Source organism: Rhizobium sp. BK512 (assembly GCF_014194915.1).
Classification (GTDB): domain Bacteria; phylum Pseudomonadota; class Alphaproteobacteria; order Rhizobiales; family Rhizobiaceae; genus Rhizobium.
Window position 1 is genome coordinate 503,863 of record NZ_JACIAS010000001.1, and the last position, 658,470, is coordinate 1,162,332.

A 658,470-nucleotide genomic window follows, 5' to 3' on the forward strand; every position below is an offset into this window, starting at 1 on the left:
GGCGGCGCCTGCGCCATCTGGCTTTCGCCCTTCACCAATCCGGATGGCCTGCCGTTGGTCGCAACCGGCATGCTGCTCGTCATCGCCATGGCGGTCCAGAACGCCGCTCACCGCATCCATCTCGGCGCGTCACCGCCGAGCACGCTGATGACCGGCACGACGACGCAGATCATGATCGATCTCGGCGATCTCGCCCATGGCATGTCAGGAGATCAGGCAAAGACAGTGAAAGGCCGCCTGTCGCGCATGGCAATTGCAGTGGCCGCTTTCGCGCTCGGCTGCGGCCTGGCCGCCCTGCTCTTTGCCACCGTCGGCATCTGGTGCCTGGCGCTACCGCCGCTCTTTGCCCTGGTGTCGGTCTGCCTGGCCTTTGCCGGGCCGAAGTCTGCCTGAGAACGGCCCTTAGCCGCTGATGCCGCTGCCGGCGGTCACAGCCTCAGCCACGGCAATGCGCTGTCGCAGCGTCGCCTTGCGTGCCCGAATCTCAAGCGAAATGAGTTCAGCAACCGATCCATTACGGCGCAGCAAGGCGATCGTGCTCAACACGGGAGACACGATCGCGGCGAGGACGGTTCCGAGGCCTTCACCACTGTCCGGCAAACCATTCGCCGCGATCAGCGCGACAACGGCGATCAGCAGGATGAGATTGGCAAGAATGGCGATGACATGCATATGGCTCTCCCGATGGCTGGCGCGAAACCATAGTTGAGGTCCAGGAGGACCACAACTCCTGCGCAGGCTTCCGGACCGGGCAACCAAACCTGCTGAGGATAGCGCAGCCGCTGGGAATGAAAGCAGAACATCTTTTCTGGTCTTTCCTTCCCGAATCACTACATTACGCGCCATGAGCAATAGTTTCGACGATATGCCCTTCTTCGACGAGGAACCGGGCGATGCGCCGCGCAAGCCGCAACAGCCTGCCGCTCCAGCGAGGGCGCCCACCGCCGGCGGCGGCATTGCCGCCCGCGCCATGGCAGCCCGCGACGGCGGCCGCCCCGATTATCTCACCGGCCTGAACCCGGAACAGCGCGAAGCAGTCGAGACGCTGGAAGGCCCGGTCCTCGTGCTTGCCGGCGCCGGCACCGGCAAGACGCGCGTGCTCACCACCCGCATCGCCCATATTCTCCAGACCGGCCGCGCCTTCCCCTCGCAGATCCTCGCCGTGACCTTCACCAACAAGGCCGCCCGCGAGATGAAGGAGCGTATCGCGCTTCTCGTCGGCGGCGCCGTCGAAGGCATGCCCTGGCTCGGCACCTTCCACTCGATCGGCGTCAAGCTCCTGCGCCGCCATGCCGAGCTCGTCGGCCTGCGCTCCGATTTCACCATCCTCGATACAGATGATGTGGTCCGCCTCATCAAGCAGCTGATCCAGGCCGAAGGCCTCGACGACAAGCGCTGGCCGGCCAAGCAGTTCGCCGGCATGATCGACACTTGGAAGAATAAAGGACTCGGCCCCGCCGATATTCCTGAGGGAGACGCGCGCGCTTTTGCCAATGGCCGCGGCCGCGATCTCTATTTCGCCTATCAGAACCGCTTGTCGACGCTGAACGCCTGCGATTTCGGCGATCTCCTGATGCATCCGATCGCGATCTTCCGCAAGCAGCCGGACCTCTTGAAGGAATATCACCAGAAGTTCCGTTACATCCTCGTCGACGAGTACCAGGACACCAACACCGCCCAGTACATGTGGCTGCGGCTTCTCGCCCAGCGCGCCAAGGGCGAGCCACAGAATGTCTGCTGCGTCGGCGACGACGACCAGTCGATCTATGGCTGGCGTGGCGCTGAGGTGGACAATATCCTGCGCTTCGAAAAGGATTTTCCGGGCGCCAAGGTCATCAAGCTGGAGCGCAACTATCGCTCCACAGCCCATATCCTCGGTGCCGCCGCCCATCTCATCACCCATAATGAAGGCCGCCTCGGCAAGACGCTCTTCACCGATCGCTCCGATCCTGACGACGTCAAGGTGCAGGTCCATGCCTCCTGGGACTCGGAGGAAGAGGCCCGCGCCATCGGCGAGGAAATCGAGCGCCTGCAGCGCGGCGATGCCGACGGCAAGAAGCATCTGCTGAACGACATGGCGATCCTGGTGCGCGCCTCCTTCCAGATGCGCGAGTTCGAAGACCGCTTCGTCACGCTTGGCCTGAACTACCGCGTCATCGGCGGCCCCCGCTTCTACGAGCGCCTCGAAATCCGCGATGCCATGGCCTATTTCCGCCTGGTCTCGCAGTCGGCCGACGACCTCGCCTTCGAGCGCATCATCAACACGCCCAAACGCGGCCTCGGCGATACGACGGTACGCGCGCTTCATGATTATGCCCGTGCCCGCGATATCCCGATGCTGGCGGCCGCTGCCGACATGATCGAGACGGACGAGCTGAAGCCGAAGGCCCGCAAAGCCCTTTTCGACGTGATTCAATCTTTCCGCCGCTGGCAGGAACTGCTTGAAAACACACCACATACCGAGCTTGCCGAGCAGATCCTCGAAGAGTCGGGCTATACCGACATGTGGAAGAACGACAAGAGCGCCGAAGCGCCGGGTCGCCTTGAAAACCTCAAGGAACTCATCCGCTCCATGGACAGCTTCGAATCCATGCGCGGCTTCCTCGAGCACGTCTCCCTGGTCATGGATGCCGAGACCAACGAAAATCTCGACGCCGTCTCCATCATGACGCTGCACTCGGCCAAGGGTCTGGAATTCGACACCGTCTTCCTGCCGGGCTGGGAGGAAGGCCTCTTCCCGCATCAGCGCTCCCTCGATGAGTCCGGCCGCGCCGGCCTCGAGGAAGAACGCCGCCTCGCCTATGTCGGCATCACCCGCGCCAAGCACCGCTGCCACATCTGGTTCGTCTCGAACCGCCGCATCCACGGCCTCTGGCAATCGACCATCCCCTCGCGTTTCCTCGACGAGCTGCCGGAAACCCATGTGGAAGTGGCCGAGATGGAGCAGAATTACGGTGGCTACGGCCGCGGCGGCGGTTATGGCCAGTCCCGCTTCGACAAGGCCGACCCATTCGCCAATTCCTATTCCACGCCCGGCTGGAAACGCGCCCAGCAGAATAAGACCGACGCCACCCGCGACAACTGGGGCACCCGCTCCGGCCACGCCGTGGAGCGCATCGGCTACGGCGAAAGCGGCCCGCGCGGCCGCACGATCGAGGGCGAACTGGTGGCGAAATCCACAGCCACCGAACCCTCACGCTTCGCTCTCGGCGATCGAGTCTTCCACATCAAGTTCGGCAACGGCTCCATATCCGGCATCGAAGGCAACAAGCTGACGATCGATTTCGATCGCGCCGGCCAGAAGCGGGTGCTCGACGGATTTGTGGAGCGGGTCTGACCGCTCACCTTCCTTGGCGTGTGGTCGGGAATCACACGCGCAGCCGAACGCGCTTCTCCAGATGACAAAACGCCGCTTTGACCCGACTCGCGAACAGGCCTAGCCCGGTCATTGCCCGCCCATGAAAGGCAGGCTTCACAAGACCTTCAAAGGAGGTTCAAGTGACCAGTGTTTCAGCTCTGGGCAGCACGCTGACCCAGTACCAAGCCCCTCTCAATCCTCTCGACAAGAACGGTGACGGCGTCGTCTCTGCGGACGAGCTTGCCGCCGCTTCAAAGTCCTCATCCACCAACCCCTCGTCCGCCGGAGATGACGATTCGTCCGGCTCCGATGTCGTTCAGAAGATCGCAGCCGATATTCTGGCGCTTATGCTCTCGCTCCAGAAGACGGACGACGACAGCAAGGCCGGCACCGATGACAACGGTGATGACTCCAAGGGTGCGCTCGCTGCCCTGGATGCGAATGGCGATGGCAAGTTGACCACATCGGAACTTCTTTCCGCCGACCCGCAGAAGATTGCCGCCGCCGGCGGTGACGATCAGGACGGCGGCCTGATGGCCAAAGTCCTGACCGACATGCAGACCGCGCTTCGCGCATACCAGACGACCTATGGTAACTCGCCCGTAGCCACCGGCGAGAGCGACAAGACGGCCTGATGCAATGAGGCTCCGCCGGGGGAGCCTCGCTGATTGGGCCAAACGCTTTACGAGGTCGCAGACTTCTCCCTTCGCCGCTGCTTGCGCGGGCCTGATTTATCGGAGAGGCTGCAGAAATGGCTGATCATTCAACAGTTGATATGAAAATACTGCGCCGGATTGGCTGGGATCACTGGGATCCGATCGGCATCAGGCAAGTAGATGATCCGGCATGGCGAACCATCGCCACCAGCGAATACGATTCCTATCTTCTACACGCTGCCAATATGCTCCTTCACGGCTCGATGCCCGCGGCAGTCGCTGCTTACCTAGAAGAGATCGTCGTCATCAAAATGGGCCTCGGGCCTGTTAATGATGCGATTCAAGGTGCCGCGATTCAAACCGCGGATGCAATTGCGACTTACCTTCAGTCCAGGTCCACGCAGGCACAAGACATCCGATGACGACCATACCGACCCTTCACACCGAACGATTGATCCTGCGGGCTCCCGCAATGGCGGACTGGCCAGACTATCATGCACTGATGATCTCCGACCGAGCCCTCTATATGGGCGGTCCGCATTCGACCAAGGCCGCCTGGGGCATGTTCTGCCACGATGTCGCGCTCTGGACGCTCGAAGGCCACGGCGCCCTGATGATGGAGGATCGGGTTACGGGGCAATGCCTCGGCCAGGTCGGCATCAATCACGGCCCGCTGTTTCCTGAAAAGGAACTCGGCTGGCTCGTCTACCCGCAGGCCGAGGGTAAAGGTTATGCCTATGAGGCAGCCGTCGCCTTGCGCGATTGGGCTTTTGCTGTGCGCGGCCTGACGACACTGGTGAGCTATATCGCCCGCCCCAATGTGAGGTCGATCAGGCTGGCCGAGCGGCTGGGCGCCGTGCCGAATGCAACGGCAGCGCGTCAGGACGGAGATCCCGATGATCTGGTTTTCAGGCATCCGGCCCCGTAGCCGCATGCATAAATCCTAATATAAAACGCGAAATACTTGCCGCTTTCGCGTAAAGCGCGAACGGCAACAGAAAAATACGTTGATGCAGCGATTTGCCACTCTTCATACTAGAAATAGGACTTGCGCCCGGCCCCCCGGAAATCCACTAGTTGATTGCGCCGAATGTGATTGGCATTTTGCGATGCGATATGCGTGAGGGATAGCTTGATGAAGGCGCTGCTGCTTGTCGATATTCAGAATGGCTTCTGCCCCGGAGGCAACCTGCCGGTTCTCGAAGGCGACGAAGTCGTCCCCGTCGCCAACAGCCTCATCGACAGCGGCAAATACGATCTTATCGTCGCTTCGCAGGATTGGCATCCCGCCGATCACGGAAGTTTCGCCTCCTCGCATCCTGACAAGCAACCTTTCGAGATAGGCGAACTCTCTGGCAAGCCGCAGATGTTGTGGCCAGATCACTGCGTGCAATATACGCGCGACGCCGAGCTGCATCCCAAACTCCACTCGGCTCAAATCGACCTTATCCAGCAGAAGGGCGAAAACAGGAACGTCGACAGCTATTCCGCCTTCCGCGACAACGATCAGCATGCCCTGACCGGTCTGGCCGATTTCCTGGTCGATCAGGGTGTGACGGAGCTCGATGTCTGCGGGCTGGCAACCGACTATTGCGTCAAATTCTCTGCGCTCGATGCGCTGGAACTCATTCCCGGCGTGAAGGTCCGTCTCATCGAGGACGCGAGTCGTGGCATCTCGCCCGAGGGTGTGGCTGCTGCGATCGACGAGATGCGCGGGCACGGCATCGATATCGTCAAGAGCGCCGATATTCTCGACTGACGCAGGCCGCGTAAAGCTTTTGCGATAAAGACATGCGCAAACTATGGCTTGTTCAGTCTTTCGTCCCTTCCTCACGCTCCAGCAGATAAATCTCTTCGCCGAAATCCTCCATCTTCTTCACGAAGGCGGCGTGCGCATCTCTGAGCCCGCGATTATGGAAATAGGGTCCGATCTTCTCGGCGAAGAATTCCAGCAGGAATTCGGCCGGCAGCACGCCGATCGGGTCGAGTTCGCGATCGAAATATTGGCGGATCTGCGAAACGATCTCCGCCTTTTCTTCCTTGGAAAATTCGATCTTCTTCATTGTCTCCCTCGCCTTGCCGGTGACGTAAACCGGTAACGCTTCAGCAAAATCGATTGGTGAATCAAGGAAATTCAATTGCCGCCGCAGGTGAGACACCATAGAGGGAAATTTCAATTCCAACAGGACGTAATCCCATGAATCGCGCCGACTTTGTCGAAGGGTTGCGGGGCGGCTTTCCCGTGGCGCTCGCCTCTGCCCCGTTCGGAGCGTTGTTCGGCGCCCTTGCCGCCGAGCAGGGCATGTCGCTATCAGAACTTACTTTCATGAGCGCCTCCGTTTATGCAGGCGCCAGCCAGCTGGTCGGTATCGAGCTTTTCGGCCACAATGTGCAGGCTTGGGTGATCGTCCTCTCCATCCTCGCCGTCAATTTCCGCCACGTGCTCTATTCAGCAGCGATTGCCCGCTACATCAGGCACTTCACCGCGCTGCAGAAGTTCTTCACCTTCTTCCTGCTGGTCGATCCGCAATTTGCCGAAACCGTCAAGCGCGGCGAGGCAGGGACGCCGGTTACCTTCACCTGGTATCTCGGCTTCGGCATCATCATCTACATTCCCTGGGTTCTGATCAGCCTCATTGGTGGCATGCTCGGTACCCTTATCGGCGATCCCAAGACGATCGGCCTCGATATCCTGCTGCCGACCTATTTCCTTGGCATCGTGCTCGGCTTCCGCAAACGCGACAATTTCCTGCCGGTGGCGCTGACGAGCGCCGTCGCCTCGGTCATTGCCTATCATTTCGTGGGCTCGCCCTGGCATGTGAGCCTGGGGGCTGCGGCCGGCATCATGCTGGCTGCGCTGATGCCTCTGCCTGCCGAGGAGCCGGATCTCGAAGCCGACGCCCTCAACACCGAAAATCACGAGGTCTGAGATGCAATTCGATCTCCACATGGCTCTCGTGATCCTGGCTGCCGCAGCCGCGACCTATGCGACGCGCATCGGCGGCTACATCCTGATCACCAAGATGAAGCGCATTCCGCCGCGCATGGAAGCAGCACTCAATGCCGTACCGGCGGCGGTGCTGACGACGCTCGTGGCGCCCGCCTTCTTCATCGGCGGCTGGGATTCGAAGCTGGCGCTTGCGGTCGCCCTCGTCATCGGCCTGCGCTTCTCGCATACCTGGATGCTCGTGGCCGCCTGGATCATCGTCATGACCTGGCGGCACACGATCGGTCTTTAAACCTGAGGCTCAGTATTCCAGCGGCAGCGTCGCATTTTCCAGCCATGCCTTGACGTCATGGTCGTGGATCAGCGGCATCAGCGCCTCGCGCGTGCGATCGTGATAGTCATTGAACCAGTGCAGCTCGTCATGCGTCAGCAATTCAGGAATGACGATGTTGCGGTCGATAGGGCAGAAGGTCAGCGTTTCGAAGCCGAGCATCGGCATGTCGCCGCCCTCGACGGCTTCCGCCTCCCGCACATAGATCAGGTTCTCGATGCGGATGCCGAAATGGCCCGGCCGGTAATAACCCGGCTCGTTTGACAGGATCATGCCCGGCAGCAGTTCCTGCGTCGAAAGCCGCGAAATGCGCTGCGGTCCCTCGTGAACCGAGAGATAGGAGCCCACGCCATGACCGGTGCCATGCGCGAAATCAGCCCCTGCCCGCCATAGCGCGATGCGCGCCAGCGGATCGAGATCGCAGCCGCGGGTGCCCTTCGGGAAACGCGCCGTGCTGATCTGGATCATGCCCTTCAGCACCAGCGTGAAGAAGCGCTTGTGCTCCTCGCTGACCGTACCAATGCCGACCGTGCGGGTGATATCGGTCGTGCCGTTGATATATTGCGCGCCGGAATCGATCAGGAAGAGCTCGCCCGGCTGGATACGACGATCGGTCGCGGTCGTCACCCGGTAATGCATGATGGCCGCATGTTCGCCGGCACCCGAGATCGTGTCGAAGGAAATATCCTTCAGCGGATTCTGCATGCTCTGGCCCATTCGGGCGCGAGCCGCCTCCAGCCGCTCGGCAGCACCGATTTCGGTGATCGTGCCGGGTTTGTTCTGCGACAGCCAGTAGAGGAATTCCACCATGGCGGCACCATCCTGCAGATGGGCTGCAGCCGAGCCGTTGATCTCGGTGCTGTTCTTCACCGCCCGCGGCAGCTTCGCCGGATCGGTGCCCTCGACCACCTCGCCGCCCGCCTTGCGGATGATCTCGGCAAGCGCGTAGGAAGCGATATCGGGATCGATGAGGATACGCCCGCCTTCCTTGGCGACCGCAGCAAGCTTCTCGTCAAGCAGCGAAGGCGCAAGCTGGGTGGCGATCTGCGCGAGATAGGCTTCCGGCTCGATACCGGTTTTGCGCTTGTCGAGGAAGATCTCGGCCTTGCCGTCGGCATGGATGATGGCGCGCGCCAGCGGATGCGGCGTGTGCGGCACGTCGGCGCCACGAATATTGAAGATCCAGGCAATGGAAGAGGGATCGGCGATCAGCACCGCCTTGAGGTTCTTCTTGCTGAGATCGGCGGCGATCGTTGCGATCTTGTCTTTTGCAAGGACACCCGCCTGGGCGACGTTCTGGATGGTGACCGCCCCAAGCGGCTCCGCAGGCCGGTCGGCCCACAGCTTGTCGAGCGGATTATGCGGCAGGAACACCAGTGCGCCGCCGATCTCCGACAGCGCCTTTTCGAGCTTGCGAACGTCCGCACCCGAATGCAGCCATGGATCGATGCCGAGCTTCAGCCCCTTTTTGCCATGCGCCGGAAGCCAGACATGCGGCGGCTCGTTGACGAGATCGCCGCCGGTAAAGACCGAGCCGTCCACCTGTTCCGCAAGCTGCGTCACGTAGCGGCCGTCGACATAGACGATCGCTTCCGTGCGAGTGATCAGCGCAATACCCGCCGAGCCGGTAAAGCCCGTCAGCCAGGAGAGCCGTTCCGCACAGGCAGGCACATATTCGCCGTTGAACTCATCGGCGCGCGGCACGAGGAAGGCATCGATGCCAAGCGCGTCGAAACTGGCGCGCAGTGCGGAAACCCGTTCCCTGCCGAACTGTGGCGTGGAGGTGACTTCGAAAGACTGAAACATGCTGGAAACCCGAATGAATGAAACGAATCCGGTTAATGGGATAGCGGCCATGTTAGCGAAATTTCAGTCATTGGGGAGAAAAAGCGACGCGAAGCACCCGGAAAGGCTCGGCCGCCCAATAATTTGGCAGAAATGTGTCTCGATGTGGGAAACTGGCACGCTTCATGCATTGCACGCATGGCTGCAATGAAACAAACCCTCTACCACCGCATGCCGGAATAGCTACATAGGGCGCATCGAACGGTTCACGACGAACCACAACAAAGGATTTTTTGAAATGACCGCCTCTCTCTCGCGCTTCGCTTACAGCAGCCCGGTACAGGCTGGCGAACGCCAGACTGTGCGTCATATCATCGGCGCCCGCCGCCCGCAGCATGAGGACAGCCTCAAGGTGCTCGCAGCAGGCCAGCGTTCTACGCGCCACAAGGGCGCACCGAGCTACGCATTCTGAGCTTAAAGCCTTTCCGATCCTCCTCCCCTCCACCGGACAGGCCTATCGGAATGCAGTAGTGCCCGCTTGAGCATCCTCCTCCTTCGAGCTCGCGGGCAAGACCGGATTTAAATGCCGGTCCAAGGCGGTGCCACTGGCACCGCCTTTTTTCTTGTCTCTCTTTCTGGAAAAAACCCTCGCGGACGCGTCAGGGACGATCCAGATGGATCGTCACCCAGCCATTGCGCCAGATGGTGCGCACATGCCGCAGCCTCGCGCCATTATAGGCGGCCAACACCTTCCAGCGCTGACTGGCGAGAATGCCGGACAGGACGACCGATCCGCCCGGCGCCAGGTTGGCGACGAGCTGCGGCGCCATCTTGATCAGCGGCCGCGCCAGAATATTGGCGATGATGAGATCGAAGGGCCCATTCTCCGAAAAAGCCGTCGAATGAAAGCCGGGCGCCGTCACCGTGCGGATGCCGCTGGCAATGCCATTGCGGCGAACATTCTCGGCCGCGACACCAACGGCGATGGGATCGATATCCGTTGCCAGCACCGGAATGTCCTTGAGCTTGCGTACGGCAATCGCCAGAACGCCGCTGCCGGTCCCGAGATCAAGGGCATTGCGCACCTTGCGCGCCCTGAGAACCCGGTCGATCACTTCAAGGCAGCCGGCGGTCGTGCCGTGATGACCCGTGCCGAACGCCTGGCCGGCATCGATCTCGATGGCGATATCGCCTGATCGCACCTTGTCCCGGTCATGCGAGCCATGCACGAGGAAGCGCCCTGCCCTGACGGGCTTCAGCCCCTCCAGCGATTTGACGACCCAGTCCACATCCGGAATGACCTCACGCGACAGCACGGCATGGGGAAATGCCGTCCCCAGCGCCTCCTCGATGCGACTGCGCACATCCGCCTCGTCCTCCGCCATCATGTAGACGGAGGCTTCCCAGATATCTTTCTTTTCGTCGATCTCGGTGGTGCCGATGGCGAAATCTTCTTCGCCGAAGACCTCGCTCAGAAGGTCGAGGATCTCTTCGGCCTGCTTTTCACTTGTCGACACGTAAAGGCGGATTTCACTCACGATAGGCAATCTTTCCGGTTGCGTCGCTCGCGACCGGCGCGATGCTTCAAGCTGCCGATCATCCCTTGGCGACGAGATTCTCAAGCTTCTTTATCGCCGTATCCGGGTTTTCGCCATAGGAGATCGTTCCCGAAAAACGCCCGGCTGAATCGAGCAGGAAGACCGAGGCCGTGTGGTCCATCGTGTAGTCTCCATCAGGATTGTTCTCGTCCACCGGCACCTTCTTGGCATAGACGCGGAAGCCCTTGATGACGTCGGCGACCTTCTCCGGCGAGCCGGAAATGCCGGTGATGCGCTTGGAAACGTTGGAGACATACTGGTTCATGATCTCGGGCGTATCGCGCTCGGGATCGACGGTCACGAAATAGGCCTGCAGCTTGTTACCCTGCGGATCGACCTTCTCCATCCAGCCGTTGAGCTCGAAGAGCGTCGTCGGGCACACTTCGGGGCAATGCGTGAAGCCGAAGAACAGGGCGGTAGGCTTGCCGCGCAGTGCCTGCTCCGTAATCGGCTGGCCGCTCTGCGATACCAGCGTGAACGGCACGCCGAACGGGCCCTCGGCCACCACCTCCCTCGTCCGGCTCTGGTCCAGCGTGAACCAGCCGAGCACGCCCGCAAGCGCAAGCACGGCGATCCAGACGGCGATACGGAAATTCTTCATGATACTTTCCTTACTAGCAACTCCAGCAAAAATGCGCAGCGGTTTTGCGTCCGGAATTGCCTAAAAACAAAAGTGCGGATGCCCCATCCGTCCCGCCCGTGTGATTATAGTCGCGATCGCAGCCACGCAATTCAAGAATGCGTTTTCTCACCCGTGATTAATTGCCCCACCTTCATCAATGCCAAATGCGGGCAACTGCCCCGCGAAAAAGTCGTACAAAGACGAATTATCACGCCTTTCTAAAGGCTTGCCGCGAAGACCTCGAAGCAACCCCAAGAAATACATCGTTAGGAAAGGCTTAATAGCGCATATCTATATTTAGTAATGCACACAGCGCTTCGTCGCTGTTCCGACATGATGTCGGCCGGAACACGGACCGGATCAGCATAAAAATCGAGGGAACTGAAAACCGCCTGAGGCGGAGGGTGGCTTTATGACAAATTCGACGGTTCGCAGAAGCCTTTCGGTCGGCCAGCGGCTCTGGACGCTCGGCGGGGCCGCTTTCATCGGCTTCGGCTCGATGATCGCCATCGGCTGGTACGAGAATATGCAGGTCGATGCCGGCCTGCGCCGCACGGACGAAATCCAGCAGAGTATCGACACCGTCAACGACATGCGCGTTGCCAATCTGACGCTGGTCCTTACCGCCATGGACATGATCGTCGACAAGGACGAGAAGACCATCCAGCCGGGCCGCCTGAAGCTCATTACCGACTCGCTCGCAACGCTGTCCAGCGGCTCGAAGGGAATAGGCGCGCTCGCCGAGGAGCTGAAAGCCGGCGACCTCTTGAAGAGCTACGATGCCGATGTCGGCGCGCTCCGCCAGGCCATCCAGGTGGATCTCAAGGCGCTCGTCGAACAGGGCGCCGCCGATGACGAATTCGACAAGATCGACGACCGGATCGACAGCGCCGGCGACAAGCTCACAGGCACCCTCGACAAATTGGCCAATGACGGCACCGCTATTGCCCGCAATCGCATCGAAAGCGCCAACGACACCTCCCACAACTCGCTGATCATCCAGATCGCGCTCGGCCTGATCGCCATCCTCACCATGGCCGCCCTGCAATACATCCATGGCGGCTCCATCAGCCGCGGCATTGCTTCCGTGCGGGAAAGCATGCTGCGCATTATGAACGGCGACCTGACAACCAATGTCGCCAGCAAGGAGCGTGGCGACGAGATCGGCGAAATGGCCCGCGCTGCCGAAAGCTTCCGCCTCGCAGCCATCGAAAAGATCGATCTGGAAGCCCGCACCGAGACCGACCGCAAGCGCAGCGATGCCGAACGCCGCGAGCGCGAAACTGCCAAGCTTGCCGATACGGAAGCGCTGAACAACGCCGTCACCGCTCTCGGACAGGGCCTGACCCGCCTTGCCAACGGCGACCTGACCGCAAGCATCGATCAACCCTTCCGCGACGAGCTGGAAAGGCTGCGTCAGGACTTCAACCAGACGGCCGTGCGCCTGCGCAGGGCGATGAGCGACATTGCCCTGAACAGCACTTCGATCCAGGCCAACAGCCATCAGATGCGCGCCGCCGCCGATGATCTCGCCAAGCGCACGGAGCAGCAGGCCGCCTCGCTGGAAGAAACCTCAGCGGCGCTGGACGAGATCACCGCCACCGTGCGCAACGCCACAAGCCGCGCCGAAGAAGTCGGCAACATGGTCGCCCATACCCGCCAGAATACCGAGAAATCCGATGCCGTCGTCGGCGATGCCATGGCCGCGATGGAGCGAATCGAAGGTGCCTCCCGCGAGATCGGCACCATCATCAACGTCATCGATGAGATCGCTTTCCAGACGAACCTGCTGGCACTCAACGCCGGTGTCGAGGCCGCACGTGCGGGTGAAGCCGGCAAGGGTTTTGCGGTCGTCGCCCAGGAAGTGCGCGAACTGGCCGGTCGCGCGGCCGGAGCAGCCAAGGATATCAAGGCCTTGATCAGCAAATCCGGCGCCGAAGTCAAAACCGGCGGCGAGCTGGTGACGGCTGCCGGCGAGGCTCTGCGCCAGATCGGTGAAGATGTTCTTCGTATCGACGGTCATGTTAAATCAATCGTAACCTCTGCGCGCGAACAATCAGTCGGACTGAACGAGATCAATACAGCCATCAGCCAGATGGATCAGGCGACGCAGAAGAATGCGGCCATGGTGGAAGAAACGAACGCCGCCAGCCACACTCTCGCAACCGATGCGGAAAACCTGACGCAACTGGTAAGGCAGTTCAATATCGGCGAGGGCATGAACGCCCGTCAAACGCCGCGAGAAGCCTCCGCAGCCTCGCATCCGAAAACCTCACCCGCACGGAGCCTGATTGGCAAGGTCGCGGGCGCCTTCACGGGCGGCTCCGCCGCCAAGAAACTCGCCTCCTCTCCGGCCGGAGACAACTGGGAAGAATTCTGATCATGAGCAACAACAACGCCATCAAGCAGTCGGGCGCCTATCTGGAAATCGTTTCGTTCCACCTCGGCGATCAGGAATTCTGCATCGACATCATGGCCATCCGCGAAATCCGCGGCTGGGCGCCGGTGACCCCGATGCCGCACACCCCGCCCTACGTCCTCGGACTGATCAACCTTCGCGGCGCCGTGATCCCGGTTATCGACATGGCCTGCCGCCTCGGCATGAAGATGACGGAACCATCCGAGCGCTCCGCCATCATCGTAACCGATATCGCCGGCAAGCTGGTCGGCCTGCTGGTCGAACAGGTCTCCGACATGATGACCATCAAGAGCGAAGACCTTCAGCCGGCGCCGGAAATCATCCCCGAGGCACAGCGCGCCTTCTGCCGCGGCATCGTCGCGCTGGAAAAGACCATGGTCTGCTTCCTCAACCTCGACACGGTCATTGCCGACGAACTGGCGCGCGAAGCTGCCTGATACGCTTCGATATCTCGAATGCAAAGGCCCGGCTTGTCCGGGCCTTTTTGGTTAGGACAGACACCAATTCCTGACGCATCCGGATATCGAGCCTGCGCTCAGGTGGCTCAGGCGTTCTCGTTCAAAATTCCTCAATGGTGAACGGCGCATCATCATCGAAGTCGTTGCCGAAAAAGTTTATCCGTTTAAATTTTCCGTGGACGTAGCCTCTGTCGCGAAACCACTCGAGATGGATATCTGCACCTCCATGTCGATGGGTGGCATAAGGAAGGCTCATATCACGCAGAGTTTCACACATTAGGTGAATCTTCTCAGGCTCTTCAGAGCGGAATGCATAGACATTCTCGTAGGTGTCAATCTTCTTGAAACCGAGATCGACTAAGGCCTCTGATCGCAGGTCTTTTCCCAGTTCGACCAGCAGTCGCTTAGGCTCGCAGATCGTTACCATTGTTGGTCTAAACATACATTTCCTACCGCCTGAATTGATCGCTAGGCGTCAATTGCGTTTCAGCCGTACCTGAAGGCATCTTGCGGAAACCTCAAGGCTTAAAGCGACCAAACACCGTCTTAGACCCTCAAGGCTTGCCATTCTTCCAAACCACGTCCTGCCCATAGAGCGGGATCGTCGAAATCGACATCTTCGCCGAACCGTCCGTTACCTGCCGCGAATGGGCGAGATAGATCAGCGTGTTGTTTGTCTTGTCATAGATCCTGTTGACGGCAAGCGTCTTCCAGATCAGCGACATGCCCTGACGAAACACCTCGCTGCCATCCTTGGACATATCGATATTGCCGATCTCGATCGGCCCGGTCTGGCGGCAGGCGATGGAATTGTTTGACGGGTCTTCGAACCAGTTGCCGTTCTTGAACCGGTCGATCAGGCTGCGGTCGAAATAGGTGACATGGCAGGTCACCCCCTTCACCTCAGGGTCGGAAACCGCCTCGATGATGATGTCGTTTCCGATCCAGTCGACCCCGACCTTGCCGACGACTTCCGCAGAAGTCGCGCCTGCAGAAATGGTCAGGAACGCTGCAGAGAGGAAAAGATTGCGCAAAGCGGACATGGCAACTCCCGTGTTGATCCGGAAGCTAAGATAAGAATGGACGGACCCTTTGCAAGAAAGCGCCCGAGCCTCTGCAGGAAAGCAAAAATCACGCCTTGCGGCAGGTGCAGGGCTCATAGCCGGCAGAGGTCAGCCGGCCGGGTTTCATGCCGATTGCAGCGGGGATGGCGGCAACCGTCGCAGCCTTGACGGCCCTCGCCATCTCGATTGCCGCTGCCGCGCAGACGGCGGCATCCTCGGCTGCATTATGGTGCACGAAGCGCAGACCGAGATGTTCGGCAATCAGGTTCAGCCGATGCGACAGGAAATGCGGCCAGATGCGCTGCGCCATCTTCAGGCTGCAGAGATAGGTGAGCTCCGGATAGGACTGCCGGTAAAGGTCGAGGCTCGCCCGCCACACGCTGAAATCGAAGGCGGCATTGTGGGCGATCATCGTCGCACCCCGGAAATCCTCATGGAATTCGTCCATCACCTCGGGAAACTCAGGTGCATCTTCGACATGTTCGGGGCGAATGCCGTGGATGGCGATATTCATGCCGGAAAAGCGCATGTCCCGCGGTCGGATCAGCCGCTCCTCGACCCGCGTCACCTGCCCGTCCTCGATCCAGGCAAGGCCGACCGAGCAGGCACTGCCGCGCTGTTCGTTGGCTGTCTCGAAATCGATGGCGATGGTCTTCACGGGCAAACATCCGAATCGTCTGTCCTACCGGAATAAAGACTGCCGCATCCGAAGGCAAATTTTGACCTGTTGACATCTGCACGCAAATGGCGAAACTTCCGCTCATGATCAACTCCGTGACCCACAATATGCATCTTATCGCCACGACCCTTGCAGGGTGCGCGGGAGAGATGGTGCGTCACTAGCCGTCTGATCATCCCCGAGAACCCTGCCGAGGCGAGCAGGGTTTTCTGAAACTCCGCTCTCCTCCTTTTGAAACCCAAGGAGAGCATCATGTCGACCAGTCAAGCCAGTCAGGATACCCCGCCCGAAAAGCCTTCTCTGAAGAGCCTTAGCGTTCGTGCTTTGCGCATGAGCGACGCCGAAGCCGTCACCGAACTGATAAACCTGCCGGGCTACCGCGCCGGCACGCTGCGCCCGCCTTTTCAAGGCATCGACGCAGTGCGCAAACGCATGGAGAACCCCTCACCCGGCACGCTCAACCTCGTCGTCGAACTCGATGGCAAGCTCGTCGCCAACGGCGGCATGAACCGCTTTGAAGGGCGGCGCCAGCACGCCGCCAGTCTCGGCATGGGCGTACACGATGATTTCACCGGTCGCGGCATCGGAACTTTCCTGATGGCCGCCATGCTAGACGCCGCCGACAACTGGCACGACATCAAGCGGGTGGAATTGACCGTCTATACGGATAACGAGACAGCCATCCGCCTCTATGAAAAATTCGGCTTCGAGAAAGAGGGCCTGCTCCGCTCCTTCGGCTATCGCGACGGGCAATATGTCGATGCCTATACGATGGCGCGGCTGAGGGCGTGAACCTCTCACACGTCATGCTCGGGTTCGTGTCGCAGATCCTCGGCGCAAGGCCGAGGATGACACCGAGGAGGAGGCAGGCGCGCCGAAAACAGAAACGCAGTGTCTGGCACAGAGCTTCCTCACCCGCCGATCAACGCCAGCCACTCATCCTCGTCCATCGTCTGGACGCCGAGTTCACGGGCCTTCTCGAGCTTGGAGCCGGCGCCGGGGCCGGCTACAACGATATCGGTCTTCTTGGAGACGGAGCCTGCAACCTTGGCACCAAGGCTTTCAGCCCTGGCCTTCGCCTCTTCGCGGGTGAATTTCTCCAGCGAACCGGTGAAGACGACGGTCTTGCCGATGACCGGGCTCCCGGTGGTCACCGGCTGTTCGGCCTCCTGTGGCGTCACCTCGTCAAGCAGGCGGCCGATCACCTCGATATTGCGCGGCTCCTTGTAGAATTCGACAATGGCGCGCGCCACCACCTCGCCTATGCCTTCGATGGCGTTGAGGTCATTCCAGGCATCGCCGGAAAGCGTTGCCGCTTCCTTCATGGCCGTCGCAAAGGCCTCATAGCTGTTGTAGGAGCGCGCGAGCAGCTTTGCCGTCGTCTCGCCCACATGGCGGATGCCGAGCGCGTAGATGAAACGATGAAGGGCAATGCTGCGCCGGTCGTTGATCGCCGCATAGAGCTTGCCGACGCTGACCTTGCCGAAGCCGTCGATATTCTCCAGCTTGGTGATCGACTGCTGCTGGCGCTTCTCCAGTGTGAAGATATCAGGCGCGGTGCGGATCTGCAGCACAGCATCGTCGCTCTCGAAGAAGAAGTCGATCTGCTTGGAGCCGAGCCCCTCGATATCGAAGGCGTTGCGCGAGACGAAGTGCTTCAGCTCTTCCGTCGCCTGCGCGCGGCAGATGAAACCGCCCGTGCACCGCGTGACGGAATCGAGCTTGCCGGTCTTCTCGTGCCGCTCACGCACCGCATGCGAACCGCAGACCGGGCACACCTTCGGAAACTGATAGGGCGTGGCATCCGCCGGCCGCTTTTCCATGACGACGTCGAGCACCTGCGGGATCACGTCGCCGGCACGCTGCACGATGACGGTATCGCCGATGCGGATATCGTGCTCCTCCTCGCGGATGCGCTCGCCGCTATTGCCGATGCCCTTGATATAGTCTTCGTTATGCAGGGTCGCATTGGTGACGACCACGCCGCCGACGGTAATCGGCGTCAGCCGCGCGACCGGCGTCAGCGCACCGGTGCGGCCGACCTGGATGTCGATATTCTCCACGACGGTGAAGGCTTGTTCGGCCGGGAACTTATGCGCCGTCGCCCAGCGAGGGCTGCGCGAGCGGAAACCGAGGCGCTGCTGCAGCTCGAGGCTGTCGACCTTGTAGACGACGCCGTCGATATCGTAATCGAGCTCCGGCCGTTCGAGGCCGATCTCGGCATAGTGGGCGAGGATATCGTCCACCGAGCTCAGCCGCTTCATCAGCGGATTCACCGGGAAACCCCACTCCCTGAACTTCTCGACCATGCCCAGCTGCGTATCCGCGGGCATCTCCGACATCTCGCCCCATGCATAGGCGAAGAACCTCAGCTTACGGCTCGCCGTCACCTTCGCATCGAGCTGGCGCAGAGAGCCTGCAGCGGTATTGCGCGGATTGACATAGGTCTGCTTGCCTTCGGCTTCCATCTGCGCATTGAGCGCCATGAAATCGCTCTTGGCCATGTAGACCTCGCCGCGCACTTCCACGACGGAGGGAACACCCTTCGGCAGTTCGTTCGGAATTTCCTTGATGGTGCGGATATTGGCCGTGACATTCTCGCCGGTCGTGCCGTCGCCGCGGGTCGCGCCCGTCACCAGCTTGCCGTTCTCGTAGCGTATCGACATGGAAAGCCCGTCGATCTTCGGTTCGGCCGTGAAGGCGATGGAATTGTCCGGCAGGCGGCCGAGGAAGCGATAGACACTGGCAACGAAGTCGCGCACATCCTCCTGTGAAAAGGTGTTGTCGAGCGACAGCATCGGCCGGGAATGAACGACGGGCGCAAAGGTGTTGGACGGTTCGGCCCCCACGCGGCGCGACGGACTGTCCTCGCGGATGAGCTCCGGAAAGCGCGCCTCGATCGCATCGTTGCGGCGCTTCAGCGCGTCGTAATCCGCATCCGAAATCTCCGGCTGATCCTTGCCGTGATAGAGCGCGTCATTGCGCGCAATCTCCTTGGCAAGCCGCTCCAGTTCGGCGGCGGCGTCTTCAAGCGTCAAGTCCTCAACAGCGACAGATTCGGTCGACATGCAGCTTCACTCCAGAGAATCTGCAATGGTTTTAGAGCAAAATTCGGCGATTGAAATAGTACCGAGGTTTGGAATTTACGGCCGGGCGTTGCGGAGTCTGATGGCGCTCACATGTAATGTCGTATGCTGCAAGGCCTTCATCGGCAGAAGACTGTCGACCACCTTAAGCTCGATACCGCGCGGTGCAAATTCCTGGTCGAGCCCGGAATGGGTCGTGAGCGCGAGCGGCACGACATTCCTCCGCGATACCCACATTCCCGCGTCCTCCAGATCCTCGAAACTCTCCGTCGGCATCTCGTAGCGATGGATGGTCCCGGCCTGCAGTCGCTCCAGCCAGCCTCGCTCGACATAGGCGGCACCCCGCCAGTTCCCGAGCAGGCGGCGATCCTCCTGCGATGTCTCCGGCTTTGCCCAAACAAGGATGCGCGGGCAATCACGCGGGAAGAGATACATGAAGTCGTGGACTTCATCGATCGCCCAGACGAGCGGCCCGTTCAGCCACGCCTGGCCCGGCCGCCGTTCGGAAGAAATGCGAACCGGACGCGGCTCGAAAACATCGATCGTGGGATCGTCGCTGAAATGGAAAAGCCGCATGGATAGACCTCACCGGTAGCTGAGGTCAGATAGCGCAACGCCTTGCGCTTGTCACCGATGGGGAAACCTACCCGTTACCTGCCAGCAGCCGCGCGGCAGCAGCCCTCGCCTCTTCCGTCACGGAGGCACCGGCAAGCATGCGGGCGATCTCTTCCGTGCGGTCCTTCTGCGCCATGGTGGCGACGCGCGTGGCGATCTTGTCGGCCCCCTCGCCTGATGGTCCCTTGGAGATCAGAAGATGCGTGGCCGCACGGGCCGCTACCTGCGGCGCATGAGTGACGGAAAGAACCTGCACCTTTTCGGAAAGCCGCTTCAGCCGCTGTCCAATCGCATCCGCCACCGCGCCCCCCACACCGGTGTCGATTTCGTCAAAGACGAGGGTCGGCGCCGAACCGCGATCGGCAAGCGCCACCTTGAGCGCCAGCAGGAAGCGCGAGAGTTCGCCGCCCGAAGCGACCTTCATGATCGAGCCGGGACGCGTGCCGGGATTGGTCTGGACATGGAATTCGACGACATCGATACCCTCGGCCGTCGCCTCCCCTCCATCGGTGGTGATCTCCACCATGAAGCGGGCGCGCTCAAGCTTCAGTGCCGGCAGCTCGGCCATGACGGCCTGCGCCAGCGCATCGCCGGCATGATGACGCTTCTCCGAAAGCGAGCGGGCAGCCGTATCGTAATTCGCCTTGGCGACCCCCACTTCCGCATCGAGCTTCGACAGCCGCTCTTCGCCGGCATCGAGATCGGCAAGATCGTTGATCATGCGCACGGCAAGAGCAGGAAGCTCGGTGACCGGAACGGAATATTTGCGAGAGGCAGCGCGCAGCGCAAACAGCCGCTCCTCGACACGCTCCAATTCCTTCGGATCATATTCCGTCTTGCGCAGTGCCGCCTCGACTTCCATCTGCGCGTTGGAAAGCTGGTCCAGCGCCGCATCGAGCAGCGCTACGGTGTCTTCCAGCAATCCGGGCGCCTCGTGGCTCTTGCGCTCAAGACGGCGCACCAGCGAGGCGATATGGGGCACAGGAGAGGCGTTGCCGTTGAGGAATTCGGAAGCCTCGGCAATATCGCCGGCAATGCGCTCTGCCTTCATCATCTTCTGGCGGCGATCGGCAAGCTCGTCTTCTTCGCCGTCGCGCGGTGACAGCTTTTCAAGCTCCTCGACGGAAGAGCGCAGATAATCCGCCTCGCGGGCAGCGGCTTCGACCTTTTCGCGATGTTTCTTCAGCGTGCGCTCGGTATCGCGCCACTGGCGGTAAAGTGCCCCGACACCCTGCACGTCATCGCTGATGCCCGCAAAGGCGTCCAGCAATGTCCTATGTGCATTTGTATCGACAAGCGCGCGGTCGTCGTGCTGGCCGTGGATCTCGACCAGCATCTGGCCCGCCTGACGCATCAGCTGAACGCTGATCGGCTGATCGTTCACATAGGCCTTGGTGCGCCCGTCGGAGGATTGCTGGCGGCGAAAGATCAGGTCGCCTTCGTCATCGATGCCGTTTTCGCGCAGGAGCTTGCGGGCGCCGTGATCCATGCCGACATCGAAGACGGCCGTCACCTGCCCCTTGTCCTCGCCGTGGCGCACAAGACCGCCATCGCCGCGCCCGCCAAGGGCCAGCGACAGACTGTCAAGCAGGATGGATTTGCCCGCGCCCGTCTCGCCCGTCAGCACGGAGAGGCCGGTCTCGAAGGCAAGATCCAGCCGCTCGATCAGAACGATATCGCGGATCGAAAGCTGGATCAGCATTGGCCTCAGGAACCGAGAAGAAGTTTCTTGCCCGCTGCGGCGATCCACGAACCCTTGTTTTCACGCGGCTCCGCGCCACCCGACTGCAGCAGCTTGTAAGAATCAGCATACCACTGGCTATCGGGATAATTGTGACCGAGAACGGCAGCAGCGGTCTGCGCCTCCTCGACGACACCCATCGCGTAATAGGCTTCGACGAGACGGGCGAGCGCCTCCTCGACCTGATTCGTGTTCGGATATTTCTCGACGACGATGCGGAAGCGCGAGATCGCCGCGAGATATTCCTTGCGTTCCATGTAGTAGCGGCCGACCTGCATCTCCTTGCCAGCGAGCTGGTCGCGCGCAAAGCGCATCTTGGCCTGCGCATCGTCGACATATTCGGAGTCAGGATAATTGTCGACGACGGCCTGCATCGCCTCGATCGTCTTCTGCGAGGCGCGCTGGTCCTGCGTCACGTCGACGATCTGCTTGGAATAGGTCAGGCCCACCAGATACTGGACGTAAGCGGCATCCTTGGACTTCGGATATTGCGCCATATACTTGTTGCCCGATGCCAGCGCATCGTCGAAGCGGCCCTGACGGTACTTGACGAAGGTGCTCATGACAAGTGCCTTGCGCGCCCATTCGGAGAAGGGATTCTGCGCATCGATCGCGTCGAACTTGCGCGCCGCCTCGGCCATGTTGCCGGCCTTCATGTTGGCAAGGCCCTGCGTGTAGAGCACGTCCGGCGGATCGGTTTCGAGGCCGAGCTTGGTGATGTCGATGTCAGGGTCCGACTGGCAGCCGGAAATCAAGGCACCTGCGCTCAGCACCATCAAGGATGCGAGCAAAGCACGCGCTGTCTTCATCATCATGTCAGACCTTGCATAAGCCATTCGAAAGAATCCCACCGCCGCCGTCCACTCCACAGCAGCCACGCCTAGCTGGCGTTTCTAGCCACAAATACCTATCGAGAGCAACGCAATGATCACGCATTAACGCATTTTTGTGGCAGCATTGCCGAGAATGTCGGGCTTTTCACCGCCATTCACATGAGGAGCGGCTAAATATATGCCGCGAAACATCTATCGACGCGCTGTCCGCCCTTCCCCATAAAAAAACCGCCCCCGTTAGGAGGCGGCCCTGGCCTTAATTGGTATACTGGAGGTCATGCCGACCAGGGGGCGAATTCCGGAGCGCTGACTGCAATGAATTCGCGAACGGCAACGCGCTGGCGCGGCGTCGATGTCTCGACCACTTCATAGGCCGAGGGATCGCTGAGCAGAGCCTTGAGAGCGTTGGCGTTCATCTTGTGGCCGCCGCGATAGGAACGGTAGCAGCCGATGAACTGTGCGCCGGCAAGCGCCAGATCGCCAACGGCATCGAGCGTCTTGTGACGCACGAACTCGTCCTTGGCGTAGCGCAGGCCTTCGACATTGATGACGGTGTTGTCGTCGGAAATGACGACAGAGTTTTCGAGCGAGGAGCCGAGAGCATGGCCCGAAGCCCAGAGACGCTCGACATCACGCATGAAGCCGAAGGTGCGCGCGCGCGACAATTCGGTCTTGAAGACGGAAGCAGTGAGATCGCCTTCCCACTTCTGGCGGCCGATCAGCGGGCATTCGAAATCGATCTCGACTTCGAAGCGCGTGCCGTCATAGGGACGGAACTCGCTCCAGGAACCGCCATGCTCGATACGAACCGGCTTGGTGATGCGGATGTAGCGGCGCTTGACGCCGAGAGAAACGAGACCGACCTGTTCGATGGCTTCGACGAAGGGAACCGAGCTGCCGTCCATGATCGGCATTTCGGCGCCGCTGACTTCAATGACGACATTGTCGAGGCCGAGAGCGTAAACGGCCGCCATGACATGTTCGATCGTCGCGACGGAATGAGCAGGCGAGAAGCCGAGAACGGTGCAGAGATCAGTATTGCCGACCTGTGAGGAAACAGCCTTCAGTTCAGTGACATCGCCATTTTCATGCACGCGCTGGAAAACGACGCCGGCGCCGGCTTCGGCCGGATTGAAGGTGATCGAAACATCGGCACCCGAATGCACGCCGATGCCCGAAAGTGTCACCGGACGCGATACCGTCGTCTGAAAGCCCAGCAAGCCAAGTCCCATAAAATTATGCCCTTATTCTTCCATACCCGTCGTTGCCAACCGGCCGGATCTTTCTTCTATACTGCCCGCAGCGCTCGAAGCGGACTCTTGGAGCAGTTCGCTTGCCTCATACTTACGTGGAGCGGCGCTGCAATCCAAATCACTGTTCGTTTCGATTTGTTACGAAATCCGCAGCGGCAAAAGCATTTAGAATTCAAGCATGTAGAAATGCAAACGCCCGGGGTTTCGGTCCCGGGCGTTTTCTGTGGAGAAGTGCTTTCTCAGTTCGACTGGCGGCGCAGGAAGGCCGGGATTTCCAGCTGGTCGTCTTCCTGCATCATGCGGGCCTGCGGAACCGCACGGCCCTGGTCGTCAAGGTTGCCGCGACGCGGTGCGTAGAGGCTTGCTTCCGGCGACAGCGGACGGCGCTGCTGCGAAGAAGCAGCCGGCGCAGAGGTCATTTCCGGAGCGACTTCCTCTTCGCGACGGCCGAGCGAATTGGTGATTCGCTTGAGCAGGCCCATCGGACCGCGCTCTTCCTGGACATGCGCGGCAGCAGGCTGCGTGCGATGATCGATCTCAGCCTGGACGACCGGCGGGAAGTCCTCGACCTTCGGCATGCGGACCTGCTCGGGAGCCTGGCGAATCACCGGCTCATGGCGAACTGGCTGGTGCATCGGCTGCTGCATGACCGGCTGCGGAGCCGGCTGGTGCATGACGGGAGCCTGCTGCTGGACCGGAGCTTGACGGAGAACCGGGGCTGCTTCCGGCGCAGAAGCGAAGATCTTGCTCTGCGGACGGAAGGTTTCCTGCATCACAGGCTGCTGCACGGGAGCGGCGGCACGCGGGGCCGGGATTTCCAGTTCGCGTTCCATCGCGACTTCAGCCTCGCGGATGGTCTGCGCAATCTGGTCGGCCTTCGGTGCCTGCATTACCGGAGCAGGCTGAATTGCGGCCGGTGCAGGAGCAACGGCCGCGGAGGGGCGGATAACCGGCTTTGCTGTCGGCTGGAATACGCGGTCGGTGCCCTCGCCCATGGCGCGGTCGATGCCGGTCGCGACGACGGAGACGCGGATGATGCCTTCGAGCGATTCATCGAAGGTTGCGCCGAGGATGATGTTGGCGTCCGGATCGACTTCTTCGCGGATGCGGGTCGCAGCTTCGTCGACTTCGAAGAGCGTCAGGTCGCGACCGCCGGTGATGGAGATCAGGAGGCCCTGCGCACCCTTCATCGAGGTTTCATCGAGCAGCGGGTTGGCAATTGCCGCTTCGGCGGCCTGCATGGCGCGGCCCGAACCGGAAGCTTCGCCGGTACCCATCATCGCGCGGCCCATTTCGCGCATGACCGAGCGGACGTCGGCGAAGTCGAGGTTGATGAGACCTTCCTTCACCATCAGGTCGGTGATGCAGGCAACGCCCGAGTAGAGAACCTGGTCAGCCATGGCGAAAGCGTCGGCGAAGGTCGTCTTGTCGTTGGCGATGCGGAAGAGGTTCTGGTTCGGAATGACGATAAGCGTATCGACAGACTTCTGCAGTTCCTGAATACCGGATTCGGCCAGACGCATGCGGCGTCCGCCTTCGAAGTGGAACGGCTTGGTGACGACGCCGACCGTCAGGATGCCCTTGTTGCGGGCGGCCTGCGCGACGACAGGAGCAGCACCCGTGCCGGTGCCGCCGCCCATGCCGGCCGTGACGAAGCACATATGCGTGCCGTTCAGGTGGTCGATGATCTCATCGATGCATTCTTCGGCAGCCGCACGACCGACTTCAGGCTGCGAACCGGCGCCGAGGCCTTCGGTGACGTTGGCGCCGAGCTGGATGATCCGTTCGGCCTTCGTCATGGTCAACGCCTGGGCATCCGTGTTGGCGACGACGAAGTCGACGCCCTGGAGGCCTGCTGAAATCATGTTGTTGACGGCATTGCCGCCGCCGCCGCCGACGCCGAATACAGTGATGCGCGGCTTCAGCTCAGTGATGTCAGGCTTTTGCAGCTTGATAGTCATGGTACCCGTTCCTTCTCTCTCTGGCCGCATCGCCACGCCGGCCAATTCACTCAATTTCAAAAGCTTTCCTTCAGCCACTGGCCCATGCGGGCGATACGGCTGTTATTACCCCCAAGCGACATGAGCAGATTGCTCTGTGACGCATGTGTCTCCATGTCCGCGACCTGCGGATAGATCATCAGCCCGACGGCCGTCGAAAAGGCCGGCCCCTTGGCTGCCGTCGGCAAACCCGAGACACCCATCGGACGGCCGATGCGAACGTTGCGGGCCAGAATGCGCCGCGCCACTTCGGCAAGGCCGGTCAGCTGGCTGGCTCCACCCGTCAGCACGACACGCTTGCCGACGATCGGGCTGAAGCCCGAACGCTGGATCCGGTCGCGGATGAGCTCCATCGTCTCTTCGATGCGCGCCGAAACGATGCGCGAGACCAGAGCCCGCGGCACCTGCGTCGGCTGATCACGATCATCCTCACCGATCGGCGGAATGGAGATCAGCTCGCGCTCATCGGAAGAATTGGTCAGCGCCGAAGCGTGGACCACCTTCAAACGTTCAGCATCCTCGATCCGTGTGGAAAGGCCGCGTGCGAGGTCGGTCGTCACATGATGACCGCCGAGGCCGACAGCATCGGTATGGACAAGCTTGCCTTCGGCAAAGACCGAAATCGTCGTCGTGCCGCCGCCCATGTCGATGGCCGCACAGCCAAGCTCGACTTCATCGTCGACCAGTGCGGCAAGACCGGATGCATAAGGTGTTGCAACGATTCCTTCCACCGAAAGATGCGCCCTGTTGACGCTCAGCTCGAGATTTTTGAGCGCCGAGCGCTCCGCCGTCACGACATGCATGTCGACGCCGAGCGCATCGCCATACATCGCCAGCGGATCGCGGATGCCACGCTCGCCATCCAGCGAGAAGCCGGTGGCCAGCGAATGCAGGACGGCGCGGTCCTGACGCAACGACTGCTGGCAGGCTGCCGAAAGCACCTTCTTCAGATCGTTCAGCTCGACTTCCTGGCCGCCGAGATCGATGGTGGCCGTGTAGATGTCGCTGCCGAGACGGCCGGCCGTCAGGTTGACGATCAGGCTCTCGACAGTCAGGCCCGCCATGCGCTCGGCCGCATCGACGGCGAGACGAATGACGCCTTCAAGCGCGTCGAGATCGGCGATCACGCCGGTCTTGATGCCGCGCGAACGCTGATGGCCGATACCGATAATCTCGATATTGTGCGTGCGGCCCGGCAGGATCTGGCTTTCCTCGCGCGGCGTCAGACGGCCGATCATGCAGACGACCTTGGTCGAGCCGATATCGAGGACCGAAACGATATGCGACCGCTTCGACGAAAGCGGCTTCAGGCGCGGCAATCCAAAGTGGGATGAACCGAACAAGCTCATATATTCTGCCCCGCCTTCTTCAATTCCTTGGTACGCGTTGCGACCGCCGCCTCCCGGCGCGCTGCCGCCTCCGGTGTCAGCTGGATCGTCGTGCGATCCGGAAGCCTGAGATCGACTGCGGCGATATCGCGCTCCAGAAGCTGCTGATCCCTGTCGAATTTCGAAAGCGTCGCGAGCGCCTGGTCGATATCATCTTCCGGCAGCTTGACGACGACGCCATTATCCATGTGCAGATCCCAACGACGGCCGGAAACCCAGACGAACGCCTTCACGCGAGCTTTGACATCAGGCCACTTGGAGAACGCGTCCTCGATGGAAGCCGCGGCCGTTTCAGCGTCACGGCCGACGACCAGCGGCAGGGTAGAAAATTTATTGTCACGAAGCGGCGCGATCACGCTGCCGCTCTTCTCGATCAGCGAAAGCTCCTGGCCGTGTTGCCAGATAGCGTAGGCAGCGCGCTCCGAGAGCTTCACCTCGATCGTCTTCGGATAAACCTTGCGGACTTCGACATTCTCGACCCAGGGAAGGCGCGCAATCTTCTGGCGCGCAGCATCGACATCGAGCGCGACGAGCGATGTCGCGCCATCGAGGCCAAGAAGCTGAAGAATCTCGATTTCCGAGGTCTGGTTATTGCCAGAAACCTTCACATCCTCGATGGCAAATCCGACGGCGCTGGTCGTCGCCTGGGCGACCGCCTCCGTATGGCCGCCAAGCGACATACCGTAGAGACCAGTCGCAGCCAGGAAGCCGAGCGCGGAAACCGTACCCGTATGGGCCGGGATGTCGATACGGCCACTTCCGAGACTTACAAGGAAACGGACGACGCGGCGCAGGGGGCGCGGCAGCACGCGACGGTCATCGGCTTCCACATAGGGAAGCTCGGCATGACGGCTGGGGCGTCCTATTTTTTTGACCGTCAACGCAAACAAGACGCGTCCTCCACCATCCACCGGAGAAATGCACCAAAGGAATATCCGGCATGGCCGGCCATTTCGGGCACAAGGGAGGTTGGCGTCATGCCCGGCTGGGTATTAACCTCCAGCCAGATGAGCTCGCCGTCTTCGGAGAAACGATCGTCGTAACGAAAGTCGGACCGACTGACGCCGCGGCAACCGATTGCTTGATGCGCCCTTAACGCCAATGTTTGTATTTTTTGGTAAATTTTCGGTGAAATTTTAGCCGGCAAGACATGTTTTGAACCACCTGCCGCATACTTGGAGTCGTAATCATAGAAATTGTGGCCCTGCGGCACCACCTCGATGACATCCATGGGTTGATCGCCCATGACGCCACAGGTCAATTCGCGACCATGAATATAACGCTCGACGATGACTTCCTCGCCATAGCGCCACTCGGCCGAACCGATGACCTGAGGCGGGTGCGCCTGATCCTCGCCGACGATGACGACGCCGAAACTGGAGCCCTCGCGCACCGGCTTCACCACGTAAGGCGCCTTCATCGGATGCTCCGCCGGAAACGAGAAGCGGTTCAGCACCTGCGATTCGGCGACGGGAACACCGGCGGCAGCCGCCACACGCTTCGCCCGACTCTTGTCCATGGCAAGCGCCGAGGCAAGCACGCCCGAATGCGTATAGGGGATCTGCAGATACTCGAGAATGCCCTGTATGGTGCCATCCTCGCCGAACGGCCCATGCAAGGCATTGAAGACAACATCGGGCTTCACGGCAGAGAGCTTCTCGGAAATGTCGCGCTCGACATCGATGCGCGTCACCTTGAAGCCTTCGCCTTCGAGAGCGTCGGCGCACGCCTTTCCCGAGGAAAGGCTGACAGGCCTCTCCGAGGAAAATCCGCCCATCAGGACAGCTACGTGCTCGCGACTCATCAACACCCCCAAAAATAACTTTCACTCTGCGGGACCAAGGCTTGCGCGGAGCTGGTCTGCGCGGTTCGTGGCCTTTGTCTGACTTGGGTGCATTAGAGCATCATTATGGTTAACGAACCGTTTACTTTCGTTAACTGTTGGCTCCTACCCTCTGCAAATTTTTGCCTTCTGCAGATTTGCAGGCTTCGCGGCCTCATGTGATACGCAAGCTTAAAAAGCACCGGAAAAACCCATGCCTTCAAGGACATATGGAGTCGCGCTCATCCGCACCGGAATAAGGCGAGCGAAGCGGCGGTCCTGTTTGAACCGTCGACTTGCGGGAACGCCGACAAGACAGGGCGCCGACATTAATTAATGCGAGTCGCCGCTCGCATGCCTGTCCGCACCCGTTGAGGTCAACACAAGAGCAGCAAAATGACCTGGATCGAAACAGATCCGCCGCCTGAAAGGGGATGCTCTGACCGGCGGAGACAGCGGCGGAAAAATAGTACAATTTCCGTTATATTCTTGCGTCTTTTGGCGTTGCGCGTGATGAAAATTGCGTTAAGACCCGTGAAGCCTTCCCGAGGCAATCTGTAAACTGAATGGAATAATAATGTCTGACGCGGTATCCGTATCGCCGACTCCCGCTTCGAACAGCACGCAAGTCAATTCCCCGGCTCGTGTTCTGATCGCGAGCCTCATCGGCACCACCATCGAATTCTTTGACTTTTATGTCTATGCAACGGCAGCGGTCATCGTCTTCCCACACCTGTTCTTCCCGTCGAGCGACCCGACCTCTGCGCTCCTGCAGTCGCTGGTGACCTTCTCGATCGCCTTCTTCGCCCGCCCCTTCGGCGCCGTGGTCTTCGGCCATTTCGGTGACAAGGTCGGCCGCAAGGCGACACTCGTGGCAGCCCTCATGACCATGGGCCTGTCGACCGTCGTGATCGGTATCCTGCCCGGCTACGATGCGATCGGCATCGCCGCGCCGCTGCTGCTTGCGCTGTGCCGCTTCGGCCAGGGCCTCGGCCTCGGCGGCGAATGGGGCGGCGCCGTGCTGCTCGCAACCGAAAATGCTCCTCCCGGCAAGCGCAGCTGGTACGCCATGTTCCCGCAGCTCGGCGCGCCGATCGGCTTCATTCTTTCTTCGGGCTTCTTCCTGATCCTGGCGGAAACCATGAGCAACGAGGACTTCCTCGCCTATGGCTGGCGCATTCCCTTCATCGCCAGCCTCGCGCTCGTCGCCGTCGGCCTTTATGTTCGCCTGAAGATCGCCGAAACTCCGGAATTCCAGAAGGCTGTCGAAAAACACGAGCGAGTCGCCGTCCCGGTCGCGACCGTCTTCCGCGGTCATCTGCGCAGCCTGATCCTCGGCACGTTCATTGCCGTTGCCACTTTCGTCCTCTTCTACCTGATGACGGTCTTCACACTGTCCTGGGGCACGACGAAACTCGGCTACACGCGTGAGCAGTTCCTGGTCGTCCAACTCGTCGGCGTCGTCTTCTTCGGCCTGACGATCCCGCTCTCCGGCTGGCTGTCTGATCGCTACTCGCGTCGCATGATCCTGACTCTGACGACGATCGCCATCGCCATCTTCGGCTTCTTCTATGCAAGCCTTTTGACGGCTGGCCTGACTGGCGCCTTCCTGTGCTCGATCATCGGCCTCGGCTTGATGGGCTTCACCTATGGTCCGATCGGTGCGGCCCTTGCCGCCCCCTTCCCGACCATGGTGCGTTACACCGGCGCCTCGATGACCTTCAACCTCGGCGGCATCTTCGGCGCTTCGCTTGCTCCCTATATCGCCACCTGGCTTGCGACTACCTACAGCCTCAATCACGTCGGCTACTATCTCACCGCCTCGGCTGCGATCTCCCTGATCTGCATCCGGCTGTCGGGTCGCGAAGAAGTCTGAGCTACTGACTGTCTGGACAAAAAGCCGCGACGGTCGCCGTCGCGGCTTTTTTTATTGATGCGATCGGCAGTTCCGGCTAGCGAGAGCCTCCATCGGCAAACAGGGAGAAGATCATGCGATGCCTCGTCACCGGCGCTGCCGGCTTCGTCGGCGCCCCTCTCGTCGAGCGTTTGCACAGGGAACGGATTTGGGACGTGACGGCCACGACACGATCCGCAAATCCTGCCTTCCCATTGGATGTCAGGCATGTTCCCGTCGACATCACCGAGACGACCGAGTGGACCGCTGCCCTCCAAGGCGTCGACGTTATCGTCCATCTCGCCGCCCGCGTTCACATTATGAACGACAAGTCGAGCGATCCATTGGCGGATTTTCGCCGCGTCAACACTGCCTCTACCCTCAATCTCGCCGGACAGGCCGCCCGCGCCGGCGTGAAGCGCTTCGTCTTCATCAGCACGATCAAGGTCAATGGTGAGGAGAACGACCGCCCCTTCCGGCACGACGACCAACCGAAGCCCATCGATCCCTATGGCATTTCGAAGATGGAAAGCGAAATCGGCCTGCGCGATATCGCCGCGCTCACTGGCATGGAGGTCGTCATCGTCCGCCCGCCGCTGGTCTACGGCCCCGGTGCACGCGGTAACTTCGCCCTGCTCGTCGGCCTTGTCCGCAAGAAACTGCCGCTGCCCTTCGCGTCGCTGAAGAACCGCCGCACACTGGTCGCTGTGCAAAACCTTGTCGATCTGATCATCACCTGCATGCAGCACCCCGCCGCTGCAGGAGAAACCTTCCTTGCAGGAGATGGGGAGGATCTTTCGACACGAGAATTGATCGAAGGGATCGCCGCAGGGCTTGGCGTAAAACCAGCACTCCTTCCCTTCCCGCCGTCGCTGATGCACATGGCAGCGAGGTTTACGGGAAAGGAAGCCGTCTTTCAGCGCCTCTGCGGATCATTGCAAGTCGACATATCCCACGCACGCGACGTTCTGGGCTGGTCGCCCGTCGTCACGCCGCGTGAAGGCCTCAAGCTCGCGGTGAAGTGAAGCCTATTCTGATGTAATGCCATGGAAGGGGCGAACCTCGCGGCCCGGCATGAAGAGGCCCAGACGCTTGATTTCCCACTCGAGCTTGATGCCGGCCGTTTCGAAAACCTTGCGACGCACTTCTTCGCCGAGATATTCGAGATCGTAGCCCGTAGCCTGCCCCATGTTGATCATGAAGTTGCAGTGAAGCGACGACATCTGAGCGCTGCCGATAACGAGACCGCGGCAGTCCGCCTCGTCGATCAGCTTCCACGCGGAATGACCCTCGGGATTCTTGAAGGTCGAACCACCGGTCTTTTCACGAATAGGCTGCACCGTCTCGCGGTGATTGCGCACCGCATCCATTTCGGCGCGGATCTTCGCGCGATCATCCGGATAGCCTTCGAACAGCACCGAGGTGAAGATCAGATCATCGGCAGCATCCGAATGGCGATAGGAATAGCCCATCTCGGCATTCGTCAGCACATGCTTGTTGCCCTTGCGGTCGATCGCACGGACCTCGACGACACGATCCTTCGTCTCGGATCCATTGGCGCCGGCATTCATGCGGGCAGCGCCGCCGATACCGCCCGGAATGCCGTAATAGAAGGCAAAACCACCGATGCCGTTATCCATCGCCATGGCCGCCACATGCTTGTCCGGGCAGATCGCGCCGGCAACGATGCGGTTTTCACCGGCGAGCTCGACAAAGCCGAAACCCTTGGCCGAGAGGCGCAGCACCACGCCCGGGATACCGCCGTCACGCACCAGGATGTTCGAGCCGACACCAACCACCGTCAGCGGCACTTCATCCGGCAGGATCTTCAGGAAGGCGATCAGGTCTTCCTCGTCATGCGGCTGGAACATCAGCTCGGCCAGACCGCCGGCGCGGAACCAGGTGACGCGATCCATTGGAGCATCCGGCGTCAGCCGGCCACGAATGTCCTTTACGCCCTCTCCAAGAGAGGCAAGTAGCTTTTCTCCGTTAACCTGTTTCATGCGGATTTTCCTGAAAGGTCTTGCAACTGCTTCGGCAGCGCTGCTGCCCAATATGTAATGCTACCAGCACCCAACAAAACTACAAAGTCTCCGGGTTTTGCAATCTCTGCTACCATCTGCGGTAGAGCTTCCGCCGAAGGAAGGAAGCGCGCGTCGCGATGGCCACCCGATTTGATGCGGGAAATCAGCGATTCCGAATCCGCGCCCTCGATCGCATCCTCACCCGCGGCATAGACGGGTGCGATGAAAATGCTGTCGGCATCGTTGAAGCAGGCCGCAAATTCCTCGAACAGGCTCGACAGGCGGGTGTAACGGTGCGGCTGGTGCACGGCGATGATCCGGCCCTTGCAGGCCTCGCGGGCCGCGCGCAGCACGGCCTTGATCTCGACCGGATGGTGGCCGTAGTCATCGAAGATCTGCACGCCGTTCCACTCGCCCGTCAGCGTGAAGCGACGCTTCACGCCGCTGAAGGAGGCAAGCCCCTTGGCGATATCCTCACGGGAAATGCCAAGCCGGTTGGCAACGGCAATGGCCGCGGTGGCATTCGAGATATTGTGACGGCCAGGCATTGGCATGACAAGATTGTCGAGCCGGGTGACCTGTCCCGTGCGGCGACGGCGGATCTCCACATCGAAGATCGAGCGCGTGCCATCAATGCGGACGTTCATGAAGCGAACGTCCGCCTGCGGGTTCTCGCCGTAGGTAATGACCTTGCGGTCTTCGATCCGACCGACCAGCGCCTGAACCTCCGGATGATCGAGACACATGACGCCGAAACCGTAGAAAGGCACGTTCTCGACGAACTGGCGAAACGCGGCGCGGACGGCATCGAAATTGCCGTAATGGTCGAGATGCTCGGGGTCGATATTGGTGATAACGGCGACATCGGCCGGAAGTTTCAGGAAGGTGCCGTCAGACTCGTCGGCCTCCACCACCATCCACTCACCCTCGCCCATGCGCGCATTCGTGCCATAGGCATTGATGATGCCGCCGTTGATGACGGTCGGATCCAGCCCACCGGCTTCGAGAAGCGTAGCGACCAGCGAGGTCGTCGTCGTCTTGCCATGCGTACCGCCGATCGCGATCGCATTTCGGAAGCGCATCAGCTCGGCCAGCATTTCGGCGCGGCGCACGACCGGCAGCAACTTCTCGCGCGCGGCGACGAGTTCCGGATTGCTTTTCTTGATCGCGGTCGAGACGACGACGACTTCGGCATCGCCGAGGTTTTCCGCCTTGTGGCCGACGAAGACCTCGATGCCCTTGTCGCGCAGGCGCTGGACATTGGCGCTGTCGGACTGATCCGATCCCTGCACCCTGTGGCCGAGATTGTGCAGCACCTCTGCGATACCGCTCATGCCGATACCGCCAATGCCGATGAAATGGACAAGGCCTATTGCCTTCGGCAGCTTCATGCGCGTGCCCCCTTGAATTCTGCAACTGTCTTGCCGGCCGCAATAGCCTCAACCATGTCGGCAAGCAAGTTTGCTGCATCCGGTTTTCCTGCGAGCTTGGCGGCTGCCGCCATGTTGGCAAGTTTTTCCGGGTCGTTCATCACATGCGTCAGGATGGAGGCGATACGCTCCGGAGACAACTCCGACTGTGCGATCACCTTGGCCCCACCGGTTGCCGCGAGCGCCGCCGCATTCGCCGCCTGATCGTGGTCGAGCGCATGCGGATAAGGCACCAGCACCGCCGGACGCCCAATCACCGAAATTTCCGAAACCGTCGAGGCGCCGGAACGGCAGATGACGAGATGCGCTTTGGCAAGGCGCTCCGCCATGTCGTTGAAAAACGGCGCGATATCCGCGCCCATCTGCAACTGCGCCACACAGCCGCTCACCATATCCATGTCTTCAGGCCGAACCTGCTGCGTCACCTTCAGCCGCGCGCGCAGCGCATCGTCGATCAGGCTGATGGCCGTCGGCATGGCCTTGGAGAAATATTGCGCGCCCTGGCTGCCGCCGAAGACCACGAGGTTGAAATCCTCGCCCGGATGCGAAGGCTTGTAAGGCTGTTCGGCCGCGGCAAGGATGGCCGGCCGGACGGGATTGCCGGTCGCAACCGTCTTGTCGGAAAAAGTGCCGTCGCTTTCAGAGAGGAAACCGCCGGCAATCGCCCTGACACGCGGCGCAAGCGCCTTGTTGGCGCGCCCCATCACGGCATTCTGCTCATGCAGCATGGAAGGCACGCCGAGGCGCGTGGCGGCAAGCAGCGGAGGCACGGTCGGATAGCCGCCGAAGCCGACGACGATCACGGGCTTCAGCCGCTGGATCAGCCGCTTTGCGCTGCGCATTCCGGTCCAGAGCTTCCACAGAGAACGGGCAACGGCCACGGGGTTCTTGGAACCGATCGTTGCCGACGGCACGACATGGATCTCGTCAGCCGGGAACTTGCCGGCATAACGTTCCGCACGGCTGTCGGTAACGAGATGCACGGAATAGCCGCGCTCCCTCAGCTTGAAGGCAAGCGCCTCTGCCGGAAAGACGTGGCCACCGGTGCCCCCGGCAGCAAGAAGGACGATGCCCTTGCTCATAATTCCTTACTCCGCCGGCATGCCGTGCGGCACACGGAAGAGGCTCCGGTCCTGCGCACGCTTTTCCGGGCGATGGCGCGTCAGCGCCAGAATGAAGCCGGCCGTGACACAGATCGCCACCATCGACGAACCGCCGTAGGAAATCAGCGGCAGCGTCATGCCCTTGGCCGGCAGAAGTTCGAGGTTGACGCCGATATTGATGATCGACTGGATGCCCATCTGCAGCACGAGGCCGGCAACGGCAAAGCGGTTGAAGTCGTTGCGTTCGCGATAGGCATGAGACAGGCCGCGCAACACCAGCACGGTGAAGATGGCGACGAGCGCGATGCAGAAGACGATGCCGAACTCCTCGGCCGCGACCGAGAAGATGAAGTCGGTATGGGCGTCCGGGATGATGCGCTTGACGATACCTTCGCCCGGCCCCTGCCCGAACCAGTCGCCGCGAATGATCGCTTCGCGGGCCGTATCGATCTGGAAGGTGTCGCCTTCGCCGGTGAGGAACTTGTTTATTCGGCCCGCCACGTGCGGGAAGACGTAATAGGCGGTCACGAGACCACCGGCACCGCCTGCGCCCAGCACGATGATCCAGAGCCATGGCATGCCAGCCATGAAGAACATGCCGCCCCAGACGGCCGTCGTCAGGATCGTCTGGCCAAGGTCTGGCTGGGCGACAAGAAGAGCGACGACAATGCCAAACAGGATGATGGCGAAAAGATTACCCGGTATCTCCGGCTGGCGCGCATGTTCGGCAAAGAGCCATGCGCAAACGACGACGAAGGCCGGCTTCATGAATTCCGACGGCTGAATGGAAAGTCCGGCGATCCAGATCCAGCGCCTGCCGCCCTTGACCTCCTGGCCGAAGAACAGCACCAGCAGCATCATCGCGAGTGCAACGATCAGCAGGATGATGGCGGTGCGCCGTATCTGGCGCGGCGTCAGGAAGGAAAGGCCGAGCATGACCGCGATCGACGGGATCATGAACGCGGCATGGCGCTTGACGAAGTGGAAGGGTTCGAGGCCGATGCGCTCGGCAACCGCGGGCGACGCCGCAAACGAGAGCATGAAGCCGATCCCCATCAGGAAGAGGAACAATGCCAGGAAAAAGCGGTCGATGGTCCAGAACCAATCGGCCAATGCTCCACGTTCCGCGCGGCTCACCATGTCATTTGCCTCCTGTTGCCGAATTGATCAGCATGGTCACGCCGTCAAGGGCGGCCACATGGCCGACAAAGGCATCGCCCCTGACTTCAAAATTCTTGTACTGGTCGAAGCTTGCGCAAGCCGGGGATAACATCACGGCCACGGGACCGGTCTCATCCTTGTCCGCATCAGCTGCCGCATGCGCCACGGCGCGTTCCAGCGTGCCGGATATCTCGTAGGGTGCTGCCTCGCCGAGCGTCGCGGCAAATTCCGCCGCCGCCTCGCCGATCAGATAGGCCTTGGCGATGCGCGGGAAATAGGGCGCGAGTGTCGTGATACCACCGGCCTTCGGCAAACCGCCGGCAATCCAGTAGATCCTGCTGTAGCTCGAAAGTGCCGGAGCCGCAGCATCGGCATTCGTCGCCTTGGAATCGTTGACGAAGACGACATTGCCGCGCTGGCCAACGGGCTGCATGCGATGCTTGAGACCGGGGAAGGATGCAAGGCCGGCACGGATATCTTCCGCGGAAACACCGACGGCAAGGCAGGCGGCGACTGCAGCAGCCGCGTTCTGCGCATTATGGCTGCCGCGCAGCGTCTGGATGCCATCGAGATCGACGAAGGGCAGCATGGCGCCGCTCGTGGCCTGGATGAGTTTCGTGCCCTCGGCGTAGACGCCGTCGGCCAGAACATTGCGGCGCGAGATCCTGATAACCTTTACCCCTGCCCGCTCGATGCGATCGGCAATCAGTGCCGAATGGCTGTCGTCGACGCCGACAACAGCGACGCCGCTACCGGCGACCAGCCGTTCCTTGACATCGGCATAATGCTGCATCGTGCCGTGGCGATCGAGATGATCGGGCGTCAGGTTGAGAAGGATGCCGGCGGACGGGTTGAGCGTCGGCGCAAGATCGATCTGATAGGAGGAGCATTCGACGACGAAGTAGCGCTCGGCCTTCGGGGGATCGAGCGTCAGCACGGCCGTGCCGATATTGCCCCCGAGCTGCGTGTCGCGGCCGCTCGATTTCAGGATATGGGCAATCAGTGCCGTCGTGGTCGATTTACCATTGGTTCCTGTGATCGCGATGAAAGGGCAATCGGGAGCATGCGCCCGCCGCTCGCGCACAAAGAGTTCGACGTCACCGACGATATCGACGCCGGCGGCACGCGCGAGGTCGACCGTCCAGTGAGGCTTCGGATGGGTGAGCGGCACGCCGGGCGAAAGCACGAAGAGCGCCTGAGCGCTCCAGTCGATCCCATGCAGATCGGCAGTGGTGATGCCCTCTGCCGCGGCCTTGGCGACGCTGTCAGGATTGTCGTCCCAGGCAATGACATCGGCGCCACCCGCAACGAGCGCCTTGGCGGTCGCGAAGCCGGAACCGCCGAGACCGAAGAGGGCGACCTTCTTTCCTGCAAGCGTCGTGACGGGGATCATGACGGCCTCACCGGAGCTTCAGCGTGGAAAGGCCGAGCATGGCGAGGCCGACGGCGATGATCCAGAAGCGGATGACCACCTGGCTTTCCGTCCAGCCCTTCTTTTCGAAGTGATGGTGGATCGGCGCCATGAGGAAGACGCGCCGGCCGGTCATCTTGAAAAAGCCGACCTGGATGATGACCGAGAGCGTCTCCATGACGAACAAGCCGCCGACGATCGCCATGACGATCTCATGCTTAGTGGCGACAGCAACGGTACCGATCGTGCCGCCGAGCGCGAGCGACCCGGTATCGCCCATGAAGATGGCGGCCGGCGGCGCATTGAACCACAGGAAGCCGAGGCCGGCACCAATGACGGCGCCGAGCACGACGGCAAGTTCGCCGGTACCGGGCACGAAATTGATCTGCAGGTAGTTTGCAAAGACGGCGTTACCGGCGAGATAGGCGATGATGCCGAAAGCTGCCGCGGCAATCATGACGGGGACGATGGCAAGCCCATCGAGGCCGTCGGTCAGGTTCACGGCATTGCCGGCGCCGACGATGACGAAACCGCCGAAGACAACGAACATGATGCCGATATTGATCATGAAGTCCTTGAAGAAGGGGAAAGCGATCGAGGAGCCGAAGGTCGAGCCGGCGGGGCCGGAGGCAAGGGCCGCGCGCATCATGAAATAGACGGCAATACCCGCAATGATAAACTCGATGCCGAGGCGCGCCTTGCCGGAAAAGCCCTTGTGGCTCTGCTTGGTGACCTTGAGATAGTCGTCATAGAAGCCGATCGCGCCGAAGCCGAGCGTCACGAGCAGAGTCGCCACCACGTAGACGTTGGAAAGATCGGCCCAGAGCAACGATGCGCCGACAATGCCGGCCAGGATCATCAGGCCGCCCATGGTCGGCGTGCCGGCCTTCTTGAAATGCGTCTGCGGCCCGTCGGCGCGGATCGGCTGGCCTTTGCCCTGCCGGATGCGCAGCGAATTGATGATGGCCGGGCCGAAAAGGAAGACGATCAAAGCGGAGGTGAAGAGAGCAGCACCAGCTCGGAAGGTAATGTACCTGAACAAATTCAGAAATTTGAAATATTCCGACAGTTCGACTAGCCAAATCAGCATTCAAGGCCCCTTTTACCCGATCATAGTTCGCGTTGCGTGTCTGAAACTGGTGGGTACTTGTCAAGGAGCGCGGCGACAATCTTGCCGAAACCGATCCCCAGAGACGACTTCACCATCAACACGTCGCCAGGTGCGACCGAGTTCAGTACGAATTCCAGCAATTCTTCCGTCGTCTCGCGGTGCTCGACCGCGACGCTGTCGGGAAGCGATTCTTTCAGCGCCACCATCTCGGGCCCGGCGAGCCAGACATGTTCGAGACCGGCAGCCAGCAGCGGGCCGGCAAGTTCCGTATGGACCTGCTCGGCAAATTCGCCCATTTCCAGCATGTCGCCGAGCACGGCAATGCGGCGTCCGCGACCGGTCGGTTCGGCATCCGCAAGCAGCGCGATCGCCGCGCGCATGGAGGCCGGATTGGCGTTGTAGCTCTCGTCGATCAGCGTGAAGCTGCCATTGCCGATCGGAAGCCTGTGGCGCTTGCCCCTGCCCTTCTCCGGCTTCAGCGTCGCGAGCGCCTCGATTGCCTTGTCGAGGCTGGCGCCGACGATCGTCACCACGCCCAACGCGGCCAGGGCGTTTTCAGCGATGTGGCGCCCGGGTGCGCCGATGCGCACCTCCTTGGTATCCCCTCCGGCGGTCATCCAGAGCGTCGAGCTTTCGTCCGAGCCGTTGAATTCAGCCAGCCGGAACTCGGCCTTGGCATGCTGACCGAAGGAATGGATCTTCGTGATGCCGAGCGCCTGGGCGGTTTGCTCCAGGAAATTGAACTGATCGTTGTCGCGGTTGAGGATGACGTCGCCGTTTGGCTCCAGCCCTTCGAAAATCTCCGCCTTGGCGGCAGCGATTTCCTCAACGTTCTGGAAATTGCCGAGATGGGCTGGCGCGATCGTCGTGATGACGGCCACATGCGGGCGGATCATCTTCACCAGCGGCCGGATCTCGTCCGGATGGTTCATGCCGACCTCGAAGACCCCGAAATAGGTGTCGATCGGCATGCGTGCCAAGGTCAGCGGCACACCCCAGTGATTGTTGAAGGACGCAACGGATGCGTGGACCTTGCCGGAGGGAGAGAGCACATGGCGCAGCATCTCCTTTGTCGTCGTTTTGCCGACCGAACCGGTGACGGCGATGATCTTGGCCCGCGACCGCTCGCGCGAAGCCAGTCCCAGCTTGCCGAGCGCGGCAAGCACGTCCTCGACCACAATCATCGGCACGGTCAGGCGCCCCATGGCCGGCAGGCGGGCTTCGCTCACGACAAGCAGCGATGCACCGTTTGCCATCGCCATCGAAGCATAATCGTGGCCATCCACGCGGTCGCCCTTGATCGCGAAGAAGGCCTCACCGGGCGCGATCGAGCGGCTGTCGATGGAAATGCCGGTAATGCCCTGCGGCAGCGAGCCGAACGGACGGCCCGCCATCGCAGCGATCATGTCTTCGGTGGTCCAGAGCCAGTTCATGGTACCCGCTCCTCCAAAGCCTTGCGCACTTCGGCGTGATCGGAAAACGGCAGCGTGACGCTGCCGACCGTCTGCCCTTCTTCATGTCCCTTGCCGGCAACAATCAGCGTATCGCCGGATTTCAGCTGCAGAACCGCTTCGCGGATGGCCTTGGCACGGTCGCCGATCTCCGAAGCGCATGTCGCCGCCGTCATGATCTCGGCACGGATCGCCGCTGGTTCCTCCGAACGCGGATTGTCATCGGTGACGATGACGACATCAGCGAGCCGGCAGGCGATCTCGCCCATGATCGGCCGCTTGCCGCGGTCTCGGTCGCCGCCGCAGCCGAACACGACGATCACCCGACCCGTCGTGAACGGACGCACCGAGCTTAGCACATTTTCCAGGGCGTCGGGCTTGTGCGCATAGTCGACATAGGCAAGCGCGCCGTCTTTGGTATGGCCGACCAGCTCAAGACGGCCGGAAGCGCCCTGCAGCTTTTCGAGTGCCGCCATCGCGACCTTTGCCGGAACGCCTGTAGACATGGCAAGAGCAGCCGCAACCAGCGCATTGGCGATCTGGAAATCACCGGCCAGTGGAATATCGACCTCGAAAATCTCACCCTCGGCATGAATTTCGGCGACCTGCTTGTGACGAAAATGCTCGACGCGCTTCAGCGCCAGATAGGCACCCTTGCGCCCGACCGTGCGAACATCGTGGCCGGCGGCGGTTGCCGCCTTGATCGCCTGCTCCGACCATGGATCGTCGGCGAAGATGATCGCGGGCGAACCCTTCGGCAGCACCCGGTCGAACAGGTGCATCTTCGCCGCCATATAGTCTTCGACCGTCGGATGGTAATCCATGTGGTCGCGGCCGAGATTGGTGAAGGCGGCTGCCGCGAGCTTTACCCCGTCGAGGCGATACTGGTCGAGGCCATGGCTGGAAGCCTCCATCGAGGCATGCGTGACGCCTTCATCGGCGAGTTCGGCGAGCAGCTCGTGCAGCGATACGGTATCGGGCGTCGTCAGCGAGCCATATTCATTGCGCGTCGGCGAGATGACGCCGGTCGTACCGATCATCGCAGCGGCATGGCCGGCATGCGCCCAGATCTGCCTGACGAAAGAAGCAACAGAGGTCTTGCCGGCCGTGCCCGTCACGGCAACCATCGTCGCCGGCTGACGGCCGTAGAAATGCGAAGCGGCAACGGAGAGAAAACGGCGCGGCTCGGAAACAACCAGAACCGGTACGGAAGTCTGAGCCGCATGCGATGCGATGACGACGGCCGCACCCTTTGCCACCGCATCGGCGATGAAGCCCGCGCCATCCGCCTTGGAGCCCGCAATCGCCACGAAAGCCATCCCGGGTGCGGTCTTCCGGCTGTCGGAAGACAATCCCGTTACATCCAGCGCGCCGGCCGGCCCTTCGAGTTCAGCTTTGAGTTCCGGAAACGCATTTCCGGCGAGGTCCCGCAATTTCATCGAATGCACTTCTCTGGTTCAGGTCGACCGCCCCTTACGAATCGACGCCGACATTGATTCACACTCAATAAGACACCAACAAGGCCGAGCCGTCTTCGCCAAATTCCGGCTCGACACCGAGGATGGGCGCGGCGCGGCGCACGATGTTCTTGACCATGGGGGCTGCCGTATAGGCGGCGATGCGCTGATGCTGCTCGCCGTCAAGCGGCTCGTCGCAGAAGGTCAGCACCACATATTTCGGATTGTCGATCGGGAACGCCGCCAGAAAAGCGTTGAAATTCAGGTTGCTGGCGTAGCGGCCGTTGACGACCTTGTCGGCCGTGCCGGTCTTGCCGCCGACATGGAATCCCGGCACATCGGCGTTGCGGCCGGAGCCCTTTACGCCATTCAGCTTGAAGAGATAGCGGATATCGTCGCTGGTGCTTTTCTTGACGACCATTTCGGCGACTTCATCGGCCTGCTCGCGATTGCGCGGCAAAAAGGTCGGCTCGATCAGCTTGCCGCCATTGATGAGCGCGGCACCGGCGACCGCCGTCTGCAGCGGCGTCGTGGCCACGCCATGGCCGAAGGAGATCGTGATCGAGTTGATCTTCTTCCAGACACGCGGCTGGCTCGGCATCTTCACTTCGGGAAGTTCCGTCTGCATCTTGGTCAGCAGGCCGAGGCGCGTCAGGTAATCCTTCTGCATCTCCATGCCGACGATATCGATCATTCTCGCCGTGCCGATATTGGAGGAGTATTCGAAGATTTCGGGCACTGTCAGCCAGCGGCGCTGGCCATGGAAGTCGTGAATGGTGAAGCCGCCGATGCGGATCGGGTTGGTGGCGTCGAAACTGTCCTTCAGCGAGACCTTGCCGCTGTCGATCGCCATGGCGGTGGAAAAGGTCTTGAAGGTCGAGCCCATTTCGAACGTGCCGTTCGACATGCGGTTCAGCCAGCCGTCCTTGGAGCCCTCCTGCGGATTGTTGGGGTCGAAATCCGGCGCGGATGCCATGGCAATCACCTCGCCCGTATGGGCATCCAGCACGACTGCCCCTGCCCCCTTGGCCTTGTAATTGACCACGGCATTGGCAACGACATCGCGCAGGATTGCCTGCACGCGCACGTCGATCGAAAGACGCACCGGCTCCAACGGCTGGTTGCTCGTCATGCCGACCGAGGCGAGATCGGCGAGGCCCTGATCGTCTATATATTTCTCCATACCGGCAACGCCGCGGTTGTCGATATTGACGTAACCGAGGATATGGGCGGCCGTCGCGCCGCCCGGATAGAAGCGGCGCTTTTCCGGACGGAAACCGATGCCGGGAATGCCGAGTGCCAGGATCTGGCTCTGCTGCTTCGGCGTCAGCTGACGGCGCAGCCAGGCGAAATGCGAGGTGCGGTTCGACAGCTTCTTGTATGTGTCCTTGACGTCGAGGTCGGAAAGCACCGTCTGCAGCTTCTCGACTGCCTCGTCCGCATCGACGATCTTGTTCGGCTCGGCGAACAGCGAAACAGTGCGGATATCGGTCGCCAGCACTTCGCCGTTGCGATCGACTATATCGGGGCGCGATGCCATCAGCCGGTCGGGCGGCAGGATAGACGAGACCGATTCCGGCTCCTTCATCGCATATTCGACCATGCGTGCGCCGATGACGGCATAAAGCGCGGTAAACCCGACGATCAGCAGGCCGACACGGCTTCTGGCCTGCCCCGACTTGCGTTTGCGCGAGCCTTCGATCGCCATGCCCGAGGGAGCGCCGAAACGATTGTAAACGCCGGCGGAAAAATGCGCCTGGCTCTTCAGCACCATGATGCGGGAAAGAAAGGACATTATTCCAGCGCCCCCGTCTCGATCTGGTCCGCGTCTTCGGCTTCGCGTGGCGCCCGCGTTGGGACCGGCTGAGACTTGGCGACGGCACCCGGCTTGGCGCCGGCCTTTGCTTCGGTCATGTCTGGCGGCGGAACCTGCGATTTCAGCATCGGCAACTCGCGCGCATGGGCAAGCGATGTCGAATCCGTCGGCTGCAACTGCAACTCGCTATTATAGGCATTGACCAGCCGCTCCAGCCTGTTCGGCTGCGACTGCAGCGCCCAGTCGGCCTTCAGGAGATCGATCGTGTCCTTCTCCAGCTTGATCTCCGCCTCGAGGCGGTGAACCTCCTCGAGCTTCAGCTCGGCGCGGTGCTTGATCGTATAGGTGACGGCGGCTGCCGCCGTCATGATGCCGATGAGGACAAGATCGAACGTTCTCAGCATATCAAGCTCCAAGCTTTCCGAGGCTGGCAAGATTGGGGAATCCGAAGAGCGACATGTCTTCGGCTTCAGCGGGAGCGCTGGTGCGCTGGCCGGCGCGCAGCTTGGCGGAACGGGCGCGCGGATTGACCTGGGCTTCCTCTTCGCCGGCGGAAACCATCGGCTTGCCGACCGGCTCGAAGGTCGCGGCGCGCTCATGCGCAATGGGCAGATGGCGGGAGCCGGAGGCCTTGCCGGCCCGGTCGGAGAAGAATTTCTTGACGACCCGGTCCTCCAGCGAATGGAACGTGACGACAACGAGACGACCGCCGGGCTTCAGAGCCCGCTCGGCGGCAAACAGTGCCTGCGCCAATTCGCCGAGTTCGTCATTGACGAAGATGCGCAGCGCCTGAAAGACGCGCGTTGCCGGATGGATCTTGTCCTTCATCTTGCGCGGCGTCACCAGCTCGATGAGGCCGGCGAGATCCCGCGTCGTCTCGAAGGGCTTCTCGGCGCGATGCTTCTCGATGGCATGGGCGATGCGCGGCGCCTGGCTTTCCTCGCCGAGATAATGGAAGATCCTGATGAGATCGGCGACTTTGGCGCGATTGACGACATCGGCGGCAGAAACGCCTGAAACCGACATGCGCATGTCGAGCGGGCCGCTCTTTTGAAAGGAGAAGCCGCGCTCGGCCTCGTCGATCTGCATGGAGGAAACGCCGATATCGAGCACCACGCCGTCGAGCCCACCTTCCGGCGCATGATCGGCAAGTTGCGAAAACTGCGAATGGATGAGCTTGAGATGACCGCCATGAGCCGAGACAAGCGCCTGGCCCGCGGCAATCGCCGTCGGGTCGCGATCGAGCGCGATCACATCGGCGCCGGCGCCAAGAATGGCGGAAGTGTATCCGCCCGCACCAAAAGTACCGTCAAGAATGACCTTGCCGGAAGAAGGCTCCAGCGCCGCAAGCACTTCCTTGAGAAGAACCGGAATGTGGCGAACCGGTCCGCCACCGGCTTCAGTTGAACCTCCGCCAGGATTCGCCACCATTCCGTTCCCTCGTCCTCTCAGGAACGCTTGCCCGCCAGCTTGCGCTCCCCTCGTGCCTGCGCCTGCGCGGCCGCGAATGCTTGCGGCTGCCAGAGCTGAAAGTGATCCGCCCGACCCACGAAGGTCACCTCGTCCGAAATGCCGGTGAAGTCGCGAATGAAATCCGTGACCATCAGCCGCCCCTCGGCGTCGAGCTTCATGAAGACCCCGCCCCCATGAATGAGAAGCGACATCTCGTTTGCCTCCGGCGAAAACGGATCTTCCGCCGCAATCTGCCGCTCGAACCTCTCCAGAAGATCCGGGCCGCCGACGCTGATCGCCGGAAACACAAAATCCTGGAAGCAGTAAAGCTCCGGGATATTGCGCTGCGCCAGCACGGAACGAAACGCCGCCGGCACGGAAACCCGGCCCTTGGTATCGATCCTGTTGGTCGCATTCGAAAGGAAGCGGCTCATGACACGAAACATCCGTTTCCGAAAGAGCCCGGAAAGCATTTTGCCGCCCGAAACCCCTTAAGTCAGGCACAGCTTCGCAAGCCGGAAGAACTAGGATCCTCCCGACGCTTCCGGTCCGGAAGGCGCCTTTGCTTTGCGATGAATGGGCAGATGATTGCCCTGATGCAGTGCGCATTTGGGATAGCATGGGACCATATGGGCGTCAATGGGATGAGCCCCTTTTAAGGTGGGCGCAGTATCGAACATTTATAAGCTGTTAAGTTTAACAAAGGGTTAGGAAAGCGATTCTCCGACACCGCCTGAAGTACCGCAGCCGAACGAGAAAATCGGCCGCGCAAGAACCATGAGACCTCGCCTCGGTTTCAGGCATTTCAATGACTTGTCAGGAAAGAAATCGGATTTTGCGGCAATGGAAACGCCGCGGTGTTAATCGCCAGTTGGCCTGTAAGCCGGGTTCTGTATGGCTCCGGCGAACCGGAACGTGGCAGCCATTCATCTGGGACAGCGCTTGCACGCTGCCTCACGCAACCCACCCGGATGACTGACCCAGAAACAGGCCGGAAGGCTTTCGCCAACCGCGTCATCCCTATTCGGTTTTGCTCCCGGTGGGGTTTACCGTGCCATATCCGTTGCCGGAGATGCGGTGGGCTCTTACCCCACCCTTTCACCCTTACCTGTCATGACAGGCGGTTTGCTTTCTGTGGCACTTTCCCTGAGGTCGCCCTCGCCGGACGTTATCCGGCACCGTGTTTCCGTGGAGCCCGGACTTTCCTCACCCTACCGCCTTTCGGCATTGGTAAAGCGCGGCTGCCCGGCCAACTGGCAGGGGCTCCCTTAAACGAGGAAGCCCGTAAAAGCCAACGAAATATCGGGGGCAGGCTTAACGGAAATAAGGTGCGAAATCCGTGGCGTAGCCCTGATCCTTGATTCCGCCTGCCAGAATGAGCTCGGCCCCCAGCCTGCCGATCTCGTCGGAGCTCTTGGCTGACGTCCCCATGCAGCCGGTCAGAACAGCGATATGCGGCGAAGCGGTATAGCCGATCATCGGGTAGCGGCTCCTGGTATAGGAGACGACGCAGGATGAACTGGAAATGGACCGCGCCTCGAGTTCAGGCAATATGCGTGCGACAATGCTCTTGAAGTGTTCGCGGGCAACCTCCCTCCCGTCGGTGCGGAACCAGGCACGCATGTCCTTGTCGTTGTTCAGCACGAGATTGTCCGGATCACCACCGATCTTCAGATAGAGCTTGCCATCGGAGTAACGGATTGGCGGCAGCAGATAGATATCGATGCCGGGTGCATCGAGGATCAGCGACGGCATGCCGGCAAAGCGGTGTGCATCCTCTTCCGCCACCTCGAAAAGGGTCACGGTGCGCCCGTAAACCGTCATATCAACGGATTGCGGCAAGAGATTCTGCGAAATGGAAAAACCACCGGCCGCAAGCAGCACTTTCTCGGCTCGCCAAACCTCGCCGCCATCAGTCGTGACGACAGCCACCCCACCCTCCTGTCGGATCGAGGTGGCGTGATCGCGGATGACAGTCGCACCTGCCTTTTCCAAGAGCAGCGACTGCGCCTTTACCAGCTTGCGCGGACTGATATGGCCTGCGCCCTTTGCTTGGAAAATGCCGGTGCTGCCGGCAGGAAAATCAAAGTAGGGAAATTGCCTCCTCAGCCCGGCTTCCTCGAAAGAAGCCGTGTCGACACCGAGCGAGGTTGCAGCCCGTCGCGTGGCGGCAAGATAATCGCTGGCCGGAGGCCCCACAGCGAGGCAGCCTGCTTGCGTATAGAAATCAACGCCACTTTCTTCGGCAATCTCGCCATAGCGGGCGATGGAGCGGTTGGCGAGCAAGGCCCAGTCGCGGTCCGGATCGATGGTGCGGGTGATGCGGCCTTCGTCATAGTGACTGGCGAAGACGCCTTCATGCGCCTTGCGGTCTTCAGGCTCATCCGGGCCGATGACGGCAACGCCGTCGGTCCGGCGGGCCAGATATTTTGCGGCCGCGGCACCCATCATGCCGCGGCCGATAACGATGAACCTGAAGTCGACTGCCATATCTCACCTCTTTTGGAGGTAGCGATAGCATGGCAATCGCCGTGAAGCATCAAGCTCCTGTCAGAGACGGGCGCCTGCGGTTCAGAGCATCGCAAGAACCTTGCCGCAATAGGATTTGGAGACAGGGTTCATGCGCGTCGCGCCGTGGCCGGCATTGTACTTGAGGATGGTATTGCAGGTCTGCCCACCACCGAGATCATGGGCGGCCGCCAGGTACTTCATGCCGTACTTGATGTTGGTTTCCGGATCGAACAGGCCCTTGGCGCTGCCGGAATAGCCCATCATGCGGGCTGTTGCCGGCTTGATCTGCATCAGGCCGATCTCGCCGTGGGTACCGCGCGCCATCGGATTGAAATTGCTTTCGACACGGATGACGGCAGTCGCAAGAGCCACCGGCACATCATATTGATTGGCATATTTGCTGATCAGTGCGGAATAGGAATCGCCGGAAACTTCGGCGACGGGATAGCCGCTCTGGCGCTCGACCGTCTTCAGCGGACGCTGCGCTTTCTTCTGCACGCGCTGCGCCGTCTTCTGCGGGCGTTCTTTCTCGTGCACGCGCTCCGCAGTCTTCTGCGGACGCTCGATTTTCTTCACAGGCGCATCGGCCCGCACACCCCAGTCATTCGCAAAGGCAAAGCTATTTCCTGCCAGCACCATGCCAACGCATGCTGCAGCAACAACAATCAGTTTTCTCATGTAGTCTTGATCACTCCGACCCAAAGAATTACCGGACTGCGCGCCTCGCGGTCCTGATGTATTCCTGACCAATAACTGATCAGGCCTCGCAGCAATTCTTATCGTTTCACATGACGCCTTCGATTTAGCTTGGGAACAACCATCGGCGTCGCTTAGCGGAAGCCCTTAGACCATCGCAATGAGGAGATAATAGGGAAATGATGTGGCAGTCCGAATTTCGCGCCCAAACATGGAAAATCGGTAATGTTGGAAACCGTGAAAAATCAGGAGTAACGCGGCAGCGCCGAGAGCAGGCGATGCAGCGTGTCGATCGTCGAGAAATCGGCGATTCCGTCCACCTGTTCGGGGCGGAAATGCCGCTGGAAGGCTTCCACGTCACCCGCCATCTTATCACTGAATTCGCCCGTGATCTCAGTGCCGTAACCATAAAGCGAGAGCATGGATTGCAGCGCCTCGATCGGTTGCCCGCGGTCACCGCGCTGGAAGAAGCGTCCGCCGGTAATTGCGGCCGGTTCCACCCAATGGCCGACGCCAGCCTCGTACAGTTCGCGCCAGGGGAATTTTTCGCCGGGATCGACCTTGCGAACGGGGGCGACATCGGAGTGCCCAAGCACCCTTTCAGGCACGATTGACCAGCGATCGCCGCAATCACGACATAATTCGATCACGGCAGCAATCTGCTCTTTCGGGTAATCTGGAAGCCCGCCCGGATGGCCGGCATTGGCGATCTCGATGCCGATCGACCGCGAATTGATATCCGTCTCGCCGTGCCAGAAGCTCTTGCCCGCATGCCACGCGCGGCGGCTCTCCGGCACGAGTTGCAGGACCTCACCGTCAGGCTGCACAAAATAATGACTGGAAACCTGGCTTTCATCCCGACAGAGCCAGTCGAGCGCTCCTTCAGCGCTCGGCATGCCGGTATAATGCAGCAGGATCATATCGGGTTTTTGGCCATCGGCACGTTCGCCATGGTTCGGCGAAGGCTGGACGCGCGCTCGGCTGTAATCGGCCTCGAATGAGGTCATGCGGCGCGGCGTTCCTTTTCGATCGCCGCATAAGCGTCGTTCAGCGCTGCCATCCGTTCATTGGCAATCGCATGAAACTCTTCCGGCACGCCACGCGAGATCAGCCGATCTGGATGATGCTCGCTGACGAGCACATGGTAGTGGCGGCGGATGGTCGGGAAATCGTCGGCCGGCGAAACGCCGAGAACCTTGTAGGGGTCGCGCCCATCAGAGACGTGGCGGGCGGCGATCTGATCGAAGCGGGCGTCGCTCATCTGGAAGATTTCCGCGATATGGCGCAGAAAATACATTTCATTCTCGTGGATCAGCCCGTCCGCCTTGGCAATATGGAACAGGCCATCGAGCACGTCTTCCAGAACCGGGCAATTGGCAGCGCAGGTCGAGCAGAGCGTCGACAGCTTGGCCGCGTAGGCTTCGTAACCGGCAACGTCCTGGCGGGCGAGATTATAGAGGCGCGCGACATTCTTTGCTTCGCTCGGCGGAAACTCGAAAATATCGCGGAAAGCCTGAACTTCCTTTTCGCTGACAATGCCATCGGCTTTTGCCATCTTGGCCGAAAGCGCGATGACGGCTACGGAAAAGGCGACCTTGCGGCGCGTCTCCGGATCGCCTTCGAAAACTGTTCGAATAGCCTCGACCACCGCAAAGAGCGCATTGCCCGCGGTATTGCCAATGGCATTCACCAGTTTTTCCCAGAAAGACATCGTCATCTTCTCGCAATGCAGCAAGTTCTAGAAGAAACACCTTGACCAAATAATCGTTGCCATTGCAAGGCGGCTATTGGTCGTAGGTTTGAAAACAGTTTTCACAATTCGGTAATTGTCGCTGATCCCGCGACCATCCGCTGTGTCCGCTATTTTCTGTATTATTCGCACAACGCCCGGCGATTTCCACAACACTTATGGATAGGTGGACCGGCATTGAACCGATTATATCGACGGTTCCGGCACCTGCACTGCAGAATGGTCCGTTTTTCGTAAATTCTTTACTTTACAGGGCACTTTCCCTGCCGCATCCATGCGTTACCGGAAGCATGTCGCGCAAAAATGTGCAGCGGTTTGCGATACCGGCATGCGTAAGAGAGAGACTTGAGCCCCGCGCATCGGGCGCCAAAGGAGGGATCTATGGCCAAACAGAAAGTCGCAATGCTGACCGCCGGAGGCCTGGCGCCCTGCCTCTCATCCGCCGTCGGCGGCCTGATCGAGCGCTACAGCGACATCGCACCCGATATCGAACTCATCGCCTACAAGTCCGGCTATCAGGGCGTGCTGCTCGGCGACAGCGTTGTGATCGCCAAGGAGATGCGGGAGAAGGCGCCGCTCCTGCATCGTTATGGCGGTTCACCGATCGGCAACAGCCGCGTGAAGCTCACCAATGCTGCGGACTGCGTGAAGCGTGGCCTCGTCAAGGAAGGCGAAAATCCACTGCGGGTCGCCGCAGAACGTCTTGCCAATGACGGCGTCACCATTTTGCACACGATAGGCGGCGACGATACCAACACGACCGCTGCCGATCTCGCCGCCTATCTCTCGGCCAATGGCTATGACCTGACGGTCGTTGGCCTGCCGAAGACGGTCGACAACGACGTCGTGCCGATCCGCCAGTCGCTCGGCGCCTGGACGGCCGCCGAAGTCGGCGCCCATTTCTTCGATAATGTCAGCAACGAACAGACCGCCGCACCGCGCACGCTCGTCATCCACGAGGTCATGGGCCGCCACTGCGGCTGGCTGACGGCCGCGACCGCCCGTGCCTACCTGCAGCGCACCAAGGGCAACGAATATGTCGACGGCCTGATGATGAACGCGCATATGAAGAGCATCGACGCCGTCTACCTGCCGGAAATGGCCTTCGACCTTGATGCCGAAGCCGCACGCCTGAAGGAGATCATGGACAGGACCGGCCATGCCACCGTCTTCGTGTCGGAAGGCGCCTGCCTCGACGCCATCGTCGCCGAGCGCGAAGCCGCGGGCGAGACGGTCAAGCGCGATGCGTTCGGCCACGTGAAGATCGACACGATCAATGTCGGCGCCTGGTTCCAGAAACAGTTCGCGAGCCTGCTCGACGCCGAACGCTCTCTCGTCCAGAAATCCGGCTATTTCGCCCGCTCGGCACCGGCAAACGGCGAAGATCTGCGGCTGATCCAGAGCATGGTCGACCTCGCCGTCGAAAGCGCCCTCAACAAGATTTCGGGTGTAACCGGCCATGATGAAGCGCAGAACGGCAAGTTGCGCGCAATAGAATTCCCCCGCATCAAGGGTGGCAAGCCGTTTGATCTTTCAACTGCATGGTTTGGTGAAGTAATGAACCAGATCGGGCAAAAATACACCGGGGCATGATTGACGGATGGCTAATATGATGTCTTTGCTTGTTCTCTAGGAATAGGAGGAGATTCCATGTCGCTTGAAGCTTGGCTCGCTTTTGCAGCCGCATCCGCCATCATGCTGGCCATACCGGGACCGACCATTCTTCTGGTCGTTTCCTATGCGCTTGGTCATGGCCGGAAAACGGCGCTGGCGACCGTTTCAGGCGTGGCTCTCGGCGATTTCACGGCCATGACGGCATCGCTTTTCGGATTGGGCGCCCTGCTCGCCGCATCCGCGACGCTGTTTACCGTGCTGAAGTGGATCGGCGGCGCCTACCTCATCTGGCTCGGGATCAAGCTCTGGCGGGCACCGATCATTGGCGAGCACATCGCCGACAACGACAACCTGCCGGAAGAAAAGTCCTTGCGGATCTTCCTGCATGCCTACGTGGTGACGGCGCTGAACCCGAAGAGCATCGTCTTCTTCGTCGCCTTCGTACCGCAGTTCCTCAACCCTGCCCTTCCCTTCTTCGATCAGATGCTGATCATGGAAGCGACCTTCCTCGTGCTCGCCACCATCAATGCCTCCTGTTACGCCCTTGCCGCTCACGCCGCCCGCGGCCTGATTCGCAAGGCGAGCGTGCAGCGTGCGGTTAACCGCACCGGCGGCACTCTGCTCATCGCGGCAGGCGCTGTAACCGCCGGGTATCGCCGTATTGCAGCTTAGAGCCTTTCCCGGTCAGATTGCAGCATTCTGTTGGCTGAATCGGGCCGCCTGATCGACCGGCCGGCTTGGCCGTAGATCTGGGCTACGACGCGCGCCTGCCGGTCGACCATCCAACTCCGTTTGAGCCAACAGAATGCTGCAATCGGACCGGGAAAGGTTCTAATAATTTTCCGTGGTTGCTGGAAAGCCACGAATAGGTTAATGGCTATCCCCGGGCTTAAGGTATTTGATAACTTTTAAGACGCTGCCGGGGCGGCGCGATTCACGAAAGTGAGAGAATGGTAGCGATCGGATTTTCCGGCCTGAAACGCAGTCTCGTGGTCTCGACCATGCTCTGCGGCGTCATTTCCGGATGCGCGAGCGTTGAATATACCTCTCAGGCGGAACTGACCGCCGCACAGACCGTGATTCCCATGCCGAAGCCGGGTGAAGACGCAACGCTGGCTGCTATCCCGACCGCCGAAGGCGCAACTGCTCCGGCCGTCGCCACGCTCAATCCGCAGGCAGCAACTGCCGCACCTGTTCTCACCGCAGCAGCCATGCCGAATGTGGTCTCCCCCGTTCAGCAGCAGGCCGGCGATTTCGCCATGCAGGGCGGCGTACAGCAGGTTGCCGTCAATGGCTATGCTCCGATCCCGCTGACACCCGAGATGACGGCAATCCAGTCCGTCATTCCGACGCCGCGTCCAGGCTCGCCCGCAAGCCCCTCGACACAGCTTGCCTTCGCTGCAACGACACCGCAGAACGGCGCGCTCGCAGCGCTTGCCGCCGTCGATACCACGCCGCGCTTCGCCATGGACTACGGCTTTGACGAATCCGGCCCGATCGATCCGCCGGCCGCGCCGCCGATGTTCAGCGATGACGACGGCGACGATGCTCCGACCGTCGAAAAGAGCCTCGTCAGCAAGCTCATCAGTAAATATTCCAAGCTTTACGCAATTCCGGAATCGCTGCTCCACCGCGTCGTCCATCGCGAGAGCCGCTACAATTCCAAGGCCTATAACAAGCGCGGCTACTTCGGTCTCATGCAGATCAAGTACAACACCGCAAAGTCGATGGGTTACGACGGTAATCCCGCCGGCCTTTTCGATGCCGAAACCAATATCAAATATGCAGGCAAGTACCTGCAGGGCGCCTGGCAGGTTGCCGACAGGAAGGAAGACGACGCCGTTCGTCTTTACGCCCGCGGTTACTATTATGACGCCAAGCGCAAGGGCATGACCGACATCGCCCAGGGCAATTACTGATCGTCCAATAATTGATACAGACTGTCTGTGACGGGCCTCAGCCGGCTTTCGCCGCCTGAAGCGTATTGAGGATTTCCTTCAGCACGATCTGCGGCCTGTAGCGCAGCCAGCTCGGGGTCAGTCCCATGCGGACGAAGACGAGATTCGCCGAGGGAACGATTGCCATCGTCTGGCCGTCATGCCCCTGCAGCCAGAACGTATCCTGAGGCAGGCCGAACTCCGCGCTCGTGCCGCCGCCAGGTCCGGCAAGCCAGGCCTGGCCTTGCGTATATTTGCCCCCCGAACTTGCTGTCGGTGTCCGCATCGTCGCAACAAAGCCTTCCGGCAGAAGCCTCTGTCCGTTCCACACACCGTCCTGCAGCAGGAACTGGCCGAAACGTGCCCAGTCATGCGCCGTGGCATAAATATAGGAACTGCCGGTAAACGTCCCGCGCTCATCGGCTTCGAAGACCGCGCTCGTCATGCCGAGCGGAGAAAACAGCGCATCGCGGGGATAATCGAAGGCTGCCCGCGGATCACCGACCTTATCCATCCAGATACGGGACAGAAGCACCGCCGTTCCACTGGAATAATGGAAATCCGTACCCGGCGCGGCCACCAGAGGTGCGCCCGCCGGCAGGGAAACCATATCGGGGTCGAGATAGAGCATGCGCGTCACATCGGCGACGGCGCCATAATCTTCGTTGAAGGCGAGCCCGCTTTCCATGCCGAGCAGGTCGGAGAGTTTGATGTCTCCGCGCGAATCACTCGCCCATTGCGGCAGGAGATGTGTGTCATCGAAGGAGATCTTGCCTGACAGCATCAGCCGGCCGATCAGCGCCGCATTCACGGTCTTCGTCATCGACCAGCCGATGAGCGGCGTATCGACGCCGAAACCCGGCCCATAATTCTCGGCAATAACGCGGCCATCCTGGATGACGACCATCGCCCGCATGGCAGGCCCGGCAAGCGCGGCATCGGCCAGAAGGGCGGCGACCTTGGCATTGCCTGTCGCAGGATCGACACCCTCACCGTCCGGCCATGATGCATCGTTCGCCCCCGCCCGCAGCGCCGGCGCCAGTGGCACGGCTCTGGCGGCGGCATCGAAATTGCCGTCAGGCACACTCGTGCAGCCGAGAGCGCCGCGATAAAGCGCGTAGCTTGGCGCAAACAGGCCCATGAAACGCGAAGTCACCCGCCCGCCGTCGCGGTCGATCTCGACGCGCATCAGCCTGAGCAACGGATTTCCTGGTGCCTGGACATCATCGTGGAGAACTGTGTCGGGATCGCGCCCCGCGATGAAGACATTGGAGCAGACGATCTTGGCGGCATAGCCATTACCCACCTTCAGGAGTTCCGGCGGAGCTATGGAGAGCCACGCGACTGCGCCTACGGCGACGAGAATGACGAGCAGGGCCAAGCCCTTGAAGATACGCGGAACAACTCGCATGCAATCCTCCACGGAAGGGAGAGAAGCAGGAAACGCTCCCCGCGAAAAGGGCGAAGCGAAAAGAAGTGTTTCAATCGCCTTCAATTTTCGCTGAGGTCTTCGCGGAGCGCCGTTGAAACCCTGGCCCACAGGGCGCGTCATCAAACTGTAGCAGAGGCGGGTTACACGCCCTGAACGCTAAAAAGGTGACAGACTCATGTCGGAATTTGCACCGGATACCGGCTTCCGCAAGAACCGGAAACTCAAGGCAGCGCTTCTCCGCCACAAGGCTTTTTCCAAGGACGGCTTCTCGGAGCGTCTCTTCGGCGTGCTCTTCTCGGGCCTCGTCTATCCGCAGATCTGGGAAGACCCGGACCTCGACATGCAGGCAATGGACCTGAAGCCCAATCACCGCATCGTCACGATCGGTTCCGGCGGCTGCAACATGCTGGCCTACCTCTCCAAGGCGCCGGCTTCGATCGACGTCGTCGATCTCAATCCGCACCACATCGCGCTGAACAGGCTGAAGCTTGCCGCCTTCAAGAACCTGCCAGGCCATTCTGATCTCGTCCGTTTCCTGGCCATGCCGAACGAGAAGTCGAACAGCCGGGTTTTCGACCGCTATCTGTCATCCAATCTCGACGATACGACGCGCGCCTACTGGAACACCCGCAAGTTCGGCCGCCGCCGTGTCACGGTCTTCGACCGCAACATCTATGAAACCGGCCTGCTCGGCCGCTTCATCGGCGCCGCTCACCTTCTTGCCCGTCTGCATGGCGTAAAGCTGCAGGAAATGACCAAGGCCCGCACGATCCGCGAGCAGCGCCAGTTCTTCGACGACCAGATCGCTCCCCTCTTCGAAAAACCCATCGTTCGCTGGATCACCAACCGCAAGAGCTCGCTTTTTGGCCTCGGCATTCCGCCGCAGCAATATGACGAGCTGGCAAGTCTTGCCGCCGACAATTCCATCGCTCCTGTTCTGAAGCACCGCCTTGAAAAACTCGCCTGCCATTTCCCCATGCGCGACAATTACTTCGCCTGGCAGGCCTTCGCACGCCGCTATGCGGATGGCGAGGAGGGCCCGCTCCCGACCTATCTGAAGCCGGAGCATTACGACGTGATCCGCGCCAACGTGGATCGCGTCAATGTCCATCATGCAAGCTTCACCGAGCTTCTGGCAGGCGAGCCGGCAGCCTCGCGCGACCGTTACATCCTGCTCGACGCACAGGACTGGATGACCGACCAGCAGCTCAACGATGTCTGGCGCGAGATTACCCGCACCGCCCGTGACGGCGCCCGCGTGATCTTCCGCACGGCGGCCGAAAAGAGCATCATCGAAGGCCGCCTCGCCCCTGTAATCCGCGACCAGTGGCACTATTTCGAAGAGCAGTCGCGTGAGATGACCAGCCAGGACCGCTCGGCAATCTACGGCGGCTTCCATATCTACGGGAAGAAGGCGTGAGCAAAGTCAGCGAGATGACCGTCAAGAGCGAGGAACATGCCGACCTGATGGACGGCATGTATCGCTACCAGCGCCATTTCTACGATCTCACCCGCAAATACTATCTTCTCGGCCGCGACCGTACGATCCGCAACCTCGACGTTCCCCAGGGCGGCACGCTGCTTGAAGTCGGCTGCGGAACCGGTCGCAACATGGCGCTCGCCCACAAGCATTTTCCGACGGCCAAGCTCTACGGTCTCGATATTTCCCAGGAAATGCTGATCTCCGCCCGCAAGACCTTCGCCACCAAGGCGACCATACCGGATTTCCGGGTCGCGGATGCCACGGCCTATACGCCGCGCGAATTCGGCGCTGCCGGTTTCGACCGCATTCTGATTTCCTACGCGCTGTCGATGATCCCGGATTGGGAACGCGCGGTGGATGCGTCGATCGCCGCGCTCAATCCCGGCGGCCAGTTGCACATCGTCGATTTCGGCCAGCAGGAAGGCCTGCCTGCCTGGTTCCGCCGCCTGCTGCAGGCATGGCTCGCCAAGTTCCACGTCACACCGCGCTCCAATCTGCGCGAGGTTCTGGAAGCGCAAGCAGCTGAAAACAGCGCGACATTGTCGTTCGACAGGATCGGCGGCGGTTATGCGTGGCGAGCCGCTATTATCAGCAAGCGCTCATAATTCGCTTGTAAATAACCAATTTTTTACGTTGATATTAGAAAAGAGGGTTATACCCTCTGCTGGGCGCGTGTATTCGAAGGTCAGGCTGTGGGGCAGATCCATCATCACGACGGGACATTCATGCGTCGGCTTCTGTTTTGCGTCGTGCCGCTTGCCCTGCTGCTCGCCGGTTGCAGCTCCACAGGTTACGATTATCTCGAGACCGCTTCCATAAAGCCGAAGACCCGCTTCAAGGATACCGATCCGCAGGATTTCGGCCCCAAGCGCCCGCAGCAAAACGCAGTCCACGGCATCGACATCTCCAAATGGCAGGGCGATATCGACTGGCAGACGGTGCGCAAATCAGGCGTTGCCTTTGCCTTCATCAAGGCGACCGAAGGCAAGGACAGGATCGACCCGCGCTTCGACGAATACTGGCGCGAGGCAGCGGCCTCAGGCATTCCGCATGCGCCCTACCACTTCTATTATTTCTGCTCCTCCGCCGACGACCAGGCCGACTGGTTCATCCGTAACGTCCCGAAGGAATCGATGCGCCTGCCGCCGGTGCTGGATGTTGAGTGGAATGCAGAATCAAAGACCTGCCGCTTCCGCCCCGATCCGGCCACGGTGCGATCCGAAATGCAGCGCTTCATGAATCGCCTGGAAGCCTATTACGGCAAGCGGCCGATCATCTATACCTCTGTCGATTTTCACCGCGAGAACCTCGCCGGCTATTTCCAGGACTATCATTTCTGGGTCCGCTCCACCGCCAAACATCCCGACGTGACCTATGCCGACCGCCGCTGGGCCTTCTGGCAATATACGTCGACGGGCGTCATCCCCGGCATCCGGGGTCCCACGGATATCAATGTCTTCGCCGGTTCTGCGAAAAACTGGAACAACTGGGTGGCTGACGTTTCCAAGGATAGAAATTCTTAGTAACGTACCCTAATCTTTCTTGCTTCCGTCACATTCCTCTGGGAAATCGACGGAATTCCATGTGTTTTTACGAGGATCGTTTCATGCACCGCTCGCTTAAAGGCCGCTCTGCACTTGCCCTTCTGTTTGCCTGCGCCATTGCAACAGGCGCTGCCGCCCAGCAGGCTCCGAATGCGGCAGCTTCGGCCCCTGCGGCACCCTGCGGCGGCGATCTCTCTGCCTTCCTCGAGGGCGTCAAGAAGGACGCGATTGCAGCCGGCGCCAGCGCCGAAGCTGCAGACCAGGCGCTCGCCGGTGCTCAGATCGACCCCAAGGTTCTGAGCCGCGACCGCGCCCAGGGCGTCTTCCGCCAGACCTTCCTCGAATTCTCGCAGCGCACCGTTAGTCAGGCACGCCTCGACATCGGCCGCCAGAAGATGAAGCAATACGCCGATGTCTTTGCCCGCGCCGAGCAGGAATTCGGCGTTCCCGCCGGCATCATCACCGCCTTCTGGGCGATGGAAACCGATTTCGGCGCCGTGCAGGGCGATTTCAACACCCGCAACGCGCTGGTGACGCTCTCGCATGACTGCCGCCGGCCGGAGCTCTTCCGCCCGCAGCTGATCTCCCTCATCGAGATGGTCCAGCACGGCGACCTCGACCCGCAGACCAATACCGGCGCCTGGGCCGGCGAAATCGGCCAGGTGCAGATGCTGCCGCGCGATATCATCGCTTATGGCATGGACGGCGACGGCGACGGCCATGTTCGCCTCAAGCAGAGCGGCCCGGACGCGATCCTGACGGCTGCCAAGTTCATCCAGCATCTCGGTTTCGAGCGCGGCCAGCCCTGGCTGCAGGAAGTCACCGTGCCGGATAATCTTCCCTGGGAAAAATCGGGCCTCGGCGGCACGATGACGGCAGGCGAATGGTTCAACCTCGGCGTCAAGCCGCGCGACGGCAACACTGCCTTTGCCAATCTCGAAGGCGATCTCGTGCTGCCGCAGGGCCGCCTCGGGCCGGCCTTCATCGCCTATCCCAATTTCAAGATCTATCTGGAATGGAACAAGTCGTTCATCTACACGACGTCGGCCGCCTATTTCGCGACCCGCCTCTCCGGCGCCCCGACCTATCAGAAGGGTACGCCGGAACAGGGCCTGTCCAACGAAGAGATGAAACAGCTGCAGACCAAGCTCGACTCGCTCGGCCATGACGTCGGCGAAATCGACGGCATCCTCGGCTCCGGCACCCGTGTCGCGATCCAGAAGGAACAGCAGCGCCTTGGCATGCCGGCAGACGGCTGGGCCACGCCCACCCTGCTCAACGCGCTCTGAGTAACGAGACGACCTCCCGCCACCCGGCCGCATGAATCGGGTGGCGGTCTCCTGCCGATTGGATATCAGTACTCCAACAACGGGAGGCATCGGCATGGAACAGAGAATGACCGCATTGACCTGGGGCCTGCTTGCCCTGCTCGGTCTCATCTGGGGCGGCTCCTTCTTCTTCGCGCGCATTGCCGTCATCGAAGTGCCGCCGCTCACGCTCGTCTTCCTGCGCCTTTCGATTGCAGCGCTTGCGCTGCATATCTATATCGCCGGCCGTTTCGGCATCTACCCGCTCTTGAGGAGCAGCTGGCGCGAATTCCTCATTCTCGGCATCCTCAACAACGCCCTGCCTCATGCGCTGATATTCTTCGGCCAGACGCGCATCGGCGCCGGCCTCGCCTCCATTCTCAATGCCACGACGCCGATCTGGACGGTGTTGATCGCCAATTACCTGACATCGGATGAGAAGCTCTCTTCGGCCAAGATCATCGGCTGCCTGACCGGCCTGCTCGGGACGGCCGTGCTGATCGGCCCCAGTGTCGCGGCTCGTGGCGATCTGCCGGTATGGGCACTGCTTCTGCCCGTGATCGCCGCAATCTCCTACGGATTTGCTGCAACCTACGGCAAGCGCTTCCGGGGCATCGCACCGCCGGTTATTGCCGCCGGGCAGATGACGGCCTCCTCGCTGGTCGCGTTGCCGCTATCGCTCGTCATGGATCACCCCTGGACGCTCGCCATCCCATCGGGCAACGCGATCGCCGCGATCCTGGCAATCGCCCTCCTGTCGACCGCCCTGGGCTATATTCTCTATTTCCGCATCATGGCAGTGGCGGGCGCGACCAATACGTCGCTGGTGACACTGCTCGTACCCCCGAGCGCCATCCTCCTCGGCTTCCTGTTCCTTGGGGAACGGCTGGAAACAACTGAGATCGCCGGCATGGCGCTGATCGGCCTCGGGCTAATCATACTCGATGGGCGCATCTATAGCCGCTCACGCGCCCTCGCCTGAAAGGACTATGCTGCAGCGCGCCATTCTTCCGCCAAAAGCATGAATCCCGATGCGCGGTATGTAACAAAGTGTTAAATTTTGAGAGCGCGATTTTCCGATCAAATTTCAATAACTTACAGGATCGTCTCTAGACTTATCCACTGCGCTCTTCGGCAGTGCAGCACAAGAAGCGCTTCCCAACTAACACATTTCCGACATATTATTAGCTGGTTAACGCGAGGAGGCAGACATGGGACTTACGCAATCCTTGAATGTCCTGTTGGTCAGTGCAGCGTTCGCATTCGTCGTATCCATGCTCTTCATTTGAGCGGGTGCGAGGCGTAAAGACTGAAATACCGAACTCCTGAAACAATCAGCCCCAGATATTGAAAAGCGCATGCCCCGCCCGGCATGCGCTTTTCCTTTGCCCATGGGCGACTGTCGGATCAGGCCGCCGCGCCGGCGCTTCTAGCCGTCTGGCGCGAGAGGCCGAGATTGTCGAGAACGGCAGAGACCAGCGGAGCGCGGTTCATCGTATAAAGATGGAATTCGTGCAGACCGCGACGCACGAGATCTTCGATCTGCTCGGCTGCGACATCGGCGGCAACCTTGGCCCGCTCCTCCGGCTTCTCCTCATATCCGTCAAAGCGCTCGTCGAGGAAGGCCGGAATGATCGTGCCGCAGGCGCCGGCAAAGCGCTTCAGCTGCGTCAGGTTCTGGATCGGCATGATACCAGGTACGACAGGGATCTTGACGCCGGCCGCACGCACCTTTTCGAGGTAACGCTCGAAATTGTCATTGTCGAAGAAGAACTGCGTCAGAGCGCGATCTGCGCCATTGTCGGCCTTCCGCTTCAGCATCTCGATATCGGCCGCCTGGTCGCGGCTTTCAGGGTGCTTTTCCGGATAGGCCGAGACGGAGATCTCGAAATCGCCGATCTGCTTGAGGCCGGCCACCAGTTCGGCTGCGTTGGCGTAACCACCCGGGTGCGGCTGGTACGGCGCACCAACGCCGCCAGGCGCATCACCGCGCAGTGCCACGAAGTGCGTAACGCCTGCCTTGCGGAAGCTGTCGACCACCTGATGCGTCTCTTCCTTGGTGGCGCTGACGCAGGTCAGGTGCGAGGCTGTTGCAAGCGGTGTGTCGGTCAGGAAGCGCGTGACCGTGGAAAGCGTCGGCGCCTTGGTGGTGCCGCCGGCACCATAGGTCACGGATACGAATTCCGGGTTCCAGTCCTGCAGCTCGCGGACCGTGTTCCAGAGCTGGCCCTCCATCTCCTCGGACTTCGGCGGGAAGAACTCGAAGGAGATCGCGATATCGCGGCGGCGAGCGTCGTTGTTCTGGGTCATTTATTCTCTCCCGGCAAATGTAGGTATGGCGCCTTCGCTCTCCAGCGAGGCCATCAGGCGCCTCGGGTCGCGCGCGAGCCAGATCGTGACCGTGAGGCCCTTCTCGCCCTGCTGACCCGGATGAAGATCGACGACCTGCTCGACATCCAGCCCCGCCTTGCGCACCCATTCCGACATGGCCTGATGCGAGAAGCCGAGACGGACATGGGCATGCTCGTCGCGAAGATATTCAAGGCCGTGCGGCGCCAGGTCGATGATAACAAGGCGACCGCCCGGCCGCAGCATGCGCGCAGCTTCGGTGATCGCGATCTCGGGCTGGTCGAAAAAATGCAGCACCTGGTGGATCGTCACCAGATCGAAGTCCTGCCCCTCGAAAGGCAGATTGAGGATATCGGCGTGGCGTACCGAAGCCGTGGTGATGCGGGACTTGTCGAGATTGGCGCGTGCCACACTCAGCATGTCGCGGCTGGCATCGACGCCAATTGCCCGGCGATAGCGGCCGGAGAGAAGCTCCAGCATGCGGCCGGTGCCGGTGCCGAGATCGAGCAGGGAATCGATCGGATTGCTGCCGAGCAGCTTGATGACGGCGGCATCCACCTCTTCATCAGCCGCATGCAGGCGGCGAAGCTCGTCCCATTCGGCAGCGTTACGGCTGAAATAGGCCTGCGCACGCTCGGCGCGGTGGCGTTTGACGGAGGCAAGACGCTCGCCGTCCCGCTGTACGACCGGATCGTTTTCGGAGACATGCTTCAGGAGGTTACGCACCAGCGCGGCGGCCTTGCCCTCATGCGCCAGCCGGAAATAGGCCCAGGCGCCCTCCTGATAGCGATCGATGAGCTCTGCCTCGCCGAGCAGCTTCAGGTGCCGCGAGATGCGGGGTTGGGATTGGCCCAGGATTTCCGTAAGATCGGTAACGGTGAGATCACCTGCCGCCAGCAGCGCCAGCAGCCGCAGGCGCGTCGGTTCGCCGGCCGCCTTCAAGACGTCCACCAGCGCATCCAGTCCAAGCCTCAGGGGTTCGCTCATATTCTACCCAATCAAGATATAAAGATATCTTTATGTGATTTGGGTAGCTGAAGCAAGCGGCATTTCACCGAATTGCGAACTTGCCTTTGCTGATCGCGCCAACAAAAGGGAAGACCGCGAGACATCAAAAAAGCCCCGGACCAGCCGGGGCTTTCGAAAGGGCTGAAGAACGGATCAGCGCGTCAGGCGCTTGTGAGCCTGGCTGCCCGGGTTCAAGGCATCAGGGCCGAGGCGGCGAACCTTGTCCTGCTCGTAGTCCTCGAAGTTGCCTTCGAACCATTCGACATGGCCTTCACCTTCAAAGGCGAGGATGTGTGTCGCCAGACGGTCGAGGAACATGCGATCGTGGCTGATGATGATGGCGCAACCGGCAAATGCTTCCAGCGCGCTTTCCAGGGCACCGAGCGTTTCCGTGTCGAGGTCGTTGGTCGGTTCGTCGAGCAGCAGCACGTTGCCGCCGGCCTTCAGCATCTTGGCAAGGTGAACGCGGTTACGCTGACCACCCGAGAGATTGCCGACCTTCTGCTGCTGATCGCCGCCCTTGAAGTTGAACGCGCCGCAATAGGCGCGCGAATTCATGTCGAACTTGCCGAGCTTGATGATTTCGGCGCCGCCGGAGATTTCCTCCCAGACGGTCTTGTTGCCGTCGAGCGCGTCGCGGCTCTGGTCGACATAACCGAGATGTACGGTCTCGCCGATGCGGACCGAACCGGCATCCGGCTTTTCCTGACCGGTGATCATCTTGAACAGCGTCGTCTTGCCCGCGCCGTTCGGACCGATGATACCGACGATGCCGCCCGGCGGCAGCTTGATCGACAGATCGTTGATCAGCGTGCGGCCTTCGAAGCCCTTGGTGATGCCTTCCATCTCGATGACCACCTGGCCGAGGCGTTCGCTGACCGGGATGATGATCTGCGCGTCGCCCGGACGCTGCTTCTCGGCGGCCTCAACCAGCTGCTCGTAGGACTTGATACGCGCCTTCGACTTGGCCTGACGGGCCTTCGGGCTGGAAGCAATCCATTCCTGTTCGCGGCTGATTGCCTTCTGGCGGCCGGCTTCTTCGCGGTTTTCCTGCAGCATGCGCTTGGCCTTCGCCTGCAGATAAGCCGAGTAGTTGCCTTCGTACGGGATGCCGCGGCCGCGATCGAGTTCGAGGATCCAGCCGGTGACGTTGTCCAGGAAGTAGCGATCGTGGGTGATCATCATCACGGCGCCCGGATAGTCGCGCAGGTGCTTTTCGAGCCAGGCGATGGTTTCGGCGTCCAGATGGTTGGTCGGTTCGTCGAGCAGCAGCAGGTCCGGCTGCGAGAGCAGAAGGCGGCAGAGCGCGATACGACGGCGTTCACCACCCGACAGGCTGGTGACTTCGGCGTCGCGCGGCGGGCAGCGCAGCGCTTCCATCGCCATCTCGACCTGGCTTTCCAGATCCCAGAGGTTCTGGCTGTCGATGATGTCCTGGAGCTTGGCACCCTCTTCCGCCGTCTCGTCGGAATAGTTCATCATCAGCTCGTTGTAGCGATCGACGATCGCCGTCTTGGAAGCAACGCCTTCCATGACGTTTTCGAACACCGTCTTGTTCGGATCGAGCTTCGGCTCCTGCTCCAGGTAGCCGACCGTCGCACCTTCGGCGAGCCAGGCTTCGCCAGTATATTCCTTGTCCTGGCCGGCAATGATGCGCAGCACGGTGGACTTACCGGCGCCGTTCGGGCCGAGAATACCGATCTTTGCATCGGGATAGAAGGAAAGATGGATGTTCTCGAGGATCTTCTTATTGCCATAGGCCTTGTTGAGGCCGGACATATGATAGATGAACTGACGTGCCATGCTGGGATGCTCCGGGCGGAAACTTGAAATCGTGGCCGCTATGTAGGCGAAACCACGCCCGCGGGCAACGCCGAAACCCTGTTTCGTCAGGATTTCGGCATGTTTCCGTCAGAAGCCGGCTGCATCCACAAGGCCTTCGTCACAGCCGAAGGACGTCTGCCCTGCCCCCTGGATCAGCCCGCCGAGACCCTTCTCCTTCGCTTGGGCCGAAACGGCATCCTGCGAAAGTCCGATCGTCAGTTCGCTGATCACGCGCTTGTTGCCGACGCGCCGGCAGCTCATCTTCACGCGGTCGCTGGCACCGGCCCCAAAGCTCTTGTCGAAAGCCGCCTTGATCGCGTCGGATTTCAGCGTCTTGCCGACATTGGCGGCAAAGAGATCGCGCACCGCCGAAGCATTGAGATCGCCCATCAGGTGGATAGCAGTGGCAAAATAATCATCGGCACTCATCTTGGTGCACGTGCCGTGTTTGATCCACTCATGCCGCTCGAGCCCGGATTGCGTGCCGGGCATTGCCTTGTCGAGAGCGGTCTTCGTCTCGGCTGTAAGGTCTACTGACGGCAGGTCCGTCCACTGGCCGTCCTTGTCGGCGGCCTTCTGCTCGGCAGGCACGCCGCAATAATCCTGGCGCATCGGCCACAGACCGTGGAGAGAAAAATTGGTGGCATCATAGCGCTCGCCGCTCTGCGTGGCGCATTCGGCCTTCTTCTGATTGGTCTGGCAGAATGCCGGCTGCCAGCTTGCGGCGAGAATGAAGCGCGTTCGCCCGCTTTCTTCGGCGGATACGGAGCCGACAGACGACAGCGAGAGGAACAGGATGGAAACCGAGAGTAGAAACTTGACCATTATTAGCCCCGAAATAGTTCCGACAAAGAACAATACAAGAACAAACAAGCACGAAGCCGTGACTTGCGCAACCCTGAATCGCAGCAGGAAGCACGCTTTCTCGTGTATGAGCGACGCCGCAATATTGCATTTGCCTTGATATCTGGTCTTTTGGGCCCGGGAGGAATGCATGTTTTCCGAGACATTGCGGCTTCAAAACGCCGGGGCTTCGCTTGCCTGTCACTACCAGCCTGCAGAAGGACGAGTGCAAGCTATCCTGATGATTTCACACGGGCTTGCCGAACATTCGCGTCGCTACCAGCGCTTTGCCGAGGCCATGGCGGCAAGAGGCTATCACGTTTATGCGCATGACCATCGCGGCCATGGCGAGACAACCGCATCCGATGCGCCGCTCGGCCGCTTTGCGAGACGCAACGGCATCGAACACGTCGTCAGCGATATCGCCGCCGTGCACAGCTTCGCCACGGGCCGTCACCCCGGCCTGCCCGTCATTCTGTTCGGCCACTCAATGGGCGGCCTGATCGCACTCAATGCCGCAGCCGATCTTGCCGGCCGTTTCGCCGCCGTCGCCATCTGGAATTCGAATTTCGCCGTCGGCCTTTCCGGCCGCGCCGCGCAGGCGATCCTGCTTGCCGAGCGCGCGCTGAAGGGCTCCGACGTGCCGAGTGACATGCTGCCAAGGTTGACATTTTCCGCCTGGGGCAAGTCCGTCCCCAATCATCGGACGGAGTTCGACTGGCTGTCGCGCGATCCGGCCGAGGTCGATGCCTATATCGCCGATCCGCTTTGCGGTTTCGATGCTTCGGTATCGCTGTGGTTGGACGTCTTCGCGCTCACCTTCCGCGGCATCGCGAAGGAACAACTCGCCAGACTGCCGAAGGACATACCGATTCACCTGGTCGGCGGTGGAAAGGACCCGGCTACCAACAATGGAAAAGCTGTGCTCTGGCTGTCAGAGCGTTTGAAAAGCCAGGGCTTCTCCCGTATCAGCACTGAGATATATCAGGATATGCGGCATGAGACGCTGAACGAAATCGGCGCCGGCGCGGCAATAGCGGATTTGGCCGACTGGTGCGACGAGGCGATCCGCAACGGTCCGGAGCGAAAGGACTGAGATGACAAGCCCGAGCTATACCCCCCATCACGCCTCCTCCGAAGTGACGTTCGGCCTGCTTTTCATGCTGCTCTCGGTCCTGATTTCGCCGCTGATCGACATTTTCTCGAAGCTCGCAACGGCAACGATCTCGTCCACCGAGGTCGCCGCCTTCCGCTTTGTCATCCAGTCGCTCACCATGCTGCCCATCGTCTTTCTGCGCGGCGCCAAGATCCAGTTCTCGCTGAAGCAGAGCTGGTATCATGCAATCCGCGGCGCCATGGTCACGACGTCGATGATAAGCTTCGTCACCACGCTGAAGGTCATGGCGGTTGCCGATGCGATCGCCATCTTCTTCGTCGAGCCGATCATTCTGACGATCCTCGGCAGCATCTTCCTGAAGGAGACCATCGGCTGGCGCCGCTACAGCGCCTGCGCCGTCGGCTTCCTCGGCGCCATGCTGATCATCCAGCCGAGCTTCGAAGAGGTCGGCTATATTGCCCTTCTGCCCGTCGTCAGCGCCTTCTGTATCGCCGTCTTCGCGCTGATGACACGCGTGCTCTCGCACCGGGAAGATCCCTGGGCCATGCAGTTCCAGACCGGCCTCTGGGGCATCTTCTTCTGCGCCGTCATCCTGTTCTTCGGCTATGGCAGCGGTTCCAACATCATCGACACCACCATGCCCGATCTTCCCGCCTTCGGCTACCTGCTGGGTACGGGCATCGCCGCCGCCATCACCGGCATCCTCGCCGCCTATGCCTATCGCGCCGCACCGGCTTCAACGCTGGCACCGCTGCAATATCTGGAAATCGTTTCGGCCACCGCCTTTGCCTGGCTGGTCTTCGGCGATTTCCCGGATGCACTGAAATGGCTCGGCATCCTCATCGTCATCGCGTCGGGCCTCTACATCATCTGGCGTGAGCAGCGCTTTGCTTCCAAACCCGTATCCGATACATCTGAGGCAACGCGGGCGCCCTGAAATCCGACAGCCATGGGAGAAGCCCGGGAGGAAACTGGGAGGAACATGACGCAGGACGAAAAGAAGAAGCCGCCGCTTGCGGGCATCCGGGTCATCGAGCTCGCACGCGTGCTCGCCGGCCCCTGGGCCGGACAGATGCTGGCTGATCTCGGCGCCGACGTGATCAAGGTGGAAAACCCCGACGGAGGTGACGACACCCGGCATTGGGGGCCGCCCTTCGTCGAAGGAGCGGATGGTGAAAATCTCTCGGCCGCCTACTACCATTCCACCAATCGCGGCAAGCGATCCATCACCGCCGATCTCAAGAGCGAGGAAGGCCAGTCGCTGGTGCGCCGCCTCGTCGCCACCGCCGATGTGCTGATCGAGAATTTCAAGCTCGGTGGCCTCGTCAAATATGGTCTCGACTATGACAGCCTGAGAGCGATCAATCCCCGTCTCGTCTACTGCTCCATCACCGGCTTCGGCCAGACCGGCCCCTATGCCAATCTCGCCGGCTACGATTATATCGTTCAGGGCATGTCCGGCTTCATGTCGATCACCGGCGAGCGGGATGGCCAGCCAATGAAGGCGGGTGTGGCAATCGCCGATATCTTCACCGGCATCTATGCGGTATCGGCGATCGAAGCCGCCCTCATCCATGCGCTGAAGACGGGTGAAGGCCAGCTGATCGACATGGCGCTGCTCGATGTACAATCGGCAGTGCTTGCCAACCAGAACATGAATTACCTGGTCTCCGGCCGCGCGCCCGTGCGGCTCGGCAACGCGCACCCGAATATCTCGCCCTATGAAGTCGTGCCGACGGCTGACGGCTATCTCATCCTTGCGGTCGGCAATGACGGTCAGTTCCGCAGGCTTTGCACCATCCTCGGCCTCGTCATCGGCGATGACGAGAATTTCGCGACAAACAAGGCACGCGTTGCCAATAGAGACGCGGTGCGCCGGATTGTCTCGACCGAAACGCTGAAATGGCAAAAAGCCGATCTCCTGAAAGCCTGCGAAGACAATGCCGTTCCGGCAGGTGCCATCAACACGATCGAGGAAATGTTCGCCGATCCGCAGATTGCCGCGCGCGGCCTGCGCATCGACCTGCCGGATGCCGCAGGCACGGTGATCCCGGGTGTACGCACGCCGGTTGTTCTGTCGGAAACGCCACTGCGTTACGAACGGCCGAGCCCGCGCCTCGGCGAGCACAATGAAGAGATTCTGGCCGAACTTCTGCAATGGGAGAGGAAGACATCGCCATGAGGAGAATGGGGCCATGAGGAGAATGGGGCCATGAGGAGAATGGGGCCATGAGGAGGAAGAGGCCATGAAGAGGACAGGCGGACAATTGGTCGTCGAGGCGCTGAAGGCAAACGGCGTCAAGCGCCTCTCCTGCGTGCCCGGGGAAAGCTTTCTCGCGGTGCTCGACGCCCTGCACGACAGCGACATCGACGTGATCGTCTGCCGCCAGGAAGGCGGGGCGGCGATGATGGCGGATTGCTGGGGCCGGCTGACCGGCGAGCCCGGCATCTGCATGGTCACCCGCGGCCCCGGTGCGACCAATGCCTCTGCCGGTCTGCATATCGCAAGGCAGGATTCGATCCCGATGATCCTCTTCATTGGCCAGGTCCAGCGGGAAGCGCGCGAGCGCGAAGCTTTCCAGGAGGTCGAATTCCGCCGCGCCTTCACCGAATTCGCCAAATGGGTCGGCGAGATCGATGATGCCGCCCGTATCCCGGAATTCGTCACCCGCGCCTTCGCGATCGCAACATCAGGTCGTCCGGGTCCGGTCGTGCTGACGCTTCCTGAAGATATGTTGCGCGACGAGGTCGAGGCTCCGAAAGCCAGGCGCTACGCGCGCGTCGAAGCCCATCCCGGCCGCAGCCAGATCGACGATCTCTATCTGCGCCTGCTGAAGGCCGAGCGGCCGATGGTCATCCTTGGCGGCACCCGCTGGGATGCTGATGCGGTCGCCGATTTCCAGACCTTTGCCGAGCGCTTCCGCCTGCCGGTCGGCTGCTCCTTCCGCCGGCAGATGCTGTTCGATCACCTGCATCCGTGCTACGCCGGCGATGTCGGCATCGGCATCAATCCGGCGCTGGCAAAGGAGATCAAGGAGAGCGACCTCCTGATCCTGCTCGGTGGCCGCATGTCGGAAATGCCCTCCTCGGGCTATACGCTCATCGATATCCCCTACCCGGCGCAGTCGCTCGTCCACATCCATCCGGATCCGTCGGAGCTTGGCCGCGTCTATCGCCCCGATCTCGCGATCTGCGCCAGCCCCGCCGATTTCATCGCGGCACTCGCCGATCTCGAAGCTCCTGCCGAGCCGCGCTGGGTCGAACGCACCGAGCGCATGCACCAGGCCTATCTCTCATGGTCGAAGCCGCCGGCGACAGGTCCGGGCGCCGTTCATATGGGGCCGATCATGGAATGGTTGGAGGCCAATACCGGGCCGGACACGATCTTCACCAACGGCGCCGGCAATTACGCCACCTGGGTGCACCGCTTCCATCGCTTCCGCCGTTTCAATACACAGGCGGCCCCGACCTCAGGCTCCATGGGTTACGGCCTGCCGGCAGCAGTCGGTGCCAAACAGCTCTTCCCCGACAGGGACGTCATCTGCTTTGCCGGCGACGGCTGCTTCCTGATGCACGGACAGGAATTTGCGACCGCCGTGCGCTACGGCCTGCCGATCATCACGGTCGTGGTCAATAACGGCATCTACGGCACGATCCGCATGCACCAGGAGCGGGAATATCCCGGCCGCGTCAGCGCGACCGACCTCACCAATCCGGACTTTGCAGCCCTTGCCCGCGCTTATGGTGGTCACGGCGAGACGGTGGAAAAAACGGAGGATTTCGCGCCGGCTTTCGAGCGCGCACGCGACAGCGGCAAGCCAGCGATCATCGAGGTCAAGCTCGATCCTGAAGCCATTACGCCGGCGCGGACACTGACGCAGATCCGCGAGAAATCCTAATTGAAAAATCAGCGCATTGGAGAACGAGAACTCAGCGCGCAAGCTCGCGTTTCAGCATTCTATCCAGCTGATCGCAGCTCTCTTTGGAATATTGCCGGGTCGATTGCTGCGTAACGCCGCGGCGAGCCGTGCTGAAGGCCCGTTCCGTTGCAGCTTGCGGGTCTTGCAGTTCCTTTCGAGCAAACTTCAAAAACAGCGCTTTTGCATTCCGAACGAGCTGCGGGCGCTTGTAATTCATGTCGCAGATCAATGCGATGGTCATGCTCATAGAGGCGACGCCAAGCCCATCGCCCTTGGGAATGGGCGGAAGCTCCTCCGTAAAAGCCACGGAAGCAACGAGGCAACCGGCAAAACACACCGTCAGCAGGCGCCTCGTTGACATTCCGTGTCCTTAAGATCAGATCGCCGCGGTGACGATGAATTCAACCTTGTACTTCGGCGCAGCGAGCTTGGCTTCGCTGGTGGCACGGGCCGGCGGGTTTGCCGGGTCGATCCAGCCTTCCCAAACGGCGTTCATCTCAGCGAAATAGGCGATATCGGAGAGATAGATGATCGTCTGCAGGATCTTCGACTTGTTGCTGCCGGAAGCGGCGAGCAGACGGTCGACTTCGCCGAGTGCAGACTTGCACTGATCGGCAACGCTTTCGCCTTCGCCGACCTGGCCTGCGAGGTATACGGTGTTGCCGTGGATGACGGCGCCGCTCATGCGGGCACCGATGTCGATACGCTTGATGCTCATCGTGTTCTCCTGTTCATCAAATAAAAGCGCCGCGTTAGCGCGGCGCAGGACTGGTTCGGGTAAAACCGGCTCAGGCGCGGATGTGGTGCGTCTTCTGATAGATCGCCGTCGAGCGCGCGCCGGAGCGGCAATAGCCGAGCATCGGCCGCTCGAATTCGTCGAGCGCGTCGACCATGCCCTGCACGGCCTCCTCGGTCACACCCATCGGCCCGACCGGCACATGGGTGATCTGCAGGCCGATTTCCTTGGCGCGGGCTTCGATGACGGCAAAGGGCGTCTGGTCAGGGCTTTCGCCATCCGGACGATGGCAGACGATGGACTTGAAGCCGAGTGCCTTGATCTGGTCGAGTTCGTCAACCGTGATCTGGCCGGAAACGGAGTATTCATCGTCGATCTGGCGGATATCCATCGTCTCAATCTCCTCTAAAATGGTGGGCTGAAGGTCTACGACGCGTCCCCTTGGGCGTCAACACGTCTTCGCCGAACGCCCCCGGATTAGGCTATAAGCTTAGACGAAGCCGAAACGAAGGCCGTAGCTGCGGCTTTCGCCCGGCTTCAGCCAGTTGAACTCACCGGCCGCCTCCAGCTCATGGCGCAGCACCCAGCGGTGCGACACCGGCTCGATACCGATAATATCAGCCGGCGCCTTCTGGTTCCGCCAGATCTGCAGATGCGGCAACGTATCGGCACGCACGCCCACCCTGAGCGTCTTGCCGCCGATTGCGGCAACCGGCCCGAGCCGGACTTCGGCAAGACCGTCCTCCGTTGCCGGAGCCTCGACGCAGAAGATGCCGCCCGGCTCCTCGCCGAAGGTCCAGGGAAAACCGCTGCCCTCGAGCATCCTCCCCTCGAGCCGCGTGCCCGCGTCCAGCCATTTGCCGCCGATATTCATATGGTACATCAGAAAGGTCGGCACCTTTTGGTCGCTCGTATTGACGACGCGATCCTCAAGCGAGACCTCGCCCGTTTCCCCGTCGATCCGCCACAGGCGCTCGATGCGCTGGGGCAGGCCCTCGACCGTGATGATGTCGATATCGGCGCGGCATTCGGCATTGCCATTTTCGAACCTCGTCCACAGCACTTTGGCGGCATGGCCGGAGGCAGACCCGTGCAGGGGATAGATCTTGCCGTCCGTCCCGGGAACAGGTTGACGATGACGTATGTGATCGGGGCCGCAGGTGAAGAGAAAGCCTTCCAGAGAATGATCGATTCGCGGATCGCCATCGTCGGGGATGGCGCGCTTGGGCGCGATATCGATGCCCTCGACGATGCAGCCGCCGATATCCAGCACCGATCTTTCATCCAGCATCAGGCGCGGTCCGCGTGCGGCGGCAAATTCGATCATCGGCTTATCCTCCCGGGAATCTTGGCTGCGGTAGGGTTAGGGGGTGCCGTCACCCTAGTCAATCAAGGACAGGAACGGCGATCGGCAGCACCGCAACCATCGCCTTCACGGGAACGCCATCTTCGCGCAAGCGTTTATGAGTAAACGCAAAACACCGTTGTTTTTATCTTTTGTTCAGCACGGCTTAAGAAATTCCACACTAGCGTCAAAATTCGCAGGTGTGTGTCTGCCGAGCCACTGATCGAGGTGTGAGACGTGAATCGCTTTATGAAATCGGCCCTTTCCCTTTCGGCCCTGCTTTTGGCGCTCGCCGCGTTCACGCCGCAGCAGGCCGACGCGCAGCAATACGGTCGCAACAGAAGCGATATCGTACTGGTGACGCCGACCGGCGAAATCCTCGAATACGTCCCCCCCGGCCGCGGCTTCGTTTATGCCCACGACTATCGCGGCAATCGTGTGCTGATTGACCGCTACGGCAACATCGTCGCGACCGAGATGCGTGCTCGCGGCTACTATTCGCCGCGCACCAATCGGGAAGTCTATAACGACGCCTACAATAACGACCCCTATTATTCCGACGACAACCGCTATGGCGATACGCGCTATTCCGAGCGCGGCCCGGTAACGGGGTCCATCCCGCAGGACGCCTCCATAGAGCGTCGGCCACTCGATCAGGCCTACCCCGGCGATCCGCAGGGCCAGGATGATTATGCAGCGGTCGAGCCCGACCAGCAGATTCCACCCGCCGACGAGCCGCGCGCGGCGCCACAGGATCCTGTGATCACGCTCAAGGACAAGTCCAAGCCTGAGATCGTCGCCCTTCAGGTGTTTCTGGATCGCGCCGGCGTTTCTCCTGGTGTCATCGACGGCCACATGGGCTCCAACGTCACCAAGGCGATCTACGCCTATGAACAGATGACCGGCACGAAGCTTGATCCGAACAATACGGATGCGATCCTCGAAGAACTGCGCATGAATGGCGGCCTGCCGGTCGTCAACTATACGATCACGGACGCGGATGCGGCCGGTCCCTATGTGGCGCAGATACCGGAAGATTATTCACAGAAGGCACTCCTGCCGTCGCTTGCCTATACCACGGTCACCGAAGCGCTCGCCGAGCGCTTCCACATGGACGAGAACTTCCTGAAGGAAATGAACCCCGGCGCGGATTTCACGATCCCGGGCACAGTCATCAAGGTCGTCAATCCCGGCGCGAACAAGACCGGCGCTGTTTCAAAGATCCTCGCCGATAAGGGCCGCAAGCAGGTCTTTGCCTATGACGACGCCGGCAATCTTGTTGCCGCCTACCCGGCCTCGATCGGCTCCACCGACACGCCTTCTCCGTCAGGTACCGTGACCGTCGAGCGTGTCGCCTTCAATCCGGGTTACACCTACAATCCGAAGATCAATTTCCAGCAGGGCGCCAACGATAAGATCCTCGACATTCCGCCAGGCCCGAATGGCCCGGTTGGTACTGTCTGGATGGCGCTTTCCAAGCCCACCTATGGCATTCACGGCACTCCGGACCCTTCCAGGATCGGCCGCACCCAGAGCCACGGCTGCATCCGCCTGACGAACTGGGATGCGACGGAGCTTGCTAAGATGGTCAAGCCCGGCGTGACGGTCGAATTCGTCGACTGAGGAAATCTATTCGCCCGGTGTTTCTGGCGGGCGCTCGCCGAACTGGATCAGACGCAGGAGCTCCACCTGCTTCCTGGCACCCGTCTTCAGATAGACGGACCGCACCTGCGAGCGGATCGTCTCGCGCGAGCGGCTGGTTTCGGCAGCCAGGCCCGAAACCGAGCCTCCCGAAACCAGCGCCCTCACGACCCTGATTTCAGCCTGCGTGAGACCGAAATCTCTGCGCAGTTTCTCATCGCTCAGCCCTGCAGAGCTTTGTTTCGGCTCGATCAGGATGGCGACGACCGGTCGCTCGAAGAAGCGTGGCTGGTGGCTCTTCTCAAGCTTGAGCAAGGTGATCTTCCGGCCATCGTCCAGAACCGTCTGTTGACGCTCTGCCTCCTCCTCATGCCGCAGCATCAGTGTGAGACGGTCGTCAGCATCCTGGTCGGCAAGATGCAGCATTCCGAGCGGTGAAAGCCAGACACCCGCCCCCTGTTCGAGCACCTGCTCTCCGAAGACAGAGGTGGAGACCAGTTGCCGCTCCGAATTCAGCAGCAGCACACCGACGCCAATAGCATCGAACAGCCTCCCGTTGATCTCCGAAACATTCTTCTGTCGTCCGCCGGATTCGACCGCGATGAAGGCGCGCCTCAGATGAGGCCCGATCCGTGTCAGAAGCGCAGCGCAGGCCCGGCTCTCATCCGGGTCGGTCCAGCGGGTCGTGGTGATCGAAAGATTGAACGACCGGCTGCCCTCCCGCAGGATCGCCATGCCGACGGCGCCGTGACCTTCATGCCGATGCCAGAAGTCGTTGAAGAACTCGGTCCTGGAAAGCTCTGCATAGGATATGAAATCCTCACCGATTGCCCCCTGCCCAGGGGGCGTTCTGTTCAGGCCCGATATCCAGGGGTTCAGCCGGCAGTAATAGCGTGTGTAGGTGTCGATCCACGCCTGATCCATATTGATGTGGAATTGCGACGAACCTTTCGCCCGCGCCGCATCATGATAGAAAAGGCTGGTTCCCGCCCCTGGCAGCAGCCCGTTCAACTCCGTCAGAAACGTATCCCATCGCGCTTCACCAAAAACGATCCCGTAAATAGAATCGATAAGCTTGTCGTCGACTTGCTGGCTTATGTTCATGCGTTGCTTCGCGCGTGAAGAGATTTTTACAACCTGATCATCATTACAGCAGTGAGCAAATGTAATTTCAAATAGAAAATGCCCCGGCCGAAGCCGAGGCATCAATTTCCCTACCCCTGTCTATTCTGATTAGGCAGCCCGGCCCATGGCATTCGCCAGGCGAATCGCAACCGGCAGCCGGCCGGGCACCTTGCGAATGATTTCCTCTGCGAAACAGAGAGCGTTTTCACGGGCCTTGTCGAGATTGCTGACACGCGTTGGATCCATCGTATGCAGCGTGCCGCCACAATCGAAGATGTCACGGAAGGCGGAGCGTTCGATGATCGCCGTATCCAGAACCGACACGTGGCGTTCGTTCAACAGGGCCTTGACGAGCTGCAGTGCGCGGGTCGTGACCATGGAATTGACGCGGGTCAGCACGACCGAATGCCCGATCTTGATGCCGGCCTTCTCCTCCAGATATTGCAGCAGTTCGAGAACCTGGGCGCCGCCACGAGCATCCATGGCGCAGCCCTGGATCGGGATCAGCACATGGTCGGAAAGGCCGACTGCCGTTGCCAGCAGCGGGTTGCGCGCGCCGGGCAGGTCGATGATGAAATAATCGGTATTATGTTTGTTTTCGCTGATGTGCTGCGGCAGCGAGGCGGTTGTTACGAAGTCGATGACGCTGATGTTGGGCACATGACCGGAGATTTCGTGCCAGCGCGAAATCCAGTGCTGCGGGTCGGCATCGAGGATGGTGACACGGTAGCCCTGACGGGCCAATTCGGTTGCAAGCAGCAACACGGCTGTGGTCTTGCCGGCGCCGCCCTTGGTATTTGCGAATGTGATGACTGGCATATTCTTAGTCCTCGAACGGAATGGGCGTGAGCCGGCATCGCTCTTGTTGATCGCACAGTCGGAGCATCGTGCGGTTAACCCATCCTTTCCAATCGTGGTTAACAAATTCTAAACGCGCCCGCCGAAATTGCGGTCCGCATTTTTCACATCATCAAAAATTGGGATGGCCAGAAGCGCGAAAAACAACAAAAAAGCCCGGAAAACCGAGGTTTCCGGGCCAGTTTAGAGGTCCGCCTTTATCTGTTCAGAAGCAATCCTTAAACAGGGTCTTCGTATTTTCGAGCGTCAATGCAACCGGATTGCCACCAGCACTCGGATCTTCGATCGCCATTGCGGCCAGTTCGTCGATCCGGTCGGGGGTGATTCCCATCGCAGTGAGATTTTCGGGCACGCCGAGTTCGGAGCGCAGCTTCAGCACGTAGTCGTAGAAGCCGTCGAAACCGCCGGATATGCCGAGATAGGCAGCCGCACGCGCAATCTTCTCTTCAATAGCCGAGCGGTTGAAGCGCAGCACTGCGGGCATGACGACGGCATTGGTCATGCCGTGATGGGTATTGTAAACCGCGCCGATCGGATGCGAGAGCGCATGAATGGCGCCAAGCCCCTTCTGGAACGCAACAGCGCCCATGGCGGCTGCCGACATCATGTTGGCGCGGGCTTCCAGATCCGTACCTTCCTTGTAGGCGCGCGGCAGGAATTCCTTGACGAGGCGCATGCCTTCCAGCGCGATGCCGGCTGACATCGGGTGATAGAAAGGCGAAGAATAGGCTTCCAGGCAGTGCGCGAAGGCATCCATGCCGGTGCCGGCCGTGATGATCTTCGGCATGCCGACCGTCAGTTCCGGATCGGCGATGACGACGCCCGGCAGGAATTTCGGATGGAAGATGATCTTCTTCACATGCGTTGCGGAATTGGTGATGACGCTGGCACGGCCGACTTCCGAGCCGGTGCCCGCCGTCGTCGGCACGGCAACGATCGGCGCGATGCCTGCGACATCAGCCCGCGTCCACCAGTCACCGATATCCTCGAAATCCCAGACGGGGCGCGTCTGGCCGACCATGAAGGCCACGCACTTGCCGAGATCGAGGCCCGAACCGCCGCCGAAAGCGACGACGCCGTCATGGCCGCCGTCGCGGAAGGCCTTGATACCGGCTTCGAGGTTCTTCTCGTTCGGATTCGGATCGACATCGGCAAAGATCGCCCGGCCGAGGCCGGCATCTTCGAGAATGTCGAGCGCGTTCTTGGTGATCGCCATCGCGGCAAGGCCGCGGTCGGTGACGAGCAGCGGCTTCTTCATGCCGAGGCTCTTGCAGGCGTCGGCCAGTTCCTTGATGCGGCCGCGGCCGAGCTTGACGGATGTCGGATAGCTCCAGTTGGCGGTGATGTTGGCGCTGCTCATGCTGTGACCTTCTTCAGGTGGTAGGATTTGGGACGCGTCAGATTGTGGAAGCCGATGATCGACAGCGAGCCGCCGCGACCGGTTTCCTTGACGCCGGTCCAGCAGAGAGCCGGATCGAGATAATCGGCGCGGTTCATGAAGACGGTGCCGGTTTCGATTTCGCGGCCGAGCCGCCCTGCCCGCTCCGCATCCTTGGTCCAGAGCGACGCCGTCAGCCCGTACTGGCTGTCATTCATCAGCGCCAGCGCCTCATCGTCGTTCTTCACCTTCATGATGCCGACGGCCGGGCCGAAGGTTTCTTCGCGCATGAAGGCCATGGAATGATCGACATTGACGAGGATCTGCGGGGCGAGATAGGCGCCGCCGTCATCGGCCGGGAAGAGCTTGGGATCGACGAGCGCCTTGGCGCCCTTGGCAACCGCGTCGGCGATCTGTTCGCGCACCACCTTGGCGAAGCGCTTGTGCGCCATCGGGCCGAGCGATGTCTCCGGATCGAGCGGATTGCCGAGCTTGTAGTTCGAAACCCAGGCGACGGACTTCTCGACGAAGGCGTCATAGAGCGATTCATGCACATAGATGCGCTCGATGCCGCAGCAGCACTGACCGGAATTATAGGTCGCGCCGTCCATCAGCGTATCGACGGCCGCGTCGAGATCCGCATCTTCCATCACATAGCCCGGATCCTTGCCGCCGAGCTCGAGGCCGAGACCGGTAAAGGTACCGGCCGCAGCGCGCTCCATCGAGCGGCCGCCTTCGACCGAACCGGTGAAATTGACGAAGTTGAAGCTGCCGGCGGCGATCAGCGCCGAGGTCGTCTCATGGTCGAGGAAAACGTTCTGGAACACATCCTCGGGAACACCGGCCTCGACGAAGGCCTGCACCAGCCGCTCGCCGACGAGCAGCGTCTGCGAGGCATGCTTGAGCACGACGGTATTGCCCGCCATCAGCGCCGGCGCGATCGTGTTGATCGCCGTCATGTAGGGGTAATTCCAGGGAGCGACGACGAAAACGACCCCATGGGCTTCGCGTTCGATGCGGCGCTCGAACTTGTCGCTCTCTTCGACGACCAGCGGCGCCAGCGCGTCGGCTGCGATCGAGGCGACATAGTTGGAACGCTCGTTGAAGCCGCGATATTCGCCGCCATACTTGATCGGCCGGCCCATCTGCCAGGCAAGCTCGGGCACGACGACGTCGGACATCTCGTTGAGACGGGCGACACCTTTCAGCACCAACTGGACACGATCTTCTAGCGGGCGCCTGGCCCAGGCCTTCTGCGCTTTGCGCGCACGCGCAACGGCTTCCTTCGCCGCTTCAAGCGAAAGCGCTGGACGCTCCGCATAAACAGAGCCGTCAATCGGCGAAATGCATTGGATCATTGTCATGATCTGTTTCCTGTTTTCTTCTGGGCCGCAGGGAAAGGCGCCTCGACTTGCCCCCGTTGAGGAACCAGTCGGCCGCCTTCTGCTTCGGTTATGTTCTTAAGCTCTCTCGAAGCCGCGCGCCACTTCCCAATCGGTGATGCGGCGGTCGTATTCTTCCTGCTCCCATTCGGCAGCGCGGGTATAGTGATCGATGACCTCGTCCCCGAAGGCTGTGCGCAGCATCTCCGATTCCGTCATCGCCTTGGTCGCAGCCCGCAGCGTGCGCGGGATTTCGCGGATATCCTTGCCGAAATAGGCGTCACCCACATAGGGTGCCTCCAGTTCCAGCTTCTTCTCGATGCCGTCGATGCCGGCGGCAAGCAGGGCCGCGAAGGCAAGATAAGGATTGAGGTCGGAGCCGCCGACGCGGCATTCGATACGAATTCCCTTGGTCTCCTCGCCGCAGAGGCGGTAGCCGGCCGTACGATTATCCTTGCTCCAGACGGCCTTGGTGGGCGCGAACGTGCTGGCCATGAAGCGCTTGTAGGAATTGATATAGGGCGCCAGGAAATAGGTGATCTCGCTCGCATGGCTGAGCAGCCCGGCAATATAGTGCTGCATCAGCGGCGACATGCCGTGATGGCCGGTATGATCGAAGAAGAGCGGCTTTTCTTCGAGACTCCAGAGTGACTGATGGATATGCGATGAGCTGCCGGCGGCATTGTAGTGCCACTTGGCGAGGAAGGTGATCGCCTTGCCCTTCGACCAGGCGATTTCCTTGCAGCCGTTCTTGATGATCGCATGGCGATCGGCCATGGCGAGTGCATCGGCATAACGCACGTTGATTTCTTCCTGGCCGGCGGACGCCTCGCCCTTGGAATTTTCGACCGGAATGCCGGCGCCCTGCAGGCCCTTGCGGATCGCCCGCATGACCTCTTCTTCCTTGGTCGTCTGGAAGATGTGGTAATCTTCATTATAGGCGCTGGCGAGTTTCAGGTCGCGGTAACCCGACGCCTGCGCCGCCTCATAGGTCTGGTCGAAGAGGAAGAATTCGAGTTCGGAGGCCATGTAGGCCTTCATCCCCATGTCTTCGAGCCGCTTGACCTGCTTCTTCAGGATCGCGCGGGGCGAATGGGCCACTTCCTCATGCGTATGATGATCCAGCACGTCGCAGAGAACGAGCGCGGTGCCTTCGAGCCACGGGATGACGCGCAGGGTCGAGAGATCCGGCTTCATCGTATAGTCGCCATAGCCCTTTTCCCAGCTGGTCGCCTTGTAGCCGGAAACGGTCTCCATCTCCATATCTGTCGCCTGGAGGTAGTTGCAGCTGTGCGTTTCCTTCCAGGCGCTTTCGAGGAAGAATTCGGCCTGGAACCGCTTGCCCATCAGGCGCCCCTGCATGTCCACCTGGCAGGCCAGCACCGTATCTATGCGCCCGTCGGCAACGTCCTGTCTGAGATCGTCGAGAGTATAGTTGCTCATGATGTATCCGCCTGAAATTGAAACCGGGAAATCGGGACAACGAAACGGCATGCAACCGCCGGGATCAACCCACCCGATGCCTTTTCGTTGAACCGTGAGGGGGCCGCGTGACGCGGCCCCGCCATGTGAGAGGGAAGCCTTGCTCTATCAGTGTTCGCCGACAGCCTTTTCGGCCGCTGCGATTTCGGCCTGGCGTCGTGCCACTTCCTCGCCGATCGGCGGCCCCTTGAAGCGGCGGCTTTCGAAGCCGAACCAGACAATGCCGGTCAGGATCAGGAAGCCAACGGTCACATACAGAGCCGGACGGTTCGGGGGCTGGATGCCGAGAACGAAGATCAGAATCATCGCGAGGATCGAAAGAACCGCGAAGAGCTTGAACATGCCTTCGCCAATATTCCACGGCCCCATCTTGTCCCATTTCGATGAACCCCAGGCGAAAAGGCCTAGCGTAATCGGGATCGCGAAGGAGAAGAACAGGAAGATGACCGTGCACGACACGACGATCGTGTAAACCGGCGTATCACCGATCTTCATGAAGTCGAGTGAGGTGAACCAGACGAAGAGCACCGAGAGAATCGAGCCCGTCCAGATCGCAGCAACCGGCGTGCGGTAGTTCGGGCTGACCTTCGACAGCGCCTTGGAGGCCGGCAGGCCGCCGTCACGCGAGAACGCGAAGATCATGCGCGAGACGGAAGTGACGGTCGCAAGGCCGCACAGCCACTGGCTGACGAGGATCGCGAAGTAGAGAATGTCCTTCACGGTCGAATTGACCTGCGTATCCATCGCCCAGAAGAACACGTTCCAGCCCTGCTTTGCCGCGTCGTCCATGTTCGGCAGCATGAGCACGAAGGCGCACAGCATGATGTAGCCGAAGAGAGCCGACCAGAGCACCGAGGAAACCATGCCTTTCGGAACGGAATGGGCCGCCTTGACGGTTTCTTCCGACGTATGGGCCGAAGCGTCATAGCCGGTGATCGTGTAGATCGGCAGCAGCAGACCGAGCAGGAACACCCAAAGACCCGAGGTCGACGGCCAGACGTTGCCGCCCGCTTCGCCGGAATAGTTGGCGAAGGTGAAGAGACGACCGAACTCATAGGACGGAGCCGAAAGCAGGCACACGGCAGCGAGCGCGATCGCGGTTGCAAAGATCAGGTAACCGGAGAAGTCCGTGAGCTTTGCGGTGAGCCCGATGCCCATGTGGTTCACGAGCGCCTGCGCGCCGGTGATGATCACCAGGAAGACGATGCGCACCATCGTCGTGTCCGTCAGGCCGAGATAGCTCGTGCCGAAGGCGCCCATGAAGAAATAATAGGTGCCGACATTGATGGCGCCGAGGACGGTAACGAGACCGAGCAGGTTGAACCAGGCGGTCAGCCAGCCCGTGAAGCGGTTGCCGAGGATCGAACCCCAGTGGTACAGGCCACCGGCGGTCGGATAGGCGGAGCTGATCTGCGCCATCGCGACGGCAAAGACGAGCGAGACGAAGCAGCCGAGCGGCCAGCCGATGCCGATGGCGGCACCGCCGGCGCCAGCAGTTGCCTGCGCCAGCGAGTTGATGCCGCCCGACAGGATGCAGATGATCGAGAAGGAAACGGCAAAGTTCGAAAACGAGCTCATGCGTCGTTCAAGTTCCTGGGCATAGCCCATGGAATGCAGGACGCTCATATCCTGCTTCTTATCACTTTCGGAATAGTCCGACATGACTTCCCCCTGTTGACAATCGCCCGCGGAATTGCGGCCGATCCTGTGCCAAAAGTGCCCGTGGCTTTTCGCCTTGCGGGCTGTTCGCAGTTAAACTGCTCCCCGGGGTCTTCTTTTATTCAGGCATCCAGACTCTGCTGGAGAAGCCTTGTGAGATAGTCGGCCACGACCCCTTGGCCGGTATCTTCACTGATAAGGTCGTTACGGACCTCGATCATGACATTGCGAAGCCCGTTGGAAATGCCGTGCAGGATCAGCGTGTGGGTCACGCCGTCAGCAGGCCCGTAGGGTTCGTTGCGTTCTGTACGATAAAGCGGCGCCTCGGCCGCAAAATCCAGCATGCGGTCGGCGAGACGGCTGTCCTCGTCATGGAGGATGCCGAGTTCGACGGCGCGCTGCTTTCCATTATAGACCGGAGTGAAGCTGTGGATCGTCACGATGACGCTATCCTGCCCCCTCGCCTGCCGATCCCGGATCAAGGCGCGCACGCCGTCATGGAACGGCAGGTAGAGAGCCTCCGTGCGGGCCAGGCGCTCGCCCTCGCTCAAATCCTTGTTGCCCGGAATCGCATAGATCTCGCTGACCTCGGGCATGGCGCCCGGCGAGCTCGGCGGCCGATTGCAGTCATAGATCAGGCGCGAGAAGCGCTGGTAGATGAGCGTTGCATCGAGCGCTGCGGAAATGGCGCGCGCAACCGCAAGGGCGCCTGGATCCCAGGCGATATGGCTGGAAAGCGCTTCCTCGGAGAGGCCCAGATCGCCGAAATGTTCAGGAAGCGTGCGCGATGCATGCTCGCAGATAAGCAGCACGGGACTCTTGCCGTGGACACGCTCGATTGCAACGCAATCGCCGTCCGCCTCGCTGAGAATTTTGGCCTGAGCCAGCACCAACGGCGCTTCCCCCATCGCTTAATAAATTCTTTACAAGAAAAGAATTCTTCAGCTTCACCGCAGTGTCAAGCGCACTCTGAAAATTTCTTTTCATGACAGTTATTGACATGGATTGTGACAGCGTTGTTAACTTTCAGTGGGAAAGTGGCACTAGACCATCCCGGGGAGCAAAATCACGTGAGTGTCGCGGCAAAGACCGTTTCGGACGTCATTCATTCGCATTTCGGCGTGCTCACGCGCGCCGAGAAGCAATTGGCTGAAAGCCTTCTCGACAACTATCCCGTCTCAGGTCTCGGCAGCATCACCACCATCGCTGAAAATGCCGGCGTTTCCACGCCGACAGTCGTGCGCATGGTCCAGAAGCTCGGCTACAAGGGCTATCCGGATTTCCAGCAGCATCTGCATCAGGAAGTCGAGGCGACGATCTCCAACCCGATCGCCAAGCACGACCGCTGGGCCCAGAACGCGCCAGGCACCCATATATTGAACCGCTTCGCCGATGCCATCATGGGCAATCTGCGGCAGACGCTTTCCGATCTCGACACAGCGACCTTCGACAATGTCGCCACCCTGCTCTCGGATCGCAAGCGCACGCTCTATTTCGTCGGCGGACGCATCACCGGCGCGCTGGCCGAATACTTCTTTACCCATATGCAGGTCATTCGCCCGAACACGGCGCTGTTGTCGTCCAATTCGTCGAGCTGGCCCCAATACGTCCTCAACATGAACCCGGGCGATCTGCTCATCATCTTCGATATCCGCCGCTACGAGCAGGAGATGGTGAGCCTGGCCACCGCCGCCCGCAAGCGCGGCGCCGAAATCATAGTCTTCACCGACCAATGGGCCTCACCCGCCGCCAAGCTCGCACGGCACGTCTTCCGCGTGCAGATCGAGGCGCCGTCGGCCTGGGATTCCTCCGTCGTGACACTCTTCATTGTCGAGGCGCTCATCGAAGCGGTGCAAAACTCGACCTGGGACGAAACGAAGGAACGCATGAAAACGCTGGAAGGCCTGTTCGAACAAACCCGGCTTTTCCGCAAACCCGGTTAGGAGGGACAGCTAAAAAAAGGGCAAAAACAATGGCGGCTTTCGCGGAAACAGGACAGCCTGTCGCAAATGAAACATTTGCCGCAAGCGACTGCTATTCATAGAAAAATTAACGTCATGCAACTGTCACACAAGCTTCATCTAACGACAGTAACAGCACATCGGACACTGAAAACCTGAAGGAGAACAACAGTGATCTCTAACATTTCTCGACTGCTTTCGCTTTCTACTGCGATGATCGTAGCTTCGACTGCGATCGCAGCCGCTGAACCGAGCGCCGATCTTATCGCTGCCGCCAAGAAGGAAGGCACGCTGACGACGATCGCTCTCCCGCATGACTGGTGCGGCTACGGCGATGTTATCGCAGGCTTCAAGGCGAAGTACGGTATCGAAGTCAACGAACTGAACCCGGACGCCGGTTCGGGCGACGAAATCGAAGCCATCAAGGCCAACAAGGGCAACACCGGCCCGCAGGCTCCTGACGTGATCGACGTTGGCCTCTCCTTCGGCCCGTCTGCAAAGGCTGAAGGCCTGATCCAGCCCTACAAGGTTTCCACCTGGGACTCTATCCCGGACACCGCCAAGGACGCCGACGGCTTCTGGTATGGCGATTATTACGGCGTTCTCTCCTTCCTCATCAACAAGGATCTCGTCAAGGAATCCCCGGCTGATTGGGCTGACCTTCTGAAGAGCGATTACGCAAACTCGGTTGCCCTCGCCGGCGACCCGCGCACCGCCAACCAGGCAGTTCAGGGCGTTTATGCGGCCGGTCTGTCGCGCAGCAATGGCGATGCGGCAAAGGCTGGCGACGAAGGTCTCAAGTTCTTCGCCGAACTGAACAAGGCCGGCAACTTCGTACCGGTTACGGGTAAAGCCGCACCGTTTGCACAGGGCTCGACGCCGATCATCATCTCCTGGGACTACAATGCTCTGTCCTGGGGTGAGAGCCTGAAGGGCAACCCTCCGTTTGAAGTTGTCGTTCCGAAGACGGGCGTTGTCGCAGGCGTGTACGTTCAGGCGATCTCCGCCTTCGCACCGCATCCGAACGCTGCCAAGCTCTGGATGGAATATCTTTACTCGGACGAAGGTCAGATCGGCTGGCTGAAGGGCTATTGCCACCCGATCCGCTTCAACGATCTTGCCAAGAACAACAAGATCCCGAAGGAACTCCTCGACAAGCTGCCGCCGGCAGCGGCCTATGAAAAGGCTGTTTTCCCGACTCTTGAGGAACAGGCTGCCGGCAAGGAAGCCATCAGCAAGAACTGGGATTCTGTCGTCGGCGCCATCGTCAAGTAACACCTGATCCTGCCTCCTCGCCTCAGGGCGGGGAGGTTTTCTCACTCCGACGCCCCAGGATGAGCTTTCCATGAGTACCGTTTCAACACCTATGGTAAGCAGCGCCCCCTTGATCAACAAAGACCGCGTGATCGACTGGCTGGGCATTGCACCCTTCATTATTTTTTCACTACTGTTCCTGATTATCCCCACGCTTTATCTCGTGGCGGGCGCGTTCTTGACGCCCGAGGGCGAACTCACGCTGAAGAATATCGGCGATCTCTTTACGCCATCCATTTTGAGCGCTTACTGGATCAGTATCCGCGTCTCGGTGGCGTCCGCCCTTGGCGGCGCCCTGATCGGTTTTTTCCTCGCCTGGGCCGTCGTGCTCGGCGGCCTGCCGAACTCGGTGCGCTCGACGCTTCTGACATTCTCCGGCGTAGCCTCGAATTTCGCCGGGGTACCGCTCGCCTTCGCCTTTCTCGCAACGCTCGGCCGCACCGGCCTTGTGACCCTCTTCCTGCGCGACTGGTTTGGCTTCAACCTTTACGGCACCGGCTTCAACCTCCTCTCGTTCTTCGGCCTCACCATCACCTACATGTATTTCCAGATCCCGCTGATGGTGCTGATCCTGACGCCGGCGTTGGACGGTATGAAGAAGGAATGGCGCGAAGCCTCTGAAATTCTCGGCGCTACCAACCGTCAATATTGGACGATGGTTGCCCTGCCGATCCTCTGGCCGAGCCTGCTCGGTACCACGCTGCTGCTCTTTGCCAACGCTTTCGGCGCCATCGCCACCGCCTTCGCGCTGACCGGCAGTTCACTGAACATCGTGCCGATCCTGCTCTATGCGCAGATCCGCGGCGACGTTCTGCACAATGCCAACCTCGGTTACGCGATCGCGCTCGGCATGATCGTCATAACCGGCGTATCCAATGTCCTTTATCTCATGCTGCGCATGCGCGCCGAACGGTGGCAGAAATGAAAGCTCAACGTCTCGGAGCCTGGATCGCCATCATTCTCGGCGCGTCCTATTTCATCATCCCGCTGATCGGCACGATCGAATTCTCGCTGCGCATGCGCCGCGGCACCTATAGCTTCGATGCCTATCAGTCAGTCTTCTCGGACGCTCAGTTCCGCGAGACCTTCGGCTACTCCATGGGAATGGCGTTTCTGACCATCATCTTCGGCATGCTGCTCGTCGTGCCGACGGCCTACTGGGTGCGGCTGCGCCTACCGCAGATGCGTCCGGTCGTCGAATTCATCACGCTGCTACCGCTCGTCATTCCGGCGATTGTCATCGTTTTCGGCTACCTCAGGATGTACAATTCATCGTCCTATCTGCCGCTGACGAATTCGTCGATGGGCACCAACATCCTGCTGGTTTTCTCTTACATCACCTTGTCGCTGCCCTACATGTACCGCGCGGTCGATACAGCCATGCGCGCCATCGACGTCCGCACGCTGACGGAGGCGGCTGAAAGCCTCGGCGCTCGCTGGACCACCATCATGTTCAAGTGCATTTTCCCGAATGTCATGAGCGGCGTGCTCTCGGGCGCTTTCATCACGCTCGCGATCGTCATGGGCGAATTCACCTTCGCCGCGCTCCTCAACCGTCCGGCCTTTGGCCCCTACCTGCAGCTCGTCGGCGCCAACAAGGCTTATGAGCCTTCTGCGCTCGCCGTTATCGCATTTTCGATCACCTGGCTCAGCATGGGCCTGCTCAATCTCGTTTCGCGCTTTGGCAAAGCCCGCCCGGCTAAAGCATAAGGTATTTGGCTCATGTCCTTTCTTACGCTGACCAACATTCAGAAATCCTTCGGCCAGACCCAGGTCGTCAAGAACTTCAACATGAACATCGAGAAAGGGGAATTCGTTTCCTTCCTCGGCCCGTCGGGCTGCGGCAAGACGACCGTGCTGCGCATGATCGCCGGTTTCGAGACGCCGACCGGCGGCACGCTGACGATCAACGGCAAGGACCAGCGCGCCCTGAAGCCGAACCAGCGCAACATCGGCATGGTCTTCCAGGCCTACGCCCTTTTTCCGAACATGACGGTGCATGACAACGTCGCTTTCGGCATGAAGGTCGCGGGCGCTGCGAAGCCGGAGATTGACAAGCGCGTCAAGGAAATGCTCGGCCTGATCAAGCTCGATCACCTTGCGGACCGCTTCCCCTACCAGATGTCGGGCGGCCAGCAGCAGCGCGTCGCACTTGCCCGCGCCCTTGCGGTCAAGCCGCAGGTTCTGCTGCTCGACGAACCGCTCTCGGCGCTCGATGCCAAGATCCGCGTGTCGCTGCGCGAGGAAATCCGCCAGATCCAGCAGTCGCTTGGCATCACCACGGTTTTCGTCACGCACGACCAGGAAGAAGCGCTCTCGATCTCCGACCGCATCGTCGTCATGAACGGCGGCAAGGCCGACCAGATCGGCACGCCCTTCGAAATCTACAACACGCCGGCAACGCGCTTCGTCGCCTCCTTCGTCGGCACGCTGAACCTCATCGAAGCCAAGGTCGTCGATCCCGACAGCAACCGCATCCAGATCGGCGATCAGGGCATCACGCTGAAACAGTCGGTCCAGACCTACAAGGCTGGCGACACCGTTCAGCTTGCGCTCCGTCCGGAAGCCGGTTCGCTCGCCGAAGGCGCCCAGAGCGACACCGCCCTGACCGGCGAGGTCGTATCTGCCCACTTCCTGGGTTCGGTCATCCGCACCCGCATGAATGTCGGCGGCAACGTGATCTCCTTCGACATGTTCAACAGCCCCGGCGTCAGGCCGCCGGCCGCTGGCGAGACCGTGACGCTCCGCTTCATGGCCGCCGACCTGCTCGTCATCCGCGACTGATCGAGACGGACTGAAACAAACGAAGGCGCCGCAACGCGGCGCCTTTTGCATGCCTGCTACCTATTTTTCATGAGCCCCTGCCCCTCCGAATATCCAGATCGGGGAGATAGCATCGAAACGGAAGGCAGCGTAAAGACCAAACGGCTTGCCTCGAATCCGGGCAAGCAATACAGACCGGACGGACATCCGCTCGGTCGTTCCACAACGGGGTCTTTCAATGATTACCTGCCATCTGCGATACGTCATCGACCCCTACAAGCTTGCAGAATTCGAACAATACGCCCGGCTCTGGATCCCCATCGTCAACAGGATGGGAGGCGCCCATCACGGCTACTTCCTGCCATCGGAAGGCGCCAACAACATTGCTATTGCGCTGTTTTCCTTCCCGAGCCTTGCCGCTTACGAGGACTACCGCACCCGAATGGCAAGCGACCCGGAATGTCAGGCCGCCTTCGAGCTCGACAGGCGCAACCGCAGCATCATCAGCTATGAGCGCAGTTTCATGCGCCCGGTTCTCGGCTGAGAGCCCCGGAATTTAGTCCAGACATATCAATCCAGCCGATCGGGATAAGACAGCACCAGATTCCATAGAATTCGGAATCGGCACCGTTCCGTCGCTGTTGCCCGCCCGCACGGGGGATAGACTGCAGGGCTTGTCTCCATTCATTGGATGAGGCTTTGCATACCGAAGCGATGACACAGTCAATGTCAGCGAAGGATTGGGGCCAGCTCACGCTCCTGGGCGCACTTTGGGGCGGGTCCTTCTTCCTCGCCCGCGTCGCCGTGTCCGAAATTCCGCCGCTGGCCCTCGTGCTTTATCGCGTGGCGATCGCCGCGCTGGTCCTGCATCTCTGGTTAAGGCTGCGCGGCATTTCCTTCGCACCCGTTCTCGCCCGGCCCGGCTCTTTCCTGTGTCTCGCCCTTCTCAACAACGTCATTCCGTTCTCGCTGATCTTCACCGGCCAGACGGAGATCGGCGCCGGCCTCGCCTCGGTCTTCTACGCAACGACACCTCTTTGGACGATCCTCGCAGCAAACGCGCTGACGCCGGATGAAAAGATCTCAACCGCGAAGATCGCAGGCGTCGTCATCGGCATCGCGGGCGCCGCCGTCATAATCGGCCCGGGACTTCTGTCCAATCTCGGCGGCCCCACCTGGGCAAAGCTCGCAGTCATCGGAGCCGCCGTCTCCTACGCTTTCGCCGTCGTCTACGCCAAACGCTTCAAAGGCATAAGCCCGACAGTCGTTGCCACCGGCCAGCTGACAGGTGCTGCCATCCTCATGCTGCCGATCGTCTTCATTTTCTACAGCCCGGCCGACATCGTCACAGCGTCTGCTCCGATATGGATGGCCGTGCTTTTTCTCGCGATCCTGACGACCGCCTTCGCCTTCATTCGGTATTTCAATCTCATCGCCTCGGCCGGGGCGACCAATGCATCGCTGGTGACGCTGCTGGTGCCCGTCAGCGCGATCCTGCTCGGCACGGTCTTTCTCGGCGAAAGACTGGAGGCGTTCGAGCTTGGCGGGATGAGCCTGATCATGACCAGCCTGATCATCATCGATGGACGGCTTTTCCGGCGCTGACTTGCCTTCAATACCGCCTTAAACAAAAAGCCCCGCTCCATGGCGGGGCCTTTTCATTCCGGTTGCACTCAGCGGATTGCCCTGTCGTTCGCATCGAAGCGGTGGATATGGCTGCCATCCGGCGTCGCATAGACGATCTCATCCGGCTCGTACTTGTGTTCGCCGAAGAGACGTGCGGTCAAGAGACCGCACTGATCCGATTCCAGATAGACGATCGTATCGGCGCCGAGATGCTCGACATGCACGGTCTTGGCCTTCCAGCTGCCGCTGTCGCGCGAGAGCGTCAGATGCTCCGGGCGAATGCCGACCGTCTTGGCCTGCGCATCGCCGACCTTGTCGGCGGGGATGAAGTTCATTTGCGGCGAGCCGATGAAACCCGCGACGAACGTGTTGGCCGGCCGGTTATACAATTCCATCGGCGAGCCGATCTGCTCGATCGCGCCGGCATTCAGCACCACGATCTTGTCGGCAAGCGTCATGGCTTCCACCTGATCGTGGGTGACATAGATCATCGTCGCCTTCAGGCTGCGGTGCAGGCGAGCAATTTCGAGACGCGTCTGCACGCGCAGAGCCGCATCGAGGTTGGAGAGCGGCTCGTCGAAGAGGAAGAGTTCCGGCTCGCGCACGATCGCCCGGCCGATCGCCACACGCTGGCGCTGGCCACCCGAAAGCTCGGCCGGGCGGCGCGCCAGATATTGCTCGAGCGACAGCATGGACGAGGCCTTGGTCACGCGCGTCTCGATTTCATCCTTCGCCGCCCCCGCCTGTTTCAGACCGAGGCCCATATTGTCCTTGACCGTCAGGTGCGGATAAAGCGCATAGGACTGGAACACCATGGCGATGCCACGCTTGGCCGGCGGAGTCAGCGTCTCGTCGCGACCATTGATGATGACGGCGCCGGAGGTGACGTCTTCCAGGCCGGCAATGCTGCGCAGCAGGGTCGATTTCCCGCAGCCTGACGGACCGACGAAGATGACGAATTCGCCGTCCTTGACCTCAAGGTCGATGCCCTTCAGCACTTCGTGTTTGCCATAGGCCTTGCGGATGGATTTGAGTTGAAGCGATCCCACTAGTCTTTCCTTATAGTCTAACCGGTCGGCCGGTGCGCACGCTTTCGTCAGCGGCAAGGCAGATGCGCAGCGAGGCCACCGCATCATCCATATGGCGGTTGAGGTCCAGATCCTCGTTGATGGCGCGCAGCACGAAGTCCTGCTCCAGATCGCAAAGCGCCTGATGGCCGGGCTCGCCTTCCATCGTCATGTCCTGATCGGGACGAATGAACTTGCCGTCGGGCCCGGTCTCTGCCGTATGCAGGCGGATGACGGAGGTTTTTGTATGCGTGTCGATATCGTCGGACTTCGCGTTCGGATCCATGACGATCGAGACGGCGCCGTTCGGCGACATTACATCCTTCACGAAGAAGGCCGTCTCGGAAATCATCGGCCCCCAGCCGGCCTCGTACCAGCCGACGGAACCGTCCTCGTAGAGCACCTGCAGATGGCCGTAATTATACATGTCCGGCGCGATCTCGTTCGACAGGCGCAAGCCCATGCCGCGCACTTCGACCGCCCTTGCATCGGTGATCTGGCACATGACATCCACATAGTGGACGCCGCAATCGACGATCGGCGAGGTCGTCTGCATCAGCGACTTGTGCGTCGCCCAGGTCGGCCCGCTGGACTGCTGATTGAGGTTCATGCGGAAGACATAGGGACCACCGAGCTTCCGCGCCTCCTCGATCAGCTTCTTCCAGGACGGGTGATGACGCAGGATATAGCCGATGACCAGCTTCTTGCCCGCCTTCTTTGCCGCGGCCACGACGCGCTCCGCATCGGCAACGGTCGTTGCCAGCGGCTTTTCGACGAAGACGTCGCAGCCAGCCTCGAAGGCGGCGACGGCATAATCGGCATGGCTGTCGGAATAAGTATTGATCGAGCAGAGATCCGGCTTCAGCTCGGCGAGCGCCGTCATGAAGTCGGGATGGATCGTGTACTGCTCCAGCTCCGGCGCAAGCTGGCTCGGCTTGGAGCGGTTGACGAGGCCAACGATCTCGTAGCCCGGATTGTTGTGATAGGCGAGCGCATGGCTGCGGCCCATATTGCCGAGGCCGGCAACAAGGACACGGATCGGCTTGTCGGATTGGCTCACTTGACGGCTCCCGAGGTAATGCCGCGGATCAGCTGCCGCGAGAAGATGACGTAGAGAACGAGGATCGGCAGGATCGCCAGCGACAGTGCCGCCAGAACCGCATTCCAGTTGGTGACGAACTGGCCGATGAAGATCTGCGACCCGAGTGTCACAGTCTTGGTGGCTTCGGATGGCGCCAGGATCAGCGGGAACCACAGGTCGTTCCAGATCGGGATCATGGTGAAGACAGCGACCGTCGCCATGGCCGGCCGTACCAACGGCAGCACGAGGCGGAAGAAGATCGCATATTCCGAAAGCCCGTCGATGCGCCCGGCATTCTTCAGGTCGTCGGACACGGTGCGCATGAATTCCGAGAGAATGAAGATCGCGAGCGGAATGCCCTGCGCCGTATAGACGAGGATCAGCGCCGTCAGCGTGTTGACGAGACCGGTCGCGACCATGCCCTGCAGGATGGCGACCGTGCCGAGGCGGATCGGGATCATGATGCCGATCGCCATATAGAGGCCAACAAGGGTATTGCCCTTGAAACGGTATTCCGACAGGGCAAAGGCGGCCATCGCACCGAACAGCAGCACGAGGAAGATCGCAACGATCGTTACGATGAAGCTGTTCTGGAAATAGGTGGCGAAGTCACCCTGCCCCAGCACCGTCTGGTAACCGACGAGGCTGAAGGTCGAGGGGGTCGGCACCTGCAGCGGCGACCGGAAGATCGAGTTGCGGTCCTTGAACGAATTCACGATCGTCAGGAACACCGGGAAGATCGCAATCAGCGTGTAGCCGATCAGCGCCAGATGTACGAGGCCGGTGCGGATGGGGGATGTGCGCGCTCTGTTCGACATGGGCTCACACTCCTCAGAACTGGTAGCGGCGCATGCGCCGCTGGATGGCGAAAAGATAGAAGGAGACGCCGGCGAGGATGATCAGGAACATGACCGTCGCGATCGTTGCGCCCATGGAGCGGTCGCCGAGTTGCAGCTGGAAACCGAAGAAGGTGCGGTAGAGCAGAGTGCCCAGAATATCCGTCGACATGTCGGGGCCTGCAAGCGCACCCTGCACGGTATAAATCAGATCGAACGCGTTGAAATTGCCGACGAAAGTCAGGATCGAAATGATGCCAATCGCCGGCAGGATCAGCGGCAGCTTGATTTTCCAGAACTGGGCCCAGCCGGTAATGCCGTCGCATTCGGCAGCCTCGATCACTTCCTCGGGAATGCTCAGAAGCGCCGCATAGATCAGCATCATCGGGATGCCGATATATTGCCAGTTCGAGATCAGCGACACCGCGATCAGCGCCGGGCCGGACTGACCGAGCCAGGGTGCGAAGGCCCACTTCAGGCCGACGAGGCTCATCAGCCAGGGTGCGACACCCCATATCGGCGACAGGATCAGCTTCCAGATGAAGCCGACGATGACGAAGGAGAGCAGCGTCGGCAGGAAGATAGCAGTACGGTAGAAGGCAACGAAACGAAGCCGCGGCGTCGACAGAAGTGCGGCAAGCGCAATGCCGATCGGGTTCTGCACGCACATATGGATGATGAAGAAGATGACGTTGTTGCGCAGCGCATTCCAGAAGGCATGCACCCAGCGGGCATCGCCGAAGAGAACCTTGTAATTGGCAAAGCCAACGAAGGCCGGTGCGCCATCTACCGTATTGTAGAAGGAAAGCCGGAGCGTTTCGATCAGCGGCAGGATCATGATCGCCGTATAGACGATAAAGGCCGGAAGAAGGAAGATTCCGATATGCCAGCGAATGGGACGCTTGATCGGGATCACGTCGACTGCGGTGTCGGCTTCGCTCATGGCTTTTGCCTGTTTTTATTGGCTGGACCATCAGGCGCAGCGCAGGTGGAAATCTTGCCCCTCATTCCCCTCTCCTTCTTCGGAGAGCCGGACCATGCCCATACCTGAAAACCACGGGCCAGGAGGCGGCTGCGAGTCTCTTGCCCCTCGCGGGACAAGATGGCCGGCAGGCCGATAAGGGGCAGCCCAATAGGCCGCCCCTCACCTTCAAAACCTTACTTGCCCGGCTTGTACCAGCTGTCGAGGCCCTTCTGGAGCTTTTCGGCAGCGACGGCCGGAGTGTCCGTGCCGTTGATGACGTTGGCCGATTCAACCCAGGTCTCGTTTTCGAGGTTCGGCGTACCGCGCGACAGGATCTGATAGGTCGAGCGGACGGTCGACTTGTACGGGCCGCGCCAGGAAACGAATTCCTGAGCAAGCGGATCGCTCATCTTGACCGGGTTGGAGTTCAGGCTGAAGAAGCCCGGCAGGGAGTTTGCGTAGATGTCAGCAAACTCAGGCGAAGCAACCCAGGTGAGGAACTTCTTGGCTTCTTCCTGGTGCGTGCTCTTGGCATTCAGTGCAACGCCGATATCCGGATGGTCGGAGATGTAGCCCTGGTCGCCAGCCTTCGGAACCGGCGGCGGGAAGGCGCCCATCTTGAACTGAGCCTGCGTGTTGAACAGCGCGATTTCCCACGAACCGGCCGGGTAGATGGCGGCGCGGCCGAGCGTGAAGAGGTTCTGGCTGTCCGAGTAGGTCTGGGCTTCGAAACCGTCGCCGAGATAGGGCTTCCACTTGGCAAGCTCTTCATAGGGCTTGACCCAGTCGGCGTCGGTGAGCTTCTGCTTGCCAGAGATCAGGGCTTCGCGGCCCTCTTCACCCTTCCAGTAGTTCGGGCCGATGTTCTGGTAGCCCATGGTTGCGGCTTCCCAGAGATCCTTCGTGCCCATGGCGAGCGGGATGTAGGTGCCGTCAGCCTTGATCTTGTCGAGGGCTGCGAAGAACTCGTCTTCCGTCTTCGGAATAGCGATGCCGAGCTTGTCGAAGGCATCCTTGTTGTAGATGAAGCCATGGATGACCGAAGCCATCGGCACGCAGAAGGTCGACTTGCCGTCGTCCGTCGACCATGCAGCCTTGGCGACCGGCGAGAAGTTTTCCATGCCGGAAAGGCTGGTGAGATCGACGAGCTGCTTCTTGTTGAAGAGTTCGAGCGAAGCGTCGAACGGACGGCAGGTAATGATGTCGCCTGCGGAACCGGCATCGAGCTTGGCATTCAGCGAAGCGTTGTATTCAGTCGGAGCGGTCGGCGAGAAGACGATCTTGATGCCCGGGTTCTTGGCTTCGAAAGCCGGGATGATCTTTTCCTGCCAGATCTGCAGGTCGTCGTTACGCCAGCTTTCGACGGTGAGCGTCACGTCGGCGGCATGAACGAGGCCGGCTGACGACAGCAGGCTGGAGGCAAGCAGCAAACTTTTCAGAGCAGTGTTTTTCATTTCCCTCTCCTGTTTTACGCGCCGCTAGGCGCTGTTTTCGGTCTGAAACAAGCGGTTGGCGTGCCTGAGGAAACACCCAACGCCCCTTTTAGAGCCGCCAAAACTGGCGGCCCTGAAGCTCTGCCGACACGAAGGACGCTAGCCTCCGGCCGAACGGTGCGCCCTCCCGATACACTGAACCGGGCGCTTGAAATAAGGGGAAACTTGGAAAGATACCGCACGCCTCCGCGAGCCATTCCGGCTCCTGCGATCACCGTCTGCACCTTTCTCGAAACCTGGCCGGCCCTGTTTTTCTTTGCCGGTTTTCACATGCCTCGATACGCTGTTCCCTTTTCCGGAATTAAGGCCAAAAAAATACCAATTGTCCAGCCAAAATTAACTTCTGAACCCGAGAAAATTCATTAAAAATTTTTATCGTTTTAAATCAACAAGATAAAAACGGGAAAATTCACAGTCATTTCCGCTTGGTAAATGGTATTTTTTTGGTATTGTAATAAGAAAACATAAGGGAACGGCTTAACCGGAGGTCCGATGACGGAACTTGCAATCGGCATAGATGGTGGCGGAACAAGCTGCCGGGCAGCAGTTGCGGACAGAATGGGCAATGTCATAGGCCTCGGCAAGGCTGGCCCTGCCAACATCCTTTCCCATCTGGAAAACTCTCTCGTCAATATCGTCGAATCCGCGCGCCAGGCGCTGCGTGACGCCGGATTTGGGGATGAAACCGCTTCCACAATCTCCGCGGTCGTAGGTGTTGCCGGCGCCAATGTCGGCGATTATGGCAAGCGCATCGAAAAGGCCTTGCCCTTTGATGACGGCCGGGTTGTCACCGATGCGCTGATATCGTTGCAAGGGGCACTCGGCGATGCCGACGGCATAGTCGGCGCCGTCGGAACCGGCTCAGTCTACAATGCGCGCCGAGAGGGCAAGCTGCACGGCATCGGCGGCTGGGGTTCCATTGTTGGCGATCAGGCAAGCGGCGCACGCCTCGGCCGCGACCTTCTGGAAAGGACCCTGCTTGCCTATGACAAGGTTCGCCCCACCTCACCTCTGACGGAAAAGATCATGGCCGAATATGGCAATGATCCCGAGCGGGTCGTCGAATTCGCCCATACCGCCCGCCCCCGGGATTTCGCACGATATGCACCGACAATATTCGAGGCTGCAGAGGCCGGTGATGCGATCGCAATTGAAATCGTCAGGGAGGCGGCAGATGCGATCGATGCGAGCCTCGACGCGCTCTCATGGTCCGAATGCCCGACGATCTGCCTGCTCGGCGGCCTTGCCAGACCCTACCATCCCTGGCTTGCGGATCGGCACAAGACGTTGCTGGCAGAGCCGAAAGCCGATGCGCTGCAGGGTGCGGTCGATCTCGCCGTCAAACTGATGAACGACCGGCAGGGAGGTGTGGCATGACCGATGATCTCGCCTCTATTCTGTCTCCCGAGCGGCTGCAGGCCGGCGGCACTGGCCCCCTCTATGTAAAGCTCCGCCGTACTCTGGAAGAGGCCGTCCGCACCGGCACGCTTGCCCATGGCGATGCCCTGCCCCCGGAACGCGACATTGCCGAATTTGCGGCCGTCAGCCGCGTGACCGTGCGCAAGGCGATCGACGAACTCGTAGCCGACGGCCTGCTCGTGCGCCGTCACGGTTCGGGCACCTTCGTCGCCAAGCCGGTGTCCAGGGTCGAACAGCGCCTGTCCCAGCTCACCTCCTTTACGGAAGACATGGCCCGGCGCGGCATGACCGCCCGCTCCGAATGGCTGCACAAGGGCGTGCACACACCCTCACCCGACGAGATGATGATCCTCGGCCTCGGCACGGACATCAAGGTTTCACGCCTGTCGCGCCTGCGCATCGCCGACGACCAGCCTCTGGCGATCGAACATGCAAGCGTATCGGGCGAATTCCTGCCCGATCCCTCTGCTGTCACCAATTCGCTCTATGCCGAGCTGGAACGGCTCGGCGTGCGCCCCGTCCGCGCCGTCCAGCGCATATCTGCGACCAACATGAAGGAAGCCGACGCTCAACTGCTCGGCGTACCCGTCGGCCAGGCCGGACTTTCCATCGAGCGTATTTCCTATCTCGGCTCTGGCCGCGCGGTGGAATTCACTCGCTCGCTCTATCGCGGCGACGCCTATGACTTCGTCGCCGAGCTGACGATCGGCGCGACCTGATTTTTCTTCCAATTCAAAAAGATGAAGCCGGAAAGTGAATCACTTCCCGGCTTCATCGTTCATTGAATCAACGACTGAGCACGCCGCCTCAAGCGACGGAAAAGACTCCGCAATCAGGCAGCGTCTTCGATCTCTTCAGCAGTCTTGCGCGGCACGTAGTTGAGCACCGGTCCGAGCCAGCGCTCGACCTCGGTGACATCCATGCCCTTGCGCTTGGCATAGTCTTCGACCTGATCGCGCTCCACCTTGGCGACACCGAAATAGTAGGAGTCCGGGTGGCCGATATAGATGCCGGATACTGACGAGCCCGGCCACATCGCATAGCTCTCGGTCAGCTTCACGCCGGCAGTGCTCTCCGCATCGAGAAGACCGAACAAGGTCTTCTTCTCGGTGTGATCAGGCTGGGCCGGATAACCGGGTGCCGGACGGATACCGGCATAGGCCTCGGTAATGAGATCCTCGTTGGAGAGATGCTCGTCCTTGGCGTAACCCCAATATTCGCGGCGCACGCGCTCATGCATGCACTCGGCGAAAGCTTCGGCGAAGCGGTCGGCGAGCGCCTTCACGAGGATCGAGGAATAGTCGTCGTTCGAACGCTCGAAACGTTCGGCAATGGCGATCTCCTCGAAGCCCGCCGTTACTACGAAGCCGCCGACATAGTCCTGCACGCCACTATCCACGGGCGCGACGAAGTCCGACAACGCCACGTTCGGACGGCCATCGCGTTTCGAAAGCTGCTGACGCAGCGTGTAGAACGTCGCCAACTCCTCCTTGCGCGCATCGTCCTTGAATAGGCGGATATCGTCGCCAACGGTACCCGCCGGCCAGAAGCCGATGACGGCGCGCGGGCGGAACCACTTCTCGTCGATGATCTTCTTCAGCATCGCCTGGGCGTCGGCCCAGAGTGCGCGGGCTGCTTCGCCCTGCTTCTCGTCTTCGAGGATCGCCGGGTAGCGGCCGCGCAACTCCCAGGTCTGGAAGAACGGCGTCCAGTCAATGTACTTGGCAAGGTCGGCCAGATCGTAATCTTCGAATACCTTGGTTCCGAGGAAGCTCGGCTTGGTCGGCTTGTAGGCCGCCCAGTCGACCTTCTGTGCGTTCTCGCGGGCACGAGTGAGCGGCAGACGCACCTTCTCGGCTTCGCTGCGCGCATGGGCCGCGGCGACCTTGGCATATTCGGCCCTGATATCGTCGATATAGCCCTGACGGGCGTCCGGCGAGAGCAGAGAGGACACGACGCCGACAGCACGGCTGGCATCCGTCACGTAAATGGACTGGCCTTTGTTGTAGCCCGGATGGATCTTGACGGCGGTATGCACACGACTGGTCGTGGCCCCGCCGATCAGCAGCGGGATATCGAAGCCCTCCCGCTCCATTTCAGCAGCCACATGCACCATCTCGTCAAGCGACGGCGTGATAAGGCCGGAAAGACCGATGACATCGACCTTCTCTGCAACAGCCGTCTCCAGGATCTTCGTTGCCGGCACCATCACGCCGAGGTCGATGATCTCGTAATTGTTGCAGGCGAGCACGACGCCGACGATGTTCTTGCCGATATCGTGCACGTCGCCCTTGACGGTCGCCATCAGGATCTTGCCGGCGGACTTGCGCTCCTCGCCGCCATTCAACCGCTTCTCCTCTTCCATATAGGGAAGGAGAACGGCAACGGCCTGCTTCATGACGCGGGCGGACTTGACCACCTGCGGCAGGAACATCTTGCCCGAGCCGAAGAGATCGCCGACGACGTTCATGCCAGCCATCAGCGGCCCTTCGATGACGTGCAGCGGACGCGCCGCCTGCTGGCGGGCTTCCTCGGTATCGGCCTCGATATATTCGGTGATGCCGTTGACCAGCGCATGTTCGAGGCGCTTCGCAACGCTCCACTCGCGCCAGGAGAGATCCTGCACCTTGCCTTCCTTGCCGGCGGCACCGCGGAATCGCTCGGCCACTTCCAGCAGCCGCTCGGTTCCGTCGGGACGGCGGTTCAGCACCACGTCTTCGCAGGCCTCGCGCAGTTCCGGATCGATCTGGTCATAAACGGCAAGCTGGCCGGCATTGACGATGCCCATGTCCATGCCTGCCTGGATGGCGTGGTAGAGGAACACGGCATGCATCGCTTCGCGCACCGGCTCGTTGCCGCGGAAGGAGAAGGACAGGTTCGACACACCACCTGAGATATGGACGAGCGGCATGGTCTTGCGGATCGTACGCGTCGCCTCGATGAAGTCGACGCCGTAATTATTGTGTTCTTCGATACCAGTCGCGACAGCGAAGATGTTCGGGTCGAAGATGATGTCCTCGGGCGGGAAACCGACTTTCTCGGTGAGCAGCTTGTAGGCGCGCGTGCAGATATCGACCTTGCGCTGGTAGCTGTCGGCCTGCCCCGTCTCGTCGAAGGCCATGACGACGACGGCCGCACCGTAATTGTGCAGCAGACGTGCCTGGGCGAGGAAATTCTCCTCCCCTTCCTTCAGCGAGATCGAGTTGACGATCGCCTTGCCCTGGACGCGCTTCAGGCCGGATTCGATGATCGAGAACTTCGACGAGTCGATCATCACCGGCACGCGAGCGATATCCGGCTCGGCCGCGATCAGGTTCAGGAACTCGACCATCGCCTTTTCGGAATCGATCAGGCCTTCATCCATGTTGATGTCGATCACCTGCGCGCCGTTTTCGACCTGGTCGCGGGCGACATCGAGCGCTGCCGTGAAATCGGCATTGGTGATCAGCTTGCGGAACTTGGCCGAGCCGGTGACGTTGGTGCGCTCGCCGACATTGACGAAAGGAATGTCCTTGGTCAGCTCGAAGGGCTCGAGGCCCGACAACGACATGAAGGGGCGATGCTCGGGGATCGGCCGCGGCTTGTACTTCGCCACCGTCTCGGCGATGACGCGGATATGTTCGGGCGTCGAGCCGCAGCAGCCGCCGACGATATTGACGAGGCCTTCGCGGGCGAAGCTGTCGATCTGCGCCGCCATCAGTTCCGGCGTCTCGTCATACTGGCCGAATTCGTTCGGCAGGCCGGCATTCGGATAGGCGCAGACGAACGTGTCAGCAACGCCAGAAAGCTCCTGCAGATGCGGGCGCATCGCATTGGCACCGAGCGCGCAGTTGAGACCGATCGTAAAGGGATTGGCGTGGCGCACCGAATTCCAGAAGGCAGTCGGCGTCTGGCCCGAAAGCGTACGCCCCGAAAGGTCGGTGATCGTACCGGAGATCATAACCGGCAGGCGAATGCCCTTGGCCTCGAAACGCTCTTCGCAGGCAAAGATCGCAGCCTTGGCGTTCAGCGTGTCGAAGATCGTCTCGATCAGGATGATATCGGCGCCGCCGTCGATCAGGCCATCGATCTGCTCGGCATAGGCATCACGCAGATCGTCAAAGGTGACGGCGCGGAAACCAGGATTGTTGACGTCAGGCGAGATGGACGCCGTGCGGTTCGTCGGGCCGACAGCGCCGGCGACAAAACGGCGCCTGCCATCCTCGCGCTCTGCACGCTGCGCGGCGCGGCGCACGATCTCGGCACCTTCCTTGTTCAGCGCATAGACCTCGCCTTCCATCGCATAATCGGCCTGCGCGATGCGGGTCGAGGAGAAGGTGTTGGTCTCAAGGATATCGGCGCCGGCCTTGGCGTATTTGTAATGGATTTCTTCAATGGCGTCCGGCTGCGACAGGATCAGCAGGTCGTTATTGCCCTTCTGATGGCAGGCACAGCCGATGAAACGCGAACCGCGGAAATGGTCTTCATCGAAGCCCAAGCCCTGGATCTGCGTGCCCATGGCACCGTCAAGGACGAGAATGCGTTCGCTGGCGGCCTTCTTCAGCGCCGCGAATACTTCACTGCCATCACGCTTGCCCCCTTCGGGGCCAAAGAGATTATCGAACACGGGAAGGCTCCTTGATATTACAAGATCGAAAACGACAAATCACATAAAGATATCTTTATGTCAACATATGCCTATTGCTTTAGGGACATTACGAGCCTTGGCGGATGACAGACTCGCACGACCTCTATATAGGCGTTTTCCTAAAGGCATTGTGCACGAATTCGGAGGAGTATCATGGCACCTGCACTCGGCAACTGGTCTACCCGCGCCTACCACCGAGGCTGGCTGCTTTCGCAGGCCAACGGTCTCTTCGATTTCTTCCAGCACAATTCCATCAATCCCAAAGGCGGCTTCTACGACCTCGACGACGCCGGCAAGCCGCTCAATGCCGAAGGCCAGGTACGGCCACTCCATATTGCCTCGCGCGCCGTGCACTGCTTCTCGATCGGCACGCTTCTCGGCCGCCCCGGTGCCGCAGATGTCGTCGATCACGGCATGAACTACATCTGGAACCAGCATCGTGACCGCAAGAACGGCGGTTACTTCTGGTCGCTGGACAACAACGGTCCCGTCGATTCCAACAAGCAGGGCTACGGCCACGCTTTCGTCCTTCTCGCCGCCTCTTCGGCAAAGACGATCGGCCATCCGCTCGCCGATGGCATGCTCACCGATATTACCGAGGTCCTGAACACGAAGTTCTGGGAAACCAGGCACGGCGCTATCGCCGAAGAGTTCACCGCCGACTGGCAGCCTCTCGATGGCGGCACCTATCGCGGTCAGAATTCCAACATGCATCTGACCGAAGCGCTAATGGCCGCCTTCGAGGCGACAGGCGACCGCGATTACCTCACCAAGGCCGAAAGCATCGCCGATCTCGTCATCCGCCGTTCGGCCGGTTCCGTCGACTGGCGTGTTGCCGAGCATTTCGATACCGAATGGAACCTCGATAAGGATTACTATCATCCGAACGAAATGTTCCGCCCGGCCGGCACGACGCCCGGCCACTGGCTGGAATGGACCCGCCTCATCCTGCAGCTCTGGGCGCTCGGCGGCAAGAAGATCGACTGGATGCCGGATGCTGCCAAAGCCCTCTTCGAGCAATCCATGGTGCTTGGCTGGGACAACGACAAGGGCGGCTTCTTCTATACGCTCGACTGGGCCGACAAGCCGGCCAAGCGCAACAAGCTCTGGTGGCCGGCCTGCGAGGGTGCTGCCGCCGCGCACTTCCTCAACGAGCACCTGCCGAGCGATTATCACGAAGAATGCTACCGCAAGATCTGGAATGTGATCGAGCGCAGCTTCATCGACCATGAGAATGGCGGCTGGCACGAGGAACTGACGGAAGACCTCGTTCCCTCACACTCGCTCTTCCCCGGCAAGGGCGACATCTACCACGCCCTGCAGGCCTGCCTCATCCCGCTCTTCCCGGCAACGGGGAGCCTGACCAAGGGCATTGGCGAAGGCGGCGGCAAGCTCTGAGGCGAAAGCCTCAGTAGTCAGGCATGGCAGGCGGCGCTGCGTTCGGATTCTGCTGGAACCACTGCACTTCCGCGCTGGTATCGTCGAGTTCGTCCTGAACATCACGCTGCTCTCTGCGGATGCGGCGCATATCGTCTTCGAGATCGTCCATCCGACGGCGGATATCGCGCCGGTCTGCATCCGGCGCATCCTTGAGCTTGCGCGACAGGTCGTCGATCTCGGCTTCCTTCGATCCGTAGTCGCTCTGAAGCGAACTCAGCCGCGACTGCTGTGAACTCTGGCGGTTGCCGAGCGTGTAGCCACGCAGAAAACCGGGCGCTGTCTCCGGCGGGCAGACATTGGAATAGCCGTGACCCGCCTGCCCGTGCATCAGCCCGCTCATCGGCGTGCAATAGCGCACGAGACCTGCCTGATAGCCCTGATACCAGATGGTCTGGTCGGGTACGATCTTCACCCGCTCGCAGGACTTGGCATGCGCGGCAAAACGCTCCTGCGGCTCGTATCCGGCAGCGCCATCGGATTCACCGATTACCCGCCAGTCGGCGGCGACGCATTCTTCCTTCGAGAGTGTATTGCAGGAGGCGAGGAAAAGGCTGAAACCAATGGCAAGAAAGGCAAAGAGCAAACGTAACATGGCGTCCCGGCAATAACTTACAAAACCGGGCGCACCTTATCGTCACGAAATACGTCAGTCACCGGGAACGGATCGCGATCTTGTGCTTTTCGTGGCTTTTATTTGTCAGAAATGCGGCAGCATTTACGCCAGCCGCAGCGTGTCGAGATCCTTCGCCAGAATCAGCGCCAAGGCTTCGACTGCGAGGTTGTGATCGTCCCGCTGCGGCAGGCCCGAGACGGTGACGGCGCCGATGCAGCCAGTGCCTCTGACGTTGATCGGGAAACTGCCGCCATGCGGCGCGTAGTCGGTGCCGGAAAGACCGTTGTCCTCGACCGTCTTGCCTTCCTTCTGCAGCTTGAGGCCGGAAGCGTAGCTGCTGCGGAAATAGCGGAACACCATGTTGCGCTTGCGGCGCACCCAATTGACGTTATCAGGCGTCACGCCCGGCAAGGCCGCGTAGAAGACCGGCATGGAATGCAGCGTGATATCGATCGCGATGCCGAGCCCGCGTTCGGTTGCAAGCTCCTGCAAGAGCTTGCCGAGCTGCCATGCGGTCGTCAGATCGAAGGCATCGAAGCTCAACGCCTTTTCCTGTTCCGCAATACGGATCAGATCCTCGTCGATCGACATGGCACGGCTCTCCTCTAACGTGATAATCGGCTGCGACAATTCTCACGCGAGGGGAAAAAGTAAAGTCAAAACTTGGCGCTATGCACCATCAAGAGTTTTCGCCTTATGTTCAGCCGGCCGCCTGGATCGGCGCAAAACCGCTCATCGCGCCCGTGAAATGTTTCGGCAGCGGCGAGGCATAAGAGCCGCGTTTGCTGGTCGAAAGACCGAGCGAAACCAGCGCTTCCGCGTGCTTCACGGCCGCGGCGACCCCATCGATGACGGGCACGCCGTAGACATCCTGCAGTTCGCGCGCCAGATCCGTCATGCCGGCGCAGCCGAGCACGATCGCCTCCGCTCCATCTTCCGAAAGCGCCCGTTCGATTTCCGCCTTCAGCCTGCCGATCGCGCCAGATGCAGCATCTTCCAGTTCCAGCACCGGAATATCCGATGCCCTCACCTTCGCACGATCGCCCATGCCATACCGGTGCACGAGATTGTCGATCAGCACTCGGGAGCGCTCCAGCGTCGTCACCACCGTAAAGCGCTGAGCGAGGAAGCCCGCAGTGGCGACAGCGGATTCGCAGAGCCCGAGGACGGGCACGTCAGCGAAGGTGCGTGCCGCATCAAGCCCGGTATCGTCGAAACAGGCGACGATCGCTGCATCGTAGCCGGCCCCCTGCCGTTCCTTCATCTCCATCAGCAGCCCCGGAATGGCGAGCGCGCCGTCATAGTGCCCCTCGATGGAGGCAGGCCCCATACGGGAGGTGGCGGCGATGATCTCGGTGCCGGCGGCGGCAACCGCACGGGCGGCGGTTGCCGCTTTCTCGGTCATGGAAGCGGTCGTATTGGGATTGACGATCAATATGCGCATGTCAGCGTGTCTTTGCCTGTCGCCGGCCGAGCATCGTCATGATGCCGAGCGCGACGAGAATGATTGTGAAGGAGAAGAGCGTCGTGACTGTGCCGAGCGCATAAAGCACCGGCGTCGTGACGTTGGTGGTCATGCCGTAGATTTCGAGCGGCAGCGTATTGTAGGTGCCTGACGTCATCAGCGTGCGGGCGAATTCGTCATAGGAGAGCGTGAAGCCGAACAGGCCGACGCCGATGAGACTTGGGGCGATCATCGGCAGAACGACATGGCGGAATGTCTGCCACGACGTCGCGCCAAGATCGCGTGCAGCCTCCTCGTATGCCGGCGAAAAACGGTTGAAGACGGCAAACATGATCAGCACGCCGAAAGGCAACGTCCAGGTCAGATGCGCGCCGAAGGCCGAGGAATACCAAGCCGGCCGCAAACCGCCCTGTTGAAAGACGACGCCAATGCCGAGCGAGATGATGATCGACGGCACGACGAGACTTGCAACAGTCGCGTAAAACAGGACCGACGAGCCGCGGAAGCGCCGGCGGAAGGCAAGGCCCGCCATCAGCGACACGACGACGGTCACGATCATCACCATCAGGCCGAGAACGAAGGAACGCCGGAAGGAGGCGCCGAAATCGCCGACCGCCTGCTTCTCGAAGAGATTGAAGAACCAGTGGAGCGAAACCCCGTTCAGCGGGAAGGTCAGGCCGCCATCCGGCCCCTGGAAGGAGAGAATGACGATGGCCGACAGTGGCCCGTAAAGAAAGAGCACGAAGACGGCGAAGAAGATGGCGAGCACATAGAATTCGAGGGAGCGTTTTTCGCGGTACATCCTAAAGCTCCTTGCGGATATCGACGACACGCAGGATCGCCGCGACCATCATCAGCACGACCACCAGCAGCACGACGGCATTGGCGGCAGCGGCCGGATATTGCAGCAGCGACATCTGGTTCTTCATCATCAGCGCCACCGAGGCGCTCTGCCCGCCGGACATGACCTGCACGGTTGAGAAATCGGCCATCACGAGCGTGACGACGAAGATCGTGCCGATCGCCATGCCGGGCTTGGCAAGCGGGATCACCACATTCCACAGCACCTGCCACCCGGACGCTCCGGCATCGCGCGCTGCTTCAAACAGCGAACGGTCGATGCGCATCAGCGTGTTGAAGATCGGTGTGACCATGAAGAGCGTGTAGAGATGCACCATGGCGAGCACCACGGCGAAATCCGAATAGAGCAGCCATTCCACCGGCTGCGGCACGATGCCCATTTCCACCAGCGCCGAATTGACGAGCCCGTTGCGCCCGAGCACCGGGATCCACGAGATCATGCGGATGATGTTCGACGTCATGAAGGGCACGGTGCAGACGAGGAAGAGGATCATCTGCGTCGAGGTCTTGCGGATGTGAAAGGCCAGGAAATAGGCGACCCAGAAGCCGATGAAGAGCGTCAGCGCCCAGACGATGACAGTGAATTTCAAGGTATTGAGATAGGTCTTCCACGTGACCCATGAACCGAGCGTGTCGGTATAGTTCATCGTCAGGAAGTCGGGATAGATGCCGGCGAAATCATAGTCCCAGAAACTGACGACCGCGATCATGGCGATCGGCAGGATGAAGAAGAAGCCGAGGATGGCGATCAGCGGCGTGGCCTGCAGATAGGAGATCGCAGATGGCGCAAGCCGGAAGGAGCGTTTGGGCGCCTCCGCTGCCGGTATCGTCTGCTCTGAAGCGATCGTGGCCATTCTTCCCCCTTCGGAAATCTGTCCTGTCCGAACAGGGAGGGATAAAAAAGACCCCTCCCCAACCCTCCCCACAAGGGGGAGGGAGTTTCTCTGCCGCGCCGTCTCCGGGCTCCCTCCCCCTTGTGGGGAGGGTTGGGGAGGGGAAAAGCGGCAAACGCCGACTTGGCTTTAAGCCGCGATGAACTCGTTCCAGCGGCGGACCATGTAGCGATCTTCGTCCATGACGGAGTTCCAGCAAGCGATATGGCCGATACGGTCTTCGAAGGAACCACCGTCGCGTACCGAGCCGGCCTTCTCCATGACCTTGCCTTCGGGCGAAAGGATATCGCCCTGAGCCGCCTTGCCTTCCATCCAGTAGCCCCACTCGTCGGCGGTCATGAAACCCTTGGCGGTTTCGAGGCAGGCCGAGTAATAGCCCTGGCGGTTGAGATAGGCGCCGACCCAGCCGGACGTGTACCAGTTGATATATTCATAGGCGGCATCGAGCTGCGCGCCCTTCAGATGCGCGGCAAGGCCGAGACCACCGCCCCACGCGCGATAACCTTCCTTGAGCGGCTGGAAGCGGCAGGCAATGCCCTTCGAGCGGACGGCGGCAACGGCCGGCGACCACATGGACTGGATGACGACTTCGCCCGAGGCCATCAGGTTGACCGACTCGTCGAAGCTCTTCCAGAAGGCGCGGAACTGGCCGTCGCCCTTGGTCTTGATCAGGAATTCGATCGTCTTGTCGATCTCTTCCTTGGTCATGTTGCCCTTGTCGGCATATTTGATCTTGCCGGAGGCTTCGGCGATCATCGCCGCATCCATGATGCCGATCGACGGCACGTTGATGATCGCCGTCTTGCCCTTGTAGGCCGGATCGAGAATATCGGCCCAGGAGGTGATGTCGCGGCCGGTCAGGTCAGGGCGAATGCCGAGCGTATCGGCATTGTAGATCGTCGGCATCATCGTGAACCACTGGGTCTGCTCCTTGGCGAACTTCTTGGAGTCCTGCGCCTCGACGAAGCCGACCGTGTGCGGCGCCGTCCCTTGCGCGATCGTGCTGTCCGCCTTCAGCTTGCCACTCGTGAAGATCGGCACGACCTTGTCGAAATATTTGAGCTTCTTGACGTCCATCGGCTGAAGAACGCCGGTCGGGAACACCTTCTTGCAGATCCAGTATTCGATATCGGCAATATCGTAGCTGTCGGGCTGGGTGACGGCGCGCTGGGCGGCGGCATCGGAATCGGTCGCGGTCATCTCGAGCGTGATGCCCAGATCGGCTTTGCACTTCTCGGCGATCGCATTGATGTTCGAAACGCCGGTGCCGAACTGGCGAAGCGTGATGTTGGACTGCGCCCAGATCGTCGGGAAGCCGGTGATGGCGCCCGAGCCGGCGATGGCGCCGACGGCGGCGGCACCCGTCTTCAGAAGCGAGCGGCGGGAAATTCCCTTTTCCGCCTTGGTGGATTTCGTTTCAGTCGTCATGGCAGTTCCCCTTTTCTTGATATTGAAGGTTATGCAGACACGCGGCCCAGGAGGACGGCATCCTCCAGGGCCCAACTCAGAGCCACCGCATCGCCGACCGAAACCGGCTTTGCGAAGTAATCGCTGTCGCTTGCGATGACGGTGAAGTCGTCGCTGCCAGCCCCCAAAACGGTGATCTTCACCGAGGAGCCGCGATATTCGATGTTGGAGACGATGCCGTTGAAGCCGAGCGTCCACTCGGTCGCCACCTGAAGGCGTACGCGGTCGGTGCGGATGCCGATATCGACGGCTTCGCCGACCTCCCTGCCCGTCCCGCGTACGGAAAAACTCTGCCCTTCCGGCACAGTCATCATGATCACGCCGTTCTCGCTCGAAGTGACGCGGCCGGAAAGCACATTGTGATCGCCCATGAAGCGGGCGACGAAGGCGGTTGCCGGTTTTTCGAACACCTGCCGCGGAGACGCGGCCTGCTCGATCTTCCCGTCATTCATGATCACGATGATGTCGGCGAGCGCCATCGCCTCTTCCTGGCTGTGCGTCACATGCACGAAGGTAATGCCGAGCGTCTTCTGCAGCTTCTTCAGCTCTGCCCGCATGCGGATCTTCAGGAACGGGTCGAGTGCGGAAAGCGGTTCGTCGAGCAGCAGTGCTTCCGGATCGGTAATCAGTGCGCGGGCCAGGGCGACACGCTGCTGCTGACCGCCGGAAAGCTGTGCCGGCCGGCGGGATGCATAGGCCTCCATCTGCATCAGCTTCAGCATGTCCAGCGCCTTCGCGCGGCGCTCGTCCTTGTCGACACCCTTCATCTTCAGGCTGAAGGCGACGTTGTCGACGAGGTCGAGATGCGGAAACAGTGCATAGGACTGGAACATCATCGCCGTGCCCCGCTTGGCCGGTGGGAAATCGGTGACGACGACGTTGCCGAGGCGGATATCGCCCGATGAAATCGTCTCGTGACCGGCGATCATGCGCAACGTCGAGGTCTTGCCGCAGCCGGACGGCCCCAGGAAGCAGCAATAGGAGCCAGCCGGGATTTTCAGGCTGATGGCATGGACCGCCGTGGTCGCGCCATAGACCTTGGAAACGGATGCTATATCGATCTCTGCCGCTTTCGACATCGTGTCTTCCCCTGTTCGAGAAAGACAATGCATCTGCCGTGCCAGTTTGGTGGGCGTATCTTAAACCCTTGCAAACCAAGAATTTTTAATAGCTTCATCTGGACTGACGAAATTTCTCGCACTTTTCGCACTGCACACAAAATGGGCTTTCGTCCTCAATTCGTGCAGAAAATCGTATACAATTTGGCCGATGCAGTGCGTACAAATTCATTTAACTTTTGAGACGAAGGCAGCTATGATTTGCTGACATCAAGGAAACCGATTTCATGAAATCCGCCGCCAGCGCCATGAGCCAAGACGACCCCCAGGAAACGGGCGTCCCGCAGATTCGCGATGCAATCAGGGAAGCTATCGTCGAGAGGCGCCTGTCACCCGGAACGAAACTGTCGGAAAGCGATGTCGGCAATCTCTTCAGTGTCAGCCGCACGCTGGCACGCGCCGCCTTGCAGGCACTGTCCTACGAAGGTCTCGTCAGCGTCGAGAAAAACCGTGGCGCCTTCGTCGCCTATCCCTCTCCCGATGAAGCCCGGCAGATATTTGCCGCCCGCCGCCTGGTCGAGCCCGGCATTCTTCGCGAAGCCGCCGCCCGCATCACGCCATCGGATATCCAGCACCTGAAGCAATTGCTTTTGGAAGAGGGCCGGCTGATGAGCGAGCGCGGCCAGACGGCAAGGCGGGCCGAGATCAAGGCATCGGGCGATTTCCACCTGACGCTTGCAGTCATATCGGGCAATGCGATCATGCAGCGCTTCATGGAAGAACTTGTCGCCCGTTCATCGCTTGTGATCGCGCTTTACGGGCAATCGACCGTTTCGAGCTGTGGCCATTCCGAACATGGGGACATTATCGAGGCGATCGAAAGCAGGGAACTCGATCGAGCCTGCCATCTGATGCTCCACCACATCGCCCATATCGAGGCCGACCTCGACCTGCGCGAACGCAAGAGCCTCGGCCTGAAGGAAGCATTCGAACTCTAATGGTTCGGCGAAGGGATATCGGCGGCGCGGCTGATATCCTCCACGCTCATCGGCTCGCTGGAACGCAGCTTCACTTTGCCGTCAGTGCCGACAAGCACCAGCCCGAATTCACCGCTGAGCGGCCCCTGAAGCTCATCGCGCACATCGTCGGCATCGAGATCATGTCCGTCTTCGAACAGAGAAAATGCGCCGCCGCCGGCAATCGTGAAAACTTCGATATCTTCTTCGATGAGCCGCATCTGTGATTTGCGCAGCAATTCGTCCTGAATGATCGGCCTGTCGTCCTCTGCATCTGCGAAGACGATCAGCACGTTCTTTTGGCCGAGGAACTGTTCCAGCGACCGCGGCAGACCGGCCTCGTGAACGCCTGTTCCCATGATTTCGTGAAGAATGGATCTCAACATGGTGCTCATTCCTTTTCTGCCTGTTTCAACGGCTGGAAATGAGCTGGGTTCCCTGCGGGGAACAGGATCGCGGCCAGTGCCGCGATCCCGAATGCCTAATCGCGGGGTTCCGCTTCGGATCCGCGCGTCGACAGCGCGACGATATCAGGCGTGCCATTGGCAAGAAGGCGCTTGCGCACCAGAACGCGCATCACGCGCGCCGCCGTAGAGAAAGTCATCTGGTCCAGCGGCCCCTCGCCTTCCCACGGCTTGGTCAGCCGTTCGGTAACGGCGCCGACGATATTGGCCGGGACGATATCAGTGCATTCCCGCATGGCTTCGAAAACGAAGCTGATCGGAATGACCCTGCCTTCATGGGTGACAATAGGCTCCGTCAGTTCGCTGTCCCATTCCTCGTAGGCATAGAGGGCCTCACGGAACAGCTGTTGCAGGGTAAACGGGGCATGTCCGTTGTGAAGTGGCGGCAGTGCATTCATCATGTCTGTCTCCTCTGATGGATTAAGCCAGCTTCCTCAAGACCCGGCCCGGATCGACGCGGAAACAACAGCTCGGCTCCTCCCTTCGGACCGGATACACGATTCATTTTATAGAGTAACACACGTGTGATAAAGCCATTTCTGGCTGTCCGGCCGGCGCGAGGATCTAACCGATTGAAATTCATGCACACTCAAGAGCATTTTTTTGCTGCGGGAAGCGATGCAAGCGATCTTTTCTCTGTAAACCGGCACCGAATCCGGTTTCGGAACTTTTAACGGACTGACTGGTTTTTCCTAGGCATAAAGCCTGGGGAGATTAGCAATGACGGAAATTCACCAACCTGAACGCCGTAGCCGGACCCTGCGTGGCCGCCCTTACAGCCTTCACGAGTTCGCCGCCAAATATGGCTTGAAAAACGAACAGGCAGAAAGCCTCTTTACCCGCTTCGGACCCTCTTCCATAGAGCTGGACCTACTGATGGCCGCCAAGCGCCGGCCGCCGGTATTGCCGGACCACATGAGCGAATAGCCATGACGAGCGATGGCAGGAACAAGATCCGCAAGGACGCCGAAGGACAGTTCGCACGTTCTGATGAGGGCCGCCGCAACAGCGGCGTCTCCAGCGCCAAGCCGCGTGATATCACGCATTCCGACGACGCGACCGTTCACCGCACGCCGCCCGGCGAGAAGCCGCGCAAGGATTGGGCCGTCAAGCACGACGAGGCCAACAGCGAGCGGTCCCGGTCCGAGTGATCGCCCGATCTCAGGGCAAAATTTCACGAAATATATCTGGAACACACGTCGGGTGAAAACCGTTCCTACCGCGAGCATGACGAAATGCCATGCCGCCCATCGAAATCCCGGCGCATTGCCGGGTCCATCTACAAGGTGAGCTTGAGGTACCGTCTTCGGCGGGAGGTCAGCCGTGTGGATTCGATGAGGTCAAACAGCGGCTCAAGAAGGACGCAACGATGAGCAATACCTCCCGGCACGACTGGATATGCAAGCGCGCCTACGCGATTTGGGAAGCGGAAGGAAGGCCGAATGGCCGCGACGCTGAGCATTGGCTTCAGGCAACTGCCGAACGAGACAGGCTGGAGCGGACGCGCGCTTCGACCGATGGCAACGAGGTTCTTGTCAAATTCCGCCCGAAAGCCCCCGAACCCCGCAAACCTGCCGCCCAGATCGCCGAACGCCACAAGCTTCCGCGAGCGGTGTGACCAGGCCGTCTAATCCAGGCTGAGTCGGAAACGGGCGGAAAAATCGCCTTCCCACCACATGGGGAAGTTGGTTCCCCACTTGTTGTTATGCAGGTTGAAACGGATTCCCTCTTCAAAATCCGGCAATCCCCTGCAGAATGTCATGAAATCCCAGCTCTGCGGGGCAACCAGCGGCGTGTCGAGCGGCTGAACGACGACGGCTCCGACATCGGCGATTTCGCCGCTGACAGCGTTGACCGCCTGCAGCTGTGCGCCCCCGGATCTGGCGAAATTGCCGGCCGGGTGCCACAGCCCCATCTTCCTGAAGAGCCAGTCCTTTGCACCGGCAGGCGTAAACGACAGGAAGCTCGCCTCCGGCATGCGATTGGCCGGCTTGTCGCGCAGCGAGAGCCGCAATTGCAGCACACCGTCATCCGGCAAAAACTCCAGAGCCAGTTGCCTTGGAGCCCCAAATCGCTCGACTGCTTCGGCCGGCATCGACAAGAGAACGCCGCCATCGCCCGCGCTTTCGAGGCTCGGCACAAAAACCTTCGAAAGCGCCGCCCCCGAAGCGCCAAGCCCCGGCTTGTCGTGATCGAGCACGGCCCATTCCTGCCGATGCGTCAGATAGGTGTCCATATGCCTGTTGATGTCGGCAGCATCGTAGCTCTCGTAGCGATAGGCGATCAGCGAACCACTGCGGCCGGCAATCCGGCGCCCTTGCGGCGATGTAAGCGTAGCGATATCGCCCGTCACCTCATTGAGCTCGATTGACCAGCCGCCGATGGCGAGCTGCGTCTCGCGGCTCGCAGTTCCGACGAGCGCTGGCGCAAAGAGTTCCGCGAGCGCTGCCTGTGCCTGCTGCATGTCGTCGGCATCGAGTTCGGCGACGGCCTGGTCGACATAACCGCGCTGCTCATCCCATGACGCTTCGGTATAGGCAAAACGGTAATCCGTCTTGCGGGCGGCTTCGAAATCGGCTCTCGCCCAGGCTTTGTCGTCGCGCAGATAAGATTTGATATCCACCCCGCAGGTATGCTCCGCCACCATGGCGAGCCCGCGGCCGAAGGCGAGCCTGCGCCCATTGAGCCCCTCGCCCGCAAAGCGGTCATAGAGCCGCTGCAAAGCCAGGAATTTCGCCGTCTTCAACGGGTCGGTGGCGCTGCCATGGATCCAGCTATCGCCCAGTTCCAGCTCCAGCACCGGGAAACGCTCGCGCTTTTCCCAGAGGATCGCACCATACTCCTCCAGCGTCGCGCCGCGGATGACGGCATCGGGCTCGATGCGGCGAATGTCGCGATAGGCTTCAGCCGTCTGCGGCACACTCTGCGGGCCGATATTGTCCTGCGTATGCGCAAAGCTCAGCCCATCGTCGAAACCTTCCGGGAAATAGGTCTCGCCATAGGAGCGCTGGTACATGACAACGACTTCCGCGCCATCAGGCGCACGCCAGCGGAAAATGTCGGGCACCTCGGGCGGCGGGGAAGCCGTGTTGACACCGAGATGCAGGAAGCGGATGCCGGCCTCGGCCAGCAAGGGCACCATGCCGAGCGTGTGGCCGGGAACGTCGGTCATCTTCGCTGCAATCGTCTGCTTGCCGAAACGACGGTCGAGTTCCTGTGAATAGGAAAGGCCCGCTCGGAAAAGCTCATGCGACATCAGCTCGGTATGGGTGGTGAACGGCAGGCCGTGCCAGCGGATGAGCCCGCGTTCGATCGCCTGTTCCAGTGCCGCGACTTCGGCGGGCGAACGGGAATTCAGATGATCCCAGATCAGCCAGGCGCCCGTTGTCCAGATGAACTTCGGCTCCTCGGGGTTTTCGGCATAGAAATGCGCACCGGTCTCGATCGCCTGCGGGATGAAGCGCTCGTGATATTGACGCCGGACCTTCTCGGCATGGTCGGTAAAACCGATATCGAGATGGGTCTTGAAGACCAGGTGCACGCGCTTTTCTGTCATCTGCATTCCGCTAGATCAGTCCTGCCGTCGTCAAGCAGCTCTTGCGAGACACAACGCAAATGATTTTGCGCACGACACGCAATCCTGATCCCCTCCCAATATGGCACAATGGCATTTTGTGTAATCGTTTCCACAAACACCTTTGCGCTTCACGGTAACGATCCGTCAAGCATATTTGCTGGAGGAACCCCGAATACACTGGATATTTCGCCGGCCGGGACTTCGGCCATCTTGCCTCCAGCAGGCAACGCAACTTAAGTGGCGACAAAATGTGAAAACGTGTTCATACGCCATTAACCTGACTGACCATGGCGATGCACGCGCGATACACCTGTCATCTTGCTGCTTTACACGACATAGCCGGGACCTTCGCCAATGGCATTTTCATGATCGAACTCACCGTCCGTGCCGCACGTTCCGATCAGGCGAACGAACGCCTTGTCCCGCGTGCAATTCTGCTGGGAAATGTCGGCACGGCCATATCCGGGCGCGCCTCTCCGAAGGCAGTTGCGTGCCATCGGGATAAAGCCGCGATCCATTCGGTGTACGAACGTCGATATCGAAGAAATTTCGAGACCGAAGCAACGGTAAAGAAGCGGCTACTTCTCTTCGCAGAGCGCCCGGTGAACCTCTGTCCAGAACAAGGCGAGCAACGTATCGCCGTTGCGCTCGGCAACGAGAGCGCGGATCAGCGCCTCGGAGCCAGCCATGTCCTGCCAACTCGATCTCAGCCCTTTTGCTGCCTGATGGCATTCGGCGATATCGAACGTTCTCTTGCTGTCCATCTGGAGCCTCCCCGAAAAAGGCGCTAACAGACGGACCTGGAAAAGTCATTCCCCGCATATGTGGGGATGCCTTGTATTTTCGACATTCCTCGCGGTAGGATTGAATGGTTTAAGGCAGGCGACACGATGACGGAAAACAATTATTCCCAAAAGTTCGAACCCGTTTTCGAACAGATCAAGGCCGCGGCCAATGTCGATGCTTCCATCCGCATTTTCCAGGCAGGCTATGCCGTTGACTATGTCACCTATCACCTCGCTCAGACCATTGCGGCAAAGATCGACGCTCCTTTCGTGCGCACCACCTATCCGGATGCCTGGGTGTCGCGCTATCTGCTCAACAGTTATGTGAAGGTCGATCCGATCGTCAAACAGGGCTTCGAGCGCCAGCTGCCTTTTGACTGGAGCGAGGTGGAGCCGACGCCGGAAGCCTATGCCATGCTCGTCGATGCCCAGAAGCACGGGATCGGCGGCAACGGCTATTCAATCCCCGTCGCGGACAAGGCCCAGCGCCGGGCGCTGCTGTCGATCAACGCCCGCGTTCCGCTTGATGATTGGAACGCCATGGTCAAGCTCTATCGCAATGAATGGATCGAGCTCGCCCATATCATCCACCGGAAGGCCATCTACGAGCTTCACGGCGAGAACGACCCGGTACCGACGCTGTCCCCGCGCGAAATCGAATGCCTGCATTGGACCGCACTCGGCAAGGACTATAAGGATATCGCCGTCATCCTCGGCATTTCCGAGCATACGACCCGCGATTATCTGAAAACCGCCCGCTTCAAGCTCGGCTGTGCCACCATTTCCGCGGCCGCCTCGCGGGCCGTGCAGCTGCGCATCATCAATCCCTAGCCTTTTCCTTCCGGTCGGATCGAAACCCTCGCTGGTCAAGCGTCGGACGTGCCGGAAGGCATGGCCTTCGCCAATCTTTTCCACACTGACGAGATCCGCTCTGCGGCATGCTTCAGGCTGCCCGCAAGAGGCTTGAGCGCCCCCCCCCCATATGCGGGGGCTCATCTGTAGGCGCCCATATGAGGGAATTTCCGATTCCGCCGTCCTGAACCATTCTGCTCTCACGAACCCAACACGCTGGAGGGAAAAATGTTCGTTATCATTCAGGCACATGAGTATCAGAAATACGCTTTCATACTCGACCAGATGTTCCGCCTGCGCAAGAAAGTCTTTGCGGACATCCTTGGCTGGAACGTTCCGGTAATCGGCCCCTTCGAGCGCGACAGCTATGACTCGCTCTGCCCGGCCTATCTCGTCTGGTGCGACGAAACCCGCACCCGCCTTTACGGCGGCATGCGCCTGATGCCGACGACCGGTCCGACCCTCCTCTATGACGTCTTCCGCGCAACCTTCCCGCAGGCAGCCAATCTCGTCGCCCCCGGCATCTGGGAGGGCACCCGCATGTGCATCGACGAGGAGGCAATCGCCGACGATTTTCCCGAAGTCGATGCAGGCCGCGCCTTCTCGATGCTGCTGCTCGCACTCTGCGAATGCGCCCTCGATCACGGCATCCACACCATGATCTCCAATTACGAACCGCACCTGAAGCGCGTCTACAAGCGCGCCGGCGCTGAAGTCGAGGAACTCGGCCGCGCCGACGGCTACGGCAAATATCCGGTTTGCTGCGGCGCCTTTGAAGTTTCCGAACATGTGCTCACCAGGATGCGCGCATCCCTCGGCATCGATACACCCCTCTACACTCGCTACGTCCCGACGCGTTCCGTCGTGACTCAATTTCTGGAGATGGCAGCATGAACCGCTTGAGCGAAACCACCGTACAAAAAGACATCGGTGCGCTGGAACGACATATCCTCGCATCCCGCGATATCGCAACGCAGATGGGAGACCCCTTCCTCTCCTATCTCCTCTCGATGGCTCTCTTCACAATCTATGAGAAGAAGGCGCATCAGGAAAACGACCTGCTGAAGAGCAGCTATAATTAAGGCCCCCCGGGGCCAGCGGCCGGGCTTGAAGCAGACCTCCCTTCAGGCTCGGCCGCACCTCCCGATCTCAGGCACCTCGCCGGAACATTCGGCTCCCCCGCCGGTTTTGCGATGATCGAAACCACGGGAGATAGCCATGACGGACCGGAACGAGGACAGCGTGCGCGAGCGCGCCTACGCAATCTGGGAAGAGGAAGGCAGGCCGGACGGCCAGGATTTGCGCCATTGGAGCGATGCCGAGGCCGAACTGCGCGGCGAAACGACGAAGACCAACAAACAGGCTCGCAGACAGATCGAAGAAACCGAGGCCGCGACCGGAGCAACCGACGTTCCCATCCCGCCGCCGTCTTTGTCGAGCCCGGATTGACCGCTCTCGCCTTGCTACCGCGTCATGGAATCAATCGCCGAAATCAGCGCCTCGTGCTGATAGGGTTTCGGCAGGAAGGCCGTGTTGGCCGGCAGCGACATGGGATCGAGCCGCACCATGCCCGAGGTGATGATGATGCCGATATTCGGCCGCATCGCCCTCACCCGCTTGGCAAGCTGTATGCCGTCCATCGAGCCGGCCATGTTGACGTCGGTAAAGAGAATATCGACATCGTTGCGGGACTTTAGAAGCACCATCGCCTCGTCCGCATTCCCCGCCTCGAGCGCCACGTGCCCCACGTCTTCAAGCACATCCAGTATATTGAACCTGATCAGCGGCTCATCCTCGACGATGAGCACCACGGCACCCTGGGAAGCCACCATTCTGCGATTGCCCTCTTCAGATCCAGTCTGACGGGAGTAAATGTAGCCCGCCTGCGAAGGTTCCAGAGGGCAAACCGGAAATATGCATCGTCCACAGATGCTTGCGCTCATGGCTTGTGACTGTCCCGGATTTGCGTTAAGCGGACAAAAGCCGCGGGTGCCATTGCCCCGGCTGACCGCACCCTGGGTGCCGGGCCTGTAGCTCAATGGTTAGAGCCGGCGGCTCATAACCGCTTGGTTGGGGGTTCGAGTCCCTCCGGGCCCACCATTTTCTCTAGTTCGTCACCAACGATGATTTTTTCGTCAATACGATTGCGCTAAACATCATTGTTTTTATTAGACAAATGGCGTTTTGGAGATGTTTAATGCTATTGACCACGTTCCGCCGCTAGATGATTTGGAAACATAGGCAACCTGTATTCTCGTACCTCATTAAGAAAGACTAGATTCCTAATTTGAGGGTAGCACATTGGAATCTAGTCGGAGTCACCATTGGACCGTCGTTTTTGGAACTGGAATCGCTCAAAAGGTTTGTCCCAAAGCGCGCTGCTTTGTCCCTGATGCTTCAATAGATTTGTCCCTGCGCGGAACCTTCTGATGACTATAGCGACTACGCCGTTCTCCGACTGGGATCGAGGATGGCCACGAATGTCGTTGTCAGTCGGAAATCATGAACCACATCTACGAACAACTCATCCCACGCGTGGGTTAGCGCCCATCGAGCCAGGCCGTTAAAGCATCTATATGGACCGCGAAATCCCTGCCTTCTTCCGGGCCGCCCTTGTGAATGACACCAGCTACCTTGTCTTCTTCATCAAGAACTGGCCCTCCCGACATCCCTTGGGTTAGCTTTTGTGTGACCTCGATAAGCGGAACCGCACTCTTTACAGAGAAGCTACTGATGTGGCCCGAACGAACATTCAAACTGTCCCCAGGTCCATAGCCGGGATATCCGGCCGCCGTCAGCGCATCTCCGAGTGACGGCGCTCTAGTCGCCATTTCGAACTCGAAGAATTCGTGAGCAGGAATATTATGGTCCAGGATCGCAAGGTCGCGGACGGTGTGATGCTGTCTTACCTTTGCCTTGAAACCGTTCGATGGCTTCGAGGGGTGATAGACATCAATCTCCGCTCCAAGCGCTTCCTCAACACAATGCGCGGCAGTAACCAGACCGACGTCTTTCAAAAAGAAAGCACTTCCCTGGGCAAATTTGCCCTCAAAGTGCTCGATCACCCATACGGCTCGGCTCCTGATTTGCGCGCGGGTCGGTGAAACCTTGATTGGCTGCGTCGTAAACGAGGAATTATAGCGGGCGGCTGTTGCACGGAAGATCGGATCGGATTGCCCTTTCACGCTTGCCAGCCATGAAATCTTGCCCTTCAGGTGTTGAGCAAGGTCGCACTTGCCTCCGTGCTCGTCTTCGAACTTTTTCTGCGCAGGCACTATGCCTATGGTCTCGATCGAGTACAGGGTGCTTCTGATGTTCCTGACAAAACGCCTGTCGACGTTCAAACCGGAATTGATCTTGAGTCCAGTCACGATACGGCGACTGTTCTTATCTCCGTAGTGGGACTTGGCTGGATTGAGTTTGAACCCGTTATTTGTGAACGCCTCGACCAGCCGCGGCGCTAGCAAATCCGAGGCGAAGTTACCTGTCGGCGGAACGCCTTCGGCGAACAAACCTCCTGGCGGCTGGTAACTCGAAAAGGTGATGTCGTCGGCATACCGTGTGTAGATGCAATGTGCCGCCTTGGCGATCGCCTGAAGTTCCTTGTCCAGTTTGAAGCAAACCATGTTCGACAAGACCGGGCTGGTCGGCGCACCTTGCGGCAGAACCCCCTGGTTGGTGCACAGACGGGCAACCACTATCGCGACGGACTCGTCGACCCCGACGGCCTTCAGAAGACCCGCAACACGGTTTTCAGAAATGGACGGAAAAAAGCGTTCGACATCCAAATTTACGACGAACTTGCTTTTCAGGTGTGAGGTCGCGTTGGTCCTAACGGATCGATCTGGGACAAATCCATGGACTGGATTTCTGGGCGAGTAGATTTGATCGAGAAGTGGTGCGATCGTCCTCTGTAGCATTTTCAGTCGCCGATCAGGCGCGCTGATAATTCTGGGCTTCCCAGATTTCGAAGGAACGGAGAAGTCTTTGTACATCCGTCCTCGAAACCACCAAATCTTCCGCAGCTCGGCCTCGGAGAGGCAAAGGTGGCCCAGTAAGGTGCCTATGTCCGTCATCTCCGTCGGGAGACGGACGCGGAAGCTGACGCCGCCGAAAGCGCGTAATGGATGCGGCACGAGGTCTCCCTCCAATCACGCCATGTGCATTCCGGCATATGTGGCGCGCACGATATTGTAGATACATTCGCTCTTACGCCGCAGTTACTACAGCGCGTATGCGAGGGGAGACCTCGTGCCGAAATCAATACCAATTGGTCAGACCGATAGATAGCGCCAGAACGACCTTCCGGATTGTTTCAACAGGGTTTTCGATCGGAAGTAGAACCCGCGGTCGCGTTGCGTCGTGGTCACGGCTCTTGTTGAAAAGGTCCCACTCGCCTTCATGGCGGGCAGAGGTGACAAATCCAACAACATCGCGGCCTTTGTCGTTGGCCTGTCCCAAACGCTCGACCTTGACGTAGTCTTTCGATTTACGCTCCGCCCAGATGTCGATGAACTCCTCCAGCTGATCGTCCTCCAGTTCCTTGATGCGTTTTGAAAGAGTCATGACGACCTCGTATCAGGCTTATTGCCCAGGGCAGTCGAAGGTTTAAGACCGAAGCTAAAGGCGATACGCGCGCGCACAGCTACTCACCCAGATGCGCTTTGATGTCATGAAGAATTTCAAACATCTCAGGGTCGATGTCTCCTGCTCTCAGTTCGTCGATGATCCTCGCAGGCGTCAATGTCACCGCGAACTTCTCCTGAACTTTGCCTGCAATATCTGAAAAAACCGCTTTTCCGGGTACGACCTTTCGCTTGAACTCCTCATACAGCCATGATTTCGTGAAGTCTTCTTCCTCCGCGGCCGAGACAGTCGCGATGTCTTTCTTCGATCCCCTGCCGACCTCATAGCTAATCCTGCTGCCAATACGAGCCGAGAGTGTCTTTGATTTCATCTTCTCCAAGCATGATTGAAAAATATTCGAAATCTCATCTTCCCAGTTAGCGGGCAGAACGCGAGTGGAATGTCTCCTTATCGCGGCCGCTATTGCTGCAGGCACAAGAAGCAGATTTTCTATTTCCTTAAATGGAAGAACCCGGCATTGCGTGTCGTTTGTGTTGACGTCGTTGAGAAATTCCTTGACCTCATCATCGCAACGATAGTCACGGTCGAATATTGCCGCGACGGGAATGTGGAAGCCGAAGAAATTTTCGAATACCCATGACGACGTCGAAACTCGGGACCAGTTGGCGAAGCCATCCGTCTTCATGAGCGTAACAGTCGCACTGGAAATGAAGTCCATACCGCCCTGCTTCTTCGCGACCTTGGAGAGAATGCGGGCATCCTTTCCCTCGAAATACAGCACTTTCTTCGTTTTCGCCAACCTGGCGAATTGAGCGTTCTCGGAACTGCCGATCGCTGCATAAACGTCGGAGTATCCCGATTCTCCCTGAATTCTCCTTGCGCCCCTGGAATCGGGGCGAACGATGAGGACATCTCCCGGCTCAACTGCATTGATGATTTCCGTCGAATGCGTAGCGACAAAATACTGGCCAACGCGCTGTCCGATAACGTCCAAAAGTCGATGTTGCAGATCGGGGTGCAAATAAATGTCAGGCTCATCCAGTATTAGGGTCGAGTTTTGATCAGCCTCGCTCAGATGCATCATCGTCTGCATCCACACCTGGAAGCCGAAGCCTGCCCACTGAACCTCTCTGACATTTGCTCCGTCGCGGAAGTACATTCTCACGATCGGTTTGGCTCCGCCGTATTCGACTTCTGGATAGCTCAGCTTGATGCCAGGCCAGCCCAGTTCCACCAAATCGGCGAAAGCCTCGAAATCATCTTTGCTTTTGTGAAGCCAAAAGTTCCGAAAGTTACGGCTGGCGAGCCTCCCATATCTATTTCGTTCGACCGTCTCTTTAAGAACAAGTTCCTCGTTCTGCTCGAGTGGACTTAGCGTCGGCACGACTACGAGCTTCAGCGGAAATCGTTCACGGAGAAAGCCCGTGTTCTTACGGCCCGCGATGTCAGCCACCAGAAAACATTCGATATCGCCATCGCTGGGTATGGAGATTACAAACGAGTTCCCGCTTTCAAGCTTGATCGTTATTTGCGCAGGCCCATCGCCGAAATTATGGATACAAGCCCTGAGGTCGTTCTGGACGGCCGAGGCTGGAACCATCCAAGTTGAACAGACTCCAAAGGGGTCGTGTGTCTTGAGGATTGCAGTCCGCCTGCTGGCGAAGCGTAGGACATCGAAGGCTATTCTAAATGCATCCAACGCTGTCGACTTACCGGCATTGTTCGGTCCTACCAGCACGTTTCGCTCCCTCGACGACAAGACGAAACGTGAGAACGATTTATAGTCCTTGAACTCGATGGATCGAACTTTGCTCATCGTACACCGCAACAAGGGGTTGAGTTATAACTATCTGGCATGATTCGCGCTAACGCCAAAGAACACGCGAAGTTCGCTAGCCAATATTGAGTAATTGCTGTGGAAACGGCACGATAAGCCGTGACTTCACCCTTTGAGAAATTGTGCCGACAACTTCTAACTGATCCAGGACTTCGAGCGACGATGTACACCAAACAGTGGGCACAAGATCGACGTACTAAGGCTTTTCAAGAAACAGCGACCGAGCATAACTTCGAATCCGTTCGAAAAGCATGGCAGATCGAAGATGGCGAGCTATCTCTCATTTGCAGGCAGTCTCGGTACAACGCTGAGGAATGCGAGCCGTTCAAGTATCGAGCGGTCGAAATGCGTATCGCGCGCGGCGAGCGAATTATGGCGATAGCGTTGTTTCGAGAATGGTCACTTGCTGATTTCTTTCCTGGACATCAGGACTTCATAGAGGCCGCCGACATCGCCACCCAACAAGATTATGAGATGGCCGAATTCGTTTCCGAATTTTGGGATGAAGACGATCACCCGCTCGAATACGGCAACATCGTTCTATTTGACAGGCTCATGGTCCCCAATCCCGATCATAATATCTGGCCGCTGCTTCTGAAGGGCATCGACAGGCAGTTCTCAAAAAACATGGCGCTGCTAATCCTAAAAGCTTTCCCGTTGGAATTTGAGGGGCGCACCGAAGATCAACCAGGTCGCAACATGGCTGATCTTCCGGAATTCCGTAGGCGTCAGACGGCGATGAAACGCCACTATCAACGAATACTCGGCGTGAAAAACAGTGCTGGCGAGGAGGATGCCAAAGGGTGGATGTGGCGGGTAGTGAACGGTCCTGAACCGCGCATCAAGTAGCCAGCGCAATCGTATGTGGCGAAATACCCTCTCAGCACCAATGTATGTGGCGAAGAAACCAATCGCTCGTGGCGATAGCCTAAGGGTTTCACAATGAAATCAATAGCCGTCCGCACCCGGGTATGTGGCGAACTATATTTTCTCCAAATTACGCACACCAAGCCCGATTCGTAGTTTCCGTACCAGACGCCGCGCTGTTTTCTGGCTCAGTAGTCTATCTCGTTCCACGTCCTTTGCGAGCGCACGCGGATGCTCGCCTTAGTCCCAGTGAAACGTTGCCCAGACCTTAAGGGGCTCAATATAGCTGATGACGTCGCCATTCATTGCCGCCTCCTCATATTCATGATAGCTTAATTATACTTTCGCGCTTGTAAGCCAGTGATGGCAAGACGGGGGTGCGCGATGAATGTCTTTTGGATCAGCTTCATCTGTTTCGGCCTTGGGATTTCCGCAGCATCCGCGGGACCACTGCACGATGCCGCGCGCGAAGGCAATGTCGAGCGCGTCAAGCAGCTTGCAGATCAGGGGGCGAACCTCGCTGAACTTGATAATACCGGCGAGCCGGCGCTGCTGATTGCGGCTCTCTCCGGCAAGGCAGATGTCGTTACCCTTCTTCTCGATCGCGGTTGCGACATCGAGATCCGCAACAAGGGTGGGCTCACTGCGCTGCATGCGGCCGCCTATGGCGGCCATCTCGATATCGTGGAGCTGCTGGTGGCAAGAGGTGCCTCCGTCAACGATCACGAGAACTTCTACAATATGACCCCGCTGCATGCGGCATCCGAGGAAGGTCATGCCGATGTCATTGCTTTTCTGCTCGCGCAGAAGGCCGATATCGAGCCGAAGGAAAGAAACGGCTACACGCCGGTGACCCAGGCCGGATGGCGATCACACTGGGACGCCGTCACTCTTTTGTTGAAAGCAGGCGCCGCCTGTCAGGGAGCCGACCTCACGGGTCAGTGGCTCTATGACGAATGCACGAAGCGAAAATGAGCGTGCGCGCCTGAAAAACGGGAGCATTGAAATGTCTCACTGGAATGGATTTGTGAAGGCCGCAGCAATAGGCGGCATCGCCGTCCTGCTGCTGGCGAACGAGGCTACGGCGGAGGACTTCGTCAATACGGGCTATTTCGGCGATGTGGCGATCAAGGGCTATGACCCGGTCGCCTATTTCACGGATGATAAGGCCATGGAAGGATCGCCGCAATATTCCCACCACTGGCTGGGCGCTACCTGGTATTTCGCCAGTGCCGAGCATCGTGACATGTTCGTCAAGGATCCCGGCAAATATGCCCCGCAATATGGCGGCTACTGCGCCGACGGCGTGTCCTTCGGAACGGTGACCACCAACATCGATCCGAATGCCTGGCGCATCATCGAAGGCAAGCTCTATATCAGCTATGATCCCGGTGCCGCAGAAGGACTGGTGAAGAACCCCACCAAGGTGGTCGACTCCAAAAAGCATTGGTCGGAAGTGCAGAACATCCTGATCTCGGAGAAGACACAGAAAGACTGGCAGCACCCCTCTGCCCAGTAGCTGTCCGATCGGCGGTCAGCCCCCGATCGAGAAGAACTTCAGCGCCTGCGGCGTGACATGCACATATGTCGCGCCGGGCTCGTCGGCAGCGCGGTTGCGATAGACGTTGCCGCAGACCATCCTGTCGAGGAAATAGCCCGGGAATTTCTCGCAGAGCCAGTCGCCCCTGATCTCGACAGTGCCGGTAATATTCGTGTTGGCGCTGCGATAGGCGGTATTGCCCGCTTTGTCGAAGAACTGGACGAACTGTGTGCCGTTGCGGTGTTTGCCGGCCCAGCTCTTGTCGCTGATGAGATCGCGCAACTGCTCGCCGGTAACCTGATCGGCCTTCTCGCCCTGAAATCCGAAGGGCCATTCGGGAATGCCCGCCTTCTGCAGCCTGCTCAAATGCAGGTTCAGATCGTCCTTGCGCCAGTAGTCGTAGAGATAGCTGTAGTAGGTGAGATTGCTTTCGGGAAAGAGCGCCAGCAGCTTCGTCTTCTCCTGCAGGCTGCGTTTCCTGTCGCCATCCTCGATATAGGCCGCGGTCAGGAATTCGCGCGCAGCCTCCGCATTGGGAAGCGCGTCGCGGGCCGCCTCCATCAGCGAAATCGACCGGTCGTCATCGCCGATGATGTAGAAGACGATACCCGCCAACAACTGGAAGCCGGGCGATGGCGAAGGATCGAAACGCAGCGCCTTTTCCATTTCGGTGGTCGCCTGGTCATGATTGCCGATATGAGCGAGCACGAGGGCCAGATTTCCATTGGCTTCAGCATCGCTCGGCTGCGCCTGCACGGCGCGGTTCGCCGATATCAGCGCCTCCGTCTGGCGACCATCGACCAGTTGCAGAAGAGCAAGTACCGTATGCGCCCGCGCATTGTTCGGGTCGATCTTCAAAGCCTGCCCTGCAGCGTCGTAGGCGATCTTGCGGGCGACTGCCGCCGACCAGAGGATATTGTAGTCGTTGCGCCAGACATCGACGGCGATCCGCGCGATCCCCGCATGCGCATCGGCAAAATTCGGATCGAGGTCGATCGCCTTCTGGTAATAGGACAGCGCTTCGCGGTAAGTCGCGACATCTCCATAGGTGAGGCCCGCCTGCTCGGCGCGCATATAGTAGTCGTAGGCCTCGAGATTCTCCGTAGGGATCTGCGCCAATTGCGTGCGCTCGCCCTCGCTGAGCCGAATGGCAAGCGCTGCGATGATCTTGCTGATGACATCATCCTGAACCGCGAAAAGGTCGGCATATTCCCGGTCGTAGCGCTCGGCCCAGAGGGAAAGCCCGGTCAGGGCGTCGATCAGTTTGACATTGATGCGCAATCGCGAGCCTGCGCGCTGCAGCGTGCCTTCGAGAACGTAGTGAACACCGAGTTCGGCCGCCACATCCTGTATCTTGCCGCCATCGTCACCCACCGCAAAGACGGAGTGGCGCGCGATGACGAAGAGGCCGGAGACTTTGGAGAGCTCGGTAATCAGGTCGTCGGTCAGGCCTTCGGCAAGATGATCGTGCTCGACGTCGCCGCTGACATTGATGAACGGCAACACGGCGACGGACGGCTTGTCCGGCAGCGGATAGGCAAACCGTCCGGCAACCGAAGGGCTTTCCAGCAACGCCCATGGCTGCCACCATAGCGCAGCTCCGGCAAAAATGAGCAGGAAGGCGCCAGCAGCCATTGCCACGATGCTCCGGCGGCCCGGATATCGGCGCGCATTGGCAGCTCCCTTTGCTGCCAATGGGCTGAGTACGACACGATAGACTCGCACGGCCTCGGCAAGGCTTTTGACCTTCTGCTCGCCAAGCGAGATGAAACCGACATCGAGCTTCGATCTCACCTGGTCGTAGGCTGGGCCCGTGATCGCTATTCCGCCAGGTTCGGCGAGCGACTGCATGCGGTCGGCGAGGTTGACGCCATCACCGTGGATATCGTCTCCCTCGACGATGATATCACCGAGATTGATGCCGATGCGGAAATCGAGACGACGGTCGTCCGGAATCTCCGCATTGTGCCTTGCCTTCAGCCTCTGGACATCCACTGCGCAGCGCATGGCATCGACGACGCTGTGAAACTCGACCAGCAGCCCGTCGCCCATGGTCTTGACCAATCGTCCGCTATGCTCGGCTATCGAAGGTTCGACGATCTCCCTCAGATCTGCCTGGAAACGCAGACGCGTCCCCTCCTCGTCGACCTGGCTCAAACGGCCGTAGCCCACGACATCGGCAATCAGGACAGCGGCAAGGCGGCGCTCCATGTCAGTCTCTTCCCCCGAAAGGACGACAGCGGGAAGCATCTTACAGCACCGCCATAGCCGATACCATCGACGGCGAGAGGAAGGTCGCCAGCCCGTGACGGGACGGCAGACGGAGCCATTGTCATATAACTGTCATATTATGCATAGGTGGCATGCCAAAATGCCCATTGTTGCTGCATCGCGCACAAATTATATGCTCGCCGGCTAACAAAAATAAAAAAAGTGAGCTTGATATGCCCTTGATTTTCAAACGCCGCAAAAGCGGTCTCATGCGACGGATCGTCAGTGGTCTTGGTTCTGCCCAGCAGCGCTATCGTGATGCGCGCGAGGCAAGGAAGACTGCGATCCATCCTTCGTTTCTTGACGATTTCGGTATCTGACCAGACGGGCGCGCTCAGCTTGAGAGCGCTCGAATCCCTTCCAGGCGGGCTTCCATCGCCCTCTCAGGCAGCCTTCTGATCCCGGGACATCATCCCGGTATCCTGCCCGATCTCCCCCTTCCTCAGCATGATCCCGCAGGCAAACGCGACGGCGGAGAATACGAAGAAGAACGATTCGCCGATTGCCAGCCGGTTGTTGGAATTGGACAGGATCGTTCCGAGGAAGAATAGCGTCACCATGCTATAGGCCAGCAGCGCGCTGAGGCTGATCAGCCCGGCCCTCCAGGCAGCGAAAACCCGCCTATACATGGCTGTTGCCAATATCGCGAAAACGATGATGCCGAACAGCCCATGGCGAACAAGCATCTCGAAGTAGCCGTTATGGAGCAGTGTATAGGGCACGCTGGCATAGGTGGTCGAATTCCAGAGGGTGAGCCAATGGTTGCCGGCACCAAAGAGAGGCGCCTGGGCAATCACTTCCGAAGCATTCGCCCAGAGTTGCAGCCGTTCACTCATCGATTCCGGCGTATCTCTTGACGCGATCGCAGCAGCGACGGCATCCCGAACGCCATGTGCGGAGATTTCGGTCTCGATCCGAACGGTGGCCTCATAAGTGGGGCCGGCAAACCTCCAGATATCATCGCCGCCGACAAAAAGCGCTGCTGCCACGAGAGCAATAACAGCAGCTCCTACCAGAGCAGCCCGGCGTCTGTTTGCATAAAGCAGCATCGAGGCCAGCATGAGAGGCCCGACAAGGACAAGGCTCAGCCAGACGCCTTTCGCCTTTGAGCCGTAAATGTTGAAAAGGCAGAGCGCGATGATGAGCGTCGCGACGGCAATGATCCAGCTGCCGGAACGACGCTCAAGCTTGCCGGTCTCCCAGGCGTGCAACAGCCAGTAGAAGGCGCCGATCATCAGGAAGCCGCAGCCGATCGCCCCGTGGATCAGGTTGTTGTGGAAGAGCGGCGAAATACGGTCGTCGCCTGCAAGAATCGGCTGGTAGTCGGTGGAGATCAGCAGGGCGGCAAGTGCTATTGGGAAATAGATCGCCAGGACCGTCCCGACCTCTTTCCGGCTGGAATAAAGCGCGATGCCGACGGCTGGGAAAAACAGCGGAAAGGCGTAGAGCCAGTCGGACGCACCCTTCTCGCCGTAGACGATCAGGCCGAAGAGAAAGCGCAGCAGCGCATAGGCGCCCCAGGCAACACAGGCGTTGGCCAGCCAGTCTCGCTTCAGCAGGCTCAAATTCGGCTTGAACCAGACAAAGATCGTCCCGATCAGCAGCAGCGCCGCATAGCGATAGCTGTCGCTTTCCAGAATGGGTGCCGAAATCAGCAGCAGCCACAGGATGATGAGGACAGGCTTGAGGCGGGAGGGCGTGGCGGTGGGCTCTTCGCTCGCTACCATGGAGAATATTGCACCCTTCTAGCATAGTCGGCAGCACGAAGCAGTTGGGTGACGGAGCAGCGTATTCCCTTGAATTACTGCCGCTTGTAGTCGAGCTTCGTCGCAATCGCCGTGTCGTGGCTGTTCGGCCCTAGCTCTATCAGATTGTTCTTGACGGTAAAGACATTAACCTCGGCCGACCACCACCCGCGCTCTAACGCCACATCGAAGGGATAGACCGGGATGGTCATCGTCCGCAGGAGCAGCGAGAGGTTCGGATTGTCTACCATGCGTTGATTGCCCTTACACTCTTTGGTCGAAACCAACCATCATGATAAAGCAGTCCCCGCATCGATTTCTGCCGCAATAGCTTCACAATCCGCAGACACAAAGCTCGCAGGGACGCAAACAGCCGAGGAACAAACATGGCGCCGAACTACACCAAGACTGCCTTTCTGACAGCCTTTCTGAGCCTGCCGCTCGCGGCATCCGCTCCACTTCTTGCGCAGGAGAATCAGCCGCGCGAAGCGGTCATCAACGTGTCCGGAGAGGGCGAATCGGCATTGGCTCCCGATATGGCGGTCGTCAATCTGTCCGTGGTCAAGCAGGCCAAGACTGCCCGCGAAGCGCTCGATGAAAACAACAAGGCGATGAACGAGGTGCTGGCCGCACTGAAGAAGAGCGGCATCGCCGACCGTGACCTGCAGACGTCGGGCTTTTCGATCCAGCCGCAGTACAATTACCCGCAGCCGGTCGACAATCAGCCACAGCCGCCGCAGTTGATCGGCTACCAGACCAGCAATTCGGTCACCGTTCGCGTCCGTGACCTTTCCAAGCTGGGCGAGATCATCGACCAGTCCGTCACCCTCGGCATCAATCAGGGCGGTGATATCCAGTTCACCAACGACAAGCCGGAAGCCGCCCTGGAGGCAGCCCGCAAGAACGCAGTCGCCAATGCGATCAAGAAGGCGAAGACACTGAGTGAAGCCGCCGGCGTGAAGGTCGGCCGCATCGTCGAAATCAGCGAAAATGTCGTGCGCCCGATGCCGCAGCCGGTTTATCGCGCAGCGATGATGAAGGAAGCTTCCGACGCCGCTGCCGTTCCCGTTCAGGGCGGCGAGAACAGCTACAATGTCACCGTCAGCGTGACTTTCGCAATCGAACAGTAAGTCTCCGCAGGGCGCTTCGGCGCCCTGCCCCGACGGGAAAGCCGCTCAAAAGAAAACCGCCCCTGCTATCTGCAAGGGCGGTTTTTTACGCACTGAACGGTCGCGCCTGGCGTCAGCGGCGCAGGAGCGGGCAGCCGCGAACGTTGCCGAAAGTCATCTCGCTCGGGCCGCGGCGGCTCCAGCCCTGCACGATCACGCGACGCGGCGTGATATCAACGACGCGCGTACGGCGCAGGCCGTAATCCTCGGCGATGTTTGCAGCGATGCGCGGATCGCAGCCGCCGCGGGGCGGACGCCCGTAACCCGGCGGAGGCAGAGGCGGACGGCCATAACCCGGCGGCGGTGGCGGCGGACGACGCCAATCCGGCGGGGGCGGCCCACGGTCCGGTTCACCGATAATGATATTTACCTGTGCTGCAGCCGGCGCAACGGTGCCGGCCAGCGCAGCGGCGGCAAGAAGGGCGGCAAGCCCGGCCTTCGCCATAAACTGCATCATAAAAAAGATCCTTATGGTTGATAGCCACGCGGGCAACTGCCGGAGCCTATTTCGGAATCACTTGCATACAGTTCCGAGAGAAGACGGGCGAAAGCATCGCGGTCAAGGCAAAACAGGCGGAGGCGAGGTTTTCCTGCTTCAAGCTCCCCTGCCCCCGGTCCACCGATCAGCGATACATGAGCGGGCAGCCGCGCACGTTGGCGAAGGTCATGCGATCCCAGCCACGGCGGTCCCGACCGGCAACGACGACCCGGCGCGGTGTGATGGTTGAAATGCGCACATCGCGCAAACCGGAATAGCGGGCTTTGCGGATAGCCTGCATCGGCGAGCAGCCGCGAACCGGCGGGCGATTATACTGCGCCTTGACGACGAAATCGGACTGCGGCGCGGCGAAAGCGGCGGAGCCGGCAAAAGGAATGGAACTCAGGGCAAGCAGTGCGGCAAGTGAAGCCTTGGCAAGGAAATGCGACATTCGGGTTTGTCTCCTCGTGGTGTTTCCTCAATCTCCCTTTTGGGATTGTCTCGAGACTAAACGCATGAAGCTGAATGCTGTTCGAACCGGCCATTCAGTTGGCATTCAGGACGGTTAACGGCGCAGAAACAATGCCCGGCAAAGCAGCGCAGTCGCTTTCGTCCCGGAATGCGCAAGCCAATCTACGGGCCGAGATGCAGGACCACATCGCGCCGATGCGGGCGATCGCGGTGTTCGAAGAGATAGATGCCTTGCCAGGTGCCGAGCATCAGCCGGCCGTTGCCGACGGGAATGCCGATCGAAACCTGGTTCAGCGCCGCCTTTATGTGAGCCGGCATGTCGTCCGGCCCCTCGCTCATATGGATGACCCATCGCATCGATGGGTCGGATGATGGCGGCACGAGGCGGCGGAAAAAATTGTTGAGGTCCGTCTTCACGTCAGGGTCGGCATTTTCCTGAACGAGCAGCGAACAGGAGGTATGGCGCACGAAGACAGTCAGCAGCCCCTCCTCCATGCCGGACTGTCGCACGAAGGCATTAGCCTGATCGGTGAATTCGTAGAGGCCCTGACCGCGGGTGGATAGTGTAAGCATCGTCTGGGGCAAGGCGGTCTCCGTCGCAGATTGTCTCTCGCGAGGTGGCGTGCCTTGCCCCCGAAGTCAATGGCGCATCTCTGAGGTTACAGCCGCAGCAGTTCCTCGAAGCCGCCATAGATCATGCGCTTGCCGTCAAAAGGCATCTGCCACTTGTCGCTGGAAAGGCGTGGATCGGCCATTACCTTGGCATTGACCTCGTCGCGCTGCTGCTTGGACTTGTAGAGGATCCAGGAAAAGACCACGACCTCGTCATCCTTGGCCATCACGGCGCGTGGAAACGAGGTCAGCTCACCATAGGGCACGTCGTTGCCGAGGCATTCGACATATTCAAGCGCGCCGTATTCTTTCCAGATCGACCCGGCATAGGCAGAGAATTCCTTGTAGGCATCGACATTCCCGCGGGGAACGGCGACGATGAAACCATCAACATAGGACATTGCAGATCTCCCTTCGTTTTAACGTCCGAAGGACGTTCGACGCCGGCGGCATCCGACATGGGCGCGTCAATTAATGCCCACGGCCTATGCGGCAAGGAGATAGGGCCTAGCCCTGAAGGGTCTTCACCTTGAGGAGATCCGGGAAAAGCCGCGTCCACAGGAGCACGACGGCAATCGTACCGACCCCGCCAACGATGCCGGCCACGACCGGGCCGATCACGCCGGCAAGCATGCCGGACTCGAATTCACCGAGCTGGTTGGATGTGCCGATGAAGAGCGAATTCACGGCATTGACGCGGCCACGCATCTCGTCAGGCGTCAGAAGCTGCACGAGAGAGCTTCGCACGACGACGCTGACCGTGTCGGACGCACCGACGACGAGCAGCGCGATGACCGAGACCGTTATATTGGTCGAGAGCGAGAAGACGATTGTGGCGACACCAAAAACGGCCACTGCCATCATCATCTTGCGGCCGACTTCCGATGTCAGCGGCCGGCGGGCCAGCACGATGGACATGGCAAGCGCACCGATCGCTGGTGCCGCGCGCAGCAGGCCAAGGCCCCACGGGCCGGCATGGAGAATATCGCGTGCAAACATCGGCAGCAGGGCCGTCGCGCCGCCGAGCAGCACTGCGAAGAGATCAAGTGAGATGGTGCCGAGCATCACCGGTCGGCTGCGGATGAAGGAAACGCCGGCGAAGACGGACGTAAGTGTTACCGGCTCGCGTTTCGAAGGCGTCCACTGCATGCGGATCGAAATCACATTGAAGCTCGCCACCGCAAAAAGCACGGCTGCGACCGCGAACGGCGCAATGGGGCTCACGCCATAGAGAAGGCCACCGAGCGAAGGGCCGATGATCAGCGCCGTCTGCATCATCGAGGTCGACGTGGCAACGGCTCTCTGCAGCATCGAAACCGGCACGATACTGGGCAGGAGTGCCGCCATGGTCGGCCGCTCGAAGGCGACAACGGCGCCCATGATGGTGACCGCGACCAAAATTCCGACCGGTGTCAGCCATTGCTGCCAGGTTGCGATCGCCAGAACCAGCGAGGTAACAGCCTCGATCAGCTGACAGGCAAGCCCGATCCGCCGGCGATCGAACCGGTCGGCGACGTGACCGACGACAAAGGTCAGCACGGCCATCGGCAGAAACTGGCAGAAACCGACGAGCGCGAGCGCGAAGGCGCTATGCGTCTGATCGTAGATCATCCATCCCATGGCGATCGCCACGGACTGGAAGGAAAGTGAGGAAAAGACCCGGGAGGCGGCGAAGTTCAGATAGCCGGGATGGCGCAGAACGCTTTCCCGCTCTTTCACTGGTATGTCCATGGTTCAGTCACCGACCTGCGGCCAAGCCACAGGCGCCTATAGGAATCTTATAAGAGCGGAACGGTGTTCTGCCTGAAAGTGATCCATGTCAACCGCAATAAGCTCCGGTGCGCAATTGCCGCATCAAGTCGAGCGCGGACAGCAGCCGACCATCTGGCACGCCGCGGTATGGAGCTGGTCGCGCATATCGAGCAGCCACATGGTCTCTTCCATGACGTCAAGGATTGCCATACGCAAATCCGGACCAATGAGAGCGAGCAGCTCATTTTGCGAACTGCCTACGGTCGCTGCACCACCAAGAAGCTTCCTCATCTGCTCGACAGTGGGGGCGGTGGAAATCTCGACCCTATCCAGAATGTCGGGAGATGGAATGCCCATCCAGGAAAGTGCGGATGCGACCAGCAGCTTGGAAAGCGCTCGGCACAGAGGACAGGACAATTCTTCGGATGTATCGATGATCTTCCGCTTGAAGCAGGCGATCGTCGCCCGGACCTTGCTGTTGACGGCTGCAAACATGCCTACAGCAATCCTGCGAGTAGCGTTGACCGGTCTTAATATGTAGACCCTTTGCCGGCTCCGGAGGGATGTGGCCGCGCTATTTTCTTCACTGAAACCCTGAACAAGGAAATCACCCCTTCCCGCCAGTATTTCCAGCAGGATCAGAACATATCCGTCACTGCGAAAGACATCGAACTCAAAATTGAAAGAACCATCGCCGATGCTCTCTACGATGCGGATATCCAATACTTCGGAACGAAGCTCCACCTGGTCGAGTTTCATAAGGCCCCCGGGTCTGCAATACCCCGCGCGCGGCAAAGATACTGCAACCTGAAGGGTATTCATATTAACCCAATACGCTTACGCATCCATCGTCATTTGACTGATGCGTAGGTCATAGGTGGAAGTCCGGTTATACCTTAGAACTGGCCTGCTTCGGGCGACGGCAGCTCTTCAATGGAATCGACCCTGTCAGGGTAAAAGGCCAAATGGTCCTTGATGTTGGCTACGGCGGGATTGGGCGCCTCGTAGGTCCAGATCGCATTCTTCGAACGCTCGCCGCCATCACGAATGCTGTAATAGGAGGCATCTCCCTTATAGGGGCAATGGCTCTCGTGCTCGGTGCGCTCCAGCAGCGACATATCCACATCCTTGCGTGGAATATACTGCACCGGCGGATAGGAAGCCTCGCGCAGGGTCAGCGCATCATGCGTATCCGCGATCACGCGCCCGCCGAGCTTGACGACGACACGGGAGGGATTGTGTTCGACGGTGATCGGATGATCCGGCCCGGGAATCTTGATCGGCTTGCCTGACATGGACGTCATCTCCGGATTGATATCTCTCCGAAAGAGATAGGGTGTGCAAGCGACCATCCCAAGAGGCTGCGCGACCATTCTCATTCGGCCGATTTCATAAGCCGCAGATGTGCGCATCGACGATGCGGAAAGAGCCGCGGAGACGGTGACCTCCGCGGCTCTTGACCTGCTATCTGCTTACCAGCGGTCGAGGCCGAGCAGCTTGCGGCCGAGCGGCGTCAGCTCGGCGGTCTTGGCATTGTGCTTTTCCCATTCGCGCGGATCGCCGGGGAAGGCATCGCGCTTCGGATGATCGAGCTCCCGCCACAGGCGAATGCGCTCCTCACGCTCTTCGGCATTATCGTATTCGGCCGGATGCATGGAGATATATTGCGCCATGCGCACACGGTTCTCCGCATGGTTCGGGCGAACGCCGTGGGCAAGCAGCGAGTTGAAGATCATCAGGTCACCCGGCTCCATGTCGATATTGACAGTCGAAAGACCGGTCATATCAGGATGCATCGGATCGCGGTCCTCGGGCTGCGTCTTCACCCATTCGTCGAAATGTTCGAAGAGATAGGGTACGCACTGGAAGCCACCGACATCGCCGTCCTGCTTCTTCAGGCTCAGGACTGCCTGCACGCCGATCGGCATCGGCCGGATGGAGGTATCCACATCCCAGTGGATGAAGCCGTTGGGATTGCCCTTGACCTTCTTCGGCGGGTTGAGATTGGCGCGGTCGATCGTCACCCACAGGTCTTCGCGGTCCCAGATATCGACGAAGACGTCATAGACGCGCTTCTCCATCCGGTTATCCCACATTGCCTGGTGATTATAGATTTCCAGCATGCCGGTATTGTTGAGCTCTTTCATCTTGTGCTCACGGCGCTGCGGCGCATACCAGGTGGAGGAATCGTTCGGATCCTTCTCGTCAAAACGCCAGAGCACCTCCGCAAGCCGCTCGACATTGGCTGCAGGAACGGCCTGGCGAACGATGACATAGCCCTTCGTCGTCCAGTGCTGCCAGTCCGCTTCCGAGAGCACGCGCAGCGGCAGTTTCTTCCTGATGTCCTTGAGCTGCGTGGTGACCGACGAGGCCGTCGGATGAGCGTCGCGTTTCACTGCCAGTTCCATGAGATCCTCCCATCATTTGATCCATTCCTGCTGTTTCAGGCGATGGAGAGAGTGTAGCGGCTCGTCGCAGCTCATGTTGTGCCAGCTTGGCAAAATATGATACTATTCTGGCGTCAATTATCTGAAAGGCGCTTGATGAGGCCGTATCTCGAAATCCTGCCACGCCACGCCGACAGCTCCTGGAGCATGCTGAACCGGCGGCTGGATGACGCGATCCCCTTCCAGTGGCACCACCACCCCGAATTCGAACTGACGCTGACGCTGAACTCCATCGGCCAGCGCTTCATCGGCGATCACACGGGGGAATATGAGGATGGCGACCTCGTGCTCGTCGGGCCGAACCTGCCACACACCTGGGTATCGCGGGCCAAATACGACGAGGCAAACCCGCATATCGCCCTCGTGCTCTGGTTCCACCCGGACTGGATGCGGCAAATGACATCAGGCGCGGTGGAACTGCGCCCCGTCGAAGCAATGCTTGCTCGTGCCGATCGCGGCTTGCACTTCTCGAAGGAAGCGGCCGCTGCCGTCCGCAGCAATATCGAAGCCATCTTCGCAAAGCCCCCGGCCGAACGGCTGCTCTTGCTCTTTAACATCCTCGGCGCCATTGCCGCAGACCGGCAGGCATCTCCGCTTGCCAGTACACCCGGCCAAAGCCGTGAATTGCAGGAGAGCCGTGAACGGATCGACAGGGTGCTTACTCATGTGCATCTGAACTATGCCCGCGCAATCGCGCTGGAAGAACTTGCCGATATAGCTGCCCTCAGCGTCTCGGGCCTGCACAGGCTCTTCCGCCGCCATACCGGCACCACCGTCTCGGACTACCTGATCCGTATGCGCATCGGCGACGCCTGCGCCCGCCTTTCGGCCACGGTTCAGCCCGTCGGCCATATCGCCGATGCTGTCGGCTATAATTCGCTTGCCAATTTCAACAGGCAGTTCAGGACGCAAACCGGAATGACGCCGCGGCAATACCGCAACGTCTTCCGCCCCGCTTAAACCTTGGCCGTTCGCCGCAGGCTGGCGAGGCCAAGGCCTATGACCGCCGCCAGGACGCAGGCAATCCCGAAAATCTGGTTGGCACCAACCGCCTCTCCAAGAACCAGGAAGGCAAAAATGACGGCTGTTGCCGGCGCAACAGCCGTAAACAGAGAGGCCTCCGCGCCACTGACGCGCTCCGCTCCCGCATACCAGAGGATGAAGCCGCCGACAGTCGGCACCAGCGCGTAATAGAGGACCGCAAGCAGAGCAGGCTGCGAAGCGATGCCAATATCATGATGCTCAAACAAGGCGGGCACACCCGCGACGACGAAGCCGATGGCCGTCATCAGCGCCGACTGCGTCAATGGCGGAATCGACGTGCCAAGCCGCTTGTTGAGCAGGATGAACAGCCCCTCGCAGATGACCGCGCCGAAAATCAGCATGTCACCGATGAGAGACCCGCTACCGGCAGCCGGCGAAAAGGCAATGGAAAAGACGCCGGCAGCCGCAAGCCCGATTGCCAGAAGCAGGAACCGTTGCGGCCTCTCGCCAAGCACGAGGATGGAGATTGCCGCGGAGACGACGGGCAGCGTGCCGATGATGACGCCGGCATTGGCCGCCGACGTCAGCGACAGGCCCGAAATCAACAGCGTCGTGTAACCCACGCTCCCAGCACCTGCCTGCGTGACGAGGATCAGCCAATCCCGTCCGGAAAGCCGTAACAGCCCCGATCCTGTCCATCGCATCAGGAAGAGAAAGAATGGAAAGGCCACCGCAAAACGCAGGGCCGTCGCCGTAAAAGGCGGTAACCCGGAAGCAATGACCTTGCTGGCGACAACGGTACTGCCGACCGTCGTCATGGCCAAAGTGAGATAGATATAACCTTGAAATTCCCTGCTCATCTGCCGCTCCCTTAGAGACAGCGCAAGCAAACAGGCTGAAAGGCCAGGGGTCTTGAACGAAATTGCAAGGGAACAGGCAAGCGATCAGGAATGCCCGCGTGCATAGGTGCCGGGCGTCAGGCCATAGCGGGAAACGAAGGCGCGCGTCATATGGCTCTGGTCGGCAAAGCCGCTTTCCGCTGCAGCCTCCGCCAGTGCAGCACCACCGGCGATCAGCCGCCGGGCAAGGTGCACGCGGGCCTGAACGTGATAGGCATGCGGCGTGAAACCCGTCGCCCGCGCAAAGGCGCGCAGCACCTGAAACCGGCTGAGGCCGCTCTCCCGTGCCAGATCGGAAAGTGAGATCTCGCCCGCCGGATCATCATCGATCATGTTGCGCGCATGGACAATGGAATGCGGCGCAATGGCCAGCCTCTCCGTCATCGCGGTTTCCCGCAAGGCATCGGCAATGACCGACAGGAGCAGTTCTTCGCAGCGCATCCCTTCCCCATCCCCGGTCACAGCGGAGAATAGCGCGCGAAATCGATCGGCGAGCAGCCTGTCATGAATGACAGGGCGTGGAATTTCCGACCGGTTGGTCCCGCCTCCTGCAACCTCGCGCACAAGCCCCTCCATCACCGCAGGATCAAAATAGAGAATGCTCCAGGAGCGCGCCTCGCCGATCGGCGCGCCGTCATGAACCTCGTTCGGGTTGACGGTGATAAGATCGCCGGCCTCCGCCTCGACCATGCCACGCCCGCTCAGCGATCTTTGAGCCCCGGAAAAGATGAAGCCAATGCCGAACTGCTCATGCGTGTGGCGCGCGAAACGATGGCCTGATGTCGCCACCACAGCTTCCACGCCGGGCACGGACGAGCGCAGCATTCTGAACTGGCTGGCGGGCATGGAAAACTCCTTCGCGACCGACTGTGCCAGCCGGCAGCGAGCCTAGCAAGCCCAGAATGGGCAGCAGTTTCGCGTGCGGAATTGCGCCAAAACAGGAGTTCTAAAAGAACTCATCGAGGAGCTGATAATAGTCCATCTTCACAGGATCGATGATCGAAAGGCCATAGGAATTGAGAAACAGCCGTACGAATTCCTCGCCGAAATTATAGCCGATGCTATGGCAGGCGAGCGCGACATCCTGATAGCGGTCGGCAACACCAAGGCGGCAGCAATCGATATAACCGGCAAACCGCCCCTCTGCGACCATGAAGTTCGGCAGGCAGGCATCGCCATGCGTTATAACGAGATTTTCGCTTTCCGGTCGCAGCCGCTGCAACTCGCCGAAGAGGGAGAAGGCGCTTTTGCCGAGCCGTTCCTCGTCGAAATCCGCTTCGTCGACAACGCCGGCCCGCATGCGCACTGCAGCGGCGGCAAGGCGCTTCTCCAGCCGATGATCGAACGGACAGGCATTGATATCGAGGCTATGGAGGGTACTGAGCGCAGAGGCGAGGATCTCGATGCGCTCTTCAGGCAACAGCGTTGCGGCAGTGACGAGATCCACGCCCGGCAGCGCAGTCATCAGAAGAAAATTGCGCTCTCCGTCGCTCTCATGGGCGATGACTTCAGGGCAGTCGAGGCCCTGGCTGCGAAGCCAGACAAGTCTCTCGGCTTCGTCGGCGAGCTCGCAAAACGGTCCGGCCTCTTCGACCTTCAGGTAAAGCCCCGGACGCCCTTCGCCCTCCAGACGAAAAACACAGGCCGAGGACCGCCCGAGAGCGTCCCGTCGCCATTCATAGCCGCCGAGATGGTTCCGGAGCGAGGCCGGAAGCCTGCCATCTTCCTGAAGCCGAACGACCATGATGATCCCTGGGGGAAAAGGCTCCTTCGGGAGCTTGGATGGCGGCCTTAGTGAAAGGTTCCGACCGGCGCGCTTTCAGCGAGAATTTCGAAAGCTTCTTCCAGGGCCGCGACCAGAATATCGGTCAGCTCGTCTGCCCTGTTTTCCAGAAACAACAGGCTGACAGCTTCTTCCTGGCGCTCGAAGAAGTGCTCGATCTCGTTCGACATATCATGTGTCCCTTCGCTACCGTACCATAACGGCTATGGGGAAACGATAGAGATGGTTCCTTGCGTGTGGCTTGTTTCGAAATGGGCCGGCTGCTGCCGATTTCAATACGGAAACCCCCTGCTTTTCCACTGACTACGCGGAACTGCGCTCCCAACGCGGAATGCGAAGGAAACAACCTTTGTGGCATCTTGATCCACCTCACAGCGAAAGCTCACGTCATACCAATTCTCTGACGTGCGGAAAGCAGCCTCGAGATTGAGAACAGTGCCGTTGGACAATCCTTGTTGCGGAAGAAGTGTCGGCGCAAAACTCGGAGTAGAATGAACAAGTTGCTGCCGAAGCTCAGTGGAGCACAGCTGACCGAAACGCTGCTTTCGTGGCAAACCATCTATCAAGGTCCTTGCGACAGGATCCTCGCTATCGCTTTGCGAGAACAACGTCTTGGCTACTTTCAGGTTGTTCTTCACAGGTTCGGCTTTTGGGATCTCTGAAGGCTTAGGCTCCGGCGGCCTTACCTGCTCAATACTCGTCATGGTTTCGCCGGACATTTCCGCAATCGGCGCGTTGCGCTGTGGGGAAACGTCAGTGACCATCGTCTCGGGCAAAGTCACATCGTCCGGTACGGGCGCCGCCGGCGGCGTTTCTATTGGCGGTATTTCTTTAGCAGACGCATCCGTAGGCTGATCGGGCTCCGCATCATGTTGCGGCGCTGCCTCAGCAGGCCTCACTTCGCCCTCTGAAGAATTTCCCGCTGTCGATTTTTGGGGGCCGCTATTCTTGTCGCTGAATTCAGTCACCGTTCGCAAACTCGGCAGGGGCATTGCCTTTGCCTGTTCGGGGGCCTTCTCCGCAGGCGGAGGCGGAGGCGGCGGAGGCGGAGGCGGCGGTGGAGGCGGCGGAGGCGGCGGTGGAGGCGGCGGCGGTGGTGGAGGCGGCGGCGGTGGTGGAGGTGGCTCAGCATTCGCCTGCTCCTTGGGCTTCTCTTCCTCTTTCGGCTTCTCCTCGGGCTTCTTCTCCTCCGGCGGCGGCACGAGCTCGACCTTCACGCTCTCGTCCTCGGCGGGTTGCGCCTGGATCTTAGGGAGGCCGAAAATCAACAGCGCGACGATGGGCACATGCACCAGCACGGACGCGATAACACCCCAGCGAGCGCGGGGCTCCTGGTGTTCCGTCTCGTGATCGGTATCTGCCGGTTCGACTTCTTCTTCTGTCACAGCAGCGATGTGGCCTTTAAAACCGGCAGCATCAAGCCACAAATGGAAAAAACCTTGTGATGATGGCCTTCGTGACTGTTGGCGGCGGACTCACTGGTCGGCCTCGCCATCCTCGGCCACCAGATTGTGTTCCTGCCACAGGTCCTTCGGAATGGCATCGCCAATCGCAAAGGCAAAGGCGGTGACAGTCTTCCCCGCGGGATCCACCTCGCAATGGAAGCGGATATTGAACCAGTTCCGCTTGCTTCGGAAAGCCCCGCCATCCACCTCGATGCTGTTGCCCCTCACCTTCTCCGGTTTCATGGCGTAAGGTGCCAGGAGATCGGGCACCGATCCCGGACGGGAACGGTTGACCTGCTCCAGCGCTTCGAGGTTGCAGAGCTGCAGATTGCGCTCCTCACCGGACAGCGTGCCAAGCAGCTGACGTGCGTTGCGGCTGCGCGGGCTGCCGAGTGTTTTTGCGGAAAAGAGTTCCGTCGCCTGCATCAGCGGCGGTGGACCTGATACCGCCGGCTTCGCCAGCGCCGGCGCAGACGGAAGCACCTCTCTGGACGCCGTCTCGGGCATCAACGGCAGGATGTCCCCATCCGCCGGACTTACGCTGTCCCCACGGCTTTGCGGCGGCGACAGGGCCGCAGGCGGCGGAACGGGAATTGCGGTGGCAGGCGGCGGTGATACGACCTCGACGTCGACACTCTCCTCCGGCGGCGCCCTGAGCGGCTTCACGTCGGGCAGGAATGCCAGCAGGATTGCGATGATGGCAAGATGCAGTGCGAGCGATGCCGGCCAAGCCGGATCGAATCTTCCTCTCTGCAACAGGCCGGCATGTTCCATCGAAGGCAAGTCCATGCTCTGGGTTCAAGGCGCAGCGACACTGCCAGCGCTGCGGACCAGCCACAACGCCATATCTGGCTCATCACCACTTATCGACCATCCTGATCTATGCGAGCGACGCGATGATGTCGCGATAATTCACTTCCGAAAATGCCTTCAAGGTTTTCGTGCGCACATTGCCGCCCATGCCAAGCGATAGCGTAAATCGCGCTATCACCCGGTCGTCGGGTGCCTCGCAAATGGCCACCATGTCATATTCGCCCATGGTGAGATAAAAGCGCTCGAAGGAGCCGCCCAAGCTGCCCATCAGAGCTTTTGCCGCATCGAGCCGTTTGGCAGATTCCTTCACATTGCGGATGCCCTGATCCGTCCAGTTTATCATGAGAATGTAAGTGGTCATGTTACACCTCCCGGCGGAGGCCATGGTCATCCAAGCAGGCTTGCGAAACCGTTCGCATGCTGCGACCGCTCAATTCCCCCGCGAGGGAAATTATAGGCCCATCACCACAGGGCGACAACAAAAAGCGAGCCATCAATCCGGCTTAGCAATAGCCCGAAAGGCTCATTTGTAGTGACTGAAACCAAAGAAAAACCCGGTCAGCAAGGCTGGCCGGGTTCTGGTATCGGTCGTTGGATGCGTGAAAACGCTCAGCTGTCCAGGAACGAGCGCAGCTTGCGCGAGCGGCTCGGATGCTTGAGCTTGCGCAGCGCCTTCGCCTCGATCTGTCGGATACGTTCGCGGGTGACCGAGAACTGCTGGCCGACCTCTTCGAGCGTGTGGTCGGTATTCATGCCGATGCCGAAGCGCATGCGCAGGACGCGCTCTTCGCGCGGCGTCAGCGATGCCAGAACGCGGGTCGTCGTCTCGCGCAGGTTCGCCTGGATGGCGGCGTCGATCGGCAGCAGCGCGTTCTTGTCTTCGATGAAATCGCCGAGATGCGAATCCTCTTCGTCACCCACGGGGGTTTCGAGCGAGATCGGCTCCTTGGCGATTTTCAGGACCTTGCGGACCTTTTCGAGCGGCATGGCGAGCTTTTCGGCCAGTTCTTCCGGCGTCGGCTCGCGGCCGATTTCATGCAGCATCTGACGCGAGGTACGAACGATCTTGTTGATCGTTTCGATCATATGCACCGGAATGCGGATCGTACGGGCCTGGTCGGCGATCGAGCGGGTGATCGCCTGACGGATCCACCACGTCGCATAGGTCGAGAACTTGTAACCGCGGCGGTATTCGAACTTGTCGACCGCCTTCATCAGGCCGATATTGCCTTCCTGAATGAGGTCGAGGAACTGCAGGCCGCGGTTCGTGTACTTCTTGGCGATGGAGATGACGAGGCGAAGGTTCGCTTCGACCATTTCCTTCTTGGCGATACGCGCTTCGCGCTCGCCCTTCTGCACCATGTGCACGATGCGGCGGAATTCCGAGATCGAGATGCCGGTTTCCGTCGCGAGATTCTGGATCTCCTGGCGGATGTCGCGGATCGTCGTGTTTTCGCTCTTGGCAAATTCCTTCCAGCCGCGAGCGGCCAGATTGCCGATCGACTTCATCCAGTTCGGATCAAGTTCAGCGCCCTGGTACTGTTCCAGGAACGAGTCGCGCTTGACGCCGTAGGATTCAGCCAGACGCAGCAGGCGGCCTTCGTTCTGCACGAGGCGCTTGTTGATGTCGTAGAGCTGCTCGACCAGCGCATCGATGCGGTTCTGGTTGAGCGACAGCGACTTCACGGCCTTGATCAGTTCGTCCTTGAGCTCCTTGTAGCGGCGCTCCTGGGCGGAAGACAGCGTGCCGGTGGCGGCAAGGCGCTGCTCGACCTGCTGGTCCTGCAGCTTGCGCAGCTTCTTGTAGGTCTCGGCGATGATGTCGAGCGTTTCCATGACCTGCGGGCGCAGCTCGGCTTCCATCGCGGCAAGAGAGAGGTTGGATTCGTCCTCGTCCTCTTCTTCCTCTTCAGGAGGCATGCCTTCGCCGCCGACATCGGTGATGTCGTCGTCACCAGAGCGGGCGCGCCGGGTCTTTTCCTTTTCCTCGGCAGCCTTGCGGTCGGCCTCGATCTTCTCGGGGCTCTGGAACTGCGGGGCAGCCTTGGCTTCCGGACCGGAATAGGTGGTTTCGAGATCGATGATCTCGCGCAGCAGCGTCGTGCCTTCGTTCAGTTCGTCGCGCCAGATGATCAGCGCCTGGAACGTCAGCGGGCTCTCGCAGAGGCCTGCGATCATTGTTTCGCGGCCGGCCTCGATGCGCTTTGCGATGGCGATTTCGCCTTCGCGCGACAGAAGCTCGACGGAACCCATTTCGCGCAGATACATGCGCACCGGGTCGTCGGTACGGTCGGTCGGCTCTTTCTTCTTGGCGGTCGCAAGTGCGGTGCCGCTGGAAGGCGCAAGCTCGCCGCCCTCGCCGTCTTCGCTGTCGGAGCTGTCGTCGTCATCGCTACCGGAAGCGCCGGCTTCCTCGGCTTCTTCGTCTTCGATGACGTTGATGCCCATGTCCGACAGCATCGACATCGTGTCTTCGATCTGTTCGGACGTCACTTCTTCGGAAGGCAGGACGGCGTTGAGCTCGTCCATCGTCACATAGCCGCGCTTCTTGGCGGCCTTGATCATCTTCTTGACCGCGTCATCGGAAAGATCGAGAAGAGGGCCGTCGCTTGCGCCGTCGCGTTCGACTTCCGCTTCTTCGTTCTCTTTGACCTTCGTTGCCATTTATATCGTCGCCTTCCTGACGCTATTCATACTCGCTGCGGTGAATGGCCCTGTCGTGGCCTGGCACGTGCGCGCCGGCCTCGAATCACCTATACCCCACCTAACGGGATGACATTTAAAGCCTGATTAACCACGATTGCCGGCATCGGACAGCAAAACTTCATTGCCATTGGATTTCCGGCCATGGTTGTGCGATCCGCCTTGACCCAGTTCACCGCTCAAGTGGAACGGTGATTCCCACAAAATTTGTTCTCGTCAAGCTTTTCCAGAAAAAAAGCCACCGAAAACCCGGAAAAAGCCTTATCCACAGGCTTTGAACCGCGCCAGCGATTGCGAAGCTTATCTAGTATGTCACCGGCAAAAGACAAGGGCTTTTGCGCAAACACTGGAAGAACCGCAACTCGCTCCAACCGTACGCCATAGATTCTTCGCAAATCGCCAACATGAGTTGCAAAAAAGAGGCGCGCACGATTATGGCGAATTCCGCTCCGGTTCTGCTTGCACTTGTCGCGTTGTTCGCCGTCTTCCCGGCAAGCGGCTATCCCGAGGATACCAGCAGCACAATCAGCTTCGGGATTTTGTTCGCAGATCGCGATCCGATAGCTGGGTCCGCCACTTGCTATAACGGCAAGACCTGCGAACTGGTCAAGGACATCGGACCAATACATTCGCTGAGCATTACCGACTTCTCGAAATCACCCGATCGCGGAAGTCAGCTGAAAATCGAATGCGCCTCCGATTGCTCCTTCGGCAATCAGCAATTCAGCACGGAAATAGGCCGTGAGCGTAAATTTCACTTCTTCAACGGGTCGGACACATATACCGCGAAGCTGCTGGTCATCAGAATACGCGATCCCATCGGGCAGATCCTGCTCAACTACTGACGTGGCATTCAGCTAAAACGGTGTGGCGATTTCGTCAGCTCAAGGATTGGGATCGTGATGTTCAGAAGCAAGTTGATCATTTCAGCCACTGTCGCCCTCAGCGTGCTCGCCTATACGAAAGTCATGGCCAAGATCAGCTCAGGCACCCCGCCCCCGGATGCGCCCTTGGAGCAACAAGCCAACCTAATTCGCGTTTATAAATCCGATCGCCGCATGGTTCTCCTTCGAGGCGAAACCCCTCTTTCGGCATATCGGATTTCTCTTGGAAGCGCTGCCGATGAAGGGCCAAAGCAACGGGAAGGCGACGAGAAGACACCGGAAGGCCGCTATGAGATCGACTGGCGAAATCCCCGGTCCATGGCGCATCTCAGTCTGCATATCTCCTACCCCAATCCGGCCGATCGGCAGAATGCCGAGTTGAAGGGCTATCCTCCCGGCGGCGACATCATGATCTACGGCCTTCCCAATGGCTGGGGCTTCCTTCAGACCATGCACCTCCTTTGGGATTGGACGGATGGCTGCATTGCGGTCACTGATCAGGAAATGCGCGATATCTGGGCACGCGTCCCCGATCATACGCCCATAGAGATCACGCCCTGAACTGCCGGCTTAGCGCGACAGCCCATCGTATGCATTCACAGTCAGCGCAGACAGATCGAGCGCTGGAATGCAGCGCAGATTGACGGATGCCATCTCCATGCCATTGGGCGCCGTTGCTTCCCCAAAAGGCGCGATGCCGCACTTGGCGCAGAAGTGATGTTTGATGGCATGCGTGTTGAACGTATAGGTCGACAGGTTTTCTTCCGGCACCGTCAGATGCAGCTTCTCCCGTGGCACGAAGCCCAGCAATCCGCCGCGCCGACGGCAGAGCGAGCAGTTACAGTCGAGCGCTTCCGTAAACGCGCCTTCGACCGTGAAGGCGATATTGCCGCAGTGACAGCTTCCCTCGTATTTCATTCCTGTCCCCTCACATCCAATCCATCACGACCTTGCCGGAATTGCCCGAGCGCATCGCCTCGAACCCATCGCGGAATTCGTCGATCTTGATGCGATGGGTAATGACCGGCGAAAGATCGAGGCCGCCCTGTACGAAGGCGATCATCTTGTACCAGGTCTCGAACATTTCGCGTCCATAGATGCCCTTGAGGTTCAGCATCTTGAAGATGACCTTGTTCCAGTCGATCTCGAAACCAGCAGGCGCAATGCCGAGAATGGCGATCTTGCCGCCATTGTTCATCTTGTCGATCATGTCGCGGAAGGCGGGTGCCGCACCCGACATTTCGAGGCCGACATCGAAACCTTCGGTCATGCCGATCGCCTTCATCACATCGGCAAGGTTTTCCTTGGATGCATCGACGACATAGTCGATGCCGAGCTTGCGGGCGAGATCGAGCCGGTTCGGATTGATGTCTGTGATGACGACCTTGCGTGCGCCGGAACGCTTGGCAACGAGCGCGCCCATGATGCCGATCGGCCCCGCACCGGTGACCAGCACATCTTCGCCGACGAGATCGAAGGAGAGAGCGGTATGGACGGCATTGCCGAACGGATCGAAGATCGCTGCGATTTCATCCGGGATATCGTCCGGGATCGGTACGACATTGGCTTCCGGGATGCAGACGAATTCGCCGAAGGAACCCGGGCGGTTGACACCGACGCCGAGCGTATTGCGGCAGAGATGCCCCCTGCCCGCGCGGCAGTTGCGGCACTTGCCGCAGACGATATGCCCTTCGCCAGAGACACGTTCACCGACATGATATTTTGTGACGGCAGAGCCGATCTCCGCTATCTCGCCGCAGAATTCATGGCCGACAACCATCGGCACCGGGATGGTCTTCTGCGCCCACTGGTCCCAGTTCCAGATGTGCACGTCCGTGCCGCAGATCGCCGATTTCTTCACCCGGATCAGCACGTCGTTCGGGCCGACCTCCGGCACCGGCACATTCTCCATCCAGAGGCCGACTTCAGGCTTCACCTTGACCAGCGCTTTCATCATGTTGGACATGATCTTTTCTCCTCAAGGCTCTCAGATAACACCGAGTTCGCGGCCGGCTTCGGCAAAGGCCGCAATCACCCGCTCGACATCCGCCTTCGAATGCGCCGCCGACATCTGCGTGCGGATACGCGCCTGCCCTTTCGGCACGACCGGGAAGGAGAAGCCGATTACATAGACGCCCTTCTTCAGCATCAGCGCGGCCATATCCTGTGCGAGTTTCGCATCTCCCAACATGACCGGGATGATCGGATGCCCCTCGCCGGCAAGCGTGAAGCCGAGCTTGGTCATTTCGGTGCGAAACAGCGCTGCATTGGCAGAGAGCCGCTCACGTAGCGCATCGCCATTGTCGATGAGGTCGAAGACCTTGAGCGAGGCAGCCGCGATAACAGGCGCCAGCGTGTTGGAGAATAGATAGGGGCGCGAGCGCTGCCGCAGCCACTCGACAATCTCGGCTTTGGCCGACGTATAACCGCCCGATGCACCGCCAAGCGCCTTGCCGAGCGTACCCGTGATGATATCGACACGGCCCTCGACGCCACAATATTCCGGCGAGCCACGGCCATGCTTGCCGACGAAGCCTACGGCGTGGCTGTCATCCACCATGACCATCGCACCATATTTTTCGGCGAGATCGCAGACGCCCCGCAGGTTTGCGATGATGCCATCCATCGAGAAGACACCATCGGTCGCAATCATCTTGAAGCGGCTGCCTTCGGCCTTCTTCAGTTCTTCTTCCAGAGCCGCCATGTCATTGTTGGCGTAACGGAACCGCTTGGCCTTGGAGAGGCGCACGCCATCGATGATCGAGGCATGGTTCAACGCATCGGAAATGATCGCGTCCTCTTCGCCGAGCAACGTCTCGAACAGGCCGCCGTTGGCGTCGAAACAGGAGGAATAGAGGATCGTGTCTTCCATGCCGAGGAAGGAGGAAATGCGCGCCTCGAGCTCCTTGTGCTCTTCCTGTGTTCCACAAATGAAGCGAACCGAGGCCATGCCGTAGCCATAGCGGTCGAGCGCCTTCTTGCCGGCTTCCGCGAGCTCCTCATTATCGGCAAGCCCAAGGTAGTTGTTGGCGCAGAAGTTCAGCACCCGCTCGCCCGAGGCAATGGCGATCTCGCCGGCCTGCTTGGAGGTGATGACACGTTCGGACTTGTAGAGGCCAGCATCCTTCAGCGCAGCCAGTTCGCCGCGCAGGTGCGAGAGGAAATTCGAGGTCATTGAGGGCCCTTCTCTTGATGTTTCCCGTCTGAGCGTCGGTTAGCACATCGCCACCGGCTTGTCTTGTTCAACGCTCGGCCATGACAACCAGAAACATCGGCCGGTCGAGTTCTTCCACCCATTCCGGATGCTCGGCCAGATCCCGCTCGCTCGGCGCCCATTCCTCGACATGGCGAATGGTGAAACCCGAAGATATCAGCGTATTGAGCGTAGTGCCGAGACGACGGTGCTGCTTGACGACACCCTTGGCGAGCCAATCCGTCGTGCGGCTTCCTTCGATAGCATAGCTGTCCAGCGGCCATATGCGCTGCCCATCGGCATCCGTGCTCCAGCCGGCATTGCGCGGCGCCATGAAGATCGGATGCTCGATCGTAAAGACGAAACGTGAACCGGGAACGAGCGCCCGATAAACCGTGGTGACAAGCCGCTCGAAATTTTTGACATAGTGAAAGGCGAGCGAACTATGCGCGAAATCGAATGAGGTTTCCGGCAGTTCCAGCTCTTCGAGATCGGCGATCCCATAGGTGATCGCCTCATCATGCGTATCCGCCCTCGCGCGGCCGATCATGTTCTCGGATATGTCGAGGCCGAGGACGCTTGCAGCACCCTCCGAGCGGGCATAGCGCGCAAACCAGCCGAAGCCACAGCCGAGATCGACAACGTGTTTCCCTGCGAGCTCCGGCAATTGAGCGCGGACCGCAGGCCATTCGGCGGCGCCCTCCAACCCCTCGATTGAGCGGCGCATGGTGCTGTATCCGGCGAAGAATTCCGCCGTATCATAGATATTCTGGCTCATGATAATCCTCCGGACGGTACTTATAGGATACCACCCATCATGATCTCAAGGATCGGGCATCTTAAGGATCAGGACGGTCGCCGATCTCAACGAGGCCGAACCTGTTCTGGATCGGCAATATCGCTTCAGGTGTCGCCGCACCAGCCTGTTCGAGCTCAACGAAGAAATGCTCGAACCCACCCGGCGTGACGAAGCCCATCATCCGGCCCATGCCATCGCTGACATTGCGCCAATGATGCGGAACATTCGGCGGCAGTACGACGACGGAGCCGACGGGCGCCTCGATCATCTCGTTGCCACACCAGAAACGGTAGTTCCCTTCGATGACGCGAAAGACCTCCGTCTCCCGCGTGTGCATGTGCCGCGACGGGCCGGTGCCTGGTGCCGAAAAGGTCTCCCATATGCCGTAAGCACCGGCGGTTTCCTCCGCCGTTGCATGAATGAACACCTGCCCACCATGCGGATGTCTGGCAATCCGCTCGCGCCCGGGCAGTGATGCGACTGCTCTGTTGAAATGTGCCATTGAAGTTCCCCCAAAATCTGAAACGAGCCTAGCAGAGATCTGTGCAGATTGCAGCGGAAGGTACGTGCAACCGGACTATTCGTCGTGGGAGAGAATGATATCGAGGAAGGCATCGCCGTAGCGCTCGAGCTTCGACTGGCCGACACCGGAAATGCCAAGCAACTCCTTGCGGCTACGCGGCCGCTCGGTCGCAAAGGCAATCAGCGTCGTATCCGGGAAGACGACATAGGGCGGCACGCCGAGCGACTTGGCAATCGACATACGCTCGGTTCTCAGCGCTTCGAAGAGCGAACCATCCGCCCCCGAAAGCCCGGGCCTGCGCTCTGCGCGCTCGGTTTTCTTTGCTCTTCGCTCCGAGGGAGCGCGGTCCTTGCGGAAAAAGACCTCGCGCTCGCGTTTGAAAACGGCCCGCGCCTCGGGCTCGAGTTTCAGGGCGCCGAAGGCTTCATGATCGACCCGGATCAGCCCCATCGCCATCAGCTGGCGATAGACCGATTGCCAGGTACGAACAGCAATATCCTTGCCTGCGCCGAAAACCGGCAGATCGACATGGCGGAAGCGTTCGGTCTTCTCGTTGACGTTGCCGACAAGCACATCGATGACATGGCCGGCGCCGAAGCGCTCGCCGGTGCGGTAGATCGCCGCCAGCGCCTTGATCGCCGCTTCAGTGCCATCCCAGGTCTCGACCGGCTTCAGGCAAGTATCGCAGCCGCCGCATTTGCCGCCATGCGCTTCGCCGAAATGCGCCAGGATTGCCTGCCGCCGGCAGGAGGCCGTCTCGCAGATCGCCAGCAGCGCGTTCAGCTTGCCGCGTTCGATGCGTTTGATCTCGTCGGCCGCGCTACCCTCGTCGATCATCCGCCGGCGCTGGATCACATCGGCCATGCCATAGGCCATCCACACCTCGGACGGCAGGCCGTCACGCCCGGCGCGGCCCGTCTCCTGATAATAGGCCTCGACCGAGCCGGGCAGATCGAGATGGGCGACGTAACGCACGTTCGGCTTGTCGATGCCCATGCCGAAGGCGACGGTCGCAACGAGGCAGAGCTCTTCTTCCTTCAGAAAGGCATCCTGGTTGGCATCGCGCAGCGCCCGATCCATGCCGGCATGATAGGGCAGCGCCCGGATACCTTGCGTGTTCAGCCAGTCCGCCGTCTCCTCCACCTTGGCGCGCGACAGGCAGTAGACGATGCCGCTATTGCCCTTGTGGCCGGAAAGAAAGCGCAGGAGCTGCTGGCGCGGCTGATCCCGCTCGACGATTTCATAGGAGATATTCGGTCGGTCGAAGCTTGTGGTGAAGACCGCGGCATTATCGAGCATCAGCCGCTCGATAATGTCTTCCCGCGTATGCGGATCGGCCGTCGCCGTCAGCGCAATACGCGGGACGCCTGGATATTGCTCGGCGAGCTTGCCGAGTTCGCGATATTCCGGCCGGAAATCATGACCCCATTGCGAAACGCAATGGGCCTCATCGATGGCAAAGAGCGCAATCTTCGCGCTACCGATCAGTTCGCGGAACCCATCCATGAGGATGCGCTCGGGCGTGACATAGAGCAGGTCAAGATCACCGGAGGAAATACCGCGACGGATGGCGACATATTCTTCACGCGAAATGGAGGAGTTCAGCGCCGCGGCCCGAATGCCGAGCTGCTTCATCGCCTCCACCTGATCGCGCATCAGCGCAATCAGCGGCGAAACGACGATGCCGAGACCCGCGCGGCAAAGCGCCGGGATCTGGAAGCAGAGCGATTTGCCCGCACCTGTCGGAAAGAGCACAACCGCATCCCCGCCGGCAACGACATGCTCCACCACTTCCTGCTGCCTGCCACGAAAGGCCGAATAGCCATAAACGCGCTTCAGCACGTCGAGCGGCTTGGCCGCACCTGAAAACAGCGCATCGGATGCGGAGAAGGATGTTTCGCTTTGCTCGGCCTGCGACATCAGTGGCTCGCAGCGCCCTTGACGCGGCCCGAGAGCACACCGAAACCGTCGATGATGGCTTCCTGGTTTTCCAGCCGCAACGCCTCATAATGCACTTCCTGCGAGGCGCGCATCAGGCGGTCGATCTCGGAATCATCCCCGGCTTCGGTCGCCTGGGCAATGTCGCGCTCCAGCTCGATTTTCTGCCAGCGCAGATCCTTGGCGCGCTTGTGGAAGGCAAGCGCCTGGCGGTAACCCTCGCGCGCGTCTTCCATCGCCGCTTCCTCCGTTGCCGTCCAGAGCCGGGCATTGCGCACCTGCTGGTCGAGGTTTTTCAGGAGCGGAGCAAAACCCGCAACGTCGAGGCATTCCAGGAGATAGTCGCGCGTCAAATGCGGCCCGGCAACCACGGCGGCCGCGCCCAGCATCGCCGACCACAACTTCTGAAGCTCGCGATTGTCGTAGTCGATGGCGGCAATCTCGTCGTAATCGTCGAGCATCAGCGACGGATGATTGATCACGGTCAGCGCGAGCACGCATTCTCTCAGCGCCGCATTGTCCTGATGGCCGCGCACGAGGCCCGAACGGGTCAGGCGATCCGATGCAGCAACGGGGGTACGAGGCCCTGCAGGAGCACCGCCCTTCTGTCCACGGAAATTGCCGCCACCAAAATTGCGCCGTTCGCCGCCTCCGCGATTCTGGAACTGCGGCTGGAAGAAGCTGTTCAGCCGGTCGCGCATGTCCTGCTGGTAGTGGCGGCGCACATTCTCGTCGGCAATCACCGCGACGAGCTGTCTCAGCCGCGCTTCCAGCTCGGCGCGCGCTTCCGGAGTATCGAACTTGCCGCTGCGTGCTTCGCGATCCCAGAGCATTTCCGAGAGCGGCTTGGCCTGCGCCATGACCTTGTCGAACGGGGCCCTGCCCTCGTGCTTGACAAGATCGTCCGGATCCTTGCCATCGGGCAGCAGGGCAAAACGCACGCTGCGTCCGGGTTTCAGGTGCGGCAGCGCCAGATCGGCAGCGCGGTTGGCCGCACGAATGCCGGCGCCGTCGCCGTCGAAGCAGAGCACCGGCTGCGACGTCATCTTCCAGAGCAGATCGAGCTGGTTTTCGGTCAGCGCCGTGCCAAGCGGCGCGACGGCGTTTTCGACACCTGCCTGATGCAGCGCGATAACGTCCATATAGCCTTCGACGGCAATGATCGTGCCTTCGCCATTCGCGCCCTGCATCGAGCGGCGCGCCCGCGCGAAATTGTAGAGCACGTTGCCCTTGTGGAAGAGCTCGGTCTCATTGGAATTGAGATATTTCGCCGGCGCATCCGGCGACATGGCGCGCCCGCCGAAGGCGATGACCTTTTCGCGCGAAGACAGGATCGGGAACATGATGCGGTCGCGGAACCGGTCATAGGAAACGGGCACATTCTCGTGCACGACAAGGCCGCAAGCCTCGATCTGCTCCTTGCTGACACCCTTGCCAGCCAGGAATTCCTTCAGCGCATTGCGGCTGTCAGGCGCAAAACCGAGCCGGAATGTCTCGATCGTACGCCCCGTCAGGCCGCGATCGCGCAGATAGGCGCGAGCACGGGCGCCATTGGCCGTCTGCAACTGATCCTGAAAGAACTGCGTTGCCATTTCCATGACATCGAGAAGCGAGGTGCGCTCCTTCTCCCGCCTTTCCATCTGCGGATCGGCAACCGGCATCGGCACGCCGGCCATATCGGCAATCGTCTGCACCGCCTCGGGGAAACTCTGGCCCTCAAGCTCGGTGAGGAATCGGAAATGATCGCCGGTAACGCCGCAACCGAAGCAATGGTAGCGGCCCTTGCGATCTTCGCAATGGAAGCTCGGCGATTTCTCGCCATGGAACGGGCAGCAGGCCCAATAGTCGCCACGCGACACATTGGTCTTGCGCTTGTCCCAGCTCACACGCCGCGCAATCACGTTCGAAATGGGAACGCGGTCGCGGATATCGTCCAGGAAGGTGGGGGAAAAGCGCATCTCTACCTCTTGCAGAACATCCATATAAGCAGCTTTGCCGCGCCGCGCCACGAAACTTCTGCCGTAAATCCCGCTTTTCACAGGGCGCGAGAGATTGTCACAAACGCCTGCCAACGCCACTCAACAACCTGTTATCGGACCCTCACAGGGGGTGCGACATTTTTGACATTTTCCAAGTCGGGAGAGGTCGCAGATGTCAATCTTGCCGAAAGCTGGCACGGAAAAATAACACGCAGAAACAATAGGTTAAAAGAACAATTGCGGAATTGCACAGGCTTTCTCGGCATGCGTGGTCCAACCACATTGTCGCGTCCGGACAGGCCGAATCCGGGATTATTATATTTTTGTAATTTGAATAAGCCGGGGGCTGGCCATAAGTTCGATCTCAACAAAGCGATCCCCAAGCGAGGCACCATCCCTACCCCCGGCGCCGCCTCGCAAGGGTGCCTTTGCAAATACCCGCCGGCTTGGGTTTCGACCCTGCGTCGCTGACGGAAGCAAAGAGCAAGAAGGCAGGAGCGCCCCCAGCTCCTGCCTTCTTTATTTTGGGCTTATGCGCTGCAGCTTTTATTGAGCTTTACCTTACCAATTAACCCCTGAAATACAAAAGCATTGACACTTCCAATAGGCGTGGCAAATGAATGCGCGGAAATCCTGGACAGCGCTATGGCCTACACCGCAGAAAATCTTGCAGCCAACGATAATTTTCTTGCTGCAATTCTTCATTGTGCCAATGAAATGCTCGCGATTTATCGCGACAGCCCGCGTATTGCGTCGATATTCGCAGCACAGCAGCGCTGGCTGATGGCGCATACAGGTTTTGCTCTCTACTACGGCTATCCTGGTGATGAGAAGCGCGGCCTTTATTCCGGCCGCTTCATCGATTTTGTCATGCAGAACAAGATCGCCAGCCGCAATACGGCAGCCGCCTTCGTGCAGGAAATGCTGGCCTACCGTTTTCTGCGCCCCATTCCGGGCGATGACAAACGCACCCGCTTTCTTGAGCCGACGGAAACGGCGGAGCACCATTTCACCAAATGGCTGGTCGCCCACCTGATGATTCTGGATAGCCTGGATGGCGGCAGCCGCGCAGAAAATCTGACGGCCGATCCCACGTTGATCGCCCGCCTGCAGCCGCTCATCGCCAAGAAGATCATCGAAACCGAAGCTGTGCGCGATCCGGGCGCTACCTTCAATCTCTTCAACTGGGCCAATTCCGGCGGCCTCGTGATGGATTATCTGATATCGCGCCTGCCCGGCTTTCCGCGTTCTGCCGACCGCATCATCGTCGGTCCGGTGTCGCTGCGCGAGATCCGCGACCAGTTCATGATTTCCAACACACATCTGAAGCGCCTGCTCTCACAGGCCGCCGAGATGGGAAGCGTGGGCTGGACCGAGCCGCCGAGAAAGGGCGACTTCTGGCTCTCGCGCGGTTTCGTACTCGAATATTGGAACTATCAGGCGGCGAAATTTGCCATCATCGATTCTGCCGCCGAAGCCGTGCTTGGGCCTGCGGTCGAAGAACAACCGCAGGCAAGACGTCTTATTTCAAGAGCTCTTTGACCGTACCGGAAGCCTTGGCGAAATCCATCTGGCCGGCATAGCGCTCCTTCAGAGCAGCCATGATCTTGCCCATGTCCTTCGGCCCTTCAGCGCCGACCTCCTTGATGATGGCGGCGATATTGGCACGCACCTGATCGTCGGAAAGCTGCTTCGGCATGAAATCCTGGATAACGACAATTTCTGCGCGCTCCTTGGCTGCAAGCTCGGGACGGGCGTTCTCTTCGTAAATCTTCGCCGACTCATCGCGCTGCTTCACCATCTTGGCGAGGATCTGCAGCACTTCGTCATCGCCCGCCTCTTCCTTGCCGATGCCACGATTGGCGATGTCGCGATCCTTGATCGCGGCCTGGATGAGGCGGATGGTGCCGAGACGGTCCATCTGCTTCGCCTTCATGGCTTCCTTGAACTGGGTGGCGAGTTGATCGCGCAGCATATCTTTACTCCTTCTGAAGCACCGGGCCGAAAAGTGTGAGAGAGCTTTTCAGATAGGCCGATGCTTGAACAAAAACTTGAAGCGGCGAATCCGTTTCCCGGCCCGCCGCTCTGGAATGGCGCTTTCATAAACCACGCTGATGTGTGGGATCAAATAAATTGCGAGAATCCCGGCAATATCGGCAGGAAAAGTGCCGCAATCTGCAGTACAAAGATTGACCTAGGCAGAGAGCGTGGCTATCTACCGCCACCTGCACCAAAATTCGTGATCAGGCGTCAAACGCGGCCAAAGCCGCGCGCCTGCACCTGCGAGATCAAATGGCCGGCTCGCGTTGCCAGAACGCCAAGCCCGCCGGAAACGGGATGAAGATGACCGCGACAGCACCCTGGACAACCGAAAAGCCGACCGCCCTGCTCGTTCTTGCCGACGGCACCGTCATCGAAGGCAAGGGTATCGGCGCAACCGGCAAGATCCAGGCGGAGGCCGTCTTCAACACGGCGCTCACCGGCTACGAGGAAATCCTCACCGATCCCTCCTATCTCGGCCAGATCGTCACCTTCACCTTCCCGCATATCGGCAATATCGGCACCAATGAAGAAGATATCGAAGACCTGACGCCGGCAGCACGCCATGGCGCGGTCGGCGTCATCTTCAAGGCCGATATCACCGAACCTTCGAATTACCGCGCGGCAAAGCATCTCGATGCCTGGCTGAAAGCCCGCGGCATCATCGGCCTTTGCGGCATCGACACCCGCGCACTGACCGCCTGGATCCGCGAAAACGGCTCGCCCAACGCCGTCATTGCTCACGAGCCCTCCGGCAATTTCGACGTCGAAGCGCTGAAGGCAGAGGCCAAGGCCTGGAGCGGCCTCGAAGGCCTCGACCTCGCCAAGATCGCTTCGTCTGGCCAGTCCTCGCAGTGGTCGCAGACCCCCTGGGTCTGGGACGAGGGCTATGGCGAACTCGGCGCTGCCGACACGAAGTATCATGTCGTCTGCCTGGATTACGGCGTGAAGCGCAATATCCTGCGCCTCTTTGCCGGTCTCGATTGCAAGGTCACCGTCATGCCGGCAACGACGAGCGCCGAGGACGTGCTTGCCCTGCAGCCCGACGGCATCTTCCTGTCGAATGGCCCCGGCGATCCGGCAGCTACAGGCGAATATGCCGTTCCCGTCATCAAGGATCTGATCAAGACCGATATCCCCGTCTTCGGCATCTGCCTCGGCCACCAGATGCTGGGCCTTGCGCTCGGTGCCAAGACCGAGAAGATGCACCAGGGCCACCACGGCGCGAACCATCCGGTCAAGGATCACACGACCGGCAAGGTCGAGATCGTCTCCATGAACCACGGCTTTGCAGTCGACACGAAGTCGCTGCCCGAAGGCGTTGAAGAGACTCACGTATCGCTGTTCGACGGCACCAATTGCGGGTTGCGCGTCCTCGGCAAGTCGGTCTTCTCCGTCCAGCACCACCCGGAAGCCTCTCCCGGCCCGCAGGACAGCCACTACCTCTTCCGCCGCTTCGTGAACATGGTGCGCGAGAAGAAGGGCGAACCGGCACTCGCCGAACGCTGACATCAGATCAAGGCCCGCATAATGCGGGCCTTTTTTCTTTGCCCGCGTATTGACCTCAACTTAACTTGAGGAATTACAGAACTGCCTGCAACACATCAGATGCAGGAGAAGACTGGATGAGCGGAGCTTTCTACAGGATAGACAAATTCGTCGTGCCGGCTGCGGCGCGCGAGGAGTTTCTCGTCAATGTGATGATGACCCATAAGGTGCTGGAGGCACAGGACGGCTTCATCAATCATACGGTGCTGGAGCAGATTGCCGGTCCCGGCGAATTCAATTTCGTGACTGTTGCCGAATGGGAAAGCGCAGACGTCGTCGAACGCGTTCGGGCAGTCATTGCCGCAGCCCACAAGGCGGCCAATTTCGATCCTCAGGAAATGTTCGCGCGGCTCGGAATTCGCGCCGATATCGCCAGCTACAAACCGGTTGCGGCATGACAGCTGAGATATGACGGCCGGCTTAAGCCCCGGCCGTCGCGCCCTCGCGGCGTACGAGAATATAGAAGCGGGCGCAGAGCATGGCGGCAGCGGCCGCCAGCCCGACGAGAAAGCCATACCAGATTCCAAGCCCGCCGAAGCCGAGCGGGAAGGCAAAGGCCCAGGCGAGGAAAAAGCCGATCGGCCAATAGGCAATCAGCGCCATGACCATCGGCACGCGCGCATCCTTCAGTCCACGCAGCAGTCCGCTGGCGATTGCCTGCAGGCCATCGACGAACTGGAAGAGACCGGCAACGACGATCAGCGGGCCGGCATAAGCCAGCACCTCGGGTGCCTCCGGCAGGCTGACATCAAGGAAGAGCCGCGCCAGAACCTGCGGTATGGCCGCAAAGATGATGCTGCCGATGATGGACGCAGCGGCGGCAATGATGAGCACTGTGATAGCCGCCCGCACCAGCCCGGCATGATCGCCCTGCCCGTGCGCAACGCCAACACGAACGGTTGCCGCCTGGCCGAGGCCGAGCGGGATCATGAAGGCCATCGAAGCCCATTGCAGGGCGATACCATGCGCGGCAAGTTCGATCGTACCGATACGGCCCATCAGCAGCGAGGCTGCCGTGAAGAGGCTGACTTCGGCCAGGATGGTGATGCTGATCGGCAGACCGAGGCGAACGACCTCGAAGAAGGCATGCCAGTCCGGCTTCCAGAAGCGCACGAAGATCTCATAGCGGCGCGTCTCTTCCCTGCCCTGCACATAGGAGAGGATGAAGAGGAAGCCCGCCGTCTGCACCACGACGGACACGATTGCGGCCCCCTCCAGCCCCATGACCGGAAAGCCGAAATGGCCGAGCACGAGGATATAGGCGCCGATCGCGTTCAGCACCAGCATGGCGATCGTGACGTTGAGGATGACGCCGGCCTTGCCGATGGCGCTGACGAGCGCACGCATGACATTGTAGAGCAGCCCCGGCAGCACGCCGAGCTGGCCGATGATGATATAGCCATGGGCAAGCTTCGCCACTTCAGGCTCCTGCCCGAAATAGCGCAGGATTCTCTCGGAGTTATAGAAGGCAGGCTGCATCAGCAGCCAGTAGCAGATGACGACCCAGATGCCCATGCGCAGCGACCGGCGCACGGTCACGACATCGCCGCGGCCATAGGCCTGGGCCACCATCGGAATAACGGCAATCGCAAAGCCCGAACCGAAAATCAGGATCGTGAACAGGAACTGCGCAGAAAGCACCATGGCGGCAAGATGCTCGGCTCCGAGCTGACCGACGATCATTACGTCGGTCATGCCGATGCCGAACTGCGCGAGCTGGGCGCCGATCAGCGGCACGCCGAGCATCAGCGTGGCGCGAAAATGCGCAGACCAACGGTTGTCCTTTGCAGGCGCGACGGCGCGCACATCGATCGGCGTGTCCATGACACTGTTCCTGAGATTGAATTATTGAGAGCCGCAGTGCGGCAAAATATCACGATGGCTTAAAGCAAGGCAGCGCAAAGAACTACCCCAAAACAAGCAGATGCTGAAAAATTCATCACAGCTTCATTGTTTTTGATGGATCATTCCGCCGCGTTGAAGGCTTGTGCCGGCGCTTTCGCTATCCTCACACGCGTCAGAAATACAACCGCCGCAACCATGATGAAGAAAGCGGCCAGCAGATAAGGCGCACCGGCAAAGGTGATCGGCGCATCCGGCTTGGTGAAATAGCCGAACATCTGCGTGAAGATCAGCGGGCCGATGATCGTCGTGATGCTGCTGATACTCGTGAGCGCGCCCTGCAACTCTCCTTGTGCCGATGGCGGCACCTTGCCGGCGGCGATGCTGCGCAACGGCGGGTCGGCGACATTCTCCATGACGGTCAATACGATCACCGTGTAGACGACCCAGCCCTCCCAGGCGAAAGCGTAGCCCGAAAGCGCCGCCATCGAGAAGCAGAGGCCGAGAACCGCCGTCTTCCATTCGCCGAGAACGGGCACGACACGCGGCAGGACAAGCCCCATGACGACAGCCGCACCGATCCCGTAGATGCCGAGCGACAGGCCGATCTGCCCTTCGCTCCAGCCATAGCGGAAGGTCGAGACGAAGGGCCAGACCGAGGGATAGACGGCATGGGCGAGGAAGAACAGGAACATCACGAGGCAAACCCAGCCGATCCCGGGATAGTGCCGCATCTGCCGCAAAGCGCCGAGCGGGTTTGCGCGCTTCCACTCGAAGGTACGGCGGTTCTTCGCTTCGAGCGTTTCCGGCAGCAGGAAACAGGCGGCAACGAAATTGACGAAGGAAAGCGCGGCCGCACCATAGAATGGCACGCGCGGCCCGAACTCGCCGAGGAAACCGCCGATGACGGGACCGACAGTGAAACCGACACCGAAGGCGATACCGATCAGGCCGAAATTCTTGGCGCGGTTCTCTTCATTGCTGATGTCGGCAATATAGGCCGAGCAGGTGGCGAAGCTGCCGCCGCTGATGCCGGCGAGCACGCGGCCGACGAAGAGCATCCAGTAACTGGTGGCGATGGCGCAGATGAAATTGTCGAACGCGAAGGTCAGCACCGAGAGCAGCAGGATCGGACGTCGCCCGAAACGGTCGCTCAGGTTTCCGAGCAGCGGCGCAAACAGGAACTGCATCAGCGAATAGATCAGCATCAGCCAGCCGCCGTCGACGGCTGCATCGCTGACCGTGCCGCCCGTCAGTTCCTCCAGATAGACAGGCAGGACCGGCATGATGATCGCGATGCCGATAACATCCAGAAAGAGAATGATGAAGACCAGGAAAAGGCCGCGGCGAACGAATTTCGGATCAAGCATAAGACATCTCTACAGCCGATATTTTCTGGAAAGACGATCTCGTCGCCGAATATATGACATAGCCGATTGAATTGACCGAAACAATCCGTGAACATTTCAATGTTTTTGATGGAGAAGCCGCCAAAACAGATCATTCACGCGCTTTTTCGCTGCTCCACCCGCACGAAGTCCACAAAGGCCCGCAATGGCGCGGGCATGTGGCGGCGGCTCGGATAATAGAGAAACGGGCCGGAAAATTCGCTGTCCCACTCACTCAGGATCCGCACCAGCCGGCCTTCCGCAATCCCCGGCGCGAGCAGTTCTTCAAAGGTGCGGATGACACCAAGACCTGCAAGCGCGGCCTCGATTTCCATCTCCACTGCATTGGCGATGATGGGACCGGACGGCGCGATTACGAGCGTCTCGTCACCCCTTTCGAATTCCCAGGCAAGCGAAGCGCCGCTGATGAAGCGATGGCGGATGCAGCTATGTTCCAGCAGATCCCGCGGATGCTGCGGTATGCCCCGCCTTTCCAGATAAGCGGGAGCGGCCGCCGTCACATAGCGCTGCCGGCGCGGACCGACCGGCACGGCAATCATGTCCCGCTCCAGCCGCTCGTCATAGCGAATGCCGGCATCGAAGCCGGCGGCCAGCACGTCGATGAATGTATCTTCGCCAATGATTTCCAGGGTGATCTGTGGGTAGAGCGTCAGAAACCGGGCGGCAAGTTCAGCCATGAAAAGTTTGACGGCAATGCTCGGCACGTTAAGCCTGAGCGTGCCCGCCGGACTGTCACGAAAACTGTCAAGCTGACCGAGCGCGGCGGCCACTTCCGAAAGCGCCGGAGAGAGCTTCTCGAGCAATCGCTGGCCCGCCGCCGTCGGCGTGACGGAACGCGTTGTGCGATTGAGAAGCCTGACGCCGAGCCGCTCCTCGAGGCGTCGCAGAGAATCGCTCAGCGACGATGCGGAAACCCCGCGCTTGCGGGCTGCGGAGCGGAAGCTGCGCTCTCTTGCAATCGCGGCAAAGGCATCCAGATCACTGAGGGGAAGATCATCCATTGTGCATTTTTCCGTACGGCCCGTTCGATACCATCCGGATTATCGCACAAACATGGCTGCTATAAAACGGCATCCGAAGACGCCATCGGGGCGTCGCTGAAGGAGAAGAAGATGCAGACCTATCGTTTGGGAAAAACCGGTCCTGATGTTTCGGCCATCGGTCTCGGCTGCATGGGCATGTCGGGCATGTACGGCCCGTCCGACCGTGCCGAAAGCATAGCAACCATCCACGCAGCACTCGATGCCGGCGTCAATCTGCTCGACACAGGCGATTTCTATGGCATGGGTCATAATGAGATGTTGATTGGGGAAGCGCTCAAGGGCCGCAAGCGCGAAGACGCCGTCATCAGCGTCAAGTTCGGCGCCTTGCGCGATCCCTCCAGCGGCTGGAATGGCTACGACGCCCGCCCGATCGCAGTGAAGAACTTCCTTGCCTATACATTGCAGCGCCTCGGCGTCGACTATATCGATATCTACCGCCCTGCCCGCCTCGATCCCAACGTGCCGATCGAGGACACGGTGGGTGCCATCTCCGATCTCATCAAGGCCGGCTACGTCCGCCATGTCGGCCTCTCCGAAGTCGGCGCCGATACGATCCGCCGGGCTGCGGCCGTCGCACCGATTGCCGACCTGCAGATCGAATATTCGCTGATCTCCCGCGGCATCGAGGATGAGATCCTGCCTGCTACCCGCGAGCTCGGCATCTCCATCACCGCTTATGGCGTGCTCTCGCGCGGCCTCATCAGCGGCCACTGGCAGAAAGGCCAGCAGGGTGCAGGTGACTTCCGCGCCGTCAGCCCGCGCTTCCAGGAAGGCAATATCGATGAAAATCTCGCTCTGGTCGAGGAGCTGAGAAAGATCGCCACCCTCAAGGGCGCCTCAGTTGCGCAGGTGGCAATCGCCTGGGTGGCGGCGCAGGGCAAGGATATCGTGCCTCTAGTCGGCGCCCGCCGCCGAGACCGGCTGACGGAAGCACTCGGTTCGCGTGCCGTCGAGCTCACCAAGGATGATCTCTCTGCCATCGAACGCGCCGTACCAAAGGGGGCTGCCAAGGGCGCCCGCTATCCGGAAGCCCAGCTCAAGCATATGGACAGCGAAAAGTAAGCTGCCCGGCGTACCGGCACCCTGCCTTCGGGCAAGGTGCCGGATATTCCGCTCAAATCGGGTTGGAGAAAGTATCGCAGGCCGAAAGCTGCCCGCTGTCGAAGCCCCGCTTGAACCAGCGCACGCGCTGCGCCGACGTGCCGTGGTTGAAGCTCTCCGGCACGACGTAGCCCTGCGAACGCTTCTGCAGCGTATCGTCGCCGATCTGCTGCGCAGCGTTCAATGCCTCTTCGAGATCGCCGGCATCGAGAATGCCCTTCTGCTGTGTGAACTTGCCCCAGATGCCGGCAAAGCAATCCGCCTGCAGCTCGACGCGGACCGACATCTTGTTCGCATCCGCCTCGCTCATGCTCTGGCGTGCCTGATTGAATTTCGGCAGGATGCCGAGCAGGTTCTGCACATGATGGCCGACTTCGTGGGCGATCACATAGGCCTCCGCAAAATCGCCTGATGCGCCGAACTGATCGGAAAGCTGCTGGAAGAAGGCAGTGTCCAGATAGACCTTATGATCGCCGGGGCAATAGAACGGACCGGTCGCAGCCGATGCGAAACCACAGGCCGATTGCGTCTGGCCGGAGAAGAGAACAAGCCGCGGCTCTTCGTAATCCTTGCCCTGCGACTGGAAAATGCCATGCCATGTATCTTCGGTTTCGGCGAGAACCGTGCGCACGAAGGCGGTCATCTCGTCATTGGCAGGCGCCTGCGGAGACGATTGGCTTTGCTCGTAACCGGGACCTCCGACCGAACCGCCGCCATCCATCACCTGCATCAGGTCGATACCCATCGCCTTGAAGATCAGGTAGATGACGACGAGAAAGATGATCGTGCCGATGCTGAGCCCGCCACCGCGACGGCCAACCCCGCCGCCCGACGGAAAACTGAAACCGCCACCGCGGCCAAAGGGATTGCCGCCACCGGACGGATCGCTGCGGCGATCCTCGATATTGTCGGATTGACGCCGGCCTTTCCATTCCATCTTCGATCTCCCCGGCTATGCATTGAAGCATGCTCTTAGGAGTCAGTTATATATCCGGTGCGAGAACGAATTCCAGCCGCCTCCTTACGCCGCCCGGCTGCGGCGCGGCCCGAACCGGATGGCACCGACGACCGCAACGGCGACCAGCACGAGCACCGCTACCGCTATCCAGCTGTCGCCGGAAAAGGCGACGGCATTCATCAACCGGCCCGGCAGCAGAGTGGCAAGGCCGGCAACGACGATGCCGCCGAAATACATGCCCGATACGACCCGGCGATGCGTACGGATATCGTGCCGCCGTGCAGCCAGAATAGCCCGCCAGCTTCCAGCAAGCACCGCGATGGAAAGAAGGTGGATCGGGCTGAAGCCATGGAACAGATTGATCCTGTGGATGAAGAAGCTCGAGAGCGCCGTGATGACCATCAGCGCCATCCAGACCTTGCCGAGCAGCCGGTGCCTTGGCGTGCCCTTCGGCCGGGCCAGCAGATAGGCGCCAAGGATTGCTGCCGGCACGACGGCAAGGACGTGGATCTGAATGGCAAGGGGCGCATTGAACAGTGGCTCGAGGGTCATGGTCGGCTCCGGTTGAAATCGCCCCCTGTTTCCGGCATGACTGCGTTCCTCTCAACAAAGATGGCGTAAACGACGAGGAAACTTCGTGGATCACCCGTCCTTGCAATCCACGCTTCGCGAATTGCAGGTTTTCTGGCGCTCTCCGCGCTTCTGGGGAACCTTCCTCGCCGTCGTTTTGATCTTCGCGGTGACCGGCCCCTACGGCACGATGGAAAGCATGCCGGCCGACAAGCGCTTCGCCTATTGGCTGATCCTGCACGCTGCCGCATGGTCGATCGCGATCCTGTTTTCGGTGCTTGCCGATACTCTGCTGCGCAAGGTGCTGGATCGCATGTTCTGGCGCATGATGATCGGCTCGCTGGTCGCAGCCTTGCCGATCGGCTTTGCGATCGGTCTCGTCGACTACATTTTCAGCGGCGATCCGGTCCTGCTGGAAAGCAGCCTCTACAGGGCCTTCTTCGCGCTGCCGCTCTGCGCCCTCTTCTGCTTCCTGACCTATCTCACCATGCATCGCCAGATCGAACAGGCAAAGGCGGAAATACCCTCATCAAGCTCGATCCTCGATCGGTTGAAGCCGCAGAATCGCGGCGCCCTGCTGCGTCTGTCCGTGCAGGACCACTATACCGAGGTCGTTACCAGCCGCGGTCGCGAGCTGGTGCTGTTGCGTTTTTCCGACGCGCTGCGCGAGATCGGCGGGACACCAGGCCTCCAGGTGCATAGGTCACATTGGGTGGCCGACGCCCATGTTGAAGCCCTGAAACGCGATAACGGCAAGATCCTGATCCTCACGCGCGACGGCACGCAGATTCCCGTCAGCCGGAGTTTTGCCGAGGAAGCCCGCCGGCGCTTCGGCTGAAGAAATGCCGGCAACTGCTTGACGCGACTCCTGCTTTCCCGCTTCCTGATGATGAGGAGACCTGGAGGAGAATGCCGATGAAAGCCGTGCGCCTGGAAGCGACCGGAAAGCTGTTCCTGCGTGAGGTCGAAAAGCCCGTTCCCGGACCGGATGACCTGCTGGTGCGCGTCGAAGCCTGCGGCATCTGCGGCACCGATCGCCATCTTTTCCTCGGCGAGTTCCCCTCGCATCCACCGGTGACCCTTGGCCACGAATTCGCCGGCATCATCGAAGCAGTCGGCTCCGAGGTCAGCGGTTTTCGCCCCGGTATGCGCGTTACGGGTGATCCCAATATCGCCTGCGGTCGCTGCGAAGAATGCCACAACGGCCGGGTCAATCTCTGCCGGAACCTACAGGCGATCGGCATCCACAAAGACGGCGGTTTTGCCGACTATGTCATCCTGCCGCAGAAACAGGCCCTCGCCCTGCCGCCTGGCCTCGATCCGCTGCACGGCGCCTTTTGCGAGCCGCTCGCCTGCTGCCTCCACGGCCTCGATCTCGCAAATATAAGGACCGGCGCTTCCATCATCGTGCTCGGCGGCGGTGTAATCGGCCTTCTCACCGTCCAGCTTGCCCGGCTCGCCGGCGCGACGCATGTTCTCCTCGTCACCCGCAGTGCAGATAAACGGACGCTCGCTGAAACGCTCGGCGCAACGGCCACCTTCGATCCATCGTGGAAGGATCCAATCAGCGGCATTACCGGCGAAGGCGGATTGCTGCCCGGCGGCGCCGACATCGTCTTCGAATGCGCTGGCGTGCCGGAAACCATGATGCAGGCGCCGAAGCTCGCAAGGCGTGGAGGCACTGCCCTCATCCTCGGCGTCATGCCGCAAGGCGCAAAGATCGAGGTCGAGCCCTTCGACCTGCTGTTCCGCGAGGTGAGCCTCGTCACTTCCTTCCTCAACCCTTTCACACACGGGCGTGCGGCCAATCTTATCGCTTCGGGCGCAATCAGGGTCGAGCAGCTGATTTCGCGTCGGATCACGCTGGAACAAGCACCCGAAGCGATCGCCAATCCGGCGCTCGGCGGCGAGATTCGCGCGCTCGTCGTGCCCGGTCAGCAATAGGCTTCCAAAGGGCGGTCCGGATTCCTGTCGATTCCTTGATTTATGGGGTTCCGTTTGCAAAAACATTTGCCTATAAGCCGCTTCTAGCCTGAAAAGACCCTCAATGCGCGACCCGACCCGGTGACCTCCCACCCTGGCCGGCTTTTTGCGCAGCTAGAAATGGATATCGCCCATGCCAAAGCGCCAAGACATCAAATCGATCCTCATCATCGGCGCAGGACCGATCGTGATTGGCCAGGCTTGCGAATTCGACTATTCCGGCACCCAGGCCTGCAAGGCGCTGAAGGAGGAAGGCTACCGCGTCATCCTCGTCAACTCCAACCCGGCCACGATCATGACCGACCCGGGTCTCGCCGACGCGACCTATGTCGAGCCGATCACGCCTGAAGTCGTCGCCAAGATCATCGCCAAGGAACGCCCCGACGCGCTGCTGCCGACCATGGGCGGCCAGACGGCGCTGAACACCGCGCTCTCGCTGAAGCGCATGGGCGTGCTCGACCGCTATAATGTCGAGATGATCGGCGCCAAGCCCGCCGCCATCGACATGGCCGAGGACCGCGCGCTGTTCCGCGAGGCGATGGCGCGCATCGGCCTTGAAACGCCGCGCTCGATGCTGGCAAACGCCACCGACATCAAGGACGCCGACCGCAAGACCCATGAAGCCGAGCGCACCAAGCTGCGCGAAAGCCTCTCCGGCGCCGATCTCGACAAGGCGCTCGACGAACTGGAAAACCAGTGGAACCTCGGCGAGAGCGACCGCAAGCAGCGCTATATGAGCCATGCGATGGCGATCGCCGCTCAGGCGATCGACCATGTCGGCCTGCCGGCCATCATCCGCCCATCCTTCACCCTCGGCGGCACCGGCGGCGGCATTGCCTATAACCGCTCTGAATTCTTCGAAATCGTCGGCAGCGGCCTCGATGCTTCGCCGACCACCGAAGTGCTGGTCGAAGAATCCGTCCTCGGCTGGAAGGAGTATGAGATGGAGGTCGTCCGCGACAAGGCGGACAACTGCATCATCATCTGCTCGATCGAGAACATCGACCCGATGGGCGTCCACACCGGCGATTCGATCACCGTCGCCCCGGCGCTGACGCTGACGGACAAGGAATACCAGATCATGCGCAACGCTTCGATTGCGGTGCTGCGCGAGATCGGCGTCGAGACCGGCGGCTCGAACGTGCAGTTCGCCGTCAATCCGAAGGACGGCCGCCTCGTCGTCATCGAAATGAACCCGCGCGTCTCGCGCTCCTCGGCGCTCGCCTCCAAGGCCACCGGCTTCCCGATCGCCAAGATCGCTGCCAAGCTCGCCATCGGCTATACGCTCGACGAACTCGAAAACGACATCACCGGCGGCGCGACCCCTGCCTCGTTCGAACCGTCGATCGACTATGTCGTCACCAAGATCCCGCGTTTCGCCTTCGAGAAATTCCCAGGCGCTTCCCCGGTTCTGACCACAGCCATGAAGTCCGTCGGCGAAGTCATGGCGATCGGCCGTACCTTTGCAGAATCGCTGCAGAAGGCGCTGCGCGGCCTCGAAACCGGTCTGACCGGCCTCGACGAAATCGAGATCCCCGATGCCGAAGAAGGCGAATCCAGCCTGAACGCCATCCGCGCCGCGATCGGCACGCCGACGCCGGATCGCCTGCGCATGGTCGCCCAGGCGTTGCGCATGGGCCTGACCATCGAAGAAGTTCACGAAGGCTGCAAGATCGACCCCTGGTTCATCGCCCAGCTGAAGAACATTGTCGACATGGAAGCCCGCATCCGCGAACACGGCCTGCCGACCGACGAGACCAACCTTCGCATGCTGAAGGCCATGGGCTTCTCCGATGCCCGCCTCGCCACGCTGACCGGCAAGCGCCCGAAGGAAGTGGCAGAGCTGCGCAACTCGCTGAACGTCCGCCCGGTCTTCAAGCGCATCGACACCTGCGCTGCCGAATTCGCCTCGCCGACCGCCTACATGTACTCGACCTACGAGACGCCCTTCGTCGGCGCTGCGCGCTCCGAGGCGCTGGTCTCCGACCGCAAGAAGGTCGTCATCCTCGGCGGCGGTCCGAACCGTATCGGCCAGGGCATCGAATTCGACTATTGCTGCTGCCATGCCGCCTTCGCGCTGAAGGATGCCGGCTATGAAGCGATCATGATCAACTGCAACCCGGAAACGGTCTCGACCGACTACGATACCTCCGATCGCCTCTATTTCGAGCCGCTGACGGCCGAAGACGTGATCGAAATCCTGCGCGCCGAGCAGGAAAAGGGCGAAGTCGTCGGCGTCATCGTCCAGTTCGGCGGCCAGACCCCGCTGAAACTCGCCGAAGCACTCGAAAAGAACGGCATCCCGATCCTCGGCACCGCGCCCGACATGATCGACCTTGCCGAAGACCGCGACCGCTTCCAGAAGCTTCTGATGAAGCTCGATCTCAACCAGCCGAACAACGGCATCGCCTATTCCGTCGAGCAGGCCCGCCTGGTCGCTGCCGAAATCGGCTTCCCGCTGGTCGTTCGCCCCTCTTACGTGCTCGGCGGCCGCGCCATGCAGATCATCCATGCCGAGAGCCAGCTGCAGACCTACCTGCTCGACACGGTTCCGGAACTCGTGCCCGAGGATATCAAGCAGCGCTACCCGAACGACAAGACCGGCCAGATCAACACTCTGCTCGGCAAGAACCCGCTATTGTTCGACAGCTACCTCAGCCACGCCATCGAAGTGGATGTCGACTGCCTCTCCGACGGCACCGACGTTTATGTCGCCGGCATCATGGAACATATCGAAGAAGCCGGCATCCACTCGGGCGACAGCGCCTGCTCGCTGCCGCCGCGCACGCTTTCGAACGAGATGCTCGATGAGCTGGAACGCCAGGCTAAGGCCATGGCCAAGGCTCTTAATGTCGGCGGCCTGATGAACGTCCAGTTCGCCATCAAGGACGGCACTGTCTACGTTCTCGAAGTCAATCCGCGTGCTTCGCGTACCGTACCTTTCGTCGCCAAGACCATCGGCGCGCCGATCGCCAAGATCGCCGCCCGCGTCATGGCCGGCGAGAAGCTCGATGCGACCTTCGCCGCTTATGGCGAAAAGCCCGATCCGCGTGCGCTCAAGCACATCGCCGTCAAGGAAGCCGTCTTCCCCTTCGCCCGCTTCCCGGGCGTCGATACCCTGCTCGGTCCGGAAATGCGCTCGACCGGCGAGGTCATCGGCCTCGATAGCGATTTTGCGCTGGCCTTCGCAAAGTCGCAGCTCGGCGCCGGCGTCGAACTGCCGCGCGAAGGAACGGTCTTCGTTGCCGTCCGCGACGAGGACAAGCCGCGTGTTCTGCCGGCCATCCGCATCCTTGTCGAACAAGGCTTCAAGGTTCTGGCAACCGGAGGCACCGCCCGCTTCCTCGGTGAACACGGCATCAACGCCACCAAGATCAACAAGGTGCTCGAAGGACGTCCGCATATTGAGGACGCCATCCGCAACCGCCAGGTCCAGCTCGTCATCAACACGACCGACGGCAACAAGGCGATCTCGGATTCGAAGTCGCTGCGCCGCGCCACGCTGATGCAGAAGGTGCCCTATTACACGACCATGGCCGGCGCCGAAGCCGCCGCCCAGGCCATCAAGGCCCTCAAGGCCGGCAATCTCGAGGTCCGCCCGCTGCAGAGCTATTTTTGATTACGCTGTGGAGAGGCATTGCCTCTTCACAGTCATCTTGATCTGTGGACCGGAACTCTGCGTCCTAGAAGCTGACACGCCGTTTTTATCGGATGGTCCAGAATGACTGAATACCCGTCCGATATTGACTATATATGGGTTGCTACCGACAAGGATGGCTTTCTTGCCATCTTTGTCACTGGCGGAGCTGGAGCAATTCCCTTATCCGCACTCCAAGACATACAAACTGGATCCGGCGAGTTGGAGGCGATATTTTTTCAGCTACCTGCCATCTCCGAAGTCAATCTGCTGGTAAATTATCCCAGGCCTGATGACTTCGTGACAATGGCTGAGCGAGGTTTTTTCACTTACGATTGGCGAGATGTTCATCGCGTGAAACGCGATCATTCCGGAAAATATGAAAAAATAACAGCGCCTCAAAAACCCATCCGGATTGGAAATGTGCCGCCCTTTTTGCAGATCTTGGCGCATCGCACTATTTTCAATCACTCGTTTTTGAGTGCTGACGCAATAAGCATCGAAGACAATTTCAAATTTGACGAGTTCATCGCGATCGATTCTTAGATATTGGTAGCGTTCGCAACTTGCGACCCAAAATTGCAGACGCGGAAACTCAGTGTTAGCCTGTGCCCCGAGCATCGGGGGGCCTGCATGCCGAAGAACATCGTCATTCTGTTCGATGGCACGTCGAACGAGATAACGAAAGACCGAACCAATATCTTGCGCCTGTTCGGAGCGCTGAAGCGCTCCGACGAACAGATCGTCTATTACGACCCCGGTGTGGGCACGCTCGGCGCAGCCGATGCGTGGTCGCGCTTATATCGCAAGACCATCGAGGTCTGGGGGCTTGCCACTGGGTGGGGTCTCGATGAAAACGTCAAAGGCGCCTATCGCTTCCTCGTCGAGAATTACGATGCCGGTCCGGCGGACGACCATGGAGGCCACCCCGAGCGTGACCGCATCTACATCTTCGGCTTCAGCCGCGGCGCCTATACCGCCCGCGTTCTCGCAGGCTTTATCCATGCCTACGGTCTGAGCAGCAGATATCACCTGAACCTGGTCGATTATGCCTATCGAACCTACAAAGGCATTCCCGAACAGGAACAAAGCGCCGATGGCGATCCCGCGGCCCCCTTCAAGAGCATGCGGCTTTACGAACGCATGCTGCGCAACGACCGTCCGCCGATCAAGCTGCTCGGCCTTTTCGATACGGTCGCGTCCCTCATCGAGGCCGGCAGAGGGCGCCTTCAGTTCAAGACACATCCGTTCACCCGCAAGAATCCAAGCGTCGAATATGTGCGCCACGCCATGGCGATCGATGAGCGCAGAACCATGTTTCAACCGGAGCCATGGACGCCGGATCAGGACTACCGCGGTAATCCCTTCAAGACCTCGACGGCAAAACAGGATTTCAAGGAAGTGTGGTTTGCCGGCGTGCACGGCGATGTCGGCGGCGGCTATCCGGAAGCTCAGAGCGCGCAGATCAAGATACCACTCGATTGGATGATCCGCGAAACGGGACCGACGGGGCTGCTCTACGTTTCGCGTACGGTCAACAGCATCGTCCTTGGCAAGAGCGACAAGGACTATGTCGAGCTGAATGCAACCGAACCGCTGCACGATTCGATGAAGGCCGGCTGGAAGCTGCTCGAATATTTTCCCCGATGGGTGCCGGAAAACTCCTGGCGCAAACACGGCAGAAGCGGCTTTTATCTGCCACTCGAGGATAGGCGTTTCATCCCCGATGGAGCAAGCCTGCATGAATCCGTCAGGGTGCGCATGGTGACCGGATATAACCCGCCGAACCTGCCGAAAGACCCGGTCTTCGTTCCCTGACGCATTGAATCGAATTCTGCGCTCAGGAAACCAAGCCCTTGATCCGATTCATATCCTCGCGAAACCTGACAAGCTCCTGCGCCTTCCTCTCCTCGTCTGGAATGCGCAGCAGATAGGAGGGATGTACGGTCGCGAAAAGCTGCCGCCCCTCCTCCATGGCAATCGGCCGGCCACGCACATCCTCCAGCTTCTGCTTCTCGCCGGTCAGCGAATAAAGCGCTGTCGCCCCCATCGCCACGATCAGTCTCGGTTTCACGAGCTCGAGCTCCAGCTTCAGCCACCACCGGCAATGCTGCACCTCGCCAAGATTGGGCTTCTGATGGATCCGCCGCTTGCCACGCGGCTCATATTTGAAATGCTTGACGGCATTGGTGACGTAGAGCCGTGACCGATCGATACCGGCCTGCGAAATGGCCTCGTCGAAGACCTTGCCCGCCGGTCCGACGAAGGGTCGGCCGGCAAGATCCTCCTGATCGCCCGGTTGCTCGCCGACGAACATGATGTCTGCATCGACAGGTCCTTCGCCGAAGACGGTCTGCGTCGCCCTGGCATGCAGCGGGCAGCGATTGCAGACCGCAGCTTCCTCGCGCAACGCCTCCAGCGTCCCCGCCGGCGCCATTTCCGGCATCGGCAGACGAGCCGCCGCTTCCTGAATGCGGTTGTGATAGGGAAGTGGCATCGTCGCCTCGCGCTCGGCCATGGCGAGTACCTTTGCTTCTGCATCGGCAATCAGGCCGGGAATGAGATCGGCCTCCGGCAGGTTCTTCCAGTATTTTTTCGGCATCTCCGCCTGCATGGCCTTCACCTTCAGCCGCGCCGGATTGAAGATGCTGGCATAATAGGTGCGCCACAGATCGTCGGTCGCGTCACTGATATCAGGCTTTTCGCAAGGCGCATCACTCGTCGTCAGCCGCTCGCCATCCCAGGCGGCCGACCCCTTTGGCGTCGCGATCAGCCAGTCCATGTCGGTGAAGCGGCGCTGGAAGAACGGAGCCTTGCGCGCGACAATGTAATGATCGGGCTCGAACCAGGCGATGAATTTACGCCGCCCGCCGGCAGGGGCCGCCACCTCCTTGAAGCGGACGAAGGCCGTCATCTTGTGGGCGTCGCGATGCACGCTCTTCTGCATCAGCCGGGCGCGCGACACCTCTTCATCGGATGCCAGCTCCAGCAGGTTCCGGTTTTCCTGCGTTCGCCAGAGCAGGCTGTAAAGCAGTGAGAAGCGCCTGGCATCGCTATGGCAGATCACCGCCTCGGCCAAAGCCATGAAGGCCGGCGGTACGCTCATCGTCCTGGCATCGACGGGAGGATCGGGCGGCAAGGCATCACGCTGGAAAGCAAAACCCGGTTCGCTGCTTCTTTCATGCCAGTCGATTTCATCAGGCAGAATTCCGGCTGCGGCAAAGGCGCGAGCCGCCTTGCGCCACTCCTCGAAATTCCCCCTGCCCTCCAGAACGACACGGCGCATCATAGCAGCGACAATTGTTCGGGTTGCGGTTCGAACATGGCGCGCAGGTCCGGTCGATCGGCCAGGCGACGCGGCGTCCAGCCCTCGGCAGTGATGAAGGCCTGCACCTTGCGAAGGGAGACACCAAGCCGCGGCAGATCCTCGAGCCGCAACCGGCGCTGCCGCCTCTCCGTCAGGATCGCCTTCACCGTTTTGGTGCCGAGCCCCGGTACGCGCAGGAGCTTCTCGCGATCGGCGCGATTGATATCGACAGGGAAGTCCTCGCGATGGCCGAGCGCCCAGGCAAGTTTGGGATCGAGATTGAGATCCAGCATGCCGCCCTGCTGTGTCGAAGTGATCTCGTCGATGCCGAAACCATAGAAGCGATAGAGCCAATCCGCTTGATAGAGCCGGTGCTCTCGCATCAGCGGTGGCTTGATGAGCGGCAGGTTCTTCGAACTGTCGGGGATCGGGCTGAAGGCGGAATAATAGACACGTTTGAGACCATAGCTGCTGTAAAGCTGACCGCTGGTCGACAGGATCGTCGCATCATTGGCGCCGTCAGCGCCGACGATCATCTGGGTACTCTGCCCGGCCGGCACGAAGCGCTTGCGCCGCTTGGTCTGCAGCGTCGGCTCTCCCGCCGCCTCGATCTTCAGCCTCAGATCGCCCATCGAGCGGCGAATGCTGGCGGGCTTCTTCTCCGGCGCAAAACGGCTGATGCCGCTATCGGTCGGCAGCTCGATATTGAGCGACAGGCGATCAGCATAGAGCCCCGCCTCCTCGATCAGATGTGGAGACGCCTCCGGAATGGATTTCAGGTGGATGTAGCCGCGAAAATGATGTGTGACGCGCAGTTCGCGCACGATGCGTACCATCTCCTCCATCGTATGGTCGGACGAGCGGATAATGCCCGAGGAGAGGAACAGGCCCTCGATATAGTTGCGCCGATAAAATTCCAGCGTCAGCCAGACGACCTCTTCCGGCGTGAAACGGGCGCGCTCGACATTGCTGGACGAGCGGTTGATGCAATAGGCACAATCGTAGATGCAGAAATTGGTGAGCAGGATTTTGAGCAAGGAAATGCAGCGCCCATCCGGCGCATAGGCATGGCAGATGCCGGCGCCTTCGGTTGAGCCGAGCCCGCCGGAGCCAGCCGAATCCCGTTTGACCGTGCCGCTGGAGGCGCAAGATGCATCATATTTGGCGGCGTCGGAGAGGATCGCCAACCGTTCTCTAAGCGATTTCTTCATCATCTTGTTCACTAAATGTTCACGGTGGCAAAATCAAGACGAAGAAATGAGCTTCCCTGCAAGTTCCCTTCAAAAGCAGGCACTTCTGCTGATGATAAAAAGCGCCGATACGAATTTTATGGAAATTGCGCGTCCCGATCTGCTATAAGCAATGAACTAGGTTTGTAACACGGTTCCGAAGTCCCCTTCGGGACCTGTTTTCTTTTGTGTCTGCGCGAACTGCGGATGCGGGGAGAGAAGGACGAAAAAATGGTTGATAAGGTACCGATGACACAGGGTGGTTTCGTCAAGCTGCAGGAAGAACTGCGCTGGCGTCAGCAGGAGGAGCGCCCGCGAATCATCGAGGCAATTGCGGAAGCGCGCGCCCATGGCGACCTTTCGGAAAATGCCGAGTACCATGCGGCCAAGGAAGCACAGAGCCATAATGAAGGCCGCATCACCGAGCTCGAAGACCTGACGGCGCGCGCCGAAGTCATCGACCTCTCCAAGATGTCGGGCGACAAGATCAAGTTCGGCGCCAGGGTGAAGCTCGTCGACGAGGATACCGAGGAAGAAAAGACCTACCAGATCGTCGGCGATCAGGAAGCCGACGTGAAGCAGGGTCGCATCTCCATCTCCTCCCCGATCGCCCGCGCGCTGATCGGCAAGGAAGTCGGCGACTCCATTGAAGTCAATGCGCCGGGCGGCTCGAAGGCCTACGAAATCCTTTCCGTTTCCTGGGGCTGATCGCCCTCGCCTTTCGCACGAGCAGCCAGTGCCGGACATCAGTGACGTCGAGATCATCGCGCCCAACCTGAAACGCCGGCTCTCCGGCGTCACGTCCACGATCGTTCAGCTCATCCCCTGCCAGATCCGGTTGGGGATCAAGATCGCCGCTCTCGGCCCTGGTCTTCCGCCGGAACTTCCGCGGTTGAAATGGCCGCAACTTGCCGGCCTCTGGCGCCCGCCTGCCGGGCGCCGGCAGCGCGTCTGGCATGCGCGCCGCAACAACGAAATGGCCGTCGGCATCCTCATGCGCCACGTCCTGCGCATGCCGATGAAGCTCGTCTTCACCTCCGCCGCCCAGCGCCGCCACACCTCCTATACCCGCTGGCTGATCCGCCGGATGGATGCCGTCATCGCCACCAGCAGCCGCTCCGGCTCCTTCCTCAAGGTGCCGCATGTGATCATCCAGCATGGCGTCGATCTGACGCTTTTCCATCCGCCTGAAGGGGCTGACGATACGATCGCCGCCAGCGGCCTGCCCGGCCGCTATCTCGTCGGCTGTTTCGGCCGCGTGCGCCATCAGAAGGGCACCGATCTTTTCGTCCAGGCGATGATTGCGCTGCTGCCGCAGCACCCGGACTGGACGGCCGTCATTTCCGGCCGTGTCACGCCGGAGCATACGGCATTTGCCGACAAGCTGAAGGCCGATATCGCCGCAGCCGGTCTGACCGACCGCATCGTCTTCATCGGCGAAGTGCCTGATATCAAGGTCTGGTATCGCCGCCTGAGCCTCTATGTCGCCCCATCCCGCAACGAAGGTTTCGGGCTGACGCCACTGGAGGCCATGGCTTCGAAGACGCCGGTCGTGGCATCCGACGCCGGCGCTTACGCCGAAATGATCGTACCGGGCGAAAACGGCGTCATCGTACCGCCCGGCGACGGCGACGCACTGACGGCGGCCATCGCCACCTATCTTGCCGATCCTGCGCTGACTTCAGCTCAAGGCGAAACAGCACTCCGGCATGTGCGTGAAAATTTCGCGCTGGAAAAGGAAGCAACAGCCATCAACCGGATTTACCGGCAGCTTCTCGGCGCTTAAGCCGAGCCAGGTGATAGACATATCCGGAAGGCGGCGAGACGGAGATGTCGACCGCAAATAGAAACGACACGTGAAAACAAGAGCCCGAAGCGTGGCAAGCGGATCTGAAAGATCGCGACGCGCTTTGGATTATAGCTCGACCAGCCCGAGCTTCTTCACCTGTCGGATCGTCAGCATGGTGCGAACAGTATCGACATGCTCGTTGGCCGTCAGCACTTCGATGACGAAATCCTGGAAACGGGTGAGGTTTTGAGCCACGCAATGCAGCAGGAAATCGCTGTCACCGGAAACCATCCAGGCCTGGCGCACCAGCGGCCATTCGGCGGTGGCTGCAGCAAAGGCCTTCAGATTGGCTTCGGACTGGTGCTTGAGGCCGACCATACAGAACGCGACGAGATCGAGCCCAAGCCTCGGGCTGTTCAACATCGCGTGATAGCCTTCGATGACGCCCGCTTCTTCGAGTTTACGCACCCGACGCAGGCAGGGAGGCGCTGAAATTCCCACCCTGTCGGCAAGTTCCACATTGGTCATGCGGCCGTCGGCCTGCAGTTCCCGCAATATCTTTATGTCGATAACGTCAAGTTCAGCGCGAACCACGCTCAGGCCTTTCTTTAATTCCCCGTGGGCAGCTTCTATATAAAGCGACGGAATACGCAAGAAAGTTTCAGTCCGATGACGGAATCTTGCACGGCGCCTGCATTTGCCTTGTTGGTAATGCAAGGCTGCCCTTGAATAAAAGCATTGGTCGTTCATAAATGGCGCAGGGATCGCGAAACGGCCTTATTCGCCTCTTAGCCGCCGCATCCTGCTATCGAAAGGAAATTCCATGTCTGCCCGCCATACCAAGGTGCTCATTATCGGTTCCGGACCTGCCGGTTATACGGCAGCGGTCTATGCCGCGCGCGCCATGCTGAAACCGGTTTTGATCGCCGGTCTGGAACAGGGCGGCCAGCTCATGATCACCACGGATGTCGAGAACTATCCGGGCTTTGCAGATCCCATCCAGGGTCCCTGGCTGATGGACCAGATGCTGCAGCAGGCTCAGCATGTCGGCGCCGAAATCGTCAACGACCTCGTGACCGAAGTCGACCTCAACCAGCGCCCCTTCGTTGCCCGCACCGATAGCGGCCAGGTCTGGACTGCCGACACGCTTGTTATCGCGACCGGCGCCAAGGCCAAGTGGCTCGGCATCGAGAGCGAGCAGCATTTCCAGGGCTTCGGCGTGTCTGCCTGCGCCACCTGCGACGGCTTCTTCTATCGCAACAAGGATGTGATCGTGGTCGGTGGCGGCAACAGCGCCGTCGAAGAGGCACTTTATCTCTCGAACATCGCGAAGTCGGTCACTGTCGTGCACCGCCGCGACAGCTTCCGCGCAGAAAAAATCCTGCAGGAGCGTCTCTTCTCCAAGGAGAACGTCAAGGTTCTCTGGAATACCGAGGTCGCCGAGATCACGGGCACGCCGGCAAAGCCCCCCATGCCGCCGTCCGTTTCCGGTGCTCGCCTGCGCGATACCCGCACCGGCACTATTACCGATGTCGCCGTTGACGGTGTCTTCGTGGCAATCGGCCACGCGCCGGCCACCGAATTGTTCAAGGGCAAGCTGAAGCTCAAGGACAATGGCTACCTCTGGACCGCACCGGATTCGACTGCGACCAGCCTCGAAGGTGTCTATGCCGCAGGCGACGTGACGGACGACACCTTCCGCCAGGCAATCACCGCCGCAGGCTTGGGATGCATGGCCGCCCTCGAGGCAGAACGTTATCTGACGGGCCATATGCCCGTTGCCGTAGCAGCGGAGTAATAGTGGCATGAGGGGTGGGGGAATGCCATTGGACTGGGACAAGCTGCGTATTTTCCACGCAGCTGCCGAAGCCGGATCGTTTACGCATGCGGCTGACAAGCTGCATCTGTCGCAGTCGGCCATCAGCCGTCAAGTAAGTGCGCTCGAGCAGGACGTGGGCACCAAGCTGTTCCACCGCCATGCGCGCGGCCTGATCCTCACCGAACAGGGCGAGCTGCTCTACCGCACCGCCCACGACGTGCTGCTCAAGCTCGAAACCGTCAAGATGCAGCTGACCGAGACGACGGAAACGCCGTCCGGCAAGTTGCGCGTCACGACGACAGTCGGCCTCGGCCAGGGCTGGCTGACCGACAAGATCCAGGAATTCCTGCAGCTCTATCCCGACGTCCAGATCCAGCTCATCCTCGACAACGAGGAAGTGGACGTGAACATGCGGCATGCCGATTGCGCCATCCGCCTTCGTCAGCCGCAGCAATCGGACCTGATCCAGCGCAAGCTTTTCACCGTGCATATGCACGTCTACGCCGCCCCCTCCTACATCAATCGTCACGGCGAGCCGCAGACGATCGAAGATCTCGACAACCACCGCATCATCACGTTCGGCGAGCCGGCGCCAAACTACCTGCTCGACGTGAACTGGCTGGAAATCGCCGGCCGCTCGTCGGACAACAAGCGCATCCCGCATCTGCAGATCAACAGCCAGACCTCGATCAAGCGGGCCTGCCTGCTCGGTATCGGCATCGCCTGCCTGCCCGATTATATCGTCGGCCGCGACCCTGGCCTGATCCAGCTGGCGATCAATGCCGACGTCCCCTCTTTCGATACCTATTTCTGCTATCCGGACGAGATCAAGAACGCCGCCAAGCTGAAAGCCTTTCGCGATTTCATCGTCAGCAAGGCCCGCAACTGGAACTTCTGATTTCCACTTTTGTGGAATGAATCTCAAATCATGCAACCCACGCATGACTGACATGCACAAAAAAGGGTTGTTGTTTGCTCATTAAAGCACCATATCGCACATAGCTGATGCACACGGTGGCTTTTCCTCCCAGTTCCACCGCATTAGCTGTTCCCCTCTGGAGGTTTTTGACCTTCACACTTATAAAGGGCCCTGGTTTTCCGGTGGCCCTCTTTTTTTGCCCGATTTTTGCTTTTTGCCTGAATTTTTATCGGAAGATACCGCAGTGCGGAAAAATTTTGTGCAGCGCATAGCTGGCATGCACAAAAGGCTATTGAAAGCTGCACAAAGAACCACCATATCGCTCGTAGCCGATGCATTTTGTGGTTCTCTCCCAGTGCCACCGCGTTGGCTGTTCCCCTCTGGAGGTTTTTGACCTTCACACTTATAAAGGGCCCTGGCTTTCCAGTGGCCCTCTTTTTTTGCTTAAGATTTAAGCAGAGCCAGGAAATCAATCGCTCACGCCTCCGTGATTTGCATATCGAAAATCATCGATCCATATATCGGGAAAATCCGATTTATACTTCGATGAACGACGATGGACAAAGACGAGATTCTCAAGGCGCTGGCCAATCCTGCCCGGATGGACATCCTCAACTGGCTGAAGAAACCGGAAGAACACTTTCCGACACAGGAACACCCGTTTGATATGGGCGTCTGCGCCAGCCAGTTCGAACGCTGCGGCCTTTCCCAATCCACTGTTTCCGCCCATCTTGGTACCCTACACCGCGCCGGCCTCGTTACCAGCAAGCGTGTCGGCCAGTGGATCTTCTACAAGCGCAATGAAGAAACGATCGCTGCCTTTCTCCAGCAGCTAACGCAGGATCTCTAGTCATGCCCCTTGCCCTGCTCGTCCTTGCCTTGAGTTCATTTGCCATAGGCACCACCGAATTCGTCATCATGGGCCTGCTGCCCGAAGTCGCCGCCGATCTTTCCGTGACGATCCCCCAGGCTGGCTGGCTGGTGACGGGTTATGCCCTGGCCGTCGCGCTCGGTGCGCCGATCATGGCGGTCTCCACCGCCAAGCTGAAGCGACGCTCGACGCTCATCATGCTGATGGCCTTCTTCATCGCCGGTAACCTGCTCTGCGCAATCGCGCCCAATTACTGGGTGCTGATGATCGCCCGCATCGTCACCGCGCTTTGCCATGGCGCCTTCTTCGGCATCGGCTCGGTGGTCGCCGCCAATCTTGTGAGCGAAGACCGCAAGGCCCGCGCCGTCGCCCTGATGTTTACCGGCCTGACGCTGGCAAACGTTCTCGGCGTTCCAACCGGCACTGCCATCGGCCAGGCTTTCGGGTGGCGCTCCACCTTCTGGGTCATTACCGCCATCGGCGTCGTCACCATTGCCGGCCTGATCGCCATCCTGCCGCGCGACAAGCAGGAAACGCAGAGCAGCATCCTGCGCGAGATCGCGGCATTGAAGAACGTCCGCCTCTGGATGGCGCTCTCGGTGACCGTCTTCTTCGCGGCCTCGATGTTCACGCTCTTCACCTACATCGCGCCGCTGTTGCGTAACGTGACCGGCATCTCGCCGGAAGGCGTCACGTGGACACTGTTCCTGATCGGCATCGGACTGACAGTCGGCAATCTCATCGGCGGCAAGCTGGCCGATTGGCGGCTTGGAGCCACGCTCGCCAGCGTCTTTGCTGTAATCGCGCTCACCTCCGCAGTCTTTTTCTACACCAGCCGCTTCGTCATCCCGGCCGAGATAACGCTCTTCCTTTGGGCTGCTGCAACCTTCGCTGCGGTCCCTGCCCTGCAGGTCGGTGTCGTCGGCTTCGGCAAGGATGCGCCAAACCTCGTCTCGACCATCAATATCGGCGCCTTCAACACCGGCAATGCGCTCGGCGCCTGGGTCGGCGGCATGGTCATCAATGCCGGTCTCGACTTCGTCCATGTTCCCCTCGCCGCTGCCGCCATGGCCCTGATCGGCCTCGCAGCGACGGCGCTCACCTATCTCTCCGGCCGGGCACAGACTAACCCCGCTACCGCCGAGTGATCCCCCAAGCAGAAAGGACCTTCCATGGCCAAGCTTTTCCAGCCGACTCAGGTCGGCGATATTTCCCTCAGGAACCATATCGTCATGGCGCCGCTCACCCGCAACCGCTCGCCGGGCGCAATCCCGAACGATCTCAACGTCGAATATTACCGCCAGCGCGCCACGGCCGGCCTCATCATCACCGAAGCGACCGCCATCACGCATCAAGGCCAGGGTTATGCCAACGTTCCCGGCCTCTACAGCAAGGAAGCGCTCGACGGCTGGAAGCGCGTGACGGATGCGGTCCACGCCGGAGGCGGCAAGATCGTCGTGCAGATGTGGCATGTCGGACGCATCTCCCACAACACGCTGCAACCCGACAATGCCAAGCCGGTCTCCTCGACCAACCGCATCGCCAAGGCCAAGACCTATCTCGTCAATGCAGACGGCACCGGCGCCTTCGCCGAAACGTCCGAACCGCGTGCACTCGAAACCTCCGAAATCCCCGGCATCATCGAGGATTACCGCAAGGCCGCCCGTGCTGCGATCGACGCCGGCTTCGATGGTGTCGAAATCCACGGCGCCAACGGCTATCTGCTCGACCAGTTCATGCGTGATGGCGTCAACGACCGCACCGATCAATATGGCGGCTCGATCGAAAACCGTGCCCGTTTCCTCTTCGAAGTCGTTGAAACCGTGACCAGGGAAATCGGCGCGCGCCGCACCGCGATCCGCATCTCGCCGGTGACGCCGTCGGGTGAATCCTATGATTCCAACCCGCAGACACTCTTCACCCATGTCGTTGAAGGCCTTGCCAGGTACGACCTCGCCTATATCCATGTCATCGAAGGCCAGACCGGCGGCGAGCGTGATTATCGCCAGGGCGACAACCCGTCCTTCGACTACAAGGCACTGCGCGCTGCCTATGAAAAGGCTGGCGGCAAGGCTGCCTGGATGGTCAACAACGGCTATGTCAGAGACATGGCGATCGAAGCCGTCGAAAACGGTACGGCCGATCTCGTCGCCTTCGGCAAGCCCTTCATCTCCAATCCCGATCTCGTCGAACGCCTGGAGAAGAACCTGCCGCTGAACCCACCGGACCAATCGACCTTCTATGGTGGCGATGCCAGGGGCTATGTCGACTACCCCCTGCTTGAAAAGGTCGCCTGATCCTTTTCGCCGAAACGAAATCCCGCCATCCGGCGGGATTTCCATTCGTGACCATTGCCGCTAGCATGCGCGCATGTTCTCACCCTATCTCGAACGCTGGTCGCTTACCTCGGACGGCGAGCCCATCATCACCCATTCGAGCCGCCTCCTGCCGGTCACCTGGCGGGACAAACCCGCGATGCTGAAAGTCGCAACCGACAGCAGTGAGCGCGAAGGCGCATTGCTGATGAAATGGTGGGATGGTGACGGAGCGGCCAAGGTCTACGCGCAGCAGGACGACGCCATTCTTCTCGAGCGCGCGGCCGACAGGCACTCGCTGCTGGAAATGGCCCTGAACGGCGAAGATGATGAAGCAAGCCGCATCATGGTGCGCACCGCAGCAAGGCTGCATGCGCCGCGCCCCGCGCCTCTCTCCGGTTCCCCGACACTCGAGCGCTGGTTCCGCAGTCTGGAACCGGCAGCGCGCACCCATGGCGGCACGTTTGTCGATAGCTGGAGGATCGCCAACAGCCTGCTCGCAACACCACAACAGCTCAGCATTCTCCACGGCGACATCCACCACCGCAACATCCTCGATTTCGGCGAACGCGGCTGGCTGGCGATCGATCCCAAGCGAATCTACGGCGAACGCGGCTATGACTTTGCCAATATCTTCGCCAATGAAGACCTGCCGACGACGACGGATCCCAAGCGGCTCCAGCGCCAGCTTCCGATTGTCTCCAAAGAGGCAGATATAGAACCGTCAAGGCTGCTCAAATGGATCGCTGCCTATTCTGGTCTTTCCGCTGCCTGGTTTCTTGAAGATGGCGACCAAGCCTCGGCGGAAAAACCTCTGACGGTTGCCCGTATCGCCCTCGCGGAACTGGACTAGCTTAATTTCCGATCGTGAGAGAATGCGCTGGCGTCGCCGCAGAATGCGGTTCCGGCAGAGATCCCTGCGCGATGAGCGTTGCGCGCACGGCCTCGTCGATCGGCGTATGTGGCTCGGTTCCGAGTTCGGCGACCAGCTTGTCATTCCTCATACGCACCGTCACCTTCCACAGGTAACGCATCTCCTTCAGCTCATGCATGACGGTCATGAAAGGAGCGAGCAGCGGTACAATGAACCAGGGGAAGCGACCGATCTTTGCCGCGCCGCCGGCAACACGCCGGACAGCCTCCGCCATCTGCTGGCCGTCACCATCCCAGAAGCCGTTCAGGTGATAACAAGCGAAAGCTGGCAGGCGCGCTGCCCGCTCGACGAGTTGCACCATCGTCTCCGCAACATCGGGCAAATAGGCCCATTGGTGACCAATGCCCGGTCTCGCCGGATTCTTGATCGTACCAACAGGCTTGCCCGGCGTGGCGAAGGCGGCGGAGAACCAGCTGTTGCTCGTCGCGCCCGGCCCGAAGAAATCGCCGGCGCGAACGATGATCACACCTGTGCCGGTCTCTGAAGCCGCCTTCAGACGCTTCTCCATCTCGACACGTATCTTGCCCTTCTTCGTCACCGGATGCTGCGGACTATCCTCCGTCACAACGGGAAACGCATCCTGCCCGAAATTATAGACGGTGCCCGGCAGTACGATGCGGGCGCCAACGGCACGAGCTGCGGCAATCGTATTATCAAGCATCGGCAGAACCAGCTTCTCCCAGTCGCGGTAACCGGGCGGATTGACGGCATGCACGATAAGGCTTGCACCTTCGGCCGCCTTGCGCACATCCGCCGCATTCATCGCGTCCCCCTGCATCCAGTCGAAACCCTGCCCGCTCGCCGATGCTTTCGCGGCGTTGCGGTTGAGCGCCCTCACCGTCCAGCCGCGGGCCTGCAGCTTGCGGGCCACCGCACCGCCGATGCCGCCGGTAGCGCCGAGAACCAGCGCCAGTTTCTTATCCTGATATTCACTGCTCATGATCATCTCCTTGTTCGTTGAGACGACTATGCCTTCTATCCACGATAAACAAAATTGACGAAATAAGTTCCGTCGCTATACATAATTATATGGATACCGAACCAAGCTGGGATTTCTATCGCTCTTTCCTCACCGTCCTTCGTCAGGGATCGCTCTCGGCTGCCGCGCGTGAACTCGGCCTGACCCAGCCGACGATCGGCCGTCATATCGACGCGCTGGAGCAGGCTGTCGGCGCGGAGCTCTTTACCCGCTCTTCGAATGGCCTGTTGCCGACCGATATGGCGCTCGACCTGAAACCCTATGCCGAGACGCTCGCAACGACGGCCGACGCCTTCCTGCGCACGGCATCCAGCCGGCGCGACAAGGTGGAAGGCACCGTGCGCATCAGCGCCAGCGAAGTGATCGGCATCGAAGTGCTGCCGCCGATCATCGCCGATCTGCAGGAGGCCTATCCGGGCTTGCAGGTGGAGCTGTCGGCATCGGATGCGCTGGAAGACCTCATGAACCGGGAGGCGGATATTGCCGTGCGTATGACCGAGCCGCAGCAGGATGTGCTGCTGGCGCGGCGCATCGGCGATATCCCGCTCGGCTTCCACGCCCATCGCCGCTATCTTGAACGCCACGGCACACCGCAGACAATGGCCGATCTCACTGGTCATCGTATCATCGGCTTCGACCGGCAGACGGCCTATATCCGCATGATGCGCAAGCTCTATCCGGCAGTTGACGAACTCGCTGCGGCCTTTCGCACCAGCAATCATCTCGCCCATCTGGCCGCGATCCGCGCCGGGATAGGCATCGGCATCTGCCAGACGGGGCTTGCTCGCCCGAACCATGATCTTGTCCACATTCTGTCGGACGAATTCGAGATGCGGCTTGGCACATGGGTTGTCATGCACGAGAGCCTCAGGACCTCGCCGCGCTGCCGCGTAACCTTCGACGCGCTGGTTGATGGTCTGCTGAGCTACATCAAGTCATGCAGGGGAAACGCGCGCCTGATGACGCGCTGAATGAGGTCAGAAAATCGGCGGGAGATCAGGGCTCGGGGGAAACCTCGGGCGAACGGCTCTTGGTGAACCCGTCCACAACCTCGGTTTCGGGACGATCGCCACCTTCGGCATATTCCTCGTGCCACTTGCCCTGCGCGTCCTGCCAGCTGATCTCGGCGGAGTCGCCGCCGACCTGCTGCTCGGCCGCAACGATGCGGGCAGCTTCTAGCGCCTCGGAGTGGCTCGGAAATGCCTCGGAATAGACGTCTCCAAGCTTGTAGGCCCAGCCGCCGTCATGCGGTACGACCTCATAAACCACCTTGACCATGCATGTGTCTCCTCTTTCTTCTCGTTGCGCATCCGCAGGCTCCCGGATCATGTCCGGTTCAGCGCGGGCCGCTTGAGAAGATTTCGAGGACGCCGCGATCTGGGTTCGGCTGCCGTATGAAAAGCAGTATTTCATTAATCGTCACAGACTGCAAATTTCATCAGCTACGAGTCCGCTTGCCTAGAAAAATCACCGGCTTAGATTCCCGGAGGGAATCAAACTCGGCGCTGGCGGTAGACATGGCATTGCATCTTAAGGAAGAAAAATTCTTGATCGTGGCGGTCGTGGTCGCGATCATCGCCTACATGCTGGAACATTCGGTCATGGAGGCCGGCCGGGCCATGGCGCTTGTCGCGGCCGCCGCTCTGATCGCGACCATTGTGCTCGCCTCCATGCGCGTCGCCCATCACGCCGAACTGTTGGCCGTCAAGGTCGGCGATCCCTACGGCACCATGATCCTGACGCTCTCGGCCGTCGCCGTTGAAGTCATCATCCTCGCCATCATGATGAGCGGCGAGGAAACGTCGCCAACGCTCGTGCGCGACACGATCTATTCAGCGCTCATGCTCGATATCAACGGCATCCTCGGCCTGGCCGCCCTGCTCGGCGGCCTGAAACATGGCGAGCAACCCTATAACGACAATTCCGGCAAGACCTATGGCGTGATGATCCTGACCGCCATGGGCATCTCGATGATCGTTCCGGAATTCGTGCCCGACGACAAATGGCACTATTATTCCGGCTTCACCATCATTGCCATGATCGCCCTCTACGGCCTCTTCCTGCGCATGCAGGTCGGCCAGCACAGCTATTTCTTTTCCTACAGCTATCCACGCTCGGAACGGCAGAAGGAGCATCCCGAAGAACACCACGACGAAGGGTCGGTCGCGACCTCGATCACCATCATCCTGATCGGCGTCGTCATCATCGGTGCGCTCGCCGAATTCATGTCGGGCTTCATGAATGAGGGCCTGCGGGATAGCGGTGCTCCTGTGGCCGTGACCGCAATCGTGGTCGCCGCCATCTCCGCCGCTCCTGAAATTTTGACGGCCCTGAGGGCCGCACTCCGCAACCGCATGCAGGCAACCGTCAACATCGCCATGGGCGCATCCCTCTCGACGGTGATCCTTACCGTGCCGGTCATGGAAGCGATCGCGCTCTATACCGGCCAGCCTTTCATCATGGCCATGTCGCCGGTCCAGACGGTGATGGTCATGGTCACGCTGATCGCCGCGGCAATCAACCTCAACGACGGCGAGACCAATGCCATCGAAGGCATGACACATTTCATCCTCTTCGCCACGTTCATCATGCTGACGGCGATCGGACTTTGAACTTGAAATCAGCGACTTAGCGCCAAGAGCGGAATCGCTTTCGAAGCACGTTGAATCAAAAAGTGAGACAAAGAAAAAGCCCGCCATCTCTGGCGGGCTTTTCGATAGGGCTGATGCTGCCGATTACTTGCAAGCGCCGCAGAAGCGCTGGATGCGGCGGCAAGCTTCCTCAAGCAATTCTTCCGACGTCGCATAGGAGATGCGGAAGTTCGGGCCGAGGCCGAAGGCCGAGCCATGAACGACGGCCACGCCTTCCGATTCCAGCAGTTCGGAAACGAAATCCTCGTCCGTCTCGATCACCTTGCCGGACGGGGCTGTCTTGCCGATGAGACCGGCGCAGGACGGATAGACATAGAAGGCGCCTTCCGGCACCGGGCAGACGATGCCCTTGGCCTGGTTCAGCATGGAAACGACGAGGTCACGGCGGCCTTCGAATATCTTCTTGTTCTCGGGGATGAAGTCCTGTGTGCCGTTCAGCGCTTCGACGGCCGCCCACTGGGCGATCGAGGTCGCACCCGATGTCTGCTGCCCCTGGATCATGTCCATAGCCTTGATCAGCTGGATCGGGCCTGCCGCATAACCAATACGCCAGCCGGTCATCGCATAGGCCTTGGAGACGCCGTTCATCGTCAGCGTGCGGTCGTAGAGCTTGGGCTCGACTTCGACGGGCGTGACGAATTTGAAGTCACCATAGGTCAGGTGCTCGTACATGTCGTCCGTCAGCACCCAGACCTGAGGATGCTTCATCAGCACGTCCGTCAGTGCCTTCAACTCGTCATGCGTATAGGCAGCGCCCGTCGGGTTGGACGGCGAATTGAAGATGAACCACTTGGTCTTCGGCGTGATCGCCTTTTCGAGATCGGCGGGCTGGAGCTTGAAATTATGCTCCTGGGTGGCCGAAACGAAAACCGGTGTGCCGCCGCAGAGCGCCACCATCTCGGGATAGGATACCCAGTAAGGCGCGGGGATCACGACTTCATCGCCGGGGTTCAACGTCGCCATGAAGGCGTTGAAAAGGATCTGCTTGCCGCCCGTGCCGACAATCGTCTGCTCCCAGGAATATTCCAGACCGTTCTCGCGCTTGAATTTGGCGGCAATCGCCTTACGCAGCTCGGGGATACCGGATACCGGCGTGTATTTCGTTTCGCCGCGATTGATCGCGTCGATCGCCGCTTTCTTGATATTCTCGGGCGTATCGAAATCGGGCTCGCCGGCGCCAAGGCCGATCACGTCGCGTCCTTTTGCTTTCAGTTCGCGCGCTTTCTGAGAAACGGCGATGGTGGCTGAAGGCTTCACGCGGGAAAGGGCATCGGCAAGGAAGGCCATGATATCGGTCCTACAAGGTTGAAACGGGCAGAAGGCCGGGACCGGAGTTCTGCGCTAAGCTCTATGTCCAATGTATGACATCATTTCAAGCGCAAAGGCATGATTGCCGCGATGATTCTTATTGATCAATTGCCGCATCTGCGTCTGGAAATTTGAATGGAGCTTTGAAGTGGCGCTGCGGGTGGCCGACCCACGCACACGGGAAGTTGATTCAATTTCTGAGGTCGGCCCTAATTTATTACTAAAAATCAAGGTTATCGCCCGTTTACCATTTGCCATGAATAAGCCGCAACAAATGCCGTGGCGCGCCGCAATTCGGTCGTGAGAGTGCCGAGATCGAAACGATATTCTCCGCCATCCGACACTGGTTATTGAGGGCATACCATGTTTCTGGAAGACGAACGCGCGGCAGAACGCCTGCGTGCAATCCGGGTTTCCCTATCGCTGATGGTGGCAGTCATTGCTTTTGCAAGCTGCATCGTCGCGACGTTCTGCCTGTTTTCGGCCGCCGAAGCAGGGCCGGCCATGGCTTCCAGCTCCCTCAAAACGTCCTATGCCGATCAGAAGATCATCGATGGCGTAGCCGTACTTGTCGCCGCGTTCGTCGCCGCAAACGGACTTGCCATCTGGCTGCGCCGCATCAAGGGCCGTCTCTCGGAGGGGCCGCGCCATGTCCGCTAAGCCGCAGCGGTCCGGCTGGACCGAGGAAACGGGCTCGTTCGAGCCGCTGCCGACCTATCTCGAACTGGCAATGGCTGCGGCGTCTGCCCATGAGGCCCCGCCTTCACCGCCGAGACCTCGCCTCCCCGGGCTTTCTGTCGTCGAAAAACTGGTCGCCGTCGGCATCGTTTGCCTCGCCTTCTACGGCATGGCCCTGATCGGCTGCGGCCTCTTCCTGAAAGCGGAAGCAAAGCGCACCGGCTTCATCACACAGCGGATGATGAGTGCGGAGCTGCAGGATGCCGATTTCGATATCCGCTTCTCTCCCCGCATAATCAACTGACCTGCACTCGTTCAACCCGAGAACACAAAACCGTTATGAGCGGCGATTGCGGTTGAAGCGCCCCATGCCCCGCGCCAACTTCCCCTCAAAATGACGACGGGGAATATGATGGATACGATCTCGCCATTCCGTTTTATCCTGCTCCTCGGCGGGGCCATGGCTTTTTCGGGGCCAGCCCTTGCCCAGATTGGAGACATTGTCAGGACAAAGGAAGTTTCGGTTCGAGTCGAAAAGCTCGCCGAAGGGCTCGAGCATCCGTGGGCGGTCGAGGTCCTGCCCGATGGCAGCTATATCGTCACGGAGCGACCGGGGCGGCTCCGCATCATCCGTGACGGCAGGGTTTCCGATCCGATCCGCGGCGTGCCAGAAGTCAGCGCCCAGGGCCAGGGCGGCCTGATGGATGTCGCCCTCGCCCCGGATTTCGCGACCAGCCGAAAGCTTTATCTGACCGCCGCAACCGCCAGCGACCGGGGTTCGGGCACAGAGGCGTTCGGCGCAACACTTTCCCCGGATGAAAAGAGCCTCGAGAACGTCACGCCGATCTTCACCATGCGGCGCTTTACCCGCGGCAACATCCAGTATGGGTCGCGCATCGCGATCGCCCCAGACGGCTCGCTGTTCATCAGCGTCGGCGACCGCGGCAACCGCAACCGCTCGCAGGATTGGAAGGATGATGCCGGCTCGATCGTCCATCTCAACGCCGATGGCAGCATTCCTGCCGACAATCCCTTCAAGGATAGCAATAAGGCCCTGCCGGAAATCTGGTCCAAGGGTCATCGCAACCCGCAGGGCATCACTTTCGACAGCGCCGACGGCAAGCTCTACACCGTCGAACATGGCGCGCGTGGCGGTGACGAGATCAACAATCCCGAACCCGGCAAGAATTACGGCTGGCCTGTTATCACCTATGGCCGAGACTATTCCGGTGCCAAGATTGGCGAAGGAACAGCCAAGGAGGGCCTCGAACAGCCCCTGCACTACTGGGACCCGTCGATCGCCCCTGGCGCCCTCCTGATCTATCGCGGCAAGATGTTTCCGGAATGGAACGGCGATTTCATCGTAGCAGCGCTGAAGTTCCAGTTGCTGTCCCGCATGCAGCGGGATTCGAGCGGCGCCTTCACCGCTGAGGAGCGCTTGTTTGAGGGTGACTATGGCCGCATCCGGGACGTCATCGTCGCCCCCGACGGCGCATTGCTGATGGTGACCGACGAGGATGACGGCGAACTGCTCCGGGTTTCCCGCGCCGAAAGCCGGGCCGGCTAGAGCGCGTTCCGCAACTCCTTGCGGATCATGAATTTCAGCCCGGACCAGACATCATCGACGGCGCAGACTTTGACGTCGACGAGACCTGTCGGCAACAGGACCTCCCTAAGGGCGTCCTCGGTGATGCTGGTCGGGACTTTCGAACTCTTCTTCGGCCAGGATATCCAGACCATGCCATCCGGCTTGATCGCGGAAAACAGAGCCGCTGCCATGTCTTCCAGCACCGCGCGCTGCGTCTCAAAGATATGGACATAGTCGAATTGCCGATGAGACCCTTGCGATAAGATACGTGCGACCGAAACGAAGCCCTCGAACTCGTCGATCTCCATCAGCCCATCGGGAACATTGACGAGCAAGGCCGCCTGCCCCGCTTTAAGCCCCAGCTTCTTTGCGAGCGGCGTGCCGGAATATCCTGACGTCATTGTCGCTTCCACACGAGCGGCCACGTTGCCGGACCGCCGTCGGCCCTGGCATCGCATTCTTCCTTGATGCGCACTTCCTCGAGAACGAGAAAATCCGTGCTATCGAGCCCGGCGGCACGCCACGCATAATAGCTGCCGCAATCGCCCAGGCCGCGCCCCTTCAGTAAAGAGGTGAAGCGTCCTTCCGCAGCGTCGTAGCGGATATTGACGGCCGTATCGCCGGTCGTTTCCGAAAACTTCAGCGGAAAGACCGTTCGAGAAATCCGGTCGCCGTAACCGCCATAGATCGCGAAAGGCATGTTGTAGGCGCCGGACTGGCCGCAAGGCACGATGATCAGTCTCTTCCCGGTCTCGCCGGTGACTTCGAAGGCGTCGCCATAGGCTAGCCGCTGCTCTTCGATGTGGCAGTCGCCGTCATCGGGCTCGACATCCGCGCGCACCGCATCGGGCAAATCGGCAAAGTGTGCAATCGGCAGGACGGGTGATGAAGCCTCGGCCGAAACATTCCCAGGCCCAGCCAGGGCAGCTGCCGTAACGGCCGCAATCAGTTGCCGCTTCATCCGTGCCTCCGAACCATTTGAGGAATTCCCATCCTTGTCGAAAAGAGATGCGCCTGCTAACCCGGCAGCACAACTCTTAAATGCTTCCCGAACATCGAGGGCGAGATGACGCGCGTTCAGGCGAACCTCCTTCTATTGCTTGCAGCTGCCATCTGGGGCGGTGGCTTCGTCGCGCAATCGACGGCAATGAAGGCGATCGGCCCCTTCTGGTTCATCGGCCTGCGCTTCGCCATCGCCGCATTTGCCACCCTGCCTTTCACACTGATCGAAGCGCGCAAGGCGAAGGTCGCAACCAGCCGCCGGCATCTCGGCCTCTATCTGATGATCGGGCTGGCGCTCTTTGGCGGTGCTTCGACACAGCAGATCGGCCTGCAGACGACGACTGTCACCAATTCCAGTTTCATTACCGGGCTCTATGTAATCTTTGTGCCGCTGATCGCAGTCTTCTTCCTGCGCCGCTCACCGCACTGGATCATCTGGCCGGGCGCCATCATGGCCGTGTCGGGCATCTACATGCTGTCGGGCGGCCAGCTTTCGGCCCTGACGGTGGGAGATCTGCTGACGGTCGTCTGCGCCGTCTTCTGGTCGATCCAGATCACGCTTGCCGGAACGACAGTCGGCGAAACGGGACGGCCGCTTGCACTGTCCAGCGCCCAGTTTGCGGTCACGGCAGCCTGTGCGCTCGTCATCGCCGCCCTTTTCGAACCGGTGAGCCTGACAGATATCCGCGTGGCTGCACCCGAAATCCTCTATGTCGGTATCTTCTCCTCGGGCGTCGCCTTCGTGCTGCAGGTCGTCGCCCAGCGCTACACCACGCCCTCGCAGGCAGCGATCTTCCTCTCCGCCGAAGCGCTGTTCGGCGCCACGCTTGCCGCACTTCTTTTGGGCGAGAGCATGCCGCCACTCGGCTATATAGGTTGTGCGCTGATGTTTATCGCTATGCTTGTAGTCGAGCTCGTGCCCGAAATGACCCGCCGCCGCTCCCCGACGGCCTGAACACGCGTCCATTTATGGGGCGTTTAGTACCATCTGAAATTTTTTTTAAGCGAGCGACAAGACGCGCTAGCGTTGCATTTTTGGTAAAATCTGCCCGGAACTTATATTGCAGACGATATAAAACGTTAATCAATTGCTCTCGACGAGGATTTTTTGGCGTTTTTGCGAAAACAGGCCATATTTGCGGGGGTCTTCTTAGGAACCCGTTAAAAAACTTTTGCTTGCCAAAATCCTTCAAACGCAGCACTCTTCGCGCGTTCGGGCATTTTGCGAGCATGGGAAGTCCTTAAGAATTTGCGAGCCGGAAACGCTAATATTCCGGTCAGCCGGTCCCAATGAAAGCGGGCGTTAAGTCCTGCCTGGAACCGGTGGAGGTAGAGGGGACCTTTTTCTCACATTTCAAGATCTGCCTGCCAGCGTCTTCGCGAGAAGGCAATAGCGTAATGCTGCCCGTGTGGATGGCGGGCGGAGACAAAAGGACCTGAGGCATGGCCGAGACTGGCACTGTAAAATTCTTCAATACCGACAAGGGCTTCGGCTTCATCAAGCCGGACAAGGGCGGCGCCGATATCTTCGTTCACATTTCTGCCGTTCAGGCTTCCGGCCTGGCCGGTCTGACGGAAAACCAGAAAGTAAGCTTCGACACAGAGCCGGATCGCCGTGGCAAGGGCCCGAAGGCCGTCAATCTGCAGATTTCAGGCTGAACCCTCGCATAGGCGTGGAATCGAGTTGAAGCCCGGCAGCCATGCCGGGTTTTGTCGTTCAGACTCCATTCAGCATGCCGCCGCTAGTTTCGGAACCATAGAGAAGGGACCGCTTCCGGTTTCCGATACTGGGATTTTACGCGATGAACAGGCTTGCAAAGACCATTCTTCTGACAGCAACCGCCGCTGCCCTGACCCTCGCAGCCATCGGTGAAGCTTCGGCTGGCGACCGTTACTGGCGTCATGGCCACGACCACGGCAACGATGCACTGGTCGGCGGCGCTGTCGGCCTTGCGACCGGCCTGATCGTCGGCTCTGCCATCGCCAATGCCAACAACGGCCCGGTATATGAAGAGCGCCGCTACATTGACCCGCCGGTCTATGAGCCTGAATATGCTCCGCCGCCGGTCTACCGCGCGCGTCCCGTTTACTCCGAACCCGTCTATTCCGAGCCGGCCTATGGCCGCCCGGTTTACGGACGCCCCGTCAGCGCCATGGAACCCTGGAGCGCCCAGTGGCAACGCTATTGCTCCTATCGCTATCGCAGCTTCGATCCGCAGAGCGGCACCTATGTCGGCAATGACGGTCGCGAGCACTTCTGCGTCGCAAGCTGATCGGCTGAAGATGTTTTGACGAAAAGCGCCGCCACAATCCGGCGCTTTTCTTTTGTCCGCACCTCAGCCGGCCTTCTTGTCCCAAGGCATGGGCCGGGCATCGCCGCTCTGTTCGAAATCGGTCGACTGGCTGACGACACGCCAGATGCGATCGGCCTCCATTCGCGCTGCATCCGCCTTTTCCACGGCTGCGGCCGCATCGCTGCCGAGCAGCAATCTCAGCGGCGGCGTATCGAGCGAAGCGATATGCAGCACCGCGGCCGCCGCCCTGGCCGGATCGCCGGGCTGGCGGCCATTATAGTTGCGCTGATAGTCCGCCATGGCGCCGACCGTTTCGGCATATTCCGGACGGCCTTCGTAGATCGCCGTCGACGAGCCTGCAAAGTCCGTGCGGAAACCGCCGGGCTCGATCACCGTCACCTTGATGCCGAGCGGCCCGACCTCCTTGGAAAGCACTTCGGAAAAGCCCTCAACGCCCCATTTCGCTGCCGCGTAGGGCGCGCGCCCGACAGGCCCGATCCTGCCGCCGACGGAAGAGAACTGGATGATATGGCCTGCCCCCTGCCCGCGCATGACCGGGATCGCCGCCTTGGTCATGATGATCGTGCCGAAGAGATTGGTCTCGATCTGCGCCCGGAATTCGGCAAGGCTCGTATCCTCGATCGGCGCGACATTGCCGTAACCGGCATTGTTGACCAGCACGTCGAGCCGGCCGAATGTATCGACCGCGGTCTTCACGGCCGCTCCCGCCGCCGCCTCGTCGGTCACATCGAGCGCCAGGGCGAGAACGCGCGAGCCATACGCATCAACAAGATCGGCAAGCTGGGCGGGATCGCGCGCCGTCGCGACCAGCTTGTCGCCGGCCTCAAGCACGGCATTGGCGAGCGCGCGGCCGAGGCCACGCGAACTTCCGGTAATCAACCAAATCTTTGACATGGGAAACCTCCTTTTCGGTTCTCAATCCATTTAGGATCTATTGTTTCCTTTAGAAAGAAGGTACCCAATGGATCTATACAAACCTGAAGGTAACTGTAATGAAAGACGACATCTTTGATTTCTGTCGTAACATGAGCGATGAGCAGGATGCGCGAGCCCGGCAGATGCTGGAACGTGCCGCTGCAAAATGGCCGCTCCGCGTCCTGCACGTGCTTTCGGAAGCGAACGGGCCTCTACGCTTTTCTAGAGTGCTCGAGCGGGTGGAGGATATCAGCCAGAAAGTGCTGACACAGACATTGCGCACGCTCGAAAGCGACGGCCTCGTCATCCGCACGCTCTATCCGCAGGTACCGCCGCGCGTCGAATATGAGTTGACGCCGCTTGGCCGCGAATTGCTGACGCAGGTCGTCTCGCTCTGGCGCTGGATCGTAGTCCACCTCAATGAGTTTGACGCCGACAAACCTGCAGCCAGCCGCTAGGCTGGAATACGCACCGTCGCCCTCAGCCCGCCAAGCGGACTGTCGCCGAGCGTGATATTACCGCCGTGGCTACGGGCAATGTCCCTGACGATGGCGAGCCCGAGACCGGTACCCGAGGCATCGAGATTGCGTGCACTGTCCAGCCGGAAGAACGGCTTGAACACGTCCTCCCGATACTTCTCGGGGATGCCGGGGCCATCGTCGTCAAAGACAATCGTCAGCCACTTTGCGCTATGCTTGGCCTCGATATGAAGCGTATCGGCATAACGCCTTGCATTCGAGGCCAGATTGGTAACAAGCCGCGTAAAGGCATTGGGGCGCACGGCGATATGGTCCTCGCCATCGATGGAATAGGTCAGCGCCTTGCCGTGCAGGTCGAAATCGGCCTCGAGTTTCTCGAAGACTTCACTGAGCTTCAGCTCCCCGACATCCTCCTCAACCTCGCCCCTGGCAAAGGCCATGTAGGCCTCCAGCATGGTCTGCATGTCGTTGACGTCTTCGTTGAGGCCGGCAAGATCGGGATTCTCGCCGGCGAGCGCCAGCTGCAGTTTGAAGCGTGTCAGGATGGTCCTAAGGTCGTGGCTGACACCTGAGAGCATCGCCGTGCGCTGCTCGATCTGCCGCTCGATTCGCTCACGCATGAGGATGAAGGCAAGACCGGCGCGCCGCACTTCATCGGCGCCGCGGGGATAGAAATTGTCCGCCTTCTGCCCCTTGCCAAAGCTTTCCGCCGCCCGCGCGAGATTGAGGATCGGCCGGATCTGGCCGCGCAGGAACAGGATCGAGATGGCGATCAGCACCAGTGACGCGCCGACCATCCAGAGAATGAAAATATGCGTGTTCGATGCATAGGCCTGACTGCGTTTCGTGATCACGCGCAGGATGCGATTGTCGAGTTTGATACGGATCTCGATGAGATTGGAATTGCCCACCGTATCGATCCAGAACGGCCGGCGGATTTCATCGGTGATCTCATCGCTCAGAATGCCGTCGAGGATCGAGAAAAACGGCTTGTTGCGCGGCGGCGGCAGATCGCCATCCGGCTCGATCGAAATTTGCAGGCTGAGCTGGTCGCGGGCGATGCGGGTTATGTCGCTGTAATCGGCATCCTGCGGATAGGTGTCGATGACCTCGATGATGGCGGCAATATCGCGGGTGACGGCAAGCGACAGACGCTCCGTCACCATCTGCCAGTGACGTTCCATGAAGACGGCTGCGACGACCGACTGCAGGAGCACCATCGGAATGATGATGATCAGCAACGAACGCGTATAGAGACCCGTTGGCAATCGCCGGCGCAGCCAGCGGACGAACCAGCGCCAGCCGGGTGCAGGAGAGCGGTCTTCCCGCCGCAAGCTGTCGAATGTCACCATTTGCGCCGGTCCCGAACCCGTCGTTTCAGTCGATACTCAGTCTGTATCCGATCCCGCGCACCGTTTGCAGCCAGACCGGATTGGCAGGATCATCCTCGATCTTGCGGCGCAGGCGGTTGATCTGCACGTCGATCGTACGTTCGCCGACCTCGGCATCGTCTCCGATCAGCTCGTGGCGCGGGATCGTGTCGCCGGCCCGACGGGCAAAAAGCAGCATGATCTCCTGCTCACGGTCCGTCAGGCGGATCACTTCCGCAGCCTTCTTCAGCTCCTTGCGCGTGAGCGAAAAGGTGTAAGGACCGAACATGATCTGCTCGATCTTCGGCGTATCGCCACCGCTGTTGCGCCGCAGGATATTGTTGACGCGCAGGACGAGTTCGCGCGGATCGAATGGCTTGGGAAGGTAATCGTCGGCTCCGGCTTCAAGCCCGGCAATACGGCTGTCGGATTCTGCAAGCGCCGTCAGCATGATGATCGGCACGTTCTTCACGGCCCTGAGCCCGCGTGTCACTTCGATGCCGGATTCGCCGGGCATCATCACGTCCATGATGATGAGGTCGAAATCGAGCCCTTCCAGCTTGCGCTGCGCCTCCGCCCCGTCAGAGGCAATGGTCACCCGAAAACCGTTTTCCGTCAGGTAGCGGTTCAGGAGCGCACGGATACGGGTATCGTCGTCGACGACGAGAAGATGCGCCGCGTCATCGGAAATGCCTGTCTTGACCGCCATTCAATCCGCCTTCTGTCTGTCTCGCATGCCTCTGAGGAATGCCTTTACGCCCTCCCGTGCCTCCGGGGTAGCTCCCCCGAATGCCCGTTCAATACGGCGTGATTGCGGCTCGGCGAGCGCCAGAGCCAGCTCCCTGCCCGATTTGGTGGGATAGAGCTTGCGCTGTCGGCGATCCTCCGGGCCTGCCACCTGCCGAATATAGCCTGAATCGATCAATTGTTTCAGCACTCTTGCAAGGCTCTGCTTGGTGATCTTCAGCGTATCGAGCAGATCGGCGACCGTCATTCCCGGATTTCGGTTGACGAAATGTACGACGCGGTGATGCGCGCGACCAAAACCACTCTTTTCGAGAATGGCATCGGGATCGGATACGAAGTCACGATAAGCGAAGAAGAACAGCTCGATGATCTCGAAATCGATGATCCCGGTATCTTCCATCGGCGTGGCCAGCGGCTCAGGTTTGCCTGCTTTCGAGCTGGTCTGTCGTGGCACTCGGCATTCCCTTCCTCTTGGCGCGATATAGCGAAGCTTGCACAAAAGCATGCCCGCCTTATTGGCATTACATCGGTAGTCGTTTCCCCGGACGTTGCAGGAGGCCTCGCACGGGCTCCTCCTTCCGGAAACTAAAGCCCGCCCGGCAAAACTCCAATACAACGCGCAATTTCCCCCAACGTCAGTGGATAGAACGTAATGGGGACAACAATCAACTGACATGGCGCAAAAGCGACGGGTAAGGCAAGGATGCATTCTGATCTGCGGCCGATAGCATGGCGCAGCTGCGATGGCGTTTTGGGTCAGGCGAACCGCAATCGAGGTCCAATCCGGCCTGTTTGATGAACGGCACACCCGCAGACGGTGATCAAGTTCACCGGCCGCCGCGGCATTGAAGCCGTCGAACAATCGATCTTCCCGGAAGAGCCGAGCGGCCTCTCCGGATGCGTCCTACGGGCGCGGAAGTTACTCCCGTCTCCGGGATCGTTTGTAGCATCGCACCGGCAACCATCTCCCAACGCCTAAAGAGCAACCCATGGAAGAAATCTATCCGGCCGCGGCAATCGCTGCCGAATAAATCATTCGCCAACCATGACAGCCCAGCCAGCCGTGTCATCCACGGGCCATTTGGTTGTCCTGCGTCGGGCGTGCCGAACCTTCAGCGTGCCTTGGCCATGACCAGCCCGGCAAGCGTCGAAAGGATGCCGCCGCCGATCAGCCCGCCGATACCGTCGGCGATCAGCCCGGTCGCTGCAGCTTCACCGCCGAGCATGCTGAGCAGCATGCCGCCGCCAATACCGCCAATTGCGCCCGCAATCGTTCGAGCAACGACGTTGATCGCCGTCTGTTTCAGTGCGGCGCTCGCAGCATTGCCGCCGACTGCCCCTGCAATCACTTGTGTGATGAGCGGAAGTAGAGCTTCCATCATTTCCTCCTCTGGCGATCTCCCCGATCGCCGACTCATGCCATCACCGGATGACATGTTAGAATATTATCATATTCCAGAGAGGAAGTAGAGATACATAACAACCCACGCGGGAGCTGCGACATATGAGAAAGGCGACCCGAAGGCCGCCTGTCACTTCTGCCGTTTATTGATAGACGTAGACGATGCGGCGCGTGCCCGGATCGACCAGCACCGGTCGGTCGTTGATGCGCACGTAGCGATACTGGTAATCCGGAATCGTCTGGAAGGTCACGTCCGCAGGCACTTCGGCGCCGACGACCACATCACCGCCAAGCTGTACAGCCTGCCCCGGCGTCGTATCGATATAGGTACGGACTTCCTCCGGTGGCGTGATGGTCTCGACCGAGCCAACCGGACCAATGAGTTCGTCGCCTGGCGCAGGCATCGGCTCTGCCGGCACGACGCTGGCGGTTGTCTCATAGGTCACTACAGGCACACCGAGATCACCGCGATGCTGCTCTACGATGACGGGAGAACCGCCCTGATCGACCTGCAGATATTCGGCATAGACCCAGCCGCGCACGCCATTCACATCGACGCGGCACCAGCGGCTGCCTTCGATGCAGCCATCGAGAACGGCGGTCGAGCCGCGCGTGGCAAGACCGACGGACGGATATTGCGGACCAGGCCCCGAACGGATGTTCAGGTCGTTGATGGACGTCGCCACCATCTCCGCCTGAGCAAGGCCAGCACTCGCAGCCAGAAAGGCGCCTGCCAGCAAAAGGTTTCTCTTCAAGGTCATTGTAAGGTCTCCTTGTTGCGATGGGCTGACAACGCGCGGGTTGCGTGGTTGTTCCGCCGCATCAGGCAAGGCGGAAGAATGGCGTAAAGAAGACAGTAGCAAACATTTGAAATCGCTTCATAAAGCGTCCACAAGTCGAAGCCGCGCAACTCTCCCGAACCCGATAAATTCCTGTTGCGACCTGTCGTTTCCGCGTGAACCAGCCGAAAATTCCGGCTGCCTTCGACCGCAATTGCGCCTATAGAGACAGGCGATTGAAAAGACGAAACGAGGCATTCATGGGCATGCTCCAGGCCGGCATCATTCCGGTAACCCCCTTCCAGCAGAACTGCACCATTCTCTTCGATCCCGATACGAAGGAAGGGGTGGTCGTCGATCCCGGTGGCGACGTCCCGGTCATTGCCGGCGTAATCGAGGAGCACGGCCTGAAGATCAAGGAAATCTGGCTGACCCACGGCCATCTGGACCACGCCGGCGGCGCCAAGGAACTGAAGGAAAAGCTCGGCGTCGATATCGTCGGCCCCCACGAGGACGACCTGCCGCTCCTGCAGCGCATCGAAACTCAGGCCGCGAAATACGGCGTCGAGGGCCTGCAGAACGTCGTGCCCGACCGCTGGCTGAAGGATGGAGACAAGATCTCCTTCGGCTCTCACGAATTCGAGGTCTATCACACGCCGGGCCATGCGCCGGGCCACGTTATCTATTTCAACCGTGCGCAGAAATTCGCCCATCTCGGCGATGTGCTCTTCAACGGCTCGATCGGCCGCACAGACCTGCCCGGCGGCAATCATCGCCAGCTCCTGGATTCCATCAGGGACAAGGTGCTGCCGCTCGGCGACGATGTCGGCTTCATCTGCGGTCACGGCCCGGGAAGCCGCATCGGTGACGAACGCCGTGAAAATCCCTTCCTGAAGGAGATCTGAGCATGAAGCATATGAGCTGGCTGAACCCGCCGCCCTTCCTTGAAGAGCGCGACGGCGCGCTCCATGTCCGCTCCGGCGAAAAGACCGATTTCTGGCAGGGCACCTATTACGGCTTCCATCGCGACGATGGTCACTTCCTGCATGAAGGCCGCAAGGGTGACTTCACCGCCGAGGTTACCTTCTCCGGCAATTACGAAGCGCTTTACGATCAGGCGGGCCTGATGATCCGCGCCGATGAGAAGCACTGGATGAAATGCGGCATCGAATACACCGATGGGGCCAGGCACTTCAGCACCGTGGTTACCAACGGCAATTCAGACTGGTCGGCTTTCCGCATCGGCCATGATTTCGATGCCATATCGATCCGCGCCACCCGCAACGGCGACGCCCTCTTCATTCAGTACAGTACGGACACTATGGACGAATGGCGTATGGCCCGCCTCGCCTGGTTCGATCCGGCCCTTGAGGAGGTGCTGGTTGGCCCGGTCTTCTGTTCACCGCAGCGTGCCGGCTTCGAAGCCGTCTTTCACGATTTCACGTTGGGCGATCCGCTCTCGCGCGACATTCACTGAGGCTGCTTGCCGCGATGCCGGTCGACGATAGGGAAGTCTGACCGCTTACATCAGCTTCTGGCCATTCGGCACCGGCCGCTCGACCGCGGCAAGGACGATATCGCCCTTCTCATCGGCAAAACCGAGTGTCAGCACTTCCGAGCGGAACGGACCGATCTGCCGCGGTGGAAAATTGACGACGGCGAGCACCTGCCGCCCGACGAGCCGTTCCGGCGAATAATGAATCGTGATCTGCGCCGAAGATTTCTTGACGCCGATCTCGGGGCCGAAATCGATCAGAAGCTTGATCGCCGGCTTTCGTGCTTCCGGAAATGGATTTGCCTCGATGATCGTGCCGACACGAATGTCGACGCGCTCGAAATCTCCAAAGCTTATCTCTTCGGCCATGACCGCCTCTCAGCCGGCAAGTTCTTCGGCGCGTTTGCGAGCTGCCGCAAGCGCCTGGTCGAACAGCGGCTGCATACCGTCTTCCGCCATCAGCACGGAAAGAGCGGCAGCGGTCGTACCGCCGGGAGAGGTCACATTCTGGCGCAGGCGCGCAGCGTCGTCGGGGGACTGGTGCAGCAGCTCACCAGCCCCCGCCACAGTTTCCCGCGCAAGACGCATGGCAAGGTCCGCCTGCAGGCCAAGTTTGCGGCCTGCTTCTGCCATGCACTCGACGAGATAGAAAACATAAGCAGGCCCGCTGCCGGAGACCGCCGTCACGGAATCGATATCGGATTCGGAAGGCACCCATTCGACAGGACCGGAGACACGAAGAAGCGCATTGACGCCATCGCGCTGTTCGGCGCTGACACGCGCATTGGCAAAGGCGCCCGTCACGCCGCGCCCGATCATGGCAGGCGTGTTCGGCATGGCGCGCACCATCGCCGCCTCGCCGAGATGCTTTTCAAGAAAGGCCAGTGTCTTGCCGGCCGCGACCGAAACCACCACTGTCTGAGGCCCGACGACACTTTTGACCGTGGGAAGCACGGCTTCCATCACCTGCGGCTTCACCGCAAGAAATAAGACGCCGGCTTTAAGATCGGCAGGAGCGGCAGTGACATGCGCGGCGCCGGCATCGGCAATCGTCGACATCATCGCCGGCGATGGGCCAGGATCGACAACGACGACAGCAGAGCCCGGAACTCCGCTCTTCAGCCAGCCCGAAAGCATCGCTCCGCCCATATTGCCGGCCCCGATGAGGACGACCGGATTGGTGGCGGAAAAGGTAATCGCAGGCATGTTACGCCTCGCCGACAGTTTCGAAGAGTACGGCCTCCATCGCCTTGTTGGCTTCCATGCCGGACCAGACGACGAACTGGAAAGCCTGATAATAGGCCTCGCAGGTGTCGAGTGCACTCGAAAGCAGCACCTCGACCTGACGATTGGTGGGCTCGGCACCGCCGGCAAGCAGCAGCGACTGGCGGAAGATGACGACATCTTCCTGGCGCCACAGGTCGAAATGACCCATCAGCACCTGGCCGTTGATCGCCGAGAGCAGCTTCACGACCTCGTTGACCCTGATTTCGGGAACCCTGATGTCGAAGGCGCAGCCGAGATGCAGCGCTTCGAATTCCTCCATCCAGGAGAAGGAGACGTGATAGTCGGCCCAGCGGCCCTCGACCGTCATCGCGATCTCGTCTTCGCCGGAGCGCTCGAAGGCCCAGTCATTGTTTGAAGCCACGTACTCGATCATGTCGACCGGGTTCGACTGGCGTTCGACTTCCAATTCCATAAGGCTCATGCAGCACCTTCTTGACCGGAATGAATGCGGCTAACTTCGTGAAAAACACAAAACGAGACACACGCAATACCGGAAACAACCACTGGGGATGATCGTTGAACCGCTGCCAGACTAACGCAGTGAACCTGCCCGGAGCTTACCATTCGCTTCGAATCATCATTTAAAATCAGTCTATAATGGGCCTCGCGGCCTGCCAGCCCCCTTCACGGAAATTTGGCCGGACCTGCTGTGGAAAGCACTTATGGAATCAGATTCAGCGGGGGAGGTAAAAGACTCTGCCCATTGGCTTTTTTGGCAGTGTCCACAGGTGAAAAATCACACCCGATTTTTTTATCGAGGATGCGGCATGTTACATATGGGCCACGCCGCACCTTATACAGCATCTTGTTTAAGCTGAGATCACTTGCCCTTTGCGGCGAGCTTGGCTTCGAGCACAGCGATGCGGGCGGCGAGCGCCTCGTTCTCGTCCCGGGCCTTGATAGCCATTTCGCGCACGGCTTCGAATTCCTCGCGCTTGACCACATCCATGCTGTTCAGCCAGCGCTCGGCATGGGCGTTGAAGGCGGTTTCGACTTCCTTGCGCACGCCCTGCGCGGCCCCCGCGGCATCGGTCATCAGCTTGGCGAATTCATCCATGATGCGGTTCGTTCCGGTCGTCATGGCGTATTTCTCCCTTCGCACGACGTGAATATCAGGCCCTGCGGCCTCTGAAATGGAGGTAGGGCTTCGCCGTTAAGGATGCAAGCGCTTTACACGGGATAAGCCCTTGCGCGCAGGGCCGTGACGAACAATGCACTTGACCCCCAGAGATCGCAGGGTCATGTTCCGCGCATCTCAACGGGTGGGAAAACCTTGCCGATAGCCGCTGATCTTCTTGCTATAATGCCTTTCCCTGATATCGATCCGATCGCTTTTTCGATCGGCCCACTGGCGATTCATTGGTACGGCCTGGCCTATGTCGCCGGCATCCTTCTTGGCTGGGCCTATGCCCGGCGTATCGCGGCAAACGATGCGCTCTGGCCGGACAATAAATCGCCAATAACAAGGGCCCAGCTCGACGACTTCATCGTCTGGGCCGCACTCGGCATCGTTCTCGGCGGCCGCATCGGCTACATCCTTTTCTACGACCTCGGCGCCATTATTGAAAATCCGATCCGCGCCGTGCAGATCTGGAACGGCGGCATGTCCTTCCATGGCGGCCTGGCCGGCACGACGATCGCCATGATCCTCTTTGCTCGCCGCAACCACATTCCGATCTGGAACCTTTTCGATATCGTCGCGACTGTCGTGCCCTGCGGCCTGTTTTTCGGCCGTATCGCCAATTTCATCAATGGCGAGCTCTGGGGCCGGCTGACGGATGTGCCATGGGCAGTGGTCTTTCCGACGGGAGGCCCTTTTGCCCGCCATCCGAGCCAGCTCTACGAAGCCGGCCTTGAAGGTATCGTGCTGCTCCTCGTCCTTGCCGCCCTCGTCTATGGCACCAAGGCGCTGAAAAGCCCCGGCTTGATCACCGGCGTCTTCGTCTGCGGCTACGCGCTCTCGCGTATCTTCGTGGAATTCTTTCGCGAGCCGGATGCGCAGCTCGGCTACCTGCTGGGAACGAACTGGCTGACGATGGGAATGGTCCTGTCTTCCCCGATGATCCTGCTCGGCCTTTGGGCGATCTTCCGCGCCCGCCGACAGGCTGCGGCCTTGCAGCACTGAAGCTACCGGAATTGTTGCCATGACCACCGCTTTGGGCGAAAAGATCAAGACGATCATCCAGGCAAACGGGCCGATCAGCGTCACCGACTACTTTTCGCTTTGCCTGGCCGATCCCGAACACGGCTATTATCGCACCCGCGAACCCTTCGGCCGCTCCGGCGATTTCGTCACCGCGCCTGAAGTCAGCCAGCTCTTCGGTGAAATGATCGGCGTTTTTGTCGTTCACGCCTGGCAGCGCCATTCAACGCCAGCAGGTGTTCGCCTGGTCGAGATCGGCCCGGGCCGCGGTACGATGATGGCGGACATGCTGCGTGTGATTTCACGCATCGCTCCGCCGCTCTTCGACAACATGACGATTCATCTCGTCGAAACCAGCGAACGCCTGCGCGATGTCCAGAGCCAGGCGCTGGAAGCCTATGACGGCAAGATCAGCTGGCATGCCGGCTTCGACGAAGTACCGCCGGGCTTTACCCTGATGGTCGCCAATGAACTCTTCGACGCGATCCCGATCCGCCAGTTCATCCGCACACCGACCGGCTTCCGTGAACGCATGGTCGGTCTCGATGCCGATGGCGAGCTGATGTTTGCCGCCGGCGTCGCCGGCATCGATCCGGCGCTGCTGCCGGAGCCCGCGCAGAATGTCCCCGTCGGCACGCTCTTTGAGATTTCGCCTGCCCGTCAGGCGGTCATGAGTGCCGTCTGCGAAAGGCTGCGGGCCTTCAGCGGCACGGCGCTCGCAATCGACTACGGACACCTTGTCACCGGCTTCGGCGATACGCTGCAGGCCGTGCGCATGCATGAGTTTGATCCGCCGCTTGCCCATCCCGGCGAAGCGGACCTCACAAGCCACGTCGATTTCCAGCAGCTCGCCGAAACGGCGGCGTCCGCCGGTCTCCACATTAACGGCGCGCTGCATCAGGGCGATTTCCTGACCGGCCTTGGCATCCTTGAGCGCGCCGCCGCACTGGGCCGCGACCGCGAGCCGCACACGCAGCAGATTATCCAGAGCGCCGTCGACCGTTTGGCAGGAGCTGGGGAAGGCCGCATGGGCGAACTTTTCAAGGTGCTGGCCGTCTCGCATCCGGCAATCGACCTGATGCCGTTCCGCCCGGTGGATTGACAGACAACGTCGCGCTCGCCAACATCCAGGCAAATGACAGTGCTTCGCCGGACAAGAGCCGGCGGAGACGACGTCGATCCCTCTCCAAAAAACCGGAATATCACATGACAGATGCGGACTCTCCGGCACCGATCGAAAGCGCGCTGCTGAACGAAGCGACCGGCAGCACGATCCGCCACGGCTATTTCACCCGTGCGGGTGGCGTTTCCCAGGGAATCTATCGCGGCCTCAATGTCGGCCTTGGCTCGCATGACGAACGCGAAAATGTGCAGGAGAACCGCAGACGGGTCGCCGCCTGGTTCGGCCTGCCGGTCGAGCGGCTGGCGACGGTCCATCAGGTCCATTCCCCCGATGTTGTCACAATCGGACCAGACTATGATGGCGACCGGCCGCAGGCAGATGCCATGGTCACGGCAACACCGGGCATCGCGCTCGGCGTGCTTGCGGCCGATTGCGGCCCGATCCTGTTTGCCGATCCGGAAACTCGGGTCATCGGCGCGGCCCATGCCGGATGGAAAGGCGCGCTGACCGGCGTGCTTGAAAACACCATCGATGCCATGGAAGCCCTTGGCGCGACCAGGGACAACATCGTCGCCTGCCTCGGCCCCTCGATCAGCCAGGCAAGTTACGAGGTCGGCCCGGAATTCGTCGAGCGCTTCCTTGCCTATGATCCGACCTACGAACGCTACTTCGTCCCCTCCCGGTCAGCCGGCCACGCAATGTTCGATCTGCCGGCACTGACCGTCGAACGGCTGAAAAACGCCGGCGTGCGCGCCGAAAGCTTGGGGGTCTGCACTTATCCCGACAGCGAGCGCTTTTTTTCCTATCGCCGGACCACACATAAAAAGGAGCCGGATTACGGCCGCCAGATTTCGGCGATAAGCATCAGGGAGATGTAAGCAGCATGGCACTTCATTTCGAACCGGCTGAATTCGCCGGCCGCCTCGCCCGCCTGACGGACAAGATGAAGGAAGAAAAGCTCGATGCGCTGCTGCTTTTTGCACAGGAGAGCATGTACTGGCTGACCGGCTACGACACCTTCGGCTACTGCTTCTTCCAGACGCTGGTCGTCAAGGCTGACGGCACCATGGCGCTCCTTACCCGCTCGGCCGACCTGCGCCAGGCCCGGCACACCTCCGTTATCGAGGACATCCATGTCTGGGTCGATCGCGTCAACGCCGACCCGACGATGGATCTCAAGAATCTGCTGGTCGAAATGGACCTGCTCGGCGCCCGTATCGGCGTCGAATATGACACGCATGGCATGACCGGCCGCGTCGCCCGGCTGGTCGATGCGCAGTTGACGACCTTCGGCCAGATCAGTGACGCCTCCTACCTCGTCAGCCGCCTGCGCCTCATCAAGAGCCCGACTGAAATCGCCTATGTCGAGCGCGCTGCCGTGCTGGCCGACGACGCGCTGGATGCTGCGATCCGCCTGGCCAAGCCTGGCGCCGACGAAGCCGATATTCTTGCGGCCATGCAGGGCGCGGTCTTCACCGGTGGTGGCGACTATCCGGCCAACGAATTCATCATCGGTTCAGGCGCCGACGCCCTGCTCTGCCGCTACAAATCTGGCCGTCGCAAGCTCGATGCCAATGACCAGCTGACACTCGAATGGGCCGGCGCCTACGCGCATTATCATGCCGCCATGATGCGCACGATCGTCATCGGCGAGCCGACCCACCGCCACCGCGAGCTCTACAATGCCTGCCTCGAGACGATCCAGGCGATCGAGACCGTGTTGAAGCCCGACCACACCTTCGGCGATGTCTTCGACATGCATGCAAGGATCATGGACGAGCGCGGCCTCGCCCGCCATCGCCTCAATGCCTGCGGCTATTCGCTGGGAGCCCGTTTCTCGCCCTCCTGGATGGAGCATCAGATGTTCCATGCCGGCAACCCGCAGCCGATCGAGGCCGACATGTCGCTCTTCGTGCACATGATCATCGCCGATTCCGATACGGGTACGGCCATGACGCTCGGACAGACCTATCTGACGACAGATGAAGGCCCGCGTGCGCTTTCGCGCCATCCGCTGGATTTCATCGGCGCCTAAGTTCTGCAATGACCGGCAAGAATCCGGAATTGACAGACAGGTCCCCCCACCCCCATAAATTCGCACGGGGCTGATGCTGACGTGGGAAGGGACGAACCGAGGGATGACGCGAGTTGCGACTGCGCCCACGCTCCTGATCTGTCTTGCCTTGCTTTCTGCTTGCAACACGACCGATGCATTGACGCTCACGCCGCCGATGGAAATCGGCGACTCCTCGACGGACCAGCGCTCATCCACACCGGTGACGCAGGGCGAAGCCGAACGCATGGCCGGAGCGCCGCAGCAGACATTTCCAGCCGCACCCCGTCGGAACGGTTATACGCCAGCCTATAGCCAGCAGACATATCCGACCCAGCCGGATTATCAGGCCCAGACCTACCGGCCCGGCACCGGCGCTCCGCCGACGACCATGCAGGCCCAAGCCGATGCGCTGTCCCGCAACGGCTCTTCGCCCGCTGCGTCCGGACCGATCGAAAGCGGGTCGCTTGCGCCACCGACCGTCGCTGCCGAACAACCGCCGTCGCGTCAGCCGACACAGACGGCAGCGCTTGATCCGTCGGTTTCTTCATCGACGTCGGCGCGCGGCAATACCGTGCGCTTCCTGCCCATCATCGGTGCGCCGGTGCAGGCCGTGACCCCGCTGTCCCGCCAGCTCGGGACGGAAGCCCGCGCCCATGGCCTTGCCATCAAGAGTTCCAACGACACCAGCAGCGACTATATTCTGAAGGGTTACCTCTCCGCCTTCAGCGACGAAGGCAAGGTCACCGTGGTCTATGTCTGGGATGTGCTGGACAATGCCGGCGGCCGGCTGCACCGCATTCAGGGACAGGAAAGCGTGCCGACGGCGGCGACCGATCCCTGGGCCGGCGTGCCTGCCTCCGTGATGCAGCAGATCGCCTCCAAAACGATTTCGGAATTTACATCCTGGCGGCAAAGCCAGGGCGGTTAGTCACAAGCTTTTTATAAATATAAAAGTATGTGATGCCTTAGCCCTTGCATTCACCGGGAAGCTGGCTAAAAAGCGCGGCTATCAGCGCATAACAGGCGGACCAAGATGAAGGTTTTCGCAGGCAATTCGAACCGGCAACTCGCCGAAGCGATCTGCAACTATCTCAATGTTCCCTTAGGGAAAGCCAGTGTCCGAAGGTTTGCCGACCAGGAAATCTTCGTGGAAATCCAGGAAAATGTCCGCGGCGAGGACGTCTTCCTCGTGCAGCCGACCGCCTTTCCTGCCAATGACCACCTGATGGAACTGCTGATCATGATCGACGCCATGCGTCGTTCGTCAGCCCGCCGCATCACCGCCGTGCTGCCGTATTTCGGCTACGCCCGCCAGGATCGTCGCGCCTCCGGCCGCACCCCGATCTCCGCCAAGCTGGTCGCAAACCTGATTACCGAAGCCGGCGCCGACCGCGTCATGACGCTCGACCTCCATGCCGGTCAGATCCAGGGCTTCTTCGATATACCGACAGACAACCTCTTCGCCCTGCCCGTTCTGACGCGCGACATCAAGAGCCACTATGACCTTAGCAACGTCATGGTCGTCTCGCCTGACGTCGGCGGCGTGGTGCGCGCCCGCGCGCTCGCCAAACGGCTGGACTGTCTTCTGGCCATCGTCGACAAGCGTCGCGATCGGCCCGGTGAATCCGAAGTCATGAACATCATCGGTGACATCACCGGCAAGGACTGCCTGCTGATCGACGATATCGTCGATTCCGGCGGCACGCTCTGCAACGCCGCCGACGCCATGCTCGCCAAGGGCGCTTCCAGCGTCACCGCCTACATCACCCATGGCGTGCTCTCCGGCGGCGCGGTCACCCGTGTAACCTCGTCGAAGCTGCGCGAACTCGTCATCACGGATTCCATCCAGCCGACGACGGCCGTCCTTTCGGCCCACAACATCCGCGTCGTCACGACAGCACCGCTGATCGGCGAAGCCATCAGCCGCACGGCACAGGAAGAGTCCGTCTCGAGCCTCTTCGACTAAAAAGAGCCGGTATTCGACCGGCTCTTTTGTTTCGGCTTGCATGCTTGTTACTGTCCGGTCTCACTCAGCCCTATCAAGGGCTGATTATTCACCGTCACAGAACCATCCGGATGTCGAACAACGGCCCACAATGAACGGCCGTCTCCCTCTTGAGTAAAGCCCTTCGCCACCGTCATCCAGAGGCTGACTTGACCTCGACCTTCGGTGCCGGATCAAAAAAGCCGGCACGGAGCCGGCTTTTCGTTTCCAGATTGCAAGCCGAATGCCTTATTGCGGCTGTACCGGCTCCTGACCTTGTTCCTGTTCCTGATCGGGTTCCTGCCCTTGATCCTGATCCTCGCTCTGATCCGGCTCCTCGGCATCCGGTCCCTTGATCTGCTGACCGTTGACCGCCACCGAACCGTCGCCGGCAACGCTGATATCCCAGCGCGAGCGGCCATCCGGATCAGTCTTGGCAAAGCCCTTGGCCATCATCATGCCGAAGGAGACCTGCTGGAGGTTCGGATCGCTCTTGGCAAGCTCCTGAATGGCGGCGATCGACTTGTCGAGATCGCGCGCAAGGACCGAAGCCTGAACCGAATAGTCCTTCTGCGTATCGATGCGGCCCAGCAGTTTGCCGGTGACGTCGATATCGTAGACGTCGGAGACCGCGGTAAACTTCGGCAAGTCGACGACGAGCATACCATCATGGAAAAGCTTCTCGGCCGCCTGCTTGCCACTTTCCTCCGAATTGCTGCCGGCCGAGAAATCGATCTTCATGAACTCGTCGCCGAAAGCGGCAAAATCCATGTCGGGGACGGCGATCTGCATATCGATGCTCTTCGGCAGGAAGGCGTGGTAGCTCGCCGGCACGACAGGGCTATCGAGCGTCACATCTGCAGCGTTCATACCGAAGGCAAACCGGACGGCGTCGCTCGGCCCGGCGATCGAGAAATTATAGCCGAAGGCCTTGGCGCCACCGTTACCCGCGGCGGTACCGACCGTCAGGTTGTTCGCCGTGATCGATTCATTGAGGGAGGAGAATAGCGGGAAGGATGCCTTGAGCACCGATTTCAGCTTTTCGCCATCCTCCTTGCTCAGTTCCTTCTCGTCCATATGCTCCAGGATGAAGAAGACGATATCGCGGATTTCCTTCGCCGGCAGGCTGGCGACATCGGCGTTGAAGTCTATCGAATCCGCCTTGATGTTGACCGGTGGCATCTGCGGGCTCGTGACGGTCTCCGACAGCGCGGAAAGCGAACCGTTGGCCTTGAAATCGAGACGACCATTACCGCTGGCGCTGTCGGTCGAATCGAGCCGGTAGTCCATGCCCGCAAATGTCGCGTCGACCTGGTCCATATCGGACTTTGACGTGACGCGAATGTCAGTGGCCTTGAAATTGCCGGAGCGCAGATACGCGATCGCAGGATCGAAAACGCCGTCATAGACCATCGATGCTATCGAGTAGGTAAAATCCGTGGCCTTGTCATCCGGCCCCTTGAGGTTGCCGGAGATATTGAAGCTGTTATTGCCTTCAAGGTTCCACAGACCGCTGTCGAGCGGCGTGGCAAAAACCGACCATGGTGTCAGGCCATTCACCACGACCTTGGTCGTGTCGACCTTGCTGAGCAGCTTGGCGAAATCATAAATGATCTCGTAGCGGCTACCCGCCGGGTTGACGGTTAGAAAACCGCTCTTTGCAAAATCGTCGGGCAACACTTTCGTCAGGCTGTCGCGAAGCTTGTTGGCTCCATCCTGATTGATCTCAGCCGCATTCGCTGCCGCGAACAGCGATAGGGCAATAATGCTCGTCGTGGTGACAAGTTTGAGACGCATCCGTACTCTCCTCAGCCGCTTTGAATGCGGCATAGGAAGATCGGATATCTTCCGGTGTCAAGCCGCCGTGTTGAGTGCAGCGGCTTGTTTTTCCATTCGTGCCGGGCGGCCAAAGTAGTAGCCCTGAGCCTCATCGCATCCTTCCGACGTCAGCAGCTCGAGCTGGCTCAGCGTTTCCACGCCTTCCGCCAACACCGGAATCGACAGCCCGCGTCCGAGGGCCAGGATGGACCGAATGACCGCTTTCGCCTCCTGGCTCGTCTCGACTTCGTTCATGAAGCTGCGATCGAGCTTGATCTTGTCGAAGGGGAATGAGCGAAGGGTCTCGAGTGACGAATAGCCTGTTCCAAAATCGTCGATGGCGATAGCGACGCCCTGCTGCTTGAGCGCGCGCATTGCAACCAGCGCCTTGCTCTTGTCGACGATGATCGACGACTCCGTTATTTCAAGTTCGAGCCGCGATGCCGGCAGGCCGGTTTCCTGGAGCACGGCGCGAACGAGCTCGGCTATGTTTGCATGGGCGATCTGGATGGGCGAAATATTGACGGCGATCTTGATGTCGTCCTTCCAGCTGACCGCTTCCCTGCATGCCTCGCGAAGGACCCATTCGCCGATGGGCACGATCGCGCCGCATTCTTCGGCAATCGGAATGAAATCGACGGGCGAGATGTTTCCGCGCTCAGGATGGTTCCATCTGAGCAGCACCTCGTAGCCGGTCGTCTTGCCGGTCGCGACCGATTTCTGCACCTGATAGTGAAGGTACATCTGGTCACGCTCGATCGCGGTCCAGAGGTCACGCGCCAGCCTTCGTCTGTCACGAGACGCTTCATCCATGGATTCTTCATAGAAGCAGACATTGCGCCCGACCTCATGCTTTGCACGATACATGGCCAAATCTGCGTTTGCGAGAAGCGTTTCGGTATTTTCGCCGGCCTCGGGGTAAAGTGCGACGCCAACGCTGGCCCCCGGGACGATATGGTGTCCCTCGAAATCCATCTTCTCCATGAGCGTGGCTTCCAGCCGCGCAACGAAGTCGTCAAGCTCTGCCATGTCGTTGAAGCGCTTCACGGCTGCGAACTCATCGCCGCCAAGTCGGGCGACGAGCTCCTCGTCGCGCAGGATTCCGTTCAAGCGGGCAGCCAATGTGCTCAACACGAAATCACCTGCGACATGACCCATCTGGTCATTGATTTCTTTGAACTTGTCCAGGTCGATGCCAATCACCGCAACCTTGCTCGACAGCCTTTTGGCGATTGTCAGCTGATGTGAGAGATAGTCGTTGAACGTGGGACGGTTAGGAAGGCCGGTCAACGCATCGTGCTTGGCCATGAACGCGATTTTCTCTTCGCGTGCCAGTCGCTCGGTAATGTCTTCGAATGTCGTAACCCAGCCGCCATCCGCCAGAACGTTGAATGTCGCAAGAATTGAGCGACCGCTCGTCGTCTGATGCACCAGGGTTTTCTGGCCGGAGCGCATGGTCGCCATATGCCGGCGATAATGATCGGTCGCCCTTGTATCTGCGGCGTCACCATCGCCAAAGACGATCTGATAGCCGCTGCGAACGATTTCGGAATAGGCAAGGCCGGGGCGAATGAAATTCTCGGGAAACCCGAAGAGCTGGCTATATCTGGCGTTTGCGAGAATCAGCCGCTCATTGCGGTCGAACATCGAGATGCCCTGGCTCATGTTCTCGAGTGCCAGATCGAGGTTCCTCGATACTTCCCTGATCCGATCCCCGTCGATCTTTGCCTGCGTGATATCGCGGGTAATCTTCACGTACCCGATGAGATGATGGTCATCATCATACACGGGTTGGATGACGACATGTGCCCAGAACGAGGATCCATCCTTGCGAAAACGCAGCCCTTCTGCTTCAAATCTGCCGTTGGCGAGAGCGGATTGGAGCGCACGCTGCGGAAGACCATTCTTCTGATCCTCTTCGGAGTAGAACCGGGCGAAGCTCTGGCCGACGATTTCGGCGGCGCTATAGCCCTTGGCGCGTTCCGCCCCGGTATTCCAGTTCGTCACGATGCCTGAAGGGTCGAGCATGTAGATTGCGTAATCCGTCACGCCCTGCAGGAGCAGCTCGAACCTGGTTTCGCTTGCACTCGCCTGCCTGGCGGCGCGAAACGCAATGATCGATGCCGAAATGCCCGAGGCGAGCATTGAGATCGATACGGCAAGAATGGTCGCCAGAAGAAACGGCTTCGAAAGCGCCTGCGGCTCGATCGCGTTTGCGCCTCCTTCGATAATCGTCAGCGCCCCCATCGCGGTGAAATGCATGAGGACGATGCCGAGTGACAGCGCGGACGCTGCAGCGAGAATGCTCCAGTTCGAGCCCTTCCAGTTCTTTGTGAGCGTAAATCCCCAGGTCGCCATGGCCGCCGATATGATCAGCGCAACGACAACGAGATACCGATCCCAGACGATGGTACCTGGAACCTGCAGTCCAGCCATGCCGATGAAATGCATGGCTGCGACGCCGACGCCAAAAGCGAGGCCCGCGGCAATATTGGCCTGGGAGCCTGCAAGTGACACGGCAGCAAGGCCGGCCACAAAAGTGGAGGCAAAGGCCGCGCCGAGTGAAATAAGCGTCAGATCGCGATCAAAACCGACGACGATGCCCGGATCATAGGCGAGCATCGCGACGAAATGCGTCGACCAGATACCGAAGCCGCCCGCTGCCCCGGCCACGGAAAGCCAGATCCAGCGCGGCACGCCTTTTGACCTGCCAGCGCTTCTCAAGAACAGGATCGTTCCCAGATTGGACACAAGGCATAGTGCGGCAGCCAGGAGAACCAGCGTCAGGTCATGTTGGTATGTCAGGCAGTATGCGATCGCAAACATGAGAAAACCCATTCTTTTCAAGCCTGACATCGATCTGCCCGCGTTAAAGAAGGGATAATCCGGCGCCTTTGCAGGCAAAGTGGAACCTTCTGTTCGACTTTGTGATTAACGCCCGGACAACGAAAGCTTATCATTGGTTTTGGAGTCACCCCCGCAATACCAAGGATTGCATCGCGCGGTTTTTCGGGTGTATTACGGCAAGACGCGATCGGCAGGATATGGCCGACGGCATGCTATTCTCGACAGAGCCTGTCACCGCTTGCGTTTCCGTGACACTTATATTATAGGCCACGCGTCCGCGTAGACACCCTTGGAGGCAACGCGGATGAGGACGGGCATGCCCGCCTCCGGTCCGACGGCACAAGGCTTTTTGCCCGCCGCGGGCTCTCCAAATAACCTCGAAAGGACTAGCCATGAGCCACGAAACTTACGAGCTCAAGGCCGAGGCGCGCGAACGGGTTGGTAAGGGGTCCGCCCGTGAACTCCGCCGCAACGGCTTTATTCCCGCTGTCATCTATGGTGACAAGCAGGCCCCGATTTCCATCGCTATCAACACCAATGAGGTGACGAAGCGCATTCATGCCGGTGGCTTCATGACCACCGTTGCGACCATCGACGTCGACGGCAAGAAGTACCAGGTTCTGCCGAAGGACTACCAGCTCGATCCGGTCCGCGACTTCACGATGCACGTCGACTTCCTGCGCGTATCTGGCAACACCCAGGTTACCGTTGAAATCCCGGTTCACTTCGTCAACGAAGACAAGTCCCCGGGCCTCAAGGTCGGCGGCGTTCTGAACATCGTTCGTCACGAAGTCGAAGTTCAGTGCCCGGCAAACGCGATCCCGGAATTCTTCACGGTTGACCTCTCCGGCCACAAGATCGGCGACAGCATCCACATTTCGGAAGTCACGCTGCCGAAGGGTGTTACGCCCACTATCGCCGATCGCGACTTCACGATCGCAACGATCGTTGCTCCGGCTGCAGGCATCGACGAGTCCGCTGCCGAAGGCGAAGCAGAAGCCTGATAGCTTCTACCAATTTGTAAAGCATAAGCCCGTTTTCCCTGAGGAAAGCGGGCTTTTTCATTTCCGGGAAAGGCCCATTTCAGCAACATTTAACACATTCATGGAAGCATGTTCCGGCTGGTTGCGAAGTCCCCGCCCTGCTGCGTGACCGCAGAATATTCCGACCCCGTGGAGCAAACGGAACCATGAATAATTCCGTTGAGAACAGATTTTTTGCGATTGTTTGCGGCGCGCTGCTTGTTTTTGTAGCCCCCCTTTTTGTTCTTTTTCTTTTCCTTTCCTCCGAACGCGCCGACAAGGAAATACGCGACCATATTTCCGTTCTTCTTGTTGCCAATGCCCAGGCGCTTGCCAAGCCGCTTTGGGATCTTGATGCCGACAGCGTAACCCAAATCAGCGCGACGGTCGTTTCGCAGGGCGCCATCGTCAAGGTGGAAGTGCGCGATCAATCCGGCCAGCTCGACGTCAGCCAGTCGACCATTCCGAGGTCATTCGACGGCAAGCTCGTTCAGGTATCACGCGCCATCATCTACAACACCGTCGATGGCCCGAAGAACCTCGGCAGCATTTCCGTCTTCTATCCGGCACTCGGCTTGTTTTCCGGCCTGAAGCAGGAAGAGGTCGTTTTCGTCTCGATCTTCATTTTCGCGGTGCTGGCCGTTTTCGCGACCGCGCTTATCGGCAACCGCATCTTCGTCATCCAGCCCCTGATGCGCCTGACGGCCGCAATCGAGGCGACACGCCAGCTCGGCTCCCGCCATCATGTCGACTGGCGGTCGAACGACGAAATGGGCCGCCTCGCCCAGAGCTTCAACGAAATGCAGACGAAGCTCGAGAATGAGGAAACCGAGCTGAAGCTCGCGCATCGCCGCACCACCGATATCTATAACCTGACGCCAGCCATGCTCTTCTCGCTCGACGACGAAGATCGCATCACCGCCGTCAGCGACTATTGGCTGCTTGCAACCGGTTATCACCGCGCCGCCGTCATCGGCCGGAATTTCTCCGATCTCGTGACCTCCTTCACCCGCGACAAGTTCGTCAATCGCAAGAGCCAGCGTGAGAACGGCACCGGTGACGTCACCGTCAAGTTCATCTGCATGGACGGCCGCATCATGGACGCCCTGATCATGGAGTCGGCGCTGACGACCCAGGGACAGGAAGGTCAGTCGCTCTCCGTCATGACCGATGTGACGGAACTGAAGGCCTCCGAAGACCGCAATCATCGCCAGGCGATATCGGACCATCTGACAGGTCTGTTGAACCGCCAGGGCTTCGAAGCCGTACTCGACAGCAAGATCGCAGCCGCCGATGCCGCCGATCAGGAACTCGCCTGCCTCTTCGTCGACCTCGACCGCTTCAAGTGGATCAACGACAATATGGGCCACGCCGCAGGCGACGCGGCCCTCATCGAACTCGTCGAGCGGCTGAAGACGTTGCTTGCTCCCTCCGATGAAGCTGCCCGTCTCGGCGGCGATGAATTCGCCATCCTGCTGCCCGCCAAGAATGCCGAGAAGCGCGCTCGCGCCATGTGCGACCAGATCGCTTCGATCTTCGAGACACCTTTCGGCCCGGACATGCATCTCAGCGCCTCTGTCGGCATCGCCATCTATCCGCGCCATGCTGCGACGGCAGCCGAACTGCTGCAGAAGTCCGACATGGCCATGTATGCCAAGAAGCGCGACGGCAAGAACGGCGCACGGATTTTCGACAACAGCATGCTCGACCATGCCCGCCGGCGCGCCGAGATCGAAGCGCATATCGAAGCCGGCCTCGCCGACGACTGGTTCGAGGCCTATCTCCAGCCGATCGTGAACCTGAACGGCCGCGGCATCGCGGGCTTCGAGGCACTGATGCGCCTCAACCATCCACAGAAGGGTCTCATGCCACCGGCCGAGATCATCAGCGTGGCCGAAGAGACTGCCAAGATCGTTCGCGTCGGCAATGTCATCATGGAAAAGGCGATCGCCAATCTGGCGAAGATTTCTCGCCTGCCCGGCATGCAGAATACCTATCTCGCCATCAATTTCTCGCCGCTGCAATTCGAGCCGGCGCTCGCCGCCCGCCTCGCCGCGATCCTCGGCCGCCACGGCATCCTGCCGGATCGTATCGTCGTCGAGATCACGGAAGCGGTGCTGATGCACGACAACCCGCAGATCCGCATGATCGTGACGGAACTGCGCCGTTTCGGTTGCCGCATCGCGCTTGACGATTTTGGTACCGGGTACTCGTCGCTGAGTTATCTCAATCGCTTTCCGGTCGACATCATCAAGATTGACCAGTCCTTCACCCGCGCCATCAATGACGCTGACGATGACGTGCGCCAGAAGAGCCGCATGCTGATCGAGGGCATCACGACGCTGTCGCACAAGATGAACTGCACCGTGATTGCCGAAGGCATCGAGACCGAGGAGGAATGCGGCACCCTGCACCAGATGGGCCTCGATTATGGTCAGGGCTATCTGTTCCACCGTCCGCAGAACGCCGCCAGGCTGATCGAGGAATTGAGCAGCTCGCTCTCGGATGTGGCGCGCGCTTCATGAATTGACGAGATACGGGAGGTATCGCGATGAAAAGGCTGCTGCTTCTTGCACTTCTTGCCCTGCCCTGCTTTTCCGCGTCGGCGTCAGCCCAGACGGTAGCCTTCGTGACCGAGGAATACGCCCCTTTCAACTACCGCGACGGAAAGGTTATCAAGGGCGCGACCGTGGAACAGGTTCAGAAGGTGATGGCCGATATCGGCATCGATTATACGCTCGACGTCATGCCCTGGGCCCGTGCCTTCAGTCTCGCACGCACGACATCGATGACCTGCGTCTTCGCGACCGCCCACAATGCCTCGCGCGACGGCCTGTTCAAATGGGTCGAGCCGCTTCTCGTCGACCGCAACATCCTGATTACCCGCCAGGGTTCAGGCGTCTCTGCCGCCAACCTCGAGGCGGCAAAGAAATACGTTATCGGCACACAGCGTGACGACTATACCGAAGTGACACTCAAGGAGAAGGGCTTTACCAAGCTCGACGTCGCCAGCGATTTCAACGCGACGCTGCGCAAGCTGCTCGGCGGCCGTATCGACATGATGCCGATCTCCGAACTCTATTTCAACAAGCTGAAGGCTGACCAGCCGCTGGAAATGGTGACCGTGCTGTCCTCGCAGCCGATGGGAATTGCCTGCGAGAAGAACTTCCCGGACGATCTCCTGGCCCGCATGCAGGCCTCGCTGGACAAGCTGATTGCCAGCGGCGAACAGAAGCAGATCTTCACGAAATATGGCCTGCATCTGCTGAATTGATCGGCCGCCCACCGTTCACGCCCGCCTTTGCCACTTGACTTTGCCGCCGTTTCGCGGTGGTGAACGCCAACAGCTCTTGCAAGGAAGACAGGCCATGCTGATCATCGCGGGTCTCGGCAATCCCGGCGCGAAATATGCCGGCAACCGGCACAATATCGGCTTCATGGCGGTGGATGCCATCTATCGCCGCCACAGCTTTTCGCCCTGGTCGAGGAAATTCAAGGCCGAGATTTCCGAAGGTGAGCTGGCGGGTGAGAAGGTGCTGCTGATCAAGCCGCAGACCTTCATGAACCTGTCGGGCGAAGCGGTCGGCGAAGCCATGCGCTTCTACAAGCTGCAGCCTTCCGATCTCGTGGCGATCTATGACGAGCTCGATCTCCCGGCCGGCAAGGCGCGGCTGAAGACCGGCGGAGGCCATGGCGGCCACAATGGCATCAAGTCGCTCGACGCCCATTGCGGCAAGGAATACCGCCGCCTGCGCCTCGGCATCGGTCATCCAGGCGCCAAGGAACTCGTACACAACCATGTGCTTGGTGATTTCGCCAAGGTCGACCGGGATTGGCTGGAACCGCTGCTCGACACGCTCGCCGACAACGCCGACATGCTGGTCCGCAATGAAGATTCCCAGCTGATGAACAAGATTGCACTCGCGCTCGGCGGCAAGGCGGAAGAGGAAAAGCCGAAGCCGGAGAAGAAGCCGGCAGGAAAGTCCCACATTCACCAGGCCCGCAATCACGGCCAGCAGAAGCTTCCGGCGACTGGCCCCATGGCCGAGATGCTGAAAAAGATGTTCGGCAACAAGGGCGACTGAACGCGATGGCAGGCGGGGACTTCAGCATCCGGCCCGCGGCCGTCGGCGATTTGCAGGGCCTGACCACGCTCTACCAGCACCTCAACCCGACCGATCCGGTCCTCTCTGCTGATGTGGCAATGGAACGCTTTTGCGCCATTCTGGCGCAGCCCGGCATGACGGTCTTGATCGGCTTTGCCGGCGAGATCGCTGCCGCGACCGTCACGCTGGTCACCGTGCCCAACCTGACGCGCAATGGCGCCTCCTACGCACTGATCGAAAACGTCGTCACCCACGCTGATCACCGCAAGCAAGGTTATGCCGGCAAACTCATCCGGCATGCGATTGAAGAAGCCTGGAACGTCGGCTGCTACAAGGTCATGCTGCTCACCGGATCCAAGAATCCGGCAACCCTGCGCTTCTATGAAAACTGTGGTTTCATGCAGGACAAGACCGGCTACCAGATCCGCCGCCCGTCTTGAGACGCACGTCCTTTCCTCCGGCCACTATTCCTCAGGCTCCGTCGTGAACATCAGTGGAAAGCCCATCTCCTTGGCAAGGTCGATGGCTTCCTTGGCCTTCGTCTCCGCAATATCTTTGGTACAAACCACGACCACGCAGGAGCCGAGCTTGTGTGCCGTCATCATCACGCGGTAACCGGCCTCTTCGCTCATGCGAAAAACGACCTTCAGCACCACGGTGACAAATTCGCGTGGCGTATAATCGTCATTGACGAGAATGACCTTGTAGAGCTTCGGCTTGTCCAGCTTCGGCTTCACCCTGGTCTTGGGTTTTAAGGCAATGTCGTTGTCAGCCATCGGAAATCCGCCCGTTGATGACATGGGAAGGGGTTTGGATCTAACTAAGCTTTTTAGATTGCAGAATTTCGACACCTGGTGCCGGGGGAAATCCCGCGAGAGTAAGAATAATGCTGCCAAGCCCCGACGGCAAGGGAGCGGCGAGAAAAGCGCTCTAAGACTTGACCGCTCCCCTCCTTTATCCCATAGCCACGGCCAAGGATTTCTTGAGAACAGCAGGTTTCAGCCATGGGCTTCAAATGCGGTATCGTCGGTCTGCCGAATGTCGGCAAGTCGACCCTCTTCAACGCACTCACCAAGACGGCGGCAGCGCAGGCGGCGAACTATCCCTTCTGCACGATCGAGCCGAACACCGGCGAAGTGGCCGTTCCCGACGCCCGCATGCAGAAGCTTGCCAATATTGCCAAGTCGAAGGAAATCATCCCGACCCGCATCAACTTCGTCGATATTGCCGGCCTCGTGCGTGGCGCATCGAAGGGTGAAGGCCTCGGCAACCAGTTCCTCGCCAATATTCGCGAAGTCGATGCCATCGTGCATGTGCTGCGCTGCTTCGAGGACGGCGACATCACCCACGTGGAAGGTCGCATCGATCCGGTTGCCGACGCCGATACGATCGAGACCGAACTGATGCTCGCCGATCTCGAAAGCCTTGAGCGCCGCACGGAGCAGACCCGCAAGCGCGCCGCCGGCAAGGACAAGGAGTCCTTGGCCATGCTGCCGATCATGGAAGCCTCGCTCGCCCTGCTGCAGGACGGCAAGCCGGTTCGCACCCTGCTCGCGAAGCTGGACGCGGAAGAGATCCGTATCCTCCAGGGCCTTAACCTCCTGACCTCGCATCCAGTCCTCTATGTCTGCAACGTCGCCGAAGGCGACGCTGTGACCGGCAACCAACATACCGAGGCCGTCGCCGTGATGGCGAAGGCGCAAGGAGCCGAAACCGTCATTATCTCGGCTGCGATCGAATCCGAAGTCGCCCAGCTTCCAGATGAGGAAGCCAAGGAGTTCCTTTCAGCCCTCGGCCTTGACGAAGCTGGCCTCGACCGCTTGATCCGCGCAGGCTACAAGCTGCTCGACCTTATCACCTATTTCACGGTCGGCCCGAAGGAAACGCGCGCCTGGACGATCGCGCGCGGCACCAAGGCGCCGCAGGCAGCCGGCGTGATCCACTCGGATTTCGAACGCGGCTTCATCCGCGCCAATACGATCGCCTACGACGACTACATCCAGTTCAATGGTGAAGTCGGCGCCAAGGAAGCCGGCAAGGCGCGCGACGAAGGCAAGGAATATGTCGTCCAGGACGGCGACGTCATCCACTTCCGCTTCAATACCTGATGCATAGGCATGTCGCGCAAAAGCCCGCAGCGTTTTTGCGATAACGACATGCGTCAAGCAGAAAAACCAAAGCTGCCGCTCAGCCGGGCGGCAGTCTCTCTACCACGCCTGACGGCAAGGCGCGCAACACGATGCGCCGAAGCGGCATCCAGCCTGTACCGATGACGAGCACGATCACGCCGACGATAATGAGCGTTCCGAAAATATAGGTATCGACGGTCGCACTCCCCTGCCGGAATATCCCATAGATCGCCAGTCCCAGCGTCAGCAGGCCAGACGTGACGAAAGCGCGCCGGTCGATGATCAGGCCGATCAGCATCAACAGCGCGACGATTACGACGACAACCGGGGTCTTGAAGGAGTTGGCGTCCATGATGTCCAGCCAGCCGCCGTCGAGTGAGAGCAAGATCCGGATGCTGTAGAGCAGCGCAGGTGCGGCAACGAGATGAAGCCAGAAGGCGACATCCGATCGCGTCGTGCGGCGAAGCCTGTCGCTGAGATCGAAACCGAGTGCAGCGATGAACAGGCCGACGGCGCAGGCAAACAGGATGACCGACACAAGAGTCGAATGGTTGAGGATGAAGGCATCGTCGCCGCTCGCCCATTGCAGCAGGCGGAAGACAAGCGCAAGCACGAGGGCCAGACCCGAGAAGATGGAAAGCGCAAGCGCAAGCGGCACACGGTAGCGCAGATAGAAAAGCCCCATGATAACGGGGAATGCGACGATGAACCTGTCGATGCCATCGCCGGTCAGCCACAGATCGGCATTGGAGGGATAGATCGACAGCATCATCCGGAAGGTCCAGGCAAAAACCGCCAGCGTCAGCAACACGGCCGGCAGCGCGAGGCGCTGGCGCTTCACGAGGATTTCTGCCAGCACAAGAATTGCCGGCAGCACCGCATAGAGCGAGGCAAGTCCCCAGAGGCCCGCCAGCGCGATCAGGATGCCGATGGTGATGAGGACGTCGTGAAAGCCCCTGACGAAGCGTGGCGTCTCTGTATCCGACCATGCCGGCTCCAAAGGCCCCGCCGCACGCGCGTCGACGACAACACCGCGTGCAGCCAGGAACGGCACCAGCCGCTCGCCAGCCTCGGCTGTAATCAGCCCCTCGCGCGCCGCCTCGTCGAGTATCGACCTTAGTTCAGCCATGCCGGTTCGTTCCTATGGAATCATTGAGCCCGCGCGGATGCTATTGTAAGCACTGACGCCTGCCTATGATGAGGACCCCTAATGCCTGCAGAAAAGCTCGCCTATGAGGATTTCCAGCCCGGCCGGCGCTTTCCGCTTGGTCCGAAAGCAGTGACGGCACCCGAAATCATCGAATTTGCCGCGGAGTTCGACCCTCAGCCCATGCATCTGGACGAAGCGGCGGGCCGTGCCAGCATCCTCGGCGGCCTTGCCGCTTCCGGCTGGCATACGTCGGCGATGTTCATGCGCATGATGGCCGACAGTTTCGTCCTGAACTCGCTTTGCGAAGGTGCACCGGGCGTCGATTTCATGGAATGGCGCAAACCGGTGTTGGCAGGCGACACGCTCTCCGGCCATTCGACGGTGCTGGAGGCACGTCCGATGCGCTCGCGTCCAGGCCTCGGCATCGTTAAATTCCGCCACGACGTGGAAAACCAACGCGGTGAACTGGTCCTGCTGTCGGAGAACTCCGTCATCTTCGGCATGCGTGGCAGCCCGGAGGTCAGCGCATGAGAATGACCGAACTCTACGCCGCCGGTGAGAAGAGTGAGATCGGGACCTATGTCTTCACCGAAGAAAAGATCCTCAGCTTCGCCCGGAAATACGATCCGCAGCGCTTCCATACCGACAAGGATGCGGCCGGCGACACGATGTTCGGCGGGCTCTGCGCCTCCGGATGGCATACGACGGCCGCCTGGATGCAATGTTTCCTCGAATACTGGATGGCGGAGATCGACCGGCTGAAGAGCGAGGGCCTGGACCCGCCGAACCTCGGCCCCTCACCCGGCTTCCAGAAGCTGCAGTGGCTGAAGCCGGTCTTTGTCGACGAGACGGTCAGCTATTCCGTGACCTTTCTCTCCGGCCGTCCGCTGGCGTCGCGGCCCGGCTGGCATGTCAACAACATCCTCTGCGAAGGCGTCAATCAGGACGGTATTGCCGTCATCCGCTTTGAAAGCAGCGTGCTCGAATTCGAGTGATGCGGGCAGAAGCAATTCCAGCAAACGCCTAAAACGGCTCTGCTGGAATTGACAGGTTCAATGGCCGGAAAACTCGACGAGCGTATGCACGTCGACCCCGAGATCCTCGAGCTTCTTGCGGCCGCCGAGATCCGGCAGGTCGATGACGAAGCAGGCACCGACCACTTCCGCGCCGATCTGGCGGAGAAGCTTTGTCGCCCCCACAGCCGTGCCGCCCGTCGCAATCAGATCGTCGACGAGGATCACCTTTTCGCCTGGCTCAACGGCATCGCGATGCATCTCCATTTCGTCCACGCCATATTCCAGGCTGTAGGCGATGCGCACTGTGTCATGCGGCAGCTTGCCCTTCTTGCGGATCGGCACGAAGCCCGAGGAAAGCTGATGCGCAACCGCGCCGCCGAGGATGAAGCCGCGCGCTTCCATGCCGGCAATCTTGTCGACCTTCAGACCAGCATAGGGTTGCACGAGTTCATCAACCGCGCGGCGGAAGGCCCGGGGATTGCCGAGCAACGTGGTGATGTCGCGAAAGATGATGCCGGGCTTGGGATAATCCGGTATGGAGCGGATGCTGGCCGCAAGCTCCGAAAGCGTGTTGTTCATCGAAAATCCGTATCTGCGAGGGGCACAAAACGCCCGCACACTATCAATTGCGCCGGGTCAAACCAAATAAAAAAGGCGGCTGAAAAGCCGCCTTTTCCGATGAGACCGATTATATCTCAGTGGTCGGTGCGCCCGTAGATCGAGCGCTTGGTCAGATAGACCAGCACCGTGAAGATCAGCAGGAAGACCATGACCATGAAGCCGGTACGCTTGCGCTCTTCGAGATGCGGCTCGGACGCCCACATCAGGAACGACGAGACATCCTTGGAATACTGATCGACCGTCTGCGGCGAACCGTCGTCATAGGTGACCTGGTCGTCGGAAAGCGGCTTCGGCATGGCGAGAACGGCAGCGGCATGGAAATACGGGTTGTAATGCGAACCTGCCGGAACCTGGAAGCCGGCCGGCGGCTCTTCATAGCCGGTCAGCAGCGAGTGGATATAGTCCGGACCGCTTTCCTGATACTGGGTGAAGATGTCGAAGACGAACTGCGGGAAACCGCGTTCGACTTCACGGGCCTTGGCAAGCAGCGACATATCCGGGGGAGCCGCACCGTTGTTGGCAGCAGCGGCAGCTTCCGCATTCGGATAGGGCGATGGGAAGTGGTCGGATGGAACTGCCTTGCGGGTGAACATTTCACCGCTGGCGTCAGGGCCGTCCTGAACTTCGTAATTGGCCGCGAAGGTCTTGACCTGTGCATCCGAATAGCCGAGTGCGCCCAGCGTACGGAAGGGCACGAGGTTCATCGAGTGGCAGGCGGAACAGACCTCCGTATACACCTTCAGGCCGCGTTGGAGCTGGCCCTTGTCGTAATGGCCGAACGGGCCGGCAAAGGTCCAGTCGATTTCCTTCGGTTCCTTCAGCGGATAGTGCGGGGTGGCACTTTCCTCATGATGGGCAGCCGGGGCGGCAGCTTCCTGGGCGAACGCGACGCCGCCAAGGCCGGCTGCGACAGCGAGCGAGAGGATGCTTGCAACAAGCTTTTTCATATTTCTATTCCTTCCCGTCCGCTCGCTCAGGCCTTGATCGCAGCAGTCTTGTTGCGCTTTTCGAGCACCGCTTCAGTGATCGAGTTCGGAATGCGGCGCGGTGTTTCCACCAGCCCAAGGACCGGCATCGCGACCAGGAAGAATGCGAAGTAGAGCAGCGTGCAGAACTGCGAGATCGCCGTGTACAGGCCTTCCGCAGGCTGCGAGCCGAGCCAGCCGAGGATGATCGCGTTGATTACGAACAGCCAGTAGAACAGCTTGAACCACGGACGATAGACCGCCGAGCGCACCTTTGAAGTGTCGAGCCAGGGCAGGAAGAACAGCACGATGATGGCGCCGAACATGACCAGAACGCCGCCGAGCTTGGAGTCGATCGGGCCGACATTGAAGGTGATCGAGCGCAGCATCGCGTAGAACGGCAGGAAGTACCATTCCGGAACGATGTGGGCCGGGGTCTTCAGCGGATCGGCCGGGATGTAGTTGTCGGCATGGCCGAGGTAGTTCGGCAGGTAGAAGACGAAGTAGGCATAGACGATCAGGAAGACCGAAACGCCGAGCGCATCCTTGAGCGTTGCGTAAGGCGTGAAACGAACCGTATCCGTCTTGGTCTTGACCTCGACGCCCGTCGGGTTGGTCTGGCCGGTAACGTGCAGCGCCCAGATGTGCAGGACGACGACGCCGGCGATCATGAAGGGCAGCAGGTAATGCAGCGAGAAGAAGCGGTTCAGCGTCGGCTGGTCGACGGCAAAGCCGCCGAGCAGGAACTGCTGGACCCATTCACCGACCAGCGGAAAGGCCGAGAAGAAGCCGGTGATGACGGTTGCGCCCCAGAAGGACATCTGGCCCCAGGGCAGGACATAGCCCATGAAGCCGGTTGCCATCATCAGGAGGTAGATGACGACGCCGAGGATCCAGAGGATTTCGCGCGGCGCCTTGTACGAACCGTAATAGAGGCCGCGGGCGATGTGCAGGTATACGGCGACGAAGAAGAAGGATGCGCCGTTGGCATGCAGGTAACGCAGCAGCCAGCCGTGATTGACGTCACGCATGATCTTTTCAACAGAGTTGAAGGCGATCGTGGTGTCGGCGGCATAGTGCATGGCGAGTGTTACGCCCGTCAGGATCTGCACGATCAGCATGACGGCGAGCATGGCGCCGAAAGTGTAGGCATAGTTCAGGTTCCGCGGAACCGGATAGGCAATGAAGCTGTCATAGACCATGCGCGGCAGCGGAAGGCGCGCATCGACCCATTTTTCCAAGCCGGTTGATGGCTCGTAGCTGGAATGGCCACTCATTAATCAGTCTCCCCTCAACCGATCTTGATCTTTGTGTCGGACACGAATGAAAAGGTCGGGATCGCCAGGTTCTGCGGCGCCGGGCCTTTGCGGATACGGCCGGCCGTGTCGTAGACCGAACCATGGCAGGGACAGAACCAACCATTGTATTCGCCGGCCTGACCGAGCGGAACGCAGCCGAGATGGGTGCAGGTGCCGATCATGACGATCCAGTTTTCCTTGCCCTTGCCGCCCGAGCGGTCATCGCCCGTTGCAGGCGCGTCAGCAGGAAGGTTTGCATTGCGGGCGATCGGATCCTTGAGGTCCGACAGCTGGACATCGGCTGCAGCCGTGACTTCTTCCGGTGTGCGGTTGCGGATGAAGATCGGTTTGCCGCGCCACTTGACGGTCAGCGACATGCCGGGCGTAAGGCTTGTGACGTCCACTTCGATGGAAGCCAGCGCGAGCGTCGACGCATCCGGACGCATCTGGTCGATGAACGGCCAGGCAACCGCAACGGCGCCGACCGCACCGGCCATGCCAGTGGTGAGATAAAGGAAATCACGGCGAGTGGGCTCTGAAGCCTCGCTTGTCGTTACGTGTTCGCTCACGGCTTAACCATCCTCTGCGCAATTGTCGCGGAATTCCGCCCTGCCCCTCCAGAGGCGGCGAATCTATCAGAACATATTTCGGCCATAGATTCCCCACCAATCCGGCGCGTTCTATGCTTGATCGCAAATTATGTCCAGCCTTGACAAGGGGATGGGGGCACAATGTCGCGGGAAATTTGAGTGAATTTTTTAAGGCAATCACTGGCTTGCAACTTTGCTGCATTGCAACAAACTGGGGCGCGTGTTAGGCGCTGGTGAGTTTGCCATACGAATTTGGATTTGCGCCGATGAGGCATACTGTTTTCTGCGTCTTGAGCGTCCTCATCACCATTGTTCTCGCCCTCGTTTCGCTCCGTTATCTTACCGATTTCTGGCTGCTTTCGCTCGTTTACAGCTTCCAGGTTCATCTCAGCATCATCTGTGCTGTTGGTGCGGTTATTGCCCTCTTTTTCAAGCGGCACTGGTATGGGTTTCTGATGCTGGCGGTGGCAACCTTCCTGAATATCCATGGCGTCATCATGCTGCGCGAATTCGCCGGCAAGCCGCCTTCGGAGAACGCCCCTCGCCTTTTCCGGCTCATGTCCTTCAATATCGAGAATGACAATTTTGAAAACGGCGGGCGGATTGCTGATGCCATTCTGGCCTCGGGCGCCGACGTAGTCGACATCATGGAGGCCGAGCCGGTCTTCGCGCAGTTGCCACGGCTTCAGCAGCTCTATCCCTACCGGATCGGCTGCGATGCGAGCGCGACATGCGATACGCTCGTGCTGTCGAAACGTCCCTTTGCCCGGCAGGAGATCCGCGACATTGGCGAGCTTTGGAAACAGCGGCTAGTGTCGATTTCGATCGACTTCGACGGGACGCCTGTCGATCTGCTGTTCCCCCATCTCTCCAAGCCGTATTTTGATGATTTTCAGGCTGACGAGCTCGAGGATCTCACCGCTTTCATGAAGCCTCATACAGGCGCACTTGTGGTTGCCGGAGATTTCAATTCTTCAATCTTGGCGCCCACCATCCAGCACTTTTTGCGCGGAACGGGACTGAAGACGGATTTCCCGGAACCAACCACCTGGCCGGTCAGCGCGGGCTCCTTCGGCATCAGCATCGACCATATCTTCGCAAGGACGCCACTGCTCATCCGCTCGACGAGCCGGCTGGAAGACAGCTTCGGCTCGAACCATTACGGCCTAGTCAGCGATTTCGTTCGCGAACACTGAACGCGTATCGTCGTCGTCGGAAGCGAGGAAGCCGCCGGACTGGCGTGCCCAGAGCTCGGCATAAAGGCCGCCCTGTTTCAGAAGCGCATCATGCGCGCCTTCCTCGATGATCTTGCCGCGATCGATCACGACAAGCCTGTCGAGCGCGGCGATGGTCGAAAGCCGGTGAGCGATCGCAAGCACCGTCTTGCCTTCCATCACGCGATTGAGGTTCGACTGGATCGCCTCTTCCACTTCCGAATCGAGCGCCGAGGTCGCCTCGTCGAGAACGAGGATCGGCGCATCCTTCAGCATCACCCGAGCAATGGCGATACGCTGCCGCTGGCCGCCCGAAAGCTTGACGCCACGTTCGCCGACATGGGCATCAAAACCCTTGCGCCCCTGCTGGTCTCGCAGCCGCTCGATGAAATCGAGCGCCTCGGCGCGTCTGGCGGCCTCGACAAGCCGTTCCTCCCCGGCATCAGGCCGACCGAACAGGATATTGTCCCGCACGGAGCGATGCAGCAGCGACGTATCCTGGCTGACCATGCCGATCTGCATGCGCAGCGATTCCTGGGTGACGCCGGCGATATCCTGCCCGTCGATCAGGATGCGCCCGCCTTCGAGATCGTAGAGGCGCAGGAGAATGTTGACGAGCGTCGATTTGCCCGCACCGGAGCGGCCGATGATGCCGACCTTTTCGCCCGGACGGATCGTCAGCGAAAATTTGTCGATGACGGCATTTTCCTTGCCGTAGTGAAAAGACACATTCTCGAAACGGATGCCTGGCTGCTTGATGACGAGTTCTTTCGCATCGGGGCGGTTGACGAGATGTAGCGGCTGGGAGATCAGCTCGGCCGCGTTCTGGATGGTGCCGAGATTGCGCATGATGCCGTTGAACTGCGTCATCAGACGTCCGAGCAGGAAGTTCAGTCTCAGAACCAGCGTCAGCGAGAAGGCGACGCCGCCGGAGCTGATCAGTCCGCGCAGCCACAGGTCCACGCTGATGCCGGCCATGGTCACGATCATCAGGCCCGAAAGCAGCGCCATCGAGGCGCGCACGCCGGTGATGAAGCGTGTGAACTGCAGCACCGTGTCCTGATAGGTGTTGAAGCCATTGAGCATGTAGCGGTCGCTCTCTTCGTCGCGGGCGAAGAGCTTCAGCGTCTGGATATTGCTGTAGGCATCGACGATGCGGCCATTGAGCAGCGAGGCTGCCTCAGCGGTTTCACGCGAATGATAGCGGATACGCGGCACGAAATAGCGGGCAAGCACGCTGAACGCCACCAGCCAGAAGAGCACCACCGCCGCCAGTGAGAAATCAAGCTGTCCGACCAGAACCAGCGTGGTCACGGCATAGATGCCGACGAACCAGACGCTTTCCATCAGCGATGTCACGAGATCGCCCGTCGCCTGGCCCGCTGACCAGACCTTGGTAACGATGCGCCCGGAAAAATCGCTCTGGAAGAAGGCGAGCGACTGGCGCGACACATGCAGATAGGACTGCCAGCGCGCAAGATTATAGAAACCGGGCGTAATCACCTGCTGGTCGATGAGCGCGATCAGGAAGGCGACGACGAAGCGAACGATGCCGATCAGTGCCAGCATGCCGAAGATCTCGCCGCCATGGGCGGCCAGAAGCGTGCTCCAACCGGCTCCCGGCTTGATCGTGCTGAGGATGTCGACGAGCCTGCCGACGAACCAGAAGAGCGCCGCTTCGATCGCAGCCGACATGCCCCCGAGGATCAGCATGGCGATAAACGGCCACTTGGCCTGGCCGATATAGAAGGCGATGAATCCGAATGTTCTGCGCGGCGGCTGAAGATTGTCGCGAGCGCGGAAGGGATCTATCCAGGTTTCGAACAGGCGAAGGATCGGAGTGAGCAGCATCACCGCGATATAGGCCCGTTCAGAATTGTGGCAAAGAGAATATAGGGCCGCCAAAACCTTATATTTTGGTAATGATCGGTAATATCGGCGTCATCACCATTGATACGGGTGGCAGCGACCACGATCTCGTGCCATGATCGCTACTTACCGGAGACCGCGGATATGGAAACGAAAACGCTCAATGCGCATCTTCCGCTTCCCCTTGCGGAAAAGCTCGACGCCCTGGCCGACGCGCTCGATGTGCCACGCGACAGCATCGTGACGGAGGCGATCGCGAGCTGGATCGAACGGGAAGAGCGGCAGCGCATCTTCACGCTGCAGTCGCTTGCCTCGAACTCAATCATGGTAGTGGAACATCATCGCGTCATCGACTGGGCCGACAGTCTCTGCGCAGATCGGGTCCGCACGCTCTAGCGATATGGCCGGACAAGGAAAAGCCCTCCCCGCTCATGCGGGAAGGGCTTTTTTATTGGGCTGCGACTTCAGCCTCTTCCTCGTGATCGGCGAGGAAGCCGCCGGACTGGCGGGTCCAGAGGTCGGCATAAATGCCACCGTGGCTCACCAACTCGGCATGTGTGCCGCTTTCGATGATGCGGCCCTTGTCGAGCACGATCAGCCGGTCCATCTCGGTCAGCGTCGACAAGCGGTGGGCGATCGCGATGACGGTCTTGCCTTCCATCAGTGCGAAGAGGTTTTCCTGGATCGCCGCTTCCACTTCGGAATCGAGCGCCGAGGTCGCCTCGTCGAGCACCAGGATCGGCGCATCCTTCAGGAAGACACGCGCGATCGCGATACGCTGCCTCTGGCCGCCGGAAAGCTTGACGCCGCGCTCGCCGACCTGCGCATCCAGCCCCTTGCGGCCCTGCATGTCGACAAGCCCTTCGATGAACTCCCAGGCGTTGGCCCGCCTTGCCGCCTCGATGATATCCTCGTCACTCGCATCCGGGCGACCATAGGCGATGTTGTCGCGGATCGAGCGATGAAGGAGCGAGGTATCCTGCGTCACCACGCCGATCAGCGCACGCAAGCTGTCCTGCGACACGGCAGAAATATCCTGTCCATCAACGGTGATGCGTCCGGACTCAAGATCGTAGAACCGCAGGAGCAGGTTCATCAGCGTCGTCTTGCCAGCACCCGATCGCCCGACGAGACCGACCTTTTCGCCGGCTCGGATGTCGAGCGACAGGTTCTCGATGATGCCCTTGCCCTTGCCATAGTGGAAGCCGATCCGGTCGTAATGGATCGCACCTTTCTTCGCCGTCAGCGGGGCGGCGCCCGGCTTGTCGACGATATCGTGCTGCTTCGACATCATCTCCATGCCGTCATAGACGGTACCGATGTTTTCGAAGAGTGCGGAGACTTCCCACATGATCCATTGCGACATGCCGTTGACGCGCATCGCAAGACCAATGGCGATGGAAATCGCGCCGACCGAGATCGTGCCGTTCAGCCACAGATAGATCGACAGGCTGGAGATGACGAACAACGAGATGCAGTTGTTCAGATAGACGCTCATGTGAAAGAGCGTCACCTTGCGCATCTGCTGGTGAACCGTATCCAGGAATCCGTCCATGCTTTCCCGCGCATAGACCTCTTCACGACCGGCATGGGAAAACAGCTTCACGGTTGCGATATTCGTATAGCTGTCCACCACGCGGCCAGTCATCAGCGAGCGTGCATCGGCCTGCTGGGCCGCGATCTTGCGAAGCCGCGGCACGAAATAGGCAACGATACCGATGTAGATACCAAGCCAGGCGAGGACCGGCAGCATCAACCGCCAGTCGGCGGCCGCGATGATGACGATCATCGACAGGAAATAGGTCACGACATAGACGAAGACGTCGAGGATCTTCATGACCGTTTCGCGCACGGCAAGCGACGTCTGCATGACCTTGGTGGCGACGCGTCCGGCGAACTCGTTGGCGAAGAAGGTCATGCTGTGGCGCAGCAGGAAGCGGTGCATCTGCCAGCGCGCGATCATCGGGTAATTGCCGAGCATCATCTGATGCATGATAAGCGAATCGAGACCGGCAACGAGCGGCAGGCCGATCAGCACCAGCGCACCCATCCAGATGAGCTTGTGGCCTTCGTTCTGCAGGAAGGTCGCGCGGTCGGCATTCGTCAGCCAGTCGACGATATCGCCGAGGAACTGGAACAGCGCCACTTCGCCGATGGCGATCGTCGCCGTCAGAACGGCCATCAGTGCAAGCCATCCTGCCGCCGGCTTCGTATAGTGCCAGCAGAAGGCAAAAAGGCCTTTCGGGGGAGCAACCGGCTCCTCGCTCGGAAAGGGATTAAGTCGCTGCTCGAACCAGCCAAACATGAAAATCGCTCCGGAATTTCCGCGTTCCGGCCCCGTCTTCGCGCCCGCAGGGGCGCATGCAAGCACATATGGGAACCGGAGGCTCAAGGGGCGAGGCCATAACGGCCGCGCAATGAATCAAATGGGCAATTAGGGAAGAAAAGCGCTTTATACGCGCCAGATCACCAACAGCGGCATCACAGGCGGGAGACGCATCTGCACAAAGATATCCATGTCGGCGCTCCCTGTTGGCGATTGAAGATATGCACCGATAACGCGAAAATGCCCAAATTTCCAGCCCCGCAGCATCGGAAAATGACCATCAAATGGTCAAAAAACGTCCTGTTGCGTCAAAATCACAGTTCGGATAGGCCATTTTCGCATCATCGTAACGGACAACTTCCCATGGCAGACCTCAGGCTTGCGCTCTACCAGCCCGATATTCCCGGCAATACCGGCACAATCCTGCGCCTAGCCGCCTGCCTTGGCTTTGCTGTCGACATCATCGAACCGGCCGGCTTCGACATTTCCGATCGCAACCTGAAGCGCGCGGGCATGGACTATCTGGCCGCTGCCGCACTGACACGCCATGTCAATTGGGAACGCTTCGAGGAATGGCGTGCAGCCACCGGCCGCCGCCTGATCCTCGCCACGACGAAAGCATCGCAGCGCTACACGGATTTCGCCTTCCGGCCCGACGATATCCTGATCTTCGGCCGTGAAAGCGCCGGCGTGCCCGATCACGTGCATGAACGTGCCGATGGGCGCGTCCTGATCCCGATGGTGGAAGGCCAGCGTTCGATCAACCTCGCCGTCTCCGCCGCGATGATAACAGGCGAGGCAATGCGCCAGACCGCCTGGTCGTGAACCTGCACCCATGCCGATGCCTGGCGGCCTTGATGTCGCAAACACCGCTTTGAATCGACGCAAAATCGCCTATATTAATTAGCCAGGCAATCAATAAATCTGCACAAGCGGTGAGATTCCAATAATTTACTCGACTGCGTAAATGTAGAATCGGGAAAAGCTTCTCAAGAAGAAGAAAAAGACCAGGACCATGGAATCCACAATCGTCATGATCAATCTGTTCGGCGCGATCGCGCTGCTGCTCTTCGGCCTAGCACAGGTCAAGGACGGCGTCACGCGCGCCTTCGGAGCACGTCTGAGGACAGGGCTTGCAACCGGCACGGCGAGCGGCCCACGCTCGATCCTGTCAGGCTTCCTGGCAACAATCGCCCTTCAGAGTTCGACGGCGACAGCCCTGATGACGGCGTCTTTCGTGGAGCGCGATCTCATCAAGCCGCGCATGGCGCAGATCGTGTTGCTGGGCGCCAATGTCGGAACGGCTGTGACCGCCTGGATCGTCGCAACCGGCATCGAATGGCTGTCGCCGCTTCTCATCCTCCTCGGCATCGTGCTCTATCGCGGCAAGTCTGCTGCCCGCCACGGCGGAGGTGCAGCCATGATCGGCATCGGCCTGATGCTGCTCTCCCTGCATCTGCTCAGCAACGCGACGGAACCGATGCGCAGCTCTCCGGCTCTGGCCGCCTTCATCGGCCTTCTCGGAGATGCCTGGCCGGTCGCTTTGGCCCTTTCGGCGGCCCTCGCCTTCATCTCGTCGTCCAGTCTCGCCGTCGTCGTGCTGATCCTCTCATTGGCCTCGACCGGCATCGTCTCGCCTGAACTGATCGTCATTCTCGTGCTTGGAGCCAACCTGGGCGGCGCAATCCCGCCTGTCATCGCCACCCTTTCCGGTCCGGCATCGGCAAGGCGGGTGACGCTTGGCAATCTTATCGTTCGTACGGCCGGCTGCCTCGTGGCGCTGCCGCTTGCCGGCTACGCGGCGCCGCTCCTCGAAATGCTGCCTTTTGGCCCTTCCAAGCTGCCGGTCGATACGCATCTGATCTTCAATATCCTGCTCGCTGCCGTCGCGTGGCCCTTTTCCCCGATGCTTGCCGCTTTGACCAGCCGCCTCGTGCCCGACGATGTTCAGCCGGATCAGGGGCCGAAGTTTCTCGACATGCAGGAATTGTCCACACCCGTGGTGGCGCTTGCGAGTGCCACCCGCGAAGTGCTCGGTGTCGGCGACCTGATCGAACGCATGCTGATGCGCAGCTCGGAAGCTTTCCAGCACAACGACATGTCGAAGCTGGCCGAGATCCCATCTCTCGAGAAGAGGGTCGATCTCCTGCAACAGGAGGTGAAGATCTATCTTTCCAAGCTCGGCCGCGTCGGCCTGAGCGACGAGAATGCACGGCGCTCGATCGTCATCATCGACTACGCGATCAATCTCGAGCACATCGGCGACATCATCGAGAAGGGCCTGCTGGAACAGGTCGGCAAGAAGGTCTCGCTCGGCCTGAAATTCTCGGAGGATGGCTACAGGGAACTGCACAAGCTGTTTGACCTGACGATCGACAACTTGCGCGTCGCGCAGACGATCTTCGTCACCCGCGACTTCAACCTTGCCAAACAGATGATGGAAGTGAAGGTCGAGGTCCGCCGCATGGAGAAGCAATCTGCCGAGCGGCATCTCGAGCGGCTTCGTGACGGGCGTGCCGACAGCCTGCAGACGAGCTCACTCCATCTCGACATGCTGCGGGATCTGAAGCGTATCAACGCTCATATCGTCTCGGTGGCGCACCCGATCCTCGATGAAAGCGGCTTGCTGATCGAAAGCCGTCTGCGCGATGCGGCGGAATAAGGTCAGTCGGCGGATGGCAGGCGGCGCATGGTGAATTCGATCTGGTCGCCTTCAAGCTGGCGCCAGCTCTCCACCTCTGTCCAGTACGCAGCTTTGGGATATTCATCGAACCATTCGCGCGCCTTGGCGCGGGCTTCCAGGAGCCCCATCCGATACGTCTCGCGGACGAAGTGATCTTTCTGACGGGCGGACGCTTCTGCCCGATGCTTTGCGATCCTGCGCTTCAAGCCTTCAAAGGGCGGAGGCCCCGGAATTTTCGCCATAAAACCTACCTCTTGATCGAAAGGTAGTATCGAAATCGCCCCTTTGCGAGTCGAATCTTGCAAGCCCTTGCAGCTGCCTCCCTGTGCTGGCGGGCGCCTGCTGCACCTGCTAAACGATAGTCATAATCAGGAAAGAGCGAATCGCATGGAAAGACCGGAACTGCCGATCGGCCTGCCCGAGGACATAGAGGACAAGAAGACCGCCGCCCGAACATGGTTCGAAGGATTGCGCGACACGATCTGCTCTTCCTTCGAGGCACTGGAAGACGAACTCGAAGGCCCGCTATCCGATCAGGAGCCCGGCCGTTTCGTCGCCAAAGATTGGTCGCGCGAAAACGGTGCGGGTGGCGGTGGCCGCATGTCGATGATGGAAGGCCGGGTCTTCGAGAAGGTCGGCGTGCACACCTCCACCGTCTACGGCGAGTTCTCGCCAGATTTCCGGGCGCAGATACCAGGCGCCGGTGAGGATCCGCGCTTCTGGGCGTCAGGCATTTCGCTGATCGCCCATCCGGTCAATCCCAATGTGCCGGCCGTTCACATGAACACCCGCATGGTCGTCACCACCAGCCGCTGGTTCGGCGGCGGCGCTGATCTGACCCCGGTGCTCTCTCGCCGCCGCACGCAGGAGGACGAGGACACGCTGCTCTTCCACAAGGCCATGGAAATCACCTGCCGCAACCATGCGGTCGCCGATTACGATGCCTACAAGAAATGGTGCGACGATTATTTCTTCCTGAAGCATCGCAATGAAGCGCGTGGCGTTGGCGGCATCTTCTACGACTGGCTGCATTCCGCCGAGGAAGCCGGCGGCTGGAATGCAGATTTCGCCTTCACGCGGGATGTCGGCCGGGCCTTCGCCATGGTCTACCCCAAGATCGTCCGTTCAAACTTCAACAAGGATTGGACGGAAGCCGACCGTGACGAACAATTGATTCGCCGCGGTCGCTACGTCGAGTTTAATCTGCTCTACGACCGGGGAACGATCTTCGGCCTGAAAACCGGCGGCAATGTCGAATCCATTCTCTCTTCGCTGCCACCCGTCGTGCGCTGGCCATAAGCCAGCGCCAAGCGTGCGGGCAAAAGACCGGCACGCTGATAAATTTGAAACACAATTCCGGTAAAATCGCGTTGAAAGGCCTTCATCAGAACTGAGTGCGTCCTAAATTAGCTTCTGTGCGTTACAATCGGAGGAGGATTGTCATGACGGTACAAAGCAGCCCCCCTGCTTCTGCAGGTGTTCAGGAAACGTCCCGCGCAATCGAAGCGCCCGAGTTTCTAACGCGCATCGCCGAAGACTTGAGAGCGAAAAGCGGCTCCGACCTGCCGCTGTCCTGCTTTGTCGAGCAGGTGAAATTGCAGCTCGCAGGCGGCAAGACCCCGGAAGAACTTGAACAGCAGGCAACAGGTGCTGCCAACAGCAACAAGCCCGCACACCTTTCGGACACTTACATGGCCTGGGCAATGCCCCACCAATAACAGAGCCTTTCGGCCGACTTCCAGGTCGGCCGGAGCTTTCCTCCGACGGAACCTTCTCCATTGCCGCACATTCCCCAGTCGCGCGAAAGCGCGATGGTTCTGCATTTCAGAGACAGGAGAAGACCATGCGACTTTTCGAATGCGGTACGCTCGTTCCCGGATGCGATTGGCACACAAGGGCCGATAATGATGCTGAAGTTGTTCGCCGCGCCGTCGAGCATATGAGAACCGCCCACGGCGAAACGACCATTCGCGAAAACATGGTGGACAATATCAAGGCCCGCATCCGCGACGAGGCGAACGCGGCCTGACCTCAACCTGCAATCTCCGAGAGCCGGGCGAGCAATGCCGCCCGGTCGGAGACGAAATTCTCTTCCATCCACTGGTTTTCCAAGGTCGACAGGATTTCGCCGACCTTCGGGCCGGCCGGTATGCCTGTGGCCATCACGTCCCCACCATTCAACGGAAACTGCGGTCTTTTCCAGATACGCGCATGATCCAGAAGCTTTGAAAGCCGCGCCGAACGGCTCATCTCATCGAAACTGCCATTCTCTGCCTTGCCGCGGGCAACGCCAAGCGCCAGCTTCAGCCGCACGACGATACCGTCTGGGCCGTCTCTGTAGAGCAGCTTTTCGAAGGCTGCGGCGGAAATCTCGTCATTGACCGGAGCAGCCTTCGCCCAGGCCCGCAAATAGGCCACTTCCGTATTTGAGAATTTCAGCCGTGCGGCCAATTCCTCCAGCCGCGCCGCATCGGGCGGGACGATCGAGGCAAGCCGCAGCAGGGGATCAGGCGTCCAACCCAGCGCTTTTTCGGTTGAAACGAGCGCCGGAATGGCATCGATCCCCCATTTCTCCGTTTCCGGCAGGATTTCCGAGAGAACCGCAACCTGTCGCATCCAGAGAAGCGCCCGGCCTGGATCTTCGGCCGAGAGCAGCTTCCGCAGTTCAGACCAGACCCGTTCGGCCGACAGTGTCTTCAGCTTCGACCTTGCAGCCGAAGAGGCCTTCAGTCCCTCCGCATCGGGCCGGCCGGAACCATACCAGGCAAAGAAGCGGAAGAAGCGCAGAATGCGCAGATAATCCTCTTCGATCCGCGTCGCTGCATTGCCGATGAAGCGGATGTTGCGCTTCTCGATATCGGCAAGTCCTCCGACGAGATCGATCACCTCACCCGAGGCATTCGCATAAAGCGCGTTGATGGTGAGGTCGCGCCGCTCGGCATCGGACTGCCAGTCCATGCTGAAAGCGACCTTGGCGCGGCGTCCATCCGTCTCCACGTCGGTGCGCAGCGTCGTCACCTCGAAGGGCCGTCCGTCGATGACGAGCGTCACGGTGCCATGCGCGATGCCTGTCGGCACCGCCTTGATGCCGGCCGCAGCCGCCCGTTCCATCACGGTCTCCGGCAGCAGGGTTGTTGCGATATCAATATCGGCGACCGCAAGCCCCATCAGGCTGTTGCGCACGGCACCGCCGACAACGCGCCCTTCTCCGCCATCGGCGTTCAGGAGCGCAAAGACGCGGCCGAGCGCCGGATCCTGAAACCATGGCTGATCGACCACTGAGGTCATGCATAGAGCCTTTCATAGAGCGTGCGGACGATGCCGGCGGTGATGCCCCAGATCATCCATGTTTCATATGGCATGCGATAGAAATGCCGGTCGATGCCATCAACAACGCGCTTGTCCCTGTTGTGATTGGCCGGATTCATCAGGAAGGAAAGCGGCACCTCGAAAACATCGTCCACTTCGATCGGATTGAGTTGCAGCGAGAAACCGCGCTGCACCACGCCGAGGACGGGCGTAATGCGGAACCCGGTGGATGACAGATAGTTCGGCAACCGCCCGACCGTCTCGACGAAACCGCCGTCAAGGCCGATCTCCTCTTCGGTTTCCCGGATCGCGGCCGTCTCGGGCGAGACATCGTCCGGATCGATCGAACCACCGGGAAAGGCGATCTGGCCGGAATGCTTGCGCAACGTCGACGTCCGCTTGGTGAAGATCACCTTCGCCTCATCGCCATCGTCGACGACAGGCACCAATACGGCCGCATCGCGCAGCTTCAAGGTCTCGGCCAGCGCCACGATATCGGGATTGAGCACATGGTCGCCATGGTCGCGCCAGGCATGGTCGACAGGCGCCCCGACCTGATTGAGCGCGCGGCGGCGGAACTCGGCAGCCGAAAACGGGGGATAGGTCCTGCTGATCGCTTCGCTCATCGGGAGGCTGCTTCCAGTTCATCCGCCGGCATGATCGGAAAGATCTCGCCGCCGGAGCGAACGACGAACATATCCCGGCCGGCAACCTCGGCCACTTCGCCGAGTTCTACCATTTCATACATCACGGCGCGTGACACGAGCGCTTCAAGCCGCCCCCGTACATGCAGATAGGGCTTCAGTTCGTGGTCTTTCAAATGTGCTGGCCCATTTCCCGGCCCATGCCCGGGAAAACGCAGAGGATGATCCTTGCCGGCTTCTATGACATCGCCGACATTGGTGCGGAAGGTCAGAACCTTCTGTCCGTCCTTCTCGCTCGCATTCATCTCGACGGCGACAAAGGGCGCATCGACGACCCTGATGCCGACCTTTTCCACAGGAGTTACGAGGTAGGTCTTGCCGTCTTCATCTTTCCTCAAAACGGTGGAAAAGAGCTGGACCAGCGGCTGCCGGCCAATCGGGGTGCCCATATAGAACCAGGTGCCATCCGCCCTGATTTCCATGTCGATATCGCCGCAAAAGGGCGGATTCCATTTCTCGACAGGCGGCAACCCGCGCTTTTTTCCGGATTTCGCCTCGGAAGCGCGCGAAATCAGCGCGGCAAGCCCCGCTGCATCCGCCATATGCTTCATTTCCTCGGCTGCCATTCTTCTGTCCCGGTTTGCTCTTAACGAAATAAGTCACGAGATAGTCATTTGAAACAAACTTGTCAGCCCGCAACATCTTCATAACTGTATCGGGTATGAGGCACGCCTAGTAAAATCAGACGATTCGCAGCCGAATGATTTCAGCCGTTGGAGACGCCCGTGGGTATGATCAAGACCGAAGCCAGCCTCGATGAACAGGCGATTGTCGCCGCCGCAGAACGAGCGCTATCCGATATCGCCGCCATCCGCACGGAAGTTTCCAAGGTCATCTTCGGTCAGGAAAGCGTGGTTGAAAATACGCTTCTCGCCGTTCTCTCCGGTGGTCATGCCCTTCTTGTCGGCGTTCCCGGCCTTGCCAAGACCAGGCTCGTGACGACGCTTGGCGAAGTCCTCGGCCTTGCTGCGAACCGTATCCAGTTCACCCCCGACCTGATGCCATCTGATATCCTCGGCTCTGAAGTCATGGACCAGGACGACAGTGGCCGCCGCTCCTTCCGTTTCGTCAAGGGTCCCGTCTTCGCCCAGCTTCTGATGGCTGACGAAATCAACCGCGCCTCGCCACGCACCCAGTCTGCTTTGCTACAGGCGATGCAGGAATACCATATCACCATTGCCGGCCAGCGTTATGACCTGCCCTCGCCCTTCCACGTTCTCGCAACGCAGAACCCGCTGGAGCAGGAAGGCACCTATCCGCTTCCCGAAGCCCAGCTCGACCGTTTCCTTCTGCAGGTCGATGTCAACTATCCGGAACTTGCCGCCGAGCGCCAGATCCTGCTGGAGACCACAGGTCTCACCGAAGCCAAGCCGGAACCGGTCATCAATGCGGCACGTCTGTCCGAAATCCAGACGCTCGTCCGCCAGATGCCGGTCAGCGACACCGTCGTCGATGCCATCCTCTCGCTCGTACGTTCAGCCCGCCCGGGCCAGGGCAATGCCTCCACCGACAAGCATGTCGCCTGGGGCCCCGGCCCGCGCGCCGGCCAGGCGATGATGCTCTGCGCCCGCGCTCGCGCGCTCTACGAAGGCCGTCTGGCACCCTCGCTCGACGATATCTACGCACTCGCCGAGCCCGTTCTCGAGCACCGCATGGCCCTGACCTTCGCCGCCCGTGCCGAGGGCATGTCGGTGCGCGACGTCATCGCCGGACTGGTCAGGCAGGCAAAGGGATAAGGAAGCGTAGCGCGTGGCATCCATCGGACAGATCGTCAACCCGACGTCAGGCAATGATGCCCTTTCCCGCGCAAGGCAGCGGGCCGCTCTCGTGCCGGATTGCCTGGTTGAAGCCAAGCGTATCGCCAATACCGTGATTGCCGGCTGGCATGGCCGACGCAAACGCGGCATCGGCGAGAATTTCTGGCAGTTCCGCCCCTATAGCGAAGGCGAAAGCCTGTCACGCATCGACTGGCGCCGCTCCGCCCGCGACGACCATACCTATGTGCGCGACCGCGAATGGGAGGCCGCCCACACGATCTGGCTCTGGGCCGATATGTCGCCCTCGATGATGTACAAATCGACCTATGGCAGCGCATCGAAGGAGAGCCGTGCGCTGGTCATCATGCTGGCGCTGGCCGAGATCCTCGCCCGCTCCGGGGAGCGTATCGGTTGTCCCGGGGTGATGGAGCCCGTCTCTGCCCGCAACGCCGCCGAAAGGCTTGCAGCTGTCCTGATGCACACGCCGTTGACCGGCGGCCTGCCGGAAACTGCGATGGTGCGCGGCTGGAGCGATCTCATCCTCATCGGTGATTTTCTTGATGACGCACCCGCCATTATGGCCCGTCTCGGGCCGCTTGCCCGCCGCGGCCTGCGCGGCCATGTGGTCGAAATCGCCGATCCGGCCGAGGAAATCTTCCCCTACAACGGCCGCACCGAATTCACCGATCCAGAAACCGGCGAAAGGCTGACCTCCGGACGAGCCGAGAGCCTGCGCGAAGCCTATCGCAACGCATATCTCGCCCGGCGTGAAAACCTCGGTCAATCACTGCGCCATCTCGGCTGGACATTCGTCAGCCACCGCACCGATCACCTGGCGTCCGAAGCGCTGGTCGCAATCCATATGTACCTTTCGGGAATGCCGGCAAAGGCAACGCATGGAGGACAGCTTTGAGCGCTCTTCCTTTCGCCTTTGCCTATCCCGCCATCCTTGGCGCGTTGATTGCCCTTCCCGTTATCTGGTGGCTGTTGCGGCTCACGCCGCCGCGTCCGCAGGCAGAAGTCTTCCCGCCGCTGAAGATCCTCGCGACCGTGCTCAAGCGCGAGGAAACGCCGGCGAAAAGCCCCTGGTGGCTGACGCTGCTGCGCATGCTTCTGGCCGCCGCGATAATCTTTGCAATCGCCGACCCGGTCTTCAATCCGCGGACCAGCACGCTTGCGTCCGGTGGTCCGCTCGTCCTTTTCGTCGACAATAGCTGGGCTTCGGCACCCGACTGGGAGCGCCGTGTCCAGACGGCCGACGCACTGATCGACGATGCCGAGTCCGCCGGTGCTGTCGTCTCGGTCGCCTTCACCGCAGAGCCCACAAACGACGCGACACCCGGGACGGCCTCGGCCGCCCGCGAAAAGCTGCGTGCCGCCCAGCCGAAGCCGCTCGTGCCCGATCGCCAGCGGGCATTCGAGGCCCTGCGCTCAGCGCTCAACGGCACGCATCCGGGGACGCTTGTCTTCCTCACCGACGGCGCGGCAAGCAGTGACGACGACGCCATCGTGCGTCAACTCTCCGACCTTCAGCCCACCGAACTGCGCGTGATCGAAGGCGATGCGGCCCAGACGGTCGCAATCTCCGGCGCCGCCAATGCGGCTGACGCGATGACGGTCAAAGTGACCCGCCTCAGCCCCGGTGGCGCGATCTCCGTCCCGCTCAACGCACAGGACGCACAGGGCCGCGTGATCGCCACCGGCAGGGCAGATTTCGCCCCCGGCGAGACAGCCGTCAATGCCGGCATTTCCGCTCCTTTCGAGATGCGCAACGATTTTGCCCGCGTCAGCATCAATACTGGCGCCACCGCGGGCGCCGTGCATTTGCTCGACGATGCCTTCAAGCGTCGCAGGGTCGTGCTGCTGTCGGGCGAAAGCGGCGATGAATTCCAGCCGCTGCTATCCCCGCTCTACTACATTCAGCGGGCGCTTGAACCCTATGCGGACCTGGTGAGGCCGACCGATGCCAATCTTTCGGTCGCCATCCCGAAACTGCTCACCAACAATCCCTCCGTCATCATCATGGCCGATATCGGCCGTCTTCCGGAGGATACCTACGCGCCTCTGCAGCGCTGGATATCGAATGGCGGCATGCTGCTGCGCTTTGCCGGCCCGCGCCTGGCTGCAGCCCCTGCCGAAGACCCGCTGATCCCGGTCACTTTGCGACAAGGTGAACGGGCGCTTGGCGGCAGCCTGTCCTGGAGCGAACCGCAGGCGCTTGCCGAATTCCCCGCTTTCGGCCCGTTTGCCGGCATACCGCGCCCGACCGACGTCACGATCAACCGTCAGGTTTTGGCGGAGCCGACGCCTGATCTTGCCGAACGCACATGGGCAAGCCTTGCCGATGGTACGCCGCTCGTAACGATGAATAAGATGAATGCCGGCCAGATCGTTCTCTTCCACGTCAGCGCCGAAGCCACCTGGTCGAACCTGCCGATTTCAGGCACTTTCGTCGAAATGCTGCGACACCTCATCCAGATCTCGCGTTCTGGCGGCGTGACCTCGGAATCGACAGGCAGCGCGCGTGTCGCCGAAACCCTGCCGCCCTTCCGCATGCTGACGGCCAAGGGCACGTTGGTGACGGAAACCGGCAATGCCCGTCCGCTGATACCGAATGCCAAGGCCGCACCCCTTGCCAATTTTGACAACCCGCCCGGCCTCTACGGTTCGGAAGATGGCTTTGCGGCACTCAACGTGCTGCCCGAAAACGCGAACCTGAAACCACTCGACATTGCTGGCGTAAATGTCGTCCGCGCCGGTCTCATCGGCGGCGAAAGCTGGTCTGCCAAGCCCCTGCTCTTCTTCATCGCCTTCCTGCTGCTCCTCGCCGACAGCCTGATCGTGCTCTTCATGAACGGCGCCTTCTCCCGCATGCGCCCGCGCGCCAGGGCTGCCGCGACGATCGCCGTGGCGCTTGCGGCCGGCCTCATGCTGCGGCCAGACATCTCGCATGCCAATGATACCCAGCCGGGCGACGACATCATCATGCAGCGGCTGGACAATACCCATCTCGCCTATGTCGTGACCGGCGAACAGGATGTCGACAATATTTCCGAAGAGGGGCTCGACGGCCTCACGAAATTCCTGACTTACCGCACGACGCTGGAGCCGGCTCCGCCCGTCGGCGTTGACCTGAACAAGGACGAGCTGTCCTTCTACCCGATCATCTACTGGCCTGTTTCCGCAACTGCGCCGATGCCGTCCAACGCCGCCATCAGCCGTATCGACGCCTACATGCGCAACGGTGGAACGGTGCTTTTCGATACGCGCGACCAGATCGACTCTCTCGAAGGCGGCAGCGACACGACTGCCAACGGTCAGCGCCTGCAGCAGATCCTCGCCAATCTGGATATTCCGCCACTGGAACCCGTACCGCACGACCACGTGCTGACCAAGTCCTTCTATCTGCTGTCCAGCTTCCCCGGCCGCTACGCCGGCAGCCCGCTCTGGATCGAAGCGCGGCAGGGAGGTCAGAACCAGAGCAATGCCAATAGGCCGGCCGCTGCCGCAGACGGCGTCTCGCCGATCCTGATTACCGCGAACGATTTTGCCGGTGCCTGGGCCGTCGACGATAATGACACACCGCTCCTGCCCACTGTGCCGCCGGATGAAACGCAGCGCGAATATGCCTTCCGCGCAGGCGTCAACATCATGATGTACATGCTGACCGGCAACTACAAGACGGACCAGGTCCACGTGCCCGACCTGCTCGAACGGCTGGGGCAGTGACATGACGATCGATTATTCGCCTTTCCTTCCCTGGCCCTTTCTGGCGGTGCTGACAGGCATCGTCCTTCTGATCGCAATATTCGCGATCTGGCGCGGCATTCGCGGCGCGTGGATTCGCACGCTTGCCGCTCTCGCCCTCCTCGCAGCACTTGCCAACCCGGTATTGCTGCAGGAAGACCGCGATCAGCTGTCGACCATCGTCCCCGTTATCGTCGACCGCAGCCAGAGCCAGCAGACGGCCGATCGCATGACGATGACCGATGAGGCGCTCGCCTCTCTGAAGACGCAGCTGGCGCGCTTTCCGCAAATCGAGCCGCGTTTCGTGGACGTGAACGAGGACCGCAATTCCGATGTGCCGTCCACCCGTCTCTTCGATGCGCTCTCGGCCTCGATCGCCGATGTGCCGCCTTCGCGCGTCGGCGGCGCGATCATGCTGACGGATGGCGAAGTGCATGATGTGCCCGGCGTCAATCAGGCGCTCGGCTTCGACGCACCGATCCATGGCCTGATCACCGGCAAGCCGAACGAGTTCGACCGCCGCATCGAAGTCATCAAGGCCCCCCGCTTCGGCATCGTCAACGAGGAGCAGCAGCTCGTCCTGCGGGTCTTCGACGACGGCCCGAGCCCGGGCGGCACGGCAAATGTGACGGTGCGCCTTAATGGCGACGAGATCGCCACCCTTCAGGCAACGCCTGGCCAGGATACACCCTTCTCCTTCAAGGTGGCCCGCGGTGGCCCGAATGTGCTGGAATTCTCCGTTGCCGGTATTCCCGGTGAGGTGACGGATGCCAATAACCGCGCCGTGCACATCATCGATGGCATCCGCCAGAACCTGCGTGTCCTCCTCGTCTCGGGCGAACCGCATGCCGGCGAGCGCGCCTGGCGCAACCTCCTGAAATCCGACGCGTCGGTCGATCTCGTGCATTTCACCATTCTGCGCCCACCGGAGAAGCAGGACGGCACGCCGATCAACGAGCTGTCGCTGATCGCCTTCCCGACGCGAGAGCTCTTCGTCGACAAGATCAAGGATTTCGATCTGATCATCTTCGACCGCTATCAGGACCGCGCCAATGTGCTGCCGATGCTCTATTACGATAACATCGCGCAATACGTGGAAAACGGCGGCGCGCTGCTGATTGCCGCCGGCCCCGAGCATGCAAGCCCGGAATCGATCGCCATGACGCCGCTCGCCTCCGTGCTGCCGGCAGAGCCGACCGGCCGGATGATCGAGCAAGCCTTCTACCCCCGCCTGTCAGAACAGGGCCGCAAGCATCCTGTCACGCGCGGGCTTGACGGCTCCGGCGACGAGCCGCCGCATTGGGGCCGTTGGTTCCGCAGCGTCGATGTCGACCGGCCACAGGGCCAGACCGTCATGGTTGGCGCCGACAACCATCCGCTGCTTGTTCTCAACCGCGCCGGCCAGGGACGTGTCGCCATGCTGCTTTCCGACCAGGGCTGGCTCTGGGCGCGTGGCTTCGAGGGCGGCGGCCCGCATGTCTCGCTCTATCGTCGCATCGCCCACTGGCTGATGAAGGAACCGGCGCTGGAAGAAGAGGCACTGACGGCCCGCACCTCCGGCCGCACGCTGGAAATCACCCGCCAGACGATCGGCGATGCTCCCGGTGACGCGGTCGTGCGCTACCCCTCGGGCAAGACCGAGAACCTGCCGCTGACGCAGACCGAGCCCGGCCTCTACAAGGCCGAAAAGCGCATGGACGAGATCGGCCTTTTCGAAATCCGCAATGGCGACCTGACGACACTCGCCCATGTCGGAGCCGTCGATGCCCCGGAATTCAAGGCGATGATCTCGACGACGGCGGCTCTGAAGCCTATCACCGACAAGAGCCGCGGCCTCGTGACCCGTGTCGTCAACAATGCCGGCGCCATCAGTGTCCCGCCGATCCTTCCCGTGCGGGGTCAGGTACGCGTCACCGACAATGACCGCATGCAGATCCGCATGACCAACGAGACCGTGTTGAAGGGCATCAACACCTTGCCGCTCTTCGCAGGCTTTGCAGGTGTCGGCATTCTGCTTCTTGCCTTTGGCGCCATGTGGTGGCGCGAAGGACGATAACGATGCCGGAATTCGAGCTCACCGCTTCCCCTTCACCGGAAGAGCTCGCCGTCATCACCGATGGGCTGACGGCTTTCAACACCGAGGATGTCGGCCCGTCCGAGCGGCAGGCGCTTGCCGTTCTGATCCGCGATACCGACGGCAAGGTTTCCGGCGGTCTGTCCGGCTACACGGCCTGGGGCTGGCTCTTCGTACAGTTGCTCTACATTCCCGATACGCTCCGCGGCAGCGGCATGGCCGGCAAGATCCTTGCAAAGGCGGAAGAAGAAGCCGCTGCCCGCGGCTGCCGCGGGGCCTGGATCGATACGTTCAATCCGAATGCGCTCAGCGCATACAAGAGTCAGGGCTACGAGGTCTTCGGCGAACTGCCGGATTTTCCCGACGGCCGAACGCGGACCTTCCTCAAGAAGATGCTGTGACGAGAGCAATTCCAGCAAAAAAGGACGGAAATGCCCTACTTCCGCCAGGCAATCTTGCCCTTCAGCCGGGCATGCGCATCTTCCGCGAATGGCACGACGAGAACGCGGCCCGGATCGACCGGACCGGGAAAGGTCAGCGCGCCATAGGCGACCTTTTCGAAGCCGAGCGGGCAATAATAGGGCGGGTCTCCGACCAGTATGACGGCTTCCGAGCCCTTGCGTTTGGCAGCTTCCACCGCAATGCGCACCAACTCCCGGCCAATGCCCTTGCTTTTGTGCGACGGCCGCACCGCAAGAGGTCCGAGCAGGTGCCCCTTCACCGTTCCGGCCATAACCGGCGTCATCCGCACAGAAGCGATCGTTTCGCCGTCATCGGCGCAGATGAAGGAGAGCGACAGGTCATGCGGTCCCTGCTCGCGGATGCGTGCAGCGGCGCGCGTATGCCGGCCCGGGCCGAAGGCTTCTTCGTTGATGTGTTCGATAGCAGCGTCGTGAGACGCATCCTCGGTGAGGTAGACGAGATCGTGCTTGTACATGAGCATGGGAACAGAGACCGTATAGACGCAGATATATGGGTTCGCGAACACGCCCTCAGGCGTTCGGGAACATCAGCGTCGTCGCAGGCCTCTGAGAATAGACATCAAGCAGGATTCCAGAATTTTGTGAGGAAGGCGGATAGCAGGAAAAATTTCCGGCGTCCATTGCAAAAATTCGGTCAAGAGCTGGGTGGCCGAGACGCAGTGTTCAATCTTTGCCAACCTGCAAAATGCAGCGCACTGCAATATCTATGCTGCAACAACCAATTTCAGAGGTAGAAAACATGGGCATGCTGGTAGACGGCGTCTGGCATGACGTCTGGTACGATACGAAGGAAACGAAGGGTCATTTCAAGCGTCAGCCATCGCAGTTCCGCAACTGGATCACGGCCGACGGAGAAGCCGGTCCCAGCGGCAAAGGCGGCTTCAAGGCGGAAGCGGGTCGCTATCATCTCTATGTTTCCCTCGCCTGTCCCTGGGCGCATCGCACGCTGATCTTCCGCAAGCTGAAGAAGCTCGAAGACTTGATTTCCGTTTCGGTCGTCGATCCGCTGATGGTGGAAAACGGCTGGGAGTTCAAAGTCGGCAATGGCGCCACCGGCGATCATCTTTTTGGCTCCAAAGCGCTCTGGGAAATCTACGTGAAGGCCGATCCGCACTATTCCGGCCGCGTCACTGTCCCTGTTCTCTGGGACAAGCAAACCGGCACGATCGTCAACAACGAGTCGGCCGAAATCATCCGCATGTTCAACAGCGCCTTCAATCACCTGACGGGCTCAACAGCGGATTATTACCCGGAAGCCCTGCGGGCAGACATCGATGCGCTGAACGACGTGGTCTATGACACCGTCAACAACGGCGTCTACAAGTCAGGCTTTGCCACCACGCAAGCAGCTTACGAGGAAAATGTCGTCAAGCTCTTCGAAACGCTGGACAGGCTCGATGAGCGCCTTGGCAAGGGCCGTTACGTTTTCGGCGACCGCCAGACCGAAGCCGACTGGCGGCTCTTTACGACGCTCGTACGTTTCGACCCCGTTTATGTCGGCCACTTCAAATGTAATATCCGCCGTATCGAGGACTACCGCAACCTGCCGGCCTATCTGCGTGACCTCTATCAGACCCCTGGTGTTGCCGACACGGTGAACCTGCGACACATCAAGGAACACTATTACCGGAGCCACAAGACCATCAACCCGACCGGCATCGTGCCCGTTGGTCCGGCGCTCGATCTCGACCGGCCGCATGGCCGTGACAAGCTGGCAGCCGCAGCGTGAGCTTTACCAGTAATGTGCCGGCTCCGCCTCGCCGCGGAGCTCGGCCAGCCTCCTATGCGTCGCTTCGGTCGTTTCCGCCGGCAGGTTGTCGATCTCGAAAAAGCCGCTATCGGCAATTTCCCAGTCCGGCGGCCGAGGCGCCGTCTGTTCCACGGTGGCCCGATAGAAGACCACATGGTCGCGCCGGGTGATACTGGTGTTGAAATAGACGTGGAAGAGTTGCGGCTTGCCGACGATCCTAAGGTTGCCTTCCTCCCGCAATTCCTTGATGAGCGCTTCTTCTGCCGTCTCGTTTCGCTCCAGCCCGCCGCCTGGCATATGCCATCCGCCGGTATAGCCGTGACGAACGAGAAAGAGGCGTCCCTGCTCGTCGAAACAGGCTGCACGGACCCCCATCGTCATTCCGCGCGCAATGGAAAAATACACGTGCAGCAGCCGCACCAACACTTTCATGTGAAGGGGCCATGTTTGTTTGTCTGCCATGGGCTCTTTCATACTCTCATCGCGCGGATGTGTTTGAATTGTAAATAAGCTGGTCTATGTGTCGTTGCATGTTCAAGCTAGCGCATATCTCCGACGTCCATCTCGGACCCCTGCCCCGCCTTTCCATTCACGAACTTTTTTCAAAACGTATTACGGGCTTTGTGAACTGGCACCGCAACCGGCGCAAGCATCTTTTCGGCAGCACGCTCGATCTGCTGCTGAACGATATCCGTTCGCATAAGGCTGACCATCTGGCGGTGACCGGCGACCTCGTCAACCTCGCAAGCGGCATCGAAATCCGCGCCGCTGCAGCCTGGCTGCGCGAACTCGGCGATCCCGCCGCGACCTCGGTCGTTCCCGGCAACCACGATGCCTATGTGCCAGGCTCCTATGAGAAGTCGATGCGCGCTTGGTACGACTATGTGCGCGGCGACCTCGCTCCGCCGCAATGGGAAGAAGACCGCCACATCTTCCCCTACCTTCGCATCCGCGACAAGGTCGCAATCGTCGGCTGCTCGACGGCCGTCGCAACCCCACCCTTCGCGGCCTCCGGCTTCTTCGGCGCGCGCCAGGCGCGCGATACGGTCAACATGCTGCGCGCTGCCGGTGAAGCCGGCCTCTTCCGTGTCGTCATGATCCACCATCCGCCCATCCGCGGCGCGACCTCCTTTTACAAGCGCATGATCGGCATCCGCCGTTTCGCAGCCGTCATTTCCACCGGCGGAGCGGAACTCGTGCTGCATGGCCATACGCATCTCAATACGCTCTACTGGCTGCGCGGGCAGACGGGTCCCGTCCCTGTCATCGGCATCGCCTCTGCCTCGCAGGGACCGGGCGGCATCAAGCCCCGCGCCGCCTACAATCTCTTCTCCATTTCCGGTTCTCCCGGCGCCTGGGAGGTGAAGGGCGAGCGCTTCAGCATCAACGACACCGGTGACGGCATGATGCCGGAAAGCGCTGATATTTTCGCATTTTAACGGCGATTGCAGAATCAGTTCCGACAGCGGTTGAAGCAATGCGTGAAGAGCGTTTGCCAGTGACGCAAGATCAGCAATAAAGGCCGCCGGGGCTCTTGGTATTTTCAATCGTCGGCGTACAATCCGGCAACCGCAGCGTTTCAAAACGGAGTACGCCCGATGACTGCTTCTCTTCGTCGCCTGTGCAGACTTTCGCTTGTTTCCGTCTTTGCTTTAGGCCTCGCCACGTCCGCCTTCGCGGTCGGCGACAACAATGACGAGACCTCGCCGCCGCAGAAGACCCAGACGACCAAGACCTGCACCAAAGGCAAGGTGTGGGATGCCAAGAAGAAGGAATGCGTCGACCCGAAGAAGCAGAGCTTCAACGATGACGATCTCTACAAGTTCGCTCGCGAATTCGCCTATGCCGGCCAGTATGAGAACGCCATCACGGTGCTCAATCTCGCCAAAAACCAGAACGATCCGCGCATCCTGAACTATCTTGGTTATGCCAACCGCAAGGCCGGCCGCATGGAGCTCGGCATGTCCTACTACAAGAAGGCGCTGCAGCAGGATGAGAACTACATCCTCGCACGCTCTTATATGGGCATGGCGCTTGCCGAGCAGGGCGACATCCAGGGCGCCCGCGTCCAGCTCGTCGAGATTCGCGATCGCGGCGGCGAAAACACCTGGGCCTATCGCGCTCTGCTGCAGAGCCTGAACGGCTACAGGACATATTGAGACAAGCTCCGCGGGGTATCGTGCGGAAATCCCCTGGCAAGGGATGGACGAATTGAACCCCGCGCTTGCGAAATACAGGCGACCTGTTCCATAAAAGCCGCCTGTATGGCCGGGATGAATACGATGGCTTCGCGCCCGCCGGGCAAGCCCCGCATGCGAAGCTGGCCCATATTCGATGCTGGTATGAGTTTCGGCCAATGTGAATGCTTCTTGGAAAGACCATGCGCCAACCCGCAACCACCACCGATATCCGGCGTGACCTCGTCGGTCTCTTGCCCCGCCTCCGCCGCTTTGCCATTACGCTCGCGGGAGAGACGACTGCGGCCGATGAGCTGGTTCAGTCGGTCTGTCTGCGCGCTATTTCCAAGGGACATCAGTGGAACGGCGAAGGCCGGCTGGAAAGCTGGATCTACATGCTGGCCCGCCAGCAATGGGCGGAAGACAGTCGCAAGCGCAAGCCGCGTCCGGCCGCGCGAGGCAATGTGACCGATATCCGTGACGCCATTCGCGATCGCGTGGCTGCCGTCGATGCCGACGCCCTGCACCGCATGCTTGCGGAAATGCCCGAGGGCGTGGCCAGCATTTTCGTGCTGATCGACGTGGAAGGCCACAGCTATCAGCAGGCAGCCGAAATCATGGGCATCGCAATCGGCAATATTGCCGGCCAGCTTGCCACCGCACGACTCCATTTCGCCGCATTGTCCGGTCACAATCCGCCCGTTCACAGGTACTGACTGATTTGCTCGATTTCAAAAAACAGCCGCTCGAAGCCCAGCTTGCCGCCCTCCTCGATGGCGAAACCACACCGGAACAGAAGCTGGAGCTGGAAGGCCGGCTGGCAACGGATGAAAATGCCCGCAAGATCTACGACAAGCTCCGCCACGGCGTCGATTTCGGACGCCGCAAGCTCGACGACATGCTGAAAGAGCCTGTTCCGCTGGCGCTTGTCCGATCCATCAAGAGCACGCAGCCGCCAAAGACGCCGATCGCCCCGCGCAGCGCGCGCCCGCAGCTGAAGCTCGCGCCGAACGGCCGTCAGGCGCTTGCCGCTGCCCTCATTCTCTTCGTCGTCGGTGGTGGCATCGGCTATTTCATCGGCAACGCGCCGGATACGGATGACGCTGCACCGGTCGCCGCGGCGCAGATCAACACCAATGACTGGCTGGGCGACGTCACCGCCTTTCAGCGGCTTCTCGTGCGCCAGCCGCGTCACCTCGTCGAGGTGCCGGCCTCCCAAGCCGAGGAAATCTCCTCCTGGCTGACAACGGCGATCGGCGTGCCGTTCCGCGTGCCGGATCTTTCCGCCGGATCCTGGACCTTTCAGGGTGCGCGCGTGATCCTTGGCGACAACCGCCCTGTCGGCCAGCTTGTCTATTCCAACACAGATGGCGATATCATCTCGATATGTTTCCGCAAGGATGCGCAGCCACCGGAAACGGAAGATTTCAAGGAAACGATCCGCGACGAAATCGGCCTTGTGACCTGGCACAATGCGGGCACGTCCTATGTATTGGCCGGCCCCTCGGCCGAAGCTTCTCTCGGCCAGCTCGCCATGGAAGTCGCCGCCGCCATTTGATGGTTAAGGCACCAGAACGACTTTTCCGCTGACCCGGCGCTCTTCGAGCACGCGATGCGCCTCAGCCGCTTCATCAAGCGAAAAACTTCCGCCGTGCACGACCTTCAACGCTGCGGCTGCGGCGAGATCGAAGAGGAGAGCGAGATCGCTCTTCCATTTGTCGGCGGCAATCAACGGCAGCAGCGAAAAGCCCTTCAATGACTGGTTTGCATCCAGCATGGAGCGGATTTCGGAAAGCTCGAGCGAGAACCGCCCCATGGCCGCCAAGAGAATTTCTCCGGCCGGAGCAAGTGCGGCCAGAGACGCCCTCGCGACATCGCCGCCGACCGTCTCGTAAATGACATCGGCGCCCTGCCCTCCGGTCGCTGCCTTGACGGGACCGGCCCAATCTCTGGCGGTGTAATCGACCGCCAGATCAGCGCCGAGCGAAAGTGCAATTCTCCTCTTGGCCTCGCTGCCTGCTGCGGCAATGACCTTGCTCGCTCCTTCCAGCCTGGCAAGCTGCAGCAACAGCGATCCGACCCCGCCGCCGGCAGCGTTGACGAGCACCACCTTTCCCTTCGGCGGACTACGACGCACCATGTGCAGAGCCGTCAGGCCCTGCACCATCAACGCCGCCGCATCTGCAAAGGAAAGGCTGTCCGGCAAACGCACCGCCGCTCCAGCATCAACAACCACATATTCGGCATAACCGCCAAAGCCACGCCCGATTGCAAAGAGCGGGACAGCGACGCGCGCACCGGAGAGCGACGGATCGGCATCCGCCCCAATGTCTTCGACGATGCCTGCCACTTCCACGCCGGGAAAGACAGGCAGCGGCGGCGTGACGGCATAACGATCCGCCCGCATCAGAACCTCGAAGAAATTGACACCGGCAGCATGGACACGCACCAGCACCTCACCGCCTTTGGGTTCCGGTTTCGGCACCTCGATAGCTTCGAGAACTTCAGGCGGACCGAAGCGGGTGAATTGAACGGCTTTCATGGCGGACCTCACGTTTTGATGGCGTGAAGCAGGCCTTAGCACTCGATTTACAGTTCAAAATACACACATATCAGTGCCATACCCACCAGGAGGTGACCATGACCGAGCCCATGAAAAGATTACCGAAACTGCCTGTGGAACGCGCTTTGAAGGTCATTTCCGGGCGATGGAAACCCCTCATCCTCTATCACGTCTTCTCAGGACCCAGGCGACTTTCGGAACTCAAGCGCATGATGCCTGACATCACCCAGAAGGTGCTGATCCAGCAGTTGCGGGAAATGGAAGAGCACGGCCTTGTACGCCGGGAGATCTTTGCCGAGGTGCCGACGCGGGTGGAATATAGCACAACCGAGCTCGGCCTCGGGCTGGAGCCGATCCTTCTTGCTCTCTGCCAATGGGGACAGAACCACGCGGAAGCGCAGGGCGAACTCGATGAGCTCGCTGATTGCATCGTCAGGCCGCGTCATCCTGAGGCGATCGCGGCCTGATCGGAATGCTCAGGCCTTGCCGGCCTTCACGTCGAGCACGCGGTTCGCAGCCGACACGATCGCTTCGAGCGATGCCGCGACGATATTGGTGTTGATGCCGGCACCGAAGAGCTTGCCGCCCGGATACGACGTCTCGACATAGGAGATCGCGGCGGCATTGGAGCCGTGCTGCAACGAATGCTCCGAATAGTCCTCGACCGACATCTCGATGCCGAGATAATGCGACAGCGCATTGATGAAGCCGTCGATCGGGCCATTGCCGCGGCCTTCGATACGCTTGATCTCGCCATTGTCGGTGATTTCGGCCGCCACGACCCTCTGTCCCTTGCGCTCGGTGTCAGGGTAGGTGTGATGATCGACGAACTTCAGGCGGCCATCCGGCTGGGTCACATAGCGCTCGATGAACCGGTCGTGGATACGCTTTGACGGAAGCTCCTTACCTTCTTCATCGGTAATGCGCTGGATGTCTCCGCGGAATTCGACCTGCAGATTGCGCGGCAGGTTGAGCCCGTAGTCCTGCTGCAGGATATAGGCGATGCCGCCCTTGCCGGACTGCGAATTGATGCGGATGATCGCCTCGTAGGAGCGGCCAACGTCGCGCGGGTCGATCGGCAGGTACGGCACTTCCCAGACCGGATGGTTGGCGACTTGTGCTGCCTTCATGCCCTTGTTGATCGCATCCTGATGCGAGCCGGAGAAGGCCGTGTAGACCAGCTCGCCGACATAGGGGTGACGCTCGGTGATCGCCATCTGGTTCGAATATTCGAACACTTCCTTGATGCGCTCGATATTGGAGCAGTCGATCTGCGGATCGACACCCTGCGTGAACATGTTGAGCGCCATGGTGACGACATCGACATTGCCGGTGCGCTCGCCATTGCCGAAGAGCGTGCCCTCGACGCGGTCCGCACCAGCCAGCAGAGCGAGCTCGGCAGCGGCGATCCCGGTGCCGCGGTCATTATGCGGATGCAGAGAGATGATCAGGTTCTCACGGTTGTCGAGATTGCGGCACATCCACTCGATCTGGTCGGCGTAAACGTTCGGCGTAGCCATCTCTACCGTCGAAGGCAGGTTGATGATGAGCTTGTTCTCAGGTGTCGGCTTCATCACCTCGATGACGGCGTTGCAGATTTCCAGCGCCACATCCAGCTCGGTGCCGGTGAAACTTTCGGGCGAATATTCGAAACGATAGCCGCCTCCGGCCTTTGCCGCCATGTCGCTGATCATCTTGGCGGCATCGACGGCAATCTGCTTGATGCCGTGCACATCCTTGGCAAAGACCACGCGGCGCTGCAATTCACTCGTGGAATTGTAGAAGTGGACGATCGGCTGCTTTGCGCCTTCCAGCGCCTCGAAGGTGCGGGTGATCAGTTCGGGCCGGCACTGAACCAGCACCTGCAGCGAGACGTCGTCGGGCACATTGCCCTCTTCGACGCACCAGCGGGCGAAATCGAAGTCGGTTTGCGAGGCGGACGGGAAACCGATCTCGATTTCCTTGAAGCCCATTTCCAGGAGCAGATGGAACATGCGCGCCTTGCGATCATGGCCCATCGGATCGACAAGCGCCTGGTTGCCGTCTCGCAGGTCGACGGAGCACCAGATCGGCGCCTTGGAAATGGTCTTGGTCGGCCAGGTGCGGTCGGGAATGTTCACCTGCGGATAGGGCCGGTATTTGACGGCGGCGTCGGGCATGCCCTTGGCGCCTGCGGAGGATCGGCGGGTGGTCGTGTCCATTGTCTTGTCTCCTCGTCCCGGCATTTGCCTCGCGTCTTAGCCGATCATATCAGGCTTGGCGACTGCAAATGCGGACCTTTGATCGGTCGTTTGGTCAATTTTGAATGTGAGTCGCGAGGAGCGATGGCCGGGCGGGCTTTCGGCCGCCGGGCGCTCCTCAAAGGACCCGGCAACCGCGCGTAAGGCCGAGGAGAAGAAGCGAGGTCAGGGCGCGCGTATTGTCACGCAGGGCCGTGCGGCCGCGTGCAATCGTCTCGGAAATCCGTGCGCTTGTGCTCTTCATGTCCGCGCTTATAGCCTCCGCCGGAAAATCCGGCAACCCCTCGCCTATTTTTTCCTCGCCTGCACGATACGGGACAGCGCCAGCATCAGCCCGCCCGCGATCAGCCCCCAGAAGGCGCCGGATATGCCGCCGAAGGAAACGCCTGACGCAGTGACGAGGAAGGTAATTGCCGCTGCCTCACGCGATTCCGGTGCCTGGAAAGCGGCCATGGCCGAACTGGAGAAGGCGCCGACAAGCGCCAGACCGGCCACGGCCTCGATAAGGATCGGTGGCGCCAGCGCGACAAAGGCCGTCACCGCTCCGGCAAGCAGGCCGAAAATGATGTAGCCGACGCCCGAGATCAGCGCCGCCCAATACCGCCGCGAGGGATCGGCATGCGCGTCCTGCCCGGCGCACATCGCTGCGGTGATCGCCGCCAGGTTGACCGCATGGCCGCCAAAAGGCGCCGCCAGAAGCGAGAAGACGCCGGTTACCGCGAAGAGCGGCCCCGGCATCGGATCATAGTGATTGACCTTCAGCACCGCGATGCCAGGAATATTCTGCGACGCCATGGTCACGATGAAGAGCGGCAGGGCAATCGACACGAAACCCGAGAGATTGAAGACCGGATGCACGATATCGATGACCGGCACCAGCGACTGCTCGAGCGAAGAGAAGGCACCCGCGGGAATATCGACACCGAAGGCCAGTACCAGCACGAAAGCCACCAGCGCCGCCGGCACCGCCCAAAGGCGCTTGAAGGCGCCGACCACGATCCAGGTCAGAATGATCGGCAGACCGAGCAGCGGATTGAAGGCGACGGCCTTGACCGGCGCAAAACAAAGGCCGAGCAGCACGCCCGACAGCATTGCATTTGCAAGCGGCGCAGGAATGGCGGCAACCGCCCGTCCGAGCGGCTTGAACAGCCCGGCAACAACAATCAGCACGCCGCAAAGAATGAACGCGCCGACCGCTGCATCGAAGCCCCCGTCAATCGTTCCGATGCTCGCAAGCAGCGCAGCCCCAGGTGTCGACCAGGCGATGCTGACCGGCAGACGCGTGACGGCGCTGAGCACGACAGCGCAAAGCCCCATCGAGATCGACAACGCCATCAGCCCCGAAGCCGCCTGCGCATCCGTCGCACCCACCGCCTGAAGCCCATGCAACACGACGGCAAAGGAACTGGTGAACCCGACGAAAGCCGTCAGAAGCCCCATGAACAGGCTCTGTACGGAGAAATCTTTGAGCATGGCGCGACTCCGGCTGCGAAGATTGCGCATGGAGCAGCATAAGCGAATTGCGCGCAAGCCGGATTGCCCCTGGAAATGTTCGCTTACGCGGCAATCCCACGAGATTGCATGGCAGCATGCCGGCAGACATGGAAACGCCCCGCCTGCGGATCGCAAACGGGGCGTCAATTCAAGGCAGAATCAGCGAAAAAATCAGATTTCGCTCTGCGAGGTCACGACGCGAGCGACGAGACCATAGGCAACGGCATCTTCAGCCGAGAGCCAGTAATCGCGGTCGATATCCTTGGCGATCTTTTCTTCCGACTGGCCGGTTGCCTTCGAGAAGATCTTGATCAGGCGCTCGTTCATCTTGATGATCTCGCGTGCCTGGATCTCGATATCCGAAGCCATGCCGCGGGTGCCGCCGGACGGCTGGTGCAGCAGGAAACGGGTGTTCGGCAGGCAGATGCGGCGTTCCTTCGGAGCTGCGGCATAGATGAGCGCGCCGGCCGAGGCAACCCAGCCCGTACCGATCATCCAGACCTTCGGCTTGATGAACTTGATCATGTCGTGAATGGAATCACCGGATTCGACGTGGCCGCCAGGCGAATTCACATAGATGCGGATGTCTTCGTCATTGGCAGCGGCGAGCGCCACGAGCTGGGTGCAGACCTTCTGCGCCAGTTCCTGCGTGATCGGCCCGTAGATGAAGATCGAACGCGACTTGAAAAGGTTCGCCTCCGTTTCCTTGCCGAGCGGCAGTTCCTTCGTCTTGTCGTCCTGTTCTTCTTCGTCGTTCATTCGAACCTCTCTCGTCCAATGCGGTTCCTCGCACATAGTGCGACTCAATGCGTAAAACAATGCGGGAAAAAGAGGAAGCAGGAAGCGGTGAAGATATTCTTATGACAAACGGACGATATCATCGCATCATCTGAAAAGCCCGGGAGAAACATAAAATGGCCTCCTCCTTTCTGCGTGCTGCCATCAGCAACAATGCATTCTGGTGCGATGCCGTCTGCAAGGCGCTGGGCTCGCCAGGTGAGTTCACGTCCACACTCTGGTTTCACCGCCGGGGTACCCCGCCCTTCTACCCTGACATCGTGACGCTGACGGAGGCGGACGGCGAGCAGACGGAGGCGATCGCGACTCTTGTTAACAGCGAGGAACGCGTTTGGGCGATCAAGGATAGCTATGCGGCCCTCGATCTTGAGCCGCTCGGTTTCACGCTGCTGTTCGAGGCCGAATGGATCGGAATGCGCACGCCAGTTTCAGTGCCATCCCCCATCTCCTGGAAGCGCATGGAAAGCGCTGCCGATCTTACCCGATGGGAGGTCGAATGGAGCAAGGCGAACGGCCCGGTAGCGCAGAGGATCTTCAGCGAACCCTTGCTCCACGACCCCGAAATCGCCTTTCTGCTCGGCTTCGAACACGACAAGCCGATTGGCGGCGGCATCCTCAATCGCGATGCCGGAGTAGTCGGCCTATCGAACCTGTTTGCCGAAGACCGGCACGGCGAAACCACCCGCCGCGGGCTGATTGCGCAGGCGGCCGAGCTCTATCCGCGAGAACCGCTTGTCGGTTACGAACGCGGCGACGATCTGGACGAAGCGCTGCGCGCGGGCTTCGAACTTCTGGGACCTCTGCGCATCTGGCTGAAGGAAGTCTGAGCTTACTGAAATGTAAGTCGCCAAGGCTTTGAAATGCCCTAATCGCTTCCTAACTCAGCTTTACGCGGCCCATCCGCCGAGTGTTAAGGCCGCAGAACTTTAAAGGAGACAGAACATGTCACCGGAAGAACGCCAATTGCTGACCTCCCTTTTCGATCGCGTCCGCACCGCAGGCACAACACCGCGCGATCTGGAAGCCGAAGCGCTGATATCGGAAGCGACCCGCACGCAGCCCTCCGCCACCTACTATCTGGCGCAGGCCGTCATCGTGCAGGAAAAGGGCCTGGAGGCGGCGGCCAACCACATCAAGGAGCTGGAAGAGCGTGTCCGGCAGTTCGAAGCCGGCGCCGGTGATCACCGCCAGGCTGAACAGGGCGGCTTCCTGAGCTCGATCTTCGGCAGCACCCAGACGCAGCAGCCGGCCCCCGCTCCCGGTCCCTGGGGCAGCGCGCCGAGGGACAGCTACGAACAGCCCCCGCGTGGCTACGACAACAGTCGCCAGATGCCGCAGCAGCCGACCGGCCCATGGAGCCAGCAGGCCTCTGCACCCTCTGCCGGCGGCAGTTTCCTGCGTGGCGCTCTCGGCACCGCGGCCGGCGTGGCCGGCGGCATGCTTCTCGCCAACTCCCTCTCAGGCATTTTCGGCAACCACATGTCGTCGCTCGGCTTGGGTTCGCCTTTTGGCGGCGCCAATCCCTTCGGCAATGCCGGTGCGCCCACCGAGGAAACCGTCATCAACAATTACTACGGCGACAACAGTCAGGCGGATGATTCCAGAGCTGACAACAATGATAACAACGACAACATCCAGCAGGCCGATTACGACGACAACGATGACTTCACGGATGATTCCGGTGACGACACGACGGATGTTTAGGATTTAGCTTTAAGGAAAGAGTGGCAGTTGGTTTCAATTGCCACATCGTTTCCCGGCCCTTCGCCTTGAGCTCAGGGCGTTCGCCGTTGCAATCGATTCACTGGATCGATCGCTGGCTGCGCCCGACCACGTCTCACCCACGTCCACGATAGGTGGCGACACCCTGATCCGGCAGCCATACGCCTTCCGGCGGCTTACCGGTCTGCCAGAAGACGTCGATCGGAATGCCGCCGCGCGGATACCAGTAGGCGCCGATGCGCAGCCACTTCGGATCCAGAAGCTCGACGATGCGCTTGGCGATATAGATCGAGCAATCCTCGTGGAAGGCGCCGTGATTGCGGAAGGAATGCAGGAAGAGCTTCAGCGACTTCGATTCCACCAGAAATTCATTGGGAATGTAATCGATGACGATATAGGCGAAATCCGGCTGTCCGGTCATTGGGCAGAGCGAGGTGAATTCCGGCGCGGTGAAGCGCACGACATAATCGGTGCCGGCATGATTGGATGGCACCTTTTCCAGAATCGCCTCTTCGGGGTTCTTGGCGGTTTCCGTCTGCTGGCCCAGCATCGAAAGGCTGGAAACGTCTGTATTGGGCATTACGCCTCCTTGATCACTTTGACGCGGATGCCATGGGCCTTTTCGCCCTCCGGCTCCACGTGAATGGCAATTGTCGCGCCCGCATGCACGGCGCGGATGGCATCTTCAAGGCGGTCGCAAATATCATGCGCTTCGCGAACCGTCATCTTGCCGGGCACGACGAGATGGAAATCGACGAAGGTCACCGAGCCGGCACGCCGGGTCTTGAGATCATGCACACCGATAGAGCCTGCCGCATGGGTGGCGATTGCCTGCTTGATCGCCTCCTGTTCCTGCGGCTCGACCGCCTGATCCATCAGTCCGCCGATCGACTGCGAGATCACTTTCCAGCCTTGATAGAGAATGTTGAGCGCAACGAGAATGGCGAGAATGGGGTCGAAGATCGCATAACCGGTCGCAAGCGCCAGAAGCAGGCCAACGAGAACGCCGACCGAAGTGACCACATCCGACATGATGTGCTGCCCATCCGCCATCAAGGCTGCAGAGCGGTGCTGTCGCCCGGTACGGATCAAAAGCCGCGCCCAGACGGTATTGATGACACCGGCGGCAATATTGATTGCAAGGCCGAGCACAGGCGCCTCGAGCATGCGCGGGTTGGCGAGATGGCCGACGGCCTGCTGAACGATCAGCAGCGCGGCAACGACGATCATCACGCCTTCGGTGACGGCCGAAAGATATTCGGCCTTGTGATGGCCGAAGGGATGGTCATGGTCTGCCGGCTTCTGCGCATAACGGATGACGAAGAAGGCGATGAAGGCCGCCACCACGTTGACGAAGGATTCCAGCCCGTCCGAAAGCAGAGCCACCGAGCCCGTCACCCACCAGGCGGCCATCTTCAGTCCCATGACGCCAAGCGACATGGGAATGCCCCAGAACGCCAGTTTCCGAACCGTGAGATTGCCCTCGTCGCTCATATCGTCCCCCTGCGGTTGCGAATGAATTGCAGCATTTAAGCCATTGAAACGCAAAACCGCCCGCGCGGGAATCGCGCAGGCGGCTGATGCGGGTCATATGGGCAATCGCACTCGAAATGTCAAAGGCTTTGGCACGTCAGAACAAAGACAGATCTGATTGACGGAACTTTCATAACCATTTATATAACCTGTAATGCAATTGGGAAAAACCGCCTTGGTGGAAGATGTCGTGAAATCGCTGGGCTACCTTTGCCTCGGCAGCCGCTTCCGCCGCATTGGCGAGCGTCTGCAGGCCGATACGCAGCAGGTGATCGAGGAACTGGGCGTCTCCATCCAGGCCGCGCAATATCCCTTCCTCGGCGCCATCGACAGGCTCGGCCCGCTGACGATAGGCGAACTGGCGCAGGCCGTCGGCATCACCCAGCCCGGCGCGACCCGAACCGCCTCCCAGCTGATGGAACTCGGCTTCCTCGACATGCAGCCATCCGCTGAGGATCAACGGCGCAGGGTCGTGTCGCTGACACCAAAAGGACAGGAACTCGTCGATTATTCCAGGCAACAGGTTTGGCCGCATATCGCAGCCGCCGTTGCCGATCTCTGCCGGGATCTCAACGGCCCGTTGCTGGAGCAGCTTGCCGCAATCGAAGACGGCCTCGCCGAAGCACCGCTTACCCGCCGGACAAGCGCCCTGAAGGAGAAGACCCCATGAGCCATATTCTCGATCGGCCTATCTGGAACGCGCTCCACACCGCACATGCCGATCTCGCCGAAGGCGGCGAACGGGCGGTGCGCTATCCGCCGTCAATCGTCCCCTTCGCGGCCGCCGCCGACGATACGCGCGAAAGCCTCGAAGCGCTGGAGAACCTTCCTGCCGTTGATGAGGCCATGGCGATTATCGAAGCCGGACCCGTCATAATACCGCAGGGACTGACGGTCGTCGCCGAGGGAAAGCTGGTGCAGATGATCGCCGAGCGGCCTTACGAGCGCATTTCCGACAGCCGGTTGCAGCCACTGACCTCTGACGATGCGGAGGAAATGCTCGCGCTGGCGACGCTGACCAAACCCGGCCCCTTCACACTCCGCGCCCAGAGCCTCGGCACTTTCTGGGGCGTGAGGATCGATGGCCGTCTCGTCGCCATGGCTGGACAGCGCCTGCGCCACCCGGGATTTGGCGAACTCAGCGGCCTCTGCACCCACCCGGATTTTCAGGGACGCGGCCTCGGCACCCTGCTCTTCCGCTATGTCGCGGGCGAAATCTCCGCCAGGGGCGACACAGTTTTCCTGCATGCCTATTACACCAACACGCCGGCCATCACGCTCTACAAGGCGCTCGGCTTCAAACTGCGGTCGGAAATGAACCTGCGCGTCGTCAAGCGAGGCGCATAGGTCGGCCAAAACGCCGCGGTCTCCTGCTTTTGCCGTTTGTGCCATGATAGCGACCCAATTGCATGGTGTTGACGGCCCTGCAGTCAATTGGGGACCGCGCGGATATGCATTGGATCAATCGCTACATCGACCAACCGTTGCTCGACGGTGCGGCCAGCTCCTTGCGGGCCTGGCATAGTCGCACCGGCCTGTCGCCTGAGCGGCTGGAGCCGCTCTGGAATATTGCAGTGACAGGCCTCCTGCTCTTTGCTGCCGGCCATTTCCTCTCCGGGCCGGCGCTGCTTCTATGTTACGGCGGCCTGGTCATGTTGACGCTTCCCTCCGTCTGGATGCTCTTTACATCCGGCCGCGACGTGGGCGGCTACGACGTTGCTGCCTACAAGAAGCTGAGAACCAGGGCGTTCATGAAGCGCGAGGCGGAATGGGCCGTACGGCTCGCCATCCTCTTCACTGCCATCTGCCTTCCCTTCGTCTCGCGCTCGGATGATCCGACGGCCGCCTATTTCATGATCGGCGCCAGTCTCTGGTTCGTGCTGACCGGCCCGGCCAGATCCTATCTGGCAGCCGCCGAACCGCCCATGCCACGCGACGGCGATCCCTCATTCAAGGCCGACCTGCAGTTCAACTGAAAAGCATTGGTCCAGCACGTAATTCAATTGGTCGCGGCACCAATGGAACGAAGCGCTCTCGTTTCCGTTATATTGCCAGCAACCGATAAAGGAGATCGCGATGCTGTATTATGCTCTGGTATTTCTCGTCGTAGCCCTGATTGCAGGCGTCCTTGGATTTGGCGGCATTGCCGGCGCATCCGCTTCGATCGCCCAGGTCCTGTTTTTCATCTTCCTGGTGCTGTTCGTCGTATCCATCGTCGCCCGGCTCATGCGGCGCGTATAGACGAACATCCCAAACATAAAAAACCCGCCGTTTCCGGCGGGTTTTTTGTGCGTTCAAGAGGCCGGCCTTCAGGCCGCCTTGGTCTTGGCCCGGCGGGCGAGATGCGCCACCACATTCTCGATCATGCGCATGCCGGCATCGCCGCCGAGCGTCATGATCGATTCCGGATGGAACTGCACGGCCGCGATCGGCTCCTTGGCATGCTCGATGCCCATGATCGTGCCGTCCTCGCTTTCTGCGGTGATGATGAAATCCCGCGGCAGCGTCGAAGGATCGGCAAAGATCGAGTGATAACGGCCGACCGTGACTTCCTTGGCAAGCCCCGAGAAGACGATGCCCGGCTCCAGCACGCGGATGCGCGACGGTTTGCCATGCATCGGCAGAGCCAGATGACGAAGCTCTCCGCCATAGGCTTCGGCCAGCGCCTGCAAGCCCAGGCAGACGCCAAAGATCGGAAGGTTGCGAGCGCGGGCCTTCTTGATCGTCGCCTTGCAGTCGAAATCCTTCGGGTTCCCAGGTCCCGGCGACAGAACGACGAGATCAGGGTTCAGCCGATCGAAGATTTCTTCCGGCACCGGCGTACGCACAGTCGAGACGGTCGCCCCCGTCTGGCGGAAGTAATTCGCCAGCGTATGTACGAAACTGTCTTCGTGGTCGATCAACAGGATGTTGACGCCCTTGCCAACAGAGGCGACATCGCGCTGGGTCTTGCCGGAATTGCCGGTCTTGGCATCGCGGATGGCGGAAAGCATGGCAGAGGCCTTCAGTTCGGTTTCGGCTTCTTCTTCCTCGGGAATGGAATCGTTGAGCAGCGTCGCACCGGCGCGCACTTCGGCAATTCCATCCTTGATGCGCACGGTGCGCAGCGTCAGGCCTGTATTCATGTCGCCATTGAAGCCGACCATGCCGATCGCCCCACCATACCATGCGCGCGGGCTCTTCTCATGCGCTTCGATGAAACGCATGGCCCAGAGCTTCGGCGCACCGGTTACAGTCACGGCCCAGGCATGGCTCAGGAAGCCGTCGAAGGCGTCCATATCGTCACGCAGACGGCCTTCGATATGGTCGACCGTGTGGATGAGGCGCGAATACATCTCGATCTGGCGGCGACCGATGACCTTGACCGAACCCGGCTCGCAGACGCGGCTCTTGTCGTTGCGGTCGACGTCCGAGCACATGGTGAGTTCGGACTCGTCCTTCTTCGAGTTCAGGAGCTTGAGAATCTGCTCACTGTCGGCGATCGGATCGTCGCCGCGCTTGATCGTGCCCGAGATCGGGCAGGTCTCGATGCGGCGGCCGGAAACACGCACGAACATTTCCGGCGACGCACCGACCAGATATTCCTGGTTTCCAAGGTTGATGAAGAAGGAATAGGGCGACGGATTGATCGCCTTCAGCCGCTTGGAAATATCCGAAGGCTTGCTTTCGCAGCGCTCCATGAACTTCTGCCCGGGCACCACTTCGAAGAGATCGCCCTTGCGGAAGCTCTCCTTCGCCTTGACGACGAGCTCGGCATATTCCCCCGGACGATGATCGCTCTTCGGCGGGATTGTATCCGTGCGGACAAACGGCTCGGCTGTGATGTCACCTGCCCTGCCCTCGGTCGTCTTGCCGTTCTTGGAGAAATCGTAGCGATCAACCCAGGCCTTGGCGGCATAGTTATCAACGACGAGGATTTCATCCGGCAGGTAAAGCACCATGTCGCGCTGGTCGGAAGGTCGTTCCAGCTTCAGATTGATCGCGTCGAACTGGAAGGCGAGATCGTAGCCGAAAGCGCCATAGAAGCCGATGCTGGCATCGGCCTGCGAATAGAAAAGATCGGTGATGGCGCGGAGCACCGTAAACACCGTCGGCATCTTTGAGCGCTCTTCTTCGGTAAAGACGCGGTCCGGCAACTTGACAGTCAGATCGAGCCTGCGCGCGGTCAGTGCGCCGAGTTCCAGTTCGCTGACGGTCTTCAGTCGCTCGCCGATGAACTCGAGGATGACCTCGCCGCGCTCGTTATAGGCTTCGATCCAGACATTGCGGCCGAAGGAGGAGACACCGAGCGGCGGATCGACGACGGCTGTATCCCAACGCGTATAGCGGCCCGGATATTCGTAGTTCGACGAGAAGACGGCGCCGCGCCGCTCATCGAGCTTGTCGACATAGGACGAGACGGCATCGGCATAGGGAATGGCCCGCCTTTGCCGCGTGACGGTAATACCGCCTTTGGTTTCGTAGATTTCCGCACCATCATCCCGCAGGATCGTTACCATAGTTCCACTCCGTTATCGGGCCCGGACGAAAGGCGGCCTTTGAAACAAAAAAAGCCGCCTCGAAGTTTCGGGCGGCTCGTTCGTCGTCTTTGGACACGATTGGTCGAGGCCGCCTCAGCGAGCCCACCACCAAACTGCAATGTTCACAGACTTCTTCATGGGCGAAATTGTTAGCCTGAGATGAGACCAAGCGCAAGGGGCGATCGGCTCACGAAAAAGGGCGGCCCGAAAGCCGCCCCTGCCCCAGCCTTGAAGGCTGATTTTTCATTAGAATGTCTTGGTGACCGAGATCTTGAAGGTACGGCCCGGCTCCGAATACCACTCCTTCGGCTGCGAAGACGTCGCGCTGAGGTTCACGTCGCGAACGGCGAGCGCACTGTAATATTCCTGATCGAAGATGTTGTAGACACCACCCTGGATGCGCAGTCCCTTGACCTGCTCCGGCGTCCACCATGCTGTCAGGTCGACGATACCATAGCCAGGTGCGTCAAACGACGTCAGTGCATTGTCGTTGCCGGTCATCTGCGACGAGAGCGTCGAGGAAAGGTCGAAACCGTATTCGTCATTGCTCCAGCCACCGCCGATGATCGCCTTGAACGGCGCCACGGAACGCAACCGCTCCTGCGTGTCGTCATTGCGGCCATAAGTGTAGGCCAGCGAGGTGTGAAGGTTGATACCGTTGTCGAACGTCTTGATGAGGTTGGCTTCGAGACCGGAGATCGAAGCTGAAGAAACGTTCGTGTAGTTGAACGTCGTAAAGCCGCCCGCGTCAACGGTTGTCACGGTCTCGATGAAGTTCTGATAGCGGGTATGGAAGGCCGCAACCCGCCCCTGCAGACCACCTGTGTCGAAGTTGGCGCCAATCTCGATACCACGGCCGATTTCCGGATCCAGATCCGGATTGCCGAGCTGCGCGTAGCGACCGGTCGGGTTGTAGAAGCGGCTGTAGAGTTCATCGACGGTAGGAGCACGGAAACCGACGGCAAGCTGTGCGTAGAGCTGCACGTCGGGCGTCAGATCATAGGTCGCAAGCAACTTCGGCGACATGGCGGCTTCCGTGCGGTCATGCAAAGTGCCAAAACGCGTAACACCGGTATTTGTCGCGAAGCCACCGCCGGCCGAAGGATTGTAATTGAACCAATCGAAGCGGAAGCCGGGCGTCAAAGCGAAACCTGTATTGCCGATCTCGATCCTGTCTTCGAAAGTCAGCGCAAGATTCTGGCTGTCGACATCGGGCACTTCCGCCTGGTTGTTAAGCGACGGGCACGTGGTTGGGGTCGGGCAAAGGGCCGAGCTATACTGCGTCCACTTGGAGACACCGATATCAAGACCGATGCGAACCGAGTGATTGAGGCCGGAATATTCGAAATCCTTGGTCGCCGTGCCGCTGAAGCCCCAGGTTTCGTTTTCGATCTCGTTGTTGCGACCGTAGGCAACGTTGGCAGCGGTTCGGCCGTGGCTGCCGGCTTCCTTCTTCAGATCAAGCCAGTAGAGTGTCGCCCGAGCACTGCTGAAAAAGGCGTCAGAAGACTGCGCTTCATAGTCATAATCGAGCGAGACACGATCACGGTCTCGCAGGTCGCGGCCGTCGAAATTGTTGATCATGTAGGTGCGGCCAGTGCCCTGCTGCTCCCGCAGATCGGTTTTCAGGTCACGCCGGAAACGCTCAGCCGTCAGCCCGATGCGATGACCGCCTTCGAGATCCTGACGCAACTTGAAGAGCAGGTTGTGCTGATCGAAATCCGCAGGATCCGCCTCGGTGCGCAAACGGCCGTAGCTGTCATTGTCACCCTTGTTGTCGCGCTCATGGCCCTTGCGGTAGCTGCCCTGGAAGAGGATCGACGTATTGCCGACCTTCTTGGCGGCGGCTGCGGATCCGGAAATGCTGCGATCTTCGCTGTCATAGGTCGATTTGACGATCGCGCCCCAGTCGCGGTCTTCCGGAATGAGGTCTTCGGGCTCGAGTGTATTGAGGACGAAGGCGCCGCCCAGCATGCCGGAACCACCCTTGCTCGAATCCGCGCCGCGCACGATGTCGAGAGAGGAGAGTGAATCGAAATCGAACGTGTCGCCGCCGCCATTGGCGTTGCTGGTCGCAAACGCGCCCTGGCGAGAGCTGTTGGACACGTACGGGATCGGGATCCCGTCGATCGTCGTCAGGATACGCGGGCCGGAAAGGCCGCGCAGGTTGAAGCCCGCGTCTGCACGCGAATAGTTCACCGTCGCATCGACGCTGCGGCCGATATCGTCGTAATTCGTGACCTGCTTCTGTTCCAGTTCCTTCTTGTCGATCTCAGTCGCAAGCGGCGTGTCGGCAATACTGCCGGGAGCCGCGCGATTTCCCTTGACGACGATTTTCTGAAGGACCGTTGCGCCTTCGGCATTCGTGGCCGGCGTGCTTGCCGGAGCGCTCTGAGCGAAAGCGTTTGAAACTGGAAAAACAAGTGCGGCTGCTGTGCAGACCATTAGAACCGAGCGCCAATGCCGGACGATCATAACCTACCCTCAAATGGAAATTACCGGGCTGGCTGTCGTGGCGTTTCGGGCGCTCGAGGGGCTGGCTAGGTTTGCGGACGACGGCGGAGATTTCCGCCTTCTTTTTGCCGCATAAAAAACATGAGTTTTATTGTCAATATATTCAGCCAATTTATGTTGAACAATACAATCAAGTTTTACCGATGTCGACAAAACGTTGCGCAATTGCAACGAAACCGGTCCTTTCGCGTTAACTCTCCGCTCGATCAACGACGGGAAACGACGTGTGAGAGAATTTCGGAAGATGGCGGTCCTCCTCGCCGCACTCGCCCTGCTCCCTGGTGCAAGATTGCCGCGAACCGGCCCCTTGCCGGAACCCAAGCCGGAGACGGCGACCGAAAGCCCTTCGGTCCAGCCTGAAAAAAAGCCGGAAACGGAGGCAGTTCCTGAAGCCAAACCGGAGCTAAAACCCGATACGCCGCCGCAAGCTTCCGACATTCCGACGCCCGAGCCCAAGCCGAAGCCGAGCGAAACCTCTGCCACGCCATCGGCTGAAAAATTTGGCCCGCCGCCGCCCCCGCTGGAAGACCAGAAACCACCGAGCCCGGCCGAGCAGACGCTCGAAGAACAGCACCTGACCATCGAGCCGGAGAGCGACGCGGACCATGCCGAATGCGTGAAGGAACTGCAGAGCCTTGGCGTCGTCTTTCGCGAAACACCCCGCATCGACGACGGCAACGGCTGCGGCATCGACAAGCCCATCATTGTCTCGCAGGCTTTGCCCGGTATTACGTTGAAACCCGAAGCCACACTTCGCTGCCCGACGGCACTGGCGCTTGCACAGTGGATGAAGGGTAGTGTCATTCCAGCAGCTTCGGTCGCACTGCCGGCCAACGGTGGCATTACCACCATCAATCAGGCCTCGGCCTATATCTGCCGCCTGCGCAACAGCGCCGAGACCGGCAAGATTTCCGAACATGCCCGCGGCAATGCCATCGACATTGGAAGCTTCAGCTTCAACAAGGGCGAGCCTGTCGAGGTCCGCTCACGACGCGAGGATTCGACACTGACAGGCGCATTCCAGCGCACCGTCAGCGCCGCAGGCTGCCTCTATTTCACGACCGTGCTCGACCCCGAAAGCGATGCCGCCCATGAGACCCATTTCCATCTTGACGTGATCGAGAGAAAGGGCGGTTATCGCTACTGCCACTAAAAATTTCAGACACTTGAGATGACAGCTTGAATCAGATCCTCAGATACCCAGATCAAAGTCTCGGGACGACGATGTCGAGGATCGCAAGTGCATGAAGGCTATCGCAGCCTGCATTATCTTCGGACTGCTTGTTACTGCCATAGGCTTGCTGTTTTCAGGCCATGTCTTTTGGCTCCTGCCGATAGCGATATTGGCTGGCGGAAGCTTTCAGCGGCTGTTCGTTTGGCTATTCATCGACCCCGACTACGAGAAGCGTCGACGCCATCTCATCACGAGCAGCGCGAACGCCACTGGGGATCAGAACAACCCTTCGATATAACCCTGATCGTTGAGGAAAATCCGTTCCGCCGATGGCGATTTCGGCAGGCCGGGCATGGTCATGATCTCGCCGGTAATGACGACGACAAAGCCGGCGCCCGCCGACAGCCTTACTTCGCGCACCGACACTACATGCCCCTCCGGCGCACCGCGCAGGTTCGGATCTGTCGAGAAGGAATATTGCGTCTTCGCCATGCAGACCGGCAGCTTGCCATAGCCTTGTGCTTCCCAGGCCGCCAGCTGGTCGCGGACCGCCTTGTCGGCCGTCACCTCGCCGGCATGATAGATCTTCGAAGCGACGATCTCGATCTTTTCGATGAGCGGCAGGTCGTCGCCATAAAGCGGCTCGAACCTTGCCTGTCCGGATTCGGCTAGCTCCACGACCTTGTAGGCAAGGTCCTCGATGCCGGCAGAACCTTCCGCCCAGTGACGGCAAAGGATGGCTTCGGCGCCATGACGCGCGACATATTCCTGCACGGCGGCGATTTCAGCATCGGTATCCGAAACGAAATGATTAATCGCAACGACGACAGGAACGCCGAACCTGCGCACATTGGCGATATGGCGGCCAAGATTGGAGCAGCCGCGAACCAGCGCCTGAACATTCTCCGCGCCGAGATCGTCCTTCTTCACGCCGCCATTCATCTTCAGCGCCCGGACTGTCGCGACGATCACCGCGGCACTCGGTTTCAAGCCGGCCTTGCGGCATTTGATGTTGAAGAATTTCTCCGCGCCGAGATCCGCTCCGAAGCCCGCTTCCGTCACCACATAGTCGCCGAGCTTCAACGCAGTCTTCGTCGCGACCACCGAGTTGCAGCCATGGGCGATATTGGCGAATGGACCGCCATGCACGAAGGCCGGATTATTTTCGAGCGTCTGCACGAGGTTCGGCTGCATGGCATCCTTCAGCAGGACGGCCATCGCGCCATCGGCCTTGAGATCGCGGGCATAGACCGGCGTCTTGTCGAAGCGGTAACCGATGATGATCTCTCCGAGCCTTCGCTCCAGATCCTTGAGATCGGTCGCAAGGCAAAGGATCGCCATGACTTCGGACGCGACGGTGATATCGAAGCCGTTCTGCCGCGGGAACCCGTTGGATACGCCGCCGAGCGAGGACACCATGCTGCGCAGCGCCCGGTCGTTCATGTCCATCACTCGTCGCCACGTGATGCGGCGCAGATCGATATTCTCTTCGTTGCCCCAATAGATGTGGTTGTCGATCATCGCCGCGAGCAGATTATGCGCCGAGGTGATCGCGTGGAAATCGCCGGTGAAATGCAGGTTGATGTCTTCCATCGGCACGACCTGGGCATATCCGCCGCCTGCCGCTCCACCCTTCACACCGAAGCAGGGACCGAGCGAGGCCTCGCGCACGCAGACGATCGCTTTCTTGCCGATGCGGTTGAGCCCGTCGCCGAGACCGACGGTGGTCGTCGTCTTGCCCTCGCCTGCCGGCGTCGGATTGATGGCAGTGACAAGGATCAGCTTACCGTCCTTCTTGTCCTCCTGGGCGGCGATGAACTCGGCGCTGATCTTCGCCTTGTCGTGACCGTAGGGAACGAGCTGCTCCGGCGGGATGCCGAGCTTGGCGCCGATCTCGAAAATCGGCTTCTTTGTTGCCTCACGCGCAATTTCGATATCGGATTTGATGGCAGCCATGGATCGTGTTCCCGTTTTCTCTGCGCGCCCGATTTCTCTATGCGCGACGGACTCGGCGCTTATTTCAATCGGATAGCGAAATATGCCCAAACTGTGAATAGCGCCGCGCCTTGCCCTGCGGCTATTCCATTGTTTATTAGGGGTCAGCGATTCTAAGACTTACGGGGGTAGACCGTGAAATCACTCGAACTTTTGGTCGAGCGCATCATCCTTTCCAGCCGTTGGCTGCTTGTGGTCTTCTATATCGGCCTTGTCCTTGCTTTGGCCGTCTATGCCGTGGCCTTCGCTTTCAAATTCCTGAAGGTCGCAGGAAGCGTGTTCGAGCTCGGCGAGGCCGAAATGATCCTCGCCATGCTCGGTCTCATCGATGCGGCACTCGTCGCAAGCCTCATCGTCATGGTCATGATCTCCGGCTACGAGAATTTCGTCAGCCGCTTCGACGAGGCTGAAAAGGAAGGCGAAGTCTCCTTCCTCGGCAAGCTCGATTCCGGCAGCCTGAAGATCAAGGTCGCCTCCTCCATCGTCGCCATCTCCTCCATCCACCTGCTGCAGGTCTTCCTCAACGTCGATCAATATACCGACGGCAAGATCATGTGGCTGACCCTCATGCATCTGGCCTTCGTTGTGTCTGCGGTCATGCTCGGCTTCCTAGAAAAGTTGATGAGCGTGACCTCGAAGAACGACCTGAAGGACAAGGGCTAAAGCGGCGTCAGGCCGCAAAAGACGGCGGTGTGAAGCAGAAGCGCCGTGTCGCGGCGGCGCCTCTTTTCGAAACTCGGCATCAGTTAACTGAAGCAGACGCCGGAACGATTGCCGCCTCGGATTTTCTGGGGCACAGAACGCTTTCCTTAGCGTTTGGTCCGCAGACATGAAGGCCGGGCTCCTCATCGTAGGGGATCACACCATCGATGATCTCAAGCCTGAGCGCCTGAGGCGGATATATATCTCCTCTCCCGAAAGACGGCGTTATCATCATCGTGTCGAATGTCTCGGGACTGACGCCCATCTCACTGAAATAGGCAATGAATTTTCCGCGCTCAGTCTCCGTAACCTTGGTCGCCGGTTGGCTGAGGCCGAGAGCGGAAGTCCGTCCCACGAGCCGCGACGTTCCGCCCATAAAGGCAATGGTGCAGCTCGAAAAACAGTACGCCCCACCGGCAAAGACTTCCCCCTCGGTCGGCCCGCTTTTGGCCATGCTCGCGGTACAACGCGGATCCTGCATCGGACAATTCGGCAGGCGCGTTCTGCCAATTGACGTATCGAGGCCCGCAGCGCGGATCATACGTCCCATTGCGAAAGCTGCATCCTTGTCGCCACCAAAGGACTGAAAGACGACCGGCAACTTTCTGTCGCCGAGTGTCTTCAAGATCGCTTCCAGCTGAGCCGGTGTATCCGGCATGATGTCGCCATCCGCCGAGATCCACTGCGTGCATTCTTCCTGGCAATTGCCTTTGTACATCAGGAGGAAGTCCATCGGATGGGTTTTAGGCGCAGGATAGCTTGGGGATACGGTCGCACTCTTCACAGGCGGCTCAGGCACAGCAGCTTTGGGCGCCGGATGGCGATAGCATGCGGCATCGGCCGCTGCGTCCTGCGCGCAGAGCGGCATGCCGGGCCATTCATTGTAAGCCAGCATATCCGTGATCAGACCTGTCCGAAGTGCTTCAGTCGGCACGACCATCGCCATGCTGTCGGGTGTGGCGCTCATCATCAGGTCAACGATGTCATCGCTGACCCCCATCTCTTTCAGATACGCCTTCAGGGTCGCGCTAGCTTTTTTGCCGAGCTTGGTGGAACTGCTCTGCCCGGTAACTTTGCGGCCAATCTCCTTACGGGAAACTTCCTGCTTCTTCCCATTCACCATCTTGTATTCGATGCGATAGGAGACGCGCATCTTGTTGTAGACGGTCGTGATCTGATGAACGCCGATATAGGCCCACTGAGACGAAACTCGCGTCGTGCCGCCCGCCAAAGCCAGCGGGCACGCAGAAACGCAATATGCGCCATACGAATAGGTGGATCCAGCTGCAGCGCCATTCCGGCCGATGGCAGCCGCGCAACGCAAATCCTCAGGCGGACAGCCTTCCAGCCGCGTACCACCGACCGCCGTTTCCAGCCCAGCCTTGCGAATCATTCGTCCCATTACATAGGCGGCATTCACATTCCCACCTTCGGAACGGAACACGATCGGCAATTTCCGATTCCCGATCTTCTTGAGAATTTTTCTCATTTGGGCAGGTGTGTCGGAGGTTATGCGCCCCTCTGCGGAAATCCATTCCGGACAGTCTTGCTTGCAGACAGATCTATGCACGATGACGAAGCTCATCGGTGGATGTTCCGGCTGCTTCTGCTCTCCGGCCTGCAAAAGCGCAATTGGAAGGCTGGAAAGAACTAAAGCAAGTATTATTCGAGAAAACAGATACTTTACGGAAAGGAAAATTGCAAAGCGCACGAGTAGATTGCCTCAGTTGCATCCGATCATACGCTTAGCAATTGGTTTGAACGGCAGCAAGCGGGGTTCCCACAGACTTGCTGCCATTTCATTACTTCATTCGCCCATCGCGATCAGGCTGGCATTGCCACCAGCCGCGGCGGTGTTTACCGAGATCACCTGTTCCAGCGCAAAACGCTGCAGATAGGCCGGACCGCCAGCCTTGAAGCCGGTGCCGGAAAGGCTAGAGCCACCAAACGGCTGGGTGCCGACAACGGCGCCGATCATGTTGCGGTTGACATAGATATTGCCGGTATCGAGCGCATCGGTGACGGTGCGGATCGTGGATTCGATACGGCTGTGGATGCCGAGCGTCAGGCCGTAGCCGGAAGCCTGGATCTCCTGCAACACTTTCGGCAGTTCCTTCGCCTTCCACCTGACGATGTGCAGAACCGGACCGAAGACCTCCTTGGTCAGCGCGGCAGCCTTGTCGAGCTCGACGATATGCGGCGCAAAGAAGCTGCCCCCTGCAGGCGCCTTGCCGGCAAAACGCACCTTCTGCGTCTTCTGCATGTCGGCGATATGGGCCTCCAGCATAGCCTTCTGCTTGTCGTCGATGATCGGGCCGACATCGGTGGTTTCGAGTGCGGGGTCACCGAGCTGCAGCTCGCGCGCAGCGCCTTCAATCATCTGCGTCATGTGCTCGGCCACATCCTCCTGCAGGAAAAGCAGGCGCAGTGCCGAGCAGCGCTGACCGGCAGAACGGAAGGCCGAGAGGACCACGTCGTCAGCCACCTGTTCACCGAGCGCCGTCGCATCGACCACCATGGCATTGAGCCCGCCGGTTTCTGCAATCAGCGGCACGATCGGGCCATCCTTGGCGGCGAGCGCACGGTTGATCGCCCAGGCCGTCTTCGTCGACCCGGTGAAAGCCACACCGGCAAGGGCTGCATGTGCCGTGATCGCAGCACCGACATCGGGACCGCCGGGCACGAAAAGCAGCGCATCTTCCGGCACGCCGGCCTTGTGGAACAGCTTGACCGCCTCATAGGCAATGAGAGGGGTCTGCGGCGCCGGCTTTGCGAGCACGGCATTGCCGGACACGAGGGCTGCCGAAACCTGCCCGAGGAAGATCGCCAGAGGGAAGTTCCAGGGCGAGATGCAGGCAAAGACGCCGCGCCCGCGCCAGAGGTAGCGATTGTCCTCACCGGTCGGCCCCGGCATCTTCGTGACAGTGCCAAACAGCCGGCGTGCCTCATCAGCATAGTAGCGGCAGAAATCCACGGCTTCGCGTACTTCGGCCACACCGTCATCGAGCGTTTTGCCGGCCTCAGCTGCCAGAAGCACCAGCAGCCTGTCGCGGTTTTCCTCCATGAGGTCGGCCATGCGCTCCAGTGCCGATGCACGTTCCTCGACGGAGCGCCGCGACCATGTCTTGAAGCCCCTGGCCGCAATCGCAAAAGCCTTGTCGATATCGGCCGCGGTGGCATTGCGCACCGAACCGACGGTCTTCGAATGATTGGAGGGCGAAACCACGGAAACGTCGGAACCGATGGCCGCGACGCCGGGGATCAGCGGTGTGGCGGAAATGGCAGCAATGCCCTTGCCGATATTGCCCATCAGCCTCTCGAGCGTCGCGCGATGGCCGAATTCCAGCCCGGCGCTGTTCTTGCGCTTGCCATAGAGCTGCAATGGCAAAGGAATCTTGCTGTTGCGCGCGCTGGCCCCGACATCGAATTCGAGCTTGTCGACCGGACGCTCCAGCAGTGCCTTGATCGGCACGTTCTTGTCGCCGGCCATGGCGACGAAGGAAGAGTTGGCGCCATTTTCCAGAAGACGGCGGACGAGATAGGCGAGCAGGTCGCGATAACCGCCGACCGGCGCATAGATGCGGCAGGCGATGCGGTCGTTGGTATCAAGCAGATGATTGTAGAGGCTCTCGCCCATGCCATGCAGGCGCTGGAACTCGAAGCCGGAGCGATCATTGCCCGCAAGCTCGAGAATGGTGGAAACCGTCAACGCGTTGTGCGTGGCAAATTGCGGAAAGATGCGCGCCCGTTTGGCAAGCATGTGCTGCGCACAGGCAAGGTAGGAAAGGTCCGTCGCCTGCTTGCGTGTCCAGACCGGATAATCATCAAGCCCGCGCTCCTGCGCGCGCTTCACCTCGGTATCCCAGTAGGCGCCCTTGACGAGACGCACCATCATGCGGCGCCCGAGCTTTGCGCAGAGTTCGTCGATATAGTCAATGACGGCAACTGCACGCTTCTGATAGGCTTGGATAGCCAGGCCGAAACCATCCCAGCCGGCGAGCGACGGATCGGAAAAGACGGCGGCGATCACGTCCAGCGAAAGCTCCAACCGGTCGGCCTCTTCGGCGTCGATGGTGAAATTGAGCTGATGCGCCTTCGCCATCTGCGCGAGCTTCAGGAGATCCGGCACCAGCTCCTTCATCACCCGGTCGCGATGCGTGGCGAGATAACGCGGATGCAGCGCCGAAAGCTTGACGGAAATACCCATACGGTCGGGCAGATCCTTGCCCTTGCCGTTCTTCGCCATCCAGCCGCCGATCGCCTCGATCGCCATCGCATAAGATTGCCAGTAACGCTTGGCGTCTTCCGCGGTGCGGGCACCCTCGCCCAGCATGTCGAAGGAATGGCGATAGCCCTTTTCCTCACTCTTGGCAGCGCGGTTCAGCGCGTCCTTGATCGTCTCGCCGAGCACGAAATGATGACCGAGGAAACGCATGGCCTGCTTGGTGGCGTTGCGGACGGTCGGCAGGCCCATGCGTTTGACGAGACCCCGCACCACACCTTCAGGCGTTTCGCCGGGCCTGATGATGCGGGCCGAAAGGCCAAGTGCCCAGGCCGAAGCGGAAACGAACCAGCTGTCGGCCTTGCCCTCATGCTCGCTCCAGCCGCCTTCCTTCAGCTTGTCCTCGATCAGCTTGTCCTGCGTCAGCGCATCGGGTACGCGCAGCAGGGCTTCGGCAAGCACCATCAGCGCCAGGCCCTCTTTGGTGGAAAGCCCGTATTCCCTGAGGAAGTCCTCAACGCCGCCGATCGATCCGGAATTGCTGCGGATCGCCTCGATCATGCCGCCGGCGCGCTTGTCGATCGCCCCGTCCTGGGAGGCCGAAAAGCGCAGGCCTTCAGCAAGACCATGCAGCAGACGGTCATCGTCACCGGCAAATGGAGCGTTGAACAGGGCAAAAGGCGTGGAAATCTGGGTCGGCATGTAGTGTTCTCCGTGATTTCGGCAACATAGCTGTTCATTCGTGGTGTTTTTCACTAAACTGAGGCCGACCAACACGATCTTCGCCTACCGACCGCCTGAAAGGCCGCGAAAAATGAAAGAACTCGACCGTCTTGACCGCAAGATTCTCCGCGCACTGCAGAAGGAAGGGCGGCTTTCCAACATAGAGCTCGCTGAACGCGTCAACCTGTCTCCCACGGCGACTGCCGAGCGCGTGAAGCGACTGAGCCGGGACGGTTATATCACGGGCTATATGGCAATCCTTTCACCGGAAAAACTCGGCCGCAGCCTCCTCGTCTTCGTACAGGTTAAACTTGACCGCACCACGCCTGATGTTTTCGACGCATTTGCTGCGGCAGTAAAACGCAGCGACGACGTGATGGAATGTCATATGGTCGCGGGAGGCTTCGACTATCTTGTAAAGGCGCGCATGGCGGGGATGGATGCTTATCGCCAATTCCTCTCGGAAGTGATTCTTTCCCTCCCCGGCGTACGCGAGACACACACCTATGCGGTCATGGAGGAAGTGAAAGGGACGGCGCTTCTACCCGTATAGGCGGTAAATCAACTTAAGCGCGTTTTTCACTGGTTAATTTTTCAGAAAATGAATTAATCAGTGTGTGCTAAGTCAATTAGGGCTAGCATGCCCGCGTATTTACGTATTTGATAGCGGTAACATGGGGACCTGCGGGGGCACATAATGTCTTACATGACTACCTCTGAAAGGCAGTCATTACTATCGAGCGAATTCGCAGTGGCCCGCACGCGCGGCCTGTTCGGGCAAGCGCTTGGAAGGGTGGCAGCCGCATTCGGTTTTGAGCACATCACTCTGCTGAACGCTCCGGCGAAAGAAGATTTGCTGCTCAAACCGCTGATCATCGAGAGCTCGCTCCCGGTTTCCTACATCAGGGATTTCGACCGCGGGCATATGCTGCGGGCATGTCCCTTCGCCGCGCGCATGAGAGAATCCGCGGTGCCGCAGGTTTGGCATCTCAACGATCCCGCCCATGCCCAGTCTTTCCCGGCCGGCATCAGGAACTTGATGCTGCAGCATGGCATGACCGCCGGTATCGCTATGCCCGTCAACTCTGGGGATGGACAGCGCCTCGTCTTCTGGTTCGGTGGCGAACGCGCATCCCTCGGACAGAGCGAGATCAATGAACTCGCGATGATTATTCTCTACGCCCTCGACACCTACAATACGGTCAAGCGCAATGAGGAGAGTTCCCACAACGCGCTCTCGGCACGCGAGCTCGAGGTCGTGCGATGGACCGCGCAAGGCAAGACCTCGATCGAGATCGGCCAGATCCTGGCGCTCTCGGATCACACGGTAAATGCCTATATGACCAACGCAATTAAAAAACTCGATTGCGTCAACCGCACTCAGTTGGTAGCAAAAGCCATCCGATTGAAGCTGATCAACTGAGGAATCAGAAGAGAATCAGCGCGTCATCCCAATCAGGGGGAAACCGTGCCTCTTCGTTTCGAACAGCCGGCCGTCGAACATCGGCTGCAATCGCGTGCCCACATTGGTGTGACAGATGCCGAAGCGCTCACCATGTTCGCGGCCTACCGCCTCTTCGGCTTCTGGCGGATGAACATCGAGACCGGACATTTCTTCGCCAGCGAAGACGTACATGAGATTTTCGATCTTCCCTACAGCGAAGGTCCGGTCAACCTGACCGAACTCATGTCGCGCATCCATCCGGAAGACCGGCTGCTGATCGCCGAAACCTTCGAGCAGGCGAGCCTTCACCGTGCCGGCTTCCACTATGTCTATCGCGTCGACAACGGGCTCGGCGGCTACAAGATGGTGCGCTCCGTCGGGCAGTTCCGCGACGATGCCAGCGGAGGCGGCATCGTCGGCATCACCTATGAATTCGTCGAGAAGCTGCGCATCCTCGGCTTCGAAGACAACGGCGATCCTGCTTAGCGGCTAAGAAGCCAGGGCATCTGCCGTGCGTCCGAATGGACGTTCCGCGCTCTAGCGGTCCAATACCGAGCGAATTTCAACGAGATTCGAACGCACCCTCAATATGTAGAAGCCCATCGTGGCGAGGTGGCTCGGCATGATCCAGCCGTCTTCGCGTCCGTTGGAAATGATCGCCGGCTGGATGCGAAGTGCTGCCTGGAACTGGCGTGTCGTACCCGACCAGATGGCGCCGAGATTCCGCTCCGACACAACCTGAGAGAAGTCTGCCTGTGCGGCCGACAAAATCGCGTAATAAGCGTAGAGCTGACCATATGCAAACCAGAATCGGTCGTCGGCACGGGTATCGAACCAGCCGCGATCATGATTTTCCGAGCGTTCGGCCAGCATGTCGGACGTACTGCCGAGATCGTTGGCGATACGGTCGATGAACTGGATGAGGTTGTCGGCGCGACCGTCGAAAACGGCATTGCAGGCAGCCAGATCCGTATTGAATTTCCGCAGGCTATCAATCGCCGTGCGATAATAGGCCGGCGTCGGTGTCTTCGGTCCGAACGGGTTCAGGCCGAAATACCAGCTATATTCATCGAACTGCAGATTGCCGCGCGCATTCTGCAGATCGCTATTTATGCCGGACGTACCGCGCACGCGCCCCAGCGTATCCACCAGTTCCACGGACGTACGGCGAACGGCCTGATTGATGCCGCGCTGGAAAGATGCCTTGTTGTCGAGGAAAGGCGTGTGATCCCAATCAATGCCGAAGAAGCCCATCTTGTAGAGCACCATCGACGAGATCCAGGCATTCTGGTTGACGTTGAAATCCGTCAGATCGGCCGCGACATCGACGATTGCCGAACGCTGGCAGCTCTTGGCGGCAGTCCCGTCCGCCGCCGGAATTTCCTGCCCTGCCGGCACCTTTCGATCCGAAAGACGATATTGATCGACAAAGTTCGTGTTGAAATTCGACCAGACCTGCGTCTGCCAGATGAAATAGCCATAGAGGACGACGAGAAGCGCGAAAAAGCCGATGATCGGCAGCCGGATCACCCAGGTCCGCCGCGCATACCATCCATGCGCGGCCAGGAAGGGCCAGAAGGCCCAGGCGGCAAAAAGGCGAACCCAGCGGCCGATCGTCTGGCCGATCAGTCTGAAAAAACCGGCAATCCGGTCGAGCATCGTCGTCTCCTGTCAGGCGGCGAAATGAGGGTATCCCTCCCCACCACATATGCGCTCGATCGCTCAAGTACAACAACAGACAAGGATATTTCGGCCAGTGGCACGCGATCTGTCAGGGACGGCAGACTGCCCTCGCCGCCCTGTCAGGAACGCAGCGAACGCAGAAAGCCGAGGCCGAATACGGGGGATTTTCGTACCACGTCGATCAATGGTGCATCCGAGGGCTCATCGGCATAGGCAGGAAACTTGCGGGCAAAGTCCTGGTCTGCGCGGCTCTTTCGCTGGACCAGATCCTGAGGCACCAGCATGCCCTTTTCGAAAAGCGCTATGGATGCGGCGATATTTGGGAAAAGCTCTGGCTTGATCCTTACTTTCATGCCCGGACGGTCGGTGTCGACCTGTGCCTGGTAGATGACGAGCCGCTCCTCGGTATCGACCGATAGCTTGCGGATGAGCGCATTGCAGCCGGCGATACGGCCATTCAACCTGTCGACGAAGGTCTGGAACATGCCGATGAAGCGTTCGCGCCGCTGGCTTTCGTCGCGCATCGCATGTTCCTCGACGGAAATGCGCTCTGCCTCCGCTTTCAGCGCGAGGCGCTCGGCCTCCATCTGCTCCCAATGCGCCTTGTTGCCGTAGACGCCGATGCGACCCTGTGCGTTCAATGCCTTGGCGTTGAGCTCCTTCATCCGCATTCGCGCAATGTCAATCTCGTCGACGAGTCGTCGCCGGTGCTCGACAATGTCGACGAGGCTCAGTTCGGCGCTCTTGTGACGCTCGACAAGCGATTGCCTCTGGTCCTTGAGCAGCGTTGCCAACAGATCGGATTTCGCCAGGAGATCGAGCAGTTGTTCCACGACCGGTGCCTCGCGCACCCGCGCGCTGTGCATGCGCCACATGCGCTGTCGCGAAAACCAGCCGGCGATCTTTTCGCGCCGCGTCAATCCGCGAAAACTGTCGAGGTCCGCCGAGACCTTGGCGGTGAACTGGTCGAGCGAGAAGACGAGTTCCGCAAGCAGGACATCAAGCGTGGAACTATCGGTCAAGAAGGCCTGGAATCGCGCATTCTGCTCCAGGAAAAGCTCATCGGACGAGCGCTGCCCGTCACCATCGAAGCCGGCGATGCAAGCGGCACAATAGTCCGCCTCCCCGCCCATGGCCTCGGCAAGGTCGCGGGCGGCATCATACTGGCTGTCGAAGGGCGGGCTCTTGCGCACCGGGCACTCCAGGGAATCTGCAGATTGCAGATTAGTCATTTGCATCGCCAAAGAAAACAGGCCTTTGCCTGCTCAGACCGGCTCGGCAATCCATTCGCCATTCATCGCGTCGTCCCAATGGCGGCGGCACAGCGAAACATATTTCTCGTTCCCCCCGACATCGATCTGTGCGCCTTCGTGCAGCACCTTGCCCTCCGCATCGAGCCGCACCACCATGGTGGCCTTGCGCCCGCAATGGCAAATGGTCCGCACCTCCCGCATCTCGTCGGCGATTGCCAGGAGTTCCTGAGAGGCCGGGAAGAGCTTGCCCTGGAAATCCGTTCTCAGGCCGTAGACCATGACGGGTATGCCAAGCCTGTCGACCACGCGGGCAAGCTGCCAGATGTGATCGCGGGTCATGAAATGCGCCTCGTCGACGAAGACGCAGGAGATCGCCTGACCTTCACTGCTGAGTTTGCGCACCAGCGCATAGAGATCGCTGTCGCCTTCGAAGGGGATTGCCTCTGCCTCGAGCCCGATGCGCGAACCGATGACACCCCGCCCGACCCGATCGTCGAAGGCCGCGATCAGGAGAACCGTGCGCATGCCGCGTTCGTGGTAATTGTAGGAGGCCTGCAGCAGCATGGTCGACTTGCCGGCATTCATCGTCGAGTAGTTGAAATAGAGCTTTGCCATCGAATTCTCCTTATCTGGCTTCTTGGAAGCTGGAGAACGCAAAGAAAAGCCCCAAGAAATCGATAATCACAGGAAATCCAGGCGGCGAAATCCCCAAAAGCCTTGAAATTCAAGCTTTCTCAAAAACGCCGGAGCGTCGCAATCATATAGTCCGGAACGCCGCAAACGCGCCGAGATCGCTTGTAAAACTGGTCTATTGATGGTTGGCTTGGGAACGTAAGACTGGGAGTCTAAAATGAAAACAACAAGCGCATTCAAACTCGTCACCGCAACTGCAGTCGCCGCGCTCTCTGTCGCGACCGCTGCTTTCTCCGCAGATCCTGAAAGCTGCTCCACCGTCCATCTCTCGGACATCGGCTGGACGGACGTCACCTCGACCACTGCGACCGCTTCCCTGCTTCTGAAGAAGCTCGGTTATGAGGCCGATATCAAGGTTCTCTCCCTGCCGGTCACCTATACGTCGATGAAGAACAAGGACATCGACGTCTTCCTCGGCAACTGGATGCAGTCCCAGAAGGCCGATATCCAGCCCTATCTGGACGACAAGTCGGTCGAATCCTACGGTCCGAACCTCGTTGGCGCCAAATATACGCTGGCGACCAATGCCAAGGGCGCCGAACTCGGCATCAAGGACTTCAAGGATATTGCAGCTCACAAGAGCGATCTCGACGGCAAGATCTACGGCATCGAGCCCGGCAATGACGGCAATCGCCATGTCATCGACATGATCGACAAGAACACGTTCGGCATGAAGGAGATGGAACTCGTCGAATCCTCCGAGCAGGGCATGCTGGCTCAGGTCGCCCGCGCCGAGAAGGAAGGCAAGCCCATCGTCTTCCTCGGCTGGGAACCGCATCCGATGAACACCAACTTCAAGATGACCTATCTGTCGGGTGGTGACGACACGTTCGGACCGAATTTCGGCGGCGCCGAAGTCTATACCAACGTGCGTGCCGGCTATCTCGGCGAGTGCCCGAACGTCGGGACGCTGGTCAAGAATCTCAAGTTCTCCCTGAAGATGGAGAACGAGATCATGAACAAGATCCTGAATGAGGGCGAAGATCCGGAAAAGGCAGCGGGCGAATGGCTGAAGGCCAATCCGTCCGCGGTCGAGCCCTGGCTCGCCGGCGTCAAGACGCGCGATGGCAGCAGCGACGGCCTCGCAGCCGTCAAGTCCGGCCTCGGCCTCTGATGAAATGAACGGGGCGGGTCTGCCGCCCCGTTTTCGTTTTCATCCCGATCTTCGTTCTCAAAAGACAGGCGCGCCTCGTGAATTGGATCACCGACGCTAAAATTCCCATTGGCCCCTGGGCTAAGTCCTTTGTCGATTGGCTGACATCGAACGGCGAATGGTTTTTCAACCAACTCTCCGCCCTGTTGTCGCACGTCATTAATGCCTTGCTTTTCGTGCTGCAGACGCCCAACCCGCTGATTGCGGTCCTTGCGATCAGTCTTCTCGCCTGGTGGCTGCGCCGGTCGATTACAGTAGCGGTCTTCACCTGTCTTGGGCTGCTACTCATCATGAATCAGGGCTACTGGAAGGAGACGACGGAAACGCTGGCGCTCGTGCTCGCCGCGACTTTCGTCAGCATGGTGATCGGCATTCCGCTCGGCATTGCGGCTGCCCGCCGTGCCTGGATCTATGCCGCCATGCGGCCCGTCCTGGACCTCATGCAGACCATTCCGACTTTCGTCTATCTGATTCCAGCGCTTATCCTTTTCGGCCTCGGCATGGTGCCGGGCCTGATCGCAACCGTCATCTTCGCCATCCCCGCTCCCATCCGCCTCACCCGCCTCGGCATCATCTCGACGCCGCCCTCCCTCGTCGAAGCAGCCGTCGCCTTCGGCGCAACGCCGATGCAGGTTCTGCGCAAGGTAGAGCTGCCCTTCGCGACGCCGCAGATCATGGCCGGACTGACACAGACCATCATGCTCTCCCTCTCGATGGTCGTCATCGCCGCCCTCGTTGGCGCTCCCGGTCTCGGCGTACCGGTGGTACGTGCCCTGAACACCGTCAACATTGCCAAGGGTTTTGAGGCAGGCTTCTGCATCGTTATCCTGGCGATCATTCTGGACCGCATGTTCCGCACCGCAGGCGAAGGAGACGGCGCATGACCGCGGTCAGTTTCAAGGACGTCAGCATCATCTTCGGCGACCGGCCGGAAATTGGGCTCGCGATGGTCGACCAAGGTCGCTCACGTGACGAGATCAGCGCCGAGACTGGCCTCGTTCTCGGCGTCGCCAACGCCTCGCTGACGATCCAGGAAGGCGAAATCCTCGTGCTGATGGGCCTTTCAGGCTCCGGCAAGTCCACGCTCTTGCGTGCCGTCAACGGGCTCGCGCCCGTCGTGCGCGGTGACGTCGCCGTCTCGGTGGCAACGGGACCGGTAAACCCCTACAGATGCAATGCCAAGGCGCTGCGCGACCTGCGCACGCATACGGTTTCCATGGTGTTCCAGCAGTTCGCCCTCCTGCCCTGGCGCACCGTCGCGGAGAATGTCGGCTTCGGCCTCGAGCTCTCGGGCGTACGGGAAGCCGAACGCAAGAGCCGTGTCGGCGAGCAACTCGAACTCGTCAACCTGACGAAATGGGCGGACCGCAAGGTCAACGAACTCTCCGGCGGCATGCAGCAGCGCGTCGGCCTTGCCCGCGCATTTGCCACCGGCGCCCCGATCCTTCTGATGGACGAGCCTTTCTCGGCACTTGACCCGCTGATCCGCACGCGACTGCAGGACGAATTGTTGGAATTCCAGCGGCGACTGAAGAAGACCATTCTCTTTGTCAGCCATGATCTCGACGAGGCCTTCCGCATCGGCAACCGCATCGCCATCATGGAGGGCGGAAGGATCATCCAGTGCGGAACGCCACAGGAGATCGTCAAGAACCCGGCCGATCAATATGTCGCCGATTTCGTGCAGAACATGAACCCGATCAATATGCTGATGGCCTCTGACATCATGCAGCCCGGGCTTGGCGATGCGGCAATCGGCATGTCGGTCAGCGCCACCGCGCGCCCCACGACGCCGCTCGTCGATGTCCTCGATGCCCTCGCCCGGCAGCCGGGCAGTATCGGTGTCGTCGACAACGGCCAGATCGTTGGCACGATCTCGGCGCAGGATGTCGTCACCGGCCTCACCCGGCACAGGCGGAAGGACTGAAGCAGGTTCGCGATACGGCACCGAAAACAAAGCACTGAAGCGCGGCGAGCAAATCTCGGAGATCGAGCCACGCTTTAGACTTGATCCTTCCACTCCGCTTTGCGACAACGCGGATATGAAAGAGCCATCCTCAACGCTTCGCGAAACCGACGACGAGGCCCGCAAGCTGGCGCGCACCCTTTTGCGTTCTGCCCGCTATGCGGCTCTCGCCGTTCTCGATCCTGAAACCGGCTTTCCCTTCGCAAGCCGGGTTCTCCTCGGCACCGACATAGACGGCGTTCCGGTCATTCTCGTTTCCGCGCTCTCGACCCACACGAAAGCACTTGCCGCCGATACCAGAGCCTCGCTGCTGACCGGCGAGCCCGGCAAGGGCGATCCGCTTGCCCACGCGCGGCTGACGACGCAGTGCCGTGCGGAACGGGTGGAGCGGGATACGCCCCTTCATGCGCGCATCCGCAGCCGCTTTCTCGCACGTCACCCAAAGGCGAACCTCTATATCGACTTCCCGGATTTCTGCTTCTTCCGCCTTGTCCCGCAATCGGCGAGCCTCAATGGCGGCTTCGGTCGTGCATACATTTTGGACGGCAGTGATCTCGTGATTCCCTCCGCGGCAAATGATGACATCGCCGAAAAAGCTGACGCCGCAGTGCAAGATTTAGTAGCGCGCCATCCGGACCTGATGTCAGCGCTGACATTGAGGCTAAAGGCTCCGGAAGCAGGTCCCTGGCGCATAAGCGGTGTCGATTCCGCCGGTTTTGATATGATTTCAGGTGACTTATTGTTGCGTTGCGAGTTCGATATACCCGCTGAGGATTTGGATCACATTTGTTCAAACATATCTAAAATAGCATACCTGATACCTTAAATTTAGGTATATACAATCTTCAAACCCAATTGCTAGTTTTCGCCGTCAGTCAAAGAACCGTCTGACGGCCTGTGCCTGTACGGATGATGTACGTTTCGCATTAGGAAGAAGAAAATATGGAAACCTCTGATTTGGCCGAGCACACCAATGTGGCGGCAGCTTTATTATCGGCCATGGCCAACCCCAAGCGTTTGCTGATCCTCACCAGCCTGGTAAAGGGAGAAGTGCCTGTCGGCGTTCTCGCCACCCAGGTTGGCCTGAGCCAGTCGGCCCTCTCCCAGCATCTGTCGAAATTGCGCGCTCAGAAGCTGGTCAAGACCCGTCGTGATGCACAGACGATCTACTATTCCAGCAATTCCGAGCCGGTCATGAAGATCCTTGCAACACTCGAGGATATCTACGTGGCTCAGAACCGGAGCAGGTCTGCAGCTTGATGTTAGCGCTGACATGATGTCAGTCTGAGCAACGTTCAAGGAGATGTTTCCGCGGACGCTGCTTATGCTATTTTCAGCACGTGAAGCCTTAGAGGCCGGCAATTCGCAAGAATTGCCGGCCTTGTTTGGTTGGAGAAGCGGGCTTAGCTGCCCACCACTCCGTTCTTACTGCGCGTCAACACGACAAGCGACGGACGGGCCGGTACGCCCGGCTTGAAGTCCGGCCAGCTGGTGCCGGCATCTTCCATCGAAGTCGCATCCTCATTGTCGGCCATGCGCAATTCGCCCGGATGTTGGACCGAGAGGAAGACGCTGGAACCATCAGAGGTGAAGGTCGGAGAGCAGGTCTCCGAGCCGACGGGCGCGATATAGATGAGCTTCGGCAGCGCGCGGCCCGGACCTTCTGTATCCATCACATAGACGGAATCGGCGATGCCTTCCGGCGGCGGACCGTCGGTCGTCACCCAAAGACGGCCTGCCGGATCGACGGCAAGATTATCAGGATCAGTAAACCATCCGGCCGAAGTGGTCGCCGGATGGAACATCGCCTGGTCTTCGGGCTTTGCCGGATCCCCGCAAAGGACGAAGACGTCCCATTTGAAGCTCTCGGCTGCGTAATCAGGCTTGTCCGGACCGCCGGGGGTTACCAGTTCCAGCAGATGCCCATGCGGATTGGGGCCACGCGGATTGGCAACGTTGACCTGTTCCTTCTCGTCGTCACCCTGGCCTTTCGGCAGGCGGTCCTCATTCTCGGTCATGGCAACATAGAGCTTGCCGGTGCCGAGATGCGGGATGAAACCTTCCGGGCCGTCCATCGGTGTCGCACTGACGAGATCGGCCGCAGCGCGCGTTGCAAGGACCACATCGGCCTGCGTCTTGAAACCGACTTCCGCCGTTAGCGGGCCTTCGCCGGCAACGAGCGGGATCCAGCGCATCGTGCCGTCGCTCTCGAACTTGGCGACCGACAGCGTGCCGTGGTCGAGCAGGTCCTTGTTGGCGGCACGATCGTCAGGGTTCCACGGATCGCGGGTGACGAAGCGATAGATATATTCGAAATCGTCATCATCGCCCATGAAGACCACGACGCGGCCATCCGGCGCCACGCAACACTGTGCGCCTTCATGTGTCATGCGGCCGAGCGATGTACGCTTGACCGGCTTTGCCGAGGGATCGAAGGGATCGATTTCGACGACCCAGTCGAAACGCATCCATTCGTTCGGCTCTTCCTCGAACTTGAAGCGCGGTTCGACGCGGCTGACGGAATAGATGTCGTTCTCGTCCTCGTCCCAGCCCTGGCGCTCGACCAGTTCCTGGTTCGGGAGCTTTTTATAGTCGCCGGCAAAGACGTCCATTGCGCCTTCTTCACCTGAGAGCATCGTGCCCCAGGGCGTGATGCCGCCATTGCAGTTCGAGATCGTGCCGAAGACGACCGTGCCGGTCGGATCGGCCTTGGTCTTGAGGCGGTCGTCACCGGCAGCCGGACCGGAAATGCCGATTTCCGTGCTCATGTGGATGCGGCGATTATATTTGCCGTCCTTGACCACCTGCCACTGATTGCCGTCCTTGCGCACCTCGAAGACGGAGACACCGACAGCGGCCATGACCGCACGGATCTGGTCCTCGGTCAGCTTTTCGCGATAATTCTCCGCCGTCAGGCCCGGGAACATCAGGAAGGGTGTCGCGTATTCGTGGCTGACGACCATCAGGCCGTGGTCCGAGCTCTTCTCGCCCCAGGGCAATGGCAGGAACTGCGTGAAGTCGTTATTGTAACCGAACTGGCGTTCGGCGGCCTTGCCGTTGAGCTTGGCCACGTCGAATTCCGGGCTGTCGGCAAAGAGCGCGTCGCCCCAGCGAATGAGGATTTGGCGCTCATAGCCTTCAGGCCAGTGGTCGGCGGTGTCGCGCACGCGCTTCAGTTCTGGGAAAGTGAGCGTCGACTCGGCGGCTTCTGCCTTGGTGGCTTCAAAAGCCGGCGCAAAGGCGGCCGCACCCATGGCTGCGATGAAGCCTTTCAGAATGGTACGGCGACGAACGCCTTCTTCGAGAATGGTGCCGTAGCTCGGCGCAAATGCACGCCGCGGATTGGGGCGCGGCCTGGTTTTCTGGCGGTCCGTCATGACTACCTCCGGTAAAAACGGTTGAATTTCAAGGAAATGAATGAAATGCCCTTGGCCATTGCGGCCATCGATTTCTGTAGCAATACCCGGCGAAGGATTGATGACGCTTCAAGCGTCTCGGGAACGGCATTTGGCGGCGCTTCTTCGGCTTGACGCCTTGCCCGGCGCTGATAATTTGACCGGGCAGTAAAAATAAACGGCGCCAAGCCTTGAACGGGATGGCCTCCCCAACGGCCAGGAGAACAGCATGTCCAACCGCCTGAATGCAACGCCAAACGACCTTCGCGCCTTTTGGATGCCCTTTACCGCAAACCGCCAGTTCAAGAAGGAACCGCGCCTCTTCGTGAGTGCGAAGGATATGTACTACCAGACCCATGACGGACGTCAGGTTCTGGATGGTACGGCTGGCCTCTGGTGCGTGAATGCCGGACACTGCCGCCCGAAGATCACCGAAGCGATCCGCGAGCAGGCGGGCGAACTCGATTACGCCCCCGCTTTCCAGCTCGGTCACCCCAAGGCCTTTGAACTCGCCAACCGCTTGGTCGACATCGCCCCCGAGGGATTGGATCACGTCCTCTACACCAATTCCGGTTCTGAATCGGTGGAAACGGCGCTCAAGGTGGCGCTTGCCTATCACCGCGTGAAGGGCAATGGCTCACGCTTCCGCCTGATCGGCCGCGAGCGCGGCTATCACGGCGTCAATTTCGGCGGTATCTCCGTCGGCGGCATCGTCACCAATCGCAAGATGTTCGGCACGCTTTTGACCGGCGTCGACCACATGCCGCACACCCACCTGCCCGGCAAGAACAATTTCACCCGCGGCGAGCCTGAAATTGGCGGCGATCTTGCCACCGAACTCGAGCGCATCGTCACGCTGCATGACGCCTCCACGGTCGCCGCCGTCATCGTCGAGCCGGTCGCCGGCTCCACCGGCGTTCTCATTCCGCCGAAGGGCTACCTGCAGAAACTGCGCGAAATCTGCACTAAGCACGGCATCCTGCTGATCTTCGACGAAGTCATCACCGGCTTCGGCCGCCTCGGTGCCCCCTTCGCTGCCCAGTATTACGACGTGAAGCCCGACATGATCACCGCCGCCAAGGGCCTGACCAACGGCGTCATCCCGATGGGCGCCGTCTTCGTGACCTCGGAAATCCACGATGCCTTCATGAATGGCCCCGAGCACATGATCGAGTTCTTCCACGGTTATACCTATTCGGGTAACCCGATCGCTTCGGCCGCAGCCCTTGCAACGCTCGACACCTACAAGGAAGAAGGCCTGCTGACCCGCGCAGCCGAACTCGCCGACTATTGGGCCGATGCGCTGCATTCGCTGAAGGATTGCCCCAACGTCATCGACATCAGAAATACGGGTCTCATCGGCGCCATCGAGCTCGATCCGATTGCCGGCGAGCCGACCAAGCGCGCGTTCACGGCCTTCCTCAAGGCCTATGAAAGCGGCCTGCTGATCCGCACGACAGGCGACATCATCGCGCTCTCGCCGCCGCTGATCATCGAGAAGAAGCACATCGACGAGCTCTTCGGCAAACTGCGCACGATCCTGCAGAACAACATCTGAGCGCAATCATCCCGGATGAATTCAAGGGCGAGGCTCCGGCCTCGCCCTTTCTTTTTGATGTCGGCGACCTCGATCGCGTTATCGGTCTCCGGTGTGACGGATTTCCTGCAGACAGGGCAAATCACCCCAATGGAGATCCCATGCAAAGACTCGTCTTCCTTCTCTCCCTCGCCCTGCTGCTGGCACCTGCAGCACACGCTGGAACCGGTTTTCGTGAAATCACCCTGGCCGGCAAGAATAGCGATAGCCCTATTCATATCAGCATCTGGTATCCAACCGCATCCGACGCCGCGCCGGTTCTTCTCGGCGAAACCCCGGCCTTTATCGGTCAGCCCGTGATCCGGGATGCCGCACCCATGACCGGCCCGCATCCGCTGGTCGTCCTCTCCCATGGTTACGGCGGCAGCTGGCGCAACCTCGCCTGGCTTGCCGCCGACCTCGTTGACGCAGGCTATGTCGTTGCCGCGCCCGATCATCCGGGTACGACGACATTCGACATGCGGAAACCCGACGCCGTCGAACTGTGGAAACGCCCCGGCGACCTCAGCCGCGTGATCGATGCTCTGCTCGGCAATCCCGATCTGACGGGCGGCGTGGCATCCGGTCGGATTGCCGCCATCGGCCATTCACTCGGCGGCTGGACGGTCGTCGAACTGGCGGGCGGACGCTTCGATGCGGCCAGGGTAACGAGGAATTGCGCGGCTGAATTCAGCCCGATCTATTGCAAGATATTCGAGGCACTGGGGGGCGGGCGCGATGCAGCCTCCAGCGCGGCGCTGGCCGCCGATCTCAGCGATACGCGAATCCGCGCCGTCGTGGCACTCGACCTCGGCCCCGGCCGCGGGCTGACGCCGGAGAGCCTTGCGGCAATCCACATCCCCGTCATGGTGCTGGGTGCTCAGGCGGACGTCGATGCGGACACGGCAACCAAGGCGGACATCGCCGCCACGAACAAGGACTCCGGCTATATTGCCCGCTATCTGCCGCCAGCAACCACTACCTACAGCCTGATCCCCGGATCGCTGCATTTCAGCTTCATGCAGACATGCAAACCTGGCGCCGCCGAACTGATCGAGAAAGAGGCGCCCGGCGAGAGCATCGTCTGCCGGGATGGTGCCGGCGCCGATCGCGCAGCCATTCACCGGCAGGTTTCCGGCATGGTTACGGATTTCCTGGGAACTGCGCTCGCGGATCAATAGACAAGGCCCCTCATCCTCGCGCCTCAGGGAGCCGTGAATGACGAAGACGCAGGCTGCGGATCAGATCCGCAGCCTGCCCCTCAAAACGGATACGTTCAGGAGACGGAGGCGACCGAAAGGCAGAGGGCAAACTTTTTGACGAGCCGGCGATCGAAATGCCCTTCGTTGGCCAGCATCCAGGTCAGCGCCTCTTTCGCGCTCCACGCTGACTTGTAGGGGCGCGCCGAAGTGACCGCGTCATAGACGTCGCAAATCGCCGCAAGGCGTGCGTGAAGGCTGATTTCGCCATGGGAGAGCTTGCGCGGATAACCCTTGCCGTCGATCCGTTCATGATGATTGAGGCACACGTCGAGAACAATTTCCGACATGCCCTCCTGACGCGCCAGGATCGCATGACCCTTTTCCGGATGATCGCGGATCAGTTGCATCTCGTCTTCGTTCAGGCGCCCCTCCTTGTTGAGCACTTCGAGCGGAATTTCGAGCTTGCCGACATCGTGCAACAGCCCGGCCGTGCCGAGCGCCTGCACCACTTCCTCATCCAGTCCGAGGTGGCGGCTGAAAAGGATCATCAGGGCACTGACAGAAAGGGAATGCAGAAAGGTCACTTCGTCCTTGGATTTCAGCCGGGTAACGCTGATGAAGACGGCAGGATGGTCATCCATCGATTTGGAAACAGAGGAAATTACCGGCTCGACCTGGTCGACGGAGATCGCATCTCCGCCCCGCAGCCGGCCGAAGACATTTTCCAGCACTTCCACGGATTTCTGAATGGTCTCACGCGCCGCCTTGATGTCGATCTCGATCTTGCGGGAGGTACCTCCGACATCGATACCCTTGGTGGTGTTGATCACGACACCTGCATCCGCACATTCATTGAGCTTCAGCGTATCGCTCTCACGCCGCAGTAAGAACCGTCGCCGGGATAGAAGAGGATGGTCCCAGACACCCTCGACCATCTCGATAAACATTCCGGTCCGCACTTGCCTAGCTTCAATACGCTTGAGCATTCAGATATCTGTTCCCGCTATATGTCTGAATCGACAAATCGAATATTTTATTGCACCGCAACAATATACTAGGGAATAGTAGTTATACTGGGATTCTCAGAATCAATTGTTAACTCGCTAAAACAGCAAAGCAAAAACAGCGGTCAGCGGCGCCATGACCAGATATGGGCTTATCCTCAGCCGCCGATATGCTCTGTTGAGGACAGCTTCGCCCTACAAGTCCGCACGACTGAACGTATGGGGCCGGAAGAACCCAACTCTGACGATTGCGGATTGAGATTGCCCTGACAGGGGTGCCGTGATCTGCCGATCAGCCGGGCAGGACAGACCGAAAATTGCGGGAAATGGACTGAAAAATCAAAAAATCGGGCGCAATCTTTTCAGATTTGGCGAAATCGGCCCCGATCTTGTTATCATCTTGCGGAATCTCACCGAAATTTCTAGAAATCTTGCCATGCGCCGGGCGAGCCAAATATGACCGCGGGGCTCATTGATCGTGCAGCTTTCCTCGTCCTTGGCACGCTCCTAACGGGATCGCTGACAAAAGAATGGCCTGCGCGACAAGCAACCGGTGGTCGAAGACGACCCTACCCAAGGAGACAGAACATGACCCTGAAGACTCTGACGGCGACGCTGGTCGCCTCGCTGGCATTTGCCCCGCTCGCGCATGCGGATATCGTCATTGGCCTCATCGCGCCGCTGACCGGTCCGGTGGCAGCCTATGGCGACCAGGTAAAGAACGGCGCGCAGACCGCCGTCGATGAAATCAACAAGAGCGGCGGCATTCTCGGCGAGAAGGTCGTGCTCGAACTCGCTGACGATGCCGGCGAGCCGAAGCAGGGCGTTTCTGCGGCGAACAAGGTTGTCGGCGAAGGCATCCGCTTCGTCGTCGGCCCGGTCACCTCGGGCGTTGCCATTCCGGTTTCTGACGTTCTGGCCGAAAATGGCGTGCTGATGGTCACCCCGACCGCCACGGCGCCTGACCTCACCAAGCGCGGCCTGACCAATGTTCTGCGCACCTGCGGCCGGGACGACCAGCAGGCCGAAGTCGCCGCCAAATACGTTCTCGAACATTTCAAGGACAAGCGCGTCGCAATCATCAACGACAAGGGCGCTTACGGTAAGGGTCTCGCCGACGCCTTCAAGGCAACGCTGAACGCTGGTGGCATCACCGAAGTCATCAACGACTCCATCACGCCCGGCGACAAGGACTTCTCCGCGCTGACCACCCGCGTCAAGGCTGAGAAGGTCGATCTCATCTATTTCGGCGGCTACCACCCGGAAGGTGGCCTGCTTGCCCGTCAGCTGCATGACCTTTCGGTCAATGCCCAGATCATCGGCGGCGACGGCCTTTCCAACACGGAATTCTGGACGATCGGCACCGATGCGGCAGCTGGCACGCTGTTCACCAATGCCTCCGACGCCACCAAGAGCCCGGACTCCAAGGCTGCAGCTGATGCGCTCGCCGCCAAGAAGATCCCGGCCGAAGCCTTCACCCTCAACGCCTATGCTGCCGTTGAAGTCCTGAAGGCCGGCATCGAGAAGGCCGGCAGTGCTGAGGATGCAGAAGCCGTTGCTACTGCCTTGAAGGGCGGCGAGCAGATCCCGACGGCGATTGGCAAGCTCACCTATGGCGAGACCGGTGACCTCTCCTCGCAGAGCTTCTCGCTCTACAAGTGGGAAGGCGGCAAGATCGTTGCTGCCGAGTAATCGGAACGAATGGAACATGCGACCGGGCGCCAATGGCGCCCGGTTTCGTTTGCGGGCATCGAATCCGCAAGCAGATGCGCTATAACTCGCGGAATCGATTGCATCGCGAGGGTAGTCATGACCACCAAGCTCGAACGTCTTATTGATCAGGGTGTGGGTCGTGTGCCGGCCGACATCGTGCTGAAAGGCGGACGCTTCTTCGATCTCGTAACCGGCGAACTCGTCCAGTCGGACATTGCCATCGGCGGCGACCGCATCGTCGGAACCTGTGGCAACTACAGCGGCCAAACCGAGATCGACATTTCCGGCAAGATCGTCGTTCCCGGCTTCATCGATACGCATCTGCATATCGAATCCTCTCTCGTCACGCCGCACGAATTCGACCGCTGCGTCCTGCCCTATGGCGTCACGACCGTGATCTGCGACCCCCACGAGATCGCCAATGTGCTCGGCAAGGAAGGCATCGAATTCTTCCTCGCTTCGGCGCTGGAAACGATCATGGATATCCGCGTCCAGCTGTCCTCCTGCGTGCCGGCTACCCATCTGGAGACATCAGGCGCCGACCTGCCGGTCGAAAGCCTCCTGCCCTACCGCGACCATCCCAAGGTCATCGGGCTTGCCGAATTCATGAATTTCCCGGGCGTGATCCATAAGGATCCCGTCTGCATGGCGAAGCTCGATGCTTTCCAGGGCGCGCATATCGACGGCCATGCGCCATTGCTCTCAGGCAATGATCTGAACGGTTATCTCTCGACAGGCATCCGCACCGAGCACGAATGCACGAGCGCGGCCGAAGCCCTGGAGAAAATCCGCAAGGGCATGCACATCCTCGTCCGCGAAGGCTCCGTCTCGAAGGATCTTCACGCCCTGATGCCCATCATCACCGAGCGCCTCTCGCCTTATCTTGCGCTCTGTACCGATGACCGAAATCCGCTCGATATCGCCGAGCAGGGCCATCTCGACTACATGATCCGCACGGCGATCGCCCATGGTGTCGAACCGCTGGCGGTTTACCGCGCCGCCTCGATCTCGGCTGCCCGCGCCTTCGGCCTGCGCGACCGTGGCCTCGTCGCGCCCGGCTGGAGGGCCGATCTCGTCGTCATCGACAGTCTCGAGAATTGCCGGGCGGAAATGGTCTTCTCGGCCGGCCGTCACGTCACCGATGCGCTCTTTGCCACCCGCAAGCCAGTGTCGCCCGTTGGCCTCGATAGCGTCAGGGCTCGCCCCGTCAACGCAGCCCATTTCGGCGTGCCTGTTTCGGAAGGGGAAACGCCCGTCATCGGCGTCATGCCCGGCAAGATCATCACCGAGCATCGCCGCTACCGCCTGCCGGCGAAAGGCAATCAGACGACCGTCGATCTCGGCAACGACATCATCAAGGTCGCCGTCATCGAGCGTCACGGCAAGAACGGTAATCACGCCAACGGCTTCGTTCAGGGATTCGGATTGAAGAAGGGCGCCATCGCCTCGACGGTCGGCCATGACAGCCACAATATCTGCGTCGTCGGCGTCAACGAGGACGACATGGCGCTTGCGGCCAATCGTCTGGGCGAGATCAAGGGTGGCTTCGTCGTCGTCGAAGACGGCAAGGTCACGGGTGAGATTGCGCTCCCCGTCGCCGGCCTGATGAGCCTGGAACCCTATGAAACCGTGCGCGACACGCTGCATGATTTGCGCAAGGCAGCCTATGCCCTGGGCACGACCCTGGAGGAACCCTTCCTGCAGGTCGCCTTTCTGCCCCTGCCCGTGATCCCGCATCTGAAGATCTCGGACAAGGGGATGGTGGACGTCGATCGCTTCGCGCTGATCAGCTGATACGAGCGCAGAAGGCGTCAAGCGCCTTGAGCTGCACTGTCTTGGCGCTGGCGGTGGCTTTGAACCCGGGCATGGGCAATGGAGCGCCCAGCACCATGCCGGCAGGAAGCTGAAACTCCGCGGCCTCACGCGTCAGGTTGAAGACGAAGAGCAGTTTCTCGTCTCCCTTCTGCCTGATGAAGGCGAGCAGGTCCTGATTGCTGCCAACGAATTCCATGCTGCCGTCGATCAGCACCGGATAGGTCTTCCGGAATTCGAGCGTACGCCGGTAATGATGCAGCACGGACCTGTCATCATTTTCCTGGGTGTCCACGGAAAGCGCCGCCTGTTCATAGGGCACCGGCAGCCAGCTCTTCTCAGCGCTGGTAAAACCGGCATGCGCCTTGCCGGCTTCCCATGGCATCGGCGTACGGCATCCGTCACGGCCCTTGAAGGCCGGCCAGAAGCGAATGCCATAGGGGTCGCGCAGGTCTTCGAAGGCAAGCTCTGCCTCCGGCAGGCCCAGCTCCTCGCCCTGGTAGAGGCAGATCGAACCGCGAAGCGCTGCCAACACCGAAATCGCCAGCTTGGCGATGACGGGCCGCTCCTCTTCCGTTAGCGCGAAGCGGCTGACATGGCGGTTGACGTCGTGATTGGAGAAAGCCCAGCAGACCCACCCATCTTTCACCATGCGCTGGAAGGTCTCGACGCAGCTTCGGACATGCGTGGCGGTAAATTCGGGGCCGAGCAGATCGAAAGTGTAGCACATATGCAGCTTGTCGCCGCCGGTCGTGTAGGCAGCAACGGTCTTCAACGAGCGCGCCCCATCGCCCACTTCACCTACCGTCGTGCGTCCCTCGTATTGATTGAGAAGGGCCCGGAACCGCTTGAGGAATTCGAGGTTTTCCGGCTGCGTCTTGTCATAGAGGTGGTTCTGCATGCCATAGGGATTGCTGTCGGGCGCATCGAGACCGGCCTGATCCGGATCCGGAACATGCGGCGGATTGTCCCGGAGCAGCTTGTCGCAGAAATAATAGTTCACCGTGTCGAGGCGGAAACCGTCGACGCCGCGGTCGAGCCAGAACTTTACCGTCTTCAGCAGTGCATCCTGAACCGGCTTGCTGTGGAAATTCAGGTCCGGTTGCGAGGTCAGGAAGTTGTGCTGGTAATATTGCCGGCGCACGCCATCCCATTCCCATCCCGGCCCGCCGAAGATCGACAGCCAGTTGTTCGGCGCCGTGCCGTCCGGCTTGGGATCGGCCCAGACATACCAGTCCGCCTTGTCATTCGTGCGGCTGGAGCGGCTTTCCACGAACCATGGATGCCGGTCGGACGTATGGGAAATCACCTGGTCGATGATGACTTTTATGCCGAGCCTGTGGGCTTCCGACATCATTGCGTCGAAATCGTCGAGCGTGCCGAAAATCGGATCGACATCGCAATAGTCGGAGACGTCATAGCCCATGTCGGCCATCGGCGACTTGAAGAAGGGGGAGAGCCAGATCGCATCGACGCCGAGGCTTGCGATATGGGAGAGGCGCCGGGTTATCCCCTTGAGATCGCCGAGCCCGTCACCATTCGTATCCTGAAACGAGCGCGGATAGACCTGATAGATCACCGCGCCTCGCCACCAATCCGCATTCCCGCCTGTCTGCAACGCCATGAGCCGCCGTCTCCTGCTTCATTTCGCCCGCAAGACTAATGGCGGCGAAGCAAAAAACAACAGTTCAATGGCCCACTCTCGAGCAAAGATCAGCTAGTCGCGATCGGACAAAAGGGAGACGCTTATAAGCTTGTCCACACCCGAATGCTACCCACTGGTTTAGGGGTTGCAACGCCAAACCTTTGCGTTAAGGTGCCGTTGACCTGCACGTAACAGGTCAAACCGGGAACAAATGACCAAAGAAAAGGCGAAAAGCCTAGAAAGGTGGACCCTCCATGTCCTTTTTCACGAAAAAATTTCTCGCGTCTGCAATGGTTGGCTCATTGCTCGCATTTTCGGCCCATGCGGCCACACTGAATATCCATAATGGTGGCGACCCCACCTCGCTGGATCCGCAAAAGCTCTCCGGCGACTGGGAAAACCGTATTGCCGGCGACATTTTCGAAGGCCTTGTCACTGAAGACGCCAAGGACAACCCGGTTCCCGGCCAGGCCGAAAGCTGGACCATTTCCCCTGATGGCAAAGTCTACACTTTCAAGCTGCGTGACGGCATCAAGTGGTCCGATGGCCAGCCGGTAACGGCAGGCGATTTCGTCTTTGCCTTCCAGCGCCTCATCGACCCGAAGAACGCGGCCGACTACGCCTATCTGCAGTTCACCATCAAGAACGCGGAAAAGATCAACAAAGGCGAGATCACCGATCTGAACGAACTCGGCGTCAAGGCGATCGACGACAAGACGCTCGAGATCACCCTTGAGAACCCGACCCCATACTTCATTAACGCCCTGATGCACTACACGGCCTATCCGCTGCCGAAGCATGTCGTCGAGGCCAAGGGTCAGGACTGGGTCAAGATTGGCAACATCGTCACCAACGGTCCGTACAAGCCGACCGAATGGGTCCCCGGTTCGCACGTCACGACCGTCAAGAACGACCAGTATTACGGTGCCAAGGATATCAAGATCGACGGCGCGAAGTTCTTCGTGCTTGAAGACCAGGAAGCCGCCCTGAAGCGCTACCGCGCCGGCGAATTCGATATTCTCACCGACTTCCCGACCGACCAGTATGAGTGGATGAAGAAGAACCTGCCGGGCCAGGCGCATGTCGCTCCCTTCTCCGGCCTTTACTACTACGTCATCAACTCGACCAAACCGCCCTTCAACGACAAGCGCGTCCGCCAGGCTCTGTCCATGGCGATCAACCGCGAAGTCATCGGCCCGCAGATCCTCGGCACCGGCGAACTGCCGGCTTACTCCTGGGTCCCGCCGGGCACTGCAAACTACGGTGAGCCCGCCTATGTCTCCTGGAAGGATCTTTCCTACAAAGACAAGGTCGAAGAAGCCAAGAAGCTGCTGAAGGAAGCAGGCTTCGGCCCGGATCACCCGCTGACCACCGAGCTCAAGTACAACACCAACGACAACCACAAGCGCATTGCCGTCGCGATCGCCTCCATGTGGAAGCCGCTTGGCGTCAATGTCGAGCTCGTCAATGCTGAAACGAAGGTCCACTACGATCAGCTGCAGCGTGGTGAAGTGCAGATCGGCCGTGCCGGCTGGCTCGCCGACTACAACGATCCGGACAACTTCCTGAACCTGCTCGTCACCGGCGTTCAGATGAACTACGGTCGCTGGTCGAATGCCGACTATGACAAGCTGATCAAGGACGGCAACGCTCAGACCGATCTGACGAAGCGCGCCGAGATCTTCAAGAAGGCCGAACAGCTCGCGCTGGACGATTCCGCAGCACTTCCGATCTACTACTACGTCTCCAAGAACGTCGTCTCGCCCAAGATCGAGGGCTTCGTCGACAACGTTCAGGACATCCACCGCACGCGCTGGCTGTCCATCAAGGAATAAGGATGAAAGGCTCTTCCCGGTCACCCCGGGAAGAGCCGCTCCACGCCCATGATCAAATATGCACTCCGTCGATTGCTGTCGACGATCCCCGTCCTGTGGATCGCCGTCACAGCTTGCTTTTTCGTTTTGCGCCTCGCCCCCGGCGGCCCCTTCGATGGCGAAAGGCCATTGCCGCCGGTGATCCTGAAAAACCTCGCGGTTCATTACAACCTGGATAAACCGCTCATTCAGCAGTACCTGATCTACGTTGGTGATCTCCTGCACGGCGACCTCGGCCCCTCCTTCGCGAGCGAGGATTTCACTGTCGCCCAGCAGATCGCGATCGGTCTGCCCTACACCTTCACCATCGGTACGGCTGCCTTCCTGATCGCCATCATCGTCGGCGTCGCCGTCGGCTGTCTTGGGGCGCTCTATCAGAACAAGGCACCGGACTATATTCTGAGTGCTCTCATTCTGGTGGGCGTCGTTCTGCCGAACTTCCTGATCGCACCCATCATGCAGCTCGTCTTCGGCATCCATCTCGCGTGGTTTCCGGTCGGCGGCTGGGGTGATGGCTCGATCAAATATCTCGTCCTGCCGATCTTCGTTCTGGCGCTGCCGCATGCCGGCCGCATCTCGCGCATCACCCGAGGCTCGATGATCGAGGTGATGAACCAGAACTTCATCCGCACTGCCAAGGCCAAGGGCATCGGCCCGCGTCTGACGGTCATGCGTCACGCGCTCAAACCCGCCATGATGCCCGTCGTGTCCTATCTCGGACCGGCGGCAAGTTATCTTCTCACCGGCTCGCTGGTTGTCGAAAGCATCTTCGGATTGCCCGGCATCGGCCGCTATTTCGTCAACGCAGCGCTGAACCGCGATTACGGCATGGTTCTCGGTACGGTCATCTTCTACATGGTGCTGATCGTGTTCCTGAACCTTCTGGTCGACATTGCCTATGCCTGGCTGGACCCGAAAGTGAGAAACAGATGATCCTCAATCCCGCAAAAAGGGAGCTGCTCGCAGCCGAACTGCTGGAAGCCGAAGGCCTGTCTCCGGAAGGCCGCTCGCTGACCAAGGATGCACTGCGTCGCCTCTCGCGCAACAAGGCGGCCGTCATCTCCATCGGCGTGCTGGTGCTGCTCATCATCGTAGCCTTCCTCGGCCCGAACTTCATCCCCTTCAACTATGAAGACCCGGATTGGGCCGCCTTCCGCGCGCCTCCGTCCTTCGAAAGCGGCCATTATTTCGGCACTGACCCGAACGGCCGCGATCTGCTCGCCCGTGTGCTCTACGGCACGCGCGTTTCGCTTGCCGTCGCGCTGACGGCCACGCTCGTCTCCGTCGTCATCGGCGTGCTCTATGGCGCCGTTTCCGGCTATATCGGCGGCAGGCTGGACTCGATCATGATGCGCTTCGTCGACATCATGTACGCGCTTCCCTACATCCTCTTCGTCATCCTGCTGATGGTGATCTTCGGTCGCAACGTTTACCTGCTCTTTGCGGCGATCGGTGCGCTCGAATGGCTGACCATGGCCCGCATCGTGCGCGGCCAGACCCTGTCGCTCAAACACCGCGAATTCGTGGAAGCCGCGCGCGCCTCCGGTCAGAAACCCTTCAAGATCATCACCAAGCACATCATCCCGAATCTCGTCGGCCCCGTCGTCATCTTCGCGGCGCTGACGGTACCTGAGATCATCGCGACCGAGAGCTTCCTCTCCTATCTCGGCTTCGGCGTGCAGGAACCGCTGACCTCGCTCGGCACCCTCATTGCCGAAGGCACCGACGCCATGGAAAGCATGCCCTGGCTGCTGGTCTTCCCGGCAAGCTTCCTTGTGGCCCTGCTGCTCAGCCTGCTGTTCATCGGCGACGGGCTGCGCGACGCATTCGACCCGAAGGATCGATAGGATGACCCAGGAAAACAAAAACGAAAAACAGCAGGATACCCTTCTCGAGCTGAAGGACTATTCGATCACCTTCGAGACGCCGGAGGGTCAGGTCAAGGCGGTCTCCAACATGAACCTGACGGTCCGTCGCGGCGAGCGCATCGCCATCGTCGGCGAATCCGGTTCGGGCAAGAGCCAGACCTTTCTCGGCGTCATGGGCCTGCTTGCCAAGAACGGCAGGACCACCGGCCAGGCCCTGCTCGAAGGCAAGGACGTGCTGGCGCTGAAACCGCGCGAGCTCGACCATGTCCGCGGCAAGGACATGGCCATGGTCTTCCAGGATCCAATGACGGCACTCAACCCGTCGCTGCGGATTTCCCGACAGCTGACGGAACAGCTCGAAATCCACCGCGGCTTCACGGCCAAGGCGGCATCGGCTGCGGCTCTCGACATGCTGAAGCGTGTCGGCATCCCCGACCCGACGCGCCGTTTCGGCCTCTATCCGCATGAGCTTTCGGGCGGCATGCGCCAGCGTATCGTCATTGCCATGGCGCTGCTCACGAAGCCGAAGCTCCTGATCGCCGACGAGCCGACGACAGCGCTCGACGTGACGATCCAGGCGCAGATCCTCGATCTCTTCAATGATCTGACGGCAGAGATGAACACGGCGCTGATCATGATCACCCACGACCTCGGCGTCGTGGCCGGTCTCGCCGACAAGGTGGCCGTCATGTATGCCGGCCGTATCGTCGAGGAGGCCCCGGTCGACGAACTCTTCGAGAACCCGGCGCACCCCTATACCGCAGCCCTGCACGCGTCGATCCCGCGCCCGGATCAGGATGTCGACGACCTCGTCGTCATCCCCGGCCGCCCGCCGAACCTGCAGCACCTGCCGAAGGGCTGCAATTTCTCGCCGCGCTGCTCGCAGGTTCAGGACGATTGCATCGACCGACCGCCGCAGCTTCAACAGCAGGGGGCAAACCACTGTGCCGCCTGCTTCCATCCCTTCCCCCGCCGCGAGGAGTTGCTGGTCCATGGCTGAACGCTCGCTTCTGAGGGTCGAGAACCTGACGACCCAGTTCGAGATTCCCTCGAAATCCTTCTTCAAGCCACCGCTGATGCTGACGGCCGTCAACAATGTCAGCTTCGATCTCGCCGAAGGCCGCACGCTTGGCATCGTCGGCGAATCCGGGTGCGGCAAGTCGACGCTCGGCCGCTCGATCCTGCGTCTCCTGAAGTCGCAGAAGGGCCGTATCCTCTGGCAAGGCCGCAACCTGCTCGACCTGTCGGATGAGGAAATGCGTGCCGCACGCCGCGACATGCAGATCATCTTCCAGGATCCAATTGCCTCGCTCGACCCGCGCATGACGGTCGGCGACATCATCGCCGAGCCGCTAACCGTCTTCGAACCGAAGCTTTCGAAGGCCCAGCGTCTCGACCGCGTGCGCGAGATCATGACCGCCGTCGGCCTGGTGCCGGAGATGATCAACCGCTATCCGCACGAATTTTCGGGCGGACAGGCGCAACGTATCGGCATTGCCCGCGCCGTCGTCACCAAGCCGAAGCTCATCATCTGCGACGAGCCGGTATCGGCTCTCGACGTGTCGATCCAGGGTCAGGTCATCACGCTGCTTCGCAAGCTGCGCAAGGAGTTTGGCCTCACGCTGATCTTCATCAGCCACGACCTCTCGGTCGTGCGCCTGATCTCCGATGACGTGCTGGTTCTCTATCTGGGCAAGGTGGTCGAAGCCGGCGATTGCGCCACCGTCTTCGAACATCCGGCCCACCCCTATACGCAGGCGCTGTTCTCCGCGGCCCCGATCCCGGATCCGAAGCTCGCGCGCCAGCGCAGCCGCATCCGCCTGCAGGGAGACCCGCCCTCGCCGCTCAACCCGCCGAAGGGCTGCGTCTTCTCGCCGCGCTGCTGGAAGGCGACCGACGTCTGTCGCACCGAAATGCCGCCGACGGAACTGGTCCGTCCCGGCCAGACAGCCGCTTGCTATCATATGGACCGGCCCTGACATGATATTCTCCATCGCCCCGCCCTCGGGGCGATGGACTTTCAACTCTCCTTGACTTGTCTCCTCCCGCCTCTTCGCGTATCCGCAAGAGCAGAAAAAATCCGGGAGGAAAGCTTGAGCGGACGGTTTCTATCGATCGGCGAATGCATGGTGGAGCTCTCGCAGGCCGGTGAAGGCCTGCTGCGCAAGGGCTTTGCCGGCGACACTTTCAACACCGCATGGTATGCTCGCGCCTGCCTGCCGCCCGCCTGGTCGGTCGACTATTTCACCGCGCTCGGCGATGATCCGATGTCCGACGAAATGGCAGCTTTCATGGACAAGGCCGGCGTCGGCACCGGTCTCATCCGCCGCATCAAGGGCAAGACGCCCGGCCTCTACATGATCAATCTCAGGAACGGCGAACGCTCCTTCAGCTACTGGCGCGACAGTTCCGCCGCCCGCAGCCTTGCCACCGATCCTGATCGCCTGCGTGAGGCAGTGGAAAGTGCTGACGTCGTCTATTTCTCCGGCATTACGCTCGCCATCCTCTCCCATGACGACGCCGACACGCTGCTTGCAGAAATCCGTCGCGCAAAGGCAGTCGGCAAATTTGTCGTCTTCGATCCAAACATCCGTCCCCGCCTCTGGTCGAGCTACGATGTGATGCACACGACGATCAGCGAAGGCGGCCGCGCTTCCTCGCTGGTCATGCCGAGCTTCGACGACGAGGTTGCCCATTTCGGCGACGCCTCCATCGACGCCACCATTGAACGCTATCTTGCACTCGGCGCCTCGCACGTCGTCGTCAAGAACGGTGCGGAAGGTGCAACGCTGAGCTTCGCCAACGACAAAACCCATGTGCCGGCAGAAAAGGTCGAAAAGGTCGTCGACACGACAAGCGCCGGCGACAGCTTCAACGGCGCTTTCCTGGCTCATTATCTGGAACATCGCGATGCACCGACAGCCGCCGGCTTCGCTGCGAAAGTCGCGGCTCGTGTGGTCAGCGAACACGGCGCGCTGGTGCCGAAGGAAAAGCTCGGCCTTTGACATCAGGTTGAAGCCTGCGCATGTCGCTTTATCAAGCGGCCCGCGCAGGCTCGCCCCCGCCTTAGCGGTCAATCATATCAATCGTCAGATCAGGAATTGGGCTTCTTGTCGTCGGTGCGGACGGCCTCATCGTGATACCAGCAGCTGTCGAGCGCATCGCACACTCCGGCAGCCTCACGCTCCATCATCCGAAAGCGCTCGAAGCGGTTCGAGGCCTGAACGGCCTTGATCGGAAACTGGTAGATCGTCGCGGATTCGCGATGGAAATCGATTGCCATGAGATAGCCTTTCTTCAGCTCGGCCTATCAACATTCACGGTCGCTACAATAGCACAATGCACATAGTTTATGCAAATTGCACAAAATAGATGCAATGTCGCAATTATAAACGCTCGATGCGGCATTTGCTGATTAAGGCCCTGCTGATTTGGTCAAAACTTCATCCATTGCTGACAACGCCGGAATTTTGATCTGGTTCCTGCCTCTTAAATGGCCTCTGCCAAGGACGATAGCCGCGAACCCTCATCGCCTCGCGGGCCGGAAACCTCTCTCGCAAACGACTGCAACACGGTGATTCGTAAATTTTTTATGTCAGCCGTCCGAACTGGCACGCTACGTGCTTTAGAATAGGCATCCCCTGGCGAGAGGGCGCGCGCTTGCGCCCTTGCCTCAGGATTGCTCAAGTTCGCAGCAGAGAGAGACGCGATGACAAAGTATAAGCTCGAGTACATTTGGCTCGATGGGTACACTCCGGTACCGAACCTGCGTGGCAAGACTCAGGTCAAGGAATTCGACAATTTCCCGACACTCGAACAGCTCCCGCTCTGGGGCTTCGACGGTTCGTCGACGATGCAGGCCGAAGGCCGCAGTTCTGATTGCGTGCTGAAGCCGGTTGCCATCTATCCGGATCCGGCCCGCACCAACGGCGTTCTGGTGATGTGCGAAGTCATGATGCCGGACGGCGTCACGCCGCATGCGTCCAACGCTCGCGCCACCATCCTCGACGACGAAGATGCCTGGTTCGGCTTCGAACAGGAATATTTCTTCTACGAAAACGGGCGCCCGCTCGGCTTCCCCGAGTCCGGCTACCCGGCTCCGCAAGGCCCCTACTACACTGGCGTCGGCTATTCGAACGTTGGTTCGGTTGCCCGCGAAATCGTTGAGGAGCACCTCGATCTCTGCCTCGCTGCCGGCATCAACCACGAAGGCATCAATGCCGAAGTGGCAAAGGGCCAGTGGGAATTCCAGATTTTCGGCAAGGGCTCCAAGAAGGCCGCCGACCAGATCTGGATGGCGCGCTACCTCCTGCAGCGCCTGACCGAAAAGTACGGCATCGACATCGAGTATCATTGCAAGCCGCTCGGCGACACCGACTGGAACGGTTCGGGCATGCATTGCAACTTCTCGACCAAGTTCATGCGCGAAGTCGGCGGCAAGGCCTATTTCGAAGCGCTGATGGCCCAGTTCGACAAGAACCTGATGGACCACATCAACGTTTACGGCCCTGACAACGACAAGCGTCTGACCGGCAAGCACGAGACGGCTCCGTGGAACAAGTTCTCCTACGGCGTTGCCGACCGTGGTGCCTCGATCCGCGTTCCGCACTCGTTCGTCAAGAACGACTACAAGGGCTATCTCGAAGATCGCCGCCCGAACTCCCAGGGCTGCCCCTATCAGATCGCCTCGCAGGTTCTGAAGACGATCTCGGAAGTTCCGACCTCCGGCTTCGCTTCGGCTGCAGCCTGAGTTTTACTGCGGCGCCGACCTCCCCGTCGGCGCCGTTCCTTTTTCAAGGCACAGCGCCCGAAGGCGATCCATCGCGGACATAATTGGCCGGTTTCTCCTGCCATAAAGCCCTGTAAATACTCGCAGAGGGCTGTAATATTTCCATCATGCACTTCCGCCAAAATAGATAAGCGGGAATCGCCATTCCGGAACCCCGCCAGGGGTGGTGCGTTGCCAGAACCAAGCGACGCTGATGGAAATAAAAGCATGCTGCAACGTCCGTCAAATTCATATAGCGGCGAAAGCTGGGCTAGTGCCGCAGCCGCTGGAGCCGTGCCGGAGCGGCTGGTGATCGTGACTGACGCCTGGCACCCGCAGGTCAACGGGGTCGTCCGCTCGATTGAGAATACGAATCGGGAACTCGCCAGGATGGGCGTTGAAGTCTCGATGGTGACGCCGGAGCGTTTCGCCAGCATCCCCTGCCCCACCTATCCCGAAATCCGCCTGTCGATCGCCTGGTACAGCCGCATTGCCCGCGAGATCGAAAAGCACAAGCCTTCCTATGTTCACATCGCGACGGAAGGCCCGCTGGGACTGACGGCGCGCCGCTGGTGCCTTCGCAAGCGCATGCCTTTCTCCACCAGCTATCACACCCGTTTTCCCGAATATGTCTCGGCCCGGCTGCCCATCCCCTCAAGCTGGCTCTACGCCTTCGTGCGCTGGTTTCACAATGGTGGGGCCGGCTGCATGGTCGCGACCCCGAGCCTCGCCCGCGAGCTCTCCGCAAAGGGTATCAAGAACCTCATGCCGTGGAGCCGTGGCATCGATGCCACGCAGTTCCATCCGATGCCGCTGGAAGAAAAACCGTTCGGCCTTGCCCGCCCGATCTTCATGACAGTCGGCCGCGTGGCGCTGGAAAAGAACCTGCCGGCTTTCCTCGACCTCGACCTGCCCGGTTCGAAGGTGGTGGTCGGTGACGGCCCAGCGCGCGCCGAGCTGGCAGAGCGCTATCCGAATGTGCATTTTACCGGCGTAAAATTCGGTGAGGAACTGGCAAAAGCCTATGCGCAGGCCGATGTCTTCGTCTTCCCGTCGCTGACGGATACGTTCGGCAACACCATTCTGGAAGCGCTGGCCTCAGGCGTCCCCGTCGCGGCCTATCCCGTCACTGGCCCGCTGGACATCATCGGCGAAGAAAGCCTTGTCGGCGCGCTCAACGAGAACCTGCAGACTGCCTGCCTGGCCGCTCTGTCGGGCTCGCGGGAGAAGGCGCGCGAGCTTGCCATGCAATATTCCTGGGAAGCAGCCACACTGCAGTTCATCAACAATATCCGCGCCGCCAATGGCGTCATCACGCCAAAGTGGAAGAAAGCGTGGCAATATGCCACCAAGTCCCTTCCAAGAAGCAGAAAGCCCGGCGATAGCACCGGGCCTCTTCCATCATCTGATTGAGCCTTACTTGTGAAGGGCGGCCCGCAGCGTGTCGTTGGCCACTGAAATTGCGCTTCGGACAGCAGGCGTTTCGGCAATTGCATTCAAGAGCACGAAGTCATGGATCGTGCCATTGAAGCGGATCGATGTGACCTTTACGCCTGCCTGGGACAGCTTGCGGGCATAGGCCTCGCCTTCGTCACGAAGCACGTCATTTTCGTCGACGATGACAAGCGCCGGCGGCAGGCCGTTCAACTGCTCGAGCGAGGCCTGAAGCGGTGAAGCGGTCGGTTCCTGGCGCTTGGCCTCGTCAGGCAAATAAGCATTCCAGAACCACTTCATCGCTTCCTTGGTCAGCCACGGGCCGTTGGCGAACTGGTTGTAAGAACCGGTATCGAAATTGGCGTCGGTGACGGGGTAGAACAGCACCTGCTGGTCGATGGCAGGTCCGCCGCGCTCCTTGGCGAGCAGCGTCACCGCAGCCGTCATATTGCCGCCGACGCTATCGCCGGCGACGGCGAAGCGGCTGGCATCGACGCGGAATTCCTTCGCGTGCTCGGCGACATATTTGGTCGCGGCGTAAGCCTGTTCGATGGCAACAGGATAACGGGCTTCCGGCGAACGGTCATAATCGACGAAGACAACGGCGGCCTGTGCGCCATTGGCGATCTCGCGCACCAGCCGGTCATGCGTATCGGCGTCACCCAGCACCCAGCCGCCGCCGTGGAAATACATGACGACAGGCAGCATGCCCTTGGCGCCTTCCGGGCGGATGATGCGCAGCTTGACGCTGCCGGTCGGGCCAACCTTGATAACCTTGTCTTCTTCCTGGGCTGCGAGCTTCTTCACTTCGCCCTTCTGGGCACCGGCGAGAATGTTGCGGGCATCGGCAGGCGAGAAGGTGTAGATCGGCTTGGAGCCGGCCAGGCTATCGATGAATTTCTGCGTTGTCGGTTCGAGCACCGGATCGGCAAACGCTCCGGCTGCGGAAGCTGCCAGGATTGCTGCTGCGGAAACTGCGGTCTTGATGCCAGACATTGTCGTATCCTCTTGGTTCGTTGCGTTCGTCCTGAACACGCCTTTAATATCGCACGCGATTATTTATTGTACGATATAAATTGTTGCATGGCTGCCATGCACTAAAAGCGGATACGATTATTTATCGCACGATATAACATCGGCGGGTTCGGAGATTGAGCCATGTCAGACCAGCTGAAACTCGACACTTTCATCTGCTTTGCCGTCTATACGGCCAGCCACGCCTTCAATCGTGTCTACAAGCCTCTGCTCGACGAGCTCGGCCTCACCTACCCGCAATATCTGGCGATGGTCTGCCTGTGGGAAGAAGACGGCCAGACCGTCGGCGGCCTTGGCGAAAAGCTCTTCCTGGAATCGAGCACGCTGACTCCTCTTCTGAAGCGCCTGGAAATGGCCGGCTACATCCACCGCGAACGCAGCAAGCAGGACGAGCGCGTCGTCGTGTTGCGACTGACGGAGGAAGGCAAGCGGCTGAAGGAAAGGGCGGAGACCGTGCCGGGCTGCATCATCGACGCAAGCGGCCGCAACGCCGACCAGCTCGCACGACTGCAGGCAGAGATCGTCGCGCTGCGGGAAGCACTGAACAAGAGCGCATCCTGACGCCACGCCTGCTCGGGCAAGCTCATCCCGGCTTGCCCGGCAACGCTGGAAAACGCGCTAGGTCCGCTTCTTCTTCCCCTCAAAGGGATTGTCCGGCGAGCGGTAATGGATCCGGATCGGTACGCTCGGCATATCGAAATCCGCACGCAGCCCGTTGATCAGGTAGCGCGTATAGGATTCCGGCAGAGCATCCGAGCGGGTGCAGGACACCATGAAGGCCGGCGGACGGGCCTTTACCTGCGTCATGTATTTGAGCTTGATACGGCGACCGGAAACGGCCGGTGGCGGGTGCTGCACCTGCTGCTGCTCCAGCCAGCGATTGAGCTTGGCGGTGGAAATGCGCTTGTTCCAGACACGGTCCGTATCGATGATCGACTGCATGAGCTTGTCGAGCCCCCAGCCTGTCTGGCCGGAGATCGGAACGGCGCGGATGCCGCGTGCCTGCGGCAAGAGGCGGTCGGTCTTTTCGCGCAGGTCCGCCAGCACCGCCTGACGGTCCTCGATCATGTCCCACTTGTTGAAGGCGAGCACGGCCGCGCGTCCTTCGCGCAGCACGAGATCGACAATATGGAGATCCTGCTTCTCGAAGGGGATCGTCGCGTCGAAGACGATAACCACGGTCTCGGCAAAACGAATGGCGCGCAGCGCATCGGCGACCGAAAGCTTTTCGAGCTTTTCAATCACCTTCGCCTTGCGGCGCATGCCTGCCGTATCGAACATCTTGATCGTGCGACCGCGCCATTCCCACTCCACGGAGATGGAATCACGCGTGATGCCAGCCTCCGGGCCGGTCAGCAGCCGGTCCTCGCCGAGGAAACGATTGATGAGCGTCGACTTGCCGGCATTGGGGCGACCGACGATCGCGACACGCAGCGGCTTGCTGTCATCGTAGACGGGTTCGTCGTCTTCCTCGTCCTCCTCGCCTGATGACTGCGGCAGATCGACATCGGTGACCGCGACATCATCCTTCGGCGGAAAGGCAATATCCTCGCCGACTGCCGCGACGATGGCATCGCGCAGATCGAGCATGCCCTGCCCGTGTTCGGCTGAGATCGCCACCGGTTCGCCAAGCCCGAGCGAAAAGGCGTCGTAGAAACCGCTATCGGACCCGCGCGCTTCGGATTTGTTGGCAACGAGCACGACGGGCCTTCCGCGTCGGCGCAGCATCTCGCCGAGAGCCGTATCAACAGGCGTCAGTCCCGTCTTGGCATCGACGATGAAGAGCGAAAGGTCGGCTTCGTCGATCGCCGCTTCGGTCTGCTGGCGCATGCGGCCCTGCAGGCTTTCGTCGGTCGCCTCTTCCAGACCCGCTGTATCGATGATCGTGAATCGCAGATCGACAAGGCGCGCTTCACCCGGCCGGCGGTCACGCGTCACACCCGGCGTGTCATCGACAAGCGCTAGCTTCTTCCCAACCAGACGGTTAAAAAGCGTCGACTTGCCGACATTCGGGCGTCCGACGATGGCGACCGTAAAACTCATTCTTTTCCCTTAAGCCTTAACCCTGCGCGGCGGGCGCCTTGCCGGATGCGGTGATGAGATCAAGCATCATATGAGCACGATTGCCAACAGCGCGCGGGCTGTCCGGATCGTCAACGATAGCCTGGAACCACTGGCGCGCCTGCGCCATGTTGCCGGCCTTGTAAGCGGCAAGACCAAGCGCCTCGCGCGCCGAGTGGCGGAAGGCGTTGCCTGGGACGGCCATTTCCTCGACAGCAGCAGAAACCTGGTCGTAGGTGCCGTTCTCGATCAGCAGCCAGCCGGCGCGCATCTTGGCGGCATCCTGCACGGCAGCCGGAACGGACTTGTCCTTGGCTATCTCCTGGAACGAGGCGATGGCACCGGCATTGTCGCCCTTCTGGGCCTGGACGGTCGCGGCACGCATACGCGCCAGAACCGGATAGGCGCCATGGCCTTCCTTCTCCAGTTTATCGAGTGCAGCAAGCGCCTCGTCGGTCTTGTTCTCGTCGGCAAGCTTCATCGCCGCCAGGAACTGGTCGCCGGCGCCGGAGGACGCGTTATTGTCCCAATATTCATAGGCAACCTTGCCGATGGTTCCGAGCACGATAAGAACGGCAATGGCAATGATATAGCGGCCAAACCGGCGCACTGCGCCCTTCATCTGGTCGGAACGCAGTTCCTCGTTGACTTCACGAATGAAGCTGTCGTCGTTGAATGCCATTCTCGTCTCCGGCCGCGGATACCCATACACAGTGCAAAACGCACATTGTCGGGCCTTCTACTCCATTTTGCGGCCGTTGTAAGGGGGATATCGCAGAATCGTCACGAAGCAAGCATCGGCAGTGGCGCAACGCCGATCAGCCATTCGTGAACGCGCCAGATCATCAGCGCCCAGACCACCACGCCGATGATGACGGCATAGACGTCATATTTGGCCGAAACGAAAGCCGGCAGCGTTATCTCGCCGCGGCGCTGGCGCCGCTTCAGCGAAATGCGCAGCACCACACCCCAGGCAAGGAATGCCGCAAAGAGCAGAACCGAATAGGCCTCGCCATTCGACAGGAGATGGGCCAGCGCCCAGATCTTCACCGACAATACGATCGGATGTTTCGTCTTCGTCTTGATGTAACCGGCCGGCAGGAAACCAGCGACGAGACAGATTACCGCAATCAGCATCAGGGTGACGGTGAGATGCGCCATACCCATGGGCGGATTGTAGAGCATGCCGATCGGCTCTCTGCGTGCCGCCCCGAAGGCATAGATCACGAAGATCAGCGTCAGGATGCTCGCGATCGCATGAAAAGCGATCCAGGCCGGCTTGCCGACCTTGTCGATCATCGCCTGCCGGAAGCCCGGCACGACGACGCGGATCAGGTGCAGGCCGAGGAAGAGAATAAGACTGAGGACGAGCAGAGCCATGGTGATCTTGTTTTCCCGTTTCTTGGTCAGCCATGAATTACCGGCACAAGATGAAAAATGCCAGCGAGACCGCAGCTTCGCCGCATTTCTGTAACAGGAAAACCGCAATGCAAATTGTCGCGGTGCCCATGTTTCGTTCCATTTTTTCTGCGTCCCTCGCCCTCTCCCTGTTTTTTCCTGCTGTCGCTGGCGCCGCCGACAAGCCGAAGCAGCTTGTCATCATTTCCTTTGACGGCGCACACGACAACGCGCTCTGGCAAAAGAGCCGCGAGATGGCGGCAAAGAACGGCGCCCATTTCACCTATTTCCTCTCCTGTACCTTTTTGATGAATCAGGAAGCGAAGCAGGCCTACCAGGCGCCTCATCAGAAACGCGGAAGATCCAATGTCGGCTTCGCACAGACCGACGACGAAATCCGCGAGCGGCTCGGCAATATCTGGCACGCCCACCTCGAGGGGCATGATATTTCCAGTCACGCCTGCGGCCATTTCGACGGCCGCCAATGGAGCGAAGCGGACTGGTCAGCCGAATATACGACTTTCAAGACCACACTGAAGAACGCCTGGAAAAGCGTCGGCCTGCAAGAGCCGGCCGGCTGGCAGGATCTTGTCGATCGCGGCATCAGCGGCTTTCGCGCCCCCTACCTTTCGACAGGCGGCGGCGCCGACATGATCGCAGCCGAGAAGAAGGCCGGCTTTACCTATGACGCAAGCCTCGTCACCAAAGGCCCGGCCCTGCCGGTTGATGAAGACGGCATCATACGTTTCGGCTTGCCGCTCATTCCGGAGGGCCCGGGCGAGAAGCCGATCATCGGCATGGATTACAATCTCTTCGTGCGTCACTCCAAGGGCGAGGAGGATGCAGCCGACAGCGCCGCTTTCGAAGAGCGCGCCTATGCGGCGTTCAAGGAAGCCTTCGACAAGCAATATGCAGGCAGCCGCATCCCCCTGCAGCTCGGCTTCCACTTTGTGGAAATGAACGGTGGCGCCTACTGGCGCGCGCTCGACAGGCTGGTCAGCGACGTTTGCCACAGATCAGATGTTGCCTGTGTCAGCTATTCCGACGCAATTCCGATGATCAAGGCCCGCGGCAAGCTGCAGGAGACATCCGGGTTGTAAGCTTCTGCGCTTAAAACCTCTGGATATCAAAAACAACCGCACGTATTGATTGCATCGCGGCCACACTTCGATAAACATTGCCTCAAACGTGCTGCAAGCATGGGGAGGTGACGTCATGACCTTTATAGAAAACCTGGAGTGCCTGGCCGACAAAGACGAATTTCCGGTCTGCGAAACCGGCTTTTTCACCTGGGATATCGTTGCCAATCTGCTCTATGGCGACGGAGCAGTCGCCGAAATCTTCGGACTCGACGCCGCGGCGACGGCAAGCGGCCTGCCGCTCGAAGCCTATGTCGCCCGCATCCATCCAGACGATCAGCCCGCCGCCGCCAAAGTCATCCGTGATACGATCCTCACACAGGAGCCGGAGCAACAACGCTACCGGGTCCGTCGCGCCAACGGCGTCTTCCAGCAGGTCATGGCATTCGGCCGGTGCTTCCGCGACAAGAACGGCGTCCCGTCTCTTTACGGCGGAATCATCTTTCCGCTCCCCGAGGAGGCCCCTGCGGCGGCGACACCGCTGCTCGATCATTGCCTGGCCGCCTATGACATCGCCATCAAGGAGGGCAACATGGCCGTGGCCGACCACATCGTGGAAGCCCTGATGGCTATGGACTGGAAAAATACGGGCTGCACGCGCCCGAACTGACAGTTCTTGAGGAGATGATAAAAAAGAAGGGCCACCGCAGCGGTGGCCCTTTTTCATTCCGCGTCAGCCGTCGACATGTACGACACCGGCCTCGCGCTCGAGATAGCGCTGGTCGATATCCGGCAACGGCTCGTCGTCGATCGCCGCCTCAAAGGCCTTGAGACGCTTGTGGATGGACAGCAGTTCGATGATCGTCGTCCAGGAGTTTACGAGATACTGGAAGGAATTGCTGACCTGTCCAAAAGCCGTCGCGATCTGCTGGAAGATACCGTAGGTGATGGCGCCGGCAACGATGGTCGGGGCCATAAAGAAATAGACGAAAAGATTGTCGGCCTGCAGATAGAACGAGCGGGCAACATTGAAATACAGATAGTGAAAATAGAGCGTGAAATAATTTCTTCGCACTCTTGAGAACAACTCCTGCATCGTCGGCGGCTGTGCTCGGTCGGCATGATCCTCGCCATAGACCAACTCTTTGCGATAGGCCGCCTCTACGCGCTGGTTCTTGAAGTTCAAGCCAGGCAGCTTGATACCCGCGAAAGCCAGCAGAACGGTACCAAAAGCCGACCAGAAGATGGCAAGCCAGAAGAGAGAGTTCGGCACTTCACCGAGAAACGGCAGGCTCGTCACGTAATGTGACAGCGCCAGCATGATCGGCAGGAAGACGACCAGCGTCATCACTGAATTGATCAGGTTGATGCCGAGCCCTTCCAATGTCTGGGAAAAGCGCATCGTATCTTCCTGTACGCGCTGAGATGCGCCTTCGATATGACGAAGCTTTTCCCAATTGGCCATGTAGAAATTGTTCATCGCCGTTCGCCAGCGGAAGATGTAGTGGCTGGTGAAAAAGTCGGTCAGGATCGACACGAGCATGCTGAGGAAGGCGATTTGCGCGAAGATCAGAAATAGGTCGTAGAAATTCTCGACGGTGATACCCGGCTTTTTCGTCAGCGCATTTTGCAGCAGATCGCCGAACGGCCGGCGCCAGTTGTTGATGACGACAGTGATCTGCACGCCAAAATAGGTCACGAAGATGATCAGCGCCGAGCCCCAGATGGACCACATCTTCCACGGATGGCTGAGTGCCTTCAGATGCCAGAAACCGCAAAAGATCAGAGCCGCTAAAAGGAAGTATCCGTAAAACCAGAGATTTTCCGGCAGCAGAAAGAACGAGAGATCGATCGGCTGCTGCTCTTCGGGAACCGCCGTAAAACCAAGTGAAGCACCGAGACCGGCGGCGAAGAAATACCAGCCGAAAATTGCGGCCAGCGTCCAGACTACGAGCGAAGTAAAGAACGCCTTTGGCTGGGGAAAGAAGGAATGAAACACGGGAGGTTTTGCTTTCCTGAACTGGAGTCACGGAAGAGTGGCGAACCACTGATTGCCCGGAAATTAAGGCAGTTCGAAGAAAGCGGCAATGGGCTCAAGCCATTGTTACGCACTTGTAACCACTTAAGGGATTTTCTTCATCACAGGCATGACGAGAGCCGCGCAGAAAACCAGCACAACCGCGGCAATAATGGTCGGCAGCACGAAATTACCCGTTACCTGCGCGATCCAGCCGGCGACGACAGGCCCGATGATCTGGCCGACACCGAAGGCGGCTGTCATCAGCGCGAGAATGCGGCGCGGGCTATCGGGCGAGAGCCGGCGGCCGATCTGCAAACCATAGGCGGTGATGGCAAGGAAGGTCGCCCCGAACAGTGCGCCGCCGATGAGCGGCGCCACCGAATGCGGCAGCGCTACTGTCGCAAGCACGCCGATCGCTTCGATGATGAGAGCCGCGACATAGACGCCGCCAAGTCCGAGCAGCCGCACGAAAGGCTTCCAGATGAACAGCGCGATCGTTGCCGTCACCCCGGCAATGAACCAGCAGAGAAATTCGACGATCGGCCCTGAGGCGCTCATGCGGGCGATGGCGACGAGGAAGGTCGCGGTGATGACATAGCCGAAGCCGAAGGAGCCGTAAGAGAGCGTCAGCAGCACCATCGGCCGGTTCCAGACAAGCGCTGGTTCCTTCGCCTGGCCCGTATGCACCGGCGCCTTCGGCAGCAAGGCCCAGGCCACACCTAAGCTGACGAGGCAGAAGAGCGCGCCACCGATCCAGTCCGCGCGCCAGCCGCCGGCCGCGTCGTCAAAGACATAGCCGAGCGCAAGCACCATGACGGAAGAAATCGCAATCCCCGCCCCCGGCCCGCCGAAATGCGCGGCCTGGACATGATCGTTGCCTGCGACAGCCCCGTGGCTCAGCACGATTGCAGACGTGAAGACCAAAGTGAAGGCGCTCGCCACGCCTGCAAGGAACCGGATGACCGCAAAGACCAGGACAGATTCCGTTGCCGCCATGGCAGCCAGCAGGATCGCAGTCGCAAGGAGGGAAAGAAGCGCCACCAGCCGCTCGCGCCCTGCCGCCCAGCCATAGGCGCCGAGAACCGCACCGACGAGATAACCGACAAAATTGGCCGAGGCGATGAAACCGGCATCGGCCGCCGATAGCGGCACGCCGGCCATCATGCCCGGCAGGATCGGCGTGAAGGAAAAGCGCCCGAAACCCATGGCCGCCGCCATGGCGACGGCGCCTGCCAGCGCTGTGGTGAAGAGATTGACCGGACGGTCGTTATTGGGAGCCAACATGCCACTTTTATCGCGCCGCAACATGGTCGTCTCAAGTGAGTAATTCTGATGGCTTCTTCAATTTCACGAACAGATTTTTCGCACCGCCCCTTGAACGACATATCTTACGATATATGTTTTACGACATAGTGAGCGATACATCTGATACAAAGGAGTTCGTTATGAGAGGTTTTCGAGGCGGCTTCGTCGGCGAGGCCATGCGCATGGGAATGGGCCGCAGGTTTTCCGCGGGCGAATTGCAGACGATCCTGCTGGCGCTGCTGGAAGAGCGTCCCAGCCACGGTTATGAACTGATCAAGACGCTGGAGGAGCGCTCCGGCGGCTTTTACGTCCCGAGCCCGGGCGTCATCTATCCGGCGCTGACCTACCTGGAGGAAACAGGACTGGCGGAAGTGGAGAACGACGGGACAAAGAAGCTCTACAAGATCACCGATGCCGGCCGCCAGAAGGTGGAAGAAAACCGCGCCATGATCGACCAGGCACTTGCCAAGCTGGAGCGCATTGCCGAGGGCATGGCCTTCGTCAACCGCATGTTCGACCCGGAGCAGCAGCAGGGAGGCGGCGGTGGACGGCGCCGGCGCGACGAGGAGGACGACGACTTCGGCCGCGACGACGGCAGTGTCCGCGCCGCCCGTCAATTGCTGCGTTCGGCACTGCGCATGCGCCATCCCTGGTCGGCAAGCGAAGCAGCCAGGATTTCCGGAATTTTGGAGCGCGCTGCCATGGAAATCCTGCAGGGCGGCAAGACCGAGCCGCAACGGGATTGAGGCCATATCGACTATTGGCGGCGTGAACCGCCGCCCCGTCGGTGTCAGTTCCTCAGCAGGCCACTCGCAAGATCGCGAAAGGCCTCGACGACCTTGGCGAGAAGGCTGTGCGGGTCTTCCACGGCGGCGATCCAGAGAGCAGCGCTAAGCGACGCCCCGTTGAGCAAGCGCGCGGCAGCTTCCGCATCGACGGGCTTGACGGTGCCCTCATCGATCAGCGCCTGAATTGTCTGGGTTGTCGTTCGAAGGCACGCATTCTGACTGGGCCACTGCGAGGGATCGCCGAGCACCGCCGGCCCATCGAGCAGCATGATGCGCTGGATTTCCGGCTCCAGAGCCATTTCGATATAGGCGGTATATTCCGCCAACAACCCGAGCCAGGTCGTCTCGGCGCGATCCCGCTCGATACGCAACCGCTCTCCCATCTCGCCGTCGATCTGGTCAATCACGGCCTGCAGCAAGCCCTTCTTGTCACCAAAATTGTGGTAGAGCGCGCCGCGTGTCAGCCCTACATCAGCGGTCAGATCGTCCATGGAAGCAGCCGCGTAGCCCTTGACTGCAAAGGCTTTTCGGCCCGCCTGGATGAGCTTCGCCCGCGTCTCCTCCATCATCTGCGCCCGGGTCTTTACAACCATCACTATCTCCCAAAATACACATACGGACCGTATGTGTATTGACATACGCGTCGTATCTCTGATTATATCCACATACGGAGCGTATATCAATTGCTCCGGAATGGGCTGGCCATACCCACGAATGCTCGTCGCGATCGACGAGCAAATGCCCGGCGAAAGGCACCCTTTTGCCTGAACAGGAGAAAAGCAATGACCAAACGCGAAGCAATCTTTCCCGCCGGCCGGCAGGCTCTCTATGAGATCAACCGTTATTCAGCGGCGATCCGCTCCGGTGACCTTCTCTTCGTCTCCGGCCAGGTCGGCAGCCGCGAAGACGGCTCGCCCGAACCCGATTTCGCAAAGCAGGTACAGCTTGCCTTCGATAATCTGAAAGCCGTGCTGAAGGCCGCCGGCTGCAGTTTCGACGACGTTGTCGACATCACGTCCTTCCACACCGACCCTGCCGCGCAATGGCCCGTGATCTCCGATATTCGCTTCAATGAAATCGGCGAAGCGCCCTATCCGAACTGGACGGCCGTCGGCGTGAACTGGCTGGCGGGCTTTGATTTCGAAATCAAGGTCATTGCTCGCCTTCCTCAGGCTGCCTGACCGGCCCTCTCAAAAGCAGTGAATTGAACGCGACGCCGGAAACGCGTGCGGCGGTCAGGAAATCTTGATGATTTCGAGTTCCTGATCGCCGACGACAGCGATATCGCCGACGGCCTTGCCCGTGAGAACCCGGGCGACCGGCGCGACATAGGAAATCGATCCGGCTTTCGGATCGGCTTCATCCTCTCCCACGATACGATATGTCTGGACGCGCCCATCGTCACGGCTGAAGGTGACAGTGCTTCCGAAGGCGACCGTCTCCGTCGATGTCGGGGCCGGAACAGGCTGGGCCGTGCGAAGGCGCTCGACGAAATAACGCAGGTCACGCAGAGGATTTGCTTGCTGCCGCCGCCGTTCGTTGACGTCCTCGATCGTACTTGCCGCCTCATAGGCCTGGCGCGCTTCCTGCATTTGCAGTTCGAGAGCTTTCAGCCCGGCCTCCGTCACGAGATTTGGATGAGGCGAAATCGCGCGGTCGGGTAGCAGCGTTTCCGCTGCGGTTTCGGCACTCTCTTCCTTGGTGAAGGCAACTGCCATCTCGACCTCCAACAGCGAGGGGAAATCCCCCTCAAGCCGCCAATGTCAGAATGATCGGTCCGTTGCGGGTCGCAACGACCGTATGTTCGTATTGCACTGTCGGGGCCTTGGGATCGGCATAAAGCGTCCAGGCATCATCGCCGCCTTCAGCCCACGTGGCGCCAAGCGAAAGAAAAGGCTCGACGGTAAAGACGAGGCCTTCCGTCATCATGCGCCGTTCTGAAGGATCAGGCCAGGTGGAAAGTTCGGCCGGCTCCTCGTGCAACGAGCGGCCGACGCCGTGGCTCGCGAGATTGGCAACGAGCGTATAGCGGTTCTTCTGTGCGAAGGCACCGACGGCATTGCCGATCTTCGCCAGCGGCTCGCCCGCCTTGATCTGGTTCAGACCCACCCAGAGCGCCCGTCTGCCGTCCCGGCATAGCCTCTCGATGCGGGATGCGACCGGCGGCACGGCGAAGGAGGCGCCGGTATCCGCAAAGAAGCCGTCCTTTTCCGCCGAAACGTCGATATTGACGAGATCACCTGGACGAATGACACGCGGGCCGGGAATGCCGTGGGCGATTTCCTCGTTGACGCTGATGCAGGTCGCACCCGGAAACTGGTAACAGAATTCGGGTGCCGAGCGCGCACCGGCGTCTTCCAGCACCTTGCGGCCGATCTGGTCGAGCTCCAGCGTCGTCATGCCCGGTTCCATCGCTGCCGCCATGACCTGGATGGCATTGGCGCAGATACGGCCGATCTCTTTGAGCTTGGAAAGTTCTTCGTCGTTCTCGATAACCATAGACACGTTCCGGCTTTGCCGAGAGCGACAGGCTCTTCGTCAGGCGGTGGCTTTCGCGCCTTCGGAAGTTTCAGTCAATGCCTTTCTGACGATCGGCGCGACTTTTGTCCCGTAGAGCTCGATGCCGCGCATGACCTGATCATGCGGCATAAGGCCGATCGCCATCTGCAGCAGGAAGCGATCGTTGCGAAAAACCTTGTGTGCAGCAACGATCTTCTCGGCCACGAGTTCCGGATCGCCGAGGAAGAGATTGCCGGTCGGGCCGCGCGACATGTCGAAATGCGCCCGGCTCGTCGGACCCCAGCCGCGCTCGCGGCCGATGCGGTTCATCACTTCAGCCTGCGGACCGTAAAACTGGTCGGCGGCAGCCTCGGTCGTATCGGCGATGAAACCATGCACATTGATGCTGGTCTTCAGCTTCGCCGCATCCTGCCCCGCCCGGCGGGCGGCTTCCCGATAGAGGTCGAAGAGCGGCGCAAAGCGCGGATATTCGCCGCCGATGATGGCAAGCGCGACCGGCAGACCGAGCGCGCCGGCGCGCGCCACGGACTGCGGCGTGCCGCCGACGGCGATCCACAAAGGCAGCGGATCCTGCAGCGGCCGCGGATAGACGCCGCGCCCATTGATCGGCGCGCGCAGTTCGCCCTGCCAGTTGATGATCTCGCTGTCGCGCAGAGCCAGAAGAAGATCGAGCTTCTCTTCGAAGAGCTGGTCATAATCTTCGAGATTGTAGCCGAAGAGCGGGAAGGATTCGATGAAGGAACCCCGCCCCGCCATGATCTCGGCGCGCCCGTTGGAAATCAGGTCCAGCGTCGCAAACTGCTGGAACACCCGCACCGGATCGTCGGAGGAAAGAACCGTGACGGCGCTGCTGAGATGGATGTTCTTCGTCTTCGCCGCAGCAGCCGCAAGCGCCACCACCGGCGCCGATGCCACATAGTCAGGCCGATGATGTTCGCCGAGCCCGAAGACATCGAGCCCGACCTGATCGGCAAGCTCGATCTCCTCGATCAGATGCTTGATCCGCTCGGCTGCTTCCACGCCCTTGCTGCGGGACGGATTGGGGTTGACGTCTGCGAATGTATAAAGGCCCAGTTCCATGGTCGGTATCCTGTTTAACTTGCGCCTGAGATAAGGTCCGGCAGGGCTCGGAGCAAACGGAAATTCTGGAACGGATTGTTCGACAAAGTTGATGGCTGCGTCAGGCCGATGCCCGCCACGGATCGGGCGGCATCCCATGAAGGTACAGCTTATTTCGCCGCCGGCTGCGCCGCTTCTTCCTGCATCTTGTCGATCTGCCGGCGGATATGGGCAGCTTCCGCTGCGGAATGGGCAAGCGCGATGGCGCGGTCGAAGGCAATGCGGGCCGGCGCGATACGGCCAAGCTGCTTGAGCAGATTGCCGCGCAGCCCGTGATAATAGAAGTAGCCGTCGAGCTTCTCGCCCAGCGGTTCGATGAGATCGAGCGCCTCCTGCGGTCCATTCAGCTTTGAGACCACGACCGCCCGGTTGAGCGTCACGACCGGTGAAGGCTGGACGCGCTCCAGCGCGCGGTAGAGCAGGTCGATTTCCACCCAGTCGGTATCCGCGGCGCGTTTTGCGCGGGAATGGACGGCGGCAATTGCTGCCTGGAGCTGATAGGGGCCGGGCTTGCGATGACGCAGCGCCTTGTCGAGCAGAGCCAGGGCTTCGTTGATCAGGGGCTGGTTCCAGAGCGAACGGTCCTGATCCTCGAGCAGCACGATCTCATCTTCAGCGCTGAAGCGTGCCTGCCGGCGGGAAATCTGCAAGAGCATGAGGGAAAGCAGCCCCATGAGTTCCGGTTCGGCGGGGAAGATATGCAGCATCAGCCGCGCAAGCCGGATCGCCTCGTCGCTGAAGGCAGCCGCCTCCTGTTCCGGATCCGCCTGGCTGTAGCCCTCATTGAAGATCAGATAGATCATCGTACTGACGATCACCAGCCGCTCGGCCCTCTCCTGCGGGCTCGGCGTTTCGAAGGGCACACCGGCTTTCGCCACACGCGCCTTGGCCCGTGTGATGCGCTGCTCCATGGCGCTTTCGGAGACGAGGAACGCACGCGCGATCTGTGTCACCGACAGGCCGGAAACGATGCGCAGCGCCAGCGCGATCTGCTGGGTGGCCGGCAGGTCCGGATGGCAGCAGATGAAGAGCAGCCGGAGGATATCGTCGCGATAATGGGAATCGTCCAGCCGATCGGCAATATCGCTTTCGGCGTCCTCCTTGTCTGAAATCTGATCCTCATCCGGCAACGCCTGGATTTTCGCCCGCTTGCGCACCGCATCAATGCCGCTGTTGCGACCAACGAAGATCAGCCAGGCCGTCGGGTCGCGCGGCGGCCCTTTTTCCGGCCAGGTCCGGATCGCCCTCAGGCACGCCTCCTGAAACGCCTCTTCCGCAGTATCGAGATTGCGGAAATAGCGTAGCAGAGCGCCAAGAGCCTTCGGCCGGGCCGAGGCAAGCGCGAGGTCGATCCAGGCAATGTCTGTCATGATGCGATCTCTCCCGGCCTGAAGGTGTAGAACGGCCGAATTTCGTAAGAGGTGGAACCCGGATTGACCGCCGAAAGCTGTTTGGAGAAGGCGATCGCCTCATCCAGCGTTTCAAAATCAACCGTATAGAAGCCGAGAAGTGCCTCTTTCGTTTCCGCAAACGGACCATCGACAACGAAGGCCTCGTCCCTGCCCTTGCGCACGGTCGCTGCGGCCGTCGTCGGCATCAGCCGGCCGGTCGGGCCAAGCTTGCCGGCAGCGGCGAGCGGCTCGATCACGGCGTGCAGATTTCCCATGACGGCAGCCTCTTCCTCCTCGGTCCAGGCAAAAACGGTTTCCTCATTGGCGTAGCAAAGGATTGCGTAAAGCATCGGTAACTCCTCTTTCCGAATGACGAAGGAGTAACCGTTTGACCGACAGGCCGCATCAAAAAATTACGAATAGGAAAATCAGTAAATCTGATCGAGGCGCTGCAGTTAGCCTGTGACGGGGCTTCGAAATCCACGCCATTGAGTTGCCTGATTTGGCCCTGAGAGCTGTCGGCGCTTTCCATCACCTTTCCATTCGAGAGCCCCGTGAACAAATCTCAGAAACTTCTCGCAGCACTTGCCACTCTCGTATTGTCGACGCAGGCTGCCCATGCCGCCTCCGCCCCGGAAAATTTTCTCTATATGGGCGCCGGCGACCTCGCAGCTGCAAAGGCGAAACTCGCCCGGCCCGATATCGGCGGCGTACAGGTCGTCTATGCCTGGAAGAGCCTGGAAACGGCAAAAGGTCAGTATGATTTTTCGGCGATCGAGCAGGACCTGGCCATCGCCAAAAGCCTGAACAAGAAGATGTTCATCCAGGTGCAGGATCGCTTCTTCAATCCGAAGGCGCGCAACATCCCTGACTATATGCTGGCCGAACCGGAATATGATGGCGGCCTGACCCCGCAATTCGACAATCCCGGCGAAAACAAGCCGGTCGGTTCCGGCTGGGTCGCCCAGCAATGGAACCCGGCCGTTCGAGCTCGTTATCAGGCTCTGTTGCAGGCACTTGCCGAAAAGTTCGACGGCCAGGTCTATGGCATCAACCTGCCGGAAACCTCCATCGATCTCGACCCGAAGCATGAGCCGAAGGGCTTTTCCTGCGATGCCTATTTCTCGGCCGAGATGGAAAACCTCGCCTTCGCCCGCAAGGCCTTCGAAAAGTCGCTCGTCGTGCAATATGTGAACTTCTGGCCCTGCGAATGGGAGAACGACCATAATTACATGGGCCGCCTCTTCGATTTTGCGGCGAAGAACAATGTCGGCCTCGGCGGCCCTGACATCGTACCGAACCGCAAGGCGCAGATGAAGAACTCCTACCCCTTCTTCAACAAGTACAAGGGCAAGCTCTCCTATGTCGGCCTCGCCGTGCAGGAGCCGACGCTGACCTACAGGAACCCCGCGACCAGGAAGCCCTTCACCAAGGAAGAGTTCACTGCCTTCGCACAGGACTATCTCGGCGCCAACGTGATCTTCTGGAGCACGGCAACGCCCTGGCTGAAGAAATGACAATAACAGGCAGGCGGTCGCCAAGCCGCCTGCCTCCGCTCCCTAGGGCTTAGCCGCCCCAGGCCGAATTGCGGATCACGCTGCAGAAATTACCCCTGTGGAAATGCGGTTCCTTGTCGGCTATCACATCCGCCTTCACATTGCCGAAGGTCGTTTCCGGCTTGTGCTTGATGCCGTCATAGAAAGTCTGGATGATATCCTCCTTGAAATGCGGCGTGCGCGGATGGGCGTGCACCACCGCCTCACGGTCGGCATCGCCGAAGCCGTGATAGTCGATGCCGAGCACATCCATCTCCACCCCTGCCGTCACCAGGGCCACGACCGGATGCATATGCTGCGGAATACCGGGTGTCGTATGCAGCGCAATTGCCGTCCAGACGGTGTCGATATCGGCCTGCGAGATGCCGTAGCTTTTCAGGAAGTCACGAGCGGCATTGGCGCCGTCGACCTCGAAGCGCTCGTGCTCCGAACTATGCTGGTGCATCAGCCCCATGTCATGGAACATGGCGCCGGCATAAAGCAGTTCCGGGTCAAAGTTCAGGCCGCGGCGTTGGCCCGAGAGCGCACCGAAATAATAGACCCGGCTGGAATGATGAAAGAGCAGCGGCGATTCCGTGTCCCTGACAAGTTCGGTAATGTCGCGTGCCAGCTTGCTGTCGGGAATGCTGATGCCGCCGATCGTCAATGTCATCGTCTTTCTCCTTGATGGTGGATGCCAAGGAGCGTAAAAGCGGCTGGATATGTCGGCAATCGACGCTATCCGTCATTTTCTGCCAAAACCATTCCACTGCGGACATGAGGCCGTCAGATGAAGCCCAGCACCATCGCCATCCTTGCCGTTCCCGGCGTTCAGCTTCTGGACGTTTCCGGTCCGCTCGATGTTTTCGCCGAAGCCAATCTGCAGAGTGGCAGGCAAGTCTATCGCCCCGTCGTTATCGCCACCACGCACGGGCATATCCGCAGTTCCTCCGGCATCCGCCTGATCGCCGACTATACGATCGAGGACGAGACCGGCCCGCTCGATACGCTGCTTGTTGCAGGCTGCCCCAATGCGGCTGAAATCGAGCATGATGCAAAGCTGCTGGCATGGCTCGGCAAGGCCGGACCCGGCGCCCGCCGTTACGGCTCGGTCTGCAGCGGCGCATTCCTGCTCGCAGCCGCCGGCCTGCTCGAGGGCCGCCGCGTAACCACGCACTGGGCCGTCGCAGAGAGGTTGAGACAGGCCTATCCCGCCGTGATGGTGGAGGAGGACGCGATCCATGTGGCCGACGGAGAGTTGAGAACCGCTGCCGGCGTCACAGCAGGACTGGATCTTGCCCTCTCCCTTGTCGAAGAGGACCTCGGCCGTGACGTGGCGATGCGTATTGCAGCCCAGCTCGTCATGTTCTTCAAGCGCTCCGGTGGCCAGATGCAGTTCAGCCGAAAGGGCGAAGCTGCTCCTGCCGGACGCTCGGCCCTTCAGGAAGTACAGCGCTGGATCGCCGCCAATCCCGCTGCCGATCATAGCGTCGCAGAACTCGCCCGCCGGATGGAACTCAGCCCGCGGCATTTCGCCCGGCTCTTCCGAGACGAGGTTGGCATGACGCCGGCAGCCTGGGTCGAATCCACACGCATCGCCGCCGCCCGCCGGCTGCTCGAAAGCGGCCATGTGCCGAAACAGGTAGCCAGCGAATGCGGCTTTGCCGATGACGACACCTTGCGCCGCGCCTTCACGCGCCATCTCGGCGTCACGCCTGCGGAATACCGCAAGCAATATGCACACATGAGCCCGGTGAGTTGAGCGATCAGAGCTCGCTCAACGTCCGCTTCACCGCATTCTTCCAGCCCCTGAGCTTTACGGCGCGGGTCTTCTCGTCCATCGAGGGTTCGAAGCGCCGGTCACGCTTCCAGGTCGCGGAAAACTTCTCCCTGTCCGGCCACACCCCGGCTCTGCTGCCGGCCAGCCAGGCAGCGCCCAGCGCCGTCGTCTCCAGGATGACGGGGCGGTCGACCGGTGCTTCCAGCAGGTCGGAGAGACGCTGCATCGTCCAGTCGGAAGCCACCATGCCGCCATCGACACGCAGCACCGTGTCGTCTGTGCCGTTCTTCCAGTCCTTTTGCATCGCCTCCAGGAGATCGCGCGTCTGGTAACAGACAGCCTCCAGCGCCGCCCTCGAAAGCTCGGCCGGGCCGCTATTGCGGGTCAGGCCGTAAATCGCACCGCGTGCCTTGGCATCCCAATGCGGTGCGCCGAGCCCGGTAAAGGCGGGCACGAGATAAACCTCCTGCGTCGGATCGGCCTTCTCCGCCAGATCGTTGGTATCGGATGCCCTGTCGATGATCCCGAGACCATCGCGCAGCCATTGGACCGCCGCGCCGGCAATGAAGATCGAGCCCTCCAGTGCATAGGTCGTCTCGCCATCCAGGCGATAGGCGATGGTCGTCAGCAACCGGTTCTTCGATCGCACCATGTCGCTGCCGGTATTCAGAAGCGCGAAGCAGCCGGTGCCATAAGTCGATTTCAGCATGCCCGGCTCGAAGCAGGCCTGACCAATGGTCGCCGCCTGCTGGTCGCCGGCAACGCCGAGGATCGGGATCGCGGCACCAAACAGCTCGGGATCGACGATGCCGAAATCATCGGCGCAATCCTTCACTTCCGGTAGCATGGCGGCCGGTACGCGCAGGATGTCGAGCAGATCCTCGTCCCATTCGTTGGTGGCGATATTGAACATCAGCGTGCGCGAGGCATTGGTCGCGTCGGTCACGAAGCTCTTGCCGCCCGTCAGTCGCCAGATGAGGAACGTGTCGATCGTGCCGAAGCAGAAGTCGCCGCGCGCTGCTCTCGCCCGCGCGCCCTTCACGTTTGCAAGCATCCAGGAAAGCTTGGTGCCCGAGAAATAGGGATCGAGAATGAGCCCGGTCTTCTTCGTGAAGGTGCGCTCCAGATCCTGCCGCTTCAGATTGTCGCAATAGCTTGCCGTGCGCCGGTCCTGCCAGACGATGGCATTCTGGATCGGCTTGCCGCTCTCGCGCTCCCAGACGACGACGGTCTCGCGCTGGTTGGTGATGCCGAGCGCGGCAATATCCTTCGCCGTGACCTTGGCTTCGCGCAGCGCCATATGGACGGTGGAAACGACCGAATCCCAGATTTCCTCGGGATCATGTTCCACCCAGCCGGAGCGCGGATAGAACTGCGTGAATTCCTTCTGGCCCATGCCGGCGATCTTCATGTCGCCGTCGAAGACGATCGCCCGCGTCGAGGTCGTTCCCTGATCGACCGCCAGAACATATCCACCCATGCGATTCCTCCCGCGCTATCCCGTTGTCGTGGCAAATCAATAGGGCAGGTCCGCCCGGCTTGGAAGGGCGTAACTGGCAACGGCGTCCCTCAGCCACTTCCCGATTGCCAGCCCGACGCCTTTGAGCATAACCTCGCTCTAACGCTGCAATGCAGCATCTCATCATCAGGGAGGAAGAAGCATGAGCAGATCAGTCGTCGTCACCGGCTCCACCAGCGGCATCGGCCTTGCGATTGCCACTGCCTTTGCCGCCAGGGGCGACAACGTCGTCATCAACGGCTTCGGAAAAGAAGATGAAATCAAAGCGATAGTCGAGCGCCTTGAATCATCGTCGAAAGCCAAGGCCCTCTATCACCCAGCCGATATGACGAAGCCATCAGAGATTGCCGATCTGATCGAAACTGCGGCCAGGACCTTCGGGACGGTCGATGTGCTCGTCAACAATGCCGGCATCCAGCATGTCGAAAAGATCGAGGATTTCCCGATCGAAAAGTGGGACCAGATCATCGCCATCAATCTGTCCAGCTCTTTCCATACGATGCGTGCTGCGATCCCGCTGATGAAGGCGAAAAAACACGGCCGCATCATCAACATCGCTTCGGCGCATGGTCTGGTCGCCTCGCCCTTCAAATCTGCCTATGTAGCGGCAAAACATGGTATATTGGGCCTGACAAAGACGGCCGCCCTTGAACTCGCCGAATTCGGCGTGACGGTAAATGCGATCTGCCCCGGTTACGTGCTGACCCCGCTGGTCGAAAAACAGATCCCGGATACAGCAAAGGCGCGCGGCATGACGGAGGAGCAGGTCAAGACCGAGGTCATCCTCAAGGCGCAACCGACGCACGAATTCGTCAAGGCCGAGGAAATCGGCGCGCTGGCACTCTACCTCGCAAGCGAGGAAGCCCGGCAGGTGACCGGCACGCATATCTCGATTGACGGGGGCTGGACGGCGGCATAACCATTTTAGAAAACATCCGGGAATATCATGAACGACAGCATCCGTTTCATCCTCAATGGCAAGGACGTTACTTTGGGCAACGTCCGGCCGACGGAGACTCTTCTCGATTTTCTCCGGCTGAAGCGACGGCTGACAGGCACCAAGGAAGGCTGCGCCGAAGGCGATTGCGGAGCCTGCACCGTGCTGATCGGCCGGCTCATTGATGGCAAGCTCTTCTATGAATCCGTCAATGCCTGCATCCGCTTCATCGGCTCGCTGCACGCGACCCACGTCGTGACGATCGAGCACCTGGCTGCAAAGGATGGCACGCTGCATCCGGTGCAGCAGGCCATGGTCGATTGCCACGGCTCCCAATGCGGCTTCTGCACGCCTGGCTTCGTCATGTCCCTGTACGGGCTCTGGCTCTCCAACGATAAGCCGGATCGTGCCGAGATCGAAAAGGCGCTGCAAGGCAATCTCTGTCGCTGCACCGGCTACGAGCCCATCGTCAAGGCCGCCGAGCAGGTGAGCCTGCAGCGCCCAAGCACGCTTTTCGATCCGCTTGAAAAGACCCGCGCCGAAATCATTGCCCGTCTCTGGGCCATGCAGGCATCCGAGACGATCTCGATTGCGTCAGAAGAGGGCCGCCTCATTGTGCCCCGCTCTGCCGACGCGCTTGCGCGGGTGCTGGCCGCCGAGCCGACGGCGACCATCGTTGCCGGTTCCACCGATGTCGGCCTCTGGGTAACGAAGCAGATGCGTCAGCTAGATCCCGTCATCTTCATCAATCATCTGACGGAGCTTCAGTCGATCATTGCAGGCGAATACGGCATTACCATCGGCGCCGGCGTCACCTATACCCGTGCGCTTGAGACCATCGCCCGTAAGATACCCGCCTTTGCCCGCCTCATAACGCGCATCGGCGGCGATCAGGTGCGCAACATGGGCACCATCGGCGGCAACATCGCCAACGGCTCGCCGATCGGCGACAGCCCGCCGCCCCTCATCGCGCTCGGCGCACAACTGACGCTGCGTTCGATCGAAGGTGTGCGCAGGCTGCCACTCGAGGATTACTTCATCGCCTATGGCAAACAGGATCGGAAACCGGGCGAATTCGTCGAGAGCGTCTTCGTGCCCTACCCGGTCGCAGATGCTAAATTCGCCGCCTACAAGATCAGCAAACGCCGAGACGAGGATATTACCGCCGTGCTCGGTGCCTTCTATCTGGTGCTGGACGAAGCCGAGCGCGTCACCGAGATCCACATTGCCTTTGGCGGCATGGCGGCAACACCGAAGCGCGCCCGCAGCGTCGAGGCCGAGCTGATCGGCAAGCCCTGGAGCGAAGCGACCATCGAGGCTGCACGCCCTGCCTTTGACGCCGACTTCCAGCCGCTGACGGACTGGCGCGCCACGGCGGAATATCGCCAGCTGACGGCCAAGAACCTGCTGACGCGGTTCTACCTTGAAACGGTCGGTGCGCCCGCCGAGCTGAAGCGGTTCGAGGAGGTGGCGTAATGGACAAGTCCACCTTCGAGGATCGCAAGCTCATCAACGGCCAGATGCATGTCTCGCTGCGCCATGATTCAGCGCATAAGCATGTCACCGGAAGTGCCGATTATATCGACGATATTCCAGAACCCGCAGATCTCCTGCATGGCGCGCTCGGAATGTCGGACCGCGCCCATGCCGAGATCCTCTCGATGGATCTCTCCGAGGTCGCGGCCTGCCCCGGCGTCGTCTGGGTCTTCACCGGCAAGGACATTCCCGGCGTCAACGACGTCAGCTCGAACGGCAGCCACGATGAGCCGCTGCTTGCCGAAACCAAGGTCGAATTCCACGGCCAGCCGATCTTTGCGGTGATCGCGCAAACCCGCGAGATCGCGCGCCGCGCCGCGCGCAAGGCGAAGATCGAATATCGCGATCTCCCCCATTGGAGCGACATCGACGGCGCCATTGAAAATGGCAGCCCGCTCGTCATAACCCCGATGACGCTGCAGCGTGGCGAAGCGAAAGCGGAAATGGAAAATGCTCCACGCCGGCTGAAGGGCCAGATGCGCATCGGCGGCCAGGAGCATTTCTACCTTGAGAGCCATATTGCCATGGCGATCCCCGGTGAGGACGATGAGGTCGCCGTCTGGTCCTCGACCCAGCATCCGAGCGAAATCCAGCATATTGTCGGGCATGTGCTGAACATTCCCTCGAACGCCGTCACCGTCAACGTGCGCCGCATGGGCGGTGGCTTCGGCGGCAAGGAAACGCAGGGCAATCAATTCGCAGCGTTGGCCGCAGTGGCAGCCAAGAAGCTGAAGCGCGCCATCAAGTTTCGCCCGGACCGTGACGAGGACATGAGCGCCACCGGCAAGCGGCACGACTTTCGGGTCGATTATGAACTCGGTTTCGATGAAGAAGGCCGGATCCACGCGGTCGACGCCACCTATTCCGCCCGCTGCGGCTTTTCCTCGGACCTGTCCGGCCCGGTCACCGACCGTGCGCTGTTCCATGCCGATTCCAGCTATTTCTATCCGCATGTGCATCTAATCTCGCAGCCGCTGAAGACACATACCGTCTCCAACACCGCCTTTCGCGGTTTCGGCGGCCCGCAGGGCATGCTCGGCGCCGAGCGCTTCATCGAAGAGATCGCCTATGCCGTCGGCAAGGACCCGCTCGATGTCCGCAAGCTGAATTTCTACGGCCAGCCGGGATCGGGGCGCACGACCACGCCCTATCATCAGGAGGTCGAGGACAACATCATCGCCCGCGTCGTCGAGGAACTCGAAGACAGCGCCGACTACCGTGCCCGGCGCAATGCCATCGTGGCCTTCAATCGCGACAACCGCTATATCCGCAAGGGCATTGCGCTGACGCCAGTGAAGTTCGGCATCTCCTTCACCATGACCGCCTTCAACCAGGCCGGCGCCCTCGTCCATATCTATCAGGACGGCTCGGTCCACCTGAACCATGGCGGCACGGAAATGGGCCAGGGCCTCTACACCAAGGTGGCGCAGGTTCTCGCCGACAGCTTCCAGATCGATATAGACCGCGTGAAGATCACGGCGACCACGACGGGCAAGGTGCCGAACACCTCGGCGACCGCCGCCTCCTCCGGTTCGGACCTGAACGGCATGGCCGCCTACGATGCGGCCCGCCAGCTTAGGGAACGGCTGGTCGCGTTCGCAGCGGAGAAATGGGAAGTGCCGGTCTCGGAGGTCATCTTCCTGCCGAACCGCGTGCGGGTCGGCGAGATCGAAATCCCCTTCCCTGATTTCATCAAGCAGGCCTATTTCGCCCGCGTTCAGCTGTCGGCCGCCGGCTTCTACAAGACGCCGAAGATCCATTGGGACCGCAAGGCAGGCCGCGGCACGCCCTTCTATTATTTCGCCTATGGCGCCGCCTGCACCGAGGTCACGATCGACACGCTGACCGGCGAATATCTGATCGACCGCACCGATATCCTCCACGATGTCGGCCGTTCGCTGAACCCGGCAATCGATATCGGCCAGGTCGAGGGCGCCTTCGTCCAGGGCATGGGCTGGCTGACGACCGAGGAACTCTGGTGGGACGACAAGGGCCGCCTGCGCACGCACGCGCCCTCCACCTACAAGATCCCCCTCGCCTCCGACCGGCCGAAGATCTTCAACGTCCGCCTCGCCGAATGGTCCGAGAATGCGGAAGCCACGATCGGCCGTTCCAAGGCCGTCGGCGAACCGCCCTTCATGCTGGCGATCTCCGTGCTGGAAGCGCTCTCCATGGCCGTCGCCAGCGTCGCAAATTACCGCGTCTGCCCCCATCTCGATGCCCCCGCAACGCCCGAACGCGTGCTGATGGCGGTCGAGAGGATGAAGAGGGTGTAGCCATGACCCGGCGCGAAATCCTTTCCGGTTTTGTGCCCGGCAGCGACTTCCGCGCCTTTCTGGCCCTCCAGCCCGATGTGATCCTTGTCGAAATAACTGGCACGCAGGGCTCGACACCGCGCGAGGCCGGCACCTTCATGCTGGTTTCGGGCAGCAGCCTCTGGGGCACGATCGGAGGCGGCCAGTTCGAATTCATGGCGATCGGCAATGCCCGCGACCTGCTCGCCGGCACCGGCGGTACTGAGACCATGGATATTCCGCTCGGCCCCGAAATCGGCCAGTGCTGCGGCGGCCGCACGCAACTGCGCTTCCGGCCTGTAACGGATGCAGTCAGGAACGAGCTGGAGAAAAAGCGGGAAAGCGAAGCCGAACAGCTGCCGGAAGTCTATGTCTTCGGTGCCGGCCATGTCGGCCGTGCGCTTGCCGCGGCACTCGCGCCGCTGCCGCTTTCGGTCACTGTCATCGAGACCCGGAAAGACGAACTCGCCAATCTTCCGGTCTCGACGAAGAGCCTGTTGGTGCCGATGCCCGAGGCATTGGTGAAGGACATGCCTGCAGGTGCGGCACTCGTCATCCTCACCCATGACCATGCGCTGGATTTTCTGATCGCGCGGGAAGCACTCGCCCGCGCAGACTTTGCCTATACTGGCATGATCGGCTCAGCCACCAAGCGGGCGACCTTCGCGAACTGGCTTTCCCGTGATGCAGGCGGCGAACGCTCCTGGCTCGATCACCTTACACTGCCGATCGGCGGATCGGCAGTGAAGGACAAGCGCCCTCACGTCATCGCCGCCATGACGGCCGCCGAGATCCTGACCGCACTGGCCTCCTACCGCGACCGATCGTCCTCGTAGTGCGGATCGCGTCCGTCCAGGAAACCGAGATCGCGCTTGATGCGATCGGGCATGGCATCCATATCCAGCCGCGGTATCCGGCTGCCGATTCCGCCGGCCAGCCGGCGAATGACGGTGGTGATTAGCGCCTCTCTTGCTGGAGAACGGCTGTCGTCGATAGCTTGGCAATCCATGACATCACCTCGATGGTTTGATGAGATGATTGCAGTTTGTCGGGAAAAATGCTGCAATTCCAATCGAACAATCGTCTGCATCCATAAAGAGCACTTATTCATGAAACTGTCGAAGCAGTTCCCGCTGAATGCGCTGCGCGTCTTCGAAGCCGTGGCCCGGCTCGGCAGCTTCACCAGGGCCGGGGATGAACTCGGCATGACGCAGACGGCCGTCAGCTACCAGATCAAGCTTCTGGAAGAGAATATCGGTGAGCCCCTCTTCCTGCGCCGCCCGCGTCAGATCGAGCTGACCGAAGCAGGCGAACACCTGGCGCCGAGAGTTTCGGATGCATTCAACATCCTGATCGAAGCCATGGCCTCGATGCGCAAGACGACGGAGGAAACGTTGACGATCCATTCGACGGCGACTTTCGCCCAGCAATGGCTGTCGCGCTATATCGGTTCCTTCCAACTGCAGTACCCCAATATTGCCGTCAGGCTGGTCACCTCGGGCAACATCGTCGATTTCCAGAAAGAGGCCGCAGATGTAGCGATCCGCTGGGGTCGCGGCGACTGGCCGGGGCTCATCAGCCACCGGCTGATGAAGCTCGACTATTCCCCCATGCTGAGCCCCAAGCTCGCTGCCGAAATGGGCGGCATCCACGAACCCGCAGATCTCCTGAAACTGTTCCTGATCAGCGCCGGCGATTCCTGGTGGACGGAATGGTTCGCGGCTGCCGGCGTCAAGGATGCCGATCTCTCCCGCTATCCGAAAAGCGAATTCGGCACCCAGATCCTCGATGCCAGCATCGCGATCGCGGGCGGTGGTGTCGCCATGCTCAATCCCGGCCATTTCCAGGACGATGTCGCGGCCGGCAGGCTTTACCAGCCCTTCGAACTGACCGGCAATGACGGACGCGACTATTGGCTCGCCTATCCCGAAAACAGGCGAAACGTTCCGAAAATCAGGAATTTCCGGAAATGGCTGCTCGAGAAATTCAACGTCGAGCAAGCCTGACTATACATCGCGTTAAGAAATGCGCGTCGCTCAGTATCCCATGTCGGGCGCATAGAAACATCGCGGCGTATCCTCGTTCGGAAACAGGCAGAGATGGTAGTCGCTGTCACCCGAATGCATCGCCTTGGTCATCGGCAGCAGAAAAACATGGTCGCGCGTCACAAGCCGGTGATCGCCGGGCCTTAACGTCAGAAGATAGCCATTGGGAGTAATGGCCACGGTTTTGGACGGGATCATCTGGCAATCGCCGTTATGAGCATCTCCATTGCAACAGTAAGGGTCGTAACTCCAACCCGTAGCGGCGTCGTGGGCCGTCGCAAACGACGCATATGCAATCATCACGCATGTCAGAATGCTGCGCATGGGCATCTTCTCCGTCGATGAATGCGCCGCCAGTGTCGTGCGGTTTCCACCTCGTTCCGGCGGCCCAATATTTAACAACTGTAATTCGATCTGCACATTTCAAGGAACCTTCTGTTCCACATTGACGCATTCACGGCGGATAAAATGTCGCAGAAATCGGCCGTTTTTTAAGGCACGCGAAACACACGTCTGCTTGGCAGCACGATGCACAACCAGATTGCCACCTCAAATTGCGCGGATATAAATATCCCCATGGAAGACCAGCGATATGCTTTTGGCCGTTTCATGCTCGACCCCGCCAGCGGCATTCTGCGGCGGGACGGCCAGCCAGTCCCGCTCGGCCAGCGCGCAATCGCTCTGCTCACGGCACTGCTGGATGCGGACGGCAGACCGGTCGGAAAGGATGCCTTGATCGAAGCGGGCTGGCCGGGACTGATGGTCGAGGAAGGCAATCTTTCCGTACAGATCGCACATCTGCGCAAGGCGCTCGGGCAGCGACCCGACGGGCAGGAATGGATCGTCACGCTGCCGCGCCTGGGCTATCGCCTCTTCAGGAGCCAGACGCCGACCTCTGATATCGGCGACGAGATATTCCCATCTCTCGCGATACTGCCTTTCGAAAACCTCAGCGGCGACCCCGAGCAGCAATATTTTGCCGATGGCGTCGTTGACGATGTCATCACCGCACTCAGCCGCTTCAGGTCCTTTGCGGTCATCGCCCGCAATACCAGCTTCGTCTATCGCGGCATGGGTGACGTCAGGAAGATCGCCGGAGAACTCGGCGTCAAATATGTGCTGGAAGGAAGCCTGCGCAAATCCGGCAACAGATTACGCATCTATGCCCGGCTGGTGGATGCCGCCGCCAACATGCAGCTCTGGGCGCAAAGCTTTGACGGCGACCTCGAAGACGTCTTCGAGTTTCAGGACCGCATTACCGAATCCGTCGCCATAGGAATCGAGCCCCATGTCCAGCGCGCCGAACTGGAACACGCACGCCGGGAACGGCCCGGCAGCATCTCCGTCTATGATATCTGCCTGCAGGTCCTGCCGAAAATTCTTGCCGAAACCTCCAGACAGAATGCGGAAGCCCATGCTCTGTTGACCGAGGCGCTCGAACGCGAGCCGGATAATGCCCGCATTCTGGCACTCGCCTCCTATACTCTCGAACATCGCAGAACGATGGGCTGGCCGCCCTTCGGGCCGGATGATGCAGAAAAATGTGTCGCGCTCGCGCGCCGGGGCATCGAACTGGCGAAAGGCGACGCCACGATCATGGCCACCTGCGGCATGTCGCTCATTCAGGTCGGGCGTGAATATGATTGGGGTCTGGCTATCATGCAGGCCGCCGTCGATCTCAATCCCAACAGCCTGAGCGTTGTCGTAAGAGCTGGAATTGCCCACGTTCATTGCGGCAATCTTGATCGGGGGGAACAATATCTCACGCGTGCCCACCGCCTGAGCCCGCTTGATCCCTACGCCCACATCACCTTCTGCGGCCTCGCCGACATCGAGATGATCCGCGGCAATTATGAGCAATCGCTTCTGTGGGCATCGCGTTCACTGGCGTTGAACCCGAATTTCGATCCGACGGTCTGGATCCTGATCACCGACAATATGAACCTCGGTCGTGTCGAAGAGGCCAAACGCTTCCTGCAACATCTGTTGCGCATCGCGCCCGATAGCACGCTGGCAAGCATCGCGGCCGGGCAGGCGACCAAAATTCCCGAACGCCGGGGCCTTGTCCTGGAAGGTCTACGCAGCGCCGGCCTGCCGGAGGCTTAGGGACGCTTCGGAATTTTTTGGATCTTTTAGGGGGCCGCTAAAGGACCCTGCGCGCGCCCGCGAAGCAATCTCCTCTTACCGCGCAAGGAGCGCGGCACACCGGGAGGTTTCGATGTTATCGCCCTTGATGATACTGTCACTCGATCAGGGCAGGCCCGCCCCTGCACCACGATCTGTCGGCCAATTCGATGCCCGCCTGCTGGAGGACATTGCCGACTGCATCGCCGAGCCAGAGGTTCGAGCCTCAGCCGATCCGAAGAACGCTGGAATGATTGCCTTCATCCGCAAAAGCTTGCGAAATTGGCCAGCGATCCCTGGGTATGGGATTTTGCTTCGTCCGGCTCAGCCGCACCGGCCGAAACCGTAGATCAGTGTTTCTTCTGCTGCTGTTCGGCAGCGGCAACCCGGTTCAGCATCGCCACCATCTTGGTCTTGATCGATCCGTAGGTGCCGAGTTCGAAATTGCAGCTGAAGCAAGTGATGATGTCGCTGTCGATCGGCTGCGGGCGCGGAAATTTCATGCGCGTGTTGCGGCACTTCGGGCAAGGGACTTCGATCTGCATGTTTCAGCGGCTCCTTATTAGCGTCGTTGCGATGCCTTAGCACATATGCCGCACCCGGCAAGCTCTTACTGCAACGTCCACTGCGGCAAGAAACCCCAAGTTCCCCCTTTCCTCCCGCTTGAATTTCTCGCAATCTCACGAGTCGGGAAGAAGAACAGGGGAACTGAATGTATGAATATGCAATAGCCTGGGAGTGGCTGGCCTTTGCGGCGCGCTGGTTCCACGTCGTTACCGCGATCGCCTGGATCGGATCGTCCTTCTATTTCATCGCGCTCGATCTCGGCCTGGTGAAACGCCCGCATCTGCCCGCCGGAGTTCACGGAGAGGAATGGCAGGTCCATGGCGGCGGCTTCTATCACATCCAGAAATATCTGGTGGCGCCGGCCGAGATGCCGGAACACCTGGCCTGGTTCAAATATGAGAGCTATTTCACCTGGCTCTCCGGTTTCCTCATGCTCTGCATCGTCTATTACGGCGGCGCCGACCTCTTCCTCATCGATCGCCATGTGCTGGATATTTCCAAGCCGGTCGCCATCCTGATCTCGCTCGCATCGCTCGGCTTCGGCTGGATCGTCTACGACCTGCTCTGCAAGTCGCCGCTCGGAAAGAACACCTGGGGCCTGATGGCAGTGCTCTATGTCGTGCTGGTCTTCATGGGCTGGGGCTATACGCAGGTCTTCACCGGCCGTGCCGCCTTCCTGCATCTCGGCGCCTTCACCGCCACGATCATGTCGGCCAACGTCTTCATGATCATCATTCCCAACCAGAAGATCGTCGTCGCCGACCTGATCGCAGGCCGCACGCCGGATGCCAAATATGGCTATATGGCCAAGCAGCGCTCGCTGCATAACAACTACCTGACGCTGCCTGTCATCTTCTTCATGCTGTCGAACCACTATCCGCTGGCCTTCGGCACCGCCTTCAACTGGGTGATCGCCGCACTGGTGTTCCTGATGGGGGTCACGATACGCCACTGGTTCAACACCACCCATGCCCGCAAGGGACGACCGACCTGGACCTGGATCGTCACCGTCGTGCTCTTCATCCTCATCATGTGGTTGTCGACTGCACCGAAGATCCTGACCGGCGAGGATCAGAGCGCATCCGTGGCACCCGCCTTCCAGCAATTTGCCGGCGATCCACATTTTCCCGCCGTCAAACAGCTGATCGGCACGCGCTGTTCCATGTGCCATGCGGCAGAGCCGGTCTATGAAGGTATCGCCCGGCCGCCGAAGGGCGTAATCTTGGAAAATGACGCAGAAATCGCTGCGCACGCCCGCGAAATCTATATACAGGCGGGCCGCAGCCATGCCATGCCGCCGGGGAACGTGACCGACATTACACCGGATGAGCGCAAGCTGCTCGTCGCCTGGTTCGAAAGCGCAGTCGAAGGCAAACAAGAATGACCATGACACTCCTGCGCGGGCGCCTGCTTTCCTTCCGCCGCGCTCCGCTCAGCCTCGCCGATAGCGAGAGCTATTTCTACGAGACAGACGGTGGTCTGTTGATCGAGAATGGCATCATCGCTGCTATCGGCGCCTATGCTGACGTCAAGGCCAAGGCGCCTGCCGAGGTCGCCGAAATCGACCACCGTCCGCATCTGATCATGCCCGGCCTCATCGACATGCACCTGCATTTCCCCCAGATGCAGGTGATCGCTTCCTATGCCGCAAACCTTCTGGAATGGCTGAATACCTACACATTCCCCGAGGAATGCCGCTTCGTCGAAAGCGCCCATGCCGAGAAGATTGCCACGCATTTCTACGACGAACTGATCCGTCACGGCACGACGACGGCCGTCGCCTATTGCTCTGTCCACAAGACCTCGGCCGATGCCTTTTTTGCGGAAGCCATGCGCCGAAACATGCGCATGGTCGGCGGCAAGGTGATGATGGACCGCAATGCGCCGCAAGGCCTGCTCGATACGCCCGAGATGGGCTACGACGAGACCCGGCAGGTGATCGCCGACTGGCACGGCAGGGGCCGCAACCACGTTGCCATCACGCCACGCTTCGCAATCACCTCGACGCCTGAGCAGATGGAGGCGACGGCAGCGCTTGCCCGCGAGTTCCCCGATCTGCACATCCAGACGCATCTGTCGGAAAACCACGACGAGATCAAGTTCACCTGCGAGCTCTATCCTGATGCGGCCGACTACACCGATATCTACGCCCGTTATGGCCTGCTCGGACCGAAGAGCCTCTTCGGCCACGCCATCCATCTTTCGGACCGTGAGGCCGAAGCCATGAGCGAGGGCGGAGCGGTCGCCGTCCATTGCCCGACCTCCAACCTTTTCCTCGGCTCCGGCCTCTTCCCGCTGAAGGCGCTCGCCCGCCGCGAGAAGCCCGTTCGCATCGGCGTTGCCACCGATATCGGCGGTGGTTCCAGCTATTCCATGCTCCGAACCATGGACGAAGCCTACAAGATCCAGCAGCTTCTCGGCGAACGGCTGAACCCGCTCGACAGCTACTATTACATGACCCTCGGCAATGCCGAGGCGCTATCTCTGGCGGACAGGATCGGCACGCTGGAGCCGGGCACGGAGGCCGACCTGGTCGTTCTCAACGCGGCCGCAACACCGGCCATGGCCCTGAAAATGGATGTCGTAAAGACGCTTTCGGAGGAACTGTTCCTGCTGCAGACCATGGGTGACGACCGCGCCGTTGCGGAAACTTATGTCGCGGGCGTCGCGATGAAAAGCGGACTCTAAGGGCGGTGGCCTGACGGCAAAACCCTCTGAAATCAAATACCAAAGGCTGAAGAAGCGTGGTATTCGACCACGTCATCAGATGTGAAAGTTCGCTCATGACCAAGCCGCTGACCATCGCCGATCTCAAGAAAATGGCTCAGCGCCGCGTTCCGAAGATGTTCTTCGACTACGCGGATTCCGGCGCCTGGACGGAAGCGACCTACGCCGCCAACGAAGCCGATTTTCGCGATATCAAACTGCGCCAGCGCGTGCTGGTCGACATCACCAACCGCACGCTTGAAACCACGATGATCGGTCAGAAAGTGTCGATGCCGGTGGCCCTTGCCCCGACGGGCATGACCGGCATGCAGCATGCCGATGGCGAGATGCTGGCGGCGCGCGCGGCGGAAGAATTCGGCGTGCCCTTCACACTCTCGACCATGAGCATCTGCTCCATCGAGGATGTCGCCTCCGTCACGACAAAGCCCTTCTGGTTTCAGCTCTATGTCATGCGCGACAGAGGCTTCGTGCTCGATCTCATCAACCGCGCCAAGGCCGCTAAATGCTCTGCGCTGGTCCTGACCGCCGACCTGCAGATTATCGGCCAGCGCCACAAGGACCTGCGCAACGGCCTCTCGGCACCGCCGAAACTCACGCCGAAACATATATGGCAGATCGCGACGCGCCCCTTCTGGTGCATGGAGATGATGAAGACGAAGCGCCGCAGCTTCGGCAACATCGTCGGCCACGCCAAGGGCCTCGCCGATCTTCCCTCGATCACGACTTTCGCGAATGAACAATTCGACCCGCAGCTGTCGTGGAGAGATGTCGCCTGGATCAAGGAACAGTGGGGCGGCCCGCTGATCATCAAGGGTATCCTCGATGTCGAGGATGCCAGGCACGCCGCCGAAACCGGCGCCGATGCTATCATCGTCTCCAATCACGGCGGCCGTCAGCTCGATGGCGCCCCCTCTTCGATCAGCATGCTGCCGAAGATCGTCGATGCCGTCGCCGATCGTGTCGAAGTGCACATCGATGGTGGTATCCGCTCCGGTCAGGATGTGCTGAAGGCCGTGGCACTCGGCGCACGTGGCACCTATATCGGCCGCCCCTTCCTCTATGGCCTCGGCGCCATGGGCAAGGACGGCGTTACGAGGGCGCTCGAGATCATCCGCAAGGAGATGGACATCACCATGGCGCTCTGCGGCAAACGCGACATCAGGGATATCGATTCCTCGATCATTGCCGGCCGGCAGTAAGTTACGGCATCCGGCCCGTCGCGAGTGCCACGGCCCATTCCGGGCGGCCATTGGCCTTTGCCAGCGCCGACATGGCCATGTTGTCATAGCGGATATTGCGGAAATGCGCCGTCCATCCACCGGCTAATTTTTCCAGCACAGCGTAACTCGCCATCGCGTGGCCGGTCTCGACCTTGTGCGGATAAGGCTTTTCATCGTCATAGGCCGGGGCGCCGACACTGCCGGGATTGACCACAAGACGACCGCCGGAAAGTGCTGCCATGCGCGGAATATGCGTGTGGCCACAGAGGATCAACGGGCTTTTGATGCCTTCTGCCAGCGCCTCGATCTCCGCCTGCGGCCGCAGCACCACGCTGCCATCGGCAACGGCCATATCCAGCCAGTAGAGATTGTCGTCCTCAGGTGTCGCGTGGCAGAGATAGACCTCGTCCCTGTAGATCAGGTCGACCGGCAGCGATCGCAGCCAGTCGAGATGCGCCGCGCCAAGCTGCACATAGGCGGCGGCATCCGAAATATGCATTTCTTCCGGCTGCCGCTCGATCAGATAGCGGTCGTGGTTGCCGCGCACGGTCGGAATGGAGAGAGACAACAACCGCTCAGCCACCCTGCCTGCCTCCAGCGGGCCGCTGAAACAATCGCCGAGATTGACGATGCCAGTAATCCCCTGGGCAGCGATGTCAGCCAGCACGGCTTCAAGCGCAAGGTAGTTTCCATGGATATCGGCGATCGCGGCAAAGCGCATGTCAGCTCCCGCGATAGGTGGAATAACCGTAGGGCGAGATCAGCAGCGGCACATGATAATGCGCCGCAATGTCGGCAATGCCGAAACGGATCGGCACGAGATCGAGGAAGGCCGGATGCGGCAGAGGCGTCCCGCTTGCCCTCAGATAATCTCCTGCATGAAAAAGCAGTTCGTAGGTGCCGGCACGAAAGCTCTCGCCGGTCAGGATCGGCCCGCCATCGACGCGGCCATCGGCATTGGTCTCCACCGTCTTGATAAGGTGGCGAAGCTCCCCCTCGATGTGAAAGAGATCGATCCTCAGCCCCTGGGCCGGTTTGCCGAGAGCCGTGTCGAGAACATGGGTGGTCAGTCCGGTCATGGCGCGGGCTCTCTGATGATGAAGGGGCTGTCGAAGAAGAATTCTTCCAGATTGTTGCCCGGCCCGTCACGGTCGACAACGAGAAAGTCGCTCGGCTCGCCGAGCGCCATCAGCGGATGATGCCAGACATTGCGCCGATAATTCACGCCCTGGTCGCCGCGCGCGAGGAACACCTGCGGACGCCCCGGACGGCCACCTTCATCTTCGGAAACGACGACGAGGAAGGGTCGGCCTGATATCGGCGAGAAGCTCTGGCTACCGAACGGGTGCCGCTCCATCATGCCGACCTCGTAAGGAAAGCTGCGCGGCTGGCCGCGAAAGAGATTGATGATGACGCGCGTACCCTCGCCCACGGCTTCGGGCGCTGCAAGCGCATGGAAACGCTCGGTATTGCCGCCGTTGATATAGCGCATGCTCGCAGGATCGGCTTCGATCACGTCGCCGAAGGGCGCGAAGGCGGATTTTGTGAGAGACTGTATTTCGAGATATTTGGACACGGAGTTACTCGCCCTGAACGCGCCAGTGGCGAACATTTTCAAGTTGGGAAACCAGAGCAGGAAGTTCGGTCCTCGCCGTCTGCCAGATGACGGGCAATTCTGCCCGATAATAATCGTGAACGATCAGGTCTCGCATGCCCTTTATCCGGGTCCACGGAATATCCTGATGATCCTGAATAAAGCCGGGGTCGCCAGCCGCAATTCGCGCCGCTGCTTCGCCGACGAGGACCAGCGACATCGTCACCGCCAACTGGGTACGAATATCATGGAGAAACTGCTCCTGGCTCATGCCCTCTGTCAGGTCGAAGGCCTGCTGCGCGGCCTCCTGCATGCGATCCACATGTTCAAGAAGGCGCTCGCGGCTCATATGGCGGAGGCTTCCGACAGAACACGGTGTCTGATGCGCTCCGGCAATCCACCCGCAGTAACCAGATCCACCTTAACCTCCAGAATATCCTGCAATTCTTCCAGCAGCCCGCCAAGATCGAACAGCGTTGTCCCTGGCAGCGCATCCACCAGAATATCCAGATCGCTGTCCGGCCGATCCTCGCCGCGGGCAACCGAGCCGAACACACGCGGGTTTGCCGCGTTGAAGCGCTTGGTCGCTTCGCAGATCGCCTGCCTGTTCTTCTCCATCACTTCCGACGGCCTCATCGCGGCATCACTCCTGATGCCGCGAATATAAGGGACGGGACTGAAAGAGGAAAGAACTCAAGCCTTCACTCCGAAGAGCCTGAGGCGCATCGTGCCGCCATCCGGATGCATGGCATAACGCACATGCGTGATCAGGCCGATATCGGCAATCGCGTCGCTGCCATATTCATGGATATGGTCCATCTGCAGCTTGCTGCGCGGCAGGATCGGCTTCCAGTTTTCCGAAGCCGCAATATCGGCCTCAGACAGCGTATCGCCGAGATCGGGCAGATAGGCGCCGAAGAGTTCGCATGTATCGGGGAAATTGCCCTTGAAAAAGGCCGTATCGACGATCACGCGCTTGATCGTGCCGGCATGGCCGAGACGAATGATCGCCCAGTCGTGACCGGGACCACGGCGGCGCTTGGTTTCCCAGCCGTCGCCCATGTTGAGGCCGCGTCCGGGGCCGAGCAGCTTGTCCGGATGGCCGTAATGCGCATCCGACCAGGCAAGCGCTTTTGCACCGTTGAAAATATAGGCGAGATCGACTTCCTCGCCGGCGCCGACTTTCGACCAGTCGAAATAGGCCGAGCCATAGACGCGAAGACGCGCCACACCACCATCCGGATAGATATGCAGGCGAAGATGCGTCCAGATCTTCTGCTTGTCAGCATTTTCGAAGAAATGATGGGCGCTGGAGCCGAGCGGCGACTTGGCCAGGATTTCGGTCCACTGCGTCGCATCATCAGGATTGCCGCTTTCGAGAAAGGCAGCCTCGATCGAGCAATGCGGCGGATAATTGCCCGTGAAATAGCTGGTATCGACATCGAAGCCGAAGATGCGGCCCGGCATCGCGAGCTTCACGACCGCCCAGTCGTGGCCGGGAACACGCTTGCGGCGGCTTTCCCAGCCGTCCATGTACTTGCCGTTATCGTCGTAGAGATCCGGATCGAAGCTTGCCGGCACGTCCTGCAGCATGCGCTCCAGCGGCGCGAAGAATTCGTCCGTGGCGTAGAGACCCTTGGCGCCGAGACGGGCCGAGGCAAGATTGATGGCGCCCGTGGCGAAAGCTGGCAGGCTGGTATCGGTCGTATCGGTCATTCAGGTCTCCGGAAGCATGGATGTCAGGCGCAGCAGCACGATCTTTTCGACCTCGGCTGCCGCAGTCACGAATTCTTCGTCGCTGGTATTGTCGATCCGCTTTTCGAAAGCGGCAAGAATATCGTCCTTGTTCAGCCCCTTCACAGCGATGATGAAGGGAAAACCGAATTTCTGCGTATAGGCGGAATTAAGCTCGGTAAAACGCGCACGCTCTTCAGGGCTCAACCGGTCGAGGCCGGCACCGGCCTGTTCCTTCTTGCTGTCTTCCGTCAGCTCGCCGGCGACCGCCAGCCGTCCGGCAAGATCGGGATGAGCGCGCAACACACCGAGGCGCTCTTCCCTGCTCGCCGCGCGGAAAATGGCGACGAGCTCCGTATGCACACGATCTACCGTCAGCTTCTCACCGACAAAGCCATCGTCATAGGCCCGCTCGGCGATGAAGGGCGAATGCTCGAAGACGCCACCGAAGCGAGACACAAACTCGTTGCGCGAAATCATCAGATCGTTTCCGGCTTGTGGTTCGCATGCCAGTGCTGCGCAATCTCGATCCGGCGCGGGACCCACACCTTGTCGTGCTTCAGCACATATTCCATGAACCGCTTGAGCGACGCCACGCGTCCCGGCCGGCCGACGAGGCGGCAATGCAGTCCGACCGACATCATCTTCGGGCTGCCCTCCTTGCCTTCCTCGTAGAGCGTATCGAAGGCGTCCTTGAGGTAGGTGAAGAACTGGTCGCCGGAATTGAAGCCCTGCGGCGTGGCAAACCGCATGTCGTTGGTCTCGAGCGTATAGGGAATGATGAGGAACGGATTTTCATCGGCACTCTTCACCCAATAGGGCAGATCATCGGCGTAAGAATCCGACGAATAAAGGAAGCCGCCCTCCTCCTGCACCAGCCGCAGCGTATTGTCCGAAGGCTTGCCCTGGTACATGCCGTAGGGCCGCTCACCCGTCAGTTCCGTATGCAGGCGCACGGCTTCGAGGATGTGCTTGCGCTCCAGATCCTCCGGGAAATCCTTGTATTCCAGCCAACGATAGCCGTGGCTGGCAATCTCCCAGCCCGCTTCCTTCATCGCGGCGACCGCTTCCGGATTGCGGGCCATGGCGAGCGTGACGCCATAGACGGTCGCCTGCATCTTGAGATCGGTGAAGAGGCGCCAGAGCCGCCAGAAGCCGGCGCGCGAGCCGTATTCGTAGATCGATTCCATGTTGAGATTGCGCTGGTTCGGCCAGGGCTGCGCGCCGACGATTTCCGACAGCAGGTTCTCCGAAGCCGGATCGCCGTCGAGGATGGAGCTCTCGCCACCCTCTTCGTAATTGATGACGAACTGTACTGCGACGCGTGCCTCGCCCGGCCATTTCGGGTCGGGCGTGTTGCGCCCGTAACCGATGAGATTGCGCGGATAGGTCTCGGATACCATCAAATCACCTTTTGAAAAGACAGGTGAAACGGTAGCATCCGTGACCGGAATGTCGAGGCGTAAAAGTGCGTATTTGGCCTTCGACTTGTCGCGTGTAACTCAAGCGATCTTGCGCGCGCTCACCTTGCCCATCGGATGCAGCGAGTGTACCCGGAACGGGCCGCCGGCCCCTTCCTCGATCATCAGCGCGACATTCGAGACCGTTACCGGCTCGGCAAGAACCGGATCGAACATCGCCCGTAGCGCCTGCTCGATGCGCGGCATATCGACCGCGTTCACCGGGCCGGTAACCGGCATATGGAAACGGAACTCGTCCATCACATAGGGGTTGCCCCAGCGATGCAGGTTGGCAAATTGCGCCGCCGAAAGTCCGTCAGGATCGCTCCGCTCGATATCCGCCTCGGAGAGCGGCGCACGAAAACGGTCGAACTCCTGAACGATCGCCGAGGAAAGAAAGTGAACCTGATCGCAGGGGCGGATCGGTGACAGGCTGTAGAAAGTGCCAAGGCGCGCTACTTCCAGACGCGGAATCTGGAAGGGTGACAACGTCCCGCAAAAGCACATGAGGTCGCGCAGGAGTTGCGGTTCGGAGACCTCGGACGAAAGGTGGAAAGGGGCTTTCAGCACGCCGTGGAATCCATAGCGACGCGGCACCGCCGTATGAAAGGCGATCTCGTGGATGCCAAGCCCGCGGATTGCCGGCGGTTCGACCATCTCGCCTGAAAATACGTTGCGGCCAAGCCAACTGGCCGCCACATGCGAGAGCGGATCGCTCGCTGATGGCGTGAAGCAAATGGCATAGCGCATGCGATTTCCTCCATCTGACTGAAGTAGGCGCGGACCAATTCCCGCGCCATCGATGCGCAAGCAGATAGGTGATTTGCATGACAGAATAACGAAGCGGAGCGCCTTCTAATTCACGTTTAACGTGAAGAGACCGCGATGTGGTTTGAAATTGCAAAGCTTTCCGGCAATAAAAATTCTGTATTTACATCGCTTGCAATGCATATCGCCGCTTCCGCCAGCCGATGTGCGAGCCCGAAACTGACCTTGAAACCGCCGGTCAGGGCGATGAGATTATGATTCTCCGGATGCGCGCCGACCATCGGATCCCGGTCGATCGCCTTGGGGCGCAATCCGGCCCAGCGCTCGATAACGGGCGCATTGCGCAAGCCGGGAACCATGTCGCGGGCGGCTTCGATCAGCGCATCGAGCTGCTCGTCGGTGGAAAAGGGATCAGCAAAGCTGTTCTCGCTGGTGCTGCCGACAGCCACATGCCCACCCTCATGGGCAACGACATAGAGCCCGTCGCGAAAGATCGTGGGCAAGCCGGGGTCGACATCAGCGGCAAGCAGTGCCGCCTGTCCTTTGACGGCCTGCCCGAGAGGTTTCTGCAACCCCGATGTTAGCGACTCGAGTAACGGAAAGGACCGATATCCGGCAGCAAGGATGGCGCGGCCGAAGGCGAGACTTTTGCCGCCTATGGATACCGTTCCCCGTACCGGGTCAAGTGACGTTATCTCGGCATTTTCGAGTATGCGAACATGCAGTGCCGTGCGCAGAAACGCCGCCAGTGCCGCGACCAGCGAACGCGGTGCGACGCGGGCTGCGAGCGTGTCATGCACGAAACCGCTTTCGCCTGCAGCCGGATCGATCCAGCCGTCAGCCGGTGGCCGATCGAGCACATGCCAGTGAAAGCACCGCTCTCCCGCTCTCCAGTGCGCCTTTGCATCTTCGGAATGGCCGAGCGCGATCTTGCGCAAATGTGGCTTCGGCAGCGGGATCAACCGGCCAGAGCGCCGGTATCCGGCCGAAAGCCCGGTCGAAGCTTCGATATCGGCAATGTCGGCTTCCAACGACACCAGCGCATCGAACTGGAACTGTTTCTTTTCCGACCAGCGGTCCGGCATGTGCGGCATCAGTGCGCCGAGCAGCCCGCCGCTTGCCCCGCCGCCGAGACGCCCGGCATCGACAAGCAGCGTTTTCACGCCGCGGCGCTCGGCATGCACGGCCGCCCACAGGCCCATGATGCCGCCGCCGATGATGATGACGTCGATCGATGATTGACCCGAGGCCGGGGCAGGACTATCCGCTTTTTCCATGACAGACATCAATCCGGATCAGATCGGCGCGGGCAAGCCGCAGCCTCTCGAATGGCGCGACGGCGATATGCCCTATTCGACCGCCTTTGGCGACCACTTTTATTGTCAGACCGACGGGCGGCTGGAATGCGGCCACGTCTTCCTCTCGGGAAACAGCCTGCCCGAACGGTGGAGCGACCGCTCGGCCTTTCTCATCGGCGAACTCGGCTTCGGCACGGGGCTGAATGTCTCGGAAACCTGGCGCCAATGGAAACTTCACCGCCTGCCCGGACAGCTTCTGCATTTCGTGTCCTTCGAGCTCTATCCGATGCGCCGCGAGGAAATCGACCGAGCGCTTGCCCACTGGCCCGAGATCGATGCCGAGCGCCAGGCGCTGGCCGCCCTCTGGCCGGACAGTCCCGAAGGCATTGTCTCACTCGCCCTGGACGAGCAGACGAAGCTCAGCGTCGTCTGCGGCCAGGCCTTCGACGGCGTTTCTCGGGCTGCCGCCGAATTCGATGCCTGGTATCTCGATGGCTTCGCTCCGTCGCGCAACGGCGACATGTGGTCGGCAGAGTTGATGCGCCTCGTCTGCGAAAAGACCGTTCCGGGCGGAAGCTTTGCGACTTATGCCGCAGCGGGCTTCGTGCGCCGCAACCTCGCGGCGGCCGGATTCACTGTCGAACGGCGCCAAGGGTTCGCAGGAAAGCGGGAAATGCTCTGCGGCACAAAGCCTCAATAACCGGAACGGCCGGGCTTCAATTCGCCGCCAAGCCATTGGCGGATCTTGTCTTCCAGGAGTTCCGGGCTGATCGGCTTCGACATGTAGTCGTCCATGCCGGCATCGAGGCAGAGTTCCCTGTCGCTTTCCAGCGCATGCGCCGTGACACCGATAACAGGCACGCGATGGCCCTGCCCCTGCTCCTTCTCGCGGATCAGCATGGTTGCCTGATGGCCGTTCATGACGGGCATTGAGACATCCATCATGATCAGGCGTGGCGTATGCCGCTCCCATGCCTCCACGGCCTCTTCGCCATTATTGACGACGAGGAAGGAAAGCCCGGTACCTTGCAGGATCTGCGTGAAGACGATCTGGTTGACCTCGTTGTCTTCGGCCACGAGCACGTCGACGAATTCGGCAGCCCGTTTTTGCGGAACAGGCGCAGGTGCCGGCGGCGGTACCTCCGCCTCTTTCTGCAGCCGCGTGATCTCGGCCTCGGAAGCCTGTTTGACACGGCTTGCCCGCACCACCTCGACGACCGTATTGCGCAGCAAGTTGGCGCGCGCCGGTTTCATCAGATGCGCATGGCCGTTCAGCGCCGCAAACTCCTTCTCGGTGCCCGAAATATCCATCGAGGTCAGGAAGATGATCGGCAGCTCCGCGAAACGGCTGTCAGCGCGAAGACGGCGGGCGACCTCGGCGCCGTTCAGGTCGGGCATATGATAGTCGAGCACGACGGCATCGACCTTGATGCCGAGATCGGCAGCAGCCTCCAGAATGGCAAAACCGGTGGCGCCGCCTTCCGCGGCAACGCCGTCGAAGCCCCAGAGGCCCAGCTGTTCGGTCAGGATACGGCGATTGACCTCGTTGTCATCGATGACGAGGATACGCGCACCCTGCACATTGATCGGCAGCGGCTTCGGGTCGATCCGGGCGGCAGCGACCGCAAAGGGCAGCCTGACGGTGAAGACCGAACCCCTGCCCCATTCGCTTTCGACATTGATATAGCCGCCGAAGAGGTCGACGAGACCCGCCGTGATCGCAAGACCGAGGCCCGTGCCTTCATGCCGCCGGGTCGATGAGGAATCGACCTGAGAGAACTTGTCGAAGACGGACTCCACCTTCTCGGGCGGAATGCCGATGCCGGTATCCTCGATGCGGATGCTGGTCATGATCTCGTCGCCGCCGGAAGCCTCGAAACCGATATCGACGAAGACGTGGCCGCGCTCGGTGAATTTCACCGCATTGCCGACGAGATTGGTGACGATCTGGCGGAAGCGGCCGGCGTCGCCGATGACGGCAGCCGGCAGATCCGGTGCTGCCCGCACCAGAAGCTCGATATCCTTTTCCGCCGCAGGCGAAGACAGCAGCGTCGCCACGTCCTCGACGGCCTCGACGAGATCGAAGGCGGCCTTGCGCAGCTTCATCTGGCCCGCATCGATCTTCGAAAAATCGAGGATGTCGTTGATGATCGTCAAGAGCGCATTGCCCGATTTGACGATGATATCGACAAAGGTCTTCTGGCGGGTATCGAGATTGGTCTTGGCGAGCAGTTCCGCCATGCCGAGCACACCGTTCATCGGGGTGCGGATCTCATGGCTCATGTTGGCGAGGAACTCGGACTTGGCGCGGTCGGCAGCCTCGGCGCGCGACAGAAGCTCAGTCAGATCCTCTTCGCGCTGCTTGAGTTCGGTCACGTCGGTAAACAGCGCCACCCAATGCTGCCGTTCGCTGATGGTGGCTTCCATATTCACCCAGCGCTCGCCGTCGACATGGAAGACGGTCGAGATCGGCTGACGCGCGGCGATATTGGCACGCCACTCCTCGAGTGTTTCGACTGCATTGTCGTGGAAATCGCCACGATTGGCACAGAACTGGAAAAGGTCGATCCATTCCCTGCCCGCCTCGGTCAGCTCGGCCGGAATGCGCAGCACTTCGGCAAGCCCGTCATTGGAAAGCTTGATCACGCCGTCCCGGACGATCGCGAGCCCCTGCGACATGGCATGCGTCGCGTCACGCATCATCTCGCCGAGGCTTTCTAGTGCGGCGCGCGCCTCGTGGATTTCCTGCTCGCGCTCGCGGACGGCGGAAATATCGGAATAGGTCAGCAGGATGCGGTTTGAGGAAATGCGCCTGGAGTCGAAGATGACGGACTTGCCGGCAGCCCAATCGAGCTGGATCGGCTCGGGGTTTTCATCTTCGAAAAGCCCCTTGCGGAACGAATAGATTTCGTCCGGCGTCTGCGTATCGCCGTAGCGGCCGAGCTCGTAATTGCGCTTGACGACATCGATGAACGGCCGCCCGTCGAAACGGTCGTCGAGCGGCAGTTCCCAGATGCTGTAGAACTCGTCGTTGACGTAGAGAATGGTGTGATCATTGTCGAGGATCAGCACGCCGACCGGAAGCGAGCGCAGGATGCTCTCGATTTCCTGATGCAGGATTTCCTCTTGCTGGCGCGCGTCTATCAGTTCCTTCTCACGCGCTTTCAGCGGCGTGATATCGGAGAAGGAACCGACGACATAACGCTTGCCGTCAGGCGTGACGACCCGGTTGACGCGGGAGATCACCTGGAAGATTTCGCCGTCCGTATTCGGCAGATAGCTCTCGACCTCGATCAGCACGCCGTTTTCGAGCGCGAGGAGGTTTTCCCGATAGATCGCCTCACCCGCTTCCGATCCGAACATGTCGTGCTCGGTCAGGCCCAGTGCCCTGGAACGGGCATGACCGGTGAAGGTTTCGTAATACTGGTTGGCATAGACCAGACGGTGGCCTTCGTCGCGCACGAAAGCAGCGACCGGAAGATCCTCCATGATGGTGCGCAAGAGGTCGCGCTCGCGCACGCTTTCGTGCCAGGAGGCCTCGCCTGCCGGCAGGGCCGTGGCGCCCTCGGGCGCAAACCTGCTGCCCTCAGGCGCATACCTGCTGCCGTCAGGCGCATACCTGCTGCCGCCGCGGTAGGCGGCATTGACGACCAGAGGACGGCCGTCTTTGGCAAAGATGCCGATCGGGTGATCGAGATTTTCGAGCGCTTCGCGGATATGGCCAAGATCGGTCGCCATCGTATCGGCGACCTCGGGAATGGCGCGGCGCGGTTCGCGTATATCGAAGATGCCGAGCACGTAAGCCCGGTCCTGCGAGGGCGAAAAACTCTCGATCAGCACGCGCTCATGGCTGAGGCCGGCGGCATCGAAGGCGATGGCGCTCTCTTCCGTACCGAACACAAGCGCGCGACGTTCGCGATCCTCACGCTCCTCTTCTTCCGGTCGATCGAACAATTCGCGGCTGCGCCGCCCGATGAAATCGGAAATCTCTCGGCCGAAGTAGCGGGCATAGGCCTCGTTGACGGCGACATAGCGGAGTTCGCTGTTTTTGACATAGGCCGGGGTATCCAGATCAGCGATCCGGCGGCAGGCCAGTTCCAAGAGTTCCCCGGTAAAGTTCAAAAAATCTTCACTCCCGCAATGAACGAAATATCCCCCACAACAACTATAACGCCAAGGCTTTTAACAAGCTGTTAACCATAAAATTCCACTGGCAAAAATTCCAAGCCGGCTCATGAAGTTGATGAATCAGACTGACAACAAAGGCTTGCACGAAACTGAAATGGCTTGAAGATTCACGGGGAAACCCGGCCGGGCATGGCGAACGCGCGATCCGACGACGGCCGAGCATGGAGAAAATTTAATCCCGGCACGGCTCGCGCAACCATCAGCGCGCCGCGATCGCAGAAGATTCTGGCAATGGCTTCAATGACGAGCCTACCACGAAAGGGATTCGACATGTCCGTTCTTCATAAGACAATGGCGGCGGGCCTGGTTGCACTGACATTTGCAGGCGCCTCGCTGGCGACGGCCGACACCGCAAGCGCTCACTCCGGCGATGCCTTCTGGGGCGGTGTTGCCGGTGGTGTCGTCGGCGGTCTCGTGGGTGGAGCAATCGCCTCCGGTCCGGCCTATCCGGCACCTTACGCCTACTATCCCCGCCCCTATGCTTATTATCCTGCCTACCCCGCCTATTACGGCCCGCGCTACTGCCATCCGGAATGGCGCCATAATCGCTGGGGCCAGCCCTATCGCATCGAAATCTGCAGGCGCTGAGGGCTTTCCAGGCATCGCTTGACCTCTCGCCTTCATCGGGCCATGCATCGCATGACCCGAGGGGAGATTGCGCCGATGCCCGAACCACTGAAGAACCTTCTGCATCCAGCGCTCGTACGCGCGATGGCGGACATCATCTCGGCAAATGCGCCCTCCTTCGACCGCGACCGCTTCACCGCACTCGCAACGGATGGCATCGAATCGCTGGAGCTCATGGAGCGCGCCACACTGATCCGCGACGCGCTGTTTGCGACCCTGCCCGAAAGCTTCCCCGAGGCGGCAGCCATTCTCGGCGCAAGCCTGCCGGCCGCCGGCAAGGCCGGGCTGACAGGCTGGATGCTCCTGCCCGTCAACCAGTTCATCGCCGCGCGCGGCCTTGGGCATTTCGATATCGCGCTTGATCTCCTCAAAGCGCTGACGCCGCATTTCACGGCGGAGTTCGGCATCCGTCCGTTCATCCATCAGGACCAGTATCGCGCGCTGGCGACGATCATCCGCTGGGTCGACGACGCCAACCACCATGTCCGCAGGCTCGCGAGCGAGGGTACCCGCCCGCGCCTGCCCTGGGCGATGCGCCTGCCGCAATTGATCAAGGACCCCTCGCCGATAATCCCGATCCTTTCCGCGCTGATGGACGATCCCGAAGATTATGTCCGCCGCTCCGTCGCAAACAGCCTGAACGACATCGCCAAGGATCATCCCGATCTCGTCGCGGCTTTTATCGCCGAACATATCGAGGGCGCCTCGGCCGAGCGCCGCTGGCTACTGAAACACGCCTCACGCACGCTGCTGAAGAAGGGCCATGCTCAGGCGCTTGCCAATTTCGGCTTCGGCGCGGCTGCCGCTCTGGAATGCGAATTGCGGCTGCCAAATCCATCGGTGCTTTTCGGAGAAGGCGTGGATTTCGAAATCCGCCTGCGCAATGCCGGCGATATCGCGCAATCGCTGATGATCGACTATGCCATCCACCACGTGAAGGCCGATGGCTCGCTGTCGCCGAAGGTCTTCAAATGGAAAACGGTCACGCTGGCCGCAGGCCAAGACCATGCCCTGCAGCGCCGACACGCCATGCGGCCAATCACCACGCGGCGCTATTATCCCGGCCAACATCGCATCGTCATTCTCATCAATGGTGCCAAAACGGCCTCGGGTCATTTCGTCCTCTCCATGCCCTGAGGCACCGAATGGCGGCGCATGCTCTTGACTTCCGGCGGGAAATAGACCACATGCACCGCAGCTTTCACCTTCCGGCCGCCGCGTGAGCGTGCCACTGCAACAGATGCTGAAGAAGGATAGAGCGCATTCTGATGATGCCGCGACCCAAGAGCGGCAAGACGCGCAGGAAGCTTTTTCCAACTTACAAGTTCCCATTTCACGCGGGGTTCTTGACGCCAGATTGACACCGGACCGCAATGTCGCGATCCGGCGTTTATGTTTGGCGCGCCCTAAAAGGTTATGACTTGACCAATTTTGAATCGCTCGGTGTCTCCAAGCCGGTCGTCGCCACCCTGTTTCAGCTCGGCATCGAAACGCCGACGCCCATTCAGGAACAGGCTATCCCCCTTCTCATCCAGGGCCGCGACCTGATCGGCCTTGCCCAGACCGGCACCGGCAAGACCGCTGCCTTCGGCCTGCCGCTCATCGAGCGCCTGCTCAAGGAAGAAAAGCGTCCCGACAACCGCTCCGTCCGCACGCTCATCCTGGCGCCGACCCGCGAACTGGTTAACCAGATCGCCGACAACCTCCGGAAATTCATCCGCAAGTCGCCGCTGCGCATCAATGTCGTCGTCGGCGGCGTCTCCATCAACAAGCAGCAGCTGCAGCTCGAGAAGGGCACCGACATTCTCGTCGCCACGCCCGGCCGCCTGCTCGACCTCTGCAACCGCAACGCCATCACGCTGACGGCCGTGCGCTACCTCGTGCTCGATGAAGCCGACCAGATGCTCGACCTCGGCTTCGTGCATGACCTGCGCAAGATCGCCAAGATGGTGCCGAAGCGCCGCCAGACCATGCTCTTCTCGGCCACCATGCCGAAGGCGATTGCCGATCTCGCCGGCGATTACCTGACCGATCCCGTCAAGGTTGAAGTGACGCCTCCTGGCAAGGCTGCCGACAAGGTCGAGCAGTATGTGCACTTCGTCCCCGGCAAGAACGACAAGACCGTCCTGCTCAAGAAGACGCTGACCGAAAACCCCGATGGCCGCTCCATCGTCTTCCTGCGCACCAAGCACGGTGCCGAAAAGCTCGCCAAGCATCTGGAGCAGGTCGGCTACTCGGTCGCCTCCATCCACGGCAACAAGAGCCAGGGCCAGCGCGAACGCGCCCTCAAGGGCTTCCGCGACGGCGCCATCAAGACACTGATCGCCACCGACGTCGCCGCTCGCGGCATCGATATCCCGGCCGTCAGCCACGTCTTCAACTACGACCTGCCGGAAGTGCCTGACGCCTACGTGCATCGCATCGGCCGTACGGCCCGCGCCGGCCGCGACGGCATCGCCATTGCCTTCTGCGCTCCGGATGAAGCCCGCCTGCTGCGCGACATCGAAAAGCTGATGGGCATCGACATCACCGTTGCCAGCGGCGAACCGCCGGCTGACCTGCGTGCTGCACCCCGCAGCAACAATCGCGGTCGTGGCGGCCAAGGCCAGCAGCGTGGCCAGGGCGGTCGCGGTGAAGGCCGTGGTGAAGGTGGACAGCGTGGCGAACGCCGTGAAGGCGGCCGCAGCGAAACCCGCAATGGCAGCGGCCGTCCAGCCGGCCATGGCGACCGCCGTCCGCGCCACGAAGGCGATGTTTCGGAAGCGCGTGGCGGTGAAGAACGTCGCGCTCGCCCCCAGCGCAACAACCGCAACCAGGACTTCCGTGGCCAGCGCCGCAACGAGCAGGCACCGGATCTCGGCCCGGACAACGATCTGGCCTCGACCTCGGATTTCCGCCCGGCCCGCAATCAGCAGCAGCGTCCGGCCCAGACGGAAGCGACCGGCCATCACCGGGGCAACAAGCAGCACGTCCATGGCCGCCCGCCGCGCAACCACGGCGACCAGCAGCCGCAGGGCGAACAGCGCCGTGACGGCAATGGCGGTCTCCGCCGCAAGGGCCGCAATGGTGGTGGCCCGCGCCGCGAACGCGCTTAAGCCAATGATATCAGGAAGGGCCGGAGTGATCCGGCCCTTTTCTTTTGACCGCCTCGGTCACAGGCGCGGGCAGAGTTTGGTCCGTAGCCCGGGCATGAAATGATCACCTGCCCATCTTTTGTGCGCCAAGTCAGGATTGCCAAAAGCACACCTCGCACCAACTGCCGATAAATGCCCAGTTTTTGACCCGTTTTTGCATTGCAGAAGATTTTATGAATCTTCCATGCGAACTGTGCATGGTTCTTGCATTGCCTATTGCGTTGTATTCAAATGAACAAAAAAGGGGAGCCACACCTTTGGCATTTGATGAAATGATCACCGGAGACGAAAGTCCCCGAGCGCCATATGACAAATACTTTGAGTGGTACAACAGCCAAGACCGGGCACACCTGATTTCAAAGTCCCGCGACGCTGAAAACATCTTCCGCAAAACCGGCATCACCTTCGCGGTTTACGGTCACGCCGACAGTTCCGAAAAACTCATCCCCTTCGATATCATCCCGCGCATCATCTCGGCCCGCGAATGGCGCAAGCTCGCCCAGGGCATCGAGCAGCGGGTGATCGCGCTGAACGCCTTCCTCGACGATATCTACCACAAGCAGGAAATCATCCGCGCCGGCCGCATTCCGCGCGAACTGATCGAGAAGAACGTTGCATTCCTGCCCGAGATGATCGGCTTCCGGCCGCCGGGCGGCGTCTACACCCATATCGTCGGCACCGATATCGTACGAACCGGCGAAGACCAGTTCTACGTGCTGGAGGATAATGCCCGCACACCCTCCGGCGTCAGCTACATGCTGGAAAACCGGGAAACCATGATGCAGATGTTCCCGGAGCTCTTTCATGAGAACAAGGTGCAGCGCGTCGAGGATTATCCCTATCTGCTGCGCCAGAGCCTCGCTTCGCTCGCCCCTCCCGGCTGCAAGGGCAAGCCGCGCGTCGCCGTTTTGACCCCCGGCATTTACAACTCCGCTTACTACGAGCATTCCTTCCTCGCTGACACGATGGGTGTCGAGCTGGTCGAAGGCTCGGATCTGCGCGTCATCGACGGCAAGGTGAAGATGCGCACGACGCGCGGCTACGAGGCGATCGACGTGCTCTATCGCCGGGTCGACGACGACTTCCTCGATCCCCTCACCTTCCGCCCGGAATCGGCCCTCGGCATTCCCGGCATCATGGATGTCTACCGCTCCGGCAATATCACCATCGCCAATGCGCCCGGCACCGGCATTTCAGATGACAAGGCGATCTATTCCTACATGCCCGAGATCGTCGAGTTCTATACCGGCCGCAAGCCGATCCTCGAGAACGTGCCGACCTGGCGCTGTTCGGAAGCCGGCAGCCTGAAATATGTGCTGGAGCATCTGGAGGAACTGGTGGTCAAGGAAGTGCATGGCTCCGGCGGCTACGGCATGCTTGTCGGCCCGACCGCTTCCAAGAAGGAACGCGCCGATTTCGCCGAGAAGCTGAAGGCCAAGCCGAGCAATTACATCGCCCAGCCGACGCTTTCGCTGTCCACCGTTCCGATCCTCGTCAACAAGGGTATCGCACCCCGCCATGTCGACCTGCGCCCTTACGTGCTGGTTTCCGACAAGGTGCAGATCATTCCAGGCGGGCTTACCCGCGTGGCGCTGAAGCAAGGCTCGCTGGTGGTCAATTCCAGCCAGGGCGGCGGCACCAAAGACACCTGGGTATTGGAGGACTGATGCTCGGAAGAACTGCAAACGGGCTCTACTGGATGTTCCGGTATATCGAGCGCGCCGAAAATATCGCTCGCCTTGTCGATGCCGGCCTGCGCATGTCACTGACGCGGAGCGACGCCGGTGATGACAATTGGGACGGCGTGCTGCAAAGCGCCGGCGTGCGCGAACTCTATGACGAGAGCCATTCGAAGCTGACCGGTCCTGATGTCATCGACTACATGTTGCGCGACCGCCAGAACGCGTCGAGCGTCATGTCCTGCATCGATTTCGGCCGCAACAACGCCCGCATGGTGCGCACCGCGCTGACGCGCGAAACCTGGGAAGCAACCAACGAATGCTGGATCGATCTCAAGGAGCTTCTGTCGAAAAAGCTGAAGCCGGCGGAACTGCCCGAGGTCATCGATGTCATCAAGCATCGCGCCGGCCTCATCCGCGGCGCCTTCCATGGTTCGATGCTGCGCAACGAACTCTATAATTTCGCCCGCATCGGCACCTTCATCGAGCGCGCGGACAATACGAGCCGCATCCTCGACGTGAAATATTACGTCCTGCTGCCGTCGATCTCGCAGGTCGGTTCTTCGGTCGACAACGTTCAGTGGGAGTCGATCCTGCGTTCGGTCTCTGCCCACCGCTCCTACAGCTGGGCGTATGACGGCGAATACCGGGCCATGAACATCGCCGACTTCCTGATCCTGAACGGTCAGATGCCGCGTTCGCTCGCCTATTGCTATGAGAAGATCGTCAGCAACCTCGGCTATATCGCCAAGGACTACGGCGAGCGGCTTGCAGCGCACGATACGGCGGATGCCATTCGCGCCACGCTGCAGACCCTGAAGATCAAGGATGTCATGGATCAGGGCTTGCATGAGTTTCTCGAAGATTTCGTCTCGCGCAACAACAAGCTCGGCAACGAAATCTCCGATGGCTACCGGTTCTATGTTTAAGCGGGTCAGATAATGAGACTGAAGATCAGCCACCTCACCGAATACCGCTACGACGAACCGGCGCAGTTTTCGCTGCAGCGGCTGCGCCTGACACCGCCGAATGCCGTCGGTCAGACCGTGCTCAACTGGTCGCTGCATGTCGAGGGCGCCAAGCCGGAAGTCGAGTATGACGACCAGTTCGGCAATCACGTGAACCTCGTCTCGCTGGAAGGCGAACAGCAGGTCACGCGCATCGTCGCCGAAGGCGAGATCGAGACCGAAGACCGCAACGGCGTCACCGGCCCCCATACCGGCTTCTGCCCACTCTGGCTCTTCCTGCGCGAGACGCCGCTGACGAAGAGCGGCAAGCTGGTGAAGGAATTGATCAAGGGCGTGACAGGTGAGAACGATCTTGCCCGCATGCATGCGCTGATGGCGGCAATCCACGAGGCGGTGGAATACAAGCCCGGCACCAGCGGTACGGAGACCACGGCCGAACAGGCACTGGAGAAGAAGAGCGGCGTCTGCCAGGACCATGCCCATATTTTCGTTGCCTCCGCCCGCGCACTGGAGATCCCGGCGCGTTATGTCTCCGGCTATCTGATGATGGAAGAGAAGGTCGATCAGGCCGCCACTCATGCCTGGGGCGAGGCGCATATTCCCGGCCTCGGTTGGGTCGGCTTCGACCCTGCCAACAAGATCTGCCCGGATGACCGCTATGTCCGCATAGCCTCCGGCCTCTGCTACCGCGATGCCGCGCCCGTATCGGGCATGCGCATCGGCACCCCGGGCGAGAAGCTCTCGGTCACGGTAAAGGTCGAAAACGGCGACCAGATGCAGAGCCAAAGCCAGAGCTGACAAAAGCAGGCGAAGTTGCCATGGCGATTATGCGCGTTCAAACACGCAACAATTGCTGTTGCAACCAATTCTCTACTTCAAACTAACCCGATGTTAAAACCGCAGGCAGAAGCTGTGCGCTATGAGCTCGCATTTGTGGGCACCGGCGCAAAGCGCGCCGGCCAGTTTTGAGATTTCAGTAGGTCGTTTTATGTCTCTTCTTCTTATCGACGACAGCAAATCCAGTCTGCTTGCCCTTGAAACCGCCGTCCGCCGCTTTGCCGGCTGCGCGATCGAAAGCTTCACCAATCCGCTGGAAGCACTCGAGCGCACGACGCGCGTCGAATTCGATCTTGTCCTGGTCGACTATATGATGCCCGAACTCAACGGCGTCGCCGTAATCCGCCGCCTGCGCAGCCAGCGCGGCTATGAGACCGTGCCCATCGTGATGATCACCTCGCAGACGGAACGCGCCGTGCGGCTGGAAGCGCTGGAGGCCGGCGCCACGGACTTCCTCGCAAAACCCTTCGATCCGCTGGAGCTCGAGGCCCGCATCCTGAACCTTCTCGCCCTGCGCAGCGCCCAGCTTGCCCTCGTTGATCGTGCCCGTTCGCTTGATCAGGCCTTCCGCCGCGCCACCGACCGGGCCGATATCCGCGAGCAGGAGATCGTCTGGTGCCTGGCGCAGGCCATGGCCTCGCGTGACGGCAATACCGGCGATCACATCGAGCGTGTCGCCAACATTGCCGAACTGATTGCCGAAGGCCTCGGCATGGACCGTATCCAGCGCCGCAACATCTATCTCGCTGCCCCCCTGCACGATATCGGCAAGATCGGCATTCCCGACGCCATCCTGCAGAAGCCAGGCAAGTTGGAGCCGGATGAGATCGAAAAGATGCGCGAGCATGTGCCGATCGGCGTTTCGATCCTGCGCAACAGTTCCGCCGAGCTTTCGCGCGTTGCTACCGCCATCATCGGCGGGCATCACGAAAAATGGGACGGCACCGGCTACCCGCAGGGCCTTGCGGGCGAAGAGATACCGATCGAGGCCCGCATAGTCGCCGTTGCCGACGTCTTCGATGCACTCTGCTCCGAGCGCCCCTACAAGCGGGCATGGCCGATCGACGAAGCCTTCCGGGAAATCATCGCCTGCAGCGGCACGCATTTCGATCCGGCTTGCGTGGCGGCTTTCCGCCGCAAATGGCCGGAAATCCGTCTGCTCTTCGATCAGTTTGAGATGGAAGAAGACCGCCTGCGCTCCAGCGGTTGACATCCGATCGGGTTCCGCGACGCTTTCCCCGCAGGTCGGCGATCCGGTACCGGCAGCCAATTGCCGAAATCCTCCGTATGAGCCTATGGTGCAGTCATGTCTCGCATGAAGCTTCATTTTCTCGATGCACGCGGCGCGCTCTCGGACCTGCGTGATTGGCTGGACGACCGGCTGTCCGACGCATTCGATAAGGGGAGCGCTTTACTGCGCATAGAGCCCGTCGATGTCGTGGTGAAAGCCGGAGCCCGCGTACTTCCTGAAAAAGGTCATGTTGGATATGCGCCGGAGCCCGGCTTGATCTATGTCACGGTCGACCCCGCCAACCCGGTTCTTGCTGCAAACGCTGACGCATCCCTGGAGCGGATGTTTGTGCATGAGCTGCATCACGCCGCCCGATGGGATGGACCCGGATACGGAAATTCACTGGGAGAAGCATTGGTCTCTGAAGGCCTGGCGGGGCATTTTGCGCAGGAGATCTATGGTGGCCCGCTTGAGCCCTGGGAAAGACTGCCGAGGGATCAGATCCGCAAATATGTGACGCATGCGGCTGGCGAGTGGGACAGCCGCAGCTATGACCATGAGGCCTGGTTCTTCGGCACTGCCGATTTCCCTGGCCAGCTGGGATATTCGATGGGTTTCCAGCTCGTCGCTGATCACCTGATGCGAACGGGCCAAAGATCATCTGCTCTGGTTCACGAGGCAGCATCGGCATTCAGACCTTCTCTGGATCAAATCTAGAATTCGCTCCGCCCGGCGTTTCAGCCAACACAGGTGACATTTTCGGGATAATTGGTTTGGCGAAACTATAGACGAGGGAGAGGCTATGTCGCTTAGCGAGCAGCAATTCATGGAGTCTGTCCGCCGCAACCCGATAAACGCCGAATTGTTGAACCGGTTGCGCACCCTGGGGGTTCCCGAGGCCATTCTGACTGCCGGCTGCCTCGTGCAGATGGTCTGGAACCTGAAATCGGGTTATGATCCGCAGTACGGGATAAAGGACTACGACGTCTTCTACTTCGATGACGCCGACCTGTCATGGGAGGCCGAAGACCTCGTTATTCGCAACGTACAGAAGGCGGTCGACGATCTGCCCGTCAAGGTGGAGGTCAGAAACCAGGCTCGGGTCCATCTCTGGTACAAGGACAAGTTTGGAGCCGAATACCCAAAGCTACAAAAGGCCGAGGATGGCATCGACCGTTATCTTACCCTTTGCACAAGGGTCGGCATCCGCCTTCACGACGGCAGCCTCTATGCGCCTGACGGCCTGGATGACATGTGGAACGGCATCCTGCGCCTGAACCCTGCCAATCCTCAGCGTGGCCTGTTTCTGGATAAATGCGCACAGTACGTGCAGCGATGGCCGTGGCTGACGATTATCGATGATCAGATCGGGGGGTGCGATCCGCAGCCACAATGACGGTTCGCATTTTCCGCGTTCCGTCTTCTTTGCGGGAGCTCGGAACCTTCAAGACGAAACCGTCGGCCCTGACCTTCCCGCAAATTTCTGTCGCGAACCACCACGAAGGGCGGAATTTCGCGACAGAAGTATTTCACGATGGGCGGGGTTCTCACCCCGCCTTTCCATCGGCGTATGTCTGGAGGACCGGCCTGTTAGTGGCTATCCTTGCCGACTGCACTTCCGCGACATCCCTTCAGGAAGTCGAGGTCGGCGCCGGTATCGGCACCTTCGACATGCTGCTGATGCAGGAAAGCGTAACCCGAGGTCGGCAGGTCATGGTTCGGCTGCCATTCGGCCAGACGCTTCGCCAGTTCCTCTTCGGAAATGTCGAGATGCAGGCGGCGGTTCGGCACATCGAGCTCGATCATGTCGCCGTTGCGGACGACGGCGAGCGGGCCGCCGACGGCAGCTTCCGGCGACGTATGCAGAACGACGGTGCCGTAGGCCGTACCGGACATGCGGGCGTCGGAAATGCGCACCATGTCGGTGATGCCCTTCTTGAGCACCTTGGGCGGCAGACCCATGTTGCCGACTTCGGCCATGCCCGGATAGCCCTTCGGACCACAGTTCTTCATGACCATGACGCAGTTCTCGTCGATATCGAGATTGTCGTCGTTGATCTTGGCCTTGTAGTCGTCGATGTCTTCGAAGACGACCGCCCTGCCCTTGTGCACCATCAGATGCGGCGAAGCGGCAGACGGCTTCAGAACAGCGCCCTTCGGCGCCAGATTGCCGCGCACCACGACGATGCCGCCGGATTGCGTCAATGCCTTTTCAGCCGGCAGGATGACGTCTTCGTTCCAGTTGACGACATCCTTGACTTCGTCCCAGACGGTCTCGCCCGAAACCGTCACTGCATCCTTGTGCAGGAGGCCGGCTTCGCCGAGGCGCTTCAGCACGACGGGCAGGCCGCCGGCATAGAAGAACTCTTCCATCAGGTACTTGCCCGACGGCATCAGGTTGACGATCGTCGGCACGTCGCGACCACAGCGGTCCCAGTCGTCGAGCGTCAGATCGACGCCGACACGGCCGGCCATGGCGAGCAGGTGGATGACGGCATTGGTCGATCCGCCGATGGCCGCATTGGTGCGGATGGCGTTTTCGAAGGCCTGCTTCGTCATGATGTCGGAAGGCTTCAGGTCGTCCTTGACCATCTGCACGATACGGCGGCCGGTCAGCTGCGCCATCACCTTGCGGCGGGAATCGACGCCCGGGATTGCGGCATTGCCTGACAGTGCCATGCCGAGCGCTTCGGCCATGGATGCCATCGTGGAAGCGGTACCCATCGTGTTGCACGTGCCCGACGAACGGCTCATCGAAGCTTCAGCCTCGAGGAATTCGGCCTGCGTCATCTCGCCGGCCTTTACCATTTCGGAGAACTTCCACAGATGCGTGCCCGAACCGACGCGCTCGCCGCGGAAATAGCCGTTCAGCATCGGACCGCCGGTAACGACGATCGACGGCAGGTCGACGGAGGCAGCCCCCATCAAGAGCGACGGCGTGGTCTTGTCGCAGCCGACGAGCAGCACGCAGCCATCCATCGGCTGGCCACGGATCGCTTCTTCGACGGCGAGCGCCGCGAGGTTGCGATACATCATTGCGGTCGGACGGAAGGTGTTTTCAGAGGCCGAGAAAACGGGCACTTCAAGCGGGAAACCACCGGCTTCCCAGACACCGGCCTTCACCTTTTCGGCGAGCTCGCGCAGGTGGCCGTTGCACGGCGTCATGTCCGACCAGGTATTGAGGATGCCGATGACCGGGCGGCCGTCGAACAGGTCGTGCGGGTAACCCTGGTTTTTCAGCCAGCCGCGGTGGTAGATCACGTCGCGGCTCGTGCCGCCATACCATTCCTGCGAGCGCAACTTGCGCGGCCATTCTGCTTTCTTCTTCATAATTTCTGTCCCTCAGGATATCCCCTGACCGCCTCGTACGATCAGGGTTATCGCGCTTTGTCTTAGGCCAGCGTATAGGCGGTTTTGACGGTTGTGTAGAATTCGGCGGCGTACTTGCCCTGCTCGCGCGGGCCGTAGGACGAGCCCTTGCGGCCGCCGAAGGGAACGTGGAAGTCGACGCCGGCGGTCGGCAGGTTCACCATCACCATGCCGACCTCGGAGTTGCGCTTGAAATGCGTCGCATGCTTGAGGCTGGTCGTGGCAATGCCGGCAGACAGGCCGAACGGCGTGTCGTTGGCGGTCGCGAGTGCCTCTTCGTAATCCTTCACGCGAATGACGGAAACGACAGGCCCGAAGATCTCTTCGCGCGAGATGCGCATCTGGTTCGTCGCTTCGGTAAAGAGCGTCGGCTGAAGGTAGAAGCCGGGTGTGTCGCGCGAGATGAGCTCGCCGCCGAAGGCGAGCTTGGCGCCCTCTTCCTTGCCGATCTTGATGTAGTCGGTATCGGTCTGAAGCTGGCGGGCATCGACGACGGGGCCGATATGGGTGCCGGGCTTCATGGCATTGTCGACGACGACGGTCTTCAGCTTTTCGGTGAGCGCGGCGACGAACTTGTCGTGGATGCCTTCGGTGACGATCAGGCGCGACGAAGCGGTGCAGCGCTGGCCCGTGGAGAAGAAGCCGGAATTGGCGGCAGCCTCGACGGCAACGGTGAGATCCGCATCGTCGAGCACGACCATCGGGTTCTTGCCGCCCATTTCCAGCTGGAACTTGCGGTTATGCTCGATGGAAGAGCTCGCGACGCGCCTGCCAGTGCCGGTCGAACCGGTAAAGGTGATGCCGGCAATGTCAGGGCTGTCGAGCATGGCCTGGCCAACGACCGAGCCCTTGCCCATGACGAGGTTCAGAACGCCCTTCGGCAGGCCTGCACGATGCAGGATATCGGCAATCGCCCACGAACAGCCGGGAACCAGATCGGCCGGCTTGAAGACGACGGTGTTGCCGTAGCAGAGCGCCGGCGCGATCTTCCAGGCCGGAATGGCGATCGGAAAATTCCAGGGCGTGATGATGCCGATGACACCGAGCGGCTCGCGGGTGATCTCGACGCCAATGTTCGGGCGCACCGAGGGAACGACCTCGCCGGCAAGGCGCAGCGCTTCGCCAGCGAAGAATTCGAAGATTTGCGATGCGCGGATCGTTTCGCCGATCGCTTCGGGAAGCGTCTTGCCTTCCTCGCGGGCGAGAAGCGCGCCAAGCTCGTCCTTGCGCGCCATAATCTCGTCGCCGGCCTTCTTCAGGATGACGTGGCGCTCCCAGATGCCGGAACGCGACCAGGCCGGAAAGGCAGCCTTCGCGGCAGCGATGGCAGCCTTCGCATCCTCGGCGCTCGCCTGAGCGTAGAGACCGACGACTTCGTTCGTGTCGGACGGGTTGATATTCTCGGCGGCATTCGTGCCGGTCCATTCGCCGGCAATGAGATTCTGATGGACGGTCATGGCCTTGGAGCCTCCTCTATGTCAAATGACCGGCGGCTTTCGTGGCGGCCGGCCCCTTGAGATCACAGTTGAAATCAGAGCTGCTTGACGGCGATCTCTTCTTCAGCGGCAACCTTCAGCGGATTGCGCAGCGGCAGGCCGAATTCGGCCACCTCAATTTCAAAGACATCGCCCTCTTCCGCCTTGATGCCGTCGGCAAAGGAAAGCGTCGCCGTACCGAACATATGTACATGCACATCACCCGGCACGCGGAAGAGGCCATATTTGAAATGGTGATATTCCAGATTGGCGAAAGTGTGCGACATGTTCGCTTCGCCCGACAGGAACGGCTTTTCGAAGATGACCTTGTCGCCGCGCTTGATGCGCGACGTTCCGCGGATATCCTCGGGGGCTACGCCGATACGGATTTCCGGACCGAAGCTTGCGGGGCGCAGCTTGGAATGGGCGAGGAAGAGATAGTTGATCCGCTCGGTGACGTGATCGGAAAACTCGTTCGACAGCGCAAAGCCGATACGGAACGGCGTGCCGTCCTTGGCGATCACGTAGATGCCGGCCATTTCAGGCTCTTCGCCGCCGTCGAGCGCGAAGGACGGCGAGACGAGCGGAGCGCCCGGAGCTGCAGCGCCGTAGCCGTTGCCCTTGTAGAACCATTCGGGCTGCACGCCCTTCTGGCCAGCCGCCGGCTTTCCGCCTTCGAGACCCATCCTGAACATCTTCATGGAGTCGGTCAGCGTTTCCTCTGCCGCTTCCGTGGTCTTCTTGTGCATGGAATCGCGCGTTGCGGCCGAACCCAGATGCGTCAGGCCCGTGCCGGTCAGATGCAGGTGTGCTGCATCCGGATGCGTGATCGGCGGCAGGAAACGGCCTTCGGCGTAAGCCTTTTCAAGATCGACGGCGTCGCCATATCCATGCGCCTCGATAACGGAGACGAGCGACTTGCCGCCATCTGCGGCTTCCATCGCCAGAGCGTAGACGCTCGTAGCACCCTTGACGGCCTTGGCGGCGGCACCCGGTTCGCGCGCGGCGACGATGATCTCTCCGTTGGAGCCTTTGATCTGCGAAATAAGCACGGTCCTGATCCTTTTCGTTCGGCGACGGCAAAGCTACGCCGCTCCGGCTCCCCGAGGAGCCGGAATTCGTTTTCATACGACTGCGAATGCGCAGGCTGAGTTAGGCCTCAGCCCTTGTTCTTGTTGTAGACGTCGAAGAAGACGGCAGCGAGAAGCACGGCGCCCTTGACCATCTGCTGGAAGTCGATGCCGAGACCGACGATCGACATGCCGTTGTTCATGACGCCCATGATGAATGCGCCGATAACCGCACCGGTGATCTTGCCGACGCCGCCCGAAGCCGACGCGCCGCCGATGAAGCAGGCCGCAATGACGTCAAGTTCGAAACCGACACCGGCCTTCGGCGTTGCCGAGTTCAGGCGCAGCGCAACGATCATGCCGGCGAGACCCGCAAGCACACCCATGTTTACGAAGGTGAAAAAGCTCAGGCGCTCGGTGTTGATACCGGAAAGCTTGGTCGCCTTTTCATTGCCACCCATGGCGTAGATGCGGCGACCGATCGTCGTGCGGCGGGTGACGAAGCTGTACGCCGCGATCAGGACCAGCATGACGATCAGAACGTTCGGCAGACCCTTGTAGGTCGACAGCAGCCAGCCGAGCCAGACGATGGCGAGCGAAATGAGGACATTCTGGCCGATGAAGAAGCCCATCGGCTCGACGTCGATGCCGTGGCTCTCATTGACCTTGCGGCGGCGCCAGGCGAGGTAGAAGAGGATGACCGGCATGATGACGGTCAGGATCAGCGAGGTGAGCTGGGTCGGAATACCGAAGATGTCGATCATGTCGCCCGGCAGGAAGCCGGTGCTGATGACCTGGAATTCCTTCGGGAACGGGCCGATGTTCTTGCCACCGAGAACGGTGAGCGTCAGGCCGCGGAAAACCAGCATGCCGGCAAGCGTCACGATGAAGGACGGGATGCGGTGATAGGCGATGAAATAGCCCTGTGCCGCACCGATGAAGCCGCCGATGATCAGGCAGAGCAGACCCGCCAGCCAGAAATTCATGCCCCAGGAAACGGTGAAGATGGCCGCCAGCGCGCCGACGAAGGCAACGATGGAGCCGACCGACAGGTCGATATGCCCAGCAACGATCACCAGCAGCATGCCGAGGGCCATGATGATGATGAAGGAGTTCTGCAGCACGAGGTTCGTCAGATTGACCGGCTTGAACAGGATACCGCCAGTGTAGAACTGGAAGAATATCATGATCGCGACGAGTGCGATCAGCATGCCATATTCGCGGATGTTGCCGCGGATATAGTCGGCAATCGAAACGACGTTGCTTTCCTCTGTGGATGTCGGGTTGACAGGAGTCATTGTTTCTTCTCCCCTGAGCGCATGATAGCGCGCATGATGGTTTCCTGGCTTGCTTCTCCTTTCGGCAGTTCGGCGACGATGCGTCCTTCGTTCATCACGTAGATGCGGTCACATGTGCCAAGCAGTTCAGGCATTTCTGACGAGATCATCAGAACGCCCTTTCCATCGGCGGCAAGCTGGTTGATGATAGTATAGATTTCGTATTTTGCGCCAACGTCGATACCACGTGTGGGCTCGTCCAGGATCAAAACATCGGGATCGGAGAACAGCCACTTCGACAGCACGACCTTTTGCTGGTTGCCGCCCGACAGGTTGACCGTTTCCTGGAAGATGCCCGATGACCGTATGCGCAGCTTCGAGCGATAGTCCGTCGCGACTTTCATCTCCTTGATGTCGTCGATGACGGTGTTCTTCGAAATGCCGAGCAGATTGGCGAGCGTGGTGTTGTGCAGGATGTTGTCGTTCAGCACGAGGCCGAGATGTTTGCGGTCTTCCGTCACATAGGCGAGACCGGCGTCGATCGCCTTGCGCACCGTCGACGTATCGACCTTCTTGCCGTCAACGAAAACGTCGCCGGTGATCTTGTGGCCATAGGACTTGCCGAACACGCTCATGGCGAATTCGGTGCGGCCAGCACCCATGAGGCCGGCGATGCCAACGACCTCGCCCTTGCGGACATTGACGTTGATGTCGTGCAGGACCTGGCGGTCGCGATGCTGCTGGTGGAAGGCGTTCCAGTTCTTCACCTCGAAGATGGTCTCGCCCACCGGCACGGAGCGCGGCGGATAACGGTCGGCGAGGTCGCGGCCCACCATATTCTTGATGATGATGTCTTCGCTGATCTCGTCCTTGTGACAGTCGAGCGTCTTGACGGTCATACCGTCGCGCAGGACCGTGATCTGGTCGGCGACCTTGCGGATCTCGTTCAGCTTGTGGGAAATGATGATCGAGGTGATACCCTGCCTGCGGAATTCCATCAGCAGGTTGAGGAGCGCGTCTGAATCGCTTTCGTTCAGCGATGCCGTCGGCTCGTCGAGGATGAGCAGCTTGACGCTCTTCGACAGCGCCTTGGCGATCTCGACGAGCTGCTGCTTGCCGACGCCGATGTCGGTCACGAGCGTATTCGGAGATTCGCGAAGGCCTACCTTCGCCAGAAGCTGCTTGGTGCGATTGAATGTGTCTTCCCAGCTGATGACGCCCTTCTTGGCGTTTTCATTGCCGAGGAAGATGTTTTCGCCGATCGACAGGAGCGGCACGAGCGCCAGTTCCTGATGGATGATGACGATGCCGATTTCTTCCGAATCCTTCAGGACTTTGAAATTGCGAACATCGCCCTCATAGACGATCTCGCCTTCATAGCTTCCTGCCGGATAGACGCCGGAGAGCACTTTCATCAGGGTCGACTTGCCGGCCCCGTTTTCGCCCACCAATGCGTGGATCTCACCCTGGCGAACCCTGAGGTTCACATTCTCGAGCGCCTTCACGCCCGGGAACGTCTTGGTGATGTTCCGCATTTCGAGGATTGTATTGTCCATGACTAAAAACCCAACGCCGCGACCGAAACTGGCCCGGCGATCATAGAATCGAAGACCGGAACCCGCAATCACGCGGGTTCCGGCCATTCATAATTACTTCAGCTGATCTTCCTTGTAGTAACCGCTGTCAACGAGAACCGTCTTGTAGTTCTCCTTGGTCACGGTAACCGGCTTCAGCAGGTAGGACGGAACGACCTTGACGCCGTTGTCGTAGGTCTTCGTGTCGTTGACTTCAGGCTCCTTGCCGGACATGACGGCGTCAACCATCTGAACGGTGACCTTTGCGAGGTCGCGGGTGTCCTTGAAGATCGACGAATACTGTTCGCCAGCGATGATCGACTTGATCGACGGGATTTCCGAGTCCTGGCCGGAGACGACCGGCAACGGCTGGTCAGCCGAACCGTAGCCGACGCCCTTCAGCGACGAGATGATGCCGATCGACAGACCGTCGTACGGAGACAGGACAGCGTCAACCTTGGCGTCGGTGTAGTTAGCCGAGAGCAGGTTGTCCATGCGGGCCTGGGCCGTTGCCGGATCCCAACGCAGCGTGCCGACCTTGTCCATGCCGGTCTGGCCGGACTTCACGACGAGCTTGCCGGAGTCGATGTAGGGCTGCAGGACAGACATTGCGCCGTCATAGAAGAAGAAGGCGTTGTTGTCGTCCGGCGAACCGCCGAAGAGTTCGATGTTGAACGGGCCCTTGCCGTCCTTGAGGCCGAGCTTGTCGACGATCGTACCAGCCTGAAGAACGCCAACCTGGAAGTTGTCGAACGTGGCGTAGTAGTCAACGTTGGCAGAGTCGCGGATCAGGCGGTCATAAGCGATGACCTTGATGCCGGCGTCATGGGCCTTCTGGAGAACGTCCGAAAGGGTCGTGCCGTCGATCGAAGCGATGACGAGAACCTTGGCGCCCTTCGTGACCATGTTTTCGATCTGCGAAAGCTGGTTCGGAATATCGTCGTCAGCATACTGCAGGTCGGTCTGGTAGCCGGCTTCCTGGAGCTGCTTGACGATGTTGTTGCCGTCGTCGATCCAGCGAGCGGAGGACTTCGTCGGCATTGCGATGCCAACCAGGCCCTTGTCTGCCGCCAGAGCAGGCATAACGAACGATGCGACGCCGAAGGCGGCCGCAGCCATCAATGAGATAATGGATTTCATTTCTCTCTCCCTTGTTAAAGATTCACGGACGAAAAATCGCCCGCCCCGAAACTGTGGCAGGTTCCGTATTGGATAGTTACTTCAGATGGTGAGAAACGAAGTAGGTCTCCTCCACGATCTCACACGTGTTGAGTGCCAACCAGCACACGGCGGCAAACTGGTATGGATTCCTATAACTGTCAAATAGAATAACTGGTAATGTGCATAACAATTTTGGTATATCGTTAAAAAGTATTACTTTTGATGGAACGCAGTGGGGAGGCTGCAACCATGACGATTATCTCCGAGCTCTTTTCATTGGAACATGTCGACATTCATAGCGACAATTTTGGCGATGACGGCTTTCTACGAGCGGGACTTAAGCTGAATCACCTGCGTATGATTGTCGCAATCGAAGATAGCGGGCAGATTTCGGCTGCCGCGGAAGTACTCAACATATCGCAGCCGGCGGCCTCCCGAATGCTGTCCGATATGGAGTCGATCGTGAAGACTCCACTCTATGAGCGAGTCGCCCGTGGCGTGGTGCTGACGACCTTCGGGGAAGCGCTCGCGAGACGTGCGCGCAAGATCCTTCTGGAGCTTCGTGAGGCAAGCCGCGAGATCGGCGAATTGAAGAGCGGCAAGGGCGGATCGGTCTTCATCGGCGCGGTCACCGCACCCGCCATGAGCCTCGTCGTTCCCGCCATCAACACGGTACGCAAAACCTTTCCCGGCATCGAGGTCAACATCCAGGTCGAAACCAGCAATGTCCTGGCGCGCGAACTTCTCGCCGCCCGCCACGACTTCATCATCAGCCGCATCCCCGACGATCTGAACCCGCGCCTTTTCGAAGTCCGCGAGATCGGCGTCGAGAAAGCCTGCCTCATCGTCCGCAGCCGCCATCCCCTATTGAAGAAGAAGAAGGGCCCAAGCAGCCTGGCCGAAATCAAGGATTACGACTGGGTGTTCCAGCCGCCGGGCACGCTGCTGCGGCGCACGATAGAGGATATCTTCCTGTCACGCGCTGTTCGGCTTCCGGAAAACATCGTCAACACCTCTTCGCTGCTGCTGACCTGCGCGATCATCTGCGAGACGGATGCCATTGCCCCCGTCGCCGTCGATGTCGCCCAATTTCTCGCCTCGCAGAGTTCGAACGCCTCGGACGTGCGCATCCTGCCGATCGACTTCGAGATCAACGTCAAGCCCTACAGCCTGATCACCGTCCGCGAACGCGCCCTGCCCCCAAGTGCCCGGCTCCTCTACGACCTCATCCTGGAAGAAAGCATCCGGCAAGCCGAGGGCTAGCGCCGAGCCCCAGACTGCGATCGTTACGACAACCTTCTATAGACGCCAGGATAGTCCAGCACGATGCTGTCGCCATCGACCTCAAGCTCGGCGGCAAAGCCGGTTGACAGGCCTTCATAGAGAAAGCGGTTCCCGGCAAGTTTGGTATATCGCTGCTGGACAGGTTCGACGATCAGGTTCGGCAGGGAAACATAGGCAACGCTGATCTTCTCGGCGACACCGGTTTTTTGCCCTAGCCGTCGAATTGGCAGGGTATTGGTGAATGGAGTCGCTGCAATATCGACATCCAGGCATCCGGCCAGATCGGAAAGCTCCGCGCCATCCTCGCTGACCCAGCGACCGCGGCCGTCGGACAGAATATGCAGTCGCGGACCGTTGACGATCTGAACCCTGACGTCGCGTACCCGCCACTGCGGATCTATCGTCAGCCGGTAGTTCAGATCGTATTTGCCGGCTTCGAAATGCCCGCTCACGATACCTTCCGCAAGCACGTCCTCGTCATTGTGGGCGATGGAAAGGGTCTCAAGTCCGTCTCCGTTCCAGTCGGTCCATTGCACTGTCCGCTTCCAACCTGCCATCCACGCCCTCATTTTCTCATCCACATCTGTCTCCTACCGCCGCCGGCTCCGGAGAGATCCTGTGATCCTGCCCCGAATCCAGCCCTGCGCCAACTTGGCGCCGTCTAATGCGCCGCTCGAAAAGGAAGGCGCATGCTGTTCGGACAATCGATATTCCAATCCGTTCTCGAACGGCTGAAGGCGGAAGACCAAGCCTCCGGCGATGCGCAGGAACCGGCCGTCCATCGCGTCTCCGGCTTCTCGACCGGCCTCGCCTTCGATGTAATGGAGGGTGTCTCGGCCGCTTCGCAAAGGGTCGGCGAGGCCTATTTCGACAATCTCGGCGCCGAACCCGCGATCGCAGAGCCGCCGGCGCCCGAACCCGAACCGGTCATGCCTGCGCATCTGGGCCGCATTGCCCCGGAACAGATCGCCGCCGAACTTGCGATTTCCGCCGCCGACACGCTGCAGATACTCAATGAGAAGCGACGCACCTTCGCCAAGGCCAATCATCCCGACAGCGTAGCCCAGCCGTTCCGCGACAATGCCAACAGGCGCATGATGATCGCCAACCTGCTGATCGACGAGGCGACGCGCCGTCTGCCGCGCAGCTGAAACTTCCCCCTCCGACCGGAGGATATGATAGATTCCAGCGTTTGAAAGACTGGAGCTTTCGACGCGTTTTCGATGGGTCTTCAAGCTGCTTCGCCCGATGGCCCGGGCGGCGCAGCTAGGTAGTGTGCTGTGTCGTCATTTTTTCGCGCGGCAATTGCATATACCTCATCAGCTTTTGGTGCGTGTGACGGCATAACTTCTACAGGTCCGCCATACTACGCCCTACTCCTTTTTCATTAACCCTCGCGCTATTAGGCGAAGTTGTATGCAATGCAACCTATTGTAACATGGTTCGATGTGATTGTTTTCAAAGGAGATCGCCATGTCATCCACGGAAGATCCAAAACTTCTGCCGCACAATACTGCGCGCAGACATTTTCTAGGTGTCGCTGCTGCCGCCGGTGTTCGGCTCGCGGGCGTGGCGGCATTGGCCACGGCAATTTCCACATCTCCTGCGAGTGCATTGGGACGCCGTTGGGGGCACGGTGGCTCGGGTGGACACGGCGGTTCCGGCGGGCACGGTGGCTCCGGGGGGAGCGGTGGTTCTGGCGGAGGCGGTGGCGGCGGCGGTCCGCAGTGCTTCCTGCGAGGAACCGGGATCCTCACGGATTGCGGTGAGACGCCTGTCGAGGATCTGCGTGTCGGCGACCGCGTTGCCCTTCCGGACGGAAGCACTCGTCCGATCAGGTGGGTCGGCCGCCAGGCCTTCAGGAAGAACGGCGCACGCTGGCAGGAAGCCGTCGTGCCGATCCGCATTCGCCGCCATGCGCTGGACGGCCGCACCCCGCACTCCGATCTCTACCTGTCATCCGGCCATGCGCTGTTTCTGAACGGCGTCCTGATCCGCGTGAAGGATCTCGTCAACGGCACGACCATTGCACCGGTCACTCCGGCCGACGACATGCCGCTCGAATATTATGCCGTTCTGCTCGATACGCATGAGGCCATCCTGGCCGAAGGTGCGGCGGCCGAGAGCTTCCATCTCGTGGACAACAACCACGAGGCCTTCTCCAATTTCGCCGAGTTCAAGCGCCTCTATGGCGAAAGGCCCGGCGTGATGACATCCTATGCCCCGGTGCTGGGCGAGGAAGGTGGCTGGAAGCACCTGAAAGCGCTCCTCCTCCTTGGCGTTTCGCCCCTGGTGCCGGCGCGCGACCCGTTCGGGGATGCCTGCAGGAAGATCGACGGGCAGGCCAGGGAACTGTCGCTCTGATCTGCAGCCCGCTTGCTCGCCGGGGCGCATCTCGAACCCGGAGAGCTCAGTCGCGCAAACCGCGCAGCGGTCTTGCCAGACGACATGCATAGAAGAAAGAAAAGCGTGGCGCGCATCGGAAAGATCGCGCCGCGCTTTTCTTATTCGCCCTTCTTCTCTTCTTCCGTTGCCGGCTTGTCTGCCTCTTCCTCATCATCGGAAGTGACCACTGCCGCCGTCTCCGGCGGTTTCGGATCGAAGGTCCAGATCAGCATATAGAAGGAATAGGCGCCGGCGCCGCCCGCGAGCACGCCCCAGAAGGGGTCGCCGCCGATGAATTCGAAGATCGCCCATCCGAAGCAGACCACCACGATAAGGATACGAACCCAAAGGTGTCGATAGGTCGGGTGGTTGGGATCGATCAGCTGCATCTTTGTCTCATTGTTGTGATAACGCGCCTCACTGCTGTGATGACATCACTTGTCTTTAGGATGGAATTCACAAATGTGAAAGAGCCGCGGGCTTGACGCGGCGAATGGAAAATGGAATGAAAATTCCAAACTTATATCAATTCGGTTTATTTGTTCCGAATATAGGGAGGCAGTAAATGACAGTGAGATTTGGTCTTCTCGGCGCCGGCCGCATCGGCAAGGTCCATGCAAAGGCCGTCAGCGGCGATGCCAATGCAAAGCTCGTAGCCGTCGCCGACGCCTTCCCGCAGGCTGCCGAAGCAATTGCTTCCGCCTATGGCTGCGAAGTGCGCACGATCGAAGCGATCGAAGCCGCCAAGGATATTGACGCCGTCGTCATCTGCACGCCGACCGATACCCATGCCGACCTGATCGAGCGCTTCGCCCGTGCCGGCAAGGCGATCTTCTGCGAAAAGCCCATCGATCTCGATGTTGCCCGCGTCAAGGCCTGCATCAAGGTCGTGGAAGAAACCGGCGCCAAGCTGATGGTCGGCTTCAATCGCCGCTTCGACCCGCATTTCATGGCCGTGCGCAAGGTCATCGACGACGGCAAGATCGGCGATGTCGAGATGGTGACGATCACCTCGCGCGATCCGGGCGCCCCGCCGGTCGATTACATCAAGCGTTCGGGCGGCATCTTCCGTGACATGACGATCCACGATTTCGACATGGCCCGCTTCCTGCTCGGCGAAGAGCCGGTCTCGGTCATGGCAACCGCTGCAGTCCTCGTCGACAAGGCGATCGGCGAAGCCGGCGACTATGACAGCGTCTCCGTCATCCTGCAGACCGCCTCGGGCAAGCAGGCCATCATCTCCAACTCGCGCCGCGCCACCTATGGCTACGACCAGCGCATCGAGGCGCACGGTTCCAAGGGCGTCGTCTCGGCCGAGAACCAGCGCCCGGTCTCGATCGAAGTCGCAAATGGCGAAGGCTATACGCGCCCGCCGCTGCACGATTTCTTCATGACCCGCTACACTGAAGCCTATGCCAACGAGATCGCAAGCTTCATCTCCGCGATCGAGAAGGGCTCGAAGATCTCGCCGTCGGGCGCCGACGGCCTGGCCGCTCTCGCGCTCGCGGATGCCGCCGTCCAGTCCGTCAAGGAAGGCAAGCTCATAAAGATCGGCTGACCGCCCTCTCCCGACGGTCGCCATCATGAGAAATGGCCGGGCACCCGCCCGGCCATTTCTCGTTTGAAGCGTTTGGCTCAAAGCCCCCTCCCCACAAGGAAAAGGGGATTGCCACGGTGCCTGCCCCTTCGCCCCATCGGGGAGAAGGTGGCCCGAAGGGTCGGATGAGGGGGCCGCGAGCATAAAGGCGGGCTGGTCCAACCTAGCGGCGTGCTCTAAGGCCTAAACGGTATTATAACGGATGCTTAAAGAAATACCTGTCGGCGGTTAGGCCCCCTCATCCGCCCTTCGGGCACCTTCTCCCCGATGGGGCGAAGGGGGGAGCGACTAATCTCCGCCCTGCACACCCGCCACGACGATATCCTCATCGATGACGGCCAGTGCGCGATTCAGATGCCCTTCGAAGACGAGAATCTGTTCGTCGGCGACGACCCTGAGGTCCGGCATGCCCTCCATGCGCACCACATGGGATTGGCCGAGCCCCTCCTCGATCCCCTGCCGCAGCAGATCGTAATAGCGCGTGCCGGGCCCGGTGATTGCAATCGGCATGCGCTCGGTCAGGCTCAGCATGCGCGACAGGCCGTTTCCGAGGGCAAGCCCCGCCTGCCGGAACGCAAAGCCCGAAATACGGTGGCCCTGCCGCGCCCTGGCTGCGATCTTGTCGAGCTCGGCAAGCGGCACGAACTTTGCTGGGATCGTATCCAGCGGCACTTCGAAGGCGGTACGCAGGATGGCGTAGAAACCGGCATAGGCCTCGATGCAGCCGCGCGTGCCGCAGCGGCAAAGCCCGCCATTGGCCATATGCAGCATGTGCCCGAAATTGGGCGCCGAGACGTCATGCCCGCCATAGCTGGTTCGCCTGATAATGCCGAGCCCGATGCTGTGGCCGAGCGAAAGGGCCGCCAGCGAGCGGAAATCGCCGCCCTTCACATTCTCCTCATGCGCGCCCAGCGCCGCGGCGACCAGCAGCGTCTCGTTGTCGAGAATGACCTTCGCCTTCCACTCCGGCTTGAGCGCCAGTTCGAAATCGATCTGGTCGCTGCCGAAGATCGGCGACCAGACGAGAACCGGCTCGGAGGAATTGACCAGCCCCTTGCTGCTGATCGAGATGAGCAGCACCTTGTCCCGCTCGATGCGCGAGCGTGACAGGATGCGCTCGAGCCCCTGCCGCACCCCGTTCACGAACCGGCCCGCGCCTGCGGGATCATGCGACCTGTCTTCGCTGAAACGATCGATCAGCTTGCCCGAATAATCGACCAGCGAATATTGCACGGCATCCGAGGAGATGATGACGACGATGAGATAGCCGCAGTCGCGCCGCTGGCGCAAAAGCACGCGCGGGCGCCCTCGCCCGCTGGCCGCCTGCTGCTCGGATTTTTCGATCACCTGCGCCTTTTCGAGATCGGCCGTGATCGCAGAAACGGTCGCGGACGACAGCCGCGTGAAATCGGATATTTCAGTATGAGCAAGCGCCCCGTGGCGGCGGAGAGTGGCGAGCACGAGCACGCTGTTTCTCTGCCGTACGAGCTCCGTGCTCGACTTGGTCAGCATCTATCGCCGCCCTCTTCCCCGTTCGTTCCGCCCCTCATTGCCACAGCATCTCCGGCCACTTTCGTCAAAGGAAATTAAGCCGGTAGTGCGGTGTTGACAGTTGAAAAAATCTCTGACACTAAATTTCTCGACTGTCGAGAAAAAAATCCGAACCTTTCTGGACAGGCTTTCGCGGTGGCCGGAGGAGCAATGGCTGGGCCGGCTGCAATTCACTCGGGAGGACATTATGAAGTCTATTTATAAGCTGATGGCAGGCGCTGCCATCCTCGTTTCGCTGCAGTCGGCTGCCATGGCTGCCGACCTCGTCGTTGGCGTTTCCTGGTCGAACTTCCAGGAAGAGCGTTGGAAGACGGACGAAGCAGCAATCAAGAAGGCTCTGGAAGCCAAGGGCGCAAAGTACATTTCCGCTGACGCACAGTCTTCGGCTGCAAAGCAGCTCACCGACGTCGAGTCGCTGATCTCCCAGGGCGCAAACGCCCTCATCATTCTCGCTCAGGACTCCGACGCAATCGGCCCGGCTGTTGAAAAGGCCGCCAGCGAAGGTATCCCGGTCGTCGGTTACGACCGCCTGATCGAAAACCCGTCTGCCTTCTACATCACCTTCGACAACAAGGAAGTCGGCCGCCTGCAGGCTCAGGAAGTCTTCAAGGTCAAGCCGGAAGGTAACTACGTCTTCATCAAGGGCTCGTCCTCCGACCCGAACGCTGACTTCCTCTTCGCAGGTCAGCAGGAAGTCCTGAAGGCTGCGATCGACGCCGGCAAGATCAAGAATGTCGGCGAAGCCTATACCGACGGCTGGCTGCCGCAGAACGCCCAGCGCAACATGGAGCAGTTCCTGACCGCCAACAACAACAAGGTTGACGCGGTTGTTGCTTCCAACGACGGTACGGCCGGTGGCGCCGTCGCCGCTCTCGACGCACAGGGCCTCGCCGGCTCCGTTCCGGTTTCCGGCCAGGACGCCGACAAGGCTGCTCTGAACCGCATCGCTCTCGGCACGCAGACGGTTTCGGTCTGGAAGGACAGCCGTGAACTCGGCAAGCGCGCTGCTGAAATCGCTCTCGATCTCGCCGGCGGCACTGCCCTCGACAAGGTTGCAGGCGTGCAGACCTTCGAAGGCGGCCCGAAGAAGGTGAAGATGCAGTCGATCTTCCTGACCCCGCTTGCCATCACCAAGGACAACCTGAACGTCGTCATCGACGCCGGCTGGATCTCCAAGGCTGAAGCCTGCCAGGGCGTCAAGGCCGGCTCCGTCAAGGCTTGCGACTAATCCTCGCCTGACGATCTGAAATACCGGCGCCGCAGCGGCCCTCCGCTGCGGCGCCGGATGCGGATGAAGCCCGCTCGATGGGGCTTCTCCGTTCTCGCGCACATCGCGGATGCTTTGATTCCCTGCCAGAATAGTGCCGTTGTGATCGGCTATTTTCGGAAGCGTCCCGGTGGTCACAACAAGAACAGGGCGGTCATCGGCCAGCTATTCCCATCAGGAGCAGGCCTGCGCCCAAACAAATGGGGGAAACGGCAAACCCATGGCAGACATCACCCAATCGACCTCGTCCGGCCCGCGCACGGCAGTTGAAGGCCCCTTCACGCGCTTCCTGCGGGCAACGGAAATAGACACCCGCCTTCTCGGCATGATCGGCGCATTGCTGGTCATCTGGGTCGGCTTCCACTTCTATACCGGCGGCCTGTTCCTCACGCCCCGAAACCTCTGGAACCTCTCTGTCCAGACCACCGAAATCGCGGTTCTCGCGACCGGCATGGTGCTGGTCATCGTCACCAGAAACATCGACCTGTCGATCGGCTCGATCCTTGGCTTCGTCGCCATGATCATGGGCGTGGTCCAGGCGAAATTCCTGCCGCAATATCTCGGCTTCGACAATTCCTTCACCTGGGTGATCACGCTCATCGCCGGCCTCCTCGTCGGCTCGGCCATCGGCCTGCTCCAGGGCGTCATCATCGCCTTCCTCGGCGTGCCGTCCTTCATCGTCACGCTCGGCGGCTTCCTCGCCTGGCGCGGCCTTGCCTGGTATGTCACGAGCGGCCAGACGGTCGCTCCCCTCGACACCACCTTCCGCATCATGGGCGGCGGTGCCGAAGGCGCGATCGGCGCCACCTGGAGCTGGATCATCGGTGCGGCTGCCTGCGTGCTGATCGTCGTCTCGATCATCGGCTCGCGCCACCAGCGCCGGCGCTTCAACTTCCCGCGCCGCCCGCTCTGGGCAGAATATGTCCTCGGCATCCTCGGCTGTGCCATGGTGCTCTGCGCGATCTGGGTATCCACGATCTATTACTGGCCGCCGGCGATCGCCAAGCGCTATGCCGAGGCCAATAACATCACCATGCCGGAAGGCGGGCTGATGATCCCCTACGGCATTGCCGTGCCGGTGCTGATCGCCATCCTCGTCGGCATCGTCATGACCTTCATCGCCACGCGTCTCCGCTTCGGCCGCTATGTCTTCGCGATCGGCGGCAACCCGGAAGCAGCCGAGCTCGCCGGTATCAAGACCCGCTGGGTCACCGTGCGCATCTTCGCGCTGATGGGCTTCCTCGCAGCCGTCGCCGCCGCGATCTCCACGGCGCGCCTCAACGCCGCCGCCAACTCGCAGGGCACGACCTACGAACTCTATACGATCGCAGCAGCCGTTATCGGCGGCACGTCTCTGGCAGGCGGCACCGGCACGATCGCCGGCGCCATGCTCGGCGCGCTCGTCATGCAGTCTCTGCAGTCGGGCATGGGTCTCGCCAATGTCGACACGCCCATCCAGAACGTCGTCGTCGGCGCGGTGCTCGTCATTGCCGTCTGGCTCGACACTGTCTATCGCTCCCGTGCGAAGTAAGAGGAGTACGAACCATGGCTGAACAACGCACTCCCCTTGTCGAACTGAAGAACATCTCGATCTCCTTCGGTGGTATCCACGCCGTCGACAATGCCTCCGTCGATCTTTACCCCGGTGAAGTCGTGGCCCTTCTCGGCCATAACGGCGCCGGCAAGTCGACCCTGATCAAGATCCTCTCCGGCGCCTACAAGCGCGATAGCGGCGAGATCCTGATCAATGGCGAACCGGCCGACATCCGCAATCCGCGCGATGCCAAGAAGTTCGGCATCGAGACGATCTACCAGACGCTCGCCGTCGCCGATAATGTCGACGCCGCCGCCAACCTCTATCTCGGCCGCGAGTTGAAGACCCGCTGGGGCACGCTCGACGATGTTGCGATGGAACATTCCGCCCGCGAGGTGATGGGCCGCCTGAACCCCAACTTCAAGCGCTTCAAGGAGCCGGTCAAGGCCCTGTCAGGCGGCCAGCGCCAGTCCGTCGCCATTGCCCGCGCCATCCTGTTCAACGCCCGCATCCTGATCATGGACGAGCCGACGGCAGCCCTTGGTCCGCAGGAAACGGCCCAGGTGGGCGAACTCATCAAGCAGCTGAAAAAGGAAGGCATAGGCATCTTCCTCATCAGCCACGACATCCACGACGTCTTCGACCTCGCCGACCGTGTCTCCGTGATGAAAAACGGCCAGGTCGTCGGCCACGCCCGCACCGAGGATGTCACCAAGGACGAGGTGCTCGGCATGATCATCCTCGGCAAGGTGCCGCCGAAGGCCATCCCCGGCCCCGGCGCCATGCAGGTCTGATACAAGCAGCATCCAGCAAGGAAACTCCGCCGCCCGAAAGGCCCGGCGGAGTTTCCATTTGCGGCATCAGTCCGCAGCCGCAGCACCCGCAGCAAGAGCCGCAAGCCGCGCCAGCCTGACAGGCTCATCCCGCACGAAGGACGCATTCTCCGAGAGGATCGCTTGCGCCCGCGCCGCAAAGCGCTGCGCTTCCGCCATCTCGTCCTTCACCGCATAACACTCGGCCAACTCTTCATAGACATAGGGCGCCGCATCATTGGCCGCATCCGCAAGCGCCACGACCCTCTCCCCAAGCGCAATCGCCTCATCCACCCGCGACAATGCCCGGAGCGTACGCACGACCGCATACCGCGCCACCTTCAGCGTCTGTGCGTTGCCGGAGGTCTCCCGGATCGCCTCATCCCGCCGGAAGGCGCCAAGCGCATCCTCGAAGCGCCCCGCCTCGAAATAGGTCCAGCCGAGATTGTGATGCAGCATGCCCCGCCAATGCGGGCTTGCGCGTTGCGCCTCGATATAATCGAGCGCCACCGCCACCCACCGTTCTGCCGCCTCGACATCGGACGCGATCGCCAGCATATGCGCCGCATCGACAGCCAGATCATGGTCCCCTGCCCGCTGCGCTAGTTCCCATGCCTCGCTAAAGAACGGCAGCGCCCGCGCCGGCTCCCCGGCACTGTTGAAAAGTCGCCCCCGCTCGATCGCTATCCACGCCCGCGCCCCGGCATCCTCGTCGGCCTGCGCCACGGCTCCATCCAGGATCTCATGCCCCAGCGAAAAATTCCCGGAAAGCCCCGCAAACCGCGCCCGCCGCGCCAGATCGAAAACCGCTTCGCCCATCTCATCCCCGATGAAAACCTAACCATCAGAGGAAGCTTTTAGCGACGCCCCATCGCCTTGAAAATCCCGGATAACAGCAACGAGCCGAAATTCCGCGAACTTCGCGATTGAAGCAGAGCCAAAGCTAGGCTAAGAACCACGTCATCGGACGACGAGTCACATCGTCAGGCATGCACCCGTAGCTCAGCTGGATAGAGTGTTGGATTCCGATTCCAAAGGTCACAGGTTCGAATCCTGTCGGGTGCGCCACCGCTTCAAAATACCATTGCAAAAGCTGATTTAACGGAAGACGAGTTCCAGTCTCTTCCCGCATTTATTCCCACGCTTGACGCAGGATTGCACGGGTCGCACTGGACAACCTGGAACAAAAGGGGAATTAGTAGATCGCATCGCCTCCCCCAGCCTACCTGCCATCCCCGCCACAGAAACAGAAAAACAGGAGACTTTGCCCGTGCCTTTCGATCACAGCCGCCCGCCAAGTTATACCTGCTTCCCCAAAGAGGGCATAAACCTAAGCGATATCGATCGGCAGGACGTCCAGGCCATAACGGATTGCCAACTGTCAGTTGAGGACGCGAAGCTTCTCCATAAGTATCGCATCGAAGCCCATAACCAAGAGATGATTACTGGCGGGCTCTCTATTGGCGCCGTCCTCTTGGCCGCCGTTCTGCTGTTCGTGTTCCGGCGCGCAATACCCCGAGCAGCCCGCCGCGCCGCGGTGGCCGTGACGGCAATCGCAATCCGCGCCGGCCGGTCAGCGAGTAAGGCGGGCGGCGATATCCTTGCGGACGCTAAGGAAAAGGCGGAGCGATAACGAACAACGAAGGATCCTCAGCGCACCGAACGCTCTGCAGCCTTGGCGATCCGCGCTCATTCCCTGTTGAAGGACGGTGGAGTGGTATGCAGCTTTTCCACCAATCCCGAGGAAGTGATCCAATTCCTGGTCGTCGGCGCTGTTTTTTTGCAGCAAATGATCATTCTGGCGGCCTATCTCGTTCGAGAGATCTACCGCACAGTCAAGAAGCGGCGCGAGGCAAATCGGGTAGCAAGAGCCTTCGAGTGATGATGGGGAGGTTCGAGAGATGGCGGAAACGGCAGGCTCGTTCGCCCCACATGGATTATGGTTGCAGGGGGCGAGGATGTGAACGCCGCGACGTTACTCTTCATAGCTGCCGCAACGAGACCCCGCTAGTCTTTGTAAAGGCGCTCCCTGCTATGGAACTTCAGCATAGCGGATGATGCTCTGATTTTGAACGTTGGCGACTAGTTCATCAGAGCGAGACAAAAATCGGCGGAGCAAAGGCGAGGAATTTGAATCGTTGTATCCTAAGGTGAGATCAATTGTCGGAGGCACACCCTCAAGTGCTCTGGCAACGACATTCGGTGTAAGCATATTTTGCGCATAAAGCGGAATAAGCGTTATTCCACCCGTCGACACGACGAGCGACATTGCTGATGGCAGGCCTTCGCCTTCGTACTCTGCCTTGAGGGTGATCCCGACGTTCGACGCGTAATCCTGGATCACGGATTGCAGTACGGGAGAAATTCTAGCCGAGCTGACGTAAGTTTCGCGGGCAAGGTCCTGCGGCAGGATCTTTTTGCGCGACGTCAAGCGATGGTCCGCCGGCAGCACGGCGATCAGTGGCTCCTTGGCTAGAAACTTGAAGGACACACCAACACTCTGCGTCTCGGGGCGAAGGAAAGCGACGTCCAGCTTGCCTCGCATCAGTGCCAGAGCCAGGTCCGGGGAAGACTGGCTGGACAATATGATTTCAACCTCCGGCGCTTCCTCACGAATAATGCGCAATGCATGGGGTAGCCACACGACCTCTTGCCCTGCCAGAAAGCCGATAGTGAACGACTGCTTTTCCGGCCGCTCTGCCCGCCGGGCCCCTTCCGCAGCCGCCTCGACTTGCAGTAACGCCAGCCGCGCGTGATCAAGAAACACTTTACCGGCTGCGGTGAGCGTCACGCCGCGCGACTGCCGTTCCAACAGTTTGACACCGACTTCGGTTTCCAGATCGCGAATTTGCCTGCTGAGCGAGGGCTGGGACGTGTGAAGCCGCCGCTCTGCTGCGGTCAGTAGGCTTCCCTCCTCCGCAACGGCAACAAAATAGCGCAAATGCCTGAGTTCCATGGGGTCCTCGCTATACCTTTGAGGCATAGCTCGAACGTACAAGGTATTTGTCCTTGATAAAGAGGGAATTTAACTAACGTCGCAATTTTCGGATATGATCGAACACGCCTCACCGGAGGTATTTCGCAATCAACTGTATCCCAAAACGAATGTTCAACAGGGCAGATGGAGCGACACGATGCCTACAATCACGACCACGGACGGCGTAAACATCTTCTACAAGGACTGGGGCTCGGGCCAGCCGATCGTTTTCAGCCACGGCTGGCCGCTGTCGGCGGACGACTGGGACGCCCAGATGACCTTTTTTCTTGGCCACGGCTACCGGGTGATCGCCCACGACCGGCGCGGTCACGGCCGGTCCGACCAGCCCGGCACCGGCAACGACATGGACCACTGGGTTGCCGACCTCGCGGCCCTGACCGAGCACCTCAACCTGCGCGACGCGATCCATATCGGCCACTCCACAGGCGGCGGTGAGGTCGCTCGCTATGTCGCCCGCCACCAGGAGCGCGTCGCGAAGGCAGTACTGGTCGCTTCCCTGACGCCGAACATGTACCGGAGCGAGGAAAACCCGTCCGGTCAGCCGCCGGAGTGGTTCGAAGCGATCCGCGCGGGCGTGCTGGGCAACCGGTCGGAATTCTACCGTTTCGTCCCCGAGAACCCGTTCTACGGCTACAACCTCGATGGCGCCAAGCCTTCGGAGGCGATCATTGCGAACTGGTGGCGCCAGGGCATGGGCGGTGGTGCTCTCGCTCACCACGCGACTGTCGCCTCCTGGCTGGAAGATTATACCGAAGACCTCAAGAAGATCACCGTGCCGGTGCTGGTGATGCATGGCGAGGCCGATCAGGTCGTCCCCTTCGCAAGCTCCGTGCCGCGTGCGGTCAACCTGCTCAAGAACGGGTCGCTGAAGACCTATCCGGGCTACCCCCATGGCATGCTGACCACACATGCGGATGTCCTCAACCCCGACCTGCTCTCGTTCATCAGGTCTTGACGACATTTGACATGCGCATCGCCGATGTTATGCGCCGGCGCAGTTCCGCGGTCTCGCCTAGGAAATCGGTCTCCTACGCGCCGATTCTAAACGAAAGGCGGAAACAGCAGATTACTCGGGATAGGCCTCAGCGCCCTCCAGCGCCGCCTTGTGGAAGAGGATGAAGACCAGGGGGTTGCCGGGCTCGGACATTGCGTCGCTGCGCTGGCCCGTTATCTCCCCGGCCACGCCGCTTGTATATTCCGCGACCACCTCGCCGAAGCTGTTGCGCTGGATGGCCACCTTCTGTCCCGGTTCGACCTTGTCGTTGAGCTTGACCAGATGCTCGACGATCCCGCCCTGGGTTGCCAGGATCGGGAAGGCGCTGTTGCCGACGAAGACAGTCACGTCCTTGCCTGTCCGGCCCATCGGCCCGGCAACGATGCCGTAATGCTTGAGGACGTTCATCGTGCCTTCCACGAAGAGCGCGATCATCTCGAGGTCCAGAACGCGGGCAGCACCGATCTCCGGCGTAAACGAAGGGATACCCACCTCCATGAAGGCGTTGTGCAGGACACCGGGATAGACATGGTTGTCGAAGATCTGGCCGACGGGATAGAGCTCCAACATGGCCTTGACCTCGGGCACATCCATGCCGCCGATATTGAATGCGGTGACTTCGAACCCGGTCGTTCCGGTGTGAAAGTCGATCGCGAAGTCGGCGTTCGGCCGCAGCAGCCGGTTGAACAGCAGCCCGGCATGCCGGCTGGGCGCGGTGAGACCGTTCTCGTTCCCCGGCCATTCCCGGTTCATGTCGACCAGATCGACGCCCCTGCCCTGATTGGGCCACCTGCGCTGCATGCTTTCAAGGGCCGGGCGCGCCACATCGGTGACCGCCATGACCGTGCCCGACATCTGTGCCGGATCGAGCTGGTTCATCACGGTTTGGACCGTGTGAATGTTGCTCATTTCGTCGCCGTGCACACCGCTGGTCAGGATGCCGCGCTTGCCGGGCCTTGCCCCCTTGGCGACGGTGACGGACACATACCAGTACTGCCCCGTGGGCATCTGCGCACCCCGAAAATACAGGAGATGCTTCTGCCCCGGCTCCAGATCGTCAACGTCGAGCGCGCTGACGACCTTTTTCCCCTCGATGACATCGCCGGTATAGACCGTTCCCGAGGCCGGATTGGCAGCGGGTTTCGCTGCCTCCTCTGCGTCAGCGGCATCCGCGCTGACGGCGAGAGCAGCCGACGCGCCGACCGTTGCCAGTGATGCAATCATGAAATCACGGCGATCGATGCCGTTCTGCGACTTGTCCGACATGATGGAAGCCCCTCTGTGATTTGAAAAATTCAGTTAGAACAATGGCATGTGCATCGGCCGAAAAGTTCCGTACGTCTTCAACTCAGGGTATGCTGCTGAAAATTAGGGCACGCTGCCGAGTTCACAAGTCCAAGCGGATCGGACGGCGGGCGGGCAAGCAGCATCGTCCGGTCGCTGAATTCATCCAGCGCGAGCATTCCTCGCGCTTCGGGGTGGTGCTCCAGCATCGCGGTCCAATTGAGCGTGAGGCCAGGAAGGGGATTGCCCTTGTCATTCGTCTTGAGCATGGCGAGCCAGCCGCGCGGCGGCGTGAATGCAGTCATATGTGGCATGAGGTTTCCGTGGCGAATGTCGGCGTCCTCGTCTCCCCGGCGGGGAGAAGGCGAAGCCGCATCCGCCGCAAGCCCGTCCTGCTCTGAACCCTCGGACGGCGGATGATCCTCTTTGCCATTGACCGTTTCCCTGTCTGGAGTCTTTCCAACCTCGCCAGACCTATTTGGAAACACTCGGGAAATAGAAATGAGACCGGGAAAGAAGGGATCGCGGTGGCGCGCAATGATCGATATCAGGCCGCTCGTCCGCCGACATTTCGGCCCCATTTCCCTTTGCCCATTGTGCAGGAGTGGAGCTTCAACACCGTCTGCCACCCGGAAATCAGATCGCCGGCTACGGGACAAGCCGGCGGTCTGACCTCAAGTGGTCGCCATCTGTTTTTCGCCTGTGCCGTTTCCGCGGGCATCAGGTGCTTTCGGCGCGGGGTGTCGCCGTCTTGGCTTAATGACCACTCAAATTGGGGTTCATTGCCGAAGTTACGTCTTTGCCAGGGCCTCCAGCGCATCCGCCACGGTGCTGGCTGGATTGCTCTTGCAATAGGCGGCGACCTTTTCCGCGTTCGCGTGCGCCTTGTCACTGTCGACTGTCGGATTGCCCGCCTTGCCGTGAACGTAGCCGTTCACCCACATGGCAACGGCAATCGATTTTGCAGGCGCCATTGCGCCGACCTCTTTACAAGTGAGCTTCGACGCATCCGCTTCGGCGGCCAGTGCTTGGCAAGCCAAGCCGATACCTGCAAATGCGAGTGCAATTGAAAGATGGTGTTTCATCGTCCTCTCCCAAAAAAGCGCTCCTGAATCGGAGCAACTGGTTGCGCTTTGCTAAGTATTTTCCGAAAAACCATCGATACCAACCAATCAAGATAGACGATACCAGATCACGATGAGTTTTACGGCAGCAAACCATAACATATTATTTGAGATAATGCTTATATATTCATCGGAGCAGTGCCTTATTTTCCGAATTAGATTACGAATCTGCAGCAATACATACATTTATACACAGTTATACACCGCTCGATTTCGATGAAACGCTGATAGCATCGAATCAAGGTGTGCAATGTTTGCAAATCTATAGGCGCCGTTGCCGGCCTGCTTACCCAGCCAGGCCGCGGCGACTCCCCATTCATCTCTGTCTGTGGCCACTCCGGATTAAGCATCGTGAGACGTCGAACCACCCAGACCTCGGCTATCCGCCATCTGGACGAATCCCAGATCTTCCGAATGGCGAATGTCGCGGCCTGTTCGAGGGTCGCTCCGGGCCGAAGGCGATCGGCGGTCGGGAAAGTGGGGCACACGGTCGCAACGCGGCACGGCTGCCCCTCAAGCGCGAGCGTTCACGCCTTCGAACCAGAAGCGGCTATAAATCAGTATTTGAGATCACGAGCTGTCTGGCGGCCGCCTTGCTTGGTCTGTCGCTTGTCCTGTCGGCACCCGGCATTGCTCTTTTCGTTCGACGCGCGACACGCCTGTTTCGTGTCACGTGCGCCTTGCCGCGTATCCTGTCTGACGTCACGCCCGGCGCGCCGTTGCTGGGCCTGTTCTGTGCCCCACGACAAATCCGGCAGAGTTGCAAGAAACATCGTGGCCAACAGAGCGGTAAACAAAAGTTTCAATCTGACCATTGCCTGACTCCTCTGAGCAGCCTCCGAATCCCTTCGGAAGGCCTCGGTTTCAGATGGGGCGCAAGCAAGACATGATCATAGACGCGAGCATCCTTGCTGTGCGGACTCCCGTAGAAGATCTTGATTGAACAAATCGCCTCCCATTCCCGATCCACGAAGATCGGGACGAAGAATTATGCATCAGGCGACGGGATACTGGAGGTATATTACTGTATTATACCCTCCTGCGGGCGACCCGGCCGGAAGGTGTCCAGTTGTGCTTGCGCCCATCCATCCTCAACCGCATCGACGCAGCCCGGGCCGCGACAGCGAAAGCGGTCCGCCCGCCAAGGGCGCCCGAGAGGGCAGGATCAGAAACGATTGTCAGGCGGTAAACGCCGTCGTCAACGGTTTCAGTGCCGCCACCGGGCGGGCCTCGGCTTGGAAATGAATTCGTTCTGCGCCTTCCGCAGAGGCCCATCGGGCCGAGAGTGAACCGGCTTGTTGCAAGCCTCCGATATCGTTGAGGCAATTGCGTCGAATAGGTACTCGCCACAGTTGCTTGTGGCGGTGGTTTGGGGAATATTCGTGCTCTGGCCCTGAAGGCCTGCGCGGTGACTGATAAGGGGGACAATGTCATGTCTGCAAGATACCTTTTGGCCGCGGTAGCGATCGCGCTTCTGACCCTTTCAGGGTGCGCGACCACCGGCACCGGCGGCGACAACACGACCTACGCAACGCCACTGGGTATTGGTCCCGTTCGCGGCAATTACGGTGGCTATTAGTCGCTGCTGAATACCGTTGAGAGCAGATCCACCGCTGGGTTCGGGAAACCGGCCTGTCGATCACGGTTTTCGAAACCTGTCTGGTCAGAGCAATTCCAGCAAAAGTGCATAGCGGTTTTGCGTCCGGAATTGCGTAAAAACAAAGAGATAGAGTGGCTCCATACCCACTTCCGGCTGCCTGAGGCTTCGCTTGAGCGGCAGGCCCGACAAATGTCTCGGCATCGGGGCCGTAGTTCTCCGCAACAAATGATGGATATATGCGGTGAGCGGAAAACATTCGTAAAGCTCTATCGCCGCGACAAGGCGAGGAGCCGTTCAGAAGCGGAGCCTGGGATTGCTTTCATGGTAGATGACGTGAGCGCGGTGCGCCGCCAAAACGCCGCCGGTCTGCGCGGGTTGCTCGATCTCGATCAGCAGCGCGATTGGATGCAGGGTGGGACGATCCCGGCCGACGCCGACGAGCGTCCGGAATCCCTGGAATTGCGTCTCAAATACGTCGCGAAGTTCGAGAAGCTGCTGCGCCGGCCGCAGGCACAGGCGGTTCTCGACATTCTCAGGCGCTACGGGAGCGACTGCATCCCGATCTCGCGCCGGACGGAGCGGCACTATTGGTCTGTTTCCTGTCTGCCGTCGACACCAGGTAAGGCCCTCATTCGTGTCAATGCGAGCTGGATGGAGCTCTTCTCGCTCTATGCCGATGGTGGGGACATCCGCGCGCTCTTCCTGGTGCATCTTTCCGATTTCACCACCGACCACTCGCTCGATCACGGCCAGGTGGACGAGGATTTCCTCGGGTCCTGTGTGGTGATGCCTGAAGACGTCAGCTATTTCTTTCCCAGAGGCCAGGACATTTTCGGCGTCAAGGTCCGTAGCATCTCCTCGATCGGCAAATTTCTCGCCACGCCCCGTGCGCTGCAGGCGATCCGGGCGTTCAACCTGACGCACATGAACCGCGGCCGGAACGCCTATCAGGCGAGCCACTGCTACAGGCTGGCGGATTACATGCTGGGTGACGACGGTCGCTGAGCAACGGACCGGAACCGACATCCCCTCTGGATAAATGCCCGCCCGTAAACCGTCGCGTGCCTTGGCACGCCTCTTGCTCCGTTAAAATTACACTATCCCATCTGGAGTATTGTGTAATGGAATGGGACACCCCGATCGAATTCGCGCCTGTGATCCTGATGTTCAAGGATCCGGACAGGGTGTTTTCCATCAGGACGGCGATGGGGGCCGCCAATGCGCTCATAAGGGAATTCCCCTGCGATGACGGAGAGGAGTTTCTTCTGGCCATCAAGCTCTGCCTCGATGTCGTCAAGGGCACCGCTGATCCCGAGCAGCTCAGAGCCGCGATCATTCGCGCTGCAGAAGAGGCTGGCGTTACCGCGATCGCCGTCCTGCACTGACCGCCTTTGAGCAGCGGCGGCATTGAAGCGTCGGGAATCCACTATAATTCTGCGCCATGAGCCAGCAGCGCGCCAAGGCGTGCGGTTCACCGAACGGGAGCGAAATGGGCGTCAGGAACTATCTCATCGAAGGCGTGTCCGGCACCGGCAAGACCACGGTTGCGACCGAACTGCAGCAGCGCGGCTACCACGTCATTCATGGCGACCGTGAGCTGGCCTATCGCGGCGATCCCTGCACGGGCGAGCCGCTGATCGGGTTCCGGCACGAGCAGGAGGATGTCGCCTTCGTGCACAGGCAGCACCTATGGCATGTCGGCAAGGTCCGATCGCTCGCCGCCGATAAAAGCCACCCGGTCTCCTTCTTCTGCGGCGGCTCGAGGAACTCCCATCACTTCATCGATCTGTTCGACGCCGTCTTCGTTCTCGAGATCGACCGAGAGACGTTGGAGAACCGGCTTGCAGGCAGGCCCGAAGACGAGTTTGGCGGAAGGCCGGCCGAGCGGGACCTTGTCCTGCACCTGCATGCGACGCGGGAAGACATTCCGGCGAATGCGACTACCATCGACGCCACTCGGCCGCTCGCCGCAGTCGTCGACGATATCCTGTCGAAATGCCGGAGGGCCGGCTGAAGCCGGGCTCGCTGCTCTCTAGAAAACCGCCCGAAACAAGCAAATCCATGCTAGTCTCGCAGGCCATCAGACCGATGGTGGATGCAGCGATGCTGGAAACGGACAAGATCTTCGCCGGCTCGATCCCGGAAAACTACGACCGCTATATGGTGCCGCTGATTTTCGAGCCCTTCGCAGCAGACCTTGCCCGAAGAGCAGCGGCCCTGTCGCCGAATGCCGTCCTGGAAATCGCCGCGGGCACCGGTGCTCTCACCCGCGTCCTCGCCGCAAAACTGTCCCCGGGCGCAGGCTATATCGCAACCGACCTCAGCCAGCCGATGCTCGACTATGCCGCTTCGCAGCAGGCTTCCGGCCGCCGTATCGAATGGCGCCAGGCGGATGCTCTGGCGCTGCCATTTGAAAACGCAGGCTTCGATCTCGTCTGCTGTCAGTTCGGGGCGATGTTCTTTCCCGACCGTATAGCCGCCTATCGCGAGGCAAGACGGGTCCTGAAGCCCGGAGGCCATTTCCTCTTCAATGTCTGGGACCGCATCGAGGAAAACGACTTTGCGAATGATGTCACCAATGCTTTGGCGGAGATGTTTCCGGACGATCCGCCGCGTTTTCTCGCGCGCACGCCGCACGGCTATCACGACAAGGCCGTGATCCGGCGCGATCTCGAGGCAGCGGGTTTTCAAAGCGTGGCGATCGAGACGACGACCGAGCAGAGCCGGGCGCCTTCCCCGCGTCTTCCTGCCGTTGCCTATTGCCAGGGGACCGTTCTTCGCAACGAAATCGAGGCGAGAGAACCCGGAAAGCTACAGGCTGCGACCGATCGCGCCGCCTCCGCAATTGCCGGCAAACACGGCAGCGGCGCGGTAGCCGCCAGGATCCAGGCGCATGTCATCATGGCCGTGGCATAGGCCGGGCAGGCGCTGGCGCCGCTGCGCCTAATGCGCAGTATAGGCGCCGTCCGCCAGGTAGTGCGCGCCGGTGATGAAGCTCGCCTGTTCGGAAAGCAGGAAGCAGACGAGGTTGGCGATCTCGTCAGGCGTCCCGCGCCGGCCCATGGGCTGAAGGGATGCCATCCGGCGCGTGCTCGCTATGTCCAGATGCTCTGACAGCAGCGGCGTATCGATCCAGCCGGGGCCGACAGCGTTTATCCGGATGCCGAACCTCGCATATTCGATCGCGGCGGCCTTTGTCAGACCGACAACCCCGTGCTTGGCCGCCGTATAGGCTGCTGCGGTCGGCAAGCCGACAGCGCCGAGCGCCGAGGACATGTTGACGATTGCGCCCCCGCCCGATCTCAGCATCACGCCGATCTGGCATTTCATGCAGTAGAAAACGCTGTTCAGATTGACGTTCATCAGCTTGTGCCAGTCATCGAGCGGATAGTTCCCAACGGCCGCCCTGACACCATCGATCCCGGCATTGTTGACCGCGAGATGAAGGCCGCCACATGTCTCGACGGCAAAATCGACAAGGCGCTGCACGCCCTCGAAATCGGTCACATCGACAACGAATGCCCGCGCCCGGCCGCCATCAGCGCAGATTGCCGCCACGGTCCGGTGCGCAGCCTCCTCATTGATATCGGCAATGACGACCTCGGCCCCCTCAAGTGCGAGCTGCCGGGAAACGGCCGCACCGATACCGGAGCCCGCCCCTGTCACAACTGCGACTTTTCCTTCCAAGCAAAGTTTCATCGCTTCCTTCCATCTAGGTATTCTAATATTCTTGCAAAACGAGTGGCCGAAGCAAGGAGATTCGTGCATGGTCGAAATGCATACTATTGCAAGTTGCGCAGCTTGTCCGCCTGCCAGATAAGCAATTCCACAGAAGCGAATGGGCCGGAAACGAGCCCGCCACTGAACGGAAAACATCGAAGCTGACTGAGGGTAAGTGGAAATGAACGAAAGGGCAGTTGTGACACGCCGGGGTCTGGTCTTGGGTAGCCTGGCTCTGATGCTTCATGGATGCAGTACGACATCGGATGGCCCGCCGCTGGGCTATCGGGTTTTAGGAAGGGATCCGGATGCCGATCCACGCTATCGGCGGCAGGAAGTGGCTTATGACGGAGGCGAGCCGCCCGGCACCATCGTCGTCGATACGCGTGCACGCTATCTCTACTTCGTCGAGAACGGCGGCTTTGCCACGCGCTACGGCGTTGCCGTCGGCGAGGAAGGCTTGAGCTTCAAGGGCGAAGCCACGATCGGCCGCAAGGCGGAATGGCCCTCCTGGAAGCCGACCGACGACATGATCGCCCGCAAGCCGCGGCTTGCCCAATATGCCGAGGGCGTGCCGGGTGGTCCGGACAACCCGCTGGGGGCTGCCGCGCTTTACCTCTACCAGGGCGGCCAGGACACGCTCTTCCGATTGCACGGAACCAATGCTCCCTGGTCGATCGGCCAGGCGGTATCCAACGGCTGCATCCGCCTGACCAATGCCAATATCGTCGACCTCTACTCCCGCACCCGCATCGGTACGCGCGTACTCGTCATTTGAACCATGTCGCGCAAGACCGGGCCACGGTTTCGCGATACCGAGATCGCGAAATCGACAGCCGGAAGTGTGGCAGGCAAGCCACAACGATCACGGCATGCTTCAATGGCGTTTACCATGTGAAATTGCAGGGTTGGCCACACCGGTAAGTATCTGCTAATGTAGATTCGTTGCACATTGCATCACTGCCGCACTGTCCAAGGTGCCGATTATCGTCAAACTATGAGGTGCAGACTTTCAAGCCTGCACCAGGATGAGGAGAGGACTTAATGAGCAGAATTTTATTCTTGATCCTCGCAACGCTTGCGGTGGCCAATCTGAGTGCCTGCGGGTCGATTGGTAAAGGCAAGGGGAAAGCTCCACCGCCAGCAACAGCCGTCTACAAGTAAAATTCGCATAACGCTTGGGAAGGGCTCGGTAGGCCCTTCCTCTCTCTCTAACATCCCAAAACGGCCAGGATTGATCCCGCCTGCCATTCAGGACGCAGGAACGGCGCATCAGCCGGCATCAGGCCCGCATTCGCAGGAGCCTGCACATGGAGCGTGTTGATGGCGCTTGAAAGAAGCCGCTTGTGCGTGGTCGCCATTTTGGCGGTTGTGGTATCATCGTGTCAGTCAGAAGACAAAGCCCCCCAGCCACATTATACATCCGATGCCCGTGACCTTGGGAAACCGGCCGCGGCTCAAGCCCAGGCGGGGCGGCGCTTCATCGAATTCCGCTCGCGTTACGCGCTGACCTACGGTCACACTTATGTCGTCTTCGGCAGTGCCGACAGGAACGGAAGAATGATCAGTCCCGAGGTTGCGGGACTTGCCCCGGCTTCGCCAGATGCCGCGCCCTATGTGTTGGGCCACTTCATCCCCGTCCCCGCCACGACAGGCGAAACGGACGGCGATCTCGAAGAGCAATACCGCTCGGCGAGCTGGCGCGTGATGCTGACGGATGCCGAATATAACGACACGGTCGCCTATATTCGGAAACTCCAGGCGCGCAGCCGTCTCTGGGAAGCGACCGTCTATAATTGCAACGCTTTCGTAGCCGATATCGCCAAACATATGGGCTATAAGACGCCAGGCATCTGGCTTCGCCCGCAGCAATTCATTACAAATCTGCGGGAGATGAATACGGGTTGATAGAAAAGCAGAGCGATCCCGGAAAGAAGCGGATCGTGGAAAGGTTCTGGTGCCGATTTGAGCTTGTCAGTTCACACCATTGGCGAGATCGTCTGGGTCCTCGGAATTATCGCATGGTACGTCATCCGCTACCCATTTGAGCGCCGCGGCAAGCGCGTGCCCATCGTGAGCAGCCAGCGGAGCGCGGCAGAGAAGATCGCGCTCGCGACGGCCCTTGCCGGGCTTGCGATCGTGCCGGCCTTCTACGTCGCGACAGGCATCCCGAGAGGTGCCGACTATCCTGCCCATATCTGGGCGGTCGTAGTCGGGGCAATCACATTCGCGCTCGCCATGTGGGTCTTTCGGCGAACGCACAAGCAACTGGGCCGAAACTGGTCCATAACGCTGGAAATCCGCCAGAAGCACGAACTGATATCGTCAGGGCCCTACGCACTGGTGCGCCACCCCATGTACACGTCCTTCATGCTAATGGGGCTGGCGCAGGCCTTCCTGCTGTCGAACTGGGTGGCGGGCCTTGCCGGCCTCGTCGGCTTTGCCGTGCTTTTCTTCCTGCGCGTGGACAAGGAAGAGCGTATGATGCTCGACGTTTTTGGTCCTGAATACCGCGCCTATATGGACAGGACGAAACGGATCATTCCTTATCTCTACTAGGGCAATTCCGGCAAAACTGTGCAGCGCTTTGCGTCCGGAATTGCATGAAAACAAAGAGATGGATCATTTGCGTGTTTCGAGGGAAAACGGAAGTGATCTAGGGGGAGGACAAGGATGAGGGGACGGACAGTCAGGCTTTCGGCTGCAAGGCGGCTTGTCGGAGATCTCATGCGGTTTTCGATCGGCATACCGCGCGTCACCGTGCAGCGGCAGATGAACTTGCGCGCGCTGGTCGACGCCAGGAGCGCCTGCGACCCGCGCCCGTCATGGACCGTGCTGTTTCTGAAGGGATATGCGCTCCTGTCGAAGGAGACCCCGGACCTGCGGCGCGCCTATATCAAGTTTCCGAAGCACCAGCTCTATGAATATCCCGAAAGCGTTGCCTCGGTCGCCCATGAGCGCGAGCACGAGGGCGAGCGGATCGTTCTCCTGAGCACGATCAAGAGTCCCGAACAGCGCCCCATCCCGGAACTGGAAAAACTGATCCAGGAAGCGCGCTCGCGCCCGATTGCCGAGATCAAGGAATTTCGCCGCTCGCTCAAGCTTGCCCGCGCGCCGGCCTTTCTCCGCTGGTCGCTGATGTGGCTCGGGCTCAACCTGGGGCGAAAGCGGGCGCGCTATTTCGGCACCTTCCAGCTGTCGGTCTATTCCGGCCTCGGCGCCGAATCCCTAAACCCCCTGACGCCGCTCACCACGCTCCTGAACTACGGGCCGATCGACGCGGATGGGACGGTGACGGTCCGCATCCACTACGACCACCGGGTCATGGACGGCGCCAGCATTGCCCGCGCGCTGGAACGGTTCGAAAGGATCCTGAACGGCGATGTCGTCGACGAGGTCAGGGGGCTCAAGCAGGCGGGAAAGCCTGCCGGCATATCGATTGCGGGAAGGGCACCATGAGCGTCAGCGCCGAACTCCGCCTGGCTGTCGTGGTCCTCGGCGCATCCCGGGGCATCGGGCGGGCCATTGCCCGGGTTGCCGCGCGCGATGGCAATATCGTGGTTCTGGTGGCGCGCTCCCCCGAGGACCTCGGGGCCGCCGCCGCCGAAATCATCGGGGCCGGCGGAGAAGCCTTGACGATCGAACTCGACCTTGCCTCTCAGGATGCATCGTCGCGCCTTGAGGCTTTTCTTGCCGCAAAAGGCCTGGCCTGCGGCGTCCTGGTCAACAGCGCCGGCTATGGCCTGCGCGGCGCGGCAACCTCCCTGCCCGTCGATGAGCAGCTCGGCATCATCGACGTCAACATCCGCGCGCTCGCCGACATGACCCTGCGCTTCCTGCCGGGCATGGTGGCGCGGCGCAGCGGCGGCGTCATCAATCTCGGCTCCGTCGCCGGTTTCGCGCCCGGCCCCTACATGGCCTTCTACTACGCCAGCAAGAATTTCGTGCGCGCCTTCTCGACCGCCCTGCATGAGGAGGTCCGCCGCTTCGGTGTGACGGTCACCTGCGTCGCCCCCGGCCCTGTCTCGACCGACTTTCTGGAAAAATCCGGCGCCGACCGGGCTGCCCTCTTCAAGGTGCTGCCCAAGCTCGATGCCGACTATGTGGCCCATGAGGCATGGCAGGGTTTCAAGTCCGGCCGCCGCCTCGTCGTTCCCGGCATCTCTTCGAAGCTCGCCGCCTTCATTGCGAGAATCTTGCCCTCTGCGATGGCCCTGCGCCTGATCGGTCGGGCTCAGCGCCGCAAGAGGGATCCGAACCCCCATCGGCCGGAAACCAGCATTGCGGCACCGGCTCGTAAACCGGAATCGGCTTTCGGAAAGCCCGACGCCTAGGCTCCGGGAGTTAGGGCATCCTTCGTGCCTGCGGCCGGACATGCAGCGCTTCAGCTAAGGCTGCAATGCCCGGGATCATCGCTGGTCGGTGCTGCGCGCAAAAACCTGCTTCGAACCCTCAGACTGATCGGCCTGCGGTGCCTCGCGCCTGATCCGCAGCCACCAGTTCGCGCTTAGCCGCGGGGCCGTCAGCTGTCCATCATGAGGAGATGGTTTGACCACCTCGTTCTGAATGCGATTGCCTTTTCCCGGCGCAATGTCGTCAGCGCAAGCCATGGTCACGGGAAGAGCAAGAGCCGCGCTCGCAAGGAGCGCTCTCCAGGCATGTCTCGCAGTGCTCGGCATGACGGGCAGGTTTCTCATCCTCCCATTCAGCCAGAATATTAGCCTTTACGGAAGTACGAAACGGTAAATGTACCGGCAGTAGACGTAAATATACTGACGGTTGGCCCCCGCAACGCTCATTCATAGGGAGCGCGGACGCGACAAGATAAACATTCATTCGATTGACTGAAATGTGCGTTGGAGTTATAAGTCAGTCATGAGCGATGAACAAAACCAACCGAACCGCGCCGAAATCACCCGGGAAAAGCTGCTTGCCGCAGCACTCGACGTCTTCGGCCGCCATGGCTTCGACGGCACCTCGACACGGCAGCTGAGCGAGGCGGCGGGTGTGAACCTGCAGGCCATTCCCTATTATTTCGGCGGCAAGGAAGGGCTCTATATCGCGACGGCGGAATATCTGGTGTCGCGCATCGAGCGTCATGTCGGCGCCCTGCGCCAGCAGATCGTCGCGCATATCATGGCGCTCGATGCCGCCGGGCAGACGCTGACGGCAGACGATGCCCGCCATTTCCTGACACAGCTCACCGAGACCATGATCGGCATCTTCGTCAGCAAGGAATCGGAGCCCTGGGCGCGTTTCATCACACGCGAACAGATGGAGCCGACGGAGGCTTTCACCCGCATCTACAAGGGCCTGATGGGTCCGATGATCGAGATGGCGCGACGGCTGATCGGCACCATTCTGCGGGAGGATCCGGCTTCCGAGCATGTGCGCCTGCGCACGCTGGCCTTTGTCGGCAACATCATGATCTTCCGCCTCGCCCACGCCGCCGTCCTCGCCCAGATGGAATGGCAATCGGTCGGATCAGAACAACTCCAGAGCCTGCGCAAACTTGCCGCAGAACTTGTCGGCCTTTTGGAGCCGGCGAAAGGAAATACCCCATGAAACGGATCGTCCCCCTTGTCATCGTTATTCTCGTAGCCGCCTGCGGTGCCGCCTGGTGGTACGGCCTGCCGCAGAAGTTCGGCTGGCTGCCGGAACGATCAAAGGAATTCGCGCTCTACGGCAATGTCGATATCCGCCAGGTTTCCCTCGGCTTCCGCGTCAATGGACGGCTGGCCTCGCTCGCCGTCGATGAAGGCGATACGATCAGCAGCGGCCAGGTGCTCGGCAAGCTCGACGCGACACCTTACGAGGCTGCCGTTACGTCCGCAGAGGCCAATGTCGCCGCCCTGCAGGCCACGCTCGACAAGCTGAAGGCCGGCCCGCGCCAGACGGAAATCGCCCAGGCCCGCGCTGCCTATGACGAAAGCGTCGCGGCGCTGCACAATGCCAATCTGACCTATGAACGCGCCCGGCAGCTTCGCCCGCAGGGCAATATCTCGGAAGCGAACCTTGATCTGGCAACCGCCAATCGCGCTATGGCCGCGGCCCGCTCCGATTCCGCCAACGAAGCGCTGAAGCTGCTGCAGGAAGGCAGCCGCGTGGAAGACATCGATGCAGCCGACGCCCAGTTGAAGGCAGCGCAATCCGCTCTGGTCTCCGCCCGCATCTCGCTTGCCGATACGGAACTGCGCGCCCCGAATGACGGCGTCATTCTGTCCCGCGTGCGCGAACCCGGCGCCATCGTCGCGCCCGCCGACAGCGTCTATGTCCTGTCGCTGACGCAGCCGGTCTGGGTGCGCAGCTATGTGGCGGAAGGCGATCTCGGCCGCCTGCATCCCGGCATGAAGGTCCAGGTGACCTCGGATACGCAAGCCGACAAGCCATATGACGGCACGATCGGCTTCATTTCGCCGGTCGCCGAGTTCACGCCGAAATCGGTCGAGACGCCGGAACTGCGCACCGATCTCGTCTATCGCCTGCGCATCGTCATCGACAAGCCCGGCCCGGATCTGCGCCAGGGCATGCCGGTCACCGTGCACTTTCCCTCGCTGGCAGCGCGATGAGCCCGGTTCCCTCCAAGGCAGATGAAGCGCTGGTCCGGCTTGCCGATGTCACCAGGCGCTTCGGCGATGCCCCGCCGGCTCTCGACGCCGTCTCCGGCGAGGTCAGGGGCGGCGCCATCACCGGCCTCGTCGGCCCCGACGGCGCCGGCAAGACGACGCTGATCCGGTTGATGACCGGCCTCATGCTGCCCGATAGCGGCACTGTCGAGGTGCTGGGCTTCGACACAGCCCGGAACCCGGCGGCCATCCAGGCCTCGATCGGCTACATGCCGCAGCGCTTCGGCCTCTATGAAGATCTCTCGGTCCAGGAAAACCTCGATCTCTATGCCGATCTGCGCGGCCTGCCGAAGGCCGAGCGCGCCGCCGCCTTCGACGAGCTTCTGACCTTCACCGACCTGAAGCGTTTCACGACCCGGCTCGCCGGCAAGCTCTCGGGCGGCATGAAGCAGAAGCTCGGCCTTGCCTGCGCGCTCCTGAAAAAGCCGCGCCTGCTGCTGCTCGATGAGCCGGGCGTCGGCGTCGACCCGATCTCGCGGCGCGACCTCTGGAAGATGGTCGAAAACCTGACGCAGGAAGGCATCGGCGTGCTCTGGTCCACGGCCTATCTGGATGAGGCCGAGGCCTGCGATCATGTCCTGCTGCTCAACCAGGGAAAGCTGCTCTTTTCCGGCAAGCCGCACGATCTGACCGGCCGCGTGGAAGACCGTGTCTTCAAGGTCTCTGGCGTCAGCGGCCGCAGGCGCCAGGTCCTCGCCGAACTGCTGCAGACGAAAGGCGTGATCGACGGCGTCATCCAGGGCGATGCCATCCGCCTCGTGACATCGAAGGATGAGACGCCTGATATCGGCAAAACCGGCGGGGCAAAGCTGACACCCACCCCTCCCCGCTTCGAGGATGCCTTCATCGATATGCTTGGCGGCGGCCCCGGCGGGCGCTCCAAGCTTGCGGAGGCACAGGGCTCGCCGAGCGAGACCGGCGACCGCCCCGTCATCGAAGCCCATGGCCTGACCAAGCGCTTCGGCGATTTCACCGCCGCCGACAATATCACCTTCGATATCGGCCGCGGCGAGATCTTCGGCCTGCTCGGGCCGAATGGTGCCGGCAAATCCACCACCTTCAAGATGCTCTGCGGCCTGCTGAAACCATCCGGAGGCGAAGGCCGGGTCGCCGGTTTCGACCTGCGCAAGGATGCCGCCGAGGCGCGCAACCAGCTTGGCTACATGGCGCAGAAATTCTCGCTCTACGGCGATCTCACCGTCATGCAGAACCTCGAATTCTTCGCCGGCGTCTATGGCCTCTCCGGCAGCCGACGCCGCGAGCGCATCGAGCTGATGACCGAAATCTTCGATTTCGGCCGCCACGGGCGCTATTCGGCCAAGGACCTGCCACTCGGCCTGAAACAGCGCCTGGCGCTTGCCTGTGCCGTCATGCACGAGCCCCGCGCCCTGTTCCTGGACGAACCGACCTCCGGCGTCGATCCGATCACCCGGCGCGAATTCTGGACCCATATCAACGCCCTCGTCGAAAAGGGCGTCACCGTGCTGGTGACGACGCATTTCATGGACGAGGCCGAATATTGCGACCGCATCTCGCTGATCTATCGCGGCCGCTCGATCGCACTCGGCTCACCCGACGAGTTGAAGGCGCGGGTCGCCACCGAGGAACAGCCGGACCCTACGATGGAGGATGCCTTTATCGCCCTCGTTCAGGACTCCGAAAAGGGGCAGGAAAAGGAGAAAGCCGCATGAGCGCTTCCTCCCGCAGCCGCCGCTTCATCGCCCTCGTCCGCAAGGAGAGCTATCAGGCGATCCGCGACCCCAGCACCATTCTCATCGCCTTCGTGCTGCCGCTGATCCTGCTCTTCCTCTTCGGCTACGGCGTGTCGCTCGATACGACCCGCACCCGCATCGGCCTCGTCCTGGAGCAGGCGACGCCGCTGACGCAGGATCTCGCGGCAAGCTTCCAGGCCTCGCGCTACTTCTCCGTCACCGTTGGCCGCGACCGGCGCATGTTCGAAGACGATCTCGTGCTCGGCAATGTGCGGGGCATCGTCGTCATTCCCGCCGATTTCGCCACGGACTACGCCGCCGGCAATCACCCGCAGATCCAGGTCCTCGTCGACGGCTCCGATCCCAACACCGCCAATTTCGTCCAGAACTATGTGCAGGGCGCGGTCGCCAACTGGGAGCGCCAGCGCCAGTCCGAAACGGTCGCCGCCGGTCCGCCCATCTCCATCGAGCAGCGTTTCTGGTTCAATCCCGAGCTGACGAGCCGCAACTTCCTCGTCCCCGGCTCGATCGCCATCGTCATGACGCTGGTCGGCACGCTCTTGACCTCGCTGGTCGTCGCCCGCGAATGGGAGCGCGGCACGATGGAAGCGATGATGGCGACGCCGGTGACATCGGCCGAACTGCTCGCTGGCAAGATCCTCCCCTATTTCCTGCTCGGCCTTGCCTCCATGACGCTCTGCGTGCTGCTCGCCGTCTTCCTGTTCGGCGTGCCGTTTCGCGGTTCCGTCATCGCGCTCTATGCGCTCTCTGCCGCCTTTCTCATCCCGGCGCTCGGCCAGGGCCTGTTGATTTCGACGGCGACCAAGAACCAGTTCCTCGCTTCACAGCTTGCGCTGATCTCCGCCTTCCTGCCGGCCTTCCTGCTCTCGGGCTTTCTCTTCGAGATCAATTCCATGCCTGAAATCATCCAGTGGATCACCATCATCGTGCCAGCGCGCTATCTCATCCCCAGCCTGCAGACAGTCTTTCTCGCCGGCGATATCTGGCCGATGTTTGCCCGCGCGATCGCCGTGATGCTCACGATCGGCGGCATCATGTTCCTGCTGGCTGCCCGCAGCACCAGAAAGAGGATCGGCTGAGATGTGGTGGACCCGGCTGAAAGCCCTCATCATCAAGGAACTGCTGGCCGTACTGCGTGATCCCAAGGGTCGCTTCGTGCTCATCGTGCCGCCCGTCATGCAGCTTCTCGTCTTTTCCTATGCGGCGACGCTCGAGGTGCGCAATGTGGATGTCATGGTGCTGAACCGCGACAGCGGCCATTGGGGGCAGGAACTGATAGAGCGCATCCACGGATCGCCGACCTTCCGCCGCATCGACACAGCAGACAATCAGACCGATATCCGCGAAGCCATCGATGGCCAGTCGGTCATTGCCGCAATCGAGATCGGCCCCGATTTCTCCCGCAATATCGAGGCGGGCATTCCGGCCGATCTTCAGATCATCCTCGACGGCCGCCGCTCCAACGCCTCGCAGATCGTTTCCGGCTATCTCACCCAGATCGGCATGACGCTCTCGGCCGAGACGCCGGCAGGCCAGCGCGCCATGGCCAAAACGGTGGCGACCGTGCCGCGCAACTGGTTCAATGCCAACCTCACCTATCAATGGTTCATGGTGCCGAACCTGATCGCCAGCATCGCGCTCCTCATCGGTCTCATCGTCACCGCGCTGTCGATTGCCCGCGAGAGGGAACTCGGCACCTTCGATCAGCTGATGGTCTCGCCGCTGCGCGTCCATGAAATCCTGGTCGGCAAGCTCATTCCGCCAATGATGATCGGCCTCTTCCACATGACGCTCTATATCCTGGCGGCGCTCTTCATCTTCGGCGTGCCGCTCAGGGGATCGCTCTTGCTGCTCTATGGCAGCTCGATCTTCTATCTGGGTTCGGTCGCCGGCCTCGGCCTCTTCATCTCGGCGCTCTCGATGACGCAGCAGCAGGCGATCCTCGGCGCCTTCCTGTTCATGGTGCCCGCCATGCTGCTGTCGGGTTTTGCAACGCCGATCGAGAACATGCCGGCATGGCTGCAGCCGGTGACGACAATCAATCCACTGCGTTATTTCCTCATCATCGTCAAAGGTGTCTTCCTCAAGGATCTCCCCGCGAAGGAAGTGCTGAACCAGACGATTCCGCTGGCCCTGATCGCCACCGCAACCCTCGGCGCCGCCGCCTGGCTGTTCCGCCGCAGGCTGGAATAGCCCATCTCACGCACTATAACCCACACGGCCAATCCGTGACTCCTGCGATCAGGAACAACGACTGATACGGCTCGTTTCCTCAGCGCAAACCAAGGCAATTCCCACGGCGCTCATCTGCCGGGAATTGCTGAAGAAGCAATGAGATAGAGCATTTCCGTCTTTCCCTGAAAAACGCAAATGCTCTCGATCGAAGGAGTATCAAAATGTATAAGATCATTCTCGTTTCCGGCGCGCTGGCGCTTTCGTCGCTCGCCACCAATGCGATGGCCGACGGAGCCGTGACGGGTGCAGCCGGCGGCGCAATTACCGGCGCCATTGTCGGCGGCCCCGTGGGCGCTGCAATTGGCGGCGTGGCAGGTGGTGTAGCCGGTGCCGTCGTCGATCCGCCGCCGCGCGAAGTCGTAACCTACGTCCAGCAGCAGCCGGCCCCGCCGTCGGCAGTGGTGGTGCAGCAGCCGATCGTCGTCGGCAAGCCGCTGCCATCAGATGTCCAGGTGATCCCGGTGCCGGATAATCCGCGCTATGCCTATACCGTCATCAACGATCGCCATGTGATCGTCGAGCCGCAGACCCACCGCGTGGTTCAGGTGATCGAATAAACGCAAAAGGCCCCGCTTTTCGGCGGGGCCTCTTTCATGTGCGGCTTTCAGAAGTGTCAGGGCTTGCGCGGCGTCGTCAGAGCCGCATCAGCGGTATCGACCACAAACACGGCGAGCAGCTTTGCCGGTTTCGTCTTGCTGGCATTGGCGCTGACATCGTGCCGGTCACCGGGAAGTTCCGTGAAGTTCATTCCCTTGGTGAAGGTCTTCACCTCGCCACCATTCACCCCACTCAAAATGGCGCCTTCGAGAACGGTCGCATAGATAAGAGCCGATTTGGCATGGGTATGCGCCGAGCTGTAGCCGCCGGGCTCGTACTCGACCAGGACACCTTTCACGCTCTTGCCCGGAACATCCGGAAGCGCGTGCGCGTAAACCTCCGTCACTTTCGCGCCCTTCGACTCGTAGACGAGTTCACCCTTGGTGAGGTCGTGCGCCGAGGCGACGGTGACCGGCAGGACGAGTGCCATCACGGCATAAAGGATCGTTTTCATTATGCTTTCTCCACTTGCGAAGCATGATTCTGTTGGCGGAGCCAATCCGCAAGCGCCGTCTGCCCCTGCATGAAGGCGCCCGTCGGAACGAGCGAGGTGGCCGTGACCGGCGCCCCGAAATAGCCAAGGGCTGCATCGACGCCGACGCTGCGGCTGTCGCCCTTTGCGGCCAGGTATGTCCGCATAAGTTCGCCAAAGCCGGCGCGGTCCGGGCCGGCAAGGTCGACGATGCCATTATGCGGCTTGCTAAGCGCAACGCTCACCAATGCCGCCGCGACATCATCGGCCGCGATCGGCTGGAACTGGATATCGGGGACATTTACCGCGCCGTCAGCGGAATAGGCCTCGGCCAGCGTCTCCATGAACTCGTGGAACTGCGTGGCGCGAACGATCGTATAGTCCTGGCCGGAGGCCTGCACCGCATCTTCCTGCGCCTGCTTGCCGCTCACATAGGGATTGCCTGAGAGGTCGCTGGTGCCCACGATGGACAGGACGACATGGTGGCGAACGCTGGCCGATTTCTCGGCTGCGGTCAGGTTGCGGGTGGAGGTGGCAAAGAAATTGCGAATGACCGGCTCGTCATAGGAAACGATGTTGGAGACGTCGATGACGGCATCTGCCCCCGAAAGGGCGGCTTCAAGCCCCTCGCCGGTAAAGGCGTTGATCCCGTTTCTGGAGCTGGCGACGACGACGTCGTGCCCGGCATTGCGAAGAATGGTAACTGCCCTGGAGCCGACGAGGCCCGTGCCGCCGATAACGACGACCTTCTTGGACGTGCTCATTGTAGCTTCTCCTATGACGAGGCCCGATTGCCCGTCTTTCTTTCGTTGAGTTCAAGGAAAGCGCAGCCGCGGGCGGCGATGCCGCCGTCGTCGTCTGCCATGACATCAGCCGCGATGTCTGCGATGGTCACTTTGGCGAGCTCGGCGCGATACGCCTTCTCCGCCTTCAGCATCGCGGCATTGATCTGGCAGGGCTTGGTGAAGTACCGCCCCGGCAGAGGATTGGGTCCGCGCTGGCGGATCTCGGCACAACGGAAGGCCGGTGCGGGACCTTCCACCGCCAGCACGACGTCAAGGAGAGTGATCTCCTCTTTCGCCCTCGCCAGCCTGTATCCGCCCTTCGGCCCCGGCGTCGTCACGAGCAGCCCGGCGCCCGACAATGCCTGCAGATGCTTCAGCAGATAGCTTGGGGAAACCCCGTGAAGCTCCGCAAGTGCCGCCGCCGACAGCACCCCCTCCTCCGACAATCCGGAGAGGAAAGTCACGCAATGAATTGCCTGCTCTACGCCGCCGCTGAGTTTCATATGCCGTCTCCAATCATGGATAAACTTTATCCGCGATTTGAAGCGTCGTCAATATCCCCGACGTGAACGATGCGTTCACCGAAGTTTCCACGCGCAACGCCCGCGCAATTCCGGTCAGCGAACAAAAGAAAAAGGCCCCGCATTTGCAGGGCCTTAAGCAGGTGTACGAGATCGAAAAGGCGGGAGGTCTTGTCCTAACCGCGATTGCGCAGCGCTTCCGCCTGCGCGTAGAACTTCTTTTCCCATTCCTTGTGATTATCGAGCCCTTCGCGGATGAACGGCGTGAAAATCGCAAGATTGAGCAAGGTCCAGTTGATCAGCCGGGCCGGGAATTTCAGCGGCTTGACGAAATCGATGAAGAGAACGACGCGCGTCTTGTCCGTGTGGTTCCACGCTTCATGCTCATAGGCATCGTCGAAGATCAGCGCCTTGCCTTCCTGCCAGTGGCAAATCTGGTCCTTGACGCGGATGGCAAGCTTGTCGGCCGGCTCTGGCACGATCATGCCGAGATGCAGGCGCAGCACGCCATTATAGGGGCCGCGATGCGCCGGCAGGTGTTTGCCGGGTTCGAAGATCGAAAACATCGCAGTCTTCAGGCCGGGGATCTTCTGCACCGCCTTCCAGGTTTCCGGGCAGGCCTGGATGTTCTGCTCGGACTTCACTCCGAAACCGACGAGAAAGAAGGTTTTCCAGCGATTGTCCTTGGAGATGGTCTGCACGTCGGTGGAGATTTCCTGGAAGCTCGGCAGCTCGCTCTGGCGCACCAGCACGCGGTCGAGTTCGGCGCGGATCTGCGGCCAGGCCTTCTCGACCTCCTTCGCCCAGGGAAAGGCGGCATTGTCGTAAACCGGCGGATTGCCGAGTTTGGCATATTTGAAATTCAGGCCCTCGGCCCATGCGACGATGCCCATGAAGAAGCGCGTGATAGCGCTCGGCCGGTCCATGGGAGAGATCCCGGCAGTGGCAAAGTCTTGTGTCTCGGGGGCGGTTTTTGCGGGAAGGGATGTATTGGCGATAATGTCAGTCATGTGTTTTCCGTTGCCGACTAGAGCAATTCCAGCAAAAATGCACAGCGGCTTTGCATCCGGAATTGCGTCATAACGAAGAAAAGCGCGCTTCCGTATTTTTGAAGAAAAACGGAAATGCTTTGGGTATGACATGGCCTTCCGCAGGAGCCGTTAGGACGGTTTCCGCGTTGGCCATCGAGTAAATATGGCTAGTGCTGGGCGTCGCTCAAGTACACTTAAGTACAGGTTTTAGCGATCAATTGCCGCATGACACCGCCGCGCTGCGAGCGCGTCGGTGTTCAATCTGCAAGGGAAAATATCAGACTTTAAGCTCGCGGCGTTCGCGCTCGGTTACCATCGCAAGGTCGAGCACCTTCTGCAGGTTCGCCGCATGACGGAAGTTCGGATCGAGCTGCACGCCTGTTGCCACAGCCTCGGCAAAGCGCTGGTAATTGGTTGGAACCGGCGGCACGTCGACCGGCTTCCAGGTCGCCGTTTCGACATCGTCGCCGAGGCAGCCATGCAGCTCGGAACCGCTTGGGCGGTGGATGACTTCCAGGCTGCCTTTTTCGCCATAGATGCGCAGCTTCAGCTCGTTCAGATGACCGGTCGCCCAGCGGCTGGCATGGATGACGCCGAGGGCGCCATTGGCGAAATCGACCGACATGGTGAAACTGTCATTGGCATCGAGCATGTATTCGCCGATCTGCCCGCCCGGCGCCTTGTTGAAGGTCTTCAACCGCGCAAAGACGTGATCGATGTCGGTCGCCGCGCCATAGGCGGCAAAATCCAGGATATGGATACCGACATCACCGAGCACGCCATTCGAACCGTGACCCGTCGACAAACGCCAGAGCCAGGTCGATTCCGTGCGCCAGTCGCCCCAGGCGCGTGATACCAGCCAGCTTTGCAGGTAGGACGCCTCCACATGCTTGATCGTGCCGAGCTCGCCCGATAGCACCATCTCGCGTGCACGCTGCAGGGGAGCAACGTTGCGATAGGTGAGATTGACCATGTTGATCACGCCCGCGGTCTCGGCCGCTTCCGTCATCTCCAGCGCCTTCGGATAGTTCTCCGCCAGTGGCTTCTCGCACAGCACATGCTTGCCGGCAGCAATCAACGCCATGGTGGTCGGATGGTGGATCCGGTCAGGCGTGATGTTGGTCGCCGCGTCGAACTCGCCCCAGGCGATCGCCTCGTCGAGCGTCAGAAACCGCTTCTCGATGTTGAACTTGTCGGCAAAGGCGGCCAGACGGTCTGAATCCGTATCGACGGCACCGACTACGGTCACGCCGTCGATATTCATAAAGTGGGCGAGCTGGTTCTTCGCCATCACGCCCGTACCAAGAACGAGTAGTCGCATGGATGCTCCTCAGCGGTAACCGGCTTCGCCGGCCTGATGCAGTCTCGGGCCGCGTTCGACGATCGGCTCCAGTGCTTTTTCTACCGGCACATTTGGAGCATCGGTGATGCTCTTCAATGCACCCTCGGGGTTATAGGCCCACTTCACGCCGTTGATCAGCACCTTCTGCACGGTTGCATCGTGATAGGTCGGGTAGGTTTCGTGGCCAGGACGGAAATAGAAGATGTTGCCGGCACCACGCCGCCAGGTCAGGCCCGAGCGGAAGACTTCGCCACCCTGGAACCAGGAGATGAACACTGTCTCCAGCGGCTCCGGAACGGAAAACTGCTCGCCATACATTTCCTCGTTTTCCAGTTCGAAATGCTCGCCGATACCGGCTGCGATCGGATGGCGCTGGTTGATCGTCCACAGCCGCTCACGTTCACCCGCCTCACGCCACTTGAGTGCGCAGGGAGTGCCCATCAGCCGCTTGAAGATCTTCGAGAAATGGCCGGAATGCAGCACCAGGAGGCCCATGCCTTCCCAGACCCGCTTGGCGACGCGCTCCACGACGACGTCGGACACAGCACCATGATCCTTGTGACCCCACCAGGTCAGGACATCGGTTTCGGCAAGCCGGGCTTCGGTGAGACCATGCTCGGGCTCCTGGAGTGTCGCCGTCGTCGCCGAAATCGCCGGATCCGTGTTCAGCGCCTTGGCGATGGTCGTGTGCATGCCTTCAGGGTAGATGCCCCGGACGATCTCATTGGTTGTCTCATGGATGTTCTCTCCCCATACGACGGTGCGAATGGCCATGACTATGCTCCTCTAGAACCTTTGGATTTTTGGCAAACAGGAAGGCGGGATTCAAAGCGCTTTGGGAAGATGGCCAGCCAAAGCAGTCCCTCCTCCGCGTCAGAGGAAGACATAGACCTTTGTCGGTATTTTGACAAAGAGGATTTTTCCCTTCCCTGCGGCGGGAAAAACCCCTTTTCACATCAATGAGAAACGGTCTTGGAGAACAGGTTGACGACGACCACGCCTGTTACGATCAGGCCGAGGCCGATAATGGCGGGCGTATCGAGCCGCTGCTTGAAAAACACGAACCCGACCGACGAAATCAAGACGATTCCCAAAGCGCTCCAGATCGCATAGACGATCCCGACGGGAATGTGCTTCAGCGTCAGCGACAGGCAGTAGAAGGCAGCCCCATAGCAGGCAACGACAAGCGCGGTCGGACCGAGGCGGGTGAACTGCTGGGAGAGCTGGAGGGCGGTCGTGCCGATAACTTCAAGCACGATGGCTGCAACGAGCAGCCCATAGACGGCAGCCGGGTTCATGACGGTATTCCTTCTCAATCTACTTGTGGGTCAGCTCGATGAGGCGGGCGATCAGCTCTCGCCTCAGAGCGCCACTGATATCATGGCTTTCCAACGTATCCGCGAACCACAGACCGTCGGCGGCAAAACGCACGATCAGCGTGTCGAGCGCCGAGTCGGTACCGATATATTCCTCGGCTCTCGCCGCCACCCACTGGCGCCATCGCAGGCGCAGCCGGGGCTCGGCAAGCAGCGCGATCGTCACCTGCGTCCAGCTCCTAGAATCGTCGGGACGATCCTTCAGCCCGGATACCGCCTGCAGATAGGCGCGAGAGAAACGGCCCTGCGGCAGCGGATCGGCGCGCATCAGCTCGTCTATATCGGCGTCGAACCTCTCCAGCAGGCTTTCGAACAGGGCGTCCAGCAGCGCGTTCTTCGTCGGGAAGTGATGCAGCAATCCGCCCTTGCTGACGCCTGATGCAGCCGAGACCGCATCGAGCGTAACAGCGCTCATGCCCTGCTCACCGGCAAGACGTGCGGCGACCTCCAGCAACTGCTGGCGCACGAGCACGGGTTGTTTCTTGCGATGATGAGCGTTTGACATGGATTTACAAAGATACCGTCCGGACGGTTTTGTCAAGAAGAATCTGCCGAATCTCCTGCCCTGCAAGGGATTATGCGCGAAATGACGCGGCGTTTTGATGACAGTTGCGATCCTTTTTGATCGGGTGCATCTAAGCGGTGGGCCGATAAGCCGGAAACGGCGTTCGGATGCTATAAAGCCCGGAGCGGCGCAGGGGGCGTGCAGCGCCGGGACGGGTATTTAAGGGATGGTTTTGTGCCGGAAGAGAAGACCACTACGAACGTCACCACACTATACGACGCGATCGGCGGTGATCCTGTTGTCCGCGCCTTGACGCATCGCTTCTACGAACTGATGGATACGCTGCCGGAGGCCAGGCACGTGCGCGCCGTGCATCCGCCAAGCCTTGAAGGCAGCGAAGAGAAATTCTACGAATATATGACCGGCTATCTCGGTGGCCCGCCGCTCTATACCGACAAGCGCGGCCACCCCCGCCTGCGCAGTCGCCATTTCATCGCCGAAATCGGACCCGTCGAACGCGACGAATGGCTGCTCTGCTTCCGCCAGGCCATGGATGAAACGATCGCCAGCCAGGCATTGCGAGACCTCATCTGGGCACCGGTCGAGCGCCTCGCCCATCACATGCAAAACAAGGAATAGCCATGAGCCTGAACGCGCGCCTGGAGCCGGTGCTCTATCTCTTTGCCGGCCTGTTCGGCCTTGCGGGCGTGGCGCTCGCCGCCCTTGCCGCCCATGGCGGCGGCGATGCACATCTCGCCGCCTCGGCCTCCGCCATGTGCCTGGCCCACGCCCCGGCCCTGCTGGCGCTGGCAATTGGCGCCGCCAAGATTAGAACCGCCTGGCTCGCCGGTTTGCTGATGATTGTGGGAACAGTGCTGTTTGCGGGTGACCTCATGACGCTGCGTTTCACCGGCTCCGGCATGTTCCCCTATGCGGCCCCGACAGGTGGCTGGGCGATGATGCTGGGATGGCTGGCCGTCTCAGCGAGCGCATTTTGGCGGGTGCGGGCGTAGAATTTTGCCTTCCCCTTCTCCCCGCCGGGGAGATGCTAGCTGCTCGCCTGCGGTATTCGCCCGAAGCGCAAAAGATTGCCGTGCGGATCATGGATATAGAATTCCTCCATGTTCCAGGGCCGCACCGCCATATCCGACAGGCGCTCGATACCCTTCGCACTGTATTCCCTATGAAGCGCGCCAATCCCGCCGCCACGCAGATAGACGGATGTCTTTTCCGGCAGGCTTCGATCATCGGTCAGCCAGAAATGCAGTTCCATCTCACCGCGTCTGACGATCAGATAGTCACTCGCCTCGTAGACGATTTTGATGAAGCCGAGTTGATCCCGATAAAAGGCAAGCGTCTCGGCAATGTCGAGCGACGGCAGAACCGGCATCACCTCGATGCGATCGGGATCGCCGCTCATATGCCATCCACAACGTTGAAGCCTTCGAACACCGGCGGCCCCTTGTACAGGCCCTTGTTGTCGCCGGCATTGCGGTGGGCGGCGCGGAAATTCTCCGACTTCGTCCAGTTCAGAAAATCCTCTTCGCTGCGCCAGAGCGTGTGCGAGGAAAACAGCGTATAGCTCTCCTCCGCATTGGTCTTGCCGCGCAGCAGGCGGAATTCGACGAAACCCGGAACCTGCGACAGGCTGGAATCACGATTGCGCCAGACACTCTCGAAATCGCCCTCTGCACCGGCGGCCACCTTGAAACGGTTCATCGCGATATACATCAAAAGCTCCTCACGCCTTTTTCTGGGTCGCACGTCCGGAATAGGACGGAAAGGCGACGATATTATTGCCGTCGGCCGCATCCACGCCAATGGGCTTTACAGACGCTTCGCCGGGCATGCGCGCTTCCCAGGCGGGAAACAGCACGACATTGGGATAGCTGCGCTGGCGGGCGGCATTCTCAAGGAAAACTTCGTAGAGCTCCGGCACAAGGCCGTCACCACCGTGAGCGGCGAGCTTGTGCAGGCCGATCATCGTAAACCCGTCGGGGTGCCCACTATTCATCGAAAAAATGTCCATTCATCGGGAACTGTCTCGTTCGTTCATCGTCTGCAGCGCACGTTCCAGGCTGGACTTGCTGCCGTTGCGCAGCGGAATGAAGGCCTTGCTGAATTTCTTGCAGCCGGTCTTCACACGCAGGCACGCATCGTGGCTGATACAGTCGATCGGGCAGAACACGCAGTCCACGGAAGGAAGCAATGTGTCGATACGCGAAACGGCTTCGCGAAGGCCGCCATCGTGGTGGATCAGCTCTGCGCCGAAGCTGCTGGCGATCTGGCGAAGATGCGCCACCTGGCAATCGCGGCCGCCGACATAGAGGAAACTGCGGCCATCCAGCTTGGAGCGCCCCGAGGAGGACTGTTGTGCCTCCTGATCGGCCTGAACGCGGATCTCCCGGTTCGCCCCCTTCTTCGCCTTTCGAGCCATTTACCACCCGTTCGCTCGTTGATCGTCACACGATTCCTGCGTGTGCGACCGGGACCTTATTAAACTTGATTTTTAGAGTAAAGTATAAAGTTGATTATTTTTATCATATTTAATTCCTACCGACCTGAATTTCCTGCTTGAAACTCACGGGTTGCCCACCCGGCGGCGGGCTGAACGGCGATGCGCGCCGCACGGCATCGGTAGCGGCCTGATCAATCTCAGGAACGCCGGAACTCCTGTAGATGACGGCGGAGACAAGATTGCCGCCGCCGCCGATGGTCAATGTCACGCCGGCCGTCCCATCGACGCCGCGAGGCTCGCGAAGCGCGCGGCGAATGCGGGCGCGAACCTTGCCGCCGTAATTGGCGCGCTCAGCGGTGCCGACCCCATTATTGTTGCTGGCGGCTTGCGAATTGCGGTCCGACTGGGCCGAAGGATCGCCGTCGGCAACGCCGCGCTGCGAATTCTGCTGCTGCTCGCCATTCCTGCCGGCAGCCTTCTGCGGCGGACGCTTCTTCTCAACCGGCTTCGGCTTTTCCTCTGCCGTCACCTTCGGCTTCGGGGTCGGCGTGACAACCTCCTCGGGCTGTTCCGGCTCCGGCTGGACTTCAGCCGTTTCGAAAGGTTTCACCTCTTGCAGGGTCTGCGCAGCCTCGGGCTGGGTCTCGGCAGGCTGCACCTCGGTCGGCCGGACCTGAGTGGGTTGCACCGCTGTCGGCTGTGTCTCGGTCGGCTGTACTTCGGAGGGCTGTATCTCAGGCGAAACCGCATCGACCGGCACCTGCTGCTGTTCCGGAACGATCGTGGACATCGGCTGCGCGACGGACTCCTCCGCCGGCACTTCGGATACCAGGATTTCGGGCTCGACAGCCGCGGCATTTTCCGGCGAGACCCGCGTCACTTCCGGCGCTGGCGCCTGTTGGATCGCCTCCTGCATCTCGACGGGCGAAACCTCGCTCGTCGTCACAGGCGAGACCTCGGTCGGCTGCACGGTCTCCGGCTGCGCCTCCGCTGTCTGCATCGGCTGGATCGTGTCGGGCTGGACAGCCTCTGGAATAATTTCCTGCTGCACGGTCGTTTCCGTCTCGCCAGCTGCCGCCTGGTCAACATCGGAATCGCCGTACATGACAACGCTCATCGCCTGGCCGGCTTCTTCGATCGCCTCTTCAGGCGCTTTCGGAAAGGCAACGATCAGCGCAGTCGCCAATGCCGCGTGAAAGATCAGCGAGCAGATGCAGGTCAGTGTCAGCCGCCGCCGCACCGGCGCCTTCTCGTCCTCCTGCTTCTCCACCGCCGCATCCATCGGCAATGGTGTCACCGGAGCGGCGGGAGCGGCTTCCGGATGATCGGGGAAGGAGGAGATCTGCGCAAACCGCGCATAATGGATGACCTGTTCTCCGGCCGGCTGGCGCTGCGCGTTGCGCAGATCGGCCAGCTCGTGGCCGGGATGCATGCCGGGATTGTTGTCGTTCAGGCCCTCGTCAGCGCCCTCCTCCTCGATGAGCACGTGTCTCGATCTGGATTTCGCTGAAATTGCCATTTGACGCCTCGGACAACCTGAAACATGCGCACCGGGTTTCCTCCCGGCCCGGTCTTGGCCTTCGACCTGGTCTTAGCCTTCGAAAGGAACTGAAATCTGCGAGCGGGTCACGAGACCCTTCATGCATTCGCCGGCCGCCGGCCCGTCACAGACGGGCGTGTCGTTGATCAGCACACGCGTGACCGTCTCGCACTTTACGTTCGGCATATCGAACTGGCGCACGCGCTTCTTGCCCTGCGGCAGGTCACGGAAATCGAGCACCGTGATACGGTCGACGGCATTCTTGTCGTTGAAGAAGGCAAGTTCGAAGGAGACCTTGTTGATCGGCGTCGCCAGATTGTTCTCGGCAACGAAGGTCATCATGCAGCCCTTCTGCGAGGGCGTCAGCGCGTTGAGCTCGACATCGAGCTTGGAAGCCGCTGCATCCTGCGCAAAGGCCTGCGCCGCGCCCGAAACCGAAAACAGCACACCAGCCGCAAAAGCGGCAAACCGACCCTTCATTATCGCCTCTCCAAAGACCAAATTGACCGCCATCAGGCGGCTTCAAAACAGCGCGGCCAAAAACTTGACTGCTTTTGTCTTCTATTATTGCGTCTTTAAAAAACTATGAGTATGAGAGTCAAGATAAATGTAGCCGGAACGGGGCCTTCACCCCCGCAATCACGGGAAAAGCCGACCGAAATGATGGTTGAAAAGCCAGATAATTTTAAGCTCGCACAGCTGCGCAACGAGCCAGCAGTGGCCGAGATCCGTGTTCTCGAAAGCGGCGATCTTTTTGCCGGCACCAACGAGATCATGATCAGGCACGACGGCGTGATCTATCGCCTGAAGATCACCCGTCAGGGCAAACTCATTCTCAACAAGTAAGCTCATAGCAGGGTAGAACATGACCGAGCAGACCAGACCGGCACCATCAGAAATCCGCGCGTTCCGCGCTGAAAATCCGAAGATGCGCGAGCGCGACATTGCCGCGCAGCTCAAGATTTCCGAGGCCGCCCTCGTCGCCGCCGAAGTCGGCATCAGTGCCGTGCGCATCGATGCCAGTGCCGCGAAACTCCTGGAGCGCGTTGCCGATCTCGGCGAGGTCATGGCACTGTCGCGCAACGAAAGCGCCGTGCACGAAAAGATCGGCGTCTACGAAAACATCAAGATCGGCGAGCACAACGCCATCGTGCTCGGCGAGAATATCGATCTGCGCGTCTTCCCGAGCCGCTGGGTCCACGCCTTTGCCGTCACCAAGAAGGATGGCGACACAACACGCCTCAGCCTTCAGTATTTCGATAAGACAGGCAATGCCGTCCACAAGATCCACCTGCGCCCGGCATCCGATGTCGAAGCCTATCATCGCATCGTCGCCGAACTGAAGCTCAACGACCAGAACCAGGAATTCGTCGAGGCCGAAGCCTCCTTTGCCTCCGACGAAGACGGCAATGTCACCCAGGAAGAACTGCGCGACAACTGGAGCAAGATGACCGATACGCATGAATTCTTCGGCATGCTGAAGCGCCTGAAGATCGGCCGCCGGGCCGCGGTGCGCTCCGTCGGCGACGACTATGCCTGGAAGCTCGACAATACGGCGACGGGAGAGATGATGCATGCCTCCGTCAAGGCAGGCCTGCCGATCATGTGCTTCGTTGCCAATAACGGCATCGTGCAGATCCATTCCGGCCCGATCTTCAATGTCCAGCCGATGGGTCCGTGGATCAACGTGCTCGACGAAACCTTCCATCTGCATTTGCGCCAGGACCACATTGCCGAGACCTGGGCCGTACGCAAGCCGACCAAGGACGGCCACGTCACCTCGCTCGAAGCCTATGATGCCGACGGCAACATGATCATCCAGTTCTTCGGCAAGCGGAAGGAAGGTTCCGACGAGCGCAGCGAATGGCGCGAGATCATGGAAAACCTGCCGCGGGCCGCAAGCGTCGCCGCATAAGGATCAAAGCGATGAAAATCCGAAACAACCTGCGCCGGCTCCGTCTTTGGGAACTGGCTTTGACTGCGGCTGTCATGATCCCGCTGGTTCCGATGGCACCGGTCGGCGATGCCTTTGTGCGCCCCGCCCACGCGGAGGACAAGAAGCTCGATACGTCGCGGCTCGTTTCGGTCGGCGGTGACGTCACCGAGATAATCTACGCGCTCGGCGAGGAGAACAGGCTGATCGCCCGCGACACGACGAGCCTGTATCCGGAAGCGGCGCTGAAGCTGCCCGATGTCGGCTACATGCGCGCGCTCTCGCCGGAAGGCATTCTTGCCATGAACCCGACGGCGATCATCGCCGTCGAGGGCTCCGGCCCGCAGGAAGCGCTGAACGTTCTGAAGAATGCCAGCGTGCCCTTCGAGACCGTTCCGAATGCCTATACGCGCGACGGCATCATCGCCAAGATCGATCGTGTCGGCACGCTGCTAAACGTGCCAGACAAGGCGAAAGCCCTTGAGGAAAAGGTCGGCGCCGATCTCGATGCCGCCGTCACCGATGCCGAAAAGCGCCCCGAGGGCGAGCGCAAGCGCGTGCTCTTCATCTTGAGCGCCCAGAACGGCCGCATCATGGCGTCAGGCACAGGCACGGCTGCCGATGGCGTCATCAAGCTTGCCGGCGCCGTCAATGCGATCAGTGAATTCCCGGGTTACAAGCCGCTGACCGACGAGGCGATCATCAGCGCCAGGCCTGATGTGATCCTGATGATGAACCGCGGTGATGGCGCCGGCACGAAAAACGACGACCTGCTTGCCCAGCCGTCGATCGCGCTGACACCGGCCGGCGAGAAGAAGGCGATCATCCGCATGGATGGCCTGCATCTCCTCGGCTTCGGTCCGCGCACGGCAAGTGCAGTTCGCGAACTCAACGCGGCAATCTACGGGGGCTGATGATGGCCGTACCGGAAGCCATGATGGAAAACAGGCGATCCTCTTTGCCGGTCTTCAGCAGAAACCGGCAGGCGGGCGACAGAACCGAGCTTGCCCTGCTGGCGATCGCCTTCCTCGTCCTGGCTTCCGTTTTCGCCCTGCTCTTCTCTGTCACGACGGGAGCGTCCGACGCCTCCATTCTCGACGTCGTCAGAAACATGGCAGGCAACGAAACGGCGCTCAGCGCCCGTGACCGGATCATCATCTTCGACATTCGCCTGCCCCGCGCCATCCTCGGCTTCCTGATCGGCGGATCGCTCGCCGTCTCGGGCGCGGTCATGCAGGGCCTGTTTCGTAATCCGCTCGCCGATCCCGGCCTTGTCGGCGTCTCCTCGGGCGCTGGCTTCGGCGCGGTCGTGATGATCGTTCTCGGCGGCACGGTCGCCGCCCCCCTCTACCTCGCACTCGGCATCTACGCCCTGCCGCTCGCAGCCTTCGGCGGCGGCCTGATCACCACGCTGCTGCTTTACCGGGTCGCCACCAGCAACGGCCAGACCTCAGTCGCTACCATGCTGCTTGCCGGAATCGCGCTCGGCGCTCTGACCGGCGCGTTGACGGGCGTGCTCATCTATATGGCCAACGACCAGCAGCTGCGCGACTTGACCTTCTGGGGCATGGGCTCGCTTGCCGGCGCGACCTGGATCAAGATCGCGGCGGCCGGTCCGATCATCCTCCTCTCCTTCATCGCCCTGCCCTTCATGGCCCGTGGCCTGAACGCCATCACGCTCGGCGAAGCGGCTGCCTTCCATATGGGCGTGCCGGTCCAGCGGTTGAAGAATATCGCCATCGTCACCGTTGCCGCCGCAACCGGCGCCTCCGTTGCCGTCAGCGGCGGCATCGGCTTCGTCGGCATCGTCGTTCCGCATATCCTGCGCATGGTGATCGGCCCGGACCATCGCTTCCTGCTGCCGGCCTCCGCGCTTCTCGGCGGTTCGCTGCTGATATTCGCCGATGTTCTCGCCCGCACCATCGTCGCACCCGCCGAAATGCCGATCGGCATCATCACGGCGGCCGTTGGCGGTCCCTTCTTCCTCTGGATCCTGTTACGGCAGCGCTCGCGCCTTGCCCTGTGAGTGTGCACCGATGATCGAAGTTTCCGGCGCCAGCGTGCGCCTTTCCGGCAAGACCATCGTCCGCGATGTCGCCTTCACCGCAAAGGCCGGCGAACTGACCGCCATTGCCGGACCGAACGGCTCCGGCAAGACAACCACGATGAAGGCCGTTTCCGGCGAGCTTGCCTATGAGGGCTCCGTATCTCTGAACGGCGAAGAGGTGCGCACATTGAGGCCGTGGCAACTTGCCTCCATCCGCGGGGTCCTGCCGCAGGCGAACGCCATCTCCTTTCCCTTCACCGTTCGCGAGATCGTCCGCATGGGCCTGACCTCCGGCCTCAACCTCCATGCCGATCAGGCCGATGAGACTGCCGCAAAAGCGCTGGCCGCCGTCGATCTCACCGGCTTCGAAGGCCGCTTCTACCAGGAACTCTCCGGCGGCGAGCAACAGCGTGTGCAGCTCGCCCGCGTGCTTTGCCAGATCTCCGAGCCGGTCGTCGATGGCAGACCCTGCTGGCTGCTGCTGGATGAGCCGGTCTCCAGCCTCGACATCAGCCACCAGCTGACCATCATGACGCTCGCGCGCGATTTCTGTGAGCGCGGCGGCGGGGTGATTGCCGTCATGCATGATCTCAATCTGACGGCTCTCTTCGCCGACCGGATCGTGCTGATGAAATCCGGCCAGCTGGCCGCTGAAGGCAGCGTCCGCGACGTACTGACAGACAAAACGTTGGAGACGGTGTTCGGCTGCCCGCTGCGCGTTAACACGGTGCCTGGCGACGGCACGCCTTTCATCCTGGCCCATAGCGCGCTGGCCAACTCAGGAACCTTTCCAGCCTGAATGCGTTGTCCGCAATGATTTGGGTCAAAGCCGGGCGCTCTCTTCCGTGCCATTGATGGTGCTGACCCCGCGTGAAACCGGGCGGCGCTGATCGCGCCCAGCAATGGAGACAGTCATGGCCTACTCCTTCTTCCAGTCCAGCCGCAGCCGCCGCAACGGCGCTCTTCACAATCTCGAAACCAGCGTCGAAGACCAGATCGCAGCCCTGCGCGAAGAGCTCGCAGAGCTCACCCAAGTTCTCGGCAAGACCTCCCGCCATCAGGGTGAGAAGCTGCGTTCTCAGGCATCCGCAAGCTATGAAGACATCCTCGGCCGCAGCGAGGATCTGCTGAACGAATTGCAGCAGCGCTACCTGCGCGGCGCCGGCGAAGTGCGAAACACCGTGCGTCGTCATCCGCTCGCAACTGTCGGTGCCGCTGCCGCCTTTGGCCTGCTCGTCGCCATGCTCGCGCGCCGCTAGGAGGCTCGATGCTCTTCCCGATCCTGAGCCTGCTCGTCGGCAACAGCGTTCACCGCACGGTGGAACGCACCAAGCGCAACGGCATCTTCATCGCCGTTGCGTTGCTTTTTCTGCTGACTGCCTACGCGCTTGCCGTCACCGCCGGAGCCATCTGGCTGGCAGGCATCTACGGCGCCATCGGCGCATCCCTCTTCCTGGCGGCCTGCGCTCTACTGATCGCGATCATCGTTTTCGTGATCATGACGATCATGAACCATCAGGAAGCCCGCCGCGCCCGGGAACGCCGCGCAGCACTTGAATCTCTGGCAACCGTTGGCCTCGGCTTCGTTCGCACCCAACCGCTCCTGACCGCGGGCATCGTGGCTGCTCTCGTGGCTGCCAATCTGGTGGGTTCGAAGCGCGACGACTAATCCGCATCCTCCTCATTCTTCGATTGCCGCAAGAAGCGCAGCGCGCGCAAAGATGCGCTGCGCTTTTTCTCTGTCGTTGATTGAGGCAATCGCGCTATCGGTCCAACAAAAAAGCCGGCGCCCCGCAGGGCAGCCGGCCATCCTTCCTCCCAGGAAAGGCGTCGATCAGAAGGCAAAAGCCTTCGAGGTAAGTGGCGCCGATGTAGCGTCGGGGCCGAAGTCCGCCTCGCCTGATATCTGCAGGAGATCCTGCAACCGCTGGCGCGCGCGGTTCACGCGGCTCTTGATGGTGCCGACGGCACAGCCACAGATTTCCGCCGCTTCCTCATAGGAGAAGCCCGATGCGCCGACGAGGATGATCGCTTCGCGCTGGTCCGGCGGCAGCTGGTCCAGCGCCTTCTTGAAGTCCTGCAGGTCGAGTGCGCCATATTGGGAAGGGTGCGTCGCCATGGATTCGGTAAACAGGCCATCGCTGTCCTGCACCTCGCGGCCGCTCTTGCGCATCTGGCTGTAAAGCTCGTTGCGCAGGATCGTGAAGAGCCAGGCCTTCATGTTGGTGCCCATCTCGAAATGATCCTGCTTGGCCCAGGCTTTCATGATGGTGTCCTGAACGAGGTCGTCGGCGCGGTCATGCCGGCCGATCAGTGATATGGCAAACGCACGAAGGCTTGGCAGGGCCGCCAGGAGTTCGCGCTTGAAGCTCGGTTGCGCTTTTTCCATGCGGGTATTCCTATTCGGCCATCTTTGCGGAAGCCATCATTTCGGCCTGATCAAGCTTTTCCAGCAGGTCGAGGAAACGGTCGGGAATGGTCTCCTCCTGCGCGGCAGCATAAAGCGACCGCAACCTGACGCCGATCTGGTTGTTCGGGTCCAATAGGTCGCTCGCCCGCAGCTCCAACTGGCGCTCGTCCGGTGCTTCTGTCTTTTGTGTCGTCATCAACTGATCACTTCTTGCCTGTTGTCTTGGGTTGAAAGGCAAAGTCGCTGTAAAAGGTAAATGGAACGGATAAGCGATCGATCAAGCAGGTTATTTCAAACCCTTGATGTCGTAGATCCATTCCGTTCACATGGGTCAAAACGTGACGCCCTTCATTTGTCGGCTAGGATAATGCAACGCCGCAAAAATAGTTCCTCACCTCAGGAACTTTTTTATGGAGGCCGCGTTTTCTGGTCATTGCAGCCATTTACCTGCCTGTAGACGGGAGTTTTTAATGACACTATCCACTCGAATTGCGCCGCACCTTCCTTATCTGCGTCGCTATTCCCGCGCTCTCACCGGCACTCAGACTTCTGGCGATGCTTATGTCGCCGCCGTTCTGGAAGCGATCATCGCCGATCTCTCCATATTCCCGGATACCGCGAATGACCGCGTCGCACTCTACAAACTCTTCACGCAATTGTTTGGTTCCACTGCGGTCGAGATTCCCGAGCCTTCCTCACCCTATGCCTGGGAACAGCGCGCGACGCTGAACCTCTCGAAGGTTTCGCCGCTTGCCCGCCAGGCTTTCCTGCTCGCCTCTGTCGAGAATTTCCGCGTCTCCGAGATCGCAGACATTCTCGAAATCACCGAAGAGGAAACGATGCAGCTGCTCGACAAGGCCTCGCATGAAATCTCGCGTCAGGTCGCGACCGATATCATGATCATCGAGGATGAACCGCTCATCGCCATGGATATCGAGCAGATGGTCGAAAGCCTCGGTCACCGCGTTACCGGCATCGCCCGCACCCATACCGAGGCCGTCGCACTCTATAACAGGACCAAGCCGAGCATGGTGCTCGCCGATATCCAGCTTGCCGACGGCAGCTCCGGCATCGATGCCGTCAACGATATCCTGAAGACCTCGAGCGTGCCCGTGATCTTCATTACCGCCTTCCCCGAGAGATTGCTGACCGGGGAGCGACCGGAACCCACCTTCCTCGTGACCAAACCCTTCAATCCCGACATGGTCAAAGCGCTGATCAGCCAGGCTCTTTTCTTCAACGAAACGACCCGCGTGGCGGCCTGAAACATGAATCTTGGCCATACCGGAACTATTCCGGCAACGATGCGTTCCGGCTCTGCCGGAGCGTATTGGCGGCTTTAACGGTTTTTGCAGCGCTTGCTTTTAGAATGACCGGCAGGTTTGTCGGGAGAGCAACATCCCTCCGTTTGTTCGAAGGGACCGAGGAGAGGCGGCCGAGTGAATACGACTGGACCATTGTCCGGAACGCCTTTCACCACTGAAGGCAAGGCGGCAATAATGGAGCGCGCGCTCGCCAGCGCGGCTATCTCGATTCTCTATCAGGATGCCAGCCTTGCCATCATATACGCCGAAAATCTTCTCCCCTATTTCCAGACCCGTTTCGTCGCCGGCGGCGATGACGGCTCGCTGTTTGGCGAAGCACATGGAAAATCGCTTGCCGCGATAAAGCGGACGGTGCTTGAAACCGGCGCCTCCAGCAATGCCGAGGTAGATGTTGCAATCGACGGCGAAGTCAGGACGTTCGAACTCAACGTTCAGCGCACCGGCGGGCGCGGCAATTACGGTCTGCTCTCCGTCATCTCGGAGATTACCGAAAGCCGGCATCGCGAAAAGGTGCTGAAATCGCTGCTTCGCGAGCTTTCCCACCGCTCCAAGAACCTGCTTGCCATCATCCAGGGCATTGCCACGCAGACCGCCCGCAATACCATTTCTCTCGATTCTTTCCTGATGAAATTCCGCGGGCGTCTTCAATCGCTCTCGAACTCTCAGGATCTGATTACCGATTCCAGTTGGCGCGGCGCCTTTCTGTTCGAACTTGCCGAAAAACAGTTCGCCCCCTATTGGCCGGAAACATCGGGCTCCCTGCCGATATTCGGCATCAACGCGCATCTGACGCCGAATGCCGCGGTCCATCTCGGACTGGCCCTGCATGAATTGATCGTCAATTCCGCCTCCTATGGCGCAATCGCCAGCGGGGCGACCTCGATCACCCTGAACTGCCGGGAGGCTGAGATCGCCGGCCGCCAGGCAATCGAACTCGCCTGGGTGGAAGTGCTTCCAAACAGTGGCGACGTCCACGAATTCAGCGAAAACAGCTTCGGCCGTACAGTGCTGGAGCGCGTCGTGCCCTCTTCCGTCAATGGCAAGGCCGAATTGGCGCTTGTACCGGGCCGCATCGAATATCATCTGACGGTTCCGGAAACGGAATTCGAAATCCTGAAGCGCACCTGAGATTCCGTGATTTTACGCGGTTCCGGACTCGAACCGCACGTTTCTGCTGGAATTGCCTGAGCCAAACGGAGAAACAGCCGGTGCGAGGGCGGCGCACCGGCTGTCTCCACTCACCGGGAGGGGACCGTGAGTTCGTCCGAATGATGGGTTGGGGGCGCGCATGTTGGGTCGATGCGGTCATCATTCGGATATCGCATTAACTACGCTCGTTAACTTTGGTTCCCTCCGATTGGAAAAAAATTGGGCTTTCGTCAATTTTTTCTCGGATGGCCGATTTGGGTTGCTGCTCATATCCATCCAATCGGAATTCAAAGCATGCCTAAAGAAATAGCACAGCAAACAAATTCAATTACTTAAACTGAACAGACGAAAGAAAATTGCCAAAATTTTACCGTTTGATAAATTTTTGAACCTGAGTTACGATTCCCTCACTAGTCGTTACCAATAAAGAGGGAACTTCAATGGAACGCCTGGAAACTGGGATTCGTGCCGGCCGGCTTTCGTCCGCCGAGTACGAGGCTAATTTTTCCGATCTTCATCCGCGCCTCGACAATCACGAAGCGCTGGTTGCCGCCGACCGCTGTTATTTCTGCTATGACGCGCCGTGCATGACGGCCTGTCCCACCTCCATCGACATTCCGCTCTTCATCCGCCAGATCTCGACCGGCAATCCGATCGGCTCTGCGAAGACCATCTTCGACCAGAATATCCTTGGCGGCATGTGCGCCCGCGTCTGTCCCACCGAAGAGCTCTGCGAGCAGGCCTGCGTGCGCAACACCGCCGAAGAGCGTCCCGTCGAGATCGGCCGCCTGCAGCGTTATGCAACGGATGCGGCGATGACGGCCGACAAGCAGTTCTACCGGCGTGCGGAACCGACCGGCAAGAAGATCGCCGTCGTCGGCGCCGGCCCTGCCGGTCTCGCCGCCGCCCATCGCCTTGCCGTCAAGGGCAATGATGTCGTCATCTATGATGCCAAGCCGAAATCCGGCGGCCTCAACGAATATGGCATCGCCACCTACAAGACAGTCGACGACTTCGCCCAGAAGGAAGTCGATTACGTCCTGTCGATCGGCGGCATCGAGGTGAAACATGATCAGCAGCTCGGCCGCGACGTCTCGCTCGCCGACCTGCAGAGCCAGTACGATGCCGTCTTCCTCGGCCTCGGCCTTGCCGGCGTCAACGCATTGCGCGTCGATAACGAAACCCTGCCCGGCGTCGATGACGCTGTCGATTTCATCGCTGAGCTTCGTCAGGCCGGGAACAAGGGCGACATCGCCATCGGCCGCCGCGTCGTCGTCCTTGGCGGCGGCATGACGGCGATCGACGCCGCCGTGCAGGCAAAGCTGCTTGGCGCGGAAGAGGTGACCATCTGCTACCGCCGCGGCAAGGAACATATGAATGCCTCGGAATTCGAGCAGGATCTCGCCACTTCCAAGGGCGTCATCATTCGCCACTGGCTGGCGCCGAAATCCATCCTCTCGCAGGATGGCAAGGTGGCCGCGATCGAGGTGGAATATACTGCTCTCATTGATGGCCGCCTCACCGGCACCGGCGAGACCGGCGTCATCACCGCAGACCATATCCTGAAAGCCATCGGCCAGACCTTCGAAGCCTCCAGCCTCGGCGCGCTGCGCATGGAATCCGGCCGTATCGCCGTTGACCCGGAAGGCCGCACATCGCTCGAAGGTGTCTGGGCCGGCGGCGACTGCGTGTTCGGTGGCGAAGACCTCACCGTATCTGCCGTCGCCCACGGCCGCGACGCGGCCGAATCCATTCACCGCACCCTGACTGCCGCAGCCGCTCCGGCTGTTGCTGTCGCCTGAAGGGGAGAATGAACAATGGCTGATCTCCGCAATAATTTCGTCGGCATCAAGTCTCCGAACCCGTTCTGGCTCGCCTCCGCACCGCCGACCGACAAGGCCTACAATGTCGAGCGTGCCTTCAAGGCCGGCTGGGGCGGCGTCGTCTGGAAGACGCTGGGCGAGGAAGGCCCGCCTGTTGTCAACGTCAACGGCCCGCGCTACGGCGCGATCTGGGGTGCCGACCGCCGCCTGCTCGGCCTGAACAATATCGAGCTCATCACCGACCGCGACCTGCAGACCAACCTGCGCGAAATGAAGCAGGTGAAGATGAACTGGCCGGATCGCGCCTTGATCGCATCGATCATGGTTCCCTGTGAGGAACAGGCCTGGAAGGCGATCCTGCCGCTGGTCGAGGAAACCGGTGCAGACGGCATCGAGCTTAACTTCGGCTGTCCGCACGGCATGTCCGAGCGCGGCATGGGCTCGGCCGTCGGTCAGGTGCCTGAATATATCGAAATGGTCGTGCGCTGGTGCAAGCAATACACGCGCATGCCCGTCATCACCAAGCTGACGCCCAACATCACCGATATCCGCCGCCCTGCCCGCGCCGCCAAGGCCGGCGGCACGGATGCCGTCTCGCTGATCAATACGATCAACTCGATCGTCTCGGTCGATCTCGACAACTTCGCCCCCAACCCGACCGTCGGTGGCAAGGGCAGCCACGGCGGCTATTGCGGCCCTGCCGTCAAGCCGATCGCGCTCAACATGGTCGCCGAGATCGCCCGCGATCCGGAAACCTACGGCCTTCCGATCTCGGGCATCGGCGGCATCACCACCTGGCGCGACGCGGCCGAATTCCTGGTGCTCGGCGCCGGCAACGTTCAGGTCTGCACGGCTGCCATGACCTACGGCTTCAAGATCGTGCAGGAAATGATCACGGGCCTCTCGGACTGGATGGATGAAAAGGGCCACAAGACCCTCGACGACATCACCGGCCGCGCCGTCCAGAACGTCACCGACTGGCAGTATTTGAACCTCAACTACATCGCCAAGGCGAAGATCGACCAGGACGCCTGCATCCAGTGCGGCCGCTGCTACATCGCCTGCGAGGACACCTCGCACCAGGCGATCACCAACTTCGTCGATGGCGTCCGCCATTTCGAGGTGATGGACGAGGAATGCGTCGGCTGCAATCTCTGCGTCAGCGTCTGCCCGGTCGAAAACTGCATCACCATGGAAGAGCTTCCGGCAGGCGCCCTCGACAAGCGCACCGGCAAGCTAGTCGATCCGAACTACGCCAACTGGACGACGCACCCGAACAACCCGATGGCCCGCCAGGCCGCGGAATAACCATCCGCTCAATGTATATAAGATCGACGCCCTCCTGGAGGGCGTCGATTGCTTTTAAGACCTAGGCGTATTGCCTGCTGTCAAAGCTTGAAGGCCTTGACCTCATTGCCACGCTCGATCGTGCGGTTGGCAATGAAGCGCCCGGCTTTCGCCGCCTCCTGCTTTTCCGCTTCGATATCCTGCAGCATTGCCTGCAGGCGCCGGATTGCCAGCGCCTTGTTGCGATGCTGCGAGCGCTCGTCCCGGGCCGTCACAACGAGACCGCTCGGGCGATGCAAGGCGCGAACAGCGCTGTCGGTCGTATTCTGGTGCTGCCCGCCGGGCCCGCCTGCCCGCAACGTCTCGAACTGCAGGTCGGCAGGATCGATCGTCACCGCAACACCTTCAGCCGGAAGATCGATGCGCCGCACGGCCACATACCAGTTTTGCCGCTTGTGGCCGGGGCGGACCACACTCTTGAAGGTGAAGCGGATCGTACCGCAATAGCCTGTTGCAATCCGCTCCGCCGCTTCGCCCTCGATAGTGACGATCGCCGACTTCGCACCATGATGATCCGGCATCGGCCCGAGGTTGACATGGACGACGCACCCTTGCTGTTTCGCCTCGTCTTCAAGGATGCGCAGAAGCGCGGAGACGGCGATCCGGCACTCGACCGGACCGTTGCCCGACGTGATCAGGAGATCAATAGCGCTCACGGCTACGCCCTCCTTCCCGACGGTACTCCGGCTTGCGGCGACGCTGCTCGACCTTGGCTTCGTCCACCGCCTTTTTAAAGGTGACGAGCGGCCGGAAGCTGGCAGCGACGCTCACCAGCTTTTCGTTTTCGAGATCGGCAACCACCTGCCCCGCATCCTTGTAGGCGGACGCCGCCTCTTCGACGACGAGAGCCCGGTCATCGCAAATGGCGATGCCGCCCCAGACATTGCGTAGCAGCTGCTCACGCTCGGACCTGTTACGGCCTGTCCGCCCATGCATGCTGGCCCGGTCATATTTGCGACCGGCCCCATGCGATATGCCGCCAAGCGAACGGGATACATCCGCTGTCGGGCAAACCACATAGCTGAGGCTCGCACGCGATCCGGCGATAGGCGCGAGTTCCCCCGGCGTGACCGCCGCGGCCCCCTTGTAATGCACGAAATCACGTCCGGAAGACCGGACGAGATTGTGCGGCACATCGGCGACGAGGCGCAGATCCGCACGCAATGCGGCGGCTGCCCGTGCTGCGATCAGTCGACGGTTCAGCGATGCCCAGACAACGCACTGGTCATGACTTGCAAGCCACGTGACAGCATCTTGTGAACCCGGCACGAGCCCGGCCGCAAGATCGGGATGAGCGCTGATAGCCTCGGAAAAGACTGCAGCACCGAGGGAACGCGAGCCGGAATGGACAAGCAGGTAGAGAGCCTGACCATCCAGAGCAGCGGAAGCACCGCCATCGCCAAGCGTATCGATGGCCTGCAGCTCGCAAAAATGGTTGCCGCCGCCAATCGTACCGAGTGCATCCGGCGCCAGGGAGGCTGGCAGGCGCACCTCCTCCAGCAAGACAGCGGCATCGCCGATCTCCTCAGCCTCAAGCTGGCGAAGCCGTTCCGCCGCCTTATCGATCTTCAGTTTGCGCAGCGGCAGATCGAGCTGGAAAAGCGACATGCCGCAGCCAATATCATTGCCGATAAGCAGCGGAAGCAGCCGGTCGGACGCCAATGCGACACCGGTTGCGCCATATTTGCCGGGATGCAAATCCGGAAAGGCAGCGATCTGCGAAACGCCCGGAAGACGGGACATTTCGCCAAGTTGATCTAGCGCCGCGCCTTCGATCCAGGTGCGGCCGGAAAAGAAATGATGGATGAGCGCAGGCGCATTGGCCTGCGTCGTCGGGGAGCTTCCGCCCCCGATGGAATTGCCCATGATAATGAACTCTGGATATGAATGGTCTTTCATCGCGCAGACGGCGATGGTCAACCGGCATGCGTCAGCCCAGAGGCTGAGTTACGCCGAAACCCTCTCGGGGCGTGCTGAGATTTTTGTCATCGTGCGCTCCCTTTCCAGAAACAAATGATGCCGCCCCTTTAAGCGAAGCAAAAAACAAATGCAAGCCTGGGACGTATTAATTGCCGAACGACTTTCGATAAGTGCTCGGGCTGGTGCCAAGCCGCCGGCGGAAATGGTGGCGCATGGTCGCGAGTGTGCCGAAGCCGCTGGCAAGCGCAATATCGTCGAGCGACACCGCAAGCTCCTTCTCCAGGAGATCGCGGGCATGCCGCAACCGCTCCTTCAGCAGCCATTCGCCGACACTGTCGCCCGTCGCCGCCTCGAAGCGGCGCTGAAAGGTGCGCATGCTCATCCCGGCCTTGTCGGCAAGCAGGCTGATGGGCTGGTCTTCGGACAACCGCTCGCGCATCCACTCGATCAGCGGCCCCAGACGAATGCCCTCACGCTCTTCCGGCACCGGAGTGGCGATGAACTGCGCCTGCCCCCCTTCGCGATGCGGCGGCACGACGAGCCGTCGCGCCACGCTATTGGCGGCATCGGGGCCGAAATCGCCGCGCACCACATGCAGGCAGAGATCGATGCCCGCCGCACTGCCGGCCGCCGTCAGGATGCTGCCCTCGTCCATATACAGCACATCGGCATCGAGAGCGATGTCGGGGTAGCGCTCGGCAATCGAGGCGACATAGCGCCAGTGCGTCGTCGCGCGCCGTCCGGCCAGCAGGCCGGAAGCCGCGAGCACGGCGACACCCGAGCAGAGCGACATGACACGTGCGCCCCGCTCGTGCGCTGCCCGCAAGGCTGATGTCAGGGGCTCCGGCACCGGCGCATCGATCGCCCGCCATCCCGGCGCGATGATGAGATCTGCCTCTTCGAGCAGTTCTAGCCCTTGATCGACAGCAACCGTCAGCCCGCCGGCAGCGCGCAGCGGACCCGGCTCGATGCCGGCGACGGAGAAGCGATACCAGCCCTCCCCCATCTCCGGCCGCGACAGGCCGAAAACCTCGTAGGCAATACCGAATTCGAAGGTGCAGAGCCCGTCATAGGCGAGCGCCACGACACGTGGTCCCTGCGTTCGATGGAGATCCGATTTTGGCATGATCTTTACGCTGTCAGTCACGATGGCCAATTTCGCCAATCCGTAGCATCGGCAATGATCGGCTGCAACAGCAACCAGGAAAGGACAAGACCTATGCCAAGCCCCGTCTCCGATATCCCTGCCGCTTCTCCCGAAGCCGCCGCCGATCATTTCGCCGGCAAGCTCGCCTTCGAGACCGATTGCTCCGACGTGAACGCCGCCTTCGCCTCGGGCAAGGTCGATTTCGTGCTGCTCGATGTGCGCTCGCCCGCACTCTTTGCGCAGTCGCATGTGCCGGGCGCCCTCAATCTGCCGCATGGCAAGATGACCGCGCACCGCATGTCGGAATGGCCCTCCGATACGCTCTTCGTGGTCTATTGCGCCGGTCCGCATTGCAACGGCGCCGACAAGGCCGCCCTGCGCCTCTCCCGTCTCGGCCTCTCCGTCAAGCTGATGATCGGCGGGCTGACCGGCTGGGCCGATGAAGGGCTCGCCTTTGAAGGCGAGGCAAGCGCCGCCGCCTGATCCGGGATCCCCGCGGCGAAGGATAATTTCATCCGTCACCGGACATGCTTCTCGTGCCGGTGACGGATGACACCATAGACAACCGGCTGGCAGACAGATCCGGATAAATCGGATTGCCAAGCGCGCCGAAATCCATGTTTTTCTATAGGTTTCTCTGGAAATAAGCAGAGGCTGCCGTATATCGCTAGTTTCGCCGACCCTATCCGGCCGGCATACTATGCGACATTACTTGGAACACGGTCAGCATGTCACTTCGCAGTGCCCTTCGTGCACAAACAGCAGATTGCCATGCCGGGGTGGACGCCCTCTTCGGCAATTTCAGCCTCTCCGATATCAGGACCTATAAAACCTTCTTGCGCGCCCATGCCCGCGTGGTTCCGTCCGTCGAAGCCGCCCTGGAGCAGGCCGGTATCGAGCAACTGCTGCCGGATTGGCCGGAGCGACGGCGCGCGCACCTTCTTCTTGCCGACATGGCCGAACTCCAGGAGCCTCCGCCTCCGCTTCTTGCCAAGCCCGATCTACGCGGCGAGGCTGCACTCTGGGGCGCGGTCTATGTGCTGGAGGGATCGAAGCTTGGCGGCGCCATGCTGGCAAAGGCCGTGCCTGATAACCTGCCGAGCAGCTACCTCAGCCCGCACGGTTCGAAGGGTTCGATGCGCGCGTTTATGGAACGTCTTGATACCAGCGGCATTGACGATATGGCAGCCGCGGTTGCGGCTGCGCGCGGCGTTTTCGATCTCTTTCTGAAGGCTGCGCAACTCGAACTGGAAGCTGTTTGATGAGCAATGCGACCGGACCTGTCGATCTGACCAATTGCGACCGCGAGCCGATCCATCAACTCGGTTCCGTCCAGCCCTTCGGTTTTCTGCTTGCGGTATCCTCCGACTGGATCGTCACTCGGGCCTCGGCAAATCTCGCCGAATTCCTGGGCATAACTCACAGCGAAGCCGCGGGCCGGCCCGTGTCGTCGATCATTGTGCCCGAAGCTCTCCACGCCCTCCGCAACAAGCTCGCAACCCTGCGCGGCCCCGACACCGTCGAACGCATTTTCGGCATTGCCCTGACATCAGACCCTCAGCGTTTCGACGTCGCAGTGCATGTGAGCCACGGCCAGGTCATCATCGAAGGCGAACGCTGCAACGAAGGCCAATCCAGCGCCCCGTCGCTCTCCATCCGCAGCATGATGTCGCGTCTTGACCAAACGGAAACGCTGGAAGCCTTCTTTCGCGAAGGCGCACGGCAGGCCCGGGCCCTTACCGGTTTCGACCGTGTCATGGTCTACCGGTTTGATGACAGCGGTTCCGGTGAGGTCGTGGCGGAGGCTGCCCGGCCGGGCATCGGCTCGTTCCTCGGCCTGCACTATCCTGCCTCGGATATTCCTGTGCAGGCGCGCGCGCTCTATCTGCGCAATCTGTTCCGCATCATTGCCGACATCAACGCGACACCGGTGCCGATCCTGCCCGAACTCGATGAACATGGCCGGCCGCTCGATCTCTCCATGTCCGTGCTGCGTTCGGTGTCGCCCATCCATATCGAATATCTCGCCAATATGGGCGTCGGCGCCTCACTCTCGATCTCCATCGTCGTCGATGGCAAGCTCTGGGGCCTGTTTGCCTGCCACCATTACAGCGAACGCCTGCCTTCGGCCGAAAGCCGCTCCACTGCCGAACTCTTCGGCCAGATGTTCGCATCCCGCCTCGAAAGCCGCGAGCGGCGCCTGGCGCTTGACTACGAGACCAAGGCACGTCGCATCGCCGACCGGCTCCTGACATCCGTTGCCGACAATGCAAGCCTGCTCGACGATCCGACCTGGCTGATCGATGCCCTGGCAGACGCCATTCCCGCTGACGGTATCGGCGTCTGGATCAATGGACGGCTGGCGATTGCCGGCCTCGGTCCGGACGAGAAGAGCTTTGCCGCTCTCATCCGCCACCTCAATCGCAATGCTGCCGGCCGGGTCTATGCGGTGGACCGGCTTGCGGAGACCTATCCCGATATCGAAATCGATGATGCCGTGGCGGGCATGCTCGCCATTCCGATCTCCCGTTCGCCGCGCGACTATGTCGTGCTGTTTCGTCAGGAGATCGTGCGCACCGTCCGCTGGGCCGGCGATCCGCACAAGCCAGTGGAATATGGCCCGAACGGTCCGCGGCTTACCCCGCGCAAGAGTTTCGAGGCCTGGTCCGAGCTGGTACGCGGCCGCTCCCTGCCCTTCACCGAAGCCGAGCGTCGCGTGGCAGAAACGATCCGCGTGACCCTGATCGAGGTGGTTCTGCGCCTGACGGACGAAGCGAGCATGGCGCGCCAGCTCGCCAACGAGCGGCAGGAACTGCTGATCGCCGAGCTGAACCATCGTGTCCGCAATATTCTGGGCCTCATCGGCGGTCTGATCCGACAATCGCAATCATCGGCCATCAGCCTGCCGGATTACGTCCGGCAGCTCGAAGGCCGCGTCCAGTCGCTCTCCAGAGCCCACGACCAGATCACCCGCGACCACTGGGCGCCGGCTTCGCTGCGGCAGCTGCTGCTGGCCGAAGCCGCCGCCTATCTCGGCAAGAACGCCGAGCGTATCAGGATGACCGGCGAAGACGTGCTGCTGGAGCCCCAGGCCTTCTCGACGACGGCGCTTGTCTTCCACGAACTGGTTACCAACAGCGCCAAATATGGAAGCCTGTCCGGGTCCGGCTTTGTCGATCTCGGCTGGCTGAGGGATGAAGAAGGCAATCTCCATATCGGCTGGCGGGAAAAGAATGGCCCTCCGGTCACCGAGCCCAAGCGGCAGGGCTTCGGCTCGACGATCATTCGCCGCTCCATCCCCTACGATCTCGGCGGCAAGGCTGAGATCCGCTACATCAAGGAAGGGCTGGAAGCCGATTTCTCGATCCCGGCGAGGTATGTCGAAACAGTCAGCTCGACAAACCAACACCCCGCTGCTGCGCCGGTCGAAACCGCAGCAGGCAAGGTCGTTGCTTCAGACAAGGAACCGCTCGCTGGTCTCAATGTGCTGCTGGTCGAGAATAACCTCATCATCGCCATGGATGGCGAAGACATTCTGCGCCGCTTGGGCGCGGAAGTCGCAACGGCGCCAAGCGTTGCCGATGCGATGGAATTCCTCGCCGGCCAGTCCTTCGATCTGGCACTTCTCGATGTCAATCTCGGTGACGAAACCAGTTTCGCGATTGCCGACCGGCTGGCCGCCAACAACGTGCCCTTCGTCTTCGCGACAGGTTACGGCGAGGGTATAGCGCAGGCCCACAGCCATTCGGATGCGCCGATCCTGCAGAAGCCCTACACGATCGAGGGAGTGACGGACATTCTTGTCCGCATTTCGCTTCCGGCCAAGCTCTGAAGAAATTCGAACAAAGCGTACCGTTAGACGGCCGATCGGCAGCTCAGTCCGGCCGCAACCCGCTTATGAAAAGCTGCTCCAGGAAACGCGCCGCATCCTCGAAGCGCCCGTCGCCGGAATGCGCTTCGCCGAGCACGGCGCGAACCTGCACATCGAAATCAGCATAGTGTTGCGTCGTCGACCAGATCGAGAAGATGAGGTGATAGGGGTCGCAACGGGCGATCTTGCCACTTTTGGTCCAGGTGCGGATGACCGCCGCCTTTTCGTCGACCAGCTCTTTCAGCGGCCCTTTCAGCATATCGAGAACATGCGGCGCACCCTGCAGCATCTCGTTGGCGAAGAGCCGGCTTTCCCTGGGGAAATCGCGCGCCATTTCAAGCTTGCGACGGATATAGCTGCGGATCTCCGATTCCGGATTGCCTTCCGCATCGAAGGCCCTGAGCGGCTCCAGCCAGTTGAAGAGCACCCGGTCGATCAGCGCCCGGTGCATGGCCTCCTTGGTGCGGAAATAGTAGAGCAGGTTCGGCTTCGACATGCCGGCCACTTCGGCGATCTGGTCTATCGTCGAGCCACGAAAGCCGCTGACCGAAAACACATCGAGCGCCGCTTCCAGGATTTGCTCTTCCTTTTCTTCCTGGATCCGTGTCCGCCGAAGTGTCTTCGCCGCTCTCGGTATGGCCATCCGCTCTTTTCCCCTTGAAATTCAACTTCTTCGCTCAAGATTCGAAGAACGGCCCTCCTGCCGCTTTAAAAGGCAACTGCCCGTATTTTTTGCCGGTATTTTCTAGCTGTTTTTCGTGATTTTCGTCTTGAGCGCGGCGATGGAAGTTGTAATGTTTACCAATCGGTCAAATTATCTGCCAGATAAAAAACAAAGGCAACTGGCGATTTTCCGGCGCTGAACAGAACAAAAAGCAGCAGCTGGATTTGACCACGGGAACATGGCGGGCATGTACTTTGCATGACTGCCGCAAAACAGGTGAGGACTTTCAATCATGGTGGCAGCGCCAGGCGAAAACATGCGCGTCAACGGGGACCGTCTCTGGGACAGTCTCATGGACATGGCGAAAATTGGCCCGGGAATTGCCGGCGGCAACAACCGCCAGACGCTGACGGATTCGGACGCGGAGGGCCGTAGCCTCTTCCGCAAGTGGTGCGAAGACGCTGGCATGACGCTTGGTGTCGACAAGATGGGCACGATGTTTGCGACCCGCTCCGGCACCGATCCGAACGCTCTCCCCGTTTATGTCGGCTCGCATCTCGATACGCAGCCGACCGGCGGCAAATATGACGGTGTCCTCGGTGTGCTCGGCGCGCTTGAAATCGTCAGGACAATGAACGATCTCGGCATCAAGACGAAGCACCCCATCGTCGTTACCAACTGGACCAATGAGGAAGGTGCGCGCTTTGCGCCTGCCATGCTGGCCTCCGGCGTCTTTGCCGGCGCGCACAGCCTGGATTTCGCCTATAACCGCAAGGATCCCGAAGGAAATCTCTTCGGCGACGAACTGAAACGCATCGGCTGGGTCGGTGACGAGGAAGTCGGCGCCCGCAAGATGCACGCCTATTTCGAATATCACATCGAGCAGGGCCCGATCCTCGAAGCCGAAGACAAGCAGATCGGCGTCGTCACCCACTGTCAGGGCCTGTGGTGGCTGGAATTCACGCTGACCGGCAAGGAAGCCCATACCGGTTCGACGCCGATGAACATGCGCGTCAATGCCGGCCTTGCCATGTCGCGCATCCTGGAAATGGTGCAGGGTGTCGCAATGGGCGAACAGCCTGGCGCCGTCGGCGGTGTCGGCCAGGTCTTCTTCTCACCGAACTCCCGCAATGTGCTGCCGGGCAAGGTGGTCTTCACCGTCGATATCCGCTCGCCCGACAAGGCCAAGCTCGACCGCATGCGGGCAAAGATCGAGGCCGAAGCGCCCAAGATCTGCGATGCGCTGGGTGTCGGCTGTTCCATCGAGGCGATCGGCCATTTCGAGCCGGTCACCTTCGACGAAAAGCTCGTCACCTCGGTCCGCTCCGCCGCGGACCGCCTCGGCTACTCCCACATGAACATCATCTCCGGCGCCGGCCACGACGCCTGCTGGGCCGCCAAGGTGGCGCCTGCGACGATGGTCATGTGCCCGTGTGTGGGTGGTCTCTCGCATAACGAGGCTGAGGAGATTTCCAAGGAATGGGCAACGGCTGGCGCCGATGTGCTGTTCCATGCTGTGGTAGAGACGGCGGAGATTGTTGTGTGATGGATAGCACCGCGCCTGGGGCCCCCTCATCCGACCCTTCGGGCCACCTTCTCCCCGCTGGGGAGAAGGGGACGATGAACGTCGCCGCCTCCCCCTTCTCCCCTCGGGGAGAAGGGGCCCGAAGGGCGGATGAGGGGGCTCCAAGCGCGACAAAAACTATCAAACAAGACGTCCGCAAACACCGCCCCGCCAAGACCGCGCAAGCAAGAAACCTGCGACAAACCGAAACCGAGGAAGAATATCGCCTCTGGAGTGACCTGCGCGCCCGCCGCCTGAACGGCTACAAATTCGTACGGCAAGTTCCCGTCGGCCCCTTCATCGTCGACTTCCTCTGTCGCGAAGAGCGGCTGATCGTTGAGATCGACGGCTTCCAGCATGCCGAAAGTGTTGCCGATAAACGCAGAACCGAATGGCTCAACGCTAATGGCTATTCGGTCCTGCGCTTCTGGAATCAGGAAGTCTTGCGCGAGCGACGCTCGGTCCTCGAAACGATCCTGGCTGCAATAGAGGGCCGTCTCGAATTCAGCGCCAAACTGCCGGATTTTTATTCGCCAGCCGAACAACGATAATGAATAGGGAACGATCATGACCACAGTCATCAAGAACGGCACCATCGTCACGGCCGACCTCACCTATAAGGCGGATGTGAAGATCGACGGCGGCAAGATCGTCGAGATCGGACCGAACCTTTCCGGCAACGAAGTGCTTGATGCCACAGGCTGTTTCATCATGCCCGGCGGCATCGACCCGCATACCCATCTCGAAATGCCCTTCATGGGCACCTATTCCTCCGACGATTTCGAGAGCGGCACGCGGGCGGCCCTTTCCGGCGGCACGACCATGGTCGTCGACTTCGCCCTTCCCTCGCCCGGCCAGTCGCTGCTCGAAGCGCTGACCATGTGGGACAACAAGTCCACCCGCGCCAATTGCGACTATTCCTTCCACATGGCGATCACATGGTGGGGCGAGCAGGTCTTCAACGAGATGAAGACGATCGTTGAGGACAAGGGCATCAACACCTTCAAGCACTTCATGGCCTACAAGGGCGCGCTGATGGTGAACGACGACGAGATGTTCGCCTCCTTCCAGCGCTGCGCCGAGCTTGGCGCCCTGCCGCTCGTCCATGCCGAGAACGGCGATGTCGTCGCCTCGCTGTCGGCCAAGCTGCTCTCGGAAGGCAATAATGGCCCGGAGGCGCATGCCTATTCGCGCCCTGCCGAAGTCGAGGGCGAAGCCACCAACCGCGCCATCATGATCGCCGACATGGCCGGCTGCCCCGTCTATATCGTCCACACCTCCTGCGAACAGGCGCATGAAGCGATCCGCCGTGCCCGCCAGAAGGGCATTCGCGCCTATGGCGAGCCGCTGATCCAGCACCTGACGCTCGACGAGACCGAATATTTCGACAAGGACTGGGATCATGCCGCCCGCCGCGTCATGTCCCCGCCCTTCCGCAACAAGCAGCATCAGGATAGCCTCTGGGCGGGCCTCGCCTCCGGCTCGCTACAGGTTGTGGCGACTGATCACTGCGCCTTCACCACGGCGCAGAAGCGCTTCGGCGTCGGTGATTTCACCAAGATCCCGAACGGCACCGGCGGCCTCGAAGACCGCATGCCGATGCTTTGGACCTATGGCGTCAATACCGGCCGTCTGACGATGAATGAATTCGTCGCCGTCACCTCGACCAACATCGCCAAGATCCTCAACATTTACCCGAAGAAGGGCGCCATCCTCGTCGGCGCCGATGCCGATCTGGTTGTCTGGGATCCGAAGCGCTCCAAAACCATTTCGTCGAAGCGCCAGCAATCGGCGATCGATTACAACGTCTTCGAGGGCAAGGAAGTCACCGGCCTGCCGCGTTACACGCTGACACGCGGCGTCGTGGCGATCGAGGAAGACACCATCAAGACGCGCTCGGGCCACGGTGAATTCGTCAAGCGCGAGCCGGTTACCGCCGTCAGCAAGGCGCTGTCGACCTGGAAGGAGATCACGGCTCCGCGCAAGGTCGAGCGTACGGGCATCCCGGCAAGCGGGGTATGATATTGATGCGCGGCCATCTGCTTTTGACAATCGTCTGCCTGGCCGCTCTTTCCACTGCGGCAAATGCCGATACGCTGCCCATCAAGGGCAGTTACGGCAACAAGGATGGCTGCGCCTATGCCAAGACCGGCGAAAGCACCGGCTCCGACAACTTCTTCCTGCTGACATCGGAGGCCATCACCACGGCTGCGTCCTATTGCGAGGTCAAGAAGATCTTGAAGACCGAGGGCAAGAACTTCTCCGCAACCGTTGCCTGCCAGGCAGAAGGCGAAGAAAGCAGCTCCGACGATACCGCCAGGATCACGTCTGGCCCGAAAGGCTATACGATCGGTCTTGCCTCGGATGCCAATATCAAGTGGGGGCCGCTGCCGCTATGCAAATAGCCTCACGCAGGCACCAGTTGATCGAGCTCGGGCAGCAGGACGACACTCTCCTGCTCGTTCGGATCGGTGCGCGCAATGATCGCCGTGCACGGCGTACTGCTGAGGTTTGCCGGAAGATGCGGCACGCCGGCCGGAATATAAAAAAGCTCGCCGGCGCGCACGATCACATGGTTTTCAAGCTTGTCGCCGTACCAGGTATGGGCCTCGCCGGAGAGCATGTAGATCGCCGTTTCATGCGCCTCATGCAGATGCGCCTTGGCGCGCACGCCGGGCGGGATCGTCAGAAGATGCATGCAGATGCCCTTCGCGCCCACGGTTTCGGCCGCAATACCCTCGAAATAGCTGAGCCCCTGCTTGCCGTCATAGGTGTGGTTGGGACGAACAATATGGCAGGTGGGCTTTGATTTTGCGTCCATCCTCATCCTCCAAGGACTGTGCTGCCGGAAAGGCCGGCGGCGATCATATCATGGAAAACCGCGCAGGCGCGGCGAAAACAAGACTGGTTTATTGATGCAAGCACCCTCCGTCGTATCCGCCAAGGATCTCTGTCTCACCTACCAGACGAATGACGGGCCGGTGCATGCGCTGAGCAATGTCAATCTCGATATCCGCAAGGGCGAATTCGTCTCCTTCATCGGTCCCTCCGGCTGCGGCAAGACGACCTTCCTGCGCGTCATCGCCGATCTCGAACGAACCACATCGGGCGAGATCGCCATCAACAGCATGACGCCGGAAGAGGCGCGCAAGGCGCGCGCCTATGGCTACGTCTTCCAGGCGCCGGCGCTATATCCCTGGCGCACGATCGAAAAGAACATCGCCCTGCCTCTGGAGATCATGGGCTATTCGAGGTCCGACCGGAAGAAGCGCATTGCCGATGCGCTCGATCTCGTCGAACTCTCAGGCTTCAACAAGAAATTCCCCTGGCAACTCTCGGGCGGTATGCAGCAGCGCGCCTCGATCGCCCGCGCGCTTGCCTTCGATGCAGATCTGTTGCTGATGGATGAGCCCTTCGGGGCGCTGGACGAAATCGTCCGCGACCACCTGAACGCAGCCCTTCTGAAACTGTGGGCGCGCACCAACAAGACGATCTGCTTCGTCACCCATTCCATTCCGGAGGCGGTCTATCTCTCCACCAAGATCGTGGTCATGTCGCCCCGCCCCGGCCGCGTGACGGACGTGATCGACTCGACCCTGCCAAGCGAGCGTCCGCTCGATATCCGTGAAACCCCGGAATTCCTGGAAATCGCCCATCGTGTGCGCGAAGGGCTGAGGGCGGGGCATAGTTATGAGCAGTAAGGCTTTGCGTTCGGTTGCCGACGGAACAGGGCAGGGCAACCTCAACCTCCCCAAGTGGAGGGACGCCGCATGAAACCCGACACCTTCAAGGACAAGATCGTCCCCGTCCTCACAATCCTGCTGGTGCTGGTCGCGATCTGGTATGTCGCAGCCGTCATCCTGAACACGCCGTTTCAGCGCGACATGGATACGCGCAACAGCATCACCTCGACCACGATGGAATTTGTCGGCAAGACGCTCTCCCAGCCGAAACCCGTCCTGCCGGCGCCGCATCAGGTGGCGCAGAATGTGTTCGAAAACACCTTCCTCAGAAAGCTCTCGAGCAATCGCAGCCTCGTCTATCACGCAGGCGTCACCCTCTCGTCCACCGCACTCGGCTTTGCCTTCGGCACGCTGCTCGGTATCGTCATTGCCGTTGCCATCATCCACATCAAGGCGCTGGACCGCAGCCTGATGCCCTGGATCATTGCCTCGCAGACCGTGCCCATCCTGGCGGTTGCGCCCATGATCATCGTCGTTCTCGGCTCGATCAACATCACCGGCCTGATCCCCAAAGCGCTGATATCGACCTATCTCTCCTTCTTCCCGGTCGCCGTCGGCATGGTGAAGGGCTTGCGGTCGCCCGAGGTCATGCATCTGGATTTGATGCGCACGTATAATGCCACCGCCGCACAAACCTTCTGGAAGCTGCGCGTGCCCGCCTCCATTCCCTTCCTCTTCACGTCGATGAAGGTGGCAATTGCGGCAAGCCTGGTCGGTACCATCGTCGGCGAACTACCGACCGGCGCTGTTGCCGGCATCGGCTCGAAATTGCTTGCCGGCTCCTATTACAGCCAGACTATCGACATATGGGCGGCACTGGTCGCGGGTTCGGTCCTCGCAGCGATCCTCGTCACGATCGTCGGCCTCGTTGCGAAGATCGTCGATCGCGCCATGGGCGGGAGACCGGCATGAAACAGATGACGCTTTCCTGGCAGGGCCTGGTCGCCCTCCTCTGCGCCATAGCGGCCATGTTCACGCTGCCTGTCTATGCGGCCGGAGCCTCCGAGCCTCCATCATCCATGACGACCGCGCTGATCACCCTGTTCGTCGTCGCCGCGGCGCTGGTTTCCTTCGCGCCCATATCCAGAGCGCTCACCGCCACGGTCCTCTTCATCGGCGCCCATGGCGCAGCCTGGCTGTTGCTCAACACGCTCTCGGGCAACGAGCGCTTTGCCACCCTCTCCTTCTTCCTGCTGCTTGCCGCAGGCTGGCTGCTTGCCTCGCGCTGCGTCACGGAACTGTCCGAACTCCAGCCGCCAACGCCTGTCGGCAAATGGTTGTTGCGCCTGCTGATTCCCGCCATTTTCGGCGCCTGGATCCTCATCATCTGGGAAGCGGCCACGCGCGGCCTCGGCATTCCCTTCGTCATCCTGCCGCCGCCAGGCGCGATCTGGGCGCGCATATCAGGCTCGCTGCCAACCCTTGGCGAAGATATCAGGCAGACGATCTTCAAAGCGGTCCTCATCGGATACGTCATCGGCTGCACGAGCGGCTTCGTGGTTGCCATCCTCGCTGACCGCTTCGCTTTCCTGCGTCGCGGCCTGCTGCCGATCGGCAATATGGTGTCCGCGCTGCCGATCATCGGCGTCGCACCCATCATGGTCATGTGGTTCGGCTTCGACTGGCAGTCAAAGGCCGCCGTCGTCATCATCATGACCTTCTTCCCCATGCTGGTGAACACGGTCGCCGGCCTCGCCGCCTCCGGCAACATGGAGCGCGACCTGATGCGCACCTACGCATCCAACTATTGGCAGACGCTGCTGAAGCTCCGGCTTCCCGCCGCAATGCCCTTCATTTTCAACGCACTGAAGATCAACTCGACGCTGGCGATGATTGGTGCCATCGTTGCGGAATTCTTCGGGACGCCGATCGTCGGCATGGGCTTTCGCATCTCCACCGAGATGGGCCGCATGAATGTCGACATGGTCTGGGCCGAGATCGCCGTCGCGGCGCTTGCAGGCTCGATCTTCTATGGTGTCGTCGCCCTTGCCGAGAGGGCGGTGACGTTCTGGCATCCGTCTATCCGTGGTGGTTAGGCGCGCCCCGGCCTCGCATAGCGGCTTGGGCATAACTTCAGAGGGAAAAAAGAAAATGAAAAAGTTGATGGTTGCAATGATGGCGAGCGCGATGTCGCTTGCCGCGGCCCACGCGATGGCCGCCGACAAGGTGACGCTGCAGCTGAAATGGGTCACCCAGTCGCAGTTCGCCGGTTATTACGTCGCAAAGGACAAGGGCTATTACGAAGAAGAAGGCCTCGACGTCGATATCAAGCCGGGCGGCCCCGACATCGCGCCGGAACAGGTGATTGCCGGCGGCGGCGCCGATGTGATCGTCGACTGGATGGGCGGCGCGCTGGTTGCCCGCGAAAAGGGCGTTCCGCTCGTCAATATCGCCCAGCCCTATCAGAAATCCGGCATGGAAATGATCTGCCGCAAGGATGGTCCGATCAAGACCGAAGCCGACTTCAAGGGCCACACGCTCGGCGTCTGGTTCTTCGGCAACGAATATCCCTTCTTCGCCTGGATGAACAAGCTGGGCCTCAAGACCGATGGCGGTGCTGACGGCGTGACCGTGCTGAAGCAGAGCTTCGACGTGCAGCCGCTGCTGCAGAAGCAGGCCGATTGCATCTCCGTCATGACCTATAACGAATACTGGCAGGCAATCGATGCCGGCCTCAAGCCGGAAGACCTTGTGGTCTTCAACTATACCGCCATGGGCAATGACCTTCTTGAGGACGGCCTTTATGCAATGGAAGACAAGCTGAAGGATCCGGCCTTCAAGGAAAAGATGGTCAAGTTCGTCCGCGCTTCCATGAAGGGCTGGAAATACGCGATGGAAAATCCTGACGATGCAGCCGGGATCGTCGTCGACGCCGGCGGCCAGGACGAAAACCACCAGAAGCGGATGATGGGCGAAGTCGCCAAGCTGATCGGGGATGGTACCGGCAAGCTCGACACCACGCTCTATGACCGCACGGCCAAGGCCCTGCTCGACCAGAAAATCGTCAACAAGGAGCCGTCGGGCGCCTGGACCCACGACATCACGGACGCTGCCGCCAAGTAGCAGCATATCGATGCCGAAATGCAACGCGCGCGGGAGAATCTCCCGCGCGTTTCTGTTTTTTGCACTCGATGGAAAAAATCGCCTTGCAACTGTCGCATTTGTCAGGCGTCAAACGTCAAACCTTGTGCGGGCCGATCAATCATCGTCATGTTCACATAACCCTTAGGTGATTGATGGGCATCGCAATGGTAATTAATGGTATCTCATGGGGAATTATTTTCTGCCGGGCTTGCACGTGGAGCAAATCAATACCACGTACTAGCCGGATTTGCCGGATTGGGACCATAAGTTCCGGCGAACGGGATGCGGGTAAATACCTCTGAGATTTGGAAGACGGCATTCGCCCGACCGCGAGCCTCTTTGAGAACGCGCGAGTTCGGCCGATCCCGTCAAGAGATTGGACGACGACGCATGGCACTCAAGCCGCACGCATTACTACGCGCCTCCACTTTTCCCATCGCCGCTTTTGCGGCCTCGGCTCTGATTGCCGCTACTTTTGCGGCCCCGGCTGTATTTGCCGAGGAACCCCAGGCCACGCAGGCCCAGGCCTCCCAGAACCTGCCTGCAATCGTCGTCACCACAGCGGCGAACCGCACCCTCGTCGACCGTGTCATCGGTACCGGAACGGTCAAGCCCGTCGAGGAAGTCTATATCCAGCCGCAGGTGGAAGGCCTCTCCATTCGCAGTCTGAAGGCTGATGTCGGCGACAAGGTTCAGGCCGACAGCACACTGGCGACGCTGAACGATGACGCTCTGGTCCTGACCAAGAGCCAGATGATGGCGACGAAAGCCAAGGGCGAGGCAAGCCTCGCTCAGCTGCGCGCCCAGCTCATCGAGGCGCAGGCCAATGCCGAACAGGCAAGGCAGCAGCAGGCTCGCGCCCAGGAAATGGGCAAGAAGGGCACGGTTTCGACCGCCCAGGTCGAACAGGCCGATGCGACCGCCGCCGCCGCCAACGCGCGCGTCGCTTCCGCCGAGCAGGCGATCGAAGTCGCCGAAGCCGACCTCAAGGTCTTCGACAGCCAGATTGCCGATGCGGATCTGAAGCTCGCCCGAACCGACGTGAAGACGCCGGTCGCCGGCACGGTCTCGGCAAAGAACGCCAAGGTCGGCGCCATTGCCGCCGGCAACGGCGATCCGCTATTCACGCTTATCCGCGGCGGCGATATCGAGCTTGTCGCCGAAGTCGCCGAGAGTGACATCGTCAGGATCATGGCCGGCCAGAAGGCGACGATCTCGCTTTCCGGCAGCCGCGAGAAGCTTTCCGGCGCAGTGCGCCTGGTGTCGCCGACCGTCGATCCGGTCACCCGCCTCGGCCTCGTCCATATCTCCATCGACGATGACAGCAAGGCGCGTTCCGGCATGTATGGCAGCGCCGAGATCATCGTCCGCGAGACCGAAGGCGTGTCCCTTCCGCTGACGGCGGTTCTCACCGGCAGCGAAGGCTCCTCCGCCCGCAGGGTCGAGAATGGCGTGGTGAAATTCGCCAAGATCGAGACCGGCATCCAGGATGGAGCCTATGTCGAAATCACAAGTGGATTGAAGACCGGCGACGAGGTCGTGGCCAAGGCGGGCGCCTATGTCCGCGACGGCGACCATATCACTCCGGTGCGCGAACAGCCTTCGGCTTCCAACTAAAGAGACCATCCGATGAATTTTTCAGCCTGGTCCATTCGAAATCCGATCGCACCGCTTCTGGCCTTCTGCCTGTTGATATTCATCGGCATGCAGTCCTTCAACAAGCTGCCGATCACGCGCTTCCCGAACATCGACGTACCGCTCGTTTCGATCAGCGTGACGCAGAGCGGTGCTTCGCCGGCGGAACTCGAAATGCAGGTGACGAAGGAGATCGAAGACGCGATCGCCTCGATCACCGGTATCGACGAAATCCAGTCGACGGTGACCGACGGCAGCTCGCAGACTAACGTCATGTTCCGGATGGAAGTGCCGACGGAACAGGCTGTACAGGACGTCAAGGACGCGATCGACCGCATTCGCAGCGATCTGCCGGCAACGGCCGAGACGCCGATCGTCACGAAGGTCGATGTCGAGGGCCAGGCAATCCAGACCTTCGCCGTTTCCTCGCCTGATATGTCGCTCGAAGAACTCTCCTGGTTCGTCGACGATACGATCAAACGTGCGCTGCAGGGCCAGGCCGGCATCGGCCGCGTCGATCGTTATGGCGGCGCCGAGCGCGAAGTGCGCATCGAACTCACACCCGGCAAGCTCGATGCCCATGGCATCACCGCTGCAAGCGTGAACCAGCAACTGCGCGGCACCAACGTCGATCTCGGCTCCGGCCGCGGCCAGGTGGCAGGCAGCGAGCAGGCGATCCGCGTTCTCGGCGACGCCCGCAATGTCGCCGAGCTTGCAGACACGACGATTGCGCTGCCGAGCGGCCGTTTCGTCAAGCTGTCCGATCTCGGCGTCATCAAGGACACATACGAGGAGCCGAAATCCTTCTCGCGCTTCAACGATACGCCTGTCGTCACCTTCGGCGTCTTCCGCTCGAAGGGCGCCAGCGAAGTCAGCGTCGCCGAAACCGTGGCGCAGAGCCTCGACAAGGTGCGGAGCGAAAACCCGAATGTGAAGATCGAGATGATCGACGATTCGGTTTATTTCACGTACGGCAACTATGAAGCCGCCATTCATACGCTGCTCGAAGGCGCGCTGCTCGCCGTCATCGTCGTCCTTCTGTTCCTCAGGAACTGGCGCGCCACCCTGATTTCAGCCATCGCGCTGCCGCTCTCTGCGATCCCGACCTTCTGGGTCATGGACATGATGGGCTTCTCGCTGAACCTCGTCAGCTTCCTGGCTCTGACGCTCGCGACAGGTATTCTCGTCGACGACGCGATCGTGGAAATCGAAAACATCGCCCGCCATATCAAGATGGGCAAGACGCCCTATCGGGCGGCGATCGAAGCGGCGGACGAAATCGGCCTTGCCGTCATCGCCACCACCTTCACGATCATCGCCGTCTTCGTGCCCGTTTCCTTCATGCCGGGCATTCCGGGTCAATACTTCATACAGTTCGGCCTGACCGTCGCTTTCTCCGTCTTCTTCTCGCTGATGGTCGCGCGCCTCATCACTCCGATGATGGCCGCCTATCTGATGCGTGCCGAAGACGGCATGGAAGACCATCACGACAATGACGGTCTGCTGATGCGTGGATACACGCGCCTCATACGCGGCACGACCGGCCACTGGTACACGCGTTATGCGACGTTGCTTGTGGCGATCGGCTTTCTGGTCGGTTCCGTCATGTTGCTCATGCAGGTGCCCGGCAGCTTCCTGCCGCCGGAAGATGCCTCGCGCATCGTTCTCTCGGTCGAGCTGCCGCCCAACGCACGGCTTGACGACACGGAGAAGACGACGGATGCGATCTATGACCGGGTCAAGGACATCAACGGCGTCGACAGCGTCTTCGTCCTCGGCGGCGCGTCGCCGAAGGGCGAACTCGAACTGCGCCGAGCGACCATCACGCTCGCACTCGACAAGCTCGACCAATCGCTGGTCAAGAAGGTGGTCAATGACGTGCTCGGCCATCTCCCCGTCATCGGCCCGATGCTGCCGAAAGTGGAGGTCCACGGCCGCGAGCGTCCGCAATGGGATATCGAAAAGGAAGTCTTCGCCAAGCTGCGCGACATTCCCGACGTCCATATCCTGAAGCTCAACGACCGCGGCGAACGCGACCTCTCGTTCAACTTCCTTTCCAAGAACGAGGAGGACCTGAATAACGCGGTCGGCATTCTGGAATCCAAGCTGCGCGCCGATCCGCTGCTGGCCAATGTCAGCGCCGATGGCGCCCTTCCCCGTCCGGAACTGCAGGTCCGTCCGCGCAAGGACGAGGCCGCTCGCCTCGGCATCACGCCGCAACAGATCTCCGAGACGATCCGCGTCGCCACAATCGGCGACGTCGATGCGGCCCTTGCCAAGATCTCGCTCGACGATCGCCAGATTCCGATCCGGGTTCAGGCATCACTCGACATGCGCCGCGATCTCGCCGCCATCCGGGCATTGAAGATCCAGACGGCCAGTGGCGGCACAGTGCCGCTCGCGACCGTCGCCAATATCGACTATTCGGAAGGTGTGAGCTCCATCAAGCGCAACAACCGTTACCGCGTCGTCTCGATCGGCTCGGACCTGCCGCAGGGCGTGGCGCTCGACACGGCTTCGGCCCGCTTCCGCCAGATCGTCAACGACGCCAAGCTTCCCGCCACCGTGCACCTTGCTGAAAGCGGCGACACCAAGGTGCAGACGGAGATGCAGCAGAGCTTCGTCAACGCCATGCTGATGGGCCTCCTCCTGGTGCTGACGGTGCTGATCCTGCTCTTTAAGGATATCATCCAGCCCTTCACCATCCTGTTCTCGCTGCCACTCGCAATCGGCGGTGTGGCCGCGGGCCTGATCGTCACCAGCAACCCGCTGTCCATGCCGGTCATGATCGGCATCCTGATGCTGATGGGTATCGTCACCAAGAACGCCATCCTGCTCGTCGATTTCGCGATCGAGATGCGCCACCAGGGCATGGCTCGTGTCGAGGCCATGGTCGAAGCCGGCCGCAAGCGCGCCCGCCCGATCATCATGACCTCGATCGCCATGTCGGCAGGCATGCTGCCTTCCGCGCTTGGCGTTGGCGAAGGCGGCTCCTTCCGCGCACCGATGGCGATCGCGGTGATCGGCGGCATCATCGTTTCGACGGTGCTCTCGCTTGTCGTCGTGCCCTCCTTCTTCCTGATCATGGACGATCTTTCCCGCCTCCTCGGCTGGATTTTCGGTCGCCTGGTCGGCAAGAAAGACAAGGAGGACCTGCCGATGTCGAGCGAAGACCTCACTCGCGCCGCGCGCGAGAGCCGCAGCGACATCGACTCGCTGGAGGAGCGCCTGACCGCGATCGAAAGACCGGAAAGCAAGCGCAAGACGGGCAACGACACCAACGTGCTGCGCCTGCCACCCTTCGCGGCTGAATAGGACAGAAATCATAACGCGAAAGGCCGGGCATCGACCCGGCCTTTTCTATTTCCGAATCAGTGCGCTCTCGGCGGCGCCGTGCTGTCTCTTACGACAAGCTCGAGATTGAGCGCCTCGTGGTTCTCAGGCAACGCATTTTCGAGGATCGCAGTCACCGAGCGGCGGGCGATTTCGGCAAAGGGCTGGGCGACGGTGGTCAGGCGCGGAAGCGAGGTTGCGGCTTCCGGCACACCGTCGAAGCCGATGATGGATACGGCTTCCGGCACTTTCAGCCCGCGCTCGGCGAGCCACTGCATGGCAAACAGCGCAACCTTGTCCGACATTGCCAGAATGGCCGTCGGCGGACTGGCAGAAGAGAACAGGGTCTCCATGGCCATGATGGTGCTTGGCCTGTCATGCAGCGTCCCCTGGATCGGAACGGCTTCGCGAGGAATGCCGTATTCGGCCAGCGCCTGCCAGTAGCCATGCATGCGGTCACGCGGGGTCGCCTCCATCTCGGGATCGACACGCTCAGGCGCCACCGGGCCGACAAGGCCATCGACATCGCCGATCGACAGGATCGCGATGTCACGGTGCCCGAGCTCCAGCAGATGCCGTGCAGCCGCCGCTCCACCCGCCACATTGTCGATGCCGATTGCCGGGATCGTCTCATCCTCGATGCCGAGCGCCAGCGCGATGAACGGCAGCTGGCGCTGACGGGTGAGTTCCACGAGCCTCTCTCCGCCTTCCACGCAAAGCAGAATGAAGCCGTCGACGAGCGCGCTGTTGATGTTCCAGGCAAGCCGCTCCTCGTTCATCGCCGAGACGACAGCGATCCCAGTGCCGCTGGAATCACAGACTTCACCGATCGCGGTCATCAGTGAACGCGCCCAGGGGTCATCGAAAAAATAGGTGAGCGGCTCAACGGCGGCGACACCGATCGCGTTCACCCGCCCTGCCCTCAGCAGCCTGCCCTTGACGTCAGGCCCGCTGTAACCGAGCTCCCGGGCGACCTTGAGCACCCGCTCGCGTACTTCCTCCCGCACCACGTCCGGACGGCTGAAAACATTCGATGCCGTGCCCTGCGATACGCCTGCTGCCTTGGCGACATCAGCCAGTCTCACATGCCCTTTGCCCAAAGCTGCTCCTTGCTGGCACCTAAAATCCGAACCACTCTAGCAAAAGATTGTATCGGTTCAAAATGAACTTGACAGAACGGCGGCCGAGGAACAAGATTGAATCGGTTCAAGAACTCTATACGGAACTTGAATCGATTCAACAACTAGGAGAATGAAGCGATGATTCCGGTCAGTTCGCTTTTCAAGGATCTCTATGAGGATCGCTGGGGCAACCCGCGCGACAACAAGCCCGCTGAAGAAACCGAGCACGGTAAACGTTTGTTTGTCTTCCTGCCGTTCATGCGCCGGTTGATGAGCGGCCGCAAACACCCAAACGCCTGGTCCTTCACCATTCCAACCGATCACAGACCTCGATAGAGGTGCGCAACGCCGGCGTTTGATCAAAATCAATTTCCTCGCGCCTTGCTTCCCCTATTCTGGCATCATCAGGGGAAAATTGGTGGCGTAGATCGCTGCCGGAGGTCGGAACATGAACAGGATGCTGATGCCAGGCAGCCGCGAGCGGGCGCTGCTCTCAAGGGCTGGAATTTTTGCGGAGCTGAATGGTGCTGAGGCCGAGGCCTTGCGTGCCTGCTCCACGGTAATCTCTTCGGCTTCACACGACATTCTCTTCCAGGAAGGCGAACCCGGCGTTTATTTCTACAGCGTGCTGGAGGGCTACGTCCGGCTCTTTCGCCTCAACGGCGAAGGCAGGGAAGCAGATATCCGTATCTGCGAGCCAGGCGACAGCTTCGCCGAATGCCTGATCCAGGCCGGCGGCACCTATCGTTACGGAGCCCAGTCGATGGACAACACGGTGCTTGCCCGCTTCCACATCGGCAAGGTGCGCGCTCTTTTGGCGGAATACCCGCAGATCGGCACCGCGATCATGCACAGCCTGTCGCTGCATCTGCTGGCAACTATGGAATGCCTGGCCAACGACCGCATGCAGACTGCACCGCAACGCGTCGCGCATTACATTCTCTCTCATTGCGTGGAGGAGAGCGCCGCAGCGGCTTCGCTACGGCTGCCATTCCCGAAGAACCTGCTCGCCCGAAAGCTGGGGCTCGCCCCCGAGGCGCTCTCGCGCGCCTTTTCGACGCTCAAATCCGCAGGCGTGACCGTGCGCGGCCGCGTCATCGCCATCAGTGACGTCAACACGCTCAGGCGTATCTAGCCCTTAAAGACCGCCCTGCACGCGCAGAAAGTCGACAATCGAACTGATGCCATCACCGCGCTTCATGTCGGAGAAGACGAACGGACGCGTCGCGCGCATGCGCGTGGCATCGCGGTCCATCACTTCGAGGTCAGCCCCGACATAAGGCGCCAGATCCTTCTTGTTGATGACGAGAAGATCCGATCGGGTAATGCCCGGCCCGCCCTTGCGCGGAATTTCCTCACCCTGGCAGACGGAAATCACATAGATGGTGATATCGGCGAGATCAGGCGAGAAAGTCGCCGCCAGATTGTCGCCGCCGGATTCGATGAAGACGACGTCGAGATCGGGAATGCGCTCGTTGAGGTTGGCAATGGCCTGCAGGTTGATCGTCGCATCCTCGCGGATGGCCGTATGCGGGCAGCCGCCGGTCTCAACACCGACGATCCGGTCTGATGGCAGCGCCTGCATGCGCACCAGTGCTTCGGCATCCTCGGTCGTGTAGATGTCGTTCGTCACGACGGCGACCGAATAATCGTCGCGCATCGCCTTGCAGAGCTTTTCCGTCAGCGCCGTCTTGCCCGAGCCCACCGGTCCGCCGATGCCGACCCGCAGGGGTCCGTTTCTTGATTTCATGTGTCTTACTCCAATCGAAGTCGGATGATAGCGAAGCGCCAATTTCCCGCCACCGTCAAATGACGCAGATGCACGGATGATCTCCCTGCTCAGGAGCGGAACAACCGGGTCTGCTGCGTCTCGTGGCGAAGCCCGGCAATGTCGGCCTGGACAGTTGCCGAACCCAGATCGTCGAGGCTGGAGCGGGCAGCGCGCGCGGCAATATCCATCACATGCGCTTCAAGCCCGGCGAGAATGGCAACGCCATCCTTCTGTCCCGCGACACCAAGCCGGATGCCGGCAGATACCGCCTGGGAAAGATAGGCATGAAGAAAAGCTGCGAGCGCTTGTTCGAGCGCTATCCCATGCGCGCCCGTCACCGCACCGACAGCCACCGGATAGGCGACCCTCTTCGGCAATCGGCTGAAGACGTCGTCAGGCCAGGCCTGTGCAGCCGTCAGAAAGGCTTCGCCAAGCAGCATCGTCTCCTGATGCCGCTCGCGCGAACCGGCAAGCGCTGCAGCAAGCCCGGCGAGCTCAGTAAGACGATCGCCATCGCGGTAACCCCGATGGCTCCCGGCAAAAAGCACGGCGTCGTTCCAGACGGAGCCGTTGCCGGTCAGCGTCTGCAGCCAGCGCCGCAACATGTCGGCATCGCGCACCAGCCCATCCGCCACGGCCCGCTCCAGCCCGCCGGAATAGGCGAATGAACCAACGGGAAAAGCCGGCGAAAGCCATGCCGTCAGGCGCAACAAGGCCTGCAGCTCACGATCCTCGGCCATCAAGCGTCAATCGTGTTTATGATTGTGGTGGCCGTGGTCATGCCCATGGCCATGATGATCATGGTCGTGATGGTCATGGTGATCATGATCATGGCCGTGGTGCTCGTGGTCGTGGTGATCGTGACCATGGTCATGGCCGTGATCGTGATCGTGATGATCGTGACCGTGCGAATGTCCGCCATGGGAATGATAGGCGCCACGCGCCGGCTGGAAGGGCTCTTCGATGTCGAGCACCATCGCGCCCAACCCCTGCAGCATGGTGCGGATGACATGATCGCGCAGGATCACGATGCGATCCTCCTCGATCTGCGCAGAGAGATGACGGTTGCCGAGATGCCAGGCAAGTTCGATCAGATGCGCGCGGTCGCGGCCGCGCACCTCGAACAGCTTTTCGTTTGCGGCAAGGATTTCGATCAGTTCACCATCCTCGCGCACCAGCATGTCACCATTGGCAAAAAGCACCGGCTCCTTGAGATCGAGCATCACCATCTCGCCGTTCTCCAGATGCAGGAGCTTGCGGCGCAGGTGCCGCAGATCGTGCGGCAGCTTGACCTGTGAGGTCGGGTGGGAAGAAGGGGTGCCGGCGGGCAGATAAGATGTAACGCGCTGCATGAGATATCCGTTAAACTGGGACCTAGACCATGCAAAATAGCCCTTCGCGATGCAAGCACCAATGCACGTTTCGTAACTGGCAGCTCTAGATTCCCGACGCCTGCAGCAGGCCCGCCTCGTCAGGCGCAATACCCTGAACGCCGAGGCCATTTTCGACGAGCCCGTGCCAGGCGTGATTCAGCCCTTCCCTCTCGTGGACGACACGATTGCGGCCGAGTGCCTTGGCGAGATAGAGCGCCTTGTCGGCGGAGGCATAGACCGCCTCTTTGTCGCGCCCCTCATGGAGATCGGCAATGCCGCCTGATATCGTGATGGTGACGTCGTGCCCATCCGCCGGAATGGGCTGCGCTGCAATCTGCGCCCTCACCCCTTCGATGCGCGCTACCCGCTCCTCCGGCGTCCCGCCCTGAACGACGACTCCGAATTCCTCCCCGCCGAGCCGCGCCACGACCGAAGCGCCATCGAAAGCCGCAGAAAGCATGGCTGAGACGGCCGTAATGACGGCATCACCGCAGCCATGGCCGAAACGGTCGTTGATCGCCTTGAAACGGTCGACGTCGAAAATGGCGAGGCAAGCGTCTCCCTCCACCCTCTCCAGGGCATCGGTGAAAGCACGCCGGTTCAGGAGCCCGGAGAGCGTGTCGGTGCGGCTGAGCTTTTCGAATTTGGCACGGGAGACAGTCAGGTCATGGATGGCAAAGCCCGCCACGAGCGACAGCACGCCGGACACCATTCCGCCGATCAGCCAGGAGAGGATGATGGCAAAGATCATGGCATGCCCGAGGGTAATCGGCAGCACACCCATGAAGTTGAGCGGCGGCAGCGTGATCACGATGATGAAGCCGGACAGTATTACTGCCAGAAAACTCATCTTCAGCGCAAAAGTATAAACGGTTTTGCGATGCTCGAAACTGCCTAGCTCAGCCTGAAGCGATATCCAGTTTTCCATGAGAATCGGCCTTCCTGCCCAGCGTCTTCAGGCCATTGATAGGGTCGCAGTTGCTGCGGAGGTCTTAATTCAATCGCTAAAATTTGAGTGATTTCGGGGGATTCAACCGTTCTGTTTTTTCTAGCAGGAAGTGCAACTTTTCGGCACAGGCCTGACCGCTATGGGAAATACATCTAAAAACTTGATTTCAAAGGGATTTTACGAAGCATAATCGGCGCCTGTTTCAGAATGACCTATGGTTTAAAAACCACAGTCTATCCACTGATTTTCACAACTAGTCGGGGAATGATGCTCAGAATTCACTTTAAGGGTAACAACGGGGGACAGTGCGTCGAAAACACAAGGGTTAAAACGAAAAATAACGCCGCGCCGTCAGCGGCGCCAGGTTGCAGGAGGTCCTCTATACTTCAATTATAGAGGCTAAGCGAAAGCACCAGCGTCTGCGGCAACGGGTTCCAGAAACCCGTTCGCAGGCCGCCTGTCCGTAGCGCAGCGGCAGTCCATGTATTGCAACCAAATAGCGCATTGAAATAGCCCCTCGCCTCGAAGAACCTGTCGTAATCGCCATATCCCCTGTCGCCGACCGACACGACAGCTCCGTTTTCCCGGATGAAACTGTCATTGATGAAGCCGAGCAGCTTCTCGAACCGTTCGCCATCGACATCGAGAACTGTCACGGCTGGATGGGTTTCGGAAATACCTCCAGCAACATCGACATGCATCACCGAGTTGTCGATCGTCAGGGCGCGAAACACCGGCATCGGCTTCAGATCGGCCCAGGTCGGCGTTTCCAGATAGAACGAGCGCCCGCCCCACCCGAAGACCAGCCATTGTGCGGCGGGATCGCTGACCGGAATGCCGGCATCTTCGAGGAATAAAAAGGAAGCCCGAAGCCGATCATCGAGCGGGATCGCTATATCCGTGTGGATCGGCCCGGAAAGCAGCAGAATACGCTTTGAAGGCACTGCCGCCGAAGATGCTTCGGCTGCCACGAGCAACGGTCTTGGAATGAAGGTGCCGCCGGCCATCAATAACAAAAGCAGCGCGACTGCGCGTATCAGCCATCGCACTGCCAGCTTCACACCGATCATGAAAGAAACTCAGAACAGGAAATAACGCTGCGCCATCGGCAACACTGTCGCCGGTTCGCAGGTCAGCAGCTCGCCGTTCGCCCGTACTTCGTAGGTTTCCGGATCGACCTCGATATCGGGGGTGAGGTCGTTGTGGACCATCGACGCCTTGGAGATGCCGCCGCGTGTGTTCTTTACGGCAACCAGATTCTTGGCGACGCCGAGGCGACCCTTGAGCCCGGCATCGAGCGAAGCCTGGGAGACGAAGGTGACGGAAGAATTCGTCAGGCTCTTGCCGAAAGAAGCAAACATCGGGCGGTAATGCACCGGCTGCGGCGTTGGGATCGAGGCATTCGGATCGCCCATGGGGGCTGCCGCAATGGAGCCTCCAAGCAGCACCATATCCGGCTTCACGCCGAAGAAGGCCGGATTCCAGAGGACGAGGTCGGCGCGCTTGCCGACCTCGATCGAGCCGATCTCATGCGACAGGCCGTGCGCAATCGCCGGATTGATCGTGTATTTGGCGACGTAACGGCGAACACGGAAATTGTCGTTATCGCCCTTTTCTTCTTTCAGACGGCCGCGCTGGCGCTTCATCTTGTCTGCCGTTTGCCAGGTGCGGATCAGCACTTCGCCAACTCGGCCCATGGCCTGGCTGTCGGAGGAAATGATCGAGAAGGCGCCGATATCGTGCAGGATGTCTTCCGCCGCGATCGTCTCCTTGCGGATACGGCTTTCGGCAAAGGCGATATCCTCCGGGATCGATGGTGACAGGTGATGGCAGACCATCAGCATGTCCAGATGCTCGGCAATCGTATTGACCGTATAGGGCCGCGTCGGGTTGGTGGACGAGGGAATGACGTTCGGCTGGCCGCAGATCTTGATGATGTCGGGCGCATGACCGCCACCCGCACCCTCCGTATGGAAGGCATGGATGGTACGGCCCTTGATGGCACCGATCGTATCTTCGACGAAGCCGCTTTCGTTCAGCGTATCCGTATGGATCATCACCTGCACGTCATACTCGTCGGCAACCGAGAGGCAGCAGTCAATGGCGCCGGGTGTCGTGCCCCAATCCTCATGCAGCTTCAGCGAGGTCGCACCGGCGAGCACCATTTCCTGCAATGCGCCGGGCAGCGAGGCATTGCCCTTGCCTGCAAAGGCAAGGTTCATCGGGAAAGCATCGGCCGCCTCGATCATGCGGGCGATATGCCAAGGGCCGGGCGTGCAGGTGGTTGCAAGCGTGCCGTGCGCCGGTCCGGTGCCGCCGCCGAGCATACAGGTGAGCCCGCTCATCAGCGCTTCCTCGATCTGCTGCGGAGCAATGAAATGGATATGGCTGTCCATGCCGCCAGCGGTGAGGATCTTGCCCTCGCCGGCGATCGCTTCCGTACCCGGGCCGACGATGATGTTGACACCAGGCTGCATATCCGGATTGCCAGCCTTGCCGATCGCGGCAATGCGACCATCCCTCAGCCCGATATCGGCCTTGTAGATGCCGGTATGGTCGATAATGACGGCGTTGGTGATGACGGTGTCGACAGCCCCGCCTGCCCGCGTCACCTGGCTCTGGCCCATGCCGTCACGGATAACCTTCCCGCCGCCGAACTTCACCTCTTCACCATAGGTGGTGAAGTCGTTTTCGATCTCGATGAATAGCTCCGTATCGGCAAGGCGGACCTTGTCGCCGGTGGTCGGACCGAACATGCCGGCATAAGCCGCGCGGGAGATCTTGTATGGCATCTATCAGGCTCCTTGGGAGGAAGAGGCGAGCGGCTTTCCGGCAAGCCGCGTCAGGCGGCCGGCCGCAACATAGGAATCGACGAGCTGCTTTTCTGCGGCAAAGGGATGCCACTCCCAGCCCACATGGCCGAAGCCGGCAAGTGTCACATTATCGTCGGGAAATCTGTCGAGCACGTCGCCGATCACGATCATGCCGCTGCTCGGCACGACATAAGGTGCTGGCGAGAAGGCAGAAAGCGCCTGATCGATGCTTTCATGAATCTTGATGTCAACGACCCGATGCAGCTTGCCAGCTTGCACGCAGAAGTCGTTGAATTGGCTTGTGTAGTCATCGCAGAAATCATCGAGCTCGGGATGCGAGACGGCAAGCGGCCCGCGCATGGCTGCAAATTTTTCGGGATCGCGCACGCTCCAGATTTCCGCGGCTTCGAGTGTGGCCGGATGGATGCGCCAGCTTTCCGAAGCGAGCATCGCCTTGGCGGGCCGACCGGTATTGCACACCGCAATCGCATCGGTGCGCGTGCCGCCGCTGCCATAGGAACGGCACTCGTTGAAGCGGATGACGAAGTCGGCGGCATCGATGACCTCTGCCCCGCCTTCTCCCACGTCGCCATTGCCCACGATCATGATTGCCCTGCCCACCTTACTGGCCCATCCCTTCGGCAAGCTCCTTGAGCTCCTTGGTCCTGGCATCCGTGAGGTCGGCCAGGCAGCCCGCCACCAGCATCGGCTCCATCGTGCCGCCGCGGGCCTGGAAGCCGTAATTCTCGCATTGCGCGTCGCGATAGTTGATCCAGGCACGCTGTGCCTTGAGCAACGCCTGCTCGGCACCCTTCATGTCATCGTCGAGATCCTTGTCGATCGCCACCATGGCGGCGCGCGTCAGCTTGTACTGGGCGTTGAGCCCCTTGTCGGCCTCGTCATAGCGCGCCTGCGCGCAACTGGTCATATCGGACTGTGTCTGCGCATTGTCGCAATCCACGTCCTCGGCATGGGCGCCACCTGCGGCCAGCAGCATCAGCGCCGCACCGATGAACCCGATCTTCAAGCGCATGTATTTCCTCCTGTCATTTTCTTTTTGATCAAAGCCGGCCCATGACCAGCTGGCGGAAGCCATAGACTTCACGCTTGCCGGAGACCGGTATGAGCGTCACCGAACGGGTCTGGCCCGGCTCGAAGCGCACGGCCGTGCCGGCGGGAATGTCGAGCCGCATGCCATGGGCCTTGTCGCGATCGAAGGACAGACCGGCATTGGTCTCGGCAAAATGATAGTGGCTGCCGACCTGTACGGGACGATCGCCGGTATTGGAGACCTCAAGCGTCACGGTCGGTGCGCCGGCATTGAGCTCGATCTCGCCGCTTGCAGCAATGATTTCGCCAGGGATCATCTGTCTCTCCTTAAGCCACCTTGGGCGCGCAGCCCTCGGCCTTCAGAACACGCTTCGTGGATGCCGGATTATTCAGGAGCTTCGCCGCAGGCCGGATCGGTCTGGCTACGAGGTTGCCGCCGCAATTCGGGCATACGCCCTTGAGGACATTGTCAACGCAATCCGCACAGAACGTGCACTCGAACGTGCAGATCATCGCTTCGGCACTGTCGGGCGGCAGATCCTTGTCGCAGCATTCGCAATTGGGTCGAAGCTCCAGCATGGCTTACTCCTCAGCGGATCGGCTCGTGAACGGTCACCAGCTTCGTGCCGTCGGGGAAAGTCGCCTCGACCTGCACGTCGTGGATCATCTCCGCAATGCCTTCCATTACCTGGTCGCGGGTGATCACATGGGCTCCGGCCTCCATCAGTTCGGCGACCGGGCGGCCATCTCGTGCGCCTTCGACGACGAAGTCGCTAATGAGGGCGATGGCTTCCGGATGGTTCAGCTTGACGCCGCGCTCCAGCCGCTTGCGCGCCACCATGGCGGCCATGGAAATCAACAGCTTGTCTTTTTCTCTCGGAGTGAGGTTCATCGTCTACCCGCTTGTTGAACTTACAGATTCCAGACTTTCGGCACAGGCGCTCCGTTGCGCAAGGCGGAAATGACCGGGATCAGGATTTTTCTCAGCGCAAAACCATCGGCTGCCGCAAGGCGCACGACGATCTTGTCGCTCCAGGCACTCGCTCCGCCCATATGCCCGTCCAGCAGCGGCCGCACCTTGGCGAGATAGGGTTCGGACATCGGCCCTGCGTAAAGCACCGTCGCAAAGGCCACCTGCCCGCCGAGCACCGCCTGCTCTGCCGCAAGCAGCGCCACCGCATCAGAAAGGCGCAGTTCCTCGGCATGAACAAGCTGACCCGAGCGGCGGATGCGCCAGCGGTCGCGAAACAGCCCCGTCTCCATCGTTTCGCCCATGGCGGTGCGGCCAAGCAGGATGGCTTCGACAGCAAGGAACTCCGCGCTGTCATCGAGATCGACATCCAGCCGGCGAAACAGCGATGCACGATCGAAAAGAATGGTCTCCTGCGGCAACCAGTCGACGCGGGCGCCCGGTCCGACCGCGATCTGCGTCGTCACCTCTGCCGTTCCGGCCGATGCCTTGTAGATCTTCTCGCAGGCTTGCGTCGTCACATCGATGCGCGTACCCGCTCCAGCCGATATGCTCCAGTTCATCCGGTCGCCGCCGGTCAGCCCGCCGGCCGTATTGATGATGACGGCCTCCATCGAGGCATCGAACGTATCCGGCAGGCGGATCTTTGCCGCACCTTCCTGATAGAGTTCCTGAATCCGCGTACGCCCGCCCTGCACCTTGGCAGCGAGATGCCCGCGTCCTTCCGCTCTCTGCGGTCTCGTGATGCCCGCCGCCGCACCTGTCATGCCACCCCCGTGCAGAAGCCATCCTGTCTGGCAACTTGCGTTGAATGTCTCTGTTGACTGCAACAAAGCAAGTCCCGTGCCGCTTTCCGAAAGCCCATGCCCCCACGGGCCATAAGGATGACGCGCAAGGCATCTGCCGCAAAATGCGGCATCTGCCAGCGCGATCGCCAGAGAGGTCATACGGTCAGATGGCGGCGCGCTTCCGGCGTATCCAGAGTTTCGGCAAGGCCCTCATGCACGATCTCGCCGCGGTCCATGATGTACACGTAGTCGGCAAGCTCACGGCAGAAGTCGAGATACTGCTCGACGAGCAGGATCGCCATGCCGGTGGAATCGCGGAGATAACGGATCGCCCGGCCGATATCCTTGATGATCGATGGCTGGATGCCCTCGGTCGGCTCGTCGAGCACCAGGATCTTCGGCCGCGTGACCATGGCACGTCCGATCGCCAGCTGCTGCTGTTGCCCGCCCGAGAGATCGCCGCCGCGACGCGACAACATCGACTTCAGCACCGGGAAGAGACTGAAGATATCGTCGGGGATGTTGCGGTCGCGGCGGCCAAGCGGAGCAAAGCCGGTTTCGAGGTTTTCCTTCACCGTCAGCAGCGGGAAGATTTCACGCCCCTGCGGCACATAGCCGATGCCCTGCTTGGCACGGGCAAAGGGCGGCAGGCCGTTCAGCTTCGCATCGTTGAAGGTAATGGTTCCCGCCGATATCGGATGCTGGCCGGTGACGGCGCGCAACAGCGAACTCTTGCCCACGCCATTGCGCCCGAGCACACAGGTGATCTTGCCCATCTCGGCCTTGATCGAGATGCCGCGCAACGCCTGGGCCGCGCCATAATGAAGATTTGCGTTTTCGACTGTCAGCATCCGTTCACCCATTCCCCATCAGTTCATCAGCGTACGCCTCAGCACCTGCAAGGCGTTTTCCTGTTCTTTCGTTTTCTCGCCACCGACGGCGGCCACGTCCTCGGCAATGCCGATGAGTTGCTGACGCTCCTGCATGTCGAGCGCCTGCAGCCACAGGTCGCGGAAGCGGCGGATCGGGTCTTCGGGGCTGATGGCGTTCTTGGACGCCCATTCGCCGAAAACCAGCACCTCTTCCATGTCGCCCGGCCGGATGATACCTCGCATTCGATCCCGCACGACATCCTTCGCCGCGTCGAAATACATCGGCTTTTCCTTGGCGAGGCAGAAGAAGAAGGCCACTGCCGCAATCGCCGGATCGGCAATCGAAGCCAGCGGTGCCACCGCCGCCTGCTTGCGGAACTTGCCGCGCTTATATGCACCCCGCATGCGCTCGACGGAATCGATGATCTCGCTTCCAGCCTCACGCATCATTTTAAAACGCCAATACCAGACGGCCGCGCCGCCGATCGCCATGACAAGAATTCCGAGAAAAGCCATTATGAAACCCCACCGTAAAAACCGCTCGTTTTAGAGCGCCTTCTCCTGTCAGGTTCAAGCCTAGAAGTTGCATTTTTAGCGACCAAGATAGTTCTCGATCACCTTCGGATCGTTGCTGACGAAGTCGATCGATCCCTCGGCCAGCACCGAGCCTTCCGCAAGACAGGTCACCTTCACACCGAGATCGCGAATGAAGCCCATATCGTGCTCCACGACGACGACAGACCGCGTCTTGGCGATATCCTTGAGCAGGATTGCCGTTTCCGCCGTCTCGGCATCGGTCATGCCAGCCACAGGCTCATCGACTAGCAGAAGCTTCGGCTCCTGGGCTAAGAGCATGCCGATCTCCAGCCACTGCTTCTGACCATGCGACAGGTTGGCCGCAAGCTCATCTCGGCGATGCGTCAGGCGCACCGTTTCCAGGATCTCATCGATACGATTCTTGTCTTCACCGGACAGGCGATAGAAGAGCGTCGAAAACACCGTGCGCCGGCGGTTGAGCGCCAGTTCCAGATTGTCCCAGACCGTATGGCTTTCGAAGACCGTCGGCTTCTGGAATTTCCGGCCGATGCCAAGCTGGGCGATATCGGCCTCGTCCTTCTTGGTGAGATCGATCGTGCCGTTGAAGAAGACCTCACCCTCATCCGGCCGGGTCTTGCCCGTGATGATGTCCATCATCGTCGTCTTGCCGGCGCCGTTCGGGCCGATGATCGCCCGGAGTTCGCCGGGTTCGATGACGATGGAGAGCGAGTTGAGCGCCTTGAACCCGTCGAAGGAGACCGAGACACCGTTGAGATAGAGCACGCTGTTGGGTTTGACGTCGGGGATCATGGTCTACTCCGCAGCCTGGATTTTTGCTTCGACGCCCTCCTCGGCGGCAACAGGCGTCACGCCGTTCGAGACCGGCTTCCGCTTTCCGAGATACTGGGCGATCGTGCCGACGATGCCCTTCGGCAGGAACAGCGTGACAAGCACGAAGAGGCCGCCGAGCGCAAAAAGCCAGTAATCGGGGAAGAGGCCGGTGAAGATCGTCTTGCCGCCGTTGACGAGGATGGCGCCGATGATCGGCCCGATCAATGTCGCCCGCCCGCCGACAGCCGTCCAGATGACGACTTCGATGGAGTTGGCTGGCGCGAATTCGCCGGGATTGATGATGCCGACCTGCGGCACATAGAGCGCGCCGGCAATGCCTGCCATCATCGCCGAGACGACGAAGGTGAAGAGCTTGAAATGCTCGACGCGATACCCGAGGAAGCGGGTGCGGCTTTCCGCATCACGCACGCCGACCAGCACCTTGCCGAATTTCGAGCGCACGATCGCCGAGGCAATCATCAGCGAGAGGGCAAGGAAGATCGCGGTCGCCGCAAAGAGCGTAGCACGCGTGCTATCCGCCTGCACATTGAAGCCGAGGATTTCCTTGAAATCGGTCATACCGTTATTGCCACCGAAGCCCATATCATTGCGGAAGAAGGCGAGCAGCAGTGCATAGGTCATGGCCTGCGTGATGATCGACAGATAGACGCCGTTGACCCTGCTGCGGAAGGCGAACCAGCCAAAGACGAAGGCAAGCAGGCCGGGCACAACGAGCACCATTAGTGCCGCAAACCAGAACTGGTCGAAACCATGCCAGAACCAGGGCAGTTCCTTCCAGTTCAGGAAGACCATGAAGTCCGGCAAGATCGGATCTCCATAGACGCCGCGCGGGCCGATCTGCCGCATCAGATACATGCCCATCGCATAACCGCCGAGCGCGAAGAACGCGCCATGGCCGAGCGAGAGAATGCCGCAAAAGCCCCAGACAAGATCGAGCGCCAGCGCCAGCAGCGCATAGGTCAGGTACTTGCCGAACAGGGCCATGATGTAGGTCGGCACATGCAGCGGATTGTCCGCCGACGTCGCCAGGTTGAGCACCGGCACGAGAACTGCGACCACCAGCAGGATGGCGATGGCAATGGAAATCCGGCGATCGAGAGACCGGAGAAGGAAGGCCGTAATCATGCTTCCACCGCCCTTCCTTTGAGTGCGAAGAGCCCGCGGGGACGCTTCTGGATGAAAAGAATGATGAGGACGAGCACCAGGATCTTGCCGAGCACGGCGCCGGCAAAGGGCTCGAGGAATTTGTTGACGACACCGAGCGACAGAGCGCCGACCAGCGTGCCCCAGAGATTGCCGACACCGCCGAAGACCACGACCATAAAACTGTCGATGATGTAGCTCTGGCCGAGGTTCGGCGAGACGTTGTCGATCTGCGAGAGCGCGACACCCGCCATGCCGGCAATGCCGGAACCGAGCGCGAAGGTGAAGGCATCGACCCAGCCGGTGCGGATACCCATGGATGAGGCCATGCGCCGGTTCTGGGTGACGGCACGCATCTGCAGGCCGAAGGCGGAGCGCTTAAGCAGCATCAGCAGCGCCACGAAGACAGCCATGGAAAAGACGATGATCCAGAGACGATTCCAGGTGATCGATAATCCGCCGAATTCGAAAGCGCCCGACATCCAGCTCGGATTGCGTACTTCGCGGTTGGTCGGGCCGAACACCGTGCGCACTGCCTGCTGCAGGATCAGCGAGACGCCCCAGGTGGCAAGCAGCGTCTCCAGCGGCCGGCCATAGAGGTAGCGGATGACGACGCGCTCGATGATGAGGCCGACGAAACCCGTGAAGATGAATGCGGCAGGCACGGCAAAGGCCAGCGAATAATCGGCCATGCCGGGAAAGTTCGCAGTGATATATTCCTGCACGACATAGGTCGTGTAGGCGCCGATCATCACCATCTCGCCATGCGCCATGTTGATGACGCCCATGACGCCGAAGGTGATGGCAAGGCCGATGGCCGCAAGCAGCAGCACCGAACCGAGCGACAGGCCGTACCAGACGTTCTGGACAATATTCCAGAGAGCCAGGCTGCGGTTGATGATGCTGATATGCGCCTGAATGGCAGGCTTGAGATCATCGGGAGCCGTCGCCAGCGCGGTGGTCAGGATAATCAGCGCATCACGGCCGCCGCGCGCGGCAACCGTATCGATCGCCTGTCGCTTTTCATCGGCGCTCATATCGCTCTTCAGCACCATGACGGCGCGGGCTGCTTCCATCGTGCTCTTGATCTCGGCGTCCTTTTCACCAGCCAAAGCGGAATTCAAGAGGTCGAGATTGGCCGGATCGGCATCCTTCAAAAGCCCCTGGGCAGCCGCGAGGCGGGCGCCGCGATCGGGGCTCAGCAGCGTCATCTGGCTCGTCATCGTGCCGATGAGCGTGCGCAGCGAATTGTTGATCTTCACCTTCGACATCGTATCGGGATCGATGTCGGCAACGGCTTCGCCGGTGAGTGGATCGGAATAGGTCGGCTCATCATCCGTGCCGCCCTGAACGAGCACAGGACCGCCCTCGTCGGAATTCACATAGAGCAGGCCGTCGCTCAGTTGCTGCAATATCTGGCTGACATGTGCATCCTTGGAAGCGACGAGCGCCTTGATGGCCGCTTCACGCTCAGGAAAGCCGCCAACGCCAAGCGCATCGACAAGAGCGTGGACATCATCCTGGGCCTTCAGACCAGCCGTCAGTCCTGTCAGTGTCAGGCAAACAGTCAAAAGAAAGATCTTGATGGCGCGATACATCGGCTTTCCCGCCTAAATTATCATGGCAACCGCTGGGACGAAGCTTCCGCCCGGATTTGAAGTCCGGACGGAAGTCTTGTGGCTCATGCCGGACGGGTTAACTCAGGAACCCTTGCCGCCGCACTTGCCGGTGGCAACGTTGAAGTTGCCGCAGTTCATCGGCTTGCGCCAATCGGAGATCAGGTCCTTGGAGTCCGGCAGGAAGTCGGACCATTCGTCGCCGACGACCTCGGGGGTCTGCTGGACGATTTCAAACTGGCCGTTCGCCTGGATTTCACCGATCAGCACCGGCTTGGTGATGTGGTGGTTCGGCATGACAGTCGCGGTACCGCCGGAGAGGTTCGGAACGGAGACACCGATGATATGGTCGAGAACTGCATCCGTATCGGTCGTGCCGGCAGCTTCGACGGCCTTAACCCAGGCGTTGAAGCCGATATAGGCAGCTTCCATCGGGTCGTTGGTCACGCGCTTGTCGTTCTTCGTATAGGCGTGCCATTCCTTGATGAACTTCTTGTTGATCGGCGTATCGACCGATTCGAAGTAGTTCCAGGCAGCGAGATGGCCGACGAGCGGCTTGGTGTCGAGACCGGCAAGCTCTTCTTCGCCGACCGAGAAGGCGACGACAGGGATGTCGGTAGCCTTGACGCCCTGGTTGCCGAGTTCCTTGTAGAAGGGAACGTTGGCGTCGCCGTTGATGGTGGAGACGACGGCGGTCTTCTTGCCGGCAGCGCCGAATTCCTTGATCTTGGAAACTTCCGTCTGCCAATCGGAGAAGCCGAACGGCGTGTAGTTGATCAGGATGTCTTCCTTCGGAATGCCCTTGGATTCGAGATAGGCTTCCAGGATCTTGTTGGTCGTGCGCGGATAGACGTAGTCGGTGCCTTCGAGCACGAAGCGCTTCACGCCTTCGGTGTTCATCAGGTAGTCGACCGCCGGGATCGCCTGCTGGTTCGGAGCAGCACCCGTGTAGAAGATGTTGCGCGAGGATTCTTCACCCTCATACTGGACGGGATAGAAGAGCAGCGAATTCAGCTCTTCGAAAACCGGCAGGACCGACTTGCGCGAAGAGGAGGTCCAGCAACCGAAAACGGCCGCAACCTTGTCCTTTTCAATCAGCTCGCGCGCCTTTTCGGCAAAGAGCGGCCAGTCGGAAGCCGGGTCGACGACAACGGCTTCAAGCTTCTTGCCGAGAAGGCCGCCCTTCTTGTTCTGCTCGTCGATGAGCATCAGCATGGCGTCTTTCAGCGTCGTTTCGGAAATCGCCATCGTGCCGGAAAGCGAGTGAAGAACGCCGACCTTGATCGTATCGTCTGCAGCAACTGCGCCATGGAAGGCAGCCGATGCGGCCATGACCGCGCCGAGCGCTGCGCCCGTAATTGTGGATCTGAGATTCATCTGGTTGAACTCCCCTCTCTTGTTCCGCAACAGGCCGGAAACGGTGATTAACTGTTGCTTAAAGAACTATCGGGTGCTGCACCGCAAAACCGTATACGTCGATTGACGTAGTCGACGGGGCGAAATGTGCAGCTTTGCGCTGCATCGCACTCTTAAGCCCCGGAATGATCCGTGTTACGAAAGCGTCACAAGGGGAACGAAAGCCTGAAGGAGCCGTATGGCAGCGCGCCAACGCATCATTCCTGTGCGCCGCGAATATAATCGCTGGGTCGCCAACCAGACGCTTGAAGACTACGCGCTGCGCTTCACCGCCAAGAGCGCCCGCCGTTTCTCCTCCCAGCGCATCTCCCAGACGGCGATCGGCGCCATCTCCTTCCTGGCGCTGGAGGCGATCGGCGGCGCCATCACGCTCTCTTACGGCACCACCAATGCCTTCTTCGCCATTATCGTCGCCTCCATCGCGATGCTGGCGATCGGCCTGCCGATCAGCCGTTACGCCATCCGCCACGGCGTCGACATCGACCTTTTGACCCGCGGCGCCGGCTTCGGCTATATCGGCTCGACCATCACCTCGCTGATCTATGCCAGCTTCACCTTCATGCTCTTTGCCATAGAGGCCTCGATCATGTCCGGCGCGCTGGAGCTGACGCTCGGCATACCCTTGTGGATCGGCTACATCATCAGCGCCGTCATGGTGATCCCGCTCGTTACGCACGGCGTACGCCTCATCAGCAAGTTCCAGCTGATGACCCAGCCCTTCTGGATCGTCCTGAATATCCTGCCCTTCATCTTCATCGCCCTGATGGACTGGCAGCAATTCGATGTCTGGCGTGCCTTTGCCGGCATTCGTCACGCCTCTGGCCCGCCCGGCACGACAGCAGATTTCAACCTCGTCGAATTCGGCGCGGCATCCGCCGTCATCCTGGCGCTCATGTCGCAGATTGGCGAACAGGCGGACTTCCTGCGCTTCCTGCCGCCCGACCCGCAGCGCAAATGGCGCCATCGCCTCGCCATCTTCCTCGCTGGTCCCGGCTGGGTCATCATCGGCGCGCCCAAACTGCTCGCCGGCTCATTCCTTGTCGTGCTGACCTTCACGTCAGGCGTACCGGTCGATCGCGCCGCCGATCCGGCGCAGATGTATCTGACCGCCTTCGGCTACATGATCCCCTGGCACAATGCTGCCCTGCTGCTGATGGCCGCTTTCGTCGTGGTCTCACAGCTGAAGATCAATGTGATGAATGCCTATGCCGGGTCGCTTGCCTGGTCGAACTTCTTCTCGCGCCTGACCCACAGCCATCCCGGCCGCGTCATCTGGCTGGTCTTCAACGTGGCGATCGCGCTGCTGCTGATGGAACTCGGCATCTACCGGCTGCTCGAGGAGACGCTCGGCATCTTCTCGATCATCGCCATGGCCTGGCTTTGCACGATCTCGGCCGACCTCTTCATCAACAAGCCGCTCGGTCTCGCCCCTCCCGGCATCGAATTCAAGCGCGCCCACCTCTACGACATCAACCCGGTCGGCCTCGGCGCCATGACACTGTCGGCAGGCGTCGCTCTGATTGCCCATTTCGGGGTTTTCGGGTCGGTCGCCGCCTCGCTTGCCCCCTACATAACGCTGGTGATCGCACTGATCGCCTCACCTGCCATCGCCTTTATAACGAAGGGCAAATTCTATCTCGCCCGCAAGCCGCGCCATGCCTGGAAGAACCTGACAACCATCACCTGCTCTGTCTGCGAACATCCGTTCGAGCCCGAGGACATGGCCTGGTGCCCGGCCTATGCCGCGCCGATCTGCTCGCTGTGCTGCTCGCTCGACAGCCGTTGCCACGACATGTGCAAGCCGAACGCCCGCTTCAACGCGCAGGTCGGCGCCGTCGCAAAGACCCTGCTGCCGGAAACCATCGTCCAGAAACTGACGACCCGGCTCGGCCGCTACGGCATCGCTGTGGCATTGGCGCTGACGGCCGTCGGGGCGATCCTTGCGATGATTGCCCATCAAGTGAGTTCCGCCTCGCCGGAGACAGCCGAAGTCGTCAACCGTACGATCCTGATCGTCTTCTTCGTCTTCTCTGTTATCGCAGGCATCGCCTGCTGGTTCTATGTGCTTGCCCATGACAGCCGCGTCGTTGCCGAGGAGGAATCCTCCCGCCAGAACACGCTGCTCCTCAAGGAGATCGCCGCCCACAAGAAGACCGACGCCGCGCTGCAGACTGCCAAGGAAACGGCCGAGGCCGCCAACCGCGCCAAGAGCCGCTACGTCGTGGGCCTCAGCCACGAATTGCGCACACCGTTGAATGCCGTTCTCGGCTACGCGCAGATCCTCGAGCGCGACGAGACGATCCCGCCGCCGCGCCAGTCTTCTATCAAGGTCATCCGCCGCAGCGCCGAACATCTCTCCGGCCTGATCGATGGCCTTCTGGATATTTCTAAGATCGAGGCCGGCCGCCTGCAGGTGTATTCGAACGAGATCAACATCCAGGACTTCCTCGATCAGATCATTGATATGTTCCGCCCACAGGCGCAGGCAAAGGGCCTCACCTTCATCCACAACCGCTCTCAGGCACTGCCGCAATTCGTGCGTACCGACGAGAAGCGGCTTCGCCAGATCCTCGTCAACCTGCTTTCGAACGCCATCAAATTCACCGATGAAGGCAGCGTCACCTTCGATGTCGGCTATCGCAGCCAGGTCGCCACATTCACCGTCTCCGACACAGGCCGCGGCATTGCCGAGAAGGATCTGACGCGCATCTACGAGCCCTTCCAGCGCGGCGAGGCGGAGAGCGTGCGCCCGATGCCCGGCCTCGGGCTTGGCCTCACCATCACGAGACTTCTGACCAACACGCTCGGCGGTGAAATCTCCGTGGCGAGCGAAAAAGACAAGGGGTCGACCTTCCGTGTCCGCCTCATGCTGTCGGCGGTCATGCGCCCCGCTGCCCCGCCGCAGGAGAAGAAGATCGTCAGCTATGATGGCCCGCGTCGCACCATCGTCGTCGTCGATGACAACGAGGATCATCGCGAGATGATGCGCGAAATTCTGGTCCCGCTCGAATTCATCGTGCTGACGGCCGCAAGCGGCCCCGATTGCCTGACGCTGGTCGAAGGCATCGAGCCGGATCTCTTCCTCGTCGACATTTCCATGCCCGGCATGAACGGCTGGCAGCTCGTTTCCCGGCTGCGAGAAACGGGGCGCACTGCACCGATTGTGATGCTCTCAGCCAATATCGGCGATGCCGCCGCTCACAGCGACAGCGACGACAGCCACAATGATTCGATCGGCAAGCCGGTCGATCTCAAACAACTGCGCGACAAGCTTGCCCTGCATCTCGGCCTGAAATGGCTCTATGCCGACGATCAGACACTGGTGCCGGCAGCAACCAGCTTGCCGCTCAGGAGCCCCGGTGCTGCACATGTGCAGGAACTGCTGCGCCTCGGCGAAATAGGCTACATCAGGGGCATAGAAGCCAAGCTCGCAGACCTTGCCAAGGTAGAGGCAAATCAGCCATTCACCGAGGAACTCCGTTCCTATGTCGGCGCCTTCGATCTCGCCGGCTTCCTGGATTTCCTGCACAAGTTCGAAGAAAAGGGTGAAACCGTTGGCTGAGCTTCCGCGCGATATCGTTCTGCTGGTCGACGATTCGCCAGAAGCGCTTGGTTTCCTCACGGATGCGCTGGAGCAGTCTGGTTTTTCCGTCCTGATCGCCACATCGGGCCCGGCGGCTCTCAGTATCGTCGAGCGCATCACGCCCGATCTCATCCTGCTCGATGCTGTCATGCCGGCGATGGATGGTTTTGAGACCTGCCGCAGGCTGAAGGCCAATGCCGCCGTCGCCCAGGTGCCCGTCATCTTCATGACCGGCCTGACAGAAACCGAGCATGTGGTCCATGCGCTGGAATCCGGTGGCGTCGATTACCTGTCGAAGCCCATCAACATCGACGAGCTGCGCGCCCGCATCCGCGTTCACCTGCGCAATGCCCGCTCGGCGCAAAGCGCCCGCGTCGCCCTCGATGCCGCTGGCCGCCATTTGCTGGCTGTGAAAGGCAACGGCGCGATCCATTGGTCGACGCCGCAGGCAACCCGCCTCGTCAACGCCGCGATGGGGAGCGACGACGGTATGGAAGTCGTCTCCCGCACGATCGGCAACTGGATGAAGGAACGCGCCGCAGTCGCGCGCGATGCCCTGATTTCCATCGCCCATGCCGGCCAGGCTGCCCTGCAGCTCGCCTTCCTTGGCGCCATCGGCCCGGACGAATATCTCTTCCGCTTGACCGCCGCCAATCAGCGCAACGACGACGAAGTACTGCGCCAGCATTTTGCGCTGACACAGCGCGAATCCGAGGTGCTGATGTGGATCGCCAAGGGCAAGGCCAACCGCGATATCGGCGAAATCCTCGGTCTCTCTGCGCGCACGGTGAACAAGCACCTCGAACAGATCTATGTGAAGCTCGGGGTCGAAAACAGGGCATCCGCCGCCGTCAAGGCGGCGCATGTGCTGCATGAGATGTGAGAAATAGCAGGCAGCGCCCTCAGACGACCCGGTCCGGCGCCTCGCGGCCTTCGAAAAACGCCGTCACATTCTCCACGACCTTCATTCCCATCGCCGTGCGCGTCTCTTCCGTCGCGCTGCCGAGATGCGGCAGCAGAACGACATTCTCCATCCGTCGCAGCGCTTCCGGCACTTGCGGTTCCGCCTCGTAGACATCGAGCCCGGCGCCGCGGATCGTGCCGTTCGCAAGCGCCGCTGTCAGCGCCGTCTCATCGACGACATCGCCTCGCGCCGTATTGATGAGGAAAGCGCCCCGCTTCATTGCTGCAAACCGCTCTGCATTCATCAGATGCCGGTTCTCCGCTCCTCCAGGGCAATGGAGCGAAACGAAATCGGAAGCCGCGAGCACCTCTTCCACCGAACCAAGCTGACGCGCGCCGTAACGTGCCGCCTCCCCCGGGTCGACCTGGGAACGGTTATAGAACACGATGTCCATGCCGAAGCCAAAATGGCAGCGCTGCGCGAAAGCCTTGCCTATTCGCCCGAAGCCGATAATACCCACAGTCTTGCCGGTCACCTTCGTGCCGATCATATGCGTCGGGCACCAGCCCTTCCATTCGGCGGCACGCACCTGCCGCTCGCCCTCGCCGCCGCGACGGGCCACGGAAAGCAGAAGCAGCATGGCGATATCGGCAGTGCAATCGGTCAGTACCCCAGGCGTATTCGTCACCGCAATGCCTTTGGCCTTTGCGGTGGCAATATCGATGTGATTGAAACCCACCCCGAAATTACCGAGGATCTTCGTACGGATATCGCCGGCAAACACCGCTTCCGGCAGCTTGTCGGAAACGGTCGGCAGCACCGCGTCATGGTCCGCCAGCGCCTGGCGTAGCTCGCTTTCGCCGAGCGGCACATCATCCCTGTTGAGCGAGACATCGAAACGCTCTGAGAGCACGGCCTCTACCGAGGCGGGCCAGCGCCGGGTGACGAGAATGCGGGGTTTTGGCATGAATCTGGGTCCTCCATCCTTTACCTTTGGCTTAGGCCATGAAGGCCAGGAATGGAATGGCCCACAAACCCGTAAAGACTGCGATCTTGAACTGTGCAGGCCAAACGAAAGAAGCCCGATCGATGACCGGGCTTCCATGAAAGACATATCTGCCAGAGACTGAAATCAGTCGGCCTTCTGGAAGTAGCTGTACTTGCCGTCGTCGCCCTTCTTCCATTCGTACATGACGTAGCCCGGAAGCTTCGGGTCGCCCTTTTCGTCGAAAGAGATCTCGCCGAGAACGGTCGGGAACGGACCCTTTTCCTTCATGGCCGCGGCAACGGCTTCAGCGTCGGTAGAACCGGCAGCCTTGGCAGCAGCAGCGATCGTCTGCAGGGCAGCGTAGGAATAGAGCGTGTAAGCTTCCGGGTTGAAGCCGGCGGCCTTGAACTTCGCTACGAGGTCCTTGTTGGCCGGGTTGACAGTCGGATCCGGGCCGAAGGTGTTCAGCGTACCGGCAACGGCGTCACCAGCGATGGAGGCGAGTTCGTTCGAGACGATACCGTCACCCGAAACGAGCGCTGCCTTCAGGCCCTGGTCGGCCGACTGGCGGATGATGAGACCGGCTTCGGTGTGCAGGCCGCCCCAGTAGATGATCGAAACGCCGGCTTCCTTCATCTTTGCGATGAGAGCCGAGAAGTCCTTGTCGCCGACGTTGACGCCTTCGTACATGGCTTCGGTGACGCCAGCGGCATTCAGAGCCTTCTTGGTTTCGTCAGCGAGACCCTGGCCGTAAGGTGTCTTGTCGTGAATGACGGCGATCTTGGCGTCCTTGAAGTGGTCGGCCAGATACTTGCCGGCAATGGCGCCCTGCTGGTCGTCACGGCCGCAGGTGCGGAAGGTGTTCCACAGGCCACGCTCGGTGAAAACCGGGTTCGTAGCAGCCGGGGTGATTTCGAGGATGCCGTTTTCGGCGTAGACTTCGGAAGCCGGGATGGAAACGCCCGAGTTGAAGTGGCCGATAACGAACTTCACGCCGTCAGCAACGAACTTGTTCGCGACGGAGATGCCCTGCTTCGGGTCGGAAACGTCGTCGCCGAGCTCGATCTTGATCTGCTCGCCGTTGATGCCGCCAGCAGCGTTGATGTCGGCGGCTGCCTGCTCGGCACCCTTCTGAAGCTGTGCGCCGAACGCAGCGTTTGGACCCGTCAGCGGGCCGCCAACGCCGATCACGATGTCAGCTCGTGCGACGCCGCCGAACGCGACGATCGCCGTCAGTGCCACCGCTGACAAGAGAGACTTCTTCATATTGTTACTCCCAATTTTTGGGCGGGTTCTTCCAAGGCCCGACGCAAACCCCACCTTTGACTGCGCCGGGAAAGCTGTTCCGCTCTGAAGGCAATTCATGCCTAGTTTCAACGGGCTGTCAATGTTTCTCCTTCCACGAAAACGCGGAAGTTTTTTCGTACAGCCAGTAATAGTTGTTGACCATTTGATTGGTACGGCGATAGCGGAACCCGGCTGTCGAGAAGACCAGCAGAGTTACGAAATCGATGATGTAGAAGAGGGCGCTGAGCATCGGGCCGTCAAACAGCGCATGATGCAGGAACTGCATCGCCCAGGCGAGCAGGAAGGTGTAGACGACAACCAAGGAGTAGTTGTTCCAGCCGTCCGCAACCGCCCTGCCGGCGCGCCACGCCGTCCAGAAACCGATGAGCACAACGAGCGCTCGGATGACGAGCTTCACGCCGTTGTCGCTTTCGAAGAAAAGTCCCTGCATAATCAAACTCTCCCTTCTGCCGCGATCAATGCCGCCCGCCTTCGAGATAGGCAGCACGCACCTCGGGATTCGCAAGCAGTTCCTTGCCGCTGCCGCTCATCGTTACCTTGCCGTTGACCAGCACATAGGCCCGGTGCGACAGCTTGAGCGCTGCGAATGCGTTCTGCTCCACGAGGAAGACGGTCAGCCCCTCCTTCTCGTTCAGCATCTTGATGGCTTCGAAGATGCCCTTCACGATCAGCGGAGCGAGGCCGAGCGACGGTTCGTCGAGCAGCAGCAGCTTCGGGCGCGCCATCAGCGCGCGGCCGATCGAAAGCATCTGCTGTTCGCCACCCGAAAGCGTGCCGCCACGCTGCGACTGACGTTCCTTAAGACGCGGGAACATAACGAAAATCTTTTCTACATCCTCATGGAAGTATTTGAGATTATCGAGGCCGGCGCCCATCTGGAGATTTTCCAGCACGGTCATTCGCGGAAAGATGCGTCGTCCTTCGGGCGACTGCGCGATACGCAACCGCGCGATCTCATGCGTGGGCAGCTTGGTGATATCCTGGCCGTCGAAGACGATCGAGCCGGTACGGGCCTGCGGGCTCCCGCAGATCGTCATCATCAGCGTCGACTTGCCGGCGCCGTTGGCGCCGATCAGGCTGACGATTTCGCCCTTCTTCACCTCGACATCGATGCCGGCGAGCGCGCGAATATTGCCGTAATAGGTCTCGACGCCCTGAACCTTGAGAAGCTGTTCACCGGCCGCCATCAGATTGCGCCCCCTTCTACGGTCGCAATGACCTCTTCGACTTCTTCATCCTCGACACCAAGATAGGCTGCAATAACCCTCGGGTCGTTCTTCACGTGGTCGGGGCTTCCGTCGGAAATCTTCTGGCCGTATTCCAGAACGATGACGTGGTCGGAAATTTCCATGACCACCGACATGTCGTGCTCGATGAGCAGGATAGAGGTCCCCGTTTCGGTGCGAATGCCTTTCAGCAAGGCATTGAGCGCTGCCGATTCACGCGGATTGAGACCGGCAGCCGGCTCGTCGAGGCAAAGCAGCTCCGGACCGGTGCACATGGCACGAGCGATTTCCAGACGACGCTGGGCGCCGTAAGGCAGGTCGCCGGCCGGATCGTCGGCGCGGTCGATAAGGTCGGCCTTCTCCAGCCAGTGGCGCGCAAGCTCGATGGCAGCAGCCGCTTCGCGCTTGTAGGGACCGATACCGAGCAGACCAAGCACCGTGAAGCCCGAAGCCTTCATCAGTTTGTTATGCTGGGCGACCAGCAGGTTTTCCAGAACGGTGAGGCCCGAGAACAGGCGGATGTTCTGGAAGGTACGGGCAACCTTGGCTTCCTTGGTGATACGGAAGTCCGGCAGGCGCTCGAGAAGGTACTGCTTGCCGCTGTTCTGCGTCAGCGTAATCATGCCCATCGTCGGCTTGTAGAAACCAGTGATGCAGTTGAAAACGGTCGTCTTGCCCGCACCGTTCGGGCCGATCAGCGCGGTGATTTCACCGCGCTTGGCCTCGAAGGAGAAGTCGTTGATGGCCATCAGGCCGCCGAACTTCATCGACAGGTGCTCGACCTTGAGCAAAGTGTCATTCGACATCGTGTTCTCGACAGGGCTCATCAACCATGGCCCTCCTTGGTAAAGCTTCCGGAGACCGCTTTGCGCTCCTTGAGGAAGGCGGTCGGCTCACGCGAGCCGACGAAACCGCGCGGCTTGAACAGCATGACGATGACCATCGCAAGGCCGAAGAGCAGCATGCGGTAGAGTTCCGGGGTGAAATCCGGTCCGAAGACCATCTTGAGGAAGTCCATTTCGCGCAGCACTTCCGTACCGCCGACCATGACGACAGCGGCGATAGCGATGCCCGTCAGCGAGCCCATGCCGCCAAGGACGACGATGGCGAGAATGACGGCCGATTCCAGGAACACGAAGGATTCCGGCGAGACGAAGCCCTGACGGGCGGCGAAGAAGGAACCGGCGAACCCGCCGAACATCGCGCCGGTGGCGAAAGCGGTCAGCTTCGTCGTCACCGTGTTGATACCGAGCGAACGGCAGGCGATTTCATCTTCGCGAAGCGCTTCCCACGCACGGCCGATCGGCATGCGGCGCAGCCGGATCGTCACATAGGCGGTCAGCATGCAGAGAGCCAGGATGACGTAGAACAGGAAGATCTTGTAATAGGCCGAAGACGACGGCAGGCCGAAGACCTTGGCGAAATTGTTCGCCTTGCCGACATCGAAGCTCCAGATGCCGAAGACCGAAGCCTTGGCGATGCCGGAGATACCGAAGGTGCCCTTGGTGACTTCCGTCCAGTTGATGATGACGAGACGAATGATTTCACCGAAGGCGAGCGTGACGATCGCCAGATAGTCGCCGCGCAGGCGCAGCACGGGGAAGCCGAGAATGACACCCCAGAGAGCGGCAAAAATACCGGCGAGCGGCAGCAGCACCCAGAAGGAAAAGCCGAAATGGGCCGACAGCAGCGCATAGGAATAGGCGCCGACTGCGTAGAAGGCGACATAGCCGAGGTCGAGCAGACCGGCGAGACCAACGACGATATTCAGACCCCAGGCGAGCATCACGTAGATCAGGATCTGGATGCCGAAATTGTCCACCCATTTCAGCGCGCCCTGCGGACCGAGGAAATAGGCTGTCAGCAGCGGATAAACCACCAGGAAAAGCAGGGCGAACTTCAGGAAATGCGTCCGGAAGAAGCCTTTTTCCGTCGAGATCTCCAGATCGCCATGACGCGCCTTCAAAAGCTTGCGCTGATCAAGATGCGGCCTGACGAAAACAACCACGATGAAACGGCCGATGGCGGCGACCAGCACGAAAATGGCCAGCAGTCCCCAACGCTGAACGATAATCAGCTCGTTGTTGATGTTCTGCTGCGTGCCGAGACCGACATAGAGAACGAACAGGCCAAGTGCGATGAGGCCGGAGAAGAAGGCTTCCCTAAGCCCCTTCTGGACAAGCCCGGCGTCGGACTTGCCAGCGGAAGTGTCGATGTTTGCCATGACTTATACCTTCTCGACTTCCGGCCGGCCGAGAATGCCCGTCGGCTTGAAGATCAGCACGAATGCAAGAATGGCGAAGGTAGCGACATCCTTGTACGCGATGGTGAAATAGGCCGACCACAGGGATTCGATGAGGCCGATCATCAGCCCGCCGAGAACAGCACCCGGCAGTGAGCCGATGCCGCCGAGAACGGCTGCAGTGAAGGCCTTGACGCCCGGGATGAAGCCATCGTTGAACGATGCGACACCATAGTACATCAGATACATCGTGCCGGCGACGGCCGCGAGTGCCGCACCCATGATGAAGGTGATGGAGATGGTCTGGTCAACATTGACGCCCAGAAGGGCGGCCATCTTGCGGTCCTGTTCGGTGGCGCGCTGAGCACGTCCGAGTGCCGTCTTGTTGACGAGATACCAGAAGGCAGCAAGCAGGACGACGGTCACGACAATGATGATGATCTGCTTCAGCGAGATCGAGAGACCACCAACATTATAAACCGTGCCGACGAGCGGCGGGATCGGCTTGTTGCGCGGACCCTGCGTCACCTGGATGAAGTTGGACAGCGTGATCGACATGCCGATCGCGGTAATTAGCGGCGCCAGGCGGAATGAACCGCGCAGCGGGCGATAGGCGACGCGCTCGATCGTCCAGTTCCACAAACTCGTCATCAGCATCGCGACCACAAGCATCGCCAATAGCAGCACGGCTACCGGAAGACCTGCAAAGATGGATGTGAGAACGAGAAAGACGATAAGAGCAGCGAAACCACCAAGCATGAAAATATCGCCATGGGCGAAGTTGATCATGCCGATAATGCCGTAAACCATCGTATAGCCAATAGCCACAAGGCCATAGATGGATCCGAGAGTCAGCCCATTGAAGAGCTGCTGGACGAAATACTCCATATGTCATTTCCCCTGGATGCGAACCAAATTTAAGTTGCATCTCTTATTGGTTTTATCGCTCATGCTTTCACATGAGCCTCTAGCTCGCATTGCATAGCGGTTTCGTTGGAAATGTGAAGACAAAAAGGATTTACTGCGCCAGAATCTTGGGCAAACAGCGGTAAATGGCGCAATTCAAACCAAAATCCACACAAAAGCGGCATCGTTTGGCAATTTTTTAGCCAGATCCGGCTTTGTCAATTAATCTTTGTGCACTGAACCAAGCCAGAAACGCTCGCGTCGCGCGTAAACTGTTCCACAAGTAAGGAAGTTGACGAAATTTCAAACTCGAAGATGCTGTTAATTGCAAATGCCATTTCACCGACCATTGCCGCTGACGGCTTCATGCAAATCCTGCGGGCCTGTGTTAATGTTACGGGATTCCGGCAAGGGGTGCGGCAACACCTCCGATAGACTATATATAGCGCAGTAGTCTCAAGACGGATTTACGGGCGAACGGCAGGAATATGCTGAAGACATTCGAACGGGCGGCACTCGAAGCCGGCAAGGCCATCATAGAGGTCTTCTGCGACGGCTGCCCGGTGGAAATGAAGGCCGACGAAAGTCCGGTGACGATCGCCGACCAGGAGGCCGAGCGCATCATACTGGCGCATCTGCAACGCGATTTCCCCGAGACCCCTGTCATCGCCGAAGAATCAGTGGCTGCCGGCAAGGTGCCCGACATCGCCGGAAAGTCGTTCTTTCTCGTCGACCCTCTCGATGGCACCCGCGAATTCCTGGATAAGCGCCGGGAGTTTACCGTCAATATTGCCTATGTGGAAAATGGCATTCCGGTCGCCGGTATCGTCTACGCCCCGGCGCTGGGCATCGCTTTTTCCGGCGAACGCGGAAGCGCGGAAAAACTGGCAATCGACGAAAATTTTGCAGTAACGGAGCGGAGCCTTATCAAGGTGCGCAAGCAGCCGGCAGAGAGCATGGCTCTTGCAAGCTTTCGCCACGATAGTCCCGAGACTGGCCTTTTCCTGGCCAGGCATGCCATCTCCAAATGCACCAACATCGGCTCGTCCCTGAAATTCTGTCTGCTGGCTGAAGGCAAGGCCGATGTCTACCCGCGGTTCACCCGCACCATGGAGTGGGATACAGCGGCTGGCGATGCGGTGCTGCGCGCAGCCGGCGGATCGACTGTCACTATGGACGGCCAACCGCTCCTCTACGGCAAAACCGGTGCGGCTGCCGATTTCGACTTCGCAAATCCCCATTTCGTCTCTTGGGGCGGTACGAAACCTGCACTCGCACAGGCACAGTGACCATAGAAAGTCGATGTCTTCCAACTTTTTTGCGGAAATATCGTTGCCGTCATCGGCGATCGGTTCTTCGATGTCTCCGGCCGAAAAATCCCTGGGTACGTTCCGAAATCGGTCGTTCCCTTGATTCGAGGGGTGCGCCCTTCGGTTTTCCGATGGCATGTTTTCTTGCCACGTTCTCGCCACAATTGACGCCGCCGCCGTGATGTGACTTCGGTAACATCTTGGCACACACAGACGCAATTATGGAATGAATATCTTAATTACAGAATAGCGCCGCCGATAACTTTTCCCGCTCTTATCCCCTCACGCTGGACGGCAAATTCGATCCCGGCCGGACCATCATCTCTCAGGCGCCGTGGGCAATGGAGCGTTTTGGTACGGTGTAGCCCTCAACCATTGCAACCGTCGTCTGCCGTCCCGAATCCGGTCAAACACCTAAGATTCCTAATAAAAATCCCGGTTGAAAAATAAAACTCCTGATTTTGCATAAACTTAACGCAACTGCGAAGTTTGCTGCGATGCGAAATTTCTCTGGACTCGGTTAAACAAATGTCGCAAATTTAGGATGTAGTAGGGTTAAACGTCGCCTAACATTCTGGCGCCTTAATGTGGCGCTAACCAAGCCATCTAATCACACCGCCGAAAGCTTCAAAATACAAAGGGTAGATCCTTGAGCGTCATGGACCTTAACAAGAGTATTTCTGAAGAGAGCTTTCGCGTTACGCCTGTTCGACAGGGCAACGCGAGGTTCCCAGTTACCGCACTCGACAGCATCGTTCCGCCACCTGCCTCCGTGCAGTTCTTGATGAAGCGCGCCTTCGATATTTTTGCCTCGATCAGCGCGCTCGTCGTGCTTGCTCCACTGCTTCTCGCCGTCGCAGCCCTGATCAAGATGGACAGCCCCGGTCCAGTCCTCTTCAAGCAGACGCGCTGGGGCAAGAACTGCCGGGCCATCAAGGTCTACAAGTTCCGTTCCATGCGCACGGACATGCAGGATGTCAGCGGCGTTGCACAGACGGTCAAGAATGACCCTCGTGTCACCCGCGTCGGCGCATTCCTGCGTCGCTCTAACATTGATGAGCTTCCGCAGCTTCTCAACGTGCTGAAGGGTGACATGTCCGTTGTTGGACCGCGCTGCCATGCAATCGGCATGCGTGCCGGCGGCATGCTCTATGAAGAGCTGGTTCCGGAATATCATCACCGCCATGCCATGCGTCCGGGCATTACCGGCCTGGCGCAGATGCGCGGCCTGCGCGGCCCGACGGACCGCCCGGCCAAGGCGCGCGCCCGCATCGCCAGCGACCTCCACTATGTCGAGAACTTCTCGGTATTGATGGACATCCGCATCATCTTCGGAACGCTGATTTCCGAACTGAATGGCGGCAAAGGCTTCTGATTGGAAAAGAAGGGTATCGGCTGTTACAGCAGCCGATACCGAAATGCCCGGGCAACGGCCTGCATCCGGTTGACCGAATCCAGCTTGCGCATCGCGCTCTTCAGATATCCCACCACCGTATGAGACGAGAGATCGAGAATGATCGCGATCTCATCGCTGCTCTTGCCGGCAGCCGACCAGCGCAGACATTCGATCTCCCGCCGGGTCAGGCTTTCCGATGGCTGGTCCTCCGGCTTCTCGTCGCTTGGTAGCGTGTCCAGAAGCTCCATGCAGCCATAAAGCAGCGCCATTGTTTCTTCGCGAGAGGGCATCGCCTGCGCGCCTGAAAAAGCAAAAATGTATTGTTTCAGGTCAGCGTCGTGCAGTGCGAAGGCAAAGGTATGCTTCAGCCCGTGCATCTGAAACATCGTGTTCAGACGGCGATTTTCCTGGTTCGCTGCATTGCCACCAAAAGGGCCTTCCTCACAGAAGACAGGCATGATGGTTTGTTTCAGGACAGCGACCAGCTTGCTGCAATAGAAGAGGTCCGCCTCCTCGTAAAAGTTGACGAGGCTCTGAGGCCAGTTGCTGATCAGCTTGTTTTCGAGAAAGGCCGTCCTGTCCCCACGCGGGAATACGGAAAACAGGTAGAACTCGAACCCCGCAGCCTTCGCCAGCTCGTCTAGGCGGTTTGCGCCGTCGACGGCGGAAACGCCCGCAGAACGGGCTCCAAAAGGCGAAAATGCAGCATCATCGGCGCAGTCGCGGACTGCGCGTTCACGTCTCTTCATTCTCTTGTTCCTTCACGGGCCTGGCTTCGGCTCGGTCTCGCAGCCGGCCGCGGGTTGGACGCGCCGGACGATCACGAAAGACGCGATTGCCCCGCATCCGAAGGATACGAAGCATTCAAACGGCAATCTTCAATGATACTGCGAGAAGAACGGAGACGAAGTCTTTGCGCTCATGCTTATGTTGCAGCGCTTATAAATTGTCCGGAAAATAATATGTAACATTTATTCCGCATGGCTCCCATGCAGCCGGGTCAAACTGACGCAACGGCAGGAGCCGGCAAATCAGCCTCGGACGCGCGTCTAAAGTTGTTATCAAAGTCTTACGATGCGTTTAGGCAATTTTTAAATGTGGCAAGTTAGAGTGGCACCCGTGGTCTTGCGTTGTGTAGAGAGTCCAATGACCGAAATGATACGTCCCCGAGTAAAATATGTCATCGGCCCCGATGGCAGCCCCCTGACGATTGCGGATCTTCCGCCGCCCAATACGCGGCGCTGGGTCATCCGCCGGAAGGCAGAGGTTGTCGCGGCTGTGCGCGGTGGCCTGTTGAGCTTGGAAGAAGCCTGCGAGCGTTACACGCTCACTGTCGAAGAATTCCTTTCCTGGCAGTCCTCCATCAACAGCCACGGCCTTGCCGGCCTGCGCACCACGCGCATCCAGCAGTACCGCCACTGACCCCACTCCCTTCGATTTGATCATTTCGGGCCGGACGCATTTCCCTTGAGGGAATGAAGAAGGCCCGAAATCATTGCCGAGGCCGCGTAACACCAGAGGCCGGGCTGCGTGAACGCATTCGCAAGTCCTGTCGTCTTCGCCGCCGCAATCACGATCGCAACGAGCAGCACATCCATCATGGACCACTTGGACAGATGCGGCACGACGTTGCGATAAAACAAGCTGCCGGTGCTGCCGGCAGCCGTCAATTCAGCCGCGATCCCGATCATTTTCAAAACCGGCAATACGATCGAGACGAGCCCCACCAGCGCTGCAAGCGCAACGTCGCCGCCATTCCAGAGCGAAGCCACGATTTGCAGAAGTGATGGTGTCTCGTCGAAGAACCAGAGCTTCTCGAAACGGATGAGCGGAAGCACGAGACCGAGCGCCAGAAGAAACGGCGCCGTCACCAATAGAACCGGCCGAATCACCAAAAGCCTGTTCAATTCCCGCCTCCCCTTTTGAACACACTGTCTCCTGCCGCCACGGCTTGGCATGCCGATGCCGTCATGTCACGTTCCCGACCACACAATTCGTCAGGAGACACAGAATGGATATCAGGATTGAGGAAAACACCTCCGGCGGCCGCTACGTTGCGGTGCTGGAAGGCCATGAAGCGGAAATGACTTATTCCCGGACATCGCCGAAACTCATCATCATCGATCATACCGGCGTGCCGGACGCTTTGCGTGGCAAAGGCGTCGGCCAGGCACTCGCCCTCCACGCGGTCGAGGCAGCCCGCCAGGGCGGCTGGAAGATCATTCCGCTCTGCCCCTTCTTCAAATCACAGGCGCAGCGCCATCCGGAATGGAACGACGTGGTAAACTGAAGAGGCCACCTCACACGACAGAAACACCAAAAGCCATGCATGACGGACACTTCGCCCGTCATGCATGGCTTCTGTGGTTATCCCCCAGGGCGCCGGTACCGGCGCCTGCAATATTCGTCAGGCCCGGGCGCGAACTGCGCCGTCGCGCTCTTCGAGCGCCGTTGCCCTGGCATATTCCGCCTGCATTTCCTCAAGCGCCAGTTCCAGCGCCTCCTCCTGAACCTTCAGTTCCTTGATCGAGACCTGAAGATTGTCGGCGCGCTGACGTGCGGCCTTGGCGAAGGTCGGATATGCAAAGTGATTCGGGTCGGAAATACCGGACTTCTTTTCCTCGACGACGATCTGGCTTTCCAGATCCTTCGTCATCCGTTCAAACTCGGACATCATCATCTGCAACTGCTGCAGCTGACGACGCTTTTCGTTAACCTGAAACTCTTTCAGGCGAACGAGGCTCTCTCGCGACTTCATACGCATTACTCCCGTGATGCGAGACCCCGGCTCAACTTGAAACCGCCCTTGCGCGCCGCTTTGACACGGTTTGCCGAAAAATTTCCTGCGATATTAACAAAAACCTACCGCTGGTAACCTTTCGTTTACGGGCATCGTTAATGATAGGTGAGATGATTTAAGGCTCGGTAAACACCAGGACAGGAAAACCGAACCTTTTCATTAGCGAGTCGGATGAATCACTTAACTCGATTTCTTAATGTCAAAGTTGAGAACTGAGTTTCGAGATTCCCATTGGAAAACAGAGAAATGGAAAAATTATTTAATAAATTCGATACTCCTTGCCAGAGTGAATTAGAATTTGTTAACCATTTCGTGGCAGCTTCCAAATCACGTAGCTTATTCGGTATCGCGTAGGGGGCCATGCCACCTTTCGGCGGCGGTAAAGGGGATAATTATGCGGGTACTACTCATCGAGGATGATAGCGCTACGGCGCAGAGCATCGAACTGATGCTCAAATCTGAGAGTTTTAATGTTTATACGACAGATCTCGGCGAAGAAGGCGTGGATCTGGGCAAGTTGTATGACTACGATATCATCCTTCTCGATCTGAACCTTCCCGACATGTCCGGATACGAAGTGCTGCGCACTCTCCGTCTGTCGAAGGTCAAGACTCCGATCCTGATCCTCTCGGGCATGGCCGGTATCGAAGACAAGGTTCGCGGTCTCGGCTTCGGTGCCGACGACTACATGACCAAGCCCTTCCACAAGGATGAGCTCGTCGCTCGCATCCATGCGATCGTCCGCCGCTCCAAGGGCCATGCACAGTCGGTTATCATGACCGGCGAACTGATCGTCAACCTCGATGCAAAAACCGTCGAAGTCGGCGGCCAGCGCGTTCACCTGACGGGCAAGGAATACCAGATGCTGGAGCTTCTCTCGCTCCGCAAGGGTACCACGCTCACCAAGGAAATGTTCCTGAACCACCTTTATGGCGGTATGGACGAGCCCGAACTGAAGATCATCGACGTCTTCATCTGCAAGCTGCGCAAGAAGCTTGCAAATGCCGCCGGCGGCGCCAACTACATCGAAACCGTCTGGGGTCGCGGCTATGTGCTGCGCGAGCCCGATGGTGCCGAATACGCCGAAACCGCCTGATCCGCCAAATCCGCTTATCCCTAAAAATCCCGCCCTTGTGGCGGGATTTTTGTTTTGGTGCTCTATCCCGAAATGAAAAAGCCGCCCGGAGGGACGGCTTGCGTTAACGATTTGCGCGACCTGCTCAGGCGGCGATTGCGCGATTTCCGAACACGGCGGTGAGGATCTTGCGGTCGAATGGCTTCAGCAGGAAGTCGGTTGCCCCTGCCCGCTTGCCGGCCATCAGCTTCTTCAGGTCGGCCTCGATGACGCAATAGTAGATCTTCACCTCTTTGCCGCCGTCCAGGGCGCGGATGGCGGCGATGAGTTCGAGCGCCCCTTCCATACCTGAATCAACGATCAGATATTCGGGAAGCTCGGCCTGGCAGCGTTGCAGCGCCTCCTCGGCGTTCGACGCTTCGCTGACCAGGAAATCGAGTTCGGAAAGGATTCGCTTGCCGACCTTGCGAACGATGTCCGAACTGTCGGTGATCATGAATCTCTGCATGGCGGCTCCTTATCCCTCGCGCTGTCTCCATCGAGGGCCTTCCTGACCTTCGAGGATAGGTTGATCAGGCTAAGGAATCGTTACCGCCGTTGCTTCGATCAGCAATTGGTAAACTACGCTGCAGCGATCTTGGCAGTGAAGATGATCTCTTCGGCGCTGACTTCGTGACCCAGAACCATGCCGCATTCTTCAGCCAGAAGTACGGTATAGTAGGGCTGGATCGAATGCGCATCGATCGCTTCTTCGACAGTGCCGGTAGCGATTTCGATGAACTTCGGCGGCATGCGCATCAGCTTGCCCTTGGCGACGAGCTTGAAGCTTGCATCGAATTCGGGATTTTCCAGAGTGATATCCAGATTGCCGCCGCGCGGTATGGAAGAATATGCGACGAGGAAAAGGTTCAGAAGGAGTTTGACCCTGTTCTTGGCGACGATCGCGCGCGGACCGCTCCAGGTCACTTCGGTCTTCTTTTCGGCCACAGCGAAATCCTTGGCCGCACGTTCGGCCTCACCGGTATCGATCGAGGCGCCGACGGAACCGGAAGCACCAAAGGCAAGGCGTGCGAATTTGAGACGGACCGAGGCATTCAGTGCGCTGGTGCGGATGAGATCCATCGCATCCGAATCTGCTCCGCCTTCGTCCAGAAGCTCCAGGCCGTTGTTGATGGCGCCGACTGGTGAGATCACGTCATGGCACACGCGGCTGCACAGAAGTGCTGCCAGGTCCGGACCGGACAGAGTGAGATTGGGGTTCTTGGACATCATCGTCTCCTGAGGGCGGCAGTGTCATTCCACCCGGTAGTGTGCCTGATCAAAATTGCGCGAAGTTTGCGACCGTACTCACCGCCATAATGACACCATATTTGGTAAACCGATTGTTAAGACGATCGGCGCAAAATGCATCAAATGCTAATACTCCTGACAATGACGAATGGATGACATCATGCGCCTCCAATTTCTCGGAAGATTTATCGGCTTCTGCAAGTTGCTGACCGCAATCGTGATCTCGTCGATGATGATTACAGGGCAGGCCGCAGCGCAGCAGAGCAACGGCCAGTATACAGTGCAGGAAATCGTCGATGCCGGTCATTCCTTCTTCGGCGAGACCAGCGGCGGCCTTGCCAAGGTCGTTGAAAGCGCCTTCCAGAAATATGGCCTGCCGAACGGCTATATTCTCGGCCAGGAAGGCGGCGGCGCCTTCATCGCCGGCCTGACCTACGGCGAAGGCCAGCTCAACACCAAGAATGCAGGCGAACACCCGCTCTACTGGCAGGGTCCGTCTCTCGGTCTTGACTACGGCGGCCAGGGCTCGCGCGTCATGATGCTGGTCTACGACCTGCCGTCCATCGATTCCATCTATGCCCGCTTCGGCGGCGTCAGCGGCTCGGCCTATGTCATCGCCGGCTTCGGCATGACGCTTCTCAAGAACAACAATGTTCTGGTCGTACCGATCCGCACCGGTGTCGGCGCCCGTCTCGGCATCAATGTCGGCTACCTGAAGGTCACCCCGAACCCGACGTGGAACCCCTTCTGAAAAGCTCAGATCAGCGCTAATATTCCTGGGAATATGGTCCTGCCGGCGCCCGCAGCCTTGCCGATGTGCCCCCTGCGTGCTTAATCAACGGACTGTATCAACCTTCGAAGCGATGGCCGCGCCGTGATCGAATATGCTCTTTTGTTCGGATTGGGTTTCCTGACCGCGGCCTTCCTCGTCTTTCTGGTCTCGCCTGCTGTCCATCGCCGCATCGTCTGGTACACCGAGAACCGCCTCAAGGCCACGATGCCGTTGAGCCCGCAGGAAGTGCGGGCGCAGAAGGACATGGTGCGCGCGCTCTACGCCGCTGAAAATGCCCGCACTGCGCAGGATCTGCAGCGCGAACGCGAGAAGTCGCTCTCCCTGCAGCTGCGCCATGACGCGCTCGCCGTCGATGCCGGCAGGCTGGCCTCCGAAGTAAACGAGGCACGCGCGCAGATCGGCGAAATGCAGGTGGAGGCCGCCGAGCAGCGTTCCCATCTTCGCAAGGACGAAAACTATATCAGCCAGCTGAAGACGAGCCTGCATATTGCCGAACAGGCTGGCTCCAACAAGGATAGCGAGCTGGAGACGCTGCGTGCGCGGCTTTCCAAGCTTGCGGAACAGGCCGACAGTCTGAAGATCGACCTTGCCGCCCGCGAGACTGAAGCTGAGAACCTGAAGTTTCGCGCCAATGCCATGCGCGACGAACGCGATACGATGCGCAAGGACGTGACCGTTCTGCAGAAGCGCGCCAAGGATGCCGAGCAGAAGCTCAGCCAGCAGCAGCACATGGTCATTCGCCTCGAGGACAAGGCCGCCCGAGAAACCGCCTCCGCCGCGGACAAAGAAGCCCTGCTCGGCCGCCGGCAGCAGGAAATCGCCAAGTTGAAGGACCAGCTGAAGGCGGCCAATGCCGAGCTGCGCAAGGTCACCAAGCTGCTGCGCGATGCCGGTCTTGCCAACGCTGTTGCCGATCTTCCCGCCGAAGGGAGCAGCGAAGCCGAAACCTCGGAACTCGATCTCACATCTATCACAGCGCAGATGAGCGACAATGTCCGCAGGCGCAGCGCGGCACTGGCCGATCACCTGCAGAAGGCAAGAAACAATACCAGTCGCGATGGTGCGCTTCGCGAGGAAATCACCTCGATCGCCGCCAGCATGGTGGCGCTTACGGCGCTCAACGAAGGTCCGTCCTCTCCGATCCTCTCCCTCCTGCCTGACAGCGGAGAGAAGAAGGGAGCGAACGACCGCGTGAATCTCGCTGACCGTGCAGCTGCGATCATCGCCGATCCGCAGCGCTGACCCCGTCAGATTCGGGCCATAGCCGAAGATATGGCAAAGAGACCAATGCCGGTTGCTGTCGCCACGTTGAGACTGTCCAGCCCTTCAGATTGCGGAATGCGCGCACTGCGGAAACGGGAAAGCACGGCCTCCGGCAGTCCCTCACCCTCGGTGCCGACGACGAGCGCCATGCGATCGGACGCCGGTACCTGCCGGATATCCGTCTCGCCGCGTGGCGACAGCGTCCAGATTGCAAAACCGCGCCCGGCGAGGCTTGAGAGAAGATCAAGCGCATTACCGCCGCGGTGATAGGGCGTGCTGAGGACCGAGCCGACCGAAACGCGCAACGCCTTGCGGTAGAGCGGATCGCAGCAGGTCTCATCAAACAGGATCGCATCCGCTTTGAATGCAGCGGCATTGCGAAACATCGAGCCGGCATTGTCGTGGTTGGAGATGCCGCAGCCGACGAGGACAAGCGCCCGACCAGGCAGCGCGTCGAGAAGGACACTTTCCGCTGCCTGCTCCCGGTGGCCAAGGGCGAGCACGCCGCGATGCATGTTGAAGCCGACGATACCATCAAGAACGTCGCCATCCGCCACATAGACCGGCACGTCATCGGGAAAGCGTTCGAGAATCTCGGACACTCCGTCGAGCCGATTGCGCAGCAGCAGGATCTTCTCGGCCGAAAATCCCCTGCCCGCCGCATGCGCTTCGGCAAGCATGCGCAGCACGACCGTGCCTTCGGCGATGAAGCGGTTCTGCCGGCCAGTCAGGTCGCGTTCGCGAATATCGCGAAATTCCGCAGTCCGCGGATCCTCGGGACTTTCGATCGTGTGCGGTATCGCGGCCATACCGGCCTCAGTTGCCCGACAGCGTGATGTCGGCCACGATGCGGCTCGCCTTGATGTCGAAGACCAGCGCCTTGCGCTTGCCGTTGACATCAGTGCCGTAAAACAGGATCTGCCCGCCCGAAAGCGACGTCTGCTCGATCTTGAAGCCAAGCGGCAGCGAAGCCGTTACCGACACCGGCGCGTCCGAAGGCACGCCCGAAGAGTTCGTCGATGCTGTGGCCTGGGATGGCTCCGTGCGCGTCACCTTGTAGACAACGGCACCGAAGACCGCCATAAGGCTCACGAACATGATGGCGCCCGAGACGATCTGCAGGCGAACCATCTTGCGCCGGACATTTTCCATAGCCGGGTCAAGGGGCTTTTCTTCCTGCTCATCGTCAGCTGGCTCGAATTTCGTCATCTATGGCGTCCCGTTCTAAAAATACGTCGGAGAAGAAGCGTCTTGAGCGACCCCTTTAAACAAGCAGATGACAATAGAAAAGTCCTGACCGCTGACGAGACCGCCGAAGGCCGCCTGGACGCCTGGCTGACAGCACAGGTCGGCGAGGAGTTTTCCCGCAGCCGCATCAAGGCGCTGATCAAGGATGGCCAGGTTCTTTTGAAGGGCGCACCGGTTACCGATCCGCAACGAAAGGTGCGGGCCGGCGACAGCTACGAGATCACCTTGCCGGAGCCCGAAGATCCGGCGCCAAAGGGCGAGAATATCCCGCTCGATATCCTCTATGAGGATGAAGACGTGATCGTCATTTCCAAGCCGGCCGGCCTCGTCGTCCATCCCGGCCCGGGCAACTGGACAGGCACGCTCGTCAACGCGCTGATCCACCATTGCGGCGACACCCTCTCAGGCATCGGCGGCGTGCGGCGCCCCGGCATCGTTCACCGCCTCGACAAGGATACGACCGGCGTCATGGTCGTCGCCAAGAACGATATGGCACATCGCCATCTTTCGCTGCAGTTTGCCGATCACGGCCGCACCATGCCGCTGGAACGCGCCTATCAGGCGATCGTCTGGGGGCGTCCGCGCTCGCTCTCGGGAACGATCGACGCGCCGCTCGGCCGTGCCACCGGCGATCGCACCCGCCGCGCCGTCAAGCGCCCCGAAAACGAGAGCGCCGACGAGGCGATCACCCATTACGAAGTCCTTGAGCGCTTTCATGAAAGCCCGGATGCGAGCGCGCTTGCCTCCCTCGTCGAATGCCACCTGGAAACCGGCCGCACGCACCAGATCCGCGTCCACATGGCACACATCGGCCATCCGTTGCTGGGCGATGCCGTCTACGGCGCCGGCTTCAGGACCAAGGCCAATCTTCTGCCCGACGAGGCCCGCAAGATCGTCAAGGCGTTCGACCGCCAGGCGCTGCATGCCTACATGCTGCAATTCGAGCATCCGCGCACCGGCAAGGTGATGCATTTCGAAGTACCCCTGCCGGATGACATGGTGGAGCTCGCTGACGCCTTGCGCGGATGAGCGATAGTCGCTGTTACTTTTTGGAGCCGGCGCCCAGAACCCGATGCGTGGCATTATCGAGGGCGTGGCTAGTGTCGCGCCCGTCCTGTGCAAGTCCCCTTGCAGTGTTGCCGCAGGATGTAAGAGCAGCGGAAAGCGAAAGCAGCAGTATGGCGGCAAAGGCTGGTCTGACCATCTGGTTCCCCTCATGAAAGCGCCCGGCGCAAGAGTGCCGACGCCACCGGAAAAATGCGGCAGCAGCCAATAAAATCAATGCCTCCGGCTAACTCTGGCCGAGCCCGGATAACGCCCTCGTGAACGCCGGGGCGACCTTGAATCCCTGTTTCGCCATACTTATCTGTACATAGACTTATTGCGGGCTTGGAGAGAGCCGCATGTCCCGGTTTGCCTTTAGCGCGAGGGCGCGTTCCATCGGGAACCGGAATCCATACAAGGAGGGTGCATCATGGCCCGAAATAACTTGCCGTCCATTACCGCCGGCGAAGCCGGTCTCAATCGTTACCTCGACGAAATCCGTAAATTCCCGATGCTGGAGCCGCAGGAAGAGTACATGCTCGCCAAGCGTTACTCAGAACACGGCGATCGCGATGCAGCACACAGGCTCGTCACCAGCCACCTTCGCCTTGTTGCGAAGATCGCCATGGGCTATCGCGGCTACGGCCTGCCGATCGGTGAAGTCGTGTCCGAAGGTAACGTCGGCCTCATGCAGGCCGTCAAGAAGTTCGATCCGGAACGTGGTTTCCGTCTTGCCACCTATGCAATGTGGTGGATCAAGGCCTCGATCCAGGAATATATCCTGCGCTCATGGTCTCTGGTGAAGATGGGTACGACAGCGAACCAGAAGCGTCTGTTCTTCAACCTGCGCCGGCTGAAGGGCCGTATCCAGGCCATCGATGACGGCGACCTGAAGCCGGAGCATGTGACCGAGATCGCGACAAAGCTGAACGTCTCCGAGGAAGAGGTCGTTTCGATGAACCGCCGCCTTTCTGGCGACGCATCGCTGAACGCTCCCATCAAGGCCTCCGAAGGTGATAGCGGCCAGTGGCAGGATTGGCTCGTGGACGACCACGACAGCCAGGAGGACGTGCTGATCGAGCAGGATGAGCTCGATACCCGTCGCCGCATGCTGTCGAAGGCCATGAGCGTGCTGAACGACCGCGAACGCCGCATCTTCGAGGCCCGCCGCCTCGCCGAAGATCCGGTGACGCTGGAAGACCTTTCGGCCGAGTTCGACATCAGCCGCGAGCGCGTCCGCCAGATCGAAGTCCGTGCCTTTGAAAAGGTGCAGGATGCGGTCCGCAAGGAAGCGCTGGAGCGTGCCAAGGCAGTGCGTGTGGTCGAAGCCACCGCATAAGCTGGTTCGTCATTCGAAATCAGAAAGGCGGGTCCTTGCGGCCCGCCTTTTATTTTGCGTGATTTCCGAGGTTCGGGGCGATTGGCCTTACTGGCTTGTCGAGAGGTCTCCGAGCGCCGTCCATTCCTTGATTGCCGTGTTGAACGCATCTCCGCCTGTGGCGCCCTTCTGCATGGTCAAAAGCGCACGGCGGCCGTTGCGATAGGTGATCGGAATGTCGATCCAGTCACGTGTGGCAAGCAGGTCCAGGTTGGCCTTGCGCGCATCCGGATAGTCATTCAGCGCGATCATGTGGAAATCATCGGTGATCTTGGCCGGCACTGCGATCAACGGATCGCCGCGATCCTGCTCCGTACGCTTCATCGAGATGCGCTGAACGCTGTCGATGCTGCCGCCTTCGAAATTCGGCGGAACGGAGAAGACGATCTCGACAAGATGGCTTGCGGGCAGCGACGGGTCGGAATTGCGCTTGAAGGTCACCAGCGCCGAAAGATTGCGCTCCGGCACGGTGACGTTGCCCTGCACGGTCGCTTCCTGGCGGCCATCCTGTCCTGCTTCATGCTGCACGGTCCAGACGACCGACCCCTGGATCGCCGTCGGCGAACTTTCACCGATGCGCTCCTCATAGAGGAACATCTTTTCCGTAGCGCCGATCGGCGTGTTCTGCGCAGCAGGTGCGGCTGCAGGACCATTCGGCGTCAGGTTTTCCGCCGGCGCAGCATCGGACTGGACGCTCGGCGAGCTGGTATCGGCTGCGGCGACGTTCTGCTCGGCAACCGACTTGCCTTCCGCCGTCGGCGTTCCCGGTACTGCTGCCGGACCGTTATCGACTTCGGTACCATCGGCGAGCAGCCGCTGGGTGAACTTGCTATTGGCAGCCGAACCGTCCAGCGAGGCAACCTCCTGGTTGGGTCGCGCTGGCGGTGTTGTAGCACTGTGATCTGGCGACTGGGTCGTGGCCGGCGCGCTGTTTTGCTGCGCCGGAGGTGTCGTCGCCGGCGTTGCCGTATCATCGCGCGCCGCCTGTGACGGTGCGGAACTGACGAGACCGTCGACCATTTCCATCACCGCCTGGCGGTTCATCCAGCCGGCATAAGCGCCGCCGCCAAGGATGCCCAGCGTCACAAGGATGGCCAGGATCGTGCCGATGCCGAAGCGGCGGCGCTTGGGCTCCATGCGGAAGCTCTTGCCCTGCAGCTTGGAAGCGACGATCCGGTCCAGATCCATCGGCGGATTGCTGTCATCGTCATCGGCGGCAGCATTGCGGCGGTCGTAGCCACGCAGCGCACGCGCCTCGCGCCAGTCTTCGCTCGGCGTCGCGGCCGGTGCGGGAGCTGCAGAAGCGGAACCATTGCCGGCATGCACTTCCGCAAAGATATCGACGTCGTCGAAATGCGCGGAAGCTGGTGTCTTCTTGTCCGTGCCTGCCTCGATCGGCGGCAGGTCGTCGAAAGCGGCAGCTTCCCAGGAGAAGTTTTCCTTGGCTGCCGGCATGACGGCCGGCGAACCACCATTTCCGAGCGTCGAGATTTCATCGAAAGCGCGTGCCGAAGCATCGGCGGGAACGGCAGGCGTGGTCTCGGCATAGGAATGGAGCTCTTCGCGCGCCCATTCGGTCTCGGCCTCCTGCGGCAAAGGTGCGGGCGTGTCGGCAGCCGGCTCGGACCACATGCGATCGAAATGCGCTGCTGCATCCACTGCAACCGGTTCTTCGCGCGCGTGCTCGATGAAGTCGCTGGTTTGCGCCTGCGATTGCGGCTCGAAATCGGCCATCGGCTCAACGAGCCGATTGGACGCACGGTCTAGGCCACGCGAAGCCGGCTGATGATCGTCCTCGCGCTGAAGCTCCTCTTCAACCTCATGGGTGGTTTCGGCCACCGGCTCGGCAGCGACCTCTTCAGGCCGGCCTTCCGCTGGATAATATTCTTCCGCCGGCTCATGACGGCTCTCGGGCTCGGCATGAATCTCTGCCTGCTCCGGGGCACGCCATTCTTCTGCAGGCGCTTCTTCCTCATGAGGCGGATGCCATTCAGCATGCTCGGGCACCACCTCCTCGGCGGGAGCGGCCGCCTGAACGACCTCTTCCGGCTCGGCAGGCTGCTCGCTGGCGGTATCTTCTACGCCCTGCGGCTCATCGCTCTCGTAGACAGGTGCCTCGGCAGCGGGAGCTGCCTCTGCGACAGGCTCATGCTCTGGCGCAGGCTCTTCGTGGATTTCGGGTTCCGGAGCGGCTGCAATCGGTTCGTCGATCGGCCCCGCTTCTGAATGTTCACCCTCGACTTCGCGGATTGCGGCCTCGAGCTTTTCAAGCTGGCGCTGCAGCATGGCTTCCGGCGGACGCGGCTTCATGTTCTCGAGCTGCCGCTGCACCGCGCCGCGCGCACGCTCGTAGACCTTCACCCGCATCTCGGGGGTATTTTCAGACAGGCCGTCGACCGCCCGCCGAATAACTGCAATAAAATCCGCCATCAGTACTTTCTCAAGAAGTCCGGCATACTCCCGAACGGTCGCCTTAAGTGACCCGCGACATTAATCCTCAAACGGATCGGTCACAAGTATGGTGTCGTCGCGCTCGGGGCTGGTGGAAAGAAGCGCGACCGGCGCACCGATAAGCTCTTCGACCTGGCGAACATACTTGATCGCCTGCGCCGGCAGATCCGCCCAGCTGCGAGCGCCGACCGTCGATTCCTTCCAGCCTTCCAGCGTGACGTAGATTGGCTCGACACGAGCCTGAGCCGCCTGGCTTGCCGGAAGATGGTCGATCTGTTCGCCGTCGAGCATGTAGCCGACGCATATCTTCAGTTCATCAAGGCCATCGAGCACGTCGAGCTTGGTGAGTGCGATGCCGCTGATGCCGTTGGTGGCGACCGACTGGCGCACGAGTGCAGCGTCGAACCAGCCGCAACGGCGCTTGCGGCCCGTCACCGTGCCGAATTCATGGCCCTTCTCGCCGAGGAACTGACCGATCTCGTCCGTCAATTCGGTCGGGAACGGGCCTTCGCCGACGCGCGTCGTATAGGCCTTGGTGATGCCGAGGATATAGCCGAGCGAACCCGGTCCCATGCCTGAGCCGGCAGCGGCCTGACCGGCCACCGTGTTCGACGATGTCACGAAGGGATAGGTGCCGTGATCGATATCGAGCAGGCTGCCTTGCGCCCCTTCGAAGAGGATACGGGCACCCTTGCGGCGCTCTTTGTCGAGGAACAGCCAGACCGTATCCCGGAAAGGCAGCACGCGGTCGGCGATCGAGGTCAGTTCGTCCATGATCGTCTGATGGCTGACCTCGGCAACGCCGAGACCACGGCGAAGTGCGTTGTGGTGCGTCAGAATGCGATCGACCTTGCCAGGCAAGGCTTCGAGGTCCGCAAGATCCATGACGCGGATGGCGCGGCGGCCGACCTTGTCTTCATAGGCCGGGCCGATGCCGCGGCGGGTCGTGCCGATCTTGGTGCCGCTGTTGGAGGCGGCATCTTCGCGATAGGCATCGAGCTCGCGGTGCAGGGAAAGGATGAGGGTGGCATTGTCGGCGATGCGCAGGTTCTCGGGCGTAACCTTTACCCCCTGCGCTTCCAGCCGGCCGATCTCGGCGATCAGGGCATGCGGATCGACGACGACACCATTGCCGATGACGGCCATCTTGCCGGGGCGCACGACGCCGGAGGGCAGCAGCGAGAGCTTGTAGCTCGTGCCGTCGATTACGAGCGTATGTCCGGCATTATGTCCGCCCTGATAGCGCACAACGATGTCAGCACGTTCCGAAAGCCAATCGACAATCTTGCCCTTGCCTTCGTCACCCCACTGCGAACCGACCACGACTACGTTCGTCATCAAACTCTTCCTGTTACCGGCGGAGAACCGCACACCTGCTCAAACCCGCGCATCTATAAAGCTTTGTTTTTGGGAAAGCGACCCTGTTATCACCGCAGATTCGGCTTTTTACGTGACAAATCAGCCGCCGGCAGGCTAAGCCCGCTCACAAAAGCCCGCCAGCGACGACAAAGACGGAAAGAGCACCCTTGCAAGCAACAGCCTATATCTGCCTCGTCATTGCAACTCTCTGCTGGGGCGGCAATGCGGTCGCGGGCAAGCTGGCGCTTGGCCACGTCAGTCCGATGATGCTGACCTTCCTGCGCTGGTTCCTTGCTGTCGTGCTGATCGCCGCCATTTCACTGCCGCAGTTGCGGAAGGACTGGCCGGTGGTGCGCAAGAACCTGCCTCTCCTCTTCTTCTACGGCGTGATCGGCTACACGACCTTCAATGCCATGCTCTATTCGGCCGTGCAGTACACGACGGCAATCAACGTTGCGATCGAGCAGGCCGGCATTCCCATGCTGATCTTCCTGTTGAATTTCGTCTTTTTCCGCACCGGCGTTTCGCTGGCACAGGTTGTTGGCTTCGGCATGACGCTTATCGGCGTGGCGCTGACGGCAGCACATGGCAATCTCGAAACTCTGCTGCAGCTTAGTCTGAACCGCGGCGATGGCTTGATGCTGATCGCCGTCGCCGCCTATGCCGTCTATACGATTTTCCTGAGATGGAAGCCTGTCGTTGACTGGCGCACACTGATGGCGGTCCCGGCTCTCGGCGCAGCGCTGACCGCATTGCCTCTCCTTTTGTGGGAGACTTCGCGCGGCACCGTCCAGTGGCCTGACGGTGAGGGCTGGGCGATCGCCGTCTACACGGCAATCTTCGCCTCGCTGCTCGCGCAGATACTTTATATCAGGGGTGTCGAGGAAATAGGCGCCAATCGCGCCGGCCTGTTCATCAATCTGGTCCCGGTTTTCGGCACGCTGCTCTCCGTCGCCCTGCTCGGCGAAATGCTGCAGCTTTTCCACATGATTGCGCTGGTACTGACGCTCGGCGGCATCGCCATCGCCGAAAAGGGCCGCCCGAAAACGGCCGCGCCCACCGTACCGGCTTCGCCGGTCGACTAACCGAGCTCCAGCGTCGTCACACCATAGACATTCTTCAGCTGGATTCCCGGCGCCGGGCCGCGATACATGCGCGCGGTTTCCATGACGGGTTCGAGCCCTACGCTTTCGGCAAGCGCAATCGCCTCGGAATTGACGGCGGGTATATCGATATAGATCGACGCACCATGTGCCTGGGGAATGAGGCCTGCCAGAAGGGCGGCGGCGCTATCCGTATCATTGGCAAAAAGCGGACCGATCTTGTAGCCCTCGTAACAGCGGCGGATCGTGCCGTAACCGCGGATCTTGCCGCTCTTGCGCACGACGACCGAGCCGCGTCCCTTTCGCGCCGTGCACCAGGCGGCAAGGAAAGCCGCACGGGGCTGCGGGAAAATGCCGCTGTCGTAGCGTAGCAGGCCTTCGAGCCGTGCATCCGGTACCGGCTGCGCGACGAGCGACGAATCCGGCACCGATGTCGGCACGCCGCCATAACGAATCGTGTTGTAGGCGACCTCGAAACCGGCCTTGCGATAAGCTGCCTGCTGGGCCGCAACGCCATCGAGGCCAATCGTACGGTCTTCGGCCGAAGCGATGCCGGCGTTCCAGATCGCCTTGCCGAAGCCCCGGCCGCGGAAATCGGGATGCACGATGTAGAGACCGAGGAAGGCGAAATTGTCGCCATATTTGACGACCGAGATGGAGCCGACCGGCACCTCACCGATGGCGCCCACGAAAAATCCGGAGGGATCAGCCTCGTGGAATGCGATCGCATCGTCGAGGCCGGGATTCCAGCCCTCCTGACGTGCCCATTCCAGCGCAAGCTCCAGTTCGCCGGGCCGCATGGAACGAACGGCAAATTCCGAATTCATGCAACCTTCCCAGATTGAAACCCGCAAGTCCATTCAGTCATGCGCCAAGCAACCGTCAAGTCGATTGTCCCTGCGCTCAGACCGGTCATGATGAACTCACGTTCACGGCTTGAACGATGCGTGTCGTCGTTTTGAAATGCAATGCAAAAGAACTTCGATCTCGCCTTACCATGAAACAATGTAATTGCAATCTCAAGAAAATTACTACACCCGCAGGATCCTTCCGGCGGGTGCAGACCAAATGACGCCAGGATCCGGTTTTCAGGCCTTAGCGCAGAAACGGACCCAGCGCTTCGGCAGTGCCGATGGTCTGGGCAGCGTGGCTGAGAACGCTGTCGAAAACGAAGCCGACGACGATGGTCAGCTGCTGCGAATAGGCCTTGAGCTGATAGCCCTCGCCTTCGACCTGTGCCGGAGCGCTCAGGGCAAAAGGCATGTTCGGGCGGACGAAACCGGCACTCGTCGTCAACGGCTCCTCCGGCAGGTGGCCGATGGCCGAAGTGTACATCAGATCACGGCCGAAACCGCCCGGGCCAAAGGCGAAAGCCGGCTGGCCTGCAGCCGATATCGTGATTGCGAGCGTTGCGGCAAGAAGAAGTCTGCTCATCTCAAGTCCCCGTTTCCAGCCGGCCGGCAATTTCTGCCTGGCCGCAGCGCCGGTCGCATCTGTCCATGCCCGGCCGCTTTCATGAGGATCACTCTACATGCCAGTATTTGCAGGCTTTTTAAGCAGATCCGTACAATTTTATTGAAACGCGACTTTTTAGACTGTGCCTGTTCGGGCAGGAAACAATCTTTACCATACGCCTTGACGGTATCTTCGCATCCTTACTTTTAAGGTGCCTCAAAACGAAACAGGGGCAAAAACGATGCACGAAGTTCCAGTCAAATCCAGGATTATCCAGAACGTCTATTTCAGCCAGGAAGACGGGCGACTGCGCATCTGCTTCCGCAACGGCGAAGAGCGTCTCTTCGAAGGCGTGCCGGCCGCCGACGTGAGCACGATGGTGAAGGCGCCTTCGCCGGGCCAGTATTATATTGACCGGATCAGAACGCGGTATCGCCGTATCGCGGCCTGACAGGATTCGATCGCATCACCGGAGCGGGCTTCAATCGATTGTGTCACGCTCCGGTCGAGATCGATTGCCACATCAGCGCGAGCCTTATAAATGATGACTTCCATTGTCCGAGGTCTCGCGAACTGACGATGCCATCGTCCGATCAGAACATGAAACTGGCGCCGCAGCCGAAAAAGGGCCGCGCCGTCATGTGGCTGCTGATTGTTCTATCCCTTTCCATTGTTGGCGCAACGGTGCTGCTGTCGAACAACATGCGGCACCTGAAGTCGCTGGCCCACTCCTTCGGCATAGAGCTTTTCCCGCCCGCGCCACCTCCGCCTCCCCCGCCGCCCAAGGTCTTCCGCCGTACCGAACCGGTCAGCATCAAGATCGCACCGCGCATGTTCGATCTGCCACAGCCGGCACTTGCGAGTGTTTTCCTGCGCACCTGGCGGATTTCCGGCCCGGCCATGTGCGAAGCGCTGCGCTCGGCCGGTATCGAAACCAGCGAATGGAAGGAAACAGCTTTCAATTCCGATACGTTCGAATGCTCCCACGAACAGATTTTCAAGAAAGATAAGGATCACATCGTCAGCTCGCTTTTTCTTGTCGTTCGGGGCAACGGCAACGGTGCGATATCGAGCATGCGCGTGAAACTGGTCGGCCCGGCGACCAACAGCGACGGGCAGCTCGATGCGGGAACGATGCGCATCTTCGAAACCATGCTGACGCAGCCGGCCTGGCTCGATTTTCATGATACGCTGGCGGCAATCCGCAATCTCAAGGATGTGAAGGAGGAAGGCTTCGGCGCGCTCATCAACTTCACCCAGGAATTTTCGCGGCCAGGCGCCTTCAACTTCACGCTCCTGCTTCAGGAGACCTCCCCCCAACAGCGCCGCACGAAGGATTACTTCTCCCCCAAGACCTGGCTGCCCGCGCCCGATCCCTCATGGCAGGTGCCGGAACTCATTTTCTGGCGACGCGCGTAATCACCTTACGCTGGCAACGAGGTGCGACCGGGGCGTGTCATTGAGCAGACCGGCGAGATCCTGGCCGTCCCGTCGGCAACTCACCATGAACAGTTTCAACGCCAGCGCCTTGCGGCTGCATTCGATGAAGCTGCGGCGCAAGGCAGTCCGCAGCAGGCCCGCCGCGTTCTGGCCGCAGGCAAGGCGTCGACCCTGCAGATCTGCACATAGCGCCCGCGGAGCGACCCGCGTGACGCCGGCAATGACGAAAGTATCGCCCTTCAAGGAGAAGGTTGCATTGTCGATGACCTTCAGGGACGGACCGGCAGAAAACTTGAATGGATAGCGATCGGGCTCGCGTTCATAGGGCTGATGGCTCGGGTCGATATGAACCGGCACGGAAGTCCAGATCGCTCCACTTTCCGCATCCATCCGCGGCGTCGCATCGACAGGAGAAGCAACCAGATGGGAGGAGAAAGCCATTGCGCCGACAACGGCCGCGAGCACACCGCAGACACGGCCGAAAAGAATGAGCAGCTCTGCAATCACCCGCAACGAAATCACCATGGTTGAAGCTGGATGGAACGTTTTTGAACGCGCGTTGGCGGATGATTGTTCCGTTGTGGGGCGTGCTTCATTTTCATAGCGATCGCGCCCTAATTTGGCGCGTCAAACTTCAGACGCATTTAACTCAAAATAGGTGCGGCTCAGCTCTTTCGATCCTTGACTTGAATCGACCAGAGATTAGCTTTGACGCTGTCTTGAACCGCTCGTCGGATCCAGCAGCCACCTCTCTCGCGCGAAATACATCGGGGAGTACCGCATGGAAACTAGACTGCAGTCCAAACTCATTGAGGCAATCGATTACAAGCGCGAGACTCGACACCTCACGCTCTACCTGACCAACGGCCAACGCCGCCATTACGAAGATGTCCCCGAAGGCATCGTCGTCGGACTGACAGCAGCAGCTTCTCCTGGCGACTTCTACATGAGCCAGATCCGGGGCCGCTTCCGCACCACCTGAAAAATACGGCACGCACCCAAGGCGTGCCGTGTCGGCGTCCCCGGAAGCAAACTGAAGAGCCCGCCAACCGGACCGTTCGAACCGAAATCGGCCTTATCTTGCATTCATCGACTGAGTTTCAGAGCCCGATTTCAGCGGGCCACGCTTCGCGATTTGCCGTCGTGGCCGGTTGACGCAAGAAGGCGCCCCGTATCGGCGGCGCTGGAAGGGTAGCCGAGCGCAAAACCCTGCAAACTGTCGCAGCCGAGCCATGACAGCGTTACGGCATGGGCCTCGGTCTCCACGCCTTCGGCAATCACTTCCACATCGAGAGCCTTGGCGATCTCGACGATCGATCCGATCACCCGCCTCTGCTCGGCCGATTCCACCACATCGGTCACGAGCTGGCGATCGATCTTCAGCCGCTTCGGCTTCAGCCGCACGAGACCGATGAGCGAGGCATGGCCGGAGCCGAAGTCATCGATCTCGATATCGATACCCATCTCCTTGATGAGGTCGATATTGGCGAGGAATTTCTCATCGCAATCGTCAAGGAAGATCGTCTCCACCAGTTCGAAGACAATGGCGCCGGGCGGAATGGCCAGCCGGCGCAGCTTCTCCAGCAGGGCAGGATCGGCAAGACGTCCGGGTGAGATGTTCACCGCGATGCGCGGCACATGGTAGCTCATGGCCTGCCAGGCGGCGCGATCTTCAAGCGCGCGCTGCAGGACCGCGGCATCGATATCAGCCGAAAGCCCGTACTCGTCCGCAATGCGCAGGAAGACGCCCGGCGCAAGCACGCCCTTTTCCGGATGATCCCAGCGCGCCAGCGCCTCCAGCCCGGTGATCTCGCGGGTGCGCGCATCGAGCTGGACCTGATAGTAAGGAATGACCTCTCCCTTTTCCAGGGCTTGGGCAAGCCCCTCAGCAAGGCGGCGCTTGCCGCGCAGGTCGTCCTGAAGCTGCCGGCTGAAGAATTCGATGCGATTGCGACCGAGCTTTTTTGCCTGGTAGAGCGCCAGATCGGACTCGGCAAGCAGGTTGCGCGCCCGCCTGTCGCTGCTCCACGACACGCCGATCGATGCACCGGACTGCAGCATTTCCTTCCCGAAGCGAATTTTCTTCCGCAACCGCCGCTGCACATCCTCGACTATCGCCGTGAGCTCCTCTAGCCCTGCGAAATTCATCAGGACAATAACGAATTCGTCTCCGCCGACGCGCGCAGCCATGCCGTTGCCGGGAATGGCGGCAGCAATTCTGAGCGATGCCGATCGCAACACTGCGTCACCCGCCGTGTGGCCGTGGCTGTCATTGATCTGTTTGAACTGGTCGAGATCAAGATGCAGGACGGCAAGCGTGGATATGCTCTTGTCACCGGGCAATTCGGCAAGTCGCTTGTCCAGCAGCCGTCGGTTCGGCATTCCCGTCAGGTAGTCATGATCGGCGACGTGCTCGATGCGGGCATTGCTTTCCTCGAGCGCCAGCGCTCGCGCTTCGGCCACCATCTTCTGCTTGCCGAGTTCGGCATTGAGCAGAACGTCGGCCGTTACGTCCCATTCGGCACCGATGAAGGATGGCATGCCTTCCTCATCGACGTAGAAATGTGCACGCGATCTGATGTGCCTGATCTCGCCACTCGGCAGAATGATACGAAACTGAGAATTGTAGGCACCGCGAGTAGCAATCGCTTTTTCGAAATCCCGCTCGGCCCGTTCCCTGTCGTCAGGATGTATGGCGTTCGCCCAGATAAGGGTCGGCGCTTCTCGATCTGTCTGACCGGTGCCGTAGAGACGATGCATCTGTGCATCCCAGAGAATAGCATCCTTGTTGATGCTGTGTTCCCACACACCAATTTGCGAAGCATCAAGCGCCAGCTCCAGTCGCCGAAGAAGATCCTGGAACTCTCGCTCTGATCGCGTTGGTTTATTCTCGGGCAATTGGTTTCAGCCTTCGAAGCCTGCACAAACTTATAATATAGTCCCAAGCCCCCATTAATGAAGCCTTTTCGTAAGTACCGAACTAGTTACTAGGTGAACTGTTCGTTACGACTGCCTTCTTTTCGACCAATATTGTTTTGCCCGGAACCCCCGCTCAATCAGTGATTGTGCCGCGGTGGATTCTTGGCAATCTGCCGGAAGTCAGCCGCGCCTTCGATGACCGCACCATCAGAAAGTTGCGTCACCGTATTGCGGTAAATGCGCTGCCATGGCGTTGCATCAGCCGGCACCGGCGGAATTCCATCGCCCTTGCGCCGCTCGATTTCAGCCTCGTCGACCAGCATATCGCAACGCCCCTGATTGAAATCAATGCGAATGATGTCGCCGGTCCTCAGCCATGCAAGCCCGCCACCCGCCGCACTCTCCGGCGAGGCATTGAGAATCGAAGGGCTGTCCGAAGTGCCGGATTGGCGCCCGTCGCCGATCGTCGGCAAGCTCTTGATGCCGCGTTTGAGGATATGATCCGGCGGCTGCATATTGACCACCTCGGCAGAACCCGGCCAGCCGAGTGGACCGGCGCCGCGGATGGCGAGGATCGTGTTCTCGTCGATGCCGAGTTCCGGATCGTTGATGCGCTTGTGATAGTCCTCAGAACCGTCGAAGACGACCGCCTTGCCTTCGAACACGCCTTCGCGGCCGGGCTCCTGCAGGTAACGCTTGCGGAAATCCTCTGACACGACGCTCATCTTCATGATGGCGAAATCGAAGAGATTGCCCTTGAGTACGAGGAAGCCCGCACGCTCCTTCAGAGGCTCGTCATAGGACCTGATGACGTCGCGATCGCGCGATTCACGGCCCTTCAGGTTGTCCGCCATGGTCTTACCGGTGACCGTGCGACAGTCGCCGTCGAGCTTGCCGGCCTGCAGCAATTCCCACATGACGGCAGGCGTGCCGCCGGCACGGTGGAATTTCTCGCCGAGATAGGCGCCCGCAGGCTGCACATTCGCCAATAGCGGAATGTCGAACCCATGCACCTGCCAATCCTCGGGATACAGCTCCACACCTGCATGCTTTGCCATGGCGGCAAGATGGGGCTGGGCGTTCGTCGAGCCGCCGATCGCCGAATTGGTCTTGATGGCGTTGAGGAAGGCTTCGCGTGTCAGGATATCCGACGGCTTCAGGTCTTCGAACACGATCTCGACCGCACGGCGGCCGGTGCGATATGCCATCTGGCCGCGCTCGCGATAGGCAGCCGGAATATTGCCGCAGCCTGTCAGCGACAGGCCAAGCGCCTCGGCCAGCGCATTCATGGTCGAGGCCGTGCCCATCGTGTTGCAATGCCCGACGGAGGGAGCCGAATCGAGCGCCGTCTGCAGGAATTCCTCTTCGTCGATCTCGCCTGCTGCGAGCTTGCGGCGCGACTGCCAGATGGCCATGCCCGAGCCTGCGAGTTTTCCTTCGTGCCAGCCGTCGAGCATCGGTCCGCCCGAGAGAACGATCGCCGGAATATCGACCGTTGAAGCCGCCATGATCGCAGAAGGCGTGGTCTTGTCACAGCCTGTCGTCAGCACGACGCCGTCGAGCGGATAGCCGTAAAGAATTTCGACAAGGCCAAGATAGGCGAGATTGCGATCAAGTGCTGCCGTCGGCCGCTTGCAGTTCTCGAAGATCGGGTGCGTCGGAAATTCGATCGGAATGCCGCCTGCATCGCGGATGCCATCGCGCACGCGCTTTGCCAGCTCGATATGGACGCGATTGCACGGTGTCAGATCGCTGCCGCTCTGGGCAATGCCGATGATCGGCTTGCCGGACCGCAGCTCTTCCGGCGTCACCCCGTAATTCATGAAGCGCTCCAGATAGAGCGCCGTCATGTCGATATGATCGGGATTATCGAACCAGTCCTGTGAACGCAGGCGGCGCTTTTCGGTCTTTCTGTCTGTCATTTCTTTCCTCCCTGTGAGGCATTCCTGTCTTCGAGATGGAGCAGCAAGGCGCTGTGATCCATCTCGCCGTTGCCTTTGGCAACAAATTCGGTGAACTCGGCGTGAACCGCTTCCGTCAACGGCAATGTCAGAGACAACGCCTTTGCCGTCGCCATGACGGCATCGAGGTCCTTCAACTGGTTGGCGGAAGAGCCTCCTGGTGCGAACTGCCGGTCAATCATGCGTTTGCCGTGGATGTCCAGAATGCGGCTGTCTGCAAAGCCTCCGCGCACGGCGTCCCGGAAGGCGGCCGGCGAACCTCCGCCCGCCTCGATCAGCATCATCGCCTCCGCAACGGCACCGATCTGCTGATTGGCGAGCTTGGCAAGCTGCCCGGCGCCAGCTGGCCCGACATGGGTGACACGTCCCATCGGCGCGAAGATATCGGTGAGTTCGGCGATGACGGACGCATCCCCTCCCGCCATGATGGCAAGTGTTCCGGCCGAAGCGCCGACCACACCGCCGGAGACCGGGGCGTCGATATGGCCGATTCCGCGTTCGGCCAGCTTCTCGGCATGCTCGCGTGCAAATGACGGGGCGATGGAACTCATGTCGATGATAACGGCGCCTGGTCGCATAACATCGACGGCGCCCATGTCGAACAACACCTGTCCGACGGCCTGGGCGTTGGTCAGCATGCAGATGACGATGTCGGCTGTAGCAGCAGCCTGCGAGGGGGTGGACGCGATCACGGCGCCGTCGCCGGAGAGCGCCCCGGCCTTGGTACGATCACGGTTCCAGACGGTGACGGAAAAACCGGCGCCAAGCAGCCGCCGTACCATCGGCGCACCCATAAGCCCCGTACCGAGGAAAGCGATCTTCCGCTTTCCACTGTCTTCCGATGCGTGTGTCACCCAGCCTTCCCGAACTGTTGCCTGCCCTTGATACCCCCCTCACCTCAGCATGCAACCGTTTTGATGAACGTAACGCATTTTTGTCGCATCCCTCAAAACGAAACGGGCGAGGACCAAGGTCCCCGCCCGATTTACCCGACAAAGGAGAGATTATTCCGCAGCGACCCGGATGTGGTCTTCCTCATCCTGCGGATGATTGTCGTTGTGCTGGACGAGAGGACGGTTGCCCGTCATCCGGCGCAGGAGGACGTAGAATACCGGCGTCATGAAGATGCCGAAGAAGGTCACGCCGATCATGCCCGAGAAGACCGCGACACCCATGGCCGCGCGCATCTCGGCACCGGCGCCCGTCGAGGTGACGAGCGGCACGACACCCATGATGAAGGCCATGGAGGTCATCAGGATCGGGCGCAGACGCAAGCGGCTGGCCTCGATTGCGGCTTCACGCGGCGTCCTGCCTTCAAACTCCAGTTCGCGGGCAAATTCCACGATCAGGATCGCGTTCTTGGCCGATAGACCGACAAGGACGACGAGGCCGATCTGCGTGAAGATGTTGTTGTCTCCACCGGTGAGCCAGACGCCGGTCAAGGCGGCGAGAACACCCATCGGCACGATCATGATGATCGCAAGCGGCAGCGTCAGGCTTTCATACTGGGCGGCCAGCACAAGGAAGACGAGCAGCAACGCCAACGGGAAGACGACGACGCTGGAGTTACCGGCAAGGATCTGCTGGTAGGTCAGGTCCGTCCACTCGAAGTCGATACCCGCAGGCAGGGTCTCGTGCAGGATCTTCTCGATTGCCGCCTGGGCCTGGCCGGAAGAGAAGCCCGGAGCCGGACCGCCGTTGATATCGGCAGCGAGGAAGCCGTTGTAACGGTTCGCACGCTCAGGACCGGTACTTGCATCCACCTTCAGCAGGGCTGCAAGCGGGATCATCTGGCCTGATGCCGAGCGAACCTTCAACTGGCCGATATCTTCCGGCTGAGCGCGGAACTTGGCATCGGCCTGCACACGGACGCTGTAGGTGCGGCCGAAGGCATTGAAGTCGTTCACATAGAGCGAGCCGAGATAGATCTGCAGCGTCTGGAAGACATCGGTGACGGAGACTCCGAGCTGTTCGGCCTTGGCGCGGTCGAGGTCAGCATAGAGCTGCGGCACGTTGATCTGGAAGCTGGAGAACAGGCCGGCAAGTTCAGGCGTCTGATAGGCCTTGGCAAGAACTGCCTTGGTTGCTTCGTCGAGCGCCTGGTTGCCCAGACCCGCACGATCCTCGATCTGCAGCTTGAAACCGCCCGTCGTGCCGAGGCCGTTGACCGGCGGCGGCGGGAACATGGCGATGAAGGCATCCTGGATGGCGCCGAACTTCTGGTTCAGAGCCATGGCGATCGCCCCGCCCGAGAGGTCAGGCGTCTTGCGCTCATCGAAATCCTTCAGCGTCACGAATACGATGCCGGCATTCGAAGAGTTGGTGAAACCGTTGATCGACAGTCCCGGGAAGGCGATGGCGTTGGCGACGCCCGGCTGTTTCAAGGCGATGTCCGTCATGCGCTTGATGACGTCTTCCGTACGGTCGAGACTTGCGGCATCCGGCAACTGGGCAAAGCCGATCAGATACTGCTTGTCCTGCGACGGTACGAAGCCGCCGGGAACCGTATTGAAGATGCTGTAGGTAGCACCGACCAGCGCAAGATAGATCACCATGACGATGCTCTTGCGCGACACAAGACCGCCGACACCCTTGCCATAGGCATTCGAACCGGCGCCGAAGGCGCGGTTGAAGCCACGGAAGAACCAGCCGAAGATCGCGTCCATGAAACGCGTCAGCCAGTCCTTCGGCGCATGGTGACCCTTCAGGAGAAGAGCAGCCAGAGCCGGAGACAGCGTCAGCGAGTTGAAGGCGGAGATGACAGTCGAGATTGCGATCGTCAGCGCGAACTGGCGATAGAACTGACCCGACAGACCGGAGATGAAGGCGAGCGGCACGAACACCGCGACAAGCACCAGCGCGATCGCGATGATCGGACCGGATACTTCCTTCATGGCCTTGTAGGTCGCCTGACGCGGACTGAGCCCGGCCTCGATGTTGCGCTCGACGTTTTCGACGACCACGATCGCGTCGTCGACGACGATACCGATCGCCAGCACCAGGCCGAAGAGGCTGAGCGCGTTGATCGAGAAGCCGAACATGTACATGACCGCGAATGTACCGATGATCGATACCGGAACGGCAATCAGCGGAATGATCGAGGCACGCCATGTCTGCAGGAAGAGGATGACGACGAGAACGACGAGCGCGATGGCTTCGAGCAGCGTGTCGATAACCTTCTCGATCGAGGCGCGCACGAACTTCGTCGTATCGTAGACGATCTCGTACTTCACGCCTGTCGGCATGGCGAGCTGCAGTTCGTCCATGGTGGCGCGAACATTATCTGCGATCTCGATCGCATTCGAACCCGGGGCCTGGAGAACGGCAACAGCCACAGCAGGCTTGCCGTCGAGCAGCGAGCGCAGCGTATAGTCGGCAGCACCAAGTTCGATGCGGGCAACATCGCGCAGACGGGTGATCTCGCCATTGGCGCCTGTCTTGACGATGATATTGCCGAATTCCTCAGGCGTGCGCAGGCGACCTTGAGCATTCACATTGAGCTGCAGGTCGACGCCCTTCTGGCTCGGCGAAGCGCCGATGATGCCGGCAGCGGCCTGGACGTTCTGCGAGCTGATCGCATTGCTGATGTCGCTTGCGGCAAGATTGTGCTCGGCAGCCTTCTGCGGATCGATCCACACGCGCATCGAATAGTCGCCAGCGCCGAAAACCTGCACCTGGCCGACACCGGCGATGCGGGCCAGACGGTCCTTGACGTTCAGTGTCGCGTAATTGCGCAGATAGGTGATGTCATGGCTGTCCCCATCGGAGACGAGGTTGACGACCATGATGAAGTCAGGCGAGCTCTTGACCGTGGTGATGCCGAGCGCACGAACTTCCGCAGGCAGGCGCGGTTCGGCCTGCGATACGCGGTTCTGCACGAGCTGCTGTGCCTTGTCCGCATCGGTGCCGAGCTTGAAGGTGACCGTGACGTTCAAGGCGCCGTCAGACGTTGCCTGGCTGGACATGTAGAGCATGCCCTCGACGCCATTGATCTGTTCTTCGAGCGGTGTGGCCACCGTTTCGGCAATAACGGACGGGTTTGCGCCGGGATAGGTGGCATGCACGACGATCGACGGCGGCACGACCTCGGGATATTCGGAGATCGGCAGCGCCCGAAGGCCGATAAGTCCGGCGACCACGATGAGGACCGAAAGAACACCGGCAAAGACCGGACGGTCGATAAAGAATCTGGATATGTTCATTTTGACGCCCTCTCCGGGGTGAACATGGATGCAAAGTCCCTCGCCGGTGGCTTGAAGGCACACCGGCAGGTCATGTTATCTAGGGAAACGGCCGCCTCCCCGAGGGAAGGAGGCTCAGATCTTACTGAGCGGTCGCGACCTTCTCTTCCATCTGGGGCGCTACGACGGCGCCCGGACGGATGCGCTGCAGTCCGTTGACGACAATCTTGTCGCCGACATTCAAGCCGCCTTCGATCACGCGCTGACCATCGAACAGCGAGCCGAGCTGAATCTGCCGGTAGTTGACCTTGTTCTGGTCGTCGACGACGAAGACGAACTTCTTGTCCTGGTCGGTGCCGATGGCACGATCACTGATGACGATCTTGTTTTCAGCCTTCGGCTGGCCCATGCGCACCCGCACGAACTGGCCGGGGATCAGCTTGCCGCCCGGATTGTCGAAGACAGCCCGCACTGCAATCGTCCCGCTGGCCGCGTCCACCTCATTATCGACGAGTTGCAGCTTGCCCTTGATCGGCGTTCCTTCATCGGCGAGCGTGCCGATTTCGACCGGGATCTGCTCTACGGCAGGCAGCGCCGCGTCGGTTGCCGGAAGCTCCGAAAGAGCCTTGGTGACCATCTCTTCGCTTGCATTGAAGCTCGCATAGATCGGTTCGACCGAGACGAGCGTCGTCAGCTCGGGCGAGGCTGAACCGGCCGCAACAATGTTGCCGACCGTCACCTCGATCTTGCCGATACGGCCGGAAACCGGCGCCTTGACCTGCGTGTAGTCGAGATCCAGCTGCGCTGACTGAAGGGCTGCCTGTGCCGAACGCAGGCTCGCCTGGGCTTCAGCCAGCGTGCTCTGGCGCTGGTCGAGATCGCTCTGCGAGATCGTCCGGTTGTCCGAAAGACGGCGGCCGCGGTCGAGTTCCGTCTGCGCCAGGCTGACCTTGGCTTCCGCCGAAGCGACCTGGCCTTGCGCCTGGGAAACGGCCGCCTGATAGGGAGCCGGGTCGATGGCAAACAGCAGATCGCCCTGTTTGACCAAGGCACCTTCACGGAAATGCACGGACTGGATGGCGCCTCCGACACGGGGGCGAATCTGCACGCGGTCGATAGCCTCGAGACGACCGGAGAAATTCTCCCAGTTCGTCACGTCGCGGCTGGCGACGACAGCAACCGTCACCGGCACAGCGGGAGGCTGCGCAGGTTCAGAGGCGGCCGTGGCGGTTGCGCTCATCGGCAGTTCGAAAAAGATGGCAGCGGCCGAAATGGACGCAGCAACACCCAGACCGGCGCCCACCAGGGCCCAGCGTTTACTTCTGGACGTCATTGGTACTCTCCTTGCGGCCGAACGGCCGTAAAAATCAGTTCGTTTTCAATGCAATTGTGGCTGAACGCTCACGTCCTGAAGAAAATCTCCAAAGTGGCGGCTGACGTTGCCCTGCCACGTGGAAGTCCCCTCAGATTTTCCGCCGTAAATGGATGGCCAACCTGTCCCGGCGGGGAGAACATGCTGGCGCACGGCAACGCCTGCCTTCTTCAGGCGAGCGGCGTAACCGATAGTCTCGTCGTGCAGCGGATCATCCTCCGCCGTAAAAATCAGAGCTGGCGCAACACCTGATATCCGTGAGCACAGGCAGGGCGCAGCATAGGGATGGCAGCCGCCGCCGCTCAGGTAATGGCTCCAGCCTTCCGTCCAGCGCTGGCGCATGCCGATCTTGTCCGCCTTGCGAATGGAGGAGGTCCCCATGAAGGGATCGAGAAGAGGAGAAAGCAGGATCTGGCCGTCGAGCGCATCCGGCATCTGGTCACGCGCCTTCAGCGCAACACCGGCAGCTACGTTACCACCCGCCTCTTCGCCGGCAACGAAAAGCAGCGACTTACGGTCGCCGAGACCGGCTTTCTTGAGTGCGAGATAGGAAAAGATCGAGAAAGAAACTTCGAGCGCCTTCGGAAAAACATTGCCCGAAAGCGTACTGTAATCGGCAGAAACGACGATCGCGCCGGCTTGTGCGAGGCTGCTTGCAATCGGGCGATCGGCATTCGGGTCCTTGTCGAGAAACGCCCCGCCGTGCAGATAAAGCACGATTGGCGGCCCCTTGCCGAAGTCGGCGCCCATGTAGACGCGCGCAGAAACGGGGCCAGCGGCCACCTTTTCCAACACCATGTCTTTGATCTCGGGCACCATCGTCACTATCTCTTGCTGCCTGCCACACCTCGACAGACAACGCCTGTCTCTTGCATTTTGCACCAAAAAGATATTGTTATTCAAATCGGGGAATAAGAAGCGATATCGCGATAACACTATTCCGAATCCTGAACAATGTTGCAACGCAAACTGCGGAATTGAACCGATGGATCAGCTCTCGGCAATGCGCGTCTTCATCCGCGTGGTGGAGACGGGCAATTTCACCCGCGCCGCCGACATGCTCGCCATGCCCAAGGCGACGGTGACCAATCTCATTCAGGGGCTGGAGGCGCACCTGCGTACCAAGCTCCTCAACCGCACCACCCGCCGCGTCATGGTGACGACGGACGGCGCGCTTTATTACGAACGCGCTGCGCAGATCATTTCCGAGCTCGAGGAGCTGGACGGCAGTCTCTCAAACTCACAGAGCCTGCCGACGGGCAGACTGCGCGTCGAGATGGCCGGCGCCTTTGCCGATTCCATCCTGGTGCCCGCGCTCTGTGATTTCTACGAGCGTTATCCCGATATCCGCATCGACCTCGGCGTCGGCGACCGCACCGTCGACTATCTCGCCGAAAACGTTGACTGCGCGTTGCGCGCCGGCACGCCGGCCGATCAGTCGCTGATCGCCAGGCGCGTCTCGGAAATCGAAATGATCACCTGCGCCGCACCGCTCTATGTGGAGAAATTCGGCCTGCCGCAGCGGCCGGAAGAGCTTGAAACGGAACACTATTCGGTCAATTACTTCCGCGCTCAGAACAATCGCACGGTGCCTTTCGAATTCCGCAAGGGCAATGAGACCATCGAGGTCAATCCGCGCTATATCGTCTCCGTCAACGACAGCCGCACCTACATGACCGCAGCACTCGCCGGCCTCGGTCTCGCCCAGATCCCGATCTTCATGGCGCGTGAGCCGCTGGCGAAGGGAGAGCTGGTGCAGACCCTGACGGAATGGACGCGCGAGTCGCTGCCGCTCTACGTCGTCTATCCCCCGAACCGGCATCTCAGCAACAAGGTCCGTGTCTTCGTCGATTGGCTGGTGAAGCTGCTGGCGGACGCCAAGCTCAACGCTCGCTGACAAACGCCGCCACAAAAGAAAACGGCCCGTGATGGGAGGGATAACCGTCACGGGCCTTAATCTGATGTCTGAAACTGAAGGCCTGTCGCACCGCAGGAAAGGCGCGGCAGGCCCTGGAGTGGAGGTCGGGAGGCCGGCGACGATTTGCCGTCTTCCTCCGTCCAATCTGATATAGGTGCGCTTAGCCGGATAGTAAGAGGCAGCACCAAAGAGGCCGTTCACAACTTTGCGACAGGCAGTTATCTGTTGACAACGGGCTTCAGCAGATCCTCGATGCCGATGCGGCGGAAGAGCTCGGCACGCACGCGGTCGGCAACGCCGTTGACAATTTCCGCACCGTCTTCCGACGGATCGATATGGGTGCGGAACGGGCGCTTGCCGAAGGGCATATTCACCACATCGACGATCGCGGTCGCAACGGAAGCAGCATCCGCGTCGGCAGGTTCAAGCGAGGCCAGGCCCTTCAGCGCCTGGTCCGGCACGCCCTTATAGGGACCGTCATTATATTCTGCAGCTCGAGCCGTATCGGCGGGCGAACCGGAATGGGCGAAGTGGTTCGTGCCCTTGGTGAAGGCACCGGGAACGATGATTGCCGTTTCGATGCCCCAGCGGGTCAGTTCACTGGCATAGGAGACGGCAAGCGAGTCCATGGCGGCTTTGGCGGCGAAATAGGGAGCAAGGTATGGAGGTGTGCCGCCACGAGTGGACGAGGAGGAAACCCAGACGACGAGACCCCTGCCCCGGTTGCGCAGGTGCGGCAGCACAGCGCGGTTCACACGCTGGGTCGACAGCACGTTGATGTCAAAAAGCTCGGCATATTGCTCAGGCGTGAAGGCCTCGGCCGGACCGAAGGACATATGACCGGCATTGTGGATGATCGTATCGATGTGCCCCTCAGCGGAAATCACCTTGGCAATGCCTGCTTCGACGGAAGCATCGGACGCGACATCCAGTTCGACAGCCTTGAGATCGACACTGTTCTCTTTCGAGAAGGCTTCGACGGCCTCGACCTGCGGCCGGTTACGGCCTTCTGTTTCGCGCATCGAGGCATAGACGGTGTGGCCGGCCTTGGCGAGCGCGCGGGCGGTAAGAGCGCCGAAGCCGCTGGAAGCACCGGTGATGACGATGACTTGCTTGCTCATGATCCTGTTCCTTCTATTCGAGTGGGTTGGCTGTTCGAATGGGGTTGATTGAAAGAATGCGAGGGAGGAGTGTGGCGGCGCTCTTGCCGCCACGAAATCTGCGTCAGACCATGCCGCCATTGGCACGCAGCACCTGACCGTTGATCCAGGCGCCGTCAGGGCCGGCGAGGAAGGCAACCACACCGGCGATATCCTCAGGCGTGCCGAGGCGTTCGAGCGGGTTTGCCTTTGCAAGGCGATCGATCAGCTCATCGGACTTGCCATTGAGGAAGAGATCAGTGCCCGTCGGGCCGGGAGCGACCGTGTTGACGGTGATCTGGCGGCCGCGCATCTCCTTGGAGAGGATGGCGCCCATCGTCTCGACGGCAGCCTTCGTTGCGGCATAGACGCTATAGGTTTCCGGCTTCAGGCCGACGACCGAGCTCGAGAAGTTGATGACCCGGCCATCGTCACGCAGGCGCTTGGCAGCCTCGCGCAGCGTATTGAACGTGCCCTTGAGGTTGACGCTGATCTGGCGGTCGAAGCTGGCATCATCGACATCGGCAAGGCGCGACAGCAGCATGATGCCGGCATTGTTGACGAGGACGTCGACACCGCCGAAGGCGGTCTCTGCCGCGTCGAACATGCGGCGCACAGCCTCGGCATCGGCGACATCGCCCTGTGCCGTCAGCGCCCTGCCGCCGGCCTTCTCGATTTTCTGGGCCAGGTCTTCAGCAAGGGCAGCGTTGCCGGCATAGTTGATGACGACGGTAAAGCCGTCCTTGGCGAGACGTTCGGCAATCGAAGCACCGATGCCGCGAGAAGCGCCGGTAACGAGAGCGACCTTGTTTTGATTGGCAGACATTTTCTTCTCCTTTGCTTCGGCGCCGCAGCGCCCTTTCGATGAGAAGAAGATGCCCCTTTATATCTTGCGGATAATCAGCCATTATTCGGCATCACTATCCGGGAAATGCGAACAAATTCGATGGACAGATTCGATGCCATGCGGGTCTTTTCCCGCGTCGTGGAGCGCCGCAGCTTCACGCTTGCCGCAGAAGATACCGGCCTCCCGCGCTCGACCGTGACGGACGCGGTCAAGCAACTTGAGGCGCGCCTCGGCGTGCGCCTGCTTCAGCGCACCACCCGTCATGTCAGCCCGACGCTCGATGGCGAAGCCTACTACCAGCGTTGTCTGTCGATCCTTGCCGATATCGAGGAGGCTGAAGGCGCCTTTGCCGGCGCCAAGCCGAAAGGCCTGCTGCGGGTCGACGTGCACGGCACGCTGGCCCGCCATTTCGTATTGCCGAGCCTGCCGTCGTTTCTGGAGACCTATCCCGATATCGAATTCTACATGAGCGAAGGCGACCGGCTGGTGGACCTGGTGCGCGAAGGCATCGACTGCGTATTGCGCGTTGGCGTACCGCAGGATAGCGACATGGTCGCCCGGCGCGTCGCCATGCTGGACGAGATCACACTGGCCTCTCCCTCCTATATCGCCGCTTTCGGCAAGCCTGACCACCCGGAGAGGCTGGATACACACCGCATGGTCGGCTTCCGCGCCACGGGCAGCGCCGGCCCGCTGCCGCTGGAATTCATCGTGGATGGCGGCGTGCGCAACATCACCATTCCCGCGACCGTCACCGTCAATGCCGCCGAGAGCTATATTTCCGCTGCCCGCATGGGCCTCGGCATGATCCAGATCCCGCGCTACCACGCCGAACAGGATCTGGCCGCCGGCACGCTCGTTCAGGTGCTCGCCAATTTTCTGCCGACGCAGACGCCTGTCTCGTTGCTCTACCCGCGAAACCGCCAGCTTTCGCCGCGCGTGCGTGTTTTCATCGACTGGCTGGTGAAGGTCTTTGCTCGACAAACCGCCGAAAACGCGGTTCACTCATATTAGCATCTTCGGAGAAAGAGATATGGCACTCAGCGATATCATCGTCTACCAGGCTGACGAAGGCTTCATCGTCGAATTCGGCGGCGAAGGGGAAGACAGGATTGCGGTGACACTGCGCGAAGCGCCCGATCTTACCCACGACAATGCCATCGCCAAAGCCAGGGCACTGATGACCTTGGCTTTAGAGCCCGTTCACGGGGATAGCGCCCGCAGCAAGGATCCAGCCCTGCTGGAGGAAGAGCTGAACGAAGGCCTGGAGGATTCCTTCCCGGCAAGCGACCCGGTTTCCGTCACCGTTTCCTCCATTCCCATGCGCGATCCGAATACCGGCCACTAGATCTGCATCGGCATCTATTGCCGATGCCGTGAGGGCCTGGACGTTCCGGCTGGCGGATCATCGAAGGGGATGGTATCGCCGGTCTCCATGAGCATCGAGACGATCAATGGCGCGATCGGCGCCGGCCCCCTTGCCGGGGAGAGCCTGCGCCAGTTCTTCGAACGCGATGCGATCGAGGTCGCCCGCGATCTGCTCGGCTGCCACCTCATGGTCAATGACGCGGGCGGACGGATCACCGAAACCGAAGCTTATTACCCGGACGACGAGGCGTCTCACAGTTTTCGGGGACCGACCAAGCGCAATGGCGCCATGTATGGCCGTCCCGGCAATGTCTATATCTACCGCATCTATGGCATGTACTGGTGCCTGAACTTCGTCTGCACGCCGGGCTCGGCAGCGCTGATCCGTGCCTTGGAGCCGGAAACCGGACTGGCGACCATGGCGGAAAGGCGCGGCACAGATGTGCTCACGCAGTTCTGCAGCGGTCCGGGAAAACTCTGCCAGGCGCTCGGCATCGATATCGCCATCAACGACCGGATGCTCGACCAGCCGCCCTATGCGATCTCGCCATCCGCGCCTGTTCCGATCGTCTCGGGCAAGCGGATCGGCATTACGAAAAATGCCGAAGCACCGTGGCGCTTCGGCATTCAGGGATCGCGATTCCTGAGCAAACCGTTCCGCTGACGCGGAGGCTGCAACGTCATTCCATGACGGCACTATGGTCCATGGCCGGCGGCGCCTTCGGCTTCCTCAAAAGCAGCACCAGCGGCATGACGGCCAGCGACATCAGCATCAAGAGCTTGAAGTCATCAATATAGGCGATGATGGTCGACTGTAGTGTGATGAGGTCGTTGAGGGCGGCACGGCCGACTGCCGTCAGCGGACTGAGGCTCTGGGCAGCCGTCGCATTGAATGCATGATTGAACGGCGTCACGTAGGCTGCAATCGACTCGTGATTGCTCTGCGTATTCTCGACGATGAGGGCCGAGACGATCGAGATTCCGACAGAGGAGCCGATGTTACGCGACAGGTTGTAGAGGCCGGTCCCGTCGCCGCGCATCTGCGCCGGCAGCGTGGCAAAGGCGATCGTCGTCAGCGGCACGAACAGGAAGCCGAGGCCGGCGCCCTGGATGAAGCCGACCGAAACGATCGTCCATTGCGAAACGTCAGGCGTCCAGCCAGTCATGTCGTACATTGCCCAGGCCGTCAGACCGAGGCCGAGCAAAAGCAGCCAGCGCGTATCCACCTTGCCGATCAGCCGGCCGACGATGAACATGCAGAGCATCGTCCCAAGGCCGCGTGGCCCCATGACGATGCCAGCCGTGATGACCGGATACCCCATCAGCGTCTGCAGATAGGGCGTCATCAGCGCCAGCGAGGCGAGATAGGTGATGCCGATCACGAAGATGAAGATCATGCTGACGGTGAAATTCTGGTCGAGGAACAGCCGCGGATTGACGAAGGATTTCTCCGCCGTCAGCGTGTGCACCAGAAGCAGATAGAAGGCAGCAGCGCAGACGATCGCTTCGACGACGATTTCGCCAGAAGAGAACCAGTCAAGCTGCTCGCCGCGATCAAGGAAGAGCTGCAGCGCGGCAATGAACAGGCTCATCATCCCGAAGCCGAACCAGTCAAGCTTGGCGAGCGCATCCCTCTTCGTCTCCGAAACGAAGATGACGATGCCGGCAAAGGCAAGAGCGCCGATTGGGATGTTGATGTAGAAGACCCAGCGCCAGCTGATATTGTCGGTCAGCCAGCCGCCGATGACAGGCCCCAGAACCGGCCCGACCATGACCGAGACGCCGAATAGGGCCATGGCCGAGCCGCGCTCCTCGACGGAATAGATGTCGAGGAGGATGCCCTGGGAAAGGGGAACGAGCGAGGCGCCGAACAGGCCTTGCAGCAGGCGGAAGGCAACGATTTGCTGCAGCGACTGCGCCAGACCGCACAGGATGGAGGCGACGACGAAGCCGACGATCGCCGTCAGCAGCACGCGCTTGCGGCCGAACTTGGCGGCAAGGAAGCCGGACGGCGGCGTCATGATGGCGGCCGCGACGATGTAGGAGGTCAGAACCCAGTTGATCTGGTCGGCGGAAGCCGAAACGCTGCCCTGGATATAGGGCAGCGCCACGTTGGCGATCGTCGTATCCAGCGCCTGCATGATGACGGCCAGAATGACGCAGGCCGTGATCGCGCCGCGATTGGCAACGGGGGTTGCCGGTGATGCAGGAGCATTGCTCATGGCCGTTACTCGTGGCTCTTGGCCTGGCCCAGAAGGTTGCTGATGAAATCGGGAAGGCCGCGTGCATGACCGGTATCGACATCGACGACTGTGCTCATGCCGACGCGAAGCGGCGGCTTGCCTTCGGTCTCATCGATGCTGACGCGCATCGGAATGCGCTGCACGACCTTCACCCAGTTGCCGGTAGTGTTCTGTGCCGGCAGCAGCGAGAAGGATGAGCCGGAAGCCGGGCTGATGCTCTCGACCTTGCCCTTCCAAACGACGCCCGGATAGGTATCGACATAGATGTCGGCCGTCTGGCCCGGCTTGACATAGGTGAGTTCGGTTTCCTTCGGGCTGGCGGAGATCCACAGATGGGTGGTCGAAACCAGTGAGAAGGCCTGCTGCGAAGCCTGCAGGTAGGAACCGACCTGCAATGCGTTCACATTGGTCACGATACCGTCGAACGGTGCCTTGACGATGCTGTGGTCGAGTTCGCGCTGGTCGTTGTCGACCTGCGATTTGGCCTGCAGGTAAAGCGGGTTCTCCTCGACCGGTTGATCGGCATTGCCGCCGAGCTGGGCGAGTGTCGTTGCGGCTTCCGCCTTGGCGACGGAAACCTTCTGCTGCGCGACCTCAAGATTGTGCTTGGCTTCGTCATAGGCCGACTGCGTGGCGCTGCCGTTGTTGACGAGGTTCTGCTGCCGGTCGAACTGGTCCTGATAATAGGGCAGATCGGCTTCGGCCTGGGTGATTTCGGTCAGCGACTGCCGGTAGCTGGCCTGCATATTCATGATCTGGTTGCGCTGTGCGCCGAGCTGCGCCTTGGCGCCATCGAGCGCGATCTTGAAGGAATCCGACTGCAGGCTGAAGAGCACCTGCCCTGCCTTGACCTGCTCGTTCTCGTGCACGTTGATCTTGTCGACGATGCCCGAAACGTCGGTGGTAATGCCCACCATGTCCGCCTGGATATAGGCATTGTCGGTCGACATGATCTGACCGCCATTGACGTAATAGTAGCCGCCGACGACGAGCGCCACGGGCAGCAGGGCAAAGAGAACGGGACGGGTGAAGCTGCGCCGGCGGCGGACCTTATTGCCGCCAGGCGCAGCCACCGCGACAGCCGCAGGCGCTGAATTGGATGAAGGCGCCTCAGCTACCGTTTCCGGTTGTTGGGTAATTTCTTCGACAGGTGTTTTGGCATTGGCGTCGGACACGACGCGCAAGGAGGATTGATCAGCCATGATTCGTCTCATTCTCGGCGACCGGGGACCGGCACGCCTGCACCAGGTTCGTCTTCATTACGGATAGGATATGGAAAAGCTGCTCGCGCTGTTCCGGCGCGATGCTTTCCAGCGCTTCGCCGCGGGTCACGTCGCCGATCTCACGCATTTCGGCGAGAATCGGATGGGCTGCCTCGCGCATGTAAAGCAGCCAGATGCGCCGGTCGGTCGGGTGCTGGCGGCGCTCGATCAGGCCGCGCTCGGCGAGCTTGTCCAGGATGCGGACCAGCGTGATCGGCTCGATTTCGAGGATTTCGGCAAGCCCGCTCTGATGGATGCCCTCATTGTTGGCGAGATAGGCCAGCGTCTGCCACTGAGACCGCGTCAGCCCAAGGTCCTTTGCGCGCTGCTCGAACCGCTTGCGCAGCAGGCGGGCGACGTCGTGCAGAAGAAAACCGAGTGTTGGATTGTTGGTCATTTACCTTCGCCGGCTAGTAATAAGCATCCTTATGATAATGGTAGATATATTGAGCATGTGCAATGCACAAGCATGCGGCCTCAAGATTCCGCAGCTGCGGCCAAAATGCCGCAGCCCACCGTTCGGCGAGCCTTCCGATCTGGTTTTGAGAGACCCAAGCTGGCGTCGAAACGCCTCGCGCAAATGTGATAACGCGACACATCCGCAGAAATGCAGGGGTTTGCGGAACGCCAAATCAATGCGAACAATTGGCGTTTGCAATTTTTGGATTCTCCCGTTTATAGTCTGTCTTCATAGGGTTACGGAGATCAGGATTTTCTCCTTCCGGTTGATTTCGAGGTGCTGGCTTGCACCTGTCATCTTCCCGGCAGCCACGCATGAGTAGAATTCGGACTTAGGACGAAGGCTCATGCTTTCGTCCCGGCAGACATGAACAGCAATTTTCAGGCATAGGTTCAGGCGGCTGCATTCGGCCGCCCGCAAGGGGGACCGGAATGGCTTATTCGTTTCGACAGACACTGGCGCTCGGCTGCTTTGCGGCCCTCCTGCCGCTTATCGCTGAAGCGCAGCAAGCGGCTGCCCCCCCGCCCGTCACCGTTGCCAAGCCCGTGGTGCGCGATGTGGTCGACAATGACGAGTTCATCGGCCGTTTTGAACCGGTCGACGAGGTCTCGGTCCGCTCGCGCGTCGGCGGCTACCTGCAGGAAGTCGACTTCACCGACGGCGCTCTGGTGAAAAAGGGCGACCGGCTCTTCGTCATCGATCAGAGGCCGTTCGTCACCGCACTCAATCAGGCCAATGCCGCACTTGAAGCGTCGAAATCGGCTCTGGTCTTTGCCGACGCACAATATAAGCGCGCCCAGTCGCTGGCTTCGAGCGGCAGCCAATCGGCCCAGACACTGGACGATCGCCGCCGTGAGTTCGATTCGGCGCAGGCCAATGTCCGCGGCGCGCAGGCTGCAGCCGATCGTGCTGCGCTCGACATGGAATATACCGAGATCGCCGCCCCCCTCAGCGGCCGCATCGACCGACGCCTGATCTCTGCCGGCAATCTCGTGCAGACCGACCAGACAGTGCTCACGACGATTGTTTCTCTCGACCCGATCGATTTCTATTTCGATGTCGACGAGCGCCGCCTGCTCAACTTCGCAGATACGGCACGCAAGCTCGGCAAGGATCTCCAGCAGGGCGGCGGCGGACTGGATGTCACCGTGACGATCTCGGATCCCAATGCAAAACCGTTCCAGGGGAAACTCGATTTCGCCGAGAACCGGATCGACAACGAGAGCGGCACCATTCGTCTGCGTGCCCGCTTCCCCAATCCCGATCTCGTTCTTCAGCCCGGCCTCTTCGGCCGCATTCAGGTTGAAGCCTCCAACACCTACCAGGCCATTCTCGTCCCTGACGAGGCAATCGGCTCTGACCAGAACGAGCGCGTCGTCTACGTCGTCGGCGCCGATGGCACCGTTTCGACCAAGTCCGTGAGGCCCGGTCCGCGGCTCTACGGTTACCGTGTCATTCGTGAAGGCCTCGACGGCACCGAGACGATCATCGTCAACGGCCTGATACGCGCCCGACCGGGTGCGAAGGTAACACCTCAGATGACCGAATTGCCCAAGCAGCGGACGGATGCTCCGCCGGAAACAGCCGGCGCGGAGAGCGGCCAATGAGATTTGCCCATTTCTTCGTAGACCGGCCGATCTTTGCGGCCGTCATCTCCATTGTTCTGCTTGTTGTCGGCAGCATTGCCTACACGCAATTGCCGGTCTCCCAGTATCCGGAGATTGCACCGCCCACCATCGTCGTGCGCACCTCCTATCCGGGCGCCGACCCGCAGACGATTGCCGATACGGTTTCGACCCCGCTTGAACAGCAGATCAACGGCGTCGAAGACATGCTCTACATGTCTTCCTATTCCAGTGCCGATGGCGCCATGTCGCTGACGATCACCTTCAAGCTCGGCACCGATCTCGACAAGGTCCAGGTTCTTGTGCAGAACCGCGTTTCCATCGCCCTGCCCCGACTTCCCGAGGAAGTTCAGCGTCTTGGCGTGACCACCGACAAGAGCTCGCCTGACCTGATGATGGTCGTGCACCTCCTGTCGCCGTCGCATCGTTATGACCAGCTCTACGTCTCGAATTACGCCCGCAATCGCATACGCGACGTTCTTGTACGCCTTGATGGTGTCGGTGACGTGCAGCTCTTCGGTGAGCGCCAGTATTCGATGCGAATCTGGCTGGATCCGGAAAAGCTCTCCGCCTACGGAATGACATCCGATGATGTCGTCGCCGCATTGAGAGACCAGAACGTCCAGGTATCGGGCGGCAAGATCGGCGCTCCGCCGGTGACCGGCAAGAATGCGTTCGAATATACGGTGCGAACGGACGGACGTTTCTCGGATGTACGCCAGTTCCGGTACGTCATCGTGAAATCGACGGCCAGCGGCCGGCTCGTGTCGCTGCAGGACGTCGCCCGCATTGAACTCGGCGCACAGGATTACGTCACCAACAGTTATCTCAACAATGACCCGGCCGTCGCCCTCGGCATCTTCGCCCGGCCGGGAACCAATGCGCTGGATACGGCCCATCAGATCCAGGGCATCATGAAGGATCTGTCGCAGAACTTCCCGCAGGGCCTGGAATATCGGATCGTCTACGATACGACCGAATTCATCTCGGATTCGATCAATGAGGTCTACAGGACCATCGCCGAGGCTGCGATCCTCGTGGCGATCGTCGTTCTCGTCTTCCTGCAATCCTGGCGAACCGCCCTCATTCCGATCATCGCCATTCCCGTGTCGCTGATCGGCACCTTCGCCGTCCTGCTCGCCTTCGGCTTCTCTCTCAATATGCTGACGCTGTTCGGCCTCGTCCTGGCAATCGGTATCGTCGTCGACGACGCGATCGTGGTAGTGGAAAATGTCGAGCGAAACCTGGCGCGCGGCATGACCCCGAAACAGGCGGCGCACGTCACGATGGACGAAGTCGGGACCGCCGTGGTCGCCATCTCGCTGGTGCTGATCGCCGTATTCGTGCCAACGGCCTTCATTCCGGGTATTTCCGGACAGTTCTACAAACAGTTCGCGGTGACGATTTCAGTCACGACGGCGATTTCCGCATTGAATTCGCTGACGCTTTCGCCCGCACTGGCAGGCATATTGCTGAAAACCCACAATCACGAGACCAAGCGCAAGAACATCTTCTCGCAGTTGGGAAGCGGGCTTGCGAATGGCTTCAATCGCGGATTCGATCGAATGAGTTCCGGATATTCCTGGATCGTCCGGCACCTCGTCAGCAGTTGGGTAGGATTGACAGCTTCGCTTGTTGTCTTCGCCGGCCTGCTCGGAGCGACATGGTATATGGGACAGAAGGTTCCATCGGGCTTCATCCCGACCATGGACCAGGGTTACGCAATCGTCGTCATCCAGCTTCCGGACGGCGCCTCGCTGGCGCGTACCGACGCCGTCGTCAAGCAGGTGGGCGATATCGCCCGCACGGTGCCCGGTGTCGGCAATGCCGTGCAATTTGCCGGCTTCAGCGGGGCGACCTTCACGAACGCTTCGAATTCCGGCGTCGTCTTCGTCCCCTTCAAATCTTTTGCTGAACGTGAAGAGGGCGGCGAGACCGCCAACAAGATCATTGGCGAACTGTACGGCAAGCTGCAGAGCATCCAGGAAGCCTTCATCATTGCCATCCCGCCGCCATCCGTGCGCGGCGTCGGCAATTCCGGCGGCTTCAAGATGCAGATCTCGGATCTTGAAAACGCGGACATGACGCGCGTCCTTGGTCTGGCCCGTCAGATGATGGGTGCGGCTGCAACCACACCCGGCCTGACTGGCGTCTTCACGACATTCTCGGACGCAAGCCCGCAATATTTCCTGGCGATCGACCGCGACAAGGCACGGTTCCTGAATGTGCCGATCCCCAATATCTTCAACGCTCTCTCCATCAACCTCGGCACTGCCTATGTGAACGATTTCAACGCGTTCGGACGCGTCTACCAGGTTCGCGCCCAGGCCGACCGGCAATACCGCATGGACAGGGACGATATTCTCGCCCTGAAGGTTCGCTCGGCAACCGGCGCGCTGGTTCCGCTTGGTACCCTGATGGATATCCAGGATTCCAGCGGTCCGGCACTCGTCCAGCGCTACAACATGTATGTCTCGGTGCCGCTCCAGGGCAATCCGACACCCGGTACATCAACGGGCGACGCCATCAAGAAGATGGAGGGTCTGGCTGCGCAGATCCTGCCGCCGGGGACGACCTTCGAATGGACCGAGCTAGCCTATCAGGAAACCCACACCGGCAATACCGCGATCTACATCTTCGCCCTGTCTGTCATTTTCGTCTTCCTTGCGCTTGCCGCGCAATATGAAAGCTGGGTCCTGCCTCTGGCGATCATCCTCATTGTTCCGCTGGCAGTGCTCGCCGCGTTGATCGGCGTCTGGCTGAGGGGAATGGACAACAACGTCCTCACCCAGATCGGTCTGATCGTCCTGATCGGCCTTGCGGCCAAGAACGCCATTCTGATCGTCGAGTTTGCAAGGCAGGCAGAAGAAGAGGGGAAAAGCGTCGTCGATGCCGCAATCGAGGCAAGCCATCTTCGCCTGCGCCCGATCCTGATGACGGCCTTCGCCTTCATCTTTGGCGTCCTGCCGCTTGCCATCGCCACCGGCCCCGGTGCTGAAATGCGCCAGTCGCTCGGCACGGCCGTGTTCTCGGGCATGTTGGGCGTGACGATCTTCGGCCTGTTCCTGACGCCGGTCTTCTACGTCGTGCTGCGCCGCTGGCGCAAAAAGCCGGCAGAAGCGCCGGCTCACGTCGATGCTGAGGAGAATGCTGCCTGAGCTAGTTTCAGGTGGAAAACAGGTAAACCTGTCCCTGCCAGAAACGGGCTACGGAGAGCCTGCCGCTCCGGAAGGCACGGGTATCGAGGTTGAGCCGCATCGGCTGCACGTCCGGCTGGTCGCTGGGCGTGTGACCATGCACGATGAGTTTCGGCAATGGCAGCGAGCTTTCCAGGAAACGCTGGCGGATGAAGGCCATGTCGTCATCGGCCTGTTCTTCGAGCGATACCCGCGGGTCGATGCCCGCATGTACGAAGGCGACATTGGGCGTATCGAGCATGATCGGCAGGGTGCGGATGAAATCGATATGCGTATGCGGCAGCGACTGGCGAATGAAGGCGTCAAGTTGCGCGCCGGAGCGGAAGACGAGCGGCAGGTGATCGGGATCGAGGCCGTAGGAGCGTAGAAGCTCAGCCGCACCCATGGTCATCCAGTCGTCGTAGGACGCCCAGCCGTCGATATAGTCGAGCATGACGATCTCGTGGTTGCCGGCAAGGCAAATGCGCTCGAATCCTTCCGGCGCCGGGTCCATGAGATGGCTGATGACATGTGCCGATTGCGGACCGCGATCGATATAATCGCCGAGCATGACGATGAGCTTCTTGCCCGGCAGATGTTCTGCATCACGTACGATCGCCTCTTCCGCTTTCTGCAGCAGGTCGAGGCGACCATGCACGTCGCCGATGGCATAGGTCGGGATCTCTGCTATATCCATGCTCACGCGCGGGCGCGGCTGACGACCAGCCTTCGAACCCTCGCGGCTTCGTGCAAGAGAATCACTCATCATCATTCCTGATCAGTTCGCCGTCCCTTAACCATAACTAGAGCATACGGCAAGGCGATCAAGCTGGTAAGAAAATTCAACCAGCAGCGCTTTTGTGAAAAAACCGGCCTTACGCAAGCCGATGCAATCACGCACTTTTTTAGCTTTGGGAAAGAGTGGCAGATGGGCACCGTATCGCAACTGCATGACAATGTGCGCCCTCCCGCGCACCGTATCGAGACCGAGGAAGAAGCTGTTTCCGCGGCACGCCAGCTTGCGGTCGTCTTCCGCCAGCGGGCCAACGAGCGCGATATCAACCGCCTCATGCCGAACGCCGAACTCGACGCGCTCTCGCAATCCGGCCTCACTGCAATCACCGTTCCGCCCGAATATACAGGGCTCGATATTTCCAACGCTTTGCTCGCCGAGATCGTCGCCATCATCGCCGAGAGCGATGCCTCGATCGGTAGTGTGCTGGCATCTCACTTCCGCGTGCTGGAAGGGCTGCGCAACCAGCCCTCCGAAGAACTGAAGACCGCCCTCTTCAACCGCGCGCTCGACGGCGACCGTTTTGCCGCAACCCGTTTTGCCGATCAGGCAGGCCTCGTTGCCGAGGGCTCCGGCTTTCGCCTGACGGGCAGATCGGAGCAGGCAACCGCCATCCTTTTCTCCGACTGGATCGCCGCAGCAGCGATCGATCCCGCAGGCCGCCGGGTGACGCTGCATCTGCAGCGCGACAGCGATGAGTTGCAAACCGTCGACGACTGGGATGCGTTCGGACTGCGCACCAATGGCACAGCAACGATGATTGCCGGCAAGCTGCATGTGAATGCCGATACCGTTAGCCCGGCCCCATCCGGCAGTCACACGACGGAAAGTTCCTTGGGCCTTCTCCTGCAAGCAGCCGTCAGCCTCGGCATCGCCCGTGCGGCTTTTGCCGACCTGCTCGTCATGGCGAAGGACCCCTCTGCCCTCTTCGGCAAAATCGGCGAGCGCGGTGTTCGTATCGAAACAGCGACCGGCGCGTTGGAACGGGCCGGCCGCAAACTGGATATGGCCCAGGTAAGTCCCGCCGAGCCCGCCATGGCGGACGCCTATTTCTCTGCCTCCTCCGCCTGCCTGGGCGCGACCGAGGCGGCGTTGGACACCGCGAATGCCCTTTTCGAACTGGCCTGTGGTGCGACCGGCAGTATAGCGCTCAACCTCGACTGCCACTGGCGTAACGCTCGCATCCACGACATGACGATTCAGCGCGAGCCGCTGCTCAACACGGCGGGCGCATATGTTCTGAAAATGAGAGAGAGCTGACGCAATTCCGGCAAACCGTGACGCGCTTTTGCATCCGGAATTGCGTGAAGATGAGAGGAGTGCGGATCAGCTTGCGGCGGAAACCGGAAGCTTTTCCTCGACCGTTTCGACACCACCGCCAAGGACGAACTGTTCGAGCGTCATATTGTCGAGAATGGCAGCGATCGCGTCCCGCACTTCGGTCATCGAACGCCGCACCTGACAGGTCTCGGGATCAGAACAGTCGTCGCAGGCCTCATAAGCTGTTCGGCTTGCGCAGCGGATCGGCGCAAGTGGCCCGTCCAGCGTGCGGATGACATGACCAATGCGGATCTCAGAGGCTGGCCGCGAAAGCGAATAACCACCACCCGGTCCCTTCTTCGATCGAAGGATACCGACATTGCGCAATTCCAGGAGGATCGTATCAAGGAATTTCTTCGGGATGTTGTTGCGCGAAGCGATGTCATTGATAAAGGCGGTCTCGCCCGGCGCCAGCCGCGCCAGATCAACCAGCGCCTTCAATCCGTATTTTCCCTTTTTCGTCAACATCTCGATCGCCCTGCACTTTGCGGCATTATGCTTGCGTAATAACAGGGAAATAGAGTCAAAACCATGAAGAGACAACAAAATAACCCGTTTTTATAGGTTATTTCGACTATCTATGTTGCCGTAAAACCGCGCCTTCAAGTCTCTCGGCACCTACCAAGATTGATGAGCCGGCCCCGCCCTGGACACGCCTAAGCGGGACCGTAAACACGAACTATACCGTCTTCAGCATACCGCCATCGACGAAATAGGTAGAGCCGATGCTGTAGCTCGACCGGTCGGAGCAGAGGAAGACGAAGAAATTTGCAAGCTCCTCCGGCGTGCCGAACCGCTTGGACGAGGCATGTTCATCCGCCACGCTCTGCAAATATCCCTCCCAGTCGCCGCCCGTCTCAGCCGTCAGCTGCTTGGCGGTCTTGATCCAGTCGGGCGTCAGAATAAGGCCGGCATTGACGCAGTTGACGCGAATCTTATCCTTCACGAGTTCCGTCGAGAGCGTCTTGGAAAACATCATCAACGCCGCCTTGGTGACGTTGTAGATCGGCTCGTACCAGAGCGGCTGCACGGCGCAGATGGAGGCGTTGTGAAGGATCACGCCGCCGCCGCGCCTCTTCATTTGTGGGGCGATCCCACGGGCGAGACGCACGGCTGCCATTACATGCAGATCAAAATAGGCCTGCCATTTTTCATCGGGCGCTTCCATAACCGTCTCGTTGGAGCCGGTGCCGGCATTGTTGATCAGAATGTCCGCGCCGCCGCGCTCGGCAGCTGCAGCAATGATTGCCTCCGTACCTTCTACGGTCGCAACATCGCTTTCGACCGCAATGGCGCTGACGCCGTATTTTTCGGCGATGCGCACCGCCTCTGTATCCAGCCGCTCGCGTCCACGCGCAGACAAGATGAGGTTGGCGCCTTCTGCTGCCAGCCCTTCGGCGATCGCAAGCCCGATGCCGACCGAGCCGCCGGTGATGACAGCGGTCTTACCCTTCAATCCGAGATCCATGAAATCCTCCCAATCCGGCCGGCGGTCCGGCCAATTCGCCAACTCTTCCGGCATTGGCTCTGCCCGTCAAGCCGTGGCGAAAAATCATCTGCACCGGGAGCCGATCCCTCTTGTCGCAGGCCGGGATCTGTCGCATGCCTGCAGCGATAGTGGAGGAGTTTTCATGCGACTTTATTCAGCTTGCATCGAATGGCTGTTTGCCGAGGAAGGCGACGTTTTCGCGGACCGGATCCGCCGTGCCCATGCCGCGGGCCTAAAGGCCATCGAGTTCTGGCGGTGGACCGATAAGGACCTCGGCGCGATCGAAGCCGCGGTGAAGGAAACCGGTCTCAAGGTAACGAGCCTCGTGGCCGAGCCGATGATCGCTCTGACCAATGCCTCAAATCGCGAGATTTGGCTGAAGGGTCTTGCCGATTCTGTCGCCGTTGCAAAGCGCCTCGGCGCGCCGGTGCTGATCGCACAGGCGGGCGACGACCTCGCGGGTTTCACGCGGGACGAACAACGCAAGGCGCTGACGGAAACTCTGCGGGCCGGTGCCGATATTCTTGACGGCAGCGGCGTGCGCCTCGGAGTCGAGCCGCTCAACATCCGCATCGACCATATCGGTTATTTCCTCGATTCCACCCGCGAGGGCCTGGACATCGTCGATGATGTCGCCCGTCCGGAAATCGGCATCGTCTATGATATCTATCATTCCGCCGTCATGGACGAACGCACGGAAGATGTTCTGGTTGGCCGCATGGACCGCGTGTTTCACGTCCATGTGGCCGATCACCCGGGCCGCAACGAACCTGGTACCGGCACGATCGATCTCGCTCACCGCCTCAACTGGATCTTCGCCAATGGCTATACCGGCGCTATCGGCCTGGAATACAAGCCGATAGCACCGGGTGCCGATGCGGTGAAGGCGGCCATTGCGACGCTGGGCTGACGCTCAGCTTCTGCCACCACCCGGCAGCACGGCCCCATCACTTAACGAGCGCGTTGTTCCGAGCGATTTCCGATTGCGGCTTTTCTGGATCGGTCGCTACCGCGACCTTGCACGGACCGGCTGAACGGCGCTCGACGATCCGCGAAGCGATCATCACCCGGCGGGCCGGCATGCCGGGCAGGCGCGGATTTTCGATCCGCTCGAGAAGCAGCCGGAGACCGACAGCTCCACCCTCCTGTCCTTCCATTTTCACCGTCGTCAATGGCGGCGAAATCTGCGTAGCCGGCGAGAAATCGCCAAAGCCGACGACCGAGACGTCATCGGGAATGCGGTAGCCCTGGCCCAGCAGCTCGGAAACCACCGTCAGCGCCAGCCCGTCATGGGCACAGAAGAAGGCCGTCGGGTGAATGCCCTTTGCCTTGAGGTCGCGGAAAGCTTCACCGAAGCCGACTTGCTCGTCGAACCGCAACACATGCAGCGAAACATCCTCGCAGCGTTCGGCAATCTCTCGCGCCCCATAGAAGCGCTCGCGCCGACCCCGGAAACCGGGCGTGCCGTTGACATAGCAGATCGACCGGTGGCCAAGCCCGATCAGATATTGAAGCACCGCCTGGCCCGCCTCATGGTCCGTACCGGTGATCTGGTCAGCCTGCTCCAACGGATCAACCCAACCGAAACGCACGATCGGCACCCCGATTGCGGTTGCTGCGGCGATTGCCTCCCGGTCATGCGGGCCGACAAGCAGCAGCCCGGCGCAGGAACGCGCCAATTCCTCAAGCTGATCGGGGCTATGTGTCCAACGGACGCGGAGCGCCATGCCCAGCCTGTGTGCCTCACGCTGCACGCCATTCTGGATCTGCATGTAGAGTTCGCTGTTGACTGCATCGAGGTCGTGGAAAACGACAGCGATATCGTTCGTCTGGGATTGGCCCGCAGGACGCGTGTAACCCAGCCGCTCTGCCGTCGCGCGGATCAGCATGCGTGTTTCCTCGCTGACGCCGCTCTTGCCGGCAAGCGAACGCGAAACCGCATATTTCGAGAGACCGACCTCCCGCGCGATCGTCTGTAAGGTAACCCGCCCTCTGCTTCCCACTCTCCACCTCGATAGTCACCTGGCGCTCGGAGCGCTTCGCTACACGTTCTCTGCCAAAATTGCAAATTCTTGCACTAACAAAACATAACGCTTTACCTAACAATATCCAAATGTATTCTTTCCGTTATCCAAGCCCGAGAGCAAAAATAACGATAAGGGCTGAGGATTTTTGGAGGAGAACCCTATGATCAAGCTGAAACGTCGTGCGTTTCTGGCCGGGACTTCGGCCGTTCTGATCCTGCCGGCCCTGCCGGTTTTCGCCGCGGACTTCAGGGAAGCGGATATTCTGAAGGAGAAAGTTTCAAGCGGCGCGTTGCCGGCTCTGAAGGACCGACTGCCGGAAAATCCGCTCGTTATCAAGCCGGTCGAAAGCGTCGGCAAATACGGCGGCGACTGGAATATGGCGCTCGTCGGCGGCGGTTCGCTGTCTATGCTGTTCCGCTATCAGGCCTATGAGCCGCTGCTGCGCTATACCCCTGACTGGTCCGGCGTGACGCTGAACGTCGCTGAAGCCTTCGATGGCAATGCGGATTCCACCGAATATACTATCCGCCTGCGCAAGGGTATGAAGTGGTCGGACGGCCAGCCCTATACCACCGCCGACGTGAAGTTCTGGTACGATACGATCCTGACCGACAAACGCGTCGCCGTGAACGGCCAAGGCCATTGGAAAACGGCAGGCAAGCCGGCGAAACTCGAAATCGTTGACGAACAGACGTTTAAAGTTATCTTCGCAAAGCCTAACGGTATGTTCCCGTTGCAGGTTGCTTGGGCGAACAGCGACCATACGACCCGTTGCCCCAAACATTACCTCGAGCAGTTCCATATCGATTATAATCCGAAGGCCGATGAGCTTGCCAAGGAACGCGGTTTCGAAAGCTGGATCGCCGCCTTCCAGTCCGCCTCCGGCTTCCAGGACGACAACGCCTTCTTCCTGAATTCCTCGAAGAAGCCCTGCCTGCATGCCTGGATGTTCACGACCGCGCCGGGCGAAAATACCGAACGCGCTGTTGCCGAACGCAACCCCTTCTATTGGAAGGTGGATACGGAGGGTAACCAGCTCCCCTATATGGATCGCATCGTCTACCAGATGGTCGCCGATCCGCAGGTGCTGCTGCTGAAGGCCATGCAGGGTGAAGTCGACCTGATGGACCAGTATATCGCGACACCGAACAACAAGTCGGTGCTCTACGATGCGCGCGAGCAGGGCAAGTATGATTTCTACACGCTGACTTCGACCGAAGCCAATGTGATGAACTTCATTTTCAACCTGAACCACAATGACGAGACCAAGCGAAAGCTCTTCCGCAACAAGGACTTTCGCGCGGCCCTCTCGATGGCACTCGATCGCCAGTCGCTGATCGACGCCGTGCTCGTTGGCCAGGGCGCTCCTGCCCAGCCGTCCATCAAGCAGGGCGATCCGCTCTACAACGAGCAGCTTGCCACTCAGTTCACGAGCTACGATGTCGACAAGGCGAATGCCATGCTCGACACGTTGATCCCGAAGCGCGACGACCAGAACTTCCGTCTCGATGAAAAGGGCCGCCGCCTGACGGTGATCTTCGAGATCGACCAGGCGCGCGCCGTCTTCCTCGATCTCTTCCAGCTGGTCATTCCGATGTTCCAGGCCGTCGGCATCGATGCGCAGATGCGCACCATGGACCGCTCGCTCTGGGAAACCCGCGTCCGTCAGGGCCGCGATTTCGATGCCACGGCTCACCAGTTCGGCGCCAATGGCGGCGTCGCTGCCATGCTCGATCCGCGCTACTACGTACCGACGGATTCGAACGCCATGTATGCTCCAGCCTGGCAGCTCTGGTATCTCGACCGCAACAACGCCAATGCTGAAGAGCCACCGGAGGAAACGAAGAAGCAGCTTGAGCTCTACGACAAGCTGAAGGCAACCTCCGATCCTGCCGGCCAGCAGGAGATCATGAAACAGATCCTGCAGGGTGCTGCGGAGAACTTCTATGTCTTCGGCATTTCCCAGCCACCGGATGGCTACGGCGTCGTCAAGAACAACATGAAGAACATCACGAAGACCATGCCGAACTCCTTCGGCTGGCCGACCCCTGCTCCCACCATGCCAGAGCAGTTCTACAAGGTCTGATGGCCTGCGACAGCAATGATGTTTTCCAGGCGCCGGCCTCACCGGCTGGCGCCTTGGTCCCTCTTTTGCCAATGATTGGATGAAGACGATGCTCGACGCCAGAAGACAGAATACAGACACGCTGCGCACACCAGACTGGTTCAAGACCGCAACGCGCTGGACCCAGCTCACTTTCGTCGAAGACGATCCAGAGAAATACGATCCGGCCTTCTGGGTCGATGTCTTCAAGCGCACGAAATCCAACGCGGTCTGCCTCAGCGCCGGCGGCTACATCGCCTATTATCCGAGCGAAGTGCCCTATCACTACGTGAGCAAATATCTGGGTGATAAGGACATCTTCGGCGCGCTCGTCGATGCCGCCCGCAAGCTCGACATGCATGTCATGGCCCGCGTCGATCCGCACGCCATTCACGACGATGCCGCCAAGGCGCATCCCGAATGGGTGATGATCAATGCCGACGGCACACCGCGACGCCACTGGGCCTATCCGGATGTCTGGGTCACGAACGCCTATGGCGATTACAACACCGTCTTCATGCCTGAAGTGGTCAAGGAGATCGTCCGCAAATACGATATCGACGCCGTCTTCGCCAATCGCTGGCAGGGTCACGGCGTCGATTACAGCGAAGACAGCGCGCGCCGCTTCAAGGATATGTTCGGCCACGCGCTGCCGAAGAAGCCGGATGCCGACGACCCGGCCTGGCAGGCCTGGGTACAGTGGCGCCGTCGGGTTCTGACGGACATGATCGCGCAGTGGGACGATGCAGTCAAAGCGATCCGCCCTCATGCGAGCTTCATCCCGAACATGGGCGGCGCTTCGCTGATGGAATTCGACCTTTCGGTCATCGCCAAACACTGCCCCTTCCTCGTCGTCGACCATCAGGGCCGCAAGGGTCTGGAACTCGGCTGGTCGGCCGGCCGCAACGGCAAGCGCATCCGCGCCACTTTCCCGGATCGTCCGGTCGTGCTCATCACTTCGATCGGACCGGAAGAGGAATATCGCTGGAAGGATGCCGTCACCTCTGGCGAGGAAATGCAGCTCTGGATCAATGACGGCACGGCCCACGGCCTCTATGCCTGGTTCACCAAATTCAACGGCGTCGTGCCCGACAAGCGCTGGGTCGAACCGGTCGCCGATGCTTTCGCGCTGCAGGCTGCCGTCGAGCCGGTCCTTGAAAGCATGCATCCGACGGCCGAAATCGCCGTCATCGACCCCTCGACGACGCTCCGCCACTGGGCGCCGGAAGAGCGCCACAACGCTGAGAAGCATGATCTTGGCTTCTACCATGCGCTCGTCGAAGCCCGCCTGCCCTTCGAGCTTCTCTCGGATCAGGTTCTGACCAAGGAAAACCTCGACCGCTTCAAGCTGATCATCCTCGCCAACGCCTCCTGCCTTTCAGATGTGCAGAACGCGGCGATCCGCGCCTATGTCGAGCGCGGCGGTAGCGTCATCGCGTCCTACGAAACCTCGCTGCGCGACGAATTCGGCAAGAAACGCAGCGAATTCGGCCTCTCAGACGTGCTCGGCGCCAAGTTCGTCTCCGGCCCACGCGGCATCGTCAAGAACACCTACGTGGCGCTCTCGGGCGATCATCCGGTCAATCAAGGCTATGACGGTGCCGAGCGCATCATGGGTGGCACGCGCCTGATCCATGCCGATCCCATCGGCAACGCGACGACACCCTTCCTCTATGTGCCCGACTTCCCGGATCTGCCGATGGAGGAAGTCTATCCGCGCAAGGCCCCGGAAGGCGCCGGTGTCATCGCCCGCGAAACCGGCAAGGGCGGTCGCACCGTCTATATCCCCTGGAATATCGGCGAGATCTTCTGGGAAGTCTTTGCTGTCGACCACGGAAAGCTGATTGCTAATGCAGTCCACTGGGCACTTGGCAAGACGCCGCGCGTCACCGTCGAAGGCCCCGGCGTCCTCGACATGGCGTTGCGCGAAAATGCTGAAGGCGTCGCGCTCAGCCTCTTCAACCTCACAAACCCGATGATGATGAAGGGGCCGATACGCGAAAATTACCCTCTGGCGGCGCAGACGGTTTCGGTGGAAATTCCTCCGGGCAAATCGGTAGCCAAAGCATGGCTTGTTGTTACCGACCGCGCCGCAAACTTCAGCGTCAAGGACGGCCGTGCACAGGTGGAGGTGCCCGGCATCGAACGGCTGGAGGTGCTGCACCTCACCTGGAAATGAGGTGCTGAAGCAGGGAGGAGCGCTTTCGGCCTGAAGGGGCCGAAAGCGGATGGAGATCCGAAGGAAGCGCCTGACCAGGCGCTCTCAACGGGAGGAGAAACATTCCGATGCTTGGCTATATTTTCAAGCGCGTGCTCTACATGATCCCGACGCTGATCGGCATGTCGCTGATCTCGTTCCTGATCATTCAGCTGCCGCCGGGTGACTACCTGACCTCGATGATCGCCACGATGAGCGACAGCGGCCAGGCTGTCGATCCTGCGCAGATCGAGCGGCTGAAAGAAATCTACGGCTTCGACGACCCCTTCTATATCCAGTATCTCAAATGGATTTGGGGCATCATCAGCCGCGGCGATTTCGGCTGGTCCTTCGAATGGAACCAGCCCGTCTCCGGCCTCATCTGGGCGCGCATGGGCTCGACGTTGGTCATCTCACTGCTGAGCCTCCTCTTCGTCTGGATCGTCGCCCTGCCAATCGGCATCTACTCGGCTGTGCGCCGCCATTCGATCAGCGACCACGTCTTCACCTTCTTCGGCTTCATCGGTCTCGCAGTACCAAACTTCATCCTGGCGCTGACACTGATGTATGTCGCCTACCGCTATCTCGGGCAGAGCGTCGGCGGTCTCAATTCACCCGAATATGCCGAGGCGCCGTGGAGCCTCGCCAAGATCGGCGACTTCCTCGCCCATCTCTGGATTCCGATCATCATCATCGGCGCCTCGGGCACGGCCGCCCTCATTCGCATCCTGCGCGCCAATCTGACGGACGAGCTGCACAAGCCCTATGTCATCACCGCCCGCGCCAAGGGCCTGCCGGAATACAAGGTGATCATGAAATATCCGGTGCGCATTGCGCTGAACCCCTTCGTCTCGGCGATCGGCTGGGTGCTGCCGCATCTCGTCTCCGGCGTCACCATCACCGCCATCGTCCTGAACCTGCCGACCGCAGGTCCCCTACTCTTCCGCGCGCTGGTCTCGCAGGACATGTATCTTGCCGGCAGCTTCATCCTGCTGCTCTCGGCGCTCACCCTCGTCGGCATGCTCCTGTCGGACCTGCTGCTTGCGCTGCTCGATCCGCGCATCCGGTTCAATTGAGGAGGCGCCGATGACGCACGAAACATTCGGAACCCAAACCGGCCCCCTGCATGTCGTCGCCGACGGCCCCTCGATCAGCCCGCTGAAACAGGGCAAGACCGTCTCGACTGCCGCTGTCGGTCCCTGGCGACTGATTGCCGGTAAACTGATCCGCCAGAAAGTGGCGATGGTCGCCGGCGTAATCATCCTGCTGCTTTATCTGATCGGCCTGTTTGCCGAATTCCTGGCGCCCTCTTTGCCCGCGACCTCGAAGCCGCAATATACCTACGCACCGCCACAGAGCCTGAGCTTCTTCGTGACCAAGCCGGATGGCAGCTCGGAATTCAATTTCCATGTGAAGGGCTACAAGGTGGAGATCGACAAGGTGGCCTTGAGGCGCACCTTTGTCGTTGACGATACCAAGGTCGTGCCGGTCGGCTTCTTCGTCAAAGGCCCGGCCTATCAGCTCTGGGGCTTGATCCCGATGACCACGCATTTCTTCGGCCCGATCAACCCCAATGACCCGATGTACCTGCTCGGTGCCGATCGCCTGGGCCGAGACGTTCTGACCCGGCTGATCTACGGCACCCGCATTTCCATGTCGATTGGCCTCGTCGGCGTCGCCATGTCACTGGTGCTCGGTGTCGTGCTCGGCTCCATCTCCGGCTTCTATGGCGGCTGGGTGGATACGCTGATCCAGCGCGTCATCGAAGTCGTCAGCGCCATGCCGACTATACCGCTGTGGCTCGGCCTTGCGGCGGCGATCCCGCTCACATGGTCTCCGGTCAACGTCTATTTCGTCATCACCATTATCGTCTCGCTGCTTGGCTGGACCAGCCTTGCCCGCGAGGTGCGCGGCCGTTTCCTGGCGCTGCGCAGCGAGGATTTCGTCACCGCCGCAAAGCTCGACGGATCGAGCGAGGCACGGCTGATCTTCCGCCATATCCTGCCCTCGCTGACGAGCCACATCCTCGCCGTCGTCACACTCGCGGTGCCGACGATGATCGTTGCCGAAACCTCGCTCTCCTTCCTCGGCATTGGCCTTAAGCCACCGGTCGTAAGCTGGGGCGTGCTGCTGCAGGACGCCCAGAACATCCGCACGGTCGCGACCGCGCCCTGGCTGCTGATCTGGCCGTCGCTGGCGGTCGTCATTGCCGTCCTGTCCTTCAACTTCTTCGGCGATGGCCTGCGCGATGCAGCCGATCCCTATGACAATTGAGGAGGAAGCCATGACCGATCTTCCCGATGACGTCGTTCTCTCGGTTGAAAACCTCTCGATCGATTTCCGGCTGCGCACGCATATCCTGCACGCCGTCGAGGATGTGAGCTTCCAGCTAAAGCGCGGCCAGACGCTCTGCCTCGTCGGCGAAAGCGGCTCCGGCAAGAGTGTCACCGCCCGCTCGCTGCTGCAGATTGTCGACAAGCCCGGCACGATCGTCGGCGGCCGTATCCTGCTGCGCAACGGTAGCGAGATTACCGATATCGCGACCCTTCAGCCCGGCAGCCGCGCCATGCGGGAAATCCGCGGCCGGCGCATCGGCCTCATCTTCCAGGAGCCGATGAGCTCGCTCTCGCCTGTCCACACGATCGGCTCGCAGATCGTCGAGGCGATCCGCCTGCACAGCAACCTCGACAAGAAGGCGGCCCGCGCCCGCATGGTCGAGCTGCTGCGGCAGGTGGAAATCCCCAATCCCGACAAAATGGCCGACCGCTACACGTTCGAATTTTCCGGTGGCATGCGCCAGCGCGCCATGATCGCCATGGCGCTTGCCGGCAATCCCGATATCCTGATCGCCGACGAGCCGACCACTGCGCTGGACGTGACGACGCAGGCCGAAATCCTCGACCTTATCAAGCGCCTGCAGGTCGATCGTGGCATGGCGATGCTGCTTATCACCCACGACATGGGCGTGGTGGCGGAGGTGGCGGATGATGTCGCCGTCATGCGCTTCGGCCACATCGTCGAGCGTGGCCCCGTCGATGCGATCTATCATGCAGCCACCCATCCCTATACACGCCAGCTGCTGGCCTCGACAGTGAAGCTGACACATCATGTCGAAGGCAGATTGCCGGCCATCGCCATCTCTTCACAAGCACCGCAGCCGATCCTCTCGGTGCGCAATCTCAGCAAGACCTTCGGCTGGCATGGGAACGCCAACACGCTGCGTGCCGTCGACGACGCCAATTTCGACCTCTACCCCGGTGAAAATCTCGGCATCGTCGGCGAAAGCGGTTCCGGCAAGACGACGCTCGGCCGCCTGATCCTGCGCACCGTCGAACCGACAACCGGCACGGTTCTCTACCGTGGCAAAGATGGCGGCGAGACCAATGTCACCAAGCTCGGCAAGAAGGAACTGCGCAACTTCCATCGCGAAGTCCGTCTCGTTTTCCAGGATCCCTTCGCCTCACTGAACCCGCGCATGACCGTCAAGGAGGTGATCGCCGATCCCTTGATCGTCAACGGCCTAGCCAAGGGCAAGGCGCTGGAAGATCGCGTGGCCGAACTGATGCGCCTCGTCGGCCTCGATCCGATGGGCATGGAGCGTTACCCGCATGCCTTCTCGGGCGGCCAGCGCCAGCGCATCGGCATTGCCCGCGCCCTTGCCCTCGATCCCCGCATCATCATCGCCGATGAGGCGACCTCGGCACTCGACGTCTCGATCCGCAGCCAGATCCTCGATCTGCTGCTCGATATCCGCCAGCGGCTGAACCTGAGCTTCATCTTCATCTCCCACGATATTTCCGTGGTACGCTATTTCTGCGACCGCGTCGCCGTCATGCATCGCGGCAAGATCGTCGAACTCGGCGAAGCCGAGCAAATCTGCACCGCACCGCAGGAAGCCTATACGAAGAGCCTCATTTCAGCCGTTCCCAATCCCGACCCACGCGACAAGCGCATGCTGCACCGGCATCGGTTCGTCGCTCCCGCCAATGCCTGAGGATGTTCCCGTGCCGAAATTTTCCGCCAATCTTTCCTTCCTCTATCAGGATCTTGCCTTCCTCGATCGTTTCGCCGCCGCCACAAAGGACGGCTTCGGCGCGCTCGAATATCTCGGCCCCTATGCGGAACCGAAGGAAAAGGTCGCCGATGCGCTCCAGGCAAACGGCCTGAGGCAGGCGCTCTTCAACGTACCCTCGGGAGATTGGGCCGGCGGCGAGCGCGGTATCGCCTGCCTGCCGGATCGCATTGAGGAGTTCCGGAGCGGCATCTCGCTGGCGCTCGATTACGCCAAGGCGCTCGCCTGCCCTCAGGTCAACGTCATCTCCGGCCTCGTGCCAAAGGGCGCCGATCTTGAAACGCTGGAAAAAGTGCTGGTCGAGAACCTGAAATATGCCGCCGAGCGCGCGGCCGACGCCGGCGTGAAGCTGCTGATCGAGCCAATCAATCTGCGAGATATTCCCGGCTTCTTCCTGTCGAACACAGATCATGCCGAGCGCATCCTCGAAAAGGTCGGCTCCGACAATCTCTACATCCAGTATGATTTCTACCACATGCAGATCATGCAAGGCGACCTGATCCCGACCTTCATCCGGCTGAAGGACAGGATTGCCCATGTGCAGATCGCCGACAATCCCGGCCGCAACGAACCCGGCACGGGCGAGATCAACTACGGCTTCATCCTCTCCGAACTCGACCGCCTCGGCTACGACGGCTGGGTCGGCTGCGAATACAAACCGAAGACCGGCACCAGCGAAGGCCTTGGCTGGATGAAACCCTATCGGAAGTGAGCGCGTAACATGAATATCGGTTTTATCGGACTGGGCGTCATGGGCCGCCCGATGGCGGAACACCTGATCGATGCCGGCCATACGCTGCATCTGAGCCGCGTGAAGGAAGCCTCGCAGCACCTCGTCACCAAGGGCGGCAAGGCTGCCCATAGCGCAAAGGCTGTTGCTGAAGCCTCCGACATCATCATCCTGATGCTGCCGGATACACCTGACGTCGAAGCCGTACTTTTCGGCGAAAACGGTGTTGCCTCCGGCTTGTCTGCCGGCAAGCTCGTCATCGACATGAGCTCGATCTCGCCTGTCGCCACCAAGAGCTTTGCCAAACGCATCGAAGCGTTTGACTGCGATTATCTCGATGCACCCGTCTCCGGCGGCGAGGTCGGCGCCAAGGCCGCCTCGCTGACGATCATGATCGGCGGCAAAGAAGCGGCTTTCGAGCGTGCCAAGCCGCTCTTCGAGAAGATGGGCAAGAACATCACCTTGGTTGGCGGCGTCGGCGACGGCCAGACAGCGAAGGTCGCCAACCAGATCATCGTCGGTCTCACCATAGAAGCCGTCTCCGAAGCCCTGCTCTTTGCCAAGCGTGCCGGCGCCGATCCGGCCAAGGTACGCGCCGCGCTCATGGGCGGTTTTGCCGCCTCCCGCATTCTCGAAGTCCATGGCGAGCGCATGGTCAAGGAAACCTTCGATCCCGGTTTCCGCATCCGCCTGCACCGCAAGGACATGACGCTCGCCGTCGATGCCGCCCGCGCGCTTGATCTGTCACTGCCGAACACGGCGGCCACCCAGCAGCTCATGAATGCCGCTGTTGCCAATGGCGACGGCGAACGTGACCATTCCGCCCTTATCCGCACGCTCGAGCTCCTCGCCGGAGGACCGCGCTAGATCAGGACCACCTAGAACACCCGGACGACATCTTCGATTGCCTCCTGCCGGAGCCTTTTCTCCGGACGGCGAAGCCATGTCCGGAAATCGATAGAGAAGGACAGGACAATGCTTAGAAACGATATCCAATTCCCTTTCGGCGCCGTCTATTTTCGCAAGTCCAATCCGCCCCGCGACGATTGGGAACGCGACTACACGACGGCAGGCGAAGATGGCCTGAACATCTTCCGCCACTGGTTCATGTGGAGTGCGATCGAAGTGGCTCCCGGCGTCTACGACTGGGAAGAATATGACCGCCAGCTCGATCTCGCCGCCAAGAACGGCATCAAGACGGTCATTGCCGAACTCATCCATGCCGTACCGGACTGGGCGGTGCGCAAATATGCCGATGCCCTCCAGGTCAATGCCGACGGCACCAAGCTCGGTTCTTACATGGGCGTTTCGGCAGCGACCGGCGGCTTTTCCAACAATGGCGGCGGCGCCGGCGCGTTGACGCTGAATTGCCCGGAAGTGAAGGAAGCAGCCGGCAAGTTCCTGACGGCACTTGCCACGCGTTACAAGGACCATCCGGCGATCTATGGCTATGACGTCTGGAACGAGGTCAACTATTCCGCCGATGTCGATTACAGTAGCTATGCCAAGGCCGCCTTCCGCAAATGGCTGGAAAAGAAATATGGCAGCCTGAAAGTGCTGGCCAAGGCATGGCATCGCTACAGCTATGCAGAATGGGACGATGTCGAGCCACCGGTTCACATGGCTCCCTACCCGGAATGTATCGACTGGCTGCAGTTCAAGCGCGACAACTTCTATGGCCAGATGCAGTGGCGCATTGATACGATCCGCGCCGTCGATCAGAAGAATGTCATTGCCGCGCACGGCATATCAGGCGCGATCCCGAACATGGCCGCCAATGGCTGCGACGACTGGCTCGCCGCCTCCAAGGTGGAAATCTACGGCTTCACCTGGATTCAGGCGCGTAAGGGCACAGAACCGTGGAAGACCTGGTACGGCGTCGATATCAATCGTGCCGCCGCCCGCGGCAAACCGTTCTGGCACGCAGAGCGCCAGGGCGGTCCGCTCTGGCTGCAGCCGCAGGTGATCGGCCGCGACAAGGAAGACGGTCGCGTCGCCGAGCCCGAGGATATCCGCATCTGGAGCATGACCTCCTTTGCCGGCGGCGCTCGCGGCGTCTTGAACCTGCGCTGGCGCCCGCTGCTCGACGGCCCGCTCTTCGGTGCTTTCGGTGCCTATGGCATGGACGGCAGCCGCACGCCGCGCTCCGACATGCAGAGCGCCATGGCGAAATGGGCGAATGACCCGGCTCAGAAGACGCTCTGGGACGCAAAGCCCGTTCGTGGCGAGGTCGGTATCCTCGTCGTCCCCGAAACGCAGGAATGGGATTACCTTCTGAACTACGACCGCAAGGAAAAGCCCTATCCCGAAGCCATGTGGGGCGCCTACCGCGCCTTCCTCGGACAGGGCCTGCAGCCGGATTGGGTCCATATCGACGATATCGACGCCTACGATTTCCTCTACTTCCCCTACCCGATCATGTTCACCGTCGAGCAGGCAGCCCGCCTGAAAGCCTGGGTGGAAAAGGGCGGCACACTGATATCAGAAGCCTGCCCCGGCTATTTCGGTGACCGCGGCCATGTCGGCCAGGTGCAGCCGAATATGGGGCTCGACGAAGTCTTCGGTGCGCGCGAGGAGGAAGTGGAATTCATGCCCGATATCGGCGATCGCATCCACTTCAAGTTCGATGATATGGCCGTTGATGGCGGCGGTCTGCTGCAGTCCTACCGCCTGACCGACGGCACCGGGCGCGGCGCTTTCGATGGCGGCCGTCTTGCCGTCGTCGAAAACCGCTTCGGCAAGGGTCGCACCCTGCTGATCGGCACCAATCCCTCCGTCGCCTTCTACCGCACCAACGGCAAGGCCAATGCCGCGTTCTTCGCCGAACTGGTGAAATGGAGCGGCAGGACGCGTCATGCGAGCCTGTCCAACGACGCGCTCTTCGCCCGCATCCACAAGGGCGAAAATGGAAGCTTCCTCTGGCTGGTCAATCCGACACGCAAAGTCCAGACGACAACGGTCACGCTCGCAGCTGGAAAACTGTCGGGCGGCAAGCCGGCTTGGCCTGTCAACCATGCCTATGATGCCGAGCGTATCGAAGTGCCGGCCCGTGATGTCCTGATCCTGCCGATCAGCTAAGCAATTCCAGCAAAACTGTGCTGCGGTTTTGCGCCTGGAATTGCGCCAAAACAAAGAGATAGAGCATCTGGTATTTCGAAGAAAACCGGATGCTCTACTAGCGGACGGCAAGCTGCTCGACCCAGCCGCCTTCAGAAAGCGCGGCTCGGTCGAGTTCGCTCTCGATGCGACCGGCCTGCATCAGCACGGCCCGGTCGCACATATGCGCGACGACGCCGGGATCGTGGCTGACGAGCACGAATGTCATGCCATGCGAGGCCTTCAGGTCGTTCAGCAGGTTCAGGATCTCGGCCTGCACCGAGACATCGAGCGCCGAGGTCGGCTCATCGAGCAGCAGCAGCTTCGGCTTCAGGAGCAGCGCACGGGCGATTGCTACACGCTGCCGCTGCCCGCCGGAAAGCTGGTGCGGATAACGTCCGGCAGCAGCAGCCGGCAGGCCGACCTGATCGAGCGCGATACGCACCTCATCCTCGACATTGCGCGCACCCCGCAACGCTAGCGGCTCCCCGAGAATGCGTGAGACGCGATGGCGCGGATGCAGCGAGGAATAGGGATCCTGAAACACCATCTGGATGTTGGATCGCAACGCCCCGGTAATCTTCTGACCCGGCTGCAGCGCCTCGTCGAAAACCCTAATGGAGCCCTGCCAATGGGTGTTCAGCCCGGCAACGGCACGGAGCGCCGTCGTCTTGCCGCAGCCAGACGGCCCGATCAGCCCGAATGTCTCGCCCGGCGCGACGTCGAAACTGATGCCTCGCACAGCAGTAAAACCCTTGCCGCCAGCGTGAAAGGTGACGGAAAGATCGGAAACGGAAAGCGCGTTCATGCCTCGCCTCCGTAGACCGGCAGCCGTGTCCCGTAGGTCGCAGCCGAAGGCCGCGCCGCCCAGAGCGCCCGCGTATAATCCGATCTGGCATTGGCAAGATCCGCAGACGCCATCTGCTCCTCGATCTTCCCGTGCCGCATGACCATGACCCGATCGGCATAACGCGAGACCTGCTGCAGGTCGTGGCTGATCAGCAGCAGCCCCATGCCGAGCTCTTCGGTCAGCGACCGTAGCAGCGTCAGGATCTGGTCCTGCAGACCGCGATCGAGTGCCGAAGTCGGCTCGTCGGCGATCAAGAGTTTCGGCCGGTTGATCAGCATGGCGGCGATCATCACACGCTGCCCCATGCCGCCCGAGAGGGCAGCCGGATAGCTCGAATAGACACGCTGCGGATCGGGCAGACCGACTTTATCAAGCATATCGAGCGCCCGTTCGCGCCGTTCGACAGCAGAAAGCTTCGTGTGCAGAAGCAACGCTTCTTCCACCTGTCGGCCAACCTTATGGGCCGGATTCAACGAATATTTCGGATCCTGCAGGATCAGCCCGAGCCCGCTGCCGCGCAGCCTGTTCCAGCTGGATGGGGCCAATGTCGTCAGCTCGTGCCCATCGAAGGCGAGACGCTTTGCCCTGACCTCCGCCCGGCGCGGCAATAACCCCATGATCGCCCTGCCAGTCATCGATTTGCCGGAGCCGGACTCACCGACCAGTGCCACGACCTCGCGACCCACCGAGAACGAAATGCCATCGACGACGAGCACCGGCCCCGCCTCCGATGGAAAGGCGATCGACAGATCCTCGACGGAAAGCAGCGGCTCAGTCATGGCGCGGATCCAGAATATCGCGCAGACCATCGGCCAGCAGGTTGAACGCGAAGGAGGTGATCAGGATGGCAAAGCCAGGCACGGCCGCCACCCACCATTGATCGAAGATCACCTGCGTGCCTTCCGAGACCATCGAGCCCCATTCCGCTGTTGGCGGACGCACACCTAGACCGAGGAAACCAAGGCCGGCGGCAGCAAGAATGATACCCGAGAGATCGAGTGCCAGACGAATGATCGCCGAAGGCAGCACCAGCGGCAAGATATGCCCCCAGAGCAGCCGCACGCCGCGGATACCAACCATTTCGGCCGCCGCCAGATAATCGCTGCGTCTGAGCGCCGCAGTCTCAACGCGGGCCTGGCGCGCATAGGCGGGCCAGCTCGTCAACGCCAGCGCCAGCGCACCATTGATCAGCCCTGGCCCCATGATGGCAACGAAGGCGAAGGCGAGCAGCAGTCGTGGAAAGGACATGACGATATCGGTGATCCGCATCAGCACGCGCTCGGTGATACCACCGAAAAAGCCCGAGAGGATGCCAACGAGAATGCCGAGTGGCGCCATCAGCAGCACGACGGCCAGCACCAGCAACAATGTCGGCCGCGCACCGTAGATGATGCGTGACAGAATATCCCGACCAAAACCGTCTGTACCGAACCAGTGCGCGGCATCAGGCGGCATCAGGCGATTGGCTGTCTCCTGCAGGTTCGGATCGTAGGGCGCAATCAGCGGCGCCAGCAACGCTAGCGCCAGAATGAAGAGCACCACCGCGCCGCCAGTCGCTGCGGAAGGCGAACGCAGCGCGCGCCGCAGGAAAGATGGACCGCCTGATGGCGCCTGGACGATTGCACTCATCGCTTCTTCCCTGATTCCAACCGCGCTACCCCGAGATCGGTCAGCGCGTTGAGAAGCACAAAGGAGGCGCCGACCACAAGCGTCGCCCCGAGGATCGCCGGCATGTCGCCGGCAAACATCGCGGTCGTCAGATAGCGGCCGATGCCTGGCCAGGCAAAGACGGTCTCTGTCAGCACGGCACCCTCCAGCAGGCTGGCGTAGGAAAGGGCGATGACGGTCAACAACGTGCCGGAGACATTCGGCAGGATATGGACGAAGACAATGCGGCGGAGACTTGCGCCCTTGGCCCGCGCGGTCGTCACATATTCCTGGCCAAGCTCGGTGAGGATAGCAGCGCGCGTCAGCCGCGAAATCGCAGCAAGCGCGTGGAAGGCAAGCACGATCGCCGGCAGCGCCAAATGCGCCAGTGCATCGCGAAAGGCGCCCGCCTTGCCCGATATCCACGTATCAACAAGGGCAAAGCCGGTGACCGATTTGACCGTATATTGGAAGACGACATCGGCCCTGCCCGGCCCCGGCGCCCAGTGTAGCCGCGCGTAAAACAGGAGCAGCATCAGCAGGCCGAGCCAGAAGATCGGCACGGAGTATCCGAAAAGCGAGACGAAACGAGCAAGCCCGTCAACCCACGTCCCCTGCCGCATGGCAGCGGTTATACCAAGCGCCAGTCCTACGCCGGCACCAAGGATGATCGCCGCTGTCGCAAGTTCGATCGTCGCCGGGAAGGTGCGGGCAATATCCTTCGCCACCGGCTGGCCGGTCGAGATCGACTGCCCGAAATTGCCGGATAGTGCCGTCTCGACATAGCGGAAAAATTGCACCGGCAGTGGCTGATCCAGCCCAAGCTCCCGACGCGCTTGCGCATAGGTGGACTGGCTGGCATGGTCGCCGACAAGCTGCAGCGCCGGATCGATCGGCGACAACCTGGTCATCGCAAAGGTCACCAGCGCCAGCCCGAAAAGCGTCAGCGCAAAGGACCACAGCCACTTCGAAAGCGGCCAGACGAACGACAACTCCCGCCAGCTGTTGCGCTGACGGGAGTTGGTCATGTCGGCATTGTCAGTCGTTGCCGTTTGCGGCACTTATTTCGCTACCTTGTCGTAGTAAACCTGGTCTGCGTTGAGACCCTGGGCATAGTTCTTCACCTTGTCGCTTAGCACGACCTGGTCATTGCCTTGAAGCATGAAAACGAAGGGCGAGCTTGCCTGGATCTTCTTCTGCAGATCCTGATAGAGCGCGGCGCGCTTGGCGGCATCCTGCTCCTTGACGGCTGCAAGCGTCTCGTCGGTCAGTTCCGGGATCACCCAGCCGGCCTGCTTGGCAACGGTATTGGCCGAGTTGTCCTTGTTGATTGCAAAGGCGCTGGCGTTGGAGTGGGCGTCGAAATAATCCGGGATCCAGTAGCGCAGCGTCATCTCGAACTTGCCGGCGCGGCCGCGAGCATAGATGTCGCTCGCAACACCCGGCTGGATATCAAGCGTAATACCGGCCTGGGCGAAGGTGGACTGCAGCGACTGGGCGATCGACAGGAACGGCTGGTCGTTGAAGACGATGAATTCGACCTTGAACGGCGTCTTGATGCCGCCATCGGCAAGGATCTTCTTGGCCTTCTCGACATCAAGCTTGAAGGGCGTGTCGCTGAGTGCGCCGGGGAAGCCGTTTGGCAGGAAGGCCTGGTGAACGCTGCTCTGACCGCGCAGCAGGTTCTTGGTAATGCCGTCATAATCGACGAGATAACGCGCCGCTTCCCAGAAAGCCGGGTTGCCTAGCGTCGGGTTCGCCTTGCTGTTCAGCAGGATATAGTCTTGGCGGGCCGAGGGGACGGAGAGCACCTTGATGCCGCTCTTGTCCTTCAGCGCCTCGATCTGGTCGGCAGACAGGCCGCGGGCAATATCGGCATCGCCCTGCTCGACGAGCAGGCGGCGAGCACCGACGTCAGGCACGTTGCGGATGATGACGCTTTCGAGCGTCGGCTTGTCGGAGGAATTGGCATTGGCCTGCAGCACCAGCGCCTCATGCGGCGTGTAGGTGGCGATCGTATAAGCGCCGCTGCCGGCCGAGTTGGTCTTCAGCCAGCCGTTGCCGAAGTCATTGTCCTTGGCCTGCGGCGAAACCGTCTGCTCATCGACGATGGAGGCAATCGGTGCCGTCAGGATCGAGAGCGCGAAGCCGGAGCCGACATCCGCCGTCCAGGTGAGCTTGACATGCTTGTCGTCAACCTTGGTGATCGCGGCATCGACATTGTCGGCCTTCCAGCCGAGTTCGTTGAGGATGAAGGCCGGCGACTTGTTGAGCTTCACGGCGCGCGTCAGCGAGAAGATCACGTCTTCGGGGCGAACCGGATTGCCGGAGGCGAACTTGGCGTCGGCGAGCGCAAAGGTCAGGCTCTTGCCATCGCTACCTGCTTCCCAGGAAGCGGCAAGTCCTGCCTCGATCTTCGTGCCGTCATCGCGGTTGGACTGTACGAGACGCTGATAGATGTTGTTGAAGGACTGGACGGTCGTGAGTTCGAAACCTTCGGCCGGGTCGAAACTGACAGCATCGTCGATCGACTGAGCGACGACGAGCACATCAGGCGGCGTCTCGGCGTGAACAACCGGCGCGCTGAAAGCGAGCGCCAGGCTGAATACGGTGCCGAGCAGCTTGGCGCGGCTGGAAATGATGGACATGGAAAACTCCCCTTGGGTGATGAAAAAATCAGTTAGCGCCTTCGGCAAAGGCCTCAAGCTCGGGATCGAAATCGACCTCGACAACGTTGATGTAGACGGCAGTGGCGATCATGATCCCGGCAAAGGCAACAAGATCGACGAGAACCTTGGTGTCGTAGCGTGCCTTCAGGTTCGCCCAGATATCGGCAGGAATAGCCTTGGAATCGGCGACAATTGCTGTGCCAAAACGTTTAAGCAGCAATTCGCTCTCGCTGAGTTCCAGAGCATCCGGGTTGAATCCGTTCTTGATCAGCGCACGACGAAAGAAGGTGACGGCGATATCCGACTTCAGCGCCTTGGAAATCGAATGCGAGAAGATCCAGATCTCGCGATCGCTGATGGCGGGATCGAGCTCAGCCCGGAGCGTGAACCATTCGGCATAGATGCGGTGCGCTTCCGGCGAATGCAGCAGTGTCCGCTTCATATTGGTCATGTTGCCGCGAACCCGCACCTCCTCGTCATGCGCTACGCGAATCTTCTCGGAAGCGGTGTCGTAATCGATGTGAGGAAGCTGGCTCATGCGGATTGCTCTTTCTTTGTGCGATAAAGGCTAACGGGATGGCGAGATATTGTGCAGTCCATATTCATCCAGCTTTCTCGCCTTTTGACGAAAATTATTCCGCGGAACGTTACCGGCAAAAACGAACTTTTCGCCACAGATATATCAGCATTTCGTATCGGGCGTTCTTGACATCAGCGCGCACAAACGACACGATGAAACCGGTTTCAATCGTACATAGGGAGTGATCGTGCGGTTCGACCTTTCGATCCTCTTGCCCCATCTGGGCTTTCTCGCGCAAGGCGCGCTACTGACGGCCGAAGCCTGTGCTCTGGCGCTGATCGGCAGCGTCATCATGGGCGCTTTCGTCGCCATTGCGCGCACGTCTTCCTCCGCTCTTCTGCGCAGGATCTCCTTCGTCTACGTCGATATCTTCCGCAACGTGCCCTTCATCGTGCAGCTGTTCTTCTTCTATTACGGCCTGCCCGAGATCGGCATCTATATCGATGCCTTCACCACGGGTGTCGTGGCACTATCGATTGCCGGCGGCGCCTATGCGTCCGACGTGATCCGCGCCGGCATCCTGGCAATCGATCCCGGCATTATCGAAGCCGCTGAAGTCAGCGGCCTTTCGCGCCGGGTAACCTTCACCAAGATCGTGCTGCCGATCGCGCTCAGAACCTCCGTTCGCCCGCTCGGCTCCGTGCTGATCAACATGATCTTGACATCGTCGATCCTCTCGACGATCACGCTGAACGAGCTGACCGGCTCGGCGCAGATCGTCGTCTCGCAGACTTACAGGCCCTTCGAGGTGTATGTCGTGCTGCTCGTCGTCTATGCCTTGCTGACCTATCTCGTCTCGCTCGGAATCGCCCTCCTCCACCGCCGCCTGAACCGCGACATGATGGAGGCTGTAGCCTGATGCGTTTTTCCGATTTCACCCCCTTCGATATCTGGCTGCTCCTACAGGGCCTCGGCGTCAGCCTCGGTCTGTTTCTCTCGACGTCCCTCATCGGTCTCCTGATCGGCACATCATGGGCGGTCTGCCGCTTCTACCGCGTGCCGGTGCTGACCCCGGTCATCACTTTCATTGCAGAACTCCTGAAGAACTCGCCCGTTCTGGTGCAACTCTTCCTCGTCTTCTTCGGCCTGCCTGGTCTCCTGCATATCCGCATCACGCCGACGACGGCAGCGATGATCACGCTGTCTGCGAATTCGGCCGCCTTCGTCTATGTCATCGCGGTCTCGGCCATCGAATCCATCGGCCGCGACCAGATCGAGGCTGCTCGCGTCTTCGGCCTCACCCGCTGGCAGGTGCTGCGCCATGTCGTGGCTCCCCAGGCCATGGCCTTCGCCATCGGCCCGCTGACCGCCCTTCTCGTCAACCAGCTGCAGGTCACCTCGCTGATCTCGGTCATTGGCGTCGTCGATCTCACCAAGATCGGCAACATCCTGAACCTGCGCACGCTGAAACCCTTCATCGTCTGGACGGTGGTCGGGCTGCTCTATTACCTCTGCGCCAAGTTGCTCGCATGGCTCGGCGCCCGCTTCGAAAACCGCCTCAGGGCGCATGCCGCCTGGAGAGGGCTTTAATATGCTCAAAGTAGAAAACGTCAAAAAGGCCTTTGGTCCTACAACCGTTCTCGATGGCGTCAACCTCACCATCAATCCCGGCGAGGTCGTGTCCATTCTCGGCTCCTCCGGCTCCGGCAAATCGACGCTGATCCGTTGCATCAACGGCCTGGAAAAGTTGAACGGCGGCAGCATCACGGTCGATGATTTCGACGTCGGCAAGCCGAAGGAATTGGCCGAAGCCCGCAAGCGCTCAGCCACCGTTTTCCAGCTCTTCAATCTCTATCCGCACATGACCGTGCTCGGAAACGTGACGCTGGCTCCAGTCGAAGTGCTGAAAAAGCCGCGTGCCGAAGCCGAAGCCACCGCCCGTGCCCTGCTGCAATCCGTCGGCCTCGGAGATCGCGCCGATGCCTATCCGGCCCAGCTTTCCGGTGGCCAGCGCCAGCGCGTCGGCATCTGCCGGGCACTCGCCATGCAGCCGCGTTACCTGTTGCTTGATGAAGTCACCAGCGCGCTTGACCCGGAAATGACGGCCGAGGTGCTGGCTATCCTCGCCAAGCTCGCAGCCGAAGGCACAACCATGCTCTTCGTCACCCACGAGATCGAATTCGCGCGGCAGATTTCCAACCGCATCGTCTTCCTCGATAAGGGCAAGCTGCTCGTCGATCTGCCGACTGCGGATTTCTTCGCCGCCGAGGGCGGCATGACCAACCCGCGCATCGCCCAGTTCCTGTCCAAAATGCGTAAAGATTAGAGGTATTCATGCTGCTCTTGGCCAATAAAGAAGCCTGGCCCGGTTTCCCGACGACGGTGCAGATGCTGCGCGAAGGCGCTATCAGCCTCGACGCCATGGTCGCCGGCATCAGCAAGGTGGAAAGCGAAGTCCGGGTTCGCAGCGTCGGTTACGGCGGCTGGCCGAACATGCTCGGCAATATGGAACTCGACGGCGCCGTCATGGACGGCAATACCCGCGATGTCGGCACCGTCGGCGCCGTGCCGAACACGCTGCCGGTCGCCCGCCTCGCCCATGAAGTCATGAAGCGGCTGCCGCATGTCATGTTGACCGGCGATGGCGCCCGACGCTTCGCCAGTGAAATCGGTTTCTCCGAAGATGACGTGCTCTTTGAAGACAGCAAGCGCGTCTGGTGGGAGCGCCTGGAAAAGGAACTGTCGCCGGAAGAGCTGGCGAAATTCCCCGATATCCCTCTGGCGCCGCTCAGCCGCACCATCACCGACCCGGAGCGTGTACGCGACACGACCGTCTTCCTGTCCGCCGACTCCACACGCGGCATCCACGCCGCGACCTCCACGTCCGGCTGGGCCTGGAAATATCCCGGCCGCCTTGGCGACAGTCCGATCCCCGGCGCCGGCTTCTATGCCGACAGCCGTTATGGCGCGGCTGCGTGCACCCATACCGGTGAGATGACCATGCGCTGCTCGACTGCGCGCACCGTCGTGCTGGCGCTCAAATTCGGCTATTCGCTTTCCGACGCCGTCAAGCTGGCTGTCGAGGAACTCAACGAACTATCCTCCGGTTTCCTGGCCGGCGTGGTTATCCATGCCGTCGATGCCAAGGGCAACCATGAGGTCGTGAATTTCAGATGCGAGGGCGAAATCCGCTACTGGCTCTGGGAGGACTCGATGCCCGAACCGGAACTTCGGGCCGCGAAACAGGCATAATCAAGAAGAGGGAAATGGAACCATGAAACGCATTCTCACAGCCATTGCCGCGCTGGCCGTCGTTGCCGGCTCTGCGCTTCCGTCCTTTGCCGGCATGCTCGACGACATCCGCTCACGCGGCGTCGTCCGCATCGGCGTATCGCTTGGCGGCGAGCCGATCGGTTTCCGCGACGCGCAGAACAACCCCGTCGGTTACGACGTCGATGTCGCCAACCGTCTGGCCGAAAAGCTCGGCGTACCGGTCGAATTCACCGACGTCTCGGGCGATGCGCGCATCTCCATGCTGGTTTCCGGCCAGATCGACGTGGCGATCGCCAATACCTCTGCCACGCTCGAGCGCGCCAAGGTCGTCGACTTCTCGATCCCCTATAACCGCGCCGGCCTGCGCGTCATCGTCCAGAAGGACGCCGGCATCAAGGAACTGAAGGATCTCTCGGGCAAGAAGGTCGTCGTCGGCCGTGGTACGACGGGCGAGACATTCCTCAAGTCCGCCGTTCCGGATGCGCAGCTCGTCTATGTCGACCAGTTCGCTCCCGATGGCGTACTGCAGCTTCAGCAGAAGCGCGTCGATGCTGCGATCGAAGATTCCTCGCTGCTCGACTATCTCGCCACCAAGAACCCGACGCTGGTTACGCTCGCCGGCCTCTATTCCAACGACCCGATCGGCATGGCTGTCGCCAAGGGCGATCCGGAATTCGTCCGCTGGCTCGACATGTTCGTTTCCGACTACATCCAGTCGGGCGCTTATGACGCCAATTACAAGAAGTGGTGGGGCGCAGAAGCCAACCCGCCGGCTCTGAACCCGCAGTGGTAGGATGATCCTCACAGGCCGCCTTCGGGCGGCCTGTTTGCTGTCAGGAGGTCATTTCTATCAGGCGGTCAGGCGCGGAAAATAGGTCGTTGGCACGATGACCGGTGGCTGGCCGGCGTGAAAATCGCCGGGATTTGCGATGAAATCCACGATGTGCTCGACATAGACACTCTTGTCGTAACCGATCGAGGAAATCGGATAGGCGTCGAAATCGGTGAGCGAGAGATTGTCGAAACCATAGAGGCGGAAACGTGTCGGCCGGTTGCCGGGAAAATCGGCGCGGCAGACATCGAGAATGCCCATGGCCATCGCATCTGACGTGCAGAAGATCGCATCCGGACAATCAGCGCCAGCCAGTTCCTTTGCCGCCGCATGCCCGCTCTCATAGGAATAGTCGCCTTGCACTGTGCGCACCAGTTCTATGCCATTCTTCGTGAAGGCCTGTCTGTAAAAGCCGATACGCGCCTGTTCCATCGGCGAGGACGAACGGCCGGTGACGAGACCCGCCCGCTTCACGCCCTTCTTCGCCGCATCGGCGACGGCTTCGGCAATGCCGCTGCCCTCGTCCGGCATGACGACGGGCGAGAGATCGTCATGCAGACCGTTCAGCATGACGACGAGATCGGAGCGGAACATGCGCCTGACAGTCGGCGCGTCTGCAAAATCCGAAAAGACCAGTGCCGCATCGACATGATAGGCAACGCCGTTGCGCAGGAACTCCTCGACGCGGGCGACCGAGCCGATGCGGATCATGATGACCTGCTTGCCGATCGACTGGATCTGGTCGAGCAGCCGGTCGAAGAGATCGAGGTCCGAAAGATCATGGATGTGGTTGACGACGACCGCGATGAGGTTGACCGTCTTGGTCGTCAGGCTCTGCGCCAAGAGGTTCGGCTTGTAGCCGAGCCGGGCGGCCGCCTCGACCACTCTCTCACGCTTGTCCGCCGAAACCGGTCGCGGCTCGTTGGAGAGCGCCCGGCTGGCGACCGCTCGCGACACCCCGGCCAGCTTTGCAACATCGGCAATCGTCGGAGCGGCATCGCGGCCATTGTTCTGTGTCATATTCGAGCACTTTCCAACCTGTCATGGCGTGATAGCGCACAGTCGTGCATCTTCGCTATCGGAAACTTGCAATCATCCACTTTCATGGCACTGAAACCGGTGCCACAGCCCTTTTTCGTCTCGATGCCAGCCTGAATGGAGGAACCGCATGGCAATCAACCTCGCACCCGTCACCCTGCCAGATTTCGGACCTGTAACCGCCGATCAGCCACAGATCCCGGCCAAGACCTATGCCGCCCGCGCGGATGCCGCGCTGAAAGCCGCCGGCACCGACTGGCTCGTCGTCTACGCAGACCGCGAGCACTTCGGCAACATCATGTTCCTCTCCGGTTTCGAACCACGCTTCGAGGAAGCGCTTCTGCTGCTCGGCCCCAAGGGCAAGCGTGTCGTCATCACCGGCAATGAATCCGAAAGCTATACGGTTCTCGCCGGGCTGCCCGGCATCGAAGTACTGCGGGCGCAAAGCTTCAGTCTGATGGGCCAGGACCGCAGCCAGAACCCGCGCCTTGTCGATCGCCTGAAAGACGCCGGTATTGGCAAGGACCAGAGTATCGGGCTCGTCGGCTGGAAATACCTTTCGGTGGAAGAGGACGAAGACCACGCAAACTGCTTTTTCGTTCCGGACTTCATCGTCTCAGTGCTGCGCCGTCTCGCCGGCAGCGTCACCGACGCGACCACCGTCCTGATGCATCCGGAAAACGGCCTGCGCTCTGTCGTCGATGTCGATCAGCTCGCCGCTTTTGAATGGGCCTCGGCCCGTTGCTCACGCGCGCTCTGGCGCGTCGTCTCGGGCGTTCGTGAAGGCGACAGCGAGTTCGAAGCGCTCGGACGGCTTGGTTATGAAGGCGATCCGCTGAACGTCCACACCATGTTCGCCTCCGTCAGCAAGGGCGAAAACATCGTCGGCCTGCGCAGCCCGACGGCGCGGCGCATGAAGAAGGGCGATGGCGTCACAACTGCGCTCGGCTACTGGGGCGCCCTCTCCTCGCGCGCCGGCCTGCTGACCGATCATGACGAGGCCTTCCTCAAGCCCGCCAAGGCCTATTTCGAGGCACTGATCACCTGGTACGAAACCGCCGATATCGCCACGACCGGCGGCGACCTCTTCACTGCCGTCACCGAAAAGCTGAAATCCGCCGGCCTGAACTCCGCCCTCAACCCGGGCCACCTCGGCAGCCACGAGGAGTGGCTGCATTCGCCGGTTCGCCCCGGCTCCACCGAGCGCCTGCGCTCCGGCATGCCCTTCCAGGTCGATGTCATCCCCGTGCCCATGCCGGCCGGCTGGGCGCTGAACTCGGAAGATGCGATTGCCTTTGCCAATGCGGATCTGCGTGACGCCATCCGCAGCCGCTATCCGGAAATGCATGCCCGCATCGCCGCGCGCCGCGCCTTCATGGCCGACAAGCTCGGCGTTGCCCTGAAAGAAAACATCTTGCCGCTTTCGGATACGCCGCTTTATCTGCCGCCCTTCTGGCTGAAAGCCAATCACGTGCTGATCCGCGAATGATGGATAAAGGACCGGCAGCCCTTGGCCGCCGGTCCTGCCTTGCCTAGATTGCTCTGAAAGCAGGAGGAGCGGCATGAGCGACGATCACGAGCACAAGCATATCGACTGGCGCGAACATGGCGTGAAGGTCATTCCCGGCAATGCGCTCGATCCGAATACGGCGCAAACGCCGGGCATGAACCGCGCAACCGCCATCAACAATGCACGCGCCGGCGCCGAGAAGATCTGGGCCGGCACGGTGACGATCCATGCCAATGCCAAGACCGGCGCCCATCATCACGGCGACCTCGAAAGCATCATCTATGTGGTGAAGGGCAAGGCCCGCATGCGCTGGGGCGAAAACCTCGAACTCACTGCCGAAGCCGGCCCCGGCGATTTCATCTACGTGCCGCCCTTCGTGCCGCATCAGGAAATCAATGCCAGCCGCGACGAGACGCTGGAATGCGTGCTCGTGCGTTCGGGCCAGGAACCCGTCGTCGTCAACCTTGATATCGAGCCGGTCGAAAAGCCGGAGAACGTGCCGTGGATCGACCCGATCCACAGACACTGAGATCCGTTTTCAGGCAGCGGCGAGGATCATCGCTGCGCCCCTCTCCGCCACCATCATCGTCGGCGCATTGATATTGCCAGCCGTGATATTCGGGAAGACCGAAGCATCGACGATCCTGAGCCCGTTAATGCCGTGCACCTTGAGCGATGCATCGACCACGGACGACGAGGCGTCCGGCCCCATCGCTGCCGATCCGCAGAGATGGTAGATCGAGCCGGAATTGCCGCGGAAATAGGTGAGCAATTCCTCGTCCGTGCGCGCCTCTACCGAAGGCGGCATCTCCATTTCAGTAATCGCCCGCAGCGCCGGCGCTTCCATGATCCGCCGCACCAGCCGGCTGCCCTGGATCACCTCTTCCTCGTCATGGACGGTTCCGAGATAATTCGGCCGGATCTGCGGCGCATCTGTCAATTCAGGCGAGACGATACTGACACTGCCGCGGCTCGTCGGCCGGCACGAGTTGAAGGCCAGCAGAAAGCCCGAATAGGGCTCAGGCTTCAGTCCCGCCTTCGGATCGGTCGGAATGCGATAGGAGAGCGGATTGAAATAGAGCTGGATATTCGGCCGCTCTTCCTCCGGGCTGCCGCGCAGGAAGGCCCCGGCCTGATTGACGCTGAGCGCCAGCGGTCCACGCCGGGTCAGGATGTAGCGCAGTGCCTGCCGCGCTTGCCCGAAGATGGTGCCTAGCTCGTCGTTCAGCGTCGGCACGGTGGAGCGATAGTAGAAACTGGCGCAGAGATGATCCTGCAGGTTCTTGCCGACCGCCGGCAGATGCCGGATGAGCGGAATGCCAAGGGATTGCAGATGCGCGCCATCACCGATGCCGGAAAGCTGCAGGAGCTTCGGCGTATCGACCGCGCCGGCCGAGAGGATGACCTCCTGGCGCGCCGTATAGCTGGTGATACCACCAGGGCCGATCACCTCGACACCGGTCGCGCGCGCCTCCGCATCGACGATCACCCGGCGGACACGGCTGTCGCGCAGGATCGCCAGATTAGGCCGCCCAAGAGCGGGCCGCAGATAGGCAAGCGACGAGGAAGAGCGAACGCCATTGCGCGTGTTGATATCGTAGATGCCGGCGCCCTCGATGCTCTCGCCGTTGAAATCCGCATTCAGCGGCAGCTGCAATTCAGCGCAGGCCTCCAGAAAGCGGTCGGTGATCGCATGCGACTGGCCGCGCATCGGCGTCACATGGATCGGCCCGCCGCCACCATGATATTTGCTCTCACCACCCGCATGGGTTTCCAGCTTGCGGAAGAAGGGCAGCACATCATCATAACCCCAGCCGAGATTGCCCGCTGCCTTCCAGTCGTCAAAATCGTCAGCCGCACCGCGCACGAAGATCATCGCATTGATCGAGCCCGAACCGCCCTGCACCTTGCCGCGCGGCGCGTAGATCCGGCGGCCGTTTAGGGCCGCTTCCGGTTCGCTCCAATACATCCAGTTGACCTTCGGATCGTAATAGGAGCGCGCATAGCCGACGGGAATGCGGAACCACGGCGAGCTGTCGTTGCCGCCGGCTTCGATCAGCAGCACATTGTGCCTGCCGCTCTCGCTGAGGCGTGCGGCCAGAATGCAGCCGGCCGAGCCGGCGCCGACGATGATGTAATCGTATGTCGTCATCTTCGTTCTCAGCCGCGGGCCGGGGCAAAGGCCTTCACGTCGGCGGGCTTGTCATCCATTTGCAGATGCAGTCGCTGCCCTTCGTAAGGCGAGTGTTTGGCGACGACATCGAGATTGAGTTCCACGCCCAGCCCCGGTTCGTCTGACGGGATCAAGTAGCCGTCCCCGAAGCGCAGCGGCGTCTTCAGTATCTCGGCGTAGAAGCCCGAGAAATCGACGATCGCCTCATGGATCAGGAAATTCGGCGAGGACGCGGCAAGCTGGATGCTGGCCGCAGCGCCGATGGGGCCGTTGTAGAGATGCGGTGCGATCTGCGCAAAATGCGCCTCCGCCATGCCAGCGATCTTCTTGGATTCCAGAATGCCGCCGGCACGCGCCACGTTCATTTGCAGGATCGAGGCAGCACCGGTTTCCAGCACGCGCTGGAACTCGTATTTGGTCGTCAGTCGCTCGCCGGTCGAAATCGGGATCGAGGTCTTGCGGGCAACTTCCGCCATCGCCTCTTCCTGACCCGGAGGCACCGGTTCCTCGAACCAGAGCGGATCATATTTCTCCAGCCGCTGCGCCAGCCGGATTGCCGAGGACGGCACCATCTGGCCATGCGTGCCGAAGAGCAGGTCCGCACTGCTGCCGACGGCAGCGCGGATCTTGGCGCAGAACTCCTCGCAGCGATCCATCACGCCTAGCGACACCTGATGGCCGGAATAGGCGGTATAAGGACCGGCCGGGTCGAACTTTACGGCGGTAAAGCCCATCTCGACCATCTTCACCGCGCATTCGGCGGCAAGGTCCGGATCGTTATAGTCGTATTCGCCGGCCGCGTTCTTCGGGTAGAGATAGGTATAGGCGCGCAGCTTCTCATGCACGCGCCCGCCGATCAGCTTGTGCACCGGCTTGCCGGCCGCCTTGCCGATAATGTCCCAGCAGGCGATCTCCAGGCCAGAGACGATACCCATCATCGTCGGATCAGGCCGCTGCGTGAAGCCGCTCGAATAGGCAAGCCGCCAGAAGCGCTCGACATCATGCGGGTCGTGGCCGAGCAGGTAGCGCTGGAAGACATCCTCGATCAGCGGCACGAGCGCCTGCGGATGGAAGGCCGTCGAGTAGATTTCCCCGACGCCCTCGATACCGTCTGCCGTCGTCAGCCGCACGAAGATCCAGTACATGCCGCCAATATGCGGCGGCGGGACTGCGACGACGTGGGTGGAAAGCGATGCGATCTGCATGGCCATGTTCCTCAGTGCTTGAGTATGACGAGGCGCGTCTGGGTGAATTCGAGCATGCCGTGTTTGCCATCGTCGCCGCCGAGGCCGGAGCGCTTCCAGCCGGCGTGATAGCCCTGATAGGGGTCGGCCGGGAAACGGTTGACGTAGAATTCGCCGGCCTCGATCGCATCGGAAAAGCGCATGATCGTACGGTGATCGTTTGTGAAGAGCACCGAGCTCAGACCGAACTGATGGTCATTGGCAAGCGCCAGCGCCTCCTCGGTCGTATCGTAAGCAACGACGGGCAGAACCGGCCCGAAGATTTCCTCGGCAATGATCTCCATGTCCTGGCGGCAATTGGAGAGCAGCGTCGGCGGATAGAAGAAGCCCGAGCCTTCCGGCAAAAGACCGCCGGCCTCGATTAGCGCGCCCTGCTCGACCGCCTTCAGGACAGCCTTGTGCACATTCGTCTGCGCGGACTTCGTTGCAAGCGGCCCGACACGGGACGCATCAACCGAGCGATCGCCGAAAGCGCGCGCGGCAAAGGCTGCCGTCAGCTTGGCAAGCAGCGCGTCATGAATGGAACGATGCACATAGACGCGTTCCGGCGCGGTGCAGAGCTGGCCGCAATGATTGGTCTTGGCAGCAACGAGCTGTGCGGCGACCGCATCGAGATCGGCATCCGGCTCGATGATGACGGGCGTCTTGCCACCGAGCTCCAGCGACGGCTTGGCGATATTCGCCTTGCAATATTCGAGCACGACACGGCCCGCCTGCAAGCTACCGGTCAAAGTGATCATCCCGACCTTCGGATGCGTGCAGAGCGTCGCCGCAACATCATGCGACATGGTGAGAATATTGACGAGCCCGGCCGGCAAGCCTGCTTCGGCGACGGCTTCGGCGATCTCGAACGCCGACGTCGGCGTCGAATTGCTCGGGCGCACGACGACGGCATTGCCGGCGATCAGCGCCGGCGCGATCTTGCGCACCAGCGTATAGATCGGGAAATTGAAGGGGATCAGGCAGGCGACGACGCCGATCGCTTCGCGTTTCAGGAGCAACGTCTCATTGGCATTGTCGCTCGGGATGATTTCACCCTCGATACGCCGCGCCCATTCGGAGTGATAGCGCATCAACTCGGCGCCGTAGATGGCCTCACCCGTCGCATCCGCAAGGCTCTTGCCGGACTCCCGCGCCAGCGCGGCACCGATCTTTTCCGCCCGCTTCTCGATAACCGCGGCGAGCTTGCGCAATGCGTCGCCCCGCGCGATGGCGGGCAGCGCCCGCCATTCCTTTTGTGCCTTTGCGGCAGCTTCGACGGCCTCGATAGCCTCTTCGGCAGTCGCCGACGGCACCTTAGCGAATTGGGCTTCAGTTGCCGGATTGAGCACCGGCACCAGCGTGCCGGAAGACCGGAATTCTCCGGCGATGAAATTGCGATATTCCGTCATGAAGGCATCCTCAGGACAATAGACAACCACGCGCATGCCGGCCTCTGCCGGCCATGCGTTGAAACGAAACAGGGTGCCGACGCCCGGACGGCGGCAGCTAGAACGTGCTGCGGCCCGGCGCCGCTTCGAGAAGTGTTCTCGTATAGGGGTGCGTCGGCGCCTGCAGCACCTGGGCCGCGCTACCGCGCTCGACGATTTCACCCTTCTGCATCACCACGATCTCATCGCTGATCTGGGCAGCGACACGCAGGTCGTGGGTGATGAAGACGATTGCGAGCTGCAGCTTCTCCTGCAGTTCGCGAAGCAATTTCAGAACCTGCGCCTGTACCGACACGTCGAGCGCCGAAACGCTCTCGTCGGCGATCAGCACATCCGGCCGCATGGCAAGCGCCCGGGCAATGCCGATACGCTGCCGCTGACCGCCGGAAAATGCAGATGGCTTGCGCCAATAGGCGCTCTTCTGCAGGCCAACGAGATCGAGCAACTCCTCCGCGCGCCGACGTGCTTCACCGGCCTCGACACCGGCAAGCATGGCCGAACGGGCGATCATCGGCCCGACGCGCCGGCGCGGATTGAGCGAGCCGAACGGATCCTGGAAAATCATCTGGATCGACCGGCGGCGAGCCCGCAGCGGTGCCGGCGAAAGACCGAGAAGATCGGCACCCGCCACTTCTACCCGGCCGCTTTTCGGTTCGATCAGACGGATCATGGCCTTGGCAAGCGTGGACTTTCCGCAACCGGATTCACCGACGATGGAGAGAACCCGGCCCGGCGGCAATGTGAGCTCCACGTGCTTCAGAACCTGAACGCTGCCGTAGGAATGCTGCAGATCACGAACTGCAAGCACCGGCTCCGCGGTTGTCGGCGCGGCAGGACGATCATGTGGCGTCAGGCTCGGAACCGCTGCGATAAGCTCCTTCGTATAGAGATGGTTCGGGGCCGTCAGCACTTGCTTCGCCTCACCGATCTCGACGATCTCGCCATGGCGCATCACCGCCACGCGATCGGCAATATCGGCCACCACACCGAAATCATGGGTGATGAAGACGATGCCGTGGTCATGCAGGTCACGCAGTTCGCGCACCAGCTTCAGCACCTGCGCCTGCGTCGTCACGTCGAGCGCCGTCGTCGGCTCGTCGGCAATCAGCACGCGCGGGTTCATGGCAAGCGCCATGGCGATGACGACGCGCTGGCACTGGCCGCCGGAAAGTTCGTGCGGATAGGCCTGCAGGATACGGTCAGGGTTCGGCAGATGCATGGATTCGACCAGCGCCCGGGCACGTCTCCTGCGCTCGGCGGCATCGAAATCCGAATGCAGTTCGAAGACCTCTTCGATCTGCGCCGAGACCGTCATCGCCGGATTGAGCGAAGCAATCGGCTCCTGGAAGATCATGGCGATATCGCTGCCTCGGATAGCGCGGAACGCCCTTTCGGAGAGACCGACGAGATCGGTATCACCGAGCATGACCTTACCGCCGGCAACCTTCAGCCCTTCCGCGACTGCGCCCATCAGAGCGCTCGACAGGACCGACTTGCCCGAACCGGACTCTCCGACGATACAGAGGATTTCCCGCGGCTTCAGATCGAAGCTCGCAGCTTTCACGGCGTAGGGCCGGTCGGCTCCCTTCGGCAGGGCGACGCTCAGATTTTCGACCCGAAGGATCGGCTGGTTTTCGTTGCTGCTCATGCGCGCCTCCCCTGTGCTTCCGAGACTTCCCGCAGTCCGTCCGCCAGCAGGCTCAAGCCCAGCATCAGCGACGAGATCGCAAGGCATGGAAAAATCACGAGATGCGGGAAAGCGATCGCCATGGCGCGGCCTTCATTCACCATCGTGCCCCAATCCGGTGTCGGTGGCGGCAGGCCGAGGCCGAGGAAGCCGAGCGTGCCGATGGTGATCGCCGTGTAGCCAAGGCGCAGGCAGAAATCGACAGCGAGCGGCCCGCTGGCATTGGGCAGAATATCGAAGAGCATGATGCGCCAGGTGCTTTCGCCCTGCGTCACCGCCGCAGCCACGTAATCGCGGCTTGCGACATCGATGGTGATGCCGCGCACGATGCGGAAGATCGCCGGTGCGCTGCCGAAGGTAACGGCGAGCACGATGTTGAAAGGCGAAGAACCGACCACGACGATGATGACGATATAGAGCACCAGCACCGGGAAAGAGAGCACCACATTGGCGATGTAGGACAAAACCGCATCGCCCCAGCCGCGCCAGTACCCGGCGACAAGCCCGAGTGCTACACCGACCACGTAGGCCGTCAGCGTCGCAAGCGTCGAGAAGATCACCACCGTGCGCGCGCCATAGATCAGACGTGAGAGAATATCGCGGCCGAGCTTGTCTGTACCGAGCCAGAAGATGTTACCGGATTTATCGGCCATACCAGGCTTTGCGAGTGGCAGCAGCGTGCGGATCGGATCGTAGGGCGCAAGCAACGGCGCGAAGATCGCCACCAGCAGCCAGCCGATCGTCAGGAAACCGCCGATCACGACGACCGGGTTGGAAAGATAGGGTTTTACAGCTTTCCGCATGGCGCCCTCACTTCCGTCCCTTGGCCGCATCAAGCAGCGAGACGCGTGGATTGAGCCAGCCATAGGCGAGGTCCGAGAGGATCTGTGTGGCAACGACGACCACGACGCTCACCATCGCGCAGGCCTCGACGAGGCGGATGTCGCTGTTGAGCGCGGCGTCATAGAGCAGCGTGCCAAAGCCCTTGTAGGCATAGAAGACCTCCACGACGATGACGCCGGACAAGAGCCAGGGAAACTGCAGCATGATCACGGTAACCGGCGTGATCAGCGCATTGCGCAGTGCATGACGCCAGACAATGCGCGCGGTGCTCGCACCCTTCAGCCGCGCCGTACGAACATAATGCGTGCCCATGACTTCGATCATCGAGGCGCGAGTGACACGCGCCAGATAGCCGGTGGAATAGAAGCCGAGCACCAGAACCGGCAGGATGATCTGCTGTAGCGAAAAACCGGTCAGCATGGTGCTGGCGCCGGGCAGCCAGTGCAGCCAGAACACGAAGACGGCCGAGAAGAAGACGGCGGATGCGAAATCCGGGATCGAGGTCGTGGCGATCGAGATAAACGAAATGACGCGGTCGAGAACCGAACCCGGACGCATGCCGGCGATGATGCCCGCGAACAGGCCGACCGGAACGATGATGAGCAGCGCTCCGCCCGCAAGGATGCCCGAAGCCGCAAGGCGGTCGGGGATCAGTTGGGAAACCGGCGCACGATAATAGGTGGACATGCCCCAGTCGCCGGTCACGAAGGACCAGAGCCAGCGGCCGTAACGGATGATGAAGGGATCGTCGTAACCATTGGCCGTCAGCCACTGCGCGCGCTGGGCCGGTGTCGAGAACTGGCCGAGGACCTTGACGGCGACGTCGCCGACATTGACCTCCAGCGCCAGGTAAACGAGCAGCGATACGGTGAACATCACCGCGAGAGCGCTTGCCAGTTTACGGAGAATGAAAAGTAAAACGGTCACGAACCACCTCTTTGCCGGGTCGGGGCCGCCTTCCTGGCGGCCCCTGCCGAAGATCAAGCCTTGGCGAGCCAGACGCCATCCATGCGGAAGTAATCCGCCGGATGGAGCACGTAGCCGCGGACGGTGGTGGCTGCGGCGCTGAAGCGGTTCGGCCAGTAGGGCTGAACGATGACGCCGGAATCCTGCAGGATCTGCTGGACATCCTTCATGGCTTCGGGGCGCTTGGCCGGATCAACGACGGCAAGAGCCTTGTCGAGCGCAGCGTCGAATTCCTTGCTAGCGAAATGGCTCTCGTTCCAGGCGCCGCCCGAGCGGTAGGCCAGATCGAGCGTCATCGCGCCAAGCGGACGGTGCGCCCAGTAGGTGAGACCGAAGGGAACCTTGTCCCAGATCGGCCAGTATTGCGAGGCCGGCAGGACGTTAAGCTTCAGCCGGATGCCGGCCTCTGCCAGGTTCTGCTGCAGCACCTGCGCGGTATCCTGTTCCCAGGTACCCTGCGTGTTACCAAGCGTCAGCTCGATATCCAGGCCATCCTTGTGGCCGGCTTCTGCAAGCAGGGCCTTGGCCTTCTCGACATCGCGGGCGACCGCCGGCAGCGCGAAGTAATCAGGCTGAACCGGCGAGACGTGGAAATTGGCGCCGACTTCGCCTTCGCCGCGATAGGCGACGTCGAGCATCTGCTTGTTGTCGGCGGCAAGCTGCACGGCCTTGCGGACGCGAACATCGTCGAACGGCTTCTGGTCGGACTGCATACGCATGACGAGCGTATGCGCTGCCTTGCCCGTCAGGATCTGGATGTTCGGCAGCGACTTCATGAGATCGTATTCGGCGATCGTCGCGCGGTAGATGATATCGATCTGGCCGCTCGAAAGGGCTGCGAGATGCGTGGTGATATCGGTGCCGAGGTCGATGTACTGGATGCCGTCAAGATGAGCGGGCGTGCCCCAGTAATCGGCACGCTTGGAAAAGACAGCCTGACGGCCGACTTCGTAAGCGTCCAGCTTGAAGGGGCCGGTACCAATTGGATTGGCCGGCCAGTTGGCGCCGCCCTTGACGAAGTCGCGATGCAGCATCGGGCAGGTGTAGGAATAGAGCTGTTCGGGCAGCGAGGAGACCGCGCGCGACAGTGTGATGCGGACCGCATGATCGCCGGTCTTTTCGACCTTCTCGACGGCCGAGAAGGCGGTCTTGTTGGAAGACTGCGAATCAGGCGCGATCCAGCGCTGAATGTTGAAGATTACGTCCTCAGGCGTGAAGGCATCGCCGTTCGACCATTTGGCGCGCTCGTCGAGCTCGAAATCCCAGGTCTTGAGATCGGCAGACGGCGTCCAGCTCTTGGCCAGATAGGGATGCGTGACATTGTCGGCATCGACGAAAGTGAGGAATTCCAGGCTGTTGCGATAGAGGTTCGAGGCCTCGATCCAGCTCGTCATCATCGGATCGGTCAGCTCCTGGATCTGGCAGCCGAAACGCAGCGTGCCGCCATCCATCGGCGTTTCCTCGGCGAGTGCCGGCTTGCTGTCACCAAGGAAGGCGCTGGCGGAGGCCGCCGTCACACCGAGCCAGGCGACGGCACGCAGGAAGCCGCGGCGGTCGATCTTGCCGGCGCGAACCTGTTCACACAGTTCCGGCACCGAGGGATGCAGCGGCTTGCCGCTGTTGGTTTTCAATTCAGTCATGATCTGCCTCCTCCTTGATTGGCAGTATGGTCGCTATCAGACACCCTCTGTGCCAGACACGATGCGCAGGGCGGGCTTTTCACCGTCGTTCACCATACGATTGCTGAAGCGGCTGATGATCCAGGATCGAAATCCTGCAATCAGAGGATCCACCAGCCCTTCCGCATCGGTCTTCAGGTAATAGCCGAAGCCTTCGTAATAGTGTGCGGTAACCGGCGCAACCAAGCGGCCGCTTTCTATTTCCTCCCGAAACAGCGCCGGATCGGCGAGCACCAGTCCCTGCCCCGACAATGCGTATTGGACCCCGAGACTGGCGCTGTCGAATGTCACGCCCCGCGCCACGGCAACCCCGGCAAGACCGTTCTGCACGAGGAAGCGCTGCCAGGTAAGGTAGGGCTCCATGTCAACGATCTTGACGTGGATGATCTCGTTTGCGGCTATGAAACTTGCCAGATCCGAAATCCCTCCCCGCACCAGATCGGGATGGCACAGGATCGTCGGCCGCTCCTCCCAGAGCAGGTCGGTGATCCATTCATCGACGGCCGGACGTGCATAGACGACCGCCACATCGAATTCGCTGTCCGGCACCCCGTAAGGTGTTGAAACCTCCAGAAGCACCTCAGGAAAGCTGCGTCGGAAATCCGTCAGCAGCGGCACGGTGAGCTTCATCGCAAAGCTCGGCGGCAGGTTGATGCGCAGCTTGCGCTGGCGCTGCTCATCCGGCGCACAGACCTCCTTCAGTGCCTGTTCGATACGGTCGAAGCCCTTGCCGATGCCGGCGGCAAGCGAGCGCCCGGCATCCGTCAGCGTCGTCGCCTTGTGCCCTCGTTCGAAAAGCTTGCGCCCGATGCTCTCTTCCAGACCGATGACATGCCGAGAAAGCGCGCTCTGCGAAATGTTGAGCGCAGCGGCTGCCGCCGTGAAGCTGCCATGATGCGCCACAGCCTCGAAGGCCCTGAGCGCATTCAACGGCAACCGGCGGCGATCGACCGCCGGATCCTTCTTCATCTGTGGAGAGCGATCCTCCGTCATTATCCCGCAAGCCCGCCGAACAAGACGTATTTGCTTTCCAGATATTCATCGAGCCCTTCGGCAGCACCTTCGCGACCGAGGCCGGATTGTTTGACGCCACCGAATGGCGCGACTTCCGTCGAGATCACGCCTTCGTTGATGCCAACCATGCCCGCTTCCAGCGCTTCGGCAACACGCCAGGCGCGGCCGAGATTCTGCGTGAAGAAATAGGCCGAAAGGCCAGTCTCGGTATCGTTGGCAAGCGCGATTGCCTCTTCTTCGCCCTTGAAGCGGAAGAGGCCGGCGACGGGACCGAAGGTCTCTTCGGTCGCAAGCGCCATCTCGGTCGTCATGCCGGTCAACACCGTCGGTGCATAGAACAGGCCGCCGCGCTCGTGCCGCTTGCCGCCGGTCAGCACCTTGGCGCCCTTTTCGACGGCATCACTCACATGCCGCTCGACCTTCGTCAGCGCCGGCGCATTGATGAGCGGCCCCTGCAAAGCGCCATCCTCGACGCCGGGCGCCACCTTCATCGCCGCAACCGCCTTGGCAAGCGCCTCGGCATAGCGGTCATAGATGCCGTCCTCGACGAGGATGCGGTTGGCGCAGACGCAGGTCTGTCCGGTATTGCGGAATTTCGAGGCGATCGTGCCGCGCACGGCCTGATCGATATCGGCATCGTCGAACACGATCAGCGGCGCGTTGCCACCGAGTTCGAGGCTGATACGCTTCACCGTATCGGCACTCTGTCTCATGAGCAGCTTGCCGGTTGCAGTCGATCCCGTGAACGAGAACTTGCGCACGACCGGGCTCTTCATCCAGACGCCGACGACATCGGCCGGCGACTTCGTCGTTACCACGCTGACGACGCCGGCGGGAACGCCGGCCTTTTCGCCGAGACGTGCAAGCGCCAGCGCCGAAAGCGGCGTATCCTCGGCCGGCTTGATGATGATGGTGCAGCCAGCAGCGAGCGCCGGACCGACCTTGCGGGTGATCATCGCCAACGGGAAATTCCACGGCGTGACCGCAGCCACGACGCCAACCGGCTCCTTCATCACGACAATGCGCGCATCGGCCTTGTGCGAGGGCACGACGCCGCCATGCGAGCGGCGGCCTTCCTCGGCAAACCAGGTGAGGAACCCGGCAGCATAGGCGACTTCACCGCGCGCTTCGGCGAGCGGCTTGCCCTGCTCGGCCGTCAGGAGCCGCGCGAGGTCTTCCTGATTGGCGAGCATCAGCTCCGCCCAGCGGCGCAGCACGGCGGAGCGCTCCGAGGCTAGCGTCTTGCGCCAGGTCTTGAAAGCCCTGGCGGCCGCATCGACCGCCTGCTGGGCTTCCGCAGCGCCGCAATCCGGCACCGTCGCAAGCTCGCTGCCGTCGGCAGGATTGAGCACGACGAAGCGCTTGCTATCAACAGCACCTCCCCAGCCTCCGCCGATCAGCGCATTGTCTTCGATGAGTTTCATGTCAGGCGACCTTAGGCGTAAAGAACGGATTGCCGACCGTTGCTACGCCTTCGGCAAGCTCGGCACGCGACGGCCAACCTTTCATCAGTGCGCGCTTGGCGGCAAGATGCGTCGCAGCCTTGTTGTTATGATATACCTCTTCTGCGTCGTTTGCCGATGGATTGACCCATACGGCTGCAATCGCGACCCAGTCGTCCTCGGCTTCTGCCGGCAGCGAGCCGTCGAGCAGTGCCGCAGTAATACCGGCGGCGACACCAGCCTGGGCCGGCCCCCACGTCATCAATTCATGCGAAGAGCCTGACTCCATCACCGCCTTGGCGATGAAGAGCGTCACCGGCTTTGCCGGCAGGTTCGGTTTCAAGACCGCCTGGAACGGCAGATGGCCGGGACCGGGGCTTGCTGCCGCACCAGCGAGCGCGCCGGAAATCGGACCGTTCTTCGGGCCGAGATAGAGATTGATATGAGCAGCATTCGGGCCTGAACCCTCGAAGCCTTCACCGATGTAAAGCATTGAAATCTCCAATAGCGATGCGAGTCGAACCCAGTATGTCTTCGCCCATCACGCCTTTGAAAGCGCGCGCGGACGACGGATCGGATTATAGTCGTTGATCATGTCGCGCGGGCGGTAGGGCTCTTCCAGGAAGGCGCGCTCTTCGCCCGTCAGCTCGATCGCCGCAGCCTCGATGGCGGCAGTGACGTGCTCCGGGCTTTCCGTGCCGACGATCGGAACAGTGCTGTTGCCGGAGCCAATGACCCAGGCCTGAGCGATCTGGCTTGCCGTCTTGCCGCGCTTGGCAGCAAGCTCGTTGACGCGCTTGGCGATCTCCTGGTCGATCTCGTCGCCGAACCAGTCGAGATAGAGGTCATGGGCGATACGCGGCGCCGAACCGCCACCGGCGAGATAACCGCGGGCGAGCGGCGAGAAGGTCGTGACCGCAATGCCCTCGTCTTGGCAGTAAGGCATCATTTCACGCTCTTCCTCGCGGTAGAGCAGCGAATACTGGCATTGCATGTTGACGAACCGCGTCCAACCGTTCTTGTCGGCGATATGGTTCATCTTGGCGAACTGCCAGGAATACATGGTGGAAGCGCCGATATAGCGTGCCTTGCCCGACTTCACGATGTCATGCAGCGCACACATCGTCTCTTCAACAGGCGTTTCCGGATCGAAGGCGTGGATGACATAGAGGTCGACATAGTCGGTACCCATCTGCTTCAGCGACTTATCGATCGACGCCATCAGATGCTTGCGCGACAGGCCCTTGTCGTTCGGATCGTCGCTCATCGGGTAGAAGGCCTTGGTGGCGAGCACCAGCTTTTCGCGATCCGTCAGCGACAGCAGCGTGCGGGCAACGACCTGTTCGTTGACACCGATCGAATACCAGTCCGCCATGTCGAAGAAATTGATGCCGACATCGAGCGCCTTCTTCAGGATCGGTACGGACTTCTCCTCGTCGAGCACCCAACCCTTCCACTTGGATGTCCCGATACCCATGGTACCAAGGCAAAGCGACGAAACCTTCAGGCCGGTCTGGCCAAAGCGCACATATTCCACAGCAATGTCCTAAAAGTGTTTCTCCCTTCTAAGACTATGCAGTGGCGACACTATTGTGACAAATAGGTTTATTCGATGCGGCTATCTCAAAATGAGATACGGTGCCATCAACCGGCCGCAGGAGCTTGTGCCGCAGGCTTTTCCCTGGCGGATCTGATGTTCAGCAGCACCGCGAGAAGCCCGTAAACTGCAGCAAGTATCCACAGCGTGAGGAAAGGCCCCCGGACTGCCTGAAGCGGAGCGCCAAGCTGCGACACCTCGACGATGCCATTGATGGCGCTGGTGCTCGGCAGAAGAACGGTCAGCGTTCGCAGCGGCTCGGGTATGGCTTCGCTCGGCCATGAAAAACCGGCAAGGAACATGAAAGGCAGCCCTAGCGTGGCACATACGAGCTGAACCGCGAGCGGCCTGCGGAACAAGGTCGCAATCACCATGCCGAGCGCGGCGACTGCCAGGACGAAGGGCAGACAGAAAGCAAAGATCGTCAGCAACCCGCCCAGGCGGGGAATGCCGTATAGGTAAGGCAGCACGATCAGATAGAAGGGCAGCACGATCGCCTCGATGACGAGATAGGCAAGCAACCTGCCGCCGACACGGGCAAGCGGGCCAGCCGCCGAAGCAGCCGGGTTGCGCGCCGCGGCATCATTGCCGATCGTCCCAAGCAGGCCAACGCCGATCAGCAGTGTCTGCTGCAGGATCAGAACAAAGGCCGCGGGCAGGATATAGGTGGCATAGCCGCCCTGCGGATTGAAGAGCGCGACCGCCGTCAACGGCATGGGATCGGGGGCAGCTGCCGCCAGCACCGGGTCGATATTGGCCGCAATCAGCCGCGCCGTCTCGATTTCGGCACCCATGGTCCTCGCAACGGCAACGACCGCGCCGGCAATGCGCTGATAGATCAGGAAATAGCTGGCATCTCCATAAAGTGCCACTGGCGACTGTCGTCCATGCAAGAGATCACGTTCGAAATATTGCGGGATGACCAGAATGCCGTAGAGCTGGCGTCCTTGCACCGCCCGCTCTGCACTGACCTGATCCGGCAGCGTTGCAGCCACCGCGACATCGCTCGACGCATCGATACGGCGCACCAGTTCACGGCTGCTCGTCGTATCGTCGAGATCGACGACGGCGATCGGCACGTCGCGTAGCGCCTCATTGGCATAGGGCTGCGGATAGTAGAGGGCATAGATCAGCGGTCCGAAGACCAGTACCGCGAGCGCCGGGCGCAGGGTCAGGATGCGGATCAGCTCGATGCGGAAGATCGCCAGCAAGGCCCTCATGGCGTGACCTCCCTCAATCTCCGCGCCGCCCGTCGCTGCCGGCGGATGCGGAACACTTCAAGCCGCAGCGCCGTCACGATTGCCAGCGTCAGGACGAATATGCCGAGCACCATCAGCGGCTTCAGCGACAAGTCGACGGGCGTGCCACGGATCGTCTGATCGATCCTCGCCATCAGATACCAGGTGCCGGGAATGAGTTCGCCCCACCAATAGGAAAAGCCGTTCATTGCCAGACGTGGAAAGCCGATGCCCATATAGCCGAAGGACGGTGCGAAGATCAGGGTGCCGACGCTGATGGCGCTTGCGACCGGCCGCAGGAAGAGCGCCAGCAGCACGCCGATGAACTGGTTTGCGAGGATGAAGAGCAGCCCGGCAACGACGAGGATCCAGCGCTCGCCCCGGAGCGGCATGTCGAGCAGGCCGAAGAGAATGGCGTCGGACAGGCCAAGGACCACGAGGAAGATCAGCGTGTAGGGCAGTATCTTGCCGGCCATCGCCGGCCAGAGACCGCCGCCGAGCCGCCGCAGGATGACAAGGCGGTGCATTGTTTCCGCATCCATGCCGACCGTGTAGGCCATGGTGGTAACGATCACCACCTGCAGCAAGGCGGGCATCAACGCTGCCAGCAGAAAATGCGCGTAGTTGAGCGTCGGATTGAAGAGCGGATTGACCTGCACGGGGATCGGAGAAAGATCGGCTTGCGCGATCTCGACCGGCTGGCCCTGTGCCGTGCGCAGCGCCAGGCGGATGCCCGCGGCCACGGTCGGCACGGCGGCACTGACGCCCCTGAGCGTAAGATTCCCGGTTGTCAGCGTCTGCGTATTGTAAAAGAACACCACCTCTGGACGCCGACCGGCAAAAACATCGCGCTCCAGATTGAGTGGCAGCATCAGCAGTCCGTGAACCCTGCCGGACAGGATGAGCGAACGGCCTTCCGTGAGATCGCTGACATTGACGGCGACAGCGGTATCAGGCGTCGCGTCGACGGCCCGGATGATCGTTCTGGAAAGATCGCTGCCGTCGAGGTCGAGCACGGCGATCGGCAGCCGTGTCGCCAGCCCCGCGCTGAAAACGATGGCAAGCACCCCCATCAGCAGCAGCGGGAGCAGCGTCGTCAGGAAAAGCAGAAACGGCCGGCGATAGAACCAGTAGAACTCCCGCCGGAACACCAGGAGGAAGCCGGGGCGAAGCCCGCCGGGCGGCTTCATCTCAACGCCCCGCCGGCGGCCAGGAAGCGATGACGCTCATGCCCGGCCGCAGCCCTTCGAGGGCATTGGCCGGAACGGCGCGCACCTCGAAGGTGCGCAGGTCGAAATCCCCGGTCGCGCGTGTCGCACGCCATGTCGCATATTGCCCCTGCGCGTTGATCATCGTTACCTTGACCGGAATCGAGCCACTGCCGAGCGCCGGAACGGTGACATCGAAGCCATCCCCCACCTTGAGGCCCTTCAGCAGGTCCTCGCGAAGATTGAATGTGAACCAGGGGTTCTGCAGGTCGATGATCGAAAACAGAGGCGAACCGGCACTGAAATTTTCGCCAAGCTCGGCGACGCGCGTCGTCACCTGGCCTGATATCGGCGCATGGATGACCAGCTCCGAAACATCGACCTGCCGCTGATTGAGGGACGCGCGCGCTTGCTCCACCTGAGCGGCGGCAAGCGCTTTCTCTTCCTTGCTGGAACCGGCTATCGCAAGCCGTGCATTGGCGGCGGCAGATTCCTGCTTGCGGATCGCGGCCTCCAGATTGCGGGCAGTCTGCTCAACCTGCGCCTGCGAGGAGGCGCCCGTCGTGATCAACCGGGCCTGACGAGCAGACTCTTCCTGATAAAGCGTGACATCGGCACTTGCCGCTGCAAGCTCGGCATTGGCCGCATCGATGGTTTCGGGGCGCGTGCTGTTGACCCGGGTGAGATCAGCCTCTGAAACGCCGACTGCCGCTTCGGCCAAATGCAGCGTCGCCGTTAGTTGCGGGCTTTCCAGCTCGGCGATAATGGTGCCCTTTTCGACATTGTCGCCGACATCGGCATTGAGCTTGAGAATGCGGCCGGCAACCCGCGGGCTGATATCGACGCGGTTAGCGGATACCTCGCCCTGTACCACCAGCGGCGGCGGTCGCGTCGCAAACCACAAGAGAACACCAAGAACGACAAGGGCTATAATCCCCACGACTGCCCGCACCATTCCTGCTGCCTTCATCGGTACCCTCGTTCAGATGGAGTATTCCGGCTGACTGTGTCTCAGGATTATTCCGCTGGCAATATGACAAGCATGCAGTGGCGCCTCCGCACGCCATAAAGTCTTGATCGTGTCCGGGGAATTTCATCGGTTCTACTTGCCACCTATTGCGATTGCGGAAGTCGTCCGGAAAGGTTTCAAAACCGTTCGCCCGAGCAAACCGACCTGCCGCTTTGTATGGCCGGACCAAAACCTAAGTATAGTTATGTCTCAGAGCTCTTGGATCTACCTTCTACTCGTAGCTCGGAACCGACCTGACCATTCACGGTTCCAAGCTAACCCGGTGGCACCGCCCCTTGCCACCTCCAGGGCAGGCGTCCCCCTCCGCCGAAGCCCCGCGGATACTCCCATCCGCCATAGACCGTCCCGCCGCCCGGGACGGTCTTTCTTTTTGACACGCGCAGACAATTTGGCCCATGCTTCCAACACTTTGGTATAGTTTTGCGCCGATAAACACGTCATTAAGGTAACCGCGCACTAGACTGTATGGATAGTAGACCGAAACCAACGGCGAGCGGGTATGGTATCATCAATTACATTGAAACTGATCAACCGGCGGGGAACAGTCTCGCATGAGATCGCGCTCGGCCTGATCGCACTGGCGCTGGCTGTCGCCGTGTTCTATGTCGATGCCTTCACCGAGATCGAAAGCGCCATCGCCGTTCTCTATGTTATCGTGCTGCTGCTAGCGGCCGAAATTCTGACGAGGATCGGCACCACCCTCCTTGCAATCGTCTCCATCATCCTTACGCTTTTCGCCTATTTCTATTCGCATGGCTTTGAGGAGAATGTCCCCGCCCAACTACGGTTGGCTGTTTCCCTCGCCGCCATTACAATCACCTGTGCCCTAATCCTCAGAAACGAAACCGCGCGCGTCGGCCTCATCGAAGCCAACTTGCATCTTCGTGACAGCGAAACCCGCTATCGCTACATCTTCGAGCACAGCCGTATTGCACTCTGGGAGCGCGATTATTCTGCAGTGCGATCCTTCCTGATGTCTTTGAAGGCGGAAGGTGTGAGCGATCTCAAAGACTATTATCGAACAAATCCAGGCGTCATCGTTGCCTGCACAGGCCTTATTCGCACCATCGCCGCAAACGACGCGGCAATGGAGCTGCTGGGCCATATGACCGACGGCCTGCACTCGCGCACGATGCGCCGTTACATCGCGCCCGATGACGATACCTTTTTGGACCTGATGGATGCGATCTTCTGTGGCGAACGTCATTTCGAGGGCAAGGGCAATCTGATCACGGAGAATGGCGAAAGCAGGCTTGTCATAATGAGCATGAGTTTTCCGGAAGATCCCTCCGCCTTCAATCGCGTGGTGGTGGGCATGGTGGATATCACCCAGCGGGAAATGATGCAGAAGGCCCTTCGCGAGGCTCAGGATGAGCTTGCCCGCGCTTCACGCGCCGCGACCGTCGGCACACTGTCCGCCTCGCTCGCTCACGAACTCAATCAGCCGCTTGGCGCCATCGTCGTCAACGCCCAGACGCTGCTCAGATGGCTGAACCGCGAGCCGCCGGATCTCGCCGCCGTGCGCCGTTCGGCCGAGCGCATCATTCGCGACAGTCAGCGCGCGAGCGAAATCATCCACAATACCCGCTCCATGCTGACGCAGGGCGATCGCACGCCCGAACAGGTCGATCTCGAGACGCTGATCGAGGAAACACGCGCCCTGATGGAGCACGACTTCCAGCGCGACATGGTCGAGTTCGATGTGAGCCCAGCCGAAACGCCGCTCACGGTGAAGGCGATCCGCATCGAATTGCAGCAGGTCCTCATCAACCTCGTCACCAATGCAGTCCAGGCCATGCGAGAAACGGCAATCGACCGGCGCAAGATTCTGGTCTCGCTCGGCAGGAAGGATGATATATTCGTCAGCCTCTCCGTCAGGGATTTCGGCCCCGGCATCAGCGAGGAGGCCATGGCGAAGCTCTTCACACCCTTCTTCACGACCAAGCCCTCTGGAATGGGCATGGGGCTCTCCATCTGCCGCAGTACGCTGGAAGCAAGAGGCGGCCAGTTGATTGCCGGCAATCATCCTGAGGGGGGCGCCATCTTCGAAATGATCATACCGATTGAGGACGACCATGACCAACACTAGCGCCGCATCGAAGGCAACCTCTCAATCGGCATCGCCGATTGTCTATGTCGTCGATGATGACGAATCCATTCGCGAGTCGCTTGTCGACCTCTTCCGGTCGATCCAGATGGACGCCGTCTCCTTCGCGACAACGACCGCCTTCCTCGATACCGCCGACCTGCGCCGGCCGGGCTGCATTCTCCTCGACATACGCCTGCCAGGTCTCAGCGGACTGGATTTCCAGCTTCATCTGGAGCGAATCGGCAGCAGGATGCCGATCGTCTTCATGACCGGCTTCGGCGATATTCCGATGAGCGTGCGCGCCATGAAGGCCGGTGCTGTCGACTTTCTCACCAAGCCCTTCCGAGACCAGGATATTCTCGATGCGGTCGGCATCGCGATCGAGAAGGATATGGGCCGCCGGCGGGAAATGGCGGCAAGCGATGCGGTCGCCTCACTTGTCGATACGCTGACACCCCGCGAGCGGGAAGTCATGGCCGCCGTCGTCAAGGGTCTGATGAACAAGCAGATCGCCTACGATCTCGGCATCAGCGAGATTACAGTGAAACTCCATCGCGGCAACGTCATGCGCAAGATGCAGGTTCGATCGGTGGCCGATCTGGTGCGCAAGGCCGAAATGCTGGAAGGCAGATAGCGGAACCTAGACCCTTGTATGGTACCGCGACACGGCCTCGATCTCTTAATATAGCCTAACGTAATGTAAGAATAAGCAAGGCTAGCAATCTCGTGTCACATACATCCACAATCGCTGTCGTTGATGACGACCAGGCTATCCGGGAGGCGCTTGACGATCTGATCCAGTCCTGCGGCTACCAGAGCAAGCTTTTCTGCTCGGCGGAAGAGTTTCTGGCCTTTAATGACAGGGCGGCCATCGACTGCATGCTGGTCGACGTCAAGATGCCCGGACTGAGCGGGATCGAACTGCAGGCAATCCTCAACGGCGAACCTGAAAAGCCGCCGATGATCTTCATGACATCCTACCGCGACGAAAGAACCCGCACAGCCGCCATGGAAGGCGGTGCGCTGGCCTTTCTGGGCAAGCCGGTCGAATTCGATTCTCTCATCAACTATCTTGAAATGGCTTTGAAGCCGTAAGGCTCAGCAGGGGAGTATTGTTTCCGCCAAAAGATCAAATCAAATTATACACCTATGTATAATTCAGGATGGAAGCAATAAAGACTATAGTTAACCTCGTTGGATCCGGTAAGGCGGACAGAAGAAACGAGGTGAACGCCATGATAAAGCTCAAGCGCCCAATATTTATCAGCGTCGGAAGGAATATCCTCATGGATGTGATATTTTCGAACATCGTGACCGGTGTGAATTACAAGTTCCACTGCGCGCTTCTGCGCCTGGAACCGGAAAACCCGATCTACGAATACCAGCCAGTCCGCATTGCCGCGTACCGTCGCCCGGAAGAAATCAACCGGACGCCTTTCTGATCCCCCTCCTCCTGGCGCTGACCGGCTCCCTCCCGGCCGGTCAGTGCATTTGCCGGCAGACGATCCATGATCCTCAAGAATAGGGCAAAGTTCTCCTTACCAGGGGACGCAGCCAGCGCCACAGTCCATGCCGATCCCACGAGAAGTTTCTCCGCTGCCCTCCAGCATGTCATGCAGGCACATGGCTTCCGCTTCTTTCTGGCTGCCAGCTTTCCGCAGGCTGACAAGCTCGGCTTTCGTACCAATATCATTGCCGGCAACTGGCCACAGGAGCTGATCGACCGCTACGACGCTTCCGATCTCTTTTGGCGCAGCCAGCTGATCGAGGATCTGAAGAAGACCATCATGCCGATCTATTCCGGCACGGGCATGTTCGCCCAGCCCGGCAACGCAAGCAACTCGGAAAAACTCGCCCGCAACTTCGAGGATCTCGGCCTTCACAACACCATCAGCTTTACACTGCATGACGCTATTCTCAGGCACTACGTCATCATGTTCTCTGGCCTGCGCAGCCCGCCCGACGAGCAGGAATGCGCGCGCATGGTCTTTGCCGTATTGAAGTCGCTGGACAGCTTCAGCCTGGCGACCGAGCCGCCGCTCGCCGATTACGAGCGCCTGACCGTTCGCGAGATCGAATGCCTGCGCTGGTCAGCCTCCGGCAAGAGCAGCGAGGAGATCGCCATCATCCTTCATATTTCCGCCCATACGGTGAACGGTTACCTGAAGACGGCGATGCGCAAGCTCGATGCCGTCAACCGCATGCAGGCCGTCGTGAGAGCCTATCGTTTCCGTCTCATCTGAAGGCCTCCGGGCTCTAAGACGCTCCTGGATTGAGGCCGCCTCAAGCAACACTGCGCGACCGCCGACGAGATATCTGCCGCCGCATATCAGCGGAGATCGGCATCAGGGAAAGGGGCCAGATTCCGCCAAACCGGGTGTGAACCGCCTCAACCTGCGCATGCAAGGCAATTACTTGCCTTATAGTTTTCGTTGTCGACAGAGCATGCTAAGCTCTTGGTGGGAGGGACATTTCCTAGGAGTTCTCTTGTCCGCCGAATACACGTCAGCCGATATAGTCCACGCCGCGGGCGATCCGCGGTATACAGACTCGCGTCAGCGCGCCGAAGCGGTTGCCGCGCGTCTGGTCACTGAACAGCATGACAGGCCATCACTCGTTTCCACTATCGCACGCGAAGTAGCAGCCGAGATCATCGAGGACATTCGCAAACCGGGCGATGACCTCAACTCCGTCGAGCTTGCGCGGCGCTACAAGACGAGCCGGACGCCGATCCGCGAAGCATTGATGCTTCTGGAAAAGGAAGGGCTCGTCGAAATCCCGCCGCGCCGTCGCCCGCGCGTTGCCAGCCTTTCGATCAAGGAAATTCGCGATATCTACCGCGTCCGCGCCAATCTCCTGGAACTGATCGCAGGCGATATTGCGCGAGACGTGTCGCTGGACGATATCCGCACCCTCCGGCCAATCATGCGGCTCATGGAAACCGCGAGCAAGGCCGGCGACGTGAACGCCTATTTCTGGGCAAATATCGACTTTCACGAACGCAACACCGAACTCGCAGGTAATCGCACGGTCAAGAAGATCGTCGATTCCCTGCTTTTGAGAACACTTCGCTTGCGCCGTATCAGTCTATCCCAGCCCGGCCGCCTGCAGAAATCCTACGAGGATCACGAACGACTGTGCCGTGCCTATGAGGATCGCGATCCGACACTCGCAGCTGCGCTCATCCGATCCAACCATGTCACCGGTCTTTCGGTGCTGGAGAACATCTTTTCACAGTAAGGGACATCAGGGAAAACGGCATGACAGGCATTACCGACCTCTCAGTCCTTCTCGCGACGATGGAGCCGGAATTGGTGGCAGGCGAATTCGTCTATTGCGCCGTGCCGGCCTCGCGGCTGGAAGACTATCTCCATCTTCGCCCGCTTGCCCTGTTTCATGAAAAGGAAGGCCTGACACTCATCCTGCCGCAGGATAGGGCGACCGAGGCCGGCCTGCAGGCAAGCGCGCCGCTGCGGCAGATCACGCTGAAAGTGCATTCCTCACTTGAAGCCGTAGGCCTGACAGCCGCCTTCTCCCAGGCCTTGAAGGAGGTCGGCATCAGCGCCAACGTGGTCGCGGGCTATTACCACGACCACATTTTCGTGCCGGCCGGCGACGCCGATCGGGCCGTCGAAGCGCTGAGGCGGCTTTCGGCGGCGAGCCGGAGCTAAGCAATTCCAGCAAAATCGGTTTAGCTGGAACTGCTTGCAAACAGAAAATCAGGTCGGCGGTGCGTCGAGTGCGTGCAGAATGCCGCGCAACTCTGCAAGGCCGCGAAGACGGCCGATTGCCGGGTAGCCGGGTGTGACATTCTTCTGCAAGTCGTCAAGCATGCGGTGGCCGTGATCCGAGCGGAAGACGATCGACTGGTCGGCGCTGCGGCGGCGGTCCTCAGCCACCAGTTCCTTCAGCACGGAAACCATGTTCACGTCGCCTTCAAGATGCGCGCTTTCATGGAAGGTGCGACCATCGCCCTCGCGGGTCGTGGCCCGAAGATGCGCGAAGTAGATACGCGAGGCGAAACGGCGAGCAATCGCCGGCAGGTCGTTGCCGGCGCGCACGCCGAGGCTGCCGGTGCAATAGCACATGCCGTTGGCGGCCGCCGGGACGGCATCGAAAAGTGCTGCATAATCCTCTGCCGTCGAAGCAATGCGCGGCAGACCAAAGAGCGAGCGCGGCGGGTCGTCGGGATGCAGCGTCAGCTTGACGCCGCGCGCTTCCGCAACCGGCACCACGGCCTCGAGGAATTCGATGAGATGCTGGCGGAGCTTCTTCGCGTCGATACCCTGATAGGCAACAAGCTTCTCACGGAAAGCCGGAATGGTCAGCGGTTCGGTTGTCGATCCGGGCAGAGCCGAGGTGATGATACGGGTGACTTCGGCGATCTCCGCTTCCGTCATGCTTTCATAGACAGCCTTGGCCCGTGTCTTGTCTTCTTCAGAATATTCTTCGGCAGCACCTGGACGCTCCAGCACGAAAAGCTCGAAGGCGGCAAAACGCTCATGATCGAAGCGCATGGCGGTGGCGCCGGTCGGCGTCACGTAATCGAGGTCGGTGCGCGTCCAGTCAACGACCGGCATGAAATTGTAGCAGACGATCGGGATGCCGCAGGCGGCCACTGCCTCGAGGCTGGCAATCCAGGCCTCGATCTCCGCCTTTGCCTGACCACCCTTGCGCTTGACGGCATCGGGGATCGGAATGCTTTCAACGACGCTCCAGGTCAGCTGCGAACGTCCGGCCGGCGTGGTTTCGATCAGCGCCTGGCGCTCGCGTACTTCCGCCTCTGTCCAGGCACGGCCGATCGGCACCTGATGCAGCGACGAAACGATGTTCGTCGCACCCGTCTGGCGCACCTCGTCCAGCGTGACCGGCGCCTCCGGCCCGAACCATCTCCAACCTTGCCGCATCTCGTCTTTCTCTCCTTTTGTATCTGCGTTTTGTCGTTCCGCCGTCAGCAGAAATAGTCGGGGAACTGCGAGCGCAGCTCCGCGACGTCAGGTATAACGGCGCTTAGGTGATGAATCATGGCTTCTCGCGCCGCCCCGATATCATGGGCAGCAATGGCGTCGCGGATCACCATATGTTCGCGCACGACATTGTCCATGCGCCCGAGCACCGGCAGCGTCAGCCGTCGTGCCCGGTCGATCTGCACCTTCACCGTCTTCAGAATGGTCCAGATGCCGGGATAGCCGGCAATCTGTGCGATCGCCTCGTGGAAGGCCTCGTCTTCTTCGTGAAAGCTCGAAGCGTTGCCGAGTGCGGCATGCGTCTTCTGGCGGGCGATGATCGCATCCAGCCGCGCAATATCGGCCCCCGTCGCAATGCCAGCGGCTATCTCGACCGTCGTCCCTTCAAGCGCCTTGCGCACGACGACCGCTTCCGGAATGGCCGAGACCGGCACTCGCGAAACCACCGTGCCCGATTGCGGATAGATATCGACGAGTCCACCCTCGGACAGTCTCAGCAGCGCCTCGCGCACCGGCGTTCGGCTCACACCGAAATCCTCTGCGATCCGCTTTTCCTGCAGCACGGTACCGGGCGGGATCCTCAGAGAGACGATATCGGCATGCAACCGCTCGTGGATTGCGACGGCCGTCGTCACGCGGCGGATCTTTCCGCCCGCGTCGTGGGGCGCCGGGAAGGCAAGGATTTCAGGGTCGGAAGCTTGCCGCATGCATGGTCTCGGGACGTTGACACTTTCGTGCATACTAGTATATCAATTGAACCCTGTTGCCAAGATATGCCGCGGAGGAGAACGGCGACATGGCATTGCACCCGGAGGAAAAGCTTCGAGCTGCGAGCATTTGATGCTGCCGGAAAGCCGGCGCATCGAAGCATTGGACGTGCATTGCGATGCAAACGGGCGGGCTCGGGGCAAAGGCCGGCACCGCCGCAAAGGAGGAGGATAGAATGAAGATTACACGCAGAACCTTCGTCGGCGGAGCTGCCGGCGTCGCCGCGGCCGGAATGTTGCCGCTTCGCGCTTTCGCACAGGCCAAGGCGCCGGCAAAGCCGGTCACCATCACCATCGTCGACGTCGCGGGCAACCTGGCGCTGACGCAGGGCATGTTCGAGAACTACGCCAAGGCCAAGCCTGAATTCGTCGCCAGCTTTTCCTTCACCAAGGCCCCCGCTCCGGAACTGCCGGCCAAGATCCAGGCCCAGCAGGCTGCCGGCAAGGTCGATATCGACCTCGTGCTAACGGGCACGGACGCGCTTTCGGCCGGTGTCGACCAGGGTCTGTGGGTCGACCTGTCCGCCAAGAAATCCGCCCTTCCCAATCTTGAAAGCATCCTGCTGCCGCAGGCTTTCAAGATGCAGGCACTCGCCAAGGACCAGGGCGTCGTCATCACCTACTACCCGTCCGGCCCGCTGATCGAATATATGCCGGACAAGGTGGCGACCCCGCCGAAGACGGCGCAGGAGCTGCTCGACTGGACGAAGCAGAACAAGAACAAGTTCCTCTATGCGCGCCCCGCAAATTCCGGCCCAGGCCGCACGCTGCTGATGGGCCTGCCCTATCTTCTCGGCGACAGCAATCCGCGCGATCCGGTCAACGGCTGGGCCAAGACCTGGGAATATCTCGCCGCTCTCGGCGAAAACATCGAATATTACCCGACCGGCACCGCAGTGGTCTTCAAAGAACTCGGCGAAGGCACGCGTGACATCGTCGCAACCACCACCGGCTGGGACATCAACCCACGCGCGCTCGGCATCGTTCCCGAGGAAGCCAAGGTCGGCAAGCTCGAAGGCTTCCATTGGGTCACCGACGCTCACTATGCGGCGATCCCGAAAGGCGTTTCCGACGAGAAGGTTGGCGTTCTGCTCGACGTCCTGAACTTCATCTATCAGCCGCAACAGCAAGCAATCGCCTACGATGCAGGCTACTTCTATCCAGGCCCGGCGGTAAAGGATGTCACGCTCGAGATGGCGCCTGCAGAAAGCCAGGAAACCATCAAGGAATTCGGCCGGCCGGAATATGCCGACTGGATCGCCGGCAGCCCGCTGGAAGTGCCGCTCGAGCCCAAGCAGCTCGTCCAGGCTTTCCGCATCTGGGACGAGAAGATCGGCGCCAAGAAGGGCTGATTATCGGTGATTGAAATGAGCCGGCGCCGGGTATCTCGGCGCCGGATTTCTAACGGCCATGGTTGCCGATAAATGGAGATTGCATTGACTTTGCCGGTTCAGAACGCAGCAACAGCGTCATCGCGGAAGAATGCGCGCCTTGAGCTCGATGGCATCAGGCGATCTTTCGGCGCCTATAACGCCCTTGATGGCATCGACCTCACGATCGAACCCGGCGAATTCATCGCACTTCTCGGCCCCTCCGGCTGCGGAAAATCCACCGCGCTGAACTGCATTGCCGGCCTGCTTGGCCTGTCCGGCGGCGAAATCCGCCTCGGCGGCAATCGCATCGACCAACTGGAGCCGGAAAAGCGCGGCTTCGGCATGGTCTTTCAAAGTTACGCCCTTTTCCCGCACATGAGCGTGCGCAAGAATGTCGGTTTCGGCCTTGCCATGCAGGGCATCAGCGGCGCGGAAGCCGACAAGCGCATCATCGATGCGCTGGCGCTCGTGCGCCTCGAAAGTCAAGCGGACAAGCTGCCCGGCCAGCTCTCCGGCGGCCAGCAGCAGCGCGTGGCGATTGCCCGCGCAATCGTCATCCGCCCGCCGATCGTATTGATGGACGAGCCGCTCTCCAACCTCGACGCCAAGCTGCGGCTGGAAATGCGCGCCGAAATCCGCGGTATCCACGACCAGATCGGCTCGACGACCATCTATGTCACGCATGACCAGGACGAAGCCCTGTCGCTTGCCGACCGCATCGTTGTCATGAGCCAGGGTCATATCCAGCAGATCGGCACGCCTCAGGATCTCTACCAGCGCCCGGTCAATCTCAACGTCGCCGATTTCATGGGCTTCCGCACCCGCATTCCCGGGCGCGTCGTCTCCATCTCCGGCAGCGAGGCCGAAATCGAGGCCGCGGGTGCGCGGCTGACCGGCACGATGCGCGACACATTGAAGGTCGGCGATGCCGCAGTGCTCTCCGTGCGTCCTGAAGATCTCGTTGCGACCACCGACGACAGCGGCATTCCCGTCATTGTCGCGAACACCGAATATCGCGGGCGCGCCTTCTTCGGTATGGCTCGTTCGGCGGACGGATCGGAGCTGTATTTCCGCTCCGATGATGCGTTGCCGCGCGGCTCTGCCACCACTCTGCAGCCCGTCGCGGGCCGTTCGCTGGTCTTCAAAGGGGCGCCAGCATGAATGGCGGTCCCTCACTGAAGACGCGGCTTGCCGCTCAGGGCCTTGACGGCACGACATTGCTGGTGCTGCCAGGCCTGATCTTCATGATCGCCCTCTTCATCTACCCCTTTGTCTACGGCGTTGCGGATTCCCTGATGCCGAAGGATGGCGGCGTCTGGTACGAAAATTACGCGAAATTCTTCTCGGACCAGTTCCAGTACGGCACGATCGCCAATACGATGTGGCTTGCCTTGCCGGTCACGATCGTCAACCTGGCCTTCGCAGTCCCGGTTGCGTTTCGCGTCCGACTGATGCGGCGACAGCGGCTACTGACGACGATCCTCGTACTGCCGATTACGCTCGGTACTGTCTTCGTCGCCGATGGTCTGCTGACTTTTCTCGGCCCGCGCGGCTGGTTCAACGAGACGCTCATCCTGTTCGGCATCCTGGATTCACCGGTCAAGCTCACCAACAATTACTGGGGTGTTTTCGCCTCGCTGCTGATTACCGGCTTCCCCTTCGCCTTCCTGCTGACGTTGTCCTATATCACCGGCATCGACCCGGCGATCGAGCAGGCTGCCGCCACGCTCGGCGCCAATGCGCGGCAGCGCTTTACGCGCGTGTTCCTGCCGCTCCTGGTGCCCGGTCTCGCCGTGACTTTCTGCCTTTCCTTCGTGCAGGCTTTTGCCGTCTTCCCGTCCGCCGTCCTGCTCGGCGCGCCGGCTGGTCCGACGCGCGTCATCTCGATTGCAGCCTATCAAGCCGCCTTCGAGCAATATGATCATTCCTACGGCACGGCGATCGCCATTATCATGGGTGGCGTCGAGCTCATTGTTGTCGTCGCCGTCCTCGGTGCGCGTTCCTTCTTCTACCGCGGCCCGGCCGGCGGCACGAAAGGCTAAGCCATGATCCGTGACCAGGGCCTTACCTCGAAGATCTGGCGCATCGCCGTCTGGGCGCTCGCGACCCTCTTTGTCCTCAACCTGCTTGCGGTCATCGCGGCCGTGATCGTCAACTCTTTCGCCACACGCTGGCTCGGCACATGGCTGCCGCGCGGCTGGACGGATCGTTGGTATTTCAGCGCCTGGAGCGAATTCCAGCTATCCAGCGTCGTCATCGTTACCTTCGAGATGGCCTTTGTCGTCGTCATCATCTCGGGCATTCTGGGCGTATTGACAGCCTATGCTCTGGCGCGGCGCGATTTCCCGGGCAAGCGCGCCATCATTCTGCTCTTCCTGCTGCCGCTGCTGATCCCACCGCTGACCTACGGCATTCCGCTGGCAACAGTGCTCTACCAGCTCGGGCTCGGCGGCACCTTCTGGGGCGTCGTGCTGATCAACCTCGTGCCGTCTTTCCCCTTCGTCGTGCTCGTCATGATCCCGTTCATCGAGCAGATCGATCCACGCATCGAGGCCGCCGCCCGTGTCTTCGGTGCCGGCACCACCAGCCTCTTTATCCGCATTCTGCTGCCGCTCCTGCTGCCCGGCATGCTGGCAGCACTTCTGCTCGTGCTGGTGCGCACGCTCGCGATGTTCGAGCTGACCTTCCTCATCGCCGGACCGCAGACCCAGACGCTTGTCGTCTCTCTCTATTATGCGGTCTTCGCATCCGGCGTACGAGCCAGCCAATCAATCGATGCGATGGCGGTGATCTATATGGTGACGACGCTCTTCTGGCTCATCATCGCGCTGCAATTCGTCAATCCGACCCAGATCGTCGCCCGCGCCAAGCAGCAATCGGCGCATTGAGGCATGTCGCGCAACGCGTGAATCGGTTTTGCGCGACATGCTGAAAAGACGCTGCTGCCGGAAACCGGCCGCAGCCATTTCAATCAGTAGACTTCGGGAACATACATTTCCGGCGGAACCGGGGTGCGGTGGTAGTCATCGTGACGCACGCGATCCGGCAGCACGATCCCTTCCTTCGGAACGTCCTCATACGGGATCTGGCCGAGCAGATGGGCGATGCAATTGAGGCGCGCGCGTTTCTTGTCGACGGCCTGAACGACCCACCACGGCGCTTCCTCAATATGGGTGCGGGCGAGCATTTCTTCCTTGGCCTTGGTATATTCCTCCCAATGGACGCGGCTCTGCAGGTCCATCGGTGAGAGCTTCCACTGCTTCAGCGGATCGTGGATGCGCATGTTGAAGCGGAACTCCTGCTCCTCATCGGTGATCGAGAACCAGTACTTGATGAGGATGATGCCGGAGCGGACCAGCATGCGCTCGAATTCCGGCACGGAGCGGAAGAACTCTTCCAGCTCGTCCTTCGTGCAGAAGCCCATGACCCGCTCGACGCCGGCACGGTTGTACCAGCTGCGATCAAAGAGCACCATCTCGCCCGCCGACGGCAGATGCGGCGTGTAGCGCTGGAAATACCACTGGTTCCGCTCGCGTTCGGTCGGCGCCGGCAGCGCCACGACGCGGCAGACGCGCGGATTGAGGCGTTGGGTCACGCGCTTGATTGCACCGCCCTTGCCGGCGGAATCGCGGCCCTCGAAAAGCACGACCACCTTCAACTTCTTGTACTGGACCCAGTCCTGAAGACGAACCAGCTCATGCTGCAGGCGGAAGAGCTCGCGGAAATAGAGTTTGCGCTCGAGCGTCTGTTCCGCTTCGCCGGACATGCCCTCGGCGACCAGCTCGTCGAGCCGGTCCTCCTCCATCTGCATTTCCAGCTCCTCGTCGAAGCTGTCGGCGATTTCGTTCTTGATACGGTCGAGCTGAGTGTTTTCGATCATGGCACGCTCCCTGTTCAATTCGCTCGATAAAGCACGTTCTCGCCATAGCTATATGACAGAGTTGCGACGATCGAAAATTTGCTTTGACAAAACACAAAACTGGCAAGCGCAAAAGACCGTCCGCCGGGCCTTTGGTGATCAGCCTGCCAGGTAGCAGCAGCTTGTACCAAGTCAAGTTTTATGTATACATTGATGTCGCTGAGCAATTTTCGCGACAATGGCGTTTTCCTCTGGAGGAGAGAAGAAAAACGTTCAGGTCGCGGCATATCTCCGGGAGAGAGATATGATGCGCAACAATGGGAGGAGTATACATGATTTCGTTTTCAAGAAGACTATTGATAGCAGGCGCGGCGCTCGCCACGATTGCTGGGATGCCTGCATTTGCGCAGGAAACGGTGAAGATCGGCGTGATCCTGCCGATGACAGGTCCTTTTGCCTCAACCGGCCGTCAGGTCGAGGCCGGCGCTCGCGCATACATGGCAATCAATGGCGACACGGTTGCAGGCAAGAAGATCGAGCTGGTGCTGCGTGACGACGCGGGCACGGCCGACCAGACCCGCCGCATCGCCCAGGAACTCGTCGTCAATGACGGCGTCAAGATGCTTGTCGGCTTCGGCCTGACGCCGCTTGCCATGGGTGTCGCCCCGGTTCTGAACCAGGCAAAGGTTCCGGCGATCATCACCTCGGCCACGACCTCGGCGATCATGAAACAGTCGCCCTATTTCGTGCGCACCTCGATGGGCGGTCCACAATCCGCCGTTCCAGTCGCCACCTGGGCAGTCCAGAACAACCTCAAGCGGGTCGTCACGCTGGTGACCGATTACGGTCCGGGCATCGACATCGAGAAGGGCTTTACCGACCAGTTCAAGAAAGAAGGTGGCACGGTTGTCGAAGCACTCCGCGTTCCCCTGCAGAACCCCGATTTTGCACCCTTCCTTCAGCGTGTACGCGACGCCAAGCCGGATGCCCTCTTCGTCTTCGTGCCATCAGGTGTCGGCGCAATCTTCATGAAGCAGTTCGTCGATCGCGGTCTTGCCGACGCCGGCATCAAGCTGATCGCCACCGGCGACGTCACCGATGACGATCTCCTGAATGGCATGGGACCGGCCGCCAAGGGCGTCATCACCGGTCATTTCTATTCGACCGATCACGACAGCCCGGAAAACAAAGCTTTCGTCGCCGAAGTGCGCAAAGCCAACAAGAACATGCGCCCGAACTTCATGTCGGTCGGCGGCTATGATGCCATGCATGTCGCTTATGCTGCACTCGAAAAGACCGGCGGTGACACGGATGGCACCAAACTCGTCGATGCCATGAAGGGTATGGAATTCGTCAGCCCGCGCGGGCCCATCACCATCGATCCTGATACACGCGACATCGTGCAGGATATCTACATGCGCGAGGTCAAGGAGAAGAACGGCGAACTCTACAATGTCGAGTTCGCGACCTATCCGAAGATCCACGATCCGAATACGGCTGCCAAGTAAGCCCAGGGAACAGGCGGCGGAAGCAATTCCGCCGCCTGGATGCAGTGAGGTCTCATGCTGACAATCCTGTTCGACGGCATCGCCTATGGCATGCTTCTCTTTGTTCTCGCCTGCGGATTGTCGATCACGCTAGGTCTGATGAATTTCGTCAATCTGGCGCATGGCGCCTTTGCCATGGCTGGCGGCTACGTCACCGTCATCATGATGAACCGCTATGGCATTTCCTTTTATTGGTGCCTGCCTGCCGCCTTCATCGTCACCGCACTCGTTGGCGTCGTGCTGGAACGGTTGCTGTACCGGCGCCTCTATTCGGCTTCCCATCTTGATCAGGTGCTGTTTTCGATCGGCCTCGTCTTCATGGCGATATCGGCCATCGATTATTTTATGGGCGGCCAGCAGCAACTGATCAACCTGCCACCCGAACTCAGCGGCCGCTTCGGCTTTCTGGGCATCGATATCGGCCGTTATCGGCTCTTCATCATCGTCATCTGCGCGCTTCTGACCGTCGCCCTGCAATTGGCGCTCACCCGCACCCGCTTCGGCAGCCAGCTTCGCGCCGCTGTCGATGACGGACGTGTCGCACGTGGCATGGGCATCAATGTCTCCGTCATCTTCGCGCTGACCTTCGCGCTGGGCTCCGGCCTTGCCGGCCTCGGCGGTGCGCTCGGCACCGAACTGCTGGGTCTCGACCCGAACTTTCCGCTGAAATACCTGATCTATTTCATGATCGTTGTCACTGTCGGCGGCACCTCGTCGATAACAGGTCCCTTCATTGCCGCGTTGCTGCTCGGCATTGCCGATGTCGCCGGCAAGTATTACGTGCCGGAGCTTGGCGCCTTCATCATCTACGCCGTGATGATCCTCGTGCTGATCGTCAGGCCCCATGGCCTCTTCTCCCGGGAGGGCGGCCGATGAGCGGCGAACACAGCAACGCCTCCAGCAAGGCCATGGAACTCCTGAAGCGCGCCGGCCGCTGGCAGATCTGGGAATTCGCTCTCTGGCTGGTCGCCATCGCCGCGATCTTCACGCTGCCGTCGCAGATGCTGATCCTGACGGAGATCGCCATTCTTGCGCTCTTCGCCGTCTCTCTGGATCTCATCCTCGGTTATGCCGGCATCGTCTCGCTCGGCCATACCGCCTTCTTCGGCCTCGGCGCTTATGCCGCCGGTCTGTTTGCGATCTATGTCTCAGGCGAGCCCGTCATTGGCCTGGTGGCCGCCGCCCTCGTCAGCGGCCTCTTCGGCTTGCTGACAAGCTTCCTCGTGCTGCGCGGCTCCGACCTTACCCGCCTCATGACAACTTTCGGCGTCGCCATGCTACTCGCCGAACTCGTCAATCAGGCCGCCTGGCTCACCGGCGGCGCCGACGGCCTGAGCGGCGTGATGCTGAACCCTATCCTGGGCTATTTCGAATTCGATCTCTGGGGCCGCACCGGATACATCTACTGCCTGATTGTGCTTGTCGTTCTGACCTACATTGCACGGCGTATCGTCAACTCGCCCTTTGGCCTGTCTCTCAAGGCGATCAAGCGCAACCAGCGCCGAGCCTCCATGCTCGGCATCTCGCCCACCCGCCGCATCGTCGCGGTCTATACGATCTCGGCTGCCTATGCCGGCATCGCGGGCGCGCTGCTGACGCAGACGACCAGCTTCGTCTCGCCCGACGTGCTCGCTTTCCATCGTTCCGCAGAGGTGCTGCTGGTGCTTGTCATCGGCGGCGTCGGTTATCTCTATGGCGGCGTCTTCGGCGCCGTCATCTTCTCCATCCTGCGCAACTGGCTGTCGGTCATCACGCCGCAATATTGGATGTTCTGGATCGGTCTCGTCCTGATCATCATCGTTCTGGTTGGCCGCGAGCGTCTGACCCGCTGGCAGACCTTGTTGCCCGGTGCTGCGCGCCACCGACAACAGGCAAACATGCAGCATACCATTGCGGAGGAGAGCAAATGACCATTGCCCTCGAAACACGCCATCTCGTCAAACGCTTCGGTGGCTTCGTCGCCACCAATGATGTCTCGCTGCAAATCCGCCATGGCGCACGCCACGCCCTGATAGGCCCGAACGGCGCTGGCAAGACCACGATCATCAACCTACTGACTGGCGTTCTGACGCCGAACAGCGGCGAGATCCTGCTTGCCGGCGAGGATATCACCGGCGTTTCCTCCTATCGCCGCGTCGGCAAGGGCCTGTCCCGCACCTTCCAGATCAACCAGCTCTTCGGTGATTTCACGCCGCTCGATTCCGTCATGCTGGCGATCAGCGAGCGCAAGGGCCATGGTCGCTTCGCCTGGCGGCCGCTTTCAGCAGACCGCGAAGTTGCCGATGAAGCAGCCGCCTTGCTGGAGCGCTTCCGCCTTGTCGATGTCATGGGCATGCCGACGACGCTCCTGCCCTACGGCAAGCAGCGCCTGCTGGAGATCGCCCTTGCGATCGCGATGCAGCCGAAAGTGCTGCTGCTCGACGAGCCGGCCGCCGGCGTTCCTGAAGAAGAGCGCCATGAGGTTCTCGGCATCGTCCGCGAACTGCCCGCCAACGTTACGGTCGTGCTGATTGAACACGACATGGATCTCGTCTTCTCCTTCGCGGACCGTATCTCGGTGCTCGCTGCCGGTGCTCTCTTTGCCGAGGGTACCGTTGCCGAAATCTCCAAGGACCCGCAGGTCAAAGCCATCTATCTCGGGGAGGATGCCTGATGGCCGAACTGCTTCGGGTCGAACGCCTCATCGCCGGTTATGGTGAAGCCCATGTGCTTGCCAAGGTCGATTTTACGCTGGAGGAAGGCCGCTCGCTGGCCTTGCTCGGCCGCAACGGCGCCGGCAAGACGACCCTGCTCAACACCATCATCGGCGTCACCACCCATCAAGCCGGCTCAATCCACCTGCAGCAGCGCGATATCACCCGGCTGCGCGCGGAAAAGCGTGCTCCCCTCGGCATCGGCTGGGTGCCGCAGGAGCGCAATATCTTCCGTTCGCTGACGGTGGAGGAAAACCTGACGGCGAGCGCGCGGCCCGGTGCCTGGAATGTCGCCCGCATCTACCAGATGTTCCCGCGCCTGCAGGAACGCCGCCGCAACCTCGGCAACCAATTGTCAGGAGGCGAGCAGCAGATGCTCGCCATCGCCCGCGCCCTGATGCTGAATCCGAAGGTGCTGCTGCTCGATGAACCGCTCGAGGGCCTCGCGCCGATCATCGTCGACGAGCTGCTGGCAGCGCTTCGCCGCATCGTCACCGGCGAAGGCATGTCGGCAATCATCGTCGAGCAGAAGGCGCGCAAAGTATTGCCGCTGACCGATGAGGTCATCGTGCTCGAACGTGGCGCGGTGACCTACCGCGACACATCCGAAGCACTTCTCGCCTCACCGGAAATCCTCGAAGCGCATCTCAGCGTCTAGATTTATGCCTCGCGCGGCGGCACGCGGGTAATGCGCGCGCCGAGCGCGTTGAGCCGCTCCTCGATCCGCTCATATCCCCGCTCGATCTGCTGGGCATTGTTGATGACGCTCGTTCCCTCGGCGCACATGGCAGCAATCAGCATCGCCATGCCGGCGCGAATGTCGGGGCTTTCCACCTGCGCGGCGCGCAGCTTGGAGGGGCCGGCGACGATCGCGCGGTGCGGATCGCAAAGCACGATGCGCGCACCCATGGTAATCAGCTTGTCGACGAAGAACATCCGGCTTTCGAACATCTTCTCGAACATCAGCACCACGCCATCGCACTGCGAGGCGGTGACGATGGCAATCGACATCGTGTCGGCCGGGAAAGCCGGCCAGGGCTGATCCTCGATCTTCGGAATATGCCCGCCGAAATCCGGCTGGATCTTCATTTCCTGACCCGCCGGTACGACAAGATCGTCGCCCTCGATGCGGCAGCGGATACCGAGACGCTCGAAGGTCATCAGCGTCGAGCGCAGATGCTCAACACCCGCCCGTCGGATGACGATCTCGGAACCGGTGACGGCAGCAAGGCCGATCAGCGAGCCAATCTCGTTATGGTCAGGGCCGATGCGGTGTGAGGCACCGCCGAGAGGCTGGCCGCCATGAATGATCATCGTATTGGTGCCGATACCTTCGATCTTGGCACCCATTGCGATGAGGAAATGGGCGAGATCCTGGACATGCGGCTCGGAGGCGCAATTGCGCAGGATCGTCTTGCCTTCGGCGGCCACAGCCGCGCAGAGAGCATTTTCCGTGGCAGTGACCGACGGTTCGTCAAGGAAGACATCCGCACCGCGCAGGTGCCTTGCGCGAAAACTATAAGAACCGTTGACGCTGATCTCGGCACCGAGCTGTTCAAGTGCCAGGAAATGCGTGTCGACGCGGCGGCGGCCGATGACATCGCCACCCGGCGGCGGCAAAGTGATCTCGCCGCAACGAGCCAGCATCGGGCCGGCAAGCAGGATGGACGCGCGAATGCGGGCGCACAACGCCGGATCGAGATCGGCCGGCTTGAGATCGCTCGCCTCGATCTCGAGTTCGTTGCGGCCGAGCCAGCGCGCCTTGGCGCCGACGGACTGGATCAGCTCGACCAGCGCTTCGACGTCGCGGATACGCGGCACATTGGTCAGATACACGAGCTTGTCGGTCAGCAGCGAAGCGGCAATGATCGGCAAGGCGGCATTCTTGTTGCCGCTCGGCTGGATCTCGCCGGCAAGGCGATGGCCGCCCTCGACGATGTACTGAATTCGCTCATGCGGCTGGGCCTGTGCCACTGCTGTCATCCTTGTTCGATTCGATTTTCAGGAGGCATATCTGCGTTGTCTTTGTGACATCGGAGTGATCGCCGATCGGGAAGAGTGGCTGTTCTAACAGCTGCCATGCGTGGTCCGCTAGAGGCAATGCGCGAGGACGAATCCATGAAAAACGGCGCCCTCCCGGGCGCCGTCGTTAACACCGTGGATGGTGGTGTCGGAGTTCAGCTCTTCTTGCTACGCCAGCTTTCGGCGTAATTCTCGCGAGCTTCACGGGAATAGGGAGTGGGCGAAACACGCACGCGGATTTCCGCCTGCTTGTGCGGTTCGACCGAGGTCTTGCCTGAGCCACCGTCGGGTTCGCCCCACACGAGGGTCAGCACATCGCCAACCTCAACATCGGCATCGACGATGCCGAGCGAGAGCATGCAACGCTCGTTGTAGCTGTAGCCATTGAACATCGACATGCCGACCATCTTGCCGTCGCGCATGATCTTGTCGGCGCTGGTCGAGGCATAATTCGGTTGAGGGAAATCGATCCACTTGAAATGATCCTCACCCGGACGGAATGCCGAGGCGATGACGTTGACGACATCTTCGGCATTCCACTCGAAGGTCACCTTCTTGCGGCTCGTCTGGCCCTTCATTTTTTCGAGTGCCGACTTGCCGATGAAATCGTCCTTCTTCCAGCCGATGTAGAAGTCGTAGCCGAGCTCGAACGGATTGACGTAATAGTCCTCGATATTGCCGGTAACGAAGCTTCCGCCGATGGCGCCAGTTGCCTCGTAGCTGTCGGCGCCGAGCCAGTCGCGATAGGCAGCCAGCATGCCGTCACCTGTATAGATGCCGGGCAGTGGAGACGGGATCCAGCCGGATTCCAGCGTATTGGTGGAATAGGCGCGGCTGCCGCAGCGTACGAGATCGACGCCCGCCGCCTTTGCCGATTCCAGGATGACCGAGTGGATATAGGCCTTGTCCTCGTAGGGACCCCAGATTTCCAGGCCCGGCGCACCGGACATACCGTGACGCAGCGCATTCACAGTCTTCGAGCCGACCTTGATCTTGTCGACATGAAAGAACTTGATGTCGGGGATCGGTCCGCCGTTCATCTTCTCGAAGATCTTTGGGGCATCCGGTCCCTGGATCTGATAGCGATAATGCGTACGCAACACCCGTTCGCCTTCCGGGCGCGAGGGCGAGCGCGGATCATATTTCAGGCGCACATTCCACTTGCCGTATGCAGCGCAGAACATCAGCCAGTTGGAGGTCGGCGAGCGGCCGACCAGGATGAACTTGTCCTCGCGTTCGCGGAAGATGATCTGGTCGCCGATCACATGACCGGCCGGCGTGACCGGTACGAAATGCTTGGCGCGGTTCGTATCGAAATTCGAGAAGGAGTTGACGCCGTGATAGGCGAGGAACTTCTCCGCGTCAGGGCCTTCGACGGTCAATTCGTCCATATGGTGCGACTGATCGAAGAGGACGGCGGAGTTGCGCCATGCGGCCTGCTCCGAACGCCAGTTGGAGAACTCGGCCGCCACGACCGGGTATACATACATGCCGACCTTGGAATTGCGCAGCAACTCCACCGTATTGCCAGCCGACTTCAAAACTTCGGATAGGTTCGATCTCGCCACCTGATGTCCTCCCATTGGCATGCGATAATGTATACATGAAATGCCCAATGCGATCAGATTGCAAGCCTATTTTCTCCCGACAACACCCAGGCCAATGCTCCGAAAATGAAAAAAGGCGGCCACAGGCCGCCCTTCAGAACCAGGAATTATCTGAAATTACCGATGAATCAGCGCGAGTCCCCTGATCTGTTCGATCAGTGTAGGGTCTTCCGCCAGAATGTATTCAAGATTGCGTCGCGCCGTGCGGGCATGCTCCCTGGCGATCGCTTCCGCGCGACTGCCTTCGCGCGCTTCGATCGCACTGACGAGCGCCTTGTGCTGGTCCTGCGCGGAGCGCAGCGATCGGCGGAAGGCGGTGATATCAGCCTTGTCAGGCAGGAACGCCGAGGGCGAGGCAAAGGGCAGCGAACTTGCCCGCTCCACTTCACGCCTGATGATCTCGCTGCCGGCAAGTGCTGCAAGCTGATGGTGGAATTTTTCGTTCAGGTCGGAATAGGCATCGAAATCGACATCGTCGAGCTGCTCGCCGAAACAGGCGTCGAGCTTCAACACCGTCTGCCTGATATCTTCGAGCGCATCGGGTGCGGCGCCGCGTTCCGCAGCGAGCCTCGCCGCCATGCCCTCCATGACTCCGCGCACTTCTATCGAATCGACCACATCGGCAAAACCGAAGCGGCGGACGACAAAGCCGCCATTTGGCAGGCGATCGAGCAGCCCCTCCTCCGTCAGCCGCGACATGGCCTCCCGCACGGGAGTGCGTGAAATATCGAGCGCCTCCGCCAGCGGCACTTCGAAGAGGCGCGTGCCGCCCTGCAACTCGCCGCTCAAAATCTTTTCCCGCAACTCGATAACGGCGCGACGGCCATGTGTTGCGGCTTCACTCTGCTTCATCGGCGCCTCCAATCCCGGCTAAATGTATATAGCAGCCGAAACGCATACAAAACCCCACCCTGAGCCGGCATCCTAACACATAATTGTATGCATCAAACCAAAGTCTCTTCGCCAAATTGGCGTTTATGAAAGTCGATCCACTCCCATCCCTTGACACGATGTATACATTTATGATGTCTGATTTGCGGGAGGAAAATCGATGGCAACGCTCGCGCTCATTCCGGGGCTCGTGTCCGACAGCATTGTCTGGGCGCCGCTTGCCGATGCCGTCGGGCACCGCATGCCCGTGCACGCGGCTGATGTTTCGCGTGCTTCCTCGATATCGGGCATGGCAGAAAACGTTCTCGCCGCCACTGAAGGCGATTTGATTGCGGTCGGCCATTCCATGGGCGGACGCGTCGCCATGGAAATGGCTCGTATCGCACCGGATCGCATTCGCGGACTGGTCCTTGCCAATACCGGCCACCATCCGAAGCGCGATGGCGAGGAAATCAAACGCCAGCAAATGATCGATCTTGGTCATCGCAGCATGGATGAACTGGCGGATCAATGGCTGCCGCCCATGCTCCACCCTGGCCGACTGTCAGATGCCGGCTTGATCGACCATCTGCGCACCATGGTGTTACGGGCCGGCGCTGATGTCCATGAGCGGCAGATTCGAGCACTTATCAATCGGCCGAACGCCAGCACCTATATGGCCGAACTCGGCTGTCCCATCCTGCTTATTGCTGCTCGTCAGGATGGCTGGAGCCCGATTACCCAGCATCAGGAAATCGCCGAAGCAGCACCCGATGCGGAACTCGTCATCATCGAAGATGCTGGCCATTTCGGCCCCGTGGAGCGCCCGACCGAGGTGACGTCCGCAATCACCAGCTGGCTGACGCGCAGATTTGGAGGAATTTATGCCTGAGAATAGCGGGACGATTCCCGATACGCCGCTTTTCGACCGCGCCGGCTCGATCCGCGGCTACCGGCTCAACAAGATGGCGATGGCGCTCGGCCAGGCGGAAAACCGCGATGCCTTCAAGGCGGATGAGGATGCCTATCTCATCCGCTTCGGCCTGAACAACGACGAAATGGCCGCCGTCAAAAGCCGCGACTGGCACGAGATGGTCCGCCTGGGCGGCAACCTGTTCTTCATCCTGAAGATCGCCGCTGTCGACCCGACGCCGATCACTCAGATCGGCGCCGCCCAGGCCGGCATGTCGCATGAGGATTTTCTCTACGAAAGGCTGGGAAAGAAAAGACATGGCTAGGATCATCGGTGGCCTTGGGACGAGCCACGTCCCATCGATCGGCGCCGCGCTGGACAAGGGTCTGCGCGACACGCCGGACTGGAAGCCCTTCTTCGATGGCTACGAAGCCGGCAAGCAATGGATGCGTGAGGCAAAGCCCGATGTCGCCGTCGTGATCTTCAACGACCACGGCAACAGCTTCTTCCTCGACCGCGTGCCGACTTTCGCAGTGGGCGTAGCGGAAACCTATCAGCCGGTCGACGAAGGCTGGGGGCCACGCCCCATTCCCGCCTTCGACGGTGCCGCCGATTTCTCCTGGCATTTTGTCGACAGGCTGGTCGAGCGCCATTTCGATCCGCTGGTCTGCCGCGAGATCGAGGTCGATCACGGCCTGCAGGTGCCCATGGAACTGTTCTTCGGCCGGCCGGAGCGCTGGCCGGTCAAGGTTCTGCCGATCTGGGTGAACACCATCCAGTATCCGATCCCCACACCGCAGCGCTGCTGGGAGATGGGCAAGGTGCTGCGCGAGGCAATCGAAAGCTGGCCCGGCGATGAGCGTGTTGTCATCCTCGGCACCGGCGGCCTGTCGCATCAGCTGCAGGGCGCGCGTGCCGGCTTCATAAACCAGGCGGCCGACCGCGCCTGGCTTGACGGTATCGCCGCCAACCCGGAACCTTACCGCGCCATGAGCCGCGAGGATTACGTCGAGCAATTCGGTTCCGAAGGCGCCGAACTCATCATGTGGCTGGTCATGCGCGCCGCCATGAACGAGCAGGTCAATCTCATCCACAAACACTATCACGCGCCGGCCTCCATGACCGGCGCCGGCATGGTCGTGCTGGAAAACGCCGCCTGATGCCGGTCTTTTTCCTCATGCGCTGCCTGCATCATCAAGGGCAGGATACCGCCCGCGACCTGCAGCGCGCGGCCCATCGCGCCTGGGTCCAATCCGGTGGCGAAGGCCTCGCGGTGGTGCTGATCGGCTCTGCCTTGCACGATGACAATGGAGCTTCTATCGGCAATTTCGGCATACTGGAGACGGCAGGCCTTGCCGAAGCAAAAGCCTTTGCTGAAGGCGACCCCTTCAACAAGGCAGGCATTGTGGCAAAGATCGAATTTACGCCATTGCCGGCGACATTCCAGGCCGGGCGCATCAGCGATCCGATGACACCAAGGACATAGAATTCGAGTTCCGCACCAGCGGGAGGGGGTGCCCCGGAGAGGGGCAGATGAGGGGGCTGGCAAAGCAAGGTAGGGAACGATCGAAACGAGAGTGACGGTCGCTTGTGCGCTAAGGCCCCCTCATCCGCGCTATGCGGTCCCGAACCGATTGCTCACCCCTTCTGGGGCTTCCGCCGCAATTCCAGCACACGTCCGACAGTTTCTTCCAGCCCGCCAGTCTGCCCGAGACCGCACGCTCCCATGCGTTCCTGCACCTCGGCAATCTCCATCGCCAACTCGCCACGAAGCCCAAGCGCATCGAGCGTCGCAGCGCTTTCGCGCATCTCTGCCGCCCGCCGGCGCCCATGTCGCGTCGTGCGCTCCATCTGATATTCGGCAAATTGCGGCCAGTTGAGGCCAGGGAAAGAACCGGAAAGAGATGAAAGGATTTCTTCGTAGCAACCTGACGCCTTCGCCGCGAGCAAGGCCTCGACTGTGATCGCCTCCAATCCCTTGACGAATAGCGAGCGCACCATCTTGATTGCTGTCGCAGCACCAGCTGCCGGGCCTGCAATCTCGGCAGAAAACCCTAGGGCCAAAAGCTCCGGCAGCAACCTCTCAGTAGGAGCACCGGCAAGCAAAACGGGCGTCTGGTGTTTGCGAGGATGGACCGGCGCCATGACAGCCATGTCGAGATAGTCGCAGCCTGCGGCTTCCACAGCGGCTGCCGTCTCCCGCTTTCGGCCTGGTGAAACGGAATTGATATCAATCATCACCTGCCCCTGCCGCAGATGTGGCAGGAGCGGTTCGACGGCAAGCAGGCTCTGGTCGGCGGTCACAGCGCTGAACACCCAATCCGCTTCCGAAAGTCCCGCGATGCCCTCGGAAATCTCGGCGCCACGGGCGCGCATCGCCTCGCGTATAGCTTCGCCCCCTGACGCGAGCAGGATATCATAAGCGATGAAACTCAGACCCGGCCGGCTCACCCCCTCATGAAGCGCTCTTGCTGCTTCGCCATAGCCCAGAAACCCGATCCTCATCTCAGTCTCCTATTTTGCGAAGGACCACGCCGCGACGAGACGCTGCCGCAATCACGCAAAGACAAATCCGTCGAAAAGCTTGCGGGCGGTGCGCAACACTGCAGCATTGGTCACGGCGCCGCTCCTGACCGTCGCGATCACGCTCATTTCTCCGGTCGGATGCTCGACCGAGATCAGTTTCTCGTCGCCATCAGGCACGACCGCCAGTTGCGCCGCCGGCCCTTCCGGCAGAAGGCAGGCTGTCGCAAGGCTGACGGCACCGAGCACGCCGATCGCATCATGGCAGCGATGCGGAATGAAGGTGCGCGTCGAGATCGCGCCCCCGGCCTTTGCCGGCGACACCATCGTCATCTTCGGCACCGATTTCTTCGCGACATCACCAAGATTCATCATCGGCCCCGCCCGTAGCCGGATCGCCTCCAGCTTCGATTTGAGGTCTCCATTGGCTTCGAGCACGCCAGGCGTTTCTGTCCCGTCGATACCGAGATCACTGGCCAGCATGACGACACAGGGCATGCCGTTGTCGATCAACGTGCATTCGATGCCCTCGATAACGTCAACGACACGGCCGGTGGGCAACAGGGCTCCGCAGCTCGAACCCGCCGTATCCGCAAAGGTGATCGGCACCGCCGCGGCCGTGCCTGGCACGCCATCGATGCGCGCATCCCCCGCATAGGTCACCCGCCGATCCGGCGTGGCAATCTTCGCGGTGGCGATCTGTCCGGTGTTTTCCATGAAGATACGCACTTCGGTCTGCCCGTCTTCGGCCTCGATCAGACCGCGCTCGATGGCAAAGGGGCCGACACCGGCAAGGATGTTGCCGCAGTTCTGCGCATCAGTGACGATGGGTTCATCGATAAAGACCTGCAGGAAGAGATAGTCGATATCGACGCCGGGCCGCTCGGATCGCTTGACGACCGCGATCTTTGAGGTCAGCGGATCGGCTCCGCCCATGCCGTCGATCTGCCGCGGATCGGGCGAGCCCATGACCCGCAGCAGAAATCCGTCACGATCCTCAGGCAGATCTTCCGCGAGGAAATAGCCGCCCTTGGAGGTTCCGCCGCGCATCCACATGCAGCGCACGCCTTCCCCAGCGCTGGGCCTAGACATATTTCAACCCCTTCTCCGCCAGCCGTTCGCGCATCCTGTAGATATCGAGCCCGAGCTCGCCTGCGGCCAGCCGCCGGCGCTTCTCCTCTTCCGCCGCGAGCCGCTGTTCCGCCTTGTCGGCAATGTCGGCCGCCTCCTCCCGCCGCACCACGCAGACGCCGTCATCGTCGGCGACGATCACATCGCCCGGATTGACGAGCGCTCCGGCACAGACGACAGGTACATTGACCGAGCCCAGCGTCTCCTTGACGGTGCCCTGCGCAAAGATCGCCTTCGACCAGACCGGAAAATTCATCGCCTTGAGATCCGCGACATCACGCACCCCGGCGTCGATGATGAGCCCGCGGCAGCCTCGCGCCATGGCCGAGGTCGCCAGGAGATCGCCGAAATAGCCGTCCTCGCAGGGGCTGGTCGGCGCAAGTAGCAGGAGATCGCCCGCTCTGATCTGCTCGATCGCAACATGCAGCATCCAGTTGTCGCCCGGTGGAGCAGAAATGGTCACCGCGCTCGCGGCAATCCTCGCGCCCGGATAGATCGGTCGCATGTAGCTTGCGAGCAGGCCCTTGCGGCCCTGCGCCTCGTGAACCGTCGCCACGCCGCAGGCAGCGAGGCGATCGATGACGGATTGTTCCGCCCGCTGAATGTTTTGAACGACGACACCCATTAGAGCTCATCCACCGTTCGCGGAAAGACAGACTGGAAGCCTTCCGCGTGCGTCGCCTTGCGACCGCCCGACTGGCCGCCGGAATTGCGCATGAAATGGTTGCCGCGGTTTTCGGCGACATTCTTGTAATAGTGCCAGAGGTGCTCCTGCCCCTCCATGCACTGGATCGCCGCCCATTTCTTCTCCCAGACCGGCGAAATATCGAGGAAGACGTCGGGTTTCCATTCCATCTGCTCGGTCTGATGTGGCTCGAAGAGATAGAGCTGCGGGGCGCCGAGGACCTTCTCGCCGGGATTATGGCCCCAGGCCTGCGCGATCATGCGCGCCTCGAGCGCCACCTGCGTCGCGTACATATGGTCGGTATTGTAGGGATCCCACTTGGAATGGCTGAGCATGAATTCCGGCTGCACGGCACGGATCACATCGACCAAGCGAAACTTTGCCTCCTGATCGACGACCAGCGGATAGTCGCCGAGATCGAAGAACTGGATGTCGTGCACGCCAAGCGCCTTGGCGGCATTCTCGGCCTCGACACGCCGAGCCGCCTTCACCTTCTCCAGGGTCATCCCCGCATGCTTCCAGAGCTTGGCGCTCTCGCCACGTTCGCCATAGGACAGGCAGAGAACGGTAACCTCGTAGCCCTTCTCCTGATGCAGCGCGATAGCACCGCCGCATCGCCAGACGAAATCCGCCGAATGCGCGCTGATGACCAAGGCCGTCTTCGCCATGAACTAGTCCTTCCTCGCCACGGGGGGCGTGCCATGCGTGTGAAATGTCTCGATCGTCTTCAGGCCCCAGGCCTGGCCCTTCTTGCGCTCGGTCTCCGTCCAGGTGACGGTCGGCCAGTCGGGCCTCAGGATCAGCCGCGCCCCGGCATTGGCGAGTTCGACGCGATTGCCCGCCGGCTCCCAGACATAGAGGAAGAAGGTGCCCTGGATTGCATGCTTGTGCGGTCCGGTTTCGATATGGACGCCGTTTTCGAGGAAGATATCTGCCGCGCGCAGAATGTCCTCGCGCTGATCGACGGCGTAGGTAACGTGGTGAAACCGCCCCCTCGCCCCGGTATGGTCCTCGGAATAGGCGATATCATAGGTCTTGTTGTTGACAGTGAACCAGCAGCCGCCAAGCCGTCCATTGTCGAGCTGGATCTGCTCCGTCACCCGGCTGCCGAGCGCCCTGGTCATGAAATCACGGATCGCCCTGACATCGCTTGCAAGCAGGTTCAGATGGTCGAGCCGGCGTGGGCTGGCGCCACGCCCATGATAGCGCTGGGCAATATTCTTCAGCGCCGGACGCTCCCCTTCAGGGGCCTCGTAGACATGCGTGTCGTAGTAGAGCTCGAAAACATGACCGTCCGGATCGGTGAAGCGATAGGCGCGGCCATGCCCGGCATCGCCCTCCACCCAGCCGATGCCGCAGCCCATCTCCTCGACCACTTTCACTCGCCGCTCCAGGGCTTCCGGAGACGAGGCGCGATAGCCGACATGACCGACACCCGTTGTGTGATGGCGCACGAGCTTCAGCGTATGGAATTCGTAATCGTCGAAAGCGCGCAGATAGGCGACGCCGTCTTCGATCAGGCTCGGCGTCAACCCGTAGACCCGCGTGAAGAAATCGAGGCTTTCGTCGAAACGGTCGCTGTAGAGCTCAACATGCCCGAGATGGGCGACATCGTAGCAAGGCTCGGTCATGGGCCAAAACCCCAAGCGACGGCTTCGCCGGCTTTCAAAAATCTCATGACAACCCTCCTCGCAGGCGGATGCCTCCACGCTCACCTGTCGTTGAAGACACTAGGAAGGTTGGCAGCGGCGGGCAATTTCGTTCTGCTGACGGGTCATAAGCTGAGGTTACAGATCGATACGGAGCTAATCTGACAGGCGCGATTCCATTCCGGAGAATGCATACTTTCTGACTGAGGTCGTGACGAATTTATCGTGTTTTCATATCAAATCGACTCACAGTGATTGAAATAGAATTCATTATGTATACATTTTGAAAGGCGTGGAGGACGCCGAAAGGGAGCGATGGAATGGCTTTGTTGAATTTTACCGGCAAATCCAGGGAGCGTACTCCGGAGCCGGAATTCGCAGACATGATCGAGGGTTGGTCGATCGAGGTCATGCCACGCACGGCCGCCAAGGTTGACGATTTTCGCGAACTCCTGCCGGCCGGGACTCGCGTCTATATCGCTCACCTCGACGGCACCCCGATCGAGGATATGGTGGCGACAGCAAGACGGCTGAACCGACAGGGCTTTCCGGTCATGCCGCATCTGCCGGCGCGCAGCATTCCTGATGTCAGCACATTGGCGGACTGGCTGGAACGATATCGCGGCGAAGCCGATGTTCGCCAGGCTCTGCTGCTCGGTGGCGGCAGGGCCACGCCTGTCGGCGATTTTCACAGCTCCATGCAATTGGTCGAGACCGGGCTTTTCGACCATCACGGCTTCACTCATCTGCATTTTGCCGGCCATCCGGAAGGCAGCCGCGATGTCGATCCGAACGGATCGACTGCGATGGCCGATCGGGCACTGCGCTGGAAACAGGATCTCGCCTCCCAAACCGCCGCCAGGCTTGCTATCACCACTCAATTCGCCTTCGATCCTCAGCCTGTCATCGACTGGGCCGAACGCATCCAGGCAGCGGGCGTCACCATGCCCATCCATGTCGGCATTGCCGGTCCTGCCAGGCTGCAGACGCTGATCAAATACGCCATCTCCTGCGGCATCGGCCCCTCCATGAAGGTGCTGCAGAAGCGCGCCATGGACATGAGCAAGCTGCTGCTCCCCTATGAACCGACCGATCTTGTCGCCGCCTTTGCCGATTACAAGGCAAGAAGGCCTGAAAGCCTTATCAGTCAACTGCACATCTTCCCACTCGGCGGTATCCAGGTGGCGGCTGACTGGATGAACAAACACCGTTCCGTCGAAACACCTATCGCGCTGCCCTGATGCGGCCCGGCTGCGGGCGTTCAGGAAGAGCCATGTCGAAGCCGATCCATCCGAACCTCCGCCACATCAGGCTCTTCACTGCTTGCGCAGAGACCAGCTCGCTGACAGCGGCCGCGACCGCCCTCGGCATCACCCAGCCGGCGGCGTCTCAGGCCCTGCGGCGGTTGGAAGAGCTTCTGGACGCGACCCTGATCGAACGCGATACCATGGCACTGACGGTGGAAGGAAAGATCGTCCTGCCGCGGTTCCGCCGCCTCTGCGACCTCATCCGCCAGGCATGCATATCGACCGCGAAAGCGGCAAGCGACATCACCGAGGCGCGTCTGACATGGCCGCACCTGCACGCCATCACTTCCTTTGCCGAGCACGGCAGCTTCAGCGCCGCAGCTCGCACGATGGAACAATCGGAGCCGGCCGTGCAGCGCGCGGCGCGCGAGGCCGAAGCCGTTATCGGCATTTCCCTCTTCGAAAATTTCGGCCGCAACGTCCGCTTGACGGTTGCAGGACTTTCAGCTGCTCGCTGGTTCAGCCTGGCGCTAGCTGAATTCGAAAGCCTGCGCGACGAACTCCAGGAGGCCCACAATCACTATGCCGGCCGTATTTCGATCGGTACCCTGCCGCTGACCCGAACCTTCCTGGTGCCTGACCTAATCGCGCACCTTGCCAACCGCCATCCGCTCGCACGCTTCGAAATCGTGGAGGGCAGCTACGAGGTGCTGATAGACGATCTCGAGCGAGGTCGCGTCGATATCCTTGTCGGTGCGCTGCGCAAAAACCTCGTCTCGAAAACCCTGCATCAGGAAGCGCTCTTCGATTTCGAACTCAGCATCGTCGGGCGCGCCGACCATCCCTTGACGCGGCATCGGGGGATCACCCCTGACGATCTCGCTGACTACCCTTGGGTCGTCGCCCGTCGCGATACGCCTTCGCGCGAAACCTTCAACGCAATGGCAGCAACCTTCCCGAAGGACAAACCCGCCCGCCAGAGCGTCGAGACCGGCTCGCTCAATGCCATCAGGGGCGTGCTCCTGAAATCCGATCACCTCGCCCTGCTCTCACGCCACCAGATCCGTTATGAGCTGGAGGCAGGCTTCCTCGCTACGATGGATCATCCGCTGCCCGGTTCCCGCCGTCCCGTCGGCGTCACGTTACGCCGCCATTGGCTGCCGACTGCTCTACAGGCGGAATTTCTTTCTCTGCTCAGAAAGCATTCGGCAGAACTCATCTAGCCCAGACGTCTTTCACGATTGCGCGAGCGGCCCCCATATTCTCGGAATATGCGGTAATGGTTCTCTGGCCGGACAGCCAGTAACGATGTTTCATGGAGTTCTTCGAATGCTTTTACGCTGCGCCATTCTCGATGATTACCAGCGCGTCGCCCTGTCCATGGCCAACTGGAGCAGCATCGAGGCGAAGGTCGAGATCGACTGTTTCAACGACGGTGTCGCAGACACAGACGCCCTCGTTGCCCGGCTCGCGGACTACGAGATCATCGTCGCCATGCGGGAGCGCACCGTCTTTGATGCCGAACGCCTTGGCCGCCTGCCGAAGCTCAAACTGCTGATCACGACCGGCATGGCCAACGCCTCGATCGACATGGCCGCTGCCGCCCGTCTCGGCATCACCGTTGCCGGTACAGGCGGCTTCGTCGGTTCAGCCGCGGAACTCACTTGGGCGCTGCTGATGGCGATGGTTCGCCATATCCCCTCGGAAGTCGCCAATTTCCGCGCAGCAAAGGACCCATGGCAACTATCGGTCGGGCGCGACCTCAGGGGCCTGACGCTCGGCGTCGCCGGTCTTGGCAAGCTCGGCCGGCAGGTAGCTGCTTACGGCCGCGCTTTCGGCATGAACGTTATCGGCTGGTCGCGCTCCAACACGCCGCAGAAGAGCGCCGAACTCGGCATCGGCTATGCCGCTACCCTCGACGAATTGCTGCGCGCCGCCGATATCGCCTCGTTGCATCTGACCCTGAATGCGGAAACGACAGGCATCATCGGCAAGCGCGAGCTCAGTCTGATGAAGCCGGGCGCCATCCTACTCAACACATCCCGAGGGCCGCTTGTCGACGAGCAATCACTGATAGCAGCACTGGAAAGCGGCCATCTCGGCGGCGCCGGCCTTGATGTTTTCGACGCGGAGCCGCTGCCCGCAAATCACGCCTTTCGGCGGCTCGCCAATGTCGTGGCAACCCCGCATCTCGGCTATGTGACGGAAGAAACCTATCGCATTTTCTATGGGGACGCGGTGGAGGATATCGCAGGCTGGATCGACGGAAAGCCATTGCGTGTCCTCAATGCAGAGCATTGAGGGGCTCCCCGCTTTGCAGCGGGGAGTTTTCGTCAAACTGGCGCGCGGGGATCATGCCGCGCAAGCCGGCGCAGCAGATAGTCGACCTCGGACCGCGCGGTGGTGCTGAGCGAACTCCCGGGCTTGCGCTGCGCATCGGAGGTGATGACACCCCGACGCATCAGGACATGCTTGCGAACGGCAAGGCCGACGCCGAGCTGCTGCTCGTAGCGGATCAGCGGCAAGTGAGCGTCGAATAGATCATGCGCCTCATCACGTTTGCCGGCGGCAAACAGATTGACGAGTTCCACCAGCATGTCGGGGAAGCCATAGCCGGTCATGGCACCATCCGCACCGCGTTCCGGTTCGAAATCGAGGAACATGCCGCCATTGCCGCAGAGGATCGAGAAGGGACGGAGATCGCCGGCCTTCTGCATGGCACGCAGTTTCGAGATTTTTTCCAGGCCCGGCCAGTCCTCGTGTTTGAGCATGAGGCAGGACGGATGGTCGGATATGATCTTGGCAACGACGCCCGAGGACATGACGACCGTCAGCGTCAGCGGATAGTCTTGCAACACCCACGGAACGTCCGTGCCGACGGCCTCGACGGCTTGCGCGAAATACTGGATGATCTGCTCGTCGGTGCGGAGCGCCGGGGTCGGCGCGATCATGACACCCGCAGCACCCATGTCCATCGCATCGCGGGCGAGCGAACGCATCGCCGCAAAACCGGGCGCGGAAACACCGACAATGACCGGCACCCTTGAACGGCCGACGACCTGACGGATGATTGCCCGCGATTCGGCGGGCTCCAGTTTCGGCGCTTCACCCATGATCCCGAGGATAGTCATGCCTGTAACGCCGCTGTCCTGATAAAAATCGGTCAGCCGGTCGATTGACGGCGTATCGAGACTCCCATCCGGCAGGAATGGCGTGGTTGCGATAGCGTAGACGCCCTTGGCGTCAGTCCCGAAGCTCATTGTGCATCCTTCCACGCCTTATAGCGTGCCTTCGTTTCAGCATTCATGGGATAGAGACCGGGCAGCGGTACGCCCCGGTCGATTTCGGTCATGATCCAGCCTTCCATACGCTCCTGCTCCGGCGCTTCGGCAAGCACCGCATCCAGCAGAGCTGCCGGGATAAGCACGGCGCCGTCCTTGTCTGTAACGACGATATCGCCGGGGAAAACCGCAACACCGCCGCAAGCGATCGGCTGCTGCCAGCCGACGAAGGTCAGCCCGGCGACGGAAGGCGGTGCCGCCATGCCGTCGCACCAGACCGGCAATCCGCTCGCAAGTACGCCTTCGAGATCGCGCACGACGCCATCGGTCACCAGGGCCGCGACCTTGCGCTTCATCATCCGGGCGCAAAGGATATCGCCGAAAATGCCGGCATCCTGCACGCCCATGGCATCGACCACGGCAATGCATCCCTCGGGCATGTCTTCGATTGCCGCTCTTGTAGAAATCGGTGAAGCCCAGCTTTCAGGCGTCGCCAGATCCTCACGCGCCGGTACGAAACGCAGCGTGAAGGCCGGACCGACGACCCGCTCCTGGCCGGGCCGTAGCGGCTTGGTGCCGCGCATCCAGACGTTTCTGAGCCCCTTTTTCAGAAGCACGGTTGTCAGCGTCGCCGTGGAGATGCCCTTCAGAGTTTCTATGGCAGCCGGATCGAGAGACATTGTCAGCACCTCATATGCTCTGGATGAGGCCGCCGTCGATGCGGATGACGGAGCCGGTAATGTAGGATGCGCGCGGGCTCGCCAGAAAAGCAACCGTGTCGCCATATTCCTCTGGCCGCCCATAGCGTCCGACAGGGATAGCGGCCGTGCTTTCCGCCGTCACCTCTTCGACCGGCCGGTTCTCACGCTTGGCCTTCTGCTCATCGAGGAAAGTGATACGGCCGGTCGCAATACGCCCTGGCAGCACGATATTGGCGGTGACGCCGTCACGTCCGATTTCGCGTGCAAGCGTCTTCGACCATCCGACCAACGCCAGGCGCAAGCTGTTGGAAATACCGAGATTGGGAATCGGCGCCACGACGCCTGACGAGGTGGAGGTAATGACGCGGCCCCAGCCGCGCTCTTTCATGCCGGGCAGCACGGCATCCGTCACGGCAATCACCGAGCGCACCATCATGTCGAAATATTTCGACCAGGTTTCCGCCGATTGACCGGAAGCAGGTGTCGGTGGCGGTCCACCCGTATTGTTGACGAGAATATCGACGCTTCCAAACGTATCGGCGATCACGGCCAACCTCGCCTCGATGACGGAGAGATCGGCAATATCCCAGCCGATCGCCAGCGCCTTTCCTCCGGCAGAAACAATGCCTTCCGCCGTCTTCGTTGCGGCACCTTCGTCAATATCGGCGACGGCAACGCGAACACCCTCTGAAGCCAACGAGCGGGCAATCGCCCCACCCAGTCCGCCACCCGCGCCGAACACCAAAGCGGTCTTTCCGTTCAATTGCATATCCAAGGCAAATACTCCCGTTTGGCCCACATTATGGCGATCGGGAAAAGAAGAAAAATCTCGCTTTTTCTGGTTTCAGAAGATAGAAAATCTATCCTTATGGAGACGCGGTTTCTCGATACATTTCTACTGGTTGCCGAGCTTGGGTCACTGGCCGAGGCCTCCCGCCGCCTCGGCATTACGCCTGCCGCGGTGGCCCAACGCATGCAGGCACTGGAAGACGATGTCGGCGTGCCGCTGCTGACCCGCGTCGGCCGCCGTGTCCGCCCGACCGATACCGGTCACGCCATTATCGAAAAGAGCCGCAGGATCCTTGCCGAGGTGCGAGATCTGCGCAGCCTCGCCAATGCCGACCTGCCCTCTGGCGAGCTTCGCCTCGGCGCCATCACCACCGCGCTGACCGGACTGCTGCCATCAGCCCTGCACGACGTCTTCGCCAGCATGCCGCTTGTCGAGGTCTTCCTGTTGCCGGGCCCGTCGACCGATCTCTACCAGCGGCTGATAGATCGGGATATCGACGCGGCAATCATTGTAAAACCACCTTTTTCGATACCGAAAACATTGGAATGGGAGCTACTGCGGGCCGAACGTCTGGTTCTCGTGGCCCCCGCCGATTGCCAGGGCAAGAACCCGCACGAACTCCTGAAGACCCGCCCCTTCATCCGCTACGACCGGAACAACTGGGGCGGCCGCCTTGCCGACGAATATCTTCAAAGACAGGGTTTGAAGCCGGCTGAACGTCTGGAACTCGATTCCCTCGAAGCAATCTCAGTCATGGTCGCCAACGGGCTCGGCGTCTCGCTGGTGCCGGACTGGGCAAGGCCCTGGCCGGAAGGCCTCAACCTCGCCGTTCTCGAACTGCCCGTACCCTTTCCACCGCGAGAGGTCGGAATGCTCTGGCCGCGCAGTTCCCCGTCGCGTCGGCTGACGGGCATCGTACTCGACGCGCTCAAGCGCTCGCAGACCGCCATCGGGCCCTAATCGTTTTTGGCCGAAATCAGGTTCTTGCGCTGATAGACATGGATATAATCGACCAGCAGATAGGATGGGTTTGGCGTTTCATCGATCGGCCAGCCCGATCCGAGCGCAAGATTGACCAGCGGGTAGAACGGCATATGGAATTCCGGCGGCGTATCGAAGCTCCACAACGGTTGACGATCCAGATAGAAGGTCGATTTCTGCGGACCAATATCGACGCCAAACGTATGGTAGTCGCTGCTGAGCGAGCCTTCAGGCACATTTGTCAGATGACCGTCCGTCGTGTGCTGGTTGCTTGGTCGCCAGACATGATAACCCATGCTGAACTCGCCGGGCGCGCGACCATAATATTCGATCACGTCGATTTCAGAGGTAAATTTGGACCGGTCGAGGCCGATCAGCCAGAAAGCCGGCCAGACGCCCTTGCCGGGCGGTAGCTTCATGCGTGCTTCAAAATAACCGAACGTCTGCGAAAAGCCCTCACCCTTCGGATTGGTCGAGGCTAGCAGGCCGGAACGCCACTTGCCATCCGCGTCCTTCCGGGCCTCGATGCGCAGGATGCCGTCATTGACCGTAAAAGGGAAACCGTCCATCGGGTCGGTAAACTGTGCATCGCCGAAATCACCATTCCATGGGGTGTGGGCAATCCACCGCGATCCCTTCTCGCCCCAGGCCGAAACGTCAAGCGTGCTGAAGTCTTCGGCGAAGGTTAGCTGGAAATCGTCGAGATTGAGCGGTTCTTCCGCTTCGCTGGGCCGGGGGCCCGGCGGACCGAAAAGGCCGATGATGATCAGAAGTGCAAATCTTCCGGCAAATTTCGAGTGACGCATTGTTCTCCCTCCCGGAGATTTCGAGCCCGTTGCGGGGTTTTGCGAGCCGATCATGAAACGACGACTCCGTTTCGCCAGGGTACGATCTTTCTGACGATAATAGCTTCGAGCCCGTCTGGCTTTCCGACGGCCTGCCACAGGAGCAGCGAGAAAACCCAGAAGAGCGCCAGTGCGCCAATGCTGCAGAAACCGACGACGACGACGAGTTCCAAGCCGAGCGGTATGGCTACGAGAACTGGCTGGACCAAAAGCAGAAAGCCGACCATCGGCACGCAGGCGACAAGCGGACGGACGAACGCGTAAAGCTGCGCGCCGATCGAGACGCCGATCAGCCGCTGCATGATGACAAGGCAGACGAGATAAGCGACGACGGCGGCGATGACGCGTGCCGCCAGGGCGCCTTCAAGCCCGAACATCACGACACCGACCACCGTAACCGGCGCTCTCACTGCGAATTCGGCAAACATCCGCAGCGCCACATAGCGGGTCTTGTCGAGAACCATGACGAGCGAAGGCATGATAGTGGTCGGCAGGCCAATCAGGCTGACGATGCAAAGCCACTGCAGGATCGGCGCTGCAACGATCCATTTCTCGCCAACGACGATACGCACGATCGGCTCGGCCAGAAGAATGATCACGAGCAGGATAGGCGCCGCCACGACCATGATCGCATTTGTGGCCTTCAAATAGGCGGTGATCTGCTGACCCCGGTCGCCGACATTGGAAAAGGCAGCCATCAGCGGACGCATTAGCGGGCCGACGAACGTCTGATAGGGGATACCGGCAAGGTTGTCGGCAACGCTGAAGGCGCCATAGGTGGAAAGGCTCGTAAAGCGCGGCAGCATCAACCGGTCCATCTGCCAGTTGAGCGAGTTGAGAACCTGAGAAACCGTATTCCAGCCAACCATGTCCTGGAAATGCTTCCATTCCGAAAGACTGAGCCTCGGTCGCATCGGCGCAAAAATATAGGAGACGATGGTAGACGCCGTCGGCCCGGCAACGGCGCCAATCGCCAGTCCCCAGTAACTGTCGGTCGCAAGCACGACACCGACGCTGAAGATCAGCGTCGACCCCTTGGCAAGGAGATCGAGGGCGAATTCGCGCCGGAAGTCGAAGCGCTGCATGAAGAGCACCATGCGCGGGCTGATCACGCTGCGCATCGCAGGTGCTATCGAAATCACGGCGACCAGCGGAAAAAGCCGCGGATCATTGTAGAAGAGAGCCATCGGCCAGGCGACGACGATCATCAACAGGCTGATCGCCGTTCCTCTCATGAGGCTCAACGTAAAGGCTGTTGCAAACATCCGCTCGGATGGCGAGGGAATGCGTACCAGCGCCTGGGTGAGCGGAAGATCGAGGATCGCCTCGACGATGACGAGCACCGACGTAGCGATGGCGACGATCCCGAAATCCGCCGGGCTCAGAAGTCTCGCAAGCACAAGCAGGCTCACGAAGTCGAGCAGTCGTGCCAGGAATTTTCCGCTTATCGTCCATATGCTTGCTGTCGCCGTTCTATGCGATACGCTTGACACGATTTATTCCTTGGCCATCTACAACGAACCTCTTCTGGGAGCGCCGCAGTACCGCCGCTCCGGGGTTTTGCCGGCCCTTTGGCCGGTTGTGCGTGTCAGCTTACTTTCTTCCTGACGGGACTTGCGGCCTGATAGCCATGCCTGACGAGTTGCTCGTCGATAAGCGAGCCGAGGCGGTCGCGGAAAACCGCTGCGGAGAATTTCAGGGCGTGGTTATGGATCGCCGCCGGATCGAGCGCATCCTCGACCGCTTCGAACGCCGCTATCGTTTCCATCAGCGCTTCCACGCTTTGCTCGGCAAAGCGGAAACCGACATGCGGCGCGCAGACGGTCTCGCGTGCGCCGCCGGCGTCAAAGGCCAGAACCGGCCGGCCGGACGCCATTGCCTCCACCGGCAGAATGCCGAAGTCTTCGATGCCGGGGAAAAGCAGTGCACGGCAGCGCGACAGATGATCACGCAGAGCCGAGAATGGCTGATGACCGAGAAACTGCACCGTCGGCCCAGCGATCGATCTCAGATAGGCTTCCTGCTCGCCCTCCCCGATCACGATCAGGTTGCGGCCCATTTCGGTGCAGGCCTTCACGGCAATATCCGGCCGCTTGTAGGCAGTGAGCTGGCCCGCATAGAGATAGAACTCGCCTTTGCCCTGCCCGATGACGAAATCGTCGGTCGCAACCGGCGGATAGATGACGACGGCATCGCGGTCGTAGAAGCGGCGGATACGGCCGGCGACATAGCTGGAATTCGCAACAAACGTATCGACGCGCGCGGCGGTCGTCACATCCCAGGCACGCAGCACCGGAGCCGTGAGCGACATCATTGCCTTGCCGATCCAGGAAACGCCGCGCCGGTACAGGTGAAACTGGTCCCAGATATAGCGCATCGGCGAATGGCAGTAGCAGATGTGAAGCGCATCCGCCCGCGTGATGATACCCTTGGCGGGACCGGATTCGCTTGAAATGACAAGATCATAGTCCTGAAGGTCGAAGTGCTCGAGCGCAAACGGCATGAGCGGCAGCATCTTCGTGTAATGACGCGTCGAACGCGGAATCTTCTGCAGGAAGGACGTATGGATGTTGCGGCTGTTCAGGAAATCACTGGTGCGTTCGGGATTGTACACCAGCGTGAATATGTCCGCCTGCGGGAACATGCGGCACAGTTCTTCGACCACCTTCTCGCCGCCGCGCATCGATACCAGCCAATAGTGGACGATCGCGACGCGAAGCGGTTTCGCATCGGCCCTGCCGCCGGCTTCGACGGGCCGGCTTCTTGCCACGACGGGCGCATCGCCACGGAATGCCATTGTTTCGGGGAGAGAGCTTGCTGCTTTGACAGTCACCTGAACGCTCCTTGTACAATTGCCTCGCCCTTCGGCTCGGGCACTACATGTGTCGGAATCAGACTGCGGTATTGTGCGAGAAGGGCATCGCGCCATTCTTCGTGCGTTGTTGCCAGATTGGGCGACAGCCGGAAGGCGCGCTCGCTCATGAGGCGAACATCCTCCTTCGGCATGTGCCGGAAGGCCGCAAGCGTTGCGGCAAAGGCCTCCTCGTCCATCGTATTGCAGGAGATCGCCATTCCAGCCCTCTCCATCTCCTCGGCAAGGAAGGCGCCCTTGGTCATGATGACGGGAAGGCCGCTGCGTGCCGCCTCGATTGCCACGAGGCCGAACGGCTCCGGATAGCGGGACGGCATCACGAGCGCACTTGCCGTGCGGATGATACGACCGATCTCGGCATGCGACTGCCAGCCCATGGCCCGGACATGATCGCCGGCCGCCACGACATCAGGCATCAGTGGCCCATCGCCGATCACACAAAGCCTTGCTCCGGCTCTGCGCGCAGCGGCAAGCGCGTCTTCGATACCCTTTTCCTCATCCAGCCGGCCAATGAAGACGAACTCGTCATTGTCCTCGGCTGCAACACGCTCTGCCGTCAGCGGCGCGATCGGATTGCGGATGGTGATGAGCCGTTCCGGCTGGTAACCGGAGCCCTCAAGGAACTCGGCCATCTTTTCATGGAGCAGGATGATTCTGCCGAAGGCGGGACGGCTTCTCAGGGCACGGAAGAGATTGGCACCGCGGGCCGTCCGCCACAGTTTCTGCGCATAGCTGCGCTTGTCGCAGGATGTGGCAATACAACTCGCTCCAAGCGGACGCCGCTGGCAGATCTCTTGCGCCTGATAATCAAAAAACGCCCCGTTCGGGCAACCGGTGAAAAAGTCATGTGCGTGAACGACGCATCGGCCGGCAACGGGCGCAAGCGCGTCGAAGACGGCCGGCGACAGGATCTGATGCCAGCCGTGGACATGATAGGCCGTCCTCGGCGTATCATTGGCACGCACCCAAGCGGAAATCATCCTGCCGGCGGCAGGATTGTGAATGCCGGTCGCGAAGGCCTTCACTCGGTTGGCGCTCAAGAGGTCGCGACTATTGAGCTTGACGATAGAAACGTCGAGAGACGCAAGCTCTTCACTGGCGCCGTCATCACCGCAGATGTAGGTGACGGCAAGGCCCAGTCCGCGGAACAGCTTCGCTGAGAGTACAGCAAGTGCAGTCGCCCCACCCCTCGCCGTCGAATAGTCGTCGATGACGACCACGTGGTCGAGCGCCGGGCGGGCTGCGATGCCGTCTCTCCATATTTTCGCGTAGCGTCCGGAAGCCGGCCACCGCAAGGTCGAAACGGCAGGCCCATTCTCATCAGGACGCAGTTGGCCGATGTCGTTCATAGAAGCTCTCCGACGACAGACACAATGGATGCTTTTGACGGCTAGGCCCCTAGGCCGTCCATGAGGGGTGAAGTGGTCGCGATCCGGCTGCGGACGGCAGCTGGATCGTGACGAAGTGCATCATTTGGCCAACGCTGCACCGTCGGCATAGGCTTCCAGCGCCTTGCGGTTGAGGATACGGATCCTGCCCTGGGCTCCGTCGATCACCTTGCATTCACGCAGGCGCCGCAAGCACTGGTTGACTTTTTCACGAGAAGCCGGAAGCGTCGCCGCCAGATCGTTCTGCGAAATTATCAGCACGTCTCGGTTGGCTGGCGTGTCCTTTCCGTAGACCGAAGATAACCGCAGCAACATCGCCGCCAGCCGCGACTGCAGGCTGGATCCGGCGTTCGAAATGATGCGGCGCTCAAGCTCGGAAACACGCGCAAGCGTTCTCGAGAAAACCTTCTCCTGAAACTGCGGATCAGTGGCATACCTTTCGCGCAGCAACCGACCTTCGAAGAAGTATAGCTCGCAATCCGAACTGGCTCTATACTCCAAATTCAGCATTTGCTTGCGTAATACTTCGAGTTCGCCGATCAGACCTCCCCTCGGAATGATCTCGACGATGAACTCCCTGCCATCCGGCAACATCGTACTGGCACTGACCAGCCCGCGCTGCACGCGAGCGAACATGTCCACAAAGACTCCAGCGCCAGCAATAAGTTCGCCGCGACGGAAGTTGCGTACAGTCGCGCGGCAGAACGGGAAGTCGTCGTCACTTGAGATGCGATTGTTCAGAGATGTATCCGGAACAACGCTAATAGCCGCTTTGCCCATAGCGACTCTATAGTCTCTCGTTTGTGTAGCTCCGTCCATGCGCATAACTCCCCAACAAAACAGATTGGTCGTAGCTGATGCTGCACTGCATCATTTATATTGTCCTAACTTGAGAGTCAAATAACAATCGAAGATGACAAGAGCATCTCAAATAATAGTGACAATACCACCAGTTATGTAGATTATATTTTTTCTAGTATCCGTCGAATTCAGGGGGAGTACTACGCCAACCTGCCCATTTTTGGGGCTATTGGGATTAAAATTGCCCAAAAATAGCTACAACGCCCGGCTTCATCTATTCAAGCCGTGCGCGCAAGACGTCATATAAGTTAAATTTTCGAATAAATTAGGGTGTAGAAATCCCCTGCCGCCGAATTCGTAGAGAACTCTGTAGCATTACAGTATTAGCATAAATAATTTGCTAATCATTATGACCGCGGTCACAGACAAGCACATTGCGCTGCACCAAACTTCACGAGGTTCTAAACTTTTGGAGTCGGTCGATGACTTGGGAAGCACAGAGTATTGAAGTTCGTGAATCCTGGCCGAACGTTGACCAGTCCGGGCCGAATAACAATCCTCGCAGAGTATCGCGGCCTCATGTGGTCGGCAAAGCATCCAAGCGGGCAGTTGATATCGTATTGGCAGCCGCTGCTCTGGTTTTGCTGTCGCCTCTGATGCTCATCGCGGCACTCATCGTAAAGTTGAGTGACCAGGGGCCAGTCTTCTATTCGCATACGCGTATCGGATATGGGGGCGCCGCCTTTGGCTGTCTCAAGTTCCGCACCATGAAGACCGACGCCGCCGAAAGGCTCGCCGAACTGCTGCGCGCCAACCCGTCAGCGCGGGCCGAGTGGGAAACGACACGGAAGCTAAAGAACGATCCGCGCATCACCGCTGTCGGCGAAATCCTGAGGAAGTCCAGCATCGATGAGCTTCCGCAGCTCATCAATATCTTGCGGGGCGAAATGAGTATCGTGGGCCCGCGGCCGGTGACGGCAGAAGAACTCGCCCGCTACGGCGAGCATGTCACGAGCTATATGGCCGCTAGACCTGGCCTGACGGGACAATGGCAGACCAGCGGCCGCAACGATGTGAGCTATGAACACCGTGTCGCGCTCGATGTCCAATATGTCCGTCATTGGTCGCTCGCACGCGATTTCATCATCATCGCGAAAACCGTTCCTGCCCTGTTCTCGCAGCGCGGCTGCTACTGATCCAGCCGGGACGCCGTGTGGCCCGACAGGGCCGCGCGCACCAGCTGGATATCAATGAAGAAGATACTCTTGCCCTTTGGATCAGGACACTATGAACTCAAATCACGTCTTCAGTAGCGTCGCCCCGATATCCTTGCCGGCCACCGCCAGCAGTAGTTCGTCGTTGACACTGCGGGACATGTCCTTTTTCGTCAGGATGCGTTGGCCGTGGATTGTATTTACCACCGTGGTCTTCCTTGCCCTCGCTGCCGCCTATCTCTTCATCGCCAAACCGACCTATGTGGCCAGTACCCAGCTGATGGTCTTCCCGCAGGTGAACGGTTCAGACGCCCAAAGAGCCTTCGCCGAAGACGCCTTCATCGATGCACAGCTTGAAATAGCAAAGTCGAGCGATGTCCTTGGCGGGGCCGCCAGCGCGCTGAACCTTGCCAACGATCCGGCCTTCTCCAATCAGACCCTTTCTCTGCAGGATAAGGTCAAGGACTGGCTGACCGGCAATCTCGACGCCGCTCAGCCCCGGACTGCACAGGGAGATGCGACCTCGGGCAATGCCCAGCCTGCCAGTGCAAACCAGGAAGAGGCGGGAATCGACCGGGCGATTGCTCGTCTGCGCAACATAGTTGCCATGCGCCGCATCGGTCAGTCGACAATCCTCGAAATATCCGCATCCGCATCCAGCCCGCAAAAAGCGGTCGAGATCGCCGATGCGGTTGCCCAGCAATATATCCGCAAGAATGTGCAGATGAAGGCCGCTGCGGCCCAGCAATACAGTGAATGGCTAGAGCAGTTCGTCAACGAGCAGCAGCGTGGGCTCGCCGATGCCGCGAGCGCGCTCGCAACCTTCAAGGCCAATCCGCGCGACCAGTTCAAGCTCGCCGAATTGCAGAGCGCCACCGACGCCCGGCGCACCCTCTTCGAAAACACCCTGACGCAGTATACCGAGGCCAAGCAGCGGATCTCCTATCCGGTTTCCGACGCGACCATCGTTTCGCGGGCGACCTCGCCACTCTCCAAGGCGCAGCCGAACAATTCGCTGATCCTTGCCTTCGCGCTGGTGGTTGGCGCCGGTTCCGGCCTCGGCCTCGCCATGATCCGCCATGTCAGCGACCGGCGCATCATGCGCACCCAGCAGCTCTCGCATGCGACGGGCCTGCCTTTCGTTACACCTCTCGGACGCGCAAAGAGGACGAGCCGCGCGGCGGCGCTGTCTACGTCCAACGACAGCGGCACCGTCGCCTATCCGATGATCCCCGGAATGGCCGAGCTTGGGGCGACTGTCACCGGCTTCCGCCGCAGACGGCGCGTGGTAATTGGTATCGTGGCCGTCAATCCGGGCGGCGGCGCATCCACCATCGCCTGCGAGCTCGCCGTGCTCTCGGCAATATCCGGTTCGCGCACCCTGCTGATCGATGCCGCGGCGACAAAGTCTTCTCTGAGCAAGTCCATTGCGCCGAACAGTTCGGCTGGCCTGATCGACGTGCTCGACAATGTCGAGGCGATCCGCACCGCCACCCTGTCGCTGACGCCGACATTGAAATTCCTGCCTCTCGGCAAGGTCCGTGCCGTGACGCCCGCCGTCCGTCTGAGCTCGCGTCGCACCCAGCTCAACTTCAACGATCTGAAAAAGGAATTCGACGCCATTTTTGTCGATATCTCCGCCTTCACCTCGTCGCCGGACGCAAACGCGCTCGCTCCGGAGTTGGACGGTGTTCTCGTTGTAACCTCTTACGGCCGCACGTCGATTGACGAGACGGTTCGCGTCATCGACAGCATGCGCAATGTCGGTGCCGAAATCCTCGGTGCGATCGTCAACAACACACCATCGAGTGTTCAGATATGATGGCTCCGACCCCACAAGCAGCAAAGCTGAAGGTCGCCGTCGGCATTGCCTCGGCCGGCCGGCCTGCGACGCTTCTGGAGACGGTAACCTATATTGAGGGTCTTCAGCCTCACCCGGAGCGCATCATCGTCTGCGTCCCCAACCTGGATGACGCTGCCGGACTTGCCAATCGAAAGGGCGTGGAATTGATGGCCGGCCCCCGTGGCCTGACCTGCCAGCGCAACCGGATCATCGAAGCCGCCGGTGCGGACATGGATGTGCTGATCTTCCTCGACGACGACTTCATTCCGGCTCCTGGCTACATTCCACGCATGGCGGCGGTCTTCGCCGACAACCCGGATGTGGTCATTGCGACCGGCGACGTCCTGGCTGACGGCATTCTCGGCAAGGGGCTGACCCAGTCCGAAGCCATGCATGTCATCAAGACCGCAAGCGAAAGAGACGAGCAGGTGACGGAAGTCTATAACGCCTACGGATGCAACATGGCGGTTCGGCTGGCGCCAATTCTAAGTCACGGGCTCGCTTTCGATGAAGAATTGCCGCTCTATGGCTGGCTGGAGGATGTCGACTTCAGCCGGTCTATAGCGCGCTACGGACGGTCGGTGCGTATTTCGGGCGCTTGCGGCGTACATCTCGGCGTCAAGTCCGGACGCCAGCCCGGCAAGAGGCTCGGCTATTCGCAAGTCGCAAATCCCGTGCATCTGCTGCGTAAGGGCACGATGTCCCTGACCCGTGCTCTGGCGCAGATCGGCCGCAATATCCTGGCCAACGCCCGCGGCACCCTTCTCAATGATCGCGCAGTTGACCGTCGTGGCCGACTGAACGGCAATTTCCTGGCTTTGTCCGACCTTCTGATGGGACGCGCATCACCTATGCGCATCCTCGAACTCAGCCAGTCCTCAAATCGCGAGATGTCTTCGCCATCCATCGCGGCAAAACGGAGGTAACAGACGCCATGAGGCTTATGTCTTTCCCTGATCGTCTTACGCTCGCTGGCCTTGCCGCCGTCTTCACCTGCCTGCTGGGATGGACTGCCGCCCATGCCGACAACTACACGCTCGTTCCCGAGGACAAGATAAAACTTCGAGTCGTGGAATGGCGTTCCACCGACTCCAAATATGCGAGCTGGGAAGCTCTCGACGGAACCTACAACGTCGATGATGCCGGCAATCTGTCGATCCCGATCGCAGGTCAGATCAGGGCATCCGGCCAGACGACCGAGCAATTGTCGGAGACCATTTCTGACGCGTTGGCTGAAAAGGCCGACCTTCCCGGAAGGCCTTTCATCGCTGTCGAGATCGACCAGCATGCGCCGATCTTCGTCAACGGCAGCATCGAGCGGCCGGGACGCTATCCCTTCGAGGCCAACATGACTGTCATGAAAGCCGTCAGCATTGCCGGCGGCTATATGCGGGCGCGTGACGAGAGCAGCTACTATGACAGGGACCGCATTCAGGCAGCCGGCGACTATCGCACAGCCGTCTTGAACCGCCGCGATCTCCTGATGCGCGCTGCGCGCCTGCGGGCCGAGATTGCCGGTCAGCCCGATTTCGACATTCCCTCGGAGATCGGCGGTGTGCCCGACATCGGCAAGCTCAAGGCAGAGGAACTGAACCTGATGCGCCTGAGAGCTGTCGAGACCAACAGCAAGGTCGAGGCGGCTGATGATCTGAGCCGTCTCTACACCCAGGAAATCCAGTCTCTCGAAGCCAAGGTTGTCTCCCAGAAGCGGCAGATCGATCTCGCACAGCAGGAGCTAAACAACGTCAACAGCCTCGTCAGCAAGGGCTTAACCAGCAATACCCGCCAATTTTCCGTCGATCGGAGCCTGGCAGAAACTCAGAGCGAACTGCTGGATCTGGAGATAGCACTCACAAAATCCCGTCAGGGCCTGAACGAGAGCCAGCGCGAAAAGGCTGATGTCATCAACAAGCGTAATGCCGAAAATCAGCAGGAGCTGAACACGATCAGCCTCGCCATCAACAAGGCAGGGATCGACATGCAGGTGGCGCAATTGCTCGGCGACCAGGCCGGATACAGTGCGGAACTCGCCCGCATGGGCGCGGAATCGACCTTGCTCGGAACGACGAAGAAGAACTTCAAGATCGTCCGTCGCAACGAGGATGGCAGCTACAGCAATATCGTCGCAGACGAGAACACGGCCCTGTTGCCGCACGACATCATCGAGATCGGCGTCGAGGCAGCCGCGGATGCCTCCTCTGCGGCGTCGCAGCCTCAGCAGCCGGCCGGCGCCCTCGTTCCCAATGTAGCCCGAAGCGATGCGCCCCGTCCGGAATGGGTACCGCAGACGGGATCGAACTAGGAGACCACGGTAGGAATATGCCTGTTAGCGTCGGAATTGAGTTCATGTCCGCATCTATGGAAAGTCTTCGACCCGGCTCGGAGGTTTCTGCATGACAATTGAACCGATCGGCTTCCTCGTCTTCCTGCTTGGCCTGGCGCTCGTCTATTATGGATTCCGCTTTGCGATCACGGCGCTCTGCATCTCCACGCTGCTCGGCGCGGCCGCAGCCTTCCAGCTTCCCGCACTCGGCGGCAGCAGCATTCAGCCGAGCCATCTCCTGCTGCTGTTCGTGACGATCGGTGTGCTGCTGCGTCCGCGCCAGAAACAGGCGGCGCTGACAAGTCTCGCCTATCCCGGCCCCGGCTTCTGGTTTGCTGCCTATGTCCTGTTTTCTGCGGTATCGGCCTTCTTCCTGCCGCGTATTTTCGCCGGCGCGACGTTGGTGTATTCATCCGCACGCAGCAGTTCCGGCTTGATGTCGATCATGGCATCGCCGCTGGCGCCGGGTTCCTCCAATCTCACGCAGTCCGTCTACCTGCTCGGCGATCTCATATGCTTCGCCATTGTCTGTGGTTTTGCCCGGCTTGGACATGGACGTTTCATTGCCCGCCAGCTCATCGTTACGGCGCTCATCTGCCTGGGTTTCGCCCTCGTCGATATTGCGACCTTCACGATCGGCCAGCCCGACCTGCTCGATTTCATTCGAAACGCCAACTACACGATGCACACGGCCGAGGTGATCGGCGGCTTCAAGCGCATCGTCGGCTCCTTCCCGGAGGCTAGCGCCTACGGTGCAGCAGCCTTGGTCTTCTTCTCTTTCACACTCATCCTGTGGCTTGAGCGCTTTCCGAGCCGTTTCACCGGCTTTGCGACGATATCGGTCGGCCTCACCGTCATCCTCTGCACCTCGACGACCGCCTATGCCGCCGGTCTCTTCATGATCGTCGTTGCAGTGCTGTTCAGCCTGAGGCGCCTTCTGAGCGGCCAGGCGACTCGTCCCTATGCAACCTTCCTTTTGATCATGCTGCTTATGGTGCCCTGTCTGATCATGGCCGTGGCGCTGATCCCGAGTGCCTGGAACGCCATTGGCGACCTGGCGAATGCAACAGTTGCCAACAAGCTCGAATCCCAATCCGGCGAAGAACGAACCGCCTGGAACACGCTGGCGCTGATCTCCTTCATCGAAACGGCGACCTTCGGAGCCGGGCTCGGTACGGTGCGGGCATCGAGCTTCGCCGCAGCCCTTCTGTCGAATGTGGGCCTTACCGGCACCGCTCTCTTCCTGCTCTTCCTCTATAGCCTGCTGAAGGCTGCGGCTCGCAGCAAACTGGTGAACCGTGAAAACCGGGCGATCGGTATGGCGGCGGTTTTCGCCTCCGTCGCACAGATCGCCTCGGCAACGATCTCCGGAAGCAGCACCGATCTCGGCCTGCTTTTCAGCATCACGGCTGGACTTGCAAGCGGTTGCCTGACCGCGCCCTACCCGCTGACAAACCGTATGGCCCGCCTGCAGAGGACACCGGCATCTCTGATGAGTACGCCGGTATTTTCGTCGCGATGATGCGCGGGGTGGAAAAAATGTCGGTTATGTCAGCCTTGCCGCTCGCTCGGCACAGGCGCCTGATCGGTGATGGCGCTTTCCTTGGACGACTTGCGGCTGCGGCGCCAGAAGCCGGTCGCAAAGACCCCCGTCACATAGCAGACCTGCATGAGCAGGAGGATACCGAGACCATAAAGCGCGGCTTCAAGCAGCGACGTGTTTTGATGGGCTACGATGCCGAAACCAAGAGCTACAATAATCGCGAAAATCGCGAAGGCCCAGGCGCGAATGGCTGCTCCGGCTGCGAGCGAAATCAGTATCACAATGATTGTGCCGTTCAGCATTGCGATGCCTTATTCCTTTCTATCGTCCCACCGAGCCCTGCGCCGGTTTTCACATTACAGGACCAGATCCACAACACCCAGCTTTTGGTAGTGGAGCGATAGCAATGGTTAATTTTCCCACAATCCATCGTGATCAAACTGCCGAAGGGGCACGATTGGCTCGCGATCGGATGAAAAATTTCCCGCTTGCGACAAGTGGGAGACAGCACCTCAACAACGGTAAATTTTTGACGGATTTGAATAAAGGCACTTCGAGACGAAGAACTGCGAGAAGGATTGTACCATGAGTAATCAGTGCGTGGCCTACGTTACGGATGTCGAATATTCTTTCCCCACTATTCTTTCGGCACTGCAGGCGCGGAAGTTTGCAAATCCCGAGACGGATGTCTGTGTTCTCATGTCGGAACACCTCGACAATTTCGAAGAGCTGAAAAGCCTACTGGCGCTCAGCGGCGTCACGTTGATGGACGCGACGGAAGCGCTGCACGAATCTCTCGGCAAGCTCGACGGTTCGCATTTCATGGGCCGTATCAGCGTCAGCACCATGGCCAAGCTCGTGCTCGCACAGATCCTGCCTGACAACTATACTCAGATCATCTATCTGGACGGCGACACGCAGATCGTCAGCAGCCTTGCCGATCTCGAAAATGCGTTCGCTCCTCCCGGAAAATTCTTCGCAGCCCGCGATTACACGTCGATTCATGGCCTGCTGCAAAACGGCAAGGACAGCAATTATTTCAATGCCGGCGTTTTGAAATTCCACCGCGACGGCTGGATCGGACCGGAAGCACTGCAGCTCTTTGCCACGAACCCGGAGGCTTGCGATGGCAAGCATGATCAGGGCGCGCTGAACTATGTCTGCGGCTCCTCGCTCATCCTGGTGTCGAACCGCTGGAACTTCCCCAAGCAATTCCTGCATCTGGTGGACATGTCCTCGCTTGCCATCGTCCACTACATGGCGCATCCGAAACCCTGGCACGGCACCTTCTTCCCGTGGAGCGACACCGAAAGCCAAGTCTACATCGACCTGCGCAAAACGCACCCGGCCTACAACGCGCTCTACCGGGGCATCAGCTTCGATCGCAAGATGGTCTACAAATATCGTTCGATGCGCGAGCGCGTGAGACATGCCCTGCAGAATGAGATGCCCAATCCACGCGTGCAGACGCTGCTCGCCGGCGACTATGTCGTCTGACGAAAAATTGGCCCGATCCCTGCAGGCAGAGCTGGTCATCAGAGCCGGCGCGAGTGTTCAGGAGCAGAAATGAGTGCTTTGACGACCAGCATCTCACACTACGCCAAGGCCCGTCTGCGCCGTTCGCTGAAGGCCGGCCAGATCGGCTATGCCGGCCTTCGCGACAGCCTGAAGCAGGCACGCCACGTGCTGATCTGCGTGATCCGCGACGAAGGACACCGGATGGAGTTCTTCCTGCAATATTATCGCGATCTCGGTGTCGAGCATTTCATCTGTATCGACAACGGCTCAAGCGACGGCACGGTCGAGCTCCTGTCCGGCATGGAGGATGTTTCGCTGCTGTCAGCCAACGGTTCCTACAAGGCTGCGCGCTTTGGCAATGACTGGATCAACGCTGTCATGAACCGTCACTGCCAGGAGAAATGGGTTCTCTATGTCGATGCGGACGAGTTTCTCGTCTATCCGCATTGCGATACGCGTTCGATCAGCCAGTTGACCGCCTACATGGAATCCGTTGGCGCCCGCTCGCTGCGCTCGGTCATGATTGACATGTACAGCCGCAATCCCGTCAGCGAAAACATCTGCGAGCCCGGCCGCAATCCGCTCGAAGTCTGCAGCCTCTTCGACCGCTCAGGCTATGAATCGCATTTCGACAGGAATAGTCGCACCATCTGGATCAAGGGCGGGGTCCGAGGTCGCGTCTATTTTCGCGGCCGCATCTGGGATGGCCCTGCGCTCAACAAGATCCCGCTGATCTACGTATCCGGCGAGCGCCTCTATCTCAAATCCTCGCACCAGGTCTGGCCGCTCGCACTGAACCTTGGTGAAATGCGCGGCGCCGTTGGTATCACCAGCGCCCTCCTGCACTTCAAGTTTCTGTCGAGCTTCCTCAACAAGGTCGCCGATCCCGCCAACCGCTCGGAGCATACTGCCGAATACACGATGTATTCCTCCCCCGAAGACGCTCGCAATTTCGTCTATACTGGTACTGGCACCTTCAGCCACTGGAAGGATCTCACCGACAGCGGTCTTATACAGGGCGAAGGCTGGCAATTCTGGCGCAGCGCCTCCGATAGCGAGGTGCAGCAGCAGACCTTGCCCTCACAGGAAAAAGCAGCCACCCCGGCGCAGGGAGGCGCAGTCATCGTGGGTGAAGCGCAGGCCTCCCGTTGAATTCGCGCCCCTTCACCTCGTCGCTGTCGAGGCTGCTATAAAGACTCGTATTAACACCCGCATTTACGGTAACTTACTTCCATCCGCGATTTGCCGCGGCCTAGAGTGCCGGACTGTTGAACCAGGAAGTGATCATGCTGCGACGCATTCTCCTCGCCGCACTTTCCGTGCTGGCAGGCTGCGGCCATCCGACCGGGGTGATGACCCCTGTCGTCCTCACGGCCAATACTCCGAAAACCTCACAGGTCGAAATGCTGGTGGCGACCACCCGTCAGCCTTCCGCAAATCCTGCGACGCTTTTCAATGGAGAGCGCAGTCCGAAACCCTACCTGACGGATATTGCAATTTCCATTCCGCCGAAGCGTGCGGCCGGCACCGTACAGTGGCCCGAAAAGCTGCCGCCGAACCCGGCGACAGATTTCGCGGTCACGCGGGTCGAGCAGCTCGAGACGCGGGCTGAAGGACGCGCCTGGTTCCAGCAGCATCTGGTCGACGGCCACGCACTCGTTTTCATACACGGCTTCAACAATACCTATGAAGACTCCGTCTTCCGTCTGGCCCAGATCGTTCACGACAGCGGCATGAAGGCAACGCCGGTCCTTTTCACCTGGCCTTCACGTGCGAAGCTGACGGCCTATGAATACGACAAGGAAAGCACGAACTATTCGCGCACGGCACTCGAACAGGCGCTGCGAATCCTCGCCCAGGATCCAAGCGTCAAGGATATCACCATTCTTGCCCATTCGATGGGAACCTGGCTTGCCATGGAATCCCTGCGCCAGATGGGCATCCGTGACGGGCATGTGAACACCAAGATCCGCGATGTCATTCTTGCCTCCCCCGATATCGACATACAGGTCTTCGCCAAGCAGTTCGTGGAAATGGGCACGCCCCGTCCGAAATTCACGATCTTCGTCTCGCAGGATGATCGGGCTCTGGCAGTTTCGAGCTTCATCACCGGAAAAGTCTCCCGGCTCGGTGCCATCGATCCATCCAAGGAGCCCTATCGCAGCCGGCTGGAAGAAGCCGGCATTACCGCGATCGATCTGACCAAGGTCGACACCGGCGACAAACTCAATCACGGCAAGTTTGCCGAAAGCCCCGAAATCGTGCAGCTCATCGGCCAGCGGTTGATGACGGGCCAGACCCTGACGGATTCCAACATCACGCTCGGCGAAGGCGTTGCCGCCGTCGTAGGCGGTACGGTGCAGACTGTGGGCAAGGTCGCCGGCACGGCGGTAGCCGCGCCGCTGACGATCGTCGGACAGCCTCGGCCAACCGCCGCAAAACCAGTAGAAGTCGAAGATACTCTTCGCGCCGATCCGCAATCGCAGCCGCTGACGCAGTAACGAACGCGATTTACGTGGGCGGTTACGTCCAGCAACATCGGCATTTACGGTAACGTACTTCCGCAGATGGCCTCAAAGTAGAAGTCTCTCCCGGTCGAATGGCGACGATCCAGTTCCGGCGGCCTCCGGCCTGCCCGACACCAGGGAGAGCGTAATGTTGAACGACCTTGCGGCGGGGAGAACGTGATGGCCACGACACTCTCCGGCAGACTTCTTTCGGCGACGGCAGCAGTGGCAATGAGCCTTGCCGCAGCACCTTTCATTTCATCGGCCTATGCCCAGGAAGCGTCCCCCGCCGCCCCGGCCGCGCCAGCCCCTGCACCGACACCCGACAAGCCGAACATTCTCGTCATCTTCGGTGACGATATCGGCCAGACCAATATCAGCGCCTATTCCTTCGGCGTGATGGGCTACAGGACCCCGAATATCGACCGTCTGGCCAAGGAAGGCCTGATGTTCACCGATTATTACGCCGAAAACAGCTGCACGGCCGGGCGCTCCACCTTCATCACCGGCCAGGTCTGCCTGCGCACCGGCCTCTGCAAGGTCGGCATTCCCGGCGCCACCGTCGGCCTGCAGCCGCGGGACATCACCATCGCCCAGGCCCTGAAGCCGCTCGGTTATGCGACGGGCCAGTTCGGCAAGAACCATCTCGGCGACCGCGACGAATTCCTCCCGACCAATCACGGCTTCGATGAATTCTACGGCAATCTCTACCACCTCAACGCCGAGGAAGAGCCCGAACGTCCCTATTATCCGAAGGACGACGCGGAATTCGTGCGCACCAATTCGCCACGCGGCGTCCTGAAGGCGTCTGCCGACGGCAAGATCGAGGATACCGGCGCGCTCAACACAAAGCGCATGGAAACGATCGACGACGAGACGACCGCAGCCGCGATCGACTTCATGGACAGACAGGTGAAGGCCGGCAAGCCCTTCTTCACCTGGATGAACACGACCCGCATGCATGTCTTCACCCACGTGCGGGAATCGATGAAGGGGCAAAGCGGCATGCCGGGCAACGACTATGCCGACGGCATGGTCGAGCATGACGGCGATGTCGGCAAGCTGTTGAAAGCGCTCGACGACCTGAATGTCGCGGACAACACGATCGTCGTCTACACAACCGATAACGGCCCCAACCAGTTCTCGTGGCCCGACGCGGCAACGACCGCATTCCGCAGTGAGAAGGATACGAACTGGGAAGGCGCGTTCCGTGTTCCCGCGATCATCCGCTGGCCCGGCAAGATCAAGGCCGGCGAAGTCTCGAACGATATGATGTCCGGGCTCGACTGGTTCCCGACCCTGCTCGCTGCCGCCGGCGACGGCGATATCAAGGATAGGCTTGCGAAAGGCACCTCGATCAGCGGTAATCAGTTCAAGGTTCACCTCGACGGCTACAACCAGCTCCCCTACCTGACGGGACAACAGCCGAAGTCGGCGCGTGACGAGTTCTTCTACTTCAACGACGACGGTGAACTCGTCGCCTATCGCTACGGCAACTGGAAGATCGTCTTCTGCGAACAGCGCCAACCGGGAGGCTTCGTGGTATGGGCGAACCCCTTCACCTGCCTGCGGGTGCCGAAAGTATTCAACCTGCGGATGGATCCCTACGAGCGCGCGGATGTCGTGTCGGATCAATATTATGACTGGGTGATGAAGAATGCCTATATCGTCCAATATGGCGTCTACAAGGTCGCACCCTTCCTCCAGACCTTCCGCGAATACCCACCGAGCCAACGGCCCGCAAGCTTCAGCGTCGACCAGATGATCGCGGCCCTGATGAGTTCGCTCGACCAGAATCCGGGAGGAAGCCGGTAGCTCTTTCTCCCGACCAAGACCGGCGCGGCGATTTCGCCGCGCCCCAACGCAATTGGCGAGGCTCCCATGACGGCACGCGACGACATCCTCGATCTCGGCAAGCGCATCGGCCAGTCGATCATCGGCCAGGAGGCGATGGTCGAGCGCCTGCTGCTCGGGCTGCTCGCCAATGGCCACCTGCTCGTCGAAGGTCTTCCTGGATTGGCCAAGACGAGGGCAATCAAGAGCCTCGCAAAAAACCTCGATTCAGAGCTTTCGCGCGTCCAATTCACGCCGGACCTACTGCCTGCCGATATTACCGGATCGGAGATCTATTTCTCGGAAGGTGGCAAGGGCGAGTTCAAGTTTCAGCAGGGACCGATCTTCGCCAATCTCATTCTTGCCGACGAGATCAACCGTGCGCCCGCCAAGGTGCAGTCCGCCCTTCTGGAGGCGATGGAGGAACGGCAGGTCACCGTCGGCGGCAAGAGTTATCCGCTGCCTGATCTCTTCATGGTCATGGCGACGCAAAACCCGATCGAGCAGGAGGGCACCTATCCCCTGCCCGAGGCGCAACTCGACCGCTTCCTCATGCATGTCGAGGTCACCTATCCCGATGAGCAATCGGAAGCCGCGATCATGCGTCTCAACCGGGACGAGGAGAACATCGCCCACAGCAAAGGCTCTGATCCGGCCACCGAGCGCCTGGACCCACAGGCCGTCTTCGATGCGCGCACGCAAATCGGTGCGGTGACGGTCTCCGAACCGGTCGAGAAATATATCGTCGCTCTCGTCTTCGCCACGCGTTACCCGGATCGCTACGACAAGGATCTGGCGAGCCTCCTGCAGGTTGGCGTCAGCCCGCGTGGCGCCATCAGTCTCGACAAGGTCTCCCGCGCATATGCCTGGCTGAAGGGTCGCGACTATGTAACCCCCGACGATGTGAAGGCGATCGTCAACGATGTCTTTCGCCATCGCCTCATCCTGTCTTATGAGGCCCATGCCGCCAATACGAACGCCGATCAGGTCATCGATCGCATCACCGAACTGGTTGCGGTCTCATGAGCACGGGCGCCCTCAGCAGCGACGGCGTCTATGTCACGACGGAACAGCTCGTCGCTCTCGAGGGTCGTGCCCGCAATCTGACTTTCGTCCAGAAAGCAAAAAGCCATCAGCAGCTCGCCGGCCGGATGCAGTCAGCCCTGCGCGGCCGCGGCCTGATCTTCGAGGAATTGCGGGATTATCTGCCGGGCGACGATATCCGCTCCATCGACTGGCGCGTGACGGCGCGCACCGGCACGCCGGTCGTCCGCATCTACGGCGAGGAGAAGGAGCGGCCGGCAATCCTCGTCGTCGACCAGCGGATCAATATGTTTTTCGGCAGCCGCCGCGCCATGAAATCCGTCACTGCCGCCGAAGCAGCCATGCTCTGTGCCTGGCGCATCCTGGGATCAGGCGATCGGGTGGGCGGTTTTATCTTTGGAGATGGCCACATCGAGGAAGTAAAGCCGCATCGTAGCCGCAATGCCGTCATCGCTCTTGCCGACAAGATCGCCACCAGGAATGCGGCGCTGAAAGCCGCCTTTGCCGGCACGCCCTCGCCGGATTCACTCGATGACGTGCTCCGACGCGTCACAGGCATCGCCCATCACGATCATCTCGTCGTCATCATCAGCGATTTCAGCGGACACGGCGAAGCGACCCGCGACCTGCTTTTGGCGCTCTCCGCGCGCAACGACGTGATCTGTCTTTTGATCTACGACCCCTTCCTTCTGGAGCTTCCCAAATCCGCCGATATCGTCATCAGCGGCGGCGGATTGCAGGCGGAACTGTCACTAAGCCAGGCCGGCGTGCGGAAATCCATCGACACTTTCGCCCGCAATCGCGGTCGCGAACTGATGGCCTGGCAGCGTGAACTCGGCCTCCCCATGCTGCCTGTCTCGACGGCGGAGGAGACTGCCCCGCAGCTGCGCCGCCTGCTCGAACAATCCGCCTGGCGGCAGCGGAGGCGCTGATGGAGCAGACAGTCCAACTCGATCCGATGACCCAGACGGCGCTCCGCTCTTTGCATGACATCGCAATTCCGCCGCCTGTCTCCTGGTTACCCCAAACCTGGGGTTGGGCGGCATTGGGTGCATTGCTCGTCATCGCGCTGCTATCGGCCATCCTTGTCTGGCTCAGGCGATATCGCCGCAATGCCTACCGGCGCGAGGCGCTCCGGATGCTTGCCGCTATCGAAGCCGACATCCGCAATCCGGCACGCCGAGACAAGGGCATCCACGAACTCACGGAACTGCTCAAGCGGACGGCGCTCGCGGCATGGCCGAGGAGCGATGTCGCGTCGGTGACCGGTCGGGCATGGATTGAGCGTCTGAACCAAAGCGGAGGGGCCGGCGCTCTGGCGCGCCTGCTTGATGATCTCGAATATCACGACAGCGCGGCCATTGCCGCTCTTCCTCCTGATAGCACGGATGAGCTCGTCCTCAAGTCAAGGCGATGGATCAGGGGGCACCATGTATCAGCTTGAGTATCCGTGGCTGCTTCTGCTGCTTCCGCTCCCCTTGCTGGTCTGGTGGCTGCTGCCGCCGCATCGGGAAACATCGGCGTCGATCCGCCTGCCATTCTTCGATCAGGTCACACGTGCCGCGGGGGTTCAGCCGACCGAAGGTTCGGTCGTGCCGAAACGGACCTGGCTGCAGACGATCGCCGAGGGGCTTGCCTGGTGCCTTGTTGTGCTGGCGCTTGCCCGGCCGCAATTCGTCGAACCACCGCTGGAAAAGACGGAGCCGCAGCGCGATATCCTTCTCGCGCTCGATCTCTCGCAATCGATGGAGACGCGTGATTTTCCGGTGCCCGATGGCAGCCTTGGAGCACGCGTCGATGCGGTACGGTCCGTGGTCTCCGATTTCGTCGCGAAACGGCCCCACGACCGCCTGGGCCTGATCGCCTTCGGCGACGCGCCCTACCCGCTTGCGCCTTTCACCATGGATCATGAACTCGTCCGGCTGATGATCAGCGGATTGCTGCCCGGGATCGCCGGCCCACGCACATCGCTTGGGGATTCGATCGGCCTTGCGCTCAGAATGTTCGAAAAGACCACGGCACGCGAAAAAGTCCTGATCCTGCTGACCGATGGCAATGATACGGCAAGCAAGATGCCGCCGCTGAAGGCGGCAGAGATCGCCGGAAGAAATGACATTACCATTCATGCAATCGGCATCGGTGATCCCGCCGCGACAGGCGAGGACAAGCTGGATACGGCCACGTTGCAGAAGATCGCCACCGATACCGGCGGACGCTATTTCTTCGGCGGCGATCAGAACCAGCTCGCGGCAATATACGACGTTCTGGATCAGATTACGCCTGACGAACAGAAGGTGGTGTCCTGGCGGCCGCGTATCGAACTTTTCCATTGGCCGTTGGGCGCTGCGATCGCCATTCTCGCGCTCTATCATCTCTTCGCAGGCTCTCTGGGCCTGATCCGCCGGAGGGCAGCGGCGTGATCACCGATCTTCATTTTCTGCGCCCGTGGTGGCTGCTCGTCTTGCTCATTCCGCCCCTCATCCTCTGGCTTGCAGCCCGGTCGGACGATATTCGCGACCGCTGGAAGGGCATGATCGCGCCGCACCTGCTCGACAAACTGATTGTCGAGGCAAACCGCCATAGCCGCATCAATCCCTCATGGCTTCTGGCCGGCTTGTTGGCTTTGGGCACGATCGCCGCGGCAGGTCCGACATGGCGGCGCGAAGCACCGCCCTTTGTCGAGGATACCGCGCCCCTCGTCATTGCCGTTGATCTTTCCTCGACCATGGATGCGATCGACATCAGCCCCAGTCGCATCGAACGCGCCAAGCTGAAGATCCACGATATTCTCGCTGCGCGGCCAGGAGCAAAGACCGCGATCGTCGCTTATGCCGGCACCGCCCATCTCGTCGTTCCGCTGACGGAGGATGCCTCCCTGATCGAGAGCTATTCGGATGCGCTGGCGACACGCATCATGCCGAAGCCCGGCAAGAGCACGCCCGACGCACTTTCGCTATCGAACAGCCTGTTCAAGTCGGAGAATACGACCGGCACGATCGTCTTCCTGACCGACGGCATCGAACCGGCCGGGGTCGATGCGCTCAAGGCGGCAAATGCCAACGGCATCATCATTCTAGGTATCGGCACCGCCGAGGGCGGACCGGTCAGGACTGCCGACGGAAACTTCCTGACCAACGCCGGTGGCGGGCGCCTGCTACCCAAGCTCGATATGGGGGCCCTGAAACAGCTGCAATCGGCAACGGGGGCTGACGTCGCCACCATCAGTGACGACGATACCGATGTGCGCTGGATCATCCAGCGCGTCAGCAAGAACTTTTCCGATGCGCAGGCGTCCGAGGGCAATCGCTGGCGTGATGCCGGCTGGTGGCTGGTCGCCCCAATTGCCTTGCTGCTTGCTTTTTCCTTCCGGCGTGGCTGGGTGGTCAGGGTCGGCGCCGTGCTTCTCGCTTTCCGGCTGCTGATGCCATCTCCGGCGGAAGCGGCTGGTTTCGTGGATCTATGGCTGACGCCGGACCAACAGGGCCGACTGGCTTTTGAACAGGGTGATTTTGAGGGAGCAGCCGACCATTTTCGAAATCCGATGTGGAAGGGTGCAGCGCTTTACAGGGCCGGTCGCTTTCAGGATGCACTCGATGCCTTTGCTGCCGTCGATACGGCCGAGAGCTGGTACAATCAGGCAAACACGCTTCTGCACCTCGGCAAATTCGAGGAGGCCGTCACGGCCTATCAGAAGGCGATCGAAAAACGGAAGGACTGGCCGGAGGCTCAAGCCGATCTCATTATCGCAGAGCGATTGCTGAAAGAGCAGCAGGACAAGGAGCAGGAACAACAGCAACAGGACCCGAATCTGAAGCCTGACAGCGTTCAGTTCGACGACAAGGGAAAGCAGGGCAAGGAAGGCCAGGTGAGCATCGCCGAACAGACGTCGGAAATGTGGATGAAGAACATCCAGGCGAGCCCGGCGGACCTCATGGCGCGCAAGTTCGCCCTTGAAGCACAGGGACAAAAGCTATGACGCGCTTTATCCTGTCGCTTTGGTTGCTCCTGTCTGGAAATGCGCTCGCCGCCGAACCTTTTGCTCGTGCCGCGATCGAAGGCAGCGGCGAGATCGTGCCGGGACAGCAGGTACGCCTGACGGTGGATGTCTTCGTGCCCAATTTCTTCACTTCACCGCCGCAGTTTCCTCTGTTCGACGTTCCCAATGCCATGGTCACCCTGCCGGAGGAGCGCAGCATGAACCTGACACAGACCATCGACGGTGTGCAATATTCCGGCATCCGCCGCAGCTATGCGATCGTACCGGAAGCATCCGGCCCCTACAGCCTGCCGGATATTCCGATTGAACTCGGATATGGCGTAGACGGAAAGCCGACGAAGGCGACGGTGACCATGCCCGGCATTTCCTTCACCGTTGGCGGCAACGCCCTGCCAAGCCAGCCGAATTTAGTCGCACACGGCCTGACGATTGAGCAATCCTTCGATCGCGATCCATCCAAGTTGAAGGCCGGTGATGCGTTTTCGCGCACCATCACCATCACGGCCCTGGACACGCAGGCGATGATGATGCCGCCGGTGGAGCTCGGCAGCGCAGCCGGCCTGCAGCAATATGTGAAGCCGCCGAAGATCGAAGACGGCATAGAAATGAACCGGGAAACAGCCAGCCGGCACACCGAAACGATCGTCTACACAGCCCCCGCCGCTGGCACATTCGACATACCAGCGATTTCCTACCCCTGGTTCGATGTGGACAGCAAAGCCGAGAAAACCGCGACACTTCCCGACATCAAGGTCACGGTCGGCGCCGCAGCGGCCAAAGAGGCGATCGCACCGCAGCTTGAACAGCAAGAAGACCGTCGATCGCAGCAGATCAGCATCTGGCTCATTGCCGCGGTAGCCGTTGCCCTGGCAGCTGTCGCCTTCCTTCTCCGGCAGCTCATTCCCCGCTTCGCAGCATGGCGCACGAAACACCGGGATCTCAGGCAAAATTCCCGCTCATACCGGCTTCACCGGATGAAGCAGACCATCAGGAGCGGCAGCGAAACCGCGGTCTATGCGGCCCTGCAGGCCTGGGCCTTCCAATGCGGATACCGGACCATCGCCGACTGACTCGCAAGGGAAAGTTCCCCCGTCCTCAGGCAGCAGATTGAGCTTTTGGAACGCAAGCTTTTTGGAGCACAGGTCGGACCTGACATCGACAGGGCGGCGATCATCAGGGCCGTCGCCCGGAGAGACGCAACGATCAGAGATAGAAAACCGCCAGCGCTGCCGCCGCTCAATCCGATCGCCGTCAACGGGAGAGACATGGCCAGATAATACGCCGCGGTCCCTGCTTAAGAATGCAGGAAGGGGCGTAGCCAGCCGGAGCAGGCTGGTGCCGTAAATTTACGCCTGCCGTTACACCATCCGCGAGCGTGTTTACCGTAACGTACTTCCTTCCCTTCTACATACGCGCGAAGCTTCCGGCGCATATTCCGGAGGCGGTGATGGCATTGGCATTCGACGATCAGCAGAGGCCCGGTGCGGCGCCCGAAGGCATGGTCTGGATTCCAGGCCGGACCTTCATGATGGGCTCCAATGACCACTATCCCGAAGAGGCTCCCGCCCATCCTGTAAAGGTCGATGGCTTCTGGATCGACGAAATCCCCGTCACGAACCGCAGGTTCACTGAATTCGTCAGGGCGACCGGTTACGTGACGTCAGCCGAGAAGGCACCTGAGGCAAAGGACTATCCCGGCGCCAGGCCAGAGATGCTGCGCGCCGGATCGCTTGTCTTCTTTCAGCCGAGAAAGGTTGAGGGCCCCGATATCACTCAATGGTGGACCTTCAAGTTCGGCGCGAACTGGCGCCGGCCGCTCGGCGGTCTGAGCGACCTTCGCGGCAAGCTCGACCATCCTGTCGTGCACATCGCCTGGTGCGACGCAAAGGCCTATGCCGATTGGGCCGGCCTCGACCTGCCGACCGAAGCAGAATGGGAACTCGCAGCCCGCGGTGGTCTCGACGATGTGGAATTTGCGTGGGGCGACGAACTGATGCCTGGCGGCATTCCCATGGCCAACACCTGGCAGGGAACCTTCCCCGTGATGTCGGCGAAACCGAAGGGCCATGAACGGACCTCCCCCATTCGCAGCTTCCCGCCGAATGGTTACGGGCTTTACGACATGATCGGCAATGTCTGGGAATGGACCACGGACTACTGGTCCGACGGCCATCCCGAGCCCGCCGCAAAAGCCTGCTGCATTCCTTCCAATCCGCGCGGCGGCGGCGTGGAAGCCAGTTACGACCCGCGCCAACCGAGCATCCTCATTCCGCGACGGGTCTTGAAGGGCGGCTCGCATCTCTGCGCACCGAACTACTGCCGCCGCTATCGCCCCGCCGCGCGCCATGCCGAGCCGGAGGATACCTCGACCAGCCATCTCGGTTTCCGCTGCATCAAGAGAATTTCAGCTTCACCGGAGGATGTCCATGAGACGATCCGTTCGAGCCTTTGATGCCTGCCTTGCTTGCCTTGCCATCGCAGTCATTCTTCTGATCACGGCCACATGCAGCCCAGTGTCCGCGCAAGACGTATTGCCCTCCTGGAACGACACATCCGCCAAAACACGCATCACGGATTTCGTTAGGGCAACCACGACGGAAGGCGGAGAGGCTTATGTGGCGCCGGAGAACCGCATCGCCGTCTTCGACAATGATGGCACGCTCTGGTCCGAGCAGCCCTATTATATCCAGCTTGGTTTCGTACTCGATCGCGTCAAGGCGCTGGCACCCCAGCACCCGGAATGGAAGACCAAGGAGCCCTTCAAGAGCGTTCTCGATGGCGATCTGAAAGGCATAGCCAAGGCTGGTGAAAGGGGCATGGTGGAACTGATGATGGCAACGCATGCCGGCATGACATCAGACGAGTTCACCAAGATCGCCACGGACTGGTTCGCCACGTCAAAACATCCCCGGACCGGCAAGCTTTTTACCGAGATGACCTACCTGCCGATGCGCGAGCTGCTGGACTATCTGCGTGCCAACGGCTTTCGCACCTATATCGTCTCCGGCGGCGGCATCGAGTTCATGCGTCCCGTCACGCAACAGCTTTACGGCATCCCGCCCGAACAGGTCGTCGGCAGCACGATCGCGACCGAATACGAACTCGTCGGCGATGTACCGGTTCTCAAACGCCTGCCGAAGATCGACTTCGTCGACGACGGCCCCGGCAAGCCCGTCGGCATAAACAAGTTCATCGGCCTCAAGCCGATATTCGCGGCCGGCAACTCGGATGGAGATTACGAAATGCTGCGCTGGACGACGTCAGGTAAAGGCTCGAGCTTTGGCCTGCTAGTCCACCACACCGACGCAGCCCGCGAATATGCCTATGACCGTGAATCAGCCTTTGGAAAACTGGACAAGGCGCTCGACGAGGCGGAGGGTCGCAATTGGCTGGTGGTCGACATGAAGAAAGACTGGAAGAAGATTTTCGCCTTCGAACAGTGAAAAAGCACTCGCGACAGCGCCGCGAGTGCCTTCATCCGATCTCAGAAATGGAAGACGACGCCAAGGATCGGGCCGTGCTCGACGATGTCGCTGGTCAGGGTGTCGTCACTGTAGTTCACGCCAAGAGCGCGATAGCCGGCCATTGCCGAAATGGAGTCATTCCATTTGTAGCCGATACCCGCCATCACATCCCAGTCCAGATCGGCGCCACCGGCACCGATCAAACCCCACCCTGTCAGATAGACTGAAGGCGTAATCGAATAGACGCCGCGCAATCCTGCCATGGCATCGACCCAGGTGGCCTCATCGGTGCCCGACACGCCATCCAGCGGCCCGCCGGAAAAGGAAATCGTCGTTTCAGTGTACCAGATCTTCACGCCGCCGATGACATCGAGGCGACCACGGGGATCGTCAATCACCGCGTAGCCTGCACCAATCATCGCCGTGAATGTTTCCTCCTTCAGGTCGACCTCATCGGCCAATATGCCGCGCGGTGTGGCGGAATCCGTGGTCACGCGGACATAGGCGATATCTGTAACGACGCTGAAACGATCGTAGCGCGCTTCGCCGGCGGCCATAAAAGCAAAATCGAGATCCGACAGAATGTCGCTGAAACTTTCGTTGGTATGAACTTCCGGAAGGCCGAAGACGGCGGTATCGCCGGTAATGCCGGCTACCCAGAAATAGGGCGATACTGAAAAAGTCCATTTATCCGGCTCGGCAGGCTGCGGCTGGGGTGCCAGAACAGGAGCAATATCCGCAGCCTGCACGACTACGGGTGCAGCCAGAATGGCCGCGGAAAGCAATAGTACGGTGGTTCGCATCCAATATCCCTCTGCTGACCCACGAAATGAACTTTGCCCCTGTGCCGATAGGATACATCTCCAGCTTCCGGCGTAAGTACGTTACGGTAAACCGCACCGTAAACGCCGCCGTAAACAGGCCTATCGTCTTCGGAATCTTGTGTCGCCCTTGCAATGGAAGCCGACAGGACAGACGCCTCGAGTTTTCCCATAGCACCGGCGGACTGGCTTTCAGATGAGCTTTGCAGACAGCGGACGCGAGCATCTGGTCCCATCTATCGGCTCACGGCTCCGGTAACGTCGTTGAGCGCAAACACTGCTCCAGCCTTGGCGAGCCCTTCCTCAATCTCTGCCGAAAGCAGCGGCTGGAAGCGTCTCGCCTCCAGCTTCCGCCGCAGGGTTCGTTCGAAATCAGGATCGCTGCCCCTAACATCGGCAAGCCGTTCTTTCGCCTGGTCCGAACCGAGCTGGCCGAGTGCTGCGGCGCGCAAGGCGCGCACGACAAAATCAGTGCAGTTCACTTGTTCGGCAAGCAGTGAAGCCTCCGACCAATCCCCTCGGCGATAGGCATCCAGCGCAAGAACGAGCATGGCATCGCGCGGCACGATATCGACAGCCCGTGCCGCATCCTGCGCCATGGAGACGCCGGCATCGAAGTAGCCGACCGAAAACAGCACGGAGGCAAACTTCGCCACCGCATCGGGATTGCTCGGATTGAGCGAAATCGCCCGGTTTCCTGCCTGCAATGCGGCATCGATGCGCCCATCGGCGAATTGCGCCATCATCAGCGCCACGTGGGCGCGATCCGACATGGGAGCGATTGAAACCGCACGGTTTGCCAGACCAAGAGCGCGCGCGCGCACCATGGCATCTCCGGCAGCGCCCTCCGGCGCGATGAGAACACGAGCAAGAAGCGCATTTGCATCTGAATTGCTCGGATCGGCCGCAAGCGTCCGTTCCAGGCAGGAGCGCACCGCCGCCATATCGCTCGAGCTGCCGTCATCGAGTTGGTATTCAGCGCGCAGAACACAAGCGTTTCCGATGGACTCCGCGCTGCTGGCATGCGTTTCGATATTGTTGATCGCCCCCCGTGTCGCTGCAAAGCGGCGAGCAAGAACGTCGACAATCTCCTGTCGGGCAGCGGCAGGGCTCTTGCCGTCGATGGCGATCGCTTCGAGCCCCGATTTCAGGAGGTCGCCGGAGCGACGGTCAACGATCTGCCACCAGACGCTCCTGATATCGCCGTCGCCATAATATTTCATGTCGATTTCATAGGTCATTCCGACCACTTTTTGGGTACGCACATCCGCATAACCGGACTTCGCAACCGTCAGCGTCTGGAATTGCGTCAGCGCCGTCAACAGCATGTCGCGCGTCTGGCTGGCTTCGCCCTGCAACCTGGTGTCGACGGCATCCATGGAAAGAGTGACCGACGGACGAACCGTGAGAGGCGGCTTCGATGCGTAGACGGCAACGCCTGCGGCAATCGCGGCGCAGAGCAGCAGCGCTACACCCGCATGCATCGCCAATGGTCGCCCTGAGGGTGGAGCGGAAACAATGCTCTCGGCAACTTCGGGAACCGGAACATCATCCGGCATCTCAGGCAAATCGCCTTCCAGCGCCAGCTCATCCTCTTCATGTTCGTAAGACAGGTGTGACCGGGGGAAAAGCGTCACATACGTCCCCTTGGGGATATGGATTGTCACATCCCGCTCGGCACCGAAGGCTTCGTAATAGTTCTCGACCGACGAGCGCAGCCGGCTGACCTCAATGCGCACGATTGGATCGTTCGAAGCATCGAAATTGCTCGCTCGCCCGAGAACATCCAGAGCGATGGAATAGGCCTTCACGCCCTCCTCGCAGCCGGCAAAACGCCTTTCCGCAAGATATCTGAGAATGGCCCGTTGCCGTTCCGTAGCATGGAATCTAGGGTCGGACAGAATTCGTTCGAGTTCCGCCCTGGCCTCTGACAACGATACTTCGGATGCCCTTGCGTAGTGTACTTCAGCACCCATGACCGCCCCGTATGCGCTGATTAGGCTAAAGTAGAACAGAGATGTTTATCGCCGAGACGGTGGCCGGTTGCAACCGAAAATGCTAACAAAACCAGCAGGCGATCGATTTTAACGGGAGTTTACACCTCAATCCGGCACATTTGGGCGGTGTTCCAGCACGTATTGGATGATGTCGGATTCGATTTCGGCACAGATGGTCTCGTACTCAACCACCATCGGACAGTGTTCCTCTCCCTGCTGCCGCATGAGGCGTTCCAAGGTGAGGCTCGCTTCCTCATAAGCCTCGAAGAGATCGTTGAGCGAGCGGGATTTCGATGCGAGAAGCTGCAACCGACCCCGCATCGCGGGTAATTTCAGCATAAGCCGCCACAGCCCGCGCTGTGCGGTTTCCGTAGCGTTCCGCTTGATGCCTCCTTCCTTGTCCATTGGAGATCCGTGCCTCCTGCTCACCCAGCTCGACTATGAAGTGACAGGTGCAAGATGGAAGTACGTTACCGTAAATCCGCCGCCATTTACGCCTTTTCCCCGCCTTTACGCCAGAGTTTACAGTAAAGTACTCCCATAAACGCGTCGGCTGTGCGCATTCTTCCAGTATGGAAGGAGCCGTGCATGAACAGATCGGTAACGAGCTTTTCTGCGGCCGGCGGCTCCGCCGGGAGACATGGCAAATGATCAGGCTGGCGGTATTTTTTCTGGCTTTCCTCATCGGGACTTCGGTAGCGGCGCAGACCACGCCACCGCCGCCCCAGCAGAAGATCGACCAGTTGATAGGTTTGCTGCAGGATCCCGAAATCCAGGCCTGGCTGGAAAATCGCAAGAAGGAACAGGACGCGACAGCCGCAGCCGCTCAGCCATCGGGTTTTGCGACTTGGGAGGCACAGGCCCGCGCGCGCATCGACGGCATCCTTGCTGCAGTTCCGCGCATCCCCTCTGAAATGTATCAGGGCGCTGCCCGTGCGCGCCACGACGCCATCTCGCACGGCTATGCACCGATCTTCCTGATCTTTGCCGGTTTGGTCGCCATCGGCGGGGCAGCCGAATGGCTCTACAGGCGCGTCCGGCCTGCATCGATCGGCCCGATCGCCCGGCTTGTCCCGGTGGCGGTTTTCACCGTGGTCGTGGCAATCATATTCTTCGCCGTTGAATGGCCGCCGCTCGCCCGGCTCGTGCTGCTTGCCTACCTGGTTGCCTTCATCGTCTATCGCGTCGGTGCAGTGCTGATCGGTCTCGTGGAAAGCGACCGCCCCGCGCTCGCCATCCGTGCGAAGATCTTTCTCGGCATCGCCTTATTCGCCGCGGCAACTGCAACACTTGGAGGACCGCTTGGTATCGATCCCGCTGTCACCGAGGCGATCGCCTACTGCTTCTCCATCCTTTTGCTGGTACTCGCGATTGAAACTGTCTGGTCGGCATTAAGCCACCCCCTCGTCATAAAGGCCGGCTTGACCGTTTTCCTGGGCCTCCTGTGGGGGCTCTGGTGCCTCGCGCTGCAGGGCCTTTTCTGGATCGGCGTCTACGCCCTTGTTCTGCCGGATCTGTTGCGGGCCACAGGCCGGGCCGCGGCAACGCTGACGACGGCGCCGCCCGAAAGCCCTAAGAGCATATTGCTTGTGCGCGGCAGCCGCGCAATTGTCACCGCGCTCGCCGTGGGCTGGCTGGCGCTCGTCTGGCGCTTCAACCCCAGTTCCATCGCACAGCAGAACCCGACGGTATCAGCCATTCTCTCCGGATTGCTGAAAGGTGTCATCGTGCTCCTGATCGCCGATCTTCTCTGGCAGCTTGCCAAAGGCTGGATTGACCGCACCATCAAGACCTCGGGAGATTCCACCGGTCTCGCGCCTGCCGACGCCGCCAAACGCGCGCGGTTCCGCACGCTGCTGCCGATCTTCCGAAATGCGCTCGCGGTCATGGTCGTCGTCATGGCCGCCCTTATCGTGCTCTCCCAGCTCGGCGTCGAGATCGGGCCGCTCATAGCCGGCGCCGGCATTTTCGGCGTTGCCATCGGCTTCGGATCGCAGACCCTCGTCAAGGATATCATCAGCGGCGTCTTCTATATGTTCGATGATGCCTTCCGTGTCGGCGAATATATTCAGGCGAAAAACTACAAGGGAACGGTGGAAGGCTTCAGCCTGCGCTCGGTACGGCTGCGCCATCACCGAGGCCCCGTCTTCACCGTGCCCTTCGGGGAGCTTGGTGCCGTGGAAAACATGAGCCGCGATTGGGTGATCGACAAGTTCCGTATCTCAGTCGCCTATAACACCGACATCAACAAGGCCCGGAAAATTACCAAGGCGATCGGCGCCGAGCTGAAAGAAGATGCCGAAGTCGGGCCCCTCTTCATCGAGCCGCTCAAGATGAAGGGCGTCGAGGAATTCGGCGATTACGGCATCGTCCTCAGCTTCGCGATGACGACGGTGCCTGGCATGCAGACTTATATCCGGCGCAAGGCCTATGCGATGATCCGTGAGGCCTTCCAGAACAACGGCATCGAATTCGCCCAGCCGATGGTGCAGGTCGGCGGCGAGGACAAGAATGGCGCTGCCGCCGCCGCAACGACCTTACGAACCGCCCAGCAGCAGGCGAAAGCCGCGGGCGCGGAGGGCTGAGGCTTCGTGGCAGAATACTCGTCCGATGGACGGCTGCTGTTCCCGTCGCCAGCCCGACCTAGTCGGCTTCAACGAGATACCGCGTCAGCTTGGCGCTCGACATTTCGCGCGCAAGGCTTGCTGCCTGACCAGCCCACATATTGCTGAAATCCGACCTGCCTTCCTTCTCGGTCACTGCCCTCAGCGGTGCAAGCGCGCCGCCAGCAGTCGGAAATGCTGGCGCAGTCTCGGACAGTGGTCCGATCTCTCGCATGATGCGATTGACGATGCCGCGTGCGGGACGACCGGTAAAGATATTGGTCAAGGCAGTATTGTCATCTCGCGCCGATTTCAGCGCATCGCGGTGAAAGGCCGTGACCTTTGCTTCCGGCGTCAAGAGATAGGCAGTCCCCACCTGAACGGCAGACGCACCAAGTGCAAAAGCGGCACGAACACCCCGGCGGTCGCTGATGCCACCCGCTGCGATGACAGGTACGGAAACGGCATCGACGATCTGCGGCACGAGCGCCATCGTGCCCACTTGGGTTATCATGTCGTCGTCAAGAAAATTGCCGCGGTGCCCGCCGGCTTCCAATCCCATGGCGATGACGGCATCGACACTTCGCTCCACCAGCCAGCGCGCCTCCGCGACTGTCGTCGCTGAAGCGATGATCTTCGCACCCGTGCGCCGTACGCGTTCGAGCAGGTCCGCCCCCGGCAGGCCGAAATGGAAGCTGACGACCTCGGGCCGATAGCTTTCGACAAGCGCGCAATAGTCATTGTCGAACGGCGCCCGCCCTGCCGCCGGAACCGGCGCAGCAGGATCGAGCCCCAGCTCGACATAATAGGGAGCAAGCACACTGCGCCATTTCATCTGGGCAACGGGATCTGTTGCCGGATTGGCATGTGCGAAGAAATTCACGTTGATCGGCTTTGATGTCGCCGAGCGGATCTGGTCGAGCGCCGCTTTCGTCTGTTCGATCGTCAGTAGCGCAGCAGGAAGGGATCCGAGGCCGCCGGCCTCACTGGCCGCAATCACCATTTCGGGTGTGGTGGCCCCCGCCATCGGTGCCTGAATGATGGGAAGCTCGATCCCGAAGAGGTCGATGATACGATTGTCCTGCCAGTTGCCCATGACACGATGCTCCATGCATTGCGCTTGATTGCAAAGCGAGTGGCAGCCTTGCGGGCCGCCACGACACTATTTCTGCTTTGCCGCTTTTTCCGCAAGCTGCTTGCGATATTCAGGTACGGGCAGCCCACCCACACCCCAGTTTTCCATCTCCACTTCATCGATGACGACGAAGGTGCTGTCATGCGGCTTGCCCATGATGTCGAAGAGCAGATCGCTGACACCCTTGATCAAGGCTGCCTTCTGCTCCGGCGTCGTGCTGTTTGCACCCGGAGCCGTGCCTTCACGCGTCACTTTGATATTCACATAGGGCATTGTCGTTCTCCTTGAAGGACGGGGCGATGAGCGCCCCGTCCGTTGGCTACTCTCTCGGTTTACCAGCGACCAGCGTGCTGGCCGCCATCGACATTCAGCGTTTCGCCGGTGACGAAGCCGGCACGCTCCAGATAGAGCACGGCATCGACGACTTCGCTCACCTCACCCAGGCGGCCCACAGGATGCAGGGCGCTGAGGAAAGCATGCGTTTCCGGCGCATGCATCGGCGTCCTGATGATGCCGGGCGCCACTGCATTCACGCGAATGCCGTTCTTGGCATATTCGATGGCAAGCCCGCGCGTGACAGCGTCAAGCCCCCCCTTGGTCAGGGTCGCAAGACCCGTCGGAACATCGGCAATCGGCTGATCCACCAGGGCCGTCGTGATCTGAACGATGTGACCATGGCCTCGCTTCAGCATCTCGGCAATGGCAAATTGCGTGACATGGAAGAAGCCGGCAACGTTGACGTTGATGACATTGTTGAAGTCTTCGACGGTATAGTCGGTAAACGGCTTACCGATGAAGATGCCGGCATTGTTGATCAGCGTATCGACGCGACCGAAACGCTCGACGGCCGTCTTCACGACCTGTTCGGCGACACCACGCTCGCCGATGCTGCCGGGTACTGCGATGACACCTGCATCCGACGACGGCTGGATATTGCGGGAGTTGGCAACGACGACATAGCCTTCCTTGCGATAGGCTTCGACGATGCCTGCGCCGATACCCTGCGAGGCACCGGTAACGATTGCGACTTTCTGTTCATTGCTCATGGTATGTCTCCTTGGAAGATGACGCTTTGCGCCATGTTTGAGAGGTGATCAGGCCGTCAGGTCGACGGCGAGCGGCTTGCCTTTTTCGAAGAGCTGCAGGCGATCCTTGAGTTTGAAAACCGAGAAAGTGTGCGCGAGCTGATCCTGAGTTTCGCGAAAGTGCACCCAGCCTTCGTTATGCGCGGATAAGAGGAGAGCGTTCGGGAAGGCGTGCGCTGCCTCCAGAGCATCCTCGCTGCCCATCGTCACGTGGAAGCGGCCACGGGGCTCGGCAGCCCCCGTAAACAGCAGCACGACTTTGGGAGAAAAGAGCCGCGCGACCTCGGCGGTGCCCTCATACCAGACCGTATCACCGGTCACGTAGAGGAGGTCGCCCGGCTTTTCGCGGCCGAGTGCGAAGCCCACGACATCGCCGGAAATCGGCTCGATACCGACGGGGCCGTGGCGAGCCGGCGTTGCCGTAACCAGCAGCTTCTCACCACCGGCGCCTTCCAGCGTGACGGTTTCGAAGGGAGCGAGACCTAGAGCATTGCCGCCTAAGCGCTCTGCTCCAGCCTTCGTCGTGAAGGTGGTGCCAACGCCAGGAAGCATTGCCCGGCCGGCATTGTCGAGATTGTCGAAATGCTGATCATGGCTCAAAAGAACAGCGTCGAGCCTGCCGATCTCTTCGATTGACAAGGCCGGGCCAGACGTCTTTTCGAAGCGGACAGGCGCTTCCTTGTAGAGGCCCGGCGGGTCGAAGGTTGGATCGGTGAGAAGCCGAAGGTTACCGTATTCTACTAGGACGGTCGGCCCGCCGATCAGCGTAAGTGTGAGACTGGAGGAGGTCATGTCGGCAACCTTTCTGTTTCGAGGTCGCCTCTATTTAGTCCCATTCCCTTCTGCGAAAAATTCGCTATTCTTTGCCAATGCCTGATAAAAAACGCACAGAGCCGGACTGGCAGGACATCCGGGTTTTTCTGGCGCTGGGGCGGCACGGCAGCCTGTCAGCCGCCGCCCGCACCTTGCGCGTCAACCACGCAACGATTGCCCGCCGGCTGCATTCTCTGGAGGAAACTCTCGGCGAAAAACTGGTCGAGCGCCGCCCGGACGGCTATGTGCTTACACCCGCGGGAACCCGCGCATTGACGGCAGCAAGCGATATGGAAGCCTCTGTCCAGACGCTTGGACGGGGCTGGAAGGATGACACGCCGAAAGGGCTGGTGCGCATCAACGCATCGCCCGCACTCTCGCAGGGCTTCCTGATCCCCCGTCTGGCGGAGATCACCAAACAATATCCGGGCCTCGACATCGACCTTGCGACTGACCTGCGCACCATAAGCCTTGAACGCCACGAGGCCGACATCGCCATACGCCTGACAAAACCGCAGGACGGCGATCTCATTGCCAAGCAGCTCGCGACGATCGGATACGGATTTTACGGAACGCAGGAAGTTTGCCGGCAGGTCGAAAACGGCGCGGAACCTGTCTTCGTCGGATTTGACGAGGTGAACGGCTATGTACCAGAGGCGATCTGGCTGGCCCGCCAGTTCCCGCATGCGCGCGTGTCTTTCCGCGCCAACAATCAGGTTTCCCAGGCGATGGCTGCCAGGTCAGGCGCAGGTCTGGCACTCCTGCCGCATTACATCGGTCGCAGCGAAAAAAACCTCTATGCCTGCTCGCTTGAGCTCGTCCCGCCGCCGCGGGAGGCCTGGCTTCTCACGCGACGCCAGCAGCGCAAGGATCTGCCGATCCGGACAGTTGCCGAATACATCACCAAGATATTCGCGACGGAACGGGTTTTATTCGAGGAATGAGGCCTCGAGTCCACCTCCGGAAGCCGCCTTCCTCAGAAGGACAGGTCGAGCACGCGTCCTTCAAACAGACGGTCGCGTGAACCCTCCAGGTGAGCGCGCATCAGGTCACGGGCATTCTCTGCCCTGCCCTCGGCGATCGCTTTGTAGATTTCGTTGTGCTCCTGATACACCTGCTCAAGGCCCGGCCGCGGGCCGAGCAACGAAAGTCCGTGCAGATGCATCCCAACGGCGATATGCGCTTTCAGCGCATCCATGGAGGCAGTGTAATAGTGATTGTTAGCTGCCTCGGTGACAGCGCGGTGAAAGACGAAATCCGCATCCACCCGGTGCAACTGATGGCTCGTCGCTTCACGCAGATCGGCAAGGGCTGCGGCGATCTTCTGGATCGCGGCATCGTCGCGGCGCTTGGCGGCAAAATAGGCGGCAGCCGGTTCGATCGTTAGGCGGAATTCATAGCAGCGCTGGATATCGGCAATCGTCTTGACCGGTGAATAGGCAAGCTGCGCGGTTGGCGAACCATGCGCACTGACGAAAGTGCCGGCCCCCTGCCGTGCATAGACGATCCCTTGCTCCCGCAGACGCGCCAGTGCATCGCGCACGATAGGGCGTGAGACGCCAAGCAGCGAGGCCAGCTCATGTTCACCCGGAAGGCGTGAATCCGGCGGATAGTTGCCAGCGCGGATCCGCTCCATCAGCTGATCGAAGACACGGTCGACCAGCTTCACGGCCCTGCCCGGCCGGGCTGCGGGCGCCGCTTCCGGATTCACCGATCCGCCATTCGCTTCATCCACTCTCATTCTCCCTGCTGGCATTCGCTCAAGCCGCCTGATTCCGAACGATCAGTCTTAGCAAACTATCGGAATTGCCGAAGCCCCCCGACTTGACCGCGCAACGAAATTGCCGCCCGTCGGCGCCGGTCACATCGAACCACGGAATGCCGGCCTCGATTTCACCCTTAGGCAACAGAACCGAAACGCCCAGTTCGCGGAAAACGGCAAGCGCGGTATCGCCGCCGCCCACCATGATCATGTTCGGATTTGTATCATCTATGACCGATTTCACGCCCTGCGCAAAGCGAGCGGCAACGAGCGCGGCCTCGGTCTTCATTTCGCCCGTGCAGCGCATCAGCGCCGGCAGCGCCAGACCCTCGCCGCTTTCGACCACGCCCATCGGCGCATCGACGACGACGCGCAGTGCGCCCGACGCTTCGAGACGATCCATCTGCGCAGCTGTGATCGGATCGCGGGACCCGAAGGCGAAGAGCGTCTTTCGCGCCGCGAGAAATTCCGGCGTCAGCCGTGCAGGTCCGCCGAGCCGGCGCGCGAGCGCCGAACCCAGACCACGGGCCCCGACGGCAAGGGTGGAACGCCAGTCATTCTCTGCGACCACAATGTCGAGATCCGCATCGTCTTCGGCATCGGCAACCATGACGTCACGGCCAGATCCGGCAAAGAGCTCGGCTATCGGCAATGGATGGTCCACACCGCGCCCGACCACGCAGCCACGGTAGGTGATCCGCTCCTGATCGGGAATGGCGGGCGCCATGAGGATTGTCTCGAGACCAAGCACATCGGCGAGCGCGATACTTTCGACCGCTACATTGCCCTTCAACCGCGAATCGATCTTCTTCATGAAGACGGCCGATCCGGCAGCGCGCAGGGTCTCGGCAACGGCTCGTACGCGCGCGGCCGCTTCAGTTTCCGGCAATCCGCGCGAAGCGGTATTGACGACAACGACTTCGGCGCCGGTTTCAAGTGCCTTGCCGACAGCTTCGACATCGATGGCCACGGCAACCGACAGCCCAGCCTCCACGAAGGGCGTCCCGGTATCGAGCGAGCCGGTCAGGTCGTCGGCAATGATGGCGACTTTCAGCGTCATGAAGTCTGCCCCGGATTGACGGCATGGCAGGCGACGAGATGGCCGGGATTTGCTTCCTTCCATTCCGGAATGACCTTGCTGCAAACCTCCATCGCGATCGGGCAGCGCGTGTGGAAACGGCAGCCGGTCGGCGGGTTCAGCGGGCTCGGCACATCGCCCTGCAGGATCTGGCGCTTGCGGTTGCGCTCCAGTTCAGGATCGGTTTCCGGCACGGCCGAGAGCAGCGCCCTCGTATAAGGATGAAGCGGATTGTCAAAGAGCTCTTCGCGTGTTGCGAGCTCGGCCAGCCGACCGAGATACATGACGCCGACCCGCGTGCTGATGTGGCGCACGACGGCCAGATCATGGGCAATGAAGAGATAGGTCAGGCCATATTTTTCCTGCAGATCGAGCAGCAGGTTGATGATCTGCGCCTGGATCGACACGTCGAGCGCCGAGATCGCCTCGTCGCAGACGATGAATTTCGGCTGGCAGGCAAGCGCACGCGCAATGACGACACGCTGGCGCTGGCCGCCCGAGAGCTCGTGCGGGTAACGCTGGGCAAAACGCGTCGGCAGGCCGACATCGGTCAGCAGGGCTGCGACCTTGTCCTTCAGTTCCGCCTTGGTGGCAAGCTTGTGGAACAGGATCGGCTCGCCTATCGCCTCGCCGACCGTCATGCGCGGATTGAGCGTCGAATAAGGATCCTGGAACACGATCTGCAGGTCGCGGCGGAACGGCCGCATCTGCTTTTCATCGAGCGTGGCGATATCCTGGCCCTTGTAGACCACTTTGCCGCTCGTCGCCTTGTAGAGATTGAGGATGGTGAAGCCGGTTGTCGATTTGCCGCAGCCGGATTCGCCGACGAGGCTCAGCGTCTCGCCTTCCATGATCTCCAAGTTGACATTGTCGAGCGCATAGACGGTCGCCGAGCGTTCTCCGAAAGCACCGAGCTTGACGTGGAAATGCTTGACGAGGTTTTCGACCTTCAAGAGCGGTTGAGCACCCATCACGCAGCCTCCTGCATTCTCTGGACGACGAAACAGGCGGCGCGATGCGCTTTATTGCCGGCAATCGGCTCAAGACGCGGCACGCGTTCATGACAGACGGCTTCGGCCAGCGGGCAGCGCGGCGCAAAGGGGCAGCCCTTTGGGCGACGGCCAGGCTCTGGCGGCGTGCCGCCGATCGAGGAGAGCCGGCTTGCCGGCGCATCCGAAAGCTTCGGGATCGAGGACAGCAGGCCACGCGTATAAGGGTGGCTCGGACGAGCATAGAGCTCGTCCACCGGCGCATCTTCCACGACCGTCCCGGCATAGAGCACGGCGACTCGATCGACGAGGCCCGCGATCAGCGCGAGGTCGTGGGTGATCCAGACGACGGACATGCCGAGTTTGGCGCGCAGATCCTTCACCAGATCGACGATCTGGGCCTGGATCGTCACGTCGAGCGCGGTGGTCGGCTCATCGGCGATCAGAAGCTTCGGATTGCAGGCAAGACCGATCGCGATCATCACGCGCTGACGCATGCCGCCCGAAAGCTCGTGCGGATAGGCCATCAGCCGTTCTTCCGGGCCGGGGATGCCGACGAGGCGCAGAAGCTCGACGGCCCGACCCTGCGCCTCTTTCTTCGACATCTTGCGATGGTAGATCAGCGGCTCGCAGATCTGGTCGCCGATGCGCATGACGGGATTGAGCGAGGTCATCGGATCCTGAAAGACGAAGCCGACATCGCCGCCGCGCACCTTGCGCAGCTCGCCATTCGACATCGTCTGCAGGTCGCGCCCGTCGAACGTCGCCGTTCCCTTCGTCACCTTGATCTTGTTCGGCAACAGCCGCATCAGGCTCAGCATCGTCAGGCTCTTGCCGCAGCCGGATTCACCGACGACGCCCAGCGTTTCGCCCTTGTTGACGTGGAGGTCGATGCCGTCAACCACGACGGCCGGGCCACGGCGCGTATCGATCTCGATGGTGAGATCCTTCACGTCCAGCAGACGTTCGTTGCTTGTTGCATTCATCATTTGCTGCCCCGCGGATTGAGTGCGTCGTTGAGGCCGTCGCCGAGGAAGCTGAAGGCCACCGAGGCAAGGCCGAGCACGGCCGCCGGAGCGGCGAGGAGATGCGGATAATGCTGCCAGACGCGCAGGCCGTCCGAAATCATGTTACCCCAGCTGGGGGTCGGCGGATTGACGCCAACACCGAGGAAACTGAAGGCGCTTTCCAGCACCATGGCCGTGCCGAGGCCGGCGCTGACGGAAACGATCAGCGGACCGAGCGCATTCGGCACGATGTAGCGGAGGATGACGATCCAGTTGGAAAGGCCAAGCGCCTGTGCCGCCATGACGTAAGGACGGTTACGGATCGACAGAACCTGGGCGCGCACGAGGCGCGCATAGGGCGGCCAGGAGATGAGTGCCATCGAACCGAAGACCAGGATGAAATCCACCCAGACCGTCTGGCGATAGAAGGGATTGAGGGTCGCAAGATACTGCGCCTCCATCCACCGGGTGATCGGCGTCTTCAGCGATGCATTGATGACGACGACGAGAAGCAGGTTCGGCACCGACATCGTCACATCCGTCAGCCACATGATGACCCGGTCGAAGGGATTGCCGAAGAAGCCAGCGATGGCGCCAAGCAGAAGCCCGATCACGACAGCGATAAAGGTGACGATGACGGCAACGAGGAAGGCCGTGCGCGTGCCGAAGACGATACGGCTGAAGACGTCGCGGCCGAGATCGTCGGTGCCGAAGAAATGCGCCAGTGATGGCGGCGCGTTGCGCGAAGCAAGATCCTGGCTGAGATAGTCATAGGGCGTCAGAGACGGACCGAAGATCGCCGCGAAGGCAAGGATTACGATCACGATCAGGCCGAAGATCGCAAGCTTGTTGCGCTTCAGGCGATGCCAGGCATCACGCCACAGGTTGACGGGCGGTTCCTCGGCTGTGTCGATCGTCGAAAGAGGAATGGCGGACATGGTCAGCGGCTCCTTCTGGAATCATTAGCGCGAGGATCGAGCAGCGGGTAGAGCACATCGACCAGCAGGTTCGACGCCATGACCAGGAAGGATCCGATCAGGGTAATCGCGAGAATGACGGGATAATCGGAGTTGGTGAGCGCCTGCACGGTCAACCGGCCGAGACCCGGCAGGCCGAAGACGAGTTCGACGAAAATCGCGCCATTCACGATCGTGATCATGATGAGGCCAAGCTGTGTAACGACGGGCGTTAGCACTGGCCGCAGAATATGCTTCAGCGCGACAACGATTTCCGGCACGCCCTTCGCGCGGGCGGTGCGAACGAAATCTTCGGACAGCACTTCAATGACGGCGGCGCGCGTCTGGCGCACGATGAGCGCGACCGGCTGGAAGGACAAAACGATGAGCGGCAGGAAGATGCGCACATCGAAGATGCCACCCCAGCCATAGGGCACCTTGATCATCGGTAGAAGCACGATAAGCGCCACCATCAATAGCGGACCGGCGACATAGGCCGGGATCGCCCAGAGGAACAGCGCTGTACCGAGGATTGTGTAGTCGACACGGTTGTTCTGGTTCAGAGCGGCGATCATCCCGAGCGGGATCGCAACCACCGCCGTCAGGATGATGGAACAGAGAGCGAGCTGGAAAGAGACGGGCGCGGCGGCAGAGACCATGGCCCAGACCGAACGACCCGAGCTCAGTGAATTGCCGAACTGGCCGTGCAGGAGGTTCCAGATGTAAAGACCGAACTGCTCGATGAAAGGTTTGTTGAGACCTGCACTTTCGCGGATCGCCTCGATGCGCTGCGGGTTATAGGCGACGTCACCGGGTGCGCGAAGGAAGATCAGCTTGATCGGATCGCCCGCACCATAGAAGGCCATCGCGTAGACGGCCATCATCACGACCAGGACGGACGGAATCCAGATGGCAAATCGCGTGAGCACGTAGCGTAGCAAGGCCACCTCCCATTCTTGCCCGGCGCATTCCCGCGGGAGGCCGCAGCCGCCGGTTCTTCTTGAAACGTAGCGCGAAGACCTTTCGGCCTTCGCGCCGCTGCTTTGGCCGCATCATGCGGCCCTGCTATCGGCCTCAGCCGATGGAAACGTCCCAGGGAGCCACGACCTGCCAGTCGAGGTTCTTTTCCATCGCCTTGACTTCCTTGGTTGCCCAGCGTGACATCGCCTGAGAATACCATGGAAGGAAGGCCCAGTCGTCGCGGAACACCTTCTGGGCTTCCTGTGCCAGCTTCACGCGATCCGGGTCGTCGGCAGCCTTGGTCGCCGCTTCGGCAAGCAGGCTATCCACCTTGGCGTTCTTGTATCCACCGAGCTTGTTCTGGGCATTCGAAGACGAGGACGCGATGGAGCCTGCAAGATAGGAGACGGCATCGGGAACACGTGTGCCGACGTCATCACGGAAGATCTGCACCGCGTTCTGGTCCGGACCGGCATAGGAGTCCTGCTGCGGCTTCATGTCGACCGCGGTGATGCCGAGATTCTGGCGCCACTGCTCGGCGATGAACTGGGCGGCCGCCTGGATCGCCGGGCCGGAAATGCCGACGAACAGCAGCTTGGGAAGACGCTCCGGACCACCATAGCTCGATTCAGCCAGCAGCTTCTTGGCCGCTGCCGGATCATACGGATAGGGTTCGAAGCCGGAATTGTCCGCTCCCGGAACCGAGTTCAGGATCTGGTCGGCCTTCTTGTGTGGACCATCCGGATAGGACGCCTTGAACAGACCATCGCGATCGACCGCCATGATCAGCGCCTGGCGAACCTTGGGGTCATCCATTGGCGCGCGCGACGTGTTGAACCAGAAATGCTGGCTGGTCGGGATCAGCGGGCCTGCGGAAAATTCCGGGCCGAGATCCTGGATGATCGTCGAGGTGACGAGCTCCGTATGAGCATTATATTCGCCTGATTTGATCAGCGAGGTCGCGGTGACATTGTCTTCGATCGAGCTGATCTCAATGCGGGCGAGCTTCGGCTTCGGGCCGAAGAACTTCTCGTTCGGCTCGAAGGTGAGTGTGCCGGCATCGATATCGATTGCCGTCAGCTTGAATGGGCCGGAATAGACGGCCTTGCTGTCTGGCTTGTACCAATCAGCTACTTCCTCGCCGTCGCTACCGCGCGACTGTTCAGCCTTGGTGATCGGAACGATATGGTTGGCGAGACGCATGAAGAAGATCGGATCGGCTTCCGTCAGCGTGCAGACAACGGTCGATTCGTCAGGCGTTGCAACGCCGGTCAGCTCATTGCCGGAGCCGTCAGACATTTCCTTATAACCGGCGACCTTGCTCAGAACCTGATCGACGCGCTGGTTCTTCGTATTGGGCATGGCGGAAACCTGCCACGAGCCCTTGACATCGGCCGAGGTAATCTTGCTGCCGTCGGAGAAGACGGCCTTCGGGTCGATCTTGAAAGTCCAGACCTTCTTGTCCGGCGAGTCCCAGCTCGTGAAGACGTAAGGCTGGATCTTGCCTTCCGTGTCGAAATACATCGGCGAAGCCCACCAGAAGGAGTTCCAGCGGAAGGTTCTGCCGCCGCCGCGCAGCGGCGACCAATCCTGGTCGAAGGCCGGATTGATGGCCTTCAAGACCTGGCCGTCCTGCGCCATGACGATGCGGGCGCTCGCGCCAAAGAGCGAGAAGCCGACGCCGGCCGCAAGCCCGAGCTTCAGCGCGTTACGACGGGAAATCTGCGAAAAGTTTTGGTCGTTACCAATTGTCATTTGCTCCTCCGTGGCAAATAGCGCGCCTTTCGAAAGACCTCCCCGAAGCTGCGCGATATGGCCCTGACATTTGCGCGATAATGTAAATCTGTCAATGGAAAATAACGAATGAAAGATTAAATGCGATAACGCCAATTATTTGTCTAGAAAAATCAATATCATAAAGATTGGCGTTCGAAGTTTTCAGATTTGTAAGATTGACAACTCCGTCACATTGGGATGAATACGACAGCGTAAGAACGCGCCTGGAGGGCTCGATCTGACGAGGAGGACAACTTTGAGCAATCACAAGATTACAGGCGTTTATAGCGCCGCTACCACCCCTCTCAACGCCGATGGCAGCCCGGATCTCGGCCTGTTCACCGAACATTGCCAGCGACTGATCGAAGAAGGTTGTCACGGCGTGGCGCTGCTCGGAACGACGGGCGAAGCCAACTCCTTCTCTTCCGCTGAGCGCCGTGTGATCCTTGAAGCCGCACTGAAGGCTGGCATTCCCTCGGACAAGCTCCTGCCGGGCACTGGCGTTGTCGCCATTCCCGAGACAGTCGAGTTGACGAAACATGCGCTCTCGCTCGGCGTTACCAAGGCGGTCATGCTGCCCCCCTTCTATTACAAGGGCGTCTCCGACGAAGGGCTGTTCACCGCCTATGCGCAGATTCTGGAGAAGATCGGCGATACCAGGCTGCAGGTGATCCTCTATCATATCCCGCAGGTCTCAGGCGTTCCGCTCTCCATTCCGCTGATTAGCCGCCTTGTCGAAGCCTTCCCGGAGACGGTCGTCGGCATTAAGGAATCTGCCGGTGATTTCAATAACATGCAGGAAATCATCGCAACCTGCCCTGGCTTCTCGGTACTCTGTGGTGCCGACCCGCTGCTGTTACCACTCCTGAAGGCTGGCGGCGCCGGCTGCATCACCGCCACGTCGAACCTCGTCGCAAACTCGCTGCGCACGGTTTACGACCACGTTCACGACGAAACGAAGGGTGCTGAGGTCGAGGCCGCACAGGCGCGCATCAATGCCTTCCGCACCCTGTCGAACTCCTATGTGCAGATCCCGACGATCAAGGCCATGGTCGGCCTGAAGACCGGCAATGCAGATTGGAGACGCACGCGCCCGCCGCTGGTGCCGCTCAATGATGCCGAATACGCGGCACTCGCCGAAGGCTATGCCAAGCTGCCGTAAAGGAGGAATGCCATGCAAACGACAGGTTTGAAGCCCGAGGACGTGCCGGCTTTGATGGACGGTGTCCTCAGGACAAATACCGCCCAGACTGGCCGTTTTGATGCCTATCTGCCCTCTCCCTGCATTCAGAACCATGCCGCCAATCTCGCCTTTCTGGCCGATGGCACGCTGACCTGCGTCTGGTTCGGCGGCACGATGGAGGGCATGGGTGACATCTCGATTTACATGTCGCGGCTCGCTCCCGGCGCGGATCGCTGGTCCGAACCTGAGAAAATGTCTGATGATCCGGCAAGATCCGAGCAGAATCCCTTGATTTTCAACGCACCGGATGGCCGTGTCTGGCTGCTCTATACTTCGCAAACGTCTGGCGACCAGGACGGCGCAGTTGTCAAATGCCGGATCTCCGCAGACGGCGGCAAGAGTTTTGCCGCACCCACCATTCTCTGCGACCTGCCCGGCACCTTCGTGCGCCAGCAAATTATCGTGAATGGCAATGGCGACTGGCTGCTCCCCGTCTTCCGTTGCATCAGCCTACCCGGCCAGAGATGGAGCGGCGACGCCGACACAGCAGGCGTTCTGATCTCCCGCGATCGCGGAAAAAGCTGGCAGATGAAGGAGATAGAAAACAGTCTGGGTGCTGTGCACATGAATATCGTGCCGGTCGGTGCCGACAGGATGATCGCTTTCTTCCGCGACCGGTATTCGGAAAACATTCGCGCTTCGCTGTCATCAGACCAAGGCGAGACCTGGAGTGCGCCCGAGCCGACCAATCTGCCCAACAACAATTCCTCGATCCAGGCCACAAGGCTGACGGACCGGAGAATCGCGATGGTTTACAACCACAGCAACGCCGCCTCCTCCGACGCCAGACGTCAGTCCCTCTATGACGAGATTGAAAGCTACAAGGCGCCTGTCGCAGAAATGTCGAATATCCCGGCCAGAAAGGCCATCTGGGGAGTTCCGCGCGCGCCGCTCAGCCTTGCGGTTTCTGCCGATGCAGGCGGTCATTTCGAACGTAAACTCGATCTCGATACCGGCGACGGCTACTGCCTGAGCAACAATTCGAAGGATAGGCTCAATCGCGAGTTCTCCTACCCCTCCATCACGCAGGGGCCGGATGGCGCACTTCACGTGGCCTACACCTATTATCGACGCGCCATAAAATATGTCCGCCTTCCATTAGAATCAATTACTTAGAAGTCATCAAAAATAGCCGACTGCGAGTATTGGCGGGCCGAATGTTTGAAGCAATTCGGCCCGCCAATACTCGCAGTCATTTTACAAATGAACCACACGCGATTGACAAGCTGAGCCAGCGAGACGAAGCGCCGTCTCGGAATACATATATTTAATATATATCAACATGTTGCGCTGAATTCTCGGCTCAAGAAACCCTTTGCGATCGCCGAAACCAATCAACATGCGATAAAAATCCGCATTCATTCTTGCCAAAAACCATCGGACAGGATAACAACTTTACATGATAGACGGTCAAGTCCGTCGCGCATCGGGAGGACCGTTTATGGTCAGTTTGGATTCACCTGTTACCGTTGTTCGGCCACACCTGATCGAGTTCGGCGTCGGAACCTCGGGGAAATTGGGCGCCTGGGCGGCCAGCAAGGGTTATCTCCGAACGCTGATTATCTCGGACGCCTTCAATGCCGCACGCATCGATATGCTGCAGTTGAACGGCGAAGTTTCGGTCTTCTCGGATGTTACGCCCGAGCCGGATATTGCCAATCTCGACAAGGTGCTTGCTGCGGCCGAAGCGGCGCAGGCTGAGCTCATCGTCGGCTTCGGCGGGGGCAGCGCCATGGACCTGGCCAAGCTCTCTGCCGTACTTGCCGGCTCTCGGCAGACGCTTCGCGAGGTTGTCGGCCCCAACAAGGTGCAGGGTCCGCGAAAGGTAGCGCTCGCGCAGGTTCCGACGACATCGGGCACGGGCAGCGAGGCCGGCATCCGCGCTCTGGTAACAGATCCCGAGACCAAGGCCAAACTCGCGGTCGAGAGCCTTCACATGCTCGCCGACATTGCCGTCATCGATCCGTCGCTGACCTTCTCCGTTCCGGCCCGCACCACGGCGGCAACCGGTGTCGATGCCATGGCCCATTGCGTCGAGGCCTTCACCAATCGCAAGGCGCATCCGATGATCGACATGTATGCGATCGAAGGAACGCGGCTTGTCGGCAAATATCTTGCGCGCGCCGTCCGCGACGGCTCGGATGCCGAAGCTCGTGCCGGCCTTTCGCTGGCCTCGCTCTATGGCGGCTTCTGCCTCGGCCCGGTCAACACGGCGGGCGGCCATGCGCTTGCCTATCCGCTCGGCACCCGCTGGCACGTCGCTCACGGCGCCGCCAATGCGCTGATCTTCCCGCATGTACTCGCCTTCAACACACCGGCCGTACCGGAGAAGACAAAGGCGGTAATGGAAGCCCTCGGCTATGACACGTCCGATACCGTCCAATCGGTCTTCGATGCAGCCTATGCCTTTTGCGCCGACCTCGGCATCGAAATGACCTTGTCGGGCCTCGGCGTGCCGAAGAACGATCTCGACGCCATGGCTGACGACGCGTTCGCCATCCGCAGGCTGCTCGACAACAATCCGCGCGACTTGACGCGTACTGACATACGCTCGATCTATGAAGCGGCCTATTGAGGCGGGGCTTTCAAGAGGAATTTGATTGATGGACAGAAATGCAAAAGTCGCGGTGACCCTTGGTGACCCCGCCGGCGTTGGCCCCGAAGTGATCGTCAAGGCGCTGGTGGCCCTGCCGGCAGCCGAACGGCGCGATTTCGTCATCGTCGGCAACACAGAAGCGCTGGAGCGAGCTGCGCGCGCGGCCGATGTCAGCCTGAGCTTCGGCCCCTCAGCCTCCGACGATGGAAATACCATCGCCGTCGATGAGGTGCCGCTTGATGCCCCCCTCCCCGAGATCGGCAAGGTCAGCCCTGTTGCGGGCGATGCGTCGGTTCGCTACATCGCCCGCGCCGTCGATCTGGCAATGTCGAAAGAAGCCGACGTCATCGTTACGGCGCCGATCAACAAGGAAGCGATGAACCTCGCCGGCCATCATTTCGATGGCCATACCGGCCTGCTGGCACACCTGACCGGTTCCAAGAGCTCCTTCATGCTGCTCGCCTCCGAGCGGCTGAATACCATTCACGTCTCCACCCATGTCTCGCTGAAGGGTGCGATCGAGCGGGCGAAGACCGAACGCGTGCTGGCAACGATCGAAGCCGGCCACAATCACTTCATGCGCCTCGGCAAGAAGGCTCGCATCGCCGTTGCCGGTCTCAACCCGCATTGCGGCGAAAACGGCCTCTTCGGAACCGAAGACACGGAATTCCTGGCACCTGCCGTCGAACTCGCACAGGCCAAGGGTATCGACGTGGTCGGACCCATCTCCGCCGACACGGTCTTTGCCCGGGCTTATAACGGTGCCTTCGATCTGGTGATCGCGCAATATCACGATCAGGGTCACATCCCGATCAAGCTGGTCGCTTTTGATACCGCCGTGAACGTCTCCCTCGGCCTGCCGATCGACCGCGTCTCCGTGGACCACGGCACCGCCTTCGACATCGCCGGAACCGGCCGCGCCAACCACGTCAACATGTTGTCGGCCATCGCTTATGCACGGCTGATGGCGAGGTCTCCACGCCGGGCGGCAGTGCCTGCCTCCTGAGCAAGGGGGGCCTAATTCGAGGGCCGGTCGCACGAGCCGCCAGTAGCCGGCTTTTCCGCCGGCATACGTGATAGAGGCCGTCCGGCCCATCCTCGGCGCGATTGGATACCAACGTCTATCGCGACCACCGTGCTATAATGTGGTCTGTATTCGCCAGCAGCTTGCGGACGGCGCTGCGCGCCATGTTCGGTCGTTGTAATCGGACGCTTTTCTCAATGTTTTCATGAAGCTTGATAACGTATTGCAAGTCGTCTTCCTCTCGCGTGACATGGGCGAAAAGGTGGTTCAGCGCCGATTCGATCAATACGCCGAGCGGCACCAGCAGATCATTTCCCGAGGCATGCAAGATCGCGATGTGAAATCGCGCATCGGCTTCTGTTCGCTGCTGGAGTGACGTCGCCTGGTCCATGTCTCGCAGGGCTTGACTGATCGCCGCCATTTGGGCGTCGCTTCGGCGCGCAGCAGCAAGCGCTGTCGCTTCCGGCTCGATCATGTGCCTGAGTTCTTGCACCGCCCGCAAAAATGATTCACGATCGGGAGAGGCCACATACCAGCCCAAAACATCCCGATCCAGCAGGTTCCACCGCTCCTTGGGTTCGACCCAACTGCCGATTTTCGGGCGCGAGGAAAGCAGGCCCTTTGCCATCAGCATCTTGATCGCCTCGCGCACCGCCGACCGGCTGACGTCAAAGACTTGTGACCATTTTGCCTCGTTTGGCAGGATCGTGCCGGGCGGATAATCACCACGCACTATCCTGAGGCCGATCTCGCCTGCCAAAGACAGATGAACACTCGCTCCGGTCATGCGGGCGGCATTTGGGCGCCTTGTGGTAGCTGAGCTGTCAGCCGTCGGCACCTCGACCGGGGTCGTCGGCCTTCCCGATTTCTTGTCAGGCATTTATTTCTACTGCCTCAGCATTCTTTCGACTGTCCGCATGGACCATCAAAACAATTGTAATAACGAGGAAGTCGCCTGCGATTGGATCCGGCGCAGCGCGCGGAATTCAGGGCGCGTCAAGCCCTGCAGATCTTTCGATCCGTCACATGAAGGCAATCGGCGCACCCTGACCTGGTGCGCCGAGCCATGAGCCTACTTTTGAATGCAGGTATCAACCGTGTCCTTCGTGCACTCATCGAGGCCGGTGAAGACCGGATCGTCGACTGCCTTGCCCGCAATCAGATCCATCATCACTGTCGGTGCCTTGTAGCCCATCTCGAACGGCCGTTGACCGACGAGTGCAGTCACCAGGCCTTCCTTCGCAATGGCAATCTCGTCGCCGATCGTGTCGGCCGCACCGATGACGAATTCATTGCTGCCAATCTTCTCAGCCATCGGCTTGAACAGGTCGCGATAGGGTTGAGGTGCGCCGAACAAGGGCCAGCCACCCATGATGCCGAATGCATCGAGGTCGGGATTGGCCGCGAGGATATCGGTCATTGCCTGCACGCCCTTGGCACCGTCGTCATTGGTAAAGACCGGGCAGCCGGCGACTTCCGTCCAGCCACCTTCGCCTTTCAATTCCGTAAGACCCTTCTGGCCGGTGAGCGTGTCACGCATACCCTGCGCGCGACGCAGAATATTGTCTGCTCCCGGATTGCCTTCGATCGTGCAGATCTTGCCACCCTTCGGCTTGGCCTTCTTGATGTACTCACCGATACGTGCGCCCATCAGATAGTTGTCGGTGCCGAGATAGGTCTTGCGCAAGGCTGCGTCCTCGGCTGCAAGATCGGCATCAAGCGTCATCACCGGGACGCTCGGATTGGCGGTCTTCAGTGTCTGGGCGATGAGCTTTGCGTTTGACGGCGAAATCGCGATTGCGGCAGTGTCTGCCTTACCCAACATATCCTGTACGATCTGCGCTTCGCCGGCTTCATCGGATGTTGATGCCGGACCGGTGTAGAAGCACTCATATTCCGCGGAAGGGTTCTCCTTGTTCCACTTCTGGCAACCCTGATTGATTGCTTCGAAGAACGGATTGTCGAGACCCTTCACGACGATGACGAGTTGCTTCTTCGCCAAGGCCTGCCCTGCGGTCAATGCTAAAACTGCGGCTGTAAGTAGTAATGCCTTCCTCATGGTTTCCTCCCTTGAAACAGACGGGCACGGCATGCCCGCCACACGAAATCAACCCGGATACCACACGATACGAGGCTCCTCCTTCGAACGCTCGTATTGCCACGCCGAGTTGATAAGCATTTCGAGATCGTAGTCTGGCCGCCAATTGAGCAGGTATTTCGCCTTGCTGTTGTCCATCCAGTTGGAATGGAAGCGGCTTGGTATCTCGACCGAGTCGAGATTTCGCGTGCGGGACAGGTAAGCGGCGACTTCAGCATAGTCGACGGGTCGGTCCATGCAGATATTGAAGAGTTGCCTCTCCGCCCTGGGGTTGTCGATCGCTGCCAAAATTGCCGATACGAGGTCGTCGACATGCACGAAGTTGCGTTTCAGCGGACGACCGTCAGCATCGAGCAGCAGCGGGACCGTGCCCACGGCCGCATAGCGTCGCGCCGCTTCTTCCGGAACGAGCGTCTTCCAGTCCGGGCCGCCAAAGACGTCATCCCCAAAGGACAACGAATACTTGAAATCGTCCTTCTCCATGATCCATGGCGCTCGGAGGCAACAACCGTTAAGGCCATACTGAATGCCGAACTGCTCCAGCATGACCTCCTCCAGAACCTTGGAGAGCGCATAGCTTCCGGGATAGGCGCAATGGGGGGCGCTCTCGGTGATTGGACCGGAATGGCGATAGTGGAAATGCCCAATGCCCGCGTCGCCGCCGATCAGGATGAACTGACGTGCCGTGACGCTTCCACGGAACTCTTCGAGAAGCCAAAAGAGACCCTTGACCGTAACGTCCATGACGTCTTCAGGGGTTTCCTTACACGTGGCGAGATGCACGACATGGGTAACATCGTTCAGCGCTGCTGCCACGATATCGCGATCGGCGATCGAGCCGCGGATGACTTCGACGCGATCGGTCGCCTCGCACAAACGATTATGACAAAGCGCGCGAACACGGGCTTTGGAAAATCTCGGATCGTCAAGCAGCCCAGCAATGAAGCGCTGCCCGACCTTGCCCGTCGCACCGGTAACAAGGATCAGCATGCTCTCTCTCCCAGTGATAGCTAATATTCACGCGCCACTTCCGTCAATTGATATTTGTCTGACAAAACAGATTTTTGTTACAATAGGCTCAGCATCTCGGACAATGAGTTGACGCTGTCGCAGGGTTTTGCGTAAATGCTCATATTCGCTTTTCCTGGGAGGATATTGGAGAAGCGAATTCGCCCGAGCCTCGCGTCAAAAACAGGCTGGGCTTGGAGCGAATGGATAGCGACAGTTTTGGGAGGCCAGAAGGCTGGTGGCGGTTCTCGAGCTCACCAATATTTCCAAACATTTCGGTGCCATCCAGGCCGTCAACGACGTTTCGTTTTCGCTCGAAGCGGGACAAGTCGTCGGCCTCATGGGTGACAACGGCGCGGGCAAGTCCACGCTGGTCAAGATGATCGCCGGCAACTTTCGACCGAGCCACGGAACCATGAGTCTCGATGGAACCGAGATCGTCCTGCATAAGCCGAAGGAGGCGCGGCTGCATGGCATCGAAATCGTTCATCAGGATCTGGCGCTCTGCAATAACCTTACGGCGGCGGCCAACGTGTTCCTCGGACGAGAATTGCGACGCGGTATATGGCCCGTTCGCATTCTCGACTACAAAGCCATGTACAAGCGCGCCGGCGAGATCTTCCGCGAGCTCAAATCGGAGACGCGGCCACGCGATCTCGTCAAGCAGATGTCAGGTGGCCAGCGGCAAGCCGTCGCGATTGGCCGGACGATGCTGTCGGAAGCGAAAATCGTGCTGATGGACGAGCCGACGGCCGCCATTTCCGTGCGCCAAGTCGCCGAGGTTCTCAATTTGATCCGCGAATTGCGTGACCGGGGCATTGTCGTCGTCCTGATCAGCCACCGCATGCCCGACGTCTTTTCGGTCGCAGACCGTGTGATCGTGATGCGGCGCGGTAGAAAAGTAGCCGACAAGCCAATTGCGGCAAGTTCGCCTGAGGAAGTGACGGGGCTTATCACCGGCGCCATCGAACAGGTGTGATCGATGCTATCGCCGCAGCGAGAAAGAAGAAGGTCGACGATGGCGATTACACTTGACCAGACGATCGGGCAGAAGCAACGGAGCTGGCTTGCGTCGATCTTAGGCGGCCAGACATTCTGGGTCCTGATTGCCGTCATTCTCGCCTGCATCTTCCTGTCGATGACGACAGATTCCTTTGCAACGTCGAAGAACATCTACAACATCACCCGCAACGTCACGTTCGTCGCAATTATCGCGCTGGGCATGACACTGGTCATCATCACCGGGGGCATCGATTTGTCCGTTGGCTCCGTGCTCTGCCTGTGCAGCATGGTGCTGGCGGTCGTCATGCATGCGGGATACAGCATTGAGATCGGCATCGCCGCGTCGATCGGGACTGCTCTTGTGGTCGGAGCGTTCAACGGCCTATTGATTGCGTATCTCGGCTTCCCACCCTTCGTCGTCACGCTCGGAATGTTGTCGATTGCGCGCAGCCTGGCGATGGTCGCATCCAACAACACCGTCGTTTTCCAGTTTGGGCCCGATCACGACAAGCTGCTGGCGCTGGGTGGTGGCGCCTGGTTTTTCGGCATCGCAAATCCGGTGCTCTACATGATCGTACTGGCGCTTATTACCGGCTTTGTGCTGCGCTGGACCAAGTTTGGCCGCTACGTTTTTGCCATCGGCGGTAATGAGCACGCCGCGACACTGACAGGCGTTCCCGTACAGATGATCAAGGTCGTCGTATATATGATCTCCGCCCTCTCGGCTGGGGTCGCCGGCATCATTCAAACCGGCTGGCTCGGAGCAGTCACCACAAATATCGGCGCGGGCATGGAACTCCAGGTCATTGCCGCCGCGGTCATCGGCGGCGCCAATCTGGCTGGCGGCGTCGGCACTGCCTTCGGGGCGTTGATCGGCGCCGCGCTCATCGAGGTGATCCGCAACAGCCTCGGCCTGCTCGGCATCAACGCGTTCTGGCAAGGCTGCTTTATCGGCGGGGCAATTGTGCTCGCCGTTCTCTTCGACCGAATTCGCAACCTGCGACGCGATGAATAGGCGAACGCGGTTCCTCAAGCTGTTGCAAAGCGGGTCCCGTTAAATGTTTCCAGGCTCGCTCTTGCGTCACGACTAGCCATATTCGGTAATTTGCTAGCCGCACCGACAATCAGCGTTCGGGCATGGCAAGCCCCGCTGCAGACACACAAAAGCCCTCCGAGATGGAGGGCTTTTGTTTTGATCCTTTAGGAGGGACTGTTTGTTTTGGTTACGGTGTTTGTGGCATCCGCTTCACTTGGCCTTGAGGTTATGGTCCGCAGGACGGCGAGTCACCCTCGCCGGCGGCGCAGTCGTTTTCCGCGCCGGGCGATAGTCACGGCGCGATGTCTTTCGCAAGACGAGAGAGGGGAAGATTGGCTGGGTGCCCGGGCTTTGCAGTTTTCTGTTTCGCCGCGTCGGCTTTGGGAGCTTTGGGCGTTTTGGCGGCTTTCGAGGCGTTGAACCTCGTGGCACAAAAAAGCCCGCTTGAATGCGGGCTATATGTTTGGTTGCGGGGGCAGGATTTGAACCTGCGGCCTTCAGGTTATGAGCCTGACGAGCTACCGGGCTGCTCCACCCCGCGTC

At 60.3% G+C, this 658,470-nt stretch carries 639 protein-coding genes, 3 tRNA genes, 1 other RNA gene and 3 pseudogenes (1 of these 646 only partly in view); 311 read left to right on the top strand and 335 right to left on the bottom strand.

Annotated features, from left to right (window positions below; genetic code table 11):
* Positions 1-393 carry the 3' portion of a YoaK family protein gene (locus FHX06_RS02605; RefSeq protein WP_112541282.1) on the top strand. The gene continues 285 nt to the left of window position 1, outside the view, so only the last 393 of its 678 coding nucleotides appear in the window; its start codon lies beyond the left edge, outside the window; it ends in the stop codon at positions 391-393.
* 9 nt (positions 394-402) lie between these two features.
* On the opposite strand, the gene FHX06_RS02610 is transcribed toward FHX06_RS02605, so the two are convergent.
* On the bottom strand, positions 403-672 hold the full coding sequence (locus tag FHX06_RS02610) for a hypothetical protein (RefSeq protein ID WP_113205643.1): 270 nt from the start codon (positions 670-672) through the stop codon (positions 403-405).
* Positions 673-844: 172 nt separating this feature from the next.
* Here FHX06_RS02610 and FHX06_RS02615 point away from each other — a divergent pair, with 172 nt between their 5' ends.
* The 5 genes from FHX06_RS02615 (at position 845) to pncA (ending at position 5,773) form a co-directional block, all read left to right on the top strand.
* Complete coding sequence (locus FHX06_RS02615) at positions 845-3,337, top strand: ATP-dependent helicase (RefSeq protein WP_183877988.1); 2,493 nt, start codon at positions 845-847, stop codon at positions 3,335-3,337.
* A gap of 161 nt (positions 3,338-3,498) precedes the next feature.
* Positions 3,499-3,993 (top strand): hypothetical protein, encoded by a 495-nt coding sequence (locus FHX06_RS02620; protein WP_183877990.1) that lies wholly within the window; start codon positions 3,499-3,501, stop codon positions 3,991-3,993.
* Positions 3,994-4,109: 116 nt separating this feature from the next.
* Positions 4,110-4,436 (top strand): hypothetical protein, encoded by a 327-nt coding sequence (locus tag FHX06_RS02625; protein ID WP_183846963.1) that lies wholly within the window; start codon positions 4,110-4,112, stop codon positions 4,434-4,436.
* Entirely contained in the window at positions 4,433-4,942 is a 510-nt protein-coding gene (locus FHX06_RS02630) for a GNAT family N-acetyltransferase (RefSeq protein WP_183877992.1), read from the top strand. Before FHX06_RS02625 ends, FHX06_RS02630 begins: the two co-directional genes overlap by 4 nt.
* A gap of 207 nt (positions 4,943-5,149) precedes the next feature.
* Positions 5,150-5,773, top strand: coding sequence for a bifunctional nicotinamidase/pyrazinamidase (pncA, locus tag FHX06_RS02635; protein ID WP_183877994.1), 624 nt, complete (start codon positions 5,150-5,152; stop codon positions 5,771-5,773).
* Between the two features lie 52 nt (positions 5,774-5,825).
* On the opposite strand, the gene FHX06_RS02640 is transcribed toward pncA, so the two are convergent.
* A complete protein-coding gene (locus FHX06_RS02640) occupies positions 5,826-6,077 on the bottom strand; it encodes a DUF2164 domain-containing protein (RefSeq protein ID WP_183877996.1) in 252 nt (83 codons plus the stop codon).
* Between the two features lie 134 nt (positions 6,078-6,211).
* Here FHX06_RS02640 and FHX06_RS02645 point away from each other — a divergent pair, with 134 nt between their 5' ends.
* Together FHX06_RS02645 and FHX06_RS02650 are read left to right on the top strand one after the other, a co-directional pair.
* A complete protein-coding gene (locus FHX06_RS02645; RefSeq protein ID WP_183877998.1) occupies positions 6,212-6,943 on the top strand; it encodes an AzlC family ABC transporter permease in 732 nt (243 codons plus the stop codon).
* A 1-nt stretch (position 6,944) separates the two neighbouring features.
* Positions 6,945-7,253 (top strand): AzlD family protein, encoded by a 309-nt coding sequence (locus FHX06_RS02650; protein WP_018115706.1) that lies wholly within the window; start codon positions 6,945-6,947, stop codon positions 7,251-7,253.
* A gap of 9 nt (positions 7,254-7,262) precedes the next feature.
* Here FHX06_RS02650 and FHX06_RS02655 read toward each other — a convergent pair whose 3' ends face one another.
* Positions 7,263-9,098, bottom strand: a complete 1,836-nt coding sequence (locus FHX06_RS02655) for an aminopeptidase P family protein (RefSeq protein WP_183878000.1) — start codon at positions 9,096-9,098, stop codon at positions 7,263-7,265.
* Between the two features lie 277 nt (positions 9,099-9,375).
* Between FHX06_RS02655 and FHX06_RS02660 the strand changes: the two genes are divergently transcribed.
* Positions 9,376-9,549, top strand: coding sequence for a hypothetical protein (locus FHX06_RS02660; protein WP_018115709.1), 174 nt, complete (start codon positions 9,376-9,378; stop codon positions 9,547-9,549).
* Between the two features lie 187 nt (positions 9,550-9,736).
* Here FHX06_RS02660 and FHX06_RS02665 read toward each other — a convergent pair whose 3' ends face one another.
* Both FHX06_RS02665 and FHX06_RS02670 read right to left on the bottom strand, forming a co-directional pair.
* Complete coding sequence (locus tag FHX06_RS02665) at positions 9,737-10,615, bottom strand: 50S ribosomal protein L11 methyltransferase (RefSeq protein ID WP_183878002.1); 879 nt, start codon at positions 10,613-10,615, stop codon at positions 9,737-9,739.
* Between the two features lie 58 nt (positions 10,616-10,673).
* Positions 10,674-11,276, bottom strand: a complete 603-nt coding sequence (locus FHX06_RS02670; RefSeq protein WP_112541273.1) for an SCO family protein — start codon at positions 11,274-11,276, stop codon at positions 10,674-10,676.
* A 433-nt stretch (positions 11,277-11,709) separates the two neighbouring features.
* Here FHX06_RS02670 and FHX06_RS02675 point away from each other — a divergent pair, with 433 nt between their 5' ends.
* Positions 11,710-13,677 carry a methyl-accepting chemotaxis protein gene (locus FHX06_RS02675; protein ID WP_183878004.1) on the top strand — a complete coding sequence of 656 codons (1,968 nt, stop codon included), beginning with the start codon at positions 11,710-11,712 and terminating at the stop codon, positions 13,675-13,677.
* Positions 13,678-13,679: 2 nt separating this feature from the next.
* Entirely contained in the window at positions 13,680-14,153 is a 474-nt protein-coding gene (locus tag FHX06_RS02680; RefSeq protein ID WP_018115713.1) for a chemotaxis protein CheW, read from the top strand.
* Between the two features lie 121 nt (positions 14,154-14,274).
* On the opposite strand, the gene FHX06_RS02685 is transcribed toward FHX06_RS02680, so the two are convergent.
* From FHX06_RS02685 to FHX06_RS02695, 3 genes are all read right to left on the bottom strand, one after another.
* Positions 14,275-14,601, bottom strand: coding sequence for a hypothetical protein (locus tag FHX06_RS02685; RefSeq protein ID WP_113115182.1), 327 nt, complete (start codon positions 14,599-14,601; stop codon positions 14,275-14,277).
* 127 nt (positions 14,602-14,728) lie between these two features.
* Complete coding sequence (locus FHX06_RS02690; RefSeq protein WP_018115715.1) at positions 14,729-15,217, bottom strand: CreA family protein; 489 nt, start codon at positions 15,215-15,217, stop codon at positions 14,729-14,731.
* Positions 15,218-15,305: 88 nt separating this feature from the next.
* Complete coding sequence (locus FHX06_RS02695; RefSeq protein WP_112541269.1) at positions 15,306-15,896, bottom strand: 3'-5' exonuclease; 591 nt, start codon at positions 15,894-15,896, stop codon at positions 15,306-15,308.
* Between the two features lie 273 nt (positions 15,897-16,169).
* Here FHX06_RS02695 and FHX06_RS02700 point away from each other — a divergent pair, with 273 nt between their 5' ends.
* A complete protein-coding gene (locus FHX06_RS02700; RefSeq protein ID WP_281413319.1) occupies positions 16,170-16,709 on the top strand; it encodes a GNAT family N-acetyltransferase in 540 nt (179 codons plus the stop codon).
* A gap of 119 nt (positions 16,710-16,828) precedes the next feature.
* On the opposite strand, the gene ligA is transcribed toward FHX06_RS02700, so the two are convergent.
* From ligA to FHX06_RS02745, 9 genes are all read right to left on the bottom strand, one after another.
* Positions 16,829-18,985, bottom strand: coding sequence for an NAD-dependent DNA ligase LigA (gene ligA, locus FHX06_RS02705; protein ID WP_183878006.1), 2,157 nt, complete (start codon positions 18,983-18,985; stop codon positions 16,829-16,831).
* Positions 18,986-19,060: 75 nt separating this feature from the next.
* Positions 19,061-19,579: a DUF6886 family protein gene (locus FHX06_RS02710; protein WP_183878008.1), complete on the bottom strand. Its 519-nt coding sequence runs from the start codon at positions 19,577-19,579 to the stop codon at positions 19,061-19,063.
* 67 nt (positions 19,580-19,646) lie between these two features.
* Positions 19,647-21,320, bottom strand: coding sequence for a DNA repair protein RecN (gene recN, locus FHX06_RS02715; RefSeq protein WP_112541265.1), 1,674 nt, complete (start codon positions 21,318-21,320; stop codon positions 19,647-19,649).
* Positions 21,321-21,325: 5 nt separating this feature from the next.
* Positions 21,326-22,195: an outer membrane protein assembly factor BamD gene (locus tag FHX06_RS02720; RefSeq protein WP_018115721.1), complete on the bottom strand. Its 870-nt coding sequence runs from the start codon at positions 22,193-22,195 to the stop codon at positions 21,326-21,328.
* Positions 22,196-22,467: 272 nt separating this feature from the next.
* Entirely contained in the window at positions 22,468-23,424 is a 957-nt protein-coding gene (lpxC, locus tag FHX06_RS02725; protein WP_183878010.1) for a UDP-3-O-acyl-N-acetylglucosamine deacetylase, read from the bottom strand.
* Positions 23,425-23,684: 260 nt separating this feature from the next.
* Positions 23,685-25,406 carry a cell division protein FtsZ gene (gene ftsZ, locus FHX06_RS02730; RefSeq protein WP_112541264.1) on the bottom strand — a complete coding sequence of 574 codons (1,722 nt, stop codon included), beginning with the start codon at positions 25,404-25,406 and terminating at the stop codon, positions 23,685-23,687.
* A gap of 56 nt (positions 25,407-25,462) precedes the next feature.
* Positions 25,463-26,794 (bottom strand): cell division protein FtsA, encoded by a 1,332-nt coding sequence (gene ftsA / locus FHX06_RS02735; protein ID WP_018114328.1) that lies wholly within the window; start codon positions 26,792-26,794, stop codon positions 25,463-25,465.
* Positions 26,791-27,723 carry a cell division protein FtsQ/DivIB gene (locus FHX06_RS02740; RefSeq protein ID WP_018114329.1) on the bottom strand — a complete coding sequence of 311 codons (933 nt, stop codon included), beginning with the start codon at positions 27,721-27,723 and terminating at the stop codon, positions 26,791-26,793. The genes ftsA and FHX06_RS02740 overlap by 4 nt, the downstream gene beginning before the upstream one ends.
* The gene (locus tag FHX06_RS02745; RefSeq protein ID WP_112541263.1) at positions 27,711-28,637 is read right to left on the bottom strand and encodes a D-alanine--D-alanine ligase; all 927 of its coding nucleotides are present in this window, start codon (positions 28,635-28,637) and stop codon (positions 27,711-27,713) included. The genes FHX06_RS02740 and FHX06_RS02745 overlap by 13 nt, the downstream gene beginning before the upstream one ends.
* A gap of 595 nt (positions 28,638-29,232) precedes the next feature.
* Between FHX06_RS02745 and FHX06_RS02750 the strand changes: the two genes are divergently transcribed.
* Entirely contained in the window at positions 29,233-30,531 is a 1,299-nt protein-coding gene (locus FHX06_RS02750) for an MFS transporter (RefSeq protein ID WP_183878012.1), read from the top strand.
* Between the two features lie 113 nt (positions 30,532-30,644).
* The gene (locus FHX06_RS02755) at positions 30,645-31,574 is read left to right on the top strand and encodes a UDP-glucose 4-epimerase family protein (RefSeq protein ID WP_113210721.1); all 930 of its coding nucleotides are present in this window, start codon (positions 30,645-30,647) and stop codon (positions 31,572-31,574) included.
* A gap of 3 nt (positions 31,575-31,577) precedes the next feature.
* Here FHX06_RS02755 and murB read toward each other — a convergent pair whose 3' ends face one another.
* The 17 genes from murB to FHX06_RS02840 all read right to left on the bottom strand — a co-directional run bounded on the left by murB (position 31,578) and on the right by FHX06_RS02840 (position 49,883).
* Entirely contained in the window at positions 31,578-32,552 is a 975-nt protein-coding gene (gene murB / locus FHX06_RS02760) for a UDP-N-acetylmuramate dehydrogenase (RefSeq protein WP_112969254.1), read from the bottom strand.
* Positions 32,549-33,964, bottom strand: a complete 1,416-nt coding sequence (gene murC / locus FHX06_RS02765; protein WP_112541259.1) for a UDP-N-acetylmuramate--L-alanine ligase — start codon at positions 33,962-33,964, stop codon at positions 32,549-32,551. Before murC ends, murB begins: the two co-directional genes overlap by 4 nt.
* Positions 33,961-35,085, bottom strand: a complete 1,125-nt coding sequence (gene murG, locus FHX06_RS02770) for an undecaprenyldiphospho-muramoylpentapeptide beta-N-acetylglucosaminyltransferase (protein ID WP_113210722.1) — start codon at positions 35,083-35,085, stop codon at positions 33,961-33,963. Before murG ends, murC begins: the two co-directional genes overlap by 4 nt.
* A 6-nt stretch (positions 35,086-35,091) precedes the next feature.
* The gene (gene ftsW, locus FHX06_RS02775; RefSeq protein WP_112541257.1) at positions 35,092-36,246 is read right to left on the bottom strand and encodes a putative lipid II flippase FtsW; all 1,155 of its coding nucleotides are present in this window, start codon (positions 36,244-36,246) and stop codon (positions 35,092-35,094) included.
* 1 nt (position 36,247) lies between these two features.
* Positions 36,248-37,660, bottom strand: a complete 1,413-nt coding sequence (gene murD, locus FHX06_RS02780) for a UDP-N-acetylmuramoyl-L-alanine--D-glutamate ligase (protein WP_113210723.1) — start codon at positions 37,658-37,660, stop codon at positions 36,248-36,250.
* A 7-nt stretch (positions 37,661-37,667) separates the two neighbouring features.
* Positions 37,668-38,768, bottom strand: coding sequence for a phospho-N-acetylmuramoyl-pentapeptide-transferase (gene mraY, locus FHX06_RS02785; protein ID WP_112541255.1), 1,101 nt, complete (start codon positions 38,766-38,768; stop codon positions 37,668-37,670).
* A gap of 20 nt (positions 38,769-38,788) precedes the next feature.
* Positions 38,789-40,222 carry a UDP-N-acetylmuramoylalanyl-D-glutamyl-2,6-diaminopimelate--D-alanyl-D-alanine ligase gene (locus FHX06_RS02790; protein ID WP_113210724.1) on the bottom strand — a complete coding sequence of 478 codons (1,434 nt, stop codon included), beginning with the start codon at positions 40,220-40,222 and terminating at the stop codon, positions 38,789-38,791.
* On the bottom strand, positions 40,219-41,679 hold the full coding sequence (locus FHX06_RS02795) for a UDP-N-acetylmuramoyl-L-alanyl-D-glutamate--2,6-diaminopimelate ligase (RefSeq protein ID WP_113210725.1): 1,461 nt from the start codon (positions 41,677-41,679) through the stop codon (positions 40,219-40,221). The genes FHX06_RS02790 and FHX06_RS02795 overlap by 4 nt, the downstream gene beginning before the upstream one ends.
* A 64-nt stretch (positions 41,680-41,743) precedes the next feature.
* Positions 41,744-43,492 (bottom strand): peptidoglycan D,D-transpeptidase FtsI family protein, encoded by a 1,749-nt coding sequence (locus FHX06_RS02800; protein ID WP_112541252.1) that lies wholly within the window; start codon positions 43,490-43,492, stop codon positions 41,744-41,746.
* Positions 43,492-43,917, bottom strand: coding sequence for a hypothetical protein (locus FHX06_RS02805; RefSeq protein ID WP_113115193.1), 426 nt, complete (start codon positions 43,915-43,917; stop codon positions 43,492-43,494). The genes FHX06_RS02800 and FHX06_RS02805 overlap by 1 nt, the downstream gene beginning before the upstream one ends.
* A gap of 1 nt (position 43,918) precedes the next feature.
* Complete coding sequence (rsmH, locus tag FHX06_RS02810) at positions 43,919-44,944, bottom strand: 16S rRNA (cytosine(1402)-N(4))-methyltransferase RsmH (protein WP_183878014.1); 1,026 nt, start codon at positions 44,942-44,944, stop codon at positions 43,919-43,921.
* Between the two features lie 17 nt (positions 44,945-44,961).
* Positions 44,962-45,399, bottom strand: a complete 438-nt coding sequence (mraZ, locus tag FHX06_RS02815; RefSeq protein WP_246715469.1) for a division/cell wall cluster transcriptional repressor MraZ — start codon at positions 45,397-45,399, stop codon at positions 44,962-44,964.
* 429 nt (positions 45,400-45,828) lie between these two features.
* An RNA gene (rnpB, locus tag FHX06_RS02820) (RNase P RNA component class A) lies at positions 45,829-46,222 on the bottom strand.
* Positions 46,223-46,279: 57 nt separating this feature from the next.
* Positions 46,280-47,455: an NAD(P)/FAD-dependent oxidoreductase gene (locus tag FHX06_RS02825; RefSeq protein ID WP_183878017.1), complete on the bottom strand. Its 1,176-nt coding sequence runs from the start codon at positions 47,453-47,455 to the stop codon at positions 46,280-46,282.
* 81 nt (positions 47,456-47,536) lie between these two features.
* Positions 47,537-48,154 (bottom strand): lytic transglycosylase domain-containing protein, encoded by a 618-nt coding sequence (locus FHX06_RS02830; RefSeq protein ID WP_112969245.1) that lies wholly within the window; start codon positions 48,152-48,154, stop codon positions 47,537-47,539.
* Between the two features lie 263 nt (positions 48,155-48,417).
* Entirely contained in the window at positions 48,418-49,179 is a 762-nt protein-coding gene (locus FHX06_RS02835; protein WP_183878019.1) for an N-acetylmuramoyl-L-alanine amidase, read from the bottom strand.
* Positions 49,176-49,883 (bottom strand): J domain-containing protein, encoded by a 708-nt coding sequence (locus tag FHX06_RS02840; RefSeq protein ID WP_029868979.1) that lies wholly within the window; start codon positions 49,881-49,883, stop codon positions 49,176-49,178. The genes FHX06_RS02835 and FHX06_RS02840 overlap by 4 nt, the downstream gene beginning before the upstream one ends.
* Before the next feature lie 420 nt (positions 49,884-50,303).
* Between FHX06_RS02840 and FHX06_RS02845 the strand changes: the two genes are divergently transcribed.
* The 3 genes from FHX06_RS02845 to FHX06_RS02855 all read left to right on the top strand — a co-directional run bounded on the left by FHX06_RS02845 (position 50,304) and on the right by FHX06_RS02855 (position 53,455).
* On the top strand, positions 50,304-51,515 hold the full coding sequence (locus tag FHX06_RS02845; RefSeq protein ID WP_183846987.1) for a pyrophosphate--fructose-6-phosphate 1-phosphotransferase: 1,212 nt from the start codon (positions 50,304-50,306) through the stop codon (positions 51,513-51,515).
* Positions 51,516-51,572: 57 nt separating this feature from the next.
* Complete coding sequence (locus FHX06_RS02850; protein WP_029869242.1) at positions 51,573-52,208, top strand: LysE family translocator; 636 nt, start codon at positions 51,573-51,575, stop codon at positions 52,206-52,208.
* 278 nt (positions 52,209-52,486) lie between these two features.
* Positions 52,487-53,455 carry a lytic transglycosylase domain-containing protein gene (locus FHX06_RS02855; protein ID WP_112541243.1) on the top strand — a complete coding sequence of 323 codons (969 nt, stop codon included), beginning with the start codon at positions 52,487-52,489 and terminating at the stop codon, positions 53,453-53,455.
* A gap of 37 nt (positions 53,456-53,492) precedes the next feature.
* Here the strand turns inward: FHX06_RS02855 and FHX06_RS02860 are convergent, their stop codons facing one another.
* Positions 53,493-54,884, bottom strand: coding sequence for a serine hydrolase domain-containing protein (locus tag FHX06_RS02860; RefSeq protein WP_183878021.1), 1,392 nt, complete (start codon positions 54,882-54,884; stop codon positions 53,493-53,495).
* Between the two features lie 196 nt (positions 54,885-55,080).
* On the opposite strand from FHX06_RS02860, the gene FHX06_RS02865 reads away from it, so the two are divergent.
* From FHX06_RS02865 to FHX06_RS02885, 5 genes are all read left to right on the top strand, one after another.
* Entirely contained in the window at positions 55,081-56,325 is a 1,245-nt protein-coding gene (locus tag FHX06_RS02865; protein ID WP_183878023.1) for a DUF3419 family protein, read from the top strand.
* Between the two features lie 14 nt (positions 56,326-56,339).
* Positions 56,340-56,993 carry a class I SAM-dependent methyltransferase gene (locus FHX06_RS02870; protein WP_210300417.1) on the top strand — a complete coding sequence of 218 codons (654 nt, stop codon included), beginning with the start codon at positions 56,340-56,342 and terminating at the stop codon, positions 56,991-56,993.
* A gap of 120 nt (positions 56,994-57,113) precedes the next feature.
* Positions 57,114-57,911 carry a GH25 family lysozyme gene (locus FHX06_RS02875; protein ID WP_112541239.1) on the top strand — a complete coding sequence of 266 codons (798 nt, stop codon included), beginning with the start codon at positions 57,114-57,116 and terminating at the stop codon, positions 57,909-57,911.
* An 83-nt stretch (positions 57,912-57,994) separates the two neighbouring features.
* Positions 57,995-59,221, top strand: a complete 1,227-nt coding sequence (locus FHX06_RS02880; RefSeq protein WP_112541319.1) for a lytic murein transglycosylase — start codon at positions 57,995-57,997, stop codon at positions 59,219-59,221.
* Between the two features lie 94 nt (positions 59,222-59,315).
* Entirely contained in the window at positions 59,316-60,221 is a 906-nt protein-coding gene (locus tag FHX06_RS02885) for a DMT family transporter (protein WP_112541238.1), read from the top strand.
* A 425-nt stretch (positions 60,222-60,646) separates the two neighbouring features.
* On the opposite strand, the gene metF is transcribed toward FHX06_RS02885, so the two are convergent.
* The 4 genes from metF to FHX06_RS02905 all read right to left on the bottom strand — a co-directional run bounded on the left by metF (position 60,647) and on the right by FHX06_RS02905 (position 65,245).
* A complete protein-coding gene (metF, locus tag FHX06_RS02890) occupies positions 60,647-61,549 on the bottom strand; it encodes a methylenetetrahydrofolate reductase [NAD(P)H] (RefSeq protein ID WP_112541237.1) in 903 nt (300 codons plus the stop codon).
* On the bottom strand, positions 61,550-62,575 hold the full coding sequence (locus tag FHX06_RS02895) for an ArsR/SmtB family transcription factor (protein ID WP_112541236.1): 1,026 nt from the start codon (positions 62,573-62,575) through the stop codon (positions 61,550-61,552).
* Between the two features lie 174 nt (positions 62,576-62,749).
* Positions 62,750-64,399 (bottom strand): energy-dependent translational throttle protein EttA, encoded by a 1,650-nt coding sequence (gene ettA / locus FHX06_RS02900; protein ID WP_112969236.1) that lies wholly within the window; start codon positions 64,397-64,399, stop codon positions 62,750-62,752.
* Positions 64,400-64,507: 108 nt separating this feature from the next.
* Positions 64,508-65,245, bottom strand: a complete 738-nt coding sequence (locus FHX06_RS02905; protein WP_113016575.1) for a ribonuclease T2 family protein — start codon at positions 65,243-65,245, stop codon at positions 64,508-64,510.
* A gap of 169 nt (positions 65,246-65,414) precedes the next feature.
* Here FHX06_RS02905 and FHX06_RS02910 point away from each other — a divergent pair, with 169 nt between their 5' ends.
* From FHX06_RS02910 to FHX06_RS02925, 4 genes are all read left to right on the top strand, one after another.
* Entirely contained in the window at positions 65,415-66,359 is a 945-nt protein-coding gene (locus FHX06_RS02910; protein WP_113016574.1) for an alpha/beta fold hydrolase, read from the top strand.
* Position 66,360: 1 nt separating this feature from the next.
* Positions 66,361-67,317: a DMT family transporter gene (locus tag FHX06_RS02915; protein ID WP_113016573.1), complete on the top strand. Its 957-nt coding sequence runs from the start codon at positions 66,361-66,363 to the stop codon at positions 67,315-67,317.
* 45 nt (positions 67,318-67,362) lie between these two features.
* Positions 67,363-68,562: a CaiB/BaiF CoA transferase family protein gene (locus FHX06_RS02920; protein ID WP_113016572.1), complete on the top strand. Its 1,200-nt coding sequence runs from the start codon at positions 67,363-67,365 to the stop codon at positions 68,560-68,562.
* Positions 68,563-68,626: 64 nt separating this feature from the next.
* On the top strand, positions 68,627-70,279 hold the full coding sequence (locus tag FHX06_RS02925) for a thiamine pyrophosphate-binding protein (RefSeq protein WP_113016571.1): 1,653 nt from the start codon (positions 68,627-68,629) through the stop codon (positions 70,277-70,279).
* Between the two features lie 31 nt (positions 70,280-70,310).
* Here FHX06_RS02925 and FHX06_RS02930 read toward each other — a convergent pair whose 3' ends face one another.
* The 4 genes from FHX06_RS02930 to FHX06_RS02945 form a co-directional block, all read right to left on the bottom strand.
* Positions 70,311-70,661 (bottom strand): hypothetical protein, encoded by a 351-nt coding sequence (locus FHX06_RS02930; protein ID WP_112541229.1) that lies wholly within the window; start codon positions 70,659-70,661, stop codon positions 70,311-70,313.
* Between the two features lie 15 nt (positions 70,662-70,676).
* Complete coding sequence (locus tag FHX06_RS02935; RefSeq protein WP_112541228.1) at positions 70,677-71,018, bottom strand: RidA family protein; 342 nt, start codon at positions 71,016-71,018, stop codon at positions 70,677-70,679.
* Between the two features lie 70 nt (positions 71,019-71,088).
* The gene (locus FHX06_RS02940) at positions 71,089-71,427 is read right to left on the bottom strand and encodes a TIGR01244 family sulfur transferase (protein ID WP_112541227.1); all 339 of its coding nucleotides are present in this window, start codon (positions 71,425-71,427) and stop codon (positions 71,089-71,091) included.
* Positions 71,428-71,526: 99 nt separating this feature from the next.
* Complete coding sequence (locus FHX06_RS02945; RefSeq protein WP_183878025.1) at positions 71,527-72,363, bottom strand: DUF4432 family protein; 837 nt, start codon at positions 72,361-72,363, stop codon at positions 71,527-71,529.
* Positions 72,364-72,618: 255 nt separating this feature from the next.
* On the opposite strand from FHX06_RS02945, the gene FHX06_RS02950 reads away from it, so the two are divergent.
* Positions 72,619-74,004 carry a L,D-transpeptidase gene (locus tag FHX06_RS02950; protein ID WP_112541225.1) on the top strand — a complete coding sequence of 462 codons (1,386 nt, stop codon included), beginning with the start codon at positions 72,619-72,621 and terminating at the stop codon, positions 74,002-74,004.
* 6 nt (positions 74,005-74,010) lie between these two features.
* On the opposite strand, the gene FHX06_RS02955 is transcribed toward FHX06_RS02950, so the two are convergent.
* The 7 genes from FHX06_RS02955 to FHX06_RS02985 all read right to left on the bottom strand — a co-directional run bounded on the left by FHX06_RS02955 (position 74,011) and on the right by FHX06_RS02985 (position 82,799).
* Positions 74,011-75,126, bottom strand: a complete 1,116-nt coding sequence (locus FHX06_RS02955; RefSeq protein ID WP_183878028.1) for a helix-turn-helix transcriptional regulator — start codon at positions 75,124-75,126, stop codon at positions 74,011-74,013.
* 129 nt (positions 75,127-75,255) lie between these two features.
* The gene (locus FHX06_RS02960) at positions 75,256-75,966 is read right to left on the bottom strand and encodes a ParA family protein (RefSeq protein ID WP_162709945.1); all 711 of its coding nucleotides are present in this window, start codon (positions 75,964-75,966) and stop codon (positions 75,256-75,258) included.
* A 244-nt stretch (positions 75,967-76,210) separates the two neighbouring features.
* Positions 76,211-77,365, bottom strand: coding sequence for an iron-containing alcohol dehydrogenase (locus FHX06_RS02965; protein ID WP_113016569.1), 1,155 nt, complete (start codon positions 77,363-77,365; stop codon positions 76,211-76,213).
* Complete coding sequence (locus tag FHX06_RS02970) at positions 77,362-78,747, bottom strand: aldehyde dehydrogenase family protein (protein ID WP_183878030.1); 1,386 nt, start codon at positions 78,745-78,747, stop codon at positions 77,362-77,364. The genes FHX06_RS02965 and FHX06_RS02970 overlap by 4 nt, the downstream gene beginning before the upstream one ends.
* A 96-nt stretch (positions 78,748-78,843) precedes the next feature.
* Complete coding sequence (locus FHX06_RS02975) at positions 78,844-80,208, bottom strand: glutamine synthetase family protein (RefSeq protein ID WP_183878032.1); 1,365 nt, start codon at positions 80,206-80,208, stop codon at positions 78,844-78,846.
* A gap of 147 nt (positions 80,209-80,355) precedes the next feature.
* Positions 80,356-81,909 carry an APC family permease gene (locus FHX06_RS02980; protein WP_113210739.1) on the bottom strand — a complete coding sequence of 518 codons (1,554 nt, stop codon included), beginning with the start codon at positions 81,907-81,909 and terminating at the stop codon, positions 80,356-80,358.
* A gap of 119 nt (positions 81,910-82,028) precedes the next feature.
* Complete coding sequence (locus FHX06_RS02985) at positions 82,029-82,799, bottom strand: N-formylglutamate amidohydrolase (protein ID WP_113016821.1); 771 nt, start codon at positions 82,797-82,799, stop codon at positions 82,029-82,031.
* Positions 82,800-82,976: 177 nt separating this feature from the next.
* Between FHX06_RS02985 and FHX06_RS02990 the strand changes: the two genes are divergently transcribed.
* The 7 genes from FHX06_RS02990 (at position 82,977) to FHX06_RS03020 (ending at position 89,549) form a co-directional block, all read left to right on the top strand.
* The gene (locus tag FHX06_RS02990) at positions 82,977-83,849 is read left to right on the top strand and encodes a MurR/RpiR family transcriptional regulator (protein WP_112541219.1); all 873 of its coding nucleotides are present in this window, start codon (positions 82,977-82,979) and stop codon (positions 83,847-83,849) included.
* Positions 83,850-84,038: 189 nt separating this feature from the next.
* Positions 84,039-85,142 (top strand): ABC transporter substrate-binding protein, encoded by a 1,104-nt coding sequence (locus tag FHX06_RS02995; protein WP_112541218.1) that lies wholly within the window; start codon positions 84,039-84,041, stop codon positions 85,140-85,142.
* A 70-nt stretch (positions 85,143-85,212) separates the two neighbouring features.
* Positions 85,213-86,106 (top strand): ABC transporter permease, encoded by an 894-nt coding sequence (locus FHX06_RS03000; protein WP_007824097.1) that lies wholly within the window; start codon positions 85,213-85,215, stop codon positions 86,104-86,106.
* A complete protein-coding gene (locus tag FHX06_RS03005) occupies positions 86,103-86,891 on the top strand; it encodes an ABC transporter permease (RefSeq protein WP_007824098.1) in 789 nt (262 codons plus the stop codon). Before FHX06_RS03000 ends, FHX06_RS03005 begins: the two co-directional genes overlap by 4 nt.
* A gap of 12 nt (positions 86,892-86,903) precedes the next feature.
* A complete protein-coding gene (locus FHX06_RS03010) occupies positions 86,904-87,965 on the top strand; it encodes an ABC transporter ATP-binding protein (RefSeq protein ID WP_112541216.1) in 1,062 nt (353 codons plus the stop codon).
* Positions 87,966-88,182: 217 nt separating this feature from the next.
* Positions 88,183-88,488 carry an NIPSNAP family protein gene (locus FHX06_RS03015; protein WP_112541215.1) on the top strand — a complete coding sequence of 102 codons (306 nt, stop codon included), beginning with the start codon at positions 88,183-88,185 and terminating at the stop codon, positions 88,486-88,488.
* 182 nt (positions 88,489-88,670) lie between these two features.
* Positions 88,671-89,549 (top strand): DMT family transporter, encoded by an 879-nt coding sequence (locus tag FHX06_RS03020; RefSeq protein WP_183878035.1) that lies wholly within the window; start codon positions 88,671-88,673, stop codon positions 89,547-89,549.
* A 68-nt stretch (positions 89,550-89,617) separates the two neighbouring features.
* Here FHX06_RS03020 and FHX06_RS03025 read toward each other — a convergent pair whose 3' ends face one another.
* From FHX06_RS03025 to FHX06_RS03045, 5 genes are all read right to left on the bottom strand, one after another.
* The gene (locus tag FHX06_RS03025) at positions 89,618-90,619 is read right to left on the bottom strand and encodes an ABC transporter ATP-binding protein (protein ID WP_112541214.1); all 1,002 of its coding nucleotides are present in this window, start codon (positions 90,617-90,619) and stop codon (positions 89,618-89,620) included.
* 10 nt (positions 90,620-90,629) lie between these two features.
* On the bottom strand, positions 90,630-91,697 hold the full coding sequence (locus FHX06_RS03030) for a Gfo/Idh/MocA family protein (protein ID WP_113210741.1): 1,068 nt from the start codon (positions 91,695-91,697) through the stop codon (positions 90,630-90,632).
* On the bottom strand, positions 91,694-92,536 hold the full coding sequence (locus tag FHX06_RS03035) for a carbohydrate ABC transporter permease (RefSeq protein ID WP_112541212.1): 843 nt from the start codon (positions 92,534-92,536) through the stop codon (positions 91,694-91,696). Before FHX06_RS03035 ends, FHX06_RS03030 begins: the two co-directional genes overlap by 4 nt.
* Positions 92,537-92,549: 13 nt before the next feature.
* Positions 92,550-93,497: a carbohydrate ABC transporter permease gene (locus FHX06_RS03040; protein ID WP_183878037.1), complete on the bottom strand. Its 948-nt coding sequence runs from the start codon at positions 93,495-93,497 to the stop codon at positions 92,550-92,552.
* A gap of 215 nt (positions 93,498-93,712) precedes the next feature.
* A complete protein-coding gene (locus FHX06_RS03045; protein WP_112541210.1) occupies positions 93,713-94,972 on the bottom strand; it encodes an ABC transporter substrate-binding protein in 1,260 nt (419 codons plus the stop codon).
* Between the two features lie 531 nt (positions 94,973-95,503).
* Here FHX06_RS03045 and FHX06_RS03050 point away from each other — a divergent pair.
* Together FHX06_RS03050 and FHX06_RS03055 are read left to right on the top strand one after the other, a co-directional pair.
* On the top strand, positions 95,504-96,388 hold the full coding sequence (locus tag FHX06_RS03050; RefSeq protein WP_183878039.1) for an N-acetylglucosamine kinase: 885 nt from the start codon (positions 95,504-95,506) through the stop codon (positions 96,386-96,388).
* The gene (locus FHX06_RS03055) at positions 96,385-97,149 is read left to right on the top strand and encodes a GntR family transcriptional regulator (protein WP_112969218.1); all 765 of its coding nucleotides are present in this window, start codon (positions 96,385-96,387) and stop codon (positions 97,147-97,149) included. The genes FHX06_RS03050 and FHX06_RS03055 overlap by 4 nt, the downstream gene beginning before the upstream one ends.
* A 113-nt stretch (positions 97,150-97,262) precedes the next feature.
* Here the strand turns inward: FHX06_RS03055 and metH are convergent, their stop codons facing one another.
* Positions 97,263-101,036, bottom strand: coding sequence for a methionine synthase (gene metH, locus FHX06_RS03060; protein WP_183878041.1), 3,774 nt, complete (start codon positions 101,034-101,036; stop codon positions 97,263-97,265).
* Between the two features lie 174 nt (positions 101,037-101,210).
* Here metH and FHX06_RS03065 point away from each other — a divergent pair, with 174 nt between their 5' ends.
* On the top strand, positions 101,211-102,455 hold the full coding sequence (locus tag FHX06_RS03065; protein WP_112969216.1) for an AGE family epimerase/isomerase: 1,245 nt from the start codon (positions 101,211-101,213) through the stop codon (positions 102,453-102,455).
* Positions 102,456-102,465: 10 nt separating this feature from the next.
* Here FHX06_RS03065 and FHX06_RS03070 read toward each other — a convergent pair whose 3' ends face one another.
* The 7 genes from FHX06_RS03070 to FHX06_RS03100 all read right to left on the bottom strand — a co-directional run bounded on the left by FHX06_RS03070 (position 102,466) and on the right by FHX06_RS03100 (position 108,875).
* Entirely contained in the window at positions 102,466-103,089 is a 624-nt protein-coding gene (locus tag FHX06_RS03070; RefSeq protein ID WP_183878044.1) for a DUF2799 domain-containing protein, read from the bottom strand.
* A gap of 123 nt (positions 103,090-103,212) precedes the next feature.
* Positions 103,213-103,701, bottom strand: coding sequence for a heme-degrading domain-containing protein (locus FHX06_RS03075; protein ID WP_112541204.1), 489 nt, complete (start codon positions 103,699-103,701; stop codon positions 103,213-103,215).
* Between the two features lie 109 nt (positions 103,702-103,810).
* A complete protein-coding gene (locus FHX06_RS03080; protein WP_183878046.1) occupies positions 103,811-104,554 on the bottom strand; it encodes an aspartate/glutamate racemase family protein in 744 nt (247 codons plus the stop codon).
* A gap of 1 nt (position 104,555) precedes the next feature.
* Positions 104,556-105,377 (bottom strand): ABC transporter permease, encoded by an 822-nt coding sequence (locus FHX06_RS03085; RefSeq protein WP_113205691.1) that lies wholly within the window; start codon positions 105,375-105,377, stop codon positions 104,556-104,558.
* Between the two features lies 1 nt (position 105,378).
* Positions 105,379-106,290, bottom strand: coding sequence for an ABC transporter permease (locus FHX06_RS03090; RefSeq protein ID WP_183878048.1), 912 nt, complete (start codon positions 106,288-106,290; stop codon positions 105,379-105,381).
* Positions 106,291-106,458: 168 nt separating this feature from the next.
* Positions 106,459-107,757 (bottom strand): PotD/PotF family extracellular solute-binding protein, encoded by a 1,299-nt coding sequence (locus FHX06_RS03095; RefSeq protein ID WP_113115217.1) that lies wholly within the window; start codon positions 107,755-107,757, stop codon positions 106,459-106,461.
* Between the two features lie 29 nt (positions 107,758-107,786).
* On the bottom strand, positions 107,787-108,875 hold the full coding sequence (locus FHX06_RS03100; RefSeq protein ID WP_183878049.1) for an ABC transporter ATP-binding protein: 1,089 nt from the start codon (positions 108,873-108,875) through the stop codon (positions 107,787-107,789).
* Between the two features lie 266 nt (positions 108,876-109,141).
* Here FHX06_RS03100 and FHX06_RS03105 point away from each other — a divergent pair, with 266 nt between their 5' ends.
* Positions 109,142-109,852, top strand: a complete 711-nt coding sequence (locus FHX06_RS03105; RefSeq protein WP_183878051.1) for a GntR family transcriptional regulator — start codon at positions 109,142-109,144, stop codon at positions 109,850-109,852.
* On the opposite strand, the gene FHX06_RS03110 is transcribed toward FHX06_RS03105, so the two are convergent.
* Both FHX06_RS03110 and FHX06_RS03115 read right to left on the bottom strand, forming a co-directional pair.
* Positions 109,849-110,256, bottom strand: a complete 408-nt coding sequence (locus FHX06_RS03110; RefSeq protein ID WP_112541315.1) for a DUF4174 domain-containing protein — start codon at positions 110,254-110,256, stop codon at positions 109,849-109,851. The genes FHX06_RS03105 and FHX06_RS03110 overlap by 4 nt on opposite strands.
* A gap of 95 nt (positions 110,257-110,351) precedes the next feature.
* Complete coding sequence (locus tag FHX06_RS03115) at positions 110,352-110,735, bottom strand: hypothetical protein (RefSeq protein ID WP_112541197.1); 384 nt, start codon at positions 110,733-110,735, stop codon at positions 110,352-110,354.
* A gap of 319 nt (positions 110,736-111,054) precedes the next feature.
* Between FHX06_RS03115 and FHX06_RS03120 the strand changes: the two genes are divergently transcribed.
* From FHX06_RS03120 to FHX06_RS03130, 3 genes are all read left to right on the top strand, one after another.
* Positions 111,055-111,261: a hypothetical protein gene (locus FHX06_RS03120; protein WP_113145989.1), complete on the top strand. Its 207-nt coding sequence runs from the start codon at positions 111,055-111,057 to the stop codon at positions 111,259-111,261.
* Positions 111,262-111,263: 2 nt separating this feature from the next.
* Positions 111,264-111,485 carry a hypothetical protein gene (locus FHX06_RS03125; protein ID WP_183878053.1) on the top strand — a complete coding sequence of 74 codons (222 nt, stop codon included), beginning with the start codon at positions 111,264-111,266 and terminating at the stop codon, positions 111,483-111,485.
* A 218-nt stretch (positions 111,486-111,703) separates the two neighbouring features.
* Positions 111,704-111,952: a DUF2934 domain-containing protein gene (locus FHX06_RS03130; RefSeq protein WP_112541313.1), complete on the top strand. Its 249-nt coding sequence runs from the start codon at positions 111,704-111,706 to the stop codon at positions 111,950-111,952.
* A 9-nt stretch (positions 111,953-111,961) separates the two neighbouring features.
* Here FHX06_RS03130 and FHX06_RS03135 read toward each other — a convergent pair whose 3' ends face one another.
* The gene (locus tag FHX06_RS03135) at positions 111,962-113,890 is read right to left on the bottom strand and encodes a DUF5054 domain-containing protein (RefSeq protein WP_183878056.1); all 1,929 of its coding nucleotides are present in this window, start codon (positions 113,888-113,890) and stop codon (positions 111,962-111,964) included.
* Between the two features lie 599 nt (positions 113,891-114,489).
* Entirely contained in the window at positions 114,490-114,675 is a 186-nt protein-coding gene (locus tag FHX06_RS03140; protein WP_112541194.1) for a hypothetical protein, read from the bottom strand.
* Positions 114,676-114,801: 126 nt separating this feature from the next.
* Between FHX06_RS03140 and FHX06_RS03145 the strand changes: the two genes are divergently transcribed.
* The 4 genes from FHX06_RS03145 to FHX06_RS03160 all read left to right on the top strand — a co-directional run bounded on the left by FHX06_RS03145 (position 114,802) and on the right by FHX06_RS03160 (position 116,997).
* Positions 114,802-115,527, top strand: a complete 726-nt coding sequence (locus FHX06_RS03145; RefSeq protein WP_113115337.1) for a LuxR family transcriptional regulator — start codon at positions 114,802-114,804, stop codon at positions 115,525-115,527.
* A gap of 249 nt (positions 115,528-115,776) precedes the next feature.
* Positions 115,777-116,442, top strand: a complete 666-nt coding sequence (locus tag FHX06_RS03150; protein WP_112541193.1) for an acyl-homoserine-lactone synthase — start codon at positions 115,777-115,779, stop codon at positions 116,440-116,442.
* A complete protein-coding gene (locus FHX06_RS03155) occupies positions 116,439-116,630 on the top strand; it encodes a hypothetical protein (RefSeq protein WP_007824152.1) in 192 nt (63 codons plus the stop codon). Before FHX06_RS03150 ends, FHX06_RS03155 begins: the two co-directional genes overlap by 4 nt.
* Before the next feature lie 136 nt (positions 116,631-116,766).
* Positions 116,767-116,997 (top strand): DUF2934 domain-containing protein, encoded by a 231-nt coding sequence (locus tag FHX06_RS03160; protein WP_113115219.1) that lies wholly within the window; start codon positions 116,767-116,769, stop codon positions 116,995-116,997.
* Between the two features lie 14 nt (positions 116,998-117,011).
* On the opposite strand, the gene FHX06_RS03165 is transcribed toward FHX06_RS03160, so the two are convergent.
* Positions 117,012-117,380 (bottom strand): response regulator, encoded by a 369-nt coding sequence (locus FHX06_RS03165; RefSeq protein WP_113115220.1) that lies wholly within the window; start codon positions 117,378-117,380, stop codon positions 117,012-117,014.
* Positions 117,381-117,572: 192 nt separating this feature from the next.
* Between FHX06_RS03165 and FHX06_RS03170 the strand changes: the two genes are divergently transcribed.
* A tRNA-Ile gene (locus FHX06_RS03170) sits at positions 117,573-117,648 on the top strand.
* Between the two features lie 440 nt (positions 117,649-118,088).
* On the opposite strand, the gene FHX06_RS03175 is transcribed toward FHX06_RS03170, so the two are convergent.
* From FHX06_RS03175 to FHX06_RS03185, 3 genes are all read right to left on the bottom strand, one after another.
* Complete coding sequence (locus tag FHX06_RS03175; RefSeq protein ID WP_246715470.1) at positions 118,089-119,543, bottom strand: reverse transcriptase domain-containing protein; 1,455 nt, start codon at positions 119,541-119,543, stop codon at positions 118,089-118,091.
* Between the two features lie 265 nt (positions 119,544-119,808).
* Complete coding sequence (locus FHX06_RS03180) at positions 119,809-120,114, bottom strand: hypothetical protein (RefSeq protein ID WP_183878058.1); 306 nt, start codon at positions 120,112-120,114, stop codon at positions 119,809-119,811.
* Between the two features lie 79 nt (positions 120,115-120,193).
* The gene (locus FHX06_RS03185) at positions 120,194-121,951 is read right to left on the bottom strand and encodes an ATP-dependent nuclease (protein ID WP_183878060.1); all 1,758 of its coding nucleotides are present in this window, start codon (positions 121,949-121,951) and stop codon (positions 120,194-120,196) included.
* Positions 121,952-122,134: 183 nt separating this feature from the next.
* Between FHX06_RS03185 and FHX06_RS03190 the strand changes: the two genes are divergently transcribed.
* The 3 genes from FHX06_RS03190 to FHX06_RS03200 all read left to right on the top strand — a co-directional run bounded on the left by FHX06_RS03190 (position 122,135) and on the right by FHX06_RS03200 (position 124,358).
* Positions 122,135-122,821 carry a hypothetical protein gene (locus FHX06_RS03190; RefSeq protein ID WP_183878062.1) on the top strand — a complete coding sequence of 229 codons (687 nt, stop codon included), beginning with the start codon at positions 122,135-122,137 and terminating at the stop codon, positions 122,819-122,821.
* Positions 122,822-123,223: 402 nt separating this feature from the next.
* A complete protein-coding gene (locus FHX06_RS03195; RefSeq protein WP_113210751.1) occupies positions 123,224-123,814 on the top strand; it encodes an ankyrin repeat domain-containing protein in 591 nt (196 codons plus the stop codon).
* Positions 123,815-123,845: 31 nt separating this feature from the next.
* On the top strand, positions 123,846-124,358 hold the full coding sequence (locus FHX06_RS03200) for a YHS domain-containing (seleno)protein (RefSeq protein WP_112969204.1): 513 nt from the start codon (positions 123,846-123,848) through the stop codon (positions 124,356-124,358).
* Between the two features lie 15 nt (positions 124,359-124,373).
* On the opposite strand, the gene FHX06_RS03205 is transcribed toward FHX06_RS03200, so the two are convergent.
* The 4 genes from FHX06_RS03205 to FHX06_RS03220 form a co-directional block, all read right to left on the bottom strand.
* Complete coding sequence (locus FHX06_RS03205) at positions 124,374-126,590, bottom strand: adenylate/guanylate cyclase domain-containing protein (RefSeq protein WP_183878064.1); 2,217 nt, start codon at positions 126,588-126,590, stop codon at positions 124,374-124,376.
* 137 nt (positions 126,591-126,727) lie between these two features.
* Positions 126,728-126,940: a hypothetical protein gene (locus tag FHX06_RS03210; protein WP_183878066.1), complete on the bottom strand. Its 213-nt coding sequence runs from the start codon at positions 126,938-126,940 to the stop codon at positions 126,728-126,730.
* A 93-nt stretch (positions 126,941-127,033) separates the two neighbouring features.
* Positions 127,034-128,377: an O-antigen ligase family protein gene (locus FHX06_RS03215; RefSeq protein WP_183878068.1), complete on the bottom strand. Its 1,344-nt coding sequence runs from the start codon at positions 128,375-128,377 to the stop codon at positions 127,034-127,036.
* A 74-nt stretch (positions 128,378-128,451) separates the two neighbouring features.
* Positions 128,452-128,646, bottom strand: coding sequence for a hypothetical protein (locus FHX06_RS03220; RefSeq protein ID WP_113210753.1), 195 nt, complete (start codon positions 128,644-128,646; stop codon positions 128,452-128,454).
* 135 nt (positions 128,647-128,781) lie between these two features.
* Here FHX06_RS03220 and FHX06_RS03225 point away from each other — a divergent pair, with 135 nt between their 5' ends.
* On the top strand, positions 128,782-129,525 hold the full coding sequence (locus FHX06_RS03225; protein WP_183878070.1) for an SIMPL domain-containing protein: 744 nt from the start codon (positions 128,782-128,784) through the stop codon (positions 129,523-129,525).
* A 112-nt stretch (positions 129,526-129,637) separates the two neighbouring features.
* Here FHX06_RS03225 and FHX06_RS03230 read toward each other — a convergent pair whose 3' ends face one another.
* The 8 genes from FHX06_RS03230 to FHX06_RS03265 form a co-directional block, all read right to left on the bottom strand.
* Positions 129,638-130,021 (bottom strand): hypothetical protein, encoded by a 384-nt coding sequence (locus FHX06_RS03230; protein ID WP_112543640.1) that lies wholly within the window; start codon positions 130,019-130,021, stop codon positions 129,638-129,640.
* Between the two features lie 166 nt (positions 130,022-130,187).
* Positions 130,188-130,493: a hypothetical protein gene (locus FHX06_RS03235; RefSeq protein WP_112543639.1), complete on the bottom strand. Its 306-nt coding sequence runs from the start codon at positions 130,491-130,493 to the stop codon at positions 130,188-130,190.
* Between the two features lie 182 nt (positions 130,494-130,675).
* Entirely contained in the window at positions 130,676-131,098 is a 423-nt protein-coding gene (locus tag FHX06_RS03240; RefSeq protein ID WP_183878072.1) for a secondary thiamine-phosphate synthase enzyme YjbQ, read from the bottom strand.
* A gap of 74 nt (positions 131,099-131,172) precedes the next feature.
* Entirely contained in the window at positions 131,173-131,526 is a 354-nt protein-coding gene (locus tag FHX06_RS03245) for a DUF1428 domain-containing protein (RefSeq protein WP_018114104.1), read from the bottom strand.
* A 106-nt stretch (positions 131,527-131,632) separates the two neighbouring features.
* Positions 131,633-132,856 (bottom strand): MFS transporter, encoded by a 1,224-nt coding sequence (locus tag FHX06_RS03250; protein ID WP_183878074.1) that lies wholly within the window; start codon positions 132,854-132,856, stop codon positions 131,633-131,635.
* Between the two features lie 123 nt (positions 132,857-132,979).
* Positions 132,980-133,636 (bottom strand): hypothetical protein, encoded by a 657-nt coding sequence (locus FHX06_RS03255; RefSeq protein WP_183878076.1) that lies wholly within the window; start codon positions 133,634-133,636, stop codon positions 132,980-132,982.
* Positions 133,637-133,773: 137 nt separating this feature from the next.
* Positions 133,774-134,172 (bottom strand): DUF427 domain-containing protein, encoded by a 399-nt coding sequence (locus FHX06_RS03260; RefSeq protein WP_112543634.1) that lies wholly within the window; start codon positions 134,170-134,172, stop codon positions 133,774-133,776.
* Between the two features lie 177 nt (positions 134,173-134,349).
* On the bottom strand, positions 134,350-135,285 hold the full coding sequence (locus FHX06_RS03265; protein ID WP_113210758.1) for a phytanoyl-CoA dioxygenase family protein: 936 nt from the start codon (positions 135,283-135,285) through the stop codon (positions 134,350-134,352).
* 135 nt (positions 135,286-135,420) lie between these two features.
* Here FHX06_RS03265 and FHX06_RS03270 point away from each other — a divergent pair, with 135 nt between their 5' ends.
* Entirely contained in the window at positions 135,421-136,284 is an 864-nt protein-coding gene (locus FHX06_RS03270) for a helix-turn-helix domain-containing protein (protein WP_113016547.1), read from the top strand.
* Here the strand turns inward: FHX06_RS03270 and FHX06_RS03275 are convergent.
* The 8 genes from FHX06_RS03275 to rpoD all read right to left on the bottom strand — a co-directional run bounded on the left by FHX06_RS03275 (position 136,281) and on the right by rpoD (position 143,912).
* On the bottom strand, positions 136,281-137,168 hold the full coding sequence (locus tag FHX06_RS03275; RefSeq protein WP_113210759.1) for a DMT family transporter: 888 nt from the start codon (positions 137,166-137,168) through the stop codon (positions 136,281-136,283). The two genes, FHX06_RS03270 and FHX06_RS03275, sit on opposite strands and share 4 nt — an antisense overlap.
* 84 nt (positions 137,169-137,252) lie before the next feature.
* Positions 137,253-138,053 carry an AraC family transcriptional regulator gene (locus FHX06_RS03280; RefSeq protein ID WP_113210760.1) on the bottom strand — a complete coding sequence of 267 codons (801 nt, stop codon included), beginning with the start codon at positions 138,051-138,053 and terminating at the stop codon, positions 137,253-137,255.
* Between the two features lie 100 nt (positions 138,054-138,153).
* Positions 138,154-138,951, bottom strand: a complete 798-nt coding sequence (locus tag FHX06_RS03285) for an APH(3')-II family aminoglycoside O-phosphotransferase (RefSeq protein ID WP_113210761.1) — start codon at positions 138,949-138,951, stop codon at positions 138,154-138,156.
* A 47-nt stretch (positions 138,952-138,998) separates the two neighbouring features.
* Positions 138,999-139,160 (bottom strand): hypothetical protein, encoded by a 162-nt coding sequence (locus tag FHX06_RS03290; RefSeq protein ID WP_183878078.1) that lies wholly within the window; start codon positions 139,158-139,160, stop codon positions 138,999-139,001.
* Positions 139,161-139,262: 102 nt separating this feature from the next.
* Complete coding sequence (locus tag FHX06_RS03295) at positions 139,263-140,417, bottom strand: DUF930 domain-containing protein (RefSeq protein WP_183878080.1); 1,155 nt, start codon at positions 140,415-140,417, stop codon at positions 139,263-139,265.
* Between the two features lie 48 nt (positions 140,418-140,465).
* The gene (locus tag FHX06_RS03300; protein ID WP_246715471.1) at positions 140,466-141,224 is read right to left on the bottom strand and encodes a DUF930 domain-containing protein; all 759 of its coding nucleotides are present in this window, start codon (positions 141,222-141,224) and stop codon (positions 140,466-140,468) included.
* A 91-nt stretch (positions 141,225-141,315) separates the two neighbouring features.
* On the bottom strand, positions 141,316-141,609 hold the full coding sequence (locus tag FHX06_RS03305; protein ID WP_018114106.1) for a GYD domain-containing protein: 294 nt from the start codon (positions 141,607-141,609) through the stop codon (positions 141,316-141,318).
* Between the two features lie 248 nt (positions 141,610-141,857).
* Positions 141,858-143,912 carry an RNA polymerase sigma factor RpoD gene (rpoD, locus tag FHX06_RS03310; RefSeq protein WP_112543627.1) on the bottom strand — a complete coding sequence of 685 codons (2,055 nt, stop codon included), beginning with the start codon at positions 143,910-143,912 and terminating at the stop codon, positions 141,858-141,860.
* 374 nt (positions 143,913-144,286) lie between these two features.
* On the opposite strand from rpoD, the gene FHX06_RS03315 reads away from it, so the two are divergent.
* Together FHX06_RS03315 and FHX06_RS03320 are read left to right on the top strand one after the other, a co-directional pair.
* The gene (locus FHX06_RS03315) at positions 144,287-144,796 is read left to right on the top strand and encodes a hypothetical protein (RefSeq protein ID WP_162738476.1); all 510 of its coding nucleotides are present in this window, start codon (positions 144,287-144,289) and stop codon (positions 144,794-144,796) included.
* A gap of 57 nt (positions 144,797-144,853) precedes the next feature.
* Entirely contained in the window at positions 144,854-145,396 is a 543-nt protein-coding gene (locus FHX06_RS03320) for a murein L,D-transpeptidase family protein (RefSeq protein WP_113210885.1), read from the top strand.
* A gap of 9 nt (positions 145,397-145,405) precedes the next feature.
* Here FHX06_RS03320 and FHX06_RS03325 read toward each other — a convergent pair whose 3' ends face one another.
* From FHX06_RS03325 to dnaG, 7 genes are all read right to left on the bottom strand, one after another.
* Positions 145,406-145,753: a GFA family protein gene (locus tag FHX06_RS03325; protein ID WP_113210884.1), complete on the bottom strand. Its 348-nt coding sequence runs from the start codon at positions 145,751-145,753 to the stop codon at positions 145,406-145,408.
* Between the two features lie 10 nt (positions 145,754-145,763).
* A complete protein-coding gene (gene tdh, locus FHX06_RS03330; RefSeq protein WP_113210883.1) occupies positions 145,764-146,801 on the bottom strand; it encodes an L-threonine 3-dehydrogenase in 1,038 nt (345 codons plus the stop codon).
* Positions 146,802-146,822: 21 nt separating this feature from the next.
* Entirely contained in the window at positions 146,823-148,010 is a 1,188-nt protein-coding gene (locus tag FHX06_RS03335) for a glycine C-acetyltransferase (protein ID WP_113210882.1), read from the bottom strand.
* A 67-nt stretch (positions 148,011-148,077) separates the two neighbouring features.
* Complete coding sequence (locus tag FHX06_RS03340; RefSeq protein ID WP_113210881.1) at positions 148,078-148,806, bottom strand: class I SAM-dependent methyltransferase; 729 nt, start codon at positions 148,804-148,806, stop codon at positions 148,078-148,080.
* A 61-nt stretch (positions 148,807-148,867) separates the two neighbouring features.
* Positions 148,868-149,329: a cupin domain-containing protein gene (locus tag FHX06_RS03345; protein ID WP_113210880.1), complete on the bottom strand. Its 462-nt coding sequence runs from the start codon at positions 149,327-149,329 to the stop codon at positions 148,868-148,870.
* A 75-nt stretch (positions 149,330-149,404) separates the two neighbouring features.
* Positions 149,405-151,270 (bottom strand): DNA helicase RecQ, encoded by a 1,866-nt coding sequence (recQ, locus tag FHX06_RS03350; protein ID WP_183878082.1) that lies wholly within the window; start codon positions 151,268-151,270, stop codon positions 149,405-149,407.
* Entirely contained in the window at positions 151,270-153,246 is a 1,977-nt protein-coding gene (gene dnaG, locus FHX06_RS03355; RefSeq protein WP_112543657.1) for a DNA primase, read from the bottom strand. The genes recQ and dnaG overlap by 1 nt, the downstream gene beginning before the upstream one ends.
* A gap of 666 nt (positions 153,247-153,912) precedes the next feature.
* Here dnaG and FHX06_RS03360 point away from each other — a divergent pair.
* Positions 153,913-154,809 carry a hypothetical protein gene (locus FHX06_RS03360; protein WP_183878084.1) on the top strand — a complete coding sequence of 299 codons (897 nt, stop codon included), beginning with the start codon at positions 153,913-153,915 and terminating at the stop codon, positions 154,807-154,809.
* On the opposite strand, the gene FHX06_RS03365 is transcribed toward FHX06_RS03360, so the two are convergent.
* Entirely contained in the window at positions 154,790-155,242 is a 453-nt protein-coding gene (locus FHX06_RS03365) for a GatB/YqeY domain-containing protein (protein WP_183878086.1), read from the bottom strand. The two genes, FHX06_RS03360 and FHX06_RS03365, sit on opposite strands and share 20 nt — an antisense overlap.
* Positions 155,243-155,610: 368 nt before the next feature.
* Between FHX06_RS03365 and carA the strand changes: the two genes are divergently transcribed.
* Both carA and FHX06_RS03375 read left to right on the top strand, forming a co-directional pair.
* Entirely contained in the window at positions 155,611-156,816 is a 1,206-nt protein-coding gene (carA, locus tag FHX06_RS03370; RefSeq protein ID WP_113115339.1) for a glutamine-hydrolyzing carbamoyl-phosphate synthase small subunit, read from the top strand.
* A 116-nt stretch (positions 156,817-156,932) separates the two neighbouring features.
* Entirely contained in the window at positions 156,933-157,253 is a 321-nt protein-coding gene (locus FHX06_RS03375) for an antibiotic biosynthesis monooxygenase (protein ID WP_112543616.1), read from the top strand.
* Positions 157,254-157,275: 22 nt separating this feature from the next.
* Here FHX06_RS03375 and FHX06_RS03380 read toward each other — a convergent pair whose 3' ends face one another.
* The 3 genes from FHX06_RS03380 to FHX06_RS03390 all read right to left on the bottom strand — a co-directional run bounded on the left by FHX06_RS03380 (position 157,276) and on the right by FHX06_RS03390 (position 161,107).
* The gene (locus tag FHX06_RS03380) at positions 157,276-158,679 is read right to left on the bottom strand and encodes an MATE family efflux transporter (RefSeq protein WP_112543615.1); all 1,404 of its coding nucleotides are present in this window, start codon (positions 158,677-158,679) and stop codon (positions 157,276-157,278) included.
* A 140-nt stretch (positions 158,680-158,819) separates the two neighbouring features.
* Entirely contained in the window at positions 158,820-160,067 is a 1,248-nt protein-coding gene (locus tag FHX06_RS03385; RefSeq protein ID WP_112972247.1) for a TCR/Tet family MFS transporter, read from the bottom strand.
* Positions 160,068-160,201: 134 nt separating this feature from the next.
* The gene (locus tag FHX06_RS03390) at positions 160,202-161,107 is read right to left on the bottom strand and encodes a LysR family transcriptional regulator (protein ID WP_183878088.1); all 906 of its coding nucleotides are present in this window, start codon (positions 161,105-161,107) and stop codon (positions 160,202-160,204) included.
* A gap of 111 nt (positions 161,108-161,218) precedes the next feature.
* Here FHX06_RS03390 and FHX06_RS03395 point away from each other — a divergent pair, with 111 nt between their 5' ends.
* Entirely contained in the window at positions 161,219-162,211 is a 993-nt protein-coding gene (locus FHX06_RS03395; RefSeq protein WP_183878090.1) for an aldo/keto reductase, read from the top strand.
* A 52-nt stretch (positions 162,212-162,263) separates the two neighbouring features.
* On the opposite strand, the gene FHX06_RS03400 is transcribed toward FHX06_RS03395, so the two are convergent.
* Together FHX06_RS03400 and FHX06_RS03405 are read right to left on the bottom strand one after the other, a co-directional pair.
* Positions 162,264-163,187, bottom strand: a complete 924-nt coding sequence (locus FHX06_RS03400; protein WP_112543611.1) for a neutral zinc metallopeptidase — start codon at positions 163,185-163,187, stop codon at positions 162,264-162,266.
* 84 nt (positions 163,188-163,271) lie between these two features.
* Positions 163,272-163,760 (bottom strand): DUF2306 domain-containing protein, encoded by a 489-nt coding sequence (locus FHX06_RS03405; RefSeq protein ID WP_112543610.1) that lies wholly within the window; start codon positions 163,758-163,760, stop codon positions 163,272-163,274.
* Between the two features lie 85 nt (positions 163,761-163,845).
* On the opposite strand from FHX06_RS03405, the gene FHX06_RS03410 reads away from it, so the two are divergent.
* The 5 genes from FHX06_RS03410 (at position 163,846) to FHX06_RS03430 (ending at position 171,216) form a co-directional block, all read left to right on the top strand.
* Entirely contained in the window at positions 163,846-164,616 is a 771-nt protein-coding gene (locus tag FHX06_RS03410; protein ID WP_112543609.1) for a LytTR family DNA-binding domain-containing protein, read from the top strand.
* A 77-nt stretch (positions 164,617-164,693) separates the two neighbouring features.
* Positions 164,694-165,722 carry a zinc-dependent alcohol dehydrogenase family protein gene (locus tag FHX06_RS03415; protein WP_183878092.1) on the top strand — a complete coding sequence of 343 codons (1,029 nt, stop codon included), beginning with the start codon at positions 164,694-164,696 and terminating at the stop codon, positions 165,720-165,722.
* A 172-nt stretch (positions 165,723-165,894) separates the two neighbouring features.
* Entirely contained in the window at positions 165,895-169,380 is a 3,486-nt protein-coding gene (carB, locus tag FHX06_RS03420) for a carbamoyl-phosphate synthase large subunit (protein ID WP_183878101.1), read from the top strand.
* A gap of 102 nt (positions 169,381-169,482) precedes the next feature.
* On the top strand, positions 169,483-169,944 hold the full coding sequence (locus FHX06_RS03425) for a hypothetical protein (RefSeq protein WP_183878103.1): 462 nt from the start codon (positions 169,483-169,485) through the stop codon (positions 169,942-169,944).
* A gap of 87 nt (positions 169,945-170,031) precedes the next feature.
* Entirely contained in the window at positions 170,032-171,216 is a 1,185-nt protein-coding gene (locus FHX06_RS03430; protein ID WP_183878105.1) for a T6SS phospholipase effector Tle1-like catalytic domain-containing protein, read from the top strand.
* Between the two features lie 22 nt (positions 171,217-171,238).
* Here the strand turns inward: FHX06_RS03430 and FHX06_RS03435 are convergent, their stop codons facing one another.
* Positions 171,239-172,684, bottom strand: a complete 1,446-nt coding sequence (locus FHX06_RS03435) for a UdgX family uracil-DNA binding protein (protein ID WP_183878406.1) — start codon at positions 172,682-172,684, stop codon at positions 171,239-171,241.
* A complete protein-coding gene (locus FHX06_RS03440) occupies positions 172,684-173,916 on the bottom strand; it encodes a putative DNA modification/repair radical SAM protein (protein WP_113210871.1) in 1,233 nt (410 codons plus the stop codon). The genes FHX06_RS03435 and FHX06_RS03440 overlap by 1 nt, the downstream gene beginning before the upstream one ends.
* Before the next feature lie 249 nt (positions 173,917-174,165).
* Here FHX06_RS03440 and greA (FHX06_RS03445) point away from each other — a divergent pair, with 249 nt between their 5' ends.
* Both greA (FHX06_RS03445) and FHX06_RS03450 read left to right on the top strand, forming a co-directional pair.
* A complete protein-coding gene (greA, locus tag FHX06_RS03445) occupies positions 174,166-174,642 on the top strand; it encodes a transcription elongation factor GreA (protein ID WP_112543605.1) in 477 nt (158 codons plus the stop codon).
* A 28-nt stretch (positions 174,643-174,670) separates the two neighbouring features.
* Complete coding sequence (locus tag FHX06_RS03450; RefSeq protein ID WP_183878106.1) at positions 174,671-175,720, top strand: glycosyltransferase family 4 protein; 1,050 nt, start codon at positions 174,671-174,673, stop codon at positions 175,718-175,720.
* Between the two features lie 129 nt (positions 175,721-175,849).
* On the opposite strand, the gene FHX06_RS03455 is transcribed toward FHX06_RS03450, so the two are convergent.
* Positions 175,850-176,317, bottom strand: coding sequence for an Lrp/AsnC family transcriptional regulator (locus tag FHX06_RS03455; protein ID WP_112543653.1), 468 nt, complete (start codon positions 176,315-176,317; stop codon positions 175,850-175,852).
* A 229-nt stretch (positions 176,318-176,546) separates the two neighbouring features.
* Between FHX06_RS03455 and trxB the strand changes: the two genes are divergently transcribed.
* The 6 genes from trxB to FHX06_RS03485 all read left to right on the top strand — a co-directional run bounded on the left by trxB (position 176,547) and on the right by FHX06_RS03485 (position 182,500).
* Entirely contained in the window at positions 176,547-177,521 is a 975-nt protein-coding gene (gene trxB / locus FHX06_RS03460) for a thioredoxin-disulfide reductase (protein WP_112972239.1), read from the top strand.
* A 22-nt stretch (positions 177,522-177,543) separates the two neighbouring features.
* Positions 177,544-178,440 carry a LysR family transcriptional regulator VtlR gene (locus tag FHX06_RS03465; RefSeq protein WP_112543602.1) on the top strand — a complete coding sequence of 299 codons (897 nt, stop codon included), beginning with the start codon at positions 177,544-177,546 and terminating at the stop codon, positions 178,438-178,440.
* Between the two features lie 577 nt (positions 178,441-179,017).
* Positions 179,018-179,311, top strand: a complete 294-nt coding sequence (locus FHX06_RS03470) for an ArsR/SmtB family transcription factor (RefSeq protein WP_113210869.1) — start codon at positions 179,018-179,020, stop codon at positions 179,309-179,311.
* Between the two features lie 2 nt (positions 179,312-179,313).
* Positions 179,314-180,480, top strand: a complete 1,167-nt coding sequence (locus tag FHX06_RS03475; RefSeq protein WP_183878108.1) for an MFS transporter — start codon at positions 179,314-179,316, stop codon at positions 180,478-180,480.
* Between the two features lie 24 nt (positions 180,481-180,504).
* Positions 180,505-181,629: an alkene reductase gene (locus tag FHX06_RS03480; protein ID WP_183878110.1), complete on the top strand. Its 1,125-nt coding sequence runs from the start codon at positions 180,505-180,507 to the stop codon at positions 181,627-181,629.
* Between the two features lie 73 nt (positions 181,630-181,702).
* Positions 181,703-182,500 (top strand): aminoglycoside phosphotransferase family protein, encoded by a 798-nt coding sequence (locus FHX06_RS03485; RefSeq protein WP_183878112.1) that lies wholly within the window; start codon positions 181,703-181,705, stop codon positions 182,498-182,500.
* A gap of 1 nt (position 182,501) precedes the next feature.
* Here the strand turns inward: FHX06_RS03485 and FHX06_RS03490 are convergent, their stop codons facing one another.
* Positions 182,502-183,521: an NAD(P)H-binding protein gene (locus FHX06_RS03490; RefSeq protein WP_183878114.1), complete on the bottom strand. Its 1,020-nt coding sequence runs from the start codon at positions 183,519-183,521 to the stop codon at positions 182,502-182,504.
* 89 nt (positions 183,522-183,610) lie between these two features.
* Between FHX06_RS03490 and FHX06_RS03495 the strand changes: the two genes are divergently transcribed.
* Positions 183,611-184,531, top strand: coding sequence for a LysR family transcriptional regulator (locus tag FHX06_RS03495; protein WP_112972235.1), 921 nt, complete (start codon positions 183,611-183,613; stop codon positions 184,529-184,531).
* A 25-nt stretch (positions 184,532-184,556) separates the two neighbouring features.
* On the opposite strand, the gene FHX06_RS03500 is transcribed toward FHX06_RS03495, so the two are convergent.
* The gene (locus FHX06_RS03500; protein ID WP_112543596.1) at positions 184,557-184,838 is read right to left on the bottom strand and encodes a DUF2188 domain-containing protein; all 282 of its coding nucleotides are present in this window, start codon (positions 184,836-184,838) and stop codon (positions 184,557-184,559) included.
* 239 nt (positions 184,839-185,077) lie between these two features.
* Between FHX06_RS03500 and FHX06_RS03505 the strand changes: the two genes are divergently transcribed.
* A complete protein-coding gene (locus tag FHX06_RS03505; protein ID WP_112543595.1) occupies positions 185,078-186,172 on the top strand; it encodes a calcium:proton antiporter in 1,095 nt (364 codons plus the stop codon).
* A 123-nt stretch (positions 186,173-186,295) separates the two neighbouring features.
* On the opposite strand, the gene FHX06_RS03510 is transcribed toward FHX06_RS03505, so the two are convergent.
* Positions 186,296-187,498 carry a pyridoxal phosphate-dependent aminotransferase gene (locus FHX06_RS03510; protein WP_007824321.1) on the bottom strand — a complete coding sequence of 401 codons (1,203 nt, stop codon included), beginning with the start codon at positions 187,496-187,498 and terminating at the stop codon, positions 186,296-186,298.
* A gap of 384 nt (positions 187,499-187,882) precedes the next feature.
* On the opposite strand from FHX06_RS03510, the gene FHX06_RS03515 reads away from it, so the two are divergent.
* The 3 genes from FHX06_RS03515 (at position 187,883) to FHX06_RS03525 (ending at position 189,764) form a co-directional block, all read left to right on the top strand.
* Positions 187,883-188,179 carry a hypothetical protein gene (locus FHX06_RS03515; protein WP_112543594.1) on the top strand — a complete coding sequence of 99 codons (297 nt, stop codon included), beginning with the start codon at positions 187,883-187,885 and terminating at the stop codon, positions 188,177-188,179.
* Positions 188,169-188,501, top strand: a complete 333-nt coding sequence (locus tag FHX06_RS03520; protein ID WP_183878116.1) for a sortase — start codon at positions 188,169-188,171, stop codon at positions 188,499-188,501. Before FHX06_RS03515 ends, FHX06_RS03520 begins: the two co-directional genes overlap by 11 nt.
* 108 nt (positions 188,502-188,609) lie before the next feature.
* Positions 188,610-189,764 (top strand): PQQ-dependent sugar dehydrogenase, encoded by a 1,155-nt coding sequence (locus tag FHX06_RS03525; protein WP_183878408.1) that lies wholly within the window; start codon positions 188,610-188,612, stop codon positions 189,762-189,764.
* Here the strand turns inward: FHX06_RS03525 and FHX06_RS03530 are convergent.
* Positions 189,761-190,243 carry a DUF3052 domain-containing protein gene (locus tag FHX06_RS03530; RefSeq protein ID WP_183878118.1) on the bottom strand — a complete coding sequence of 161 codons (483 nt, stop codon included), beginning with the start codon at positions 190,241-190,243 and terminating at the stop codon, positions 189,761-189,763. The genes FHX06_RS03525 and FHX06_RS03530 overlap by 4 nt on opposite strands.
* Positions 190,183-190,746: a DUF1176 domain-containing protein gene (locus FHX06_RS03535; RefSeq protein ID WP_183878120.1), complete on the bottom strand. Its 564-nt coding sequence runs from the start codon at positions 190,744-190,746 to the stop codon at positions 190,183-190,185. Before FHX06_RS03535 ends, FHX06_RS03530 begins: the two co-directional genes overlap by 61 nt.
* A 105-nt stretch (positions 190,747-190,851) precedes the next feature.
* On the opposite strand from FHX06_RS03535, the gene FHX06_RS03540 reads away from it, so the two are divergent.
* The 3 genes from FHX06_RS03540 to FHX06_RS03550 all read left to right on the top strand — a co-directional run bounded on the left by FHX06_RS03540 (position 190,852) and on the right by FHX06_RS03550 (position 193,060).
* Positions 190,852-191,742: a DMT family transporter gene (locus FHX06_RS03540; protein WP_112972228.1), complete on the top strand. Its 891-nt coding sequence runs from the start codon at positions 190,852-190,854 to the stop codon at positions 191,740-191,742.
* 488 nt (positions 191,743-192,230) lie between these two features.
* Positions 192,231-192,446 carry a cold-shock protein gene (locus tag FHX06_RS03545; protein WP_007824341.1) on the top strand — a complete coding sequence of 72 codons (216 nt, stop codon included), beginning with the start codon at positions 192,231-192,233 and terminating at the stop codon, positions 192,444-192,446.
* 143 nt (positions 192,447-192,589) lie between these two features.
* Entirely contained in the window at positions 192,590-193,060 is a 471-nt protein-coding gene (locus FHX06_RS03550; protein ID WP_112543588.1) for a BA14K family protein, read from the top strand.
* Positions 193,061-193,123: 63 nt separating this feature from the next.
* On the opposite strand, the gene FHX06_RS03555 is transcribed toward FHX06_RS03550, so the two are convergent.
* Positions 193,124-193,996 (bottom strand): oxidoreductase, encoded by an 873-nt coding sequence (locus tag FHX06_RS03555; RefSeq protein ID WP_113208165.1) that lies wholly within the window; start codon positions 193,994-193,996, stop codon positions 193,124-193,126.
* Between the two features lie 98 nt (positions 193,997-194,094).
* On the opposite strand from FHX06_RS03555, the gene FHX06_RS03560 reads away from it, so the two are divergent.
* Positions 194,095-194,475, top strand: coding sequence for a winged helix-turn-helix transcriptional regulator (locus FHX06_RS03560; RefSeq protein WP_409564315.1), 381 nt, complete (start codon positions 194,095-194,097; stop codon positions 194,473-194,475).
* Here FHX06_RS03560 and FHX06_RS03565 read toward each other — a convergent pair.
* From FHX06_RS03565 to FHX06_RS03585, 5 genes are all read right to left on the bottom strand, one after another.
* Complete coding sequence (locus FHX06_RS03565) at positions 194,472-195,848, bottom strand: ATP-binding protein (protein ID WP_112543585.1); 1,377 nt, start codon at positions 195,846-195,848, stop codon at positions 194,472-194,474. The two genes, FHX06_RS03560 and FHX06_RS03565, sit on opposite strands and share 4 nt — an antisense overlap.
* Positions 195,849-195,873: 25 nt before the next feature.
* A complete protein-coding gene (locus tag FHX06_RS03570; protein WP_112543584.1) occupies positions 195,874-196,575 on the bottom strand; it encodes a response regulator in 702 nt (233 codons plus the stop codon).
* Positions 196,576-197,067 carry a MarR family winged helix-turn-helix transcriptional regulator gene (locus tag FHX06_RS03575; RefSeq protein WP_112543583.1) on the bottom strand — a complete coding sequence of 164 codons (492 nt, stop codon included), beginning with the start codon at positions 197,065-197,067 and terminating at the stop codon, positions 196,576-196,578.
* Positions 197,068-197,725: 658 nt separating this feature from the next.
* Positions 197,726-197,992, bottom strand: coding sequence for a hypothetical protein (locus tag FHX06_RS03580; protein WP_112543582.1), 267 nt, complete (start codon positions 197,990-197,992; stop codon positions 197,726-197,728).
* A gap of 166 nt (positions 197,993-198,158) precedes the next feature.
* Entirely contained in the window at positions 198,159-198,776 is a 618-nt protein-coding gene (locus FHX06_RS03585; RefSeq protein WP_112543581.1) for a DUF1236 domain-containing protein, read from the bottom strand.
* A gap of 278 nt (positions 198,777-199,054) precedes the next feature.
* On the opposite strand from FHX06_RS03585, the gene FHX06_RS03590 reads away from it, so the two are divergent.
* Both FHX06_RS03590 and FHX06_RS03595 read left to right on the top strand, forming a co-directional pair.
* The gene (locus FHX06_RS03590) at positions 199,055-199,699 is read left to right on the top strand and encodes an MBL fold metallo-hydrolase (protein WP_112543580.1); all 645 of its coding nucleotides are present in this window, start codon (positions 199,055-199,057) and stop codon (positions 199,697-199,699) included.
* Between the two features lie 2 nt (positions 199,700-199,701).
* Entirely contained in the window at positions 199,702-200,271 is a 570-nt protein-coding gene (locus tag FHX06_RS03595; RefSeq protein WP_183878122.1) for a DUF1349 domain-containing protein, read from the top strand.
* A gap of 45 nt (positions 200,272-200,316) precedes the next feature.
* On the opposite strand, the gene FHX06_RS03600 is transcribed toward FHX06_RS03595, so the two are convergent.
* The 4 genes from FHX06_RS03600 to FHX06_RS03615 all read right to left on the bottom strand — a co-directional run bounded on the left by FHX06_RS03600 (position 200,317) and on the right by FHX06_RS03615 (position 202,657).
* Positions 200,317-200,658 carry a tRNA-binding protein gene (locus tag FHX06_RS03600; RefSeq protein WP_112543578.1) on the bottom strand — a complete coding sequence of 114 codons (342 nt, stop codon included), beginning with the start codon at positions 200,656-200,658 and terminating at the stop codon, positions 200,317-200,319.
* Between the two features lie 9 nt (positions 200,659-200,667).
* A complete protein-coding gene (gene proC / locus FHX06_RS03605; protein WP_112543577.1) occupies positions 200,668-201,495 on the bottom strand; it encodes a pyrroline-5-carboxylate reductase in 828 nt (275 codons plus the stop codon).
* Position 201,496: 1 nt separating this feature from the next.
* Positions 201,497-201,997, bottom strand: a complete 501-nt coding sequence (locus tag FHX06_RS03610; RefSeq protein ID WP_112543576.1) for a YbjN domain-containing protein — start codon at positions 201,995-201,997, stop codon at positions 201,497-201,499.
* Between the two features lie 399 nt (positions 201,998-202,396).
* On the bottom strand, positions 202,397-202,657 hold the full coding sequence (locus tag FHX06_RS03615) for an accessory factor UbiK family protein (protein WP_112543575.1): 261 nt from the start codon (positions 202,655-202,657) through the stop codon (positions 202,397-202,399).
* 192 nt (positions 202,658-202,849) lie between these two features.
* Here FHX06_RS03615 and lgt point away from each other — a divergent pair, with 192 nt between their 5' ends.
* From lgt to FHX06_RS03645, 6 genes are all read left to right on the top strand, one after another.
* Entirely contained in the window at positions 202,850-203,701 is an 852-nt protein-coding gene (lgt, locus tag FHX06_RS03620; RefSeq protein WP_113115257.1) for a prolipoprotein diacylglyceryl transferase, read from the top strand.
* 19 nt (positions 203,702-203,720) lie between these two features.
* Positions 203,721-204,821, top strand: a complete 1,101-nt coding sequence (locus FHX06_RS03625; RefSeq protein WP_183878124.1) for a class I SAM-dependent methyltransferase — start codon at positions 203,721-203,723, stop codon at positions 204,819-204,821.
* A 104-nt stretch (positions 204,822-204,925) separates the two neighbouring features.
* Complete coding sequence (gene pgeF, locus FHX06_RS03630) at positions 204,926-205,720, top strand: peptidoglycan editing factor PgeF (RefSeq protein ID WP_183878126.1); 795 nt, start codon at positions 204,926-204,928, stop codon at positions 205,718-205,720.
* Between the two features lie 5 nt (positions 205,721-205,725).
* A complete protein-coding gene (locus FHX06_RS03635) occupies positions 205,726-206,877 on the top strand; it encodes a M24 family metallopeptidase (RefSeq protein WP_183878128.1) in 1,152 nt (383 codons plus the stop codon).
* 103 nt (positions 206,878-206,980) lie between these two features.
* A complete protein-coding gene (locus FHX06_RS03640) occupies positions 206,981-207,826 on the top strand; it encodes a hypothetical protein (protein WP_113016503.1) in 846 nt (281 codons plus the stop codon).
* A 105-nt stretch (positions 207,827-207,931) separates the two neighbouring features.
* Positions 207,932-208,864, top strand: coding sequence for a ribose-phosphate pyrophosphokinase (locus FHX06_RS03645; RefSeq protein WP_007824382.1), 933 nt, complete (start codon positions 207,932-207,934; stop codon positions 208,862-208,864).
* 267 nt (positions 208,865-209,131) lie between these two features.
* Here the strand turns inward: FHX06_RS03645 and FHX06_RS03650 are convergent, their stop codons facing one another.
* Both FHX06_RS03650 and FHX06_RS03655 read right to left on the bottom strand, forming a co-directional pair.
* Positions 209,132-210,679 (bottom strand): hypothetical protein, encoded by a 1,548-nt coding sequence (locus FHX06_RS03650; protein WP_183878130.1) that lies wholly within the window; start codon positions 210,677-210,679, stop codon positions 209,132-209,134.
* A gap of 57 nt (positions 210,680-210,736) precedes the next feature.
* On the bottom strand, positions 210,737-213,526 hold the full coding sequence (locus tag FHX06_RS03655) for an EAL domain-containing protein (RefSeq protein WP_183878132.1): 2,790 nt from the start codon (positions 213,524-213,526) through the stop codon (positions 210,737-210,739).
* Between the two features lie 413 nt (positions 213,527-213,939).
* Between FHX06_RS03655 and FHX06_RS03660 the strand changes: the two genes are divergently transcribed.
* From FHX06_RS03660 to FHX06_RS03680, 5 genes are all read left to right on the top strand, one after another.
* The gene (locus tag FHX06_RS03660; RefSeq protein WP_112543567.1) at positions 213,940-214,551 is read left to right on the top strand and encodes a 50S ribosomal protein L25/general stress protein Ctc; all 612 of its coding nucleotides are present in this window, start codon (positions 213,940-213,942) and stop codon (positions 214,549-214,551) included.
* 185 nt (positions 214,552-214,736) lie between these two features.
* Positions 214,737-217,094, top strand: coding sequence for an EAL domain-containing protein (locus FHX06_RS03665; RefSeq protein WP_183878134.1), 2,358 nt, complete (start codon positions 214,737-214,739; stop codon positions 217,092-217,094).
* Positions 217,095-217,120: 26 nt separating this feature from the next.
* Positions 217,121-217,843: a substrate-binding periplasmic protein gene (locus FHX06_RS03670; RefSeq protein ID WP_183878137.1), complete on the top strand. Its 723-nt coding sequence runs from the start codon at positions 217,121-217,123 to the stop codon at positions 217,841-217,843.
* A 94-nt stretch (positions 217,844-217,937) separates the two neighbouring features.
* Entirely contained in the window at positions 217,938-218,654 is a 717-nt protein-coding gene (gene pth, locus FHX06_RS03675; protein ID WP_112543564.1) for an aminoacyl-tRNA hydrolase, read from the top strand.
* A gap of 5 nt (positions 218,655-218,659) precedes the next feature.
* Complete coding sequence (locus tag FHX06_RS03680; protein ID WP_183878139.1) at positions 218,660-219,115, top strand: GNAT family N-acetyltransferase; 456 nt, start codon at positions 218,660-218,662, stop codon at positions 219,113-219,115.
* 24 nt (positions 219,116-219,139) lie between these two features.
* Here FHX06_RS03680 and clpS read toward each other — a convergent pair whose 3' ends face one another.
* Positions 219,140-219,451 (bottom strand): ATP-dependent Clp protease adapter ClpS, encoded by a 312-nt coding sequence (gene clpS, locus FHX06_RS03685; RefSeq protein ID WP_112543562.1) that lies wholly within the window; start codon positions 219,449-219,451, stop codon positions 219,140-219,142.
* A 228-nt stretch (positions 219,452-219,679) separates the two neighbouring features.
* Between clpS and ychF the strand changes: the two genes are divergently transcribed.
* Complete coding sequence (ychF, locus tag FHX06_RS03690) at positions 219,680-220,783, top strand: redox-regulated ATPase YchF (RefSeq protein ID WP_112972212.1); 1,104 nt, start codon at positions 219,680-219,682, stop codon at positions 220,781-220,783.
* Between the two features lie 79 nt (positions 220,784-220,862).
* On the opposite strand, the gene FHX06_RS03695 is transcribed toward ychF, so the two are convergent.
* The gene (locus tag FHX06_RS03695) at positions 220,863-221,933 is read right to left on the bottom strand and encodes a hypothetical protein (RefSeq protein WP_183878141.1); all 1,071 of its coding nucleotides are present in this window, start codon (positions 221,931-221,933) and stop codon (positions 220,863-220,865) included.
* An 81-nt stretch (positions 221,934-222,014) separates the two neighbouring features.
* On the opposite strand from FHX06_RS03695, the gene FHX06_RS03700 reads away from it, so the two are divergent.
* Both FHX06_RS03700 and FHX06_RS03705 read left to right on the top strand, forming a co-directional pair.
* Positions 222,015-222,485, top strand: coding sequence for a MaoC family dehydratase (locus tag FHX06_RS03700; protein WP_183878143.1), 471 nt, complete (start codon positions 222,015-222,017; stop codon positions 222,483-222,485).
* On the top strand, positions 222,482-222,949 hold the full coding sequence (locus tag FHX06_RS03705; RefSeq protein WP_113210850.1) for a MaoC/PaaZ C-terminal domain-containing protein: 468 nt from the start codon (positions 222,482-222,484) through the stop codon (positions 222,947-222,949). The genes FHX06_RS03700 and FHX06_RS03705 overlap by 4 nt, the downstream gene beginning before the upstream one ends.
* 57 nt (positions 222,950-223,006) lie before the next feature.
* Here the strand turns inward: FHX06_RS03705 and FHX06_RS03710 are convergent, their stop codons facing one another.
* The 4 genes from FHX06_RS03710 to petA form a co-directional block, all read right to left on the bottom strand.
* Positions 223,007-223,549, bottom strand: a complete 543-nt coding sequence (locus FHX06_RS03710) for an adenine phosphoribosyltransferase (RefSeq protein ID WP_112543557.1) — start codon at positions 223,547-223,549, stop codon at positions 223,007-223,009.
* 116 nt (positions 223,550-223,665) lie between these two features.
* Complete coding sequence (locus FHX06_RS03715) at positions 223,666-224,538, bottom strand: cytochrome c1 (RefSeq protein WP_112543556.1); 873 nt, start codon at positions 224,536-224,538, stop codon at positions 223,666-223,668.
* A gap of 26 nt (positions 224,539-224,564) precedes the next feature.
* Positions 224,565-225,833, bottom strand: coding sequence for a cytochrome b (locus FHX06_RS03720; protein ID WP_113210849.1), 1,269 nt, complete (start codon positions 225,831-225,833; stop codon positions 224,565-224,567).
* 14 nt (positions 225,834-225,847) lie between these two features.
* Positions 225,848-226,423 (bottom strand): ubiquinol-cytochrome c reductase iron-sulfur subunit, encoded by a 576-nt coding sequence (gene petA / locus FHX06_RS03725; protein ID WP_112543554.1) that lies wholly within the window; start codon positions 226,421-226,423, stop codon positions 225,848-225,850.
* 287 nt (positions 226,424-226,710) lie between these two features.
* Between petA and FHX06_RS03730 the strand changes: the two genes are divergently transcribed.
* The gene (locus tag FHX06_RS03730) at positions 226,711-227,640 is read left to right on the top strand and encodes an endonuclease/exonuclease/phosphatase family protein (protein WP_112543553.1); all 930 of its coding nucleotides are present in this window, start codon (positions 226,711-226,713) and stop codon (positions 227,638-227,640) included.
* Here FHX06_RS03730 and FHX06_RS03735 read toward each other — a convergent pair.
* A complete protein-coding gene (locus FHX06_RS03735; RefSeq protein ID WP_183878410.1) occupies positions 227,611-229,509 on the bottom strand; it encodes an ABC transporter ATP-binding protein in 1,899 nt (632 codons plus the stop codon). The genes FHX06_RS03730 and FHX06_RS03735 overlap by 30 nt on opposite strands.
* 162 nt (positions 229,510-229,671) lie before the next feature.
* Between FHX06_RS03735 and FHX06_RS03740 the strand changes: the two genes are divergently transcribed.
* Positions 229,672-229,923, top strand: coding sequence for a CopG family ribbon-helix-helix protein (locus tag FHX06_RS03740; protein ID WP_112543551.1), 252 nt, complete (start codon positions 229,672-229,674; stop codon positions 229,921-229,923).
* Positions 229,924-229,975: 52 nt separating this feature from the next.
* Here FHX06_RS03740 and FHX06_RS03745 read toward each other — a convergent pair whose 3' ends face one another.
* Positions 229,976-231,832: an ABC transporter ATP-binding protein gene (locus tag FHX06_RS03745; RefSeq protein WP_112543550.1), complete on the bottom strand. Its 1,857-nt coding sequence runs from the start codon at positions 231,830-231,832 to the stop codon at positions 229,976-229,978.
* 384 nt (positions 231,833-232,216) lie between these two features.
* Between FHX06_RS03745 and FHX06_RS03750 the strand changes: the two genes are divergently transcribed.
* Positions 232,217-232,678 (top strand): tRNA (cytidine(34)-2'-O)-methyltransferase, encoded by a 462-nt coding sequence (locus tag FHX06_RS03750; protein WP_113210845.1) that lies wholly within the window; start codon positions 232,217-232,219, stop codon positions 232,676-232,678.
* 190 nt (positions 232,679-232,868) lie between these two features.
* On the top strand, positions 232,869-234,515 hold the full coding sequence (locus tag FHX06_RS03755) for a Na/Pi cotransporter family protein (protein ID WP_112972204.1): 1,647 nt from the start codon (positions 232,869-232,871) through the stop codon (positions 234,513-234,515).
* A 2-nt stretch (positions 234,516-234,517) separates the two neighbouring features.
* On the opposite strand, the gene FHX06_RS03760 is transcribed toward FHX06_RS03755, so the two are convergent.
* Positions 234,518-234,778 (bottom strand): hypothetical protein, encoded by a 261-nt coding sequence (locus FHX06_RS03760; protein WP_112543547.1) that lies wholly within the window; start codon positions 234,776-234,778, stop codon positions 234,518-234,520.
* 145 nt (positions 234,779-234,923) lie between these two features.
* Here FHX06_RS03760 and hemF point away from each other — a divergent pair, with 145 nt between their 5' ends.
* From hemF to FHX06_RS03775, 3 genes are all read left to right on the top strand, one after another.
* On the top strand, positions 234,924-235,835 hold the full coding sequence (gene hemF, locus FHX06_RS03765) for an oxygen-dependent coproporphyrinogen oxidase (protein WP_112543546.1): 912 nt from the start codon (positions 234,924-234,926) through the stop codon (positions 235,833-235,835).
* 143 nt (positions 235,836-235,978) lie between these two features.
* On the top strand, positions 235,979-236,254 hold the full coding sequence (locus FHX06_RS03770; RefSeq protein ID WP_112543545.1) for a hypothetical protein: 276 nt from the start codon (positions 235,979-235,981) through the stop codon (positions 236,252-236,254).
* Between the two features lie 125 nt (positions 236,255-236,379).
* Entirely contained in the window at positions 236,380-236,565 is a 186-nt protein-coding gene (locus FHX06_RS03775; protein ID WP_007824454.1) for a DUF1059 domain-containing protein, read from the top strand.
* A 2-nt stretch (positions 236,566-236,567) separates the two neighbouring features.
* Here FHX06_RS03775 and FHX06_RS03780 read toward each other — a convergent pair whose 3' ends face one another.
* Genes FHX06_RS03780 through FHX06_RS03790 form a run of 3 tightly spaced genes read right to left on the bottom strand, consistent with a single transcriptional unit; the run spans position 236,568 to position 239,115 of the window.
* Positions 236,568-237,824 (bottom strand): CCA tRNA nucleotidyltransferase, encoded by a 1,257-nt coding sequence (locus FHX06_RS03780; protein WP_113210844.1) that lies wholly within the window; start codon positions 237,822-237,824, stop codon positions 236,568-236,570.
* Positions 237,821-238,471 (bottom strand): CoA pyrophosphatase, encoded by a 651-nt coding sequence (locus FHX06_RS03785; protein ID WP_113210843.1) that lies wholly within the window; start codon positions 238,469-238,471, stop codon positions 237,821-237,823. Before FHX06_RS03785 ends, FHX06_RS03780 begins: the two co-directional genes overlap by 4 nt.
* Complete coding sequence (locus tag FHX06_RS03790; protein WP_113210842.1) at positions 238,468-239,115, bottom strand: DUF1285 domain-containing protein; 648 nt, start codon at positions 239,113-239,115, stop codon at positions 238,468-238,470. Before FHX06_RS03790 ends, FHX06_RS03785 begins: the two co-directional genes overlap by 4 nt.
* A 159-nt stretch (positions 239,116-239,274) precedes the next feature.
* On the opposite strand from FHX06_RS03790, the gene FHX06_RS03795 reads away from it, so the two are divergent.
* The 5 genes from FHX06_RS03795 to FHX06_RS03815 are packed head-to-tail and all read left to right on the top strand — an operon-like array spanning position 239,275 to position 246,528.
* A complete protein-coding gene (locus FHX06_RS03795) occupies positions 239,275-240,285 on the top strand; it encodes an AAA family ATPase (RefSeq protein WP_112543541.1) in 1,011 nt (336 codons plus the stop codon).
* 13 nt (positions 240,286-240,298) lie between these two features.
* Positions 240,299-241,219: a DUF58 domain-containing protein gene (locus FHX06_RS03800; protein ID WP_112543540.1), complete on the top strand. Its 921-nt coding sequence runs from the start codon at positions 240,299-240,301 to the stop codon at positions 241,217-241,219.
* A complete protein-coding gene (locus tag FHX06_RS03805) occupies positions 241,216-244,035 on the top strand; it encodes a DUF4159 domain-containing protein (RefSeq protein WP_113210840.1) in 2,820 nt (939 codons plus the stop codon). Before FHX06_RS03800 ends, FHX06_RS03805 begins: the two co-directional genes overlap by 4 nt.
* Before the next feature lies 1 nt (position 244,036).
* Positions 244,037-246,109, top strand: coding sequence for a hypothetical protein (locus FHX06_RS03810; protein WP_112543538.1), 2,073 nt, complete (start codon positions 244,037-244,039; stop codon positions 246,107-246,109).
* Positions 246,110-246,111: 2 nt separating this feature from the next.
* Complete coding sequence (locus FHX06_RS03815; protein WP_113210839.1) at positions 246,112-246,528, top strand: GNAT family N-acetyltransferase; 417 nt, start codon at positions 246,112-246,114, stop codon at positions 246,526-246,528.
* Positions 246,529-246,563: 35 nt separating this feature from the next.
* Here the strand turns inward: FHX06_RS03815 and FHX06_RS03820 are convergent, their stop codons facing one another.
* Positions 246,564-247,115 (bottom strand): GNAT family N-acetyltransferase, encoded by a 552-nt coding sequence (locus tag FHX06_RS03820; protein WP_409564316.1) that lies wholly within the window; start codon positions 247,113-247,115, stop codon positions 246,564-246,566.
* A 233-nt stretch (positions 247,116-247,348) separates the two neighbouring features.
* Between FHX06_RS03820 and FHX06_RS03825 the strand changes: the two genes are divergently transcribed.
* Positions 247,349-248,338: a glutathione S-transferase family protein gene (locus FHX06_RS03825; RefSeq protein ID WP_113210838.1), complete on the top strand. Its 990-nt coding sequence runs from the start codon at positions 247,349-247,351 to the stop codon at positions 248,336-248,338.
* 3 nt (positions 248,339-248,341) lie between these two features.
* On the opposite strand, the gene FHX06_RS03830 is transcribed toward FHX06_RS03825, so the two are convergent.
* Entirely contained in the window at positions 248,342-248,821 is a 480-nt protein-coding gene (locus tag FHX06_RS03830; protein ID WP_113210837.1) for an NUDIX domain-containing protein, read from the bottom strand.
* A 68-nt stretch (positions 248,822-248,889) separates the two neighbouring features.
* On the opposite strand from FHX06_RS03830, the gene FHX06_RS03835 reads away from it, so the two are divergent.
* The 4 genes from FHX06_RS03835 to FHX06_RS03850 all read left to right on the top strand — a co-directional run bounded on the left by FHX06_RS03835 (position 248,890) and on the right by FHX06_RS03850 (position 252,094).
* Positions 248,890-249,798 carry a metallophosphoesterase family protein gene (locus FHX06_RS03835; protein ID WP_112543534.1) on the top strand — a complete coding sequence of 303 codons (909 nt, stop codon included), beginning with the start codon at positions 248,890-248,892 and terminating at the stop codon, positions 249,796-249,798.
* Between the two features lie 159 nt (positions 249,799-249,957).
* The gene (locus tag FHX06_RS03840; RefSeq protein WP_113208144.1) at positions 249,958-250,518 is read left to right on the top strand and encodes a tetratricopeptide repeat protein; all 561 of its coding nucleotides are present in this window, start codon (positions 249,958-249,960) and stop codon (positions 250,516-250,518) included.
* A gap of 221 nt (positions 250,519-250,739) precedes the next feature.
* Positions 250,740-251,252: an RNA polymerase sigma factor gene (locus FHX06_RS03845; protein ID WP_113210836.1), complete on the top strand. Its 513-nt coding sequence runs from the start codon at positions 250,740-250,742 to the stop codon at positions 251,250-251,252.
* 5 nt (positions 251,253-251,257) lie between these two features.
* A complete protein-coding gene (locus tag FHX06_RS03850; protein WP_112972194.1) occupies positions 251,258-252,094 on the top strand; it encodes an anti-sigma factor family protein in 837 nt (278 codons plus the stop codon).
* A gap of 3 nt (positions 252,095-252,097) precedes the next feature.
* On the opposite strand, the gene FHX06_RS03855 is transcribed toward FHX06_RS03850, so the two are convergent.
* Complete coding sequence (locus FHX06_RS03855; protein WP_113210835.1) at positions 252,098-253,078, bottom strand: zinc-binding alcohol dehydrogenase family protein; 981 nt, start codon at positions 253,076-253,078, stop codon at positions 252,098-252,100.
* 98 nt (positions 253,079-253,176) lie between these two features.
* Here FHX06_RS03855 and FHX06_RS03860 point away from each other — a divergent pair, with 98 nt between their 5' ends.
* Positions 253,177-253,566: a winged helix-turn-helix transcriptional regulator gene (locus FHX06_RS03860; protein WP_113210834.1), complete on the top strand. Its 390-nt coding sequence runs from the start codon at positions 253,177-253,179 to the stop codon at positions 253,564-253,566.
* A 9-nt stretch (positions 253,567-253,575) separates the two neighbouring features.
* On the opposite strand, the gene leuA is transcribed toward FHX06_RS03860, so the two are convergent.
* The 4 genes from leuA to FHX06_RS03875 all read right to left on the bottom strand — a co-directional run bounded on the left by leuA (position 253,576) and on the right by FHX06_RS03875 (position 257,592).
* Positions 253,576-255,300 (bottom strand): 2-isopropylmalate synthase, encoded by a 1,725-nt coding sequence (gene leuA / locus FHX06_RS03865; protein WP_113201892.1) that lies wholly within the window; start codon positions 255,298-255,300, stop codon positions 253,576-253,578.
* 157 nt (positions 255,301-255,457) lie between these two features.
* Positions 255,458-255,583 carry a hypothetical protein gene (locus FHX06_RS35995; protein WP_281026354.1) on the bottom strand — a complete coding sequence of 42 codons (126 nt, stop codon included), beginning with the start codon at positions 255,581-255,583 and terminating at the stop codon, positions 255,458-255,460.
* A gap of 44 nt (positions 255,584-255,627) precedes the next feature.
* A complete protein-coding gene (locus tag FHX06_RS03870) occupies positions 255,628-256,842 on the bottom strand; it encodes a benzoate/H(+) symporter BenE family transporter (RefSeq protein WP_113201893.1) in 1,215 nt (404 codons plus the stop codon).
* Between the two features lie 162 nt (positions 256,843-257,004).
* Positions 257,005-257,592, bottom strand: a complete 588-nt coding sequence (locus FHX06_RS03875; protein ID WP_112543526.1) for an ATP-dependent Clp protease proteolytic subunit — start codon at positions 257,590-257,592, stop codon at positions 257,005-257,007.
* A gap of 155 nt (positions 257,593-257,747) precedes the next feature.
* Between FHX06_RS03875 and FHX06_RS03880 the strand changes: the two genes are divergently transcribed.
* Both FHX06_RS03880 and FHX06_RS03885 read left to right on the top strand, forming a co-directional pair.
* Positions 257,748-258,458: a hypothetical protein gene (locus FHX06_RS03880; protein ID WP_113210832.1), complete on the top strand. Its 711-nt coding sequence runs from the start codon at positions 257,748-257,750 to the stop codon at positions 258,456-258,458.
* 115 nt (positions 258,459-258,573) lie between these two features.
* Positions 258,574-259,335: a DUF2076 domain-containing protein gene (locus tag FHX06_RS03885; protein WP_113210831.1), complete on the top strand. Its 762-nt coding sequence runs from the start codon at positions 258,574-258,576 to the stop codon at positions 259,333-259,335.
* A 133-nt stretch (positions 259,336-259,468) separates the two neighbouring features.
* On the opposite strand, the gene queF is transcribed toward FHX06_RS03885, so the two are convergent.
* Both queF and emfA read right to left on the bottom strand, forming a co-directional pair.
* Complete coding sequence (queF, locus tag FHX06_RS03890) at positions 259,469-259,933, bottom strand: preQ(1) synthase (RefSeq protein ID WP_183878145.1); 465 nt, start codon at positions 259,931-259,933, stop codon at positions 259,469-259,471.
* Complete coding sequence (gene emfA, locus FHX06_RS03895) at positions 259,933-260,847, bottom strand: CDF family cation efflux transporter EmfA (RefSeq protein WP_112543522.1); 915 nt, start codon at positions 260,845-260,847, stop codon at positions 259,933-259,935. Before emfA ends, queF begins: the two co-directional genes overlap by 1 nt.
* 214 nt (positions 260,848-261,061) lie before the next feature.
* Here emfA and FHX06_RS03900 point away from each other — a divergent pair, with 214 nt between their 5' ends.
* The 4 genes from FHX06_RS03900 to FHX06_RS03915 all read left to right on the top strand — a co-directional run bounded on the left by FHX06_RS03900 (position 261,062) and on the right by FHX06_RS03915 (position 263,127).
* A complete protein-coding gene (locus tag FHX06_RS03900) occupies positions 261,062-261,556 on the top strand; it encodes a MarR family winged helix-turn-helix transcriptional regulator (RefSeq protein ID WP_112543521.1) in 495 nt (164 codons plus the stop codon).
* Positions 261,553-262,233 carry a GNAT family N-acetyltransferase gene (locus FHX06_RS03905; RefSeq protein ID WP_113210828.1) on the top strand — a complete coding sequence of 227 codons (681 nt, stop codon included), beginning with the start codon at positions 261,553-261,555 and terminating at the stop codon, positions 262,231-262,233. Before FHX06_RS03900 ends, FHX06_RS03905 begins: the two co-directional genes overlap by 4 nt.
* Before the next feature lie 104 nt (positions 262,234-262,337).
* On the top strand, positions 262,338-262,862 hold the full coding sequence (locus FHX06_RS03910) for a hypothetical protein (RefSeq protein WP_112972261.1): 525 nt from the start codon (positions 262,338-262,340) through the stop codon (positions 262,860-262,862).
* 100 nt (positions 262,863-262,962) lie between these two features.
* Positions 262,963-263,127, top strand: a complete 165-nt coding sequence (locus FHX06_RS03915; RefSeq protein WP_007824505.1) for a DUF1328 domain-containing protein — start codon at positions 262,963-262,965, stop codon at positions 263,125-263,127.
* Between the two features lie 68 nt (positions 263,128-263,195).
* On the opposite strand, the gene FHX06_RS03920 is transcribed toward FHX06_RS03915, so the two are convergent.
* Positions 263,196-265,385: an anthranilate synthase gene (locus tag FHX06_RS03920; protein WP_113210827.1), complete on the bottom strand. Its 2,190-nt coding sequence runs from the start codon at positions 265,383-265,385 to the stop codon at positions 263,196-263,198.
* 267 nt (positions 265,386-265,652) lie between these two features.
* Complete coding sequence (locus FHX06_RS03925) at positions 265,653-267,881, bottom strand: TonB-dependent hemoglobin/transferrin/lactoferrin family receptor (protein ID WP_183878147.1); 2,229 nt, start codon at positions 267,879-267,881, stop codon at positions 265,653-265,655.
* Between the two features lie 283 nt (positions 267,882-268,164).
* On the opposite strand from FHX06_RS03925, the gene FHX06_RS03930 reads away from it, so the two are divergent.
* Positions 268,165-269,073 (top strand): extensin family protein, encoded by a 909-nt coding sequence (locus tag FHX06_RS03930; RefSeq protein ID WP_113201899.1) that lies wholly within the window; start codon positions 268,165-268,167, stop codon positions 269,071-269,073.
* Positions 269,074-269,164: 91 nt separating this feature from the next.
* A complete protein-coding gene (locus FHX06_RS03935; RefSeq protein WP_183878149.1) occupies positions 269,165-269,392 on the top strand; it encodes a hypothetical protein in 228 nt (75 codons plus the stop codon).
* On the opposite strand, the gene FHX06_RS03940 is transcribed toward FHX06_RS03935, so the two are convergent.
* A complete protein-coding gene (locus FHX06_RS03940; RefSeq protein WP_112543516.1) occupies positions 269,371-271,050 on the bottom strand; it encodes a formate--tetrahydrofolate ligase in 1,680 nt (559 codons plus the stop codon). The two genes, FHX06_RS03935 and FHX06_RS03940, sit on opposite strands and share 22 nt — an antisense overlap.
* A 174-nt stretch (positions 271,051-271,224) precedes the next feature.
* Here FHX06_RS03940 and FHX06_RS03945 point away from each other — a divergent pair, with 174 nt between their 5' ends.
* Positions 271,225-271,752 carry a TIGR00645 family protein gene (locus tag FHX06_RS03945; protein WP_112543515.1) on the top strand — a complete coding sequence of 176 codons (528 nt, stop codon included), beginning with the start codon at positions 271,225-271,227 and terminating at the stop codon, positions 271,750-271,752.
* Positions 271,753-271,831: 79 nt separating this feature from the next.
* Here the strand turns inward: FHX06_RS03945 and FHX06_RS03950 are convergent, their stop codons facing one another.
* Both FHX06_RS03950 and putA read right to left on the bottom strand, forming a co-directional pair.
* A complete protein-coding gene (locus FHX06_RS03950) occupies positions 271,832-273,502 on the bottom strand; it encodes a hypothetical protein (RefSeq protein WP_183878151.1) in 1,671 nt (556 codons plus the stop codon).
* A 96-nt stretch (positions 273,503-273,598) separates the two neighbouring features.
* Positions 273,599-276,715 carry a bifunctional proline dehydrogenase/L-glutamate gamma-semialdehyde dehydrogenase PutA gene (gene putA, locus FHX06_RS03955; RefSeq protein WP_183878153.1) on the bottom strand — a complete coding sequence of 1,039 codons (3,117 nt, stop codon included), beginning with the start codon at positions 276,713-276,715 and terminating at the stop codon, positions 273,599-273,601.
* Between the two features lie 112 nt (positions 276,716-276,827).
* Here putA and FHX06_RS03960 point away from each other — a divergent pair, with 112 nt between their 5' ends.
* The 3 genes from FHX06_RS03960 (at position 276,828) to FHX06_RS03970 (ending at position 278,666) form a co-directional block, all read left to right on the top strand.
* Positions 276,828-277,289: an Lrp/AsnC ligand binding domain-containing protein gene (locus tag FHX06_RS03960; protein ID WP_112543512.1), complete on the top strand. Its 462-nt coding sequence runs from the start codon at positions 276,828-276,830 to the stop codon at positions 277,287-277,289.
* A 144-nt stretch (positions 277,290-277,433) separates the two neighbouring features.
* The gene (locus FHX06_RS03965; RefSeq protein ID WP_113210820.1) at positions 277,434-278,159 is read left to right on the top strand and encodes a helix-turn-helix transcriptional regulator; all 726 of its coding nucleotides are present in this window, start codon (positions 277,434-277,436) and stop codon (positions 278,157-278,159) included.
* 45 nt (positions 278,160-278,204) lie between these two features.
* Positions 278,205-278,666: a PAS domain-containing protein gene (locus FHX06_RS03970; protein WP_113016466.1), complete on the top strand. Its 462-nt coding sequence runs from the start codon at positions 278,205-278,207 to the stop codon at positions 278,664-278,666.
* A gap of 51 nt (positions 278,667-278,717) precedes the next feature.
* On the opposite strand, the gene FHX06_RS03975 is transcribed toward FHX06_RS03970, so the two are convergent.
* From FHX06_RS03975 to FHX06_RS03985, 3 genes are all read right to left on the bottom strand, one after another.
* A complete protein-coding gene (locus FHX06_RS03975; protein ID WP_113210819.1) occupies positions 278,718-279,839 on the bottom strand; it encodes a DUF2333 family protein in 1,122 nt (373 codons plus the stop codon).
* 143 nt (positions 279,840-279,982) lie between these two features.
* Positions 279,983-281,056, bottom strand: a complete 1,074-nt coding sequence (locus FHX06_RS03980) for a hypothetical protein (protein WP_113208130.1) — start codon at positions 281,054-281,056, stop codon at positions 279,983-279,985.
* Between the two features lie 72 nt (positions 281,057-281,128).
* Positions 281,129-281,731, bottom strand: a complete 603-nt coding sequence (locus FHX06_RS03985) for a thymidine kinase (protein WP_112543507.1) — start codon at positions 281,729-281,731, stop codon at positions 281,129-281,131.
* Positions 281,732-281,966: 235 nt separating this feature from the next.
* On the opposite strand from FHX06_RS03985, the gene FHX06_RS03990 reads away from it, so the two are divergent.
* The 5 genes from FHX06_RS03990 to FHX06_RS04010 all read left to right on the top strand — a co-directional run bounded on the left by FHX06_RS03990 (position 281,967) and on the right by FHX06_RS04010 (position 286,188).
* Positions 281,967-282,923 (top strand): choline ABC transporter substrate-binding protein, encoded by a 957-nt coding sequence (locus tag FHX06_RS03990; RefSeq protein ID WP_113210818.1) that lies wholly within the window; start codon positions 281,967-281,969, stop codon positions 282,921-282,923.
* A gap of 77 nt (positions 282,924-283,000) precedes the next feature.
* Positions 283,001-283,846 carry a choline ABC transporter permease subunit gene (gene choW, locus FHX06_RS03995; protein ID WP_112543505.1) on the top strand — a complete coding sequence of 282 codons (846 nt, stop codon included), beginning with the start codon at positions 283,001-283,003 and terminating at the stop codon, positions 283,844-283,846.
* Positions 283,843-284,889 (top strand): choline ABC transporter ATP-binding protein, encoded by a 1,047-nt coding sequence (gene choV / locus FHX06_RS04000; RefSeq protein WP_113210817.1) that lies wholly within the window; start codon positions 283,843-283,845, stop codon positions 284,887-284,889. The genes choW and choV overlap by 4 nt, the downstream gene beginning before the upstream one ends.
* A 115-nt stretch (positions 284,890-285,004) precedes the next feature.
* Positions 285,005-285,754: a HugZ family protein gene (locus tag FHX06_RS04005; protein WP_113210889.1), complete on the top strand. Its 750-nt coding sequence runs from the start codon at positions 285,005-285,007 to the stop codon at positions 285,752-285,754.
* A 116-nt stretch (positions 285,755-285,870) separates the two neighbouring features.
* Positions 285,871-286,188, top strand: coding sequence for an ArsR/SmtB family transcription factor (locus FHX06_RS04010; protein ID WP_007824533.1), 318 nt, complete (start codon positions 285,871-285,873; stop codon positions 286,186-286,188).
* A gap of 143 nt (positions 286,189-286,331) precedes the next feature.
* On the opposite strand, the gene FHX06_RS04015 is transcribed toward FHX06_RS04010, so the two are convergent.
* Positions 286,332-288,305 carry a PhoX family protein gene (locus FHX06_RS04015; RefSeq protein WP_113210816.1) on the bottom strand — a complete coding sequence of 658 codons (1,974 nt, stop codon included), beginning with the start codon at positions 288,303-288,305 and terminating at the stop codon, positions 286,332-286,334.
* A gap of 247 nt (positions 288,306-288,552) precedes the next feature.
* On the opposite strand from FHX06_RS04015, the gene FHX06_RS04020 reads away from it, so the two are divergent.
* Both FHX06_RS04020 and FHX06_RS04025 read left to right on the top strand, forming a co-directional pair.
* The gene (locus FHX06_RS04020; protein WP_112972169.1) at positions 288,553-289,881 is read left to right on the top strand and encodes an aspartate aminotransferase family protein; all 1,329 of its coding nucleotides are present in this window, start codon (positions 288,553-288,555) and stop codon (positions 289,879-289,881) included.
* 140 nt (positions 289,882-290,021) lie between these two features.
* On the top strand, positions 290,022-291,080 hold the full coding sequence (locus FHX06_RS04025; RefSeq protein WP_183878154.1) for an alpha/beta hydrolase family protein: 1,059 nt from the start codon (positions 290,022-290,024) through the stop codon (positions 291,078-291,080).
* Between the two features lie 95 nt (positions 291,081-291,175).
* Here the strand turns inward: FHX06_RS04025 and FHX06_RS04030 are convergent, their stop codons facing one another.
* Positions 291,176-292,087, bottom strand: a complete 912-nt coding sequence (locus FHX06_RS04030; protein WP_112543499.1) for an HD-GYP domain-containing protein — start codon at positions 292,085-292,087, stop codon at positions 291,176-291,178.
* Between the two features lie 606 nt (positions 292,088-292,693).
* Between FHX06_RS04030 and FHX06_RS04035 the strand changes: the two genes are divergently transcribed.
* Together FHX06_RS04035 and ade are read left to right on the top strand one after the other, a co-directional pair.
* Positions 292,694-293,797 carry a branched-chain amino acid ABC transporter substrate-binding protein gene (locus tag FHX06_RS04035; protein WP_112543498.1) on the top strand — a complete coding sequence of 368 codons (1,104 nt, stop codon included), beginning with the start codon at positions 292,694-292,696 and terminating at the stop codon, positions 293,795-293,797.
* 117 nt (positions 293,798-293,914) lie between these two features.
* Complete coding sequence (gene ade, locus FHX06_RS04040; RefSeq protein WP_113210814.1) at positions 293,915-295,612, top strand: adenine deaminase; 1,698 nt, start codon at positions 293,915-293,917, stop codon at positions 295,610-295,612.
* Here the strand turns inward: ade and FHX06_RS04045 are convergent.
* Complete coding sequence (locus FHX06_RS04045; RefSeq protein ID WP_112543496.1) at positions 295,605-297,254, bottom strand: alpha-glucosidase family protein; 1,650 nt, start codon at positions 297,252-297,254, stop codon at positions 295,605-295,607. The two genes, ade and FHX06_RS04045, sit on opposite strands and share 8 nt — an antisense overlap.
* 275 nt (positions 297,255-297,529) lie before the next feature.
* Here FHX06_RS04045 and FHX06_RS04050 point away from each other — a divergent pair, with 275 nt between their 5' ends.
* From FHX06_RS04050 to FHX06_RS04075, 6 genes are all read left to right on the top strand, one after another.
* Positions 297,530-299,110 carry a peptide ABC transporter substrate-binding protein gene (locus FHX06_RS04050; RefSeq protein WP_112543495.1) on the top strand — a complete coding sequence of 527 codons (1,581 nt, stop codon included), beginning with the start codon at positions 297,530-297,532 and terminating at the stop codon, positions 299,108-299,110.
* A 48-nt stretch (positions 299,111-299,158) separates the two neighbouring features.
* Positions 299,159-300,082, top strand: coding sequence for an ABC transporter permease subunit (locus FHX06_RS04055; protein WP_112543494.1), 924 nt, complete (start codon positions 299,159-299,161; stop codon positions 300,080-300,082).
* On the top strand, positions 300,079-300,996 hold the full coding sequence (locus FHX06_RS04060) for an ABC transporter permease (protein WP_112972163.1): 918 nt from the start codon (positions 300,079-300,081) through the stop codon (positions 300,994-300,996). The genes FHX06_RS04055 and FHX06_RS04060 overlap by 4 nt, the downstream gene beginning before the upstream one ends.
* 1 nt (position 300,997) lies before the next feature.
* Positions 300,998-302,017, top strand: a complete 1,020-nt coding sequence (locus tag FHX06_RS04065) for an ABC transporter ATP-binding protein (protein ID WP_113210813.1) — start codon at positions 300,998-301,000, stop codon at positions 302,015-302,017.
* Positions 302,010-302,996 (top strand): ABC transporter ATP-binding protein, encoded by a 987-nt coding sequence (locus FHX06_RS04070; RefSeq protein WP_113210812.1) that lies wholly within the window; start codon positions 302,010-302,012, stop codon positions 302,994-302,996. Before FHX06_RS04065 ends, FHX06_RS04070 begins: the two co-directional genes overlap by 8 nt.
* A 114-nt stretch (positions 302,997-303,110) precedes the next feature.
* Complete coding sequence (locus FHX06_RS04075) at positions 303,111-304,022, top strand: sugar kinase (protein ID WP_113208123.1); 912 nt, start codon at positions 303,111-303,113, stop codon at positions 304,020-304,022.
* 89 nt (positions 304,023-304,111) lie between these two features.
* Here FHX06_RS04075 and FHX06_RS04080 read toward each other — a convergent pair whose 3' ends face one another.
* Positions 304,112-304,300: a DUF2735 domain-containing protein gene (locus FHX06_RS04080; protein ID WP_112543489.1), complete on the bottom strand. Its 189-nt coding sequence runs from the start codon at positions 304,298-304,300 to the stop codon at positions 304,112-304,114.
* A gap of 426 nt (positions 304,301-304,726) precedes the next feature.
* On the opposite strand from FHX06_RS04080, the gene FHX06_RS04085 reads away from it, so the two are divergent.
* Together FHX06_RS04085 and FHX06_RS04090 are read left to right on the top strand one after the other, a co-directional pair.
* Positions 304,727-305,767 carry a glutamine synthetase beta-grasp domain-containing protein gene (locus FHX06_RS04085; protein ID WP_112972159.1) on the top strand — a complete coding sequence of 347 codons (1,041 nt, stop codon included), beginning with the start codon at positions 304,727-304,729 and terminating at the stop codon, positions 305,765-305,767.
* Between the two features lie 246 nt (positions 305,768-306,013).
* Positions 306,014-307,198, top strand: coding sequence for a glycosyltransferase family 4 protein (locus FHX06_RS04090; RefSeq protein WP_183847187.1), 1,185 nt, complete (start codon positions 306,014-306,016; stop codon positions 307,196-307,198).
* A 3-nt stretch (positions 307,199-307,201) separates the two neighbouring features.
* On the opposite strand, the gene FHX06_RS04095 is transcribed toward FHX06_RS04090, so the two are convergent.
* Entirely contained in the window at positions 307,202-308,215 is a 1,014-nt protein-coding gene (locus FHX06_RS04095; protein WP_183847188.1) for an alpha/beta hydrolase, read from the bottom strand.
* Between the two features lie 162 nt (positions 308,216-308,377).
* Between FHX06_RS04095 and FHX06_RS04100 the strand changes: the two genes are divergently transcribed.
* The gene (locus tag FHX06_RS04100; protein ID WP_112543485.1) at positions 308,378-308,815 is read left to right on the top strand and encodes a MarR family winged helix-turn-helix transcriptional regulator; all 438 of its coding nucleotides are present in this window, start codon (positions 308,378-308,380) and stop codon (positions 308,813-308,815) included.
* A 57-nt stretch (positions 308,816-308,872) separates the two neighbouring features.
* Here the strand turns inward: FHX06_RS04100 and der are convergent, their stop codons facing one another.
* From der to FHX06_RS04115, 3 genes are all read right to left on the bottom strand, one after another.
* Positions 308,873-310,297 carry a ribosome biogenesis GTPase Der gene (der, locus tag FHX06_RS04105; RefSeq protein ID WP_113210809.1) on the bottom strand — a complete coding sequence of 475 codons (1,425 nt, stop codon included), beginning with the start codon at positions 310,295-310,297 and terminating at the stop codon, positions 308,873-308,875.
* Positions 310,298-310,313: 16 nt separating this feature from the next.
* Positions 310,314-310,997, bottom strand: coding sequence for a tetratricopeptide repeat protein (locus FHX06_RS04110; protein WP_112543483.1), 684 nt, complete (start codon positions 310,995-310,997; stop codon positions 310,314-310,316).
* Positions 310,998-311,098: 101 nt separating this feature from the next.
* Positions 311,099-311,695 carry an NnrU family protein gene (locus tag FHX06_RS04115; protein ID WP_112543482.1) on the bottom strand — a complete coding sequence of 199 codons (597 nt, stop codon included), beginning with the start codon at positions 311,693-311,695 and terminating at the stop codon, positions 311,099-311,101.
* 128 nt (positions 311,696-311,823) lie between these two features.
* On the opposite strand from FHX06_RS04115, the gene FHX06_RS04120 reads away from it, so the two are divergent.
* Together FHX06_RS04120 and FHX06_RS04125 are read left to right on the top strand one after the other, a co-directional pair.
* Complete coding sequence (locus tag FHX06_RS04120; protein ID WP_183847587.1) at positions 311,824-312,813, top strand: polysaccharide deacetylase; 990 nt, start codon at positions 311,824-311,826, stop codon at positions 312,811-312,813.
* Between the two features lie 115 nt (positions 312,814-312,928).
* Positions 312,929-313,462: a PAS domain-containing protein gene (locus FHX06_RS04125; protein ID WP_113201915.1), complete on the top strand. Its 534-nt coding sequence runs from the start codon at positions 312,929-312,931 to the stop codon at positions 313,460-313,462.
* A gap of 63 nt (positions 313,463-313,525) precedes the next feature.
* On the opposite strand, the gene sbmA is transcribed toward FHX06_RS04125, so the two are convergent.
* Entirely contained in the window at positions 313,526-314,791 is a 1,266-nt protein-coding gene (gene sbmA, locus FHX06_RS04130) for a peptide antibiotic transporter SbmA (RefSeq protein ID WP_112972154.1), read from the bottom strand.
* Positions 314,792-314,914: 123 nt separating this feature from the next.
* Entirely contained in the window at positions 314,915-316,120 is a 1,206-nt protein-coding gene (locus tag FHX06_RS04135) for a YbfB/YjiJ family MFS transporter (protein ID WP_409564318.1), read from the bottom strand.
* 137 nt (positions 316,121-316,257) lie between these two features.
* Between FHX06_RS04135 and FHX06_RS04140 the strand changes: the two genes are divergently transcribed.
* Positions 316,258-316,863 carry a PadR family transcriptional regulator gene (locus FHX06_RS04140; protein ID WP_113147116.1) on the top strand — a complete coding sequence of 202 codons (606 nt, stop codon included), beginning with the start codon at positions 316,258-316,260 and terminating at the stop codon, positions 316,861-316,863.
* 44 nt (positions 316,864-316,907) lie between these two features.
* On the opposite strand, the gene FHX06_RS04145 is transcribed toward FHX06_RS04140, so the two are convergent.
* Positions 316,908-317,498, bottom strand: coding sequence for a TetR/AcrR family transcriptional regulator (locus tag FHX06_RS04145; RefSeq protein ID WP_183878159.1), 591 nt, complete (start codon positions 317,496-317,498; stop codon positions 316,908-316,910).
* Between the two features lie 189 nt (positions 317,499-317,687).
* On the opposite strand from FHX06_RS04145, the gene FHX06_RS04150 reads away from it, so the two are divergent.
* The gene (locus tag FHX06_RS04150; RefSeq protein WP_183878160.1) at positions 317,688-318,086 is read left to right on the top strand and encodes a RidA family protein; all 399 of its coding nucleotides are present in this window, start codon (positions 317,688-317,690) and stop codon (positions 318,084-318,086) included.
* A gap of 54 nt (positions 318,087-318,140) precedes the next feature.
* Here FHX06_RS04150 and greA (FHX06_RS04155) read toward each other — a convergent pair whose 3' ends face one another.
* The 5 genes from greA (FHX06_RS04155) to FHX06_RS04175 all read right to left on the bottom strand — a co-directional run bounded on the left by greA (FHX06_RS04155) (position 318,141) and on the right by FHX06_RS04175 (position 322,285).
* Positions 318,141-318,623, bottom strand: coding sequence for a transcription elongation factor GreA (gene greA, locus FHX06_RS04155; RefSeq protein WP_183878162.1), 483 nt, complete (start codon positions 318,621-318,623; stop codon positions 318,141-318,143).
* A 31-nt stretch (positions 318,624-318,654) separates the two neighbouring features.
* Entirely contained in the window at positions 318,655-319,404 is a 750-nt protein-coding gene (gene map, locus FHX06_RS04160; protein ID WP_112543474.1) for a type I methionyl aminopeptidase, read from the bottom strand.
* Between the two features lie 39 nt (positions 319,405-319,443).
* Complete coding sequence (locus tag FHX06_RS04165) at positions 319,444-320,505, bottom strand: LLM class flavin-dependent oxidoreductase (protein ID WP_183878164.1); 1,062 nt, start codon at positions 320,503-320,505, stop codon at positions 319,444-319,446.
* A gap of 149 nt (positions 320,506-320,654) precedes the next feature.
* Positions 320,655-321,914 (bottom strand): RNA polymerase sigma factor, encoded by a 1,260-nt coding sequence (locus tag FHX06_RS04170; RefSeq protein WP_112543472.1) that lies wholly within the window; start codon positions 321,912-321,914, stop codon positions 320,655-320,657.
* Positions 321,911-322,285, bottom strand: coding sequence for a YciI family protein (locus FHX06_RS04175; RefSeq protein ID WP_003565644.1), 375 nt, complete (start codon positions 322,283-322,285; stop codon positions 321,911-321,913). Before FHX06_RS04175 ends, FHX06_RS04170 begins: the two co-directional genes overlap by 4 nt.
* A gap of 204 nt (positions 322,286-322,489) precedes the next feature.
* Between FHX06_RS04175 and FHX06_RS04180 the strand changes: the two genes are divergently transcribed.
* Positions 322,490-323,452 (top strand): hypothetical protein, encoded by a 963-nt coding sequence (locus tag FHX06_RS04180; RefSeq protein WP_183878166.1) that lies wholly within the window; start codon positions 322,490-322,492, stop codon positions 323,450-323,452.
* A 49-nt stretch (positions 323,453-323,501) separates the two neighbouring features.
* Here FHX06_RS04180 and FHX06_RS04185 read toward each other — a convergent pair whose 3' ends face one another.
* The gene (locus FHX06_RS04185) at positions 323,502-324,143 is read right to left on the bottom strand and encodes an HD domain-containing protein (protein ID WP_113201920.1); all 642 of its coding nucleotides are present in this window, start codon (positions 324,141-324,143) and stop codon (positions 323,502-323,504) included.
* 117 nt (positions 324,144-324,260) lie between these two features.
* On the opposite strand from FHX06_RS04185, the gene FHX06_RS04190 reads away from it, so the two are divergent.
* Positions 324,261-325,232, top strand: coding sequence for a GlxA family transcriptional regulator (locus FHX06_RS04190; RefSeq protein ID WP_183878168.1), 972 nt, complete (start codon positions 324,261-324,263; stop codon positions 325,230-325,232).
* A gap of 4 nt (positions 325,233-325,236) precedes the next feature.
* On the opposite strand, the gene glpK is transcribed toward FHX06_RS04190, so the two are convergent.
* Positions 325,237-326,730 carry a glycerol kinase GlpK gene (gene glpK / locus FHX06_RS04195; protein WP_183878170.1) on the bottom strand — a complete coding sequence of 498 codons (1,494 nt, stop codon included), beginning with the start codon at positions 326,728-326,730 and terminating at the stop codon, positions 325,237-325,239.
* 181 nt (positions 326,731-326,911) lie between these two features.
* Between glpK and FHX06_RS04200 the strand changes: the two genes are divergently transcribed.
* The 4 genes from FHX06_RS04200 to xdhC are packed head-to-tail and all read left to right on the top strand — an operon-like array spanning position 326,912 to position 332,372.
* The gene (locus tag FHX06_RS04200) at positions 326,912-327,688 is read left to right on the top strand and encodes a 3-hydroxybutyrate dehydrogenase (protein ID WP_112543467.1); all 777 of its coding nucleotides are present in this window, start codon (positions 326,912-326,914) and stop codon (positions 327,686-327,688) included.
* 27 nt (positions 327,689-327,715) lie between these two features.
* Positions 327,716-329,182 (top strand): xanthine dehydrogenase small subunit, encoded by a 1,467-nt coding sequence (xdhA, locus tag FHX06_RS04205; protein ID WP_113210798.1) that lies wholly within the window; start codon positions 327,716-327,718, stop codon positions 329,180-329,182.
* Positions 329,182-331,518, top strand: coding sequence for a xanthine dehydrogenase molybdopterin binding subunit (gene xdhB / locus FHX06_RS04210; protein WP_113210797.1), 2,337 nt, complete (start codon positions 329,182-329,184; stop codon positions 331,516-331,518). The genes xdhA and xdhB overlap by 1 nt, the downstream gene beginning before the upstream one ends.
* A 2-nt stretch (positions 331,519-331,520) precedes the next feature.
* On the top strand, positions 331,521-332,372 hold the full coding sequence (gene xdhC / locus FHX06_RS04215; RefSeq protein ID WP_113210796.1) for a xanthine dehydrogenase accessory protein XdhC: 852 nt from the start codon (positions 331,521-331,523) through the stop codon (positions 332,370-332,372).
* Here the strand turns inward: xdhC and FHX06_RS04220 are convergent.
* Complete coding sequence (locus FHX06_RS04220; RefSeq protein WP_112543464.1) at positions 332,348-332,545, bottom strand: hypothetical protein; 198 nt, start codon at positions 332,543-332,545, stop codon at positions 332,348-332,350. The two genes, xdhC and FHX06_RS04220, sit on opposite strands and share 25 nt — an antisense overlap.
* Before the next feature lie 100 nt (positions 332,546-332,645).
* Here FHX06_RS04220 and FHX06_RS04225 point away from each other — a divergent pair, with 100 nt between their 5' ends.
* On the top strand, positions 332,646-333,542 hold the full coding sequence (locus tag FHX06_RS04225) for a LysR substrate-binding domain-containing protein (RefSeq protein ID WP_113210795.1): 897 nt from the start codon (positions 332,646-332,648) through the stop codon (positions 333,540-333,542).
* A gap of 30 nt (positions 333,543-333,572) precedes the next feature.
* On the opposite strand, the gene FHX06_RS04230 is transcribed toward FHX06_RS04225, so the two are convergent.
* Positions 333,573-333,905 (bottom strand): hypothetical protein, encoded by a 333-nt coding sequence (locus FHX06_RS04230; RefSeq protein ID WP_029868753.1) that lies wholly within the window; start codon positions 333,903-333,905, stop codon positions 333,573-333,575.
* 252 nt (positions 333,906-334,157) lie between these two features.
* Here FHX06_RS04230 and FHX06_RS04235 point away from each other — a divergent pair, with 252 nt between their 5' ends.
* Complete coding sequence (locus tag FHX06_RS04235; protein WP_113210794.1) at positions 334,158-335,687, top strand: winged helix-turn-helix domain-containing tetratricopeptide repeat protein; 1,530 nt, start codon at positions 334,158-334,160, stop codon at positions 335,685-335,687.
* Positions 335,688-336,055: 368 nt separating this feature from the next.
* Here FHX06_RS04235 and FHX06_RS04240 read toward each other — a convergent pair whose 3' ends face one another.
* Positions 336,056-336,250 carry a hypothetical protein gene (locus tag FHX06_RS04240; RefSeq protein WP_049811456.1) on the bottom strand — a complete coding sequence of 65 codons (195 nt, stop codon included), beginning with the start codon at positions 336,248-336,250 and terminating at the stop codon, positions 336,056-336,058.
* 167 nt (positions 336,251-336,417) lie between these two features.
* Here FHX06_RS04240 and FHX06_RS04245 point away from each other — a divergent pair, with 167 nt between their 5' ends.
* The 3 genes from FHX06_RS04245 (at position 336,418) to FHX06_RS04255 (ending at position 340,198) form a co-directional block, all read left to right on the top strand.
* Complete coding sequence (locus tag FHX06_RS04245) at positions 336,418-337,656, top strand: urate hydroxylase PuuD (protein WP_183878171.1); 1,239 nt, start codon at positions 336,418-336,420, stop codon at positions 337,654-337,656.
* On the top strand, positions 337,653-338,960 hold the full coding sequence (gene guaD / locus FHX06_RS04250; RefSeq protein ID WP_113210792.1) for a guanine deaminase: 1,308 nt from the start codon (positions 337,653-337,655) through the stop codon (positions 338,958-338,960). Before FHX06_RS04245 ends, guaD begins: the two co-directional genes overlap by 4 nt.
* 95 nt (positions 338,961-339,055) lie before the next feature.
* The gene (locus FHX06_RS04255; RefSeq protein WP_183878173.1) at positions 339,056-340,198 is read left to right on the top strand and encodes an alpha-hydroxy acid oxidase; all 1,143 of its coding nucleotides are present in this window, start codon (positions 339,056-339,058) and stop codon (positions 340,196-340,198) included.
* A 1-nt stretch (position 340,199) separates the two neighbouring features.
* Here FHX06_RS04255 and FHX06_RS04260 read toward each other — a convergent pair whose 3' ends face one another.
* The 10 genes from FHX06_RS04260 to FHX06_RS04305 form a co-directional block, all read right to left on the bottom strand.
* Complete coding sequence (locus FHX06_RS04260; RefSeq protein ID WP_183878175.1) at positions 340,200-340,940, bottom strand: metallophosphoesterase family protein; 741 nt, start codon at positions 340,938-340,940, stop codon at positions 340,200-340,202.
* A 1-nt stretch (position 340,941) separates the two neighbouring features.
* Positions 340,942-341,298, bottom strand: a complete 357-nt coding sequence (gene uraH, locus FHX06_RS04265; protein ID WP_112972135.1) for a hydroxyisourate hydrolase — start codon at positions 341,296-341,298, stop codon at positions 340,942-340,944.
* On the bottom strand, positions 341,295-341,831 hold the full coding sequence (locus FHX06_RS04270; RefSeq protein ID WP_183878411.1) for an ureidoglycolate lyase: 537 nt from the start codon (positions 341,829-341,831) through the stop codon (positions 341,295-341,297). The genes uraH and FHX06_RS04270 overlap by 4 nt, the downstream gene beginning before the upstream one ends.
* The gene (locus FHX06_RS04275) at positions 341,800-342,162 is read right to left on the bottom strand and encodes a DUF86 domain-containing protein (RefSeq protein ID WP_112972133.1); all 363 of its coding nucleotides are present in this window, start codon (positions 342,160-342,162) and stop codon (positions 341,800-341,802) included. The genes FHX06_RS04270 and FHX06_RS04275 overlap by 32 nt, the downstream gene beginning before the upstream one ends.
* Positions 342,159-342,449, bottom strand: coding sequence for a nucleotidyltransferase family protein (locus FHX06_RS04280; RefSeq protein WP_183878177.1), 291 nt, complete (start codon positions 342,447-342,449; stop codon positions 342,159-342,161). The genes FHX06_RS04275 and FHX06_RS04280 overlap by 4 nt, the downstream gene beginning before the upstream one ends.
* A 57-nt stretch (positions 342,450-342,506) precedes the next feature.
* Positions 342,507-343,529 carry an allantoicase gene (alc, locus tag FHX06_RS04285; protein ID WP_183878179.1) on the bottom strand — a complete coding sequence of 341 codons (1,023 nt, stop codon included), beginning with the start codon at positions 343,527-343,529 and terminating at the stop codon, positions 342,507-342,509.
* The gene (uraD, locus tag FHX06_RS04290; RefSeq protein WP_183878181.1) at positions 343,530-344,027 is read right to left on the bottom strand and encodes a 2-oxo-4-hydroxy-4-carboxy-5-ureidoimidazoline decarboxylase; all 498 of its coding nucleotides are present in this window, start codon (positions 344,025-344,027) and stop codon (positions 343,530-343,532) included.
* Positions 344,027-344,950 carry an allantoinase PuuE gene (gene puuE / locus FHX06_RS04295; RefSeq protein WP_183878183.1) on the bottom strand — a complete coding sequence of 308 codons (924 nt, stop codon included), beginning with the start codon at positions 344,948-344,950 and terminating at the stop codon, positions 344,027-344,029. Before puuE ends, uraD begins: the two co-directional genes overlap by 1 nt.
* A gap of 99 nt (positions 344,951-345,049) precedes the next feature.
* Positions 345,050-345,757, bottom strand: a complete 708-nt coding sequence (locus tag FHX06_RS04300) for a DUF1045 domain-containing protein (protein ID WP_183878185.1) — start codon at positions 345,755-345,757, stop codon at positions 345,050-345,052.
* Between the two features lie 116 nt (positions 345,758-345,873).
* On the bottom strand, positions 345,874-347,052 hold the full coding sequence (locus FHX06_RS04305; protein ID WP_183878187.1) for an NAD(P)/FAD-dependent oxidoreductase: 1,179 nt from the start codon (positions 347,050-347,052) through the stop codon (positions 345,874-345,876).
* Here FHX06_RS04305 and mnmD point away from each other — a divergent pair.
* Complete coding sequence (gene mnmD, locus FHX06_RS04310; RefSeq protein WP_183878189.1) at positions 347,051-347,773, top strand: tRNA (5-methylaminomethyl-2-thiouridine)(34)-methyltransferase MnmD; 723 nt, start codon at positions 347,051-347,053, stop codon at positions 347,771-347,773. The two genes, FHX06_RS04305 and mnmD, sit on opposite strands and share 2 nt — an antisense overlap.
* On the opposite strand, the gene FHX06_RS04315 is transcribed toward mnmD, so the two are convergent.
* Positions 347,767-351,195, bottom strand: a complete 3,429-nt coding sequence (locus FHX06_RS04315; RefSeq protein ID WP_183878191.1) for a response regulator — start codon at positions 351,193-351,195, stop codon at positions 347,767-347,769. The two genes, mnmD and FHX06_RS04315, sit on opposite strands and share 7 nt — an antisense overlap.
* Before the next feature lie 336 nt (positions 351,196-351,531).
* Between FHX06_RS04315 and FHX06_RS04320 the strand changes: the two genes are divergently transcribed.
* From FHX06_RS04320 to FHX06_RS04360, 9 genes are all read left to right on the top strand, one after another.
* The gene (locus FHX06_RS04320; RefSeq protein WP_113117964.1) at positions 351,532-351,849 is read left to right on the top strand and encodes a hypothetical protein; all 318 of its coding nucleotides are present in this window, start codon (positions 351,532-351,534) and stop codon (positions 351,847-351,849) included.
* A 75-nt stretch (positions 351,850-351,924) separates the two neighbouring features.
* Positions 351,925-353,025 (top strand): DNA alkylation repair protein, encoded by a 1,101-nt coding sequence (locus FHX06_RS04325; protein WP_183878193.1) that lies wholly within the window; start codon positions 351,925-351,927, stop codon positions 353,023-353,025.
* Between the two features lie 236 nt (positions 353,026-353,261).
* Positions 353,262-354,983, top strand: a complete 1,722-nt coding sequence (locus FHX06_RS04330; protein ID WP_018114784.1) for a DEAD/DEAH box helicase — start codon at positions 353,262-353,264, stop codon at positions 354,981-354,983.
* Positions 354,984-355,279: 296 nt separating this feature from the next.
* Positions 355,280-356,689: a circularly permuted type 2 ATP-grasp protein gene (locus tag FHX06_RS04335; RefSeq protein ID WP_018114785.1), complete on the top strand. Its 1,410-nt coding sequence runs from the start codon at positions 355,280-355,282 to the stop codon at positions 356,687-356,689.
* Positions 356,689-357,630 (top strand): alpha-E domain-containing protein, encoded by a 942-nt coding sequence (locus tag FHX06_RS04340; protein ID WP_018114786.1) that lies wholly within the window; start codon positions 356,689-356,691, stop codon positions 357,628-357,630. Before FHX06_RS04335 ends, FHX06_RS04340 begins: the two co-directional genes overlap by 1 nt.
* A gap of 12 nt (positions 357,631-357,642) precedes the next feature.
* On the top strand, positions 357,643-358,467 hold the full coding sequence (locus FHX06_RS04345; protein ID WP_113147096.1) for a transglutaminase domain-containing protein: 825 nt from the start codon (positions 357,643-357,645) through the stop codon (positions 358,465-358,467).
* A gap of 190 nt (positions 358,468-358,657) precedes the next feature.
* Complete coding sequence (locus FHX06_RS04350; RefSeq protein WP_183878196.1) at positions 358,658-359,716, top strand: HD domain-containing phosphohydrolase; 1,059 nt, start codon at positions 358,658-358,660, stop codon at positions 359,714-359,716.
* A 96-nt stretch (positions 359,717-359,812) separates the two neighbouring features.
* On the top strand, positions 359,813-360,454 hold the full coding sequence (locus tag FHX06_RS04355) for a DUF2268 domain-containing putative Zn-dependent protease (RefSeq protein ID WP_183878198.1): 642 nt from the start codon (positions 359,813-359,815) through the stop codon (positions 360,452-360,454).
* Positions 360,455-360,539: 85 nt separating this feature from the next.
* Positions 360,540-361,133: a nucleotidyltransferase family protein gene (locus FHX06_RS04360; RefSeq protein ID WP_183878200.1), complete on the top strand. Its 594-nt coding sequence runs from the start codon at positions 360,540-360,542 to the stop codon at positions 361,131-361,133.
* A gap of 194 nt (positions 361,134-361,327) precedes the next feature.
* Here the strand turns inward: FHX06_RS04360 and araD are convergent, their stop codons facing one another.
* From araD to chvE, 6 genes are all read right to left on the bottom strand, one after another.
* On the bottom strand, positions 361,328-363,067 hold the full coding sequence (gene araD / locus FHX06_RS04365) for an L-arabinonate dehydratase (RefSeq protein WP_112543442.1): 1,740 nt from the start codon (positions 363,065-363,067) through the stop codon (positions 361,328-361,330).
* A 62-nt stretch (positions 363,068-363,129) separates the two neighbouring features.
* Positions 363,130-364,563, bottom strand: a complete 1,434-nt coding sequence (locus tag FHX06_RS04370; protein WP_183878202.1) for an aldehyde dehydrogenase family protein — start codon at positions 364,561-364,563, stop codon at positions 363,130-363,132.
* 74 nt (positions 364,564-364,637) lie between these two features.
* Positions 364,638-365,633 (bottom strand): AraD1 family protein, encoded by a 996-nt coding sequence (gene araD1 / locus FHX06_RS04375; protein WP_112972116.1) that lies wholly within the window; start codon positions 365,631-365,633, stop codon positions 364,638-364,640.
* Positions 365,634-365,740: 107 nt separating this feature from the next.
* Entirely contained in the window at positions 365,741-366,949 is a 1,209-nt protein-coding gene (mmsB, locus tag FHX06_RS04380; protein ID WP_018114775.1) for a multiple monosaccharide ABC transporter permease, read from the bottom strand.
* Complete coding sequence (gene mmsA / locus FHX06_RS04385) at positions 366,946-368,484, bottom strand: multiple monosaccharide ABC transporter ATP-binding protein (RefSeq protein ID WP_029616409.1); 1,539 nt, start codon at positions 368,482-368,484, stop codon at positions 366,946-366,948. The genes mmsB and mmsA overlap by 4 nt, the downstream gene beginning before the upstream one ends.
* 93 nt (positions 368,485-368,577) lie before the next feature.
* Positions 368,578-369,642 (bottom strand): multiple monosaccharide ABC transporter substrate-binding protein, encoded by a 1,065-nt coding sequence (gene chvE / locus FHX06_RS04390; protein WP_018114773.1) that lies wholly within the window; start codon positions 369,640-369,642, stop codon positions 368,578-368,580.
* A gap of 270 nt (positions 369,643-369,912) precedes the next feature.
* Between chvE and FHX06_RS04395 the strand changes: the two genes are divergently transcribed.
* Complete coding sequence (locus FHX06_RS04395; protein ID WP_112972115.1) at positions 369,913-370,926, top strand: LysR family transcriptional regulator; 1,014 nt, start codon at positions 369,913-369,915, stop codon at positions 370,924-370,926.
* Positions 370,927-370,949: 23 nt separating this feature from the next.
* On the opposite strand, the gene FHX06_RS04400 is transcribed toward FHX06_RS04395, so the two are convergent.
* Positions 370,950-371,528, bottom strand: coding sequence for a putative glycolipid-binding domain-containing protein (locus tag FHX06_RS04400; RefSeq protein ID WP_312866421.1), 579 nt, complete (start codon positions 371,526-371,528; stop codon positions 370,950-370,952).
* 108 nt (positions 371,529-371,636) lie between these two features.
* On the opposite strand from FHX06_RS04400, the gene FHX06_RS04405 reads away from it, so the two are divergent.
* Complete coding sequence (locus FHX06_RS04405; protein WP_183878204.1) at positions 371,637-372,098, top strand: hypothetical protein; 462 nt, start codon at positions 371,637-371,639, stop codon at positions 372,096-372,098.
* 322 nt (positions 372,099-372,420) lie between these two features.
* Entirely contained in the window at positions 372,421-373,311 is an 891-nt protein-coding gene (locus FHX06_RS04410; protein WP_183878206.1) for a Hint domain-containing protein, read from the top strand.
* A 140-nt stretch (positions 373,312-373,451) separates the two neighbouring features.
* Here the strand turns inward: FHX06_RS04410 and FHX06_RS04415 are convergent, their stop codons facing one another.
* Positions 373,452-373,721, bottom strand: a complete 270-nt coding sequence (locus FHX06_RS04415) for a hypothetical protein (RefSeq protein ID WP_018114768.1) — start codon at positions 373,719-373,721, stop codon at positions 373,452-373,454.
* Between the two features lie 176 nt (positions 373,722-373,897).
* Between FHX06_RS04415 and iolG the strand changes: the two genes are divergently transcribed.
* Positions 373,898-374,890, top strand: coding sequence for an inositol 2-dehydrogenase (gene iolG / locus FHX06_RS04420; RefSeq protein ID WP_183878208.1), 993 nt, complete (start codon positions 373,898-373,900; stop codon positions 374,888-374,890).
* Between the two features lie 327 nt (positions 374,891-375,217).
* On the opposite strand, the gene FHX06_RS04425 is transcribed toward iolG, so the two are convergent.
* A complete protein-coding gene (locus FHX06_RS04425) occupies positions 375,218-376,441 on the bottom strand; it encodes an ROK family transcriptional regulator (RefSeq protein WP_183878210.1) in 1,224 nt (407 codons plus the stop codon).
* A gap of 226 nt (positions 376,442-376,667) precedes the next feature.
* Between FHX06_RS04425 and xylF the strand changes: the two genes are divergently transcribed.
* The 3 genes from xylF to FHX06_RS04440 all read left to right on the top strand — a co-directional run bounded on the left by xylF (position 376,668) and on the right by FHX06_RS04440 (position 380,075).
* A complete protein-coding gene (gene xylF / locus FHX06_RS04430) occupies positions 376,668-377,708 on the top strand; it encodes a D-xylose ABC transporter substrate-binding protein (protein WP_029616408.1) in 1,041 nt (346 codons plus the stop codon).
* A 259-nt stretch (positions 377,709-377,967) separates the two neighbouring features.
* Positions 377,968-379,278, top strand: coding sequence for a sugar ABC transporter permease (locus FHX06_RS04435; protein ID WP_183878212.1), 1,311 nt, complete (start codon positions 377,968-377,970; stop codon positions 379,276-379,278).
* Positions 379,279-379,292: 14 nt separating this feature from the next.
* Positions 379,293-380,075, top strand: coding sequence for an ATP-binding cassette domain-containing protein (locus FHX06_RS04440; RefSeq protein WP_007815343.1), 783 nt, complete (start codon positions 379,293-379,295; stop codon positions 380,073-380,075).
* A 66-nt stretch (positions 380,076-380,141) separates the two neighbouring features.
* Here FHX06_RS04440 and FHX06_RS04445 read toward each other — a convergent pair whose 3' ends face one another.
* Positions 380,142-380,912: a hypothetical protein gene (locus FHX06_RS04445; protein WP_183878214.1), complete on the bottom strand. Its 771-nt coding sequence runs from the start codon at positions 380,910-380,912 to the stop codon at positions 380,142-380,144.
* Between the two features lie 172 nt (positions 380,913-381,084).
* On the opposite strand from FHX06_RS04445, the gene FHX06_RS04450 reads away from it, so the two are divergent.
* The 3 genes from FHX06_RS04450 to FHX06_RS04460 all read left to right on the top strand — a co-directional run bounded on the left by FHX06_RS04450 (position 381,085) and on the right by FHX06_RS04460 (position 381,975).
* Positions 381,085-381,161, top strand: a tRNA-Arg gene (locus FHX06_RS04450).
* A gap of 202 nt (positions 381,162-381,363) precedes the next feature.
* Positions 381,364-381,726 carry a hypothetical protein gene (locus tag FHX06_RS04455; protein WP_183878216.1) on the top strand — a complete coding sequence of 121 codons (363 nt, stop codon included), beginning with the start codon at positions 381,364-381,366 and terminating at the stop codon, positions 381,724-381,726.
* Between the two features lie 81 nt (positions 381,727-381,807).
* Complete coding sequence (locus tag FHX06_RS04460; protein ID WP_183878218.1) at positions 381,808-381,975, top strand: hypothetical protein; 168 nt, start codon at positions 381,808-381,810, stop codon at positions 381,973-381,975.
* Positions 381,976-382,125: 150 nt separating this feature from the next.
* Here FHX06_RS04460 and FHX06_RS04465 read toward each other — a convergent pair whose 3' ends face one another.
* The gene (locus tag FHX06_RS04465; RefSeq protein WP_112972715.1) at positions 382,126-383,049 is read right to left on the bottom strand and encodes a LysR family transcriptional regulator; all 924 of its coding nucleotides are present in this window, start codon (positions 383,047-383,049) and stop codon (positions 382,126-382,128) included.
* A gap of 178 nt (positions 383,050-383,227) precedes the next feature.
* Here FHX06_RS04465 and FHX06_RS04470 point away from each other — a divergent pair, with 178 nt between their 5' ends.
* Positions 383,228-384,046, top strand: coding sequence for an alpha/beta fold hydrolase (locus tag FHX06_RS04470; RefSeq protein WP_112547893.1), 819 nt, complete (start codon positions 383,228-383,230; stop codon positions 384,044-384,046).
* A gap of 111 nt (positions 384,047-384,157) precedes the next feature.
* On the opposite strand, the gene FHX06_RS04475 is transcribed toward FHX06_RS04470, so the two are convergent.
* The 4 genes from FHX06_RS04475 to FHX06_RS04490 all read right to left on the bottom strand — a co-directional run bounded on the left by FHX06_RS04475 (position 384,158) and on the right by FHX06_RS04490 (position 387,308).
* Positions 384,158-385,351 carry a succinylglutamate desuccinylase/aspartoacylase family protein gene (locus FHX06_RS04475; protein WP_183878220.1) on the bottom strand — a complete coding sequence of 398 codons (1,194 nt, stop codon included), beginning with the start codon at positions 385,349-385,351 and terminating at the stop codon, positions 384,158-384,160.
* A gap of 77 nt (positions 385,352-385,428) precedes the next feature.
* Entirely contained in the window at positions 385,429-385,998 is a 570-nt protein-coding gene (locus FHX06_RS04480; protein WP_183878222.1) for a hypothetical protein, read from the bottom strand.
* Positions 385,999-386,160: 162 nt separating this feature from the next.
* A complete protein-coding gene (locus tag FHX06_RS04485) occupies positions 386,161-386,454 on the bottom strand; it encodes an HdeA/HdeB family chaperone (RefSeq protein ID WP_183847244.1) in 294 nt (97 codons plus the stop codon).
* A 596-nt stretch (positions 386,455-387,050) separates the two neighbouring features.
* Positions 387,051-387,308 carry a hypothetical protein gene (locus FHX06_RS04490; protein WP_112972712.1) on the bottom strand — a complete coding sequence of 86 codons (258 nt, stop codon included), beginning with the start codon at positions 387,306-387,308 and terminating at the stop codon, positions 387,051-387,053.
* A 617-nt stretch (positions 387,309-387,925) separates the two neighbouring features.
* On the opposite strand from FHX06_RS04490, the gene FHX06_RS04495 reads away from it, so the two are divergent.
* From FHX06_RS04495 to FHX06_RS04515, 5 genes are all read left to right on the top strand, one after another.
* Positions 387,926-388,072, top strand: coding sequence for a hypothetical protein (locus FHX06_RS04495; protein ID WP_183847245.1), 147 nt, complete (start codon positions 387,926-387,928; stop codon positions 388,070-388,072).
* A 342-nt stretch (positions 388,073-388,414) separates the two neighbouring features.
* Positions 388,415-389,098, top strand: coding sequence for a hypothetical protein (locus FHX06_RS04500; protein ID WP_183878224.1), 684 nt, complete (start codon positions 388,415-388,417; stop codon positions 389,096-389,098).
* Positions 389,099-389,214: 116 nt separating this feature from the next.
* Positions 389,215-389,478, top strand: coding sequence for a DUF982 domain-containing protein (locus FHX06_RS04505; RefSeq protein WP_112972710.1), 264 nt, complete (start codon positions 389,215-389,217; stop codon positions 389,476-389,478).
* A 104-nt stretch (positions 389,479-389,582) separates the two neighbouring features.
* A complete protein-coding gene (locus FHX06_RS04510) occupies positions 389,583-390,107 on the top strand; it encodes an AAA family ATPase (protein ID WP_113213122.1) in 525 nt (174 codons plus the stop codon).
* An 89-nt stretch (positions 390,108-390,196) separates the two neighbouring features.
* Positions 390,197-391,009 (top strand): class I SAM-dependent methyltransferase, encoded by an 813-nt coding sequence (locus tag FHX06_RS04515; RefSeq protein ID WP_183878415.1) that lies wholly within the window; start codon positions 390,197-390,199, stop codon positions 391,007-391,009.
* 27 nt (positions 391,010-391,036) lie between these two features.
* Here FHX06_RS04515 and FHX06_RS04520 read toward each other — a convergent pair whose 3' ends face one another.
* On the bottom strand, positions 391,037-391,792 hold the full coding sequence (locus FHX06_RS04520; RefSeq protein WP_112547885.1) for an SDR family NAD(P)-dependent oxidoreductase: 756 nt from the start codon (positions 391,790-391,792) through the stop codon (positions 391,037-391,039).
* Positions 391,793-391,994: 202 nt separating this feature from the next.
* Here FHX06_RS04520 and FHX06_RS04525 point away from each other — a divergent pair, with 202 nt between their 5' ends.
* The 12 genes from FHX06_RS04525 (at position 391,995) to FHX06_RS04575 (ending at position 402,964) form a co-directional block, all read left to right on the top strand.
* Complete coding sequence (locus FHX06_RS04525) at positions 391,995-392,591, top strand: L,D-transpeptidase (RefSeq protein ID WP_018113981.1); 597 nt, start codon at positions 391,995-391,997, stop codon at positions 392,589-392,591.
* Positions 392,592-392,857: 266 nt separating this feature from the next.
* Positions 392,858-392,977: an ABC transporter gene (locus FHX06_RS35525; protein ID WP_112547884.1), complete on the top strand. Its 120-nt coding sequence runs from the start codon at positions 392,858-392,860 to the stop codon at positions 392,975-392,977.
* A 159-nt stretch (positions 392,978-393,136) separates the two neighbouring features.
* On the top strand, positions 393,137-393,721 hold the full coding sequence (locus FHX06_RS04530; RefSeq protein WP_029616318.1) for a hypothetical protein: 585 nt from the start codon (positions 393,137-393,139) through the stop codon (positions 393,719-393,721).
* A 63-nt stretch (positions 393,722-393,784) separates the two neighbouring features.
* Positions 393,785-394,372: a protein-S-isoprenylcysteine O-methyltransferase gene (locus FHX06_RS04535; protein ID WP_018114267.1), complete on the top strand. Its 588-nt coding sequence runs from the start codon at positions 393,785-393,787 to the stop codon at positions 394,370-394,372.
* A gap of 114 nt (positions 394,373-394,486) precedes the next feature.
* The gene (locus FHX06_RS04540) at positions 394,487-395,272 is read left to right on the top strand and encodes a hypothetical protein (protein WP_113213121.1); all 786 of its coding nucleotides are present in this window, start codon (positions 394,487-394,489) and stop codon (positions 395,270-395,272) included.
* Positions 395,269-396,147, top strand: a complete 879-nt coding sequence (locus FHX06_RS04545; protein ID WP_113213120.1) for an SDR family NAD(P)-dependent oxidoreductase — start codon at positions 395,269-395,271, stop codon at positions 396,145-396,147. Before FHX06_RS04540 ends, FHX06_RS04545 begins: the two co-directional genes overlap by 4 nt.
* Before the next feature lie 541 nt (positions 396,148-396,688).
* A complete protein-coding gene (locus FHX06_RS04550; protein ID WP_018114194.1) occupies positions 396,689-397,378 on the top strand; it encodes a CerR family C-terminal domain-containing protein in 690 nt (229 codons plus the stop codon).
* Positions 397,375-398,382 carry a secretion protein HlyD gene (gene hlyD / locus FHX06_RS04555; protein ID WP_113213119.1) on the top strand — a complete coding sequence of 336 codons (1,008 nt, stop codon included), beginning with the start codon at positions 397,375-397,377 and terminating at the stop codon, positions 398,380-398,382. The genes FHX06_RS04550 and hlyD overlap by 4 nt, the downstream gene beginning before the upstream one ends.
* Positions 398,379-400,130: an ATP-binding cassette domain-containing protein gene (locus FHX06_RS04560; RefSeq protein WP_113117749.1), complete on the top strand. Its 1,752-nt coding sequence runs from the start codon at positions 398,379-398,381 to the stop codon at positions 400,128-400,130. Before hlyD ends, FHX06_RS04560 begins: the two co-directional genes overlap by 4 nt.
* A complete protein-coding gene (locus tag FHX06_RS04565) occupies positions 400,127-401,251 on the top strand; it encodes an ABC transporter permease (RefSeq protein ID WP_113117748.1) in 1,125 nt (374 codons plus the stop codon). The genes FHX06_RS04560 and FHX06_RS04565 overlap by 4 nt, the downstream gene beginning before the upstream one ends.
* Position 401,252: 1 nt before the next feature.
* Entirely contained in the window at positions 401,253-402,365 is a 1,113-nt protein-coding gene (locus FHX06_RS04570) for an ABC transporter permease (protein ID WP_112972702.1), read from the top strand.
* Positions 402,366-402,568: 203 nt separating this feature from the next.
* The gene (locus FHX06_RS04575; RefSeq protein WP_112547873.1) at positions 402,569-402,964 is read left to right on the top strand and encodes a DUF1236 domain-containing protein; all 396 of its coding nucleotides are present in this window, start codon (positions 402,569-402,571) and stop codon (positions 402,962-402,964) included.
* A gap of 56 nt (positions 402,965-403,020) precedes the next feature.
* Here FHX06_RS04575 and FHX06_RS04580 read toward each other — a convergent pair whose 3' ends face one another.
* The 8 genes from FHX06_RS04580 to FHX06_RS04615 form a co-directional block, all read right to left on the bottom strand.
* Positions 403,021-403,458, bottom strand: coding sequence for a cupin domain-containing protein (locus FHX06_RS04580; RefSeq protein ID WP_113213117.1), 438 nt, complete (start codon positions 403,456-403,458; stop codon positions 403,021-403,023).
* The gene (locus tag FHX06_RS04585; RefSeq protein ID WP_113213116.1) at positions 403,458-404,240 is read right to left on the bottom strand and encodes an SDR family oxidoreductase; all 783 of its coding nucleotides are present in this window, start codon (positions 404,238-404,240) and stop codon (positions 403,458-403,460) included. Before FHX06_RS04585 ends, FHX06_RS04580 begins: the two co-directional genes overlap by 1 nt.
* 11 nt (positions 404,241-404,251) lie before the next feature.
* On the bottom strand, positions 404,252-404,764 hold the full coding sequence (locus FHX06_RS04590; protein ID WP_113213115.1) for an RrF2 family transcriptional regulator: 513 nt from the start codon (positions 404,762-404,764) through the stop codon (positions 404,252-404,254).
* Between the two features lie 194 nt (positions 404,765-404,958).
* On the bottom strand, positions 404,959-405,792 hold the full coding sequence (locus FHX06_RS04595; protein WP_113016912.1) for an aspartyl/asparaginyl beta-hydroxylase domain-containing protein: 834 nt from the start codon (positions 405,790-405,792) through the stop codon (positions 404,959-404,961).
* A gap of 298 nt (positions 405,793-406,090) precedes the next feature.
* Complete coding sequence (locus FHX06_RS04600; protein ID WP_112547868.1) at positions 406,091-407,134, bottom strand: Gfo/Idh/MocA family protein; 1,044 nt, start codon at positions 407,132-407,134, stop codon at positions 406,091-406,093.
* Between the two features lie 9 nt (positions 407,135-407,143).
* Positions 407,144-407,929: a ThuA domain-containing protein gene (locus FHX06_RS04605; RefSeq protein WP_113138828.1), complete on the bottom strand. Its 786-nt coding sequence runs from the start codon at positions 407,927-407,929 to the stop codon at positions 407,144-407,146.
* Between the two features lie 182 nt (positions 407,930-408,111).
* On the bottom strand, positions 408,112-408,453 hold the full coding sequence (locus FHX06_RS04610) for a DMT family transporter (RefSeq protein ID WP_183878226.1): 342 nt from the start codon (positions 408,451-408,453) through the stop codon (positions 408,112-408,114).
* Positions 408,454-408,472: 19 nt separating this feature from the next.
* A complete protein-coding gene (locus FHX06_RS04615) occupies positions 408,473-409,036 on the bottom strand; it encodes a TetR/AcrR family transcriptional regulator (protein ID WP_112971138.1) in 564 nt (187 codons plus the stop codon).
* 234 nt (positions 409,037-409,270) lie between these two features.
* On the opposite strand from FHX06_RS04615, the gene FHX06_RS04620 reads away from it, so the two are divergent.
* Together FHX06_RS04620 and FHX06_RS04625 are read left to right on the top strand one after the other, a co-directional pair.
* Complete coding sequence (locus FHX06_RS04620) at positions 409,271-409,675, top strand: group II truncated hemoglobin (RefSeq protein ID WP_112971139.1); 405 nt, start codon at positions 409,271-409,273, stop codon at positions 409,673-409,675.
* Positions 409,676-409,677: 2 nt separating this feature from the next.
* Positions 409,678-410,049 (top strand): DUF423 domain-containing protein, encoded by a 372-nt coding sequence (locus tag FHX06_RS04625; protein ID WP_112971140.1) that lies wholly within the window; start codon positions 409,678-409,680, stop codon positions 410,047-410,049.
* 35 nt (positions 410,050-410,084) lie between these two features.
* On the opposite strand, the gene FHX06_RS04630 is transcribed toward FHX06_RS04625, so the two are convergent.
* The 6 genes from FHX06_RS04630 to FHX06_RS04655 all read right to left on the bottom strand — a co-directional run bounded on the left by FHX06_RS04630 (position 410,085) and on the right by FHX06_RS04655 (position 413,514).
* Positions 410,085-410,456: a bleomycin resistance protein gene (locus tag FHX06_RS04630; protein WP_112971141.1), complete on the bottom strand. Its 372-nt coding sequence runs from the start codon at positions 410,454-410,456 to the stop codon at positions 410,085-410,087.
* Positions 410,453-410,767, bottom strand: a complete 315-nt coding sequence (locus tag FHX06_RS04635; protein ID WP_112971142.1) for an antibiotic biosynthesis monooxygenase family protein — start codon at positions 410,765-410,767, stop codon at positions 410,453-410,455. Before FHX06_RS04635 ends, FHX06_RS04630 begins: the two co-directional genes overlap by 4 nt.
* 10 nt (positions 410,768-410,777) lie before the next feature.
* Entirely contained in the window at positions 410,778-411,050 is a 273-nt protein-coding gene (locus FHX06_RS04640) for a hypothetical protein (RefSeq protein ID WP_112971193.1), read from the bottom strand.
* Positions 411,051-411,065: 15 nt separating this feature from the next.
* Positions 411,066-411,473, bottom strand: a complete 408-nt coding sequence (locus FHX06_RS04645; RefSeq protein WP_112971143.1) for a DUF2325 domain-containing protein — start codon at positions 411,471-411,473, stop codon at positions 411,066-411,068.
* 109 nt (positions 411,474-411,582) lie between these two features.
* Complete coding sequence (locus tag FHX06_RS04650) at positions 411,583-413,013, bottom strand: energy transducer TonB (RefSeq protein WP_113209853.1); 1,431 nt, start codon at positions 413,011-413,013, stop codon at positions 411,583-411,585.
* Positions 413,014-413,085: 72 nt separating this feature from the next.
* On the bottom strand, positions 413,086-413,514 hold the full coding sequence (locus FHX06_RS04655; RefSeq protein WP_113209854.1) for a hypothetical protein: 429 nt from the start codon (positions 413,512-413,514) through the stop codon (positions 413,086-413,088).
* Positions 413,515-413,694: 180 nt separating this feature from the next.
* Between FHX06_RS04655 and hemP the strand changes: the two genes are divergently transcribed.
* The 7 genes from hemP to FHX06_RS04690 all read left to right on the top strand — a co-directional run bounded on the left by hemP (position 413,695) and on the right by FHX06_RS04690 (position 418,683).
* Positions 413,695-413,880 (top strand): hemin uptake protein HemP, encoded by a 186-nt coding sequence (gene hemP / locus FHX06_RS04660; protein WP_112544040.1) that lies wholly within the window; start codon positions 413,695-413,697, stop codon positions 413,878-413,880.
* Positions 413,881-413,899: 19 nt separating this feature from the next.
* Positions 413,900-414,949, top strand: coding sequence for a hemin-degrading factor (locus FHX06_RS04665; RefSeq protein ID WP_113209855.1), 1,050 nt, complete (start codon positions 413,900-413,902; stop codon positions 414,947-414,949).
* Between the two features lie 11 nt (positions 414,950-414,960).
* The gene (locus tag FHX06_RS04670) at positions 414,961-415,881 is read left to right on the top strand and encodes a hemin ABC transporter substrate-binding protein (RefSeq protein WP_113209856.1); all 921 of its coding nucleotides are present in this window, start codon (positions 414,961-414,963) and stop codon (positions 415,879-415,881) included.
* 2 nt (positions 415,882-415,883) lie between these two features.
* The gene (locus tag FHX06_RS04675; RefSeq protein ID WP_113116721.1) at positions 415,884-416,993 is read left to right on the top strand and encodes a FecCD family ABC transporter permease; all 1,110 of its coding nucleotides are present in this window, start codon (positions 415,884-415,886) and stop codon (positions 416,991-416,993) included.
* 10 nt (positions 416,994-417,003) lie between these two features.
* A complete protein-coding gene (locus FHX06_RS04680; RefSeq protein ID WP_113209857.1) occupies positions 417,004-417,813 on the top strand; it encodes a heme ABC transporter ATP-binding protein in 810 nt (269 codons plus the stop codon).
* Between the two features lie 115 nt (positions 417,814-417,928).
* A complete protein-coding gene (locus FHX06_RS04685; protein WP_113209858.1) occupies positions 417,929-418,273 on the top strand; it encodes a YqjD family protein in 345 nt (114 codons plus the stop codon).
* A gap of 8 nt (positions 418,274-418,281) precedes the next feature.
* Positions 418,282-418,683, top strand: coding sequence for a hypothetical protein (locus tag FHX06_RS04690; protein ID WP_112971150.1), 402 nt, complete (start codon positions 418,282-418,284; stop codon positions 418,681-418,683).
* Positions 418,684-418,848: 165 nt separating this feature from the next.
* On the opposite strand, the gene FHX06_RS04695 is transcribed toward FHX06_RS04690, so the two are convergent.
* Positions 418,849-419,403, bottom strand: a complete 555-nt coding sequence (locus tag FHX06_RS04695; RefSeq protein ID WP_007815244.1) for an RNA polymerase sigma factor — start codon at positions 419,401-419,403, stop codon at positions 418,849-418,851.
* 10 nt (positions 419,404-419,413) lie between these two features.
* The gene (locus tag FHX06_RS04700; RefSeq protein WP_112544033.1) at positions 419,414-419,620 is read right to left on the bottom strand and encodes a NepR family anti-sigma factor; all 207 of its coding nucleotides are present in this window, start codon (positions 419,618-419,620) and stop codon (positions 419,414-419,416) included.
* Positions 419,621-419,894: 274 nt separating this feature from the next.
* On the opposite strand from FHX06_RS04700, the gene FHX06_RS04705 reads away from it, so the two are divergent.
* From FHX06_RS04705 to preA, 4 genes are all read left to right on the top strand, one after another.
* Positions 419,895-420,689 (top strand): response regulator, encoded by a 795-nt coding sequence (locus FHX06_RS04705; protein ID WP_112544032.1) that lies wholly within the window; start codon positions 419,895-419,897, stop codon positions 420,687-420,689.
* A gap of 192 nt (positions 420,690-420,881) precedes the next feature.
* The gene (locus tag FHX06_RS04710) at positions 420,882-421,877 is read left to right on the top strand and encodes a sensor histidine kinase (protein ID WP_183847598.1); all 996 of its coding nucleotides are present in this window, start codon (positions 420,882-420,884) and stop codon (positions 421,875-421,877) included.
* 461 nt (positions 421,878-422,338) lie between these two features.
* Entirely contained in the window at positions 422,339-423,700 is a 1,362-nt protein-coding gene (locus FHX06_RS04715; protein ID WP_113209859.1) for an NAD(P)-dependent oxidoreductase, read from the top strand.
* A gap of 15 nt (positions 423,701-423,715) precedes the next feature.
* Positions 423,716-425,029 (top strand): NAD-dependent dihydropyrimidine dehydrogenase subunit PreA, encoded by a 1,314-nt coding sequence (gene preA, locus FHX06_RS04720; RefSeq protein WP_113209860.1) that lies wholly within the window; start codon positions 423,716-423,718, stop codon positions 425,027-425,029.
* 80 nt (positions 425,030-425,109) lie between these two features.
* Here the strand turns inward: preA and prfH are convergent, their stop codons facing one another.
* From prfH to ftrA, 3 genes are all read right to left on the bottom strand, one after another.
* Positions 425,110-425,724: a peptide chain release factor H gene (gene prfH, locus FHX06_RS04725; RefSeq protein ID WP_113209861.1), complete on the bottom strand. Its 615-nt coding sequence runs from the start codon at positions 425,722-425,724 to the stop codon at positions 425,110-425,112.
* Positions 425,711-426,934: an RNA ligase RtcB family protein gene (locus FHX06_RS04730; protein ID WP_113209862.1), complete on the bottom strand. Its 1,224-nt coding sequence runs from the start codon at positions 426,932-426,934 to the stop codon at positions 425,711-425,713. The genes prfH and FHX06_RS04730 overlap by 14 nt, the downstream gene beginning before the upstream one ends.
* 199 nt (positions 426,935-427,133) lie before the next feature.
* Entirely contained in the window at positions 427,134-428,135 is a 1,002-nt protein-coding gene (gene ftrA / locus FHX06_RS04735) for a transcriptional regulator FtrA (RefSeq protein ID WP_113209959.1), read from the bottom strand.
* A gap of 72 nt (positions 428,136-428,207) precedes the next feature.
* On the opposite strand from ftrA, the gene FHX06_RS04740 reads away from it, so the two are divergent.
* The 3 genes from FHX06_RS04740 to FHX06_RS04750 all read left to right on the top strand — a co-directional run bounded on the left by FHX06_RS04740 (position 428,208) and on the right by FHX06_RS04750 (position 431,967).
* A complete protein-coding gene (locus FHX06_RS04740; protein WP_112971155.1) occupies positions 428,208-428,618 on the top strand; it encodes a rhodanese-like domain-containing protein in 411 nt (136 codons plus the stop codon).
* A 245-nt stretch (positions 428,619-428,863) separates the two neighbouring features.
* Positions 428,864-429,397 (top strand): biliverdin-producing heme oxygenase, encoded by a 534-nt coding sequence (locus FHX06_RS04745; RefSeq protein ID WP_113209863.1) that lies wholly within the window; start codon positions 428,864-428,866, stop codon positions 429,395-429,397.
* A complete protein-coding gene (locus tag FHX06_RS04750; protein WP_113209864.1) occupies positions 429,397-431,967 on the top strand; it encodes an HWE histidine kinase domain-containing protein in 2,571 nt (856 codons plus the stop codon). The genes FHX06_RS04745 and FHX06_RS04750 overlap by 1 nt, the downstream gene beginning before the upstream one ends.
* Before the next feature lie 43 nt (positions 431,968-432,010).
* Here FHX06_RS04750 and FHX06_RS04755 read toward each other — a convergent pair whose 3' ends face one another.
* Complete coding sequence (locus tag FHX06_RS04755) at positions 432,011-432,649, bottom strand: TetR family transcriptional regulator C-terminal domain-containing protein (protein ID WP_113116702.1); 639 nt, start codon at positions 432,647-432,649, stop codon at positions 432,011-432,013.
* A 313-nt stretch (positions 432,650-432,962) separates the two neighbouring features.
* Between FHX06_RS04755 and FHX06_RS04760 the strand changes: the two genes are divergently transcribed.
* The 4 genes from FHX06_RS04760 to FHX06_RS04775 are packed head-to-tail and all read left to right on the top strand — an operon-like array spanning position 432,963 to position 436,639.
* A complete protein-coding gene (locus FHX06_RS04760) occupies positions 432,963-434,216 on the top strand; it encodes a Zn-dependent hydrolase (RefSeq protein WP_113209865.1) in 1,254 nt (417 codons plus the stop codon).
* The gene (locus tag FHX06_RS04765; protein ID WP_113209866.1) at positions 434,216-434,785 is read left to right on the top strand and encodes an endonuclease domain-containing protein; all 570 of its coding nucleotides are present in this window, start codon (positions 434,216-434,218) and stop codon (positions 434,783-434,785) included. Before FHX06_RS04760 ends, FHX06_RS04765 begins: the two co-directional genes overlap by 1 nt.
* 16 nt (positions 434,786-434,801) lie before the next feature.
* Positions 434,802-436,256 carry a dihydropyrimidinase gene (hydA, locus tag FHX06_RS04770; RefSeq protein ID WP_183878228.1) on the top strand — a complete coding sequence of 485 codons (1,455 nt, stop codon included), beginning with the start codon at positions 434,802-434,804 and terminating at the stop codon, positions 436,254-436,256.
* 5 nt (positions 436,257-436,261) lie between these two features.
* Complete coding sequence (locus FHX06_RS04775) at positions 436,262-436,639, top strand: hypothetical protein (RefSeq protein WP_246715472.1); 378 nt, start codon at positions 436,262-436,264, stop codon at positions 436,637-436,639.
* Positions 436,640-436,641: 2 nt separating this feature from the next.
* Here the strand turns inward: FHX06_RS04775 and FHX06_RS04780 are convergent, their stop codons facing one another.
* On the bottom strand, positions 436,642-437,055 hold the full coding sequence (locus tag FHX06_RS04780; RefSeq protein WP_112544020.1) for a cupin domain-containing protein: 414 nt from the start codon (positions 437,053-437,055) through the stop codon (positions 436,642-436,644).
* 94 nt (positions 437,056-437,149) lie between these two features.
* On the opposite strand from FHX06_RS04780, the gene FHX06_RS04785 reads away from it, so the two are divergent.
* The 6 genes from FHX06_RS04785 to FHX06_RS04810 all read left to right on the top strand — a co-directional run bounded on the left by FHX06_RS04785 (position 437,150) and on the right by FHX06_RS04810 (position 446,011).
* Positions 437,150-437,935: an ABC transporter ATP-binding protein gene (locus tag FHX06_RS04785; RefSeq protein ID WP_183878230.1), complete on the top strand. Its 786-nt coding sequence runs from the start codon at positions 437,150-437,152 to the stop codon at positions 437,933-437,935.
* 69 nt (positions 437,936-438,004) lie between these two features.
* The gene (locus tag FHX06_RS04790; protein ID WP_112971161.1) at positions 438,005-438,889 is read left to right on the top strand and encodes an ABC transporter permease; all 885 of its coding nucleotides are present in this window, start codon (positions 438,005-438,007) and stop codon (positions 438,887-438,889) included.
* A complete protein-coding gene (locus tag FHX06_RS04795) occupies positions 438,886-440,013 on the top strand; it encodes an ABC transporter permease (RefSeq protein WP_183878232.1) in 1,128 nt (375 codons plus the stop codon). The genes FHX06_RS04790 and FHX06_RS04795 overlap by 4 nt, the downstream gene beginning before the upstream one ends.
* A 55-nt stretch (positions 440,014-440,068) precedes the next feature.
* Complete coding sequence (locus FHX06_RS04800) at positions 440,069-441,040, top strand: ABC transporter substrate-binding protein (RefSeq protein ID WP_112544016.1); 972 nt, start codon at positions 440,069-440,071, stop codon at positions 441,038-441,040.
* Between the two features lie 411 nt (positions 441,041-441,451).
* On the top strand, positions 441,452-442,678 hold the full coding sequence (locus FHX06_RS04805) for an efflux RND transporter periplasmic adaptor subunit (RefSeq protein ID WP_183878234.1): 1,227 nt from the start codon (positions 441,452-441,454) through the stop codon (positions 442,676-442,678).
* A 12-nt stretch (positions 442,679-442,690) separates the two neighbouring features.
* Complete coding sequence (locus FHX06_RS04810; RefSeq protein ID WP_113016888.1) at positions 442,691-446,011, top strand: efflux RND transporter permease subunit; 3,321 nt, start codon at positions 442,691-442,693, stop codon at positions 446,009-446,011.
* 56 nt (positions 446,012-446,067) lie between these two features.
* On the opposite strand, the gene FHX06_RS04815 is transcribed toward FHX06_RS04810, so the two are convergent.
* Positions 446,068-447,129 (bottom strand): LacI family DNA-binding transcriptional regulator, encoded by a 1,062-nt coding sequence (locus FHX06_RS04815; protein WP_183878236.1) that lies wholly within the window; start codon positions 447,127-447,129, stop codon positions 446,068-446,070.
* A gap of 159 nt (positions 447,130-447,288) precedes the next feature.
* On the opposite strand from FHX06_RS04815, the gene FHX06_RS04820 reads away from it, so the two are divergent.
* Positions 447,289-447,486, top strand: a complete 198-nt coding sequence (locus FHX06_RS04820; protein WP_112971166.1) for a hypothetical protein — start codon at positions 447,289-447,291, stop codon at positions 447,484-447,486.
* A 112-nt stretch (positions 447,487-447,598) separates the two neighbouring features.
* Positions 447,599-448,285 (top strand): Crp/Fnr family transcriptional regulator, encoded by a 687-nt coding sequence (locus FHX06_RS04825; protein ID WP_112971167.1) that lies wholly within the window; start codon positions 447,599-447,601, stop codon positions 448,283-448,285.
* A gap of 3 nt (positions 448,286-448,288) precedes the next feature.
* On the opposite strand, the gene ureG is transcribed toward FHX06_RS04825, so the two are convergent.
* The 18 genes and pseudogenes from ureG to urtA all read right to left on the bottom strand — a co-directional run bounded on the left by ureG (position 448,289) and on the right by urtA (position 463,261).
* Positions 448,289-448,900, bottom strand: coding sequence for an urease accessory protein UreG (gene ureG, locus FHX06_RS04830; protein ID WP_112544010.1), 612 nt, complete (start codon positions 448,898-448,900; stop codon positions 448,289-448,291).
* A gap of 89 nt (positions 448,901-448,989) precedes the next feature.
* Positions 448,990-449,661, bottom strand: a complete 672-nt coding sequence (locus FHX06_RS04835; RefSeq protein WP_113116696.1) for an urease accessory protein UreF — start codon at positions 449,659-449,661, stop codon at positions 448,990-448,992.
* Positions 449,662-449,667: 6 nt separating this feature from the next.
* Positions 449,668-450,273, bottom strand: coding sequence for an urease accessory protein UreE (locus tag FHX06_RS04840; RefSeq protein WP_183878238.1), 606 nt, complete (start codon positions 450,271-450,273; stop codon positions 449,668-449,670).
* Between the two features lie 85 nt (positions 450,274-450,358).
* Complete coding sequence (locus tag FHX06_RS04845; RefSeq protein WP_112544007.1) at positions 450,359-451,222, bottom strand: GGDEF domain-containing protein; 864 nt, start codon at positions 451,220-451,222, stop codon at positions 450,359-450,361.
* Positions 451,223-451,629: 407 nt separating this feature from the next.
* Positions 451,630-452,304, bottom strand: a complete 675-nt coding sequence (locus tag FHX06_RS04850; RefSeq protein ID WP_113209960.1) for a TIGR02117 family protein — start codon at positions 452,302-452,304, stop codon at positions 451,630-451,632.
* A gap of 18 nt (positions 452,305-452,322) precedes the next feature.
* Positions 452,323-454,035: an urease subunit alpha gene (ureC, locus tag FHX06_RS04855; protein ID WP_113204473.1), complete on the bottom strand. Its 1,713-nt coding sequence runs from the start codon at positions 454,033-454,035 to the stop codon at positions 452,323-452,325.
* A gap of 3 nt (positions 454,036-454,038) precedes the next feature.
* A complete protein-coding gene (locus FHX06_RS04860) occupies positions 454,039-454,662 on the bottom strand; it encodes a Urease operon accessory protein (protein ID WP_113209875.1) in 624 nt (207 codons plus the stop codon).
* Positions 454,663-454,678: 16 nt separating this feature from the next.
* Positions 454,679-455,089 (bottom strand): lysozyme inhibitor LprI family protein, encoded by a 411-nt coding sequence (locus FHX06_RS04865; RefSeq protein ID WP_112971172.1) that lies wholly within the window; start codon positions 455,087-455,089, stop codon positions 454,679-454,681.
* A gap of 28 nt (positions 455,090-455,117) precedes the next feature.
* A complete protein-coding gene (locus FHX06_RS04870) occupies positions 455,118-455,423 on the bottom strand; it encodes an urease subunit beta (protein WP_112544003.1) in 306 nt (101 codons plus the stop codon).
* 10 nt (positions 455,424-455,433) lie between these two features.
* Positions 455,434-455,685: a DUF1272 domain-containing protein gene (locus FHX06_RS04875; protein WP_113016880.1), complete on the bottom strand. Its 252-nt coding sequence runs from the start codon at positions 455,683-455,685 to the stop codon at positions 455,434-455,436.
* A 10-nt stretch (positions 455,686-455,695) separates the two neighbouring features.
* Entirely contained in the window at positions 455,696-455,998 is a 303-nt protein-coding gene (locus FHX06_RS04880; protein ID WP_113016879.1) for an urease subunit gamma, read from the bottom strand.
* Positions 455,999-456,018: 20 nt separating this feature from the next.
* Positions 456,019-456,843: an urease accessory protein UreD gene (locus tag FHX06_RS04885; RefSeq protein ID WP_112544000.1), complete on the bottom strand. Its 825-nt coding sequence runs from the start codon at positions 456,841-456,843 to the stop codon at positions 456,019-456,021.
* Positions 456,844-457,019: 176 nt separating this feature from the next.
* The gene (urtE, locus tag FHX06_RS04890; RefSeq protein WP_007816041.1) at positions 457,020-457,715 is read right to left on the bottom strand and encodes an urea ABC transporter ATP-binding subunit UrtE; all 696 of its coding nucleotides are present in this window, start codon (positions 457,713-457,715) and stop codon (positions 457,020-457,022) included.
* Positions 457,716-457,733: 18 nt separating this feature from the next.
* Positions 457,734-458,252 carry a hypothetical protein gene (locus FHX06_RS04895; protein WP_113016877.1) on the bottom strand — a complete coding sequence of 173 codons (519 nt, stop codon included), beginning with the start codon at positions 458,250-458,252 and terminating at the stop codon, positions 457,734-457,736.
* 75 nt (positions 458,253-458,327) lie between these two features.
* The gene (gene urtD, locus FHX06_RS04900; RefSeq protein ID WP_113209876.1) at positions 458,328-459,083 is read right to left on the bottom strand and encodes an urea ABC transporter ATP-binding protein UrtD; all 756 of its coding nucleotides are present in this window, start codon (positions 459,081-459,083) and stop codon (positions 458,328-458,330) included.
* Positions 459,084-459,169: 86 nt separating this feature from the next.
* Positions 459,170-460,250: pseudogene (gene urtC, locus FHX06_RS04905) on the bottom strand (urea ABC transporter permease subunit UrtC); the annotation flags it as partial.
* Complete coding sequence (gene urtB / locus FHX06_RS04910; protein WP_113209878.1) at positions 460,247-461,866, bottom strand: urea ABC transporter permease subunit UrtB; 1,620 nt, start codon at positions 461,864-461,866, stop codon at positions 460,247-460,249. The gene urtB and the pseudogene urtC, both read right to left, overlap by 4 nt.
* A 102-nt stretch (positions 461,867-461,968) precedes the next feature.
* On the bottom strand, positions 461,969-463,261 hold the full coding sequence (urtA, locus tag FHX06_RS04915; protein ID WP_113116686.1) for an urea ABC transporter substrate-binding protein: 1,293 nt from the start codon (positions 463,259-463,261) through the stop codon (positions 461,969-461,971).
* A 217-nt stretch (positions 463,262-463,478) separates the two neighbouring features.
* On the opposite strand from urtA, the gene FHX06_RS04920 reads away from it, so the two are divergent.
* Complete coding sequence (locus tag FHX06_RS04920; RefSeq protein WP_183878242.1) at positions 463,479-466,862, top strand: ATP-binding protein; 3,384 nt, start codon at positions 463,479-463,481, stop codon at positions 466,860-466,862.
* Positions 466,855-467,766: a response regulator transcription factor gene (locus FHX06_RS04925; RefSeq protein ID WP_113209880.1), complete on the top strand. Its 912-nt coding sequence runs from the start codon at positions 466,855-466,857 to the stop codon at positions 467,764-467,766. Before FHX06_RS04920 ends, FHX06_RS04925 begins: the two co-directional genes overlap by 8 nt.
* A gap of 19 nt (positions 467,767-467,785) precedes the next feature.
* Here the strand turns inward: FHX06_RS04925 and FHX06_RS04930 are convergent, their stop codons facing one another.
* The 7 genes from FHX06_RS04930 to FHX06_RS04960 all read right to left on the bottom strand — a co-directional run bounded on the left by FHX06_RS04930 (position 467,786) and on the right by FHX06_RS04960 (position 474,439).
* On the bottom strand, positions 467,786-468,754 hold the full coding sequence (locus FHX06_RS04930) for a 2-hydroxyacid dehydrogenase (RefSeq protein WP_113209881.1): 969 nt from the start codon (positions 468,752-468,754) through the stop codon (positions 467,786-467,788).
* A 165-nt stretch (positions 468,755-468,919) separates the two neighbouring features.
* Positions 468,920-470,041 carry a branched-chain amino acid ABC transporter substrate-binding protein gene (locus FHX06_RS04935; RefSeq protein ID WP_112543991.1) on the bottom strand — a complete coding sequence of 374 codons (1,122 nt, stop codon included), beginning with the start codon at positions 470,039-470,041 and terminating at the stop codon, positions 468,920-468,922.
* Positions 470,042-470,159: 118 nt separating this feature from the next.
* Positions 470,160-470,513 carry a DUF6867 family protein gene (locus FHX06_RS04940; RefSeq protein WP_112543990.1) on the bottom strand — a complete coding sequence of 118 codons (354 nt, stop codon included), beginning with the start codon at positions 470,511-470,513 and terminating at the stop codon, positions 470,160-470,162.
* 25 nt (positions 470,514-470,538) lie between these two features.
* Positions 470,539-471,270, bottom strand: coding sequence for an ABC transporter ATP-binding protein (locus FHX06_RS04945; protein WP_112543989.1), 732 nt, complete (start codon positions 471,268-471,270; stop codon positions 470,539-470,541).
* The gene (locus FHX06_RS04950) at positions 471,270-472,136 is read right to left on the bottom strand and encodes an ABC transporter ATP-binding protein (RefSeq protein WP_112971180.1); all 867 of its coding nucleotides are present in this window, start codon (positions 472,134-472,136) and stop codon (positions 471,270-471,272) included. The genes FHX06_RS04945 and FHX06_RS04950 overlap by 1 nt, the downstream gene beginning before the upstream one ends.
* Positions 472,136-473,533, bottom strand: a complete 1,398-nt coding sequence (livM, locus tag FHX06_RS04955; protein WP_112543987.1) for a high-affinity branched-chain amino acid ABC transporter permease LivM — start codon at positions 473,531-473,533, stop codon at positions 472,136-472,138. Before livM ends, FHX06_RS04950 begins: the two co-directional genes overlap by 1 nt.
* A 3-nt stretch (positions 473,534-473,536) precedes the next feature.
* Complete coding sequence (locus tag FHX06_RS04960) at positions 473,537-474,439, bottom strand: branched-chain amino acid ABC transporter permease (RefSeq protein WP_029869102.1); 903 nt, start codon at positions 474,437-474,439, stop codon at positions 473,537-473,539.
* 506 nt (positions 474,440-474,945) lie between these two features.
* Here FHX06_RS04960 and cysQ point away from each other — a divergent pair.
* Together cysQ and FHX06_RS04970 are read left to right on the top strand one after the other, a co-directional pair.
* The gene (gene cysQ, locus FHX06_RS04965; RefSeq protein WP_183878243.1) at positions 474,946-475,746 is read left to right on the top strand and encodes a 3'(2'),5'-bisphosphate nucleotidase CysQ; all 801 of its coding nucleotides are present in this window, start codon (positions 474,946-474,948) and stop codon (positions 475,744-475,746) included.
* Positions 475,747-476,425: 679 nt separating this feature from the next.
* Entirely contained in the window at positions 476,426-477,142 is a 717-nt protein-coding gene (locus tag FHX06_RS04970; RefSeq protein WP_112543986.1) for a sugar transferase, read from the top strand.
* 23 nt (positions 477,143-477,165) lie between these two features.
* Here FHX06_RS04970 and FHX06_RS04975 read toward each other — a convergent pair whose 3' ends face one another.
* A complete protein-coding gene (locus FHX06_RS04975; RefSeq protein ID WP_113204481.1) occupies positions 477,166-477,912 on the bottom strand; it encodes a helix-turn-helix transcriptional regulator in 747 nt (248 codons plus the stop codon).
* 397 nt (positions 477,913-478,309) lie between these two features.
* Between FHX06_RS04975 and FHX06_RS04980 the strand changes: the two genes are divergently transcribed.
* Entirely contained in the window at positions 478,310-478,585 is a 276-nt protein-coding gene (locus FHX06_RS04980; RefSeq protein ID WP_007533628.1) for a DUF1153 domain-containing protein, read from the top strand.
* Positions 478,586-478,605: 20 nt separating this feature from the next.
* Here FHX06_RS04980 and FHX06_RS04985 read toward each other — a convergent pair whose 3' ends face one another.
* Positions 478,606-479,121: a paraquat-inducible protein A gene (locus FHX06_RS04985; RefSeq protein ID WP_183878245.1), complete on the bottom strand. Its 516-nt coding sequence runs from the start codon at positions 479,119-479,121 to the stop codon at positions 478,606-478,608.
* A gap of 53 nt (positions 479,122-479,174) precedes the next feature.
* Here FHX06_RS04985 and FHX06_RS04990 point away from each other — a divergent pair, with 53 nt between their 5' ends.
* Complete coding sequence (locus tag FHX06_RS04990) at positions 479,175-479,453, top strand: GNAT family N-acetyltransferase (RefSeq protein WP_112971184.1); 279 nt, start codon at positions 479,175-479,177, stop codon at positions 479,451-479,453.
* Between the two features lie 117 nt (positions 479,454-479,570).
* On the opposite strand, the gene FHX06_RS04995 is transcribed toward FHX06_RS04990, so the two are convergent.
* Positions 479,571-479,921, bottom strand: coding sequence for a flagellar export protein FliJ (locus FHX06_RS04995; RefSeq protein WP_112543982.1), 351 nt, complete (start codon positions 479,919-479,921; stop codon positions 479,571-479,573).
* 436 nt (positions 479,922-480,357) lie between these two features.
* Between FHX06_RS04995 and ctrA the strand changes: the two genes are divergently transcribed.
* Complete coding sequence (gene ctrA, locus FHX06_RS05000) at positions 480,358-481,059, top strand: response regulator transcription factor CtrA (protein WP_003542362.1); 702 nt, start codon at positions 480,358-480,360, stop codon at positions 481,057-481,059.
* Between the two features lie 124 nt (positions 481,060-481,183).
* Here ctrA and FHX06_RS05005 read toward each other — a convergent pair whose 3' ends face one another.
* Positions 481,184-481,546, bottom strand: coding sequence for a response regulator (locus FHX06_RS05005; protein ID WP_112543981.1), 363 nt, complete (start codon positions 481,544-481,546; stop codon positions 481,184-481,186).
* A gap of 113 nt (positions 481,547-481,659) precedes the next feature.
* On the bottom strand, positions 481,660-482,310 hold the full coding sequence (gene chpT, locus FHX06_RS05010; RefSeq protein WP_183878247.1) for a histidine phosphotransferase ChpT: 651 nt from the start codon (positions 482,308-482,310) through the stop codon (positions 481,660-481,662).
* A gap of 178 nt (positions 482,311-482,488) precedes the next feature.
* On the opposite strand from chpT, the gene FHX06_RS05015 reads away from it, so the two are divergent.
* Both FHX06_RS05015 and FHX06_RS05020 read left to right on the top strand, forming a co-directional pair.
* A complete protein-coding gene (locus FHX06_RS05015) occupies positions 482,489-483,079 on the top strand; it encodes a DUF1134 domain-containing protein (RefSeq protein WP_112971197.1) in 591 nt (196 codons plus the stop codon).
* Between the two features lie 123 nt (positions 483,080-483,202).
* Positions 483,203-484,363: a hypothetical protein gene (locus FHX06_RS05020; RefSeq protein ID WP_183878249.1), complete on the top strand. Its 1,161-nt coding sequence runs from the start codon at positions 483,203-483,205 to the stop codon at positions 484,361-484,363.
* A gap of 5 nt (positions 484,364-484,368) precedes the next feature.
* Here the strand turns inward: FHX06_RS05020 and FHX06_RS05025 are convergent, their stop codons facing one another.
* Both FHX06_RS05025 and FHX06_RS05030 read right to left on the bottom strand, forming a co-directional pair.
* Positions 484,369-485,193, bottom strand: coding sequence for a TrmH family RNA methyltransferase (locus FHX06_RS05025; protein ID WP_183878251.1), 825 nt, complete (start codon positions 485,191-485,193; stop codon positions 484,369-484,371).
* A gap of 7 nt (positions 485,194-485,200) precedes the next feature.
* Entirely contained in the window at positions 485,201-485,593 is a 393-nt protein-coding gene (locus FHX06_RS05030) for a hypothetical protein (protein ID WP_112971187.1), read from the bottom strand.
* Positions 485,594-485,635: 42 nt separating this feature from the next.
* Here FHX06_RS05030 and FHX06_RS05035 point away from each other — a divergent pair, with 42 nt between their 5' ends.
* A complete protein-coding gene (locus FHX06_RS05035) occupies positions 485,636-486,661 on the top strand; it encodes an RluA family pseudouridine synthase (protein ID WP_183878253.1) in 1,026 nt (341 codons plus the stop codon).
* A gap of 13 nt (positions 486,662-486,674) precedes the next feature.
* Here FHX06_RS05035 and FHX06_RS35530 read toward each other — a convergent pair whose 3' ends face one another.
* Positions 486,675-486,836, bottom strand: a complete 162-nt coding sequence (locus tag FHX06_RS35530; protein ID WP_246715473.1) for an entericidin — start codon at positions 486,834-486,836, stop codon at positions 486,675-486,677.
* A gap of 270 nt (positions 486,837-487,106) precedes the next feature.
* Between FHX06_RS35530 and rpoH the strand changes: the two genes are divergently transcribed.
* Positions 487,107-488,015 (top strand): RNA polymerase sigma factor RpoH, encoded by a 909-nt coding sequence (gene rpoH / locus FHX06_RS05040; protein WP_037104500.1) that lies wholly within the window; start codon positions 487,107-487,109, stop codon positions 488,013-488,015.
* Between the two features lie 87 nt (positions 488,016-488,102).
* On the opposite strand, the gene FHX06_RS05045 is transcribed toward rpoH, so the two are convergent.
* Positions 488,103-490,484, bottom strand: a complete 2,382-nt coding sequence (locus FHX06_RS05045; protein WP_183878255.1) for a hypothetical protein — start codon at positions 490,482-490,484, stop codon at positions 488,103-488,105.
* Positions 490,485-490,544: 60 nt separating this feature from the next.
* The gene (locus FHX06_RS05050) at positions 490,545-491,843 is read right to left on the bottom strand and encodes an adenylosuccinate synthase (protein ID WP_113116677.1); all 1,299 of its coding nucleotides are present in this window, start codon (positions 491,841-491,843) and stop codon (positions 490,545-490,547) included.
* A 188-nt stretch (positions 491,844-492,031) separates the two neighbouring features.
* On the opposite strand from FHX06_RS05050, the gene FHX06_RS05055 reads away from it, so the two are divergent.
* Positions 492,032-492,949, top strand: a complete 918-nt coding sequence (locus FHX06_RS05055) for a DMT family transporter (RefSeq protein ID WP_113208275.1) — start codon at positions 492,032-492,034, stop codon at positions 492,947-492,949.
* On the opposite strand, the gene FHX06_RS05060 is transcribed toward FHX06_RS05055, so the two are convergent.
* Both FHX06_RS05060 and FHX06_RS05065 read right to left on the bottom strand, forming a co-directional pair.
* Complete coding sequence (locus tag FHX06_RS05060) at positions 492,946-493,794, bottom strand: GNAT family N-acetyltransferase (RefSeq protein WP_112971191.1); 849 nt, start codon at positions 493,792-493,794, stop codon at positions 492,946-492,948. The two genes, FHX06_RS05055 and FHX06_RS05060, sit on opposite strands and share 4 nt — an antisense overlap.
* 268 nt (positions 493,795-494,062) lie before the next feature.
* Complete coding sequence (locus FHX06_RS05065) at positions 494,063-494,401, bottom strand: hypothetical protein (protein WP_112543971.1); 339 nt, start codon at positions 494,399-494,401, stop codon at positions 494,063-494,065.
* Positions 494,402-494,663: 262 nt separating this feature from the next.
* Here FHX06_RS05065 and FHX06_RS05070 point away from each other — a divergent pair, with 262 nt between their 5' ends.
* Together FHX06_RS05070 and FHX06_RS05075 are read left to right on the top strand one after the other, a co-directional pair.
* Positions 494,664-494,873 carry a KTSC domain-containing protein gene (locus tag FHX06_RS05070; protein ID WP_007815154.1) on the top strand — a complete coding sequence of 70 codons (210 nt, stop codon included), beginning with the start codon at positions 494,664-494,666 and terminating at the stop codon, positions 494,871-494,873.
* A gap of 128 nt (positions 494,874-495,001) precedes the next feature.
* Positions 495,002-495,841, top strand: a complete 840-nt coding sequence (locus FHX06_RS05075; RefSeq protein ID WP_183878257.1) for a DUF6030 family protein — start codon at positions 495,002-495,004, stop codon at positions 495,839-495,841.
* Here FHX06_RS05075 and FHX06_RS05080 read toward each other — a convergent pair whose 3' ends face one another.
* The gene (locus tag FHX06_RS05080) at positions 495,842-496,375 is read right to left on the bottom strand and encodes a hypothetical protein (protein ID WP_183878258.1); all 534 of its coding nucleotides are present in this window, start codon (positions 496,373-496,375) and stop codon (positions 495,842-495,844) included.
* Positions 496,376-496,643: 268 nt separating this feature from the next.
* Between FHX06_RS05080 and FHX06_RS05085 the strand changes: the two genes are divergently transcribed.
* The gene (locus FHX06_RS05085; RefSeq protein WP_051942244.1) at positions 496,644-496,844 is read left to right on the top strand and encodes a KTSC domain-containing protein; all 201 of its coding nucleotides are present in this window, start codon (positions 496,644-496,646) and stop codon (positions 496,842-496,844) included.
* 131 nt (positions 496,845-496,975) lie between these two features.
* On the opposite strand, the pseudogene FHX06_RS05090 reads toward FHX06_RS05085, so the two are convergent.
* The 6 genes and pseudogenes from FHX06_RS05090 to FHX06_RS05115 all read right to left on the bottom strand — a co-directional run bounded on the left by FHX06_RS05090 (position 496,976) and on the right by FHX06_RS05115 (position 507,114).
* Positions 496,976-498,786, bottom strand: a pseudogene (locus tag FHX06_RS05090) (putative bifunctional diguanylate cyclase/phosphodiesterase).
* Between the two features lie 132 nt (positions 498,787-498,918).
* Positions 498,919-500,703, bottom strand: a complete 1,785-nt coding sequence (locus FHX06_RS05095) for an IlvD/Edd family dehydratase (RefSeq protein WP_112543967.1) — start codon at positions 500,701-500,703, stop codon at positions 498,919-498,921.
* A pseudogene (locus FHX06_RS05100) lies at positions 500,700-501,608 on the bottom strand (NAD(P)-dependent oxidoreductase); the annotation flags it as partial. The pseudogene FHX06_RS05100 and the gene FHX06_RS05095, both read right to left, overlap by 4 nt.
* Positions 501,609-501,746: 138 nt before the next feature.
* Positions 501,747-504,944, bottom strand: a complete 3,198-nt coding sequence (locus FHX06_RS05105; RefSeq protein ID WP_112543965.1) for an efflux RND transporter permease subunit — start codon at positions 504,942-504,944, stop codon at positions 501,747-501,749.
* Positions 504,945-505,065: 121 nt separating this feature from the next.
* Complete coding sequence (locus tag FHX06_RS05110) at positions 505,066-506,256, bottom strand: efflux RND transporter periplasmic adaptor subunit (RefSeq protein ID WP_112543964.1); 1,191 nt, start codon at positions 506,254-506,256, stop codon at positions 505,066-505,068.
* 45 nt (positions 506,257-506,301) lie between these two features.
* Positions 506,302-507,114, bottom strand: coding sequence for an alpha/beta hydrolase (locus FHX06_RS05115; RefSeq protein ID WP_112971219.1), 813 nt, complete (start codon positions 507,112-507,114; stop codon positions 506,302-506,304).
* A 166-nt stretch (positions 507,115-507,280) separates the two neighbouring features.
* On the opposite strand from FHX06_RS05115, the gene FHX06_RS05120 reads away from it, so the two are divergent.
* On the top strand, positions 507,281-508,192 hold the full coding sequence (locus FHX06_RS05120) for a LysR family transcriptional regulator (RefSeq protein ID WP_112543962.1): 912 nt from the start codon (positions 507,281-507,283) through the stop codon (positions 508,190-508,192).
* 239 nt (positions 508,193-508,431) lie between these two features.
* Here the strand turns inward: FHX06_RS05120 and FHX06_RS05125 are convergent, their stop codons facing one another.
* A complete protein-coding gene (locus tag FHX06_RS05125) occupies positions 508,432-509,334 on the bottom strand; it encodes an SDR family oxidoreductase (RefSeq protein WP_112543961.1) in 903 nt (300 codons plus the stop codon).
* A gap of 103 nt (positions 509,335-509,437) precedes the next feature.
* The gene (locus FHX06_RS05130) at positions 509,438-510,178 is read right to left on the bottom strand and encodes an SDR family oxidoreductase (RefSeq protein WP_183878262.1); all 741 of its coding nucleotides are present in this window, start codon (positions 510,176-510,178) and stop codon (positions 509,438-509,440) included.
* A gap of 120 nt (positions 510,179-510,298) precedes the next feature.
* Between FHX06_RS05130 and FHX06_RS05135 the strand changes: the two genes are divergently transcribed.
* The 3 genes from FHX06_RS05135 (at position 510,299) to FHX06_RS05145 (ending at position 512,231) form a co-directional block, all read left to right on the top strand.
* On the top strand, positions 510,299-511,213 hold the full coding sequence (locus FHX06_RS05135) for a LysR family transcriptional regulator (RefSeq protein WP_183878264.1): 915 nt from the start codon (positions 510,299-510,301) through the stop codon (positions 511,211-511,213).
* A 19-nt stretch (positions 511,214-511,232) separates the two neighbouring features.
* A complete protein-coding gene (locus FHX06_RS05140) occupies positions 511,233-511,547 on the top strand; it encodes a hypothetical protein (RefSeq protein WP_113116728.1) in 315 nt (104 codons plus the stop codon).
* 69 nt (positions 511,548-511,616) lie between these two features.
* A complete protein-coding gene (locus FHX06_RS05145; RefSeq protein ID WP_183878266.1) occupies positions 511,617-512,231 on the top strand; it encodes a DNA-3-methyladenine glycosylase in 615 nt (204 codons plus the stop codon).
* 16 nt (positions 512,232-512,247) lie between these two features.
* On the opposite strand, the gene FHX06_RS05150 is transcribed toward FHX06_RS05145, so the two are convergent.
* Genes FHX06_RS05150 through FHX06_RS05160 form a run of 3 tightly spaced genes read right to left on the bottom strand, consistent with a single transcriptional unit; the run spans position 512,248 to position 515,469 of the window.
* Entirely contained in the window at positions 512,248-513,789 is a 1,542-nt protein-coding gene (locus FHX06_RS05150) for a DHA2 family efflux MFS transporter permease subunit (RefSeq protein ID WP_183878268.1), read from the bottom strand.
* Positions 513,790-513,794: 5 nt separating this feature from the next.
* Positions 513,795-515,012 carry an HlyD family secretion protein gene (locus FHX06_RS05155; protein ID WP_112971223.1) on the bottom strand — a complete coding sequence of 406 codons (1,218 nt, stop codon included), beginning with the start codon at positions 515,010-515,012 and terminating at the stop codon, positions 513,795-513,797.
* Entirely contained in the window at positions 515,005-515,469 is a 465-nt protein-coding gene (locus tag FHX06_RS05160; protein ID WP_112543954.1) for a MarR family winged helix-turn-helix transcriptional regulator, read from the bottom strand. The genes FHX06_RS05155 and FHX06_RS05160 overlap by 8 nt, the downstream gene beginning before the upstream one ends.
* A gap of 494 nt (positions 515,470-515,963) precedes the next feature.
* Between FHX06_RS05160 and FHX06_RS05165 the strand changes: the two genes are divergently transcribed.
* Together FHX06_RS05165 and FHX06_RS05170 are read left to right on the top strand one after the other, a co-directional pair.
* Positions 515,964-517,139 carry an efflux RND transporter periplasmic adaptor subunit gene (locus FHX06_RS05165; RefSeq protein ID WP_112543953.1) on the top strand — a complete coding sequence of 392 codons (1,176 nt, stop codon included), beginning with the start codon at positions 515,964-515,966 and terminating at the stop codon, positions 517,137-517,139.
* A complete protein-coding gene (locus FHX06_RS05170; RefSeq protein ID WP_113209899.1) occupies positions 517,136-520,315 on the top strand; it encodes an efflux RND transporter permease subunit in 3,180 nt (1,059 codons plus the stop codon). The genes FHX06_RS05165 and FHX06_RS05170 overlap by 4 nt, the downstream gene beginning before the upstream one ends.
* Positions 520,316-520,322: 7 nt before the next feature.
* On the opposite strand, the gene FHX06_RS05175 is transcribed toward FHX06_RS05170, so the two are convergent.
* Positions 520,323-521,099 carry a metallophosphoesterase gene (locus FHX06_RS05175; RefSeq protein WP_112544054.1) on the bottom strand — a complete coding sequence of 259 codons (777 nt, stop codon included), beginning with the start codon at positions 521,097-521,099 and terminating at the stop codon, positions 520,323-520,325.
* A 162-nt stretch (positions 521,100-521,261) separates the two neighbouring features.
* On the opposite strand from FHX06_RS05175, the gene FHX06_RS05180 reads away from it, so the two are divergent.
* Positions 521,262-522,386 (top strand): acyl-CoA dehydrogenase family protein, encoded by a 1,125-nt coding sequence (locus FHX06_RS05180; protein WP_183847353.1) that lies wholly within the window; start codon positions 521,262-521,264, stop codon positions 522,384-522,386.
* A 66-nt stretch (positions 522,387-522,452) separates the two neighbouring features.
* Here the strand turns inward: FHX06_RS05180 and FHX06_RS05185 are convergent, their stop codons facing one another.
* Together FHX06_RS05185 and FHX06_RS05190 are read right to left on the bottom strand one after the other, a co-directional pair.
* Positions 522,453-522,914 carry an RrF2 family transcriptional regulator gene (locus FHX06_RS05185; protein WP_112543950.1) on the bottom strand — a complete coding sequence of 154 codons (462 nt, stop codon included), beginning with the start codon at positions 522,912-522,914 and terminating at the stop codon, positions 522,453-522,455.
* A gap of 211 nt (positions 522,915-523,125) precedes the next feature.
* On the bottom strand, positions 523,126-523,914 hold the full coding sequence (locus tag FHX06_RS05190) for an SDR family NAD(P)-dependent oxidoreductase (RefSeq protein WP_029869198.1): 789 nt from the start codon (positions 523,912-523,914) through the stop codon (positions 523,126-523,128).
* A gap of 163 nt (positions 523,915-524,077) precedes the next feature.
* Here FHX06_RS05190 and FHX06_RS05195 point away from each other — a divergent pair, with 163 nt between their 5' ends.
* On the top strand, positions 524,078-524,845 hold the full coding sequence (locus FHX06_RS05195; protein WP_112971227.1) for a TIM barrel protein: 768 nt from the start codon (positions 524,078-524,080) through the stop codon (positions 524,843-524,845).
* A 37-nt stretch (positions 524,846-524,882) separates the two neighbouring features.
* Here FHX06_RS05195 and FHX06_RS05200 read toward each other — a convergent pair whose 3' ends face one another.
* Positions 524,883-525,938, bottom strand: a complete 1,056-nt coding sequence (locus tag FHX06_RS05200; protein WP_112971228.1) for a LacI family DNA-binding transcriptional regulator — start codon at positions 525,936-525,938, stop codon at positions 524,883-524,885.
* A 184-nt stretch (positions 525,939-526,122) separates the two neighbouring features.
* On the opposite strand from FHX06_RS05200, the gene FHX06_RS05205 reads away from it, so the two are divergent.
* From FHX06_RS05205 to FHX06_RS05240, 8 genes are all read left to right on the top strand, one after another.
* Entirely contained in the window at positions 526,123-528,048 is a 1,926-nt protein-coding gene (locus FHX06_RS05205) for an ABC transporter substrate-binding protein (protein WP_112543947.1), read from the top strand.
* Positions 528,049-528,136: 88 nt separating this feature from the next.
* The gene (locus FHX06_RS05210; protein ID WP_113116733.1) at positions 528,137-530,245 is read left to right on the top strand and encodes an alpha-amylase family protein; all 2,109 of its coding nucleotides are present in this window, start codon (positions 528,137-528,139) and stop codon (positions 530,243-530,245) included.
* A 107-nt stretch (positions 530,246-530,352) separates the two neighbouring features.
* Positions 530,353-531,339, top strand: a complete 987-nt coding sequence (locus FHX06_RS05215) for an ABC transporter permease (protein WP_112543945.1) — start codon at positions 530,353-530,355, stop codon at positions 531,337-531,339.
* A 10-nt stretch (positions 531,340-531,349) separates the two neighbouring features.
* The gene (locus tag FHX06_RS05220) at positions 531,350-532,537 is read left to right on the top strand and encodes an ABC transporter permease (protein ID WP_112971230.1); all 1,188 of its coding nucleotides are present in this window, start codon (positions 531,350-531,352) and stop codon (positions 532,535-532,537) included.
* Between the two features lie 10 nt (positions 532,538-532,547).
* Entirely contained in the window at positions 532,548-534,257 is a 1,710-nt protein-coding gene (locus FHX06_RS05225; RefSeq protein ID WP_113014909.1) for an ABC transporter ATP-binding protein, read from the top strand.
* Positions 534,258-534,267: 10 nt separating this feature from the next.
* Positions 534,268-535,047, top strand: a complete 780-nt coding sequence (gene otnI / locus FHX06_RS05230; RefSeq protein ID WP_112971232.1) for a 2-oxo-tetronate isomerase — start codon at positions 534,268-534,270, stop codon at positions 535,045-535,047.
* 9 nt (positions 535,048-535,056) lie between these two features.
* A complete protein-coding gene (locus FHX06_RS05235; protein WP_113014908.1) occupies positions 535,057-535,932 on the top strand; it encodes a 2-hydroxy-3-oxopropionate reductase in 876 nt (291 codons plus the stop codon).
* A gap of 108 nt (positions 535,933-536,040) precedes the next feature.
* On the top strand, positions 536,041-538,143 hold the full coding sequence (locus FHX06_RS05240; protein WP_183878270.1) for a beta-galactosidase: 2,103 nt from the start codon (positions 536,041-536,043) through the stop codon (positions 538,141-538,143).
* Between the two features lie 97 nt (positions 538,144-538,240).
* Here the strand turns inward: FHX06_RS05240 and FHX06_RS05245 are convergent, their stop codons facing one another.
* Genes FHX06_RS05245 through FHX06_RS05270 form a run of 6 tightly spaced genes read right to left on the bottom strand, consistent with a single transcriptional unit; the run spans position 538,241 to position 543,865 of the window.
* On the bottom strand, positions 538,241-538,969 hold the full coding sequence (locus FHX06_RS05245; protein WP_183878272.1) for an ABC transporter ATP-binding protein: 729 nt from the start codon (positions 538,967-538,969) through the stop codon (positions 538,241-538,243).
* Positions 538,966-539,790 carry an ATP-binding cassette domain-containing protein gene (locus FHX06_RS05250; RefSeq protein ID WP_183878274.1) on the bottom strand — a complete coding sequence of 275 codons (825 nt, stop codon included), beginning with the start codon at positions 539,788-539,790 and terminating at the stop codon, positions 538,966-538,968. The genes FHX06_RS05245 and FHX06_RS05250 overlap by 4 nt, the downstream gene beginning before the upstream one ends.
* A complete protein-coding gene (locus tag FHX06_RS05255; RefSeq protein ID WP_183878276.1) occupies positions 539,783-540,640 on the bottom strand; it encodes an ABC transporter permease in 858 nt (285 codons plus the stop codon). The genes FHX06_RS05250 and FHX06_RS05255 overlap by 8 nt, the downstream gene beginning before the upstream one ends.
* Positions 540,637-541,719 carry an ABC transporter permease gene (locus FHX06_RS05260; RefSeq protein WP_183878278.1) on the bottom strand — a complete coding sequence of 361 codons (1,083 nt, stop codon included), beginning with the start codon at positions 541,717-541,719 and terminating at the stop codon, positions 540,637-540,639. The genes FHX06_RS05255 and FHX06_RS05260 overlap by 4 nt, the downstream gene beginning before the upstream one ends.
* Positions 541,720-543,306, bottom strand: coding sequence for an ABC transporter substrate-binding protein (locus FHX06_RS05265; protein WP_112543935.1), 1,587 nt, complete (start codon positions 543,304-543,306; stop codon positions 541,720-541,722). It lies immediately after the preceding gene.
* A 28-nt stretch (positions 543,307-543,334) separates the two neighbouring features.
* On the bottom strand, positions 543,335-543,865 hold the full coding sequence (locus FHX06_RS05270) for a hypothetical protein (RefSeq protein WP_183878280.1): 531 nt from the start codon (positions 543,863-543,865) through the stop codon (positions 543,335-543,337).
* A gap of 229 nt (positions 543,866-544,094) precedes the next feature.
* Here FHX06_RS05270 and FHX06_RS05275 point away from each other — a divergent pair, with 229 nt between their 5' ends.
* Genes FHX06_RS05275 through FHX06_RS05295 form a run of 5 tightly spaced genes read left to right on the top strand, consistent with a single transcriptional unit; the run spans position 544,095 to position 547,913 of the window.
* Entirely contained in the window at positions 544,095-544,766 is a 672-nt protein-coding gene (locus FHX06_RS05275; RefSeq protein WP_112544053.1) for an amino acid ABC transporter permease, read from the top strand.
* Positions 544,766-545,437 carry an amino acid ABC transporter permease gene (locus FHX06_RS05280; RefSeq protein WP_018114487.1) on the top strand — a complete coding sequence of 224 codons (672 nt, stop codon included), beginning with the start codon at positions 544,766-544,768 and terminating at the stop codon, positions 545,435-545,437. Before FHX06_RS05275 ends, FHX06_RS05280 begins: the two co-directional genes overlap by 1 nt.
* Position 545,438: 1 nt before the next feature.
* The gene (locus FHX06_RS05285) at positions 545,439-546,173 is read left to right on the top strand and encodes an amino acid ABC transporter ATP-binding protein (protein WP_018114488.1); all 735 of its coding nucleotides are present in this window, start codon (positions 545,439-545,441) and stop codon (positions 546,171-546,173) included.
* Positions 546,174-546,181: 8 nt separating this feature from the next.
* Positions 546,182-547,099 (top strand): isoaspartyl peptidase/L-asparaginase, encoded by a 918-nt coding sequence (locus tag FHX06_RS05290; RefSeq protein WP_112543932.1) that lies wholly within the window; start codon positions 546,182-546,184, stop codon positions 547,097-547,099.
* A gap of 22 nt (positions 547,100-547,121) precedes the next feature.
* Entirely contained in the window at positions 547,122-547,913 is a 792-nt protein-coding gene (locus FHX06_RS05295; RefSeq protein ID WP_018114490.1) for a transporter substrate-binding domain-containing protein, read from the top strand.
* A gap of 57 nt (positions 547,914-547,970) precedes the next feature.
* Here the strand turns inward: FHX06_RS05295 and FHX06_RS05300 are convergent, their stop codons facing one another.
* Positions 547,971-548,972: a LacI family DNA-binding transcriptional regulator gene (locus FHX06_RS05300; RefSeq protein ID WP_183878282.1), complete on the bottom strand. Its 1,002-nt coding sequence runs from the start codon at positions 548,970-548,972 to the stop codon at positions 547,971-547,973.
* A gap of 148 nt (positions 548,973-549,120) precedes the next feature.
* On the opposite strand from FHX06_RS05300, the gene FHX06_RS05305 reads away from it, so the two are divergent.
* Both FHX06_RS05305 and FHX06_RS05310 read left to right on the top strand, forming a co-directional pair.
* Entirely contained in the window at positions 549,121-550,479 is a 1,359-nt protein-coding gene (locus FHX06_RS05305; RefSeq protein WP_183878284.1) for a Xaa-Pro aminopeptidase, read from the top strand.
* 73 nt (positions 550,480-550,552) lie between these two features.
* Positions 550,553-551,029: a cupin domain-containing protein gene (locus FHX06_RS05310; protein WP_183878286.1), complete on the top strand. Its 477-nt coding sequence runs from the start codon at positions 550,553-550,555 to the stop codon at positions 551,027-551,029.
* A gap of 9 nt (positions 551,030-551,038) precedes the next feature.
* Here the strand turns inward: FHX06_RS05310 and FHX06_RS05315 are convergent, their stop codons facing one another.
* From FHX06_RS05315 to FHX06_RS05380, 14 genes are all read right to left on the bottom strand, one after another.
* Positions 551,039-552,652 (bottom strand): GMC family oxidoreductase, encoded by a 1,614-nt coding sequence (locus FHX06_RS05315; RefSeq protein ID WP_183878288.1) that lies wholly within the window; start codon positions 552,650-552,652, stop codon positions 551,039-551,041.
* An 8-nt stretch (positions 552,653-552,660) separates the two neighbouring features.
* Positions 552,661-553,878 (bottom strand): mandelate racemase/muconate lactonizing enzyme family protein, encoded by a 1,218-nt coding sequence (locus FHX06_RS05320; protein WP_183878290.1) that lies wholly within the window; start codon positions 553,876-553,878, stop codon positions 552,661-552,663.
* A gap of 11 nt (positions 553,879-553,889) precedes the next feature.
* Positions 553,890-555,308, bottom strand: a complete 1,419-nt coding sequence (gene aldA, locus FHX06_RS05325; protein WP_183878292.1) for an aldehyde dehydrogenase — start codon at positions 555,306-555,308, stop codon at positions 553,890-553,892.
* Positions 555,309-555,405: 97 nt separating this feature from the next.
* The gene (locus FHX06_RS05330; RefSeq protein WP_183878294.1) at positions 555,406-556,995 is read right to left on the bottom strand and encodes a dipeptide ABC transporter ATP-binding protein; all 1,590 of its coding nucleotides are present in this window, start codon (positions 556,993-556,995) and stop codon (positions 555,406-555,408) included.
* Positions 556,992-557,837 (bottom strand): ABC transporter permease, encoded by an 846-nt coding sequence (locus FHX06_RS05335; protein ID WP_018114498.1) that lies wholly within the window; start codon positions 557,835-557,837, stop codon positions 556,992-556,994. The genes FHX06_RS05330 and FHX06_RS05335 overlap by 4 nt, the downstream gene beginning before the upstream one ends.
* A gap of 7 nt (positions 557,838-557,844) precedes the next feature.
* On the bottom strand, positions 557,845-558,804 hold the full coding sequence (locus FHX06_RS05340) for an ABC transporter permease (protein WP_312866431.1): 960 nt from the start codon (positions 558,802-558,804) through the stop codon (positions 557,845-557,847).
* Positions 558,805-558,857: 53 nt separating this feature from the next.
* A complete protein-coding gene (locus tag FHX06_RS05345; protein ID WP_183878296.1) occupies positions 558,858-560,483 on the bottom strand; it encodes an ABC transporter substrate-binding protein in 1,626 nt (541 codons plus the stop codon).
* 36 nt (positions 560,484-560,519) lie between these two features.
* Positions 560,520-561,491 carry a LysR family transcriptional regulator gene (locus tag FHX06_RS05350; protein ID WP_246715475.1) on the bottom strand — a complete coding sequence of 324 codons (972 nt, stop codon included), beginning with the start codon at positions 561,489-561,491 and terminating at the stop codon, positions 560,520-560,522.
* A 23-nt stretch (positions 561,492-561,514) separates the two neighbouring features.
* Positions 561,515-562,960, bottom strand: a complete 1,446-nt coding sequence (locus FHX06_RS05355; protein WP_183878298.1) for an NAD-dependent succinate-semialdehyde dehydrogenase — start codon at positions 562,958-562,960, stop codon at positions 561,515-561,517.
* 1 nt (position 562,961) lies between these two features.
* Entirely contained in the window at positions 562,962-563,471 is a 510-nt protein-coding gene (fae, locus tag FHX06_RS05360; RefSeq protein WP_018114704.1) for a formaldehyde-activating enzyme, read from the bottom strand.
* A gap of 48 nt (positions 563,472-563,519) precedes the next feature.
* Positions 563,520-564,515 carry an aldo/keto reductase gene (locus FHX06_RS05365; RefSeq protein WP_183878300.1) on the bottom strand — a complete coding sequence of 332 codons (996 nt, stop codon included), beginning with the start codon at positions 564,513-564,515 and terminating at the stop codon, positions 563,520-563,522.
* 107 nt (positions 564,516-564,622) lie between these two features.
* Positions 564,623-565,795, bottom strand: coding sequence for an ABC transporter permease (locus FHX06_RS05370; RefSeq protein WP_029616397.1), 1,173 nt, complete (start codon positions 565,793-565,795; stop codon positions 564,623-564,625).
* Entirely contained in the window at positions 565,792-567,003 is a 1,212-nt protein-coding gene (locus tag FHX06_RS05375; protein WP_029616398.1) for an ABC transporter permease, read from the bottom strand. The genes FHX06_RS05370 and FHX06_RS05375 overlap by 4 nt, the downstream gene beginning before the upstream one ends.
* 1 nt (position 567,004) lies before the next feature.
* Positions 567,005-567,991: an HlyD family secretion protein gene (locus FHX06_RS05380; RefSeq protein ID WP_018114706.1), complete on the bottom strand. Its 987-nt coding sequence runs from the start codon at positions 567,989-567,991 to the stop codon at positions 567,005-567,007.
* Between the two features lie 559 nt (positions 567,992-568,550).
* Here FHX06_RS05380 and FHX06_RS05385 point away from each other — a divergent pair.
* The 7 genes from FHX06_RS05385 to FHX06_RS05415 all read left to right on the top strand — a co-directional run bounded on the left by FHX06_RS05385 (position 568,551) and on the right by FHX06_RS05415 (position 573,811).
* Complete coding sequence (locus tag FHX06_RS05385; protein ID WP_049800894.1) at positions 568,551-570,140, top strand: ATP-binding protein; 1,590 nt, start codon at positions 568,551-568,553, stop codon at positions 570,138-570,140.
* Positions 570,127-570,774 carry a response regulator transcription factor gene (locus tag FHX06_RS05390; protein WP_018114708.1) on the top strand — a complete coding sequence of 216 codons (648 nt, stop codon included), beginning with the start codon at positions 570,127-570,129 and terminating at the stop codon, positions 570,772-570,774. Before FHX06_RS05385 ends, FHX06_RS05390 begins: the two co-directional genes overlap by 14 nt.
* Positions 570,775-570,866: 92 nt before the next feature.
* A complete protein-coding gene (locus FHX06_RS05395) occupies positions 570,867-571,235 on the top strand; it encodes a response regulator transcription factor (protein WP_018114709.1) in 369 nt (122 codons plus the stop codon).
* Positions 571,236-571,426: 191 nt separating this feature from the next.
* Positions 571,427-571,582, top strand: a complete 156-nt coding sequence (locus FHX06_RS05400; protein WP_246715476.1) for a hypothetical protein — start codon at positions 571,427-571,429, stop codon at positions 571,580-571,582.
* Between the two features lie 66 nt (positions 571,583-571,648).
* Positions 571,649-572,383 carry a helix-turn-helix transcriptional regulator gene (locus FHX06_RS05405; RefSeq protein ID WP_029616400.1) on the top strand — a complete coding sequence of 245 codons (735 nt, stop codon included), beginning with the start codon at positions 571,649-571,651 and terminating at the stop codon, positions 572,381-572,383.
* Between the two features lie 244 nt (positions 572,384-572,627).
* Positions 572,628-573,380, top strand: coding sequence for a GntR family transcriptional regulator (locus FHX06_RS05410; protein ID WP_018114712.1), 753 nt, complete (start codon positions 572,628-572,630; stop codon positions 573,378-573,380).
* 20 nt (positions 573,381-573,400) lie between these two features.
* Positions 573,401-573,811: an ACT domain-containing protein gene (locus FHX06_RS05415; protein WP_018114713.1), complete on the top strand. Its 411-nt coding sequence runs from the start codon at positions 573,401-573,403 to the stop codon at positions 573,809-573,811.
* Between the two features lie 48 nt (positions 573,812-573,859).
* Here the strand turns inward: FHX06_RS05415 and uxuA are convergent, their stop codons facing one another.
* A complete protein-coding gene (uxuA, locus tag FHX06_RS05420) occupies positions 573,860-575,047 on the bottom strand; it encodes a mannonate dehydratase (protein WP_018114714.1) in 1,188 nt (395 codons plus the stop codon).
* 44 nt (positions 575,048-575,091) lie between these two features.
* Complete coding sequence (locus FHX06_RS05425) at positions 575,092-575,814, bottom strand: GntR family transcriptional regulator (RefSeq protein ID WP_018114715.1); 723 nt, start codon at positions 575,812-575,814, stop codon at positions 575,092-575,094.
* 236 nt (positions 575,815-576,050) lie between these two features.
* Here FHX06_RS05425 and FHX06_RS05430 point away from each other — a divergent pair, with 236 nt between their 5' ends.
* From FHX06_RS05430 to FHX06_RS05445, 4 genes are all read left to right on the top strand, one after another.
* Positions 576,051-577,226 (top strand): extracellular solute-binding protein, encoded by a 1,176-nt coding sequence (locus tag FHX06_RS05430; RefSeq protein ID WP_029616401.1) that lies wholly within the window; start codon positions 576,051-576,053, stop codon positions 577,224-577,226.
* A gap of 72 nt (positions 577,227-577,298) precedes the next feature.
* On the top strand, positions 577,299-578,408 hold the full coding sequence (locus tag FHX06_RS05435; RefSeq protein WP_112543914.1) for an ABC transporter ATP-binding protein: 1,110 nt from the start codon (positions 577,299-577,301) through the stop codon (positions 578,406-578,408).
* Positions 578,405-579,289: an ABC transporter permease gene (locus FHX06_RS05440; RefSeq protein ID WP_018114718.1), complete on the top strand. Its 885-nt coding sequence runs from the start codon at positions 578,405-578,407 to the stop codon at positions 579,287-579,289. The genes FHX06_RS05435 and FHX06_RS05440 overlap by 4 nt, the downstream gene beginning before the upstream one ends.
* Before the next feature lie 3 nt (positions 579,290-579,292).
* Positions 579,293-580,135, top strand: coding sequence for an ABC transporter permease (locus FHX06_RS05445; protein ID WP_018114719.1), 843 nt, complete (start codon positions 579,293-579,295; stop codon positions 580,133-580,135).
* Between the two features lie 83 nt (positions 580,136-580,218).
* Here FHX06_RS05445 and ppk2 read toward each other — a convergent pair whose 3' ends face one another.
* A complete protein-coding gene (gene ppk2, locus FHX06_RS05450) occupies positions 580,219-581,127 on the bottom strand; it encodes a polyphosphate kinase 2 (RefSeq protein ID WP_018114720.1) in 909 nt (302 codons plus the stop codon).
* Between the two features lie 311 nt (positions 581,128-581,438).
* Here ppk2 and FHX06_RS05455 point away from each other — a divergent pair, with 311 nt between their 5' ends.
* From FHX06_RS05455 to FHX06_RS05475, 5 genes are read left to right on the top strand one after another with little or no spacing between them, the layout of a single operon-like run.
* Positions 581,439-582,614 (top strand): ABC transporter substrate-binding protein, encoded by a 1,176-nt coding sequence (locus FHX06_RS05455; RefSeq protein WP_183878302.1) that lies wholly within the window; start codon positions 581,439-581,441, stop codon positions 582,612-582,614.
* Positions 582,615-582,668: 54 nt separating this feature from the next.
* The gene (locus tag FHX06_RS05460; protein WP_183878304.1) at positions 582,669-583,529 is read left to right on the top strand and encodes a branched-chain amino acid ABC transporter permease; all 861 of its coding nucleotides are present in this window, start codon (positions 582,669-582,671) and stop codon (positions 583,527-583,529) included.
* Entirely contained in the window at positions 583,526-584,563 is a 1,038-nt protein-coding gene (locus FHX06_RS05465; protein WP_183878306.1) for a branched-chain amino acid ABC transporter permease, read from the top strand. The genes FHX06_RS05460 and FHX06_RS05465 overlap by 4 nt, the downstream gene beginning before the upstream one ends.
* Positions 584,560-585,306, top strand: a complete 747-nt coding sequence (locus FHX06_RS05470) for an ABC transporter ATP-binding protein (protein ID WP_113204133.1) — start codon at positions 584,560-584,562, stop codon at positions 585,304-585,306. The genes FHX06_RS05465 and FHX06_RS05470 overlap by 4 nt, the downstream gene beginning before the upstream one ends.
* Positions 585,306-586,004 (top strand): ABC transporter ATP-binding protein, encoded by a 699-nt coding sequence (locus tag FHX06_RS05475; protein WP_183878308.1) that lies wholly within the window; start codon positions 585,306-585,308, stop codon positions 586,002-586,004. Before FHX06_RS05470 ends, FHX06_RS05475 begins: the two co-directional genes overlap by 1 nt.
* Positions 586,005-586,006: 2 nt before the next feature.
* Here the strand turns inward: FHX06_RS05475 and murA are convergent, their stop codons facing one another.
* The 3 genes from murA to FHX06_RS05490 all read right to left on the bottom strand — a co-directional run bounded on the left by murA (position 586,007) and on the right by FHX06_RS05490 (position 589,827).
* Positions 586,007-587,320 (bottom strand): UDP-N-acetylglucosamine 1-carboxyvinyltransferase, encoded by a 1,314-nt coding sequence (gene murA, locus FHX06_RS05480; protein ID WP_018114726.1) that lies wholly within the window; start codon positions 587,318-587,320, stop codon positions 586,007-586,009.
* Between the two features lie 203 nt (positions 587,321-587,523).
* Positions 587,524-588,936: an aminomethyltransferase family protein gene (locus FHX06_RS05485; RefSeq protein WP_183878310.1), complete on the bottom strand. Its 1,413-nt coding sequence runs from the start codon at positions 588,934-588,936 to the stop codon at positions 587,524-587,526.
* 156 nt (positions 588,937-589,092) lie between these two features.
* The gene (locus FHX06_RS05490) at positions 589,093-589,827 is read right to left on the bottom strand and encodes a GntR family transcriptional regulator (protein WP_183878312.1); all 735 of its coding nucleotides are present in this window, start codon (positions 589,825-589,827) and stop codon (positions 589,093-589,095) included.
* Between the two features lie 199 nt (positions 589,828-590,026).
* Between FHX06_RS05490 and FHX06_RS05495 the strand changes: the two genes are divergently transcribed.
* Genes FHX06_RS05495 through FHX06_RS05510 form a run of 4 tightly spaced genes read left to right on the top strand, consistent with a single transcriptional unit; the run spans position 590,027 to position 592,244 of the window.
* Positions 590,027-590,737 (top strand): alpha/beta fold hydrolase, encoded by a 711-nt coding sequence (locus FHX06_RS05495; RefSeq protein WP_183878314.1) that lies wholly within the window; start codon positions 590,027-590,029, stop codon positions 590,735-590,737.
* Complete coding sequence (locus FHX06_RS05500; protein WP_183878316.1) at positions 590,730-591,083, top strand: extradiol ring-cleavage dioxygenase; 354 nt, start codon at positions 590,730-590,732, stop codon at positions 591,081-591,083. The genes FHX06_RS05495 and FHX06_RS05500 overlap by 8 nt, the downstream gene beginning before the upstream one ends.
* A complete protein-coding gene (locus FHX06_RS05505) occupies positions 591,076-591,918 on the top strand; it encodes a class III extradiol dioxygenase family protein (RefSeq protein WP_183878318.1) in 843 nt (280 codons plus the stop codon). The genes FHX06_RS05500 and FHX06_RS05505 overlap by 8 nt, the downstream gene beginning before the upstream one ends.
* Positions 591,918-592,244 carry a YciI family protein gene (locus FHX06_RS05510; protein WP_183878320.1) on the top strand — a complete coding sequence of 109 codons (327 nt, stop codon included), beginning with the start codon at positions 591,918-591,920 and terminating at the stop codon, positions 592,242-592,244. Before FHX06_RS05505 ends, FHX06_RS05510 begins: the two co-directional genes overlap by 1 nt.
* Before the next feature lie 152 nt (positions 592,245-592,396).
* On the opposite strand, the gene FHX06_RS05515 is transcribed toward FHX06_RS05510, so the two are convergent.
* From FHX06_RS05515 to FHX06_RS05535, 5 genes are read right to left on the bottom strand one after another with little or no spacing between them, the layout of a single operon-like run.
* On the bottom strand, positions 592,397-593,263 hold the full coding sequence (locus FHX06_RS05515; RefSeq protein WP_183878322.1) for an NAD(P)-dependent oxidoreductase: 867 nt from the start codon (positions 593,261-593,263) through the stop codon (positions 592,397-592,399).
* 51 nt (positions 593,264-593,314) lie between these two features.
* Entirely contained in the window at positions 593,315-594,373 is a 1,059-nt protein-coding gene (locus FHX06_RS05520; protein ID WP_183878324.1) for a 4-oxalomesaconate tautomerase, read from the bottom strand.
* Entirely contained in the window at positions 594,366-595,037 is a 672-nt protein-coding gene (locus tag FHX06_RS05525) for a 4-carboxy-4-hydroxy-2-oxoadipate aldolase/oxaloacetate decarboxylase (RefSeq protein WP_183878326.1), read from the bottom strand. Before FHX06_RS05525 ends, FHX06_RS05520 begins: the two co-directional genes overlap by 8 nt.
* The gene (locus FHX06_RS05530) at positions 595,037-595,765 is read right to left on the bottom strand and encodes a PIG-L deacetylase family protein (protein WP_112543901.1); all 729 of its coding nucleotides are present in this window, start codon (positions 595,763-595,765) and stop codon (positions 595,037-595,039) included. The genes FHX06_RS05525 and FHX06_RS05530 overlap by 1 nt, the downstream gene beginning before the upstream one ends.
* Positions 595,766-595,768: 3 nt before the next feature.
* A complete protein-coding gene (locus tag FHX06_RS05535; RefSeq protein ID WP_113116777.1) occupies positions 595,769-596,728 on the bottom strand; it encodes a VOC family protein in 960 nt (319 codons plus the stop codon).
* Positions 596,729-597,066: 338 nt separating this feature from the next.
* On the opposite strand from FHX06_RS05535, the gene FHX06_RS05540 reads away from it, so the two are divergent.
* The 3 genes from FHX06_RS05540 to FHX06_RS05550 all read left to right on the top strand — a co-directional run bounded on the left by FHX06_RS05540 (position 597,067) and on the right by FHX06_RS05550 (position 600,294).
* Positions 597,067-597,987, top strand: coding sequence for a methylenetetrahydrofolate reductase (locus tag FHX06_RS05540; RefSeq protein WP_183878328.1), 921 nt, complete (start codon positions 597,067-597,069; stop codon positions 597,985-597,987).
* Between the two features lie 32 nt (positions 597,988-598,019).
* Positions 598,020-599,216 (top strand): LysR family transcriptional regulator, encoded by a 1,197-nt coding sequence (locus tag FHX06_RS05545; RefSeq protein ID WP_162730006.1) that lies wholly within the window; start codon positions 598,020-598,022, stop codon positions 599,214-599,216.
* A 106-nt stretch (positions 599,217-599,322) separates the two neighbouring features.
* Positions 599,323-600,294: a D-2-hydroxyacid dehydrogenase family protein gene (locus FHX06_RS05550; RefSeq protein ID WP_112971277.1), complete on the top strand. Its 972-nt coding sequence runs from the start codon at positions 599,323-599,325 to the stop codon at positions 600,292-600,294.
* 32 nt (positions 600,295-600,326) lie between these two features.
* On the opposite strand, the gene FHX06_RS05555 is transcribed toward FHX06_RS05550, so the two are convergent.
* The 3 genes from FHX06_RS05555 to FHX06_RS05565 are packed head-to-tail and all read right to left on the bottom strand — an operon-like array spanning position 600,327 to position 602,750.
* Positions 600,327-601,253 carry a dihydrodipicolinate synthase family protein gene (locus FHX06_RS05555; protein ID WP_112971278.1) on the bottom strand — a complete coding sequence of 309 codons (927 nt, stop codon included), beginning with the start codon at positions 601,251-601,253 and terminating at the stop codon, positions 600,327-600,329.
* Entirely contained in the window at positions 601,250-601,954 is a 705-nt protein-coding gene (locus FHX06_RS05560; RefSeq protein ID WP_112971279.1) for a ribonuclease activity regulator RraA, read from the bottom strand. The genes FHX06_RS05555 and FHX06_RS05560 overlap by 4 nt, the downstream gene beginning before the upstream one ends.
* 10 nt (positions 601,955-601,964) lie before the next feature.
* Positions 601,965-602,750 (bottom strand): SDR family oxidoreductase, encoded by a 786-nt coding sequence (locus FHX06_RS05565; RefSeq protein ID WP_162710073.1) that lies wholly within the window; start codon positions 602,748-602,750, stop codon positions 601,965-601,967.
* A gap of 93 nt (positions 602,751-602,843) precedes the next feature.
* Here FHX06_RS05565 and FHX06_RS05570 point away from each other — a divergent pair, with 93 nt between their 5' ends.
* A complete protein-coding gene (locus FHX06_RS05570) occupies positions 602,844-603,725 on the top strand; it encodes a LysR family transcriptional regulator (RefSeq protein ID WP_112543894.1) in 882 nt (293 codons plus the stop codon).
* Here FHX06_RS05570 and FHX06_RS05575 read toward each other — a convergent pair.
* The 5 genes from FHX06_RS05575 to FHX06_RS05595 all read right to left on the bottom strand — a co-directional run bounded on the left by FHX06_RS05575 (position 603,722) and on the right by FHX06_RS05595 (position 609,670).
* Positions 603,722-604,552 (bottom strand): glycoside hydrolase family 16 protein, encoded by an 831-nt coding sequence (locus tag FHX06_RS05575; protein ID WP_183878330.1) that lies wholly within the window; start codon positions 604,550-604,552, stop codon positions 603,722-603,724. The two genes, FHX06_RS05570 and FHX06_RS05575, sit on opposite strands and share 4 nt — an antisense overlap.
* A gap of 50 nt (positions 604,553-604,602) precedes the next feature.
* Positions 604,603-606,084, bottom strand: coding sequence for a lipopolysaccharide biosynthesis protein (locus FHX06_RS05580; RefSeq protein ID WP_112971281.1), 1,482 nt, complete (start codon positions 606,082-606,084; stop codon positions 604,603-604,605).
* 95 nt (positions 606,085-606,179) lie between these two features.
* Positions 606,180-607,424: a glycosyltransferase gene (locus tag FHX06_RS05585; protein ID WP_183878332.1), complete on the bottom strand. Its 1,245-nt coding sequence runs from the start codon at positions 607,422-607,424 to the stop codon at positions 606,180-606,182.
* Entirely contained in the window at positions 607,421-608,812 is a 1,392-nt protein-coding gene (locus FHX06_RS05590) for a glycosyltransferase family 4 protein (RefSeq protein ID WP_183878334.1), read from the bottom strand. The genes FHX06_RS05585 and FHX06_RS05590 overlap by 4 nt, the downstream gene beginning before the upstream one ends.
* 120 nt (positions 608,813-608,932) lie before the next feature.
* Positions 608,933-609,670, bottom strand: a complete 738-nt coding sequence (locus tag FHX06_RS05595) for a Crp/Fnr family transcriptional regulator (protein WP_029868883.1) — start codon at positions 609,668-609,670, stop codon at positions 608,933-608,935.
* Positions 609,671-610,134: 464 nt separating this feature from the next.
* On the opposite strand from FHX06_RS05595, the gene FHX06_RS05600 reads away from it, so the two are divergent.
* The 5 genes from FHX06_RS05600 (at position 610,135) to FHX06_RS05620 (ending at position 616,554) form a co-directional block, all read left to right on the top strand.
* Positions 610,135-610,848, top strand: a complete 714-nt coding sequence (locus tag FHX06_RS05600; protein ID WP_029868884.1) for a sugar transferase — start codon at positions 610,135-610,137, stop codon at positions 610,846-610,848.
* Between the two features lie 91 nt (positions 610,849-610,939).
* On the top strand, positions 610,940-612,688 hold the full coding sequence (locus FHX06_RS05605) for a polysaccharide biosynthesis tyrosine autokinase (protein WP_183878337.1): 1,749 nt from the start codon (positions 610,940-610,942) through the stop codon (positions 612,686-612,688).
* Positions 612,685-613,635, top strand: a complete 951-nt coding sequence (locus FHX06_RS05610; protein WP_113146627.1) for a glycosyltransferase family 2 protein — start codon at positions 612,685-612,687, stop codon at positions 613,633-613,635. Before FHX06_RS05605 ends, FHX06_RS05610 begins: the two co-directional genes overlap by 4 nt.
* An 8-nt stretch (positions 613,636-613,643) precedes the next feature.
* Positions 613,644-615,011, top strand: a complete 1,368-nt coding sequence (locus FHX06_RS05615; protein ID WP_112543887.1) for a polysaccharide biosynthesis/export family protein — start codon at positions 613,644-613,646, stop codon at positions 615,009-615,011.
* Between the two features lie 91 nt (positions 615,012-615,102).
* Positions 615,103-616,554: a hypothetical protein gene (locus FHX06_RS05620; RefSeq protein ID WP_112543886.1), complete on the top strand. Its 1,452-nt coding sequence runs from the start codon at positions 615,103-615,105 to the stop codon at positions 616,552-616,554.
* Between the two features lie 29 nt (positions 616,555-616,583).
* On the opposite strand, the gene FHX06_RS05625 is transcribed toward FHX06_RS05620, so the two are convergent.
* Positions 616,584-616,877: a hypothetical protein gene (locus FHX06_RS05625; protein WP_112543885.1), complete on the bottom strand. Its 294-nt coding sequence runs from the start codon at positions 616,875-616,877 to the stop codon at positions 616,584-616,586.
* 283 nt (positions 616,878-617,160) lie between these two features.
* Between FHX06_RS05625 and FHX06_RS05630 the strand changes: the two genes are divergently transcribed.
* The 12 genes from FHX06_RS05630 (at position 617,161) to FHX06_RS05685 (ending at position 630,917) form a co-directional block, all read left to right on the top strand.
* Complete coding sequence (locus FHX06_RS05630; RefSeq protein ID WP_113014859.1) at positions 617,161-618,072, top strand: glycosyltransferase family 8 protein; 912 nt, start codon at positions 617,161-617,163, stop codon at positions 618,070-618,072.
* A gap of 69 nt (positions 618,073-618,141) precedes the next feature.
* Positions 618,142-619,245 carry a glycosyltransferase family 2 protein gene (locus FHX06_RS05635; protein WP_113209941.1) on the top strand — a complete coding sequence of 368 codons (1,104 nt, stop codon included), beginning with the start codon at positions 618,142-618,144 and terminating at the stop codon, positions 619,243-619,245.
* Positions 619,246-619,379: 134 nt separating this feature from the next.
* Positions 619,380-620,594 (top strand): alpha/beta hydrolase, encoded by a 1,215-nt coding sequence (locus FHX06_RS05640; RefSeq protein WP_113209942.1) that lies wholly within the window; start codon positions 619,380-619,382, stop codon positions 620,592-620,594.
* A 186-nt stretch (positions 620,595-620,780) separates the two neighbouring features.
* Entirely contained in the window at positions 620,781-622,415 is a 1,635-nt protein-coding gene (locus tag FHX06_RS05645; RefSeq protein ID WP_113014857.1) for an arylsulfatase, read from the top strand.
* A gap of 66 nt (positions 622,416-622,481) precedes the next feature.
* Positions 622,482-623,459, top strand: a complete 978-nt coding sequence (locus tag FHX06_RS05650) for an AAA family ATPase (protein WP_183878339.1) — start codon at positions 622,482-622,484, stop codon at positions 623,457-623,459.
* Positions 623,456-624,409, top strand: a complete 954-nt coding sequence (locus FHX06_RS05655) for a DUF58 domain-containing protein (RefSeq protein ID WP_183878341.1) — start codon at positions 623,456-623,458, stop codon at positions 624,407-624,409. Before FHX06_RS05650 ends, FHX06_RS05655 begins: the two co-directional genes overlap by 4 nt.
* Positions 624,409-624,921 carry a DUF4381 domain-containing protein gene (locus tag FHX06_RS05660; RefSeq protein WP_183878343.1) on the top strand — a complete coding sequence of 171 codons (513 nt, stop codon included), beginning with the start codon at positions 624,409-624,411 and terminating at the stop codon, positions 624,919-624,921. Before FHX06_RS05655 ends, FHX06_RS05660 begins: the two co-directional genes overlap by 1 nt.
* The gene (locus FHX06_RS05665) at positions 624,908-625,897 is read left to right on the top strand and encodes a vWA domain-containing protein (protein ID WP_183878345.1); all 990 of its coding nucleotides are present in this window, start codon (positions 624,908-624,910) and stop codon (positions 625,895-625,897) included. Before FHX06_RS05660 ends, FHX06_RS05665 begins: the two co-directional genes overlap by 14 nt.
* Positions 625,894-627,453 (top strand): VWA domain-containing protein, encoded by a 1,560-nt coding sequence (locus FHX06_RS05670; RefSeq protein ID WP_183878347.1) that lies wholly within the window; start codon positions 625,894-625,896, stop codon positions 627,451-627,453. The genes FHX06_RS05665 and FHX06_RS05670 overlap by 4 nt, the downstream gene beginning before the upstream one ends.
* On the top strand, positions 627,450-628,544 hold the full coding sequence (locus FHX06_RS05675) for a BatD family protein (RefSeq protein WP_246715477.1): 1,095 nt from the start codon (positions 627,450-627,452) through the stop codon (positions 628,542-628,544). The genes FHX06_RS05670 and FHX06_RS05675 overlap by 4 nt, the downstream gene beginning before the upstream one ends.
* A 377-nt stretch (positions 628,545-628,921) precedes the next feature.
* Positions 628,922-629,926, top strand: a complete 1,005-nt coding sequence (locus tag FHX06_RS05680; protein ID WP_183878349.1) for a formylglycine-generating enzyme family protein — start codon at positions 628,922-628,924, stop codon at positions 629,924-629,926.
* Entirely contained in the window at positions 629,901-630,917 is a 1,017-nt protein-coding gene (locus tag FHX06_RS05685) for an HAD family hydrolase (RefSeq protein ID WP_183878351.1), read from the top strand. The genes FHX06_RS05680 and FHX06_RS05685 overlap by 26 nt, the downstream gene beginning before the upstream one ends.
* A gap of 41 nt (positions 630,918-630,958) precedes the next feature.
* On the opposite strand, the gene FHX06_RS05690 is transcribed toward FHX06_RS05685, so the two are convergent.
* The 3 genes from FHX06_RS05690 to FHX06_RS05700 all read right to left on the bottom strand — a co-directional run bounded on the left by FHX06_RS05690 (position 630,959) and on the right by FHX06_RS05700 (position 634,161).
* Complete coding sequence (locus FHX06_RS05690; protein ID WP_018115131.1) at positions 630,959-631,741, bottom strand: outer membrane protein; 783 nt, start codon at positions 631,739-631,741, stop codon at positions 630,959-630,961.
* Between the two features lie 254 nt (positions 631,742-631,995).
* Positions 631,996-633,570 carry a hypothetical protein gene (locus FHX06_RS05695; RefSeq protein ID WP_312866438.1) on the bottom strand — a complete coding sequence of 525 codons (1,575 nt, stop codon included), beginning with the start codon at positions 633,568-633,570 and terminating at the stop codon, positions 631,996-631,998.
* Between the two features lie 291 nt (positions 633,571-633,861).
* Entirely contained in the window at positions 633,862-634,161 is a 300-nt protein-coding gene (locus tag FHX06_RS05700; protein WP_018115133.1) for a hypothetical protein, read from the bottom strand.
* Between the two features lie 242 nt (positions 634,162-634,403).
* Between FHX06_RS05700 and FHX06_RS05705 the strand changes: the two genes are divergently transcribed.
* Positions 634,404-636,341: a mechanosensitive ion channel family protein gene (locus tag FHX06_RS05705; protein ID WP_183878355.1), complete on the top strand. Its 1,938-nt coding sequence runs from the start codon at positions 634,404-634,406 to the stop codon at positions 636,339-636,341.
* 58 nt (positions 636,342-636,399) lie between these two features.
* Here FHX06_RS05705 and FHX06_RS05710 read toward each other — a convergent pair whose 3' ends face one another.
* The 4 genes from FHX06_RS05710 to FHX06_RS05725 all read right to left on the bottom strand — a co-directional run bounded on the left by FHX06_RS05710 (position 636,400) and on the right by FHX06_RS05725 (position 639,371).
* A complete protein-coding gene (locus FHX06_RS05710) occupies positions 636,400-637,455 on the bottom strand; it encodes an NAD(P)H-dependent flavin oxidoreductase (protein ID WP_183878417.1) in 1,056 nt (351 codons plus the stop codon).
* A 66-nt stretch (positions 637,456-637,521) separates the two neighbouring features.
* A complete protein-coding gene (locus FHX06_RS05715; protein ID WP_113014846.1) occupies positions 637,522-637,767 on the bottom strand; it encodes a tautomerase family protein in 246 nt (81 codons plus the stop codon).
* A 59-nt stretch (positions 637,768-637,826) separates the two neighbouring features.
* Positions 637,827-638,540, bottom strand: a complete 714-nt coding sequence (locus FHX06_RS05720; RefSeq protein ID WP_018115137.1) for an SDR family NAD(P)-dependent oxidoreductase — start codon at positions 638,538-638,540, stop codon at positions 637,827-637,829.
* A gap of 48 nt (positions 638,541-638,588) precedes the next feature.
* Positions 638,589-639,371 (bottom strand): MBL fold metallo-hydrolase, encoded by a 783-nt coding sequence (locus tag FHX06_RS05725; protein ID WP_018115138.1) that lies wholly within the window; start codon positions 639,369-639,371, stop codon positions 638,589-638,591.
* 77 nt (positions 639,372-639,448) lie between these two features.
* Between FHX06_RS05725 and FHX06_RS05730 the strand changes: the two genes are divergently transcribed.
* Positions 639,449-640,336: a LysR family transcriptional regulator gene (locus FHX06_RS05730; RefSeq protein WP_183878357.1), complete on the top strand. Its 888-nt coding sequence runs from the start codon at positions 639,449-639,451 to the stop codon at positions 640,334-640,336.
* Between the two features lie 32 nt (positions 640,337-640,368).
* On the opposite strand, the gene FHX06_RS05735 is transcribed toward FHX06_RS05730, so the two are convergent.
* The 7 genes from FHX06_RS05735 to FHX06_RS05765 all read right to left on the bottom strand — a co-directional run bounded on the left by FHX06_RS05735 (position 640,369) and on the right by FHX06_RS05765 (position 647,899).
* Positions 640,369-641,127 (bottom strand): FadR/GntR family transcriptional regulator, encoded by a 759-nt coding sequence (locus tag FHX06_RS05735; RefSeq protein ID WP_018115140.1) that lies wholly within the window; start codon positions 641,125-641,127, stop codon positions 640,369-640,371.
* Between the two features lie 25 nt (positions 641,128-641,152).
* Positions 641,153-642,214 (bottom strand): four-carbon acid sugar kinase family protein, encoded by a 1,062-nt coding sequence (locus FHX06_RS05740; RefSeq protein ID WP_113209951.1) that lies wholly within the window; start codon positions 642,212-642,214, stop codon positions 641,153-641,155.
* Entirely contained in the window at positions 642,211-643,203 is a 993-nt protein-coding gene (locus tag FHX06_RS05745) for an ABC transporter ATP-binding protein (protein WP_113209952.1), read from the bottom strand. Before FHX06_RS05745 ends, FHX06_RS05740 begins: the two co-directional genes overlap by 4 nt.
* On the bottom strand, positions 643,203-644,207 hold the full coding sequence (locus tag FHX06_RS05750; RefSeq protein WP_113209953.1) for an ABC transporter ATP-binding protein: 1,005 nt from the start codon (positions 644,205-644,207) through the stop codon (positions 643,203-643,205). The genes FHX06_RS05745 and FHX06_RS05750 overlap by 1 nt, the downstream gene beginning before the upstream one ends.
* Entirely contained in the window at positions 644,207-645,166 is a 960-nt protein-coding gene (locus tag FHX06_RS05755) for an ABC transporter permease (RefSeq protein ID WP_112543864.1), read from the bottom strand. The genes FHX06_RS05750 and FHX06_RS05755 overlap by 1 nt, the downstream gene beginning before the upstream one ends.
* Before the next feature lie 2 nt (positions 645,167-645,168).
* Positions 645,169-646,125 (bottom strand): ABC transporter permease, encoded by a 957-nt coding sequence (locus FHX06_RS05760; RefSeq protein WP_029616464.1) that lies wholly within the window; start codon positions 646,123-646,125, stop codon positions 645,169-645,171.
* A gap of 133 nt (positions 646,126-646,258) precedes the next feature.
* Entirely contained in the window at positions 646,259-647,899 is a 1,641-nt protein-coding gene (locus tag FHX06_RS05765; RefSeq protein WP_112971305.1) for an ABC transporter substrate-binding protein, read from the bottom strand.
* Between the two features lie 277 nt (positions 647,900-648,176).
* On the opposite strand from FHX06_RS05765, the gene FHX06_RS05770 reads away from it, so the two are divergent.
* The 4 genes from FHX06_RS05770 to pdxA all read left to right on the top strand — a co-directional run bounded on the left by FHX06_RS05770 (position 648,177) and on the right by pdxA (position 652,765).
* Positions 648,177-649,082 (top strand): dihydrodipicolinate synthase family protein, encoded by a 906-nt coding sequence (locus FHX06_RS05770; protein WP_113116806.1) that lies wholly within the window; start codon positions 648,177-648,179, stop codon positions 649,080-649,082.
* Between the two features lie 12 nt (positions 649,083-649,094).
* Positions 649,095-650,279, top strand: coding sequence for a sialidase family protein (locus tag FHX06_RS05775; protein ID WP_183878361.1), 1,185 nt, complete (start codon positions 649,095-649,097; stop codon positions 650,277-650,279).
* A 325-nt stretch (positions 650,280-650,604) separates the two neighbouring features.
* On the top strand, positions 650,605-651,738 hold the full coding sequence (locus FHX06_RS05780) for an iron-containing alcohol dehydrogenase (protein ID WP_113209956.1): 1,134 nt from the start codon (positions 650,605-650,607) through the stop codon (positions 651,736-651,738).
* Between the two features lie 28 nt (positions 651,739-651,766).
* Complete coding sequence (pdxA, locus tag FHX06_RS05785) at positions 651,767-652,765, top strand: 4-hydroxythreonine-4-phosphate dehydrogenase PdxA (RefSeq protein WP_113014838.1); 999 nt, start codon at positions 651,767-651,769, stop codon at positions 652,763-652,765.
* A gap of 115 nt (positions 652,766-652,880) precedes the next feature.
* On the opposite strand, the gene FHX06_RS05790 is transcribed toward pdxA, so the two are convergent.
* From FHX06_RS05790 to FHX06_RS05800, 3 genes are all read right to left on the bottom strand, one after another.
* Complete coding sequence (locus FHX06_RS05790; protein ID WP_183878363.1) at positions 652,881-653,663, bottom strand: FadR/GntR family transcriptional regulator; 783 nt, start codon at positions 653,661-653,663, stop codon at positions 652,881-652,883.
* 192 nt (positions 653,664-653,855) lie between these two features.
* Entirely contained in the window at positions 653,856-654,842 is a 987-nt protein-coding gene (locus tag FHX06_RS05795; protein ID WP_029616466.1) for a substrate-binding domain-containing protein, read from the bottom strand.
* A gap of 48 nt (positions 654,843-654,890) precedes the next feature.
* The gene (locus FHX06_RS05800) at positions 654,891-655,871 is read right to left on the bottom strand and encodes an NAD-dependent epimerase/dehydratase family protein (protein WP_113014836.1); all 981 of its coding nucleotides are present in this window, start codon (positions 655,869-655,871) and stop codon (positions 654,891-654,893) included.
* A gap of 256 nt (positions 655,872-656,127) precedes the next feature.
* On the opposite strand from FHX06_RS05800, the gene FHX06_RS05805 reads away from it, so the two are divergent.
* Together FHX06_RS05805 and FHX06_RS05810 are read left to right on the top strand one after the other, a co-directional pair.
* Entirely contained in the window at positions 656,128-656,868 is a 741-nt protein-coding gene (locus tag FHX06_RS05805; protein ID WP_018115154.1) for an ATP-binding cassette domain-containing protein, read from the top strand.
* Positions 656,869-656,907: 39 nt separating this feature from the next.
* Entirely contained in the window at positions 656,908-657,906 is a 999-nt protein-coding gene (locus tag FHX06_RS05810) for an ABC transporter permease (RefSeq protein WP_113209958.1), read from the top strand.
* A gap of 485 nt (positions 657,907-658,391) precedes the next feature.
* Here FHX06_RS05810 and FHX06_RS05815 read toward each other — a convergent pair.
* Positions 658,392-658,468 (bottom strand) — tRNA-Met (locus FHX06_RS05815).
* Positions 658,469-658,470: the final 2 nt, after the last annotated feature.

What these genes read in the sequence shown, in the direction of transcription:
- FHX06_RS02610 (WP_113205643.1), bottom strand. Translation starts at nt 672, where the DNA reads ATGCATGTCATCGCCATTCTTGCCAATCTCATCCTGCTGATCGCCGTT.
- FHX06_RS02615 (WP_183877988.1), top strand. Translation starts at nt 845, where the DNA reads ATGAGCAATAGTTTCGACGATATGCCCTTCTTCGACGAGGAACCGGGC.
- FHX06_RS02625 (WP_183846963.1), top strand. Translation starts at nt 4,110, where the DNA reads ATGGCTGATCATTCAACAGTTGATATGAAAATACTGCGCCGGATTGGC.
- FHX06_RS02630 (WP_183877992.1), top strand. Translation starts at nt 4,433, where the DNA reads ATGACGACCATACCGACCCTTCACACCGAACGATTGATCCTGCGGGCT.
- pncA (WP_183877994.1), top strand. Translation starts at nt 5,150, where the DNA reads ATGAAGGCGCTGCTGCTTGTCGATATTCAGAATGGCTTCTGCCCCGGA.
- FHX06_RS02640 (WP_183877996.1), bottom strand. Translation starts at nt 6,077, where the DNA reads ATGAAGAAGATCGAATTTTCCAAGGAAGAAAAGGCGGAGATCGTTTCG.
- FHX06_RS02645 (WP_183877998.1), top strand. Translation starts at nt 6,212, where the DNA reads ATGAATCGCGCCGACTTTGTCGAAGGGTTGCGGGGCGGCTTTCCCGTG.
- FHX06_RS02650 (WP_018115706.1), top strand. Translation starts at nt 6,945, where the DNA reads ATGCAATTCGATCTCCACATGGCTCTCGTGATCCTGGCTGCCGCAGCC.
- FHX06_RS02655 (WP_183878000.1), bottom strand. Translation starts at nt 9,098, where the DNA reads ATGTTTCAGTCTTTCGAAGTCACCTCCACGCCACAGTTCGGCAGGGAA.
- FHX06_RS02660 (WP_018115709.1), top strand. Translation starts at nt 9,376, where the DNA reads ATGACCGCCTCTCTCTCGCGCTTCGCTTACAGCAGCCCGGTACAGGCT.
- FHX06_RS02670 (WP_112541273.1), bottom strand. Translation starts at nt 11,276, where the DNA reads ATGAAGAATTTCCGTATCGCCGTCTGGATCGCCGTGCTTGCGCTTGCG.
- FHX06_RS02675 (WP_183878004.1), top strand. Translation starts at nt 11,710, where the DNA reads ATGACAAATTCGACGGTTCGCAGAAGCCTTTCGGTCGGCCAGCGGCTC.
- FHX06_RS02680 (WP_018115713.1), top strand. Translation starts at nt 13,680, where the DNA reads ATGAGCAACAACAACGCCATCAAGCAGTCGGGCGCCTATCTGGAAATC.
- FHX06_RS02685 (WP_113115182.1), bottom strand. Translation starts at nt 14,601, where the DNA reads ATGGTAACGATCTGCGAGCCTAAGCGACTGCTGGTCGAACTGGGAAAA.
- FHX06_RS02690 (WP_018115715.1), bottom strand. Translation starts at nt 15,217, where the DNA reads ATGTCCGCTTTGCGCAATCTTTTCCTCTCTGCAGCGTTCCTGACCATT.
- FHX06_RS02700 (WP_281413319.1), top strand. Translation starts at nt 16,170, where the DNA reads ATGTCGACCAGTCAAGCCAGTCAGGATACCCCGCCCGAAAAGCCTTCT.
- ligA (WP_183878006.1), bottom strand. Translation starts at nt 18,985, where the DNA reads ATGTCGACCGAATCTGTCGCTGTTGAGGACTTGACGCTTGAAGACGCC.
- FHX06_RS02710 (WP_183878008.1), bottom strand. Translation starts at nt 19,579, where the DNA reads ATGCGGCTTTTCCATTTCAGCGACGATCCCACGATCGATGTTTTCGAG.
- recN (WP_112541265.1), bottom strand. Translation starts at nt 21,320, where the DNA reads ATGCTGATCCAGCTTTCGATCCGCGATATCGTTCTGATCGAGCGGCTG.
- FHX06_RS02720 (WP_018115721.1), bottom strand. Translation starts at nt 22,195, where the DNA reads ATGGCTTATGCAAGGTCTGACATGATGATGAAGACAGCGCGTGCTTTG.
- lpxC (WP_183878010.1), bottom strand. Translation starts at nt 23,424, where the DNA reads ATGGGACTTGGCTTGCTGGGCTTTCAGACGACGGTATCGCGTCCGGTG.
- ftsZ (WP_112541264.1), bottom strand. Translation starts at nt 25,406, where the DNA reads ATGACTATCAAGCTGCAAAAGCCTGACATCACTGAGCTGAAGCCGCGC.
- ftsA (WP_018114328.1), bottom strand. Translation starts at nt 26,794, where the DNA reads ATGAGCTTGTTCGGTTCATCCCACTTTGGATTGCCGCGCCTGAAGCCG.
- FHX06_RS02745 (WP_112541263.1), bottom strand. Translation starts at nt 28,637, where the DNA reads ATGAGTCGCGAGCACGTAGCTGTCCTGATGGGCGGATTTTCCTCGGAG.
- FHX06_RS02750 (WP_183878012.1), top strand. Translation starts at nt 29,233, where the DNA reads ATGTCTGACGCGGTATCCGTATCGCCGACTCCCGCTTCGAACAGCACG.
- FHX06_RS02755 (WP_113210721.1), top strand. Translation starts at nt 30,645, where the DNA reads ATGCGATGCCTCGTCACCGGCGCTGCCGGCTTCGTCGGCGCCCCTCTC.
- murB (WP_112969254.1), bottom strand. Translation starts at nt 32,552, where the DNA reads ATGAAACAGGTTAACGGAGAAAAGCTACTTGCCTCTCTTGGAGAGGGC.
- murC (WP_112541259.1), bottom strand. Translation starts at nt 33,964, where the DNA reads ATGAAGCTGCCGAAGGCAATAGGCCTTGTCCATTTCATCGGCATTGGC.
- murG (WP_113210722.1), bottom strand. Translation starts at nt 35,085, where the DNA reads ATGAGCAAGGGCATCGTCCTTCTTGCTGCCGGGGGCACCGGTGGCCAC.
- ftsW (WP_112541257.1), bottom strand. Translation starts at nt 36,246, where the DNA reads ATGGTGAGCCGCGCGGAACGTGGAGCATTGGCCGATTGGTTCTGGACC.
- murD (WP_113210723.1), bottom strand. Translation starts at nt 37,660, where the DNA reads ATGATCCCCGTCACGACGCTTGCAGGAAAGAAGGTCGCCCTCTTCGGT.
- mraY (WP_112541255.1), bottom strand. Translation starts at nt 38,768, where the DNA reads ATGCTGATTTGGCTAGTCGAACTGTCGGAATATTTCAAATTTCTGAAT.
- FHX06_RS02790 (WP_113210724.1), bottom strand. Translation starts at nt 40,222, where the DNA reads ATGAACTGGCTCTGGACCACCGAAGACATGATCGCTGCGATGGCGGGC.
- FHX06_RS02795 (WP_113210725.1), bottom strand. Translation starts at nt 41,679, where the DNA reads ATGAAATTGCGGGACCTCGCCGGAAATGCGTTTCCGGAACTCAAAGCT.
- FHX06_RS02800 (WP_112541252.1), bottom strand. Translation starts at nt 43,492, where the DNA reads ATGTCCTTTCTTTCCCGCATCATGGTGCTGAAGAGCCAGGCGCATTTT.
- FHX06_RS02805 (WP_113115193.1), bottom strand. Translation starts at nt 43,917, where the DNA reads ATGCTGAGAACGTTCGATCTTGTCCTCATCGGCATCATGACGGCGGCA.
- rsmH (WP_183878014.1), bottom strand. Translation starts at nt 44,944, where the DNA reads ATGGTGGCGAATCCTGGCGGAGGTTCAACTGAAGCCGGTGGCGGACCG.
- mraZ (WP_246715469.1), bottom strand. Translation starts at nt 45,399, where the DNA reads ATGAGCCGCTTCCTTTCGAATGCGACCAACAGGATCGATACCAAGGGC.
- FHX06_RS02825 (WP_183878017.1), bottom strand. Translation starts at nt 47,455, where the DNA reads ATGGCAGTCGACTTCAGGTTCATCGTTATCGGCCGCGGCATGATGGGT.
- FHX06_RS02830 (WP_112969245.1), bottom strand. Translation starts at nt 48,154, where the DNA reads ATGAGAAAACTGATTGTTGTTGCTGCAGCATGCGTTGGCATGGTGCTG.
- FHX06_RS02835 (WP_183878019.1), bottom strand. Translation starts at nt 49,179, where the DNA reads ATGACCTCATTCGAGGCCGATTACAGCCGAGCGCGCGTCCAGCCTTCG.
- FHX06_RS02840 (WP_029868979.1), bottom strand. Translation starts at nt 49,883, where the DNA reads ATGTCTTTCTGGGAAAAACTGGTGAATGCCATTGGCAATACCGCGGGC.
- FHX06_RS02845 (WP_183846987.1), top strand. Translation starts at nt 50,304, where the DNA reads ATGGCCAAACAGAAAGTCGCAATGCTGACCGCCGGAGGCCTGGCGCCC.
- FHX06_RS02850 (WP_029869242.1), top strand. Translation starts at nt 51,573, where the DNA reads ATGTCGCTTGAAGCTTGGCTCGCTTTTGCAGCCGCATCCGCCATCATG.
- FHX06_RS02855 (WP_112541243.1), top strand. Translation starts at nt 52,487, where the DNA reads ATGGTAGCGATCGGATTTTCCGGCCTGAAACGCAGTCTCGTGGTCTCG.
- FHX06_RS02860 (WP_183878021.1), bottom strand. Translation starts at nt 54,884, where the DNA reads ATGCGAGTTGTTCCGCGTATCTTCAAGGGCTTGGCCCTGCTCGTCATT.
- FHX06_RS02865 (WP_183878023.1), top strand. Translation starts at nt 55,081, where the DNA reads ATGTCGGAATTTGCACCGGATACCGGCTTCCGCAAGAACCGGAAACTC.
- FHX06_RS02870 (WP_210300417.1), top strand. Translation starts at nt 56,340, where the DNA reads ATGACCGTCAAGAGCGAGGAACATGCCGACCTGATGGACGGCATGTAT.
- FHX06_RS02875 (WP_112541239.1), top strand. Translation starts at nt 57,114, where the DNA reads ATGCGTCGGCTTCTGTTTTGCGTCGTGCCGCTTGCCCTGCTGCTCGCC.
- FHX06_RS02880 (WP_112541319.1), top strand. Translation starts at nt 57,995, where the DNA reads ATGCACCGCTCGCTTAAAGGCCGCTCTGCACTTGCCCTTCTGTTTGCC.
- FHX06_RS02885 (WP_112541238.1), top strand. Translation starts at nt 59,316, where the DNA reads ATGGAACAGAGAATGACCGCATTGACCTGGGGCCTGCTTGCCCTGCTC.
- metF (WP_112541237.1), bottom strand. Translation starts at nt 61,549, where the DNA reads ATGACCCAGAACAACGACGCTCGCCGCCGCGATATCGCGATCTCCTTC.
- FHX06_RS02895 (WP_112541236.1), bottom strand. Translation starts at nt 62,575, where the DNA reads ATGAGCGAACCCCTGAGGCTTGGACTGGATGCGCTGGTGGACGTCTTG.
- ettA (WP_112969236.1), bottom strand. Translation starts at nt 64,399, where the DNA reads ATGGCACGTCAGTTCATCTATCATATGTCCGGCCTCAACAAGGCCTAT.
- FHX06_RS02905 (WP_113016575.1), bottom strand. Translation starts at nt 65,245, where the DNA reads ATGGTCAAGTTTCTACTCTCGGTTTCCATCCTGTTCCTCTCGCTGTCG.
- FHX06_RS02910 (WP_113016574.1), top strand. Translation starts at nt 65,415, where the DNA reads ATGTTTTCCGAGACATTGCGGCTTCAAAACGCCGGGGCTTCGCTTGCC.
- FHX06_RS02915 (WP_113016573.1), top strand. Translation starts at nt 66,361, where the DNA reads ATGACAAGCCCGAGCTATACCCCCCATCACGCCTCCTCCGAAGTGACG.
- FHX06_RS02920 (WP_113016572.1), top strand. Translation starts at nt 67,363, where the DNA reads ATGACGCAGGACGAAAAGAAGAAGCCGCCGCTTGCGGGCATCCGGGTC.
- FHX06_RS02925 (WP_113016571.1), top strand. Translation starts at nt 68,627, where the DNA reads ATGAAGAGGACAGGCGGACAATTGGTCGTCGAGGCGCTGAAGGCAAAC.
- FHX06_RS02930 (WP_112541229.1), bottom strand. Translation starts at nt 70,661, where the DNA reads ATGTCAACGAGGCGCCTGCTGACGGTGTGTTTTGCCGGTTGCCTCGTT.
- FHX06_RS02935 (WP_112541228.1), bottom strand. Translation starts at nt 71,018, where the DNA reads ATGAGCATCAAGCGTATCGACATCGGTGCCCGCATGAGCGGCGCCGTC.
- FHX06_RS02940 (WP_112541227.1), bottom strand. Translation starts at nt 71,427, where the DNA reads ATGGATATCCGCCAGATCGACGATGAATACTCCGTTTCCGGCCAGATC.
- FHX06_RS02945 (WP_183878025.1), bottom strand. Translation starts at nt 72,363, where the DNA reads ATGATCGAATTTGCCGCCGCACGCGGACCGCGCCTGATGCTGGATGAA.
- FHX06_RS02955 (WP_183878028.1), bottom strand. Translation starts at nt 75,126, where the DNA reads ATGAACATAAGCCAGCAAGTCGACGACAAGCTTATCGATTCTATTTAC.
- FHX06_RS02960 (WP_162709945.1), bottom strand. Translation starts at nt 75,966, where the DNA reads ATGCCAGTCATCACATTCGCAAATACCAAGGGCGGCGCCGGCAAGACC.
- FHX06_RS02965 (WP_113016569.1), bottom strand. Translation starts at nt 77,365, where the DNA reads ATGAGCAGCGCCAACATCACCGCCAACTGGAGCTATCCGACATCCGTC.
- FHX06_RS02970 (WP_183878030.1), bottom strand. Translation starts at nt 78,747, where the DNA reads ATGACAATGATCCAATGCATTTCGCCGATTGACGGCTCTGTTTATGCG.
- FHX06_RS02975 (WP_183878032.1), bottom strand. Translation starts at nt 80,208, where the DNA reads ATGAGCAACTATACTCTCGACGATCTCAGACAGGACGTTGCCGACGGG.
- FHX06_RS02980 (WP_113210739.1), bottom strand. Translation starts at nt 81,909, where the DNA reads ATGTCGGACTATTCCGAAAGTGATAAGAAGCAGGATATGAGCGTCCTG.
- FHX06_RS03000 (WP_007824097.1), top strand. Translation starts at nt 85,213, where the DNA reads ATGAGTACCGTTTCAACACCTATGGTAAGCAGCGCCCCCTTGATCAAC.
- FHX06_RS03005 (WP_007824098.1), top strand. Translation starts at nt 86,103, where the DNA reads ATGAAAGCTCAACGTCTCGGAGCCTGGATCGCCATCATTCTCGGCGCG.
- FHX06_RS03010 (WP_112541216.1), top strand. Translation starts at nt 86,904, where the DNA reads ATGTCCTTTCTTACGCTGACCAACATTCAGAAATCCTTCGGCCAGACC.
- FHX06_RS03015 (WP_112541215.1), top strand. Translation starts at nt 88,183, where the DNA reads ATGATTACCTGCCATCTGCGATACGTCATCGACCCCTACAAGCTTGCA.
- FHX06_RS03020 (WP_183878035.1), top strand. Translation starts at nt 88,671, where the DNA reads ATGTCAGCGAAGGATTGGGGCCAGCTCACGCTCCTGGGCGCACTTTGG.
- FHX06_RS03035 (WP_112541212.1), bottom strand. Translation starts at nt 92,536, where the DNA reads ATGTCGAACAGAGCGCGCACATCCCCCATCCGCACCGGCCTCGTACAT.
- FHX06_RS03040 (WP_183878037.1), bottom strand. Translation starts at nt 93,497, where the DNA reads ATGAGCGAAGCCGACACCGCAGTCGACGTGATCCCGATCAAGCGTCCC.
- FHX06_RS03045 (WP_112541210.1), bottom strand. Translation starts at nt 94,972, where the DNA reads ATGAAAAACACTGCTCTGAAAAGTTTGCTGCTTGCCTCCAGCCTGCTG.
- FHX06_RS03050 (WP_183878039.1), top strand. Translation starts at nt 95,504, where the DNA reads ATGACGGAACTTGCAATCGGCATAGATGGTGGCGGAACAAGCTGCCGG.
- FHX06_RS03055 (WP_112969218.1), top strand. Translation starts at nt 96,385, where the DNA reads ATGACCGATGATCTCGCCTCTATTCTGTCTCCCGAGCGGCTGCAGGCC.
- FHX06_RS03065 (WP_112969216.1), top strand. Translation starts at nt 101,211, where the DNA reads ATGGCACCTGCACTCGGCAACTGGTCTACCCGCGCCTACCACCGAGGC.
- FHX06_RS03070 (WP_183878044.1), bottom strand. Translation starts at nt 103,089, where the DNA reads ATGTTACGTTTGCTCTTTGCCTTTCTTGCCATTGGTTTCAGCCTTTTC.
- FHX06_RS03075 (WP_112541204.1), bottom strand. Translation starts at nt 103,701, where the DNA reads ATGTCGATCGACGAGGATCTGATCCGTATTGCGGAACAGGAAAAGGCG.
- FHX06_RS03080 (WP_183878046.1), bottom strand. Translation starts at nt 104,554, where the DNA reads ATGCGCATATTGATCGTCAATCCCAATACGACCGCTTCCATGACCGAG.
- FHX06_RS03085 (WP_113205691.1), bottom strand. Translation starts at nt 105,377, where the DNA reads ATGTACCGCGAAAAACGCTCCCTCGAATTCTATGTGCTCGCCATCTTC.
- FHX06_RS03090 (WP_183878048.1), bottom strand. Translation starts at nt 106,290, where the DNA reads ATGGCCACGATCGCTTCAGAGCAGACGATACCGGCAGCGGAGGCGCCC.
- FHX06_RS03095 (WP_113115217.1), bottom strand. Translation starts at nt 107,757, where the DNA reads ATGACGACTGAAACGAAATCCACCAAGGCGGAAAAGGGAATTTCCCGC.
- FHX06_RS03100 (WP_183878049.1), bottom strand. Translation starts at nt 108,875, where the DNA reads ATGTCGAAAGCGGCAGAGATCGATATAGCATCCGTTTCCAAGGTCTAT.
- FHX06_RS03105 (WP_183878051.1), top strand. Translation starts at nt 109,142, where the DNA reads ATGAAATCCGCCGCCAGCGCCATGAGCCAAGACGACCCCCAGGAAACG.
- FHX06_RS03110 (WP_112541315.1), bottom strand. Translation starts at nt 110,256, where the DNA reads ATGTTGAGATCCATTCTTCACGAAATCATGGGAACAGGCGTTCACGAG.
- FHX06_RS03115 (WP_112541197.1), bottom strand. Translation starts at nt 110,735, where the DNA reads ATGATGAATGCACTGCCGCCACTTCACAACGGACATGCCCCGTTTACC.
- FHX06_RS03120 (WP_113145989.1), top strand. Translation starts at nt 111,055, where the DNA reads ATGACGGAAATTCACCAACCTGAACGCCGTAGCCGGACCCTGCGTGGC.
- FHX06_RS03125 (WP_183878053.1), top strand. Translation starts at nt 111,264, where the DNA reads ATGACGAGCGATGGCAGGAACAAGATCCGCAAGGACGCCGAAGGACAG.
- FHX06_RS03130 (WP_112541313.1), top strand. Translation starts at nt 111,704, where the DNA reads ATGAGCAATACCTCCCGGCACGACTGGATATGCAAGCGCGCCTACGCG.
- FHX06_RS03135 (WP_183878056.1), bottom strand. Translation starts at nt 113,890, where the DNA reads ATGACAGAAAAGCGCGTGCACCTGGTCTTCAAGACCCATCTCGATATC.
- FHX06_RS03140 (WP_112541194.1), bottom strand. Translation starts at nt 114,675, where the DNA reads ATGGACAGCAAGAGAACGTTCGATATCGCCGAATGCCATCAGGCAGCA.
- FHX06_RS03145 (WP_113115337.1), top strand. Translation starts at nt 114,802, where the DNA reads ATGACGGAAAACAATTATTCCCAAAAGTTCGAACCCGTTTTCGAACAG.
- FHX06_RS03150 (WP_112541193.1), top strand. Translation starts at nt 115,777, where the DNA reads ATGTTCGTTATCATTCAGGCACATGAGTATCAGAAATACGCTTTCATA.
- FHX06_RS03155 (WP_007824152.1), top strand. Translation starts at nt 116,439, where the DNA reads ATGAACCGCTTGAGCGAAACCACCGTACAAAAAGACATCGGTGCGCTG.
- FHX06_RS03160 (WP_113115219.1), top strand. Translation starts at nt 116,767, where the DNA reads ATGACGGACCGGAACGAGGACAGCGTGCGCGAGCGCGCCTACGCAATC.
- FHX06_RS03165 (WP_113115220.1), bottom strand. Translation starts at nt 117,380, where the DNA reads ATGGTGGCTTCCCAGGGTGCCGTGGTGCTCATCGTCGAGGATGAGCCG.
- FHX06_RS03175 (WP_246715470.1), bottom strand. Translation starts at nt 119,543, where the DNA reads ATGTACAAAGACTTCTCCGTTCCTTCGAAATCTGGGAAGCCCAGAATT.
- FHX06_RS03180 (WP_183878058.1), bottom strand. Translation starts at nt 120,114, where the DNA reads ATGACTCTTTCAAAACGCATCAAGGAACTGGAGGACGATCAGCTGGAG.
- FHX06_RS03185 (WP_183878060.1), bottom strand. Translation starts at nt 121,951, where the DNA reads ATGAGCAAAGTTCGATCCATCGAGTTCAAGGACTATAAATCGTTCTCA.
- FHX06_RS03190 (WP_183878062.1), top strand. Translation starts at nt 122,135, where the DNA reads ATGTACACCAAACAGTGGGCACAAGATCGACGTACTAAGGCTTTTCAA.
- FHX06_RS03195 (WP_113210751.1), top strand. Translation starts at nt 123,224, where the DNA reads ATGAATGTCTTTTGGATCAGCTTCATCTGTTTCGGCCTTGGGATTTCC.
- FHX06_RS03200 (WP_112969204.1), top strand. Translation starts at nt 123,846, where the DNA reads ATGTCTCACTGGAATGGATTTGTGAAGGCCGCAGCAATAGGCGGCATC.
- FHX06_RS03205 (WP_183878064.1), bottom strand. Translation starts at nt 126,590, where the DNA reads ATGGAGCGCCGCCTTGCCGCTGTCCTGATTGCCGATGTCGTGGGCTAC.
- FHX06_RS03210 (WP_183878066.1), bottom strand. Translation starts at nt 126,940, where the DNA reads ATGGATCGCAGTCTTCCTTGCCTCGCGCGCATCACGATAGCGCTGCTG.
- FHX06_RS03215 (WP_183878068.1), bottom strand. Translation starts at nt 128,377, where the DNA reads ATGGTAGCGAGCGAAGAGCCCACCGCCACGCCCTCCCGCCTCAAGCCT.
- FHX06_RS03220 (WP_113210753.1), bottom strand. Translation starts at nt 128,646, where the DNA reads ATGGTAGACAATCCGAACCTCTCGCTGCTCCTGCGGACGATGACCATC.
- FHX06_RS03225 (WP_183878070.1), top strand. Translation starts at nt 128,782, where the DNA reads ATGGCGCCGAACTACACCAAGACTGCCTTTCTGACAGCCTTTCTGAGC.
- FHX06_RS03230 (WP_112543640.1), bottom strand. Translation starts at nt 130,021, where the DNA reads ATGATGCAGTTTATGGCGAAGGCCGGGCTTGCCGCCCTTCTTGCCGCC.
- FHX06_RS03235 (WP_112543639.1), bottom strand. Translation starts at nt 130,493, where the DNA reads ATGTCGCATTTCCTTGCCAAGGCTTCACTTGCCGCACTGCTTGCCCTG.
- FHX06_RS03245 (WP_018114104.1), bottom strand. Translation starts at nt 131,526, where the DNA reads ATGTCCTATGTTGATGGTTTCATCGTCGCCGTTCCCCGCGGGAATGTC.
- FHX06_RS03250 (WP_183878074.1), bottom strand. Translation starts at nt 132,856, where the DNA reads ATGGACATACCAGTGAAAGAGCGGGAAAGCGTTCTGCGCCATCCCGGC.
- FHX06_RS03255 (WP_183878076.1), bottom strand. Translation starts at nt 133,636, where the DNA reads ATGAAACTCGACCAGGTGGAGCTTCGTTCCGAAGTATTGGATATCCGC.
- FHX06_RS03260 (WP_112543634.1), bottom strand. Translation starts at nt 134,172, where the DNA reads ATGTCAGGCAAGCCGATCAAGATTCCCGGGCCGGATCATCCGATCACC.
- FHX06_RS03265 (WP_113210758.1), bottom strand. Translation starts at nt 135,285, where the DNA reads ATGGAACTGGCAGTGAAACGCGACGCTCATCCGACGGCCTCGTCGGTC.
- FHX06_RS03270 (WP_113016547.1), top strand. Translation starts at nt 135,421, where the DNA reads ATGAGGCCGTATCTCGAAATCCTGCCACGCCACGCCGACAGCTCCTGG.
- FHX06_RS03275 (WP_113210759.1), bottom strand. Translation starts at nt 137,168, where the DNA reads ATGAGCAGGGAATTTCAAGGTTATATCTATCTCACTTTGGCCATGACG.
- FHX06_RS03280 (WP_113210760.1), bottom strand. Translation starts at nt 138,053, where the DNA reads ATGCCCGCCAGCCAGTTCAGAATGCTGCGCTCGTCCGTGCCCGGCGTG.
- FHX06_RS03285 (WP_113210761.1), bottom strand. Translation starts at nt 138,951, where the DNA reads ATGGTCGTTCGGCTTCAGGAAGATGGCAGGCTTCCGGCCTCGCTCCGG.
- FHX06_RS03290 (WP_183878078.1), bottom strand. Translation starts at nt 139,160, where the DNA reads ATGTCGAACGAGATCGAGCACTTCTTCGAGCGCCAGGAAGAAGCTGTC.
- FHX06_RS03300 (WP_246715471.1), bottom strand. Translation starts at nt 141,224, where the DNA reads ATGGACTTGCCTTCGATGGAACATGCCGGCCTGTTGCAGAGAGGAAGA.
- FHX06_RS03305 (WP_018114106.1), bottom strand. Translation starts at nt 141,609, where the DNA reads ATGACCACTTACATTCTCATGATAAACTGGACGGATCAGGGCATCCGC.
- rpoD (WP_112543627.1), bottom strand. Translation starts at nt 143,912, where the DNA reads ATGGCAACGAAGGTCAAAGAGAACGAAGAAGCGGAAGTCGAACGCGAC.
- FHX06_RS03320 (WP_113210885.1), top strand. Translation starts at nt 144,854, where the DNA reads ATGTTCAGAAGCAAGTTGATCATTTCAGCCACTGTCGCCCTCAGCGTG.
- FHX06_RS03325 (WP_113210884.1), bottom strand. Translation starts at nt 145,753, where the DNA reads ATGAAATACGAGGGAAGCTGTCACTGCGGCAATATCGCCTTCACGGTC.
- tdh (WP_113210883.1), bottom strand. Translation starts at nt 146,801, where the DNA reads ATGTCCAACATGATGAAAGCGCTGGTCAAGGTGAAGCCTGAAGTCGGC.
- FHX06_RS03335 (WP_113210882.1), bottom strand. Translation starts at nt 148,010, where the DNA reads ATGACCTCGAATTTCCTCTCGCACCTGCGCGGCGAACTGGCTGCGCTG.
- FHX06_RS03340 (WP_113210881.1), bottom strand. Translation starts at nt 148,806, where the DNA reads ATGAGCCAGAATATCTATGATACGGCGGAATTCTTCGCCGGATACAGC.
- FHX06_RS03345 (WP_113210880.1), bottom strand. Translation starts at nt 149,329, where the DNA reads ATGGCACATTTCAACAGAGCAGTCGCATCACTGCCCGGGCGCGAGCGG.
- recQ (WP_183878082.1), bottom strand. Translation starts at nt 151,270, where the DNA reads ATGTCGCAGGCCGAGCAAAGCGAAACATCCTTCTCCGCATCCGATGCG.
- dnaG (WP_112543657.1), bottom strand. Translation starts at nt 153,246, where the DNA reads ATGCGCTTTTCCCCCACCTTCCTGGACGATATCCGCGACCGCGTTCCC.
- FHX06_RS03360 (WP_183878084.1), top strand. Translation starts at nt 153,913, where the DNA reads ATGGCCTACACCGCAGAAAATCTTGCAGCCAACGATAATTTTCTTGCT.
- FHX06_RS03365 (WP_183878086.1), bottom strand. Translation starts at nt 155,242, where the DNA reads ATGCTGCGCGATCAACTCGCCACCCAGTTCAAGGAAGCCATGAAGGCG.
- carA (WP_113115339.1), top strand. Translation starts at nt 155,611, where the DNA reads ATGACCGCGACAGCACCCTGGACAACCGAAAAGCCGACCGCCCTGCTC.
- FHX06_RS03375 (WP_112543616.1), top strand. Translation starts at nt 156,933, where the DNA reads ATGAGCGGAGCTTTCTACAGGATAGACAAATTCGTCGTGCCGGCTGCG.
- FHX06_RS03380 (WP_112543615.1), bottom strand. Translation starts at nt 158,679, where the DNA reads ATGGACACGCCGATCGATGTGCGCGCCGTCGCGCCTGCAAAGGACAAC.
- FHX06_RS03385 (WP_112972247.1), bottom strand. Translation starts at nt 160,067, where the DNA reads ATGCTTGATCCGAAATTCGTTCGCCGCGGCCTTTTCCTGGTCTTCATC.
- FHX06_RS03390 (WP_183878088.1), bottom strand. Translation starts at nt 161,107, where the DNA reads ATGGATGATCTTCCCCTCAGTGATCTGGATGCCTTTGCCGCGATTGCA.
- FHX06_RS03395 (WP_183878090.1), top strand. Translation starts at nt 161,219, where the DNA reads ATGCAGACCTATCGTTTGGGAAAAACCGGTCCTGATGTTTCGGCCATC.
- FHX06_RS03400 (WP_112543611.1), bottom strand. Translation starts at nt 163,187, where the DNA reads ATGGAATGGAAAGGCCGGCGTCAATCCGACAATATCGAGGATCGCCGC.
- FHX06_RS03405 (WP_112543610.1), bottom strand. Translation starts at nt 163,760, where the DNA reads ATGACCCTCGAGCCACTGTTCAATGCGCCCCTTGCCATTCAGATCCAC.
- FHX06_RS03415 (WP_183878092.1), top strand. Translation starts at nt 164,694, where the DNA reads ATGAAAGCCGTGCGCCTGGAAGCGACCGGAAAGCTGTTCCTGCGTGAG.
- carB (WP_183878101.1), top strand. Translation starts at nt 165,895, where the DNA reads ATGCCAAAGCGCCAAGACATCAAATCGATCCTCATCATCGGCGCAGGA.
- FHX06_RS03425 (WP_183878103.1), top strand. Translation starts at nt 169,483, where the DNA reads ATGACTGAATACCCGTCCGATATTGACTATATATGGGTTGCTACCGAC.
- FHX06_RS03430 (WP_183878105.1), top strand. Translation starts at nt 170,032, where the DNA reads ATGCCGAAGAACATCGTCATTCTGTTCGATGGCACGTCGAACGAGATA.
- FHX06_RS03435 (WP_183878406.1), bottom strand. Translation starts at nt 172,684, where the DNA reads ATGCGCCGTGTCGTTCTGGAGGGCAGGGGGAATTTCGAGGAGTGGCGC.
- FHX06_RS03440 (WP_113210871.1), bottom strand. Translation starts at nt 173,916, where the DNA reads ATGAAGAAATCGCTTAGAGAACGGTTGGCGATCCTCTCCGACGCCGCC.
- greA (WP_112543605.1), top strand. Translation starts at nt 174,166, where the DNA reads ATGGTTGATAAGGTACCGATGACACAGGGTGGTTTCGTCAAGCTGCAG.
- trxB (WP_112972239.1), top strand. Translation starts at nt 176,547, where the DNA reads ATGTCTGCCCGCCATACCAAGGTGCTCATTATCGGTTCCGGACCTGCC.
- FHX06_RS03465 (WP_112543602.1), top strand. Translation starts at nt 177,544, where the DNA reads ATGCCATTGGACTGGGACAAGCTGCGTATTTTCCACGCAGCTGCCGAA.
- FHX06_RS03470 (WP_113210869.1), top strand. Translation starts at nt 179,018, where the DNA reads ATGGACAAAGACGAGATTCTCAAGGCGCTGGCCAATCCTGCCCGGATG.
- FHX06_RS03475 (WP_183878108.1), top strand. Translation starts at nt 179,314, where the DNA reads ATGCCCCTTGCCCTGCTCGTCCTTGCCTTGAGTTCATTTGCCATAGGC.
- FHX06_RS03480 (WP_183878110.1), top strand. Translation starts at nt 180,505, where the DNA reads ATGGCCAAGCTTTTCCAGCCGACTCAGGTCGGCGATATTTCCCTCAGG.
- FHX06_RS03485 (WP_183878112.1), top strand. Translation starts at nt 181,703, where the DNA reads ATGTTCTCACCCTATCTCGAACGCTGGTCGCTTACCTCGGACGGCGAG.
- FHX06_RS03490 (WP_183878114.1), bottom strand. Translation starts at nt 183,521, where the DNA reads ATGAGCAGTGAATATCAGGATAAGAAACTGGCGCTGGTTCTCGGCGCT.
- FHX06_RS03495 (WP_112972235.1), top strand. Translation starts at nt 183,611, where the DNA reads ATGGATACCGAACCAAGCTGGGATTTCTATCGCTCTTTCCTCACCGTC.
- FHX06_RS03500 (WP_112543596.1), bottom strand. Translation starts at nt 184,838, where the DNA reads ATGGTCAAGGTGGTTTATGAGGTCGTACCGCATGACGGCGGCTGGGCC.
- FHX06_RS03505 (WP_112543595.1), top strand. Translation starts at nt 185,078, where the DNA reads ATGGCATTGCATCTTAAGGAAGAAAAATTCTTGATCGTGGCGGTCGTG.
- FHX06_RS03510 (WP_007824321.1), bottom strand. Translation starts at nt 187,498, where the DNA reads ATGGCCTTCCTTGCCGATGCCCTTTCCCGCGTGAAGCCTTCAGCCACC.
- FHX06_RS03515 (WP_112543594.1), top strand. Translation starts at nt 187,883, where the DNA reads ATGTTTCTGGAAGACGAACGCGCGGCAGAACGCCTGCGTGCAATCCGG.
- FHX06_RS03520 (WP_183878116.1), top strand. Translation starts at nt 188,169, where the DNA reads ATGTCCGCTAAGCCGCAGCGGTCCGGCTGGACCGAGGAAACGGGCTCG.
- FHX06_RS03525 (WP_183878408.1), top strand. Translation starts at nt 188,610, where the DNA reads ATGGATACGATCTCGCCATTCCGTTTTATCCTGCTCCTCGGCGGGGCC.
- FHX06_RS03530 (WP_183878118.1), bottom strand. Translation starts at nt 190,243, where the DNA reads ATGCGATGCCAGGGCCGACGGCGGTCCGGCAACGTGGCCGCTCGTGTG.
- FHX06_RS03535 (WP_183878120.1), bottom strand. Translation starts at nt 190,746, where the DNA reads ATGAAGCGGCAACTGATTGCGGCCGTTACGGCAGCTGCCCTGGCTGGG.
- FHX06_RS03540 (WP_112972228.1), top strand. Translation starts at nt 190,852, where the DNA reads ATGACGCGCGTTCAGGCGAACCTCCTTCTATTGCTTGCAGCTGCCATC.
- FHX06_RS03545 (WP_007824341.1), top strand. Translation starts at nt 192,231, where the DNA reads ATGGCCGAGACTGGCACTGTAAAATTCTTCAATACCGACAAGGGCTTC.
- FHX06_RS03550 (WP_112543588.1), top strand. Translation starts at nt 192,590, where the DNA reads ATGAACAGGCTTGCAAAGACCATTCTTCTGACAGCAACCGCCGCTGCC.
- FHX06_RS03555 (WP_113208165.1), bottom strand. Translation starts at nt 193,996, where the DNA reads ATGTCAAAGATTTGGTTGATTACCGGAAGTTCGCGTGGCCTCGGCCGC.
- FHX06_RS03560 (WP_409564315.1), top strand. Translation starts at nt 194,095, where the DNA reads ATGAAAGACGACATCTTTGATTTCTGTCGTAACATGAGCGATGAGCAG.
- FHX06_RS03565 (WP_112543585.1), bottom strand. Translation starts at nt 195,848, where the DNA reads ATGGTGACATTCGACAGCTTGCGGCGGGAAGACCGCTCTCCTGCACCC.
- FHX06_RS03570 (WP_112543584.1), bottom strand. Translation starts at nt 196,575, where the DNA reads ATGGCGGTCAAGACAGGCATTTCCGATGACGCGGCGCATCTTCTCGTC.
- FHX06_RS03580 (WP_112543582.1), bottom strand. Translation starts at nt 197,992, where the DNA reads ATGGAAGCTCTACTTCCGCTCATCACACAAGTGATTGCAGGGGCAGTC.
- FHX06_RS03585 (WP_112543581.1), bottom strand. Translation starts at nt 198,776, where the DNA reads ATGACCTTGAAGAGAAACCTTTTGCTGGCAGGCGCCTTTCTGGCTGCG.
- FHX06_RS03590 (WP_112543580.1), top strand. Translation starts at nt 199,055, where the DNA reads ATGGGCATGCTCCAGGCCGGCATCATTCCGGTAACCCCCTTCCAGCAG.
- FHX06_RS03595 (WP_183878122.1), top strand. Translation starts at nt 199,702, where the DNA reads ATGAAGCATATGAGCTGGCTGAACCCGCCGCCCTTCCTTGAAGAGCGC.
- FHX06_RS03600 (WP_112543578.1), bottom strand. Translation starts at nt 200,658, where the DNA reads ATGGCCGAAGAGATAAGCTTTGGAGATTTCGAGCGCGTCGACATTCGT.
- proC (WP_112543577.1), bottom strand. Translation starts at nt 201,495, where the DNA reads ATGCCTGCGATTACCTTTTCCGCCACCAATCCGGTCGTCCTCATCGGG.
- FHX06_RS03610 (WP_112543576.1), bottom strand. Translation starts at nt 201,997, where the DNA reads ATGAGCCTTATGGAATTGGAAGTCGAACGCCAGTCGAACCCGGTCGAC.
- FHX06_RS03615 (WP_112543575.1), bottom strand. Translation starts at nt 202,657, where the DNA reads ATGACGACCGGAACGAACCGCATCATGGATGAATTCGCCAAGCTGATG.
- FHX06_RS03625 (WP_183878124.1), top strand. Translation starts at nt 203,721, where the DNA reads ATGACCACCGCTTTGGGCGAAAAGATCAAGACGATCATCCAGGCAAAC.
- pgeF (WP_183878126.1), top strand. Translation starts at nt 204,926, where the DNA reads ATGACAGATGCGGACTCTCCGGCACCGATCGAAAGCGCGCTGCTGAAC.
- FHX06_RS03635 (WP_183878128.1), top strand. Translation starts at nt 205,726, where the DNA reads ATGGCACTTCATTTCGAACCGGCTGAATTCGCCGGCCGCCTCGCCCGC.
- FHX06_RS03640 (WP_113016503.1), top strand. Translation starts at nt 206,981, where the DNA reads ATGACGCGAGTTGCGACTGCGCCCACGCTCCTGATCTGTCTTGCCTTG.
- FHX06_RS03645 (WP_007824382.1), top strand. Translation starts at nt 207,932, where the DNA reads ATGAAGGTTTTCGCAGGCAATTCGAACCGGCAACTCGCCGAAGCGATC.
- FHX06_RS03650 (WP_183878130.1), bottom strand. Translation starts at nt 210,679, where the DNA reads ATGCGTCTCAAACTTGTCACCACGACGAGCATTATTGCCCTATCGCTG.
- FHX06_RS03655 (WP_183878132.1), bottom strand. Translation starts at nt 213,526, where the DNA reads ATGTTTGCGATCGCATACTGCCTGACATACCAACATGACCTGACGCTG.
- FHX06_RS03660 (WP_112543567.1), top strand. Translation starts at nt 213,940, where the DNA reads ATGAGCCACGAAACTTACGAGCTCAAGGCCGAGGCGCGCGAACGGGTT.
- FHX06_RS03665 (WP_183878134.1), top strand. Translation starts at nt 214,737, where the DNA reads ATGAATAATTCCGTTGAGAACAGATTTTTTGCGATTGTTTGCGGCGCG.
- FHX06_RS03670 (WP_183878137.1), top strand. Translation starts at nt 217,121, where the DNA reads ATGAAAAGGCTGCTGCTTCTTGCACTTCTTGCCCTGCCCTGCTTTTCC.
- pth (WP_112543564.1), top strand. Translation starts at nt 217,938, where the DNA reads ATGCTGATCATCGCGGGTCTCGGCAATCCCGGCGCGAAATATGCCGGC.
- FHX06_RS03680 (WP_183878139.1), top strand. Translation starts at nt 218,660, where the DNA reads ATGGCAGGCGGGGACTTCAGCATCCGGCCCGCGGCCGTCGGCGATTTG.
- clpS (WP_112543562.1), bottom strand. Translation starts at nt 219,451, where the DNA reads ATGGCTGACAACGACATTGCCTTAAAACCCAAGACCAGGGTGAAGCCG.
- ychF (WP_112972212.1), top strand. Translation starts at nt 219,680, where the DNA reads ATGGGCTTCAAATGCGGTATCGTCGGTCTGCCGAATGTCGGCAAGTCG.
- FHX06_RS03695 (WP_183878141.1), bottom strand. Translation starts at nt 221,933, where the DNA reads ATGGCTGAACTAAGGTCGATACTCGACGAGGCGGCGCGCGAGGGGCTG.
- FHX06_RS03700 (WP_183878143.1), top strand. Translation starts at nt 222,015, where the DNA reads ATGCCTGCAGAAAAGCTCGCCTATGAGGATTTCCAGCCCGGCCGGCGC.
- FHX06_RS03705 (WP_113210850.1), top strand. Translation starts at nt 222,482, where the DNA reads ATGAGAATGACCGAACTCTACGCCGCCGGTGAGAAGAGTGAGATCGGG.
- FHX06_RS03710 (WP_112543557.1), bottom strand. Translation starts at nt 223,549, where the DNA reads ATGAACAACACGCTTTCGGAGCTTGCGGCCAGCATCCGCTCCATACCG.
- FHX06_RS03715 (WP_112543556.1), bottom strand. Translation starts at nt 224,538, where the DNA reads ATGAAAAAGCTTGTTGCAAGCATCCTCTCGCTCGCTGTCGCAGCCGGC.
- FHX06_RS03720 (WP_113210849.1), bottom strand. Translation starts at nt 225,833, where the DNA reads ATGAGTGGCCATTCCAGCTACGAGCCATCAACCGGCTTGGAAAAATGG.
- FHX06_RS03730 (WP_112543553.1), top strand. Translation starts at nt 226,711, where the DNA reads ATGAGGCATACTGTTTTCTGCGTCTTGAGCGTCCTCATCACCATTGTT.
- FHX06_RS03735 (WP_183878410.1), bottom strand. Translation starts at nt 229,509, where the DNA reads ATGCTGCTCACTCCGATCCTTCGCCTGTTCGAAACCTGGATAGATCCC.
- FHX06_RS03740 (WP_112543551.1), top strand. Translation starts at nt 229,672, where the DNA reads ATGGAAACGAAAACGCTCAATGCGCATCTTCCGCTTCCCCTTGCGGAA.
- FHX06_RS03745 (WP_112543550.1), bottom strand. Translation starts at nt 231,832, where the DNA reads ATGTTTGGCTGGTTCGAGCAGCGACTTAATCCCTTTCCGAGCGAGGAG.
- FHX06_RS03750 (WP_113210845.1), top strand. Translation starts at nt 232,217, where the DNA reads ATGGCAGACCTCAGGCTTGCGCTCTACCAGCCCGATATTCCCGGCAAT.
- FHX06_RS03755 (WP_112972204.1), top strand. Translation starts at nt 232,869, where the DNA reads ATGGAATCCACAATCGTCATGATCAATCTGTTCGGCGCGATCGCGCTG.
- FHX06_RS03760 (WP_112543547.1), bottom strand. Translation starts at nt 234,778, where the DNA reads ATGGCGAAAATTCCGGGGCCTCCGCCCTTTGAAGGCTTGAAGCGCAGG.
- hemF (WP_112543546.1), top strand. Translation starts at nt 234,924, where the DNA reads ATGGAAAGACCGGAACTGCCGATCGGCCTGCCCGAGGACATAGAGGAC.
- FHX06_RS03770 (WP_112543545.1), top strand. Translation starts at nt 235,979, where the DNA reads ATGACGGTACAAAGCAGCCCCCCTGCTTCTGCAGGTGTTCAGGAAACG.
- FHX06_RS03775 (WP_007824454.1), top strand. Translation starts at nt 236,380, where the DNA reads ATGCGACTTTTCGAATGCGGTACGCTCGTTCCCGGATGCGATTGGCAC.
- FHX06_RS03780 (WP_113210844.1), bottom strand. Translation starts at nt 237,824, where the DNA reads ATGACCTCAGTGGTCGATCAGCCATGGTTTCAGGATCCGGCGCTCGGC.
- FHX06_RS03785 (WP_113210843.1), bottom strand. Translation starts at nt 238,471, where the DNA reads ATGAGCGAAGCGATCAGCAGGACCTATCCCCCGTTTTCGGCTGCCGAG.
- FHX06_RS03790 (WP_113210842.1), bottom strand. Translation starts at nt 239,115, where the DNA reads ATGGCAGCCGAGGAAATGAAGCATATGGCGGATGCAGCGGGGCTTGCC.
- FHX06_RS03810 (WP_112543538.1), top strand. Translation starts at nt 244,037, where the DNA reads ATGACGATCGATTATTCGCCTTTCCTTCCCTGGCCCTTTCTGGCGGTG.
- FHX06_RS03815 (WP_113210839.1), top strand. Translation starts at nt 246,112, where the DNA reads ATGCCGGAATTCGAGCTCACCGCTTCCCCTTCACCGGAAGAGCTCGCC.
- FHX06_RS03825 (WP_113210838.1), top strand. Translation starts at nt 247,349, where the DNA reads ATGGGCATGCTGGTAGACGGCGTCTGGCATGACGTCTGGTACGATACG.
- FHX06_RS03830 (WP_113210837.1), bottom strand. Translation starts at nt 248,821, where the DNA reads ATGGCAGACAAACAAACATGGCCCCTTCACATGAAAGTGTTGGTGCGG.
- FHX06_RS03835 (WP_112543534.1), top strand. Translation starts at nt 248,890, where the DNA reads ATGTTCAAGCTAGCGCATATCTCCGACGTCCATCTCGGACCCCTGCCC.
- FHX06_RS03840 (WP_113208144.1), top strand. Translation starts at nt 249,958, where the DNA reads ATGACTGCTTCTCTTCGTCGCCTGTGCAGACTTTCGCTTGTTTCCGTC.
- FHX06_RS03845 (WP_113210836.1), top strand. Translation starts at nt 250,740, where the DNA reads ATGCGCCAACCCGCAACCACCACCGATATCCGGCGTGACCTCGTCGGT.
- FHX06_RS03855 (WP_113210835.1), bottom strand. Translation starts at nt 253,078, where the DNA reads ATGAAAGCCGTTCAATTCACCCGCTTCGGTCCGCCTGAAGTTCTCGAA.
- FHX06_RS03860 (WP_113210834.1), top strand. Translation starts at nt 253,177, where the DNA reads ATGACCGAGCCCATGAAAAGATTACCGAAACTGCCTGTGGAACGCGCT.
- leuA (WP_113201892.1), bottom strand. Translation starts at nt 255,300, where the DNA reads ATGGACACGACCACCCGCCGATCCTCCGCAGGCGCCAAGGGCATGCCC.
- FHX06_RS35995 (WP_281026354.1), bottom strand. Translation starts at nt 255,583, where the DNA reads ATGAAGAGCACAAGCGCACGGATTTCCGAGACGATTGCACGCGGCCGC.
- FHX06_RS03870 (WP_113201893.1), bottom strand. Translation starts at nt 256,842, where the DNA reads ATGCGCAATCTTCGCAGCCGGAGTCGCGCCATGCTCAAAGATTTCTCC.
- FHX06_RS03875 (WP_112543526.1), bottom strand. Translation starts at nt 257,592, where the DNA reads ATGAACGACGAAGAAGAACAGGACGACAAGACGAAGGAACTGCCGCTC.
- FHX06_RS03880 (WP_113210832.1), top strand. Translation starts at nt 257,748, where the DNA reads ATGGCCTCCTCCTTTCTGCGTGCTGCCATCAGCAACAATGCATTCTGG.
- FHX06_RS03885 (WP_113210831.1), top strand. Translation starts at nt 258,574, where the DNA reads ATGTCACCGGAAGAACGCCAATTGCTGACCTCCCTTTTCGATCGCGTC.
- queF (WP_183878145.1), bottom strand. Translation starts at nt 259,933, where the DNA reads ATGCCCAATACAGACGTTTCCAGCCTTTCGATGCTGGGCCAGCAGACG.
- emfA (WP_112543522.1), bottom strand. Translation starts at nt 260,847, where the DNA reads ATGAGCGACGAGGGCAATCTCACGGTTCGGAAACTGGCGTTCTGGGGC.
- FHX06_RS03905 (WP_113210828.1), top strand. Translation starts at nt 261,553, where the DNA reads ATGAGCCATATTCTCGATCGGCCTATCTGGAACGCGCTCCACACCGCA.
- FHX06_RS03910 (WP_112972261.1), top strand. Translation starts at nt 262,338, where the DNA reads ATGCATTGGATCAATCGCTACATCGACCAACCGTTGCTCGACGGTGCG.
- FHX06_RS03915 (WP_007824505.1), top strand. Translation starts at nt 262,963, where the DNA reads ATGCTGTATTATGCTCTGGTATTTCTCGTCGTAGCCCTGATTGCAGGC.
- FHX06_RS03920 (WP_113210827.1), bottom strand. Translation starts at nt 265,385, where the DNA reads ATGGTAACGATCCTGCGGGATGATGGTGCGGAAATCTACGAAACCAAA.
- FHX06_RS03925 (WP_183878147.1), bottom strand. Translation starts at nt 267,881, where the DNA reads ATGATCGTCCGGCATTGGCGCTCGGTTCTAATGGTCTGCACAGCAGCC.
- FHX06_RS03930 (WP_113201899.1), top strand. Translation starts at nt 268,165, where the DNA reads ATGGCGGTCCTCCTCGCCGCACTCGCCCTGCTCCCTGGTGCAAGATTG.
- FHX06_RS03935 (WP_183878149.1), top strand. Translation starts at nt 269,165, where the DNA reads ATGAAGGCTATCGCAGCCTGCATTATCTTCGGACTGCTTGTTACTGCC.
- FHX06_RS03940 (WP_112543516.1), bottom strand. Translation starts at nt 271,050, where the DNA reads ATGGCTGCCATCAAATCCGATATCGAAATTGCGCGTGAGGCAACAAAG.
- putA (WP_183878153.1), bottom strand. Translation starts at nt 276,715, where the DNA reads ATGCCGACCCAGATTTCCACGCCTTTTGCCCTGTTCAACGCTCCATTT.
- FHX06_RS03960 (WP_112543512.1), top strand. Translation starts at nt 276,828, where the DNA reads ATGAAAGAACTCGACCGTCTTGACCGCAAGATTCTCCGCGCACTGCAG.
- FHX06_RS03965 (WP_113210820.1), top strand. Translation starts at nt 277,434, where the DNA reads ATGTCTTACATGACTACCTCTGAAAGGCAGTCATTACTATCGAGCGAA.
- FHX06_RS03975 (WP_113210819.1), bottom strand. Translation starts at nt 279,839, where the DNA reads ATGCTCGACCGGATTGCCGGTTTTTTCAGACTGATCGGCCAGACGATC.
- FHX06_RS03985 (WP_112543507.1), bottom strand. Translation starts at nt 281,731, where the DNA reads ATGGCAAAGCTCTATTTCAACTACTCGACGATGAATGCCGGCAAGTCG.
- FHX06_RS03990 (WP_113210818.1), top strand. Translation starts at nt 281,967, where the DNA reads ATGAAAACAACAAGCGCATTCAAACTCGTCACCGCAACTGCAGTCGCC.
- choV (WP_113210817.1), top strand. Translation starts at nt 283,843, where the DNA reads ATGACCGCGGTCAGTTTCAAGGACGTCAGCATCATCTTCGGCGACCGG.
- FHX06_RS04005 (WP_113210889.1), top strand. Translation starts at nt 285,005, where the DNA reads ATGAAAGAGCCATCCTCAACGCTTCGCGAAACCGACGACGAGGCCCGC.
- FHX06_RS04010 (WP_007824533.1), top strand. Translation starts at nt 285,871, where the DNA reads ATGGAAACCTCTGATTTGGCCGAGCACACCAATGTGGCGGCAGCTTTA.
- FHX06_RS04015 (WP_113210816.1), bottom strand. Translation starts at nt 288,305, where the DNA reads ATGACGGACCGCCAGAAAACCAGGCCGCGCCCCAATCCGCGGCGTGCA.
- FHX06_RS04020 (WP_112972169.1), top strand. Translation starts at nt 288,553, where the DNA reads ATGTCCAACCGCCTGAATGCAACGCCAAACGACCTTCGCGCCTTTTGG.
- FHX06_RS04025 (WP_183878154.1), top strand. Translation starts at nt 290,022, where the DNA reads ATGCAAAGACTCGTCTTCCTTCTCTCCCTCGCCCTGCTGCTGGCACCT.
- FHX06_RS04030 (WP_112543499.1), bottom strand. Translation starts at nt 292,087, where the DNA reads ATGCTCAAGCGTATTGAAGCTAGGCAAGTGCGGACCGGAATGTTTATC.
- FHX06_RS04035 (WP_112543498.1), top strand. Translation starts at nt 292,694, where the DNA reads ATGACCCTGAAGACTCTGACGGCGACGCTGGTCGCCTCGCTGGCATTT.
- ade (WP_113210814.1), top strand. Translation starts at nt 293,915, where the DNA reads ATGACCACCAAGCTCGAACGTCTTATTGATCAGGGTGTGGGTCGTGTG.
- FHX06_RS04045 (WP_112543496.1), bottom strand. Translation starts at nt 297,254, where the DNA reads ATGGCGTTGCAGACAGGCGGGAATGCGGATTGGTGGCGAGGCGCGGTG.
- FHX06_RS04050 (WP_112543495.1), top strand. Translation starts at nt 297,530, where the DNA reads ATGTCCTTTTTCACGAAAAAATTTCTCGCGTCTGCAATGGTTGGCTCA.
- FHX06_RS04055 (WP_112543494.1), top strand. Translation starts at nt 299,159, where the DNA reads ATGATCAAATATGCACTCCGTCGATTGCTGTCGACGATCCCCGTCCTG.
- FHX06_RS04060 (WP_112972163.1), top strand. Translation starts at nt 300,079, where the DNA reads ATGATCCTCAATCCCGCAAAAAGGGAGCTGCTCGCAGCCGAACTGCTG.
- FHX06_RS04065 (WP_113210813.1), top strand. Translation starts at nt 300,998, where the DNA reads ATGACCCAGGAAAACAAAAACGAAAAACAGCAGGATACCCTTCTCGAG.
- FHX06_RS04070 (WP_113210812.1), top strand. Translation starts at nt 302,010, where the DNA reads ATGGCTGAACGCTCGCTTCTGAGGGTCGAGAACCTGACGACCCAGTTC.
- FHX06_RS04080 (WP_112543489.1), bottom strand. Translation starts at nt 304,300, where the DNA reads ATGGCAATCGATTTCCATCGCGAATCCGCGACGATCTACCAGTTTCCG.
- FHX06_RS04085 (WP_112972159.1), top strand. Translation starts at nt 304,727, where the DNA reads ATGACAAAGTATAAGCTCGAGTACATTTGGCTCGATGGGTACACTCCG.
- FHX06_RS04090 (WP_183847187.1), top strand. Translation starts at nt 306,014, where the DNA reads ATGCTGCAACGTCCGTCAAATTCATATAGCGGCGAAAGCTGGGCTAGT.
- FHX06_RS04095 (WP_183847188.1), bottom strand. Translation starts at nt 308,215, where the DNA reads ATGTCTGGCATCAAGACCGCAGTTTCCGCAGCAGCAATCCTGGCAGCT.
- FHX06_RS04100 (WP_112543485.1), top strand. Translation starts at nt 308,378, where the DNA reads ATGTCAGACCAGCTGAAACTCGACACTTTCATCTGCTTTGCCGTCTAT.
- der (WP_113210809.1), bottom strand. Translation starts at nt 310,297, where the DNA reads ATGAGTTTTACGGTCGCCATCGTCGGACGCCCGAATGTCGGCAAGTCG.
- FHX06_RS04110 (WP_112543483.1), bottom strand. Translation starts at nt 310,997, where the DNA reads ATGGCATTCAACGACGACAGCTTCATTCGTGAAGTCAACGAGGAACTG.
- FHX06_RS04115 (WP_112543482.1), bottom strand. Translation starts at nt 311,695, where the DNA reads ATGGCTCTGCTCGTCCTCAGTCTTATTCTCTTCCTCGGCCTGCACCTG.
- FHX06_RS04120 (WP_183847587.1), top strand. Translation starts at nt 311,824, where the DNA reads ATGTTTCGTTCCATTTTTTCTGCGTCCCTCGCCCTCTCCCTGTTTTTT.
- FHX06_RS04125 (WP_113201915.1), top strand. Translation starts at nt 312,929, where the DNA reads ATGACCTTTATAGAAAACCTGGAGTGCCTGGCCGACAAAGACGAATTT.
- FHX06_RS04135 (WP_409564318.1), bottom strand. Translation starts at nt 316,120, where the DNA reads ATGTTGCGGCGCGATAAAAGTGGCATGTTGGCTCCCAATAACGACCGT.
- FHX06_RS04140 (WP_113147116.1), top strand. Translation starts at nt 316,258, where the DNA reads ATGAGAGGTTTTCGAGGCGGCTTCGTCGGCGAGGCCATGCGCATGGGA.
- FHX06_RS04145 (WP_183878159.1), bottom strand. Translation starts at nt 317,498, where the DNA reads ATGGTTGTAAAGACCCGGGCGCAGATGATGGAGGAGACGCGGGCGAAG.
- FHX06_RS04150 (WP_183878160.1), top strand. Translation starts at nt 317,688, where the DNA reads ATGACCAAACGCGAAGCAATCTTTCCCGCCGGCCGGCAGGCTCTCTAT.
- greA (WP_183878162.1), bottom strand. Translation starts at nt 318,623, where the DNA reads ATGGCAGTTGCCTTCACCAAGGAAGAGAGTGCCGAAACCGCAGCGGAA.
- map (WP_112543474.1), bottom strand. Translation starts at nt 319,404, where the DNA reads ATGGTTATCGAGAACGACGAAGAACTTTCCAAGCTCAAAGAGATCGGC.
- FHX06_RS04165 (WP_183878164.1), bottom strand. Translation starts at nt 320,505, where the DNA reads ATGGAACTGGGCCTTTATACATTCGCAGACGTCAACCCCAATCCGTCC.
- FHX06_RS04170 (WP_112543472.1), bottom strand. Translation starts at nt 321,914, where the DNA reads ATGACAGACATTGCCTGGATCGACCTCGCGCTTGCCTCGGCCCGGCCG.
- FHX06_RS04175 (WP_003565644.1), bottom strand. Translation starts at nt 322,285, where the DNA reads ATGCTTTACGCAATCCTTTGCTACGCCAATGAGGAAACCGTTTTTGCC.
- FHX06_RS04185 (WP_113201920.1), bottom strand. Translation starts at nt 324,143, where the DNA reads ATGACATTGACGATCGGCGGCATCAGCATTCCCGACAGCAAGCTGGCA.
- FHX06_RS04190 (WP_183878168.1), top strand. Translation starts at nt 324,261, where the DNA reads ATGAAGCCCAGCACCATCGCCATCCTTGCCGTTCCCGGCGTTCAGCTT.
- glpK (WP_183878170.1), bottom strand. Translation starts at nt 326,730, where the DNA reads ATGGGTGGATATGTTCTGGCGGTCGATCAGGGAACGACCTCGACGCGG.
- FHX06_RS04200 (WP_112543467.1), top strand. Translation starts at nt 326,912, where the DNA reads ATGAGCAGATCAGTCGTCGTCACCGGCTCCACCAGCGGCATCGGCCTT.
- xdhA (WP_113210798.1), top strand. Translation starts at nt 327,716, where the DNA reads ATGAACGACAGCATCCGTTTCATCCTCAATGGCAAGGACGTTACTTTG.
- xdhB (WP_113210797.1), top strand. Translation starts at nt 329,182, where the DNA reads ATGGACAAGTCCACCTTCGAGGATCGCAAGCTCATCAACGGCCAGATG.
- xdhC (WP_113210796.1), top strand. Translation starts at nt 331,521, where the DNA reads ATGACCCGGCGCGAAATCCTTTCCGGTTTTGTGCCCGGCAGCGACTTC.
- FHX06_RS04220 (WP_112543464.1), bottom strand. Translation starts at nt 332,545, where the DNA reads ATGGATTGCCAAGCTATCGACGACAGCCGTTCTCCAGCAAGAGAGGCG.
- FHX06_RS04225 (WP_113210795.1), top strand. Translation starts at nt 332,646, where the DNA reads ATGAAACTGTCGAAGCAGTTCCCGCTGAATGCGCTGCGCGTCTTCGAA.
- FHX06_RS04230 (WP_029868753.1), bottom strand. Translation starts at nt 333,905, where the DNA reads ATGCGCAGCATTCTGACATGCGTGATGATTGCATATGCGTCGTTTGCG.
- FHX06_RS04235 (WP_113210794.1), top strand. Translation starts at nt 334,158, where the DNA reads ATGGAAGACCAGCGATATGCTTTTGGCCGTTTCATGCTCGACCCCGCC.
- FHX06_RS04240 (WP_049811456.1), bottom strand. Translation starts at nt 336,250, where the DNA reads ATGCAGATCGAAGTCCCTTGCCCGAAGTGCCGCAACACGCGCATGAAA.
- FHX06_RS04245 (WP_183878171.1), top strand. Translation starts at nt 336,418, where the DNA reads ATGTATGAATATGCAATAGCCTGGGAGTGGCTGGCCTTTGCGGCGCGC.
- guaD (WP_113210792.1), top strand. Translation starts at nt 337,653, where the DNA reads ATGACCATGACACTCCTGCGCGGGCGCCTGCTTTCCTTCCGCCGCGCT.
- FHX06_RS04255 (WP_183878173.1), top strand. Translation starts at nt 339,056, where the DNA reads ATGACCAAGCCGCTGACCATCGCCGATCTCAAGAAAATGGCTCAGCGC.
- FHX06_RS04260 (WP_183878175.1), bottom strand. Translation starts at nt 340,940, where the DNA reads ATGCGCTTTGCCGCGATCGCCGATATCCATGGAAACTACCTTGCGCTT.
- uraH (WP_112972135.1), bottom strand. Translation starts at nt 341,298, where the DNA reads ATGACCGGACTGACCACCCATGTTCTCGACACGGCTCTCGGCAAACCG.
- FHX06_RS04270 (WP_183878411.1), bottom strand. Translation starts at nt 341,831, where the DNA reads ATGTTCGCCACTGGCGCGTTCAGGGCGAGTAACTCCGTGTCCAAATAT.
- FHX06_RS04275 (WP_112972133.1), bottom strand. Translation starts at nt 342,162, where the DNA reads ATGAGCCGCGAGCGCCTTCTTGAACATGTGGATCGCATGCAGGAGGCC.
- FHX06_RS04280 (WP_183878177.1), bottom strand. Translation starts at nt 342,449, where the DNA reads ATGAGGCCGTCGGAAGTGATGGAGAAGAACAGGCAGGCGATCTGCGAA.
- alc (WP_183878179.1), bottom strand. Translation starts at nt 343,529, where the DNA reads ATGACCGATACGACCGATACCAGCCTGCCAGCTTTCGCCACGGGCGCC.
- uraD (WP_183878181.1), bottom strand. Translation starts at nt 344,027, where the DNA reads ATGATTTCGCGCAACGAGTTTGTGTCTCGCTTCGGTGGCGTCTTCGAG.
- puuE (WP_183878183.1), bottom strand. Translation starts at nt 344,950, where the DNA reads ATGGTATCCGAGACCTATCCGCGCAATCTCATCGGTTACGGGCGCAAC.
- FHX06_RS04300 (WP_183878185.1), bottom strand. Translation starts at nt 345,757, where the DNA reads ATGCGCTATGCCATTTGCTTCACGCCATCAGCGAGCGATCCGCTCTCG.
- mnmD (WP_183878189.1), top strand. Translation starts at nt 347,051, where the DNA reads ATGACAGACATCAATCCGGATCAGATCGGCGCGGGCAAGCCGCAGCCT.
- FHX06_RS04305 (WP_183878187.1), bottom strand. Translation starts at nt 347,052, where the DNA reads ATGGAAAAAGCGGATAGTCCTGCCCCGGCCTCGGGTCAATCATCGATC.
- FHX06_RS04320 (WP_113117964.1), top strand. Translation starts at nt 351,532, where the DNA reads ATGTCCGTTCTTCATAAGACAATGGCGGCGGGCCTGGTTGCACTGACA.
- FHX06_RS04325 (WP_183878193.1), top strand. Translation starts at nt 351,925, where the DNA reads ATGCCCGAACCACTGAAGAACCTTCTGCATCCAGCGCTCGTACGCGCG.
- FHX06_RS04330 (WP_018114784.1), top strand. Translation starts at nt 353,262, where the DNA reads ATGTCGCGATCCGGCGTTTATGTTTGGCGCGCCCTAAAAGGTTATGAC.
- FHX06_RS04340 (WP_018114786.1), top strand. Translation starts at nt 356,689, where the DNA reads ATGCTCGGAAGAACTGCAAACGGGCTCTACTGGATGTTCCGGTATATC.
- FHX06_RS04345 (WP_113147096.1), top strand. Translation starts at nt 357,643, where the DNA reads ATGAGACTGAAGATCAGCCACCTCACCGAATACCGCTACGACGAACCG.
- FHX06_RS04350 (WP_183878196.1), top strand. Translation starts at nt 358,658, where the DNA reads ATGTCTCTTCTTCTTATCGACGACAGCAAATCCAGTCTGCTTGCCCTT.
- FHX06_RS04355 (WP_183878198.1), top strand. Translation starts at nt 359,813, where the DNA reads ATGTCTCGCATGAAGCTTCATTTTCTCGATGCACGCGGCGCGCTCTCG.
- FHX06_RS04360 (WP_183878200.1), top strand. Translation starts at nt 360,540, where the DNA reads ATGTCGCTTAGCGAGCAGCAATTCATGGAGTCTGTCCGCCGCAACCCG.
- araD (WP_112543442.1), bottom strand. Translation starts at nt 363,067, where the DNA reads ATGAAGAAGAAAGCAGAATGGCCGCGCAAGTTGCGCTCGCAGGAATGG.
- FHX06_RS04370 (WP_183878202.1), bottom strand. Translation starts at nt 364,563, where the DNA reads ATGACCGTCCATCAGAATCTCATTGCCGGCGAATGGACCGGCACGAAT.
- mmsB (WP_018114775.1), bottom strand. Translation starts at nt 366,949, where the DNA reads ATGACTCCTGTCAACCCGACATCCACAGAGGAAAGCAACGTCGTTTCG.
- mmsA (WP_029616409.1), bottom strand. Translation starts at nt 368,484, where the DNA reads ATGGACAATACAATCCTCGAAATGCGGAACATCACCAAGACGTTCCCG.
- chvE (WP_018114773.1), bottom strand. Translation starts at nt 369,642, where the DNA reads ATGAAATCCATTATCTCATTGATGGCTGCGGCCGCCTTCGGCGTCGCA.
- FHX06_RS04395 (WP_112972115.1), top strand. Translation starts at nt 369,913, where the DNA reads ATGACGATTATCTCCGAGCTCTTTTCATTGGAACATGTCGACATTCAT.
- FHX06_RS04405 (WP_183878204.1), top strand. Translation starts at nt 371,637, where the DNA reads ATGCTGTTCGGACAATCGATATTCCAATCCGTTCTCGAACGGCTGAAG.
- FHX06_RS04410 (WP_183878206.1), top strand. Translation starts at nt 372,421, where the DNA reads ATGTCATCCACGGAAGATCCAAAACTTCTGCCGCACAATACTGCGCGC.
- FHX06_RS04415 (WP_018114768.1), bottom strand. Translation starts at nt 373,721, where the DNA reads ATGCAGCTGATCGATCCCAACCACCCGACCTATCGACACCTTTGGGTT.
- iolG (WP_183878208.1), top strand. Translation starts at nt 373,898, where the DNA reads ATGACAGTGAGATTTGGTCTTCTCGGCGCCGGCCGCATCGGCAAGGTC.
- FHX06_RS04425 (WP_183878210.1), bottom strand. Translation starts at nt 376,441, where the DNA reads ATGCTGACCAAGTCGAGCACGGAGCTCGTACGGCAGAGAAACAGCGTG.
- xylF (WP_029616408.1), top strand. Translation starts at nt 376,668, where the DNA reads ATGAAGTCTATTTATAAGCTGATGGCAGGCGCTGCCATCCTCGTTTCG.
- FHX06_RS04435 (WP_183878212.1), top strand. Translation starts at nt 377,968, where the DNA reads ATGGCAGACATCACCCAATCGACCTCGTCCGGCCCGCGCACGGCAGTT.
- FHX06_RS04440 (WP_007815343.1), top strand. Translation starts at nt 379,293, where the DNA reads ATGGCTGAACAACGCACTCCCCTTGTCGAACTGAAGAACATCTCGATC.
- FHX06_RS04445 (WP_183878214.1), bottom strand. Translation starts at nt 380,912, where the DNA reads ATGGGCGAAGCGGTTTTCGATCTGGCGCGGCGGGCGCGGTTTGCGGGG.
- FHX06_RS04465 (WP_112972715.1), bottom strand. Translation starts at nt 383,049, where the DNA reads ATGGAACTCAGGCATTTGCGCTATTTTGTTGCCGTTGCGGAGGAGGGA.
- FHX06_RS04470 (WP_112547893.1), top strand. Translation starts at nt 383,228, where the DNA reads ATGCCTACAATCACGACCACGGACGGCGTAAACATCTTCTACAAGGAC.
- FHX06_RS04475 (WP_183878220.1), bottom strand. Translation starts at nt 385,351, where the DNA reads ATGTCGGACAAGTCGCAGAACGGCATCGATCGCCGTGATTTCATGATT.
- FHX06_RS04485 (WP_183847244.1), bottom strand. Translation starts at nt 386,454, where the DNA reads ATGAAACACCATCTTTCAATTGCACTCGCATTTGCAGGTATCGGCTTG.
- FHX06_RS04490 (WP_112972712.1), bottom strand. Translation starts at nt 387,308, where the DNA reads ATGGTCAGATTGAAACTTTTGTTTACCGCTCTGTTGGCCACGATGTTT.
- FHX06_RS04495 (WP_183847245.1), top strand. Translation starts at nt 387,926, where the DNA reads ATGTCTGCAAGATACCTTTTGGCCGCGGTAGCGATCGCGCTTCTGACC.
- FHX06_RS04500 (WP_183878224.1), top strand. Translation starts at nt 388,415, where the DNA reads ATGGTAGATGACGTGAGCGCGGTGCGCCGCCAAAACGCCGCCGGTCTG.
- FHX06_RS04505 (WP_112972710.1), top strand. Translation starts at nt 389,215, where the DNA reads ATGGAATGGGACACCCCGATCGAATTCGCGCCTGTGATCCTGATGTTC.
- FHX06_RS04510 (WP_113213122.1), top strand. Translation starts at nt 389,583, where the DNA reads ATGGGCGTCAGGAACTATCTCATCGAAGGCGTGTCCGGCACCGGCAAG.
- FHX06_RS04515 (WP_183878415.1), top strand. Translation starts at nt 390,197, where the DNA reads ATGCTGGAAACGGACAAGATCTTCGCCGGCTCGATCCCGGAAAACTAC.
- FHX06_RS04520 (WP_112547885.1), bottom strand. Translation starts at nt 391,792, where the DNA reads ATGAAACTTTGCTTGGAAGGAAAAGTCGCAGTTGTGACAGGGGCGGGC.
- FHX06_RS04525 (WP_018113981.1), top strand. Translation starts at nt 391,995, where the DNA reads ATGAACGAAAGGGCAGTTGTGACACGCCGGGGTCTGGTCTTGGGTAGC.
- FHX06_RS35525 (WP_112547884.1), top strand. Translation starts at nt 392,858, where the DNA reads ATGAGCAGAATTTTATTCTTGATCCTCGCAACGCTTGCGGTGGCCAAT.
- FHX06_RS04530 (WP_029616318.1), top strand. Translation starts at nt 393,137, where the DNA reads ATGGCGCTTGAAAGAAGCCGCTTGTGCGTGGTCGCCATTTTGGCGGTT.
- FHX06_RS04540 (WP_113213121.1), top strand. Translation starts at nt 394,487, where the DNA reads ATGAGGGGACGGACAGTCAGGCTTTCGGCTGCAAGGCGGCTTGTCGGA.
- FHX06_RS04545 (WP_113213120.1), top strand. Translation starts at nt 395,269, where the DNA reads ATGAGCGTCAGCGCCGAACTCCGCCTGGCTGTCGTGGTCCTCGGCGCA.
- FHX06_RS04550 (WP_018114194.1), top strand. Translation starts at nt 396,689, where the DNA reads ATGAGCGATGAACAAAACCAACCGAACCGCGCCGAAATCACCCGGGAA.
- hlyD (WP_113213119.1), top strand. Translation starts at nt 397,375, where the DNA reads ATGAAACGGATCGTCCCCCTTGTCATCGTTATTCTCGTAGCCGCCTGC.
- FHX06_RS04560 (WP_113117749.1), top strand. Translation starts at nt 398,379, where the DNA reads ATGAGCCCGGTTCCCTCCAAGGCAGATGAAGCGCTGGTCCGGCTTGCC.
- FHX06_RS04565 (WP_113117748.1), top strand. Translation starts at nt 400,127, where the DNA reads ATGAGCGCTTCCTCCCGCAGCCGCCGCTTCATCGCCCTCGTCCGCAAG.
- FHX06_RS04570 (WP_112972702.1), top strand. Translation starts at nt 401,253, where the DNA reads ATGTGGTGGACCCGGCTGAAAGCCCTCATCATCAAGGAACTGCTGGCC.
- FHX06_RS04575 (WP_112547873.1), top strand. Translation starts at nt 402,569, where the DNA reads ATGTATAAGATCATTCTCGTTTCCGGCGCGCTGGCGCTTTCGTCGCTC.
- FHX06_RS04580 (WP_113213117.1), bottom strand. Translation starts at nt 403,458, where the DNA reads ATGAAAACGATCCTTTATGCCGTGATGGCACTCGTCCTGCCGGTCACC.
- FHX06_RS04585 (WP_113213116.1), bottom strand. Translation starts at nt 404,240, where the DNA reads ATGAGCACGTCCAAGAAGGTCGTCGTTATCGGCGGCACGGGCCTCGTC.
- FHX06_RS04590 (WP_113213115.1), bottom strand. Translation starts at nt 404,764, where the DNA reads ATGAAACTCAGCGGCGGCGTAGAGCAGGCAATTCATTGCGTGACTTTC.
- FHX06_RS04595 (WP_113016912.1), bottom strand. Translation starts at nt 405,792, where the DNA reads ATGACTGACATTATCGCCAATACATCCCTTCCCGCAAAAACCGCCCCC.
- FHX06_RS04600 (WP_112547868.1), bottom strand. Translation starts at nt 407,134, where the DNA reads ATGCGACTACTCGTTCTTGGTACGGGCGTGATGGCGAAGAACCAGCTC.
- FHX06_RS04605 (WP_113138828.1), bottom strand. Translation starts at nt 407,929, where the DNA reads ATGGCCATTCGCACCGTCGTATGGGGAGAGAACATCCATGAGACAACC.
- FHX06_RS04610 (WP_183878226.1), bottom strand. Translation starts at nt 408,453, where the DNA reads ATGAACCCGGCTGCCGTCTATGGGCTGCTCGTTGCAGCCATCGTGCTT.
- FHX06_RS04615 (WP_112971138.1), bottom strand. Translation starts at nt 409,036, where the DNA reads ATGTCAAACGCTCATCATCGCAAGAAACAACCCGTGCTCGTGCGCCAG.
- FHX06_RS04625 (WP_112971140.1), top strand. Translation starts at nt 409,678, where the DNA reads ATGAGCCTGAACGCGCGCCTGGAGCCGGTGCTCTATCTCTTTGCCGGC.
- FHX06_RS04630 (WP_112971141.1), bottom strand. Translation starts at nt 410,456, where the DNA reads ATGAGCGGCGATCCCGATCGCATCGAGGTGATGCCGGTTCTGCCGTCG.
- FHX06_RS04635 (WP_112971142.1), bottom strand. Translation starts at nt 410,767, where the DNA reads ATGTATATCGCGATGAACCGTTTCAAGGTGGCCGCCGGTGCAGAGGGC.
- FHX06_RS04640 (WP_112971193.1), bottom strand. Translation starts at nt 411,050, where the DNA reads ATGAATAGTGGGCACCCCGACGGGTTTACGATGATCGGCCTGCACAAG.
- FHX06_RS04645 (WP_112971143.1), bottom strand. Translation starts at nt 411,473, where the DNA reads ATGGCTCGAAAGGCGAAGAAGGGGGCGAACCGGGAGATCCGCGTTCAG.
- FHX06_RS04650 (WP_113209853.1), bottom strand. Translation starts at nt 413,013, where the DNA reads ATGGCAATTTCAGCGAAATCCAGATCGAGACACGTGCTCATCGAGGAG.
- FHX06_RS04655 (WP_113209854.1), bottom strand. Translation starts at nt 413,514, where the DNA reads ATGAAGGGTCGGTTTGCCGCTTTTGCGGCTGGTGTGCTGTTTTCGGTT.
- hemP (WP_112544040.1), top strand. Translation starts at nt 413,695, where the DNA reads ATGATGGTTGAAAAGCCAGATAATTTTAAGCTCGCACAGCTGCGCAAC.
- FHX06_RS04665 (WP_113209855.1), top strand. Translation starts at nt 413,900, where the DNA reads ATGACCGAGCAGACCAGACCGGCACCATCAGAAATCCGCGCGTTCCGC.
- FHX06_RS04670 (WP_113209856.1), top strand. Translation starts at nt 414,961, where the DNA reads ATGAAAATCCGAAACAACCTGCGCCGGCTCCGTCTTTGGGAACTGGCT.
- FHX06_RS04675 (WP_113116721.1), top strand. Translation starts at nt 415,884, where the DNA reads ATGGCCGTACCGGAAGCCATGATGGAAAACAGGCGATCCTCTTTGCCG.
- FHX06_RS04680 (WP_113209857.1), top strand. Translation starts at nt 417,004, where the DNA reads ATGATCGAAGTTTCCGGCGCCAGCGTGCGCCTTTCCGGCAAGACCATC.
- FHX06_RS04685 (WP_113209858.1), top strand. Translation starts at nt 417,929, where the DNA reads ATGGCCTACTCCTTCTTCCAGTCCAGCCGCAGCCGCCGCAACGGCGCT.
- FHX06_RS04690 (WP_112971150.1), top strand. Translation starts at nt 418,282, where the DNA reads ATGCTCTTCCCGATCCTGAGCCTGCTCGTCGGCAACAGCGTTCACCGC.
- FHX06_RS04695 (WP_007815244.1), bottom strand. Translation starts at nt 419,403, where the DNA reads ATGGAAAAAGCGCAACCGAGCTTCAAGCGCGAACTCCTGGCGGCCCTG.
- FHX06_RS04700 (WP_112544033.1), bottom strand. Translation starts at nt 419,620, where the DNA reads ATGACGACACAAAAGACAGAAGCACCGGACGAGCGCCAGTTGGAGCTG.
- FHX06_RS04705 (WP_112544032.1), top strand. Translation starts at nt 419,895, where the DNA reads ATGACACTATCCACTCGAATTGCGCCGCACCTTCCTTATCTGCGTCGC.
- FHX06_RS04715 (WP_113209859.1), top strand. Translation starts at nt 422,339, where the DNA reads ATGGAACGCCTGGAAACTGGGATTCGTGCCGGCCGGCTTTCGTCCGCC.
- preA (WP_113209860.1), top strand. Translation starts at nt 423,716, where the DNA reads ATGGCTGATCTCCGCAATAATTTCGTCGGCATCAAGTCTCCGAACCCG.
- FHX06_RS04730 (WP_113209862.1), bottom strand. Translation starts at nt 426,934, where the DNA reads ATGGGCAATTCCATCGGGGGCGGAAGCTCCCCGACGACGCAGGCCAAT.
- FHX06_RS04740 (WP_112971155.1), top strand. Translation starts at nt 428,208, where the DNA reads ATGCCAAGCCCCGTCTCCGATATCCCTGCCGCTTCTCCCGAAGCCGCC.
- FHX06_RS04745 (WP_113209863.1), top strand. Translation starts at nt 428,864, where the DNA reads ATGTCACTTCGCAGTGCCCTTCGTGCACAAACAGCAGATTGCCATGCC.
- FHX06_RS04750 (WP_113209864.1), top strand. Translation starts at nt 429,397, where the DNA reads ATGAGCAATGCGACCGGACCTGTCGATCTGACCAATTGCGACCGCGAG.
- FHX06_RS04755 (WP_113116702.1), bottom strand. Translation starts at nt 432,649, where the DNA reads ATGGCCATACCGAGAGCGGCGAAGACACTTCGGCGGACACGGATCCAG.
- FHX06_RS04760 (WP_113209865.1), top strand. Translation starts at nt 432,963, where the DNA reads ATGGTGGCAGCGCCAGGCGAAAACATGCGCGTCAACGGGGACCGTCTC.
- FHX06_RS04765 (WP_113209866.1), top strand. Translation starts at nt 434,216, where the DNA reads ATGGATAGCACCGCGCCTGGGGCCCCCTCATCCGACCCTTCGGGCCAC.
- hydA (WP_183878228.1), top strand. Translation starts at nt 434,802, where the DNA reads ATGACCACAGTCATCAAGAACGGCACCATCGTCACGGCCGACCTCACC.
- FHX06_RS04775 (WP_246715472.1), top strand. Translation starts at nt 436,262, where the DNA reads ATGCGCGGCCATCTGCTTTTGACAATCGTCTGCCTGGCCGCTCTTTCC.
- FHX06_RS04780 (WP_112544020.1), bottom strand. Translation starts at nt 437,055, where the DNA reads ATGGACGCAAAATCAAAGCCCACCTGCCATATTGTTCGTCCCAACCAC.
- FHX06_RS04785 (WP_183878230.1), top strand. Translation starts at nt 437,150, where the DNA reads ATGCAAGCACCCTCCGTCGTATCCGCCAAGGATCTCTGTCTCACCTAC.
- FHX06_RS04790 (WP_112971161.1), top strand. Translation starts at nt 438,005, where the DNA reads ATGAAACCCGACACCTTCAAGGACAAGATCGTCCCCGTCCTCACAATC.
- FHX06_RS04795 (WP_183878232.1), top strand. Translation starts at nt 438,886, where the DNA reads ATGAAACAGATGACGCTTTCCTGGCAGGGCCTGGTCGCCCTCCTCTGC.
- FHX06_RS04800 (WP_112544016.1), top strand. Translation starts at nt 440,069, where the DNA reads ATGAAAAAGTTGATGGTTGCAATGATGGCGAGCGCGATGTCGCTTGCC.
- FHX06_RS04805 (WP_183878234.1), top strand. Translation starts at nt 441,452, where the DNA reads ATGGCACTCAAGCCGCACGCATTACTACGCGCCTCCACTTTTCCCATC.
- FHX06_RS04810 (WP_113016888.1), top strand. Translation starts at nt 442,691, where the DNA reads ATGAATTTTTCAGCCTGGTCCATTCGAAATCCGATCGCACCGCTTCTG.
- FHX06_RS04820 (WP_112971166.1), top strand. Translation starts at nt 447,289, where the DNA reads ATGATTCCGGTCAGTTCGCTTTTCAAGGATCTCTATGAGGATCGCTGG.
- FHX06_RS04825 (WP_112971167.1), top strand. Translation starts at nt 447,599, where the DNA reads ATGAACAGGATGCTGATGCCAGGCAGCCGCGAGCGGGCGCTGCTCTCA.
- ureG (WP_112544010.1), bottom strand. Translation starts at nt 448,900, where the DNA reads ATGAAATCAAGAAACGGACCCCTGCGGGTCGGCATCGGCGGACCGGTG.
- FHX06_RS04835 (WP_113116696.1), bottom strand. Translation starts at nt 449,661, where the DNA reads ATGGCCGAGGATCGTGAGCTGCAGGCCTTGTTGCGCCTGACGGCATGG.
- FHX06_RS04840 (WP_183878238.1), bottom strand. Translation starts at nt 450,273, where the DNA reads ATGCAGCGCGTTACATCTTATCTGCCCGCCGGCACCCCTTCTTCCCAC.
- FHX06_RS04845 (WP_112544007.1), bottom strand. Translation starts at nt 451,222, where the DNA reads ATGGAAAACTGGATATCGCTTCAGGCTGAGCTAGGCAGTTTCGAGCAT.
- ureC (WP_113204473.1), bottom strand. Translation starts at nt 454,035, where the DNA reads ATGCCATACAAGATCTCCCGCGCGGCTTATGCCGGCATGTTCGGTCCG.
- FHX06_RS04860 (WP_113209875.1), bottom strand. Translation starts at nt 454,662, where the DNA reads ATGATCGTGGGCAATGGCGACGTGGGAGAAGGCGGGGCAGAGGTCATC.
- FHX06_RS04865 (WP_112971172.1), bottom strand. Translation starts at nt 455,089, where the DNA reads ATGCGCTTGAAGATCGGGTTCATCGGTGCGGCGCTGATGCTGCTGGCC.
- FHX06_RS04870 (WP_112544003.1), bottom strand. Translation starts at nt 455,423, where the DNA reads ATGATCCCTGGCGAAATCATTGCTGCAAGCGGCGAGATCGAGCTCAAT.
- FHX06_RS04875 (WP_113016880.1), bottom strand. Translation starts at nt 455,685, where the DNA reads ATGCTGGAGCTTCGACCCAATTGCGAATGCTGCGACAAGGATCTGCCG.
- FHX06_RS04880 (WP_113016879.1), bottom strand. Translation starts at nt 455,998, where the DNA reads ATGAACCTCACTCCGAGAGAAAAAGACAAGCTGTTGATTTCCATGGCC.
- FHX06_RS04885 (WP_112544000.1), bottom strand. Translation starts at nt 456,843, where the DNA reads ATGACAGGTGCGGCGGCGGGCATCACGAGACCGCAGAGAGCGGAAGGA.
- urtE (WP_007816041.1), bottom strand. Translation starts at nt 457,715, where the DNA reads ATGCTGACAGTCGAAAACGCAAATCTTCATTATGGCGCGGCCCAGGCG.
- FHX06_RS04895 (WP_113016877.1), bottom strand. Translation starts at nt 458,252, where the DNA reads ATGGCTTTTCTCGGAATTCTTGTCATGGCGATCGGCGGCGCGGCCGTC.
- urtD (WP_113209876.1), bottom strand. Translation starts at nt 459,083, where the DNA reads ATGATCCCCGACGTCAAACCCAACAGCGTGCTCTATCTCAACGGTGTC.
- urtB (WP_113209878.1), bottom strand. Translation starts at nt 461,866, where the DNA reads ATGTATCGCGCCATCAAGATCTTTCTTTTGACTGTTTGCCTGACACTG.
- urtA (WP_113116686.1), bottom strand. Translation starts at nt 463,261, where the DNA reads ATGAATCTCAGATCCACAATTACGGGCGCAGCGCTCGGCGCGGTCATG.
- FHX06_RS04920 (WP_183878242.1), top strand. Translation starts at nt 463,479, where the DNA reads ATGGCAGCGCGCCAACGCATCATTCCTGTGCGCCGCGAATATAATCGC.
- FHX06_RS04930 (WP_113209881.1), bottom strand. Translation starts at nt 468,754, where the DNA reads ATGCCAAAACCCCGCATTCTCGTCACCCGGCGCTGGCCCGCCTCGGTA.
- FHX06_RS04935 (WP_112543991.1), bottom strand. Translation starts at nt 470,041, where the DNA reads ATGAAGAAGTCTCTCTTGTCAGCGGTGGCACTGACGGCGATCGTCGCG.
- FHX06_RS04940 (WP_112543990.1), bottom strand. Translation starts at nt 470,513, where the DNA reads ATGCAGGGACTTTTCTTCGAAAGCGACAACGGCGTGAAGCTCGTCATC.
- FHX06_RS04945 (WP_112543989.1), bottom strand. Translation starts at nt 471,270, where the DNA reads ATGGCGGCCGGTGAACAGCTTCTCAAGGTTCAGGGCGTCGAGACCTAT.
- FHX06_RS04950 (WP_112971180.1), bottom strand. Translation starts at nt 472,136, where the DNA reads ATGAGCCCTGTCGAGAACACGATGTCGAATGACACTTTGCTCAAGGTC.
- livM (WP_112543987.1), bottom strand. Translation starts at nt 473,533, where the DNA reads ATGGCAAACATCGACACTTCCGCTGGCAAGTCCGACGCCGGGCTTGTC.
- FHX06_RS04960 (WP_029869102.1), bottom strand. Translation starts at nt 474,439, where the DNA reads ATGGAGTATTTCGTCCAGCAGCTCTTCAATGGGCTGACTCTCGGATCC.
- cysQ (WP_183878243.1), top strand. Translation starts at nt 474,946, where the DNA reads ATGCTGAAGACATTCGAACGGGCGGCACTCGAAGCCGGCAAGGCCATC.
- FHX06_RS04970 (WP_112543986.1), top strand. Translation starts at nt 476,426, where the DNA reads ATGGACCTTAACAAGAGTATTTCTGAAGAGAGCTTTCGCGTTACGCCT.
- FHX06_RS04975 (WP_113204481.1), bottom strand. Translation starts at nt 477,912, where the DNA reads ATGAAGAGACGTGAACGCGCAGTCCGCGACTGCGCCGATGATGCTGCA.
- FHX06_RS04980 (WP_007533628.1), top strand. Translation starts at nt 478,310, where the DNA reads ATGACCGAAATGATACGTCCCCGAGTAAAATATGTCATCGGCCCCGAT.
- FHX06_RS04985 (WP_183878245.1), bottom strand. Translation starts at nt 479,121, where the DNA reads ATGCCAAGCCGTGGCGGCAGGAGACAGTGTGTTCAAAAGGGGAGGCGG.
- FHX06_RS04990 (WP_112971184.1), top strand. Translation starts at nt 479,175, where the DNA reads ATGGATATCAGGATTGAGGAAAACACCTCCGGCGGCCGCTACGTTGCG.
- FHX06_RS04995 (WP_112543982.1), bottom strand. Translation starts at nt 479,921, where the DNA reads ATGAAGTCGCGAGAGAGCCTCGTTCGCCTGAAAGAGTTTCAGGTTAAC.
- ctrA (WP_003542362.1), top strand. Translation starts at nt 480,358, where the DNA reads ATGCGGGTACTACTCATCGAGGATGATAGCGCTACGGCGCAGAGCATC.
- FHX06_RS05005 (WP_112543981.1), bottom strand. Translation starts at nt 481,546, where the DNA reads ATGCAGAGATTCATGATCACCGACAGTTCGGACATCGTTCGCAAGGTC.
- chpT (WP_183878247.1), bottom strand. Translation starts at nt 482,310, where the DNA reads ATGATGTCCAAGAACCCCAATCTCACTCTGTCCGGTCCGGACCTGGCA.
- FHX06_RS05015 (WP_112971197.1), top strand. Translation starts at nt 482,489, where the DNA reads ATGCGCCTCCAATTTCTCGGAAGATTTATCGGCTTCTGCAAGTTGCTG.
- FHX06_RS05025 (WP_183878251.1), bottom strand. Translation starts at nt 485,193, where the DNA reads ATGGCCGCGATACCGCACACGATCGAAAGTCCCGAGGATCCGCGGACT.
- FHX06_RS05030 (WP_112971187.1), bottom strand. Translation starts at nt 485,593, where the DNA reads ATGACGAAATTCGAGCCAGCTGACGATGAGCAGGAAGAAAAGCCCCTT.
- FHX06_RS35530 (WP_246715473.1), bottom strand. Translation starts at nt 486,836, where the DNA reads ATGGTCAGACCAGCCTTTGCCGCCATACTGCTGCTTTCGCTTTCCGCT.
- rpoH (WP_037104500.1), top strand. Translation starts at nt 487,107, where the DNA reads ATGGCCCGAAATAACTTGCCGTCCATTACCGCCGGCGAAGCCGGTCTC.
- FHX06_RS05045 (WP_183878255.1), bottom strand. Translation starts at nt 490,484, where the DNA reads ATGGCGGATTTTATTGCAGTTATTCGGCGGGCGGTCGACGGCCTGTCT.
- FHX06_RS05050 (WP_113116677.1), bottom strand. Translation starts at nt 491,843, where the DNA reads ATGACGAACGTAGTCGTGGTCGGTTCGCAGTGGGGTGACGAAGGCAAG.
- FHX06_RS05060 (WP_112971191.1), bottom strand. Translation starts at nt 493,794, where the DNA reads ATGAATTCGGAATTTGCCGTTCGTTCCATGCGGCCCGGCGAACTGGAG.
- FHX06_RS05065 (WP_112543971.1), bottom strand. Translation starts at nt 494,401, where the DNA reads ATGAGCAGACTTCTTCTTGCCGCAACGCTCGCAATCACGATATCGGCT.
- FHX06_RS05070 (WP_007815154.1), top strand. Translation starts at nt 494,664, where the DNA reads ATGCACGAAGTTCCAGTCAAATCCAGGATTATCCAGAACGTCTATTTC.
- FHX06_RS05075 (WP_183878257.1), top strand. Translation starts at nt 495,002, where the DNA reads ATGCCATCGTCCGATCAGAACATGAAACTGGCGCCGCAGCCGAAAAAG.
- FHX06_RS05085 (WP_051942244.1), top strand. Translation starts at nt 496,644, where the DNA reads ATGGAAACTAGACTGCAGTCCAAACTCATTGAGGCAATCGATTACAAG.
- FHX06_RS05095 (WP_112543967.1), bottom strand. Translation starts at nt 500,703, where the DNA reads ATGACAGACAGAAAGACCGAAAAGCGCCGCCTGCGTTCACAGGACTGG.
- FHX06_RS05105 (WP_112543965.1), bottom strand. Translation starts at nt 504,944, where the DNA reads ATGAACATATCCAGATTCTTTATCGACCGTCCGGTCTTTGCCGGTGTT.
- FHX06_RS05110 (WP_112543964.1), bottom strand. Translation starts at nt 506,256, where the DNA reads ATGACGTCCAGAAGTAAACGCTGGGCCCTGGTGGGCGCCGGTCTGGGT.
- FHX06_RS05115 (WP_112971219.1), bottom strand. Translation starts at nt 507,114, where the DNA reads ATGGTGCCCGAGATCAAAGACATGGTGTTGGAAAAGGTGGCCGCTGGC.
- FHX06_RS05120 (WP_112543962.1), top strand. Translation starts at nt 507,281, where the DNA reads ATGGATCAGCTCTCGGCAATGCGCGTCTTCATCCGCGTGGTGGAGACG.
- FHX06_RS05125 (WP_112543961.1), bottom strand. Translation starts at nt 509,334, where the DNA reads ATGAGCAAGCAAGTCATCGTCATCACCGGTGCTTCCAGCGGCTTCGGC.
- FHX06_RS05130 (WP_183878262.1), bottom strand. Translation starts at nt 510,178, where the DNA reads ATGTCTGCCAATCAAAACAAGGTCGCTCTCGTTACCGGCGCTTCTCGC.
- FHX06_RS05135 (WP_183878264.1), top strand. Translation starts at nt 510,299, where the DNA reads ATGGACAGATTCGATGCCATGCGGGTCTTTTCCCGCGTCGTGGAGCGC.
- FHX06_RS05140 (WP_113116728.1), top strand. Translation starts at nt 511,233, where the DNA reads ATGGCACTCAGCGATATCATCGTCTACCAGGCTGACGAAGGCTTCATC.
- FHX06_RS05145 (WP_183878266.1), top strand. Translation starts at nt 511,617, where the DNA reads ATGGTATCGCCGGTCTCCATGAGCATCGAGACGATCAATGGCGCGATC.
- FHX06_RS05150 (WP_183878268.1), bottom strand. Translation starts at nt 513,789, where the DNA reads ATGAGCAATGCTCCTGCATCACCGGCAACCCCCGTTGCCAATCGCGGC.
- FHX06_RS05155 (WP_112971223.1), bottom strand. Translation starts at nt 515,012, where the DNA reads ATGGCTGATCAATCCTCCTTGCGCGTCGTGTCCGACGCCAATGCCAAA.
- FHX06_RS05160 (WP_112543954.1), bottom strand. Translation starts at nt 515,469, where the DNA reads ATGACCAACAATCCAACACTCGGTTTTCTTCTGCACGACGTCGCCCGC.
- FHX06_RS05165 (WP_112543953.1), top strand. Translation starts at nt 515,964, where the DNA reads ATGGCTTATTCGTTTCGACAGACACTGGCGCTCGGCTGCTTTGCGGCC.
- FHX06_RS05170 (WP_113209899.1), top strand. Translation starts at nt 517,136, where the DNA reads ATGAGATTTGCCCATTTCTTCGTAGACCGGCCGATCTTTGCGGCCGTC.
- FHX06_RS05175 (WP_112544054.1), bottom strand. Translation starts at nt 521,099, where the DNA reads ATGAGTGATTCTCTTGCACGAAGCCGCGAGGGTTCGAAGGCTGGTCGT.
- FHX06_RS05180 (WP_183847353.1), top strand. Translation starts at nt 521,262, where the DNA reads ATGGGCACCGTATCGCAACTGCATGACAATGTGCGCCCTCCCGCGCAC.
- FHX06_RS05185 (WP_112543950.1), bottom strand. Translation starts at nt 522,914, where the DNA reads ATGTTGACGAAAAAGGGAAAATACGGATTGAAGGCGCTGGTTGATCTG.
- FHX06_RS05190 (WP_029869198.1), bottom strand. Translation starts at nt 523,914, where the DNA reads ATGGATCTCGGATTGAAGGGTAAGACCGCTGTCATCACCGGCGGCTCG.
- FHX06_RS05195 (WP_112971227.1), top strand. Translation starts at nt 524,078, where the DNA reads ATGCGACTTTATTCAGCTTGCATCGAATGGCTGTTTGCCGAGGAAGGC.
- FHX06_RS05205 (WP_112543947.1), top strand. Translation starts at nt 526,123, where the DNA reads ATGATCAAGCTGAAACGTCGTGCGTTTCTGGCCGGGACTTCGGCCGTT.
- FHX06_RS05210 (WP_113116733.1), top strand. Translation starts at nt 528,137, where the DNA reads ATGCTCGACGCCAGAAGACAGAATACAGACACGCTGCGCACACCAGAC.
- FHX06_RS05215 (WP_112543945.1), top strand. Translation starts at nt 530,353, where the DNA reads ATGCTTGGCTATATTTTCAAGCGCGTGCTCTACATGATCCCGACGCTG.
- FHX06_RS05220 (WP_112971230.1), top strand. Translation starts at nt 531,350, where the DNA reads ATGACGCACGAAACATTCGGAACCCAAACCGGCCCCCTGCATGTCGTC.
- FHX06_RS05225 (WP_113014909.1), top strand. Translation starts at nt 532,548, where the DNA reads ATGACCGATCTTCCCGATGACGTCGTTCTCTCGGTTGAAAACCTCTCG.
- FHX06_RS05235 (WP_113014908.1), top strand. Translation starts at nt 535,057, where the DNA reads ATGAATATCGGTTTTATCGGACTGGGCGTCATGGGCCGCCCGATGGCG.
- FHX06_RS05240 (WP_183878270.1), top strand. Translation starts at nt 536,041, where the DNA reads ATGCTTAGAAACGATATCCAATTCCCTTTCGGCGCCGTCTATTTTCGC.
- FHX06_RS05245 (WP_183878272.1), bottom strand. Translation starts at nt 538,969, where the DNA reads ATGAACGCGCTTTCCGTTTCCGATCTTTCCGTCACCTTTCACGCTGGC.
- FHX06_RS05250 (WP_183878274.1), bottom strand. Translation starts at nt 539,790, where the DNA reads ATGACTGAGCCGCTGCTTTCCGTCGAGGATCTGTCGATCGCCTTTCCA.
- FHX06_RS05255 (WP_183878276.1), bottom strand. Translation starts at nt 540,640, where the DNA reads ATGAGTGCAATCGTCCAGGCGCCATCAGGCGGTCCATCTTTCCTGCGG.
- FHX06_RS05265 (WP_112543935.1), bottom strand. Translation starts at nt 543,306, where the DNA reads ATGTCCATCATTTCCAGCCGCGCCAAGCTGCTCGGCACCGTATTCAGC.
- FHX06_RS05270 (WP_183878280.1), bottom strand. Translation starts at nt 543,865, where the DNA reads ATGAGCCAGCTTCCTCACATCGATTACGACACCGCTTCCGAGAAGATT.
- FHX06_RS05280 (WP_018114487.1), top strand. Translation starts at nt 544,766, where the DNA reads ATGCGTTTTTCCGATTTCACCCCCTTCGATATCTGGCTGCTCCTACAG.
- FHX06_RS05285 (WP_018114488.1), top strand. Translation starts at nt 545,439, where the DNA reads ATGCTCAAAGTAGAAAACGTCAAAAAGGCCTTTGGTCCTACAACCGTT.
- FHX06_RS05290 (WP_112543932.1), top strand. Translation starts at nt 546,182, where the DNA reads ATGCTGCTCTTGGCCAATAAAGAAGCCTGGCCCGGTTTCCCGACGACG.
- FHX06_RS05295 (WP_018114490.1), top strand. Translation starts at nt 547,122, where the DNA reads ATGAAACGCATTCTCACAGCCATTGCCGCGCTGGCCGTCGTTGCCGGC.
- FHX06_RS05300 (WP_183878282.1), bottom strand. Translation starts at nt 548,972, where the DNA reads ATGACACAGAACAATGGCCGCGATGCCGCTCCGACGATTGCCGATGTT.
- FHX06_RS05305 (WP_183878284.1), top strand. Translation starts at nt 549,121, where the DNA reads ATGGCAATCAACCTCGCACCCGTCACCCTGCCAGATTTCGGACCTGTA.
- FHX06_RS05310 (WP_183878286.1), top strand. Translation starts at nt 550,553, where the DNA reads ATGAGCGACGATCACGAGCACAAGCATATCGACTGGCGCGAACATGGC.
- FHX06_RS05315 (WP_183878288.1), bottom strand. Translation starts at nt 552,652, where the DNA reads ATGACGACATACGATTACATCATCGTCGGCGCCGGCTCGGCCGGCTGC.
- FHX06_RS05320 (WP_183878290.1), bottom strand. Translation starts at nt 553,878, where the DNA reads ATGCAGATCGCATCGCTTTCCACCCACGTCGTCGCAGTCCCGCCGCCG.
- aldA (WP_183878292.1), bottom strand. Translation starts at nt 555,308, where the DNA reads ATGACGGAATATCGCAATTTCATCGCCGGAGAATTCCGGTCTTCCGGC.
- FHX06_RS05330 (WP_183878294.1), bottom strand. Translation starts at nt 556,995, where the DNA reads ATGAGCAGCAACGAAAACCAGCCGATCCTTCGGGTCGAAAATCTGAGC.
- FHX06_RS05335 (WP_018114498.1), bottom strand. Translation starts at nt 557,837, where the DNA reads ATGCGGAAAGCTGTAAAACCCTATCTTTCCAACCCGGTCGTCGTGATC.
- FHX06_RS05345 (WP_183878296.1), bottom strand. Translation starts at nt 560,483, where the DNA reads ATGACTGAATTGAAAACCAACAGCGGCAAGCCGCTGCATCCCTCGGTG.
- FHX06_RS05350 (WP_246715475.1), bottom strand. Translation starts at nt 561,491, where the DNA reads ATGAAGAAGGATCCGGCGGTCGATCGCCGCCGGTTGCCGTTGAATGCG.
- FHX06_RS05355 (WP_183878298.1), bottom strand. Translation starts at nt 562,960, where the DNA reads ATGAAACTCATCGAAGACAATGCGCTGATCGGCGGAGGCTGGGGAGGT.
- fae (WP_018114704.1), bottom strand. Translation starts at nt 563,471, where the DNA reads ATGCTTTACATCGGTGAAGGCTTCGAGGGTTCAGGCCCGAATGCTGCT.
- FHX06_RS05370 (WP_029616397.1), bottom strand. Translation starts at nt 565,795, where the DNA reads ATGAGGGCCTTGCTGGCGATCTTCCGCATCGAGCTGATCCGCATCCTG.
- FHX06_RS05375 (WP_029616398.1), bottom strand. Translation starts at nt 567,003, where the DNA reads ATGAAGCCGCCCGGCGGGCTTCGCCCCGGCTTCCTCCTGGTGTTCCGG.
- FHX06_RS05380 (WP_018114706.1), bottom strand. Translation starts at nt 567,991, where the DNA reads ATGAAGGCAGCAGGAATGGTGCGGGCAGTCGTGGGGATTATAGCCCTT.
- FHX06_RS05385 (WP_049800894.1), top strand. Translation starts at nt 568,551, where the DNA reads ATGGTATCATCAATTACATTGAAACTGATCAACCGGCGGGGAACAGTC.
- FHX06_RS05390 (WP_018114708.1), top strand. Translation starts at nt 570,127, where the DNA reads ATGACCAACACTAGCGCCGCATCGAAGGCAACCTCTCAATCGGCATCG.
- FHX06_RS05400 (WP_246715476.1), top strand. Translation starts at nt 571,427, where the DNA reads ATGGATGTGATATTTTCGAACATCGTGACCGGTGTGAATTACAAGTTC.
- FHX06_RS05405 (WP_029616400.1), top strand. Translation starts at nt 571,649, where the DNA reads ATGATCCTCAAGAATAGGGCAAAGTTCTCCTTACCAGGGGACGCAGCC.
- FHX06_RS05415 (WP_018114713.1), top strand. Translation starts at nt 573,401, where the DNA reads ATGACAGGCATTACCGACCTCTCAGTCCTTCTCGCGACGATGGAGCCG.
- uxuA (WP_018114714.1), bottom strand. Translation starts at nt 575,047, where the DNA reads ATGCGGCAAGGTTGGAGATGGTTCGGGCCGGAGGCGCCGGTCACGCTG.
- FHX06_RS05425 (WP_018114715.1), bottom strand. Translation starts at nt 575,814, where the DNA reads ATGCGGCAAGCTTCCGACCCTGAAATCCTTGCCTTCCCGGCGCCCCAC.
- FHX06_RS05430 (WP_029616401.1), top strand. Translation starts at nt 576,051, where the DNA reads ATGAAGATTACACGCAGAACCTTCGTCGGCGGAGCTGCCGGCGTCGCC.
- FHX06_RS05435 (WP_112543914.1), top strand. Translation starts at nt 577,299, where the DNA reads ATGGAGATTGCATTGACTTTGCCGGTTCAGAACGCAGCAACAGCGTCA.
- FHX06_RS05440 (WP_018114718.1), top strand. Translation starts at nt 578,405, where the DNA reads ATGAATGGCGGTCCCTCACTGAAGACGCGGCTTGCCGCTCAGGGCCTT.
- FHX06_RS05445 (WP_018114719.1), top strand. Translation starts at nt 579,293, where the DNA reads ATGATCCGTGACCAGGGCCTTACCTCGAAGATCTGGCGCATCGCCGTC.
- ppk2 (WP_018114720.1), bottom strand. Translation starts at nt 581,127, where the DNA reads ATGATCGAAAACACTCAGCTCGACCGTATCAAGAACGAAATCGCCGAC.
- FHX06_RS05455 (WP_183878302.1), top strand. Translation starts at nt 581,439, where the DNA reads ATGATTTCGTTTTCAAGAAGACTATTGATAGCAGGCGCGGCGCTCGCC.
- FHX06_RS05460 (WP_183878304.1), top strand. Translation starts at nt 582,669, where the DNA reads ATGCTGACAATCCTGTTCGACGGCATCGCCTATGGCATGCTTCTCTTT.
- FHX06_RS05465 (WP_183878306.1), top strand. Translation starts at nt 583,526, where the DNA reads ATGAGCGGCGAACACAGCAACGCCTCCAGCAAGGCCATGGAACTCCTG.
- FHX06_RS05470 (WP_113204133.1), top strand. Translation starts at nt 584,560, where the DNA reads ATGACCATTGCCCTCGAAACACGCCATCTCGTCAAACGCTTCGGTGGC.
- FHX06_RS05475 (WP_183878308.1), top strand. Translation starts at nt 585,306, where the DNA reads ATGGCCGAACTGCTTCGGGTCGAACGCCTCATCGCCGGTTATGGTGAA.
- FHX06_RS05490 (WP_183878312.1), bottom strand. Translation starts at nt 589,827, where the DNA reads ATGAAGCAGAGTGAAGCCGCAACACATGGCCGTCGCGCCGTTATCGAG.
- FHX06_RS05495 (WP_183878314.1), top strand. Translation starts at nt 590,027, where the DNA reads ATGGCAACGCTCGCGCTCATTCCGGGGCTCGTGTCCGACAGCATTGTC.
- FHX06_RS05500 (WP_183878316.1), top strand. Translation starts at nt 590,730, where the DNA reads ATGCCTGAGAATAGCGGGACGATTCCCGATACGCCGCTTTTCGACCGC.
- FHX06_RS05505 (WP_183878318.1), top strand. Translation starts at nt 591,076, where the DNA reads ATGGCTAGGATCATCGGTGGCCTTGGGACGAGCCACGTCCCATCGATC.
- FHX06_RS05510 (WP_183878320.1), top strand. Translation starts at nt 591,918, where the DNA reads ATGCCGGTCTTTTTCCTCATGCGCTGCCTGCATCATCAAGGGCAGGAT.
- FHX06_RS05515 (WP_183878322.1), bottom strand. Translation starts at nt 593,263, where the DNA reads ATGAGGATCGGGTTTCTGGGCTATGGCGAAGCAGCAAGAGCGCTTCAT.
- FHX06_RS05520 (WP_183878324.1), bottom strand. Translation starts at nt 594,373, where the DNA reads ATGTCTAGGCCCAGCGCTGGGGAAGGCGTGCGCTGCATGTGGATGCGC.
- FHX06_RS05525 (WP_183878326.1), bottom strand. Translation starts at nt 595,037, where the DNA reads ATGGGTGTCGTCGTTCAAAACATTCAGCGGGCGGAACAATCCGTCATC.
- FHX06_RS05530 (WP_112543901.1), bottom strand. Translation starts at nt 595,765, where the DNA reads ATGGCGAAGACGGCCTTGGTCATCAGCGCGCATTCGGCGGATTTCGTC.
- FHX06_RS05535 (WP_113116777.1), bottom strand. Translation starts at nt 596,728, where the DNA reads ATGACCGAGCCTTGCTACGATGTCGCCCATCTCGGGCATGTTGAGCTC.
- FHX06_RS05540 (WP_183878328.1), top strand. Translation starts at nt 597,067, where the DNA reads ATGGCTTTGTTGAATTTTACCGGCAAATCCAGGGAGCGTACTCCGGAG.
- FHX06_RS05545 (WP_162730006.1), top strand. Translation starts at nt 598,020, where the DNA reads ATGTCGAAGCCGATCCATCCGAACCTCCGCCACATCAGGCTCTTCACT.
- FHX06_RS05550 (WP_112971277.1), top strand. Translation starts at nt 599,323, where the DNA reads ATGCTTTTACGCTGCGCCATTCTCGATGATTACCAGCGCGTCGCCCTG.
- FHX06_RS05555 (WP_112971278.1), bottom strand. Translation starts at nt 601,253, where the DNA reads ATGAGCTTCGGGACTGACGCCAAGGGCGTCTACGCTATCGCAACCACG.
- FHX06_RS05560 (WP_112971279.1), bottom strand. Translation starts at nt 601,954, where the DNA reads ATGTCTCTCGATCCGGCTGCCATAGAAACTCTGAAGGGCATCTCCACG.
- FHX06_RS05570 (WP_112543894.1), top strand. Translation starts at nt 602,844, where the DNA reads ATGGAGACGCGGTTTCTCGATACATTTCTACTGGTTGCCGAGCTTGGG.
- FHX06_RS05575 (WP_183878330.1), bottom strand. Translation starts at nt 604,552, where the DNA reads ATGCGTCACTCGAAATTTGCCGGAAGATTTGCACTTCTGATCATCATC.
- FHX06_RS05590 (WP_183878334.1), bottom strand. Translation starts at nt 608,812, where the DNA reads ATGAACGACATCGGCCAACTGCGTCCTGATGAGAATGGGCCTGCCGTT.
- FHX06_RS05595 (WP_029868883.1), bottom strand. Translation starts at nt 609,670, where the DNA reads ATGGACGGAGCTACACAAACGAGAGACTATAGAGTCGCTATGGGCAAA.
- FHX06_RS05600 (WP_029868884.1), top strand. Translation starts at nt 610,135, where the DNA reads ATGACTTGGGAAGCACAGAGTATTGAAGTTCGTGAATCCTGGCCGAAC.
- FHX06_RS05605 (WP_183878337.1), top strand. Translation starts at nt 610,940, where the DNA reads ATGAACTCAAATCACGTCTTCAGTAGCGTCGCCCCGATATCCTTGCCG.
- FHX06_RS05610 (WP_113146627.1), top strand. Translation starts at nt 612,685, where the DNA reads ATGATGGCTCCGACCCCACAAGCAGCAAAGCTGAAGGTCGCCGTCGGC.
- FHX06_RS05615 (WP_112543887.1), top strand. Translation starts at nt 613,644, where the DNA reads ATGAGGCTTATGTCTTTCCCTGATCGTCTTACGCTCGCTGGCCTTGCC.
- FHX06_RS05620 (WP_112543886.1), top strand. Translation starts at nt 615,103, where the DNA reads ATGACAATTGAACCGATCGGCTTCCTCGTCTTCCTGCTTGGCCTGGCG.
- FHX06_RS05625 (WP_112543885.1), bottom strand. Translation starts at nt 616,877, where the DNA reads ATGCTGAACGGCACAATCATTGTGATACTGATTTCGCTCGCAGCCGGA.
- FHX06_RS05630 (WP_113014859.1), top strand. Translation starts at nt 617,161, where the DNA reads ATGAGTAATCAGTGCGTGGCCTACGTTACGGATGTCGAATATTCTTTC.
- FHX06_RS05635 (WP_113209941.1), top strand. Translation starts at nt 618,142, where the DNA reads ATGAGTGCTTTGACGACCAGCATCTCACACTACGCCAAGGCCCGTCTG.
- FHX06_RS05640 (WP_113209942.1), top strand. Translation starts at nt 619,380, where the DNA reads ATGCTGCGACGCATTCTCCTCGCCGCACTTTCCGTGCTGGCAGGCTGC.
- FHX06_RS05645 (WP_113014857.1), top strand. Translation starts at nt 620,781, where the DNA reads ATGGCCACGACACTCTCCGGCAGACTTCTTTCGGCGACGGCAGCAGTG.
- FHX06_RS05650 (WP_183878339.1), top strand. Translation starts at nt 622,482, where the DNA reads ATGACGGCACGCGACGACATCCTCGATCTCGGCAAGCGCATCGGCCAG.
- FHX06_RS05655 (WP_183878341.1), top strand. Translation starts at nt 623,456, where the DNA reads ATGAGCACGGGCGCCCTCAGCAGCGACGGCGTCTATGTCACGACGGAA.
- FHX06_RS05660 (WP_183878343.1), top strand. Translation starts at nt 624,409, where the DNA reads ATGGAGCAGACAGTCCAACTCGATCCGATGACCCAGACGGCGCTCCGC.
- FHX06_RS05665 (WP_183878345.1), top strand. Translation starts at nt 624,908, where the DNA reads ATGTATCAGCTTGAGTATCCGTGGCTGCTTCTGCTGCTTCCGCTCCCC.
- FHX06_RS05675 (WP_246715477.1), top strand. Translation starts at nt 627,450, where the DNA reads ATGACGCGCTTTATCCTGTCGCTTTGGTTGCTCCTGTCTGGAAATGCG.
- FHX06_RS05680 (WP_183878349.1), top strand. Translation starts at nt 628,922, where the DNA reads ATGGCATTGGCATTCGACGATCAGCAGAGGCCCGGTGCGGCGCCCGAA.
- FHX06_RS05685 (WP_183878351.1), top strand. Translation starts at nt 629,901, where the DNA reads ATGAGACGATCCGTTCGAGCCTTTGATGCCTGCCTTGCTTGCCTTGCC.
- FHX06_RS05690 (WP_018115131.1), bottom strand. Translation starts at nt 631,741, where the DNA reads ATGCGAACCACCGTACTATTGCTTTCCGCGGCCATTCTGGCTGCACCC.
- FHX06_RS05700 (WP_018115133.1), bottom strand. Translation starts at nt 634,161, where the DNA reads ATGGACAAGGAAGGAGGCATCAAGCGGAACGCTACGGAAACCGCACAG.
- FHX06_RS05705 (WP_183878355.1), top strand. Translation starts at nt 634,404, where the DNA reads ATGATCAGGCTGGCGGTATTTTTTCTGGCTTTCCTCATCGGGACTTCG.
- FHX06_RS05710 (WP_183878417.1), bottom strand. Translation starts at nt 637,455, where the DNA reads ATGGGCAACTGGCAGGACAATCGTATCATCGACCTCTTCGGGATCGAG.
- FHX06_RS05715 (WP_113014846.1), bottom strand. Translation starts at nt 637,767, where the DNA reads ATGCCCTATGTGAATATCAAAGTGACGCGTGAAGGCACGGCTCCGGGT.
- FHX06_RS05720 (WP_018115137.1), bottom strand. Translation starts at nt 638,540, where the DNA reads ATGAGCAATGAACAGAAAGTCGCAATCGTTACCGGTGCCTCGCAGGGT.
- FHX06_RS05725 (WP_018115138.1), bottom strand. Translation starts at nt 639,371, where the DNA reads ATGACCTCCTCCAGTCTCACACTTACGCTGATCGGCGGGCCGACCGTC.
- FHX06_RS05730 (WP_183878357.1), top strand. Translation starts at nt 639,449, where the DNA reads ATGCCTGATAAAAAACGCACAGAGCCGGACTGGCAGGACATCCGGGTT.
- FHX06_RS05740 (WP_113209951.1), bottom strand. Translation starts at nt 642,214, where the DNA reads ATGACGCTGAAAGTCGCCATCATTGCCGACGACCTGACCGGCTCGCTC.
- FHX06_RS05745 (WP_113209952.1), bottom strand. Translation starts at nt 643,203, where the DNA reads ATGGGTGCTCAACCGCTCTTGAAGGTCGAAAACCTCGTCAAGCATTTC.
- FHX06_RS05750 (WP_113209953.1), bottom strand. Translation starts at nt 644,207, where the DNA reads ATGAATGCAACAAGCAACGAACGTCTGCTGGACGTGAAGGATCTCACC.
- FHX06_RS05755 (WP_112543864.1), bottom strand. Translation starts at nt 645,166, where the DNA reads ATGTCCGCCATTCCTCTTTCGACGATCGACACAGCCGAGGAACCGCCC.
- FHX06_RS05765 (WP_112971305.1), bottom strand. Translation starts at nt 647,899, where the DNA reads ATGACAATTGGTAACGACCAAAACTTTTCGCAGATTTCCCGTCGTAAC.
- FHX06_RS05775 (WP_183878361.1), top strand. Translation starts at nt 649,095, where the DNA reads ATGCAAACGACAGGTTTGAAGCCCGAGGACGTGCCGGCTTTGATGGAC.
- FHX06_RS05780 (WP_113209956.1), top strand. Translation starts at nt 650,605, where the DNA reads ATGGTCAGTTTGGATTCACCTGTTACCGTTGTTCGGCCACACCTGATC.
- pdxA (WP_113014838.1), top strand. Translation starts at nt 651,767, where the DNA reads ATGGACAGAAATGCAAAAGTCGCGGTGACCCTTGGTGACCCCGCCGGC.
- FHX06_RS05790 (WP_183878363.1), bottom strand. Translation starts at nt 653,663, where the DNA reads ATGCCTGACAAGAAATCGGGAAGGCCGACGACCCCGGTCGAGGTGCCG.
- FHX06_RS05795 (WP_029616466.1), bottom strand. Translation starts at nt 654,842, where the DNA reads ATGAGGAAGGCATTACTACTTACAGCCGCAGTTTTAGCATTGACCGCA.
- FHX06_RS05800 (WP_113014836.1), bottom strand. Translation starts at nt 655,871, where the DNA reads ATGCTGATCCTTGTTACCGGTGCGACGGGCAAGGTCGGGCAGCGCTTC.
- FHX06_RS05810 (WP_113209958.1), top strand. Translation starts at nt 656,908, where the DNA reads ATGGCGATTACACTTGACCAGACGATCGGGCAGAAGCAACGGAGCTGG.